The following is a 922,746-nucleotide window of genomic DNA, read 5'->3' on the forward strand; positions in this document are numbered from 1 at the left end:
CATAGCAGGGGAAATAATTAAAACTGCGTTTGTTAAACTGCTTTGTATACCAAATACTCTTCCTACTTGATCTTGATCGGATTCTATTTGTAATATGACTTGATTAGATACAAGCATCAGCCCACTTCCAATACCAGCGATAAAACTAATTAAATAGGCTAAAACGAAGACCGTACCGGGCGTTATCAAACCAATCCCCCCAAAACCAATTCCCATTAAAACCATACCTCCACATACTACCCAGCCATATTGAAATTGTTTTAATTTCTGAGTTAGTAATGCACCAAGTATTCCGCCAAGACCAATAATAGAAATGATATATCCCATTTTACTTTTATCATGTGGGAATAAACTCTTAAATAAAGTTGGGAATTGTGAGTCTACTAATTGTAATACTGCCATGGCTATTGTAACGAAAATCATGGTTGATAATATTATCCGATTAGATAACACATAACCCCACCCTTGTACCCAAGCGGTCCAAGTACTTTGTTTTTGCTTTTCAACAAATTCTTTCGATATAGTTTCTTTAAATTTTATTGTGGGTATGAGAACTAAGGTAGCTAATAAACAACTTATAGCTCTTATAATGAGGCAGAACTCTGGTTGAAACCAACTCAGCAACATGCCCCCTATAAGTGGGCCTACTATCTTTGTACCCTGCTCTACTATTCCGTTGATACTTACTGCTTTAGTAAGCAAGTCCGGGGATACAATCTGTCTTGTTAGTGTTTGCTGTGCAGGATAATAGAAAACAATAAAAATGGAACGAATCATTAATGCCACTAAGAGCCAGTGGATATCTTGTACAAATAAAAGAGCAATTGTTATTAGACCAACCATTAGATTACAGAACATCATAATTGGAATTTTTCTAAAACGATCTGCAATAACACCTGCCCATGAGCCAAAAATAATTCCAGGAAGTGCATATGCAACAGGAATCAATCCAATCATAGTAGGATCTACTTCCCATTCAAACCCAACTATAGTCATAATCGCTAACATATCAATAAAAACACCAAGCATAAGCAATGAATAGGCAGAGAAAACTTGTAAATAAACCCTATTTCCTAATAGGCCTTTTGAATCAGTAGTTTTCATAAAAGCAAGCTCCTTAGGTTACTAATATAAACGCTTTTGCGTATAAGGTACCTCTTTATTAAACTTAATTAATCATTATTGACATCTCACCTAGAATTTAACTTCGTCAAAACTCAAACCACTCTTGTTTTTCATATATTTAAAATAGTCAGACAAACGAAAGCGTACCTATTTCTTCATTTTTATATCAACTGTTACAAAATATATCTTTACCTTACACTAATAACAGCTAAACGTTTCCTTAATATAACCCTTTACAGTCGTTTGCACATTCAATTCACATCCTTTTTAAAGTTGGCTTTTTTCTATCTCAAATACTATCACACAAATATTTCACCTACTATATTCATAAAGTTGAAATATTTGAATCAGAAAATTCGGATAAAAAACTAAATCCACAAATCATACCAAACAATTATTTAGTTATATTGTCATTTTATAGATAGCTTTAGCCATAAGGATATCAAGAATTAAGTTTTTTAATTTTATTAACATAATAGTTTATAGAGACTATAAATCCTACTAAACAAAAAAATAAATATACAATAAAGTATATTTATTTTTTCTTATCCTACATATTTTCTATGCAAATTAATTCCAATAACTAAAGTTGATAATAAAAATATAATATTACCAATCACTAATGTACTCATAACAAGAATTGAATAATATAGTATTAATACTTCTGCACCTACTACCTATTTTATTTATTGGATATTTATACTTCAAAAAAAATTACACATCATTCACAATTAGGATACATACCCAAAATATCATTTGAACATGTTATTATATTTTAAGATAATATAAAATCAGTTTTTCTATAAGAGAACTTAATTTTTATGTAGTACGAAATTGTTAGTAATACAGTATATACTAATTTAGTTATAAAAACATTTAAAGACCACCTATTTCCATAAGTGATCTTTCTTTGTGATTCTGTATTTGTGCACTACTGTAGAAATATATCGTAGAAACGCTTTGTTTGCTAAATGTTTAGTTCTTTCCATTTACTAAAAAACATAGCTTCATACACTTAATATCATATTCGTTACATTGCAAACTATTATTTTGTCTTCTGTACAGGCAAACTACTAAAAATCAATTCAGCAACTTTTACATATCCTTTTGAGTTTGGATGAATTAAATCCTTAGACCAAAGCGTATTGTCATTAACTAAATGATGATTCCAAAAATCAACATGATGAAGCTTATACTCTCTGCTCAGTGAATGTATAACTTCATTTGCCTCTAATAATTGTTCTTTTATTTCTTGTTTTTTTTCAGAAGCAAAAGGAAGCCTAACTGTAAAATCAGGAAGGTTTGCTATAATAATATCAGCCCCTGCTTTACTTAATGTATCTATCATAAATTCCATATCGTTCTTATATGCATCATGATTCCAACGTCCTTTTAAAACATCGTTTGCCCCTGCAATGAGACTAACCAAATCTGGATTAAAAGTTAACGCCTTTTCCAATTGCTGCAAGCGAATTTCTTCAGTTACTAACCCACGCTTTGCAAAATTGGCATATTCTATATCTTTTTCACACAGTTGAACAAAATGATCTACCCAGCTTTTTAATGCAATTCCCTCAACTTCATCCCCTATCCCCTCTGTAAAACTATCACCAATTGCTACAAATCGCTTCCACATATGTATTCCCCCTTTATTTTTAAACATATCTATACTATACAATAGCTCACACCGTAATTGTTATTTCTAAGTGGTTTTCGATTTCAATTATATTCCACTTTACTATATTTACATTTAGAATCCAAAATTGACCGATTCCCAAGTATACTAAGGAATCGGTCATATTCGTATATTTACTAAAGAAATAAAATCCCTCTAGGACTTATACTTTTTTCAAAAAATTTGTTGTTCTTTGTTTTGCCCAGTTGATACATTTCTTTTCGATTACATGATACGAAACTATAGAAAAAAGTAGTGTCATTGCAATGCACAAAGTAAGAAGAAAAAATTACACCCTGACATTCCAAGCTATCCACATAAGAATCTATAGTGCTTTGAAACCTTTTGTTTCAAACTAATATTTAGTTGTATCCTATAAAATTAGCTTTTTACTATATCAATCGTACGATCCCACATACCACTAAAAAAAGATCCTGTTTTACGTATAAAACGTGTAAGCCAATTTGCTTGTTCCACATCAGATTTTGTTACAAGGTCTATTTGTAATGAATTACCTGATAAGAACCCAGGATCTGTATTATCTTTAGACGAGATAATCATTTTACTAATTGTTACACCTTTTTTAATAGGCGCTTCTTGTTCCGTATTCGATACTTTAAATTCTTTTTTATAAATGTCTTTATTGCCCTTCGGCATTGGAAGTGAAACAGCTTGCTTCGTTTGAACTACTACATCTTTGTCTTTTGCATTTGCCACTCGAACTGTTTCATGTCCTTTTATTACTGAATCTTTTCCGTAGACATTCTTCACTTCAAAATTCGCAAATCCATAATCGTATAATTTCTTTGTTTCATCAAAACGTGCCGTATGAGATTTTGCTTTTATCACTACAGAAATTAGGCGCATACCATTTCTTTCTACTGTACCAGTGAAACAATCTCCCGCTTCTGGAGTCGTTCCTGTTTTCAAACCATCTACACCTTCATATTGCTTAATTAAACCTTTTAACATCCAGTTAAAGTTCGCCATATCAATTGGATATTTACCACCCTCTTGGAATGTTTTTTTAGGAATTTTTGCTGTATTTAATATTTGGGGAAAATCTTGAATAAGACGTTGTGCTAAAATTGCACAATCCCTTGCAGACATTTTATTTTTCTCGTCTAGAGTTGTCCCTTCTAGGTGATATCCTTTTAAATCTTGATTTGTTAAGCCAGTAGAGTTTACAAACTTATAGTCTTTCATACCAAACTCTTTTGACTTATCGTTCATCATTTTTACAAAATTGACCTCTTTACCAGCAATCTGTTCAACTAAAGCAATTGTTGCACCATTTGCAGAGTAAATTGCCATTGCCTCATATAACTCTTTTACCGTATAAGAGCCACCATTTTCTAATGGAACATTTGATAGTGAACGATCTTGCGAAATCTTATGTGCATATTCAGAGATTTTAACTTTTTGATCCCATTTAAGTTTTCCTTTATCCACCGCTTCATGAACTAAGTATTCGCTCATCATTTTTGTCATACTAGCAATTGCCAATGATTCATCTGCATTTTTTTCATATAAAATTTTTCCAGAATTTGCTTCTATTAAAATTGCTGATCCTGCTTCAACGTCTATAGCAGGATCTGTTTCCGCTGCTGCTTTTCCAATTGTAACGACCATGCTACAAAATAGTGTAAGCACTGTTACTATTGCAATAACTCTATTGCAAAACATACCTTTCACTTCTGTTACCTCCAATTTCTTTGTACTTAAAAAAAGCGTTATTTTAACATAATCCCGCAAAAAAATAGAAAGTGTTCTCAAATTGTATATACATATAAAACGTTAGAATCGCTTTCATATAGACCATCTCATCCGACATTTTCAGGTGCGCTAATACTTTGTATTCCCACACATATCCTTATTTTTAATCCCCTTATATTTTTCAAAATGATTCACACTTTCATATTTTTTAGGATTACAGTTAATAGACAATCTAAATAATACATTTGTTCCACATTTACAAAAAATAAAAAACTACACCCTATACTGGATGTAGTTTTTCTAACTGATTTATTTATTTTTCACTTCATTTTTATAAAAAGCAAATAATGGTTCGATGGATGGACTAGATAACAGCGGAATTGCCTTCTCAATCAATTTCCTATCCCAATCAAACCAACGCATTTCCATTAACATGTTTATTTCTGTATCAGTGAATCGTTTCTTTATTTCCTTAGCAGGATTTCCACCAACTATTGTATACGGCGGAACATCTTTACTTACGACTGATCCTGCAGCAACAATTGCACCTTCACCAATAGTAACGCTAGGCATTATTATAGCATTCATTCCAATCCAAGCATCACTTTTAATGACTGTATCTCCCTTAGGTTCATATGATTGTTTAATTTGCTCAGCGAATGGATATACTGTAATCCATTCTGAGTGATGATTATGATTACCACCCATTAAAATGACTACCCCGCTTGCTATGCAAACATAATTCCCAATAATGAGTTTGTCAAGGTGCCATCCCATCTGTTCAATTGGATTGAACAGTGCTTGGGACTTAGCATCTCCCCACAAATACCTTACACAGCCATCTTCAAAATTTTGATGACTATAATAGCCTGAATAATAGGAGTACTCTCCTACTTCAATGAGTGGATTTGTTACTATATCTTTTATATACTTTGTTTCTGACCAATGATTAAATAATGGATGCTTCATAACTTTATTCCTCGCTTCTAAGTATTATATATATTGCTATTTACTTAGAAGCTTACTACGACTGCTACATTTTTTAGCTTTCTCAAACGACGAATCATTATCTTCAAGCCTTTCTTTTATACTATAAAAAAGCATAACGCAATACATTACACTAGTCAAATTGTGTAATTTTGAACACATCTTAAACAGCGTAATACTGCAATAGGAACATGAAAACACTCTAACTTTGATACAAATAATATATTGATTACATTTAGTTCATATTTTGTAAAAAAATCTTAATTGCCATGACAAAGCAAACAATAACCACTATTGGTCGTATTAATGCCGTCCCTTTTGTAAGCACCATCTTCGCTCCAATATATGATCCTATAATTTGACCAAGCATCATAATCAACCCAATTGTCCAATCGATTTGGCCAAAAATAATAAAATATAACAAAGCAGCGAAATTACTTGTAAAGTTCAAAATCTTAGCATTTGCAGTCGCCCGTGTAGCACTATATCCACATAAAAGAATGAATGCTAAAGCAATTAAACTACCTGTTCCTGGGCCGAAGAAACCATCATAAAATCCCAGTAACGGAGCCACTGTTAACGCAAACAACAACATACTTATTTTTCTCGGTCGATCTTCGTTTGCTATATTTGGAGATAATAGAAAATAAATGCCAATAAAAACAAGTAAAAAAGGTAATATCATAATTAGATATTCTGCTCGTATCTGTAAAACAAGCCATCCACCGAAAACTGATCCAAAAAAGGTCATTAAGATGGACAAACGCATTTCTTTAAGATTAATTTCTTTCTTCTTAATAAAAAACACTGTTGCCATGAGAGTTCCGCTACTCCCTTGCAGTTTATTAGTTGCTATCGCTACAGAAGGAGACATACCTACTAATAACATTATCGGGATAGTTATCATACCACCGCCTCCAGCAATCGTATCTATCCATCCTGCTAATACAGCTACTAAAAATAGTAGTATGAGTAATTCAATAGTAAAATCCATACAAAGAATATGGGAAGGCTTGAGCTATTATACCCCAAACCTCCCCATCTTCCCTCCTCTCTTTAAACTAGTTAATTAAATCTTTAAAGTAACTTTCTTTCTGATCACGTAATCGGCTGGAAACGTATTGCCTGCAAACAATTCTTCTTCCGTATTTATTATTTCCAATCGGGATTTTATATTCTTCCTCAGATAACCTTTCTCTACCATGAGTTACATTTGTTTGTTTACCATAGTATGAATTTGGGATAATTAATAAATCTTCAGATGTAAGTGGAACCTTATAAGTAGGCGTTGTTCGTAAGAGTTCTAAAAACATGTCAAATTTCAATTTTTCTTCTTCACTTTCTCCTACATAAATCAATCTATTCTCTGCTCCATTTAAACAAGTTGCAATAATATCACCATTATCATCTAAAAATATAATTTGGTTTATTTCCCCTACAAATCCCGATATTTCACCATCAGCCATTCCTGCGATATGAGCAATAGGCATTTTACTTATCGCCAATATGTCATCTTTACTGAAGAAATTTTCTTCAAGATGCTTTTGAAGTAATTTTGGCGTTCCAATATGAGTTTGAGTTTTTAAATTTAACACTCCTTTTAATAAAAGAGCATCAACTCTAGTAAATTTTCCACAAGTAATTTCAGACACTATTCGTTCCACGGATTTATTAAGTCTATTTGATACAATTTCTAAATTCGTATTGAATGTTTTCAATCTTGCTTCAATATCTGATTGGTCTTTCATATCTGTATACACTGTGGCATCGTTATGTTGATAAAAGTTCCCGCCACCGGTGCTTGCACCGACATTTCGCAAAACTTCATCGTTGTTTAAAGGTGAAATGAGATGAAATCTATTTTTCCCTGCATGTTCGGATGGGTGAATTAAAGCATCATAATTAAAAAGTGTGGCAAAAAGCCAGGTGACCCATTCTGCATAAAAATGTTTTTTCATTCTATCGTGTTCGTCTTCACCATAATTAAAACCTCTGCGATTTTCCCCAGGTAATAGTGTTTCTATAGGATCACATGGAGTATTTTTAATAAGGATAGGCGGTACGTTCCCACCACAATTCGCTATTTTTATCATATGTAGTAGATTTTTCATGTCTGAATTCGGAGTTTTCTTTGAATAGTCAATCAAACAATTAAGCCACTCTTTTGAAAAATATGCTGCTATTTCTTGATCACAAGTATAAGGATTATGAGTTTTTAATTCATTTTCTATCAGATTCTTCATTTTATCCTTCAATAGATTCGGAATAGTAATTTCTTCAATTTCTGTAATCTGCAGTATTCCTTTATTCATTATAAAACCTCCGTTGTTTTATTTTTTACACCCTATCTTCTATTAAACAAACTATCCACTTCTTTTTTACTCCTTTACTTTTCGTCAGAGCTATTAGAATTACCGATTTACAAATAAAAAACATGGAGTATAAGAGATTTCTTCTTAGTTACATTTCCCCCACGAACCTCCATTGATTTGGCAAATTTAATTTGAAAATCTGATTCATTTTCATACTTTACTTTCAAACTATGTTTATATGATTTTCAATTCAAGTAAGAGTATTTCATTTTCTAAAGTTTTCCTAATTTTAAAATCAGAATTTTCAATACAACTATGTTAACATTAAAAATATAACACGAAACAAAAAAATGTAAATAAATAGTTTTTTTATAAAAAATAGTCAGACTATTTATAAGGTAATCCGTATTCCATTGAACCAACTACGGCCTCTCAATTTTATTGATAACAATAAAAAAGCCCCCTAAATGAATAGAGGACTTTTTCCAAGTATATTCTATTTTAAAGTTCTTACTTATCTTTTACTTTAAAAGATATTGCTGTAACTTCTTTATTAACAGTTCCATCCCGTTTGGACTTACGATAATCTTCCCATTCGCTAACGAAATATTGCTGTCTGAAATATCTCCTGTAAGTGCACAAGCTCTTGGAGATTGATATTTTCGTAAAATAATCTGATCCTCTTCTATAAACATTTCAAGAGAATCTTTTTCTACAATTCCTAAACTCCGTCTTATTTCCATTGGAATAACAATACGCCCCATACTATCTGCTTTACGAGTAATTCCTCTTGATTTCATAAAATGCCACCCTTTATATTTATCTAATATTACGGTATTCATTTTAGCAATAAACAACAATTAGGAATAGTTCGTATTACAGTACTTTTTTTAGAAATAAATAACAATTAGGAATAGTTTATGTTAAAATTCTTTCTTGTTTATTCTTGATTTTTAATATATTTTTCCTTGATCATTTTTATATATTGTTTTCTTTCAGTTAGTTCAAATATAAATAATGCTTTTTTTATGTCTGTTAAACCAACTTCATTAGAGTGCTGAACTTTCAATAAAATTGCACCTTTTTCAAAAAACAATTCACCTAATAAGTATAAAGTATTCATATTTATGGCTAATTTTATACCTATTTCACTATACTTTATTGCTTCTTCATATTGATTTGCAAGGTGTAAACATTTTGTTAACGTATGAATGAGTCTTAATTTGATTTCTTTTTCTCTAGGAAATTCTATCTTATTAAAATTAATTAAACTTTGTTTTAATATATTTATACTTTTCTCATACTCTTCATTTTCTGCATGTATTATAGCAATTGAATTCATTATGCTTATTTCTTTTTCTGATAAAAAGTTAGTACTACTTAAGGTTTGTTTTAGTGCTCTATTTAAAATGTCAAAAGCATTACTTGTTGCTCCATTTACATAATATATAGCAATCGCTTCATGCCATAATAAAAATTGTTTATCCTCTTTCGATTGGAAATTATTATCATTTTTCTCTTTTTTTACTATTTCATAAAGCTCATTATATTGTTTTTGTTTTACACAATCTCTCATTACACATTTTACATTTTCAATATATTTTATTTTTTTATTTTTGGTTAGTGCGAATATATAATTTGGATCAATACCAAGTCTTTCAGATAATTGATACAACAATATGCTAGATGGATAAATAATACCTTTTTCTATCTTACTAATTTGACTTTGTGAACATATTCCATGACATAATTCAGATTGTGACATGTTTTTTTTCTTTCTAAGTTCTTTAATAATAATACCAAGATTGTAGAATTCCATCTTTCCTCCCTCAAATGTAACACTTTATGAGTATAAGAATATTTTCCAACTTTTAATGTAATGTAAAATTGATATAGTTACAATTACTAATTATATGGATTTATAGTTTCTTTTACAAACTTGTATCACAATACGAGAAATTATTAAAATATGGTTCACTAATAATCAATGTGCGTTTTATTCACCCCCACTGATTATTAGTCCACCCCAGGCAGGCTTTTACAGGGAGTCCGACTTCTTTGCCACATCTAAATTTTGAGGTCGGAGTCTTACTACCCGCAAATAGCCGGATTAAAATAAATATGATTTTTCACCTTTATTTCTTTTAATAGTTTCTTTTGATTTTTATATAAATAATTTCGAAGGAGCGTATTTTATGAAAAGAATGTTGACCGAAAGAGAGTTAGAAGTGGCTATTTATGTAGCAAAAGGATACACAGATGCAGAAATTTCAAAAAAAATATATGTTACCCCTCGAAGAATTTCAACGATAATTAATCATATTAAAGAAAAATGGCATATTAATTCTAGAGTGGAATTAGGTATTTTAGTTTATCATTATGGTTTTATAGATGCACCCTTATTTTCAAATAAAAAAATTCAGCTATGTAAAAAGGTTGTACAATAGATAGCTGAATATAACGAGTTTAAATTGCAAATAAAAATAGAAGAGCAGACAAACTTTTATTATTTGGTTTACTCCATCACTTTTTAAATTTCAGACATTAATATAAAAAGGTTAGAGAATTAACTTCTCTAACCTTTTTATATACACTATTAGGTTTCAAACAGTAAAGATGCCCTAATGCTACCATTGATCCTGTTCCCTATTCAACCTTGTATAAACAAAAAAATCAGATATTACCACTATTCAAAACCAGTTACAATTCTCTCTTTCATTTTCTGTATTACTTCACTGCTCAATACTTTTTGACCAGCAGGAAGTTTTAATATGGCAGCGGCACCTTTACTAAGGTATATTTCTTGATCATTATTTTGATTTACTACCAATATTCCTTGCCCTTCAAATTCGAAATAACTAATATCTTTTGTTTCATTTGTATTATTTTTTATTGCTTTATATAATCCATATAAATCTTTACTTCTATTTTCTCCGCCCGTTCGAATCGGTTCAGTATCATTCGCAACAATTAGTCCTTCTGGCTGCTCACCCTTCATAATAAACCACAGCTTTTCATTTGTTGGTAATAGTAAATTCTTAAATTCAGAGCTATTTAAAATTTGCTGTGCTGGAATTGTTTCATAGATTGGTAACGAAAATGGAGATGTTGTTATTTTTTCAAAACTTAAATTTTCAGAAGAACTTCCCTTACTATATTGATAATCTTTTAATGCGATCGATTGTACTGATTCACTTTTATTTTTTGATGCATAACTAATTTTACTAGCGAAAATAATAACGGTCATTAAGCACATGCACAGTATCACAAGCTTAAGTAGTTTTCCCATTTATGAACCCCCGCTTTTAATATTATTAGTTTGCATGGATATTATAAACAGTTTCACTCCACCAAAAATTATTATTGTTATGGAACGTACTGAAATTATGATTATAATGATCACCATACCAAGGGTCCATGTATGTTATATAATCTGTTCCATTTGTCCCTTTATAAAATCCATCAAGTACTAGAAAGTGTCCGATGTTAGCTCCATTTTGCCACATAATGAGTGCAATCATCGGCTGATTACTATTAATTTGACTTTTGAACCAATCATAAGATTTTGCTCCAGAACTTATAGCTGAGCTAACACCATATCCCGATAATCCATATTGTATTTCACGTGAAGTTGCAGGATTATTATATGATCCACCCTTAACATACCTAACGTACTGATCTTGTGAAGGAGTTTTCCCAAAATAATTTAAAACTGAAACCGAAGTGCCTGCCCAACACCAATTTGATCTTTCTTGTAATATGTTAGGTACAGATAATTTACGGTCTGTTGGTGTACTTGGGGGATTTCCATTAATATACGCTGACGTTACATATACTTTTTTTCCATCTTTAAAATAATAAAACCAACGATTATCTAAATTTCCTGTCCAGTAATCTTTAACCGCTTCACCATACTCCCATCCTTTAAAAGATACTTTTGTATTTCCGGGAATCACATCTACAATATTTGCATTTAAACTTTTTGCCTCTCTAACATTTATATTCAATGGAGCTGTTGTTCCTGAAAATTCAACTTCTTCTGCTATTATTTTCTGAACACCAATAAAACTAAATGTGAAAAACAATAAAAACATACAAACAATAAAATGATTTCTTCCCTTCATTTCTCCACCCCTTTATCAGTACTAAAAAACATCAACAATTCATCCTTATTAATTGTTCAAGCTTAATATTACATACTAACGAAAAATGACTTCTCATAAAGTGAAACTTTAATCAGTAGTGGTTTTATTCATCCCCCACTGATTATTAGTTGAACCAATCGGGCTGCCCGGCAAATAGTGGGATAAATTCCAATACAAAAAAGGAGCCTATAAATTTTTATAGACTCCTTTTTATTTCGTCGTTATTACTTAGCTAATTCTTTCGTACCCTTCATTACATCAATGAAGAATCCCCAGTTATTCACTACAGAAGAGATACTGATATGTTCATCTGGAGTGTGGACGTTGAAAATGTCTGGTCCGAATGAAATTGCATCTAATTCAGGCATCTTTTGAACGAATGCGCTACACTCAATCCCCGCATGTACAGCGAAGATTTCAATTTCTTTATTGTATTTTTCTTGATGTACTTTTTCAAATAAATTACGAATTTGTGAGTTTGGATTGTATGGCCATTCTGGATACTCTGACTCTATTTCAAATGTAGCACCAACTAATTCAGCAATATATTTGATTTCTTCTGCAACATGTTGTTTTAAACTACTTACAGAACTTCGCACTTCGTTACGTAATTTAATTTCATCTTGCAACGTTTCAATAACGCCTAAATTTGTTGAACTTTCTACAAGACCTTTAATATCCATGCTCATACTTTGAATGCCATTTGGAATTAAGAATAATGATGAAATAAGCTGCTTTTGTGTCTCTTTAGCAAATACATTTTCAACTTTTTCATCCAATTTTGTCAGTGTAACATGAACATCTGGATCAACAGCACGCATTTCTTCTTGTAATACACGTGTCCATGATTCTAGTTTTTCTTCTACTTGTCCTACATCTTCTGTACGAATTAAAATTGTAGCTACACTTTCACGCGGAATTGCATTCGTTTTTAATCCGCCGTGAACTTCACTTATGTAAAACTCCGTATGTACTGATAAATCACGTAATACTCGTCCTAATACTTTGTTCGCATTACCGCGTTGTTTATCAATTTCCATACCAGAATGGCCGCCTTTTAGACCACCAACATATATACGGTATGCATCCATATTCGCTGGCGTTTCATCCCAAATTACTTGAATTGTTTCAACAGCTTTCGCACCACCTGCACTACTTACAAGTAATTTATGATCTTCTTCAGAATCAATATTTATAAATATCTTTCCTTCAAAATGATTTGGATCAATAGCAAAAGCTCCGCCCATTGTCGTTTCTTCTTCAGTAGTGATAACGACTTCAAGTGCTGGATGCGGAATTTCTTTTGAATCTAATAAAGCTAATGCATACGCAACTGCAATACCATTATCAGCACCTAAAGTTGTTTGATTTGCATATAACATGTCCCCAATGATTCGTAATTCAATTGGATCTTTTTCAAAATCATGTACTGTTGCTTGATTTTTTTCGCAAACCATATCCATATGACCTTGAATAATAATAGCTGGTACATTTTCATAACCAGCTGTTGCTTCTTTTTTAATAATGACATTTAATGCTTCATCTTGAATGACTTCTAAGTTACGCTCTTTTGCAAAGCCCACTAAATAATCACTAATTTCCTTTTCATTACCTGATCCTCTAGGAATCTTTGAAATTTCTGCAAAATGAAAAAATACAGGGTGCTTTGTTAATTGTTCTAAAGTAGAATACATTTTTCAAGCTCCTCTCAAAATGAAAAAATAATATGTAAGTCTCATATCATTATACCATGATTCATTATTTTATCTTTCTTTTAACTTTTATTGTTCATTTTATGTACAACACTCTTACAACATTGTAAGGGCGTTGTAATCTACATCGATTTTTCTCATTTAATAATAGTCGTATACTTTTTAAAGAAACACATTAAAGGAGATAAAGAAAATGAAAAAGTTTTTAGCAATTATTACACTATGTTTATTATTTTTTAGTTTTACTATTGGCTGTGAGAGAGCGTCACTAAATAGAATTGGTAAAGATGTATATTACATGCAGATAAAAGGCGAAGGAACTATCGAAAAAGTAGATCATAGAAACTTACGAAACTATACGCTGTCCGCATATGATGAAGATGGCGTCAAAAAACAAATTACATTTAGAAGTACAAAAAAAGAAAACAATCATAAATTAAATGAAGACGCGTTTTTACGCCTTTATGTAGATCAAGATGATAATAGCAACAATGAAATATCATCAATTGAAGTAAAGTCCTATGAAGAGATTCAGAAAACAGATTTACCTAAAAAAGTAAAAGATAAGTTTACTATTAAATAAAAAACAAAAGAAAATGCTCTATGCATTTTCTTTTGTTCTTTTCACCTGTATATATTTTGAACTACTATTATTCATCAGTTTCTCTAACCGATTTATATTCTCCGTTAATGCACCTTTCACAAGAGAGAAATCTGTATTGGATTCTTCTTTTTTTTCTTTAAAAAACGAAGACTTTTGTACATTGACTTCAGCCATCTCTTCTCCCCCTTTTCAAAAAGATACAACCTTTTATTTATATTATATAGCAAATGTAGAAAGAGTGTACACTTATGATTTTCTTTTTAATTCTTCTTCTAATTCTTCTACTTGCTGCAACGTATCCCCTTTTATTAAAGAGAAATCTGTTGTATCTTCGTTATCTTCTTTAAAAAAATCATTGTCATAATCTTTTACCACTACAATCACCTCTACATGCTAGTGTAGGAATGATTGTCCAATTTTATTCAACTTTGTCGGATTTTGTTTTTAATTTATGTATAGAAGAAAAGGACAGAAAAAGATTCTGTCCTTATTTACTAAAATAACTATGATGTATTGTTAAATTATATACATTTTCAAAATCCCGATCTTGCAGGTTATTTTTCTTTCCATCAATAACAATGAAAACGTCACTTACTATTTTTGCTGGTATAATCCCGACATTTTCTACTTGCACCGCTTTCTGCTCATTCAATTGCTCGATATGTTCTAACGGGACGATAATACTAAATTGTGAGCGAATACCACGAAAGTTTGTATTTAATTCCTTCGCAGCTTCAAAAACAACAATTTTCGCGCCAATCTTTTCCCCATATGAATCTAAAAATGCATTTAAGCTCTTTGTATATTCCTCTTCCGTATGCCATTCCATCGTACCGAATACTGCTGGATTAACATTTTGAATAATTGTCGTGTATATTTCTCCTCTTGCTTTAGATGCAATTAATGATCGTTTTATGGATTGAACTGTCTTGCCAATATCGCTAAATTTTGCACCCCATATTTCTGAAATATTAGGCGTTAAAATGAACGCAATATCAACAAAAATAACCATTGCAGTAAACATTAAAAGATTTTTCCAGAGGGTTAAATCGATTCCTTTTATCATGAAATACACGGTGACAGATATGATAAACAAACCATACCAAGTCTTTCTAATACGTTGCTTCTTCTCCTCGTACAACTCTTCATTTTTCCAATAAAAGAAAACAAGGACTACAAAGACAATCGCTAAAACAAATAAGCCAATTCGAATGTTAGAGATCATTAATCACATCACCCTCCATTCAAAAACTACTCACGATATCATTACATGCGCAAGCTGCTCTCTTTATGACAAAAGACGTGGACAAGCTTCTAAAATTAGCTACATCGCATATATATTAGAAGGTACCACGTCTTTTATCCTGCTATTTGTGGGCAGTAAGACCCCACTGATTAAAATTTCACTTTACCATGAGTCTATATTGTATATGTAGACAAGCATTCATTTCAAATTTTCGTATTAAAAAGAAATATGTTTCGGAATTTCCCCTTCAGGTACTTCTCCATCCATACTTAAATAATAATGACGAATCGGACGTAAGTTTTCGTCTAATTCATAAACAAGCGGAATGCTAGTTGGAATATTTAATGAAACTACACCATCACTTGAAAGGTTGTCTAAATATTTTACTAGCGAGCGAATTGTGTTACCGTGTGATGAAATAATTACTTTATTACCACTTTTTAATGTCGGCGCAATTTCTGAATGCCAATAAGCAAGTACTCTCTTCTCCGTATCCTCTAAACATTCAGTTAATGGAAATTCACCTTTTTTGAGTGTTTTATATCTTGGATCGGTCGCTTCATATCGAGGATCGTCTTCAGTAAGAGCCGGTGGTCTTACATCAACACTTCTTCTCCAAATATGAACTTGCTCCTCACCATACTTTTGAGCAGTTTCATCTTTATTCTGCCCTTGCAATGCACCATAATGTCTTTCATTTAGCTTCCAAGATTTATGTATTGGAACCCAAGTAAGATCCATCTCATGAAGTACAATCCATAACGTCCGAATTGCGCGTTTTAATACAGATGTATAAGCCACATCAAAAGTATATCCGTTTTTCTTTAATATTGCTCCTGCTTCTCTCGCTTCACTTAATCCATTCTCTGATAGATCAACATCTGTCCATCCAGTAAAGCGATTTTCAAGATTCCATAAGCTTTGTCCGTGACGAATAAGTACAAGTTTTATCATTATAATTCCCCTTTCGGAAATGTGAATTTTATTGTTCCATTGCGTACACGTATAAAGTATCTAGTAATGTATCTTTTTATCCATTCACTCTATGACCAATCGATAGTTGCCAAATGTATGGATAAAATTTGTTCTTTTTCAAACGATAAAAACAGAAGTTCTTTCATTATTTTTGATCGACTGGTATTTCACGTTTCGATATCCAAGCATCAAAACCTGATCGGCTATTTGCCATTTCATTCATAACTTGGTGCCAATTGTCCTCACATGATTCACCAAATTTTGAAAAAATAGCACCCATTTGTTGTCTTTGTACATCACTCAGTTTTTTCTCTAAATCTGTACCTTTTTCTGTTAAAGACAACTGTTTCACACGTCGATCATGCATAGCTTCATTACTCTCAATTAAGCCCTTTTCCACAAGTTGACGTAGCGGTCCGTGGAGCGCTTGCTTACTTATTTCTAATAGTGATAATAACTCATTTACACTTATCCCTGGAAAACGTGCGATAAAAAATAAAATTCGATGATGTACTCGTTGAATGCCATATTCTTTTATAATTTCATCTGGCTTTTCAGTAAATGTTTTATATGCAAAATAAAATAATGCTAATGCCTCATTCATCTGTTCTTCTTTATGTTGTGTCATCTACTTTCCCCCTGTATGTAAATTATACCACAATCTAGTAATGAATATTTTAATCAACGCATTAGAACTTGTTCAGTCTATTGAAACATTCATTGCATAATTAGGAGATGATTCATTTGAAAAAACAATATACTGTAAGTACATATTTATTGGATAGACTACACGAATTAGGAATTGAACATATATTTGGGGTTCCTGGTGATTATAATCTTGCCTTTTTAGATGATGTGGTAGCACATAAAAATTTAAAGTGGATTGGCAATTGTAATGAATTAAATGCTGCATATGTAGCAGATGGGTACGCTCGCATAAAAGGAATCGCCGCTCTTATTACTACTTTCGGTGTTGGAGAATTAAGCGCTATTAACGGTATTGCTGGCTCATATGCGGAAAACGTGCCAGTTATAAAAATTACAGGTACGCCACCAACAAAAGTAATGGAAAATGGAGCAATCGTCCATCATACGTTAGGAAATGGAAAGTTCGATCACTTTTCCAATATGTATCGAGAAATCACTATAGCACAAACAAATGTAACACCTGAGCATGCTGCTGAGGAAATTGACCGTGTTTTACGTGCATGTTGGAATGAAAAACGCCCTGTTCATATTAATTTGCCGATTGATGTGTATAATAAACCAATTAATAAACCGACAGAACCTATTATAAATAAACCTATTTTAAGTAATAAAGAAGCATTAAATAAAATGCTTCTACATGCCATTTCAAAAATAAATAGTGCCAAAAAACCTGTTATTTTAGCTGATTTTGAAGTAGATCGATTTCACGCTAAAGAAAATTTACATCAATTCGTAGAAAAAACTGGGTTTCCCATCGCGACGTTCAGTATGGGAAAAGGAATATTCCCAGAAAAACACCCTCAATTTATAGGGGTTTATACTGGTGATGTAAGTTCTCCGTACTTGCGAAAAAGAATTGATGAATCTGATTGTATTATTAGTATTGGTGTGAAGTTAACTGATACTATTACAGGCGGCTTCACACAAGGTTTTACAAAAGAACAAGTTATAGAAATCCATCCCTACACTGTGAAAATTATAGATGAAAAATACGGTCCAGTTGTAATGCAGGATGTTTTACAACATTTAAGTGATTCAATTGAGCATCGTAATAAAGATACCCTTGACGTTAAGCCATTTATTTTAGAATCATCACCTTTTACTGAAGAGTTCAATCCAAAAGCACAAATGGTCACACAAAAACGTTTTTGGCAGCAAATGTACCATTTCTTACAAGAAAACGACGTCTTAATTGTAGAGCAAGGAACACCTTTCTTTGGTAGTGCTGCTATCCCTCTACCTAATAACACTGCATATGTAGGACAACCGTTATGGGGATCTATCGGAATATACACTGCCCGCTCTACTTGGTACACAGCTCGCCAATTTATCACGGCGCAACATTTTAATTATTGGTGATGGTTCTTTCCAAGTAACTGCCCAAGAGTTATCAACTATACTACGTCAAAATTTAAAACCGATTATATTTTTAATCAATAACAACGGATACACTGTTGAACGTGCCATTCACGGACAAAACCAACTTTATAATGACATACAGATGTGGGATTACAATAAACTATCAATGATATTTGGATCAGAAGAAAAAAGTCTAACATTTAAAGTAGAAAATGAAGCAGAATTAGCAGAAACCTTAGCAAATATAATTTTTAATAAGAATCAACTTATCTTTATTGAAGTTATAATGAGCCAAAGCGATCAACCTGAATTGTTAGCTAAACTCGGGAAAAGATTCGGTCAGCAAAATTCTTAATATAAAAGCATAACCTAATTATACAACTAGTAGTGTAAAACTTGTTTTGAGAATAGTTTCGACACTCAAAATACATAAGGAAAAGGATGGAAAGTACCATCCTTTTCTATTTTAAGAGCCTTCTTCGACTAACGCCCCGTGCGACAAGCAAAAATTCTTAATCCATCTTTAATTTTATAGCTTTTGTCGCAATAAATGTTTTAATATGCTTATCTAATATCCTTGTTCCACCAAAATCATCCTCATAAAAACCTGTTATAGCAAAACCAGCATCAATTTGGCCTTGGATTTGGTCTTCTAAAGTATGCGCATATTCTATTGTTTGATTTGAATCGATGTAATCTTGAACTTCATCCTCTGGTAAATAATCCAATGTTGATGAAGGAATTGAATGTTTAACATCCAGAATACCTTTTTGCTCTTGGTTATCATCAAAAATCCATAGTAACGGATTTGTAAATCCAGCAATAAGAACACCTTTATTCTTTAAAACCCTAGAAACTTCATTCCATACAAGATGAACATCTTTGACAAACAAATTAGACACAGGATTTACAACAATATCAAAATATTCTTCCTCAAAATCACTAAGGTCTGACATATCTCCTTGTACGGTTTTTAAAGTTAAACCATCCCGTTTTGCTACCTTTTCATCTTGTTCCAATTGCTTCTTAGATATATCAGTAACTGTTACATCTGCTCCAGCAGCAGATAGAACTGGTGCTTGTTGTCCGCCACCTGATGCTAAGCAAAGTATCTTTAATCCATCTAATGACTTTGGAAACCATTCTCTAGGAACTGATTTTTCCGTAGTGACTGTAATCTCCCATTCACCTGATTTGCTTTTCTCAATAATCTCGCTACTTACAGACTGCGTGTATCTAGAACCTTCTTCCACCTTCTTATCCCATGCATTACTGTTTTGTTGTGTAGTATCCATTACAATTATTCCTCCTAACAATCTAGTTGCATTTTAAGTGTAAACTTATTAACTATTTATGCTTTCCTTTTTCTATTAACCCGCCTGATAGTTCATACATAGTTGTCTATATTTATATTAACAGATAAATGCTAATAATCGCTAAAAATTCTAAAAAGACAAAAAATTATACATCTATTCCATTCATTTAAAATAATCGTAGAATTGGTAAGTTTTAAACAACTCACTTCCACATAAAAATAGCATTCCAAATCTGTTGACAGTTGGAACGCTTTTTTATGTTATTTCATTTTTCAAGCTTTTAACTAAATCCATTAAACAAATAAGCTACGCTTTTTCTTTTTTTATTCAGCAAGAGTTAACTGCCAAGATACACCATACTTATCATTTAACCAGCCAAACTTTTTACTAAACGGATAAGAACCTAAAGGCATAAGAATCGCTCCATCCTGCGCTAGTTTATGAAAGACCGTTTCAATTTCTTCTTCTGTCTCACAAGTTACATAAAGAGACATAGCTGGAGTGAATGTAAAATTATGATTTACATAACTATCAATACACATAAACTCTTGGCCATTTAGCGTAAAAGTTGCATGAATTACAGTTCCCTCTTTACCAGGTCCATTTTCATCGTAGCGAGAAATACTTACAATTTCTGATTGATCAAATAGTGACGTATAAAAATTCATTGCTTCCTCAGCTTTGCCCTCAAACATTAAAAATGTAGTAATTTTTTGATTTGCGTTACTCATATGGAGACAGCCCCTTGTTATGTATTTATGTAAAACATACGCCAACAAAACCAAACGTACGTTCCTTTTAATATATTGTCTATAAAAACGATGAGTTTGTCAATTATCTACTTTATTATTTCTTCTTAAATAATGCTGTCCAAAGAAATGATTCTCCAAACATTTCTTTCGGTTGTTTCATTTGTTTCATTCTTCTAATCTCAATTACCTCAAATTCTTTAAATATCTCTCTTAACTTTTCTTCCGAGTATGCAAGACCACCTTGTAGACTCCACCCTCTATATACGTCCCAATCTGTTATTTCCGATCCATTTCGCTCATCTAAATCACCTGCCGCAAAACATGTTAATCCGAAATAACCACCCGATTTTAATGAGTTTTTAATTAAATCCACATAATTTATTCTTCTATGCGGTGGAATGTGATGCAAACAGCCCGAATCGTATACAAAATCAAATTCGTTTTGAACCTCTAAATTAAAAATTGAATCACAAATAAAATGAATTGCTACCTCTTTTGCCAATGCCCTTTCTTTAGCCCAATTAATGCCTTCTACAGATAAATCCACTGCTGTTACATCAAATCCTTGAGTCGCTAAATAAATGGCATTTCTACCTGGACCACATCCAAGTTCTAATACTTTCCCTTTTGAAACTCTCTCTTTTTGTATATACGAAACTAGGTTCTCATCTGGAACATTTTCAAAAAATGGAACATCCTTTTCTCTATTCTCATAAAATTCATTCCAAAATGGTTCTGCAGGTCTTAATAATGAATCAAGCATTTTTAAAATGTCTTCTTGTGTGTGTAACGTTTCATTTTTCATTAATACCCCTCCACAAATTAATAGTCAGAAAATTATTATATATCTTTTTGAACTTTCAAACAAAGAAAAAACTCCTACATTCAATAGGAGTTTTTCCCTTTAAAATCCAAGTATAGCTAACCATTTTAACAACTTCTCTTCTCATACTTTCAAATGATCATGTTCCTATTTACCCATCCGTATTTCACTAACAATTTCTCCGTCTGCCAAAAAAAGAACTCTTTCTGTTTTCACCGCTACCTTTACAACATGAGTCACTTAAGAAGAATACTTTGCTGAAAAATAAAGCCGATTTCGTTAAGGCATATTTTTGCTAACGCCTCTTCTTTCATACATGATATTTCATACAATCATACTTTTCTAATAAAATAACGTTTTTGTTCACTTTTTTGATACATTTACGAAACATTCATGTGTTATCTTCATTAAGTTCTTTTCTTTTTATAATGTCGTGTGAGATATACCAACAGAGGAAGCCCTAGATCCCCTAATCCTAGGGCTTTTTTATAAGAATTTTATACATTTTATTATTTCCACTAACTCTTTAAATTGTATATACATAATATAAAATTTTCATGTTGTTATATTTTTTGATGGCCTCTTATCTTTCCTTAAAAGGCTTTTTTTTCAAATAACGCTTTTGTTTAATTTATATTTAAAAAGTTCCTTTTCATAAAGACTTCCCTTATATGCTATACTCATTCTTAAATAATTGTATAAGGAATGTTAAAAATGGATGATAGATCGTCAAGACAATGGAAATTGCGACAAAAGTTAAGAGCACTGAAAACCAAAAACAACAATGACACAAACCCTTTGTTTAGTGAATGCCTTGAATCCCTAGGAAACGAAACTCTCATTTTCTCCCAAGAAAAAAGCCAGCAGATTGCTACTATTTTAATGAATTCATTTCCTATAACTGTCTCGGGAAGAATAGATTGGGAACAGATAGATAATCAATTCATAGCTTCGAACAAAGAACAACTAATTTCCCTTATTAGAGCAAACCAACTAGATTTTGACGAACAGATTTTTATAATATGGGATAACTATGAAATCCCTGTAGTAAGTACAAATCTTGATAAAGTATTCCAATCACTAGTTGACGTTGATGCAGTCAGTTTTTATTACTGGCTATTAGACAAAGAATATAGATTCGTAATTGAAATAAATGATGAAGAATTGATTAGGATTGGGTTTCGCTAATACTCTAAGCATATGAAGCTAGTTCCCTTCATTTCTTAATATTTTCTTCGTCACCACCGCTATTATTATCATTATGAAACTAATAGCAAATATAGGTAAATAAATTTTCGTACTGAATCCTTCAAACATAAAACCATATACGACTTGCCCAATTGGTGCCATACATTGAGATACCGCTGTTATAAATGCCATCACTTTTCCTAGATTTTCATTTGGTGTTTTCTTTTGGACTACAGTAATCACATAAATGGATACAATTGTCATAATCATTGCGATTAGAAGAGAAGAAAGTATAAAGAGGATAAATGGTGGATAGTATCCTAAATTAAGAATAAACGGTGTAACTGATAGTGCCACTGGCATTACTAATAAAGCTATGATAAGCATCCAATTATATAATGTTTTCATCTGTAACTTTTTAGCAAAGAAACCGATTGACAATGCCCCTAATATGGTTGCAAAATCAATTAATCCCATTCCAATTCCATACATCGTATCGCTACTCTGCATAGTTACTCGTAACATAATAGGTCCTCCAACAACAAATAACGGTGTCAAAATTAAGTTTAGTAAAGTTGCAAGTAACATAGCCTTCAAAATAAAAGGTTGCTTTAAAACATAAAGAAAACCTTTTTTCATATCTTTTACAATTGTCGGTATGATATGGCTTTCTTGCGCTCTTTTTATAAAAGGTATTGTAATAAACATTTCTAAAATTGCAGATAAAAAGAAAGCAAGACAACTTGTTATTACGAGCATTTTCAAACCAATTATGCCATATAATATTCCTCCTAGTACAGGTGCAACTATATTAGATAATGCTTGCACACCATTTATGATACCGTTTGCTTGTTCTAACTTTTTCTCTGGAACTAATTGCGGAATACTTGCCATAACAACTGGTGAGTACATTGCACTAATGACTGCTAGTAAAAACATAATTGCTCCAATCAATAAAATAGATACCGATTCAGTTAATAACAAAACTATAAAACTTAATACAATAGCAGCGTTTATAAAATCCAAAATGACCATTACATTACGGGGGTTGAAACGATCTGCTATCGCTCCGCCAAGAGGAGCTAACAAAAACGGGATACTCGTTATGGCATATAACCCTGCAAATATATCGGCACGTCCTGTTATATCTAGCACATATAAAGACAGTGCAAAACGTAATAGTGTTGAACCTAAAATAGTAATAATTTGACCACTTACCATTAAGTGAAAATCTTTCAAGGAAGATTGAATACTTGCTGGCATCTTCATCACATCCTTCATTTAGTCTAGACCGACTGCCGGTCTATAACACCCAAACAGAAAAAAGCTATTTCTGTTTCATTAAAACCTCGATCATATAATCAAAGGACCCTTCTTTCGCTCCAACAGATACTTCCATCATTTTAATATAAGCCTTAGCTCTTCTCATCATTTCTTCCGGTTTCCACTGGAATAAACCATCATCAAATATGACTTGTGCTGAAGAGAGTAATAATTCAATTGTTTCTTGTGGGTATGGAGTAGAAAATATGCCTTCTTCTATTCCTTGCTCTAAAACTTCCGTTAATACAGGAGATAAATGTATAATGGATTGCACTAAACTTTTCTGATGCATTTCTGCATTATTTGGTTGATGGAATTGTTCAATCATTTTTTCTTTGACATCTCCTGATTTTGGTGATTGTTCCATTAAAATTTTAAATAACTTATCTAAAACGGGGATATCGGGATTGGAGACAATCCTTTTCGCCTTAGTGACATCCTCTTTAATAATCCTCATAATGATTTCATCCATTACTTCCTCCTTCGACTTAAAATAATGATAAAACGTCCCCTTTGCTATACCAATTTCTTTTAAAATATCATTCACGGTTGTTTTCGTATAACCTTTCGTAAGAAACAAACGCTCAGCTGTTTCTAAAATTTCCTTTCTACGCTCCTCATACTCCTTTACAATTCGCATTCAAGTTCTCCTTCCCATCAGACCGACTGTCGGTCTATTAAAATTATATGTTTAGTTTGCAAAAAGTTTCCTATTATCGTACATATACAACACCATACTTTCTATTTCCTTTATAAATTTTTATTTTTTAACGTCCGCTCAATTTGTTTAAAACGTATCTCATGTTTCTTATCGTCACCTTTCATTTTAGGAAAAGAACGATGCCTCCGTTCGATCTATGTACTTATCAATGGAGTATTTTGTTGAGTTCCAATATGTAATATTGCATATTTCGTACTTTTAATTTTTGTATATGTAATAATTTATTTATAAAAATATAAATTATTAATAAGGGTGATTTATATGAGCAAGTTCCGAAAGAAGATTATTAAATATTTGCAAACATTTTGGGGATGCTTAGCATTTGGTGTATTAATGTTTGCTATCTTCTTAATTACGGATTTAACAGATGCATCTTTAAATACATTAGGCTGGAGAGACTGGCTAGGTTCTGTAGCAGGCGCAACCATTTTATCTGTTGGGATGTTTACTTTAAATAAATTGAATTTAAAATAAATATTCGGTCAATACTGAATTTGGGCTGTATGCCAACATTCATTTAAAGTAGTCTTCTCTGTATCTCCTTGTATTGAGCAGTTAGCTTTTGCTAGCCGCTCTTTTATTTTGTTCCGGTTCTTGCCTCTTAAAGAACTCTTTATCTACTTTCCCCCAATAAGTACACATATCTATTCTCCATTGCTACAAAATGAAATCTTTATTTTGTTTTACGCGTCGCTTCTTCAATCAGCCAAGATACAATATTAAAATCATTAGTTTCACCCTTTAAAGATGTTCCGTTCCAAAAGCATTCTTTCATCACTTCAAGTAATTTTTCAACAGCTTCAATTCATCTCATATTAATTTTCCCTTTCTCCCAAATAACTATTTTGTTTTATTAATTAACTGATTAATAAAACAAACACCTTTATTAAACATTCCATGTTTCTTCACCCCTTGAATATTTTTCAAATAAAAATACATACTATTTTCAAGCCGCCGTGTCCATGGCTAATACCTCTTTCTTTTGATGTATATTTTTTTAGAAATCGAAAATAATACCAACAAGCTGTTTGAACTAGCAGCTTCACTCTTCTCGCAATGGGGATGCAAATTATCACAATTAGCTAACTCATTGAACTCACTGGCAGACAACCAAAATCGTTGTCTGCTTTTTGTATGAGATTTTTCGTTTTACATATACTACTTTTGAACCTGCAGACCAATACGAGCCATTTTGGTGCTTGGGATTTCCCTTCCGGGGATAAGTATCTTTTACTTATCCCTTTTTTGTATAGACACGTATATTTAGGGTAAAACTAATTACAAGCAGATTTTCTGTTTATGCGTAGTTCTAAACAAGATTACTTTTTCTCCTATTAAAGGACGGCAGGTACGACTGCTAGTCCTTTTTTCTTATTTCGCATATTATCACTAAATTACCTTCATCGTCGTCGTAAGCAATTTCCCCATAAGGATGGCAGTGGTGCTTCTCGAGTTCCTCATCGATCAAAACTAACAAATTAGTTTTCCAGTTTCCAACGATCGTACACCAATACGAGTTTAATCCTTCATAAACTTCTCTTGTTCTATTTCAATAATTGCGGAATGTATAATGAAAATACTCGCTCGCTTCAATACCTTTTCTTTTAACCAAAGTGTTCTGCTGAATGATAGTAATACCCTTGCACTAATGGTTTTGGACTATAAAATTCCCTTTATAAATTTCAAATGCGGTGAATGAAATTTTGTTTTTTTCTTGCCATCATCCTTGTTGTATACAAACAAAAAAAGAGCCACAATATTTTGCGACTCTTTTACAATTATAACCATTTAACGGCCACGTCTTTGCTGACCTTGCTTTGTACTACCTTTTTTATTACTTGGCTTATTAAATGATCGGTTATTTTCATTTCTAGAACTATTTCTCGAACTATTTCTTGAATCACTTCTTGAGCTATTTCTTGAATCACGTCTTGATTCACTTCTTGAACCTTCGCGGCTATCTCTTTGACGATTTTGACCTGATTTCTTCGGAGCCAGCTTTGGTACCGGTTTTCCATTTTCATCTACACGTTTTATCTTCGGTTGTTCGATTATTTCTCTTTGTATTGGTGCACCAAGCGTTTTTTCAATTTCTTCTAAATGTTTTTCATCTTTCGCTGCAACGAACGTAATTGCAAGACCTGATCCACCTGCACGTCCTGTTCGGCCAATACGGTGAATATAACTTTCTACATCTTCAGGGATGTCAAAGTTAAATACGTGCGTTACACCATCTACATCAAGTCCACGAGCTGCTACATCCGTTGCGATTAAGTACTGAATTTTAGCTTCGCGGAAACTCTTCATAACTCTTTCACGTTTCGCTTGAGGTATATCACCATGAAGTTCAGCACAATTATAACCTAGTCCTTTTAAATTATCATACAGTTTACTTACTCTAAGTTTTGTACGGCAGAAAATAACAGCTAAAAATGGCTGATCACGATCCATAACAAAACGAAGTGCATCTGGCTTTGCACGGTCTGTCGTCTCAATGACACGCTGCTCAATTGTATCAACCGTTACTTCTTCACTTTGTACTTGAATCATTTGCGGTTCATCCATATAACGCTTCGCCAATTTTTTAATATCTTTTGGCATCGTTGCTGAGAATAACATCGTTTGTTTACTACCTGGTGTCTCATCTAAAATATCTTCAATATCATATAAGAAACCAAAATAAAGCATTTGATCCGCTTCATCTAGTACAATCGTTGAAAGATTACTTAAATCAATTGTTTCACGGCGTATATGATCTAATAATCGTCCTGGTGTTGCAACAACAATATGTGTATTACCTTTTAATTTTCTCAATTGTTGTGCTACATCTTGCCCACCATAAATCGCTAGTACATTAATATCTTCTCTTTGAACAAGCATTTTTTTAATTTCAGTTGTAATTTGCAGGGCTAGTTCCCTTGTTGGTGCAACAATTAAAGCCTGAACATCACTAGACTCTGAATCGATTTTTTCTAAAATCGGTAACACGAATGCTAACGTTTTACCCGTACCTGTTTTTGCCTGCCCAATAATATCTTTACCAGACATAATAACAGGAATTGCCTGCTCTTGAATTGGTGTTGCTTCTGTAATTCCATTTTCACGTAATGTATGATTAAAAGTTTCACTAATTCCTAATTCTAAAAAATTTTTCAAATAGACCACTTCTTTTCCTTATTTTTCACATTAGCTTTCATTGTACCATTTGTTTCGCCAAATATGAAAAATAAAAAAATTCTTATCTTCTTTTTTTATATTCATCCTGTACTAGATGAACAAATTCTTTTTGCTTTTTCTCAGATTTTATTAATGCTTCCATATTTATAGAAGTCAAAATATACCTTTTAATTTTTCTATTACTCCAAATTAAACTTGTATACTTCAGATCTTCATGTAGATTTCGAAACCACTCTAATTCACTTAATTTTGCGATATGATGTTTCAATTTCATGTCATTTCGAGGATAAAATAAAATGATATCTGCTATTACATCAAATAACGAACCCATCTTCTCCCCCCTATACTCTTGCTCAAATTATATATATTCTTCTTTACATATATATTTCAATTTTACCGAAATATAATGTTACTGATTTGGTTGAAATCGCAAAATATATGAACTAAAAACCAATCTTTTCGATTTAGGAAAGACCGATTTTCATTAATTTATACAGTAAGCTTTCCTCCATGATAGCAATAATACTGTGTTGCTTTAAAACTTTTAATCCTATTTAAAGACTGTTTCGCTTTTTCTATATCTAAACAAAAATTCGGATTAGCTATTACTAACCCACGATTCTCTTGAACAGCCGCATCTCCCGTAATTACACAATCTAAATTCGGAAAATATAATGAAATATGCCCCGAAGTATGTCCTGGCGTCGCTACTATTTGACATTCATTATTCAAAATCATTTGACCATCATGCACTTTTTCATCGACGGAAATATGTTTTATATTTTTTAACTGTTGTATAAACCATTTACCAAATTCTTTTTCTTCATTTGGCATACGTTCTAACATTTCTTCAGCTTGAACTAACCTCTCTGATTTTATATCACCACTAATATAGTTAGATTCAATTTCACTAGCAATAACATTAATTTGAGGATATTTCACTTTAAAATCGTATAAAGACCCTATATGATCATCATCATAATGAGTAATAATTATATTCTTTAAGTTTTTTATCTCATATCCATGTTTTAATATTGCATTTTCAATTAAAGGTAAAAAACTTGGATATCCTGTATCGACTAACGTTAATTCATTATGTAATATAATTAAACTTGGATAAATACATTGTTTTTGCCCGTTAAATTCGAATTCAATTGGTAGTTCTATTATTTTCATTTTTCTTCCCCCATACCGCCTATTCAATATTTAATAATAACCACTTCGTCCACATACATTTTACTATACATATTAAAAAATTTTTTATCAGTATTTTGTTTTAAGTTTTTTATTAGTTAATTCTATTTTTAAATGTGGATACCAAAGTTATTTTATATCTATTTCTCATATGTGTTAGCAAGTTCGTCTGTAAAATCATAGACAGGGTTTTCACTCTTAACCTAAGCTGTTACTTTTTATAAATGAATTTTACCCTTATTGGACAAGTATCCGTTTCGTAATTTTCATATGTAATAAAAGAGACATCTCCTTAAATTAGAAATGTCTCTTTTAAATTAATAGAACAAATTCAGTTGTATTTCTTTTTTGTGAAAAGTTTTTTCATCAATAAATTATACATTTTCAGTGCTTGTACTACAACTTGTCGAGTATAAAATTGGTATACCACATATAGCATCATTCATTACATCACGAAAAACTTTTGCAGCGACTTCTGTGAAAGTTTGGCATAGATTAGAAATATCATCATTAAAAAACTGAATCACTTTTGCAGCAAAAACCGGAAAAACAACATTCGCTCCACCTGGGAACTGCGGCTGCACAACAACTTGCTCAAAATACAAGTTGCTTTCTAAAGCTACTTGAAAAAGGTGTGCAATTTCAAAAGCATCTAAAGGACAAGGAATTGGGTTTACAATTCCATCCCCAATAACACTAACAACAATAGTTACATTTACATTGCCAAATTGCACTGTAGGTTTAAGAAGTGTAGCTAATGCAATCGCTTTTTCAAAATCCGTAGTTTGTACTAAAATAATAAAATTTCCATCAGTCGGTATTAGCGGACCTACTGTTACAGTTGGATCAGCCCCTACCGAATTTCTGAGTTCGTTAAAATATGTGATCCATGGCGGTGAAAGTTGAGGTTGTACACGCTCGTCCATTCTTTTTCCACCTCCTTATACAATTCTCAATACTATAATATGAAAAAATTCTAATAGCGCATTAGATATATTTATTATTTTTCATAGCATTTTCGTATCAATCTGAGAATTTTGTTTGTTTAGAAAACCTTTTAGAAACATTTAACCATTTATTGTATGTCAATAATATAGTAGTGAAAAATTTACAGGTGAAGGATATAGAAAGAACAAGGTTGCTAGTTCATTAATTGTAAAAATATGACGTTTTAGATGAATAAGCTTTATTTGCAGTAATATACCTTTATTATTATGTACCTTATATTGCAGCGATTCACTAATAAGACGTACAATCCCTATCCTTTTAGAAGTAATTAAAACCTTCGGTGAAATCTTCTTTAGATAGATACCATTTGCAAATTGTTTAATTTAACAAATACTACTTGCATACTATGTAATGAAACACTGTGAATCATTGTATAATCCACATTATATTATTTTGAACAGGTAATCCCCTATTTTTATGGAAATATATAATTAAGAAAAACAATAAAATTGATTAATCTCTCACTTCTTTGTCCATCCTTTTAAAAAATCTATGTTTTTGTAAAAGGAGTGTTTATATGGAGAAACAGACACTTTGGAAAAAGTTCAAAAAAAGCTCTGTAAACCTCGGTAAATCTAGCGTATATGAAAGTATTATTTTATTCTACACAATGAAAAAGAAAGAATTACCTACTAAGGCGAAATTCATAATATTAGCCGCTTTATCTTATTACGTATTAACAATCGATTTCATTCCAGATATAGCTGCTATTATTGGGATTGGCTTATTAGATGATGTTTTAGCAATCGCTGTAGCGCATAAATACGTTATGAGACACGCAGATGCTGAAATTCGAGAAAAGAGCAAAGTAAAGATGGAGTCATTATTTACTTCAGCACAAGCATAATGAAATTATCTAGTCATTTACCTACCTTTTTACTTTCAAATAAAGCTAACTGTAATTAATGATAGTTCCACCTCACTGAATATTACCCTTCACCATGAGAGCATAGCAGAATAAATCCCTAAACAAAAGCATTTCTCTTAGCTCTCAAACCGTAAACAAATCGGGAATCAGCACTTGTTCCTAAGTTCTGACTCCCTTTTATTTGTTCTTATATCTATCTGTTATACAGTTGCATGCATTCCCTTATACAAAACTGCCATTGCCGCTACTATAAGAATCATACCCATAAAAGCAGGTACGGCATGACCAAGTGATACATAGATTTGTCCTCCAATAATCGGACCAATCATTCTTGCTAAAGCTTGAATAGATTGGCTTCCACCTTGAATCCTTCCTTGTTCATTAGAACTGACAGACTTTGAAAGCATCCCGTTGAATGAAGGCCCGAAAATTGAATCCCCAAAACCAAACATTAGCATTCCAACGATAAGTAGTGGAGAGAGTGAAAATACAGCTGATGCTGCAATAAAACTGTATCCTATAATCTCCAAAACCATCCCAAGAATTGCTATTTGTTTATCACTAAGCTTAATTAAAAGCTTTGGCATTATAAAACTTTGTGAAACAATGTCTTGAAAGCCCAAAATTGAAAACATAAGTCCGATTAATGCAGGTTTCCAACTGAAAGTATCCATTGTAAATTGCGTGAAAATTGCTTGTAAAGATCCGTTAGGTATCCAAAGTAAAAACGCTGAGATAAGTAACCATTTTAAATTTTTTATGGAAAGTATATTTGCTAGCTGTGCAAAAGGATTTAACCTTACAAAAGTAATCTCTTTTAACCTGTTATTTTTGTCAAGGCTCTCAGGCATGTATTTCATACCATATAAAACATTTAATAAAGTTATGAACGCTCCAAAGTATAAAGGTACAGAATGACCAAACTTTGCAAGTAAGCCCCCAAGAGTTGGTCCAATAATAGTTCCCGCACCTACAACTGCACTCACCCATCCAAAGTATTTCGTTCTCTGCTCTTTCGGAATGATGTCTGCAAAATATGCGAAGATAGTACTTATGCTCCCACCTGTTATACCTTCTATTATCCGTCCAGCAAATAATACCCATAAAGCTCCTCCTATACCAAAAACTAAGTACCCAATTGCAGAACCAAATAAGCATATTAAAAGTAATGGACGACGGCCATACTTATCGCTTAAAGCCCCGAGTGCTGGAGCAGCTAAAAACACGCAGGCCGCATATACGGAAGTTAGTAGTGTAACAACCAATGCTTGTTCTTCCGGATTGCTTGTATATGGCTGTACTAAGAATGGGACTACAGGCATAATGATACTGAAACCTATACCACAAAGAAATACAGAAATAAGTCCGAATAGTAAAGCATGTTTATCTATGCTTTTTTCAGTTTCCCTTTCATTTTGTGATCTAAATATAGACATTTAACTTCTCTCCTTAAAATGTTTTGTTGCTTTGTCAACAAAATGATAACTCTGTTTTGTTGATTAGTCAACAAAGATAAAATAATAAAAAAGCAGCCTATTCTCATATTAGAGTAAGGCTGCCATTTTATTATTAAAATGTATTACGATTTAATATGTATACCTTGTTTCTTTATTTCTGCATCCAAATGTCTACTATACTTTTCCACAAAGCTAATTATACTGTCGAATTCTTCTTCAGTTACTTGCTCAAATACAGCTTTATCCCGCTCTTGAAACTCTTTGTGCAGATCTTCATGGATTTTATAAATTTCTTTCCCTTGTTCGGTAAGCTTAAAATAAATTTCTTTCTTATTTTCTGACTTTTGGTAACTTTCAACAAGGCCTTTTTGTATGAGCTTCTTAGTCATTCTACTTATAGCACCGCGAGTCACATAAAAAGCCTCTGCGAGTTGCGTCACGTTAGAATCTGCATTGTTTTCAATATATTCAATACAGTGGACTTCAGAAGACTTAAAACCTTTAAGACCTTCTTCCATCTTATCTTTATTAAGCCAAACCAGTTTATTATATAATTCCCTGAAACCGTTCATGACCTGTTCTTCTTTATTCATGATCTGCCCTCCTCACCGCTCATTAGCACATTAAAACTATTATATTAAATTTCTGCTTACATTTCGACAATATTGAAATAATTATTGTAACATTAAAGATATGTGTAAAAATAGGCGCTTAAATAAAATAATTTTTAAACAGCAAATTTTGCAAGTTTATTGCTACTTACAGTAAACAGTAGACAAAAAGTAAGAGCTAAGACTATTTCTCTTAGCTCTTCTTTCATAAAACTATTTCACTTCATTAGCGACAAAAAAGTGCTCACATACACTTGATATGCGCTGTAAGTCTACGTTCCCACCAGATATAACCGCTACTACTTTTTTTCCTTTTATATAGCTATCAACTTTTCCTGCAAGAAGTGCAGCAGTTGCTAATGCACCTGCACCTTCTACAACAGCTTTCCCACGTTGTAATAAATCTTTCATCGCTACTTCCAGCTCTTTTTCTGATACAGTTACAATATCATCTACTAATTCTTTTACAATTTCAAATGTTAATTCACCTGGTATTTTAACTGCGCAACCATCTGCAATAGTAGGCGCCTCATAATGTTCTACGATTGCTCCTTTATCGTAAGATGCCTTCATTCCATGAACATTATCTGCTTGGACACCAATTATATTAATGGATGGATTAAAAGATTTCAATGCTACAGCAATGCCAGAAATAATTCCGCCTCCACCAATTGGTACAATGACAGTATCTACATCCCACATATCATCAAGAATGTCTAATCCTATTGTACCTTGACCAGCCATTACCTCTACATCATCATATGGATGTAAGTATGTTTCACCTGTTTCCCTTATAATTTCTTCACATTTTGCCTTTGCATCATCAAAGGTTTCACCATGTAAAATCACTTCAGATCCATATCCTTTTGTTGCTTCAACTTTCGCCTGCGGTGCAGAAATTGGCATAACAATTTTACTCTTAATACCGAGTAAATGAGCAGATAATGCAACTCCTTGTGCATGATTACCTGCTGAACATGCAATTACACCTCTTTCTTTTTCTTGATCCGTGAGCCGCGACATTTTATTAAATGCGCCACGGAATTTAAAAGAACCCGTTAATTGCATATTTTCTAATTTCAAATGAATTTCTCCGCCCGTTTTACTAGTCAAGTAAAAAGATTTTACTAATGGCGTTTTACGAGCATTTCTATCTAGAATTTTGTGAGCTTTTTTAATATCGTCTATATGTAATGGTAGTTTTCTAGTTATCATACTGACACCTCTTCCAAAGTTCTATTTCTAAGTTTTCGTAAGTCGTAGCTCCTTTATACGAAAAGAGAAAATCTTTATATATGTACCCCACTCTGAAATAAACATATTTGCAAACAATTTAACATCCTCTTCATATCGCGTTCTTTATAATGATTTAAACATGCAATTTGAATCCAATTATTCTTTTGTAAATAAGATGACTCATAATGAACAACGTATCCTTGTAATGCTAATGCATCGCCTACTACTTTAGAAGAATGCTCTTCGCTCAATACAATAGTAAGTATAATTGGTGCGGCGTGTTCTTTAGTTGAAACAAGCTTTAAACCCATATCAGTAATAACTTCTTCAACATAATCGTATGTCTCTTTAATTTTTACAAATGCCTTTTCATCTTCAAATCTCTTCAACGCTTCTTGCAATGCATAAATTAAATTCCATGATTGTGAGTATGGAATGCTTTCATTTTCTTCATACATGCCAATGTCCATATAGGCCGGCACAGCCTCGTTTATTTTTACAATGTGGTTATGAAAAACGAAAGAAATTCCTGTATATGATTTAATCGCTTTACCGCTAACACCACTTGCAAAATACACATCCTTCAAGTCTAATGGTATTGCTCCAATTGAACTTATACAATCTACACATAGTTTCATTTGATTCTCGTTACAAAGAGTATTTAGCTCGTCTAAATCGTTTAACATTCCAGTAGATGTTTCATGATGAACAAACCAAAGCTATTCATAATTTCCAGTTATTATTATTTCTTCTAATTCGTTATAAATAAACGGCTCTCCCATTTCTTTTTTATACGTATCAAAATGTAATTGTGCTCGTTTTGCATGTCCAACTAATCTATTTCCAAATTCTCCATTTGTTAATATTAGTCCTTTCCCTTTTAAAGAACGTAACTGTAAAGCAATCGCATCATTTGCTAACGTCCCTGTTCCTAACATAAGCTGTACATGTTTTGCTTTTGTCATGTGAAGTAACCGTTTTTTCACATTGTCCATTGTCACTTGAAATGACTTAGAGCGATGCGAAATAGGCCGCGTAGAAAATGCCTTTCGAACATTCTCTTCAATATCTACTGGACCAGGTAAAAACGTATATTCTTTCGTCATAATCCCTCCAACACTCGACTCTTCAAACATAGCAGGAGTAACATACATTGGCTGGAAGGCTGCTTCTTCTGTACCAACTAACGTATGAAAAGATTTGAATCCCATTTGCTCATATAAAGGTAGTTCACGTGTTGTTGCAGAAATGAGTGCTAATTCATATCCATTTAGAAGCAAATAACGATGTAGAAAACGAATTAATCCTAACAACGCTCTTCCATTTCTATATTCACGTTCTACTGAAAGTAAACGAATTTCATACACTTTTTCTCCATGCTCTTGCAAATAAATATCTAAATTTGAGATTTTATAATCTAACGAGAATGGTCGTTTTCCCCGCACTGCGACCATACCTACTAATCTATCCTCATCTAAACAAATTAAATATGTATTTTCATCATGAAAGCGATCTATACGAACACGCTCTTTCGTTTCTTCATGTTGCGTAATTTCTTCTACAAATGTTTTATAATTCAATTTATGTATACGTTCAAATTCCCGATCTTGATCAGCAACTTTATAAATTAACCCCATGGCTTATCTCCTTTATGTATTTAATAAAAATTATAAGTGGAGATTTACTCCACTTATTAAAATTTCGTTTCAGTCTCGATTTACATATAAAATAAGCACAATGATAAAAGCACTTAAAATAGTCGTAATAATAGAATAAGAATACAAAATCATGCAAACTGGTAAACAAGCAATTGTAATTAACCCTGGCTTAGTAAACCCTTTAAAAATTAAATAAAATATAATGAAAACAGCAACAAGAGTAAGCGCTATCAAATAATCAAATGCGATTAATCCTCCAATAAATGTTGATATGCCTTTTCCGCCCTTGCCTTTAAATACAATTGGATAAATATGTCCCAGTAAAACAGCTAGTAAAGCTAACATTACAAATGTAGAATCTCCAAAAAGGTATTTTGCAATAGAAACTACGATTGCCCCTTTAATTGCATCACCTAAAAATGTAGCGATGAAATATCCTTTTCCATATACACGCCCCATATTTCTTGCGCCGGGATTCCCACTTCCTTCATCTCGGATATCAACGTTATATCTCCATTTCGTTACTATATAAGCGGTCAATATGTTCCCAAATAAATAAGAAGCGACCAAATACAAAAACTGCATACTATTAATCATATAATCATTCACTTTCTACATGGAAGTACTTATACAATATTCATGAACTATGTATATTGTACTTTTTTATCCACTTCCCTTTATACATTTTAACATCATATATTTACAAATCATACAAAAATTCTCATACGCTATTTTTAAAAATATATATCCCTCATTAAATAATATGTTCCTTTCACTGCCATTTCTGCTTGTGATACGAATGTAATTTCTTTCATACTTTCTTCACAGCATTTCTTAAATACAGCAAATATTTCAGGAACTAAACGCAATATACTGCCACTTACTGCAATTGGCGTTGAGTGCTTAAAGTTCAACTTGTTATAAACATTTACTGTAATCCTTGCCAATTCCTTTCCAGCTTGCATCATAATTTCATGCGCATCATCATTGCCATTTCTCGCTTCCTGAATAACTAATGGCGCGATTGCTGCAACTTTATCTTTTGAAGAACTATAAACTAGTCTTTTTATATGAGACGACGTCAAAAGTTGAAACTCATCTTGAATCCTTAAGCTTAATGGGCAAAGTGCAACTCCTTGATCAAATTGATTCGCCATTCTTTTTAAACCTTGTAATGCAATCCAATATCCGCTTCCTTCATCTCCTAAAATATGTCCCCATCCACCACTATACTCGTACACTTCTCCTTTCTTTCCAAGACAAATTGCACCTGTGCCGCCAATTGTTAAAATTCCATCTTTTCCTTTTAAAACAGCTGCATGTGCAATCATCGCATCATTAAAAACTTCAATTGGTATTCCATACTTCTTCTTTAGACGTAATGTTAATTCATTCGTATTTACTCCACTTACACCCGCTAATCCTAAACAAATACAAACGCAATGCCCATTTAATACACCTTTCTGGCATTGATCAATCACCTCCATAATATGCACAAGAACTTCTTCAAAATCTATTAATATATTTCCAAAACCACTTGTAGCTCTTACAAGTTCATTTCCGTCTTTATCAAATGCAATTGCTTCTGTCTTTGTTCCCCCGCCGTCTACTCCAATCATATATTTCATCTATTCGCCTCATTCATTTCAAATTGGAGGGAATGTTATATTCCCTAAAACTACAGATTCCTTTGCACCTGTTGCGCTCGGCACATTACTCGGATTACGATGATATGTTTCATTTGCTAAAATGGCAAAGGCGATTGCTTCCTTCGCTTCTGAAGAATAGCCTATATCTTCTTGAAGGAATAATGCACATTTTTCTTCTTTCAATCCATGCCGTATCATTTCTACAAGTGTATCATTATAACTTCCGCCACCACCTAGAATTACCTCATCGATTTCATAATACGGCAGAATAAACTCCTTATAATGATAAACAATTGAACTTGCTGTAAACCTTGTGACAGTCGTCAATATATTTTCTTTACTATGCTTTTCAAACCGCTTTAATAACTCACTGACAAATTCTTCTCCAAACTGTTCTCTACCAGTTGATTTCGGTGGATTCATTTTCAAAAATGGATGATTCATACAATATGTCAAAACCTCTTCTACAACTACTCCTTGTTTTGCAATGTTACCATTTTGATCATATGACAACTGAAACAACCTTTGACATACTTCATCCATTACCATATTACCTGGACCTGTATCAAATGCTATAACGCTTTTCTCACTTAGTTGACTTGGTATTACAGTCACATTACCAATCCCGCCGATATTTTGTAGTAGTCTATTTTTAGTTTGGTGACGATATAAAATAATCTCTGAATATGGTACAAGTGGTGCTCCTTGTCCTCCAGCTGCCATGTCCATCGTTCGAAAATTAGAAATAACCGTCGTATTCGTTTCATACGCTATAATTGCCGGTTCTCCAATTTGTAATGTAGAAGGAATCATACCTCCATCTTGCTGTGGCTGATGATAAATCGTTTGTCCGTGAGAACCAATTAAATCTAATTGTCTCAAAGGAAAATTGGCCTCTTTACAAACTTCCTTTACAGCGTTTGCGAAGCGTAAACCGAGTTTAAAATTTAAACTGCATATAAGTTGTACATTTGAATTTTCTATTGATAATGCCTGCTGGATATCATTTTTCATATCATTACAAAATGGCACAGTAGTAAAATGGATGAGTTCAACTTTAGAATCTACACCGCTTCCATCTATATGAACGAGTGCTACATCTATTCCGTCTAACGAAGTACCGGACATTACCCCTGCAACATACATAACATGCATGACCTCCTATTTACTAAAAAACAATCATGTAAGTAACCAACGTACAACCAATCGAAAACAATATAAATCTAAAAAACAACTGAGCTTTCGATGCAAACGATCCATCAATGAAAGAAACAACTACCGTAAGCAAAACGCTTGCCGCAATACTTGTAACGAGCCAAATACTATGCATTTGTGATAAATTTAGCATGCCTAATAAAGGGACAAAAAGTAAATTTGCACAAATCACTCCAAATAGTAATAAAAACACACCTTTATAACTAAATTTTATATTCATTCTATTTCCCCCTTTCTAGTTTTAATGTGAAAGAAGTGATAGACAAAAAGTCTATCACTCAAAATAACAGCATGTAGATTAAGGATTAACCGACTCTCCGTCACCATTCTTTTCGATTTCAAGCATATTTTTGTCGTACATTTTAAAGAATGGTAAATAAATAAGGAACGATATTGTTATATTTATAAAAACTAATACAATCGCACGCCAATCTCCACCTGTTGCTAAATATGCACCAATTGGAGCAGGTAATGTCCATGGCGGCATAATATGCGTTGGTGTTACAAATCCCATTGCGGTTGCAGCATACGCTATAGTAGCTGTTACTAACGGGGTAATGACGAAAGGAATAATTAAAATTGGATTTAATACAATCGGCAAACCGAATATAACCGGTTCATTTATATTAAAAATCCCAGGGACAATACATGTTCTCGATAATGCTTTTGAATATTTGGATCGACCAAATACAATCATAGCTAACACAAGCCCTAACGTTGCACCCGAACCACCAATCCAAATAAACCATTGATAAAACGGTTCTGGTGCAATAAACGGAAAATGACTCGCTCCACTTGCTACAGCTTCACCGTTCTTTCCTAAATACACATCCCAAAGTGGCCTTGCCACAGTACCTACAACTGATACTCCGTGTATCCCGAAAGACCAGAAAAACGTAATTAAAAATACAGGTATAATAACGCCAAAGTAACTATCACCAGCTTTTACTAACGGTGCGGCTAGTTTATCTACAACGTAATGTAAATCAACTTTAAAAACGACTGTAATAAGACTCATCATAATAATAACGAATGCTGCAGGTATAAGTGCTTCAAATGAACGTGATACTGACGGTGGTACTTGTTCTGGCATTTTTATCGTTACGTTATTCTTCTTACAAAACCTTAAAATCTCAACTGATAAAATAGAGACGATCATCGTCACAAATAATCCATGACCTCCAAGATTTGTCATCGGAAGTATGAATCCTTTTTTATCAATTAACTCAGGCGTTAATGTTAAAAGTAGTGAACATACCGCAAGCTGTGCTCCTGATAAAGCATCTAATTTATAACTTTTCGCTAAATTATATCCTATTCCAAATGCTATATATAAGGACATAATAAACATAGTTAAACGATATGGTATCAATATACTTGTTTGATTCTTTAATGCCCAAACCGATATGAAACTATCTTTCGGCAGTGGTGGAAATGCTACTATTAAAAAAAAGCTTCCTACTATAATAAATGGTAACGCCGAAATAACTCCATCACGGATTGCTTGTAGATGCCTCTGCTCAGAAAGCCTTGCCATCGGGCCAGATAAGTTTTTATCAAGAAACGTGACAAACTTATTCATAACGCTTCCTCCTAACTAATTAATTCATTTACAGTTTTTAATAAAGTCGGGCCTCCATGTGGCGTGTATGCTTGCGGTGGAATGATGCCACACGGAATAGATTCCTCCTCTGCAAATTTTTTTACAGAGTCAAATCGGTGTCTTATTTGAGGTGCCACCATTACGACATCCCAACCATTCTTTACTTCTTCCTCTACCTCATTCGTTCCAATTGCATGCACTTCCATGTTCACACCATTTTTCTCCGCTTCTTTTTTTAAAGCGTTTACAACAATTGCACTGGACATTCCTCCAGAACAGACGAACAAAACTTTCATTTATTAATCCTCCTATACTTATAATTTATTACCCTTCAAATGAAAGGAAGTTTCACTTTACTAACAAGCATATGAAGTAGTAAATGAATTTAGTTATAATGAAAGTAAATTTCATTAAAAATATTTTTCCTATTAAATTAATGTTTCAATATGCAATTTTCTCTATTGCAAAGTCAACCTCGCCTCCTATATTATTTTAAATAATCATATGATAGGGAGGCGTATAAATGATCGTTAAACGTTTATTAATGATATGTTGTATCGTCATCTTGTTCATCCCTTTCTCTTTCATTCCCCCTCACTCTACTTATGCTGAAGTAAATACTGCATACAAAAAACATGAATTACGTGCTGTATGGATTGCATCTGTTCTGAATATTGATTGGCCCTCAAAAACTGGCTTACCCATTGAAAAACAGAAACAAGAATTTATAAGATTATTAGACGATGTAAAAAGCACTGGTATGAATGCAGTTGTTGTACAAATTAAACCAACCGCTGATGCTTTCTATCCTTCAAATTACGGTCCTTGGTCTGAATACATTACAGGAACACAAGGAAAAGATCCTGGTTATGACCCGCTTGCATTTATGATTGAAGAAACTCATAAAAGAAATATAGAATTCCACGCTTGGATTAACCCATACCGAATAACGATGAATCACACCGATATAAATCGATTATCAAATAATCACCCTGCAAGGCAACATCCCAATTGGGTTGTCCCTTATGGCGGAAAGTTATATTACAATCCCGGTATTCCAGAAGTGAAAAAATTTATAACAGAAGGTGCTTTAGAAATCGTGCAAAATTACGATATTGATGCGCTGCATATGGATGATTATTTTTATCCATATAAAGTAGCCGGTGAAGAATTTCCAGATCAGAAAACGTACGAAACATATAATAACGGTAGATTTACAAATATAGAAGATTGGCGACGTAACAATGTAAATGAACTTGTAAAAGATTTAAATACTGCTATGAAACAAGAAAAATCATATGTAAAGTTTGGCATTAGTCCGTTCGGCGTATGGAGAAATATAGCTGACGATCCGACTGGCTCTAACACAACCGCAGGCCAAAGAAACTATGATGACCTTTATGCTGACACACGTGAGTGGATACAAAAAGGATATATTGACTACATTACACCGCAAATATATTGGAATATAGGTTTCACCCCAGCTGCATATGACATATTAGTAGATTGGTGGGTTAAAGAAACAAATAACAAACCGATTCACCTATACATCGGTCAAGCGGCCTATAAAATTAATAATAACTCCGTCCCTGCTTGGTCTGATCCAGAAGAATATCCAAGACAAATTGCATTAAACCGGCTATATCCTGAAATAAAAGGTAGTATGCATTTTAGCTTAAAAGATATTAATAACAATCCACTTGGAGCTAAAGATAGACTCTCAAAAGACATATATAAATATCCTGCATTAATTCCGCCTATGCCTTGGCTTGATCATGATCCACCAAAACAACCGACTTTAAAAGGTGCCATTCCAAGAGATGAAGGTATTGCAATCGGTATCATTGACAATAGAGATAATGATTCTACTTATTACGCTATTTACCGCGCGAATGGGAAAAATGAAGTGGATATACAAAATCCGAAAAATTTACTTACTACTGTAAGAAAAACAAAACTTGGAGAAATTTATGTAGATAAAACCGTTATTTCTGGAGAAACGTATACGTATGTCGTAACTGCAGTTGATCGATTGCATAATGAAAGTGTGGCTTCTAGTCATACTACCGTTAGTGCAAAATAAAATCTCATAACAAAAAGCGCCCTAAAGCTGTGATACTTAGCTTTTAAGGCGCTTTTTGTTATTTATTCTTAAACTTCTCAGTCGCTGCTCTCATCTTCACATTTAAATCGTGATCAATTGAGTCGCGAATATCTCGCTCTACTACTTCCATTTCTTTTTGGAAATTTTCCAAGTAGATTTTCAGTTCTTCTTCCTTCTCTGGTCTTTGTGAAGGTGGTAATTGTACTACCAACGATAACATGGCCGTTAAATCTTTCATTAAGAACGTTTCAAGTTTATGTTGTTGTTCAAACATGCGTTGCTCTTGGTAGTACGGAAGTGCATTCAATACTGAAATTGTAATATCATCAACGGTTCTTTGTAATGAAGGATTTATTGAGCGTTTATACGCTTGAATTGTATTTAATGCGTCTGGATAACGGTCATAAAAATACAATTTGTAAAATGATAAGTCTGTCGGTTTTACAGTTTGTTGTGTTTCTTGTCTTAAGAAATCTTTCACTTTCATCGCAGCCACATCAATATCTTCATTCGTAAGCTTTTTCGTAGTTTTTGCCATTACATGCACTTTTTTCTGCTTTTCTTTCGGTAACATCGAGAAGACTTGTTCTCTCGTACGTTGACCTGATGCACAAAATAGAGTGTTTAGTGCATTTTGTTCTTTCTTTCCTTCAGTGCGAATCCAGCGATAAAACAGTGGATGTTGTGTAAATTCTTGTAGAAACGGTATTGATTTGTTTGATAACTTATCTAAAGAATCTTGCGCTCTTTTATATGGCTTCGTCCATGAAAAATACAGCTTCCGTCCGAAATATACGACTAAAACAACGACAGTAAATGCTATTAAAAGCAATGTACCGAGTAGTAATAGTACTGTTTGAATGAAACTCATTTGTTCACCTCCTCTAATAATCCGTTATTTCCTTGGACGCTGAATGAGTTTCTGCTTCATCTCATCATTAAATGTGTCTAGTTCAATAACAAACTTCTTACTTGACTCGATAATACGTTCTGACGATTTTTCAGATGCTTCAATTGCAGCGAACACATTTTGGAATGATTCACGTAATTTATCCATGCTAATAGCAGGGTTTTCAAGCAATTTTGTCGTTTCTTCTGTATTTTGTTTTAACGCTTGAGAATTACTTAATACCATCGATTCAATTGCTTCATTCGTCGCATTTACAGCATCAATTGTTTTACGTTGATTCGTTAATGCTAGCTGAATAGCAGCTGAAACTGTTACAACGTTTTGCGTCATCGTAATTGCATTACGTATTGCCTCTGTTAACTTTTCGTTATTTTTCTTAATGATGTCTACAGAAGCTATAGATTGTAATAATACACTTTTCGCTTGCTGCATATTACGTGTACGTACAAGTATCTTTTCTAACGCATCGTTAATTAATGGAATATCTCTTTGACGTTCTGGATTTTGTTTCTCAGCTTCCAGCATGCCAGCAAGCTTTTTCCCTAAGTATACTTGTTTATCAAGCGCATGAATTTTATCGTGCGATTGTTCTTTTAACATTTCAAGACCAACTGTATCCTCTTGTAAGTTATCACGGCCAATTAGAAGGGATCTAATAATTTCCTCGATTTGTTTATCTATAGATTGGTATTTATGCACATATGTTTCAAGTGGATTTTTCTTGAATACTTTAAACATTATTTTCTTCATACCACTTGCTTTAAGTGAATTGGGATCAAGCTCTGATACCACTTTCCGTAATTCTAACAATGTATTTGGAATTTCTTCATTTTTCCCATTCATCATCGCTGTTACAGGGCGTTTTAAAGCTGATAACGTTTGTCCTGCTGCCTGTTGCTCTTTATCCCCTAAATCTCCTAGCTGAGACAATACTTTTGATAAATCTGTATTTTGCTCGCTATTTAACTTTTGTACATAAAGATCAGCTTCTTTATTTAGTTCCTCTAATTCTTCATCTTTTATAACTGTATCAACTACTACTTCTACATTATTATCTTTCACAATGGATACAGGTTCTTTTTTCTCGAGTTCAGTCAACAAAATCGCTCCTTTATTTATATGTGCGAATTTATATGCACTATATTTCATCAATTATATCGTATTTCATATACATTCTGACTGCTTGAAATCGATTTTTTTAGAAATGCCTGTTTATGCAGTCATTCCCTGTTTCTTACTATAAGTATACCTGTAATCAACATAATTTTCCTCAGACTTAAGACCTAGAGAACGACATGCTGAAGGCGGATTCTTCGTATGTTACTATAAATTATGTTCTCCTATCCTACTGTACTCAATCTTTTGACATACACCCTTTTTCAATGTGATAATTATATTACGCTATACCCTATTTCTTCTTATGCGCTACAAATGCTCCATTTTGAAATGCCAATAAAACCGTTTCAAACATTTCATCTTCTTCTATCATTTTTCTAAACTCGGCTAATTCATTTGCATGAGAGGTTGCGTTATCAACAACAAGAAAACCCTTTGGTTGTAAAATGCGCTTTATATGCTCAAGCCACCACATGTATTGCGTACGCTCTGAATCTAGGAAAATAAAATCAAATGAATGATCTAATTGCGCATCTAAAAATGCCCCTGCTTCTTGATTATGAACATCAATCCTTTGTAAAAGGTTTGCCTTTTCAAAATTGACAAGTGCCTCTCCAACTCGTTCTGAAGAAAGCTCTACAGTTGTTACATTTCCATTTGTTTCTTCTACCGCATTAGCTAACCACAATGTAGAATAGCCATTAGAAGTTCCGATTTCTAAAATGTTTTTTGCGCTACACCCTTTTACTAAAATTGATAAAAATTGCCCCATCTCACGAGTAATATTCCGTAATTTTTCTTCCCGTGTTTTTTTATTTCGATCATGCTCTTCTCCATATTGTTCAAGTTGAAATAATAATGAATCTAACGTATCCATTTTTTTCATCGCCTTTCCAAAGCAATATGATGAAAAAGCTCTTGCTGCCCGTCTACTTTCATTATATGCGAAACAAAGACCTTTTTCCTATTATATGACAAAGATTTGAATTTTTTTATAGCATATTGTTTCGTTTTTTGGTAAAGTTAATTTCTACGTGCAATTATTCCATTCATATTATTTCATATTAAAATTGCAGTTATTAAATTATATAAACCCCATTTAAATGAATCGGTATTTCAAATTCAATTAAGCGCCCTTTTCGGACGCATTTTCTTTGTTTATATATTTCCAGAAGAAAGGATGCTTACAAATGAACGTGATTAGCTTAGATGCTGCTCGAAAACGAAAGCAGCATAAAAAATTAATGATTACTATACCGATTATTACACGTATTTATGAAGAAGACGGGGAAATTAAATTTGAGGTAGCTGGCGAAAAAGATGTACCTCTTGAAATGTTGGAAAAATAATAAAAAACGCATTTCTGAAGAAATGCGCTTTTTTATATTTTTACATTTAAATGCATAAGTTTTTCAGGGTTAACCATCATATAAATATTTGAAATTTTCTCATCCTCAAATGCAAACGAAAGAACATAAGTTACTTTATTGTTTATTGTAACTATAACTCCTGGTATACCATTGACCATTTTGAAATCAACAGTGTACTCTTCTGTCAATCGTTGTGCAATCCCAAAGAACAAACGTATAATTCGATCCGCAGAATAAATCGGGTTAATCGCAGTCGTAACTTTACCACCATCAGCTTTGAGTATAGCATCTGTTTTTAATACTTCTAACATACCTTCCGCATCCCCACACTGTAATGATGATACAAACTTTTCAATATAAGAAGCCATTTTCTCCGTGCTTAATTTTGATTGCTTCGGTTTCTCCAACATGCTTTTTCGTGCACGTTGAAAGATCTTCCTGCAGTTCACACTACTCTTATCAACAATTGAAGCTATTTCTTCGTATTCATAACTGAAAACCTCTCTTAATATGAAAACAATCCTTTCTACCTCAGATAATTGTTGTAAAAGTAATAAATATGCGGTGGAAAGGGATTCTTTCATTATAAATGACTTTGATGGCTCATCACTCTCTTCTACAATTGGCTCTGGCAACCACATCCCTACATACACGTTACGTTTATGCGCTGCCGATCGTAATTTATCAATTGAACGATTTGTCGTCATCTTACATAAATATGCTTTCATATTTTCTATAGATTGAAGATCTTCTATATTATTTAGCGAGATAAATACATCCTGAACGATATCCTCAGCATCCATAACACTCCCAAGGATTCTGTATGCTAACGAAAATAATAATAGTTGATACGCTTCATATAACTGCTCCGTTTCCATGATGAACTGCCTCACTTTCATATTGCTTTAAAATGTATAACGCTGCACGTTTCCCGCTTGCTACCGCAGCATCAGCTAATACTTCATCATGCCCTACCCAATCTCCTGCAACATAAACACCTGGCATTTCAGGTATATTAGGGCCCGCTTTTTCAACACGCTCAATATGAGGAAAATCATGTACTACTGTTATTTTCGGTAAATATTGCTGTGCAACAACTTCTCTTTTCCAATTTGGATGTAACAACTCCATCGTACTTTCCAACTGTTCTTTATCATCACGAATATGATTCATCTCGAGTACAGGATTATAGTACTTAATTAGACTCACTACAATTGATCCATCTTCACTTAATTTAGCTGCTCTCGATTGATTTGTGAAAAATATAGGTTGATCTAATCCTAATACAAATTGATGTGTAGGATTGGGTAATTGTCTCAAGCCAATATCTAATGCAGCAACAGTAACCGGTACCGATTGTTCACTCCATCTATGCAGACTTGTTCCTTCTGCACCTTTTATTATTTTACAAGCTTCTTTCGGCGGAGTCGTCACGATGACTGCGCCTACTTCAAAAACCTCATCATCAACACAATGTATTCTTTGTTTACCTTCGGAATGCTCAATTTCCACAACATGCTTTTTAGCCAAAAACTGCACCCCGATATCATTCGCTATAGCTCTTAATTTTGTTATTATCGTCTCCCAACCACCATCTACATAAAGCACTCCCTCTTTTATAGAAAGCTGTATTTGCTTTAGTACAGATGATGCTAATTGTATTGTAGGAGCAAACGTATATGTTGTTGTTCGGCATAGCGCATAAAATATATTGCGAACCATTGGATCTTTTATTTCATTTTCTGCCCATGTAGTTAGACTCATTTTCGGAACTTCTCCTACATCTAAATTTCCTAAACGAATCATAAGACGTGAGAATTGTACTTTTGCAGACCAAGAAAGTAGTGGTGTTGATAAAATTGAGTAAAAATCTGTTGGGATAGTGAATATATCCCCTTTCCATATTCCATGTGCTTTTGTAGATGGTATTCCACCTGGAAGAGTCATACCAAGCTCATTAAAAGTTATAAACGCTGCCCCGCCTCTATATAAAGCATGTGCACCAAGATTCATGCAGATTCCATTTTTATTTGTAGTCATCCCTCGGCCACCGAATTGACTGGACTTTTCTAATACAATCACTTTCCTTCCAGCTTTCGCTAAATATATAGATGCTGTTAATCCAGCAAGCCCACCGCCAACAATTGCTATATCAAATGTATTCATAATAAAATCCCTCCTTAATCGTTCTACATACAAGACGAACGATTAAGGAGGGATGTGACATAAAAATAAATTTTTATTATCCTACTTTATTTCATTACTTTTTAATTCGATCATATTGCATACGAAATAACTCAATTGCAAATGGAATATCCTCTTCACTCTTTAAATAATAACTGATCCATCCTGATTCAGGTAATACGTGATGTGGTTTTACCAAGCCTTGCTTCACTAATTCATCTCGCTTTAACTTCGGAAATGGTAAATCAGCTAATTTATCACCATGAAGATGGCCAAGTTCTTTCTTGCCATAATTTATTTCAATACCACCAAATCGATGCGGTTTTTCAGAAACACCCGCCCAGCTGAGTACTTCATTTCTAATCATTTCACTAAATGACATGAACATTCACTCCTTATAAATGATTGATGTAATTTTAAATTAACATTTTCATTACTTTTTTCCATCAATCCAAAGTATGAATGGGAATACGAATATAGTTTGGTCTTAACACCTTATTCTTTATGGAATAAGTGAATTTATTAAGCTACCGACAACAGCACAAAACAAAGACTAGACACATATCCTAATTTTGTAACCTAACTTACCTATAGAAAGGCGGGTAATACAATTGACTGCCAACATCGACTATACCTCCCCACAACCAATTTTACTTATGATGTAAATAAAAGTAATTTTTTTCGGAAAGATGCCCAAAATTATATAAATGTACTTGGTATTAAACAATTAAATACTTTAGAAAATACTTCTTTATTAGATATTTATTTAAGTACAGGAAATGTTGTAGAACCACATATTCATCAAAATGCAGCTGAACTTGTTTATTGTATTTCAGGGTCTGCTGTTGTTTCTTTACTTAATCCATTTACGAATCAAATATTAAACTTACCGATAAAACCCGGGCAAGTTGCCAACATTCCACAAGCGTGGTGGCATTACGAAATTGCTACAGCAGATAATACTCATTTATTAGCTATTTTCAATGCTCCAACTCCAGAAGTTATTTTCGGTTCTGACATTTTAAGGTTAACTCCAGCTCATATGATGGCCCATACTTACTGTCTCAATGAACAACAATGGAAACAAGCGGTTTCCCCTATTCAATCAACTACTGTAATTGGTCCTCCGGCAAACTGCAATCAAAACCGTGAAATGAAAAATTATCCAACCCAGCCCCTCGCTCAACAACATAATCTGTATCACCAAGATTCTTATTACTTTCCTCTTTACTGGGGCTATTAATTTGTAAATTTTCAAAAGAATCATCATTTATCTCCTAGGAAAATACCGAGGAGATTTTTTTATTGTATCTTCTCTTCCTATTAAAAATAGTAACAATTGATAGTGTACATACATATAATATTTATATATTAAATTGGAGGTGATAGTACTATGAGTAATTATAACTATCGAAAAAACTACTCTTATAATAAAAATAGTAGCTCTTCAGCATCCTCTCAATCTTCCAATTCTCAATCTTCCAATTCCCAATCGCAAAGAGAATTAGCCGAGCAAGGCTATGTAAAGAAAAAAGGATGTAACTGTAATAAAAATAAATAGTTTATTTTATGGATGAATTCTTTTTTAAAAGAATTCATCTTTTTTTACTGACCGGAAATTTTTAAAGTTACATAACTTATTACTAAAATGAGAAAGGGTAAATTATACTTTTTTATACGAACTTAACAAAGAGTAATTGTTCAATTGATTTATTACTTATTTCCCCCAAAAATATAGTCCTTCCTAAATTTATTAGGAAGGACTATATACAAACCCCTGTTTAATTTCCTACTAAACATTGTAACAAATTAAACGATATTAATACCTGCACTTACAAATCCAGCAACTGCAGCTATTGGACTTGCTGCTGTTAATGAAACATACAGTAGTATTTTATCTCCAGCAGCTACTGGAATAGCTTCAGCTATGATACCTGATGCTGTAGAACCAATCGCTATTGCGGCAAATGCTGGCGTTAATAATAGAGGTGCACCTTGTACTGTAAACGTATTGCTTGCTGCAGGTGCAGTTAATATTTGTATTTGCACTTGAACAGGTGATATTGGAGCTAATGCAGCTGTTGCACTAAAGAAACCTGCTAATGACGTGATAGTTCCTGCACGTGGTGCTACAAATGCATAATCACCTACACCTAATGCTAATGTGATACTAGTTCCACCTGTTAATGCTACACCAGGCTGACTAAATCCAAATCCAAGAAGAGTTCCTGTATTAGCTACTAACGCGTTAACTAACGCAGATGGTGTTGTACCTGAAGCAAATGGAATAATAGCTCCGCCACCAGCTGCACCAGTTGCTCCTGTTAAGCCCGTTGCCCCTGTTGGACCTGTTGCTCCTGTTGCTCCTGTTGCTCCTGTTGGACCTGTTGCCCCTGTTGCTCCTGTTGGACCTGTTGCTCCTGTTACTCCTGTTGCTCCACCAGTACCTGCTGGACCTGTCGCTCCTGTTGGGCCTGTTGCTCCTGTTACTCCTGTTGCTCCACCAGTACCTGCTGGACCTGTCGCTCCTGTTGGGCCTGTTGGGCCTGTTGCTCCTGTTGCTCCTGTTGCTCCCGTTGGCCCTGCTCCGGTTCCTGCTGGGCCCGTTGGACCTGTTGGACCTGTTGGACCTGTCGCCCCTGGAGTAGCATTGATTAATTGAATTAATAAATTAAAAAGAAGTTGTAAAGTTGCAGAATCAACATTTGAGTTGCAGGATATAGGGATAAGATCTAAAGCGAAGAAGAATTGTGCAAGGGCGCTATAAAATTGTTGCAATAATGTTGACAATTGTCCTAAATTAGGTGCTGGAGATTGTAATAAAACTATAATACTTTGAGTTAATTGTTTCAAAAAATTAACTTCTGGGGAAGGTAATAAGGAATTTAAGAAAATTAAAAATTGATTAAATAAATCGAGTAACACTAATCTGTTTGCATTACTTGGATTTGCAAAAAATGCTGAAATAGCTGATACTAATGAGTTTAGTAAAGTAATTAATTGACTTAATTGTTCCCTAGTAATAGGAACTGACTGTGGATTTTTACAACAATCTGCTGAAAAAACAATCGGATTGCAGTTATTATGATCAAAACAATCATTATGTTTCATTTATTTCCTCCTTACTTTTCTTATAGTTGAGTGTTTTCCTATTCTAAGTACTATAAAAGATGCCATTGAAAAATGTAGTTGAGTTATATGTTTCTCTTAAAATAGGAAACATGAATGATAATCAAACTTGAAAACGTCATTTAATTATGTTCATGACTCACATATTAATTATATGTTTTTAATAATTGACTGCTTAGATTAAATACCTAAACTTAAGAGTTTATTTTATTTTTCCACGTTTATCTCTTAGGTTCAAAGACACATTTTAATTTGAATACAAAAACCGAATTTACGATTAACATATATTCCGCAAGTAACAACATCATTTTTTCATATAAATAAAGAACATTTCCTTACTAAAATTGGGCTCACCTTATAAAGGTGAAGCCGTTTCTATTATAAAAAACTCTCATACAATATAGTGGACAAGTTATTTTATACTTCGTTCTAATAAAATATTGTAAGGAGTGAAAATTAATTGCCTATCATTCAACCATTTATGGCATCTAGAAGATTTACATCCACACTAGGAGCCGGCACAGGTACAGGTGCAGCTTTTGCAATTGCTGCCACAGCTTGTTTAAACGATGCGGGTACTACTGCAACCGCTTTTCCGACTTTCACGTATTACAACTTATATGTGAACGGTATTCTTCAACCAAGCGTGAACTCCAGTGTTACTACTGGTCCTACTGGTGCTATTACAATTCCTGGTGGGGATGCATTAGACGGCGGAATTCCAATTACAATTGAATTTATCGTCACTTAATGTTAACGAATGTAATTCAGAACAAAAAAGACAGATTCCTTTTCATTAAGAATCTGTCTTTTTTAATTAATAATAATAAATTGTAAAATAATTGAAGCACCTTGCGATGGTGGTTGGTTATCCAATAAAGTTAGTTTACCAGTACTAACTTCATAGAATGGTTGTGGTTGCAAAATTCCATTGATAAACAAATTTATATACGAAACCTCACTAGGTGAAAGTATATTCGTTGTACCATATTGAGCTATGCCATCTGCATCTGTATATATAAGTTTCTCTCCATCTGAAAAAGTGTAAAATAACAAATTAGTTGTTGTTATAGGGCCAATCCCCCAGTAGGACCTGTTGTTCCTGTTGCTCCCGTTACTCCTGTCGCTCCTGTTGCTCCTGTTACACCCGTTTCTCCTGTTGCTCCCGTTGCTCCCGTTGCTCCCGTTGCTCCCGTTGGTCCTGTTGCTCCCGTTGCTCCCGTTTCTCCCGTTGTTCCTGTTGATCCTGTTGCTCCTGTTGCTCCCGTTACTCCCGTTGTTCCTGTTGCTCCCGTTGCTCCCGTTGCTCCCGTTGCTCCCGTTGCTCCCGTTACTCCCGTTTCTCCCGTTACTCCCGTTATTCCTGTTATTCCTGTTGCTCCTGTTATTCCTGTTGCTCCCGTTACACCCGTTGCTCCTGTTACTCCCGTTGCTCCCGTTGCTCCTGTTGCTCCCGTTGGTCCTGTTGCTCCTGTTGCTCCCGTTGGTCCTGTTGCTCCTGATGGACCTGTTGATCCTGTTGCTCCTGATGGACCTGTTGATCCTGTTGCTCCTGATGGACCTGTTGATCCTGTTGCTCCTGATGGACCTGTTGATCCTGTTGCTCCTGTTGGGCCTGTTGCTCCTGATGGACCTGTTGATCCTGTTGCTCCTGATGGACCTGTTGCTCCTGTTGGGCCTGTTGCTCCCGTTGGACCTGTTAATCCTATTGCTCCTGTTGCTCCTGTTGCTCCTGTTGGAATATATATTGGTGGAAGAGCTGAAAATGTAGGTCCAATATTCTCAGGTTCTATCTTACCTTTATTTATTGATAATTTATCATTCCGCTTCAATTTAATTCCTCATTCCACATATTTTTAATTAACTTACATAAGTATGATTCTATTATTAAGAAATGCTTTCATAACTATTCTTTTTTCCTTCCAAATGATTCATACATATATTAAACATTTTACCGTTGCTATAACTCCTATTAATATAATAAAATGATAGTTCCATTCCAAAAACACGAAACTTATTGCATTCTAATTTAAAAATGAGGTAATTTATACTCAAGATAAAAATGAAAAAAGAATAGAAAAACTAGTATCAACGACTCTTGAAATTATTCTTCCATACAGACTTACTGAACCTACCAGAAATACTGGGTCAATAGTTACAACAAACTCTATGTTCGCTAATAATACATTAGGTGATCCCATCACTGTGATATTAGGCGGAACTAATATTCCTCTTTCTAATAACCAAAGCCTCGGTAATTTTACAGTTAACGCCTCAAACGATATATTTACAATTCCTGTAACCAGAAGATAGCATTTAACCTATCAAGTTAATACGACAACTGCTCTACTCGCTGGAACAAAACTACTATTAAACGCTTCTACTCCACTTCCTGGTTCTATTTTTTCTCCCGCTATATCAACTTCAAATTATAACAATAATTTAATTGCCGATACTACAATTTCACTTCAATTATTCGGCGTATTATACATCGTTAATTTGGTTGGAGGTGGTTCAACAGGTGCCTCTCTAACAATTATACGAATCGATTTAAAAATGATTCATTCTTTTTCTAATAAACATTATTAAATACTAAGTCTGTCATGATAAGAACCTCCCAATTATTTCATAAAAGTGGTGGCGCATTAAAGAACAAATTGTACTATATTCATAGTAGAAACTATCTATACTAAATTTTCCGTATATATATTATCAATTTACACTGACTTCCACCGATGTTACATTAAATATGAAGACAGTTTCTTTTTTACGAACCATCTCAATACGTATTTGAGAAACGTACTCCAATCCTATACGCGAGAGCAATACTATGTTGACACTCAGATGAGTGTCTTTTTTTGTGAGTAATAAAAAATAAAAACCATCTCTTAAAGATGGTTTTATCTTTTGTTACTATAAATGTAAACTTATGCAGTTGGATAATAAATTGTCATGCTTAATCGAGTCAAAGATTCCCCTAAATTATAATAAGAGTGTGATCTATCGGCCTTAAAACGAATTGAATCTCCACTATTTAATTTATATTGACAGTTATTCAATTTTACTGTCAATTCACCTTCAAATACCGTTATAAATTCTTCTGCGCCTTCTTTATGCCCTTCTGAACTTAATTTCCCTTCTGTTTCTATTTCCACTGTATACATTTCAAAATGTCTATCATCTTGAAATGGAAAAGAAGGATACACTTTATATTTTCCATTGTCTTCAGACAATACTTGAATATCTTTTCTTAAAATCACTTTCGTATCAGGCTGAGGATTATTGATTAAAGAAGTAAAAGAAACTTTCAAGCCATTTGCAATTTTCCATATTGTTGTTAGTGTCGGACTTGATTCCCCTCTTTCAATTTGTCCAATCATTGTTTTACTTACACCTGTTAATTGAGAGACCTTTTCTAAACTTAATTTTTCTTTTTCACGTATTGATTTTAAATTTTTTGCCAGAATAAGTTGAATTTCTTCCATAAAAAACACTCCTACACCGCATACAATATAACGACCGTTATGTATAATAAAAAGCACACGTTATATTGTTCTTTTTGATCATTATAACATACAAAAATTGGGAGGTTTTGAAATGCCTATATTTTCTTTTTTGTTATTTGTATTTATAAGTAGCTTCACACCTGGTCCCAACAATTTCTTAGCTATGACATACGCAAATCAACATGGATTAAAGAGAAGCATAAACTTTTGCTTTGGAGTAGCATTCGGTTTTTTCATCCTCACTTCTTTATGCAGTTTCTTTAATATTGTTTTAATTAATATTATCCCTATAATTGAATTTCCTTTAAAAATTTTAGGTGTCGCGTATATGCTATATTTAGCCTTTAAAATAATTACTAGTAAAGGCGGTGCAGATCACAATGAAAAAAATAATAAAAACTTATTTACAGTGGGTATTTTCATTCAATTTGTTAATCCAAAAGGAATATTATTCGGGCTCACAGTAGTCTCTACTTTTATACTCCCCTACTACAATTCATATTCAAGTTTTCTGCTTTTCTCATTATTTCTAGGTATAGTCGGTTTACTAAGTACATTTAGTTGGAGTTTATTTGGTTCAATATTCCAAAAAATATTAGTAAAACATAACCAATTATTCAACATCATTATGGCTGTTTTATTAGTTTTCAGTGCCGTTTCAATCGTTATACACTAATTCGATGCTCATTTTAGATTTTGTACTTTTTAATACCACTCTTTATCAATCAGACTACTTTATATACTAATCCATCCACATACCCTATGTGGTTTAAAACTTTTAAGAGGAAACCTTCTAACAATAGGTTTCCTTCCATATCATATTAAATAAGAAGCAGGTTAAATACGGAGGTGATTTTGATTAAGACTACTTTAATTTCTCATTTTTACAATGAAGAATATTTACTTCCATGGTGGTTAATGCACCATACAAAGCTATTTGATCATGGCATTCTTATTAATCGTGGATCCACTGATCGTTCAGTTGAAATCTGTAAAACATTCGCTCCTAATTGGGAAATACGAAACTCAAAATCACTCGAATTTGATGCTTATTTAGTTGATCAAGAAGTTATGGAAATTGAAAGAGAAATTACAGGATGGAAAATGGTATTGAATACGACAGAATTCCTGTGCTGTTATAATAAAGAACAATTTTTCAAATTACTTAGCACTATGGGTGGCAATATGTTTTCAATAAGAATGATTATGATGATTGATGAACCGAGTTATGGCTACACTAATCCAAGATATAGCTCTCCGCTTGTTAAACAACGTTATCACGGCATAATAACTCAACCTAATCCAAACCAACTATATCTTAACGGTAGATTAATTCACAATAATTCGCACGGGAACTATAGAGTCGGGAGACATGGTTCGCATTATCCTTATAGCATTTACATGGAACCTGCTTTTATTTTTAAATTTTTTTATAGTCCATGGAACGATGCAATGAAAAAACGAAAATTACAAATTGGGCCGACTCTTTCTCAACATAGTGTACAGCGTGGACTAGGTTCACATCACTTAACAACAATTGAAAAATTAGAAACAAAATACAAATTCTATGCAACTTTAACTACGGACCTCCGGTTATTCCCAGAATACCAAATTATATTTCCTGACCTTTATCCTTAATGTCATGAATATTTAGTTTCCACATCCATCCGTTTTTTATTAACATATCAACTCCAACTAAATATTTTTCTCTAGTAGAAATCTGAGCTAGGACTCTTGCTGCGCGCAGATTCCTCTTATTTAATGTCGTATCACCAGCCTATAATCTTTCATACCATTTCATTGAGTACCTGATGTTGGATTAGAAATAAAAAATGGCAATTCATTTGGAAAATTTTCAATTTCAGATTATATACCTTCTAAAACAAAGTATTAAAACAATAGAACCTAAACTAATGTCTTAAGTTATGGCTTTATTTTTTTCTTATTATTCACTTTAAAATCTTTTTATAATAATATTGAAAAATACAGTATAATATAAATTACTGTTCTTTGGGAGGGTTATAATGTCTGATAAGTATAAAATTTTCATTCTTATTGTTACCGCATCTTTTTCTTTCTTTTCCTTAATAAAAGATTTCCGCAACACTTCAAAAAGTTTCTTTTGGGGTAGTTTTGTAATTCTTACAAGCTTCATAATACTTTTAACACTCGCTTTAGATTTAACTCAAATACTCCTATATTCAGCGCAAATTGCGCTTGAAATTATTACAATACCACATAAACTCTTTCTACCATCTGTCACTGAAGCCGCTATTATTTGCTAACAAAGTATTTTAATTTTCTTATGCATGCCAAAATATATTTTGGTAAATTTGACACACATTTATATCAAAAAAGCATATTTTATTGTATGGTGACTATCTAATAATACAAATTTTAAATTTTTATAAGATCCTTTTATTTTTAATTAAAAATTTACAACATTCTAAAACAGTATGCACATAATATCCTCAATTCCCTTTTTCAACATGAAACTTGTCTCAGAGCGCCTTTAAAAGCGCTCTTTATCTTTATAAAGGTTTTATTAAAATTTAGGTTAAAAATTAATACCCTATAGTCATGATAGCTATTTACTGTTTCCAAAATAAGTTGCATTAATAATATAGAAATGAAATACCTATAAAAATTATTACTTTACTATTTCTTTAAACATGCTAGTGAGGTGATTTCGATAGATTATCAAAACAAAGATATGTTCATTAACTTTTCACTTTTAGATATTAACCGTATTATTCTCCCACATTCTCCTACTGGGGCTACTGGACCTACCGGGGCTACCGGTTCCACTGGACTTACTGGCTCTACTGGGACTACTGGGGCTACTGGCTCTACTGGTTCCACTGGTTCCACTGGTTCCACTGGGACTACTGGAGCTACCGGACCTACTGGACCTACTGGACCTACCGGTTCCACCGGACCTACTGGAGCTACTGGAGCTACCGGACCTACTGGAGCTACTGGTTCCACTGGGACTACCGGGGCTACTGGAGCTACCGGGGCTACCGGTTCCACTGGACTTACTGGCTCCACTGGGACTACCGGGACTACCGGGACTACCGGTTCCACTGGACCTACTGGGACTACCGGGGCTACTGGGGCTACCGGGGCTACTGGAGCTACCGGGACTACCGGTTCCACTGGACCTACTGGGACTACCGGGGCTACTGGAGCTACCGGGGCTACTGGAGCTACTGGGACTACCGGTTCCACTGGGACTACTGGGACTACCGGGGCTACTGGAGCTACCGGGGCTACTGGCTCTACTGGTTCCACTGGACCTACTGGAGCTACCGGTTCCACTGGACTTACTGGCTCCACTGGGACTACCGGGGCTACTGGCTCTACCGGACCTGCTGGACCTACCGGGGCTACTGGCTCTACTGGAGCTACTGGACCTACTGGTTCCACTGGGACTACCGGGGCTACTGGAGCTACTGGTTCCACTGGACTTACTGGCTCCACTGGGACTACCGGGGCTACTGGGGCTACCGGGGCTACCGGTTCCACTGGACTTACTGGCTCTACTGGGGCTACTGGAGCTACTGGTTCCACTGGGACTACCGGGGCTACTGGAGCTACCGGTTCCACTGGACCTACCGGGGCTACCGGTTCCACTGGACCTACTGGAGCTACTGGGCCTACCGGGGCTACTGGAGCTACTGGACCTACTGGAGCTACCGGGGCTACTGGCTCTACCGGGGCTACCGGATCTACTGGACCTACTGGTTCCACTGGGACTACCGGGGCTACTGGAGCTACTGGTTCCACTGGACTTACTGGCTCCACTGGGACTACCGGGGCTACTGGGGCTACCGGGGCTACCGGTTCCACTGGACTTACTGGCTCTACTGGGGCTACTGGCTCTACTGGTTCCACTGGGACTACCGGGGCTACTGGAGCTACCGGTTCCACTGGACCTACCGGGGCTACCGGTTCCACTGGACCTACTGGAGCTACTGGGCCTACCGGGGCTACTGGAGCTACTGGACCTACTGGAGCTACCGGGGCTACTGGCTCTACCGGTTCCACCGGATCTACTGGACCTACTGGTTCCACTGGGACTACCGGGGCTACTGGAGCTACTGGTTCCACTGGACTTACTGGCTCCACTGGGACTACCGGGGCTACTGGCTCTACCGGTTCCACTGGAACTACCGGGGCTACTGGAGCTACCGGTTCCACTGGACCTACCGGGGCTACCGGTTCCACTGGACCTACTGGAGCTACCGGTTCCACTGGACCTACTGGAGCTACCGGTTCCACTGGACCTACTGGACCTACCGGTTCCACTGGACCTACTGGAGCTACCGGGGCTACTGGCTCTACCGGTTCCACTGGACCTACTGGACCTACTGGGCCTACCGGGGCTACTGGAGCTACTGGACCTACTGGAGCTACCGGGGCTACTGGCTCTACCGGACCTACTGGACCTACCGGGGCTACTGGCTCTACTGGTTCCACTGGACCTACTGGAGCTACCGGTTCCACTGGACTTACTGGCTCCACTGGGACTACCGGGACTACTGGGACTACCGGGGCTACCGGTTCCACTGGACCTACTGGGACTACCGGTTCCACTGGAGCTACCGGGGCTACTGGAGCTACCGGACCTACTGGACCTACCGGTTCCACTGGACCTACTGGAGCTACTGGGCCTACCGGGGCTACTGGAGCTACTGGACCTACTGGAGCTACCGGGGCTACTGGCTCTACCGGACCTACTGGAGCTACCGGGGCTACTGGCTCTACTGGTTCCACTGGACCTACTGGAGCTACCGGTTCCACTGGACTTACTGGCTCCACTGGGACTACCGGGACTACTGGGACTACCGGGGCTACCGGTTCCACTGGACCTACTGGGACTACCGGTTCCACTGGAGCTACCGGGGCTACTGGAGCTACCGGACCTACTGGACCTACCGGTTCCACTGGACCTACTGGAGCTACTGGAGCTACCGGACCTACTGGACCTACCGGGGCTACTGGAGCTACCGGGGCTACCGGTTCCACTGGACCTACTGGGACTACCGGGGCTACCGGTTCCACTGGACTTACTGGCTCTACTGGGGCTACTGGCTCTACTGGTTCCACTGGACCTACTGGATCTACTGGGACTACCGGGGCTACTGGAGCTACCGGGGCTACTGGAGCTACCGGGGCTACCGGGGCTACCGGGGCTACCGGGGCTACCGGGGCTACCGGGGCTACCGGGGCTACCGGGGCTACCGGGGCTACCGGGGCTACCGGGGCTACCGGGGCTACCGGGGCTACCGGGGCTACCGGTTCCACTGGACCTACTGGCTTCACTGGCTCCACTGGGCCTACCGGGGCGGCTAGTGTAGGATTAACAAACTATCTATATGTTTTTGATACTACTAACCAATCAATTGCAGTAGGAAGTAGTGTTACTTTTAACACAAATGGACCTATAACAGGAACTGCCCTTAGCCACATCACAGGTACTGGAAATATTATAATTAATACACTAGGAACATATGTAGCAGAGTTTCAATTACAAGCTTCTCGCGAAAACCAATTCTCCCTCGAACTAAATGGTACACCAATTCCAGGTGGGCGTTTTGGTACGGGGTCACCACATTCAATAAATCAAGGTACTGCTGCTTTTACCGTAACAGTTGTTCCTTCAACATTGACTTTAATAAATAACACCTCTTCAGCAGGTACTATCACTCTCTCAAATAGTGATGGTGGCTCTTTAACAAATGTATCTGCAAGTATAAGTATTTTTCAGGTCGGATAATTAATTTGGTTAGAAAAGTAATTCATAAAGTTTACAAATAAAAAAATGAGGCTTCTCTTTTCTAGAGAAACCTCATTTTTTTTATTAAATTTTAAACTGACTCGTATACAGATCAAAATAAAACCCTCTATCTTCCATAAGAGACTCATGATTCCCTCTTTCTAAAATTCTTCCATCCTTTATAACAAGGATTTGATCTGCTTTTTCAATTGTTTTAAGTCGGTGAGCGATTACAAAACTTGTGCGACCTCTCATTAAATTATTTAGTCCTGCTTGTATTTGTAATTCTGTTCTTGTGTCAATATTAGATGTCGCTTCATCGAGAATTAATATATCTGCATCTGCTAAAATTGCTCGTGCAATCGCAAGAAGTTGTTTTTGTCCTTGACTTAAATTCGATCCTTCTGAAGCAATTTCTGTTTCATATTGATTTGGCAAATGCTTAATAAAAGAATGTGCAGATGCTGCCTTAGCTGCAGTGATAACTTCTTCATCAGTAGCATCTAAGCGTCCATAACGGATATTATCCATAATCGAACCAGCAAATAAATACGTATCCTGTAAAACTACTCCTATTTTACTTCGTAAAGAATTAATATCATAATCTTTTATATCTTTTCCATCAATATGAATTTGTCCTTGCTGTATATCGTAAAAGCGAGTTAACAAATTAATGATTGTTGTTTTCCCTGATCCAGTCGGGCCAACTAAAGCAATTGTCTCTCCTGGCTGCGCTTTAAGACTCACTTCTTTTAAAATCGTTTTATTCTCTGCATAGCCAAATGAAACATTCTCAAGTGCAACATGCCCTTGTAAATTTTGTACAACAAATGCGTCTTTTTTATTTTGAATTTCTGGTACCTCATCCATAATCTCAAAAACACGTTCTCCACCAGCAACTGCCGCTTGAATTGTATTCATTAAAGTCGCAAATTGACTTAGCGGTCTTGAGAATTGACGAGAATAATTAATAAAAGCCGCAATAACTCCTACTGTTGTCATTCCGTTTAAGACCATAACTGATCCAGTCCCAATGACAAGCCCCATACCTAAGTTATTAATAAAGTTCATACTTGGAAAAATAAAAGCTGAAAATGTATCAGCCTTCGTAGCTGAAACTCTTAGCTGTTCATTAATTTTATTGAACTTTTGTACAGTTTCTTTTTCTTTTCCATACAACGTTGTAACATCCGCACCTGTAATTGCTTCCTCAATAAATCCATTTAATTCACCTAAATCTTTTTGACGCTTCGCAAAGTTTTTACCACTATATGCAACTAGTTTTTTTGTAACGTAAAACATAATAGGTACTGTAATTAAAGTTACAATTGCTAAAATCCAATTTAAGGCGAACATCGCAATCGTTACACCTATAAAAGTTAGCGCTGATGAAATAATTTGTACAACACTTTGTGTCAAAGCTTGGTTCAAATTATCTATATCATTTGTCACACGGCTCATTAAATCACCTTGAGAACGCACATCAAAGAACCGTAAAGAAAGCGTTTGGATTTTCTCAAAAATATCTTGTCGTATTTTTTGAATTGTTTTTAATGCAACGTTAATCATGATAAATGTTTGTAACCATGTTAAAAGTACAGTTACACCGTAAATCGCGATAAGTAACATACACATTCTTGCTGTACCACTTAAATCTTTCGGTACAATATATTGATCTATAATGACTCCCATAAAATAGGGACCTAATAATCCAAGTAAAGTAGTAACAACGACTAGAAATATAACAAACATTAGAGCAGCTTTTTGATAGCCCATATAGTTCCATATCCGCATTACAGTTCCTTGGGCATTTTTAGCTTTTCCCATCTTCGGTGTGTTTCGTCCACCTTTATTAGCAAATTGCCCTTGAAAATTACGCATGTTCTTCCCCACCTTCTTTATGCAAATTACCACCTTGGGAAAGATAAATTTCCTGATAAACCTCACTTCGTTCTAACAATTGTTCATGTGTACCATTGCCAACTAATTCACCATTATCTAATACAAGTATTTTATCCGCATCCATTATGGAAGAAATTTTGGACGCGATTAATAATGTCGTTGTGCCTTTATATTTTGTTTTTAAAGCTGTTTGAATAGTAGCCTCTGATTTTGCATCAACTGCTGATGTAGAATCATCTAATATGAGAATCGGTGGTTTTCTCACAAGTGCCCTTGCAATTGATACACGTTGTTTTTGTCCACCTGATAGATTTGTCGCACCTTGTGTTAAATTATATCGATAAGATTCTTCCAGCTTATTGATAAACTCAGTCGCACAAGCTGATGCAGCTGCTACTTCCAGCTCATCATGTGTTACATTTTCTTTACCATAACGTAAATTCTCTTCTATACTACCTGAGAACAACAAAGCCTTCTGAGGTACAAACCCTATTGAAGCACGGAGTTTTTGCAAATCATATGTTTTAACATCTATTCCATCTATACATATTTCACCTTGATCCACATCATATAGACGTGGTAACAGTTTCGCTAAGGTAGATTTACCACTTCCAGTTGATCCAATAATCCCTACTTTTTCACCTTTTTGTATGCTAAACGAAATATCTTTTAAAACGTATTCATTATTTTTCGTATAGCTATAACTAACATTTTTAAATTCGATATTCCCCTCGATTTTCTCAGGTTCGATTGCATTAGCTGCGCTTATAATATCAACCTCGGTATTTAACACTTGCTGTACACGATCCGCAGATGGAAAAGCTCGCGCAATTTGAATAAATACCATGCTAATCGACATAAGTGACATTAAAATGATATTCAAGTAATTAATAAATGCCAAAATCGCTCCTACTTGAAGCGTTCCATTGAATACTTTTTCTCCACCAATCCATAATGTTGCGACAATCCCGCCACTTACAACTAGCATAATGATTGGCATCATTAAAGAAATAAGTTGCACAGCTCGAATATTTATCTTCGTTAAATTTGTATTTACATTTCCAAATTGGGCGATTTCGTATTTTTGTCTTACATACGCTTTTATAACACGTACACCAGATAAATTTTCTTGTAACTTTGTATTCACTTTGTCCAATGCCTCTTGCACCTTTTTAAATGTACCACTTGCTTTACTTGCAATTAAAATAATCGCAAGTAATAAAATCGGAACAACTACAAGTAATATTGGAAATAACTCTCGCGCTGTTACAAAAACAATAATTATACTTCCCATAAATAACAGTGGACCACGAACGAGAACACGTAATGTCATCGTCATTGCCGATTGAATGGAAGTGATATCATTCGTCACGATCGTTAATAATTTACCTGTTCCAAATGAATCACGATTATTACTAGAAAATGTTTCTATTTTCGCAAACACATCTTTTCGTATGTCTGTAGCGAAATTAACAGCTGCTTTTGTAGAATACATCATACACCCAAGCCCTCCAACTAAACCGAGTGCTGCTGCTCCTATCATAAGAAGCCCCATTTTTATTACATAATTTAAATCCCGATTTGCAATCCCAACATCAATGATATGTTGCATAATAGTCGGTTGAATTAAGTCCATCGCAACCTCAAGTACCATAAATAGCGGTCCAATAATAGCGAAGAACATGTATGGTTTTAAATACTGTAATAACTTACGAAATGATTTCATACATAATCTCCTTTTCCCATGAAATTACCACTGAATAATTCATATCCCTCCTTATTTAAGCGATATTTTTTGTAATTTCTTCATTACTTCTATTATATTATGTAAATTAATATTTAACATTATTAAATGATAAGTATTAATGACTTTCTGGTCAATAAATGTGCTTTATATTATGTAAATACAAAAACCGCATTCTTAATGAAAAGAATACGGTTTTTTCATCTATATTTCTTCAATTGTAAAATTTAAAAACTCAGTCTCAAATCCCTTATTTTTAGAAGGACTACACGTGTAAAAACCTATTTTAATAGGCTCATTCCCTATATCCTCCATTAAATGAGCGATTCTTATTTGTTCCCATTGATGGCTCTTTTTCACATATATTGTATAATCACCGCGTTTTCGAATAATTCGAAAACGAAGTTGTTGCTTAGCTGCTTCAGTTGGATAATCTTGCGTTGACCAGTCAGAATATCCATTATTCGTTACGACAGCACCTAAGTGAGATGGCCCTTCAGGGATATATTCTAAAGATGTTTTTAGCCAACAGTTCTCCGAAATCATAACAAAAAGACCTGCTTGATCGAATTTTGAATTTGGATTCATACGTAACTGAACTTCAGCTTGAAAGTCTGTCATCATCTCATTATAAAATACATGACCATTCATTACTTCAAAACCATAATGTGTTTTAAGCCAAAAATCGGTTTCTGCTTTCGAACGGACAATAAACGCATGATTATCATTAATTTTATAGTATTCAGGTACATTCATTATAGTGAGTTGCTCAATACGTTCTGGTATATACGATATATTCATAGCTCCTCCATAATAAAGCATTTATATAGACATTTAAAACTCCGCTAATACTGGAAATTTATAACCTTTAAAATCTAACTCTTTATCACTTCGAACCATTAAATACTTGCGAGACTGTAATTCAGTAAACTGTACATCCTCAACCCCTAATTGATCCGGAGAAAAATAAAATTCGATTTCGGTAAACCTTTCATTGATTTCTCCACATAATTCATCTAAAACCGGAAGTACTGGCGCAAATACTCCAAATAATTTCAACTTTTCATTGTCTACTTCATAAACGATTAGAGCATCTAGTTTCTCTGAATAATACAATTTCTCATTCCATTCCGAATCATACATATTCAAATAAAATGAAGGATGGAAGTTTAAAGTTGAAAAACTATTTGAAAGTCTTTGGCTACTATCAATCGTTTCATGTATTAACTGTCTATTCTCTATATTATAGAAATCTAACTTTTTAAGTAGTGAATCGTTATTATTAATATTTTTATCATATGGTATAGTCATCAAATATTCCTGCACAACTTTAAATCCAAATGCTGTATATAGTTCAGGTTTTTCCGTAAACAATAATGCACATTCACATTTCTTATCGATTTCCTCTATCATTTTACTCATTAATTGTGTCATTAGCCCTTGTCTACGGAAATTAGGGTGTGTCATTACTGATTGAATACCCGCCGCATTTATTTTTTCACCATTAATTAATAATGGGAGTGAAAATGCCGAAACATTTGCAATCACTTTATCTTCTTGTAAAAATGATAAAGCTTTATATGTATCATCCCAATATCCTTTATCCGAAAAATCATTCAATGTTTGAGTTGTAATTCCAAACACTTCTTCAAATAAAGGAAATAACTGCTCTCTTTTCGGTTCTTCTATTAGAAGACTTGCCAATTTTTCAACATTCCCCATGTTGTACCTCCAAATGTTAAATTCCATTAAATTAGATATACTTATATGACCTACTCTTAAAAATAGAGGTCTTACCAATCAATATACTATCATAAAACATAAAAAAAAAGTCTAATTAATTTTATGTTTCGACTATTTGAAAATAAGTCGAATAAAAAAATATTAAGATTTTCGGATATTAATTAGTTTATTTTATAAAAATAGCGCTTTCTAATTAGCTTTTACTAATAGAAATACACTATTTATAATAAAATATTTTTATTCTTTTATCCCTTCAAGTCTTTCCTTCGTATTAATTTCTTCTCCACTTATACGCTTTTCAAAAGACTTTCTCCAACTATTTGAAAGTGCATTTACTTCTAATATCCTTTTTACCCCTTCAATATTTTGTTTTTCCTTATGCATGATACGGTTAGCGAATGCTACTGAAACACCTTTTGGATCAGACTGTAGTCTTTTTAAGGTGTCGACTGATGATACCCATCCTTCTTTTAATACACGAAAATAAAATCCTGTATATCCTGTTTCTTGAAAATATAGTGGTAACTTTGGAATATTATATTTTTTTGCTAATTTAAAACAAGGTTGCCTTGGTTGTGTTACCTGTACGATTGCCTGTCCTAGCTCAAACGTATCACCAATACAAACATCCTCTTCGCTCATACCACTAACTGTTATATTTTCTCCGAAAGCCCCATATACAAGATCTTGATTCAATTCTTTTTCCCAGTATGGATAGTGATCACCAGTATAAACACAAACTGCTTTATCTACTCCTCCATGATGAACTAAGTCAGCTTGTCCATCCCCATTAAATTTTACAAAGGATAAATATACCGGTTCCTTTACTTGTTTCTTATTTATGCCTGTATGAATTACCTTTCCGCCGTATGTAACCTCTTTTGGTAATCCTATATTTAAAGATAATAATTGATATTCATTAGCCACTCTATTTCCTCCTTTAAAGGTGTTACATGTATTTTCTCTCGATTAATTTTTACAACCCTCTCTGCTATATAAAGATGATTATAAAACCTTTAAAATCATTGTTCAATTCAATTATTTATATAATAATGATAGGTATAACCTATTATTATACTTGAGGTGATTCCAATCGAATTACGACAACTTGAATACTTTTTAGCTGTTTCAAAAGAATTACATTTCACAAAAGCAGCTGAGAAATTAAATATTTCACAGCCTTCACTAAGTCAACAAATACGTGCATTAGAGCATGAAGTAGGAATGCCACTTTTCGATCGAATTGGTAAAAAAATATCTTTAACTAAAGCAGGGAAGATTTTATTATCACATAGTAAAACCATTTTTCATGAAGTCGAACAAGCTCGTTCAGCTATTCAAGATCTAAACGGATTACAGCAAGGTTCCTTAACAATAGGGGCTTTGTTAACCGTCGTAAATTATTTACTACCAACAGCTATTTTAAATTTTAATAATTTATATCCCAATATAGAGCTTTCTGTATTAGGGCTTCGCACAGGAGATATTCGTGAAAAATTATTACAAAATGAACTAGATATTGGAATCACATTTCTCCCGGTGCATGATAAAGAGATTATCTCTATCCCTCTATACAAAAGCGATCTTACATTGGTCGTGCCCACTGGTCATCGATTAGCTGAACGTAATCATGTATCTATTGCTGAATTACAAAACTATCCTTTAATTCTTTTACCTAAAAATTTCTTTTTAACCGAACTAATTACATCTCATTGTCAAAAATTTAACTTTAAACCAAGACCAATTTTAGAAATTAGCACGATGGAATCTTTAATCCAAATGGTTTCCAAAGGAATGGGAATTACAGTGTTACCCAAACCATATATAGACTTTTTACAAAATAATAACATTCAAGCTATTAAAATAGAAAACCCTACTCCAACAATTGAAATAGGGTTAATTTATAGAAAAGATAAATATATGTGTGCTGCAACTCAAGAATTTATTGAACAACTAAAAAGCACAGTACGTTCTTTCCAAAACTAAAAAAAAGAGATTATCCTATGAAACCGTTTCACAACGATCTAGTAGAATAATCTCTTTTCAAAACAAAGTAAACATTATATTAAACTCTTATAGATTTTAATGTACCTTTTTAGATATTGGAATATATTTAGTAAAATATGCACCAACTAGCAATAATACAATTGAAAATAACCAAGTAAAAGCACCGCCAAAGTGAAACCAATATGCAAACATATTTAAAATTGCGAGTGAAAAGAAGCAAATAGAAGTTAACGCACTTTTCAATCCTTTTATCCCGGTTTTTTTTCTCTTTTGATAAGCAATATACATCGCAATGACAAGAAAAAAGATAAGAATAAATGGTAACATAACTTTTAGCATTGGTAATCCCTCCAGTGTAAATGCACTCTCTTCATTATCATCTTATCTCATTTATCTTTTAGGCATCAATTCATTCTTATCTTCCCTCCAAAAGTCAGTATAAGTTTTATTTTTAAAGTTCACGTTCACCTCGGAAAACGGCATACTTCCTCCAACTTTCAATGAGTACCAGTCGTTTAAAAGTGGTGATCCGAAACAAATCTTCATTGTACGATCATGTAAATCGAATAATACAGAATGTAAAGTTCCAAACCATTCTTCATAGTTATGTACAGTCAGTCCATCAGGATATTCTTCTTCTACTAACTTTTTTAAAGACTCTATGCTCACTTGTTCATATCCATTTAAATGCTCATGTAAAACATGATATCTCTTTGTAGATTGTTCTAATTTCCTATTATTTAATTTCTGAATTGATGAACTAACTGCATGGTTTGTTGATACAATAAAAGCTTGGTTGTCACCATCAATCGTTGTTGTGGATTTATGACCGTCAAATATTTCAATATGTGCTGCGTTTAAAGGATCAGCTACTATTAAATTAATATTACTAGCAATTGGTATTTCTTCTATTAGTGATTTAGCTTCCTGCACATTTTTACATTTCTCCAACAACAATCGAATTACCGCAAAACACTGTAAACCATTTACCATTGGCTTTCTTAAACCTGCAATGTTTCCTACTGGTTGACCACATGCTGAAAATGTAACAGATAATCCATGTTCGTTAACCCCTTCTGTTCGACCAAAATATTGAGTAGAAAAGCCACTATGTGCATACGCACCTTCAACATGCGTCGAGCAAAAACGCATATCATCTATTACTGGTGACAAATCATAATTTCTTAATACATAAGTGTGAGTTGAATCTGTCTTTTTAGGTAATACTGCACAATGACTACAACCTGCTTTCAATAGTGTTTGATAGTAATACATCATATTTTTTGAAGGAATTTTTAACACTTCACAAAAACCTTCAATTTCTTCATTAATTCCAGAACAATATTGATTTAATATATTTCTAGATTCTGTCCAATGGTTATGCGATATTAAGTTTTCTTGCTCTATAAATTGCGGAATAAGATAAGAATGTTGTTTCACAAATTCACCTTGTTGCTTACCAATTTCATAATGACTTCCTTTGAGCGATGAAAAATACCCCTTTACTTGATACATCAAATTCCCCCTCTTATTAAACATATCCATATCGTACCAAATGAATCCCATTCATTCTTGATGTTTTTTACTACCTTACCTTAACTCCATGCCACTTTAAAACCTCCACTAATAATTATTTACTAAATAATTATTTTTTTGTTAATATTGCTACAGAAGCTTTACTTCAAAATAAAATAGTTTAATATCAAATGAGCAAAATACTATATTGAACTTACTCGTAAGCAATCATCTAATTTTTGAGATTAAGAAACTTATTTATCAAAGCAAAAGGAGAATTTATGTATGAGCAATTGCAAACCAATTGATGAATTAACTATTGAAGACCTAAAACAAAACCCCATTTGGGAATGGGCAATAGATGAAGAGGAAAACGAAGAACATGACGAAACATGGGTAAAACCAGCAGCAACTACTAATTTTACAGAGGAGCTAAACGGTTCAATCGTACTAGGCGAACTATTCTTACATAATGGTGAAAAATTCCCTATGATGTGTGAAATTGACATTGAAAATAACGAGGCAGTAATTCGTTCTGTTGTTTATTATAACGAAGCAGAAAATGAGTATATTGCTATAGAAGATATTGTGAAAACGGTCGAAATGCCGTTATCGATTATTATTAACCTAACAATTCATGCAGAATCCAAAACCTTACGCTTCACTGCACATAAAGTAGATATTTATAAAAATTCAATAACGACTAATTTAAATTAAAGTTGGGCGAAATAAAGAAAACAATTATTAAATAAAGTGAAGCTTTAATCAGTGGGGGTCTTACTGCCCAGCAAATAGCGGGATAAAAACCGGAAAATGATTATCGATTCCCCGGTTTTTCAAACTAGATTAAAGTATTCCCTTTTCTACTAAAGTCTCTGCGATTTGAACTGAATTCCAAGCCGCACCTTTTAATAGGTTATCAGAAACAATCCAGAGGTGGAATCCGTTTGGCATATCAGGATCTTTACGTATTCTTCCGACAAATGTATCTATTTTCCCTTCTGCATATAATGGCATTGGATACAGCTGTTTACTAGGGTTATCCTGCAAAATAACACCTGGTGCATCCATTAATACTTCCTTAATTTCCGTAACGGTTGCTTCTTTTTCCAGTTCTATATAAACTGATTCTGAATGCCCTGATACAACTGGAACACGTACACAAGTAGCTGCCATTTTCAGGTTTTCATCTTCTAATATTTTCTTCGTTTCTTGAATCATTTTTACTTCTTCAAAAGTAAAATCATTGTCTGTAAATATATCTACTTGAGGCAGTACATTAAACGCTATTGGGTAATGTTTTTTATCTTTTTTCGCCGGTAATATATTACTTTTCACTTCTTCACCAGCAAGCATAGACTTAGCCTGCTCTTGTAATTCATGAATCGCATGAATGCCAGAACCCGATACGGCTTGATATGTTGAAACGATAATTCTTTCTAAACCGAATGATTTTCGAATCGGCTGAAGTGCTGTTACCATCTGTAATGCTGAACAATTTGGAACTGCAATGATACCTTTATGCTGCTTTAAAGTATGCGCATTCACTTCCGGAACAACGAGCGGTACACCTTGTGCCATTCGGTACTCACTTGTGTTATCAATTACAATCGCACCACTAGAAACTGCATGAGTTACAAATTGTCTAGATACTTCTCCCCCAGCGCTAAAAAAGGCAATATCTACACCTTCAAAGCTAGTTGTTTTTGCCTCTTTTATAATTATCTCTCGTCCTTTGAATCTTACTTTCTTACCAGCGGATCGTTTTGACGAAAGCAATGTGACTTCAACTATATTAAACTTCATTTCATTCTCTAACAGTTCAATAATTTTTTGCCCTACCGCACCTGTAGCCCCAACAACAGCTACATGATAGCCCTTTTTTTTCATCTTTTCTCCTCCAATATCACCTGAATGAATATTTCTACAATTTCATTTTATACAGAATTTAATCATTTGGAAAATTAAAATGCATGATATAATCATTCACAAATCATGATAATAAAAGAGGGATTGCTTATGGAAATGAGACATGTTAAAACATTTTGCGCCATTGTGAAGTATGGTAATTTTTCTAAGGCTGCGCATGCGCTAGGTTATGCGCAATCTACTGTTACAGCACATATGAAAGCTTTAGAGAACGATTTACATATTCCTCTTTTCGATCGGTTAGGGAAAAAAGTGCTACTTACAAAAGCAGGTCATCAATTTCATCCTTATGCATTAGAATTACTTTCAATATATGAAAAAGCGCAAGAAATCCCCCAAAATACAGATTATTTAGAAGGTACATTAAGTATTACATCTAATGAATCATTAGCGGTATACCGATTACCACAATTATTACGTACTTACAAACAGAAAAATCCGAAAGTAAATATCGTACTTGAAACAAACACAAATGAACAAGCATTACAAAAATTACGTGAAGGAGAAACAGACGTTATCTTCATAATTGGAGAAAGTATAGAACATAATGATTTTATTACGCGTACTTTTAGTAATGAAATATTTGGATGGATTTTACCAGATCATTCCGCTGCACATACAAATCCATTCCAGTTATTACAGGACACCCAGTTCATTTTTACAGAACAAAGCTGCGGCTATAGGCCAATGGTAGATCGTTTTTTATGTCAAAGTGGAAATATTCCAGCTAAAACATTTGAAACTTCCAATGTTGAAGTCATTAAACAATCCGTTATGTGTGAGTTAGGCATTTCAATTCTTCCTTATATCGTTGTACAAGAAAGTTGCCAAAAAGGACAACTATGTTTTCAACCTATCGAAACTCCAACAGTTATTCAAAGTTATGTAATCTATCATAAATCTAGATGGATTTCCCCGGTATTACAATCGTTCCTTTCCTTACTTGAACGAGACTAAAATATTAAGACGTACATAGAAAAAGAGTAATTGCCTAATAAGCAATTACTCTCTTTCATTAATTAGTATACTATTTATTAGTCTGTCCCCCACCTGCAATTAATTTACTACCTGAATATGTACCTTTGTTCATAAACACTTGATTAATTAATTCTTTTTGCTCAGCTTCCGACATTACTCCTTTTCCTTCTCCTAAATTCCCACTTTGTAATTTCCAAATCTTATTATGATCCCCATCAACCTTTTCATATTTTCCTTGTTTCCATCGTTCTAAAATTTCTACATATGTACTTCCCTGTACAAGATCATTACTCTTTACAATATCAATTAAGCTTTCAATCCGCTCTTGTGTAATAAAAATATAGCCCCACTTTTGATCAGCTTTCGCTTTTTGATGTGCCATTTCATGTAATGCTGTCTGTATATTCTCATCTGTCCATTTAAAATTTTTATTAAAACCACTATTCGGCAATGAATAATTTCCATTTTCTAAAAGCTTTGCATCTTCTGCTTTTACGTTACTATCAGCTAATACTTCTACTGCTGGAGCAGCTGGTGATGCCTTTTTCGCAGCTGGTTTACTATTATTTAAATAATGCAGCATACCATATGTTAAACCTACTCCAATTACCGCCATACCAGCTATAACACCTATTATTTTCAAAAATGTTTTCATCTCGCTTGTTTCCTCCCAAATATCTCCGTTCTGACTACCTAATTATTTCTTATATAAAAACTGTTACTTCATTCAAAATATCGCATCCCATCCCCTATCATATTATTTATATATACTTCCTCATATTGTATTTCTTTTTCTTTAAAATTGAAAGATTATTCTGTTAAATAATGAAAATATTCTACAAATTTTTCCTTTATATTTATAAAGAAACAAAAAACAACGAGGGCGTTCTACAACACTCGTTGTTTTTACTTTATGCACGATTTTCTTTTAACCACTTCGTAATAGCATCTAACTTCGAAACATCAAAACGTCTTTCTTCACACACGTTCAAATTTTGTGAGTTTCTCACTATTTCTAATTCATTATTTCTTACACTTTTTGCCTCAATTAATTTACAATACCCATCTGTAACAGTATTTAAATTTTCATAATAACGCTGAAACGATTTTGATATATGTAAATGTTTTTCAAAGTTTCTTCTTCTTTTCATCTCATCAGATACTTTCCGCTTTCTAAGTTCTTCATCGTTCGTATATAAATAAAAATATTGATCCGGAAAGCCAATTTCCCTATTTATCATCTTTTCTTTATAAAAATTTTCTATTAAAGATAATGGCTGATTAAATATATCAAAATGAAAACACCAATTATAACTAAGTGGCTGATAAATATCGCCATCGAGTATTACTAATTCATATTGCTTTGACTTCTGAACAGCTATATTCCAGCGCTCAACTTGTTTTTCAAAATACCATGTTCTATGTTCATTTTTTGGCCTTTCAAATAAAGAATTCACTTCAGGTATTATATAAGCACCATAATTCTTTTCTAATTCACGGCACGTGGTACTTTTACCAACAGCGCTTGCTCCCTCAAATGCTATTATCCCCATAGTTTCTCCCTCTTTCATTAACTAAAATTTCGTTGTTTCGCTTTTCTTCCCCATAACTTTCTCCATAAAACAATTGAAGCGACAGTGAGCATGATTGTTGTAATGATACTACCTTCAATTCCGAACGCGCCTCCATGCAATGTTTCTGGTCCATTTGTTATAGACTTAAAAATTGGAGTAGAATATACAGTTGTGCCACTAACTGCAAAACCATATACATTATATTGAGCCCAGTTCCAAATTGAGTGCCATGCACATATTCCCCACAGACCGTCTTCTTTCAATACATATAAAGCTGCGAAAACACCCACTAATATTATATTCGATATAGATAATATTGTAATTCCTGGATTAAGTAGATGAAGAAATCCAAATAAAAATGAAGTTACAATTATTCCAACCCATATACGACTTCTAACAGAAAGAACCGGGAATAACCAACCTCGTACAATAATTTCTTCCGTTGCCCCTTGTATTAAAAATGCAACTAGAGATCCTGCTATTCCTACTATCACTGTTGAGGTAATATGTTGTACTTGCAATTTCACACTCCCCATTAATAATAGTAGAATAACTGGCGTTGAAATAAATAAAAACCCTATTAACGCACCTTTTAAATACTTTCTCATCCATTTCTCTTTCCAAAAGCCAATGGATGAAAAAGGTCTTTTTTCTACAAAACGAACCCATATAAATAAAATAAATATAGCTCCGCCAAACGTTAACACCATTCTAACATTGTCATAAATACCTTTCATGAATATCGTTTCAGCTTTCGGTAAAAATAACATAAATAACATAAAAAGTTCGCCTAAAGTCAAAAATATAATGGCTAATATTACAGCAAAGACTGGATGGACCTTTTTTCTCCCTGCTTTTGCTGCTTCAATTATTATAAATGAATTATTTTTCACTTTCTTTTCTCCTTTTATAATATTTAACTACCAACAGTAACCAACCATATTTTACCACGAAAAATATATTATTAATATTTACTCTAAGTTTTTCTTACATGATTTTGCATAAATCCCAATTAGGAATAATATATAAATAAAAGAGGTGCCTTTGTGCCTTTACTATTATCACCCAGATTACTCAGTGGTATTACCAGCACTTGCTATTTCCCACCATTTGTTGTAAGATAGTAATTAAGGTCAATTTAACACTATATTTTCTTTGCATATTATCAAGTATCAATCAGGGACAGTTTGTACTCCTTATGGGTTTTTGATAATATGTGAAATTTTATTTTCATTCAAATAAGGCCGATCATATTGTAATTTTTCTACTTTTAGGAGGCATTACCATGACATTAACAGGTAAAGTAAAATGGTTTAACAGCGAAAAAGGTTTCGGTTTCATCGAAGTTGCAGACGGTAACGATGTATTCGTTCACTTCTCAGCTATCACTGGCGACGGCTTCAAGTCTCTTGACGAAGGTCAAGAAGTTAGCTTTGAAGTTGAAGAAGGTAACCGCGGACCTCAAGCTAAAAACGTTGTAAAGCTATAATTCAAACAATAAAAAGGTTGTTACCAGCAAGGTTAACAACCTTTTTAATATATAACTAAAATTTTTTACATAAAAGGAGTGGTTACATGTATCGCAATCGAAAGAACGATGTAGCAGAAGTACCACCAGAACAAACCCCTGTTTGGGAATGTGAATCAGAGGATTGTTTAGGATGGATGAGAAAGAACTTTTCATTTGAAGAAGAGCCTAAATGCCCTTTATGTAAAAGTAGCATGAAAAGCGGAGAACGTTTATTACCTAAATTAGGTTAATTTATAATAAAAAAAAACCTCTTTTAATTAAGAGGTTTTTTTTATTATAAATTTATGTCCTCAACATCAGTTCGCACTATAGAATACAATAATGCATCGTGTTGCTTATTTCCTTGATGAATATATCCGCGCAATAGCCCTTCCTTTTGGAAACCAATTTTAGATAACATTCTACAAGAAGTAACATTTTCAGGATATGTAATAGCTCCAATTCTAAACAAACCTAAATCTTTAAATCCATAATCAATAATTTCTCCAGCTGCTTCTGAAGCATAACCATTTCCCCAATAGCGAGGATGCAGATCATATCCAATCTCAGATCGTTTACTCCATAATTGTAAATTGTTTAGTCCAATTGTTCCTATTAAAACGTTCGTTTCTTTTAACACAATTCCCCATCGTATTGCCTTTTTCTCAAAGTAATTTTTTGAAAAAGATTCAATCATACGTGAAGCTTGTCCAAACTCCGTAAAAGAATTCATACCGTAGTAACACGTCACTTCATCCAATGAAAAGATTTCATATATTTTTTGACAATAAGATTGTTCTATTTCAACTAAACGTAAGCGTTCTGTTTCTAATATAGGAAATGCCATAGGATCACTCCTTTCTCTCTACTCATTCATTATATCAGAAAAAATATGTATAATTAGTAAAGTCCTTATTGTTCCATAAATCAAACATTTCTAATGGCACATTCTCTCTTAATTCTATATACACAAATTAGATACCTTCTGATTGCACCTCAAACATGACGCTATAATTTCCATAAATCGAATTTTAAATTATCAAGAACTGTAAAGAAATTGTTTCTTCATTTTCTCCTTCTAAACAACCAACCTACCCATACATTTATGGTAAAATATAGTTAATATTTATTTTATTGTGGAGGTGAAGATTTCCTATGTATATATTCATCGGCTTATCCCTCTTACTCATATTACTTATTTTTTTATTCGCAAAAAAATTCACACCAAACTCATTCATGATGACTAGCTTTAAAGGTAATAGCTTTAGGACATTTTCAATCGGTATTTTAATCGCTGCCATACTCTCACTTTCATATGGAACTTATCATGCGGTAACATATCAACCTAGTTATTTAGATATTAAATTAAAAAATCAAAACTATACTGTTTTCGGTAATGTAGGCGAATTCGGTTATTTCTCCGAAGAATTATTAAAAAAAGATACAGAAGTACAACTATATTTCGTCTCTTGGAAAACAATACAGTTAAAAAATCCGGTAATACTTATAGAATATCCTTCAGGAAAACAAGAAACATGGAAGCCAAATATCGTATCAATACCGGTAAATAAATTACAAGAAAAACATGATATAAAAGATATTTATCGACTATCACCGTATTCATTTAAAGAGTCTGGAGAAATAACATTAACAATAAAAGAAAACAATGTAAAAAACAATACAATTTCCATTCGAATAAAATAAATAAAAACTGTTCCTCCATTTTGCTGAAGGAACAGTTTTTATTTATTCTACAGTATTATTCATTTAATGTAGCCATTATTTCATTGGCTATATTCTTTCCATTTCCAATACACGCACCAATTCCGACACCATAATATGAGGCACCAGCTAAATATATATTTGGATACAGATTCGTCATTTTTTCTTGCAATGCTTGAACCGCTTGATTATGTTCTAAATGATATTTCGGCATTAAATCTTTCCAATTTGTAACTTCGACTACTTCTGGTTCACCTTTAATTCCGAGACTCTTTTCAATATCATATAAAGCTACTCGTACTAATTCTTCTTCACTATAATTTTTGATTGTTTCATATACCGGATTGGTGCTCTTATAAAACATTCTTACTAATAATTTTTGTTTACCCGATGTATGTTTCCACTTTCGACTTGTCCATGTACAAGCATCACAATGTAAATCACTGTTTTCCGTTACAATAAACCCTGTGCCGTCAGCTGGTAGTTGTTCATCTAGTATGTCAAATCCTAAGTAAATACTTATAAGAGATGAGTTTTTAAATGTATTAAACTGCTCATTTAACTCATTAGACTGTAATAAAGTTTGTGCTATATCATGCGGAGCTGCTAAAACAACATAATCAGCTTGTATTGTTTCATGATTTACAAAAGAAATCTCATATCGATCTTCTTGTTTACTTACAGCCGTCGTTATAGTACCTTTTTTTACGACAGTTTCAGTGAGCACTTCTTCTAAGCGATTAATTATCGTAGATAGTCCACCTTTAAATGATACGAATTTTTTATTTCCTGCTGATTGAAATTGTTTTTTATTCTCTTCAAAACCTTTAATAATACTTCCATACTTATTTTTATAATCCAGTAAATACGGTAATGTAGATGCCATTGTAAGCTCATTCAATTTACCAGAATATACGCCTGAAAGTACAGGAGCAATTTGTCTTTCCACTAACTCTTTCCCTAAGAAACTTTCTAAAAATAGAGCAAGTGATGTATCTGCCGTAAACTCTTTATTTTTCGTTATGAAATCTTTTAAAGCTACGATTTTCCCTTTCGTTGAGACTAGCGTACTGCTAAACAAAGACTGGGCGCTCATCGGTATCCCAAATATAGTATCAGAAGGAATCGGATGTAACATGTTTTCAGAATATATGTAAGAAATACCCGTTTCATTATATACCATTTCATCTTCTAAATTTAAATCTTTTACAAGTGGCATAACATATTCATTACGAGCAACGATTGAATCCGCTCCTGACTCCATAATGAAATCCTTTTCTTCCACACTATGGATTTTACCACCTAAATACTCTTCTTTCTCAATAAGAATAAAATTTAAATCGATATTATAATCCTTTTTTAATTTTTCTAAATAAAACATAGTAGAAAGTCCCGTTATACCTCCACCGATAACAACAACTGTTTTCATATGTGCTGCGCTCCTAACCGATACAATTAATAATTCCTTTTTATTATAACCAAAAGTCCTTATATTCGACTAGCAAGTTGCGCATTCTGTAAGAAATTAGACAATATATTTGAATATATTTTCAAATTACCTAATAAAAAAGAACTATAACATATACAAACCACGTCATAGTTCTCTTTATTTTAAAAACATAAAGTAATTGATTAATTTGTCTAGTTCTTGACTCAATGCCAATACTTTTTCATGTTGAATTCCATAATCCGATACTAAATATAAAAGTTCTTCTTTTTTTATTTCAATTACTTTTTCCAATTTCGCTAGTTCCATGTCGTTTTACATCTCTCCAAAAATAAAATGTATGTATTTCAGTATAGCCTACTTACATAATTAGTAAAAGTAAAATACGCATGTAAAATCTTACATATTTGAAAAAATAATATACTACTAACAAAAAAAGAAACTAGATTAAGCTTTCTTTTACAGATTATTGACGTTCATTAAGAATGAATAACATACCGGAATTTTTCTAATGTTATATCTTTATAATTTGGAGCTCTCTTTATATGATTAAAATAACTAGCAATTGCAGCTGCTCCAAAATGCGCATGCCAAATATCATTTGTTTCTTTTTTACATTGAGAAATAATTGAAAGGCCGCCTTTTAAAATACTTTTGTTTTCCATTTTCTTTCTCCTCTAGTTAAAATCACTATATTTTCATCCTAAAGATGGTGTCAGTACAAATAAAATGTGATTCGATTCATCACTTTTATTCAAAAATCGATGCTTCACATTTGGTGGAATACGTACAACATCGCCTTCTTCTAAAAAATATTCTTTTCCCTCCAATTCTACGTACACTTCCCCTTTCATAATAACAGCAATCTCTTCCTTATCTTCATGGGAATAATGACTTTCTGTTGTGTTTGCTTGTTTATTTAAATCCATCATTAACATTTCAATACGTGCTTTCATAAAATCAGGTGTTAATACATCATATACAATGTGATCATTGTTTTCCCGATATACTTTTTTTCGATCTTTTTTCTTAGAAATGAGCGAATCTGTATCGATATCATTAATAAAAAGTGTAAACAGCGGTACATTTAATGCTTTTGCAATTAACTCCAAAACATTTAAAGAAGGATTAGCATGTCCTCTTTCAATTTGGCTAATTAGTGACGTACTAATCCCTGCATAATCAGCGAATTCACGAATTGTCATATTATTTTTCTTACGATAACTTAATACTGTTTGTCCAAGCCTATCATGTATCATAGTAAAACTTCCTTTCGTCCATCATAATGCATATTTCATTGTCTTTGTGCTGACATACTAAACAAAGGCAAATAATCCTTTCCTATTATCTCCGGGACTTATATACTTACTTTTGTACATTATATCGCATTAAGTTTATTATAATAAACATTCTATCGGAGGGACAAACTTTGAAATCACCTATTCTTTCATATTTCATCTTATTTTTTGGTGTATTCGCCTTATCAACTTCAGCAATTTTTGTAAAATTGGCAGATGCTCCTGCGACAATCATTGCTTTTTACCGATTATTCTTTGCCACACTGATCCTGTTACCGTTATTACTATTTAATAAAAATAGTCGAAATGAGCTAAAAACTTTAACGAAAAAACAATGGACATTCGGATTCACATCTGGGCTATTTTTAGCTGCACATTATGTACTATGGTTTGAATCATTACAATATACTTCTGTAGCAAGCTCTACAGTTATCGTAACGTTACAACCTTTGTTCTCAATGATTGGTGGTTATTTTTTATTTAAGGAGAGATTTACGAAAGGAGCGGTTATTGGTTGCCTCATCGCTATTTCAGGTAGTATCATCATTGGCTGGCAAGATTTCAAAATTAGTGGAGAAGCTTTATATGGAGATATTTTAGCATTTATCGCTGCCGGTATCATTACTGCTTATTTTTTCATTAGCCAACACGTTCGTAAAGATTTGTCACTTATACCATATTCGGTAATTAGTTATGGAAGTAGTGCTGGCTTTCTTAGCATATTTGCTTTCATGCAACAAGAATCTTTCATCCATTACTCTACACAAACTTGGTTGTGCTTTATTGGATTAGCTTTCATTGCTACAATTTTAGGACAAACCATTTTTAATTGGTTATTAAAATGGATGAGTGCTACTGTAATTTCAATGAGTATTTTAGGTGAAATAATTGGCACTTGTATGCTAGCGTACTTTATATTACATGAGACTATTTCTTTACAACAAGGACTAGGAATTACCGTTATTTTTATTGGTTTAGTATTATTTTTATTACAGCCAAATTCTAATGAAAAAGCATGACAGTATACTGTCATGCTTTTAACTATTCATTATGTACAATTAAACCATTCGGTCTAAAACGACTCATCATAATTTCATTAATAAACTTTCCGTGAGCTTTCAAATTCCCTATCTTTACTCCCTCTTCTACAAATCCAAATTTTTCATATAAAGCTTTTGCTTTTGGATTCGTTTCTAACACACCTAGTTCTACTCTCTCTAACATTAACCAATTATCAGCCAGATCAAGCATCTTCATAAGAAGTGCTTTCCCAATTCCTTTATTATGATATTCACTGTCTACCCCAATGAATAAATCGCCTGAATGAGATCTTCGGCCCGGACTTTGTGTTAAACCTACAAATCCAACAACTTCTCCATCATATTCTGCAACAAATTCAAATTGATTTGGTGCTAAATTTCGAATTCTATTTTCCATAGCTTCTACACGCATGCTAGGTAAGAAAACCATATACGGTAAAACGTCATCCTGTATACATATACGATGAATTGCTCTAGCATCTTGTATTTCTACTGCTCTAACGTTGATCCCCATCTTTCTCTCCTCCATATAAATAACAATATATTTGTTTGTGTGTAATTCTAGAAACGTGTATGAATGACCTTCTCACTCGTATTTCTTTATGTCATTTTTACATAATTATTTCGATATAATACTTAATTTCCAAAAAGATTAACAACTATATGGATTTGGTTAACTTTTCGCCTCGTTATATAAATTAAGCAAATTTTCAATTGGAATACCATTTAGTTTCATGCCGACTATATTACAATTTTCTATTTCAATATTTTTCAGATTACTATTACTTATAGTGCTGCCTTCCAAATCACATTTATCGAATACAATAGGTTCCTTCTCATCTCCGAGACTTGTATTTTTAAATTGCACTCCACCTAAAGTCACCAAATTAAATTTACTGCCAGAAAGATTTAAATCTGCATATGATGACCATCTAAAATTTATATTTCTAAACTTTGATTGACTTACATTACAATTACTCATATTCATATTTATTATATTGCTACCAACAAATGAACTGTTTTTTAAATTCACTTGATAATACCCTGTATTCGCTAAATTACAGTTTTCGTATTGACTATTTTTCATATCTTTATTTGTAACTACACTCTCTTTGTTTGAGCTTGTTTTTATTCTTTTCACGTAACAATACTCATCTTCCGATTCAAAAATCATTTGGTAGCCCATCTTTTTATAAAAGTGATGATTATTAATTTGTCTACTAGATGTTTCGAGATCCCAAATCTTTATGTTTGGATATTCCTTTTCTATTAATTTCATAACATGTGATCCAATTCCTTTTCCTTGATAAACAGGATCTACAAAAATACGATCAATTCGACCGTACGACTTACCAGAAATCGTAACTATTATCCCTCCAATTATTTCTTTATCCATTACAACTTTGAAAGAATCCAATTCTTCAATGGAATATTCCATCATTTCAACTGAAGAATACCCTGGCGGTTGAATGTTATAATCAATGACATCATCTTGGCCGTATAGCCATTGTTTTGCTTCTGCATCAAATGTTCTTTTCATTATTTCTGTTAATTTCTCAGCATCTAAAATTGTAGCTTTTTCTATAGATATTCTCGTCATTTTCGTTTTCCCCTTCATTATTACAAACCAACCATTTTTGTGAATGCCATAATTATCAATTCACTTTTGTTTTTAATGCTTTTCCCATTATTACATATGGAACATCATTTGTACTTGGATGAAATGGCTCCAATATATTTATCCAATCTAATCTTTCATATAACGAACGTGCTTTTTCATTGTTTATTTGTGTTGTTAAAACACTTGTTCTATTTGGAATCCCTTCTAGTAATTCATTATGTAATTTCGTTCCAAGACCTTCATTTTGATATTGTGGGTGAACTGCTAACTCTACAAATTCAAAACAATCTTGTAACCATTCGTCTACTTGCTCTAGATGTAACGCTTCTCTCATTAATTGATTATAGTACTGTCCCTCCATTGAGCGATAACCATAAGTAAAGCCAACTACTTCATTTTCATCATTTATTGCTACTATACCTTTAAAACCTGTATATTCTATATGCCTATTCATTCGCTCGATTATTTCATTGAAATTTATTTTCTCAAATACTTTACAATACAATTTTGCCATATCCCCAATTAAGATTTCATCTTTTTCAATGCTTACGAATTTCACTTTATCCCCCCCTGTTAAACATTTACATACTTAAAATTTTAAAAACAAAGAAAATTAATACTAATCACTCTCTTTACTATTAAACTACAAATCACCCTATATTTTCCACAATTACTTAGTATTAATGAATAAAAGAAGAGACCATGTAATATCAACATGGTCTCTTCTTTTATTCATTTTCAATTTTATTCCGCTATTTGCCGGGCAGTAAGACCCCCATCTCAAAATTCAGCGAAAGCAAAGAAGTTAGGTGGGGGTTGGGCTAATAATCAGCGGGGCTGACACCCCACTGATTAAAGTTTCACTTTATATAATTAAAAATTAGATATTACTTAAGCCAATCGTTGCAAGTGTTACTTAACTGCTGTAAATCTTCTATAAATTGACTCGCATCATATCCATCACAAACCGAATGATGTACTTGCAATGAAACTGGTAGCATAACCTTATTTCCTTCGTTAAAATATTTCCCACAAGTTATAATTGGCAATAGAAAATTTTCATCATTATTAATATTAAGATTAAATCCAGTAAAACTAGTCCAAGGTATGCTAGAAATCGGAAATACATTAGGAGGAATATTTTCTTTCGTGAAAAGACCATGAACACTAGCATAGCATCTCATATCGTCTTCATAATTTTTATAGAAAGTGCGGAAATCACTTGAATAATCCGTCCATATACTTGAAAAAGACTTATCATCTTTATGAAAGATTGTATAACTCGGTATCATTTCCTCCCAATAGCCTAAAACTCCTTCATCGTTAAAACATGTTCGAAATTTTTTATGATTATTTACTACTCTAGAAATTAAATATATAAAAACGGGATAAAATTTTATTCCCTTTTGATATACTTCCTCTAATAACATCGTGATATCAACATTAACAGTCATACTAAATGTACATTTCAACTTTAAATAATGCTCAAAATACTGCTCTCTATTCCAATCTTCTCTATCAATTACATGAAACTTCATTCTAATAGCCTCCTAAAATTTTCTTTTTATTTTAGAAGGCTATTTCCCTTGCTTTCACCATAATTGTTCACTCCTAACAGTTTACATTTCACCCTAATTATTTATTTAATTATATAACATATGTAAGAATCAATTCACATATTTCTTGAAATCCATCCACATACTATAGATAAATCAAATGAAATTTGGAGGATACATACATGAATAACAAAAATATGAATAAAAAAGAAAATGTTACTGAAAATACTACATCTATTCAAAATAATAATACTGCAAACCTTACTATTGAAGAACAAGCAATGAACGGCTTATACGGAATGCCCGAAACAACAATTGAAGATGCTGATCACGCTGCAGCTGATGATTTGACTTCAAAAAATTAATTAACTACATTGAAAAAAGCCAAGGAAAATACCCTTGGCTTTTTTAACTATGCATCCACCTTTTGTATTTCTTCACTCTTTCTTGAAAGTTTACCTGGCCAAAAAGCAAATCGGCCTAACACAACTGTAATTGCGGGTACAAGTAACGGTCTTACGATAAACGTATCTAGTAATACGCCAATTGCAGTTACAATACCAAATTGAACTAATACTTGAATTGGAAGTGTACCTAACACTGCAAAAGTTCCTGCCAAAATTAAACCTGCCGATGTAATAACACTACCTGTTTGTATTACACCATTTTTTACTGCATCCAAGTGATTTTGTGTCTTTCTGTTTTTCCATATTTCTGAAACCATAAAGATATTATAATCTTCACCTAAAGCAACTAAAAATACGAATGCGTACAACGGTATCGCACCTTGAATGGCCGGCGCTCCCATACCGTAATGAAGCAATATCCATCCTGCTCCTAACGCTGAGAAGAATGATAAAACGACAGTTACAATTAAATAAATCATCGCAACAACCGATCGTAAGTAGACAAGTAATAGTAAAGCGATAATGCTAATCATTACTGGAATAATTACTGATTCATCACGTTCAGTAATTTGCTTTGTATCATATAATGAAGCTGTTTCTCCACCAATCCACAATTGCTCTTCAGCATTACTAATCCCAGCATCTTTTAATACTTTTTCTACATTACTTTTCAATTTAGGAATTTGATCTAACGCTTCAATTGAGTATGGATTTTCCGCTAAAGAAACTTCATACATTTGTATTTGCTTATTTTCTTTTCCCTCTTTTGGCTCTTTCACTGTATTTATGAAAGAAAATTTCTCTAGTTCTTGTTTAATAGGAAGCTCTTTTCCTTTCGTATCAACAACCACTTTTACTGGTGCTAGTTCACCAGCCGAGAAATGATCACTAATTAACGTAAACCCTTCGCGAGAAGGCATATCCTTTGGAAACGATTCTAATAAGTCATATGTGTATTGAATACGTGGTACGAACGAAGCCAATCCACCTAATACAAACACAGTTAGCATAATTATTGTCCACGGTCTTCGTACTACTACATCTCCAAGTTTTTTACTAAAGGAGCCTTTTGATTTTCCAACTTTTACAGCCCCCTTTTTCTTTCTTGCAAACTCCTCATTCATTGAAGTTGTTCTCGGTATAAACGGGAAAAATGCAATTCTACCGAAAATTAATAATAGTGCTGGTAAAATCGTTAAAGCCGCGATTCCCATTATAAATACAGCAACACTAAATGGTACTGCAAATCGATGAAAGGCACCATAATGAGCAAGTAGTAATGTTCCTAATCCAAGTACAACAGTTAACGCACTCATTATTATTGCACCGCCAGATGCTTTAATCGCAAGTTGCAATGCTTTATATTTACTTTCTTCTTCTAACAAGTACTCTCTATATCTCGAAATTAAAAATAGACAATAGTCCGTTCCAGCGCCAAACAATAATACTGTCATAATTGATATCGCTTGGGCATCTACTTTAATCCATCCGTGATCAGCTAAAAAACCGAGTGTAGGACTAATAATACCGTATGCAAAGCCAACAACAAGTATAGGTAAAATCGCTAAAATTGGTGAACGATACAGTAAAATTAACAAAACTAACACTAGTAGTACAGTAGCCACTAACAATTTCACATCTGCTTGACTAAATAAACTAACTGCATCCGTTTGAATACCTACAGGCCCTGATAATCGAACATGTAAACCAGATTCACTTATTTTTTGTTTAAATGGATCTTCATCCACCTTACTATTCACTATTTTTCTAAACTCTTCAAGATTTCCTTTTAATATATCCGTACCAGCAGATTTATTAAAAAATACCGGTGTAACAAATGATGTACCATCTTTTGACGCACTTTTTAATAATACTTGCTCTGGGATTGTATCAAATGGTGGTAACGTTGATTGTTCTTTTAAAGGACTAGCTTTTAACTCTTTATAAACGTCTTGTATGAGTTTATAATCCTGTGACTGTAATCCACCATCTCTATACCATACTACTAACAATGGATTCCCTGCATTATTCGGAAACTCTTTTTTCATAAGCGCTTCCGCTTGCTGTGACATAGCTGTTTCAGGTAAATTTTTTGGATTCGGTTCTTTCGTACTGTTTACTTGTGGTAACGTAAATGAAAGTAATAATGTAATAAGAACCCACACCGATAAAGTGATCCATTGCGTATTTTTCCCTGCTACAAGCCTCCCTAACATATGTAACGGGTGCTTTTTCATAAAAACCCACCTTCCTTTTTTCCTTCATTATTAATTATATATACTGGTAGGTTAATTAATCAAGAATGATTGAAAATTATGTTATAATTATCTCAAGAATAAATGTCAGGAGCGAATGGATTTGGAACAAAAACAACGTCCTCTCGGAAGGCCACGTCAAAATAAAAATACAAAATCTACAAAAGAAACCATTTTAGAAGTGGCAACTCGCTTATTTCTTACACAAAATTATCAAGTCGTTTCTATGGGTGAAGTCGCAAAAGTTTGTGGTGTTACGAAAGCAACCGTCTACTATTACTATTCAACAAAAGCCGATTTATTTACCGCTACTATGACCCAAATGATGATACGTATACGAGAGAATATGTCTCAAATACTCTCTACAAACAAAACTTTAGAAGAAAGATTATTAGACTTCGCCAAAGTTTACTTACACGCAACGATGGATATTGATATGAAAAATTTTATGAAAGATGCTAAACTGTCGTTATCTGAAGAACAATTGAAGGAATTAAAAAATGCTGAAAATAATATGTATGAAGTACTAGAAAAAGCACTCGATAACGCGATGCACATCGGAGAAATTCCGAAAGGAAACGCTAAATTTGCGGCTCATGCTTTCGTATCTTTATTATCAATTGGGAATTTTAAAGATGAAAATCACAATCCTATTCTGGCAAATATAGATGAATTAGCAAAAGAAATCGTTTCTTTTTATTGGAATGGGTTAGGTCATTCATATTAAACTGATTTACTTTAATAAAAGAGCATGTTTAATTTTTTCAAACATGCTCTTTTATAATTTATTTATATACTAATAATCAGATTATACTTCAACGTCACTTAACAAAAAACTCCATTTTAACTTTACAAATTTTGAAGTTGAACATTTATATTCTCCTTACTTAATCCCCCATGGTAACAAACTACAGATTCAATATGTAAATTTAAATACTTCTTCAAAGACTGCTTTGCTTCCTTAATATTTATAGTTGTTGGGGCGTGAATTCCTCCTAACATCCCATTCACACTATACATAGAGTCTCCTGCAATAAGAATTTTGCTTTGTTTCAAATATAAACTAATATGACCCGGAGTATGCCCTGGAGTATGAAGAATTAGTATTCCACCGCAATACGGAAGTTCTTGCCCGTCAATCACAGTATCACTCACTTTTCCTTTTGGGCGGTTCTCTACATTTCCGTCCTTCAATAAAGGTAAATCCCCCTCGATATATGGCTTATCTAGTTCGTGCGCATAAACTTTAATATTACTTCGACAGCGCTGCAACAATTCTGGCAGACTACCTATATGATCAATATCCTGATGCGTCAAAATCACGACTTTTAACTTATCAAATGATACCCCAACCTTTTCCATCTTTACTTGTATATCTTCAATTTGTCCTGGGAAACCCGTATCTATTAATACTGCCATTTCATCATTCCATAAAAGAATTGGATGAATAACAAATTCTTGAAATTCAAGTTGTAACATTTCTACTCCTTTAGCAATCTCCATACAGCCATTCTCCTTTATGTTGAAGTTTGAAAATATGTACAAGTAAACTGAAAATATAAAGTGAAACTTTAATCCGTGGGGTTTTACTACCCGACAAATAGCAGGATAAAGCACCTCTATCTTATAATATGTTTTGTCATCCCAATAGAGAATGCTTCAAACCCTATAGATTCATAGTAAGATTGCAATTTTTCTACACACATAAGTTGTGGAATAACCTTGTTTTGTTCACAGTGCTGGATTAATCGTTTCACTATTTCTTTTCCGATGCCACTAGACTGATATTTTGGCAATACACCAACTCCACAAATAATGCCTGTTATGACTCCATCTGATATGACACGCCCCATCCCTACTAACCTCTTATCATCAAAAACATAAATTGCATACCAACTTTGCTTACACATTCGTTCTAACTCGTTAACCGTTAATTTAAGAGAATTCCATCCTAAAGATTCGTATAAGGATAATAATCCATTAAAATCTGTAGGATGTTCACTTGTGTAGCGTATACTATTTTCCATGTAAACACTCCCTATTCTCTGGCTTGTTTATATTTCATAAAATTCCCTTTACACAAATCTGATCGATGTAAAAATAACTAGAACAAACTTCAATAAGAAAGATAGAATTCCTTCTCAATATAAAATAAAAAGAAGTTATCTCAAGCGAGATAACTTCTTTTATATAAGACTCTCATTATATTATCAACCAAAAATTATACAACTACATACGATAAGCACAAACAAAACTAATAAACCATTTGAGAAATAACCCATTAAATACTACCCCTTTATTAAATTATGTAAAAGATTTTATCATAAAATGATTTACAACTTAATAACTGAAAAAGACATTGTATTCATTAGTTATATACGTTTAGTAATATTTTATATTCGGTTATATTCTCGTTCCCTGAAATTGCTTATCATACTCTTCTACTTCAGTTCATATAAGTTCAAAATATTAAATAATAAATCAAGAAGACCTCCACCTTACGAGGTCTTTTTTACTTATTTTCCAAATACACTAATTGATTCTTCCTCAATTACAAGTAAACAATTAGCATATTACATGATTTAATATCCCAATAACCAATTCAACTCTATTAATTCGGTTCGACCTTAATATCCCCCTTTTATTCCAAAAACTCAATAATTGTTTCACATACTTTATCCGTCTCCTCGATATCTGGGAAATGTCCACTATTTTCAAATATAACAAGTTTACCATTTTTCAATTGTCTCGTTATTCTATAACTCATTCCTACACCCGTGTTATAGTCATGCGCTCCAACTATGACACACGTATCAATTTCTAAACCTTTAATACGCTCAATAAGCGGTAAAGATGATTTTGTTCCAAAAATAACTTTGCTCATCTTCCCTGTATTACTTAACTGACTTTCTTCCCAAAGACTCCGATTTAGCTTTGCAAATTCTTCATTTTTAAACAATAATCGATCTACAGCTTTTGTATCAACTATACTCCAAACTTGATTATACCTTTCTTTTAAAGGAATTTCTGACTTACTTATTATCAATATTTCTTCTTTCATTTCTCCTTTCGTTACTTGTAGAAAACCTTCTATCTGCACAGTATACATATCATTTAAATCATCTAACGATGGTGCTTGTAATACCATTTGTTCAACATTTTTCGGATATTTCAAAGCATACTCTAAACAAAGTTGTCCACCAAAAGAATATCCTAACAAATTTATCTTCTCTACATGTAATTGCTTTCTTAATTCCTCTAAATCTTCGACTAGAGTATTGATTGAGTACTCACCGTCATCTTGTGGTGCCTCACTTCTACCACATCCTCTTTGTTCATAATAAACAACAGTCATATTTTCTTCTAACCTCAACCCAAGTGTTCTTTCGAATACATAATGATTGCCACCTGGACCACCATGTACAATAATGAGAGGAACTGTATTATGAGCTGCCCCTGCAACTTTACACCAATGCAATACCCCATTGATTTTCAAATAGTGTACACCATCTTGCAACATTAACTGATTCATTTATCCTCTCTCCTCATCGCTCACTTATTACTATCTAAATGTATAAGTTCTGACCATTCACACTTTTCCCCTTTATATCCTTTAGACACTATCCTCATTTATATGAATAGCTTTCTTATTCAAAAATAGATTTTTAAAAATTCCTACTCCCACAATTAATAAACCTATACCAACTAATTTATTTATTTGTAATGGAATGCTCTCCATTCCAAATAATCCAAATGTATCAATGCATAACGCAACAACCAATTGAGTAATAAGACTAATTAGCACCGTATATGCTGGACCTAGACTCTTTATTGCACCCATTATACAAATAATTAACCCGATACCAAACAGTCCACTTACATAAAACAAATAATTTGCAGTATACACTTTAATGCTAATACTGTTTTCTGTAATGCTATAAAATAGAATAGAGCTAATGAGACCTATCCCAAGGACACATGTAGTCGTTAACCACTGCCCTACATTTTCATTTACTTTTGCATTAAAAACAGATTGTACGCTAATTAATATTCCTGCTAATATAGCTAAACTAAATCCAATCAAAATCTTCCTCTCCCTTTCATTGCTCATATATATTATCTTTAGCGACTTCCTTCATTCTAGAAAAATCTTTAATTACAATAACTCCATTACTCTTTTCAATTAGTTTTTCATTATAAAATCTTTGTAATACCCGAATTACGTGCCTATAACTTACCCCTATAAAATCTGCAATACTCGTTACTGAAGTTGCATCCAAATCCCCTTTATACATATTCCCGTTACTATCTGTTGAAATTGAAAGCAAATAACTAGCTACACGTACTTCTACAGGATAAAGTAAATTAAGAGCAGTAAAACGAGTCGATATTTTTAACGTGTTCGCAATGTTTTCAAGCAAGAACTTCATAAATATAGGATCATGTAATAACTTGTTTCTAATAACCGTATTAGAAATAGAGATTGCTACAACATCTGAACAAGCTTCAACGACATTATGCGCTTTGCTATTTTGAATTAATTCAATATCACCAACAATGGCCAATGGATTGATAAAGCGAAGAATTAGTTTCTTCCCTTCAGATGTAATCGTGTAAACTTTTACTTTACCTTTAACAACAAAATATAAACGATCCATTTCGTCATCTATATTGCAAATGAGCTCGCCTTTTTCAAAGTGATTTAATTGAAAATAAGCTGTATCTATTTCTGAAAAAACCTCGAGCGTTTTATTGGTTTTCAAATAATGCGTAATTAAACCTGATCTATCCTCCATATTCATTTCTCCTTTCATTTACATATTAAATACAACAATACCTATAATCATTATTATTGTTCCCACAATATGATATCTCTCCATCTGTATCTTTTTTATATGAAATAGTCCTTTCATTTCAATAACTGTTGCCGTTAACAATTGAGCAACCATAAGTGTGCCAGCTGTCAATGTAACTCCTAGTGCATATATCGCCATAGTTTCTGCACAAATAATGAATCCACCAAATGCACCCGCTGCTAAATATATTTTTTTCACACTCTTTAAATCCGTTATTTTCTCTTCTTTCTTTAACAAAAATACAGTTGTTGCAATAATGAATCCAATTAAATGGGTTATAATACTCGTCGACCATATACCGATATGTGAACTAAGTTTCGCATTAAAGGTTCCTTGAAGTGTTATAAATATCCCCGCAAAAACAGCAAATATAATACCTTTCAAAAAATCATCTCCTCATCCTTTATTTCTGACTTAATTAAAAACCATCATCCTATAATGGCAAAAGGACAAATGTCACATCACTATGAAAATAACTTGGAATGAACAAAAAAACACACCTCAAAAATGCGGGGTGTGTTTATGTTTATTATTTATATATAAAGTTTTATAAATTTAAATTACGCTACATTAAAATATTTCTGTTTCATAACAAACTTTGTAAATAAGAAACGTACAAGCGGTCCCATAATAATTAATTGTAATGGATATGCCATTATGAAATTTTTAATAAAAATCGAAAAATAAATGGAAACAAATGAATCTCCTTGTAGTCCACCATGTAAATACATCATAGCCATACCGAAAAATGACATAAAGAACACCATTCCAATTACCATAGTTGTCGCCATTGCAACGATAATATTTATTTTTTTAGATTTATCAAATGGCAATATGAATACAATTTTTTTCGCACAAGGTCCAACGATACATATTTCAATTAATAGTGCAATAATAAAGCCAATTAATAGTTCTAATGCAATCTCTTTAATATAAATTGGTCCTCCTGTTTCATTCATTAGTAAATTGTAAAACGTCATTACGATAACCATCCCAAGGCACATCATCATGCCAAATTGGAGGTTTTCCTTTCTTGTTGTTGGCAAATTTCATCATCCTTTCTCTTTGAGTCTTTGTCATTATATCGACATTGGAAACCTCTTCGTAAGTGAACATTTTGTGAACAAATTTAAAACGTTTTCATTTTTTCCTTTCTACTCAAATTCTCACTTTTACTTATAGAGGTTATATATATCGCAATGTTGAATTACTAAATTTAACATTGCATTACACTATTACTAGGAGGATAACCATGAATGAAGCAGAATTTTACGCATATCACATCGTAACAAGGAAAAAAATGCATATCGGACAAATCATTCTTTTTAACAAAAATCAACACAATACTCTATATCACTTCTTTTTTGAAAGAGAACAATTAAATGCTAGTGGTGAAGATGGCATACAAATTTTAAATAAACACTATAAAAATAACGAATTACATATAAATAATGAAAATACTAAAGTAGTTATGAGTTATATGGATCAAACAATTAGAGCAGTTAGAGAAACAATTGTAGAAATGGTTAGACTACAAGAATTCCCTGAATACCCTTCCAGGTTATCTTGTTTATACGCTTCAAAAAGCTATGAAGATGCTTTAAAATGGAAAACATTATTTGATTCTTACAATCGAGAAGTTTTACAGATTGTTAAACTACGAGTGATCGGAAATTCTTTTGAAGGTGACGGGAATCTTTTACCGAAAGAAGATGGAATTCCTTTTTCTCAAAAAATCGAACAAGCTAGAGAGTATTGGAAAGGAAATATTAGAAATGATCTTCCTGAGCTACTGATTAATGGAGAAATTGAAGTGGTGGAAATTATTGATGACTTTTCCTCAATTCATATTTAATTTCTAACTAAATCATATAGGATGGAGATTACAATGAAGAAAAAAGTGTACTTCAATCATGATGGCGGCGTAGATGATTTAATTTCATTATTTTTATTACTTCAAATGGAAAACATTGAACTTACGGGGGTATCTGTTATCCCAGCAGACTGCTATTTAGAACCCGCAATGTCTGCCAGTCGTAAAATTATCGATCGCTTCGGCAAAGGTAATATTGCCGTAGCCGCTTCAAACTCTCGCGGGCAAAACCCGTTTCCGAAAGACTGGCGGATGCATGCATTTTATGTAGATGCTCTACCAATTTTAAATGAGTCTGGAAAAGTTGTAACACCCGTGGTGGCAAAACCCGCGCATCATCATTTAATAGAAACGCTTCTACAAACGGAAGGAAAAACAACTTTATTATTTACTGGGCCCCTAACTGACCTTGCTCGTGCATTATATGAAGCTCCCATAATCGAAGATAAAATTGAACGCCTCGTTTGGATGGGTGGTACATTTCTTAAAGCTGGCAATGTACATGAACCAGAGCATGATGGAACAGCTGAGTGGAATTCGTTTTGGGATCCTGAAGCAGTAGCTCGTGTATGGGATGCAAAAATTAAAATCGACTTAGTGACACTAGAAAGTACAAACCAAGTTCCGTTAACTATAAACATACGTGAACAGTGGGCAAAAGAGCGAAAGTATATTGGTATGGATTTCCTTGGTCAATGCTATGCAATGGTCCCTCCTCTCGTTCACTTCTCAACGAACTCTACTTACTATTTATGGGATGTACTAACTACCGCTTTTGTCGGAAACACTAGCCTTGCAAAAACTGAAACGATTAATAGTATCGTTCATACATACGGACCAAGCCAAGGACGTACAGAAGAAACTACTGATGGACGACCTGTAAATGTCGTTTATGATGTAAAACATGATGTTTTCTTTGAATATATTACTGAATTAGCAAAGAAAGCTGCTACTTAAAACCTCAATAACACGAAAAAATTTATTAAGAATGATATACTTTAATTAATATAACATGAGGTGATAAGATGGATTATGAGTTACTAAAAGAACGAATAGAAATTATAACTTCTAGAATTAAATACATAGGTGGTGAAGTTCAAGAAGTTTGTATAGATGAACCATCTTCCCTTGAACAAATAATCCAAGTAGAAGAAAAACTGGGTATTAAACTACCAAATAGCTTCAAAAAAGTACTTTTAGAGTTCTCAGGAAATTTTAGCTTACGCTGGTTTTTACCTGATGATGTAGAGCTACCAAATGAATTTACTGATATTTTTTGCGGAACACCCCACTGGAGTTTAGAAAGTCTTTCTGAATTCGAAAAAGAACGTAAAGACTTGGTTGACGAGTTTTTTTCAAATCTAGATGATGAATATGATGTAGTTTGGCACAACAAATTAGCATTTTGTGAAGTGGGAAATGGAGATTATTTAGCATTTGATATGAAAGATGATATAGATGCTCCGATAATTTACCTAAGCCACGACGATGGAGAAGGACATGGGTATAAGATTGCGAATAATTTCATTGAATTCATTGAGAATTGGTCAAGGGTAGCTTTTGTAGGATGCGAAGATTGGCAGTGGTTACCTTTCACTACCAGTTTTGAAAGTGGTATAAATCCAGATGATGAACCAGCCAAAAAATTTAGAAATTGCTTGGAACTTAATATTTAAAAGAGTATTGAATTAAATTTCAATACTCTTTTTGTGCAATTTAATTATATTTGATTAATGTAGTGTCTTACAGATTATTCATTTCATAACCATTGACAAAATACGTTATTGTTTCTAACTCATCTGCATTTAATTCTCTATCTAGCTCTTGTTTATACGCTGCCTTTATCTTCTCTTCATCGCCTTTATGAGCTTCTGTATATATTCCTACTGTTTTTAGCAAATGAATTTCTTGTAAAAACTCGTCTCGATTTATAGCTGCCCCATGAGAAAGAATATATGTCTCAGCATCAAATTTCTCTAATTCATCTATCAATTTAAACGTTCTTTTCGTCGTATAGTTCCACTTTGAAGAAAAAATATCTGCATATATACAATCTCCTACAAACAATATCTTTTCTTCTTTTATATACATAACAACTGAATCATGCGCATGATCTCCGCCCACATGTTTTAACACGCATGTCACTTCACCAAGGTCTAATTCCATTTGATCCTGGAACGTTAAGGTTGGAGGAATAATGTTAATATTTCTCGCTTTTTCTTCAAACTCTTTCTTAATACAATCCGCACAAAATGCAATTTCAGTACCCTCTTTTACGCGTGCGTCCAACGCTTCATCTGTCCATTCATAAGATACTATTGCCTGCATTTCTTTTTTCGTTTCAGCGTGCGAAATAGTTAATGCATTCTGTAATACAGATAATCCAAAAATATGATCCCAATGCCAATGCGTTAATGCTACAAAATCAGGATTCGATACATTTTGTTCTTTTAACATTTCTAAAAATAATTGTGCATGTTCTTCTGAATTTCCTGCATCAATCATTAACGTTTTTTCTTGTCCAACGACCATTCCTAAGATAGGTCTATCTGTTTCAGAAACAGGTGTCATATACCAAAATGAGTTTCCTATTTTTTTAATTTGTTGCATAACCAATTCCCCTTTTCATTTTCTCACTTAAAATTAATATATAAATTATAACGAATCACTACTTTTTTCTCTATAATCAAACACAATTACTTGGACTAATCTAACTTTCCTTTTCGTAAGCTAAAAATAAGGGAATAGAATCGGAGTGTGATACTATGGAACGTTTATGGATTCCAATGATTGTAACATTTTTTTCGTTCGGTGGATTACTATTAGGAGGTGCTGTTGGAGTAGCAACACGCCAACTTATTGAAGAAAAGATGCATCGTTTATACGCATTATGTGGTGGTATTTTACTTGGGCTTTTATCCCTTGAAATTATTCCTGAAACATTTTCAAGCTACGAAATGGTTGGGCCTATACTTGGTATAGCTATCGGTATTTTAGTTATGAGCTTATTAGATAACTATTGTCACCATCCAATGATACATAAAAAAGATCAACAAGCATGGCAAACCTTCCTTTTTCTCTCTTTCGCTATATTTATTCATAATATACCGAGTGGATTTGCGTTAGGTACAGCTTTTATAAATCATAATGACTCTGCCATTCCCTTTTTAATAGCAATCGTCGTTCACCATATTCCAGAAGGATTAGCTTTAATTATTCCATTTCTTTTTACAAAACATAAATATATTTCCTTTTTATTAACGACTTTATTACTTTCTCTTATTCTCGGTACTGGCACAGTTTTTGGCATTTTGATGGAAGGAAAAGCTCTTCACCTGCAAGGCCTCATTATGGGAAGTGCTATCGGTTCACTTGGATATGTCACAATTCATGAAATGCTTTGGAAAGCTAAGAAACAGCTCTCTTTCCTTACATTTCTAATGTGGGCAACTAGTGGTTTTTTACTAATAACAGTGTTCACTTTATTCGCTGGTCATCATTAAAGTTGCTAAAGTGAAACTTTTGTTCCTCCCACACTGATTCTTGGATTACAAATAACTAGATAAATTTCTTACTTGTATATTTTTCCTTTTTATTCAAAACATAATGTTATCTACCTATTATAAGGAGGAACAATTATGTTTGGGAAAACAGCAGGTGAAGCATTAGTTGATTTATTAATTGATTGGGGAGTAGAGCACATATACGGTATGCCTGGAGATTCCATTAATTCTATCATTGAAGCTTTAAGAAAAAAACAAGATAAAATTAAATTCATTCAAGTTCGCCATGAAGAAGCTGGTGCATTAGCAGCGGCTGCCTATGCGAAATTAACAGGAAAACTTGGCGTTTGTATGGCAATTGCAGGACCTGGTGCTATTCATTTATTAAATGGTTTATATGATGCGAAACTCGATAAAGCCCCTGTTCTAGCAATTTCAGGTCAAGTAGAAACCGATTTACTTGGAACGGACTTTTTCCAAGAAGTAAATTTAGAAAGAATGTTTGATGATGTTGCGGTTTATAACCAGCGTATTATGTCAGCAGAGCAACTACCTGCCGTAGTGAATCAAGCAATTCGAATGGCTTATACGAAAAAAGGTGTATCCGTTCTTACTATTCCAGATGATGTTCCGAAATTTGAAGTGAAAAATGGTGCCCGTGTTACAAATACTTCTTTTACTTTGCCTGAGTTGTTTCCACAAAAAGAAGATTTAGATGCAGCGAAACTCGCAATAAATGAAGCGAAAAAGCCTGTGATTTTAGCTGGAAAAGGAACAAAACATGCGAGAGAATCTTTACTTGCATTGGCAGAACAAATTGGTGCTCCAATCGTACTTACATTACCAGCTAAAGGAATTATTCCTGATGAACACCCTCTTTGTATTGGTGGATTAGGATTAATTGGAACGAAACCTTCTTATGAAGCAATGAAGCATGCAGATACTTTAATTATGGTCGGTACTTCTTATCCGTTCACCGGCTTCTTACCTGAAAAAGCAAAAACAATTCATATCGATACAGATCCTGCCCAAATCGGGAAACGTTATGCGACAGATATTGGTTTAGCTGGTGATGCTGATAAAACATTACGATGGTTAATTGAAAATGTTGAAGAACACACAGACCATTCCTTCTTAGAACAGCACCAAGAAATGATGAAAAAGTGGGAAGAAAAATTACACGAGCAAGAAGAAGACTCTTCCATTCCAATTAAACCACAACGCGTTATGCATGCTCTGCAGCAAGTAGCACATGATGACGCAATTCTATCAGTTGATGTCGGAAATGTAACAGTATGGACCGCAAGACACTTCCGTATGACAAACCAGCAATTTGTCATTTCTAGCTGGCTCGCAACACTTGGTTGCGGTTTACCTGGTGCTCTTGCTGGAAAAATTGCATTCCCAGATAAACAAGTATTTGCAGTTTGTGGTGATGGCGGATTTGGAATGACGATGAATGACTTCGTAACAGCTGTAAAATATAAATTACCAATCGTTGTCGTCGTATTAAACAATAATAAAATTGCGATGATTAAATTCGAGCAAGAAGTCATGGGTAATATCGAATTCGAAACAGATTTAACGAACCCTGATTTTGCAAAATATGCAGAGGCGTGTGGAGGTATTGGATACCGTGTTGAGAATTTAGATGAACTCCTTCCCGCTTTCGAAAATGCAGTAAAACAAAATAAACCGTGTATTATTGATGTAGTTGTAGATGCTAACGAAGCACCAATGCCAGCAAAAATCACATTTGGTCAAGCCGCTGGTTATACGAAGCATATGATAAAAGAATTATTTGAAGAAGGTAAGATTGATTTACCTCCACTTTAAACGAAAAAAGATAGCTGAAAACAATTTGTCTTCAGCTATCTTTTTTATTTTTGTATCTCTTTATAAAAAGAAAAGTCATTCATAGTTGGTTGTACTTAAGACTCTTATTTTTTATCAAGAGTCTTTTTATTTAATTTCGCTTCAGTTAATACTATGTAATACTATGCATCTAAAAATCTTTATACATCTCGCTAACTATTTCAATTCTCTAAAGTTCGGATATACTTTATTTTATGAATGTATCGCACATCCACTTATAGAATTTTTCTTTCTCTTCAAATTGTGGATAATGAGCTGATTTCTCAAAAGTAATAAATTGTTTTTGATCTGCTTCTATCTTATCAAAATATGTTTTTGCTGCATGGAATGAAGCTTAGTAGGCAATGGATTTTTTAAATCCTTTTCTAATAAGACAGTTTGAGAATGTGATAATCCAACGTTATAACGAATTACGTCTAACAAGTTATATTCATTACAGAAAGATTTGAAAACATCTCGCATACACATTTTTATAAAAACACATAGAAAAGAGCCCTTGCTTTCAACACAAGGACTCTTTTCATAAACTATTTAGCTACCTCTTCTTTCGGCATTACCATACCTTTATAAAGTTGAACAGTTATCCAGTAATAAATGAAATAAATGACAAAGAAGATTCCTATTGGCACCCATACTTTTACAAACGGGTCAACTAATATAAAGCTGAATAAGTTAAGCCCTACTAATACGTGGGAAATGCCAATGATCGCTGGGAAGATAAATAAATATGAAATTTCTTTATATATACTTTTCGTTAACATACTGCGTCTCACACCAATTTTTCGTAACATTTCATAACGGCGTACGTCGCGAGAAGCACCTGTTAATATTTTGAACATAAGGGAACTTGCCATCATTGCTAAAAAGGCAATTCCGAGGAAAAATCCCATAAACATTGTTCCGCTCATGAAGCTGTTCATAAACTGATAAATTGTCATTTTCGTAAATAAGTCTACCTTTTCACCTGTTGCTTTTTCAATTTGTTCTTTTTGTCTCTTGTCTATTTCGATCAATAACGGTTTATATTTTTTCATATCATCTACTTTTGCTAATGTTACAGTATGTTCTGTTCCTTGAATCCCTTTATAATGCTCTTCGTCTGCAATCCTTACTGGTTTTCCGCTAAATTGATTATGCGTAATTTGTATCTCTCTTACAACTGCGTCTTCCCAATCCTTTGGCATTTGAGGGAATTTTGCTAATTCAGGAGCCTCTAAAGCTGAATATACAGGTTCAGTTAAAGGTTCAGTCACACGTTTACGAATAGGCTCTTTTAAAGTTTTTGTATCAAAATGGTCTGAAACAAGTGGTGGTTTCGCAGTTAAGTCGTTACGTAAATAATAAACCGCTTCTCCATCTACTTTATATTTGTACTTGCTTTCTTCAACAATTTCCATTTCTTTTAAGGCAGCTTTATCTTGATCATTCGGATCATGAATTACAACATCATATACACGAGAAAAGTCTGTCATAATACCTACATTTTTTTGGAACGCCATACCTGCCGTCATCGCACCTGCGCCTAATGCAATTAACATTGCTACAGTACCTAATACTCTCGATAAACTATTTACTCGAAAGCGTAGCTGTGCATATGTAAAACTATTTAGACCAGTTTCATTTCGTTTTTTATTCCCCTTAATTTTCATCACAAAAAATGGGAGTAATGAACTAAAGATAAAATATGTTCCAAGTGTTGTAACGATGGTTGCTATAATAAAACCTAATTCAGCATAAATTTTTACATTGATCATAAAATAGTACCCTGTACTTACTAGTAATACACCAAGTACTGTCATTATAATAATGCGAGTTTTACTTTTCTTCACTTCATCTAGTGTTTCATCTTCACGAATTAACTCTAGTTCAGTTTTTCGTAACAATCGGACACTGTTCATTATGCCAGTAATGAAAAATAATATTAAGAAGAAAATAGCTGTAACTAAAATTGCTGGTGTGTATACAGATGCGTAACTACCTTTTGCTGAAATTTCCATTCCATTCATTAAAAAGTTCCCTGCTACACTTGCAAGTAACATCCCTACTAAAATACCGATAATAATACTGACAATACCCATACCGAATGTTTCAATAAATAATAACTGTGCTACTTTTTTCTTTTTTGCACCAAGCATCATGTACATACCGAGTTCTTTTCTTCTTAATGTGAGCAAGAAAGAGTTGGCATATATAATATAAAATACAGTAATGAAAGATAATAGTATTGCACCTACCCAAAAGACGAGTCTAATACTACTAATTAGACTATTATCTTTTGTAAATTCACTATTCATCGCCATCGTTTGGAACATGTAGAAAATACTAATACTAATAACGAGGCCAATAAGTAAAACCATATAATCTTTTAACATCTTTTTCATACTATGACGTGATAATTTAAATAACATAGTTTCACCCCCTACTTAGACTCAGCAGCTGAGCCCATATGAGCGAGCACACCTAAAATGTCTTGATAGAAATTCTCTCGAGTACCTTGACGGTTTAATTCTTTATAAAGAAGACCATCTTGAATAAATAAAATACGCTCACAATAACTTGCACTAAATGCATCGTGTGTAACCATCAAAATACTTACATTGTGATTTTCATGTAAATCTTGCATCGCTTCTAATAAACTTTTTGCGTTTTTACTATCAAGCGCACCTGTCGGTTCATCTGCTAATACAATTGCTGGATTATGTACTAAAGCTCTTGCCGCCGCTGTTCTTTGCTTTTGTCCTCCAGAAACAGCCGTCGGATATTTTGTTAAAATTTCGGTGATGCCTAATTTCTTCGCAACGTCATTTACCTTTCCAGTAATCTCACTTGACGGTACGCCTTGCAAAGAAAGTGGTAAAGCTATATTTTCATAAATTGATAAGTTTTCTAGAAGATTAAAATCTTGAAAAATGAAACCTAATTTTTGAGAGCGAAAATCAGATAATGCATTGCCCTTCATAGAAGTAATATTTGTACCAGCTATCGTCACACTACCACCTGTCGCTTGGTCAAGTGTACTTATCACATTAAGTAAAGTCGTTTTTCCAGACCCAGAAGGTCCCATGATCCCGACAAATTCTCCTTCTTTAATACTTAACGATACACCCCTTAATGCTTTTGACTGATTCTCATTTCTTTTCCCATACGTTTTTTCTACACTTTCTACAGTAACTACATTTGTTGACATCTCTTTCACTCCATCCCTTTTGTATAAAATTAATTTCTCACATATTTCTTATTATTTTGTCATGTGAATTCTTAAGAATTTTTTAATTATTCATTCAAGAAGAGTTACACCTGTAACATGAACCTTTTTCCTACTTCATATTCTCATTTTTCTACAACTCGTTCCCTCGATTTCGCTTACATTTACCTTACATTTTTGTAAGATAAAAAAGAAAACACACTAATTGCTAATAGTGTGTTTTCTTTACAATCAATATTTTCTATTCTTTATTTCCTCTTCAATAGTTGCCACAAATACATCTAGCGCAATAACTTCTGACTTCTCTTCCCCATATTTACGTACATTTACAGCTCCGTTTTCCATTTCCTTATCACCAATAACAAGAACATACGGTACTTTTTGCATTTGTGTTTCTCTTATTTTATATCCTAATTTTTCATCTCGTGCATCTTGTTCAACACGAACTCCAGCTTGTGCTAATTTATGTGCAATCTCATTGGCATATTGTTCATGTACTGCATTTGAAACTGGAATTACTTTCACTTGAACTGGTGCCACCCATGCCGGGAACGCACCTCCAAAGTGCTCAATTAATATTGCTAAGAAGCGATCTAATGACCCTAAAACTGCCCTGTGAATAACAACTGGTCTTTTCTTTTCATTATTTTCATCTATATAATTTAAATCAAATTTCTCTGGCATTTGGAAATCAAGCTGGATTGTTCCGCACTGGTGGCTTCTATTTAAAGCATCTTTAATATGAAAATCAATTTTCGGCCCGTAAAATGCACCGTCACCTTCATTTAGTCTATATTTATAATTTAGCGATTGTAATACATTTTCTAATGCCGCTTCTGCTTGCTCCCATAATTTATCATCACCCATTGAATCTTCTGGACGAGTAGAAAGCTCTACTTCATATTCGAATCCAAAAGTTTTATATACGTAATCAATTTGCGCCATTACTGATTTAATTTCATCTTCAATTTGTTTTGGAGTTACAAATAAATGTGCATCATCTTGGCAGAAAGTACGTACTCTTAATAATCCGTTTAACGCACCACTAAATTCATGACGATGTACTTGACCAAATTCACACATACGAATCGGTAATTCACGATAAGAATGCAATTTATTTTTAAACATAAGCATGTGCCCTGGGCAGTTCATCGGTTTTAATGCAAAACTTTTATTATCTACTTCAGAGAAATACATATTATCTTTATAATGTCCCCAGTGCCCTGATCTCTCCCATACTTCTTGGTTCATCATGAACGGAGTGCGTACTTCTTGATAATTGTACTCTTTTTGAATTTCTCTTAAAAATGCTTCCAATTCGTTACGAATCATTTGTCCTTTCGGTAAATAAAACGGCATTCCCGGAGCCTCTTCAGAAAACATAAATAACTCAAGCTCACTGCCTAACTTACGATGATTTCTTTTTGCTGCTTCTTCAACGAAATGTAAATACTCTTCTAATTCTTTTTGAGAAGAGAATGCAACACCATATATGCGCTGAAGCACTTGGTTATTACTATCACCTCGCCAATATGCACCGGAAACGTGAGTTAATTGAAATGCTTTCAAATAACCTGTAGATGGTAAATGTGGTCCTCTACATAAATCTACAAATTCACCTTGTTTATATAGTGTTACACTTTCCCCACTAGGAATTGCTTCTAAAAGTTCTAATTTCAAGCGGTCGTTCATTTCTTGAAACAGTTTAGCTGCTTCTTCTCGAGAAACCTCAACTCGTTCTATCTTTATATTTTCATTTATGATCTTTTTCATTTCTTTTTCGATTTTTCGTAAATCTTCTATGTTTACACTACTTGGAAGATCCATATCATAATAAAATCCATTTTCAATAACAGGTCCTACTCCAAGATTTATATCACCATACAATCTTTTTACAGCTTGCGCTAAAATATGTGCTGCGGAGTGTCTTGCAATTTCTACCCCTTCATTTGAATCTATAGTAATGATTTCCACTTCCGCATTTTCTTCAATATTTCGGCGTAAATCATATAATCCATCATTTACTTTCCCCGCGACTGCTTTCTTTTTCAAACTACTGCTAATGGATCCAGCAATTTCTTCTAAAGTAACTCCATTTACAAATTCTTTAACCCTACCATCTGGAAATTTAATTTCAATCATTTGTTCTTTCATTTTTCATCTCTCCATTTCATAATAAAAAGCACACTCATCCCTAAAATAGGGACGAGCGTGCTTTTACCCGTGGTTCCACCCAGATTCCCATTGTAAACAAACAATGGCTTCTTTTACGGTAACGTCGTTTATACGGCACTAGATACTTAATTTCCCCAGTGCAGCTCTAAGGTGGTAAGTTATTTTTCTGCGTTAGGAAGTTCTCAGCTTTCCTTCCTTCTCTGTATAACCGGGTAAAATAACTCGTGTCCTTTTCTTCGCTTATTATGAAATTGAATGCAAAAAAGCATATTCATCCCTAAATATAGGGACGAATATGCTTATATCCGTGGTTCCACCCAGATTCCCATCACAAAAAAACATAATGGCTTCTTTTGCGATAACGTCGCATACACGGCACTAGATACTTAATTTCCCTAGTGCAGCTCTAAGGTGGTAAGTTATTTTTCTGCGTTAGGAAGTTCTCAGCTTTCCTTCCTTCTCTGTATAACCGGGTAAAATAACTCGTGTCCTTTTCTTTGCTTTTTGTAAAACATCCATTTATTGTTATTTAATATATCTTATTCATTTTATTTTTGCAAGTGTTTAAAAAAATTATTTATTTAATTTAAAAAAGCGAAACCAAATTTTTTTGGTTTCACTTCACAATTTTACCAATCTTGTGGTTCGTAATTTAAGTCTGCAAATAGACGTCTTTTCTCTTTCTTCGTTAAATCTCTCCACTGCCCAACTGGTAAATTATTCAATTCAATATTCATAATTCTCGTACGTTTTAACGTGTATACTTGATAACCTAAAGCTTCACACATACGGCGAATTTGGCGATTTAGCCCTTGTGTTAAAATAATTTGGAACTCATATTTTGATAACTGTGTAATCTCACAAGGAAGCGTTTTTGTTCCTAAAATTTTAACACCCGCTGCCATTTTCTCTAAGAAATCAGGTGTAATTGGCTTATCTACTGAAACGATATATTCTTTCTCATGTTTGTTTTCAGCACGTAAAATCTCATTAACAATATCGCCATCATTCGTTAACAAAATTAAACCGTCAGAGTCTTTATCAAGACGTCCAATGTGGCTAATTCGTAAAGGATGATTCACTAAATCAATAATATTACCTTTTACTGATTTTTCACTCGTACATGTAATACCTACTGGTTTATTTAAAGCGATATATACGTGATCTCGAGCAATTCGAAGCTGCTCTCCATTTACTCGTACATCATCACCTGGGTTCACTTGGTCACCAATTTTTGCAACCTTACCGTTAATAATTACTCTTCTCTCATTAATTAGTTTATCCGCTCCACGTCGAGACGCTTTTCCAGCTTCACTAATAAATTTATTGATACGCAAATTAGGCACATCCTTTTCTAAAAAAAATTTCAAGCTCACACTGCTTCTACCGTACAATACAAAAGGGTAAGCCTCCTATTATAACTTAAATATATTAACATGAAAGGGTATATAACGTCTTCTATTAATTACTTGTTTATAAGAAAATATCTTTATTATACATTCATTTATGCACTTTTTCAGCGTTTAATATACAAGCCATTCTTCCTTACATACAGCTTGTTTTCCTTTTATCTCTTCTATCTCTTCATGAATATTAGCTAATTTATATAAACCTGGGAAAATCTCTTCCACATAATGTTGATGCGTCTTTTCATCTTTCCAATACGTTAACACTATGTAACGATTTTTATTTTTTAAAGACTTCCCAACTACTCCACCTAACATGCCTTTTGCTTTTTCCATTCCTTTATTCCAAATTGTTTCTTGCTTATGTAAAAAATGATTTTCCTTTTCCATCTTTACATCACATATAGCAACTCTTACGAATGATCCTTCTTTAACAACGTCTTTCAAATGCGTATCAGTTATATCATACAACGTTTGAAATAATTCAATTTCACATGAAAGAAACGTATCCTCTTGATTACTATTTAAATAAATTGTATCGTGAGCACCATTCATAAATGATTGATATGCACTTCTATCTTCCCATAAAGTAAATACACATGCCTCATCTTCATACCATCCACCAAATTGTCCATGAAACCCATCTAGGTGCCGTATATCACGCCATTTTCCTTGCGCATTTGAAAACAATTCCTTTTTCTCTTCTTCCACCTTACAGTAGATTGTTTTTAGTAGCATTTTTAATTCCCCCTTTAGCATATAATTTATCTTCTTCTCACAATAATTAGTTCACATAATATTTTTATAATCACCCTAATACTCTTTATAGACATATAGAACTAATCATATTTATCACTACATCTATCAAAACATCTATCGAATTTAATTTCAAATGATTCAGAATAAAAAAAGATGTAACTCTTAATGAATTACATTTTTAGCTAATCTCCCTTATTCATCTTTTTCTCAAATAAATAATACGTAATGTCTCCTGGATAATGTACTACTGTTACCTTCCGCTCCCCTTTTTTAAAACTAACAGTATGCCCGTTTTCCCCTAAGTTCTCCCATCCACTCGCCTTTGTAATCGGCATTACACTTATATATTGATAGTCCTCTTCCTTATCATCGTTAATATGAATTGCTGACATTGGTACTGGAAAACCTTTAATTTTAGATTCTTTATTCATAAATATGAATGCAATTACACCAACTAATAACATAGCCATTGAAATACTTGAAACTAGTTTTCTTCTATTCATTTTCACTAAAAACCCTCTTTTCTCACATATAACTTTCATCATTTTACTAACTTTAATTATTTATGTATAGAAAAGATATATTTTAAATCATTTCTAACCTATTTTCTCTACTTAAAACAACATTATTATTATATATTATAATTATAAGTTTTTAAATTTTGGAGGCGTTACATATTGCAGAAATTACTTTTTACTAAATGGACAGTTGTTATTTCTATTTTCATCATTTTTGGTACAATTTTCTACGTTACTAATGTTAAAAATAACCACGAAAAAGCAACTGTAGAAACAGCGGAGACAAAAACTTTCAAAACTAAATTACAACCTAAAATTAATGAATTGACTACTCATTATAATGACATCATCGAAAAAGATTGGTTACCTGCCTGGGAAGAGATTAACACGAATGGAGATTCAGTAGATCGAAATAAACTATTAGTTACAATGAGTGCTGTTTCCAAGCAGTACGAAACAATTATGAACGAAATAGACACGCTTAAAATTGAAGAAAACATAACAGATATAGATATACAAAAACAACTACTTCAGTTCACAACTCAGTTTAAATCCGCATCAAATTTCATGAAAAATGCAGCAAATTTAATTATAGACGGAGCAAATAACTCTACTCCAACCGATGAAACTATTGAAAAAACAAAACAAGCTTTAGGACTTGCGGATCAACATATTGTCATCGCTTTATCTACTTTAAATGAAGTTGAAGATAAATTAGGACTTACAAAAAAATAAAACTATTTACTATTTTAAAATAAAAAATGATTGCAATTCACAATTTGTATGTCTATAATATTTTTATTGATTTACAATCAATGTGTTTATAAATTTTATAATTCGGATGAACCATTCAGGAGAAGGTCTATTGATCTACCGACGGGGCAAAAAGTTGTTATACCAGCTTTGAAACTCTCAGGTCTTGGTTACAAGTAGAACTGCATGGGGACGAATCTCTGGAGAGACTCCCTCTCGCTTTCATAGAGCGCGGAGGAAAACGAGCACCGAAGGAGCAAATCCGCTACTATAGCGGATAATCTCTCAGGTAAAAGGACAGAGACAAGCGAAAGAAAATGCCGATTTGTATCGGTTTATTTTTCTATCCCTTGTTTCTCCAGAGACCATTTCATTTACTTGAAGTGGTTTTTATTTTTTCTAAATAAAGGAGAATAAAGATGGAGACAGTAAGTAAAGTATTAGAACAAATGAATCAATACGTGTGGGGATTACCAACTTTGTTGCTACTCGTTGGAACAGGTATCATTCTCACAGTGCGTTTAAAAGGTTTACAGTTTAGTAAACTATTATACGCTCACAAACTAGCATTTAAAAAATCAGAAGATACCTCTTCTTCTGGAGATATTAGTCACTTCCAAGCACTCATGACAGCTATGGCCGCAACGATTGGTATGGGAAATATAGCCGGTGTTGCAACAGCTGTTACAATTGGTGGTCCTGGTGCAATATTTTGGATGTGGATTACCGCTTTATTCGGTATGGCAACAAAGTATGCCGAGGCAATACTTGCAGTAAAATACCGTGTTAGTAATGAAAATGGTGAATATTCAGGTGGACCAATGTATTATTTAGAGCGTGGTTTAGGTAAGAAATGGCTGGCAGTATTATTCGCTATATTCGGCACAACTGCTTCTTTCGGTATTGGTAATATGGTGCAATCTAACTCAGTTGCAGAGGCAATGCGAATTAATTTCTCTTTCCCTCCTGCTTTAACTGGTATAGTAATGTCATTTTTAATCGCAATTGTTATTTTAGGCGGTGTAAAAAAAATTGGGAAAGTGACGGGATATGTCGTTCCTATTAAAGCTTTCTTTTATATAATTGCTGGTCTTATAATTATTTTCTATCACTACGACCAAATTCCAGAAGCATTTTCACTTATTTTTTCTGGTGCATTTAATGGTACAGCAGCTGCTGGTGGTTTTATTGGGGCAACAGTTGCATCAGCTATTCAAATCGGAATGGCGCGTGGTGTATTTGCGAACGAAGCTGGTTTAGGGAGTGCCCCTATTGCCGCGGCGGCGGCAAAAACTGATTCGCCTGCAAAGCAAGCTTTAGTTTCAATGACTGGTACTTTTCTAGATACGTTTATTGTATGTACAATTACAGGACTAGTATTAATTACTACAGGTGCTTGGAGATCTGGTAAAACTGGCGTTGAAGCTACAACACTTGCATTCCAATCTGTATTTGGTACTGCTGGTAGTATGATTCTCGGTATCGCAATTATTTTATTTGCCTACTCTACTATTTTAGGCTGGTCGTATTATGGAGAAAAATGTGTAGCTTATTTATTCGGAGAAAGTGCAGTTAAATATTATAAAGCAATCTTTATTGTTATGATTGCAATTGGTGCTAATTTAAAGCTAGGAATCGTATGGACATTTGCTGATATTGCAAATGGACTTATGGCAATTCCAAACTTGATTGGTCTAATTGGATTAAGTAGTATTGTTGTTGCTGAAACGAATCGCTTTTTACAAGCAGAGAAATTGAAAGAAAATAATAAAAAACAGGCAAGTTAATCTATGAAAAAAGGAATGACTCATACATGATGAGCATTCCTTTTTTCATCCCCTCTTTTACTCAATTACTATCATTAAAAATATATTTATATCAATATTTACTCCTTTTTATTCCTTCAAAAGTTTTTCACATAAATGTCATAAATCGTATGGTCTAACTATATAGTTGAAAAGGAATGCGACATTAAGGTGTCACTGAAAAACTCATCCAAGAAAAGGGAGGAAAAATCTTTTGAAAAACAAAATCATCGTTTTCCTATCTGTTTTGTCATTTATCATTGGTGGTTTCTTCTTTAACACGAATACTTCAAGCGCTGAAACATCATCTACTGATTACGTTCCTAACCAATTAATCGTTAAGTTCAAACAAAATGCATCTTTAAGTAATGTGCAATCTTTTCATAAATCTGTCGGAGCTAATGTCTTATCTAAAGATGATAAGTTAGGTTTTGAAGTCGTACAATTTTCAAAAGGTACTGTAAAAGAAAAAATAAAGAGCTATAAAAATAATCCAGATGTGGAATATGCAGAACCGAATTATTACGTTCACGCCTTTTGGACTCCAAACGACCCATATTTTAATAATCAATACGGGTTACAAAAGATTCAAGCTCCACAAGCTTGGGATAGCCAACGAAGTGATCCTGGTGTAAAAGTAGCTATTATTGATACAGGGGTTCAAGGCTCACACCCTGATCTGGCTTCGAAAGTAATTTACGGGCATGATTATGTTGATAACGACAATACATCTGATGATGGTAATGGTCATGGTACACATTGCGCTGGAATTACTGGAGCACTTACGAATAACAGCGTCGGAATTGCTGGTGTTGCCCCACAAACTTCAATTTATGCTGTCCGCGTATTAGATAATCAAGGAAGTGGTACTCTTGATGCTGTAGCGCAAGGTATTCGAGAAGCTGCTGATTCGGGTGCAAAAGTAATTAGTTTAAGTTTAGGAGCTCCAAATGGTGGTACTGCATTACAACAAGCCGTTCAATATGCATGGAATAAAGGCTCTGTTATAGTTGCAGCTGCTGGAAATGCTGGAAATACAAAAGCTAATTACCCTGCTTATTACAGCGAAGTAATTGCAGTTGCTTCTACAGATCAATCAGATAGAAAATCTTCATTCTCTACTTATGGTAGCTGGGTAGATGTTGCAGCACCAGGTTCAAATATATATTCAACATATAAAGGAAGCACGTATCAATCATTAAGTGGTACATCTATGGCAACACCTCATGTTGCAGGAGTCGCAGCTCTTTTAGCAAATCAAGGATATAGCAATACGCAAATCCGCCAAATTATTGAGTCTACTACTGATAAAATTAGTGGTACAGGTACGTACTGGAAAAACGGTAGAGTCAATGCATATAAGGCTGTACAATACGCTAAGCAATTACAAGAAAATAAAGCTTCTTAAGAAAACTTTAATCAGTCGATCTACCATGAATGCAGAATAAAATAGAAGGAGAGACTTCTATAATTAAAGCCTCTCCTTCTTACAAACTATATTACTCTCCCCGCTTTTTAACCATATGTAAATACAGTACAAAATCCATCATTGTCGATGAATGACCAAGTTGACGAATCATCGCTGTTATATTTCCTCTATGATATGTACCATGATTTACGACATGTTGCACTAATTCTAAAATCGAAGTTTCTAATTTCCCTACGTATGGATTCTCAATAACAAATACAGCATTCACATCTTGTATTGTAATTAAAAACTCTTTATATTGATTTGCCATGTTTTCAAACATTTTTTCTAATTCATGTAACGATTTAGTTTCAATTTGTTTTCGTAAATCTTCTCGGTCTTGTATTGCTTCATTCATACTTTTACCATGCAATATATGTAACCACACTTGATCTGTAATATAAATATGCACAAAAGTATCCTTAATGGATGGGAATACACTCTGTATCTGCTCATTAAAAATTGTCTCATAGTTTGGTAACTCTTTTAATCGATTGAATAATCTAGTATTAGCCCAAGCATGATAATCACACTGTTTTAATATATACTCTTTCAATTTATATTACCTCCTTATTGTATGAAACGAATGGTTTGTTTCTTCATTTCTGATTCTCTATCAGCCTTTGCAATCCCTTTTTCTTTCATTTCATGCTTATTTATCGTTTTATATTTTACATACGTATAAAATTCCGTTTGAAATGGAAATGGTGTAATCCGAATTGTTTCCTCGTCCACCCATTGAGCTTGAATAAGTTTCTCCTCTTTACTATTAAACATTTCTGTTCCTTCAAAACCATCTTTAAATAAGTCAATTTCATCTTTCTTTTTGACACCAGGCTTATTCATACATACGTATAAAGAAAGTTCATCACAAAACTTTAATAATCTATAATGCTTATCGAACATCGCAAACTGTTCCTTTGTTAACGTTTTCAAAATTCTTTTTTGTCGTTCTAATTCATGTTTATAAAATGACATCATCTCTTCATCTTCCTCGTTTAGTGGAAATGATAAAAAATGTTTACTACAAAGCAATGCCCCGTATGGATTAGAATTTTCAATTTCATTCAATCCAATCGTATAAAAAGCAAAACGTAATGGGCTTGGACAATCCATAAATGTATATGGAATATTTTTAGCATCATTCAAAATTGGTACTTTATCAAGCTCTATCCATCCTCTGTCATGCTCATATATTGCATCAACTGTTTCTTTTAAATATGTTTTATCTTCAAAAAAGTCTTCTTTTATATGCTTTGCAATCTCTCCAGCTAAAAAACCATGATCATGTTGACGAATTAAAATACTTTCCTTCTCATTTTTTTCACGAAAAATCATTCGTATACTCCCCCTCATCCTCATATTAAAGCTTTTTATATGCATCGATTCTTAATTAATCCCTAAATAATAGAAGGGATTCAGTCTCTTGCAACGAAATTAACATAATTATATAGTATTCTTTCTAATCATAGTGATAGCTTTATCTTTACTATCTATTATACTAAAACATTCATTCCAAAAATTTTTTTATGAGGTGAAAACATGAACAAAACAGAATTAATTAAAAACGTAGCTCAATCAGCTGATATTTCTCAAAAGGACGCTTCTGCAGCTGTACAATCCGTATTTGACACAATTGCTAATGCATTACAATCTGGAGATAAAGTTCAACTAATCGGGTTTGGAACTTTTGAAGTACGCGAAAGATCTGCTCGTACAGGACGTAATCCGCAAACTGGCGAAGAAATTCAAATCGCCGCTGGTAAAGTTCCTGCATTTAAAGCAGGTAAAGAATTAAAAGAAGCTGTTAAATAAAAACAAGAAACCAGCCATTTTATAGGCTGGTTTCTTGTTTTTATTTAAGTAATTGCTTTATATTCTCTGCATGATACACTTCACAAATATAAAATACACATTTGCAGTTACTTACAATTTGATACTTTCTAGTTGGATACACATTCGCTGTAACAGAACATCCATCAAACAATTCAATAATATTTCCAGATGGCTGATATCCTTCATATAATACGTTTCTTCTTACTTCCATCTTTTCTATAAGCTTTTCAACAGGAATATTTCCACTCTCTAATTCACTCTTTATTGCGTCCGGTAAAAACGAAGTGTCTGCAAAAATTAGATTTTCAGATAACACCTTTCCTTTATAACTAACATTAGATACACGGTAAAGAAATGTTCCATCTTTATCAAAAAAATTCTTTGCTTCTTTCGGAATGTACTGTCTACCAAGTGCCTCTTGTTCAAGAACATCAAACTGAACTGTATCATTTAAAAGCTTTTCTAAAGCATGAATGGATGATGTATCTCCAGAAAATAAAATATTTTTAATTGCTTGTACATTATAAGTGAATTCATTCTTTCTATTTTCCGCTACTAACATGAGGAACACCTCTTCTGTAATTTTTTTATTTAAGATTTAAAAGTGCTGCCGCGTCTAATTGCGTAATTTCAGTCACTTCCTTACTGAATATTGCAACAGAAGCCCTATAATCTAAACTAGGCCTTACATCTTCCATCATTGTATTACTTGCTAACTCTTGTCTATCCTTAAAAACCAACAAGTTTGGAGGATCATTTGGAGCTGATACTGTAATATGTACTGGTGGAATCATTAGTCCTTCACCTGTCGCTTTCAGCACCGCTTCTTTTCGAGTCCAATATGTTAAAAAACCTTCTATTTTCTGTTCATTTGGCAGTTTCATAACTTGCGCTATTTCAATGTCTGTTAATACACCTTCTGCCATTTTCATAACATCTATACTTGGATTCATTTGTTCTACATCTATGCCAACAGGTGCAGATTTTGTAAATGCAACGACAACCCACTCACCTGAATGCGAAACGGATAATTGCGGCATACCTTCTGGTAATTGTGGTCTTCCATGCTGCAATTTACATACTGAGCACATTCGATCAATTGGTACTTGGACTGGTGACATAGAAAGTATCTTGCCGAGAACTAATCTACTTATTACGCAACCTATTATAAAACGAGCTCGATCTGCCGAATGATGATACGAATTTGCTTTCTCTCGCTCTATATCATTTAGTAAATTGTAATGCCATGATTGTAAATCCGAAATTCTTGCCCACCATATTTGACAATCATTCTCATTCAAAGTTGGAATAGAATCTACAACTTTACTTTCTATCATGTAAACTCTCCTTTATTCAACGAATATCAATTTTCATAAAAAAGCATACGTATATTGTTATTCATTGACAAGTACTTTCTCTTTTTCTGATACAGATAATGTTTTTTCTTTCTTCTTTGACATTACCTCTTTATCGGAAATACGTAAAGAAAATAGTAGTGCTATGAGCAAAAATATTGCTGACCCAATTAATGCTGCTTGATATGGTAAAAAATCGGATTGAACGTTATTACCTCCAAAAACAGCTAGTATACTAGCTAAAAACGCTACTCCTATTGCTGAACCTAGTCGATTTTGCACATTGAATATAGTAGTCGCTCTCCCCATAGAAGGCGGCGTGATATTGTTAAAGGCAGAAAATTGAACCGCACCGACAGATTGACCTAAGAAAATACCGATACCAAACAATAATGCCCGGATTTGCCACGGATTCGTATCGTGATTTACAAAATTCAATAAAACAAATATAACCGCCGTACATATTAATCCAATAGAAATTACCTTTCGAGCTCCTAATTTCTTATATGACCATGGTACAATTTGTGAAGAAATCATTAATCCAATCGCCTCTGGAAATGTCGTAAGTCCTGATTCCAGTGCAGAAACTCCTATCACATTTTGATACATAAGAGGAAAAACAAATAACATTCCTAATAAACCAGCTGATGAAAATAATGATATAATGCTCATCTTTCTAAAGACTGGTTCTTTTAATAAGCGTAAATCTAACATCGGTTGCTTTACTTTCAGTTCTACAATTATAAACAATGTAATGAATACAACCCCAGCTATCCCAGTACTCATAATTTCTGGAGAAATCCACCCTTTTGATGGTCCCTGACTGAGTGCATATATGAGCATCGCAAATCCTGGTGCTGATAAAATAAAGCCGAGCGAATCAAAGCGACCAGCTGATTTTTCAACATGTTCTGCTAAAAATAGAAGTCCAAATAGCAATGCAACGATTCCAAACGGTAGATTAATATAAAATGCCCAACGCCAAGACATTTGATCTACAAAGAAACCACCGATGATAGGACCAATTGCTGGTGCTACAGCAATTGGAAGTATAATGAACCGGGAAATCTTCGGTCTTTCCTCGGGTGAAAATGTTCGAAATAACATCGCCATTCCAACCGGTGTTAAAAGCCCTCCGCCAGCACCTTGAATAATACGGAAAATATTCAATGAAGTAATATCGTTAGCCATTCCGCATAAAGCAGATGCAATTGTAAATACGAAAAGAGCAATTAAAAATACTCTTTTCGTACCAAAACGATCTCCTAACCAACCAGAAATCGGAAGGAAAACAGCTAAACTAACTAAATACCCAACATTCACCGTCCCCATTGCAGATGGAGGTACTTGTAGTTCTCTACTTATCGTTTGCAGTGCTACATTTACAATCGTTGCGTCCATCGCAGCCATAAACATCGCAGTTATATAAACGATACTTACAACTACTTTTGGATTTAGTTTTTCTTTCATTATCGTTTTCCTACTAATGTTTTTTCGCGAACTTGATTACCTTGTGGATTCAAATCTTTCCAGTTATATTCAACATATTCTAAGCAACTCTGCCTACTAGCTTCTTCATATACGACATTCCAGCCAATAGGTACATCGAGAAAAGCAGGCCAGAGAGAATACTGGCCCTCCTCATTTATTAATACTTTATATGTGTAATTATCATTTTCAAATGGATTCGTCATACTCTACTTACCCCTTTCTTATTCTGCAAATATTTCGCTAATACTTGTCCAATTTCCGTAAGTGGACCTGGCTGACATAGATCTTTATGTCTACAATCAACATCGTGCTGCACAATTTGCCCATCTAAATAATTTAACCACGTATTTGGAGAAATAGGATCAAACCAGTCTGGTATAACAGTAGATCTAAAGAATAAGATATCTCCGTTATAAACTTTCGGTACATATTTCCCTAACAACCCTACTGAATTTACATATGTTTCTTTCAAGTTCAATATAGTCTCTTCTTCAAGACTTGCTAATGCACTTCCATCTTTACGAAGGATTTCAACTGCACTTTCCATTGTAAGTGGTTTACCATCCATGTTATCTGGGTCATATCCGCCTAAAGCAAGTAATGCGATTAACGCTTCCTCTTCAGTAGGCGCTTCCGTATTCGGTAAGAAGTGTCCAGGATAAGAATCAAGCATAACGAGTAATTCTACTTCTTCCCCTTCATTTTGTAGTTGCGCCGCCATTGCATGCACAACATTTCCTCCAAGCGACCAACCTAATAAACGATATGGTCCATAAGGCTGTACTTCACGAACGTGTTTCAAGTAATCCGCCGCCATCTCCTCTAAACTTTTTGGAAGTTCTTCATTTTTAGCGATACCACGTGCTTGTACACCATAGATTGGATAATCTGTTCCTAAAGATTTCATAAGTCCTGCATAGCACCAACTTAATCCACCTGCTGGATGTACACAAAATAGTGGTAATTGATCCCCGCTTGCTCGTAATGGAAGCAACACATCAAGTGCACTTTGACCATTCCCCATCTCAAGTCTTTCAGCTAACCCTGCAACAGTCGGTGCTGCAAATAAAGTGCCAATATTTAGTTCCACTCCAAGCGCCTCTTTCATGCGGCTCATAAGCTGCACTGCAAGGAGTGAATGGCCACCAAGATCAAAGAATCCGTCATCAATTCCAATTTGAGGTACACTTAGCACTTCTGTAAACAAGTCACATAACATTTCTTCTTGCGGTGTTCTTGGACCACGACTAGAAGATGATGCGATAAATTCTGGAGCTGGCAATACCTTTCTATCTAATTTACCGTTTGGAGTTAAAGGTAACTCATTTACTACTACAAAAGCGTATGGAACCATATAATCTGGTAAACTACCACTAGCAAACTGACGCATTTCATTCGTATCAATCGCTTCATTATTTGATGCAACGATATAAGAAACTAACCGTTTATCCCCTGGTTGATCTTCCCGTACAATAACGGCTACTTGCTCAACTTTAGAGTGCTTCATTATGACTGCTTCTATTTCTCCTAATTCAATTCGGAACCCACGAATTTTGATTTGATGATCTGCACGTCCTATATAATCTAGCGTCCCATCTTTACGCCAGCGAGCTAAGTCTCCTGTACGATACATTCTTGTACCTGGCTTGCCAAATGGATCTGCGATAAAGCGTTCAGCCGTTAATCCTGCTCTTCCTAAATATCCACGCGCAAGCCCTGCACCTGCAACATACATTTCTCCAACTACTCCAGGTAGCTCTGGTTGTAAATAGTTGTCTAACACATACACTTTAAGGTCAGGTATACTGCACCCAATTAAACTATTTGCTCGTAAAGAGACGATAGTTTCATCTAATTCAATATAACTAACATGTACTGTCGTCTCCGTAATACCGTACATATTAATAAGCTTTGGTGCGTTATGAGGATGTCGACTATACCAATCTTCTAAGCGACTTAGCTCAAGTGCTTCTCCTCCAAAAACAACATATCGTAAAGATAATTTTTGGCCAATCTCTTCATTTTCACGATCTGCTTGCATCAATTGATAGAACGCTGATGGAGTTTGGTTTAAAACCGTAACCTTTTCTTTAACAAGAAGCTGTAAAAATTCTTTCGGTGAGCGACTTACAGTATGTGGCACTACAACTAAACGCCCTCCGTATAATAAAGGTCCCCAAATTTCCCAAACAGAGAAATCAAAAGCGTATGAATGGAACATCGTCCAAACATCGTTTCCGTCAAACTGGAACCAATGATCAGTTGCTCCTAAAAGTCTTACTACATTTTGATGAGGTATCATAACGCCTTTCGGTCTACCCGTTGAGCCTGACGTATAAATAACGTAAGCAATATGTGATGGAGATAATGGCTTAATGCGTTCTACTTCATCAATATTTTCTTCACTATATTTCTCAACTTCTGCTATTACTTTTACATCATCAACTAAAACTTTTAGTGCCTCATCACATTCAAATTCCACTTCTGAATTCGTTAAAACACATGTTGGTTTCGCATCGTGTAGCATAAATGAAATGCGGTCTGCTGGGTAATCTGGATCTAACGGAAGGTATCCAGCACCAGCTTTAAGAACAGCTAATAAGCTTACAACCATGTTTAATGATCTTGGCATCGCTAAAGCAACGAGTTGATCAGGACCAATCCCTTTTGCTATTAGGAATCGAGCTATTTTATTTGCTTTTCTATTTAACTCTTCATAAGTTAATTTCTTATCTTCAAAGACAACAGCAATAGAATTTGGATTTATATGAACCTGCTTTTCAAACAATTGTGGCAATGTCATTTCTGGTGCAATTTGAAAACCACCATTCCACTTTTCTAACACTGTATTTTTCTCTGCTACAGTTAATATTTCTAATCTGCCAATTGATTGATCCGGATTTGTAGCTGCATCATCTAATAACAAAATGAATCGTTCTATTAGTTTTTGAACCGTTTCACGTTTATATAAATCGGTACTAAACTCTAGTAATCCATGTAAACCGTTCGGAGTACCATCAACCCCGTTACTCTCACTAATTTCAAATGTTAAATCAAATTTTGCAGAACCGACGCTTTGAATTTCAAGGCTCGCTTCTAAACCTGGTACATGAAACGTTGCTTCTGGTGTATTTTGAAAAGCTAACATAACTTGAAACAACGGGTGGCTGTTTCGAGTACGTACTGGATTTAACACTTCAACAAGCCTTTCAAATGGAACATCTTGATTTTCATAAGCTGCAAGATTTACCTGCTTCACTCTATTTAATAATTCTTTAAAACTTGGATCTCCTGACGTATTTGTACGTAACACTAATGTATTTACAAATAAACCAACAATATCTGAAAGTACATCATCATTTCTTCCAGCAATCGGACTTCCAATTGGTATATCAGTGCCTGCACCTAATCTTGTAAATAGTGCACTAAGCCCTGCTTGCAATACCATAAACAAACTAACTCCATTTTTACGTGCAAGCTCTACTAACCTACTATGCATACCTTCATCTATATGAAAATGAATTGTTTCCCCGCGGTAACTCGTCTCAATTGGACGCTGGAAATCTGTAGGTAACTCCATTTGGTCTGGTAAACCTTTAAGTTCTTCTTTCCAAAAATCTAATTGTGTTGAAATAAGACTCTCTGGTGTCGTTTCATCACCTAGCAATTGCTGTTGCCAAAGTGCATAATCTGCGTATTGAACTGGTAGTGTCTCCAGCTGAACTCTGTCACCTTGACATCGCGCTTTATACGACGCTGCAAAGTCTCTCGTTAACGGCTGTAATGACCAGCCATCACCTACAATATGATGTAATAAAATTAATAATACATGTTCGTTTTCACTCACTGTAAAAAGTTGTAAACGAACTGCCGGCTCAAAATCGAGGTTAAAGCTATATCTTACCGCCTCTGAAAGTACACTTTCTAATTCATCTTTACATGTATTAGTTATAACCATTTCTAGATTTAAGTTTTCCATATCTAAAATTCTCTGATAGGAACTACCTAATACGTTAGGGAAAATTGTTCTAAGTGTTTCATGTTTCTCAACTACATCATAAAAAGCACCTTGTAATGCTTCCCGATTCAATATTCCATTCATACGAATGACTAGCGGAATATTATAAGTAGGACTTGGACCTTCTAAACAATTTAAGAACCATAACCTGCGCTGTGCAAATGAAAGTGGAACTTCATTTGGCCTACTTGCTTTCTGAATAGCTGGTCTTGCACTTTTTGCATCGTTTAATTGTTTCGCCAGTTCGGCAACAGTTGGTGATTCAAATAGTTTCCCGATTCCTAATTCCACACTTAACGTTTCACGAATCCTTGCCATTAAACGAGATGCGAGAAGTGAATGTCCACCCATTTCAAAGAAATTATCATCAATGCTAATTCGAGAAACACCAAGTACTTCTGCAAATAAATCACATAATATTTCTTCTTTCGGATTTCTAGCAACTCTCTCATTGTGCATTCCATTAAAATCAGGAGCAGGTAATTTCTTTCTGTCAACCTTACCATTTGGCGTTAATGGTAATTCTTCTAGCACAACAAATGCCGATGGTATCATATAATTCGCTAAACTTTCTGAAACATAAGAACGAATTTCTGAAAGATTAATCGGTTCCTTTTCTTCTGCAACGATATACGCAATGATGCGTTTATCATTTGGACGATCTTCTCGTACCATTACTACCGCTTGTTGAATATTTTCATGTCGTTGTAATACCGTTTCAATTTCAGCTAATTCAATTCGGAATCCACGAATTTTAATTTGATGATCTGCGCGACTAATGTACTCTAACGCACCATCACTACGCCATTTCACAAGATCTCCTGTACGGTACATGCGCTTCCCTGATTCTCCATAAGGATTTGCAATAAACCGTTCAGCTGTTAACTCAGGTTTTCCTAAATATCCGCTTGCAAGTCCCTCCCCTGCAATATATAATTCCCCAATAACTCCAGGTGGAACTGGTTGTAACCCTGCATCCAATACATACACTTCTGTATTGCAAATTGGCTTTCCAATAGGAGGTATACCCTTTTCACCTTCATCAATGTTCATAAAAGTAGACCAAATCGTCGTTTCAGTTGGTCCATATAAATTAGTTATTGAGCAACCTAATTCTTTTAATTTATTTGCTAAATGCGCTGGAAGAGCTTCACCACCAACTAGTATATTTAGCCCTTGTAGCTTCTCTGGATAATCAGTTACTAACGCCTGCCAAAGCGTCGGTGTAGCCTGCATAATGGTCACTCTTTCTTCTTGTAAAAGTGTCGTTAATGCTGATGGCTCTTGTATGTCTTCTTTTTGCGCAATTGTTAAACTTGCACCACTAATAAGAGGTAAATAAATTTCTAGAGCAGAAATATCAAACGCAAACGTTGTAACTGCTAATAAATGATCATTTTCATTTAATGAAAACTTTTGTTGCATAGCCATTAAAAAGTTACTTAAACCTCTCATAGGAACAATTACACCTTTTGGGTTTCCTGTTGAGCCTGAAGTATATATTGTATAGGCTGGGTTTAAAAGTGATACATCATTCTTACATGCTATATTCATACGAGAATATGTATGTAACGCTAGTTTCGTTTCTTCTTCATCTAATACAATTTTTTTCATATCATTTTCTATAACTAACTTAGATGAAACAGATGAATATGTTATGATACAAACTGGTTTTGCATCATTTACTATATAATTAATTCTTTCTGCTGGGTATTCTGGATCTATTGGTAAATACGCTGCACCAGCCTTTAAGACTGCTAGCATACTAACTACCATTTCTATTGATCTAGGGAATACTAAAGCTACAAATTGGTTTGGTCGTATTCCTTCTTCTACTAAATAATGTGCTAGTTCATTCGCTCGTTCATTTAGCTCTTTATACGTAAGGTTTACACCGTCACAAGTAATGGCTAGTTTATTGGGATTTTTTTGCACTTGTTTTTCAAATGATATAGGCAGACTGATTAACTCATCGTCTTCCTTCGTTTCATTCCATTCCAATAAAACTTTATGATTTTCTTCAGGCAGAGTAATGTTTATTTTTCCAATCGACTCGTTTTTCTCATAATTATTTACTACTAATTCAAATAGACTCATAAATCTTTCTTTATGCAATGCTAGCTCCGCGCCATTATATACTTCAGGATTTGCATCAAAATGAATCATTAGCTCATTTTGATCAAAACGTTTATATACATTTATTGATAAATCATCGACAGGTCCTGCTGATAAATTATGCGTAATACCACGATTCCCAGCAAAATTTAGCCCGTAATCAAAAGGTATAACATTCACTAACGGTCCAAACAACCTTTGATTTTCACCTAGTAACTTTAAGTCTCTTCTTAATTCCTCATGACGGTATTTATAATGGCGACGTACATCTCGGATTTCTTTAGAAACTTGCTGCAATAATTCCGCAAGAGTTATATTTGGAGTTACTGTAATACGAAGTGGCACTAAATTCATTACCATACTTGGTGTATGAATAGATACCGAACCTAGACGTCCCATCATCGGTAAACCTAAAACAATATCATTTGCACCTGTTAACTTATGCATATAAATACTTGTTACAGCGACAATGAATTCCGGCCAACTTGTTAACGAAATATTGATATCTTCTAATAAAGTTTTCGTGCTAGAACTAGATAAATAAGCTGTTTCTCGTGAAAATCCATTTGATGTTCTCGGTGCTCGCTCTGCCAAGCTTACAACTTCTGGTTCATCCGCAAATTTTTCTAACCAAAAAGTACGATCTTCCTGAAATTTTTTAGACTCACGATACTCAATATCTTCTTGCACGACTTTTGTAAGAGAACCAAACGGCTTTTCATTCTTGTTTGTTTCTTCTATAAGTGATGTATACTCATTCGCCACTTTTTGGCTAAGAAGTGAAAATCCATAGCCATCCATCACAATGTGATGGATGCGCTGATACCAAAAGAAACGATTATTTTCAACTTGAATAAGTGCTTCAGTAAATAATGTATCTTTTTTCAAATCGACTGGCATAGATAAATCATTTTTCATCCATACTTTAGCAGCTTCTTCAGGATTTTCTTCTTTACGAACGTCAATAAAATGCATATGAAACTGTGATTCTTCAATAACTTGCCATGCGCCAATTTCATCCTCCTCGAAGCGAACATGAAGTGCTTCTGCTTCCATTACAACTTTACGTACAGCTAATTCGAAAATTTCTTGATGAATATTTCCGTTTATTTCTACATATTCCCCAGTATTGTAAATTGGATTAAGCGGATCTAATTGTTGCGCAAACCACATACCAGACTGCGCAGATGATAACGAATGACGAATCTTTTGACTGTTAGGCATTCTTTACTACCCCTTTATTATGTAGTCTATTTGTTACAGCACCTGTGCTGTTTGTGAAGATAGTAAACTGTACCAACCTGCAACAGTTGGACGTTCTGCTAAATGTGCAAAAGTGATTTCTTTCCCTTCACGACGCCACTTCTCTACTAAACTCATAATTCTGACCGAATCAAGCCCTCTATTTAATAAGTCCTCATCAATATCAATACTCTCTACTGGCTCACGAAGTAGTTGTGCAACTAGTTCATGCACTTCCTGTATAGTGATTCCTTCACTCTCATCATCTTTTACACTTTGTAAATCGTTTAACAGTAGGTTTGTTGATGTCGTTACTGCACATCTATTAGATGCATACTCCAATGCTTGTTTATGATGCTCTAGTGAAAAATCAGCAACTGCATCTGCTACAAAGAACGGCTCTATACCATCCATAAATGCTTCACAAGCTGTTAAAAGACAGCCAATATGCGCATAAATACCGCAAATAATGAGTTGATCTTTTCCTTGTTCATTTAAAATTTCTAATAGATTTGTCTTTTTAAATGCACTATATCTCCATTTTGTGAGGAATATATCATCCTCATCAGGAGTAAGTTCATCAACAATTTTCTTTTTATCTGGTCCAGCAGGTATACCGTCACCCCAAAAGTCTTGTAATAAACCTCGTTGTTCTAACGTTTGCCCACCAGGTTGTGCTGTATAAACAACTGGTATACCAAGTTCCTTACATTTTTCTCTTATCATTTTTATATTTGAAATAAGTTCTACTTTTGGTGATTCTTTATCGCTATATGCATCAAGAAAATATTCTTGCATGTCATGAATTAAAAGTACTGCACGTTTCGGATCTGGCGTCCAATTCACTTTATTTTTTGGTAGTTCTGATTCAATTGGCATTTTATATACTGAAATAGATGGGATAGCCATCTAATCACTTCCTTCCGGTTTTTATTATTGTTTTACTGTAATAAGCTTTTCAGCAATGACTTTACGTAGTTCTTTTTTGCTGACTTTTCCGACTCCTGTTTGCGGGAATGCTTCAATAAATTCAATTCGATCTGGAATTTTATAAGCCGCTATACCACGTTCTCTTAAAAACATTTTTAATTCACTTACTGCTGGAACTTGTCCGCGAGCTATAACAAAAGCACAGGTGCGTTCACCTAAATAATCGTCAGGCATAGATACAATTGCTACGTCATGGACCGCATCGTGTGCTAATAGATGATTTTCAACTTCTTCCGCAGCAACTTTCTCACCACCGCGGTTAATTTGATCTTTATCTCTTCCTTCTACAATGATGTATCCTTGTTCATTTACTTTTACAAGATCACCTGTGCGATAAAATCCATCCTTTGTAAATGATCGTGCATTATGCTCTTCGGCTTTATAGTAACCACGAATTGTATATGGACCTCTTGTTAATAAACTACCTACTTCGCCAGGTTGTACATCGTTGTCATTTTCATCAACAACTCGTACTTCATCGAGTGCAGACATTGGTCTACCTTGTGTATAAATAATAAATTCTTCCGGATCATCTAATCTTGTATAGTTCACTAATCCTTCCGCCATACCGAACACTTGCTGTAACGTACATCCAAATGTAGGACGTATACGTTTTGCAACCTCAGCGCTAAACTTAGCACCACCTACTTGAATAATCTCTAGGCTTGATAAATCGGCATTACGAGAAGATGCAGCATCAAGCCAAATCATTGCTAATGGCGGAACGAGCGCTGTAATTGTAACTTTTTCTTTTTCGATAAGAGCAAAGGCCTCATCTGGACTACCACCAGTTGCCAATACCACTTTTCCACCCGCATAGAAAGTTCCAAATGTCCCTGGAGAACTCATTGGGTAATTGTGTGCTACTGGAAGAACTGCCATATAGACGCTTTCTGCATTCAAATTACAAATTTCAGCGCTAACACGTAAACTATAAATATAGTCATCATGTGTTCTAGGAATTAATTTAGAAAGACCTGTTGTGCCTCCTGATAATTGGAGAAATGCAACATCACTTGGCTGAACTTCTGGTAATGAGACGGGATCCATATACAGATCATTTATGTTCACAAACTCTTCTTCTTCTCCCACTACAATTACATGTTGTAAAGTTGGCACTTTCTCTTTCACTTCTCTTGCTAATTTTCGATAATCAAAACCGAGAGCCTTATCTGAAATAACGTAAGCGCTCGCCTCGCCAAACTCACAAAAATAACTAATTTCACTGCTTCGATGTGAAGGTAGTGCAAAGACAGGAAGCGCTCCAATTCGAAATAGTGCAAAACATATTTCGAAAAACTCGATAATGTTAGGTAACTGGATTACAACTCTGTCCTCTTTCTTTATTCCTAAATTCAGTAAACCTGCTGCTAAACGATCTACCTTTTTATTAAGTTCACTATATGTTATATGCTTCTTACCACTTACAACCGCGATTCGATCTCCATATTTCTCAGCCCGCTCTCTTAACACTCCTTCAAATGTTTCACCAAGCCAACATCCTGCTTCTCGGTAACGATCGGCAAATTCTTTTGGCCATTCTGTATAACCTACTAGCATTCTTTCTTCCCCCTATTTTTCATTAAGTGAACTATCTCTTAACCCTAAAGCTTTTAGCATTGTTTGGAACTTAGCTGATGTTTCTGCTAACTCATCTTCTGGTTTTGACTCAGCAACAACTCCAGCTCCTGCATATAAACGAAGTGTATTTTCTTGTACTTCAGCACAACGAATTGTAACAATCCATTCTCCATCTCCATTTAAATCGCTCCATCCTAGCATTCCTGTAAAGAACTCGCGGTCAAATGGCTCAATATGCTGTATAGCTTCTCTTGCTTTTTCCATCGGAGTTCCGCAAACTGCTGGCGTAGGATGAAGGGCAATTGCTAATTGTAAAGAAGAAGTATTTGGATCCTTAAGTTCACCTTTCACTTCTGTAGACAAATGCCACATCGCTTCACTATGAATAACTGATGGCTTTTCTGGAACATGTAATGTATGACAATACGGACGAAGTGCAGCGGCAACCGCTTCAACTACTACCGCATGTTCATGTAAATCTTTTGGCGAAGAAAGTAATTCCTCTGCTCTTCTTTTATCTTCTACTGGGTCCTCACTACGTGGCCTTGAACCAGCTAACGGGTTAGAAATAACTTGCATACCATTACGTGAAACAAGTAATTCAGGGCTTGCTCCAATTAGCGTCTTACTGTTCTCTTTTTCATCTTTCGGTAAATTTACAGAAAATGTATAACCATGCTTATTATGCTCTGCTAATTCTCGCAGAAGTTTTTGCTTATCAATCTTTTCGGAAGATTTAACATCTAACGATCTGGATAGAACGATTTTCTTTAAATCACCGTCCTGTATTTTTTCAATTCCTTGCTTCACACCATTCATATAAACTTCAGGGTCTGGCACTGGTGTCATTTCAAATGTTACATTCTCATTTGTTTCAAGCTGATTTGTTGTATCCAATTGTAAACGCTCAGAAATTCTGCTATATTCTGGTACGATGAGTTGGACTTCTTTTCTACGATCAAATGGCAAAGCACCCACAACGATAGGATTTGGATTTCCAGCTTGTTTCGCATTACTTAATTTCGCTTGAACAAGCTCTGGGAAACTTTCAATTTCACGATGCTTTACTGTAGTAAACTCTCCTTCTGCTAATATCGTTCGAGTTGGTGAAGCGAAAAAGAATGAAGATTCAGTCTTATAATCTTCTAAAAGTTTTTCTGACAATTCCTTTACAGCTATATGTTCATTCATAATATAATAACCTCCTGAATTTTTATTAAACTCCTAACGTAGCACCGCCATCAACACATAAATTGTGCATTGTAATATGACTTGCTCTATCTGAGGCTAAAAATAACACTGCTTCAGCAACTTCTGAAGGTTGTGCAATTTTTTGTAATGGAATTCCGAGTCTATATGTATTTTGAGAACCAGCAATTATATTTTTAGCTCCATTCTCATCAGCCCATAGTAATCTTTGCATCTCAGTTTCAGTAGAACCTGGAGAAACTAAGTTGCAGCGTATATTGTATGCCGCAAGCTCTAGTCCTAAACATTTCATAAACATCGTCGTTGCGGCCTTTGACGCAGCATACGCAGCCATCTCCATTCTTGGCGTATTTGCCGCATTTGAACCGACTGTAACAATTGCCCCCGATTTTCTTAACATCATATTTTTACTTACCGCTCGGGACATATTGAAAACCCCTGTCGTATTTACAGAGAATGTTTTATTCCAATCTTCATCACTTAACGAATGAATTGGTCCCATACGTAAAACCCCTGCAACATTTATTAAAATATCTATTGGCGCTATTTCATTTGCAATATGATTTACCATGTCTTCAGCAGCGGCGCTATCACTCACATCTAAACGAAACGTTTTCATACGTGTATTGTTTAATTCATTTTGATTTAAGAGTACATTTAACCCCTCTTCATTTTGATCAACTGCAATAACTGTGGCTCCTCTTTCTAAAAACATTTTGGCAACGACACTGCCTATGCCTTGTGCTGCACCTGTTACTAAAACTGTTTTCCCATCAAATTCCCCTAAGTTCATTTTCTCTATCCTTTCACATAAACATTAATTTCATTAAGTAACACCGATGATATTGATTTTCATTATCAGTTGTGTTGTAAAAAATAATACACTTACTAAACTAATTGGTCAAGTGCGCATTACTTTAAAATCCATTTTATTGATAATGTTTTTCATTTACCATCTTACACCGAAATGATAATGTTTCTCAATAAACTTGTCAATCTTTTTTTATTTTTCAGATAAACCATTTTAATGCTTCTTAATAAAATCATATGTAAACGCATTAAAAGTACTTATATTATAAATAAAATTCAAAGTCCTCTTTTTAAAATTGAAGAAACTAAACTAGAGATACGTTCATTTACAATGCTTTATGAAAAACTCAAGTATATATTTTCTCAATATTTTTCTGAAAATATATCTTACAAATACTAATGAATGTCTTTTTTGTCATTTAAGATTTAATATATATTTCGAATACGATGTATCAATTTATTGTATTTCAATATAATCCAAATAGGCATTTCACTCACTTTTACATCTATGAAAATCATAAAAGTAATTTAACCTTGTTAAAATAACTCATAAAAAAAGCATCCTAATTAATAGAATAGGATGCTTTTTCGTAATCATATTGTTATAGAAGATTTATATACTTATGCTACGCTGCGATACTCTTCTTCTTTTTCTTTTTTCTGCTTAGGTGCTTGAATTAAAATTGCGATAATGAATGACACGACACATAATACACCTATTACCATGAACGTTGGTTTGAATCCACCTAGAAGTGCACCGATAAAGGAACCTGCAAGCGCCCCAAATCCAAATCCTTGATACACAATTCCGTAGTTCTTACTATGGTTTTTCATACCGAAGAAATCACCAACAATAGCTGGGAAAATAGTGATATTTCCACCAAAGCAAAACGCTACACTTGCTACACATACGAAGTAAATACCATAATTTAAATCTACAAAACTTAGAACTAAGACTGAACTCGCCATAACAACAAAGGTACCAGTAACGATTTTTAAACGCCCAATTTTATCCGATAACGGTCCTAAAATGATACGACCTAACGTATTGAAGATTGCAACCATAGCCACCGCATTAGCTGCTGTTGCTGCGCTAAGTCCTACAAGTTGAACACCAATGTCTTTTACCATACCAATTAAGTATAAGCCACTCATACATGATGTAAATAACATGATAAATAATAAGTATACTTGTTTTGTGCCTAACATTTCTTTCGTTGTGTATTCCTCAGTTTTTGTTTCATGAACTGCTCCTTGATCTGCAGCTTGATGGATTAAACAAGCACCAATTACAATCATAGCTGTAACAATTAAACCCCAGTATATAAATGCTTGGGATACACCAACTGATTCAATCAACTGTGCGTTAACGTATTTAAAGATTAAGCTACCTGAACCATATGCAGAGACAGAAATACCAGCAATTAAACCTTTACGCTCTGGAAACCACTTTATTAAATTTGATAGTGAAGTGATATATGCTGTACCATCTGCATAACCTACAACAACTCCCGCTAGTACATAAAGTAATATTAGTGAGGATGCTTGTGAACTAAGTATTAATCCTAGTCCTAATGCTAATCCAGCTATCATAATAAGTTTACGAAGTCCCCATTTTTCTTGCAATTTACTCGCAAATAAAGTTGAAAATGCTAAAGAAAGACTAGTAATTGAGAAAGTTATCGCAACAGCGTTAAGACTCCAACCATATTTACTAACTAAAGGCTGATTGAATAAACTCCATGTATATATCGTCCCAAGCCCCATTTGTACTATAACTGTGCCAAGGACAACAAGCCATGGATTAACAGTTGATTTTTTCATACCTTTCCGCCTCCTCTTTCTATTTCAATGCTATTCGCTAAATTTACTTTTTTTATGTTCATTTTGGTCACCTCTTTTGATTTGACACCTTCATTGTATAAGATGTTTTTGTTTATGTAAGCACTTACAAGATAGAGCGTCAAAAACATGGAATCAGTTACAAAAAACGAAGGATGAAATACAAAAAACTACTGATTAAATACAATAGAAAAATTTTTTATACTTCAATCCACCTTATTTTTTATAAAATCACAAATTTTTTTCCAATAAATAAAACTAAATATTCACTAATATATCTATCCGTGGTTTAATATATATAATAAAAAAATATTTCTGTCTTTAATGAGGAGGTACTATGAAAGCAAACGTAGGGGATACTATACTTTTTCAACGAAATAATTTAAAGATTACAGGATCTGTATTAAAACTTTATACTGAATCGGTCTTAGTTGAAATTACAAATGTAAGCGGTGGTACTTTTGAATTTGATCGAACAATTGTAAATCATAAAAACTATAAAGTTTTAAATACAAATACATAAAACAACACAAAATAGCCCCTGCTCAACAGCAGGGGCTATTTTATATAAAAATATTTCACTAGTTTATATACCCTAAAACATTAACAATCTTACTCGCTTTTAAATTGTTAATATGATAATAAATTTCTAAACCTCTTCTCTCTGCTCGTAACACTTTACCCTTCATTTTTGATAAATGTTGTGAAACAGTAGATTGCGGAATATTCAGTAACTCTGTTAATTGTGTTACATTACAAGTTTTTCTCGTACTTAATTCATTTACAATTTGCAGTCGGATTGGATGCGCCATAATTTTTAAAATATCTACATCTTCTTCTGAAACTAAAGTTTTTCTCATTTCACTCGTATATGTTGTCATAAGACATTCCCCTTTTATATGAATTCCATATTCATAAGATCTATTTCCAAATTTTTTAAAACCCTTGATTAAAACTTTCATATAGAAATAAAAGGATTTTAAATTTTTGAAAACAGAACTTACATTCACTTTATTTATTTGGTACATATACATAATACAATGTTAATATGTGCTCTATGTGAAGTTCACATAAATTTATGATGAAGATTTACTTAGCCACTCGCATCCTACTCATCTAATTACCCACTGCATAAAATCATCAGTTATTTTAACACATTTTAGGCGTTTGTATATACTATTTATAAAACAACTTTTATAAAGGGGGGATTCATATGCCTACAGCGTTACAAGAAGAAGTCGAAGAAGCACGGGAAACATATGTCAGTCGTATCATCTTAGTTGGAGGATCCGCTTTATTTTTAGTAGGCGGGGTTATCTCAGCAATTTCAGCCTTTAAAACTTATAATCGTTTGGAGAATACGCCGCCTTCTACAGATAATTCATAGATATTTTATAAAATAAAACGTCGCCTCCAATATGAAGAGACGACGTTTTATTATTCATACATATGACACTAAAAGTATCGGTAGATTCCCTACTCCATTTTCTAAGCTTACTTCACCACAAACCTAGTCTGACTACACCCATCCTTTTGCTTCGTTACTTCTAATACAGCTGGCATTGCGTTTTTCAGCTCTTGAACGTGTGAGATGACACCGATAAATCGGCCTGATTTTTGTAAGTCAATTAAGGCATCTACTGCTTTCGTTAATGATTCTTCATCTAATGAACCGAACCCTTCATCGATGAACATCGTTTCGATAGAAATACCACCTTCATATGCTTGAATGACATCTGCCATTCCTAGCGCTAGGCAAAGTGATGCGTTAAATTTCTCTCCACCGGATAGTGTTTTTACATCGCGTGTTTGGCCAGTGTATGCATCGTACACATCTAAACCTAATCCACTTTGACGGTTTCTTTTTTCAACTCGCTCACTTCGTTTTAAATAAAATTGTCCATTTGATAATTTACGTAGTCGTTCGTTTGCGATTTGAACAATTTGTTCTAAATACTCAATTAAGATGTAACGTTCAAATGATATACGACTTTCGTTATCACCTTTCATTACTTCATATAAATCAACAAGTTCTTGGAAGGCTTTTTCTTCCTCGTGAATTTGTTCGTCAATACGTCTAATGTTTTCATGTAAATCAGAAATATATGTTACCGCATTTTGCGCACGTTGACGTTTTTCTTTAATTATATCAAGATTAATTTCTAGATCTTTTATGTGTTCACCTAAAGATGTAATATCCATATACTCTTTATCTTTTAATTCTGCGTTTAACTCTTCAATTTGTTTTGCAAGTACTTCAAGCGATGAATAATAACCTTGAATTTCTTTTTGTAACATCTCCATCTCGGCATCGCTTAATTTGGCTTCTTTATACGTGAATTGATCTGTAAACCCACTTTGTTCTAGCTCTTTCATAAAGCGTGCAAAAGTCTCTTCTTTCTTTAATTTTGCACTTTCAAATTGATTAGAAGCACCTTTTTGTTCAGCTTGAATACGTATATTTTCATTTTGCCAATGCTGATACGCTTCCTGCACTTTCTTCCATTCGTCCTCCATTAACCTAAGTTCCTGCATAGCTTGATTAAACTGCGCTTCCCAAGCTTGTACTGTTTGTAAGCTTTCTGGAATATTTCGTTTATCATGTTCATATGACGTACGAAGTTGCATACACTCCATTTCTGTACGGTGCTGCATTGTTTCCACTTCTCGTTTTTGTTTCTGAAGTTCTTCTATTTTTTCTTCTACGCTTTTCATGTTCGCAGCAATCTGCTTACGTGTTTCTTCACTTGCTTTTAACGTATTAACGTCTGCTGCTAATTGTTTTCCTTTTTGAACAAGTGCACTATATGTTTCAACTAATTTTTCGGAGTTGTAGCCGCGCTTCACAACTTCTTCTATCACTTGTTCATATTGTAGTTGATAGAAATTCCATTTCTCCTCTACTTGCACATGTAATTTTTCAGCAATGTTCTTCTTATCTCTTAAATCGTTTAACTCTTTTTCATCGATCGCATTACTTTGCTCTGTAGCTTTTTGTGGATGATTCGTACTACCACATACCGGACAAGATTCACCGTCATGTAAATGAAGAGCTAATATACCAGCTTGTTCACTTAACCAGCGGCGCTCCATGTTTTCATATGCACGAACTGCCACTTGCATTTTATTATTTACCGCTTCTTTTTCTTGCTCGAATTTTTGTTTTTCTTGCCAAACATCATATGCTTGTTTTAAAACTTTTGCATCTTCTCGCATATTCGTTAGTTCTTCCACTTTAGCTACATATTGCTCAAGTGCTTGTTCTAATTGCTGCAATTCATCAGACATTCTCTGTTTTTGGTTTGTATGCTCTTCTAGTTGTTGATCTAACTTTTGCATACTTTCTTTTAATTTCCCTATTTGAATTTCGGCATTTTGTAAATTCAGCTTTCTCTCAGCTAATGATTCAATGATCGCTTGTAACTCTTCTAATCTTTGAACAAGTTTTTTAGCCTCTTCTCGTTCAGCTTCTTTATTCTTTACTACTTCATACTTCTCCTGAGCAAGTTCAAAGCTATTCATTATCTGTTCTTGTTTGACGATTATCTGTTTTAACAAACTTTCAGCTTTCTGCTCATTTTCCATCGCTTCTTCATACCATTGTTCAAATGGTAATAAGCGCTTTGCTTGTTCCGCACGTTTAAAGAATTTTTCTTTCCTTTCAATTGCTGCACGGTTCTCTTGTAAAGTGTTATATTTCTCATTCTTTTGTTGTAAATCTATAAATTTCTCATTTACAGATTTTGCTGCATGAAAACGTGTTTCTGCATCCTTTAATTGCTTCGTTTGAACATCTTGTTCTACTTGTAATTGCTCAACCTCTGCCTTATACACGGTTGTTTCTTGTTCTAACGCTTCTACTACTTGATGCGTATTTACATGTTCTTGTGCCACTAATGTCTCTAATAATGCTCCATCACGGATTGGTAATTTAAAAACATTACGGAAATAGAGCTCTCTCTCTTTTTGTTTTTCTTGTAAGACGTCTTTCCATTGTTTTCTCTTTTGATCAAGTAACTCACGCATTAATTTATAACGATCCGTTTTAAAAATACGACGTAAAATCTCTTCTTTGTTTTCCGTCTCAGATGTTAATAGTTTTCGGAATTCCCCTTGGGGTAACATAACAATTTGGCTAAATTGATGTTTACTTAACCCAATTAAATCTTCCACTTTTTTGTTTACGTCTGTTACATGAAAACGATCGACGGCTGGAACGTTTTCTCCATCAATAACTTCATATAATTCTACTGCATGTCCTGTAATAGTCTTATTCCCTTGTTTTTTATGTCCAAGTTGTCGTTTTATTTCATAGCGTTTCCCTTTTAACTGAAAGGTTAATTCAACACTTGTATAAACATTATCATCAGCAAATTGACTTCGAAGCATGCTCGTATCACTACGTTCTTCTCCACTAGCCTCACCATATAACACATAACAAATCGCATCAAAAATCGTTGTTTTTCCAGCTCCTGTATTCCCAGAAATAGCGAAAATACGATGTTCTCCAAGATCTTCAAAATCGATTATTTCTTTCTGTTTATATGGCCCGAATGCTGTCATAATAAGCTGAATCGGTCTCATCCTCGTTCACCTTCCCGTTCTTGCACTGTTTGTAATACATCTATAAATAGGCGTTCTTTCTCTTCTGATAAATCTAACCCTTTCATTTCTTTATAGAAAGCCTTTAAAAGGGATAAATCATCCGTTTTATGTCTTGAAACAGTTACTTCATTTGTATCTGTGAGTTCTCGTCTTTGCATCGCTCTTTCAACGTGCATTGCATTTGGATATACAGATCGTATTTTCTCCATTGGCTGTAAGACAGGGTTTTCGTCTAATAATTTTACAAATACGTAATCTTCACTTACTGGGTGCTGTAATAATTCATCTATTTTCGCTTCTACTGTTCGCATTTTACGACGTGGTGAAAGTAACCTTTTTTCAATTGCTACTTCACCAGTTTCATTCAGTTCTACAATGTAATAACCTTTTTTATGTTTCTCTTCAGAAATTGAATAGGCAAGTGGTGAACCTGAATATCGAATCGTCTCATTACGTACGAAATGCGCTTGATGTAAATGTCCAAGCGCTGTGTAATGAAACTTATCAAAATAATGACTATTTACATATTCAGCACCACCAATTGAAAGTGGTCTTTCTGCATCACTTGTATTCTCCTCCGCTTCTCCTGAAGAAGTTACAAATGCATGTCCAACAAATACATGTCTAGCTTCTTTATCCATCGTTTCAGAGAGCTCATTCATAAAAATGCGCATCGCATCATCATGAGAACGTACGTCTTCATTTTTCAACACGTGCCTTACTATGCTTGGGTCTGCATACGGTATTAGATGGAAGTGAACCTCTCCATATTCATCATTTAGTACAACAGGTTCATACGGGAATTGAAATTGACCTGCAATATGTAATCCCTGTTTTTTCATTAAACTACTTCCAAAATGGATACGATCCGGACTATCATGATTACCAGCTACTGCAATAACTGGTGTTTGTAAATCAATAACTATTTTTTGCAGCACATCATTTAATAAGTCTACTGCTTCTGTAGGTGGAATTGCTCGATCATATAAATCCCCTGCAATAATTACAGCATCTGGTTTTTCTTCTTCAACAGCCTGTACAAACTGATCTAATACAATCTTTTGGTCTTCAGTCATATACACGCCATGAACAAGCTTACCTAAATGCCAATCCGCTGTATGAAATAACTTCATATTTTTCTACTCCTTTTAATTTACTGATTTTAGTGAAACGAGTTGATAGTTTATTGTAGTTTTTCCGTTCTCCCACTCTAGCTTTAATATCGTTGCACTTCCAATTCTTTCTTCATTTGATTTATATAAAGGCAATATTTCTTGAACTGTAAATAAGTGATAACCATCCAATATTAATTGAAATATATTTTCTTCAATATGTAATCTTACTTCTTTTTCATTTGAAATAATTTTTGTGTGCATCTCAAATTTCATGATAGATACAACCCCTTTTTATAATCTCTACATTTTAATAGTATAGTGGCTATGCAAGATTGACAAGTACATACACAGCAAAGTACACACTTTTCTATTGTTATATGCTTTATGTATTTTATATAAAATACGGTATGTGAAATTTTATATTTTCCCCAAAATAAAAATGCCTATTATGACATCTTTATTTTTGTATAAAGTCTTTCATTACATAATATAAAACGGTAATTAAAACGATTGCGACGAAAAATGAGAACACTGCGACAATGTAGCCATCTCTATTTAATAAAATACAGAATGAAATAGATATTATAAAAATCGGAAATACGAGACGTACTTTATCCTTTACTTCTTCTGTCGTATCTGTATGATGAAAATACTGCGTTATTCCTATCATTAAAAAAGACAAAATAATAACCGACAATAGTAAAGGTCCTGGCATTCCGATTTCTCCTTTCTCTATTTCTAATTCAGTGTAAAATTTTTTATTACAATTGTACGATTTATTTTTTCTTCAAACACTCTTTTAGAATTGATAATGAACAATTCACACCTATATAATAGCGCTTTTATCATTATAACTTCAAATAATTACACTTACAGTAATGTTGTAATATTCCCCCTCACTCTCTGAAATCCTGCAAAGATAACTCGTCAAAATATGCAGTGACCAAATTAATATTTACCGTCAACTTTTGACAAAATTTATAAAGGACATTTCAGTACATATCAAGAATTAAGAATAAGAAGATATGTAAGGGAGGATGCATTATGACTGAACACGTTTTATTTTCTGTTAGTGAAAACGGCGTTGCGACAATTACTTTAAACCGTCCAAAAGCACTTAATTCTTTATCTTATGACATGTTACAGCCTATCGGACAAAAACTTAAAGAGTGGGAACACGATGAGCGTATTGCACTTATCGTGTTAAAAGGTGCTGGCACAAAAGGTTTTTGTGCAGGCGGCGACATTAAAACTCTTTATGAAGCACGTTCCAATGAAGTAGCATTGCAACATGCAGAACGTTTTTTTGAAGAAGAGTATGAAATTGATACATATATTTATCAATATACAAAACCGATTATTGCTTGTTTAGATGGAATTGTAATGGGCGGTGGTGTCGGTCTTACAAATGGTGCGAAGTATCGCATTGTAACTGAGCGTACGAAATGGGCAATGCCAGAGATGAATATCGGCTTCTTCCCAGACGTCGGAGCTGCATATTTCTTAAATAAAGCGCCTGGATATACAGGACGATTCATTGCTTTAACAGCATCTATTTTAAAAGCTTCTGACGTATTATTTATTAATGCTGCTGATTACTTTATGACATCTGATTCATTACCAGAGTTTCTTACTGAACTTGAAAGTGTAAATTGGCATAAAGAAGATGATGTACATACTAATTTAAAAGAAGTTATTCGTACATTTGCAACTGCTCCAAACTTAGAAAGCGAGCTTGCTCCTTCATTAGAAGTAATCAATTCACATTTTGCTTTCGATACAATGGAAGAAATCATCCATTCATTGGAGAAAGATGAAAGTTCCTTTGCTCTAAAAACGAAAGAAACACTGTTATCAAAATCCCCTATTTCACTAAAAGTAACATTAAAACAGTTTATTGATGGAAAAGATAAATCCGTTGAAGAATGTTTCGCTACGGACCTTATACTTGCTAAAAATTTCATGAGACATGAAGATTTCTTTGAGGGAGTACGCTCCGTTGTCGTTGATAAAGATCAAAATCCGAATTATAAATATAAACAGTTAAGTGACGTTTCAGAAGAAGATGTGAATCGTTTCTTTAACTTACTTAATGCATAAAATGAAATTGTCATGAGGGGATGTTTTGTTCATCCCCTACCTAACTTCTTTGCTTCAGCTAAATCTTGTGCGGTGAAAATCTTACTACCCGCAAATAGCGGTATAAAATCGAAGCTATATAGTAGTGTAATTACAGCTACTATATAGCCTTTTTTATTTAATTATTTTTAACAAAATTTAATTTTATTAAATCCATTTTTGTGCTACACTGATTTTAATCAAATATTCTAAAAATAAAAAGGAGGGGCGGCTATGATAGAAAATTATCTTCTTTTCATCATTATGTCTATTTGCCTTATCATTTTACCTGGTCCAGATACAGCAATGGCTACGAAAAATACATTGGTTGCTGGTAAAGTCGGTGGAGTGAAAACAGTGTTTGGTACATGTATTGCACTATTAATTCATACTTTAGCTGCTGTAATTGGTCTTTCTGCACTTATTGTAAAGTCAGCTCTTTTATTTTCTATTTTCAAGTACGTTGGGGCTCTATATTTAATTTATATTGGTATTAAAGCCCTTTTAGCAGTAAGAAATAAAGAAGGCATTGATACGAACGATATATCTTTGAATAATGAAGATGAACACACCTCTTGCTTTCGACAAGGGTTTCTTACGAATTTATTAAACCCTAAAGTTGCAGTATTCTTTTTAACGTTTTTACCGCAATTTTTAAATCCAAATCATAATACGTTTATCCAACTACTCGTAATGGGCCTTACTTACCTCGTTTTAACAGCCATTTGGTTCGCTTTTTATATATTTTTAATTGATAAAATTAGTGCTTTTATGAAAAAACCGAAGACGCAACGTTATATTCAAGGGCTAACAGGATTCGTCTTAATTGGTTTTGGTATTAAACTTGCTTTTGAAAAAAGTAATTAACAAGATGAAAACCACCACTATTAATAGTGGTGGTTTTCATTTAATAACTAATTTGGCTGTTTATTTTATATTAAAACCAGCGCTCAGTTACAACTTTTTTACGTGTATAGAATTGAACGCCATCTGTGCCATTTGTACCTAAATCACCAAAGAATGACGCTTTATTTCCTGCAAATGCGAAGAATGCCATTGGTGCTGGAACATTTACGTTTACACCGATCATACCAGCATCGATATTATCACGGAACGTTTGTGCATGTTTACCGTTTGACGTATAAATAACTGCACCATTTGCAAATTTAGATTGATTTGTTAGTTTAATACCTTCTTCTAAATCTTTAACTCGTACAATGCTTAATACTGGAGCAAAAATCTCATCTTGCCAAATTTTCATTTCTTGATTCACGCCATCAAAGATTGTCGCACCTACAAAGTAACCTTCTCCAACTTCTTCATTAATTTTACGGCCATCTACTAATAAAGTTGCCCCATCTGCTACACCGCTATTAATGTAGCCTAAAACGCGCTCTTTATGAGATTCACGGATTAATGGTCCAACATAGTTCTCTTCGTTAAAGCCATCGCCTACTTTTAATTTTTTCGTTTCTGCTACTAATACATCAATGAATTCATCAGCAATTTCATCCACTACTGCTACTACTGAGCATGCCATGCAGCGCTCTCCACTACTTGCAAATGCAGATCCAATTACACCTTGTACTGTTTTCTCAAGATTGCAATCTGGCATTACAATCGCATGGTTTTTCGCACCTGCTAACGCTTGTACACGTTTTCCGTGTTTCGTACCTGTTTCATATACGTAACGAGCTACCGGCTCAGAGCCAACGAACGAAACAGCCTGAATATCTTTATTTTCTAAAATGCTATTTACAACATCTTTTCCGCCTTGTACTAAATTTAATACGCCTTTTGGGAAACCTGCTTCATAGAATAATTCTACAAGTCGCTCCGCTAAAAGTGGCGTTCTTTCAGATGTTTTTAATACGAATGTATTACCGCAAGCAATTGCAAGTGGGAACATCCATAACGGAATCATCATCGGGAAGTTAAATGGCGTAATACCAGCAACAACTCCAATTGGGTAGCGCCAAATCGATCCATCAATTCCGCTAGCGATATTCGGAAGTGCTTGACCCATCATTAAATTTGGCGTAGATGTTGCAAGTTCTACCGCTTCAATACCACGCTGTACTTCACCTGTTGCATCCGTTAGCGTCTTACCATTTTCTAGCGTAATGATTTTTGCAAGCTCATCTTTGTTTTCTTGTAATAGCTGTAAATATTTATATAAATTTCTTGAACGATTTGGGACTGGTACTTTAGACCATGTTTCGAATGCTGCTTTTGCCGCTTCAACAGCTTTTTCAACATCTTCTTTTGGAGATAGTGGAACGTAAGCGATAATTTTTCCAGTCGCTGGATTTGGAACTGCTTCTACTTCCGTACCTGTCGATTCAACCCACTCACCGTTAATGTGATTTTTTACTCGTTTAATTTCAGTTGTAATCATTGTATTCTCTCCTTTGTATAATTTATTTTTGATTAGAAATTAATTGCTCGCTAACTTTCTTATATAAAGCAGCCATATCGTTTTCACCATATCCAGCTTGACTCGCTTCGTCATATACGTTTAATAACATTTCGCTTACCGGTAAATGGAGTTCGCTTTCCTTAGCTAAGTCAACTGCAAATCCTAAATCTTTCTTCAATAAGTTCACAGTAAATCCTGGCTCGTAGTTTTCAGGTGCTATAAAACTTTTATAATTACGTTCATAAATTCTACTTTGACCGTAACTTACATTTAAAATATCAAACATTTTATCTAAATCCATATTGTTCTTTTTCGCTAATGTTAAAGCTTCACTCACACCAGCTGTATAAAAACCAATTAATAAGTTATTAATTAACTTAACAGTTGTACCACTATCAATCTGCTCACTAACGTGGAAAATGTTCGCGCCTAGTACGCCCATGATAGATTCCGTTTTCTCATATACCTCTTTTGATCCACCAACCATAAACGTTAATGTTCGGTTTTCGGCTCCGATTACACCACCGCTCACAGGTGCTGCTAAAAAGTCTACTTTCTTTTCCTTTGCAGCTTCCTCTAATTGTTTGTTTAACTGCGGCGATACCGTACTTGTATCAATGAAAACTATATTCGAGTGACCATTTTCAAATAATCCTTCTGCTCCAAAATATACCGCTTCAACAGCGCGAGGTGAAGGTAAACTTGTAAAAACTACATCACATGTTTCTGCTAGTTTTGAGATTGATAGACCGATAATTCCGCCTTCTTTTTCAAAGGACGCTTCCGCCTCTTTATTTAAGTCCACGCCATATACTGTGTAACCTGATTTAACTAGATTTTTTGACATTGGAAGACCCATGTTACCTAAACCGATAAAACCAATCTTTTTCATATCGCTTTCCTCCTATTTACACAATATATTTCCCACGATTTATAATAGCTTTCGCAATTTCTCTCTTCTTCGTAAATACGTTCGTGTATAAAGGTACTAATAATTGACGGATTTCAGCTAAAATCACATTTCTATCTTGTTCTTCTGTGACAGCTGCTGAAAGTACAGAAATCGCCGCTTCTTCTACTTTACGGTATCCTTCTTCACAAATAACATCCGTTATGAGTTGCTTCGTACGTTCTTTTTCCTCTCCATTTTTACGTACTGCTTTTCTCGTACGTAAAAACGCTGATTCCATGATGTACACGTCCGTCAACATATTTGATATTACACGTGAATATTCTTGTTCTTGGTCAATTTTTAGACCTGGAGTTTTAGAGAGCGTTTTCAAAGATTGTTTCAACAATTTTTTCGCTAATAAAATGTAACGATGGTTTCTTTCTACATTTGCTACATCACTGTCTACTTCAGTATCTTCTAATTGTTCGATTTGCTTCATTAACATTTTAGCAACTGTTAATCTATTAATTTCGTTCGTTCCTTCAAAAATACGACTAATTCTTGCATCACGATATAATCGTTCTACCTCATACTCTTGCATATAACCGTAACCACCATGAATTTGTACAGCTTCATCTACGATATAAGCAAGTGTTTCAGAAGCATTTACTTTATTCAGTGCACATTCAATTGCAAATTGGGACATTTTCTTCATAAGATCTTCATCGCTCTCATGAATTGCTTCATCGATTACACCTGCTGTACGATAAGCTGCACTTTCTGCTCCATATGTAGCAATGATCATATTTGCAATTTTCTCTTGAATCATCGTAAAGTCTACTAATTCCGTTTGGAACTGTTTTCGCTCTTTTCCATATTGAACCGACAAACCAATTGCTTGTTTTGCTGTTCCAATATTTCCGAAAGCAAGTTTAAGTCTAGCAAAGTTAAGAATATTAAGGGCTACGTGATGCCCTTTCCCAACTTCCCCTAAAACATTTTCAGCAGGGATGACAACATCTTCTAAAATAAGAGTCGCTGTTGAAGAACCTTTAATCCCCATTTTCTTTTCTTCTAATCCAATAGATACACCTTCACATGTTCTTTCGACAATAAACGCTGTCATTCCTTTATTTGTCTTCGCAAAAACAACGTATACATCTGCCATATGAGCATTTGTAATCCATTGCTTCTCACCATTTAACTTCCAAGCTGTTCCCTCTTCATTTAATACGGCGCTTGTTTTTGCGCTTAATGCATCCGAACCAGCATTTGGCTCCGTTAAAGCATAAGCCCCAATCCATTCTCCCGATGCGATTTTCGGTAAATATTTTTCTTTTTGCTCTTTCGTTCCATAATATATGTAAGGTAATGTACCGACACCAGCGTGTATATTAAAAGAAACGCTAAACGCACCAGCGTACCCCATTTTCTCTGCTACAAGACCTGAGACAGCCTTTCCTAACTCGAACCCGCCATAATCTTCTGGTACCTCAATGCCTAATAATCCAAGTTCCCCAGCTTTCTCAAATAATTGACGAGAAACTTTATAGTTATGTTGTTCAATATTCTCCATTTGTGGAACAATTTCTTGTTTAACGAATTGTTCTGTCGTTTTTGCGATTAAATCTTCATCACCTGAAAAATCTTCTGGTGTAAAGTAAGTATGATTTATATCTTTATTAAGTGAAAAAAATTCATCCCATGGTAACTTCGTTTTCTCCATATGTATCCCCCTATCATTCGGCTTTCATAGCTTTTTGCTTATGCTCGTCTACGATGAGTGGAATATCTTTTTTGAAAATAGAAGGCGATGATTTTTCACATCAAGCATTTTATTTTGCCAAAGATGTATTTTCATCGCCTTCGCTGCTTTATCTATTGATCTTCTGATAATACTGTTTTTGCAATACCAGTATCTAACTCTTCAAAGTCATGATATGAAATTGTTTCGTATAATTCACTTCTCGTTTGCATATTAGAAAGTGCATCTTTTTGAGAACCTGTTTCTTTAATTAAAGCAAACACATTTTCATACGCTTTCGCTGCAACGCGAAGTGAAGTTACAGGATAAATAACCATTTGGAAGCCCATATTCGCAAATTCCTCTGCACTATAATATGGAGTTTTTCCGAATTCAGTCATATTCGCAAGCAAAGGTGCATTTATCTTACTATTAAATAGACGGAATTCTTCCTCTGATTGAAGCGCTTCAGGGAAAATTGCGTCTGCCCCTGCTTTTACATATGCATTTGCTCTTTCAATTGCTTCATCTAATCCTTCAACGCCGCGAGCATCAGTACGTGCTACAATGTATAAGCTCGGTGCAACTTCTTTAATCGCTTTAATTTTTTGAACCAATTCTTCTGTAGTAACAAGTTTCTTACCATTTAAATGTCCACATTTTTTTGGTAATTGCTGATCTTCAATTTGGACAGCTGCTACTTTCGCTTCCACCATTTCTACAGCTGTTCTCGCTACATTTAGTACACCACCAAATCCTGTATCAATATCAACAAGAACCGGTAAGTCTGTAGCTCTTACTAAATCTCTTGCTCTCTCAGCCACTTCAGTAGACGTCACGATACCTAAATCTGGTAAGCCTTTACTTGCAGTATAAGCAGCTCCTGATAAATAAAGAGCTGAAAAACCTGTATTTTTTGCAACTAAAGCCGCCATTGCATCATGAGCACCTGGAATTTGCAAAATTTCATTTGCTTCTACTAAAGCTCGGAATCGATTCGCAAGCTCCTCTTGTGTTGACTGCTTTTTCACAACCCAAGCCATTCTAAATTCCCCCTATTATTAAATTAAGAATAGATTTACAAATTCGTTTACATTCATATTTTCTAGTTTTTCTTCATTTAAACAAACTTCATGAATTTGTTCTTGTTGCTTACTAGAATAATGACCTGCCATATTTGCAGTGAATTTTTGAACAACTTTTGGAATTGCTTCGTCTCTACGGAAGCGGTGACCAAGTGGATATTCACATTCCACATTTTCTGTTACTGTGCCATCTTTAAAGTGAACTTGAACAGCGTTGGCGATTGAGCGCTTGTTCGGGTCAAGGTAATCTAAACTGTACTGTTTGTTTTCAACAACAACCATCTTATTACGTAATTCATCTACACGTGGATCGTTTGCTACTGCATCTTCATAATCGTCTGCAACGATATCTCCTTTTAATAAACCAATTGCCGTAATGTATTGTAAGCAATGATCACGATCAGCTGGGTTATTTAATGGACCTTCTTTATCAATAATACGAATTGCTGATTCATGAGTTGTAATTGTAATACGGTCAATTTCATCTAATCTCTCTTTAATTTCCGGATGCAACTTCACTGCACATTCTGCAGCCGTTTGTGCATGGAATTCTGCTGGATATGACACTTTAAATAATACATTTTCCATTACATATGACTCTAGTGGTCTTGCTAATTTTAATTCTTGTTTATTGAATAATACATCTTGGAATCCCCATCCTGGCGCAGATAATGCTGTTGGATAACCCATTTCACCTTTTAGAGCAGTCATTGCAAGATGAACACCGCGGCTCGTTGCGTCACCTGCAGCCCATGATTTACGTGAGCCCGTATTTGGAGCATGACGATATGTACGAAGACTAGAATTATCAATCCACGCATGTGATAATGCATTAAAGATTTCTTCACGTGTTCCGCCAAGCATTTTCGCAACTACTGCAGTTGTTGCTACTTTTACATATAATACATGGTCAAGACCAACTCTGTTTAAGCTGTTTTCTAAAGCAAGCACGCCTTGAATTTCATGTGCTTTAATCATCATTTCTAATACTTCACGTACTTTTAAAGCTTCTTTTCCTTCTGAAATACGAACACGGCTAATATAATCTGCAACTGCTAAAATTCCGCCTAGGTTATCAGATGGATGTCCCCACTCTGCTGCAAGCCAAGTATCGTTATAGTCTAACCAACGGATCATACATCCGATATTAAATGCGCCTTTTACTGGATCTAGTACATAAGACGTACCTGGTACACGTGTACCATTTGGCACGATTGTTCCTGGTACAACTGGTCCTAGTAATTTCGTACATTCTGGATATTGCAGTGCTAAAATTCCACATCCAAGTGTATCAAGTAATACGTAACGAGCTGTACTGAATGCTTCTGCACTAGTAACCTCTTTATTTAATACATAATCGGTAATCTCTTCTAATAATGCATCTTTTTGCTTAATTTCATTTGTTTTAATCATGCTATTCTTCCCTTTCTGTCGAAAATTCGTTATTATTAATGATGGGTGTCGGTCAAACACCCATCTGGCGGGCGGCGCTAACAACTCCCCAGTTGTTCTTATTTACTAAGTACATGTCGCTCGCCAATATAATTTACACGTGGACGGAACAAACGATTATTTGCATGTTGCTCAATAACGTGCGCACATAACCCCACTGTTCTAGAGCTAAAGAAGATTGGTGTGTAAAGTTGAATTGGAATACCTAGCATCCAATATACTGGAGCTGCATAATAATCAAGATTTGGATAAATTCCTTTTTCTTTTTCCATAATCTTTTCTCCAGCTTCACACATTTCATATAGTGTATAATCACCTTTTACATCACATAACTGTTTTAAAGCTTCCTTCATCATAAGTGCTCTTGGATCCATCTTCTTCATATAAACACGGTGTCCAAAGCCCATAATTTTTTCTTTGTTATATAGTTTCTTCTGTAATAACTCTTCAAATTTCTCAACATTACCAGCTTCTAAAAGCATGTACATAACCGCTTCATTTGCACCGCCATGTAAACTTCCTTTTAAAGATGCAACTGCACCTGTTAGAGCGCCGTATAAATCTGATTGTGTTGATGCAATAACGCGAGCTGTAAATGTAGAGTTTGGCATTTCATGCTCACTATATAAAACAAGGGAACGATCAAAGATCTTTTCCTCAAGTTCAGTTGGTTTTTTACCAGTTAACATATAGAAGAAATTCGCACTATAAGATAATTCTTTAAGAGGTTCAATTGGCTCCTCATTATTTAAAATATGATAGCTATTTGCTACAATGTTTGGCACTTTACTTAACAGCTTGTACCCTCGGCTTTTATTCACTTCTAACGAGCGGTTTTCGATATCATTATCGTAACCAGCTAACGCTGACACACCTGTACGTAATCCATCCATGGGATGCGTCTCTTTAGGCAATGCCTTTAGTACGTTGAATACACCTTCTGGTACTGCATATTCTTCTTTTAATTTCTTTTCAAGTGTTGCTTTTTCATCTTCATTCGGTAGATGTTCCTCCAATAAAAGGTGCACAATGTCTAAATACTCTTTTGTTTTTGAGAGTTCGATTAAGTCATACCCTTGAATTACAATTTCACCTTTTACTGTGTCAAGAAACGAGATTTTCGTCTCCGCTGCCACTATACCATCTAATCCCGGGGAAAATTTCTCTTCAGCTTTCATCATTATTTCCTCCAATCCTAATAGATCTTCGTGCACATAACTGTAAGCCTTTACAATATTGTGAAACTACATTTCTATTTCAATGTATCAGAGTTTTTAGAAGATTTCAATTTATTTTATAATGATAAGTTTCCTACACTTTTCTTACTGTAACAATACAATTTTTTGAAAATAATTCTTATATTTTATAAAGAAAGGATAGACTTCTTTGCGTATTTTCAAAAACAAAATATAAAGATTTTTCATATAACACCGCCAAATATACAATTATTCTAATTTTATTTGAGAAATAGAAAAAACGAGCTGTACATAAATACAGCTCGTTACTATATGATATTTATTTCACTATCTCTTAAATATAATTTTTATATAAAACTTATTCATTTTTAATAAAGTTATTATTTTACATAATTAAATTGAATTTCTTCCATTTCCTCATGATAACTTACAAATAAATCATAGTTTTGAAAATACCAAAGATCATCAGAATCTACAAAAAATATAATACCTTCCTTCTCAACTGACACTATTTCGCCATCAGGTTTCTCAGCAACAACCCCTAAAGAATATCCGGGCTGAATTGAACTATCCCCTCCGTACCTTACAGTAAAACGTACAGATTCACCGTGCTTTATACGTAATTCTTCCTGGAACCATTGCAGAGCTTTACGATCAATTGAAATTCTCATCTTTATTCCTCCAGTTTACGCAAACTCTTTTTTTCCTAATCGTTGTTTTACAAAGAAGACGAAAATAATTAAGGCTATCAATGCTGAAATTGCACTCCCTGAAAATAAAATACGATAACCAAACATTTGTGAAACAACTCCAAGTAAAATAGCACCTAACCCGATTCCTAAATCAAACGCTGTAAAAAATGAAGCATTTGCAACTCCTCTTTTACTCGGATCGACAATTGTAAGCATTGCCGCTTGCAAAGCTGGCTGCGCTGAACCAAATCCAATACCGTATAATGTTGCTGCGATAATTACACCTATCAAACCATTTGAGATAGTTAAAACAACTATAGCTAAAATAGTAATACATAATGCTGGAAGTATGATGAATACTTCTCCATACTTATCTAATAGTTTCCCTGAAATTGGTCTTACAATTGTTAATGCAATTGCATATACAAGAAAGAAAGTTCCCGGGTTTACATGAATTGATGATGCAAATAACGGTAAAAAGGTTGTTATTCCTCCATATGCAAACGATAAAAAGAATACTACAATCGTGATTGTTAATACGGATTTCTCAAATAGCTGAATTTTCCCTTTTTCTTTTTGTGGCGTAAATGGGATCTTCGTTATTAATGATAATACAACTGCCATAAAAGATAACAACGTCGCTAATAAAAATAGACCATCAAATGAATAATTTTGCACAACCCATAATCCAATCATAGGTCCAATCGCCATTGCAATTGTCATCGCCATCCCATACCAACCCATACCTTCACCGCGGCGTGAATCTGGAATAATATCCGTTATTGCTGTTCCAACAGCTGTTGTAGAAACAGCCCATGTTACTCCGTGAATAACACGTAAAACAGCTAAAAGGACAATAGTCGATGCTATATTATAGGAGTACATCGTTAAGCCAAAAAAGATGAGTCCGAAAATAATAAAGGATCTTCTACCATATTGATCTAACATTCCTCCAATAATCGGTCGTATTACAACAGCAGCTATTGTAAACATCCCCATCATAAGTCCAACTTGCGATTCATTGCCACCTATCTCTTTAATAAAGAGCGGGAGCGTTGGAACAAGTAAATAAAATCCTGTAAATAAAAATAACATTGCGAAAGTCATTTGAATAAATGATTTCGTCCATAATCGTTCCATAAAAATACCTCCATACACTCGTAAAATATTACGATTAACACCCTCATTGTATATTTTTTTTATCTCTTTTCCCTCCGCAAATAGACGTATCTTTTCATATTAAATAGTCCACCATCAGCTTACATTAGTCTTAAGACTTTGTACGCATATTTTAAACGAAAGTCCTATATATGTACCTTTATATGTGTGAAAAGAATATACTAATTTATTAACTCAACTTAGGAGTGAATATTTCATGTGGGTATTATTAAGAGTAACTGCCGTAGTTCCTTCGACTCCTGGGATACATGTTCCTGCAGTTCATACAGCTAGCTCCGATGTAGGAATTGAACTTCCCGCAACTTGGCAGCAATATCAAATTCCCGGTCAAGTTACCCCATCATTTTGGCATCATGGTACACACCACAGTAGTACTCCCATTCATAGCCATAGTTATCCTCCACTACCTCCGACTCAAGTCTTTTATCATTTCCCTTCAATTTTTTTTCAAAATTTTCATGGTACGTTTAACATTTAAAACACATCATTTCATAGCTACTACATTTAAACGAAAAAAGCACTTAAGATTGTAATTTTCACAAATCTTAAGTGCTTTTTAATATTTTTTATAAATTTTTCTTATTGCCCATTATTAGCAGGGGTCTCTCCTGCATTACCGCCAGTCTCTGGTGGTGTGGTCGCTGGTGGAGTTGTATTTCCTTGACCTCCTCCATTATTTGCCGGAGGTGTCGTATTTCCTTGACCTCCTCCGTTATTTGCTGGAGGTGTCGTATTTCCTTGACCTCCTCCATTATTTGCTGGAGGTGTCGTATTTCCTTGACCTCCTCCATTATTTGCTGGAGGTGTCGTATTTCCTTGACCTCCTCCGTTATTTGCTGGAGGTGTCGTTCCTTGGCCATTTCCATTATTTTGTTCTTCTTGTTTCTTTTGCTCTTCTAGTTTCTTTTGTTCTTCTTGCTTCTTAAGTTCCTCTTGTTTCTTTTGTTCTTCTTGTTTTTTCAGTTCTTCTTGTTTCTTTAATTCTTCTTGCTTTTTCTCTTCTTCAGTTTTTTGCTGTTGATCTTGTTTTGGTTGCTCCGTTGTATCCGGTACGCTAGTATTTGGCGATGAATCACGTTTTTCACCTTTTATACGTAGCTCACTACCTTCTTGAATAACGCTACTTGGCATTTTAAAGCGTGATTTATCTGTAGCCATTTCGCTCATCATTTCTTTAAAGATTAACTGTGCAATTTTCGTATTTTTACTACTAATATACTCGTCTTTACCATCTTTCATATACCCAGTCCATACTGCCATCGTATATTGCGGTGTATATCCAGCAAACCAACTATCACGAGTTGCACTTTCTGGAATTTTATATTGAGCTAATTGCTTTGATGAATAGTTTGTCGTACCCGTTTTACCAGCTACATCTAAAGAGCCTACATTTGCCGATGTACCAGTACCTGATGTAACTACAGAACGAAGCATATCAGTAATCATGTATGCGGTAGAATCTGTCATAACTTGTTTTGGTTTTTGTCCAAAACTTTGTGACTTACCGTCTGGATAAACGACTTTCTTAACAAAATGCGGTTTCGTATATTTACCTTCATTACCAAATGCCGCATAAGCACCCGCTATTTCAGTTGGCGATACTTCATTTGTACCAATCGCTGTCGATTCTGTCGGTGCTGTATTAAATGTAATACCTAGTTTCTCAGAGAATTCTTTTGATTTACTAATCCCTACTTCTTTTGCAGTTTTAATTGCAGGAATATTACGCGACATTTTTAATGCTTCACGCATCGTAATTGGACCCATATGACTTCTATCTGCATTTCGAACTTCTTGACCCGTTGAATACTTAAATGGAGAGTCATCGATTTGATGATACGTAGCCCATTTTAAATATTCAATTGCAGGAGCATAGTCGAAAATTGGCTTCATCGTTGAACCAGCTGCACGATCTAATTCAATTGCCATATTATGCCCTTTAAATACAGCTTTATTTTCTCCACGGCCACTACCTATAGCACGAACTTCTCCTGTTTTCGTATCCATAAATGTGAATGCACCTTGGAATTTATCGTTTGGATAATCAATGATATTATTATTTAAAATATTATCAGCAAGTTTCTGTGCTTTCGGATCTAACGTTGTATAAATTTCTAAACCGTCAGAACCAATATTAGCATCTGGCAATTCTTTTTCTACTTCTTTCACAACTGCATCCATAAATGCAGGGTATGGCATTGTTTGTAGTTGAGCTGCAGGCTTAAGCCCCTTTTCTACGTCAACTTTTGATGCTTCTTCCATTTCCTGTTTTGTTATATATCCATGTCGGTTCATTAAACTTAGAACAACATTTCTTCTTTCTGTTGCTTTTTGAACATTTTCTTTTTTCGTTGGATCATAGTTATTCGGTGCTTTCGGTAAACCTGCAAGCATCGCAACTTCTGGTAATGTTAAGTCCTTCAATTCTTTACCATAGTAGTTTTGTGCTGCTGTTGCGATACCATATGAACGATTACCTAAATTAATTTTATTTAAGTACATCTCTAATATTTCATGTTTTGAATACTGTTGTTCTAGCTTATAAGCTAAATATATTTCTTGCGCCTTACGCTTTGGTGTTTTGTCCATTGATAAGAAGTAGTTTTTAATAACTTGCTGCGTTATCGTACTTCCACCTTGAGAGCCATAATCTCCTTTAAGGCTCACTAAAACAGCACGGGCAGTACCTTTAAAGTCTACTCCGCTATGCTCATAAAAACGTGAATCTTCTGTCGCTAAAAATGCATTTTCTACTAATTTAGGTATTTGATCATACGTAACATTCGTCCTTTTTTCTTTTCCATATTCATATACCAAATCCCCATTTTTATCATAAATTTTTGAGGATAACGGATTAACAAGTTTTGCTTTTTCCAGTTTTGGTGCGTCCTTAATCATTACGAAAAAGGTAGCAACCCCCGCCACTAAACCTACAATACCAAGTAATAAACAAGTAATTAAAAACTTGCGGAAAAATGATGTTTTACCTTTTGGTTTTTGTGTTTTAGAAGCTGGTTGTTTTTTCTTTTTAACTTGTCGTCGCTCCTCGCGAGAACGATAATTTTCTGACATGTTACTTTCTCCTGCCTTTCAATTCTCCCGTTGATTTAATTTAAAATATTGAGGTCACTTTCGTAAATACGTTTAGGCAAGAAAGTGTACTGACCTGGAGCATTCAATATTTTCCCAATTCACAGATTACAAATTTTAGAATGGCTCTTATACATACTATTTTCACTTCTAATTTTCTAATAATGCTGCCCCTTTTAGCATAATAATGAAAGAAGTGAATTTTTATTACCTCGTATAAATAATATACCTTTTTTTCAAATGGTCAATATTTTCTTATTAATAAATCAAAGGTGAAATAAAAATAGCATATCGATATGAACTTCGTGTGAACTTACTTATAATTACGTATAACCAATATTAAATATATTGAATATAGGTATAATACCTCTTTAATTATAAAGATTTCAACACCACAATACCGTTACCTACAAAGAATTATTAAAAATGAAAAATAAGGAGTTGCATAATAATGAAGCTATCTCCGGTTACCTCAAAAAATATAGTTGCTGTTGGTTATAATCCTTTTTCTATGATTTTGCGAATCCAATTAAAGCATGGTATGTATGATTTCTTTAATGTACCAGAAAGCATTTATACTGGCCTATTACATGCACAATCTAAAAGTTATTATCATAATACTTACATTAAAAATTCTTTCCGCCACACAAAAATTTAAACTTAACACCCACTAAAAAAGAAAGGAGGTTAATCCTCCTTTCTTTTAAAAACATTTGGCAGATGAATTATCTTCGATTTCTCTTATTAATTTCATCATATGCTTGAATTTGTTTTTTCAAACGCCGATCAGCTTTTTTATCATGCACTACAAGAATTGCATGTATAACTCCTGGAACCCAAAATATTAATGTTAATATGAAATTTATTATTGCCTGAAATGGTTTTCCACAAAACAATACAGCAACAGGTGGAAGAAAAATTGCTAATAAATACATCATCCCTTGAAAACTCCTTATTTTGTATTTTATATATCACTTTTCAAAATATACGCAAAAAAACCTACTACCATTTTAATCTTAACCTGCCTCTAAAATCAATGTATCTCCTTCTATTTATATAAGTATTTCAGACTTTTCATTGTTTTCTAGCCTATTTTCTTCCTCTATTGCAGTTATTCCAATTGCGGAAATTAACGTTCCTATCGCTTGTATCCAAATACCAATGAGTGCAATGATTCTCTCATCCTTCTTATCAAAAATATTATCTTTATTTTCTTTCTCATCTTTCAATACATTTAAAACACCTTGATACGCTTGTAATCCAGCCCCTAAACTTTGCATGGAGTTACCCAGTATAATAATTTTCTGTAATACATTTATATCCACCAAAGCTGCTTCTACTCCTAAAAAAGCACCGATCGATTGTAAACTGTTCCCTGTAATGATAAGATAATCATTTTCTTTCAATTGTTCATTTATATTAAAATATGTTCCTATTACATTTGATATATTGCCTAATGCTAATAACTCAATTCCTATCTGATCAAGTAATTTACTTTGATTCTCTAAGCCTATATTTTGATTTTCTCTTTTTTCTTCCCCATCATCATACTTGCTCGCAATGATTTGTAATATATATCCGAGGGCTTGTAATGAGCTTCCTACAATAACAAGATCCGATTCAACTTTCTCTTCTCCAATAAATCCTCTTGTCGTTCCAATAGCAGCTGTAAGATTCCCTCCCACTTGAAACCATGCCCCTGTCACTTTTAAACTGCTTGGATTCATTTTTATCACCTATTCAAATATTTTCTAAAGCTTTCAAAACAAACAAATCTCACCCTTAATCTTTTATTTTATTTTTCAGATGTAATTTTGTGAATGATATAATGTGCTACTAATATAAAAAGCACCTTAAAGGTGCTTTTTATACGCATGCTGGGCATGTCAATGAATCTCCATTTTTATCTATTGTTATATTCAATATATATTCAATCGCTTTATGTGACCAAGTTTCAGGTGTAGGCGATTCATTTATATATTGTGGCGCACATGACTTCAGCATTGGAGTACTAATACTCCCTCCAGGATCTAAAGCAACTACAGCCATGCCATGGGGTAATTCCAGGGCCATAGATTTAGTGATACCTTCAATTGCAAATTTCGAGGCACAATATGGCGCAAGCTCAGCTTCACCTTCTCTCCCCCAACTAGAACTCATATTAATGATAATTCCTTCTTTCCTAGCTACCATTGCGGGAACAAATGCTCTTATTACATTTACTACACCATTCACGTTTACATTCATTACATTTTCAAATTCTTGAGCCGTAATTTTCCAAAGTTGTGCATTTTGATTTACAATTGATGCATTATTTATTATCAGATTGGGAGCCGTATGTCTATTAAGTATATAATTTGCCCAATTGTTAACTTGCTGAGAATCTGAAACATCAGTTACTTGGAAATCATGTATTTTACTGTACTGTTTTTTTAGTTCTTCAATTTTATCTTTTGAACGTCCACAACCATATATGTTCCACCCTAATTCATGAAATCGATCAACCATCGCACGTCCTAACCCTTGTGTCACGCCTGTAATAATTACAGATTTACTAATTTCTTTTCGCTTCATTTCCCTCATCCTCCTTCCCTATATCTTACTCTCTTCATTTTTATTCAGCCATTTACTATAGTATCAACTCAACTCATACTTTAGTAATAGTTTTGATATTGCATACATAAACAAAAAAGTAACCATCATGGTTACTTTTTGCTATATATCTAAAAATTCATTGTTTATTTCATTATTATTTTTATATTTCAACTTCTCTTTTCCACATTTCTCACACTGGTAAATATAAACTACACCTAATGTACCTTTTTTAAAATCCTCATTATCCTGCATCTTAATAAAAATATATTTATGTTTACAATGCGATTCACCCAAATAATTTTTAAACCACTTTTTCAACACAACACATTCCACCTTTATGATAGAACCTTTATTTAGCTGCTTTATTACATACTCTTATTTAAATGTTCAATCTCATCTTGCAATTTTTTAAATTGCTCAAAATGCATGGTAATAGATTGGCTACTACCATAATCAACATTTTGTTTCACTAATATAACACCCGTATCATGAAAAAGCGCTTCAAGTTCTTTCCTAATAGACACTTTCGCAATATGAGCTGTTTTAATTGCAGATAAAATTGCAATTTCATTAAACTTTAATTTTATTTCATTTGGACAAAATGCGTCTTCAACTAATATAACTTCATTACTATAAATTAGTGCAACAAGATTACTTGATTTGGCATCTGTTAAATCAACTTTTTTCATAATATCTTTCATTACATTTTGCCTCCTTTATTTTCATATATATCAATTATACAAATTTTTTAAAAAAATTACTCAACTTTATTATATTAATTTTAACACACTTTTATTGAAATCCATGCTCCAAACGTTTTACTATTCCACAATTTTTATTGTATGAACCATCTGGACTATAACTCCATATAATAATGTTAACAACTTATTATAAAGCAGGTGAAAATTATGCCATCAGTTGTAGGAAATTTAGTTGTACAAAATAGTAATGGATCATTTAACTTAGGTGATTTCTACAACGTTTCTCCGAAAGAAAATACGAAAGCTTATAATGGTTCCGGCGCATCAAACGTCGGTTTTGTTGTTAATACTTTTAACGGTGTTAGCTCGACCAATACATTTGATTCTGACCTTGCAGATCAAAACCAAGTGGGTACAGCCTAATACTATGTTCAACTTTCTGTATAGAAAATTTTAATTTGTCTATACTATAATCAGGCTGGTTGACAGCTCTTGTCGATTTTGGAGTACCCTATCTTTTTCTCCCTTTCCCTGGGGCTCAGCAGCTAGCACAAAGCTAGCTGCTTTTTCTTGTATTATTTTTCTCATAAATCAGAAATAAAAAAAGCTACCATTTAATATTCAGCTTCTTTTACATTACTTCAATAATATCCATAGCGTTAAATACGTAAGTTTTATAAAAGGCGTCTGTACAAATTACAATTTGTTTTACCGGATTGATATGTACAACAGTCATGTAGCTTGTTAGTATGTATCCATCTTCAAAATATGTTACCAATATTTCTTTCTCAGACAGTAATGACGTTAATAATTTATCAGAAATTCTCTCTTTTGCTTCATTTGTTAAAAGCGGTTTTTGTACTTTTAATTTCTCTCCAATAATCTTTCTCATATTTAAAAGTTGTTCGGACATTACTGTAAACGGAACCCACTCTCTTTCTTCTTTTTGTATCTTTACATCGTTCATTTTTTATCTCCTTGATCATTTATACATTTATTTAGCCATACTATCCTTTAGTTTTTTTAATACTCACTAAACTTGGATTTACTTCTAAACTATAATTAGGTTTCCTCTTAAAAGAACATTCGTTCTTATTATACACGAACTTACGTTCTTTTAAGAAGAGCCATACTTATTATTTCTTAACAAAAAACATAATTTTATTTATCTCCATATTTTTTCCTTTATCAAATAAACTTCTCATTTCTTATATAAAATGCATATAACAACTAAAAGGCGACTTCACCCAAAGTGAAATCGCCTTTTTCTAAAAAATATTTCAAAGCTTATTTTTCTATCCTAACTAATGTTCTTTCTGAAATACATAATTCATCTATATTAAAATGATTTATTTTTAAGTTCAATTCCCCAACTAGTTGAAACCTCATATGTGTAATTTGTTTGGAATTGATACTCTTGTGCAATTTCAAGCATACTTTCATCTGAAAAACACGGTCCAAAAACAATTAAATCATTAGAATCTGAATCCGTTAACGGAATTTCTACATTACAACCTATGTAACTTGCTAAACTCATTTTATACTCCTCCAATATTCGTATAAAAAATACTTCATAGTATATTTACTCAAATATAAAATCCCTGCCTAAACGAAAAACTTTTAAATTTTTATCGTTTATTAACCATCTATAACTGAAAACATATACTATGATGAACGAACTCACAAAGCATAAGAAAAGAGAGCATTTACAACACTCTCTTTTCTTACATACTCTATGAAACTTTACAAAACTGAGTTAATGATTTTTATTATTATATTTTATTACATATACTTAGGTTGTACTATTATATGTAACTCTCTCTCTGTATCCGCTTTTTTCGGATGACGAAAATAATTAAGTTCGTACTTTAACACTTTATACTCAACCATCCCGATTTTAATCCCTTTCGTTTCTTTTAATATAGCTAATAAATCACTTACATTTTCATCATATGACTCAAAAATTTTCGCGCCGCCCTCTCCTTGAAAGATTACTTTCATATATTCTCCACCACCTTAATTTATTGATGTGGTAAATGACGCGTTTAAAACGATTCATTCTTTATCCTAAAATTTTCATATGAAAAAGAACATCCTTTCCAATCGAATGCTCAGCTTTTTACTAATTATCCATGTTAAATATTTATTCAAAAACATTATATGTATTATTTTTTAAATTATGTTCGATATCCATTATTAAAGAGTAAATATATGTAATAAACTTGCATAATGAAAACCGTAGAATATCCACTTTCGTTGAAATAATTATAATCCATAATTTTCCATTGTAATTCTTAATATTTAAATGTAATATTGTATTGTCTTACTATCTATTTATAACTCACACACTAATTAGAAAAAGGGAACTCTATATGAGTTCCCTTTTCTAATTATGATTACAGTCATTATTTCTTTTCTAGAAATTTAAATGTATCTTTAAATTCTTTATTATTCACTTTAATATCAGCATCTTTCAATAAATCATTGACTACTTGTTGTTTCCATTTACCTGTCGTATCTTGTAGTCTTTGTTGTTCTATATCTTTACGAATTTTATCCTTTACTTCATCAAATGGCTTCAATTCTTTTTTATCCGTCACTTTAATAATATGGTAACCGTAAGTTGTTTTAACCGGCTCACTTACTTGGCCTGCATCTAATTTATACGCAGCTTCCTCAAATTCTTTCACTGTTTGTCCAGGGGCAAAACCAGATATTTCCCCGCCCTGTTCCTTTGAACCAGTATCTTCTGAATACTGTTTTGCTAAGGCAGCAAAATCTTCACCATTATTTATTTTCTCCTTTATTTCTTTAGCCGTTTTTTCATCTTTCACTAAAATGTGACTTACTTTCATTTCTGGTTTATAGTTATCTTTCACATCTTTATCTGTAACTGTTGCTTTAATTGCTTTCTCAAATGCAATTTCTGGCTTCATTTTTTCTTTTAATTCATCTTCATTTTTCAACCCAAGTTGTTCTAAAGTCGATTTAAAGTTTTCACCCATTTTATCTTTTGCTTCTTCTACTTTCTTTTTTGCTTCCTCATCTGAAACTTTATATTTATCTAGCAATGCCTTACTTAACATCATTTGATATAAAGTACTTTCTCCATATTGTTGTCGTAATTCTTTACTTAATTCTTTCTCTGTAACATTTCCTACTTTTGATGTTACTACGTTGTCTGAGGAACCACATGCAGATAATGCTAGCATCATGCATGAAATAATTGTTCCAATAAATATTTTCTTCTTTTTCAATTCAAATACCTCACTTTTATCATTATGCAAATTAACTATACACAGTCATTGTGAAAACAGTGTGTTTTCTACATGTAATTCATTTCATATGAGTTGACTATGTATCATGTATTTTCATTTTTAAATATAAAGAGCCTTCTTACTATGCATAGTAAGAAGGCTCTTTATATAATTCTCAAAAAAATATAGCTTCTATAGTTGCTTAATAATTACATGTTTTTCAGGTATCCAACTATTCTGTCCGATATCTACCGCATTTCCCACTCTACCCCACACTCGAAAAGATGTCGATCCATCTATGTTTCCTTTATAATTCATACATTCAGGCTCTTCATAATAATTTACTCCGTAACCGACAGGATATTTTGAAGTTGCATAAAACCATTTCACATTAAAATGTTTTAAATATACCCACTGCTTATCGTTCCCTAAACAAATCATATCTTGCTCACCGCCTCCCCAATAACCTGCTAAGATTAAATATGGAATTTTTTGAGTGAGTGTACCTGTAAATTGAGGATTCATGGGGTTTTCATATAAATTTATTCCATATCCATCAGGATATTTCGAAACTGCAATACCAATGCCATTTGGTTGCTGTGTATACACTATGTTAGATTGATTTGCTTTGTTCGAATTTATAAACCAAGAAAGTGACTTATTTCCTACTAATCGATTCAGATCACATTTCCCAATCCCAGGAACATTCCCTGAATCCGTATATTGCCACATATCGCATGGATATGCTGGCTTATTCCCTCCATAACGAGGGATCCATACGAAATCAGCTTCAATATTACGTGATCCAAATGATAGATACGTGTGATGCCCTACATATAATCCTACTTTTTCCGCACCTAAACGGCGTAATTCATCAATAAATGCCTGTGTCCCGCCTTGCATATCTACCATCGTTTGAACTTCTACGTCCGCTACCCAAAACTTAGCAGATTGATCACCACGATTCCAAAAATCTTGTGCCTCTTTCTTTGCATCAGCAATAGATATAAAACGGCAAAAAGCATAATTACCGAATGGGATACTATGCTTTTTCATTTCACTAACATAATTTTGATACATAAAATCCACCGTATTAGAGCCATCTTGAACTCTAGCAATCACTAAATCTAGCTGAGATGCTGCAATATCCCAATTGATAGTTCCATTCCATTTTGAAATGTCTACAATATACCCCATACATTCCAGCTCCTTTTGAATGTCCTATTCATAGCTAGTTTTATTGTAAGCCTCAGCTCTCTAAAACTAGCTATCTATAATATAAGTAAAAAGAATCTTTACTGTTTTTCAAAATATATTCTCTTTCAGAAATATTTCTATAAACTTTAACATGTATGCCACATAAAACATTCGAAATATACCCTACTATTCATTTATTATGTAATCTCGTCCTATTAATCATTTTTACAGATATTAGAAAAAATACCTGTTTTATTAAATTATAACTTTCAGTATCGATTTCCTTTCAACTAAAAAATTTCATCCCTCATTTTCTATATATTCTTAAGTCAAAATTACTACCTCTACATGAAATTTGAGATTTAGAAAAATTTTAATTAATTGAAGTTTACTCCTTTTAAATCACAATTTTCCAACCTGAACACTATTGGTGCATAAAAAAAGACATTTTCTATTAATGAAAATGTCTTTTTACAGTTTAATAAAACAACTTTGGTGCTAAATCTGTATTTTGTAATTCTTGATTTTCACTGCTCATAACACAACTTGTGGAAAATAGAATTGGGATACCACAAATCTCATCTTTCATTACATCACGAAATACATTGGCAGCAACACCTGTAAACGTTTGACATAAGTTAGAAATATCGTCATTGAAAAACTGAATGACTTCCGCAGCGAAAACCGGAAAGACAACATTCGGTCCGCCAGGGAACTGAGGCTGTACCACAACTTGTTCAAAATAAGGATTATTTTCTAGTGCTACTTGAAATAAATGAGCTATTTCAAATGCATCTAGTGGACAAGGAAATGGATTTACAATTTCATTCTCATTATTCGTTACAATAACTGTCACACTTACATTCCCAAATTGTACAAAAGATTTTAAAAGCGTTGCTAATGCTCTCGCTTTTTCGTTGCTTAACGCATGCACTAAAATAATATAATTACCACCAACAGGAATAAGTGGCCCAACTGTAACAGTTGGATCAGCACCTATTGAATTTTTCAATTCATTAAAATATGTGATCCAAGGTGGCGAAAGCTGAACTTGTACATTTTCTTCCAATATTTTATACTACCTCCTTATACAATTCTTACTAGCATAATATGTAAAAAACTAAAAAATGCATCAGTTATATTAATTAAACATCTTATTTCACATTCTCAATTTTCCCTTTACATCTTTAAGCACTTTTACTACTATGAAATTCTTTATTATAAGCAAATCCACTGAAATTTCATATTATACTAATACGACTCTATATCCTTTAAATTATAATACTCAATATTAGGAGCTGATTTCATGGAAAAAAAACCTATCGTGTTCAAAATCCCACCAAATTCAAAACTAAAAGTTACATTTTTCGGTCCTTGTAACGAAGTAATTACAAATGTGTCTATAATTAATCAACTATGCGCCCCTAAATGTCAAACTATCACGCAATATCCAGACTTTAAGAAATATGTAACTGAAGTACGATCGTTATCCCGTTGTTAGTCCGCATAATGCACGATTTTCACAACTTTGTTACCTAAAATAACTGAGAAAGAAAATAACTGCATTCCTAGACTAAAATTACTCATTTTATGATATTCCATTGATAATTCATTGATTTTTTACACGTTTTTATTAAAAGAACATATATTATCGTATGGAGATTATCCACTCATAAAACCTATCTTTCTTTGGAGCGTACTTATTATGTATGCTCTTTTTTTATATAACCGTCCCCCTTCTAAATTGACCAACAATATATTAAAATTCTTTATATACTCAAGGAGGTCAAATATGTTCAAGCTGCATCCGATACTACTCATCTTAGGATTGATTTTGTTTTTATATAGTGTAATCGCCTTTATGTTATTCTTTTCAGTGTATTAGCATTACCTATACAAAGCTGTGTTCAATATGTAATTTCTATATAGTAAAGAAAAAACGTAATGATACGATCTTTTATGTATTCCGTCTTTCTGTTCAATAAGAAAACTAGTAAACTTACTAACAATGAGTTTTCACAAGCATGTTACTTATTTGCATATTATTTTGTTCATTATCTGAAGAAGGTTGAAGCCCCTACAAATTAAACTACACTTTACCTATTTACTTATATATTTTAGAAAAACAATAATATTCCCCCACCATTTGGTAAGGGGATTAACTAAACCTACTAAAAAACATTTAATTATCTGTTTTATTTAATTGGAGAAGGAAATCTTGCTGCTTCAAAATGTGCCCCATCTTCTAAAGGACTTAAAACCCCATCTATACTACTTTGTGCATAAATCTCAACTTCATCCCCTGCATTCAATTGAACAATCGTCGAAACACTTACGACATTTCCAAAACTTATTGGACCAAAAAAGTCATTATCGATAGCTATCGCTGCGTTTCCATTCACACGAATTTCTACACGCGCTCTATAATTTAAAGTTGGATCGTTTGGAAAGAAACCAATCGTTCCAATAATAGAATATACTCCTTTAGTCTTCGGCGTAAAAATAGATGTTGCTGGATTATACTCATTCGCTAAATCAAATTGTTCATTTTGAAATAACACTTTCACAAAAGTATTAGCAGGAACATTTTGATTCACAGTATTTCTAGCTCTAAATGCCGATGCTCTAACAAGATTGTCCTTATTATCATGACACTTACTAGTGTTCTTACAACAATCATGATGCTTCTTTTTATACTCCTTACAATACTTACAGTAGTAATAACAAGACATACTAATTCCCCTTTCAAACTTATTACTACATATTATGTAAGATTGATTTATAAGGTTTGGACTAGCTATTTTTCTTATTCATAAGGGCGCTATTAATCTGCACCCTTATTTATATAAACCACTTCATTCCTTACTAGTTATAAGTTGTATATAGTTCCATATGGAATAGTAAGAAAAGAACTTCCGTACGGTGTAACATGATGTACTGGGTAAAAATACTCTACGGATGAGTAATATGGTTGTACTCCTTGCTGCTGCATTTGCATTTGTTGTTGCATTTGCAATGCTTGTTGAATAGCTTGGACTGTACTTTGTGCTCCACTATACGTTATAGACGTACCATACGCTGGTCGTATGCCAGCTTCAGAATTAAAATATGAATAAAACATGATCTTCAACTCACTTCCGTATAATTTATTACACATTATATTATGATTCTTTATTTCAGTAGGTACTATAAGCTAGTCCGCTCGCTTATATTCAAATGACAAAATAAAACAGTAGCTGCTAGACTACTTTGAATTCTTCTTATTACCAAATGAAATGATATACATATTCTCCGGTTACACGCTCATCAATTCCAGCAACCCTAACGAATCTAAGTAAATCCGCCCCTTGAAGAAAATATACCGACATCGTAACCGGTACTTGTGACCACATGAATTGATAAAGCTCATTCACTCTCTGATTCGTCGTAACGATTAAATCATTTACAGGTCCATGATTCCATGCAGAGGTTTGAACTGAAGTGAAAGAAAGGTCTTTCCCATTAACCACTATTCTTGCCACGCTTTGAGTTATGTCCACAATACTCCCCTCCAACATTACAAAAATTGGACCTTTTTTAGTTCATATTATTATAAATATTCTTGACTGTAATAAATGTTTAAGGCAAATCCCTAATAAAGTGAAACTTTAATCAGTGGGGGTCTTACTGCCCGTTAATGCGGGATACAATTTTTTTATTGATATCCCTCAATTCCCATTACAACCATATAATTTCTAACCTGATTCAATTTTTGTAAAAGTTGAACCAGCAAATGTAAATTCCATAAAAGTATTAGAAAAATTAAACTTTACTTTTGAAGGTACTCTGAGAAAAAGCGAAAAATCAGTTGGAAAGCTTATCGATTTAAATATTTATTCGAAATTAATAAGCGATTAATTTTAGTCACTCTGCCCATACTTAATCAAAGTGTCGGCTTCTTTAATTTCTGTATAAAATTCAAAAGTTTGACACAATCCTGGAAAAAGCTTATAAAGAAAAGTGAGGTTCCGTTATTTTCACACTTAGTAGCGCAGCCATGTTACATACAATTTTATAAGTGTGAACGAACTACAAAACTAAAAAACAAATAATAAGTTTGCAACATGTTTGCAAATGCGAATTTTGCATATAAATTCGTGTGATATTGAAAGGAGTTTTACTTATGAAAGAAATTAAAACAGAACAAGAATTCAAAGACATCATCGCAAGCGAGGAACCAGTAGTTGTTAAGTTCTTTACTACATGGTGCCCAGATTGCGTACGTATGGACAACTTTATCGGAGATGTAATGGAAGAGTTCAATAAATTTGAATGGTATTCTATTAATAAAGATGAGTTTCCAAGTATCGCTGAAGAGTATCAAGTAATGGGTATTCCAAGTTTACTTGTATACCAAAACGGTGAGAAGCTAGGCCACTTACATAGTGCTAACGCAAAAACAGAAGAGCAAGTTACTGAGTTTTTAGAAGCATACTAAGTTGAAAGCCCTCTGGAAAATATTTTTCAGAGGGCTTTCAACTGTTTTCATAATTATCTTTTGACGTTTTTCATCGTTTAATGAATTACACCTTGTCATGATAAAAATAATACGTAGTAAGAAAAGTATTCGTTTCCTCATCCATCTACCCTCCTATCTCTTTAGTAAATAAACTCTGATTAGGTTCACACCCTAACTTTGTACTTTTCAACATATTTTTCCTTCACGAAACTTTGTTATCCCCTTCTTAAAAAGCTATAAAACGTCAACAATGTTTGTATAGACCCACACGACTTTCGTTTGATACTCTATTTATAGAAAGAAATTCCTTTAAAGAAAGGTGAGTGATTAAAATGGATACTCTTTCTCATAAAGAAGCTGATAAAGGTGCTATTGTCAGCATTATGGCCTACATATTTTTATCCTCTATGAAAATCATCATCAGTTATATTACCCTCTCTAGCGCATTACGTGCTGACGGTTTAAATAACTTAACGGATATCGGTGCTTCTTTAGCGATATTAATTGGTCTAAAAATATCTCGTAAACCTCGTGACCCAGATCATCCGTATGGGCATTCGCGGGCCGAACAAATCGCATCACTTGTTGCGTCCTTCATTATGGCAACAGTCGGATTAGAAGTTGTTATTAGTGCCATTCAATCTTTCTTAAATCCGAAACAAGCAGCGCCTAATATACTCGCTGCATGGGTTGCTTTATTTTCTGCTGTCGTTATGTACTGCGTGTATTTGTATACGAAAAAAATTGCAGCACGAACAAAAAGTAAATCATTAGAAGCCGCTGCAAAGGATAATTTATCAGATGCACTCGTAAGTATTGGTACCGTAGTAGGTATTGTCGGTTCTCAGTTCCAAATGCCTATTTTAGACCCTATTGCCGCTTTAATTGTCGGTCTTATTATTTGTAAAACTGCATGGGAGATTTTCGTAGAATCTTCTCATATGCTTACAGATGGAATTGATCCTGATAAAATGGAAGAATACGCTGATGCTATTGAGCATATTGGCGGTGTGGAAAACATTGTAGATATTAGAGCACGTATGTATGGGAATCAAACGTACGTTGATATTACAATTGAAGTAGATGCTCGCATGGATGTTGGAGAAAGTCACTGTATTACCGACAACATCGAAGCTATGCTTCGCAAAAAGTTTGGAATTTACCATGCACACATTCATGTTGAGCCAATGAAAAAAGAACCTATTATGACATAGGTTCTTTTTTTATGAACGTTTTATGGAATATAACACATAAAACGAGCCAGCTACCACCAGCTGCCCATCCTGCTAATATGTCAGATGGATAGTGCACGCCAAGATATATTCGGCTAACTGAAATAGATAATACAACAAAGCTTGCTATAAGAATAATTAACAATTTTTTATGCAACGAAATACGTTCTTCAGTAATTGTGACGTATGCAATAAATCCTAAAAAAGCAGTAGCATTCATCGTATGACCGCTCGGAAAACTATATCCAGTTGCAGTAACAAGCTGCGTGACATCAGGTCTTGCTCGTTCGTACCATAGTTTAAGCATACTGTTTAAATAACGAGATCCGTAGTAATTAATTGTTAGAAGTAACGCACTAAGTAACTTTTTTCTAACGAGAAAATACATTACAAGAATAATGAGTAATGGAAAATATATTCTTTTGGAACCGATAAAAGACACCCAAGTAAAATAGGTCGTCAAATAATCGTTTCGAAAGCTTTGAATAAAATGTGCGACTATATTGTCAAAGTTCTCAATACAAGCGGTATGATACGAAAGTGATAATACGACAAAACAAATGAGTAACGTAAAACTTAGCAAGTATAAATGTCGATATCGTTTCACATACATAACCTCACTATGCAAAAAAATGGAGCGGTTGTTTTAGTTTTCCTCTCCATTTCTTTTTTATGCATAGTTTATTAAAAAATATAATTATTAATTTTTTGCTTCATCTCAGGGATATCTTCTCTTGTTACAGTGAAGCGAATAACCTTCTCATCAAGATCAAGTGCTTCAGCGAATAAACCAGCTAATCCACGTGATTTTCTATCTACTTCCATAATTATTTCTAATCGGTCGTATGCACGTGGCAAAATTAATAATTCTAATTCATCTAATCTGCCGTAGTACTCTCCAGAAACCGGAATAAACTCAAATTCTTGTGCGAATGGAACTTGCTTACGTAATCGGTGCGGTAATTCTTCACATTCTATATGACGTGCTTTAAACCCTAATTCATTTACACTATCTAAAACACTACTTAATAATGCATTAGGTAACACTTGAACGTAGTCGCGGTCACTTGGGTCTATACTACGTTTAATATCAAGACCTGTATGAATCCAAACCGTTTTCATACCAAGTGTAAGTGGTGCTTCAATTGGCATTGGAAAAGAAAATGGAATGTCAACTGTTTCATTCGGTTCTACAGAAAAAGGTTCGGTTAAGCGTACTCGCTCTAAATCATATGTTGCTGTTACTTTTTTATCATCCACTTCTCGTACATACGACGTCGATAATGTTAAGTAAATGCTTTCAATTTGTTGGCTAACTGAACCTCCAGTTATATGAACCTTTCCAACTATTTCTTCCCCAACAATATACTCATCTTTTTCAAGAACAGTATCTACCTTTGCACTTCCAATACCAACGCTTGCTAAAAACTTTTGAAACATGGAGTCTCCATCCTTTCTAAAGCAGAAGCTACATCTTGTTTTAAATCTTGTACATTCTCATAGTACGGCGTTTTTATTTGTAACATTCGCATAAGCATTTCGCGATTATAATTTTCCAAAGTTAATTCTTCGTACCATGGTTTTTCCTGTTTTTCATTAGATTCATATCCTGCATATAATAAAAATAATGAGAAATGACCGAGCGCATAAAAGTCGCTACGAAATTGAACTTCTCGCATCAAAGCTTGTTCACCTTCGTAAGTTGTAGCTCGCTTATCATCCTCACCTTTCCATTTAGCTAATCCAAAATCAATAATACTAATTTGATTTTCTTTCATTAATATGTTTGGAATGCGTAAATCTCGGTGAATAATGCCTTCACTATGAAACACCGATACAATTTCTAATATTTCATATAAAATCTCAAAAACTTCACGTTCTGTATATACATACCCATCTATGAAAATATAATCTTCAAAATTTTTACCAGGCATGTACTCCATCACAAAGAAGCTCTTTTTCTCCCATATGAAATGATCATATAGACTAGGAATTGCATGATAATTTAATGTTTGTAAAATCATTTTCTCTTGTTCAAATGATTTTCTACCAGACTCATATCTTTGTTTACTTTGTCTTAATTGTTTTAAGACTTTATATCTATTTATTTGTAAATCATTAACGACATATGTAACCCCATAACTGCCCATTCCAATTACTGATTCAATTTTATAACGCTCTGCAACAATTGTATTTTTTCGCAGTGGTCTATCAAATAATGCTAGTACACGACGCCATTTCATCAGCTACTTGAAAAGAAGCTACGGCTTTTACGTTTTCTTTTATAATGTTGATGTCCATAACCAGATGAACGTCGTTTATAATCGCTACTTGAATACGAGCGCCCTCTACGACGATAATCACTACTTGAATACGAACGATATTTTTTCTTTCCTAATAAAGAATCAATAATTTTTTTGAACATTCCTTCACCTCTTGAGTAAAATTTTCTTTTCATTATATCAATAATTATTGACTATATTTGTGACAGGTTTGTAAAGAGTAAAAAACGACGAGTTATGCCCGTCGTTACTTTCATTCATCCTCTTCATCAAAAACTTCATCAATCATGCATTTCTCTAATAAATACTCAAATGTAATATCTGCGAGATCTTCAATTTCTTCTCGTTTTGGGACGTACCCTCTTTCAATTAGTTGCTCATAAAAAAACTCCGCAATCTCTTCCGTATCAATCACGACTTCAATTTCCTTCATGAGCATCACTCCTTTATTTCTGTTTTATGAAAAAATCTCAAAATTATGTATATGAGATTAGAAAAATAGATTTTATTTTTTTATAGGTCATAAGCTTTGGACGAGATGCATACGATTGTAGTACAAGCTATTCAAAGGGGGAAATAATAATGGAAAATCAATATGAAGTAGGACAAACAAAAGAAGAGTTCATGCATGAAGATCAATGGGCAGACTCTCTTATAAAGTGGCTTTTTATTTTTTTAATAGTTGTAGGCATACCTTATACTGCATATGTTGTTGTTCAATTTATTCTCTCTTTCTAGTTAACTACTTTTTCTCTGTCAATTTAACTAAATAATTATGAACAACATCCATTACAATTTTATATTCTTCATCTTTAAATGTATCGAACAATAATTGATAATCGTTATAAATGTCAAGTAATCCATCAATGATTTCTTGACGATTCGTCTTAACACTCACTTTTTTCGAGTTGTTAATTGACTTTAACTTTCCTAAATCCAATTTATTCATACCTGCTTTATCTTGTTTCATTTTCTTCAAAATTGCATTTGCCGTTTGAGCATTGGCTAGTAACGTTAAATCTGATTCATCCGCTTCTAACCATTCACCATCCGTAATCCGTGACAATTCATAAATTGTATCTTCCCATGCGTCATTCTTATATCTCCATACTTCTGTACGAAAACCAACAATACGGAAAACATCTTTATCATATCCAGTTACTTGCACAAGATCACCAAACGTGAAATTATAATTTAATTCAATCCACTCCGTATCGCCCTTTTTCATATCTTGCTCTGTAACGTGCTGCAATGTTTGCTCTACGTAAAATCCATCGTGATTATTGACTTCGTATACATAAACTCCATCTAAAACCTTCATATTTGTGATTTTCCCAACGGTTCCATATAGCGTAATCACGACTATGTCCCCTACGTTGTATTTAGGTTGTTTTTTTCTTGCCATCTCTATCTCTCCTTTTTTTGACGTCGTGATTTTGATATCAGTATATGCAACCTACATAAAAACGCTTATCACAGAAGCTTATATTCATAAATTTTTTCAATAAAAAATATAATCTTATAAAATTTACATTACACTCAAACAAAAGCTAGTAACTAGACTAGCTTCAAATCAGCAAATTTCATAATAAAAAAACATACAGAATACTTCACTTTAAATAAAGTAATGTATTCTGTATGTTTTCAAATAGTTTTTATCTATCTTGTATGTATAAATCCCAGGCTTCATCAAATATAGACATACTTTCTAGCATTCCGCTCAACTCTAAGTATGAACTAATTTCATCATAGTCTTCAGATTGCTTCGGAAAACTTAAATCATCATACATCGCCTCTGCTAAATCTGAAATTTCATTTCTAAATAAAGCTGCACGATGCTTCATCATATAATGGTAAAATGTCTTTTTCAAAAATATTCCCTACCTTTCTAACTTGGGTACATTATACAAGGCAAAAAAGAAAAAAACCAGCATAAAAGCTGGTTAAAAGTCGAAATAATTTCTTTTTAATAGACGCGGTCTTCCCATTAATTCTTCATATGTTAGTTGTTTTGGTAAATCTTTCGTGTAAATTAAGAATAATTGATCTTCAATTTCTTTTACTGTATGGTCTGATTGATAGTCCATCCCACACGAGGAACAAGAAATACATGGTGTCTCTTGGATTTCAATGGCTTTCGTACCATCTGGTAATTCCCAATATACAGTATTCAAGCTTTCTTTCGCTTCTGTACTGTCACACCACATACAATTCATACTGCATCACCCTCAGTTTTTTTGTCGTTTTCTTCTAACTTAGCCATTTGTGCTTGATATTTTTTATCTTTTAATTGATCGCGCTTATCACGTTTATCTTTTAAAGATGCATGAGTATCATTATCTTCGTAGTCTTTACGACGGTTCATACGCTGTAAGTCGTCTGGAACGAGGTTAAATTTCTTATCGCTCATAAGACCTGCGATACCAACATCTGAACGTTTTTCTTCGTAGTTCGGATAAATCTCTTTAAAGTATCCTTCCGCTCTTCCTGGAATATAGCTCTCTGGCTCTGGATACGTCGTAATAACACCTTCAAAGTTACGAAGTACAACTTTATCTGCACTTTGTGAGATTAAATAGTTTGGTTGAAGTGCAATTTTACCGCCTCCGCCTGGCGCATCAACAACGAATGTCGGAACAGCATAACCAGATGTGTGTCCACGTAAACCTTCAATAATTTCAAGACCTTTAGATACTGGTGCACGGAAGTGACCGATACCTTCAGATAAGTCACATTGATAAATGTAGTATGGACGTACACGGATTTTTACTAAGTCATGCATAAGTTTTTTCATAATTGGAACGCTGTCGTTAATACCAGCTAAAATTACTGCTTGGTTTCCGACTGGAACACCAGCATTCGCTAACATTTCACATGCCTTTTTCGATTCTTCAGTAATTTCAATAGATGTATTGAAATGTGTATTTAACCATACTGGATGGTATTTTTTAATAATGTTACATAAGTTTTCTGTAATACGTTGTGGGAATACTACTGGTGCTCTCGTTCCGATACGAATAATCTCAACATGCGGAATCTCTCGTAAATTTTTTAATACATATTCTAAAATTTTATCGTTAATTAGAAGTCCGTCACCACCGGAGATTAATACATCTCGTACTTGTGGCGTTTCACGAATATAAGCAATTGCATCATCTAATTGTTTCTTCGGTACACCCATTCCAATTTGTCCACTAAAACGACGACGTGTACAGTAACGACAATACATAGAACATTGATTTGTTACTAAGAATAGTACACGGTCCGGATAACGATGTGTTAGCCCTGGAACTGGTGAATCTTCGTCTTCGTGAAGTGGGTCTTCTAAATCATATTTTGTTTTATATAACTCTTCCGAAATCGGTACTGATTGCATCCGAATCGGACAGCGTGGATCATCAGGATTCATTAGCCAAGCATAGTACGGTGTAATGTTTAACGGGATCGTTTTCGTTGAAATTTTAACGCCCTCTTCTTCTTCAGGTGTTAAGTTAATCACTTTTCTTAAGTCATCTAACGTTTTGATCGTATTCGTTAATTGCCAAACCCAATCATTCCATTGCTCTTCAGTAACATCTTTCCATAATTCGATATCCTTCCAGTGACGATTTGGTTTGTATACATCATGTAACATTGCTATTCCCCCTTTTTATACGCTCATCCTTTATATAAGCAATAGTTATGCCAACTTTACATTGTTGATAAGTAAATGTGCGGAGAACCCTATTACATAAGCGAAAAAATATTTTTAAGCGTTGTATGAAATCAATACTTAACATCATATTCATTACTTTTTATATATGTAAACGCTCTTTTATTGGTGCAAACACACAAAAACCGCCGATTATTCGGCGGTTTTGTCGTACTTGCTCAGTTTATATTGAAGCGTTTGACGAGGGATACCCAACATTTTTGCGGCTTGTAATATATTCCCTTCCGTTTCAATCAACGCTTGATCTATTAATTCTTTTTCTGTTTGATGAAGTGCTTCTCTAAGTGGCATTATACCCTTCTTCTTCGAAAACTTCTCTTTCCGAAATGTACGTGGTAAACAATTGGCTGTTAATGTATTCCCTTCTGCAATAATAACAGCATGTTCAACCGTATGTTTTAACTCCCGGACATTTCCAGGCCACTGATAAGCTTGCAGTCTATCTTTCGCTTCCTCATCAATTTGAAGTACACCTTTTTTATAACTTTTATTATATTCTTTCAAAAAATAAGATGCTAATAATAGTACATCCTCAGTTCTTTCACGAAGCGGTGGGATATATAATGAAAATACGTTTAAGCGATAATATAAATCAGTGCGAATTTTATTCTCTCGTAAACATATTTCTGGAGGCTGGTTCATTGCGGTAATAACACGAACATCTACTTTTCTCGTCTTATTATCACCAATTCTTCTAATGACTCCATCTTCTAACACTCGTAACATTTTTGCCTGCAAATCAAGAGGCATTGAATTCAGTTCATCTAAAAATAATGTACCACCATCAACAAGTTCAAATAGCCCAGCTCTTTCAATCGCTCCCGTATAGCTTCCTTTTGTCGTTCCAAACAATAAACTTTCTAATAGCGACTCTGGTAAAGCTGCACAGTTTTGTGCAATAAATGGCTTGTTTTTTCTTTTAGAAGCTTCATGAATTGCTTGTACGAACAGTTCTTTTCCTGTTCCTGTTTCACCATATATTAAAACATTCGCGTCTGTTGGTGCTACTTTTTGTGCTAACTCTTTCGTCTGTTTAAACCGCGTATCATTTGTCACTATCGTCTCAAATGCAGCGTGCTTTTTAATCACTTTTTTTCTAGATGATCGCTTTATTTTCGACTGTAAGTCAACAATTGTGTCAGTAAGTTTTTGAATTGTAGAGTAATCCTTTGCAATTTCAACAGCCCCAGCAATATTCCCATCTATAAAAATAGGTAACGTCGTATTTACTGTACAAACATCTTCACCATTTAAATTTTGATAATGTTGTACCTGATGTACGATAGGTTTTTTTGTATCTAGTACTTTCATCAATGTACTCGTTTCCCTTGATAAAGACGGGAACGCTTCTAACAGATGTTTTCCTAACACTTTTTCAATCTTGGATCCATCGTGTTTTGCAGCTACAGAATTATAAAATATTGTAATTCCATTTTCATCTACAGCGTGTATAGCCTCATCAATACTGCCCAAAATCGCTTCAATGACTTCTTGTGTCGAAACTGCTAGCAATGTCATCCCCCCTCTTGCCGAAAATCCGGCAATTACATGCCGGATTTTCAGCACACCTATGTGCGATTGCAAGCATGACGATTCCGTTCTATAATTTTGACCAATTTTATATTTTCATTAGATAACTCGAAACTCTAATTAGTACAGCTTTTCGAACACCCAGCTCCACCTAACTGTTTTGCTTTACAGTCAAATTTTGAGACGGAAGTTTTACTGCTTTCGAATAACTAGATAGATCTTTCACCCATATATTCATATCTTCCAACTTATCGAAAATGTAGCAATTATTCGCCAGTCTTCCTGTATACGTATAGCCTAATTGATGAAAGGCAGCATTCATTCCGAAAGAAAGCGATCGAGCAATTGTATAGGAGCAGAAAATAGATCTTTCTCGAAGCTCTTCCTCTAATTTAATTAATAAACTTTTCATAAATCCATGTTTACGATATTCAGGTAAAGTAGCACAATTCGTTAATTCTGCATTCCCTTCCTTTATGTTCATTTCTGCAGATGCTGTACTAATAATTTTCCCCTCAAATTCATACACGTAGTAAATTGTATCGTCTTCTTTCATCGTCTGTAATACATAACTCGCTTCATTTAAAGGTGTCGGATACACTTCAAATACTTTTCCGAAGACAGTTGCTAATTCTTCTGCATCTTCTTCAGTCGCTTTTCTCAGCAAAAATTTCTCTGGAACTACTTTTTCTTTTATTTCTTTTCCTTTTACACCGCTTAATATAGTATCTTCCTCAGTCCAATGCATACTATTTCGTCTTTCATCATTATTATATTTCACAAAAAAGTATGCATCGTGTCCTTGAAAATAATGAGGTATCGTTGCTTCCAACAAAAAACCGAAAGAGAGCCATGTTGAAACATGCTCTCCCTTTCCTTTAATAATACATTTAGTGAAAGAATGTTTCTCTGCTAGTTCGTCAATTGTCTGTATAATACTTTCAACATTTCCTGTATAGTGATCTACCCGGATACGTTTATTAAAATAATCTAAAACGCCTTCTACTGTATAACAATTCGTCTGTTCTCTAAAAGATTCATAGTATTTCATTTTTTCACCTCACACCAATCTAGTAATGTACATGCAATAATTTTTGCGGCAGCTATCATTTTATCAACTTCTATATATTCGTTTGGATAGTGTGCTACTTTCGTCTCTCCTGGACCAAATACTATTGTTGGTACGTTTGCAATTTGTGTAAATAAACCTCCATCAGTCCCCCACGGAGATGCTTCAATAATTGGTTCGTTCCCTTCGATTTCAACAAAGTTATGATGAAGTGTTGTAATGAGTTCATGATTTTCTTCTAATTCACCAGGAACCCATCTCGCTCCAAACCATTCTACTTCTACCGGATTTTCAACAAACCAATTGTCCACATCATTTAATTCAACAATCCAATTCTCAAACTCTTCTTTTGCCGCCTCTATAGTCTCATTCGGCGCAACACCGCATCTTCCTTCTAAAATTAATTCATCGGGAACAGAACTTGGCCAACTCCCTCCTTCAATTTTGCCAATGTTAATTGGAATTGGAATTGGAATTCCTTTAAATAACGGATCTGTAATTCGACTATTTCTTTTCTCCTCTAGCTTTCTTACATGTTCTATAACAAACATGCTTTTTTCAATTGCACTAACCCCTTCATAGCGCGTTCCACCGTGTGCAGCTTTCCCTTTTACACGTAGACGAAACCACATGGAACCTTGTTGTTTCGGGAAAAACTTCATATTAGTAGGCTCTGGAATAATGACACCATCTGCTTTATATCCTCGTAATATAGTTGCTAATGTCCCTGCTCCACCACTTTCCTCTTCTATTACACTTTGAAAATAGATGTCTCCTTTTAATTCAATACTAGATTCAATGATCGCTTCCATCGCAAGCATAAGTGCGACATTTCCGCCCTTCATATCCGTCGTTCCACGGCCATATATACGATTCCCTATTTTCTCACCGCTATAAGGGTGATGTTCCCACTGATTCACATCCCCTTCTGGAACTACATCAATATGCCCATTTAATATCATAGATTTCCCGTCGCCACTTCCTTTTAAAGTTGCTACAATATTTGGGCTATCTGAAAAACTTGTACGGGGTGATACAAAATAAGGATGATCTTTCATTTTAGAAAAGGAGGGCTCCCATATATCGAGATCTAAACCTAATTCACGTAATTTTTCAATCACAATTGCCTGCGCACCGCTTTCATCACCAGATACGCTCTTTTCTTGAATTAATCGTTTTAAAAATTTCACACTTTCCTCTTCATGGCTCTCAATATAATCACAAACTTGCTTTTTTAATTGCTCCATATATTACATCTCCCTTCATTCAATTACTAGTAAGTTAGAACTAATTTGAAAATCAGCTTCTGTATGTCGTTTTACATCTTCTACTGTGTATGGGCTCATTAATTCTTGTAATATAAGTCCACTCGGAGTTACCTCCATGACTGCCATATCAGTAATAATTAAATCTACACATTTCTTTGAAGTTAATGGCAATGTACACTCTGAAACAATTTTTGCATTTCCGTACTTATCAACATGATTCATCACAACAACGACCCGCTTCGCTTTTTGTGCTAAATCCATTGCTCCACCAATACCTGGAACACGTTTTCCAGGTACAATCCAGTTTGCTAAATCGCCATTTTCACTTACTTGTAATGAACCAAGAATCGTTATGTCTAGCAAACCTTTTCGAATCATCCCAAACGCTGTGCAGCTATCGAAATAACTCGCTCCTGTTATAAGAGAAGTTGGTAAACCTGCTGCATTACACAAATTTTCGTCTTCATTCCCTTTACTTGGCGTTGGTCCCATGCCCACAATTCCATTTTCCGCATGAAACATAACATTTATATCGTCAGGCAAATGATTTGGTACAAGCGATGGTATGCCAATACCTAAATTTACAATCATACCATTTTGTATTTCTTTCGCCGCACGCCTAGCAATCTTATCCCTCACTTCTACGCCCATACCCATTTCCAGTTCACTCCTTCCGACGGTACAATATAATTTACGAAAACACCTGGAACGACAATTTCCTCTGGATCTAAACTTCCAAGCGGGACTATTTCTTCCGCTTCTACAATTGTTATATCCCCAGCCATCGCTACGTGAGGATTCATATTTCGTGCACTTTTGTCAAATACAAGGTTACCAAACGGATCTGCCTTTTTTGCATATACAATTGAAACTTCAGCAGTTAATGCTGTTTCAACTAAGTAGGTCTTACCATTCATTTCAACTGTTCGTTTTCCCTCTTCCACAATCGTATCAACACCAACATCAACTAAAACACCACCAAGACCAACGCCACCAGCGCGAATGCGCTCTGCTAATGTTCCCTGCGGAGAAAACTCAATTTGTAATCTTCCCTCGTTTAGTTGCCTTCCTGCATTTGGATTGGAGCCAATGTGAGAAGTAATTATTGATTTAACTCTTTCATTTGTAACAAGACGACCGATACCTACATCAGGAAATCCAGTGTCATTTCCAATTAAATTTAAATTTGTAACGCCTTTTTCTAAAATTGCCTGTATTAAAGATGGAGGGGATCCAATCCCTCCAAATCCCCCAAACATCAATGTCATATCATCATGGAACAAAGAAATTACTTCCTCAATTTCTTTTAATTTACCGAATGTATTTGTAATAGTTGTCATGCGATACTATGCCCTCCTTTTTGCATCATCTCTTCCACACTTTTAGAGAAAATTGAAAGTAATTCATCTAACTCGGAATATGTAGTTGTCATTGGCGGTGCTACAAGCAGCGCACTATCTTCTTTTCCTGCTTGCCCTGAAACTGCTTGATATAAAAGCAGGCCGTTTTTAGCTGCAACTGAAATAAGCTCCGACGCTTTTGTAAACGGTTGCAATTCTACTCCAATTAGCAACCCTTTTCCGCGCACATCAGCAATGATTGTCGATTGTTGTTGAACTTTCTGTAAGCCTTTTATTAAATACTCTCCCTTTTCTGCTGTTTTCTCAGGAAGATTATGTTTCTCCATATATTCAATAACAGCTAAAGCCGTTGCTGCAGACAATGGATTTGCACTTAACGTATGACCGCTCATTACTGAACGTGATCCACGTAATATTGGTTCCATAACACGATCACTTACAACTGTCGCTGCCATCGGTGTATATCCCGCTCCTAACCCTTTACCAAGTGTCATAATATCTGGTTCTACGCCCCAATGCTCCATCGCAAACCATGCTCCAGTACGACCAAGCCCAGTCATTACTTCATCCGCAATAAATAAAATATCGTAATGATTACAAATATCTTTAATGACTTTATAATAGTCTTTCGGCGGAACAACCGCGCCTCCAGCTGCTCCGATAATCGGCTCAGCAATAAAAGCAGCAATATGCTCTGCACCAATTCTTTCAATTGATCTTTCTAGTTCAGTCGCACATGCCAGCTGACAAGTTGGATATACCTTTTGAACAGGACATCTGAAACAATATGGAGCTGGTATAGTCGGATAATCTTCCAAAATAGATACGAAACGTTGTCTACGTAGTGGATGCCCAGACATCGATAAAGCACCCATCGTAATACCGTGATAACTCATCCATCTTGATAAAATTTTATGTTTCCCTTGAATACCTCGCTCTTGAAAATGCTGAATTGCAATTTTCATAGCTGTTTCATTCGCTTCCGTACCACTATTTACAAAAAAACTCCAGTTCAAATCTCCTACACTTAAATCACTTAACTTCTTCGCTAATTTTTCAGCTGGTTCACTCGTAAACTGTGATCTATAAACGAAAGCAATCTCCTCAGCTTGCTTTTTAATAACGTCTGCAATCTCCTTTACGCCATGCCCAATACCTGCCGTAATTGCTCCTGACGAACCATCAAAATATTTATTGCCATTTTGATCATACAAATAAACACCTTTTCCATGTGAAATCATTGGATACGGCTGACCAACAAGTGGTTTAATTAAGTAATCGCGCATAGCGCTCCCCCATTTCTCCAATTTGTATATATATATGAAGAAAATTGACGTTTCTTTCATAAAAAAGAATCCTCTGCAAAAGCAGTGAATTTATCAAAAAACTATTATAAAATATACAAATGAGTGCTTAAAAAATTTTACAAAACAGAAAATTCAGAACTAAAAAACCGAAGACCAACCCTTTTCTATACGCCCAAATGACCCTCCTTTTTATATGAAATGACTGCATCACCAAATGTTTTTATAGCATAATGCCAGCTGTCCTTAAATACCGACATTCTGTACACTTCGACGGAACTCCCGTTAAACTCCTTCCTATTATCCTACTTTAAATTGCATATTTTAAAACAAATTTCGACACCCACCTTACTAATCAATTCAGATTCCTATTCATTATGTAAACTTTTCATTTTTAAACTATAAAAAAAGAACCGATTAACCACACTAATCAGTTCGTCATGACGCTCTCTTATGGGTTAATACTGTCAATTGCTAAAATAAATAGAAAAATGAAGTTTACAAATTCATCCTACAGTCTATAACACAAAACCTTTTCATAACTTCATTCACAATTACTATCGGGATATCCCTATCCCGAAGTGGCACTCCTTTCCTCAGATTAAAAGTATCTTTCCTTTATAATTTATGTAGGACAATTATCACTTTGTATGTGTATTTGCCTATAATTAAAAAAATCCCTAGTTTTCTAGCGATTTTTGGACATGTATTCAATATGTTAATTGAAATGCACTTTCAATTTGGCATTTATTTTACTTTCGTACAGTCATATGTACTGCTTTACTCTGTGAAATTCTCGTAAGCACCAGCACCTCTTTATGAAAACATATTTGTTGTCACTTTTTAATTTCCCCTTTATAAAATCATTTTTTTTGCATAACCGCTTTCTTGCTTCGCATATAGTTTTAATGATGACAAAGGAGGAATGTTCATGTCTCAATCTGAAATCGAAAAATATGGACAAGAAGTTACGCAATACGAACAGCTCGCACGTTACTATCAGTTTCGTAACCCTAAAAAATATATAGAATTATATATGAAATATTACGATGCACTATCAAAACTTGTACAGGCGTATGAAACAAGAGACTCACAAGAAGCTGCTTTACCATCACATATAAGAATTTTTCATGCCGATCCAAATATACCGGCGGTTGACATTTTAGTAAACGGACAAAAGGTTATTAAAAATATTTCATTTAAGCAATTCAGCCCTTATTTATCATTAGTGCAAGGTAAATACCGTATAGATATTGTTCCTGTCGGAAATGAAACTCCAATCTTTTCAGCGTTGGTACCAATAATGGGAAATCATACTTATACTCTTGCTGCAATAAATAGTGATAATCACCTACAATTACAACCTATACTTGATAATACACATTTACCAGCTGGTCAAGCAAAAATACGCTTTGCACATTTCTCTCCAGATACCCCTGTTGTAAATGTAGATTTAAAAGATGGAGATCATTTATTTGAAAATGCACTCTTTAAACAAATAACCGATTTTTTGCAAGTTAGCCCTGGTACAGCAGATATTGAAATTTCACTCGCAGATAATAAAAACGTTTTATTGACTATACCGAAATTCAATGTTGAACCAAATGTTATTTATACAATTTCAATAGTAGGTTATTCAACTAAAGATCCTAAAATAGAAGCCGTTATACTCACAAATTAAAACAGTCTACACCATTCATTTGGTGTAGACTGTTTATTTTTGAAATGCAATTTGAAATTCTGTCCAATCGTTATCTGATCGACACATAATGGATCCATTATGTTTTTCCACAATTTGTTTACATACAAACAATCCAATACCAGTTCCTAACTTTTTAGTAGTTACAAATGGTTCAAAAATCGTTTCTACATTTTCAGCTGGAATCATTGGTCCATTATTTTTTATCACAATTCGAATAGCTTGATCTTCTTCAAATACATCAATGATAATTTTTCGTTCTTCTTTCATTGATTCAAGAGCATCAATTGAATTCATTAATATGTTTAAAAATACTTGTCTCACTTCACTCCGATAACCAACAAGCGGAATTGGATATGGTAAATTCTTTTCAATCAAAACATTCGCATTGACCAAACTCGGATATAAGAATTGTATAATGTCTTGAAACAAGTCATTAAGCCAAAACCGTTCCGATTCATTCCACATTTCTTTTTTTGATACGAGTAAAAATTGCGAAATACGAAAATTTAATTGATCTAATTCATGCGAAATAATATCTAAATACGATAAACTCGGATGATCTGCCTTTAATAATTTGACAAACCCCATAATGGAAGTAAGCGGATTACGAAATTCATGTACAAAACTAGCTGACATTTGTCCTAAAATCGTCAGTCTTTCTTTATGTGTTTCGTTAATATATTGCTGTTTTTCCTCTAAATTCTTCGATATAATTTCCGAGTATTTTAAAACGGTATAATAAATTAATTTGTCAAAACAAGTATGTATTTTTGCCATAATTGGTTTCAATTCACGAGCGCTAACATCTAATTCACACATCGCTTCGAAAAGTTCATTTCTTCCCACGTTTGCGTTATAAACAAAATCTCCAATATTCGCATCTGCTCCAGCACGTTCAATAGCAATTTTCTCACATAACGGTTGAAGATAATTTATATCTTTATCTTCCATAGTAAGTTCGATAATTAACTCTAGTAAATCCTCTCCATTTTGAACTACTTCTAGTTTAAATGGATCTTTTTCGGAAATTATCATTTTGTTTTTCCAGTTCTCTACGAATTGGTGCCTATTGTTTTTCAAGTGTGAACAAAATATTTCTTTAATATCCTTATCGATTGGAAAAACCTCCATTCCCTCCATTTCCATACGACGAATACCCTTTATATTTTGAATATTAACACAAAAAATACGATTCGTTAATAGATTTTTGTCACATTTTGTTAATTTCTGTTGATAAAATTATTTTTTCTTTCTTATTTAACTAATTGTATGCAAATCCCCTTTTTCCTTCACATATTTTCATTATTTCCGTAGTCAAAACGACTTTTTTTGCATCATTTTTAATTCTTGCGTACAATAGAAAATGAAAGGTGTGAAAAATATGGTAAATAAAAATGTGGAAGATTATCTCCAAGAAGGCATTTACGGCCAAAAGCAAAACAAACCAGAAGAACGTAATATGTATTTAACTACATTACGTGAGCGTGTGGAAATCGCTTTAACGATCGGTCAAGTAATGCAAAGTAATGTATACTCTGAAGTGGCGGGTAGCATGCGCCCTTCTCAATCATTACAACTCCTCCTAAATGGTGGCATTGCTTACCCACATTTATCAAAATACATTAAATTAGCAAACGAAAAAAATGTTCCTTTTACAATTGTTCAAAATAAAGATACAAAAACACCAATCGGTTTAGTATTAACTCATGCTACTGCTGTAGATAAAGAACAAATTTATGTAGAAGATACTATTTTCAAACAAGAAATGAAGTAAAAGTTACACTTAATTAAATAGTTACTAGAAGCGTAAAAAACGAGTATGGAATCGTAAACATTTCCTACTCGTTTTTTAGTGCAAGTTTTAAGTTTTTCTATTTTATTTTTTAATACATACTAATTTCATTTCTGTCATTTCTTCTATTGCATATTTAATTCCTTCACGCCCCGTACCACTTTCTTTCACACCACCATAAGGCATATGATCTACTCTGAACGTTGGGATATCATTAATCATGACACCACCAACCTCTAGCTCATCAATTGCACGCATTGCTTTAAATAAATTATTTGTGAATACACCTGCCTGTAAGCCGTAACGCGAATTATTTACTTGTTCAATCGCTTCATCAAATTCTTTAAATGTATTTACTGTCATGAGTGGACCGAATACTTCTTGGCACTGCACAGATACATAATCTGGAACATTTGTTAATACAGTCGGTTCAAAAATTCTTGCATCCCGCTTCTTACCACCGCATAAAACAGTTGCTCCTTCCTTAATTGCTTCTTGAACCCACATATCAATTCGCTCTACATCTTTTTTTGAAATTAAAGCTGATACATCCGTTTCCTCAAGCAGTGGATCACCAACAACAACTGATTCCATCGCTTTCTTTAGCTTCGAAAGAAATTCATGTATTTTCGTTTCATGTACAAAAACACGTTGTACGGAAATACAAACTTGTCCATTATTAACAAATGCTCCCCATTTTACACGTTCAATTATTTCATCTGTTAACTCTACATCTTCATCAATAATAACAGCAGCATTTGATCCTAGTTCTAACGTAACTCGTTTTAGCCCAGCCTTTTGTTTTATTCCGATTCCAACTTTTGGACTTCCGGTAAAAGTAATAGAAGCAACGTAATCATTTTTGACGATTGCCTCACCAACCGTGGAGCCAGGGCCAGAAATGATATTTAAAGCTCCATTTGGCAATCCTGCCTCTTCAAATAACTCAACTAATGCATAAGATGATAATGGCGTTTGATCAGCTGGCTTTAATACAACTGTATTTCCGGCAGCAATTGCTGGTCCAACTTTATGCGCTACTAAATTTAATGGGAAATTAAATGGTGTAATAGCCCCTATAACCCCAATCGGCTTTCGGATTGTATATGCGATACGCCCATCCGCACCAGGTGCGGCGTCTAATGGCAATGTCTCACCATATATACGCTTCGCTTCTTCAGCTGCAAATTTGTATGTTTGAACAGTACGATCTACTTCTCCCCTTGCAGCACGTATTGGTTTTGCAGCTTCTTTTGCAATAATCTCTGCAAATTCTTCTCTTCTTTCATCCATTTTTTGTGCAACTTTCTCTAAAATAGTCGCACGATCATATGCAGATAATGTATTCATTTTTGTCATTGCATTTTTTGCAGCGGTAACAGCCTCTTTTACATCTTCTTCCGTGCCTTGTGCAATTTCCGCTAATGTTTCTTCAGAATATGGTGCATATAATGGTTTATACGTGTTTACAGATTTCCAATCTCCATTTATATATAAATGCTTTTTCATACTTCTTCTCCTTCCAAATATATGTATACAACAATACTTCACCTAGTGAAAGGTTTGACTTATGTCATTGTATCATAGCCCTTATCCCTCAAAAAACATTATGCTCAAAAAAACTCTGCTATATAGCAGAGTTTACGAGCTAATTTGCTCTTGTAACGAAATTTGTTTTTCATCTTCTAAAATAACAATCGATTCTACTATCTTTGTAACTTCTAATCTTTTTATATAATGTCCATCTAATTCTTTCACACAAAACTTATAATTTTCAATTTCAATGGAATCCTCTTCAGCAATCTCTATATTCTTCGTTAAAATCCAACCACCGATTGTATCAACACCATCATCATCAATCCCTAAACCAAATAACGTATTCACTTCACTAACAAGTACTTTTCCCTCTAGTATCGTCTTCGTTTCACTAACTTGTTGAATTTCTGGCTGCTCATCCGTATCAAACTCATCCTGAATATCTCCAACAATTTCTTCCAGAATATCTTCAACAGTAACAAGTCCAGATGTTCCACCATATTCATCTATCAATATAGCAATATGTGTTCTTTCTTTTTGCATTTTTAAAAACAAATCATGAATTGGAATAGAATCAATAACTAAAATAATTGGTCTCATATATTGCTCTACTGTCTTCTTATTAACAGCTTTATGTTGTACAAATTCAGTAAAAATATCTTTAAAATTCACAAAACCTATTACGTGGTCTTTGTCGCCATCAACAACTGGATACCTTGTATATTTTTCACGAGACATTTTTTGCAAAGCTTCTTCAGCAGGCATCTCTTTACTTATAATATTCATTTCAGTTCGAGGTACCATTATTTCTTTTGCAATGCGATCATCGAATTCAAAAATTTTATTCACATATTTATATTCAGATTGATTAATCTCACCATTTTTATAACTTTCTGAAACTAACAACCGTAATTCTTCTTCTGAATGAATCTCATCATGCCCCTTCGGCGGTTTTAGCCCTAGCAGCTTCGTAATGATTCGAGCTGAACCATTTAATAGCCAAATGAATGGGAATGCAATACGATAAAAGAAAATTAACGGCTTAGAAACAAGTAAACTCACTTGTTCAGATTTTTGAATTGCAAATGTTTTTGGGGCCAATTCACCTATTACAACATGTAAAAAAGTAATTAACAAAAACACTAAAATTACAGCAAAAATGTCTGCTAGTTGAGTAGAGATATTCCAATTTGCAAAAAGCGTATCAAACATTTGCTTTAACGCAGGTTTACCAAACCACCCAATTCCTAAAGCTGTAACAGTAATTCCCAGCTGACAAGCAGATAAATATTCGTCTAAGTTTGTAATGACTGTTTTGACCGATGTTGCACGATTATTTCCTTCTGCAATTAAATAGTCAATTCGTGAACTTCTCACTTTAACAATTGCAAATTCTGCTGCAACGAAAAATGCCGTTAAAGCAATTAAAACAATCACTATACTTATACTATATATGTCCAAATACTTTTCCTTACTTACTTTGTAAGCAAGGAAGCCACCTCCTACTTAATTTTATTCAAGTGAAGTAAGCATTCTAATACTCTAACAAAATTCTACATTAGCAACCACCTTTTTATATATTATATGCATACATAAAAAAGATATTTATCATTATGATAATCTAATTCATTTACACTCGTCAAATTATTCTAAATGTTACGATAAAACATTTTTATTTAAACGAACTATTCTTCTCAACTCAATTTCGTGAAAAAACACTTTCTTTGCCGATTCCACACTTCTTTTGTCGCACTAGAAGGGAACTTACTTCATAGCTCGAAATCATTCAACAGGATATATATAGGAGGGATTATTTTGGAATATAAAACACCATTTATCGCAAAGAAATTAGGTGTTAGCCCAAAGGCTGTTGTCCGGATCGCACAACAATTAAATCTTACGATAGAGAAAAATAAATATGGCCACTTTATTTTCACACAAGAGGATGTCGATCAAATGTTAGAACACCATCGATTTCAAATAGAGCAATCTCAAAATTCTCAATCTACTCAAAAGGCTTCCTCAAATGAAGTTGAGGAATTAAAAACTCAAGTTAATACAATTGTTCAAAACATATTACCCAATGATTTTGAGCAATTAGCTGATCAATTAAACACTATTACGAGAAGACTTGATCGAATGGAAGAACAAATGCAAGATAAGGCAAATGATGTCGTCACGTACCAACTTTTACAACACCGTCGTGAAATGGAGGAAATGTTAGAGCGAATTCAAAAATTAGAAGCTGCCCTAACGAAAGAAGAACCCATTTATATTACTCCTGATTCAAAACCAACATATGAACGAGAAAAGAAACCGAAGCGCCGCAAAATGATTTTTAGTATATTTGGATTATAATTTTTAGACCCTTATTAAAATAATAAGGGTCTTTTTTAATGAAGAGTTATATCCTATACAAATATTATTCTCTTTATTATACATATTCACTTCGCTTTATTTCGTTAACATAATATTTTTACTGTATTCTGCAATTAATGCCTGTGCATGAGCATTCCCTTGAATCACATCACGAAATTCTTTTAAAGAATACAAATGCGTAACCCCTTTTCGAGCATGAATTCTTACTGGTACACCTTGTAAAGTATCATGAAACTGAAATGGATTATCTATTGGCTCAATTGGAAAACCAAGTGTAAGTAAATACATATACATTCTTTTTGTTACTGCTGCAATGTACCATTCAGCTTTTGTTTCTAACGCATGTATAAATAAAATAGCTGTTAGCCTTTTGAAATGTCCTCTCCCACGAGACGTTTTCGAAATACTTAACTTGCCTATTTCATATACATTCTTCAAATCTTTTACTAAATCATTTTTAGAAAACGGATAGAAAAACTCAGAATTTGATTGTTCAGGTATCGTATACTTAATACATTCTACTGTACCAATAGGATGTTCATCTTCTATTAATAAAAATCGTGATGGATTTAAATTACGTTCTACGAACATTAAGTTTCTTTCTTCACAAAAATCTCCCCATAGTTGCTCGAACCCAAAATGTTCTTCCTTTGTTTGAACACGCTGGAACATATTTAACCGCCTTTCCCATCGTCGCTCTGTTTTTGATAACGCTTTCACTATCTATCATATAAGAACAAATCTTCGTATGCAACTAAAAATATTTATGACTTATTATATTCTGCAAAATGAATTAGATTCCAATTTAATCGACTTTTATCCCGCGCTCACATTCCTTTTAATAACACATTTGTAACACTTTTCAAATCTAAATTACATTATGTTTCTTTCCATACAGCATATAATTCTTCTTAATCTAAAGAAATCCTTTATGAAAAAGGATTTCTTTTACTTCTTAATGCTTTTTAACCATTTTTCAAAAATTTGTATCATCCCATGTTTTCCAGCTAATTTCTCTTCCCCTTGTTTCGTCTTATATGGATATAATTGCAAGAAAACACCGCATCCAGACTCAATTTTTTTACTATGCATATGGCTTCCTGGATATACACAAATGACTTCATAAATTGACCTTCGATAATAGACTCGCTTTCCATCCTGTTCTTCTACATACTTTATAGACCAGTACTTATACATTTGCTCAGTTGCTTTCGTATTTCCGACGTGCTGAAAAATATTGTACATTGGACTATACTTCACTTCAATAATAATAGAAGATTTATATACGTATTTCCCATCTTCTTTTACATAACAGTCTAAGCGAATATCTGGCTTCTTCGTATCCTCACCATTGTAAAAATTACTACCTTTACTTAATGCAATAAGAGGATGTGTTTCAATTAAGTCATTAAATGCAACATGCACCTTTATATCATCTCGTTCTAAAACTACTGTCGTTCCATCTTGTAATCCATCTACATAAAAATGTTCTTGTATTTGTTCACGGATAGAGTTTCTAGCTTCAAAACCAATTTGCTCTAAAATTGAAATAACGATAAAAAAAGCGTAATATTCATACACTAAAAACGTTGGCTTATAAACAAATAATAACGATGGAGATTGATCCGTATATTGCGGGAGTACTTCTAAATGATGTAGTAATTGTTGATGTGGTATCGGTAAATCATGTAAGTTCATGTTACTTGTTTCAGTAACTTCCCTCCAAAACGAAGAATGCATTAACATTTGAAAGTATTGTACATTTTCATGCACAATATGCGCCAATATTTTATATTCTTGTATTTTCATTGAGCTCTTTCGTAAATCGGCTTCTTTTAGTAAATGTATATTTTTATATTTTTGCTTCTCTCTATCAGTTACCGATCCATTACGCTCAATTGTTTGTATAATCGTTTTTACGGTTTGAAACTCTTCTGATTTTTTCTTTTTTTCTCTTTCTAAGATTTCAATTGTTTGACGTAAAAAACTTTTTGCTTCAATTAAATAATGATAAAATTGCATCGCTTTATATTTAAGAAATGCATTTTCCTTACTATTTTTTTGTTCCATAAACTTACGATTATAATATTTGGCATAAGGTTTTCGTTCTGCTACTATAGTTCCTTTTCTTGTTGGCCTTCGCTCTTTTCCTTCCCATTTATATTCATTTATAAATTTTGAGCTTGATTCTATTTTCTTAAAGATTTGCTTTATCATTTTCATTTTTTGGGGTAACTTTCTAAGTAACACTAAATAAGAAGAATCCTCAATATCGCTAAGTGCAGAGAAGGTCTTTTTATAGTAACCTCTATCCAAAATCAACTCATTTAAAATTGACTTCACATAGTCTTGAATCATTTCAAATTGATCATCAAAAAAGTTTTTCGGTACGATTTGAAATGCGCCATAATACGTTGTATCTTCTATACGCACTTCAAAATGGTATAAACCACAGCGCCATGGATAAAAGAATTCTGTTTTCCCATGTTCATATATTAATACTCTTTGTTTTTTTTCATTTATTTCATATTGAGCCTCTTTTATATTTTTCTGTCCCTCATATACTTTATTCCATATAAAAGTAATATTCATTGGAATTTCATAATTGTACTGCAATCTTATTGGTTTTAATTCTTGTACTTTATAAATACATTGAACTAATGCTGTAGTAGATGTACAAAGACGATTTAATAAAATATAATCTCCTTTCCCCTCATTTCCAATGATTAACTTTAATACAAAAGGGAGCGTTTCATTCGTATCAACGATTTTTGTTTCGTAACGCCCTTCATTTTGCATATCCATACAGCTCCAGTTCTCTACGTTTTTCTCGTATATATGCTAAAGAGTGTTCAAATGTAGATACTCTGTTTGCAAGTGCAGATTGCAAAAGAGGTACTAAGGTCGCCCCCCTTTTTGCTTCTTCAGAAAGTAAAGGCCCAACCATCATTTCGGTCCCTCTGATTTTCGTCAATACACGCTGCTTTATTTGTAAATCAAACCCCTCTTCTCTACTGATCATATAGGTATGGTTATTTTGGAACGGTATGTTTTGCAAATAAGTCGCAATTGCATTTGCACATCGGAAAGAAATTCCCTTAGACGCGTCATGTGATGACAATACGACATGCAACTTATCTAATAGCTCTAATTCTTCTTCAGAAAACACTTCAATCATCGCTTTATTTCTCATCCAATTTATCCGAAATTCTCCCGCTGTTACTTTCAAAGGTGGATGTAATACGACTTTCCCCTGTTCCATGTCCATCTCACAAAACGGAATTTTCTGTAACGTTATTAGGTTCGTTCGATCTAATAATCGATCAGAGAGCTCTTTTGTTGTTTCATCAAAATTCACAGTACCTACAAATATAATATTTTCTCCAATTTCAATTGTTGATGGAATTGAATTCTCTATGTCCTGTACACCCTCATACAAGTTTAAAATACGATTTTTTGTTTCAAGTTCAAGAACAGATAGAAACGGAGTAAACCAATGCTCAATATGAGACATGTTCATTTCATCAAAAACGATTATATACAGTTGATTTGGATTTTCTTTCGCCTTCATTAACGTCCTAACTAACTTCGTTTCACTTTCAATAAAAGTACCATTTGGATGAAGGTAACCAAGTAAATCATGTGGTTCTTGATACGATGGCGAAATCGGAATCCAAACCAACTCTTCCCCATACTGTAACCCTAATGCTTCTGCATAAGTTTGCACAAAACGTGATTTCCCAATCCCCGGTATACCACCAAGAATCGTTAACATATTTGTTTTTACACTTATATGAAAATTATAAATATCCGTTTCATCCAAATATAACCCTTTATTATGCACCATACTTTGTACATACTGTAAAAAAGACGATTCACGCTCATCCCATTCCCATTCATCTTTTTGTACTTTTATATCCTCTACTTCAACTAGCTTACCTTCTTCATGCATTCGTTTTTTTAATTGCTCATACACATAATCACTTACAAAATATAATTGATCTTCTACCGCTATTTCTACATACTTCGGCCAGTCACTGTAGTTTATATATTTACATTCACGTTTCTGTTCAAAATAGGCGATTGAGCTAATTGATGACTTTAGGGATATGTTTCCGTAAAGTCTTCCATCGTGCCACAATAATTCGGGAGGCTCAAAGTCTTTCGGAAATTTTGGCATAAGAAATGATAAATAACCGTTGCTAAGTTTTCGTTCTAAAGATTCTCTTTTTTTATTATTTGTAACTTTAGGTGCCGGAATCATTTTATAGCTGCTTGCTATTTCTTTCGGTTCTTCTGTACATATTAACTCCACGTATACATTTCCTCTTTCATAATAAAGACGAAACATTACTAGTTGCTTTTCTAATTTCCTCTTCTTTAATTCCGAAAAGATTTTTTCATTCTTTTTATTGCTACATAACCCTTCAAATACATATGGTTCATTTGTAAATTGTTCCTGTAAAGTGAATGGTATTGGCGATAAGCATTGTACAAAGAAATTCTCTCCACTCTTCTCTTTCTCAGCTTTTGTAAATTTCCCTAAAAATCTCATATAGTACATTCGTTTTATAAAACTTGGCTGAAGAGCTTTATGTAATTTCACCTTAGTCACCTTCTTTTTTCATACTATTCTTAGTGTATGAAAGAAACGAAAAACTAGAAATAAAAAACCTGACGTTATCCGCCAGGTTCAAAATAAAAACTTATATTAATGAGAAGGAAATGCTTTTTTCTCCTGTAAAATTGCATTATGAGCAATTTTCATTTTCGCAAGTACGTAACGTAATCGATCTTCAGCGTTTTCATCTTTACTTATTTGTAATTCCGCCAAATTTTCAACAGAACTTGCTAAATTTTCAATGACTCCTCTTAGTTCAGGATGATGATTAAAAAAAGATTCTTGCACTAATACTTTCCTTAACTCACTAGCTAAATCAATTATTCTAGACAACTGTTCTTTTTCTTCCATTCTCATCCCTCCTGAATATCTTATGTAGTAAATATTCTCTAAACAAAGAAAAAAGCCCTTTAAATGAAAAGGACTTTTTACATTTTTATATTTCCAGTTAATAACATATATATGGATGTGATAGCCGCAACAATAATTGCCCACATCACATACTTCTCTACACCTACAAAGCAACGGTTCCCTTGTTCTTTTCTTGCAAATGTGTAAACAATAATTCCAATTCCATACACAATTGAAACGAGTAGTAAATTCTTTAGACCAGCTGCATAAAGAAGCCATACAGAGTAAATAGAAGCAATTAAAGCTAACGCTCCGTTTTTTAATTTAGCGTCTTTTAGCTCGTTTGTAATGACTAATTTAAATTGGAATAACGCTGATAATAAATATGGTAATAAAATTGATGTTGAGGCAATGAAATACATAATTTGATATGTTGATTCCGAAAACAAAACGATGATAAATATAGTTTGGGCAACACCATTTGAAATCCATAATGCCATGTGCGGTGTTTGCTTTTTATTTGTTTTCGTAAAGACTTTCGGAAATACGCCATCTTTTCCTGCCACATGAGAAATTTCAGAAACAAGTAAAAACCAACCAATTAATGTACCGACAAGTGAAGCAACTAATCCGATGTTAATCGCAACTGCACCCCATGGACCAACAACGTGCTCTAATACATGCCCCATTGAAGGGGTTTCTAACACAGAAAGTTCGCCTCTTGTCATAGCTCCCATTGACAGGACAGAAATTAAAATATAAATGGACATTACTAAAATAAGTCCCAATACTGTTGCCTTTCCAACATCTCGACTATTCTTCGCTCTTCCAGATAATACAACTGCTCCTTCAACTCCAATGAAAACCCAAAGTGTTACAAGCATTGTATTTTTCACTTGACCAAGTATAGCGGAAAGTGAGATCGTTCCTTCCCCCCAAAAATCATGTGTAAATGTGTCCCAGCGAAAGGCTGTTACCATTACAACAATAAATAAAACGATTGGAACTAACTTCCCTATTGTTGCGATCACATTCATAATAGAAGCTTCACGAATTCCAAATAAAATTAAAAAATGAAGTGTCCATAATAAAAGTGATGCCCCAACGATAGACGCAACATTATTTCCTCCTTTGAAAATTGGAAAGAAATAACCTAATGTACTAAACAGTAACATAATTGTTGCGACATTACCTAAGATTCCTGCTAGCCAATATCCCCAAGCACTATTAAATCCAATATATTCACCGAAACCAGCACGTGCATAACTATAAATTCCACCTTCAAGTTCCGGTTTTTGTCTTGCTAACGTTTGATATACGAGCGCAAGTGGAATCATTCCCATCGCTGTAATACACCAGCCAATTATTATTGCACCACTGTTTGCTCCTACTGCTAAATCATGCGGTAAACTAAAAACACCGCCACCAACCATTGTTCCAACTACTAATGCGATTAATGGAAAAAATCCTAACTTCTTTTCTATTTGTACCACCCCATCTGTCATTCTAGGTGTTATGTTCGTTCAACTATTAAAGTCACCTTTTTCTCTAATAGACGTTTCTCTTATATTTTTTCAGGAAAACATTACTTATTCTAAAAGAAAATGAGCAAAAATGGAATACTTTTTTGAAAAAATGTATAAGTATGCACAAAAAAACCGCTCATTTTGTAATGAACGGCCATTTCAAACATATAAATTTGTATATTTCTTGTAAATTTAACGAAGTAACTTCTCTTTTTGTAAAAATTGTTTTGCGACTTCTTCACTACTTTTACCATTTACGTTAACTTCATAATTCATTTTTCGCATTTCTTCATCTGTAATCTTTCCAGATAATTTATTTAATACCTTTTCAAGTTCAGGATATTTCTGTAACGTTTCTTTTCTTAATAATGGTGCTCCTTGATAAGGTGGGAATAACCCTTTATCATCTTTTAGCACTTTCAGTCCGTATTGCTCCAATTCACTATCTGTTGAATATGCATCAATTACGTTAACATCTCCAGATTCAATTGCGCTATAACGCAGCTTCGGCTCCATCGTTTTAACATTCGAGAACTTATAGTTATATAATTTTTGCATTCCTTTATAACCATCTTCACGATCAGCAAATTCCAATGTAAATCCTACTTTGGCTTCCTGCGCAACATTCCCTAAATCAGAAATTGTATTTATATTCTTTTGATCTGCTATTTTTTTCGGCATAGCTAGTGCATATGTATTGTTATACTTCATTGGCTTCAACATAATCATATTATATTTCTTTTCCATTCCAATGCGAGCCTGCTCATATACTTCATCACGATTTGTACTCTTTGGTTCTTCTTTCACGAAAGTAGATAAAGCTGTTCCTGAAAATTCTGGGTATATATCTACTTCCCCTGATTTCAACGCTTCAAATACAAATGCTGTTTTCCCAAGACCTGGTTTTAATTGTACGTGTAAATCTGTATCTTGTTCAATAAGCTGCTTATACATTTGAATTAAAATTTCAGGTTCTGATCCAAGTTTGCCCGCAATAACAATATCTTTCTTTTCGGTACTCCAAAGAAATGGAGAAGCAATCATTATACAAACAATACATATCGTCAATATAACACGCTTAGAAGAGCGTTTCGGTCGTTCAAGTATGCGAAGTACTATATCAAAGAATAAAGCGAGTAACGCGGCTGGTACGGCCCCTAAAATGATAAGTGCATGATCATTTCGATCTATACCTAATAATATAAGCTTACCGAGCCCACCAGCACCAATGAGAGCTGCTAATGTAGCCGTTCCAACAATTAATACCATCGCTGTACGAATACCGGCCATAATAATAGGCAATGCAAGAGGAAGTTCTACCTTCCACAATCTTCTCCAACTATTCATCCCCATAGCTTTTGCGGCTTCTATTAGAGATTCATCTAATTCCCTTATTCCTGTATATGTATTTCGTAAAATAGGTAATAGTGCATACACAACTAATGCGATAATCGCTGGAAGTTTTCCGATTCCTACTAACGGAATTAAGAGTCCAAGCAATGCAAGTGATGGCACTGTCTGCATTACTGCAGAAGTTCCTATTATAAATTCAGCCATTCGTTCTTTTCTTGTTAATAAGATGCCAAGTGGCACTGCTATAATTACTGCAAAAAATAATGAAATAAGCGATATTTGTAAATGCTCACTTAATGCAGTTAGTAATTCTATTTTTCGTTCTTGGAACGTTTGTATAAAATTAGTCACTGTTTAGCCTCTTTCCTTCATTTGTTCAACAATGTAATTGACAATATGACGACTTGTTAACGCTCCAATATATTGACCGTTTTCTTCAACTGGAACGACCTCTTCATCACGCACACGAACTAGTGCTTCTTGTAAGGAAGAATGTAATGATAGCGCCTGCCCTTCTAATTGCACACTTTGATCAAGTGGCAATACATCTGCTATACTTTTCCCCTCATACCAAGTTCGCCCACGATTTCCAATGAATTCCTCTACAAATTCATTTTTCGGATTATGTATAATTCCTTCTGGTGTATCTAGTTGAACAACTTTTCCTTCTTTCATAATACAAATGCGATCTCCAAGTGATAATGCTTCTTGCATATCATGTGTTACGAATACGATTGTTTTTTGAATCTTTTTTTGCAACTGTACAATATCCTTCTGAAGCTGTTCCCTACTTAATGGATCTAACGCACTAAATGGTTCATCCATAAGAATGATTTTCGGGTTTGCAGCTAATGCTCGCACGACACCGACACGTTGTTTTTGTCCTCCTGACAATTCATCAGGCATACGATTTCGATAAATATCCGGATCTAATCCAACCATATGTAACAAGTCATCGACGCGTGCTTTAATTTCTTTTTTGCTCCATTGCCTCATTTCAGGAACAACTGCAATATTTTCAGCAATTGTCATATGAGGAAACAAAGCAATCTGTTGCAACACGTATCCTATATCCCAACGTAATTCGTTTATATTATATTGTTGAATATCTTTTCCATCGATTAAAATCGATCCTTCAGTCGTTTCGATTAAACGATTAATCATCTTCATTGTCGTTGTTTTCCCGCAACCACTCGGACCGATGAGAACAAAAAATTCTCCCTTTTTAATTTCTAAATGCAATGAATCCACTGCTTTCGTGCCATCTTCATACGATTTTGACACATGATTAAATTGAATCACAAATACAACTCCTTTACTGTTGTTTCCTTTATTTTGATGGAATATGGCATTCATTTCAAATGATACGCTTTTAAATTAAAAAAGAGCTCACATTTGAGCTCTAACGGTCGAACAATATTGTTTTCATTATAGCAGCATATTCGTGAACATACATTTTTCTCTTAGAACGAATTGGTGTTTCAGCAGCTAGTGCCTCCATCTTCATTCCTAAACGCTTTGCAATTATTTTCGTTCGATATAAATGATACGTATTACTTACAACTACTGCATGTTTCACATTATATAAATCCATACTAAACTTTAAGTTTTCATACGTATTTGTAGATTGATCTTCTATTAAAATACGACTCTCATCTATACCGTGTACCATTAAATAGTTTCTCATGCTGTGAGCTTCCGGTATATCTTCATCTTCTCCTTGACCACCTGAAACAATTACTTTCGATTCAGGATGGGAAAATAAATACTCCAACGCTACATCCAAACGATTTTGAAGAGATAAAGACGGTCTATCTCCAAATAACTTTGCACCCAGTATAAGAACGTACGGAGAGTGATAGCTCAACTTTTCACGAGCAACTTTGTTCATTCTAAACGTCATATAAATGATGTATAGTGGCGGTAATAATAAAATGATAAGAAAGATCCATTTGTTCATAAATAAGTTTGCACTCCCTTTCTTTTTATTATACAGAAAAAGAAAGGGCGGCAGAAGTGTTTTTTAAACGATTGATTTATTAGAAACATTCGCCGCTACTTTACGTTGTGATAGTACATAATAAATAGCGATTCCTAATGAGAAGATCAATATGCAGCTTAATACGTAAAACGGAAGCATTACTCCGGCTTTAGATACACCCGCTGTAAACAGCATTAATAATACAATTCGTATTCCAGTACCAATTAGGCGAAATAAGCTGTCTACACGTCCCATTACTTCGTTTGGAATTTCCTCCATCATCAATACATTTCTCGCCACTCTTGTACCCGCATTTCCAACTGCTTGAAAAATTGCAAGTCCATATAAGAAAATTACGGAAGGTTCAATAATCATTGCGGTAATTGAAATTACATAAATGAACATCGTCATAACGATTGAAACTTCTGTTTTTACATATTTCATTATGAGTGGAATACAGATTCCTGCGACAACCGCTCCGACACCGTACATCATCCCCTCTATTGCGTATACAGAGGCATTGGCTTTAAGTATATCCGAAATATAAACTGGTATTAAATAATTTGCCATCATAACACCTATAAACGGCATATAAGTGGCCAGTAAGAACCAAAAGAGCTTAGGACGTTTTTTCATAAAGTGAATTCCTTCAAACAATTGCTTCTTAAATGTTATTTTTCTTTTCACTTCTTTTTTCTTTACGTACGGTATACATAAGAAAAGAAAAAATGCTCCAACAAAAGTTAACATGTCTACTAACAAAATCCACTTCAAAGATACAATTTCAATTAAGAAGCTCGCGGCCGCTCCAGAAATAACTTGTGTTAACTGTCCTTGTATTTCCATCGTTCCACTTAAACTTTTATAATGTTCTGCTTGAAATATCTCTTGGTTGAACGCAAATATTGTAGGATAAAATAATAAATAGTAGAATGATCCGGCTATATAAATAAGGATATAGTGAATAGAATGATAAGGTTGCCCAGCAAATCCCCATATAACCATTATTCCGATTACGGCTATTCCGATTCCTTCGTTACATAGCAATAAAGATTTTCTTGAAAAACGATCAATACTTTGCCCAATGAATGGTGTTAATAAAAACATAATGAGGGTTGCAATGATAGAAACATAACCAAATGTTGTCTCTCCTCCACTCTCTTTAATTAACAGCCAAGGAATCGTTATCATAACAATTCCGGAACCAATAGCAGATAGACTATTGGCTCCTAGAATGTAATACAAGCGAGAATCATGATAAAGTGAGGACATATCATTCCACTCCTAGTTGTTTTTTCACCTCTTTATATACGCTCATATATGCTTTCAATTCTTTAACTACATCATGAATTAATGGCTTTGCATCTTCCCCAAGTTCACCATCTTGCACATGTAATCCATCAAGCACAACTTGTTTTGGAATTGCATTTGCATAAACACCTCTAGCGACCGTTCGCATGCTGTTTAATGCATTTATTCCACCTTTACCGCCACCAGCAACCGCTAACAACGCAACTGGTTTATGAATAAATTCACTACTACTTAAGTAATCTAAAGAGTTTTTCAGCGCACCGCTCATCGCATTATGATATTCTGGTGTACATAATACAACCCCATCCGCAGCTTTCACTAACGTTTTTAATTTTTTTACTGCCTCTAAATCACGTTGCGACTCTTCTCCATTGTATAAAGGTAACTCCTCAATTGCTAAATCATATAATTCCCCTTCAAATTGATCCGCAATATATTTTGCCACCACGCGAGTTCTACCAAATTTTCTTGGTGTACCGTTAATAACGACTAGTTTCATGATTATTTCTCCCCTTTGTTTTCAAGTTCTACTTATATATTATCAGAAATTTCTATACAAAACACAATATAAAGAGTTAACTTGTTTCATAAAATAGTATGATAAACAAAAAAGAACTCATACTTTCGTATGAGTTTCGTACAATTACTTTGATTCATCTCTCATGCTCAATGTACCTAAACTTTCATTTGCTTCAAAATGATTATATGCTTTTTCCGCTAATCTTTTCCGTTCTTCTGGTAATTCTATATATTTCATTACGTTTTCAATTATTTTTTCGTACGGAGTAAATACAATTCCTGGCCACTCTACCTCATCTTCTGGATTACTATTTTCGGAAATAATAAATTTCTTATTCGCAACTGCATAAGACACGCGAGGTGTTTCAAGAATTCCTGATAAGTAAAAATGAATATTTAATATAATTTTAGCTCTAGCAATCAATTCATTTCTAACAATTCCCCACGCATTATTTTTAAAAACTATATTTAAATTCGGGGCAATCGCTTTTAGATGATCAAAAATAGCTTGTCGCCTCGGATTAAGAGCACCTATAAACAGAATATCAATATCTTCAATAATCTCATCTTCAAACGCATCTTTTTTTATTTCCAAAGTTGGAGCATAGTTCATTTCTACATGTTTTATTTCTTTTCCTACCCCTTTTTGTTGAAGCCATTCTATATTTTGTTTACTATAATCCCAAATCACTCTATCTTTTAATAATATTAAATAAAGGGGATGCGCATATGGACTTCCTTCGTATAGCTGTTCTAAATTATAAATAATTGCATCTTTCGGAAGAAGATTCGGGTTATATGCGTATGTATGTGCTCCAAAAACAACTGTATTCTTTGCATTTTCCAGTATTGTTTCTGATATAATTACTGTATTTCCCTCCTGCTCCAACCGCCACTTTAAAGCTCGCGCAACATCTATGAAACTACCGTATGTCTTTGGGCATATAAAAAGACAATAATCATATTCTTTATTCAAATAAACTTCCATTAATCTTAAATTATTTTTATATAAATCTACATCTGGATGTTTAAGTACCAACTCATTTGCATGTTTTCTTGCTACTTTATATAATCCAGCATAATAAGCAGCAATGCATCTTCTTAATTCGATTCTTTCCCGGTCCTCATCTAATACATCCATGTTTAAAAGAAGATTTGCGATACAATACGCTTTTAAATGATCACGATCATAATAATAGTCTAGTAGTGGCATCAATTCTTCATACGTATTTCCATGCACCGATTCTCCTAGTTCAATCGCCCATCGCATTAATTCCATGATTACTCCACTACTCCTTTAACCGAAAATGTATTTAATAAAATTTCGCATTATTCTCTACTATATTTGCTATATGAAATGGAATCTTTTCTTTTATCGATTCCAAATACTTTTGCGACACCGCCCCTAAATGTTTTTTATGAGGTATATAGAAAGCACTAATAGAAATTTCATAGTCAAATAAGTAATCATACACATGATAATCTACAAATAGTAGATCATCCTTTGGAAAAGGAATTTCCTTCCCTTGCAGAGCATACATCAAAGCAATATTGTTTTGAGATCGTAATCGATACAACCTTGCAAGTTGGTATAATGGTTCAGCCCGGGTTGGTCTATATTCCCAAGCTTTTTGAAAATAAAAAACAGCTAATGCTAAATATTGCTCTTCTTGCCCTTTAACAGTTTCTTTTTCATCAGCACCTGTCACTTCATTTTGTTTATTTGCTGAACGATTTGCTAACTGCTCATAACAAAATCCTATTCGCAATAACGAATAGAATACCTCTTCAACCCACCCTCCTGCTTCCACTCGTTTTTTATACCATTTAATTGAATTCTCAAATTGACTTAAATGAAAATAAGTCTGAGCTAAATAAAATAAATATCTTATATGCAAATCTGGCGTTGTTTCTGGGTCGTTTATTCCTTGTAACAACAACCTCTCATCTCTTTCAAATTTATCAGCTTTGCTCCCGCCATCTCCGGGATCATTCACGACAAGAGTCTCTAACCGAGCTACCCTCGTATTGTAATTCGCTCCAACTTTTGAACGATCTATATCCCAATACTCATGAGTAACACCGACAGATTTCCATGGTAAAGAAGCTTTTAAAAGACGCGTAAGCCAATATTTAATATGAACATCATATTGTAATGTAAGATAATGATCTTCCGTTAAGCTCGTTTTATCGAAATTCGGACCAACCTCTAAAATCATATCTGCATCTAATATTAATAAATAATCTGCTTCTGGGTATGTTTTTTGCGCTAACGAAACAGCTAAGCTTCTGTTATAACCAAAGTTTTTAAACGGCTCATGATGAACCGTCCCAGGTATCTCATTTTCCTTACACCAATTTTCAATAATTTCAGGCGTATTATCCGTCGATCCAGTATCACAAATAGAAACAAAGTCTACAATTGATTTTGTTGCATTTAAACATCTTTCCATAATTCTAGACTCATTTTTGACGATCATACAAAGACATAACTTTTTTTCTTCCTTTACAGACTTCACTTGCTCATTTCCCATTTAACCACCTCATATTTTATTAACACGCTCTTCTCATATGTAACAACATTTCTTAGCTATACTGATGACATAAGCACCCTTTTACTATTTATGAAAACTTCATTTTATTTATTCTTACTTTTATGTTGAGATATATTTCATGCAGCGCTTTATATTTGATACAATCAATACAAAAAAACATAATGCGGGAATCCGTACATTTCAAAGTCTAAGAGGAGGTTATATTTTGTTGGATTACATTTGGCTAGATGACAAATCACCAATTTTAGAACAACTACCAAGCACCTTTAAATCTGCAGCTATATTGCTACACCCTTTTGTCCAAATGCCTTTAGGATGGGAAAAGTCTGTGAGAAAAAGACCATATGAGCACATCTATCCTAGCGCTGAAGAAATCATTCATAATGGGAAATCCGTTTCTTGGAAGGAAATGATGTCTTATAGTGGATTACATTCATACGCAGAATTAGCAATGGCCATGTTGACTTCCATTGGTGCTTATACAGAAGAATATAAAAGAGAGGATTTAGCCGAAAAGCTATATTCAAACTTAAAAAAAGATCTTTATTATCCAACAGAAGATTATACGTCTATATTTTTATTACATAAATTACTTAAACTCCTCGGTTCTAAAGGTGCAAAAAATTTATATTTCTCTGAACCAATTCTTGATACAAACGGATTATTAGAGGTAAATAATACTACTCCATTAGATATTTGGGACATTAGCAATAATGAGTTAATTATTACTGGCGAAGATAATGAGTATGCGTTTATGAGTATATTCGATTCCTTTACAACCTTATTATTAGCTAAAGAAGAAAATATAGAATATATTGTTCATTCAATGAACGTTGAAGCTGTCATTTGTGACAAAAAAACGATGATTGATTGGTATTTTTAAATTAGTAATTTCTTAAACTATAAAAAAGAAACTTGCGCTTATGCACAAGTTTCTTTTCAAAAACATCCTTATTTTTTCACAACTTCATGTCCACCGAACTGATTACGTAGTGCTGAAACTACTTTTCCATGGAATGTATCATCTTCCTGAGAACGATAGCGCATAAATAATGACATAGCGATAACTGGTGCTGCAGCTTGAAGTTCAAGTGCAGTTTCAACAGTCCATTTTCCTTCTCCTGAAGAGTTCATTACACCTTTAATGCCATCTAGTTTCGGATCTTCTGCAAATGCTTTTTCAGTTAAGTCCATTAACCAACCACGGATAACTGATCCATTCGCCCATACTTTTGCAACATCTTCATAATTGAAATCAAAGTCACTCTTATCTAGTACTTCAAATCCTTCAGCGATTGCTTGCATCATGCCGTACTCAATACCGTTATGAACCATTTTTAAGAAATGACCACTACCAACACGGCCAGCATAAGAATAGCCATTTTCTACTGCTAAATCTTTAAATAAAGGTTCTAATTGGTCGTAAATTTCTTTTTCTCCACCAACCATTAAGCAAGCACCGTATCTAGCTCCTTCTACACCGCCTGATGTACCGATATCTACATAATGTAATCCGAAGCTTTTTGCTTCTTCAGCACGGCGTAACGTATCTTTATAGAATGAATTTCCGCCTTCAATAACGATATCACCTTCATCTAATAACGGATAAACATCTTTTAGTACTGACTCTACAACTTCTCCTGCAGGCACCATTATCCAAATTGTACGAGGAGCTTCTAGTTCAGCGATCATTTCTTTTAATGTATGACGTGCAGTAATTCCTAGTTTTCCTGCCTTTTCAACAAGCTCTTTATTTACATCGTATACTACTACTTCATGCTTGTCTTCATATAAGTGTTCAGCTAATGGGAATCCCATTTTTCCTAATCCAATTAAACCTAGTTTCATATTAATCAATCTCCTATTCTATACAAATATATTTAATATCGAAATTAGCCCAAGTGCTACTACAGATAATATAGTCTCCATTGCAGTCCATGTTAATAATGTTTCTTTCACAGTCATTCCGAAATACTCTTTAATCATCCAAAATCCTGAATCATTCACGTGTGATAAAATTAATGACCCTGCACCAGTTGCAAGTGCTAATAATTCAACATTTACACCTGGTGTGCTTGCTGCAATCGGCGCAACAATACCAGCTGCTGTCATCATAGAAACAGTTGCCGATCCAGTTGCAATTCGAATAAGTGCCGCAATTCCCCACCCTAATAATATCGGTGAAATATGTGATTCTTTCGCCATATCTGCAATTGTCGTTCCAATTCCAGAATCTAATAATACTTTATTAAATGCACCGCCTGCACCAATCACTAACAATATGTTTGCAATAGGTCCAAGGCAATCATTTGTAAATTGTAACACTTTATCTTTTGAGAAACCTTTTGCATATCCAAGACTAAAGAAAGAGTAAATGGTTGCAATTAATAAAGCCACAATCGGATCTCCAATAAAGTGTAATACTTGTGCTAGTTGACTCGTTTTATTTAATGCAACTTCTGCTATTGATGCACCAAGCATAAGAAATACTGGAAGTAAAATTGTAAACAATGTATTCCCAAAGCTTGGAAGCTCTTTTTTATTATCTTTTTCAATAAATTGCTCCGCTATATCTAATGGTACTTCCTTATGTATACGAGCACCAATCCATTTCCCGTAAAGTGGACCTGAAATAATTGCAGTTGGAAGTCCGACAATTAATGCATATAAAATTGTCTTCCCTACATCTGCTTTAAAAATACCAACTGCCGCCATTGCCGCTGGATGCGGCGGCACTAGTCCGTGCACAACGGATAGTCCTGCTACTAGCGGGATACCGATTGTAATAAGTGATACCCCTGTTTCTAATGCAATTGTAAATACTAACGGAATTAATAGTACAAATCCAACTTGGAAAAATACCGGAATCCCTACTAAAAATGCAACGAACATCATCGCCCAGTGAACTCGTTTCTTCCCAAAACGATTAATTAATGTGTTAGCGATACGTTCAGCACCACCAGATTCGGCCATCATTTTTCCAAGCATCGTTCCTAGTGCTAAAACTATTGCTAAAAATCCTAACGTATTACCAAGTCCTAGTTTAATAGAATCAATAATTCCTGGATCTTTTGGTGAAGTTCCAATTAAAGGCATTCCCATTGCTAATCCTACACCAATTGCTGTTAAAATTAATGCGACAAATGGATGCCATTTTACTACCGTAATAAGTAAAAGTAGTATGACAACTGCCGCTAGTACGATCCCAACTACCATTTCTCCCAATCCCCCTATTTTTTACGTTGGAAAGCAGCTATACAATCAAATTCTTCTTTCAAGCGATTGTAAAGTCGTTCATACATATAAAACATTTCTAAATATATAGCCGTATTTTCTTTATTCGGTACATGATGATGGACAATATCAATCCAATCCTTTACCTCTTCAAGAGAATCAATTTTTCCTACAGCATACAAAGCAACTGCCGCTGCCCCAAGCGCAGATGCTTCATGACTTTCAGGTACAAGCAATTCTTTTCCCATCATATCGGACAACATTTGTCTCCAAAATGCAGATTTTGCAAACCCTCCTGAAACTCGTATTTCAGTAAGTGGCCCTGTACAATCCCTGATTGCGAGTGCTACTGAATATACACTCATACAAACACCTTCCATCACTGCACGTATAAAATGTTCTCGCTTATGTTGAAGATTGATTCCAAAGAATGTACCACGAGCATTTGCATTCCAGTAAGGTGCGCGTTCTCCAGATAAGAAAGGTAAGAACAATAGCCCATCCGCTCCAGCTGGTACGCTTTCTGCATATTTAATTAATAAATCATAAGGATCAATGCCGAGCTTTCTTGCTACTTCTTGCTCTGGACTACCAAATTCATCACGTAACCATCTCAGTAATATTCCGCCGTTATTCGTTGGACCACCGATTACCCAGTGCTCATCTGTTAATGCGTAACAAAACGTTCTCCCTTTCTCATCTGTATTTATATTTGATGAGATTGTTCGAACCGCACCACTCGTTCCAATCGTAATTGCAGCCGCACCCGGTGATATCGCACCAACTCCTACATTTGCAAGAACCCCATCACTTGCTCCGATGACAATTGGTGTTTCTGCACTTATCCCCATCTTCTGTGCTAATTCTGGCTTCATACCTGATAAAATATATGTAGTTGGTACAGGGGTTGATAATTTTTCTGGTGACATATGTAACATAGTTAAAACATCTTTATCCCAGTTTAATGTTTCTAAATTAAATAACCCCGTAGCAGAAGCAATCGAATAATCAACTACGTAGCGTGAAAATAATTGGTAAATCACATACTCTTTAATGGAAATGAATTTATAGGCACTTGTATATAACTCTGGTTCCTCTTCTTTCATCCATAACAATTTAGAAAGTGGTGACATCGGATGAATCGGTGTACCTGTACGTCTATAAATTTCATGCCCATTCATTTGTTGTAATAATTTTTCTGATTGCTTCGTACTTCGATTATCTGCCCAAATGATAGAACGCGTTAATGGCGCACCATTTTCATCTACTGCAATTAATGCGTGCATAGCTGTACTAATACCGATTGAAGAAATATCTTCTGGTAATACATTACCTTTTTCAATGGCAACGCTTACACTTTTGTATACAGCGGCACATATTACATCAGGATCTTGCTCAGCCCATCCTACATTCGGTTGAATAATTGGGTAATCGATTGCATGTGATGCAATGACTTTTCCTTTTTCTGTGAACACAACCGTTTTTGTACTTGTGGTACCGATATCAATCCCGATTACTCTCCCCCTTGTTTCCATGCGAATCTTCCCTTCATTTCTAGCAAAATACGATTTAGTAAACCGTTTACATGAATTAGTATATAAAATATTTTTTCATTTATCAAGTTATAAAAAGAAAATTTTTTTCATATCAAAAAATAAATCCCCTCATTCCATTTCACTTATATACTACATTTAGCTTTTCCATGCGGTAAAATTACGTTATATTCGTTACGCAATACACCCTTTCCTCTCATTAACAACACATACATAGTCCTCCATACGTTCTACTTATTTGCTTGAAGAAAGAGTTGAAAAGCAATATTCATTTTTAGCGGTCACGTAACATCACCATCAAGCCAAGAAAAGTAACTAACCGCAGAATGAGAATTCTGTGCATTTTGCTCTTATTTATTGTTTTAGGTTCACTAGTCTTTTATCTTGATAAACATAGAGCGTGGCCCCCTACTATCACTTTTTTATCTTGTAAATATATCTTGCATACTATAAAACCAAAAGTATTTTTATTTTTCAGAAAAATAAAAACAATAACACGGAATTTATTGTATAATGTTGTAAAAAGATGTCGGAGGGATTTAATGTTAAATAAAATATCTCAATTCACAATTAAGCTTTCATCAATTCTTTTATCACTCTTACTATTATTAAATTTACCTTATTTATTTATCACTCAACAAGGATTTACCTTTCAACCAATTTATTTTTTTAATCAGACCGTTACTATGTTAAAACAGGTTTTTTCCCCTGAATCATTAGTGATTATAGGATCAGACCCGAAGTTTGGCCATTTCAAAAAAACACCATTATTTCCAACTGTTTTAGAACCTTACCTATATTCATTTACTATATTATTTTTAGCCTTTTTTCTTGCTCTCTTTTTATCATCTAGCATGGCATTTTTTTATTTTTTAGCAAAAGATTATATAAAAAAATGGATAAACCGAATTGTGTTCATATTAGAAGCTGTCCCTGATATGATGATGATGATTTGTTTGCAAATATTTTTCATATGGGTACTTCAGAAATTTGGGGAATCTCCTGTCACTATTATTTCTTTTAATGAAAATCGAGCTTATTTACTCCCTATTTTATCATTAGCTGTCTTACCTACATTACAAATGTTTCGGATGATGGTGTTATACATAAAAGAAGAGCAAGGAAAACATTACGTAGAGGTTGCATATGGAAAAGGCCTTTCATCAAGTTATATACTATGCATTCATTTATTCAAAAATATATCTATCCACTTCTTCCACCATTTAAAAACGATTTTTGTTTTCTTACTTTCTAATTTATTCATTTTAGAATTTGTTTTTAATATGGAAGGCATTATTCAATTTTTATTTAATAAGGCGTTTGTTTCACCTCCAGCTGCATTTATCATACTTGTTATGATTGTTTTACCATTTTACGCCATTTTCCAAATAGTCTCATTCATGATGAATAGATGGAAAAAGCAATTGAAAGGAGTATCATTATGAAATCTATTTGGAAATCAAAACGCTTTTTAATCGGCTTTACTTATCTATTCATACTTATTTCAGCTAGTTTTATTTATAGTTGGTTCTTTAAAGATAACATCCCAAAACCTCCTCAGTTACTTTACAATGACAATAACGAATTACTTGGAAAGGCCCCCTTTCCGCCATCGTTAATTCCACCTTTTGGATCTGATCGTTTTGGAGAGTCTATTTTCTTACAAATTGTAGAAGGAGCAAAATTCACTATTTTATTGGCCATGGCAATTAGCTTCTTTCGAATTTTATGCGGAACATGTATAGGAATCCTCTTAAGTTTATTTGCTCCAAAACTCAAGAGATTTTTCCAGTCATGCTCAGAAGTTTTTTATTATATTCCAACTCTATTTATCGCATTCATACTCATCACGCCCGTTAATATTATAATCACATCAAATGCTGATGGGGTAGATCCAAATATTTCATTTACGTTTTATCAAGTACTCGTACTTATTTTCGTCGCTCTGCCTACACTTTCTTTATACATATCCTCAGAAGTTGATGAATTTATGAAACAAGATTACATCTTAAGTTCACAATTACTGGGGGCTAGTCGTTTTCATATTATAAAAAAACACTTACGAGTCTTATTACTTGACCGCTTATTTGTATTATTTATGGAACATATCGTCCAAACACTCATACTCGTTATCCATTTAGCGTTGCTTAACATTGTAATTGGCGGCATACAAATGCGTGAACTCTATGACGGAGTGCTCAAACCTGTTTCTCTATCTAATGATTGGGCAGGTCTTATTGGATTAAATCGTAATGAAATGAATCTTTCATGGTGGATTATTTTTTATACTCTCGCTTCATTCTTTATTACGATTCTATTTATTAAGCTTATGACCATCGGGATTCAAGATGCACTGAAAGCAAGAGATTCGCAAATTGTAGCAATTCAAAACGTTCCAGATCACAAAAAATTCGTTAAACATAAAGATTCCTTTTCGTTTGCAAATAAAGTAAACCTTTAATCATTTCTCATTAATTAAGTATTAATTGGCATTGATATTATAGAAAATAAAGAAGATGATTCCTATTAAATACAGGGATCATCTTCTTATGCTGTCTAACTTTTTTACATGTATTTGCTAGACTCATGCTTTTTATATTTAAAGTGAATTATTTGCAATCACAATTATGTTTTTTAAAATCAATTACCATACGCCCTTGAATTCTACCTTGTTCCATTTCTTCGAATACATTTTGTACTTTATCTAGAGAACAAGTTTGAACAACTGGCACTACTTTTCCTTCTGCCCCGAACATAAACGCCTCTTCCAAATCTTTACGAGTACCAACTAGAGAACCAACTACTTCAATTCCATCCAGTACAAGTCGTGGGATGTTTAAGTCCATTGTTTCTACTGGTAGCCCTACTGCAACTACTTTACCGCAAGCACGTACTGCATCAACTGCTGAGTTAAAGGCTACTTTAGAGACTGCTGTTACTACCGCAGCATAAGCGCCACCAAACTCCTCTTGCACAATTTTATCAGCAGGACCTTGAGAAATTGGATTGATAGTCATATCAGCACCAACTTCTTTCGCTAAGGCTAATTTGTCGTCATTAATATCTACTGCGATTACCTTTGCACCAAATACATTTTTAGCATATTGGATAGCTAAGTTACCTAATCCACCGCAGCCATAGATTACAATAGGTTGACTAGGTTTAATATCTGATACTTTAATAGCTTTATATGTAGTTACACCAGCACAAGTAATTGATGATGCTTGAGCAGGATCTAATCCTTCTGGTACTTTTACCGCATAATCAGCTGTAACGATACATTGTTCAGCCATACCACCATCCACTGAATAACCAGCGTTTTTAACTTCACGGCAAAATGTTTCTCTACCAGTTACGCAATATTCACAACGTCCACAAGATTGGAACATCCATGCAATACTTACACGGTCACCTATCTTTAGTGAAGTAACATCATCAGCTATTTTCGTAACAATACCTACACCCTCATGACCAAGAATACGGCCATCAGTGTTACCAAAATCATGATTCGCAACGTGTAAATCAGTGTGGCAAACTCCACAATACTCTACATCTACTAACGCTTCACCTGAGTGTAACGGACGTAATTCTTTGTCAATCACTTCGATGTTTGCTTTGCTGTTTTTATTAACCACTACTGCTTTCATATGTGATCTCCCCTTTAGTGTTTTAGCATTTTAATGAGTTTATCTCACAACTACTTTCTTCACTACTTTGGCTAGTTATTCTACCAAATTTAAGTGTTCAATCATCATTACATCTTCATCATAACATGACACTTCATAAACAACTTGTGAAATTATGAACAATATTTGAATTATTACACAAATCGGTCTTTATTTTAAATTTTTAAAAATGAGAGTTTATCATTGACTATAAGTAAGTCACATATTTCTAAAACAAAATAAATTAACAAACTTCTCACCGATAAAAAAGCTCTTCACTCAATATTTTCTACATGTAAATACTTAGTTTCACAGTAATATCCTTTGCCACCAACATAAACTTTTTCTATTTTATTTTTGCTATTGGTTGCTAATTTAACTAATATTTCAGAAGGCGAGTGTAAAGAATAACCTTGTTCAAATACATAGACTTCTTTTTTCAAGTAGTCCTGTTCATAAAGGTAGCAAGCTAATGCACCGTTCGAAGTTCCAGTCGCTGCTTCTTCATTGATGTCGTATAGCGGAGCAAAATTTCTGCATATAATTCGATTGTCATTAAAAGTATATAGATGCATCCCGACAACATTATAATACTTGCTGATTTCTTTAATTTTTTCAAAATTAGGTTGCAGTGCATGTAATTGTGTTTCGCTTTTTATAGGAATTAAAATATCTTTTAAGCCCGTGGAGACAATTTGAATTGGGTATTTATTTTCTATATCTTTACTATCAAAACAGTCGATGAACTCGTTTGGAGATACAACATCATAGAATATCGGTTTATTTTGTTCCATGAATATGATGTCATCTTTTATAGTAATAGTAAGAACACCGCTGTTCGTTTCAATCGTATAGCGATTCCTGAAAAGTTTATTTAAATGCATCAGTATCGCGAAAGAGCCAATTGTGGCATGACCACATAAATCAACTTCTTCTTTTGGTGTAAAATACTCAAATTTATAATCAGCAATTTCAGATTCTGATATAAATGCGGTTTCCGCATAGCCCAGTTGTTTGGCTATTTCCATTTTTTGAGTAGTGGTCAATGTATTCTCAATAAATACCACTCCTGCTTTATTTCCGCCTTTATGATTCTTGCTAAATGCACTTGCAACATAAACAGATATTTTCATAAGACACCTTCCTCACTTATAGTAAATTATAGTATAGAAAGCACTACATATAAATTCCATTGGATAAATTATCCCTAAAATAAGAAACAAACTATTTTTAGCATTTGAACTCTCCAAAAATAGTTTGTCTACAGTCTGAAAGCTCTTCATTTGAAGAGCTTTTTTTATATTCGCTTCATCGAAATCGTTTCACGTATACTTTGTAAATTTTTTAGAGTTTCCTCTTGTCGCTGCAACGACAACCCTACATACAAAGTATCTAATAAGCTTAACTGTGCTAATCGTGATGAACTTGCTTCTGTGCGGAATTCAGTCTCACGTGTTGATGTATATAACGTTATATCAGCAAGTTGACTTAATCCTGATTTCTTATAGCTCGTAATCGCAATAATTTTGGCTCCTCTTGCTTTCGCTACTTCTAACGCTTCAAGTAATCCTTTATTGCTACCAGAATGAGAAATACCAATAACAACTGAATTTTCCGAGAGTAAACCTGCCCCCATAATTTGAAAATGCGAATCAGTATGAGCGATACAAGAAATACCCGTTCTCATAAACTTATGATACGCATCCATTGCAATAATACCAGAGCCACCATTTCCATAAAACTCAATTCGACTTGCTTCTTGTAAGGCTCGTACAGCCTGCTCAAGTGCCGTTTCATTAAGCAAATGTAAAGTATCTTGCAGTCCTGTAATATGCGAATGAAAAACTTTTTTAGCAACAGTTACCATACTATCTTCTGCTGATACCTCTTCATGGATATTTTGCATCGGTGTATGTACAATTTCACGAGCTAATGTAATCTTTAAATCTTGAAAACCTTGCAAACCAAGGTTTTTACATAAGCGGAATATCGTAGCTTCGGAACTATTCGTAACTTCAGCTAATTCTGTAATAGATTTATGTACAACATCTTGTGGATGTTTCAAAATATGTTCGGCAATACTTCGCAATTTCGGTGATAAACCATTTAACGAAGCCTGAATCTTTCCAATCCCACTTCTTGTACCAGGCATAGCATATCCTCCCCTTCCATCGTAGCTTTATCCTGTAAAAACCGATTAGTTGAACTAATCATCAGTGGGGATGGTCCTCCACTGATTAGAGTTTCACTTTATTGTACCTAATTATCGAAAGAAGAAAAACCTATATTAGGGATTACTATAATTTTTAATTGCTCCTATGTATTCTGTCATACGATATAACAGAATTATTCATGCTTATGAATAATTCTCTCCATGTTTCACTGCGTATAATGCGGCTTGCGTACGATCATCCACTTCCAATTTAGCTAAAACGTTTGAAACGTGTGTTTTCACAGTTTGTTCTGTAATATGAAGTTCTGCTGCAATCTCCTTGTTGCTTCTTCCTTTCGCAATTTCGCGAAGTACCTCTTGCTCTCTTTTCGTTAACATTGAAAAAGGATTTTCTACTTCCTTCTTTACTGCAGAACGCCCCATTAATGCAGGTGTTACTTTCGGGTGAAAATTCGCATTTCCTTGATGTACTGCAATAATAGAAGCGACAAGTTGCTCAGGTTGTACTTCTTTTAATTGATAACCATCTGCTCCAGCTTCAAGTGCTGGTATAACATAATCTTGCTCTGAAAAACTACTTAATATAAGTACCTTTATTGTCTCATCATATTGCTTTAGACGTTTTGTTGCCTCAATTCCATCCATTTTCGGCATCGATACATCCATTAGTACGACATCTGGTCTTTCTTTTTGCACGAAATGTAATGCCTCTTCGCCATTTTCCGCTTCCCCAATAATTTCAAATTCTTCTCTCGTTTTCAAAAAGAATACAAGTCCTCTTCGAACGATATGATGATCCTCAACTAGTAGCAGTTTAATCTTCAACCTTATTCTCCCCTTCAAATCGGCAATTGAATTTCTATTTTTGTACCCTTTTTCAGCTCTGTTATAATTTGAAACGATCCCTTCATTAACTGAATACGTTCCTTCATACTTTTCAGGCCAAGTGCTGATTCCCTTACTTTTTCTTGTATAAATCCTATTCCATTGTCTTCTATGTAAAAATGTAACTGGTTATTTTCTATTTTCAAAAGAATATGTACCTTTTCACACGAAGCATGCTTTTTACAATTATGTAGCGCCTCTTGGCTAATACGCCATAAAACTTCTTCTATTTCATCCCCCATTGAAACCATCCCATCAATTCGAACTTCCACTTGAACTCCTAATAACTTCCCGTAATTTTGAATTGCTTCTGCTAATCCTTTCTCCAATCCTTCAGGTCTTAATTGCCAAATTAATAGCGTCATCTCTTGTAATGCTTCTTGTGATAATTCCCCAATATAACTTAACATCTCTTGCAATTCTCTATCTTGCGTCATATTCAGAGTACCTTTCGCTGTTAGCATAATAGAAAATAACAATTGTTTTACTGAATCATGTAAATCACGTGCAAGTCGATTTCTTTCCGCTACCACTACATATTTACGTTCTTTCTCAACTAATTGAATACGTTGTATTGTCGTTCCAATTTGAAATGCAATTGATTCTAATAATGCTAACTCTTCCTCAGAAAAATGAGTCTTATGAGATGCAGCCACATTTAGTAGACCAAATTTTTCTGATCCAGACCTAAGCGGAATTGTCGCATGATGTGTAACATCTTCTGTCTCTCCCCAATTACATTCAATTGCATCTTCTATTCGCTTACATTCAATAATATTAGTCGCTTTTTCCAATCTCCCATTCACAAAACGTTCTACACACCAACAGTTTCCTTCACACATCGGCTTCTTCTTTTGCCACGTAAGAGCCTCTGGTAAATTTTCGTCTACAAGCATACTGTGCTTTCCACTTTCATCAATAAAGAATATCCACCCTGTTTGTAAATTCATTACTTGTAACAATGTATGCAACACTTTTTCTAACATATCCTGTAAGTTTGTTGCTTCATTTAATAATTCAGCAATTTCTTTTAATGCTTCTAAACGACGCATCTCTTTTTCTTCAAAGTTCATTCTCATCACCAACTACAATTATAACATTAAGAAATTTCTAAATTCTATAAATAAAAAAAGAACCGAATTCCTTCAGCCCTTTCTTTATATCAATCATTTTATTATTGTTATTCTATCCAATGTTGGAAGTAGAATTTTTGTTAACAAACGATTCTACTTTAGCTGTCCGATAAAGATTGTCCACCATGGATATGCTGTAAACCTTCAGTAGTAACAACCATATTCGCTGCTGGCATTTGCACTTGATTTTTATGGAACATAGACATTAATTCAAATCTTACTTGTCTAGAAGTTTCAAAATAATCTTCTGGCTTTATTAAACCTGTAATACAAAATTCATAGCCAACATATTTCAAGTTAGGATTTAAGTCTGTAACACCGACGTATTTAAATGGTTCAACAGCCTCATCCTCTACTCTATAAAGAGTTTGATTCAATTTTTCATTGCATATAACACATACTTCTTCTAACAATTCCTTCACTCTTGTTGGATCTTCCTGATAACTTACCGTGATGCGTTCAATTACACGCATCCATCCTTTATTAAAATTTTGTATCGTTCTAATCTCTCCGTGCGGGATGGTAAGTAGTTTTCCTGACCATTCACGAATTTGCATAAAACGAATACTAATCTCTTCAATAGTTCCTGAATTTGTTCCGTTAAAAGTTACAAAATCACCAACCCGAAACTCTTTGTCAGCTAATCTTGCAAAGCCTAATATAACATCTTTTAGCATCTGTTGTGCAGCAAAACCGATGACAACTCCAGCTATCCCTGCACCTGCAATAATACTTTTTATATCTACAAATTGGCTAATTAAATATATGATAAGACTGATGATAATGATATATCTAAAAATAGATCGAATTACACTTTGAATCGTCTGCTCTATCTCTTCATCAAAAAAGCTTGATTTCCTAAAAAACCAATCAATAATACGGTTTATTACAAAAGAAATAATGATTAAAACTAAAGCAAATAGTAAAAATCTTAAAAGTAAAAACTCTCTTACATAATTAAAAAATTCTTCCGTATACGTTAATAAGCTCATTTAACCACTTCCTTACTAATTAAAAAATTCATAATCGCCTAAGTTTGTTCCAGAAAAATCTATTATCCTAATCTAAAATGCCGCTACCCTTACTATGTATTTTGACTCTATTACTAATTCACTTTAAACAGTATGTCTAGCTGTTCTTTTTCCTTTCCCTTTAAATATACCCTTTTTAATAACCTAAGGGGGAGCAAATCGTGAAATTTTTTTATACGTTAAAACTTTATTCATCTCATTACGATTTCAACTCATTTATTCATTAACTACGTAAAAAAAGAGCTGAATTTATCAGCTCTTTTATTCGATATTAATTGTTGTCTTACTACTTTTTTCTTCTTTCAATTTTGGCAATTCAATTGTCAGTACGCCATCTTTATAATTTGCTCTAACATTTTCTTCCTCAACTTGTTTAAAACTAAAGCGTCGAGTTACAGAACCTATAGAACGTTCTTTACGAATATATGTGCCATTCTCATTTTTTTCTTCTACTTCATTATGATTAGTTGCTTGAATCGTTAATACATCTTGTTCAAAATCAACTTGAATGTTTTCTTTTTGAAAACCTGGTAAATCTGCTTTCACAGTATATTTATCAGATTGCTCATGAACATCTACTTTAAAAGTATCCATGTTCAGTGGCTTAAAGAAAGCATCTGTCATCCCTTCTAATAAAGAAGGCCCAAAATCAAAAATACCATTTTGACGTTTTGTTATCTCTGGAAATAAATTACGCATATTTTTTCCTCCTTATTATTTATGAATGAAAGATTATCTCTTTCTGCCTTTATTATAACATTTGGTCAAAAAAGGTCAAAGTTTTTGTTTGACCTTTTTTGATGTATATTTTACCAAATAAAACACATGAGATATTTGACATCTCTTACATTTATAAAGAGGAATATATTTATATAATAACGAATAGTTTATATGCTCTTATTTTTCCTTAATGAGGTTACCTACAATGGGGTATATCGAAGAAATTAGAGAAGTTGTCGGATCAAGACCACTCAATTTATTAGGCGTTGCGGTAGCTGTTTTCAATGAACAAGGACAAATAAAAGAGACCTTTTTTAAAGGCCTCTTTTTTCACTTCACTTCTGCATGTAGGCATGACTTAAAATGTCCAAGTGCATATTCATGCCCTTGTGCATTAAAAGATGCAACCGCCTTTTCATAAACAACAATTTTAAACCCTTTATTATAAGCATCTACTGCTGTATGAAGAACACAAATATCAGTACAAACACCTACAAGATGAACCTCTTCAATTCCTCTTTCTCTTAACTTCATCTCTAAGTCTGTTCCTGCAAATGCACTATACCGTGTTTTATCCATGTAATATACATTCTCTGCATTTTTATATGTTTCGTACACATCTTGTAATTCACCAAACAAATCTCTTCCACTTGTACCAGCTATATTATGAGGCGGGAATAACTTTGATTCTGGATGATATACATCATTTTCTTCATGTCTATCAATAGCAAAGACAACGTAATCTCCATTTTCAATATATTGCTTCGTTATATGTACAATTTCCTTCTCAATTTCCTGTCCTGGTTTCCCGCAAGTTAAAGCACCCTTTTCCGCTACAAAATCATATGTATAATCAATATTAATAAGAGCTCGTTTCATAACCACTATCTCTCCTTCTTCTGTTTCACAGTAAACAATAGAAAATTTGTTATTACGACATCGTATGTACTATTCGACATTTCAAATGAAATACCTACATTTTTCTTGCAAAACTCACCTTAATCCGAGTTTATCATAAAGTGAAACTTTAATCATTGGAGAGTTTGTTCATCTCCAATGATTATCAGCCCTCATCAATCGTGCATTTACAGGCAGTTGATCTCCCACCTAATCTCCTCACCTATACCGAGTTTTAAGGTAAGGTCTTACTGCCCGTTAGTGCGGGATATAATAGATAAACAATGGTAAAATAAATAGCTCCTATTAATAAGTCATGAATTTGATAATTGAGCGTAGCTTGAATCATCTCTTGTATCGTAAACCAAAATACTGCCATCATCATACTAATCAAGACGATACGAATACACCGATTCACATCTTCAACCTCTTTCTCTGTCATAGTAGTAACAAGTGATTACTTCCTATTTAATCGTATTAGAAAATGAAATAAGTTATTCACTCTTGCACACTCTAGTCCAAACAAAAAAGCACACTACTTTTTGAGTAATGTACTTTTTATTCTTGTTAAGACGCAGGTTTTGTCTCAAATGTTGCTTGATTAAAACTAATAACCTTTCCTTTCGGGTCATTGTTTTCATACTGAATTGCAGTAATTGTATGACTACCTGTTTCCAGCGTTTTTTCTTTTAACTGCACTGTTGTCTGCGTTGTACTAGTTACTTGATGTTTATCTGTATACATTTGATCTACAAATACGAATGTTTCTTTATCACTTTGAAAATTAGAAAGTTCTAATTCAACTTGCTGAATTAACGTATCCTTTTTGATGAATACAGTCGGTATATTGCCGTTTTCAGAAGTACCATCTGGAGTAATAACTTTTACTTTCCCTTCTCCAATTGACATTGCTCCTTCAGGAAATACAACCATATTCTCATCACTTGCGTTTACAACTTGTTCTTCCTGTTTTGATTGCGCGTCCTCTTTTTCCTGTGGAGCACCGCAACCAACTAATAACAATACAGACAATCCAGTGATTATGAATTTTTTCAAAATTCATCCCCCCTGTAACTTCATTATAATTTATTATACAAAAATAACTTTTAAATTTTGAGACTACTTTCAACACTTTCATGAACAAATAGAATCTTGCTCACGATTAATGTATCATACTTTCCTTAATAGAACATTAATTTTTTTTATGAAATAAATAGTAATTCCCTCTTATCTATCATTTTAGCCCAACATATGAATTACATACCCTCAAAAATAAAAAGACATTGTTAGTTCAATGTCTTTTCTATACAGCAATTAAAAAACAAACGTTGTAATCTCATCTACTTCTTTTCTTGGAAGTTTCTTCGGTTTATCTTTCGGAAATCCGAGTGAAATAACCATATTTATTTGTTTTTCAGGCGCAATTTGTAAATATTGGCGCAGTTCATCTTGAGCTAGCAATACTGGCCCTGTCATTGGACAAGTACCAAGTCCCTTTGCATGTGCAGCTAACATTAAGTTTTGTGCCGCTAAACAGCTACTCTTAATGCCTTCTTCTTCCCAAACGGAATCTGGAACAAAAGCAATTGGATCAAATATCTTTTCACGGAACTTTGATTCATATGGTGTTGCCAAACATACAATTAATACTGGTGCCTCCGAGAAAGCTGTTGCATATGGTCCGAAAGAACGTGTAAGTAATTTCCCTGCTTTCTCTTCTCCATTTTCTGCTGCTTTTGCCGCAAGTTTATGTAATGCATCCCATGTCATTTGTTCAATTTCTTTAATCTTCTCTCGATTCATGATAACTAAGAATTCCCACGTTTGTGAATTCGTATCACTCGGTGCGTAACGAGCACAATCAATTATTTCTTTTATATCATTAGTAGATACTTCTTGATCTGTAAACTTTCTAACACTTCGTCTTCCGTGAATTACTTCTTTAAAATCTTCATAATTCATATATTAAATCCCCTTTTTACAGCGTTTTCAAAACTTGTCCTATGCTTGAATTATATCATGAAAAAAAGCCGGAAGAATACCAGCTTTTTTCTTCATGATTAATTTGTCACTTTAAACAAACGAATACTCTCTTCGTATGCAGCTTGTAGTTTTTTCGTAATTGGTCCTCTTTCACCAGCCCCGAACTGTTCATCACCAATTTGAACGACTGGGAATATTTCAAGTGGCGTCGCTGTAAAAAAGCACTCCTCAGCGTCATATACTTCTTGTAATGAAAACTCTCGTTCCTCTACATCGATATGTAACTCTTTCGCTAATGTAATTACGTAGTGACGTGTAATACCATGTAAAATGAAATGATCCGCTGGATGTGTAATCAACTTATTATTCTTCACGATAAAGAAATTGGAATGACACCCTTCAGTCACAATACCATCTCGTACTAATATTGCTTCTTGATACCCTTGTTCATTTATTTTGTTTTTGATCATGATATTAGGAAGCAAATTTAAAGATTTTATATGGCAAAACTTCCACCTGATGTCCTCTTCTACTGTCACCTTAATCCCTGCCTCCATTGAAGCAACTGGTCTTGGGAACGAAACAAGATTTGCAAAATATGTCGGTTGTAAATCTGATTCATATACATGATTGCGCGGTTGTGTACCTCTTGATATTTGTAAATATACATTCCCATCTTCTTGAAACTGATTTTTTTCAATCATTTGATATAACTCTTCTACTAATTCTTCCTTCGTAAATGGTGGAATTAGTTTTATTTCTGCCATAGAGTTAAAGAATCGTTCTAAATGTAAATCTAATAAATGTGGCTTCCCGTCATATAGTCTGAATACCTCGTATATACCATCACCAAATTGAAACCCTCTCTCCTCTAATGGAATCATCGGCTGTTCTTCCTTCGTATTTACAATTCTTCCGTTAAATAAAATCCAATCTTTATGAGTAGCTTTCATTCTTCCCCACTCCTTTATCACATGATTGTTTTAATTGTACAACTTATCTACACTCAAAAGAAGGAATTTTCTGTATTTTAACAAACAAAAAAGTGCATCACTTATTTAAAGGGATGCACTCGACTATTCATTTACTTCAGAAAATATTTTTCAATATCATCTAACATAAGATTTGCAGCTACAATACCACCTGCTGTATTCCAAATCACTTCATCTACTTGGAATACTTTATTATTTTTAGAAGCCTGTAGTTGCTTAAAGAGTGGATCTTCTGTCCATTCCTTCGCTAACGAATTTCCTTCATTATTCTTATCTGCATCTTTATCAGACGTGAAATAGAATAAGTAGTCTCCGTCCATATTTGGAATCTGCTCTTTTGTAATTCCTTTTATCGCAAAATCATCTTTATCTTGTAATGGTGGTCGTTTAAATCCAATATCATTTAAAACAACACCCGAGAATGAGTTTTTTTGATAAATACGAACATCACCTGGCACGAAACGAATAATAGAAACTTTAGAATTCAATTTATCGCCTAACTTCTCTTTCATTCCTTCAATGCGTTTTTTATAATCATCAAGAGCTTTTTGCCCTTCTTTTTCTTTATTTACAGCTTTTGTATAAAGTGTAAAGTTTTCTTTCCAATCACCGCGTAATGTTTCTGCATAAACAGTTGGTGCGATTTCTTTTAGCTGATCATATATTTTTTCATGACGCATTTTATTTCCGATAATTAAATCTGGCTTAAGCTTCATTACAGCCTCTAAATTAATATCACGTTCAGTTCCTACAACTTCCGTGTTTTTTAACTCTTTCGCTAAATGAGGATACCATTCATCACCAGCACGTGGTTTCGTAGTCCCCACTGGCGTTACGCCCACAGCTAGGAGAGCCTCTGCGCCTTCATTTGTTAAAACAACAACTTTTTTAGGTGTACCATTTACTGTCGTTTCACCCATTGCATGCTTTACCGTATATGAATCTTTTGCTTTCGCTGATATATTATTTTCTTTTTTCTCTTCTTTACTACATCCTGCAATTACAACCATGAGTATCATAATGCAGAACATAATTAGTTTTTTAGTATGTATCATATGTCCTCCCTAGATGAAATCGATTATCATTAACATTTAAAGATTAATGTATCTTATATACATTGTCAATGTATATAAGAAAACTTTTTTAATACATACTATTTAGATTCTATCCGCTTTTCTAATGTTTCTTTTTAAAACATAGTGCATAAGTATGAAAATAAATGTTGTTATTAAAATGCGTATCCTTGTTATACATAACAAGGATACGCATCCATATTGCATTATCATTTTAATTCCTAATATTGAGTATATTTAATATACGCTGGGTCATTATATACCCACTGATTTCCACCAAGGTTTAACCAACCATTTTCATTTATATATACTAAATAAGATTCTGGAGAATTTAATTGGCGGATAACTGCAGATGTAGTTGATGGACCACTTCTTAAATTTACATTCATCCCTTGTATATATGCAACCCCAATCGGGCTTCCATCACTATTGCTTGTCTTTACAAAATTAATGTACGAAGGATCATTATACACCCATTGCCTATTCCCCAAATCTAGCCATCCGTTACTTTCCTGATATACAACGTAAGATTCTGGAGAATTTAATTGACGAATAACTGAGGAAGAAGTTGATGGACCATTTCTTAAATTTACATTTTTCCCAAGAATATAAGCGATTCCCTTCGTTTGAGGTGTCGGTTGTGGGTTAGGGGGTTGTGGATTTGGAGCTACTCCAAAAATAGCTGCTATTCCATTTGCATACGCTTGACTTAGATCTTCAATAAATTGTGGATTTTTTAATAAATTTGCATCAAACGCTGTATCAATAAAAGCAGTCTCAGTTAAAATTGCATCCATTGTGGTTTCTCTTAATACCGCATAATTTTCTTTTTTTGCTCCTCGATCACGAAGACCATATTTTGTTAATACAGGATTGACAGCTGTATGCATTTTTTGTTGCTTTGCATATGCAGTGCTGCTATTGGATAACGCATTATAAATATAACTTTCAAAACCTGTACCCCCGCCGCTATTAATATGAAATGAAATAAAATAATCCGCACTGAAAGCATTAGCAATATTAGCACGTTCAGATAAAGAAATAAACACATCACTATCACGTGTCATTTTAATTGTAATTGGGTAATTTACCGTTAAAATGTCTCGAACGCGTCTAGCAATTTGAAGTGTTAAGTTTTTTTCTACTAAACCATTACCAACAGCACCAGAATCATATCCACCGTGCCCTGCGTCTATAACAAGTTTCATTTTATTGCCCCGCCCCTTTCTTGTAATATGTTTGCATTTCTACTCGTCCTATTTTATGTGAAATGTACAGGTTCTGTTACAATTGCAAATAAAAAAACCGCCTTATGTAAGGCGGTTTCTATCATCTTGCTTTAACCAATTTAAAATAAATATATACGATTGATAGTGAACATAACGTATGCAAAATAAAATAAATAAAAGTGCTATTCCAACACCACTATAAAGTAAACCAAACTTTAAAAAAACATTTACAAGTGGTGGAAAGTTCATTAAATTTTGTAATGTACTAAGCATACAAAACATAATGAAAAAGACAGGGATGTATTGTAATTCATACGGCTTTTTTTTCTTACTCATTCTTTTCCGAATGATTATATGACATAATTCTGCTACTATAAAGCACCCTCCAATTAATACAAGACCAGAAGTCATCGTCATACATCCACCTGCCTTATATTTATTGTATCGCATAAATAATCATCGTTATATTTTCTTTACATACTCTTCATCTTCTGAAGCAAAACCAAAACTCTCTATGAAAGACTTCGCCTTTTCTGTTAATTTCTCTTGTAGCACTTTTATTTCTTTCACATTTCTTTGTTTCATCATTTCTTCAAATGTAAAATACGTATTTGTACCATAACCGTAACCTTGGTAATCAAAATGAATAATTAGCTGTGATAAAACAGCCCGTTCCTCTTGTACACTATAATCTATTACACCAATATATGTATCATCAACTTTCACACAGTACTGTACCTTTTTCTCACCTAAACTATGCGATTTAAACATTTCTTTAACAACGCTTTCATTTTCTACAGTAACTTTCTCAAACGTAATCATATGTTGTCCATCCTTTTACTATTATTGTATCAATAATACTTCCTATTTATGAAAAAAACCTTAAGACCGTATGCGATCTTAAGGTTTTTCTAATTAAACTAAGCTATACGCACGTTTTGTTTCTTCATGGAACTTATTCGTATCGTATTTATGCTCAACATAAATTTGGTGCCATACCATAAACGCAAGTACAGTCCAAATTTTACGGCTATAATCGCCTTTATCTGCACAATGTGCTTCCAGTAAGTTTAATACATACTGTTTGTCGATTAAATGCTCTGTCTTACTTTCGTTTATAATATTTATAGCCCAATCATGCATTTCGTCTTTTAACCAGTGACGAATTGGTACTGGGAATCCAAGTTTTTTACGATCTAATACGTGATCTGGAACGATTCCGCGTGCTGCTTCACGTAAAATAGCTTTCGTAGTTCCGTTAGCAATCTTAAATTCAGTTGGAATTTTAGATGCAACATCGAATACTTCTTTATCTAAGAACGGTACACGAAGTTCTAATGAGTTTGCCATTGTCATTTTATCAGCTTTTAATAAAATGTCACCGCGTAGCCATGTGAACATGTCAATGTACTGCATTTTACTTACATCATCATAATCTTTAATCTCGTTATACAATGGTTTCGTGATATCCATATAGTTAACACTTTCATTGTAATACTTCATTAATTCAGCTTTTTCTTCTTCACGGAAGATTTTAGCATTTCCATAGTAACGCTCTTCAATTGGTGTACATCCACGCTCTAGGAAGCTCTTACCTTTAAATCCTTCTTTAAGAGCACCACTTAATGCTTTTAGAACGCTCTTACCTGGGCTAGGAATGTAAGAGAACATTTTTAGTGAGTTTGGCTCACGGTAAATGTTATAACCACCAAATAGCTCGTCTGCGCCTTCACCAGAAAGAACAACTGTTACATGTTTACGTGCTTCTTTCGCAACGAAGTACAATGGTACAGCTGCTGGATCAGCTAAAGGATCATCCATATGCCAAATGATTTTTGGGAACTCATCCATAAATTCTTTCGCTGAAATGAATACGTTATGGTTTTTAACGCCTAATTTCTCAGCAGTTTCTTTCGCAACATCAACTTCACTGAAACCACGTTGCTCAAAACCAACAGAGAATGTTAAAAGATTTGGATTCATTTCTCTTGCGATAGAAGCGATGATAGATGAATCGATACCACCAGATAAGAATGAACCTACTGGTACATCACTACGCATATGCACTTTTACTGAATCATATAACACATCACGAATTGCTTGGATATGCTCCTCTTTCGTTGCACTTGAAGCATTGAAATAAGGTTTCCAGTAGCGATGGATTTCCATCTCTTTACCGATTTCTTTTACGAAATAATGACCAGGCTCGATTTTATTAACATCAATTGTTAAAGTTTCTGGCTCTGGACCATATTGGTACGTAAAGTAATGTTGTAGTGACGTTGGATTAACGCCTTTATCTTCCATCACATGCATAATACTTTTCTTCTCAGATGCGAAGAATGTAGTATCACCTTGTTGTGCGATGTATAAAGGTTTAATACCGAAGTGGTCACGTGCACCGAAAAGTTTCTTTTCTTCACGATCCCAAATCATAAATGCAAACATACCACGAAGGTAGTCTACACATTTTTCTTTCATATGTGCATACAATGCAATGATAACTTCTGTATCAGATTGCGTTGCAAACGTTGCACCTTTTTCAAGTAACATTTCACGTAATTCTACATAGTTGTAAATTTCACCATTAAAAATAATTACATATCGATCATTTTCATAAGTTAGCGGCTGATGTCCTGCCTCTAAGTCAATGATGCTTAAACGGCGGAAGCCAAATTGTACATGTTCATCACGAAAATATCCTTCGTCATCTGGACCACGGTGGAAAATCATCGTGTTCATATTTTCAAATTGATGTTTTTCTGTTTCTGAAAACTCTCTAGGGTTTTCACATAAACATCCTACAAAACCACACATACTTCTTACCCTCTTTCAGTTTTCATTCTGTCTCTATACTACTATATCAACCCTATTTATACTAGCATAATCAACTGAATATGGCGACCAAAAACTATAAAAAAATCACTCCATTTCACATTTTTAACAATTTTTTATGAAAACATGAAAACTAGGCACTCACCTTTCTCCGCTTTTGTCATATGATATTGCAAATTGATTTCTAGGAGGGAATACCATGAGTGAAGAAAAAAAAGATTCTTCTCGCCCACCGGTTCGTAATTACTTAAAGCAAATTGATGATTTCTTCGAGCAAACACCTCTTCGCAATGTAATCGCTGATTTAAATCATTTTTTCCAAAAAGGAAACCGTTTATTAACATTCCCTGTAGATTTATATGAAGTTGGTGAAGAACTCGTTGTTACAGCTGAACTACCAGGTATACAAAAAGAACAAATCCAAATTGAAATACAAAGTGAATACTTAAAAGTCTCTGTAAAAGAAGAGATACTTGAAGAGGAAGAAGAACAAACATCCCATAACTATTATCGCCGAGAACGTTCCATTTCAGAAGCATCAAGATTGATTAAATTGCCGTATTCAATTAATAAAAAAGCGGCAAAAGCTTCTTATCAAAATGGCGTATTAGAAATTCGGGCGCCGAAACTTCCCCAGCAACATGACATTTTATCGATAGACTAATACAAAAAAATAAGGGTGCTATGCACCCTTATTTTTAACCCACTAATCGCTTCATATCACGTATAATGTCTTCGTATGGCGTATTACTAATGCCACTATACTTTTTCATTACTTTTCCGTTTTGATCAATTAAATAAAATGATGTACCATGCATGACCTGACCGTTCTCCGGCTTATCTACAAGTGATTGGAAATTATCTTTTGAAAACTTTGTAATATCTTCTAACGAATACCCCGTTAATAAATTCCAGTTACTAGTATCCTCTGTAAACTTTTGAATAAAAGCTTTCAGATTTTCTGGCTTATCAAGGTCTGGATCTACACTAAATGAAACAAACTGAACGTCTAATTTCTCTTCTTTTGCCATCTTTTGAAGCTTGGCCATATTTGCAGTCATTGGTGGACAAACTGTCTGACAATTTGTGAACATAAAATCTGCAACCCAAACTTTCCCTTTTAAATCTTTTGTACCAAATTGCTTTCCATCTTGATTTGTAAATTGGAAGGTTTCTAAATCCCAATTTAATGGTTTACGAAGCTTTGAACCTGATTCACTACATCCAGCAAGTACAAAGAGACAAAATACAACCATAAGACCAATTATTTTTTGATAACGCTTCATTTATAAACCTCTTTTCTCTATCCTAAATTTAAATAGGTTATGTTTATAATAACAAAAGTTAACACTACGAGAAAATTGTTTACTACATTTGTTCACGAAATCGTACGAATTTACGTATGTTACTTCTTTATTTCAAGCGAATTACTAGACAAAATATATTTTTTTACTATTATTTCTCTAAATAAAAGTGATAAAACTAATTTTATTGTTACTTTTGTAAATACCTCTCCCTATTTTTTAACAATTCCTTAAACATTAATCCATGTTTTACACTGTATTCCTTAACAACATTTCGGTACAATACAAATACAACGATTTTAAATGAGGTGATGTTCATGGCAAAGCGCTATGAAAATATGGATAATGTTAGTACAAAAAAATCAATTCGCTCTTTTTTACGCTGGCGTAAAGAACGAAAGCAAAACAAAAAAGATTTTTCTTTCTTAGTAGAACAATCACCCGTTAAACAAAGTGCATTTTTGCAAAGTAATGTTGAAAAAACGACTATCACATGGATTGGGCATTCCACTTTTCTTATCCAAACGAATGGACTTAATATATTAACAGATCCAGTATGGGCTAATAAATTAAAGCTAGTTCCAAGACTTACAGAACCTGGACTCTCTATAGAAGCACTACCTAAAATTGATATTGTCCTTATTTCACATGGTCATTATGATCATTTAGATTTTTCAACTCTTCGTCAGTTGAATGATGATGTTCTATATCTTGTACCTATTGGATTAAAAAAATTATTTACTCGTAAGAAATTTAAACATGTAGAAGAGTATAAATGGTGGGAAAGTACGATAATTAACGAAGTTTCTTTTCACTTCGTACCTGCTCAGCACTGGACGAGAAGATTCTTATTTGATATGAATACGTCTCACTGGGGCGGATGGATTATTGATAATGAAACGACTATGGAAACCATATATTTTTGTGGCGACAGTGGCTATTTCCAAGGTTTCAAAGAAATTGGTGAACGCTTTTTTATTGATATTGCTCTTATGCCCATTGGCGCTTATGAACCAGAATGGTTTATGAAAGTATCTCATGTTTCACCTGAAGAGGCGGTGCAAGCTTATTTAGATTTAAACGCTACACATTTTATACCAATGCATTACGGAGCTTTTGCACTCGCCGATGAAACACCTCGTGAAGCAATAACTAGACTTCGAAATAATTGGAATTTGCGCATGTTACCGTGGGAACAACTGCATGTACTCTTTTTAGGTCAAACTTTTATTTATAGTAACGCAACAAATGATAAGCAAATAAACGAAAAAATTGAAACTTTACATGTGTAACGTAATGACTGATTTTCTATATCCAACATATAATATAGAAAATCCTATAGTGAAACTTTAATTAGTGGGATTTCTTCATCCCCACTGATTATTTGCCTTCACCAATCAAGCTTTTACGGGCAGCCCGCTACCTAACCTCTTTGCTCCAGCTAAATTTGAGGTAGAGAGTTTTACTGTCCGCAAATAGCGGGATAAAGGGTGTTTTCTATGAATGAATATTTACAGACTCGCTATATCATTAGCGGTAGTGCCTGTGTAGCTCTTCTTATTTCTTACTTTCTATTTACATAAAAAAGCTACTTGAAATATATTTTCAAGTAGCTTTTTTATTACTCTGCTAAATACATAAATCCGATTGCGCCCGGACCTGTATGAGTACTAATAATAGGCGTTGTATAGAAAATTTCTGATTGAGCAAATCCACTCACTTTTTCAACCGCCGCTTTCATACTTTCAGCTAAAGGAATTGCTTTCGCATGCGGAATTGCAACAGCTTTTACGACTTTTCCAGCCGTATCTTGCTCAAATAACTTAGCTAATGTTTTTACAATTTGGCCTTGGCTACGAACTTTCGTTACAGGATTATAAACACCGTCTTCAAGACTAGCAATTGGCTTTATATTAAGTAGCGAACCGATAAACGCTTTTCCTTTACCGATACGTCCACCCTTCACTAAGTTTTCTAATGTATCCACTACTACATATAAACGAGTATTCTTTCTTACTTCATCTACACGTTTTAAAATTTCTTCTAGTGAGCGTCCGTCATTTGCCATTTTTGCAGCTTCAATTACTTGATATGCTAAAGCATGTGTAATAAATTGAGAATCAACAACTGTTACTTTTGTATCAGTCATTGATGCAGCGCTATTTGCAGTTGCTACAGTACCGCTCATTCCACTTGTCATATGGATAGAAAGGACTTCGCTTCCATCTTCCCCTAGCTTGTCATACATTTCTACAAATGTACCCATAGCTGGTTGTGATGTTTTTGGTAATTCCTCTGATTTAATCATTTCTTCAATAAATTCGTCAGGTTGTAAATCAACGCGATCTAAATATGTTTGTCCATTTACAGAGATTGATAATGGTAAAACATGAATGTCATACTTTTCGATTACGTCTTGTGATAAATCTGCCGTTGAATCTGTTACAATTTTAATTTTTTGCATACTATACTTCTTCCCTTTCCAATACGCTCTCCTTGTTATTATACTAGTATTCCCATTGCTTTCAACAATTTGGAACGAAATTTCATCAAATTAATTATATTTTCATATCTAAAATGAAAAAGACAGAGTTTACTAACCCTGTCCGTACTTCGTATCATGCATTTTTTTCAAGGGTATTTGTTTTATATACATTTAAATAATCATTCCACTTCAAACAATTTTGTAAATATTCACGGAAAGAATACGAAAATCTTGGGTGTTTTTGTCTTTGAATTTTTGCAATAAATAATTGAAGACGAGACTGAATTAGAAACGATAATGGATGCTGTGCCTGTAGGACAGGGATTTCGAATATTTTAATGCAATCCCCTGTTGAATGAGTGAAATAAAAACTTTTCGTAATCACAATATCAATCCTCTTTTTCATTGGATTTTTGAACTTCCTCTACTTTGCGCTGTAACACGTTGTTTAAAGTGGAGTAAAATCAGACTTATATGATTTCTGTAGTCCTTATGGCTAGAAGATTTATACTCTATTCATCTCCACCTAATTCACCTTCCCGTCCTAAATATCTCTGAGACGGGAATCTCATTATCCATCAATTGTTTAATACATTTAGTATAAGCTTATAAAAGCGCAAAGTTTGTCTAAATTTTGGAGATTCTATAATTTTTTTCTTCTATATATTGTATACGTTTATAGCTATAGTATAACAAATAAATAAAAAAGTGCCTTTATAACGAGGCACTTTTCGACTGCATTTCTTCTCTTTTCTTTTTCCTCTTACTAACAACCTTTGATAACGCAATACTTACTTCATAAATACAAATAAGCGGCACTGCAACTAAACTATGAGATAAAAAGTCTGGCGGTGATATACAAGATGCAATGATAATTAATGCTACGTAAGCATACCTTCTTATTTTTATTAAAAATTCCGCCGTAAGTATTCCAATACTAGTTAAAAACATTACAACGACTGGCAATTCAAAAATCACAGCAAATGGAACTGTTAAATTAAGTACAAAATGAAAATACTTTTCTGTCGTAAACATCGTATTAAACATTTCATTACCTATCGTAGTTAAAAAGTGAAATAGAAACGGCATTACAATGAAATATCCAAAACATAAACCTGCGAGAAATAATATAGACAATACCGGTATATACATTATTGTCATCTTTTGTTCATTTGGATGTAAACCCGGTTTTACAAATAACCAAATTTGTATAGCAGCAAAAGGAATTGTACAAACGATAGCAAATACTGTAGCAATCGAGAAAAAAATCCACAATACATCACTTGGACCGAGAACAGTTAATTTCATTGGTAAATCTTTTACAAGCCAAAAATAAATATCCTTTGTAAAAGTAAATCCAATAATTAAAAATAGTACAAAGGATAACACCGTATATATTACTCTTTTTCGAAGCTCAACAATATGTTCTACTACGCTCATTTCCCGATCTTCCATCTCGTTCACCACACTTTATTTATCCATTACAAGAAAAATACACTACATTTTTTCTTTCTTTTCCTTTTCTTGAAATGCGTCATCTGTCAATTCTTTCGTTGATTTTTTAAACTCTTTTAACGTTTCCCCTAAAGCCTTCCCGATTTCCGGCAATTTTTTAGGTCCAAATAAAATGAGTACTGCTACTAAAATTAAAATTAACCCTGGAAAGCCAATATTTGAAAACATTTCCCCATCCCCTTTATTAGTAGTTTCCTTGTCCTACTATTACATAATTTTATTTTGTCAAAAAAGTTTGAAAACGTCAACAAATCCATTGTCTTTTGTCAAAAAAATTCAAAAATATAATCAATTATACAAATTTCATTTTCTATTGCTCTTGTGTATGATATGGTAAGGGAAATGACATATTATTTTATGATAGTAGAAAGGATTTGCATTATGACTGAAAAAATGACACGAATGACCCAATTTGTAAAAGAAGAAATTGCAAATGCAATTACACATGGTATCGGTGCCATTTTAAGCATCCCTGCCTTAATCATATTGATTATTCATGCTTCTAAGCACGGTACCGCATCAGCTGTAGTTGCATTTACTGTTTATGGTGTAAGCATGTTCTTACTGTACTTGTTTTCAACATTGCTACATAGCATTCATCATCCTAAAGTAGAAAAAATATTTACTATTTTAGATCATTCAGCCATTTACTTATTGATTGCTGGCACGTATACTCCTTTTCTACTTATTACACTTCGTGGCCCATTAGGATGGACGTTGCTTGCTATAATATGGACACTAGCAATCGGAGGTATCGTCTTCAAAATTTTCTTTGTACGTCGCTTTATAAAGGCTTCAACTTTATGTTACATCATTATGGGTTGGCTCATAATCGTTGCCATTAAACCACTTTATGAAAATCTAACTGGACATGGTTTTTCACTACTTTTAGCAGGTGGAATTTTATATTCTGTCGGAGCTATATTCTTCCTTTGGGAAAAGCTACCTTTCAACCATGCCATATGGCACCTGTTCGTTTTGGGTGGTAGTGCGATGATGTTCTTCTGTGTACTCTTTTATGTCTTACCTACAGCATAATAAAAAAGGATTCAGCTTACTATAAGCTGAATCCTTTTTTATTACTTATGTAATTGTGATGCGATAACTTCCTGTGTATGCTTCGTTAATTCTTTAATATCCATATTCGCATAATCTTCAGATGTAATCGGCTTAGAAATTGTTACTGTTGCATGAGCTGGCTTCATACGATTTCCATTCGCTTCAAACATCTTATATGTACCATCTAACGTTACAGGTAAAATTGCTACACCTGACTTTACTGCAAGATGAAAACTACCAGCCTTAAACTCTCCAACTTCGCCGCCCTTACTTCTCGTTCCTTCAGGGAAAATTACGATAGAATGTCCATTCTTTAATAGTTCAATTCCATCTTTAATCGCTTGAAGAGATTGACGACGATCGCTACGATCCATAAATACGCAATTCATAAGTTCCATCCAAGTTGGTACAACTGGGAACTTTTTAATCTCTGCCTTTGAAACGAATCCAATTGGTTTATTTAAGTAACCTAGTAAAACAGGGATATCCATATTACTTTGGTGATTACTTACAACTAGTACTGGCTTGTCTTTCGGAACATTTTCAAGTCCTTTCACTTCTACTGCCCCTCCAGCTACACGTACCATTTTCTTACCAAACCAATTTGTCGTTTTATACACAGCATTGTCTTTTTCTTTTGGCGCCATCGTATTTACTTGTCTTTTAAGACGCCACATTCTTGGTGTAATCGCAATTACGATTAAAATTAAATAAAAGATTTTAAAAAACGTTTGAATCATACAGAACCCCCACCTATTATCATTCCGACCTTCATTATACTAGACAAACGAAGGAAAAAGAAGAAAAAAAGTCCAAACAGCAAGTGTTCGGACTTTTTAAGCATTCTATATTAGAAACGTTTTGCTAATTCACGAGCATTAGCAATTGCTGCTTCTTTAATTTCTTGTGCTTTTTCAGGGTTTGCATTCATACCTTCAACTGCGATATATTCAGTATCATTCACACCGACAAATCCTAATACAGTCTTTAAGTGATTGCGACCGAAGTCTACAGCTGCGTATGCTCCTTCAGAATATACGCCACCTGTTGCTTGAATGTGAAGTGCTTTTTTACCTTCTAATAAGCCGACTGGACCATTTTCAGTATATTTGAATGTTTTACCTGCGATTGCTACGTTATCTAAGTATGCTTTTACTACTGGTGGATAGCTAAAGTTCCACATTGGAGTTACGAATACATAACGATCTGCATTCATAAATGTTTCTAAGTTTGTGTTCATTGCTGCTACTTTTTGTTGTTGAACTTCAGTTAAAGCTTCAAAGCCTTCACCTGCTGCAAATTTACCCCAAGCAGCAAATACATCTGCATCAATTGCTGGTACTGTAGTGTTGAATAAATCAATTGTTACAACTTCGTCTTGTGGATGTTCGTTTTTATAAGCTTCGATGAAAGCCTCCCCTACTGCCATTCCGAAAGAACCTTCTGCTGAATTTGGATTTGCTGTGATAAATAGTACTTTTGTCATTGTATTCTCTCCCTTTTTTCTCTTTATCTTTAATTCAAGATTTGTTTTTTAAAAGTTAATAACTTACCTTATGTAAGTATAATACAAAAAGTTTTAATCAATGTCAATAAAAAATAGCTACTTTTTTTTCGTAAGTTAATGATTTACTTTGTTTCCTTAAAATTTAGTATACAGATATTAAGAATTCTTTCGTATAAAAAGGCTACCTCTACAACTTATAGAGATAGCCTTCTATTACATATTATTTTTGAAATACATGTTTTACTTTTTCAGCTGGAATATTACTCCCGCCTCTACCTTTTACATCTTCAATCATCATTGTAATGACCATATCTGGTGAATTTAAATCAAATGCAGCGAACCAACCTAGTTCTTTTCCTTCGGCCTCTTTTGATACTTTTAATTCCGCTGTACCTGTTTTTCCAGCAAGAGTCATACCATCAATTTTAGCAATTTTCCCTGTACCATCTGGATCATTAATTACTTTCGTCATTGCAGTTTTTAATATATCCTGATTTCCTTTAGAAATTACATTTTCTTTCCAAGCTTTTGGTTGTTTATCTGTTTTAATAATATACGGTGACGGAATCGTTCCATCATTTACAATCGGCGCATACGTTAAAGCTAAATGAAGAGGAGTCATTAATACTTGTCCTTGTCCATATCCCGTATCTGCCATTTGAATATCATTTTTAATGCCGTCATTTGCAATTTTAGAAGCAGGGAATCCATATTCAATTGGTAGTTTCTCATCGAATCCGAATTTTTTTGCTTCACTCATAAACTTGTCTTTTCCGATTTTTAAAGCTTCTTGTGCGAAGTAAATATTATCCGAGTATTTCATCGCCTTATCAAAATCAATCGGATTTGCATCTTTCACACGCGTTACATAGTAATTACCCCAAGAAGAATCTTTTGTCCATTTTAATCCTTCAATTTTCAACTCTTCTTTTGGATCAATCGTTTTCGTTTCAAGACCAATTGCAGCTGTAATTGGTTTAAATACAGAACCTGGTACCGACAATTGTGTAAAGCGATTTGTCATTGGTTTTTTCGGATCATTATTCCAAGCTTCGCGTTGTGCCTTCGATGTCCCTCGTGCAATTATATTAGGATCATATGCTGGACTACTTACTAGTGCAATTGTTTCTCCACTTTTCGGATTAATTGCTGCACTTGAACCAGCTTCGCCCTTCATTTCATTATACGTTTTTTCTTGAACAACACTATCAATAGTTAAAGTTACATTTTCTCCATCAACAGCATCTGTTTTTGCTAAATTTTTAATTTCTTTTCCTTGCGCATCTTCTACAAAGACACGGCCACCTTTTTTACCGCGTAGCTTTTCCTCTAATACTTGCTCTAAGCCAGCTTTACCAACTGGGTCATCAGCTTGATAGCCTTTCTTTTGTAGCGTTTTTAAATCTTCAGCATTTACCTTTCCAATATAACCAGTCAGATGAGCTGCCGCTTCCCCTAACGGATATGTACGAACATTTACAGGTTTTGTTGAAACACCTGGTAAATCAATGTACGTATTTTGTGTTGCCCCTTCAGGCAAAATTCCAATTGGTACGAGATACCCTGGTTTTACCCATTTAGCAGCTAATTTTTGATCAATTTCTTCTACAGACATATTTAATAACTTCGCTACTGTTTCTTTCGTTTGCGGAGCAGTATCGCCTAACTTTTCAGGAATCAATCCGATTTCAGAAGCTTTCCCATTCGTTGCAAGACCTTTTCCATTACGATCGTATATTTCACCACGTTTTGGCTGTGTTGTCTGCATACGCACTTTACTATCTTTCGTCATGCCAGGGAAAATAAAATCAGGAGTCCAATCTATTTTCCAAGATTCTTTATCTCCATCTTTTTCTTTCACCATTTTTGCTTCATGACCAAATGTGATTTTACCACCAACTGTATCCATGCTTACTTTAAAAGGAACAGGACCTTCATCTTTTTTATCTTCTTTTACTTCCCCTGTTTCTACCTTTAAGTCTTTCACTTCGATACCAGAATAAATTTTTTCATATTTCTCAGTAAACTCTTTCTTTGAAATATCTTTTTTTGCATTTTTTGATAGTTGATCATACATATCTGCAAATTTTTGTTTATTCCACGCTTTTACATATGTATCAAACGCTTCTTGTGGTTTTTCTTCTTTACCACATCCAACTAACATGAATGTTAAGCAAAGAAAAAGAATCCCCCATATCTTTCTCAATCGATTCTCCTCCTCTTTCTATATTAGTACTTTTGAAAATTTTAGCATTTTTACATGCTACCTATCATTATAGCACTATCGAATCTCATCTATAAACTTATATTGGTGAATACAAATAAAAAGATTGATGTGAATTCTCACATCAATCTTTTTTATTATTGTTGCTTCTCATATACATGGTAATAATACGTATACGGGTTTTTTTCATCCGTTAAACCTTTTTCTACAAAAATCTCTTTCCAATTTGTCATATCCATTTCTGGGAAGAATGTATCTCCTTCAAATGCATAATGGATTTTTGTTATATATAACTTGTCTACATAAGGTAAAAAGAGATCGTAAATTTGCGCTCCGCCAAAAATAAAAATCTCTTCTTCATTTTTACATAGTTCAAATACTTCTTCTACAGAATGAACAACTTCACAGCCTTCAACATGATACCCTTCATTACGAGTTACAATAATATTACGTCTTCCAGGCAGTGGTCTACCAATCGCTTCATAGTTCTTTCTTCCCATAATAAGCGGGTGGCCCATCGTTGTTTTCTTCACGTATTGTAATTCACTCGGTAAACGCCAAGGTAAATTATTATCTTTACCAATTACTCTATTTTCGTCCATCGCGACCATAAATGAAACAATCATTTTTTCATCTCCTCTACAATTATACTGCAACCGGTGCTTTAATTGCTGGATGCGGATCGTATCCTTCAATCGTTAAATCTTCCATTTCAAAATCAAACACAGATTTCACATCTGGATTTAATGTAAGTTTCGGGAATGGACGTGGTTCACGTGCCAATTGCTTTTCTACTTGTTCAAAATGATTTGTATAAATGTGTGCATCTCCAATTGTATGAACAAATTCTCCTACTTCAAGACCACATTCATGTGCAATTAAATGTGTTAGTAGTGAATAACTTGCGATGTTAAATGGAATTCCAAGGAATATGTCACCACTTCTTTGATATAGCTGACAAGAAAGTTTTCCGTCCGCTACATAAAATTGGAATAATGTATGACAAGGCGGTAATGCCATACTCGGTACGTCTTCAGGATTCCAAGCAGAAACGATTAAACGACGTGAGTCTGGTGTTTTTTTAATCATTTCAATTACATCTTTTAATTGATCAAGTGTCTCACCAGCTGTCGTTTTCCAAGCACGCCATTGTTTACCGTAAACGTCTCCTAAATAACCATATTTATTTGAGAACTCATCATCTTCTAAAACGTTCTTTTTAAACAATTCCATTTGCTCATCGTACTGTACTTTAAATTCTTCATCTTGTTGTGAGCGAAGACCAAAATCAGTCATGTCAGGACCAGTATACTCATCACTTTCTACCCAGCTCTTAAACGCCCATTCATTCCAAATGTTATTATTATGCTGCAATAAATAGCGAATATTTGTATCACCTTTCATAAACCAAAGTAGTTCACTTGCTACAAGGCGAAATGGTACTCTTTTTGTCGTTAATAAAGGAAATCCTTTGCTCAAATCAAAACGCATTTGATATCCAAATACAGATACAGTTCCTGTCCCTGTACGATCTTCTTTCTTCGTACCATGTTCCATTACATGGCGGCATAAATTTAAGTATTCATTTTCAGCATGTTTCATATGTAGGAAAACCTTCTTTCAATCGTATATGGAATTTATCATAACATGAAAAATGGTAAATTTAATAATCTTAATTAATAAAATTTCTTGCGCTAATTCTTACAAAATTATTAACTTTCCATATTTTAAAAGGTTTTCATTTTCTATTACCGAAAGTATAGTGCGGTAGATCAAAATTTATATTTGGAGGTTAGAAATATGTCTAAAATTGAAACACCTGTTATGACTTCTTTACAAACCACGGTTGAAAAAATGATGAAGGATTTAAATGTTCCTGGTGTTGCTGTCGCTGTTATAAAAGACGGTGAAGTTATTCTTTCAGAAGGTTTCGGCTATCGTAATATAGAAACAAAAGAGGCTGTTACACCGAATACTCGATTCGCAATCGGTTCCTCAACGAAAGCGTTTGGTACACTTTCATTAAGCTTGTTAGCACAGCAAAAAAAGTTTAATTGGGATGCTCCTGTCCCGTCTTATATACCTAACTTTACTTTATCTGAACTACTTGCTAGCTCACAAGTTACAGGACGGGATTTAGCTTCTCATCGAACTGGAGTGAGTCGTCATGAGGCTCTTTGGTACAGTTCTTCCTTATCTCGAAAAGATCTCGTTGAAAAAATAAAACATTTACCACTTGATGCACCGTTCCGGACTGCATTTCTATATAACAACTTAATGTATGCAACAATTAGCTACATTGTTGAAAACATTACAAATCAAACGTGGGAGCAATACACTACAGAACATATTTTAGAACCTTTAAATATGAGACATACAAACTTCTCTGTTAACGATTCACAAACTACAGATGATTACGCTTTACCTTACATTGAAAATGACGGTGAAATAAAAGCAGTTCCATTCCGTAACATCGATACAGTTGGCGCTGCTGGGTGTATTAATTCCACAATTGAAGATATGGCAAATTGGGTACTTCTCCACTTAAATGAAGGAAAATTTGGAGATCATGAATTAATCTCCTCTGAATTATTACAACAAATGTATACACCACACAATTCAATTCCAGACCAACCGGTTTTATCACTCCCTGAATCTCCATTAAATAGTTACGGTCTTGGTTGGTTTATTAGCGCTTATCGTGGTAAAAAAGTGATTCATCATGGCGGTAATATCGATGGATTTTCAGCGCTTGTTTCATTCATACCAACAGAAAACATAGGCCTTGTCATTTTAACGAATGCTGGAGGAACATTACTTCCTACTTATCTCGCTAATCAAATTTATGACGAACTACTTGAATTAGAATCCATTGATTGGCATAAACGTGCTGTAGAAGATACTAAAAAAATGAAGGAAATGATGAAAGAAGCAACTGAATCCCTCCCTGAACAAATTAAAGGGACTACACCTTCGCACAAGTTAGAGGATTATACTGGTATTTTTGAACATCCTGCATACGGAACATTACAAGTATACAAACGAGATGATTCGTTATATGTACAATTTATGGAAATGGATATTCAATTAGGGCATCATCATTACGACATCTTCTCCACAAAAGTTGACTTATTCCAAATGAAAATGAGCTTATTATTTGCTTATGAAATGAATGTAAGTGGTGAATTCCCATCCCTTCAGTTACATGTACCAGCTACATTAAGTACTCAGCCGCTTACATTTAAGAAAATTAAATAAGTATTTTGATGGTAAAAAATAAAGGTAGGTGCGAATCACACCTACCTTTTCTATGTCATATCAATCTTATCTGGTTGAAACCAAATTGGCTTCGATAACTCAAAGTTATTATGATCCTCTAAAACTATAGTAAGACGCTCTAACATATCATCTAACATATGCGGCGCTGCTAGTAATGTCCAGACAACTGAGGAGAAAACTGTCATGCCAACGTACACCGCATATAAATTCCAGAACTCCTCTGGTATTCTCCCATTAAAATATCCTTCTATTTGTCCGATTGAATACGGAATACTAATATCCCTTGCAAACAGTGCAATTTTTACGAAATCATGAATTGGGTCGCCCCAGTCGTAGCCATTAAAATCAACAACACCTACATATCTCGCATCACGTACAATTATATTTTCTAAGTGAAAATCATCGTGTTGAAATCGATTCGGGCGGTTCTTTAAATATATTTCATTTTCTTCAATAAACTTTATGATTTTATCATCATTTTTTATGTTTATTCCGCATGTTTTATATGCCTCTACATATTTACTATATTTTTTCATAGCTCTTTCATACCATGGAAGTATATTATTAGGAGCTTCATATGTATGCATTTTTGCTAAATCTTTTCCTGCCTCTATACCAATATCATATTGTTCTTTTGGTGAATACGTAGGCAATAGCTTCTTCGCATCTTCCCCTTCTAAATATGAAAAAATACTATAGCATACACCTTCTTCTTCCAATATACCTATTTCAATTGGCCTTTGTGCCTGTACGTTACGTTTTACCATTTCATTTAAAATTTGAAACTCTATTTTCTTTCTTTCATACTCTTTTATATCGCCTGTCCGAAATAAATATTTTTCATTATTTGCATTCGTAATTATATATTTCTTATCTGGAGAGAAACCTTTAGAAATTTCTTCAATATTCGCTGCATCTTTTACTATTTGTATATTGCTTTGCCGTGCTGTAATTATCTTCATATCTATTCCCCTTACATTTCTGCATTTGGTGTATAGGCAACTTCTACAATAAATCCATTCGGATCGTAAAAATCAATCGTATAGTAACCTTCCGAATAATGATTCATTTCAATTGGACCACGTATTACCTTCACTTTCGTACTAGAAAGAAAATCTGCTACTTCATCAACTACTTCTCTATGAATAGCTTGATAACAAATATGTCTAGGCCCTAACGTCCTTACAATTTCCTCATCTACTTCTTTAAAGTATATTTCACTTTCTCCTGTGCTATATGCTACTTCATTTAACTTTCTCCACCCAATTATGGAAAACAACTTATTATAAAAAGAAATGGACTCCTCTAAATTTGCTACCCAAAATTCAATATGATGAATGCCTGCTCGCAGTGTATTCATATTAAGAATACGCTCCTTGTACTACTTGCACAATTTCCATCGGCTTATGAACCATGTAATCTGGTGCATCTTTTTTCACTGTTTCAATAACATCATATCCCCAAGATACCCAAATTACGTTCACTCCAGCCTTTTTACACGCTGCTACGTCTCGCTGTTCATCACCGACATATAACATATCTTTCTCTGTTATCTTTTTCGATTTTAAAAATCTTTTTATCATCTTGTCTTTACCGAACAAATTTTTAGAACAATACACTTCTTGTATATTTTCTATATCATTCTTTTGTAAAAACGCCCGAATATGCTCTTCTGAGTTCGATGATATGACTGCAATTCCGTAGCCTTTTTTATGTAGTTCATCTAATACTTCCTTCATCCCATGGAACAAAATAAGATCTTTTATAGCAGGTTGATACAATTTATAAAACTCCAGCGCTAATATCGGTAGTTTATACAGTGGTACATCGAGTTGTTTACATCTCTCCGCCATCGTTAACTTGCGTAAATACTCAATTTCTTCTTCTCTTACCGTTTTATATCCGTGCTTTTCAGCAATTTGATTATAAATTGGTACAAATATATTTTGTGAATCTACTAATGTGCCATCAAAGTCAAAAACAATATATTTTTGCATTCCCATACTCCCTTTGCTTCTTTTTTCTAAACCTATGTTATTCAACAACATGGTTGTCTGTCCCTTCTATAAAAATAAAAAAGAACAAGATTTTCTCTTGTTCTTTTTAAGAAAGCCATTTCGGCGGTACATTCGTATTCCAATAAATATTTCCTAACTCATGATGTCCTGAGTATCCATCATCAAAACGATGATAATGGAAATTAAAATAATAACCATCTTGCGGTGGATGATCTCTTCTTACATGGAAACGCAATAAATCATTTCCTGATTTCGTATCGTAGACATGAAAAATCTTTTCATTATTCCCACCAGCTGGTTTTTGAGAAATCGCTAATGATTGTAGTGAATCTTCTGGTACATCACTAGCAAGCTCAGCAATTGCCTCTTCAATCTTTGGTAATATTACATCTTTAAATTCATCTTCAATTACTGGACCAATTTTAGTACCAAACTTTTGCATCGACTGCTTCTCTGCTTCTTGCATCGCATAAGTAATAAAAGTATCGGTGGTTAACCTGTCATTCGTTTCTTCATATGTATAGGACGTACTCTCCAAACTTTGTTGCCCAGCTGTGCTCGTAGGCTTGTCCGCAGCTTTGGCATTATCAAGCAATATGGAAGGAGGCGTCACTAAACCAAATGTAAATACGGTAATTAATGCGACTAAGGTTTTTCTAAACCAATTTGGCATTTATGTTCCCTCCCCTTTCACTCATTATTTTTTATATAACGGTGGTTTCTTCTATTATACAAAATGATTGTAATTTTTGCACTTTACAATTTTGTTAACGTTCACATATTTTTCACTTGAATATGAAATTGTAAGATTTCATACAATATTAATACCACGATATTGAGGAGGCACTTGAATGACTTTAGATGTCATGTATTCCGCCGCAAGCATACTCGTTTTAGTATATTTTATTTATCAATGTGTTACAGACTAGAAAAAGAGCCGTCAATGGCTCTTTTTTAATGGTAGAAATACAATCCATACAATTAATAAAATAAAAACAACGCTGCCTACCACAGCTGGCAATAAATAAAACTGTGAAAGTATAACTATTCCATATAAAAGTATTGCTGGTAGTAGTAAATAACGATCTGCCTTCCATCTTAACAATAGTAATTTCCCTTCATCACAATATAAACGAAGAAACATCTTATTCGTAAATTCATTCCAATAATCACGTGCATAGCGAGAAATTGCAACTACAGCAAATACGAGAACAATAGCTGCAATCCACCTTGGAGTCATAATTATACTTGCAGTACTGATACATACAATTTGAATATAAAATATTCGTGCAGTACTTGTACGGAAAAATTCTTTCAAAAAAGATTCGACAATACGAGAATCAGCTTTTTTCCCTAAAAGTCTTTTAGAGCGCGGAAACATCCACGGTTTTTTATTCGAACTACTCGGTTTAGCCGCATGACCACCAACTTGCATAATTCCGCTCGTCCAGCGCATGCTTTCCTCCTTTTCTTTCTCGATTTCTTTAAAAAAGAACTTTTTATAATTCATTTTCTCTTTTACTAATACACTACTTAAGAAAATTACTAGACCGATAAATAAAATTGAATACAACGGATTTTTATAAATAAAAAATAAACTAATTCCAAAAAAGGACACGCTCATAGAAAATACTACATTTTTTACAATCCATAAAACCCATCGTTTCCCCACATGTACATGAACAAATCTCGTTAACAACGACAACATAAACCGAAATATAGTAAAGAATACCCAAAATAATAGGACTTGTATCTCTGTTACTTCGATACTTTTCATCAACACCGGTAACATAATAACGACTACTATTATATTCGTTATCGCTATTCGAACAAATGTGTACATCATGCCATACTGGACTAATTTTCGCATATGTGTTGCATACGAAATTAAAAATAAACTATCCGCTTGCTCAAAAAATGAACGAACTCCTCTTGGATATGTTACTAGATAAAATGCGAGTAATCCTAATCCGAAATAAATCGTCTCTTCCGTTGATAATTCATTTATCCATAGCGATCGATAATAGATTCCCATAAATATAAGTGCTGGAATAATAATATATAATGCGACTGTCCAATCTGTTACCGAACGTATAGACTTCCATTTCCGCTCAAGTTCATGGCGTAATCTCTTATAAAATTGTTGTTTAATCATGTTGTTCACGCCTTACAATTACATCAAAGCAGTCTAATAATGAACTACCCGGCATTTCCGCTAATATTTGAATAGATTCTAAATGTCCATCTGCGACTAATGTACCTTGTGAAATGAGTAAAAATCTTTCACAAATTTTTTCAGCAGTATCTAATACGTGCGTACAAAATAAAATTCCTGCCCCGCGCTCTTTTTCTTTATATAAATAATTTAAAAACTCTTTCGTAGCTACCGGATCTAAACCGATAAAAGGTTCGTCAATGATATAAAAATCTGGCTCAGTTAAAAACGCCAATATTAGCATCGATTTTTGTTTCATGCCTTTTGAAAATTTTGATAAATACTCATGTTTATGCTTATTCATTCGAAAAGTATGTAATAATTGTTCCGCTCGTTCTTCCCAACTTCCCATTTCACTTCCACGAGCTGCCATTAATAATTCAATATGTTCCCAGAGCGTCAAGTAATCATAGTATGTTGGATGTTCTGGTACGTATGCATACGGATTTTTCTTTTCACCGAATGATATTTCACCGTCCATATTTACAAGTAATCCGAGTATCGTTTTAATCGTCGTACTCTTCCCAGCACCATTTGCTCCAATAAGAGCAACTAGTTCACCTTTTTCGATAGAAAAAGCTATATCATGAATTATTTTTTCGCCTATTTCATATCCAGCTGAGCGGATATTTACTTTTAACATGCATTCCCCTTCTTTCCATTTCTAATACAATCAAGGAAAAGAATAACATATAACTATCTATATATCATTATAAAATATTTATTTTCATAGCAGGAAAAAACATTTTTTAACAGAATATTAAATGTTTGATTACATTTTATTGGAGTGGATAATATGTCTTTTCAAATTCGTGAAGCAACGATAGATGATATAGACGCACTTTGTTCTTTAACGAAAGAATTAAAAGGTTCCTCTATTTCCTATGAAGATATGAACAACCGATTACAATTCGTACAAATGAGTCCGTTTGATTTTTTATATGTTTACGAGGAAGAAGAAGCTATATTTGGGTTACTTGGATTTCGTATACGTGAAAATTTAGAAGATGTAACACGTTATGGAGAGATTTCAATTATTAGCGTTGATTCTAACATACGACGGAAAGGCATTGGACAAGTGTTGATGGATTATGCCGAGCAATTAGCAAAGAAACATAATTGCATTGGCACATGGCTAGTTAGTGGAACAAAAAGAGTAGAAGCTCATCCTTTTTACAAAAAATTAGGATATGAAGTAAATGGCTACAGATTTGTAAAACATTTTTAAACTACTTATAAATTGAAGGGACTATAACTATGACAAACATTAAAGCAATTTTCATTGATCGTGACGGTACAATTGGTGGTGACACTACAATACATTATCCGGGATCTTTTACATTATTTCCGTTTACAAAAGCAGCTTTGCAAAAACTAAAAGCTCAAAATATAAAAATTTTCTCTTTCACAAATCAACCTGGTATCGCAGATGGAATTGCAACTGTAGCCGATTTTGTACAAGAATTAGAAGGCTTCGGTTTTGATGATATTTATGTATGTCCTCACAAACACGGTGATGGTTGTGAATGTCGTAAACCAAGTACAGGTATGCTGCTACAAGCAGCTGAAAAACACGGGCTTGATTTAACAAAATGCGCTGTAATTGGTGATCGCTGGACCGATATCGTTGCAGGAGCAACAGTGCATGCGATAACGATATTGGTGCGCACAGGCGCTGGATACGATGCTTTACATACGTACCGAGACAAATGGGCACATATTGAACCAAACTACATTGCAGATAACTTTGAAGATGCAACAAACTGGGTTTTAAATCAACTATAATACAAATGAAAATTTTGATTCACCCGAAATAATTTAAAACATAGTTAAAATAGCCTTTTTGGCAAATAATTGTATTCCACAAAACGGATCACCTCAAAAGGTAGCAAGTTCCCTTTTGATACGCAAACATTGCAATTCAAATTATATTTTTTATTAGTAACAGCAATTAACGTAAAGAAGGAATAGCTTAGTGGCTATCCCTTCTTTATTGACTTCTATTATTTACATTTGTTATCTGTTTTTATTGAGTATTCTCATCGTTTTTATACTCCAAAATATCCCCTGGCTGACACTCCAAAGCTTTACATATCGCTTCTAATGTTGAAAAACGAACCGCTTTTGCTTTCCCATTTTTCAAAATAGAAAGATTCGCCATCGTAATTCCAACCTTCTCCGAAAGCTCCGTTACACTCATTTTTCGTTTTGCTAACATGACGTCAATATTAATAATGATTGTCATATCCGCCACCTCAGACCGTCAAATCATTTTCTGATTTTATGTTAATTGCCTCTTGTAGAAGTCGTTGGAGGATAGCAGCAAAAACGGCGATAACGAGCGAAGCAAAAACGATAATGAGTCCCACTAACCCAATAGGAGGGTCCATTTTTTTCGCTATAAAATGAAAAAGTGGCAAACTTAATACATACAAACCACTGATTGTAATTGCACAGCGCTTTATATTCTTTAACGCCTTTACTGATAATTCCGAGAACGCTGTGTTCTCATCAATGTACTGTAAAAGATTGAAAGCCTGATAAAGAGCAACGTAAAAAGGCACAGCTGCTACATACAGTACAATTAAAACAAGATATTTTATCGGAGCAATGTTAGGATACAAATTCGCTGTGAAATCCGCCATTTCCGGCACTAAAAATATGCATAAAGCAAGCACTGAAATTCCAGCAAGAAAAATAATTACTTTTAAGAACATTGTTGAACTTCGTTTAAGATTCATTTACAATACCTCACTTATTTAATGGCAACATAATTTTATCACAATATTTATTGTTTAACAATAAATAAATATCGTTTTATTTTCGTCATGTTTTTTAATTTAGGCAAAAATAAAAAAGAATTTCTCATTACAAAGAAATTCTTTTTCTTGAAAATGTCTCTTTCAACTTAATTTTTTAAAACGTTAATTCGTAATGGAAATAACGATTATCTCTCAAATAACCATTTTCAGCGTATAATCGTTGTGCTGATAAATTATCAATCTCCGTTTGCAGCTTTACACCTTTTGCTCCATTTTCTAATGCGTATTCTTTAGCAGCTTCTAATAATTTTTTACCTGTTCCGGCTCCACGCTTCGCCGCTTGTACAAATAAATCATTTAAAATCCATAATTCTTTCATTGAAATAGAAGAAAATGATGGATATAGTTGCGTGAACCCAATATATTCGCCGTCTTCAACTGCTACGAAAATAACAGACTCTTTTTTCTCAATTCTATTTCGTAAAAATACTTTTGCCCCTTCTAAATCAGAATCTTGCCTATAAAACATGCGATAGTTATTAAAAACTGATGCTAGTCCATCTAAATCTGCAATTGTTGCCTCATATATTCTCATTTTACTCCATTCCCCTTCCAATACTGTCTCATTATATCCGTTGCCCATTTAGGCTGGTGTATTTCTTCTGTCGGCATAAACTCTTTCATTATTGGTTTTATATCCAATATAGGAGTGCCATCAATAGCATCTAATCCCTCAACAATAATTGATTTACCTTCTCTTTTGATCATCTTTACAATTGTTACACCTATGCGATTTGGGCGATTTTTCCCGCGCTGTGCAAAAATACCTACTTCAGGATAATCCTTATTATTTCTAGGATGTCTAGCAAAATACTGAATTTGCTCGTCAGTTACTTTATGAAAATAAAAAACAACTTCAATATGAGAAAAATCTTCAACCCCTTGTATACTCTCTTCTGCATACATTTCAGTTAAAGTTATACGAGATCTTACTTCTCCCCACTCATCATCTTTTATTTCCTTTCTTTCATTATGTACAAATGCGATTGGTTGAACTGAAAACATACGCATTCCCCCTTAAATGTAACCACTTACATTATAAAATATTTTCTGAATGTTTTCCAGATATACGAATAAAGTTTACATAATATAATTATACTCTATCTAGAGCTACCTTGACTGCTTCAATTGCATGTATATGAGTTGTATCAAATATCGGGACAGATACGTTTTCTTGCTTTATTAATAACCCTATTTCTGTACAACCTAATATGATTCCCTGTGCTCCTTTTTGCACTAACTCTTCGATGACTCTTTTATAATATTCTCTAGATTGAGATACTATTTTTCCTAAACATAATTCTGTATATATTACTTTATTTATTTCTTTTCTATTTTTTTCTGATGGTACTATTACTTTTATATTATTTTCTTCTATACGTGACTTATAGAAATCTTGCTCCATTGTATATTTAGTTCCAAGCAGACCAACCTTTTGAATGTCTTTTCTTTTAATTTCTTTTGCAGTTGCATCAGCAATATGTAAGACTGGAATATCAATTTTGGCCTTTATTTTTCCAACTACCTTATGCATTGTATTTGTACAAATGATTATAAAGTCTGCTCCTCCCTTTTGTAATGAATATGCCGCATTCCCTAGAATTTCTCCAGCACCATCCCAATCTCCGCTAGACTGACATCGTTCAATCTCTTCAAAATCCACACTATTAATCAAACATTTTGCTGAATGTAGCCCTCCTAATCTCTCTTTTATTTCTTCATTAATAATTCGATAATATTCAGAAGTTGATTCCCAACTCATACCACCTATAAGACCTATCGTTTTCATATAAACACCTACCTAAACTTTTTTATAAAACTAATAACAACGTTTTATTATGTATATTATACACAATAAAACAAGACTTTAAGTTTGGGATATAAAGTCTTGTTTTAACGTAATAATATAGAATAATTGTACTTTCATTTCCAAGGAAATTTTTATAGAATATTCTGAAATTAATAATCTGATATTTTTATAAATTCTTTATACTTATAATTAAAACACTCTCGATACAACTCTTTGATTTCATCATATGATGGAACACGTGGGTTATTAGCTGGGCTACCACTTTCAATTGCATCTGATGCCATTTTAGAGATAGCATTTTCAAATTCAATTTCATCGATACCGTATTCTTTTAAATTTGGAATACGAAGATCATAGCAAAGCTTTTTTATTTCCCCAATCGTGTAGTCTGCTACTTCCTCATCAGAATTCGAATACAAATCCTTATTTAAGTTACGTCCAATTTTTGCTAACCTTTTCACTGCACTTGTTTTTGTAAACTCTAACACTGTAGGTAATAGTATGGCATTTGATATTCCATGCGGTACATGAAATAATGCTCCCACTGGCCTTGACATTCCATGAACTAATGTAACTGATGCATTCGAAAATGCAATTCCAGCTTGTAAGGAAGCAATCATCATCGCTTCTCTTGCCTCCATATTATGTCCATCTTCATATGCTATACGTAAATATTTCATAATACTTTCAATAGCTGAAAGAGCAAGTACATCTGTAAGTGGTTGTGAAAATTTAGAAATATAAGCTTCAATCGCATGACATAACGCATCTATTCCTGTTGCTGCCGTAATTTGTGGTGGTAACGAACTTGTCAAAACTGGATCTATAATTGCTACTTTCGGTATAAAACTAGGATGCTTCATCATCATTTTTACATCTGTTTTTTTATTCGTAATTACTGCTACACTTGTAACTTCCGAACCAGTACCAGAAGTTGTTGGAATTGCAATAAGTGGTAGTGGATTGTTTTCTATTTCAATATCCTTTTGGACATAATCCTCAACTTCTCCACCATTTGTATATAAAACCGCTACCGCTTTCGCAGCATCAATACAACTTCCACCACCAATACCGATAATAAAATCGCACTTTTCCTCTTTACAAAGAGATAACGCTTCTAATACGTGTATATTTGTAGGCTCAGCATCCACTTTATTATATGTACTAACAATAATACCTTTCTTATTTAGTTGTTGCATACACTTTTCAACATATCCTAATTTCTCCATAATTGTATCAGTAACTATAAAAGCTCTTTTCCCTAACTTTTTTGATTGTTCTCCCAGTTTTTCAAGCGAATTCCTTCCATATAATACCGACTTTGGCATACGAAACTCAGAAACCTCTTGCAAGTCCCCCACCCCTTCTTATCCTAATTAATATTTTATAATATAAATTATCGATTTGATGAATCTTTACGATTCAAATTTTTTAATAGAGTCCTGTTAAAGTATAGAATGCGATAACTAAAAATACAGCAACCGTTTTCAAAATAGTAATAGCAAATATATCTTTATATGACTGTTTATGTGTTAATCCCGTTACTGTAAGAATAGTAATAATAGCCCCGTTATGTGGTAGTGTATCCATTCCTCCTGATGCCATTGATACGATACGGTGCATAACTTCTAATGGAATATCAAATTGATTGGCCGCTGCAATAAATTTATCTCCCATTGCGCTTAATACTATTCCCATTCCTCCTGATGCCGAGCCTGTAATTCCAGCTAAAATATTCGTCGTTACTGCACCATTCACTAACGGATTTGTGAAAGTAGCAGAGATGCCATCTCTCATAATTGCGAAGCCTGGAAGTGCTGCAATGACACCACCGAATCCAAACTCAGCTCCTGTATTCATCGTTGCAAGTAGCGCTCCACCAATACTTGTATTCAATCCAGCTTGGAAACCTGTTACTACTCGCTTCCAATATAATAATAACGTTGTTAAGATCCCTATAATAAGTGCCAATTCTACAGACCAAATTCCTACTACTGCACTTAATTCTACTTTTCCAAATGCTTTCATACCAATTGCAGAAAAATCAAAACCGCTTGGATACCACTTCGGTATCATAATAGTAAACACTTTATTCATTACACCTACTAAAATAAGTGGTATAAATGCAATAAGTTGTTGCGCTCTTGTGATTTCAATGTTATTAATTAATGGCATATTTTTTTGTTCTACTTGCAAAGATGCTGCCATTTCAGTATTTCCATCATTAAAACCAAAATATCCTTCACCTGCTGCTTTTGCCTTCTTACGTCTACTCTCTAAATATAGTAAACCTAATGTAAGAACAAAAATTGCTCCTACAATCCCAAGTATCGGTGCAGCATAAATATCCGTTTTAAAAAATGTTGTAGGTATTACATTTTGAATTTGTGGTGATCCAGGTAGCGCATCCATTGTAAACGTTACTGCTCCAAGAACAATCGTTCCAGGGATTAAACGCTTTGGAATATTAGCTTGTCGAAACAACTTAGCTGCGAACGGATAAACAGCAAACACTACTACATACACACTAACACCACTATACGTTAAAATAGCCCCCATTAATACAATCGCTAATATAGTACGTTTTTCACCAACTAACTCAATAATTGTTTTTGCGATAGAATCTGCAATTCCTGACATTTCCACTACTTTTCCAAATATTGCTCCTAATAAAAACACAGGAAAATATAATTTTATAAATCCAACCATTTTCTCCATAAAGATATTAGAAAAGAAAGGTAATACATAACTAGGTTCTGTCAAAAATACTGCAAATAATGCAAATATCGGCGCGAATAAAATAACAGAAAAACCTCTGTATGCTACGAACATAAGTAAACTTAGTGCTAATAATATAATAACTAACTCCAATTTTACCCCTCCATTAAACAGAATATTCTAAATTTTATTGATAAATTTCTACTAACCTTTTAATTCTGACATCCCTCCTCTTATTCATACAAATTTTTATGCTAAAAATGTCTAATTATAATTATTCGATTACATATGAAAAATCCCTTTAAACAGAAACGAATTCATCGTCATACGTTATAAAGGGATTGCTAGAATCTATATTTACTGCTGTATTAAATTTTTCTCTATACAAAAATGATACAGTTCTTCAACATCTTTCACTATGTAGGTCGCACTAACTTCAGTCAGTTCTTTTTCACAGCCATAGCCATATAAAACACCAATTGAAGCAATTCCATTCTGATTTGCACCTATTATATCGTGCTTTCTATCACCAATCATTATCATTTCTTCTTTATTTAGTTCTTCATGTGTTTGTAAAATATGAGCAATTATTTCTTCTTTTTTTATTCTCGTACCATCTAAATTACTTCCAATGATGTCTTCGAAATAATTCGTTAATTGAAAATGCTCTATAACTTGTTTCGCAAATACAGTGGGCTTTGAAGTTGCTACGAATATGCGATTCCCTGAACTTTTTAATTGTTGCAAGAGCTTCAGAATCCCCTCTTATACATTATTTTCAAACAATCCACGCTGCTTTAAATACTCACGGAAGTAAAAAACAGCACGTTCAACCTCTCCTTCACTCATATTATATCTCTCTATGAATGATTGCTGAATAGGAGGACCTATAAATGAATCTAACTCACTTATATGTACTTCTTCAATTCCTACTTTTTTTAATGCATATAAAACCGAGTTTACAATCCCTTCTTTCGGATCAGTTAAAGTTCCATCTAAATCAAATAGAAATGTTTTATACATGCTTCATTCCTCCACTTAATTTGCTGTATAAATAAGTGCTAACATCTCTTCCACTTCTCCCTATTATACTATTATTATCTATTTTTTCGAAAAATCAATTTCCCTATGTCACATACTTTCAGTTACAAAATACGATAGATATGATACAGTAAAAAAGTTACAATTATTTTAATAGAAACTGGTGAAACAAATGTCAATTACGTTAATTTTTATAATGGCTTTCACAATTGTGATCCACGCAGTTGAAACAAGCTCTTATAGTATTCGATTAGCTGGAGTACGTTTAAAGAAGATTGCGGTTGCCTTGTCTGTTGTAGGAATGGTGTTACTTATTTCAAGAACATCAAACTTACTACAAGCCTTTTTAATCGGTGGTATTGTCGATGAAGCAAAACTAGATTCTTCTATTAATTTAGAGCATATTATACGACTCGTACTATTATCGGCTTCTATCGGTACTTTAATCGCGATCATTCTTTATCCAACTTTGACAAAATTATTTGGATATGTCATTCAAAACTTTGAAACAGACGGTTCTTTCATTCGAATGATGAAAACGAATAACATTCAAAAATTAAAGTACACAAAAAAATATGTCCGTTTTCCAAAGTTAGAAATGATTCATAGACTGCGTATCGGTGGTATTCCAAAGCGTATTATGCTTATTAACATGTTTGCTACTGCTATTTATACAGCAGGGGTACTTTCAGCCCTTTACGCTTCTTTTTTAAATCCAGATTATGCAACAAATGCAAGTACAGCTTCTGGCCTTGTAAATGGTTTCGCCACTATTTTATTAACTGTATTACTCGATCCACGCATTGCTCTTTTAACAGAACGTGCTCTACAATCAGAAAGCGGTGCTGAATCTATGAGTAAAATGTATGGTTGGCTAATGATTTCTAGACTTCTCGGCACATTATTAGCACAACTGCTATTTGTACCAGGTGCTTACTGGATTTTATGGATTATTGAACTGATGCATTAATTTACTAGAAAGGTGAATTTATCAATGAAGATCAAAACAGAGAAAGATATAATTCGCTTAATAGAAAACGACGAATGGATGATGAATGTATTACAAATGGCAAAATCACTAGAGCTACCTGATTGGTGGATTTGTGCCGGATTTGTTCGTTCTAAAATTTGGGATACTTTACATGACTATGAAGCTAAAACGGCTATGCCTGATGTTGATGTGATTTATTATGATAGTCTACATCAAGATGAGATATACGAACAATCATTAGAAACGAAATTAATGAATATTGATGCTACTATCCCTTGGTCTGTAAAAAATCAAGCTCGTATGCATGTAGTGAATAATATGCCACCATATTCTTCTTCTGTTAATGCTATTTCTAAATTCCCTGAAACAGCAACGGCTTTAGGAGTTACACTTGATGAACTAAACAACGTTATCTTAACAGCCCCATGTGGTATTGAAGATGTCCTTTCCTTACAAGTGAAACCAACAGCTCATTTTCTTGAATCGAAAGAACGATTACATATGTACAAAAACAGAGTTATAAAAAAGAATTGGCAAAGTAAGTGGCCTAACATCACAATCACATATCCAGAAATTTAGAAAGGGTGCCTCTCATTTATAGAAGCACCCTTTTCTTCATTTCAAAAAATGTATGACTGTTTCTGCAAATCTATCTGCTTCCTCATAATGAGGTGAATGACCGCTCTCTTCAAATACGATATACTTGCCGTTTCGGGCATCTTTATTAAATGTTTTAATTTGTTCTTCACACGTTACTACATCATATTTTCCTACTATTAATAACATTAGATTTTGTACATCTTTTATTTTTGATAATAATGATGTATGACATGCTCCCTCTAATTTTAATCTATCAAAGTGAATTTTGGAGCGATTTGAAAATATTTCCCACTCTTCATCACTGTATAAACTCTCATCTGTCCTATTTTCCTTATTATTGTAAATCTCCATTCTTTTTTCTTCTAATTCAGCGCTTAGTCTTATATAAGCTTCTAACAACTCTTCTGAACTAGCATCGCTAGATGAATAAGCAAAGCATTCTTTTGCTATTTCTTCTTTTCCATACTTTTTTAATAAATGTCCTGTCTTTTGTAACAAAGCCCTACTTGTTAATGCAAAATTAAAAGTTGGTCCTTCAAATATTATTTTCTCTATTGAACTTGGATATATCGACGCATAAAGCAATGCTACATATCCACCGAAAGAGTGTCCAATTATAGACCACTTCTCAATTTGTAATACTTTTTTTAATTCCTCACAGTCTTCAATCAAATCATTTAATCCAAAAGCTTCGTCTTCAGTTATTTCTTCTGAGCGACAAACACCTCTTTGATCTATTATAATTACATATAGAGAATCTTTTAAACGTTCCGCTTGATGAAATGAAAAATCATAACAACTTTCTCCTGGTCCACCATGCAAGTATAAGACTGGCTTATTTTTAGGATTTCCATGTGTTTCAACGTATAGCTTTTTCCCTCTAATATTCATGTATTTCCCTGCTTCTATCAAATTTTCCTTTATAATCACCACCCCCTTTTTTTACTGAATATTATAACATTTAATATTAAATAATTCCTATTACATTTAAGAAGACGATAATTATTGCAAGTGGTGCTACAAATCGAAGTAAAAATGCCCAACAAGTAAATACTTTCTTTCCATAATTTCCACCTACAAAAAACTCTGCTTCTAGTACCTTCTTCTCCATTTTGAATGAAACGAAAATACTAATAAATAGTGCTCCAAGTGGCATTAATATATTACTAGATAAAAAGTCTACTGCATCAAAAATATTCTTTCCGAAAATCGTAATATCACTCCATACTCCAAATGATAACGCTGATGGTATACCTACCAAGAAAATGCCGAAACCGATCATCCATGATAATTTCGTTCTCTTTTCTTGTTCACCATTTGCTAATGCTGAAACAACAGTTTCTAGTAGAGAAAATGCTGATGTTAATGTCGCAAATGTAAATAGTGCAAGAAATACTGTTAAGAAAAATCCACCGAATGGGATTTGACTAAATACAGATGGTAATACGATAAATAGTAATCCAGGTCCTTCTGTTGGCTCCATTCCTAATGAAAATACGGCTGGAAAAATAGCAAGACCTGCAAATAATGAAACAAATAAATTTAATCCAACAATTGTTATTGCTGATTTTGGTAAACTTTCTTTTTTATTTAAATAGGAACTATACGTAACCATAATTGAAATCCCGATACTAATTGCAAAGAATGATTGCCCCATTGCGAACAAAATACTTTCCGAAGTAATCTTTGAGAAATCTGGTTGTAAGAAAAACTTCACACCTTTCATTGCATCATCAAGTGTTAACGAACGAATAATAAGAGCGACAAATAAAACGAACAATGCTGGCAACATATATTTACTTGCTTTTTCAATTCCGTTTTGTACACCCTTTGATACAACCCATATCGTAATGAACATAAAAGCGAAATGTCCCATAATAGCCCAAACAGGATTCCCAATTGTTTCAGTAAATAATGTACCGTAATTTTGTCCTGGAGTAATCAGTTGTCCAGTTATTCCTCTGAATAAATAAATTAATACCCATCCACCTACAACACTATAAAACGAAAGTAGTATAAAACAAGTTCCAACACCAAGGCGTCCAATCCAATGCCATCCCGTATTTGGTGCGATGCTTTTAAATGCTCCAACTGCTTGTTTCTGCGTACTGCGTCCAATCATAAATTCAGCTATAAGTAGCGGTAGTCCAATTAAAACAGTAAATAATATAAATATTAAAAAGAACGCTCCTCCCCCACTCTTCCCAGCGATATAAGGGAACTTCCATATCGCACCAAGTCCAATTGCTGATCCGGCTGCCGCCATTATAAAACCTAATTTCGAAGTCCATTGCTCCGTCTGTTTCATCTCATTTTCCTCCTAATTAAATCTTTTTATATAAATAAATAAATTTTATAAACCTATTCAAATAAACCCTCCATTTCTTCTTCCATATAATAAAAAAATGGCCTAGCATCTCTATATAAAGAGACGCTAAGCCATTTACTTAACGCGGTACCACCCTTATTGATTCCATTATGAATCCACCTTAGTAGTAATCGTTTGATTACAAACCTAATATCGAAGGTTAACCGTTAAGATTTACTAAGAATGTAATTCCGTTCCACCTTACTGCTCCTAGGCGAGTTCAGGATGTTATTTGACTATGTCACACCAACCCATAGCTCTCTGTACAAATACATGACCTTACTACTCCTATTCAACACATTTTAATATTTAGAATATATTTTCTTTTGAAATTAATATGAAGTATATCTGTTATATTTGTAACTGTCAAGGGTATATTGATTTTTTTGTCGAAATGGTTCATATTTCAACTGACTTTTACTAAGCTTATTAGAAAAAGAAAGAGTCTATATTTTCACCTTTTCAAACGAACTATAAAAAAAGAATCTTCGCGATAATCGCGAAGATTCTTTTTACGGTATGAGACGAGTACAATCTCTCGGAAAAGCACTCGCCTCTCGTACATTTGTTAATTCTAAAAGTTTATATACAACCCTTTCTAACCCAATTCCGAAACCTCCATGTGGTGGACAACCATATCGAAATGTATTTAAATAAGATTGAAATTTATCTGGGTGTAATCCTTTTTCTTTAAACGAAGCGAGTAACATTTCATAATTATGAATTCGCTGTGCCCCTGACGTTATTTCTAATCCTTTATATAATAAGTCGAATGAATCAGTAATAGCTGGATTCTCTTTATTCGGCATCGTATACATCGGTCTCGCTTTTTTCGGATAATGCGTAATGAAAACAAATTCACTATTATATATTTCCTTCACATATTTCCCTAGTAACTTTTCACCTTCTGTATCTAAATCCCCTACAGGAGATTCTTTACGATACTTACTTTTCAAAATTTCTTGTGCTTCTAACAATGTAATTTTAGGTATTTCAGTAATAACAGGTACTTCTATTTGTAATAGTTGTAGTTCTATTTCACATTTTTTCGCTACTTGTTGAAACATATATCGTAAAACATCCGTTTCTAGTTGCATCACTTCATAAAAATCATGAATAAAACCAAGCTCTACGTCTAACGATATATATTCATTCAAATGACGGGAAGAATTATGATGTTCCGCTCTATATACAGGTGCAATTTCAAAAACTCGTTCTAACCCACCTGCCACCATCATTTGCTTATAGAACTGTGGTGATTGTGCTAAATAAGCTTCTTTTTGGAAGTATGGAAGCTTAAAAACATTTGCTCCTCCTTCTGCCCCTTGCGAAACAATTTTCGGCGTAAAGATCCGTGTGAAATCGTTCTCTATAAGAAATTCACTAAAGCTTTGAACGAGTGTAGATTTCACTTTAAAAATCGCTGCGGTTCGCTCATGCCTTAATGATATTACTCGCTCATTAAGTAGTTGATCTAAGCCAACTTGTAACTTCTTTTTATTTATTTCAAATGGAAGTGGCTCTGCACTGTTTATTACTTTCACTTCATGAGCAAGTACTTCAACACCCAATTCTGTTTTCGATGTCTCGACTATTTCACCAATTACGTGGACGACACTTTCTACATCAACTTTATATCCAGCCAATTCATTTTCTAATACACATTGAATTACTCCTGTTCTGTCCCGTAATAATAAAAAACTAACATTTCCAAGATGTCGAATCTTTTTTACCCATCCTTGAAGTAATACAACCTTTCCACTTTGCTTTTTACATTCTTTTGTGAGTGAACGCTTCATTATTGAATCCATTATTTTTCCCTCCAGTAATTTTATATTTATTTACGTTATTGTTGTCATCGTCATCATCCACGGTCACTCACCCCCTTTCAAAGAATACAAAAATCCGCCCCTATAAATAGGGACGGATTTTTTTCCGCGGTACCACCCAAATTGTCATACTGACCATCTTAGCCCTGATAACGGTAGGTACCGTTTGCTTTTACTAATAATCACGTTCAAAGCAACACTCACAGGTGTCTTTCCATCATGCGGTATCGCAACCTTTCCAGCAACTGGCTGCTCTCTGTAGACCTTTGCACCATGTACTTTTCCTGATCATCACTTTTTATATTTACAGAGTATTCTAACTCCTTATCTTATAAAACGCAAGCTTTTTTTGAAACATTCTGGTTTTATAACTCCTAACTTCTTCTAAAGTGTGAAAAGTTAATTTTGTAATACATATTCTTATGTATTACATCCAAAATTACACCTTTAATATTTTCCAATTTTTACATAAAAACTAATTCATTTACGCATATTAATAAAAATTTTAAAGCGAGGTGTGTATATGCAAAAAGCAATTAGTTTCTTTCTCCTTTTGTTTTGCTTAATTGTAGTAAACGAAACGTATGCCTATTCACCAAAATCTTTACCAATCTCTCAAAACTCTGATCAATGGCAAGTGAATATTGATAAACCGAAAAAAACAAACAAGAATATGCTTCAAGCTAAAAAAGATGAATTTCAAACATATCATTTTTCAGTAAAGAATGTCGGGAATAGTGAAGTATATAATGTAAACGTCGAAGTATTCCGCAACGAACCAAATAAGAAAACGAAATATGAACTCTTTTCCCTAAAGGAAAGTCGTTTGGCAAGTGGAAAAACTGGATTTGAACACGCTAATTTACCCGTTGCTACAAAAGCAGATGAAGTTGATGTTATTATTACATGGCAAGAACACCCATTCCGATCGATGCGAAATGGTCAAAAAGTTGAATCTAGAAAATTTAAAGAGCATTTTGTTTTTAAAGAAGCTAAAAAGTAAATGGGATACGGATATATTCACACTATCATTGATATAGCTTTATTTACTAGTACCAGTTCTTAAGCAAATTAAAAAGTCGTGGCTTATAAATGCCACGACTTTTTATATTAATTCGTACTAATGCCTCTCGCTGCCCAAATGCGATCGATATCAGCAGCATGTTGTCCGCCATATAAAAGAGCATCCGCTTGCTTAATCGCTTTCGCTCCATCACTGAATTTAGAGTTTGGTGTTAATGACCAGTGTGATTGTAAAATGATTTTTGTTGCTACATCACGGCCAAAAGCTTGTGCCATTTCGTATTGGCCTTGAGCCCAAATTTCACCATCATCATGCACTTCATTCGTTATATCTTTCGGATATACTTTATTCGTATCTAATCGGCGTAAGCATGTTGGATCTGAACTAGAATAAGCTGTCGCATCCCATTCTCCAACACATGCTTTACCATATCCAGTAGTCGATACTGCATCTTCATATGTAGCACCTAAGAAGTCGCCAAATCCTTCTCCCATCGCTCCACCTTCTGCTGAACTACCAAAGCCAGGAACTTGGTTATCTTGAATCGAATGCCCATACTCATGTGCGATAATACCAGCATCTTCTGCATCATCAACACCGCCAGTACCGAAAGTTAAAGCTTTTGTTGATGGAGAATAGAATGAGTTATCATCAGTTGTACCATTAACATTCACTTTTATCGAACGGTTATTAATATTTTTAAAACCTAGACTTTGAATGTAACGTTGCAATGTGTCGATATGATAGTACGACATAACATCTTCAAAGCTATCATTTGCGCGTGTATAGTTAAATTGTAAATTCGTAGATTTTGTTTTCGCTTTTGAAGAAATCGTTACATATTCTCCAATTAAAAATCCTGTTCCATCTAAACCTTTTAACGTAACAGTTTTCAGTTGGTTCGTTAGAGCTGTTGAATCTGCATCGTTATTATCTTTTAAGCCTACTTTACTACCGCTAGATACGACTGGGTTAGGTAAAAATACTTTTCCTGACCCTTCAGCTTTTCGGTTTATATCAACCTTTTTAATTAACTTTCCATTTTCTGCATCAATAAATGTTTCCCATGCACCAAATGGATTATTAGAATGGACTACAACTTTATATACTGGACGAGCAATTCCTTCTTCAACAATATATCCGAACTCTTTATCTGTAGGAGCCCATAAATTTTGCTCACTTGCTTCTCCAACATACGCCATTGATTTTTGTATTGCATCTTTTTCACTAATTTTTGTCGTTACTTCCTTCACACCTGTAACAGGCTGATAATCAGAAACAGCGAGTACTCCCTTTCCCTCTCCGTTAAGCGTAACTGTTATTTGTTTTGAAAATACAGGTGCACCATTAACAACTTGTTGGAACCTAACATATGAAGCTACTGATGTTTCTGTTGTAGAAATATATTGCAAGTCTGAAAGATCTGTTTTCAATCCATACTGCGCAGCATTTTCTTTTAAATATTCAGTTGCTTTTTTCTGTGGCGAATAAGCTTCTAACTTTACTTGCTGTTGTTTTTCCAATGCCGAAACCGTAGAAATCGTCCCCATTACTAACGGCACGGTCATTGCCATTGCCACCATTTTTTTATTAAACATAGAACCACTCCCCCTAATAAAGTAGCTCAACCTTATCCCATTACCACTAGGCAATCATTCCCCGCAAAACGGATGGATAAAAATTGAATCTACGAGTAATTCTCTATGAACACTTCTATTACCTTTCCATTTAGGGTAAGTGAAATTTTCTCAATATTTATGTGTAAAGTGAACACAATACTTTAGAAAGAAATTTCTAAATCCATTCCTTATCCCTAAAGCTTTTCATATTACTGTTTAAAAAAATAGACTATTTTTTACCTAACGGTAGGTTGAAAAAATCACTTGTAAGTGATACGATTTAAATAACCTTTTTTTAGGAGGATCTATATGAGTAAAAGTGAAGAAACACTCTCTTCAATAATGGAAGCAAGTTATCGCCTTTTTGCTACGTACGGTATTGTTAAAACAACTTATACGATGATTGGTGAGGAGGTTGGTATCGCAAAACCATCTATATATTACTACTTTAAGTCTAAAGATGCTTTAATTGAATGTATTTTTACTGAATTATGTAAAGCTATGCAGTTCTCTTCTTATTTCCATACAGAAGAGTTTACAAAATCAAATTTTATTGAAAAATGTATTGCAATTGGCCTTAAAATAATTGATGAACAGCGAAACGACCCTTATTTTAACCGAGTGTTACAAGAATATGTATTACTATCTTCAAGAAACAAGATGTACAAAGATCGATTACTAACTGTGCAAACAGAATACTTACATGGATTTGAAGTACTCCTTATAAAAGCAAATGAACTTCAATTAATTGAAAATAAAAATCTAGTTTCAAAAGCTCATATGTTAGCATTAGTGCTTGATAATATCGGAAATTTTATGATGATTGATGCAAAGATAGATTATAAACAAATTTGGATTGAAGCTGTAAATAACATTTTTGAAAGAAGGGGTTGAAGTCAATACAAAAAAACGCATTATCGGCTTAGATTTTGCTAGAGCTTGGGCGATGTTTGGTATGCTACTTGTTAATTTCATGGTGATAACAGGTGCAGAAGGAAATGGTCCCCCTTTTTTAATAACCTTCATGTCACTATTTGAAGGTAGAGCCTCTGCTTTGTTTGTTATACTTGCTGGCATCGGTATAACTTTAATGACTAGGTCAGCCGTTGCTAGCAATGAACAAATAAAAATTTCTAATAGCCGAAAGACCATATGGAAACGATCACTTTTCTTATTTATTTTAGGATTACTACTATATGTAATGGAGTGGACTGGGGATATATTACACTACTATGGTGTTTACCTTTTCGTTGCTGCATTACTCATGACAGTACGCAAAAAACTATTACTTTTTCTTTCTATCATTATTTTATTGTTCGCACAATCTCTTCAGCTTACTTTCAATACTTTCGAGGGTTGGGTAGGTCCAACTCCATTTATAAATTATGTAGACTTCTGGACAATAAAGGGTTTTCTTCGCAACTTATTCTTTAATGGCTATCACCCTATTTTCCCTTGGTTCTCGTTCTTCTTAATCGGTATGTTAATTGGCAGGTTAGATCTTCATAATAAAAAAATAAAAAAAAGATTACTCTTACTCGGTATTACAATCACAATATTGACAGAACTTTTATCAAAAGGACTTACACACTTTTTTATTCCATACATCGGCAGAGAGACCGCCACATTTTTATTTAATACAGGACCCATCTTACCAAATGTATTATATATTTTATCTGCTACAGGATCCTCTATTGCTATATTAATCATTTGCCTCTATATCGCTGAAAAATATAGAAATAATTGGTTTGTCACTTCCATTGTGCAAACAGGACAATTAACATTAACTCATTATGTCAGTCATGTATTTATCGGTATTGGGACATTAATTCTATTAAATAGAATGGAAAATCAATCACTACTATTCGTTTTATTATTTGCTACTGCATTTTTCATTTTCAGCATTTTAATTAGTGTGTTATGGAGAAAGAAATTTTCTAGAGGTCCTATCGAATGGATTATGAGGAAATTAGCCGGATAAATTTCCATCATACAAAAAGGAAGTTGGAATTATTCCAACTTCCTTTTCCTTTAATGAGCCGCGCTTAATTTAATTCGAACTTTCGTTTCACCTAAAGAAAGTTCATCGTCTTCGTTCGTTAAGTGACCAAATGTAAATTGTTTAACGAGTAAGTTTTCTTCCAATAAATCTTTATGGTTCGTTAACGTTCGCTGTAGCTCTACTTCTGTATCAAGAATAACATCGACTCGTAAATTAACTGGTAAATTCAACTGTTTACGATATTCTTGAACCGCACGAATGAATTCACGCGCTACTCCTTCTTGCAACAATTCTTCCGTTACATTCGTATCTAACATAACTGTATATTGTCCGTTAGTCGTATTAGAGAATCCTGATTTTGCAACTTTCTCAACTAACACATCTTCAGCAGTTACGACTACTTCTTCTCCTGGTGTTGCTTCGTAAACTGCTCTTCCTGTTGATACAAAGTTTTGTACTTCTTCTTGTGATAATTGTTTTAGCCAACCATTCACTGCATTCACATTTTTACCGAATTTCGGCCCCGCTGTTTTAAAATTAAGCTTCAATTGATATGATGTGTATTTTGTTTCATCGAGTTCAACATGGAATGCTTTTACATTTAACTCATCCATAACGATATCACGATAAGATTCCCAATCCATATCATTCTCGTTATGCTCAAGTAATACAAGTTCTGCTAGCGGCTGTTTTACTTTTAAAGAATGCTGATTACGGTTACTTCTTCCAAGTTCAACAACTTGTAAAACAGCATCCATTTCCGCTTCTAATTTCGGTTGAAGTAGTGATTCATTTACAACTGGATAATCAGCTAAATGAACGCTGCTTCCTTCTAAATTTAGATGAATGTCTTCCGCGACAAACGGTGTAAATGGTGCAATTAATTTACTAATTGTTACAAGCACTTCATGAAGTGTCTCATACGCAGCTGCTTTCTCAGCGTTCATACCAGATTCCCAGAAACGATTACGTGAGCGTCTTACATACCAGTTACTCACTTCATCTACAAGTGCTGCAATTTCACGAGCTGCATTCGTAAATTGATAATCATCAAGTGCAGTTCTCACTTTTTTCGTTGTACTATGCAATCTTGATAATACCCATTCGTCTAATTTCGTAAGCTTTACATCATACGTTTCTTTCGGATTATACTCATCTAAATTTGCATATAAAACGTAGAAGCTATACACATTGACTAATGTATCTACAAATTTAGATTTCGCTTCCAGTACTGTTCTTTCAGAAAAACGCTTCGCATTCCACGGGGCACTATCAACAAGTAAAGCCCATCTTAGCGCATCTGCACCAAATTTATCTACTAAATCAACTGGATCTAGTGCATTTCCTTTGCTTTTAGACATTTTCTGCCCTTCTTCATCTAAAACATGCCCTAGTGATAACACTCGTTTATACGGTACTTTTCCTGTATATAGTGCTGATACTGCTAATAAACTATAAAACCAGCCGCGTGTTTGATCAATTCCTTCTGCAATAACATCCGCTGGAAACTGCTCTTCAAATAACTCTTTATTTTCAAATGGGTAATGATATTGTGCAAATGGCATAGAACCACTATCAAACCAAACATCAATCACTTCTGGTGTACGATTCATTGTGCCTCCGCATTTCCCGCAGCACACTTGTACTTCATCTACATACGGCTTATGCAATTCCAAATCTTCTGGTGTTTCTTTCGTACTATACTTTCTTAATTCGGCAATGCTCTTCGGTGCGAACTGATGATTGCAACTTTCACATTCCCACACGTTTAATGGTGTTCCCCAATATCTATTTCGGCTAATATTCCAATCCACCATATTTTCTAAAAACTTACCAAAACGTCCATGTTTCATATGATCCGGATACCAAGTAACAGAATCATTATTTTGTAAAAATGTATCTTTAATTGCAGTTGTTCGGATTAACCAACTTTCTCCTGCATAATAAAGTAGTGGTGAATCACAACGCCAGCAATGCGGATAGCTATGTTCATATTTTTCTTTATGATACAGTAAACCTTCCTTCGCTAAATAACGAACGATATCCACGTCACAATCTTTTACAAATTTCCCTTTCAAAAATGGTACTGCTTCTGTATACTCACCTTTTTCATCTACAACGTGCAAAAATGACAATCCTTCACTTTGAACAACTCTATAATCGTCCTCTCCATATGCTGGAGCAATATGAACAAGTCCTGTACCACTATCTCCCGTTACAAAATCTGCTGCAATAACGCGGTAACCATTTGTAACTTCTTTCATCGGAAATGGCGCTGTATAAGATGTGTTTAATAATTCTTCGCCTTTATGAACAGATAATACTTCATAGTTCTCTTTTAATACTTCTTGTACACGTTCTTTCGCAACAATGTATACATGACTTTCTTGTTTTGCTTTAACGTATTCCATATTTGGATGGACAGCAAGCGCAACGTTTGCTGGAAGTGTCCAAGGTGTTGTGGTCCAACCTAAAAAATACTCATTTTCACTATCTTTCACTTTAAACTTCACAGTTGCACTTAAATCTTTTACTGTTTTATACCCTTGTGCAACCTCATGTGAGCTCAATGAGGTTTGGCAGCTTGGGCAGTATGGTGAAACTCTATGTCCTTTATATAACAATCCCTTTTCATGGATTGTCCCCAAAATATGCCATACACTTTCGATATATGGATTCCTTAAAGTTACATATGGATCATCCATATCTACCCAATAACCGATGCTTTCAGTGAATTCACGCCACTGCTTTTCATATGTGAAAACACTCTCTTTACACTTTTGAATAAATGGTTCAATGCCATATTCTTCGATCTCATGTTTACCAGAAATACCAAGTTGCTTCTCAACACCTAGTTCTACAGGTAAACCGTGTGTATCCCATCCTGCTTTTCTTACTACTTTATAACCAGCCATCGTTTTATATCTTGCTACTAAATCTTTAATTGCCCGACCAAGTGCATGGCCGACGTGTGGTAAACCGTTCGCCGTTGGTGGTCCTTCATAAAACACAAACGATTGCGCGCCTTCTCGATTCTGAATTGATTGTTCAAAAATGCTTTGTTCGTTCCACTGCTTACGAATACGTGTTTCTCTCCCTACAGCTGACTCTTTTACATCTACTTTCTTCATCTACAATCACTCCTTTGAATGTTTTAAAAGCACACAAAAAACCCGCCCCTATGAAGTAGGGACGGGTTTACCCGCGTTACCACCCTAATTCTATTAGCTTTTTCACTAATAGCGCTTAGCAACGTACTATCATACGTGTTCTTTGTAACGGTAGACATCCGTCCGGGCTTACTCACTTTCAGCCTCGGCTCCTCGGAGATGATTTTCAAATAACTTCTGCCCACCGGCTTTCAGCAATATACCGGCTCTCTGGAGAACAGTTCACTATTTTACTCTTTCTCGTCTTCAGATTTGTATACTTTGTTAAAAGTTATTTTATGCCATTTAGCAACTAATTGTCAACTAATTCAAAATATATTCTTATCCTTATCCCCTATTCTTATACAATTACTTTTCAAATTCTCGCAATGCTGCTAAATTTTCATCATCCTCAATAAGTTCAACAAAGAATCCCGAGTCATCCTCACGAAGGACAATTTCAAGCTCTTCCTTCGCCTCTTCATTTCTATTTAACTGTGCTAAATAACAAGCACGATCATATCTTGCTAACAAATCACTTGCATCCATTGTTAATACTTTATTTGTTATTTTTTCTGCCTTTAGTGTTTGGCCGGCACCATGATATGAAGACGCTAAAGAAAGAAGAATTACTGTTTCATTTGGATGATGTATAGAAGCATTTTCTAATACTTGAATTGCCTCTTCAAACCTTTCTTGACTTTGATATATTTCTCCTAAAGCAAGAAATGCTCTACTTACAAACGGTGTTTGCTCTGTTAATTGTAAGATAATCTTTTCTGCTTTTCTTTCTTCCCCTGCTTTAAAGAATACTTGTGCTTGCAGAAGAAGAGTATCATAATCATCTGGTAGTTCTCGAACCATTTGCTTCGTTAATTCCAAAGCATCTCTTAACATATCTTCTTCCTCGCACTCAACGAAAAGATTTACAAGTTGCTTCGCTACTTCATAATCCCATTTATTTTCTAGTGACGTGTGCAGAATCTCTATTGCTTCTTTATTCATCTCTACATTCTCATAAAATAGCGCAAATCGCTGTGCTGCCATACTATTTTTCGGATTTAACTTTAAAGAGATTTCATATAAATCAATTATCATAGTAACCATTGAAATTTCTTTCGCACGATTTTTCATACGATAAAAAGCTCTCGTAATGATAGATCGTTTCGGCTGTTCATGCAGCTGGCGTTCAATCCATATTTCCGTAACCGCAGCTGCAGCATACATGAATGCTGTACTTCTTTCTGCTTTTTTCACCTTTAACGTATGAAGAAAATCTCGTATGTTAGACAATTTTTTATGTTGCTCTACTGCTTTTACATAAACATCAAATATACGTTCATTATCAAAATCTTTTTGTATTACTTTCATTGCAACTTCAATTGCTTTTACATTTCTTTTTTTCACTAATACTTTTGCATAATGATATAGAACTTCTATATGCTCACCATCTAATTGTAGCGCGTATTCAATCTGTGCTTGTTCTTTATCTATTTCATTCATCGCTCCGTACACATATGCAATCGCATCTAAACGCCATATTTCAGGTACTTCGTCTGCTAATTGCTCTAGTTCAATCAGCAATTCTTCCTGAAGATTCATATCTACTGAAAGCTGTGCTAAATATTCCATATTAATATGCAATGGCTCTTCTTTCATCGCCTGAACCATATGACTTTGTTCTTTAGAACGGTTTTCTTCTTTTTCGTATATTTCCGCAAGCTGTAAATGTACACCTACGAAATTCCCATCAAGCTCTAAACATGTTTCATACGCTTGTTTTGCTTCCGTCAATTGCCCTAATGCCATAAGTGTTTCACCAATTCGGTAATACGGTAATGCCGTTTCCATTTGTTCTATCGCCTTATTATATCTTTTCATCGCTTGGCCGTACTGTCCAATAGATTCATATAAAATACCTGCATAACAACCGTACTCACTTACTTCATTTCTTTCTTTGTGTAACGTTCTTAAAAATGCTATACCTCGTTGTACAAATTCCGTTCCTTTAATTCGATTCACATATTCATCTAACGCACTTGCTACATTATAATCACTTTTCTTTATACCATTTTCTAACTTAGATAGTGCTACTTTAAACCCTTCTTCATTTCCACCAAGTTCAATTTCAGCATCCCATAAAACCATTCCTGCATTCATGAGGAAATCTTGACTCTTTTCAATTTGCTTCTCAAGACCAAGAATATATTCTTTTGCTTCCTTATATTGTTCTCTTGCCATATAAACTTGTGTAAGTCCGAAGTGAGAATAAACATCCTCATCATTTTCTTCTAAAGCACGCTTATACAATACTTCTGCTTCTTCCAAGCTATCATTTTGAAAATGATAATCACCTAATTTTACGTAAAGAGGTGCTTTATCATCACAATTCTCAATACCGTTTAATAAAATTTCTTTCGCACTTTCCTCATCCTTCAAATCAGATTCGTATATTTCCGAAAGTTTCGTATAAATGTAAGGTGCATTACTATCCAAATGAATCGCTACTTTAAGCCCTTTTATTGCTAAATATAATTTCCCTAGTTGATGTGCACATCTCGCTCGTTCATACCATACATGCGCTTCATATTTGTACTCTTTTAACAAGTCATTAAAGATTTCATATGCTTCTTCATATCTTTCTAAATCTATTAATATTAAACCGTGATTTGTTAAAGTGAACCTTTCAGGACTACGCTCTAACGCAACTTGAGAGTATTGCAATGCTTTTTCAGATTGATCAATATACATATAGGATAAAGCTAGAAAACTCCAAGCAATAGGCTGATCTGCGTCTAATTGTAACGATAAACGAAAGCTTGAAATCGCTTCTAGATAACTTTCCTGTTCAAACGCATATCTTCCGTTTATTAAATGATATAAAGCACGATTATTTTTCTTCTCAACGCTTGTCAGCATTTGCTCCGCTTTCTCTACTTCCTGAAGACGAATAAAACACTGTGCACCATGCAATTTAACAAAGTCCGAGTTCGGAAACTTTTCCATTAACTTATCGATACAATATAAAATAAATTCTTTATCTACTTCAACATCTAAGTGCTTTATCGTATATAACCACGTATTTGGATTATCACTCGTTTCTTTTAAAAATTGTACTAGGTTACTAATTCCCTCTTTGTCATGTTCATCTAAATGATCAGTAAGAGAAAAAATAGATTTAAAATAACGATTTTCTTCTTCACTTAGAAACTCTAGTTGCTCCTTCTTTTCTTTCGGAACAAACGTGATTGCTAAACAGCCTGTATAACGATATTTTTCTTGTACTTTACTATATTCCACAAGAACTGGCTCTATAAAGTTTGGATCTTGAACATAGAAAGCTTGCAATGTATCATCATATCCAGATAGAACTTGTACGTGTGAAGCATGCTCAATATCTATACTTAATAAAACAGGAATTCCTTCGTCAATCAGTCTCTTATAATTCTCTTCATTCCCTTTAAAATAACGATATTCATAACCTAATTCTTCTAAATAAGAAACAGTATCTGAAAACTTCGAACCTGTCATATCAAAAATAAACTCTGCTATTTCATCTTGTGTACGTTTCTCTCCCCATATACGCAACGTCATCTCTAAACTTGTCGGAACACAATAATTATCCTTTTGTACAATAGGAACTATCGGCAAGTGAACCTTTTTTCCATCCGGATTTTTTTCTAAATTATGATATAAAGATTCTTTTAAACTCTTTTCTTCTTTTAATAGTTTTTGTAAATCTGCAAATTTATTCATTTTGTACAGCGCTTCTGCACGTAAATGTACAAAGTAAGTATTATAGGCATGATATGGCAGCTGAGTATTTATATTATCTATTACCGCTAACATCTCTTCATATTGCTCTAAATCTAATAAATACTTTATCTTCTCAAAATGAAAATATGGTACTTGTGGGAATTTTACAATCGCATCATCGATTAACTGTATCGCGCGTTTTTGTTCTCCTTTATTCGCATACAATTGTGATAATAAATAGGTAGATAACTCTTCACAATCTTCATGCTGCATGCCAGCAATAAATTGTTCTTCCGCTTTCTCCCATTCACCTGTATGCATATAAACGTAGCCCCATTTATCAAACACTGCGCGCGCACTGTACTCCTCTGCTTTTTGCATATACATTAACGCTTCTTCGTTTCGTTTCATTTCTAAAAGACATCGTACTAACGTAAAATATGTTTTCGCTAAAAAATCTGCATCTATTTCTTCTTTACTTAACTCTTCTAAAGAAGATTTTAACAACTGCTCCGCTTCAAGAATTTTCCGCTCATCAATTAACTCATCACAATATAAAGAGAGCGTTCTCATATTTGGGAATTTTTTATAAGCGTAACGAATGAGGAATGAACTGTATTGGTGCATAAGCCCTTCATCAGTAAGGCGAATCAATATATCGAACTCCTTATGCGAAGGAATATTGGCAAGCCAATTCTTCACATAGGATAAAGTATTCGTTTCTTTTATATATGCAATTTCATTATTTATTTCCTGTAATCCATCTACAAATCTCTTGTCTTTTAAACAAGTTTCTAACTGCTTAAAATCTAGCATGCATTCACCTCGAATTTATATTTAAACTGCTACTTGCTTAGATTTTACACACCATATAGTATGTATTCAACTAAAATCTCTTATAATAGATGTTATTAATTAATATTATTCAAATTTATAACAAAATATAGTAAAAATGATTGTTTTTCTCCGTATTTTGTTTAATTATATGGAATAACGTAACATGCGGTTTTAATCTTGTAGAAGCTGAAATTAGTACATAAAATTATATCGGCGATTTTCAAATTATATCGACCGATTCTTAACATATATCAGCGATTATATGTCGAATATCGACTTATCGACATTAAACGACAAGCCTTATACATCATACCTTTTAACAAACTATGTCACCAAATGTAATTTTCATATTGGGAGCGTATACAAAAGAAGAATACACATGAAATATTTTAAAAAATCGTAGTTCAGCTTCATATTGAGCTAGCGCATTATCATATGTTAATCCTCTGGCTATTAAACGTTCTACAAATTGTTGCTTATCACCCGGATCACCTGCAATCCCCTCTTCTTTTAATGATTGATACAAATCGTTTTTATCATTGTGATGCATATTTGAATCTAAAAAGTTCACTTTATCGCTTACTCTACATTCAATATTTTTCACACCTAATTCACTTAAATATATCGGTATTTTCATGCCTATATTGCCATCTTTACCATTTCTTTGCGTATCACTTTCAAATAATTTCTGCAAAACACCTAGCTGAATAAATTCCGATTGTTTCTCCCCATCTAGTAAATAAGAAGCCATATTAGAAATCCAATGTGGTTCAAAACAGATTATTTTTCCGCCTCCTTTTATATACAAAACTAAAGTTCTCTATATAATAGCCGTATTCCTACACTTTTCTTAAAATTTCAAAGCAAAAAAGCTAGTGTATTTTTAATAATACACTAGCTTTTTATTTGGAAGAAAAATTTAACAAGTACAATCACAATCAAAACAATCCGTACAGTCTAAATCGTCACAATCTGCTTTTCTCTTTCTTTTGTTTCTTTTAAGATAATAATACAGTAGCCCAAACAATAGTATACAAATAACAAAAGCTATTATTGCTTCTGTATACTTATTTTGAATCATAAAACCAATTCCACTTCCGCCTGAAATAAAAATTAGAATTAAATAAATCCAGAACATCTATGTAAATACCTCCATTACTATATATCTTAAGATAATATCCATATAACACTAGAGGAAATGAATAATCCCATACCATTACCGCTTAATACACCAGTAGTTATTCTTAGCAAATTTGAGCTACTTCTCCATTTCCACTTTTGGGTGAACCCATCGATAAGTAACGGAATTTGAGCGAAAAATGATAGTATGATTGCCAAAAGAAATGAAGGTGTCATATAAAAATAAATTGGAAACATTAAAATACCAATAAGCATGCCTGTACAACGCGCACATAAAGGTATGTACTTTTGTAGTTTAAAAAAACTCCTATCTAATCTTCTATGACAAGGAATTTGTAAAATAAAAGTTCGAATCAATATGAATCACCCTCTCTAAAAAGATTTTAATTGATTTTGCAAAAAAAATATATATTCAATAAAAAAACAAACCAGGTTTATACTAGACCCAGTTTGTCAGTTTACTACTATGTTACATCTCCTCAGGTGCCTCCACCCCAAGTAAACGTAATCCTTCTTTTAATACAACCGTCACAGCATAAACCAATGCGAGTCTGCTGTCTTTTTCTTTGCTCTCTTCTAATATACGAACATTACCGTAATATTTATTGAATGATTGTGCTACATCTAATATATATTTCGAAATAATAGATGGCTCATTTTTATTGAAAGCTGCTTCAATTATTTGCGGGAATTTATTTAGTAATTTTACGACACTCCAGCTATGATCGTCTTTTAAAGCAAATGTACATGTTTCAAATTCTACACTTTCTTTTCTTAAAATAGAACAAGCACGTGCATGTGTGTACTGTACGTAAGGTCCTGTTTCTCCTTCAAATTTCAGCATGTTTTCTAATGAGAATTCGATATTGTGCATACGCTCATTTTTTAAATCGTGGAAGATGACTGCACCAACACCGACTTGCTTTGCTACTTCTTCTTTCTGTTTTAAGTTTGGATTTTTCTCTTCAATATTTTGTTTTGCAAGTTCGATTGCTTCTTCGAGTACTTCTTCAAGTAAAATAACTCTTCCTTTACGTGTCGACATTTTCTTACCATCTTTTAAAATGAAGCCAAACGGTACGTGTTCCATACCATCAACCCAAGTATAGCCAAGTTTTTTTAATACGGTGAAAAATTGATTGAAATGTAAGCTTTGTTCTGGACCAACAACATATAGCGCTTTATCAAACCCATAAGTGTTTTGACGATATAAAGCTGCCGTTAAGTCACGCGTTGCATAAATCGTCGCACCATCTGATTTTCTAATTAAGCAAGGCGGCATTCCTTCTTCTTCTAAATTAACGACTAATGCACCTTCTGATTCTTCAAGCAACTCATGTTCTTCTAAAATCCCAATAAAATCTTCCATTAAATTATTATAAAATGCTTCTCCCTGAAAATTAGTAAATTCTACACCGAGAAGTTCATAAATGCGAGAAAATTCTTTAAGGGACTCATGACGGAACCAATTCCAAAGCTCTACCGCTTCTTCATCACCTTCTTCTAATTTCTTAAACCAAGCACGTCCTTCTTCTTCTAGTTCTTCGTCGTCTTTTACCTCTTCATGGAATTGGACATATAACTTAAATAGCTCACGTATTGGATCTTCTTTAACTACTGCTTCATTTCCCCATTTTTTATAAGCCGTAATTAACTTTCCAAACTGTGTTCCCCAATCTCCTATATAATTAATCCCTACAACTTCATATCCACATTTTTCAGCGATATGTTTCAGCGAATTTCCTATCATTGTAGAACGTAAATGCCCCATCGAAAAAGGTTTCGCGATATTAGGAGAGGAATAATCAATTACTACTGTTTTTTCACAGCCAAAGTGGTTTTGACCGAACTCTTCTTTCTCCGCTAAAACTGTTTTTAATACTGCATCACTTACAGTTTCACGATTGAAAAATACATTTACATAAGGACCAACAGCTTCTACTTTCGTAAAAAACGGATTATTTAATTTCTCAGCAACTTCCTTTGCGATAAGAGCTGGTGCTTTTTTATATTGCTTCGCTAATGAAAAGCATGGGAACGCTGCATCTCCAAATTCATCTTGTTTCGGTGTTTCAATTAAATCTAAAATTTGTTTTTGCGTTAATTCATTCGTGAAAATATTAGATAAACTTTCCGCAAACTGCATTTTATAATCCATGATACAACCTCCTTATTTTTTAAAACACAAAAAACTCGTCTCTAAAAAAGAGACGAGTTTTAACCCGTGGTACCACCCTTGTTGTTCGTTACGAACCACTTTCCCGTTTATAACGAGGACAGGGGGCCTCGGCTTTCTCTACTATTCGTTCAAGAAGCATCTCCGAAGTGCGCTTCATCTTTTTCTTCCGTACTAGGCTCACACCATCCCTAGCTCGCTTTCCTTCTAAAAAAGACTACTCTCTTCATCACAGACAGTATATTTAATTAATTATTGCTTATTATACATCTTTTCAAACAATTAGCAAGGGTGAATTACACCAAAGTGAAACTTAGCACTTTTTCTTTTGTATACATAAAAATTGTGTTTTTCAAATCTAGAACTACGAAAATGATCTTTTAAAACGACACGTTTTCTCGCCACTCGTTTTGCCTCCACAATTGTTTCGTCAGTAATATCATGATACAAAGCGAAGTGTTTTAATCCTTTAATTCCGTCGGATTCTATGACAGTTTCTTCAAACATCGGATCAAGGTAAACGACATCGTAACTATTGTCTTCACATTGCGCTAAAAATGAAAAATGCTCCGTTTTCTTTACTTGAATTCTTTGCATTGCTTCATCAATTTCAGAAACGGATGAAGACCATGTTTTCAAACCATTTTCCATAATATAAGCCATATACTCATTGCCTTCAAGTCCTGTTACTTTTCCGCTTTCACCAACAACATAACTAGCTACAATACTATCTGATGCCATCCCGAGCGTACAATCTAACACTGTCATTCCTCTCTCTAATTGCGTGGCTTGTACAAACGGATCGTGTTCTCCACGCATTAACCTTTTCACACGAAACATCGCTGAGTTCGGATGAAAGAAAAACGATTCTTCCGTACCTTTTGGATAAATAGCTAATCGGTTCTTCCCTACGACAAGCACATCTTGTTCATACTGCTCATGTAGCTTATGTACTGGTATGTCATTACGTTTAACGAATGAACGATTTAATTCTGCGGCTACCTGCTTTGCATAATCTGTCATTTCTTTATTCGTTCTTCCTGCTGTTGTTACGATCATTGTTTCACCTCTATATAAAGAAAAGAGGGAGATTTACTCTCCCCCTTCTTTAGCAATTCTTTTCGAAAGCTTGTTCTAAGTTCGTAATAATTTCGTCCATAGTTGCACCTTCAATTTCATGACGGTGAATGAAGTGAACAACTTCTTTTCCTTTTAATAATGCCATAGATGGTGAAGAGGGAGGAATTTCTCCGAAGTATTCACGCATTTTTGCAGTAGCATCTTTATCTTGACCTGCGAATACAGTTACAAGATGATCAGGTTGTTTTTCAGCACGAACAACCGCTTGACCTGCTGATGGACGTGCTAAACCAGCTGCACAACCACAAACAGAGTTTACAACTACTAAAGTTGTACCTGATGTATTTTCCATAAATTCTGTTACAGCTTCTTCTGTAGTTAACTCTTCAAACCCAGAACGCACTAACTCTTGGCGCATTGGGATTACCATTTGGCGCATGTATTCTTCATAAGCATTTGACATCTTGTAATCTCTCCTTCAACTTTCATTCCAAATTCATCATATCACGCTCTATTAATAGGTGCAAAAGAAAGATAACGATGATTTCATTTTTTTGTAGGGATTTCACAAACCCCACCGCGGCAATGCCCCACTGGAACAAGTTTTCTATTGTTAGCGATATAATCGTATACTTTACTTCCAAAACCAAGTACGATAGATAACTTTATAAAAGGAACGGCAAACCAATAAGATGGAACGGCCTTTGCTAATACATGTATGCTATGAATGCCGTCATACCACTTATTATTTTTAAAAATATACAATCTTTGTTCCATCTTACTTTGTAGTTCTTGAGAAAGCTCATACTTCTCAACTACATCTTCATCTCGAAATGAAACAAATTTCATCTTACCCTTTTTATCTAATTTTTTCGTACGTTCTGCAACCGCCGTACACATCGGACACCAACTATCATAGAAAACAATCATATATTATTCCCCTTTACGAGACTCCGTCATTTGTTTCCATACAGAACCTTTTGCTTCTTCTCCGCCTTCAATACGTTCTAATGCTAGACGTGCTTGCATAGCTACTTCAAACTCTGGATCATCTTGCGCTGCTTTTAATGCTGGAATCGCACTTTCATCTCCAAGTTCAAATAAGAACATAGCTGCACGCCAGCGTACTAATTTACTTGGATCTTTCAGAGATTTAATCATAACAAACATCGCTGCCGGATCACCTACATCTGATAAACAATCTCCTGCAGTACGACGAACACTTACAGAGCGATCTAATAAAGCTTTATATAATAACGGTAATACTTCATCACCTTTTACCATACCTAAATACGCTGTTGCTAAACGGCGTATTGAAACTTTTTCATCATCTAACGCCATCTTCAACACTGGAATATCTTCTTCAGTAGGATCCATTTGTTCTAATGCTGCAAAACGGTTTTTCCAGTCAGAATCTTTCATCATCTCTTCTGTTACTTTATATGGCTCACGCTTTTGGATCGTTACTTCAACAGCACCTGCTTGATTTAATAATTCTTTAACCGTTTCATTTACACGTTCTTCTGAATAAGCAGCAACAATCTCTTCTACTACTTCTTTCCCGATTTCTTCAAAGTTACCGTAACGTGTACTTTGTTCCACCCATTTACGCTCTTTTACAACATTTGGTGCAGACATTTGCACTTTCATAATTGATTCTTTAAAACGATCAGGTAAACCAACACGTTCTTCCGTCGTTCCATCTGTTAACTTTACTTGCATTGGAATTGTAAAGAACATTTGAACAAACACTTTCACTTCTCCAAAATGAGCAAGTTGTTGTTCTTCACTTTCTTCTACTACTTCTTCGCCGAAAACAGCACGAACTTGTTGTAATAAAACTTTCCAGTCATACTTCGCATTTCGCTCCACTGCTAAAAAGTCGGCTACATGATACACACCTTTAATGCCTTCAATTTTCAAAATTTCTTGCACTTGCATTGGTGCCTGTTCTTTATTTTCATTTGTATAATTATTACGTGCTCCTGATGGTAATACTTCATTCAAAATAACTTTCATTGTGTTTGGACTTGGCGTCGGTTCAATTGCTTTAATCTTCACGTAAAAAACTCTCCTTTATTGCATGTTCTTAGCTGTATTGTAACATGTTATCACTCTATACTCCTACTCGGATGCTTAATTTTACTACTTTCTTCCCGCTACCATACTATTTCATTCTTTTTACATTTTAAATTAGGAACGGGATTTTAAAAGCTTTCGTTTCCGATGATTTTTATTTTTTATCCATTTCTTGAGGCATCGCCATTATTTTTGAAAAAAACACGCTAAACAAAAAAATATGTAAATAAGCTATCCATATGGATAGCTTATTTACATATTTTTCGTTATTGGAAGACAACTATTTTTATAAATACAAAAGGCAGAAAAGTATATAGATTCTACAAAATATTTTGATTGTGATACATTTACAGAATCTCTTATTTTATAATTAATGTCTTATTATTTTTTGGAGGGAATTCGATGAAAAAGTTTGTTTTGATATTTGGGCCACAAGCAGTTGGGAAAATGACAGTTGGACAAGAACTAGCAAAGATGACTGATTTAAAATTATTTCATAACCATATGACAATTGATTTATTGGAGCCATTGTATGGATTCTCTTCGGAAATGTGGCGATTAACCCATCTTTTCCGAAAGGAAATATTTCAATCATTTTCAAAGAGTGAACATTATGGAATGATTTTTACATACGTATGGGCGTTTAATGAAAAGAAAGATTGGGATGATGTTGAAAGTATATGTAATATTTTTCGTTCCCAAGGGGTTGATATTTATTTTGTTGAATTAGAAGCTGATGTAGAAGAAAGACTTCAACGAAATAAAACACCTCATCGACTTGAACATAAGCCAACAAAAAGAAAGATTGAACAATCTGAACAAAATTTATTAAGCACATTTGAAAATTTTAGATTAAATTCAAGAGAAGGAGAAATTACAGAGAAAAATTATATAAGGATCAATAATACGAATTTAAATGCTACAGAAGTAGCTGAAATTATAAAGAAAGAATTTCAACTATAGTTTTTTTTAACAAATTGAACAGTTCGGATTTTATGAATATCGTATACATTTCTAATTAACATAACGTCCTATTATCGGTTGCAACAAAAAGGAGGATTCCTTACTCTCAGAAGGAATCCCTTTTTTTATTTTCTATCACTCGATTCATCTTTTTATACATTCCTATCCTGTGATGGGTTTTATGGTTCTCGTTTGTTACTGGATTAGCCAAAAAACGTTATAAAATTTTGTATACTCTTTACTTGTTTTTTCAAAAAAGCTGGCGGTATCCCCTCTTTAAGTTTATTAAAATACTTTCCACAATTTTTTCCGAAGCTATTACTTAAAATCACCTTTTATTACGATGCCCCCTCCCGCCTTCTCTCCAAAAAGGTAATACTCTCAATCACAACTTCAGTTCTATATATTCTCTTGCCTTGTTCATCATCGTAATTACTAGTCTGAATACGCCCTGTAATCCCAATGAGTGATCCCTTCTTACAATATTCAGTTACATTCTCAGCCGATTTGCGCCAAACAACACAATTAATAAAATCGACTTGTTGTTCACCTAAACTATTTCGAAATCCTCTATTCACCGCAACACATATTCGTGCATAAGCGACGCCTTGTTTTGTGTAGTATAATTCTGGCTCCTTTGTCAATCTACCGATTAATACAACTCGATTCATCATAAGTTATACCACCTCACATGTTTTTCTTCATTGTAAGGAGAAATGTTTGAATGGTAAAAAGCACAAAATGATATATCCGTAAGTAGAAAGTATTATTTTGGACCTTACAAAACAAAAAAAGAAACCATACATAGTTCAAACATGTATAGTTTCAAAATTTATTACACTTCAGTACAAGATATGTAATATCCTCCGCGAGCCATCTTTATTTCAGCACGGTACATTACATTTTCTAAGTAGAAAGTAATCGGTTTAACTTTACTCTCAAATTTTAGTCTTTCATTGCATTCAGCCGCATATCTCTCTATTGCTGAAGTAATGACTTTTGATGATGGATACGTTAAAGCATCATCTAGTTCTATGAAAAAACTTTTAGAAAATAATTTTTTCATAATCCCCTTCTTCTCTTTCATCATATTCCATCTCCTTCACTTCAAGTTGCTATCATCCATATTATACCATACATTCAATATATCTTTGAAAATAAAAAAATCCTGCATTTTTCATGCAGGATTTTTTTATTAGTCATTTTTCGTAAAGTAAGAAACGAAACGAAGAATTTCTAAGTATAACCATACTAATGTAAGCATTAGTCCCATCGCAGTATACCACTCCATATATTTCGGAGCTTGACTACGTACACCATTTTCGATTAAATCGAAATCTAGTAATAAGTTTAATGCAGCAACTACAATAACAACTGCACTAATAATAATACCGATTGTACCACCTTGGTGAATGTATGGAACAGTTACACCAAACATATTTAGTAGGAATACGACTAAATACATAACCATAATTCCAAGTGTTGCTGCCATAACGCCTGTACGGAATTTATCCGTTACTTTTACTACGCGTGTTGCATATAACACTAACATTGCAAATAGAATTGAGATTGTTAGTAATACAGCATTTAAAACGATAGAATCGCCAAATTTCATTGTATAAACTGCTGAAATACTTCCTAACACAACCCCTTCTACCGCTGCATAGATTGGTGCACCAAAAGGTGAAATACGCGGGAAGAACATAGACGCGAATGCGATGATTGCCGCAACGATTAAAGCACCAATTAATACTGGCATCTTCATCGTCCCCTGCATCATCTGTATGTATGAATAGACAGACGTTGCAAGTAGCAAGATAAGCATAATGAACGTTTTGCCTACTGTTCCGCCAATCGTCATCGCAGAAGCGCTTGCTCCCTCTTTACGGAATGCCTCTTTTTTCAACATTGGATTAGATGTTCTCATTTTTTCCCTCCTAAAATAGGTTCTACCAATAGTGTAAAGTTTTTCTCTTTACTTTTCAATATATGCAGCTTGTTTTTATTTTAATCCTTCAACGATGTCTGATAGTTCACTCCATCTTTCCATCTGTTTTTCTAGCTCTTCTTCTGTTTTCTGCTGTGCTTCAGATAATTCCTGTGCCTTTGTGAAGTCAGATCCAACTTTCGCAAGTTCTTCTCCAATTGACTCAATTTTCTCTTCAAGTTCGGCAATTGTATCTTCAATCGTTTCCCATTCACGCTGTTCATTGTATGAAAGTTTACGTTTACGTTGTTGTTTTGGAGCTTCTTCTACAACTTTTTTCTCTTTTTGAACTTCCGCTTTCTCCATAAGTTCTCTCGTTTTTTCCATTTCTAAATAATCTGTATAACTACCTAGGAATTCACGCACTTCGCCTCCGCCAGTAAAGATGAACAGTTCATCTACTACTTTATCTAAGAAGTAACGGTCATGCGATACAGTTAAAACGACACCTGGGAAATCTTCTAAATAATCTTCTAGTACTGTTAATGTTTGTGTATCTAGATCGTTTGTAGGTTCATCAAGTAAAAGTACGTTTGGTTCTCCCATTAAAATACGTAATAAATATAAACGTCTTCTTTCACCACCAGATAGTTTACCAAGTGGTGTACCATGTGAATGCGTCGGGAATAAGAAACGTTCTAACATTTGAGATGCACCAATTACTTTTCCATCTGTCGTATGAATAACTTCTGCAATCTCTTTAATGTATTCAATCATACGCTGATTTAAATTCATCTCTTCATTTTCTTGCGTATAATAAGCAACTTTTACAGTTTGTCCAACTTCAATTTCACCACTATCAGGAGATAACTTACCTGCAAGCATATTTAATAGCGAAGATTTCCCGCTTCCATTCGCTCCAATAATTCCGATGCGATCGCCTGGTTTCACAATATGATTAAAGTTGTTTAATACCGTTTTATCACCAAATTTTTTCGTTACATCTTTTAACTCAAGTACTTTTTTCCCAAGACGGCTACCGCTAAGTGCAATATCAACTGACTGTTTTGCAGCTGGTCCTTCTTGTGTCTTTAGCTCATCAAAACGCTGAATACGCGCCTTTTGTTTCGTAGAACGGGCTTTTGCACCACGACGAATCCAAGCAAGTTCACGACGATATAAATTTTGGCGTTTCGATTCTTGTGCCAATTCTTGCTCTTCACGAAGTGCTTTCGCTTCTAAAAATGTACTATAGTTTCCTTCGTAGCTATATAGTTTACCATTATCTAATTCAAAAATACGATTCGTCACACGATCTAAGAAATAACGATCATGGGTTACAAGTAATACCGAACCTGTATATCTCGCTAAATATTCTTCTAACCATTCAACTGTCTCATGGTCAAGATGGTTCGTAGGCTCGTCTAAAATTAATAGATCCGGTGTTTCAATAAAACATTGTGCCATTGCGATACGTTTTTTCTGTCCACCAGATAAATTCCCAACAATTGCAGTGAAGTCCGTAATTCCTAATTTCGTTAAAAGAGATTTCGCATTTGCATTTGCTTCCCATGCACTCATTGCATCCATACGTTGCTGCACTGCAAATAATTGTTCCTGTACTTTTTCATTACTTGGATCTTTTTCAATATTTAATAGTGCTTTTTCATAATCACGAAGAAGACGAATTAAAGGTGTATCACCATGGAACACTTGCTCTAATACTGTCAGTTTCTCATCAAACTCTGGTTGCTGTGATAAATAACTAATTGTATACCCACGTGAATGCGTCATATCACCTGTATCAGGAGTTTCTAATCCTGCAATAATTTTTAATAATGTCGATTTACCAGTTCCGTTTACACCAATAATTCCGACACGTTGTCCTTCTGTAATACTACATGATAATCCATCAAATAACGGCTTTTCTCCATATGATTTTGATAAGTTCTCCACAGTTAACATTTTCATATTTGTGCATTCCACTCTTTCATAAATTGTTCAATAAACTGTTCCATATAACGATGACGAATTTCAGCCTCTTGTTTTGCTGCATTCGTATTCATTAAATCTTTTAATTTCAAAAGTTTTTCATAAAAATGATTTAAAGATGGATCATTATTTTTTCTATACTCTTCTTTCGTCATTTCTTCACGCGGCGGAATAGTTGGGTCATACATTAATCTCCCTTTCGCCCCACCATATGCAAATGTACGAGCAATTCCTATTGCACCAAGAGCATCTAAACGATCCGCATCTTGAACAATTTTCCCTTCAAGTGACTCTACTGTGCCGCCATGGCCACCTTTATAAGACATATTGGCGATGATATGAAGAATATGTTTACTTTCCTCTTCTTCAACCCGTAGCTCTTCTAACCAATCAGAAACTTTTTTCATTCCTGCTTCTTCACTTTCATTTAGCTTTTCATCTGCCACATCGTGAAGTAATGCTGCCATTTCAATTATAAAACGATTTCCACCTTCTTGCTCAGATAAAGAAATCGCCATTTTATGTACACGTTCAATATGATACCAATCATGCCCACTCGCATCTTTTTCTAAAATATGTTTTACAAAAGTAATTGTTTTTTGAATTTTTTCTTGTTTTGTCATTTTATCTTCACCCAGTTACTTATTGTAACACGCCCGCATTTTTTCATCACATATTTTCTTGTCCGCCCATACACTAGGTGGTAGGCATCATCATGAAGGAGGAATAAACATGTTCTATAATAATCAACCGCCTTATCCAAGGCAACCATTGTATCCTCAACAACAAGAACAGAGATACACAGAACAATACGAAGAACAAGAGTTACAACAGCAAGAACCACAATATGACGAAAACCCATATGCAACAACGCAAAATCAAGAAACTGAATTTCAACAAAATCCATATGAAACACGTCCAAATTATGAATATCCTCAAAATCCATATGTAATACCACAAAACCAAGAACAACAATATCAACAAAATCCATATGCAGCACCACAAAATCAAGAACAACAATATCAACAAAATCCATATGTAGCACCACAAAACCAAGAACAACAATATCAACAAAATCCATATGTAGCACCACAAAACCAAGAACAACAATATCAACAAAATCCATACACAACTCAACCACAACAACCGCAATACCAACAACAAATGTATCAACCAAACTACGACGTACGTGTCTCACCACCTAAACCACCAACAATAGATCCAACTCAACCACAAATCTTACCACCTGGACCAACACTAGACATTACACAACCACAAATCTTACCACCTGGACCAATTACTGAACCAACACAACAACAAATTCAACAAGTTGTCGGTACACAGTTTTTACCTTTCAAGAAACCCGTACTAGATTTCGTAAAACCATGGGTAGATTACGGTTTAAATGAAGCAAAACATACATCACATGAACACGCATTAACAGAAGTTGCTGCGATTATGTTTTTAGTTGGTAAAGGCTTCAATCCGACGATCGCACATTATATCGTTGAATCTTGGGAGAAGAATGAACAGTTTTAGAATTGTTTATTTGATAAAATATAAAAAACACAAAAGTGCCAAACCCCTTATACCACAAGGGTTTTGGCACTTTTTAATATCTAAAACAAATTTTATTGAAATAATTATTTTTATAGATTTTCATACTTTTTTATATAGTACGTGAACATATACAGTACAAAATTACACCTTTGTATACACATTTTTAGAAACATCTTACGTTTATCAAACAATAACCAAAAGACGTACCTGCAACCTCATCATATAAATAATAGATATTAAAAAGAGGACACTATAAGCGCCCTCTTCCTTAGGTTTTAAATATGTTCTCCATGATCCATAAACACTTCAATTGCTTCGTTTTGTGGTATGTCTTTTACATTAGTAAGACCAAAAGTAAAAACAGCGGATAACATCATCATTAATAAGATTGCTTTTTTCATTTTAGCGCCCTTCTTTCTATGCTCTTTTTGTCTGCATCTAAAGCGATGTGCAAATACTTGCTTGCTTTTCTGTGATTTTCTGAACCATAGAATCTTTCACCTAAAAGAGAAGCATATTCTTTTACCCAATCATATAATTCTTCTTTTTCAAAATACGAAATACCTTCTATAACCACATTTTCTAATTCTTCTTGCGGTACATAGTTATGTACTGCTTTTAAAATTCGGAAATGATGACGATAACATAAGTCGCTAATCTTATAGCCATTCTCAATATATTCATTAGCGATATGACTATAACCTAACTTAAAATGCTCTCTTGCTAAAAGAAACATAGTTTTAGCGTTATTTTCTAATGAATCCTCTAAGTGTTTAATTGCTAACTCTGGCATGTTTTGACTTGCGTATAAAAGTCCTAAATTATGCTTAACTCGTTTAATAAGAAGTTCATCATTAGATTTTTGGAAGGTACCTAGTGCTGAAAGTAAATATTCCTCTGCACTTTCGAATTCATTTAGTCGAATGTGTGCCATTCCTAAAGTATTTAAGCATGCTGCAGTTTTTAATTCATACCCTGGACTAATTGAAAATACTTCATTCGCCTTTGTAGCAAATTGAACTGCTAGGATCGGTTTTAATACGTGATAGTAATGGACTGCAAGCCAATAATTAAATTCTGCTTTTTCAATTTTATCATGCATGTATTCTAAAAACGTTTCAGCTTTTTCAAATTGCATTCTTGCTTCACTATGGTTTGCTTTATTAATAGCGTAAATTGCTTTAAATAAATGATGATAGTACTCTAAAAATGTTTCTGTAGACTCTGATAAAGGCTCGATTTTGTCCAGAATATCTTTTGTACTATCCATATCCCGAATTAGCAGTTTATATCGTGCATTCAATAAAGCGTAGTAGACTAATATTGTTTGGTCTTCCTTAATATTATTGATTTTATTTGCAATATCTTCTTTTATTTTCTGAGACTGTAATACACGTTGTGAAATCATAGCTTGATACCATTCGTTTAATAATTTTGTGATTTCTTCTTTAGAAATAATGTCAACACTCATCTACTTCTACCCCCTTTTGTTAAATGTTATCATGACATGCTTGTTTGCATAAATAAGTTTTTGAATATTCTAACTTGAAAAAATTATTTTTGAATATTCATGTTAACAAAATGGTCCCTTTTCAAACCTTAAAAAAGAACACATGTTTGTTTGTAGTGGAGTTAAAAAAACAAAAGTGAGGTATTACATCATGGGATATAACAGCTTTCCTGTAGTACGTGGAAGAGGTATGGTGAAATGGAATCCGTTTGCTTCAATACCGAAGCAATACGAGGAAATACATAGAATGTTTGAGGAACAATATAAAGTACCTAAACCTTTTTTAACACAAGATACTATGGAACGAATAGAAAGAGCGTTAATGCAATCTTTTCACGAGGAAGAAGAAATACATATCTCATACTATCGTGATGGAATGGTGCAAGACATGTACATAAATGTATTACATATTGAACCGATGACGAAAACTATATATTGTACAGATGCCTTTGGTTTGAATACTAAGTTTAAGTTTGATGAATTGGTGAATATAAATTAAAAGAAGCCGCCCGACAGGACTGAAGTGCACCCCAATTGTTAGACACAGCCTAACAATTGGGGTGCACTTCACATATATAGGTGGCTTTTGTACGACAAAAAAAAGAGCTCTGCTATACAGCAGAGCAAAAGAAAAATATATAACCCTATAAAAATAATACAAATTATTGATACTTTCAAAAGACGAAATTTAAATTTCCATCACAATAATAGCTATGTTTAAGTATGAAACATTCTACCTTCACTATAGCTATGAATATTCTTATTTTAGAATTCCATAGTATCCAAATAGCTCTTTGAGAGATACCTCAATACCGAACTTCTTCAAAGAATCTTTTCTTTGTTCAAAGAGAAGTTCTAAAACTTTTTTCTTATCTTTGTCTCTTCCATAATGAATCAACCTATGACAGTTCGGACATATACTAACTATATTTCCAACAACATCTAAACTATTTTCAAAATCATGTTGCATTCTTAACGGTATTAGATGATGGGCCTCCATATAATTTTTTCGGCTGGCTTCCGATACAAATGTTTCATGTGTGTCATCTATTTCACATTTAAATTCTGCCTGTTTAATAGCTTGTTTAGCTTTTTTCGGATCACGAGGCCATACTTCCCTACCAGATTCCATTTTAGTTTTTTTTCGATTTTCCGGTTTCTCTTCTTCTGCAATCTTTACTTTACTAAAATCCGAATCAATATTAGCCTGATACATATCTTCCTCTTGCTCATCCTCAGAAAGAATAAAGCTCTCATTCAACGCTTTAATAATATTATCAATAGATTTATATTTTGCTAATTTTATTGAATCAATATATGAATATATAAATTTAAAAGATTAAAATAAAAATAAGTACACATGTTTTATTAGGAGGTATATGTATGTCCAACAGCACTTCATGGCTAGATGAAATTATAGCAATATTAACCGAACTAGATGGAGCAGGAACACTGAATCAAATTAAAACAAAGGTTATGGAGCGTAATAAAATTGACTTGAATAGATACCAACACGAACAGTCTATAGCTGCAAGAATTAGAAAGACCATTTATCAGGTAAACTATTATAAAAACGTTCAATGGCCGCTACTAAAACTAAATCTTCTAAATGAGCAGTTTTAAGGTTGTTTATTTTTAAAAACATCAAAAATGCCAAATCCCTTATATCACAAAGGATTTGGCATTTTTAAGTATCTAGAACACGCGCTAAATTTAAGGAGAAATTAACAGACATGAGTCCGGTATAATGCCGTGTCCACACCCAAGGATCGGTTACATAAAATAGCGTATCTAACCTGGGAAGTCTATTGGCCTTTTTCCCTTATAGTAACGCTCTCTTCTACTAAGACCTTTTCTTTCTAGGGCCTACAATTAATTTAATCGCTGTTCTTTCTTCATTATTGATAGAAATCTCTTGAAACGCTGGAACAAAAGCTAAGTCAATACCACTTGGAGCGACGAACCCTCTTGCAATCGCAATTGCTTTAATCGCTTGATTTATAGCTCCAGCCCCAATCGCTTGAATTTCCACATTACCACTTGTTCTTAGTACTCCTGCTATTGCACCTGCGACTGAATTTGGGCTTGATTTTGAAGATACCTTTAATATATTTTCCATGTAAGTTGCTCCCTCTATTATTTAATCTCTCTTTCGTTACAATTTTAAATATTTTAGCGTATCTTTAATTACTATTCACACCAAAAACAAACGATGCTTCATATGTATATTATTCTATATTTTCTGACTTTTTCCTGCTCAGCTACGCAAATAAAAAATAAACTGAATAACCTAATATAAATATAGCTAAATATTATAACTTCACCAAATGATAACATCCATACAGCTAAAGGTAATATTTCTGTTTTGTCAGACTAAATAAATATAGTAAAGTGAAATTTTAATGAGTGGGGGTTTAATTCATCCCCCACCTAACTTCTTTGCTTTCGCTGAATTTTGAGATGGGAGTCTTACTGCTCGGAAAATAGCGGGATAAACGTTTCCTCGTTACTTCAATCTATTTAGAAATTCCATTTATTTTTCTATCAAATTATAAACCTTATCATCTTCAAAAGGTGTTACAGGTAATACCCAAATACTACACTTCATCATTTGACCACTTTATATTCCAAATCTATTTCCTTTTATAGTACAAGCATACACGCCAATTGTGATTCATCTTCATAAACTACTATGTGGTTTAAATTTATTAAGAATAGGAGGTAATATTTTGGGTTCATACTATCATTCTTCAAACTCGTATAAAAAATGCTCATGCAAATCTTCTTCCAGTTCAAATAAAAAATGTTCATGTGACCATTCACATAAACGAAGCTGTCCTGCATACGGAACTTTTTGGCAAACTGAATTTATAACTGTTCCTTTTGGCGATCCTTTTCCATTTAATCACGTTGGACCTTTAGCAGGAGGTGTTTCCTTACTAAATCCTACTACTATACACTTTAGACAAGCTGGTGATTATAGAGTTTCGTTCATTTCCAGTATTAATACTACTTTAAATCCTGTATTTCCACATATCCCAGTCATAACTATATTTTTAAATAACAATCCACTTGCTAATAGTCAAGGTGACTTCGCTATTCAAATGAATACTTCATCAAATAACGAATGTCTTCAACTCGTTGGCGAAACAATTGTTACAGTGCCTGCTAATTCAACTCTTCAACTTAGAAATAATAGTGGTTTTAATCGTCAAAGTATTGTAACTTGTGACAATGGTATAAATTCAGTTGAATTAACAGTTACAAAACTAAGTTAAAATTATTTCTTCACATTCAGATGCTATTTCAGCATCTTTTTTTATTGAATAACAGTTTTTTCAACTTTTATTATCTCTCCCCACATAAAAAAGTGCAGAATTCTTTCTAACACAAGATTTCTGCACTTTTTATTATACTTATTTATTCTTCCTTATTTCTCTACATAAACCGACTTAACAATCGTACGATTATATGGTTTTCCTTCTTTATTCATCCCTTTTATATCCATCGTAACGTTGTATACTCCCGGTTGTTTTATATCTTTCAAAGCACCTGTAAATGTATTCGTATTAACATTTTGTAATTCATTAAATTCAGAGACTAACTTACCTTCTTTATTAACGACTCTTACTGTTATGGAAAGATCCCCTTTCATTTCAGGTGCTACAGGTGATTTTTTCAGTTTATACTCAGGTTTATTTATTTTAACTTTTGTAGGCATTCGAAGAACAAATGGTGCGTCATCCTTGTAATCGCTTACAACTAAATATGCATCTTTCGACTGCTTCGCCATCATTTTGATTTTCCATTCGCCTACTTCCAATTTATCAAACTTAAATGTTCTAATTGTCGCCCTATTAAAGAAAGATTCGCCTTCACCAGTAGTTATAGCGCTATCTTTATTTGCATAGATTTTTCCTTTTGGAGATACCATTTGTACTTCTACATCAGAAGAAGCAGTTAGTACAGAAACGATTCCTTCAGCCTTTTTATCAACAGAAATACTTTGCTCTATCCACTGATTTTGTGGTAATTCGCCTCCTAAAATATTTTGATTTGAAGTTGTATTTAATTGTTCTAGATCTTCATTTGAACTAGTGCTGGATGCTACTAAAGCTGGTAATCCCACATTTGTCGTACGTAAATATGGTTCAATTCGTGCAAAAACAGCTGATCCTTTTCTTATATTGTCATGATCAAATCTGGAATCTGTAAATAAATGTGTACCGTACGATAGCTTCGCACTCCATTCATTTACTAGTCCATCATTTGAACCGTACGATGATAAATATAACCCGCCCATAGATAATGCAGAAAATGTTGGCCCCCAGCTAGTTCCAGTAGCCGTATAGTAACGGTTTAATTTAGCTGCTGGGTTGTTATCTATTATTGAACGAAACTTTGCCATTTCACCTATTTGTAACGAATACGTACCATCATCTTTTTGACCTAATATAGAAGCAAGCCAACCTGCCCACCAACTATATGACAAATCTGCTAAATTTGAGCCGTGATGCGGTGTAGCAAGTGTAATAACATTTCCAACAAATCGATTCGCACCATATTCAACTAATGCGGCTTGTGTATCAATACCACCTTTACTATGCGCTACAATATTAACTTTTTTACCGAAATAATTATATATTTCTTCAAGTTTTTGTGCTAACAATTTTCCGTTATCCCACTGACTAGCCGAACCTTTCCCTGCAGCATCATACAATTGTATAAACACTGTTTGATAACCTGCTTTTAAAGCATAATCATACATATCATTTATATCATGATATACTGTCTTTCCATACCAACTATCAGCATTACCATTTCTTCCTTGTACAAAGAGAATTGGCGGTTTATTCTCATCATAATTAGCAGGTTTTTGGCCTAAAAACCATTCTCCAGGTGTGAATACTTCTGTATCAGGAAACCCCTTTCCAAGCTCTTTTACAACTTCTGCCTGTACATTTGTGCTAATCGTTGGAGCCATGATAAAAAATACAATTAGTAAGGCCACACATCTTCTCATCAGTCGCATATTACTCCCCCTATTTTTTTGAAAGAAGGTGTTCTTTATAATATTTTATATTTTCCCTTCCTTAATAATAGCTAATCTTTTATTTTTAGAAGGTTACTAGTTGTATACCCTCTTCCTTAACTCTCGTTATTCTCTTTGTTTCTACCTCTTCCTTTTGATAGAATACGACAAAAAAGTTTCTCAATAATTGTTAACTTCGCTACACCCAGATATTTTTTAAATCATTATTGTTTATATAAAGCATACAAATCTTGAAAAAATTTTAGTAAAAAAACATTTTATTACTAGTTAGTTATTTAAAAATATAATAAAGATATGTACTTTCTTTTCATTAAATACAAACTAATTTTAAAGGAGCTTGTATTATAAGACTTTCCTACGATTAAAAATTAAACTGAAATTTCCGAATAGAAAATCATATTTCCAGAAACATATATTATGATAATTTCCGCACACTTGAATTAACTTTTTAGAAGTACTAACCTATCGGTGAGCAGAAGAAAATTCTGTAAAAAGAAAGGAGAATACTTTATGATGACCAAATTACAAAAGGAGTTTTTTAAACGCTTAGAAATTCCTGCAAAAGAAATAACACTTGATGATTTAGATGAAATTCTCTTAAAAATGGGAATGATCCTCCCCTATGAAAATCTTGATATTATGGCTGGTACTATTAAAAATATCTCAAAAGATAACTTAATAGAAAAGTTACTTATTCAAAAACGAGGTGGACTTTGTTATGAATTAAACTCCCTATTGTATTATTTTTTAATTGATTGTGGGTTTCAAGTATACAAAGTAGCCGGTACTGTTTATGACCTTTACGATAATAAATGGAAACCCGATGATGGTCATGTCATTATCATATTAAGTCATGAGGATAAAGATTATGTTGTGGATGCAGGTTTTGCATCTCATCTCCCTTTACATCCAGTCCCTTTTAACGGAGAAGTCATCTCCTCTCAAACAGGAGAATATCGAATTCGTAAGCGAAATACTCGAAAAGGTACGCATATTTTAGAAATGAGAAAAGGAGCTAACGGGGAATCTACAAGTTTCTTACAATCTGAACCTTCAAACGAATGGAAAATAGGCTATGCTTTCACTGTAGATCCAATAGATGAGAAAAAAGTGAATAAGATTCAAAAAGTGATTGTAGAGCATAAAGAATCTCCTTTTAATAAAGGAGCTATCACTTGTAAATTAACTACTTATGGTCACATATCATTAACAAATAAAAATTATACAGAAACCTTTAAAGGCACCAAAAATAAACGACCAATAGAATCTAAAGATTATGCTCGCATTCTTCGTGACTCTTTTGGAATAACGCAAGAGAAATATGTAGGAAAAACACTAGAAAGAGGCTAGTTGACTACAAGTATTTCATAATAAAGCAGATTCTATATTTAGAATCTGCTTTATTTTATATTTTGTTATAAATTAATTTAATTTTGTTGTTACCCTTTAATTTTCAATTATATACTCATCATCATATTTATCGTATTGTAGCCCTTTCCCTATCTTTGACTCCGTAACTTGATCTCTTAAAAACGGTGCAGCATCCATTTTACTAGTTGCAATTTCAATTCCATATTTTTTCGTTAAATGAGCTAACTCTATTAAAAACCACTCTCTTCGCAATGTAACTGGAATATCCAATGTTTTTCTTTTCATATATAATAGCACCTCTTTTATTTTCATAGCTTAAAAATATCACTGGATGCACTTATTAAAACTACCTTTCACCGCTAACATCCAATGAAACATTATAGTATATGCATGTCCATTTCAAACGTGCTATCACAAATATGACATTTAAGTTTACATAATTATATTATGTAATAGTAGGAAAGGAAGGCATGTCCCTTCCTCTTCTACTATAGATTTAAATTAAGAACATCTTGGTACACCTAAAGTTAAAAATAAACCTGCTACTCCCGCAGTAATCGGTACTTTTAACGTAATAACATCATCTACCTTCGTTACTAAAAAGTAAGCATTACCTTCTTGTAATATACAAGTTACCAACAATTGAAATTCCATTCAAATCTCCTCCTTTCAATTGATATACTATAATTTATGAAATCTCTTTCAAAAAGTAATAGGAAATATATCCATTTTTCCTTATATATAAAATAAATGTTTATGAGTCTATTAAAAATATTAATTTTCTAAATTTATACAAAACGTGTAATATCCAATAAATTCCTATATAATCAATAAGAAGAATCTTACAAATAGAGGTATGAAAATGTCGATTTTAAGTAATATTGGTGCAGCTTTATTTTTTATTGCTTTTATTCTTTTAATCTTATGTATCATTTCATTCTTTAAGAAAAATGGAAAAGCAAAACAATATGGACGTCCTACCGTTATTCTTTTTATGATTTCTATTATATTAATAACGGCCGGTACAACAAAATCGGAACACCCCGTCGTCGAGTTTTTTTCTACTTTAAGTTTCATTCTATTTATATTCTTCCTTGTTCTAGCAATCTTATCTGTTATTAAGAAAACAGGTGTAGCGAAAAAACAATTTATTATTACAGCTGTATTATTTGTCATTTTTGTTGTGTTATTAGGTATTTCAGCTCCTTCTTCTGAAAAAACGACAGCAACTAGTACAAAAGTTGCCTCTAATAATGAAGAGCCAAAAGATAGCGAACAGAAAAAAGAGCTAGAAAAGAAAGAGGCGGACGAAAAAACTCAAAAGCAAGAAGATGAGAAGCGTCTAGCCGAAGAACAAGCTCGTAAGCAAGAGGATGAAAAACGTCAGGCTGATGAACAAGCTCGTAAACAACAAGAAGAACAAAAACGTCAGGCTGATGAACAAGCTCGTAAACAACAAGAAGAACAAAAACGTCAGGCTGATGAACAAGCTCGTAAACAACAAGAAGAACAAAAACGTCAGGCTGATGAACAAGCTCGTAAACAACAAGAAGAACAAAAAGCACAGCAAGCTCAAACACAACCAGCTAATGGTAATACTGATAGTGCATACTACAAAAATTGTGCTGCAGTTAGAGCAGCTGGGAAAGCTCCTTTACATAAAGGGCAACCAGGTTATAGCTCTCATCTTGATCGTGATGGCGATGGAATTGCATGTGAAAAATAGTAATAAAAAAGAAGCTTTTACTAAGCTTCTTTTTTATTAACGTAAAATATTACCACTTATTACTTTCCCCCTTATTTTAATAACATTCTTCTTATTATTCTCAAAAACGACACAGAATAAGTGATTTCAATCACTACATAGATTTTAATTTATCGCTATTCTTAATTCAGATATTACATTAAAATTTTATGGAGGCATTCATATGGAACATACATTTACTGAAACTTCAATTGTTGGTGAGATTGTTACACAATTTCCGAAAGCTAGTGATCTTTTTAAATCATATAGAATAGATTTTTGTTGTGGCGGTAATAAGCCACTTATTGATGCAATTCATGAAAGAAATTTATCAGCTACTGAAGTGCTTACAGAGTTAAATACGCTTTATCATAATACGAAACGATTAAATGAATCGGAAATTGATTGGAAAAATGCTTCTTATCGTGAATTGATTGATTATGTCATAAATAAGCATCACCGCTATTTAAATGAAGAATTACCACAGTTAAGTCCATATGTGACAAAAGTATTACGTGTTCATGGGGCAAGTCAGCCTCATTTTGCTCAAATTCATGAGCTATTTCATGAACTTAGAATGGAATTAGAACAGCATTTAATTAAAGAAGAAATGGAAGATTTTCCATTAATTTTAGAATTTGAACAAAATCCAACTAATGAAAACTATGCTAAGTTACGTAAAGTAGTAAATGAACTAGAAAATGAGCACAATCATGCTGGAAATATTATAAAAGAACTTCGTAAAGTGACAAATGACTTTACTCCTCCAGAAGGTGCTTGCGGTACTTATCGACTTGTTTACCAACGCCTCGAAGCGCTAGAGTCTGATTTATTTGAGCATATTCATTTAGAAAATAATATTTTATTTCCGCGTGCCATTACGAAAGCATAAATCAAGTGCAGGACATGAGTGTAAATACTTATGGCCTGCTTTTTCGTTTCGCGAAAAATATTCACATCCCCTTCACATAAAACCGAATTTTAACAATTTGTGAATCATTATAAAGATGTGATAAATATCACATCTCCCCCTTATTTGATTTTCTATAATAAAAATATAATCCTTTGTTCAATATTTCACATAAAAAGGGGAAACGAAAATGAAAAAACGTTTAGTTATGATCGGAAATGGTATGGCTGGCATTCGCTGTATGGAAGAAATCTTAAAACATGATAGTGATTCATATGAGATTACTATTTTTGGAGATGAACCGCATCCAAACTACAACCGCATTATGCTCTCTCATGTTTTACAAGGCAAAACAAATATACAAGATATCATTATGAATGAATACAGTTGGTATGAAGAAAACGAAATAACTTTGTATACGAATGAAAGAGTTCAAAGTATTAACCGAGAAGAAAAAATTATTATTACAGAAAAGAAGCATACTCTTACATACGACAAGCTCATTATCGCAACAGGTTCTAGTGCTTTTATTTTACCTGTTGAAGGTTCCGCACTTTCTGGTGTAACAGGATTTCGAACTATTGAAGATACACAATTTATGATAGATACCGCTAAAGAAAAGAAAAAGGCCGTTGTCATTGGTGGCGGGTTACTCGGTTTAGAAGCCGCAAGAGGTCTAATTGATTTAGGAATGGACGTACATGTTGTTCATTTAATGCCTAGCTTAATGGAGCAACAACTAGATACGAAAGCAGCTGCTCTTCTGCGTGAAGATTTAGAAGCACAAGGCATGAAGTTTTTAATGGAAAAGAAAACTGTAAAAATTCTTGGTACAGACCATGTTGAGGGCATTCAATTTGAAGACGGTGAAGTTGTAGATTGTGATTTAATCGTAATGGCTGTCGGAATACGGCCAAATACGCAAATAGCAAAAGATGCTGGTCTAATTGTAAATCGCGGTATTGTAGTCAATGACTATATGCTAACAAATGATGAGTCCATTTATGCAGTTGGAGAATGTGCAGAGCATGACGGTATCGCATATGGACTTGTTGCTCCTCTTTATGAACAAGGTGCGATATTAGCAAAACATATAACAAATTTACAAACTGATGGATATTCGGGCAGTATCGTCGGTACACACTTAAAAGTTGCTGGTTGTGATTTATTCTCTGCTGGCCAAATTTATGAAGATGATCAAACGAAAGCAATATCCATCTTTAATGAATGTAAACGTTCCTATAAAAAAATATTAATTCGTGATAATAAAGTCGTCGGTATCGTTTTATACGGTGATACAGCTGACGGTACCCGCCTCTTTAGCATGTTAAAGAAAGAAGAAGATATACAAGAATATACACCAGCTTCCATTCTTCACAAAGCTGGTGAAGAATGTGAACTTGACGTTGCTACTATGAGTGCGGATGACACAATTTGCGGATGTAATGGTGTTACGAAAGGCACAATCGTTCACGCCATTTTAGAACAGGAGTTAAAGACTTTTGAAGAAGTTAAAGCCTGTACGAAAGCCGCAGGGTCTTGTGGTAAATGTCGTCCGCTTGTAGAACAAGTTTTATCTCATACACTTGGAGATGCTTTTGATGCTTCTGCACAGTCTACCGGTATGTGCGGATGTACACCTTTATCACGTGATGAAGTCGTAGCGGCCATTCATGAGAAAGGTTTAAAATCTCCAAAAGAAGTACGAAACGTTCTTGGTTTTGTACATGAAGATGGATGTTCGAAATGTCGTCCTGCTTTAAACTACTATTTACGTATGGCGATTCCAGAAGAATATGAAGATGATAAATCATCCCGTTTCGTGAATGAAAGAATGAATGGTAACATCCAGCACGATGGTACCTTCTCTGTTATTCCACGTATGTACGGAGGCGTTACAACAGCAGATGATTTAATGAAAATTGCTGAAGTTGCGAAAAAGTACGATGTTCCACTTGTGAAAATTACAGGTGCGAGCCGAATTGGCTTATACGGTGTTAAGAAACAAGATTTACCTAACGTATGGGCTGAATTAAATATGGCTTCTGGATATGCGTATTCAAAATCTCTTCGTAATGTAAAATCATGTGTTGGCTCTCGTTTCTGCCGTTTCGGTACGAAAGATTCATTAGGACTTGGTATGTTGCTTGAACAATCATTAGAAATGGTAGATACACCTCATAAAATAAAGATGGGTGTAACGGGCTGTCCGCGTAACTGTGCGGAAGTACTGACGAAAGATTTTGGCGTTGTTTGTGTCGAAAATGGATACCAACTTTATATTGGCGGAAATGGTGGTACGGAAGTACGCGAAGCTGATTTTGTAATGATTGTCCCTACTGAAGATGATGTCCTTCGCATCGCTACAGCTTACATGCAATATTATCGTGAAACTGGTATTTATGGAGAGCGTACTGCCTACTGGACAGAACGATTAGGCTTCGATCACATAAAGGAAATACTGCAAGATGCAAATATGGTCACTAAGTTAAATGAACGTTTCCAAAAAGCTCGTGGCACATATAAAGAAGCATGGGGACAAGCACTAGAAACGAAATCATTAAAAGCGATGTATGAAGTAGAAACTGTGAAATAAGGAGCTGTGATCTATATGATACAAACGAAAGAAAAAATAAAAGTTATGCGTGCAGAAGACCTTCCTATTCAAATCGGTAAAGAGGTACAAATGAAAGGTATGTCTATCGCCCTATTCCGCCTTTCAAATGGCGATATTCGAGCTGTAGAAAATCGTTGTCCTCATAAAAACGGGCCATTAGCGGAAGGTATTGTATCTGGAGAATTCGTCTTTTGTCCACTACATAATTGGAAAATTTCACTACTAACAGGTGAAGTTCAAAAACCTGATGATGGTTGTATTCAAACGTATGAAGTAGAAGTTATTGACGGGGATATTTATATATACATGTAATTTACAAAAGGAAGCCTCCCCTGGCTTCCTTTTAAATAAAAATAGACGAGGTGCGAATATGAACGGATATGTATATTTAGTTGGTGCAGGACCAGGTGATGAAGGGCTTATTACAAAAAAAGCGATGGAGTGCTTAAATCGTGCAGATATCGTCTTATATGACCGCTTATTAAACCCTTCCTTTCTTAATTATACAAAAGAAACATGTGAACTTATTTATTGCGGAAAAATGCCAAAGAATCATACTATGCGTCAAGAAATGATTAACGCACACCTCCTTCAATTTGCGAAAGAAGGAAAAATCGTAGTCCGCTTAAAAGGCGGAGATCCATCTATTTTTGGCCGTGTTGGTGAAGAAGCAGAAACTTTAGCATCAGCAAATATTCCATATGAAATTGTACCAGGTATTACATCTAGCATCGCCGCTAGTATCTATGCAGGTATTCCCCTCACCCACCGTGACTACAGTAATAGCGTCACTTTATTAACCGGACATGCAAAAGGTCCTTTAACCGACCATGGAAAATATAATTCATCTCACAATAGCGACACAATTGCCTACTACATGGGTATAGAAAACTTACCTACAATTTGTGAAAACTTACTACAAGCAGAAAAAAAAGAAGATACGCCAGTAGCAGTCATTGAATGGGGTACAACTGGTAAACAGCGCGTTGTCACAGGGACACTGTCTACCATTGTTTCTATTGTCAAAAACGAAAATATTTCTAATCCTTCTATGACAATTATTGGTGATGTCGTTTCCTTACGGGATCAGATCGCTTGGAAAGAACGTAAACCATTACACGAGAAAAAAGTTTTATTTGCATCTGCAACGAATAAAACAAGTTCAATGAAGCAAAAGTTACAAGAAGCCGGTGCAGAAATATATCAAATTCCTACTTTCAAAAAGGTAGAATACACATTAACACTTGAACAAATCAATGAAATTTTTAACGTTAATCGTCTTGTTTTTTGTTCAGCTGAAAGTGTAGAAATATTGATGCAATCATGTAGTAAACACCAAAAAGATATTCGTTCTTTACAAGCGCAACTACAACATATGAACGTTGCCACTCAAGAAAAACTTATGCAATATGGGCTACTAAGTAAACAAGCAGAGTTCTCTTCCAATACAACAGTTTATTTAGGACGAAACATTAACCGAATTGCTGTTATTCAAGAAAAAATTGGTGCTGGTTCCTATATGATGACTCATGAGTACACAATTGATCATCGCTTCGATGAAATTCATTCACGTATGCTTTCTGAATTCTCATGGGATAGCATTGTATTTGAAGGTCGTGCTTCTATTGATACGTTTCTAGCAGAAATAAAACGCCTTGGCTTTATCAATATTCTTACTCTCCCATTCTCGTATACCGACGTTCCAACTTTATACTATGCAAATAAAGTTGGGTTTCATAACGTAGATCATCAATTACAAGAAACTCTTATGAAGAAAGACATGGTGAGACAATGAAAGGAATTGTATATGTTGGACATGGGAGCCGGCTACAAGAAGGTAATGAACAATTCATTCAATTTATTCAATCTGTTATGAAAGAGCGAAACGAAAGAATTCAAAAAATAGCTTTTCTAGAACTAACGACACCTACTATTTCGGATGCAGTTACAGAAACGATAATAGAGGGAGTAACTGAAATAATGATTGTACCTGTTTTATTATTTGCAGCAGCTCACTACAAACGTGATGTTCCTTTTGAAATAGAACAACTACAAAAGAAATATCCACAAATAACATTTTCAGTTGTACCTCCTTTTAGTACACATCCACATATGGTGGAACTTGTAGTGAAAAGAATACGTGAAGCTATGCCAATGCAAAATAGTAGTATTTTACTCGTAGGACGAGGCAGTAGTGATACACAACCGATACATGAGTTACAACAAATCGGAGCAGCCATCGAACGAAAACTTGGTATGCCAGTATCCTGTTCCTTTTTAACGAAAGGAACTCCCTCTTTTGCTGTTGAGCTCAAGGATATAACATCGACTGCGTCCCATGTATATGTCATGCCATACCTTCTCTTTACCGGATTATTACTTCAAAAAATTGAATTGCATACAAAAAAATACAATCATGTTACGACTTGTAACTGTCTTCAGTTTGATACATATATGAAACTAACATTGTTAGAACGAATGGAGGAATGCATATATGTATAACATGTACCCTCTTATGTTTAATCTACAAAATAAAGTGGTTGTTATCATTGGTGGAGGTAAAATTGCATATCGAAAAGCGTCTGGATTAAAAGATACAGGCGCTTTCGTCACTGTTGTCAGCCCAGAAATTTGCGAGGAAATGAAGGAACTTTCTTATATTACTTGGAAGCAAAAAGCTTTTAGTAATGATGATATTAAAGATGCTCACCTTATTTATGCAGCTACAAATCAACACGCTGTAAATATGATGGTCAAACAGGCCGCTCATGATTTCCAGTGGGTTAACGTTGTAAGTGATGGTACAGAATCATCTTTTCACACACCTGGCGTTATAAGAAATAATGAATATGTTGTCACTATTTCAACTTCTGGTAAAGATCCATCATTTACGAAGCGTTTGAAGCAAGAACTAACATCTATATTGCCTAAACTTATAAAAAAGATTTCTCGTACACATAAATTGTAATCTATTTCTTAGTTAAAATAGTAATTACCTTTGGACAAACGTTTTTTAGGAGACGTTTGTTCTTTTTGTTGTAGTTCCGTTCTTTTATTTCACAAGCAATCTATGAAGAAAATAAATGGTGTTTGCAACTTGTAAACAAATAAATTTCATGACAAGTGTAACATTACGAGCAACTCTTTCTATTCAGTTTTTATATTGGATATTCATTCAACCAAATTAGCGCTTGTTCATAATCATCAAAAAACTCCACGGATTCTTTTGTATTGGATTGTTGCAAATACTTCAGTATCTCTCCTTCTTCAAGAAGAAATGCAATTGCCTTACTATGATTCAAAATGGTTTCATTGAAGAACTTATCTTTCCATACTTTTTGAACAGAAAAATGATTTGGGGTATACCCTTTTCTATCCACCAACAATTTGTATTTCCGACCCTCAGAAATAAATTGCTGACAAACCTGCTCAAAATCATTAAACCATTCATACACATCCTCTGTATTAATCTGGCCAATTAGATGGGTAACAATCAAATCTCCTGAAACTATTGTGCTGATATTCTGTTTACTCAACTTTTAATCATCTCCCTTAGTGGCAATTATGCATAAAATTCTTACTTGACACTCCCACCCCATCGCTATCACCCTAAGCTCATATAACTTTAATTATAAGCGAGATTGTGTCTTTTTTCGCAAGTCTATATGTAAATACTTTAAAGATTTCCTTAACTAATCTGCCCTTTAATTGAATAACTTTTGACATCTTCATTTTAAAAGCACATTCTTATAGAAAATAAGCGTTTATTGAGAGATCAATAAAAACATGTTGAAGCCTATTACTAAAAGAACCATCCCAAAATACTTTGGGATGGTTCTTTTTCCTTATTAATGATTCTTTAACATCACTAACAGCTTTTCTTGACTATACATCCACACTGTAATGATTAAACAAGCAAGTGCGACTTCTGATAATGCCATAAATCCAATTGCATAATGGCCTGTTAGTTGGAATAGTAATGTTAAAATTAGGGGCGGGAAGAACCCTCCTAGTCCACCTAAAGCTGAAACGAGTCCATTTACAATACCTGCTTGTTCTGAGAAGTACATTGGAACGAGTTTAAAGATTGTACCATTACCAATGCCTGCACAAAATGCGACTAGTAAGCAACCAAATGTATACACGTTCATACTAGGCATGAATGATAAAATAATACCTGAAAGTGTTAAACCGATAAATACGAAGATTAATATTTTAAATGGATTAAACTTATCGCCGAGCCAACCACCAATCGGACGCATAATTGTTGCGAGTACGATGAATCCTGCAGTTCGCATACCAGCATCTACTTTCTCTAATCCGAAGTGAGATACTAAAAAGTTTGGTAAGTATACTGTAAATGCGACAAATGATCCGAATGTTAAAAAGTAAAAGATACATAAAAACCAAAGTTTCTCATTTTTATATACACCTTTTATTTGTTCCATTAATGGTGTATTCACCTTTTTCTCCCTACGATCACCTAATAAAAAGTTCATAAGTGCAAATGCTGCAAGTAAAACTAAATAACATTGTACTGTCGTTCTCCAGCCAACTGAAGTTGCGATAACAGGCGCTAAAAATGAAGTAATTGCTGTTCCGGCGTTACCGACACCGTAAATACCATTTACAAAACCATGACTCTCTTTCGGAAAGTATTTTGGTAAAGAAGTTACTCCTACAGAGAATACAGCACCACCGATTCCTACAAATAATCCACCAATAATTAAATCCATCATAGAATTGGCAACACTAATATAAAAGACAGGAAGTAATAATAGAATAAAACTAATAAAGAATAATTTTCTTGCTCCGAAACGATTTGTCCAATAACCAATTGGAATGCGAAGAACAGAACCTAAAATAACGGGTACTGCTGTGACCATAGAAATTTGCCCCGCAGTTAATGGGATATCCACTTTAATATAAGGCATTAATGATGATAAAATGACCCATACCATAAAACCTATAATTAGATTAGAAGTTTGTAAACTTAATTGAAAATTAGGACTTTTCATCCTGTTCCCTCCTATGTATGCATAGTTATATTCATTCTCTCCAGCCTAATCACGTCGTAACATGATTAGGTCGAAAAGAATCAACCACCACTTACTGGCGGAATCATCGCCACAGTATCACCAGTTTGAATGATGTCATTCTCATTTGCATACTCTTCATTTATAGCCACCATGATTTCATTTGAAATCGCTACGTTGTATTTCTTAATGAGTACCTTCTTTAGTTCAGCAACTGTAATATTTTCACAATCGATTTGTAATGCTGGCTTACTTACTTCTTCTTGTAAATGTGCAAATAATAGTACTTCAATCATATTCTCATCTCCTCTTCAGGCTCACCATTCTCATATGCTACATTCTCTAACTGATCACCAACCCATGATTCACCATCTTCCCAAAATTCTTTCTTCCAAATTGGAACGATTTGTTTTATACGCTCCATAATATATTCGTTCGCCTCATAGGCTGCTTTCCGATGTGGTGTAGAAACAGCGACGACAACAGCAAGATCAGAAATTTGTAATGTACCAATGCGATGTGTAATGGCGACAAATGTCCCAGGCCACCTCTCTCCTACTTCAGTACCAATTCTCTCAAGTTGTTTTTCTGCCATTGTTTTATATGCTACATACTCTAAATGTAGCGTACGACGCCCTTTCGTAAATTCTCTAACAGTACCAACGAAAGTAGTAACTGCGCCACACTCACGACGAATTACTTTGTTTGTAACTTCCTCAATTGAAATAGGTGTATCAATTACTTCATAATACGTATGTGTCATTTTGCACCTCTTATCTTTGTATAAGTTAGCAATCTATTTTCTATTATTTATATGATCGAAGCGGTTCATCCCACGGCCACTCACTTCCGACGTTTGATTCTAATAACAGTACCGAAACGATTATTCCGGCTTCAAATCCTCTCGTTCCCCCCGGCAAAACGATAAATGCATTCGCTTCTGCAAGTGAAGAAATTGCGCTAGATTTATCTAAACCAACTGGTGTAACTTGTAATTGACCATCTACAAATTCCACTCTCCCTCTTACAAAACGAGTAAACGGATTTGCTTTCGAAAAGTCTTTTTGTAAAATTGCTTCTGCACGATAAATGTGTGGATCTTTCCTATGCAAATATGTTCCAATGACTGGTCGAACATATAACTCACATCCGACATAACAAGCAGAAGGATTACCAGATAAACCAAATAGTAGTTTTCCTTCTACCTCAGCTACAGTTGTCACACTTCCTGGTCGCATCGCTATTTTGTTAAAAAGTATATTAGCTTGTAACCTCTTATGAATAGCAGGTAAATAGTCATAATCTCCTACCGAAACGCCACCAGTTGTAATTAAAATATCGACTTCTTTCATCGCTTTTTTTACAGTGTTATAACACGTCTCTAAATCGTCAGCGAATTGCCCATAATACTGTACAACTCCGCCGGCTCGTTCAATTTGAGCAGCAATCATATAAGAGTTACTATTTCGAATCTTCCCTAGCTTTAATTGTTCATGTACTTCAAGCAGTTCGCTTCCTGTTGTTACAATTCCAATAACCGGCTGTTTTATAACATGTACGGAACTATAACCAAACGTAGCAAGAAGCGCTGCTACTCCAGGATTAATAACAGTCCCTTTTTTCACAAGGATGCTATTTTGGTTTACATCTTCTCCTTTAAAAGAAATGTTATCGCCAGAAGAGAAAGAGCGTTTTAATACCATATAAATCTTTTCGTTTTCTTCAAATCCTTCCGTTAGCTCTAACATAACAACCGCATTACACCCTTCCGGAATTGCGGCACCTGTCATAATACGGACAGCTTGAAATTCTTTCACTTCTTCTGTAAAAACAAAGCCTGCTCCAATTTCGCCAATTACTTCAAATTGAATGGGGTTACTACTACTCGCTTCTTTTGTATCTTCCGCTCGCATCGCAAACCCGTCGTACGGAGAGCGATCAAAATGCGGAACATCATGATCTGCAATAACATCTTCTCCAAGTGTTCTACCGTAGCTTTCTATAAGAGAAACCTTTTCCATTTCACCTTGGTAGGCATATTTCATTACACGAGCAACTGCTTCTGCTACTGGAATTGGTATACGTTTATCTAACATTCTTTTTCACCTCGTTTTAATAAGGAAAAAACGATTTTTCTGTTCATCCTATATATTTGGCGTATAATCGTTTTGCTATTTTCACATCATTTGTCCCATGAATAAATGCCCTACCGTCTATAAATAAAACAAAACGATATTCATCAACTAGAAATGATAGTAAGTAAGGCGTTTTTTTGACATGTACACTTTTTTGTAATCGTTTTTGAATTTCGGTTAAATTAAGATTTCTCTTTATTCCTGAACGGATTTGAACTGTATTCCGTCCGCATAACACTTCCGTTTTCATTTGCGCTTCAAATATTAAGCTTGGATACGTTCGTGATTTCCCACAAGAAGGACATGTACTTTTCTTCTGTCTATTTACTTTTAATGAGAGATATTGATTGTTCCAAATATCAAATGACAACATCGTCCCTCTTAATGATTCATAATCACCCACCAATATTTTCATCGCCTCTGTAACTTGGTGAGCAACGACCATTTGTACAGCTGGCTGAATGATTCCGGCTGTATCGCATGTTGCACCGCCCATAGGATGATCCATTAGACAGCGAAAACATGGTGTTTTCCCAGGAAGAATTGTATACGTTACACCGTAACTCCCAATACATCCGCCATATATCCAAGGTATATTTTCTTTTTGTGAAATGTCATTTATAAGTAGACGCGTATCGAAATTGTCAGTCGCATCTAATATGAGATCCACATCTTTTGTTAACTCTTCTATTTCTCGCATTGTGACATCTGTTACAACTGGTACAATTTCCACTTCAGAATTAATCTTTCTTACATGTTCTGCTGCTGCAATTGCTTTTGGTTTACACTGCTGCGCATCTTCTTCTGTATATAACTGCTGCCGCTGTAAATTACTCCATTCGACGTAGTCACGATCAGCAATTGTCAATTTCCCAATTCCCATCCTAGCAAGTGCTTCTGCATTCGCAGCTCCTAGCGCACCCGCACCGATTAGGAGCACATGCTTTTCTCTTATTTTTCTTTGTCCCATTTCACCAATTCCAGAAAACAACACTTGTCTTGAATAACGCTCTTGCATAAGAAATCCTCCTTTCACTATCCACCAATGTAAGACATTTCAACTTTTGGACGTTTACTTGTATTCTCAACCGTTCTTTCATCTGAATATCGATCTGTTCTATATCGCCATGTATCATTTAAAATTTTTAATAGTGATGCATCAGAAATATTTTCTCGAAGAAGCGTTCGCAAATCCGTTCCTTTCGCTCCAAATAGGCATGTGAAAAACTTGCCGTCTGCCGAAATACGAGCTCTCGTACAAGAAAAACAAAATGACTCAGAAACAGAAGTAATAAATCCAACTTCTGCATTACTCCCTACATATCGATACAATTTCGCAACCTCTCCAAAATAACGAGGCTGAGCGGGCTCAATTGGATATACACGATTAATTTTCTCTATTAATTGTTCCTTCGTAATGACTTCTTCAAAATTCCATCCGTTTGTACTGCCTACATCCATAAACTCAATGAAACGGAGCTGAATTTCTTTTTCTTTAAAATAACGAGCCATATGAAGAATTTGACTATCATTCATCCCTTTTTTTACGACCATATTTACCTTTACTTCTAATCCAGCAGCATTTGCTGCTTCTATTCCTTTCAGTACAGGTTTTGTACTTACATTTCTTCCGTTAATTTTTTTGAAGACATGGTCCTCTATCGCATCTAAACTAATATTTACACGTTTTAATCCCGCGTCTTTTAGCGCCTTAGCTTGTTTTGCTAAATGAATTCCGTTTGTTGTGAGTCCAATATCTTTTAAGCCTTCTAGATTTGTAAGTCTTGCAATTAACTTCGGTAAGTCTTTACGCAATAAAGGTTCACCGCCAGTAAGCCTAATTTTATTAACTCCCATACTTATAAATAATCTCGCTAACCTTTCTATTTCATTAAATGTTAATAAACACTCTTCCTGTAAAAAAGCATAATCAGGTCCGAACACTTCAGCAGGCATACAATATGTGCACCTAAAATTACAACGATCAATAACTGAAATGCGTAAATCTTGAAGTGGCCGCTTTAAAGAATCTTTCATATTCTCGTGCATCTCTATCCCTTCTTTTCTGCTGCAATCCTTAGTAAGCTTTCATTTTTTTATTTGCCTTCATTATAAAAAAGAAGCTACATATTCAATGTGACTTTTCTCACATCACTTTCCCCATTCAAAAAATTTTCACAAATCCGTTCGCATTTTGTTCACATCTTTAGCCACTCCTCCTTACGGTCATTGAAATTTCAATTTATTTTTAAATAGCTCTTGCATTTTCATCATACTTACACTCAAAATAGGAAATGTATTGCTTATAAGAAGAAAGGTGATCACTGTGGCAAACAGTATGACATTATCTCAAGATTTAAAAGAATTACTTGCATCTGTTGAATATAAAATGCAGATAAAAAAAGGTAGTTTTATTTTTCAAGAAGGTATGGAGGCAACAGAACTCTATATCATTCACTCAGGGAAAGTACAAATTAGTAAACTTAGTGCTGACGGACAAGAATTAACACTTCGAATTTGTTCGGAATATGACATTATTGGAGAATTAACATTGTTCACGGATAATGCAAAATATTTATTAAACTCAAAATGTCTTGAAGATGTTGAAGTAGGTGTAATAAAACGTGAAGCGTTAGAAAAAGCATTACTCCAAAAACCCGCTCTTGTATTTGAATTTATGAAATGGATTAGTGAACATTTAAGAAGAATGCAAACGAAGTTCCGAGATTTAGTATTACACGGCAAAAAAGGTGCCCTGTACTCTACTCTTATACGAATGACAAATAGTTACGGTGTATTAAAAGAAAATGGTATTCTCATCGATTTACCATTAACGAATCAAGAACTCGCTAATTTCTGTGCAACTTCACGTGAAAGTGTAAATCGAATGTTAAATGAATTAAAAAAGCAAGGTACAATTTCAATTCATAAAGGAAAGATTACAATCCACGATTTACAATTTTTAAAATGTGAAATTGCTTGTGAAGATTGCTCTGCTTCTGTTTGTAGCATTGATTAGCATCTTATTTAGATGCTAATCTTTTTTCAATTTAAACTACTTATTAACGTTTATTGCCTATGTAAACAAAAACGAGGCCTTCCATATTAGACCTCGTTTCGTTTTAACCATTAGCTCCTATCCGTTTACAGCAGTATTATTTTTTCAACTCATTAGGAATACGTCTTCTGTAAATCACATAACTACGGCTTACATATTTAATTGGGGCACTAAATACATGTACAAGTCTTGTAAATGGCCACACTGCGAAAAGCCCCATCCCTGCGAGAATGTGAATTTTAAACCATATTGGTACTTCCATCATATATTCAACTTTCGGTTGGAAAATAAAGAGACTTCGGAACCAAGGGCCAATCGTTGTACGATAATCAAATCCTTTTGAATCGATATTTAAAAATGTTGAAGAAAGTCCTGCTAGCATTACGATAAGTAATAAAATAAGCGCAATATAATCTCCCTTTGTACTCGTTGCAATGATACGTTTTACAGTTACGCGGCGGTACGTTAATATAATTAAACCGATAATAGAAGCAACACCTGCCGGAAGCCCGAAACTAATTGCTACTACATGGTACACATGCTCAGAAATACCTACTGAACGGTATACAGCTTCTGGAATTAAAATCCCCATAACATGACCGCCAATTACGAACATGATCCCAAAGTGAAATAATAGACTTCCGAGTCGGAGCATTTTCTTTTCTAATAGTTCACTAGATTTTGATGTCCATCCAAATTGATCATAGTTGTATCTAAAAATATGTCCACCGATAAAGATTGCAAAAATGATATAGGGAAACAATACCCAAAGAAATTGATCCATCATTTTGACAACGCTCCTTTATAATTTGTCTGTACACCCCATGTTTCGATAGCGAGTAGCACAGACGCAAGAATTGGTTCATACATACTACCCGCTTCTTTTAATTGAACGTGTAATGCTTGTATATTTTCCGTGTATTTACTCATAATTGGTTCACTGTCTTGCTCATTTGCATTTGCAAAAAACTCAAGTAAAAGTGGTAAATAGTCAGGTAGTTCTTTATCTGTTACGCTAAAACCTGATTTTTTATAATGTTGTTTTAACTCTAGTAATTCAATACCTCTTTCTCTTTGTTCACCAGTGTTCATATAAGTAAGATACATATTTGTTTTCTTACCAAAATCGAATGTATATACGTAACTATCAATGAGTTGATCATTCGTTTTATCTAGCACTTGCTTTATAAAGGCTGTAAGTGACGCTTTAACGTCTTCCTGTTCTATTGTTTCAACCTCTTCTTGCAATTCAGTTAAAGCTTCTCTCCACCCTAGTTCAGGATAGGAGAGAAGAAAAGAAGAACAAGAAAAAGCTGTTTGTAAACTTTGTCTCATAATTTTCTGCCCCCTTTATTTAAGAAATTGTCATACAAGAGCCTGGACCACCTGTGAATGATAAACCACAGCTTCCTTGTTCGCTATATAAATCTGCCACTTGTTCACGGTGAGATGTCGGGATAACGAAGCGATCTTTATATTTCGCGATGGCAAGAAGACGATACATATCTTCTACATCCTGTTTCGTTAAACCAAGTTCTTTTAATACAGCTTCATTTGGCTCTTTATTAATTTGCAGTGCTCTCATATGTGTTCGCATAACAGCCATTTTTTTCAATGTAAGACGAATGTGTGATTCATCCCCTGCAGTGAGTAAATTCGCTAAATATTGAATTGGAATACGCATATTATCAATTGCAGGGAAAACCTCTTCTGCTTGCCAGTTACTACCTTTCCCTTCCACCATGTTCATAATTGGGCTAAGCGGAGGGATATACCAAACCATCGGCATTGTACGATACTCCGGGTGAAGAGGCAGAGCAATTTTCCAATCGATAATCATTTTATAGATAGGTGACTGTTGTGCTGCTTTAATCCATTCTTCAGGAATGCCTTGTTTTTTCGCTTCAGCTGCTATTTCTGGATCATTTGGATCTAGGAAAACAGTAAGCTGAGATTCATATAAATCTTTTTCGTCTTCAACAGAAGCTGCTTCTTTTACTTTGTCAGCGTCATATAGCATTACTCCAATATATCTGATACGTCCTACACATGTTTCTGAACAAATTGTTGGCATACCAGCTTCAATACGTGGGAAGCACATTGTACATTTTTCAGCTTTATTCGTTTGCCAGTTAAAATACACTTTTTTATATGGACAAGATGATACGCAGAATCTCCATGCGCGACATGCATTTTGATCTACAAGAACAATTCCATCTTCTTCACGCTTATACATCGCACCAGATGGACAAGATGATACGCAAGATGGATTCATACAATGTTCACATATGCGTGGTAAATACATCATAAAGACGTTTTCAAAATCTGTTTTAATTTCTTCTTCCATTTTCTTTACGTTTGGATCTTGCAATCCAGTTATATGTCCGCCTGCTAAGTCATCTTCCCAGTTTGGACCCCATTCAATTTTGTCGATAAATTCGCCTGTAATTGCTGATTTCGGACGAGCAACTGGCTGATGCTTACGCTGCGGACTATTTGTTAACGTTTCATAATCATAGTTCCAAGGTTCAAAGTAATCATCAATCGTTGGTTGATCTGGATTGTAGAAAATATTCATAAGACGTTTCATTTTCGAACCGGATTTTAGCTGAATTTCACCATTTTTCAATTCCCAGCCGCCTTTATATTTCTCCTGATCTTCCCATTGTTTCGGATAACCAATACCTGGTTTCGTTTCTACGTTATTGAAATACATATATTCAGCACCTGGACGATTTGTCCAGGTGTTTTTGCATGTTACGCTACAAGTATGACAGCCGATGCATTTATCTAGGTTCATTACCATTCCGACTTGTGCTTTAATCTTCAAGCCAATCTACCTCCTTCAGTTTGCGAATTACAACGTTTAAGTCGCGCTGGTTCCCAGTTGGACCATAATAGTTAAATCCATAACTTAATTGACCATATCCACCAATCATATGTGTCGGTTTTACGTGAATTCGAGTTGGACTATTATGCGTTCCCCCGCGATTACTTGTTAATTTCGTACCAGGTACGTTAATGTGACGATCTTGCGCATGATGCATAAATGCCATTCCTCTCGGTATACGGTGCGTTACAACAGCACGCGCTACAACAACACCGTTACGATTAAAGCACTCAATCCAATCATTATCTGCAACACCCGCTTCAGCAGCGTCCTCTTTATTCATCCAAACAGTTGGACCACCTCTAAATAGCGTTAACATCGGTAATGAATCGAAGTACATACTATGAATCGACCACTTATTATGCGGTGTTAAATAGTTTAATGTAATTTCTTTCCCTTCTACTTCAGGTCGTGATTTACGGAACGGTTTATGTTGCAGAATTGGTTTAAATGTTGCCATCGTTTCACCAAATTCTTTCATCATGTCATGGTCTAAGTAGAAAGATTGTCGACCAGTTATCGTTCTCCAAGGAATGAGACGTTCCACATTTGTTGTAAACGGTGAGTAACGTCGTCCACCTTTTTCTGAACCTGTAAAGGCCGGAGAAGTAATTACTGTTTTCGGTTGTGCTGTAATTTGTTCGAATGTAAAGCATTCTTCTTCACGTTCTTCTGCTAAATCACGTAGTTTTAAATCTGTTTGTTTTTCAAGTGCTTCCCATGCTTTTACTGCCATATGACCGTTTGTTGTAGAAGATAGTGTTAATACCGCTTCAGCAGCATTGATTGCTTCTTTGATGTCTGGACAACCTTTCGCGATAGAATCCGTTCGAACGACTCCTAATTTGCTCTTTAATTGCTCATACTCTTTTTCTGCTGACCAAGAGATCCCTTTCGTACCAATCGGTTGTTTTCCGGCATTTGGTCCAAGCGCAGTCATTTTGTCATAAATCGTTTTATAATCCCTTTCAACAACGTGAATTTGTGGCATCGTCTTACCCGGGATTGGTTCACATTCACCTTTACTCCAATCTTTAATCTTGCCAAGTGGTTGCGCTAATTCTTGCGGTGTATCATGAAGAAGTGGTGTTGCAACAACTTCTTTCATTGGTTCAAGATCAATTTTCTTCGCTAAATCTGACACAGCTTTAGAAAGTGAAGTGAAAATATCCCAGTCAGAGCGCGCTTCCCACGGTGAACCGATTGCCGGATTAAATGGATGTACAAATGGATGCATATCTGTACTGCTTAAATCGTGTTTTTCGTACCAAGTTGAAGCAGGTAAGACGATATCAGAATACAGTGCTGTTCCAGCCATACGGAAATCTAAATTAATGAGTAAATCAAGCTTTCCTTCTGGCGCTTCTTCATGCCACTTTATTTCTTCTGGTCGTAATGAATCACTGTCGTCATTCATTAACCCGTTTGTTGTACCTAATAAATGTTTTAAGAAATATTCATGTCCTTTACCAGAACTCGAAATTAAATTCGCACGCCATACGAATAAGTTTCGCGGGAAGTTGTTTGTGTTATCTGGATCTTCAATCGCAAATTTCAGTTCTTTTTCTTTTAATTTTTGTGCAACATATTTTCCGATTTCTTCTTGCGTTGTTGCACCAGCAGCAACAGCCTCTTTATATAATTCAATTCCATTTTTCTCGAATGTTGGATAAGAAGGTAACCAGCCAAGTCGTGCAGCTAATACGTTGTAATCACCGTGATGTTGATAACGAGAGTTACCTTCAACTGGTGACGCTAAATGTCCAACAGGTGTATCTTCATAACGCCATTGATCTGTTACGAAATAGAAGAAGGATGTACCGTTTTGTAATTTCGGTGGACCTTGCCAATCTTTTGACATCGCGATTGTTTGCCATCCTTCTGCTGGTCTTAATTTTTCTTGACCAACATAATGAGCCCAACCACCGCCGTTTACACCTTGTGCTCCAACGAGAAGAACAAGATTTAAAACGGCGCGATAAATCGTATCAGAGTTAAACCAATGGTTAATACCCGCTCCGACAATTATCATTGAGCGACCATTCGTATCAACAGCATTTTGTGCGAACTCACGAGCGATTTGAATAATAAGCTCACGTTTTACTCCTGTCATTTTCTCTTGCCATGCAGGTGTAAACGGTATATCATCATTGAAGTCTTTCGGTTCTTGTCCGCCAAGCCCTCGGTTCACACCGTAATTTGCTAACGTTAAGTCGTATACAGTTGTAACGAACATTTCGCCCTCTTCTGTCATAACCTTTTTCACTGGAATCGTACGTTCTAATACTTTGTTTCCATCATCAGAGAAGTACGGAATTTGTACCGTTCCAATCGCTTCTTCCATTCCAAGTAAAGAAAGACGTGGATCAATCTTTTCACCTGTTTCTTCATCTTCTAAACGCAAGTTCCATTTCTTTTCATTATCCCAACGTGACCCCATTGTGCCGTGAGGTGTTGCAAAATCATTCGTATTCTCGTTCCAAAGAACAGGTTTCCATTCCCCTAACTTCGTTTCTCGTCCAATATCAGAAGCATTTAAGAACCGATCAGCAACGAATTGATCTCCTTTTTGTTTCAATGTGACAAAGAAAGGAAAATCAGTATATTGCTTCGCATACTTTGTGAAATATTCCACTTGATTATCTACGTAAAATTCTTGTAAGATTACGTGCCCCATTGCCATCGCAAGTGCACCGTCTGTACCTTGTTTCACACTAATCCAATCATCCGCAAACTTTGTTGATTCAGCGAAATCAGGACTGACAGAAACAACTTTCGTTCCTTTATATCGAACCTCTGCTAAAAAGTGTGCATCTGGTGTTCTCGTCATTGGTACATTTGAACCCCATGTCATAATGTAACCAGAGTTATACCAGTCACTACTTTCTGGTACATCTGTTTGATCACCCCAAATTTGAGGAGAAGCTGGTGGTAAATCCGCATACCAATCATAGAAGCTAAGCATCGGTCCACCCATAAGTTGCATAAAGCGACTACCAGCAGCATGACTTAGCATCGACATAGCTGGAATTGGTGAAAAGCCAACATTTCGGTCTGGACCGTATTTCATTACTGTGTACAGTAATGAAGCTGAAACGAGTTGTAACACTTCATCCCAATTCGCACGAATGAATCCCCCTTTACCACGCGCCTGCTTATACGTACGTGCCTTTTCACGGTTTTCCACAATGCTTTTCCAAGCCTCTAATGGTGACTCGTTATTTTGCAATTCTTCTTGCCACATATTCCAAAGAACACCACGTACATACGGGTATTTCACACGAAGTGGACTATAAATGTACCAAGAAAAACTTGCTCCACGTGGGCATCCTCGCGGTTCAAAATCTGGCATATCAGGACCTGTAGTCGGATAGTTAAGCTCCTGCCCTTCCCAAGTTACAATTCCATCTTTCACATAGATATTCCAGCTACATGAACCAGTACAGTTCACGCCGTGTGTAGAACGAATTACTTTATCATGCTGCCAACGCTTTCTGTACACATTTTCCCATTCGCGATCTTCATATGTTTCTTGTGTATGATTATCGTTATAACGATCTATTGGTGAAAAATATTTTAAACGTCTCATTAGTGCTGAAGTTTTTTTCTTCATACTGTTCACTCCTTTAATACGTCTCTCTTACATACCCTTACTATAAGAGAGGTTGTAAAATACAGATGTGACATTTCGCACAGTTCAAGAGATTGTCAAAAATTTATTAGAGAATAAGTTTGTGAGAAAACCTTTTGTTCCGTTGTGAAGGTTATGGTTAATCGTGATTATTAGGAGAATGGTATTTTGAGGTATCGACTATTTTGCAAAAGAAAAAGAGTTTTGATATTATTTCAAAACTGCTATAAGGAAAAGAGTATAAATTGTATGTAAAAAAATTTTTCCCAATGTTATTATTTTATATCGAGTCTGATTTTACATAAAACTACAAATCATTATTTACTGTATTGCCCTTAGTTACGGAAACAATTATACTAGATATAATCAAAATAAATAATCTGAATATTCTCAGAATTAAAGGTGGAAGTTTTACTATCTACAAATAGAATTAGAAATATGTCCACTAAATAGATTAGAAAACGATAATAACATTAGGAGGATTACGATGCCCCAGCTTGATTCATTACATCCCACTGTAGAAAAAATAATCAATAATATTGAAAAAATAATGGTCGGAAAACGAAAAGAAACCATCTTAGTTTTGACAGCTCTCTTAGCTGAAGGTCATGTGCTATTAGAAGATGTTCCTGGTGTCGGGAAAACAATGCTAGTACGTGCTCTTTCTAAATCCATTGATGCTGATTATAAGCGAATTCAATTTACACCTGATTTATTGCCGTCAGATGTAACAGGAGTTTCTATTTATAATCCGAAAGAGCTCCAATTTGAGTTCAAGCCTGGACCAATTATGGGTAATTTTGTACTTGCTGATGAAATTAATCGTACATCTCCAAAGACACAATCTGCTTTACTTGAATGTATGGAAGAAGGCAATATTACAATAGATGGCATTACAAGGCCTTTACCAAAGCCGTTCTTTGTCATGGCTACACAAAATCCGGTCGAATATGAAGGAACATATTCTCTACCAGAAGCTCAACTCGATCGTTTCTTATTGAAACTAAAAATGGGATATCCTACACCAGAGGAAGAATTTGAAATTTTAAACCGGATGGAAAAAACAAATCCACTCTCTCAATTACAGACCATTACTACAATAGAAGAATTACTTTATTTACAACAAAGCGTACGGGTAGTAAGTATGGACAAAGCAATTAAGCATTACATTGTAAAGCTTGTTAATCAGACTCGTACGTACAGTTCTATACAGCTAGGTGCAAGTCCACGTGGCTCAATTGCTTTAATGAAAGCTTCACAAGCTTATGCATTTATCCATGGCAGGAATTATGTTATTCCAGACGATGTTAAACTTTTAGCCCCTTACGTTTTAGCACATAGACTCATTATAAAAATGGAAGCAAAATTTGAAGGAATAACTGGCGAACAAGTTATCGCAAAAATCGTTGCACGAACTACCGTGCCTACTCAAAGGACAATGAACCCTTGATGAAACGAATGCTGCGAGCACTATATCACGTTATGAAGTTATTGCTACTCCCTTTATGCCTAGTCTTAACATTTGTGTACGCTATGTTTCAAGGAGGGTTTATCAGTTGGTTTTTATTTTACAGCATAATTCCCATTGCTCTTTATTCACTACTACTCCCCTTCTACGCTTTACGGGACGCTGAAGTAAAGCGAATAACAAACCAAAATGGATATGTAGTAGGAGAACAATTTGTAAGCACGATTACAATAAAAAGAAAATTTCCTTTTCCCTTACTTTATTTAGTTATAGAAGATGAACTGCCACCACAATTTATAAGTTGTAAACAAATAAAGATGAATAAGGTAGTACTCTTCCCAGGATTGAAACGAAATATTTCGTTTCAATATGTTATTGACACAATCCCTAGAGGCGAGCACACTTTTTCAAGCGTTCGTGTCAAAACTGGCGATTTATTCGGCATGATGGAAAAAGAAGTAACTTTTTCAGTTCCAAATACATTTTTAGTCTATCCCCAGTATGTAGATATAGCGTATCGACAATTGGAAAATCATTTCGAACAAGGAGTGCTTTCAGCAAATATAAATTCAGCAAAAGACTCTACAATCTCGGTCGGTGTCAGAGACTATAAACCTGGCGATCGCTTTTCATGGATCGATTGGAAAGCAACTGCACGAACAAACAATATTATGACAAAAGAGTTTGAACAACAGCGCAGCCATAATATCATGATATTCATAGACAGAACCGAGTCTCCTCTATTCGAATCAGTCGTCACATTTACTGCCTCTATCGTAAGGGCTGTCTTGAAACAAAATTCACCAGCATCATTCGTGTCTATCGGAAAAGAACAAACTATTTTCCCTTTAGACAATGGAGATACGCAGTTACAACAAATCCTTTGTCATTTAGCAAAAGTACAAGCAGACAATGTATTCCCGCTCTCCCAGAGTGTAGACATGGAACTAAGAAAAATTTATGAGCCCGTCACGGTTATACTCGTGACCAGTAATCTTTCTCCCGATATTCAAAAGGCGGCTGATTGTGCTGCTATAAGAAATAGAAAATGTATGGTTTTTGTCGTGAAAGAAAAAGCGAATCAACTTTCACACCGAGAACTCAGTATACTAGAAACTCTAAAAAAACGACAAATATTTGTAAACACGGTTTATGAAAACCGGTATACAAACGTGTTTTTTGAGGTGAACAAATGATGATATTACAAGCAAAATACAAGTGGGATACGAACAGATTCTTCATGCATGCATGTGTATTTCTTCTTTTACTAGAATGGCTAAGACCTCTTATAGGTATTACAAATGTAGGTAGATTAGATATTTTCGTAACATTTATAGGAATTTGCTTCGCTCTCTCTTTTTTTCAAACGAGGTGGCAGATTCCTATAAAAATTGTCACAGTCTTATTTATCATTCATTCCCTATATTATAAAAATGCTTTTATAAATCCATCTTGGCTAACAACATTCTTTTCTGATATGTTTCGAAATTCCTCCCTGTTTTTCCAAGGGGATTTACTAGATATTTCTCCAGTTTTTCCGACGGTTTTATTTTTTCTCTCATTTTGGTTTTTGAGTTCTTTCACTTCATTTTGGATTATTCATAAAAAACGTGGGTTTCTATTCCTTGTATTGACTATTATTTATATCGCAACTTTTCATAACTTACATTTATACAATGCAAACTACGCTATTATTCGTACTGTTGTCATCGGCTTTTTTATGCTTAGTCTTCTTCAAGTAGAACGAATAAAAGAACGTGAACACTTACAAAATTATGCTAGAGAAATCTCAAAATTACTTAGACCACTTACAATATTTATCGTATTATTAGCAACCATTGCATACTTTGCTCCAAAATTTGGCCCTCAATGGCCAAACCCAATGGATTTTTTAAAATTCAACACATCTGAAGCAAGTAAAGAACAAAAAGTTTCTACAATTGGGTATGGTTTAGATGACTCGCGATTAGGCGGTCCTTTTAAGGCGGATCCTACAATTGTTTTCACAGCACGAACGCAAAACAAACCATATTGGAGAGTAGAAACAAAAGATTTTTATACAGGAAAAGGCTGGGAAATTTCTGAAAATCCGAAAAAGATTTCTTTTAAAAATAAAAACGACGTCGTAAGCTGGTACGAACAAAATACGAAAACGACTGAGGCAACAATTACCATGCAAAAAAGTTACCCTCACCTTACCTATCCAGCAGGATTAGTATCAGTTGAGGCTGCTTCTGATGTATCATACAGTGTTAACCCGTTTTCAGAAAAAATTTATACAATGAATGGCGACTCTTCTACTACTTTACATTCGTATAAAGTAACATATGAGATCCCTGAGTTTTCCATAGAAAACTTGAAAGCTGTAAAAACAAATGAAGGTCAAGAAACAAATCCTTATTTTATGACAAAGTACACACAACTTCCCAAGTCATTACCACAGCGCGTAAAAGACTTGGCTGTCAATCTTACAAATGATAAAGACAACCGATATGATAAAGTATTAGCTATTGAAAATTACTTTACAGACAACTCTTTTACATACGAATCAACGAATGTCTTATTCCCTGCCAAAAGCCAAGATTATGTAGATCAATTCCTTTTCGATACAAAAAGCGGCTACTGTAATAATTTTTCGACGTCTATGATTGTACTACTTCGTTCTGCCGGGATTCCTGCTCGCTGGGTAAAAGGCTATACAGAAGGAACTCTTGACAATACACTTGCCTCTGCAGAAGGTGAGGATGTTTATACAATCACGAACGATAACGCACACTCTTGGGTCGAAGTATATTTCCCAGGATACGGATGGATTCCATTCGAACCAACAAAAGGATTTACTAATCCCTATAATTTTATAAATAATACGCCTGCTCCTATTTCACAAAATAGCGAAGCAAATAATTCTAATAACACGCAAATACAACAACGAAATAATGAAGCAAAACTTAAAAGTTTAATAGAAAATACAGAAGAAGCTTCTACTAAAAAGGTCACAAATTCTCAAACTAGTTTTTCTTGGTGGTACGTATTCCTCTCTACGATACTAATTAGTATTATGGGATACATTCTCTTCACCACTAGAATGATATGGAGGACATTTCTTATTATTCATTTCTATAAATACCGAAAAGATGATGCTGTTTATCAAAAAGCTTACGGTGCACTTTTAAAACAATTTGCGAGAATTGGCATGCCACGGGGTGAAAGTCAAACATTCCGAGAATACGCTCTCCATATCGATACACTTTACAACTCGGCCGATATGCAACAACTTACTGCCAGTTATGAGAATGCTATGTATAAACAGGGGCAGGTTGCAGCAGAATGGAAGAAATCCGTACACTTATGGGAAGTGCTTATGAAAAAAGCAGCTTCTCTACCTAAATCAGATGGCTTTGATACAGTAATTTAATCTTGAAAATGTGAGTTTAAAGAAAACGTCTCAAAGAACTACATTGTTCTTTGAGACGTTTTTTAATAAAGTGAAACTCCTAATTATTCTCCAAGTACCTTCTCAATCTCAACCTCTAAATCTACCGGCTTCGTCTGCGGCGCAAAACGCCCTACTACTTTCCCGTCTTTTCCGATTAAAAACTTCGTAAAATTCCATTTCACTGCTTTCATACCGAGTAAACCTGGTGCTTGTTCTGTCATGTATGTATATAAAGGATGAGCCTTATCACCTTTCACATCAACCTTTGCAAACATTGGGAAGTTTACACCGTAGTTTAATTCACAAAAACTAGTAATATCCGCTTCTGTACCTGGTTCTTGTCCTCCGAATTGGTTACAAGGGAATCCGAGTATTTCAAGTCCTTGGTCTTTATATTTATCATACACCTCTTGTAATCCTTTATATTGCGGTGTGAAACCACATTTACTAGCTACATTTACAATAAGAAGTGCTTTTCCTTCGTAATCTTTTAACGATTTTTCTTCACCGGTAATTGTTTTAGCTGAAAAATCATAAACTGTCATTGTCTTTGCCCCTCTCTTCACTATCATTCTATGTTTATACTATACTACATTCGTGAATATACATCTCTTATTACGTACTTATAAGATATAATGATAACGCTTTATTTCCGTTCAAAATTCGACACATACTACTAGACTTTTATGATGGAAAGTTTTACAATTGAAATGTGAACAAAATGTGACAGTTTATATTCCATTATAAAAGAAAAGGATGGTGTCCATTATGAAAACTGCACAACATGAAACGATTTCAAATCGCGAGTTTTATTTCGTACTATATATGATGTTATTGTATGTTACTGGCTGGGTAATCGATGTAAATGGTTTATTCTTAAGCTCCTACTTTAATTTAGCAGGAGAGATTATGCTTCCATTAGTAGGCGGGATTGTTGGACTGTTCATTATGTCTATTAATAAACAACAAACGAAATAATAATATTACAAAAAGGCAGAAGACGAGCTTCGTTTTCTGCCTTTTTTCTATTTTATCGTATAATAGAAACATGCAGTATATAAGGAGTGGTAAATATGAAAAAAGTAGAGCAATTATCTTCTCACCTATATCTTATTGATGATTTCGATTTACAGCATAATGAACGAACAGGTACGTACGTTTTATTAGGTGACGATATTACTTTAATTGAAACTTGTGCAGCCCCTTCTCTTCCGTATATTTTAGACGGCTTACAACAATTACATATTGATTTAAACGATGTTAAAAACATTATCGTTACACATGTGCATTTAGATCACGCTGGCGCAGCTGGTTTAATGATGGAGAAGTGCCCAAATGCTACGTTATATGTGCATTCTCGTGGTGCTCGTCATATGATTGATCCAACAAAACTCATTTTAGGTGCAAAAGCTGTATACAAAGAAGATTTTGATAAACTATTTGATCCAATTCTTCCTATAGAAGAAGAACGTGTTCGTATTATACAACATGGTGATACGTTAAAAATTGCCGAAGAACGTATCCTTACATTTTATGATACACCGGGGCATGCTAAGCACCATATTAGCATTCACGATTCATTAACAAACGGGATTTTCACTGGTGATACAATTGGAATTTATTATAGAGAACTCGCAAACGTTGGTGTAGAACTGTATCTACCATCAACGTCCCCTTCACAATTTCAACCAGATGCGATGATTGCTTCTAAAAATCATATTCAAAGTATGGATGTAGATACTATTTATTTCGGTCATTACGGCGCATCCTCTCATGTTACAGAAGTATACAATCAACTGGAACATTGGCTACCTATTTTCGTTCAGACTGGTAAGGAAGTCTTTGAAAAGTATAATGATTTCGATGAAGCGACTAAAGCTTTACAAACTTTGTTAATGGATAAAATATCTTCTCATCTTACAAAGTTAAACGTTCCATCAGATCATTCCGTTTATAATATTTTACATCTAGATATAGAAATTAGTGCAATGGGCATTATTGATTATTTCACGAAGCAAGAAAAAGCAAACTCCACTATTAACTAACAGTAAAAGAAGAGATATACAACAGTAGTTATTGTATATCTCTTCTTTTTTTGAATATATTTTGAGTAAAGGATGGTGGAATATAATGCAAAAAGTGATGCTATACCTCTGCTTTACATTATTTATCGTCTTATTATTATTTGTAGGAGTAAAAATTCAATTTTATTTAGATACAGACACGCAAGTGAACTTTAACGTTTATCCAAGATTATTCTACTTTACACTCTTCCCTCTTATAGTTGGCATTTTATTACGATTCCTTCAATCTATTAATCGCGAAACAAGTAAACAAAACTGGAGCGTTCAACCGGATAAATTTATTGCTATTACAGTGCCTACACTATTCATTTCCTTTTCCCCAGCACTACTCTTTTCACCACTTGCAGAATACCTACCTTATTTAGTTAATATTATTCTAATAAATACAACTTTTGTTACGATAATTAGTTTAATAGCTGGTTATTCCCTTTTAGATTGTTTTATACAAAAAGATAATGCAAATATGAAAAAGTATAATTGAACACTCTTTTTTGTTTCAATAAAAAAGCTCAAAGCTAAGGCTATGAGCTTTTCTAATTATTGCACCTTTTCATTTACATATTCCATAAACTGCTCTGCTTTAATAAATCTTTCTTTGTACGCTTCAGGTACTTCTTCTATTGTTATCCCCCCACTCGATTTCGTTTTTACTAAAACGGTTTGATATGACATTAATGCTTCCATATATTGTTCATACTCTTTAGGAGTTAATACCTCTTTACTAGACTTATGGCCATTTAATTTATCAAAATACGGATGAAGCTCCATTACCACCTTTTTCAATTCCTCTTTTTTAGCCGGTAATAATTGATCATAATCAATATTACCGTTCGAATCTCCGTACGCAAACTTTGCATTAGTTAATTTTTTCAGTTCTTTTGTAAACTCTTCATATTCCTTCGAATCCATTTCATCTTTCGCTTCTGATAATTTTGCATTAAAACGCATATACGTTTCTAATGTCATTGCTCCGGCATGTTTTTTAAATTCTCAAAAGATCCATATATACCATCCGCCATAATAGATTGGTACGCAAAACCTGTCGTCGGGATTAAAAGAGCTGCTGCAAGTACTCCTGCGATAAGGCGTTTCTTCCTCTTACTCCGCCCGTGCTTCATTTTTATTTGTACAATTACTTTTTCTTTTAAATCCGGCGGGGCAACAATACCCTTTGCTTCTTCTTGTATAGATTCCCTAACTCTACAATCTAAACTCATTTCACATTCCCTACCTCTCCTAAAAAGATTTCTTCTACTTGCTCTTTTTGACGTAGTTTCTTTAATGCCGCATGAATTCTAGATTTCACTGTACCAATTGGAATATGTAATATTTGTGCTACTTCTTCTTGTGAATAATCATGTAAGTATCTTAAGATAATAACTTGTTTCAATTTATACGGTAATTTATGAATGAGTTCAATTAGTTTTTGGTTTGATATTTTACTTACAACATCGTTAGAAAAATCAATTTGTACTGGTTTTCTTTGCTCTTCTGCTTTTTTTATAATTCGTAGTCGCATCCACCTCTTTCTTCTATAAGAGTGAATTTGTTTAATCGCAAGTCCAATTAGCCTAGGACGAAATGGCTTCTCGCTATCATACTTACGAAGCGATTCATATAGTTGTATGTATATTTCTTGAACGACATCACCTACATCCGTTTTATCCTCTATTAAAAAATGTGCTGTTTTATATATTTCTTGAATCGTTTTATCATACAACTTGCTATATGCTTCTTTATTTCCTGATAAAGTTAATTGGATTAAATTTGTATACACTGTTCCATCCTTCACATACCATCCCTCCTTTGTCCTACACTATATATTGGCAAGTAATTCATATTTCGTTCGATTTTTTAAAAGTTTTTTTATATAAATTAATATTATGATTCATTGAGTTCATAAGCTTCACTTATAACCACACATAACTATTATATAATTTTCCAATTTCTGATAAAGATTTAAAATAATTTATATAGTCAAATTTAGGAGGATATATGATGAAAGCTATCGTTGTAACGTCGTTCGGTGGTCCTGAAGTGATGAAATATACAGATTTGGATATACCGGCTATTTCAGAAGATCAAGTTTTAATTCGCATTGTTGCTACTAGTGTAAATTTCGCTGATATTAAATCACGTTATGGCCAAAAAGGAAATAAAGCACTACCTTTTATTCCAGGTATAGATGCCACTGGTATTGTAGAACGTGTCGGTTCTCATGTGAAAAATATTCACCCTGGACAACGTGTCATTGCTTTTCCTCAAAATGGATCTTACGCAGAATACGTTGTTGCAAATGAAAATCTTACTTTCGTTTTACCCCATGAAGTCGATTTTCAAACTGCAGCCGCTTGTCCGATCGTATCTTTTACAAGCTATAATTTACTCGCAAATGTTGCAAGAATTCAAAAAGGTGAATCTGTACTCATTCATGCAGCTGCTGGCGGAATTGGCACTACTGCTATTCAACTTGCAAAACTATTAGGGGCTAGAACAGTTATAGGCACTGTCGGAAGTGAAGAAAAAAAAGAAATTGCTTTAGATGCTGGAGCTGATTATGTTATTTGTCATCAAGCTGAAGATTTTGTAGAGAAAGTCAATGAGCTGACAAACGGAGAAGGAGTGAATATCATTTTGGACTCTATTTCTGGAACTGTTTCTGAAAGAAGTTTAAACTGCCTTGCTTATTACGGTCGCCTCGTTCATTTCGGTAATGCTAGCGGTGAAATTGGTAACTTTCAAACGAAAGATTTACATGCAAGTTGCCGCTCTATACTCGGTTTTAGCTTTGGAACCACACGAAAAAAGCGTCCTGAACTGCTCCAAGAAACTGCAAATGAAGTTTTCCGTTATTTGCGTGACGGACGTTTACAAATTAAGGCTACGAAATCTTTTCCACTTCAAGTTGCAGGGAAAGCACATGAATGGGTCGAAAGTAGAAAAAGTACAGGGAAAGTAATACTAACTGTTTAGTCCTCTTCCTGAAATGAATACTGGAAACAGAGGTGGCATTCATGGGATCAAGAATTATGCATGTTATTATCGCTAACGGTATTGCTGAGAAACTATCAATTCACGATAAGACTTCTTTCTTACTTGGAGCTGTAGCCCCTGATGCTGTTCATTCAAAAAAAGAAAAAGGAACCTCACATTTTTATGCCGGTACAACGAAGAACTATACGAGAAGAATAGATTATGATTCATTTTTTCATAAATATGAATCACATATAGATTCCCCATTTATTTTAGGCTATTATACCCACCTCATTGCCGATGATAATTGGCTAAGTGGATTTTTTCTACCTTGGCTAAAAAATAGAATAGAGAATGACGAAACTATCGCACCCCTGTACTATAACGATTTTAAATTGTTAAATGCAAAGTTGCTTCATCATTACGATCAAGAACAACAGCTTTTCTCTCTTCTCAATCAAGAGGCTCACATTGTGGATATTGAAGAGGTTTCTAGAGAAAACGTTTTAGCTTTTCGAAAGTATCTTTTTGAAGATATGTTGTATCCAAAGCAACATTTGCATGAAGACTTACAGGTATTTACGTTTGACCAAATCGTTGGCTATATTGAGACAGCTATTGAAAAAGGAGTATTTTTTATTAAACAACTCTCTAATGAAAAATCCACTTCAAAAATTTAATCCCCCTCAAATATATTTGAGGGGGATTTTCACATAGCAATATTATTATTGGTTCTTCTCCATAACCGCAAAATAATTCCCTTCGCTATCAGCAAAGTTAAACACTTTACCAGAAGGCATGGTTACCATTTCTCCAACAGTAACATTTTTATTTGTTAAATCTGTATATAATTGATTAAGATTTTCTGAGAAGAACATTAGGGACGGTGTACCAAGATTCAATTCTGGGCTCATTTTAGAAATAACTTCTTTATTATGTAATATAATGCTCGTTTCTGCACCGCTTTTCGGAGCGATTTCAATCCATCTCATTCCTTGCTTATTATCTTCCTCTGCAACTACATGAAACCCTACCTTTTCCGTCCAAAAATTTACTGCCTCATCCTGATTATTTACATATAACATAATTTGTCCGACCTTATGAATCATTTGTATTCCTCCTATTGTTTTTATATTCTATGTAACTTTCTATAGATGCTATCGTTATTCCTTTTGAGTTGGTATGTACTTCTTTGCAAAATTTATCGACTGACTCATCCCATCCAGTTCGTCAAAATAATCATTTCTTTCAATCATGTTATATCCATCGAATCCAATTTCATCTAATACTTTGAAAAATATATCGAAATCCACTTCACCATTTCCTGCTGCGACTTCTATATACTTAGTTGAACGATCACTTTTCACTTCTTTACAATCTTTAATATGAGTTTGTACTATATAATCTTTTAATAGTAATAAACCTTCTCCCGGATTTTCATTTACATCACTTATTAAATTTGCTGGGTCAAAGTTAACAGCTAGTCCTTTCGAGTTTGCAGTTTCTAAAAATCGTTTTAATACTATTGCTTTTTCAGATCCCGTCTCAATGGCGAAGAATCCTCCAAATCTGAACGCTAAGTCCCCTATTTCATTACAAACACGTAGCATTTTATCATAGTACTCACTATTTTCATCATCAGGGATTTTCCCAATATGGGCTGTTACTATGTTAGCTCCTAACCTTAACCCTTTATCAGTAATATATTTAAAACTCTCTATTACACATTCAGCTTCAGTTCCTATTATTCCATTTTCTCCGAAGCTAATTGCTAATGACGGGACTTGAATCTCATTAAAAGACAAGTTTTCTTTTAATGTATTCCATTGTATCTTTGAGATGTTAGCTAAGTTGAAAGTCGGATTCATAGCATATAATTGAATATATTCTAAATCCCATTCCCTTGCTTTTTGTATTCCTTCGTTTACTTCAATATATTTTGTATTCAAAAACATTCCTAATTTCCTATCCATATGTGTACCTTCTTTTTATTATTTCGCATCATTTTAATATTCGACTTTTTTATATTATTTCCTCGTATAAACCAAATAAATAAACTACCCTTTTTTCGATACTCCCAGTAGAAGCATATATATGATAGGCACATTAAAAACACTAATACAATTCCCATTATCACTTGTTTACAAACAAAAAAGACGTAACTACAAATAGTTACGCCTTCTCCATCATTTATCTAGGCTTTTTCTTCCCAGTAAATGCTGGTTTCTTTTTCTTTGGTGCTTTCGGTTTCGTTTCTACGAATGATCCTTTGAACATTTCTTGCTTCGTAAATACGATGCCTAGTTTTTTCGCAAATTGCAGTAATTTGCGCTCTTCTTGTGGAGTTACAAGAGATACGACAGTTCCTTCTTTACCCATACGTCCAGTACGTCCTGAGCGGTGAATGTATTGGTCTACTGTGTCTGGTAATTCTAAGTGAATTACATGTGTTAAATCGTCAATGTCGATACCGCGCGCTGCAATATCAGTAGCAAGTAGAATTTCTAATTTCCCTCCGCGGAAAGCACGCATTGTCGCTTCACGCTCTTGTTTACTTGCTTCTGCATGAAGAGCCGCCGCTTTCATTTTACGGAATTTCAATTTCTCAGTAATTTCATCTAAACGGAATGGATCGTTTAAGAAAGCAACTGCTTTTACATCGCCCATATGCATAATTCTTCTTACGTAATCATTTTTTTCGCGTCGCTCACAAATGATATACGTATGCTCAACTAAGCTTTTTGATTCTGCACGTGTTACACGTACTAATTGTGGTTCCACTGCTAAATCACGTGCCGCATCTTCTGCCGCTTTTGTCATTGTCGCCGAGAAGAATACTAATTGACGATCGCGCATCGTTGATTTAATTACATCTTGCACTGCGCCCATCATTTTTTGCTTTACAATTTGATCAAACTCATCAAATACAATTGTTTTTACTTCATGCATTTTTAGCTTTTTCATACGAATTAATTCTAAAATACGGCCTGGTGAACCGACAATTACTCTTGGGTGTTTCTTTAATTTTTCAACTTGGCGCTTAATATCTGCACCACCAATTAAAGATGCACCTGAAATTTCAGTTCCTGCTGTAAACTTTTGAACCTCTTCATGAATTTGCATTACAAGTTCACGTGTTGGCGCTAAAACAACAACTTGTGGCTGTTTTACTTCAGGATTAATTTTATGTAAAAGTGGTAATAAGTACGCTAATGTTTTTCCTGTTCCAGTTGGAGATTCAGCTATAACGTCTTGTCCTTCTAAAATAGTTGGAATCGCTTGTTTTTGAATTTCAGTTAACTCTTTAAAACCAGCCTTCTCCCAAGCTTGTTGTAAAAATGGTTGCATATCTTTTATCATTTGTTTTTCTCCTTTATCTCTATTTTTGAAGAAAATGCTGTATTGTTCGCACCGTTTCTATCATGTGTGAAATAACAGCTATTAAATCATCAACATGGTCTTCTGTAATCGCTTTTTGAAATAGAACCTCTACCTTATTATGATATGAAATCGCTTGCTTATTATATTCGTATGAAACTTTCTGCATAATCATTCTTTCTTTTCCCCATATAGAACGCATTAATGTTTCAATTTCTTCGCATTTTATTTCTGGTTGTTCTAACGGGAATGAAAATGCTAGCTTCATTTCACAACCTGGTGTAAACTGAGGCACTTCTAGTATTTCACCAGACAAGTTCTTTGCATCCACAGATAATGAAAATGTTGCTTCTACTAATGGTTCAAACGGTTCTGTTAATTGAAATGAGATATGATATATACGACTTAATGAAGCAAGATCCATCATATCTTTTCGATCTGTTACAAGAATATCTCCATGTAGATCAAAATCATACACAGCACCTTCTACGATTACTTTTAAATTGTCAAAAGCAGTTGGATCAAACATAATTTCCTCCAAAAAACAGGCGCCTTTCGATGGAAAGGCGCCACTTGATGTATATATAGTTTACAGATAAACGAGATGAATTACAACCTTTTAGAATAAACCTACTGCTTTTCCATCTTCATTTACATCCATTTGAAGTGCTGCTGGCTGTTTTGGAAGGCCTGGCATTGTTAACATTGTTCCTGTTAACGCAACGATAAACCCTGCACCGATAGATGGTTTTAGCTCACGAATTGTAACGATAAAGTCAGATGGACGACCTAATTTCGTTGCATCGTCAGAAAGAGAATATTGTGTTTTCGCCATACAAATTGGTAGGTTACTCCATCCTTCTCCTTCATATTGAGCTAATTGCTTACGTGCTTTCGGAGCAAACTCAATATCTTTTGCACCGTACACTTTTTGAGCAATTGTACGGATTTTTTCTTCTAACGGTAATTCTAATTCATAAAGTGGTGCGTAGTTGTTCTCACCTTTTTCGATTTCTTTTAACACTTTTTCAGCAAGGTCAACTCCGCCTTGGCCACCCTTCTCCCAAACTTCCGTTAAGGATACTGCATAGCCACGCTCATTACACCACTCTTGTAAGTATGTAACTTCTGCATCTGTATCTGTAATGAATTTATTAATTGCAATTACGAAAGGTACACCGAAGCTTTGAATTGTTTCAACATGCTTCTGTAAGTTTTCCATACCTTTTGCTAATGCGTCTACATTTTCTTCTTTTAATTGATCTTTTGCTACGCCACCATGCATTTTAAGCGCACGAATAGTCGCAACAATAACAACTGCTTCTGGTTTAATGCCAGCTGCACGAGCTTTAATATCTAAAAACTTCTCTGCACCTAAATCAGCACCGAATCCAGCTTCTGTAATAACATAATCACCTAATTTTGCTGCCATTGTTGTAGCGATAACACTGTTACAACCGTGAGCGATATTCGCAAATGGTCCGCCGTGAATGATAGCTGGTGTATTTTCTAACGTTTGTACTAAATTTGGTTTTAATGCATCTTTTAATAATAATGTTAACGCACCTTCTACACCCAAATCTTTAACCGTTACAGGTTGATTTGCAAAGTTATAAGCAACTACGATGCGAGATAGACGCGCTTTTAAATCTTGAATATCTGTTGCAAGGCAGAATACCGCCATAATTTCAGATGCTACTGTAATATCAAAACCGTCTTCACGTGGTACACCTTGAACTGGTCCACCAAGACCAATTACTACGTTACGAAGGGCACGATCATTTAAGTCAACACAGCGTTTCCAAACGATTTTACGTGTATCAATTCCAAGTGTGTTTCCTTGTTGGATATGATTATCAATAAACGCTGCTAATGCGTTATTAGCAGTTGTGATCGCATGGATATCTCCAGTAAAGTGAAGGTTAATGTCTTCCATTGGTACGACTTGTGAAAAACCGCCACCTGCTGCTCCACCTTTTAATCCCATCGTCGGTCCAAGAGATGGTTCACGAAGTGCAATTACTGTTTTCTTACCAATTTTGTTAAAAGCTTGACCTAAACCAACTGTTACTGTTGATTTACCTTCTCCAGCTGGAGTTGGGTTAATTGCTGTTACTAAAACAACTTTACCGTCTTTCTCATCTTGTAAGCGCTTAAAAATATCAAGAGATAACTTACCTTTATAATGCCCGTATGGCTCTAATTCATCTTCTAAAATATTTAAATCAGCTGCAATTTCTTGAATCTTCTTCATACTCGCTTCTTGTGCGATTTCAATATCGGATTTCACTGTTGTAGTAGTTGTCATATACCCTAGTCCCCCTTTAATTGGTTCTGATGATATTGTATCAGTTTTTTGTATTTTCTGCACTTATTTACCTCCTAAAAATTCTCTCATTTCTTTATACGTTTTTTAACATAAATACCCATAAGAATGTTAACGATTGTTGTAACTCTGTAGGTAGTTGACCTAACATCTTCTCATTTACTCCGCGCTTATATACGCCGATGCCATCTACAACTTTAAAACCTTGTTCTTTCGCTAACTGTTCAAATTCCCAAGGCATCATCGTATTACAAACAACGTCTTTTCCGTACAAGCGAGGATAACTGTTCTCTCGTGGCTTTGCTGTCGGTCCTAAAATTGCAATACATGCATATCCATCTTTCTTTAACACACGCTTTATTTCATTTAACGCTCGTAATGGCTCTTCCGTCCATTCTAAAGAATTAATTGCCATAATTGATTCAAATTGCTCATTTTCAAATGGTAATGCAGAAAGATCTCCTTTTATAAAAGATAAATTCGGTCCTTCTCCGCGTTCCTTACCTTTTTGAATCATCACTTCCGATAAATCTACTCCTACTGCTTTATAGCCTGCGCGACTTAATTTATATGTACCGTAGCCATCACCACAACCAACATCGAGCACTTGTGCTTCTTTCTTCACGTATTGTTCAAAAAACGGAATAATTGTACTTCTGCTACCACTGTCCCACATCTCTTGACTATTTTGATTCCAAAACTCTGCGCTACTATCCCATTTCTTCTCCGCTGACTCGTGCCAATTAAATTTCGTCATACATTCCCCTACCTTCACGTATTATCATTCATTTCATTCTACATCATTTTCCAAAATTCCTGTTTTATCCCGCTTGCAGTAAGACACCTACCTCAAAATTCAATGGATGCGGATCAGTTAATGGGAGAGAACTGCTCATAAAAATCCAATTGTTGCTGGCTGATAATCAGTCCTAGTGGAAAAAATCCCACACTTTATCTTCAATAGGAGATGGATATGTTAACGATGGAATGCGTATTCTCCAATTTTTGCTTTACTTGGGTTTAACTCATACTCATGCTCTTCTCATTTTGAAAGATACTATAGATACACCCAATTGAAAGAGAGGGATGTACATGCGAAGAAAGAGAAATCATCATTTTAAAAGTGGTGAAAAAAACGAAGAGTATGCTGCTGAAATATCACCAGCTGGCATTCCAATTAGACATAAGCGTAAAGAAATTGCAAATGAGATAGAAGGTACAAATACCGGCACAATGGTAGGCTATGTCGCTTTATTTCTTTCGTTATTCTCCATTGCTTTTTATCCAGTTACGCTCGGCTCCCTAGCAATTTTAGTTGGCCTATTAGCTGTCAATTTCGGAGCAAGAACACTTGGATATACAGCAATTGGTTTTGGTAGTTTTTCTGTTTTATTTACTTTACTTTATCCGCTTGCTTTGTCAGCGTTTTAAAAAAACACACCAAGTTATACTTGGTGTGTTCATTCATGATACAACATAATATGACCGCATCCACAACAATGTTTCGCTGTAATTTCTTGAAACACTGGATAATTTTCTTCATCTCGATGCTCAATAAATACTTTTTCAAATCGATACATGTTTGGTGCATATGCCCAATCTTGTTTCGTACGTGCATATAACGTTGAGGAAAAAAACTCCTCACCACCGCAAACGATACATGTGTTCTTCATCGCTACCCCTCCTATGCTTGTCTTACTTCATCTATATGAACATAAGCATAAAAAAAAGACCTTCTATTACTAGAAAGTCTTCTCTGAAACAAAAAGAAATGTACCAAACATTCCTACTCCGCTATATTCTTTTGAAACACCAGCTTCTGTTTTAAATGTTTGCTTTACAGTCATAAAGAATACACCATTTCGTGCATCTGTACTTTCAAATTGTAGTTTTTCTTTTTTACCATCTACATTTTGCGTGCATTCAAAACTACTCTCATTACAATTCAACGCATACTTATCCTCTACATACACTTTAAAATCTGATTCTTTCGGACAAGTTATAAGTAATATTGCCACGAGAATAATACTTATAATACCCACAATTGTATAATATTTCTTCATTTGTACTCCTTTCAAATGACAAGAAAACTTGACTTCATACGCCAAGTTTTCTTAGTCAACAACCCATTGCCACTCTTGTTCTTTCTTATCAAAAATGAGCCAACCTGTTTCTGTTGCTTCCTCTTTCAATTCATCGATATTATCTAACACCTCATCCGTACTTTCATACGAACCAACTACATATACCGGAATTTCAAGACCTCTTCTTGACTCAATCTTCCCTGCTAGATCTATGTAAAGACCATCTTCCATTAGTGGAATCAGTCCCATGATCAATTCTTTTGAAATTGCTGGGAAAATTTTTGATTTTTGGAAGAAAGAAAAACGTTTCTTACCGAAAGCACCGAGTTTATACGGAATGACTTTACTTAACATTCCTACAAAATCAGCAATTCTACGATAATACACTTTGTTGTACCATCCGTCATCATGTGAAAAATAAACAAATCGATTTTTCAACAGCGGAAAGAATGTTCTTGCAAGTGGTTCTTTTTTGTGAGCCAAATATAATAATTCTGCAATTTCTTTCGGCTCTAATTCATCTAAATCGCTTGCATCATCAAAATCTACCCAACAAAATTCATCAAATTCATCAATCTCTGCTTGAATTAACTTATGTATATTTTCTTCCTCAACATATTCAAATAAAGTATGATAATGAAAATCCGTCCATTCAAAGTTGTGCTTCAAAAGCAACACTTGATGAAGCGGTGAAGGGATGTTACTCGCAAACTCTTTAAACGTAATTCCTGATGTAATAAAACAATGACCTCGACGATTACCATTAATATATATCATATTCTTTACTTGGTCAGATCCTCCAGACAAAGCACCTAGCCACCTTCGTTTTATATGTTTCAATTCTATAGCATATTTTAACATGAAAAATTTTAGAAACATAGAAAAAACTTCAAAAACTATTTACAATTTCATGTGTTTTATTACATAGTGATTACAAGAAAAAACGCCTGCTCATAAGCAGGCGTTTTTAAAGGATTTCATCAGGGTTTTGAGGATGATGATTTCCCTCTTTCTTTTCTTCTTTTTGGAACATCGATTGAATTTTATCAATTGTTTGTGGAGCTAATTCAATCATTTTTTCTGCTAAATGTGTCGCATTTTGTAAATGAAGAATATTTACTCCATCTTTATTCACCACAAGAAATGCTACTGGTGTAATAGAAACACCACCCGCGCTACCGCCACCAAATGCAGCGTTACCGTTTGCTCTTTGTCCATCATTCGTTTGGAAATCAGAACCTCCTGCTCCAAAACCGAACGCTACCTTAGAAACCGTTAACACCACACCACCGTCAGCCGTTTGAACAGGCTCTCCAACAATCGTATTTACATCAACCATTTCTTTTAAATTTTCCATTGCTGCTTTCATTAACCCTTGAATTGGATGATCCACCGTTCATAACCTCCTTTGTCATATCTTTCCTAGTTTTTCCGAAAGTTTGTGAACTAAACATAAAATTTAATATTGATTTCAAAAAACTTAAGTTGTAATATTTAGAAAAATAAAAAAGAGGTCGATTCGTTATGATGCGAAAATTAACAAAGAAAGATCATGAACAAGTATTCACTTACCTAAAAGAAGAAGCAGCCCTTAACTTGTTTATTATTGGAGATATTGAAGCTTTCGGTTATGACACAGATTTTCAAGAACTATGGGGAGTATTTAAAGAGAATGGAACATTAAAATCAATTTTACTCCGATTCCACGATTCATTTATACCCTATAGTAAAGAAGACTTTGTTACCACTGATTATGAGGCACTTCTTTCCGCATATAAGCCACTTAAACTCTCTGGTAAGTCAACCATTGTAGAAAAGTTTGAAACTGCTCCAAGTCTACAATTAGGCGTCAAAAATGAAATGTATTTTTGTGAATGTCTAAATGACAACAACTTACCTGACACGCCTATTCATGAAACGATTAAACTTGCGTCACTCGATGATATAGAACGAATTATGAAATTACGAAGTGACATTGCTGAATTTCCGACTACCAATGAATCAGAGAAAATATTAAGGCAGGCTATCGAAACGAATACAGGACGCACATACTATATTGAAAAAGACGGCGTGATCATCGCATCCGCCTCTACTTCCGCTGAAAATTCATTATCCGCTATGGTAGTTGGTGTATGTACACACCCGAATTATCGTGGAAATGGCTACGCTTCACTCATACTACAAAAAATGATTCAAGACTTTACGAAAGAAAGCCGAACACTTTGTTTATTTTATAACAATCCAGCTGCTGGACGAATTTATAAACGTCTAGGGTTTAAAGACATTGGGATGTGGACGATGTATCGATAATAAGGGGTACTTTATAAGCAGAAATAGTTATAACTTAACAATAAAAGCAGATTATATACAATTTCATACTGTTATTATGAAGATAAAGAAGCTACTTGCGGAGCAATGACTCTAACTAAAACATGTTATGTATTCAAGCTAAATTTAGATAGATAAACGCCCCAATTGTTGCATCTACTCCAACAATTGGGGCGTTTATCCTCAAATTCTTCCCACTATATTTATGAAACATTTATTCCACTTATGTCGCTATTATCATTACGTGCAAATGCTCTCCTTAATATTACTGCTTCTTATTATACTGTGCTTTAAAATCAATATATTCCTGTTTCGCATCCTGATTATTACCTTGGTGACTATCAAAAGATGTATGTATTTGCGATATGTGTTCTACTAACTTGCCCTCATCATTCCTCTTCTTATAATCCACTACAATACTTACTTCCAATATCTGCTCTGAACCATATTTAGAATCTATATGCAGTACAATCGATCCACCATCATATTCATCATATTGTATTTTCAACTTATCATTAATGATACTCTGAAACTCTAATTCAGTTAATTTGTATCCAACTGTACTAGGTTGATCAAACTTTTTTATATCATCTCCGGGCTTCATCTTTAGTTTCCCTATTCCTTTTAAACGATCAACAATTAAGTTTACGTATGAAACATCCAGATTTGAATCCGGACTTTTCACCTGTCCATTTTTATACATAATATTGGTACGATAAACACCTTCTTTTTTATTATCTTTGCTGTCTACTGCTGAAGTAACCGCTTGTGTTGTACTTCCATATAAACTTTTATCTTTCGTATTATATATCCCTTCCGAAGTTTGATAGATTGTTTTTCTATGCTCTCCATCTTCCTTTTGTTCATATGTACTATATATACCTCTTTGTTTCACATACGCATACCCATCATCACTCGCAGACATAACCTTTCTCATGTCACCTTCATCCAAAGCTTTGACAAATGGCTCATACTCTATCTTCGTCTCCCCAAAACCACATCCACTTAATAAACTTGATACTATTAACAGAACTATCATCATCCTAGCTTTCTTCTTTAACTTCATACTGACACCCCGCTGATTTCTCTAGGCATTTTTAGGTTCATTACATTCCCATTTTGATAGTAATATAGTTCACCTTTACTTACCGGTATTTATTAACTCATACAGATTATATTGAAGATACTTTAATTTTTAATAGCATCGATTTTTATACAAGCCTTAATTGTTTATATATTCTATTCGAATTTTCAGAAACCAAAACTTATTTTATTTCTTTGGCTTGCTTTTTTTCCTGCTCTTCATAAAGCTTTAGTCTTTTCTGACGTTCCTTTTCGTGCTCCTCCCACGAAATATAAAATGACGGAAACTTAAATCTACAATAGACTAATAATTGGAACTCTGCTGCACCTATGGCTACCGCGTACATTACAAGAGTTCCTGCTATATACCCTACTAATATCTCTGTTTCATAATCATTATGAAAATAAACTAAAATAAGAAGGATTAGTGCATATACCGTAACGCCAATCAGTAAGTTGTTTTTTGTTTTACTAAAAAATGAAGCTGCCCTTTCATCCATACTAAATGCTCCACTCTCTGCTTGTTTAAAGGTATCAATTGTGGTCACCAGATGAACAAAAACTGCTCCTAGAAACAATAAACCCACATACAATAATGTAATTTGATTAATCGAATAATTTGAAATTGCTGGAAGTATAAACACTGTGAATCCTATAGTTCCCAGCTGAAATGTACATAATAATATCACAAGCGCTTGCAACTTTTGACATTTAAAACGAACTTTTGGAAATAGATATAGAATTAAAAAGATTACTTGCAAGGTATATAAAACCAATTCAATACAAACAATTATTTTGTCAAAGAGATTTGGATAATAACCCCAGCCAAATTTAACTAATGCTCCAAAAATAAAAAGCATGAATAATGAACTATAAACAGTTGCGCCAAGTATAAACACCATGGAGCGTTCTGGACTTAAACGATTTCTACATGTTATTTTAAATTCATCTAAATCTTCTTCTTTTATGTTCCACATTTGTTAACTCCACCTTTCCCCGAACTATAGTATATTACCAAAATAAAGATTCAATTTTCTTAGTCACTGATTTTATACCTTTTTATTTTCATTCCCACTCTTAACTATCTCTTTTGTTGTACTGCGCCTTGTATTTTAAATATTCCTGTCTCGCATCTTGGTTATTATCCTGTTTTCTATTAAAATACGTTATTATTTGGAACATATTTTCTATTAATTTTCCATCCTCATTCTTTTCTTTAAAATCTATATCTATCCTCATTTGCAAAATTTGTTTTGGATTATTTGGGGCATCCAGGTGCAATACGATTGTTGCTCCATCAAATTCATCGTATTGTATCTTTAATTTATTATTAATAATATCTTTAAATTCAGATTCAGTTAGTCGATATCCGACTGAATTAGGCTGATCAAACTTTTTTATATCATTCTCGGGCTTCATCTTTAGTTTCCCTATCCCATTTAAACGATCTACAATTAAGTTTACGTATGAAACATCTAGATTTGAATCCGAACTTTTCACCTGTCCATTTTCATACTTAACATGAGTACTATAAATAGTTTCTTTTTTATAATTTTCATTTGTCCTTTTCCCCTCGTCTTTTTCTATATCAGTCGCAACTGTTTGTATCGCCTCTCCATATAAACTTTTATCTTTTGTATTATATACACCTTCCGTAGTTTGACGAATTGTCTTACTGTGCTCTCCATCTTCTTTTTGCTCAAACGTACTATAAATACCTCTTTGAGTCACATAAGCATATCCATCATCACTCGCAGACATTACCGTACTCATGTCCTCTTCATCCAATGCCTTTACTAATCTCTCATACTCTATATTCGTCTCTCCAAAACCACATCCACTTAATAAACTTGCTATTATTGACAGAACTATCATCATCTTGGCTTTCTTCTTTAACTTCATACTGACACCCCGTTGATTTCTCTAGGCATTTTTAAGTTCATTATGTTCCTTTTTGGAAAGTAATACATCTCACCTTTACTTACTGATATTTACTTACTCGTACAGATTATATTGAAGATGCTTTAATTTTTAATAGCATTGATTTATATACAATCCTTAATTGCTTATATATTCTATTCGAATTTTCAGAAATCAAAACTTATTTTATTTCTTTGGCTTGCTTTTTTTCCTGCTCTTCATAAAGCTTTAGTCTTTCCTGACGTTCCCTTTCATGCTCCTCCCACGAAATATAAAATGATGGAAATTTAAATCTACAATAGGCTAATAATTGGAACTCTGCTGCACCTATGGCTACTGCGTACATTACAAGAGTTCCTGCCATATACCCCACTAAAACCCCTGTTTCATAATTATTATGAAAATAAATTAAAATAAGAAGGACTAGTACATATATCGTAACACCAATCATTGCATTGCCTTTTGTTTTACTAAAAAATGAAGTTGCTCTTTCATCCATACTAAATGCTCCACTCTCTGCTTGTTTAAAGGTATCAATCGTTGTCACCAGATGAACAAAAACTGCTCCTAGAAACAATAAACCCACATACAATAATGTAATTTGATCAATTGAATAATTCGAAATTGCTGGAAGTATAAATAATGTGAATCCTATAGTTCCTAGCTGAAATGCAAATAATAATATCACAAATGCTTGCAACTTTTGATATTTGAAACGAGCTTTTGGAATTAGATATAGAATGAAAAAGATTACTTGCAAACCATATAACACTAATTCAATACTAACAATTATTTTGTCAAAGAGAGTCGGATAGTAACCCCAGCCAATCTTAATTAATGCTACCAAAATAAAAAGCATGAATAATGAACTATAAACTATTCCTCCAAACATAAACCCCACAGAGTCTTCTGGGCTTAAGCGATTTCTACATGTTATTTTAAATTCATCTAAATCTTTTTCTTTTATATTCCACATATAATTACACCACCTTTTCTAAAATCATGTAATAACTCTATATTTTTAAACAAACTAGGAGTAAATAAATGTTTTGGTATTTCATATTAAACTAGCCTTTTTTACTTTTTCTAATAAACATAAAATATAACAATAACATCGATATTAACCCTGTCCCACCGCCCAACACTCCTCCATATTCTTCTAGATATATGCAAAGAAATATACTACCAATAAAAAATATTATTCCAAAGATAACAATCCACTTCCCCAGAAACTCTGCTACTTTATATAGAATTAAAAAGATAAATATAATCCCAACAATAATAGGTGCTATTACACCTTCAAAAAAACCTTTTTCTTTTTTTACGGCTTTAGAATCTTTATTCAAGATCTTACATTCCTCCCTTTACTAGTTAATTTATGAATAATGTATTCATTCTATCTTCAATATAAGTTTACGAGTATCATTTATAACTTTCATTTCAGTTTTTGTTTCGCTTTTGTTCTTTCTCTCTTATTCTTTTTCTATTTGCTATAAATTCTTGGCGTTCCTTTTCATGTTGTTCCCACGTAATATTAAATGATGGAAATTTAAAGCGACAATACACCAATAGGACGAATTCTGCTGATGCAACGGCAAATACATATAATATAATTGTTTGTAAAAAATAAAACACCATCGGCTTTAGCGCAAAACGAATACTTGCAAAGATTAATATCAAAAGGACAACTATATAAATAAACATTCCAATTAACATCCAAAGTTTTGTATTAATAAAAAATGAGGCTGACTCCCCTTCTAACTTATAGCCTCCATATTTTGCTTTTTTAAAAGTATGGATTGTTATTACAATATGAGTAATTATCGCTCCTAATAATAATAGACCTACATAAAATACCGTTAGATTTTCACAATAATATCCAAATATTGCTTCAATTAGTACATACGCATAACCTACCGTTGCAACCTGAAACGAGTTAAAAACAATTACAACGGCTTGTAACTTTTGTAATTTAAATCTTAATTTCGGAAATGAATAGATAATCAAAAAAAGGATTTGCAGAATATATAATGCTAACTCTACAGAAACAATTATTCGTTCAAAAGATTTTGGATAAGCCTCCCAACCAAGTTGTAAAAAACCCAAAACAATAAAAAACATCGGTAATGAAGCGTATACAAAAACTCCAACTAAAAAGGCCATTACACCATCAGGACTTAATCGGTTTTTATTTGTAATTTGAAAAAACCCTAAATCTTCTTCTTTTATATTCCACATCCAATTGTCGCCCCCTTAACTACATTCACTTAAATCATGTAGATTAAAAATAAAAACCTTCTCATTTTGATGAAAAGAGAAGGTTCTATTAATCTCAGATATTCTTACATTATAATAATGATTCTTTTTAAGCTATTTCATAGTGCTCTGCTATTGTTTTACACATCTTTTTATATTCCAGCATCCACTCTGCTATTTCTTCTTTCTCTTCGTCAGTGGATTTTTTTCTTATATTTAAAATCAATCACTTTCATATCCAAAAATACTTATTCTTCCATTTCCTTATCTACCGGAATACATTGGATAATAACTTTTGTTGTGTTTGAAACTTGTACAAAAATTTCAAATGTACCAACAAACATAGCAACCGTTCGGGATAATTCTTTATTACTAATATATAAAATCGTTGCAAGTTCTTCTGCAAATTTAGGTATATAAACAATATATCAAGCATTTCAACAGCTATTATGCAATCATCCACCGATACTTTATCCAATATTTTCTGTTCAATTAATCCCCCAGTTTTATCCCCACACTCTTACTGAAAGTACAAAGGTTTTTCTTTTGAAAATAACCACATATGTAGGCCCCTTACTACTAAAAACAACAATTAGAACTCTTAATTCAAGAATACCTTTATATACTTCTATAAAACAAAACTAAAATTAGGGTTTTACTTTTCATATCTTTATTACTAAAAGTGTACTAAATTATTATTGTGTATCTACTGCAATTTTTATTTCAACATACTGTAACTCTTCATCACCACTAAAAATATGGTAAATAGGTGAGATCATATCAAGTTCATTATCTTCCATATACTGAAGAATCTCAGCATATGCATACTCTGTTAATGTTTCAAAATCTCCTGCATATCTTTTCATTAGCATGTTATCAACATAGTAATAACTTCGAAACTTCATTGTTTCTGATTTAGGAATACTACTCTCATATACTGGCATAAATAATTCAATAAACATATCTCCATCTGATGGTATATTTTTCAGCGCATAAAACATTGGACCTTTGACCATTAAATTCGCTTGCGCAATTTCTGTCAATAAATCTTCTATTATTTTTTCCATATCAGTATAGTGAAAAAAATATTCTCTCGATACAACATTTGTATAAGCAATGCTTTGTTCCTCAACTATCATCGCACTAATTCACCTACTTCAATAATAGGAGCATAAATATCCAACCACATATCACCATATACATCTAAACATACGTGATAAAAGCTACTATCTAATTTCATATGATTCTGTTTAGCAAATTCATTTAAAACACGATAAGCGTCTTCAATATCACCATCTTCATCTGAGAATCTAACACAAAGTGCTTCTTCAATAAGAATTGCATCAATATACTCATAAGGTGAATCCTCTTCCATATTTACCCTTCCATTCACTGGGACACAATACATATATTCACCATATTCCGGTTCATTCTCTAATGGTGAATACGTAAAAAGAACAGGTCCTATTGGGTATATATCGTTATGAACTACTTGATTTCTAAGTGCGATAGCTGGTAATAACCAATCATCTTTTTTTACTATTTGAGTGATGCTTATTAAATTTAAAAGCGATAATGCTTTATACTGAACTTTCATAATCTCTACCCCTTATACAGTGATTTATTTATTTATTTATTCACAAATAGATTCTTCCACGCACATAAAAAAACAGTTTATGACTATCATTTACAAATCTCATTTCAATTTTTATTTTTCTTTTGTTCTTTTTCTCTGATTCTTTTTCTATTTGCTATAAATTCTTGGCGTTCCTTTTCATGTTGTTCCCACGTAATATTAAAAGATGGGAATTTGAAGCGACAATACACTAACAGGACGAACTCTGCTGATACTACAGCAAATGTATATAATATTATTGTTTGTATCACATAAATTGCCATTTCATCAAATGCATAATTAAGGTTTAAAAAAATAAATACAAGTAGAACTATTACAATGATTGTCATTCCAATCAATAAATATAATTTCGTATTAGTAAAAAACGAGACAGCCTTTCCTTCCAATTTATATCCCCCATGCTTTGCTTTTCTAAAAACATCAATCGTTGCCACAATGTGCATACAGATTGCACCTAATAGTATTAAACCAACATAAACCAGTGTTTTATTATCACATGGAAAATCAAAGATTTCTTCCACCACCATAGCCATAAATGGTAATGTTGCTAACTGAAAAGAATAAAATACAGTCACAATGGTTTGGAGTTTCTGTAATTTAAAAGCAATTTTTTTAGACATGAATAACATTAAAAAAACGAACTCCAAAATATACAATTTCACTTCAGTTTGTACAACCATCTTCTCAAAAGGAGTTAAAGAAATCTTATCACCATTCAGCAAAAAAATTAAAAACATAATAAGCATGGGTATAGAAGTATATGCAAAAACTCCTACATAAAAGATTCTTATATAATCCGGACTTAATCTGTTTCTATTTTCAATTTCAAAAAGGCCCAAATCTTCTTCCTTTATCTTTAGCATTCATTTATCCTACCTTCTAATTTTATATAAATTACCAAAATATTGATTTTAATTTTTTCAGGACCTTTTCATTTTCTTTCGTAAACTCTTTATAATTCCCAGACTTTAAATTATCGTTCATATTTACTGCCCATTTTACTAATTTCTTTGTTCCACTAACTACACTTTCTCCTCCGAGGCCATCAAATTTCTTATTCACAAACAATGAGGCTCCAATCCCCACCACTGCACCTATAGCTCCTCCTGCCAAGGTTCCAAGTGGTCCCACAGCAGTCCCAATCGCTGCTCCAGTTGCTGCCGCTCCCGCTGCATATGCTAAGTCCACACCTGTATCTAATGCAACATCTCTTACATCCTGTAGCTGAAATCCATCATCTTGTGACTGTATAATATTATCTACAACTGTCAACCCCGTTCCAATAATTGCCACACTTTTGAAGAGCGTCCCAGTACCTTTGAGTTTTTTAAATGTCTCTGGCCATTTCTTAAAATTGAATTCGTCAATGCTCTTTTGAAACTCGGTCCCAAATGAATCTGTCCATCTATTTTTAAATGCTTTTAAAAAACCTCCTTCATTCCGAGTCATCATAAAATCTTCAACCGCTTTAAATTCAGGCAATTTATAAATATCTTTTTTTGCTTGTTTTATTACATTTCTTGTTTCGTTGTTGTAATTGACTTTAAATTTATCTTTAAAAATAAATTTAAAAATAGTATCTTCATTTGCATCTGTAGCTAAAAGTTTGGAAGCCGCTACAATATCGGCATCGTTTAAAGTATTAAATATATATGCTCCTTTTCCTTTTCGAGCATTAACATCAAACTTAACACCAAATCCCAAATTTTTTTTCATGTAAACAAGGCGTAAATAACCAGAAAATAATCCGACTACTCCTTTTTTCGCTTTACCCGTATATCCCGCAATCATTTTAGCTACTCCAACTATAGATGCGAAGGTTCCTTCAGACAGAAGTTTTTCGGTTGTATCACTAGAAAAGTTCCCTTCAGTCTCTTGTATTTGTCTCATAGCACCATCTAATCCGCGTAACATGTCATCAAAATTTTGAAGATCATTTTGTTGACTATTGTAAGCCTCTAGTTTTTCTAACGTATCACTGATTTCTTTTTGACTTTTTTCAACCCCTTCAGAAATTCCTGATGATGAGGGATAATGGATCGGAACAATATCATTAATTGAACTGATAGTCTGTTGTGCTAATTCATTTGATTGATTAAAACTGTTACTATACCCATTAATTTTTTGCTTTACATTATCTAAATAACTCCCATAAATTTTCGTATCTGCATCACTATCAACAGAACTATTAAAATCTTCTATTGCTTTTTCAAATTGCATGCTTAAGCTTTCTGCTGCGACCATACAACCTGAAATAACACTTCCATGAACTCTAGATAAATGGCCTTTAATTCCATCAGCAGCAGCACCTTGAAATGAATTAATCTCACTAAAATCCGCTATCTTTCCTAATAATGATTCAAACTGTTGATTCAACTCAGTGGCACTTGCTTGAAATCTACTTTGAAGTTCTTTTACTTCTTGTAACTCTATATTTTTATCCACGTTTCTCCCTCCCTATTTTGCATGATAATTTGAATCTATCATTCTTAATTGTTTTTCAAGTTGTTCGTCTTTTTCGACTATTTTCTCCCCAGTTTGTTGTATTTTATTTAAGTCATTTTCTAATATCTGTTCGTATCGCTGCACCTTTTGAGATAACTTTTCAATTGCTTCACAATATTGAATCAGCCTAGTCAAATTCGTACGACTCAACTGCATACCATTAAATTTAGTCTTACCTAAATCACTAGCACCACTTTTCAAATCACTTACTTTCGCATCAAATACCCCTTTATTTAATTTAATTTCCCCCATTTATCATTTCCCCGCCTTCTGTACTTCTACTTGAATACTAGCGTCAACCATTGAAACACTTCTACTTAGAGAAAGAATACTAGACTCACATGTAGCGATTTCTCTTTCAAGCCGCCGTATGGCTTGATCGATGTCTTCTTGCACTCTCCCTAGTTCTCCGATAAATTTCCCTAAATTCGAAATGACTTGTTGTTCATACGTTTCTTTAAAAGTAGTTGCTCTTTGCCCTTTCCAACTACTCTCGTTTATTTCTAAGGACTTAAACTGCTCTTGATTTTGTTTAATTGCTTCAAGATTATTTACAAATTTCCCCTTAGCAGTTATTAGCCTTCTTAGTTTCATTTGTAGTTCAGCCAATTGCCCTTGTTGATGACTTATACTACTTAATAAACCAGATTTTTGACTATTTAATTCCTCTATCCCCATGCAAATCCCCCCTTAAATAGTTGGCACTTTAATTCTAGTAGCAAAACGATTTTCAACAAAATACCCTTCAAATGGATTTAATTTTGTACTACTTAAATCTTTATTAGATACATCGAAGACCATTTGGCCTGATGATTTTCTAAGTAAAATAACATGAGATTGCGTTTTTATTGTTTTTGAAACTAAGTCGTATCGACTGTCAATTGAATCAACATCACAGCCAATTACGAAGTGGATGCCCATAAATGCACCATTTGTTATTAATTCCGCTAAACTATATATATCGCTATCTTCTAAATTACTTAAAATATCATTTACATCTGCAATTACGATTACAATCGGCTTAAATTTCTTAATAAATTCTGCCGGGTTCACTGTTTCACTTGATGCTTCCTGCTCCTCTTTAAACGCCGCTTCTCTCGATTTATAAGCGTTTGTAACTTGTTTAATCGTTTTCTCAATTCCTGTTTTTTCAGCTACATATAAAGCAGCGCTCTCTCTATAGTTTGAGAAATTTCGTGTTCTTGTATCAATTAAACCTAGGTCAAAGTGTCCACTGTCTGCTAACTGTTGAAGGAATTGATGAACTACATTTTCAACTTCATCTTTCTTAATTCCCCCTACAACAATATTAGACGCTTCCGTTAAATCTAATTCGAGAGGCGTAACGTTTTCTGTCTCTACACCAAATGTTAGTTTGCCTGCTTCAATAATTTTTCTTGTTTCTGGCCATGCAATGAATTCCTTGTATTCCAGAACTTCAGGTACCATAGGAATTGCTTTCGGTCTTTCTCCATCCCAGAAGGAATCCATCTCTTTTCCTTCAGCTTGTATATTTTCAATTCGAGTAAGGACATCTTCTCCATTTGTCGGTAAAGCTGTTTGGAAGATTGTTGGTTCGTCAATTTTAACTAAACCACGGCCTGCTAATTCTTCAATTTTCAACTCTGTTCTTCCTACAATAGCTCTAGATTCTGCCTCATCTATCATATATAGCGCAATTTGTAGTTTAATATTTGTATTTACTTGTACTCTCAATGCATTTTGACGTGTAGCCGTAAGCATTAAATGAATTCCTACTGCTGCCCCTTCACGTACAATTTGTGCAATAATGCGTTCAAAGTCTTCGACAAATCCAGCTTCTCTAACAGCATCATAGTTATCTAACGTAATTAATATTGTTGGTAATACTTCTTTACTAGCTCTCTCATACATTTCAAGACTCGCAACACCATATTTACTTAGCAATTGCTTTCTATCTTTTAATAGGTCTTCTATGCGACGAAGAAATTTCTCGCATTTTTCAACTTGGTCTAATGTAATGATGTCTGCCACATGCGGTAAGGATTTTAATGGCATTAAGCCATTTGTTCCGAAGTCTAATAAATACACATGCAAATGCTCCGGACTATGCTGACGAGCTACATCCATAATGACTGATTGTAAGAATGTTGATTTTCCGTAGCCTGGACTTGAGAAGACCGCTACGTGCCCGTCTTTACTAATATCTAGTGTTAATGGTGTTTGTGATTGTAATTCAGGCTGATCTAGTAGACCAACTGTTGCTTGTAATGGTTTCTTTTCTTTCGTCCATGCTTCTTTGAACTGAATAGCGTGTAAGTCTTGTAAATATACGCTTTCTGGAAGTGGTGGTAACCATGGTCTTGCTAACGCTTCAATTTCATTTATTTCTGCGTAATCGTGAATGTAGTCAATAACAGCATCCAGTTCAGATGGTACGCTTATTACTTCTTTACTGCTACCAAGTCCACTTAAGTCTTCACTTAATATTTCATATTGTCCTAGATCATTTATTGCATAGATTGTTGCGTCTAAATATTCTTTATCCTCTTTGTTTTCTACATAGTCTGCTCCGCTCCAAGCTGATTGGAATAGTTCATAAATTTCATTATTCCCAACTTGTAAGTAAGCACGTCCTGGTAATGTAATTTCAGCAGCATCTGGTGTTTTTAAAATTTCATTACTATCTGATGTATTTTGCACTTTTAATGCTAGTTTGAATTTCGAGTTACTCCAAATTTGATCATCTACAACACCACTCGGTTTTTGCGTAGCTAATATTAAATGGATTCCGAGCGAACGACCGATACGCGCTGTTGAAACTAACTCTTTCATAAATTCTGGTTGTTCTGACTTCAGTTCCGCGAATTCATCACTAATTAAAAATAGATGCGGCATCGGTTCACTTACTAAGCCTTCTTTATACAGTTTTTGATACTGATTAATATGGTTTACATCATTTTCCCCAAATAAGCGTTGTCTTTTTTGCAATTCAGCTTTAATTGATGCGAGCGCTCTCATACTTTGTGCTCCATCTAAGTTCGTAATTGTTCCTAATAAATGCGGTAAGTTTTTGAATAAATTCGCCATTCCGCCGCCTTTATAGTCAATTAGTAAAAAGGCTACTTCGTACGGGTGGAAATTGACTGCTAGAGATAAAATATACGATTGTATAATTTCCGATTTACCTGAACCGGTTGTACCTGCTATTAATCCGTGTGGTCCGTGTGCTTTTTCGTGTAAGTTTAAGTTTACGATATCTTCTTTACCACGTAATCCAAGTGGTACAGCTAAAGATTTATGCGCTGCATTTTTCTCCCAACGACTTGTGATATTCAGTTCTTTTACTTTTTCAACGCCGTACATTTCTAAAAATGTTACGCTTTCTGGAATACTATTTTTTAAGTTTTGCAAATGATTTAATGGTGCTAATGCCCGTGAAATATCTTCTAAATTGAACCCTTTCGGTACGTGATTTAGTTTAAATTGACGGTTAACAAGCTCTCCTTGCTCTAAGATGATGTTCCCTTGTTTTGCATCTCTTATATCTATTACCGTTTTCACATGCTCCGGTAAACTTTGCATAACATCTTGTACAAATACAAGTGATACACCTAATTGACTCGGATCATCATTAAAGAATTCCATAACAACATGGTCTAATATTAGTTTTTCATCTGTAATGAGAACGACATAGTGCGGTGCAAAGTACATTTTTTCATTAGTAGAACTTTTTTCATCTAGTTTTAATTTTCGTTCTTTCAATATTTGATACAAACTATTTAACACTTGATCACGGCTACGATCATGGTATACAAATCCACGTACATTTATATCGCGAACACTTCCATGAGGTAACCAGCGCATCCAATCCCATTTTTCTTTTTCTTCTTCCGGAAAAATAGTAATAAACTGCAAGTCATAATAACTATGGAATAAAGCCGTTTGTGCAACTAATAATTGTAATTGCTCTAACACTAAAGAGCGTTGGCCAATATAACCGACTGGTCCATTCATTAAATCTGTTACAACTGGTACATCTTCCAATGATAGATAACGCTGTCTTAGTTCACGTGCTATATCGATTAATTCATCTTTCGTTTGACTAAATTCTTCTTCATTAAATTGAATTTCAAAACTCGTATTAGCTTGTCCTGTTCCAACGCTAAATGTTAAGAAATCATGATGTAACATTGTTTTTTCATAAATTCTAGGATTTACTTGAACTGCCATATTACGTATTACTTCTACATTTGGATTGTGATAATGTAATGCGTGACGCTGTTTTTCACTTTCTGCATGTAAATCTTTCGTTTTTTGTTTTATATACTCTCTATAACTTTTATCTCGTTCAACAATGTCGACTTTATATTGCTTCAAATTTTTAATATACGATGTGACAGAAACAATGATTGTTACTAATGTCATCGCAATCGATGCGATAATAAACATTCCATATTTCATGAAAATAGCAAGTAATACAGTTACGACAATCATGACAAGTGAAGGTGCAATGATTCTTGCTAAATGCTCCGTTGGTTTTGATGGCATACTTGAAGGCTTTGCAATTGTCATTTTCTCTTCTGGTTCACGGTAAATAATACGTGGTGAACGATGATAGTCTGGATAACCACTTTGATAATTCGTTTCTGATTCTACTAAAATAGGTAACGCAGATTTCACTTTATCTTCTGAAGAAAGTACTTGAATGTCTTCACTACCAATCTCCAATAAAATACCATCAAAATATAATACGTCTCCTGATTCCAACATAACGCTATCTTTTAACTTCGTATAATTATGAAATACATCCCCGCCATACACGTTCACTTTAAAAGAATCGTACAACGTTTCGCGAGATAGCATTAAATCTACACTAGTCCCGGTAATAGAAATATCATCGTAATCGTTTTGACTCACTGTAAGAGAATGTTTCGTTCCAATATCAAACACTTTAGTTGTGCCAACAATAGATATAAAGATTTTCAAGCTCATATCTCTTGTTTTCCCAATCTCAATTTCCTTATTGAATTCTATTAATTGATCCTGTACCATCCAAGCATTTACTTCATTATTCCACTTTAACTCTACTTCTTGTTCTAAACTTGGATTCGTAATATCATTTGTCCACTCTTTTCCAATCGACACTATTGATTGCTCATTTGGATGTAATGTGCACTTATATATTTTGTCTCCATAAGTCAATACTAATAGTTGCTCCATCCGTGTTCACTGCTCCTTTTCAACTGTCTCATCAAGTGCTTACTCTTTTTTCTCTGTGTCCGACAAATTTTTATCGTTTGATGAATTGCCATATTTCTTTTTATATTCATCTAATTGTTGCTCATATGTTTTTAACTTTTGATCACGTTCTTCCCCTGATAAATCCGGATTATTTTTCAGTGATTCAATTTGTTTAACAAGGCCGTACATAATAAGCTGAGGATCATCAAGTGTCTTAGCTAAATCTAATGATTTATCAAAATTACCTTTTCCGTTATACATCCAATACAGCAAATACTTTTCATCACTTTTCAAACTAATGTTTTTCATAATCGATTTCTTTTGAGCTTCACCTAGTTTTTCAGCTGTAATGTATGCAAATGCTAACTCATATTTAGATGCAATCGGTAATGATTCAAACTCCTCTTCATTCAATTGCGTAATGACTTTGTCATAATCAGTTGCTATGAAACTTGCATTTGCTTCTAACAATTTATTTTGATAAGGAAATTTTATAAAAGTGAAATATATTAAAGGAGCAGCTAAAATAACTGTCGCCGCTATGAAGGAAAAAGCTAAGTATTTAAATGATTTATAGCTTTTTTTAGGTACTAACTGCATATTTTTTTCTGTTTTTGTTTGTTCCTTCTCAAAGCTGTCATCAAGAAACTGCAGTAATGCATCTAAGCTTTCCATTTGAGCAACGGTCTGTTCAAATGTTGTTTCTTTTGCATCTTTTAGTAACCCAGCATACAAATCATCAAAGTTATGTTTTTGGGAGAATAAAGCAATAATTAGACACTTATATTGTGTTAAAAATTGCTCTTCTAATAATGGGGTTGGCGGAACAATATCTCGAATTCCTCTATGTATAATACTTGGTATTAAATTAGCATTAAAAACTATATTGTCTGGATGTAAAAAGAACGTGATTCGTTTATTTAAATATTTACGAAACTGCGCAACATTCCGAAGTAGTCTTAATTTCTCATTTCTTCCAAAACGGCTAAGATCGTCCCACTTATATAATTTTTTATCTACTTGATATAGAAACGTAAACATATCATCCGTTTCTTCTATTGTTAATGGTACAAATTCAGATGATTCGCCCGTAATTATATCGAATTGACGGAAGTCTTTTATACGTGTTTGAGATTTGGTCATCTCCAATTTCCAATTTTCTTTTTCTATTTGAAATTGATAGTTCATTGCATCAATTTGAATTATTTTTTCCGTCATGTTTATCCTCTTCTCCTTTTCTTTATAACCCGTAATAACTTATTTTCAAATAACTAAAAGTAAAAAATATTCTTTATAAAACTTGCAAAATATCTCCATCTGTTATTTGGTGATCAATTAAACGATCATTATCTGTTAAAACAATTGACTTATTTTTCACTTTAATTACAAAATGTGAACCTTCATGATTATCAATCTTTAGCGTATCTAATAAGTTTTTTAATAAATATTTAATAGATTGATGATTCGGAATACGCAAATCATATGTATTTCCATTCCATTTACTAAAATCTACTGTCACATTGATATGTGTTTGTATTGCCATCGCTTTACCTCCAACTTTTACGAAGAACCGTATAAATACCGATGCAAATAAGTAGAATGCCGCCGCCAAATAATAATATTATTGTTATACTAATTGGCTCTTCATTCATTGTTTCATTACTCGCTACTTCATCTGCACTTTTTCTGACAATGTATTCACTGCTAAACAAACTATTTTTCGTATCTTTAACACTATTATTCTCTTTTGTTTTTGTAAAAAGAGAATCTCGCAAAGCTTCCATATCTTTTTGTTCTTTCTTTTTCTTTTTCTCAATTTCTTCTTCTATATCTTTGTTAAATAACTCAATCGATGCTTTATCTAATTCTGTTTCCTTATGTTCCTTTTTATTTTTTTCTTGGTCGCTTTCTTCAAGTCGATCCACTTTAAACTTAATCTTCCCATCATCACCAAGATAACTGTCAGCCGCGCTCCTTATCGGTAGCGCGACAAACAGTAAAAGGATAGAGAGAAATGATAACTTAGCCACTATGCTCCATTGTTTGATCATTTACTTCTTTTTCCTCCCATTTCTTATGCCATACAAATAGATTACTAACCAATCCAATAATGGCAATTACAAACAATACGACAAAAATAACTTTCCCAGTATCTTTACCACTAATAAAATCATTTAGAAAACTTTCTATATACTGAAGCGGTGAGAATTGACGTATCTTTCCGACAGAAGACATTTGATCTACTTTACTTCCAACTGCCTCAGTTAAAAATAGGTACATGCTTAAAAATACTAATAGTATAAACATACCTACCATTTTTATTTGTCGTAATAAGTAGGTTGAGACCAATACAAACGCCATCATAATAAATGTGATGAACGCAATCCATAGTAAACTTTGATCCTGACCGAACTTTAAAAGACGCCCAGAAATGATACCTATACTAATCCCTTCCACAATTGATATACCGAAAGCTACTACTGTAGTTGGTACATTCATATCAATTAATGAGAATTTCTCTTCAAAATGATCTGATTGCATTCGTTTCTTTTCTTGATTCGCAATTGCGTATGCTGTAAATAATGCAACAATGAAACAAGTTAATACAATTAAGTACGGTGTAAAAGCATTACCTGCTGCAATTACTCCATCATTTTGCTTTTGAACTGGACTAGCTAAAAAGTCATATAGCATCTCATTTTGACGATCTCCAATACGGCTATTCGCTAAAATTTTCGTAAAGTTTTTGGAGAATGATTTATCATCTTCCATTTTCTTCGTAAAGTCATTTAATAATAAATCAGCTTTTGAAACAATTGTCGTTCCGCTGTCTTGAATTTCTTTTGCTTGTCCATTAATTTGATCAAATGTTTTATATACATCGTCTGAAGTTGCTAAACTATGCTTCGAACTTTCGACCAATGACTGACTTTGCATCATTAATGATTTAATACCAGAATCTAACGATAAAATAGCTGTTTGCTCACCAGCATGATTTGTTGTTAATACTTGCTGCTCTTCAACTAGCTTTAAACTATTCTCACGCCATTTCGCTAAACCTTTTAAATACTCTCCTAAATTTTCATTCATACTAGTTGCTTGTTGCGTCGTTCCATTTAATTTCTCCGCTAGTAGCATAGAATTTTGATCCGCACTAGTAATAGATTGTTGATAAGAGTTTATTTTTTGTTTTAAACCTGACATATCTTGCTTTATTTCTGTAGTAATACTTGATGAAACAAGATTTGAAATTAAATCAATTAAACTTTGTTTATTTAATACGTAGTACAAAGATTGATCCGTCGCAATTGCATCTAAACTTCCCTCTTCTAACTTAGGACCTACATCTTTCGTTCTTAAATCAATCCCATAATACATTTCGTAAAGGCTCATTAAACCTTGATAACTTTCGACTGTATCTACTGCTTCTTTAATTAATACACTAGATATATTTTTTGTTAATACTTCTGCTTTTTGATGTACAACTTGATTCGTTGTACTTTCAGTAACTTTACCGTTATCTGTTCCCGTTTCGCCTCCTGGATTTCCTCCGGTTCCGTTGTCTGTTCCCGTTCCGCCTCCTGGATTTCCTCCGGTTCCGTTGTCTGTTCCCGTTCCGCCTCCTGGGTTTCCTCCGGTTCCGTTGTCTGTTCCCGTTCCGCCTCCTGGGTTTCCTCCGGTTCCGTTGTCTGTTCCCGTTCCGCCTCCTGGGTTTCCTCCGGTTCCGTTGTCTGTTCCCGTTCCGCCTCCTGGGTTTCCTCCGGTTCCGTTGTCTGTTCCCGTTCCGCCTCCTGGGTTTCCTCCGGTTCCGTTGTCTGTTCCCGTTCCGCCTCCTGGGTTTCCTCCGGTTCCGTTATCTTTCCCCGTTCCGCCTCCTGGGTTTCCTCCGGTTCCGTTGTCTGTTCCCGTTCCGCCTCCTTGGCTTCCTTCATTATTGCCTGTTGTGTTTTCCATTTTTTTGATAATAGGCGTTTTAGCATTGTGTACTAACGGCATTATGCCATACTGTGATTTATGAACCACATTTTCCACCTTGCTATTTTCCGTTTGTGTTCCTTTATCTTCTTTGTTAGGTTTTTCTTTTTCAGGACTAGTTTCTTTTTTATGAGTCCCACTCAATTCCCACTGCCACATTACAGGAGAGAAAACATCTATATTGATGTTTGGATCTTTTAACTTCACATGCAGATCAATCTTTATATCCCCTTCATTACGAGGAGCTATTGTAATTTCTCCTGCTTCGCTTTGAAGAAAATCACTTGTACGATCCTCACCATCAATATGTAAGAATCCTGTACTTCCATCTAGTTTAAATTCTTCTGGAATCTTTATCTTCAAAATTTGCGGAGATTCCATTTTAATTACTTTCGCAGTATCACTAAATGTAATTCCCTCTGTATAAAGTCTATCCTTTACTTCTTTAATAGCGTTTCCTAAAGATATTTTATTTACAGGATCATAATAAAAATTATTTTCTTTATTATATTTTTTTGTAAATTGAATTACATTTTGCAGTTGTAATTTCGTTGCATCTGGTAAATCACTTTGACCGATTTCTTCCATGTTTAAACTAGGTAATTTCGCAATTAAATTCTCGATTTGTTTCTTTATTCGAGCATCTGGTTGTTTCATTAATGTATTTATGAAGATTTCTTGCTTTCCATCATTCGACATAGATTGCTTTAACTTCTTAATTACCGTCTCTTGAATATCACTTTCTAACTTTCCTGCAAGTTCTGTATCATATTCAGATACTTGTTTTTTTACATCTGCTAAATATTTTTGAATCGCTGCAGCATCAGTTAAAATATTCGGTTCTTTCTCTGAAAACGTAAATTGATTTGAAATAATTTTATTAGCGGATTCCAATGCACTTAATTGCTTTAAAGCATCGCCTGTATTCATATCATTCATATATTGATTGAATTGATTTGTGAAATTATTCGCTAACAAATTGTTATCAGTTTGCATTTTTTGAAAGTTATTAAAACCATCTAAGTACGTACTGTTAGATTTATTCCCTTCATCTAACGCTTGACCGAAACCTTTTAAAACATCCTGAAATCCTTTGAAACTATTAACAGAAACACCTGTATAATCTTGTACTGTTTTAAATTGATTTGTGTAATTTGCTAACGGACTATGTATATCTTTTTTATACATAGTTGTTTGAACGTTTCCTTTTTCAATTATTTTACCTATATTATCTTGTGCACCTTGTAGCTTACCGATAATACTCGCAAAATAAACGTCGATTATTTGCTTATTGAAATCTTCTAAAATAACAGAAGCTGTATTTTCTGCCTCAGCTTTCAAATCCTTATTCCCAGTTGCATTTACTTTGTAGTTTAACGTTAATTTCTCTGGAATCTCTGAATCAATCGCAACTGCCTTCCTAGAAAAATCATTTGGAATAACAATCATCATATTGTAATTATTATTTTTTAATCCATTTTCCGCTACCCCGCGACTAACTACGTACCATTCTTGTTTCGTATTTTTATTTACATTTTTAACAAATTGATCTCCAAACGCTATTTTATTGCCCTCAAATACAGTGCCCTGATCTTCATTCACCAACGCAACTGTCATTTTTGGTGTAGTATTCTCATTAGCTTTCTTAACATTTTGATTTAATGCTAAATAGGAGACCCCTGTCGATAGTACAAGAGCTAAAATAATAAACAACAAGATGCTCCATTTGAACTTTTTCACTACTTATCACTCCTGCGACTGCGAGTCTATCTGATGAAAGACTTCGTATCTTACTCTAGTTTTAAAGTAATTTAGCCATACAACGTATGGTTGCATGGCTAAATTATATATTTCTTTTTATCTGTCTTATTGTAGACCGAAATTACGAGAAAGATCTTCGTCATGTCTAGCAACAGCTTCTGCAGTTTTATTAAGCTGCATATTAATTTCTTGTAATAGCTGTGCGAAGTTTTGTACTTTTGGCTTTAATTGATTGAACTGTTGGTCAAAACCTTCGAAAGCACGACCTTCCCATTCTCCTCTTAATTCATTTTGTAAGTTTTGTAGTTGACGTAAAATGTCCTCAATTTGATTTGCACCTTGTCCATATCGAGTCGCTTTCGATTTAAGCTCCTCTGGTGACATACGAATTTGTCCTGCCATTATTAAATCCCCCTTAAAATTAAAAAATAGTAAAATTAACCAATAATCAATTCTACAAATTGATTATATCAATAATTTAAAAATTTCTAAACAAAAAAATGATATTTTTCCAAAATTTCTCTTTTACTATAATAACGATATATTGTATAATACTAATTTATTTGTTTTTTAAGCACACTCTATAAATCGACTATAAAATAAAGGCAAACCATCTATTTTATACTTTATCGCTTTAAATTCCAGCGATAAAGTAGCCACTAAATCATCGTTTTCTCCCATTCAGAATATAATACTCACTTCAAAGTCATAATTACCTGCCTTTCAACAAACCCAAACTCTTCGTACATCTCTTTTGCAAAATTCCCAGCAAATACATTCAACCGAATTTCTAAATACTTCTCCTTTAATTCCTTAATACCAGCTTCCATCAGTTCTCGCGATAATCCTCTCCCGCGATATTCTGGGAAAACGTACAATTCATATATAAATCCAAGTTTTTCACGAGAAAAATAGTCTGTATTTTCCCCTATTAATATCCATCCCATTACTTTATTTTTTTCTTTAACGATTAAATAGTATGCTCCTTTTTCTACAATCGGCTTTGTAATTTCAATCGCTTTCTCGGTACTTAATTGACAATTGCCTCTCGTCCCTTCAAAAAGCGATTGAGCCGCACATTTTAATATTTCATTGGTATCTTCTTGATTCGCCTTAACAATCATTTTTCACAACTCCCCTTGAATAATAGGCATTACTATCGCTTGTTCAAGATTCTCCGCTTCCATAACAATTGCTGTTAATCCGTGTTCTGTACTTGTTTCATGGAGCTCTCCCTTTTCCCAAAACACAGCTTGTCCCGCCTCTATCTTTATCTTTTCTTTATTTACCCCACATACATATCCAGCTCCTTCCACAATAAGAAGCAGTTGAGATACAACTGCTTCATGATTACCGATGATTCCATTCTCGTGTAAATGCATAGCACCGATATGTATATTTCCTCGATGGTTTAATATTTTCGACATGATGAAATTAGATTGAAATACTGATAGGTGCTTTCCTACTTTTTCACTAAAATCAAAAATTTTCATTACTAGTTCTCCTTATACGTATAAAACCATCCTTACTGTCTGCATCATATGTCCTTCAAAGTCTTCTTCAAATTGCTCTAATTCAGCAAAACCTTTCGCTTCATAAAAGCGTTTTCCTTTTTCATTTGCTGCTTCTACATGTATGTACAATTTCCGTATCCCATTTAATGCTTTAATTCCTTTTTGTAATAAAGCACTTCCGATCCCTTTTCCTTGCTGATCTGGTAACAAATAAATCGCACCTAATTCCGCTTCATTTTGTAGTCTAACAGGTGAAAAGTTCGCAAACCCTATTACTTCTCCTTCTTCTTCCGCAACGAATAAATGCGTATTTTTAAGACGATATTTCATTTTTTCATCAGAATATGCCTCGTCTAAAAAACTGTCTTGAATTTCTCTTGGAATAATGCCTTCATATGTATCATGCCAAGCTATTTTTGCTACTGATTGTACAGCATGAATGTCTTCTTGCTTCATTTCTCTAATTATATATGTCATCTCGATGTCTCCATTCTCTTTAAATTATATTCTGCTAATATACTAGAAGAAACGGCAAAACCATTTTCATAATTCACCTTAATTAATTTTAATTTCTCAATTGAAGCTGTTGCAAAATCAAACTTTCCATAAATATATTCCATTACACTTAAAAACTGCTTTGTATGTAATCTATTTGCAATTGTACAATGCGGAACCCATTTTCCCGGTACGTAATATGAATTTGGGTTGTCATGAAAAGTTTTAAAATAATCATGATAAGAATAATGAAGTTTTAACAATTCATCGGTAACGGTCGGCGCTAGAAAGACCGTTCCATTAGTAGGAAAAATTCCAACAGAAAGAAAAGTTACTGCGTCCATATTTTCTTGAATAGCTACAAACTCCCCTAGTTTCTCAGTATACAAATGAACATCTAACTCATTATAATCCGCAATCGTTATATGAGGTTCTACTCCAGCTAGTTGATTTGTTCCAATTACATTTGTTAATTCATTTTGCAGTTCTGTAATTTTATTAGTAAACACACGATCAAATGTAGCAATAATAGCGTACAATCTTTCTCACCCCTTCGTTACACATAGCGCTTCCCATTCTTCACGAATCATGCCCATTCGAATAGAATCATAGTATGTTCCGTTATAATAACGACACTTTCGCATTCTACCTTCTAAGCTCATTCCTATTTTCTCCGCTACTTTCATCATTCGTTCATTACCAGACCAAGTCGTGAGCCCTACTCTACCAATTTCCATCTTTTCAAATAATAAATCTCGATATAACGTTAACGCTTCTGTACCGTAGCCACCATTCCAGTAAGTTGGATTATAAATAACAATTCCCATCTCCAACCAACGCGTCGGTTTATGCTCCCAATAAAATCCGACCGTCCCTATAATTTGACCGTTATTTTCTATAATTAAATTTGACAGTGGTTCTTCTTGCAAACGAGTTTGCATCTTTTCCTTATAGGATGAGTATTCTTGCATTGAAAACGGAAAATACGGTGCATCCCATTTTTTCCATTCTGGATTTTCTTCTTTAAACACGAGATTCCATAATGTTTTTATATCTGATTCTTCAATTGTACGAATTGTTACTTTATCCCCTTTTACTATTACGCTATTCATAATTTCCTCCTACACTCCTCTTTATTTCATATATAATTATAATATTTTTTCTGAAAAATCAAAACAAATATCATTTATTATATTGTATAATTTTGTTATAAGGTACGAATTATTCATGTAGAAAGCTGGTGATTCAATGAATAAACGATTTAGTATTGCTTTATTTCTTACTATTGTTACGACAAATATTATTCTCTATTTCTTCTTACCATTAAGTATTGTTACGAAATGGGACTTTAATGGAACGCCTACATCAACAATGGATAAAAGCACTTTTGTAATCGTAAATATAATTATATGTTCCTTCTTATTCTTTGTATTTTTAGCTTTATCTAAAGCAGCGAGTAACCAGAAATTTCTCCATTGGATCGGCAACACAATGTTACTATTCTTATTTTTTGTCGATATTGTCATCGCCCTCATCGCTCTTGGCTTTTCACTTCCTCTTGATCATTTCATATTTTTAGCATTAGGGCTTTTATTTATATTAATAGGTTATTTCAGTTCCAAAATTGATACGACTAAATCAACCGTTTCATTAGAATGGAATGATAAGCACCTTGAAAAAAGAGCTTCAAATATTAGTAGTATTTCAATGATGATAGCAGGTATTTTTTTAGCGATACTTCCTTTTATCGTTTCTGCTCCCTATAGAGGTTATGCTATACTAGCAATTCTTTTAGGAATGACGCTTATCATTCTGCCAAGTACGATTTATTTACTTATTAAAGACAGCAAGCAATCTACTCCTTTAAAAAAATAGGAGGTTATATCCCTCCTATTTCAGCTTAATGTTTTATTTTTCACTTTTTCTATCTCAACTAAAATCCCTTTCTCTATCCAACCCTCTACGCCATCTTTTTTAATTAAATCATATCCTGAACAGCTATCATCAATGAGAGAAACGATATCTCCCTTCCTAACGCTTATTTGCGCACAAGAAATATCGGTTTTCACTGTATATTCACCTGACTTAAGTTGTTTCATATATTCATTTTTTACAGTGAGCACATTATTCGTTTCCTTTTGTTTACATACGGTGTAATCTTGCATCTTCTCGATAGGCTCTATGTAATAATACGGATATGTCACTCCGCCCTGCATTTCTGAATTCGCATTAAAATCCGCTATTACTTCGTACTCTGGAAAATAGTCTACATATGTATAAGAAAACGTATCGCCCGTTTGTTTCCTCTGAATAATAAATACGTTTAATTGCCCTGCTTCTTTAATTGCATTTCCTCCATCAATTGCAATAATTTCTTTCTCCTTATCAATAACTGGATTATTAGACGGTGCTTCTTCAGAATAGTTCACGACAGGCCAATGACCGACTATTACATACTTATTTGCTTTATGTGATTGATTGAAAAACTCCGGCATTGCTATCGCATTTTTGCGCTCAGTTTCTTTCCAATCTACTCTATCTTCTAGACCGGCATGCACAAAAATATAATCTTCTGTTTCAATCGCTGTTGGCAACTCTGTTAGCCAATATAGTTCTTGTGAAAATTCACTTAACAATGCTTCTTTCACTTCACGAATTGAAGTGCCCTCATGAACTGAAAAAACCAATTGCTCTAGCCATTCATTAAAAATTGAATGCTTCCTCGTACATAAATAATTAATAAGACCAGGATTTTCATTTAGAAGAGCATCAACTAAAACTTCACAATTCCCTTCAACAACGTGAACCTTTGAATTGTTCTTTACAAGATTCATAACGTAGTTTACTACGCCTACGCTATCTCGTCCTTTCTCGCAAAGATCTCCATTAATAATTAAATAATCTTCATCTTTAAAGTTAACTTTATGTAGTGCTTCTTTTAAAAGATTTAATTCTCCATGAATATCAGATATGACAATAACTCTAGCATCATTAGGGATTGATAGTTTCTTTATTTTTTTCAAGTATAAGCGCTCCAATCATCCTCTTTATTAAATTAAAACAATTCGACAAAATACACTATATAACCTTTTCAAGTACATATACCATAACTTACAACCTATTTACGGTTCAATAATAACTTAAAAAATAAGAAGAAGCTGTTCCCAACTTTTGCAGGACAGCTTCTTCTTATTTTTTATAATTCTTTATGAAAAGAATAACTCACCTTATCATACCCTTCTCTTTCATAAAAACGATGAGCATCAATTCTTGAAAATGCTGACGTGAGGACGATAGACTCACATCCGTTTTCCTTTCCCCAGTTCTCTATATACGAAAGTAATACTTTCCCATGTCCTTTTGAACGATGTGCTTCTGCTGTTACAAGGTCATATACGAAAACGTGTTTCTTATTATAAAAGTTCGTACAAATCGCTACACCTGCAAGGCTAACAACTTCATCATTCTCATTACGCAGCGAAAATAGTTTATAATTTTCTTCTTTCATATTTCGAAATAAAGAGCTTGTTTCCTCTTTTGAAAGTTTCATTCGTAATTGCTGTAAAACAGGTAATACTTCATGTAATTGCTCTTCTGTTACTACTTCTTTAACATTCATTTTTAACTCTCCTCTAACTATTTATTTAATTTTCTAAATGTTATATCATTATTATAGAAAGTAACTGCCCTTCACTTAAGTGACAGTTTAAGTGTTTTTTATAAGGCCAGTTTTAAAGGAGAGTTTTATATGGATTTTACTATCCCATTGCAATTACAAAGTAACACACCTATTTACTTGCAAATTTACGAATATATAAAAGCTGAAATTATACAAGGGACTATTTCTGTCGGCACACGTCTACCCTCACACAGAAATTTAGCATCACAACTTAATATTAGCCGCATTACTGTTGAATCAGCTTATCAACAATTATTAGCTGAAGGTTATGTAGAAAGTAAACCGAAACGTGGTATTTTTGTAGCAAATTTCGATATTGACGTTATCCCAAATAAAAAGCGAAATGCAGCAAAGAAGACGAGCAATTTGATAGACGAAAAATTTGAATATGATTGTAGCCAAGGACTTATTGATCAAAATGCATTTCCGATTACAAATTGGAAACGAGCATTACAAGAATCCATACTTACATACGAAAATGCACTATTTGCCAAAGAAGACCCTCAAGGTGAATTCGCTCTTCGAGAACATATATCAACATATTTATATCATTCTCGCGGTGTCCATTCTTCACCTGATCAAATTGTGATTGGCGCCGGAACGCAGCCACTTCTCTGGCTACTACTTCAACTGCTTGGCCCTACAAAAGAATACGGCATTGAAAACCCTGGATTTCACCGTATACACGCAATCATTAAAAGCTGTGATAGACAAATTCATCCCATACCATTGGATGAAAAAGGTATTGATATTTCTAGTTTATACAATACAAATTCCAATGTCGCATACGTTACACCATCACACCAATTTCCACTCGGGATTATTATGCCTTTATCTAGAAGATTAGAATTGTTAAAGTGGGCTAATGATTGCAGCGGATACATTATTGAAGATGACTATGATGGAGAGTTTCGCTACGCTGGTAAGCCGATTCCTTCTTTACAAAGTCTTGATTCAAATGAACGCGTTATTTATATGGGGACTTTCTCAAAATCTTTTTTACCTTCTTTACGAATGGGATATGTTGTTTTACCACCACACCTTTTAAAAACATATCAAGAACTGCATGGAATTTTCAAACAAACAGTCGCTACAATACAACAACTTGCTTTTGCTAACTTTATACAAAGCGGGAATTGGGAACGTCACCTTAATCGGAGTCGTACACTATATAAAAGAAAACATCATGCGTTAGTAAAATCCATTATGAAAGAAATGGGGGCTAATGTTCAAATTCTTGGCGAACAGTCCGGACTTCATATTGTTTTATGTGTCCATAACAGTATGAATGAAAATGAACTGATTGAATCCGCTAAAAAACAAAGCGTTAAATTATACCCACTTTCTCCATATGATTTCGTGAATGATTTACGTAAGGAATCATACGTATTACTCGGCTTTGGTAGTATTCCAGAAAATAAAATTGAAACGTTGGCTACATTATTAAAAGACGCTTGGTTTCCTAGTTGCAAGGAAACTTTTTAACAGTGGATTTAACTTGTAACATGTTAACAATTCAACAAAATAAAAAAGAAGGCTGTTCCAAAATAACTTTTTGGACAGCCTTCTTCTAGTTATTCACCTGACCTAGCTTTCCTTCCCGGACGTTTCACACCAGTCGTTTCTGTTGAATAGGAAGCTTCGATTATAGCGGCTGGATCTACAGAGAGAACGAGATCTTTCATTTTCGGATAAATGAATCGGTTTGTAATGCAATAAATGATTCTCTTATGCTCCCCTAAAAAACCACCTTCTCCATGTAGATACGTAACAGATAGTTGCAATTCTTTCATAAGTAAATCGCCTATTTCTTTATTCTTACCAGAAATAATCATAACGCTCTTACCTTGATTAATACCATCTAATATAAAATCAATCATCTTCGTAACAATATAGAAAATTGCTAATGAGAACATCGCTTGTTCGATTGAAAATAAAATGGCAACAAAGATGAAAATAACTGCATTTACTGCAAGTAAAAATGTACTAATCGGTACATTAAAGTGTTTATTCATCCAAACTGCTAACATTTCCGAACCGTCAATTGCTCCACCCATTTTAACAACAATCCCAACACCAATTCCAAACAGTACTCCACCATAAAGTACAATTAATAACTCAGAAGTCGTAATTGCTGGAAATGGTTTTAAATAAATTAATCCGAGTGTTGTAACTACATTCGCATAAGATGTACGGATAAAAAATTTCTTTCCCATTACTTTTGCAGTAAATAATAAAATTGGGATATTAATTCCTAAGAACACACCATAAAGCGGCAATCCTGCGACTTTATTTGCCATAATAGCAATAGCCGTTACCCCGCCATCTACTAATCCATTAGGTGCTAAAATAAGCTCTAATGAACCTGCTACTATAATTGAGCCAATTGTTAATAATACGTATTCAAATACTTTCTTCATTCATTACCCCCAAAACTTATATATTTTCTTAGTATTATTTTAACGTAATTTTACTACTAATTCAAAGGTATCGATTTATATACACAAAAGTTTCTCCTTTATCGCTATTTTTATGTAACACATGTAACGCGTAATACTAAAAACACACTTACAAATTAAAAGTAAGTGTGTTTTTAACATCTATTTAATCTTTACGTACGGCTTCATTTTTAATTTGAATATTTCCTCAACTGCCCTTTGATATCCACCGGCATTTCTAAGCGACTCTCCCACTTTACGACTATTCTCCTTAAACGTCACATCATCCATTACTTTCTTTACAGTCTCACGTAACAATTCAGAAGTTAACTCGTTGCGATTAAGTCTTATTCCTGCCCCTACTTCAGTCAATCGTTTTGCAACGAATGGCTGATCTCCTGTTACCGGAATTACAACTAATGGAACACCGTAATATAACGCTTCACTCGAACTATTCATACCACCATGTGTCACGAATACATCAGCATGCTGTAAAACTTCTAATTGCGGGACATAATTATACAACTTAAAGTTTTTCGGGATATTTTCAAATTGACTTATATTTATCTTCTTACCAACGACTAATACGACTGTCGCATCAACATCTTTAAACGCTTCAAAACATTTTTCATACAAAGCAGGTTGTTCATTAAAAACTGTTCCCATAGAAATGAAAATCACTTTTTCATTTTTTAAATCTTCGGTAGGAAAACTCCCCACTTCTTTTCGAGTAGCAATTGATGGACCTACAAATTTATACGATTCATCAAATACCTCTGAACGTGGCTGATATTCTTTTGAAGTATATACAATCGTAATATCACCAGGATGGTTCATAATATCATACATACTATTACATTTCATTCCATACTGCTTATTCCATCTTTCCATTCCCGCTAAACAAGATTGATATAATGGATCCATTTCATCTACTTGTCTCGCTTCTTGCTCATCATGAAAATTAATGTACTGATTAACAGCAAACGTTGTACAGGATGAAACGCTTGGTAATTGTAAAATATTCGCTATAATACGTCCTACTGGAAAATGATTATCATATATTAAATAATCATATTTTTCCTCTTTTGTTTCTTCTACAATTTGAGTAACAATACGCTCTGATGCTTCAATCATATGAGATAGCATCGTCAAAGGGCTCCCACCTTCATTTACTCGTTCCATAATATTAATTTGAGAGAGAAAATTCTCAAACACTCGGAATTCCGCACCTGTTGCTTCAACCTTCTTTCTATAATCTTCAATACAATAAGAAACAACTGTTTCCCCTCGCTGAATTAACTCACTTACAACAGCTAAAGTCGGATTAATATGACCTTCCCCAGGAAAATTTATTACGAGTACATTTGCCATAACATTCTCTCCTATCCAATTAATATAATAAAATTAACAATTAATTATATTAATTAATTTAAGTCTATTATAAATGAATGCATTCTACTTCTTCATGCTTTTCTCTTCATTTTATTATTGAGAAATATTTTCTATAGTCTACATTATTGTGATTCACAATCTTATAAATGAATGCTTAATTTTACTTTTACTCTTCATAGATTTAAAGATACGAGTCTTACATTCAAGTATTACCACCATTATTTTTAGACAATTCATACAAAAATAGAGAAATATAATATTTTTAATGAATTTTCACTATAAATGTAAGTATGCTTTCAATCTTTTTATCTTTATCCTCATAACACATCATCTGTTATATAATGAATTTATAGAATTTACAGAAAAATAAGCACATGCCTTTAAAAGTGGTTACGAAACAATTATGTCTATTCCTCACTTAGAAGAATATAGACAGCCTTATCGTTATTTATACCGACTGTTATCTGTGCAAGGTAATGTGGAATTAAAAAAATGGTTAAGTCACCCATCCTATTTTTAAATACGAATGAGAGGGAATATACAATGGATATTCAGAAAAAGCGTTCTGTAACAGAAAGTGAAATACAGCAAATGAAGGATTTGGCTTATATTTGTGGGCAACAAGACAATCTTGATTACTCTTCAGATTTACATATCAACTTTTTAAAAAATCGAAATGAAGATTATATAAACGATTTTCTTCTTTATAACGGTACTCAATTAATTGGCGCTTTAAATATGTATGATTTCGAAAGACCAACAAAGCTTGAACTAATAGGCTTTGTACATCCTCATTTTAGAAAACAACGCTTCGGAACTATCCTTTTACAAACTGCAATGAAAGAAATACAAAATAGAGAGACAGATGAAGCTCTTCTTATTATTAATGGGGATTCTATTTCTGGGAATGAATTTGTAAAACATATGAAGTTACCATATTTATATAGTGAATATAGTATGGAGTGCAAAACAAACGAAATTCAAAAAACAACAGATAATAATATACAGCTTACTCTTGCACCTTCAGAATCACTTCTTGATCTTATTAAAATTTCTAGTAAAGCTTTTGGTGATTCAGTAGAAAATACGACTACATGGTTACAAAAAATGATGAATTCATCTTCCCATCAAGTTTACAGTGCCCTTATTGCTGAAAAAGTGATAGGAACAATTACAGTTTCTAAACAAGAGCAATCTACTACACTATCAGGATTCGCCGTTCATCCTTCTTATCAAGGTAAAGGATACGGAAAAGATATTCTTTGTAATATAGTACATACCCTTATTACAGAAGGAGTTTCAACAATTGAATTAGACGTCGAAACGAAAAATATCCACGCTTTAAAACTATATACACAATGTGGTTTTGAAATTAACACGAGGCATGACTATTATAATTTAATTAATTTTTAGGTGAATACATATGTTAAAAAAACAATTTATTCTAATTATGATATTTTAGCAGACATCTATAATAAACATTGGGGACATTTTGTTGAATACTCCCATCCAGCCTCGTTTTACAAGATGCTCTTCCCTACTCTCGTATATTAGATCTTTGTTGCGGGACTGGTCATCTCTGCCGGTGATAGTTTAATTTAGTTGAACTAAAAAGTGTGTTTCACAAAGTTTACTCCGTATTACATAACGAGGGTATATTCGCATTTGATATGAATAAAAAAATAAAAAAACTGAATCGAAATGATTCAGTTTTTTCTTAATATATTTACAACTGCAGTTGTTTCGTCATTTTCTTTATAGACACGCGGAATTCTTCTATCTAGCATACATGTAACTTCATAGTTTATTGTACCTAACATATCCGCTATTTCTTCTACTGCGATATTTTCTTCACCTTGTTTACCGTAGAATACCACTTCGTCTCCTACTTGTACTGGCATCGCTTTTGAAACATCCAACATTAACTGATCCATACAAACACGGCCAATAACAGGTACTCGAACCCCATTAATTAACGCATAGCCTTTATTAGATAATTGACGATTATAACCATCAGCATAACCAATTGGTACAGTCGCAATCCATTCTTCACCAGTTGTTACATACGTATTCCCATAACTTACACCACGATTCTTCTTCGCATGTTTAATATGAGCTACTTTTGATTTTAACGACAACGCAGGCTGTAAAGAAACGACTGAATGATCCACTTCTTTTGATGGATACATACCGTACACTCCTATTCCAACGCGTACCATATTTTGAAATGTGTTACTTAATTCCATTGATCCCGCACTATTTGAACTATGAATATATGGTATTTGAATTCCTAATTCTTTCGCTGTATTAACAGCTTTTTCAAATAAACTTGTTTGCATATTCGTATATGATTTATCGATTTCATCTGCCGTAGAGTAATGCGTAAACATCCCTACTACCTCTACATACTCCATACGGTTTAATTCTTCTAAAAATGGTTTAACTTCTTCTTCTTGTAAACCGATACGACTCATTCCTGTATCAATTTTCACTTGAATTTGTACTTTCTTTTGAAGACGGTTTGCAATTTCATTTATACCATGTAAATCTTCTACTCTATAAACAGTCATCATAACGTCATATTGAATTACATCTTCTACAGCCGCTACTGGTGTGTATCCTAAAATTAAAATTGGTACAGTAATTCCTGCTTCTCTTAATTCTATTGCTTCATCTACAAATGCAACTGCAAGTTGATGTATTCCCGCTTCAATTGCAGCTTTGGCAACTTCAACTGCCCCATGGCCATACCCATTCGCTTTTACAGCAGCCATCATCTTAATTTCTTCATCATTTACATGTTTTTTAAATTCTTTTACATTATGTTTTACAGCATTTAAGTCAATTTCTACAATTGTATCTCTTCCATATTTCAAACTCATTGGTCTAACTCCTAACTCAATAATTGCATTCCATTCTATTTCACGTTTCATATGACCTTTTACAATATAATACTTTTCATTATGCTAGTCAAACTACTAGAATTTTCGGAATTTTGAGTATGATATAATATCCTCAAGAAACTATTATATACGGAGACGAGGAGAATTACAATGTTTGTTCAATCTGCATTGCATCAACTAAAAGTTGCTATTGATACTTCTATTTATATGCTTAACCAATATAGTGAAAACGATTTAAAAATACAACCGATTCACTCAAAACGATCATTATTTGAAATGTGTGCACATCTTTCTCTTATTTGTCATGCTGATTTACTCATTTTAAATGGTATTTCAGAAAAAGAATTACATACCTTTTATATAGAACATACACCCGTAACAGTTGCTCACATGCAACAAACGATGATTGAAGGATACAACCTTCTCTCTAAAACATTTCTTTCCTACTCCCAAATAGAATTAGCAAAAGTTATGACTGCCTATTGGGGGATTTCTTATTCGCGCTTTGAATGGTTACTTGAAATCGTTGCACACTTTTATCATCATCGTGGACAAATTCATATTTTATTATGCGAGCATATGAAAGATCCTCGCATTCCTTTATTTGAGTGATTTTCCACTCATTCATTAATTAGCTACAAAACCAATAAAAAGTATCATTCCTGATAAAATAAATGTTTGAGCATAACCTCCTATTTTCATAAGATAAATAGAAATGATAGGTCCTATACTAGTACCTAAAAATAAAATAAAAGTATATTCCCCTTGCTTTCCCTCCTAATTGACCTCCAAGAGAAACTAAAGACGGAACGGATATAGCAATACCTATTACAAAACAGACACTCATCATTACAAGTAGAGATAGATCCGAAACAAAGCCCATTGAACTTAGACTAAAAATAACAATCAACAATCCTCCTTGAAGAACTTTCCTTACTTCAAACCTCTTTGTTAAAAGACCTGCAAGTGGTGACAGCAACATACCAAACAGCCCTGCTAAGCGAAAATAAAGGATTTGTTCTGCAGTTAAATTGTAAGTAGGAGAGCTCAAATAATTCCCTAAAACAGTATACATATTAACAAAAGCCATTATTAAAACAGGATTTTTCACACTGACTAACTATTAGTTTTAAATAATTCGCAACTTCTTTAAGGCATAAGAAATTCCGCCTTCACTCGCCTTCGTTGTAACGAAATCAGCCCTTCTCTTCAACTCCTCTCCACCATTTCCCATCGCAACTCCTAATCCTACATACTGCAACATCTCAATATCATTTCCACCATCGCCAAAAGCAATGGCTTCTAATTTACTAATGTTTAAATGTTCCAATACTTTTTGAATTGCAGTTAGCTTCGATACTTTACTATCTTCCAATACATTTATAACGTAACCATGAAAACGCTCAAACGTAAGTGCTGGATATCTTTCAATGAATTTTTGAGCTTCTGTATCATCAGCATACAGACATATGCAATACATCTCATCTGATAAGTTTCTAACTTTGTCAGGATACCGCTCTAAATTTAAAGTTTCATTTAACGCTCGCATGACACGTTCATCTTTGGAAGCAATATTATTCATTGCAAATTCTTCTGTAAAGTAAGAAACACTGTGACCATGTAATTCAGCAAAATTTGAAATATCATGAACGATTTCGCTTGAAAGTACTGATTTATGTATAACTTCTTTCCCACATTTTATATGTGCACCATTTGCTGAAATAAACGTATTTATACCTAGTTCCTTAAATTGTGAGCATAAACTATACGGTCTTCCAGTTGTAACAACTACGTGAATTCCTTTATCTATTAACCTTCGTATCGCTTCTTTTGTACTTTCGTGCATGCTTCTATCAATCTCACTTAATAACGTACCGTCAACATCGAAAAATACAACTTTGTACATAAGTCTTTACATCCCGTCCAAATGATTCGTATCATTAATGAAATGCACCGTTTTTTGTTCACCCTCAATTTCAATTAAACTTATTCCCGTATCTCCCATTTTGAAATAGTAGTCCATTGAAATTGGCATTTTGAAAAATGCACGTAATAGACTATTAATTACGCCTCCATGGGCAACAATTGCAATTCGATCATATGTATTCTCTATCATAATTTTAGAAAAGATTCCTTCTATTCTCATTCGAAACTCAATAAATGATTCTCCGTTTTCAAAACGGTCATGAAGAAACTTTGGCTCTGGATATTTCTTTGCTTCTTCAAATGATAAGCCTGCTTGCACTCCATTATTAAACTCCATTAATTCCTCTTCTAATTGAATTGGACAACCAATTGCTTCTGCTAATATTTCACCCGTTTCACGAGCGCGTTTTAATGTGCTTGCCCAAATGAAATCTGGCGCAAAATCTTTTTTCACTTTCTGTACAAGTCTTTGTACTTGTTGTCTCCCTTTGTCAGTTAACTCAAAATCAGCTCGACCTTCATGCACATGTAAAATATCAGCTTCTGATTCTCCGTGGCGTATTAGTAGTATTTGCATGTTTCTCTCTCCCTTTATTTAACATTCATAAAATTCCATTATATCACATTTTAAGATTCCAAAATAAAAAAGGAACGGTCTCCCGTCCCTCATCCATTCACTTTTTCCGCATCATTCCAATAATATTTACTAAACGCTCCTGTTAACACATCAATTGTGTTATATAATTCATCTAACGTATTATCAACACCACCAACTTCAATTAACATCGCATTTTTCGATAAATCTTGATTATAAACGCCATTTCCATCTTTTTTATACTTGGGAAAAATCCCTCTACTTAATCCGTAGTAGTTTTCATCTAAATAACTATTGATCGCTCTTGCAATTTTTTCATTTTCAGCACGGCCTTCATTTTCCATCCCAATTATAAAATATAATCTTGCATACGATTTTCCGTTAATTACTTTTGTTGTTACTTTCTTACGCTGATCGTCACGGTGTATATCAATTGGAAACGCAATTTTATTATTTTGTGCTAATGCTTCTTTTACATATTCATGAGACGCTTTATATGATTGCGGCCATTTCCATTTTTTACTCGCTAATAAATCACCCATATTCGTTTTATCGTGAACTACCGGAATTCCTTGTCCTTCAAGTTGCTCTTTCATACGTTTCCCTAGTAAGGACACATTTACATCTGGACTTGATGGATCCGTAGCCCCTGGTAATAATGGAAAGAAGGATTCCCAGCTATGTGTATGATAAATATATACTGCACTTTCACCTTTTTTCGCTCCGTTCTTTTTCTGAACCGGATTATTCTTTTCCGCTTCTGTAACTTTATCTTTTGCTACTTCCCGTTCTTTCGTTACTTCTTCAATCGGTACACTAGATTCATTTGGGATATTCGTCAAGTTTGTCCCTTCCCCAGCTACGATAATATTAGAATAATACTTTGACATACCAGGTACTTCTTTACCGACGAATGTTCTTAAATCTTTAATTTTCAAATCTGTCGCAATAGAGAACATTAAATTTCCAACTGACTCTCTTTTATTCTTCTTAAAATAATCAAATCCGTAATAGCGATTCTCACTTTCTATCATTTGAACAAAACCTTGCATCGATACTTTTCCAAACCATTGATTTGCATAATTCGATTTCATTGTATGTAAAAATGACGTCAAAATCGACGCTATCATAATTACTATTAGCGCATATAAAAGGAGTAACGAAATCAGTTTCTTCCCATGTATTCGAGTTGCATACTTTTTCACTGCATCACCTTCTTTATACATGGATATGTACAAGCTTTTCGGAATATACGCAAAAAAAAGAGAAATGGTATCCCATTTCTCTTCCTCACTTTTATTGTTCTTTTCCTGTATCATTTGAAGGTAGTTTCTTCACTTGTTTTTCTTTAAATATTTCTCCAATTGCCCCAAGAGTACCAAGTGTTTCAATTGCATTAGACGGAATAAAGACTTTATTTGCTGGTCCTTTTGCAACTTCAGCTAATGATTCAAATGATTTGTAAGCAAGTATACGCTCATCCAAATTCGCTTCACGAAGCAATTCAATACGATTTTGTTCTGCTTTTGCGATTTCTTCAATTGCCCTTGCTTCCCCTTGCGCTTCTAATTCTTTTGCTTCTTTTATACCTTCAGCTTCGCGAATACGCGCTTCTTTATCCCCTTCAGCCATCAAGATTTTACTTTGCTTTTCCCCTTCAGCACGAAGGACTTTATCTTGTTTTGCTGCTTCAGCTTCTAAAATAATCGCACGTTTATTACGCTCAGCCTTCATTTGTTTTTCCATTGATGCTTGCACATCTTTTGGCGGGTTAATATCAACAACTTCGACACGTTCAATACGTACGCCCCATTTTTCTGTTGCTTCATCAAGCGCTAAGCGGATTTCTGTTGAAATTTTTTCACGACCAGATAACGTTTCATCCAGTTCCATTTTACCGATAATTTGACGCATCGTTGCTGAAGTAATATTACGAACACCATATTCATAGTTTGAAATACCATATGTCGCAAGTTCTGGTTCAACAATTTGATAGAAAATAATAGTATCAATTTCTACTTGAACATTATCTTTCGTAATTACCTTTTGCGGTGGTACATTCGTTTGTTGAATACGTAAGTCATGATATACACGAACACGATCTACAATTGGTATTAAAATATTTAACCCTGGGTGCATGATACGTTGAAACTTACCAAATCTTTCAACAACCCCAACTTTTTGCTGAGGAATAATTTTAATTGTTAATGCGATAAATGTAACTACAATTAGTGCGAATATAATCGTTAACGTTAATGCTACCATATTTATTCACTCTCCTTTTTCACTTGTAATATAGTACTATGCCTCTTTATAACAACGACTTTTTCTCCAGCATCAATTGAAGAATCTGCAATAGCTGTCCAAGTATCTCCATCCACTTTCACAATACCATTCGCTTCATTTGTAATCGTTTGCATAACAATCCCTTTTTTACCAACAAGCATATCTACTGTATCAGTAAAACCTTTTGCTTCTCGAAAGTTTTTTGAAATTCTTTTCGTAAAGAATGTCAAAGTTAAACTAACAATTGCACCAACAGTAACTTGTAACAGTAGTGCATCAGGAGCAAACAAAGCAATAAGACCTCCGACAACAGCTCCAATTCCAAGCCAAAGCATGTAAAATGTAATCGACAACATTTCTGCGATAAATAAAATACCAGCTATTATAAACCAAATTACCCAAGCAGCCATATGCAACCCTCACTTTCTTTCTCATTTTCTATATGTATATGAAGAAAAGAATGGTTTATCCGCCCTTTCTTACACTTGGGCGTTTGCTACAAGCTATTGTACATACTCACTGTTACAATGATCATTAATATAATACTATATCAATATATTCTTCATTATACATGAAAATCCCTTTCAAAAAGTGACAAAAAATTAAATTCTTTAAAAATTTTAATTTTTAAATTACAATTATTCTAATTACTAAATACTATTTTTTATAGAGGTGATAATCTTATTGAGAAACCTGTCACTAATCTACTATTTAGGTTCCAAAATATGCATTACTCTCGCTGACATCGTATATGTAATAATTATTACAACTCATATTTATATAGCAACTAAATCAGCTACTATTACTGCTCTTTTTCCATTATTACAAGTTATCACAAATCTAATTGCTAACATCTCTGCACCACTTATAATAAATCGTTTTCCATCTTATACGCTGTTATATACGCTCCAATGGCTGAAAACAGTCTTTTTACTATTATTAATGATTTTGTTCCCGGTCTTATCCACAAACATTATAGCTCTATTAACTTTTATTTTTGTCATTTCATTATGTAGTGGGTGGAGTGCTCCGTTATTATACGGTATTCTCCCGCGCCTTACACCGAAAGAAAAATTAGTAAAAGTAAATAGTATCTTTTCCTTTTCAACACAAATTGTGCAAGCCGTTGCTTATTCATTTACGAGTATTGTCGTTCTTCTCATTGGCGCTACTTCTACACTCATGATTAATAACATTTTAATGATTTTCGGATGCATTGCATTACATTTTTCATTACGTTCCATACATACTGAAAGAATAGCAGATTCTCCCTCTTCCAAAAGTACTGTTTTATTGGAAGGTTGGAAACTCCTATTTCAAAATCCTTCTCTCCGTACCGTTACATATATGGACTTAATCGAAACTTTCGCAGGGACAATATGGATTGGTGCTATTACGATGGCATACGTTACGACTATCCTTCATAAAGGCGAAGAATGGTGGGGATATATTAATACAAGTTATTATGTTGGCACGTTAATCGGTGGTCTATTAGCCTGGAAAATGAGTTCCTATATTCAAAACAATTTAATACGATCTATGTCGATTGGCTCTCTTATGTTTAGTATTCTTACATTTTTATACGGTATGACGAGTAGCGGATTTATTGCGCTTTTTCTATGTGTTCTAATGGGACCATGTTATCAAATTAGAGATATTTCCCAAACGACTGTTTTACAATCAAGTGTCGCCCCTGCTTTATTATCCAAAATGTATACAGCACATGGTGCACTTCTTTCAACAGCCTCTGGACTATCTATGCTTAGCATTGGCATTATTACTGATATGTTCGGTGTTCGTACAATTTATATCATCGCTTCTATTCTTATTTTATGTTCCGCTTGTTTATCTTTTAGTTTATTAAAATATCATAAGACAGAACAGAACGATATTTCACTTTAATCACTAAAACAAAGAGGACAGGGATTCCTGTCCTCTTTGTTTTATTCTATTCATGATAAGTTGGGGGATTTTTCTATGCTTTGTCGCTTGTTCAAAAGCATAAGCTAGCTTAATTAATATCCCTTCACTAAAGGCAGTACTTGCAATCGTAATTCCAAAAGGTCTCCCGCTTTCCATATACCCAGCTGGTATTGCTATAGACGGATAACCCGCTTTCGCACATATAGTAGAACCTATATAGGAAGGAAACAGTATCGCATCAAGATTATATTTTTCCAATGCAAAATCAATGCCTTGTTCTTGAGAAAAATATATATCTTCTAATCTCGCATTTAAATATTCTGGATTTCGTAACGTATTTGGAAAGTCTTTTCTTCCCTCTAACTTGGTTTGTCCATATTTTAAAGCTCTTTCTGCTATGTTTTTATTAAACTCCATTAACTCCGAAATAGAATGTACCGGAATAGTAGAAGGTAATTTAGAAAGATAGTTATCTAAACTATGCTTCAGTTCATAAAGCGGAACTCCCCAACTCCATTTTCTATGAAAAGAAGGAATATCAATATTTTCTACTACTGTCGCTCCTTCATTACGTAATACTTGGATCGTTTCCTTAAACAAGATTTCATCATACTCACCATTTTCGTAATAATCTTTTGGTGCAGCGTTAAACACACCAATCTTCGCTCCATTTAAGCCATTAACATCAAGATATTTTGTATAATCATGCTCTGCCCTACCTTCACTTCTATGAGTAGCAACATCTTTCTCATCTACCCCAATTAAACTCCCTAGCAAAATAGAAGCATCTGTTACCGTTCTAGCAAATGGTCCAGCTGTATCTTGTGAATAAGTAAATGGAATAATTCCTCTACGACTAATTAAACCGACAGTCGGTTTAATACCTACTACAGAATTTTGAACAGCGGGGCTCAAAATAGAAGCATCGGTTTCTGTCCCAACAGATACTACTGTAAAGTTAGCAGCAACTGCTATCGCAGATCCTGTACTAGATCCGCCAACAAACATATGATCCTTGCCCGTTCCGTATGGATTGATTGTTTGACCACCTCTTGCACTATATCCAGCCCACATTTCAAAAGACATTGCATTTGCTAATTCTGTCATATTCGTTTTTCCAATTATCACTGCCCCTGCTTCTCGCAGTTTAGTAACAAGAAATGCATCTTCACTGCTTATATTTTGTTCTAGAGCGATTGTACCTGCACTTGTATGCATGGAGTCATTCGTTTCAATATTATCCTTAAGCAAAACAGGTATTCCATGCAATGGTCCCCTTACGCCTTTTGTCTTTCTTTCATAATCTAACGCTTCTGCAATAAAAATAGCATCTGGATTGATTTCTAAAATTGAATTGATTTTCGGTCCGTCTTGATCATACTTTGCGATTCTATAGAGATAATACATCACTAGCTCTTTTGAAGTTAACTTTCCAGATTCCATTTCATTTTGAATATCTTGAATTGTTAATTCCTTTTTTAAGATTGGATTAAACTGAATTTCCATTTATATTCTCCCTTATATGAACTTTTTTAGCGTATAACCCTTAATTTTTCAATTTTTCACCTCAACACATCCTAAATTAATATCCCTTTAAAGAAATTCAATATCCTTATTTAAACACCTTTAATTTCCCGAAAAATAAAAATAGTCTGAAACGGATTAACCTTCGCTTCAGACTCTTACATTACTGTGCGTATACTTCATCTAATAAATGTAAAAACTCACCTTGTTTCCCAGCTAATTCAGGGCATTTTGCAATATCAACCCATTCGTAGCAAAATACTAATCCTTTATCTTCCTCACCAGCACTTACAATATGTTCCCAAGTATCCTTTACATCTGTTAGTAAAGTTACATGGAAAAAGTGGCGTTTTTCATATTCCTGTTTTTCTTTCATATGTATAATGTAATCTGCTAAAAAACGCTCTATGCATAAATGACGCAATCCGGATTCTTCCTGTACTTCACGCAATATAGCAGCTTCTAACGTTTCACCTTCATCAACCGTTCCCCCTGGCACTTGAATACCAGCTTCATGTATATCACGATGTTTAAAAACAAGTAATTGCATAACCCCCTCTTGTTCTCTTGTAATATATGCATGTACTTTTTTCTTATATAACATCGTCATTATACGTCTCTCCCCTCAATTGTTCACTCTGTTACTTCTTCAAGCGTCAGTTGATTATCATACAAATATGTAGCTTGTGGATTTCCCACATACCTTACGTGCCATGGTTCATACCGATAGCCCGTAATCGTTTCTTTCGCTTTTGTGTATCGAACAACAAAACCAAATTTATGGGCATTTTCAGAAAGCCACTGACCTTCTTTCGTTTCCCCAAAAACTGTCTCTAACTGAAATTTAGCAGATTGAGACGTAATATCCATAGCTAGTCCAGTTTGATGCTCACTTGTGCCAGGAACCGCGCTAGACATTGCTGTTTTTGCTTCCCCGTCTTGTTTTTTATACATCGTATTTAATGCTTTTTGTCGATCAAAAGATCTAAATCCAGAAACTGCAAAAAGAAAAATACGCTCGTTGTCAGCCTGCTGAAACATATCCTCAAGCGCCCTCGCTGCCTCTTTTCTCATCTTTTTCTTTTCTTGATCACCTTCACTAGAGTAGCGCACTTTCGGAATAACTAAATCTGGCGGTCTATACCCATCTGGTAAACGCCTACTTTTATTTACAAGTACAAGCATTGAATTCGGATTATTAATTACCGCAATATCCCCATCCATATTAGCAATCGTTTCTTTCGCTTTCGGAAATATGCTATTTACACTTACTTCCCGCGCCTGCTTATCCTTATACATTTTATAATTGATTCCTGCTACTCCAATAATAATTATTGCAGCTACAATACCGAGTAGTGCCCATCTTTTTTTCATATAACGACCTCTTATTTTAAGAATTTGGCCATTTCATACTCATCGATGCCCTTTCCATCGATAATAAGAGCAGCTTTTTTGACACCTTCTTTCTCAAATCCAGCTTTTTTATATAGTGCCTGAGCTCTTGTATTGTGGGCCATTACTGTTAATTCTAAACGCCATACATCATGTAATTTTGCCCACTTCTCAACCTCTTTAAACAATCTCGTCCCAATACCTCGCCCGCTATACTCTTGCAAAATACCAATTACAATGGTTGCCACATGCCTCTTTCTTTGAATGTTATTTCCATTCACTAATATAAAACCTACTATTCTCTCATCTTCAACTGCTACAAATATTGTTGCATATTCATTTTCTATAAAGCGATGGATCATTTTTTCTTGTTGCTCAGCTGTAGTTTTTCTTTCTCCTGGTTCATATAACATAAACTTCGTTTCTTCATCTAATTGCTTACTTAATTGCAAAAATGATGCTGCATCTTCTATTTCGATCTCCCTAATCACTTCAATCACCCTACCAGTTTCATAATAAAAAGTTTTCCTTATAAAAAGATTTTCTCTACTTTCCCGAAAATACCTTTGTAAATCTCCTACTATAAATTGACAAATTTCGATATTACTATAACAACGACAAATTATGTCTATTCTGTGACGTCTCATCATTACAAAGAAAAAACGCAAGCATTACACTTACGTTTTTTCAAGATTGAAGTGAGCTAATAATTATCGATAGATGTCCTGGCTAATTCACGTTTCACTTTATCCATTCACTTTTTCTGCCTGCCAAAAATATTCACCAAATGCTTTAGCAAGTGCATCAATTGATCGATTCAATTCTTCCACTGTATTATCTACACCGCCAACTTCTATTAATATCGCTTGTCCTGATAAGTCTTGATTATAGATTCCATTTCCTGTCTGGAACCCTTTTTGAATGACCCCACGACTCACTCCTGGATATTTCTTATTAATCGCCTCATGTAAAGCTGTCGCTAATTGTAAGTTTTTTTCATAGTTTTTATTTCCTTTCCCTACTACAAATGCAAGCTTTGCATATGATTTATCTCCAATTGTTTTTGTCGTTACATTCTTTCGGGCACTATCACGATGCAAATCAAAAAAGTATTGAAGATCTTTATTTCCAGCCATAGCTTGCTGCACAATTTCCCGTGACATTTTATACGAACTATTACTGTTTAAACCTTTACTTATTAACTTTTGACCAACATCACTCTTATCGTTAGTAGCTCCAATCCCTTCACCTTCTAGTTGTTCACGGAAACGATCTCCTAATATAGAAATATTCGATACAGAACTCGTTGCTTTATTCGGATTCGGGTCATTCGTTAAGTTAAGTAAAGGTAAATAAGATTCCCAGCTATGTGTATGATAAATAAACGCAACTTGTCTCTTCCCAGTCGTTTGGGACGGCTGTTTTTTCTCTTTACTCGTATCTTGTTTAGGTACTTGTCCAGTTCCACTAGTCCGTTCCTTCACCACTTCTTCAAGAGGAACACTCGACTCTATCGGTAAGTTAGAATAATTTGTACCCTCACCCGCAATAACAATTTCTGTATCGTACTTACCAAACCCCGGGAGCTCTTTCCCGACGAAACTGCGTACATCATTAAAGCGAATATTTGTAGCCATAGAAAAGAGAAAAGAAGAAATTGAAAAATCTTGATTCAAATTTCGATACTCCTGTGTAAAATAATGATTCTCTTTTCCAAGTACATACATGTAACCATTCATCGATAACTCATTTAACCAATTATATAAATACGTTGACTTTGTCTCTTTCATAGAGGTTACCATCATACTAATAAGAAAAAAAGTCGCTAGCATTGTAGTAATAACAAATAAAACTAACTTACGCATACTTGTAAACTTCATAAAAAAAAAGCCCCGATTCATACTATCACCTCTCTATTTCAAGTTATGTACAAGCCCTAGAGAATAGACCGTTAAAATTTCGGCTATATTGTTAATGAGGTGAAATGAATTGAAGCTATTAATAGGAATATTACCAATCACTCTATCATTCATTTTTTATTTGTCCGCTAAGCAACCAAAAATCGCTATTGTGCTACATATTTCTGCGTACTTGGCACTGTATGTACTCGGTATAATTATTTCCATTAATATATACGATGTTTTAATACAAGATTTAGTTTTCATGACGAGCATTCATGGAATTTTACTGAATCCATTTTTCCTTATTGCAGGAGCGTATATAGGAACATACACTTTGTACCTACTTTTGTCTCACATTATTATGAAAATAAAAAATGGAGCGTAATGAAATGCAACCACCATTTATCTGTCATGCATGCAAAAAAAGAATTGTGAGAAAGAAAGACCTTATTACAGCCACATGGTACTTCCGCTTTTATTTATTTCACAGTGATTGTTTTAAACGACAGCAAGTGTTTATCTCACGATTTCTCCCTGTGAATACACTTTTCAATTTCTTTCTTATTATATATGGACTTATTTTTGGCAGTATTCTTATGATTACAGAACCATCTATTATTTGGCTGACTTTCTTTTTTCCCATTTTTTATCGGTTTCTTTCTTATTATTATGTTGAACGTTTTTTCTCTACAGAACGCGTAGACTGACCTCTCGGAATACTTAAACATTCCCACTCATTTTCTTTTAACATCTTCCCAATGTAAATAATCTGACCAATATGCAATGCATAATGAGCAATTTGCCTTTCAATTGCTTGCATGACAGTATGTGCTTCACCGCGAATGTATACCGTCTTCAATAAGTGTTCCGGCGTTAAAGTATTCATCGTATTAAAAACATATTTCCATCCTTCTTGCCAAGCTATAAGGGTTTCTTCTTTTGAGTGATAGCATCCTTCAAATTCACCATCTCGATTACGATCTGTTTTTTCACCATCAGACGTTAAAAAATCCGTCCATCTAGAACGCATATTACCGTGCAGATGCTTAATAATAATCGCTATACTATTTGTTTCTTCATGAGAAGACCATTGTATTTGTTCATATGATAATTGAGAAAGTGCCCGTTCCCCTTGTTTCTTTGTTGCTTTAAAGTTCGAAATCGCACATTGCAAATATTCTCGTCCGATATCCATATTAGCCCCTACCTTCACCCTAGCTAATTTTTGTTCCATTTGGCAATTCCATATTAGGCTGAAGTAACACAACATCATCAGCTTCAGGAACACCACCAAGCACAAGTACTTCTGATTTGAATCCAGCTACACGCTTTGGTGGAAAGTTTACAACAGCAACGATTTGTTGACCGATTAAATCTTCTGGACTATACCTTTTCGTAATTTGAGCACTTGACTGCTTTATCCCGATTTCTCCAAAATCTATTGCTAGTTTAATCGCTGGTACTCTCGCTTCTTTAAATTCCTCTGCATGTATTACAGTTCCAATTCTCAAATCCAAATTTAAAAAATCTTCAAAATTAGCCATTTATCATTCCCCCCACTTATTACTTAGACAAAATACAAAAATCCCCTTCAAAAAAAGAAAGGTGCCTAAGCACCTTTCTTTTGTAATTCACTTGATTCATTTGATTTATAGAAGAAGAAACCGAGAATCCCGCCAATACATGATGGAATTAACCATCCGATTCCTTCGTTATATAACGGTAACATTTGTAGTACATTAGAAATCGCGTCAATTTTAATTTTCGCACTTTCTAAACCGTTAAAGAAACTAATTAACAATGCACCTAAAATAGCTCCAATATAAATTGTATTACGCTTCCCAATCCACTTATGGAAATAAGAAAGTACGATTAATACAATTGCAACTGGATAAATGATCATTAACACAGGTAATGTTACTGCGATTAATTGCGTTAAACCTAGGTTAGATACAATTAAACTAAATACACATACCATTGTTACAATCGTTTTATGCGAAAGTTTTGGGAATAAGTTTGTAAAGAAACCCGCACACGCAGATGTTAGCCCAACAGAAGTTGTTAAACAAGCGAGTATAATAACAAGCCCTAATAAAATTTTACCACTCGTCCCATATAGCTCATTTACAACATTCGTTAAAATAAGACCACCGTTTTCTGAGATACCAAGTGATGTACTTGTTGAACCAAGATAAGCAAGTGATAAATAAATTAACGTTAAACCAAGTACAGCAATAATACCTGATACTACTGTTATTTTTGCAATTTGACTACTCTCTTTTATCCCTTTAGAGCGGATAACTTGTACAACGACAATTCCGAATACGAGCGCGCTAATTGCATCCATCGTTAAATATCCTTGAATAAATCCACCAAAGAAAGCATTTTCTTTGTAAGCAGCTAACGGCGCAGCTGGCTCTCCAATTGGATCAATAATTGCCTTTCCGACAATAACAGCGACAATTAATACTAATAATGGTGTAAGAAACTTTCCGAACCAATCCACTAATTTAGATGGATTTAATGATAAATACCATGTTATTCCGAAGAAAACTATCGTGAAAAGAAATAGCATGTACCACTCTGAAACCATTGCCTCTGATAAAAACGGCTTCATACCCATTTCAAACGAAACAGCTCCAGTACGAGGAATCGCGAAAAATGGTCCAATTGCTAAATAACTAATCAATGGGAAAATAAACGCAAATATAGGGTGGACTCTAGAAGATAGCGCTTTCAAGTCCCCCTCTACAAACGCGACAGCTGTTACAGCTAGTAGGGGTAATCCGACTCCCGTTACAAGGAATCCTATTGTAGCAATCCAAACATTCTCTCCTGCTTGTTGACCTAAAACTGGCGGAAAAATTAAATTTCCTGCTCCTAAAAATAATGCAAATAGCATTAAACCAATTGCTACCGTATCACCTGGCCTTAAACGTCCCTTCATGCTCTTCATTTGCATAGCACTTTTTCATTGTTTATCTCTATATTTTACAATATGCTATGCATCCTCCTCTCTGCTCAAGATGATAAAATATGCCCCTTACAAAGCAGTGTCTTTCTCCATAATTTCTCCATTCCCCTTATTTTTACTCTAATCATTAATACAATTATTATTTTAAATTTTGATTTTTTTGAATTTTCAAATCATTAGAGTATTATTATGTGGAGTGTAGATGTCAGACCTCTTTGTTTTTATCACACATATAGTAACATATTTAGTTGCAAAATAAAAACATATTTTCAAATTGATTTTTTTGAAAATCGAAATTATCTACATTTTTTATTCTCTTACACAAATATTGTTATAATCTCACCTATTATTCGATCGTTATTTTCAAATAACTTTATACACGTAACATACAAAAGCCATCTAATATAATTAGATGGCTTTTGTATGTTACTCTATCGTTTCAACTTCACGTGGATTTTTCATCTCTTCCACATACACAACTCTAAATCCGTGATCTTCTAAATCTTCCAATAATGTCTCTAATTCACCGTCGTTAAACTCTTCTCCTAATGTAAACATAATTCTACGAACTAATAAGGCATCATTATCAAAAGTCATCAAACTTTGAATACCAGTGTATTTCTTTAAAACTGTCGATAACTTTTGGATTGCTCCATTATAGTCTTGCGTTCCAATCATGACAGAGTATTTACTAGAGTGAACGCCCCATGCATCCTCTAATAACTCAAAAACTTTTTTATGCGTTAAAATTCCAAGGAAAACCCCTTTTTCATCAACTACTGATAAATAAGGCAATTTTTTTATTGTAAAAAATACTTTAAAGAAAGATGAATCTTCTCTCACAAATCCTTCTTTATCGTTTAATAATTGTATTACACTCTCATCAAGTGATCCTTTATATTCTAAAATATCTACTTTATATATATTCCCTAAAAATTTCTCTTTTTTTTCATCTAAAACTGGTACACAACGATACCCCGTTTTATTTAAATGCTCTAACGCTTCCCCTATCGTAATCGAACTTGAGCACAGTAAAACTTCCCTTTTCGGCACGTAATTCCCTTTAATCCTCATAAAAAGCCTCCTTATGTTAAAATACTTTCTGTGCCATAACTATATTATATTTTCAGAAAAAAATAAATAATTTATTTTATTTTTCTGAAAATTATTCATTTTCTTGTCATAATTTATTCATGAATCCTTCACTTGTATATTTTTGCTATCAAATCTTCTCTCTGAATTACTAAATGAAAAATATATTGTAACTTCTTTCAAAAAAAGCTAAAATAAGAATAAGAATTTTCTGAATATTCTAAGAGTAGGTGGTTATATGTCCTTATTACGCTCACATATATGTAAATTTATAATTGGTATTATTGTTATTTTTGCCATAAGTCCTATTCCAGCTCTTTTTATTACACACAATTATTCTTATCAAAATGGATTTATTAGCATTTTTCAAAACTTCGCACAGCTTTCTTCTATATCAATTCCAAAGGTTGATTGGATGCATGAATCTATCTTTTTCTCAGCAAACCAAATGATACATACTTCTAATCATTCAACACCATTATTCCCTTACATATGGGAAATATATTTTATATCGATTGTTCGTTTTACTTTTACCCTTGCGATCGGATTTTTCATAAGTTTGGGTATCGGCCATTTATTTTTCAAAGTACCTAATTCGTTTAAAAAGTTTACTACTGTATTGAAATGGATTCCTTACTCTTTTTGCACTGTAGTATTACAATGTTCAGTCTTATTACTACTTCTATACATCGCACAATTTATAAACCTTCCTTACTACTCATCATTTATCATCGTATGTAGTACTTCCATGATTATCGTTATGCAAGCAGTAAAAAAATGGATTCCTTTCTTAAAAAACACAAATGAATATGAAATAAAACATGATTCTTTTCTTGTGGATACATTGTTTTTGGCGCTTACTTCGAATCATAAATCAATTTTAGGTTCCATTATTCTTTCATTCGTTTTTATGGAATGCGTTTTTCATGCAAATGGACTGTTACAATTTATCGTTCAATTTGGCGGAAATTCACCCATAATTGTTACAATCGGCTTATTACTACTCTATATCCCATATAGCATACTTTCTTTCCTTCAAACACTATGGACCACAAACTACTCCAAACAACAGTCATACACTTTGACGAGAAGTGTTCCAAAACCTTAATTTAAAATAACCCTCTATAATCTAAAAGTAGGGGGTTATTCCTTTTGTATAGCGGACAAAATAACAGCAAATTCAAAAACTATTACAGAAACATACCAATATTTACCCTTTTCCTTTGACTATTCTTTTCATTTGGATTTATTATAAAAGTATAACATAATTGCAGGAGGTGACATCTTTATTCCAAACCTTGGAATGGAGAACACGCTTGGACATATTAAATATTTTTCTCATCTTTGTACTTATTCTTATTTCTGGCTTTTTCGTTGCATCAGAATTCGCTGTTGTAAAAGTACGAAAAAGTCGAATTGACCAACTTGCAAATGAAGGTAATAAACAAGCTTTAGCTGCAAGAAGCGTCCTATCTAATTTAGATGTTTATTTATCAGCTTGTCAGCTCGGAATTACAATCACTTCTTTAGGGCTTGGTTGGCTTGGTGAACCGACTGTGGAACATATACTACGACCGCTCTTTGAAAAAATTAATATTACTGGAACAATGGCTAACACTTTATCTTTTGTTATTGCTTTTAGTGTTATTACATTTTTCCACGTTGTATTAGGTGAATTAGTTCCAAAGTCTTTCGCAATTCAAAAAGCAGAAGCAATCACACTCAAATTTGCAAGACCGCTTATTTTATTTGATAAAATTATGTACCCATTCATTTGGCTACTCAATAGTACAGCTATATTTTTCACAAAATTACTCGGATTAGAACCTGCGAAAGAAAGTGAACTTGCTCATTCTGAAGAGGAATTGCGACTCATTTTAGGTGAAAGTTTTAAAAGCGGTGAAATAAACCAAACCGAATATAAATATGTAAATAACATTTTTGAATTTGATGATCGAGTTGCAAAAGAAATTATGGTTCCTCGTACCGAAATGATTTGCTTATCTACTGAAAATACGTTAGAAGAAAATATGGATATCGTCGCTACTGAAAAATATACACGCTATCCAATTATCGAAAAAGATAAAGATGATATCATTGGGATGATCAATACGAAAGAAGTATTCCATGATCAAACGAAAGGTATTTATAAGCCACTTGAATCTTATATACATCCTGTTCTAACTGTATTTGAAACAGTTCCAATTCGTAAAACGTTAGTCCATCTTCAAAAAAATCGCGTTCAGATGGCAATCGTTATGGATGAATATGGTGGTACTGCCGGACTTTTAACGATGGAAGATATTCTTGAAGAAATCATTGGAGAAATTCAAGATGAATTCGATGCGGATGAATCACCTATGATTGAAAAGCGTACACCTAAGCTTACTGTTTTAGATGGAAAGGTGCTTATTTCTGAAGTAAATGATATGTTTGGCCTACATATTGATGATAGTGATTTAGATACAATCGGAGGATGGCTTCTTTCTCAAGCAGTTGACTTAAATATTGAAGCTGGCTATTCCATTGAATATGCTGGTTTTCAATTTAAAGTATTAGAACTTGATGGCCATCAAGTCAAAAAAGTTGCTGTACATAAACTAGATATTAAAAAGGAGCTATAAAGTGACTGTTTTATTAACAATTTGTATCATTGCCTGTTTCGTTGTTTCATTTCTCGCCTTTATTTATCCAATTATCCCTGGCATACTAGCTGTCTGGGCTGGATATTTGATTTACCATTTCGGTATAAATGGAGGCGAATTAACAACTTCTTTTTGGATTATTCAAGTCATTTTTACTCTTTTCATTTTCGTTGCTGATTTTATTGCAAATGGATATTTCTTAAAAAAATACGGTAGTTCTAAATGGGGCGAACGTGTCGGAATGATTTCTATCATTGTCGGATCGTTCTTCTTCCCACCATTCGGACTTATTATCATACCGTTCTTATCAGTATTTATAACAGAACTAGTGCATAAAAAAGCGCCAAAAGATGCCTTTCTAGTTGGAGTCGCTACTGTAGTTGGTTTTTTAAGCAGTACAGTAGCGAAAGCAATTCTCCAAATCATTATGATTATCATCTTCTTGTGTTATATCATCTTTTAACCATCCCGACTTCGGGATGGTTTTTTAATATGCAATACCTACTCGACTATTTTCATATATGTTTTTCTTACATAGATCCCATGCAAAGTGTGCTGTATCACCCACTGTAATTTTTGATCCACCCTCTGGCAATATATCTTTTTCAGTTCGATATACCTCTGTCGCCTCACCATCTATTAAATGTGTCGGACAAACAACTGTCCAACATAAATTATTACTATTACTTAGTACTTTATATGCAGCCAAATGATCTTCCGCTGCCGTTGTCGTTTTCCTTTTTGATTCCGTTGATTGAAAACGATATAAATTTAGATTTGTTCTTGCTTGTAAAATACCAGCTGTTCCTATTGTTATGATTCTACGAACCCCTTCTTCTTCCATTTGCTTAATGATTTGTGGCATACTCTTCCCTAATGTTCCATTTTGATCCGTTCCAAGTGCACTAATTACTATATCGCTTCCTTCTATCACTTTCTTTATATCATTTTCGTTCAATACATTACCTTCTATCACTCGTAGCCTTTCATGTTGTATTTCTATTCTATTTAAATCACGCGCTAATGCAGTCACTTCAGTTGAATCCTTTAATGCTAAATTAATTATGTTTGAACCTACTCGTCCTGTTGCTCCCAATATACATACTTTCATTTGTTTTCCCCCTCTTTCATTCTCTTTCTATTTTTCAATAATCTCAATAAATTTACAACAAAAAAGCTTCCTCATATATGAGAGGAAGCTTTATTATTACTTTATTTCTTTTCTTTAGAATCAGTAGACTTCTCGGTTCCGCTTGTTTCTTTATCCTTTTTATCCTCTTGTTGTGTTGTTGTGTCGTCTTCTTTCTTCTTGTCCTCACCTTTACTACAACCTACCATTAATAAAGAACTTGCAAGTGCCATAGCAGTTAATGATTTAACCCATTTGTTCATTTGCGTTTCCTCCTTGTGATAGAATATGTACAACCTCATATTACTCTCTATTTTTAAAGGAGAGATTGAAAAATAGTAAATATACGGTAAATTTTTGTAAATCTTCTGATAACAAATCCTAATTTTAATTTATATATTTCATTTCCAATCGATACACAATAAAACTAGTTTTTTCTCTCAATGGACGTAAAAAAACTAAGGCGCATACCATTTCGCCTTAGTTTCTCATGCAAACTTTTCATTTTCATATAGATGTGTAATCTTATATTCCTTCTTCATAACATATTGCCACACACTATAAGCGTAACGGTTCATTTTCAGGAAACAATTTTCCAAAAATGAGCGAAACTCTGGATTAGCAACTTCCACTGCAACTTGAGCAAACTTTAAAGCTAATCGTTTCAAGTGCGCAATATAACTGGTTGCAATATGAATATCCCCTGTATATTTACTAACTGTTTCCTTTTCCATTTCATGCAAATCAAACTCCGTTGTTTCACAGGTTATATGTTGCACATTCTCTCCTTCTTGAAAATTTACTTGTTCATTATATGCTTGTAACATATATGGTAAATGGTGCTGTAATAGATTTTTTAATTCTTCGTCTCTGACCTTTCCAGCATACTCTCCAACCTTGTATATTAGTATATAACTATATCTCATTAATTCTTTCATACAGTCCATTAAAGCGCCTCCCTTCTCTTTCGTCCATATACTATAAATATGATGCTAAAACATTCGCTATTCTTGCTAAAAACCAATCCCATCTACTAATTTTCTCAAAATCTTCTTCAGAAAATCGTTTTGATTTATGAAAGTCTACCTGTAATCGACTCCATACTTCATCAACAACGGTTTTATCATATATGATACAGTTAGACTCACAATTTAAATAAAAACTTCTATTATCAAAATTCGCTGTCCCAATATCAACAATTTCTCCATCAATAATTGTTACTTTCCCATGAAAAAATCCATTTCGATATTGATAAATCTCCGCTCCAGCATGTAACATATCTTTCAAATATGGATAGGCAGCTTGTTTTAACAATATGGCATCACTTTTAAATGGCACGAGAATTTTCACATTAACACCACGATTTAATGCAGCTTTTAACTCTTTCACCATTTCTTTACTTGGTACAAAATATGGTGTAGCGATAATTAAAGACTTTTTAGCCTGCTTTAATAGTGCTCCATATTTTTCCCATAAGCCTTTTCCATTTGAAAATAAATATTGATATTTAACATTCCCTAATGTAGGTATACTTTCATGTATAGGCATTTTTTCTCCTGTATCTTCTTTCCAATCTTCGGCGAACTTTCTTTCCATATCCGCTGCACCCTCACCATGGATGCGCACGTGATAATCACGCCATGGCCCAAACTTTGGATTTTGTCCAAGGTACTCCTTTCCGATATTAAAGCCACCGACGTATGATACCTTTCCATCTATCGTAACAATACGTCTATGATTTCGTTGATGCAAAGAATAGAACATATTTTTCAGTTTCGGTTTTTTACTAAATGTAAACTTCACACCGTTTTCTTTTAATCGGCTAATTACCTTTTTCTTCAGCTTATATCCGCCTACCCGATCGACTGACAATTTCACTTCTACTCCGCTAGATGCTTTTTTCTCTAATAACTGTAAAAACTCTTGGCTTATTTCATCTTTTCCTACAATATAAAAATGGATATATATATACTTTTCTGCATCGTTTATATCGTCAAATAATTTTCTATATAACTCTTCACCGTTCGTATATAGTTGAAATTCACCTAATCGAACTTGTCCTAATTCATATTCACTAGCCATTTCCTTCCCCATTTCCACATCGATGTTCATCCAAATGAATACACCTATTAAACAAAGGATTATAGCGAAAAAGTGCTTCATGGATAAATTCCTTTCTCCACTTACTGTTATTTCTATATCTTCCCTTTTTTATTACATTATCATTCAAGAAAATATGTCATTGCATGATATATGTCCATATCAAACAATAGCTCATTTGCATATTGTATGTTGTATCTTAAAATAAAAGGAGGAAATAACAATGGGCTTCGCACATGGTAATGGATTTGCGCTATTAGTCGTATTATTTATCCTCTTAATCATCGTCGGTGCTGCTTGCTTCTGCTAAGTAGCTACTGTCATATGATATGTGGATGAAAAAACTATAAAAGCGGACACCTATTTTAGGTGTCCGCTTTTCATTTTAAAACCATTTCCGACTGCTATAGTAACTTAAATGGCTAAATATTCATCTCAAAAGGTTAACAATGTGGCTACTTTCTTACTCTCTGCCTTACGTATATGACGCTGTTCTGCACGTAACACAGCAATACGATGTAATTCTTTCTCTTCTTCGGTTTCAGGGATAACACGCGGTACTGGAACTGGATTATTTTCCTTACTAAGTGCCACAAAAGTAACGAATGACGTTGCCGCTATACGCTTCTCACCTGAAATTAAATCTTCAGCCACTACCTTCACAAACACTTCCATCGAAGTTCTTCCCGTCCAAATTACGAAAGATTCATAACTAACACAATCTGAAGAACGAACAGGATGTAAGAAATCGACCCAGTCCATAGATGCTGTGACACATTCCTTTCTTGAATGTCTGGATGCTGAAATAGAAGCAACCATATCCATCTCCGCTAATATCTTCCCACCAAATAGCGTGTTATGATCATTTAAATCCGTTGGGAAGACTCGGCTCGTTTTGAACACCCTTGACTCATTGGCTGTTTTCCCCTTTACTTCTGTCATTGTTATCACCCCTTTAATGATCTATCCCTAATATTTCAATAATCACTATACTAAATGAACTACACGTTTAATATTAACAACATTCAGAACTTTTAGTCCACAAAAAAGAACCGATTTTATCAATCGGCTCCTCTAAATACATATTGTTCTTTCGGCTGTTCAACTTTATTCCATTTTGTTACTTCTAATACAGGAATATTCGCATGAAACGGCTGATAAAACTCAGTAGTTATCTCTCCTTCTACTTGAATCCAGTCATCATTATTCCACTCTACGCCTTCTGGTTTTTTCACTAACATACCATACACACCAGAATCTGCTACGCAATGTATAATACCGAAACGGAATAAGAAGTATTGTTCTTTTTTAGAAGAATCATCTCTAAAAACAAACCCTTTAAAAGATAATTTTTTCCCAGTAAACTCGCCAGGATAATTATAAATTGTTTCCATACCCTTTAGGAAGTCTTCATCTTTCAAATTAATATTGTCTTTCGTAACAAACTCTTTCTTCCCTTTTTCCATTACACCGCGGTATCCTTCTTTCCCGTAATAAATGCTCGTATCAGGTCTTAGGAATTGTCTTGTCATAAATGGATCCTTACTTTCTGCTTGTGCAACAGGAAAGTGAAAGCCCTTCGCTTTAACAATATCCGAATCTAGCGTCGCAATTGGGAAAAATAACCCTGAGATAATTGGAAAACAAAACAATGAGTACGAAAATGCTTTTTTCCACCATGTATTCTCATCTTTTGAATGATCATGTCCGCAATGACCATGGTCACAACTACAATCATTTTTCTCTTTTTCCTTTTGGTGTTCTTTTTGGAAAACGACGATAATTTGTATAATCGTTAAGAAACCTAAAATAATTGCTGCTGTTGTTGATAAATAGGCATACTTCATATTGATATACTTCGTAATGTTACCGGAAATATGCAGTTGCGCAATTAATATTGTAAAACCTAATAATATATATGCTCGAAACATAACCTACCACCCCATCGCATAAATGAGTAGTGAGCTTGCATAAACAACAAGAGTAACTGTAACTATAACAACAATTACAAATTTCGTTTTAAATGTCGCAAGCATCATAAACATATTTTTAATATCCACCATCGGTCCGTAAACGAGGAACGCGACAAGTGAAGCTGTTGAAAACGTACTTTGGAACGAAGAAGCGATAAATGCATCTGCCTCTGAACAAAGTGATAATATATAAGCAAGTCCCATCATAACAGCTGATGAAGAAAACGGACCTTGTCCAATAGCAAGAAGTGTTGAAGTTTGTACAAACGTTTGTACCGCTGCTGCAATTAACGCACCTAGTACTAAATATTTTCCCATTGAGAAGAATTCCTCAACAGCGTGTGTACATACATCCCACATTTTTTTACGCAGTGGACGCTTATTATTCACTTCTGGGAAGTGATCATCTCTTAATTGATGTTCTTTAAACATAAAGGATAATATAATTCCAACGATAATGGCTACGATAATCGCTACAATAGAACGATACCATACCATGTGCATACTACTCCCAAAGGCAACATAAGTAGCAAATAATACAACTGGATTAATAATAGGTCCAGTTAACATAAATGCAATCCCTGCGTATGGTGGAACGCCTTTTCCAATTAATCGTCTTACAATCGGAACAATTCCACATTCACAACCTGGAAACAACATGCCTAAAAAAGTAGCTAATAAAACAGACAGAAATCGGTTCTTCGGCATCCATTTTGCCACCATATCTTCTGTCACAAACATTTGAATGAATCCTGAAATAAATACACCAATTAGCACAAACGGAAGTGCTTCGATTAATATGGAAATAAAAATTGTATTCATTTGCAGGAATGCTTTCGGTAATTGAAACAATTCCATGATGTATTTCCTCCAACTTTTCATTAACAATATGTAATTTTAACCCCATTTCATTAATTGGACAAGGTTTATATGACATACATACCCTTTATATACATTACATTGTACAAGTTATATTCTATTCAAAATTTGAGATTTCATAGCAAAAAAGCTGCTCTAGCGTAGTTATATAACTATGCTAGAGCAGCTTTCTTATCGTTAAAAGTAACGTTTCTTCCAAAAAACAAAAGCTAACGTGAAAGATAGTGTTACACATATGATGAGTACAATTACAAAACCGTGGGCTTCTCCTTCAAACGGAACCTTTACGTTCATTCCAAAGAAACTAGAAACCATCGTCGGTAAAGATAAAATGATCGTAATTGACGTTAACAGTTTCATAACACTATTTAAATTATTTGATATAACGGAGCTAAAAGTATTCATCATTCCACTTAAAATATGACTATATATTTCCGCCATTTCAATAGCCTGTTTATTTTCAATTAATACATCTTCTAATAAATCTTGATCGTCTTCATACATTTTTAAAAATGTACTATTACGCATTAACTTTTGAATTACAATTTTATTAGCCTTTAATGACGTTGTAAAGTATACTAAGCTTTTCTCAAGGCCTAATAATGTGAAAATCTCTTTATTTTTCATTGACTGATTTAATTGATGCTCTAAATCAATTGTTTTTCGATTTATTTGCTTTAAGTATCTTAAATAATAAGTAGAAATCGTATATAAGAGCTGAAGTGCAAAGCGCGTCTTCTTAAACGTATAAAATTCTTTAATACGTTGATTAATAAAACGTTCAAAAATTGGATTCTCTTCTAAGCAGATTGTAACAAAACAATCCGGCATCACAATCATACCTATTGGAATCGTGTCATAAATCGAATTTCCTTCTTCGTCATGTCTAACTGTCGGAATATCGACGATAATTAAAGTATTATTGTCTTCCTTTTCAATACGAGAGCGTTCTTCATCATCCAAAGGGTCTTTAATGAAATCTAAGTCTACATTTAAAGTTTGTACTAGATATTGAATTTCTTCTTCTGTTGGATGAAGTACATTAATCCAGCACCCCTTTTGCATTTCCTCAATCTCTTGTAGTTTTCCGTTTCGGTCTGTTAAATATATATTTAACATACTATCACCCCGATTCTTTTTACATGTAGGAATCTACCTCTCTTAAATCACAGTTTTTAAACCGCCATTCTCAGCATATGAAACATACGTTTAAATTTCAATAGAAAAATTATTTTGAAAACGTTTTTATAAGAAAAATATTATAAAGTGAAACTTTAATCAGTGGGAGCTTCATCCCCCCCACTGATTTTCAGCCCTCACCAATCGGGCTTTTACGGGCTGCCCGCCCCCAACCAAACTTCTTTTCTTTCGCTGAATTTTGAGATGAGGATCTTACTGCCCGTTAGAGCGGGATAAACATAGAAAAAGACAGAGTGCTCTCTGCCTTAAAAGCTTATGTTGCCTTTATAACATATTTAGAAAGCATCCACAAGTTAAACCCGACTGAAATCGTATAGCCCGCGTATGTTGAAATGATAAAACTTACATAATCGAAATACGGAAGCAATACAATATTTAAAACTATCTTCACAATAATTCCAATCACTAGTCCTAGCACCGTCTTCTGCTGTTGATTGATTCCTTGTAGCATAGCAGCCGTTACTGTAAAAAGAGAAAATAGTATGCAAGCAGGAGCATAATACTGTAAAATGCTTCTCCCCATCTCTGGATCATTTCCAGCACCAAATAAAAGGGTATATACAGGTTTGGCTAACACCATCATTCCAATTGCCGCCGGTACCGTAATCGCTACTACTAATACATTTGTTCTCGTAAAATGTTTGTACAATAGCTTCGTATTTCCTGCTGTATAAGCTTTCGTCATCTCTGGTACGAGAGACATACTAAAAGCTGTCGCAACGGATACCGGGATAAGCACAACCATTTGAACAAGGCCAATTATCGCATTAATTTTTTCCGCTTCGCCTTGCATATACCCTATCTGTATAAGTAGTTTATTAATTGTAAATGTATCAATCGTCTGATACAACGGAATTGCTAAGCCTACTACAACAAAAGGAATAGAATATGTAAAGAGCTCCTTATAAAGTGAGAAAAAAGATTTCGTTGTTTGCGGTATACTTGCCATTTCTTTTTTCTTTAAGTGCCTTCTCCTTCTCATATAATACGCACTTAAAACAGTTAATCCACCTACAGCTCCCATAAAGGCACCGAACGTTGAAATACCAACTGCTAGTGAAACAGAAGCTTTTAAAACATATAAAACGACAAAGCTTCCTATTAAAATGGTTAAAACACGAAAAAATTGCTCTACAACTACACTTAATGCAGAAGGCCCCATCGATTGGAATCCTTGAAAGAAGCCCCTTAATAAACTCATTACTGGCACAAGTATTAACGCAAAACTTACAATTCGAATATTAGTAGTAACCGCTCCTACACTATTCCCCGTTTGATCATTCCCATCGATGACAAGTTTAGCTAAATGCGGAGCAAGCATATATAACGTAAAACACGAAATGACTCCCATTATAAACATAAACACGATTCCACTTTTCAACACTCTCTTAACCGTATGATAATCATTCAGTTGATCATATTTTGATACCATCTTTGAAACAGCTAGCGGTAATCCCATTGTTGCTATGCTGAGCATGATGGTATAAGGACGATATGCATATGTGTATAGAACGTAACCACTCGTACCGACCATCGCTGTAAATGGTATAACATATATAAACCCTAACATTTTTGATATCATCGTTGCCATCGTTAAAAATATCGTTCCACGTATAAACGGTGACCCTTTCATCACATTCCTCCGCTACGCTTTATTATTACACATTATGGACAACTCCTTTTCTTTAGAACCGAAACAAATAAAAAAGCCAATGAAAAATCATTGACTTTAACGCGCTGCTTTTTTCTTTTTGAAATACTTTAAACCAAAGTATAGAGCAATAAAAAGAACAGCTCCTATAATTATGTAATGTGTGTAATCAGATGCATACTCTTTAATTTGTCGCCAATTCCCACCAAGTTTTTCACCTAAGTATATAAATAGAATTGACCATGGAATAATCGCTACAACCGTATAAAGTGTAAATAGTTTTAATGGCATCTTAGCTAGTCCTGCTGGAATAGAGATCGCATGACGTACTACTGGGATAAAGCGCGCAGAAAATATTACGCCTGCTCCATAACGCTTAAACCAACCTTCCGCTATGTCTAAATGATGTTTATTAATAAGTAGATATTTCCCATATTTCTCTACAACCGGACGCCCTCCGTAGTATCCAAGCCAGTATAAAAAGATTTGCGCTAAAGTACCACCAATCGTTCCGGCGATAACTGCACCCACAAAACTAATTTTACCATTCGCTACTAAAAAGCCAGCATACGAAAGTACAATTTCACTCGGGATTACTTCAATCATTAAAGCAAGAGCTACTCCAAAGTAACCTAAGCTTGCAAAAAATTGCAATAACTGATCTATTATGTTTGCTAACATGTTCTTTTTTATCTCCTTTTTTCTTCACATACCATCCCATTATTACATAAAGGCTGCAATCTGCCAATATCTTCATTTTAACAATATGTACAATTCAAGCAGGATTAATCTATTAATTTCTCTTTCTGCGGGTCTTTCATGTAGGCAAACATCTCTTTAATTTGGTCTTCTGTATTTCTAGCAATTGATAAATTAGGCAATTCATTTTCACCAAAAAACTCCACCTCTTCTGTTTCAATGCTAGTTTTCTTTTCTCCACCAATAATCTCACATCCAATGAAAATCTTATATACATGCGTCGCCGATGGAGATGGTTGATGTTTTTCTTTATCAAATATAGCTAGTAACTTAAAATGATCTACCTCATAACCAGTCTCTTCGAAAACTTCTTTTGCTGCAACTTCGGTTGGCGTATAACCGACATCAGCCCATCCACCTGGCAATGCCCATTTCCCATCGCTTTTTTCTTTCACAAATAATAACTTTTCATTTTGAAAAACAACAGCTCTTATATCAACTTTAGGTGTTTGATAGCCTGTCTCACTTGCAAATAATTTCTCTACGACTTCCCAATCTGTTTTCGTGTAATGTGACATCATTGAAATAGAAATATCTCGTAATTGCTGGAAACGCTCAATATCATACACATCCTTAGAATACGTTAAACCCGCTTGAGCTATAGATTGTATTTGTTTTACCCAATCAATCCATTTAATCGTCATATATCCGCATCCCCATTCTCTATCAAATATATTACTTCATTTTTATTGATACATCTTTATTATACAAAAAAAAGAGATTGATAACGTTTCAATCTCTTTCAAAATTAATCCAATTCATGTAAGTGGTCTTGTATATACTTTCTTCTTTTATTTATATATTCATAAATCATATCAGCCTCTTGATCAAATGTTTCTAATTTTTCTTTCATGTATGGATCTTGTAGTAAATATGGACGAATCAATTCACACAACCCTTCTACTTTCGGCCTCATAAACGAAACTGTAAATTGATCTTCTAATATTTCTTCTAAAATACTTCGATACTGCTTTCTAAATACAGGTATGTCTAGCAATCTTGCACTCAACGTATTATAACCTTGAATACGAATATATTCATGATTAAGCGGTCTCCCTTGTACATCTCGCCCCCAAGTCGCATCATAATCCCACGGTATAACTTCAAATAAATTTGTTTCATCGTTATGATATAGTGCATAGTTATGAACAAAACCATCAAAGTTTTGCGTAAAAATAACTCCTGCTAACCATCGTAAATATTTATCTACATGTAGAAACTTCCCAATTTCTTTTTCATAGGCTTCCCTCGTCAAAGTATTCGCTTGAAATACAAATTCACTCAGTTGTTCTTCACTATTTTCATTCGAATATTTAAATTCATAACCCGCAAAGAGCTCTGTCTTAACATCTTTATCTCGTTCACTCATTAATGAAAAATTCGCATCATCATCTATCGCATAATAAATAGAACCACTCGGTAATCCTCTATTTTTTAAAAAATTTTCATCAACCGATTCTAACTGTAAGTACACACCTTGAATTTGACCATTAATTTTTATAAATACATGTTGTGATTTTGGCGAAAGTACACCAATATCATGAAAAAAATCTAAAGATAATTTATTTCTTATGAGAGACGGATCCATAAACTCCGAATTCAAATGAAACTCTTTCGCACCTTGAAATTTTTTAGGCTTATAAAACATAACATGATAAGACTTTTTCTCAAATTCCCGAATATGAGCTCCTCGGTATACGATATCAATATCATACTTCTTTTTTCCATAAGTTAATTTTGCTGGCACTGGACTATCTGACCAAATGTCCTTTTTCAATTCCACTAAGTACATTGGATGAACAAAAAAATCATATGAAGGCAGCATGTTTTCTCATCCCTTCTCAGTTCTCTTCATTCAATGTATGCGCCTTGTCTTGTCCATACATCCGCAATCATCTATTTATATAAAATTACACTCTTGTCCTGTTCAGAAAGATGCCTACATACATATCATGTTAAGGAAAAAGAATACCTTTTCACTTTAATACATGATAAGGAGGATTTCTATGAAACGTGATATTAGAAAAGCTGTCGAAGAAATCAAAAGTGCTGGGATGGAGGATTTCTTACACCAAGATCCAAGTACTTTTGAATGCGATGATGATTGCACTACAAAAATAGAGTGTAACGAAGATTGTAAATGCCCAAGAACAAGATGTACTCGCGTGAAACATTGTACGTTCGTTACAAAATGTACTCACGTTAAAAAGTGGACATTTGTTACAAAATGTACTCGTGTTCGCGTGCAAAAATGGACGTTCGTTACGAAAGTAACGCGTAGAAAAGAATGCGTTTTAGTTACAAAACGTACTCGTAGAAAGCATTGTACATTCGTTACAAAATGTGTACGCTTTGAAAAGAAATTTTACTGGACTAAACGATGTTACTGTAAAAAATGCGAATTCTTCCCTAATGGACACGGTGGCTCTTGCGACGATTCGTGTGATGACGGAAAGAAATGGAACGATTGCAAAGATGGCAGACATAAATTCCCATCTTGCAAAAATAAGAAATTCGATCACTTCTGGTATAAAAAACGTAACTGCTAGTTTTTATACCACCCAAAAAAAGGCCGTTTTGCGGCCTTTTTTACATTTATTGAAAGTGACTTATATCTGCAAATTGTTTCACTTTACCAATACCCTCTTCAAATTCTATTATGCTCAAACTGGCACTATGCATAAATGGATCATCCCACACATTTTCTATTTCAATTCCCGCGAAATGCCCTACAAGTAATTTTGCTGCTGCCGCATGAGACACAATCAATATATTTTGTCCTTTATGCTTCTCTAAAAGAAGCTGCATCCCTTCAATTACTCTTTCATAAACGGCCTCAAAATTTTCGCCTGATGTTGACTGAAAAAGATGTGGCTCATTCCAAAACAGATGTACTTCTTCTGGAAATTGCTTTTCTATATCCGCGATTGTTTGTCCTTCCCATATACCCATGTTGATTTCATAGAAATGCTCATCCGCTATAATGGGTATATCACGTTCCCCCTTTATTAACTCTGCCGTATGAAGTGTTCTTTCGCTCGGACTACTATAGATCGCATGGATTGGTAAATCTTTCATTCGATTTCCTAATTGTTTCGCCTGAACTATACCATTTTCAGTTAAAGCAGAATTTTTCCGTCCCTGCATTCGCTTCGCTACATTCCACTCTGTTTCACCATGCCTTGTTACATATATAGTTGTTTTCATTTCTTACTCCCCCTCACCATGTTGGTCGTAATTCCCACGGTTCAACTCTCCCTACAATCCACTCCGCTCGTTTACTTTCAATCCCTTTTATAATTCCATCAGCTATCTCTTGATGAGTAAGCCACCTTCCATATGTATCTTCTAAAATAAAACCTAAAATAATTCTATGATAAATACATCGCGTACTCCCTATTTTTTGTGCAGGCATACGTGATGCTTTACTACCTAAAATATGAAATAAACTATATGTTTTAGACGACAAATCTAGTTCTTTACAAATATTTGATAGTGCATGCTTTGCACTTGTGTGTACCCATGCAACAACTAATGTGATCGGGCCATTTTTCTTAATTGTACTTTTAATAGCTAGCTTTACATCTTCATCATTATGATAATCTAACGAAAGGCATGTAATATTTTCTGGTGCAGAACTCATTCGCTTAACATTTTCTAATTTCACTTCATCTCGTCCAATAATAGAAACATAAAATCCTTTCTCACAAAGCCACATAGAAACTTTCTTTAGCATTCCTGTCCCACCAATTACAAGTGCATGCAAATGCTATCCCTCCCTAATAAAATGTCATATGAGGTTTCTCATCTCTATAATAATTTAAACGGTCTTGCAGTGTCCCTGAGTGAAACTCAAATTTATGACCGTCAGGATCAACAAAGTATATAGATTCGCAATCTCTTACATCACGTTCTCTTCCTTGTAAAATATGAACATCATTTTCTTCTAATCGCTGTATTAGACATTTAAAGTCTTCTTGTTCAACAGAAAATGCAATGTGCGTATAAGATTGATGAATCTCATTTCTCGGAATATGCGTCTCTTCATTAAGCGCTATCCATACTCCACATATGTTAAAATAAGCTAATTTTCTTCCTTTAACTAATAATTCTCCTTCTAATACTTTTTCATAAAACATAATAGAGTTTTCTAAATTAGATACCGAAAAACAAATATGATTGATTCCTCTTAACAACTATAATTCCTCCTTATACAAATAAAAGATGAGCGAAAATTCACTCATCTTTTATTATACTATTTTTTTGTAATATATGCCCATTTATAACTGAAGTCCCCGCCAAACGTATGGTTAGCAATGCCTTTTACAAATGGCTTCTCTAAATAAGCTGTACTTTGTTGGTACGTAGGAGAAATTGCTGCGTCTTGACCAATTAAGATTTTTTCAGCTTCCGCAAGTGCATTCCAGCGTGCTTTATCATCTTTTAATAGCTCTCCTTTTGATTTCGCTACTAAATCATCATACTTCGGATTAGAATAATCCATTTCATTAAATGAGCTTCCAGTAACAAACATATCAATATAAGTCATTGGATCCGGATAATCAGGGCTCCATGCAGATAATGAGAATTCATATTGGAATTTCTTTTCTAAATCTAGCTTCTGCTTGTATGGTTGCTGTTTCAAATTCACTTTAATACCAGGCAAGTTTTTCTCTAGTTCTTCCTTAATAAAGTCGCCTACTTTTTTACGGCTACCGTTATCATCGTTTAGTAATTCAACCGTAATTGTATCTTGACCAAGCTCTTTCTTCGCTTCTTCCCATAATTTTTTTGCTTTCTCTGCGTTATCTTTACTATCACGGAAGTTTTTATTTACAGAGCGGAAATCTTTTCCATCCGGACCTGTCGTGAATTTTTCAGGTACTAAGAAATATGCTGGCAATGAACCGTCATTTAAAATGACATCAGCAATTCCTTTTTTATCGTATGCTAAATCAATCGCTTCACGTACTTTTTGGTTTTTAAATGTTGCATTTTTTTGGTTAAAACGTAAGAAATATATGCGCGGGTCTAACTTCGTTTTAAATTCATCTGGTTTATTCTTTTTATATTTATCAACAAATTCAGAAGTTAAAATAACTCGATCTGCTTGATCACTATCATATAAATTTACTCCCGTGCTTGTTTCCTTCACAATACTTACATTAATTTCGTCTAACTTTACAGTATCTTTATCCCAATAATTAGGATTTTTCTTTAACTGATAATTTTGTTCATGTTTCCATTGACTCATTGTAAATGGTCCATTATATACTAATTTATCTGCTTCTAATCCGTATTTATCTCCTTGCTCTTTCACATATTTTTCATTTAATGGGAAAAATGTAGGGAACGACGTAAGCTCAAGAAAATAAGGTGCTGGTTGCTCTAATTCTACTACCAACGTTTTATCATCCTTCGCTTTAACACCCAGTTGATCTAATGGTAATTCTCCTTTATTTACTTTCTGTGCATTTTTCACATCAAATAAAATGAATGCATATTCTGCCGCTGTTGCTTTATCTAATGTACGTTGCCATGCATATACAAAATCTTGTGCTCGAACTGGATCACCATTTGACCATTTCGCATCACGTAATTCAAATGTATATGTCTTTTTATCTTCACTAATCTTCACATCTTTTGCCATACCTGGTGTTGGTTTATTATCTTTATCTAGACGATATAAACCTTCCATTGCATTTACAAATACACGGAAAGATACAGAATCCGTTGATTTAGATGTATCCATTGAAGGAATTTCAGCTGTTTCTAGCAAATTTAAAACTTGTTTATCGGCCATTCCCTTATTCGATTCTTTCTTCGTTGTCGAAGCCTTCTCACCATTCCCACACCCTGCAACCAATACACTCGTCGTTAACGCAAGTGCAGCAATTGTTGTTGTCTTTCTCTTCATTCTTCCTTCCCCCAATCTATATGTATAAGTTAAATCCTATATAATATATTTTATTATACAAAAGATTCTGATTATTTTAAATATTTATTTTAACAAACATAGAAAAAAGCGATCGGAAATTTCTTTCCAGCCGCTTTCTTGAATAGCATTTACTTGTAATCCATCCTCTATATCAAATGGATTTTGAACTTTAAATATTTCTTCCATTAGCTTCAAAAACTCTTCTTCAGTTTTAGATTCACCATTAACCATAAATGAGTATGGTTCCACTTCACCTAATTTATAATCGACAACAAATTGAATCTTCACCTTTTGTCTTGGCGTTCCGGTGTTATATCCTTGGAATTCTACTAATTCTAACCCTTCCGTTCCACGATAATATATCCAACCTGAATTTTGAAAATAATTTTCGAAAGATTCACCTATTGAAAAGAAAGGATATTCATAAAGCGAGCTTGTACGAACCTTTTGAATAACGTCTCGATCAGTCGGAAAAAAGAAATGACTAAAAAATATGCTAGCAACTGCTAAAATAGTAACAATTGTCGCTCCCATTTTGCTCGTTCCGCCGCTATCATTGATTAGATAGTTTTCAACTGATTTATCTTTTATTTCTCTTGCTTTTATTCGGTATATACGTCTTTCCGCAAATTGATAGTACAATCCATTTGCAAAAATCCCCATTCCAAACAGAATAAAAATGAGTAATAAAAACGTAAGAGGCACCATATTAATGATTGGCAACGCTACATTAAATCCCATATAATACGAAAATGCATCACACGCTACTAATAACAACATAAATAAAGCAGCTGGTACATAATACTTACGATATCCTAGCCAGCCTATATTGAAAATAGCAGCCCAACCATTCCAGCTCCACCTAGCAATCCGCTTATTCTCAAGCTCCCATTTCCTTTTGTAATACGGATATTGTCTCCCTACATATACTTCTAGTTCTTTATCTATTAACGAGCTACCTTCATCTTGTTCATTATCCAAGTTTCGCTGACAACTTGCACAATTTAACTGTTCCTCCTCGCAAGGTTGCCCACAATTTATACATTTCAAAACAATCCCTCTTCCCATCCATACGTCATTTCAAAATACCTTCGTGTTTTAATAACCACTCTTTCCTCCATAAACCACCAGCATATCCAACAAGCTTTCCACTCTTCCCTATTACACGGTGACATGGAACAATTATTGAAATTGGATTCCGACTATTTGCCCCTCCTATTGCCCGTACAGCTTTTGTATTTCCAACTTTCTCTGCAATATCTAAATATGAAGCACTTACGCCGTATGGAATAGTATAAAGTGCATCCCATACATTTTTTTGAAATGCTGTTCCCTCCGCAGACAGCGGGACCGTAAACTCTTTTCTTTTCCCTTTAAAATATTCATCTAACTCATTTATACATTGTTCTATCATTTCATTTTTATTTTCTTCTTGTCGTTCATCAACAAATATAACAGACGTAATTCCTTCTTGATTCGCTGTAATTTCAAGCAAACCTACTTCGCTTTCATAATAAGCCTGGTACATATGCCATCCTCCAATTCAGTTCATATTAGTCATTGTAACACGAATATACAAAATTTTTCGTATAAGCGTTTTATTAGAGAAACAAAAAAGAGAATGATACAATGTAAGAAAATTCAATCTAGGAGGCTATTGGATGAATTCCGAACTTTTTTCACCTTATACAATTAAGGACGTTACATTAAAAAACCGGATTGTTATGTCACCTATGTGCATGTATTCATCGGAAAACGGGGATGGCCAAGTAACGAATTTCCATCTCATTCATTATGGAACAAGAGCTGCCGGTCAAGTTGGTTTAGTTATGATTGAAGCAACAGCCGTGTTACCTGAAGGTCGAATTTCAAATAAAGACTTAGGCATTTGGGATAACAGTTTAATTGAAGGCTTACATAAAACGACTACTTTTATACATGATAATGGTGCAAAAGCTGCCATTCAACTCGCTCACGCCGGAAGAAAAGCAGAACTAGAAACAGATGCGTTAGCTCCTTCAGCCATTCCATTTAATGAAACAATGAAAATGCCAATAGAAATGAGCAAACACCAAATTAAAGATACTGTATTAGCTTTTCAGCAAGCTGCAGTACGATCAAAACAAGCTGGATTTGATGTTATTGAAATACACGGTGCTCACGGTTATCTTATTAATGAATTTCTTTCTCCGCTTTCCAATAAGCGGACTGATGAATATGGTGGTTCACCTGAAAACCGCTATCGTTTCTTACGCGAAATCATCGACTCTGTAAATGAAGTTTGGGACGGACCGTTATTTGTCCGTATTTCAGCAAATGATTATCATCCTGACGGGCTAACGGTTCAAGATTACGTTCAGTATACAAAGTGGATGAAAGAACAGGGAATAGATTTAATCGATTGTAGTTCTGGCGCAGTTGTACCAGCACATATTGATGTGTATCCTGGTTATCAAGTACAATATGCCAAACATATTAAAGAGCATGCTAACATTGCAACTGGTGCAGTTGGATTAATTACGACCGGAGTACAAGCAGAGCAAATTTTAAATAATAACGAAGCAGATTTAATTTTTATCGGACGTGAATTACTTCGCAATCCGTATTTTCCAAGAATAGCGGCCAATGAACTTGGCTTTGAATTGCAAGAACCTCACCAATATAAGCGAGCACCAGGAAAAATTCATACGAATAAATAAAACCGAGAAGTCATTCTTCTCGGTTTTATTTATTCTATCGTTGTAATTTCATTTGAATTATAAGTATGGATACCCGATTCTTCTCGCAGCGCGGTTATATACATCCCTTTCGCCACATCTTTAGCTGAAATTGGTTTATATTTTTTGAAAGCTCCTTTAAAGATAAACGGAATAATACGAGATAACTTTTCAGCCATTCGTTCGCCGAAACGAAATTCTTGTCGATTTCCTACTAATAATGATGGTCTAAAAATGTGAATACCACCAACCACTAACTTTTGCAATTCTTCTTCCATTTTTCCTTTCACTTGTGAATAAAAGAAGAATGATTTAGGATTCGCTCCCATAGAAGACACGACAAGGAAATTTTGTACCCCTTGTTTTTCAGCTAAACAAGCAGCTCGTAACGTATATTCATAATCTACTTTTTTAAAATTTGCTTTTGTTTTTGCTTTTTTTATTGTTGTTCCTAAGCAACTAAAAACATCATCCACAGCAAAGAACTCTTTATATTCCTCTAATACCGAAAAATCAACTTGTTTCTGCTGTAACTTCTCATGTTGCAATTGCATTGGCTCTCTTACAAAAATAGTAACCGAATCGTAGTAATCTGATTCAAGTAATAGACGCGTTATCTCTTGTCCAACTAAACCACTTGCACCAAGTATTAACGCTGTTCGCTTATTCATATATGCATATACCTCTTATTTTACTTTTCTCTCCTTTAGTAAAATACAACCTTTAGGAGTTTCCTGCTCTTATTTTACCACAAGTAAAACACTATGCGTACGCATAGTGCTTTACTCACTCTTTTTTCTCATCTCTCTCTTGTAATTTCGTTATTGTTGTAGCGTCCCCTAAATTACTTATTAATCTTCTTAAAAAAATTAATACGAAAGATAATGGCAATACTACCGCTAATATTAATAAAATAGCTTCCATTAAATAACCCAAGCGCTCATCCCCCTCTTTACCTCCTTTTCAATATATGAAAACAGCGTTGTCACATATGCATGCATTTGCAAAAATAATACACCTATATTTGACAACTTTATAACAAAAACAAATCGGAATGATTATTATTTATTGCAACTTTATTAAAGATGTATTATACTAAGTTCGCAAACTAAAACGTAATTATTCCGTTTTGTATTAAAATGATATTTTTCTTCTATAATTGGGGAAAATATATCCGTAAAAAGAAAAGAGGAGAACTTCATGCCTAAAAGATTGACTATATTTTCATTCTTACTTATTTTTACCTTAATTTTCGCTGGCTGCTCAAATAAAAAAGAAAGTAATGCCAAGAAAGATGGAAAGCTAACAGTTTATACAACGATTTTCCCACTTGCTGATTTCGCAAAGAAAATCGGTGGCGACTATGTAAATGTTGAAGCGATTTACCCACCTGGTGCAGATTCACATACATTTGAACCAAGTCAAAAACAAACAGTACAAGTTGCAAAAGCCGATTTATTTGTTTATAACGGCGCTGAATTAGAACCATTTGCTGAAAAAATGGAAAAAACATTACAAAAAGAAAATGTTAAAATTGTAAATGCATCTAAAGGTATTGAGCTTCGTGCTTCTACTGAAGAAGAGCATCATGATCATGGAGATGGCCATAAAGAAGATGAACATCATCACGATAAAGACCCGCATGTTTGGTTAGATCCTACTCTAGCAATGAAACAGGCAGAAAAAATTAAAAATGCACTTGTAGAATTACAACCTGAACATAAACAAGAATTCGAAAAAAACTTTGCAGCACTTCAAACTAAATTTACTGATTTAGACGATGGATTTAAGGCAGCTGTAGCGAACGCAAAAACGAAAGAAATTTTAGTTTCTCATGCTGCCTATGGTTACTGGGAACAACGATACGGCCTAAAACAAATTCCTATCGCTGGAATTTCAGCTTCTGATGAACCATCTCAAAAGCAGCTTGCTGACATTACAAAAACAGTAAAAGAACATAATCTAAAATATATTTTATTCGAAACATTCTCTACTCCAAAAGTAGCATCTGTAATTCAAAAAGAAACTGGTACAAAAGTTTTACGCTTAAATCACTTAGCTACTATTTCTGAAGATGATGCAAAAAATAATAAAGATTACTTTACTTTAATGGAAGAAAACGTAAACACATTGAAAGAAGCAACAAACTAATCCATTACACTTTCTAGGCAGCTGAATTTGTTATTCAGCTGCCTTTTTATGTATTTATCCTTGACTTGACCAAAATAACAAGTAAAATTATCCATATTAGCTTTAAAGCTATATTAATTTAGAAGGTGAGTTGGAATTATGAATCTTCACATTTGTGAAGTAACAGCAAAAAATTGGCGTTCAGTAGTTGCTTTAGACGTCGCAAAAGATCAGCAACAATTTATTGAAAGTAACGCGTTTTCTTTAGCAGAATCATTATATGAAGGAAACGGAACGTCAGTAGGTTTATATGATGGAGAAACACTTGTAGGATACGCAATGTATGGATGGTATTCAGTAAAACATAAAAGTGTATGGCTCGATCGCTTTATGATTGACCAACAATATCAAGGAAAAGGATACGCAAAACGTTTCCTTCGCTTACTCATTCAATTCTTACAAGAAAAATTTGAATGCAAAATAATTTACTTAAGTTTACATCCAGACAACAAACTTGCAATGGGACTGTATGAATCATTTGGTTTCCGCTTAAATGGGGATATTGATGATGAAGGTCCAGTTGTAGGTGTTGTAATGGAGTTACTAATAGACGAAAATATAAGCCTGTGAAAACAGGCTTTTTATTATACATTTATCAATTTTTAGTTTCTCTCCCTTATTTAATTCTGTTTTGCAATCTAATAGAATGCTCATAAAAAATAAGCCTGCAATTTACGCAGACTTATTTCACACACTCCTCGAAATGTTCTTGGAACCACTCTTTATTAATATCTCTTCCGATAAAAACTACTTCACTTACTCGCTCTTCGCCCTCTTGCCACTCTCTATCGTACGAAGCAGCAAATAACGTATGTACACCTTGGAAAACGATACGTTTATCTACTCCATCTATCGATAAAATTCCTTTGTAACGATATAAATATTCCCCTAGCTCTTGAACGACAGCTGACATCCACTCATTAAGCTTTTGTAAATCCAGCGGACGTTCTTCACGTAATACAAATGATTTCACACCTTCTAAGTGGTTATGTTCTTTATGAGGGTAAATTTGCAACGTATCTTTCATTTTAAACGTTTGGATTTGTAATAAAGATGGTATATCTACCTCACAGTTAGTCGCCTCAATTAACTTTGCAGTCGGGTTAATTCCTTGAATTTCATGCAAGAGATTTTCTTTCTCATTCTCTTCAATTAAATCTAATTTATTTACTAAAACGACATCAGCAAACGCAATTTGCTCTTTTGCTTCTAATCCTTTTTCAAAATGTTTATGTATATGATAACTATCTACTACCGTTACAACACCGTTAATTTGGTAAGCAGATTGAATGACTGGATCTAAAAAGAATGTTTGAATAATCGGGCCTGGATTTGCAAGGCCAGTCGTTTCAATTACTAAACCATCAAAATCCATTTTCCCTTCCGCTTTTACGTCCAGTAACTGTTTTAAAGCAACGAGTAAATCTTCACGTACAGTACAGCATAAACAGCCATTTGTCATTTCCATAATTTCTTCTTCCACATTCATAATCAACTGATTATCAATGCCAATTTGCCCTATTTCATTTACAATCACCGCTAATTTCTTACCGTGATTTTCTGATAAAATACGATTTAATAATGTCGTTTTCCCAGATCCAAGAAAACCAGTTAATATTGTTACTGGAATCATTTCGTACATCTCCTTATAGCTATATGTTTCTACATTATAGCATATGAACACTCCCCCACTTAACAAAGCTTGAAGTGGGGGTTTCTAACGTTTCGACCTAACGGACGATTAGCGTCAGGGGAGTTAACACATTAGCGAGCTGTTTCACGCCTAACCCCTCTATCCCATTTGTCCATGCATTTGGGATTACTTTTCGTAAAATGTTAGCCGCAGCATTTACATCTGCATTAATTAAAGTTTTATTTGCTGAACGATATATACCGCGCTTTATTCGTTTTCCTGAAAAAGTTGTATTTTGGTCATTTTCTCCATACGTTGGAATGAAGTCGTTATCCAGAAAACTTGCTTTCGATGTATATGATTCTTCAGTTACAACAACTTGAATGCCTACAGCATTTGCTTTGTATGTAATCATTTGAATCAGTAAATTATGCGGGATATGACAAAACGATTGGTTATTTCTTTTTCCCATATTCGTTTCTTGTTTCCAACTTTTGTTTTGACCAATAACGATTTTACAAACTTCTTCTTCTTGAGCTAGTTTTACGATGTGGTGACTAACTTTATGGAAGACGTCTTTTATTTTCAAGTAACGTTTTTGATGAAGTTTTTCTATCCTTTTAGAAGTAAAAGGTCCTTCATTCGTTTGTTTTCCATTTCTAAGAATGCTTGTAAAATGACTCTTCATTTTGTTGTAATATTGATTTATGCTTTTGACATGTTTGCCCTTAACAAGGACAGGTTTCATACCTGTGTTTGTTACGATGGTTGCAAGGTTATCAATCCCTAAATCAATACTCATATAACGAGCATTCTCTTCAATCATTTGTTGTTCAGAAGGAACATCAATTACCAATTCCACTACATATTCATTGTATTTTGGAATCACACGAACTTGTTTCAGTTTACCTTCAGTGAAACCTAGTTTCCCAATATTTAATTGCAATTTCGTCTTTGGAAACTTTAAAAATCTACCGTTTTTAATGATGCAATCTTGGTTTGTATACAGAATCTCTTTTTCAGAAGAACGAATATACTTTGGAATCCTAGGCATTCCATCATATTTGTTTGGATTCTTTTTATAGTCTTTTAAACTAGCAAAAAAAGATTTCCAATTTTGGAACAAACCTTTCATGATGGACTGGCTACATTGCGTAGGCAAAGCTCGATAATCATTTTGAATCATAGCCTTAAATAGTGCATCTAGAAAGTTGTAATCTACATAAGGTTTTTCAAAATTAGGTTCTGAAAACAAATTACATGTAATCTCTTTCTGTTCTTCTTTAGGCTTTACTTCCTCTTTTTCCAATTTCTTCCGATAGACAAGACGTTGTGTGTCATTCATCTTCCCAATATTTTTATGAATATTATCCAGAACTTCTTTTTGCAAAGGCTGCAACTCTTTTTCTTGTGTTAATCCAGTGTACACCTGGCGTATATAAAAGTTTGTGGTGTTGTACATATTCTTAGCGTTATGACAACATTCTTGAAAATAAGAATACATACGATGCCCTTTTTTTATCCAGATTTGAAGAGTTTTATAGTTTGATGGATTTTCTTTTGCCATTTTATTCACCTCCTTGTTAAGGATATTATAGCAAAAAAGAACATACGTTTCCGTTTTTTTCTCAAAAATAAAATATTCCTTTCGATTCACCTCACCACCTTCATTTACGTTTAGAGATGGGAGTTCTCTCGAAAGGCATGATAGAAAAAATCGTTTTTATAGCAAAACATATTTATTGTCTGTACACCTAATTAACTATATAATAACATGTAGTAAGAAAGCCTTTTCAAAACATTATTATTCATCAAGGGGGTACTTATAATGGATCGAGTTCAAATGGCTGAAACGCTAGAATTTTCTCGTATTATTCAAGGATTTTGGCGTTTAGCAGAATGGAATATGACGAAACAAGAATTACTTTCTTTCATTGAAGATTGTATGGATATGGGAATCACTACTTTTGATCACGCTGATATTTACGGCGCATATACGTGTGAAGGGTTATTTGGCGAAGCTTTACAATTAAAGCCTTCCTTACGAGAAAACATGCAAATTATTACAAAGTGTGGAATCGCTCCCCCATCACCGAAATTTCCAGAGCGATATGTTGCTCACTACAATACTAGTGCAGAGCATATTATGCAAAGTGTAGAAGCATCACTTAAAAATTTACATACAGATTATATTGACGTATTACTTATTCATCGTCCCGATCCTTTTATGGATCCAAATGAAGTGGCAAAAGCATTTTCACAATTAAAACAAGAAGGGAAAGTTCGTCACTTCGGTGTATCTAACTTCTTACCTTCACAATTTAATATGTTAAGTTCGTACTTAGATTTCCCGCTTATTACGAACCAGATTGAAGTTTCTGCATTGCAGCTTGAGCATTTTGAAAAAGGGACAATTGATTTATGCCAAGAAAAACGAATCAATCCAATGATTTGGTCACCTCTTGCTGGTGGGGAGATTTTTACTGGTCAATCAGAACGCGCCGTACGTGTACGTGAAACTGTGCAAAAAGTTGCTACTGAGCTAGGTGTTTCTAGTATCGATACAGTTATGTATGCTTGGTTACTTGCTCATCCAGCTAATATGATGCCAATCGTTGGCTCTGGTAAATTAGATCGCGTAAAAACTGCCGCTCTTGCTACAAAAGTTAACTTAGACCGTCAACAATGGTTTACAATTTTCGAAAGCTCTAATGGACATCCTGTACCATAATGCATAAAAAGAAGAGCTGTTTTCTTACAGCTCTTCTTTTTCATATGTATTTCTAGTCATGGCAAATACACACATATCTCTTAATCCGTTTCCATCTACCGCAACACTCGCACTTTCTAACGTACCTTCTAACTTAAAACCTAATTTCTCAGGTATCGCTCTACTCTTCTTATTGAAAGAATCACAACGAATTTCTACACGATTTGCTTTTAATTCAGAAAAAGCGTAATCCGTTATACCTTTCGCAGCCTCTACCATATAGCCTTTTCCGCTAAACCTTGTATCAATCCAATATCCGATTTCAAATTGAGGTATATCCCAATTAATACGATGTAATCCGGCTGAAGCAATAAATTCACCTGTTTCTTTCGAAAATACTAGTAATCTTAAATCCTCACGTTGCAAAAATTGAATATGTGATTTTCTAATACTTTCTTCTACTTCTTGCTCTGTTTGCTCTTTTTGTGCAAACACCATCCAAGGTTTTAGTTCTTGTATTGAAGCCTGAATTGCATCATATACAACTTTACCATCTCCTGGTTTCGGCATTCGAATAAAAAGTCTGTCAGTATAAAATTCAGAAGGAAAATCGAATAATAACGGATTCACTGTAAACACTCCCTATATTTCTTTTATATATAATAATATCCATCTGAAGTTATATAGTAAAGAATTTTCTGAATTGAAAACCTTTTACTCATTCACTTCCACCGCTACACGAATTCCAGATTCAATCGCACCTTGAATCCATCCGTGATATAGCGTTGTATGATCTCCAGCGAAGAATATTCTCCCCTCTGGTTTGACAATCGCTGGTTGCAGCTCAGATTCTTGACCTGCTTGAAAAAGTGCAAATCCTCCAAGCGCATACGGATCCAATGTCCAGCTTTTTGAAATTCCAGATATGAACTCATCATACACTTGACCACCTAATATTGTTGCTAAGTTGTGTAATGCGTAATAAATACGATCCCCTTTTGATAAACCATCCCATAACAACGCGTCATAAGACCATGTATAGCTACCTAACATCATAGCCGGTCCTTTCTCCCCAATTCCATAACTTGGATAATAGGCATAACGAATTGGCAAATCTGTTATAATTCTGCCACCTAATTGTCCTTGTTCTTCCCAAAATCGGCTTTTAAATTGAATTCCTATTTTCGTCGCAGGCATATAATGTAATTCACGAATTGCTTTCCATTTTTCATGAGATATAGAATCAAACGGATCTACTTCTACAAAACGCATTGTCGAAAACGGAATGGTAACAATAACTAAATCTCCTGTAATACTACTATATTCAAAAGTTTCCTCGTTCCGATAGAAAGCTGTCACACCATTATCGTGTTGATGTAACTTCATTAATTTTTGATTATATATAATATTCTCTTCTAATTGCGGTAAAAATGACTTTGGCAATCTATCATTCCCGCCCACAATTTCACAAAATCCGCTCTCCTCTTGCATAATGTATAGAAAGCGTAAAGTCTCTACAAACGACCGTTCCAAAAAACCTTCTAAATCTAATAAAACACCAATCATCTCAATTGTTACTGGCGAAAAGTAAGTATTATACTGATAAGGATGATACTTTAAAAATTGTCCAGTAGAGTATCTCCCAAAATCCTTTACAACAATATCCCAATTTTTTTCTGGGTTCTTTTTTATAAAATTTATAATGGGCTGTACCGCTAACAATAATAATTCCTCTGACGTTTTTCCAACTTCATTCATTTCCACAGGATATCTTAGAATACTTGGATCTTTTTCATATTGTTTTAACGTCGTTTTCCGTCCATTTACGTATATAATATCCGTCTCATTCCTATTAATAAAAGGACTCACCTGTAGCCCAAATTTTCTTATATATGCCATCGTTAATGTATGCGAATACGGAATTCTCATTGCTCCAACATCTAAATATAATCCGGTATCTTCCATTCTCACTGTTTCTATACGGCCACCTACCCGGTTATTTGCTTCAAAAATTTTCACATCATGTCCTGCAGCCTTTAATAAAGATGCTGAAACTAACCCAGCCATACCAGCTCCCACTACAATAATCTGTTTTGGGCTTATCGTCTTCTTCAATCCTTTATCTATAACTTTTAGCGCTTCATCCATTTCAGTGTTATACATTATATCTTTCTGCACAATTCCACCCCTTACTTCATCAAATGGACGTTAGTGGTTTAGTGCATTTTATTCATAAATCCCCATAAACATAACACCATTGCAATTTGAATATTCACTAAAAGTACATAAGAGACAGATCTCACTTTTCTTTATACTTCGTATAATATAGCAACTACAAAGAAGGAGTGGTTAAAAATGAAACATACTTATGACTACGATGCTACAAAAAAACATTTAGAATTAAAGAAACAAAACTTATGTAAAAAACTTAGCAATATGACACTATCTGAAAAAGAACGTGAACAACTAAAGCATGAAATTGACAACTATGAATATATTTTAAATCTAGTCGAAATGAATCATTATGAACGCGGATTTTCTCGTTAAAAGCGGAAATAAGATTATCCGCTTTTCATTTTGAGCATTTCACTACGCATTTTTCATAAGTAAATATATAATAGGATGTACATTAAGATTGAGAGGTATATTCTATGATCAAGTTAAGTGTATTAGACCAATCACCTATTTCAGATGGTAGCACAGCAGCCCAAGCTTTTTCACATACAGTTACGCTTGCACAAGAAGTTGAAAAACTCGGATTCACACGTTTTTGGGTATCCGAACATCATAATTCCGTAAGCTTAGCTGGTTCAAGTCCAGAAATTCTTATTTCTCATATTGCCGCAAAAACGGACCGTATTAGAGTCGGTTCAGGTGGTGTTATGTTACCGCATTATAGCCCATATAAAGTTGCTGAGAATTTCCGTGTTCTAGAAGCATTGTATCCGAACCGCATCGATCTCGGTGTTGGTAGAGCACCTGGTGGTATGCCAATAGCAACTCGCGCACTTCAAGAAGGGAAAATGGTCTCACTTGATCAATATCCAGAACAAATTGCAGACGTTGCAATGTACTTACATGATCAAGTACCAGAAAACCATCACTATGCAAACTTAAAAGCCACTCCAGTTATCCCAACGTCTCCTGAAATGTGGATGCTCGGTTCTAGCGGAGAGAGCGCTAAAATTGCTGCAAACAACGGAGCTTCTTTCGCATTTGCACAATTTATTAACGGCTTCGGAGGCCCTGAAGTTATGAGGGCTTACCAAGAACAATATGAGCCTTCATTTTTAGGAGATAAGCCTAATTCAATCGTTGCCATCTTTGTTATATGCGGAGAAACAAATGAAGAAGCGGAAAAAATTGCTTCTAGTTTAGATCTATCAATCTTATTATTAGAGCAAGGAAAACGAACTACTGGTACACCTTCTATTGAAACTGCTCAAAATTATTCATACAGCGCTTATGATTTATTCCGTATAAAAGAAAATCGTCAACGTATGATTGTTGGTGATCCGTCTTCTGTAAAAGAAAAAATAATAAACTTAAGCAAAGCATACAATACTGACGAATTTATGATTGTCACGATTACTCATCAATTTGAACATAAATTAAATTCTTATCGCTTACTAGCAAATGCTTTTAATTTATAATTCTAAAAAGAGATGCATCACATGTGATGCATCTCTTTTTCTTACTACTTATTGTTTTCATTTCCTATATATTCAATAGCTTCTTTTAATAGCTCTTCAAAGTTAATAGGATAATCATGATCTAAGTCAGGCACAACTTTATACTTATGTTCTATATTTTTCTCTCTTAATAGTTGTACAAATTGCTGCGTGGATTCGAAACAATCTTCATCTTGATTCCCGCATACTATATATCCTTTTATATGTTTATCCTTCAGCACTCTTAGCAACTCATCCCATTCTTCAATCTCGGGAAGCCATGGTGCCATAAAAACAAAACCATCTACATTTATATCTTGTTGTAAAATCGTATATAAAGCTACTCTCGCCCCTGCAGAAAAACCACCAATGATTACACTTTCTACTGTATGATTTTCTATAAACTTATTGTAATGCTCTTTTAATTCCTCTTTCCCTCTCTCTATGTCCTCCCAAACAAATCCATCTGAAAACTCAATTTGTGAAGACTGTGGTAAAGCTAACATATAATCTTGTATCAAAACAGATTTCCAATATGGTTCTACTATTTGTATATTTTCTTGGTTACCATGCAATGTAAGTAGTAGATTTCCCTCTTTCTTACTGTATATATATTTCACATCTGGTCTTTCCTTTTTATGTGCTAATTCTTCTCTTTCTTTACATAATTGCACCATTGTATGAAATTCTTCAAATTTATGTAGTGATTTTAAATCTTCATCGGAAATTAAATACTCATTTCCATACCAGAATCCCTTTTCTATAATGGCCTCTCTCATTAAATGTAATGCTTCTTTTTCAAGTCCCGATGCACTTGCGAGTGCATACTTAAAATTATATATTTGCGCCTCATTCCCTATTACACCTGTAGCGTTTTCCATTATATAATTGTACGCTTCAAAACTTCCTTTATTTGCATAACAACGTAACGTTTCATTTAATAATTGAATGTAAGTCATACTATTTTTCATGTACCAATTCCCCCGCAACTTTTTATAATATTTATTTTGCGAATCTTTATACCACTTTGTATAACCCACGCTAACAATACCTTATTCTCAAAATGATGCTTAATAGTTGCTCTTCCCTGTCCAATACATTTAGTATAAATAAGAATAGACTGAAAAATCAATATTTTAACAAACAAAAAAAGACAACAATATATGTATTGTTGTTTTCATTACGTCTACCCACTCTTTTGTTTTTTTCTATCTGGTTTACTTGAAACTAAATAATGTTTTTCTGAAATATATAAGTCTCTTTTTAAGCTACGATTTAAGTAAGGTCCTAATTTCATTCCACATATGAGGCGATCTTCGCTACCTTCAACAATTGGGAACATTTCTTTTTCTGTTACGTATTGATCTACTGCTTTTTGTACGACATCAATTTCTTTCACTAGGTTTAAATTTTCTGCTGTATGTTCAAATACCTCAAGCGTTTCCTTCGTTATGAGAAAAACATTTGTTGGAAATGCAGGTAAATATGGTTTTAACAAATCATAATTTACTGTATAATCATCATTTACTAATACTGTATAAACGATATTAGCATTCGTTTCTAAAAACTGAGCCATCGCTTGTTCTAATTCATCTTTCGTAATTTCCCGCTCTTCTTTTCCAGTTCTGAAAAAGCGAAACATCGCATCGCCTCCTTTTTACTATATTATAGCATAAAAGAAAACTGAAAAATCATAAAAAAACCCATTGAAATAATTTTTCAATGGGTTTCTATATATTTATCGTTATTTTAAGAATGCACTTAGCATCCATACATGCTGTTCTAATGTTGTATGAATTGCTAACAGCATGTCAGCTGATGTTTCATCGCCAGCTTCACCCGCAACTTCCATACCTTCTTTTAATTCTTGAATAAGTGCAGAATAATCATTCACTAATGTTTGCACCATTTCTTCTGCAGATTCTTTGCTTGTCCCTTCACTGACACTAGATGTTGCGAGATATTCTTTCATTGTCGCTAATGGTTTACCTTCTAAAGCTAAAATACGTTCTGCTAACTCATCAATATACGTTCCAGCCTCATTATAAAACTCTTCAAATTTCTCATGTAATGTAAAGAAGTGTGGCCCTGTCACATACCAGTGATAATTATGTAATTTAACATATAACACATTCCAGTTTGCTACCTGCTTGTTTAATACTTCAACAACATTTGTTTTCGTACTCATACAATCACTCCTCTTATCATTTTGTAATGTTTATCTTTTAATAACTTAATTACATTTTACCATACATTCCCTTTCCTTTCGAACAATTGGCTTATATGTAACAAAGTTTTAACACCTTTAATGCTTCCCTAATATCATTTAATTCATGTATTTTTTCAACCACTTCATACGTCTAATTGTCCAAGCTCATACATATGCATAATAGTACATCAAGCTCATCATAGTAGAAAGAGGGATAACATGGACAATCAACAATGGCAAGTAGCAAAGAAAGTAGCTGCTACTTATATCGGAACTGTCGTTGGAGCTGGATTTGCTACTGGACGAGAAATTGTTGAATTTTTCACAGTGAATGGATTATACGGGACAATTGGCATATGTGTAAGTGGATTTTTTTTTATTTGGCTTGGCACAAAGATGATGTTACTTTCATCACAAATCGGGGCATTTTCAGCGCAAGAATTTAACAAATATTTATTTGGGGATGTATTTGGGAATGTTGTAAACACATTATTATTACTCGTTTTATTCGGCGTAACGAGCGTTATGTTATCAGGGGCTGGTGCAGTATTTGAAGAGCAACTTCGCTTACCAAGACAACTCGGTATTCTCATTACAGTTATCGCTTGTCTCATTATAAGTAGCCGCGGGTTACAAGGTGTTTTTGAAGTAAATACACTTGTCGTACCTATTATGATGATTTTTATTATCGGACTTGCTATTACAACCTTTTTTCACGGTACACCTCCTATTAATAACACTATTCCTGCAGAGAGCTGGAATATGAAATGGATTACTAGCCCTATTACATATGTCGCCTTAAACCTTTCTCTCGCCCAAAGTGTTCTCGTCCCATTAGCCAGTGAAGTAAAGGATCGAAAAGCCATTTTTTGGGGTGGGATTTTAGGTGGTGCTGGACTTTCTTTAATTTTATTATGCAGCCATTTAGCAATCTTATCAGTCGATCAATTTTATCAATATAACATCCCAATGGCTGAAGTCATAAGAAGATTTAATGCAACTTTTCACTTCTTCTTCGTTCTCATTATTTTCGGTGAAGTTTTCACAACTTTAGTTGGTAATGTGTTCGGAATGACAAAACAGATGCAATCTATTACTGGGTGGAAAAATCACAATATTATTTTCTTCATTTTACTAATTAGTTATTGCTTTAGTTACATCGGTTACAGTGACTTACTTCACATTCTATATCCTATCATCGGATGGGTAAGTATTGTTATACTTCCAATCATTGCGTTTAAACAACTTCAAAAAACATAAAAAAGCATCCATGTTATTGGATGCTTTTTTATGTTCATTCACAATCATCACATACTTCCCAGTACGGTCCCATTTCTAATGCTAAATACGGCTTTAACTGCAACCGAATCATTCGACTAGGCATGCGTTCTAAAACAAATTGAATACCTTCTTCATCTTCGTCTAATTCAACTTTTGAAATCGTAATTTTTTGCATAGTCGTAATGGGAATTCCATCTTTATATAAAGTGATTTTCACCTCATCGTATTCATTAAAATACAATTCGACACTCATTTGATTTTTCAGTATTTCATCACCAATTTTAAATGTATCATTTTGTTCTTGGATTATATATTTCCATCCGCCTCTATCTTCTTTCGGAGCTGTTTGAAATAATGTCTCCAAATCCTCGTATAGCATAAGATAACCCCTCTCTTACTAAAAAACGATGAGTATTTTATATACCCTTTATCTCTATCACTATCCATAGCTATTGTACCATATATCACCGTTCTTACCGTATTCATTTGCTTCATACACACTTATAAAATAACTAATTCTATCTCCATTATTATGTATATTACCTCATTACTCCATACACTCTTACAAGTTCAAATAACGACAGACTTTAATCCATGCAAATATTGTCTACTCTCCGCTTTTATTAGCTCACAGCATTCACACTTTTACATATAGTAAGACTACCACAAATAAAAAAGGAGAGTGACTTATACCACTCCCCTTAAAAGAACTTCCCTATAGCTGCTAAAACTAATACGATTATTAAAATTGCAAATAATAATGAGACAATGAAACTAAAAATAGGTAACGCTTTCTTTTCATTCTTCTTAAATAGTAACTTTAAACTAAGAAAAATATTTACTGGTACAAGTATAAAATAAAAATATTTAACAATTTGCACCGAGCTATTCGAAAGTGTTTTTAATATAAACACTTCAATTAGAAAAACAATAAAAAATGAAATACTTAGCCAAAATGAGACGTAACTAAGCCAAGAATGTCTTTTTGTCCCCCAATACACTCCCATAATACTCTCCTTTTATTTGTATTCTATAGGTTAATAATTATACACAAAGCTAACAAACACCTCTATTTTTCGACAAATATTATGCAAAATACCATTTTAAACGTCATAAAGGAAGTTTACATCTCCATTTGATTTTACATAATAAAACAGACTACCCTCTAGTGTCATAATGCTACTAGGGGGAGTCTGTTCTCTATTAAACTTTAAATCTCTCAATTAATACTTGCAATTCTTCAGCCATTTGAGATAGCGTACCCGCCGCTGATCCAATTTCCTCCATCGAAGCTAGCTGTTCTTCAGCTGAAGCCGCAACATTTTGTGTGCTTATCGCATTATTTTGTGCTGTCATTGCAATTTGTCCTACTGAAATAGATACTTCATTTGCCCCTTTTGACATTCCATTAGCCGTTTCAACCATCGTCTTAATTTGATTAACTATTTCATTTGTAGATTGTAAAATTTCAGCAAAATTTTGCTTCGTTTCATTTGCAATAACAAGTCCAGATTGAACTTCTTCATTTACATGATTCATTGATTTGACTGTCTTACCCATATCGTCTTGTATTTCGCCTATTAATTTACTAATTTCACTGGAAGATATGCTAGACTGCTCTGCCAATTTACGTACTTCATCTGCAACAATTGCAAAACCTCTTCCATGTTCACCAGCTCTTGCCGCTTCAATTGCCGCATTTAAAGCTAGAAGATTTGTTTGATCTGCAATGTTTTGAATTACTTCCAATATATCACCAATTTGTTTTGATTTATTATTTAATAACTGTATAACAGCATCTGATTGTGAAACCGATTCTGCAATAGACTGCATCTGGTTTACTGTTCTTCCTACTAGTTTCCCACCATCTTCTGCTTTTTCACGAGTATGAGCAGAAGCGATATTAATAGATGATGAACTATTTGCTACATGCTGAATTCCTTCCGTTACATCAAACAGTAACATAGCACCATTTTCTACACTTGTTGTTTGCGTCGTTGCCCCACTTGATATTTCATCCATTGCTGTTGTAATTTGCTCAGTTGCTTCACTCGCTTGTCTTACACTTGCAGTTAGTTCTTCTGATGCTGCTGCAACATGTCCTGCCGAAGTGTTAATCCTTCCAATTAACGTCCGTAATGAATTTGTCATCTCGTTAAAACCTTTCGCAAGTTGACCAATTTCATCATTAGAATGAATTTCAATTGTTTGCGTTAAATCCCCTTCACTTATTTCTTTAGAAGTGATAACTAGTCTCTTTAAAGGCTTCGTAATTGAAAGTGTCACAAAATAAATAAGTACTCCACCTACTACTAACGAAATAAGCATAACAATTAACATATTATAAAATACAGGTTGAGCAGCTTCAATTACTTCAGTTGCGTACATCGTCCCACCAATTTTCCAACCTGTTTTTACGTTTGTAGCAAATACCATATTCTTTTCACTACCACCATAAGAATATGTAAAAGCACCATGATTATCTTCATAAATTTTCTTTGCCCAAGAATCAGCTGCTTTATCCCCTGATTTTTCTTGTGGATGAGCAATGATTTTTTGCTTTCCATCTAAAATGAAGGCATATCCTTTTTTACCAATATTGATTAACTTTGTTGTTTTTAATAAATTGTCTAAACTTAAATCTAGCGCAACAACCCCATTTTTATCTTCTGTTTGTTTTGCAATCGTTACGACAATATGTCCATTTCCTTTTGCCTTATATGGCTCGCTAACAACAATACCACCTTGTTTTGCCACTGCATCTTTATACCAAGGTCGTGTTGTTGGATCATAATCTGCTGCCATTTGTATATTTGGTTCCTGTACAAATTTCTTATCATTACCGGCAACATACACTTGTTCAACATCTATATTTAAATTGATATACTGAGATAATGTCTTTCTTAGCTCATCCTGATTATCCCCTTGATACATATTCCCTTGAATTACTCGTGCAAAGTTATTCACATCGTTAAATTTTGCTTCAATCATTTGATTGATTAAATTATCTAATATTTTTATATTATCGTTAGCACTACTCGTAATTTGTGATTCAAAATTCTTTTTAGCAGTTTGATAAGACATGCCCCCGATTATAGAAACGGCTGCAATTAAAATTACAAAGAATGAAATTAATAGCTTTTTTGCTACTTTCATATCACGAAACAAATTTAATAGTTTACCCATTATGAACCTCCTAATTTTCAAATTTAAAAGTTAAATTGAGTTAATTATAAATATTTCCCATTCCTTAATTATTATTTTCATAACCTATTATGGTGAATACTTTGTAAAGTTTAAACAATTAATTTCCCTTTGTCTATATATATGAATAATATTATTATAAAATTTACAAATAGAAAAAACCAAAGGGGCCCCTTTGGTTTTTACATTTTTTTATGTTGTTTAGAAATTTTCTTCCATTTATCACGCTCTGCTCTGGCAAGGATTGCATCTTGTTTCCTCATAAAATACGCCAGTTCTCTTTGTAATTTTTTATAGCTTTTCAAACGATCTATCGTAATAAGTCCGTTTTCAATTGCACTATACACCGCGCATCCTGGTTCATTCTCATGCTTACAATCACGGAAACGACATGTTGTCGCAAGTTCTTCAATATCAGAGAATGCTGTTTGAATCGCTTCGCTGCCTTCCCAAAGTTGCAATTCCCTCATGCCAGGCGTATCAATCACGAGAGCGCCACTAGGCAATTGGAATAATTCTCGATGCGTTGTCGTATGCCTCCCCCTACTATCCTCTTCACGTATATCTCCCGTTTTTGCTACATCAATTCCTATTAGAGCATTTAACAAAGTTGACTTTCCTACCCCTGATGATCCAACTAAAGCAATTGTTTTCCCTGAAGAAACGAATTGTTTCAACGAATCTATACCTGTATGCTCTAAACTATCAACAACGAAAATAGGAACACCAATTGCTATAGCTTCCGTTTCTACAATTTTCTCTTCCACATCATTACATATACTACTCTTTGTTAAAACAATAACTGGCATAGCGCCGCTTTCATACGCTAATAATAAATAACGTTCCATCCTTCTAACATTAAAATCATGATTAAGTGCATTCACTAAAAATAAATAATCTACATTTGCTGCTATAATCTGTTCTTCTGTTCTTGTTCCAGCCTCTTGTCTTGAGAAAGAGCTTCTTCGCTGGAAAATACGATGAATAATCGCTTTCTTTTCATCTTCTATTTTCTTTATATACACCCAATCACCAACTGCTGGATAATCGCCTTTCGTAATCGCTTCATGCCGAAACTTCCCAGACAGTTCTGCCATATATTCACCATCATTACAAATAATGCGATATATATGCTTATGCTCAAGTAAAATACGACCTACTTCATAATTTTTCTCTGTAACTTGTTCTTCAAAAAATGAATCCCAGCCGAAAGATTCTAAAATATTTTGATTCAAATAAATATCCTCCCTAGTTTGTACTAAGTGGAAGGATTGCGAATTACCTTATATAATATCGCCCTTTCCATCCACCTTTGTATTTGGTTGATTATTCATATAAGTTATTTTCGCCATAATACATCACCCCGTTCTTATTTTAATTATTCTCATTATATGGAATTCTCCTATAAAAAGCTACATTATTTTACGTAATTTTCAAATAACTTGTTTTTGAGCATTCTAATTTGTCCTCGATGACTAATTTCATCTTCTAGCACATGAAACCATAGATAGTGCTGGTTATATGCTACACCGTTAGGCCACTTTCTTTCTGACATGAGCCACTCATCACCTTGTTCACTTAAATACTTCAGAGATTCTTCTCGAACACTTTGTAGAAGTTGTACATAATACTTTATTTCATGACCACGGATTGCTCTACCCGCTTCCCCTAAATACAGTGCATCTTCCCATATTTCTAATTCTTCTTTTGTAAAGTCACGATCTTGAAATGAAATAAGCTGATGAACTTTTTCAATAGCTGCTATATGCTTTAATAAGGCGCCAATTGAATTTCCGCTGCTTTGCATAATTAAATCTAATTGCTCAACTGATAAATTTTTTACTTCGCCTAATGTTACAGCTCTCGTATGCTCAAGCAGGCTTACTAATTCCCCTATTTTTTTTGTATAACCATCTACACTTCTTATTCGATAATCTATATTCATATCACGCACCCCTTTCTGCATTCATATTATTGTAAAAATGATTCATATAATAGACTGAAATCTATCTAAATTTTCTGTTATAATTAATTTGAATACAAAATATACCCAAACAAACTTTCTCAATATGCTTATATGAAATATTAAAAGGAATCAATATGAAATAATCGAATCTTATTCACTAAAAGGAGTGGATTCGATGGAAATGTATCAATGGCTAACCGCTGTTCTCGTTGGTGGCATTACCGGCTTCGTTTCCCATCTAATCAATAACCAAGGTAAGTTATTGCTTCCACGCCGTTTGAAAACATTTTTTCATTTTGGATTTTTAACTGATATTTTTACTGGTAGCCTAGCCGCACTTCTTGGGCTCGTTTTATTCGATGTCACCGCAATAAAAGAAATTATAAAAGTATCCATTGTAACTGCTATTTCCGGTCAAACTTTTTTACTACATCAAGCTCTTGGTGGCGAACAGGCTAAAAATACGCAAATTGGGAAAGCTGATGAGAAGATTCAAGAAATTGACAAATTATTGCGACGTTAGTGTATACTTTCTTTTAAAATTATTGTTATAATGAGAAATAAATATTTTCTATTGCGTCGTTTGTCAGGAGAAAGGGTGTTTCGTATGACAAAAAAGAAAATAGAAGATTTCTTAACAAACTCCGAAAAAGAGGAACTGCTAGAAAACTATAAATGTTTACGAGAAGCCCGCACAAAAAGCGAAGCTAACTATTTTGGCGAAGCAGTAAACCATCTATTAAATAAAGCAAAACAACGAATTATTAAAGATGCAGGTATACATGATGAAAATGCTGCAACTGTTCAATCAAAGAGAAAAGCACTGTTTTAGCTACATTAGCTAAAACAGTGCTTTTTATTTAGAATTTTTTTCTTTCCATGCTATATTCTCTCTGCCTTTATCTTTCCATTTTTACAGTTTCAAAAGTCATCTAGACCTAAAGATCAACCTAATAATATTAGCCCACGCAAACCATTTTAATAATAGATAAAATAATTGAACTAGTAATGCTACAAACTAAATAAGTTTATTAAATCGCTTCTTTTAAATCTGAATGCGGATTTGGTCCGTATTGATTGTCATTTTCTTCACTTTCAATGATAAAAAATACAAGTAAAACAATGCTACCAAACGGTACAAAATTTAATAGTTGCCACCATCCCGTTTTCCCAATATCATGTAATCGTCGTGCACCAACCGAAAAACTTGGTATAATCATTACTAACATAAATAGCAACGCAATAATAGCAACTAACACCTCTGAAAATGATGATAAAAATAACAGTAGCCAAAAAATTACGATATTGGATAAACTAAAAATCCAGTACTCTTTTCGCGTAGCTCTACCACTAAAATTCCCATAATTCTTTAGAGCTTTCAAATACCATTGCATTTAAACCTCTCCCTTTTATCCCCAATAAAATTAAAATATGTAATTATTAACAGATAAGTAGAAATATAACACAACATTTATGTAAAATCCATATCCCCATCTAAATTGCCCTCTATTTAAATAGTTTTTTCCTTCGGCATTTTTCACATTACTTTCACATCTATTTCACAAATATAAGTAGTCCGATATGCTAAACTAAGTATATCCTTTTCCAAGGAACTATATGCCGATATATAAATCCCTATCTTTATAGGGATTTTTATTTTTTGATTCCTCATAACTTTGTTACAATACATTTCTTCTACTATCTCTATACTTTTAGTAACCACTTTAATTAAAAGCACATTCATGTATTCACACTCTTATTAATTCTGATTTGCGAAATATTTATACAAGCTTTATGATGCAATTCCTGTTTCACTATTTTCAGTAATTTTTTCACTTTTTCTAAACAAAAATAAAGCTCCTATATATAGTAACGCAGTAAAACTACCTATAAGTATAAAATTGTGAGATATTGCAAATAACATTCCAGCTATTGCCGCACCAATCATTTGACCAATGTACATAGAAGCATTTGCAAGCGCGGCTCCTGTTCCTCTTGCTACACTAGACATGTTTTGTAAGTGCCTCATCATTAATACAAACAAAATTCCTGTCACAAAAAATAAAGCAAAGAACAATAACTCCACCAATACAATGTTCTTTACATGAGGAAGTAATACATATAGCACTGCTGTAAATATAATTCCACCATAGAAAGAAAGGTTATAACCAATTTTATTTACGATTCTAGGACCAAAAATATTACCAATTAAATTTCCTAATCCTAATACGAGCATAGCTGTACCTACTTCATGAACTTGTAAGCCAAATTGAATGGAAAGCCATACACCAAAAAATGAAAATGCAGCAAAATTTCCGGTTTGAAAAACAAAGTATGCAAAATAAGAAAGTGAAACCTTTGAATCTGTAAGTAATTGTTTATAACGCTGTAAAATCGCTTTTTTATTTCCACCTATATGAACCGACTGTATTTCTGGTAATACAACATAAATAAGAATGACAAGTAGTGCTGATAATATACCAATGAAATAGAATGGAATTGTATAATGTATCGTTGCTAAATAAGCTCCCAGTGGCAGCCCTAAAATTTGAGAGATTGATAACCCTGCTGTTGCAACACCAATTGCTTTCACAATTTGCTTCTTCTCTATAAGGAGCGGAATAGATGCCCACACTTGTGGAGATACAAAAGCTGCACTTACACCTGCTAAAAATCTAAATGTTAGCATCCATAAAAAACTCGGTGCAATTCCACAAAAAAACGTACTTATTGCAAAAAAACTCATACCTAGTACCATTACTTTTTTTCTGTTTAATCCATCTGATATAGGACCAGCCACAATCGCAAATCCAGCATACCCTAAAGCATACGAACTCACCATCCATCCTGACAACTCAGTTGAAACATGATACACCTGTTGCAATGTCGGCAACAGTGGTGAAATTAAGAAAGTATCTGTACCGATCATAAACATTATCATAAAAAATACAGCTAGTACTCTGTTCATTTAGACCTTCTCCTTATATAAACAGAGGGTACTCTCCCTCTGTTTAACTAATCTTCTAAAATAGATTGGATTTCTTTCATGACTCTTTCATTCAATGCAACATCTACCGCTTTCACACTTTCTCTTACCTGCTCTGCCCGCTTTCCACCAGGTATAACAGTATCAATCCCTTCTTTATTTAATAACCATGCTAACGCTAAATGAGACACTTCAATATCATTTTCTTTAGCTAGCCCTTTTAACTTATTCACTTTCTTAAAATTACTCTTATATGTATTTTCTTCAAATAGATTTACATTTTGACGCCAATCGACTTCATTTAATTTAAAATCTTCTGTATATTTTCCGCCTAATATTCCAAAAGCAAGAGGCCCATATGGAATAAATGAAATACCTGCTTCTATACAATACGGCAACAGTTCTTCCTCAGCTGTACGTTCTAACATATTGTATGGAGATTGTACAACATCTATATGACCATGTTGATTCGCCTCTTTTAATTGTTCTATGTTTACGTTCGATATTCCAATTGAACGAATTTTCCCTTCTTCTTTTAAATGAGTAAGCTCTCCGATTGAATCTATGTAACTTGTTTCAGGATTTGTAAAGTGTAAATAATATAAATCAATATATTCAGTCTGTAATCTTCTTAAGCTATTTTCCACAGCATTCCTTAAATAACTTGGTTCATTGTTAATATAAGTTTCTCCATTTAACAACGGTTGAATTCCACCTTTTGTAGCAAGTATAAACTCATGACGTTTTCCCTTTAATACTTCTCCTACTAATTCCTCCGATCTACCGAAACCATATGAATCTGCTGTATCAAAAAATGTAATCCCTTGCTGAATAGCTTCTTCTACTAATCGCTTTCCTTCTTCTTCATTCACATCAGCATATAAATTATGTCCCCCTACTGCATTTGTACCTAAACCCAACTTTGAAATATTTAATCCTGCCTTTTGCAATTTTATATACTTCATTTTTTCTCCCCCTATATTTCTATTATTCGAATATATTCGAACAATAGAAATATACCACTTTATATGTTATAGTGCAAATATCTTAACTTATACAAGTAGGTGAAATATGCGTACACTCTATCATCCAAATCGAGAAGAAATTCAATTTTCTTCTGTCTTATATGCACTTAGCGATCAAATTCGTTTACAAATTGTAAATATGTTACTAGAGAAAAATGAACAATCTTGTGGTGCTTTAAACATCCCTGTTGCAAAATCAACTTTATCTCACCATTTCAAAGTTTTACGTGAGTCAGGTGTTATGTACACGCGCCTTGAAGGAACACAACGTTTCATTTCAATTCGTGAAGAAGATTTAAATGCTAGATTCCCAGGTTTATTACAAGTTGTATTACATGCGACAGAGCCATATTAAAAAAACATCTCATATTCATATGAGATGTTTTTTTAATATGGCTATTCTTTTAATAAATCTATTAATCCATTCCCTTCAGATGTACGTTCGTACCCTAAAGGTACAGTTCTTTTAATGAGTTGTGCATATATTTCCGGCTCGGATAACTTTCGACCGTATTCTTTCTCACACTGTTTAATGAGCAAGGCGAGCGCTCCAGCAACATGCGGCGTCGCCATGGAAGTTCCACTTAACACAGCATATTTTCCTTCTGGATACGTAGATAATATTTCATCACCTGGCGCTACTAGATCAATTTCTTGATTTGAATTACTAAAACATGCAATCTTCCGCTCTAAATTAACGGCACCAACTTCAATTACCTCGGAGTACGCACCCGGAAAGTCTAGTTCCTCTGTTTCATCATCGCAATCTCCATTATTTCCAGCAGCACATACAACGAGAACATCCTGCTTTACCGCATTTTGAATTGCTTCATGTAATTCTGGAACATCTTGCGGACCACCAAGTGACATTGAAATAATTCTCACTTTCTCTTGATTCGGCCCTCTCCAATTTACAGCATAATGAATTGCCTCAATAATTTGCTCATAACTTCCAGAACCATCTCCCGCTAAAACTTTTAATACTAACATTTTAGCAAGTGGTGCAACTCCTAATACACCGACACCATTTTCAGTCGCGGCAATCGTTCCCGCAACATGAGTACCATGTCCGTTATTATCAAGATACACATTTGGATCAGCTTCATAATCTTTTGTGAAATTTCTTCCGCCGATAATACGATCTTTTAAATCTATATGATTAGTATCACACCCTGTATCTAATACGGCAACGACTACATCTTGCCCCTTCATACTCTTTTCCCATACTTGCGGAGCGTGAATCAGTTGCACACCTGGTGGAATTTCATTTACTTGTTCTACCACCTTATTTACGGTAAACGGAATCAATTGTATACCTTTTTGTTTATTCACTGTACTACTCATCGTAATCCCTCCTGAAAATGTATTATTTTCATTTCAGACCACTTTTGAATACGTGTAAATGTAACATTCGTTTTATTCTTTTTGTTTTCCTTCTTTTCAAATATTTCTCAACATCATTTACTACCTCTATAATACTTCTTTATTTTCCCTATGATTTGTAGGAAGTAACACCGAGTCGTTCAACTAATAACCAAAATAAGAGGACCAATTAATGGTCCTCTTACAGTCTTTTAAAAGAATGATATGTATTTGAAAAATAATATAAATTAAGACTAAACCTCACTCTTGTTTAAAAACTTTTCTATTTCTTTTACTAAATATTCCGCTCCCTCTATACCAACTGTAATATTTCCATTTGCTAATGTAATATTCTGCCCTGAAACATCACCTGTGATTTGGCAAGCATTGTAAGGTTGATATTTTTGTAAAATGATTTTATCTGCTTCTACAAAAATTTCAAGCGGTGATTTGATTTGTATTCCCAATACATCGCGTAATTCTTTAGGGATAACAATTCGTCCTAATTCGTCTACTTTTCGAATAACTCCTGTTGCTTTCATATTTCTCCCCCCTTACTCTCTATTAATTTTTTCACCTCGCTTTTTCCATTTTATCACTTTTTGACAATACTTGCCTCTTTTTAGAAAATTTTGTACTCGAGTTAAAAAAACACATTTAATGCATACGTAATCTCTCTTTCAATTGTTTTACATAACGGGATCTTATAAGTAAGAAGTATACAACTTGAATAACTATGAAAATACTTAATACAACTGTATTTTCTTTAAACAATGAGTACTCAAACATTTGCCCTAACGCCGTTAAGGCTACTGCTCCATGTAATGTTGCAACACCAATTGGAACGAAGAATAAAAGCGCCAATCGAATTGTAACTACCTTCGATAATTCCCTACTTGTCAATCCAACTTTACGAATCATTTCGAACAAACGAACATCATCCTCCAAATCGGAGAATAAACGGAAGTAAAGGAAACTTCCTGCGCAAACGAAAAATACTATACCAATAAAGAAACCTACAAATAAAATCGGTCCTGCAATTTGTAAACTTTGGTTTTGCTCGTACTCTTCCGCACTAAACGTTGAATATTCTTGATACGGTTTAATTTGATGCGTAAGCTCTTTACCAATTTCAATCTCATCTTTCGTTCTTTCAGTTTTATACATATAATCTTTTGTCTCTATAAACCCATCTTGTAATGAATCATATTGATTATTAGAGATTACATAAACATTTCCTCTTAATATTTTCCCCAATGAAGATGAAGTAACTTTTTTCACTTTTAAATTTTCATTCATATTAGGTAAAGTAATTTCTTTTCTTTCTTTCATCGTTGGCCCTGGTATATTAGCTGACAAAAATACAACTTCTTTATTTGCTACAGTATTAAATGGTTCTCCTGTTAACTTTGCATATTTCTTATAGTCTGATTCTTTTATAAAAATGGCGCTTCTTAACGACTGTTCCTCCGTTTTCTTTGTCGAAATATTAGTTTTTGAAGCTGCTATACTATGTTTCTTTAATCCTTTGTCAATCATTTGTATATGCTGTGATTCGTTACTATTCCCTTGCTTAGAATGGTAATGAAACGAAATCGGTCTCTCCATTATCCCTTTCGTCATGGATGCGAAGCCAACTAATGTCCCTATTGCGGAAAATGCTACAGTAGAAATAATGGTTACAATAAAGAACATTCTTGCGTTATCTCTCATGCGATACGCTAAATCTGATAACGTAATAATATTAGTCTGTGTCCAATAGAAACGTTTACTTTTTTTACATAATCGAATAATAAAGACACTCAGCTGCTTGTACAACAAATACGTCCCAATAATAACTACCGTTGTAACAGGAATCATCATAATAAATACCATTGCTCCATGTGATAGAAGAGCTCCTACATAGCCAGCACTAAGCAATACTACTGCTAATATGGAAGAAATGATTGATGCTTTCGGTTCAGGTTTCGCCTCTGCCGATCCTCTAAACAACTTCATAATCTTATTTTTACGAATCATTCCTGCACTAAACAATGATATGATCATAAATAAAATAAAAAACATAATACTCGTTACAACAATTGCTTTCATCGGTATGTAATAGGATAAGGAGATATCTAGTTTCAATATCATCGGAGCGACAAATAGTAATACCCCTGAAAATAACATACCTGAAAGAATACCAAAAATAATTGCCCCTATTCCAATCATAATATTTTCAAAAAAGATTAGACGCTTTAATTGATATTTCGTCATACCTAACATCATTAAAATCCCTAGTTCACGCTTTCTCGTTTTTAAAAACATTCCCATCGAATATAAAATAAAGAAGAATGTAAATAAGTAAATAATAGACTGTGCAAAAGACATACTTACGAATACGTACTGACCTAATTCTCCTGCACTTAATGCCGGATGAAACGCAAAAAATGAATACACAAAAAAGGCCATAATTGCAAATGCACTACTCAAAAAATAGGCTGAGTATGTCCGTCTATTTCGGGTTACATTCCGATATGCTAGTTCTCTAATGTTCATATTACTTCTCCGCCCTTCTACTATCTATGTTTTTATATTAGTAAAGTGCGGAAATACCTTCCATCGATTCAAATGACAAAAACCTTACATTTTTGAAAGGTTTAAAAAAATTGCTTATACGTAGTACTTTATTTATAATGACTACATTCATATTCATACACACATCCTATTGTATATTCGTTAATTTTGCGAAATAATAAAGGATAGAAGTATGTACCATTATACATATAAACTTAATTACCGCTTTAATATGAATAGGAGGAAACATAATGACATTACAAGAACAGATTATGAAAGCATTACATGTTCAGCCTGTAATTGATCCAAAAGTTGAAATTCGTAAACGAGTTGATTTCTTAAAGGATTATGTAAAAAAAACAGGTGCAAAAGGATTTGTACTTGGTATTAGCGGCGGACAAGACTCTACATTAGCAGGACGCTTAGCACAACTTGCAGTTGAAGAAATTCGTAACGAAGGTGGTAATGCAACGTTTATCGCCGTGCGTCTTCCTTATAAAGTACAAAAAGATGAAGATGATGCACAATTAGCATTACAATTCATTCAAGCAGATCAATCTGTTGCATTTGATATTGCTTCAACTGTTGATGCTTTTTCAAATCAATATGAAAACTTATTGGGTGAATCATTAACAGATTTCAATAAAGGTAACGTGAAAGCACGTATCCGTATGGTTACTCAATATGCAATTGGTGGACAAAAAGGGCTACTTGTTATCGGAACAGATCACGCTGCAGAAGCTGTAACAGGGTTCTTTACAAAATTCGGAGATGGTGGTGCAGATTTATTACCATTAACGGGATTAACGAAGCGCCAAGGACGTGCATTATTACAAGAGTTAGGTGCAGACGAGCGACTTTACTTAAAAATGCCAACAGCTGATTTATTAGATGAAAAACCAGGTCAAGCTGATGAAACAGAGTTAGGTATTACTTATGATCAATTAGATGATTATTTAGAAGGTAAAGCAGTTCCAGCTGACGTTGCAGAGAAAATTGAAAAACGTTACACAGTGAGTGAGCATAAAAGACAAGTACCAGCGTCAATGTTTGATGATTGGTGGAAATAAATTAAACATAAAAAAGAAGCTAATCTTCATTTAGCTTCTTTTTTATATGTTAACGATATACCCCTACTCTTTTCTCCAATAAATCTTGCAGGCAATCTTCATGTTGTTTACAAAATAACGGTGGCATGTCGTCTAACGGGAAAAACTTCAAATCCAGCGTTTCATCACCATCTACTTTTTTGTCACCTCCAACTATTGAGAATGAAAAGAACATCACAATTGACTGAGCCTTGTCTCCATTTGGATATGATTGAAAATATTTTGTATACACTCCAATAAGCTCATTTATTTCTACATCATACCCGGTTTCTTCTTTGATTTCTCGGATTGCAGTTTCCGCAGCTGATTCTCCTATCTCCATTGCACCACCTGGAAATCCCCAAGCGTTAAAGTCTCCTCTTTTTTGCAGTAATACTTCTCCTTCTTTATTAAATACACAACCACCGGCAAAGTTTAAGAAAACATAATCATGTCCTACTTTTTCACGTAATTCTTTTATATAATTGGCCATTCTCTTTCCCCTTTTCATACCTCTTCTATCGCTATTTCTTATCTTTTTCAAGCAATTCAATGATTCGATCTAGCTTCTGGTTCATATTAATCACGTGGTGTTTCTTTGCAGCACTGCTTTGTAATACTCTTCTAATAAACAAAGTAAATGATATGAAAAACAAAACGATAAGTCCGATTACTAAACAAGTATATATCAATGTAAAAATATTACTTTCGAACAAGTTCATTCCACATTCACATCCTTATCCATTTATTCTATCACACAATTCTTAATATTCAAAAGCAATCAATTAATAAAAAAAGCACCTTTTACAGATGCTTTTTCCCATTGCTTAATACGTAAATGTAATTGTCGCTAATGAATAACCCGCCAATGCACTGTAAGGCGCTACTTGATAAGACACACGCTTTGCACCTTTTGGCCAATTTATTTCATTTAATACTTTCTTTATATCTTGCATCGTTCCATCCATGGACTGCTTATATCGCACTTCTACTTTTTCTGGCTTGGCTGCAAACTGTTGCTGCAACTTTTTCTTAAATTCATTATAATTTTCTGCTCCGTATTCTGCAGATAAGTATTGTAAATTTGTTTCTTTTAACATCTGCTCATATACGACAGTTTTTGAGCTACCAGCTTTTATTTTATTTGTTAATTCACCAAAATAACTTGTAGTTGCCGCTGGATATTTGCTACGATCCCATTCATGATCTTTACTTAACTGTTCGTCAGACATATTAAAATATGAGTAAGTTACACGCCCTGCTTTATCTGGTACTGGATCATCAAATGTAGTATCTAGGTGATACCATTTGTTTTCAATGTTCACTAAATTCCACGCGTGAGCTTGTCCATTTCCTGTGCCTGTTACAATATGATTTTGAATACCTGCCTCTTTTAACAACTCATACGTTAATAATGTATATCCTTGGCAAACGGCAGAACGATTCGCTAATGCTTCATATGCTGTATACGCTTGATAAGACGTATCATAAGACACATGCTTAACAACGTAATCGTGAATAGCTTTTACTTTCTCATGCTCATCCATCCCTAGTTTTACAATTGATCCAACAATTGATTTCGCCTGAGCTTTTACATATTGAGTTTGTTCTTTTGATTCACGGTATTTTACTTGCAGTGTAAACGTATAGTCCCCTGGCATTCCTTTAATAGAATATCTAGTAGACGCTACATTATATTTTACATACTCATCAGCATCTACAATTTTATTAAACTCACCATACAATTGATCCATAATATTTCTAGCATTTCTATCTTTTGTTTTATATGTGATTGTAATATTCTCTTCTCGATTATCAATCTGTTTTTTTAATTCTTTTCTGAAATCATCTAATAACTTTACATCTGATTGTGCTGTCACTGTAGTCGGATTTGTAGCTGCATAAGATACAGATGACGCTTGTAAGCCTCCCATTACTATAGTTGAACAAAGTGCGGCAGCTGTCACATACTTACTTGTCTTTCCCATCTTGTCACTCCTTATATTCTATAACTATACGAAAAAGTATCGTATAGTTTCAGAGTATACAATACTTTTTCGTATAGGTCATATGAGATTATGCATATTAACTAATTCACATAAAAAGGTTGTTCTTTTTAAAAGAACAACCTTTTTTCATTAGCATGTTTGTAATACGCAGCATGTATTTTCAAAACGTTGATTTTTCAAATCTTCATTACTAATACAGAAATATAGCATCCCTAGTTCTCCCCAAACCATATTACAATTTTTATGATCTGAATCAATTTGGAATAAAAGAGTCATTTGCTGCGGGTCTACTCCCATATATTCTCCCGTCTCATATAACACTTCTTCTTGTACAGAGAATGGCTCACCAAACATTTGATGGTTATCGTAGTTATCCGGAATTAGCTCTTCAAGTAATTGCAAGAAACGATCTGAATCAGCCTCATCTTCAATGAAAAGTTCTGGTAATTTGTATGTCAGTTCAAAAGTAATTGCACACTGGTTATATTTCGCTTGTACTTCATTTCCTCTTCGTAATTGCTCTACAGGAACATCATAATAAAGTACACCCCCAGCCTCTGTTAGCTTCACATTTTCTTCAAAATAATTTTCAATGCAAAAGAAATACAGCATCCCCGCCTTAGGAAGATTGTGATCCATACCAACGTTTTGTAAATCACTTAAGTTAAATTGCGCGATAAATTGTAGTGGATTTCCTTTATGCTTTGGATATTCAAATAAAGCTGGTAAATCAGGAACTCCTCCCATTTTCGAACTACCTATCGCAACAGTTTCCTGCTGCTTTGGCACAACTTTTATACAAGGAAATACAGTATTAATAAGTTCCTCTTTCAAGTGTGTTAGTTCATATTTATCAATTAATACTTCAATTTTTTTATTCATAAATTCTCCTTACATTTACATACTTATTTATATCATAGTACAAAGATTATACTTCATTCTTTACAAAATCAACAAGCCTCCAAAAAACGGGCTTATCCTTCGTACGCGAACAAGTTTAAAAAAGCATACTATACATTGTTCCTACAAACACGATAGTTCTTTAGTTCTTCCAGTACATTTTCCCCTCGTTCATTTTTATTTTTAATATAAGGAGGAATTCCACATGGGTTACGGATATAGTTGCGGCGGTTACGGTTACGGCGGTAGCTGTGGTGGTTGTGGTTACGGAGGTTTCGCTTTATTAATCGTTTTATTCATCCTTCTAATCATCATCGGAGCTAGCTGTTGGGGCGGCTTTGTAGGCTGCTAGTAAACTTAAAAACCATTGTAAAAAAGCACGTACAATACGTGCTTTTTTGCCATTTCCAAATCTTTTATTTGAAAGGAAGTATGTTTAATGAAGATTGATGGTGTTTTTGAAGGAGGCGGTGTGCGCGGTATTGCGCATGTTGGGGCAATTTGCGCGTTAGCCGAAAAAGGTTATGAATGGGAACGTGTAGCTGGAACATCAGCTGGTGCAATTATCGCGGCACTTTTAGCTGCAGGATATTCTTGTTCAGAGCTAAAAACCATTATAACTGATATCGATTATAACAAATTTACGAAGAAAACCTTTATTGACAAAATCCCCTTTATCGGAAAAGGACTAAGTGCATGGACTACTCTAGGTATATACTCTAATGTATTTATAGAAGAATGGATTGAAGAATTACTTCGAAAAAAAGGTGTTCATTTATTTACTGATTTACCGGATCTAAACAAACTCAAAATCATCGCTTCTGATATTAGTAATGGTAAAATGGTTGTCTTTCCTGACGACTTACCAAACTATGGATTTTTAAATTATCGCTTCTCTATCGCTAAAGCGGTAAGAATGAGTAGTACAATCCCCTTCTTCTTTGAACCCGTAAAATGGAGAACTCCAAAATGGAAGCAGCCTTGTTATATGGTTGACGGAGGAATTCTAAGTAATTATCCAATTTGGATCTTCGATTCACCTACCGCTCCTCGCTGGCCGACTTTCGGATTTCATTTTGTAAAAGATGAGATTCAAGCTGACCCTGCTCACTATAACGAGCCTATTTCTATGTTCAAAGGACTATTTAAAACAATGATGCAAGCTCATGATTTACGTCATTTAGATAAGGAATCAAAAGCAAGAACAATTACAATTCCAACAGGAACGATTACAAGTACTAATTTTGAACTGACGAAGGAAGAAAAAGACTGGCTTTACAATTCTGGTTATAACTCTGCTAATAAATTTTTACAAGCTTGGAACTTTAGGCAATATATTGATGAGTATAGAAAAGGAAATCAAGACCGAAAGACAAATCGATTTTTTCGTCAACTTGACTCATAATATTATTACTTTGCGTATAAATACGAGAACGTTTAACAACTTAATAGTAAATAAGCCTAGTAAATTCTTATATTACTAGACTTATTTACTTCCTATATAATCTCATACATTGTTTAAGGATACGTTAAGCCTTCGGCTTCTTCTGCAGTTATAACTATGTAACGATTTCCCGTTCTTAATCCTAACAGTTCTGCTTTTTCAATCGCCTCTTGCTTCGTCTCCGCATAAGCAGCTAAATATTTTTCTCCATTGATCATTTGGCAAATTACATATTGTTTCATTACTTTCTCCTCTTACTTTTTCATTAGTTGTGCAAGTTTTTTTATACCTATTTCAATTTCTTCTAACGTTGCGTATGAATACGATAGGCGCAAAAATTGATTTGCACTTCTATCATATAAAGTACCTGGGTTTAATAAAACCTTTTCTTGCAGAGCTTTATCAAATAAACTGCGATATGAAATGGGTACTTTTATATGTACCCATATATAAAACCCGCCTGTTGGTTCATGCCAAGTTGCTATTTCACGAAGATATTTATCTAACATTAGTAACATAAAATCTCTTCGTTTTTTCAATTCACTTCTTACAAATCGCAAATGCTCATCATATAGACCATTTGTAAACCACTCTGCTGCAATTTGCTGGGATATAGTGCTTGAACCATAATCTGTTTGCATCTTTATGTCTGACAATCTTTGAATTACTGGCTCGGGTCCAACAATCCATCCAATTCTTAAACCTGGACTAATTACTTTGGACATGCTTCCAATATGTAGTACGATTCCATTTTTATCATAGGCCTTTAAAGGTTTCGAACTAGGTGCATCAAACCATAAGTCTTGATACACTGCGTCCTCTATAATAGGTAATCCAATTTCATTACATATTTCCATCACTTCTATTCGTTTCTTCGCATTCATACTAAAGTTCGTTGGATTATGAAAAGACGGGATTGTATATAAAATAGAGGCATTAAATTGCTTCTTATATTTCTTAATATATGATGTATGTAACCCGCTTTCATCCATTGGGATTCCAATTAAACGTACTCCTGCTGATTGAAAAACATTAAGCGAATATAAATAGGATGGTTTCTCTAATAAGATTGATGCCCCTTTCGAAAGAAGCCCCATAGAAATAAGTTGCAGCGCTTGAATTGCTCCTGAAACAATTAATATAGAGTCAGGAGATACATATACGCCATGCTCCTTTAAGTATTCGGAAATCTTTTCCCTTAAATAAAGATTTCCTTTCGGCTCTTCATACCCAAGCGTCACATTTGACTTTAAAAGGTTATTCATAATTTCTTTCATCTTTTTCTCAGGTAAGAGACTCGGCGCGAGCTCACCTGTTCCTAACCGAATTACATGTGGGTAAAATTCAGCTTGATTAATCTCTTGAATAGCTGGGAGATTCGGATAATGAAGTCCTGTTTCTACATAAGACTGCCAATTAGGCGGGGGTGCGTAAGTTGAAACATTCTCATTATTATTTACAACAATTGTTCCTTTCCTGCCATTCCCTTCAATATATCCCTTCGCAACTAGTTCATCGAAAGCCATTACAATTGTGCTTCGATTCACACCAAATGTATGGGCCAAATCTCTTTGTGAAGGTAATTTCGTTCCAACGGTCCATTCTCCATTAACGATCCTTTCTTTTATATACGTTTCTATTTGTTTATACAGCGGCGTCGCTAGAGACATATCCGGTTTCCAAACGAATCTTTCCATCATATCACCTTATATTCTTTTTGGTTGGTAACCTCCCCAACCATATGGATGGATACAAATTTTCATTTCTTCTATACAATATACACTATCATAATGAATTAAAATAGGAGGTAATATGATGAGTGAAGCAATTATTCATGGTATCATTCTTGCATTTGGACTTATCATTCCATTAGGTGTACAAAATGTTTTTGTCTTTAACCAAGGTGCGAGCCAACCAAACATTTGGAGGGCAGCCCCTGTAGTATTAACTGCCTCTATATGTGATACGTTACTCATATTGATTGCAGTGCAAGGTGTCTCCCTTGTACTCCTTACTTTTTCTTGGCTAACTAACTCATTATATATAATTGGATTTTTCTTTCTCGTATACATGGGCTTTGTTATTTGGAGAAGTAGCCCTTCCAACGATGTAACACAAGAAAAAAGTATGCCCTTAAAAAAGCAAATCCTTTTCGCAGCATCAGTTTCGTTATTAAATCCACATGCTATTTTAGACACAATCGGTGTAATTGGAACAAATTCTATTCAATACATAGGAAGTGAAAAATGGGCTTTCACACTTGCAACTATTATCGTTTCTTGGATTTGGTTTATAAGCTTAGCTTTAGCGGGGAAATTTCTAAAAAGACTAGACTCAACCGGAAAGACAATTTTATTATTAAATAAATTTTCTGGTCTCATCATATGGGGTGTCGCACTTTATATGTTAAAACAAGTTATTTATTCTTAATGAACGAAAGAGAATTGCATGTTACTCAAAACATCATGCAATTCTCTTACAAATTATGAAGTAGGTTCCGGTTTCTGTTTTACCGCCTTTGCATCCTTTGCTGGTTTAATCCAAATGATTGCTATGACAGCACCAATGGCAGCGAAAATACTAGTCAAATAAAACACTTCATGGTCCGCCCCTTTCATGAAAAAAGAATATAAAGGTGGTCCAGCTGCTACACCGATAAATCGCATTGAACTGTAAAATGACGTAACTGTTCCCCTTTGCTCCTTTTCAATTCCTTGTGTAATGAGGGCATCTAAACATGGGAGTGCCATACCAATCCCTATCCCCATAATAACGAGACAAAGAAGTAGTAAATAAATCCCTTTTATAAATAAAGGAATGATGACTGATGCAGCTGCCATTAAAAACCCAATATAGATACACTTCTTCATAACATTTTGATTATCTCCAATTTTTTTACCGGCCATATATGAACTAAGTGACAGTACAAGTAACGGGATAGCAAGCACACACCCTTTCCATATACCATGAATGTCATACTTTGATTCCAGTATAGTCGACAAATAAAAGAGAATTCCGAATAAAATAAGCATAATAATTGCACCTAATGCAAAAATGGCAATTAACCATCTTCCTTTTTCTCGAAACGTAGACAGAATAGATTTTATAAACTCTTTAAGTGGTGGTACTTCTCCTTCTTGTTTCTTTGCCTTTACTAGAACAAGTAATAAAACAATTGATACTACGCATAAAATTGGAATCGCCCAAAATGGTAAGAACCATACAACGGCAGCAAGAGCAGACCCTAAAATAGGGCTCAGCACTTTCCCAAATGTATTGGATGTTTCTATGATTCCTAAACCTGTACTAACTTGTTTTTCGTCTTTGTATAAATCACCAACACACGGTATAACAACTGGCATTGCACCAGCAGCACCAATACCTTGAATCGCTCTACCAATCAATATCCAATTGTAGGGATTATCAACTTTCCAAGATACCCAACCAGTTATCGCTCCTCCTATAGCTGCAATCAGCAAACTCGGAACCATTACCATCTTTCGTCCCCATCTATCTGATAAATAACCAGCAATCGGTATAAGTAGAATGGCTACGATAGAGTAAATTGTAATAATCATGGATACTTGAAACGATGAAATATGTAATTTCTTTTCAATAGTCGGCAGAATTGGGATGAGCATTGAATTCCCTAATGTCATAACAAGTGGAACTGATGCAAGCGCAATTAAACAACAGTTTTCTTTTTTTAACATGTTGGCTTCGAAACCTTTCATCATATATTTCTTACCATATAATAGCCCCGCTGGAACGTAACTTTTCATTCCACCAGGGCTATTACATCTTTACTACTTCCCATTCACAACAAAAGAAATTGGGGAAATTATAGTATTATTCCTATTCTTTGAATCCAGTTCACAATATATCCATACCAATTAATTGAAAAAAAAGAAAGGAAGAATCCTTCCTTTCTCCTATAACCTTCTACAATTAGCGAGTATATCCGCCACCAAGTTGTTGTTCTGCCATCGCTACAAGGCGTTTTGTAATTTCACCGCCTACAGAACCGTTTGCACGTGAAGAAGTATCAGCGCCAAGTTGTACACCAAACTCTTGTGCAATTTCATATTTCATTTGATCTAAAGCTGCTTGTGCTCCATGTGATGCTAATTGATTAGAATTACGATTTCTAGCCATTACCAATCACCTCCTTATTTATATATAAATTGTGTTAAATTCAAATTAAAATACATGGAAATTTTTGGTTATTTTTTACCATAAAAAAAGAGCCTCTAAAACGAGACTCTCACATCATTTCACATTACGAAGTTACTACTTCTAATTTTCTATTTATTAATACTTTCATTTCTTCTTTTAATATCTCTTTTGCATTATGTCCAAACCATTCTAAGGAAGCAAAAAGATCCGTACCTCTCACTTCCTGAATAATCTCATCATAATTTACAATACCTTCAAATAACGGAACCATACCAATACGACTTCCTGCTGCAGCATATACATTATTAGGTTCAAACACATGCAAATAATCCGCTGAAGATATATTCTTAAAATGGTAATGTAGTGTCCACGGCTTTAATCGATGGAAACTGTCTATTGGATCTGCGCCAGACTCCCATATATGGAGAAAATCAAGATTTATTTTTAAATTCGGATGATTTACTTCTTCTAATAGTTCTATAGTAGAAGGCAATGTGTCTGTTAGTGTATTGGGATGTGTTTCTAACAGCACATACATATTGTGCTGAGCAAACACATCACAAATCTTACGTATTCGCTTTACATACTCTTTTCTCTCTTGTTCCGAGAAGTCCTTGCTCCCTTTTTGCCCAGCAAACGTGCGAATTTTATTCGTATTAAACCAATTAGCTAGTACTACAAGTTGTTCACTTTTCTCTATCGTTTTTTCAAAATCTGCTGATAATGATATATCTAAGTAATCACTTATCATCGTAATTTCTAAGTTTTTATCCTTTAGAAAAGTCAATTCTCGTTCTGTCGTTTCGCGTTCTTGTATATACAAATTTTGTGCATGAGTCCCCCACAATTCAATTCCTTCAAAACCGTTTTCATATGCAAATTGAACAATATCAGTAAATGAAATTAATTGATGACGAAATGAAATGGTACATAGCGAATATTTCATAGCATTAAACTCCCCTATCTTAAATTCAGTTAGCTTATTAAAAAGTTGCGACAGACTGATTTGTTTTCATACCTTTCCATGATAGAAACTGTCTCTCTAATTCCTTCTTAATTTGCAGTTCAATTGCATTCATTTCATCCAGTTTTTCAATAATCGATACTAGCATACCTTTATTATTCGTCATTGCCATTTTAATTGCACGATACTGTACATTTGTAAATCCTTGTACAATATCCTCTACCCGATCACACCAATAATCAAATTCTTGCTCCGAATATTGCAACGTTTCACGGAAGTATGCAAAGGCATGCTCATAACTATATTTACGAATTGCAAGTACTGGTATTTGTTTTACTGCTGCTACAAGACCAGAAAGCGCATATCCTTCTTCCTCATTTGCCATTTTTACAATTAAATTTTTCAGTTCCATAGTCAGTTCATTGTCGTTCTTTTTGAATGTTTCTGTGAAATAACTAGCTACTGTTTCTTGCGTTGGCTCCCCAATTCCTTCTATATCAATGAAATAACCTCCACCAAATGGGTTATCTTGAATAGAGTGAAGTACTTTTTCTCTTTCCATATTTCCTTCCCAACGAAAATCAGGATCTAGCATGAACCACTCTTCTTCTTTCTCTGTTTTTGATATCATTAAATAATGTGGAAACGGTTTTTGATGAAATTTATTTTCCCTCTCTGGTAATAGAGACATATCAACCATTACAATGACATAACGATTTTCCGGCTTGTTTTCTACTAATTCTAAAAACGTTTCTACATTGCTATCTTTATCTTTTGCATGATCATACCATTCGTTTACTTTAATACCGTACAATTTTTCAAACCAAAGTAAATAATGATCATGGTTAATGTTTTCAGAGTGATATGAAATAATTCCGCCTTCTGTTATATCAAAATCTCCATCCCATAGTCCAAAATAAAATGGACGAAAATCAATGTCGCTACGCCTTTTTATAATTTCACAAAAACAACTCACTAAACAGTGCACTTTTATTGAAGTCATACTCTCATCCACTTTCCTAAAGGTTAGTTATTCACATTTACTTCTTGTAACTCCTCCATAAAATCAAGCAAAGATCCTACAGTAAGAAATGCCTTTGGATCTACCTCATCCTCTGGAACGCATAGCTTTATATCCATTTCTATGTATACAATAAGCTGTAACATCATTACCGAATCTATATATAAATCTTGATTTAAGCGCATCGTTTCTTCTAAATGCGTTACATTTTTCAGTTCCATTTTTTCTATCATAATTTTTAACACGGCATTCTTTAACGCTTCCCGTCTCATGTTGTAACCTCTCCCATCTCTAGTAACTTTCTACTTACTTTTCCAGTTTTATTTTTAGGAATTTCATTTACACTTTCAATTTCATGGGGAACTTTATAAGAAGGTAAGTGCTGAATACACCATTCTCTTATTTGTACTGGATCAACATGAGAGATCACTTTCGCTTTAACTATTTCGCCCATGACAGGATGTTTCCCTCGATATACAATTGCCTCTTGAACACCTTCCAATCGAAGCATCGTTTCTTCTACCTCTATAGGAAAGACTTTTAATCCCGAAACATTAATTACATCGTCCATACGCCCCATAAAATGAATGCCACGCTCAGATTTATACCCTAAATCTTTCGTGAAGATTTCCTTATCATTCATTTTCACGACGATTTCTTCCGGTGCATTTTCATCTGAACCTATGCTTATACTCGCATGAGGTAGAGGGTTTCCTAAATCTAAATGGCTCTTCATATCATGACATATACTAATACAACCTGCTTCAGAACAACCGTATTGCTGCATCATATATGTTGTCATTTCTTTTAGTTTATAAAATAGTGCTTCTGGCAAGGGCGATCCTGATGTCATAATTTTATGAAACTGGAACGTTCCTAATGGAAAACTCCCCATAATGTGTAACATAAGTGGTACTGCATATATAATATGTTTCTCTGTATTGCGAACTATATTTAATGCGAATTTAGGATTTTTATTCGTAATGATTACAGGCTGGCTCCCCCTCTTAATTGCTGATAAAGTACCACATATTAGTCCGTATGAATGTGAAACAGGAGCCATAACGATTGGCACTTCATCTACTTCACAGTTTAAAGCTTCATTATAAGCGGTAATTTCCGTATCAACTTCCGTCCATGCTCTACGAATTAGTTTCGGTTCCCCTGTAGTTCCAGAACTATATTGCAATAAAGAAGGCTCTTCTAGTAAAAAGTTCCCTACTTCTAATTTTGTAAAATCGCCATATTCTCCATATAAAATTCCTACACAATTTGCACGCTTTGCCATTTCAATAGCTGTTTCTTTTGGTGTATCTTCATGTATAAGTAATACTGATGATTTCTTTTCTTTTAAGAAAAACACAATCGTAATAATATCGAATGGATCTTTCAGACAAAGTGCAAATCTATTTCCTTCTGCTTCTTTAAATTGTTCCATTTCCTCATAAACTTGTAATCTCGATTCAAAATCACTTTTGCTATACTCTTGTTTATTAACGATTAGCATAATTCCCCCCTGTAACAGCTGATTTTTGTTTCATAAGTTGTCTTACTCTATACAATGGATTTGGAACTTCATGAACAAGCGATTCCAGATCCATATATAATCGACGTTTCGTTAATTGTTCAGCATAGAATGTAGGTGCATATAATTGAATATTTTCAAATCTACCTTTCAAATGTGGATATATTCTTAAATGATTTTCAATTTCTTCAACAACCATCATCCAAAAATGTTCTTCTTTCAATCCATATTCATCCGCAAGTACGAATGCTAATTCTCCTAAATTAAACAGGAATAGTGCATCTAACACCATCTCTTGCAAACATTCAATGCGATCCATTTCAAAGAAATCATTCATTTTTCCATTCGCATATGTTTTATGCATTTTAGTAAAGTCGGGACATTTGTCAACCGTTTTCAAATATGGACGATAAAACTCAAGCCCTTCATGAAAATCCTTTAACGCAATACGAACAGGCACCCCTTCTTTATGGACTAGAATCATATTTTGTCCATGTGATTCCAGTGCGATGCCATGCTCTACAACAAGATGTATAACTGGTATTATCGCTTTTTGAATAAGTAATTGTAGCCAATCCTTCATTCCATATTTATTCAACCACGCATCAATAATTGGTGTACCATTTTTCTCTTTAGCGTATAAACCATTAAAAGGAATTGCATCTTCTTGTGCATCTAAATACTTATGAATGCTTTCGCGCCAAATACATCCTAATGAACCATATATAGCTTTTTTATTCGTGTCATACGTTACACTGGAAAACTCATTTAACAAGATTAAACGTGCTTCATCCATTAAATAGGCGTCATTACTTACAACATCATTTAACCAATTTGATATTGCTGGTGCACTCACAACAGAGTATGGTTTCAGCGTACGAAGTGTTGAAGTGTTGAGTAAATTCATCGATAATTTAACGTACGGTTTCTTTGGACTCGTAATATTTCTTAATGTTCTCATTGACTGTTGCGCGCAATAATCGTCCTCAGATGTTCCTAAATAAATAATAAATTTCCCCTGTATATGATCCACATAATTTGAAATGATGAAATTCACCCACTGCCATGGGTGAACAGGTATAAACACGTACTGTTTTGGATTACATCCCTTATTACAAATTCGTTCCATAAACTCTTCTAATTTACGATCGCCAATCTCCTCTTTTAAAAGGTTGTTATACATCACTTCATTCTCATAACCTACAGTCGCATAATTCTTATGCGCTGCAATCCATATGAGTTTTATTGGCTGCATAAATTCATAACCATATTGAAAATTGTCACGATATTGAAATCCAACACGTGCTTTATAACTAGGATGATATGGATGGCCGTCTATTAAATGGCTTTCGAACTCATCGTAAGATTTTTGAGTATATTCTCTCTTATTATTTCTTTCATATTGTGCAATCGTGTCTTTAAATATTGTTTGTTCTAATTCGTGTATAAAAGAATCTAATTTAGCTTGTTCTACACTAGTAACCCGAAAAACTTCTTCTAGAAATTGCGAGACAGATTGTATTTCTTGCTGTTCATCTTGAACTCTTACTATTAATGAGTCTAACGAAATACGTCCAAATGTCATCCGTTCCCTGCCATAGCATTTGTACGTGACACTTTTGCCTTCTTCATCAAGTCCTTGTATTAGAAAAAGAAGTTGTTCTTCTTTTTCTATGCGAACCGGTGTAATAATCCCCTCATAAATTAACGATTCTACTAATTGACGTAGCACTCTTCTTCGTACTGAAATGTAATCTTCTGATTCGAGCGCCTTCAATACTTTCGTATGATACATGTCCACTCTCATAAAACCCTCCACCTTATGACAAAATACCATTATTTGTATTACGTGAAATTTTAACGTTATTTATGAACGAACAGCCACTTCTCTAACGAGTGGATTATGTACTTGCACATAAATAGCTTGCTCCAATGGATTACTTAACTCATCGACATCGAAAAATCTCGTTAGTAAATTTGCTTTACACGCTAACTTATCTTCGTCCAATAATTCTCTTAAAAATGTAGAAGGTTCCCGGTTATATGGAAGGAATGATTCAAGTACAGACCTTAATTCCGAGAGAAGAATTTCCTCCTTAATTAATCCTGCTGTGCCAAAACCATTAATGAGGCCAAACATATGATTGAAAATTAAGTAGTAACGAAATCTCTCATCCACAATATAGTCGTCATATAAATTTCCAGTACGTTCTCCAATACCAGCTAATTCATTATTAAGCATCTCTTTCATTGAATTACAGAAATAAAATCCTTGATTATCACGGAAATAATATTTGACCGGATAACCATCTTTTAGCTGAACAACGCTATTTTGCTGATGAGCTTCTAATGCAACACCATACTGTAAATACATCCATACCATTGGCTTTAAAGAAATATTCATATATCGTCTAAACCACTCTAAGCTTACTTCTTCACAGCTTTTACTTTCTAAATCTGCTAGGCGATGAATAATATTCGATAACCGCGTACGCTCCCCAGGTATAGCGTCTTGAACTAGCCCAGCAATTAATGTTGCGTCGTTTGCATGTTCACTATAAAAAGGATTCTCACGAATAATCACTTCAAATCCAGATTCTTGTGTTCCATAATTTAATGTAATAAAGGCTGGATCACAAATAAAATCAAATCCTGGAAATCTTTCTCGTACTTCACCAATAGCCGTATTTAACATTTCCTTCCCTTCAAGACCACTCTCAAGTTCTTTCAGTTTATTAATACGCATTGAATTCGTTACTTTCACCGGAAATGAAAACTTAAGCATATACTTCGAATTGGGATGATATAGCGTCCTTAGTGATGATGTTGCCATATAATACTTACCTACAGGACCAATATACTCAAGCAATTCTTGAATTATCCAATCTTGTACGTAAGCTTGATGCAAGAGCCATTCTGCCTGAAGCGGATGAATTGGAATTAATGCATATTGATCTTCCTTACAGTACTTCGCTATAAATTCCTTACTAACCATCTCATCATTACTTAATTCTTCTTTTATAATCGTTGTTGTAGAATCTGATAATAATGATTTTTCATTTACTATACTTTTATGTGCCCGAAAATAATGAAGCTGACATTCCCCTTTTAATTCTGGAGAATACATTGCACTTTTCCAATCCAATATCCCCTGTCTACTCTTTGGTGTAGGATGAGTTAAATGCCCAAATAATAAAGACTGCTCCGCTTCTATAAAAGTTGTATGGAAACCGTATAATGCGGATGTATCTTCTATTCTCTCTTTTGTAAATTCCTCAATATTTTGACAACTACGGATAACTCGAAGCATAAGTTCCGCAGGATTCGTTCCTTCTCCGTAGTTGATCGACATCTCTTTTATTAAAAACGTAATAACTGTAACGTAATCTGCTGTAATAACGGAATTACTATCTCCAATTTGATAATAAAATTGTTCTCCAAACAAATGGCGATCTGTTGATGATTTATATATAACTTCTCCATACAAAGTAACGTTCTGTGCCGATAGCCGACAACATAAATATGTGGGGACTGTATCTCTATTCAACGTATTACTGAAGATACTTTTCATTCTTTCATCCTCTGTAATCCATTCTCCACTCCCTGTTTCTCTTAAATAACAGTTTAAAAAGCTTTGTAATGTTGCATGTTCTGCGATTTGTTTCGCATGCTGCATGTTGGTCCTGCTACTAAAAATATAGATAAATGTACATTCTTAGAGTATTCCTGCTTCTACGTGTCCTGTCTCGCCAATCACTCGCTACTACAGTTTGCTGTAACACTCCACAGGCGTAAATTCCGATGTAGCCCACCGTACATATATACAATCTATTTACGTTAGTATTATATATTCTTTTGCTTGTAAAAGGTTGATTGACGCGTTCAAATCTCTATCCATTACATTTCCACAGTCACATTCATATACTCGGTCGGATAGCTTTAAGTCTACTTTCTTTTGACCACAACATGAACATAGCTTTGAAGATGAATAGAACCTGTCTACTTGACGCAGTTCAATTCCATATTCCTCACACTTCGTCAATAACCATGTTTTAAATGTATAAAAGTACTGCTTAGCAACTGCTTTAGATAGATGTTTATTCTTCATCATACCTTTCACATTCAAATCTTCTACTGTAATAAACGTTGGCTTGGTTTTCACCACACCATTTACAACAGACTTTACATACGCTAATCGAATGTTTGCTAACTTGGCATGTAGTTTTTGCACCCTAAGAATGTTTTTATCTATATTCGCTCTTTTATTAGTAACAGAGTGTTCACCTCTCTTTTTTAGATTTTCAAATTTACGTGATAAAGAGCGTTGTTCACGTTTTAACCGCTTTTCTATCTTTTTTACTTTTCCTGTTTTGTTTATATTTTTGTGAATTTTCCCATCGCTACGTACAGCGAAATCTTTCACGCCTAAATCAATGCCTACACCCGTTGAATGGAGTGTTGGCTTCGCTTTTGTTTCTTCCAATTCACAAAGCACAGATACAAAATATTTTCCTGCTCTTTTAGCTATCGTTCCGCTTTTTACAACCGCATCTTTTGAAATATATCCATACTCTTTTAATCTCATCCATCCAATCGTAGGGATTTTTACTCTATGTCTTTCAACTATCCAATCTGTTTTGTTGTTTTTAGGGAAATAACATTTTACATCTTCATTTTTCTTTTTCTTGTAGCGTGGAAACTTAGATAAACCTTTAAAAAATCGCTTAAAAGCTTTATCTCCGTTCATAATCGCTTGTTTTACAGCTTTACTTGATATTTCTTTTATCCACTGGTCACATTCTTTTGTATGAATGTTGTTTAGCCATTTAGAAAATTCATAGCCACTAAGAAATTCCCCCTCGGATTCATATATCTCTTTGTTTTTTGAAAGATATAGATTGTAAACATACCTGCACACTCCAATCGTTTGATGGATCTTGGTTATTTGTTCATTTGTCGGCTTAATCTCTATTAGATATGCTTTTTTCATAGATCTTCATCCTCCGACATTCTCTTTTTGTATTTCCTCAATCTGTATATCCTACAACTAAATATGTGAATAACAGATATCAAATACTAAGCAAACTCTTCTTGTGGAGACAACCTTTCATTAGTAACAATGATAACTTTGACTCCCAACTTATGAAGAAATCCATCAAACCAATCATAATCAAAACGGAAAACCCTATCTTTGTGTGCGATGGTGATGGTTGAAACATTTCTCTCCATGCAGTCATCGAGCTTATATTTTTCATTACGCATATCCACGTTTACTTATGTTTTCACTTACTGTTAGTTCCTCCTCTTTATATTAACGCTATCGGAATTTCATATTATAATTGATAATGATATTCAATTCAAGAGTATATTTCAGAATTTTTTATCAAATTAAATTTTTATTTTTTTCTTTCTTTTCTTTAATCTAGTTAAAAGTACACTAGAAAATTTCTTGCTTTCAAACTAATTACCTACTATTTTTTATTAATCCATTTTTTGATGGATTAATAAAAAGGTACACCAAATGAGGTATACCTTTCCCTATGATATGTTTACATAATATTATTATATGTATAAATCTATATAGCTGTTTGTTTTTGTAACAAATTTAAATCTCTCCAACAATACGCTGTTTCTTCTACCCTTACTCTCTCTAAAAATTTCGTATCAATTTTTTCAGGGGTAAATTTTTCATAAAACTTTTTAGAAGGATTATTCGTAACAACCCAAACTAAAAGTGATTGCATATCATTGTTTATACAATCCGATAATAAAGCTTGAAATAACTTTTGTCCTATTTTCATTCCTTGATACTGTTGTAAAAGGTAGATTGCATATAATTCTCCATCACAATTATATGTACCAGTTCTTTCTACTCCCCCATCGATGAATCCAACTATTTCTCCATTTAAATTCTCTGCTACAAATCTAAATTGATGATTACCTTCTTTTTGAAAAATATCTTCCCATTGTTTTTCTCGTTTCTCATATGCTATATTATCTAGAATTTCGTCAGCAAATATCCCTTTATACGCTGTCTTCCAACTATCAACATGCACCTTTGCTATACCTGGTATATCATCCTTTATTGCTCTTCTAATATGTATTCCCATCATTTCTCCCCCCTTATTACTCATCATTATATCAATTTCATTCCTTAAAAATCCAAATAAAAAAGAGTGAATTCACTTCACTCTTTTTTATCACAATTATCTACTTTCCACTTCAACTGAAACTACTCGATCAATCTCTTTCAGGGAACTATATAACTCTGTTGTATATAAATCTTCTGGAGCTAAAATAACCATCTCCAGTTGCTGAAATGCTCCACTATCTATATCTTTAATTTTCACGCGTTTCACATGCATGCCTAAATTTTTAATTTGCTTAAATATACCATCTAACTCATGATGCTCTTTAACAGTAATTTTTATAGATAAATCCTTTTGTCTTAATGAATACGGTCCTGCAATTTTCACAAGTTGCGGAAGTACATTAATCGCTAAAATAATTAAAACCATAGCAACTGTCGCTTGTAAATAAAATCCTGCACCAATTGCGATCCCTAAAGCTGAAGCAGCCCACACCATAGAAGCTGTTGTTAATCCAGAAATAACGTCATTACTTCTTCGTAAAATGACACCTGCGCCAAGAAAACCAATTCCACTAACAATTTGAGCGGCCAGTCGCATCGGATCCATATTTGTATGTCCTGGAACAGAATATACATGCACAGATTCAATTGAAACCATCGTAATTAAACAACTTGCTACAGAAATAACCATACTTGTTTTCACACCCAGTGGTTTATTCTTTAGCTGCCTATCTATCCCGATGAATAATCCTAAAAAGAGTGCTAAACCTAATTTGAGTAAAAATTCATATGACATATTCCCATTCTCCTTACTTTACAATGTTTCCCTTAGAATAACTCACTATAACTCTTTTATGATATCAATTCCAGTCTTTTCTATTCATTTAACGTAAAAAACCGAAAAAACATTTATAACGATGTTTCTCCGGCTTTTTATTACACTTTAGATTCTTCTTTATTTCTGATCTTTAATCTTAATTTCTGCATCTTTGTAGAATGCTAATTTACTGTCATTATACTCTTTTGTAAATTTGTTAAACTGCTCTTTCGACTTTTGTGCTTCCACATTTAATTCATTAACAGTTTTAACTTTTTCACCGATTTCTTTTAATTTCGTTTCTTTTACTTTTAATTTTTCATACAGTTCTTTTTCAGTCGCTAACACTTTCGTGTAATTTTCATTCATCTTTTGGAATGCATCATAACGATTCTTATACGACTCTTCTACTGCTTTTGCTTGTTTTTGTAACTTCTTATCTTCAATCTTCTCTATATTACTTTGAACAGATTTCGTTTCCTTCTGTGCTTTTTCTAGCATTTCTTTCTCACTTTTCAATACTTTTTCACGATCATCTACATTTGCAGTAGCTTGCTCTATTTTCTTCACAACTGCTTCATTATGATCTTTACCTTCTTGCAAAATTTGAGCATATAATTCTTGCCCTTGTTTCTCTAACTGCTCTAATTTTTTTGCTTCATCCACTAAAGATTTTTCTTGTGTTGCTGCTGTTTCAAAAGCTGTATATAGATTTTCTTCTGGCTTTTCACCGAAACAACCTGTTAAAAGTCCTACTGATAATGCTCCAACTACTGCTACTTTTCCATACTTCAACGTTCATTCCTCCATTACATACGGTTATCATGCCAGAAGTTCACTGGGAAGTGACTTTCTTCATGATAAGCTTCGAACTCATAACCTTTTTCTTTTAGCCCTTTTAAAATTGCTGGCACAGCAGCAACTGATTGCGGGTGAATATCATGCATTAAAATTACTTCTTGTGGTTTTGTTGCGTTTGTTAATACATTTTGAGCAATTTGTGCTGCAGCTGCATCAACTGGCATTTTATTGTATTTCCAATCTAATGAATCAATTGTCCAATCCCATACTTTAAATCCGCCTTCTACCACTTTATTTCGAAGACCTTCATTTAATCCAGGCATCGAACCATATGGAGGACGTGTTAATTTAGGTGATTTCCCAATAATATTAGCGATTAAACCTTGATCTTCTTTCATCTCATTTACATACTCGCCATTTTTATATAACTTTGCGAAATTATGTGTCATACTATGCATGCCTACATAATGACCCTCAGCATTTTCACGTTTCACTAAATCAGGAAATTCTTTTACATTCGCTCCAATTAAAAAGAACGTCGCCTTCGCATCATGTTGTTTTAGCGTATTTAATAATTCAGCCGTATATTTCCCTGGCCCATCGTCAAATGTAAGATAAGCAACTTTTCTTTCTTTTCCATTAAAACGACTTGGTGCCGTTTTATTCATTTCAACTTTCGGCTGTTCACTTGCAAGCTGCACTACATTTTCTTGTTTCGCAACAGCTTTTGCTGGTGAAGTAATTGATTGAAACATGTAATACCCAATAGCTACTGCGGCAATCGCTATTAAAACGACTACTATTTGTTTAATTTTTAAAGCTTTTTCCATTCTATCGAATTCCTCTCCCTATTAATCTTATATATAAATCGCCCAATATAATTATACATCTATTTATTTTTATTTCACCATATAAATAGATTTTATTTGTATTATAATGGGAGTTTTATCAAAATTGTTGTTCCTATTCCTTCTTTGCTTGTAACACTAAGCGCACCGCCATGAAGCTCTACCATTTTTTTAACGATAGCTAAACCAATACCTGCACCTGCAGCATGATTATTAATTTGGTAAAATGATTGCTCAATATATGGTAAATGTTCTTTAGCAATTCCAATACCTTCGTCTCTTACCTTAATCACTGCTTGTCCTTCTATTTTAGTCGCTTCAATGTGTATTGTGCTTTTTTCATGTGAATACTTAATTGCATTTTGAACAATATTCAAGAAAACTTGCTTTAGCCTATTTCGATCTCCCATCAATTCAATTCGGTCTATAGTAGTAATAAATTGAATTTCCTTCTCTTCCGATTTAGGAGTTAATTGCCAAATCGTCTCCTCTAGTATATCGTACAATTGCACCTTTTGTTTATATAAATTAAAATGATTTGATTGTAATCTTGAAAAATCTAGCAATTCTTCTACTAAATGAATTAACCTATCTGTCTCACCTGAAATAATGCCCATACCTTGCTTTATTTCTTCTTCTGTTAAATGATCTACTGTTTTTAACGTCTCACTCCAACCTTTAATTCCTGTTAAAGGCGTTCGTATTTCGTGCGAAATAGAAGCAATGAATTCATTTTTCATCTGCTCACCCTTATCTATTTTATAGGCCATATAATTTAAACTATGTGCCAAGTCACCTAATTCTCCAGGATAATCTTCTTTAATTTTTTGCTTTAATGTGCCTTCTGCAATTTGTGAAGAGGCTTGAATAATGGATTCAATTGGCTCAACAAATGAATTTGCCAAACGTCTACTAATTAAGAAGGCAACTCCCGAAATAACAATACCTACAGAAATAGTAAACGTAATAATTTCAATAATCTTTTTATTTACATTTGTTAAAACAGTCGTGTATTTTAAAACACCAATAGTTTGTCCTTGATGTATAAGTGGGCTTAGCACCTCTAGTTGTTTTTTATTACCTTTCGTAGTAACTTGATTATACATTTCACCTTCTAATAATGATTGTGGAATATTCACTTTACCTTCTACCTTTTCACCACTTGAAGATTGTATAACCGAGCCGTGACGATCAATTAACTGTAATTCTGTTCCTTCTAATTGAAAGCTACTAATTATGTCACCACTATATTCTTGTAATCGAATAAAGTATAGTGAATTGTATTCTGAAAAAAAACGTGTACTCGTTTTCGCATGAGACTCTATATATTGCACAATACCATTATAATAGTATCGATAAATTGAGACTGAAAATACAACTTCAAATAATACAAGCATAAGTGTAATGACCGTCATAAAATATAGAGTCACTTTCCGTTTCATCTTATACTTTCCTTCCACACATATCCTTTTCCCCACACCGTAAGAATAAATTCAGGTTCTGATGGATTACATTCTATTTTTTGACGTAACCGTCTCATATTTACATCTACTACTTTCGTTTCACCTACGTAATTAGTTCCCCAAATCATATTTAAAATTTCATCACGCGAAACTGGCTTTGAAGCCTGATTCATTAAATACTGTAATATCATATACTCTGTAGGTGTTAAATCGACTAATTGTCCATCTTTATACAATCTTTCTTCTATAATATTTAACGAAAATGGACCTGACGTAACAATATTCGTTTTTTCTTCATGTACTTCTATTCTTCTTAATAAAGACTGTATACGTGCAGTTAATACTACTGGACTAAACGGTTTTGCAATATAATCATCTGCACCTATTCCTAGTCCTTGCACCTTATCTTCATCTTGTACACGTGCGGTTAACATAATAATACCCATTTTTTTATTTTCTTTCCTGATAGCCTTACAAACTTCTAAACCATCAATCCCCGGTAACATTACATCCAGCAGTGCTATATCAACAGTTTGTTCACTCAAAATCTGTAACGCTTCTTCTCCAGTAGTAGCTTCTATTACATAAAATCCAGCACGTTTTAAATTTAAAACAATAAAGCTACGGATTGTTAATTCATCTTCTAAAACTAAAATTTTTGACATAATTCCCACCTCCTACTCTTGTTGATAATCCGCTAGCGGTTTTATATATGCTTTCACTTTTTCAAATTTCGATTGCTTCGGTACTGCATATACGTGAGAAGCTGTTTTAATTGCTGCGCTGTAGCCTTTTATATTGAACCATTCTTTCCGCTTAAAAATATGAACTTCAAGCCATATTTCATTTGTTCTTGTATCCAAAAACTTTTGAGAATTTGATTCTTTTTGCTGATCTGGTATTGTAATTTTCCCTATTAACTCTTTAGGAATTTTCACATAATACCCTTTTTCTATATCTATATATCGTTCTTCAATTGGTTTAATTCCAGATTCACTCCACTGTATGTAACGTTCAAAAAGCGGACTATCACCATGTGATTTATCTTCCCAACCTTTTGGACGTACAGTACGAACAAATTCAATAATGCCGTCTTCATTAACATCTTTACTTTCTACAACATATTCATTAAATAAATCTTCTTTCCCATCTATAGGTAATACTTCATAATGATCCTGATCAAATTTTGCTACATAAGTTATACCTGAATGAGCGCCAACTCCTGCATCAATTACCACCGCCTTTAGTGATTTAGATATACGACCCATTTGTATTCTTTGAATACTATTTATAAATGGATCGTATGACACTTCAGATAAAGTCTTAAATTGTTCCATGAACTCAACTGTCAGCTTCTCATCTTTTTCAAATGTAACAAGGCTTATATCTTTCAGTCCATTTTCATTTAGATCCTCTATGAATAACTTCGTATAACTTCGATTATATATTTCCTTCATATCTTCATTTTCTTCCGAAAAAACATACATAACATGTTCTAACGATTCACGATTTACAGAGATTCCGATTAACAACTCTCTCTTCCCGTTCCCTGTAAAATCACCGACTTCAACGATATCTACATCTCCACCATCAAATTTATGTGTGGACTTTATTCTCCAGCCATTTCCGATTTCTTCATATACGGCTAAATATACGCTATGATCTTCATTCGGCAATTTATAAAATAAGATGGCTTCTTTCTTATTATCTTGTTTAAAATTCATTGACCAAATCATCTGTTTATCTTTGTTAGACATTGGAGTAAGTAAGCGATAATTAACAGGTAAATCTTTATCAATTTGTTCCTTTAATTCATTAATCCATTTTTCATTTGTAGGAGCTTCCATTAGACTTGTTGGAGCCTCAGACATTTTACATCCAGTCAATATAAAGATAATTCCCATCATGCTTAACCATTTCTGCATATGATATCTTTCCTTACCACAAATTTTGAATATGTCCTTTTACTTTTTTACCTATCCATTATACTCATACATATGAGTATAATTTTTCTAAACTAAAAAATCGTTACAGAAAAGTTACAAATACATTCCCATAAAAAAAGATTGGCAAAAGCCAATCTTTTTTTATTATTCGTTTCGGACTGATTTTGGCGTTACACCTAAATGATCATTTAATTTTTTGGAAATGTCTTTTACATTTTTTTCATTTGGAATGTAATAATAAATACCACCGATACGTTTATCTGTACCTTCTATTTGCATTTTTTCCATTTCCAAATTAGATCCTGCCATATTTTTTGTAATAGCAAGCATATCGTCAAATGTTAAGTTCGTTTTCATGTTTTTATCAACCGCATCCAGTAAAGAGCCCATTTTGCTAATTGATTGAACAGACATCGCTTTTTTAGCAATTGCTTCTATTACAAGTTGCTGTCTCTGTCCACGCATTGCGTCACTATCAATTTTACGCGTTCTTGCAAGTGCAAGTGCTTGTTCTCCATTTAAATGTTGGTAACCTTTTTCTAAATGGATCATACCAGCTTGGTCTTTACTATCTTGTTCAGTGAAAGTAACTGGTACATCAATATCAATACCACCAATTGAATCGACAATTTGTACGAATGATTCAAAGTTAAACTTCACATAATAATCAACAGGGACATTTAAAAATCTTTCCACCGTATCACGTGTGCTTTCTACGCCACCAAATACGTGAGCATGAGTAATTTTATCTAGTTTTTTTCTAGTTGGAATGTAAACACGTGAATCACGTGGAATACTTACTAGCTTAACAGACTTATCATCTTTATTAATTGTTGCTAATAAAAGTGCATCTGTTCGAACTGCTTCGCCATATTGGCTTTTTCTCATTTCACTTCCATCTACACCCATGATTAATATTGAAATATTATCCTTTAAAGGTTCAACTTCTTTATCACGCTTTGATGACTTATCAATTTTTGCATACGCATCATTTACAACAGCTTTTGCTTTATTATATATAAACGAACCATATCCTACTCCTCCAAAAATAAGTAGGAAAAATGGAATTAATATGAACCATTTCATTGACTTTCTTTTAGAACGCTTTTTATTACTTCTCGTATTTTGTTCTAATTCAGAGCTCATACCCATTCGCCTCTCTTTCTCTTTACCAAGTATAATGTAAGTCTATTTATCTTCATATTGAATTTCCTTTCACTAACCTTACAATTTTGTAAGGTTACTACTTAAACCCAATACGTATTCCATTTCACATTATACTCTCGTACTTATTTTTGGCAAGTCACTATTTACCAATTTCAAAAATTTAGCACTTCGCAACATACGGATTTACAAATTTATTAACTCTTTCATTTTAAATTAGAATGTCTTTTTCCTAACAAACGATATGAATAAAGAATCCAGCTAATTATAAAATCTCTATGAATACAGTATATTTAACTTTATTATTTCTCAAACGGCGTATACACACTTTTCTTCCCCTGATTATCAATGTAAGCCGACTTTGCTTTTATTTTCGTTTTTTCTACTTCCATGTCTTCATTTGAGAAGTTCACAATGATTTTAATATCTTTTCCATAAGAAACAGATTGTACTAGCTTATCTTCTGACAAATACGCAAAATTCGTCATCTCTTCTTTTACTGCTTTTTCATGAACTTCATTCCAAACTTTTAGATGCTCTGTAATTTCTTTTTTATGCTTATTCCACTCTACTTCATCTAAATGGTACAACGGAGGAACATTATACAATAATTCAGACAGCATTCGATTTCCAACTTCATCTTTTACCTTTAAACTTCCCCATTCCCAATGATGCGTTGTAATAACGGAATCATTGTATACTAATTTATATAATGGTACCGAATATACTGGGTTTAAATATACTTGTTTATATTCTTCTTTCAATGGTACTTGTTTTGCATATTTTTCAGGCACATTTTGATTTGGTGACCAATATCCACCGACATAATACGGACTTGTTTTATTTTTCCGCATATCTTCATCGTCCCATTTAATAACAGGTGTTTCAATTCCGTGTGCAAATGCAATCGTACTACTAGCAAAATCATTTCCGCCTTCAGAACCAACGACCATACCCTTTTCTTGCGCAATGTAGTCCATTCGTTTTAAACGTGCTTTTAAATCTTGCTCTTGTGTCGTTATATGTTTCGCTGAATAGTCATCGTAAATTTCACCTGTCGCATCACAATCAATAAACCATGAATTATATTTAGGACCATTTTGTAATATATCATTCATGCGTTCCTTTACACTAGGCAGCGATAAAGTCGGATTTAACTTGCGACCTCTTCCTAAAAAGCCTTGCACCTTTTCTCCGTTTTTCTTCGTTACAGTAGCCTCTTCGTATAATGACGGGTCATTAAAGGATGCTGTGTTCCAATTTTTATCACTTTTTTCGTGAATGGAATGATACGAATCATACGGACCAACTAAATACCCCATTTCCTTAGCTTTTGTCACGAAATTAGGTTGCATAAATCCTTGTTCCCAGTTCGGCAGACCAATCCACGCTTTTTCTATTCCTGCCTCTTTCATTTCCTTTAATATATCCGTTCCATCTGCATTACCCCATTTACTTACCTCTTCAACCGCATCACCAAGTAGCGACTTTAATAAATGCTTATTTAAGCTATACAATTCTGTATTCGTTAAGTGACCTACACCTTTCTTTAATAGCACACTAGCTTCCTGATTAACGTTTTGAAAAATATCCTCTTTATAAAATTCCTTCATCGATAATACTTCGTTTATATAACGTAAAATAACATTTTTTTGATACTTATCAATGAAATCTTGTTTACTTACTTGATCCAATACATTCAGTTCCCCAGGCTCGGAACTATTCTTTTGAATAAGTTCTTTTATATGACTAAACAGCGGGCTATTTATTTGCTCCCTTAGTTTTGGCCAATTTATATTATTTTCTAATAAACCATTTTGATTCCAAAAATAAAAATGCGCCGCTCCATATAACTTTTCGATTTCTTTATTTTTTCTAGCCTTTTCTTGTAATGTTTTAAATTCACCTTTTCGAACAATATCATCCTTATACAGTTTAGCAATGCTTACCGCATCATTATTTGTCACATATAATTGAAATCCATATGTTTTATTTTTATTTATGCTCGGAAATTCATGTGTAAAATCAAATCCTATTTTCGGATCCGAATGAAATTTCAATTCATTATTAAACATATTCGTTGCAATATATACAATTGAATATCTCGAACCATTTAATGCGAAAAACTTCATAGAAAATGATTCAGCAAATGAATATGCATCATCCTTTAAAAACTTCTTCCAATTCTCATCATTGCTCGGAATTTGCTTACCCTCCCATAACGGAAGTGTATAATTTTCAGCTTCTACTTTCGGCCATGTAAAGCTTTCTGCACCAGTCGATTCCACTTCAATGTTTAAGTGGTCTTTTTTCTTTTCTAATTTTATTTTTACTTTTTGATCTGGATATTCCCACGATGTACGATCCTTTTCTTTTTTTACATTCGATACCTTCATTTTCGGTAGGGGTTGTGATGCCTGTTCCTTTGCCCCCTCATGTTCTACAGTTAATGTGAATGTTTCTGGATTTACATCATAAGTAAAATCTTTATACGTCGCTTTCTTTATTTTAGACTCTTGTACAGCATTACTACCTTTTACGTCACAACCGACTAAAGTCGAAAACGACATAGTTGTAAGAAGACATATCGCTATCATTTTTTTCATCCTCTGCACCTCCACCAATGAATATACAGATGCTTTGTTACAGGAATGTGGCAAAAAATAATAGAGCTAGCATTTTGCTAGCTCTGTTTGGAGTATTAAAAGTTGATATGAACAACTATAATTCGCTTAGAAGATATGTAATACAGTAACTACATTTTTTCTCAACAATTATGAAACTAAACAAATCAAAATTTTAACAAGCATTCTTCAACTGAAAAAATAAGTGTATACAATATATCCTAAAAGTAGTACTAAAATGATTATTCCTGTACCTTTCCGATTCATACCGCCTGCTATATCAACTGGACTACCCGTTTCCGCTCTATTGAGTCCGTCACGTAAAGAACCCGTAGGATTACTTTTTAATTCACTTTGTCTCATACGCTCTCTTTTTTCTTCTGGTGACTCTTTATTCATTTAATCACCTCCAAAATGAATGCACTCTTTACTTACATTATTCAAAATCAACATTTGTTTTATATTTTTCCGAAAAAACCTAATTTAAAATAGGTTTGCAACGTAAAGAAAGCTAGCCATGCCAGCTTTCTTTACGATCCAATATGCTCTTCCTTATTTACAATAATACCTTTATGGTCGATTTCAAGCTCACATACTTTCATATCTGTAAATACTCTCGCTAATTGCTCAGCGATTTCTTGACGCTTCTCATATGGCGTTAATATAAAAATAGATGGCCCCGCACCACTAAGTGCTGTGCCGTACGCACCAAATTCTTTTGCGCATTTACGAATAGATGGTAATAATGGTACGAGTTCTAAACGATATGGTTCGTGAAAATGGTCTCTCTCCATCATTTCACCTACAACTTCCCACCGCTTTTGACATAATGCAGCTACTAATACGTTACTTATCGCACTAGCTTTAACTGCCTCATGAAACGGAAACATCTTTGGTAATACAGATCGACTTTCATCTGTATTTAATTCTGCATTCGGAATGAGAGAAATTACCCCCAATTCCTTGCTCTCAATTCTTACGACGGAAACATCCTTTCCATCAAGTGCTCCAATTACAGTTCCACCTAATATAGAAGCAGCAACATTATCAGGATGTCCTTCAAAATTTGTAGCAATTTGAACTTTTTGATCAGCAGTTAAGTTCAAATTGCCTAGTTGATTCGCAAGCTCTATCCCAGCTACAATCGCTGATGCACTACTTCCTAGCCCTCTCGTTAATGGGATATTACTAGTAACTTCTATTATATGGGGTGATATAGAAGGACATACTTTACATGCCGTGCTAACGATTAAATTTTTATCGTCTGTCGGAATTGATTCTTCAAAGGAATGGATTACTTGCCATTTATCAGCTTTTTCTTTAACCACCACACCTAAATACAATGACAAAGCTATTCCAACTGAATCAAATCCAGGACCAACATTCGCCGTACTAGCAGGGACACGAACGCTAAATGGTATCACGACATAATCACCCCTTTAATATGATCTTTAATTTGTTCTATATCATTTGACACACTTGCGATGTCTAGTTGATTTGAAGAAATAGCGATATCAGGATCCTTCAAACCATTTCCAGTTAATACCGCAACAACTGTTTCTCCCTTTTTGATTTTCCCAGATTGAACATGTTTAATTACGCCGGCTAATGAAGCATTTGATCCTGGTTCAGCGAAAACTCCTTCAGTTTTTGCTAATAACCTATACGCATGTAAAATTTCTTCATCTGATACCATATCTATTTCACCACGAGACTGCTCGGCAGCCTCTACTGCATACGACCAACTTGCTGGGTTACCGATGCGAATCGCTGTTGCAATTGTTTCAGGCTCTTCAATTACATGCCCTTTTACAATTGCAGCTGCTCCTTCCGCTTCAAAGCCATGAATTCTTGGCTTTTTATAACCTTTTTCTTTCTCATATTCACAGAAGCCTTTCCAATACGCTGTAATATTCCCTGCATTCCCAACAGGGATAGCTAGAACATCTGGTGCATTTTGCAATTGGTCACAAATTTCAAACGCTGCTGTTTTTTGCCCTTCAATTCGATAAGGATTTACTGAGTTTACTAACGTAATCGGCTCTTCTGCAGCAATATTTCTTACAGCCTTAAGCGCATCATCGAAATTCCCTTCTATTGAAATAATTTCAGCTCCATAAGCGACCGCTTGCGCTAATTTTCCATGTGCAATCTTTCCTTCTGGTATTACGATAATGCATTTCATCCCAAGACGTGCCGCATATGCTGCAGCTGACGCTGATGTATTACCTGTTGATGCACAAATGATTGCTTCTGAACCTTCTTCTTTCGCCTTAGCAACTGCCATGACCATACCACGATCTTTAAAAGAACCTGTCGGATTCGCTCCTTCGTACTTACCATATAGCTGAATCCCTAATTGTTTTGATATATTTAATAATGGAATAAGTGGTGTGTTTCCTTCCATTAAGCTGACATCAGGTGTATTTTCATTCACCGGTAAATAAGACGCATATTGTTTTAATAGTCCTTTATACATATTGTTTTTCCTCCTCAATAATGTAGTAACTGTTTATTTCACTTGCGACAGCTTCTATCGCTTCTAAAACTCGTTCAAATTGATACTTGGAAGTTCGATGTGTCACAACAACGACTTCTGCCAGTTCACGGTTTAAAGGTAATTGAATAACCTCTTTTAAACTTACGGAATAATTAACGAAACATTCTGTTATTTTTTGTAACATCCCAGGCTCATCTTGTAATGAAATGCGTAAGAAATATTTCGAAACTACTTCTTCATCACCTTGTAATTCATAAGGAACTGGTTCTTTTAACGCACTTTTATTTTTCGGAACTTGATTCATATTTTTAACGATTGAAATAATATCACTTACTACAGCAGAACCAGTCGGTAACTTCCCAGCTCCGGGTCCATAAAACATCACTTCTCCTACCGCTTGGCCATGGACATACACCGCATTAAATTCATTATTCACATTTGATAATGGATGCTGGCTCGGTAAAAGCGTCGGTTCTACACTTAAATGAATGGCTGGTCCTTGTTTTTCAGCTTTACCAATTAACTTCATAGTAAATCCTAACTTTTCAGCCATTTGTAAATCTTCTTTTTCGACCTTTCGAATCCCTCTTACTTGCACATCATCTAATGAAACATTCATCGAAAAACCTAAGTTTGCAAGAATTGCTACTTTTCTCGCCGCATCTAGTCCATCTACATCTGCTGTCGGATCCGATTCTGCAAAGCCTAATTTTTGTGCTTCCTGTAAAGCCTCTTCATAAGACCATCCATTTTGACTCATTTTTGTTAACATATAATTTGTTGTACCATTTACAATTCCCATTATTTTTTCAATTTGATCTGATGCTAACCCATCAGTTAGTCCTCTTAACACTGGAATACCGCCCGCTACACTCGCTTCGTAACATAAATCACAATCATTATCGTTCGCCAGTTGAAGAAGCTCTGCACCATATACAGCCATTAAATCTTTATTTGCTGTTACGACATGTTTTTTATTTCGTAAAGCCTTAACAATATGCTGTTTTGCTTCTTCAATTCCGCCCATTACCTCTACTACAATATCAATATTTGAATCATTTAGAACTTCATCTGCATGACTTGTTACTGCAATTCCATCAATACAAACATCGCGTTCTTTTTCCAAATCACGTACAACGACTGTTTTCACTTTCACTTCGTATCCTGTATCAAGTGCGATTTTTTTATAATGTTCTTTCAAAATATGAACAACACCACTTCCGACCGTACCTAAACCTAATACCCCAACATTTATAACGTTATTCATCTTCTAATCTCCTCCTAAAAGTTTAATTGTTACATCTATAAATCACCTTACTCTGCTTTTTTGTCATGCAGGTGGTGGTTATTTCCGTACTTATAAATCGTTTCATATTACCGCACCTCCTTTCAAAGTAAAAAAACACACCCATCCCTAGGAAAGGGACGAATGTGTTTTCGTGGTTCCACCCTTGTTCCAATCTAGACGTATTTCCTCCTAGATTGCTCAAGTTCAGATAACGGCTGATACCGCCAATAATTACTAGATTACTCGTTCACTATTGAAGTTCAAAGGTGGTAAAATCATTTCTCGTGTTAGGAAGCTCACACCCTTGGCTTCCCTCTCTGTAAACCGTAAAAATGATTTCGTGTCCTTATCGTTACTTTTTCGTTCATGTTTATTTGTTAACTCATTATACTCGCATAAAAAACAAAATCAATACCATTTTTAATTATTTTAAATTTTCAATCTCTTATACCATAAAAAAACACACTCATCCCTAGGAAAGGGACGAATGTGTTTTCGTGGTTCCACCCTTGTTCCAATCTAGACGTATCTCCTTCTAGATTGCTCAAGTTCAGATAACGGCTGATACCGCCAATAATTACTAGATTACTCGTTCACTATTGAAGTTCAAAGGTGGTAAAATCATTTCTCGTGTTAGGAAGCTCACACCCTTGGCTTCCCTCTCTGTAAACCGTAAAAATGATTTCGTGTCCTTATCATTACTTTTTCGTTCATGTCTATTTGTTAACTTATTATAGTTATCAAATTTTTAAAAAGCAAGCCTATTTTTACTAACTATTTTCAAAATGATTTTTTATTATATTTCACAATAGCATTATGCAACTGCCACTCAATTTACCTATTTTGTCATTTCTCCAGTTAATAAATCAACGGTTCATATATAAAGTGAAGGCTAATAATCAGTGGGGATTTTGTTCATCCCCACTGATTATTAGCCTTCACCAATCGGGCTTTTACGGGCAGTTGATCCCCACCTAACTTCTTTGCTTTCGCTGAATTTTGAGGTAGGGGTGTTACTGCCCGTTAATGCGGGATAAATCCCCATTCTAAAACCCGTACATACTCACCTTACAAAATTATATCAATAAAATTTTTAATACAATCTTTTTGTATAACTTTCTTCTAAAGAACGTGCAACATCTTCTTCTGAAGCATTCACTTTCGCATGCTCTAACAACATTTTTGCTGCTGAAGGTAACTCTTTTTTATTTAACCAAGATTCTGGATCCCATATCTTCGAACGAATAAACGCTTTTGCACAATGAATGTAACACTCTTCTATTTCAACAACAATTCCAAGCAACGGATTACGTCCATTCGCCTGCATTTCTTTCAAAATTTCTTCATCGTTTGTAATATACGCTCGGCCATTTATTCTAAGTGTCTCCCCAAGACCTGGAATAAAAAAGAGTAGTCCTACACGTGGATTTGAAATAATATTCAAAATGGAGTCTATACGACGATTTCCTGGCCTTTCTGGAATGATAATTTTATTATTATTGAGTACGTATACAAATCCAGGTGCGTCTCCTCTCGGCGAGGCGTCACACTCCCCCAACTTATTTGCAGTAGATAATACTAGAAAAGGAGATTTAGAAAGGAAATCTACACAATGGTGGTCTAATGATGAAATAACTTTTTTCAATGCTCGCTCACTTGGTTTCCCCAATATTTTCCGTAACTCTTCCTCTGTTGAAATAATCGATTTTATTTCCATACGCTCTATCTCCACTTATAATCGCCCCTTTTTCTTTATTTTCCCAAAATTCAATACGAATATTGTATAATAAAATTTGCAGAAAGGGGAATTAAAATGACAGAGTGGTTAACAATATTTGATTCTGAAAGAAATACACTTGGGAAGAAATTACGCGATGAAGTGCATCGTGACGGTGATTGGCACGAAACATTTCATTGTTGGTTTGTAGAAAAAGATGCTAAAGATATATTCTTATATTTCCAATTACGCTCTAAAAATAAAAAAGAAGCTCCACTTATATGGGATATTACTTCAGCTGGACATATTATGCATGATGAAGATGTACAAATTGGTGGTCTTCGTGAAATCGAAGAAGAATTGGGGCTTTCCTTTCAAACTACTGATTTAGTATACAAAGGAATCTTTAAAATAGATTATGAAATTTCAAATCTTACTGATCGTGAATTTTGTCATATGTATTTTCACAATGTCATCAATCCACTTCCATTCGCACCAGGTGAAGAAGTAGACGATGTGATGAAAGTACATGCAACTTCTTTTCTACAACTATTAAATGGTGAAATTTCATCTTTTACAGCTAGTTCTGTTTTAAACAATAAACCAATTACAATAACATTTGAAGATATTTATCCGTATGATCTTGCATACTATGAATTTGTTATAGAGAAAGGAAAAGAATTATTAAAAAATAATAGTTTATAAATAAAATAGGACTCTTAGCATAATATTGCGTAGAGTCCTATTTTTTATTATTGTTCAAGTATCTTTAATTTATTCTCTACTTGTATAAATAAAAGAATAATTAATAACAGCATAACCACCATAATCGCTATTATTGTATGTGGATATCTAAACAGTATACTAATAACACTTCCAATTAACATCATGATGAATCCGTTTTGCTTCATCACTTCTGCACTATACCTGTTACCCGCATCCCATAATTCCTTATTTTTCATAGATCGTTTCGTACGATAACCATATGCCGCATTAATATCGGTCGGTGGATTTTTTTGAAGAACAATTGCCGCAAGTATAAATATAGTACCTATTAAAATACTCATTCCTATGTTTATTAGTGCATACATCAATTATATCCCCTCCTAACTTACACCTTCATTATACGACATGACCCTTTTTTCAAATTTATAACACATTCAATTTCTTTCTTTTGATGTGTGGAACATACTTGGAAGTGTTACAAAACGTGCCCCTTTCGTTTTTAACTGCGGAATGATTTTGTCTAGTGCATCTACAGATCCTTGTAAATGCCCACCTGGTGTTGAATGCTGAAGGATGACACTTCCTGGAAATGAATTCCCTAATACATTATTTGTAATCGTATCAGCGCTTACACCTTTCCAATCAACTGTATCAACACTCCACTGTACAATCATAAAATTTTGCTCTGTTGCCCACTTCAATTGCTCTTCAAGTATTTCACCGTATGGCGGACGTATAAACTTCGGTGCATAACCAGCTAAACGATTTAATATTTCTTCCGTTTTTATTATTTGATTACGATACTCAGCATCATTTACTTTCGCTAAGTTCGGATGACTATACGTATGATTACCAATTACATGCCCTTCATTTGCAATACGCTTTACTACGTTCGGAAATTTTTCTGCGTTTTCACCAAGTAAGAAAAAAGTAGCTTTTACATTATGTTGTTTTAACTTATCTAATATTTTTGGCGTGAATTCTAAATCTGGTCCATCATCAAATGTAAGAGCGACTTCCGCTTTATTATACGGTCCTGAAAATGCGTACGCATATTTTTCGACCCACGAAAATGGTGTCCACGATCCACGCTCATATGCTTTCATTTGTACTTCATAGTTTTGAGGGATATATGCGTATGGCAATGAACTTATATAGTCTCCATAATAAAATGAGTTATATGGCATATAAGCATACGAAACATCTCGTTCTAGTCCCCATTGATATGGAGCAAACATTTGTGGCGAATAAAAATAATACATGATAAAAAAACCTCCCTAATTTTTCATATGTGATTCCTCTGCACTTTGTTAGAGAAATTGTTATTCATAAACAAAAAATAAGACTGTCCTTAATTAGGACAGTCTTGCTGCTTTATATTATTAATACATCGATGTACTATCTTTCGGCAAAGCTTTCACATGTTTTAAATAGTTCGTCACTTTATCATCCTCATCTTGCGGATATTGATATTCATATGTGTTAGCGATTTCGTTCGCCACTTCCCTAAATAAATCACCCATGACAAAGAATGACTCCCATATGTTTTCATATTCTGCATTAGAAAATGTCCTTTTAAATTGCTCCCACATATCTTCTTCAATATATTGCTCGAAATGCTTTCCAAACTTCCCTGTATTAACTGTAAAGTCTGTTTTCATACCAATATGCCATTCTAGCATTACGATGAACATATCTCGCACTGGTCCTTCAAGCATTCCTTTTGCATAAGAAAGCTCTTCTCTCCATAGCCCTTTTGCCACATTCGTACTACACCACCAAAATTCATTACAGCAATCCAAAAACTCTTTTTCTGTAGGCTTTTTTATTAAGTAATCTTTATCGCTTGCTGGCGGGAATCCTTCCATACAATTATCTTTATCAAGAAGCAGTTTACTTAAACTATCTTGTCCAACGAACTTTTTTATTAACTCAACTGGAACTAGCGTTAAATCAATCCGATTCCCATCCATGAACTGCATTAAATATGGAAACTTCCCATCTTCATCTGGTTGAACTAACGACATTTCTTCTGGCATTTGTACTATCATTATTTCTCCAAATCTATGAACCCAATTATGATTAGACGTAAAAGATTGTATATCATTTACAACATACATAATATCATAGTCTTGAAAACAATCTCTTTTCACATTTGGATTTACACGCGATCCATTCATGATAACTGCTCGAATTCTTTCATCCTCTTTTGCTATATTTATAATTACGTCTAACATTTCTTTTTCAGTTCTCATCTACTTATATCCTCCAATTTTTTAATATATAATATAGTGTTATGTATATTGGAGGTCCACGAGCTAATCTCGTTATACACGATACATGTTATAATTTTTGAAACTTCTTTTTCATCCCTTTTTCCTCCTTACATCACTCTTTTACAACTGCCATCCCTTTCAATTTCCCAATGCTTTCTACCATTCACTTTTAATTATACCGAAAATTCTGTCTCGAATACAAAAAATAAAGAAGGGACATCTACCCCTTACAGAATAGATATCCCTTCTTTTAAAGTTAAATTTAATTCCTATGGATTAGTAGACCAAAGCCCAGCAGATTTAATAAATGTACGTTTATTTAATTTCAGCTGCGCTACGATAAATTCTGCAATATCTTCTGCTTGCATTACTTTATCAGGGTTTCCATCAGTTAATCCTAAATCTACAGCCATATCAGTTGCTACTGTACTTGGAGTTAAAGCTGTTACACGAATGTTATGTTTGCGAACTTCCATCGCTAACGATTCTGTTAAGCCAAGGACACCAAATTTAGAAGCACTATATGCACTTGTTACAGGTGCACCTTTTTGTCCTGCTGTAGATGAAATGTTAATGATATCACCAGATTGTTGTTCAATCATGCTCGGTAAAGCTGCACGAGTTGCATAGTATACACCCATTAAGTTTACTTGAATGATTTTTTCCCAATCAGCAACGTCTAGTTCTAAAAACTTACCGAATTTAGAAATACCAGCGTTATTAATTAAAATATCGATAGATCCTAAACCATTTTTTAACGTTTCAATCGCAGTTGTTACTTCTTCGCATGAAGAAACATCAGCAGTTGCGATAACAGCTTTTACACCTTCTGCTTCTACTTCTTTTGCTACAGCTTTTAAGTTTTCTTCTGAACGAGCTAATAAGCCTACATTTACGCCTTCTTTCGCTAATGCGATTGCTACAGCGCGACCAATCCCTCTACCTGCTCCTGTAATTAAAGCATTTTTACCTTGTAATAATTCTGCCAAGTATAACACTCCTTAATCATCTCAGTTATGTATTATATTAAAATTGTATCTATGTTTATGTAAAAAGGCAATGATGCACTTTCATGTGCGTAGGTTACTTGTAGGTAACTATAGAAAGTTTTTATTTATAAGTTTCATTTTTTTACCATTATTCATGTAAAATAAAAACAAATCCAGCATAGGGGAGTGTATGAGTATGAAAAGCGAAGGAAAAGCTTTTCAATATAATTGCAGTAACAGTAAATGCATTTTTAAAGAGAAATAGTGTTAGAAGGTTCTCCTTCTAACACTATTTCTCTTCATGATTCGGCATACGCACAATAAATTCAGTACCTTTTCCTTCCTCACTCTCCACTTTTATCTCTCCTTGATGAAGGTCAAGTACTTTCTTTACAATAGCTAAACCTAAGCCACTTCCTCCATAGGCACGATTTCGTGAAGAATCCGCTTTATAAAAACGCTCAAAAATATGTTGTTTCTGTTCTTCTGATATACCAATTCCTGAATCACGGATACGCACTTCCACTACTGTCTCATGTTCCTTTAACTGAATAGTAATCGTACCACCGCTTGGAGTAAATTTAATACTATTATGAATTAAATTAATCCACACTTGACTCATACTTTCTTGGTCAGCAATAACATATACTTTTTCTAAATCTAGTTCTAACTCAATTTCTTTTTCAGCCCAGAGTGGTTCACTATTTAACACAATTTGCTTTAATTGTTGATCTAATCGATAGCTCACTCTTTCTGGTGTATACTCTTCTGATTCTAAAAGAGTTAGCTTTAGTAAATTTTGACTTAGTTTAGATAATCTCGTTGTTTCAGTTTCAATAATGGTAAGATAATGCTTTCTTTTTTCCTCAGAAAGATTATCGTCTTGTAGTGCTCTAGCAAATCCTTTTATAGAAGTTAACGGTGACTGTATTTCATGAGAAACATTCGATACAAACTCTTGTCTCATTTTCTCCATCGTATTCAGTTCATCTGTCATATCATTTATACTTTTTACGAGCACGCCAATTTCACCATCATACTTTTCTTCATTTCTTATTTTTACGGAGAAGTCTCCTTTTGCAATTTTTTGTATCGGTTCAATAATAGTCCAAATCATCGCCTCTCGTTTTGGTCTCATTAATATTCCAATCAATGTCCAAATAAGAATAATAAAGACAAAACCGACCATATCACTAATTAGAAAAGCAACAAACGGCGATACATTTACGTCAAAAGCATTCAATATACTAGTTGCTACATAAAATGCGATAGACCAAATTATAGTAAGAAAAGAAAAGAGCGCTAATACCGCTCCAAATACTTTCAGCATCTTCAACTTACTCATTCGTTTTCTTTTTCTCATTTACTTACCTCTAAGCGATACCCTAATCCTCTTATTGTTTTAATACTAAATTTCGACTGCTCTTCTTGAAACTTCTCACGTAACCGATTAATATGAACGTCTAGTGTACGTTCATTCCCTTCAAAATCATATCCCCATATTTCTTCAATTAATTGCTCTCTCGAACAAGTTCTTCCCGATTTAGACCCTAAAGTAAAGAGCAGCTCAAATTCTTTTAACGGTAATGTAACCGTTTGTTCTCCAGATGTAACTTCGAATGTTTTACGATTTAATAATACATTTCCAACTTGAATCGATTGGGAAACTGTAATTTGGTAACGTTTCAATAATGCCTTTACTCTCACTACTAATTCTATAGGGTCAAATGGTTTTACAAGATAATCATCTGTCCCAAGGTGAAATCCTTTTACTTTTTGTGATGTTTCCCCTTTGGCAGTTAGCATCAGAACCGGGATATCATAGTATTTTCTTAATTCAAAACATACATCAAATCCATCCATATTTGGCATCATGATATCAAGAATAACCATATCGACTTTTACGTCATCCATTTTCTGAAGTGCATCTACTCCATCAATTGCCTCATATGTTTGAAAACCTTCTCGTTCTAAAAATACAGAAACGAGTTCTCTAATGTGTGGATCGTCATCTACTATTAAAATTTTAGGTATCAAAGGAACCATTTCCTTTCTACTTAGCATCTAATATATTGTTTAAAAATGAATCATCAGTGGAGTAAAATCCCACTGATGATTCATTTTATAATGCACCCTCTTTAATTTTCAATTGCTGCGTTGCAAACTCACGATACATATCATGCGTCTGTAATAATTCATCATGCGTACCACTACCTGTAAGATTCCCTTTTTCAATAAAGACAATTTTATCTGCATCTACAACAGTAGAAAGTCTATGCGCAATCACTAACGTTGTTCTGCCTTTCATTAAGTTATTTAACGCTTTTTGAACGACAGACTCAGATTTACTATCTAAGCTTGAAGTCGCCTCATCTAGCATAAGAATTTGCGGATTTCGAAGTAACGCTCGGGCAATGGCAATTCGCTGTCTTTGTCCCCCAGAAAGCTTCACACCGCGTTCTCCAACTTCTGTTGCATAACCGTTTGGTAAGTCATGAATAAATGCATCAACATATGCCATTGCTGCTACTTTTTCAATTTCTTCATCCGTTACTTCGCCCTCGACGCCATAACAAATATTATCACGAATTGTTCCATCAATTAACGGACTATCTTGTGATACGTAACCGATTTGACGTCGCCATGACTGTAATGAATAACTCGTAATTGATTCTTCCCCTAATTTAATGGCGCCACTAGTTGGCTCATAAAAACGTTCCAATAATGAGAATAAAGTTGTTTTCCCACTACCACTTGGTCCTACAATCGCTGTCACTTTTCCAGATTCAATTGTGAAATCAATATTTTTCAAAACTTGCTCTTCTTCGTTATACTCAAAATGTACATTTTCAAGAACGATCGGTTGCTTAGCATTTGTCACTTTCACACCAGTTTCATGATCTTCTACTTCATATTCTAAAATCGTACTAATTCTTTCCGTTGCACCAATTGCCTTTTGGAATTGTGTAAAGAACATAGATAATTGACTCATTGGCATTACAATTTGAACTAAATACAAAATAAACGCTACAAGTTCACCGGTTGTTAATGCACCGCTAGAAACTCGCATCCCGCCATACCCTACGATAATAACAAGTAGTGCCATTAAAACAAACGACATAACTGGCGAAATTAATGCTTGCACTTTTCCTTCTTTCAAACCAAATTGTAATAACTTTTGTATACCTGTATTACCCGTTTCATATTCTCTCTTTTCTGTATTTGAAGATTTCACTAAACGAATTTCTGATAACACTTGCGTTAACACACTTGTAAAAGATGCAGTTTCATCTTGAAGTGCTTTTGAAATCTTATACATTTTTCGTCCAAGTGGAACTAAAATTAACACAGACAACGGAATAACCGTTAAAAGTAACGCAGTCATTTTCCAATCTAAAACAAATAATACAATTAACGATCCAACAATTGAAATACCACCTGTTAATAAGTTTGACAAATGCTCAGAAATTAACGTTTTCACAACACCTGTATCATTCGTCATACGGCTAATCGTATCACCTGTTCTATTTTGATCGTAATAAGATACCGGCAAGATAAGTACCTTTTTCCACAAACGTTCTCTTAGTCCCGCTACAATCTTCTGCCCAATATAATTTAGTAAATATATAGACAACCCTGCCGCAATAGTTTGCATTACAAAGAAAGCAATTAACCCAACAATTTGTCCTGCACTAATTGAAGAAAGCGAAAAATTATCTACTAATCCTTTTGTCAGCATAGGAATAAATAAACTCGCTCCCGTAGAAAGCAAACTCATTAACAACGCAAAAACTAAAATTCCTTTCGGAGGATTTGTATCTTGAATAAGGCGTAAAAACTGCCTCCAACTCCCTTTTTTCTTTATTTCATTTCTAACTTCCATTCCTGTTCATCTCCTCATGTTAAACAAAACTGTTCTTTCTAAAATTAGAATACGATACAAATGTAAACTGAATGTAAACACACTTTTTCTATTTTTACAAAATATACATAAAAACTCATCTTTACAACAGATATAAACATCTGATATTATTACCTGGTACTTAATATTATTCTATGTAAATTATAGATAAATAATTTAAAACACGATATAAATCTCCAGTTAGTGAAAGGAGTATCCTTTTTGCAAACAAATATACATTCTGAAAAGGAAACAATTATTTTTATTCATGGATTAGTTGGCAATCGTCGCGCCTTCAAAAAAGAGCAAAAACGATTTTCTGCCTCCTACAACATTATAACTTATGACTTATTAGGTCACGGTGATGATAAAGGAGAAGCAATCGACTTTTCATTACAGCGCCTCGTAGATCAATTATTAAACTTATATGAACAAGAAGGTATTAAAAAAGCACATATTTGTGCGCTAAGTTACGGCTGTTACATCTCTACAATTTTTGCACAAATGCATCCAGAAAAGGTATTAAGTATTTGTCATATTGGAGGACATTACAATAACCCTTCTCGTTTATATAATGTATTTCAAAATTTTTGGGAGAAGCGAGGAGATGAATACTCTAAATGGCTCTCTCAATACGCAAATACTATTTTTCCAAGCGGTATATTAAAAGCAAATCCGTTCGCAGTCATTTCAAGAAATATTTACTACCGTTTCGGATTACAATTACATTCATCCATAATTGCCCAGTCATTACGACATCGGTTAGAATTCGATTTAAAATCTAAATTAAAATCACTTCCTCACCCTATACTATGGGTAATGGGAGAGCATGATCATCTCTATAAATCTTGTCTATTTGATTTGAAATCTATTTTGCCTAACGTTCTATATAAGGAAATACCGTTAGCGGGACATGCAGCGAACTTATTTCGTCCTAACTATTTCCATGACTTATATGATCGATTTTTAAATGGAAAGTTAAAATAAAAACTATTAAACTTCCAATTTATTCAACTATAAAAAGGCTTCCCAAGTTTCCTTGGAAAGCCTTTTCTCTATACGAAAAGTATATAAAACTACTTTTTCTTAGTATGCTTTTGTGTAACCTAATAGGTGCTTGCTCCAGTAAGAGTTACTTACAGAACTAATACGTACACCAGTTGCATCTGTTTCTGCACTAATGAACTGACCGTTTCCTAAGTAAACACCCATGTGAGAAGGACCTGATTTATAAGTATTTTGGAAGTATACTAAATCACCTGGTTGTGGATTGCTAGTTTTTGTTTTAGAGCTCCAGTATCCAGCAACTGTTTGACGAGCGCCTTTATGACCAGTTTGATTTAATACGTAGTGAATGAATCCACTGCAGTCAAAACCAGCAGGTGTTGTACCAGCAGTTCTGTATGGTGAACCATTTAAAGATCTAGCGAATCCAGCGATTGAAGATGTATCTCCACCTGTTGTTGGTTTTTGTACGTCTTTACCTGGTTGTTGAACGTTATTTGTAACATTATTGTTATTTGTAACGTTGTTTACTCCGCCTTTTACAAACTTAACGAAGTCTGCACTTACGTAACCTGTGCGGCCGTTATGGTTAATTTTGTACCAACCATTTTCAGCACCAGTAACGTTTAATACTTTACCATTTGTTACTCCACCGATTACAGCGTTGTATGTAGCTGGGCCTGTACGTACTTTTAAAGCACCAGTGTTAACAACATAAGAACCACCAGTTTGAACTGTTGTAGTATTGTTGTTTGTAGTTGGTTGTTGTGTTTCGTTAGATACAGCAGAACCACCTTTTGTTACGAAGTCTTTGCTTACGTATCCAGTTCCACCATTGAAGTTGATTTTAAACCAATCTTGTACTTCACCTACAACTTGTACTGTTTTACCTTTGTTTACAGAACCTAATACTGTATGAGATGTACTTGGGCCTGTACGTACGTTAAGTGAAGAAACGTTTACTGTGTAAGTACCTGTTCCTTGTTGAACAGTCGTTCCTGTTTTGCCACCAGTCGTTACGAAGTCACCACTTACATAACCTGTTTGACCATTTACGTTTACTTTGAACCAACCATTTTCTTGTCCAACTACTTGTAGCACTTGGCCTGATTTTACTTTAGAAATAACGTTATGTCCTGTACCAGCACCTGAACGAACATTTAATACATCAGCAGTTACTGTGTATTTTAATTCAGAAGTTGTTTCTACAGTTTTTGTTTCAGTTACAGTCGTTTGAGTTTGAGTTTGTCCATTAATTTCTTTTAGCGCTTCATTTGAAACTTGTGCATGAGCAGAATCCATTCCTGGAACTGCAACGCCAGCTACAGAAGCTGCTGCTAAACCTGCAATTACTTTTTTCATAAGTTGTCTTTACTTCCTTTCCCTACTATCCTCTTAAAAAAAACTAAAACTTTAATACTTTACAATATTATCAAAGTAAAATATTCATCCAGTTCCATTTTTTAGCAAGAGTTTTATTTTTCACACAGAGTTCATTTTAAATGAACAAAGTGAAATCCGTGTGAACTTCATGTGAACTTTATCATTAAACACAGTGTTTTTGCAATGTTTTTTTCAAATTTCTTATATATCGCATGAAAATTCGACATTCTATTTAATATTTTAATATAAAATATCCCTTTTCTATCTATTATAAAAAATTCTATTAACCTAATACAAACTCAAGTATGTATTTCCTTATAAAGCTCCTTACATGAAGTATACTTTCATCATGACAAAAATCACTCTATTTATCAATAGTATAATATTTTTAGAAAACTAAATTTCTATACTATCTACAATTTTGAAATAATTTGACGAATTGTAAGATTTATTTCACAAAAGCCATTTCTCCTTTAAAGAAAACACACACTATATCAACTGTTCTCTTTTTCTTATAATGGAATTTATAGGATATTTATAGGATATTTATAGTATTATATACATATCTTAATAAACAAGAATTTTAGCGAATTAATTAAAGTTTCATTCCCTTATAAAATGAAACTTTAATCAGGAAGGGTTTTATACATCCTCCGCTAATTATTAACCCTCACCACTCGGGCTGCCCATTAATGCGGAGTTTTATTGGAATAAAAAGAGGAGGCATATTTGTGAGAAATATAATAGATGATCCAATACAAAAAAACATAGAGCTATACTATGCTTTTATTCAATTCGTTTCAATGATAACATTACAAAAAGTATCAGCTATTGAAACACGTAAAAACGAATTAAAAAATCAGATGAAAAATGCCGGACAAAAAAACCCTTATTACGTATAAAAAAAGGTGAACAGGTTATATTCCTGTTCACCTTTTTAAATTATTTATAAATTTTCACACGGTCCTCTAGCGGTTGGAATTCTTTTTCACCAGCATGTACTACCGGTTTACCAAATGGCATTTGCGCAATAAGTTTCCAATTCTCTGGAACATCCCACTCTTTTCTCACTTCTTCAACAATTAGCGGATTGTAATGCTGTAACGTAGCACCAAACCCTTCAATTTCTAAAGCTGTCCAAATTGCAAATTGTAACATTCCTGATGATTGCTGAGACCAAGTTGGGAAATTATCTTTATATAATGCAAAGTTAGCTTGAAGGCTTTCCACTACTTCACTGTCTTCAAAATATAAAACCGTTCCATAACCACTTTTAAATGCATTCATTTTTTCTTCAGTAGGTGCAAAGTTATTTTCAGGTACAATTTTTCGTAACGTTTCTTTCGTAATATCCCATAATTTATCATGTTGTTCTCCTAATAAAACAACAACGCGAGCACTTTGAGAATTAAAAGCTGAAGGTGTATGTTTTACAGCATGATAAATCACTTCTTGAATTTTCTCATCAGAAACTACTTGCTCTTTACTAATTGCATAAATAGATCTTCTGTCTTCAATTGCTGAGTAAAAATCTTTTGCCATCATAATTCCCTCCAATTTTCAATTGAGGCTATTTTATATGTATATATCATATTACGCCCCTCAAACTTATTATTAATAAGCTTATAACTTTATAATATCACAGCAACAAACAAACTCAAATAATAACACTTATATTTAGAAGCTTTTTCCTTTTTAAAATAAAAAGACTGTTTGTTGTTATCTAAAATTAGTAACAACAAACAGTCTTACTTATGTAGCGATCTAGATTCGTATTTTACTTACTTAATTAACTAATCCAAATGCATACGACATTAACTTATTTGTCTCTGTAAAACGTTTTGTTTTACTGGATGTCCCCATGACCACTGTAATAATTCGATTATCACCTTGCTTTGCAGTCCCAGTAAAACAGTATCCTGCACTATCTGTAAATCCAGTCTTTAGTCCGTCCATTCCTTCTATATATAAACTTTTATTATTTTTGTTTAACATGTCGTTTGTGCTTATAACATTAATATTATTAAATGCTAGCTGACTTTGGCGTAAGTGAGTCACTTCTAATATTTCCGGATAATCTTTTATAAGATGATACGCCAATTGTGCTACATCACCAGCCGTCATTTTTGTTTCACTTCCATCTGGCTCTTGTAATCCAGAAGCATTTGCAAATTTAGCATGTTCCGACATTTTTAACTGTTTCGCTTTTGCATCCATAAGCTGAACGAAATCTTTCTCCGATTTTGCCATATGTTCTGCTAAAGCCACAGCCGAATTATTAGCTGACTCAATCATTAATGCATGATATAAATCTTTAACAGTTAATGTGTCATTAACTTGTACTGGGATTCTCGCTCCTTCTGTTTGTGCCGCCTTCGCACTCATTTTTACTGGATCTTCCCAGCGAACTTTCCCGTTATGTATACTCTCTAGTAAGAGATACGCTGTCATCATCTTAGACATACTAGCCGGTGCAAAAGCTTCATTTTCATTATATTGATAAATAATATCTCCATCACTCGCATCGATAATCATAGCTGCTTTTGCGTTAATTTCTGGTGGGATGTACTTTGGCGGGACTACTTTTTCAGTAAATCCTGCTTTAGGTAGTTCTGCCACTTGCAAAGGTTGTCCCTCTACATTCGCTATGCTCTTTTGATTTCCTTGGAATAAGAACCAACATATCCCTAAAATAATAACTAATAGGACTGTCATCCTTCCCCATTTTAACCGATTCATTTCAAAACTCCTTTAGCAAACCTTTTATACACTCACATTTAACCTTAACAACAATTCCTTTATATAGTCAAGGTAAAAGGTATATTTATTCATATACAGCAATGATTATTTTAATTTATTTATGTTAAACTTACAATATTGAAACGTAAGAATATTCAATAATAAAATCTCGTAAATAAAGCGAAACTTTAATCAGCCCCACCAATTGGGCTACCCGTCAAATAGCGAGATAAACTATTTAATAGAAGGGATTCATACAAATGCTACTTCCAAAATCATTAAAATACGGAGACACAGTTGGGATCTACTCCCCTTCTTCACCAGTAACCTACACTTCTCCAAAAAGATTTGAACGAGCAAAATCTTACTTACAACAGAAAGGGTTTCATATATTAGAAGGTTCATTAACAGGTCGATATGATTTTTATCGTTCTGGTAGTATACAAGAGCGTGCTGAGGAACTAAATGTCTTGATAAGAAATCCTAATGTTTCTTGTATTATGTCAACAATTGGTGGGATGAATTCAAATTCAATATTACCTTATATTGATTATGATGCTTTTCTAAAGAACCCTAAAATAATGATTGGGTATTCAGATGCAACTGCTTTATTACTAGGAATTTACGCCAAAACAGGAATCCCTACATTTTATGGACCAGCTCTCGTCCCTTCCTTTGGCGAATTTGAACCTTTTGTTGATTGCACATACAAATATTTTGCTGAAACTTTACTACATGATCATTCTCTTCCTTATCATATAAAACAACCATTATTTTGGTCAGATGAATTTATTAATTGGGAAGAAAAGACGAAGGAGAAAGAACTTCGACCAAACGATTGGATTTCAGTAATTGATGGAAAAGCTACTGGGCGTATTATTGGCGGGAATTTAAACACGATACAAGGAATTTTGGGTAGCCCCTATATGCCACATATTCAAGAAGGCGACATTCTCTTTATTGAGGACAGTTCAAAAGATGCAGCTACTATTGAAAGAAGCTTTTCATTACTTAAAATTAACGGTGTATTCGATAAAATTTCAGGTATCATTCTTGGAAAACACGAGCAATTTGATGATTGTGGTACCAACCGAAAACCTTTTGAAATACTATTAGAAGTACTTCAAAATCAAAGAATTCCTTTTCTAGCTGACTTCGATTGTTGTCATACACATCCCATGATTACCATACCTATCGGTGTTCAAGTAGAGTTGGATGCAACAAATAAAACGATACATATTGTAGAACCTTGGAAAAAATGAATTCATAGATAGCTTCTATTGTTTTACAATAAAAGCCATGATACTATATAATTTGGAATGTGAAAGGTTAAACAAAATACGTTCCAATATATATCATTAGAAAAATTAGGTATAAATATATATTTATATGCAAAAGAGAGTGAATAAATGAAACCAACTATTAAAAATTACGTATTTTTACATGTAGCTTTTTTGATATATTCTATCATTATGGTTTACATGAAATGGGCAGCTAAATTCCCCATTGCTTCCATCTCATTTTTTGTTGCTTATTTCGGACTAGTTATACTTTTATTCGGATATGCAATTTTATGGCAACAAGTAATTAAACATTTCGAAATTTCAAAAGCATATTCACATCGCGGAATTATTATACTGTGGTCAATGCTTTGGTCAGTATTTCTATTTGGAGATACTATTCAGTGGAATCATTTACTTGGTGCAGCTATTATTATCGTCGGGATTGTGGTGGTGACAAAAGATGAATAGTTATATGTTATTATTTATTTTCGGGATAATTTTAGCTAATTACTCACAAATATTATTAAAAAAAGCTACTTTGCAACAATACGATTCTAGAATAAAAGAATATGTGAATCCTTATGTTATTATCGGCTACTCTTTATTTGTAATTAACGCCGGATTAAATGTTATCGCCATGAAGGGCATGGCATTAAAACAAGCATCAGCATTAGAATCCTTAAGTTATATCATCATATTAATTTTTGGTTGGTATTTCCTAGGAGAAAAAATAACGAAACGTAAACTCATCGGCAACATGATTATTATCGTTGGTGTAATCGTTTATTGTATCCAATAGTAAAAAGCTCCGTTTATCACAAACGGAGCTTTTTACTATTGACCTAAATTTTGCACTTTATCTTTCAAATCTCGAACTTGATCTACCGTCTGCATAAGCTCAGAGTTTTTAAATTGCTCTACATCCACTTTGCCTTCTTCTATCTTTGTCTTCGCCGTATCAATTAACGTATTTAACTTTTCGTTATATCCGACGATTTGTTGATGAAGATCCTTTGCTACATCAGGTGGCGTTAATTCATTGAATGCGGGTATATCTTGTTTAATTTCACTAAGCTTCGTTTCTAATTCTTTTCGAGCCTCGCTATCATTAACGGCCTTTTCTGCTAATGCTGGTGCATCATTTGCAAATGCACTTATTTCATTTACATAGTCTGTCGCCTTTTGAGCATAATCTATGGAGTTCTTTCCTTCTTCCACTATTGAACATCCCATTAAACCAATTGAAACTATGAATACTAATACAATTGATTTTATTTTCATTTTAGACCCCCTTCGTCCTTATAATTGTCTGTAATTTTCTCTATACATAACTTCTAGCTAAATTGTTTATAGCCTTTTTCAAATAGCTATTTACCCTCTTACATGCCCTATTATCGTTACAACATCTATTTCTATATGCACGCTTATAATATCTTCAATTATATCCATATACCCTTGTCCTATAGCTGTTCCATAGTGTAATGTAAGCCCCTTCTTTTCATACACTGACTTTGGCACTGAAAAAATAAATCTCCTCAAATTTCTTTCATCAGCTGGTTCCATAATTAAAACAATCCCATCCTCATCAAACATATACGCTCGCCCTCCAACTTTACATTCACTATGGCTCAGTATTGCCTTGGTCAGCAAAATTTAAAACATAATAAGTTAAGATACACTCTGCTCTATCATAAAGTGAAACTTTAATTAGCCCTCACCAGTCGACTCTTTATCGGCAAATAGCGGGATAAAAATAAAAAGCATTCATTCTTTTTTGTTAAGAATAAATGCTTTTTAAAAAATCAATTTCTAACTCTAACATCTTTTTTTGACGAGGTTTTACTTTCCTTACGGGAACTCCAGCGTAAATATACCAATCATCTAAACTCTCTTTTACCATACTCATCGCGCCGACTGCCGTACCTTCTCCTACAATTACATTTGGAAAAATAATAGAATTAGCACCAATAATCACATGTTTTTTTAAAATAACTTTTTCTGCTTTCACATTCCTATATTGATTCGGGACGGTTGGCCCCATTAATGTATTTCCACTGAAATCATCAAGTACTGCATATACGATTGTTTTAGCTGAGATGTTTGCAAAATCATGCATTTCAATCCCAACTTCCCCTCCATATAACGCTGTATACGCTGATATGTGCGAATAACTTCCAATTGTGATTTTACCACTTAAAATGCAAAAATCATCAATTCTTACATGATTGCCAACTGATATAGCACTCGGATTATATATACTTGCTTTTTTACTAACCAATACATTTTTCCCAACAGATAAAAATCCAATTTTCTTTAGTTCTTCTTGACTATAAAAACTATTCATCTACCGACACCACCTTCTGCTCTAAACAGATTACAATTTGCTCTACTAGTTCTTTCGTCATCCCTTCCCATAAAGGTAAACTTACGATTCGTTTTGCTATTTTATTCGTTTTTGTTAAATCTGTCGACTTATAGTTTTTAAAAAGAACTTGTTGGTGGCAAGATGGTGAAAAGTATAATCTAGCTTCTATTTTCTGTTTTTTCAGTTCTTCAATTACTTGTATGTTGCGAACTTCTTCTGGACAAATGATAGGCATAAATTGGTGAATAACTGCTTCTGTCTTTTGGACTTTCCACCCTTTTTTCATTAACCCAGTATTTTGTAACAACTGTTTATACCATTCAGAAATACGGGTACGTTCTTTTAATTTTTGATCCCACTTTTTTATAGTCGCAATCCCAATAGCTGCTGCGTATTCAGACATTTTACAATTAAACCCCATCATCGTACATTCACGATTTTTATCAAATCCGAAATTCCCCATTCTTTTAATACGTTGTATATCTTCTTCGTTTTTACTATATATGAGCCCTCCTTCACCAATTCCGAATGGCTTTGTTGCATGAAAGCTATATACGATCATTCCACTAAAATCTTGACCGTAATGCATCCCTCCATTCATTAATCCAAATCCCGGCGCCGCATCTACGACAACCGGAATCCCCTTCTTCTCTAATTCTTCATATTCTTCTAAGTTCATCCATGATCCAAAAGTGGCGTACGGGACAACAATCGCAACCTCTTCTTTTAATTCTTCTATCTTATCCAAAAGTACGGTTTTATCCATATACCAATCATCTATTGAAACATCAATAAAGTAAGGTTCCAATCCACACCAAATAGCGGCTAAGGCAGTCGCAGGGAATGTAAAGCTAGGCATGAGAGCATACTTTCCCTTTCTTCTTTTCTTTAGTTGAATAGCCGCCATTAACCCTAACGTTGCGTTTGCTACTGTTGTAACAGCTCCCCTGTTTTGAAAAAATGACGACATAATTGTTTCCTCAAAACGTTGATTTATAGGTCCATAATTCGTATATATGTGAGATGTATCAATTTCCTTCAATTCGTCCAAATACTCACTTACAGGTACAGTTGAAGCACGTAAAAAAGGAATATTCTCCATATCTATCTATTCCTTCCTATCATTTTCGGACAATATAGAGCATATCTGTTTCAGATAATCCAAATTTCCTAGCACTTTTCATTCCTTGTTTTTCCGCTATGTTATATAATTCTACCTTAAATCCTGCATTCATTAATCGTTGAATAAATCCCGATTGATTGTAAATTCTCACATGATCTTCTTGACCAAAAGCTAATTTCCTCAATTGTGGTGTTACAATTAATTCATTCTCTATAATAAAATCTACATTCATTACGATTGGTACTTGAATAATTCCCCATCCATTTGGCTTTAACACTCTATATAACTCTCGCATTGCTTTGTCATCATCAGGAACGTGTTCTAATACATGGCTACATAATATTACATCAAAAGTATTACTATCATATGTAATTCTTGTAACATCAATTTCCTTCATTAATGGATCCTTTGGCTCTAAGTCACCACATACATACGTAATATTTTTATACTCGTTAAACCAATCTCTTAACTTTGCTTCAGGTGCAATATGAAGCATTGTATAGTTTCTATTTAACAAGTCCGTTTCCGTTTCAATGTACGCACGGTACAATCTTTCACGATCCATCGAATTACAAACTGGACATATCCCTGTATCTTTATTCCACATTTCAAATTTATATTTCGGAAAATCATAATGTGCTGGCCAAGGTGAAAATTTTTCAAATTGTTGATTGCAATATTGACAATAACAACATTCTTTCTCGAACATATGAGCAACTAACTTGTTTAAGCCTTTTTTTATCTTTTCATTATAAATTTGATCTAGTTCGCCATTTCTTACTGCATCCTTAACTATAAATCCCGCATTTTCTAAACAATAAGATAAACTCTCTTTATACTCACTTTCGGAGCTTAAAAACCCACTATTATATGCATCTATAATTAATTCAATCCACTCTTCAATTGTCATTAAAATAAAATGCATTTGTTTTTGATTTTGTCCACTATGCTGTCTAAAATAACTAAGAGGTTCATGTATATAAACTACTTTTCCTTTCCTCATCATATCTAGCCAAGTTGCAATGTCATTAATAGCAGAATAAGCCTTTCCTTTAAAATATCCAAACTTCCCGTCAAACAAATTCCGATTAAACAAAACAGTTGTCGGCTCACCAACTACATTTTTCAAGTTTTTTAACATATAATTCCCTAATTCTTTTCCTTCAAAAAGTGTAGTTTCTTTCGCGATTTTCATATTTAATGTTGAAGGTAGTAATATCTCTCCATTCTCATCAATCAGTTCACGATATGACGTCACAAATGAAATATTTTCTAACGCCAAAAAGTATTTCATCATTCTCTCGATCTTTTCATGATGAAATAAATCATCATCTAATAAAAAGTTTATATAGTCCCCATTCGCAAGTTCTACACACTTATTAAAGTTTTCGGCAACTAACGGCGTTTCATTTTTTACATATGTAATACACTCATATTCACGTAAGTACGGTTGAATCATAGCATTGACTTCATTATTTGTACTGTCGTCAGAAATAATAATTTCAATATTTTCATATGTTTGATTCAAAGCGCTGTTGAGTGCTAATTCCAAGTAATAAGGTCTATTGTATGCAGGAATAAGTATACTTACTTTCGGTAAAGAAGAATTATTATTTATATGTTGTTTTTTCTTTTCTATGTTTATTTTCTTCGCTCTAATTTTTTGGTAATAGTCTAATGTATATAATATTGATGATGGAACTATCCTTCTTGCATAATCTAGAAAATTAGTTATCGCTTTATCTAACTCTTTTTCAGTGGATAAGAAACCATATTGTTCTCCTGCTATAATACTGTGTGAAAAATCTTCTAACCCATCCATCATTTTATTAGATTCATTTAACTGTTGATCTGGATGTAATCGAAAGTAACTAAGTGTCTCTGCTATATATACAGCTTTTCCTTTACTTAATAAAGATAACCATGAAGCTATATCTACGTTACATAAATACCGCCTCTTATCAAAAATCCCAAACGGTTCTTGTAAATCATTTTTACGAAATAAAACTGTTGTCGGTTCTCCAATATAATTTTTTTGATCCACAATTACCTTATTTCCTAATTCTGTTCCCGCTATAATGGTATCCTCTTCAAATAAACGGACAGTCGAATAAATATGTCGTAGCTCTTTCCCTTTATCATCAATGACTTGACGATGAGATGTTACAAGCTTAATTTCATTATCTAAATCATCGAAAAAATACTTCATCATTTTTTCAATTTTATTCACATGAAATACATCATCATCCATTAAAAAATTTATATATTCACCGTTCGCTTCATTAAATAACATTAGCGCATTTTCAAATTGTCCGAGAGTTGATCTATTTTTTATATAAATAATATTTGAATGATCACATAAGTATTTTTGTAACACTTTTTCTGTTTCATCATTCGTGCTGTCATCTCCAACTATAATTTCTATATTAGGGTACGTTTGTTCTAACACACTACATAGCGCCTTTTCAAAGTAACGAGGACGATTATACGTAGGAATTAATACACTTACCAACGGAAGTTGCTCTACCACCTCTTCAGTTCTTTCAATACGAGTTCTCATTTTAACTCTCTCACCTCTTCGCATATTATTTATATACGCGACACAAAAATCACATTACTTTAACTGTATGGAGCCTATATACTTTTATGCAAACATGAAACAAATTATCATACTTTTCGTTCCTGAATAAACATATTTAATAATGCGGACATTTTATTTGCACCTTTTTTATTCATATGATCACTATCATAAAAATCATCGTCACAAAATAATGGCGAATCAAATAGATCTATGATTTGAAAAGAATATTGAGTTTGAAAATCATTTATAACTTTATAAAAATCTTCTTTTAATTTTTTACTACTACAATTGAAATAATGTGAAGTAACAGGGAACACAACAATTAGTGGCTTTATATCATTTTTTAACAGTAAATCTAAATATTTTTTAAAAATCATTTTATTTTCAACTAAAGTATGAGGGTACGACAATTTAGCATGTGAAGCTGCTCTTATTTTCCCGTGTTCTTCAAAAGGAATGTGAAGAGGAGTGGTATTCCACTCAGCATTTATCCAAGGCAGTATCAATGATTCATCTTTTAGTTCATCTAATAAAATATATTCAAAATGCAAATTTAAAATAGAAAGAAGTGGTTTCGGAGTATTTAGATGTGAGAATCCATCAGTGGGTAGAGGAGAGTGAACTACAGTATGATGACCATCTTGAAACAATGGATAATATACTTTGTGAATTCTATATGATTCGGAGGATAACGACATATCAAAGTAAAACGAGAAATAGGCTATTCCTATTAAACAATATTGAAATGAATGATTGTTTGATAAAAGTTGTGACGCTATTAAATAATCATAGTATAGATCTTGCGATGGAAGTGTTAATTTTATTGACTTTTTTGAGAGAAGCTCCGTACTTATGCCACAATGCGGATAAGACAAACCGGTAGCAAACAATTCATACGTCGGATCACTCTTTGCTTTTTTCATAGAAATGTATAAAGACATAAGATCCGGATTTATTTGATAGATAGAAATTAATTTATCCTTCCATTCATACATGTATTTTGTTAAATTAATAATTTTTGAACTTTGCACGCCCCTATTTATCAAGTCATTTGTAAGTTTTTCTGCGTCCCCTCTCCAAATGACTATATATTGAAAAGAACTTTCTATACGAACAACATCTGAAACGTCCACAACATGAACTATTGTTTTACATTTATTTTTGTCTAACGTATTTCGAATCCTATCCCCTGATAATTCATCACTTAAAACAATGATTTTATATTGTTCCTTCATGTACATCCCCTCCATTATATGTATAATATGAAATTCATTTTTAATTCGTAACAATCATATACACCTGCAATCTAACAAAAAAAATAGCTCCACCATTAGGCGTAGCTATTTTTACAATTATTGCTTATTCAAATTATATTCCTTTATCTAACTCATAAAGTTTACGATACTTTTCATTTTCTTTCAGAAGTTGTTTATGACTACCTTGCATGACAATTTGGCCACGATCAAGGAATATAACTTCGTCTACATGTTCTATTCCTACAAGATGGTGCGTAATCCAAATAACCGTCTTTTCTTCCGTTGCAGAAAACATTGTTTCAATTAAAGACAATTCTGTTTTTGGATCTAAACCGATAGTCGGTTCATCAAGTACAATAATTGGTGTTTCTTGCATAAGAGTTCTAGCAAAAGCAACCCTTTGTCTTTCCCCACCAGAAAACCGCTTTCCCATTTCATGCATTTTTGTTTGTAATCCGTCTGGAAGAGAAGTAACATGTGAAGCTAATTGTGCTTTCTCTAAAGCTTTCCATATCTCTTCATCCGTCGCCTCTGGTTTGCCAATTCGTACATTATTTCCAATTGTCGTATCAAACAAATGCGGCTTTTGATTTAATACAGAAATATATTTAGATAAAAGATTCGTATGAGCTCGTTCACCATTTAGTACAACTTGGCCATTTACTGGGCTTAACGCCCCTGTTAACAATTTTAGTAAAGTAGATTTCCCTGTCCCACTTCTCCCTAAAATAGCAATTTTCTTCCCTGTTTTTATTTGTAATGATACATCTTTTAATACAATCTCATTACTATCTGGATAACTATACGATACGTGATTCAGTTCAATATCTACATGTTTTGGTTCAATATAATCTTTCTCTCCATGCAAATCCGTTTCATCATGTAAAACACTATCACTTTCTACGCCATTAAGACGATGGGTAGATTCTACATACGACGGTATTCGATCGATGGCATCTGCAATAGGAATAAGCGCGTTCGTTACAGATAAAGTCATTAATACGAAAGCTGCGATAACTGTAGGAGCAATTTGTTCACTTGCCGCTTCATTCCCAGTCCATATGATCATCGAAATAACTACAATACCTACTACTAATTGAATGATACTGTCCCGAATATGATACCAGCGTTTCACTCTCTTTTCGATTTTTAACAACTGATCATTTTGTTTTACATACTCATTAATAAATTCATCTTTACGACCACTTGCTTGCCAATCAGATAATCCAAAAACAGCATCTGTCAGTTGTTGATACAAACGGTTTCTTCCTTGCTTTAAAGTAACATGATGTTTCTTCATCAAAAGTAATGATACAAACGGAAGAAGAAAAACGATAATAGCTAACATACAACCTACAATAAGTGCAAAAACAAAATCAAATGCACCGATAACAAGTACGAAGATACTATAAACAACTAGCGCTAATATGCTAGGAAATATTGTACGTAAATATAGGTTTTGCAAATGCTCTATATCTTCGGATAACACTCCTAACATATCACCCGTTTGAAATCGAGAACGGAAAAATAACGCCTGTGGTTCTACTATTCTATATAGCCTCGTTCTCATTTTTTCTAATATACGTAGTACGACATCATGTCCGACTAAGCGCTCTATATAATGAAATACAGCTTGCCCTATACTAAACGCTCTTGTTGCAACAATAGGAACATATACAGCCATTACATTTTCTGGTCTAAGGGCAGATTTTGAGATCAAATAACCTGAAATAAAAAGTAACATCGCTCCTGAACTAACTCCAAGAAGACCAAGGAAAATAGTTAAAGTCATTCTACCTTTATTTTGTTTTATATAAGGTTTAACCCAGTTACTCATTTCTCTCCCCTCTCTTCCCTATGAAAATGTAATGTCTCATTCTCTAAAAGTTCTTCATACGTCCCACTTTCTTTCATTTCCCCTTTATTTAAAATAAGAATATGGTCCATTTGTTTCATCCAATGTAGACGGTGGGTTGCTAAAAATACTAACTTTCCATTAAATAGACGTAACATCGCTTGCTTTATTTCAAATTCGGTTTCAATATCAAGATGTGCCGTAGGCTCATCTAATAAAATGATTGGTTTTTTACTTAAAAGCGCACGCGCCATAGCAACACGCTGTTCTTGTCCGCCACTTAGCATACGTCCACCTTCTCCAATTCTTTCGTGCATCCCATTTGGAAGTGATGTAACGAGTGAACGAAGGCCGACTTCATTAATAACTCTTTCAACTTCTTCATCTGTTGCATTTGTTTCATAAAAACGAATGTTATCCTTTAATGAAAGCGGAAAAATATAAGGTTGCTGCGGAATATAAGCGATATTTTTTTGCCAATCTTCACGAGTAGATCCATCAACTTCTACACCATTTACTAACATCTTTCCACTCGAAGGAGATAAAAAACCTGCTAATACGTCGATTAACGTCGATTTGCCTGCACCACTTTCACCAATAACACCAATAGCACCGTTACCTTCCCAAGTAAAATTAATTCCTTCTAATATAGCCTTTTCAGATTCAGTATTATTAACTTTGATGTCTTGTAATTTCAAGCTACTAGAGGCATTCCATACTATATCTTCATTTAAATCTTTCTTTTGTATTCCTTTTTGTTGTTGCAAAATCTCTTCTATTTGCTCCATCGCAATTTGTCCATCTAATGTCGCATGATAATTTGCTCCCACTTGTTTAATCGGCAGAAAATATTCCGGAGCTAAAATCAAAATTGTAAGGGCTGGTAATAGTATAATCGTTCCATCTATTAAACGTATCCCTAATCCAACTGCCACAAACGCAATTGATAAACTCGTAAAGAAATCTAATGCAAAAGAAGAAAGAAAAGCAACTCGCAAAGTACGCATCGTTGCTTTTCTATACCTTTTACTTACTTTTTCAATCTTTCCTTCGTGCTGTTCACTTTTCCCTAAATACTTTAATGTTTCTAAACCTTTTAACGTATCTACAAAATGGTTCGAAAGTACACGATATATCTCGTACTGACTATCTGCCATTTTTTGCGCTGCCAATCCGAGAAGAATCATAAATATGATCACGATAGGAATCGTTACAACTAAAATGATTCCAGACTCAATATCTAGCGTAAAAACGTATAGTACAATTAGACCTGGAACGATGCTACTTCTAATCATTTTAGGAATCGTTAATTCAATATATGTTTTAAATTTCTCAATCCCTTCAATTGATAAGGTAACCAGATGACCAGTTCCAACAGTTTGAACATACCTTGGACCTAATGTGAAATATGCCTCTATTAGTTGTTTTCTTAGTAACGACCCTGTTTTTTCAGCAAAACGTTCCACTAATATTTGTGATGTTCGAACTACTATGTGACGCGCTGCAAACGCGATACCAAAATAAACAATTTCACTTAATATTGTTTGTACTGTCTCTCCATGAAATAAAAACGTAATAGCTCGTGCTAAAAAGATTGTTTGCGCAATAATACTAAAAGCTTCTAAAATACTAATAATCGTTAACGCTACATATAAAATACGGCTACCGGGATAAGACGGAAGTCCTCTTTTTCTTTTCATTAGTACTCCAAATCGTTGTCTGACTTAACAGGTTGTCTAAATACATAATAACTCCATATTTGACTTCCGATAACGAAAGGCAAAATAGCAATCGCAAAGTAAGTCATAAGTTTTAATGCATAAGCTCCTGATGCTGCGTTGTAAATTGTCAAATCATTCATTGCTCCTAAAGAGCTAATCATAACACGTGGGAACATACCGATAAATACACTCGCACTTAGTAAAATGATTGTTAAACTCGTCATAAAGAAAGCCCAACCATCTCTTCTTCTTTTATTTAATAAAGTGGACACTAATAGTGCTACAAAAGCTCCGATTGGCACCATAATCCATTCTGTTCCATGAGCAGTGAAAATGTCGGTTTTCCATAACCCCACACCAGCAAAAACAAGAAGTGTAATTAATGAAATTGGTGCAATTTTTATTGCAGCAATTCGTGCACGTTCTCTCAATTTACCAGTTGTACGTATCGTAAGAAATTGTAATCCGTGAACAATACATAGTAGGAGAAACATTACTCCTCCAAGTAACGCAAATGGATGAAGTAATTGCAAGAATCCACCTACAACATTTTTACTCTCATCAATAGGTACACCTACCATAAAGTTTGCAATCGCAACTCCCCAAAGGATAGGAGGTAACATACTTCCAATAAACATCCCCCAATCCCATGCACTCTTCCATTTATGATTATCTATTTTCGCACGAAATTTAAAGGAAACACCTCTTAAAATTAAAGCAAGAAGCATAAATACAAATGGAATATAAAAACCACTAAATAAAGTTGCATACCAGTGCGGAAATGCCGCAAACATGGCTCCACCAGCACAAACAAGCCATACTTCATTCGCGTGCCAGAACGGTCCTATTGTATTTAAGTAAACTCGTTTTTCAAAATCATTCTTTCCTAAAAACCTCGAAACCATTCCTACCCCAAAGTCGAAACCTTCCAGTACGAAGAATCCAACAAACAAGATTGCAATAACTAAAAACCATAACTCATTAAGAGATAACATACTCTTCCTCCTTATCAAATGGATCATGGCTTTGATAATCCTTTTTCGTTTTCTTATTCTTGTGGCCCTTAATGGTACGAACAAATAAGTACACACAAATTCCACCCATAATTAAATACATTGATGTGAATGAAATAAGTGAGAATAATACTTCACCGAATGTTACATTTGGTGATACAGCATCTTCTGTTTTCATTACACCAAATACAACCCAAGGTTGACGACCCATTTCAGTCATAATCCACCCTACTGTATTACCGATGAATGGAAGAGAAATTGCATACACCATTAATTTTAAATACCACGTTTTTTCCGCTAAACGATCTTTTCTTGATAAGAACCATCCGTAAGCTCCTAGAAGAAGCATGAATGTTCCACTCATTACCATCGCTCTAAAACTCCAAAACATTGTATGCACTGGAGGAATATAATCTCCAGGTCCATATTTTTCCTCATATTGTTTTTGAATTTGATTCATCCCTTCAACTTGACCGCTAAACTTATCATACGATAATAGACTTAGCATATAAGGGATTTGAATTTCAAACGAATTTTCTTTCTTCTCTGTATCAATTTTCGAAAATACTGTAAATGGTGCTGGATCCTCACTTGTATTCCATAGCGCTTCAGCTGCCGCCATCTTCATTGGATGTGTCTTAATTAATTGTTGCGCTTGTGCATGACCGAAGAATAATACAAGCGCCGTTGTAATTGTTCCAACAATGATAGAAATTCGGAAAGATTTTTTAAATACTACAGTTTCTTGTCCTTTTGTAATTTTCCATGCACTTACACCAGCAATAAAGAATGCACCTGTTGCAATTGCCGCTGTAATTGTATGCGGGAATTGTACCCATAGTTGTGGGTTTTGAATAATGGCTAAGAAATCATTCATTTGCGCACGACCATCAGCTGCCATTTCATACCCGACAGGTGACTGCATAAATGCACTTGCAGTTAAAATCCAGAATGCTGATAACATCGTTCCAATTGAAAGGAGCCAAATACACATTAAGTGAATTCGCTTCGGTAATTTATCCTCACCGAATACCCATAAACCCAGGAATGTAGACTCAATGAAAAATGCCAGTAATCCTTCAATCGCAAGTGATGGACCAAATACATCACCTACAAAACGTGAATACGTTGACCAGTTCATACCAAACTGAAATTCTTGTAAAATACCTGTTACTACACCTACTGCAAAGTTAATAAGGAATAATTGCGTCCAAAACTTTGCCATCTTCTTATATACTTCTTGCCCTTTTACCACATACAACGTTTGCATGATCGCAATAATAAAAGCTAAACCAATTGACAGCGGAACAAAAAAGTAATGGAAAATCGTTGTTGATGCGAACTGTATTCGTGCCAATTCGAGCGTTTCCATACTAAAATCACTTCCTTCATAGTTTTTATAATAAAAGTTAATTGAGCAATCTTATCAAACTCAATTATTAAGAAATACGAAAAGACAAAAACATTTTGTATGTATTGTCGAAAAATATGAAGTTTCAGTTTTTCAAACTATTGTAATGCTATTTTTTACCTTTTCACTATTTCTGTAGTGTTTTATTCGTTAATCGAATTGTATAATATACCTGCATAGTAAATTCAGGTTATTTTTGACGTATTATTGACATCATTTTGTCTGAAATATGTCTTTTGTCATTTTTTTGAATCAGATTTTTCTCATTAGCAAAATGTGTTTTTTCAATATACTTCTTACTTTTATATCTATAAAACAATCGTTTTTCTCTTCATACACTTGACTTTCACCCGAAAAAATGTCCTCGGAACTACCCTCGATAAACGCTTGTTTTTTGTCAAGAGAAAAATGTATTTTTAAAATTCAAACTCGAAATAATGTTATTCAAAAATAGAAAATAACTTCCCTCTTCCTCGACTAAAAGTTCATTTTTTTGTCATTTTTCCAGAACAAATAAAAAAAACTGAAAGTCGATTAGACTCTCAGTTTTTTTATTTATTTTGCTGTATGTTTTCTAACGGCTGGTAAAATTTCAGTAGCAATTAATTCAATATTTTTCTCAATTTTATCAAATGGTACACCGCCAAAATCAATTTGTGCCATAAAGCGTTGTTGGCCAAATAATTCATATTGGTACAGCATTTTCTCAATGATTTGTTGTGGGCTACCAACCATTAAAGCATCACGGTAATCTATTGCATTTGTAAATTGCTGTTTCGGATACCCACCACCGCGCAGTGTAAGCATACCAGCATTAATGTGAGGGTAATATTCACTAAGTGCATCTTGTGAATTTTTTGCCGTATAAAATAAACTCGTTGTCGCAACTGGTAAACTAGCTGAATCAAATCCACTTTGTACAGCCGCCTCGCGGTAAGCATCTACTGACACTTTAAAGTTAATTGCTGGACCACCAAGTGTTGTTATCATCATTGGTACACCCGCGCGTCCTGCTTTAATTGCACTAGCTGGTGGACCTCCAACCGCACGCCAAATTGGTAAGTTATTATTTTTCGCTCTCGGAATAACCGATGCATGTGCGAGCGGTGCTCTGAACTGTCCATTCCATGTGACATGTTCCTCGTTATTAATTTTTAATAAAAGATCCATCTTCTCTTCGAATAATTCTTCATAATCATTCACGTTATAACCAAGTAAACTATATCCCCCAATACGAGATCCACGACCAGCCACAATTTCTGCACGTCCATTAGAAATCAAGTCAATTGTAGCGAAATCCTCATATACTCGAACTGGGTCAGATGTACTTAATATCGTTGCTGAACTTGCAATTTTTATATTTTTCGTAGCTTGTGCAATAGCTCCTAAAATAACTGTATGAGCTTGTGTTGTAAAATGCGTTTGATGACTTTCACCGACAGCAAACACATCAAGCCCTGCCTCATCTGCTAACTTAGCTGTTTCAATTAGTTCGTGAATTCTTTTCTCTGGCGTAATTTTCTCCCCATTATGTGGATTTAAAACATGATCACCAATTGAATATAATCCAAACTCAATTCCTTTTCTTATATCTATACGGTATTTTTCCATAGTTACTCTCCCCTTTAATAAAGTAGTATTAGTTTTTTTCTAAAAACGTTGGTAAGTCAGGTATATCTCCGTATTACCTACGCCTTCACTTGATTAGTCAATTGATAGTGTAAAAAAAATTACTCTTGCGGTAATTCTTTTTTTTCACTATGCTTATGAACTTTCGTCATTAGCTCGTATAATATTTTCTGCTCTTCTTCATTTAATACATCATCAAAAAACGAAGATTGAAATGCAAGTTGCTCTGGCAATGCTTTCTCTAAGGCCGATTCCCCTTGCTCTGTAAGACTAATTGTTTTCGTTTTCCAATCTTGTTTTCGTACAATATATCCTTCTTTCTCAAGACGAGTTAACATTCGAGAAATACCACCTTGTGTAACAGTTACCTTTTCAGCTAACTCCATTTGTGTTAGTGGCTGATACGTACGTATTTGCAAAAGCACATCAAATTGAGCTGTCGTTAAATCAAAACGTTTTAAAAACTCATTTGACATTTGATTACTTTGGTTCGTAAATCGTATTAAACGTAACCATATTAATGATCCTATCGTATTATCACGCATGTTTTGTCACTTCCTAGCGTTCATCTTACTATCACTTTACTACGCAAGTGATAAAAAAGCAAGAAAAAATGTAATAAATATATCGATAGAGTATTGCATAAATAATGATAAGTAAGAATTCATATAAACATGAATTCTTACTTATCATTATTCTTAACTTTGCCTTTCATTCATTACTATATTTAAAGCTGCCATAGCTTTTGGCCAACCAACGTAAAAAGCCATATGTGTTATTAATGCAACCAATTCATTCTCCATAACCCCATTTTGTTTAGCTAGCTTCAGATGAAATTGTAATTGTTCTGTATTACCGAGACTGATTAGTGCTGACACAGTACACAAGCTTCTTTCTCTTAATGTTAAAGTGGCATCCCGCCACACTTCCTCAAATAATATCTTTTCACTATAATGAGCAAATGCAGGTGACATTTCTCTCATTTTCTTTTTAATATGTACTTCAATAAGTTCATTTTTTTCTCCCTTTATTTTCACCATTTGTGCTATTCCTTGACCAAATGACCAGTTTTCAGCAGCTGTCTCATTTAATGTAATAAAAATATCCGAAGTTTTAACATCGGAATATTCCGTAATTTTTAAGGATACCGATTGATACAAATCTTTTTTCTGTTGCACTGTTCTTCCCGGTCCACATGTAATAGAAACATAAATCATATTCTCTGTTCTCTTTTCTCCTCTTTCCAACAAATAATATGGATTATATAAAAATTTGTTTTCTTGGTAAGGTAAGAACATTTGAAAATAATCATTTTCAGGGATGTTAAAATGTTCAATTAATGAAAGATGGATACATTCACCCATTTTTTCCAACTCTTCTTCATTTAATATGTTTTCAGGATAATAAATCTTCACAAAAGGCATAGACTTTCATTCCTTTTCTTATTTTTAATATGCAACAAAATTTCATCGTGAAATGTGTAAAATCTCATATACTGTAACACCTTTATTCACTGCAATTTCAGGCTTCTCCTCATAAAAATTAAACCTACTATACCCCCATTTATCCGGATTATAAACGATTACATTCCCTAAACACTTTTCGTTGTTTTGTACATCTTCATTCATAGTGCTTAATTGAGTCCCAATCAGTGTTTTACTTTGAGAAATACTTCCTGCATATTCAACAACATATCTACTTTTCTTAAATCCATCACTTAGATTAACCACTAATGGAACACCTATATGTATTTGTTGCCATCCAAAAGATTGTAAAATGTTATCGTAATACCCTTCAAAGATAAATTTATTCATCCCTTCATGACCATTCCAAATATATAAAGGTGCATAGCAGTTATAAAAATTCCCGTCTTTCTCCGTTTCCGTAATTAAATAAGCTTTAAAATTTAGTGCTTGGAAACCATCAGTTTTATAACCATTATCCTTTACCCTTTTCCTAATAATTTCCATGTCATAATCCTTTGGCAAAATGACCTTATATTGCATTCCAATCATGTTTATCACTCGCTTTCAATCTTATATACATTATGATAAATCGATAAGTAGCTAACGTAAAATAGGTATAAATTATGTTTGGTATCATTTATAATGATAGTGCATAAGGGGCTGAGATATATGGAAATAAATGATCTTATTATATTCAAAACTGTAGCCAGTGAGGGTTCTATTAGTAAAGCTGCTAAAGAGTTAGGTTATGTTCAACCGAACGTAACTGAGCGAATCAAAAAATTAGAACAAGAATTAGAAACGCCTTTACTACATAGAGATAACAAAGGCGTTTCCTTATTACCTTCTGGTGACATTTTATTAGATTACACGAATAAAATATTAACTCTATTAGAAGAAGTAAAAGATGAAATTAAAACGAGTGGTTCTTCTTATATAATAGCGACGTCACAATCTATTTTGACAAATTATTTAAGTAAGCGTATTGAAGAAAACTTCAGAAATTATCAAATATATGTAGAAAGTAGTAGTCATTTGCAAAAATTACTTCAGCAACAAAAAGTTGATATGGTCATAACTTATGAGGATTATCCTGACGCATCGTTTAAAAAAGTGTTCACAACCTCAATTTCTGTAGGCTTATTAAAAGCGAAAGAAAAATGTACCATTGATTATTCAAAAGAAATTTTCTTCGTTAGCAATGACAAAAAGTGCCCTTTTAGGAATAAGACGATACAATTTCTAAAAGAAAATAATTTATCTCAGCGTCAACTTCAACAATTAGATTCTTATTCGCTTATGGAAGAGTTTATTCAGGACGGAAAAGGGATAGCCTTTTTGCCGATTAAAAATGATAAATTGGTACCAATTGAAGATGTTCCAGTTGAGAAATTAGCTGTTCATTTTTTTGCAAATCAAAACTCTTTCAAACAAATCCCTGATGAACTATTTGGTTAATAAAAAAATCCCTCCTTTATGAATCTAAAAGAGGGATTTTCATATTCTATACAATTGATTTTTCACACATTTTGCTCCACTTCTGCACTTTTCTCCTTCTTATTCCGTTTCATATTCTTCAGTCCCTTAACCGTCCCAACCAATCCTTTCGGAAAAACGAGTAGCACGATAATATACAATAAACCTAGAATAATCGTCCATCTTTCAAAAATCGGATATTCCGTCGCTAGTTCTGATAAATAATATTTTAGGGATTCAATAATCCCAGATCCAGCAATAGCTCCAATTAATGTTCCGACTCCTCCAATCATTGTCATCAAGAGTGCATTTAGTGTCATTTCAATTGAAAATACAGTCGTATTGACAAAGCGTAATGTAATAACAAATAAACCACCGCTAATTGCAGCTACTATTCCTGCCACTACACTTGCGATTATTTTATAATGGAGGACTTTATATCCAAGTGCTTCAACACGTTGTTCATTTTGTGAAATTGCCTTTAATACTTTCCCAATAGAAGACTTTGTAAAAAGACGTAATAGAATAAAAATGAAGCATAAACATACAAGTGATACATAATAAAAAGTAAAACGATCACGGAATATTTCTGGTACCCCAAATGTAAAACCATCTCCTCCGTGAGTGAGCCCACGCCATTTTTCAGCAAGGACGAAAAACAACTGTGAAATAGCAAGTGTTAACATTGCATAAAAATGACTTTTCAATCGTAAAGAAAGCAAACCAATTATATAACTAACGATTGCTGAAACGATAATTGCAGCTACTATTCCAATTAAAAAGTTCGTTATTGATACGCCTTGTCGATCAAATAAAAGCGCTACCCCATATGCTCCTATCCCAAAGAACATACAATGACCGAACGATACAATTCCTGTATACCCAAGCAATACATCAAAACTCATTGCAAAAATAGCAAAGATGAAGATTTGAGTGAACAAAATTAACAGGCTCCGTGAATCATTTACGAACGGAAATACACTTAAACAAATGAGCATACATACTCCGAAGTATACTTTAATTCGGTCCGATGTGTTGTTCACCATTTCACCCCTTTTCACCAACAAGTCCAGTTGGCTTCACTATTAAGAAAAATAGTAACATTAACATATTAATTGCAAGTGATAAATCTGGTATAAAATACGCTGTAAAAGCACCAGCTAATCCGACAATTAAAGAAGCAATAGCTGAACCTTGTACGCTTCCTAATCCACCGATAATTACTACTATAAAAGCTAAAATTGCATACTGCATGCCCATCTCGGCGAAAATAACGCCTGAATACGGTGCTAATAAGAATCCTCCCAAAGCTGCCATCCCTGCTCCTAATAAAAAGACGAAAGAAAATATCGCTTTTACATTAATACCAAGCGCTTGAACCATTTCTTTATCCATTACACCTGCACGGATCATAAGACCTATCTTCGTCTTTTTGAGTAATAGTAGTAGTGCGATGTAAATAATTATCCCAATCAAAATAACAAATAGACGATATTTAATTAATATAATACCTCCGAATGTAAAACTTCCTTGTAACCATAACGGTAATTTTGCACTAATAGGGTTTGGCCCCCAAAATATTTTAATACACTCACTAAGAACGAGCATTCCTCCAAGCGTAACGAGCAGCTGTCGAACATGATTTCCATATACCGGTCTAATAAGAAACCTTTCTAAAATAAATCCTAGGAACATTCCCATGGCTACTGCTCCAACTAAAGCTAATATATAACTTCCTGTCATATTAAATAACCAAACACCTGTAAATGCTCCCCATGCAAATAAACCACCGTGTGCAAAGTTTAAAACGCTCATTAGACCGAAAATAAGTGAAAGACCTGATGCTAACAAAAAAATGAGCATCCCTGTTGAAATCCCATTTACAAATAAATTGATTAACACATCCATCCTTTTCACCTCGGATTCATGTTAAGAGATTCCTAAATATTTATGACACATTTCCTTATCCTTTTTTAATTCATTCATAAAACCGTTATGAACAATTCGTCCGTTATCCATAATGTAAAAATAATCACCAATTTGACTAGCCATCATAAAATTTTGCTCAACAAGTAAAACTGTTGTTTTCTCTTTCATCTTCAAAATAGCTACCATTAATTTCTCCACCATTATCGGGGATAGCCCTTTGCTCGGCTCATCAATAAGTAATAATCCATCACTATTAATAAACGCTCTTGAAATAGCCAACATTTGCTTTTGCCCTCCGCTCAAGAGCCCACTTTTCTTATTCCAAAACTGCTTTAAATCCGGAAATAGTTCCAGCATCCACTCTATTTTCCCTTCTACTTCCACACCTTTTCCCCTAGCAAGAGCGAATGTTTCTTCTACTGTCAAATCATGAAAAATACCTTGATTTTCTGGTACATACCCTATTCCTTTCCTTGAAATTAAATGTGTAGGTAATCCACTTACTTTTGCACTATCATAATAAATTTCACCATCTGCAATGCGGTGAAACCCCATAACTGAACGTAATGTCGTTGTTTTCCCTGCCCCGTTTCTACCAAACAGTACAGTAATTGTCCCTTTCTCAACAGCAAGAGATACTCCTTGCAAAATATGAAACTGATCTAAATACGTTTCTATATTATTCACTTGTAATAGTGCCACTATATAATCCCCCTAAATAAGCACTTTGTACACGCTCATCTTTCATAATTTCTTCTGGCAATCCTTCAGCCAATAACTCTCCATGAAATAAAACGATAAGATGATCTGACAAACCTAGTATCATATCCATTTTGTGTTCGATAAGTACAATTGTGCTCTCTGGATGTTTCTTAATATTTTCAATCACTTGTAATATAGCAGGGACCTCCTCAACCGAAATACCTGCCGTCGGCTCATCAAGTAATAACACATCCGTTTTTAAAGCCAATAACATCGCAAGTTCTAGCTTTCTTTTCTCTCCATGTGCCAAATCTTTCGCTAATACGTTCTCTTTCTCGTGAAGTAATACTGTTTTTAAGAAACGTCTCGCCTCTCCAACTTGTTGCTTTAATTTTGCTGAACTCGGGAAAAAACTATAGTAATCTTGTACGAATGATTGAACACTTAAACGGACATTTTCAAGTACCGTTAATTCTGGGAATATGTTTGTAAGCTGAAAAGAGCGACCGATTCCTAAGCGTGTTCGATCTGAAATCGATAGTTTTGTAATATCTTGCCCTTTAAAATACACTTCACCTGTTGTAGGTGAAATCTGTCCACTTAGTAAATTAAATAATGTTGTCTTCCCCGCACCATTTGGCCCGATAATAGAAATGAGCTTTCCTTTTTGGACAGTTAAATTTACATCTTTAATAACTTGATGTTCACCAAAAGATACACTAAGATTTTTCGTCTCTAGCAAATGTGTCACGAAATCCCTCCCTTTAAAGCCGTGAGTATGAAGGAAATATGTATAAAGAGGGTCCCCCCTCTTTATACAAAAACAACAGAAAATTCAGTCTATTTATTTTGAACTGGTGGTTCTGTTTCTTTCATCGTTAATTCTCGCTCTAACACTGGCACCGGATAATCAACACCATCTTGCTTTTTCAATGTGATAGAATACAGCGTCTGCATCGCTTGGTGGTCCTTCTCTCTAAACTTCATCTTTCCTTTCGGTGTATCAAATTCCATTCCTTCCATTTTCTTAATCAAGGTATCTACATCTGTATCACCTTTTGTTTTCTTTAAGGCTTCTACAATAGAAATTGCTGCTGACATTCCTCCCGCTGTAAACAAATCTGGCACTACACCATTAAAACGTTTTTTATGCTCTTCAACTAGCCAATCATTCACTTTATTTTTTGGAAGTGTGTGATAATATACAGAAAAACCTTGCATACCTACTAATGCATCCATTGTTTTTAATGCTGGTATATCTGGCGCACCTGTAGAAATTTTAATACCTTGCGCTTCCACATTCATATCTTTCAACTGTTTCCAAGGTGAATTTGCCCCTGCCCAAACGATAAATAAATAATCTGGTTTTGAACTAATGATATTTTGAATATTCGCTGTAAAATCTGTTGAATTTGTATCCGCGTATTGCTCATTCACAATGCTCGCACCTAATTTTTTCGCACCCGCTTTAAATGCAGCAATCCCTTCACGACCAAAAGCGTTATCTGGGGCAAATGTCGCAATCTTTACACCTTTTTTCGCAATTGCCGCTGCTCCTGCAATCGCATCTTGTGAGGAACTTCTTCCAGTTCTAAAAATATATTTATTCCAGTTCTTCCCGGTAATACTATCCGCAACTGCCGGTTCTACAACCATAATCTTTTCATATTCCCCGGCCAGTGGTAAAACCGCTAACGTATCACTTGAACTAGACGATCCAACTAAAAAATCAACTTTCTCTTCTTCTAATAACTTCGTAGCTTTTTTAACTGCTACATCAGCTTTCGTTTCTGTATCTTCTACAACAAACTTAATCTTTTTCCCATCTACTTTCCCAGTTCCACCAGTTGCATAGTCTAACCCTAATTCAAATCCGTTCACTGTTTGTTTTCCATACGATTCTAGCGGTCCTGTTAAAGAAGCAAGAACTCCTACCTTAATCGTTTTTTCATCCTCTGTACTTGTTTTCTTTCCTGAACAAGCTGCCGTTATTAATAACGAACCTAAAACACAACCAGTAAACATTGTCTTTAGCCACTTACGTTTTTTCATCGACATTGTGATCCTCCCCATACTTTACTTTCTGATAGAATCAAACACGCCAAAATCCCCTGTCCGTAATCATGACTAACTAATTCGATAGATAATGGAAAACTCTTGTAGTACCCTCTACATTCGGCACAAATATATAATCACCTTCCTATGTAATGGAAACGGACATACAATCAATATATATTCTGTAATCCAATTGAAAATACTGTTTCATTTCAGTAATGATCATACAAAAAGACTAACTTATTTTTTAAGTTAGTCTTTTCACCTTAATTAGAGTTAAGTTCTACTTTCTCTAACCCTTCAGCCAATTGTTTCTTATCTAGTCCTTCTCCTATTACTACTAAGTTTGTCGGGAAACCGAAGTCTTGTTCTAATAAAGTTGGTACTCCGAACGAATATTGGAATAGGTGAGGGTATTTATCTCCACGGAATTTCACAAAACCTTTCACTCGATAAATACTATCTGGTAAATTCGAAAGCCATTCATATAATTTGTCTTGATCAATCGGTTTCGTAAATTGATATGTCATCGTTTGTATATGTAAATGCTGTTTGACATGTAGTGTCTCATGTTCCTCATCATTTGGAAATTCTGCTTCCTCTATATCTTTTAAAGATATATTGCAATACTTTGTCTCATACATTTTCGCATGATCATTTATTGCCTTTACTTCTTCAAATACTGTGTTCGTATCTTCATCTGTTAGTAAATCTGCTTTATTAACAAGAATGTGACTACCAAATTTAAGTTGCTCATGCAATAGCTGTTGTACATTTGCACTTAATATACTTCGGTTTAACCACCTTACTGCATCTAAAACGACTACAATTGATTTCACTTCCAGAAAAGGAGCTAAAATTGGCGAGACACACGCGTCTAACACTTCAATTGGATGCGCAACACCTGTCGTTTCTATATAAATTACATCTGGTCTTTCTTGTTGGTATAACGAATGTAATTGTATTTCAAGCTCTTCTTTTAATGTACAACAAATACATCCTTTAAGAAGTTCTCTTAAAACATTCTCTTTTCCAATAATATCTGTATCTACCGAGTATTCACCAATTTCATTCATTAATACTGCAACTTTTCTATTCTTCTTTTTCTCTGCTAACAATAAATTTTGTAATAATGTTGATTTTCCACTACCTAAAAAACCACCTAATATATGAATCTCCACTTTATTCATTCAACCGACCATCCATTTCTTTACTTCAAATGTATTCAAAGCGTAATAATTACGATTTATATTTATCATTTTATTAAAAGAGTGAACATTTGTAAATATAAGAGATTCACTGTTCATTTACTTCATATGCAACTCTAACTCCAGACTCAATTGCCCCTTGCATCCATCCATGTGTTAATGTCGTATGCTCTCCTGCAAAATGTACTTTTCCAGATGGTGGTGTAATATACGGAAATAACTCGAGCTCTTGGCCTGGTTCGAAAGCTGTAAATGCACCGCAAGAATACGGATTTTTACTCCAGCTAAAAGATGTTCCAGTGACAAACTCACTATAGACGATGTCACCGTATATTTCCGCTAAATTTTTTAATGCGTAACGAATACGATCTCTTTGCGGGAGACTATCCCATGTTAACGCCTCATCTGCCCACGTATAACTTGCTATAACGATAGCTGGTCCTGGAGTATGAATGCCATAACTCGGATAGTATGTAAACCGTATCGGTAAATCAGTAATAGATTTACCTCCACACTGTCCCGCTTTCTCCCAAAATCTACTTTTAAACTCTATTGCAATTTTAGTTGCAGCAATATAATTTAATTCACGAATTGCTCTTTTTTTAAAATAAGAGAATAAATAGTATGGCTGAACTTCTACAAATCTTAACGCTGAAAATGGAATTGTAATAATAGCAAAATCACTTGTTATTGTAAATTGCTCTAACGTTTGTTCATGATTTCCTTGTAACATTACTTTATTATCTTCTTGTATAATTTTATCAACCTTATACTGCATTAAAATATGTTCCCTTAATTGTGGTAAGAATGCATTCGATAACTTATCCATTCCACCAGTTATTTCATAATATTTCGTTGTTGAAGTAAAGAAAATCATTTCACGTAATACTTCAATTAAGGACATTCCCATATAAGCTTCCATATCAAGAAGTACCCCAATCATATCTATTGCACCATCTGAATAATACTCCATTAAAAATGAACCAAGCGAATACGTTTTATACTTTTTTTCAACGATAAGCCAGTTTTTATCAGGATCCTTCTTAATATAATTTAGTATTGGTTCTAATACCTCAATCATTAGCTCTTCTGCCGTTTTTCCTCTTTCTTTATCCAAAACCGGATATTCAAGTACACTTGGATCATTTTCAAACACATTCAATCTCGTTTGAATGTTATTCGTATAAATGATATCTGCAAAAGTTTTATTTATAAAAAGGTTTAAAGGTAGTTTAAATTTATGAATATACGCTAAGGTTAACTTATGGGTGTCAGGGATTCTCATCGGTCCCGCATTAAAATATAAACCCACACTAAATGGTTCCCGAATCGTATACACTCTGCCACCTATTCTGTTATTTGCTTCTATAATCGTTACTTCGTGCCCAGCCTCTTTTAATAAAGAACCTGCAACTAATCCAGAAATCCCTGCACCTGCAATCGTAATCCGTTTTGGGTTATTCTTTTTAACAAGCCCTGCATGAATAATATGAAGCATTTCTTCCATTGTTAATGGGTTCCCCATACCATTTCCCCTTTTACAAAGGATTTTACTGAATTATATTCGGTTCACTGAATTCCTATGTTTTGTTCGCAGATTTGCACGGATACATTTTCAAATACTTGAATATCTTTTATAAAATGTAATAAACTAGATATGACTCTATAGAAGTAAGACGTATTATCTTACATAACAAAACCAATGAAATTGCGAGGAATTTTGAAATGAAAAAAGGTATTAACCGTGTTGTATTAGTAGGAACAGGAGCAGTTGGATGTAGTTATGCTTACTGCATGATTAACCAAGCCGTAGCTGAAGAATTTGTTTTAGTCGATGTAAATGAAGCAAAAGCTGAAGGGGAAGCAATGGATTTAAGTCATGCTGTTCCATTCGCCCCAGCTCCAACTAGAGTATGGAAAGGCAGCTACGAAGATTGTAAAGATGCTGACCTTGTAGTTATTACAGCTGGATTACCACAAAAGCCAGGCGAAACACGTTTAGATTTAGTTGAGAAAAACGCCAAAATCTTTAAACAAATCGTTCGCAGTATTATGGATAGCGGATTTGATGGCATCTTCTTAATCGCAACAAACCCTGTAGATATTTTAACTTATGTAACTTGGAAAGAATCTGGTTTACCGAAAGAACGTGTAATCGGTTCTGGTACAACGCTTGATTCTGCTCGTTTCCGCTATATGTTAGGTGAGTACTTCGATATTGGTCCACACAACATTCACGCTTATATTATCGGAGAACACGGCGATACTGAACTTCCAGTTTGGAGCCATGTTTCCGTTGGTATCCAAAAACTACAAACACTGCTTGAAAAAGACAACACGTATAATCAAGAAGATTTAGACAAAATTTTCATAAACGTCCGTGATGCAGCTTACCATATTATTGAGCGTAAAGGCGCAACTTATTATGGTATCGGTATGTCACTTCTACGTGTTACAAAAGCAATTTTAAACGACGAAAATAGTGTATTAACTGTATCAGCTTACTTAGAAGGTCAATACGGTCAAAAAGATGTTTATATCGGGGTACCTGCTGTTTTAAATCGCGGCGGTGTTCGTGAAATTTTAGAGGTTGAATTAAGTGAAGATGAAGAATTAAAATTCGACCACTCTGTTCAAGTATTGAAAGAAACAATGGCTCCGGTTCTTTAATTAAGATAAAAAGCAATCCAATTTATTTTGGATTGCTTTTTATTTTCATTATCTCCTATGACTTTTTAGTGATTTTCTATCATTTCTTATTTTTTAGTCGCATCCTCATTATTTATATCAAGTACATCTAATAAAAAGATAAAGATTGGTATCCCGATAATAAGCCCCCATATTCCGAGGAAATGCTCTGAGAAGATAAGAATCATAAATGTGTAGAATATTGGTAAATTTGTTTTTGCAGACATAAACTTCGGATTTAAAAAATAACTTTCAAGAGCATGGATTACTGTTATGAATACGAGTATGTATACTACGTACATAACTCCGCCTACGTTGTAAGCAATGATACAAAGTGGAAACAAAGAAATAATCACACCTGCAACAGGAATCAACCCTAGTAAGAAAATCATAACAGCTAATACAAGTAGCTGTGGAAATCCTAAAACGATTAATGCAATGACAGTAAGAATACAATTTACAACGGCAATTAAAAACTGAGCCTCAATTACTTTTCCGAACGATCTTGCAAATCTTTCACCAAAATATGCAATTTCCTCATAAAAGATTTTTAACTTACTATCTTTAAACTTAGATGTAAATGTAATAATACGCTCTTTTTCTAATAAGAAAAATAAGCTTAAAATTAGAGATAATAATATTTGTAAACTTACCTTCCCTATATTTGCTATCGATTGATAGATGACATCTACACCTTGTTCTATATATTTTGATACTTCCATCCCATTAATTGTCGAAAGTGCATATTTAACGATTTCATTATCAGGTGGATTTTGAAAAAATAGTTTAAACTGATAAATTAATTGTGAAATTTGTATCGTCAGCACAGGTAAATATTTATATAACGTTGTGCCTATAAAGGAAACCAATATTATATATAAACATGCAATAACAATTTTCCGGTTTACTTTCAATTTTCTTGAAATAAAACGTTGAAATCGATCCATTAAAAACGTCAGTATAAACGTAATTAATATTAAATTAATCATACTTTTTAATGCGTATAATACAAGCGCTACTATTATTAAAACGAGAAACCGTTGAAACCCTCTACTTCGAAAAAAACTCTTTACTTCATTCATTAAGAATTAACCTCCCCCTTCAATGGATGGAAATTGAATATATTACATTTTATGAACTCCTATAGACAATCTTTCTTACTAATTGGGAAGAATCCTTTTTTCTTTTTTATTGTCGGATTTTTTCATCTAATACTTTTCTAAAAACTACTTTATCAATTCTATCTTTATCTTTCGTTTTTTCTGTCATAGTATCTTTTTCGTCATAACCTACCATTACGATTACAGGAATACTATATAAGTTCGATTTCTTATTTAACGCTCTCTCTTTGTCTAACTTTCGCGCCACTTCCATCGCATTAGGATTAATCTCTGTAACAGCATTTAATGCTATTCCATTTTTTCATGTTGTTCTCTCCAATCTACAAGTTGCTCACTAGTAAATTTTCAGATTGAAAAAAGAGAGTTATCTTCTTAACTCTCTCTAGACAAAATGCTAAATGATACAATTAATTATTCCAATCAAATCATTGCTTTTTTTCCATTCGCTTCGCTAACAATTCCTTCACTTGGTTATAGGTTAACCCTGAATTTTTATTTAAACGCTTTACTTCCTCAACATCAGTACCTACCACTGTATATTTTTTCTCATCATTCATTTTTCTAATTCCCTTCTCACCGTATTATTTCTTATATTTCTTCCCTAAATACGCATAAATTAACACCACTACAAAAAAGGAAGCTGTTTTTAAGCACAGCTTCCTTCTCGTTACATATTGTATTTCTTAATAAAATTTCACTACATCTTCAGTAGGTAAGAACGTTCTTTCTGCTGGTTGTTCGTTTGGTTCACCAAATGGCATTTGACCTACTAAGCTCCACTCTGCCGGAATGTTCCAAGTTTCTTTCACTTCAGCATCTACGATTGGGTTGTAATGTTGTAATGACGCTCCAATTCCTTCAGAAGATAATAGCATCCACACAGTATGTTGTAACATCGCATTTCCTTGATGAGACCAGAATGGGAACTGATCTTTATATAATGGGGCATTTTCTTGCATTTTTTCTACAGTTGCTTGATCTTCAAAGAATAGAACTGTTCCTACACCTGCATGGAAGCCTTTTAGTCTTTCTACAGTCGCTTCAAAGTTTTCTGCTGGTACGCGGGCTCTTAGTGTTTCTTTAACGATATCCCAAAACTTTTCATGCTCTCCATCCATTAATACAACCATACGACCACTTTGCATATTGAAAGATGTTGGTGCGTGTAAAGCTGTTTTTAACACTTCTTCAATTCTTTCTTTCGTAATTGCATCGTTTTTTGCTACTTTACGAATTGAACGGCGGTTCACGATTGCTTCTTTTAAGTTTGTTGTAGTTGCTGACATTTTAATTCCTCCAAATGTTTGTTTTATAATTTATTTTGTTATTTCATAACAAGCGAATTAGCAATATCCATCGGTATTACATTGCATACCTTCAAATGAATTTGTTTTATCCTTTTCAATTTCTTTATCAATGACCCTTTCTAGTGTTTCTTTACTAGCAAGCCCTTGAATGACTTCATCTCCAATCATGACAGTTGGAACAGCCATAATATTCGCTTCATCATATGCGTGTTGAATTGCTTCTTGATGCTTTTCTTTATATTTACGAGTTACTAAAGCATCTTTAAATTCCGCCTCAGGAAGTCCTACTTCTACCGCTAATTTTGTTAACACATCAATATCTTCAATGTTTTGCTCTTCTTGGAAAAATGCTGTGAATACGCGGTGATGATACTCATTACCTAGTCCACGTTCTTTCGCAAATTGACATCCTTCGAAAGCTAAATGTGTATATGGATGCGGTGAAACACGTGGCAAGCGCATATCAATTCCTAACTTCTTCGCTGTCGGAAGAATGAAAGCATCCCATGAACCTAATTTTTCTGGTTCATTCCATGGATCTATTTTTGAATATGGACTTGGACGTAATTCAAATGGCATCCATTCAATCTCTACATCTTTCTCTTTCGCTACCTCATCTAATGGACCTTTTGCTAAAAAACAAAACGGACATATAAAATCTGAGTATACTTTCATTTTTACAGTCATAACTTTTACACCTTACCTTTATTGTTGTAATCAAATCGGTTACATTAATGACAAAAAAATATAAATATGATTTAAGCATTCATTTTTTCTTGCAAAGTTTCAAACAACTGCCCCATTGTAATATTTCTCAAAACTTCTTCCATCGCGGATTGTGCTTGAATTAAAATAATTTCTAACACCGCTTGAATATTCGCACCAATTGGACAATCTGGATTCGGTTTCTCGTGAATATGAAATAGCTTGTCTTCTTCGACTACGTTCACTGCATGATACACATCTAACAATGTGATTTCATATAAATCCTTTAGTAATCCCGCGCCACCGGGTCCACGATTTACGTAAACAAAGCCAGCTTGTTTCAAGTACGACATGATTTTACGAATGACTACTGGATTTGTATTAACACTCTCAGCCATATAGTCTGAAGTACAAAGTGAAGATGGATTGTTTTTCAAAATAGATAAAATATGAACAGCTATGGAAAAGCGGCTACTAATTTTCATCGTAATCACCACCTCGATGTAATCATTATAGTTACAACTAAAAAATAAGTCAATCCTTTTCATAGATTTTTTATAAGTAAATTAAAAAGTGTCCCATTATGATATATGAGACACCTCTTTTTATTCTGCAAATAGCGATTGAAATTCTTCAATAAATAGCTGCACAGCGATTGAAGAATCCTTTAATGAAGGAACAGCTAAAGCAATTTCTCTCCATACTTGTGGTTCCAATTCTCTCGTTTGCACATTTTTTGGTAAATTCGTTAAAGATAATTCAGCTAATATTGCAATGCCCAATCCTTCTTGAATCATATTTAAAGCTGTAGTAACTGTCGAAATTACATATTCAGCCCGAAGTGGTACGTTTGCTTGTTTAAACATATCAATAATGGGTGGTTCGTATCCACCCTTACATAATATGATCGGTTCATTCTCTAAATCACAAATTGTAAGAGCGTCCTTCTTACAGAGAGGATGATCCTCTCTTAAGATAGCAACCATTTTCCCCTTCGTTAATGGAACAATCTCCATATCTTTATTAGGCAAAATAACAATCCCTATATCAATAACCCTCGATACTAACCAATCTTCAACTTCTTTAATCGTCCCTTCACAAAGAACTACTTCTAAGTTCGGATACTTTTCCTTAAAAAGGTTTATCATTTTGGGTAAGAAATGTGCAGAAGCGCTCGGAAAACTCCCAATTCGAATCGTCCCAACTTCGTGTCCTTTCTCCATCGCAACTTCTTGTTCAATCTTCGCTACACCGTTCAAAATCTCTCTAATATGTACAAGAATCCTATTTCCTACATCCGTAACGAGTAGCCCTTTTCGTTTATCACGTATAAGAATCGTAACTCCTAACTCTGACTCAATACTTGAAATCGCATGACTAACAGCTGGCTGCGTCATATTTAACACCCTGGCAGCCTTCGTAAAACTACCTAAATCAACAGTTTTTATTAATACTTGCAGTTGTGTAATGGTCATAACTAATCACTTATACTCCTCATAAAAAAGATTCATTTTATTTATTACAGTCGATATCATATCATAGTGAAATGAATAACAACAAGGAGGTCTTTCAGTGACACAGCTTTCTCGAACTAAGACGGCCATCATCCTTACCTTTCTCGTTTTCATGTGGGGAATCAATTGGCCTTTATCAAAGTTTGCCCTGCATTATACACCACCTGTTTTATTTGCAGGCGTTCGAACTTTAATTGGAGGATTCATTTTACTTCTGTTCGCATTACCGAAATACAAAGAGTTACATTTAAAAAAAACGTGGCATTTATACGTTATTTCTTCCTTACTTAACATCATTATATTTTACGGATTACAAACTGTCGGCCTTCAATATATGCCTGCTGGGTTATTTTCCGCCATTGTATTTCTACAACCAGTTTTACTCGGTATTTTCTCGTGGATATGGCTTGAAGAATCAATGTACGGCTTGAAAATTTTCGGGCTTGTTCTCGGATTTATTGGTGTAGGCGTTATTAGCTCAAGCAGTTTAACAGGACATATTTCTGTTATTGGAATCCTTCTCGCGTTAGGATGCGCTATTGGCTGGGCACTTGGCACAGTATTCATTAAGAAGACTGGTCACCGTGTTAATGCCATTTGGATGGTAACACTTCAGCTTATTATTGGTGGCCTTTGCTTAATTGGATTTGGTTCAGAGTTTGAAAGCTGGTCTAGTATCGCTTGGAGTATGCCATTTGTTAGCGTACTTCTCTTTATTTCATTCTTTGTTATTGCAATGGGGTGGCTTGCATACTTCACACTTGTTGGAGCTGGTGAAGCAAGTAAAGTTGGGGCTTATACATTCCTCATTCCACTAATAGCTATTATTGTAAGTTCAATTTTCTTACATGAGGCTATTACCATTAGCTTATTCATCGGACTATTATTTATTGTTGTGAGTATTTGTTTTGTAAATATAAAACCGAAAACACTTGCTGTAAGGCAGCAAGTTGAATTGAAATAAACGTAAGAAAGAGCCTACTGTTGTAGGCTCTTTCTTACGTCTTACTTTTTACGACGTACTACAAAAACACACGCACTTACCGACGATACTATGGCAAAAATAGATAAGACAATTGCTATCAATTGCATATTACTAGTACCTTCATTTTTTTCTACACTAGACACTTCACCATGTTCTCCTGTTAATGACGTACCTTTTGCAATTGTAGTAAGTGAATGCGGTTTTTCAGCTTTTTCATCACCTGTCCATTCAACAATTTCTCCATCTTTATATTGTTGATATGCGTCCCAAGCTATTTTTTGCTCTTTATCCGGATTTTTAGCGACGAAAGTAAATCGCTGGAACTGACCTGTTAAAATTCCTTCTCCTGTCGCTTCCCATACTACAGTTTTAACTTTTCCGGCATTATCTTTTTGCTCCTCAACTTTCCATCCTGGCACTGGTTCATACTGCTGGAACTCTACTCCAGACGGTATTTTCAGTGTAACTTTTGTCGTTGCTACATTTTTTTCAACTGGTACTTTTATCGTATAAGTCTCCCAAGAACCAACGTCAGAAGTTGCTGGTTTTACAGTGACGTGCGCACTAACAGGTAACGAAAACATTCCCATTGCAATAATTGTTGCGATCATTGTTGTTCCTAATTTTTTTATACGTTTCATTTTCTATTTACTCCTTTTCATCTATAACATCTGTTTATCCTGCTACTCGCTAGCAGCATGATTGGTAAAATTTTATCTGCCACCTACAATAAATTTAAAATCTGTATCGAAACTATCAAGAGATTTTGTTAATCCATGAACATGTATATTCCAGTTTCCTGTCATATTAATATACATACCTTCTGCTTCATATTCTCCTGGTGAAACTACTGAAACTTTAAATGAACCTTTTCCCATGTTCATATCTAATGATTGAGTCGTCAATATCATTTGTTCCATATCAGTAACAGGCTGTCCCTTTTCGTCCTTTAGTGTAATATGGAATTTATTTTGTCCTACCTTATTCGGACTTACATTTAGCGTAAGTTCATATCCATTATCTAATTGCTTACTCTCTGTAAATGGTCCAGTAGGAGGCATCGGTGGTGTTTGTACGTTTGTCATAAAAGCTACGATTACGAAAATGATAATTCCAATGACAAACTCTACTTTCACCGTAGCTCCTAATCCTTGCTGCGCTCTTATTCTCCCTTTCACATAATGAATAATTCCCAATATCCCCATGAAAATAAATAATAGTATCTTTGCTAATAAAGCCAATCCATACTTCGTATCAAATAACGAGTGGATTGTTGGAATAAAAAATGTACTATTAAAAAGGCCTGTTATTAAAATCACAATGACAGCACCTGTTGCCCACGGTGAAAAACGCTTAATCATATCCCAATACATATGCCACTTATTATCCTCTTTACATAAAAGAAGAATAATAGATGATAAACCACCAACCCATAATGAAGCTGCTAATAAATGTAGAAAATCCATAACGACAGCAATGTCTTTAAACTTTAAACCGTATGCGTGACTATTAAAGGCCTTCATAACAAGTAGCCCTATAAACAATAGTATTGGAATACTCCATACTTTAAACGACGAAAACTTCTCATGCTTCACCGCAAAATACGTAACAATTATAAGCGTACTAATGAGAACCATTTGAGTAATCCATACATAACCAAAAACAGAAAGCTGTAATGTTTCTTTTAATAGTAAAGGATTGAATGCTTCTAGCCATGAAACATCAGCATTTATTTTCGCTTGCAGTGGTAGATTGAATAACAAGCTAATCAATATCCCAAATAAAGAGATCCATATTATGTTCTTACTCCTTGATCGAACCGAGGTTGCATTGCCTTTATACATAATAAGATTAAAGAATAGCACTCCTATAAATAGTGAGAAACTTGTATATAAAATTCCACGTTCCATAATCATATCGATTTGTGGGACGTAGCCCATCTCTTCCACTTGTATATCGTCTGTTTCCGCTTCCGCTAATCCAACCCGGAACGGGATAACTCCTTGAATTGGATGTCCATCAGCTGAAATCACTTTCCACTGAATAGAGTAAAGACCATTTTTGAGATTGTCTTTTAATCCAGCTTCTAATAGCTTTTTATTTTTTTTATCAATATGAGCATCTTTTAAATCGATCCTTTTACCTGATGTATCTCTCACGTACAATGTATTAAAACTTGAAACTTGTATGTCCTCATCGAATTCGATTTTTACAACAGATGGTGCTTTCTTCAATGTTTCATTTTCAGTAGGGTTTGATTTCACAACGTACGCATGAGCAGATGCACTTTGCGGTATCAATATGATAAGCACACACACAAGTAATAGCCATGTCCCTAATCTTCTCATTACTTTCACACTCATTTCACTTCTTTCTTCCTCATTGCTCTATTTTCATTACTTTAACTTCCGAAGTTTGATTCTCGGGCGAAATATTAACCTGATTAAATATAAACTTCTATAAAGTATAACTCTTATTTCTCTTCCACCTCTAAACTTCTAATATAATAGTAACTATCACGATAGATACAACTTACATTTTTAAAGCCGATTGTTATTATATCATAAAATATATTTATGTAAGTTATCAAAGAAGAAAAGTTATCGTGAATCATTTGTGAAAAAAATGTGAAATACATAAATAAAAAGGTATTACGTTATTACGTAACACCTTTAAAAAAATATCCCTCTTCTATTTCTCTTCCGGATAATCACAATACTCGATAATCGTTCCTTCTGTATCCGCTGGGTTAAGATAAATTAACCTTCTACCGTGCTTATTAATGCGTAGTGTATGCTCTAATGTCCGAATACCTTGTTCTTTTAACTCTTCTAGAGCCACATCTAAATCATCGACACGATACGCAACGTGATGAACACCTTTACCTTTTTGTTTAATAAAACGGGCAATTGGAGATGTTGTATTATTTGTCGGTGCAAGTAATTCAATTCTATCTCCAGCCACTTCAAGAATGGCTACTTCACTTTCCACACCAGGAGCTTCACTTACGTAACGATCTATTAAAGTTCCTAGTAACACATTTTCATAAAAACGTATCGTACTATCTATATCTCGAACTGCGATTCCGATATGATCAATTGTTTTTTTCATTTTATTTCCCCTACTACTTTATTTTTTCTCATTATTAATAGTAACAAAAAAAGCTATAGAAACAAGTCTATAACTTTTTTTATTTAACCTATTTTCTTATCCGCTCTAGTTGCTGGTTGAACTTGGTTTTTCACTTTTAAAATGCTAATGCCATATCCGATAAATCCACCGATAATCGCTGGGAAGATCCAGCCTAATCCTACTTCCTGCATCGGAAGGAATTTAGTGAACACTTGGCTTACTACTTCAATGTTAACTCCAGCTGCACTTAATCCATCAAATAAGCTGATGATAAATGTTACGATTAAGCTTACTTGATAAACTTCAGCTCTTCCTTTAAATAATGAATGGAAGAATGTTAAGAAAATCAATACGATTGCTAGTGGATAAATTGCTGTTAATACTGGAACAGAAACTGCGATCAATTGTGTTAATCCTACGTTTGCAACAATTGCACTAAATACACATAGCGTAATTGCAATTGCTTTGTAAGGAACATTTGGGAATAACTTATGGAAGAATGAAGAACATGCTGATACAAGTCCCACACTAGTTGTTAAACAAGCTACTGTAATCATTAATCCTAATAATACTCCGCCATATGATCCGAAATAGTAGTTAGAAACTTTCGCTAATACTTCTCCGCCGTTCTCTAAATGTCCAAGCTTTGCAACACTTGAAGCACCCATATAAGAAAGTGCTGTATAGATAATTGCTAAAATAGATGCTGCAATAATTGTCGCTTTTGCACAAACGACCATAATTTGTGTTTTCGTTTTCGCACCTTTTTCTTTAATAGCATTGATAATGATAATCCCGAATACAAATGATGCTAGCGTATCCATCGTTAAGTATCCTTCTTGGAATCCTTTAAAGAATGCATGTGATGTATAAGCTTCCACTGGTGCTTGCATATCTCCAATCGGATGTATAAAAGCAACGATTACTAAAATACCGATGAAAGTCAACTTAATTGGCGTTAAGATTTTTCCAACAATATCGACAATTTTCGCGGGATTTAGCGAAAAAAAACAAGTGATACTAAAGAATATAATTGTGAAAAGAATTAAAGGTGTAGAACCTACTCCTTCTGGCATAAACGGCTTAAGACCAATTTCATAAGAAACATTTCCTGTTCTTGGTATTGCAAATAACGGACCAATCGCTAAGTATAAAACTGTTGTAAACACAATCCCAAACACTGGGTGAGCACGACTAGCTAATGACTGCAAATCATCTTTACCTGAAAAACCAAATGCTAGTACACCTAGTAATGGTAATCCAACACCAGTTACTAAAAATCCAGCGTTAGCAATCCATACATTCTCTCCAGCTGATTGACCAAGCATCGCTGGAAAAATTAAATTTCCCGCTCCAAAAAATAGTGCAAATAACATTAATCCAATAACTACTATGAACGAAAACGGTACTTTATTCGCCATAATATAACCCCCATTCAAGTTTCCTTATCTCATTTTCCAATTTTAACTAATTGAATTTTCTGAATATTTAATTTAAGTATCAACTATTCTTGAATTCATTATAGTTTGCTATATAATATTTTGCAATACTATTTTCGAACTTTTCTTTTATTTTATAAATATACATTTTTTAACATGAAAAATAGACTAAAAAACCAACATGGTCATCCATGTTGGTTTTTCCATTTACTATCATGAATTAAAATTTTGCTGCTACTTTTTTAACGTTTTCTAGACCTTCTTCAACAATTTGTTGTGAACGATCTGGATATTGATTGTGTCCTTCAATTACAACTGTCTCTGGATTTGTAATTCCCCAGAATCCAAGTACAGTTGTTACGTAATTAACTGCCATTTCCATAGGAGCCATTTGTTCTGAAGAGTAATCTGAACCACGAGCACCTAACACAACTACTTTCTTACCACCAACTAAACCTTCTGGGCCATTTGCTGTATATTTAAACGTTTTTCCAGCTTGAGATAAGTATGAAATATATGTGATTAATGGTGCTGGTACTGTAAAGTTCCATAATGGGAATGCAAATACAACCTTATCAGCTTCTAAAAACTGATTTAAATATTGATCTACTGTAGCAACTGCCTTCTCCTCTTCAGCTGTTAACTCCATACCTTGGCTACGTTTATATCCACCTGAAATCGCGATATTTCCGTAATAAGGAAGATCTAATGCAAATAAATCTAATTCCGTAATTTCTGTATTTGGATTTGCTTCTTTATAAGTACTTACAAATGTTTCATACATTTTTGAACTAACTGCTTGCTCCGCTGGACGATCGTTTGCTTTTACAAATAATACTTTTGACATTTTTTTATTCCCCTCTACATTCTTATTTTCTTCTTTTTTACCAAATAATGAGCTAAATAGTCCCATTTTCTTCACCTAATCTTTCTTTTCATATTCATTATTCATCATCATAAAAATTCTTATTCTAAGAAAAAGTTCCAATAGATACCTTAAGTTACGCCGTTGCAACTTTTTGTTATTTAATTACCTTATGTAAGTGATTGTAATATAGTCACTTACTTTAGTCAAGTAACTTTTAATAAAAAAATAAAATCTCGACTTAAAAATATTAAGCGAGATACAATTGAACACCAAATACATCTTTATTACTTGTATAATAAACTTAGAGAGGAAAATTCATATATAGAAAGGATTTATTCATGAGCACTATAGAAAAGATTCAAACTTTTATTATTCTTTTTGCTGTTACATGCGGCATCGTACTCGGACAATTTAATATGATACATACGTATTCAGACAAATTTATTGTCCCCTTCTTATTTTTCATGCTATATGGATTATTCCTCAGCATCCCATTAAAAGAAATAAAAAAAGGATTTCGCAATTTAAAATTTGCTGGAACAAGTCTTACTATTAACTTCTTATGGACACCTTTACTCGCTTGGGGGTTAGGGGCACTATTTCTTTCCGATCATCCAGCACTTTGGGTTGGATTTATAATGTTAATGGTTACTCCATGTACAGATTGGTACTTAATCTTTACTGAAATAGCGAAAGGTAATGTAGCACTTTCTACTGCAATTTTACCTGTAAATTTAATTTTGCAAGTACTGCTCCTTCCCATTTATTTATTTTTATTTGCTGGTGTCATGAAAACTGTAGCGGTTTCTGTTTTAGTAGAAAGTATTGTTATCGTAATCGTCTTACCATTTATACTTGCACACGCTACAAAATTCATTATGAATAAAATGAAAAAAGCTGAACCTCTCGAGAATAAACTCATTCCGTTTTTTAGCTCTGCTCAAATTGTATTTTTAAGTTTAGCAATAGTAGCGATGTTTGCATCACAAGGTAAATATTTACTACAAAATATGAATGTTGTTTTATTATTACTCGTTCCTGTTCTATTGTTCTTCATCATCAATTTTTTACTAGGACAATTTATCGGGCGCATGATGCATTTATCTTACAAAGATACAGTAAGTCTAAGCTTAACAACGTTAGCAAGAAACTCACCTGTTGCACTCGCTATCGCTGTAACCGCTTTTCCAGACGAACCTCTTATCGCACTTGCACTCGTTATTGGACCATTGATTGAGTTACCGGTACTAGCTTGTGTGTCACAAGTTTTGTTGCTTATTAAGAAAAAACGGCAATACGCATAATAAAAAACGTCCCATTTTGGGACGTTTTTTATTATGGAAAAATTACATACAACACTTATTTCTTATTTATCATTACAAATGAAATTACCGAAACTACAAACATAATAATACCCATTATAAATCGATGGGCTCTAAAAATGTTATAGAGAATTAACTTTTCGTTACATTAACAGATCCTTTCTAATTAAAAATGATAGGAAACGTAAATATAACGAAAGCTGCCCAAAGTCCGTATATTGGCAAATACTTCGTAATGGCATCTTGAATAGCTGTCGATCCTGATTTGTTTTGCAAGAAACGCATATAGGAAAACATAATCCAAATTAGATTTGCCCAGATCAGTATGTTTACACCTAAAACAGCTAGTCTATTAGGTGTAGTCCCGTAAGATGAAAGTCTAAATACGATGGCTGACAATGCGACAGTGTCAATAATAAGCGCCAGAACAATTAAGGAAACATTTATATAATCTGAAATGTTCTTTTTCTCGTCCGAGTCACTCTCAACGATAGAAAATATAGTAACAGCCAATACACCAAGCAGTATTCCGTTGAATGCCATTAGGAAATTACGATCCAAGAACGGGTTTTTCCCGACCAAAATTATCGTTATAAGATAAATAAACAATGTGACCAGGACAAGCGGACTAAAGATTTTAGATATGTATGGTGTAATATTTTTAGCAAGCTTAAGATTCATTGATACTAAGTATGCAGCCACAATAGCGAGAGCCGCTGCTCCAAATAAAACAACATTACTAAAATAGAATTCTCCTATATCTAAGTCAACAAAGCTAAATAAACGCATGGTGAATATTGCTAGTATCATTCCGCTCACTGCCATGCTCCCGTAGAGAAGACAATATTCTAAATTAAATTTAATATAGGCTAATCTTGTACTGCCTTTTGAATATTCATTTCCTGTAAATGCAAGCCCTACTAAGACCCATAAAAATATAGGAAGATGTAAATAAGCAAGTATGGTACTGTCTTTATAATTTATTGGCAATGTATTAAGATACACCCCGGAAACTAGGAATAACGCTATAAGGGAATAAATAATACTTTTTTTCGGCTTATTATTGTAAACAAAATAAGCAGCAATAAAGGGAATTACACCAAAAGCCAAGTTTATTGGAGCAATTGCTTCCTGCTCAACAAAGTGGAAAATAATCCTGGTGCTTATGCCGGCCAAAATAGCTAAAAGGCCCATGAATAAGAAACCTTTTTGAAACAAAGATGTTTTTTCTTTATTTACTTTCTCCTTGAAATGCAACCTTTCATACCAAGCACCTAGAATTTGAGAATCAGGGTTTTGGTCCCATGCTTGTGAGAATGCTTTTTTAAAAGCTTTCGGATCTTTTCTATACATCTTCTCCAACTCATGGGGGTTATCCATATGTTTAACAATCAAATTGTTAATATTCATAGTTATACCTCCTCTAATTTTAAAAATAAGGTTGTTACCTTTTAACAAAAGCACCTCACTCATTTATTATGATTTTGATTTTAATACAAAATTTATCGTTTTACAATAAAAAATTATTATTTAAAGCATTTTTTTTATCGTTAAATTTCATTTCAAAGAAAAACAAAAGAGCATGACAATTTTATGTCATGCTCTTTTAACAAATTAATTCTCAAATACAAAATTAATCTTATTATCTTTCCACTCTAATTTCGCATCAAACGTTTTCTCGCCCTTTTTAAAGCCTTTAATTAAATCAGTCTTTTCACCTTTTAAGAGCTTTGTCATATTCTTTTGCGAAATTGTTTTACTTAATATCTTCTTTGAAATGGTGAAATCACATTGCGTTGTATTATAGTTAGAACAACCGTAAAACGTTGACTTATCAATTACATCGCCATCACATTTTTTACAGCTACCAACCTTTTTACCCGTTGTAAATTTCGATCCTTTTCGTTCAATCGATTCAACATGTAGTCCCGTGAAATCCCACTTCTCAGACATTTCCACTGCGTCTTCAATAATTTTAGCTGATAGCTTTTTCGTCTGTTCCATAAATGTAGCTGGTGAAGCTGTACCTTCACCAATTTCCGCAAGACGTTGTTCCCATTTCGCAGTCATTTCCGGTGAAGCTAGTATTTTGTCACCAATTGCGGTAATTAATACTTTTCCTTTATCAGTCGCATACACTTGGTTTTTCTTTACATCTATATATTTACGGTCTTTCAGCATCGTAATAATACCCGCGCGGGTCGCTTCCGTACCTAAACCTTCTGTTTTCTTCAATACCTTCTCTAGCTCTTCATTCTCTAAATACTTACCGGCTGTTTTCATTAACGTAATAAGTTGTCCTTCTGTATAACGCTTCGGTGGCTGTGTTTTTCCTTCTTTCACTTTCACCTTTACAACTTTTCCTTCTTCACCTTCAGCTACAATTGGAAGAATGGTTTCGTCATCTTTATCGTCTTGGAAAATAACTTTACGCCAACCTTCTTGAATTTGCTGTTTTCCTTTTGAAATGAATTCAGCACGTTCATCTACAAGCGTTACAATCGTTGTATAGTCAAAGATTGCAACTTCATAATGAGCTGCAATAAGCCTTCTTACGATCATATCGTATATTTTCTTTTCATCACCTGATAGTCTGATTGGGTTTGTAACTTGCTCTGTCGGAATAATCGCGTAGTGATCTGTTACTTTCTTTTCATTTACATAACGCTTATTGTTCATAATGGATTCAACCGGAGCCGGTAATAAACCTTTATATTCATCAAACTGACTTAACTTCTGTAAAATATCAGGGAAAGTCGCTGCTTCTCCTTGAGTAACATAGTTAGAATCTGAACGTGGATAAGAAACAATCCCTTTTTGATAGAGTGCTTGCGTTATATCAAGCGTCTTTTTCGGTGAAAACTTAAAGGCTTTATTTGCCGTTGCTTGCAGTGATGATAAGTTGAATAAAAGCGGCGGCTGAAACTCTTTACGCTCCGTTTTCATTTCCTTCACAACAGCCGGTTTCCCTTGGCAAAATGCCGCAATTTTATTCGCCATATCAGGGTCTTTTAAGCGGGATTCATTATCCTTCTCCCATTTCCCGTCATATTTCTTTCCTTCTATATTAAAGGTTGCAAACACTTCCCAGAAAGGCTCTGACTTAAAGTTTTCAATTTCTTTCTCACGCTTTACAATCAATGCTAACGTTGGTGTTTGGACACGACCAGCAGAAAATACATCATTCATTCCTTTTTTCTTTAACAAAATACTAAACACACGTGATGCATTCATGCCAACAACCCAGTCAGCACAAGATCTTGTGTATGCTTCGTAATACGTATTAATTGTATCTGATTCATCAAGTAAATTTTTAAACCCTTGATAAATAGCTTGCTTCGTTAAAGACGAAATCCATAGACGCTTCATAGGCTTTTGCACATTACAAAGATTAATAATATTTCGTACGATTAGTTCCCCTTCACGCCCAGCATCGCCTGCGTGAATAATTTCTGTTACCTGTGGATTATGTAACAGCTGTTTCACAACGTTAAATTGCTTATACTTTGACTTTGTTACTTCAAATTGAAAACGCTCTGGAATCATCGGTAATGTATTAAGTGACCATTTTTTCCACTCTGCGTGATAATGCTCTGGATTACATAACTGCGTCAAATGACCAATTGCCCATGTACAGTACGCTCCATTTGGAAATAACTCATTCGCTTCTACCTCTAAATATCCATCTTTCCGGCGATATTTAAACTGTGAAACAAGAGCCAACCCTTGATCTGGTTTCTCGGCAATAATTAATTTCATTTTATAACTCCCTATCTGTATTCCAGTGTTACTTTCATTGTCTATATGTTTAGAAGCGATGATAAAACAACAATCTTATTTATCATTCGCGGTTTGTCTCGCAAATGGGAGACCTATAATATTATACGCTTATTCTTTATGGCTTCACAATAGAAACTCATAATATAACAATTTCTTTCACATGCTTACAATTAAAAAAGACGCCCTAAAAAATCAAGCGTTCCTTTGCTTACATCTATGAAATTGTGCAGATAATATGCAGATATAAATTATCATAAGTACACATATGATGAAATGAACGATAGAACAAGGAGGTATCATAATGTTTGCTTATACGTTAACTACCTTAACACTTTGCTGTACCTCAATTCTTATTGTATCCAATATTTCTAAACGTAAGGTTACCCTAATGGAGTATATGGTATTTATTATGTCTTTTAGTATGAGTATCGGTTTAAGTATTGGTTTTTATTTAGGCATTCTCTTTAAGGGGGAATTACTATATTCTACTTTACTTGCTATTTTAATTAGTGGTTTTATCGGTTTTTTAGTGGGTCTACGTTTTCACCTATATACTGCTTTAGAAGGAATGTTCTCTGGATTAATGGCAAGTATGATGGGAGCAATGATTACAGAAATGTTAAACGCTCAACAAGCTCATAGTATATTGTTCATTAGCCTTTTACTTACTATAACGATTACTATGTCCTGTGTGATTCAATTGTTATCGGAGAACTTTTCTACTTTTATCCAACGTCGTTTTTTGTTATTCCTTTCAATTAGTGTAGTAATTATCGTTGCCGTATTCGCGACATTCCCAGATCATACTCCTGCACCTTCACCTTCACCTGGGCATAATCAACATATACATTAGTACTTGCAACAAAAATGAATAAGCAGCTATCCATAGGATAACTGCTTCCTATTATTCTGGCTTATTAGGAATGTTTTGGTTTGGAACATAGTCAGATTTATAATCTGTATAGTTCACTTCCGTTACCATCCCTGCTGAAGCATGATGTAGGTCGTGACAGTGGAACATCCACTCACCGGGATTGTCTGCTACAAAGGCTACTTCATATTCTTCTCCTGGTTTTAAGTTCAATGTATCTTTTACAATTGGAGAACCTTCTATCGGTTTTCCATCTTTACTCAACACCTGGAAGAAGTGACCATGTAAATGCATTGGGTGATCATCCATTTTAGAACGATTTACCAATTTCACTTTTACTAAATCACCCTTTTTCACTTGAATTGGGTCAATATCCGGAAATACCTTTCCGTTAATTGTATATACCATTTCATTTTCATTCATTTGCGTATTTAAGTCCATATTATATGTGGCAGTATACTCTTGATTTAACGTGAAACTACCTAATTTTTTAGCACCATATTTCGTCATATCTAATTTCGCTAATTTTCCCTTTTCATCTGCTTTATCTTTCATCTCTTTGCTGCCATCATACTCAATAACAGCTTTCATTCCTTTTGCACCTTTATTTTTTGAATGGTCCTCAACATACCACTTCCCAGGATTATTAGCAGTAAATTCAATATCATAACGTTCACCCGGTGCGATTGAAATTACTTTATCCTTTATAACTTTTGGATTGTTTATTGGTTGACCATCTGTCACAATTACTTTTATATCATGACCGTGAACATGTATATCATGTGATAGATAACCAGCATTAACAAGTCGAAGACGAACTTTATCTCCCTTATTCACTTTCAATGGCACTACTAAATCACCGCTTTTTCCATTGATTGTGAATAAATCATACATACTCATATCATGACCTTCCATCTTCATATTTCCATGGTCCATTCCTGCCATATTGCCAGAGTCTTTTTGATCACTGCCCATGTCCATACCAGAATGATCCATGCCGTTCTTATCATCATTCTTTTTCGTATTTTCATCACCTTTAGATTTATTACCTATTTGCCCTTTTGTCATTTCTTTTAACTGCTTTTTAATTTCTTCTTTATCTGTAACCCATTCATCCAACAGTAATGTGTAATCTTTATCATATTTTTCCTTTGTATCCTCTACAATGAGCGCTCCATACAAACCTCTATCTAATTGATTTACAGAATCTTGATGCGAGTGATACCAGTACGTTCCTGGTACGTTCGCTTCAAATTCGTAAGTGAAACTTTTTCCTGGTTCAACTGCATCTTGTGTCACGCCCGGAATTCCATCCATGTTATTTGGGACAGGATATCCATGCCAATGAATAGATACTGGTGCAGATAATTCATTTTTTAATGTCACTTTCACCTTTTCACCTTTTTTCACCCGAATTTCTGGACCAGGAGATGAGCCATTAAATGTCCAGACTGGAACAATAACACCGTTACTTAATTTTTGCTTTTCTTCTTTCGCTATTAAAGTAACTTCTGGCCCTTTTTCAACCTTCAATGGTCTTGTAGCTGTTTCAGTCTGTAGTGTTTTGTTATCATTCATATTTTTATGATCATTTGTTGTATTTGTCGTCACAGAACAGGCAGCAATTAAAAATATTACAGAGACAGTAACGGCTGCTAATACAAATCGCTTCATGGACAATCCCTCCTTATTCTTTTTCAAAATCATTATAGAAGTTGATTTTCAAGAAAATAAGGAGATGTAATTAGATCTTACGTAAGCTAATTGGAAAATTACTAAAAGCGGAGACATTACAAGAGACGAATATTTTAGTAATACAAAATGCTTTCCTTGTAGCGACTATATTAGCCGTTCTCGTATTTGTTTTGACGTTATTTCTTAAGAAACAATAACACTGCTATTATTAAATAAGAAAAATGTAGCTAAAATGCTCTTCACAAAAGAACTTAGATTTTTGTATAATAAGAACTAATGTTCCTCACAGACAATGGACTCAAATTACACAAATATATCAAATAGAAGAGGATTGATATACGATGAAAATTGATAGACCAAAAATTTCACCAGAGTTATCTTCAAAGAATTTTCAAGATATTTTTTATGAAGAAGATCCAACATTGGAAGTGTGTGAAATTATAGACTCCACTTTCGAAAATGAATCTGTAGATAGAGTGCGGTTATATGATGCGGTGATAAAAAACTGTAAGTTTACTAATACAGACTTTAGCAATATTGATATTACAGATGTTTGTTTTGAAAACTGTGATTTATCAAATGTTAATTTAAGCAATTCTTCTGTTCACAGAGTCGAATTTAAAAACAGTAAATTAATCGGAGTAAATTTCACAGGATCTAGCTTAGGAAATGTTAAATTTGAGAATTCAATTTTGAATTTAGCGGCATTTGGAAATTCTAAACTAGAAAAAATCATCTTCAATGAAACTTCATTAAATAATGCAGATTTTTTTGACTGTAAACTTAAAAAAGTTGAATTCCAATTATGTAGTCTTGATGAAGCTAATTTTGATCAGACATCACTGAAGGGGATAGATATTAGTTCTTCTACCTTTGATACACTTACAGTTTCAGTGAACGATTTAAGAGGATGTAAAGTATCGACATATCAAGCTGTTCAGTTTGCTACTTTATTAGGATTAATAATTAAAGATTAGTATTTCGAAGAAAAGAACCCTATCCCGAATCATGGATTTTTTAATTGTCCACGATTCGAGATAAAGTTCAAATAAATTAGTGATGACTCTTTTATTATTTAACTACAGCTTGGTTTCCTTTTACATGTTCATTATTTACACTCATAAATTCTTCAATTTCTTCAACTTCCCTAATGATATCTTTTGACAAGTTTTCATACCCGTCTTTCGTTACAAGAATGTCATCTTCAATACGAATTCCAATTGATTCTCCTTCAATATAAAGACCAGGTTCAATTGTTATAACCATACCTTCTTCTAACACTCTATCTTTATATGTTCCTACATCATGTGTATCTAAACCAAGGAAATGGCTGACACCATGATAATAGTATTTTGATAACTCTTCATCTTCTTGAATTAAACCAATTGCTTTACACTCTTCTGCCAGTACCTTTTTTGTATGCTCATTTAATGCAGCGAACTTTAATCCTGGCTTAATAATCTCTGTTGTTTCTTTTAATGCTTTTAATACAATATTATAAATTTGTTTTTGGCGACTAGAGAATGTTCCATTTGCTGGGAATGTATAACTAATATCAGCGTTATAGTAGTCTTTTTGAGCACCTAAATCTAGTAATACTAAGTCACCATTTTGAATTTGTGCATCATTATCTTCATAATGAAGAACTGTAGCATTTTTCCCACTCGCCAAAATTGTATTGAACGCATGGTACTTAATTCCAGATGACTTCAGTGTAAAATCAAATTGTGCTTCTAATTCATACTCCATCATGCCTGCTTTTGCATGCTTAAGTACGTTGTAAATACCGTCTTTCGTTATAGCAATCGCTTCTTTAATAATTTCAATTTCTTCCTCTGTTTTAAATACTCGTAATTCACAAATGTTCGGATATACATTACCAATTGTTACGTGTGGGTATTTTTCTCTTACATGTTTAGCAAATGCTAATGTTTTTGTCTCCGTACCATTCCAATCACGACGTTCTATATCTAAATATAGATGCTTCGCATTTTCTGTAAAAAGTATATTTGACATTGTCTTTTCAAAGCTATCTAAATATATAACTTTCTTTATACCTGAAATTTTCTCTGCTTCTTCGTTAGAAACTGTTTTACCGACCCATTTTTCCATTACTGGATCTGCCTTTTCAATGAAAAGTGTTTCTTCAACACTACTTCCAACCTTTTTCAGCATAAAAATAACATTTGGTTCATCGATTCCCGTTAAGTAGTAAAAATTACGATTCGGTACAAATTTATAATGTGCATCAGCTGACATATGCGGTGCTTGTCCCGCAAATAAAATCGTAATAGATCCCTCTGGTAATGTGTTTGCTAATCGTTCTCTATTTTGAGCAAAAAATGTTGATTTCATGATAATCCCCCTAGCGTTTTATGTATAATTGTGAAACTAATTATTCAATACACTTCATTCTATTATTGTTATAATTTTTCGTCAATTTTTAACTAAATTTTAGATAGTATTGACACAGGCAACTAAACAAGTTACAATAACTATAAATTAGTAAGTTGCTAATTTAAATTTAAATAAGAGGTGAACAAAATGCAAAACATTTTATTCCGTATTAACGAATTGTCAAAAAAAGAAAAAGCGAATGGATTAACAGTTGATGAAAAACAAGAACAACAAATGTTGCGCCAAAACTATACACAAACATTTCGTGGAAGCTTAGATTCCATTTTATTAAACACAAAAATTGTTGATCAAAATGGTCTTAACGTTACACCTGCTGCATTACAAGATGCTCAAATACGTTTAAAATTAAGCAAATGAGTTCCGAGCTAAAGAATTCTAATAAAACATAAAAAGAGCTGGATTTCCTATATAGAAATTCCAGCTCTTTTTATTTTCTTTTTTAATTTAGTAAACGAGCGATACATCGCAATTCTCCACGACACAATCATCGCAAATGCAAGTAAGAAAAACATTCCACTTAACTCCGCTAAATCAATCGATTGACTTAAATATGATTTCAACGCTACTCGTACAGCTAATAATCCGACTAAAATAAATATAAATGCTTTTGACGGTTTCATATATATTTGTTCGTCTCTTATTTCAAACTTCGTTGTTTTTATAAGAAATACAGAGAAAATAAGCCCTGCAATAATTGCTTCTATTATTTCTAACGACGTTAATCGGAATTCCGGTAAAAAGTACATCATTGCTCCAGTACTCATAAAAATTGGCGGCAATATAATTTTCTTTTTCGTTACCGGTTTTTTCGCTGCTTTAAAGCGCAGAAACATGACACCAACAGCCATACAAACCGCTAAAATACTTGATAAAAGTGCTATCATACTCTTCCCACTCCTATCTATTTAAAAGACTTTTTGAGCAAAATCATAAACCAAACGAGCCCGATACTTATAATAACATGACCTAATCCAGCCATATGGCTTAAACCGTAAAAGTCAGTTCCATTTACTTGTAGAAGACCTCTCCATAGCATTGTAACAATAGTAAAGATTACTCCTACATTATAAACAACAAACCATGCACAAAAGCTCTTTGTTTCTTGTACATGAAACACTTTACATAAAGCTAAAGCAATTAAAAAGAATACAAAACCGAGCACTAATACATGTGTATGCACTAATTGCAACATTGTGGATCCTTTAATTCCTTGTGCTTTCGAATACTCTCTTGCAAATACACCTGATAATAAACCAATAATTAAGTAAATAAATGCCGCATTATATAATTTCTTCATTCTATTCCTCCTGTTGTAAACTTTCTATATTCGCTGCAATTATTTTAAGCAAAGTTTATGAACGGAGTATGAACAAAATATTACATTCAATTTTTGAAAATAAAAAAGCCATTCCACAAATAATAATTGTAGAATGGCTTTTCAATTTATTTTAAATCTTCTATTGAGAAAGCACCTGGCAGTAACTGCTCAACAGTCACTTCTTTTTCATCACCTTTTACATTCGTTAATAATACAGGCATTTTCGGGTCACAGAATTCAGCAATTACTTGTCTACACGCACCACATGGTGAAATCGGTCCATCAGTTTCTCCTGTAATAACTAAGTAACTAAAATCGCGCTCACCTTCTGATACTGCTTTAAATATTGCTGTTCTTTCTGCACAGTTACATAAACCGTAAGAAGCATTTTCTATATTACAACCAGTATAGATTTTCCCTTCTTTCGTAACTAACGCTGCGCCAACAGGAAATTTAGAATACGGAATATACGCTTTCGATAACATCTTGTTTGCTTCTTCAATATATTTTTTCTTACCCATATTATTTCCCCCTCAAAGTAAACGAAATGATGATTAGTCAGTAATAACTGTATGAACTAATTTAGGAGCCACTGCTGTTTCAGCGATAGAGATGTTCTCATAAATTTTTGCTTTTACATCTTCTACATTTTCACGATTTGCGTAGATTGTTACGAGTGGCTCGCCTTCTTTTACTGCATCGCCAACTTTTTTACGTAACATTAATCCTACTGCTAAATCGATTTCATCTTCCTTCGTTGCACGACCTGCACCAAGTAACATAGCTGCAATACCAATCTCATCTGCAACAATGTTAGAAATAACACCTGAAGTTTTTGCAGGTACATCAATTACATACTTCGCCTGTGGCATTTTTTCTGGATTGTCTACAATTGAGCTATCTCCGCCTTGATTGCTTAAGAACTCTTTAAACTTCTCAGTTGCTTTTCCGTTTTTCATAACTTCAATTAGCATTTCACGAGCTTCTTCTAACGTATTTGCTTTTTTCGCAAGTACGACCATTTGGCTACCTAATACAAGTACTAATTCTGTTAAATCTTCTGGACCTTCACCTTTTAACGTATCAATCGCTTCTTTTACTTCTAGAGCGTTACCAATCGCAAAACCAAGCGGTTGTGACATGTCTGAAATAACAGCCATAGTTTGACGTCCTACATTATTTCCGATACGTACCATTGCATGTGCTAATTCTTTTGCATCTTCTTCTGTTTTCATAAATGCACCAGCACCTGTTTTTACATCAAGTACGATTGCGTCAGCACCTGCTGCAATTTTTTTACTCATAATTGAACTTGCGATTAAAGGAATTGAGTTAACCGTTCCTGTTACATCGCGTAATGCATAAATCTTTTTATCTGCAGGTGTTAAGTTTCCTGTTTGTCCAATAACAGCTACTTTGTCACGGTTTACAATATCAATGAACTGCTCTTTCGTAATTTCAACGTGGAATCCTTCTACCGCTTCTAATTTATCAATTGTTCCGCCTGTATGTCCTAAACCACGACCAGACATTTTTGCTACTGGTACATCTAAAGCAGCCACTAATGGTCCTAATACTAAAGTTGTTGTATCACCAACACCGCCAGTTGAATGTTTGTCTACTTTAATTCCTTCAATTGCTGATAAGTCGATCGTTTCACCAGACTCAACCATCGCCATCGTTAAATCTGCACGTTCGCGATCTGTCATATCTTTAAAGAAGATTGCCATTGCAAGCGCACTCACTTGATAATCAGGAATACTTCCGTCTGTATATCCATTAATAAAGAATTTGATTTCTTCAGTCGTTAATTCTTTGCCGTCACGTTTTTTTGCAATAATATCTACCATTCTCATTACAATCACCATTCCTTTTTATATGATACGAATCTATTAAAATAATAAGCCAACGATTGTTGCTGATAAGAAACTTACTAATGTTGCACCGAATAGTAATTTCAAACCAAATCTTGCGACTACATTCCCTTGCTTTTCATTTAAGCTCTTAACCGCCCCTGCAATAATCCCAATTGAAGAGAAGTTTGCAAATGAAACTAAGAATACAGATATAATCGCTGTCGTTCTATCTGAGAAATTAAAGTTTCCTTGTGCTAAATCTGTCATAGCGACAAATTCATTCGATACTAATTTTGTTGCCATAATATTTCCGGCATTAACTGCTTCATGCCAAGGTACACCCATAATAAATGCAAATGGTGCAAATACATAACCAAGAATTTCTTGGAATGAAATACCGATTACACCTTTAAATACTGCATTAATGAATGCGATAAGAGCAACGAAACCGACTAACATAGCTGCTACTGTAATCGCAACTTTAAATCCATCAATAATGTATTCCCCTAATACTTCAAAGAAAGTCTTTTTCTCTTCTTCTTGTACTTCTAACATATCTTCTTCCTCAGTAACTTCATACGGGTTAATGATAGAAGCAATGATGAAGCCACCGAATAAGTTAAGCACTAAAGCGGTTACAACATATTGCGGTTTTAATAACACCATATATGATCCGACGATAGACATTGAAACGGTAGACATTGCAGATGCACATAATGTATACATTCTTTTCTCTGGCAATAACCCTAATTGTTTCTTAACTGAAATAAACACTTCAGATTGTCCTAAAATCGCAGAAGCAACTGCATTATATGATTCTAGTTTCCCCATTCCATTTACTTTACTTAATGCTAGACCGATAGATTTCACAATAATAGGTAATACTTTAATGTGTTGCAAAATACCTATTAAAGCTGATATAAATACGATTGGCATTAATACACTTAAAAAGAACGAAAACTCTTTTTGATTTACTAATCCACCAAATACGAAATTCACACCATCAGCGGCATATTTTAATAACTCTCCAAAACCATCTGCTATTCCGCTAATTAATATATTCCCTACACTTGTATTTAATAATAAAAACCCCAAAATAAATTGTAATATAACCATCGTTATGATTGGGCGATATTTGACTTTCTTTCTATTATTACTAGCAAGCCAAGCGATACCTAAAATCAATACGAGGCCAAAAATACCAATTAAGTATTTCATAAGCCGTCTCCTCCCATTCGTATCCGCTTACATTTTTTTCAATTATTAAAGCAATAGATACACTTTACTTTGTGTATCTATTGCTCTTCACTTCATTAATGATTAGTAGTTATCTGTAGCACCTTTTGCATCATTTAATACGATTGCAACACTAGCACTTGCTCCAACGCGAGAAGCTCCAGCAGCTACCATTTTGTCTGCATCTTCACGTGTACGAACACCGCCAGATGCTTTTACACCAACGTTTGGTCCTACTGTTTTACGCATTAATGCGATATCTTCAGCAGTTGCTCCGCCAGTTGAGAATCCAGTTGAAGTTTTTACGAAGTCAGCACCAGCTTTTACTGATAATTCACAAGCGCGTACTTTCTCTTCATCTGTTAATAGGCAAGTTTCAATGATTACTTTTACAAGAGCTTTTCCTTTTGCTGCTTGTACTACTTCATAAATGTCTTTTTCAACAAGTTCGTTGTCACCATCTTTTAAAGCGCCTACGTTGATTACCATATCAACTTCAGTTGCACCTTTTGCAATAGCATCTTTTGTTTCAAATGCTTTTGTTTCAGTCGTGCTTGCTCCTAATGGGAAACCGATTACAGTACAAACGTCTACATCATGTCCAGCTAGTTCATCAGCCGCTAATTTTACCCATGTTGGGTTAATACAAACAGAAGCGAATTTATATTCCTTTGCTTCTTCGATTACTTTCATAACATCTTCTTTAGTAGTATTAGCTTTTAAAATTGTATGGTCAATTAACTTTGCAATGTTCATTATCTTCACTCCTCATATCTTTTAACAACTTCATTCTAACTCTTAGTTGAACAAATGTAAATACACTTTTGAAATTTTGTTCATTCTTTTTAAAAGGAATCATCTTGTAGTAAATAAAGCGCATTCTAACAAAGAACATTTCAGATATATAATCAAAATTTTTATGTTAACAATGGTAGTATGTATCTCCATATCCATAATTATTTTTAAAAAGGCAATTTGTGTTCAAAAAAACTCCTATCATTCATACATAACAAAATAAAAGGCATTCTCAAAATTAACATCTTGAGAACGCCTTTTATTTCTAATCTTTTTGATAATGTAATAATTCTTTCGCTGTATGCTGATCGATAATTAATACATTTGCATACCCGCCACGTAACGCACCATCAATTGCTTTTATTTTTCTATTACCACCTGCAACTAAAATAGAGCGTTTCTTTAATTTCAGTTCCTCTAACTCAATTCCAATTGTACGCTGATTAATCTCTTCGCTACTAATATTTCCGTCTCCATCAAAGAAACGTGAACAAATGTCACCGACCGATTGTTTTTTGAGTAAACTTGTTTCATCCTTATCGAAATAACCTAATCGGAATAATAGCGCTTCGTCTCGCACTGTTCCTACAGTGAAAACTGCAATATTCGCTTGTTTCCCCATTTCAATAATGTGATGAATATGTCGATCCTGCTCTACTAATTCTTTTGTCACTGCATTATCAAATATAACTGGAAGAGGTAGATTTCTTGGCGTCGTTTGAAAAGCATCTGCAAATAAAGCTATCGTCTCATTCGCATATGTATTTACACTTGAATGACTAATACCACCTTTTAGCTGGACAACCTCCACCCCTTTTACATGTTGCGGTACGATTTTTCTAGCGATTTCATACATAGTCATGCCCCAGCTTACACCAACAATATCACCGTTTTTAACCGTCTTTTCCATATACTCAGCAGCATATTTACTTATATACTCTGTAATCGTTGCATATTCCGGCACTGGAGAAAATACAACATGTGCCTCTAACAAGTTGTACTTTTCTTTCAGTAAATTCCCGACGTTATCTAAATCAGCAAATGGATCGGCGATGCTAATTTGAACAAACCCTTTTTCTTTCGCGTACTTTAACAATCTAGAAATCGTCGGTCTTGAAATATTTAATTTGTTAGCAATTTCTTGCTGACTATAATCTGATTGATAATATAATCTTGCAACTTCAACGCTTAATTGTTGTTTATCTTTTTCCATAGTAACTCATTACAAATCCCTTCCTGTATTTCCCTTTCGTTACAAGCATTATACAGCTTTATGCAAAAAAATTCGACTACCGAATTTTATCTATCTGAACTTCTACTACACTTAATATATAATGAAAACTTATTGTGTAGATTTACAAACTCAATATAGATACGCTTGAAACATGTAAATCAATTAACATTTAATTCACATTTTTTCTGTAGTAACGATAACAAAGCCGTTCAATAAGAAACATGAAACATCATCTAAAAACTATTCAAATACCCCTTATAAACAGAAGTTACTATTTATAAGGGGTATTTACTCAATTTAATTTTATAAAAATTGGATGGAAACAATGCAAGTTCTCACTTATTTAGAATAAGTGAAAAGATGATGTTTTATTTGTTCAATAAAATAATGATGGTGTATATTATCGTTAGATACTCGACTTGCCATAATAGCCCCCTCCATTGAAGAGGCAAGAAAGGAAGCGAGTGATATAACCTCTATATCTTCTTTAAATTCTTGTTTCTCTATTCCTTCTTTTATGAGAGAAGCCATTAACATTACTGTATCATCATAACCTTTTGCTGCTGCTTTTTGTAATTCTGGAAATACTCCAGTACTTTCAATGGCACTATTAAGTAATGGACAGCCTCCAGCAATAGGAGGATTATTAGCTGCATCTTGATATACAAGGAAAATTGCAAGGATTTTATCAATTGCTGTCTTTTTATTTTCCATTGCTTTATGAAAATGACTCCACATAATCTCACCACTTTTGTCGTAGGCAGCAAGGACAATTTCTTCTTTACTTTTGAATCTACGATAAATAGATCCTTTAGGTAGTTCAGTAGCTGTCATTATATCCTGGATGGATGTGCGAGTTATCCCATTAGTATTAAATAAATATAAAGATGTTTCAATAATTTTTTCTTTAACCTTATCAACTTTAGTCATGCTTTGTAATCCTCCTAATGAAAACGATCCTAATATTCTAGGTAATGTTTACCCTCTATTTTCTTAATTTTTTTGTAAGTATAAATAAGTTTGGAACAGAAATATCTTATCAATCCCTATCTTATGGAAACCTCAAACAATACAGTTTGAAAAGAAGTTAATCAAATTGTATTACCTACATAAATTAAGTGAATTTTCCGTCAAAACAACATGACCAATTGTTTAATTCAGTCATATTATACAACTAATTTTATCTAAAATCGTAGAGGTGTAAAAATATATAGTTAATTTTAATGTATAGACATATGATTATTATATATAATTTTTATCAATATGTTTAGCTAAAGTGTTTGAACTACTCCCACTTTCACTTCATTCTATAAAAGATTAACCATTAATGATTACTGGAATTAAATTGTAACAAAGCAACTGAAATATAAATATATTTGCTTTTTTCCATTTTGATTTTGTTAATACTTTATAAAAAGGGTTTAAAAAACTAGAAACTTGTAGTATCATTAGATTTCGATTCAGACCGAACCGTCCGGTTTATAATCTTATATAAATATATTTAGAAGGAGAGCGTTATGCAGAAAGAAAAATCAAAAATTATAGGTAATTTAATTATGGGGGCAATACAGTGAACTTTATAAAAATGAATAAAAAAGAAATCATTATGCTAATAATCTTTACACTGTTTGTACCATTTCAAATTGGCTTGTACATACTATTTGGCATATCACTTTTAGCTAATGTCAATTTAGTTGAATCAGAATTTGTTCTTAGTGCCATCGGTTTTACTGTACCTGCTATTGTAGGAATCATTTACTTTAGGAAAGAAATTATTGAAAGTTTTACTTATTTTAAAGAGAAGACAATTTTGAAAATAGTAAGTATTCCTATGGTAGTTTTATTTACGTTAATTGTGGAACAGTGTGTTATGCATTTTCTAGCAACTGGTCAACCAGAGAACCAAGAGCAGCTCCTTGAAACGGGTGCAGAGGTACCTCTTGTATTTACATTGCTTGTATTTGGTATTCTGGGTCCAATACTTGAAGAAATTGTGTTTCGCCACATATTAATAAATCGTTTTTCTTACCATATTGGTACTGCTATTGCATCTATCATTTCGATTATGATTTTTACACTTCTTCATACGAACCAACTTTCGGATATTGCTATTTATTTACCTGGATCGTTGATACTTACTGCGGCTTATCTTATTTCTAAAAGATCCATTGCATATGTTATAGCGATACATATGTTAAACAATTGCCTTGCTTTCATTCTGTAAGAAACTAGACTTGTTTCTGATGCCAAAAATATTCTATGTTTCTATCAAGCATTTTTGGCACCAGAACTACTTTTTCTATGACATAAGAAAGCTAATCAAAAATTATAAAATATTAGGAGAGTGTCAGTCATGATTGTAACCACAACTTCTGGAATTCAAGGTAAAGAGATTATTGAGTATATTGATATTGTAAATGGTGAAGCTATTATGGGTGCAAATATTGTCCGCGATGTATTCGCTTCCGTTCGTGATGTTGTCGGTGGCCGTGTTGGTGCTTATGAAAGTAAACTAAAAGACGCTCGTGATATTGCAATGGGCGAAATGAAAGAACTTGCAAAAGAAAAGGGTGCGAACGCTATCGTTGGTATTGACGTAGATTACGAAGTTGTTCGTGATGGAATGTTAATGGTTGCTGTCAGTGGTACAGCTGTACGTATATAAGTAAATAAAAAAACGGTTCCTCTTGGAATTTATACTTTGAGGGGAAATCCTGATTCTGTTGCAGATTTTAAAGAATAAAACGAGAAATAATCAACTTTTTTATTTCTCGTTTTATCTACATATTTATTTTTGGAAAAACAATCTAACTCCAAATACTAATAATACGGCGCCTGTAATACCCTCTATTGTACGGTTCACTCTTTCTTTTCTTAAAAAAGTTCTTAATTGACGTATGAGTGAGATGTAAAGTAAATACCATATTGCTGTCAAAGTCGTAAATGTGAGTCCTAACAAAAGAAATTGGAAGAAATGATTTTGATTACTCACAATAAATTGGGGTAAAAAACTAAGGAAAAATACAGCGGTTTTTGGATTTAAAATTGCCGTAGTAAATCCTTGTCTAAAGCTTTTAATTGCCCCAATATCCTTAGAGTCCATTTCTGCTGAACCTGACATATCTTCTTTTTTATGTAAGGCACTTTTAATTGACTTTACAGCTAAATAAATTAAATAAACAGCCCCAGCATATTTTATAAATGTAAATAACATAGCAAATTTCATTAAGATAGCAGAAAGTCCTAACGTAGCCATTATTGTATGAATCATCATTCCAGATATCGTTCCTAAAACAGTCTTTATCCCGCCATTTTTACCATGCGAGATAGTATTTTTTGTAACTAGTGCAAAACCAGGACCAGGCATCATTATGATTAACATTGCTGTAAGGATAAATAATAGATAATTTTCCATGTTGTAGTATTTCCTCTCCAATTTTTAGTTTTGCTTACAGTATAGCTTTTTTCATTAAAACATTACATATAAAAGACTTGATCAGAAATTTATTTAGGTTATTCGTATCAATTTGATTAACTATTACCCAATAGCCACATTGATAAAACACATGACAAACTTATATATAATTGCAAGCTCAACTCTCACAAAAAAACAGGATGAAAAATAAACAGCAGAACTAGTCCACTGTTTACTTTGCCACACCTTCATGTAATTTTTCTGTATAATCTTTTACATCTTTCCAGCTATCTTTCGCTGTATGTAAATCTTCTTTTATAAACGTAAACTCTTCCGGACTAATTCCTTTTACGTTTTGTAATAAATTATTATACTTTGCACCTACTGTATACCATTGATTTGATATGTTTTGTAGTGCTGTAATTGCTGCATCAATTGTTTCTGTCATGTTTGTTGTTTTATTTTTTACATCAGTCAAAATTACGACTTCTGCTTGTGCTCCTGAAATTCTATCTTTTAAATTGGCGATTTCTCTTTCTGCATTTGCGATATCTTTTTTCGCAACCGCAATCATCGGCCCGCCAGCAAGACATGTTATTAGAGCTACGCAAAGTACGCCACCAGCAATGACCATATCATTACTCTTTTTAATCGAATCGTTATATGTATTTATTTGTTGCTCTAGAGCTGGAATACCAGCATTCGTACTTGCCAATATCGCTGTTAACTGATTTGTATCCTCTTTGAAACTATTTGTATCTTTCGCCATTCTATCGCGAAAAGCTTTCAAATTTCCTAATAATCCATCTACCTCATTTTGATTCTTTACAATATCCGCATACAACTTTTCTAAATCCGCTTTTAATTTTCCACTATCCTTTTGATCAATCGCTATTAACATGTCATTATAATACGATTGAAAAGTATTATTGTAATTTATAATATTTTGATCTGTTTTCATAATTTGAGGCTTCATATTATTTAACCAATATGCTGCATTAATTTTTGCATCTCTTTGATGCTGAATCATACTCCCTTTAAATTCACTATTAATCGAACTTATTTTACTTAAATCCGTCTCTTGTTGATTTTGAATTAATTTTGCATATGAATCCATTGCAAATATGCTTGATGTCGTTTGTGCCATTACATCTTGGAATCCTGCTGGTCCAAGAGAATAGTTTTTCACATTTTCTTGTAGCACCGTTACATTTTGTTCTGCTGCAAAAGGATGTAAAGGAAATGCGTTACTCGTTGCCACCCCAGCAATCATTACCGCTAAAAGACATTTTTTATAAAATCGTTTCTGCATATTTTTCACCTATTCTCTTTATAAGGATATCAAAAGCTCCTGCTCACAACTGAACAGGAGCTTCAAATCATTCATCAACACTTAACGCCCTAACGATTCGTATTCGATTATGCTTTTTTCGTATCTACTACTTTAATATCTTCAGCATAAATCTTTTCTGCATAGTCTTTAATGTTTTTCCAGCTATCTTTCGCAATGTTTAAATCTTCTTTAATGAAAACAAGATCGTTTGGACTAATTGAATCCACATTTTGAAGTAAAGAATTGTATTTTGATCCCATTGTATACCATTGGTTTGAAATGTTTTGCAACGCTGTAATTGCAGTATCAATCGTATTTGTTAAATACTCAGTTTGTGTTTTAATGTTCGTTAACCCAGCTACTTCTAATTGAGCAGTTGTAATTTGTCCAGTTATTTTTTGAATTTCAGCTTGTGCATTGTCAAGTTCTTTCTTCGCTAATACGATACCAGCTGTACCACCGCCTACAGCTGCTGCACCACCTGCAATTAATGCGACTCCTAGCGGTGTTCCTGCGCCCGTAGCAATAACTACTGCACCACCAATAATTGCAATTGGTCCTAGAGCTGTCGCAACAGATGAACCGATAATAATTGCATTATATTTACTAATTGCTTCATTGTACGTTGTAATTTGATTTTGCAGAAGTGGAATCCCTGCATCTTGACTAGCTAATATAGATGTAATTTGATTTGCATCACCCTTGAAGTTTTGCGTATCCGACGTCATTTTATTTCGGAATTTTTTCAAGTCTTCTACTAACTGATCCACTTGCGCTTTATTTTCATTAATACTACTTGATAATCTAGTTAGGCCTTTCGTAAGAGTCGCTTTATCTTTTGCATCTACCGCAGCAACTAAAGTATCATAATAGTTTTGGAATTTTGTATTGTAGTTAATGATGTTTTGATTCGTTGAAATAAGCTGTGGCTTTAATACATCTAACCATTGCTTCGCATTTCCTCTAGCTGTATCTTGGTGCTGAATCACTTTTCCTTTTAAAGCTGCATCAACAGTCGATACATTTCCAAAGTTAACATTACCTTGTTTAATAATTGTTAAAGCATACAGATCCATTACTAAAGCATTTGAACCTGTTCTTTCCATTGCATCTTTCAAGCCTTCTGGTCCTAATGAATATTCTTCATAGTTATTATAAGCTTTTGCTACCGCATGAACTGGAGCTTGTTTCACTGTACTTTCAGCTGCATACGTATGAGCCGGCATAATATTTCCTGCTGCAAATACTGCCATAAGTGCTGATAGAGCCATTACTTTATATGGTTTTTTTGTCATTTTTCTTCTCTCCCTATATCGCTAATTATTTTTCTATTTAATGTACTTCAACGTTTGTAACGTAATCTTCAAATTGATTTGTTTGCTTATTCATTTCATCACTTACTTTTTTAATTTGATTAAAATGTTTTTGAAGTAAACTACTGTCTGTATACGTGCCTTCTTCAACATTTGTTTGAATTTGAATCATATTATTATTTAAAACTTTCCAATCCGTTAATAACGTTTCTAAAGTTGTAATTTGACGATCAATTAATTCTGTAAAGCTATTTACTTGATCTTCAACGAATGTAATTTGAGTCGCCTCTGCTTCAGTTTGTGATAACTTTTGAATAAGTGGCAATAACTCTTTTTGCTTTTGCTGAATGCGAAAAGCTGCTTCTCTCGTTTGACTATCTGCAGCATTTACAATTTCATTACTTAAAGTACCGATAGAAACAAAATCGATTGTTTTCGTTTGTGCAGTTTGATTTGTGATTGTAAATACTTGTTTACCGATATTAATAGAACCTTTAATTATTTCTTGAGGTCTATTCAAAATAGTAGTTAGTTCAGCTTGAATTTCCCCTTGAATTCTTTTAATATCTTCTCTTAATTTCACAATATCTCCACTTGATCCTTGCAGTGTTTTTATTGCTTCATCGGCTTTAATTGATAAGTTGTTACTATCTTTGTCTAATACTGTTTTAAATCGATTTAACTCTAATAAATCTTGCTCCATACTCTCTTGGATGCTCTGTACTTGCAATTGTAATTTTCCATATGCACTCATAAAATCTGTTTTTGCTTGCTGATCTTCATTTACATTTCCTGCTAGTTCATAGAGCTTACTATAATAACTATTAAATCTAGTGCTGTATCTCATCATCTCTTGATTTAAGTCAATTAGCTTCGGATTATATTCATCAATCCACTCTCGTACATTCGCCTTTGCAAACTTTTGATGATTCGTTAAGCTACTCATCGCATTTACCTTAATGTCTGGCTGTTGCAAAATAATTAATCCGTATGCTTGAATAAGCGGTGATTGTGATCCTAACATTCTAATTGAATTGGATAATGTATTTGGAGCAATTACATTTTGCGCATATACTGTTTTCACTTCCGTTTGCCCCTCCTTAGCGTAAGCGCTTACAGGAATGAAGCAACTCGTAGATACCGCTGTAACCAATAACCCTGTAATTAAAGTCTTTTTCACTTTAACTCCTCCTATGTATTAGCAACTATTACTATCGCATTTTATTATTCTATTTTCTTGCCCATAATTTGAGATGGTTAAAATAGAGAACGTTCTCAACGTGATCTATGTATGAACCACCTCTCTCGTATTGCTACAGTACTTACTTATCGTCACAAAACATTTCATTATTTTTCATATGTGTTTAGTATGAATAATATTGTATAAATTTTCTATTTCATCGAAATTCCCACATTCACACAGTGAATATATTACATAAAAATATTATTCATTTTAAACTAAACAACATACGTAAATATGAAATTTCATTTTGTTTTCATATAAGTTTTGTACTGTAAGGTCATTTAAACACAGCTGTTTATATATCGTAAAGAAGTATTTTCATTCCCTTTATTTTCAAGCTTTCATGTCCTTATTTCAAAATATAATCCGATTCACTTTATCGATTGAAATATCTACATATCACAACAGAAAACACTACTTTCAAATAACCAATGAAGTTATATTAGTATAATTTTTAACCCCATATGCAATTATGCATAGCATATACACAAAAAGGATAGCTTCATTTTCGCGAAGCTATCCTTAAAAAATTTTCTTATTTTTTCAAATGATATGGAACTGTCGTAATAACAACATTTCTTTTATAAAGTAAATACGCACGTATAAGTAAACTGGATTGATTATGAAGAATGTTATGCCAACCTTTTTTCGGAATGAACTGTGGTATAACGACCGTAACACGGTAATTCGATTCACTTGCCTTATATTGCACTGTATCGATAAACTTCGTTAGCGGCTGAATAATACTTCTATAATGAGAATGTAATGTAACAAGCCTTACTTCAGGTTGCCACTTCTTCCATTTCTCCTCAAATTTCTTTTCCTCTTCTCTGTCAAAAGCAACATATACTGCGATAACTTGATCTGCCGAAAGCGATTTCGCATAGTTCAATGAATTTTCTACTACATGCGTCATACCTGCTACAGGAACGACAATTACATTCCCCTCAATTGGAATAAGAGGCTCGCAAGTTTTTAAACTTAATTGATCACCCACTGCATCATAATGCTTCTTAATTCGATGGAATAAGAAGATAATAACTGGTAAGAAAATAAGAATCGACCAAACTTGTGCAAATTTAGTTAAAAAGAACATGCTCATTACGATAAAACTAATAACTGCACCAATTAAATTAACCGTTAATCTTAAAGCCCATCCTTCAGGCTTTTCGCGAAGCCATTTTAATACCATCCCTGTTTGAGAAAGTGTAAATGGAATAAATACACCTACTGCATATAGTGGAATTAAATGTTCTGTTTGCCCTTGGAAAGCTACAATTAAAATAATCGAAGCAACTCCAAGTATAATAATACCGTTTGAGTAACCTAGGCGGTCTCCTCTAATCGTAAACATTCTCGGTATGAATTTATCTTTTGCAAGGTTAACCGCTAATAAAGGAAATGCAGAATAACCTGTATTAGCAGCAAGAATTAATATTAAAGCTGTTGTACCTTGTATGAAATAGTACATGAAATTACGTCCAAATGTTTGTTCAGCAATTTGAGAAACAACTGTTACTTCTTTACTCGGAGTCACTCCGTAATAATAAGCTAAAAATACAATTCCTGAAAATAACACAGCAAGTAATGCACCCATTGCAAGCAATGTTTTTGCAGCATTGTTTGGCGCAGGATCTTTAAAGTTCGGAATTGCATTTGAAATTGCTTCAACACCTGTTAAAGCAGAACTACCTGATGCAAATGCTCTTAGTAATAAAAATAAACTAATCCCTGCAACTGGTGTACCAATTGGCGCATGTAAAGTGGGTGAAACATGACCAGTTAAAATATTATATATGCCCACACCAATTAATATAAATAGTGCTAAAACGAATAAATAAACAGGATATGCTAAAACGGAAGCTGATTCCGTTACTCCCCTTAAATTTAATATCGTAATTAATATAACAAATATAACCGCAATAATTACGTTGTGTGCATGTAAGCTAGGAAACGCAGACGTAATTGCATCTGTACCAGCAGACACACTTACCGCAACAGTTAAAATATAGTCAACTAATAAAGATCCTCCAGCAATTAAGCCTGGATTCATCCCTAAATTTTCTTTTGATACAACATACGCTCCCCCGCCATGCGGATAAGCAAAAATAATTTGACGATAAGATAAAATAAGGGCTGTCAATAATACTAATACCCCAACAGCGATCGGAATGGAATACCAATAAGCGATCGCTCCAACACCTGCTAAAGCAATTAAAATTTGCTCTGGACCGTAAGCAACTGATGACAATGCGTCAGAAGATAAAATAGCTAAAGCTTTCGTTTTATTAAGCTTTTGTTCTCCAAGCTCCGTTGATTTTAACGGTCTTCCAATTAAAAATCTTTTAATAGATGAAACCAATGCTGTCCACTCTCCAATAATTTTGTACGAACTTTTCTGCTTGTTGCAGCCAGTAAACTATTTACTCAGAAAACAAAAAATGTCTACAAGCCATAGCGAAATAGACTTGTAGACATTATTTTTTTTGTCGCACAAGCTCCACCTTCCTTCTCAATATAACGCTTACGAGGTTAGCTGTCGGATTCGGGCCTATGAGTAGCCCTACCTTTTTTAAGGATTCACCCCATCGGATTATGTACTAATCCGTAAAAACGGGTCCCCCGTACCATGCGGTTTCAGCGATTTAGAAAATTGAAACTGTGGATTATAATACTCCTTTATTTTCAAAAAGTAAACAAAAATTTTTAATAAGAAAAAAATTAAAATGATTGTGCATAATCCACTGAGAAATATACATAATGAATACTAAAAAATCCGCAAAGGAGACCCCTATGTCTAAAGAAAAGAAGCCTATTTTTTCCGATTCATATTTAGATGCAGTAGCAAATGAAATTAATCAGTTATATGGTAAACGTGAACAGGAAATAAATTTGACAGATAGAACGAAAAGAAATAAATAATTTGTCATACAAAAAAATAAAAAAGATAGCAATACACTTATATATTGCTATCTTTTTTATTTTTTCATACATCTAATTCTATTACAGATCTGTTAAAGGTCATCTCTTCATACACCTTTAAATTTTGATATATAGTGCCTAATAATGGTGCCGCTATAGAAAATTGCTCTGCTACATCCAGTAAATATCCTTGCAAGTGCTTCCCTTCAATAAACGAACCCTTCTCCATATCACGTTGCATCGATGACTTCATATCATACGAAATTTTATCAATTGTTTTCATATGTTCCTGGGCAATATTAACCTTTATTGGAGCTCCTAATACTTTCATAATTTGTACAGATTCCTCAAATACATTACGGATAAAATCATGGCCGCCTTCACTTTCACGAATTGGTCCAATTGGTGCACGCATTAACGTTGTCACACCGGACATTACAGTAATAAATAAATATTTATGCCACATATCTTGCGTAATATTTTCACTTAAAACAAAACTAGATTTCGTACCTGCAAATGCTTTAGAAATATGCTTTACTCTCTCTGAATTTTGAGACTTAATTTCTCCAAACACAAGTCTGTTGGCAGCGCTAGTTTGTACAATTTCTCCTTGATCGTTTAACGTCGTCTCGATAAAGCATAAACCGCCAAGTACTTTTTCTTCGCCGAATTCTTTTTGTAATAGCGATAAATGAGCGATACCATTTAACAATGGAATGATTACAGTATTTTCGCCAACAAACGGCTTCAAATCTTGAATTGCCTCGTTTAAGTGATACGCTTTTGTTGAAAATAAAATGACATCAAATGGAGAAGTTCTCTCTTCTTTCGTTATTAAATTCGGTTGGAAAGAGAAATCCCCGTTAACACTTCGGATTACAAGTCCTCTTTCCTCTAATTGTTTTTTCCGTTTACTACGAACAAGAAATGTAACATCTTCTCCCTTTTCGACTAATCTGCCACCAAAAAATCCTCCGACTCCACCAGCGCCTAATACTAAAATCCGCATACAGCATCCCCCTTTTCAAAATACAATTTTATAACTTTTAGTATACATAACATTATACATGTCCTCTGCTAAATAAGCTGAATTTTCACTCTCAATCGAGTATAAAACAGTGGTTATTTTCAAATAAATTTGGGCATGTTGTTTCTATAGCATATATGGAAAGGAAACAATGTAGATGGAGGCAATACAAGCAATTGAGGAAAAAGATGTAGCAACAGCTATATTTCAATTTATATTCCCGTTTTCGTTTAAAGCTGGATATGAACAAAATATGTTCCCTTTCTTACAAAAAAACGATTTCCGTCCTTTTCGGCTCGATCATCTCTATGATGAAAATACATATTATGGGGAGTTTAAAGTTTCACATCAAAATATGGAAGCATACTATCTTTCATTTACAAATAAAATTCTCTTTCCTCACTCAGAGCATCAAAAGGGCTTGCAACGTTATTCAAAGGACCTTAACTTAACTGGACATTTAACAACAAACCTTATTTCAATCCCATTCAAGATACACTCTATTGATGTAACACTTTGTCCTTATGAACTTGGCTTCTTAACAATTCGAACAGAAGTAAACACTGCTCCAAGCATGACTTTATCTGAAGCAATCGAATTCGCTGCTCGCTTCCGTGTACTTGAAACTAAAAATGATACAAATGAGACTATTTGTATTGGATGTAACGGAAAAAAGTATTCCCAAGTTGAAAAATTCATTTTTGGTTATTTATTTCATGGCGTAACTGATTTCTTTGAAAAGAAGAGATTAAGAAGTTCATACTTTCAAACCTTCCCTTTCTTCGAAGACCAAAGAATGTACGTCCAAACTTTATTGTCACTAAAAGAAGGTATGGAACTTAATGAAGTGGATGTTTATCGTACTTCTAGTCTTTCCGGATTAACAAGTGATGGTAAGCCATATGTGAGTGCAAATAACCTTCCTTACATTCATGACTATTTAAAAAAACACGCTTACCAGAGATGGGCTCCAAATCGTTATTTCATAATGGAAGAACATATTTTTACATGTGTAACAAATGAAGGAGAACGCGAAATCGCTAAACTTGCTAGTCAAATGTACGGAGAATTTTATTACGCTTTATTATTAAACCTATTCCATAAAATTGTTTTATTAAAAATGGCAAACGCCTATGCTGAGCTAAACATTGAACAAGATACTAATGAAATAGAGAAATTAATTTATTCGATCAATTCGTTCACTGCTAATTATTTTTCTTTAGAATTAGTATCCCAATCACAAAGTGAAGATATTTTCTTTCGTTTAAGAAAACTTTTTAATATTGAGGTTCTATACTCGAACGCGAAACAAAATCTTGATAGTTTGTTTAAATATCAAGAAAATGTCGCCTCTAAAAAAGATAGCCTCTTATTATTAATTTTAACGCTCTACTCTGTAGTGGGCCAAATGTTAGGGTTTACTATGATTGACCTTTTAAGAAACACCGATTCAAACAAAATATCGTCACCTCTTGAATTTTTCGCTCTATTAATTGCGATTAGCGGCATTGTCATTTCACTTATTTTAGGAGCTCAAAGTTTATACCAATGGGGTTTACAGCATAAACGAAGAAAAGCTTGGGTAAAACAAACTGTACTTTCTGCCGTTAAAGAGAAAGAAGATAAAAATTAAAGAAAGTTATTTTCAAATTCTTGGCGCGCTGCAGTAAGTGAAATCTTTATCAGCGATTTTCCGATTATATCGGCGCAACTCGAAATATATCAGCGATTTTTAAGATATATCAGCGCAACTCAAAATATATCAGCGATTTTTAAGATATATCAGCGCAACTCAAAATATATCAGCGATTTTTTTAATATATCGACTTACCGACAAAAACCGACAAATAAAAGGGCCGGATAATAAAAAAAGGGTGCTCCAAAATTAAACTTGGAGTACCCCTTTTATTATACGAATTCAGTTTACTTCCCTGCTTCGATTTGCTCTAATGCAGCAGCTACTTGCTCTTCCGTTAATTCATGTTGTATTACGTAGCGGTTACGTGGACTTACACGACATTCATGAGAACATGCACGTAAATATTTCGCTTCGTTTTCTTCAGAACATAAAATTTTCTTATTACATTCTGGATTTGAACAGTTTACATAGCGCTCACAAGGTTCACCTGTAAAGTGGTCTTTACCAACGATAACATGTTCTTTTTGGTTTACTGGTACAGCGATACGCTCATCGAACACGTAACATTGTCCATCCCAAAGCTCACCTTGTACTTCTGGGTCTTTTCCGTACGTTACAATTCCGCCGTGAAGCTGACTTACATCTTCATAGCCTTCACGAACTAACCAACCAGAAAACTTCTCACAACGAATTCCGCCTGTACAATAAGTTAAAATCTTTTTACCTTCAAGTACTTCTTTATTTTCACGAATCCAATCTGGTAATTCACGGAATGATTCGATATCAGGTTTAATCGCACCTTTGAAGTGACCTAAATCAAATTCATAATCATTTCGTGCATCAATGATAACTGTATCTTCTTGTTTCATTGCTTCATAAAAATCTTTTGGCTCTAAATACTTCCCAGTTATTTCGTGTGGGTTAATGTCATCTTCTAGACGAAGTGTAACTAACTCTGGACGAGGACGCACGTGCATTTTCTTGAATGCATGACCATCAGCTTCATCTATTTTAAATACGATGCCATCGAAACGTGGATCATTGTTCATTGCTTCCATGTATTTCTCTGTTTGTTCTACAGTTCCAGAACAAGTTCCGTTAATACCTTCTTTTGCTACAAGAATTCTTCCTTTTAATTCAAGTGAATTACAAAATGCTAAATGCTCTGCCGCGAATTCTTCTGGGTTTTCAATTGTTGTGTACATGTAATATAGTAATACTCTGTATGGTTTTGTAGTTGCCAATGTATTTCTACCACCTATCTAATTTTTTAAATCATGTATAAGTTAACGTTCATATCAAAACATATATAATAAGAAAATGAATCCCATTTTCTTTTCTTTATACTATTTTCTATCAGTTAACAAAAATAAAAAACAAGATTACACACCAAAACACTATGGTTATGTTGTAATCCCAATATATTATATATCATACAAATGCAATTCCATCAATTAATATGCTGTATTATCGGCTTTATGTTCACATAAATTTCAAAAACAGCCCTTTAATTCACTATGTTTCCCCATGTCATCACACCATAAACTCCCAATTCATTTTACGTTATCACACCATCCATTGTATAAAGGCATATAATTTGCATTAAGGAAACTTTCGTGTTCAAATGAAATTACCATATAACATATTTAAATGTATTGAAATAATGAGTAAGAATAAATACAATAATTTCATCAAGTTAACATTTTAAAGGGGAAAACTACTATGAATAAAGATATAACAAAAGATGAAAATCTCCCTTCTGAAAGTACAACTGTACAATCAGCTCACTTAGCTTTAAGTGGAGAAACAAAAGGCTGGAAAAGACTGTTACCATTTTTAGGACCCGCTTTTATCGCGTCCGTTGCTTATATTGATCCTGGCAACTTTGCTACCAATATCGCAGCTGGTTCACAATATGGATATTTACTATTATGGGTTATACTCGCTTCTAACTTAATGGCTGTATTAATCCAAACTTTATCAGCTAAATTAGGAATTGCTACAGGAAACAATTTACCCGAAATAGCTCGTGAAAACTTTCCAAAGCCTGTGTCTATCGGCTTATGGATACAAGGTGAACTAGTTATTATGGCTACAGATTTAGCGGAATTTATTGGAGCTGCTTTGGGGCTTTACTTACTATTTGGAATCCCGATGCTACCTGCCGCTTTAATTACTGCAGCCGGATCATTTATTATTCTTGAGTTTCAACGTAGAGGATTTCGTCCACTAGAAGCTATTATTACAGGAATGATTTTCATTGTAGTAATCGCTTTTGGGATTCAAGTTTTTTATGCAAAACCAGAATTAAGTCCCCTTCTTTCAGGACTATTTATTCCAAAATTCCAAGGTGTAGACAGTATATTACTTGCAGCAGGGATTTTAGGTGCAACAGTTATGCCGCATGCAATATACTTGCATTCTGCCTTAACACAACGCCGCGTGGTCGGCACAAATGACGAACAAAAGAAAAAGATTTTTCGTTTCGAATTTATCGATATTATTATTGCAATGGTTATTGCTGGAGCAATTAATGCAAGTATGTTAATTGTAGCAGCTGCACTATTTTTTAAAAACGGCTTGCACGTTGAAGATTTAGATGTTGCTTACACTCAATTTACCAATTTAGTAGGTCCTGTATCAGCTGCATTATTTGGAATTGGACTTTTATCAGCAGGACTATCTAGCTCTTCTGTCGGTACAATGTCGGGTGATATTATTATGCAAGGTTTCATTCGCATGCATATTCCGTTATACTTACGCCGATTTATTACAATGATTCCACCATTAGTTATTATCGCTTTAGGTGTAAATCCAACTTACGCTCTAGTCATGAGCCAAGTCGTCTTATCATTCGGTATTGCATTTGCGCTAGTACCACTTATTATGTTTACAAGTAACAAAAAGATTATGGGTGCACTCGTTAACCACCGTATAACAACATTTATCGCTTGGATAATTGCAGCACTCGTTATCATTTTAAATATCTTCTTACTGTATCAAACATTTGTAGGATAATGAAAAAGGGTATTCCAATTTTAATTTGGAATACCCTTTTTGGATGAAATGATTTTCTTCTAGTTACCACTTATGTATGTCCCTCTTTCCGGCATCATGACACCATTTTCAGTTCGAAAGTAAAGTGGCAATCCTTCCGCAAAAAACATACTTACCTTGGACGGATTTTGCCTTTGATGATGGATATGTAAATGTGGCTCACTTGAACTTCCTGAGTTACCGACTTGAGCAAGAAATTCTCCTTCATTTACACGTTGTCCTTCTCTAACTTTAATGGACCCTTTCTTTAAGTGGGCAAGAATCAAAAATGTCTCTGTTTCATCTATCCGTAAATATATGTAATTCCCTGCCATTGACTGAAAATCATCCAATCCGGGAATTAAATCTTTTTCATCATTATTGATTGATACAACCGTCCCAGAAGCTGGTGCCATTACTTTCGCTCCATATATTCCGTAATCCTCTAACTTACTACTTTTCACTTCAGCAGGTGGAATGAGGATATCATATGCCCACCTTTCATTTGGCTTTATAACATGATAGTTCGTTTCTAACTGATCACCGCCCCAGCCTATTAATGCTCGTTCATTCAAAGGAACACGAACTACTGCTTTAGGACTCATAGATTGTATATCTGCTGGGTAAGCAATTCTACCTATATTAGCAAACCAACCGACAGGCCAAGCTCCAATGATAGAAAACAGAATGATTAAAAATAGCGTTCTATCTATCCGCTTTCTAAAAATGCCTTTCCAAAAAAATATTATTACTGATCCTACCAAGAGGAAAACTGAAATAAAACTAAAAGCCTGAATACTCCACCAAACAAAAACTGATGTAACACCATTAGCTACATAAACTAAGATCCAACTTATAATTAAAAAAGAAACTATAATCACTAATAAAAATTTCTTCCACATGTCGCATCCCTACTCTCATATCCTTTTTCTCAATGATACAAAGTAAAAATTACGACATATAAAAGAAATACTTACGACTTTCTTACTTTTTTATACTGCGGTAATTTCACAGTGAAAACTGTTTCTTTATCGTTACTACGTACAGTTAGATCCCCTTGATGGAGCTCGGCTATACTTTTTGAAATTGCAAGCCCCATTCCTTTCCCACCAGTATAAGAACTACGTGATTTTTCACTACGATAAAATTTCTCAAAAACGTAAGGAAGGTCCTCTTCCGGAATACATTGTCCAAAATTTTTAATTTCTACTTCAACATTCATTGTTTTATTGGAAATTCCAATTGCAATTTCCTTTCCATCTTTTCCATACATAATACTATTACCTATTATATTTTCAAATAGTCTCACTATAAGTGCCACATCAACTTCTACATACAGCACTTCATCACTTTTAATATAAAAGCTCATATTAGCATCATCTAATTGTGGTACAAAGCCAATCATGATTTGTTCAATTAATGCTTTCATATCTACTTCATCTTTATGTAATTCAATCTCTCTATAATTTATTTGACAGTATTCTAATAAATCATCTACTTGATGTTTTAATTCATAACTTTTTCGCTTTAATATACTTACATACTGTTCACATTCTTCTCCATTCGAATGGAGTTTATTTCCTAACAGGTCCGCATAACCGATTAAAGATGTTACTGGCGTTCGTAAATCATGAGAAATATTACTAATCATTTCATTTTTCATTTCCTGTGATTTTTTTTCATTCTCGATAGACTCTTTTAAACTTTTGGCCATTCTATTTACATTCGTCGCTAATTCACCAATCTCGTCATTTTTTGAAATAGGTATATGTACTTCAAAATTACCATTACTTATTTCCTTCACGTTCTTATTAATTTCAGACAATCTTTTCATCATTGTTTTTGTCATACATGCAAAGTATGTCGTAGTAAAAATCAAAAAAACTATAAAGTATAAAAATGAATATTTTTCCTCTAACGCATTAACATGACTATATATATTTCCAACTAAAATTTGAAGCACTATTATACTTACAGTCGCTAACAAGATGCTACATATGAAAGCTAAAAAAATTTCGCCCTAATACCCTGTAAAGATCTAATCTTCAATTTTATATCCGACTCCCCAAACATTTTGTATAAACTTCGGTTCTTTTGGATTCTCTTCAATTTTATTTCTCAATCTTGCAATATGAACCATTACTGTATTATTACTTTCATAGGCTCTTTCGTTCCACACGCTCTCATATATTTCTTCAATTGTAAACACACGATTCCTTGCGGCTGCCATTAAGTGTAAAATATCATATTCAGTTTTCGTAAGATTCATTGTTTCTCCATATAACATTACAGTTCTCGACACTTCATCTATTTCTAAACCTCTAATATTTATTTTCTTTTCCATTACTTGGACAGCATTTTGGTTGAAATATGTATACCTTCTTAATTGAGCTTTCACTCTTGCGATAAATTCAATTGTACTGAACGGCTTCACAATATAATCATCTGCCCCAGTACTAAATCCAATTACCTTATCGACATCCGATGATTTCGCGCTTAAAAACATAAGTGGTAAACTATGTTTCTCTCTAATCCTTCTACACAATTCTATCCCATCTATTTGTGGCATCATAATATCCAAAATAGCAAGTTGAATACTGTTATTATTTATTATTTCTAAAGCCTCTTCTCCGTTATGAGCACTAAAAACTTTAAAACCTTCTTGCATTAGATTCACTTTTATAAATTGAACAATATCTTGATCATCATCTACAATTAAAATTGAATTTTTCTCCATATACAAACCTCTTTTTGAAATATATTCCACAATCAATTTTATCATAAATTAAAACCATACTCCCCTCTTGAATAATCTTTATTTTCAGACTAGATTATATAATAACAACACATTCTAGTTTCAAAAGAAATGGAGTGAAAGCATGTTTCCTATATTGAAAACAGACCGACTCATTTTAAGAGAACTTACCGAAGAAGATGCACCGCGTATACTACAATGCTTTTCTAATACTAATGTACTGCGCTATTATGGCCAAAAACCGTTACAAGATATTGATCAAGTGAAGCAAATCATTCATAATTTTAAGTTGAGTTACAATGCAAGAAGCGGTATAAAATGGGGAATCGAATTAAAAGACACGAAAGAACTCATTGGTACCATTGGTTTTCACGATTGGTCTTCTGAGCATAAACGAGCCAATATAAGTTATGCCTTTTTGCCTGAACACTGGGGAAAAGGATATGCGACTGAAGCTGTTTCTGAGGTTATATCATACGGTTTCCATACGATTCATTTAAAGCGGATTGGAGCAATTGTATTTCTTGAAAATGAAGCTTCCAATAAAGTACTATTAAAATTAGGCTTTGAAAAAGAAGGCGTTCTAAAAAATTATATGTATCAAGATGATGTCCCATATGATACGAATTTTTACGCTTTATTAAAATCGGTTTAATAGAATTCATGTGTAAAAAACCTTACTTTTAAAAAGTAAGGTTTTTTGTATTTATTCATTAGCAATATAAGCATTCTTATAAGTATAAATACCACCAAATTGATGCTTTTCAATTCCTTTTACATAATCCTTTTGTACATATGCTGAGCCAATATGATAAAGCGGCGCTACCGCAGCATCTTCTAATAATACCTGCTCGGCTTCTCGCAACGCTTCCCATCGGTTTTCCGTATCTAGTACAAAATCCGTTTTCGCTTTCTTTATTAATTCATCGTAATGAACATTAGAATAATTCATTTTATTATTCGGATTCCCTGTCGTAAATAACTCTAAATAACTAATTGGGTCTTTATAGTCAGGTCCCCAATTTGCCATAGTTATATCGTAATCACCTGTTTGTTCTAACTGTAATTTTTGCTTAAATGGCTGTTGTTTAATTTGTATCGCGATTCCTTGCAAATTCTTTTCTAAATCACCTTTTATATATTCTGCCATCCGTTTTGCATTATCTTGTTCAAACGTTAAAAACTCGAGGTTTACTTGCTCTACTTCAAGCTCTTTTTTCGCTTCTTTCCAAATCTTTTGCGCATTTTGCAAATCATATGAAGAAAGATCTCCGTTTTCTTTTCTAAAATCTTTACCGGTCACTTCATTTACATGACCAACTGGTACAAGCCCGCTTGCAGGTTTTGCTCCGTTATTAATAAAGTGAGCAACAAAATCATCTTTATTTAACGCTAATGAAATAGATTGACGCACTTTTTTATTTGCTAACGCGGTATTTTTTTCATTAAAACGAAGCATGGCAATTCCAGGATCACTCGACATATGTAATTCCTTATTCCCTCTATACTTGTCTACAATTTGCGAATTAATAGGTACTCGATCCAAATCTCCGGCTTCATATAAATTTACAGCTGTCATTGTATCCTTTACGATATGAAAGTTTATTTCGTCTAATTTCACTTTCTTTCGATCCCAATATGCAGCATTCTTCTTTAATTGAAACTCTTGTTCATGCTTCCATTTTTCTAATACAAATGGCCCGTTATATATGAGATTACTAGGTTCCAATGCATAATTGTTTCCTTGTTCTTTCAAAAATGATTCATGCTGTGGTAAGTATATAGGTAGTGCTAACAACTGTAAAAAATACGGAACTGGCTGTTCCAGTTCAACTTCTAACGTATAATTATTTATTGCTTTAACCCCAAGTGCATCAAGAGGCATTGTTCCCTTATTAATCTCTTTCGCATTTTTCACATAAAAGAGCATGTATGCATATTGAGATGCCGTTTCAGGGTTAATTGCACGTTTCCATGCAAATATAAAATCATTTGCTGTTACATTATCTCCATTTGACCATTTTGCATCTTTACGCAAGTTAAATGTATATTTCTTACCATCTTCACTTCTTTTAAACGATTTTGCTACTGCTGGAGTAGGCTGATCTTGATCATTTAATACATATAACCCTTCAAATATGTTTTGCATAACGTGTGCTGATGTACCATCCATCGTTTTCGCAGTGTCCAGAGAAGGAATTTCTTCTGATACTGTTACATTTAACACTTGTTTTTTAACCTCTGTATCACTTTTATTCGCTTTATTATTACAAGCTGTTAATAATAAAGATGTAACAAGTGCCATTACCATTAAATGGCTCTTTTTTCGCTTCATGAGTTGTTCTCCTTAAGTATAAAATATTATAAAGCGTTATATATTATAGCAGAAATATGAACAGAAAGATGCGACATTCTTTTGAATATTTATTCGTTCAAGAAAAAAGCTATCCTTTTAAAAGGATAGCTTTTTCAACTGCCACATAATTAGTTATCTTTGCAAACCTCGTTTATAACGACTTGCTTCAAATATAATACGCTCTTCATCTAACGTTTTACATTCGCCATTCCAAACGACACGTTTTCCATTAATAATTACATCGCTTATATCTTTTCCACTAGCAGCATATACAAGGTGTGATAACACTTCATCCGCTGGTTGTAAATGAGGCTTATTAGACGGATCAATTGTAATGAAATCAGCACATTTTCCAATCTCAAGTGATCCTGTTTGTTTCATCCCGATTACTTCAGCAGCTCCTTTTGTCGCAAGTGTAAGAGCTGTTTCAACTGGTAAAGCTGTTGCATCTTGGTGAATACCTTTTTGTAGTAAAGTCGCTATGCGCATTTCTTCAAACATATCTAAATTATTGTTAGATGCAACACTATCTGTTGCAATTCCTACTTTTATTCCTGCTTCTAGCATCGCTTTTACATTCGCTATACCAGAACCTAGTTTTAAATTACTATTCGGATTATGAGCTACTCGAACGTCATTTTCTGCTAAAAATGCACGCTCATCTTCATTTAATACTACACCGTGTGCAATAACTGTTGGGCGTTTAAACAATCCGCAGCCCGCTGCATATTCTACTGGACGTTTTCCATATTGTGCTTCAATATCACGTACTTCACGCTCTGTTTCAGAAAGATGGATATGAACCATCGTTTGATTCTCTACTGCAATCCGTGCGCACTCTTCTAACAATTCTGTACTACATGTATATGGACTATGTGGTGCAACCATCGTAGTTAACATGCCACTTTCGTTATAGTAACGCTTCACATATTTCTCAGCTTCTTCAATCGCTTTCTTTTCATCGTCTTTCGTTCCGAAGCTAAATAAAGTCCTTGAAACAGCAGCTCGCATCCCGCTCCTTGATACCGTTTCCATAATTGCGTCTTGATCTACTCCAATTGGATTAAACATGTCAGAGAATGATGTTGTACCACTTTTCACCATCTCAAGTAATCCTAATTCCGTACTAGCGACCGCAATTTGGGGAGTAAATTGACTTTCCAGTGGCCAAATTCTCGTCTCAAGCCACGGCTGTAATAACATATCATCGCCAATACCTCTTAGGAGACTCATTACAACGTGTGTATGTGTATTTACAAGCCCTGGTAAAACCCACTTCCCTTTCATATCAATTACTTCATCTACTTCAAAATCATTAGCGAATTCTCCGCTCTTTACATCTATAATTTGATCATTTTCTACAATGATATATCCATTTTCTATCACTTCGTTTTGTTCATTCATCGTTACAATTGTAGCGTTTACATAAGTTGTTTTCAAAAGTATTTCCCCTTTCAACTCTATGAAGTTCCCTTTAATAAGTTACCACCATTATAGTAACTTATTAAAGATTAAGAGTCAAAAGATAATTTGAATTCTTTCGTTACTTTTTCCTTCAAAATGCTATATTGTTTTTCATTTGTATCTGCAAATGCTTCTTTCCGATTTGATTCCACATCCATATAATTCAATTTCCCATTGAATTGAGTCTCTGTAAAATCAAATCTCTGCCCATCTATAAAGTTATAAAAGTGCCATACCTCTCTTACTTTTGTCTTTTTAATTTCTCCTCCATATATGTCTTGAACGACTAGAGCCGTTACACCACACTGTCCCTTTGCTGGGTTTTCAATTGTCCACTTTGAACTCGTTTCAATCGACCACGATTTTATTAGTGCTTCATATATTCTTTTTTTCCTTTACATCATCCATTCTAATCTTCCCCTACTATTAATAGTTTTACACATCATATTTCAAAAGAGGCAGTACACGACCCTTAAAGACAGTTGATGGTGTCTCTCCTATTAACTGTGCCCCCATTTTCAAGTAATATCCTTTTGCATTCGGATCACTATCAATCGTAAAACTTTTTAATCCTAGTTCATTGGCTTTTTCTATTACGTACTCCCAAAGTATTTTCCCGTAACCTTTTCCTTTGTAATCAGGATGAATGTACAAGAAATCGAGAGCTTTATCATTACGTAAAAATGAGAAAAAACCAATCTTCGCATTATCGTTTTCTAAAACATATACAAAATTATTTTTTATGTATTCTTCTGTAATTGTTAAATCTTCCTTACAAGCAAGTATGAATTCTTCACTATAATCCCACGTTGCTTTTGATTGTAGTGCGAATTCACTTAATTCATTTGCTTCACTTAATAACGCTTCTCTTATCTTCATGATTCTTTCTCCTCACCTTCGATATGTAAACTACTAAGTTGATTCGGAAAGCACTTCAAAAAACCTTTTTTTTCATAAATTAGAGGTTATTTTTATAAATCTTTATTATAACCAGTACAATTTTTTTAAAGAAAAAGAACACCATCCCTAAAAGCTGGTGTTCTCTTTTTCTAAAATTTAATCTTCAAACTCACTCATTCGTTTTACTATTTCGTACGATACAAACCTATACAGTTTCTACTACCGCTTCAAGCATTGTTCCATTTTTAGCATAATTCGTATGCCAAGAAAAAGCTTTTTCTAAAATATGAGGAGTTTGTCCACCTCTTGTTTTTGCTTCTTCGTAATAAGCACGTAGTTGATCACGATACATTGGATGTGCGCAATTCTCAATAATAAGTTCCACTCTTTCTCTTGGCGCAAGTCCCCTTAAGTCGGCATACCCCTGTTCAGTAACAATAACATCTACATCATGTTCAGTATGGTCTACATGAGAAACGAAAGGAACAATACTTGAAATGTTACCACCTTTCGCAATCGATTTAGTAACAAAGATAGCTAGGCGTGCATTTCTTGCAAAATCACCAGACCCACCAATTCCATTCATCATTTTTGTACCTAAAACGTGAGTAGAGTTAACATTTCCGTATATATCTAATTCTAATGCAGTATTAATTGAGATTAATCCAAGGCGACGAATGATTTCAGGATGATTGGAAATCTCTTGCGGACGCATCATTAATTTGTCACGATATTTTTCAAAGTTAGAAAATACTTGTTGCATTTTCTCTTCAGAAAGCGTGATAGAACAACAAGAAGCAAAATTGACTTTTCCAGCATCCATAAGATCAAAAACTGCATCTTGTAAAACTTCAGAATACACTTCTAAATCTTCAAATTCTGAATCTAACATTCCATGCAATACTGCGTTAGCAACTGAACCAATTCCTGATTGTAACGGCGCTAAACGATTTGTTAATCGCCCTATTTTAACTTCTTCTCGAAGGAATTCTATTAAATGCTGTGCCATAATGACCGTTTCTTCATCCGGAGGAACAATTGTCGATGGCGAATCCAATTGATTCGTAAACACAATTCCCTTTACTTTTTCAGGATCAATTGGAATACCGATTGTTCCAATTCGGTCATCTGTTTTCACAAGCGGAATTGGAAGCCTCTCCCCTTGTTTACCTGGTTCATATAGATCATGTAGTCCCTCTAATTGCGTGGATTGAGCCATATTCATTTCAATAATAATAGACTTAGCATTTAAGGAAAACGCTAAGGAATTTCCAATTGAAGTGGTTGGAATAATCATTCCGTCCTCTGTAATCGCAACCGCTTCCAAAATAGCGAAATCTATATCCAGAACGTCAGCGCGGAGTAACTCTGCTGTATGAGATAAGTGTTGATCCACAAATAAAAAGTCTCCGTTATTAATTCCTTTTCGCATCGTCGCGTCAGCTTGGAAAGGTAATCTTTTCCCTAAAATTCCTGCCTCAGCAAATAATTTGTCTACATCCGAGCCTAAAGAAGCCCCAGTATAAACATTTACTTTAAAAGATTCATCATTCTTAACTCGGTTTACAAGCGCAAATGGGACTGCTTTTACATCACCTGCACGTGTAAACCCACTTAAGCCTAAAGTCATTCCACTTTGAATCCAGGAAGCTGCTTCTTCAGGTGTAACTACCCGATCTTTTAGACGTTGATCTCTGATTCTATCTAAATTATTCTCCATATGTAATCCCTCTCTCATTGAATATTCATAATTATTTTACACATTTACACTATCAAAATAGGGATTTTAGTATACAATGCCGAAAATTCAGACAGAACAGCAAATTTAGGTTCTAAAGCAGAAAAATTTAGAATCCTAGAAGCTTACGGAAATAACTAGCGTATGATTGACTAACTGGTACTCTCTCACCATTATCCATCGAAAGTACAAAAGTAGAATGGGTATCAGGATAAATCGCTTTAATATGATTAACATTTACAATAAATGAACGGTGACATCTAATAAATGAATCTTTAGGAAGCAAGTATTCGAATTCTTGCAGAGAGTATTTATGTGTTCCTGATAACTCTTCTGAATTCACGTACGTCTTTTTATCTTTAGCCTCTAAATACATAACCTTTGAAAAAGGAACCGGAATCCAGCCATCTGTTGTTTTTAAAGTAACGACTGACTTTCCATCCGTTAAAGCTGGATAAATTGCCGTTACGCACCCTTCAAGCTTTCCATTGTTTGAAAATGGTACAGCCATTCCATGATAAGGAATACCAAAAACATCCCGATTCATAAACTCAGATGTTTTTTGATTCATCACCATCGCTTTATGAGCAATCGTTCCTTCCTTTATAGAATCCCCAGCGCTAATCTTTAAATCAATTCGTTTACTTGGCCGATAGTAAATATATTCTTTCGTATTCGAAACAGCAATTGAAATTTCATCTGAAAATAATTCACCAACAACATCTAGTAATAAACCTAATGTTCTATCTTCCATTCTATTAACACCTCATTCACTATTATACTACTATTATGAACGAGCATCTGTTGCTTTATAAAAAGTTTGATTTTAAATTATTTTTAAAATTAGTTTTATTCACTATTACTTCGTTACTACAAAAAGCCTCACTTCAGAAAAGTGAGGTTTCCTCTCATACAATATTTCTTTATTTTTTAACGACTATAGAATAAGATTTATTTTTTATTAAGTAAAGTGAATTTAAGAATTTATTGCCCGTATTTCTGTAAAATAAATAATCCCAAACTACAAACAGTTTGGGATTATCTTTCTCATTTATTATGCGCATCTAACCAAGAAATTAAATCTTTAAATACTTCATCCTTATTTACTTCATGAAACATTTCATGTCTACCATTTTCATATAAACGTAGTGTCACGTCTTTCACACCACATTTTTTATAGTTTTCATATACTTCTTTTACACCTTTCCCCATATCGCCAACAGGATCACGATCACCAGAAAATATATGTATTGGAAGATTCTTTGGCGTCTTCTTGTATTCTTCTAGTTTATTTACTTCTAATACACCAGAAAATAATTCTCGGTAAAAACTCGTCGTACAAATGAAACCACATAACGGATCCGCAATATATTTATCAACTTGATTATTATCTGAAGATAACCAATCAAATTTTGTACGATTTGGCTTAAAGTTCGAATTGAAGTTTCCGAAAGATAAAAAGTTTAGCATTGGACTTTTCGTTTTTGCACCACGCAATTTCATTTCGATTGTTGCTACTTTATGACCAATAGCTCCTAAAAGCCCTGGATTTCCACCTGTTCCTGAAATCAGAAATCCATCATATAATTCGCCTCTAAGTTGCACAGCACGTCTTGATAAAAAAGAACCCATACTATGGCCAAGTAAAAATAACGGGCATGTCTGCTCTTTTCTTACCGTTTCTGATACAAAAATAACATCAGACACAGCCTCATTCCAACCTACATTTGGTTTAAAATGACCATAATCTTCTTCTCTTTTCACTGTTTTCCCATGACCTTTATGATCATGTGCATAAACACCATACCCTGCTTCTAATAACGCAGCAATAAAGTCTGTATAAACACCTGCATGTTCTGTCATACCATGTGCAATTTGAATAATCCCTTTCGGTTTACCTTCTGGCAACCACTTGCGTAAATAAATTTCTGATCCATCCAATGCCGTAACGAAACTTTCCTGTACGTTCATTTCGTCAGCTCCCAACTCTATTATGTATCTTTAAAAATGAATATCGATTCATTTTTCTTACTATGTATTATATGCAATTGCCTTCATTATGACAAATGACTCCCTTTTCCAATTAGCTCAATAACTATTATGTTGACGAATCGAAAATAAAATTATATAGTTACTTACATAAAGTAACTATATAATTTTTAGGAGGTTTCTACTATTATGATGCCATCATTATTTTTAGCACATGGTTCGCCTATGCTCGCTATTCAAGATACAGACTATACACGATTTTTAAAAACACTTGGAGAAACATATAAACCGAAAGCAATTGTTATTTTCACTGCTCACTGGGAAAGTGAAGTATTAACGATTTCCTCATCAGATAACGAGTATGAAACAATTTATGATTTTGGAGGTTTTCCCCCTGAGTTATACGAAATCAAATATCGTGCGAAAGGCTCTTCTAGCATTGCATCTATGTTAGAAACAAAATTTAAGAACAAAGGTATTTCAGTCCATCATAATATGACGAGAGGTTTAGATCATGGTTCATGGACACTCCTGCACCGCATGTATCCAGAAGCAAATATTCCTGTCGTGCAAATATCAGTCAATCCATTCCTTTCTGCAAAAGAACAATTTGAAATTGGAGAAGCACTTAAAGGACTCGGACAAGAAGATATTTTAGTAATCGGGAGTGGTGTTACCGTCCATAACTTACGAGCTTTGAAATGGAATCAAACTACACCTGAAAAATGGGCAATTGAATTTGATGATTGGATTATTAAACATATGCAGCATAACGATAAAGATGCATTGTTTAATTGGGAGAAAAATGCTCCTCATGCACAATTAGCAGTACCAAGAGCAGAACATTTTGTTCCTTTATTTATCGCTATGGGAAGTGGTGAAAATAGCGGTGAAGTCATTCACCGTAGTTATGAGCTTGGTACATTAAGCTATCTATGTCTTAAATTTTAAAGAAAAGGATGAAGCAATCATTGCTTCACCCTTTTTTTATTCACTAAGTTAACTAACTTCCAAATGTTGTTTCTCTGATACCTCTTCGTTCTTATTATGAAAATAAACCCAGATACACGCAATAAATAGTAGTGATGATGTAGAGAGGAAAACATATTGGAAGCCTGCATGTGCTGCAATTTGCCCCCGAGCACTGGACCAATCATATTTCCTAAAAACTGAAATGATTGATTATATCCAAATATCCGTCCCGTAACATGGGTTGGTGTATGTTGTTTTAGTAGAGTTTGTACGGAAGGTAATAATCCTGCTTGTGCGATACCTAATAAAAATCGAAGAATTAATAGTTGCCAAGCTGAGGTTACAAATGCTTGCGGGATAAAAATAATTCCTGCAGCAAATAACGCTACAACTAACGTTTTTTGAGGACCGATATGATCTGATAATCTTCCTAGTCTTGGTGCTGCCAAAATAACGGCTAATCCTGTTGCTGACATAACTGCTCCCGCAATTGTTTCAATATGTGCAGTATGAGGACCTACTAAATTTTTCACGTACAATGTAACAATTGGTTGAACTGACATATTAGCAAGTTGAATAATAAATGTTGTTACAAATAAACTAATAATTAAATGCTTCGCTGGGACCATCGTCCATACTTTTTTCGGCTGTGTTTTTTTTGCTTGAGCAGAGTGATTTTCTTCATGCAAGAAGAAAAAAACGATGAGAAAGGAAAGGAATAAAAAAGCTCCTGTAACAAGAAAGACATGACGCATTCCAATTAACTCAGACAAATATCCACCAAGTAATGGACCAAGTAAAGAACCGCTCACGCCACCAGTTGAAATTGTAGAAATTGCCCAACCTGAATGTTCTTTCGGAGTTTCTGCTGCAATAAATGTCATTGCGGTTGAAAGGAAACCAGATACTGCTCCCATTAAAAATCTTAGTGCGACTAATTGATATACATCCGTTACAAACCCCATAAGCGTCATAATAATCGCCATACCGAGGCTAGCACGAATAAGCATCAGTTTCCGTCCATGTATATCACCAAGCTTTCCCCATATTGGCGATACGATCGCACCCATTAAAAATGTTACACCAAATGCAAGTCCCGACCACTGTGCAATACTTGAAGTGCCAGTTACTCCTAATTCCTCAATATAAAAAGATAAGAAAGGAATTACTAAACTCATACCGGCTGCAGTGGTAAAACAACCTAGCCAACAAATCATTAAATTTCGTTTCCAGCTGGCCATTTTCACACCTTCTTTCTTTAGATACCCATTCTACACCCTTTCTTGTAAAAAGTTTAGTAATTTGCTTTTTATGCAAGATTTACTACAAAACCCGCTATTTTCTAGTAAAAACCACTACATCTCTACATCATTTTCATAATAAAACCAACTCCTCTATATGAAGTTGGTTACTTATTATCTATCGGTATTAAACGAGCATTACAATTTCTCTCGTAAAACTCAATGGGACCTGCTTGTCCAATAATCGCATATTCATATCCATCTTGCTTCATATTATATAAACAATGATACAATAATTCTTTTCCTACACCTTTCACACGATTTTGTTTCGCTATGCCCATTGGACCAAACAATCCTTTCTTTCCTCTCACTACATCGTAACAGGCGAAACCAACTATTACTTCCTCCTGCTGTGCAATATAGATAGGTAACTTTTCATTATATGTCCGAAATCCGTAATCAACCGACTGTAACCACCGTTCACCAAATTCAGCCGCCACAAATCGTGATAACTTATCAAAATCAGAAGGACTAGCTCTTCTTACATGACAAAATAATGTATTATAAATAGATTTAAAACTATTTAAATCAACCGCTAAGTCTCTCGGTGCAGCTGTAATACGTAATATATCTTTTTGCATTTGTGTATGTATAAATTCACCAATATCTGTATCTACACGAAATAATGCATACATAACATGTCCTTCATTGATTACTACTTGCTGAAAGCGTTCCATACGTTTCTTCGCTATTTGTAAAATTTCTATCGCCTTATAAGATAGTTTATATTGCCCTATTTTTTTATACTCTTGATGATGTAAATCGAATCGTTTTCGTAACGAAAGTTTTTCTAAAAAATCTGGACCGACTTTATGAAACAAATACATAAATAACTCAGCGCAAACTCCTGTACCTTCTTTACACATACCTATGAACAGATGGACTGGTTGAATTATGTTATACTCACTCTCTTCTGCTGCAATCTCCAATATTTTATGCACACGTTTTGTAAATTGAAATTCCTCCATATGTGTTTCCACCCTCTACTAATTTACTAACAAACCGTAACCATAAATAATTGAAACAATTACACCTACTACCAATATACCTGGAAGTAAATTTGCCACCTTGATTTTAATAATACTAAGCAAGTTCAATCCAATAGCAGATATCATAATGCCGCCCGTAGCCGTCATCTCCACTATAAATTGGTTCATTAATTCTTCCGGGACAAAACTATTAATTTGTGTTGCAAAAACTGCAATACCACCTTCATATAAAACAACTGGAATCGCCGAAAATACTACGCCAATTCCTAGAGTTGTCGTTAATATAATAGAAATAAATCCATCGATAATTGCCTTGGTAAATAAAATATTATGATTTCCGCGAATCCCACTGTCAAGTGCACCAAGTATCCCCATCGCACCAATTGCAAAAATTAAAGTAGCTGTTACAAAACCTTCTGATATGCTTCCTTTCCCCTTCGATCCAACTTTATTTTCTAGCCAATCCCCTAAATTTTTTAACTTTTCTTCTAATTGTAACCACTCTCCAATTACCGTACCAATCACTAAACTCAGTATGACAACAAGAAAGTTTTCACTTTTTAATGCCATTTGAAGCCCAAGCACAGTAACCGCTAAACCGATTGCGTGCATTATCGTCCCTTTCATACTTTCTGGAATCCTACTAAATAATTTACCAAGTAAAGTACCAAATATAATACAAATTCCATTTACAACTGCTCCTAATATAACCATTTCTCATTCTTCACCCTTCGAATTCTTTATTTCTATATTTTGGTTTATACATTGATTTACAGGTTATCTATATGTTAACTTAATATTGAGAATATTAACAAATGTTTTCCACTACATAACCCGCTGTTTTTTTGTAACTTTAATTACCTTTAATAGATTCAGTGTGAATTTAATTGCGGGATAATATTAAAAGGGAAGGTATATATGAAAACTTTACTAAAACGATTTTTGTTAATAGCCTTTTTCATTACACCGATTGTTTTATTAATCAATTACTCTTTTATTTCAAAAGCAAAAGACAAACCCGATTTACAAAACAAATCTAGTAAAACCGCTTCAAAAAGCGAAAAGAAAATAGAAGACCAAGAAATCACACTCACCTTCTCTGGTGATACAATGTTTGATTGGCAATTACGTCCTATAATCGAAAAGAATGGGGCTGATTACCCATTCCAACATGTAAAAGAAGAAATAAAAAAAGCTGATATTTCTTTTGTGAATTTAGAATCGGCATTTACAACGAAAGAAAAGAAAGCACCTGGGCAACTCTTTTGGATTAAAAGTGATCCATCTACACTACAAGCTATTAAAAACACTGGATATGACATCGTAAATATTGGGAATAACCACACACTTGATTATGGGCAAGATGGATTATTAGATACGATTTCTCACGTAGAAAAATTAAAGTTCCCTTACATTGGAGCCGGAAAAAATGCGAAAGATACATATACAGCACGAGAAATGACCGTAAAAGGGAAAAAGTTTAAATTTCTTTCCTTCGTTCGATTTATGCCTGATTCTAATTGGGTAGCTGGTGAGAATAAACCTGGCGTTGCGAATGGCTATGATTTAAATCTTGTAACAAAAACAATTAAAGAACAAAAACAAGATGCAGACTATTTAATCGTCTATATGCATTGGGGCGTTGAAAAATCAAACCGTCCGGTAGAATACCAAAAGCAATATGTACCTAAAATGGTTGAAGCAGGAGCTAACGCGATTGTCGGAAGCCATCCACATTGGTTACAAGGGTTTGAGTATTATAATAAAGTTCCTATCGCTTACTCATTAGGTAACTTTTTATTCCCAAGTTATGTGAATGGAAAAAGCGCCGAAACTGGCGTATTAACTTTAACTTTTAAAGGAAAGGATGTCCAAATGTCATTCAATCCTTATATCATTCGCAACAACCAAGTTTCCCCTGTAAATGAGGAAGAAAAGAAAAAAGCTCTTCAATATTTACAAACAATTTCAACTGATGTAGAAATTGATGATACAGGGAAAATAAAAAATAAACGAAACTAGACAGCTCAAGATCTATTTCTCTGTAATCTACTTTACAGAATAGGTGATAAACATGCTGAAAAACTTATTAGAAAATGTAAGTTTGTTAGAAAATATTTATAAAATGTCTATAGCCGTTCTACTTTTATGTTCAGTTTTTTCTGTTAGATTTCTAAAAAAAATAAAACGCGAACGAAAACTTACTACCTTTGAATTTACTATGTATGTAATTATTCGCATTGCGATATTTTTTTGGTTAACTAGCTTTATTCTTCTTGAATTTAATGAGTATCTAGTTTAACTATAAAAAAGATAGAACAAGCACTATATTTCTTTGCTTGTATCTATCTTTTTTATTTAGATGCTTATTCTTCCCTTCTATTAAATAAGCAAATCAAACAAAACAGGGTTTTTATTAAGCTCCATAAATTGAATATTATTTTCTTTAAAGCGAGTAATTAATTGCTCATAATCTTCTTTATGTTTTAACTCTACTCCGACTAATGCTGGACCATTTTCCTTATTATGTTTCTTAATATACTCAAAACGAGTAATATCATCTTCTGGCCCCAATCCTTTATCAAGAAATTCTCTTAACGCGCCTGAACGCTGTGGGAATTCAATGATGAAATAATGCTTTAACCCTTCGTAAATGAGAGATCGTTCTTTCATTTCTTGCATTCTATCAATGTCATTATTTCCACCACTTAGCGTACATACAACTGTTTTACCTTTTATTTCATCCCTGTATAAATCAAGTGCTGCAATAGAGAGTGCACCAGCCGGTTCAGCTACAATCGCATTTTTCTTATACAGTTCTAAAATCGTCGTACAAACTTTCCCCTCTGGTACTAAAACGATGTCATCAATTACATCTTTACAAGTTTCAAAAGTTAACTTTCCTACCTTTTTAACCGCTGCCCCATCAACAAAACTATCTATTTTCTCTAATGCGACATTATCATTTTGAAGAAAAGCCTCTTTCATAGAGGCAGCTCCCATCGGTTCTACACCAATAACCTTTGTAGTAGGACTAACACCTTTTACATATGTACCAACACCTGATGCTAATCCACCACCGCCGATTGCCGTAAAGATATAATCAACCGGTTTCTCCATATCATGCATAATTTCAACTGCCACTGTCCCTTGACCAGCAACTACATACGGATCATCAAACGGATGAACAAATGTCATTCTATTTTCTTCACAATAACACTGTGCTTCTTGGAAAGAGCTATCGAATGTATCACCAACTAATACAATCTCTGCGAAATCACCACCGAAAAATTGTACTTGTGATACTTTTTGTTTCGGTGTTGTTGTGGGCATAAATATTTTCGACGGAATCTTCAATAAATTACATGTATAAGCAACTCCTTGCGCATGATTACCAGCACTTGCACAAACAACACCGTTTTGTAACTTTTCTTTCGGTAAACTTTGAATCAAATTGTATGCACCACGAATTTTGAAAGAGCGAATTAATTGTAAATCTTCTCGTTTTACATAAACGTCACAATCATATTTCTCAGATAAAACTGTATCACGTTGTAACGGTGTTTTAATAACGATATCTTTCATGCAATTATGAGCCATTAAGATATCTTCAATTTTCACTCTCTCCTTTACCTTTTGCACCATTATATATCATCCTTATCTCTTTTAAATTGGCTCAATCAAAATGTGGGATTTTCAGAACAGCCCCTGTATTCGCCGATGTTACCATTTGTGCATAACGTCCAAGCCAGCCAGTTTTCACTTTCGGTTCTGGTCGTTTCCATTCTTTTTTACGCTTATCTAATTCTTCATTACTCACTCTTACTTCTAGCAAGCGTTCTTCAACATCAATACATACAATATCCCCTTGTTCAAGAAGTGCGATTGTTCCACCAGCTGCTGCTTCTGGTGAAATATGTCCTACTGAAATTCCACGTGAAGCTCCAGAGAAACGTCCATCCGTTAATAATGCAACCTCAGCACCTAATCCCATTCCAGCAATTGCTGATGTTGGTGCTAACATTTCTGGCATACCAGGGCCACCTCTTGGTCCTTCGTAACGAATGACAACTACATCTCCTTTTTTCACTTTCCCAAGCATAATGCCAGCAAGTGCCTCATCTTGTGAATTAAAAATAACGCAAGGTCCTTCAAAACGCTTTACCTCTGTTGCACCGCTTTTAATAACCGCTCCATCTTTCGCAAGGTTGCCTTTTAATATACGCAATCCTCCTTCCTCACTATGAGGGTTTTCAAGAGAGTGAATAACTTCCTTATCTTTAATCTCTGCCTCAGCAATATTTTCTCTTAATGTTTGCCCAGTAGCAGTTATTCGATCAAGATGAAGTACTCCTTCTTTCCGGCTCATCTCTTTCAAAATTGCACTAATCCCGCCCGCACGATCAATATCTTCCATATGCCAATTGGAAGCAGGGCTTACTTTACATAAATGTGGTACACGTCTTGAAACGGCATCAATACGGTTCATATCGTAATCTAATCCAGCCTCTTGCGCGAGCGCCAATGTATGCAACACTGTATTTGTTGAACCGCCCATCGCCATATCAAGCGCAAACGCATCATCAATTGCTTCTTCCGTTACAATGTCTCTTGGTTTAATATCTCTTTCAATTAAAATTTTCAATTTCTCTGCTGCTTGTTTAATTAACTCTTCACGTCTTGGATCAATTGCTAAAATACTCCCGTTACCAGGAAGAGCTAAACCTAACACTTCACATAAACAATTCATAGAGTTCGCGGTAAACATACCCGAACAAGAGCCACAAGATGGACAGCCATGATCTTCAATATCTTTTAATTCTTCTTCTGAAATTTTCCCAGATTGATAAGCTCCTACTCCTTCAAAAACGGAACTCAGATCAACAACTTCTCCTTTAGATGTTTTTCCTGCTGCCATTGGGCCGCCTGAAACAAACACAGTCGGAATATTAATACGTAGTGCAGCCATCATCATACCTGGTGTAATTTTGTCACAGTTTGGAATACAAATCATGCCGTCAAACCAGTGTGCATTTACAACCGTTTCTACTGAATCTGCAATTATTTCACGACTCGGAAGAGAATAACGCATACCGATATGTCCCATCGCAATACCATCGTCAACTCCAATTGTATTGAATTCGAATGGTACCATACCTGCCGCACGAACTGCCTCTTTTACAAGTTTCCCAAACTCGTTCAAGTGTTTATGCCCTGGAATAATTTCAATAAAAGAATTACAAATCGCTATGAAAGGTTTATCAAAATCTTCATCTTTCAAACCAGTTGCTTTTAATAAACTACGGTGCGGCGCTTTATCAAAACCTTTTTTAATCATGTCACTTCTCATCTTGTCAAATCCCCTCTTACATATTTTTCATTTATACTCTCTTACTCTATTTCTTTACTAATTCTTTCGGTGCATGAATCCAACTCATCATTTCACGAAGCTCTGCTCCCACTTTTTCTAATTGATGATTTTGTTCTGCTTTTTTCATTGCGTTATACGTCGGACGCCCTGCTTGATTTTCTAAAATCCATTTCTTCGCAAATTCACCTTGCTGAATTTCTGTCAGAACACGCTTCATTTCCTTCTTCGTTTCATCTGTAACAATTCTCGATCCTGTTACATAATCTCCAAATTCTGCCGTATCTGAAATAGAATGGCGCATATTCGTTAATCCACCTTCGTACATTAAGTCAACAATTAGCTTTAATTCATGCAAACATTCAAAGTATGCAATTTCAGGACGATATCCACCTTCCGTTAACGTTTCGAACCCGGCCTTCACAAGTGCAGTTACCCCGCCGCAAAGTACAGCTTGCTCACCGAATAAATCCGTTTCGGTTTCTTCTTGGAATGTCGTTTCAATTACACCCGCACGTGTACAACCTACACCTTTTGCATACGCTAATGCTACATGTAGCGCTGTTCCCGTCGCATCTTGATGCACTGCGACTAATGCCGGAACACCATTTCCTTCTTGATATACACGGCGAACGAGATGACCTGGACTTTTTGGCGCAACCATTGCTACATCTACGTAACTTGGCGGATTAATTTGGCCGAAGTGAATGTTAAATCCATGTGAGAAAAGTAACATTTGTCCTTCACGGAGATTCTCTTCTACTTCTGATTTATATACATGTGCTTGCTGTTCATCTGGCAATAACATTTGTACAACTTGTGCGGTTCGAACCGCTTCTGAAACAGACATTACTTCAAATCCATCTGCTTTTGCTACTTCATACGATTTACCAGGTCTAACACCAACTACAACTTCCACACCTGAATCACGTAAATTTTGTGCCTGCGCATGCCCTTGAGATCCATAACCAATTACCGCAACTGTTTTCCCTTGTAATAACTCTACATTTGCATCTTTCTCATAATACGTTTTCATACTCCATACACCCCTTATAATTTATTTACTTGCAGTACATCAATTAATTTTTTCAACTGACTAACAAGTAATGTCGCTTCATTTTCAGTACAAACTGCTGTGAGTTTCATTTCAGAAACGCCACTCGTATCTCTTTCGTTTAAATGTAAAGAAGAAATATAATAGCCACGCCGAGCAAAAATTCCACTTATACGTAATAAGACACTTGGCTCGTTATGAATAACGAGTGAAAAAGTATGACTCATTCTTCCCACCTCTTCATAATCATTTCGTTATTCCCTTTGTTTGGCGGAACCATCGGAAATACGTTTTCACCTTCTTCTACACAAAAATCAACTACGACAGGACCTTCGTGAGCAAATGCTTCTAACACCACTTGTTTCGCCTCTGTTGAATTTGTCGCCCTTAATCCCTTCACTCCATAAGCTTCTGCCACTTTCACAAAATCTGGTGAGCCAATTTTTGACTCTGATAAACGATTTTCATAAAACATTTCTTGCCATTGCCTTACCATCCCTAAAAATCTGTTATTTATAATAAATACTTTTACAGGGATGTTATTTTCAGCAATTGTTTGTAGTTCTTGAATGTTCATTTGAAAAGAAGCATCACCTGCAATACAAACGACGAGTTCTTCTTCTTTTGCAAGCTGAGCACCAATTGCCGCTGGGAACCCAAACCCCATTGTTCCTAATCCTCCAGAGGTAAGGAACGTCCGAGGTTTTCTTGCTTTATAGAAGTGAGCAGCCCACATTTGATGCTGTCCTACTTCTGTTGTGACAATCGCTTCACCATTCGTTAATTCACTTACTAAGTTGATCACATGCTGTGGTTTTAACTCAGATTCTTTTTGCTTATAAGAAAGTGGATATTCTTCTTTCCATGCCTTTACTTTCTGAAGCCATTCATCTGTTTGTGTATAAATAGACATATGTAACAACATGTGTAACGCTTTTTTCACATCACCAACAATCGGATGCTCTACAGTTACATTTTTATGAAACTCAGAAGGATCAATATCAATATGTACTTTTTTCGAGTGCGGAGAAAAAAGTTCTAATTTCCCTGTTACACGATCATCGAAGCGAACACCTAATGCAAGTAGTAAATCACATTCTGTTACCGCCATATTAGCAGCGTATGTCCCATGCATACCAAGCATCCCTAGAAACAATGGATCTCCCGGTGGATATGCACCAAGTCCCATTAAAGTTGAAACGACTGGAATACGGTTCTCCCTTGCGAATTCGAAGAGTTCATCGGATCCACCTGAATGAATGACACCTCCTCCAATATAAAGAAGTGGACGCTTTGATTTTGAAATTGCTTTAGCCACCTCTCTAAGTTTCATGCTGTCTGGTACAAGTTCTGGTTTGTACCCCGGAATATCAACTTCTTCATTAAAGAAACTGGTGACTTTTGCATTTTGAACATCTTTTGGAATATCGATTAATACTGGTCCCGGTCGTCCGCTTTTGGCGATGTAAAAAGCTTCTTGCACAATTCGTGATACATGATTTACATCACGAACTTGGTAATTATGCTTCGTAACAGGTACTGTAATTCCGACAACATCCGCTTCTTGAAATCCATCTTTACCAATTAAAGGCGTTGCAACTTGGCCGGTAATGACAACTAAAGGAATCGAATCCATATAAGCGTCTGCTAAGCCCGTAACTAAATTTGTCGCCCCTGGGCCAGAGGTAGCAAAGACTACCCCGACCTTCCCAGAAGCTCTCGCATATCCTTCAGCCGCATGAATGGCAGCTTGTTCATGACGAGTTAAAACATGTTTCAAACCACTTTCGTATAACGCATCGTATACTGGTAAAATCGCTCCGCCTGGATAGCCGAAAACGGTCGTTACACCCAATTTCTTCAAACCTTGAATCACGTGCCCAGCGCCTGTCATTTCTTCACACTGTAACTTCTCATACGCTGTATACTGCTGCTTCATTTCAATTAACTCCTCTCCTTATTTATGCTAAGCTTTCCGTCAGCCCGGGAACACGTACTCCTCTTTCTCTCGTTAATTTTTTAAATTCTTCGGTCAATTGTTTCGTTACACTTCCTGGTTTCCCATCTCCAATTTCTCTCGAATCAACTTTTACAACTGGAATTAACTCCGCTGCTGTTCCTGTTAAAAATACTTCATCCGCTACATATACGTCATGGCGAGTGAATGGTCTTTCCTCACACGGAATACTCAGTCGTTCACATAGCTCGATAACACTATTTCTCGTAATACCTTCTAATGCCCCTAAATAGGATGGCGGGGTTAATACTTTTCCATCTTTCACAACGAAAACATTATCGCCAGAACCTTCACAAACATATCCTTGTTGATTTAACATAAGAGCCTCTAACACTCCTGCTTGTGCCGCCTCAATTTTTACAAGTACGTTATTTAAATAATTCATTGACTTAATACGTGGATCTAACGCGTCTGGCGTATTACGTCTTGATGCAACAGATACAACGCTTAGCCCATTATCATAAAATTCTTGTGGGAATAACTTTAATTGTTCTGCAATGATAATTACGCTCGGCTTCACACAACTTCTCGGATCGAGTCCTAAGTCACCTTTTCCTCTTGAGACAATTAAGCGAATATAAGCATCAGCGTATTCATTTTTTTGGAGTGTATGTAAAACTGCTTCTTCCATTTCTTCTACCGTCATTGGAATTGTTAGTAAAATAGATTTCGCTGATTCATACAATCGTTTCACATGTTCTTTTAAACAAAATACATTTCCTCCGTAACTACGAATCCCTTCAAATACACCGTCTCCGTATAAAAAACCGTGATCATACACTGAAACAACTGCCTTTTCTTTTTCTACAAATTCCCCATTCATGTAAATGTACTGGTTTCCCATCTCACATCGCTCCTCTTTTTTCTCTATTTTTGCAATCTATTTCTACATCGATTGCTGAGATGAGTAATTTTAACAGAATATTCAGTATATAAACCTTAAAAATATACTCGTCTCAACAATCGATTACTTACATACTTGTAGCAATCCATTGCTGAGACGAGGGAATCGTGGTACCACTCAGCTTCCTTATACTTCTCACGAAATATAAGCTCTGCAAGTCCAATTAGACTTTTGTTTTTCTATCGGGAACAACCCCGCTACTTTTTACTAGTTTTCAAAAGTAGTGCTCCAAGGTGATTTTCAATGAGTGAATTGTTACCACCCTCACAGCCTCGGGGCAGCTCTCTGAAACAATCTTTATCATTTACTCTCCTCTTCTACGCATTCTCTTCTTCTATTTTTAAAAATAAAAACTCTCGCCTCAGCAATCAACTACTACAATTTAGTAGCTTTGATTGCTGAGGCGAGAGTTTCGCGTTACCACTCAGCTTCCTTATACTTCTCACGAAATATAAGCTTTGTAGGTCCAATCAGACCTCCGTCCTTTTACCGGAGACGATGCCGCCGCCCTCTACTCAGTTTCCCTTTCGCAAGCGATGCTCCGAGGTGATCTTCAATGATTCGATTGTTACTACCCTCACAGCCTTGGAGTAGCTCTCTGAAACGATCATAATCATCTACTTTCCTCTTCTTTGCATATACAACATATAAAGTTAGAAAATTCTTAATTAACTTTTATTTGTTACACGTATTATAGGACGTTGTTCTTTTCGTTGTCAACATGTTTTCTCAAAAAAATCAAAATTCATTCTATTTATTTTTTCTCAAATCAAAATTGGAATGCATTACTTACATACACTCATATATTACTTAAGTATGTTTGCATTACTACATAAAGAAAAACTTATAAAGTTTATGAGGAGATGAGGAAACTATGTTAAAAGGGAAAGTAGCGTTAGTTACAGGAGCAAGCCGAGGAATTGGACGAGCGATCGCTAAACGTTTAGCAAATGACGGTGCATTGGTTGCTGTTCATTACGGTAATCGAAAAGATGACGCTGAAGAAACTGTTCATGAAATTCGATCAGATGGTGGCCAAGCTTTTTCTATCGGCGCAAATTTAGAATCCTTACACGGTGTAGAAAACCTTTATAACGCTTTAGATACTGAATTACAAAAGCGCACTGGTGAAACACAATTTGATATTTTAATAAACAATGCTGGCATTGGTCCTGGTGCTTTTATTGAAGAAACGACTGAACAATTTTTTGATAGAATGTTTTCAGTAAATGCAAAAGCACCATTCTTTATCATTCAACAAGCACTGCCACGTTTACGTGACAATAGCCGAATTATTAATATTTCATCCGCTGCCACCCGCATTTCTTTACCTGATTTTGTTGCATATAGTATGACGAAAGGCGCTATTAATACAATGACTTTTACGCTAGCAAAACAGCTTGGAGCACGAGGAATAACGGTGAATGCAATACTTCCAGGATTTATTAAAACAGATATGAATGCAGAACTCTTGAGCGACCCGATGATGAAGCAGTACGCTACTACTATTTCCGCTTTCAATCGCTTAGGTGAAGTAGAAGACATTGCCGATACTGCTGCATTCCTTGCTTCTCCAGACAGCCGCTGGGTAACTGGACAATTAATTGATGTGAGCGGAGGATCTTGTTTATAAAAAACATATATTTTCAAATCTTTTTTATTGCGCAATAAAACAATTTATATAATACTATATAAAACATATACATTTAGGAGGATTACAGCAATGTCCGAAAAAACATACGAACTCGCAACCTTCGCAGGCGGTTGCTTTTGGTGCATGGTAAAACCATTTGATGAACTTCCTGGTATTCATAAAGTACTTTCTGGCTATGCAGGAGGTCATGTAGAAAACCCAACATATGAACAAGTAAAAGCTGGAATATCTGGACATTTAGAAGTTGTTCAAATTACATTCGATCCTTCTATTTTTCCTTATCAGAAATTACTAGACTTATATTGGCCACAAATCGATCCAACTGATGATGGCGGACAATTTTTTGACCGTGGTCCATCTTATCGTACCGCTATTTTTTATCATAACGAAACACAAAAAGGGCTTGCTGAAAAATCAAAACAAGCTCTTACAGAAAGCGGTATGTTTAAAGATCCAATCGTGACTGAAATTCGTCCTGCTGCACCTTTTTACGCAGCAGAGGAATACCACCAACATTTCTATAAAAAGAATCCAGAGAAATATGCTACTGAGCAAAAGGAATCTGGTCGTGAAGACTTTATTAAAGAAAATTGGCAAAAAAAATAATAAAAACGCATCGTGCTTTTTTAATACGATGCGTTTTTATTTTTGATAAAAGTGCCATACAATGATGAGAACAACCGCTGTTAATGCCCAAAGCGCTACTTCATTTTTCACTCTACTCTTTTTCTTAGTCATTTCATCTCCTCCTAATAGCAATACAACGTATTCAAGATTTCCTCTGTTTCATTGTCCACCTTATATACATAAATACATCCTTACCAATCCTTATAACAAGACCACCAATAATTCCGATTGCAATTGAAATTACTAACATCTGTCCAAAGCTAAAAGAATTTGTGTACGTTATGTAGAGAACGATACATATAAGTAAAACATCCGGTAAAGAAAGCAAAAACTTTTTAAGCATTTCTTTATCTCCTCTATACTTTATTTATATCTTCTACTGTAATTTTGAAATATAGTTTGTTCAAAAATTCCATTTAGACCCTCATTTTATGAAAAATAATAAGAATCCCTTTTCAAAAGAGATTCTTATTCAGTAGATTTAAGTTTAATTATTTTCTACATATCCTATTCCATAATTACTCCTAAAATAGAATAATATTACTAATCATTTATTGTAAATTGACTATTTGCCAGGCAACCGAATGTCGCGCCAGCTACCTACATCGCATTGGCCAAATTCATTATTACCTACCGCGACTACCGTGCCATCCGATTTAAGGCCAACAGTATGACAACGCCCCGCCGCTATCATATCTTTGGGCCATCGCTTCACTTTTTCTTTCGATAAAAGGTAATCCATGTTTTACCTCCTTGCATATAAGCAACTGTATCATAATAGATATTTTTATCAAATTTCATTATAAATCTACATTTACAAAGAAAGCTTATTTTACTTCTTCAAAAAATAAAAACCTCCAGTTTAAATACTAGAGGTTTTCTCGTTATTTCTTCAAGCGGTCAATAAAATCGTTCAATTTATCTAGCGATTTCATATTCTGATTGCAAGCTACACCATCTTTGCAAATGTAGTTTCCCTTTTTAACGAAAGTTCCTGGTACATCGCCTTTAATTTCAACTAAAAACATTCCTACTTCTTCATGCCCATGACATAATGAACAAATGCTTTTTTTATTTAAACTTTGGAACGTTCCTTGCAGACCAACAAATTTATTTTTATCATTTTTCGCTATAATAAATTTCCTGCTTGATCCCTTATCAATCCAGCTTAAATAAGATATTTCTTTCATATCTATTTCTTCCATATCAGGAAGTTTTAACTTTTTCGCCTTAGGAAATAACTTTTTTAATGTTTGTGCTGTAACTTCTTGAAACGGAATTACATACGGATTTATTTTCATTAAAAATGATTCTGCATCTTCTCTATTTTGAACTGTTAATACCGTATCAATTAACTCTTTCTGTTCATCCGTTAAATTCTCAAATACATGTATTATCTTTTCAATCGCAAGCGATTTTAACGCTTGAATTACACCTCTATCATTTGCCGTTGCATGCCCGTTTGCTAAAATATAAGCTTGTGATTTTATAAAATTATATTGATCACTTCTAATAAACGCTTCCATCTTTATCACTCCATACAAATTGTTGATCTAGTTTTATTGTATACAATGATTACGTTTTTTGATATGTAAAAGATAACTTAGAAACAAACATTACATATATCACTTATTCTCTACCGCTGCATTTCCTGACAAAAGAAGCCATCATCCGTTTTCCATTCCGCATATAATACGTCTTCAAATTTAGTAATTCCTTTTTGCTTTATTTGTTTATAAAGCCACCCTTCATCAAATCCCGCTTCCCTCAAATTATCCTTAACTACTTTTCCATCACTAATTAATGAAATTGGTAAGTATACAGGCTTATGTTTTAAACTTAAATCATTTACAGTAGGAGATTCGTATTTACTTTTTTTCAAAACGCTTATGTTTCCGTTAGGTTCCAATATCATATATTCAACTTCTCGGATTGAAAATATATCTTTTTGTTGCCTAAGCATTTGTTGTAATTGGTTTATATCCAAATGATTTACGCTTAATTGTTCACGATCAATCTTTCCATTACGAATAATAATTGAAGGATATCCTTCAAAAAACCTTCTTGTCCCTCTTACTTTTTGTGTTATCACTTCAATAGTATAAATTAAAATTACCCAAACAAATACTGAATATAAAATAGACCATACTTTAATTTTAGGATCATATATTGAATTTCCAACGAGCTCACCTAGGACGATTGCAGAAATAAAATCAAAGGGCGTTAGCTGAGATATTTGTGTTTTTCCTAATATTTTTGTAGCAATTAATAGAACAAAAAAACCAATTAAAAGCTCTATCGTTATTTGTCCAATATGATTCATATATGTTCACCTTTCTACTCTTCAAATGTTCTGTATAGCATTTAATAAAAAAACGGCACATTTTTTCTATTATCATGCCCGTTCACACTTCATATATCCAATACATATAAAACAAAAAGAGTCTGATTCAAAGTAATATATGAATCAGACTCTTTTCCTCTTATTTAGAATACACAATCTTTTTAATCGTTTCCCCAGAAAGAAAATATTCTTCTGCAAGTTGATGAATAGCAATCCCACTTTTAAACGCTTCTTTAATTGCTTTATTTCTTTCATCTAATTGTTTTCTTCCGCCAGATCGTGTACCCCATTTATAATGTTTCGTTTCTTGTTTCGGAATGTAAATTGTTTCACCTTGTATATACTTTTGAATTTCAGTAATTAAACTCTCCGGTAAAACAGCATTAGCTTTTACGTATTTCATTTCTGCTCGCCCCTTATTTTTTATGGTTCATTTCAATAAGGTGCAAAGCCAAATATAAAAAATGATACAAGCTCATATAGGCGATTGTATATTACTTGTCTACCTCACGCAAAGTATCGCCATTTCCATACTTGGCTTTGCATGAGACGTTGCAGTGTCTGGCAATTGAATTATAATCGCCATATAAACACCTCCTAATATACCTTTTGCATTTTATTATATGATAAATTCCTTCTCCTTGCATCCACACCCTTCTTAAAGCACGAAATTTTATCTAAGAAGGGCTATCAGTTCGTAACAGTAAATGAATTGCAAAAAAGAGCAAAATAAAAAGGTAGCGTATCTTTGTATGATACGCTACCTTTCTTTTTATATAATGCCAAGTACATTTAAGAATACGATAATAATCGCAATTGGTGCGATATAACGAAGTAAGAATAACCATAATACGAATAGTTTATAACCTTTATTTTTACTTACACCTAGCTCTTTCATTAATACATCTTTCTTCATTTTTAAAGGAACAAAGATAGAAACTAATAATACACCAAGTGGCATTAATACGTTACTTACTGCATAGTCCGCTAAATCAAAGACTGTCTTCCCGAAAATCTTCAGATCACTTAATATACCGAATGATAATGCTGATGGTACCCCAACAACGAAGATTAATAACCCTACGATTAAGGCCATTTTTTCACGTTTCCCTTTACCTTTTGATGTTAACGATGCGACACTAATTTCTAACATCGAAATTGCTGATGTAATCGTAGCGAAGAAGAATAATAATAAGAAAACGATGAAGAATAATTTTCCGAATGCCATTTTACTGAAAATAGCTGGCAATACGATAAATAATAGTCCCGGTCCTTGAGATGGTTCCATTCCAAATGCGAACACAACTGGGAAAATTGCAAGTCCTGCAAGTAATGTAATAACAAGAGTTAAGGCTACGATAGAAAATGCTGAACGTGGTAAGCTTTCTTCTTTCGGTAAGTATGAGCTATACGTTACCATAACGGCTACCCCAACAGATAATGAGAAGAACGATTGCCCCATTGCGTATAAAATAACTTCTGATGTTACATGTGAGAAATCAGGTTGTAAGAAGAAACGAACTCCTTCTCCAGCACCATCTAACGTAAGTGCACGAACGATTAATACAAAGAATAAAACGAATAGTGCTGGCATGAAATATTTATTTACTTTTTCAACACCATTTTGTACACCTTTACTTACGATAAAAATAGTAATAAGGATGAATAATAGCTGTGATCCAACTGCTAAATATGGATTGGAAATGATTTCACCAAACGTAGCTTCGTATGCTCCATTTCCTTCCCATAGTCTACCTGTAATCGCATTCCATAAATATAATAAAATCCAGCCTCCTACAACACTGTAGAAAGAAAGTAATATGAAACATGTTACAATTCCTAATTTACCTAACCAAGGCCATAACGTTTTAGGAGCAATCTCTCTATATGCATCAACAGCCTCTTTTTGTGTACTTCTTCCAATAACAAATTCAGCTAATAATAGCGGTAAACCAATTAATAATGTGAAACCGATGAAAATTAGGAAGAACGCTCCGCCTCCTCCAATGCCGGCCATATATGGGAATTTCCAAATCGCCCCAAGACCAATTGCCGAACCTGCTGCAGCTAATACGAAACCTAATTTCGATGTCCATTGCTGTGAATTCATTTGTTAATCTCCTCTCTATCTCTTTTTCTTTGTTACAATTCGGTATTTATATTGTTCTATCAATACTCTTTTCTAATACGTTCACTTCCTCCCTAATAATAAAAAAACGCCCCTACGTAAATACGTAGGGACGACAAAAATATCGCGGTACCACCCTAGTTGTGAAGAACACTAAGAAACCACCTAAATAAAAACGCCCCTACGCAAAAACGTAGGGACGATAAAATATCGCGGTACCACCCTAGTTATGAAGCCACACCAAAGTTAGGACCTAAATAAAAAACGTCCCTACGTAAATACGTAGGGACGATAAATATCGCGGTACCACCCTAGTTGTGAAAAAATCTTCACCACTTTATTTGATAACGGTATAAACTACCGTCTTTCATTTCCTCAAAATATGAGATTTATGAAAGATGCTCCAGGACGAACTTCATGAATAATCTATATACTGATTCACACCAACCATCAGCTCTCTGAAATAGGGAGATATTCACTACTATACCCTTTCATTGCCCAAATATTATTTTCCGAATTGATTACTATCATTTTTATCACACATTAAAAATAGTGTCAACTTATATTTCGAATTTTTATGTATTACAATCTATTTAAAAATTCGAAATATAAGTTTTAGTTTAGAAAACAAGTAGCTTAGTACATAACGAATTCTAACAGGCAATAGAAAAAGAATTACGTATTATTGATACTTATTCAATAATACAAATCATCTAGAAACATAACCTGTCTCTCTGTATTCATTTTTTAAGAGTTTGATGGATACCAAGAAAATTTCGCATCACTATCCAGTGGTCTATTTTTCGTTTCTTCTTTAATTACACGAAACCATTCATTTAGAATTTGAGTTTTGGGCAATTGAGCAGCAAGGCTATCTTCCCAAATTATATGTGAGAACCAGGCTTTCGTTTCCCATTCAAACTGCAATTGTGCGAACGAAATTATAGGGTGATCAGCTCCACGAAATTGCTCATTTACTACATTTGAAACTTCTGGAGCTTGCGGTAACAACTCGTTCTGAATTCTATTTCTTATCGTCTCATTTTCTAGCTGATCCCAGAAATACAATTGCCCATTTATTTGATAAAAAATATCAAATGAAGCCTCACCTTTCTTCAAATTCAATAACACGAAGGCACGTTCCACATCATTGTCAGCCGCTTTTACAGCATTAACAATTATATTTTGTGCCATTGATGCCCAGTAACTAGTCGCTTCCTCTACCGGTGATTCAACATACAATTCTTCACTTAATTCATGAAGAGTAGCTTCTTGCTCATTTACTTTTTCAACTTTTTTTAAAAACCTATTAAAAAAACCCATAACTTCCCCCTTATTACTATTTTCTATTTCACAAAATAAAAAATAGATTTTTCTTGCTCATCCACATTTACTCCTGGCGCGTATGTATGAACTTGTTGCAACACTTCTTCTATTAGCAACTCTAACTCCTGCACACTTTTTTCTGGATTCCCTATTAATGTGTCCGCCATACGTTCATATAATTTTTCAGGTTTAATAGTCATTCGTTCCACATTATTAGGCATCCATTTAAACGCTGGATGATGTACGTACATTTTATTCAAACCAAATAAAACACCGAATACGTTCCTTTGTACTTCGCAAATAACGTCATAAAGCATAAGCCAATCTTTCCGTTTTAAAAGCGCCTTTCGATTGTGCCAACGATTACTTAACCATAGATTTTCTGAAATCATCAGTTTTGCTAGTTCATCTGGATATGCCGCTACTTTTTCTTTTAATTCATTCACTTTCCCTTCTCCATACAAACTAACACCATCATGAATGGATGATACAATACATTGTTTTTCATAATTTATATCATATTGATCCACCACATCCGAAATTACTTTCTCTACTGTCTCTGTTAAAAAGTTACTAATCTCTAATTTAATTCCCTCTTTCGTTAAATACGTTTCCGACCATTCTTCTTCCTCATACGGATGATACGATAATATTTTCCCATCAATATGATAAATAGGGGCCCTACGATCCTCATCTTCCGGCGGTGTTGACCATAAAATATGTAATTCTATATCTGAATGTTCATCTTCAAGCTTTCTAGCTACTGAACCCGCTAAAATAATAGCTTCTACTTTCGGATTTTGCCTATAAATCTCTGACATCTCTATCGCTCTCTCTTTTAATCCCATTTCATTTCCCCCTAAAATTGCAGTAATCCCCTATATTTCATTTATCTATTTCGATATTACAGCTTGCATTACCTTTTCAAATTCCTACTTAATCATATTTCTATCCAATAGCGCTGAATAACTTCACCAGTACGAGAAGAAACTACTTCATTTTCTAACACACCTCCAACCTTTTGAATCGTTTTAGCAGAACCGATATTGGATTTATCGCAAGTTATTAATACTTTCTGCAATCCTAATTTTTGCGCTTCAGCTAATGCAAGTTGTAGTTGTTTCGTAGCGTAACCGTGGCGACGTTTATTCGGATGGACACTATATCCAATATGACCGCTTTCCCGTAATAATTCTGGATTTAATCTATGTCTAATATTCACAAAACCTATAAGTTCCCCTTTTTCAAAACTTAAAAACTGACTAGATGGCACTCGATTAGCTAGTAAATTTCCTCCTAGTTCTTGTTTACTCACTTTTTCAAACCATTCATCAAGAGAATCAAAGTTTTGTAAAGAACTACTTCCATGTGGTTGTTCCCCTGAGTGTAAAAACGCTTGTCTATACGCCGTAATATGCTCACTATATTCATGGATTGGTTTTAATAGTTTCATTGTTCTTCTCCCCCTCTTCATTCCATAAAACAAACACCTTAATAGCAGCTATTCACTATTAAGGTGTTTCTATCCTTTTTATTCAAATAACCCCATGCTCAAATAACGTTCACCTGTATCAGGCGCAATACATAAAACTTTTTTACCAACGCCTAGACGTTTCGCTATCATGATTGCAGCGTAAACAGATGCTCCAGAAGATGGCCCAACTAATAATCCTTCTTGTCTAGCTAAGTTTCTCATTGTCGTTAAAGCCTCTTCGTCTGCAATTTGAATAATTTCGTTATACACTTCTGTATTTAAGTTTTTCGGAATAAATCCTGGGCTTGTTCCTACTAGTTTATGAGGACCTGGTACACCACCGGATAAAACGGGAGATCCTTTCGGTTCCACTACTGCAATATATAAGTTTGGCAATTTCTCTTTTAACGTTTCACCAGTCCCTGTAATCGTTCCGCCTGTTCCTGCCGTTGCAACAAAAGCATCAAGCTCTCCCTCCATTTGTTCGTAAATTTCAAGTGCAGTCGTATAACGGTGAATATTCGGATTAGCTGGATTTTCAAATTGTTGCGGGATAAAACTATTCGGTATTTGTTTTTGCAGTTCTAACGCCTTCGCAATTGCTCCTGGCATTCTTTGTTCTGCTGGTGTTAAAACTACTTCTGCCCCGTATGCTTTCAATAAATTAATACGCTCTTTTGACATATTGTCTGGCATAATTAAAATCGCTTTATACCCTTTAGCTGCTGCGTTCATCGCTAAACCAATTCCTGTATTCCCGCTTGTCGGTTCAATAATTGTATCCCCTGGTTTAATGAGACCATTTTCTTCTGCAACGTGAAGTAAATTATAAGCAGCACGGTCTTTCACACTACGTGATGGATTAAACATTTCTAGTTTCACATACACGTCCGCTGCGTCTTCCGGAATAAATTTAGATAATCGGACGACAGGTGTATCTCCTATTAATTCTGTTACGTTTTCACATAATTTCATAGTGCATCCCCTATTCTATCGTTTTCTTATCACTTGGTAATAACCATGAAGTAAGTCCAATTAACGGTAAACAACTACATAATATCATAATGAACTGAAGGCTATATATATCAGCTAACTTTCCTAGTACTACAGCACCTAGAGCACCAAGGCCGAACGCAAGACCTACAATTAGACCTGATACCATCCCTACTTTTCCCGGAACAAGCTCTTGCGCGTATACAACAATTACACTAAAACTACTTGAACTAATAAAACCGATACATAAAAATAAAGGTACGACCCACACAAGTGAGACATGTGGTAATAACAGCGCAAGTGGCGCTGAACCTAACATTGAAAATACGATGATGTTTTTCTTACCAAATCGATCTGCTAACGGTCCCCCGAAGAAAGTGCCTAACACACCAGCAATCATAAATGCGAATACGAAATACTGGGCATTTTTTATAGATAAACCATAATGCTCAATTAAGTAAAATTGATAGAAATTCCCGATACCGGCACCGTACCAAGAGCGCACAAAAGTAAGAAAAACAAGAAGTATAATAACAAATTTAATGTGTGTACTTACAATTGCATTTTCCGCCTCAAGCGCAGCTCTCTTCTTCCTTCTTACAGCGCCGGTTGCTAATTCATTTTTGTACCAATTCGATACGAAAATTAATAATGCAATTCCTACTGCTGCAAATGCTGTAAAACCTAATGAACCAATTTGACCGAGTGGAACGAAAATTAGCGCTGTAAAAATAGGAGCTAAAGAATTCCCCGTGTTTCCCCCAACTTGATAAATCGCTTGCGCTAACCCTCGTTTTGCACCTGCCGCCATATACGCAACACGAGCGCCTTCTGGATGAAAGACTGCGGAACCTAAGCCAATAAATAAAACAGAAATAATAACAATAATAAAGTTTGGTGCAAACGCGAGTCCAATCATTCCAAGCATACTTGAAAACATACCGAGTGGTAATAAAAATGGTGACGGCTTCTTATCTGAATACATACCAAACACCGGTTGCATAATCGATGACGTCATATTTAACGCAAACGCAATCCACCCTACTTGCATATAGGATAAATTCATCGTTTTTTCCAAAATAGGAAACAACGCCGGCACAACTGCTTGCATCGAATCATTTAAAAAATGTCCGAAACTAATCGCAAATAATATTCGATATATTGTCGGTGTTTCTACTGTGTTTTTTTGTGAAACTGCCTGCATATGTGAATCGCTCCTTTCTGTACAAAATATATATTTATTACAGTAGGTGTAATAAATTCTGACTTTTGAAACATTTCTATTCTATACTGCTTTCATTTCTTTTTCCAGAAATATAACTTAACTCCCATCATTGACTTGCATCCTTGTAACTTTCAGCAGTAAAACATTATAGAAAAAGGCAACCCAATCACAAACTGGGTTGCCTCTTACATTAAATTGCAAAACGCTTATACTTCTCATAATCGCTCGTCTTACATTCCACTTCTAGTTTCGTACCTTCATTTTCATAACTCGTTGATAAAACGTGCGCATGATTATTGAAATACGAAACTACCTGTCCGTGATCATATGGAATTAACATTTCACATTTCGTATATTCTTTATAAATATGGGAACGAATCATTTCTACAAGCTCTTCAATTCCAACATGTTTCTTCGCAGATAAATACACGCGGTCTTCTTGTACTTTCGGAATTTCAACATCCACCATATCTGATTTGTTATAAGCATAGATCGTTGGAATATTTTCTACTCCAATTTTCTTTAACGTTTCATTTGTAATATCAATTAATTGTTCATAATTTGGATTTGCGTAATCTACGACGTGAATAAGTAAATCTGCTTCCGCTACTTCTTCTAACGTTGAACGGAACGCCTTCACAAGATGATGTGGTAATTTACTTACAAATCCAACTGTATCTGTTAATAAAAATGATTTATTATCTGGCAAATCAATATTTCGTACAGATGTTTCTAACGTCGCAAATAACATATCTTTTTCAAATACTTGTTTTTCTTCTGTACCATTATAAATTTCAAGCATTGCATTCATCGTCGTTGACTTTCCTGCATTCGTATAACCTACTAATGCTACAACAGGTATTTCATTTTTCTTACGTTGCTTTCGCTGCGTTTGACGCTGGGCAACGAGCGCTTCTAAATCTTTATTCAAAACTGAAATTTGTTCTTCAATTTTACGACGGTCTAACTCTAACTTCTTCTCACCGACACCTTTATTTTTCGTACCAACGCCGCCGCTCTGTCTCCCTAACGATTCACGAAGACCAATTAAACGAGGCATCATGTACTGAAGGTGTGCTACTTCTACTTGTAGCTGTGCTTCTTTCGTTTTCGCACGTTGCGCAAAAATATCTAAAATTAAAATGGTGCGATCAATTACCTTACAATCTAAATCCTCTTCTAAATTTCGAATTTGTGAAGGAGATAATTCATCATTAAAGATGACCATATTCGCATCTATTTCTTGTACATACGCTGCTACTTCTTCAATCTTTCCTTTTCCGATATAATGCGATGGATTTACTCGTTGTAAATTTTGCGTTACTTGCCCAATTACCTCTACATCACAAGCTTCCGCAAGATTTGTTAACTCTTCCATCGAATATGCAAAATCATCTTCATTACCTACATTTACTCCAACTAAAACTGCTCTTTGTAATACTTCTTCCATATATTTATTCCTCCATTTCGATTACGTAAAATAAAAAACACAGGTCGCTGCCTGTGTTTTCGTAAACGGATAAGGGTTCACCAAAGAAATAGAAGAAAGCTATGCTTTCATCCTATTTTATAGTCAAAAAGTCCCAAGATCGTATACGTATCCACAATAAGCGTTCACCTATACAATCCCATTCTATTTATAAAGGCAAAACAAAAAGAGGGCGTATTCGTCCCTCCCTCTTTTTCACATATAAGCTTAATAAAGGGTTCCTTTAAAATAGGCAGACCAATCCCGTTCACTCTGTACACAGACAGAGCCTTTGAGCGCTATTCAATTATTGGCACAAAGTATTGAGACGTAATCTGATTAAGATCAAAGGAAGCCCCTCCGTTCATTTTAAGTTACATAAAGTGTAGCATAAGTAATTCGCTTTCACAAGGTTTAACAACCTATATCACACTAAAGAAAATCGTCATTTTTTGCGAGTTTTTCTCACAATAAAAATAACAAAAGCAATTATCAATTTTAGAAACTTCTCGTATATTATTTTTACAGCACTCGCCAAATTCCTTCATAGTAAGTTAAGTATTATCGTTTTAATACAACAAAAATCTTTATTGACATTTTTATAACCTAATATTAGTATCAGGTTATAAAAATAAAAATTAGGAGATGTTCCTATGCATTCTAAATCTCGTATTACTGCAATTGGTACTTATGTTCCAGATCAAATATTGTCTAATAACGATTTAGAAAAGATGGTCCATACGAATGATGAATGGATTGTACAAAGAACAGGAATGAAGGAAAGAAGAATCGCTAGCGAAGAAGAATATTCCTCAAACTTAGCCATTAAAGCAATTAAAAATTTATGTACAACATATAAGAAAAACTTAGAAGATGTCGACTGTATCATTGTCGCTACTACTACTGCTGATTACGTTTTCCCTAGTGTTGCTTGCCAAATACAACAATACTTCAACATACCTCATACACTAGCTTTTGATTTAAATGCAACTTGTGCTGGTTTTACATATGGACTACACGTCGGTAATAGCTTAATCACTTCTGGATCACATGAAAAAGTACTTGTCGTAGCGACAGAGACATTATCTAAAGTTACTGATTATACCGATAGAACGACCTGTATTTTATTCGGTGATGGTGCTGGAGCTATTTTATTAGAAAGAGATGAAGACACCCCAAGCTTTATCGCTGCTCACATGGGAACAAACGGTGATGGCGGCATTCATCTATATAGAACAAACTTATCTACTACTATGAATGGCACACCACTGCAAACAAATGAAAAAATCGTTCAAAATGGAAGAGAAGTATATAAATGGGCAACACGAACAGTGCCAAAAGGCATAAAAAATTTATTACATAACGCAAATATGCAAGGGGATGATATAGACTGGTTCATACCCCACAGCGCTAACTTACGAATGATTGAATCTATTTGCGAAAAATCTCAAATTCCAATACAAAAAACATTAACGAGCGTGGAATATATGGGGAATACCTCTTCAGTCACCATTCCACTCGCTCTAGATTTAGCTATAAAAGAAGGAAAGTTAAATAATGGAGACACACTTTTACTATACGGATTCGGTGGTGGTCTTACACATTTAGGGCTTATTGTAGAGTGGAATTTAATTTAAGTGTACAAAAAGAGGCTCTAGTCAGTAACTAGAACCTCTTTTTCATTTAATTTCTTGCTCCTTTTCGAGACCATATCACAACAGGAATAAGTAATAACGCTAACACGCCTCCAGCCAATGACAATGCCGCATAACTTGAATTCGCTACTACCATACCTGACATCGCTCCACCAGAAGCTCCAGCTAGCGCAATAAAAACATCTATTTTCCCTTGTGTTTTAGCACGTGTAGACGGTGTTGTGGAATCAACGATTTGTGCTGTACCACTAATCAATCCGAGGTTCCATCCTAGCCCAAGTAAAGACAGAGCAACGATTAATAGTAATAAAGAATCACTTGGCGCTATCGCAGCTATGACACCCGCTGCAAGTAAAATCACTCCACCAGCTATGCTCATTGTAGTTCGGCCAATTTTATCAATTAACATTCCTGTAACGAGAGATGGAAGATACATTGCACCTACATGAAAACCTATCACAAGTCCTACTGCACTTAAACCGTGACCGTGGTGTCCCATATGAACTGGCGTCATCGTCATAATCCCAACCATCACGATTTGCGTAAGTATCATTACGATTGCTCCAACTGTAATACCTCGTTTATTTTCTTTCGCTTCGTCTGTTATTGGTTGTCCTTTATATGTATGTTCCTGTTTATATCTTTCTATTATGTTAGCAATAATTAACGGATCTGGACGAAGCATAACAAAAAGAACTAGACCCGCCAGTATAAATGCTGCTGCCGATAGTATGAACGGACCTGCAAGTTTAGGAACTCCAATTGAATGCGCAAAACTACCCATTACTCCTACTAAATTTGGTCCTGCAACTGCACCGAAAGTCGTCATTACCATCGTAATACTAACAGCCGTTGCTCTCTGCTTCTTATCTGCTAAATCTGTACCTGCATAACGAGCTTGTAGATTCGTGGCTGTACCGGCACCATATATGAGTAAAGAAATAAGTAAAAGAATAATGCTATTCGTTAAAGCTGCCATTACAACACCAATTGCTCCAAATCCACCTACTATAAACCCTGTTGCAAGACCTATCCGGCGTCCATATCGTTGCGAAAGCTTCCCTACTATGAAAGCTGCTAATGCTGATCCCAATGTAAACATAGCAGTTGGTAATCCTGCAAATGCATCTGTTCCAAGCATTTGCTGCGCAAGAAGTGCTCCCACTGTAATACCAGCAGCTAGTCCTGCACCGCCAAACATTTGTGAAATGCTGACGATTATTAACGTTCGTTTGTATAGTTTTTGTTGCTCTTCTTCTGTGTACACATGATTATCTATTAAAGCCCCTGCCTTATCTAGCAATTCCCCATCCTCCTTTTAAAATTAATCCCTCTTGTTAATGTACTATGTATAACGTTACATATTCAATGGCATTTTCCATTCATCCCTTTCATTCTAAAAAACTTTCTAATCATACTCGACTTATCCCATGCTATATTAAAAATACTACTATTCACAATATGCAAGGAGAAAACAATGAAAAAAACAGGCTAATAGCAGCCTGTTTTTCTTTACGCATCTTCTACTAATCTTCCCCTTCTCTTTTTACTTAAAGCTTTTCCTTCCCAAAACAACAAACTTACGAAAGCACAAATTAAAATAATTGGCACACTTGCTTTATATAAATCTGTAAAACTCATAGCCATCTGATTCTTGGCATAATGATTCACATCATTCGAGAATGTGAGTACCTCTTTCTTTATACTTTCCTCTTGTTTTTCAACTTCTTTTGTCACTTGCCTCGTAACTTCTTCTCTTTTTACATCTCTATATTCTACTGGAACTTTTCTTAATATTTCATCCGTCTTGTCGCGAATCAATTCTTCCTTTTTCGCTTTACTTAATCCCATTGTCATTGCATTTTGTTTCTTATTTATATTCGACTCTAAACTTTGATTCTCTATTTTTTCTTTAGTCATTTGTAAAATTTCAGTTTGCTCAGTACTATTCACATGAATATTCCGCACCTTTTCTTCTGCATAATGATATACTTTTTCTTTATTTATAGTTAAATTATGAGTTAAGTTAGAGACAAATATTGCGACCGCCAATACAATTCCAACCTGTCGTAACATTGATACAACACTTTGAGAAGCAGTTAATAATTCTCCTTCAAACGAAGACGCACTTAAAACTGTAATTGGCCCCACTACTAAGCCATATCCGACACCTAATATCATACATGGAATAATAATTTCTATATTTGTTGAATGAACATCAATCATTTGCAACCAATAGTAGGAAAGCCCCATAACAAGAAATCCTGACAAAATAATAGTTACTTTTCCGAGTTTTTTAATTAAAGTTGCTGCAACTGGTGAGACAAAAAATATCATCGCTGAAATAGGTGTCACTAAAAAAGCCGCTTCAATTTCCGTTCGACCTTGTAGTTTCGTCAAGAACGTTGGAAGCAATACAGTAACTCCAATTAAAAATAAATTACTCAATATAACAACGATTGACGCTCCGACAAACATTCGATCTTGAAATAACTTTAAATTCACCATTGGGTTATGAATCTTTCGTTCTACTAAAATAAATAGAATAAGAGAAATAGTGCTAATTGCATAACAAGACAAAGCAATATTACTTTGCCATCCCCATGTATTACCTTTTACTAATATGAGAGTAAATGAAAAAATTGCTGTGCTACTTAATAGTAGTCCTATCCAATCTATTTTTGAGATAATACGTTCTTCATTTTTTATTTGTAGCATGATGCAACATAACACGATTCCTATTATACAAACCGGAACATTAACGAAGAACACCCATCTCCATCCTAAATTTTGCGTAATAATTCCACCTATTACTGGCCCCATAGCAGCTGACAATCCTTGTGTTACTCCTAAAATTGCAAGTGCAACATGCCTTTTAGCTAACGGCATAGCTGATACACCAATTACCATACTTGTTGGAAATAAAATTGCTGCCCCAATACTTTGTATAAAACGAGAAAAAATAAGAAAATCACCTGTATTAGCAAAAGCGCAAAGTACCGATCCACCCCCAAAAATCACCAGACCAAGAATATACATCTTTGCTTTTCCAAAGATATCAGCTATCCGCCCTAACGGAATGGCAAGTACTGCAATCGTCATTGTATAAACATTTAATACCCAAGACATCTTTTCTAATGAAGTATTTACACTCGATTGTATTGCCGGTAAAGCTATATTCATAATTGTCGTATCAATCATACAAAGAAAGATACCTAGACACATTAAAAAGACAATCTTAATACCCTTTGATTGCTCCATCTTTATATACCCCTTTATTTATTGTGAATGCGTTTTTCACTCTTCTGTTTTATTGTTTTCTTTCGCCTCTAACTCTTCTAATTTTTTCTTCAAAGTCTCCACTTGTGCACTATACGATGCAATACCTACATCTAGTGAAATTTCTTCGACGAAAGTAATACCTATTCTCCACTTTTCATATTTCAATCGAAGATCTGCAATGTACGCTTCTTTTCTTTCAATTTCATCTTTAATCCATTTTTTTATTGTTACATCATCACTATAGTTGCCAAAATACATTCTCATTAAAAAATCCGAACGTAAAACATCCTTCTCTATAGGCGTCTGCATGTATTGATAAAATTCTTCACGCCCCTCATCTGTAATAAAGTACATTTTCTTATTCGGTTTTCCCTCTTGCATGACAACCTCTTTTTTTATTTTCCCTTCATTCTCCAATTGCCGTAATGTTGGATAAATCATTCCAAAACTTCCATCAAAAAAATGAGTAAATACGTCTTCAAACACAATTTTAATATCGTAACCAGACAATTCCTTTTCCATTAATAAACCTAAAACAACATCTCTTCCCTTCAAAGTAAAACCCCCACATAGTATATAATCAATAATCATATTAACATTGTTAATATGATTATTGATTATATACCTTATTCTGTTAATTGTAAAATGTTTCTAAATAAAAAAGCCCCATAATTTGGTTTCACCAATTCACAGGACCATTTTCTTATTTACTCTTTAACACCTACACCTTGCAAAACTTCAATATCCTCTTTCATTTCATAATAATAAGAAGGCAATTCTATACCATGTTCTAAGAAATAATCCTCAATGAATGAAATAATGATTTTTAACGTTTTCACACGGGCATACAATTTATCGTTACTTTCAATAATATGCCACTTCGCATTTGGCTTACTTGTTTTTTCAAACATGTCTTCCATTGCTTCAACATACTCATCCCATTTTTCACGATTACGCCAATCTTCGTCTGTAATTTTCCATCTTTTCAAAGGATTTTTCTCTCTATCTTTAAATCTCTTTAACTGTTCCTCTTTACTTATATGGTAGAAGAACTTCCCTATTATGTAATGGTCATCTGTTAGTAGTTTTTCAAAATCATTAATCTCATCATATGCTCTCATCCACTCTTCCTTTGTAGCAAATCCTTCAACACGCTCAACTAACACACGACCGTACCATGAGCGATCAAAAATGGTGATTTGCCCGTACTGTGGAATTTTGCGCCAGAAACGTTGCAAATAATGGTAACGTTTCTCATGAGGTGCAGGCGCTCCAATTGGATTTACTTGGAACCCACGCGGGTCAAGATGTTCCGTCACCCGCTTAATTGCCCCACCTTTACCAGCCGCATCCCATCCTTCCATAACAAGCATAACCGCGATTTTTTCTTCTTTCAAAATTTGCTGTAATGCTAATAAGCGCCTTTGATATTTTTCTAATTTCTTATTGTACTTAGATTTTGATTCAATTTTTTTCGTTAAGTCTACTTTAGCAAGATGTCCATTTTCCATAAAACAAATCCCCCTTGTTGTATGACAATGTTATTTTAACATATTTTTGGTAATTTTTTCATATCCTAAAAAAACTGTGTAGAAACATCTCTACACAGCTTCCTTCTCTAATTTCACATATATAAGCACATTTAACTACATTAAAATAAATAATTTATACTGAACTCTTAGTATATTCTTTTTATTAAAACGTAAAAATAGCCCTTTTAAAAAGGGCAGCAATCTAAGTATAGAAAAACAAATTTATTCTTTCTTACTACATACGTAATTATGCCGGCTATAAGAGTATTGAATAAGATATTGATTCACTACTCTTATAGCAACTTTACATTATATGGTATATTTACTCGTAAAAAGAAGATAATAACAAGTAAATCCATTAAAGAATGGGAGCACTCAAAAAATGAAACGAAAAATATTAACTCTCTTTACACTTTTATGCTTAGCACTACCAATACAAGCTAGTGCTTACACATTTCAGTCACTACCGATTGCGTCAAAGTCTAAACAATGGTATGTCGAAATCGATAAATCTCATAACTCAAACAAGCAAGCAATCCAGCCAAAGCAAGGTGTATTTGATACGTATAGTTTACTCGTAAAAAACATCGGTCATGATGTATCAAATGTATCTGTGGAAATACTTGATAACAATCCTACCTCTAAAGCTACCTTTAAACCTACTACACCTAATGAAAATATTTCTAAAAGTCATACAAGCTTTGACTACATGGTATTCCCATTAGACTTTAATAGTCATAATTTTAAAGTTGTGATCACTTGGGAAGAAAAGAATTTCTCTTATAACGGCCATCCGGTAAATGAAGGTAAAAAAATGAAAGAAACATTTGTATTTAATGAAGACTAAGTCCTAATTTCTTTAGGGCTTAGTCTTCATTTTTGAAACCTGCTTGTATCGCTTCCGTCACTTCTTTTGTGATTTCTAATTTTGTTGCTTCCATACTAATCTTTTTGTGCCAAATATGTATGGACGGTTTTTCATTACAAAGATGTTTTATTAATACTAATTGATTATATGCTAAGTTATTTTCTATTTTGGTAGCGATATAGACTGTAAAATTTTTCGCTTCAAAGACCTTTTCTTCCAAAATATATTTACTCTCTAATTGCCTTGTTACTATATCTTTCAAGTTTTCTATAGTCATGCATATCGCCCTCTTTTCCCATATAATCAATTAAATCGACGAATACTCGGTACAGACAATGCTATTCCAATTGTTAAAATTACTAAACTAGCTAGTGTTATAATAGTTATTTCGCCACCTATGACAGTAGCTAACCAGCCTACAACTACATACCCTAATGGCAATAAAGCAAAAGAACCCAACATATCAAGGCTTGCCACTCTTCCGAATGCTTCTTCTGGTACAAGCTCCTGTAAACTCGTTTCCCAAATGAGTCCAAATATCATCATGCCAAATCCTTCAATTGCCATTAAGAATATTAAAGCGGGTGCCCAAGAAATGAATGGCATAATTAATAAAGCAATGCCACTCATTAAAACACCTCCATAAGCCAGTAATCCTCTCTTATGCCACCGCTCTTTCCCACCAAATATTACTGCGGCAATTATAGCCCCACCACCAGAAAAGGCCATGCCAAGCCCATACACGTAAGCTTCAAAATGATGATGAACATTAAATAACCATGGAATTAATACGACGATAATGCCGGCATAACAAATATTTATAAAAGAAAAAACTAAAATTGTAATCCACAGCCACGGATGACTTTTTAAAACTAAAACACCTTCCATAAACTCTTGTTTGTAAGTAAGCTTACTCTTTTCAATGGGTTTTACTTTTTTAAACTTAATTTCTTTTAAAAATAATAAACATAAAAATGATAATAAGTAGGTTGCTGCATCTAGTCCGAAACCTATCCCTGCAGATGCAACCGATACGATTAACCCACCAAGTGCTGGCCCAATTAATCGTATACCTTGATTACTCATTTGAGTGAGTGCGTTAGCTGCATTACGAATTTCAGGGACGAATACTTTCGCCCTTACAGCAGAATATGCTGGTTGGAATATCCCTTCCATAAGCCCGTATATGGCAACGAGAATATATAAAATCGTAATTGTTAATAAATCCATAAATATAAGCGATGCAAGTAATAGCATTAATATACAGCGGATTATATCCGTAAATAACATTAACCTAACCCGATCAATTCGGTCTACAATTAAACCCGCAAACGGTAAAGCAAGAATATTAGGTAGCATGTACATTGCCATCGTCATCCCCATTACAACTGTTGAACCAGTTAATGAATACACAACAACTGGAAGTATGACCATAGTTATCGAACTACCTAAGGCCGAGAGTAATTGTCCAATCCATAAAAACTTAAAGTGCGTTGATACTTTAACTGGTAATAATAATTTTCCAATATAACCTAAACTTTTCTCCTTTTGTATTTCCCCTTGCATGTCTCTCCCCTCTTTTCAAATGACTATAGAATACATAATATATGACTGAAAATTTATAATATTATATTTCTAATTATATAAGAAACAATTATGTTATGGTAAAATTATCAAAAAAATACAAAGGAGAATACATCATTATGCCTCTAAATTCACATAACATCGAACACCAGATCTATACAATGTGTATGATCCAGCGCAACAATGAAGTTTTACTCATAAAACGACCCAATCATCGAGGTTTCCCTGGCTACATAGCTCCTGGCGGCAAAGTAGATTTTCCCGAAAGTATCGTTCAAGCCGCTATAAGGGAAGTAAAAGAAGAAACCGGATTACTTGTTTCGGATTTAAATTTTAAGGGATTAGATGAATATGTAAATCCGAAAGGGAATGTTCGGTACATGGTATTTAACTACTGGACAGACTCATTTGAAGGTGAACTTCTTTTAAACCCACCTGAGGGCAAATTATTATGGATACCAATCGATACAGCACTAAAGCTTCCTATGCAAGATTGGTTTAAAGAAAGATTCCCATTATTTTTTGAAAAAGGCACCTTTGAAATTCAACGTGTTTGGGATAATGAGCTAGATAAACAAGTTGCTATAACAATTACACATACGTAAAAAAGCTTGGAATCTCTCCAAGCTTTTCTTACTTCTCCTGTACTTTCTTAATCTTATAATCAATTTCTAAAAACTTAACTCCAAATATCCACATTCTATGATTAGCTTCTAGTATGTGATCCGTGCGCTCTTTTATAATAAAAGTCTCTGCTAACGGTAAACGGATTGTCAAGAACCGAGTATGTAAATAAATCCCCTCATCTCCCTGACCATTTTCTCTTAACTTACTGGTAATAATTAAATCATGACTATCATTATATAGTTTCAAAATACCAGTCATATTCGAATAAGGTAAAGGTAAGGCGATATTCATATATGTCTCATTCTTATTTGTATGCTTTGAATAAAGAGCTACAAAAATAGATTTACCTGCTTCATTTTTTCTTAGCCAAGCCCTTACATTCTCTCTTCCATCTTCCTCATCTATTACACTAATGATAGAGCCATGCATCGTTTCCCAATTGCCGCCCATTCCTAAATGTATTTGTTCTACACGCTTACTCATTTTCTCATAGCAAAGTGCGAACGGACGGAACCAACGAGCCCATTTAATATTCGATTGCAATTCATACTCTACTGTATTTTCATAAAAATGAATAATACTTAAAGGAACCTTCGTCACATCAAATGCCTCACTATGAAAGTCATTTACTTTATCAACTAAACCGTTGTATTCCTTACTGTCTACTAAATTGCTGCTATATAAATAAGCCTCACCAATTGCCACATTTCCTCTTAACTTACTCATTGGTTTCCCATAGTATTTATAATTCGGAACACTCTTTTCAATCACCCAGCCGATAAATGCCGGTAACGCTACTCCAATTCCGTTGACAACACCATGAATCCAAACCATTTGAGCAATTGTAATCGTCAAGACATGCTTCAAATTCCCGTATGAATATATAAGTGAGAACATAATTGTAACCATGAGTGTACTAGACGAAACGATTAGAAGAATCTTTGCACTGATAGCATTAAATTTTGCTCTCCAAACGTAAAATCCATACCCATAAATTGCACATAAATATAGGAACACTGCAAAAAATTCAAATATTCTTGAGTATGTAATTCCTATTGCAACTGTCATAGGTGAAATCATGATGATAAACATAATAGCATCATACACTTTACTTCTCTTTTCTCTTTTTCTCCCTATTAAACCAGCTGATAATGGCAATAGAAACGCCGAATAATGAAAATGTGCAGCTGTGAGTAAAACAATGTCAGAGCTAAAATGCATAATTGAAAGTTTTGCTACTGAAGCAGAAAACCAACAACCACCTAAAAACAAATAAATAAACGCACTATCTATGGCGATCTCTTCTAACGGCTTCCATCCTCTTTCTAGCAATCTACTTACACCAAATAACGCAACAATTCCTGTATATACAAACCAAACTAGCGCAAATAAATAGTGATTTGTGACGAAAGCTAGCATTGCACAAATTGCTGCGATTGGATATAAAAATGATACGGATTTATAAAATAATAATTGCGATCCATCTCTTTTTCTTTTATCAATAATACAAAATGACATTGGTATAAATAATAAAACAGATAATAATATAATTGCTTCAACAGGATTTATATTCGACCACTCACATATTAGAAAAACAACATAGCAAGCAAGCCCAAATATTATATTTTTCATATCGTCTATTCCCTTTCCACAAATGTTCCCTTATATGAAAAAAGCGAACCAATTAACGGGTTTCGTACTTGTACATGAATTCGAAAACATTGTAGTGTTTCATCATAACTTTCAACAATTTTTGCCTCACCATACAAAAATTTTGGTAACGGCATTTTTCTTCCAAACATATAAAACCATTGTTTCTTTGAAGAAATATGCATTGCCCCTAACTCATCGATATGAAAATGCAGTGTAGAAACGAGTAAATGTGGTTCGCCAAAATAATCTACAATTTCATTTTCGTTTTCATCAAACTGCATAACTGCATTAAAATATCTTTTCTTATTTCACCTATTGATTCCCCTTCTCCAACTATTTCAAGCCCAAATCCAATCTTTGTTTTATACAAAAACTTCTGTGGTTCTCCTTCTTTTTTCTCTAAATACGAAATTTCAGTAAAGCGAGCATCCCACTCTGTATGTATATCTGGTTCTTGCGTATATTCCCATAATTTTTCCATCGTCGTGTTCATTTTTGTCGCAACATAAATAGGCTGTTTCCTTTTCATTCTCCCCACCTCCTATGCACTATAAGTTTAATGTACATGCAATGAATTTATTTTGCTACATTTTTCACAAACTTCCTCAAAAAAGAAAGAATTTTTAAAATATATATAAAACACTTGATTCCACGAAAAATTTAAATTATTATAAAACAAATGTTACCAACAACTTCATAAATCAAACACTCTCGCCTAAAACGTGAGATAGAGGTTGCGATACTTATGAGTATTCTAATGGAGACACAGAGATGTCTATGAACTTAGATGAAAGGAAGTATTGCCGAAATTGATAAATTTCTCTGCATTTATCAATTGGGGCTGTTTTCGAATAGAAACAGAACTGTCATATGTACAGACGTGTACGTATGAAGAGCTATCTACAAAAAAGAGATATCATTTTTTTATGATATTCCTTTTTTGGCGGTTTTTTTATTAGCTCCGTTTTCTGTTTCCCTTTTCCTGTAACAGCACCATCCTCACTTATTTGAGATGGTGTTTTTTGTTTGTCTTTCTGGTAACTACAGGAGTATTGGGGATTTATATATTTCCTAATCTATTCTTAAAAATAGACGAAAGAAGGAATTTGTAATGGAAACAATTGTTCAAAAATTTGGTGGCACTTCTGTCGGAAGCGTCGAACGCATTCAACATGTAGCAAATTTAATTATTGAAGAATATGAACGAGGTCATAGCATTGTCTCTGTCGTTTCAGCAATGGGAAAAAGCACAGATGAACTTGTCGCACTCGCTAACGCTATCACAGAAAATCCAAATAAACGTGAAATGGATATGCTTCTATCTACAGGAGAACAAGTAACTATTTCATTATTAACAATGGCACTGCAAGCAAAAGGCTATCATGCAATTTCATTAACAGGGTGGCAAGCAGGTATTACGACAGAATCTGTACATAGTAGTGCACGGATTACTGACATTCATACAGATCGTATTCAATCTTATCTTGCTGAAGGTACGATTGTTATCGTAGCTGGTTTCCAAGGTATAAGTGTAGAAAATGAAATTACAACACTTGGCCGTGGTGGCTCTGATACGACTGCTGTCGCATTAGCTGCTGCACTTAAAGCAAAAAAATGTGATATTTATACGGATGTGACAGGTGTATATACGACGGACCCACGAGTTGTAAAAGATGCTTACAAATTAGACGAAATTTCTTATGACGAAATGTTAGAGCTTGCTAATCTCGGTGCTGGCGTATTACACCCGCGCGCTGTTGAGTTTGCTAAAAATCATAATGTAGTTTTAGAAGTTCGCTCAAGTATGGAACAAGAAAACGGAACAATTGTAAAAGGAGAATGTAACATGGAACAACAATCAATCGTTAAAGGTATTGCATTTGAGGATAACATTACACGTGTCACAATTAAAGGATTAGAACAAGGCTCGCTTTCAACAGTTTTCTCTACATTAGCAGCAGCACACATTAATGTAGATATCATCATTCAAAGTATTACAAATGAAGGAACTGTACACCTCTCCTTCTCCATTCATTCGAATGATTTAAGAGAAACTTTAGAAGTTTTGGGACAAAATCAAGAAACTCTTCACTATGAATCTGTAGAACATGAAAATCACTTAGCAAAAGTATCAATCGTAGGATCTGGCATGGTATCTAACCCAGGTGTCGCTGCAAATATGTTCACTACTTTAAAAGAAGAAGATATTCATATTAAAATGGTAAGTACATCAGAAATTAAAGTGTCTGTCGTTATTGACCGCCTTCATTTAGTAACAGGCGTTGAGGCGCTGCATCAATCATTTATGGCGAAAATTGAGCCTTTAGTGCAAATGAGCTAATCTGATATATTTAGTAATGCTAAAAAAATCATATTAATGTATTACCTTCCTATTAAATAAAAAGCTGTTCGTTAACACGATGCTATATGACATATTAAAAAACACCTTGTCACATTTTCCTATACTGTGACAAGGTGTTTTTGACTGAAAGGAATTTGTAACTACTTAGTAGTATAATTATAAGGATAATTAAATAATAGACTTTTATACATAAGGAGATAAGACTATGGCAAAAAACAAATTACTACGAATGGACAATGTCAGCATCGTTGTAGAATCCCTTGATAACGCAATCTCTTTCTTTGAGGAGATTGGCTTGAATCTCGAAGGTCGAGCCAATGTCGAAGGTGAATGGGCTGGTCGCGTAACTGGACTCGGTTCTCAGTGCGTAGAGATCGCTATGATGGTCACTCCAGATGGCCACAGCCGAATTGAACTTTCGCGATTTCTCACCCCACCTACTATATCAGATCACCGAAATGCTCCTGTAAACGCCCTCGGTTATCTACGCGTCATGTTCACCGTTGAAGACATTGACGAAATGGTATCGAGACTCACTAAGCATGGTGCAGAGCTCGTTGGTGAAGTAGTTCAGTATGAGAACTCGTATCGTCTCTGCTACATTCGTGGAGTCGAAGGAATTTTAATCGGTTTAGCGGAAGAACTCGGTAATAAATAAGTAATGTTTTATAAAAAAGAGGGAATAGCTCTATATTTAAGCTATTCCCTCACTTCTATTAAAACAGATGAATGTTTTCTTTTTTACAAGCTGCACGTAAATCGTCAGGCCATACAGAAGATTGAACTTCACCGATATGAGCTTTACGTAAGAAGTACATGCACATTCTTGATTGTCCAATACCACCGCCGATTGTTAATGGTAGTACGTCTTCTAGTATACCTTTATGGAAATCATACTCACGTTTAAAGTCTTCACCAGTTTTCGTTAACTGCTCATCAAGTGATTTACTATCAACACGAATTCCCATTGATGATAATTCAAATGAAGATTGTAGTACTGGGTGCCAGAATAAAATGTCACCGTTTAATTTCCAATCGTCATAATCAGTTGCGCGTCCGTCGTGCTTTTCACCTGAACGAAGTGCATCACCAATTCCGATAATGAAGACTGCACCGTGTTCTTTCGCAATTGCATGTTCACGATCTTTCGGTGTTAATTCTGGATATTTATCTTCTAATTCTTGAGAAGTAACGAAAACAATTTCTTCCGGTAAATACTTTCCAAGGAACGGATATTTTTCAAATAAGTGATCTTCTAAATCTTTGAATATTCCATAAATTGTTTGTACTGTTTTTTGTAAGTAATCGACAGTACGCCATTCTTTTTGAACGATTTTTTCCCAATCCCATTGGTCAACGTAAATGGAATGCGTTGCATCAAGTTCTTCATCACGACGAATCGCGTTCATGTTTGTATATAAACCTTCACCAGCTTCATATCCATATTCATGTAATGCAAATCGTTTCCATTTCGCTAGTGAATGAACAATTTCTAATTCTTCTCCTGAATGTAACATATCAAATTCAATTGGACGTTCTACACCGTTTAGGTGATCGTTTAATCCTGATTTTTTCGTTACGAATAATGGTGCAGATACGCGGAATAGTTCAAGGCGTTTTGCTAATTGGTCCTCGAAAAATGTTTTAACTTCCTTAATTGCAATTTGAGTCTCTCTTACTGTCATTAATGATTGATACATGGTGGTTTCCTCCTAAAATGTTTGGATGTTGTGAAAAGAAGCCAACAAAAAAAGCCCTTCTTTCCCAAAAAACTGGGACGAAAGGCTTTGGTTCCGCGGTACCACCCAAATTAGCAACAGAGGTTGCTCACTTATACAATACGGAGATGAAATATCTCGATACTGTTCTTCTTGTAACGGCGAAGTTCCCGGCTAAGTCTACTTTCCTATAAAGGATTTCGGTTAGCAACTCCAGGAGGTTCTTCATAATAGGCTTCGTATCAGGCTCACACCACCCCTGACTCGCTTAAACTACGTCCTACTACTACTCGTCCTTTCATAGTCGTTTTGTTGTCACATCTCTGAAACATTTTATTAATGATTATTCTATACAAAAAATAAAGAAAGTCAACAAAAAGTTTTAAAATATTTTTCAATTCTTTATTTTACGGCTTTATTGATTGTTGTTAATTTAACATCTTTACTTTTTCTGCCTCGTCAATCCAAAAAATGTTTCACTGACCGAAACTAACGTATACACAATAATTAATGTGATCGTTCGGAATATAGAATCCGCAGTATTTCTTATTATTTTCATTTTCTTTATAATTCCTTTCAGTTTACTTGCAATTTCATGATATACTATAGCATTCAAGCAGTTTATTTTTACTTAAAGCAATCATAGTCATTTATAAAGAGTATTTTCTAAATCATTGACTATTATCAAATAAGATTTTTAAATAACGGAGTGATCATATGAGTAAAACGAAGGCAAAACCGAAAAAAGGTGTAGGACAAGGTACAGGAAGTAAAGGATGGAACCGTTGGCAATCAAGTGCAAAGAAAAAGGCAGCTGCAAAGCCATACAAAAGTAAAGGTACAAAGAAATAATTTAAATAACATTTGATTTCTTTACTTTGCACAAAACAAAATATAATTATTACAACAAAAAGCTATGCTTTCACATGTGAAAGCATAGCTTTTTCATATTAAATCATTAAAATATCTCGTATTTCTTCCTCCGTGATGGATGCTAATTTTTCTTCTCCCGGCTCAATCACTTCAGCAATTAAATTTTTCTTACTTTCTTGCAGTTCATGCATTTTCTCCTCAATTGTTCCCTGAGCTACTAGCTTTATAACTTGCACTGTATTTTTTTGTCCCATTCGATACGCTCTATCGGCCGCTTGTTGTTCAACAGCTGGATTCCACCATAAATCGTATAATATTACTGTATCTGCACCAGTTAAATTAAGTCCGGTACCACCAGCTTTTAAAGAAATGAGAAATAGATCTCCTTCTCCTTCGTTAAACCGATCGCACAGCTCTACACGTTCCTGCGCTGGTGTACTCCCGTCTAAATAAAAGTATGGAATTGCTTGTCGATTTAACTCACGACCAATAATGGAAAGCATCTTCGTAAATTGAGAAAAAATTAATATTCTCTTCCCTGTACTTCTACATTCCTCTAAAATCTCTAACAGTTGTTCAAATTTAGCTGAACTTCCTTTGTAATCATCAACAAATAAAGCAGGATGACAACAAATTTGTCGCAATCTCGTTAAACCAGCTAAAATTCTAATTTTATTTTTACGTAACGTATCTTTGTCTAAATGCTTTAACGTTTCTTCCCTTAGCTTCGCTAAATAAGCAGCATAGAGACTCTTTTGATCGGGTAATAACTCCGATGATTGTAAGTGCTCTATTTTCTCTGGCAACTCATTTAATACGTCCCCTTTTAATCGTCTTAATACGAATGGTTTCACTCGCTTCGCTATATCTTCACGCCTTAAATCACCGAACTCTTTTCTTCCTGGTAATAATTCTGGGAAGACGACATGGAAGATAGACCATAGCTCTTCTAATGAATTTTCTACAGGTGTACCCGTTAGCCCAAAACGGTATTCAGCTTGAATTGTTTTCACAGCTCTTGCCGTTTGCGTTGTAGGGTTTTTAAACGCCTGCGCTTCATCAAGGAATAGTGTATGAAATGGTCTTGCATATAATCTTATATCTCTTCTCAGTAATGGATATGACGTAATTACGACATCAAATTCCGTTATATCTTTCAAAATTTTCCGGCGCTCTGCTTGGTTTCCATCTGCAATAACTGCTCTAATATGCGGGGCGAATTTTTTCAATTCACTAAACCAATTATAAACAAGAGATGATGGTGAAACGACTAATATAGGTAGTTTCTTTTCTCGAATCTCAGGCAAAACAGAATCTATAAAAGCAATGCTTTGCAACGTTTTTCCAAGTCCCATATCATCTGCTAAAATACCGCCAAAACGGTAATGAGCAAGTGTTTTCATCCATTCGAACCCATATACTTGATACTTTCTCATTTCTGCATTTAAAGTATTTGGCACAGCAAACTTTAATTTTTTCGGGTTTTGAATGTTTTCTACTAACTCTTGAACAGAATCATCTAAACTTAAAACATTGCCTTCATGAAGTCCGTTCATCCATTTTACACTCCGAATAAGTGGAACATTTACCTCTTCTCCATGTAAAAATTCTTTCCGAATACCTGATTCTTTTATAAACTGATTAATTTCATTAAACTCTTTACTCTCTAGCGATAAAAACGAACCGTTCGCCAATCGATAATATTTACGTTTCTCTTCAAGGGCCGCTAATACACCTTTAATTTCTGCTTCTGGTATTCCTTTTATATCAAAACGAAATGACAACCAATCAATTCTTTCTTTTCTTCTCACTGTAATAAGAGGAACTGCATCCCCTTTACTAATTCGCAATTTGATTGCTGTCGTCGCATAAATATCAACTAAACCTTTTAATGTTGGCACGACGTGATATAAAAAGTTATACTCAGCTTCTTCATTATGCATAAAGTAACCGCCTTCTGTTTTTGCAAAGGCACTTTCACTCATAATGTCTAAAATCTCTTTTTCCTTTTTCTCATCACGATTAAAAACAGACGGCTGTCCATCCTCTTCTAGCGGATTAATCATGACGTTCCCATAGTGAAATTCAAGACCTGCTAATAAGCGACTTTTCACACGGTCTAAATACAATTTCGCTTTTAGCGAAGGTGTTTCAACACGATCCGATATTACTTCATCAATGTGTACAGTTCCGAGCTTCATTAATCCTGGTACAACTTTCGCGACGAAATGTTCCATCTTACTTTCTGGAATATAAAACTGATTACTATTTGAGCGACTCATCATCTTTTGTAATTCAATAAGTCGCATACAATCTTCAATGTGTAAGTGATATAATTTCCCATCGTAAAGTGCATTGTTATACATATCCATAACTTGTACACGATTTAGACCATCTATATGAAGTGTAAATCCGCCATTATTTCCCTTCGTAAATTCAAAGTGTAACGGCAACAAACCTTTTGAAACTTGTAATCCCTGAAACAGTTGTTCATTTTGTTTCAGCTGTACATATTCAACTTTAGAAAGTGAAGAGAGCATATCCTTCCACGAAGCTGGCGGTATAAATATCATACTTTCATCTTGTTTCGCATGTACTTCTAGCGTATCTTCATACATTTTTTCATTATGATACATTTTAATGAGCTGCTGAATAATTGCATCCGTTTCTTGTTTAAAACTATGTATATCTGGTGTATATGTAAATTCATTTGAACAATGAAAAGACTCTCTTTTCTCCACCTTAGAAAGAAATTCTCTAATATGATTTATGACATACACTTTGGCAAGTTTCAATTGAATTCCAAGAAGAGCCCCACCACTTCTCGTAGCAACTGGTGTACATATAAACTCAATATCTAATATTTCACGTGTATCAAAACGGTGTTGTTTACTTTTTGGCCTCAGTGGTTTATCTGCAAACAGCTGAAACATACCACTTGTCAATTGATCATTTCTGTTACTAGCGGAGCTCATTCCACCTGTTTGTTGATTATAGTTTATTTGTATTAATACTGCTGCAACATGTTGACAGTACGTTTGAAAAGACGCTAATGAAGGACAACTACATTTTGCAACAACATCACCCTTTTTAGCTTTTTCTACTGTAACATGGAATTCCTCGTTCCCTTTTACTGTCGCCTCACAAATTTCTTTATTTTCATCATAATGATTTATTATCACTTTATTTGATTTATAATAGGCTTCACCTCTTTTATATGAGGTCTCTCCGCACACTTCTTTAATAATCGATTTATTCAATGTGAAACTCATCGCTTTGACACTTCCTTAATATAAAACCATTTTCTCTTACTTAACATTTTACATGCTCCACGAGAAAATATAAAATGTTGATTTAACAAAAAAAGATGCTTATTTATAAGCATCTTCTTCACTCTATCTCCATCAACCTCTTCGCCTCAAAATACAACACTTGAATAAACTTCTTCGTATTGATTCGCGTATGACCAGAAGATGCGAGTTCATCTTTCGTCATTTCTGTCATCCGTTTTCTAACTACGGTGAAATCGAAAAATTTTGGAGCATAGCTTTCAAATTTCGGATTTGAAAAGTCTGTTAATCCTAAAGAAGCCAAATGATTTAACGACTGATAAATAGCTCGACGTACTCTTTGTTCAGACGCTTTTTTCTCTTTATCAATATCCGCATCTAAAGCTAAATTCCCTAATTTCCTTATCGTAATATGATGGAAAATTTCTTTTAACGCAGGAAAGCCAAACTCAAATGTCTGTGCCTTTTCTTGACCATATAAATATTCCAGCATACTAAGTAAATCTTTACTTCCATTCTCTCCCGCAATACCGAGTTCTGATAGTAAAAAGCGCCCTAAATCCCCTATCTTTTTTCCTTCTTGCACTGGTTCAGTACGCAATTGCGGTTTTTCCCACTGAAACACGTTATTCAATGATTTTTGAATATCGTGTATAGAACGCTCCAATCTAATACGCTCCATCACTTTGCGTACAACCGATACAACTTCGATTTTATTCAATGGTTTTGTAATATAATATTCTACACCAAGTGTATATGCCTCACCTATAAGCTGCTTCGATTCCACTTGAGAAATCATAATGATTTTCCCCGTGAAAGTTGACGCAATGTGACGAACTGTTTCAATTCCGTCCCTCATCGGCATCAACAAATCAATAAATAAAATATCTACTTTTTTAAAATTTAGTTGATCCGCCTCAATAAAAGCTCCGTCATCCGCCTCACCAATTACTTCTCCAAGATCTCCATCTTCAATAATTTGCGAAAGCATCGAACGGAAAACTTCATCATCGTCTACGATATAATAAAACAAATCTATTCCCCTTCCCGCTTTAAACTACCCTCCGGTAAACAAACGATAAACTTACATCCTCTTTTATTTTCTCGGCCTTCTAATCTCACTTCTCCGCCTAGCTCTGTTACCATTTCATTTATGTAAGAAAGCCCAATACCAGTTGACGGTGTTCCCGTTTGATCATACTTGGAAGTAAACCCTGGCTTAAATACTAATTTCTTATACTTTTGTGCAATACCAGGTCCATCGTCAATTACTTCAAAAAATATATGTTGATCTCTTTTATATAGCTTAATAATAACGACACCTTTATCTTCAATTGCTTCAACTGCATTTGCAGCGAGGTTATTAAAAATTGATAGAACTGTATACACGTGATATGCAGCATGCTCACCTTCTATATGTTTAGAAAAACGTATATCCTTTTCTAGCATTTCAGCATACTTCTCGTTTATTCTAACAATCATTTCTGCTAACTCATGTCCTTCTACATATTCAGCCACATTTTTATCTAATAACAGTTTAGATAATCCTGCAAATATCCTTTGATTATCCTTTTTTATTTCATGCACTTCCCCCGCTATTTTCAATGCTGTTTTACTACTTGAATCAGCGCTTACTTGTAAATTTCGATATAGTTGATATGCTTCTTGTGTAATTAACTCCGCATTTTGTAACGTCTTTTTCAAATGAACAGATTCCACATATAAATTAGAAAGATGCATTAACATATTTTCATTTTCTTTTCGAACTTGCGATTCTTTTAATTTCGTTTCATATAAATTCATCATATTTAAAAAACCAAGTGCAAAGAAACTACGAAAAATAGCAATAATGATGAGTTTATTTACTTCAGAAATCGTTATTGTTGTACCTAGTACTAACATGTGATAAAACGCAAGTTCTGACATACTTGCAACAATTTCAATTGAAATTCCAAGGCATCCAATAATGATTGGTTTCTGATGGAACTTATTTACCCTGCAAAGCGAAAAAAAACTGCCATAAATAAAATAATAGAAGAACACAGGATAACGCAAATAAAATGATTCTGTCATATGAAATGAACCTTGCATGATCCAGTCAAGACATACTCGGAATAAGACTACAGATATACCAACAAGAATACCTGCAACTCCTGCTGGTACTCTTCTTAAAAATAATAATAAAAAGAAGAATAGCGGTGTACCGAAGCTAACTCGAAACGTATCATTAAAGGGATGAAAGTTCAGCTCCCCAGCAATCGGAACAACGACCATTAATATAATTAAAAGGGACATATCTTTCTTCCATAATTGATTCCAATTCAAAGGTGACACTTCCTATACTTTTTTTCAGTAGTAAAAGCGAAAGCCCGCTTATTGTTATAAACGGGCTTTTTTTCTATATTCTAACCTTTTCTACCGCTTTTATTTGGCGATACTCTGGCTTCCACATTGCTTCTTTCACTGCCATCTTGATATCGTTATCACTTAAGTTCACTCTTGCAACACCTTCTGCAACTGCAACTTTAGCTACTTCAATTGCAACCATTTCTGAGATATTACGTAATTCTTCGACCTCTGGTAAAATAGGTGCTCCTGGCTGACTTGTATCTACCATACTTGCAACTGCTTCAGCTGCTGCTGCGAACATTCCATCCGTCATGACGCTTGCTCGTACTACAATTGTTCCAAGCCCAAGCCCTGGGAAAATCAGTGCATTATTTGATTGTCCAATCACATACGTTACACCGTTATATGTAACTGGTTCAAATGGACTTCCTGTTGCAACTAACGCTCTTCCTTCTGTCCACTCGATTAAATCTGCTGGTTTTGCTTCAGCAAGTGGCGTCGGATTCGACATTGGTAAAATGATTGGTCTTTCTACGTGAGAAGCCATTTCTTTAATAATCTCTTCTTTAAATGCACCTGCAACAGTAGATGTGCCAATTAAAATTGTCGGTTTTACATGTTTCACAACTTCAGCAAGTCCGATCACATCGTTTTGCTTCCACTCACTTACTTCTGCTTCTTTTCTTGCGTACGGAATTTGGAAATCAAGAAGATCTTCCATATTATCTGTAACTAACCCGTTACGATCAATACACCAGAAACGCTTATATGATTCTTCTTCAGATACGCCTACGCGGACCATCGCATCTCTAACTTGATCTGCGATACCGATTCCAGCCGTACCAGCACCAAATACAACAACGCGGTGTTCACTTAGCGGTACACCAGAAGCTTTCACTGCCGATAATACTGCCGCAAGTGAAACTGCACCTGTACCTTGAATATCATCATTAAACGTACAAACATCATGACGATATTTATCTAAAATTTTTCGTGCGTTACGAGAGCTAAAGTCTTCCCAATGTAAAAGTGCTTTCGGGAATTGTTTGTTTACCGCTTGTACAAACGTATCAATAAATTCATCGTAAGCTTTACCTGTTATACGAGGGTGACGATTTCCAATATAAAATGGATTGTTTAATAGCTCCTCACGGTTTGTACCTACATCTAAAATTACCGGTAATACACGACTAGGATCGATTCCAACTGCAGCAGTGTAAACAGCTAATTTTCCGATTGCGATGTTAATACCACCAACGCCCCAGTCACCAATTCCTAATATGCCTTCTCCATCTGTTACAACGACTAAATCAATGTTCTCAGCTGTTGCACCGATATTCGTGAATGCTTCTTCGATACCTGATGGATCGTTAATTGATAAATAAACACCACGTGGTTTACGATATTCATGACTATATCTTTGAATTGCTACACCGACAGTTGGTGTATATACAATCGGTAACATTTCACGTAAATGATCTGTTAATATACGATAAAATAATACTTCATTTCGATCATGTAACGCAGTTAAGTATACATTCTTTAATAAATCATCCGGCTGAGAACTAAATTGTTCGTATGCTCGGCGTGCCTGTTCTTCTAACGTTAAAACCGCTGGCGGTAATAACCCTTTTAAACCTAACTCTTCTCTTTCATTTTGTGTGAAAGCTACCCCTTTATTTAAAAGTGGTGTTGATAATACTTCTGCTCCTCTTAATGTTGTTTCTAATGCGCCATTAGAAGCTACTGTAAACTTGCTCATAACATCCCTACCTCTATTCATATATAGCATTTCTATATTGTAAACAAAAAAGAGGGGATTGTCCCCCCTCTTCTTTTAATTTTTCTTTAAAAGAGTTGCCCCTGCAATCCCTGGGTGTGTCATTTCGAATGGATCTAGAATTAACTCTAAGTCTTCTTGTGACAATACACCATTTTTCACACAAAGTTCTCGAACGGATTGGCCTGTTGCAATTGCTTCTTTCGCAACGCGAGCTGCTGCTTCATAACCGATATGAGGGTTCACGGCTGTAATAATTCCTACACTTTTCTCAACATACTCTTTTAAGCGATCTTCATTCGCTTCAATTCCTTTTAAGCAATTATCTGTAAAGGCACGGAAACCGTTATTCATAATGCTAATCGATTGAAGTAAGTTGAAAACAAGTACTGGTTCCATCACGTTTAATTCTAATTGTCCTGCTTCTGAAGCAAGGCAAATTGTATGGTCATTACCAATTACTTGGAACGCAATTTGATTAATTACTTCTGGCATAACAGGGTTTACTTTCCCTGGCATAATAGATGAACCTGGTTGACGAGCTGGTAACATAATTTCCGCTAAACCAACACGCGGACCTGATGCCATTAAGCGAAGGTCATTCGCAATTTTAGACATATTCATCATACATACTTTAAGCGCTGCAGATACTTCAGTATAAGCATCCGTATTTTGCGTCGCATCTACTAAATCTTCTGCACCAACAAGCGGTAATTCACTAATTGCAGCTAAATGTTTTACAACTGCTTCAATATATTCTGGATCTGCATTTAAGCCTGTACCAACTGCAGTTGCTCCCATGTTCACTTCATATAAGTGTTGACGTGATTGCTGAATGCGTTTCATATCACGTTCAAGTACACGTGAGTACGCTTTAAATTCTTGTCCAAGGCGAATTGGCACAGCGTCTTGTAAATGTGTACGTCCCATTTTAATCACATGATCGAACTGTTCGGCTTTTAATTCAAATACATCATGCATATAACCCATCGTTTGTAATAAGCCTTCTAATGCATTTAACGTTGCGATATGAATCGCCGTTGGGAATGCATCATTTGTTGATTGGGCCATATTTACATGACTATTTGGACTAATATAATGATAGTCTCCCTTTTCCATTCCTAATAATTCAAGAGCACGATTGGCAATGACTTCATTTGCATTCATGTTCATTGAAGTACCCGCTCCGCCTTGGATTGGATCTACGATGAAATGATCATGCCATTTTCCATCAAGAATTTCTTGAGCAGCTTCTGCGATCGCACCGCCCTTGTTTAATTCCAATCTTCCTACATCTGTATTCGCAAGCGCTGCAGCTTTTTTTACAATTGCGAACGCTTTAATTAAACCTTCATGGATTTTGTATCCTGTAATTGGGAAGTTTTCAACTGCACGCATTGTTTGTACGCCGTAGTATGCATAGTTTGGTACTTCTTTTTCACCTAAAAAATCTTTTTCAATTCGAACACCATTTTTAACTTCAGTTAATGTTGCCATGATTATTCACTCCTTAACGATTTCTTATGCTGCTTTTGTTTCTTTGACTGTTTCTACATATTGTTTTGCTTTCTCATTATCGAATTCGCCTTCCCACTTCGACATAACAATGGCCGCTAATGCATTTCCTAATACATTGACAGATGAGCGAATCATATCTAAAATGCGGTCAATTCCCGCAATTAATGCGATACCTTCTAGTGGTAACCCCATTGAACCTAACGTTGCTAATACAACAACGAACGATGCACCTGGAACTCCCGCCATACCTTTGGATGTTAACATGAGAACGAATAATAACGTTATTTGCTCCGTTAGTGACATGTGCACACCGTACATTTGTGCAACAAACAATGCCGCTAACGCTTGATAAATAGCCGATCCAGTCAAGTTAAATGTATAACCTGTCGGAATTACGAAAGAGGCAACTGCCTTTGGACAACCGAACTCTTCCATTTTTCTCATTATATTAGGTAAAACAGCTTCTGAACTTGCTGTCGTAAATGAAAGAATCAATTCTTCTTTTAAAATTTTTATTAATGTAAAAATGTTTACTCCAACCATTCGTGCATTAATACCTAATACAATCACAACGAATAGTATAACAGTTACGTATACAGCTAGCACTAGTTTTCCTAGCGGAAGTAGTGTTGCTACACCAAATTTTGCAACCGTAACGGCAATTAATGCGAATACACCAAATGGTGCAAATTTCATAACTTGATTTGTAACCCAAAACATGGCTTCGAGTACGCCTTCAAAAAAGTTAAAGACAGGCTTTCCTTTTTCCCCAATTGCCGCAACTCCTAAGCCGAATAATACTGAGAAGAATATAATCGGTAATAGGTCACCTTGTGCAATCGATTCAAATACGTTTTTCGGTACAATGTGAACAATTGTCTCAGCAAAACCTTTCTTCTCTGTTGCATCTGCAGTTTGTTTATAAGAAGAAATATCACTTTGCTGTAAATTACTCATATCAACACCAGTACCTGGTTGGAATATATTCGCTGCAAGTAATCCCATTAAAATAGCAATCGTCGTAATAATTTCGAAATAAAGAATTGTCTTACCACCCAGTTTCCCAAGCTTCTTCATATCTCCTACACCAGCTACTGCAACAATTAATGCTGAAATAACAATTGGTACTACAATCATCTTAATTAAGTGAATAAATATATCCCCAATTGGTGTGATATAAGAAATCGCCGTTTTATTGCCATAAAAGACTGCCCCTACTACAATCCCTAAAACAAGCGCGACAAAAATTTGTGTTGCCAATCCGAATTTTTTCATTTATGTTCATCCCCTTCATGCGAACGCTTTCAATTTGAATTTATAAAAGCTACTCACACATCTTATAAGCGAACCTACAAAATCATACAAAAACCTACAAGTTCGTCACAAAAAATTCAAATATTTTTCTTCTTTTTTTCATTGACACCATTTTGTTAAAAAACGATAAAATAAACTTGATAAGTAATCAGATTGTTTCGTATAATCAAAAAGATATATACTTAAAACAAATCAAAATGAAAAGGAGTGGATGTTATGAAAAACTATACAAAGCAATTCGTCCTATCTTCTTCTTTTCTTTTTCATTTTCTTAAAAAGGAACAAAGGCATTCGCCTTTGTTCCTTTTTTATTGCGATCTATATAGGGGGAATTGTTATGAGGCCATATAAACGTGTCTTAATTAAATTAAGCGGCGGTGCACTTGCCGATCAAACTGGAAATAGCTTTAACTCCAAACGATTAGAACATATCGCAAACGAAATTTTATCCATTGTTGATTTAGGTATCGAAGTATCCATCGTCATCGGTGGCGGTAATATTTTTAGGGGGCATCTAGCTGAAGAGTGGGGAATTGATCGCGTAGAAGCTGATAATATCGGTACACTAGGTACGATCATTAACAGCTTAATGCTTCGCGGTGTTTTAACAAGTAAAACAAATAGAGAAGTACGCGTTATGACGTCCATTCCATTTAATGCAGTAGCTGAACCATACATTCGCTTACGTGCAGTCCACCATTTAGATAACGGCTATATCGTTATCTTTGGAGGCGGAAACGGGCAACCGTTCGTGACAACAGATTATCCAAGTGTACAAAGAGCTATTGAAATGAATAGCGATGCCATATTAGTCGCAAAACAGGGTGTCGATGGCGTTTTTACAAGTGATCCGAAGCATAACAAATCAGCAAAAATGTACAGCAAACTAAACTATAATGATGTCGTTAGACAAAATATACAAGTCATGGATCAAGCGGCATTACTGCTTGCCCGGGACTACAATTTACCAACGCATGTCTTTAACTTTGATGAGCCTGGAGTCATGAAAAAAATATGTTTAGGTGAACATGTGGGGACGTTGATTAATGATGATGTCACGATGCTTGTGCATGAAAAGTAATGATTTCCCACCAAAAAAGGGTGCCTTTTGTAGGCACCCTTTCCTAATTCATCATCACAAATAGAACTCAACCAATCCCGCCACTTTCTCCTTACAACGCTCCCAAAAAGATAACTTTTCAAAAAACTCTTTCGTCATTTCTTTCGAATCATGAAAATCCTCTGTTAACGCCTTATTAACTTGTCCTACAATAGGACCACCATAAATATAAAAATTCATTTCATCATTTATATTGAAGCTACGCGAAGTAAAGTTTGTTGTACCAATAACGGTTAATTCATTATCAATAAGCATTAATTTGCCATGGAACATTCCTTTTTTATACCCATATACAGTAATCCCATTATTAACAGCTTGACGTATGTATGGATACGCCGCTTCTTTTATAAGAGGTAGATCTGGTTTATATGACCAAAGTATTTTTACTGTAACACCACGCTTTTGTGCTGCGATTAAAGCATTCATGGACTCTTTATTTTTTGCTATAAAATACGGCGTTGCAATTACAATGGAGTGCTGAGCTTGTTTTATGAGCTCTATATATTTTTCAGCAACGTAATGCCCATTGTAACTAGTCATAGTATGTAATGTATTCCCTTTACTAGCTTTATTCGTACTCCTCTTTATCTCTTCTTTCGTATCTCGTTTCCAATCTAAAGCGAATTGCTGTTCTAAATCTTTTGCTCCTTCTCCTTTAAGCCGTACATGATAATCACGCCAATATCCAAATCGCTTATCTTTCCCTAAGTACTCATCTCCTATATTAAATCCGCCTGTATAGCCAATCTCCCCATCAATCGTCGTAATACGGCGATGATTACGATGGTGAAATGAATAAAATCCGAATGGCAATGCAGGTTTTCTACTATATGTAAAATGCACACCACTTTCCCGTAATTCATTTATCATCTTTCTTTCAAATGATAAATCATTAATGCGATCAACTGATAAATAGACGTTTACTCCTTCTTTTGCCTTCTCTTTTAATAAGTTTAAAAAAGTATGACTACTTTTATCATCCGACAAAATGAAGAAATAAGTGTAGATGGAGCTTTTCGCTTTTTTAATATCTTCAAATAGCTGCTCATATAATGATTTCCCTTCTACATATAATTGAAAATCACTATAATGAGGCGCATACTCTGTCGGCATGTTTTTTCCAGCTTCCATTTTCCTACCTAAGGTAACATCGATATGCATACAAATTAAAATAAAAACGAAAATAGCAATAATAATAGAAGTAACTCTTAATATTTTTTTAATCATTTTGGTTTCCTTCCAATCATATTCCTTACTATTTCGTAGTGTTTCATTTAAATATGTTTTCATACGAAATGTATTTCTTATTTTTATTGATACTAAACAGTTAAAGGAGATACGAATATGAGAAAAAGAAAAACTCCTATTGTTTTTATCCCAGGTCTTTTCGGTTCAATGAGCAATATTATTATTCCCGGCACTGGTAATTGGAGTTTTGGACTTTCTGCATTTGTTTACGAACCATTCATCATGATGCTAGAAAGTATGGGGTACGAACGAAATAAAGACTTGTTCATCTGTTTTTATGACTGGCGGCAGCGTATTGTTTTTTCTACACAAAAATATTTATTACAAACGATTGCTTATGCTAAAAAGATTACAGGTTGCGATAAACTAAATTTAATTTGTCATAGTATGGGCGGCCTTCTTGGACGTTCTTACGTTCAAAGTGACGAATATAAAAATGATGTGAATCAGCTTATTATACTCTGCACACCAAACGCTGGATCTCCACCAAATTATAGTTATTGGACTGGAGGCAGTCTCCCTATCCATGCCTCTTCTAAAATAAATATCGTTCATTTTTATATGGAACAATATATTTGTTACTTAAGCATCTTACATAAAATCAATAAAGTTGAGGCGATACACATTTACTTTCCAGGATTACAAGATGTTATTCCTTGTAAAGATTACGGAAATTATTTATTTATAAAATCCGACTCTTCTATTATATTTCTTCCTTATAGTAAGATGAAAACGAAAAACCCTTTCCTCGATATATTAAATACAAATAGATTTATTATACAAAAAAGAAATATTGAAACGACACTCATTGCCGGAGATGGAGAGGAAACAACTCAATATTTACAAGTCGTCCCTTCACATTCCAAACTGAAATGGACAGACGGCAAAGTCGTCGGTGATTTACTTACAAAACATGGTGACGGTAACGCTGTTCTACATAGCGTTTTTCTTCTAGAGGGAAATAAATATGTTTTGCATGCTTCACATAACGAAGTGCTCTACAAAAGCATTCCTATACTACAAAAGATACTCTAAGTTTCAAACAAAAAAGGTATGGCATTAAGCCACACCTTTTCACATTAAACAAAATTTCTCGCGTCATTATTTCTTCCAAACTTATAAATAGCAATTAAGAAGAATGCAATTGCGAAAGCGAATAAAATTAAAATGTTTAAATACAACTCCGAGAATGGTATTCCCTGCTGTAGTTTTGATATCGTATCTAACAACCAGCGCTGCGGAAGAAAATTAGCTACTTTTTGTACTGCACTTGGCATAATGTCATATGGGAAATAACATCCAGCAAGTAAGCATGTTGGTACAATGATCATATTTTGCATCGCATTTGCCGATGCTGAGTTTTTCGAAAAAGCTACAAGGACTAATGATATTCCAATTGCGATTAATGCAAATAGCATTAGTACGCCCATCATCACTATGAAAGGCATATTGATATTCGTATGAAAAACATTCGTTAGGAATAGGATTGTAATCAAAATTTGTACTGTTAGTATTATCATATTTACTCCGACATTAGATAATATAAACTTCTTCCCATCTATCGGCGTTGATAATAGTCTAAAGTACGTTCTATTCTCTTTTTCTTTTAAAATATGACCTGATAAGTTCGCTGCTGAAAACAGCATAAACATAATAAGGTAACCCATCGTTTGATTTGTCATATCTTTATTTTTCGAAGTATCTTCTAGCGTCTCAGTTTTCATTTTAAATGAACTTTTTTGATACCCTGCGTACATATTGTCGAATGTGCTTTGATCTGTTCCGGCTACTTTACTAATAGCTGCTATATTATCAATATAATTATATAAATATGATTTTATAAATCCTGTTACTTGATCACCTTTAATCGATGAAATTTCAATATGCTCTGGTTTCCCTTCTCGAACACTTTTTGAAAAACCAGAATCTAATGTAATAACTCCATCAAGTTTTTTGGAAGTGAGTTTATCTTCTATTTGAGACTCCTTAACCTTACTCACATTCACATGATTTAATCCTTCTAAAAACTTTATCGTATCATTTGCTATCGGCTCATTTTCTTTATTTACAATCCCGATATTTAACGTTCCTTGCCCTGCATTTCCGTATATCGAGAAGGAAATGAGCGTCCCTATTATCGGCAAGCTAATTATAATTAGTAAACTTTTTTTATTTTTCAAAAGCACAGATAACGTTTTTTGTATGAGCCATAAAATATCCTTCATACTATAGCCCCTCCCGTCTACGTAATGCAATAATTGCAATTAATAAAAAGAGTGCTGAAATTCCAATGTTTAAAGAAATGACTGGTAGTGCTGCCCCTACATCATTTGCATAAATAATTTTCATAACAGCTGTATTTGCCCAAGTTAATGGCGATAAATTCGTAACGAAATTTTCTTCTACTACGAAATATGCACCTCCAAAAATAGAAGCTAATTGCACAACAACCATAATAATTGCCCTAGACGCTTCAGCTGTTTTCGTGATATATCCGATTCCTAAACCGAAGCTAATTGCTAGAAAGACTTGTGTTAATAAAATAAGAAATATGATTCCAAGATGGTCGCCCCAATTCGCTTGAAAAACAAATTTACTAAATAACATGACGAGTAATATGCACAGGGCATTTGCTACTAGGCTACCAAGTACTTTTCCAATGAATATTTCAGCTTTACTTATAGGTGCAGCAATGAGACGATCTCCTGTTTTACGTATTCGTTCTCCTCGAATTAAAGAACTCGCTCCCATCGCAGCATACAGTGCAATCATCGTTGTCATTACAACCGCGTAGTAATCCATAGAACCTGGTTTTTTCGCAGCTTGTAAAGATGTTTCTTTTATATAATCATTATGGTTTCCGTTTGAAATAACTGTGCTCACCTTAGTAGGATCTACTTTTGCAACTTCGACCGCTACATTGTACTTATCAACAAATGTTGTAAGCATTCCTTCCACAATACTCCCCTCAATACTACTTTTGTCACTTCCGTAAAATTTTGCACCATCTTTATTTAACTCTACATAAGCAGCATATTTATTTTTCTTCACTTCTTCTTTCCCATCTATACTGCCGGAAGCTTTTTTAAAATGAATACCTGATTTATCCACTTCTTTCGTAAATGCTGCAAATGATTGAGAAAACGTGCTACTCGCTTCATCTTTATATAGCACTTGTATATCTTTAATCGAATGACTATCACTATTAAATGCGTTGGTTAACGCTGTTCCTAACACAAGCATAAGTACAATCGGAAATGCTAACATAAAAACTAAAGTTCTTACGTCTCTGAAATCTCTTTTAATATGCATAATTGCAATATTGAAGATGTTCAATTGATGAACCTCCCTTTACCTTTTCTTCATTTACCTTTTATTTATCTCGTAAGTTTCTTCCGGTTAACGTAAGAAATACTGTTTCTAAGTTTGGAGCCTGCTCCTCTAACGAACGAATTTCAATGTCATGATTAATGAAATGCTGAATAATTTGATTTAAATTATTTAATCCTGCATCCGAGTTTACCTTGATTACGTTCTCTTCAATTTGAACAGCTTTCACACCGTTTATCTCTTTTAACTTTTCTACATCTAAATTTTCTACTGACTTCACTTCAATCCAAATATCTTTCGTATCTGTAATAATCGCTTTTAACTGTTCTTTCGTACCTTCGGCAATCACTTTACCATGGTCGACAATTGCGATTTTCGTACAAATCTCTTCTACTTCTTCCATGTAGTGGCTCGTGTAAATAATAGTGCTTCCCATTTCATTTAACTTCCGGACAGACTGAAGAATATAGTTTCTTGACTGCGGATCAATTCCAACTGTCGGTTCATCCATAATAATTAACTTCGGTCTATGTGCAATTGCACAAGCAATATTCAATCTTCGTTTCATCCCGCCAGAAAAGTTTTTCGGATAACTTTTATGTTTATCGCTAAGCCCCACAAATTGCAGTGCTTCCTCCACTCTCGCTTTTAGCTCAACTCCTCTTAATCCGTACAACCCAGCAAAGAATTTCACATTTTCATAGGCAGTTAACTCTTCATAAATCGCAATATCTTGCGGAACGATACCGATATTCATCTTCGCAAATCGGTTATGTTTCTTTATATTTTTTCCTAGTATGCTAATTTCGCCTTCATTACTTCTTAACAAACCAGCAATCATATTAATCGTTGTACTCTTACCAGCACCATTCGATCCTAAAAAGCCAAATATTTCTCCTTCTTTAATAGATAAAGACATATTATCAACTGCGATGAAATCACCAAATTTTTTCGTTAAATTTTTAATTTCTAATGTATTCATCATTTCACCCCTATTTCGGTTTCTCTGCTTTTAGTATAAACAAAAAGAATGAACCTGCTCAGTGCAGAAGTTCATTCTTTTCACATGAGATTATTCACTTTTTTCATATGAGATGATTCATCCTCATATCGGCAACAACATTGTTACTGCAAAACCACTTGTTCCATCTACAATAATTTTTCCGTTTACTGACGCTGTTCGCTCCTCCATCCCCATAATACCGAGACCTTTTTTAACAAGAGCTGCCCCTTTTCCGTTATCCTTCACTTGCACCTTAACCATCTTGTTAAGCACATGAATATCTATAGAAATAACTGTAGCATCAGCATATTTCATTGCATTTGTTAGTGCTTCTGTAACATTCTCACCGATAATTTTCCACTGAATGGGAGAAATCATATCTAAGTTCCCTTTATATACAAAAGGAATATTCACATCATTCTTACCGGCAAATTCCTCTATGAATAATTTCATACGATGAATACCAATTTGCTCAGTTGGTGGCTTCATATTTTTCAATGTAATGCGAATACTTTCAATTCCATCTTTTGAAATGTGAATTGCATTTTGTAATAACTCCGCAGATTTTTCTTTATCTATTTCCATTAACCTTTTTGCTGCTTCCATTTGAATAAGCGCACCCGTCATCGAGTGACCAATTTTATCATGAATTTCTTGCGATAACCGATTTCTCTCTTCTAGCTTAAATGTGTATTCAGATTGTCTTATGTACTCTTTATTTTCATGTAAGCTTTTCGTAAGTCGTTGCATATCTTTTCGCATCTTATCATTTTGCGATTCAAGCTTTACTACACGCGATATATACCGATCTGCAATAGTTAAAACGAGAAAAGAAAATGCAACAATTAATCCATAAGTCATTCGAATACTTTCATCTGCAATCGTAATTGGGAGCATCATAACGACAAAGCTTGGCCAATTCTTTTCTATGTAATAGAATGTAATTTCGTATAAGTTCAAAGATAAAAACAAAATAAAAAATGGATGAACCCTCCATGTAAATAACATAACTACGCCAATGGATATACAGATTAATATTTTTTTATACGTATCTTTTTTAAATATAGAAATCATTACGTTTACAGAAAGGTAAATAAGTAAAGTAAATATAACCCACGGTAAATTTGCTACATTTGCGTAAATATAACTGAACACAATATATAAAAAGACAATTAATTTACTTACAGTTAACCAAAATTCCATATCATTAATCTACTTTCCCTGTTAAGTAATAAATCGCAATTTGTGTACGATGTTCAAGTCCAGTTTTCCCTAAAACTGACGTAATATAATTTGCAATTGTTCCCTCAGATATAAAAAGCTGTTTCGAAATTTCTTTATTTGAGAAACCTTTTGCAATTAATGCGATAATACTAAGCTCCCTTTCTGTGAAAAGGCTCTTATCAATTTTACATTCTTCCTCTTTACTTTCCATTAAATTAGACTTAATTTTATCGAGAATAACATCTTGCATAACAGTTTGACCGTTATATACTCCTTTTATCGCATCACGAATACGCTCCGGATCGTTATTTTTTAATAAATAACCTTTCGCTCCGTTTTTTACTGCATCCAAAATATATTCATCATCATCAAACGTCGTTAAAATAAGCGGTTTTGTTTTCGTCTCTTCACAAATGAACTTCGTCGCCTCTACACCGTTCATATTTGGCATACGAACATCTAAAAGAGCAATATCAACTTCATGCTTTTTACAATACGCTACAGCTTCTTCCCCATCATTTACAGTATCTACTACTTCAAACTCTTCGTATGTATTTAAAATAATTTTCATGCCTTCTCTAATAAAAGAGTTATCATCTGCTATTAATATTTTAATTTTCATGTTTGTTAGTATGGACCTTTCCCTACTAACATTCACATCCTTTCTCCGTGTAACATTTCCTACTTGCTCATTATATACTTCTCTTTACCATTTTTTCACACCTTTTTTCATCTAACTCTCCCGCAAAAAATATATTATTCTTTTTTTACAAAATGTGTAGGGTGACTTATCATTCTTTACGTCTATATAATAGAATGCGTCAAAAAGGAGGGAGAGACCGATTGAGGAAAAACAATTAATTGAAAAAGCACAGCAAGGAAGCGAGCATGCTTTTCGTATCCTTGTACAAACATATCGTCATTATATTTTTCAAGTTATCTTTTCTATTTTAAGACATGAAGAAGATTCGAAAGATGTTACACAAGAAGTATTCGTAAAAATTCACACCTCTCTCCCAAATTATCAATTTCGCGGATTAAAAACGTGGATGGCACGTATTGCCACCAATCACGCTATTGATTATAAGAGAAAGAAAGCTAGAGAAAGTGAAGAACTCTCCTTATGTAAAGAAGCTGAAGAAAATATACAGTCCTCTCATAATATTGAGGCTTTATTATTGACGAAAGAGCAAAAATTACTCATTGCTCAAAAACTGCGAGAACTTCCCGAAAATTACCGTGACGTTGTTCTCGCACATTACTTAGAAGAAAAGAGCTATCAAGAAATTGCTTTACAGGAAAACATCGAAGTAAAAACAGTCGAAATGAAACTGTATCGAGCACGAAAATGGATTAAAAAACATTGGAAGGAGGAAGAGTTTCTATGATGCATTATTCAAAAGAAGATTGGCGCAATTATACATTAGATTTTATAGAAAGTAATGAACGTGAATCTATGGAAGAACATCTTTATGAATGTGATCATTGTTTAGCACTTTATATGGAAAGTATTGATGAACAACATGAAAACCTTCCAATGATAAATGATGATTCATTTACGAACGAAGTTATGACGCAAATTAATTTTGAAACACTACAGTCTAATGAAAATATAAAAACAACCTCACTAAAGCGCACGATCATTCATTACATAATTGCGACTGCGGCTACAATTATTTTTATGGTAAGTGGTTTATTTCAGTATATTTTTACAGCGACATCAAATTTAGAGAAATCTTCAAAACATAACGAGTCTTCTATTTCACAACAAATTGTAAACAAATCGGTAGACACATCGAAAAAGGACGGAGGTTCAAAGCATGAATAAAAATCCCTTTTTAGCACTTGTATTAGGGCTAATTCCTGGGCTTGGACATTTATACTTAAAAAAGCTAGGACGGTTTATTTTATATAGCGGGGGATCACTATTTCTATTCTCCTTTGCAGTATTTTGTACCATAGTAGTAAGAGAACGTGACATTGCTTTTCTTTCTCTATTTTTACTAGCTGTTCTATGGGTAATTAACTTACTAGATTTAGTTATCACCATTATAAACCAAACGAAAAAGCAAGAAGCTGGAGAAGTGATAAATTCCTCTAAAGAGAGCGAACGATTTTATATCATTCTCTTATCCATCATCCCTGGACTTGGCCATTTCCAATTAGGACTTATGCAACGCGGACTTACATTTTTAGTAGCTTGCACAGGAATCGGAAGTATGATCATTTTCGTTGCACTTTTAACATCGCAAGAAAGTTTTCTTATCTTCCTTATTACGTTACCTGTTTTATGGATTTATAATTTCTTTGACGTTGTTCAGCAACTACAGAAAAAAGAACGTGGCGAGCAATTAATTGACCGTACTATTTTCGAAGATTTTGAAGAGCACCGCGAGCAGGGAAAGAAAAGTAAAACATTTGCTTCTATTTTAGCGATGTTCCCTGGAGCAGGTCATATGTATTTAGGCTTACAACGCCGTGGTCTTCAGCTTATGGCGGCCTTCTTACTATCTATTTATTTACTCGACTTATTAAGACTTTCTGCGTTTTTATTTTTAGTACCAATCATTTGGTTCTATAGCTTTTTTGATGCGTTACAGCAAACAGCAAAATACGGAAAAGAACGAGTTCAAGACGAACCCATTATCGATTATTTTATCAATCATCAAAGATGGATCGGTATCGGGTTAATTACACTCGGTGGTTATTATTTATTAGATCAAACAGTCCTTCCTATTTTGAATGATTACTTTGCAACTATATTTAACATTCATCTTAGCGAGCTATATTATCGCTATTTCCAAACATCTATCGTTGCACTTCTCTTAATTGGCGGCGGCTTTAAATTGTTACTTGGAAATAAAGAAAACAAAGGTGGTACAAAAGAATGAGAACATGGCGTGTTGGAACATTCTCAATGGGGCTTTCTATTATATCGTTAGGATGCTTTTTACTTTTTTCAGTCGTAAAAGGAATTCAAGTATTAGATACACTAACTGCATGGTGGCCAGTTTTACTCATCATACTTGGAGCTGAAGTTTTACTATACCTTCTATTCTCTAAAAAAGAGCAATCTTTTATTAAATATGATATTTTTAGTATTTTCTTTATCGGCGTTTTAGGAAGTGTCGGAATTGCTTTTTACTGTTTATTATCAACTGGATTACTAGAAGAAGTTCGTCATTCTATTAACACAACGAGGCAAACGAGTAATATTCCAGACGGACAATTTGATATACCTGAATCTATCAAAAAAATCGTAGTAGATGCAGGACATCAGCCTCTAACGATAGAGGGAAATAATACAAATCAAATTCATCTTTTGGGAACTTATGAAATGACAACGAAAGCAAATGAAAAACTCAATTTAAAACGAGATGATTTCCTTTCAGTTCAAACGGCTGGAGAAACGATGTATATCACTTTAAAATCATTACCTGTTCAGCATACGTTATTTAATTCAGCACCACAGGTGAAACCAACGCTTGTTCTTCCGCAAAATAAAAATGTGGAAATCCGTGCTTCAAATAACGAACTATCTCTTTATCCAGGTCAATTGCAAAATAATTGGTTTGTACAGGAAAGCTCAAGAGTGTCTGTCCATCTTGCAAAAGAAAGTGATGTATCTTTAACAGCAGTAACGAATCAAAAAGAAACACATGGAAGTACACCTTGGGAACAAGTAGAAGACTTAACGAAAAACGAAAATACTTCTTCAGAAGAACATCCAGAATTAAACAACCAAGAACATTGGTATAAAAATTCGATTAAAACTGGAAATGGGACGTACAAGTTAAATATTGAGAAAGCTTATAATTTGAATATGAGTGTTCTCGAAAAATAAAAAACCTTCCGCAATTGCGGAAGGTTTTTCTCATATAATCGCTTTAATTCCTTCTAACACTAATCCAATCATAAATCCGCAAACCGCCCCGTTCACTCGGATCCACTGTAAATCTTTACCGACATTATTTTCAATCATTTCGATTAACGTTTTATCATCTAACTTATCAAGGTTTTCTTGTACAAGCTTACCAATTTTCGAATGGTTCTTCTCCACAAGACTTACAACTTGTTTTTGTAACCACTCCTCTATTTTTTGAACAGTTTGTTCATCTTCTTTTATTTTATTCATTTGTTTTTGTAAAAATGGAATAACATATTTATCAGCAAATTCTTCATTATTTACAAAAGCAACTGCTCTTTGCTGTACTTGCTCTAGCATCTCTTTTATTTTGTCAGTAGCATTCCAATTCGCAATCCACTTTTCTTTCCAATTTTCTAATTCCTGTAATAACGCTTCATTTTCTTTTACATTGATAATTTCTTGCCGAATCTTCGCTAATATAAGTTGTCTTGTGCCATTATCAACCTCTTGTAAGCTGTTAATATTACTAATGATAAACTTCTGCAAAATGCCGCCAATCTTATCTTCATCTACAATATTCATAAATGATTTCAAAGTAAACTGCAAGAATCCATCTACTTTTATATTTTCCATCGCCTTCATACCTAAGCTACCGAGCTGGTAACGAGCTTCATCTTGCGCTGTCCAATCTTTTACCTTCACTAATATGTAATCAAGTGTCTTTTCATCATATTCTTGCACAACTAATTGATCAACAAGCACTTGTAAAATGTTATTTGTATTAATTGTATGTAAATACGTCTTTAATTCTTTTTCAATAATAACCGCTAATTTTTCTGTATCGATTGAAACAATCGCCTTCTCAGCAATCGTTACAATGCCTTTTTTCACAGCATCAGACTGCATTTCTCTCTCTGCAATTTGTAGCACCATTTGTGCTAACTGCATCTCTTTTACTTTATTCGTAATACTTTCTTTCGTCAGCCATTCATTTTCTAACGTATTGATGAGCCCTTTCGTTACCCGTTTACGGTTTTTAGGTAACAAAGCTGTATGCGGAATTGGTATTCCCATCGGATGACGGAATAAAGCAGTAACCGCGAACCAATCTGCAAGCCCGCCAACCAATCCAGCTTCAAATCCCCCTTGTATAATCTCTCCTGCTACCGTTCCTTGAAAAGGGATAGAAGCCGCAAAGCCGACACCCATAACCCCAAGCGAAATACCCGCTATATATTTAGTCTGTAATGACATCGTATACACATCCTCTTATTATGTAAAATAAAGCTTTTTTGTTGTATTTATTCAATATTAGTTATCCTTTATATATACTATAAAGAACTATTGTGAAAATAACAAAGATTTTTATGTACATGAAAAAATGAGGCTACAACTAGCCTCATTTTTCTTATATCGTTAATTCCAAACCTTTCCTATAATATTCATTCATTACATCTTTAGGAACCATACTTCCACCCGTTCCCCACACAATATGAGTACCTTTTTTCAACTTCTCTGTTAACTGTTGCTTTTGTAAATACTCATCTTCTTTACATACTTTTACTGGCCCAATCATACCTGCTAGTGCAGAAGGCTCTAAATAAATATTCTCCGTGTCAGCTAGTTCTTTTAACAATCTATATAACTCTTCATCGCTTACTGTGTAATTCCCACTCAAAAATGGTTCCATCGTTTTACCGACAAATCCAGACGGTCTTCCTACCGCTAGTCCGTCCGCGTCTGTTACATTATCAATCCCGATATCTTGAACAGCAATTTTATCATGAAGTCCTGTCATTAAACCGAGTAACATACATGGAGAGTGCGTAGGCTCCGCAAAGAAGCAGTGCACGTTGTCTTTATACAATAACTTTAAACCAAATGCGACGCCGCCAGGTCCGCCTCCTACTCCGCACGGAAGGTAAACGAATAAAGGATGATTTTCATCTACTACAATCTCTAACTCTTCTAATTGCTTTTGTAATCGCGATGCTGCTACTCCGTATCCTAAAAATAAATCATGGGAGTTTTCATCATCTACAAAATAACAGCTAGGATCGGCATCTGCTTGCTGACGCCCCTCTTCTACTGCTTTACTATAATCAGCTTCATACTCAATAACGTTTACACCTTTACTTCTTAATAAATCTTTTTTCCATTGTTTCGCATCTGCTGACATATGAACCGTTACGTTAAAACCTAGTTTCGCACTCATAATTCCAATGCTTAGCCCTAAATTTCCTGTTGAACCGACCGCAATTGAATATTTGGCAAAAAACTCTCTACATGTATCACTATCTAAAATGGAATAATCATCTTCTTCTGTTAACATACCATGCTGCAATGCTAGTTGTTCAGCATGTTTCAACACTTCATAAATGCCGCCCCTAGCTTTAATTGATCCTGATATCGGAAGATGACTATCACATTTTAATAATAATTCTCCTAAAATAGGTTGCTTGTAATTTGTCTCTAAAGCTTCTTTCATAGAAGGTATTTTCACTAAAGATGATTCGATTATGCCGTTCGTCCCTTTCGTTTCAGGAAAAACTTTCGCAATATATGGTGCAAAACGCTTTAATCTCTCTTCCGCATCTTTTACATTCTCTTCATTCAATGGTGTATCTTTTATTGCTGTTGCATACTTTTCTATGTTTGGATTTATCCAAAATACTTCTTCTGTTGCAATAAGTTTATTCACTAATGGGTATTCTGCTTGTAATGCCCCTATTTCTTTCATTTTGTTTCCTCCTTATATCCTTGTAGCTCACCATATAATAAATTATAATTAAATTAATTTTAATATAGTTTAACACAAATCGTTAACTTTAGTTAATTTTAATTTAATTTATTTAAATATAATTTAACAACCCTTAAGGAGATTTTCATTATGGAAAATATAGATATTGGTAAAAAAATTGAAAAACAAAGAAAAGAAAAAGGTTTAACTAGTAAAGAACTAGCAAAGATGGCCGATATTACACCATCTATGTTAAGTCAAATTGAGCGTGGGTCCGCTAACCCTTCTATTCAAACATTAAAAGTGCTTGCTAAAGCTCTTGATGTGCCAACATTTAGCTTTTTACTTGAAGATACAAATACAGACGATTTAATTGTACGTTCCCATAAACGAAAGAAAATGATTATCGATAATTTATCATATGAAATGCTTTCACCTGATTTCACTGGAAATTTAGCAACAGCAATTATGACCGTCCCGCCTAATACAGCTTCATCAGAAAATGTGCTAGAACATAAAGGAGAAGAATTAGCATTTGTCTTAGATGGGAAAATCACATTATATTTAAACGAGGAAGAATACGTATTAGAAACTGGCGACAGTGTAAAGATACCTGCTTATTTAAAGCATAAATGGGTGAATCATTTTGAGAAAAATGCGATAGTCTTATTTTCTGTTACTCCGCCGATTTTTTAATATATCAATAAAAACAGGTTACTTCTTATGAACTACACCTCCAATTGTTAGACTGTGTCTAACAATTGGAGGTGTAGTTTTCTTATGACTAAATTTACTTCAGAAAACAAAATGAATGCAGCAATACATTATCAAGATGGAAGTGAGAGTATAAAAGATATTGCGAAATCATTGAGAACGAATCACGAAGTGGTTCGAATATGTATAAAACAATTTGAATATCATGGAATCCGAGCATTTGAAAAAGACTATACAACGTATTTTGTACAGTATAAACTAGGCGTACTAAATTATATGTTCGAAAATGGGACGTCTCCAAACGAAACGGCAGTTATTTTTAATATTTCTTCATCTGGACTTATTAGAAAATGGCGTATTCAGCTACGTCAAAAAGGAGTAGACGCCCTTAAATCTAAGAAAAAGGGGCGTCAATCTATGACTAAGGACAATCAAAAATCAATTAAGAAACAAACACAAACAGAAGAGTCAGTAGAAGCATTACAAACTGAATTGGAGCGTTTGCGTATGGAGAATGCTTATTTAAAAAAGTTCAACGAATTGTGAAAAAGTTAGGTTTAAAGAGCCTAGTTCGTATGAAAAAATATCGCTCTTATAAAGGGAAAGTAGGTAAGATTACGCCAAATATTTTAGAACGTAACTTTAAGGCTAAAAAGCCAAACGAAAAATGAGTTACAGACATAACAGAATTTAAATTATGCGGCGAGAAGCTCTACTTATCACCGATGTTAGATCTATTTAATTGAGAGATAATCGCTTATACAATTGATTCAAGACCAACCTATTCACTTGTATCAAAGATGTTACGATAATGCGATTATTGAAAGTTTCTTTGGTATTATGAAATCTGAATTTCTTTATCTAAAAGATTTTGAAAGCATAGAACACTTTAAACAAGAATTTGAAAAATATATCGATTATTATAATCACAAACGAATTAAGGCAAAATTAAAAGGCATGAGCCCGGTACAATATCGAACTCATGTCCTAAAAGCTGCCTAATGAAACGACTTGTCAAACTTTCTGGGGTCAGTTCAACTTTTAACGAACCCATACCATAGTTTAGTATTAATGTTACTAGCTAACTCAATAGCCCCTTTACTATAAAAGCACCTAGATGCCTTCATATGATTATCTTCATCATAATATTTGATGGCTAATTTCCCATTATATTTTTGGAAGTATTCATATAAATTTTCCTTGGTGTAATATTTATTCCTAGATATTATGAGTTTTTCTAGCTCTTCTTCAGGAATATTTAGATGTATGCTTTTAAGATTTGGAAATGATGGTCATATTCTATATTTTTAAATCATTACTAATTTCCAATCCTGTTTCAAATACATTCAATACTTTGTCTTCCCTCCCCAATTTTGCAAATTCGCAAGCCAAAATTAAAATGCTCTATAATTGTTAGGGGACTCGGCAATTACTTCAGATATATGACGAATTGCTAATTCTGATAAATTCTAACTGTTGTATAAGAATCTTAAATTATGACAACCGATAAGGCAAGCATGATTCTCTTCATTTTTCTTAAATATATCCAAAGCAGAAACTAAACGCTCTTCAGCTAATTCATAATCGTTACGCTTACAAAAGATACCTTTGGCCTTACCTACTTATTGTAGAGCTACTACATATTGTTGATTGTGACCGTAAAACATAGCCATTTTATAGTAGAATTCTGCATGTTTTAATTCATCTGGAAATTTCTGTCATTCCCTCTTCCTAAGCCATACCACTAGTACTCAAAAATTCTGTTCTCCTAACTGTAATATCCCCTTATTTACCGGACATTTTACTTTCACTTCCCAGTGTCCATGTACTGTAACCCTTACCTGGGGATTAAACATTTTTAATTCATCTACACTGAAGATAATGCTTTTCTCCTCAAAAATTTTTTCCATAGTGTTTACTTTCCCTATCACTTCATTCTGCCAAAACACTTCTAATGAAGCCTCACTTTTAGGATCTCCCAAGTATTTATATACAACTTCAACTTCCCCTGTACGTTCAATTAGTTGAAAAAAACACTTTTTCATATCTATGGGACTATTAAGAACAATATTAGTTCCACAGGTATACGGCTTAAATATTGATCCATCAAGTTCTGTAAGACAATTGACTTTATGATACCAATTTCCTATGTAATCACTCTTAACAACTATTTTATTTGGGTTAAACTTGGGATCATAATAAAATATTATATCATGTGGACTATTAAAAACTACTCCATGCACGCGTGTATGAGTTTGTCCAATTGGTGTAGTAAGATCGTTAATCCAAAACACTTTAAAAAAAGAATCTACCCACCTGCTTTGATAGGTATTGATAATGATATAACCTGATTTATTTAAAGGTAATTCATGATAAATTTCTGGAACCGACGTGTATAATCTTTCACCACATCCATAGGGTTTTGCAACAGTTCCATCTCCATCATCAATAATGAATATACCCCCTTCTACCTCTAAATCCAATAAATCTGTCTCCATTGCACAAAAAAATGTACCATCTTCAAAAAAGAACATTACATGATATAGTTTTTCTACTTCATAATGCCCTGTAAATCCTTTTACAAACTCTCCATCATATTTCAATTCTTTAGTAGGTGGATATATTATACCTTTTAGACCCTTATATGTCCCTTCTTTAACCAGTGCTACTTTCCCAATATTAGGATCTCGGGGATCTAATTTTGGTCTAGGAGCATTATTAGTACTAATGCTATTGCGCGTATTTTCACTTATAACAAAGTCAGACAATCTTTTAGCCTCCCACAACATGTAATTCTATAGATTCATCATTTAATACAGTGCGGTCCACAGCAATAACCATCCCCTCACCAACTTCAATCATAATGAATTTTTCAGTGATATCTTTTAAACCACCAATATATGCATTTTCTTTACATGTAAGCATAATAGCTTTTCCAATTTGATCCCCTAATTCACTAATCGGATGTGATTTCCAATTACTTCTCATATAATCACCTCTAAACTATTCAAGTTTTAATACTCTCTTTATAATCGCTCTTTATAATCAAACCCAAAACTAAGCAAGAATATAAACAATTAATTTCTATATCAAAATTAATTGTTTATATAAATTAAAGTTTTCCATCATTAAAAAACTACATGTTTATTGCAATCTATTTAATAGTATTATAGGTAAATTAGTTTATATTTTATCTGCATGTAGAATTATTTTTTATTTCCTTAAAATTCCCCCTCAACTTTTTCAGCATATAAAACGATACTTATAATAGAAAGAGGTGTTTTAACTGTATAAAACAATGCCAAATTCAAAAGAAAGAGAATTTATATACAATAGCTCATACAACAAAGGGCATATAAGCACTCCTAGCATGGTAGCTCACTGTATTGGCCTAAGTACTCACGCAAAATTGGTTTACTCAAACATTTTGAATTACATTTATAAAAAAGGAGAATTCGCATTCCCAAGTATTTATAGATTATCTATATCTTGTTCCTGCTCAATAAATACAATTATTCGTTATATTAATGAATTAGTTGAAAAAGGATTTATAAAAAAAGAGGTCCCAGGTCGCGGAAAAAGTAATCGATACTACATAATAGAATGTGATAAAATTCCACTCCTAAAAGTATCAGAAATGATGTGGGAAGTAATAGATACACTTGCAAAAAAATATGGTTGGAAGGATATTATGAAATGTAAAAATTCAATATTATCTTTTCTCAATCAAAATAAATATTCATTACATCATATGGAGATTCAGCAAAATACAATAAACCACTTAAATGCTTTATTCCTTCATGTTTTAGAGAAAAAAGAATTAGATATTGAAATATTGACTAGTAATTTTATATTTAAAAATCAATCTATTATATAACAGTTTCAAAATTACAAAATCATATAAAGAATTTATAAACATAATGGGTGGTGTAAATATTGAATGAACCTTATGTTACTTGTGCACAATGTGTCGTTAGGGATTGGTGCCAACGTAGAAATGGTACTACTCCCCTGCCACAGGATTATACGATAAATCCTGAGTGTGGCGGTTATATCTTACTTAATCAGGCTATAAAGCTTTCTCAAATTCCTTTAGAATATCAAAATGCAAATAAAAGAAATTTCATAATAGACACGGATAACAAAATGTACAAAGATTACATTATAGATACTTTTAATTCAATTAAGGAAATTGTTAAGAATGGAAATAATCTCGCTTTTATACATCCACAAAAAGGAACTGGTAAATCATATACTGCTATAGCCTTTGCAATGGAATATATATTTAAATCAGTAATGAATCCTTCTTTATTTAATTTTGAGTCTCCGGTTGTACTCTATATTAAGTATGGTTCATGGGCAAATGATCTACGCCAAATTTATCAATTAAATGATGAAGATTTCACACAAAAAGTTTTACAACAAGTAAAACTCATGAAGACGGTTCCCTTACTAATACTTGATGATATAGGAAATGGAAGATTTACAAATTATATTAGAGATTTTACTTATGATGTGATTGATTTTCGTAAGGAAAATAAAAAATCAACATTTTTCACTTCTAATCTTACACTCCAACAATTAGAACAAGAGAATTGTCTTGGAGATATTATTACATCTCGTATGTTATTTAATACTGTTGTATATCAATTAGGAGGTCGTGATAGAAGACAAGAAAAAAGTTATATTTTGAAGCCCATTATATAGAGGTCTCGTCATGCAACGAGCTCTTTCTACAATCCATTTAACAATAATATGATAAATATGTAAAAATAGTATTACAATTAATATATTTCCATAGTATACTAATTTACATGATTAAATTTTCAGCTTATGAATTGAGAAGGAATGCATTAAATCCTTATATATAAATACCTGTAAAATAAAAGAAGTTAATTAGAACAAAATAAAGCATCAATATCTGTTTTGGATAGTAAGATGCTTTATTCCATTAGAGTTCTGATTTAATCTTCTATTCTTTTACGCCCTAAAAACGAACATAGGTTCTTTTATTTTTTTGGTAAAAAACAGAACATACGTTTTATTTTAAATCACCAAGGAACGTAGGTTCTATTTTTTCACCTTAAAAACGAACATAGGTTCCGTATTTTGTTATTAAAAAAATCGCAACTATTTCCATTATCACATCGATTATTATTTCGAGATTAGATGAAAAGGAGTCTATATTATGCCATCCATTGAAGAATTACAACTATTAAACCATATATTAGAAAATAAAGATTGGTCTTCAATTGATCAAAATGGCCTTGATGAAGAACATTTTCCTATACATAAAGATATTTTTAATTACATTAAAAATTTTAAAAAATTACAAAAACAACTTCCAACAATAGAAACCGTAATGAATATGTTTGAAGAATTTGAAATGGTCGAATTAGAAAAAACAGAATTTGTAGTAGATGCCCTTAAAGAAGATTGGTTACATAGAAAATTCAAGCCCTTTCTTCAAAAAGCAGCAAACCTTGTCGCTGAAAAAAAAACTGTTGAAGCTATTTTAGATATTAAATTAAATGCCACGAATATGTTAAAACTTGCGAATATTGACAACAAAGGATACTCATATACTGGAATGGCGGATACACGTAAGAGTAAATACATATCAATTCATGGTAGAGATGAAAATGAAATTTTAGGAGCGACTACAGGTTTTAAAACATTAGATTTAGCAACTAATGGATTAGTAAGTGATGGACAAGAAACTGATTATTTTCTTGTTTTCGCACCATCTAACATGGGTAAAACATTAATTTCTTCATTTATGTTAATGTCCGCCTGGAATAGTAATATCGAGTGGGATTTTCCTGCATACTTTGCTTTAGAACAACGTGCTGAAGAAATTGCACGAAATTGGGATCATGTCCTGGCTGGTGTATCAAATTTAGGCATACAACGTGGTACTATGTCCGCTGAACAAAAAGACCGTTACATATTCTTTTTAGATCAACTAAGGCAAAAGCAAAAAGATATGGTGATCTATGATATTCAAAAAAATGGTGGTCGCCCCTATTCAGTTACTGAAATACAGCGCATCCTTGAGTCTGAAGGACATACTCGCTTCGTTTTAGATCAATTATCAAAAGTACGTTTAAATAACTCCAATAATAATTTTGGAGATTTAAGACAAAGATTATTTGATATATCAGCAGCAGTACGTGAAATGATTTTAGGAACAGGAATTCCAGGTTATGTAGTAGCACAGGCTAACAGAGAATCCGCTAAAAGAATTAAAAAAAGTCTAACTGATAGCACGATGACTGGTGAGGATATCGGGGAAACTTATGCAATTTTCCAAGATGCTAGCAAAGGTATATCTATTATTAAAATAAATGAAACAACCTTTAAAGTACAGGTCATAAAAAATCGTGGCAATGCTAGTGGTCAAAGTTTCATTGTGCGATATAACTTTGATACAGGACTGATTAGTACCATTAACAATCAGTATGAAAAACAGTTCTTCTAGTATTAATAATGGAGATGAAAATACATGCAAAAAGCAAGAAATATAGAAATGCTCGAAAATACATCACTGGATATACCAAGTCTAATAGATGATTTGCGTTTTAAGTATCAGTATTCCCTTAGATACCAAAGTAACCATGCAGCATTTTCAAAGAAAAATGATAACGGCAATTATATAATGTGTTGCTGTCCGAACCATACAGAAACAAGACCATCATTTGGGATTTCTAAAACCCCTCCCTATCACACACACTGTTTCTGTTGTGGATACTTAGGAACCATAGATTGTGTAATTGAAACCGCTTTTGTTTTAGAGCAAGGCAACGGATTAAAAGCCCTATTATCGAATTACTATTTTGAAAACAATCGTAAACCTTTAGACATTTCAAAACTCTTAGCTACAAGAAAAAAATGTATAAAAGCAAATACGTTATCCGAAGAAACACTCAAAAAATTGGATGAGGAGAAATTTAAAAACCAAGGGATTTACAATGTAGCAATGTCCTATTTAATTAATCAGCGTGGAATAAACATGAAGACTTTAGATACTTACGAAATAAAAATAGATGTCAGAAATAAATGTATAGTATTTCCGCAACGTACTCGAAACGGGGATCTTCGCTTTTTACAAAAACGAAAAATTGGAAGTAATTATAAGGGTTCAAAATTTATCAACGAAGGATTACCAAACAAAAAAGATATTTTATTTGGACTTCATTTAATTAACCAACTACGAACATCAGCCAATCGGATTAAAAGAGTTCGTATCGTAGAATCTCCTATAGATGTAATGAGTAACTATCAAGTAGGTATTCCTGCTGTTGCAATTAATGGGAAATTATTATTTAAAAACCAAATACGCGAATTACATCTAGCAGGTATAGAGATTGTTGATCTATTTTTTGACAATGACAAAGCTGGAAAAGATGCAACACAAAAAGCAACAAAACAATTAATACAGGAAGGATTCACGGTCAATCATACGCTCTATCCACCCCAATTCACTGAAGATTCAAAAATCGACTCCAATGACTTACTTAAAATGGGATTACTAGATAAATTAAATACAAATTCAATTAGTTTACTAAGCAGTAAATTTTAATTCATTCAAATAAAGGGGATTTATATAATGAACACAGCAACTATAAACTTTCAAGATTTAATAATGGAAATACTAAACTCTGAATCTATAGCTAAAATTTTTAATTTTGAATTATTTAAGGTGAGAAATCAAGATAAAGAAGATGTGAAACAAGATTGTATCTTGCGTATAATGAAATCTCTTCAACAAACAACAGTTCCATCTGAAAAGCTACCTTCATTCTGTCAAACAATTATTAAAAGAACCGTGGTTGATTACTATCGTTATACAAATAGAATGGTAGAACAAAATTCGACTTCTGTATTTTATTGTGATGGATTTATTGAAGACGATTCTAGTGACAACAATTGCCCTACATTTTGCCAAGAGTCTTACGAACAAGGATATGAATTCTCAATTGTTAAAGCAGATTATGAAATACATAGAAATAAATTTACTCCGACTGAACAACATGTTATCGAATACATGCTATATGACGGCTTAGGAGTCTGTATGAATTTAGCCGAAATCGCAAACGAACTTAAAATTAATAAATCGCACTCTACAAGAGCATTAAAGAAATTGCGCAGCATTTATTGTTGTTAATATACTTAGTTCCCTACTATCTCAAACAACAATCACCCAAAAATATTGTAAAACAATTAAGAACATTTTGTAAACAAAAGTAACTTTTATTTTTATTATAAATTCCGCAACTTTTTAATTAGTTATTACGATAACTATTAATTAGTCTAGTATATACAACTAGTATACAACATCGACAATAATTTTCAAAGGCGTTTTATCTGTTTCTTATTAGATTTCAGCCTTCTTTTATATATAACAATTCATTACATGAACTTTACTGGAAAATTATTAAGCTTAGTTATTCAATTATTACTATTAAGTATTGGTTAGATTCATAACTTACAGTCTGCATTTTAAAACTTAATTTCTATTTATTCATATAAACAAAATGAACAAAGTTAATTTAAATAAACCTTTATATCTATATATAACAATTTATAGACGGTATATATATCCTGTCAATTTAAGGAGGAAATAAAGTATGACAACAATAAAAGGATTAGATGCAATTTTAAAAGTGGGAAATACCTTTCTTACGTTTAAAGATAAAAAACCACTTACACTTTTATTTATCGATTGGTATGAAAATCTGGTTGGTATTCGCGAGCATTATGAACCTACCTTAAAACCCAAATATATACGTTGTCCAGGGACAGGTGTGTGCCCCCTTTGTCACGTTAATCCGAGTAAATATCCGAATTTAAAGATTAAATTACGTGTATATGATCCATTAGATAATAAGATTAAGCTAGTCTCTTTAGCGAAAACTCACATTCAAAAATTACACACAGATTTTAATCTTCACATGATTGATCCTACAAAAGACTTTGTCACTATTTCTAGAAGTGGAACAGGTGCTAATGATACCACTTATTCAGCTAAACCATACCATTATACTTCAGTGGATGAAGAACCTATATTAAATAAACCAGACTTTAATGAAATTGAAATGCTTGATATATCAACATATATAACTTCTCATAGTCCTGATGAAATCCAGGAATTTATGAATGCAGCATCAACAATATATAATTTACAGCAAGCACAGTTTCAATGTAGTTCCCCTACTCTTCCATTGGCTACTGAAGGTTTTGATGAAATGGAACAATTGCGAACTACTAATCATAAATTACCATTTTAGAAAACAGTATGGAATTTTAATTTCTATTATTAAATATAGAAAGGGACGATTATTTCGTCCCTTTTTGAAGTAAGGAGTTGTAAATTTTGTTTTTTAAATCAAATGAATCCAATCAGGACATTTTTACACTATTAAATAAGCGCGAAGTAAAAGAAAGCACACAAAAAACACGTATAAAAAAAAATGAGAAAAAAAAGATTACGATAAAACAAAATCAATATGTTCACGGAATTAATCATTCAGTAAAACTACCTTCAAATTACTACTTAATACATACACCTAAACAATTTGAAGAATTTATTACCAAGTATAAGGTGTATAAAACCTTACATTCGCAAGCTTATACATTTATTGATACGAAATCCACTGGTTTCAATCCTTTTAAAGACTCAATCATCTCAATTACGATTGGATTTATGGATAACAGTTTTTTTTATATACCTATTAAGCCTTTTAAACATGGATTATCACAGCATATCTCTACATTAAGTCTAGAATACACGATGAAAAAACTCTCACCACTATTAGAGAAAGATACCTTATTAATACTTAGTAACAGTAAGCAACACATTCATGCTCTATATAATTGGTGTGATTTTGACATTACATATAATATCTTTTGGGATACTGAGATAGCTGCAAGCCTATTAAATGAGAACCATCCAAAAGGTGTAAAAGAATGGTATAAAGAATATGTATTACCTCGTCTTATTTCAAATGGAACCATTTTAAATACCATTGATAGAAAAAAATATATGATTGAAAAGACACTCTATGATCAGCTACAACGTCATGTAGCTACCTACTTCGCTTGCTATGATATTTTTATGCTAAAGTCTGTATTCGAGTATCAAAAAAGGATTTTTGAAAACCCTAAATTTAATCTTGTTCCTATATATAAATTATTTAGGGAAATAGAGATGCCTTTAATAGCCGTACTTACTACCGCTGAAAGAAAAGGAATTAAAATTAGTGAAGAATTTCTAAGTAATGATGTAAAACAAATACTCCAAACGAAATTACAATCCGTAAAAAAAGAAATATTGAATTACCTAGGTTCCACTATCACATTAAATAATTGTATACACCCACCTAAGCAACAAAATAAATATAATGGCGTAAATAAATTAACAAGCACTTTGTTTAATATAAATTCTCCAGCCCATTTGGCCCAAAAACTTTATATTGATAACGCTATTCTAAAACCTATCATGGAATATGACAAAGGTTGCAAAAGTGTGATTTCCAAACTAAAAACAGATAGAAAAACGCTGATACGTAATCTATCAAAGCATCCTGTAATTCCTCTAATTCTAGAATATCGTCGCTTAGTGAAATTAATAAGTTCTTTTTGTGACTCCCTACCCAAAGAACAACAAGGTACTATTGATAATAAAATCCATCCTATCTATAACTCTGTAGGAACTAAAACAGGCCGTATGAGTTGCTCGTCACCAAACCTAAAGTTGTGGGCTGCATAAAGGTGACTTTATGTGTAAGCAGATCGTTAATTCAGGGGAAACTAAGGGTAATTACCTATGTCAATCCTGAGCCAAGTCTAATAGGGATATTAGAAAGGTGCAGAGACTACTTAAATTAACCTAGAACAGGCGAAATAAGCACGAAAGCGATCCACCCTTCTACAACAGGGTGATGATATAGTCCGATACTCTTTGAAAAGAGAGAGCAAGGATAAAGAGCCTTGCATTACTACAATGACAACAAGTACCAAGTAAAGCTGATTTTATACGTATGGCCTTTAGAGCAGAAAGAGGTAGATTATTCACCAGTATTGACTTCAGTTTACAAAACGTTGGCTGAAGTCGTTAATCTAAACCTACTCAAAACAGGGAACGCCCTCATGTAACGGTGGAGCGAATCCTGTGCTTCTAGTGACAAGAAGTGCAACGACTGCTTGTTAATTATCATCTTGATTCATAGTTAACAAAATAATGAGTCGTCTATCAACCAAAATTGATAAATCCATCGAACTCATTTATACGGTAGGCTATGGGCTTAGTGGTCACAAAATTTGCCCATTATTTGCAGGAATGCAACAGAAGGTATAGTCTAATCCGACTCCTTTAAGGAGTGTTCAAATACCATGAAAATGGCGGTATACATACAACAAGAATTACGTTGGCTCGCAATAGTAACACAAGAACCGGTTCTAATTGAAGCCTTTAAGAAAGGTTTAGATGTACATAGTCAAATCACTTGCCAAATTAAGGGGTTTACTTATAACTTGTTTGAGGATATTCGAAATTATAAAAGAGAGACATTAAAAGAGACTCAGCATCATATACAACAGCTTATAAATAAATGGTCAGATACCCCAGAATGTCTATATATCTTGAAGATATATAATATGAAGGAACTAAATAGTACTACTATTCCTTCTCTGGCAAATGCTTTTGAATCGCTTAGAAAAGAAATGAAAAGCATTGTATTCGGTAAAGGGATTGCCGAATTAAAATCTCACTCAAAACAGGGAAACCTAAGTGTATAAGCATATGGTAATCCTGTGCCAAAGCGTTCATATGAATGGCAGGTGCAGAGACTTATAGCGTTCCGCGGTTATATAAACAACCAATCTAACGAGTTCGCTTAATGTGAGAAGTAACTTGAAATAGTTGCTAAGGTATAGTCCACTCCCTTAGGAAACTAAGGGGTTTAAGTGACCTTATATGGTATAACAGAAATCGGTTTATCTGATCAATTAAATATTACAAAAGCAGCAGCTACTTCGTTAATTAATCAATTTAAAAAACAATTACCTAACTTTTTAAGATGGGAATCTGAAACACATAGAGAAGTTTTAACTAATGGTTATGTAAAAGATTTGTTTGGTAGAAAAAGACGTTTTAAAGAAACAATTTTAAAAACTACCTCTTCTTCCACCTTTAAGAACAAAAATTCAGATTGGAGATTAGAGAAAATAAAACGGCAAAGTTGTAACTTTAAAATACAAGGAACTTCTGCGACACAAGTAAAAAAAGCCATGGTAAATTTATTTTATCCCACCCGGCCAGATGGTACAAAATGCTTAGATAGAGATGAATGGCTACAGGAGAATTACAAATCTATACTTGAAGAGCATGATATACACATCGTATTACAGATACATGATGAATTAATCTTTGATGTACCACAAAATGTTTCCCAAGACGTTTTAAAAGAAATTTCAAATATTATGCTAAACGCCATTCCTTCTACCCATTTAGGAGTGACATTCCATTCGGATATTCATACCTCTCCATATTGGGGTGGTACATTTTCAATTGAGGAAATTAAAAAGTTTTCTAATAGGGATTTAGATCTGAACAGATTATTTCATCAACAATTTAAACAGAAAATAAACAACTTCCTGAATTCAACGTTTTAGGCGAATTTAATAGAAAATGAATTAAACATTATAATTGCCACTTTGATTAAATGAGATAATAAAAAAACGTACACTTCTGTACGTTTTTTTATCTTTTTAGCTCCTAATTATCTATACAAAAAATTGAAATACCATTTCAACTTCTGCCTCATTTGTATATTCAACCCTAGGCATGGTGCTCGGATTACCATCAATAGCTAACGATAACGGTGCAATACTAACCATTGGTGTAGGTGTTGTTAATAAAACCTTACATGCAGTTACCCATTCTACGCCATATTTCTGACGCGCCGAATCATTTAATTTCACATCAATTCTAGAAATATTTCCAAAGTTCGTTACTGACTCCCCTGTTTGCCTATTGAACCCTTTAACCGCAATACCATTACGTAACGAGTCATACGATACAATATACTTCTCTGATGCAATTGTAAGGATTTTATACGGCATTGCACTCTTAACAAATTCAAATACATTTGGTCGTTTGTCGGGCTTTCTAGTACTCATCTCAAATACGCTAATTAATTCAATATCTTTAAGTGATAATTGTCTCTTTTTACCTCCGCAATTGCTTGCTGTATCATATGGTACAGGAGCTATATCATGAGATAATTCACCTGGAATATCAATACAATTAAAGCACCTTTCAATAGATTCTATAATTGTAACAAAGTTTAATAATTCAAAATCTATATTTGTACGTTCTAATTCATATAATTTTTGTTCAAGCATCTCTAATTCTATTTCCAAACGACATTTTGTAATCGAGGAACAATCTGAACTAGCTATATCATCTCTCATACGCTGCATAGCATCTTCAATAGCTAAGATTTCCTCATACAAATCTCCAAATCTAATTGTCATTATCACTTCCTCCTCACTTTTTTTTCGGAGCCTTAGTAGGATCTAATGTCCAAGTGATCCAATCGCTTACATCTTTTAAAGAGCTTACATGGAAGTACTCTCTACACTGTCTAAAGAAAGGAATGATAGGACTATTCCAATTCCCTGGCCCTATTTTCCCAGGTCCTTTTCTTCCTGGAAGAACTGTATATATAGTTTTCATAGGCACTAACGCATAACGATTAAATACTTTAAGGCTATTTAGCTTCCCGTCAACCTGATCGTATGTAACTTCTTTATACAGGCGATGTGAAGGTTCGCTACTGCCCTCTAACTTTTGTCTATCATCTGATACAAGAATAAGAGAATTCTCTACGGGTTTACCATTTATTACACTTTTATCTATCACTTGATCAATCGAATGATAAATTGCAGACATACCAGATTCAGGGAAATCCGATCCTCGATTAAATGTTAGCGTACTAATATCAGAAAATGCTTGTGCTAATCCTTGTACATCTACACTTTTATTCAGTAGAACTCTCCAAAAGTTCGGCCTATTCTTTCCTGCTCTGTCTGTAGGATCAGCATAGGCTACTAATGATACTTTACATGGGATTTTAGCAGCTTTAGCATAACGCTCGATTTCATTTGCTGTGGCAACTAATAAGTTTCTAACACGACCTCCAGGTTCAAGGCCCCCTCCTTCAAACATAGATTCAGAAATATCTACAACGAAAATAATATTAACCCCTGTGACTGTAACAGGTGGTACCCATGGATCCGGTTTTGGATAAGGTAAAACTTGTGGTTTTCGTGCATAAGAAGGTCTCACGCACTCCCTTATACATTCCCTAATTTTATACATTAATGTATCCAAGTTTTCACCAGATTCAAGTCCTGATTCCATGATTACTTCACGTATAGCTTCTAATTCATCTACATATTGCCGTAAAGCATCTACTGAGTATGGATGGCTATGTGCCATACCCTTACGCAAATCTTTAATCATTTTATCTATTTCTTTAACATATCTCATAATACTTTTAAGTTTAGGCATATCGATTGTAACCTCCTAACCAAATATAGTAAGCCCATTATAGGAAAAGGTGTGTCAAATGACACACCTTTGTGGTATTACCTTTTCAAGTTTCTTCTCAATTTAAGGCATCTTTTTCTAATACTTCCTCTTCAGCCTCCATTTGGCTTGCTAATTTACTAGCCTCAATAAATTCCTGAATTTCTTGCTTAGGAGTAAATCCAACTTTCTTTTCAATATTTTTACCATCTTTCATAAACAGAAGCGTTGGAATCGTACTAACTTCACACAATTTAGTGATATCTAAAAATTGATCAGCGTTAACTTGAATAAATTTAATATCGTCAATTTCTTTTGACAATTCCTTAATATCCTGTGTAATCATTTTACAGGGGCCACACCAAGTAGTATAAAAATAAACTAAAACAAACCCTTCTACTATCTTTTCTTTAAATTCTTCAACTGTATTAATTTCAAACATTTTATTCCTACCTCCTGTAAAGTATTTATAAGGAAGAACGCTAACAAATCCTTTATACTGTATATTAATATAAAATAATTATATATTTGCATACATTTATGTCTACTTAATTTCCACCACAGCCGCATCCAACCTTACGAGCTACCGTATATGTATTACCGTCATTCCACTCTTGAGAAATATTTAATGCATTACGAGCAGAACTAGCCCAAACTTCTTTTTCTACATATTTTCCTTCTGCATCATGACCAGAAACCATATATTTTCGCTTGCCTAACAAATTAACCCTCTCCTTAATTACTTTTATAGAAATTACCTAAATGCTCAAAGCGAGGAACTTTTACTCCGCATACCTCAATATCCGCCATAAAAGTACTCTGAGGTTCAATCCAAGTATTCCCTTTAGCATCTTCATAAATTACCATTTCTTCATCAGTTCCTGTTTGTTTTCCCTTACCAGTAACGAGATAAATTCCACCCTTATAATATCTATAGATTTTAACTTTTTTATTATCCATATCTCCTCAACCTAAACATAATTCTCATATAAATTTATTTAATAATTTCCTTCATTTCTTTTAACCAATTTACTAAAACCATTTCTATTTCCTGCAAACGTCTTATAGAAGTACTTTCAATCATTCTTTTAGATGCTTTATTGCAAATATAGAGACGTTCTTTTTCAATATCAAATACCAAAGAAAGATGGTAATCTTGTAAACCAAGTGAAGTGGAATCATATCTTACCATTCGTTTAATGGAATGCTCGATATGTATCTCCTTTAACTTACTAGCGAGTTTTTCTCTATGCTTTTTCCACTGATCCGTTGTAAATGTATTTAATAGCATATTAAATTATCACCAACCTTAAAATCATATCCTCTAAATCTCATTTATTAACTACATTAAAATTGCTGAATCATAGTCCCCTGATACAATATAATTAATCCCTGAATCATTATGAATTTTAATTATAATCACTTCGTTAATTTGATGATTTATAAACGATCCATAAGGTACCTCAATATCTTTCATTGCATCTATAACATTTTGAATCTCTTTATTCTTAACTTTCATTGCATTTTCTATTTTGCTGCTACTATTAGAAAAATGTAATGGATACTGTAAGTTTTGCTCCGTTACATTTTTTACATTTAGTTGTTTCACTAAATATTTCACATAATCTTCTGCTTTTTTAAGCCGATTCTCCATATTACGATAGTTCTTTTCTAGCTCGGCAATATAAAGATTTCTACTCATATCTGCTTCATTATTAGAATTTGATTCAGAAGCATTCTTAGCCTTTTTATTCAATTGACTTTTTTCCTCATTGTTATCTCTTACTTGCAAATGTTGTACCTCAAGCAAATCTACATGTTTCAAGGCATTATTTTCACCTTGTTCTAATTCTTTTTTTATTGCCTTTTGCAAGTAATTAAACCATTGGACTAGCCATGTGTTATCAATATGACCATGAATAATTTTGTTTTGTTCTTCCATAGAAAAATCCATGTCACAAATTCTAGCAAGTCCGGAATTAATGTCGATACTAATGGACAAATTTTCGCCACTTTGAATTAACTGTACTAATCGACTAATTTTCTTAGATAATTCCATATCGTTTACCTCTCCTATTTCATACTGGTATTATAGTAGTCGAAATATATATCAATTTAGTTGCGATTTTTTTCCATAGCAAATTTAAATATTAAATTTGCTATAACACCTGCACTTCCTTATGAAAAATAATGTACTTTGTTTTTACATTCACATTAAAAAATCTTAATTAGTTGGTAATTCATCTAGTCGTTTATATTGAAATGCATTAGATTTTTCAGACTCTTTACCCTCTAAATTAATTGCCGTCATTTCAATTACAGATACTTTATCATTAAAAATGTTATGATTTAATTTAGCAGGTGAATGCTCAACACCTGTTAAAACTAATACATCATTTACAAAAATGTCATAACTCTCACTATCAGGTGACGTACTATAATCAAATCTAACTTCTACTCCACTTTCCATATTATCCACAGAAGTAATAGCTGGTGGTTCAGGGGCTTCATTTCCTACGACTGTAATTGGTAAAAATACTTCATGCACCCCATTTGTAATGACTATATCTGTAGTTCCTCCACTAAGGCCTGTTACAATTCCTTCAGGGCTCACCTTTGCTATATATTTATCTTTGACAGAATAAGTAGTGCCAGTACTCGCCCAATATATATAAATTAACCAGTTATCACCAACTTCTTCTTTACCATCTGTTTGGAAAGTAATCCCTAAATAGTCACCATTTAAATTTACAATTCGAAATTCATTTCGTTTATTCGTTGCTATAACCTGTAATCCTTGTGTTTCTCTGTCATCACCCACACCAAAACCATTGGTAGTCTTTACAATTTCAACTGTTCGTTCTTCGTATTTATAATTACTAATGTCTACCGTTGTAATTAAACCTTTATTATTATATAAATTATCTATATCTTTAAATAACATTGCCGGACGAAGTTCAGCTGTAACATTCTTTGTAATTCCATCACTAGTTAATGCTTCTACATTCAACTGAACTTGATCACCAGTGTTGAGATTTAAATGCTTGTGGGAAACCATTAGAAAAGCTGTTGATGATAAAGGCTCGAATTCTGTATTAAGAAAAGCATCCACTTTCTTCTGGTACTTCTTTAGAGAGTCCTCTAAAACTAACTTTGCTTCTCTATAGGAAGTCTCAATTAATGCAGAACTTACCTCATCTCTCTTTTGCTCTAAAGTGCCTAACTTAGTTAAAATTTCTTTTGCCCTCATATTTCATCCTCCCTCTTGTATCGCATTCATTATAAGGATTTACAAAATTTTTTATTTAATTTTTTGTAGAATAATTCTAGCCTTTTATATAGTCATATTGTTTAACTTCCCAAAAGTAAAGTTCTTTATATTCAAATATATAATTTTTTTGAGTGATGCTGCCTTGTTCATGGTTATTTTTTAAATGCAGGATGTTCTTGAATACTTCTTGTTGCTTTAGAAACATCTTCATTCAACTCAGTTGTATCTAGAGAGATATCTTTAGCTAAGCTAACTAACATGGTCATATATTCAACTTCTGCAAAGGATATGATAGAATTTTCACCTTTAGCATTTTTTCGGATAATAGTAGTACCATTTTCCTGCCATTCCTTAAACTTACTTTGAAAAAAAACATCTGCTTCCTCTAAGCTAAGACCTTCAGTTACTTCTTGTGTCTCACTCTTTAACTTTTTTACTAACTTATCCTCCAACCAATCAACTTTCTTTGAATTTCCACTTTTAAAATAAAAAACTGCAGAAACGTTAAATTTATTTATATTCATATTTAAATACCTCCTAGATTATAATCTTTCATCTACACCTGATCTTACGCTAAAACTTCAATAGGTTAATTAGTTTGATATGGAATTTATCCCATACAGTTATATATTTATAGTCGTTTTACTTAACTAGAATGTTGCGAACTTATTTCCTAATAATTAAGAACGAACCAATATCATGGGAAGCATCTATAGGTATTGATATAGTTCCTTTAATATGAGAGTTACTTGATTTACGAATTGAAATACTTCCCTCTAATCGCGATGCACTTGCAACATAAATAGAACTTTTTATTTCTTCAAACATACTCATTCTAATAATAGCGGTTCCACTAAGAGTATAACTCGCATACTGTCTTGTTAACATTGTAGACATTATTTGTGACATATCAGGGTATACGACTAAAATATTGCTATGAATCTCCATAAATTTATAATAAGTACCATCTGCAAATGGTTCCGTATTTAATACTTTTCCAATTAATAAATCGTATGCTGAGCCGCCAATTAAATTAATATCATGATGTTTCTTTGTATCCATGTGCTCAAACACTAATACAGTACGATTGTTAGAAAAATCATATACCCCACCTAATTTACAAAACACAGGAATGTTATTATCTCGAAAGATAGTTGTAATCATTTCAGGAATTTCACTTTCGAACTGCTCATGATAAGTTTTATATTCCCCTGTCTTTAATATGACATTGTATACTATTCCATCAATCTTAATTTCTAAGTTTTCATCTAAAATAGAAATAACATCCTCCAATTTTTTATCACAGTATATTCTATAACCATGCGGAGTCAATGCCACTTTCTTCACCTCCTAAGAAAATCCAACTTTTAACAGCTTTATTACTCTTTAAAAAGTTTTCTTTGCTTTTAGTTTTGTTTAACTGAAATTTAGTTTGAATAAAACAGAATCATTACTCCTCCTTTTTCATAGTAGCTATCGAAATATCCCTAATAATAGTTGTTAGATTTTAAAAATCTAATATAAAAATAGTTTTTTCTAACCTCTAATTCCATACTTACAAGTAGCCTCCATCTGTTCACTCGATAAATCTATATTTTCTTTCCCCTTTAGATCATTCTACTTTTTCCATCGCAACCTATTAACTTCTCATAACGACAGTTAGTATGCAGATTCAACAAATAGGAGGATTTAAAAATGACAAAAAACAAGTTACTACAGACATCATGTTTCAATTTGAACACTTTAAATCGGGACCCATACTTTGATTCATTACATCAACCTTATTTCATAAAATTAACCAACAGTCTTTTCTTTGTTAATAGAGTTGGGGTGAATTAAAGTGCCTTCCCAAAGATATATTGACCTTAGAGAAGATAATTTACCTGACTTGCATAACAATGTGTTATTGAAAGCTTGCCAAGAGGATCCTGATTTACTCTCTGAACTTTTATATGAAAACAAAGAATTTCTCTTCTCAATCATTGCTCACTACAAAGGAAGCATTGAATCCCTAAAAAATAAATTCAACGTGGATGAAGAGGAGTTACTTCAACACGCTTATATAGCTGTTATTACAGCTATTAGAGATTTTGATTTTAATAAAGGAATTAAGTTTACAACTTATATTTATCGGCCAATTATATGGGAAATTAACCAATTGCTCTATAATGATTCTAGACTAGTACGCTTAAGTCGAAGTGCAGTAGATCTACTCAAACAAATGGAAAAAGTTGAAAATGAACTAGGTTATTTCCCAAAAACTGAAGAATTAGCAAAATTACTTGATGTTACTGTAGAGCGCATTGAAAATGTTCTTCGATTCGCTTCAGAATTAACTTCTTTAAATTCACTTGAAAGCTTTGAACCCGAGGATTACTCAATAGGTTATGAAAGTAAAGTAATGGATAAAATCTATGTAGAAAATCTACTTAAAAACTCCGATTTATCCGAATTTGAAACTCAAGTAATCAATCTTATTATGGATGGTAACAATAACTCACAGATAGCAAAAAAATTAAATGTCTATCCAATGACAGTTAACCGTGCTTTAAACCGTATAAAGAATAAATTAGACAACAACTTTGAGTCAAAACGATTGTCCAAATATGAAAGTGAAATTGAACTAATTGCAGAAGAAATAATCGAATTAAACTGTATAATGAATATAGAACAACTCAAAGATTTATTAGATGTATGTGGTTACACTATAAGCAAGTATAGCTCTCGGGTTTTATATTATATTCGTCAACAAGCTATAAGCCGCTTAGATCAAAACCTATCTGAATGCAATGATTGCTCGCAATAAAACTTAATTAAGAAAGTATATAACAGAAAATAACAGAAAATTCAAACTACAACACTCCTTAAAAATCATTTTAGTTATATATAAAAATAAGCAGATTCTTTAAAATAAAGAATCTGCTTATTTATTAAATTTCTTGAATCCACATACCATAGTTAGGAAGAGCTAATTTTAATTTATTAAATGTTTCATCAACCCATGATTTAGTATTAAAATCTCCTACGATAATTCGATAATTATCATTTCCTAAATTCTCCTCCCACAAACCATAACCAGGTAGAATTTCTTTTACTCTATTCATTGTGGAATCCTTCCACTCAGACGTATTAAAGTCACCAAGGTGGATACGATAAAACGTTTTGTTCTCCTCTTCTCCCAAGAACCATTTAAGAGATTTGTCACCATTCAAACGGTTAACATCACAATTCCCAATTCCAGACACATACCCACCTGTTGTATTGTCTGCATATTGCCATAAATCACAACTATATTTCGGCTTATTGCCGTAGCGTGGAACCCATAAAAAATCAGCTTTTAAATTACTTAACCCATATTTTTCATACATATGGTGGCTTACATATAAACCAACCTTCCACCCTGCCGCTTTACATGTATCAATAAATGCTTGAGATGCTGCAGCTAATTTACTTGGTCCACAACTTGCGAGTGTATCATCTTCTACATCTAACACTAAGAATCTAGCATTTGGACTAACTCGCGCCATAAAATCTTTCGCTTCCACAATTGCATCATTAACACTCACATAACACCCGTAAGCATATGCTGCATGCGGGATCCCATATGCTTCTAATTTTTGCACATGCTGATTATACAATTTATCGCGTTTCAATGAACCATATTGCACACGACAAATAGCAAGATCTAGATTTTTCGCCGCCACAGCCCAATTAATATTATCATTCCATTTTGAAATATCAACAATATATCCCATACTTTAACCCCATCCTTTTTTAACGTAAAATATCAAATTTTTTTAAAAATCCATTCGCATAATTTGCCCCTCTACTTGCCAATAATCCTGCAGATATTATGGATATATATTTTCCATATCCATTCAAGTCAAAGAAGTTTAAATTAAAAGCAAATGCTAAAGAAATACCTACAAAAATAGATAACAGATACGTGAAACGATCTTGAATGGTTCTATTAGGTATCATGTTTTTTAGAATCTCTGTAAGAGATTCTGTTAGAATTGCTAAAATCACTAACAATGCTCCATTCTCTAGCATTGACTGTAAAAGGTCATTCATTTTCTATTCCTCCAATTTAAAATAGTGCATACCAAGTTTGCATACCAACTACACCATCAATAGATAAGAAACTAGAATTACGCTGATACTCTTTAACCTTTTCTTCTGTTTCCTTACCAAATATGCCATCAACACTCACTTTTAATGTTCTTTGAATCGCCTCTATATTCCGTCCCCTATCGCCTCGTTTTATAGGCTTCCCTGGATATGGTCGAACAGGAGAGCTTCTCATATACTCTTCTAGTTCTATGTTGATGTAATTCTTGCCTAATTGAGGTGAACCTGGCTCGATTAAAATACTTTGTCCTTCATACAATGCATGGATGTCCAGTTCTGGATTTAATTTTTTTAAACAATCTGCTTTTATACCAAATTGTGTGGTTAAAGACTGAAGCGTATCAGTTGCACGTATTGTATATAACTTTCCATTTTTAACCGATACCTGTTTAGCTATCATATTGGTTTCCTTTGTACAACTTTCAAACTCGTCTACTACATCCATAATGAATTGATTAAAGCTTTTACCTACATATTCTAGTCCTTTAGTGGGATCACTTCTCAGCTTAGAATCTAGTACATCATGCCCTATAATATCTCGGCGAGGATTTAGTCCAAACTTATAACAAATATAAGCATGCAGCCAAATATAGCGCTTATACGAATCTACCTTATCAATTTTTTCACCGTAGCATAATTCCACTCCGATGGCAGAATTATTAGCACATGTATCATATAATGCATTACTAGTATTAACATCATAAATTACATGAAAGGCATATTCTGGTTCATGTGTCACAGCAGGTATACACTCAATAATTTGTTTATCATCTACGAGAAAATGTACCGCAGTATTTGATTGATTCTGTGTACGTTGATAATAATCTACACTTTCTCTTGCTGTTAAGTTTGGATGCTCTATATCATGCGCAACAATAAATTGAACATAAATGCGATTACCAGGACGCTTGGTTGATCCTTCATCCAGATAATCCGTTTCAATTTCATATTTTTTCTTAAATCCCACATCAAGACCTCCTCACGCCTGAATAAAATGAAGAACATCAATCTCGTATTGCAACACTTGATTTGCATTATTATAAGGAGAATATTTAATGGTTTAACATTTACTAAGAATAATAAATATATTTAAAATAAAAACAGATAGAGGTAGTCCTTGCTCTTAAAATAACTGATTATTCAGAATTAATTACCTAGGATTCACCTTATTCCGCAATACTATTGCGTCTCCTTTGTACCTCTTCTTTTAATTCTCTATTCGCAGTGGTCAATTCATGTACTTGCGTTTCTAGACTCTCATTACGAGCCGTTAATTGTCTTACTTGTACTTCTAATTGAAGATTCGCTTTTGTTAATCTAGCAACCTCTAGAGTTAGTTCTTTCACCTGATTTTGATATGTTAACATCATATCTTTGAGTTCAATTCGAAACTGCCTTTCGTCATCAGATAAAGAATGACGGTTTGTACTTGTATCGATACTGGTGTTAGAAGTTGGTTTGTTCTTAGAAGTTAAGTAACCAAAACCCCCTGTAATAAACATGCCTAATACAGAAGCAATTGCAGAAATTAAACTATCTTTCATTAACCGTCACCTACTTTCATCAGCTTAAGATAGAGACCTGCGGCCATAAGTGCCCAAACAAAATAACTTGTACCTGTTGTAGCACTATCACTTAACCATAAGGAAACGGAAACAAATGTCCAAAATCCAATAGAAATTAACAATCCAATACTTCTAATAATCTTATTATCTGTAGCCACCCCATATAATAAGAAGAAAGATATAAATAAGCATTGCATGCCCCATAACTGTTCCGGCATAACTTGCTCCATAGTACTGTAAACAGAATTTTTGAATGTAGCAATGGGAGATAACAATAAAACTGCCCACCACAGTGCTATACTGATCAAACCAATTTCAACAAGATTGTATTTTCCCTGTTTAGGCATATATAATAGCCTCCTACTTTTAGAAATTCTCCTACCTTAGACATAACCTAATTTGAATTATTACAAGGTAAAGAGATGTTACACATGAAATACACTCAAAATTTTTATCTCCATGTATAGTCAGAGTTAAAACGTATTCCTATTTCATTTATCCTTATAACTTAAGGCAGTTATCACTTTCTATCATTGAGTCTTATCTAGCTTCTTACGTAAACAAGTTAAAACAATTTTCAAGTCAGTATACATAAAACTAACTTTCTACATTGAATATATTTACGCTGTTAAAGAATTTAAGTAGAAAATGTATATATTCCCTCTCACATTACTCAAAAATAAAAAGGTTACACCTTTCTTAGAGAAACACTATCTACAATACAATACGTTAAGAAAAGGTACTTTAATTAAGCCATTGAAAGTTCTTTAGACAATGAAAATTGGATCTTACAACAAAATCATAAGATTTTATAGGATTCATATATTTATAAAATTATTATCTTATTCAATAGAAATTATAAGAATTTAATTATAAAAAATAGCCTACCCAATGAAATGGTAGGCTATTTTTCTCTTTTACATTATATAAGCATAAGGATATGCTGTTACGACCTCAATACTACTCTCTAAATTGCTAACACGCTTAATTAAAGCTGTTACCGATATCTGTGATTCATCACTTTGTCTTACAAAGAAATTGTAAGCTTGTAAGTCACTTTTATCAGACTGTCTTACAGCTACTGTTCCAAGTTTATCATATGAAGCTGATCGTCTTACTGCAATTGTACTGCTTACATCTGTCTTATCACTCTGTCTTACAATAAGCGTGGAATTTACACTGTAATGTTCAAATACTTCAACTAAACCAACAAGATTACTATTCGAAGACTGTCTTACGGTAATCTCACCATTGAGTAAACCACCATCTGTTTGAGAATCTCCCCATACTCTAACGGTTGCGTTCCCGAACAAATTAAAATGATCATAGCAAGCTATTTCACAAGCTAAATCTGCTAAGGCAATTTGTCTTGCAGCAATCTCGGAAGGTAAATCACTAACTTGTTTAGCTTGAATAAATCCATTTAATCCGATTTCAGCACTTCGTCTAATACTAATACTTGATTCTTGATTCTGGTTATCCCATATTCGAATAGCTATTGTTCCATCTAGTTGTCCGCCATCAAGCCAAGAGTCACCCCATACCCTTACTACAATAGAGTTTTCTAGTATCACTGCACCAGTTTGCCTTATTCTAATAGAAGAGGCTAAATCTCTATACCGTGGCTTACTAGCAGTAATGCTAGAGAACAAGTTAACCCAAGGCCTTACATACCCCTTAATCGGAAGCCTATCTTCAGTATTTTGTTTAACTCTTACATAACCTCTAAAATCTATATGACCTATAGCTCTTACAGTTAGTTCTGAATAGAAGTTACCTGAATTTATTTCAAATATACTGTCTAAATCTGAGCTTCTTCTTACTCGCGCATTTAACATGGAAACCAGATTTTTTTGCGCATTAATAGGAATCGTAATAAACGATTGTAAATTACCTGAGTTTACTGTTACAATACCTGGAACATCATACATCATGCGTAGATTAATCGAAGAAGGAATTTCCTCCCACCCACCTAGCGGAATATGAATAGTCGCAGGAAGATTGTTCTCAATATTTTGTCTTGCAATTACATGGCCATTTAATAGAGATTTCTCCCAAACATTAATGTACGTTTTTAAATTAGGATTTCCTATGTTACCATAACCTTCTAAATCCACTCTATACTTAACGTACATTTCAGAAAGTTGATCGGTACATTCTTCAACCCTAATTCCAATTGTACTATCTAATTCAACTCGCTCTTTAACATCTAAACTACCAGGCAACTCAAAACTACGTGTGATTTCAAATTCCATGAGTATATTATTTTGCAAGTCAGTATCATTAGACCATACCCTTATATCAAAATTAGAAATGAGATCATCCCTATAAAGAACATAAACACTAGAGACTTTATTATTTTCAGTAATACTCATAGTAGAGGCTATTTGCCCACCATTAACTATAGGGTTCCCCCATACACGAGCGGTAATATTAGTGCTCAAATCGTTTCTATAAAGAACATAAATACTCGAACGTTTTTCTATTTCATTGGCACGAATATAACCATCAAGGTCAGATGCACCTATTGTTTTAATAGCTATTTTTGCAAGAATTTCACTAAAATCTTTCTGTCTAGATACAATACTACCTATAATTTGTGGGTGGTTAATCCAAATTCGGGATTCTAACTCCCTAGGTTGATGAACATGTAAACTAGATACTAGATTACCAAATCCTTTATTATCTCTAACAAGAATGTTACCAATTAAATCTTTTACCTTATTCTGAATAATTGTGATTTCTGCTGAAATATACGCATGATCATCAGAATATATCTGCATGTCATAGTATGTAACTTCTAACTCCGGTCTTCGCTCGATTGCTTCTTTTGTATAAAATCCTCTAGATAAATTTTCGGACTCTTCTACTGCCCGCACTAAGAAACCAAGGTTAGGTTTTTCATTTATATGCCACTGCTTAACTAACTGCGTAACATCAAACTCTACGTATCCAGCTGCTCCACCTATTACTCTAGTTACAGAAAATCCATCTATTGCAGCTTGAGGTTGGTTAGCCCACGTTACACCTGTTTCATTCCATTGACTATTACTTTCGGTGATCTGGACATACTGAGAACCTTGGCCTCTCCCATCATAATACAGTCGTAAAATAGCTTTACCTATTTCAGTATTTACTGTAGGTATTGTTGAAATATCAAATCCAACAAGGGAACGATATTTCTCAGGAAACGGTGATCCAGTCCTACCTATATACATCTGTGTTTCTGAACCATAGTTTAATTTCGGGAAAAATTCACGAACAAATGCATCCTTATTCGGATACAGTTTCATATTAAACTTTGGCCTTTCCATCATGCCATAACTAGCCCTTAATACGAATGGCTTAGAGACAAACAATTTACATTGTAAATTTTCAGTTACTCTAATCGATAACTCAGATGATAACCACTCAAAATAAATAGGCGCTATTTCATAGGTAGCCATCATACTGTTTTTCAAATTAATGAACATGTCTCCATATAATTCATTCCACTCTTTAATCCCTAAATCCATAGGTAAATCTGCTATAAAGATTGGAGAAATTTCATAACTGGCAGACATTATTCCTTTTACAGCTACCGTTAAGGTACCATCGAGCTCTGAAAGGCTAGTAATAGTAATTTTTGAAACCAAATCATCTATAATAATCCCAGACATACCATACTGTGCTCTCATGGATGAACGGGTCGTCACGTTAATGGTAGAGAGAAGTTCCTGTACAGCTCTTACAGTAAGATTTGCAGGGAAATCTCTAATGGTAATACCATCTATTCCATAGGTTGCTCTTATAGATGAATTAGTAGAAATGTGTATACTTGATTCCAAGTTATTCGTACCCATTACAAAAATCTCGGAATAAAGATCACTATAATACGAAGGCTCAGTAAAATATGTAGCCCTTACTAATCTATCTACATTTATATTAACTCCAATATTGGAAGGTAAATCTTTAAAATATGTTACAGAAATGGCACCTTTAAAATCATGATATGAAGCTTTGTCCGTTTCATACTTAGCAGACAAATGAATTTCTTTCATATTCACTATAATGTTTGATTTTAAATGTGCAGGATACGTCAATACATTTACTTCAGAAAGTAAACTTGAAATATATTGTTCATCAATCTCATAATGACCTACTAATTTGGCATAAGGGTTAATAGATATATTTGAAAATAGATTATTATGTGTACATACTCTAATTTCTGATTTTAAATCGCTAGATCCATAACCCTCCATATTATATTCAGAACGCATATAACTGATAGGATTGATATTTAATATACATCTTAAATCTTTTTGGAAATGTGTAACACTAATTGTAGCAACTAAATCGTTTTCTCCGAATTTATCAATCTCATAGTTAGCGGCTATTCTAATACTTGGATTAATTATAATAGAACCTATCATATCTTCAGGTTTCATAATATCTATGAAGCCTTTTATATTTTGACTATCTACTTTGGCTGTCTCATATTTCGCTGTTGCCCGGGACATCATGCTTACATTTAAGGTAGCTTCTATCTCATCACGCCATAATACTAATCCCTTAGAAGATAGTTCACTTTTATTGTCGGTAATAAGAAAACCTGCATTGTAACTATTCGTTACCTCATCCCAACTAAGTGCTCTTTGATATATTCTAAAAGTTGCTATATTCCCTTCAAAATAACTATTATTTGCTGTTGATGATTTACCTAATACTAATGGGGCTGTTGTATTAATATATTCCCCCAATACAGGTAAGCTAAAGCCCTGCGGAGCTGCATTGATCATACCCCATAAGCGTTCCCCATCATACAGCAAAGTCACGTGTTGCCAAGCTTTTACGTTAACTTCAGCAAAAACAAAAGACATTTTCTTTGTTTCTGTCGTTATTTGAACCTGAATTTCACGCGTATCTAAGTCAAAATAAAGTGAAAACCCCCGCTCGCTACCTGCACCATAAGATGCGATATAACCTGACTTAACTGGTTTGACCCAAGTTTCAAAAGTAAAACCTGAGTCTGTTGGGAGTAATTCTAAATGATTAGGAATTACCACGTGATTGTTAAGGCCGTTAAAATAAAGTGAATAAGGGTCCGTAGGTATATTCATACCTGTCCAAGTCTTATCTTGCGAGAAGTTAAAACTTATCAAACTTCCGTTATGCCCGTTTCTTGCTAAATCAAACCAAGAATTAACAGGGATTGTATTTACACCCTGTGAGTAACCTTGGTTAGCTAACGCAGAGTGTAAATGTAAGGTCAGTCCCTTTAACGGATATGCCATTCTAATCACATCCAATCCCATTGTATTGAGATGAAAAGCTTATTAAGCAGGACTTGCTTTTGCCTTCATATCAAATGTACCACCCTCTGTTACTGTAACTTCGGACAAGAACCTAATATAAAACTGTCTAGCATCTCCAATAGGTATAGTTCCAGGGAAAGGTATTTCATCTACAGGTACAAAAGGATTGTTTGATAAACTTAATTGGACTGTGATACCTGGTTTTACTGTAGGTGGATCGACCCAGACCTTCATATCTTTTACAGGAAAATCAGCATTATTCTGCAACCATACTGGATAAGCCTCAGATGTACTACCCGCTACCAAAGTTCCATATTCTAAATATCGTAAAATATTACCGGCTTCATCAGTATAGTACAGGCCTATTTCATTTCTAAAACCTAAAATCGGAAGTTTTGGTGGGATGTGTTTTATTAATACGGGATCCCCATCTCGATTTTTTTCATCGAATGCCCAAATATTCACGAAGTTATAGGCACCGTAAGTGGAAGGATGTCGAATTTCTGGTGTATATTTAGCTGTAAGAGCATTATAGGTTCCACCACTCACCCTGTCTCTATTATAAAAGCTATTATCAATAGTCCATTCTGAAATGAAATATGATGCATCAGGGGTCTGTCCACCATAATTGGAATCAAGAATCCAATTACTTAGAGCTGATGCTTTTGCATGGCCTGTTATAATGACTTTAGAAAGGGTTACACCCCAAACTCCGTAGCTGCTATTTCTATTAACATTATAATAATCACCCTTTCTAAAGTGAACTCCCCCTACAACACCAGACGAATAAGAAGCTTGACGCATATCAGCATGAACTACACAATCCTGTACCTTTATATTTTGAGCAAGTCTACTAGGAAACCCTATATAAGGTATATTGCCAATAATTCCCCCCATATCTCCATTGACTTGATCAAAGATACCCGATACAGTACATTTAGATATAACAGCTTTTTGACCTGTACAGCCAACAATACCTCCAAAGTGACCACTTTGCTGTTGAATAGGGGCATCGAAGTGACAGTTTTCTATAATAGTCTCTTCATCCATAACACCAACCAATCCTCCTGAACCAGATCCGTCACTTAAACTAGCAAAAGCTTTATAATTAAATGAATTAAACATTCTTACACTTACATTTATTAATTGAGAGTTACCCTCCATTTTCCCTACCACAATACCTGATTTATTACCCACTTCGATATCAACGTCAATAATAGTAAAATTTTTTACAATAGCGTAATTAGATAATTGCTCAAACAACCCAGCATTTGTGTGTGAACGTCGGTACATATAAAGATTACCTATAGCTTTATTATTTCCATCAAACGTTCCTTCAAAAATATTAGCCCACCAACCGTTATTATAATTACTCATTCCCCTTCCAATCGGTAGCCAACCGGGACCCGTTTTTGGATAGTCCAATACAATATCGTTTTCCATACGGAAATGTTTATTGGCAAAGTGCCGTACTTGTTCTAAATCAAATTGATTATAAATGAGAAACGGATCAGTTGAAGTCCCCTTTCCCTTCTTATATTTAATAAACTTTCGGTTTTCAGGATACCCTTTATTAACCTTATAATCACCAATATACCAAAAATTCTGATAATCAAAGGGGTACGAAGATGCTTTTTTCATTTCTGATTCATTTAATGCCGTCCCGTCACCTTTAGCTATCCCACTTTGTTTTGTAAGGTTGTAGTAGCAATTTGATACACTTCCTGAACCTACATAACCTACAAAACCTCCATGATTTGAGGCATTTTTAGCAACAGTTAAATCAGTAACAGAACCTGTTGAGAAACACTCAAAGACAGATCCACCAGTGACACTTCCTACAAAACCACCACAATTATTACCTGTAGACATAACGTCCGCATGGCTGTAACTTCTTAAGATTTTCCCTGCATTTTGGTAGCCAACTAAACCTCCTGTGTGACCAGCAGAACTTCCGTCATTTTTAACTGTTCCTGAAATTACAGCACAATCCTCAATATCTCCATCAGACTTTCCTATTAAAGCCCCTACTATAGAACCGTTAGCTACAATGTTTACGTTAATTAATCGAACACGTTTAATAGTTCCACTTAATTGTGTCCCAAATAGTCCAACATTAGAAGTCGTATTTTTAATGTATAAATCTTTAATATCGTAACCAGCGCCGTCATAGTAGCCTTTGAAATTATCAATTGGTGTAAAACCTGAACCAGTTTGATAACTAGTCATAATAATATCCTTTGTTTGCGTGTAGTAAGCACCTAAGTTACTTCGGACATTATGTAAATCTTTTTCATCTTCAACTAAATAGGGACTAGACTGCGTCCCCCCTCCACCAGAGAAATGGTCAACATATATATATGTCTTACCTCTTTCTTTTACAAAGTATGGTCTTTCTTGATTCTTTTCTGTCTTTTGTTCAATAAAGACAATTAAAGGATTTCCATCTTTGTCCGGATCAGTAGCAATAAATACTTTATCATAATCATCTTGGGGTAAAATAATCACACCACTTGTTTCAGATGCCCCGTCTACCCAAGTAAATTCCCGTGGCAAATCAATTCCTGCTTCAGAAATTAAATTAGATAAATCACGAACTCGTTCTCGACTTCTTACAGAAATACCTGTTGGATCATCTGTATCTAAAATTATTTCACTGTCCAGATGAACTTCTTGAAATGTTGAATATATTAGACTTAAATCTTCATCACTTACTACACTTTCAATATCACACCATTCGTTTTCTACTAAGATTTGAACAGGTATATTGAATGTTTTTAAGTGAACTTTTTTATCTATCACTTCTATTGTGTAGTTTCGAATCGTTTCAGTATCTTTTACTACACTCCCATCCATGTTATAAGACGTACCATAAAGGGTATTTAGAAGTTGTTCTCTTGTTAACTTTACTGAATGATCCAATTCAATTCACCACCTTTATTAGGTTCAAGAGGCGCTTTAGTTTCAAAAGCTACTCGTCCATTATTTACTATAATCACTTTTCCATCTAATTTCTGATCAGCTACCATTCGTAAATTAATCATGGCAGGTTGGTTAAGTGGAAGTTTTACAATGGGTTTAAAATGAAAGTTAATACCCTCAACATTAATATTCGTTTTATAACCCAAGCTGTAATGAGTGATACGGTTCGATAGCATTCCGTTTCCCTGAAAACCAGCCACAAGTCCTGATGCTTCTGCATCTTTAAATGTGATAATATCGTTAATGTCATACTTAAAATCACCATTTAAAGGTATAGTTTTTCCATCAAACTCATAAAAGAACTGAATGCGATGACCTGCTATACTGAAAATACCATCACGTTCAAAATAAATTTTATTACCATGACCAATTAACCCGAATCGGAAAAGCTTTTTTCTATCAATCTTATAAAAGCTATTCTCTTCTTTTGTATTAAAATCAAATTCTGGGAGATGAGTACCGTCAGGATACTCAGCCACCCAGATAAAATCCTGTGCCACAGGAGAATGTGTATATTTATCATTTTGTAAAATCAATTTGCTTCCCCCTACCTCATTGCATTGAAGTAACTATTTTTTATACGTATTGATATGCAACACGTGTTAAGAATGCTACGTTTCCTGCTGTCGCGTTACCTGGAACATTGGCACGAAGGATAACTTCTGCATAGTTACCTTTTGCACTAGTTTTATTACCATCATTTTTAACACCTAAAATTTCATTTGCATTTGGAGAAAACGTACCATCAGTATTCGTTGAATTTCCTCCTGCTTGAATTGGATGAGTAGAATTACCTCCAATAGGTGTACGACCCGTTTCGCCTGCGGATGCAACAGTCACCTCAACCCATTTATTTGTTACCAATTCACCTGTGTTACCACCTGCACTATCTTTTGTCGTAATAGTACAGTTTGTCATAGTTGATAAATCTGTTGTTCCCGCAAAATTATTCCAAATTAATACTCCAAAATCAGAGGAAGGTGTTCCTGCATCAATGGTCCCAATATTCCAAGACGGTACAGCTCCTGAGTTGTCTTGTTTTCTCCAATTCACTTGTGGTGCTGGCATATAAATGACCTCCTAATTTTTATTTACACTTTAATTATCGCTACATCTCTTTATAAAGTTGTGATGAATTATTTATTATTCTTCGAGAGCTAATTCAACTACCAACTCTACAGTAATATCTTTTACACCCTTACCTACCTCTTTGATATTGATTCTAAAGTGATCATCACGATTAACAGCTAGTTGTGACGGTTTAAAAGAATATGGTGTAGAGGACGTACGATTAGATTTGCTCTTTCCATCAATAACAAGTTCATCAGCAAGAATGCTATGCCAAATAGGTGTTGTATCATATGAACTTTGACTGCATCTTTCAATGTCAATACACGTTTTTGATTCTCCCATCGTGCCGCACGTTACATATGCATCAATTAACTCTCCCTCATAAGGGAAACGTAATTCTGTACGAACAATACCTACTTGTACAATAGATGGCACAACAAATACCATCACTTTATCGTCAAGCTTCCGTATACGCCTGTTATTGAGATGCGCTCTATTGTAAGCAATAAAATCCATAAATTTATCCTCCTTATAAATCGAGGTATGCACTGTCATTATAAGAACTTTCCATTGGAAATTAACAAAGGGATAGACTTAGCTATCCCCTCGTACTGTTGTCTTTAATAGTCTTCTAGTTGCAGGATCATATGAAAATTCCCTTGTAACCTGTTGAGATAGACTTCCAAGACCATCTGTATAATATACAGTCTCTGTTTTCAATTCACCCTTTACCATAGGTGCCTCGTTCTCATAATACGTAAACTCTCGAATAATAGTATGATCTCCCGTGATAATTTCACGAATAATTTGACCTCTTTCGTTATATTCGTAATCTATATCTACACTAGAGTTACCACCGTACACCAATTCTAACTGGCGTTGTATTTCATCTAAACGTGCATCTAATGAAATATGAGGCTTATCACTCTCTCTGAATTGCCGAGCATCATATACTTCCTTTTGTAAGTCATAAAATTGCGTTCCACTAATAGTAGCTTGCCCCCTACTACAATATTGGTTTTTATAGACTTCTATGTACACCTCATCACCAATTTGTAGCTGTATAGAACGCTCTTCACTTTTTGAACCTACACCTAAATGGATGTGATAATCATCCAGCTCAATATAATCAACTCCGCTTAGTAAACGCCGGCCATTATAATACACTTTTAATAACCCTTTATTTGGTTCATAAGTATGACCAACTGGTAAAATAGGATTTGATGTACCATATGTTTTCACGAAATCCTGATCAACAACGTGTAATATTTCATCCCAATCTTTTGTGATAGGACTATATCTATGGAGCTTCATTCTTGTTCCCATTTAGCCACCCCTTATTCGTTTCTTATTTCCAAGAAGAAGTGTGAAGGTCTCATCTGTTGTTTTATTTTTTCAGGATCGGTTGTATCGACCCTAGCAATTCTCACCCAAAAATCCTTTGATTCTCCTTCATGTAACGTTCCTATACGTATTGTTGTATCTTCATATTGATTAGGAGTACCGTTGTTGTCTGTGGCAAGATCACACCATTCCCAGCCAAACTCTTTTTTATAAACAGCAATCTGAATTTCAATATTCTCCGCTACATTTCCCGAAGTATCGTTTAAGACAGTCAATTTTTGTTCAATTATGTCACTTTTCAGTGCACCTAAATGTGTAGCTTTTGTTTCACTTAACTCTTGGCCTTTCCATTTGACTTTTAAATTTGTACCTCTTAAAAACAGATCGCCGCCGTACATTTCAGCGTATTCTTTTTGTTCATCTATTAAAACATACTCACCTGTCTCATTCTTATCGTAAACTCTAATTTTCCCCTTAAAAGGAATGGTAGGTAATTCGATGCCTATACCTGAATATCCATCTGGAACTATTTGAGTAGTTACAACATTTCTTTCATAATCAATTAACTCAACTTTATAAAAACTATTTAAATTACCAACACTAATATTGGTACCCTTACACAGGATAACCCTTTCTACGATAAGGGGTGTATACCCATCTCTTGGCGTCCCTTTTAATACAACTCCAGCCATAGCTGGATCGATACAAATTGTTGAGTCAAATAGCTCCCACGCATTTCCTCGCTCTGCAAAAAAGGTCCACAGATTTTGTTTTTTTACTGTTCTCCAAATATTATAGGTATTCTCATGAATGCTATCTTCACTTTCCAAAAACTCAATTTTCTCAAGAGCATTCTTCCAAATAACGAGACCACCTTCATCTCCCAAATATTTTGGTGTATAGTTCGAATGCACTTGTAGTAACAATTCATCTTCATTTTGAGGAAGAGAAAATAGAGCATTTGTACTTCTATCAGTAGAGTTGTGTTTAAGTACTAATTGTTTATCAGAATCACTGTACGTATAAGAGTCAGTAGGGGATATGATCCAACGTGAATCAAGTGTTTCAAAATTATCGTCAAAAATAAGTCCAGTCTGAACCCTATGAATGCTCAATAGTAACTTCCTCCTATCGCGTCTTCTTGATATTCCAACCATTCCATGCAGGGAATGGTTTACCCATAATGAGCCATACTTTATCCTTTTCTTTTTCATCCCATGGCTTATCTGGTTCAGGTAATCCTATACCTGTATCATCTTCATCAATTACATTCATTTCATGCTGTCTTTCAATATTTAAATCAACTTCATTTTCTATAGAAATTATATTTGAATTCGAATGCATTCCCTCATCAATTCCATCGATAAATCCATAATTCTCTTTATTAATATTTAACAATTCTTCATCTTCTATAGACATTGTATTTGATATTAATTTTCTCGTTGTATTTTCACTATCTATTGTGATATTTGAAGCAGAATTAATTTTTATCTGTTCTTCTTCGTCCAATATCATTATAGAAGCATTACTTGAACTTCCCTCTTCTTCTTGGAAAATCCTGATTTTCTTCTTATTTACCTGTTCTGCTTGCATTTCATCTTCTATTGTCATTTTTCTATTTTTACGTAATATTGTTTTATCAAATTGTTCTTCGATAACATCTAAGAATACATTACATTCTGCTAAGGTACTTTCTTCTACCTCTGTATCTACATGAATTCCCGAAATTGCCATTTCATTATTATTTATAGTTGAATCTGTTTCTTGACTATTACTCGCAAAATCATAGTGATTTATAGTAGTTTCGAAATTACTTTCTGAACCTGCAAACTCTATTTCTTCTAATGTTGTTTCTCTATCATTACCACTATTTACGAATTCAATTGTTGCAATATCCACTTCATTTGCTGCATGGTGATCTGCTAAATTCGCATCTATAACTACAGTGTCTATAGTTGCACCCATTTCACCTTTAATAGTAGGATCAATAATTGACTCATAAGTATCTCCCAAACTCATAAGAGCCTCATCAGTAACTACAACTCCAATTTCATTTGTTTGATTACCTGAAACTGTATCTTCAATGGTAGCATCCTTTTCTTTCCCTACATTGGTTAGTACTTGATTGTTCATTTCAATATCAAATATGTTAAACAGATGAGCAAAATGTTTTCTTTCTACTGCAACGTGGATTTCACTTCCACTTAATGCGTTTTCTACATCTTGTATCATTGTTTCATATTCTTTATGAATAATTAATGATTCTACCTCTTCTATTAACGTTTCATAAGTCTCTCCTACTATACCTTCTGATACATAATCCAATAAAATATCATTTTCTTTTTCAGCCATATTCGACATTGTATTTTCCTTATAGACAACACTATCAATTATCCCATCAGATTTTGCTGTACTTAGATTAATGAGGTAATTTTCCTCTTCACGAAGATTTTGAAATGCCCTATCGTCACTTTGCATATACACTTCTAGCGTATCTTCCAGATTCATATCTAGTAATTTATCGACGTGTAATTCTTCTTCGCGTTCAATTTGTTCTGCTATCTCACCATTTTGCACATACGTTTCTAGTGTTTTTTCAAGATTCATGCTTAGCGGTTTATCGACATGCAGTTCTTCTTCACGTTGTAATTGGTCTAATCTACCCATACTTTGCACATGCATTTCTAACGTTTCTTCCAGATTCATGCCTAACAATTTCTCTACTGTTGTTTCTTCTTCGCGTTCGATTTGTTCTGCTATCTCACCACTTTGCGCATACGTTTCTAGTATTTTCTCCAAATTCATACTTAGTTGTTTATCGACATGTAGTTCTTCTTCACGTTGTAATTGATCCAATCTATCCATACTTTGCACATGCATTTCTAGCGTTTCTTCCAGATTCATGCCTAACAGTTTCTCTACAGCTGTTTCTTCTTCGTATTCAATTTGTTCTGCTATCTCACCACTTTGCGCATACGTTTCTAACGTTTTTTCAAGATTAGTGCTTAATAGCTTCTCGACATGTAGTTCTTCTTCGTTCATTCGTTTTGCTTTATTACTATTTTGTACATACGTCTCAAGCGTTTCTTTTCTATTTTCATTTTGTTCTGCCATATTACCGCTTTGCACATACGTTTCTAATATCTTTTCATGTTTCGAACTAACTAACTTCTCAATATATACTTGTTCTTTATGATCAGTTTGATTCGCTCTATTACTATCTAATAAATACAAGTCTCTTGTATTATCTAGAACAGCATCAATTAGATATATTTCATTGAGCTCTTCTTCTCGTTCTGCAAGCGCTGCTGAATCGTTATTTTGAATATAGGTTTCAACTATATTTTCTAATTCCAATCCAATTAGATTATCAACATGAGCTTTTTCTTCTCTCTGTATATCATCTGCTATCATGCTGGTTGATACATCCGTATTCAATACCTTTTCACTTTTAGCATCTAAATATTTCACTAAATTTATTTCTTTTTCTTGTTTCAATTGATTTACTACATTACTATCTTGAATATAAGATTCAAATATCTTTTCAAGTTTTGAATTAATCAGTGTGTCTTGCTGAATTTCCATGTTCTTTTCGGGTTTATTTACTACACTTTGTTCTTCTACACAAAGTTCTAAATTCTTCTCTATCTCCCCAAAATCTCCATAGTCATTCGAAATATCAACTAAGATTTCTCTTTGATCACTTAAGATAGTTGTTGAAATAAATGTGTCAAATTCTTTATCTAGATGATACTTAATTTCATTTTCTATAGTTACCTCATAATCAGCTACACTATTTTTAACAGAAATATTTTGTTCAATTTCTGTTTCATTTGTTTTTTTCTTTTCACTCTTTTTTACTACATGTGTAACCACTACATCTTCACATTGTTCCAACACACTTGAAGAAAAACCATCTATTTTAGCGTCCTTTAATAAAGAGTGAGTTTGCATTGTATTTAACTCGTTAAGTTCAACATCTATCATATCCTCATTGCTAAAGGCCTGTTCTATAGCTATTAATTCCCCTTTAAAAGCATAACGATTAGCGCCATTCTCTAAATTATTCAAATGACCATTTTGAATCTGAAATGTTTCACCGGAATTTATAACAACCTTTTCACCAACTTGGTAATTTCTATCCCCACTAAATAGATTTAACTTTTCTGCTTCACGAATAAATTCTGTGCTATCCAATAAAGTAGTAACATTCGCTTGATAATGACTACTAAAGTTACTATTTAATACTGAATCTTCAAATCCATACTTAAATGATTTGCTTTGTGTTTTTTCCATATTCAGTGACTCAGAACCAGAATGGTAAACCTGACCTAATTCAAATCCTGATAAATTATTTTGAACATTTTTATACTTATCTGCAATGATAAATTTCTCACTATTCTTCGTATACTGATAAGATTTACTATCTTCCATTTTATGAATTAGCTGTTTTACAGACTTGAAAGAGGTACTACCAATGTACTGACTAAAATCGTTCAAAGTATAATTCACATTTGCCCTTGGCACTGTCATTGAATCTACTCTTACGTCTGAAATATTCTTACCTGCACCTAAACCCTGAATAATTACATCATGTACGTTTCTTGTTTCATCTAATGAAGCTTTCTGATTCATTAATCTATAGACTTCACTAGCTTCACTTAATGAAGCTATATGAGACACACCCTCGTAAATTTTAGGTTCAATATACGCCTCATATACATCAAATGGGACTAATCCATATAAATGATAATTCCCCCTACTATCCTGAGAAACGTTTCCTTCTAATGCAATTAAAGATCCTGTTTCAGTATTTGCAACCTTACTTGATAACAGCTTATTTCCATTACTCATTTCATGCTTTTCTAGAAAACCTAAAATCCCTTTATAGGATTCACCTATATCTCCTAAATTCAGAACGCCTTGAATTGGTGTATCTTTTCCTTTTAATATTCCTTCATCAGGATAACTTGTAAAAATAACTTTAAAATTCTCAATCTTATTGGGCTCTTTCCCAAATTCACTTAATTTGTTACCCTTATCCAATTGGCTATAGAGAGCATCCCAAACCACTTTTAAAAAATTAGCTTTTGCTATTTCTACAACTTTCTCGCCATATTGTAAGGTTAGTAACCTTTCTTCAGTATTGATTTGCCCACTTTTAAATAATACATCTGCTAATTCTTTTACTTGATTATGACCAAAACTCGGTAATAACTCGAGTAGTTCTAAACTAATATTTTCTCCAATTAACTCTTTCAAAAAGCCAAAATCATACGAATTCCTTTCACTATAAACCCTCTTATTACTACTTTTAAATTCAAATGGAGTTTCTGTATGAATCATCGACTTTTTACTAGATTTCAAGTCATATTTGTTTAGTTTCTTAACTAGATTTGTATTAATTTGACTAATAACCTCTCCAAAATAAGCGTAAAAATCCTTATTCTCTGTTATTTCTATTAAATTCCCTTGTCGTGCACTTTTATCCCCTCTAGTTAACGCTTCTCCTACCTCCGCTATATAAATAAGACTACCTTTTTCTAAATTTAAATTGGAGCCTTCAAATATAGTTTTGTAATCAGCTAATACAGAGTGCATCGCACCAGCCGCTCGTTTCACTTTTGTACCCATTTTCATATCATCTAAAGCTAACGCACTATACCTATTCCAAGGATCAAAAGCCAATGGGACAACATCTAGATTAGGTACATTTTGATGACGATTGAACCTGAATACATATCCCTTTTTATTATAAAAAAGGGTAGTGAAACTGAGTAAATAATGCTTACTGTTACTCATTTTCCACCACCCACCTTTCGACAAAGTAAGACTTGCACCGTAGTATTCGGTACAAGTCATGACTTAGTTGCGGTTATTATAAATTTTCTTTTAAGAAACCAAGTCCAATAGGAGCATATGGAGTCATGTTCGCTAAACGGAAAGGTGTTCTAGGTGTATCTGCTAAAGTGTAACGATATGTTTGGGCGTAATTATAAGAAACAATCACTTCTACGCGATCTTTTGGAGCATCACCCAAAATTAATCGTTTGGTAGAACCATCTACTGTAAATTTCCCAGCAGCTGGAGGTGTATCTGCTTTATATTCAACATAATTCGTTTTAGTTAACGTATTACATCCAGCTGAACTTACTAAGCGAACTTCAAATTCATCATCGATTGTAGGTCTATGGAATAAATGAAACTCTTTGATTGCTCCATCTCCTGTACCTACTTGCTCGTTTTCAGATCGTTCTTTTACTTCTAGTTCATCTAATTGTGAGATATTTTTTGGATGAATTGCATAAACTTCATCTAGTCTACCCACATAACCATCAGAAGGATGAACAATATACATTGGCGAAATGTGATATTTATTAGAATATACAGACGGATTAAAACGAGACTCATGGCTTGGATCTACGTCAGCATCATGAGTAATAAATGCTAAATAGTGTTTTTGATACATTGCCCCGCCAACAGTTCGTTGTACAAGTACAGAACTATTACCATTAGATGTATTTACACCATAGTCAACTACACTACGTCCTAATTTCATACCCGCCTTATATTGAATCTCATCATCAGAACGAGCTCCACCAATAATTACATTATTCATTCGAGGAGTCTTACCAATTGTCGATAGACGTCCAATATATAATGGTGCAAAGAACGTACTTTCAGGATCCGGCGCAGGATCTAAACGGAAGTAAGAAACGATACGATCCTTTGTAATATTTCCCCAATAATAAACTTGAGAATCTCGTCCCCATCCTAAACCGATATCATTTTGCGGAATAAACGATACGGCTGTTGGTAATGAAGGATAAACAAAGCGAACTGCATCATAAGCTGCCCCCATAAGTTCTGTTGGAACTTGCGGATTAAACTTATTTACTTCAATATCTCCATAATTACCGTTTGCATCTTTTACATATTCTAGTTCATAGTCAGCGAATAATGCTAACGGCTCAGTTCCTCCTGAAAACGTTACTGTACCGGCCTCATGGTCCACAGTATAATCAGCGGAATCAAGAGGTACTGTTCCAGTTAATTTATCATAGAACTTATATGAATTCTCGCGGATACGTTGGTTCCCTTTCTTCATTTTAAAGCTAAATACTCCACCTTTTTTGTCTTCTAACTCAGCCAAGTCAGGGCGTTCAGAACGTAAAATAAATCGAGTAGGGATAAATCCTTCAAACGTAAAGAACCATAAGCGTTTTACTAGATCAGGAGCATTATCTGTAAGCGAGTATGTAGAAAGAACCTTACCTACTTGACTATCATTGAATGTTACCGTCCCTTTCTCTCCATCTATTAAATACTTTGTTGTAGCTTGGTCAATCATTGAACCATCTTCACGATATAAAATTACACTAGAAGGAATAACGGGTTTAACCATAAATTCAAATACTGTCTTTGTTTTTTTGGCCCCACTAGGAGTTACATCCTTCATTTCACCTAAAAATGTATCTTTTGAAATTACAGGTTCCTCTCCAAGCTTTCTCACATTTCCACCATAACCTGTCGTGAATCCAAAGTAGCGATGTTGTTTATCACTACCTTTCGATTCAAATAGAAAAGTTTCAGCAAAAGTTTTTCGGTATGGATCCTTCTTTCCATTTGCATCTGTTAAAGGCGATACCGCACGGTATTTCCCTAAAGTACTCCATCCTCCCGCATTAAACAACTTCTCTAAATCTAAAGGTAGAAGTTGCACGGACAAATCTACATCGAAAAATCCATCTGTATTAATTAATGACATATTGGTCACCCCTTCTATATTTATTAAGAAACCTCTATAGGTGTTGCAGTAATACCTACAGATTCGTTACCGGCTGAATCCACCGTAGTAATTTTGATCTCAGGTTTAAATCCTGTGTTTAATCCCATTAATCTATAATAAGTTGTTCCAGTAATTCCAGTAGCATAGATCTTACCATCTAAGTAGATATTGACATGCTTTAAATCCTTATCTGTAGGAAGTTCAAATTCTACATCAATAGTCTGTGATATTGGACTTAATACTTTAGTAATCTTCACTTCTCCTGGAGGAGTTTTATCATTCTTAATGTCGTGAGGAACTTCATTTGGATTAAAGTCCTCAGAATAAATCCCCAAACCTACAGGACGGAAAGGTGTAACAGGTAGCTTCGTTAGAGGAGATACCGCACCTATACTATGTGGTTTATACATTTCATAAACTTTTTCCGGACAGTTTTGTTTTGCAACACGTAAGTTCGTTGCACTCATTCCTTGTGAGTTAAAACCAATTGCTTTATCTAAATACCCCCTCACACCCTCTTCAGGATGAACTACATAAATTCGAGAGGAGTGTACTTTATCTGAGTATCGGGAAGTATTAAATTGATATTTATAATTGTTAGTTTTTTCAACCGGATTATATGCTCTCGGATATTTCTTACCAATTTCATCTACTCTATTTGGTGGTAGCTGGTTCGAAGGTGCGTTCCATGAGAGATAGTGAGCCTGATAACGTGCACCAAATCTTGAACGGGAAACCATTACAGAATCTACACCATTTGAAGAATGATGTGGATACAATTTAAGTAAAGGATAAATTGTTTCGCCAACAGTTGCGCCAGGATCATCAAAATCAAATAAAGATACTACATCTTCATTCTTCACTCGTTTGCTAGCGTTGTTAGTCGATAGACGAGCAATTGTCGCACCTGTGTCCCAATAAGGTGCACGCATGAATGTTCCAAGTTGCGCACGTTCAACAGTTAAATAGTTACCTTTTTTCTCAATAAGTTTAACTACCTCTGTACCATTAATCGTTAACAACGCTGGTGCCTCAGGTAATTTCGTCGCATCATTTACATAAAGGATTGTATCTCCAGGCATAATTTTCCGCCAAGAAAATGTAGTTTCTTTTCTAGTTGAATCCACACGCTTTACAGGTGGAATCGTTCCTGAAAATAATGCATAGCCTTCATCTTTATCTCCATCTAAAGAATTTATTTTACCGAAATATAGCGGTATAGTCGGAACCAAATTCTTCTCCCAAACAGGGGCTGTATCAGCTTGAAGAACTAGGAAAAATGTTGTGCTATCAATATGACCTTTGACACGAACTTCTGAATCTGTCCACCAGTTCGTATGCCATAAAGGATCGTTTATATGCTCTAAAAATTCAGCGCGCAATGTAGTCTTAACAATTGGTGACTGCATTACACGAGGATCAGCTTTTTCAATTACCGCTTCTTGCATATCAGTATCCCAACGTGTTTCTAACACTTCAATATCTAGTGCTGAACGTATTACATGGAAAGGAGAAGCTGATAATAATTTTTCTTCATAAATTAAGTCTTCTGGATCGTAGTCTCTATCTTCTACATGGTAGTTTCCTTCAAAATACTCATACCACCACTTAGACCAGTCATCTCTATCCCTATCTCTGTCTTGCTCAAAGGATGTACCACCCATACCTGGCATAGTAACGATAGAAACAATACCATCTTCTTTAACAAGATTAGAGTTTGGTAACTTCTCTAACATATAGAAATACAAGTTTGTTCTTGTTGTATTATCTACATACTTTTGTTTAATCCATTCATCCCAAGTAGGTTTCATTTTAAAGTTAGGATCATTAGGATCGGTATCATCGTGAGGTCTACGAATAGGCTGTTTTTTCTCATACTTGTACTTAAGAGGGAATTGGCTAATTGTCGCAAAACCTAGCAATTTCCCATCTGCATTTCTAAAAATGGTATGTCTTGCAATTGCATAATTGACTTGATCCGTTCGGCGGTTGTACGCCCTTGTATCTACCGCAGCTTTATAAAAGTTCCTCACTAACGTCCAACCGTTATCAATTAACATTTGTGCAAATACGTCCTGCAAGTTATCTTCTTCAAACTTAGAGGGATAATCCTGAGGAGTTGAATCAATATATGGCATCTCATCACCCACTTCATCATTTTATTTTAATAATAGGTTAATTAGTTTTATAAATAGCAATTCTTCTCTGTCATGTATATTATAGGTAGGTACCTTTCTTTCATAACAAGTAAGTTGCATTACTACATTACGTTCACAGATACTTCAATACCTGCAGATTCATTACCTTTCATGTCTACAGAAACCAGTTTAATCTTTACACCATTTCCTTTTGTCACATTTTTAATAGTATATGATTCTACTTCAGTGACACCTGTTGCATACCTCATACCATTTACGAAAATGTTAACCGTTGAGAGCTCCATATCATTCGGATTTGTCCAAGTAAGTAATACAGTGCCTTCTTGTGGATTTGTAGCTTTTAGGTTAGAAACATTAACTAGGGTTTTATTCGCTACTGGTTTCTTAGAAGTATTTAGTGCTTCTTTGTACAACCCTAATCCCATTGGTCGAAATTGTGTGGATGGTCGCTTCGTTAGTGGTGAAATTGCACTAACTGGGACACACTGATATACATCAAAAACCTTTTCTGGACAACTCTCTTGACGAATTCTTAATTCACTAGATCCCATATTAATTGAATTAAATCCTACAGATTTCTTTAAATATCCTCTTACTCCTTCTTCTGGATGAATCAGATAAATAAATGAAGTTTGTACTTTATCCGAATAACGTGAAGGATTGAATTGATAATTATTAATTCGTTCCCATGCTCGTGGGTATTGTTTATTACCTACTTCAGATACACGCTTAGGAGGCATATCTTGTGCAGGTGCATTCCAAGACAAGTAATAACTTTGATAACGAGAACCTAATTTAGTACGACTCACCATTACAGAGTCAACACCATTAGATGGATTAGAAGGATATTTTTTCAGGACAGGCATAATTTGACGCCCACCTTTAATCTTAATATCATCAAAGTTATAAGCAGCAACGCCATTTGTATCAGTACCTTTTGGAACAGTTCCTGCGAATAATGCGATAGCAGGATCACCTTCATCTATTGCTTCAATATCGCCAAAGTAAATTGGTACAATAGGTACGACATTATTTTCCCACATTGGTGTATTATCCGTTTGGATAATTAAGAAAAGACTATTACTGTCAATATGTCCTTTAATATTAATTTCCGAATCAATCCACCAATTTGTATGCATATAAGGATAATCAATATTCTCAAGTAATGGTGAACGTAGAGATGACTCTACAATAGGCGACTGCATCACAACAGGATTCGCTTGTTTTACAAATTCTGAACCAGCACTTGTAGATTTAAAATCAATTTGTGTAACTTCAATATCTAAAGCCATTTGAAGTCGTTTTTCATCTGCACTAGATCCCGTTCCCCATGGGGTAAATAATTTATCTCCCTCTTTTACATCTGGTAATTTTTCCAACATATAAAAATAAAGAGATGTATTTACTTTTCTTTTTTCAAATTCTTTGGCCATATAGTTAATAAGGGCCTCTTTTTCAGTAGCTGTTGATTTAAAAGCATTGTAATATGGAATCCCTTTATCATGAGCAGTAAACTCCTTCCAATCTGCAACTACAGCAAAACCAAACAAATCACCTCGTGCATTACGTAGAATAATATGATTGGCAACTGTAAATTTTTCATCATGCCTTCCTTCTAAAGGATGATCTGTAACATAATAAGACCCTGTTACAGCTTTTTTAAACTCTACTACTTTGGTCCAGCCGTGTTTAATCAGTAATTCCATAAAACCGTGTTGTAAGTTACCTTCACGAACCTTATAAGGGGAAAGTGCAGGTGTGCTATCAATATACGGCATTTCTACACCTCTCTTTCTATTAATTAAGGACGAGATTTTACCCGCCCTTATTCTGCAACTTAGTTATCGTTATGAGTAGGTAATAAGTTGCAACTAATTACTTAAATTCATTATAAGTAGTCTTTTTATTCTGTTAACAACACTCATGTCTAATTAATAATTTTAGCTTTTATTTTTACATCCGAAGGTACACTACTTCCACAATAAAGGGTATAACTCCACCTGCTTCCTTTATCTTGACCATCATTCATTACTACTCTTAATTCCCCATCATCAGGTTTATAATAAAAACCAAACGGACTTCCTTCTTTATCCATTTTACGTGAAGTATCATAAATCAATTCATTATTAACAAATACTCGCATCCTATCTGGTGCAGAGAAGAAATCATATTCCACATAGCAGATGCCCTCTTCACTTACAGCATGAATATATTCCCCATATCCCATGCCACCCTGTGCCGTTTGTCCGCATTTTAGTACATTTTTACCTGGTTTCTCACCTTCGCCTTCTGGCTTTCCACCTTCACCTTCTGGTTTTCCACCTTCACCTTCTGGTTTTCCGCCTTCGCCTTCTGGTTTTCCACCTTCACCTTCTGGCTTTCCACCTTCGCCTTCTGGTTTTCCGCCTCCGCCTTCTGGCTTTCCGCCTCCGCCTTCTGGCTTTCCGCCTCCGCCTTCTGGTTTTTCAGGGGAAATATTTTTTGAGATAAATTCAATATTCACTATTTTTTCGCAAACTCCAAAACCATAATCAACGATAAATTTAATTGAATATACTCCTGGTGAACTACTAGTAAAAGTGTAATTTCCTGTCTGCATGACTTTAGGAGGGGTTTGAACAAGTACACCTATATTAGAAGCTGAACTATTTTGTCCATGATCTAAATGAAGAACAATTGAATCTCCTACATGTGATTTTAAAGAAGGACCAGTAATGTTTAATTCACAAATAAATTCGCCAATAATAGTCCCCTCAGTTATACATTCTTGTCCATCGTTATACGTTACAATAAATGTAATTTTATATACGCCCTTATTAATAATTTTAAACGTTCCATTCCCAAGACTCTTTAAACCATTCTTATCATAGTTCGTATCAATGCGTAGAATACCAGATTTATTTGTGTGTACAAGCGAGAATGTAACAACCTCTCCTACTACCTTATTAAATCGTGATGTAATTAAATTTAAACCACAGCTACTAATTGGGATATCATTAATAATCTGTATTTTTGAAGGCCTTGAAATTGGTTCTAATACAGGAGTCTCTATTCTTTTAAAACAACCCGCATCTTTTAACATACCTATACCTGCCATTCTAAAATGGGTAGAAGGCCTTTTAGTAAAAGCTGAATCCCCCTCTACAATCGTCACGTAATACTCATCATTATATTCTGATTTTTCGTTATCCTTGCCCGCATCATCAGAATCATGACCATCTTTTTCTGGAGGAATGCTAGGAACCAAATTATCCCATTGAAAAGGAACCCTTAAATGCATTTCTTTTCCTAACCCTGTAATTACTTTTATCCAGACTTCATAAATGCCTTCTTTAGACATATTCATAAAGTCGTACATAGGTGTACCATCACCTAGGTCTTTTTGCGTAAAAGCAATTCCTTTAACTCTCCTTAATTCATGGTTTACTTCATCATCCTCTAAGGCAATTACTGCCCCAGCCTCTCCAATTTTATAGGGTTCCTCTATTAAAAGCTGATCTTTTTCTCTTAAAAATCTGATATATGCTGTTACTTCAACGATATCAGTATCTTTTAGGAAATAAACATCAAGATAAGATACACCATGCTTGTTAATATCTATAGTAAGTGGCCCATGAGAATGATATGTAATTACGTCATCTACGTCTTTAAAAATGTACCTCGATGGTAAATGCCTCCATCTAATTGAATGTATAATTGGTAGTGAATCAGTTCCTTTAAACCCTTTATTTTGCGGTACTGATAAATTAGGAACGGGAGTTAATGCCATATCAAAATCACCTCTACGCTTTTATAATTTCCACGGTAAAGCCTTGTAATTCTAAGTCTCTTTTAAAATATTCCATAAGATATAATTTATTAGATTTATTGATTGTTGGAGGATTTTTTCCGCTCTTTGTAATTAATTTATGTGGAATCCCCTTAATCTCTCCTCTAAACCTTATTCCAGTTTGAACATTCAAAATATTATCCAAAGATTTTACAAGAGATTCATTATTACCGCTTACTCTGACTTTATGTTGAATATCACCTTCATTATCAATAAAGGCAAAATCTTCTCCTCTTTTTATCTTAAGAATCATTATATTTTACCTCCTACAGTTTTGGATCAATACCCATTTCTTTTAATTTATTAACTATAAAATCGTGTTTATCTTTAAAATTTCTAGCTAAAAATTGTCTATTAATGATATACATCATAAAGGCCTCAGCAAAATCTTCGGCCGGGCTAAAACATCCATAATCTGATACCGGAGCAAGTTTTCCATTATCTAACGCTGTACCTGGCGAGCTTTTCGTTAGTTCATTAAATGAACCATCAATATTCTCGATCCACCCACTAATATTTAACCATTCTTGCATTTCATGTAGTTTTTCACCTAATATGTCATATCCATAATTAGATAATGCATGACCCATCTCATGTACAGCTACTTCTGCGGCAACATAAGGTATATAATTATCATCAGTCATATCCGGTAAATAATATGCTTTATATTCTCCATCAACAACATGACTGCCAAAACCCAGGTTAGGTTTTATATAGTCATATGGGCGATGTGCCTTGGCAGCTGAAATATTATAAAGCAGCACCTGAGGTTCAAAGTTAACTAAAGAACGAAAAGAAGATAAAATATTTTCCTTTTTCCCATTACTATGCATGGCTGTAGCAAAACTATCCATTACCCAAGCTCCAACAAGACCTGTATCATCTTCGTTTTCAATAAATACATTATTAAAGTCAATCCAATCATATATAACACTTGGTACTTTCTTAATTAAAGGAAGCATTTTATCTAAAATATCGCCCTTTAAAAACCCCTCTGAACCTGGGAAAAATAAGACAGGTTTATTGAGTTTAGCCGACATAAATACTGAGGCTTTTTGCAATTCATTTAAACAAGGTAAATTTGCCTTTCCCCACTCGTTAAAATCTAGCCATCTATCTTGTAAACTATAACCATCATCTTTAATATCTTTTAAGGTTTTCCATAAAAATTTATGAAAATCTTCAATTTTTATTTTAGAGTTATCCAAATGATACTGACTTTGAGGCTCCTGTAAATAATCTAACCAATCATTTCGCCCCTCCCAGAACGATTTGCTTAATTCCTTTCCAATACCATCTGTGCTGTTAGCCAAATAATCTTGCGTAATAACAGAGGGATTCCAATAAGTATCATCTACTGCTTGTGCCTTTACTGATCCATCGCAATAATAAGAAAATTTATTACCTATATCAGAATTGGAATTAGAATTATTGGTTGAATCTCCTAAATTTACATGAAGATTATTCAGTTTGCTTGTACTCTTAGCAATTCCCCACTCTAATTTAGTAGATTCTTTAGGTACCTCAGGTTGATATTGAGATTCATTACATTCTTCACACCAATAAGGGAACACTAATTTCTCACCTTCAGAAACATTAATAACGGGCAGAAGTACGATATTAGGAATATACCCTAATACACCATCTTCAGGATGCATGACTGTTGCGCGAGATGTATGAATCTTATTACTATACCTAGATGCATGAAAATCGTATTGATAGTAACCATATCTTAAATAATTCCATGCCCTTGGGTACTTACGAGCATATTCTTCCTCTTTCTCAGTTCCTTGTGCATTTTTGACAAGTCTTAATTCTTCACGAGTAGGTGGCATTAGATTAGGTGGCACGTTCCAACGTAAAAAATGTTCTTGATAACGTGCTCCATATTTTGTTTTTTTGATCATAACGGAATCTACTCCGTTTGACGGATGGTTTACATAATTTCTTGTGATAGGTTGTAAAATTTCAGTTTTAGTCTCTATACTATCGAAATCAAAAAATTCTCCTACTTGCCTACCTCCAAGCATAGCGATTGGTGTTTCATTTTTCGAAGATGTATTTTTAGATACTAGATTTCCAAAGAAAAAGGGAATTAAAGTCACCATATTATTTTCCCAGCTAGGAGCTGAATCTACTTTTAATGTAAAAAATGCACTTGTCTCATCAAATACACCTTTTAGCTGAATTAAAGAGTCCCCCCACCAATTCGTATTAGTTCGATAATTCAACTTCCCTATGGAGGCAACTAGATCACCTGTATCTCCTTTTAATTGCATGGTAATAATCGGTGATTGTTTCATACTTTCATAGTATTCATCCTCACCGTAGTACTCTATATCCATGCTATCCCTAAATATATCCAAACCATGATTTTCACTCATGATAGTAACTGGAGCAAGTTCACCACTAGGTGATACATAATGCGTATATCCAGCATATGTGTCTAGTGTGTATGAATAAACAGTTGTATAGTCTACAGATTTTCTATAAAAATTAGAAATCCATTCTAAGAAACCTTCTTTTTCTCTAGGAATATCTTTAGTGTTAATTTTTACAGCCCCTGTTGACTGTGCGAATGCTAAATACTCATTATCCCACCTACGCATAATCATATGCCGAGTGATGCATAACATACCTTCTCGAGATTCAAAAGGGGGTAGATATCCCTTTTCTCCTTTTACAAATAACCCTTTTTCAAAAGTAATTTTATATAGATCTACTTTTGGAACTTGATTGTTAAAATTCTGCCACCAGTAATTACCTGATTTATCTTTAAATCTTCTAAATACTTTATCAAACATATCATCTAAAAAATTATCGTGTCTTAATGTTTCCTCTACCCAAGGCATTTATATCCACCTCTCTTATTTGTTGGGATTATCCCTTAAACATTGAAAGTTTATCCAAACATATTTCGATTGCCCACCTTTATTATCAAAGCGGAATGTAATTGGGGTACCTGCTTTTACTGTTTTCACAGCCATTAAATAAGCACCTTCTGGTAAATCCTTCGTATAAATTTCATCAAATACGTAGTTATTTTTATGATCATCTCCAATAAACAAACTCCAATTATCAAAGGAATGATATCTAGATGCTCCTACAGCTACGGAGACCAGCTCAATATCAAAATCAGGAATAAATTGAATATCAAAGTGCCCTAAAGTACCTAGTACCTCTAAAATTTTCCCCTTTATATAAGGAACTGTTTTTGTAGGCATAAATGGATAATCTAAACGTCCACCACCCAATCTACCTACTCTATCTATTTCCCCTCCAACTACTACATTTGCTCCAAAACTCATGTAGGACCTCCTCTCTAAATTTCATCTGTTATCTTTGGTCCGAGTTCCACATTAACATCTACAGGAGACGATGGATTATATCCATCAGACCAACCATCTGGAGAGATTTCAATTTCTTCATTAGTTGCATATCCTATTTCTGCATAGTCTACATAATCCTCTACTATCACTTCTTCATAATTACTATATTTACCGTTATAAAAATCAGATGGATTTTCATATTTAGACGGCATAGAATCTTCTTCGATTTCGTCCTCACTCCAGCCCCATTCCGAGTCAAAATAAGTGAGTTTAACCTTTTTAAAATTACCGTAATCATTTTCCCTTATAATCTTTGCAACAACTTCTTGGGATTTACCAAACCACTCTGTTTTTATAGAAACTTCTGTAATCATAATATTGTTGATGTACTCATAATCTTGAATTTCATCAGATACAGATGGATTGAGCCCACGGACTAAAGAAATTTTATCTAATGCACCATTTCGATAAATAATTCGGATCTCATTAATTACATGATTAGCTATTGAATTTTCTGTTTCCCTTATGACTTCAAATGACTCTACTTGCCATTGAGAAGAATTCAATGTTGTTACACCATTGTCGTTATCATTATTGAATAGCGGACTAGTAAAATGGTGTCTTGTTCCCTTTCCTTGATTAACTTTTCTATTGATCATATCAAGTATTGGATATACATCATTTACGTTCATATGACTCTTTTGCGCCATTTTCCCACCTCGCTTTCCATAGCATTATAAGAAAAAACAAGGAGATTCCTAACGTTCTGTAGGAATCTCCTTGTTTTTTTAGCTATAATAATTCTCTTTGTCATGCCAAGTAAATTCTAGGAAATTTAACATACCTTCCTTATTTCCAACAAGTCGGTTCCCTTTTATGACATAATACCCTGCATTAGAAGTATTACTATCATAAACATAACAACCATCTAATAACTCTATCATTGGATTTCCTTTAACAACAGCATTAAAAGTACGGGCTTGTCTTTTCATATCAAAAAATAATTTGTTCGAAATATCCTCTTTGGTTCCTCTTGCATTTGAACCAAATCGCTCATCAATCCAATCAGCAACAATCTTAGCCGTTCTCATATTCCCCTTTGTAGATATAAGAAGATCTTTATCTACAAAATGCTCAATTTGCCCACCATTACCAACAATAATAAGATGATTACGTATGCGAGAATGGTCAATAGAAGTGGAAAGAGAATATAAATTCTCACCATCTATAAATGACCATTTTGCCTCACTTGCATTAATTTTACGGATATTTTCCAATCTAAATGTTCCATAACGATCACAGTAGGAGCGATACATAATATCTCCAATCACTTCATGAACCGCATCAGATGCTCTTGTACCTTCTAAAAAATCTATCGCCTGTACATAAGGATTTTTATAGCCTTGTGCATCTTTTACAGTTGCTATATCTTTTTCGACATATTGTTGACTTTTAGTATCCCAGACGACTGCCTTTTTCCCACCTCTATCGATATCAATATAATACGTTTCTTCAATAATTGCATCAGCATATCTCAAATCATCTTCATGGATTCTCCAACCAATCATTCCTGCCTCATTTACGATATTATGAATAATAGATGATTTAACCCACATGGTTACTGGTTGTTTTTCATCACCATGTATCTCGTCTCTTCGAGGAAAAGTTAGGACCCTATCAAAAACATGTTCTTCTAACATATCGTACATATCTACACAATTAATAGTAATTGTTTTTTCATCAGAATTTTGCTCAATCTCTCCTCTTATACGTCCTGTAAAAACCCTTACTAGGTTTTCACCATAGCCTGCATAAATACGTACTGGGGTAGCTTCACTTAACACATGTCTGATTGCACCATTCTCATAATATGACATCTCTGCTTCTCTTAAATTCTCAGGGAAGATATTGGCTCGTTCATATGTAGGAGAATAAATACCATGTTTATTGTCTAAAGTAATTCTTGCAGTTGCGACTCTGGCGTCAAAATGGCTATTTATCTCCCATTGTAATACATCTTGGTCTACTGTAAAGGTTTTATCGTATACAAATGCCCCTGTATCAACCCATACATCACGTTTACGAGCCTTAATTCTTTCATCAACATATTGTGCACCGTATTGAGTTTCAATTTCCACTACTTTAAAGCATTTTAGTCCAAATACAGCCTCACCACTTACATTATTTAAGGAGAAATCTAATATATGTGAATTGGTCCCTTGTATATCACTTGCAACCCATTTTGCATAAACTGGAGGTTCATATGTAGGTTGTGTTGTATTGTTCTCTTTTGTATATCGTTTTACAATCATTCCGTCATATGTAACCGTTACGGAATCTCCTTCTTTAAGATCTGCATAGAAAGCATACTCATAAAATCCGTCTGAAGAGAAGTTATGTTTATATCCAAAATCTTCAACTGCTCCTTTGGCAATATTCTCATTAAAACCTAAATACTTTTCACCTGTTGACCAAGCTGTAAAATGGGTTATGTTCTCTTGTCCATGCCAATTCCCATCCAGATTTGCATCCTTATCAAAGCACTTATTAAACTTAATATTTTGGGTAATGGTCATTTGGGGTGGTGGTTGACTAACACCACTTCCATTTCCTGTACTATTATCATTTCCGCCCGTATTACCGCCTCCATTATTACCTTTACCGCTTAGTGCTACTCCTAATTTTTGAGCACCTGTTAAAACAGGATATGGATCAATATGATTATTTCCACCATAAATCCATTCACCTTTCCAAATTTCAAAGTGTAAATGGGCGCCATAAGATTGACCTGTATTTCCGACTTTCCCTAAACGTGTTCCTGGATTAACTAAATCACCTTTTCGAACCTGTAAAGAATTATTTTGCATGTGGGCATAAACTGTCATATATCCATTATCATGTTGAATCATTACACAATTACCATAAGATGTACTTTTATAAGCCTTATGTACATGTCCAGCCCAAGCCGCTACTACCCACATACCATTAATTTTACCTTGGGATGTATGTATAATATCAGTACCCTTATGCCCTGAACGTGCACCCCCGCCCTTATGTTTCATATGGTGTGAAGATACTTTCGCACCATTTCCAAATGAAATTCCTTCAACAGGAAAAGTAGCACCGGATAACGCACTAGAGCTTGCATTATGAACTTCTTTCCTTTGTTCCTCAATTGTATAAGTCTCAGCTTTCTCACAACCACAGTCTTCTTCCTTCTTGGAAACATTTAGATTTGTAGAATGCTTTGGAAACAGATTTTTATTAATAATAGAACCAGATTCTTTACAATGCCATTTTTTTTGACTAGATTCACCAATAATTCTATCAAAATAGCTTTTCACAAGTTTTTTCCAGTTAGGTCCATCTGCTGACCACTTCCACTTTTTATATCCTTTATCTCCACCTTCATGGAAATAATCAACATCACTAGCATCCATATATCCATTGGAAATTTTTGCGTATCTGCTCCTCATTGCCTCGGAAAAACGTTTTGCAGCATACTTCGCTTGGGTATCTATACCTTTGTATGCAGGTTTGCATGAACCCGGGCAACCATATCCTACTATATAACTTCCATTTTCAGGTTTCCCTTGTCCTAATGTTCCAAATCCTGTTTCATGTTTTGCTACAGCTAATAGAAAGAAATAAGCAACATTGGGACACTTATAATGTTTTACCCATTTATTTAAGGCACATTTAATATACTCAAATCTATCCCCTGATTCTCCACCTTTTGTAACAGAACTTGGCTCAGCACCTGCTACTGGTGTTGTTAAAGTTGCCTCTGCTGCCTGATGCACAATAGATGCTTCTCGAATTCTGTCCCAAACTTCAAACTTATTTTTCATTCCTGGTACATAGGCCATTTTGTCAAATTCAATAATAACCCTAGGTTCATGACCTAAAGCATTAACTTTTCTCATTACGTCATTTAACAACTGAGGCGCAGGAGTTCTATGATCAAATACGTTCGGCATACCTTATTCCCCCCTATCTAAATCTTTCTAGTGCCCATTCTGTAAATCTATGTAAATATACAATTGCTTCAGCTCTAGTTACACATACCTCAGGTTGAAAGGAATCATCTGCGTAAAGTGGAAATACATAACAACCATCATTAAATTTTTCATCTAATATATTTAAGACTGATTCGGCATACCATTTTCCTACAATTTTATCTTTATCTTTAATGTATCTCTCCGTTTGCTTAATTGTATTATTCACATATCCTCTATCTGTATATCGATTATAAATATTCATTCTTAAACGTTGTAACAAAGTAAAAAACTCTCCTCTATAAATCGTTATATCAGGAAAGAATCTATCATTATAGAGTGCGCAACTTGACATAGGGACAACTTTTTCTCCCTGCCTATTTTTGATTTGAGCACCCTTTTGATAATTGTAATTCACATAAATAGGAAACTGATTTAAATTATAAGATACATAAAGATATCCATTAATTATAGTAAAACAGTCTCGTTTAAATCCTAACGTTCTTGTAAGTGCATCTTGTATAGATTCGTCTTCATTTACATCTACATGTATTCTCTTTAACTTCTTGTTCATGCAAACTGCTATTTCATTTAAAGAGTAAGTGATATCAAATACGTAATTATTTGCTTTTTCTAACTTTTTTGCCGGATAAGCCAAAGAGCATCCGCTCATCAAAGGATAAATCTGACAGTTTTCAAGAGTATGATCTCCTTCATGCATTTCCACTACCCCAGATAAAAGAATACTAACTTCTCTTCCATTGGTTAACGGATAACCAACATGTATAAAATTATCCTCAAGTTTAGATGGGAGTGTAGGCACCCCATCAATATAAACAAACACCATTTCCCTAGAATCAGGTTTATATCCGCTTACTTCAAACTTGGTTTGTCCCTCTGTTGAAGTAAAATTATGAACCTGACGTGACTTGCCACCAATAAATTGGTTATAGGTTTTTCCACTAAATAAGGTTTCTTCTTTTTTTGCATCAATAAACATATTATCTGTTTCTAATACTGCACGATAAAACCAATCCTTTGGACCCACATCTAACCATCGCTTTGGCATTTTTAATACCCCCTCAATATCTTTTCGATGTATTTAAAAGTCCTTGTCATATAGGATGCCGTTTGAGCCCTTGTAATCCAAACTTCAGGTTGAAAATATTGTACAGGTGTTCCATCACTAGCATAAGTAGTGATAAGGCCCCTTTTTTGCATTTCATCTATATACGTTTGCGCCCAATGATTTTCAATATCTATAAAAGGATATTGATGACGATATTCGAAATCTTGTTTTCGAATTAACATAAGGTTTACAGTAATGATATATTTCGTCTCAAATTCTGCTGTTTTAATATCTAAATCACCATTAACAATCCCTAAATAAATCGTGCCTTTTTCATCATAGTATTTGTGTTCTGCACCAATAAACTGCAGCCAATCTGCAAATTCCTCTTTGCTCGCAAATAAAAATTGAATGGTAGTAGAATAATGAGAAGTCCCTTTCCCTACCAATCCTGCAGAAGATTGAATATTTTCGTTTATATGGGATTTTAATACTGGTGTTGGTGGCTTATAATCGCCAGTCATACGTCCCCTTACTTGTACAAAACGAATCCCGTTATCATAAAATAATTTACGTTTAAATACATCATCATTAGATTTACTTGGTTTTTGTTGTGCCATTTAATCACCCCTTAGTATTATAAGAAACCCCACCTAATAATTAGATGGGGTTTTGTAATTAGAATGTTGGATATCCCCAAGGGGCTGAATTTAACTGATTTCGTAGTGGTGTTGTTCTACCTTGTGCTAACCCTTTTCCTAAATTCATTCCAAGATTCGCTAACTGTTGACTAGAAGTTTGTCCAGTTACATTAGGTAAAGTAATATTGACATACATATCTCCTGATTGAACACTTAAATTTGAATGTGTACCTTTACTTGTTAGATAATCATACTGAGACATAACCTGTACGCCTTCAGGAAGATTAAATGTTCCACCCATTTGTGCTCTTAACTCTTGGTGGATACCAATCTGTGCTTGTAAAGATTGCTTTGTCAATTCTCGAATATCTTTCATGATTTGTTCGTATTCAGATGAACCTTCTTCAAACTTACCACTATTTCGCTCTGCAATTCTTACCGCTAAGGTCTTATCTATAAGTGATTTACGATCTTGTAATTCTCTTACTCTTAGATCACGTGCTAAGAAACTATCATCTCCTATACTTGGTCCAAAGTTCACACGCTCCTGCATGTACTTAATTTCCAAATCATCCATATTATTACCGAAATCATGTCTCCAAGCTGTAAGCCTTTGAATCCTTAAATTTTTAACTTCTAATTCCGCACTTGCGATTTGTTGACTCAATCCTTGAATAGTATCTTGTAACTGACCATCTGGATCTGCTAACTGTTGGGATTGCAGATTTGCCAGTTTACTTTTCATTTCTCCAATCATAGATTGGCTTGAAACAATTTGCGAATCAATATAAGTAGGGCTCTCTGTGTTCATGCTAATAGCATTTAATGTATCCTTATACTGTTTCTTAGCCTGAGCTCTAGAAAACCCTTTCTGAGTGTCGTTAACATAAAATTCTGTTTTAATACGTTGTGCTTCAATTTGTTTTTTCTTATATTCTAGATCAAAATCAGCTTTTAATTTCTTTTCTTTGTCCTTACTTCTTTCAACAGATTCTTTAATTTTTTTATAATCATCCGTCTCTATTCTTTCTTTAGTTTCTGGATCCTCAGTATATCTTTTTCCATTTTTTTCTAATGATTCCAACTCAGCTTCTCGCTGTTGAGTAAAATTATGAAGCTCGTCCATCTCTTTTTTGTAAGCTTCGCGCTCTTGTTGAATTACTTGTAATCTAAGTTTCATATACTCTTTTGAGTCAGCTTTCACACCATCTAAAAGGGCGGTAATTAAGTTAAGTTCTCCCTTATTATTAGCAACTTTCTGGCTCTCTTGAATACGAGATTTTAAATCATCATAAGAAAAGGAATCATATTGACCCTCACCTAACATTTTATTTTCCCGGGCTTTACGAGCTTTTTCTGCATCATCCCTTCGCATATTCTGCTCTGATTCAGAGATAGCTGCTTTCGTATATTGATCTATAAACTCTTCTTTTTCCAATTGCTGCTTCTTAGCATACATTCCAGATTGATTTAAATACGATTGTGTTAAATCTGTTAAAGATGCTTTTGAATAATTCCCATCTTGACCTTTAGATTTTGCATCATTTGCCCTTTTCTCATTCTCTTTTCCTAAAGCTTCATTCCAATCTGATGTTCCATATTCTTTCTTAATCCAACTTTTAAAGTTTCCTTCAAACCCCTCTACATCTGTAATATCTAATTCAGGATGTCCCGGCGATGCTAAATTTACAATTCCATTCCATACCAACCCTCCTTTCCGTAAAATATTTCCATACAAACTACTATCTTCTTCATTTTTAACATAAGCATCTGCGGCCCCTGTAGTTTTAATCTGGTAATCACGTATTTTTTCCTGGTTTGCCGTTAACCCTAAAGTTTCAGCACTATTTGATATAACGTCACCCACAGCCATGGCAACCGCTATTTGTTTTGCAAAACGGCCCATGCTACGTGCTAATCCTACAATTGCACCACCAGCACCTTTTGCACGTTGAGGAATAGTGTCAAGAAAATCAAGAAATCCCTTCATTCTATTTTTAGATGCACCTTCAGCTTCATCAGCCACTTTTTTTACAGCACTCGATAAATCTCTATACGCAGTGGTACTTTGTCTTGTTTGTATAGTAGCCTTACGGTTATTAGCCTCATATTCATCGAGTGCCTTATTAAGTCCATCCATATTATTTATTGATTTGCCTACACTTTGATAGTTTTGATCTAGATAGGTCTCAAATCCAATACGTTTTTGATCATCCATTTGAGCCAAACGACCAGCTGTTGATTTTTGATTCTCATTCATACTGTCAAAGTTAGTTCTATTTGATAAGGTATTGACTAAATGCTCTGAGAAATTTGTAGTAAAAACGTCTGTTAATAATTTACTTTGGGTAAGGTTGCGAGCATTATAGGCTGAACGAGTATGTAATTCATCAGCTGTTAATTCTTTCTTTTCACCTTTATAATAGCCTTTAGATTCATCCATGATGCTAAGAAAATCGGCCATATTTTCAGCTTTTCCACCATGATCTTTTACATATTCTTTTATCTCATTCTTTCTATCCTCTTTTAAATCTGCTAATTCTTCAAAATAACCTTTTAACGTATCATTTTTCATAGCCGCACGGTAGAATTTTTTGTTATTTACTTGATTACGTAAATTTTGGCTCTCTCCCAAAACATGATCATTTAAAAAACCTACCGCTCCGTCCTCTTTACGATTTGTTAGAGATGTACCACCAAAGAATTTATTTTCCATAGTGGCTTTCTTGTAATGCTCTTCATAATTACTCAATTGACCTAATCGTTTTACTCCATGAATAGCACCAAAACCTACCAAGGCATTACCTAAAATCGTAATTAACTGTGCAAATAGCCCTGCATGTTCCTTCATTCCCTGGGCTAAGTTTGTAATAATTTTTGCTAAAGTTTGTACCTCTGGATTTAGCGCATCTAATACTGACACTAATGCGTTATTAACAGATACCCCAGCTCGTTCCATTGTCACAGAAGGTGATTTCATTGTCACAGCCATCATTTCTTGAAGACGTGCAGGATCTTTTTTAAATTCATTAATTTCTTGCTTAATTTTCCAATACGATAAATCCTTACTGTTATTTATCCCTTCTTTATGCATGGTCTCTAAAAAGGACATCAGTTTTGGTGGCTGATTTGCCCCACCTTCTCCATACAGAATGGATTTTACTTTATCTTCTCCAATATATTTATTTTTGCTTGCTTTCGCGGTGTCTGATAGGATATCAATGAAATTCCGACGTACTTTCATACCACTCTCATTTTTTTCAAATACCTTTACACCATAATTTTCTAATTGTTTAGAAACAGATGGTAAAGTAATACGCTCTGCAATCGTTTTTATGGCTGCACCTGCATTCTCCCCTGTTTCTCCTGAAGTTTGAATAGCTAATGCATTTAAAGTCACAGCATCTTCTGCATTCACTCCCACTGAATGGAGTGCTGTACCCGATTTTGACATAGCCTTCATAATATCTTCACTGTTCGCTTTAGTTTGACTCGTAGCAACAGCAAAAGAGTTAACTACTCCATCCAACTCCCAGACAGATAATTTAAACTGTGCCATAATTGTCTGTAATCCTGGAGCAATTGTTTCAACTAAGTCTGATTTGTTATCTAAGCGATAAACCTTAGAAGCTTGATCAACAAATTGTCGTGCAGATTGTTGATCTCCTGTTACATTTGATGCTATACCAGCTACCTTAGACATTCTTTCATAATCAATACCGTAAAGAGTGGATAAATCACGTACATTATTCATTAGATTTCCAGTATCATTATCTAATTTTAGCCAATCTGTATTTCCATTTTTGTTTTTATATTCTGGTTTCAAAGAGAAGTTTTGTGTAATCTTTAACTGTTCTAACTGAGCAATTTTAAAGGTTTCCATTGCTTTAGATATTGCAGCCATCGGATCTAGCATTGAGCCCGAAGCAAGGCTCCTAACTTTTTTGGTAACCGCTCCAGCCATTCCAAACCCATCAAAAGGATTGTCTTGTTTTGTGGATTTACTTGTACTAGAATCGCTATTATTTGTATTACTATGACTTGATCCACTTGAGTTATTTAAAGGATTAGCACTATTTCCTGCATTAAAGCTTAACTGTCTATTACTATTCGCCTTTTGAGGGTTAGTATTAATTTCTAGAATTTCATTTCTTATATGTGCAAACTGCTTATCAACGGACTCCTTGATTTTTTTAATAATTTGCTTATTCAGCTTGTTAATTTCACTAGTCAAATATTGCGTAATATTAGAATGAGGTTCAAAGTCCACAGCTCTTACTGATTGTTTCATTGACGTCATTATTTTATTTGTTCCTGCAGTTAACTTTTTATTAATTGTATTTTCCATACCTTCAAACTGCCTTTTTAAAGCATATCCTCTTAGAGATCCTCGATCCACAGAATGAAAAGTATGAGCTAACTCGGCTGGAGAAACACCTAAATCATTTGCAATATACCTTTGAAGTTGTTTAGATATATTTTTCATAGGTACTTCTACAGATTTGAGATCAATCTTTTGCAGCCCTCCTCGTATGCCTTTTATATAATTTTCTATTAAACTATCAATACGTTTGGCTGTTTTTATAATCTCGCTATCAATGCTATTCTCTTCGCTAATAACACCCTCGAAATCAAATTTTATAGAATCTTTTATTTTCCCTCTTACTTTTTTCGTTAATTCAGATAAATCTTTCGATGAAATTGTTAATGTCTGTCCTTCAATAGCAACCTCAGGGTTCAGTAAAATAGGTTTTAATTGATTTTTAATACTTACTAAAATTTGCTTAACCGTTCCTTTAGAAATATCTAATTTAAGTCCACTCAAGTTATCTGCATTTACTAAATTCCCCCCATTTTCGCGAATGGAATTTACTAATTGTTTAATTTGATTACTAATTAACTTAGAGATTTCTTTATTAATTTTATTAAATTCATCTTTTCCAACTGGTACTACGCTATTATTCATAGCAGAATCCATATTAATGTTTATATTTTTGATCATCTTTACAATCGTTTTATTTAACTCTTTATCTACTTTAGACATCAATTGTTGAACGGTTTCTTGTTTAATACTTAAAGGTGCTGTCCCAACTGAAGATAAAGTAATACCATTTGCCTGGACGATATTATTTAATTCTTGCTCAAGTTTTGCTCTAAGGTTGCTTCCCGCTGCCTTAGATGTCTGAGCCGATAACGAAGATAAAGAGTTTTTCATAGCATCTATACGTTTTTCTATACTACCAAAACGATGATCTAGCTGTTCCAACTGTACCCCAAACTCTTTCATATTTTTTATTGACTTATCAAACTCTAGTGCAATAGTAGCACCAATATTTTGATTATTGACTGTCACTTATTTCACCTTCCTTTTACATAATAAAATCCCGCCCTATCCTCAAATAAAAAGGAAGGGCAGGATTATTTATTAGAGAATACCTGCTAACCACTCCATGTCATCAGCATTTGCAACCTCATATCCTTCAATTACTTCTTTTCCATCACTATGTTTTAGATTATTCTGTTCGGCAGCTTGAGCTGAACCGCCCCCAAATAACCCAGTGAAGGACATTGAATGTACCTTAACTGTAAACTCTATATGCTTATGGCATTTCTTTAAGTAATAGTTTAACTGAGGTAATGTCAAATCCCATATATCCTGTTTTTTCATCCCCAGGTAGTGACCTAAGTTAAAGAAAATCTCTGCCCAATCAACGTAGGCATTTTCTTCATATTCTTTTTCTTCTTCCTCAGAGTCTATAAAGACTTTTTTAAGCCATTAAGTCCAATCATAATATCTATAATTTCTTTAGCTGTTACAATATCAATATAATCCCCTAAATAATGAGCTGAAATTTCTTTATAATACGGTTTAAAGCCCATCAATAGGACCTCTAATAGTTCATCATAACTATCATTACCTGTTTCATCTGCAATTAAATTAGCAATAATGACACCTGTATCAATTGTATTCAACTTTTTCATTAGATTTTTAGCATCTTTTAATCCTAAAGGAGGAATAGCATAGGTTTTCCCATCACGTAATGTTACCTTTTCATCCTCTTCGAAGAATACTTTTTCAATAAACTCTGATTCCTGCTTAGTCAACTTTACTTCCTCTTGTTTATTAGGTTCTTGCTGTTCAACCTTCTCCTCTGCTTCCTCTACAAGAGTAGGTTCCTCAATAGCTTCTTCTCTACTTGGAATTGCTAAATTACGTTCACTCATTTAATCTCCCCCTATATTACTCTATTACCCCTTATTAAATTTAAAGAGGACGCAAGGAAGGGGATCACCTAAACGACCTCGTAACTAATATAAGAATTTATGTGTTAAATGTAACAACCTTACGAAAAAAGGTTTAAGCGATAGATGTTTTTATAATCCATTCTCACCCTCATCTAAAATGTTTAAAAATGAATTAATAAAAAAAGAGGATACATAAGTATCCTCTTCTCTAATTAACAAACATCGCCACTTTTTTCGATTTGATAACGCTTAATAGAACCTAAACGACTGTCTGTACGTTCCCCATCAATAACTGTAAGTGTAATACTGTGAGTCGCTGCTGTTTGTCGTGCTGTGTCTAATGTAAAGTTAGATTTCACTCGGCAAGAATATAGTTCAACTTGGTAACCTTGAATGCTACCATCCATTTGTTCAAAATGTCCATCATGAACAACAGATACTGTAAGAGGGAAATCACGAGAACCAATTGCCATTACATCTACAACCTCTGGGCGCTTGTAGTTCACATAAATTTGCTCTCCTTCAAGATAATCATTAAACTTAATCTCCCCTGTAGAAGGATCAATTGTATACTCACCTTTTGCAGGATTAGTTGTTACTTTTTTAAGTAATTTATTCTCTTTTACTAATCTTACAGATACATGCTCTGTCTTAGAAGAAGCTGAACCTAAAGATCCACCAAATAGAGGATTCTTAAGAGTCACTAGTCCACCTTTAACATCATGACGTTCTTCTAATACCCATACGAAACCATCAGGATCGATAGATGATGATGCTACAGGATAATAAACTACTACAGTATCACCTTCAACCGCACCACCTTTTAGTGTTACAGCTGATCCATTTACTGTAATTGCTGATTCTGGTACAAATGAACCTGCAACTTGGTTGAAAATCTGTACTTTAGGTGCTCCGCTACCTGTTAATACTGGACTAGATAATTTAATAGAAACAGGTTCAGTATCGCCAGCAATTGTTACTGTTTCATTTTTCAATTCATAGGCTAAGCCGCTAACTCCTTCTCGAAGTTTTGCCCCTAACACAAGACGTACCATGTTTAAATCAAATTTTGCATCCTCTGCAGTAATATCAATTACCTTTTTACGTAGTAGTGTATCAATAGGTGCTGAAGAGTCTCCCCCTTCAATATCAACCATATCCAACTGCACATCAAGACGCATATTCGCCATATGACCTAGTGTAATTAATTCATCACACCCTGGAATTTTAGCCATAAATTTACCTGCACCTTTAATAATCATTTTCTTATTCTTACTGTTAAACTTGTCAAATTGTGACATTAACTACACCCCTCAATTTCAAAAATAAATTCAAATCTAGTGAAATACTTATAAGAGTGTTCTATTTCACTTGCAACCTCTGCAGATCCTACATACTGACCCTTGAAAAATACTCCTTTAAATAACTGCAGAGATTGATTATCGAATAATTGATTTATTCTATCTGCAAGGTCTAATGCCAATTCCACATCATCATTTGTGTAGATATCGAAGTCAAATGTTACCACATGAATATTATTGTTTCGTTCCTTTTGAACAAATGACTTGTAAAATGCAATTAAAGGAATTTGGTTATTTAGTGCCTCTTTAGGAGACATACGCTTTTGTATGTGCATTTCATTTTCCATATCTACTGTAATATTATTAAGACCCATACAGTTACGTATTACACTATCTTCTCTCAATGTCTTATGTATGCAAGCATAAACATCAGTGATACGTGGAAAGAACAACTCATCACACCCTCTTGTAAGTATTTGCAGTAACAATATAAGAAAATCACAATAAAAATTTAACATCACTTAGAATAAATTTAGTCAAACTCTATCTCACCCCATAATTACTCTTAACGAAATTGATTTTTACACTTAGATTCTATCAAACTCTCACGTACATTCTTAACTATTGAATTGAAATGATCAGAGATTTTCTTATTTATTCTTCAATTAACAAATTAACAATTCTATTAAGAGGAGTATTTGTCATTTAACATAAAACATGTAAATGATTTATTTCTCTGAATTTGTTTATAAATTACAAAAAATAATTAAATTCACTTTGAAATTGATGTAATCCAATATAAAAATAATGTTTTTAAGTATTTTTAGTTTCTAAAATGAGATAGTATTGAATCTATTTTTATATCAAATAATCATTATTAAATACTAGATAATAATTTATTAATAATATTATTTAGCTTTAATATGATTGATTCAGCAACAACCTTTAAACTAATAAGTCTCTTTACAATTCACTTGCAACTATAGTTACTTAAATTTCGATAACTATAGGGAGGTGATATCTTGAATTTACATAAAGATAGAAAGTTAAATACTACTGATATAAAAAAATTTTTTTCATTTTTATACAATGATAAACAGATAAGAGCTGTCCTTACTACAAGTAATCAATTCTTATTTGTTGGATACGATATTGGGAAAAATGCGATTGGAATAAAAAATCCTTATAGCTTAATCGAAAATATGGACAATCGATCTAAATACAGTGCTGTAATTACCTTTAATCAGGATATTAACCCTCAACGCTATATTTTAGTTGATTTAGAGGGACTCCATCATATGGTCTATAGAGCCAGAAAAGTTAAGGTTAATAGATTAGATTTTATTCATTGGGCCATATCTATAGAAAAAAATATACTTTAATTCATTTTATTAAATTGGCTTTTACTGAAGTAACTATCCTTCATATGATTTAATAAATATCCCGGTTAAATATTAATTATTTTGTAACCCTCAACTTTCTAACAACTTATTACGACTTTTAAATAGGAATTGGAGGTGAGAAAATGAATTTAGATATAAGTATAAGCCTGTTGCTATTTATATCCTTAGGGGTACGCGCATTTTTATTTGAAATAAAATTTCAGTACACACGTGAAAAATTACGTAGTATTCATGAATTGTTTGAAATTTTTTTAGACTGTTCTTTTTGTAATGGCTTTTGGACTGGTTTTTTTGGTTATGTAATTGTAAATGGTATTGATATTATTCTAATACCATTTGCTATTTTAGTTGGTTCTTCCTCATACTATTTAACGCTATTTGTTAAGAGTCTTACACAAAGAAATTAAGAAACACAGTTTATGTCCTTTATTTCTTAAATTATCCATTCTACATCTTTATCTACTTAACCCTACTAAACTTTAGTAGGGTTTTATTCACTATTCTTATTATTTCTATCTCTATACAAATTCCCAAACAAAAAAATTGTTCAAAATAGCAAAGTACATTTTGTACCGTACCTTGTTTACGCAACTAAAACAATAAATAAGACGACTATTAAAATATCTATCACCTTTAGAAATGGAGTGAACAATATGATTTTCTTTTCAAGTAAGCACCGAATTAAAGATCTTTCTTTCCTAAATAAACTTTGGATGACACCCGTAGCTTATGGACTAAAATATCTTGCCGGAACTGTAATATACATTGCAGATAAATTTGATGAAAAGGTAAGATTTGAAATCCTAAAAAGGCATATTTAAAATGGAGGAAATGAGAAAATAAAAAGAGGATTTATTCACTTTAAGAAAGGTTATAACGAACTGATAGAGGCCACTTTAAATTCCTGCTATCATGCAATGAATTAAAAAACATTTAAAAATCCTTTCTTGAAAACTTTAGTCAGGGAGATACTATTCCTATAAACTATAGAGGATAGTATTAGGTATCGCGGTGATTTCAAGTATAATTACGGACTTAAAAAGTTTAAAATTGCGTTAGTAAGAAAGAATTACTCTAAGGATATTTTTACTAACGCAATCTTACTTATTTTGAAAAAACATTTTAACAATCTATAAATAGATTTTCTACCTAAAATATCGTATTATCATTAGCTGCTTCATTTGGAATCTCTTGAATTACATCCCAGTGTTCGACAATCTTTCCATCCTTTATACGAAAAATATCCACTATAGCAACTCCCTTATCTTGAGAGTTAGTACGAGAATGTACATGAAGAGCAACTGTATCTCCTTCAGCTACGAAAGGATTATGTTGCTTATAATCTTCACTTACATATTTTTAGTAAAAAAACTCATAGTTGAATTTAATGTATCTAATTCCTTTTATTATCAGAATAAGCCTTTACAACAACTATTTATTATTTATTATTTATTATTTTTTATTTATTATTTTTTATTTTTTATTTTTTATTTCATTAATTCTATAGTTTCTTTAATACACTTACCATTATCCATTGTTATATCTAATTTCTATTTAAAACCCTTCTTTGTAAGTTTACACCTATGTATCGTGTTAAATTATGTGTGGCAAGATAAAACAATCTTTTAAATTTAATTATTGTTAGGTAGCTTCTACGGTATGATATTATCAAACAATTAGTTATACATATAAACCTAAAATTTCAACAATCTGACGTGCCTTAGCATTATCTACATAATAATGCATCTCTAACCCTCTTCTTTCTGAACGGAGTATGGTTCTCCTCAATTTTGATAAATGTTGTGAAACAGTGGATTGGGGGAGTCTTAATATTTCCGTTAACTGTGTAACATTACATACTTTATGGTGCATTAATTCATTTACAATTTGTAATCGGACAGGATGTGCCATTACTTTTAATACATCTACATCGTCTTCATGGATTTCAGCTAGATTTCTTTCAGATATTAATGTTATCATTTCGCATTCTCCTTTATTATTAATTTCTCTTTTCCTTTTATCCTTATAATTAATACTTATAGCTGATTACCATTTGTCCTGTTGAGAAAATATATTCTCTTTTTAAAACAAAAAGGACACCAATTCATAAAAACGTTTTTTACTGCTTTAATGAATTGATGCCCTCTAATTTTTTGACCAGAATATATCTTGTTTTAAAGGATATCCTCAATTCCTTTTTCTCACATCTAGTAAAAAATATGTATTTTCTTTAAAATCCATATTAAGAATATTCTTCAAATCCTAAAAACATAAGTTTATTACAAAGTTTCTATCGAAAAACAATATGCAACTGGCTGGGGCTATTATGAAACTTGGTTTAATTGGAACTCTATGTTACCAGCTGGTACAACTTAAGAATTAGTCACTTTCTCAGACAATGGAGAAGATATTTGGGCTGCAGGCACATTCCGCTATAAAGTTGAAGTTACAAATGCTGACGGTTCTGTTGATACAATTTACATAGCGCCAATAACATTAGTAAATTAAATAATAGGTTCGCTTCACATCTTATAATATATACTTTAACAATATCATTAAATCTTCACATAGATATACTGGATCATGAAAAGAAGGATTACACCTTCCTTTTTTATATTTTAAAATAAAAACGTATCCCCACCTATATTTATCTATACCAATTTAAGAAACAAATAATTCAAAAAGAAAAACACTACAACAAAGAATGTCTATTTGTTTCTTTTCGTTAATTTTCCTACATGTTGTATATAAAAAAATAAAATAATACCTGTCATAGTAATTAAAAAGATTTGATAGTAATCAATCAACTGTAATACCCCCTCCATACAAAAATAAACTCAACGAAATATTCACTATAAAACCAACGTATGTAAAAAAACAGCTACAAGTCCATTCATAGTTTTAAAAATTTGTCCTCCTCTTCTTCTAAGAATATTCAAAATTTCAAATAGATTATCTTATATCGCCATCTTATGTATGCAGAATTACATATCAAACCATATCGAAAATCATTCTCATTGTAACTGTGATGGTTTCAATAAGTGGTATTTTTACTTCCTTTTCAAATCTCAAAATATATTAAAGGAGGCACTAACATTGTGAAAAAAGCTATTTTAGCAGGGGCACTAGGAATTGTAGTACTATCAGATATGAATTTACCAGGAGTAGAGGCATCAAAAACAAGTGCAGCAACTACAAATTTAGAAACTCAAGAAGTTACAAAATACTACTCTATGAGTTCCTATGAAGTTTCCCAAAAAGAATCATTTAATCTTAATAAAGGGGAAGAACTTACGGTCTTTGTACAAAATTCCGGGTTCCCAATTTCTTATACAGTCTTTGATGCAGATAATCAAGTAATTGGCACATACAATGCTAATTCACCATATGGTCGCGTATTCAAAGCACAATAAGACGGTAATATTTCTGTTCAATTTCAAGCAGGAGTAAATTCTTCTTACATGAAGAAAATGAATTTCACAGCTAAATTCGCAGTTTCTAAACTTAACCAACAATAAAAAATTTAACGATCCTCTTTAAAAACAAATTAAAAAGGTATATCCCTTCAATAGGATATACCTTTAACTTTAGTGAATTTTATATTGACCAGATAACCTTTCTTGCGCCATACGAACTAAACGTTTCGTAATCTCTCCACCTACTGAACCATTTGCTCGTGAAGTTGAATCTGGTCCAAGTGTAACGCCAAACTCCTGAGCAATTTCATACTTCATTTGCTCAATTGCACTTGCTGCCGCCGCTACCAAAATCTCGTTTGAATTATTATTTTCTCGAATTTGCATTTCTAACACACCTCCATTTAATTGGTAATATCATGCTCTATTTCCAATTAAATATGCAAAATTTATATTTATTTAAGTAAGCGTGTGATTTACATTAATACATTCCAATTAAAAAAGATTTTACAAATGAATCAATATAATCCTTATTGATTATATTGAATTTTAAACTCTCCATTAATTCTTGTAACTCTTGTGATAGCCAACTTAATGATGTTGCTAGTTCCGCAATAGTAAGTTTAGTGTTTCACTTAACTCTTTGATGTTCGGATATTAACAATATATTGTTAATAATCACCATTTTATAGGTACACCTACATATAGGCCAAGTATGCAATTACAGAACGTTTGTTATAAAAAAACGTAAACATGTCAAACAAAAAAGACTCAATTACTATATCTCATACCTTCTTTTAAATATAAATCTACTACCTCGTTCTTAAATTCTATATTGTTAGTGACTCTAATTTTCCCCATAGAAAAATCCGCTCTTAATTCTCAATCAATTTCTTAAATTTCTTTTCTAATTGATCTGGTGGTAATACACCTCGTGCATGATCTACTATAATTCCATCTTTATTAACAAAAAATGTCGTCGGTAAAGAGAATACTTTATAATCTAGTCCAGCTACTCCGTCCATATCTAATAGAACAGGAAACTCAAACCCATAGCGATTAGCAAATGCGCTTGCTTCTTGTACTGGGTCACTAACAGTTGCATTCACCGCAAAAATTTCAACATCCTTTTTATATTTATCATACATATGAACTAAGTCAGGTGCCTCCATTTCACACGGCCCACACCATGATGCCCAAAAATTAATAATATATGGTTTTCCCTTGGCATCATTTAACGACTGCAACTTTCCGTCTAATCCTTTTAATGTGATGCCAGGTGCTTTAAAACCTACTTGTGGTAATACTTCTTTCTCTTGTAACTCTGCTTGTTTCGCTTTTCTTTCCTTTTCTTCTTTCTTTGAATTATAAAAGTTAACCCCCGCCCAAACGAGAGCACCTACTATTATAATAGCAATTAGTTTCTTCACTTTTCTTCCTCCTCATTTTTAAAAACCTGTAAATCCACCGAATAGACGAATAAAGAATGCTGTCATTTCCGTCATTTGATTTGTATACAATAAAATACCTGTAATATATGATAAATAAGATATATATATAGCGATAAAAAGTATAATGATATAAATGACAACACTCTATCCACACTACATAGAGTAGTGTTTACCCTAAAAAAAAGAGGCTATATGCACTCTCCAACAATAAGTACAATCGACACACAGAATAACCCTATTGTTACATATACCGAGTTCGTATGTAACGGAATAGTAAGCTTAGCAACCTTTTCATTTAACACTTGCTCGATTCGTAAATTTATTGCTGTTTTTGCAAATGAAGCTGTAACACATCGATTCTCCATTGTCTTTATTTTAATTAATTTTAATAACGCGCTACCTAACTCAAATGAAGATTCCATTTTTTGCATCGCATATTTATCTGCTGCTAACTCTTGATACGTATGATATCGTTGTAACAATTCTTTTAATATCGGGATGTACATCATTCCTTCTGCTAATAACGTAAAACAAAATAATTTTAGCGGATCCCAATTATTTTGATGATATTCTTCATGGAAAATAATCGCATCAATCTCTTCATCTGAAAACGTCTGAAGCAAACCTTCCGACATGACAACTTTCGGACGGAATAATCCAATTGTAAACGCTGCAACTTCCGCAGTCGGCAGTATATATATTTGTTTTCCTTTTCTAATAAATGGGATAAGTACTTTTTGTACTTTTTTACTATAGAAAAATTGCCGCCAAATTCTTTTACACACAATCAATACAGTAATTAATAATAACCCCGCTACTATAATACGAACCATTGATAGTTCTTTCATATGTTTTTCTAACTGAAACAAGCAAAACTTTGAAAGGAAGAATGCCTTGTTTTGAAAGAGAAATGGATATGTAACATAATACAATAACAAGCTGAAAAAGAGGGTACTAACAATGAGCGCTAACAATACGATTTTACGCATTTGCCATTTCATTTCATCGATCCTCTTTTTTTAACTGATTCAATTTGTCTTCTAATTTTTTTATTAAATTCGGATCAGCCTGCTCTAGCTCATCTATCATATGAGTTACAACTAAATCTCCAAATTCCCCCACTAATTCCTGTGTCATTTTCTTCGTTTGATTGGATAAGAATTCTTCTTTTGTTTGTACAGCACGATATATGCCACTTCTTTTTACAGTCTGTTTTTCTAAGTGTAATTTCTCTACTAACCTGTTCATAACTGTCATAACAGTGTTAAAATTCACAGGTGATTCTTCACTTAATTTCTGCTGCACTTCTTTAATAGTAATACCTTCAGTAGACCAAATAATCTCCATAATTTTCGCTTCAAGCGGTCCAAAGAAATGATTTAATCCTTGCTCATTTAACCTATAGTTTTGCGTAAACATCGTATGACTCCTTTCACACTACGAATTGTAGTACAAATTAAATGAGAGGTCAAACGCGAGTAATATAAACTAAAATTCAGTACCTATAAATACGTACATCATTCTATTCATTATAAGCCTAACTTATCTCCAAATGTATCAAAGAGATACTGCTCTAATATTTGTACACTAAACTTCTCATTACGCCCAAGGGCAAATAATTCCCGATCTTTCGCTACGATAGTATCTAACGGAATAACTACATTATCCACTATTTTTACAATTTCGATTATATTACTTTTCACATTCACTTCTGTTTTAAATTCAACGTTTTCTAACACTATATGTGAACGTCTTCCTGATGCAAAAAAAGTAAAATTAGGATTTTTAACAACGCCAATTTCAGTCTCTAACGCATATAAATAGTGAAAAATTACATCTCTATGTCCATCTTTTATTATTTTTTCATCCTTCTCATCGTCTAAGTATTCTTTCAGCTTCGTTGTAAATTCAAATCGAAAATTCACTTTTTTCACGCTCCTTCTTTGTATTTCATATTAAATAAATATATTGAAATAATTTTACCGTATTGTAATACAACTTCCTATTAAAAGTAAAAACTGTTTTAGAAAATCGCTATTATTTCCGATACCCTTTTAAAATATAAGTATAAATTCAATATGAATGAATGCTTCATTACATCTATTTAAACATATTTTTTCCATTTTTTGAAACATTAGTATGAAATATTATATATCAATGAATGGTTTCTAATTCATTGGTATATATAGTCAGTAGTTTCTTTACTATCCCGATATACTTAAACTACATTTTCTACTTATTCATTACATATAGAGAAGGAATGTAACTCTCTTCTATCGAATTTTTATATAACAAAAATAATTAGGTGGTGCTTTACTATGAAATTAGCTGTCATTGGTGGCGGTGATTTACAAGATTCAAATCACTTGCCTATTAATGAACGCCTTATAGAATTAACAAATAAACAGTATCCAAAAGTATTGTTTATTCCAACGGCTAGTCATGATGATGAAAGCTATATAAAATTATTTTTAGACACGTTTGAAAAACAATTACATTGTGAAGTACAAATTTTACGCATTACAACAGATTCACCTTCTAAGTATGAAATAGACGAGATGATTCATTCAGTCGATTTAATTTATCTGGGTGGCGGAAACTATATTCACATGCTTACGCAATGGAAAGAACATAGACTTGATAAAAAATTATTATTGGCTCTGCAACAAGGAACACTTATTGCTGGTTATAGCGCTGGTGCTATGTGTTGGTTCACGTCTAGTATCCGATCAGATTATGAAGGTTCTGGTTATATAGAGAGTAATGGATGGGGGATTGTTAATAAAAGATTTTGTCCACATTATAATCAATTAAACAGAATGAACGCCTTCCATTCCTTTTTACAAAATCATCAAGGGAATATAGAAGGAATTGCACTGGAGGATAATTGCGCTTTATATATTACAGAGGAATCCTTTGAGATTATCGGTGAATCAGAAAAAGCGTGGGAGTTTTATATGAGTGATAAAACTCTCATTAGACAACATTTTGATATAACTTTAAAAAGCTATTTGTAAACCTGCACTTAAGAAAAAATGTCCCTAAGTCTAATAACTTAGGGACATTTTTTCTATTTAACTAACTAATCGTGTAATTCGTTTCTTTTGCCATGAAAGCTTATAATATGCATACTGCAATAGTAAGCTGACAATAAATGCTGCTGGATACCCAATCCAGATACCTTCTATTCCAAGACTTGTATGGTAAGAAAGATAATATGCTACGGGTACTTCTACAAGCCAAATTGAAACAACTCCAATAACAGTTGGCCAAAGTACTGTACCGCTCGCTCGCATTGTCGCACTAATAATTTGTGCATGACCGAAAATTAAATAACTCCATAACGTAATCATAACTAAGCTATGAGCAATTTCAATTGTAGTTTGACTCGTTAAAAATAGTGATAAAATGTCTCTTGAGAATAAATAAATAAGAGATATTAACACACCACCGATGACGTAGTTCATAATAATTCCGGCCTTCACAACTTTCTGCAATCGATCAAATTGATTCGCCCCAATTGATTGTGCTGCAAAAATAGAAACTGTAATACCAAGGCTAACTGCTGGCATTTGTACATAACTTGCAACTTGATTCACAACGCCGTAAGCAGCTGTTGCATCCGAACCGTAACGATTTACAAATGCGATTACGGCAATCTCAGATAATGAAACTAATATCATATTTATACTTGCCGGTATACCGAGCCTTAGCAATAGCTTTAATAACTCCCCATCCATTCGAAGGTATTTTCTAACCGTTCCATCTAGTTGTAATGGGTGATTTTTCTTCTTTAAATACACAAGCATGACAATAAACGTAATAACTGTAGATATAACAGAGGCATAGGCTGCTCCATACACATCTAATTTCGGAGCTCCTAACCATCCAAAAATAAGAACCGGTAATAAAATCATATTTAGTGCTGTACTTACAATTAAAAAGTAAAATGGCGTTTTAGAATCTCCTGTACCTCTCATAAATGTTGTATATGCGAAATATAAAAATAATACTGGCATCGATATAAATAAAATCCGTGCATAATGTACACTTATTTCAATAATATTTTCTGGTGTTCCCATTAGACGCATAATATCCATCGCAAAAATACTTCCTATTATCGCCAACACAACTCCAATAATAAAGGTAAATGTCAGCGTCGTACCAACGATAGCTTTTAAACGATCTTCGTTTTTAGCACCAAACGCCTGACCAATTAAAATAGAGCTTCCTGAACCGATACCAATTACAAATGAAACGAGCAAGAAAAATAATGGGAAGAATGCTGATATAGCCGCTAAATCATTAACTCCAAGCCATCTTCCTACTACTACCATACCAAATAATTGTCCAACTGATTGTAGTACATTACTTAATAATAACGGTACTAAAAACATCGACATCGATTTCCAAATCGGTTTACTCTCACTTTCCAACTTATGTGACTCCGCACCTTCTTTATTGTTATCTGCAGGTGGTTTCAAATTTCATTTCTCCTTTTATTAAACATCTATTTTCAATCTCTATCTCTTTGTATAGTTGTTATAATACTGTGCTTCTATTCATTTTCTTTTCGTATGATTATAACTTCACCCAATATTGACTTCCATCGGCTGTTCGATCTAAAAATCCATATTCGATTAAATATCTTCTTAATGTTACAAAATCAGGGTATACATTTTCTATCACTGTATTTACTTCTTTTTCAGTATACTTTTTATTACTATCAAACTTCTTCACTAAATGGCGCAATATAATTAATTTACGCTTTTGTTTCTTCGGAAATTTAGAGAGAGGTCCATCTAACCCTTCTGTAAAATGAGCTTTTAATACTTCATCATTTTCTTCTTCCGTAATATTGTATCGATCATCTACCATCGTTGCTGTTCTATGAATTGGCACAAATTTCGTTTGTACTTTTGATTTTTCTTCTGATAATTCCATTAGCGCTAAAAATACTTTTGCTTGTTTCATTTTCTCTCGCAGTGTAAATCGATGATTACGAATTGTTGATGTACTTCCGCCATCCATCTCTTTTACAATTTCTTTATCATTCAGTCCCATATAGAAAAACTGAACCATTTTCTTTTGTAAATCCGTTAATCCAGTAAATTTCTTATCCATATTTAGCAAATAATCAAACATAGACGTATGCTCATTTTGAATATGCAATTGGACGAACTTCTCTGCTTCATACAAAACTTGATTATCTTGATAAATAACACCTTTAATAAATGTTTCACCACAAGCTAAGCAAATGTACCCCTCTTTTTCTTCATCAAACACATACCCTTTCTTTAATTCCTCTATTGACGCATCCCAAAACTTCTCTGAAATATCGCTCATACTAAACACTCCTTCAAAATGTTTATTTAAAAACCAAACAAATCGCTATATCGTTTATTATTACTTCATCATCTTATCACAACACAAACAAACATTTCAACGTTTCGTTTGCCCATTTTATAAACTTTTATAAAAACATCTATCGAAAGGATTTAATACAACGAAAAGCGAATATGTTTATACAAATTCATTTTATAGGATGTAAAATAGAACATGAATATTCTTCAAGACCCTTGGTTTACCGTTAAGTAAATTGCACAGAACGCATATGCGATTAGTGAATATGGAACTGGTATTCACTCATTACAAAACTTCAGTATTCAATTTTAACTACAAAAAAGATGTTTTCGTATAAGAAAACATCCTTTACTTTTTATATATTCTATTTACAGTCTCTACTAAAACCTTACTTGCTTGTACAAATGTATGCTTTCGATTTCTATCTTCAACAAATTTATTAGCACAACTACTCATAATCATCATACAACTAATTATGACTAACGCTATCTTTCTATTCTTGTAAGTCACTTTATGCCACTCCACTATTACAAAACTTCTTTTGAATTTATCCCATCAAGAAATTTTACATGAATAATAAAACGTGTGAATATGCAATTCTGCATATTCACACGTTTTATCACAATGTTATGATTTAATTTAGTTAAAGAACAAGTATACCGAGGTGACTAACTTGAAATTTAAAGCGAAAAAAAATCCATTCCACGTCATTTTCATTACATTATTTATAATTATTTTTTTCGTTTCGTTATTCTTCCAAAATGAAAATTCTATTTTTTTCACTCTCATGATGCTGCTAAATATCGTGAATCTTTCTTCATTCTATTTCTCTCACTACAACGTAACGGAATCATCTCTTGTTGTAAAACACGGTTTCATTTTTCATACTGAAATTCCATTTGAAGATATTCGTCACGTTAAATACTCTGGTAAAAAACTTCATTCAAAAAAATGGACTAGACAACAATTAGAAATCCATTACAATTTATTTGACTCAGTGACCACTTTCATACCACTAGAAGAAGAAAAATTCATTTCACTCTTAAAAGAGAACTGCCCACAGATGAAAGTAATGAATACGCCTGCTAACAAATAATATATTTTGAAGCTTGTAGTATTGCAAGTAGATGAAACATAAAAATGAACATCAAAAAAGCCAAGATTCTATACTAAGAACCCTGGCTTTTTCTATTACTCTTTTGGAGCAATCATTTTCTTTGGATCTACAATTTCATCAAATTGCTCTTCTGTTAGTAGCCCAGATTGCAATGCTGCTTCTTTTAAAGTTAATCCTTCTTTATGAGCATGCTTCGCAATTTTCGCTGCATTTTCATATCCGATATGTGGGTTTAGCGCTGTTACAAGCATTAGTGAGCGATTCACATTTTCATTAATTACTTCTTCATCTGCTTCAATACCAACTGCACAATTGTCATTAAACGAAACAATTGCATCCGCTAATAAGTGAGCTGATTGTAAGAAGTTATAAGCAATAACAGGTTTAAATACATTTAACTCAAAGTTACCTTGGCTCGCAGCAAATCCGATTGTTGCATCATTCCCCATTACTTGCGCTACAACCATCGTTAACGCTTCACTTTGCGTTGGATTTACTTTACCTGGCATAATAGAGCTTCCCGGTTCATTTGCTGGAATAATAATTTCTCCAAGACCACTACGTGGACCACTTGCAAGCCAACGTACATCGTTAGCGATCTTCATTAGATCCGCAGCTAATGCTTTTAATGCACCGTGAGTATATACAACTTCATCATGGCTCGTTAATGCATGGAACTTATTTGGTGCAGAAACAAATTGTTTACCTGTAAATTGACTAATTTCCTCTGATACCATCTCACCAAATTTAGGATGAGCATTAATACCTGTTCCAACCGCAGTTCCACCAATTGCTAACTCTTTCATATATGTATTGCTCTCTGCAATCATACGCTCTGTTTTTTCAAGCATACGGTGCCATCCGCTAATTTCTTGCCCTAAAGTTAACGGCGTTGCATCTTGTAAATGTGTACGACCAATTTTTATAATATGTTCAAATGCAGTTACTTTTTCTGCTAAAGTTTCTTTTAATTTCGTAATTGCTGGTAATACGTGATTTTCTACTGCGATTACACAAGCTACATGAAGTGCCGTTGGAAATGTATCATTTGAACTTTGTGACATGTTCACATCATCATTCGGATGAATATGTACGTCAGATCCCTTCTCTTTCAAAATTTGATTCCCACGATTTGCAATTACTTCATTCACATTCATGTTTGACTGTGTACCACTACCCGTTTGCCATACGACAAGCGGAAAATGTTCATTCCATTTCCCTGCAATCACTTCATCCGCAGCTTCTACAATTGCTTCTGCTTTTTCTTCTGATAGCTTTCCTAATTTTTGATTGCTAAGCGCTGCACTCTTCTTTAAAATTGCAAATGCTTTTACAATTTCAAGCGGCATTTGCTCTGTTCCAATTGGAAAGTTTTCTTTACTACGTTGTGTTTGTGCTGCCCATAATTTATCAGCTGGAACTTTTATTTCTCCTAATGTATCTCTTTCAATTCTGTACTCCATGTTTTCATCCCCTTGAAAATATAATACCTACATCTCTTATAATAACAGACTTTCTCTTAAATGATAAGAATTCTCACTCTTATATATAGATATTCTATATTTATTTAAAAAAATTCCTCTTGACCTAAACTTAAGTTTAGGCTGTATCCTTTCCATTGTAACCTACTATAACATTACTGGAGGAATTCAATATGAAAAAATATGCTTTTATAACAGGTGCGAATAAAGGAATTGGATATGAACTTGTTCGTCAATTAGCAGAAAAAGATTATCACGTATTTTTAGGTGCTCGTAATGAACAACTTGGACAACAAGCCGTAGAATCTTTAAATGTTTCAAACGTTTCCTATATTCAAGTAGATATTTCAAATTCACAATCCATTCAAGAAGCAACAAAGAAAATTTACGAAACGACTGATCACTTACATTTATTAATTAATAATGCAGGCATAGCGCTAGACTTCAATATGCTACCTAGTGAATTAAATATTGAAACTTTACGCCAAGGATTTGAAGTTAATTTTTTTGGAACTTTCCAAATGATGCAAGCCTTTTTACCATTATTAAAGAATTCAAGCAACAGTAAAATAATAAATGTAACAACTGACATGGCCTCACTAACAATGTTTGCTAATGGTGAAACACATCCAATTAATACACTAGGATATAATTCTTCAAAAACAGCTATTAATGCTTTAACATTAGCTTTTAGTAAAGAATTTGCTACTAACGGTCCAGAAGTATTTGGGGTAACTCCTGGTTTTACAACTACGGATCTTAATGGAAATTCCCCCGGTGGCCATACAACCACTGAAAGTGCTAAAATTATTATTAAATATGCATTAAGTGAAACAAACTATAATGGTAAAATACTTAACAAAGATGGCATTATACCTTGGTAATAAAAGGATGAATGATATGTATTATACAATTGGGCAAGTCGCCAAAATGCAACACTTAACTATTTCTCAAATACGTTATTACGATAAACAAGGACTGTTTCCTTTTCTGCAAAGAAACGAAAAAGGAGATCGAGTTTTTGATGAAGAAGCACTGAAATATTTAGAGATGATTTTGTGTTTAAAAAACACTGGTATGCCAATTCAAAAAATAAAACAATTTATCGACTGGTCTATGGAAGGAGAATCTACTATCCTTCAAAGGTTAGAATTAATGAAACAACAGGAGACCAATGTCTTACAGCTCATTCAAGACACTGAAAAAAACTTAAAAAAGATACAACAAAAAATTGCTAAATATGAGAATGAAATAACTTCAGCAAATGCTATTAAAAAATAAAAAAATCACCTTCTACATATTGTAGAAGGTGATTTTTATTTTATGATGCTTGCTTTCCTTTATCTGCATCATCTACATACCAGATGAATTTGCCTGTATATCCGTAAATAACTGCTAAAATTAACGATACGAAGCTTAACCACATAAACGGAACGTATGAGAACGTTGCTACACCTAAAATGCCAGCCATAAAAATACCATTATCAGACCACGGAACCATACCTGAAGTTAACGTTCCACCTACTTCTGAGTTACGCGCTAATACACGACGGTCTATTTTTAATTTATCATAGCTATCTTCCATAATTTTTGGTGTTAAAATTAGTGATACATACATCGCACAACCAAATATATTAGCTAAGAATGCCACGATTAATGTAGACAATGTTACATTACCTGCAGAATTTAATTTCTTCTCAAATTTTGATACGATTACTTTTAAAACACCTAGTTTTTCAAGTAATCCACCAAATCCTAAACCGAAAATAATAACGGCTACTGAGCCAAGCATGCCGTTAATTCCACCACGGTTTAATAACTTGTCAACAAACTCAACACCAGATTGAATTGAGAATCCGTTATAAGCTGTTCCAATCGCCTCTCCAAAGTTCATCCCTTGGAAAAGGGTTGCCCAAATTGCACCAATTAAAGCTCCCATTGCAATTGTTGGCATAGACGGTTTCTTCATCGCTAATAGAACGATAACAATGACCGCCGGAACAAGCATCCATATTTTAATATCAAATTGCTTTAATAAAGCTTCTTTTAAAAATTCTACTCGATTCAAATCTACATTATCGCCGCCATACATCCAACCAGCTACAGTAAACATAATACTAGTAATAATATAAGCTGGAACATCTAATACGAGCATAGCTCGAACGTGAGCAATAACATCTACTTTCGCCATAGAAGCTGCAAGAACTGTGCTATCAGAAAGTGGTGATAATTTGTCGCCGAAATAAGCTCCTGAAAGAACTGCACCAGCAACAAGCGGAAGTGGTAAACCAAGTCCTTCACCAATCGCCATCATAGCAATACCTGCTGTTCCCACTGTTCCCCAAGACGTTCCTGTTGCGATAGAAGTTATAGAACAAATAATTAATGTTGCTAATAGGAATATGCTAGGGTGAATAAATTCTAATCCATAATAGATTAATGTTGGTACTACCCCACCAGCAATCCATGTTCCAATTAAAGCACCTACTGCAACTAAAATCAGTATCGCTTCTAATCCGTTAGAAATCCCTTTCGTAATTGCATCTTGCAATTCTTGATAACGAAATCCTAATCTTAATCCAAGCGCAATTACTAAAAACCATGAAATAAATAGCGCTAATTGAATTGGGAGATCAAAAATCGTTTGGAAGGAAAAGACAACAGCAAGAAATAGTAATAAAAGAACTATGATTTCTAGCATCGATGGTAATCTTACACTTTTCATTTTTTTCTCTCCTTACAAGTCGATAACATGACGTATGTCGTCTTACATGTATGTAATATACAATTAGCGAAGACAAAACAAAATTTTCATATTATTTCGATTTATTTTTCCAGTATAATATATTCACAACCCTTTCTATTGTAAAAGTAGATTACGTTTTTCGCAATGAAAAATATAAAAAATGTTGTATTTTTATTTATCCCGATATTTTCGGCCAATAAGACCCCCGTCTCAAAATTCAGTAAGTGCAAAGCACTTAGGTAAGAAATTAACTACTGTAAAATTCCGAATTGATATGAACGTATTAAAGCTTCACTTTATTTACAAAGAAAAATCCCATACTAACTTTTTTAATATTTGCTGCAATAAAACTTTTTACAACTATCTTCGCTTTTTAATTCACACCATTATTTTCTACATAAAAAATAGGGCACACATCATAAAAATGATGTATGCCCTATCTTTATTTATACATATTTTGTATTTCTTCTTTATTTTTAAGTATTTCCTCAAACTTATCACTACAACCCTTCGGAAATAACACTCCCAGTCCATATGAATGCGCAAATTGAAAATGAGGGTACTTCGCTTTTACCTCATCCCAAAACTTATATACGCCGAAATCACTACTTCTAACTTCAATATCATGAAATAATACAATACCGTTTTTCGCGACTTTCGGTAGCCATGTATTATAATCGTGAGAAACAGCTTCATACGTATGATAGCCATCAATATGCAAAAGATTTATCGTTTCATCTTGAAACCGGTCTACAGCATCATCAAAAGTAGATCGAATTAAATTTCCTATATTAAGGTAGTTATCGCTCACTACTTTTTCTACTATTTGAAAAACCCCTTCTCCATATGGACCTGTATGCCCATCTCCAGCCCAAGTATCTACTGCAAAGCATTTAGTCGATAACCCTCCATCTTTTACTCCCTGACAAAAACTAAAAAAGGAAGCTCCTAAATGTGTACCTAACTCAACTAAAGTTTCTGGTTTTTCAAATCGTACTAAGTCATATGCAAAATCTAAATGTCCACTCCACGCAGATTGTGACCGAATAATAGGACTAAATGTTTCAAATTCAAATGATGGTTTATGAGTAACCCAGTTCATCGCATAACTCCTTCTGCACATATTTTTAACAAACCAAATTACTCTTATCTTTATTTTTTTATCGTCTTGATTATGATTCTATTTCATGAAAATATGAAGAATTTATTCTTTTCTATTGAGGTAAAACATCATATACATATGGGTCAGTTGGCTTATTAATTTTTTCGATTTTGTTTACTTTTACAAGTGGAAAGACTGTTCCTTTATATGTCGTTTCATCTAATAATCCTGTTATTTTTACCCATGTTTCTTCTGGAATTTTTTCAATATTTTTCCCGGTAACAATCATCCCCCAGACTGATGCATCCGCAATACAACAAGTTATGCCATATCGAGCCACTACTACTTTATTCCCCGTCACATCTTTATCCTTATATATAAACCCTAAGAATGTAATTTCTTTCCCTTTAAACCAATTAACATTTTGACCAATTACATTCATTGTTTGAACATAATCCTTATCCTTTACTTGTAGTTTACGCTGTCCTAACATACTTTTTACTACTTGCTCTTCCGTTTTATAAGTCGTTGCTAAATTTGATGTTTCTTCTGAATCAACTAATACTTCTCGCTCATCAAACTTAACCTGTTTCCCCTCTTTTTCGTTTCTTTCCAGACTTCTCGCCTGTACACTTTGATTCATACCCCTTTTTCCTGCTAAACTTCCATCAATTGTTACACTTCCAAAGAGAAAAGCACTAACTATCGGAACAACAAATAAAACATATACAAAGAAACTTTTTATCCCTGATTTTGATGTTGTATGATGTTTACAACAATTATAATCATGCTGTTTTTCTCTTCCATCTCCCCAAACTTGTACAATACCAAAAATTAAAATTACTACAAAAGCTATATACGTAAATTTGATCATTTTTGGAGCGATAAAATTATAAATATTCCCTGTTACAAGTAGTTTAAATAAGAGCATTGCTAAACCAATTAAAATAATGCCACGAATATAGTGATGATATGCCTTCTGCTCCTCTTTCTCCATTCTTTCTCACCTCCTATAACATTATGATTTGCACGATGGTATACACAGATACAATGACAATTCCCATCAAAAAGAATACAAATCTCTTTTGAAAATACGCAAATAGCATTAACGTATTTTTCATATCAAGCATAGGCCCAAACACAAGAAATGCGAGAAGTGCCTTTACCGAGAAAACATGTCCAAAAGACGCAGCTATAAAAGCATCGGCTGCAGAGCAAATTGATAAAACATAACCAAACCCCATCATAATAATGGGAGCAATTACTTCGTTATGTGCTACTGCATCCAGTACATTCCGATCAAAAAACGTTTGAAATACACTTGCTAAAAAAGCACCAATCAATAAATACTTACCAGTATCAAAAAACTCATCTACAGTGTGATTCATAACATCTTTCCAACTCTTTTTTTTGCTTATTTGAACTGAAACCTCTACGTCTTTTAAAACATTTCTTTCGCGATAGCAATAATACACAATTAGACCTATGAATAGAGCAACTAGAATTGTTATCCCAAAGCGTGCATATACAACGTAATCATTTTTTGGAAACGCATATACAGTAGATAAAAGAACAACTGGATTCATAATGGGTGCACTCAATAAAATAACAATGCCTACATGAAGTGGTAGCCCCTTTTGAATGAGCCTTCTTACAATTGGTATAATGACACATTCACACATTGGAAAAAGAACTCCCACAAATACTGCTGGAATCATTGCAACAATTGGAGATTTCGGCATTACTTTTTGAATCATATCTTCCGTCACAAACACTTGAATACATGAAGAAACAATTACCCCTAATAAAATAAAAGGTATTGCTTCAAAAATGATACTTAAAAATACCGTATTCACATTCAGCCATTCCTGCGGTATATTTGTGTGCAAATTTACTAGACTTGTAAAATCTACAAAAAATAATAAAAAGAGAAACATAGCGATAAGAGCTATGCCTACTAATTCTTTTGAAACTCTATTAAAGACCAAGCTTCTCGCCTCCATTTTATTTACATGTAAACATGTGCTTGTCCAAATGCTTCATACTACAGCACAAATTTTATAGTCTATTTCTATTCTTAAATCGTAATCATTATGATTTATTATTGATTTTTCTTTTCCTATCGTTTAATATAAAACGTAATAATTACGATTTAAAGGAGAGATCATTTCATGAAAAAAGTACCTATCACTGTATTAAGTGGTTTTTTAGGATCTGGAAAAACTACCTTACTACATCACATTTTGACTAATAAGAATAACTTAAAAGTAGCTGTTATCGTTAATGATATGAGCGAAGTAAACATTGATGCATCTCTTATAAAAAAGGGTGGTTTTTCACGTACGGAGGAAAAACTAGTAGAGATTCAAAATGGCTGTATTTGTTGTACACTACGAGAAGATTTAATGATAGAAGTGAATCGTCTTGTGGAAAATGGTGATATTGACTATATTATTATTGAATCTTCTGGTATAAGTGAGCCTATTCCAGTTGCTCAAACGTTTACTTATACAGACGAAGTCCTTAACATTGATTTAACGAAAAATTGTCGCCTCGATACGATGGTTACAGTTGTAGATGCAAATAGATTTTGGGATGATTTTGCAGATGGAGAAAGTTTATTAGACCGAAAACAAGCCATCGATGAGAATGATACCCGAGAAGTTATTGATTTATTAATAGATCAAATTGAATTTGCAAACGTAATTATTCTTAATAAGATAGATTTGCTAGAAAAAGAAGATGTGATAGAGCTTCATCATTTACTAAAAAAATTAAATCCTAATGCAAAAGTTCTTGAATCTTCGTTTAGCAAAGTACCATTACAAGAAATTTTAAACACAAATCTATTTAATTATGAAGAAGCCAGTCAATCGGCCGGCTGGATACAAGAATTAAATAGTGACCATCATACACCAGAAACGGAAGAATACGGTATCAATTCCTTTGTTTACCGCCGCAAATATCCTTTCCATCCCGAGCGCCTTATGAATTGGCTAGAAAGATGGCCTTTAGATGTTGTAAGAGCGAAAGGATTCTTCTGGCTGGCATCTCGTAATAATATGATAGGGCTTCTATCTCAAGCAGGTTCCTCTATTACAATTCAAGGAGCCGGTGAGTGGATAGCGGCATTACCTGAAACTGAAAGAAATCAAATGATTACAGAAGAACCAGAAGTATTGAAAAACTGGGATAAACAATATGGAGATCGAATAACCGAACTCGTATTTATTGGAATTGATATGAACCGTTCGTTAATTGAACAATCATTAGATGATTGTCTATTAACAGAAAAAGAAATGCAACAAAACTGGAATACATTTATTGATCCTATCCCGGCTTTTACTTATACTTCATAACAATTAATAAAAGGCTTCAGTAGAATGAAGCCTTTTTACTTTATAGTACTCTTATTTAATAAGTTTGCTTTAATTATGAATACAATTGTACCTAAAACAATTAATATAGCATATACGATACCAACTAAATTACCTATTTTTCCCCAGTCAAGCGGTAATATTATAGTAGCAACTCCAACTATATAAGAAAATGCTCCTGAAAGCTTCGCTAATTTATTTTTATCTCCAACAAACGTTTCTTCTTGATATCCTGCTAACAAAAACAACCTCTTTTTCACATGTATTTGATACCCTAAAAAAATGATAAGTAACCCTACAAATAAACAAACTAAAAATCCAGCTAACATATACTCCCCCTCCTCTACAATATTTTACTATACATAAAAAACAAATTAGAAATTTCAGTTTATTAATGAGTCATTCTGTGATATATTGCATATTGTATTCAATTTGTATTTTTAGAAAGGAGAATTTTAGATCATATGGATTCAAATCGATTAAAAGGAATTATAATGGTCATAATCGGTGCTTGTTTATGGGGCTTGTCTGGTACAGCTGCACAACAACTTTTTCAATATGACAATGTTTCAACCGAATGGTTAGTTACGATCCGTTTACTTATATCTGGAATTATTTTGCTCATTATTTCCTCATTCGGAACGAGAAAAAAAGAGATATTTAGCATTTGGAAACAAAAATCTGATGCTATTAAAATGATTTTGTTTGGTCTATTCGGTATGCTTGCTGTACAGTATACGTATTTCGCTTCAATTAAAGAAGGAAATGCTGCCGTCGCAACATTATTACAATATTTAGCTCCTATATTCATCACTGTATACTTACTTTTCAAATGGAACGTTCGTCCATCAAAAATTGATTTCATTTCAATTACCCTTTCATTAGTAGGCACTTTTCTCTTACTAACAAACGGGTCTGTTCATAACTTGGCTGTTTCTACACCAGCTATTATTTGGGGGATTTTATCTGGATTATCTCTCGCTTTTTATAGTTTATATTCAAAGGAATTGTTAGAAAAATGGTCTTCTTCCGTTATCGTTGGATGGGGCATGATTATTGGGGGTATTGGTGTAACGATTGTACACTTTATTTCTACAAACGAATTCATTTTATTATCAACTATGAAATATGTAAAACTAAGTACCCTACCGCTCATCACATTTGTCGTCATTTTCGGGACACTTATTGCCTTTTATTTATACTTAGACAGCATACGATACCTGACTCCGAAAGAAACAACATTATTTGGTTGCACAGAGCCACTCGCAGCTATTATTTCTTCTGTACTTATATTGCAAGTGCCATTTCAATCTTTTCAGTTATTAGGCGCTTTTTGTGTCATTGTAATGGTGCTCATCTTAAGCCAAAAGCCGGATGAAGGGAAACAAAAATTAAAGCTTGTTCATGCAAAAAAGGAAAATATACAATGAAAGGATTGAATTCACTATGCCTGTCCCTCAAAATTATAAAAAACCAGGAAGAGTTTCAGCAAAATCACTCGTTTTAAATCAACTACAAAATTGGATTATTGAAGGTGTACTGAAGCCCAATGAAAAAATTAATGATGGGGAATTGGCTGAGGCACTAGGAGTAAGCAGAACACCTGTAAGAGAAGCACTTCAAATATTAGAGCTTTCTGGATTAGTGGAAATGGTACCAGGGCAAAAAACGAAAATTGCTCCTATTAAGTTAGACGACGTATCTATCATTTATGAAACGATGGCTGGTCTTCACTCTATTATAGGAAAGCAAGCTCTTCAAAACATTACAAACGCTGATATTCAACTACTTTCTGAAATAAATGAGCATTTTCAGCAATCTATAGAGAAAAAAAACGCAAAACAAGCTTTAGAATTAGATATACAATTCCACAATACAATTTCTTCTATTGCTAAAAACCAATATATTGAACCCTTTCTAGAAAATATGCAACTTCACGTTTTACGTCTTGAATATTTGTTTTTCCAAAACTTTGTTCCAGCAAGTCAATCTATTGAAGAACATCACTCTATCATTCAAGCATTACAGAAGCAGGACGAAAAACAAATGGAACAAATAATGACCCAAAACTGGCTCCGTCCCATGAAAGAAATACAAAAAATAATTTCTACGAAATAAAAAGAGAGCTGGTTACACAAAATCGTAACCAGCTCTCTTTTTACTAATCTATATAGCTACGCCTGAATATTCGCATAATCTTCCATATCTTCGTACTCTTTTTCCAATTCCTCTAAAGACAGCTCGTATAATTGTCGGTCGCGAATCTTAAACACACCTGCTCCAATTAACTCATCAATTAAATGCCTCTTACGATTTTCAACAGCAAAACGGAGTTGACTACTCATCTTTTAAAAAACTCCTTTCTACGATCATTGAAAATGATAATCTCTATCAATTACCACTTTTGATTATAAAAGATGACTCTTTATAAGTAAAGTAATTTCATGAAATATTTACCTTGCAAAGTACTTGTGGCCACATTATATATATGTATGCCGTGCGAAAAATGTTATGACACTTTTTCTTATCCTTTTTCTTTCATACTTTGCAAGTTGTCTCATCATGATTAAATTCACCATCTATTTCTACTTGAATGGTGACATGTTCTACATGAAATTTCTCCTTTAATACATACGTAGCCTCTTTTAATACACTTTGCGTTTCATTCCCTTTAATAATAAGATGACATGTTAATACTTGAAAATCTGATGTGACAGACCATATGTGCAAATCATGAACTTCTTTGACAATCGGAATATTTAATAACGTACTTTTTACCTCTTCAACATTTATGTGCTGTGGTGCACCTTCCATTAATATATGAACCGTATCACGTGTTACACGCCATCCACTAATAATGACTAAAATAGACACAAGAATACTAGCAATCGCATCTGCAGCAGTCCATCCGAAAAATTTAATAAGTAACGCAGCAATAATCGCTCCGACGGAACCCAATAGATCGCCTAGTACGTGCAGGAAAGCACTTCTTAAATTCAAATTACCTTTCACATCTCCGCCTCTCATTAATATCCAAGCTGATAAAATATTAATAAGCAGACCAAGGACTGCAATAATGAGCATCCCATTACTAGCAATCTCAACTGGTTCTTTAAAACGACGGATTGCTTCAATAAAAATGTATACCGAAATGACAATAAGAACGACACCGTTACATAATGCTGCTAACATTTCGACTCGCTTATACCCGTATGTTTTCGCAGTTGTTGCTGTTTTTTCTCCGAGTTTAAACGCAAGTAAACTTAAAGCTAAAGATACTGCATCACTTAGCATATGCCCCGCGTCAGATAGTAGTGCTAAGCTATTTGTTACAAATCCACCAACAACTTCTGCAATCATAAAACTTGTTGTTAGTAGGAAGGCAATTAGTAACGCCTTTTTATTTTTTGAATGACCATGATCATGCGAATGTCCCATACTTATACTCCTTTAAGTACAATATCTGTATGTTAGTATGAAACAAACTCCCCATCTTTATCCCGAATTGACTGATTGTAAACGCCCGCTTCCTCTGTATACACACTTCGCTATTTTTTAAACAATCCCTTTTTCTCAAATAAAACAAGACTACTTCTTTTTTATTTTCATATTGTTTACTAATGAAAGAATTTTTAAGGAGGTTACTTAAATGAAACGTTTATTTCTCTGTATGGAACGTGAACTTGTTGTAGTGAAAGAACACAATGATAACTATGAAACGACTTATCACTTACAAAATATGCAACCTACCTGTATCGCTGTTGATCCATTTCAAAAGAATCGTGTATATTGCGGAACATTTGGACGAGGTCTATGGTTAAGTGACGATAGTGGGGATTCATGGAGACCAATTGGAGATTCTTATCGTTACTTTGATTTCCCTAAAGAAGATGGTATTTTGCACTCCTCTATCACTTCCATAACAATAAGCTCAAATGAACAAGTTAACGGATATGGTGTCGTTTATGTCGGCACAGAACCGAGCGCTTTATTTCGCTCTGAAAATGGTGGTGAAACGTGGACTGAACTTAAAAATATGAAATCATTATTATCTTCTTATACGTGGGCATTTCCGCCTAGACCTTTTACCCATCACGTACGCTGGATTACAGTTGACCCAAATAACCCTAATACAATACACGTTTCAATCGAAGCTGGTGCTGTTATTCAAAGTAACGATAAAGGGCATACATGGATTGATAAAAAATTCGGTGCTCCTATCGATGCTCATCAATTACTTATGCACCCTAAAGCACCAAATCGCCTTTATGCATCATGTGGTGACGGATTTATGGGCGGACCTGATCGTGCTTATCTTGAGAGTTATAACAATGGAAACAGTTGGATCTCATGTAGTGCAGGACTTGAACATCATTATTTATACAGCATGGCTATCGATCCAGCTGATTGTGATACGATTCTCGTTTCTGCTGCGCCAAGTGCTGATCTCGCTCATCATCGTATCCCTTATGAATCTTATATTTATCGAAAAACGAAAGATACTCCGTTCCAGCAAGTACAACAAGGACTACCATCTGCAATCGGTACAGTCATTTCGATGTTTGCTACAAACGAAGCCGAACCACATACGTTTTACACGTTAAATAACAATGGCGTCTTTCAATCCAATGATAGCGGCGAATCGTGGGAACAACTAAACATTCCGTGGAAAGATGAGTATAAAACGCAGCATCCGCATGCACTATTCGTCACTAGTTCTTAACGAAAAAAGACTGCCTAAATGATTTTAGGCAGTCTCTCTTTTATTTCTTTAAATCAATGACAATATCATCTAACACAATATCTTTGCTCTTCGCTTCTTTTTTCGGCACTTCTATTTTCTTCTCTTTCCCATTCACATACTCTACTCCACCATGATTTTCAGGTGTATGTACTCGCAAGTGCACGCGAGGTGTAACGATAAGCTTTGTTGCATTTTCGTTTAGTTTTTGGAAGGTGGCACTCCAATGGATATTGTAAGGATCGTTGCCACTTCCCCCATTTCCTTCACCGGAATAAATATTCCCTAAATCATCCTTAACCGTCAATTCAACATCTACACTATCCCATTCTTTCCTCGCGCCCTTAGAAACCTCTTGATTGTAATAAAGAATAAATGAAACTGGCGATATTGCGACCTTTTCCATATTTGCTTTTATACCTTCTTTTTCTGAACTCCCACCAATTGTTCTCTCTTTACTATCCACTGATTTTACAGTTAACGCGAAATTCCAATTACCTTGTATTGATTTTTTCCTATCTGGCATCTCTATTCTCTCTATATTCCATCTAAAGTTTACTTTGTCCTTTTTATTGCTATCATGATGCGTCGTTGTTACCATACCTACATACTTTTTTTCAGTAACTTTAGTCATTTTACCACTGCCTGAACTACCATGAGCGTCCATTATATCCAATCCACCTAATATGATAGGATCCTCCCCTAAGTCCTGCTCACTTTCCAGTGAATACGTTATAGATAATGTTCTGCCATCAGAAATTACATCATTAATTGTAACCTTAACCCCATTACTCTCTTTTGTCATATTCAACTCAGTCGAAAATTCCTTATAATTTTCATATAATCCCGTTCTACCATTATCTAAAAATCGGAATATGTCACCTACAATTGGCAATCCCCCGGCATATGTAGGAAAACCGATACCAAGAGTTGCAACCGATAACCCTACTAAAATTGATGCAGCAGCGACACCTTTTTTCCAACTTTTCATCTTTTTCTTCGTACGTATCGATTGTTTTACATTTCGTTTTACTTTTTCCTTTTCAATTTCAGAAGCCTCAATTTCTTCTAGTTCTTTTTCATCTATATCAATATCATTTAATAGTTCATAAATGTCTTTCATATTGCACTACCTCCAAAACTAATATTCGTAGCATTTTGTTGTAGTTTCTTTTTCCCCCGGTACACTCGATTATCAATTGCTGCCCGAGTTAATCCTAACTTGTCACCTATTTCCTCTGTCTTCATACCAAGTAAATATTTCATAATGAACACCTTTTGATCTAGCGGTTCTAATTGATTAATGAGCTTCAATAATTCTTCCCTATCTTCCATAACGATTAATTCGTCTTCTGCTGATTTTTCTGTACTGATATGAAACTCATCTGAAATGATTTCTACTGTTTTAGTCGATTTCCGGTAATAATCAATTGCTTTAAACTTCGCAATCGCTGCAATCCACTTTTTAAAATCACTCGGCTCTCCATGGAATTTATTTGCGTTATTCCAAATGGAAAGAAATATATCGTTTATACATTCCTCTATGAGTCCATCATTTTGAATGGGAAGTAGAACTTTATGCGTGATCCCCTTTATGAGTGGTAAGTATGTATCGACAACGAATTCTAACGCGTCTTCTTTTTGCCGCTGTAATCTTTTTATAAAATTTTTCTCATTTGATTTCATGTAGCGATTCCCCTTATTGTTTTGTAAAAGCTTTTACACCCTATATAACGTCTGAGAAAATTTTTTCTCTCATCTTTTTTTTTTGTATGTAATGGAATACTTTCCCTTAGCCATTTTCTCACATAACTATGCATTCAAAGAAAACTTTCTCAAGTCTGTAATTTAATTCATGTAGTACACTATTTATATAGTCACTCTTTAATTTAGTGTACATTTTATTTCATTAATCTATTTTAAAAATTAGGAGATGAGATGTGTATGTGTGGAATTACAGGTTGGGTAGATTGGAAAGAAGACCTTTCAAATCAACATGTTATTTTAAAAAAGATGGCAAATAGTATTAAGCATCGTGGTCCGGATGCTGAAGGATTTTGGTTTTCACCTCATGCGGCCTTTGCACACCGGCGTTTAATTGTAATTGATCCAGAAGGCGGGACACAGCCTAAGACATTTCGTGCTGGTGATTATACGTATGCTCTTACTTATAATGGAGAAATTTATAATTTCCGTGAACTGAGAGAGCAGCTTCAAAAATGTGGGCATGCATTTGAAACCCATTCAGATACAGAAGTATTACTACATGCTTATTTAGAATGGAAAGAAGACTGCGTACGACATTTAAACGGAATTTTCGCTTTTGCCTTATGGGATGATCAGAAGCAACAATTGTTTTTAGCACGAGATCATTTAGGTGTAAAACCACTCTTTTTTACAGAAAGAAATGGCAGTATTATTTTCGGTTCTGAAATTAAAGCATTATTAGCGCATCCATCTGTCCCTGCTGAACTTGATGCGGGTGGAATAAATGAAATATTTGGATTAGGCTTATTTCGCACTCCAGGATGTGGCGTCTTTAAACATATTCAAGAAGTACGTGCTGGACATTCTATAACATTTACACGTCATAAAAAAGTAGTTACGAAGTATTGGAATTTAGAAAGTAAGTTCCATACAGACTCTATAGAAGATACATCTTCGCATATTCTATCTATTTTACAAGATACAGTAAAAAGACAATTAATTGCCGATGTTCCTCTCGTTTGTATGTTATCAGGCGGATTAGACTCTAGCGGTATTACTGCACTTGCGGGTAAAGAATTTGCTGCTGAAAATAAAACACTTCATACGTATTCTGTTGACTTTGTAAATAGCGCAAAAGATTTCGAACTGACATTTGCTCGCACTGGTTTAGACGCTCCTTGGGTAAAACGCGTTTCTGAACATGTCGGGACAGCGCATCATGATATCATTGTGAATGCTGAAGAATTAGCAAATCACTTATTCGTTCCCCTTCATGCAAAAGATTTACCGAGTGCTGGTGAAATGGAAACTTCACTATATTTACTATTTTGCGAAATGAAAAAAGATGCGACCGTAGCTTTATCCGGCGAATCGGCTGATGAAGTATTCGGTGGATATCCTTGGTTTCATCAAGAAGAACTACTATATGTAGATAAGTTTCCTTGGCTAACAAATTGGAAAAATACATCTCCTCTTCTACTAAATGAAGTAAGTAACCAATGTAATCTAGAAGACTATATTGATACACGATTCCAAGAAGCGATACTTGAAGTACCTACTCTTGAAGGCGAAAGTAAAAAATCCGCGAAACAACGTCAAATGTTTTATTTATTTTTAACAAGATTCCTTCCTTTCTTACTTGACCGTAAAGATCGTATGAGTATGGCTGTTGGATTTGAAGTTCGTGTACCGTTTTGCGATTATAGATTAGTTGAATATTTATGGAATGTTCCTTTCAACATAAAAAGTATTGATAATATTGAAAAAGGCATTTTACGTAGAGCACTACAACCAGCTTTACCTGACGATGTACGCAATAGAAGAAAAAGCGCTTATCCAACTTCACAAGATCCACACTACTTACAAACAATCCGTAATTTAACACTTGATATGTGTAACAATAAAAACAATCCTATTTTCTCACTTATTAACCATTCCATCTTACTTTCAATTGCTGATCAAAGTAATAAAGTGATTAACAATTTTGAAGCAAGAAGTGCCATGGAGTATATGCTACAAGTAAATGAATGGTTGAAAACATATCACATCCATATTGCTTAACAAAAAGGAGTTCAAGGATAAAAGCCTTGAACTCCTTTTATATTAATTAGCACATTGTTTATTATCAGTATCAATAGACCATCCAATAATCGTGGCACAGTCTCTACCTTTCCACTGCAGTACATTTGTTAATACTGGCTCAATCTGTAAGCTATTCCCGTCATGTAATACTTCTACTAAAGATTGATCATCATCAAACCTTCGTTTGTCACACTCTAAAATACCATCTGTTGCCATTACAATGTGATTCATTCCTTTTTCTAATCCCCTTACACCTGACGTAAAGCAAGGTGTATTTGCTGCAAAAATATTTTTCCTGCCAATATATTCGTAATTTTTCCGTTTATTTAATCGTCCTTTTCCATTTTTCGTTTTCTCAGAATGGAATAAATACGCGAAACAATCACCAACTGATAACCAATATAAAAATTCGCCTTTTCGTAAACAAATTAAGCAAGCAAGTTCCTCATCATCTTGATCACACTTTTTAATAAATAACTCATCTGTAAATAACGCTAATAAGTACATATGTGTATGATGAAAAGCTAAATGTATTGGATAGGAAAATAACTCTTTTAATTTCTCTTTTCTTTCTGAAATCGCTTCTATTATATAATCAATATTTTTTGTTTTGTGGTGTGTATCAAAAATCATAACAAATTCAAATTGTAATTCAGGGTCCCACCAAGCAAGTACCGCATCTCCTCGTTCATATGCATCACTTTCTTGATTTCCCCCATATACGCCGACTGAAAGAGGACCACATTTTTCAACATGTATTTCATCTACATACATCTGTTCATGACTCATCCATTTGAATGTATTCACAGCTATCATCCTCTCTCTTGCTAAATGTATACCTTTACACATAGATTACCTTATATTTCAATAAAAATAAACTTTTTCAACATTTTTTATCCAAATAAAAGGATTTTATTTCTAAAATGACGAATATATCTTACTATACGATATAAAAAAGGGGATTTATTATTATGAACAACATTAATCAACATTGGGAGAGCATTTATTATCACTTACGATACGAATACGAGGACAACCTTTCCCACCAAGCAATTCGTATTTTACAAATCGTTTCTCGTGAGAAAGATATAACAATTGGAAAAGTCGCTACTGAGCTTAGCCTTTCTCATAACACAGCGTCTGAACATATAAAGCGCCTTATTCAAAAGGGTTTCATCGTTAAAGAGAGAAATAAAAAAGATGAAAGAGTGGTAAACCTTACATTAACAATTGAAGGAATTGAAGTATTAGAAAAACATACTTTACTAGATAAAGAAAAGATAAAAATATTAGAATCACAGTTATCAAAAGAAGAACAACAATTAATTGAAAAAGCATTTTCGTTATTAGCGAAGGAGGCAAAATATGCATTTCCTCGTTAAAATAATCGTTTCGGCACTTATTATCGGCGTTATCACTGAAGTCGCTAAACACTACAGTACGATAGGTGGCTTTATTGCTGCCCTTCCTCTCGTGAGTTTACTTAGTCTATTTTGGATTTCATTCGAAGGCGGGAATAAACAAGAATTGAGTCAATTTGCTTTAGGGGTATTATATGGATTCCCTGCATCAGCACTACTATTATTTATTGTCTATATTGGTTTGAAAAATTCATTTACACTTAGTACATCTGTCCTACTCGGTATAGGTGTTTGGTGTATCGTTTTTGCTTGTCAAAAATTATTTCAAGCTTAGGAGGAATTAACATTCATAAATTTGTAGAAATAATGGGGCAAAATATAGAAGTATATATAAAAGGAAGTGGTAAACAAACTGTAGTCATTCAAACCGGAATGAGTTGCTCATTTTATGATTGGTTTCCTATTATAAAAAAGCTTTCAAAGCACTTTACAGTTGTTTCATACCATCGCCCAGGTTACGGGAAAAGTGAGCTAGGAAATCAGCCACGTACAATAAGGCAAGTTACAAAAGAGCTACATATATTACTAAACAAACTAGCTATTCAAGAGCCATTTATTCTAATCGGTCATTCCTATGGAGGATTATGTGCACAACATTTTGCGATGTTACATGAAGATAAGCTGCAAGCACTTATTTTAGTTGATTCTACTTCGATGAACTTACACCGTTTAGATGAACTTCATTTACCAATTTCTGATCAAACTGATTCTGATGATGTTTGGTTTCAAAAATATAATATATATTCCAAAATGGATGTAGACACACTTTATAATGAACTAAAACCTATTCTCACCGATCAATCAAAACAGCAAATTGGATTCTCTACCTCGCCTTCATTATATAAAGCGACAGCTTCTGAACTATCGGAGTGGAAAAACTGTGCTCTCTCACTAAAAGAGCTATGTAAAACATTAGAAATACCATTAATCGTTATCGGTAGAGATCCTCAATATTCTATTACTCAATTGACTAATGGTGGCATGCCAAAAGAGGAAGCAACACAACTTGAAGCAATGTGGCAAGAACTGATCCATGAACAATTACAACTCTCAATACATAGCCAATATATACTTGCCGAACATGCTGGTCACGGAATCGAAATTGATCGGCCTGATATTATTATTGGGGCTGTTCAATCTCTATAAATAAAAAAAGGAAGCAACTAAAGTTGCTTCCTTACTTATCTATTCATAATCTTCTTCATCATCGATTTCTTCGTAATAAGCATTCCCATTACTTACATAAATAGGGCCATTCGCAACATCAATACGTAATACCCATGCCCATGGCACAGCTAAACGCTTATGTATTGCTCGCCAAAAGCTCATTGATTTTCTTTCGTACTCCTGGAACTCCTGAAGTAACTCTTTATAGGAGGAACCGTCTAACTGAATATTTGCTTCTAGCAAACGAGAATGGGCATAGTACTGCAGCTCTAGTTCAGCAGCAATTTCCATTTCTTCTTCTGTTGCCATACCAATAATTGTTCCATCTGCTGGTGCAATTTCATATACGTTGTGAACTTCAATAAGCCCTTCTTTCTCTTTCTCAAACATGTAAACAGCCTCCTTTAACATATATTTTTTATGTTACAAAGTCATACTTCTACAATAACTTCTCTCTTTCCTCTTTTTTTGATAAACTTTTACAAAATACTTAACCGATGACCTGTTTTCTCTATTCTTTCAGCAGAAATGAAACGATTTTTATCAAAATTTAATTTATACACATCAGGCATATGAAGTGTTTTCCAAAACTCCAAATCATATTTCGAATTAAAATAATTCATTAGTAATACCATAATATTCCCATGCGTACCTATTACAATATTCTTACCTTCATATTTTTTTAATATATTTTGTATACATATTACAGCGCGCTTTTGTGCTACAGTATTTGATTCTCCGCCTTCGTATGCAAAACTCCAATCTTTCCACACATTCTGCATAGCATCATTAAAATTTGATACTGGCTCTGTGCTCAATAATCTTTCACGCAAATCTTCTTCAGTTTGTATTGATAATTTATATGTATTCGCAATTCCTTGTACAGTTTGGATTGCTCTTTTGTAAGGACTAGAAATAACAACATCAATATGTTTATCTTTTAATAAATGCGTTACATTTTCTGCATCACAGTGCCCTTTGTCAGATAAAGGTCGTTCCCGTTCTTCTTTTGTATATGTAGAATGGGCATGGCGAACGAAATATATTGTTGTCATTTTTCAACCTCCTTTCTTATTTTCCATCTATATTCAATAATAAGATTGGAAAATCCTGTATTACAAAAGAGCACTTTTCATAAGTGCCCCTTTGTTTACATAATAAAATTATTTCATTATAATTTATTTCTGAATTTCTCACTTATGACAATATCTCGAATAAAGTAATCCATATTACTTAGAAGTTTTTCAAATGCTTTTTCACTCAAATTGTTCATCATAAAGACAATCTCAATCTTATTCCCTTTTTTATCAGTACCATAGAAACTATTTGTTAATACAAATGCCGTAGAACCACCTTTCTGTCCAGCAAATTCGAATATACCCTCTCCTACGGTTCCTTTAAATATATTCTCAACCTCACCTTGCATTTGTGGTGTAAAATAATTTCTGCTATTTATCTTTTCCAATAAACTCATGTAATCCTTAGCATTTGCACCTATAAACCGATCTGACCAAATACGCTGAAAATCCATATCGGCTTTTAACGATATCTCGCGTTTTGTCCATTCTTTCTCGTCTTTCATCCATTCATGTATTTGCCATACATGCTTAACATATTCATCATTAGACATATTACGTAGCTTGTCCAATGCTTTATTTTGAGGAATATGCAGTTCTTTTTCAACATAGCCCCTCATATATAATGCCCCTGTATACGTTGGATAAAATTCATCGTGACTATTTAAGCCTAACTCTTTCAAACTTTCATTTATCCGCGCTGCTCCAAGCTTGTCCAATAAATATGATGCATTCGCATTCGAACTATAATGGATCATTCCTTTCACTACTTCTTCTAAAGAAGTTTGACCACCCTTCACTAACTCTTTACCTTTTACATCATCTAGCCATGCAGGGTGTGCACCACCATCAGTATTTTTCACATAGTATTTTTCTAATTCTTTCAATGAAATTTTCTCGTCTTTTCTTATTTTTCCTTCAGCTACTTGCTTAGCATATTCAATTGCTATAACGATTTTCGACATACTTGCTAGCGGTAATTTTTCTTTTTCATTTATTGATGTCAATGTTTCACCATTTCTTTTAACAATTAAAGAAGTTGTTTTATCATCCTTATGTTCTTTTATGTAATTTAGCACATAATTAGAGTCTTCTTTGGAATTGACATATTCCTTCACTGAAAAGAAAGCTATACAGCCTACTATAGTAATTCCAGCTATAATTCCAACAACTTTTAATCCCCTCATGATACTCCCCCTAAAATAAACATATTATATATTATACTAAATAAATTTCCCTTTTTAAGTAATAATTAGATTATTTATACAAAAACACTTCTTTTCTTAAACAACAAAAAAACATGCCTTCATTAGGAAAGCACGTTTTGTGATATTCTTCACATTGTTTAGTTAAAAAATAAATGTTTACTTACCATGATGTAACATTAAATCACTAAGTTCTTCTTCAATGTGATTTAATTTCGCAACGCCTTCTTTCCATTTATGAATATAACGTGAAACCCCAACGAAAAACAAAACAATAATTGTGGAAAGAATAATACCATATACGATTGCTACAGTACTCATAGTTACACTTCCTTATAATTAGTAATGTGGTTATTAGTTATATTTTTATTATAAACCTTTTTCTTTTAAAATACTTCAATTTCAACTTTTTGTAACAAAATTGATTTTTCTAACATTTCGTTCGTGAAAATGGCATATTTTTCACAAATTATACAAAACTTCACCATATGTACTATTACCATATGAGTTATATTATTAAATAGAATAAAGGGGATGATATACTATGACGACTTGGTTTATTGTAATGTTAGTTGTATTTGGAGCATTTAAAATTATCGTTTCTAGCCTTCCTAACACTGTTATTGAATCCATTATTAGCAAGTACGAAACACATCCAAAACTTGAAGAAGAGAATGTGACTATTACAATTCACGGAAATAACGTAGAAGGCGAACAGAAATCAAAAATTATTCATGATTTTAACGAAGGTTTATTTTTAGATCGCTATTATGCACCACCACACAATGAGGGTACGCCTTTAATTATCAATGCAAAACGTGGCAAAAAGAATTTTACATTTTATATTTATAGTCACGAGGAGCATGTTGATGTTGTAAAACAATATAAAAAGAAGGTAGTTGCTTATAGTTTACGCTCTAAAAACCTTCAAAATAGTGATATGTTCGTGTCAGCTGACTTAGCTTAATACTCATATATTGGAAAAAGGAATCCACGAAATATGGATTCCTTTTTTCTCATTTACTGAAAAATAAGCTCTGTCTTCAAACTATCTTTCGGTAACAACCAGCCTTTTTTCTCTAAACTCGCCATTAATAATTCCCTTTGCTTTGTCGCAATACTTTCTTCATTTGTTTTAAATGACACTTCTATTACGAAGTCATCTTCTAATTTTCCGGTATTACTTAATGGCCAAATTTCAATATTTGCTTTTATGTTTTCAAACTCTCCTGTATATCGTTTCATTAATACAGGACCGTAAATACGGGAATTCTTTAACATTTCTTCTCCCCAATTTGTATACAACCATTTGTTCATTTTCCCTGGTAATTTTTCTATTAACATGTTTTGAGCAGCTTGTTCATTTGGTAAATCAAGTATCCCATATCCTTTAGCGCTGTAACTTTTCTTATTTGAAATGCTTAATGTTTTCTTCTCAAATCCCCAATCTATTTCCGCCTCATAACTATCCGTATTACTATCGAATCCTTCTTTTTTAGCTACTTCTAGTGCATCTTGAATTACACCATTTGGAATAGGATATCTTTTTTTATATGTTAATTCAAAATATTCACTAAATTCTTTCTTTCGAATTCTAGCAAACCAACCTTCCTCGCTTAAACTTTTATTCGCAGTATCTAAAAATTGCACTTGTATTCTTTCATATTTTGTACCAGCCTGGAAATGTTCTAGCACCTCTTGCTTCATCTCTTTGTTATCACCTAATACTTGTTCTGGCTTCAATAATAACTTTACTTCAAAACTAGGTTTCATTGGACTAGCTGCAAACCCTTCCTTAACGTTATAAAGGAAACAACAAAAGAAAATGCTTACGAATACAAATACTTTTTTCATATACCTATCCCCTTTACATTTCAAATGACTTCTATACGTTCCATTGCAAGTGAATATACATTTTCATACCCTGCTGTACTTAGCTTTTGTTGTAATCGATCCGTATCCTCTTTCAAAGCGTGCACTAACACCGTATGTTCTGGTAATAATGTATTTAGCATCTCTTTAACGTCTCTTATACTTTGGTGAACTTTATACGGAACTCTCTTCACCCTACATGTACTCCTTACATGTTCTTTCATAACTTTTTCTGCAAAACTCCCTTTCGCAATATGCCCAGTAAAAATAACGGCATTCCGTTTTTCATTCCGAAGTTGTTCATAGTATAACTGTGCTCGTTTCGTTTGCATATTCGCATCACTCATTACAACTATTCCGTAACTATTTTGCATACTAATGTCATTATCCATAACTATTATGTTTCTTTTTAAACTCTCCATAATCCATTTAAGTTCTTCATTATTTTTTATCCAACCTTTATATATGAACATCTCTTCAAATCCAGCCAAAATTTCTTTATCTACTATAAGCGGAAATTCTTTATATCGTTCATATAAATACAATACTATATCTTGCGCCCTACCAAGTTGTGGCAGCGGTAATAATGCTATTCCTTCATTTTGCATAACTCGTTCAATTTCTGCACATAGATCGTCTAATCTTTCATTTTGCGAAACATCATCTGTGTGATAAGCGGCATCTACAATTGCAACTTTTATATTGTGGCCCAATTTCTCAGGTAAATTAGCTCGTAGTATGTTAGACTCTGCTGAATAGTCGCCTGAATAAAATACGTATGTATTACACATATCAACTAAAAACCAAACCGCTCCTAATACATGCCCACTATACCCCCACTGAAACCGCAATGTAGGAGTAATTTGTAACCATTCATTTGGATTGCTAATCTCATCAATACATACATAATTTAAATCTTTTATATGTTGGTCGCTATAAGGTAAATTCCATCCTTGCATTACATTATAGTTTCTCCATTTTTCATAATATAACGGCAGTTGCTCCTTCGTATAACGAGTCGTCCAAATTTTTTTCTTATAGCCATACTTCGCTAATAAAGGTAAACCCATCGTATGATCTTCATGAATATGTGATAAAAATACCGCATCTAAAAATGGAACAGCTTCTCTCTCTATTTTTGGATAACCATCCTCATAAGATCGATTAATACCACAATCAAATACTATTTTCGTCTCTTTATTTTTTACAAAATAGCAAGAGCGACCGTATTCTCCTGCTCCTCCCCATACTTCCACTCTCATCATGCTACCCCTTTTCGCTTTTGCTCCATATGTTGCAGCAGTAATAAGCACATTGTTGTAAGTCCAACAGAAACAACGGCCATCGCCATTCCTATAGATACTTCACCCTGTTCAAATTGAGCAAAAATAAACGTTGCTGACGTTTCTACTGATGGAGGTAATACGAGAAGTGATGCTACTAACTCTCTTATTGAAATTGTAAATGTCATCGCCCATCCGGCAAGAATGCCTGGGATAATAAGAGGCAATATTATTTTTCTAAAAATATAAATATAATTTCCAGAAAAAATACTTCCTGCCTGCACGAGAGAATCATCAATTTGTCCGAGTGATGATTTTACATATTGCACCGTGTAAGGTAAAAACAGAACAACATACGTTACGATAACCATGATTGGTGTATTATAAATTGACATAGGCATATATGGTGAATTCCAAAATAGAATAAGACCTACAACCATAACGATTCCTGGTACCATATTCGGTAACATACCGCACATATCAAGCCATTTTTCAGAGGTTTTTTTCCCCTTTCGAATCATAAGTGCCAAAAAGACTCCAATCATTACCGCAATAATCGCTGTTACGAGTGAAAAAAGAAAACTATTCCATAAAGCCTCTAATCCCGGAGACCCCATTGTAAACAATGCCTCATAATGACTTGTTGTAAAGTTATTTACATGTAAACCGCCGCCTCTTAATTTTGAAAAAGAAGCAATAAGTATAGAAAAGTATGGAATTCCAATTGATACGATTAATAAACCAATTACATACATCCATGCTACAACGCGCGTAAATATAGACAAAGTATATCTTTTAGATTTCACACCTTTTCCACTAACCATTGCATATGAATACTTTCGATTCAATACATTTTGCATATACCAAATGAGCATACAAGCACTAAGTAATAAAGAAGATAATGCTGTTGCACTACTGAAATCAATTGGCCAACTCGAAATAAATTTATGAATTTCTGATGTTAACACGTGGAATCCTATTCTACGTCCGAATGTAGCCGGTGTTCCAAATTCAGCAATCGTCTTTACGAAAATGAGTAAAGCACCCATTACATAACTTGATACTAATAACGGCAATATTATTTTTCTTAAGCGATAGAAAAAACTTCCGCCATGAACTGCTGCAGCTTCTTCTTTACTACTCCCAATCTGAAGTAACGTGTTTTTCAGCATGAAATAAAGGAATGGGAATAAATGCAGACTCATAATTAATACCATACCTCCTAAACTAAAAAACGATGATGAAACTGTCTTTAGCATCGGGAAAAATTGTTCAAAATAGCCGTTAGGTTGCATGAACAAAATCCAGCCCATCGATCCAATATACGGCGGTGTCATAAATGGAATCATAAAAACAATATCTAACTTACTATACTTTCCTACATCTGTTTTGCTCATAATAAATGCCAATGGAAATGCAAATATTGTAGCACCTATTACAACGAGTGCACCTAGAAGCATCGAATTTAGAAAAATCCCAGCTAATCCACCACTCTGCATCACTTCAAAAGGCTTTAAAAAATTCCAACTGCTATTTTCATATACACTAGAAAATAAAATAAGAAAAAGTGGAATGACGATTAACATCGCCACAAGTAATAACGCTACCGTCATTCCAACTTGTCTTACTGATACGAATCGATTTACCATGGAATCACCATCTTATTGAAATACTTTCTTAAATTGTTTTCCTATTTCATCTTGCTCTTTCTCAACTGTTTTCCAATCAATATTTAATACTGGAATCTCTTCTACATTTGGTCTATTTTCAGCTTTTATATCTGTTCTACCAGGCAATAAATACGCTTTAGAAACTTGTTTTTGTACATCATCGGATAATAAATAATCAATAAACTCTTTTGCACCTTCAACATTTTTACTATCCTTCATAATCCCAGCTACACGTGGGCTAATAACTGTTCCGCTTTTTGGATATACAATGTCAACAGGTTCACCCTTTGCTTTTGCGCTATACGTCATATAATCAACACCCGCAATGACCATATCTTTCGCACCTGTTACAACTGGGTCTAACGCTTCCTGATTTGCTCCTGCTACTGTAACTTCATTTTTCTTAAGCTGCTCAAATAAATTCCATCCATCTTGTCCATTCTTTTTCACGTATCCTGTTACAAAGTCTAAAGCTGAACCTGAAAGTGCTGGATCTGGAAGATTCACTTTCCCTTTCCATTCTCCTTTCGTTATATCGCTCCAATCTTCAGGCGCTGTCTTCACATTTTTTGTATTGTACACAATCCCTAATGCTGAAGCACTATACCCGAAATAATGGCCTTTATCATCTGACCATTCAGAACGCAGCTTATCAGCTTGTTTCGCCTCTTTATAAGCTAACGTTTGACCCTCTTTCTTTAATCCTTCCATCGCTGGTAAGGAAGCGAGTACGACAACGTCAACGACTGGATTTTTCTTTTCAGCTTCCATTCTCGCTAAAATTTTACCAGTTGTCCCTTGAAACATTTCCACCTTTATACCAGTTTTCTTTTCAAAGTCTTTTTGAATTTTTTCTGCTAACCCTTTTGGCCCTGCACTATATACAACAATTTTCTTTTCATTCGTATTTGTACTTTTTGCATCTGCATTACCCTTTGAACTACAACCTGTTACTACAGCCGAAAATAATAAAGTACATACAAATAAAGACTTAAGCGAACTGAATTTCTTCATACGATTCTCCCCCTATATGATGAATACATTTTTTTGGCACATATAACGATACTGGTTTCCCGATGCTTAATTTACTATTGTGATAAGCTGTCCATATTCCGAGTGCCCCCATGTTTACTTTTATTTCATACCGTTCTCCTACATATGTAACGTGCTTAATTTCACCTGTATACATTTCGCACACTTCATTTTTCGTCCAGCTCACATGCTCTGGACGAACCATTTTTTTACCCTCTACAAGCCAATTCGCCTTACCAACAAATTTGGCAACAAATTCATGAGACGGTTTCACATAAATATCTTCGGGTGTTCCTTTTTGTAATACTGCTCCTTGTTTCATGACAATAATTTGGTCTGACATTGACATTGCTTCTGTTTGATCGTGAGTAACATACAGTGCAGTTAAACCAATGGAATGAACGATATCCATAAGCTCTATTCTCATTTCTTCTCGCAAAATTGCATCGAGCGCACTTAGCGGTTCGTCAAACAAAATAAAATGAGGTTTTGTTACAATTGCTCTAGCGAATGCGACACGTTGTTGCTGTCCACCAGAAAGTTCGTGTGGATACCTTTTCTCCATACCTTGCAGGCGAACTCGCTTTATTGCATCTTCTACTTTTTCTCGTAAATGATTCGTTTGCTTTGTAGCTCTTAAACCAAATGCAACATTTTCAAAAACAGTCATGTGCGGCCATAAAGCAAAATCTTGAAATACCATACCGATATTCCGTTCATGAGGAGATGTCTTTATCTTTTTTGTAGCAGAATACATGCACTGGTCTCCAAAATATATTTCTCCCTTATCCGGTTCTTCAAGTCCTGCTATCATTCTAAGTAAAGTCGTTTTCCCACATCCCGAAGGTCCTAAAAGTGTAGTGAATTCCCCTTGTTTCATTACAATCTGCAACGGCTTTAACGCTTGTGTTTTTCCAAATGTTTTTTCTAATCCATTAATTTTAATATCCATCGTCTCACCTCTCTCCCCTCATTCTTAACCTGCTTTCATTCTATATGGAAGATTTATACTTAATGTTAATGTACTGTAAAGATTAAATTAAAAAACTTCTAATAAACTATTTATTTCTATAGATTTTTTCTATAGTTAAAATAAAAAAGGCGGCAATTCATAATGAATCTCTTAAAATTAGAAATTGTAGTACTTATTAAGAAATACAAAAAGCTTACAATCGTTGCAGAAAAACTTGGCGTTAAACAACCAACTATTACTTTTCATATAAAAAGCTTAGAAGAAGAACTCGGTGTGTCTTTATTCGAATTACGTTCTGGAAGGTATTTCTTAACAGAGGCTGGTGAGGCTTTGCACCATTATGCTTGTAAAATAGATGCACTTATGAAAGAAGCTAGACGTGTCACGCAAGAGTTTAAAGATTTTCATAAAGGCGCTATAACAATCGGCGCTAGTTATGTACCAGCGACTTATCTTTTGCCAGCAGTCGTTCATCAATTTCAATGTGAATTTCCCAATATAAAAATAACGCTACTAGTTAAAACCGCCCCTGAAATTCGAATGATGCTACAAAATCACGAAATCGATCTTGGGATAATTTCCGCTGCTCCATTTGATGAACCACTTTTAAAACAAACGAATATAATGCCCGATACACTTGTTCTTGCTTTTTCCAAAGAACATCATTTTTCAAAGAAAGACAATGTATCGTTACAAAATATAGAAAAGGAACGCATACTATTGCATCGTAATCCATCTACAACGAGAGACTTACTTACACAATGGACGTTAGCGCACAACATTACATTCCAATCAGAAATTGAATTAGACTCATTAGAAACGATGAAACAAATTTTAAAATATGGTAATGGAATTGCCTTGATTTCTAAACTGGCTATCGAACAAGAAATACAACGAAATGAGCTATGCTATATACCAATCCCTGAATTTGAATTTCAGCGTAATATTTATACGATTCATCATGAAGACAGATGGAATTCTAAAATCATTTCTTTTTTACTACAGAGCATCACTACATTTGCAACAAAAAATTAAAAGGCTGTCGTTATGCACGACAGCCTTTCAAACTATAAATCTATTTATTTTTCTTTGCCTCAATTTTTGCTTGCGCCTCTTCAGCCTTATCTAATGCTTCTGATACTTTCTTCTCTTTTTCTTTCACTTCATCTATACTATCGACAGCTTTAATAATTTTATCGATTCCCTCTTCTTCTACCTTTCTACGCTTTGCCACTCTTTCATTTACTTTCTCTTCCACATCTTTTGCTTTTTGAAGCATATTCTCTGCATTTGATATTACAGCTTTTTCAAGTTCATCATCTTTTTTCTTTTGTAACACTTCATTTGCAATGTCTTTCGCTTCTAAATACTTACCGTCTTTTAATGCTGTTGCTCCCTGATCCATTTTCTCAGCAACTTCTTTATATGATTTCGCTTCATTTCCTGATTTCTCTTTTTCTGCTTTTTCGAACCACATTGTTGCATCACTATACTTTTCATCTTTCAATGATTGCATACCTGTTTCAATATATGTGTCATAATTGCTACATCCAGCCATTACGACTAATAGAAAAAGCATAACAAAACTTAATTTTTTCATGCTGTTGTCTCCTTTTCTTTGCAAGCTCACTTTACTTTAACATACATGAAAAAGAGTTTCAAAAACTAAAATACTAATTTAGTCATTTTTATTTTATTAAGTCACATTTCCTTTTAGACAGACACATCCACTTGCTTTTTCATTACATGCTTCTTTACTCCTACTAATACAACTAACAATAAACCTACGCCTAATGTCATCATAACAATGCTAGTTGGCAACATATCTAATAATAATCCATACACAATCATACCGAGCGGTGCGATTGCAGTAGAAATTGTTTCAAGTAAGCCGAAAACGCGTCCTAAATAACTTGGATCTGTCGTCTTTTGCAAATGTACTTGCATCGGGATATTTACAACCATCATTGATATACCAGTTAACATCATAAAAGCGATATAGTAAATAAAACTTGCTACTTTCGGGATGGTGACTACTAATGGAAACACTGTACATAAACTCAAACTCGCAAATAAAAACAACCCAATATAAACAGAGCGAAACGGATCATTCACTTCTTTACGTACTGATAACGCAATTGCACCAATTAACATCCCAACTGCTAACATTCCCTCTACAACACCGAGTTGTTTCGAAGATAGATGCAAATTTTGAACAATAATATATGGAAGTGAAACGAAAAGTGCACTCGCAAAAAAGTTTACCCCTACTGCAATTTTCATTAAACCATATATTTCATGCTGTCTTTTCACATATGAAAACCCTTCTTTTATACTCGTCAAGAAATGCTCTTTACTTTCAGCCTTTTCTTTTTTGTATAAATCAAATACGATAAACAATTGCACAACAACCGCTAAAAAGAATGTAATGCTATTCAATAGGAAAAACGATTTAATTGAAAAGAAACCAAATACAACTCCGCCAATAATCGGTGCTAAAATATTTGATAAAGATGCTGCCGTCTGGTTCAAGGCACTCGCTTTTTGAATACGTCCTTCATCTACTAAACTTGGAATAGATGAAGTTAATGAAACAGAGTAAAAACTCGCACAAATTGATAATAATGCTGCTGAAACATAAATAAACAGAAGTGATGGCCCAAAAGTAGTTGCAAGGATAAACATAATAAACATTGTTAAACTACTTAACAAATCGGTACCGATGACAAGCCATTTTCGATTGACGCGGTCAGCTACAGCACCAGCAATTGGTCCACAGATTAGCCTTGGAATCGATCCACAAATAAGCGTAGTTGCAAACCCCATTCCTGAACCCGTTGTCTTTAATACGTATAATCCCATTGCAAACGTATAAATACCGGCTCCTAGCAAAGACGTCATTTTCCCAATCATCATTAAAATAATATTTCTCGTTGCAATCTTCATTCTTGAATCATTTTGTCCTATACTTATATCCCCCATTTTTGACACTCTCCCCTTAAAAGTTAAATTGTGTTAAACTTATTATATAATTAACTTTCCAATTTTTACAACAAAAAGTTTAATGACATTTAACTTTCTAACTATAAAGGAGCAATTATATGGCTACTCTCGGTGAAAAAATTAAAACGTTACGAAAAGAAAAAAAGCTTACTCAAACTGATCTAGCAGGTTCAGAACTCACAAAAAGTATGCTAAGTCAAATTGAAAATGGAAAAGCTACACCTTCTATGAAAACACTACAATATATCGCTGACAAACTTGAATGTGAAACGAGTTTTTTATTAGAAGAAGATGATGTAGAAATTGTAGGACTCATTCAACAAACGGAGAAACTAATAAAAGCAAACAAGTACGATGAAGTATATGAGGTTTTACTACCGATCGTTCAAAAAGAGCTACCTCCCACTTTGAATACTGCTCGTTTATATAAACAGTTTGTAACAGCTGCGGCTAAAATGAAAGATTACAATATTGAATATTACGTTGAAAAGGCTACTTCTATTTTTGAGAAATATACGTTATACCGGGATAGTACGGAAACAAAATTAAAATTATCCTTTACGATATTCACACGTAAAAAATATGCTGAATGTTTACAACTTATAGCTAGTATCCGAAATGACTATGATGAGAAACATTTAGAAATGGATCTCATTATACATATCGAATTATATTTATATGAAGCAATTATTTTTCTTGCATGTGGTGATTACGAACAATGTGAAAGTGTCATTTTAGATGCACTTGCATTTTCAAAAAAACATCAAGTGTATTATAAAACAGATGAATTTTATCGTATTTTATCTTATCAAAAAGTAATCACGGCTGATAAAGAACAATATTTACATTACATAAAAAAATCAGAGCAATTCGCCATTTTTACAGAAGATAATTTCTCTGCGGCGGTTATTGATCTTTTAAAAGCTTTCTACTACAACACAATTGCTAATGAATATACAATTGCATTAGAACATTTAGAACAATTTCGAGAAAAATTAAAAGATGAGCCAATTTTTCAAGATGATGGATCATATTATCTTGAAAAAGGAAAAGCTTTGTATGGTTTAAAACAATACGAAGAAGCTTTAAAAACATTGCAACGCGCTATCATACCAGATTATATAAACCATCCACTTGATCACGCACGGCTTACAACATCTGGGGCATATCGCGCTCTTTGTTATGTGAAACTTAATGATAAAAAAAGAGCTCTTGAAGAAGTAACAGAAGCATATGAAATCGTACAGGCCTATCCTGATTCCTTCTTCACTTCATTTATTAAAGAAACATTACAAATAATACAAAAACTTTAAGAATGTCTCTAAATGGTATATTATTCCTCTTTTTTAGCAAAGATAATAATGATGGGAGGAATATAAATGAATATACAACGTGCAATAGAGCTTTCTATGTCAGCAGAACAAGCCAATGTCAATTTTCAAGGCATGCCTGTTATGATTCAACACGTCGATGAAAGCAATGAAACCGCCCGCATATATGAAGGAAAAAACCCAGGACGCGAATTAACTGTTCCAGTTAATAGCTTAGAGGAAATATAAGAAATGCCACTTCTCTTTTGAAGTGGCATTTTTCTTCTTTCAGATTACTTATTATAAATTTCTTCAACTCTTTATTTTACATGAGCTGAAAAAATAAGAATTTTCTACTTCTTTTCTTTTTGTGACCTGCTAAAATACAAACTATGGATTAATTATTCGTACTATACATTAAGGAGGAAAAATAATGGCATCTAATTTAGAAAAAAACCAGCCTTATTATGCAGTTATATTCACTTCTAATTTATCAAATACTACAACTGACTATAATACCGTTGCCGAAGAAATGGAGAAACTTGCAAAGCAACAACCTGGATTTTTAGGTGTAGAAAGTGCACGAGGTAATTCTGGACTCGGAATAACAATTTCTTATTGGGAATCACTTGATGCGATTGAAAATTGGAAGAAGAACACCTTACATAAAGAAGCGAAAAAAAGAGGTCGTGAGCAATGGTATGAAAACTTCCACCTGCGTATTTGCCTTGTTGAGAAAGAATTTAAGTTTCATAGAGGTACTTTATAACTATGAAGGAAAAATTAGCTCTCGTTATTGTTCATGAAATATATGGTGTGAACGACCATATGCATCACGTTACCCAGCACTTTACTTCATCTCATATAGACGTATTCTGTCCTAATCTTCTACACTTACAACATGCATTTCATTATCGTGATGAAGAAAAGGCATATGAACATTTTGTAAATCATATTGGATTTGATGATGGAAAAAAGCAAATTGAAGAATTCATTTCTCATCTTTCTAGTAGTTATACACATATTGGACTTATCGGCTTTAGTGTTGGAGCTACCATCTCATGGCTATGTAGTAACAATCCGAAAATAGATTTTATTATCGGATGTTACGGTTCTCGTATACGCGACTATGTTCACATAAAGCCTACATGCGCTACATTACTTATATTCCCTGAAAAAGAAGCTAGTTTTTCAGTATCCTCTTTAATTCACACATTGCAGCAACAAAAGAATCCTTTATTAGAAATAAAACAACTACACGGTGAACATGGATTTCTAAATCCGTACACTGAAAAATATAACGGGCACTCTACAAAACAAGCATACAATTTAATAGATTCATTTCTTGTAAAGTGAAACTTCAATCAGTGGGGGGGGCATCCCCCACCTAATCCCTTTTCTTACGTTGAGTTTTAAGGTGTGGGTCTTACTGCCCATGCGTGATAAAAACAATCTTATACAGGAGACTCAAAATGACGCTGACATTACTCTTACTTGTTTTCATACTCATTGCCTTTATCTCAGCGCTAACTATCATTTTTAAAACCGTAAAAAAAGGGCTATTTTTCAACCGCCCCTACTTACAATCTATTATCGTTTGCCTTTTATTTTTTACTAATTGGATCTTATATGTAACAACTTTTTATTCGTTACTTCCCGAGAAAATTAGTGAGTTCCTATTCCTACCCATTTGGTTTTTCCTTTGTATTTTAGGTTTTATAACTTTCTGGCGTGAATGGGGAAATAATCGTGTATTCTCCATATGTATCGGTTTTCTTTCCTTGACTAGTTTTTTATTTGGATTATTGTTGTTAGTTCTTTCCGGGATGTAATAGAAGAAGGAAGAAAAGCCAACTTTCAACTTTTCTTCCTTCTATGTTTACCTTTAGTTTTCACTGTCACTGATTCACAAGGTGTATAATATATTTGAGGTGTCGCCTTATCAACAAACATCATAAACGTAATAAAGCCGATAATAAAGAAAATAAATAACGTTAACAAAATTGCTCCTATCGTTAAAAGTATCATAACACCACCCCTATATTTTTTATGTTATTACACTTTTCGCTATGATATGAGTGTAATCCTTTTTAGAAAAGGAAACGTAACAAAATAATCACAATCACTCCCGTTAATACTGTACCTAATAAACTACGAGTATATATCGCTACAAGAAATGTTGGAATTGCTGCAATAAGATAATCCCACTGCATCGTTTCATGCATAAATAAAACTTGTGCTAAAAGTGCTGCTAATATCGCAATTGGTATGTAATTTAACCATTTTAAACCCCAGTCAGGAATTTGTAGTTTGCTAAATACGAGTAGAGGTAAAATACGTGGCACGATTGTAACAGCTCCTGCTGCTAGTAAAAGTAATAATACATCTAATCTCATTTCCATTTTTCAATCAACACTCCAATCGTCGCAGCTAGTAAGGTTGCGATAATAACCGCTATACTATCTGGCATAAATAGGTGTGAAACGTATGCGATAATAATCGCTACAATTGCAACACTTAAATGAATTGCTAGTTTCGGTTTACTACTTATGAGCTGAAGAACAAATAATCCGATAAACATCGCTGGTAATGCATAATCCATGCCGTATGTATGTGGATCTGGTATCCACTCACCAAATAGCCCGCCAATGATAGTGGCAAGAATCCAATTTAAATACGCTGTTACATTAAGCCCTATCATCCATCTTTCACCTAAATATCCTTTTTGCGCTGCATGCTGCACTGCAACGCCGAAAGTTTCATCTGTAATTTGCGAACCGATGATTAAGTTTTTAAATAGAGGAATTTTCGTAAAGTACGGTGCAAGTGCAGCACTCATAAGAAGGTGGCGCAAGTTAACAAAAAATACAGTAAAAATAATTGCGGAAGCAGGAGCACCGGCTGCATACATACCAGCTAATATAAATTGGGCAGAACCTGCATAAATTAAAGTGGACATAAATGCAATTTCAATGATGGAGAAACCAGCTGTTTTTGCAATTACACCAGCTGCTATACCGATGCTCAAGTAACCAAATACAGTTGGTAAACAATCTTTTACTCCTTGCTGAAATGTATCGTCACTCTGCAAAGCTACATGTGCCTCAGCTTTACTCATCTCTATCATCCTCCATTCCTTCTAAAGTTCGTTTTCCTGTTACGACATGAACTAAATCTATATTTTCACGCCATAACGTATCTAACTTATCAGCTCCAAATTCCTTTGTGATTTCTTCAACCATAATATCGTGCCGCACATACTCTGTAGCAACGAGAACTAGCGCTGGGTCATACGTTGTAACGGCCCATGAAGTGCTATCATTTGAAAAGTTCGCAATTAATACTTCCTCTCCATCACGAGCAATAACAGTTAAATGACCACCCATTCTCTTTTCAACAACGTGGGGCGTCATATAATTATGGTGAAATGTCGCTCCTATTTTTGTTTCTGGAGCTCCAAATAAGATTGAAAATATATGTACGCCTTCCTCTTCCTTTTGATGAATGTATGGTTCAATTTCATGCACTTGATCTTCCCATACAGAAATCCATAACTCTTCCTTAGCTCTACTAATTATATTGCATATTTCTTTCAAAACACGATCATTTGAACGAATATGCGAAATTACATCAATCTGTCTTTCTTGTTCTAAATCATTTAATTTCTGGTCTAAAAACTCAAAGGACTTTTCAAAGTCTTTTCGCATTCGATTCATTAATTCGGTAGCTGGTACTGGTACATATTTAACTGGTTCAGAAGGTACAATATGCACCGCTCCTTTATCCATTAACTTACCGAGTACCTCGTAAATCATAGAACGAGGTACTCCTGTTTGTTTACTCACTTCATAGCCTGTTACTGGGGAATGTTTTAGTAGTCCAATATACGCTTTACATTCATACTGAGAAAATCCTAACTTTTGTAATTCCTTTATAATTTCATCCATCGGTAACCCCTCACAATCTAAATCGCCCTTACTTCAAAACGACGATTTTGCTTCCCTTTACTTTTTACTTTATCAATAACAAGTGTTCCTATTTCACTCGTATTTTTCACATGTGTGCCTCCACAAGCTTGTTCGTCTAAATTTTCAATTGTAACAATGCGGATTTCTTGGATAGTAGTTGGTAGGAGATTTATTGCTGTTTTAATCATTCCTACAGCATTTTCTGCTTCTTCACGGCTCATATAACGAGTGGAAATTTCTTTATTTTGCTTAATAAGTTTATTCACTTCCTCAACGATTTCTTCTACTTCCACGCTCGATAACTCTTGTAACTCATTAAAATCGATACGTGCTTTATCAGGATAAATTTGATTTCCAGTGCATAGAGCTCCATACTTTTCATAAACAACAGCTCCGATAAGATGCAGTAAAGAGTGATGACGTATTAAATTATGACGCCTTTCCCAATTTATCTCTAATTTAACTGGACCTAACTTTACTTGTGCTTCATCTTTTATATAGTGAACTATTTCTCCTTGCTCCTTCTTTACTTTTTCAACTTCAAATACAGACCCATCTTGTACAATGACACCCGTATCACATTCCTGTCCTCCACCAGTTGGATAAAAAACTGTTTCTTTTACAAATACTTTATTCCCTTCTACTCTTATCACTTCTGTTTCGCAACTCGTTTTGTATGCATCTTCTAAATATAATGCCGTTGCCATACTCTCACCTCTTTAGTAGTTATAGTTATACCTACTAATATAAAAAAGAAGCTCCGCAAAGTCAATTGATAATTCTGAAATTTTAAATTAATAAAAGACTCCTTTATTAGGAGTCCACTATCTCAATATTTCATTCGCTTCTTTTTCATAAATTTTATCAAATGACGTCATAACACGCTGTGATGCTTGGATCATCTTTTGATCTGTCATAAGATCTGCCATCTCTTTCGTCATATCTACATTTGAATTTTCTAGCATATGATTTTTTACTATTCCTGTTCCGTTCGGTAAATTAGCAATGTTTCCTTCTGCTAGTGTAAAGCTTTTGTTTTCACGTTGCACGAGACGTGCATTCGTTTCTGCATCTACTGTTTTTGTTTGCAAACGACCAATATTATTTTGTGTTACTTCATCATATAATGTACCGTCTGCTTGTACAGCAACCTTTGCTCCTTCTGGGATACGAATACGCTCATTATTCTCTCCCATTACGAAAGCACCAGATGACGTTTGTAAATAACGATCACTATTTAATGTGAAACTACCATCTCTCGTTAAAAACGTTTCATCATTTTTAGAAGTAACGAAAAATGATGTTGTGCCGGCCGCGCCGTCATCTAAAAAGAAATCTGTAGCGCTATTTGTCATTTGTATATTTCCTTGTACTAAATTCACATGCGTTGCAGCTGGTACTACAGCGTAATCGACCGAACCGATATTTGTTACCGCCCCATCTCCGCGGCGATATGTGTCTTGTACATCAAATACTTTAGACGTCATATTTTCTGCTTTAAATCCTGTCGTTTGAGCATTTGCAACGTTATTCGAATGAACATTAATGCGCTGCATGTAATTCATCATGCCCATAGAACCTATATAAAGACCGTTCATATTCGTTTGAATAAGGCAAGCGCCTTATTCTTCACCTCTTTTCTACGATGTTTGTAACATTTGCTTTGCTAAATGTTCAGCTGTAGCGATATGTATATTTTTCTTTATGTCTTGGCCATCTGTCATTAATACAATAGGAGCTGATGATACTGCTGGAATTTTCAACAATTCGCCACTACTTGCTGTTTCATCAAATTTCGTAAACACAATACCATCTATATGAATATCTTTAAAGTTTGTAATAATTTCAATCATATCTTTACTTTTCATTGAAGCTGATAACGTTAAACAAATATAATCTGGTTCTACTTGTCCCATCGTTTCAATCATTTCTTCCACTGTTTCTGACGTACGATAATTTTTCCCTGCTGTATCAATTAAAATATAATCGACGCGTGCTTCTTCTTTAAAATACGTAAGCGCTCTTGTAATTGCAGCTTCATCACGCACAGCAATTACTTCAGATCCAATTGTCTTTACGTTATCTTGCAATTGCTGCACTGTCCCTATGCGCGAATGATCGGTCGTTATAAAACCAACTGTTTTTTTCTTACCGTGAAATTGCCATGCCATTTTCGCAAGTGTCGTCGTTTTACCAACGCCAGTTGGACCTATTAATGCAATTGTTTGTACTTCTTTTTCAAAGACGTTTTCCGTATTAAAATGAGATTTCATATCTTCCAATATGTACCTGATAACTTCTTCTTCCGTAATCATGGTTGCATTTTCAAACTTTATTTTTAACTTTTCAGCATATGCATGAATGAAATATTGTTCCACATCGTTTTGTTCTAGCATCCGAATTACTTTTTGAATAATAAACGGTACAGATTCTTGATTTTCTTTCTTTGGAGCTACTTCTTCTTTCTTTACTGGAACGACTTGTTTCACAACTTTTTTCTTTTTCGTTACTTCCGTTTCTTTCATCGGTTTCACAACGACGATTCCTTTTTCAAACAGCTTTAATAGTTTCTCTTTTTTTCTTGCCCATTCTTCACTATTTCCTGTTTGCATCGCCGCGTATGACATAGAAGTCGTTACGTTTTCTAAATTGTGCAGTACTGATTGAATTCCATTCGCCTTCACAATTTGTTCTGAAGGATCATTCACAACATCCATTAATTGTTCATGAAATTGAGCTGTACCTTCATTCACTTCTTCCTGTTTTTCTTCTGGAAATGCAACTAACATTTCATAATCCTTTTTCCAAAAAAACGGTATATTTCGTTTTACACTTTCATCGACAACGTAATAATAATCTGTACCATATTGGTCAAATAACTTTCGATACAATTCATTTTTCGAAGCTGCTTTTATTCGCATTAACGCTTCTTTCTTTTCTGTACTTTCCATTACTTCACCCCCTACTATTCAATATAGGCAATTTGATCCACAACAATTTCTGGTGCTAATTCACTAATACAAAGTACTTGTGCTTCCACTTGATAACGTTCTAGCAGTCTTACAATCGCAAATCTAAAATCTTTTCTACGTGTTAATAACACTGGTTCTCTTCCCATTAAACGTGCTTGCTTAAAGACGCGCTGCACTTGCTCAACGACACGTGTTTCTAAATCTAAATCCCAGTTTAATAAGTAACCTTGATATGAATTATTCACAACATCCGCATCTAACTCGATTGAATCAGAGAAGAGCGCTGCATATATTTTTCCGTCCGGATTTTTCGCATTTTCACAAATAACTTTTGAAATACATTCACGAACAAATGATGTTACACCATCCACGTGGTTTTGATAAATTTCTTTGCCGTCAATAATACCTTCAATAATTGTTGGTAAATCACGAATAGAAATACCTTCTTTTAGAAGTTGTTTAATAACATTTTGAACAAGTGATAAATCAATTTCTTTTTTCTTAATCTCTTCTAATAGAACGCCATTATCATTTTCAAGCGAGTTAATTAAGTCTTTTACATGTTGGCGCTGAATTAATTCATGAAGATTACGTCTAACGACAACATCTAAATGTGTAATTAATATGCTAAGTGGCTCTAACACTTGATAGCCTTTCATTTGTGCATCTTGCACCATATGCTCTAAAATCCAATATCCATCTTCACCAAAAATTGGATCTTTCGCTGGCTCTGCATCTAAATCAGCCATTACGTTTGGTGTTTTCAGTGCTAATAAATAACCTGATTTTAAAACACCTTCAGCCGCCTTCGCACCTTTAATTCGAATAATGTAACGTCCGCGTGGCCTAAAGCTCGTATTATCTTTAAAGTTAATTCCAGGAACGTTAATACCAAGGTCAGTAATAATTGACTTCCTCATAAGAACAACTTTATCACGAGCTGTTTCCCCGTTAATTTTTTGCTTTACAAGTGCTGCTAAATCTAAACCGAGTTCTACTATAATTGGATATTTATCCGTAAATACTCCAAATGAATCTTCTACTTGTTGCAGTTGCTCATCTTCGCCTTGAATCATTTCTATTTCTTTTTGAAGCTCGTCTTCTTTTTCTTTCTTTATTCGATTTTTATTACGAATTCCTAAGAAGATAATTGTTCCGCCAACGAGTGCGAATGGTAGAAACGGTAGCGGAGTAAAAATACCCATTGCGATAAATAAACCACCGAGTGCATATACAACGACTTCATGTGCTAATAACTCTTTAAAGATACCTTCTGTTACTGTATCCGGTGAACCGTCAAATACACGAGTTACGATAATACCTGTTGAAATCGCAAGCATTAACGAACCGATTTGGTTTACGATTCCGTCACCGACAGTTAACTGTGTATAATGAAGAGCCGCATCCGCAAAGCTCATCCCTTGCTGCATCATTCCGACAATTAAACCGAAAATAATGTTTACGAATAAAATGACAATCCCGAAAATAACGTCCCCTTTAATGAACTTTCCGGCACCATCCATCGCCCCGTAAAACTCTGTTTCCATATTTAATTTTTTTCGTTTCGCTTGTGCATCTTTTTCTGAAATAATACGCTGGTTTAAATCAGCATCGATAGACATTTGTTTCCCTGGTAAAGAATCAAGTGTAAAACGAGCTGCTACTTCAGCTGTACGAGACGCACCGTTTGCAACAATAAACTGAAATATGATTAATACTGTAAAAATAACGATACCAATTAATAAGTTTCCGCCAATTACGAACTGACCGAACTCTTCAATAACATGACCAGCATTTCCATCTGTCAAAATCGCTCGCGTCGTCGAAACGTTAATCGATACGCGGAAAATCCCGATTAATAACAGCATCGTTGGAAATGACTTTAATTCATCCCACTCGTTAATACTTGTCGCTCGCATATAAATAAGCACTGACATACTTAGTAGAAAAACGATAATAATATCAAGTATAAATGGTGGAAGTGGAATTAAGAGCGCCACTACGAATGACGCTGCTAAAAAGATAGAAAAATAGGTTCTTGCAGAATCTATCTTAAACAAAGAGATCTCCTCCAAACGCGCTATTATACTTCAAGTTCATTCGTCTGAATTAAATAGCGCATAACTTCAATTACAGCTACATATAAATCTTCTGGAATCGTCTCATCTTCCTCGACTTGATAATATAAAGAACGAGCAAGCGGACGGTTTTCCACCATTGGTATTTCTTGTTCACGGGCAAGCGTTCGTATATATAACGCGAGCTCATCTTCCCCTTTTGCAACGACAATTGGTGCTGCATCAACGTGTTTATTGTAACGAAGTACGACCGAAATATGAGTCGGGTTGTTTACAATAAATGTTGCGCCATCCATCTTCTTCGCAATTGTTCCTTGCAAGATTGCATGCATAAAGTTTTTTCGTTTTCCTTTAACTTGCGGGTCCCCTTCATTATCTTTATGCTCTTGTTTCACTTCTTCTTTTTTCATCTTAATATCTTGCTCGTACTCCCATTTTTGATAAATGAAATCAATAATAGAAAGAACGATTAAAATAATTAAAATTGCTAAGAAAATAAATTTAATTTCCCTAATAATTTCAGTAAGTGATGCAGTCCAGTTGAATCCAATCATACTGACAATTTTCTCTAAATTCTTTTTAAAAAGAACGTAAGCGACGTAACCGATTAATCCCATATAAAACAGTGATTTCAAAATATCTACTAAACTTTTACGACTAAACAGTCTCGTAAAATAGTTTTTCGGATTAATACGTGACGCTTTCGGTTTAATGACTTTAGAAGAAAATAGGAAGCCGACTTGAATCATATAATTAAATAAATGAAAAGCGTATACGAGTATTAATATCGGAGCCGATACTTTCAGTAATAAAATCCCCATTAAATAAAAATACTCGGTTGAATCTGTATTTTTTCCAATTTGATCAAACAGCACCGCTACGGAATTTGCAATCTCATACCCTAGCCAATCTCCGAAGAAATAAACGACAACTGCTAATACTAGAATGGAAAATAAATTATTTAAATCTTTACTCCGGGCAATATTCCCTTCTTCACGCGATTTTTTACGCTTCTGCGGGGTGGCCTTTTCTGTTTTATTATCCTTTGCCATGCGCGTCCCCCTACTTCGTTAAGAAAAAGTTAAATAGTTTCGTATACTCTTCAAGTAATACATCCGTCATATTTTTAAACACATAACCGAGCATCGGTACACTCATCGCAATAAACAAAATACCGCACGTAATTTTAATTACGTATGCATTCATAAAAACGTTTAATTGCGGAGCGTTTTTTGCAATTAAAATTAGAACAAAGTTAATGATGAATAAACTTCCCATAAGCGGAAGAGCAATTTCAACCGCTGATGTGATCGCAAATAATAGCGTTGCGAGTAGACTATCTAAGAAACTAGTCGTCAACAATTTTGAAATCGCCTCTGTATATTGAAACGACTTTAAAATCGTGGCAACGAAATAATTAATGCCGCCAAGTGAAATAAAAATAATGAGAAAAAATATATCAAAAATGGTTGATAGTAAAGTAGACTGTGAGCCCGCATTTACATCAAACAAACTTGCTTGTGATAAACCGATATCAAAGTCTAAAATATGCCCGGCCATTTTCGGAATGTTCCACAGCATTTCTACAATTTTTGAAAGTGATAATCCAATTACAATTTGCGTTCCTGCATAAGCTGCAACGTCCCAAACTGTCTTGATGTGAGAGACATCCACTTGATCAGCCACTGTAATTGAAAGAGCAAGTCCAACTGTAACCTTCGCCATTGCTGGAATGGATCGTCCTGAGAAAAACGGTAAAAAATATAAAAATGAAGTAATGCGGCAAAACGCAAAAAACGTTGCCGCCCATAATTCCATATTCATTTCAGTTCACCTATCTTAGTACGAACGCAATAGCGATGGGATTTTATCAAATAAATCTAAAATAAGTGTCGTTAACTCTTGGAACATCCACGGACCTAAAATGATAATAACGAGGACAATACTCGCCATTTTCGGTAAAAACGTCAGCGTTTGCTCTTGAATTTGCATCATCGCCATAATGACAGCGATGATAATAACGACAATCATACTTACGCCGGCAACCGGCATTAAAATCATAACCCCTTTATAAAAAAAGGTTTGAAAAATATCTATAATTGGTGACGTATTCATTTATATGACTCCTATCACATAGCATCAAACGCTTCAGGCGACCGTTTTAAACATAATGTCGACGATTTTTGTATATCCACCTAAATATACGAAAACGAGTATTTTAAACGGTAAACTTAAAATCATCGGCGGTACCATCATCATCCCGAGGTACATTAAAAGTGTACTAATAATCAAATCTATAAATACAAACGCTAAATAAATGAACATCCCTGTTAGTAAACCTTTTTGAATTTGCGTTAACGTAAAGGATGGTACGAGCGTAAATAGTGAAAGATCTTTCAAATCTTTCGGCAACTCTTCTCCGCGTACTTTCAGCATCATTTTTAAATCATGCTTATACGTATGCTTTGACATATATTCTTTCATAATAGGAGCTGTCGTTTCCGCAGCTTGACTTACTGTTATTTTCTCTTTCGTCATCGGATCCCACACATCACTCTTCAGTTGCCCAAGTACAGGCTGCATCGTAAAGAGTGATAAAAATAATGCAAGTCCAACAAGCACTTGGTTTGGTGGTAAATTCATTACCCCAAGTCCTTGACGTGTAATCCCTAGAACGATCATAAAATAAGTAAAATGTGTAAATAATAGAACGATAGAAGAAGATAATGATAAAAGGGTAACGAGCGCAAATAGTTGTACACTTGAATTACTCGTAAACTCTTTTCCATTTTCGAAATTAATAAAACCGTTCGGGGCTGCATACGCTGGATTTACAAAAATAATTGAAAAAACGATAGAAAATACGAAAATAACGGCTAATAATGATAACTGTTTCTTTATTCTCATGATGGATCCTCTACTTTTTTCGTTTCACTCTTCACCGCGTCTTCTAGTGCTTGTTGAAACTGATTTCCTGTTCCGGTTAATTGCACAGACTGCACACCGTTATTACTAATAACAGTGAACACTTGCTTTCCGTCCACTTCAAATAAAAAGGCACTCGTTTGATGATTTAAATACACACCGTCTTTTACTTGAATATGGCCATTTTCACCCTGCTTAAAAAACTGCTGTTTGCGCGTCTTTTTCGTCATATAATATGCACCGTAGCCGAGCGCACCAAACAGTAAAACGACTTGAAATAAGGTCGTCATATACGACATATGACTCCTCCTCTACTCTTTATCTTGCATTTGACTTTGCGCTTTCATAAGCGCCGCTTGTTTCTTATCAGCTTCAATTTCAGAAATGATAATACCGAATTTCTCGTCCATTACGATTGCTTCACCGATGCCGACTTTCATATTACTTAAATACACATCTACTTTATGTCCTAAGTTTTTCTCTACTTCCAGAACATCGCCAACTTTTAACTGCTTTACATCACCAAGTGTAATAGATGACTTTCCAAGCTTTACACCAAGTTCAATCGAAATATCTGAAACAGTATCAATATGTGCTTTACCTGCTTCATTTCGCTTTCCTGCAAAATCTTCTAATCCCATTAATGACACGGGAGATACTTCATGCTTCATATGGATCCTCCTACTCTACAAAACTTTTAAATAGGAGCGCCTTACGCGTTCCATCTTTTCCAATAAAACAATTAAATTTATGCTTTCCATCTACATAACCAAGTAATTCATCCGAAACTTTCGTATGAAGCGGAATAATATCGCCTTCTTCAATTTGTTCAATCTCACTCATTGTCATTTTCTGCTCACCAATTGCAACGTGAACAGGTTTGTACACTTGATTTACTTTCATTTCCACTTCAGACGTATACTTTTTACGCTTGTCTGAAGAATGTTCGACAATATTTTCAGACGTTAACTTATCCATAATTTCTTCAACAGATAAGAATGGAATTCCGATACGCACCGTCGTATTCCAAAACTCTGTTTTCATATTTACGTTAAGTAATGAAATGATATCACTCGCTGTCGTAATCTTTAATGCATTCGGATCTGTTTCTGTCGTTACAAATTTCGGTTCAATCGCAACAACACTTTCAAATGATTGCTCTAAATTTTTACAAAGAAGTAAGAATATATTATCCAGCGTTAAAAACTCAAACGCTGTTAACGGTCTGCGCATCGTAAAGTTACGCTTACTATCTCCGCCAAGCCAACATTCATGAATATAAATAACGAATGCTAAATCAATCTCAATAACAATTTCTCCAAGCTCTGGTAAACCGAGATCAATCACGCAATATAAATAATAATCTTTCGGCATTTTCTCCACATACTCACTCGTAAATGGAACTTGCTCAACTGTTGAAGGTTCTAGTTCAATTGGAATACGCATACGCGCTGATAACGTCTGTGACGTCTGTTTTCCAAACGTAGAAGCAATCGCTTGCAAACTACGTAAATGCTCAACACCGAACTTCTCTGGTCTATTAAAATCATACTCTTGAAATTTCTCTTGCTTTCCTGCTTCTTGTGCGAAAGCTGGCATTTCCTCGCCTTCATTTACCGCCTTCAGCAGGGCATCAATTTGCTCTTGGCTTAATTTTTCGCCACTCATGACAATCCCCTTCCCTACCTTTTCAATTCAACGATTTCAACGTACATCTTTCCATTCTTCGTCAAAATCTTTCCGGTTCCAATCTCTTCATTCTCAAGCATAAGACGCACCGTATTTTTCGTTGAATTTTCAAGACGATACAATGTACCTTTCGTAATATGAAGCAGATCTTCAATTTTCTTTTTCGTATTTCCGATTTCAAAATAAATTGTTAACGGAATATCATCTTGTAATTTCAAATCTAGCCAACTCCCATATCATGTTCACGAAAATTTCATGTTCTCTCTATATATGAAACTTCTTATTTTGAAACGTCGATATTTAATATTTTTTTAATATATCCTTGCGTTTCTTTAAATGGCGGTACGCCTCCGTACTTTCTCACATTGCCAGGACCAGCATTATAAGAAGCAAGTGCCAATACTAAGTCGCCGTTATTTTTCTTTAAATAACCGCTTAACTCTTTCACGCCACCTTCAATACTTTCAGCTGGTGAAAAGGGATTCTTCACACCCATCTCCTTCACATTCGCTGGCATAAGCTGCATAAGACCCATCGCACCTGCATGTGACACCGTTTTCGGATTAAAATTAGACTCTACTTCAATCATTTTTTGAATTAACGTTTTTGGAATTCCATATGTACGACTTACTCGATCAATAATATCCTCATACTTGCCTTCATTGGAAGAACGTATTTTTTGAATATTATACTTCTTCGTTAATTCCCACGTATCAGCGGCCTCATTTTTCGTTTCTGGGAAACGTCGTTCAAACTCTTTTTGCGCAACTTGCACTTCATCTGCTTTCTTCGTTTCAGCCTTTTCTTCAAGCTTACTCGCTTCCTCTACTTTATTAATAGTTTCTGCCGGTTTATTAACAACCGCTTCTATTTTCGTAGATTGTACCGGCTGACTCATATCTTCTACTTTTGCCGGCTGCGTAGTAGCCTTCGTCTCCTTCGCAGGTTCACTCTGCAACTTCTCTTGAAAACGACTACTAACAAATGCTTGTGGACTACTTAGCTTTTGCTGAATTTGCCCTTTCTTATATGCAAGCACTTCTTTTACTATATTTCCAACTATCATAATATCACCTTTTCGGTAAACAAAGATAATCTAATATTAGAGTTTTTTTTTAAAGTTTGCAATAATCCTTTTAATAATTATGTAATAAAAAAATGAATATATTGTTAAACTGTTATTTTTTTATATTTATTAATTCGAATTTTTAGTTGACAGCCGCTATGACAGGGATTACAATAAATCTCGAAATTGATTTTTTCGCATATTACCGTTTTTCAATTTGCAGAAAAGTCAATATAAAAAAATGGGGGTTCTTAATTATGAGAATTAATACAAACATTAACAGTTTACGTACGCAAGAATACATGCGTCAAAACCAATCAAAAATGAGCAATTCTATGGATCGTTTATCAAGCGGTAAACGTATCAACAACGCTTCTGACGATGCTGCTGGTCTTGCAATTGCAACTCGTATGCGTGCACGTGAAAGTGGATTAGGTGTTGCAGCTAATAACACGCAAGACGGTATGTCATTAATCCGTACAGCTGATTCTGCAATGAACTCAGTATCTAATATCTTACTTCGTATGCGTGACATTGCTAACCAATCAGCTAACGGTACAAACACTGATTCAAACAAATCTGCACTACAAAAAGAATTTGTTGAATTACAAAAACAAATCACTTACATTGCAGACAATACTCAATTTAACGATAAGAACTTATTAAAAGAAGATAGCGAAGTTAAGATTCAAACACTTGATTCAAGTAGCGCTGATCAACAAATTGGTATTAATTTAAAAGCAGTTACTCTTGAAAAATTAGGAATTGATAAAATTGCTATCGGTAAAGCTGATGCTACTACTGGTACTGGTACTGGTACTGGTACTACTGTAGACCTTACAGCTCTTAACAACGCTATGAAGAAATTAGAAACTCCTGTAGCAGCATCAAGAGACACTGATGTTGCTACAGCTAAAGCAGAATTTGACAAAGTATCAGCTTCATTAGATTCTAACCAAGCTAAAGATATCCAAAAAGCTTTCGATGACTATACAGCATCAGCGAGTGACACTACCGCACAAGCAATCTTTACTGCTGCCAAAGATTTAAAATTAGCAACACCAACACCAACACCAACACCAGATACTTCTAAAGCGGACGCTTTAGCTGCTGTTGCTGCAATTGATAAAGCTCTAACAACAGTTGCTGACAACCGTGCAACTCTAGGTGCTACATTAAACCGTCTTGACTTTAACGTAAACAACCTGAAGAGCCAATCTTCTTCTATGGCTTCAGCTGCTTCTCAAATCGAAGACGCTGACATGGCGAAAGAAATGTCTGAAATGACTAAGTTCAAAATCTTGAACGAAGCTGGTATCAGCATGCTTTCTCAAGCAAACCAAACTCCACAAATGGTTTCTAAATTATTACAATAAGCCATTTGAGTTAGTTTCCTGAATAAACCTCTCTGCTTGCAGAGAGGTTTATTTTTTATAAAAACTTCTTTTTTTTGATGGAAGAGAGCATCTGCGGTGCATAGAAGCGGTTAGTACTTATCTTGATCCCCTCTTATGTTAAAACACAAACAGCAAATAAGCATAAGCCTTTTTATCTTTTCATGACCTTTTATTAGCTTTAGAACACTGACTATATCAATCTATAAGGAGTGTCTATTATGCGTATTGGTACGAATGTTTTAAGTATGAATGCTAGGCAGTCGTTGTATGAGAATGAAAAGCGTATGAATGTTGTAATGGAGCATTTGGCGACTGGTAAGAAGTTAAACCATGCTTCTGATAATCCCGCTAATGTTGCAATTGTGACTCGTATGCATGCGAGAGCAAGTGGTATGCGCGTGGCGATTCGTAATAATGAGGATGCGATATCGATGCTTCGCACGGCCGAAGCTGCCCTTCAAACTGTGACGAATATTTTACAGCGTATGCGTGATTTGGCCGTTCAATCCTCAAACGGTACAAATTCAAATAAAAACTGTCATTCGCTGAATAAAGAGTTTCAATCTTTAACAGAACAAATTGGCTATATTGGCGAGACGACTGAGTTTAATGATTTATCCGTATTTGACGGTCAAAACCGCCCTATTACATTAGACGATATCGGTCATACAATAAATATGACGAAACATATTCCCCCTTCCCCTACACAACATGACATCAAGATTTCAACGGAACAAGAAGCAAGAACGGCAATTCGTAAAATCGAAGAGGCTTTGCAAAGTGTGTCACTTCATCGTGCCGACCTTGGTGCAATGATAAATCGTTTACAGTTTAATATTGAAAATTTAAATAATCAAAGTATGGCGTTAACAGATGCTGCATCTCTAATTGAAGATGCAGACATGGCGCAGGAGATGAGTGATTTTTTAAAGTTCAAATTATTGACTGAAGTTGCACTTAGTATGGTTTCACAAGCGAACCAAATTCCGCAAATGGTCTCTAAACTACTACAATCATAAAAATTAATCTTCCTTCTTTGGAACGATTCCATACAAAACAAAAGGGAAATACATATAAACTATGTATCTCCCTTTTATTTTGTACCCAAATTTTATTACTGTGTTACCGTCATAACTTGTCCGCTACGGTCAACCATTATTTTCATTTTTCCGTCTTGTGCATTATATAGCCCAAGTTTATGTAATTCCATTTTACAATCTTGTACGAAAGTTGGTAATTTACGAATTTGATCGATATCAGAACTTGTAATGAAATGAATTAAAAGCTGCGTCATACCTTTAATATCTTGTACAAGCTCTTCTTTCTCTCGTTTTAGCCTTTCATTTTCTAGTTGTAACGACTGCAATTCATCTTCTAGACTACGTGTGTTCTTTGCTTCTCTAGAACGCCCTGCTGCCATGCTAGAAAGCTTATAAATACCTTCCATAAACTGATGTAGTTCGTCTTCTTTCCTTTCACTACATTGATTAATTGTTTCAAAGTTATCAACGATACCAGATATAACTGTTACAAGATTTTTTTCATCCTCTTTATGCTGGATTTCTTCTTTTAATTCGTACTCGTTTTCTTGTTTTCTTGCAACGATTGTCTCTTTTACTGGTATATATTTTCGCTTTCGTCCTGGTTTTTGTTTTTCAATATTTTCAAACGGTATTTCACGTTTTTTTAATTTATAATACGTATTTTGCAATTGACTTTCTGTTTTTGGAAAAAGATTTAGTTCATTTTTACTTACGTATTTTGAAATATTTAAAATGTTTAAACCGTGACGTTGACAAAATTGATACACTTCATACAGTAGCTCTAGTTCAGACTTCAGCCATGTAATTGCTGATTTTTCATATGCTCGCATCCCGCCATTTTTTTCTATATCTATTTGAAATAATACCATTCTATTATGTAAATCAACTAACTCTTCATACTTTACTTGGAATTCTTTTTCTATTTTTTTAAATTCCGCTTCTAGTTGCATATCGTTCATTTTATTATTTGACATGTTTTGTAAAAGACCTAATACATTAATTGCTGTGTGGTGATACATAATCTGTGCCACTCCCCCTCATCCTTTCACAATTCTCATCTGACTTCCATGTCTTTTAAGAAAATAGCAATTTTTACATATCCATATTATAACAGTTCGAAATTATCTGTCAAATAATAAACATACAAAAATGTATAGAAAGTATAAAAATTTGGAAAATGTTTTTTATTAATATGCAAAATTGCATATTAATTACATTTAATTATATTATATGGTATTTCGGATGTTTTTTCACCGAAAAAATTTGCGTTACCACGAAATATTACTAAAATAACAATCGAAAATACGTTTGCTTATATTTTTAAATCAAAAATCTCTAAATGAAGATTATTCACACATACAGCGACAAACACCCAAGAAACCTTTCATTTTTCTACCAGCTTAAAGTATAGAATACTAAAAAGGAATTAGCCATATGTAGCATTGGCTAATTCCTTCCTCTCTCTAACAGAATAGAGTTATAAACCCAGTCTTCAAATCCTCAATCAAAGTCTCACTTCTTCTAAAGCTATCTCGGCGGCTATCTCGTCCCATTTACCTAAAAAACACTCCATATCTCTGGTCTTACATCGCATGGGTCTCTATTAGGCACTGACCGCTGCCACACATAGCTAGTTCCTCTATTCCAGCTAAAAAAGTACTTTTCTTACAACACTAACTTATCAACTAAACCAATTAGCTCTTGAATATCTGGCTTACTTACTTGAGCATTTGCTCCTACAGCTTCACCTTTATGGAATAATTCATTTGTAATTAATGAAGAGAAAATAATGACTGGTAAACGATTCATTACTTCACTATCCTTAACCACTTTCGTTAAATGATGTCCATCCATTTTTGGCATTTCAATATCCGTAATTAGCAAGTGAATATGCTCAAACATTTTTTCGCCTTGCTCTTTCGCTAATTTTTCAATTTGCGCTAACGCTTCCGCACCATTGCTGAAGAAGTTCATTTTCGTATATCCAGCTGATGATAATGTTTCTTCTAATATTTGGCGAAGCATTGCTGAATCTTCTGCAATGTAAATTACTTTTTCAGCTCGATCTGTTTTTTGTTCTAATCCTGCAATTGATTTATTGTCATAACCAGTGCCGCTAATTTCACATACAATTTTTTCATAATCTAATAGTAAGATGATTTTTCCATCTAGTTTTACAATACCAGATGTCGTTTCTTCTAGTCCCATAGATAATGAAGCTGGTTCATCAATTTGTTCCCACGAAATACGTTGAATACGATGCACTTCATCAACGCGGAAAATAACTTTCATTTGGTTTAATTCTGAGATGATAAATTTCGTTTGATCAAGTGGCTTTGTTGACTTTAAATTAAGAGCCATCGCTAAGTTAATAACAGGTAAAATTTCACCACGTACTTGAACAACACCTTCAACTGCATGATGAGATTCTGGCACAGTTGTAACAGGGAATGGATTAATGATTTCACGTACTTTCATTACATTAATACTAAATAGGTTTTCACCAACAGTGTACGTAACAATCTCTAATTCATTTGTTCCGCTTTCTAATAAAATACTTTGTGCTTGTGACATAAAGGTGTCGCTCCCCTTCCATTAATTCCGTATATCTAATTATTAAGCTTTATAAAAGAGAAAAAGTCAACTACCTATATAAAAAATATAGATAGTCGAACGATTCATTTTATAAAAAAACAATTAATCTTGTATAAACGAAGCAAGTGCCTCTAATAAAACTTCTTGTGCACCTACAATTTCCGTCGGCATTGCTTCCCATTTTTTCGAAAGCTCTGTCTCTACTCTTATTCTCAGTTCAGAATTCATTTCTGCTAGCACATATTCTTTCGTTGCTATATCAACATCAAGTAGCGCAAGTGCATATAATTCCGGGTCATTTATTTTTTCGAATAATCGCTTTAATACTACCGGTGCTATATGTTTTAATTTTTCAATATGAATTTCCTTATCCGAAAATAGTAACTCATATTGAATAAACGTAACATTTTCTTTAATCACTTTAAAATAACAATTATTTTTTTTATCATTCACAAAATAACCGTTTGGATCTGCGATAATACTTTCTACTTTACGAATTAAATCTGGCAAACTATTCGCCGCCATTACAGTCCGCTGCTCAACCTCACTCGGCGAAATGAATGTAACGCGATACTTATTTTGCGCCATCCTCCTCACCTCTCCTTTTATAAAAATCTATTGTTACATACTATCCAGAAGGCACTGGCCTACTATGAAATGATTATCTCAGTACGCCTCCATAGCTCTATTCTTACAACTAGGAGCTCTTCTGGACCATAACTGTTTATCCACACTAAACTTTGCTTACCTCTTCTTATACTACCCTAGTAACTCTCCATACCTCTGTCCTTACACACCAGTCGAGTCCCTATTAGGCACTAACCGCTCCAAAACATCGCCAGGTCCTCTCTCAAAACCTAAAAAGTGCTTTTAAGAACCTTTCAATAACTCTATATTATTAAACCAAAACGCTATCTGCTGATCCGTAATATTTGGCAACATAACAAAAAACTCACGACACTTCATCTCATCCTTAAACAGTTGATACTTCCAAAAAGTATCGCTACCAACACTTATGAAATAAAACTCATGGATACGGCCAATGATTGCTTGTTTTTCGCCAAATGAATACGGAGGCACTTGCTTAATTTCAAATTGATCTGGTAAATATACATGCTCTTCTCGTTCTATTTTTAATACTTGCTCGGCAAGTTCACGTTTATTTTCGAAAAAAGGCAATTGTAAAATTCGCTCTTGTCTTGTCATACGAATAAAAAACCCTTTCTACTCCATTACATTTTTTCCATGCGATATATTATCGAATTAAGTTTACAACTTCATTTAATACTTCATCTGAAACTTTAATTACTTTCGCATTTCCTTGGAATCCGCGTTGGTATAACATTAAGTCAACGAATTCTACAGATAAATCTACGTTAGCACCTTCTTGTGCACCACCGCGTACTTTACCTGCACCGTTTTGACCAGATGTACCAAGAGCTAAAATACCTGTTGTATTCGTTGCTGTATAGTTACCATTACCTGTTTTCATTAGTCCGCCTTCGTTCGGGAACATTGCAACAGCTAATTGACCTGCAGATTTCATACTTCCATCAGAATATTTTACCATTACGTATCCACCGTCAGCAATGAGGCAATCTTTAACCGTCGCTGCTGCTCTACCATCTACGTCTGTTACTGATAATGTTTTATCTGTTGGATGATTTGTTAAATGGCTTAAGTCTAATTTTATAGAACCGCCATCAAATGGAATATTGGCTCCTTGCTCTTTCGGATTTGGATTTCCAACAGCATCAAATGTCATATTACCACCTGCACCTGGAACATCTTTAAACTCTGTTTCTTTTTTCGAGTCATTGCGCATTTGTACTTTATATGTATAGTTATGTTCACTCGTTTGTTTAAACTCTACACGCATTGTCCATGTATTCCCCGCATTATCATATACAGGTAAATCTTGTGTAATTTGTTTTTCACCAGTTGGAATATTCCCTTTAATTGTCCCTTTCGATGTTCGAATACCACCAATTGCTGTTCCCATTGGAATTTGCAACGGTCCTGGAATTCCAGATAAATCAACTTCACCAGTTGCCTCATTTGCAGGGTATGCAAACACGTATTGACCTTCAGTATTCGTAATATAGTAATCTGAAGATATTCCAAACGTACCTTTACGAGTAAATTCCATATTTCCGCCTTTTGAATCACCTACAACGAAGAAACCATTACCTTCCATTGCGGCTTGTGTTTTGCCACCTGTTAACGTAATTGTACCATCACTATAATCCGTAACAGTACCACTCATTTTCACACCGTTACCAATACTTTTCGGATTCGTTCCTGCGTATTTACCGTCACCTTTTGCACCAATCGAATTGTTATATAGTAAATCATCAAACATTGCTTTTTGTTTTTTATAACCTACTGTTTGTGCATTGGCAATATTATTTGAAGTTACACTTAATGCATTTTGTGTTGCATTCATCCCTGTAATACTTGTATATAACGCTTTAATCATAACGTATGGACACTCCTTATAAATTTGTAGTTTTTACTTCTTCAGTTACTTTTTGATCGTCTTTCTTTGCGTCTTCTGGGTTCGTTTCCCCAATCGGTTTATCAGACACTCTCTCAACGAAACGAAGAGAGACAACTTTATTATTAATAACGAGCTGTACATCGTTATTTTCCGCAAGACGAACCGTTTCTACTTGACCGGTTACTTTGTTTCCGTCACCGTCAACACCTCTTACGTATTTCCCTAAAAACTTCATTCCACCATCAAGTGCTGTTGAATACATCGTTGATTGCAGCTTATCTACTGCTTTCGTCATATTCTGTACTTGTTCCATAAGAGATAACTGCGCTGTCTGATTCATCATTTGATTCATATCCATCGCATTAAATGGATCTTGATGTTGGAAACTTGATAAAAACAATTTTAAGAAATCATCTTTCCCCATTACCCCAGGAGTCTTTTGCGCTCCTGCTGAAACTCCATTACTTTGTTGCACTGGCGATTGTACACCATTAACAGGTACATTACTTTTTTGCGCTCCTGCTTGTAACGGAATATGATTTGTACTCGTTGTATTTAATCCAACTGTTGGCACGCTTTATTCCTCCAATAATCCCGCAAATTCTGTTGATTGTTGTTTTTCATGATTTGTATTTGCTAATTTCTGTTTTTGCCTTTGGTCTTGTTCTCGCTGTTCTTTGCGATTTTCATCTTTATCTGAATAGCTAATTTGAATATTGATTTCTTTTTCTTTTAACTTTAATCTCAATTCATCAAAAATGATTTCAACACGTTTTTTCGCATCGTGTTTTTCCATTTCTACGTGAACGTCAATTTGATCTCCGTGTTTTTTCATAAACACTGTTAATGTACCAAGTTTTTCTGGATTTAACTGGAATAAAACACGTTCTTGTTTCACTACAAATTTTTGCAACGCTTCTACTTGCGCTTCCATTTTCTTTCCTAAGTCAGGTAATGAAACTTTCTCAGCACCACTATTTGATTTCCCTACTTGTTCGGTACTCGTCGTTTTATTTAATAATTCTGCACCTGCAGAGCTCGAATCGTTTAATGCATCAACCTCAGGCAACTCTACCTTTGTATCATCGCTCTCAAGTTTCGGAAGATCTACGTCTTTAAACTCTTCCTGTCCCTTTGCAATATTACAAGTTTCTGTTTCTACAGCCTTCAATGCTTGCATCGCTTGCTCTGGCATCTTCATTTTTTCTAATACCATTTGCATTGTATCTTCTAAACATATAGCATTTTTGATATTCATATTTGAAAGAAGTTCTTGTAATTGTTGTAATTCAGCTGCAGGTAATTCATTAAGTTTAATATTGCCATATTCTTTATATAGCTCTTGTATTTTTTGTATGTATTGATATAACAATTCCGGCTGCACATGTAATTGCTCAATTGCAACCATTTGCTCAGATACAGCTAATAACAACTGTTCTGTCTCTTTTTTTTCTTCTTTCTTTACAATAGGTTCTTCTTCCGTTACCGATTTTTTAGAAAGAATATAATCTTTTCTCTCTTCTTTTGGTGCTTCTTCTCGTTTCGTTTTCTCCGTTTGCGGCTGTTTTTTATTTTCCATTCTCATCGTACGATCGAATGAAGAATCTTCATTTTTTGATTGTACTTCTAGCCCTTTTTCTTTTTGCGGAGGTAAACTTTGTTGCACCGGTAATACAGACTGTATCACTACATTCACCTCATCCATTCATACACATTTTCAAATCCAGAAGCATTTTTTCTTCCAGCTTTTCTTGTGCTTTCGCAAGCTTTTTGCACTCTTCTTGATACATCTCATCAATGACACGTTCTTTTTCTTTTACTTGCTCTAAAAGACTTTCATTTTTTTGAATAAAACCTTCCGTTTTTTTAATTTTCCGATTCCATTCTTCTATTCTTTCAGGTGAAAACGTATGTGAAGAAAGCATACCAGCCATAATACGTTGCCCAGTTTGTACGACTTTACTACGCGATTTCACAACATATAAATCATATTCTTTTTTTTGTTCTATTTTTCTTTTTTCAGCTGTTAATTCATACACTTCTTTTAAAATATGTTCTTTTTCTTGATTTATTTGCAATTTTATTGTGTCGTACTGCTGTTTATCCACCTGTTTTCATAACCCCTTTCTATTATAACGTTCTCTTTTTCTATTATATAGTTTTTTTCCAAAAAAATCTGTGAAATATTAAAAAACAAAAAAATAAGACCTCTTATGCAGAGGCCTTATACTATATGCTGTATCGCTTCAACGATATCATCAAATTGGAAACTATCCGATCGACCTTGCTTTAAAAATGTATTTATGCCTTCTACTTTATTTTTACATTCAAAAATATAAGCATTTTCTTCATTTTCTTGAATCGTTCCTAGCTTAAAATACAATTCATTTTCTTTATAAATTGATAAAATCTTTCTCATTTCATTTGCAAGTTGCCAATGATGTGGCGAAACAATTTCTTCCATAATCCTACTTACTGAATCTAATACTGAAATTGCAGGATAATGACTAAGCGTTGCAAGCTCACGCTTTAATACGATATGTCCATCTAAAATACCACGTGCTAAATCTGGTACAGGACCATTTAAATCATCCCCATCAACAAGCACCGTATAAATACCTGTTATAGATCCCTTTTGTGTTTTTCCGGACCGCTCTAACAACTTCTTCATATAACTTTCCATTAACAGTGTTTTACCACCAATCGGTAACTCTTTAACAGCAATATCAACACTTCTTCGTGCATCGGCAAAACGAGTAACAGAGTCCATCATAAGTAATACGTTATTACCTTGGTCACGGAAGTATTCAGCAATAGACGTTGCGAGTTTCGCTGCACGAAGTTGCATAAGATGACTTTCATCTGACGTCGCTACAACAACGACGCTTTTTCGCATCCCTTCCTCGCCTAACTCTTTTCGAATAAAGTCTTTTACTTCCCGGCCACGTTCCCCTACTAAACTAATAACGTTTATATCAGCTTTTGCATTTTTTGCTATCATTCCAAGTAAAGTTGATTTACCAACACCTGACCCAGCAAAAATACCAATCTTTTGACCGATACCAATTGTTAGCATAGAATCAATTGATTTTATTCCTGTTTCAAATACATCGGTAATCTCTTCACGTTCAAATGCATGTATAGGCGGTGCATCTAGTTTTATTTTCTGTAATGGAATGTTTTCAGCTTCCTCATTTAACACTTCACCATTTGCGCTTAACACTTTTCCGAGCAAGTGATTACCACGTGGTACAACAACATCTTCTGAAACTAATGTCACTGAATCTCCATAACATACTTTTTCTGTCTGTTCAAATGGAAGTAGCATATTATTTTCTTTTTCAATGGCAATCACTTCACATAAGACGTTATGTTCTCCAACGAAGCAAACATCTCCGATCTTCGCTTTCGGCCCTTTTGCTACGAAAAACTGTTCTTGTACACTATGAACTTTGCCTACTTTCGTATACAGCGGTGTTTCAATGAACTTATTCCATTTTTCGTTCTCATTCATTAACAGGCGGCTCATACATTTTGCTCCTCAAATAACTTCTCTTCTTCCCATTTCTGACGAAGTTTCGCAAATATAGGTGCAAATTTAAATTCAAAGAACTCTTTCTCTTCTTCCAGAACAAATTCACCAAACTGCAGGGAGAAATCATATTTCCATTCTACTAATTGTAGTAACCAATATTCTTTCGTATTCTCCTTCTCTTCTTGAATACGTTCAAACGTTTCTGGATGTACTGTAATGATTAATTTTTCAAACGAAGTTGGCAATGTTTGCACGATACCAGTTAAAATAGGTAACACATCAAGCAATCGTGAATCTACCGCTTGATTCACGATTTTTTCTGCTAGATGCAAAGATTGATCCCATAACAACTCTGTCCATTCATACGCTGTTTCTTGTTGTTCTTTTTGAAATTGCACACGCGCTGCTTCCATCTGTTCCATTTGCTCATGAATATGCATTTGAAATTGTTCTTTATCTTGTAATAACTGCTGCCGCTCTCGTTCTAGCATTTGCTTCTCTTGCCTTAGCTGATTCATTTCCATATGTAACGATTCTTGCTGGGCGCGAAGTTCTGCATGATCAGCTTGTAATTCTTCCTCTTCTATTTGAACTGAAGCTGGTTTTGGAAATTGTAATTCATACGTTTCTTCAGAAAAAGAAACAGAATTCTTCGGAATTCTGTTTTTAAATAAGGACATCCTCTTCACCTCTTTGAACGATAATTCTTCCTTCTTTCTCTAGCTTTTTCACTGTACCAGTGATCGTTTGCTGCGCTTTTTCAGCATCCGTCATCTTAAGCGGTCCTAAGCCATCTAATTCTTCTAGAATCATCTCTTTACGGTTTGAAGACATACATGTAAATAATTTCTCTTTAATTTCTTCTTTTGCAATTTTAAGTGCTTTCGCAATTTCACCGTTATCTGTAATTTCTTCTAATACACGGCGAAGCGCAAGATCTTCAAGACCAAGTAAGTCTTCAAAGACAAACATATTTTCTTTAATTTTCTCAGATAACTCATAATCGACTTCATCCAGCTTTTGAAAGACTGTTTTTTCAACACCTCGTGAAACATTATTTAAAATATTTACGATTGTTTTCAAGCCATCAGTTTTATTAATTGCACTAAATGCCATATTATTTAATTTCGATTTTAACAACTCACCAATTTGATTAATTAACTCACCATCAACTTGTTCTAGTTTCGCTATACCCATTACCGTTTCAACGCGCTTATGATCTGGCAATCTCTCAATTAATTGAGACGCAAGTTGCGGTTTAATATAAGAAGCGATAATTGCAATTGTTTGTGGTGACTCATCATTAAGCACTGTAAGAAGTGGCTCTAAATCTGTAAGTGAATTTAAGAACTCAAACGGATTATCTTTGTTATACCAAAGATCTTCCAATAATTTTTCCAGTTCGTCTTCTGGCATGTTTTTAAATATGCGACGAATGTATTCTTTATCTGGAGTGACTAAGTTCAATTCTTTTACATTTAGTTCATATAAGAACTCTCCTAGTACATTTTCTAATGTTTCTGGTTTGTATACACGAAACTTTGCGATTTCACGAAGTAATACTTCTTTTTCCTCAGCTGTCATATATTCAATGACTTTTGCTGCCACCCCTTCTTCTAATGTACGAATAAGGATGGCAGCTTTTTCTTTGGAGGAGATTTCATCTAACATCGTTGTTCCTCCCTTACTGTCCGTTTAACCATTTTTTAATTACTTTTGCAGTTCCTTCTACATGTTCTTTCGTAGCATCCTGCACTTGTTCATCTAACGTTGGTTCTTTCGGTTCTTCTGGTTCAGGTTTTGGCTCTGGCACTATTTTTTCTTCAGGAATTTCCAAGATACTTTCATTACTTGCAGCAATTTCCTCTTCTGCTAAGTATTCTTCATATTCCTCTTCTTCTTTCTTTCTCTTACGTCTTGCTAATAAGAACCATACTAGGCCACCAATCGCTAATAAGCCAGCTGTAATTCCACCGAATAACCACCAGTTCATACCACTTTTTTCTGGCTCTTTCTCTTTTTCGGCTTTCGGCTGATCGAACTGAACAGTTACAACGTTAACTTGACCATTTATAAAGTTACCGTTCGGATCAGCTTGAAGTCCTGCCGCTGTTCCGATCGCTTCTTTAAAAGTTGTCATATCAATTTTACGTTTTACTAGCGTATCATTATCTACCCATACAACAACATTTGTTTTCGTTAATTCTGGGTGTTTCTTAATTGTTTCAACTGTTTTATCTATTTCATAGTTTTCGATTTTGTTACCATTTTTATTATCATAGACAACTTTACCATTTTGATTATTGTTCGTACCGTAGTTTGGCACTTCACCGTTCGCTGTAATACCAGCACCTTGCTTCGTATCTGCCCCTTCTTGCGCAGTAGAGCTTTCCTCTTGTTCTTGTTTACTACGAAGTACACCTTTATCACCATACTTTTCTGACTGACGTGTAACTTCATCGTAGTTTACAGATACTTTCGTATTCACTTTATATTCATTCGGTTTAAACATCGTCATTAACGTTGCATCAATATCTTGCTTTAATTTACCTTCAAGTTGGTGCTGCATCTCTACTTCTTTCTCGTAAGAAGAAGAACTACTAGAATGTGCTTCATCTGTCCCTTTTGAGATAACACCTTTTTTACTATCAATAACGCTTACTTCTTCTGCCTTTACACCAGGAACTGCTGCACTTATCATTTGCTGTATACCCGCAACTTGATCAGCTGTTAACAATTGTCCACGTTTCACTCCAACCGTAATCGCCGCTGTTCCTTTTGCTTTTTCTTCATCAAAAATTGTCTCTTTTTCAGGCAATGTAATTTGAACATTTGCCGTTTCAACTGTCGCAAAGTTTCTTACAATATCTTGCTCCAATTGCTTCTTCGTACCGACAATTTGCTTCATTTTTTTATCTTGCTCACTTGAACCGAGCGAGCTTTCTAATAAAATTTCCTCACCGCTTTTAGAATTAAACGGTAAGCCCATCCCATTCATTTCTTTTCGAACCCATGGAGCATCATTCTTTTGCACACGAATCGAACCATCGGCCGCTAATTGATAATCGACACCTAACTTCGATAATTCTGCTGTAATCTCTTGTTTATCTGTATCATTTAAATTTTGATATACAACAACATATTTATCTGGCAAGGTGAAGTATAAAAGTGCTCCTGTTACAATCGCTAAAAGCGCAGCACCAATTACTAACTTATGCCACGTTTTTAACGATTGGATAACATTTTTCATCTTTTCCATTTAAACACACCCGTCCACTTTCCTAAATTTGCATATTAATTAGTGACTTATAATTTTCAATAAGATTATCACGTACGAGAGCAGCTGTTTTCATTTGAGACTCAGCTTTCTTTTGCTGAATTAAAACGTCATGTGTTTCTCCTACCCCTTTAGTTAGTAAATCATATACTGCTGTTTGCGCATTGTTTTGCGTTTGATTCATATCTTCCAATAAATCAATAAACTTTTTCCCCTCAACTACAGATGTTTGAGAAGTTTTCGGTGCACCAATTGACTGAATTGCTCCAAATGGTTGTGTATGTAACATTGGTTGAATTTTCATATTACTATCTTCCCCCTTATCCTCGGCCGATTTCTAAATCTTTATCAAGCATTTTTTTATTCGCATTTAATACACTCGTATTCGCTTCATACATTTTTTGAGCAACCATTACATTCGTCATTTCAGCAGTTACATCAATATTGGGATAACGTACATATCCTTCTTCATTTGCGTGCGGATGCGTCGGATCATACACTAAATTTTCCGTTTTGTCTGCTTCAATACTTTTTATTTTTACTCCGTTAGTAGGAGCCCCATCTAGCATACTTGCAAAACTATTGTTTGATTCTAGCACCACACTACGACGCTCATATAAATCTGCCCCCGGAGCCGCCGTCGTATTTGCATTTACAATATTGTTAGAAGTAACTTCCATCCACTTTCTCGCTGTCGTTAGTCCTGAGCCACTTGCATTAATTGCCTGAAACATCCGTTGTCTCTCCTTCTACTTTTAACGTCCGCGTGCCGCTTGGTTAATTGCATATTGTGTATTAATTGCGTTAACTGAAATACCGTATAACTGATTTGCTTTCATTAAATCTAGCATTTCTGTCGTTACATCCACACTATTTCCGTCTTTATTCGTTTGCATTGCTTTTGTTTGAATCTTTGCATATGTATTTTTCGTATTTACTGTCGGCAAGTGCATTTCATTCGTTTGATATAAATCTGGATTACTCTTTAAATCAGCCGCATTGTTTTTATATAATGCACTACTTTTATTCATCTGCTCAGCAAATGTTACATCTTGTGCTTTATAGCCAGGTGTATTCGCATTTGCAATATTACTAGAAACCGTATTTCGTTTCGTCACTAAATAATTCATATAATGGCTTACATCACTCACTAAATCTGGCATATTCCACACCCTTCCTTTTCTAACTTAATGATCCACTGATAGAAGTTTCACTTCATTATTTATTTTCTTATATGCATTTATTAAAATATTTACTATTATGTACCCTTACATATTTTATTCCATTTTTTCATTGTTGTCTTTAGAAAAATATAAAAATATAAAAAAGAATGCAAAAAACTGTATACACACAGTAATCTATAGAACATTTCAATATATAAACTAAAGTCCATTTTTCTATTATTTAGATTACAATTATTATTTCATCACAGTCATAAAATGAAACCTCAATCAGCGGGTTCTTTATGTAAACGAAGGAATAGACCCCCTTTTAAAAGGGGAACCTGTTTCCAGACGTTATTATTAATATTTACCGTAAAATGAATTAGCCTTCATTCGCCCATCATTTGTCATAATCATTTCTTCCAAAATCTTTTGCTTATCCCGAATATGCTGTGCTGCCTTAATAATGAACGGGCTTACTTCTGCTGCAACTTGTGCACGCGTTTCTTCATCCAATGTCATCATCCAGCGATTTAACATCTCACTCTTCTCAGCAAACTCTCTGTCTGACACTTGCAATTCACCGATTTCATTAAAACAGCTGACAAACGTCCGATAAATATCATTGTTCATTTTCAAGTGCTCCGCGGTAACCGTCTATTAAATCTTGTAACACTTTCACAATTGCATCAATATCTTTCGCTTCACGCGTTACTTTCATCGTTTGAATTTGAATGCTAATCCAATCATATAAACCATAGAGACTATCATATAAATCTTTCGTAATCTCAGGATTTAATTGAAGCTTTAGTTCTTCAAAAATACGTTCTAATTTTTCAAGAAGTGCGTCCCCTTCTTGTAGTTTAAAAGTATGTAAAAGTTCTTCTAAATTACGAAACTCTACAATACATCTTTCATAAATAAAAATTGTATTTTTAATCGGATTACTCGTCATAATATCATTTTGCATATAACGTTGCCATGCTTGCATACGATCACTTCCTCAACTTTCATTAATCATCACTTTTTTGTTTTGTCATTGCTTTAATTGTTTTGAGTTGGCTATCAAGCGCCGCCAATGTACTCTCTAGCTTTTGATACTTCTTCACGATTTCATCTTGCTTTTGCAAGTTTTGCGTCTCAATATCTTTAATCTTTTTATCTAAATCACTTACACGTGAGTCAATGTTTTTAACTCTCTCGCCGACTACACCTTTATCACCGAATAGTTTATCAAGCGGTTCTTCCATCATTTTTCCTAAACCGTTAGAACTAAAGAAAAATTGCTTCGCTGCATCGGGTTTTTCTTTTAATGCTTGTGTTAATTTTTCATCATTAACTTCCATCGTTCCATCTTGCTTTAATTGAATACCAAATGTGAATAAATAATTACCATCTTGAGAAAATGTTACGACATTGTTCATTGCCTGACGTACACTTTGCATAATAGCTTGACCTTGGAAAGCTCCACCTTTTCCAGCAAAGATATCTACTGTAGAAACAGCTTTATTATAATCAGCTACCATTTTTTTAATAACATTCGATGCGTCTGTTACGTTTGAGTCATTTACTGTAAATTTTAGATCTATACCTTTTGCTTTTTGATCTGCATTTGTACCTGTTCCATCTTCTGGTTTATTTTCCACTTTTGATTCCGTTACTTTCAATAGCTCAATTTTCACACCTGGTAATGCTTCAATTGTATTACTATCACTTTTTCCCTCAACACCATTAATACTATATTTTGCATCTAGCGCTTCGTTAATAGTATTTAATTTCATTTCTGTCGTAGGTTGATTATTCTCATCTGTACCTTCCACTTTCGTATAAAACAAATCTGTAAGTACATTAGGCGGTGTCTTTTCTAATTTAATTTCATTCATTGCCCCTTCTTTTTTAGAGGTCATGAAAATTTTATTTCCAAGTGTATAAGCTGATACACCATAATCTCCATCATTAATTTTGTTAATTAAATCTTTATATGTCATATCAGTTGTTACTTTTAGTTCTTTATCGCCTAGTTTTAATGTTTCATCTTTAGGAAGTTTCGCATTTATATCTTTAATTTCATTAGAAGCTATTTGATGACGTTGCGCGAGCTGTGTAATTGTCATATTAAAAGTTCCTGCAATCGCACCACCATCTGCTTTTACATTAATATAACCGTCTTGTGTTGTCGTTACTTTTTTCTCATTCCCTTTAAAAGCCGCTAAGTTTTTAAACGTTTGTGTGAAAGAACTAAATTCTGACTTCAAACTTGTATATAATAATTTATCATTTGTAAGGTCGTTCTTTTCTTTCGTATATGGTGTTTTTCTCATATCTAACGCTTGCATTTCTAATTCTACTAGGTTAGAAGTATCGATCATATTATTTCCGAGGTTCCAAATTTGTTGTCTACCACCAATACCTGTCATCGTTGTTCCTGCCATTTTTCTCACTCCTTGTAGATTACATGTAGTCTAAAATACTCGTTTTACTCATCGTACTAACTGCTTTAAGTGTCGCTTCATACGTCGCATTTATATATGCCAAGTCAGAAATTGCGACCGCTAAATCAACATCCTCAATTTCTTTACGGTTTTCTTGAAGCGCTAAATTTTGCTCACTTAAAATTGTTTTAAACGTCTCCATTGTGTTCATTGTTGAACCAACTTCAGTTGTACGGTTAATGATGCCATCTAAGTTTTTCTTATTTTCTCCTAATAACGGTTGTAACGCTTTTTGGTCACCTTTTTGCATCGCTTCGCTCATCTGTTTTAACGTTTTTATAACCGGGGATAATAATGCTTCTCCGTTACGGAATGCCTTTAACTCATAACCGTCATTTAGTTGCCAGTTCACATCATTTTGTCCACCCTGGTACGTACCATCTTCTGTAAATGGTGACTTTTCTGCACTATCACCACCGAAAATATAACGACCTTGCTCTTTCGTATTCGCTAAATATACAACTTGTTTTAAAATTTGATCAATCTCTGCACCGATGGCTTTCAATTCTTTTTCACCATTTGGCTCATTTAATGCCTGTACCGTTAATTGATCTGCTCTCGTTAAAGATTTAAAAATACCTTGCAAAGTATTTTCAGTTTGTGTTAATACATTTTTTGAGTCAGCTAAATCTTTTTGCATTTGTTCAATATTCGCCAATGAATGTTGAATCGCAAATGATTTACTCGCTGCAAGTGGATCTTCACTCATAAGAAGATTTTTCTTCCCTGAAGTTACTTGGTTTCTATGGTATTGTTGTTGCACATTCAAATCCATTAACTGATTCTTTGCCCAGTTTGCATTTTGAAATGTAGATACTCTCATTTCTATCTCCTCCTTATATATTTCCAATCAATTATTATCACTTATCGAATAATCGAAAATAGACTATCAAACACTTCATTCATCGTAGTAATAGCTTTAGAGTTTGCGACGAAATATTTTTGGAAGGCCATTAAATTTACCATTTCCTCTTCCATATTTACACCTTCAACGCTCATTTTTTCTTGTTGAATACCTTCTAGTAAGTCGCCATGAATTTTTTGATAACCATTTACTGCACTTTTATCAGATGCAACACGAACTATAAATTGGTCTAATGCTTGTTTATAAGAAAGACCTTCTTTATAATCGTCATCTGTAACTGCTGCTAGTTTATTTGCTGTTTCAGCAGACATTTTCATTTTCGAAACATCTTTTTGGAATTCTGGATTTAACTTCATCTCTTTCGCATAATCTCCAACGAAGAAATCTTTTCCCATCACTGTATTCACTTGATTTTTCATTGAACTCATTAAGTCTTCGAGATTTTTTTTATAATCAACAATCTTCGCTTTCGTATCAATCGCTGATTTTATCGCTCCGCTAGTTACAGAGATTTCTGAACCGTAAATCTCAACTGACATTGGGTCTTTTTCTTTATTTAATTGAAGTGGATATGTATCTTGTCCATTTACTGTTAAAATACCATTCATTCTAACACTCGCGATATTAGGATTCATAGATTCATAAGATACTTCGATGTTTGCATACTTAGACATCTCTGTAACGATGCGATCTCGTTCGTCTAAAAGTTGATTCGGCACTTGTGTACCCGCTTGTCCAATTTTATGATTCGCTTCTGCTAAACTAGCAGCCAGACGATTAAATTCATTAACATGCGCTTCAATATCTTCTGCCGTCTGCGCTTCCACTGTATCTAAGTTTTTCGCAAGACGATTTACTTGACTAGTGAACTTCCCAGTTTCAGAAATTAATGTATCGTAGTAGTTTGGTTGTTCTGGATTTTTTGCTACTTCACGAAAGGCATTAAAGAAACCGTCCATTAAACTAGATAATGAATTCTTCCCTGTCGTTCCAACCATAGACTCTACACGTGATAAAGTCGAATTCATGTAGTTATAGTAAGAGAGCTGAGATAATTGATCATTAAACTGCTTCGTTTTTACCTCATCAGTAATACGGTCAACACCTAGCGTTTGTACACCGTAACCAATTCTCTGTTCTGGCGTATGACCATTGCTTGCTCCAACAGATCCGTAATTCACCATTTGACGAACATAACCCGGTGTATGAATGTTAGACAAGTTTTGTTTCGTTGTTTGTAACCCCATTTGAGCCGCTAACATACCCGATAGCGGTGTATTATAATCAGATAATCTCATAAAGTTTCACTTCTCCTTTACAATAGTTCATTCATAAAGATTTGCGAATTATTGTTTCGCTCTAAGTTATATTCAGAAACAGAATCCACAATACTTTCTGTAGTTTTTAATAGTACGTTTAAGTAATATTGATTTTTCAAAAGAATCATTTTTACATTCTCTTCTAATTCAGTTACGTTTTTTTGTAATTCTTCCATTTTTTCAATTTCTTCTTGAGAAAAATACGAAAATAACGCACTTACACGAAACGATTCAACCCCTTGTTCTTTACAGAACTGAACAATCATTTCTTCAAATGAGCTTGATAACCCTTTTAAACCATCAATGTACTGCAATTGCTCTACTTGCAACTTTTGAACTGCATTTACATTTTTATCTTTTAAATTCTCATATATTTGCTCTCCAAGCGCTTGAATATTTTCATACGCTTTTTGAATAATAACGAGTTTTTCATATAATTGTATGTACATATAGCTTCCTTTCTTTTACAAGACTAAATTCACAATTAAACCATGGATTTCTCCAATTTGATTTAACATTTCTAAATGTCCTGTTTTCGTATTAATTAAATTCATAACATCTTCTAATTCATTCAATCCCATTTCTGCCTGTTTCACAATCGTCATTTTCTGTGAATATCCGTAACGCGGGTGACGAGACATGACATCTTTATACTGCAATACATTATCAACGTAAAAATTCAAAAATGATTTTACTGTATTTTTGTATTCCATTACATTATCAAGCGTTAATTCCATTTCAATTTTCTCTTTAATTTCTCCAATATTATCGACAAACGCTTCCATTTGTTCTAGCAATTTATCTTTTTTCGGATCTGCATGCAAATTATCCGAAAATGCAAGTCCTGTCCTGACATTTGCTTCTTTCGGCATTTGAGTAGCAGGCGGTATATGCGATAAAATTGGATTATGCGAGATAGAACGTAGCATATATATCACCTATTTATTTTTTTATTTCTTCCTAAACTTAATCGTAAAATCCAGTTATTTATAATTATACTCTGAACAGTAATATTTTGCAGTTATTTTTTATAAAAGATATGTTACAATTTAGCATGAGGTGGCACAATTCTATGAATATTTTCCTTTGTGGTTCAAATCAATTAACAGCATTAGATCAAGAAGAAATTAAAAAATTTTTAACTGACTATGCTCACAAACATAAAATTTACATATTATGTTATAAATCTATTGAAAATGAGGTTCTTCGTTTTTTCGTTGAGAATGAAAGACTCGCTCAAAATTTATGCCTTTACACGCTGCAACCATTGCCAGCAATAACAGATGAATTTCAAGAAGTCGTTGATTACTTAAAAAAACACGGAGCCGAATATGTTGCTTTTGATCATCCTTCCGACTCCATTTACCGATCAGATTATATGTTTTTTGTTAAACAAATTATTGAAGACACTGATTTAGTTCTCTGTTTTTATAATGGTGACAAACATACATCTGTCATCCCTGTCGATGTTGCAAAAGAAGCAGGTATTGATGCTGTCATTTATGATTTACCAGGATTACATGAAAAGCAAATGAAAAAAAGCTTTGAACAAAAAATTCGTATGATGTAAAGGGGGAGGCACAATACCATTATTGTGCCCATTGTAAATATGATAATTGAACAAGATTATGATCATTTTATCGCGAGTTTTAAACAACAATTCAATATGGACATCGCTTCATATAAACAAGATAGAATGCGCCGTAGAATCGATGCTTTCATTTCGAGAAAAGGCTTCGAAAACTACACTAATTTTTTAAACAAATTACGCGCTGATCAAAGTTTATTTTTAAATTTTATTGACTATATTACAATTAACGTTTCAGAGTTTTTTAGAAATAAAGAACGATGGCAAACTTTAGAGTCGAAAGCACTACCAAAATTACTCGAACAAAATAGCGGAAAATTAAAGGTATGGAGTGCCGCTTGCGCTGCTGGTGAAGAACCATATACACTCTCTTTAATTTTATCAAAGCATCTAGCTCCATTTCGTTTTGAAATTCAAGCAACAGATCTTGATTTTCATATTTTAGAAACCGCAAAACGCGCTCAATATACGGAACGTTCGTTAAAGGAATTACCTACTGATTTGAAAGAACGTCATTTCACAAAAGAGAATGGTCTATATTCATTGCATCAAAACATTAAACAAAACGTCTCGTTTAAACAACATGACCTTTTAATGCAGTCATTCGATACAAATTATGATTTGATTATTTGTCGTAATGTAATGATATATTTCACAGAAGAAGCAAGAATAAAACTTTACGAAAAATTTAGTCGTTCTTTACGAAAAGGCGGTGTACTATTTGTTGGTAGTACGGAACAAATTTTAACACCCGAACGTTACAATCTTCAGCGATTTGATACATTCTTCTACGAAAAAATATAAAAGAGGTCGTCACAATGGAGTGACGACCTTTTTACATAACTCGAATTAAAATAATACCGACAATCCATATGAAGAGAAAAAGAAACGTCATAGACCATTTATGTTCTTGCATCGTTTGTTTCAATGCCTGTGATAATTGTGTCATGTTCATTTCCGCAAGCGCTCTCCATACACTTACATCCCGATCTTTAGCAATGCGGTCTGTAACGCTAATTAAAATCGTTTCGTTAGACAATTTCGTTATATAAGCAGTAATAACCGTTACCATCAAATTTATATTTCCTTCTGAAGAATCACTTTCCACTCTAGAGATGAGTGCACTTACATCTAGTAAAGGAATATGTACTTTTCTACCAAATGATAGTTGCACTTCAGCGAAATCATATGTTCCATCTAACAAAGGAAGTTCTTTTATATGCGCCTGCTTAATAAGTCCTTGCAGGCTTCTAATTACTTGTTCAAACACTTTTTCTGATTGCTTTCCTTCTTCAGATAACGTATGTAACTTTTTAAAAAGTTGTAACACTGTATCCATCTCTTTAGAAAGCATTTCCTTCATAATCTTTCCATCACTTAAACTTGCAAGTAAAATACCTATCTCATTATTTTTCGAAATAATTTTAGACTGTCCAGTAAACACTAAATTGCTACGCTTTCGTTCTTTCTGGATTTCATGTTCCGAAATAGCTGCAGGCTGTTTTAATGGTTGTAGCGTCTTATCTTCAATTGTCGTACGTTTAATCTCCATTTAAGCGCCTCCACTACTATGAAATAATTAGCCCCATTCTTTATTACTCTTTAAAACTAAAAACAGTACGAACAAACCTGACATGATAGTAAATACATCCGAAGCTTGTACTCCCTGTTCACCTTTTTCTTCTTCCTTGTCTTTCGTTTCTTCTTTTTGTTCTTTCTTTTTAGAGACAACTTGTTTGTTATTTTTCTCTTTTTGGTCCTTCGCCTTATGTACTTCCTTGTTGTCTTCGAACGGCTCTTTTATAACGTAAGTAAATTTCTCTTTCTCTTTCAACGGTTCTTTTATAAACTTATTTACTTTCTCATCTTGCTTCGGAATTTGAACAACCGGCAATTTTTCTTCTAGAAGCGGGTTTTTGATTTTCAAATCTTCTTGCTTCTCATTTTCTTTCTTATCTTCTAATTCATTTTCTAGTTTATTATCTAATTTCTCTTCTTTCTCTTTCTCTTTCTCTTCTATCTTTTTATCATCTTCGTTTTTTGGCGCCAAAACAGAAATGGTATATTCACTTTCTTCAACAAGTTTATTACCTGCTGCATCTATTATCTCTACAAGTAATTCGTATGGCCCAGCCGGCAATGCTTCTGTTATTTCAAATACTTTTTGCCAATCCATATCATGCTTGTTGTAGTCTAATAAAAACGAAAGCTCTTTATTTTCTTTCCCTTTTAATGTAACGCGCACTTCTTTTACAACCGATTCTATATCTGACGCTTTTACTCGTATATGTATAGAATCTCCCTGTTTTCGTTCAACTAAGTTCTCTTTTACTTCATCAATAGTAACTTTCTGTAACTTTGGCAATTCTTTATCTATAGTTGGCGTTTCATTTTTAATACGAATGAGCGGGACTTTCACTTCATTTTTTACGATTTCTTCTTTCTCATTCTCTTTGTAACTTTGAACGAGCTGAAGATTCCAATCACCTTGCAAATCAAAATTCCCTGCTTTATAGTTAGCAACCCAGCTCTTCGTTTCTTCATCATACTCAAAAGATAGTATTCTTTCTTGCGCATATTGCTCGCCATTTTTTTGTAGCTGCAATATACCTTTCATACTTTGAATGTTTTTCCCATTTGGTTCTACAGCAATTCGCACTTCTTCGCCAACTTTAAGCTCCGGCTTATTTACTGTAATAATTCCCTGTTCCGTTTCTATCTTTCTTTCATTCAATTGTTTATTTGCTACTTCTTGTTGTTCTACTTCTTGTTGCTCTGCTTCTTTTTGTTTCTCTTCATCTTGCTTCGTTTCCACTTGTTCTGACGATTCTTGAGATTCCTTATTTTCTTCTTGTACATTCACTTCATTTATTTTTTGATCTGACTCAATTTGTTCCTCAGCCTGACTTTGCAAGGGGAAGAACAAGCACACATGTATGCATAGCCAACTCATTAGAAAAAACTTTACGTTTTTCATCTACTAGTTCAAACTCCTATTTCAATGCCTTATAGTGATTTCGTCACTTTTACTCCAAAAAATCCATCTACATTTACAAGTTCACCATACGCCACTAATACATCATTTACATAAATACGAATCGGTTCATCAATATCCTCATCTAGTACAACTGCTTCATTTTCTTGTAAACTTAATATATCTTGAATCGTTTTCACTGTACTTCCAAATACAAATTTCACGTTCATTTCTACATTTTGTAGAATGGACGTGTCCATATATACTGGTTCCATTTGTTTTACTTCTTTAAATTCAATAGGTTGCACAACTGGTTCTACAATTTTTTCTTCTTCAATTTCTTCTGTGGCAATCTCTTCTTCTTCCACCATCGGATACAGAAGTCGCCTTACCATTTCTTTTGCTTCGGAAATTGGCAAAATTTGATACATCTTCGATTGAAGCAAATCGCCAATTTCAAGATTGAACGTAATTTGAACGAGTTCGTCCACTTCCATTGACTCTCCCAAATATTCCATTTCTTCTTTTAACGTTACAAATTTAACATTTGGCGGCGTCATGTCCATTTTTTCTTGAAACATTTCTGACATCGCCGTAGCAGCATGACCCATCATTTGGTTCATAATTTCTTTAATACCGCTCAGTTCTAATTCAGTAAGCTCTTTTTCTGGGTCAACTTCCCCTGTTCCCATCATCATTAAATCTACCATTGTTAAGGCAACATCTTTCGTAAATACGAATACATTCTCATTCTTTAGCCCTTCAACAAAGTCGACATTTAAAATAACAAATGGTACTGGTACTCCATCATAATGACGAACATTGATTGCTTCCACATTTGGTGTACTAATTGTAACTGGCTGATTTAAAAGCGTTGACAATACTGTTGAAGCGGAGCCAATTGAAATATTTGCAATTTCACCAAGCACATCTTTCTCTTCTTGTGTTAAATGCTCTTTTTCAACTTCTTCTACAATCTCAGTTTCCACTACTTCTGCTGGTTCGTCTGTTTCTTCTACTCCACCAGATAATTGCATTAATTTATTTACCATTTGTTTCGCATGCTCAACTGAAACAATTTGTACAAGTTTAGAGTTTACAAGATTATCTATCTTTAAATCAAACGATACTTTAACAATTGTATGATTCCCATCGATTTCAGAGATTTTCTCCATTTCTTCTGATAACTTTACAACTTTAATCGTCGGCGGAGACATATCTACTGTATCTTGGAAGAATTCCGACATAGATGTAGCTGCGAATCCCATCATTTGATTCATCGCTTCTTGTACAGCACTTAGCTCTAATTCACCAAGTTCTTTTCCGTCCTCGACTTCACCTGTTCCCATCATCATTAAATCAGCAATGGACAATGCAACATCTTGCTTAAGAACAAGAAGGTTTTCCATATCTAATCCTTTTGTAAAATGAATGTTTAATACAACATGTGGAACTTCGACATCTCTTGAATCATATAAATCTACCAACTCTATACGAGGAGCAGTAATGCTTACTTGCCTATTTAAAATTGTTGATAATACAGTCGAAGCTGAACCAAATGATATATTTGCAATTTCGCCAAGAATATCGCATTCTTGGGGCGTTAAATGCTCATTTTCTTTTTCTAGCACAATCGTGCTCGTATCCCCTTTTGTGTGTTGCTCAGGCATTTTCCCTGCCTCCTCATTTCTGTTTTTCTATCAAATAATATAAACTCTTATTTTATTTTAGCAAACTCATTAGTATAAAACGTTACTATGTATCCCATTATTAGATTCGTAACGATTAGCCAAAAAGCTCCCCAATTGTATACAAGTGGGGAGCTTTCCTTCATTCCTATTATAAACCTTCTGGGTTTAAAATGAGGACCACTCGTCCATCACCGAGAATCGTCGCACCAGAGAAATAGTTAGAACTCTCTGCAAAGAAGTCACCTAATGACTTTAAGACTATTTCTCTTTGACCGATAATTGTGTTTACAATAAGTCCATAGCTGCGATGTGTGTTACGAACAATTAACACAGGAACCATTTGACCATCATATGACGCAAACGCCTCATCTACTGTTTTTTCACCAAATACAGTACTTAAATGTTTCACTTCAATAATTTGATTACGATAATTTAATACATCTTTTCCTTGTAAGGATTGGATGTCTTCTCTCTTAATTCGAATTGCTTCAACGATATTTCCAAGAGGTAAAGCATAACGCTTATCATTCGTTTGAACAAGCATAGATTGAATAATAGATAACGTTAATGGAAGTTCAATTCTAAATGTACTTCCCTTTCCTTCCTCAGAATCAATAATTAAATGTCCACCTAAACTATGAATCGTATGTTTTACAACATCTAATCCGACACCGCGTCCTGAAAGATCTGATACAACTTCAGCTGTACTAAATCCCGGTTGGAAAATAAGATCAAACACTTCACGATCTGTTAATCTATTCGCATCTGCTTCAGTTACAACGCCATTTTTAATCGCTTTTTCTAATACTTTCCCTTTATTAATACCGTTTCCATCATCCGTAATTTGAATAACGACATGATTTCCACTATGAAAGGCTTCTAATTTAATCGTACCTGTCTCATTTTTACCTGCATCACGTCGTTTTTCAACAGTTTCAATACCGTGATCGATTGCATTTCGAATTAAATGAACGAGCGGATCACCGATTTCATCAATAACAATTTTATCTACTTCAGTATCTTCACCTGTAATTTGTAAATCGATTTTTTTCCCTAAATCTTTCGCTAACATACGTACCATACGCATATTTAATAGTACATTTTGAATATCTTTTGAAATATCGCCTAATCGATTTAAATGTTCAATTAGCTCCTTGTTTTGAATCGTTTGAGCCAATTCATCAATGCGCCCACGTTCAATTACACTTTCTTCAAACATATTCATTAATCTTTCGATTTTCTCTAATTGAACACGAATTGAACGATTCTCCACTTTAGCATTTTTCGTTTTTGTAGTACTTTTAGCTGGCATAGCACTTGAAGGTTGATTCGTTGCCTCTATTGGTGATTCTACCTGCGTAGCCACAGCTGGTTGTAGCTTTTCTTCTACTTGCACAACTTCTTGTGTAACGACTTTTTTAGAAGCTACTTCCTTCGATATAGATTCTCCTTGCTTTACTTCCACTTTCTCAATTTCAGAAACATGAAGTACTACTTGTTTCAACTCTTCTATACTACAATCCGTATCCATAAATACTGTAAATTCAAATCCGAAAGCATCTGCTTCAATTTCTTCAATACTCGGAGCTGTTTTTTGTATATTCCCTACATTTTGCAATGCTTCAATACACATAATGGCACGTACTGCTTTTAAAATCGCTTGCTGTTCAACTGTTATATGCACTTCATGCGAAACTCCATCATCGGTGTCTATATGATTTTGCTCTATATGTTCCGTAGGAGTTTCTACATTGCCGTTCAATAATGCTTCTAATTTCTGTTTAGTTGAGGCTACATCAATATTGCCCATTCCACCTTGTTGCACATCTGCAACCATCTTCTCCAAATTATCAATGCACTCAAAAATCACATCAATAATATCCGCATTTACAACTATATTTCCATGACGAATTTCATCTAACACATTTTCCATCTTATGCGTTAAATCAGCCATTTCCGTAAATTCCATGCTCGCAGACATACCTTTGAATGTATGGGCGGATCGGAATATTTCTCCTACAACATCCATATCAGCAGGATTTTGTTCTAACACTAGCACATTTTCATTTAGCGACTGTAAATGTTCTTCTGACTCTTCGAAAAATATATTTAATAGATCTGTTTGCATTTTTATCCCCTACCTGTCTAACAAACATTTCATTTATGTATAACAATTTAGTGTTTTACAATGAGAAAAAAGGGGGCCACACGTCGATCCGCTATCACTGTTTTGATTCCTTGTGGCACCCCTTCTATATTAACTATTTGCTACTTTTGTTAAAGCTTCAATTACACGATCCGCTTGGAATGGCTTTACAATAAAGTCTTTTGCCCCGCCCTTAATTGCATCTAATACCATACCTTGTTGTCCCATTGCAGAACAAATAACAACCTTTGCACTTGAATCAATTTTAATAATTTCTTTTAATGCTTCAAGCCCGTCCATTTCTGGCATAGTAATATCTAATGTTACAATATCAGGTTGAAGTTCTTTATACTTTTGAATTGCTTCTACCCCATTCTCTGCTTCGCCAATAACTTCAAATTCAGCATTACTTTTTAATAAGTTTTTAATCATCGTTCGCATAAACATCGCATCGTCTACTACTAAAATTTTATGTGCCATTCTTTTTAATTCTCTCCTTCTATGTATAAATATATCTTAATATTTCACCTTATCATTCTCACTCATTATACAAAATAAAATGATAAAATTTAATATTTTTTTAAAAGAATTTTCGTGTTTTTATTATTTTATTATTAAAATAATAATATACTACTCTTTTATATAAATAACAACGCGACGGTTTTTTTCCCAGTTTTGCGGTGAATCATTTGGTACAATTGGCTTTGTGTCTGCATATCCTACCGCAGCTAGCCTTTTATCGTCCACATTATACACTTCAATTAAATGGTGAATCATATTTGCCGCTCGTGCTGAAGATAACTCCCAATTAGAAGGGAATTTCTCGTTATGAATAGGTCTACTATCTGTATGTCCCTCTACAACAATTGGGTTAGGTACGGATTGAAAAAATCCAACTAATTGACTTATTATCCCTTTCGCTTCGGGCTTAACGTTCGCATCGCCTGTATCAAATATTAAATTATCTACTATAACGACGCTTACCCCTGTATCCTCTCGATATACATTCACTTGACTAATACCATTATTATCTACATATGCTTTTAACTTCTTATATAATTCATCCATTCTCTTTTTTGAAATCATTTTTTCATCATTTTTTTCATGTGAAATATCCGGTATTGTATTTTCCATTACTTTTGCATCTACTTGCCCCGTATCACTAAACTTTTCAAGCATCTTTGACAATTTTACTGCATCTTGCTTTGATGTAGCAACTAGTAATACAAAGAAAGTTAATAATAACATCGTTAAATCTGTAAAAGTCGTCATCCAACGAGGCGATCCCTTTTGCGGTCCTTTACTCATCATACCACTCCTTGAAATATTAGGCTGCTCCTTTTACCTTTTTTACCTTTGTTTCGTATACGTATGTATCCAGTTTCAACTTTAATTTAGAAGGGATTTGTCCACGATACAATTCTGAAATTGCTTCTATTACAAACTTCTTCTCTGTATATAAATCTTCAATACCACGATATACTTTTTCCGCAAGAGGGATTGCAATCATATTCGCAAGTACAGACCCATATAATGTCGTTAGCATCGCAACTGCCATTCCTGTACCAATTTGCGATGTATCTTGTAAGTTTTGGAGCATAATGATAAGACCGATTAACGTACCAATCATTCCCCAAGCTGGAGCAAAATCACCAATTTTATCTAATAATGCTGCTCCTTTTCTTAACTCATACACTTCCGTTTCAATATCTTTCAATAACACTTCTTTTAATTCATCTTCATCGTAACCGCTTAACATTAATCGAATTCCTTTTTGAATAAAAGGATTGTCTACTTGCTCTCCATCTACCTCTAAAGAAAGCAAGCCGTTCTTTTTAGACTTTTTCGAAAAATCGACAAACAAATCCGTTAACTGTTCTAAATCTTCTTCTCTTCTATGTAAAACAGTAAAAATGCTTTTCGTATATTTTTTTATTTCTCCAAATCGATATGCCACAACAATTGTCGCTGTTGTTCCCCCTATGACAATTAAAATAGATGAAATATCTAAAAAGTTTTTGAAAGCTTTTATTCCACCGCCACCAAGCATAATTGCCGCTATCACTATAATGAAACCTACTATAATGCCCACTGGGCTAGAAATATCAAACTTCCTTTTTCTTCTTTGTGGTCTAGCTAATACTTGATTTTTCTCTCCCATATTTCTGCCCTTTCCTTTCCATTTTTATATAACATTTTTTTATTTTAATAATACGTTTTCACATATAACATGTATTATACGCTTATCATCTGTTTATCGCAATATACTCATAAAATTGACACATTTCATTTCTATATTAGAATTATGGTATGAATAAATGAGGAGGATCACGATGGAACACAACATTTTACAAGTCATTGCATTAGCAGAAAAACTAAAATATGAAATGCGACATAGCTGGCTTTCCAACGGACGTCAAGAAAGTGTTGCCGAACATACATGGCGGATGTCTCTAATGGCCATTTTAGTTGAACCTTATTTGGATCAAAAAGTAAGTATTGAGAAATTACTTAAAATGGTTATTATTCACGACCTAGTCGAAGCCGAAGCTGGTGATATTCCTGCTTTTGATACAATGAATAGTCACGAATTACAGCTACAAAAACAAAAAAATGAACTGGAGGCTATTTTAAATATTAAACAAACGTTAACAGGTTCTCTCGGCGAGGAATTATATGACTTATGGATGGAGTTTGAAGCGAAAGAAACGTACGAAGCAAAAGTTGCTAATGCACTCGATAAACTTGAGGTAAAAATTCAGCATAACGAAGCTGATATTGATACGTGGCTACCAATTGAACATAAAATGACGTTCCAAGTAGCAAAGCATACAAACTTTGATTCTTTCTTATCTAAATTACAAAAAATTATTGAACAAGATGGAGAAAAGAAGTTAATTGCTGCCGGCATTGATGTTGAGGCATGCAAGCAATAATGAAATAAGACACTCAACAAGAGTGTCTTATTTCATTATTGTTGATATAGCCTGCTTATAAATAAGCTGTTGTTTTCCATCCACTAAGATTAAAACTGTAAATTTATCCACTCCAACAACTTCTCCTATTATTCTAACGCCACTCTTTAAGAAAATTGTAACTGTACCTTTTTCTTCTTTTATTTGTTTATACAATTCTTCCTGTAAATGTTCCAATTACTGTCCTCTCCTTTCTGTGAAACATCTTAATATAAAAAACTATAAATTTTTTATTTATGCACTTTGTCTTTTATGTTCATAAACTTATTAATAAGTATATCTAAATCACGACTAAATAACAAAACTTTATCATGATCCAATCCGTGTCTCGCAACAAGTTGAATTAACTCTTTCTTTTTGTTTTCTATTTTATTTTTTAATTGTCCCATCTCCATCTCTATACTAAAACTCCCTTTTCCCATAATATTACTTGTAAAATTATAGTACATATTCTCTCATAAAAAAATAAGAAAATGGTTTTTTTTACAATTTTTTATTTTTTATGCCTAAATTATGAATTACGTAAAGGTTTATTTACAAATCACTAACATGCAATCCTAATGAATCTACAGGCATTTGTCTAATTATAAATGAGACTGGCTCGTTTTCTATACAAAAAACATACTGTATATAGTAGTCCATGAACCATATAGATTAACTTACTAAAAAGGAGGAAAACATATGAGTTATGGTGGAAGTTGCGCTGGTTTCGGCGGTGGATTTGCTTTGCTTATCGTACTATTCATCCTTCTAATCATCATCGGATGTAGCTGTTGGGGTGGCGGCGGATACGGATATTAATATATCCTATCCTTGAAAAATGAACTAAAAACTATAGAAAAACAGCTCAAATATGAGCTGTTTTTTTTCATACTTTCGTATGAATTTATATCCCTCTTATTTGCGATTTCAACTAGCAACATATTGTTTACTATGGAATAAGAAACATTTTTACTAAGGGGGATTACAATGATTAGAGGTCTTTACGAAGCACATTTACCTGTCCGCAACTTAAAAGTATCAATACCTTTTTATGAATCACTAGGGCTAAAATTATATAAAAGAGGAGATAATATTGCTTTCTTTTGGATTAAAGAAAATGAGAGTTGGCTCGGCCTTTGGGAAGGCACAGAATACAAAGTGAATTATCACCCCTCTTTACGACATATCGCCTTTCAAGTAAGTTTACATGATTTAGAAAATGCGATTCATTGGCTAAATCAAAAAGGAATTTCAGCACGAAAAGACTTTGGAATGGAACCAATTGAACCGATTGTTTTTCCGGAATTAGCACATGCAGCCGTATACTTTAACGACCCTGATGGAAATAGTTTAGAATTGATTGCACAATTACCTGTTGGACTTCCCACAGCGGAAAAAGTGTATTTAAGTGAGTGGAAAGAACAAATTCAAACATCGTCATTACATAAGGATTAATCTATTTATGTCAGTTTCTTATTCCACACTTCTTAAAACAAATAAAAACTTCAATAAACTATTTTATGGGCAAACATTAAGTGTACTTGGGGATTGGTTCCATACGGTAGCTTTATTAACATTTGTCTACAGCATAACGGAATCGCCGTTTATGATCGCACTTACTTTTATAAGTAAAAGTTTACCACAGCTTCTTCTTAGTCCATTCATAGGCGGAATTGTAGATCGTTTCTCTAAAAAGAATATTATGATTTTTACCGATATTACACGGGGAATTCTAGTCCTTACATACTTACTCGCAGGCTATAAAATTGAGATTATTTTCATTGCTAATATATGTTTATCTGTACTTTCTTGTTTATTTGAACCGGCTAAACAAGCAACCCTAAAAAATATCGTACACCAAAATCATTTCGTAACTGCTAACTCTCTTTCTAGTACAATTAATGGTTTTATGTCTATTATGGGGGCTTCTTTGGGCGGAGTAATTGCACAATCTTTACATATTGAGTTCGCTTTTTTAGTAAATAGCCTATCATACTTTATTTCAGCCTATTTTATTTATAACATGAGTATTCCTGCTCATGATACTTGTAACAAGAACAAAGCATTTTTCACTGATATAAAAGGTGGTTATACATACATATTACAAACAAAAATCATTTTAACATTAATTCTTGTCGGCATTTCATGGGGGATTATTGGAGGTGCTTATCAACTACTTCTAACGATCTATGCCGAAAAAGTTTTCCATACGAACATTGGGATTTTATATACGGTTCAAGGGGCTGGGCTTATGATAGGAAGCCTTCTCGTTAATCTTTATATATCCCATAATAAAGAAAAAATGAAAAAAGTATTCGGTTGGGCCTACTTATTACAAGGAATTTTCTTTCTCGGATTCATTCTATCCGATCAACTTATTATCGGTATCATTACTTTATTCTGTATGCGCATAGCAGGAGGAATCATCGTTCCACTTGATACGACATTACTTCAAACTTACACACACGAAAATATGATAGGTAAAGTTTTTTCATTCCATTATTCCATTTACGGATCTCTTATTCAGTTATCGATGTTTTTTACAGGAGGGCTGTTAGAAATTCTTTCTCCTCAAATGATTGGCTGTTTATTAGCTACATGCTGTATTTTTGTAAGTTTTATATGGCTGTTCTTGTTTTATCGCGGGGATCTCAGTGAATAATTTAATGATAATCAATACATTTTGATCCCATTCATTATTTGTTTCTCCATAATAAAATTGTTTAAAAATACAAGTCAGATTTTTTAGTTAAAGAGCCTTATATGGCAACACTATTTGAGAAAAAACTAGATATTTATGTTAAAATACAAATAAGTTTGTGAAACATTGCACTTAAATAATAGACTTTAACTAGTTAAACTTGATTAAATAGGAGGGCTGTTTTGGGTATCACATTCTTTTTCATATGTATTATATTAGTGGCTTCTATTCTGCAAGCAAGTACAGGTTTTGGCTTTTCCATAATGGCAACCCCTTTCTTACTTATGTTATTTCTACCACAAGAAGCTATACAAATAAACATTATTTTATCTTTAATTATCTCCATTTCACTCATTTGGAAAATAAGAATGGACGTTGATTTTGTTCTACTGAAAAGGTTTATTTTTGGAAGTATAGTTGGTGTTCCTTTTGGCATTTTAATTTTCATTTCCGTTAACATAAACACTTTTAAATTAGCAGTTAGCATCCTACTCTTACTATTAACATTGTTGCTAATATGCAACGTTAAGGTTAGATCAACACAATCTAGAGATTTCATAGCTGGCGGATTATCTGGTCTTTTAACGACAAGTATCGGTATGCCAGGTCCACCCCTGTTACTTTATTTTACAGGAACTAATACTGAAAAAGAGAAGTTAAGAGCAACTACATTAGCTTTTTATCTGTTTATATATTTCATTAGTCTAGTAACTCAAATACTCTTTACTGGCACAAACAAAACCATTTGGGAATCAAGTTTTTATGCCATTCCAATTGTATTTTTAGGTTTGTTTATAGGTCAAATTATTTTTAAATGGCTTAATCAACGGATTTTTAAAATATTTACGTACATTCTTTTAAGTTGTACAGGGGGTTATCTTCTTATTGAAAGTTTGAACTTGTTATAGAAGATGCTTTAGATCGTGCAATAACAGATATGTTCAAACGAAATTATTGCTGTATTTTCCGGCGGGGTATTCCATATCAAAACTTAAATAACTTTATTGACAGTTTACAATTAGCAATAATCTTTCTTTCATAAGGAAAATATTTCAAATCAAATACTAAATAAAACGATAAAAAGCGGCTATTATGCCGCTTTTACTTACTATTGGCATTTCATTCTCATTTTCTATCACTTTTGTAAAAAATTATTAATTTTTATTTCTATGTACATGATAACAAACAAAATACCTAAGTTCAGAAAGAATAAACAACTTTCTGGCCTTAGGTATTTCTCCTTCTCAAAAAGGCAAACCTGCATCACAGGTTTGCCTCTTTACTCACTTCTTATTTAATCCTTTTTCACTTAAAAACTCTTTCATATGCATTCTTTTTTCTTTAGACATAAACGAACTCATTGATTCCGTCCATGTTACGTTTTTCTTGTTTGATGATCTTTCTTTATAATACGCGTTCATCGTTTCATCATATTCGTTTAGTAATTCATCATATTTTTGTTCATCATATCCATTTTCATGAAGAACTGCTGCTACTGGTAAACGTGGTTTAACTCCATGTTCTTCATCTGGTACACCGACTGTCATTCCGAATACAGGATATACTTTATCCGGTAAATGAAGCAGTTCACTCACTTCTCTCGGATTATTACGAATACCACCAATATAACAAATACCGTATCCTAACGATTCTGCTGCTAGTGCTACGTTTTGCGCAAAAAGTGAAGCATCTACCGTCGCAACGATAAAGTCTTCTACTCCCTCATGCTTTATCTCTGTACTATGTTTTTCACATGCAATTTCAAGTCGTTTTAAATCTGCACAACAAACAAAAAATGCTGCACAGTCCTTCACATGGCGATTTCCGGATAGCTCTGCTAGTTTAGCCTTTAATTCCTGATCTGTTACATATATAACAGAATACGCCTGTACAAAATGTGATGAAGCTGCATGTTGCGCAGCATGCACCATCTTTTCTACTACATCTTTCGGAATTGATTCTTCTTTATATTTACGAACTGAAACATGTTGCTCCATCTTATGTATGATCTCATTCATGAAAATCACTCCTTTTTTCTCTTCATAATGAAAAATTAACATATCTTTTTCAATTTTCACAACTTATAAGCACAAAAAGAGCAATTCTTTTTGAATTGCCCTTTTTTAAAACGTTTATCGATACGGTAAATGAAATTATAATTATCTTATTACGCCGTTTTCAAAACTTTAATACCTTTTACGATATTCCAAATGAAGTAGTAAATTCCTACAAGAATGAACACTGCATATGTGATAGCCATTCCAATTCCAGCACCGTCAGATTGATTGAAACCTAAACCGTACATGCCTGATACTGCTAGTCCTCCAAATAAGATTGCGTATGGGAAAACATGTGACCAAAATGCTTTTTTCGCGTGATACTTCACTTCATCTTCTGCAACAAAGTACACGATAATTGGTAGTAAAAATGGTGCAAAAAAGATACTAAAGTAACATAACGAAGATAAAATATTATTTCCTTTCATCCGATTCACCTCTAAATAGTTTTTGTTACCTTCATTATGTCAGGAAATCATTCTAGAAACTATCGCTTTACCTTTCACGAACGTGACATATTTGTAAGATTTTCCTCAAACTAAATCCCGCCTGAGTTTCAGACGGGATCACTTTCACTATATTCGATTCATAAACCAATACTGTGTAATTGCTAAATATTCTCGTACATTCGATGGAATGATGATTGGTTTCGGTGTTTTTGCCGGAAGACCTTCTAATTGTAAACCTTGTTTGGCCGCTATTTTTTTCGCTCTAAACATGTGAAAATCGTTTGTTACGATCATACCTTTTTTCATATCGGCTGGAATTAACGGTTTTGAGAATGTAATATTCTCATCTGTACTCGTAGATTTGTCCTCCATTATAATGCGGTCTTCTGCGATATTTTGTTTTATTAGTCCTTGTTTCATTGCTAATGCTTCTGAAATGTCTTCGCCTTTTCCTTGTCCTCCAGATACGATAGCGATTGTTTTCTCATGTGATTTTAAATATTCAGCTGCTTTATCAATACGATATTGCAATGAATAAGATGGTTTCGTCCCATTTACTTTCGATCCTAGTACAATGATGTAATCAGCATCGTATGTTGCATTCATATGCCCATGCTTATAAATGTGATATTGTAAAAACCCCGCATACACGGCGCAAATTATTATAACAACTAAAATGCCCTTCATTATTTTCTTCTTTCTCATATTCATATACTCCTATTTTCTTTTACTTCCTTCATGATAATATCCATTTATTTGTTTGTATACAGACAAATTCCAATAAACCCTAATTTATCCTCTGAAAGGTAATATTTATATTACTTTCGGGAATAGTAAGTACAACTTTACACGAAGGAGTGTCTCTATTGCTTCTCTTTTTATGTAACGTGTCGTTCTTTTTCATCTTATTTTTGCTATCGCTTAAGTTACTCGGTAAATCCGCGTTAGCGCAACTAACTCCTCATGATTTTGGGGCTATAATTTTTTTATCTTATTTAGCTTTCCAGGCCATACCCGTCTCTGGTGCTTTACAAGCATTTCTCGGTATGGTTGTTATCACATGTTTACATTTACTCCTTACAAAATTAAGCCTATTCAACAAACTAAATCGTTTTATTCTCGGACACCCTATCATTTTAATTAAACATGGTGATATTATTTTTGAGAACTTACAAAAAAGTAGATACCCCATTGCAGAACTGCTTTCTAATCTTCGCGTTGCAGGATATCCAAGTGTTCATGAAATTGAATACGCTATTTTAGAAGCGAACGGCGCTATTAGTATTTTACCAAAAAGAGAACTTGTACCATTAACTCCAAAAGATTTAAACATAGATGTTAAGTATGCTGGATTACCAATTGCACTTATCGTCGATTCACAAATTCAATATGATAACTTAAAGTTAATACATAAAGATGAAAAATGGTTATATAAAGAATTAAAAGAAAAAGGAATTACAAATATTAAAAACGTTGCCTTTGCTTCTGTTCAAGAAACGGATGGATCTTTTGCTATTAGTTTAAAGGAATAAGAAAATCCCCTTAATTGCTTAAGGGGATTTTTTATCATATCGCTTCTTTCTCTCCTGCCATATTTAATGGAACAGGATGTTTCATACGATTCATCGTAAATACGATAATCGCTGTCATTACTTCTGCAACTGGCATAACGAGCCAAATTCCATTTATACCAAATAGTTTCGGCATAATCCATAACAATGGAATAATAAATAGTAATCCTCGGCTCATTATAATAAGTACTGATTTCTTCGTTTGTCGCACTGATTGGAAGTACTCTCCATACACAATGTTATAACCTAAAAATACGTATTGGATAAAGAATAAACTAATACCTGTTAAGGTTAACTCCAATAATTCTGGAGATTGAACATCAAATAAACCAATGATATATTTCCCGAAGAATAATCCGACAATTATCGCAACGCCTCCAAGGACAACTGCAATTTTCACAGCAAACTTCAATCCTTCACGAAGTCTCTCTGATAAATTTGCCCCGTAATGGAAACTAGCAATTGGCTGTAATGCTGCTCCAACACCAAAGAATAATAGTAATGTCATTGCATGAATACTATTCACCATCGCATAGGAAGCTACTCCTACTTCTCCTGCATATTGGACAAATGCGATATTAAAACCAATCGTTACGATTGCAACCGTACTTTCTGCTGTAAAACTTGGGAAACCAATCACCATAATTTGTTTGACAGTATCCCATTCAAAATGAAATTTCGTCCACTTTAAAATACTACTTTTTCTAAAGAAATGGGTTAATAATACAAGGAAACCAATCGCTGCCGAAAGAATAGTCGCTGAGGCAGCACCTGTTACGCCCCATCCAAAGATAAAAATAAAGATATAGTCAAACACTATATTTAATACAGCCGTTACAACAAGACCAGCCATTGCTAAATTAGGATTTCCATCATTTCGTATAAATGTACTTAAAATATTTTCTAAAACGTATATCATTCCAAATGTTAATAATACGTGTAAATAGTCTAACGCATATGGTAGAATCACTTCGTTTGCACCAAATAAGTATGCTAAATCTTCTATTCTCCATAAGCAAATCGCTGCTAAAATCCCTACGATAACAACTGCTACCGTCATTGATTGAGTAAAAATAGACCTTGCTCTTTCTCGTTTATTTTCACCTAATGCAATGGAGTATAACGTTGCCCCGCCCATTCCGATCCATAATGAAATAGAGAAGAAAATCGAAAAGGCTGGAATAGCCACGTTCACTCCTGCTAAACCGTTCGCCCCAACTCCTCTACTAATCATAACCGCGTCAATTACAATATTCACTGACATTAATACCATTCCAAGAACTGCTGGTATTAAATAAGAAATAAATAAGCTTTTAATTGGTTTTTCTCTTAATTTTTCTGTTGCTTCCATACTCTAATATGCTCCTTTTTTTCAACTCTCTTTTCTTAGTTTAAACCTTCAAGTAACTTTAAGGTCAATGGAGAATTAAAAAATAGTTGACTTAATTATCGCGTTTGATGCTCATTTGTAATTATACGAGTCCTATAACTTATTGCTTTGTTTTTTCATTATAGGAATTTGAATTTCTGTTACTTGCTCCTCAGGATCTTCTGTTACAGACCAATCAATTAATGCAATCTCAATTGCATCTCCACTTATTTCGTATCCTTCTTGATCAATATATTTCATTAGCTTCTTATATGTTTCATCAGTTTCTTCATATGGCCCATGATGATATACACAGGCAAACATACCTTCTTTAATTTCATCTGAACTCTGTACTTCAAAAGGCATATAATCCAAAAGAATAAATACACTGCTATATGCTTGAAACTCATTTTGCATTAACCCTTTTTTCGCAACAGTTACACCAATATCTCCAGAAAATAAGCTATCATCCATTTGCCTCATATTTTTTTGCAACGAATGAATGTAGTACTCAAACATATCATCCGTCGTATTCGGGGCAACCGCAATAGCTGTTATTTTTCGCTGCGGGATCTCTTTTATTACCATTTGTTCAGCTTTTGCTTTTGTTGCTTCCTTAATTAAATGAATTCTATGCTCCATTTTCGCCAAAGCATACTCAATTTCTCTTTGTTTCTTCAGCATCATCTCTTGTTGTTTTTCCAGTAAGTTGAGTGCGTATGCTGGATTTCTTTCATCAATATATTTTTTAATTTCCTTTAATGGAATGTTTAATTGGCGTAAAAACTTAATCGTATCTAATAGTGAAAATTGATCGATTGTATAATAACGATAATTCGTTTGAGGATCAACAATGGACGGATGAAAAATTCCTTTTTCATCATAATACCTTAATGTAGATTCTGCGATATTATGCATTTTTGCCATTTCTCCAATTGTAAAACGTTTATTTAATAACATCTTTTATTTCCTTCCATTTCTATTTATTTCATTATATGTTCATTTTGTCTTCAAAACAAAAAAGAATTCCCATACGAGAATTCTTTTTTTACTATTAAACCTCTATTATTATAGGAAGAATCATCGGCTTTCGTTTTGTATTTGTATATATATACTTCCCTAACGCTTCTCTTACCTCCCTTTTCAAAATACCCCAGCTATTCACATTCTCTTTCTTTAAATTATTAATTGTAATAACAGCTAATTTATTTAATTCTCTTAAAAATTCTTCTGAATCACGAACATAGACAAATCCACGAGAAATAATATCAGGACCTGAAATTATTTCTCCATCCACTTTATTAAAAGTAATAACTATAACGAGCATTCCATCTTCTGAAAGTTGTTTACGATCACGTAATAATGCATTTCCAACATCTCCAATTCCTAATCCATCTACATATATATTTCCTGCCTGTATTCTTCTAGATTGAATTGCCACTTCATTACTTATATCTACAACATCTCCATTACGTACGATAAAGATATTTTCCTTTTCAATACCAATTGATTCTGCTAACAAACTATGGTGATGTAGCATTCTAAACTCTCCATGAATTGGAATAAAATATTTTGGCTTCATTAATGTAAGCATTAACTTCAACTCTTCTTGATATGCATGACCGGATACATGCACTCCAGTAGAACTACCTGATCCGTAAATCACCTTTGCTCCTAATGCAAATAAATTATCGATAATTCGAGAAACGTTACGTTCATTTCCTGGGATAGGTGTCGCGGCTATAATAACCGTATCTTCTGGTAAAATATCCACTTGTCTATAGTTTCCACTAGCTAAACGCGCTAAAGCTGCCATTGGTTCTCCTTGACTTCCTGTACAAAGTAATACAACCTGCTTTGGATCTAAACGATTTACCTCATTTGCTTCAATTAACATACCTTCTGGAATATGTAAATAACCTTTCTCTAGAGCAACTTCTACTACATTTACCATACTTCTCCCGAGCAAAGCCAATTTTCGATTTGTTTTTATGCAAGCTTCAACTATTTGCTGAACACGATTCACATTAGAAGCAAATGTAGAAATAATTACTTTTCTATTTGCTTTCATAAATATTTCCTCTACCCGTTCTCCTACTGACCTTTCTGATGGAGTAAAACCTGGGCGTTCTGCATTTGTGCTTTCAGATAATAAAGCTAGTACACCTTCACTTCCTATTTTAGCCATTTTATGAATATCAGGATGTTGATTATTTACTGGTGTTAAATCAAATTTAAAATCACCTGTATGTACTACAGTACCTTCTGGTGTATGAAAAACAATACCGAGACAATCCGGAATACTGTGGTTCGTTTTAAAAAAGGTTGCCTTAATAGAACCACAATCAATTTCTGATTCTGAATGAATAACGATTAATTCCGTATCATTTTGAAGATTGTGTTCCTTTAATTTAATTTCAATTAAACCTAACGTTAACTTTGTTGCATAGATTGGTACATTTAGTTGTTTTAAAAAATATGGTATTCCGCCAATATGGTCCTCATGCCCGTGCGTTACTACTAAACCGCGAATTTTTTCTTTATTTTCTTGCAAATATGTGACGTCTGGAATTATTAAATCAATCCCTAATAAACTTTCATCTGGAAATTTAGATCCACAATCAATGACGACAATATCATTTTCATATTGGATAGCATACATATTTTTTCCTATTTCATTTACTCCACCTAAAGCAACAATAGACAAGTTATTTTTTAATGAATTCAAATGATAAAACCTCCTTTTCACATTTATAATTCGTGAAATAGCATTTAGGCTTTATTATTTGTAATGAAAAAGGACTTCATACTATTTCATACATATAAAAATTCACACACTATTCTTATATGTATATCTCTAATAACACCGTCTCTCTCTAAAAAAGCTCCCATTTTTTCATTGATTTTTTGCAAAATATATTATATATTAATTACAGGTTCAAATTACAAGTTCAAAAGAACTCGTAATCAGACCCTTTTGTTTAATGGGTTTTACATATTTTCATTAGGCAAATTCCGAGAAATCGTATGATAAAACTAAAAATGATGAGGAGAGGATCAGATGGAATTCGAATTTTTCTTTCAAATTGCACTTATTTTATTAAGTACAAAGCTTGCTGGTGATCTTAGTGTTAGATTAGGTCAACCTTCTGTACTAGGTAAATTAATTGTCGGTATCGTTATCGGTCCAGCTGTATTAGGTTGGATTGAAAATTCAGAGCTTCTAACTCAATTAAGTAATGTCGGGGTTATTCTTCTAATGTTTATGGCTGGACTTGAAACAGACTTAGAAGAATTAAACGCCAATCGTAATTCTTCTTTAGCAGTTGCACTCGGAGGTATTATTCTTCCATTCGTAGGTGGTTACGTTTCCGGCCTTGTTATGGGAATGGAACAAGGAAACGCTGTATTCTTAGGATTACTTCTATGTGCGACAAGTGTTAGTATTTCCGTACAAACACTTCGTGATTTAGGTAAAATGAAAACACGTGAAAGTACGACGATGCTTGGAGCCGCTGTATTTGATGATATTCTTGTTGTTATTTTATTAGCATTCGCAATGAGCTTCTTAGGCACTGATGATGTTAACTTAACAATGGTTATCTTGAAGAAAGTAGTATTCTTCGCTTCTATTATTTTAATTGGATGGAAAGGTGTTCCAGCAATTATGCGTTGGTTGTCACCACTGCGCGTATCTGAGTCTATCGTGAGCGCAGCTCTTATCATCTGTTTCTCATTCGCATATTTCGGCGAACTATTAGGAATTGCTGGTATTATCGGTGCTTTCGCTGCTGGTATTGCAATTTCTCAAACAAACTACAAACATGAAGTAGAAAAGAAAGTAGAACCAATTGCTTACGCTATGTTCGTTCCGGTATTCTTCGTTAGTATCGGTATGAATATTACATTTGACGGTATTGGCAATCAAATTTGGTTCATCTTAGCATTAACAGTAATCGCTGTATTAACGAAACTAATTGGTTGTGGTGTTGGTGCACGCATGACTGGATTTGATGCTAAGTCTTCTGCAATTATCGGTTCTGGTATGGTTTCTCGTGGTGAAGTTGCACTTATCATTGCAGGAACAGGACTTTCTTCAGGTCTATTGGCACAAGATTACTTTACAGCAATCGTTATTGTCGTTATTTTAACTACAATGATTACACCACCAATGTTAAAATACACTTTTGGTGCAAAAGATAAAGCAATGAAAGCAAGTAAATAAGTTTACTATAATAAAAGGAGATTGCTATTTTATAAGATAGCAATCTCCTTTTTGTTTTATCTTTAAACAATCTCGTTCTTTTTTAACCATTTTTCAAAAATAGTTCGTGCTTCTTCATCATTGATATCATTACTAAATGAATACACCTTAATACCATAATCATCTATATATTCACCCAGTTTCATTTCCTCCACTTTCTTATAAAAATCGTCTACCTCATAGTGCGGAAGATAAGCATCCCAAACTGGTTCATTTATTCTTTTGTACGCCGTCACTTCTAAATCATATCCGTCTTCATAATATCCGACGTGATAATGTTTGTTCGGATCATATTTATCCATTAAAAGTCCCCTCTACTAAACAAAAGCGAGCCTTATATTAAAGCTCGCTCCTCTCTCTATTTATTAAATACGTTCCATCGCCGTCTTCAACGTTCCAACAACAAAGGCAATTTCTTCACTTGAAATAATAAGCGGCGGTGCTAATGTTAAGACGTTATTATATCCTGCTGTCGTCATACCGTTTCGTCCTATAATAAGCCCTTTTTCTTTACAAGCATTTACGACACTTGCGATTTTGTCGTTATCAATTGGCTCTTTCGTCTCTTTATCATTTACTAATTCAATTCCAACTAATAGACCTTTTCCTCTAATATCCCCAACAAGCGGATGTTCCCCAATTTCATCTTTTAGTTGCTCTAATAAAAGGGAACCCATTTGCGCAGATCGCTCAATTAAATTTTCATTTTCCATAATCTCTAAGTTTTTAAGGGCTAATGCACAAGCTGCTGGATTTCCACCAAATGTATTAATATGTCGGAAGAATTCATACTCTCCCTTCCCTTTAAATGCTTCATATATTTCTTTTTTCACAGCTGTTGCAGATAATGGTAAATATGCGCTCGTAATCCCTTTTGCCATCGTAATAATATCTGGCTTCACATCATAATTCATAAATCCAAATGCTTTTCCTGTACGACCGAAGCCGCAAATCACTTCATCACTAATAAGTAGCGCGCCGTGTTTTTGACACGTCTCATGAACAGCTTTCATATAGTCTTGTGGTGGCATTAAAATGCCCCCACCTGTAATAATTGGTTCCATAATAAACGCGGCAATTGTTTCACTTAATTCCCACGTCATAACACGATCGACTTCTTTCACACATTCTACATCATAAATATGCTGCCCTTCAATCCCAGGCATACGGTAACAATCCGGTGGTGTTACGTGTAAAAAGCCTGAAGCAAACGGCTCATATTGATATCTACGCTGCGCTTGTCCCGTCGCTGCCATTGTCGCCATTGTATTCCCATGATACCCACGATAACGTGACATAAATTTATAACGATGTGGTTCACCTTTTTGCGCATAGTATTGCCTTGCTATTTTAAAAGCTGTTTCGTTCGCTTCTGAACCACTATTTGAGAAGAAAATAACATACTCTCCCCCAAGCCACTCATTTAACTTTTCAGCAAGCTTTATAGCTGGTTCATGAGATTGTGACATTGGAAAGTATGATAATGTTTGTAATTGCTTATAAGCCGCTTCTGCGAGCTCCTTTCTTCCATATCCACTATTCACACACCAAAGACCACTCATACCATCTAAATATCTTTTTCCTTGTATATCTTCAACCCAGCACCCTTCAGCTTTTGCCCCTACCATTGTACTATTTGGACTAAAGGGACGCATTCCGTGCCAAACATATTGCTCATCTTTTGCTAATAATTCATCAGTTTGCTTCGTTTTCATCATTACTTCCACCTTCCATAACAACTTATTTTTCACAAAAGCTGCGCTGGTGCCATGATGACTTAAATTTCTCCCTGCTATTTTCATTCCACAAAATTAAGACAAATCCTACTTACAAATCAGTAATATTTACAAGAAAATGACAAAAGAAAAAAGAGCTTTTCTTATCTATCGAAAAGCTCCTCTTTTATTTAATGTGAAGACGCATCACTAATACCGTGACCAGTATTAGATTTCACAAGAATTTCATCAAATTTCGCTGCATCTTCTTTCTTACTAGATAAAACAGTTCCTAAATATGCTGCAAGAAATCCGAGCGGAATTGAAATAATTCCTGGTGTCGTATATGGGAATATCGCTTCCCCAACAAAAATAGCTTTTCCAGCTACAGGGTTCCAAACATTCGGACTCAACGCTACGAGAACAATTGCTGATACGAGCCCTACAATCATACCGGAAATAGCACCCGTTGTATTAAAACGCTTCCAATATATTGTAAATAAAATCACTGGTAGATTTGCACTCGCTGCAACTGCAAATGCTAATGATACTAAAAATGCTACGTTTAATGTTTGGGCAAATAATGCAAGTATGATAGATAATATCGCTACTCCAATAGATGCATACCGAGCCATAGATACTTGCTCTTTTTCCGATGATTTCCCTTTGCGAATGATCTCATTATAAAAATCATGAGCGAATGCTGATGCTGCCGTTAATACGAGACCTGCCACTACAGCCAAAATTGTTGCAAAAGCAATTGCTGATACGAAAGCAAATAAGAAGTCTCCACCTAACGCTTTGGCTAATAAAGGTGCTGCCATATTACCCGCTGGGTTCGCTTTAATAATCGCTTCATTTCCTACAAACGCTGCCGCACCAAATCCTAAGAAAATCGTCATAATATAAAATGCACCAATTAACCATGTCGCATATACGACAGATTGACGTGCAGTTTTTGCATCACGTACTGTAAAAAAGCGGACAAGTATATGTGGTAATCCAGCTGTACCAAGTACTAGTCCTAAATTTAAAGAAAGTGTATCAAGGCCATCCTTATACTTTACACCTGGATTTAAAAATGAATCTTTTAATGGTGTAGCTGTTTTCATTTGGGTAAACATTTCAGTCACGCTGAAGTTGAATTTTGCGAAAACGATAACAGAAATAATAAACGTACCGGCCATAAGTAATACAGCCTTTACAATTTGTACCCAGCTCGTTGCTGTCATACCACCAAAAATAACATACACCGTCATAAGTGTTCCAACGATTAATACAGATGTCGTATATTCAATCCCTAATAATAATTTAATAAGTGCACCCGCGCCAACTAATTGTGCAATCATATAAAAGATAGAAATCGTCATCGTATTAAGAGCTGCAACTCCGCGAACTTTTTTCGCGTCAAAGCGTGCTGCAATCATATCCGCCAAAGTGTACTTTCCTAAATTTCTAAGCGGTTCTGCAACAAGATATAGTACAACTAAATAAGCAACTAAAAAACCGATACTATAAAAGAATCCATCAAACCCAGTTAATGCGATTGCTCCGGCTATACCGAGAAATGAAGCAGCAGACATGTAATCTCCAGCAATGGCCAGACCATTTTGCCAACCAGTTAATCCCCCTCCAGCCGTATAAAATTCACTCGCATTTTTCGTTTTTTTCGATGCAAAATAGGTTATGACGAGCGTACCAAGAACAATAATTAAAAATAGTGCAAATGCAGTAGTATTCAAGTTCAGCCCCTCCCTTTTTGCATATCTTGCAAAATTTTTCGGGAGATTTCATCAAATGATTCTGCTTTTTTACTATAAATCATACATAGTGCCCATGTCATAATAAATTGGGAAAAAGCAAATACCCACGCCCATGTAACGTCACCAAATGCAGGTGTATTAAGCACCTTTGAATACGATGTTAAAATAGGTAATGCGATAAAAAAACTAAAAAAGAAAATACTCATTGGAATGATAAACTTCTTTTTCGTATTTAATAACAATTGAAATTCTTCCGACTGAACGACCTCTGTATAATTCACCTCATTTTGCAACTTACGTGCTGACGTATCGTCTCGTTTCATTAACCGATCCCCTCTCTTACTTAAAATACACTTCCCCCTTGCGTACCTAAAGACTAAATTTTATAAATATTCAGAAACTTACATTCATTTTAGACAATCCATGCATTCATGCAAAGATTTTTTGATAGACATTTTTCGGCAATTTCCCCTAAATTTTTAATATACTTTTTCAAAATAAAGTGACACCTTACTTATTTATCCTCATTAAGACAAAAGCAGTGCTTAACGCACTACTTTTGTCTTTTTTTCCTTTTCTAAATTACGAGCCGTTTCGCTTAACTCAACATCTTTTCCATCTTTAAGTGTTCCAAATATAAAATCGAATACTGGATTTGAAACACCAAACCAAAACTTTTCGTTTTTATAATGATGTAATATATGTTGTTTTTTTAGCCATCTTCCAAACTTAGTGACGGGACGAATCGGTCTATGAGCAATATAATGTTTCCATTCGTAAACGAGCAGCATAATAATCATTCCGATTCCAAATGAAAGTGCAATAGTAACACTTTTTGTAATACCATATGCTATAAGTAAATATATAGTAAAACTAGGTATACTAAACCATACAGGTAAAAACAAAAGTTTTAAATCATCTGGATATACGTGGTGATCATAATGCAATCTTCTTAACATTTTTAATAGAAATGTGTTTTTAGGTGGCTTTATATGGAATAAAAAACGATGTGTCATATATTCATTAAGTGTATAGAAAACAATCCCAAACATACATGCTAACATGCCAAACCACGTAAAAAATTGCATTTTTAAAATAATAATGAAAATAAATAGAATGCTATACATAATAACAATATCATGTTGTAAAAAGAACTCTTTCCCCACTTTCTTCATCTTGTTTCCCCCTTTTCAAAAAAAACAGCCGCAACATATCGTTACGACTATTTCTTTTCTATTCTTATTCTATTCACTTTACAAATTTGCCTGCTGTTCTATTGCCGAGAAAAAATTGTTTGATCCAAATATATTTTGCTTCGGAATAATATGTTCCACTGCAAACACTGTTACTTCTCCTCTTTGCACTTCTCCAATAATGAGCCCAAATATTTCATGATTTACTGCAAACGTCGGTTGCTTTGTTTGTAACAATCTTGCAGCATTATGAAATACCGCTTCATATAGTGGATTTCTATCAGTAATTTCTTTTCGGATTTTTGGCGCTAACGTAATTATAATTTCTTTTCCGTCAATAGTGGTTCGATACATAAAAATCTCCCCTTCAATCTTATGTGAACAACTGTAAAGCTTTGTATGCAAAATGTATAGAATAACCTACTAAAATAATACCTGCTCCGGCTGTTATGTAGCCAAGCGCTTTTGGTTTTAATAAAGTTCTTCCAAAATGTACAGAAAAAGCAATATTTAAATTCCATAAAATAATACCAACAATAATGCAAAGACTGTACAAAAAAGCTTCTTGTTTCGTTACCTTCGTAAGTAATGAGCTAAGTGTACTTCCGTATATACCAAACCAAAAAACAAGATTTAATGGATTGGATATCGCAATTAAAAATCCTGCCATAAACGATTGCTTAAGGCCACCTACCTCTTCTTTTTTATATTCCATATTCGATTCGAAAATTCCTTGTTTTACACTTTGAAATCCTAAATAAAATAACAAGAAAAAACCCGTGCAATACATGAAGGCTTGTACATATGTATACATAAACACAGAAGATAAACCGAAATAAATGAGAAGCATAAATAAAACATCTGCAGTCATTCCACCAATTCCAACAATCCAAGCGTGCCAAAAACCACGTTCAATTCCTCGTTTTAACATTTCAATATTAATCGGCCCTACTGGCGCAGCTAATGATATACCTAATACGATTTGCTGTATAATTGCTCCAATCATCGCTCTATCCTTTCTACTCTCTTTACTACTAGTTAATGATGTAATTTTAAAAAATAGACTAGCTTTCATAATAAAATACCCTTTTTTATCCAAAATATACAAAAGAGCCATCTAGATGATGGCTCTTACTTTTCTATCCTATGAAGAAAAGGACATTTCCCTTTTATTGGCTCTACATCGTCTCCTATGAAATATTGTTTCCATTCACGATGCTCTGGGTCACCATAATGACTAATGTTAGGATGTTTCGGCAATTGATCCCACTTTTCAACTCGCTCACGGACCATTTGTCTTGAATATGCTCCTTTAGGACGATCTCCCTCTAATCCATCAAAAATAGTGCGTGGCTGAAACCCAATAACGAGTGAATTCCCTAAATGTCTAGTTTTTCGTTGTTTATAAGCTGGCGCATTTCCAAATGCGAATATTGGCTCACCACCAAATGAAAATTCCCATAAATAATGGTCTGGGTCTTCAGGAATTTGCTTTGGCCATGCTTGATTATCGTTTTCATGTAAATACTGTAACACTTTCCAAAAAGAATCACGGTAATATTCGAGTGATTGTTCTTCACATTCCGGTTCTACAAAAAGGAAAAAGCCCCTTCTTACAATCGGTCTCTCTTTCATTAACTCTAAAAAAGATAACATTGTATGCGGCAAATGACTCCAATCATTATGAGAAAGAAATGAATAACGAAGTTCATTCTTTTTCAAAGCTGTTAAACCGAAATAACATGGAAAAGTTGGTTCTAACACAACATTTGAAAAAATCTCAAATTCTTTTGCAACCCAATCCGGTATGTCGGTTCTCGTTCTCATTCCTTCATTATCTAATAAGTAAGACTTATTCATTCTTTCACCTCATTATGTATAGCATTCAATTAAGAATATTACATACTCGGCCTGTCCTATACCTATTTAAAAATTTGACTGGAAAATTATTTAAAAATACAAAAAAATAAAATCGCTTACTTGACTAAATTCTCCCAATTCGTGTATATTTAAATTAATCATTTAGCAGAATATTCAAGAATATAGCATTTTTAGTTTATATTATTTTTTTAATGAATTTCACTAAATGAAAATAGTAAACGCTTTTAGGAGGAATTGTAACATGCAAGGAAAAGTAAAATGGTTTAACAACGAAAAAGGTTTTGGATTTATCGAAATGGAAGGCGCTGACGATGTATTCGTACATTTCTCTGCTATTCAAGGAGACGGCTACAAAGCTTTAGAAGAAGGTCAAGAAGTATCTTTCGACATTACTGAAGGTAACCGCGGACCTCAAGCTGCTAACGTAGTAAAACTTTAATCCAACATATAACAGGAGGTTGCCTTACTTGGTAACCTCCTTTGTTATTCCTTTGTATATTTCCGTTTTACAGAGCAAAAACTATGTGAAATGCGCACTATACAAAGGAGGAATTATTAATGGGATCAGAAGTAAATGATTTTGAAGAAGTGAAATTCCGTGTAGAAACAGCACAAAAAATGGTAGGATCAGCAACAATTTCAATGGATCCAGATACATTAGAGCATGCTACTACTGCTGTAGAAGCAGCTCGCTCTCAGCTTGAAATTATGAAATCTGTTGCAACTGATTTAGATGAGCCATTTTTAATGAATGAGGAAAAGAAATTAAATAAATGTGAGCATCAACTAAACGAAGCAAGACACTAAAAAACATCCAGAGATATATTCTCTGGATGTTTTTTCATGACAACTGTTCTCCATACTTTTTCAATGTTTCTCCAACTGTACATTGCCGTATACAAAATGAATGGGCATAATATTTACTATTTGTCTTTCGATTATGTTCTCGCAAGAAACATCCTTCACAATACGTTTCTAATAAGTCATTTACCTCTGTAATGAGTTGCTTTTTATCCACCTTTGCACCTCTCTATTCAGTTATTTCTTTATGACTATCAATAACTGTTCCTTCCAATGCTTGCGTAGCTAATTGATGTGCTTCTTTATTTTGTTTTCTAGATATTGGTTCACATATAAGTTTTAATTTCATTTGCTTCGCCTTTTGTTCAATTTGATCTAAATAATGGTTTAAATGCTCATCATAACAAGGCCATTCTCCGGCTAATTGCTGCAGTACAACTTGAGAATCACCGTGAAGTGTGACTGCTTCATACTTAACCCCTAATTCCTCGAGTATATTCATACCGTATAGTAACGATGCATATTCCGCTTCATTATTATCATATATACCTTCTATATATGCATTGCGGCGAATCCGGTAGTTTGTATTTCCTTTTTTATAATACACACATATACCAACGCCAGCTTCTTTCGTTTGCACATCATATCCCCCATCAAAATAAACGAGTATTTCTTGGGGATCTTCCTCTACTTGCTTACTTAACTTTTTCATCTCTTTTAATGACCATTCTGCGTCCATTTCATCATAAAATGAAATTTCTTTTACTCTTCCTGTTTTCTCAAAATCCTCTGCAAATTGAAGTACTTCTTCTATGTTCATATACTCTGTTGTTAATTCCGTCTGAAATCCGCGCTTCGTTTTATACAACCAATGAATTTTATATTTCATACTACATTCCCCTTATGTAAGACTTCTTATTTATCCGGCTAATTGAAGCCTCACTTTATTTTATTATATTTTATCAAGAGTCACAGTATTATATTCAATATAATCACATACAAAAAGAGCCATCCTATATAAGGAATAGCTCTTTCATCTATTACATAAATCTTTCAAATTGTACTCGCTTATTAATCCAGTACATTACAGGCATACCGATCGCCATTACTACGAATTCACCTGCTGCACATGTTAACCAAGTCCACATAAATGGTAGGTCAAATGCAAGATGAAGTTCAATTGCAATCATAAACATTGTAATCGTAAAGATAACTGTATTAAAAATCATACGAGCCCAAACACCTTTAATAAATCGCATAGAAATAATCGTTGCAACTAATGCAAGAATAGATTGCCCTACTCCAAATACTAAATCATAAGCGATCATAGGTGAGAAAAAGAGATTCGTTAAAAATACACCTAATACAATTCCGTAAATTGCTTTCTTGTTAAATACAACGAGATGATTAAACATCTCTGAAATACGAAACTGTACATTCGTAAAGCCAAATGGCTGAATAAGCATAGAAACAGCAATATATAATGCCGCTAAAATACCATTACCGACTAATGTTCTAATATTCATGACAAAATCTCCTTAGTTTTTTTACGTGGGATGGTTTCGAACCACGTTATTCTTTTTTTAGCAACAAGATTATATTTTACGTGGTAGCCCCTCTTTCGTCAATAGATTTCCTATCATAAACTACCTTTTTCCTTTTAGACAACGTATAATGAAACATATGAAAGATTTAGGAGGTTTCACTTCATGACAGCAACAATTCAAAATGAAAAAGTGATCGTTTCCATTTCTGACAAAGGTGCAGAATTACAGAGCGTTCGCTTAAAAGAAGACAACATAGAATATTTATGGCAAGGTGATTCTACTTATTGGGGACGCCGTGCACCAATTTTGTTCCCAATTGTCGGTCGATTAGTAGATAATACATACTACGTAGACGGTAAACCATATTCATTAACACAACACGGTTTCGCTCGTGATCTTACTTTCTCTGTGAAAGAACAAAGCGAAACAAAGATCACTTATATCGTTACTAGTAATGAAGAAACATTAAAAAAATACCCATACGAATTCGAATTACTCGTTTCTTATGAGCTAGATGGACAAAGTGTTCATGTAACATATGAAGTAAACAATCCTACTTCTAAAGAAATGTTCTTCTCAATCGGAGCACATCCTGGATTCAACTTCCCTTTATTGGACGGTGAATCATTTACAGATTATCACTTATCGTTTAATGGTTCGGAACGCTTAGAAACAAGCGTATTAGAAGGACCTTATCTTTCAAACAAAAAGCAATTAATCGCTGAAAATACGACTGAATTGCCACTTACATACGATTTATTCAAAAATGATGCACTTATTTTTGAACATATGAATACGAATGAAATTTCGATTCGTTCTCATAAACATAATAAATTTGTAAAAGTAGAATTTGATGGATTTCCATTTGTCGGCGTATGGACACCAGGGGATAACGCACCTTTCTTATGTATTGAACCTTGGTATGGAATCGCTGATGAAGTAAATCCAGCAAAAGATTTCAAGGACAAAAAGGGAATTCAATCTTTACAAGCGAATGAAACATTTACATGTCGTTACAGCATCACAATCGGATAACTACTCTATCCCCTACTTCAAAAAAATATTTAAGTAGGGGATAATCTTATAATTTGGAGGTTTCTCATTTTGATTGAAGTATATATTGATGGTGCATCAAAAGGAAATCCTGGTCCTTCTGGTGCAGGAGTGTTTATTAAAGGCGTTCAGCCGCCTGTACAATTATCAGTACCACTTGGAACAATGTCCAATCATGAAGCAGAATACCGCGCTTTACTTCTAGCATTAAAATATTGCATTGAGCATAATTATAGCACTGTCTCTTTTCGTACAGATTCGCAGCTTGTTGAGCGGGCTGTTGAAAAGGAATACGCAAAAAATAAAATATTTGCACCTCTTTTAGATGAAGCACTACAGTACATAAAAAACTTCAATCTCTTTTTTATTAAGTGGATTCCAAGTAGTCAAAATAAAGTAGCTGATGAATTAGCTAGAAAAGCTATCTTACAAAATTAACGGGGGTATGAGTGTGAAAAAAGAGTGGATTGCTCCTCTTGCTTTATTATTTGTCTCTTTTATTTGGGGAGCTACGTTTGTTGTCGTTCAAAACGCTATGTCTTTCGTTGGTCCATTTACGTTTAATGGTATTCGTTTTTTATTCGCTGGAATTATTTTATTATTGGTTCAAATTATTTTCTCACAGAAAACTTCAAAACAAGAATTAAAACATAGTAGTTTAGCTGGATTAATAGTTGGGTTCTTCTTATTTGTCGGCTATTTATTACAAACATTTGGCTTACTTTATACAACTTCTTCAAAAGCAGGTTTCTTAACTGGGCTAAGCATTGTTATGGTCCCAATCTTATCCTTTATCTTTTTAAAACAAAAAGCCACCATTTTCATCGTACTTGGTATTGTTGTAGCTACAACAGGTTTGTACTTATTAACAGCTGCTGATTCTTTCCAATTAAATATAGGAGATATACTTGTTCTCGGTTGTGCAGTCGCTTTCGCTGCCCATATTCTTATTAACGGCTTCTTTTCTAAGAAAATATCACCTTTATTATTAAGCACATCTCAAGTATTAGCTGTTGGTATATTTTCTTCTATTTGCGCTTTTTTGTTTGAAGATTGGGAAAAGTTATTTTCAGTATCACTATGGACGAATCAATCCTTTTTATTCGCACTCTTTCTAACTGCCCTGTTTGCAACATCTATTGCTTTTTTCATTCAAACATCGGCACAAAAACACACTTCTCCAACGAGAGTAGCAATTATTTTCGCAATGGAGCCCGTTTTTGCTGCATTAACAGGCGTTCTCGTTGCAAATGAACAACTTTCTATTTCTGCTATTATCGGATGTCTATGTATTTTTCTAGGCATGATTTTTGTTGAATTACCTTCCAAAACAAAAAAAGAAGCGCAGGCTGCGTGAAGTTACGCTTGTAACTTCCGCATAAAAGCCTTAGCGCTTTTTTTATCTGTAATTTCTTCCTCTTTCAATCGTTCTAATAACGCAACGAAATAACTACCATCAAACTGCAATTGATGTTTAATTGTCGCTTCTATTGCTGCGTTCACAATCCCATCAGACGCACCAGTATATCCTTGTCCAAACATAATAAACCCTTGTGCTTCCTCTGATAATTTAAATCCTTTCGTATGTAAGAATGAAAGATAATCTTCTACTGTTTGCATGTTATTCCCACCTACTCAAAAATTCTCCATCTCCTATCATACATGTTTTTACACGCTATGAGAATGAAATTTCTTTGACAACTTTGTAAATCAATCTTCTACTTCTCTTACAATGGAGGATTTTCTAACAATCTGAAGGAATATGTACAGTGGAACTTATTTCATATTAAAGGGGAGACACGATGAAACAAGCACTATTAATTATCGACGCTCAGCAAGAATTAATTGATGGAAATGAGCAAGAAAATGAAGTTTTTCGTAAAACCGAGCTATTATCTACACTAAATATAGCCCTCCAGAAAGCAATAGATTCAAATGCTCTTATTGTTTTCGTAAGAGATATCGATGTTGCTTCTGGTAGTGGCGAAGGATTTGAAGTACATAATCAAATTCAAGTACCCCAGTCTGCAATCTTTATTAATAAAGCAGCAACCAATTCATTCTACGGTACTTCTTTACTTGAACTTTTAAAAGAAGAAAACATTAATCATATTGTTATAGGCGGATGTAAAACAGAACATTGCATTGACACTGCCGTTAGGACAGCAACTGTACAAGGATTTGACGTTACATTAATTAAAAGCGGTCATTCAACAACTGATTCTAACGTATTGTCTGCAGAACAAATTATTGGTCATCACAATAAAACTTTACACGGTCATTATAACGTTGATCATTTTTCTATGGTGCGAGATATCGAGGAAGACCTCTTTCAGCCGACTCATGACCAATATCGTGATTAAATTGGCTCAAAAAAGAATCCTTCATTTAAAAGGGTTCTTTTTTATCCAAAAATTTGCGCTGCAATACTATATAGTTCACTATTTCTTTTTAATAACCGATTACTATTTTTCATCATAATTGGTGGTGTATTCACCTTTTTAAAACCAGCAATCTCTAATTCTTTCATGAAATCGTTCTTTCCTTCTGGTACATCCATTCTTAATTTTCCATTATGCCCTCTTGCTAAATCATGTACTATTCTCATTGCCATCTCATTATTTTTAGCAACGACTGGTCCTATTATTTTATTTTCTGGCGTTTGTATACTTATACCGTATCCTACTACATTTTCTTTCGTATCCTTTACAACGACACACTGCTCACTTTGCACAATTCTTTTCTTTAAAAACTCTTTTCTATTTGTTCCAAACGCATATTCATCTATTTTTATTATTTTTTCTAAATCACCCTCTTCATAATTCATCACATAATCTTCATTTCTTACACAATAATCTTTCGCATTGTATGAGTTACATATGTATTTAGAAACATAACTTACTGCCCTAAATCCTAACTTTTCATATAAAGGTTTCCCTTCATCCGTAGCAATCAGCATAATTGGAGTATGAGCTGATACGCTTTTAACGCACGCTTCCGTTATTATCTTTCCAATCCCTCTCCCCTTATAATCTGGATGTACAATCACCATTCCGATAGACGCTAATTTCTCCCCATATAATATTATTGCCGCGCTAGCAATAAGTTCCTTTCTCTCATTCCATACGCCGTATACAATACCTGAGTTAAAAATTGTTTCAACTTCTTCTCTGTTATAATCCCAACCAATATAAGAAGATAATGCTACAATGTCGCTTATTTGCTCTTTCCGAAGACGCTCCACTCTAATTTCCAATTCAATCATTCTCCCTCTCTTTATCTAGACTCTTAGATTGTTCTTTCTAAATCAGCTTATATACTTTTCCCTTTAACTACCGCATACATATCCTATTTTGACCAGAACTATATGTATGTGATATGACACCATTCACTTAAAAATTAAGTAAAATTAGTAATTAAAACCATGCTGGTGCAACATATCTATATACAAAATAGTTCTATCGTTATTTTAAATATCCCTGCTAGTAGTGATGTTCTTTACGTAGAAGCTATTTTAGGGTAGAAAGTATTTATCTTGCGATTAAAACATTACAACTTCAAATCCGCTACCGACCCACCAATTACAGTAACCGTTACAAGTAACGAAAACATCGTCACCTTTGTTCCAGAAAATCCAGATGAAGCACTTCCAAATTTAAATTGCTTCTTTGACGGTGAACGCTTCATTCGCATTACTCCTCGAAATGTACGAAATTACCTTTGGACTTGGATTTGGTGGAAGTAATTGAAACAAAAAAGAGATTGTAGTTTGGTTGAAACCAAATTACAATCTCTTTTTCATTACCTATATCCCACTACGTTGTAACTCGTCCAAGGATATACGATTAAACACCACCTCAAGTTATTTTAGTCGTAATAAGTTGGCCAGCTTCATTAATAGTAACTTTCCATTTCACTCCACTAGCAGTCTTCATGATTATACCTTTACTTGCCTCTATTTCAATATCTCCAAACATTCTTCCGCCAGTCGTCGCTAACCAAGCACTCCCATTTTCCATAGAAGATCTTGCAAAGATACGATTAATTCGAAAACGTTTATGATCTTGAGAATAACCACTTAATGTAATTCTAACTTTATATAACTGACTGGCCTTCATATTCGATATAATTGTATCGCCAACATTTAATGGAACATCCAACGCGATAACCCAACTTCCAGTTGCACTTAATGCATATTCAATTTTAATTTTCTTTGGGCTCTCTCCCCATCCAAAATACATTCCAAAACAATTTAACATTTGTATTGGTTTTTTCGTAAAATCCATTTCAATTACAACTGGATCACTATCTGGAACGTCAATATAGTTTACACTTTGTTCATCTATTAAATTAAAGCAATTTGTGAGATTTCCCCCGTACGGCACTTTTCCACTTACTTGCTTAACGTTATATTTCTGCTGAGCATTTACTAAAATATCATCTTGATTTCCTATTAAATGAGGTCTATTTAACGTCAAAGGTAACTGAATTCGTAGGGATTCTTCATAAGTAGACTTACAAACATTGTATTGTCCTTTATCTACAATAGTTGTCGAAAGCAGATTTGAAAAAAGGTAGTTACGATGAGAATTGGAAGAAAATTCAATAACAATTTGTTCACTACTCATCCGGTACGTATCCCAGATCATACAATCAAATGTATTATACGCACCTGAACAACGAATTACTTTTTCCGTTTGTTGTCTACATTGCACTTGAATATCATGAAACGTATTTCCTGAACTTTCATTTGGCAAATCACTATTTCCATCTACTTCAATCCCATACACACATCCATCAATAAATATAGATTGAAATACATTGGCGTTAATCCAGCAAGGTGTATTGATATCATTTATATATTCTGTCTTCAAATGTATTGCAGTTTGAAAGTTTTTAATTTGAATAAATTTAACTTGAAAGAAACTAATAAAATCCCATGCCTTTTGACAATAAAAATGTATAGCTTTTCCTTTATACAATGGAGTTGTATTTATTATATTTATATTTGATATAACAGATTGATTAGGTACTTCGATTTGTTGTGAACCAGAAACATAAATAACAGCAGATTGAAACAATGGATTTATAACTTGAAGAGTACCACCAACTATCGAAGCGTTACTTTGTAGCTCAAATGCATTAAAATCCCCATCAATTTGCAGTGTTACGGTAGGATCTAACTCTAATCTTACGTTTGATTTAATAACAATCGGCTTTACAATTTTGTACGTATTTACCCCTGTAATTCTAACCGTCGAAATTCGATTCGCTACACAATAATCAATAGCTTGCTGAATTGCTAATGAGCTATCATTTCCCGAGTTTGGAACTGCGCCAAAACAATCAATATGAACGCTACTTTCTGGCGCACAATCTTCTTGGGATGAAATATATTCTGACAAAATAAATTCACTCCTCATATTACCTTTTTCATATAATATGTGAGTTGTCTCTTAAAAGTTTCTATAATAAAAAAAACAAACGACCTACTCGGTCATTTGTTTAATTCATATATATTTTTCGTTTCCTCTATCATTTTAGTTAACGAGAAATATCTCATTGCTTTCTCTCGTGCTTTCAATCTAATAGCAGTTACCTTCTCTTCATTCCCTTGTAGTTCCTCAAGCGCACTTGCGAATTCGGATTCGCAATATTCAGATATCAAAACACCTGACTCTCCATCTATTACCGCTTCATGTATTCCACCAACATCTATTGAAACAATTGGTGTCCCTGTAGCCATCGCTTCAATTACTACCATTGGAAACACTTCACGAAAAGATAATAAAAGTAAGGCATCCATATTCCCTATAAACTCATGCGGCTCTGAAATATTCCCTAGCATCTTCACCCTTTGCTGCAATCCATATTTTTCTATTTCTTTCATAATCGATTCTTTCTCTGGTCCATCACCAGCAATATAAAACATAAAATCATTTCTCTTTTTCAACACATTTGCAATTTTGACAAATAGTTGATGGTTTTTCTCTTTGGATAATCTAGCTAATATCCCTATTTTATATGTAGATTCTTTCTTTTTCTGCTGGAATAAAAACTTTTCAATATCGACACCGTTATAAATTGTATTTATTTTTTCTTCTGCTACATGAATTGAAATTAAATTATTCTTTTCAAACTCACTTACTGTAATAATATTGTTCACATATTTATTCATGAAATACCGAAAAAGCGTTGGCATTTTCTTTTCTAATATCGTTACATTGTGTTTCGTATAAACAATTTTCATCTTTTTTTTAATAAACTTTTGAAGTAGAAAAGCATATAATACCATTCGCAAACTATTCGCATGAATAAGTTCTATCTTTCGTTTATAAATTTCGTCTCGTAAATAATAAATATTTCTCAAATGATTCCATCGACTAAGTAATATAAAATTTTCTTTTCTAGTAAGGGATTCATATAGTTCTCCATAACCTGCAGCTGTATAAATCTTAAAATCCTCATAATGCAAGTTATTTTCTAATTTACAGAAATAATTTTCGGCTCCGCCAGTTATCAATTTATCTGTCATCAACAGTATATTCATAATTGCGTCTTCCCAACTACATTGATTTTATTTTTTTTATAAGCATGATAAGCATACTTACTAAAATAGTAAAAGCTTTGCACTGCATTAAGACTTTTTTGGTCCCTTAATAATTTCCAATACCGAAAAGCTGCTCTAACTTTATTTCTCGAAACAGAATTTGCTACAATTCGATACTTCGCTAATACTTGCTGTATCCCTTTTGCTTCATGCCCTTCATGTAATAAGTTCAGCCATAACGCTGTATCTTCCGGCTGTACACTAGGCATTTCGACATACGGAATTTTTTCACGATCAATCATCACCGTTAAACACCCGATAATTGTATTTCCTACTAAATAATGATAATCAACAGATTTTGGTACACTCACTTCGCGATTTAATTCATTACCATTTTCATCAATTAAACTATACGACGCATATGAAAAAGCAATATTCATTTCTTCCATAAATAACAATTGTGTCTTCAATTTATGCGGCAACCATATATCATCACTATCTAAAAAGGCAATGTACCTTCCTCTCGCCTCTCGAATCGCTAAATTCCGAGCTTTAGCAGCACCAACATTTTCTTTTAATGATAATAACCTAATACGTGAGTCTCCTTCTATTATCTCTTTAATTTTTGCGGCAGATTGGTCGGTTGAACAGTCATCAACGATAATCATTTCCCAGTTTTCATACGATTGATTCTGTACAGATAAAATTGTCTCACCTATAAATCGTCTACTATTATAAGAAGGTGTTATTACAGAAACATGAGGCGCCTTATTATGTGCTGATAGACATTTTACCATCTATCTTTCCCCTTCCTTCATATATTGAAATATACTTCACAACAACTGCTAAAAATAAAAAGAACGCTTCGTTAATAATGAGTGACAATGACATCATCTGAAATAAAAATGCAATCATAGTCAATAGAAGGTATGGTTTTTCACGAAACAAAGTATGCTGCGCTAACTTGAACATTAATATGAATAAAAACGCACTATATAGAAGAAAACCAATTGTACCCGACTCAGACAAAATTTCTAAAAATGTATTGTGTACATATAATTTTTCATTAAATTGATACTCATAATAATTCGAGAAGTTAAACGCACCAATTCCGATATATGGATTGGATAAATAATATTTAAAAGCAGCTTCCCATAATGTAAATCTACCACTTCCATTATCATGGGAAAAATCAGAAATTCGTTTATTTAATATGTCATCTAATTGCCCCCCCATTACACTATTCGATAAACTAAAAATAACTACACTAAACAATACTAAACTCATAATTATTTTTATTTTTTTAGCGAAACTAGACATACATATATATACAAAAATGACAAGCACAAGCGCTAATATTCCCCCTCTTGAAAAGGTTAATAGACTCGTCGTAACACATAAAATTAACCCTAAGATGTTAGTGATATTTTGCAAATTCGTCATATAGTACATAAAAAATATTGTATTATAGAAAATAAAAATGTTAGGATCATCTAGCAATCCAATTAACCGTGGATATCCTCTATCAACTAATAATCCAGCAAAAATTTCTCTCTCTTCTCCACCATATAAACTAAAGTATTGTAAACCGATTATATAGAGTAGTAGACTTACAACATTAAATACTACTCCTACATAAGCAATAGATGATTCAAGTACCACTATTTCAGTATTGCCCAATAAATTCCTCATTATAAAATAGCATCCTAAAACGAGTAGCACGCCAAAAATCATACGAATACTAGCATTTAAATACATAGAAAGAATTCCACTTAAACAATAAATGAAATAAAACAGTAAAAATATAACTTCATGAAAATATAACTTTTGAATATGAAAGTCTTTAATTGTTAAACAAAAATATATGACTAAAAAAATCATATATATCTTCAATGAAAATCCAATATATAAATTGTATTTACTTAACATGACAAATAATATTAGAAGAATAATCCATCCCATTGATACTTTCATATTATTTTCCATAGGCTATATCCCCTGTTTCGTAATATAATCCTTTTTGCGTATTTTTCTTATAAAAGAAAGAAGAAGTTTTTTTAGCTCATAATCATATAGGAATATGGCAGCTACTACAATTAGTATATTAAGAACAAGCGCAATTAAATGATATGTATGCAATATATATTGCACTCCAATAAAGGTTACACCAAAATAAATTGTATACGGTATTACAATTTGGAATACAATTTTTTTCTTCACTACACTTACCGCTATATATCCCACTAAAGCGACTATTTCAAATAAAACCATAGCGTATGCCGCTCCTATCACTCCACCAAGACTACTAAAGCTATAAAGCATAACCCCACCTATCACCAATGCTACACACTGCACAACAGTCCTCTTATTTTGACAACCACTCGTCGTTAAACCGTCAGCAATGGCAATATTTAAACTTTGTAGCACAATAAGAAATGATAATATTTGGAGTGGTTCTACTGCATTCCTCCATTCTTCATGAAAAAATATAGAAATAAAGTATGGTGCTAAATGATATAAACCGATCGTCATACATATTCCTACAATCGCCATTGATTTAATTTGAAGTAAATTTAATTTCGTATGCTCTTCTATATTATTCTGGTTATAATGCTTAAAGAGCACCGGAAAAAATGCACCTGCAATTACCCCTGGTACTTGATATAAAGCTGCCGGCATCCGGTACGCCACTGCAAAAACACCTACCATACTTAATGGCAATGTATAGTTAAGCAAGATAGGCGCTAATTGTGGCGTACTCATTATTAAAAAACCGCTAATAATAAAGGGAGTTAATTGCCAAAATAACGCTTTATGAATTACGACTTTCATATTCATTTTCGTCTTTCTTCTCATGATATATATACTGAATAAACCACCAATCATATACCCAAAAGCATATAAGCGAGCTGTTACATACACCGGTAACTCTCCGAAAATACAAAAACATGTAATTATAATGACAACTGATGCTGATACAACTTTTATGAGCGCTATATACTTCATACGTTCCGTCAGTTGAAAATAGGCAATCCCTATGTTTTGCCAAGTTAATCCTATTAACATGAAAAACATTACGTTTATCATCATATAAATTAAATTTTTATCCGCATACATATAATGAATAGCAATATAACCGATGATAGAAATAAAAATAAGTAGAATCATCCTTATTTTTATATACGATGATAAAATCTGCTCTAAATCTGCTCCATCCTTTGCCCCTTCTCGAAGAAACGTATTACTAAGTCCTAAGTCTGTAAAAAATAACATAACAAACGTCACTGCTATGGCAACACTAAACATCCCATAATGTTGTGCGTTAAAAAAGTTTGCTAAAACAATTAAACTGACGGCCTGAAGAAGGTTAGCTAAAATCGTACTATAAAATAGATGGATAATATTGCTTAGAATAGATCTACCCATACAAGTTCTCCTTTGCAAGTAACCTACTTACATATGTTGTTTGTTTACATATATATTTATCTTGCACCATTACCGTTCAATACAATTAAAACGGTTTTACATAAAATACGGATGTCCATCCGAAATGTTTTCATTTCAATATACTCCATGTCCAGCCTCAACTTTTCCTTTGGATCAAGATTATACCCTCCATTTATTTGTGCCCATCCTGTTAATCCTGGTTTTACTATTAAACGTTCCTTAAATTCTGGAATATACGCATCAAACTCATTATAAAAAAACTCTCTCTCTGGTCTAGGGCCTACAAAAGACATATCTCCTCTTAAAATGTTTAAGAGCTGTGGTAATTCATCAATTCTCGTTTTTCTTATAAACAATCCAACTTTTGTAATTCTTTGATCATGTTCTTTTGCCCATTGTGGTCCGTTCATTTCAGCATCCTTTACCATCGACCTTAATTTAAATACATTAAACTTCTTCCCGTTTATACCTAAACGTTCTTGAAAGTATATTGGAGCCCCTGATGTTTCTAAGGTAATCATAATACAAAAGAACAACATAATTGGTATTGTTAATAGTAACAATATGATTGAAAATATAATATCAAACAAGCGTTTTACACTTCGATTCAATATGCTAGGCTTTTCTTGAGCCGGAATCGTATACAACTTGGCTTGATTTGTTTCACGAATCATGGATCGTTACCCCCACATTCAAGAATATAAAATTATACCTATTAATTCACATTCTTTCCTATTTATATCCGCTATTACTTTTTGCACTGTACGTAGTGAATCTTTTTGCTTTTTAACTGCTAAAACCACTCCATCGCATTTCCCTGCAATAATGTGCGTAGCAGGAAGCTCAAATACTTCAGAAGAATAAACGAAAATGTAATCAAAATCTTCTTTCCACTTAGCAATCGCATTATCAAATTCATCCATAGCAACTAAAGGCGTCCCTGTATGTACTGTTTTTTTGGCAGGAATACAATATAAGTAATTAGACAAATTACTAGAAAAAGATTCATAATTGCAGGAGGAAGAGCTTATTATATCGTTTACTGTTATCATGTGATCACTTTGTAATAATACATGTAGTTTAGGGTCAGAAAAATTCACATCAATAAGTAACACCTTTTTTTTCATTTCCGCAAACACTAGACCCATATTTACTATAAGCGAGGCAACAACACCTCTGTCCTTCGTTGAACTAACTGTGAACAGTTGTTTTCCGGATTTTTTCAGCTCGTGATACACCGTATAAAACTGCTCTTTCATCAGATCATCATGCAAATTGAATGGCAGCTGCTTCTTTGTCCTAAACATCGACATGTTCACCTCGATATATAGATGATTTTTTATCAACCTCTGTAGGTTTCTTTTTTCTATTTGGTTCCATATTTATGTGACCAATAACAGAGACTGTTGTTATTTTCTCTAAATCCTGTTCCGTGTATATATGTTCATCAAAATAATCTCGAAATACAGCTAAACCTATCCCAACAAAAAAACTAACAATTAAAGAAATAGGAATGATCAGTTGAAATTTCGGAAACAATTTTTCAGCCTGTTCCTGTAACTCAGGATCAGTTAATACTTTCACCCCTTGTACATTTGTGTACTGTTGAAAGCTTTTTTGTGATTGCTCTGCCAATGTCTTTACAATGTCTTTCACGATTTTCGGATTGGAATCTTTTACTGTAACAGTTACAATTTGTGAGTTGTCCGTATTCACAACCGAGATTTTTTGTGCTAATTCATAACTTGATTGCTCTAATTTCAAAGTTTTTTTGACTGTTGAAATAATTAATGGGCTTTTTAAAATATCAACATACGATGTTACTAGTTGCTTATTTTCTTGTGTTTTATTTGTTGAATTTTCCTTATTAAACTCATCTAAATTCCCAACAAGAATTTGCGTTGAATATTGATATGACGGCTTTAAAACATACATAGAGATAAGAACTAAAGAAGCGGTTAAACAACACATCGTTAAAATAATCGTTACGAATCTTCTTTTCAGTAATTGTTGAAAATCTTTTATACTCATTTCTTGATTCAATTATTTCACCGCCCTTTTCTGAATAACATCCTGCAATTCACTCTTTACAGATAACCCTTTCTCTCTTCTATCCACTTGTTTTGTTACATACTTTCCGACTCCGAATGCAAATTTTTCTACATATACATACGAAAGCATTGCAAGTATAAACGAAAAAACAAGTGAAAAAATTAAAATAATAGGCAACGGTAATATTTCATGGAGCATGTATATAAGGGAAAACAACGATATAATATGGTATAAATAAAGACTGTAAGAAATCTTCCCCAAATATAACAAATATTTATTATGTAGCAAGGACGACAAAGTTGATATTGACAAACTTAATATGACAAATAAACATGCACTTATCGCCACTACGTAGTCTCGAAATATAAAATTATTGAGCACTTTAATTTCTCCTATAAGCCCTTCATACATAAAAAGTAAAATCGCAAATAAAAACCATGCAATTTTCGTGTTTTTAGTACAATTACTATAAAAAACTATTAAATTATTTTTATACTTCGCAACTAGTGCTCCTAGTAAAAACAGTACTGTGTAATGCAATGTTAATGCATAGCTTGTTAATGTTAAGCCCGAGCGAAACAAAAATAATATTACGACAGAACATATACTAAAACTAAACAATAATAGTAATGAACACCTTAACGTTTTTCGTAAGCAAATCATCAAAATTAACGGGAAAATTATTGATATTCGCATTTCATGGACAAGTGACCAAATCACACCGTTATATGCATCTGTATTATATTTCCCAACCAATAAAATATGTTGTGCGATTAAGCTTGAAGAACTTTTAATCGTCCATGAGCGATTAAACCATTCACTTAAATAAGAAATACCATATTCACTAATTGTAATCTGGCATACAATAGCTATAATTATTGCCACAATATAAGGAATATATATTCTGCATATACGTTTTAAAAGGTATGACCCATAGCTACTATAGTTTTTTTGAATAGATTCATACAAAACAAATCCGCTCAAAACAAAAAAGATAATAACTGATTCGTTACCACTACTAAAAATTAGACGAGCAGGCGTTTCTTTTAATAGATACACAACAAATGGTTTATTATCTTCATAACTGTAATTTTGAAATGCTGAAAAAATCATTAAATGATGACCAATCATTACTACTAATGAAGAAATCCCTCTTATAGAGTCCAATTCTTCGTATCTTTTCATCTTTTTACATCAACTCCTAATGAAATGATAATAATCATTTCAAAGCGACATCTTTATTCATATTCCTCTCCTTTCTTTTCATTCCAATTTTTCATATTAAAATGATTTTATAGTATAAATTTGAGTGTATTGTAACATTTTTTGTAATATTTTGAATAGAAAATCTCAAAAATTGGTATATACCAATTTCAACCTCGAAAAATGAGTAATATTGATAGAAAAACGCTATAAAAATATCTTGCATATTTACAAAATTAAAGAGCTGAATAGCGTTTTTTCAATATAAAATAAAAAAGATAGCCTACATAGGCTATCTTTTTTATTTTATTTAATTACTGGCACCACTATATGCTACATGTCGTTTCTCAATTCTCTCTTCAATTTCTTTCATATTTTCTTTATTATTTAATAGTGATTGTTTATTTTCAATTAATAATTGTTTAAAAGATTTTCTCACTTTTTTTCTCATTTTCATTGTCCTCCTTGGGGGATGGTTTATATAAAAGATAAAGAATTATCTGTGTGTTCTTATAATAATTGATTGTTGTGAATTCTATTTGAACTTCATATGAAAATCTCGTTTATTTTCTGACAACTTTGTGAACACGAAAAAATGATTATCTAAAACTATGTTGAAATTAATTCACTTCATGATAAAAGTTATTATTTTCATCAACTTTTATCATTATATCTTGTCGAAATATTTATATATTTAAAATTGAGTTCGACATAATTTTATTTATTATAATACTGTTTACAAAAACAAAAAGAAGGTGTCACCAAGTCAAAGTTCGACTTATGCAACATCCCTCTTCCCAAACTATTTATAGCATATTTATTAATATTTCAGGTCTTCCCCAATTCATTTCTTCACAAACAAATCTAAGTTTTTCTTCATCCATTGTGTGTAATCCTTCTTCTAGTGAACATGAAATTGGAACTTCACAGTGAATTTGGGCTAATTGTAACGAAATATTTAAGTTCTCTAAATCACTTTCAATCTTCGTACGCTGCGCTTTTGTTAATGATTCTACATTTTCTAGTACAGCGGATACTGTTCCGTGCTCTTGAATAAGCTTATACGCTGTTTTTTCACCGATACCTTTTACCCCTGGATAATTATCACTTGTATCTCCCATGAAAGCTTTTGCATGGACGATTTGCCACGGCTCTACACCTTTTTCTTCCATGATTTTCTCCGGTGTGTAATATTCGTAATTTCCAATTCCTTTACGCAGAAGCATGACTGTAACGCTCTTATCAACAAGTTGAAGTAAATCCGTATCACCTGTTAAAATATAAACTTCAGCTTCATTGCAATATTGTTTTGCAAGCGTACCGATACAATCATCGGCTTCGTAGCCTTTCATACCGATAACTGGAATGGATAATTTTGCAGTCATTTCTTGCACTAAATCAAATTGAGGAATTAATTCTTCTGGTGGCGCTGCACGATTTGCTTTATAATTCGAGAACGATTCTGTTCTAAATGTCGTACTTCCCATATCCCAGCATGTAACGATATGTGTTGGTTCGATCGCTTGCGTAGCTGTTAATAAGTGTTTCATATAACCATGAATCCCGTTCGTAGGGGTTCCATCTTGTCGTTTCATAAATTGTCCGTAGACACTTGTTGCGTAAAAAGCACGAAATAATAGTGCCATACCATCAACTAATAATACTTTTTTCATAATTCCTCTCCTATTAAAAAAATAATAACCTTACGTTATCACGTAAGGTTATATAAATAGATTACCATTCTACGTTTTTGCTCAACTTTGTCTATTATACATTGTTTTTGTATATTTAGCATCATTAACACATTAAGACGTTCTACTACAACAAGTATGCAAGATGCCTGAATACGTATTTTTTCCAGTAGAAACAACGATAGCTTTTGCATTTCCACTAACAATATGCGAACCTTTAAAACATACATTTTCAAGCTCAAGTGGATTATAATCTTTCATCCGTTTTAATGGAATAAACCGTTTACGTTCAAGGTGATAGCAGCTCTCAAACTTCTCTACATTCGCTTCGTTTCCCGTTAACACAGACTCATTCACTAATAAATCATCTGCATAAATAATACGTACATCAGCTGGCACAGCATCTCCAGCCGAAAGAAAAATCATATCTCCAGGTACAAGTTCTTGCACAGGTATCTCCATCATTTTCAGTTCACTATTTAGCCCTGTACTACTAGAACATTCTACTCTAGATACAGTAATCGTTTCACGTTGTAATTCATCACACACACGTTGTTTTGAAAAACCTGGAATCATGCCACCTAGCTTCATCATTACTTCTGCAAGAAGTGCTCTTTTTGAAGTTAGTTCATTTCGGCCATATACTTGAATACGTTTTTGTGCCTCTTTCATTGATAGTCCGTCTCTTGTTGTTTTAAAATATGCAAATACAGATTTTACATCTCTTGTTGCAATTTCAATTAATAAATCTTTATTTTTTTGGAGCATTGTTTGTTCTTTTATTGATTTTTTACTTAGTTTATATGACGTGTTACCCACAGTTTTGTTTGCATATAACATATTATCGTCTCCTCCTTTACAACATAGGAAGAAACGCTTTGTTTCTCAATTTATCCACTTTACTGTGAAAGTGTCTCGCGCTTTATAAACGCTATATTGTGATAAATATAGAGGGAGGAACAAATCGTTTCCTGCCTACATCATATATTTTTGATTTGAAGTATATGGGTAACGGAACCGAGTCAGAATTTGACATGCTCCTCACCTCCTCGTTTAATTTTATAGTTTATAATATGAAATTACTCATAGCTTGGTAACAAAAAAGACCCCTACCCTTAAGAGAGTAGCGGCCATTACATACACAAATAAACGATTTCTAATATAATTAGAAATCTACGGACCTCTCCCTCACCGAGTTTTAGCACTGTATAGCATAGGTACATTACCAGCTACGTTAAGAAAAACCTTAATTCGATCATTCCTGTTGACCCATTGGCGTCTCTCGACATTTTTGGGCAGTAGCATTTCTCTATACAGGAGCCTCACCTAACAGAGACTTATTTTCATTACATTGAAAATGTTACTCTTATTTAAAATAGATGTCAACACTTTGTATGGAAACTTCACAGGTGAATCAAGATAATATTAATATATCTATGCAACAAAAAAACCTTACGTATAAAACGTAAGGTTTTTATATAGCCCCACATATGCCGTTCTCTCTAGATGTCCATAAACCTGCTCTCACAGGTGGATGCCCTCACAAATGTTTGTAACTTCCTTCTTAAAAAGATGGCATGTTAGCTACATTTAAATATTGAACTTCCATATTAAACTTATTGGTTTAAGACATGCATAAGCTACGTACACCGTAGGAATTTTATATAAGGTTAGTTGAAATAAGACCCCCGCACGTGCCGCTCCTCGTAAATGTCCAAAAACCCGCTACTCGCAGGTGGATGCCCTCACAGTTACCGTACATCTTCCTCCACAAGGAAGGCTTGATGATGGTCGCTAAATATTGAGCTTCCGTATAACTAACATCGGTTTTAGACATAAATAAGTTACGCACACCGCAGGATGTATTATTTACTTGTCGTTATATTATCACATTGTTTCCAATGTGTAAAATACAAAGTTTTTCGAGCAATCTCTTGCTTGTGACCTTATTTTAATACAAATTATTTTTGCATGCAAGTGATTAATCTTCTTCTTTTGCAATTTGATTTTCTGGATAAGAGATCCAATCACTCCAGCTACCTGCATACAATTTAACATTTTGGAATCCAGCCAATTTTAATGCGACGATATTTGGACATGCCGTAACACCAGAACCACAATATACAATGGTTTCCTTATCTTTCGACAGATTTTGGAATCGTTCTTGTTGCCCAGCTTTATTCTTAAATTGTCCTGATTGCAACATTCCATCCTTCCAAAAATGGTTTACCGCTGTTGGAATATGTCCTGCTTTATGATCGACAAGTTCCTCTACACCAGCATAACGTTTGGGCTCTCTTGAATCAATTAATGTAACATCCGCACCTGCACGGATATTCTCTCTGACCGTTTCCATCGTTACAAGCATATGATCTTGTATATTAGCTTTGAATGTTTTTCGTATAGCAACAGGAATTTCCGCTGTTGTCGGTAGTCCATTCTCTTTCCAAGCCTGGAAACCACCATCTAATATATATACTTTCTCATGTCCTACATAGTTACATAACCACCATAAACGAGCAGCATTTGCACCGGCTTGACTGTCATACGCAATTACTGTCGTATGTTCATCAATACCAGCCTTCGAAAGCTTGTCTACAAACTCCTCAATATTTGGTAAAGGATGGCGGCCACCATGTTCTGCTATAGGACTTGATAAATCTAAATTCAAATCAAAATATAACGCATGAGGAATATGTCCTTCTTCATACTTTTCTCTACCCCAATTAGGATTCGCTAAATCAAAACGACAATCGATTATACGGACATTCTCATCTTCTATATGCTCACGTAACCATTCGACTGTAACTATCATCTTTAACGACCTTCTTTCTCTTTCAAACGACTTACATACTCCATAACCATTTCTTCTGTAACATATTTACGCTGCAAGGTAACACCATTTTTTGCAAGATCATTAATCTGCTTCGTTACAACATTAATGACATCAACCGAAAATTCTTTCCCATTTGACGCAAGAGATACGGCAGCTTCAATAGCTGCTTCACGCTGTGCATCTAATTGTAAACATGCTTTTACACTTTCATTTTGTTTACGAGAATGTGCTGTAATTGCTTTATGTACTTCCATCTTCTCTTCCCCCTAAATAGTTATACGTTTTTATTCAATTCCATTGCAAGCCGGATCATATCACGACATACAATCCCATTTTCAATAATCTCTTCTTCATAATGCTTCGAAAAGTAATCAAAATCAATAGAAAAAATACGAAATCCACATTTTTGATATAAAGCAAGTTGTGAAACACTAGAATTGCCTGTACCAACTTCAAGTTTTGACATACCATATCCTTTAGCAGTTTCTACAGCATGCCTTAATAGCTTCTTCCCAATCCCTTTTCCTTGCAAATGCTCTGCAACCGCAATATTCATGATTTCCATCGTCTTTGGCCTTGTTTCCAAAAGAACATATACACCGATAACGCTCCCCCCCTGCTTAGCTACGTATGTTAATCCTCTTTGTACATACGTAGCTATTTGCCGTTCACTTGGATCAGCAAGTAACAATAAAGCCTTCGGTATAGCCTCTTTTGGAATACGTTCTATTACAACAGACATAAAAAATTCCCCCTTCTCTATTGTTCTAAACCCTCCTTGTCTACCATAAATAATAGAAAGGAGGGATTCACCATGGACAACAATGAGAAAAAATGCAACGTCATCTCTATTGATGGAAAGAAGAAGAAAAGCGACACGTATTCCTATCCAAAATTAGTAGTTGAAAACAAAACATATGAATTTTCTTCATTCGTCTTATGCGGTGAAACACCAGATGGCAGACGACTCGTTCTTACTCATATGATTTCTACCGATGAATTTGCTGGATTTGTAAAATCTTTAGATACTGTACTTCAAAAGAAAATTGAACGAATCTTTTTCTCATAACGACTATATAACATAAATTTCTTTTTCAATCTCTACTAACTGCTTTTGCAATTGTTCTTTACTTTGTTCATATAGAGATACATCGATCGTTTCAGCCAATGCAAACAATATACTTTCATAATAGTTCATCACATCTTGCTGCATCACTTTTTCGAATAAATTCCACTTCATATCCCACTCTTGCTTATAATGATGAACAAATAAATGTTTTTCATCAGCTACATAGTTTGATACGAGCGGTTCTAATACAGATTTAGCGTCTTCTTGCATAAAAACCTTGTCATTCTTTTCAAAAAAGCTTTTCTCATTTTTAAAATGTGCCAGTGCTTTTTTGAAATCTTTTATTTCAACTGAAGGGAACGGTTCTTTATGTGTAATATCTTTGTATTCATACTCCACTGTTCCATTCATAGAAATTGATTCATTTTCTACTTTACAGTTCACTACAATTTCATCCTTTGCACGCTTCATCGCTTCGTCTATCCATTTTTCAAGGCGTAATGATGTCGCACGCATTTCTTGTAATAAATCATGCTGAATAAATGCTACTAATTCCATAACACACTGTTGCAATTGTGTTTTCACATTTCCATCCGTTCGAAGTGATGCCGGATTAATAAATTCAGTAAACACATCATTATAGCGGAGGAATAGACGCTGTTGCACGTAATAAAGCAACTCTTTCACTTCATTTTGCATCGCCTGTTCTTCAGCAAGTACACTATATGAAGAAATGATATGAAGTAGTTGATCACGCTCTGCTTCATATTTTTTCGTTTGCTTCTCTTTCTCTTCATTCCCCTGCTTTGCACCCTTTATCATGTTTACTAAAAGCTGATCTGCCCCTTGCAACGCACCATATAGAGCATGCACAGAAACAAGCATTAAATCTCTCATCATAAAGGACGTAAATGATTCCTCAAACTTAGTAATCCCAGAGTTTTGTAAAATACCATACTTCTCTTTTTCAACATTCTTTCCTTGTTTCTCTTCAAGTGCACATAAACTTGAAATTGCAAATAAACGCGGATTTCTAATACCGTATTGTAGTAGCTGATCTGCGATATAACCTTTTACCATTTCAAGTTCTTCTTCAGACTCTGCTAAATCCGCCGCATTAATTAAGAAGAACATTTTATCAAGGGCAAAAGTATCCTTTACACGACCAAGCTGAATTAAAAATTCACGGTCAGCACGAGAGAATACATGGTTATAATATGTTACAAATAAAATAGCATCTGCGTTTTTAATATACTGGAATGCAACATCCGTATGGCGAGCATTGATAGAATCCGCTCCAGGTGTGTCTACAAGCGCTACTCCCTGCCTTGTTAAAGCACAATCATAATAAAGTTCCATATACTCAACGAAGCATGATTTCTCTTCATTCGCTACATAATCAGAGAACTCTTCTAATGTAACTTGTACTTGTTCTCCTAAATAAGTAGAAACTGCATCATACCCTTTTTGTACCGCTCGTAAAAAGCTAAATGTTGTTTTTTGCTTCCCAGTTGGTGAAGGATATTTCATAACGTTATCAATTTGTGCTAACGCTTCATCTAACGTAGCAATCTCATAATGAAACAGCTTATAAACAGCTTTCATATCTTCTAATAACGCTTGCTTTGATTTAAACTGAACAATTACTGTTCCATGTGGTTTTTCCTCTGTAACCGGCAAAATTTGATTAATCGTTGCCGTCGTCGGGTTTGGTGATACAGGAAGTACTTTCTCACCGAGTAAGGCATTGGCAAACGATGATTTTCCAGCACTAAATGCCCCGAATAACGCTACTGTAAATTGTTTTGTTTCTACACGTCTTCTTTTCTCTATTACCTCTTGCTGTACATGTTTCAGCGCTGGCAATGGCTCTAATATCGTTTCAGCTTTTTTCACTTTCTCTAATATCCGCTGAATATTTAAAGCCGCCGTTCCTTTCAGCTCTTCTTCATGAATCGCTACGTTATCGTTTACGATTTCCTGCTCTTGTAGTGTAAATTTCTCACTAACAATTTGCTTTTCCCTTTGCAATATCTCATCTATTTGCAAACCTTCAGGCGTAGCAATATGATCGTGCCAAACATTTCGTAAATAGTCTTCATATGCCACCAAATTGTTATTGTATTGTAATTGTGTTTCTTTCGCCGTTTGCAACATCGTATATGTTTCAATCTCTTCTTCAATACGAGCAACTGCTTCCCTCACCTTTTGCTTTAAAACGACCGCACTTTTATCAAAAATTTGCTGTGCTTTTATAAAATAACGCTTCTTTAGTTCATTCGCTACATCCGCTGTATAAAGAAGTAAGTAATCACCTGTGAAACCTGCGCCTTGTTTAATTACCTCAGCCAACATTTCTGGTCCGAAAGCAATTTCTAACCCATATATGTCTTTCCCAATTTCCTCCGTGAACAATCCTTCTTCTTTTAAGAAGGCTACAATAAATTCCTTCACATGAAAATCAAGCTGCGTTTCAACAGTCTTTTGAAGGGCAGAATAAAACGCCTCTACACGCCTTTGTTTTTCTTGCTCCGTCTTTCCTTTCGCAAATAGCAAACCGACTTTAAACTTTGTTAATTTCGTTTCTAAGTACGCATTTGCCAATTCTCTCATTTCAAATGGCATTAAATACGCGTTATCTAATATAGCTTGTAGGCCTTTTATAAATTCATTTCTCACATGAGATTCTTTACTTGCCTCACGATTTTTCGCTTCCGTTAACTCTTCCTTCTTTTCAACTACCTCTGAAATAGAAAGTGGTGATGCTAACTCTTCCTCATATTTCAAAAGAGCTTTTTCATTTTCAGAAACAATAAACGAGAAATGTTCCCCCATTAAATATTCTGTTTCTCGCTCCATTCCAGTCCTTACATACTGCTCTTTTTCTTTCATAATAGAAGTAATTAACGTTTCTAAGCTTCCAATTTCATTATGTGGATGGTTCATCATTCGTAATGACGTATAATATACTCCATCTACTTCAATATCCCAGTTAGAGAACGATTGCTTTACACTATCTTTATAATTCTCAAACGACAATTCATTTTCTTTATGTTTATCTATTTGATTGACAACGAGATAAACCGTTTTATTACGTTGTTTCAATTCTTTAACAAATTGCAAATTCACTTCCGATTGGACGTGATTATAATCCATCATATAAAAAATTACGTCTGCTAGATGTAGCGTTGATTCTGTCGCTAATTGATGGGCATCATCTGTTGAGTCAATCCCTGGTGTATCTACTAACATAACACCTTCAGGAATTGGCGCATCATTCCGATAAATGTGAACACCAATTACCTCATCACCATCTTTACAAATTTGTTTTAATTCTTCAGCTGAATATGCACCGTCATACTCGTACTGTTCTCCAGATTTAACCGTTACAACAACACGATCCATTCCTTTTTCAATTTTGACAACGTTAGCGCTTGTCGGAATTGGACTTGTTGGTAACAACTGCGCTTTATATAGATGATTCATCATCGTTGATTTCCCTGCAGAGAAGTGACCACAGAACGCTATCATAAGCTGTTCTTGTTTATATTTTTGAATCACCTCAAACAACTTTAAACTATTCTCTGCATCGCCGTGTTTTTGCCACTCTTCATAAAAACAAACAAGTTTTTTCATACCGTTTGTCTGTACTATGTTTGTCATCCCCTTGTTCCCCTTTATCCAAGATGTATATACTTTTCCCCGCTATTTGCGAGCTCATAACCAGTGAGAGTTACACCTACCCATTGATTATAGTTTCACTTTACTATCATACTAAATTTTCAGCATATTCTCATTAAAAATAAAAAATCCCTTTCATTCTTTTTACAAATGAAAGGGATTTTATGTCATATCACTCATTTTGCTGTTCCTACTCCATTTAAAACATACTTCGCAATAACTGCATATACAGCGACTGTACCTGCTACTAATGTATATACCATACTTACACACCAACCTTTTTTGATAATGATTATCAATTTTAAATATATTTTATCATTAAAGAGAATCATTATCAACACTTTTCATAAAGAAAGCTCCTTATAAGAAGGAGCTTTACTGCCTGTTTTGAAAAAGGGTAAAACTTATTGTGCACTCTTATTATATCTTATCCTACATAACTTAACAGTTTAAAAAAATGGAAATATCGCCTATCCCCTCCATCTTACATTTTGTATAATAAAAGGGAATTACTTAACAAGGAGGAAAAAAATGACGCAAAATCTCACACATGGCGAGAGGATACACTCCATCGATATTATTAGAGGAATAGCTGTACTAGGTATTTTTCTTGTGAATTGGCCTGTTATCGCCGGGGTTGACTCACGTGATCTTTCAGGAATTTACGAAGGGATAGACAGCTATATTCGCCTATTTTACGATATGTTTATTCAAACGAAATTTTATACAATTTTTTCGTTTTTATTCGGATTAGGTTTTTATATTTTTATGAGTCGTGCTGAGGCGAAAACCGACCGCCCAAAAACTTTGTTTGTTCGCCGCTTACTTATTTTATTATTATTCGGTTTCTTACATTACGTTCTTTTATGGGACGGTGACATTTTACATACTTATGCGATTGCTGGATTTTTCTTATTTTTATTTTATAAGAGAGAACCTCGTACTATTTTAATATGGGCTATCGTTTTATTGAGTATTTTTCAATTCATTATGCTAATGGCTGGTATTACGGTTGCATTGGTACCAAAGGAAGAGCTAGGTTTTTCCTTACCTATCATGCCATTAGAAGACTGGCTGTCACAAATACAAAATCGTTTCCATGCATTTTACGCTGATGGAATTGGATTAAATTTACTTATGCTTCCAGAAACAGTTGGGCTATTTTTGCTTGGTTTATACGCCGGCAAAAAGGATATTTTCCGCCGCACGAAAGAGTTAGATCCAAAACTTAAAAAATGGCAAATTATTATGTTCCTTTTAACATTACCAATGTGGTTCTTCATGGTCCGTTACTTCTTATCAAAACCATTTTATGAACCAATTTATATGCAGGTCTTTACAATGTTTAGCGGAAAAACGTTATTCATATTCTACATTTTCACGCTAATGCGTTTATTACAAAAAGAAAAATGGCAAACGTTATTACGTCCATTCCAATACGTTGGACGAATGGCATTAACAAATTACATCTCGCATACAATTGTTACATTACTTGTATTTGGTCTATTCCTTAAAAATTATTATCCTGCTCCATTATGGGTTGGACCAATATTCTGCATTAGTTTCTACACGTTACAAATCTTTATTAGCCGCTGGTGGCTTTCACATTACCAATACGGGCCACTTGAGTACATTTGGCGTCTTGGTACGTACGGGAAAATAATGCCACTTAAAAAGAAAAGCAAGGTCTCATAACGAGACCTTGCTTTTTCACGCTTCTCTTACTGCACTTTGCATAGATACTGGCTCTTCTTCTACTTTCACTTTGCGCTGCGGCACCATATTAAATACGATATTTAAAAGTACTGCTGACGCACTTCCAAGTACAATTCCGTTATCTGTTAAAATACGAATATTTTCTGGAAGTTGTGAAAATAATGTAGGAACGACTGTTACGCCAAGCCCAATTCCGACAGAACATGCAACGATTAATAAGTTTTCTTGTTTACCAAAATCAACGCTACTTAACATTTTAATACCATATGCCATAACCATACCGAACATCGCTAACATCGCACCGCCCAGTACTGATTTTGGGATAATTGTTGTAATAGCTGCGATTTTAGGAATGAAACCAAGTACGATTAACATACCACCGCAAGTATAAATAATAACGCGATTTCTTACTCCAGTTAATTGAACAAGTCCTACGTTTTGAGAGTATGTTGTATATGGGAACGCGTTGAAAATGCCACCTAACACCATCGCTAATCCTTCTGCGCGATAGCCTTTTGTTAATTCTTTTTCACCGATTTTTTTATTGCAAATATCAGATAATGCAAAGTATACACCCGTTGCTTCTACAATCCCTACGCAAGCAACTAAAATCATCGTAATAATTGGTGTTAATTCAAATGTTGGTGTACCGAAGTAAAATGGTTGAATACCGTGGAACCAATCCGCCTCTCCAACCGCTTGCAAACTTACTTTCCCCATAAACGCTGCAACGATAGTACCGAACAATAAACCTAGCAAAATAGAGATTGAACGAATAAATCCGTCGAAGAAACGATACATAATGATGATAAATAGTAACACACCAAATGCTAATGCTAAATTTTCAAGACTACCGAAATCTTTACTTCCTACTCCTCCAGCCATATCATTAATTGCCGCTGGAACAAGTGTAACTCCAATTACTGTAACGACAGATCCTGTTACAACAGGTGGAAACAGTTTTACAAGTTTTCCAAATAATTTCGCAAAAATAACAACGAATAACCCAGCAGCAATAATTGCTCCATAAATTGAAGACACACCGTATTGTTTTCCAATCGCAATCATCGGTCCAACCGCTGTAAATGTACAACCAAGCACAACTGGAAGCCCAATACCGAAAAAGCGATTTGATAGTGCTTGTAAAATTGTCGCAACGCCGCACATTAATAAATCAATTGAGACTAAATATGTTAACTCTTTTTGATTCAAACCAAGTCCACCGCCCACAATAAGCGGAACGATAATTGCTCCAGCATACATTGCAAGCATATGCTGCATACCAAGCGATGCAATTTTAAATGGATGCTGCTTCATCGTTTATTTCACCTCCGCAGTTTCTTGCTGTACAAATGTAACTGTGCCGTTATCAAGTGATGCAATTTCTGCTAGTGATTCAACACGAACGCCTTGTTCACGAAGCTTCTTTCCTCCATCTTGAAATGCTTTTTCAATAACAATTCCAATTCCTGCAATACTCGCTCCGGCTTGCTCTACTAAACTCATTAAACCTAAAGCAGCCTGACCGTTTGCTAAAAAGTCATCGATGATTAATACACGATCATTTTCATCGATATGATTTCGAGATAATGAAATTTCATTTGTTTCTTGTTTTGTAAATGAATATACGTTTGCAACGTACATATTATCTTGTAACGTTAACGATTTACGTTTTCGTGCAAAAATTACTTTTACACCAAGCTCTAATGCAGCCATAACCGATGGTGCAATGCCTGAAGATTCAATCGTCACGATTTTTGTAATGTTCTCTTCTTTAAAACGTTTAGCAAATTCTTTTCCGATTTCTTGCATAAGTACTGGATCAATTTGATGATTTAAAAAAGCATCTACCTTTAATACGTCACCAGATAAAACCTTTCCTTCGTTCAAAATCTTTTCTTGTAATACTTTCATGTTTGTTCCCCCTCTTATGCAATAAAAAAACTCCAAAAGCCGCCACCACTCGTTACAAGTGAGAGACGCGCTTTTGGAGTTTCGCAAAAAAAGAATGCTAAACAAGCAATTATATTCGTCCTCACTCATAGTCAAAGTATTTACGGTACTTCGGTAGAAACTTGCAGGCCATATCCCCGCGATTATATGAGTGTAGCTAACTATTTATTTTATAGAAGGATTATAACGTACTTTTTATGCTTTGAAAAGCATTTATCAAAAAAACACGTACAAATTTTTAAAAACCACTATCTTTGTTCGAGTTTTGCAAACTCTTTCATTCCCAATTACAACTTCGTTAAAATGATTGGCCCATCTTTTGTAATCGCAATTGTATGCTCATATTGAGCTGATAATTTCCCGTCCATCGTTCGTACAGTCCACCCATTTAAATCTACTTTAGAATATCGCATACCTATATTTACAATCGGTTCAATTGTAATTACCATTCCTTCTTGTAACTGAGGTCCTTGTCCTTGTTTCCCAAAATGAAAAATTGCTGGTTCTTCATGAATCTCTTTACCAATCCCATGTCCCGTAAAGTCTCTTGCGACAGAAAAACCTTCATTTGTTACATAACTTTCAATTGCATAGCCAATGTCTCCTACATGATTACCAATTACCGCCTGATCAATCCCTTTATACAAAGCATTCTCAGCTACTAACAACAACTTTTCTGCTTCATCAGAAACTTTTCCAACTCTATACGTCCAAGCAGAATCTGAAAGACCCCCATTTAAGTTTACTACCGTGTCAATTGTTACAATATTACCCTCAGTTAAAGGAACATCGGCCGGAAACGCATGACACATTTCATCGTTTACAGATGCACATATCGCATATGGATACCCGTTGTAACCTTTCTGTTCAGATGTGGCACCATGCTTTTTTAAATACATTTCAACAAACGTATCAATCTCTTGTGTCGTTATACCTGGCTTTATCATTTTCGCAATTTCTTTATGACATGAAGCAAGTAATTTTCCAGATTCATGCATCAAATCTATTTCATTTTTCGTTTTAATTGTAATCATACTACCTCTACCCTTCCTTGCTAAACCTACTATTTGCTACTAAACTTCTATCATACACACCCTCTACCAAAATTTCAAAACTCTCAATTACAAAAAGTAAAAAATATGTATCATATATTTCTAAATCAAAATAAAAAAACAGAAGATCCCTCTGTTTTTTAATCACGTTTACATATATAGTTCATTTTCAAGAACTCAAAACAACCACCATTTGTTTTCTGTATAAACGTTCCAACCGCTTCAAATCCCGCCCTTTTATACACTTTTATCGCTCTCTCATTAAATGTCGCTACTGATAGTGTTATATATTTGCATCCGTATTTTTCTTTGCTAAAAGCTAGTCCAGCATTCACGAACTGTAAACCAAATCCATTGCCAGTTATATCAGGTCTCATTCCAAGTCCTATCTCAACCGTTCCATTATTTATTTTACAAACCGTAAAGAACCCAATGAGAGTACCATTTTCTTTCACAGAAAATACATGATTCCCTCTACTCTCATCCTCTAAAAACTCAGCTAAATCTTCTTCATCTGCCTCTATATCGTAAAAGGAATATTCCCCTTTATAATGCCAGTTATATGCAATCTCTTCCGCCTCTTCTTGCGTCATTACTGTATATGTATAAACCATCTTCTATCCCCCTATAAAAAAAAGCTGCAAGTAAGCAGCTCTTTTTTATAACTCATAAATTTCTTTATACTTCACTTCTAAATAATCTGCTAAGTAATTTGCATTTAACCCTTCGCCTGTTACATCTTCTAAAATTTCAAGTGGCTTTTTCGTTTTACCATATTGGTGAATATGTTCTGTTAACCATTCACGAATTGGTGTTACGTTTCCTTCTTCTAATAATGCATCAAAGTTCGGAATGTCTTTTAACATTCTTTGCTTAAATTGCGCTGCATACATGTAACCAAGCGCATAAGATGGGAAGTATCCAAATGAGCCACCAGCCCAGTGAACATCTTGCAATACACCTTGCGCATCATTTTCCGGACGAATTCCTAAATATGCTTCCATCTTATCATTCCAAGCTGCTGGTAAGTCCTTCACTTGTAATGTACCATCAAATAATTCTTTCTCTAATTCATAACGCACCATAACATGAAGCGGGTATGTAAGCTCATCTGCTTCTATACGAATGAATGACGGCTTCGATTCGTTAATTGCATCATAAAATTCATCGACTGACATATCATCAAATTGACCATTGCTATACTCTTTTAATAAATCATAATTTTTCTTCCAGAATGATTTATTACGGCCGATAAAGTTCTCAAAGAATAACGATTGTGACTCATGAATACCCATAGATGTTCCACTACATAACGGTGTACCTTCAAATTTCTCTGAAATATTTTGTTCATATACAGCATGACCACATTCATGAATTGTTCCAAACACAGCCATGCGGAAATCCTTTTCGTCATAGCGTGTCGTAATACGAACATCCCCTCTATTTAATGTAATCTCGAATGGATGTACTGTTTCATCAAGACGGCCTGCTTCAAAGTCATAATTCAATTGCTTTAATAGTTCTAATGTAAAGTTCTTTTGTTTTTCTTTTGAAAAATTTTCCGATAAAGCACTTGTTTTTAATCCTTTTTTAGACTCAGAGATTTCTTTTACAAGCGGCACGATGCGCTCACGAAGTTGACCAAATACGTGATCTAAAACTTCTACTGTAATACCTGGCTCATACATGTCTAATAATGTATTGTATTTATATGTTTCGTAACCCCAATATGTAATAAATTTCTTTTTAAATTCAACAATTTTTTCTAAGTACGGGCGGAACATTTCGAAATCAGATTTTTCACGAGCTTCTTCCCACACACTTTCCGCTTTCGCTTCTAATTTCACATACGCTTCATATTCCGCTTGTGGAATTTTTTTATTTCTATCATATTCTTTCCGACACTCTTCAACCATTTTCTTCGTCGTTTCAGAAAGTTTGTCTTCACTTATTAAAGCTTCAAGCTCTGTTAAATAATTTCCCATCTCATCTGAAGTCGACATAGCAAACACTTCGGATGAAAGCATACCAATTACTTCTGAACGTTGATCAACACCTTTTTTAGGCGCCCCTGTTCTTAAGTCCCAAAACATTAAACTTAATGCTTCTCCGTAATTTTGTATCTTCTTCACATATGTTAAAAATTGTTTTTCTACTTCATATGTAGCTACTGTCATCGTATAAAAACCTCCCTTTTCTACCTCAAACTTAATTCGACACGGAAATCTAAATTCCTTTTATAATAGAAAAAAAGCTTGGCAAGCGCCAAGCTTTCTCCTTATAATTCTTTACCTTCTACCGGTAGTACGTTTTTCACCGCTTCTACCACTTTCTCATCTTCTGTATCAGATAAGAAGATTGATATAGCACCTTTATCGTCGCTCGTACGAATTAAACGACCAATCCCTTGACGAAGACGTAAAATCATATATGGTACATCTACATCCCAGAACGGGTCATTCACATGTTTACGCTTCGCTTCAAACACAGGATCGTTTGGAGGGAATGGTAATGACCAAATGATAACATGTGATAATGATGAACCAGGAATGTCTAAACCTTCCCATAAATGAACGGCACAAAGTACAGTCTCTTCTTCATTTTGGAAGCGAGAAACGAGCTGACTAATTTCTTGATCCCCTTCATATAGGAACGGAACTGACATTTGTTCTTTACTTACATATTCTTTAAACGCTGCAAGTTCTTGCGTTGTACGGAATAATACAAGTGTACGTCCATTTGTTTTTTGTATATTTTCAAGTGTATATTGACACTTTCTTTCCCATTCATTTTCTTTCGTATGCGATAGTAAGTTTACTGCCATTTGCTCCTCATAATCAAACGGTGAGGCAACTGAGAATGATAAGTAATCTTTTACCCCTAAGCTATTCGCTGTAAACGCGAATGAATCGTTATTAGATAATGTAGCAGACGAGAAGATATACGGGATTTTCTTTGAGAATACTTTCTCTTGTAACACTTCTTCAACTGCACGTGGCATAATTACTAACGTGAAGGCTCCATCACCTTCTTCACCCCAAGTAATTACATTTTTCTCATGCATGAACAGACGAAGTGAATGTTCTAATACATCTAAATGCTCATCAACAATATTTAAATCATACGTGTTTACTGTATGCATTTCACTTTCGAATACTAATGCATCTCCAACTTCACCGATTTTTGCATAAAGTCGTTTCGCTTCAGCTGTTACTTTTTCTGTCACAGTAATTTCTAAACGATCAGAACCAGCAATTTCTTTTTTGTTTTCTTGTAACACATCAAAGAATCGCTCTGTTTGCCAAATTGTTTCTTCTACTAAATGTGCAAACTCCTCACGAATATCGTTTTGCAACAATCTTGTTAAAAGTTGCTCCATCATCGTTTGCTTTAAACGGTATGTTAAAGCTTTTTGAGCTGCATATTCTACAAGATGTCCTTCATCGAATACAACACAGCTACTTTCTGGTAATAACGGAATTTGCCCTTCACGCTTACGAGCATCGTACGTCCAAATATGATCCATATAGAAATCTTGAGAACAAATAATTAAATCTGCTGCTTTACGATAATGTTCACGAGAAAGAGTTTGTCCACAACGATGACGAGAATCACAAGTAAAGCAATCTTGGAAGTAATCCCAATTTACTTTTGACCATTCTTCGTCATTTAAAAGTGGAAATTCTTTTCTGTCACCATAGTGAGTAAAGTTTTGCATTGTACCATGATCGAATACAAACTGTGGTAACTCGTAATATACGTCTTCAATTACTTCTGGAGCTCGTCCACTCATAACATCTTCAAGTTTACGTAAGCATAAATAATTATCCATTGATTTTGCAAGCCTTACATCAACAGATAGCCCTAATGCTTCAGATAACTTAGCAATGTCCCCTTCTTCTTTCACAAGCTGCTCAATTAACGTTTCATCTGCACAAGCAATAATAGCTGGCTTCCCAGTATAACGCGCGTAACAAATTGCATATAGAAGATATACAATTGTTTTCCCTGTTCCTACACCAGCTTCTGCGAACATAACTTTCTTTTCTTGGAAAGCGCGTTCTAACTGAAACGCCATAAAAATTTGTTCATCACGCTCTTCAAAGCCTTTTTCCGGAAGGATGTCGTAAAACACATCTCCAATCCACTCATTCAACTTATCATAAAAATTATCTTGTTTTCCTACTTCAAATGGTAATCTCTTCTCAGTAAACATCCTTAGCCTCCAACCAAAAAGTTTTTCTATAAAAAGATAATAGCAACTGCTACGCATATGGGTGCAGCCACTTTCCCCTGTTGCAATACATAGAAATTCACGAAAAAAAATTTTCCTTTCGAAAAAGGAAAATTTTCTTCTATATTAATGACTTTAAATACCGTTTATCAATCGCTGTTTCATGTGAAAGAGCTGACAAATATTCTTCTTGTGCTTTTTGTATTTCATCTACAATCGCACCTTGACTATCCACTTCTTTTCCGAGCTCATCATACGTACGGTGAATAGCTTTTTGAATCATTGATAATTGGAAATTATCCATATCACTTCCTCCTTTACGCATTACATAATAGCCAGTATATGCGCGCTGGAGGAGTTTTATACTATGAATTACGCGGTGGACGTTTTCCGAAGTATTGGTAGTAATCTGTACGGATAAATCCGTTAAACAGCTTACGCTTCTTCGACGCTTCTTTTCCGTAACACTTCTCAAATGCTTCGTAGCTTGTTAATACATACGCTGACCATGTATCTAATGGGCGGAATACTTGTCCCATTTCTTTGTACAATTGTTCAACAAGTGCTTTTTCACTTAAACGTTCTCCGTATGGAGGATTCGTTACAACGTAGCCATAATCCTCTTTTGTTGTGAAATCTTTTACTTGCATTTGTTTAAATGTAATTAAATCGCCCAAGCCTACTTCTTCTGCGTTATCTTGAGCAACTCGAATCATACGATGATCAATATCGGATCCAATGATTTGTAATCGTTGATCATAGTTCGCTAAATCTTCAGCTTCTTGACGAGCTTCACGCCAGTTTTGTTTACCTACCCAGCCCCACTCGTCAGATGCGAAACCACGGTTAAATCCTGGTGCAATGTTTTGTCCAATTAATGCTGCTTCAATCGGAATTGTACCTGATCCACAGAATGGATCAACAAATGGACGATCTGGCTTCCAGTTTGTTAATTTAATTAAAGACGCAGCTAATGTTTCTTTTAACGGAGCTTCCCCTTGATCCATACGGTATCCACGTTTATGAAGTCCAACACCGCTCGCATCAATTGTTAATGTTGCAATATCCTTTAGCATTGCAATCTCGATACGGAATAACGGACCATCTTCTTCAAACCAAGTTGTACGTTTATATGTTGTTTTTAATTTTTCAACGACAGCTTTTTTAACGATACGTTGGCAATCCGAAACACTGAATAATTCAGATTTTAAAGATTTTCCGATAACAGGGAATTCGCCATTCTCTGGAATATAATCTCCCCAGTTTAATGCTTTCGTTTTTTCAAATAGCTCATCAAATGTTGTTGCTTTAAATTCGCCAACTTTAATTTTTACACGGTCCGCAGTACGTAACCATAAATTCGTGCGACAAATCGCCTTTTCATCTGCTTCAAATGTTACTTTGCTGTTTTCTACTTGACATTCATAACCAAGATCGCGAACTTCTCGGGCAACTAACGCTTCAATACCCATTGCCGCTGTTGCAATTAAAGTAACTTTTCCCATTTGCATTCACCTCTTATGTATATTCAAACAATAATTAATAGCAATTGGTCCTATTAATCATTACATTTTACGAAAAATTTTCTCATTAACCATTTTAACTCATACTTTATAACTTCATACAAATAAAAAGCCCTCCTCTAACAAAGGAGAGCTGAGTTATTTCATAGTTGGTTCATAACGTTCTGTAAGCCATGTTCTGTTCCTTTGTACTACAAACGGCCCACGCCTCGTACTCCGGTGGCAATCATCTATCTACAGGTTATAAAACCTGTCCTTTCCCGTCGTTCATTTCCTTGGAAAAGATTCCCCTACCATTATTTGGGTTTCTCGCTCGTGGGGTTTACCTCGTTCCACTCCTATCATTTCTTCAAGGACTTCGTCACTGTGGCACTTTAAAGGTAGTCAAACCATATCCGAAAGGACTTAGGTTTTTTCCCTGCCGTTAAACCAGCCTTACAGCCAGAATACCCTAGCTTATGAATTGGCTAGGCACGAACACTACAGCCATCTCAGGCCGTGCGAGCATGGACTTTCCTCTACAACGTTGGCGTTGCAGCGATTACCCAAACGTTATGACATCCATTAGTATAGTGGAAATAAAAAGATTTTGCAACGTTTTTTTCTATGTAAAATGCTTAAACCTTTTCCCACCTTACATCATTCGTATAACTTACTTCCAAATACAGCTTTTTCTAAGTTAGATAAGCGTTTTAAAATATCCGTATTCGTGTTGTTATAAACTGGTTGTGCAACTGGTGTTTGTACAGGTTGTTGTGGAACTTGCGTTACTGCTAGTTTTTGTTCCTCTAATTCACGCTTTAAACGAGCATTTTGTTGCTTTAATTGCTCAAACTCTTTGTGGAAAGCTTCATAGTCTTTAATGATCATATCAAGAAACTTGTCTACTTCTTCTTGCTGATAACCTCTCATACCTGTTTTAAATTCTTTTTCTAAAATATCTTTCGCTGTTAATTTAATTTTATCCGAAATCATTTTCTTCACCTCAAATTTTTACCAAAACTTTCATTAACTAAATTTTTTCAGAAACAATGCTTTTTGTCAATCATATATACGAGTACTATATTACATATTACTCTGCATTATTCCACTGTTCCTCTTCTATTATATCTTGTAAATCAGAAAAAAGAATGAAATAACTGTGATAATTTTCTATTTCTCCTTTTTTCTTTGCTGATTCTACAATATATTTGGGACTTCCTGGTTTTTCTTCATCGTATACCGCTAAAAGCGCATCACTTTTTTCAATAAAAAATTGATTTTTTAATTTAAATTGCTCTGGGCTTTCATACTTCCGTTTCGTGATACTATCAACATGGTCTGCTTGAGAAAGAATAAATTCGTAATATTCACGATTATCTTCTTTCCAATTTTCTTCTTGTTCTAAAAACGGAGTGAATACCGCTAATTTTAAATCTGGATATTCTACTTGAATTTCAAAAACAACTTCGGCAGCCCATAATTCTACACCTAATTGGCCACTTATTATAACCCACTCTAAACCATCTTCTACAAAATTGGTTAATTTACGGTGTAACGCTTTCTTTATACACTCCACCCCTGGATGATCATTTTTAAATATTCCAAGTTCAAATGGCTTATATCCTGTTACTGCAATAACTTTCATATCAACACTCCAATTACAAAAAAAGAACTAGCATTTCGCTAGTTCTAACATATCATTTACTTTTTAAACATTCCACCAACGTTTGGTCCGATATTTGGACCGAATGGTGATACGTTTGGTCCAATATTCGGTCCGAATGGTGATACGTTTGGTCCAAACGGAGATACATTTGGTCCTGGACCAAATGGTGATACGTGATGTCCATGATGTCCATGATGTCCATGACCACACGGTCCACATCCGCCACCGAATCCTGGGTCGATTGGGTCCACAACATTTACATTTGAATTTGTTTGTGGGAAGAAGTTTTGGTTTTTAATTTGTTGATGATGTACATGTGTTGTATGTGTTGGGAAAATGTGTGGCACCACCGTTGTTGAAAAAGAGTGTGTTACGCATTGTTTCGTCGGATGAATGACAGGAGCAGTCGTACAAATAGGTCCTGTAGGCTTATGCCCTCCAAAGCAAGGATGACAATGATGCATAGTTTTTTCTCTCCTCTCTCGTTAAAAAAATCTGATTACACTTTACAGTATGAGAAAAGAGAGAAAGCCGTTTGTTATATATACCCATTTATTACAAGGAAATTTGTCTAGTCCTTTATTTCATTTACATTGTTTTTATAAACAATCCTTCAACATCACTTACCAAAAAAGCCTCCAACTTGCTTTACAATACCTGTCACTTGATTCATCGCATTCATCATTTGTCCAGCTGTATTCATCATTTTATTTACATCATAGTTACCATCTGATGTTTTAAATTGAGAAACAAAACTAGAAAACTGGCTTGGCTGTTGTTGCTTTTGCTTACCCTGCGTCGGGTACGGTTGTTTTGGTGGATAAAACATCGCTTGTTGATTAGCATACGGCGATGGTGGTGGCATATAATATTGCGAATTCATATAAGGCTGCTGCTGTGGTTGATTCATGTATGGTTGCTGAGCTTGTGATTGTTGAGCTTGATTCACATAAGGTTGCTGCTGTTGTGGTTGTTGAGCTTGATTCATAAAGGACACTTCAAACGGTTGATAATAATTTTGATTTCCATAATAAGGCTCGAAAGGATACATATTATACCGTAAATATGTATCCGTATTATATTGGTACATATTTTGCTGTGCATATGGATTCGTTTGCTGATATACGTTAGGTTGTTGAAACATGCATTCTCTCCTCCTTCACATAAGTTTCTACATATATAATATGTACCTATAAAATAATATGTGTGATGGAATATATGTCTATTTTTGTCGGAAGTTTAAATTTTTAAAAAATTAAAAAAGAAAACCCTTCCATGCTATGATAATTAAGAAGAAGATTCTCATGGGGGAGGAATCAACATGGTATTAGGGGATTTAAAACAAGCGTTTTCTCAAAAAAAGGGGTATTGCACAGAGAATGCAAATGAATTATTAGACTTTGCGAGACATTGGTATCTCGAAGGAAAAATATGCATATCAGATTATCGAACATTAATAAAAGAATTAGAAATAAACGGCGCAACAAAACCTACAACAATGACAGAAGCATAAAAATAACAAGAGGGCTCTCCCTCTTGTTATTTACATTGCTCAACTATATTTTGCAAAGTATACGAAATGGCTTGGTGTGTTTCAAAGAATCGTTTACCTTTACCTTTATTTACAAAGCATTGCAACACATTCGTTTGTAAATTATCGTATACTTGATCAATTTGCTGTACATGTATATACTTTGGCTTTTCTTCTTTAATCCACGTATAAGCTAATTCTTTCCACTTCTTTAATTCCTCATCTACCATATCTACAAACGGTTTCATATCCTTATAAAAGTCGTATTCAGTTAGTTCTCTTTTTTTTACATTCGCTTCATTATTATACTGCATGAGTTTTTCTGAAGACTGTATTAATGCTTCATTCTTCATTTCTTTCCCACCTTATTATGCACTCACTACGACGTTTTGAAATGTCTTCACCCAATTCCCTTTTTCTTCGTGATGCACTAATTTATTTTCCATATGTTCAATATGCATTTCTGTTATTTCTATCTTATTACATATTTTTTCACTCGCATCCTTTAATGCATGATTCATTCTAATCCCTATATTCATTTCCAGCAAATCGAGAGAACTTAACATTTGATCCATTTTTTTCATTACATCTTCCTTCTGAACCATCGCCATATACAAAACGCCTCCTTCTTTGCTTTTCCTTTGTCATGTAATTTCGCCGGATAATTCACCACTCCTGCCCACATGACAAAACTAGTTGTTATTCGTCAAAGAAATCATTTCGTATGTCATTTATAGAAATGGTAACAATACAAAAAGGAGGTGTATTACAATGGCAAAGAACAAAAATGAAAAAAAGAAAAACCAAAACAAACAACAAAATAAACCCGAGACTGGCAATCCAAAGCTAGATGGTCCAAACTTCCCTGCTACATAAAGCGAGACTTTATTACGAACATTTAAATTTCAAATCATCCTTAATCTCCTACTAGCATTACGTTTTGAAATTAAAGTTGTAGCACGCATAGCAGAATTTTTTCAAATTAAGAAGTCCCGTCTTCAAAATGGAAGACGGGACTTCTTTTTTATTATATCATGAACTCATCGATCCTTTTAGCAAAACGGTTTACGATAGATAGCCTATAGATTTGTTCTCTCTTTCTTCTATACCATTCTGTTATATTAACTTCCCCTTTAGGTTCTTCAAGTACAAATAGCACATTCATTTTCATATTTGCACAAAACCAATCTCTCATTTTTATTTCTTCATGTAAAATAACAGGATAAATATCTCTAAGTGTTGGCGTATAAGACTTTCGAGTTTCCTTTGCGTAAACTTCATAATCTTCTCTAGACCCAGTATGTGTAGTTTGCAGTGCAAACTTATAAAACGAACCATTATAAATTGGATGAAACAATAACCATGCTAATTTTTTTCCTAGTTCTATACGCTGTTGTAACGTTTCAAATTGATAAACCGAAAACCCATACATTCTCCCTTCAATTGTTGGGAAGATAACTGCACTAATATGAAGTCTTTCTTGTACTTTAAAAAGTGCAGTATGGAATACATGTTTTTTAAAATATGTGTTCTCAATGACTGGTTTTTGAATTTTATTTTGTTCATTTATAATAAGCGCTGTCATAAGTCTATTCATATCTCTTCTTTCCCAGAAAAGTAACCATTCTTTTTCCATAAAAATTGATACGTTGAAGTATTGCAACAAATGAAAGAGAGGTGCATGTCTCTTCTTACTTTCCTCATACAATAATAGCTGAGGAAATGCATCTAAAAAAATAATCCAATTAGCCTGTTCGTACAGAAGAAATAAATGTTTTTTTACCGTTCTAGGTAAAACAGTAGCATAATATCTCCCTTCTAAATCAGTCATATTCCAGCCCGCATTTCTCGAAACCATACTCGCTAAAAAAGCCCACCTGATTTCACTATTTCTCAAATAATATTCTTGATAAGATTGTGTCCGAGAAATATTGTCCACATTAGCTATTTCTGTTTTCTTTTTAATATTGTGAATGATTGCTTTTTCTTCCTCTGTACAAAAATTTTTTTCTCGATTTTGTTTAATTTTCATATAATCATTCCATGTAAACATAAATAAGTCATCATACCTTTCATCAAAAAGGTCACATCTTTTTTCATTTTTTGATATAATCACCTTTGTAAGTAATTCTTAGCAAGTTGGGGGTGGACACACTATGACCATTCGTTACCCAAATGGAAAAAGGTATAATCAAGCTTCACAACCTCAAAAAACACCTATAAAAACACATACTTATAGTAATAGAGGTATGTCCCTTGAAGAGGAATTGAATGAAACAAATCAATATTACTTAACCCATAATATTGCATGTGTACATAAAAAGCCTACACCTCTTCAAATTGTAAAAGTAGATTACCCCGCTCGAAGTGCTGCAGTGGTAAAAGAAGCGTATTTTAAACAACCTTCTACAACAGATTACAACGGTGTATACAAAGGGAAATACATCGATTTTGAAGCAAAGGAAACCAAAAATAAAACTAGTTTCCCACTTCAAAACTTCCACCTTCATCAAATTGAACATATGAAGCAAGTCGTTGCTCATAATGGAATTGCATTTGTTATTATTAAATTTACACTTTTTGATGAATTTTATTTACTAGATGCAAAACATATTATTGCATTTTGGAATCGTCAAAATACTGGTGGACGCAAGTCGATTACGAAAGAAGAAATAGAAGAGCATGGATCCTTATTATCATGCGGTTATCACCCTCGGATTGACTATATCCGTGTACTAGACATGGTTTATTTTTCGTGATAGAGTCATCACTAAGGCTCTTTTTTCGACTTTTGGGGGAGAGAATGAAAGGTAGGAGAAAGTATAATGTCAGATAATTATCGTTCTCGTACAGAACGAAATCATGTGAAAAATCAAGAGAAAAAAACACATAAAGAAGAAAAACCAAAGAAAAAAGGCTCCTTTTTCAAGAAATTCCTTATAGGTTGTCTACTTCTTGGTATCGTTGGTCTTGTAGCCGGCGTTTCCGCTTTCTTTGTTATGGTAAAGGACGCTCCAAAATTAGACAAATCCAAACTTGTTAATCCTTTATCAACAAAGTTTCTTGATAAAAACGGAAATTTCTTCTATGAATACGGTGCTGAAAAACGAACACATGTTACTTATGATCAAATTCCAAAAGTAGTTGAAAATGCATTTCTTGCAACTGAGGATTCGCGTTTCTATGATCATAATGGAATTGATTTTAAACGAACTACAAAAGCAGTTATGGAAAATGTCACTGGTGGTTTCGGTTCCCAAGGTGGTAGTACGATTACACAGCAAGTCGTTAAAAACTACTTTCTAACGATGGACAAAACTGCTAAAAGAAAAGTGCAAGAATGGTACTTATCTTACAAATTAGAGCAACAATACTCTAAACATGAGATTTTAGAAATGTACTTAAATAAGATTAATTTAGGTAACCGTTCATACGGTATTGCGACAGCAGCGCAAAAATATTATGGTAAAGATTTAAAAGACTTGCAATTACATGAAGCTGCTATGCTCGCTGGTTTACCCCAAGGTCCAAACATTTATGATCCAACAAAAAAGGAAAATGTTGAACGAGCAACAAATCGTCGTAATGTCGTATTATCATTAATGAATCGACATGGTTATATAACAAAAGAAGAAATGAATAACGCCGTTAAGATTCCAGTAACTGAGGGCCTTCAACCGTCTTCAGAAGTAACTGAGATGAAGTATCAAGCATTTTTAGATGCGGTTGTAAAAGAAGTTGAAAAAGAATATCCTGATGTAAATATCGGTTCAGATGGTTTAACGATTCATACAACACTTGATCAAGATGCTCAAGATTACGCCGACAAAATTATGGATGGCAATCTTATTAAGTATCCGGACGATCAATTCCAAGGGTCATTCGTATTTATGGATACACAGTCTGGAGAAGTTCGAGCAATTGGTGCTGGACGTAAAGAAAGTAAGTCTACTTTCAAAGGTCATAATATGGCAACTGATTTAAAACGCCAAGTTGGTTCAACAATGAAACCAATTTTCGACTACGGTCCGGCAATTGAAAATTTACAATGGTCTACATACCATCAATTAAACGACTCAGAGTATACGTATTCCAATGGTAAGAAAATACAAAATGCAACAAAGAGTTACAAAGGTGACGTTTCACTACGTGAAGCTTTGAAAAAGTCATTAAACATTCCAGCTTTAAAGACAGCACAAACAGTTGGTCTTAATAAGTCAAAAGAATTTGCTGAAGGTTTAGGCATGACCTTTAAAGAAGGAAAAGTCTACGAATCAACAGCAATCGGTAGTAACGATAGTTCTCCATTAGAAGTAGCAGGTGCATATGCAACCTTTGGTAATAGTGGTAACTATAATAAACCACACTTCGTAAAAGAAGTAACCTTCCCGGACGGGAAAAAGAAAAGCTTTAAACCGAAAGAACATCGCGCAATGCAAGACTATACAGCTTATATGGTTACTGACGTTCTTCGTGACGTAGTAAAACCTGGTTCTGGTGGTACAGGTCCAACAGCATACGTTTCAGGTGTTGACGTAGCAGGTAAAACAGGAACACAAAACTTTGATGAATCAGTTCTTCAAAAATATGACATCCCAGCTGATGCAAACAGAGATAGCTGGTTTGCTGGATATACGCCACAATACACAATGGCTGTTTGGACCGGTTACGAAAAAGATGGTCCAAAAAATTATGTTAGCGATCGCTCCACTAGAATTGCACAGCAAATGTTCCAAGTAATGATGAGCAAATTCGCTACAGATAAATCACGCTTTGAACGTCCTTCTTCTGTACAAGAAATAAACGGAGAGTTATACGTAAAAGGTGCGAAAAAAGATGCAATTAAACAAATTAAAGTAGATGCCCCTAGTGGTCTGAATGTCACTTTTGATGGCGCTAGCACAGTTACACTAAACTGGTCTGGACCAGCAGAAGTTGATGCATATGCAGCCAGCTATAAAGCAACTGACGGTTCAAGTGGTAGCCTATCAATAAGTGGTACGACAGCTACTCTTGGTGGTATTAAACCAGGTGTTACTTACAGCTTCTCTGTAGTAGCGAAAAAAGGCACTGGAACAAGCCCAGCAGTTGGTGCATCTTTCACTGCGCCTGGCGGAACTCCAGATGCGAAAAAAGCTGATGAAGAGGCTAAGAAAAAGGCCGATGAAGAAGCTAAGAAAAAAGCTGATGAGGAAGCCCAGAAAAAAGCTAATGAAGATAAAGTAAAACAAGAAGAAGCTAAGAAAAAAGCTGATGAAGAAGCTAAGAAACAACAAGAACAACAGCAGCAACAACAGCAACAACAAGAACAACAACGCAAACAGCAAGAAGAAGCTCAAAAGAAAGCCGAAGAAGAAGCTAAGAAAAAAGCTGATGAAGAAGCTAAGAAGAAAGCTGAAGAAGAGGCCAAGAAAAAAGCTGAAGAAGAGGCTAAGAAACAACAAGAACAGCAACACCAAAATCCCGGAGGAGATACACCTCACGCAGACGGTGCTGTTGTTACAACAGACTCCTAATATACAAAAAAAGAAGTCCGTTTCTCTTAACGAGAAGCGGACTTCTTTTTTGTTATCATTTTCTTTACATACAGCTTTTCTATTTCGATATACAACTGCGCTAATTGAATATAAGAATGATAATTACTCGGTTTCTTTATAATGAATGAATATCTTTCCATAAAATTAACAGGTTGCACTTTTAATTTATTCGTATTTATTTGCATTTCATTCAAACTATGAACAGGTTGTTCATTTAGCCAATAGACAACCGATAACAAGTGAGCTGAAAAAAGAATCATTGGTCCCTCAGCCTCTTGCTTATTTCTATTTCGAAACAGTATAGCAATGTCTTCATGCTTATTTTTCCATACATTCAACATCACTGGAATGCTGTTTTCAATTTCCTTCCATGGCTCATACTGTCTTTCAATATCAAATATAAAGTAAGTATTTTGTATTATTTCTTCAAAAGAATTGTCTGTATGATACTTAATTAAATTTACACTTTCTTTAAAAAATGGTAAACAGTGAAATTCTTTCGGTATTTCTATAACTCGTTCCATCCTTTATTTCACCTTCATTCGCTTCTTTCCTTCACGACATACTTCTAACAGTCTGCATTCCTCACATTGCGGTCGTTGTGCTTTACAATGATAACGTCCAAAGAAAATCATACGATGATGTGTAACTCCCCACTCATCCATTGGTACTTTCTTCATTAATGTTTTTTCTACTTCTAACACAGAGTCTTTCCATCTACACATAGCTAATCGTTTACTCACTCGCTCCACATGTGTATCAACAGCAATTGCCGGAATTCCAAACGCTACGGAAACTACAACATTCGCTGTTTTCCTTCCTACACCTGGTAATTTCGTAAGTTCATCTCGATCGTTCGGTACTTCTCCATTATAGTCATCTAATAACATTCGGCATAATTTTTGAATGTTTTTTGCTTTATTTCTATACAATCCGATAGAGCGTATATCTTGTTGTAATTCTTCTAGAGAAACACTTAAATAATCTTCTGGTGTTTTATATTTTTGAAATAAATTTCTTGTCACTTTATTTACAAGTACATCCGTACATTGTGCAGATAACGCCACCGCGATTACAAGTTCAAATGGATTATCATGAACCAATTCACAATGTGCTTCTGGATACATATCCGCCATTGTGTCTAAACAATAACGGATTTGCGTTTTGTTAAGCATATTTTTCCTCCTATATTACTGCTCCAACCAATTATAAAAAGGCACTTTTCCAGTAAATTTCGTCTCTTGTTTTGTCATTTGTTGTGCCCTTTGTTGATTCGCTCTAAATTTTTGACCTTGATTTTGAGCCTGATCTACTGTTTTAATTCCATTCTTTTTCCACTCAAATAAAATACGATCAATATATCGGAAATTTAGTTTTCCACTCATTACAGCTTCTCTAAGAGCCGCTTGAATTAAATTTGGATGATGTTGATCTTGGTCCTCCCACATCCCTAACGTTTCACATTCGAACGGCGAAAGTGGTCTTCCAAATTCTTTTTCAAATACTGTATATAAATTTACTTGTAGCTGTTTTTTTTCTTTTTGCTCTTCCTCTATTGATTCATCCATTAAGAAATGTAATATTTTTTCCCATAACGGTTGTAAAGAATAACTTTCGCACATCATCGCTTCTGATCTTTGTCCACCTTCTAGTGATAAAAAACCTTTTTGAATCAACGTCTGAATTACTTCCATACATTTCATTTCCGTTATCGTCATCCGTTCAGAAATCTCTGAAGGAGTCGGAAACGAATTACCTGATTCTAAAAATGTGTGTACATGAAGTACAACCATAAATTCCGTCTCATTTAAACCTAATTTTTTATAATGCATCATAAGCAATTTTGGAATTGCAATGCTTCCCTGCTCAAACCACTGTAACATCATTTTCTTTTTCATCACCAAACACCTCGCTCTCTAGTATAACACACCTTTAGCTATTTCTTTTTGCCACAATCCGTCAAAAAAACCTCCCCATTAATAGGGAGGTTTTTTATATTACATGAATGAAATATAAAATTAAGGTTGCACTTTACTTTTCATAAATGTATGGATGCGCTCTAATGCTTTCTCTACTTGTTCAAGAGATGTCGCATATGATAAACGAACATTATTTGGAGCGCCAAATCCTGTACCTGGTACAAGAGCCACTTTTTCCTCTTCTAATAGAGCTTTTGCCCAATCATCAACTGTTGCATATCCTGATAAAGCTACAGCTTCTTTTACGTTAGGGAATAAGTAAAATGCACCTTGCGGTTTAATACAAGTAAAGCCAGGGATTTGAATTAATTTATCATAAATGATGTTTAATCTCTCTTCAAAGGCTTGACGCATTGTTTCCACAGGTTCTTGTGAGCCTGCGTATGCCGCAATTGCGCCGTATTGAGCGATTGAAGTAGGGTTTGACGTACTATGACTCGCTAAGTTCGTCATCGCTTTAATAAGCTGCTTATTTCCTGCAGCATATCCAATACGCCATCCTGTCATAGAATGAGATTTAGATACACCATTAATAATAAGTGTTTGTTCTTTTAATGCATTAGAAAGCTGGGCAATTGAAGTATATTCTACGCCACCATAAATTAATTTTTCATAAATTTCATCAGAAACGATTAAAATATCATGTTCTAAACATACTTCTCCAAGCTGTTGTAATTCTTCTTTGCTATAAATCATTCCTGTTGGATTGCTCGGTGAATTAATAATAACTGCTTTCGTTTTCTCTGTAATTGCCTCACGCAGCTGCTTTGCTGTAATTTTGTACTCATTGTCTTCTAAACCTTCTACATAAACCGGCTTACCGCCAGCAAGCTTTACTTGCTCTGGATAGCTTACCCAGTAAGGAGTTGGGATGATAACTTCATCTCCCTCATCAAGTAATACTTGGAATAATGTATATAATGCATGCTTTGCACCATTACATACAATAATTTCAGATGGATCATACGCAATACCTTGATCGCGAGTAAATTTCTTCACAATTTCTTGTTTTAACGATTGTAATCCACCTGTTGGTGTATACTTCGTATGCCCTTCTAACATCGCTTTATGTGCAGCATCCATAATATGCTCTGGTGTATTAAAGTCAGGTTCCCCTGCCCCTAATGCAATTACATCATGACCCTCTGCTTTTAATGCTTGTGCCTTTGCTGTAATTTCTAAAGTTGAAGACGGTGTTAAAGCAGCTACTCGCTTTGCTAATTTCATTTGTAGTTCCCCCTACATCTATTTTTCAATGCTATATCGTCTTAAAAATTTTCCATCTTTAAATTCAAGATAGTAATAACTATAACGATTGTCATCATCAATATATGTAACTTCCCATAGTGGTACATCATTTTCAAAGCCTAATTTCACTTTCATAATCTCTTTCGGCTTACTTTTTGATTCCTTACTTTCATTGCCGACTTGCTCTATTGTTCTTTGTATAGCCTCTTTTTCAGAAATACCTTCGCTCTTTTTCCTTACTACAGTATCCCCTTTTTTCTCAGGCACCCAAACGATAAGTTGTTCTCCCTTTTCATCTGTACCTTGCACGACTATATATGCAGATTTTCCGTTGTAATAATCAACAGATTTCACCTTTGTAAGCTTTGCTTTTTCTTTAGCAATTTCTACAAATTTCGACTCTTTTGGAATTTTCTTTCCCATCGCTTTATTATAAACATACGCCCCATATATTCCGCCAGCAACGATAACAATAATGATTGCAAAAATCCACTTTTTCATTGTATCACTACGTTCTGTAAATCGTAAATACAGCTGTTTCTTTATCTTTTTCGTCTAATGCTAGTCCGAACATGAGGTCCTGCTCTTTTAACGTACGATTTAAACTATCAACAATTTTATACAAATCCGACGAATATTTAATACGCGTCGTTGATAGTACTTCGATTTTCTTCTCCATGAAAAAACTCCTCCGTTACACAAAAATTTCTAATTATAGAAGAACGCAATGCGGTTACAATAAGAGTACATTCTTTACAACCCCTGCTTCATCACCCATCTATTATAGCAGGACATGTACAGCAAAAAAAGGTTTCAAGTCGAAAACCAACACATTTTGTATACAAGAAGTAAGAAAAATAAAATTCCTCCTACCCACATTTTTTACGCCTGAAGTTTATAAGTACTTCAGGCGTATTTTTCTTCCATTTTTATTCATTTGATGGTTCTTCTAATTGTACTAACAATTCTTCTAATGGTCCTTCATAAAGAGGTACGTTAGGAATCGATTGTAGAAATCGTTTTCCATAGGAAGAACTCGTCAAACGACGATCTAACACTACTACCGTTCCTGTATCTGTATTTGTTCGAATTAAGCGGCCGAATCCTTGCTTGAAACGTAATATTGCTTGTGGGAGCGCTAATTTAGCGAATACATCTTCACCTTGATTTTTTAGCCACTCACCTTTCGCTTCCATCATCGGCTGATGAGGAGGTGTAAATGGTAGGCGGACTATAACAAGACAACTTAAGGCATCTCCTGGAATATCTATTCCTTCCCAGAAACTGCTCGTCCCTAATAAAATTGATTTGTCGAACTCTTGAAACTTTCGAATTAAGCGGCTTCGACTTCTATTATTCACACTTTGGGTGAGTAATAAATAACCCTCTAATTCATCATTATTTTTTAAATTCGCATACGCTTCTTTTAACATTTCATACGAAGTGAATAAAACGAGCATTCTGCCTTTTGTGGCTTTCGCTATCTTTGCAATATGTTCCGATACAGATTCAATATATCGCTCATTACTTACTTGCTTAATAAAAGGTACATCCGTTGAAACCATTAATTTCATTTGTTCATCATAACGAAATGGCGACGGAACCTTTAAAGTATTTGGAGCGAAATCATGTAAACCAAGTTCCTCTTTTATATAATCAAACGTATCGTTAACTGTTAGTGTTGCGGATGTAAAAATAACACTCTTTTTTTCTGTTAAAAACTCATCAGCAAATCTTTCACCAATATGAACAGGCTGTGCATATAGAACTGTTGAATGAATCGTCCCTTTCGTTTCAGTCTCCATCCAAGTTACATACGAATTCTTTTCTAATACGAGTAACTGTAATGATTCTGCCATCTTTCTCAGCAACTCAATTAAATGCATAAATTCACCTGTTACAACATGCATCTCCCATTCTAACTTACTTTGCAATATATCCACTTGCTTCTCAAGAGCAGTTACTACCCTTCTTAATTCATATATAAAACGATTTGTTAATTCGACGATACTATCCCACAACTTACCTTTTTCTAGTTCTGCGTTATACCTATAGATGAGCGGCATATTATTCGTTCCTTGCTCTTGCTTTGTTTGTTTAAATATAAAAGTACGTAACATTTGGAAGAGTTCATCCGCATCAAACTTAAGTTCCTTCAAACTATAACTTATCATCCGGAAAGTTGAACGAGATGTTTGCTCTGATTTTTTCATCATTTTATATACTTTGGAGAGTACATCTTCTGTTTCTAGCGTCCCAAGACGAGATATAACCAATTGAAAATACATACAAGAGAACTGTTCACCCAATGTTCTACTCGCAGCTTCTTCAATATGGTGAGCTTCATCAAAAATAATATGTTCGCATGAAGCAAACAACGGTTCTTCACTTGAAAAATCTTGAAATAATAACGCATGATTTGTAATAACGATATCTGCAAATAAAGCTTTATTCTTCGCTCGCTGATAAAAACAACGACTAAACCAATTACTTTGCATACCACCTGGACTATAGGCATCGCTACAAATACGATTCCAAAGTAACTTTCCGCCCTCAGGAATATTTAATTCGTCTCGATCACCTGTTTCAGTTTGCAATAGCCAAACTAAAATCTTCGCCTTCGTAAGTGCCATATCATAATTTTTTTCTTCCTCTTGCAAAGCATACTCAAATTTATGTAAGCATAAATAATGCTTTCTTCCTTTTAGAAGAGCTGCCTCAAATGAAAATGGCATTATTTTTTGTAATAACGGAATTTCTTTTTCTAATATTTGTTGTTGGAGTTGTACCGTTTGTGTACTTATAATGACAGGTTCTTCTTTTCTCTTTGCAAAATAAAGACTAGGAAGCAAATAAGCAAGAGTCTTTCCTGTTCCTGTACCCGCTTCAATTAGTGAAAAACGAGAATCTCTTAACGCCGCATATATCTCTTTCATCATCAGTTGTTGACTTTCTCTTCTTTCAAACTTTGGCATATGTGATTCCAATTTATCCATCGTTTTATTCAAGAAAGCATCAAACTTTGATGAACACGTTTCTCCAAGGTTTAAGGAATAGTTCCGCTTTTTCAGCGCAATATTTCGATGTATTTCATACTCCGCTATATCTTCTTTACCGTGCATTACTTTCTTTAAAATATTTTCAGAAAGCACATCAGCTATATCGCTTTGGAACACATCACTTAATTCATAAAGCGATTGCAACGTGACAAGTGGTAACTTTTCAATTTCATTTAAAAATTGTAAAAATAATTCCGCTGTTGCAAGAGCATCACTATCCGCACGATGTGGTTGATCGTGCTCTAGTTCATGCTTCTTAGCTAAATCACGTAATTTATAACTATCGGCTGTCGGCAAAAGAATTTGAGCCAATTCAACCGTGTCGATTTTCGGACAATGTATTTCTGTATATCCAGCTTGCCTTAATTCTTCATTTAAAAAATTCCAATCAAAGTGAACATTATGCGCAACGAAAGCCGCACCTTGTAATAGCTCAACAATCATCGGGGCTACATCTTGAAATAACGGGGCTTGTTTTACAAGACTTTCATCAATCCCTGTTAATTCTGTAATAAATGGTGGGATCTCTCTCTTTGGGTTAACAAAAGACGAAAAAATCTCCAATATCTCTCCATCTTCTACTACAACAGCTGCAATTTGGGTAATTTTATCCTTCCCATCTTTCCAGGAGTTCCCTGTCGTCTCTAAATCAACAACGACATAACGCTTACTCATATATGTAACACCTCAATTTCTTACCTTTCAAACAACAATAATTTATATAATGTTACTATACCACGTTTTATCTCATCTTAATGAAAAGATGCACAAAAAAGCTATCTCCGCAATGGAGATAGCCTTTCTACTTATAATATCGTACCCGCTTTTTCAGCACCTAACATTTCAATAATTTGATTATTATCGTCTAATACTGCAATTTTTGGTTCTTGTTTATGAATCTCTTCTTCCGTAACTAGCCCATAACAAATAATAATTACTTTGTCCCCTGGTTGTACAAGCCTTGCCGCAGCACCGTTTAAACAAACAACACCACTACCGCGTTCCCCTTTAATAACGTATGTCTCTAAGCGAGCACCATTATTATTATTTACAATTTGGACTTTTTCGTTTTCTACAATATTTACTGCATCCATTAAGTCTTCATCAATTGTAATACTACCTACATAATTTAAATTTGCCTCCGTTACAGTTGCACGATGTAACTTTGCTCTCATCATTGTGCGAAACATAGATGCTCCCCCTTATTTAACTGTTAATGTTATATTGTCAATTAATCTTACATTTTCAAACTTAACTGCAATAGCTAAAATGATTCTTCCTTTGACTTTCTCTACCATTGTTAATGACGGATATGCATATAAATCTGCATAATCTACAGTGCCTTTCGTATGCGTCTCAATATACTCTTTCACAAGATTTGTAATGATTTCGGGATTACGTTCACCTGCCTCAATTCTTTCTTTCGCTATACATAGGCTGCGGTATAAATGAAGAGCTTCTTCACGTTCATCTTGTGATAGGTACACGTTACGAGAACTTTTCGCTAAACCATCTTCTTCCCTTACAATATCAACTGGTACGATTGTAACTGGAATATTGAAATCAGTTACAAACCCTTCAATTACTGCAACTTGTTGAGCATCTTTCATACCGAAATAAGCACGCTTTGGCAGCGTAATATTAAATAGTTTCATTAGTACAGTTGCAACACCAGCAAAATGACCAGGTCTTTGTTGACCGCATAATACGTCCGTGCGCTTCACAACTTCTACCGTTGTTGTTTGTTCTGCTGGATACATTTCTTCTACACTCGGATAAAATAAATAATCTACACCGTTTTCTTTTGCTACATTTTCATCTCTATCAATATCACGAGGATATCGATCTAAATCTTCATTTGGGCCAAATTGTAGTGGGTTTACAAATACACTTAAAACTACAGTTTCATTTTCTTCTCTTGCCTTACGTAATAAAGTAGCATGGCCTTCATGTAAATAACCCATTGTTGGAACAAAACCAATACTCTTTCCACTTGCACGAAGTTCGCTCGTAATTTGCTGCATCTCTTGCACTGTAGTTACGATTTTCATTATTGTTTTCCTCCATATAACGCTAAGCATTCTTCCTCTTTCATTGTGAACGAATGTTTTTCTTCAGGAAATTGCCTTGTCTTTACTTCAGTAACATATTGTGAAATCCCACGCACAATCTCCTCTTGAACAGACGTATATTGCTTCACAAATTTCGGAACACGATTTACGCCGTATGAGATAAGATCATGATAAACAAGCACTTGCCCATCTACTTTTTGTCCTGCGCCAATCCCAATTGTCGGTATTGTTAGTTGCTCTGAAATAAGTTCTGCTAACTGCATTGGTACACATTCTAACACAAGCGCTATTGCACCAGCTTCTTCACATTTCTTTGCATCTTCTATTAATTTTTTTGCACTCTCCGCATCTTTTCCTTGCACTTTATATCCACCCAACACTCCTACAGATTGAGGGGTTAAACCTAAATGCGCTACAACAGGAATTCCTGCGTTCGTCAAATATTGAATCGTCGATATAACTTCTCCAGCACCTTCTACCTTCAGTGCGTGTGCCCCGCTCTCTTGAACGATGCGGCGTGCATTCACCATCGTTTCTTGTAATGATACGTGATACGACATAAATGGCATATCAGTTACAATAAACGTCTCTTTCGCTCCGCGGCGTACAGCTTTCGTATGATGAATCATATCCTCTACTGTTACAGGTACTGTTGAATCGTATCCGAGTACAACCATTCCAAGAGAATCTCCAACTAGAATCATATCAACTTCAGCTTCTTCTGCTAATTTAGCAGATGGATAATCATACGCCGTTAGCATTGTAATCGGCTCACCTTGCTCTTTCATCTTCAAAAAATCTGTTTTTGTTTTCAAAAACTACTCCTCCTTTATGCAGGAGAGAGGAGATGGCCGAAATCATATAAAAAAACCCCTCTGGCCATAAAAGGGCAGAAGGGTTGTGTGTTAGTCGGCATTATTCATCCCTCTGTCCCAGTCCGTTATTGGATCAAGGCAGAATCCAAGTTATTATTTTTCGTATGACTTCGAATCATGGTGCAGTTCGCTCTGATACTGCCCACATTCGAACTAATTATAGCAAACTACAAAAAGGAATTACTACATTTTTTCGAAAAAATAATTTTTTATTCTTATTACGGTATATGAAATTTAACACGAGAGTATATATGCTATACAGTTTTTATGGATAATTCAATCCTGAAAAGATACATGTTTTTTCAACGCATGTTAAAAAAGTCCAAGTTAATTTTTTCTGTAATCAATTTAACTATATAGTATAACTCTTAAACTAATGATGCAGGTTAATTGAGGAAAGTACTTAACAAAGGAGAATTGCAGCTGAAAAGAATTTATTATCATGTTACAAATTCAACTCAAAACTATTGAAATAAAAAGAAGTTCCAAAAGAGGAACTTCTTTTACTTAATTTCGATATCTGCAGAATGAATATGATGTACTTTCCCCTCATGATCCTCCAGAAGTAATACACCATCCTCTGTGATTCCTTTTGCTAACCCCGTAATTGTCTCTCTCATCGTTCGAGCGGTAATTTCTTTCCCGATGCTCACAGCGTAACTTTCCCAAAGAATTTTAATGACAGAGAAACCATTTTGTAAATATTCTTCATATAATTTTTCTAGTTGTAAATAGATTTGTTGCATAAGTTCTGCACGAACAATCGGCTTACCTGATTCAATCGCTAATGAAGTAGCGATGTGCTGAATTTCTTCATCAAAATGTTCTTGCTTTTGATTCGCATTAATACCGATGCCCATAATGACAGCATTAATTTTATCAGGATCCGCTTGCATTTCTGTTAATATACCTACAGCCTTTTTATCTTGAATTAAAATATCATTTGGCCATTTTATTCCTACGTTTACACCTGTACATTTTTCAATTGCCTGTGCAACACTAACAGCCGCTAACAAAGTAAGTTGCGGTGCATGATGAACTGGGATTGACGGGCGTAAAATAATACTCATCCAAATCCCTGTTCCTTTTGGTGAATGCCATTTTCTGCTTAAACGACCTCTTCCCGCTGTTTGTTCTTCTGCTACAACGACAGTTCCTTCTTCTGCACCTTCATAAGCAAGTTTTGCTGCAATGTGCTGCGTTGATTCAACAGTTTCTTCAAAATACACTGTTCTACCAATCCGCTTCGTTTGTAGCCCTAACTGAATTTCATTAGCAGTCACTTTGTCTGGCTTACTTGTAATTCGGTAACCTAATCGGCGCACAGCTTCAAGTTCATATCCCTCACTCCGCAGATCCTCCATATGTTTCCACACAGCAGTTCTTGAACAACCAAGTTTATCACTAATTGTTTGGCCGGATACAAACTCGCCATCCGCTTCAGAAAAAACTTGCAATAACTGCTTTCTTATAGTAGATTGCATCCTTGCAGCCACTCCCTTATACGCTCTTTCTCATTAACTACGTTTCCTTGTACGATTGCTTCTTCGATTTTCTGAAGCATTTCAGCAACCCACGGACCAGGCTTTTTGTTTGCCCAGTTTAATAAATCATTACCAGTCACATTCATTTCTTGACGTTCCTGGATTGGCAATGCATGAAACATTAATTGTACTCGTTCAACAGATGTAGGGTCATAGCTTTCAATCATCGCTTCATATACTCTCTCTGCCATTTCAGCGATATGAATTCCCGTTTTATAAAGAAGGACTGTATCCCAATCCTTCTCCTTTCTAGTACGAATTGCCAATAAAACTGCAACAATATCTTTTATTTTTTTATTCGAAAACTTCCATTGACGTAAAAAGACAGATGGATGTTCTTCTCCGATACAATATAAGAAAAATGCCCACGCCTCAATATCCGTTTCGAAAGAATCCCATTTATACTGCGTAGCTTTTAACAGTCTCTCTTCTGACATTTGTAAATATGGCAAATGAGAAAATAGCTTCGTCTCTACTAATTCTTTGAGACCTTTCACACAATATGTACCAGTTAACAGTTTCTCAAACTCTACTGTAATACGCTCAATTGCTATATGTTCTAGCAAATGCCCATGCGTTTCAATCGCTTGCTTCGTTTTCATTTCTAATGAAAAACCTAACGTGCTTACAAACCGAATACCACGCATCATTCGCAGGGCATCTTCTTGAAAACGATCCGCAGCATTTCCAACTGTCACAATTTCTCTCTGTTGAATGGCTTCCTGTCCAGCAAATAAATCAACCATTTTGCCTTCTTCTGTCATAGCAATTGCATTCATCGTGAAATCACGACGTTTTAAATCCTCTTCTAATGAACGAACAAATTGAACACTACTAGGTCTTCGAAAATCTTCATATTCGCTTTCTGTTCGAAAAGTAGTTACCTCATAAGGCTCACCATTTTCTACAACAATTACAGTTCCATGCTCAAGACCAACAGGAACATTTCTTGGGAATATAGCCATCACTTCTTCTGGTAGAGCAGATGTCGCAATATCAATATCTCCAATCGGCCTATCGATAATAAGATCTCGTACGCTCCCACCAACAAAGTAAGCCTCATGTCCTTGTTGCTTTAATGTCTCAATAATAGAACTAGCTTTTTTAAATCTTTCCATTTTTGTCATCCCTTAGTACGTCATAGTAAATCGTTTCATATTGTGAAACAATTTTTTCTGAGCGAAATTGCTCATAAACACTTTCTCTTGCTCGTTCTCCCATATTACGGTGAAGTTCCTCGTCCTTTAATAGCTGAATAGCTTGATTTGCCACTCCTGTTGTATCGCCAACTTCACATAAATATCCTGTTTCCCCGTGTTGAATAACCTCTGGAATACCTCCAACCCGCGTTCCGATACAAGGTACACCACACGCCATTGCTTCTAATAAAACAAGACCAAAACTTTCCTTCTCTGATAGAAGCAACATTAAATCACTCATCGCAAGTAGTTCTGCAACATTATCTTGCTTCCCTAGGAATAAAACGCGATCTTCAATATGTAAATTCTTCACTATCTGTAAAATCGTACAGAATTCTGGTCCGTCTCCAACAAGAAGCAACTTCGCATCTACTTCTTTAACAATTTTAGCAAATGCCTGAACAACATCCTGCACACGTTTCACTTTACGGAAATTCGAAATATGAATAAGTACTTTTTCACTCTCACTTATACCGTATTCTTTCTTTAATTGAGACATATTACGCTTGAAATATACACGTTCGTCTATAAAGTTATATACCGTTTGAATTTCTTTACTTGGTTTTACAAGCTCATGTGTTTCGTTAATTAATGAATGCGAGACAGCAGTGACAACATCCGATTGCTCAATACCAAAACGAATTAAATTATTTAACGAAGGGTCGGAACCTAACACAGTAATATCTGTTCCATGTAAGGTTGTAACAATTTTAATACGCTCTCCGATCATTTGTTTTGCTAAATATGCACAAATTGCATGTGGTATTGCGTAATGCACATGTAAAATGTCTAAGTTTTCTCTTTGTGCAACCTCGGCCATTTTACTTGCTAACGCTAAATCGTATGGTGGATATTGAAATACAGAGTATTGATTTACCGTCACTTCATGAAAATAAATGTTTGGATATACTTTATTTAACCGGAATGGTAAACCCGATGTAATAAAGTGAATTTCATGCCCACGTTCCGCCAATTGCTTTCCTAATTCTGTTCCAACAACTCCAGAACCACCTACAGAAGGATAACATGTAATACCTATTTTTAATTTCATTTACATCCCCCTAATAAATCAGCATGTAATAAAACCGGTTTCTTACTCATAAATCCCTCGGCATACAAGACTCCAACTTCTTTTCCAAACATCTTCTCACGAGCGATTACAGTTTCAACGTAACCTTCTGTTAACGGTGTCTTAACACCATCGCTCCCTGTTGAAAACTGACTTTCATACGCTTCTAATGCTTCCACCTTTATAGAGAGGTACTCACTTATATCTATACAAAAATTCGGTTTATGAAAACCATTAATCATATAATTATAAAAAGACTCCACACGATGTGGTGAAAGTTCCGGCATATATTTACGGATTCCTGCTGAAAAAATAGCCTCTTCCACAAGCTTTGCACAATTTGCATGATCTGGATGGCGATCTTCATAGTACGGTGCAAAAACTAGTTTTGGTTTATATGTACGGATCACCTTGACAATTTCACGTATATACTCTTCTTTCATATACAAACCACGGTCTGGCATCGCTAAATTCAGCCTCGTTTTTACTCCCATTATACGAGCTGCAACCTTCGCTTCTTCTTTTCTCAACTCTATCGTTCCATTTGAAGAAAGATCAGCTTCTGTTAAATCACAAATACCTACTTCATACCCTTGCTTTGTATATTTAGCGATGGTACCAGCCATGCCGATTTCAACATCATCGGCATGAGCACCAAACGCTAATATATGTAATCCACTCATAATTGTTCCCCTCATTTTCTTAACTTACGATAATCTAAATCTCCTCGCTCTAATGCGTGCATTAACATTTCAGCACTTGCCATATTCGTTGCAAGTGGAATCGCATATACATCACATAAACGAAGCAATGCATTCACATCCGGTTCATGCGGCTGTGCTGTTAATGGATCGCGGAAGAAAATCACCATATCTAAATCGTTCTTTGCAATCATTGCACCAATTTCTTGATCTCCACCAAGAGGGCCAGATTGATATCTTGTTACAACTAATCCAGTCGCTTCCATAATACGAAGCCCTGTCGTTCCTGTTGCAAATAATTCATGTTGTTCAAAAATTGGTTTATATGCGTATGCAAACGAAACCATATCATTTTTCTTTTTGTCATGTGCGATTAAGGCAATTTTCATCCGTTGTCTCCCCTTTAGTCGATAATATTTTCTAAACCGTACACAAGATAATCAAGGTTCATTACTGTCTCAATTGATAGTTTTACACCTGACATAAATGATGCACGATTGAATGAATCATGACGAACTGTTAACATTTGTCCATCTCCACCGAACATTACTTCTTGGTGTGCAATAAGCCCTGGCAAACGTACACTATGAATGTGAATACCGTCTACATTTGCACCACGTGCACCTGCTAGTTGCTCTACTTCATTTGGATGACCTTGCTGCTTTGATTCACGATTTTGACGAATTAACTCTACCGTTTTTACAGCTGTACCAGATGGTGCGTCTAATTTTTGATCATGATGTAATTCAATTACCTCAACATCTTGGAAATATTTCGCTGCCATTTGTGAGAATTTCATCATAAGAACTGCACCAATTGCAAAGTTTGGAGCAATAATTGTTCCTACTGCTTTTTCTTTTGCATTCTCTGTTAAACGTGCCAATTCTTCTTCTGTAAATCCAGTTGTACCAATAACCGAACGAAGTCCACGCTCAACTGCAAGTGTAACGTGTTGTTTCCCCACTTCTGGTGTTGTTAAATCTAACAACACATCTGCTTCTACTTCATCTAAACAAGTATGTAAATCAGCGTAAATCGGCGCATGTAATGCTGGCATGCCAGGTAAATCAGAAATTTTTTCACCACCATGCTTATAATCCACTGCTGCTACTAAATTAAAATGTTCCGTTCTTTCCATAAGAAGGACTGCTTCATGTCCCATACGTCCTCTTGGTCCGGCGATAATTACTTTAATTTCTTTCATTATTCTTTCTCTCCCTCATCAATACGTGTCCAGCGATCTTTATCACGTGTATTAAATTTATTCATTACAATGTTATGTGCTGTCTCTAAATCAATATTTAAACTATTTGCCATACAAATCATAACAAATAATACATCTCCAAGCTCTTCTTCAATACTTCTTTCTTTTTCAGTTGTTTTCTTCGGTTTCTCACCATAATAATGATTTACCTCTCTTGCAAGCTCTCCCATTTCTTCCGTTAAACGAGCCATCATTGCAAGCGGACTGAAATAACCTTCTTTAAACTGACCAATATATGCATCTACTTCTTTCTGCATATCTTTCATCGTTTTTGCTTCCATACTATTCACCTCTAATCCTTCCTCTTTCATGTTAGCCAATTCATCGCGATTTGACAAATATTATTCCCCGCCAAACACCTATTTGCGACCCATTTTTGGATAGACTATAATAAAGTGAAACTTCTTTTGCGTTTTTTTGCAAAAGATTAGTTGAACTAATCGGGTTCCTACGGCTGGTTCGCCTTTCTTCAGAGCTTTATCTCCTACCAGCCGTTGGTACGGGGTAAAGTGAAACTTCTTTTGCGCTTTTTGCAAAAGATTAGTTGAACTAATCGGGTTCCTACGGCTGGTTCGCCTTTCTTCAGAGCTTTATCTCCTACCAGCCGTTGGTACGGGGTAAAGTGAAACTTCTTTTGCGCTTTTTGCAAAAGATTAGTTGAACTAATCGAGTTCCTACGGCTGGTTTGCCCCTCTTCTTTGCTTCATCTCCTATCAGCCGTTAGAGCGGGATAAAGTGAAACCTTCTTTTGTGCTTTTCACAAAAGATCAGCCCACATCAATCAAGTTCTTACTATTTTCACTAGCAACTAGAAATTACTTATTATTATGTTTTACTGTTTCAGCGGAGCAATGCAATCATTACATAATTAGGGGGATTTCTATATGACATCAAAATTAAAGATGCGAAATATTATTTTTATTTTAATCGGTTCCGCTATATTTTCTTTCGGTATTGTCAATATCAATATTGAAAACCACCTTGCAGAGGGTGGGTTTACTGGTATTACACTATTATTGTATTTTTTATTTAAGTTTGATCCTTCCTACTCAAACTTAATTTTAAATATCCCTATATTTTTTATTGGTTGGAGGTTACTTGGCAGAACGACATTTTTATATACATTAATTGGCACCTTTAGCGTATCTTTATTTCTATGGATTTTCCAGCGTTACGAAGTACTCAACTTACATTTAAACTTGCAAAATGATATGACACTCGCAGCTTTATTCGCCGGGGCATTTATCGGTATCGGCCTTGGAATAATATTTAAATATGGCGGGACTACTGGCGGTGTAGATATTATCGCACGACTAGCTCACAAATATGTTGGCTGGAGTATGGGGAAAACAATGTTTATGTTTGATGCTGTCGTTATCGTAGTCTCTATTCTTACCTATTTATCATACCGCGAGGGCATGTATACGCTAGTTGCTGTTTTTATCGGTGCTAAAGTCATTGATTTTATGCAAGAAGGAGCTTATGCTGCCAAAGGAGCGACTATTATCTCAGAGAAAAACGATGAAATTGCTGCCAAAATTTTATCTGAAATGGAGCGCGGAGCAACCTTTTTAAAAGCTGTTGGATCGTATACAAAAGTGGAACGTAACGTATTGTATTGCGTTGTTGCTAAAAATGAAATCGTGAAATTAAAGAATATCATTACTTCTGTAGATCCTCATGCTTTTGTCGCTGTAAGTGATGTACATGATGTAGTTGGTGAAGGATTTACGTTAGATGAAAATAAAAACCCTTTACATAATTAAATGTAACTAGAAAAGCGCCTTAGCTTTTCTAGTTTTTTATTACAAGTCTTTTAAGCTTCTCAAAATCCTCATGAATAAGCTCCAATAAACTCCGATTATAAAAAATGGAAGCTGGATGAAAAGTCGGAAAAACATGATATTCTTTCTCTGACCATGTAAACTCTGCACTTTGCATATCCTTTAATTTTTGAATGGGCTGTTTTAATAATTGCCCGTGTACATCTGTGATTTTTTTATTTTTTCCTGTTAAACGTTGAAGACCGATATTTCCAAGCGTGACGATAAGCTTCGGATGTATTTTCTCTAATTCATAATCTAACAAAGGCGCATGGGCAACTATTTCTCCCTGATTTGGCGTTCTATTATACTTTTTTTGTATGATTTCACCATTTCGTTCTTTTTTCTCTCGCCATTTATAAGGTCTACTTCGAACAGCGCTCGTAATATATACTTCTTCCCTTGTAACATCAATACGCTCTAAAAAATCCATTAATTGTTTTCCCGCCCTCCCGCTAAACGGAATCCCATTATGAATTTCTGTTTCACCAGGCGCTTCTCCTAACAACATAAATTTGGGATTTTCAGGACCTTGTCCACTTAAAAAAACTTCTAGTTGATAAGGATCACTGCGCTCTTGCACTTGTTTTACTAAATGGTCTGGATATTTCATTTCCCCCCACCGCCTTTCCGCATTACTTCTATTATTTCTATTTGCAATACATTATATAATTCAATCCATACAACAAAAAAAGACTATCAAAATTGATAGTCTTTAGTCGTCGCTACGCTGCATACCAGTATACATTAATACGAGACGTAATAATTCAAATACCGCTACAGCTGCAGCTGCTACATATGTTAATGCTGCCGCATTTAATACTTTACGAGCTTGCCCATATTCATCTGTTGATACAATACCTAACGCTTCAATTTGTTGCATTGCGCGCTTTGACGCATCAAACTCAACTGGCAATGTAACGAGCTGGAACACAACACCTGCTGCCATTAAAATGATACCTAATAACAACAAACCAGACATTTGTGCAAATATACCGATTAGGACGAAAATCCAAGACATATTCGAACCAAAGTTTGCAACTGGCACTAACGAATGACGAACGCGCATAAATTTATAATCTTTTGCATCTTGAATTGCGTGTCCTACTTCGTGTGCTGCAACTGCTGTACCAGCAACTGAATGTCCATAATAGTTATCTGTTGATAATCGAACCGTCTTAGCGGTTGGATCATAATGGTCTGATAAATGACCTGGTGTTTCTTCTACAGCTACGTTGTATAATCCATTTTCATCTAAAATTTTTCGAGCCACTTCCGCTCCTGTCATACCTGATGTTGAATAAACTTGTGAATACTTGCTATAGGCACTACGTACTCTTGACTGTGCATACAACGGTATGATCATTATGATCGCGAAGTAAATTAAATAAAACATCATGAACCTCCATTGAAGTTTTAATTATAGTACTTCTCATTCTATTTTCTTCTGCCACTATTGTCAATGAATAAACCTTACAATCCATATCTTTATTTATTGCATTATCTATTTTTAGAATGTACATTACTTTTTCTTTTTTCTCTTTCTCCTTTATACTTTCTCCATCCAACATAAGTTAATGTGAAGAAAATAAGTCCCCCAGTAATTGTCATAAACCAAATGAGAGAGGGTGCAATTTCATCTTTTTTTACTGTGTGAAATATCTTTTGCAAATCCCCTTTAATAATCCCTAATTGCATTTGGCCGCCTTTCGTTTTTAACATAACGTTACGAAATTCATCTAAATAAGATAAATGAACATTTACACGCTGAACCTCGTTTTCTGGCAAAGCAATCATTAAGCTTGGATAAATAATATTGAATTCATTTAAAAACGTATTTAACGTTTGTTGAAACTGCCCAGCATCTTCTTTTTCCATCGCTTTTTCCATTTGAGAAAAGGCATCCATTACTTTCCTTTCTCTTTCCATCCAAAGTGGTTGATATTTCGATACTTGTGCATCAACAGCAAGTTGTAATGCCAGCACATTATCAATTTTAGCTTGCTTACCTAAACCTTCTTCAGAGAGCGATTGTTGCGCCTTATCGTAAGCTAAAGAAATAACTCTAACTTGATCTGGTGTTACTTCCTGCTTCTTTTCATTCCCCTTTATTAAAAATTGCTCCGAGAAATGTTGTAATACTTGTACCGCTTTTTCATCTTCATTACGCTTCACTAACTGTAACGAGTCGTCTAACAACCCTGTTAGCTCATTCCACTCTTCAGCATATATACGTAACGGAAACATTATAATTAGAAATGCTATCAATCCAATTAATGTTCTCTTCATCCCGGTCCCCCCTATAACTACTAGTACAAAATATGTTAATTTGGACAAGAATAGAACAGAACTAGACCGAAAAATATATTATCATTTTACAAAGAAAAAAATTCTCTTTAAGCAGAGAATTTTTTCTGTGACATCCTTTTCTTTTTTACGAAATATCGATATAAACTGTAACAAAGTATACTACCACCTAAAATGAATAATAAAATAGCACACGCAGCATGCATAAAGAACTCTTCTGGTAACATTAATATAATTGGATCTTTTTCAGGATCAAAAACCCAATAATCATTACTAAATAAAAGTTTATGGAATAATACAAAACTCTTTTCAAAATTAATAGCAATTGGTAACATAAGCGCTATCGGAAAAATGATTGTTAAAATCGATCCATGCAGTAAAAACTTTTCATTTTTCTTTTTTAATAAATAAATTCCGCCTATCACTGCAATCATAATTGTCGCATACATCACATATTGAATCTTTACTAAAATATTTTTAACATCTACAAAATGAATACGGCCATTTGTGGACATATCTAATGTTGGCAAATGTAATGCTCCGTCATAAAACGGGGATAAATATGTAATAAGCACATCGTAATTTCTTTTAATTTCATCCTTCGTCATATCCGCTAAATCAGGAATATTTAAAAAATCAATTTCAAAATAATACAGCCATTTTCCATAGACAACTGCCGTTGTTGCGAGTGCAAAAATAGAAAATGCTATGCTATATGAAACAACTAAAGTAATCAATCGATCCAATATTTTTGTACCACTCTTATTTTTCTCCATGTTCTCCCCCTAAATGTTCTAACCATCATAAAGAAAATTGTTTCCTTTGCTCACGTAAGCAACAATAATATGTAATACATAGTACAGCAATACTTAACCAAAACGTAAAATAACCAATTTCCTCTACAAACAAATGCATAATTCCATATCGCGGCATTTGCCAAAATAAATAATCAATTGCATCGTTATGCAACGTCCACACAGCTGCTACTATAAAATGCCATTTTTTTATACGATAGAATGGAGCATATAAAAATCCTTGTACTGCCATCGCAAAGTGCGAAAGCATTAACATGTAGCCCATAAGGCCAATAGGCCCTTTTACGTAAATCATAATCCCGTTTACAACAACAGCCCAAATACCATATTTTATTAAAGTTACAATCGCTAACGCTTCTATTAATCCCCAGTTTCTCTTTGCCAAAAAAGCAATTAAAACAAAGACAAAAAAGAGACTCGCCATAGGACTATCTGGTACAAACGGCCAAAATATAGGTGACGTTTCTTTCAATTGATTTCCGTACCATATAAATCCGTAAATTGTACCTAATATGTTAACAATTAATAAAAATAATAATACCGAGCGTTGTCTTAACATTGCATACAAGTACACCAATCCGTATGTCCAACACCTTTCAAGCAAAGTAATTCATTCATTAAATCCTACTCTATTATAACAAACTTCATCCAACTAAATAGAAAAGCTGACTACAAATTTTGTAGTCAGCTTTTTATTATTTTTTATTATACTTTGCAACGAATTCCGAAAGCTTCTTCAGTTCCTCATCCGTACCTTTAAATACACCTTTAGGCATTGAACCTTTTCCCTCTTTCGCAATTTTAGCAATTTCTTCTGGCTTTAAAGTTAAGTTTTGCAGTGCCGGTGCTGCTGCCCCGCCTTGTAAATTGTCACCATGACATGTTAAACAAGTATTTTTTTGCATTAATTTATAGCCATCATCATTTTTATCAACTGGCGCTGTTTTTACAATTGCTCCTTGTTTTTTTGCAGCTTCCCAGTCGTGGTGTGCTACAGATTCCCAAGTTAAAAAGATAATCGATGCAATTGCTAAAAGCATAAATCCAGTTGCCACAGGACGCTTCAATGGACGTCTTTCTGGACCTCGATCAAGAAATGGAGCTAACAGTAATGCTCCAAACGCAATCCCTGGCATAATAAATGCTCCAATTACAGTAAATGAACCGGAAGCATACGAATACTTTAATAACTGATACAAGAATAAGAAATACCAATCTGGAAGTGGTATATATCCAGCATCTGTTGGGTCCGCCATTCTCTCAAGCGGCGACGGATGCGCCACTGTTAAACATAAATAACCGATTAAAAAAACTGCACCAACCATCCATTCTTTTAACAAGAAGTTCGGCCAAAATGCTTCTGTTTTCCCTGGGTATTCAGAATAGTCTTTTGGAATATTTGGTTTCCGAACTACTGGTACCCGAGAATCTCCTACAAACTTCATCCCTTTGCCGCGATGCATAATCTCCCTCCTTTAGTTCTTTCCCCTTTAATTTAGCAATCTCTTATAGTGGACCGGAAATACCTTGTTTGCGAATCATGATGAAGTGGAAGGCCATTAAACCTAGAAGTGCTGCTGGTAAGAAGAAGACGTGAATAGCAAAGAAGCGAGTTAATGTTTGAGCGCCAACAATTTCGGAATGACCAGCGAGTAATGTTTTAATATAAGGACCAATGAGCGGTGTTTGCTCTGCAATTTGAATCCCTACTTTTGTAGCAAATAAAGCTTTCATATCCCACGGCAATAAATATCCGGTAAAACCAAGACCTAACATAACAAAGAAAATAAGAACACCAACAATCCAGTTTAACTCACGGGGCTTTTTATACGCACCTTGGAAGAAAACTCTGAGTGTATGTAAAAACATCATTACAATTACGAGACTAGCACCCCAGTGGTGCATACCACGAACAATTTGCCCATAAGCAACTTCATTTTGTAAATAGTAAACTGATTCCCAAGCATTTTTAATATCAGGCACATAATACATCGTCAAAAACATTCCAGATAAAATTTGAATTACAGTAACGAAAAAGGTAAGTCCTCCAAAGCAATAGACGAATGCAGAAAAGTGATGTGCCGGGTTTACATGTTCAGGTACTTCATGATCAGCGATATCACGCCATATTGGTGTAATATCCAATCTTTCATCCACCCAATCATAAATTTTATTTAACATCTACTTTGCACCCCCTCTTGGCTTCGCTTTTCCTAGATACAGCGTTCCATCTTTCACTTTAGACTCGTACACATCAAGCGGAGCAAGGGGTGGCGTACCTTTAATGTTAATCCCATCTTTTGTATAACGCCCCCCGTGACATGGGCAAAAGAATTGATTCGGATGTGCTTTGTCCGAATTCCAGTTAACTGTACATCCTAAATGTTTACATACTGGAGAGAACGCAACAATGTCTCCGCTTTCATCTTTATGAACCCAAGCCGATTTTGGTTCTTCAGACTTGTACCAACCATCAACCTGCTTCACTTTAAAATCGAAACGCTTCGGCTCTGTTGTAATATCCTTTACTTGCGCAACAGCAACCATATCTGTTCCCGCTTCTTTTCTTAACACCGGATCAAGCGCAAATCGCGTCATCGGCATTAAAATACCGGCAGCCATAAAGCCTCCTACCCCTGTGAGTGTGTAATTTAAAAATTGTCTTCTTGACACGCGATGTTCTTTGTCGCTCACGAAAATTTCCCCCCTCTATCAGAAATTGTCCCCTCGTGATAAATTATATAAAAAATAAAAACTAGGACACTATCATGATATAATACGCTCATGCACAGGTCAATATCATACTACTCATAATAATAAGAACTTTCTGTTTATTGCGAGTTTCCCCATTTCGCTTCCAACATCACCATTATATTTTTTATATGCGCATGAATAACTTCTCTTTTTGCTTGATCACTAAATTGTTCTAACGCTAATGAAGGAAACCAAAATAAATCTCCCTGTAACTCTTGCATATCCTCTTTCCATGAAAAATCACTTGTAACATAAGCAATATGCTTAAAACCTTCACTTCGTAAATGATTTGTCCATTCTTGCAAACGACCTTTTTCATTCTTTTGACTTTCTACCAAATACGTAAACGCAGGCAGTAAAAGCACTCTTCCTTTATACTCTCTTTCCAATTCCGTGCTCAACAATTCGATAAATTCACCTTGTTCTACAACCATTTTCATTTCTTTTGCTGCCGAAATTGATAACAGCGGTATTACTCCTGTATCAACATACTCTCTTGCTTGCTCAAACTGTTCTACATCTTTTACAATCCACTTCAAATCCCTTCCCTCCTTCACTTGCAAATGACAGAACTTTCACTTTATATATATTAAACCACACTAAAAGAGGTAAAAAAAGAAAAACTACCCAATATAGGTAGTTTTTCTTTATAAAAGTCTGAAATTTGTAAAAATTAATTAATCCAAATAAATTCTATAAAGTCTTTAACTCTGCCGTTAATCTATGAAACGCTTCCTTATCTTGCTTATCTAACGCTTCATCAATTTGTTTCAAAAGGCGTTCTCTCCTAAACGAAAATACACTTTCTTCCAAAAACCTTTCTGCAAGTAAACGATCTTTTTCATTTACTTCAATATGCTTTGGTAGATATGGGTTTTCTTCTAATACAGCTACATAATTCGCATTTTGAAACGATGATTTAAAGTTGAGTTGAATATAAATATCCTCATCTCGATTTAAACGAATATCATGAAACGATTTTTCAGCATCTGTTGTCATAACATTTTGTTTAAAAAAGTGAAACGGTGTGTCTTTCACACAATTCGCTGACATCACTAAGCCACGCGGACAATATTTTGCATGCTCTACGAAGTGGACTTTATGCATCAATTGGTCGTGACTCATTAAATAATTCAGAATCCATACACATTCACGCTGTTTCAGTTGGTAATTATTCAAAAACCATTTTACAAAATCCTTCTTCTCGTTTACAGAAACAGGGGTATTCATAGCAATTAAGTCCCTCCTCTGTCTTTCTCTTTTCTTTTTAGATTCAAGAAGCGGCATTCAGTTTCCTTCCAACTTATGAAAAATCCTCTAAATTATATAACAATTCTTCAATATGAATTTGTGTCGGGTCTAGTTGTAATAACTGGGTAAATACTTCTTTCGCCTCTTTTCGTTTTCCTTCTTCCAATAAGAAATAACCGTACTCTTCTAAGAAGTCTGGATGATTCTTAAAAGAAGTATATGCACTTTCATAGTGTTTTAATGCATCCGAATACATTTCTAATTGTTTTTTTGCATACGCAAGATCCCAAAGTAGTTGTGTATCTGGTTCTCCACTATCAATAGCACGCTCTACAATTGCAATTAACTCTTCGTACTTTTCTTGTTCTTTTAAGATATATGCATATTTTAATGTTGCACCTAAATGCCCTGGATCTAACTCAAGCGCTTTTTGAAGAACTTCCTCTGCTTCTACTATTTTCCCTAATTTCGCCGCAATGTTCGCTAACTCTACATAAAATGGAACTGAAAGCTCATCTACTTTAATTCCTTCATGAAGCGTTTCATAGCTTTCTTGAAGCATTCCTTCTTTTTCATAGCTTTTCGCTAAATACATGTACAGTGATGCGTACTCAGGGTCTAATTCTTTTAGTTCTTGCCAAGCACCAATTGCTCTCTGATATTCTTCACCTTGGTATAATGTAAAGGCATATCCAAATAATGAGTGAATATCTTTTTGTTCCTCTAGGCCTGCTTCATAATAAGAAATCGCTTCTTCCCAGTTTCCGATCGCGCTTAACGTTTCTGCGAGGCGAAGTGCGATCACAACACCACCCATTACTTTATGTTCCGCTAATAGCGATTCATAATAAGTAATTGCCTTTTGTTCTTCACCTTTACTACTATATAATTCTGCTAACCCAAACGTAATAACAGGTTCATCAGGCATCATTTCTTTCGCCTTTAATAGTTTTTGCTCTGCTACATCATCAAAACCTTGCATTTGGAATAAATCTGCAACAAGTAATAACGATTGAACATATAAATCGTCATTTTCTGGAATATCATGAAGCACTTCAATCGCTTCATCTTCTTTATCTAGATCAATATATAATTCTGCTAAAAATACAGTGAATTCACTTTCTTCTGGATACAGTAAACGTAAGTCTTCAGTAATTGCTAATGCCTCATCTGTAAATCCAAGCGTATGATAGTAACGAGCGATATCATACTTCTCTTCATCATTCGCAATTTTTAATTGTTCTTTTAATAATTGTAATCCTTTTTCCGCTTCACCATTTTCAATATATGAAACAGCTTGTTCAAACTTTTGCATAAACGTCTCCTTTAATTCTAAAAAATATTCTCTTCTGTTCATTTATCATAAGCAACTCACTGTTAGAACGCAACCTTTAGAATGAGCATACTTCTTCTTATACTTCTTCTTACAGAGTAGTTAATTGTTCAAAAGGTTCGGATATGACACCGATACCTTACCATCATCTTCTATTGTACCGCTTTCTTTTATGACCGTGCAAATAACTTCTCTCACTAATTATCGAGCCATACAAACCGTGGTTTACAGAATAACTTAATTAGCAGTCTTCAACCTTTATTTTGAATGCGATAAAAAAGGCTCCTATACTAGGAGCCTTCACAATCTCTTAAGAATATGTTTCTTCTTTCTGTACTTGCTCATTTACAAGCTCTTTCAGCAACTCTATAATTTCATCATTTTCTTCCTTCAAACCGACAGTAATACGAATACCATCATCGATACCAAATGCAGCACCAGAACGAACGATATATCCTTTTTTCATTAATCGTTCGAAAGCTTCATTACCCGGTATACCAAGTTTTAAGAAAATGAAATTTGTTTGGGATGGATAATAGAATACGTTATATTCTTTACAAAATGCATAATACTGATTTAAACCTTCAGCATTCTTTTGCACACAATCTTGTAAAAAGGCTTGATCTTCTAATGCAGCGAGTGCTACAGATTGGGCTACAGTTGATGTATTGAATGGTAACCTAGCTACTTCTAGCTGTCCGATTAACTTCGCATCCCCAATCGCATATCCGATACGAAAAGCAGCTAAACCATATGCTTTTGAAAACGTGCGTAAAACCATAAGATTTTCATACTTTTCAAGAAGTGGTAATGTTTGCGGATAGTCTTCTGTTTCCGCGTATTCATAATATGCTTCGTCCATAATAACGAGAGCCGACTTAGGAACTGATTCTAAAAATGAAAGTAATTTTTGTTTCTCAACATATGTACCTGTTGGATTATTCGGATTACAAATCCATACAATTTTCGTTTTCTCATCTACTTGCTCTAGCATTGCATCTAAATCGTGAATACCATCTTTAAGTGATACTTCACGAACTTCTGCTCCTTCAATAACAGCATGGTGATGATATTGTGAAAACGTAGGATTCGCCATTACAACGTTTGTTCCTTCATGTAGTAACGCTCGGCTAATCATTTGAATGACTTCATCTAATCCACTACCAAATAGTAGTTGTTCTGCTTTTACACCTAAATGTTCCGCTACTTTTGTCCGAAGTTCAAAGGCATATCCATCTGGATAAAGGGCATATTGGCTCGCTAAAGAAGTTAATGTTTCTGTCACACGTGCTGAACAACCGAATGGATTTTCGTTGGATGCTAATTTCACAATTTTTGATAAACCATATTCTCTTTTTACTTCTTCAATGTTTTTCCCAGGCACATACGCTCTCAAAGTTAACAATTGCTCTTTCACTCTCATTTTTCTTCCCCCAGTCATTTCATTCAATTTGATTACAATACGGTTATAGCCCCTTACTGTAATCTTTTGTCATAACCGTCACTATTACGAGAATACCTCTAAATGAGCACTTCACAGCACTTCGCTATCATTTTAAACCATATCTTTTTGAAATGCCTCTAACGCAATATGAACAGTCTCATCTGAAATAGATACGACATTCACTACCCCATATTCCTGCATAAGCACCATATGAATTGCTCCTGCATTTGCTTTCTTATCTTGTTTCATCAATTGAACGAGGCGCTCTACATTCAAATCCCTTGGCATTTTTGGATAGCCGTATTTCAAGAACCACTGCTTCATATCTTCATAAGCAAGATCAACCTTGTACACTTGCTCACTTAAAAATATGGCGAATAACATTCCAACCGCTACACCGTCACCGTGAGTAATATTTCCATACCCTAGCTCTTTTTCAAGAGCATGTCCTAACGTATGTCCAAAGTTCAAATGAGCACGTACACCCTTCTCTGTTTCATCTTGTGACACAACATTTGCCTTTACAGGAATCGCCTTCGTTAATATATGGATTAACTTCTCATCATGAAGATCCGCTAATGTTTGCACTTCTTCTTTTAACCAATGGTATAGCTCCACATCACCAATAAGAGCATGCTTTATCACCTCTGCATAACCTGAACGCCACTCTTTTTCAGGAAGAGACTGTAAAAACGGTGTATGATATACAACTGCTTCTGGCTGATGGAATGCACCAATCATATTTTTACCTAACGGATGGTTAATCGCTACTTTCCCACCCACTGCGCTATCGTGCGCTAATAAAGTTGTCGGAACCTGCACAAAGCGAATACCACGCATAAACGATGCAGCAACAAAACCAGCTAAATCTCCAATCATTCCGCCTCCAAGTGCAAGAATTAAAGAATTTCTATCTAATTTATTTTCAAGAGCTGACGTATGAGCCGCATAGAAATTTTCGAAAGACTTCTCTTTTTCGCCACTTGGTACAACAAACGAAAACACGTGCTGCTCTACTTGTAATGCATCGATAACTGTCTGTAAATGTAGTGATGCAACAGCTTCATCTGAAATGATCATTACGTTAGATACCGCTGGCTGCATATTTTGAACGATCGTTGTTAAGTTTGACAACGCTTCTTTACCAACATGTACATCATATTCTTTTGATTTCGTTTGAATATGTATGTTTCCCATTAAAATCCCCTCGCATATTCATTATGTTTCTCAATATTTTCACGAATTAGTTCCATACGATCTAATCCGAATTGTTCTATTAAAGCTGTCGCTAATTCCCAAGCCACAACCGCTTCTGCAACGACACTAGCTGCTGGCACTGCACAACTATCTGAACGTTCAATACTCGCTGTAAAAGGCTCTTTCGTATCAATATCTACACTTTGAAGAGGTTTATAAAGTGTAGGTATCGGTTTCATCACACCGCGCACAACAATTGGCATTCCAGTCGTCATACCGCCTTCTAGTCCACCTGCATTATTTGTTCTTCGTGTATATCCATGCTCCTCATCCCACAGAATTTCATCATGAACTTCACTTCCTGGTCTATGCGCTGCTTCAAAACCAATTCCAATCTCGACACCTTTAAAAGCATTAATACTCATAATTGCAGCTGCTAATTTCGCATCCAGTTTTCGATCATAATGCACGTAGCTACCTACTCCAATTGGCATCCCTTCCACAATTACTTCAACGATTCCACCAATTGAATCACCATTTGCTTTCGCATCATCAATCGCTTTCATCATTTGGTTACCAGCTTCTTCATCTAAGCAACGTACAGGAGATGCTTCTGTAATACTCTTTAATTCTTCAATTGAACTATACGTAATCTCCTTAGCTTGTACACCGCCAATTTCAATTACATGGCCCGCCACTTTAATACCAAGTTCTGCTAACACCTTTTTAGCAACCGCACCAGCAGCAACACGCACCGTCGTTTCGCGCGCTGACGAACGTTCCAGTACATTCCTCATATCTCTATGACCATATTTAATCGCACCATTTAAATCAGCATGCCCAGGCCTTGGTTTTGTCACTTTCCTTTTCATCTCTTTTTCTTCTTGCTCAGTTAAAGGCTCCGCCCCCATAATTTTTGTCCAGTGTGCAAAATCACGATTTTCAACAACAAGTGCAATAGGGGAACCTAATGTTTCTCCATGTCTAACACCACTTAAAATTTGCACTTGATCCGTTTCAATTTGCATGCGTCTACCGCGCCCATATCCCTTTTGCCTTCTAGCTAGCTCTTCGTTTATATCATCTGCTACTAAAGACAATCCTGCCGGAACACCTTCTATAATCGTTGTAAGTTGTGGACCATGAGATTCACCAGCTGTAATATATCGCATACGTTATTCCTCTTTTCGTATATGTATTTATCTCACTATATTAACTTTTATCATTCTAAAAATATTAAAGAAATTATATCATAAATCGACCATTTTCTTATTCTATATTTCCGATAGGCCTAATTTAAATATCAACATATCATAACAGCTCAAACTTCGTAACTAACTGAAAATAAAAAAAGTGCAAGAAGAATACCCCTATTCTCCTTGCACTTTTTACTATTATCACAGTGATTAAAGCGTTTACAAATTATTTCAAAATAATTAGTAAATCCATTCATTCATTAATTTTGAGTAGTCAACTAATTCTTCTTCTTTAAAGAAAATAGCAATCTCGCGCTCTGCGCTTTCTAAAGAATCAGAACCATGGATAATGTTTTTCGCAACAGTTACACCGAAATCTCCACGAATTGTTCCAGGAGCTGCTTCATGTGGTCTTGTTTTCCCCATCATGTTACGCGCTGTATCTACTACACCTTCACCTTGCCATACCATTGCGAACACAGGTCCAGATGTAATAAAGTCTACTAACTCACCAAAGAAAGGTTTTTCCTTATGCTCAGCGTAGTGTTGTCCAGCAATTTCCGGAGTGACTTGCATTAATTTTGCACCAACTAATTGAAAGCCTTTTTTCTCAAAACGAGCTACAATTTCCCCAATGAAGGCACGTTGTACACCGTCTGGTTTTACCATTAGAAATGTTTTTTCCATAAAAAATCTCTCCACTTCTGAATTATGTATGTAATTGTATATCCCCACACACATATTATCACCCTTATCACAATTGTGCAATAGTTTTGAAATAGAGAGATTATTTTATTTTTTAGAATAAACATTAAAATTTTCGTTTTCCAATATACTTTGCAACATTTTGTAATGCGTACTTTGCTTTTCCACGTGGGAGTGGTTTTATTATTTCTAAAGCTTTATGTAAATAACGTTCACTAAATGCAAATGCTTGATCAATTGCTGTACTATTTTTTACAGCATCAATAATTTCTTGTATTTCACTTGCTGTTGAATTTTCATGTACAGATGTGATTTTCTGACGAAGTACTGGATCTTCCATCGCATATAAAGCAGGAAGTGTAATATTCCCTTGTAGTAAATCTCCGCCAGCAGGTTTTCCAAGTTTCTCTTCTGTAGAAACGAAGTCTAAAATGTCATCAATAATTTGATAAGACATTCCTACAAAATACCCATACCAAAATAGACGATTTACCGTATCACGATTAGCACCAGCAGCAATCGCTCCCAATTGACAACTCGCGGCAATTAATAATGCTGTTTTTCGCTTTATTCTTCTTAAATACGTTCTTAAATTTTGGTCATAATTGTATTTATCTTTAATTTGTTCAATTTCACCTTTACAGACTTCTAAAATAGTATGTGATAACGCTTGATGCGCCTCTGGAATTTCGATATTTGTTATACATTCAAGAGACTTAGCGAACAGATAGTCCCCTGTATACATCGCAATACGATCTCCCCATTTCGCATTCACAGTCGCACTGCCGCGTCGTAAAAATGCAGCATCAATAACATCATCGTGAACAAGAGAAGCCATATGAATAAGTTCTAACGCAACAGCAACATGCTTAATCGCATCTAACTTATAATCTCCAAATTTCCCTGCAAGCAACACAAATACAGGACGAATTCGTTTCCCACCAGCTTCAATAAGCTGTAATGCTGCCTCTTCTACTAATGGCTGTTCAGAAGCGACTGTCTTTTTTAATTCTTTTTCTATCACATTAATATCCGATCGTAAAAAAGAGTACATAAGTTGTAACTTCATATTGTTCACCTTAACCTAAAACTTCTTTTTTCTATTTTGATTCTGGTTTAATACCTAAATGCATCGCTGCTACCCCAAAAGTAAATGGTTTCACTTGCACACGTTCAAGTCCAGCTTGCTCAAACATTTGAGCCAATTCTTTCATCCCTGGGAACGTACTAGCAGATTCTTGAAGCCATGAATACTCTTTATAACTTTTCGCAAACATCTTTCCAAATAACGGCATGATATATTTAAAGTATAAAATATACCCTTGTCGAAAACCAATCATTGTTGGTTGAGATGTTTCTAAACAGATTACTTTTCCACCTGGTTTTACTACACGCGTCATTTCTTTTAATACGTGCATATAATCCGGTACGTTACGTAAACCAAACCCAATCGTCACATAATCAAACGTATTATCTTCAAACGGAAGTTCCATTGCATTCCCATGTAGAAGTTCTACTTGTTTTAATTGTAACGCCTCTACCTTTTGCTTACCGACAGATAACATATTTTCACTGAAGTCTAAGCCAACAACCTTTCCTTGTTCACCTACGGCTCCAGCTAGCGCAATTGTCCAATCTGCGGTTCCACAGCATACATCAAGCGCTTGACTGCCTGGTTGTACATCCATAATTCGCATCGTTTCTTTACGCCACGCTTTATGTCTTTGAAAACTAATTACAGAATTCATCACATCGTATTTATCAGAAATCTTTTCAAATACGTCATGTACTCTTTCTTCTTTTGATTGTTGCATGCTCGTACCTTCTTCCAATGTAAAATTGCTTATGTCTTCTATTTATTCCTTAACACAGAATTTATTTCATTTATGTCTGTATGATTTTCTAAAAATTGTTTTTCTTTCTTTCTCAATTCCTTCATCCAACCATTAATCACTACTTCTGCTTTATCCCCTAAAGCATCTTGCATAGCTTGAAAAACAGGCGAATGTTGCTTATCAGCATACAATTGAATTTCTTTTTGAAGGCGATTTCCACCTAATACGTATGTGATAAATGGCTTCCAATGTGATAACTGAAAATGATCACATGTTTTTTGAAGGAGCGCAGACTCAATCATTACTATGCTTTTCATTATGTCATCCGTCGTTTCATGCGCTTTTTGGTATAACATAATTTTGTGTTCATTTATCTCTTTAATTCCTTCAGCAAGTGCACGAATTAAAACAATATCACGATTCATAGACAATAAATAATAATATAGTCCACTATAGTAATCGCCTGCAAGTACTGTTAATTGACGACATTTATGGAATTCAATCTCTTCCTCGCCTGCTTTATTTGATACCCTTTCATGCGTATCAAGCGCAATTTGTACAAGCATAATTGTTACTACGTAATGCTCAATTTGTTCTATATGTAAGTTTGCACTCTTTAAAGCACCATATAACAATGCTATCTTTTCTTCATCAATAAATGGTTCTTCAATATAGTTTATAAAGTAAGGATGGCGTAATTTCTCCATCAATTTTTCTTTTATACCCGCATACCCTCCGTAGATGTCACACACAAAAAATCACCCTTGTTTTCTAATTCATAAAACTTATTATAACACATACACTCTATTTTCTATAACCAAAACTTGGCTACACCTACCATTCATGTAAGCAATCTTTCTAATCTCACTCTGTCTAGTTAAAACTATATCATTTATTTACTAAAAAAAAAAAGAAAAGCAGTTTCCCGCTTTTCTTTACTTCGTTTTAATAAACGATAAAATTTCACTGCGCGCTGCAGCATCATTTTCAAGCACACCACGCACTGCTGTCGTTACTGTTTTCGCACCTGGTTTTTTTACACCACGCATCGTCATACACATATGTTCTGCTTCTACTACTACCATTACACCATGAGGCTCTAGTACTTCCATAATAGAGTTCGCTACTGTTGATGTAATACGTTCTTGCAGTTGTGGGCGACGTGCAATTGTATCTACGGTACGAGCTAATTTACTTAACCCTGTCACCTTTCCACCTTGCGGAATATATGCAACGTGAGCAACTCCATAGAATGGAACTAAATGATGCTCACACATCGAATAAAATGGTATATCTTTTACTAGTACAAGCTCTTCGTGATCTTCTCCGAATACTTTATGCAAATGCTCTTTCGGATCTTCATGCATACCTGAGAACACTTCTGCGTACATTTTTGCAACACGCTTTGGTGTATCAAGTACTCCCTCACGATTTGGGTCATCCCCAATCGCCTCTAAAATAAGGCGTACTGCATGTTCAATTTGTTCTAAATTAACTTTTGCCATCCGCTAGCCCTCCCGAAAACCTAAAAGTGATACGAACACATTCTAGCATATTTATGTTTTTAAAAGCAAAAAGAAGAGTTCCCAAAAAGGAAACTCTTCTTCCCTGTTAATATGTAAGGATTATTTAACCGCATCTTTTAACGCTTTACCAGGTTTGAATGCAGGTACTTTACTTGCAGCGATTTCAATCTCCTCACCTGTTTGTGGGTTACGACCTTTACGAGCCGCACGCTCACGAACTTCGAAGTTACCGAATCCGATCAGTTGTACTTTATCACCTTGTTTTAAAGCTTCTAAGATAGAATCAAAAACAGCGTCTACTGCTTTTGTTGCGTCCTTTTTAGAAAGGGAACTTGCTTCTGCAACAGCATTGATTAAATCTGTCTTGTTCATGCCATTCACCTCCTCCCAAAGATAAGACTGTATAATGATCATAAAATGAGTCTTACTTTCATTTGTAGGCAATTTTTGCAAATTCTATACTACAAAGATGTAGATAAATCATTATCAACGCCTATATTATACGATTCTCCTTTATAATTCAATATTTTTAAGGAAATTGTTACTCTGAAAATGTGAAAATCTGATGAAACTTGACAATTTACAACAATGTATTAGATAATGACTGTTTATTTTTCTATTTTATAATCAAAAAAAACAAAAAATCCCTCTACAATGAGAGGGATTTTTTCTTATAGTATAATCGCAATTAATCCGCCAGATCCTTCATTAATAATTCTTTCTAGCGTTTCTTTTAATTTATATCTAGCATTTTCTGGCATTAAAGATAATTTCGCCTGAATTCCTTCTCGAACAATCGAGCTAAGTGAACGTCCAAATATATCAGAATTCCAAATTGATAACGGGTCATCTTCAAAATCTTGCATTAAATAACGAACTAATTCTTCACTTTGCTTTTCAGTACCAATAATCGGCTCAAACGTTGACTCTACATCTACTTTAATCATATGAATAGATGGCGCTACTGCTTTTAACTTCACACCAAACCTTGAACCGTGACGAATAATTTCTGGCTCATCTAAGCTCATATCCGCTAATGCAGGCGCTGCTACACCATATCCTGTTTGCTTAACCATACGCAGTGCATCCGCCACTTGATCGTACTCTATTTTCGCATGAGATAAATCGAGCATAAGCTTTAATAAATGATCTTTCCCTCGAATTTCTACTCCTACTACTTCTTTTAAAATCTGATCATATAATTCATCTGGCGCATATAAATCAATCTCAGCCACACCTTGCCCCATATCAATGCCAGCTAGGCTCGCTCGATCAATAAATTCATATTGACTAAACTGCCAAACAACGCGATCCACATCACGAAGACGTTTTATATCCTTCACAGTTTCTTGAACTGCTTCTTGATAACTTTGACGCAACCAATGCCCTTCATTTAGCACCATTACCCAGCTCGGAAGGTTCACATTCACTTCTAATACAGGGAATTCAAATAGTGCTTCACGAAGTACATTATATACATCTGTTTCTCTTAAACTCTCCACACTCATTGCAATAACCGGGATATCATATTCTTCTGATAAACTTTGGCGTAATTGCTCTGTATCTGGATGATACGGCTGTACCGTATTAATTATCATAATGAAAGGTTTTCCTACTTCTTTCAACTCATTTACAACGCGTTCTTCTGCCTCTATATAATCTCTTCTTGGAATTTCACCAATTGTTCCATCTGTTGTAATTACAACACCAATTGTTGAATGTTCTTGAATTACTTTACGCGTGCCGATTTCTGCAGCTTCATGGAATGGAATAGGTTCTTCATACCAAGGGGTATTAATCATGCGTGGGCCATTCTCATCTTCATAGCCCTTCGCTCCAGGAACCGTATATCCAACACAATCTACTAATCGAATATTCACTTCAAGTCCTTCATCTACTTCGATAGAAACCGCTTGGTTTGGAACAAACTTCGGTTCCGTCGTCATAATTGTACGACCAGCAGCACTTTGAGGCAATTCATCCTGCGCTCTTTGACGGTCAGACTCATTCTCAATGTTTGGAATAACTACAAGTTCCATAAATTTTTTAATGAATGTTGATTTCCCTGTTCGAACAGCTCCTACAACTCCAAAATAAATATCACCGCCTGTTCGTTCTGCAATATCTTTAAAAATATCTACCTTTTCCAAGTGATTCCCTCCCTCAAAATTTTTGGGAATAATTCCGCGTTTATAGTCAACTAATACCTTCTCTAACGTTGCCTATAATATCTGATATAATATAATGGTATTCTAGAAGTTCGGACAATATATCATATAATTTTGTCCAATTTCATATGACTATTAAAAAATATCTTTTGTTTGCATCGTAAGTTGTATAACATAAAAAACCTTTCTTCTAGAACTTATTCACTAAAAGAAAGGTTCATGACTTATCATTTTAAAAAAATTGGTTCTCCGTCCTTTACTGTGTACGGTAAAGAATAAGCTGGTACAAACGGGGAACCTTTCGAAAGCATATTTCGAATATCTTCTCCCTCCGTAAACTGCCCTTCATTTCTTTTCAAAGCGTCATATAAGTCGATTCTATAATCAACAAAAACTTCTCCTTTTTCATTAATTACAAAAGGAAGTCCTTTACCAGAATATGGACTTGTCACTTGTGGCACATCTTTATATCCTAGTTTTTTGAAATCCAATTCATATACACCATCTGAAATTACTTTTTTAAAAGGTGGATATTGATGTTCATCACGATACATCCTAAGCTTTAAAGATAGTTCCTGAATTTGTTCAGCTATCCTAACATCAATTAACTTTACTGTTGGATTTGTTTCAACGTCTATTAATACGTATTGGTATACTCCTCCACTTTCATACGCATTCCCTGGCGCTTCTTGTATGTAACGCGGGGCAATCTGTTGAAAATCGATCGGATACTTTTGATAAATAGGTGTACTCATATCCCTCGTCTTAATTGGCAATATCCCATCATTTTGCTCCTTAAATGTCACAACAGCTTTTTGAACAACCTGTAGCTGATCTTCATAAGGAACCGCATTTTGCTTCATATTTTCTTTCGGATACAGACACCCCGTTAAAAGGCTCATACAACAAAATATTAAAATAATATGTAATTTTTTCACTACCATCACCTTTTCATACTAATCTAACTTGCTCCGTATGTAGTATTTTCCAGACCATTCCATTTACTGCTGTACAGGTCCACTAAATACAACAAGAAAAATAACAATTCCTGACACAATCATAAGGGTGTACGCTACTAACGCTGTAATCCCTTTCAAAAATTTATTCTTTATTTTATGTCTACTTAATAAAATAAAACTTACTGCAAAAAACATAAATCCAATTGCCCCTAAAGCTAACCACATTTTCATAAGCCCTTCTGACATATACACACCCCTTTTTATCAATCTATTTTTATACTATTTTAACAAATTAAAATCTTTAAACAAATACAAAAAGAACTTTTTACTACAAATTGCGAATATGTAACTTTAATCAATAGGTTTTCCAGCATTTCTCACCAATCTAGACAAAAATAAAACCGAAGCGATTGTATCTCTCGCTTCGGTTGACCAAATATGCCCAAAAACAGCTCTATTCCCATTCTTTCATGGCTATCATATGCAATCTACAAACTCTTTGTTTCTCATAATTTATTTTTTAAACATTTTGCTTAACGAGCCAAAATCTGTTGGCATATTATTATTAATAATCGCTTTTACAATTTGATCCTCTTGCTCTTTCGGCACTTCACGTCCCGCCATAAGAGCCACTTGATGAATTAATTGACGAAGTACAGTTTCATCACGTAAATTCGCATTTTGCACAGATGATGCTAATTTAAAAATATCCTCTTTATTTACTTTCGCTTCCTTCTCAATATTATTAAAAATGTTATTATCCATTCTTTTCACCCTCTCCTCAAGTTACTCTTCATCCTATGCAAAAATGAAAAAATGGTGAAAAGACCCAAAAAATAAAAAAGCGACAGAAGTACAAATGTACTTCTGTCGCTTTTCTTTACAGTAAATCAGGTATAGCTTCCACTTCATGTTTTCGAACACGCCCCATCAATGAGCCTACCGCATCTTTTACGTTATTCCCATTGAACAGCACGTCATATAAAGCAGCTGTAATCGGCATTTCAACTTCCATTTTCTCTGCCAATTCATGAGCAGCTTTCGTTGTTCTTACACCTTCCACAACCATACCCATGCTTTCTAACACTTCTTCTAAAGAGTGTCCTTTTCCAAGCATATTTCCAGCGCGCCAATTTCGGCTATGAACACTTGTACACGTTACAATTAAGTCTCCCATACCAGTTAGACCAGCAAACGTTAACGGATTCCCGCCCATTTTTCTTCCTAAACGAGCAATCTCTGTTAAACCACGTGTCATCAATGCCGCCTTTGCATTATCACCTAATCCAAGACCATCAGTTATACCAGCAGCTAATGCGATAATATTTTTTAACGCACCACCAAGTTCAACTCCAACGATATCTGGATTTGTGTATACACGGAAATAACTATTCATAAATAAATCTTGTACTTCCTCAGCCGCTTCCATACGCTTTGCTGCAGACGTAACTGTTGTCGCTTGTCGTAAACCGACTTCTTCAGCATGACTCGGTCCAGACAGTACAACAACATCTTTAATTAAGTGCTCTGGAATTTCTTCCTCAATCACTTCCGAAATACGTTTTGACGTACCAGGTTCAATTCCTTTGCTCGCATGAATCCAAGTAATTGGTTCAGTGACAATTTCTTTCATCTCTTGTAATACATCTCTGTACGCTTTCGTTGGTACTACTAACAGTACTGTATTTACATCTACTAATGCTTCTTCTAAAGAAGAGTAGGCTACGATTGTGCTTGGCAATGTAATGCCTGGGAGATATCGACTATTCTCATGTTTCGTATTAATTTCATCCATAAGTTCTGGGCGATTTCCCCAAATACGTACATCATGTCCATTGTCAGCTAATACCATCGCTAACGCTGTTCCCCAGCTACCTGCTCCTACTACTGTGATTTTTGTCATAAAATCACATCCTCTCCATTAGTCTCTTGCTCTAGCGATAATGTGAATCGGCGTTCCTACGAAGCCAAATGATTCACGTAAGCGATTCTTCAAGAAACGCTCATATGAGAAGTGCAATAATTCTGGATCGTTTACAAACACAACAAATGTCGGTGGTTTTACCGCAACTTGTGTTGCATAGAAAATTTTCAGACGGCTACCATTATGAGTTGGCGTCGGATTCATCGCTACCGCATCCATAATTACATCGTTTAATACGTTCGTTTGAATACGGATACTATGACTTTCATTTACCTCATCGATAACCGGTATTAATGTTTGTGTACGTTTTCTTGTTTTTGCAGATAAGAAAACAATTGGTGCGTATTCTAAGAATTGGAAATGAGCACGGATATTTTCTTCAAATGCTTTCATTGTTTTTTCGTCTTTTTTCACTGCATCCCATTTATTTACAACGATAACAACAGCTCGCCCTGAATCATGAGCATATCCAGCGATTTTTTTATCTTGCTCAATAATTCCTTCTTCACCATCTAAAACGACTAAAACAACGTCAGAACGTTCAATCGCTCTTAGCGCACGAAGTACACTATATTTTTCTGTACTTTCATACACTTTTCCTTTTTTACGCATACCAGCTGTATCAATAATTACATAATCTTTTCCATCTTTACTATATGGTGTATCGACAGCATCACGAGTTGTTCCTGCTACATTACTAACAATTACACGCTCTTGACCAAGAAGAGCATTTACAAGTGATGATTTTCCTACGTTTGGACGTCCAATTAAAGAGAAACGAATTGTGTCTTCATCATATCCGTCTTCTTCAATCTTTGGAAAATGTTGTGCAGCTTCGTCTAGTAAGTCACCTAACCCTAATCCGTGTGTACCTGAAATTGGGAATGGTTCGCCAAATCCTAATGCATAAAAGTCATAAATGTCACTGCGCATTTCCGGATTGTCCACTTTATTTACTGCAAGTACAACCGGTTTATTTGAACGATATAAAATTTTTGCAACTTCTTCATCAGCTGCTGTTACACCGTCACGACCGTTTGTCATAAAAATGATAACATCCGCTTCATCAATTGCTACTTCAGCTTGTTGACGAATTTGTGTCAAAAACGGCTCGTCTCCAATATCAATTCCGCCCGTATCAATAATGTTAAATTCATGATTTAACCATTCTCCAGCGCTATAAATACGATCGCGCGTTACACCTGGAATATCTTCTACGATTGAAACTCTTTCTCCAACAATTCTATTGAAAATAGTAGATTTCCCTACGTTCGGGCGACCTACTATCGCTATTACTGGTTTCGGCATATACTTTCATCCTTTCAACTTGCTTCTGTTTATTATGTAAAAAACCCTTCTTTGTGCAAGAAGGGATTTGCATTCCAGAATATTTCTCAACGTATCAAAACACCTCACATTATAACACACGTTGCTAATGTTTCACAATAATATATACATTCTCTTGTAAGCGATGTGCAATACCATCTAAAATTGCCTCTAAATTATTTGCAACAAATTCTAGTTCCTCTGTCGATTCGCAAACGAATAAAGGAGCACCACCTGCAAATTTTTCTGGAGTCGTTGTTATAACTGCCAGAATAACACTTTCTAACATCATCTCTTATCTCCCCTTCCTTTCGGGGCTTCCGATGACATATGGACAGCACTTTCTAACGTTGGTACATTTCCTATGACACCTATCGCTTTCTCTGCATCTTGATCTTGCGGCAGGACAAAAATCCCAACCCTGCCATCCTCTAAATCACGCTTTGCTAACGGTACAAGCGCTGGTGTACCAGAATCTCTATAAATCCCTAACGCTACTGAAACATCGTGTAAAATAGCTTGTCGTTGCCCTAAATTTGAGATTGTAACCATCGCATCAATTGATTTCGGCTTTAAAATAAAACCCATACCATATTTCATAATTTCTTCTTGTCTTGCTGGCAATCCAATATTCATAATGTAAATATTGTCAATATAAAGCCCTGCTCCTTCAAAACGAAGCGGAACGTGCTCAATTTCAACAAGATCATGTAGCCTTTTACCAGACATTAATTTTTTCGCAATAAAAAATGCGATTATAGCCATAATTACTCCTGCAATCCATGAACGGAATCCTATATACGCAAACGTCGTTGCAAACGACGTTAACATTGCCAAATAGTTGCGACTTTCAAAAACCAATGCAATTCCTTCAATGTATGTATTTCCACGCGGTACGAGCTCATACCCATCTAATTGTTGAAGCGTATTTCTTTCCATATTACGTACATCACGAAATTGTGTCGCTGCTAATGTAAGAAATGTAATGGCAGAAAAATCTTTTTTCAAAATAGACGGGATTGCAATCGCTCCTAAAGCAGCTGCAATTAACCCCATTGCAATATGAATAATTTTCCCATGTAGCCTCGTCGGATATTGCCGTGTATCCGTCCGAAGCATTAGCACCCTTGTAACTGTCCCCGCTATTACGCCGCATAAAATGGCTGGTGTATATTCAGTCATGTATTACCCTCGCCTTTCTTTTACGTGTTTTTCTCTTAAACCGTTCCATGTATACTGATGCTTTTGCAATCCAAAACAATATTGCCATGAATAATGTAGAAATGGCGACGATATCAAAAAATGCTAAACTACCGTAATCATATGGAAAATTCAATTTCCTAAAAATAAATGTCACTAGCAGCTCTCCTTGTAACATCCCTACATATAGAGAACATAATCGTAATATGCGATCTCCATGCAATAACACCGATGCATACACAAGACCACTACTTAGCAGAAACACTCTATCCACCACAATCCAAATCGGATCATATATTTCTAACAGATGAAAACTTGTATATAACATTGCAATAATAAGCGCCGAAAGTAAGCTATATAATTTTTTCCAGACAGAATATAGCGTGATCCCTATAAAAGAAATAATACAAAGTAAAAGAGCATTTACTGATACCACGAATGAGGCGATCGTTACATGTAACGGAGAGCAAATTATAAAAATCAGTATACAAGCGCCTAACTTCCACCGAATAAGGTCCTTTTTCATAAAAAAGGTTACAATGATCCACCCTATCCAAGCTACAAAATAAAAAGTACTTCCATCCATCAACTTCACCTCCTATGTTTTCCATTATGGGAACTTTTTATGAAAGTTAATCCACTTTATTTACGCATAGTTTTTTCTTATAACAGCAACACTTTTAACAAGGAGGTGTTATTCATTATGGGTAAAGATCGCCAAGAACGAAAACTACGAGAATCACGCCGCGTTGAATCCGATCGTGATCAATCACTACAATATCCAGGTGCAACTGGACTTGATACACCAGAACAGGCTCGAAAACAAAACCAGCACTAATTAATGCAAAAAGACGGTTTCGATATTGTACGAAACCGTCTTTTACATAATCAGTTTAATGTTTTCTATTTATATTGAAATAATATTTTACACACTATATCCTCCCATTACTTCTTATTATCTTCACCTATTCCTATTAAAAATTAAGTTCTCTCCAGTAATTCGACAACACACCATCTACATTTTTCAACCCTTTTTCAATTGCAATTTTTACGAAATGATATTTTTATATAATACTAATTCCTTTCTCCACTTTATATTACGAAAAAGAATAGAACAAAAAAAATCAACCGAACGGTTGATTTTTTATCTCCTACTATAATGCGCAGTATCAATACCACGCTGCATTAACCAATGATACGTTTCACCCTTTACAACAAGAGGTACAGATTGCAACTCTTCTATCGTTTTCGCACCAAGAGCTGTCATTATAAATTTCAAATCTGTATGTAGGAGCTCAATTTCATCCACTAACTTCTCGATACCATCTTGCATTAAAATACGTAAAAAGTAACCAGCAAACGCAGTTGTATTCGCCCCTAATGCGATCGCTTTCGCTACGTCAAGCGCTGTTTGTATGCCCCCAGATGCAATAAAAGAGAGGTTATTATTTGTAGAGGTTGCTTCAATAATCGAGGTTGCTGTTTGTATGCCCCAGTTATTAAAATAAGAAAGCATTCGCTGTCTTCTTTCATTTTCAACAGCAGCAAAATTCGTACCACCTTGCCCACCAATATCAATTGCTGTTACACCTACGTTCGCTAACTGCTGCACTGTTTCCTTACTCATCCCAAATCCAACTTCTTTTACAATGATAGGAACTTTACTATTTAAAACAATTTTCTCAATGCGCTGAAGTACTCCAGTAAAATCACGGTCTCCTTCTGGCATCGTTAACTCTTGTATGACATTTAAATGAATTTGCAATGCATTCGCTTCAATCATATCAACGGCACGCTCTGCCTGTTCGATAGTTGCCTCACTACCTAAATTAGCAAAGAAAATACCATTTGGATTTACCTTTCTGATCACCTTATAAGAAGCAGCTTCACTTTCATCTTTTAACGCCGCCATTTGCGAACCTACAGCCATAGCAAGGTTATGATGTTTCGCTACATATGCTAATTGCTCATTAATATGTAACGTTTTCTCTCCTCCACCACCAGTCATCGCATTGATAAAAATCGGCGAACTTAGTGAAAGTTCGCCGATTTTTGTTTCACATGTTATTGTGTCATAATTTGAATTTGGCAAGCTTTGATGCACAAAATCAATATCATGAAAGCCATGCGTACGAGACTGACCAGTAGAAAGAGCGTATTCAATATGATCTAATTTACGTTTTGCCCTTACCACTTGTACCCCTCATTATTTCTTTAATTTTTTCAGTTGTTCACCAATAATATCACTTAATTGGAAAGTAGCAGAATCAGCATTTGGCTCATACTGACTATAATCTTCAGTTACATTATTTTCCTCAAGCGCTTCTTTTATACTTAAAGAAATACGTTTCTCTGCTACGTGAACTTCAAGTACTTTCACTTTTACTTCTTGTCCCATTTCCAATACTTCATTCGGATTTTTCACGTGACGATTTGCAATTTGAGATACGTGTACAAGTCCTTCAACGCCCGGTAAAATCTCAACGAATGCACCAAATGTAACAAGGCGTTTTACTACTCCCTCACGAATATCTCCAGCTTTTATTTCGCCAGCAACGTTTTCCCAAGGTCCTGGTTGAGCTGCTTTAATTGATAAAGAAATACGTTGTGTATCAGCATCAACAGATAACACCTTTACCTTAACCTTTTGACCTTGCTCTAACACTTCAGAAGGTTGCTCTACACGTTCGTGTGAAATTTGTGAAATGTGAACTAAACCGTCCACTCCACCAACATTAACGAATGCTCCAAAGTCAGTTAATCGTTGTACTGTTCCTTCAACAACGTCCCCTTCTTTTAATGAAGAAATTGCTTCTTTTTTCTTAGAATCTAGTTCTAATTCTACTACCGCTTTATGCGAAAGGATTACACGATTTTTTTCACGGTCTAATTCAACAATTTTCACCGCTAATGTTTTACCTTTATAGTCAGTAAAGTCTTCTACATAATGTACTTCTACAAGTGAAGCTGGAATAAAACCGCGAACACCAAGGTCCACAACTAATCCGCCATTCACAATATCTTTTACAGTAACATCAAATACATGACCAGAAGTAAATTTCTCTTGTAGTTCTACCCATGCTTTTTCTGCATCAACAGCACGTTTAGATAAGACAAGATCATCTTCTTCTAATTTAATAATTTTCAACTCTAGTGTTTGATCTAATTCTACAACATCGCTTGCTTTTTCAATATGAACGTTAGCTAATTCACTAATTGGAATTACGCCATCTGTTTTGTATCCAACATTTACAAGCACTTGTTTCTCTTCAACCTTCGTTACAGAACCTGTAACAACGTCACCAACTTGTAATTCTTTTGAATCCATAACTTCTTCATTCATTTTCTCTACCATGGAAATACCTCCCTACAGAATTGACAAAGCATTTTTTATGTATATACGAAATGAAAACAAAGTTTTCATTTGCATGTTTAAGAATTTCTCATCACATACTCTTTTTCAATAACATTCACAAGAAAATATATTAAACCTATATAAATAGTATACAGCAAAACCAGCTTGAAAAAAGTATGTTTTGAAATATAATAGCGAATATATTCTGACAGTTTTATTCCTCTTTAACTAACTTCTTACAAATCAGCTCATTTGTCAAGGAAAGAGACTCACAATTCACGTATCCTTTACATTTCTATTTAAACAAAAAAAGAAAGAGGATTATCCCCTTTCTTTATTTCGCAAACACTCCAGAAACAATGCTCATAATTTTTCGGACAACTTCTTCAATTGATAAAGAAGTCGTATCTAATTCCAATGCATCATCAGCCTTTTTTAGTGGAGAAACTTCGCGTTCTGAATCTAATTTATCACGCTGAGCAATTTCTTCTTTTAGCTGCTCTAAATTAGAATCGAAACCTTTATTTAAATTTTCTAAATGCCTTCTTTCCGCTCTTTCTTCAACAGAAGCAAGCATAAAGATTTTCACTTCAGCATCCGGTAATACATGTGTACCAATATCACGGCCGTCCATTACAACGCCGCCTTTTTTCGCTAACTCTTGCTGACGACGTACCATTTCTTCACGAACAAGGCGATGTTTCGCTACAATAGATACTCGATTCGTCACATCAGGTGTACGAATTACTTCAGAAACATCTTGTCCATTTAAAAATACAAGCTGTGTATTTTCTCCTTGCTGAAACTCAATATTTACATTCTTTACAACTTCCATTAACTGCTCTTCATTTTCAATGTCTACTTTTTGTTGAAGGGCTGCATATGTAAGCGTACGGTACATTGCGCCTGTATCAATATAAACATAAGAAAGTTCCTTCGCAACAACTTTTGCCACTGTACTTTTCCCTGCAGCTGCTGGACCATCTATAGCAATTGAAATTCGTTTATCCATTGTAACACCTCATTTTTTCACTTATAAAACAAAACGAAAAGCAGGTGTTCACCCTGCTTCTTCTCATTTGCTTCGCGTCATTAAATCCTCAATTATTGTAGCATAATCCTTCATAGAAGAAAATGAAAACTACCGATTCACCTGCAAGATTTCCACTTTGTTTTTTACCATAACACCCTCATAATAAACAATTTTAGATAAATATTTCACTGATGACTTATGTATAAATAACAATTGTACAACAGAAAGACAAATGAATTGTATTATTAATATACGAATAAAAATTCTCTCCATCTTTTTCACCGTAATTTCTCCCTCCTATACTATATTTGCACATTTCGTTTCGTAATTTTATACATCGTACATATAGCAGTTAATTTTATTGTCATTTTCGAGGCATACTTTTATACATTTCCATTGTCGAATTTACTCAAAACATGTTATGTTCTAAATGTATTTTTTTACTTGAAAGGGGTATAAGCATTGAAAAGAATCCTAGTTTTACACACAGGTGGAACAATTGCAATGGAGGAAGATAAAGAAACTGGGGTCGTACAACCAGGTAAAAAAAATCCTCTTTTAAAATTCATTCCTGATTTAGAAGGCGATGTTGATTTAATCGTTGAAGATGTGTTCCATCTACCATCTCCTCATATGACACCGAGCGAAATGTTACAATTACAAGTCATCATTGATGAAAGAGTAAAACAAGACAACATTCATGGCGTAGTTATTACGCATGGTACGGATACATTAGAAGAAACAGCTTATTTCTTAGATTTAACAGTACAAGCAACTATTCCGATCGTAGTGACAGGTGCAATGCGCTCTAGCAATGAGTTAGGTGCTGATGGTCTATATAACTTCTTATCAGCTGTAAAAGTTGCTAGTTGTGATGAAGCTACAGAAAAAGGTGTTTTAGTCGTATTAAACGACGAAATTCATTGCGCTACAAATGTAACGAAAACACATACAAGTAATGTCGCAACATTCCAAAGTCCACAATACGGACCAATTGGAATGGTAACAAAACGCGGCGTTGTCTTCCATCACGCTTTAGTACATCGCGAATCATATACGATAAATAAAGTGTCTAAAAATGTAGTTGTTCTAAAAGCATATGCTGGCATGGATGATACATTATTAGCAGCAATCGAAAATCTTCCTGTAGACGGCATTGTTATCGAAGCTCTTGGACAAGGTAATCTCCCTCCAAGAACACTACCTAGCCTAGAAAGATTATTAAATAAAGGTATTCCTGTCGTATTAGTTTCTCGCTGTTTCAACGGTATCGTTCAAGACGTATATTCGTATGAAGGTGGCGGTAAACACTTAAAAGATATGGGCATTGTATTCACATACGGCTTAAATGCACAAAAAGCACGCATTAAATTACTTGTTGCATTAGAGAATACAAATTCTCATGAATCCATTCAAAATATGTTTATGCACGAATAAAAAGGAGCTGTCGAGATTTTCCCGACAGCTCCTTTTTATTTTTCTCTTGATGCAATGGTTTGCGCAATCGCATCTCCATGAAATCTACCGTTCTCGATAAATATTTCATTTGCATTATTTCCAGCAGCAATGACACCTGCAATGAAAATATTTTCAGCATTCGTTTCCATTCTATCCTCTGTATAAATTGGACGTCCTGTTTCTTCATCAATCTGAACACCCATCTTCGTTAAGAAGCTATGATCAGGATGATAACCAGTCATCGCAAATACAAAATCGTTTTTGATTGTAAAAGCTTCACCATCAACTGTAAACGTTAATGTATGCTCAGTAATCTCTTTCACATGAGCTCCAAAATGCATTTGAATTGTACCGTTTCGTACTAACGCCTCAAATTCCGGCAAAATCCAAGGCTTTATGCTTGGTGAATACTCACTTCCACGATACAGTACCGTTACACGTGCACCAGATTTAACAAGTTCTAACGCGGCATCTACACTCGAGTTTTTCCCACCTATAACTACTACATCTCGATCAAAATAAGGATGCCCCTCTTTAAAATAGTGAGCTACTTTCTTCAATTCCTCACCTGGAACATTCATATAATTTGGATTATCATAATATCCAGTTGCTACAACAATATATTTCCCTATATACATTTCCTTACTTCCGTCACGCTTTGTCGTCTCAACCTGAAAAACTTCTCCATCTTTTTGAACTTTCTCCACTCGCTCAAAAGCATTTACACGTACAGATTTACGTTTTACTACTTCACGATAATACGCAAGCGCTTGATTTCGAAATGGCTTACGATTTTCTGTAATAAAAGCTACATCACCAATTTCTAATTTTTCACTAGAAGAGAAAAATGTTTGATGAGTTGGATAATTATAAATGGCATTTACAATGTTTCCTTTTTCAATTACTAACGGATTTATCCCTACCTTTTGCAACGAAATTGCAGCCGCTAATCCGCACGGACCGCCTCCGATTATAATAACTGTTTCTTTCTGCATACTCGTCCACTCCTAGTCTTCTACCAATGCACTATTTATAAAAACAAGAAAAAACCTACTTACAGCAGTAGGCACCTATCTTTATTGTATTCATTTTTCATATATTTGTCATCTAAACGAAACGTACATCCGATAGACATCTGCTAAAAACTGCTGAAATTTAATACCTTGTTTCCCTAATACATTCTCAGGATCAATCTTTCTAGCTGGATCAAGCGTTTTATGTGACACGATATCTTTTTTCGGATTTAAGCCAAAGTTTTGGCATAAATACGCATGATACCATGCAAAACGATTATACGCTTCCCAAAAGTTAACATCACCACCATAACAAAGTTCCACTCCAATGGCCGCCTTATTCGCGTCATAGCCATATAAGTCATTATCCGTCGGCACACCATATCGAACATGATACGCAACTTCATTTATAGGAATAATCTCCAATATTGTTTTATCATCTATAAATGTATGCGCCGAAGCTTTCGGTTGTAATTCATTAAAGTAATCTCGATTGCCTATCGCATTGCTTCCAGGATTCCCCGTATCATGGCTTACGATAAATCTCACTTTAGTCAGAGGAATCCCCGGTCGTGAACTTCCATATCCAATATAATTGCGCTCTATAGGAAACATCGCCATTGCTACCAACTCCCGCTCTAGAAGATTACCTTACTTCCTTATATATGTATTCGGTAGCAATGTCCTTATCGCATATTTCTTACGCGAAGAGAAAATCGAAAATATTTGAAGTGAACACCATAAACAACAAGATACTTACAGCCACTCCATAAAAACCGTAAAACCAAACACAATCTTCTTTCGTATCTAAACCGAAAAATTTATTTACCGATTGTAATAATGTGCCACGCTTGCTTTGTTTGTTTCGTAATACTTCCACTCGCTCTACAACATCTGCTGGCATCATAAATCTTTGGTCTACTGTCATTTTCATCATTTATCTCTCCTTAAAATCATTTCCGTTTTGTTTATCTAAGGAGAGTATAGCACGTTTGTTCGCATAGAACAAGCGTTCTTTTTTTATTTTTATTTTATTTTTCAGCAAGCCAAGTAAAAACTGAGATTACAACGGCAATAATCGGCCCTACTACAACCACACCAAATATCAGAAACAGTAGCCCTTCCCCGAACATCCGAACGGTACTTATTTTGCGAGCTTTCATCGTTCTTGCGAGTTCTCCCTCTAACCTATTAACCTTTTCTTCTAATTGTTCTACTCGTTCCAACATTTCATTCTCCATATACAACACCTCATTTAATACTTCAACAAAAAAACGTGATTCCCTCGAAAGGAAATCACGTTTTCTCAAGATATAATATTTTATACCCAACCTCTGAAGCGGCTTGCTTCAGCCATTTTACGAACACCAACCATGTACGCCGCTAAGCGCATGTTCACTTTACGAACTTGTGCTGTTTCATAAATAGAATCAAATGATCTTACCATTACTTTTTCTAAACGTTGTTCTACTTCTTCTTCAGTCCAGTAGTAACCTTGGTTATTTTGTACCCACTCAAAGTAAGATACTGTTACACCACCAGCACTTGCTAACACGTCTGGAACAAGTAAAATTCCGCGATCTGTTAAAATTTTAGTCGCTTCTAATGTTGTTGGACCATTTGCTGCTTCAACAACGATTTTCGCTTTAATATCATTAGCATTTTCTTCTGTAATTTGGTTCTCAATTGCAGCTGGAACTAAAATATCGCAATCAAGTTCTAACAATTCTTTGTTTGAAATTGTATTGTTAAATAACTTTGTTACTGTACCGAAGCTATCACGACGGTCTAATAAATAATCAATATCTAATCCATTTGGATCATGTAACGCGCCGTAAGCATCTGAGATTGCAATAACTTTCGCACCTGCATCATGCATAAATTTAGCTAAGAAGCTACCAGCATTACCGAATCCTTGAACAACAACGCGTGCACCCTTAATATCAATGCCACGTTTTTTCGCAGCTTCGCGAATACAAATTGTTACACCTTTCGCTGTTGCTGTTTCACGTCCATGTGATCCACCTAATACAAGCGGTTTACCTGTAATAAATCCTGGTGAATTAAATTCATCAATACGGCTATACTCATCCATCATCCATGCCATAATTTGAGAGTTTGTGAATACATCTGGAGCTGGAATATCTTTCGTCGGTCCTACGATTTGGCTAATTGCTCGTACATAACCGCGACTTAATCTTTCTAACTCACGGAATGACATTTCACGTGGATCACAAATAATTCCACCCTTACCTCCACCATATGGTAAATCAACAATACCACATTTTAAACTCATCCAGATTGAAAGTGCTTTCACTTCATTTTCTGTTACATTCGGATGGAAGCGAATTCCACCTTTCGTTGGACCAACAGCATCATTATGTTGTGCACGATATCCTGTAAATATTTTAACAGTCCCGTCATCCATACGAACTGGTATTTTCACTGTCATCATACGAATTGGTTCTTTTAATAATTCATATACTTCGTTTGGATAACCCAATTTTTCTAACGCTTCACTAATAACAATTTGTGTTGAATTCAATAGTTCAAAATGTTGTTCCCTTTGTTGTTGTGTTTTTGTTTGAGTTCCCTTTTCGGCTACCATAGTAAGTAAACCCCCTGTAATTTCACTTGTTTAGTAAACCTTCATTGCCTAGTATACACCCTTAAATTTGGAATGCAATAGAAAACGCTAACAAATATATACAAACTATTTTCTGTTGCAAGCGTTTTCACTATTATTATAGTCCTTTTATTACTTTTAGAAAAGTAAAATACTTAAATATTTAAATATTTTTTATTTTCATCAACCACACTCCCATAAAACTGCATATTTTATTTTCAAAAAGTATGTTCGAGTATTTACAATCATCCCTTCCCTTCTCCAAATAAAAACAAAACCTCAGCTATGTTGTATTAGCTGAGGTTTTGTTTTTTCACGAAGTAATTGTGTATTTGCTCTATCGCGTTAACATCCATTAATTCTTTACCGTACTCCATGATGCGATAAATGGTTGCTGTAGACGGATTACCGTATTCCGCTAAAATAGCTATAAAATCCGCCTTTAACAATTGAATTTGTTCCTCTTCTTCCACCCAAAGATAGAAGCGCTCATCCCACGTATATAGCTTTCCGCCAGTTACACCAAGGTTATATAAGCGATTCGACAGGTTAATTACGTCATCTAGCGTAGCAAACTCATATAATATATGCTCACTTTCATCTAGAGTCACTTGCATTTCAATAAACTCGTCACGGAACTCATCATCTGTATCCATTTCTTGATTTTCTTTCGTTACAATTACAACCATCCCTTGTGCTTGTAGAGAAAACACTTCAACTGCAATCGGACCATCTGCTTCAAACCCTAATTCCTTATTTGCTTCTTGCATCATATCACGAAATAATTGCTGTACTTTCGGTGCATTTCTCCATAAATCTTCTTTCGTTAATCCTCGTTCAGATAAATCATCAAATGTTAGAAAAATTTTTATCTTATTGTAATTTAATCGTTCCAGCCTCATCTCATACCCTCCCTACGTAACCAATGCATCTAATTTTTATTATATGAAATAGAAAATAGATGGTTCTTTTCGAACAACTATTCCGACATTTTTAACCATCCATCCCATTCTTCTTTCGTATCACCAATTAAGATTGTTTCAATGTCCAACTGGTTTAGAACGCCTAGCTTTCCGATAAATCCAACTAAAAGAGATTCCCTTTTTTCTTGTAATAAATTTATAAAGTTCATCGTCTTTTTCATTTCTTGTTCGTCAGCAAAAGATACAAATACATATTTCGGCTGTATTTCCTCTACCGCTGATAACATACCATCTTCAGCTAAGCTTGTCCTAATATATATCGCCTCATATCCTTTTAAGCGTAAATAAGTTGAAAAAATAAATCCTTTCAATGCATCCTTTTCTAACACAATAACTTTGTGTAAAGAGGAAAACATTGAGGCATTGTGATACACCATCCCTAGACGCGTTTGTAAAAATGATAGTGCATATTGAAATTGCACCATTGAAATCTCATTATTATTTTTTGACGTTAATAATTTGTCTGTCACTCGAAGAACAATACTGGCAACAACCTTCTCTGTTGAATATATACTAAAAGCTTCGTTTAATAATGCAGCAATTGTAATTTCATCAAATTTTAACAAAGCTTGTAGCAAATCGTCCACTAAAACAACTTCTTTATCGAAATGTATCTCTTTTTGAACTGTACTCTGCAAACGATTCTCTTCTAATAATCGAACTGCTTGTCCAATCATCATACCGGAAGAAACTTTTTCCATTAACCATTTTAAAATTTGAATATGCTCTTCTGTATATAAACGATGCCCAGCTTGATTCCGCTTTGGGGCAATAATTTGATATCGTCTTTCCCATGCACGAAGCGTACTCGGCTGAACTCCAATTATATTCGAAACGGCTTTTATATTGTATTTCCCATTAAGAGTTGGCATCATTTCCCTCCGCACAATGTAATGATGTGTGTTTGAGCAGGTGCTCGGAAACGAAGTGGTATCAATGTTGTTCCATACCCATTACTAACAAAGAGAATCGTATTTAAATGGTTATATACGCCACCTTTTAAATATTTTTTAGATGGGAATAATCGGATTTGCCCTCCATGCGTATGGCCACTTAACACAAGTGAAATCTGTTCATTTCCAGACATTTTTTTTATTATATCAGGGTTGTGACTAACTAGGATACGAAAACCATCTTCTTTACAATCCGCCAATGCCAAATCTAGACGATCACGGTGCAATCCAACATCATCTATACCGAGCAAACAAATTTTCTCGCCTAATTCAGACTCAAATACCACTCTTGTATTATCTAAAACTTTTACGTTATTTTCTAATAATAACGCATCTAATTCATGATATTCTATCTCATAATCATTGTTTCCCCACACAAAATATACAGGAGCTATCTCTCTTAACTTTTGAATATTCGCAGAGATTTTTGATAAAGAGACACCTTTCTCTGCTAAATCTCCTCCGATAATTACGAGATCTACTTTTCCTTTTACTTGTTCAATTAACAAATTCGAAATGACTCTTCTATGAATATCAGAAATAAAAAACACATTTACTTTTTGAAAACTTTTCGGAAATTCTTTAAATACTAAAGTATGTTCCAACACTGTATTACGCATCGCTTCTTTATACATCACAAGAAGCAATAAAATCCCCATGCCTATGAGAGTACTGAATAATATAATCCATATCATATTTTTGACTCCCCTCCTCATAAAGATAATCCTAGGCTTTTATAACAAACGGTGATCGCTTAACTCACTAGCTTTCTTGCTTTGTGGACTTATCTTTTATCGGAATTTTTAATTCTTGACCTGCACTCACTTCATCTTCTTGCAAGTTATTATACTTTTTAATTACTTCAATTCCATTTCCATCTGAAAAATATTGCTTCGCTATACTTTCTAAAGTTTCTCCCTCTTTCACAGTATGCGTTATTACTTTTTCAGAATGTTTCTGCGACTCAGATTTAGCTGAATCAAAGAAGATTACTTCAAACGCACTTTTTCCGGCATTATTACTATCACCCTTCACCTGAATATATTTATCCGTGTACCACAAAATACTAATCGGCAGCAGAATGAATAGAAATGTTAAAACCCGGACGAAAATGTGATTTATTTTAAACTTTTGTTTTTTTTCTTTATTTCTATGAATTTCACTACGCGGCGGTAAACTTTCTTTTTCTTCCACTCGCTCAACTTCTAATTCCTCTTCAAAATCAGGAATTCGTTTCCTCATGTTGTTCACCACCACCTTCCATTTATTTTCTTAATTGGAGTCCCATTATAAAATCAACAAGAAAGTGTGCAAAGATTGTTATAAACAAATTTCCTGTCCATTCAAATACATAACCAAAGACAAAACTAATGAAACAGACGAAACAAAACAAAAATGGCTTTGTTATATAACGAATATGTAACACTGCAAATACGAAGCTCGCAATTACAATTCCAAAATGAGTCTGTACTACACCTCTAAATAAAAATTCTTCTGCAAAACCAATTAAGAACGTAATAACGAGTAAGTGTAGAACGGACATTCCTCGAAACATCTTATCGTTAATACCACCATCATCAAACCAAGACTCCGGAAACACTCGCATTGCAACATAATCTAATAACACAATACCAATCGCTAACAAACCACCTATAATAAGTATAGATACTGGTTCCCATTTCCATAAATTAAAGACTTCTTTTACATCTTGAAATAATATATATGCCAGTAAACAGCCAATACCGATAATAATTAACTGTGTTATATATAGATTCAGCCTTATTTCCTGCGGACTCATATCTTCAACATTATGCCTTTGAATGTTCATCATTCCTCCATCTTTTCTAGGCCGAAAAGCTTTTGTAACTCTGTTTCCCAATTATAGTCGAAATCCGATTGTTGCGCTCGTCTTTTTTTATAATCTTCTTTTATAATACCGCAATAATCGCAGCAATTAATTAACTCTTGCTCTTTCCTATAACCGAACTGTTGCAGCACATATTCACGTCTACACCCTTTAACTTGTATCCATGATTTCATATTTTCTAGCTCACTATATTTATTACGCAACCTTATTTCTACTTCAGCTATTAATCGGTTCATAATTTCATCTGACAAACCTTCTAATAATAATCTTCGTTGTTGTATAATTCCAACCTGTTCGAGATGATAACGAACGAAACGCCAATATTGCTCATTAAATCTTGCTGCATTATAACAAATTTCTTCTACATCTTCTATTGGTAATTCTTTCGTTTGAAACATTCTTTCTTGTAGTAAAGAAAATAAAAATTGTATTTGTGACTTACTTGGCAATTCATCCTCAATGATTGAAATTGGTAAATCATGATCCAACGGACTACATAATAAAATAGCTATACTCGGTTCGCCATCTCTTCCAGCTCTTCCGATTTCTTGTAAGTAAGAAGCTATATTAGTTGGATAATGAAAATGAATAATATATCGCGTATTCGCCTTATTTACCCCCATACCAAATGCACTTGTGCATATTACAAGTTGCAATTGATCGTTCATAAACTGCTGTTGAATTAACATACGCTCTTCATGTTCCATACCACCATGATAAAAAGCTACACCAGTAACACCTTTCCCTCTCAAGTATTCCGTTAACCTTTCTGTCCACGCTCTACTTGAGCAATATACAATCCCCGGCCCTTGTAAATACATCACCTGCTCTAAAAGCGCCTCTTTCTTTTCTTCTATCGTCTCTACAAATTGCACATCCATTGCAATATTAGGACGATCAATAGAGTATACATGTTCCGCGGCACCCTTTAAATTTAAACTATTTGCGATATCCTGCAGTACCCCTTTTGTCGCTGTGGCTGTCAATGCTAATACTGTAGGAGAACCAATATTTTCAATAACTACATTTAGTTTTTTATAGTCCGGTCTAAAATCATAACCCCATTGAGAAATACAATGAGCCTCATCAACAACAAATAATGAAATATGAATTTTCTTCAATTCCCTAATTAATAACTCCGACTGTAACATCTCTGGTGAAACAAAAATAAATTTATATGAAGATAATTTTTTCATCGCTTCTCTTTTTTCATTTAATGTCCGAAAACTATTAAATGCTATTACTCGGTTTTTCACAACATACTTTAATTGTGTCACTTGATCTTCCATTAAAGATAATAACGGTGATACAACAAGCACTGTTCCTTCTCGCATAAGCCCCGGAAACTGATAGCACATAGATTTCCCTCTTCCAGTCGGAAGCATTGCTATCACATCTTTTCCTTCTAATAAATCTGTAATAACTCCTTTTTGACCTGGACGAAATTCAGAATATCCAAACCACTTATATAAATATTCTTCAAGTTTCATTTACACCCTCCATCCGCGCTAATACAAGACGAACTTCAAAATAAGAGATATCTTCTCCAACCGCTTGTTTCAAAACACGTAACTTCCGCGTTTGCAATGCTTCAATTACTTTTATTACTTTGTCTATCTTTTCTTTTTCCATAAACATTTCAATAGAAAAATCTTTTTCTCGCAAAGCAATTTCAACAAAATGATCTTCTATCGTTGCAACCTTTAAATTCCGAATCGTCGCTATTTCTTCTAAAGAACGTCCTTGTCTCCAAAAATTATATGTTTTTTTCGTGGATAAACTAAATAATTCAGCTCTCTCATTTGGATAAGATATAATTTCAGCTAATAGTGGAAATTCATTTTCTTTATCACGAACTTCTTGTATAAAGAAATGCATTGTACCCCAAAATAAAAAATACACCCTGAATATATCTTGTTTCGTAATTTCTGCTAATTGTTGCAATGTACAACCAATACGTTCATAACCCGTTAGTCGATATGTTACAATCGTCGCTTCTATCGTATTGCTCTTTTCTAAAAGATTATGTACTTCCGTCCATAGTTTTCTCGCCAACTCACTTCTCTTATATGGTATTCCTGTTAGAAAACGTTTCACCCACATCATTATTTCTGTATCTTGCTGAATTGGGATAAACTTCGTATTATTCTGTTGTAAATTTGATATGGTTTGAATAATTAATGATAATCTTTTCCAAAATGTTTCACCTAATTCACCATAATGTAAACCATGCAAATGCGCCGGAAAAGCATAAACTTCCCCCCATTTATGTAACTGCATTTTACCCGTAGGTGTTAACACATATGTATTTTCATGTATTTCTTGAATAAAATTCGCTTGCAACAACTTTGCAACTTCACCATCATAGTCATTTCTATTCAATGATTTATATATTCCGAACAAAAAAGAAATTCGGAACATATTTCCATCTTGTAAAGTTTGCGAAGAACGTTTGCCCTTTAGTAAATAATAAATAGAAGAAACGGTTCTTTCACCATTCAATTGTTTTAAACAATGCAACAAAGTATATTGTATTTGCATGACCGCTTCCACCTTCCAATCTTAATTTCATTCTTTTCAGTACAATTACACTATCTACTTTCGCTCATTAAACTTATCATATAAGAACTATATACCTGTATATATTCTATTGTATCAAACGAAATCATATTTACGTATTTTGAAAATCTTATGACATAATTCAAAAATGAGTTGACACTCTAATTGATAAGCATTATCATTATAATTTTATGTTGAAAAGTTTTACAAACCGTTTTACAATAAGGTTATAATTTTTATGGCGAGCTTTTCACATACATATTATCAGGAGGGAAAAAAGATGGCAAAATATACAATCGTTGATAAAGATACTTGTATTGCATGTGGTGCTTGTGGCGCTGCTGCACCAGACATTTATGACTATGATGATGAAGGTATTGCATTTGTAACATTAGATGATAACCAAGGTATCGTTGAAATTCCAGATGTATTAATTGAAGATATGATGGATGCATTCGAAGGCTGTCCAACTGACTCAATTAAAGTTGCTGACGAATCATTCGACGGAGACGCTTTAAAATTCGAATAGTCTTTTATTAACTTCAAAAAATGCCCCTCATATTGATGAGGGGCATTTTTTGTATCTAAATTTTATTTTCCTTAATAAAAAACCATTAGTAGTTTCACACTACTAATGGTTTTAATATATATTATGCATTTTTCATTTTTGCAAACACCCATACTTTCAGGCGTGAGAATAATGCTACAAATACAATTGTTACAACAATCCCTTTAATTAAATTAAATGGTAAGATTGCCGTTACAACCGTTGTTCTTATAGCTTCGCTAGACATAGCCGGTGAATTTAAAAACCAAGTGTAAGCCGGGAATATGATGATGTAGTTTAATACACTCATAATAAGTGCCATTGTAATTGTCCCTAGCATTAATCCTGTAGTTAAACTCTTCACAGTACGATACTTTCTAAATAAGAAAGCTGCTGGTCCAATAAATAAACATCCTGCAATAAAGTTTGCAATTTCTCCAACTGGTACTCCCGTTAAACTTCCTTGAATCCCGTAATGTAAAATGTTCTTTATCGCCTCTACAATCACTCCTGCTACTGGTCCAAAGATAATTGCTGCAATTAGAGCTGGTACATCACTAAAATCAATTTTCAAAAATGGCGGAAGCCCTGGGAACGGGAAATCTAACATCATTAGTAAATATGCAATACTACTTAGCATCGCTACACTCACCATCTGCACTACACTGTTTTTTTGTTTCATCTTTCTCTCTCCTTTTCCATCGATCATCTCATGGAAAGTGGAAAGGTTCTGCTATGCCTATTTTTTCATAGAACGAAAAAACCCTTTGTGTTTTACACAAAGGGAGAATTTAAGGCACATCAAACAGACGTTCAAATCCATATCTTTTTTGAACGCTTGAACCTCCATCTTCTCCCATCCAGACTATACTGTCGGCTTTGGAATCACACCAAATCCTGCCTTAACGGCTCGCGGGCTTAGAACAAAATCATAAATAGTTCATCACCGCCGGTCGGGATTTTCACCCTGCCCCGAAGATAGACCGATATTCTATTTTCCCCTTCATTATACAACAACCTCATAACATTGTGAACTAAAAAATTGTAACTTATTTAAAATTAGTTATTTATTTTTCGTAACAACAAATAAATTGCGAGATATTTTACAATACAATCCATATTTTTTATTATTCGGCATTTCTCTTTTGAATTACCTAGTCATATATAATTAAAAGTGATAAGATATTGAATTGTTAAGATAAGAACATTTTCTGAGTTATGGAGGAAATGTCATGAAAAAAGACAAGAGACATTCTATTCGAGAAGCAATGAAAAAAAACTTAAGAAAAGAATACTTTTACTTAAAAAAAGAATTACTTTTCTACTGCCCAATTGATTTAGGCACATTCTCAAACGAGACATACTATGCTACTTTCGATGAAGATGGCATTGGTATTTATCAGTATGATAAAAAAACAGAAAGTAAATTAAAATTGTGTGAGCGTCATCCGTGGAAGAGTTGGAATAAAGTGAAGATTGATCACTATTTGACAACTTCTCAATTTATTTTTCAGGGTGAGCGAAATTGGATCTTATCTCTTTTTCAAAAAGGAAAAGAAGCTCAAAAAATTATTGAAGAGCATACATCTTTACAAACAGAAGTTGTTTCCCGCTCTTTCTTAAAAAAACTTCCTGGTTTTCGTTCTAATACACCACTGAATAAATACATCGGTAGTATTTGTTACACTGCACTTATTGCATTTTTATTAAAATGGATGATTCCATTTCAAGCACCACAAATCGCCCTGTATTCTATTTCGATTGGTTGTATGCTTCTTGGCCTACTTTGTTTGACAATCGGTTTAATTGAACCGACTATCGTACTGTTTCGAACAAAAGAGAAAACAAGAACAAAAGTTTTTTACTTATATAGCTATTTAGCTATTTCTGGATTTATATGTGTCTTTATTTTTTGGTAAAAGAAGCCGTCCCAAAATAAATTTTGGGACGGTTTTCTTTTAGATATAGATGCTCTAATTCACTCAATAGTTCTAGCAAAAGCGCCCATATAATTTCATTTACATTGAACCTTATTTAAGAAGAACATAAATTTGTTCAAAGTTTAATTTTTGAAATGTTTCCTTTACTTAACATATAATTGTTGATTAGGATAAATTAGCTCTTGCTGCAATCCATTTTTTTCTTTAATTTCCTTAAGTGTCATACTAAATTTCCGTGCAATACTAACTAAAGTATCCCCTTTTTGTACGACATATAATGATGAAGAAACAACTTCATTTCTTTGTTCATTTAAAACAAGCAATGGGTTCATCGCATTCTTTTTCGCCATCGTCCATCTTCCTTGATGAAGTTCTAGATGTAAGTGTGCACCTCGCGATTCTCCCGTGTTCCCTACTTCTCCAATTTTTTCTCCTTTGGAAATATAATCTCCTTGACCCACATATCTCTTATTTAAATGTGCATATACAGCCTCATATTCTCCGTGTTTAATAAATACAACATTTCCATAACTACTTGAATAATAAGACTTCGTTACCCTACCATCTTGAATAGCTGCCACAGGCGTTCCAATCGGCGCAGCTACATCAATACCATAGTGTTTTCCATGCCTTGTCCCAAAATAATCACTTATCTGACCTTCAACAGGCCATGTCCATCGATTTTCTTCTGCATAAACATGTAATTGAGATACAAACAGCATACTCAATAACATGACGCCGCATTTTAAAACTTTCATATACATCCTCCGTTTTCTAATTACCACCATACCTTCTCTATTTTGGTATATTACAGAAAAAAGTATACAAAAAAAGAAAGTGAATTACTCCACTTCCTTCTCTTTCTTATCACGAAAAACTAATGCACTACGGTTATACTCCACATCTTTCACTTGTAATCGGGCATTTATTACTCGAGCTATCGCAAACAAATAATCAGATAATCTATTTACATACTTTAAGACAACTTCATTTATTTTCACTTCTTTTTGCAATGATACTATAGAGCGTTCTGCTCTCCTTACAACAGTACGTGCAATATGAATAGTAGCCGCCGCCTCGCTACCACCTGGCAAAATAAAGCGTTCTAATGGCGGGGCTTCTTCTATATATAAATCAATCTTTCTTTCTAAACTTTCAACCATCTCAATTGTCACTTTATAAGGAATTTTTTGTTCCACTATTGCCAAGTCTCCTCCGCAATCAAATAGTTCATGTTGAATATTTTCGAGCTCATTGTAAATATCTCTAAAAGCCCCGCCTTGAACCTTAGTCATTGCATATCCAATATGAGAATTTGCCTCGTCTATTGTTCCATACGCTTCCACACGGATATCATCTTTATCAACCCTGCCACCTATTACACTTGTCGTTCCTTTATCTCCTGTTTTTGTATATAATTTCATTTCTTCACAGCACCCTCTCTTGTTATTCTTGATTCGATTAAGATAGAAAAAAGTTCTACCATTCTTTATTTAATTGAGTTTACAAAAAAATAAAAAACAGCAGAACTTTATTCATTATCAACTTTAAAAAAGCATATCTAAATTATACGATTCGGTAAATATACAGAGAATGTAGTTCCTTCTCCAACAACACTTGATACAGAAATTTTACCGTCATGGCCTTGAACAATATTTTTCGCAATTGCAAGCCCGAGTCCTGTTCCACCCTTTTTCCCACGTGTTCTTGCTTTATCAGCTTTATAGAAACGATCAAATAAAAATGGAATATCCTCTTCTGGAATGCCTACACCCGAATCTTGTACTTCAAAAATGAGGCCATTATTTTTCGTATCAATTACAAGCGTTACATGTCCACCCGCATTCGTATGACGAATTGCGTTATCAATCAAGTTCGTCAACACTTGTTCCATCCGATCTGCATCAAACGCATATTCTTCAATCTGATTCCGGAAATCAACTGTTAGTTCAACTTCTTTATCCTTTGCAATCCCTTGGAATTTACGACCAATTTTTTCCACAAACGGATGTATGTCCACTTCACCAATATGTAACTCTACGTGACCGCTTTCCATACGAGCTAAATCTAACAATTCATTTACAAGTTTACCTAAACGAACGGATTCATCATAAATGATTTGAACAAACTCATCTATTTCCTCTTTCGTTTGCACAATATCATCTAAAATCGCTTCACTATACCCTTGCAGCATGACCATCGGTGTACGAAGTTCATGTGATACATTCGCAATAAAGTCTTGACGCATTTTCTCAAGACGACGTTCTTCCGTCATATCTCGCAGTACCGCTACAGCCCCACGAATTTTCGTTTGATTGTAAAGTGGTGTCATAAGAACTACATAGTTCCCTTTTTGTAAATTAATTTCAACAACTTGTTGTTGCTCGCTTTCTACAACGAGATGGAATAGCTCCACAAGTTCAGAAGGTAATTTTTTACTTAACTCTATCTCTTTTTCTTCTTGCCAAACTTGTAAGAAATGTTCAGCCGGTGGATTAATAACTACGACTTCACCTTCTTGATTTAACGTAATAACTCCATCTGCCATACTACTCAAAATACTAGCTAACTGTTCTTTTTCTTGCTGCAAAGCATTCATATTAAACTTCAACTGTTTACCCATTTGATTTAAGGCCGTTGCCAGCTCACCAATTTCGTCCTGAGATACCATAGGAGCCTTTGCATCAAATTTCCCACGTGACACTTCAAAAGCAACCTCACGCATTTTACGAAGCGGTGCTGTAATCCGAGTAGATAAGAAGAACGCAAAGAAAGTTGTTAATATAATCGCAATCCCAGCGGCTAAGAAAATGAAATCAGTCGTTCTCTCCATATCTTTTATTGGCACTTGTAAAGATTCATATACGAACACTGCGCTTTGATTTTTTGATTGCACTGGTTTCCCAACGATCACAATATCATTTTCAGTGCTTTTATTCTTTCTACTATCAGAAGCTTTTCTAATGTTGTTCTTAATTTCTTTTTTGTCCGTAAAAACAGCGGCTAATTCTTTATCTTCTTTTAAATTATCCATTGTAAGGGTGACTAACCCTTCTTGTTTCGGTGAAGAAGAGATTTCCTTGCCATCTTCTACAATAATAATCCTTGAAAGTGGATCAGAGAATTTGTACGCGATGTTCTCAATCGTTTTTACATCGGCACCTTCTTCAATTAATTCCGTAACACTTGTTGCAACTTTTTGAAGTCTATTTTCACTCATATCAACATAATACGTTCTAAAAAATTGTGAAAGTAAAATCGCAACAAATCCAAGAACAAACGAAACGAGAAGTAATATGGTCATCCATAACTTCCCTACTACACTTCTCCAAAGCATCAGTCGTTCACAACCTCAAATTTGTAACCTACACCCCAAACAGTAACAATCATTTTCGCTGCATCTGGTGATTTTTTGCTTAACTTCTCACGTAAACGCTTTACATGTGTATCAACTGTACGTAAATCTCCGAAGAATTCATATTGCCATACTTCTTTTAACAGCTGCTCACGATCGAATACTTTATCAGGAGCTTTCGCTAAAAATAATAGTAACTCATATTCTTTCGGCGTTAAGTTTACTTCATTGCCATCTGCAGTAACACGGTGTGCATCGTTATCAATTGTTAAGTGAGGGAATACAGTAACATCTTTTGTCGTTGTATCTTGTGTAAAGAATGTTGTTGGTACAGCACGACGTAATACCGCTTTCACACGTAGCACGACCTCACGTGGACTAAACGGCTTTACAATATAATCATCTGTTCCAACTTCAAATCCTTGTACTCTATTTACTTCTTCACCTTTTGCTGTCAGCATAATAATTGGTGTCGCTTTCTTCTCACGAACCCCTTTACATACTTCAATGCCATCTTTACCAGGCATCATAAGATCTAATAAGATTAAATCGTAATCATTTTGCAACGCCATTTCTAAAGCTGTATCACCATTATCTGCTTCTTCAATCGTATATTGTTCTCTTTCTAAGTACATTTTCAATAAACGACGAATACGATCCTCATCATCTACAATTAAAATTCTTGATTCATTTTCCATCTCTACCCGCTGCGTACTCTCACCTCAGCGGTTCACACCTACCCTTCTTTAACTATTATGTTGCGCTATTCTCGTTTATTTAAGCAATCTTCTAAATGTTTCACTTCCCATATTATGCTTCACAAGAATAATAAATTTTGTTCAATTTTTTTCCAAAACTATGTATTTTTTTTGAACTGTATATAATGTCCTCGACATCATTTTACAAAATCAACCGCTACTTTGTCATGTTTTTCTCAAAAAAGAAGAAAAGTTGACAAAAATAAAATAGGAAAGTGACACGCACTCTCCTATTTTATTTCTCTATGCATATGAATGTAAACCGGCAATAATTAAGTTTACTACAATAAAGTTAAACATAATGATTGCAAAACCAATTACTGCAAGCCAAGCTGATTTCTCCCCATGCCACCCTTTAGATAATCGTAAATGTAGTACTGCAGCATAAAAGAGCCACGTTATAAGTGCCCAAACCTCTTTCGGATCCCATCCCCAAAAGCGCGTCCACGCTATTTGAGCCCAAATCATCGCAAAAATTAATGCACCTAATGTGAAAACTGGGAATCCAATTGCAATAGATCGATATCCGATTTCATCTAGTAAATCACTATTCGTATTCTTTACTAACGGCTGAAGTGCCGCCGATACTCGCTTCCGTAAAACAAGTCTTAATACAATATACAGTAATGTTCCAATTAACACTGACCAAATAACAGTATTTAATTTTTTCGCATTTACAATTGCTGGAACTTCAACTGCCGGTTCTAATTTATTTTCTGTCAGTAACTTCCCTTCGTGCGGTCCAACTAAAGCCGGAAGATTGTACTTCATTTCCAGTTGCTGTTCATTTTTATCAATCCATTGAAACTTCGCTTCATATTTCATACTAGAAAATACCGTTGTTACTCCAATAAATCCAACTGTACAAACAAGTGTAAATACTACCGTCTCTAGCCAAAATGTACGTTTACTTCTCGTCGATTGATCTACATTTTTCAATAAATACATAACACCTGTAATAAAACTAATCGCTAAAATGGCTTGTCCTGCTGCTGCCGTCGTCACGTGAATATGTAACCAATTACTTTTTAAAGATGGAATAAGCGGAGATATTTCCCTCGGAAACATACTTGCATAGGCAATTAATAAAAGCGCAACTGGTAATGCAAATAGTCCGATTATGCTTACACGGTACATAAAATACATGACAATAAATGCTCCTACAAGCATCATGCCGAAAAATGTACCGAATTCAAAAAAGTTACTAACTGGCGCATGCCCTGATGCAATCCACCTTGTAACAAAATATACTGTTTGTGCTATAAACCCTAAAATTGTAATCGTTATTCCTACATTTGCCCATTTATGACCCTTTTCTTTAATGGCTCCCCCAAAAAATAGAGTCGCAATTAAATATAAAATAAATGCGGTAAAGAGAAAGTTACTACTTATTTGCACCATATCGTTTCCCCACCTTAACTAATTTTTTTATCAATTACTTTATCATTTGGCTGTGGAATTGCTGTACCTTCTATTACTCTTTCAATATCTTTCTTTAAACCGAACCAATTTTTATTTGTATGCCCTGCAATCCACCATTCATCATTAACACGTTGTATCCAAATACGGCGATGATTCCAATACATACCTTGAATGACACCAACCATAAATATAAATCCTCCAATGCCGAGAATCCAAAGCGTTAAATCTTTTCTTACAGTAAGTGCTGTTGCATTTTGCATTTCAACACCTGCAAACGACATTTTATATTTGTTGTTTCCATCTGGTTCTATATTTTGCTGAATACCAACAAAACTCACTTCACCATCTGGTGTTTCAGGTGTAAACATTTTAAATACAAATGCAGGATTGTTTGGTAATTTCGTTTTCGTATTTGGTTTTCCATTCTCATCAAAATAAAAATCAGGAAAATAGCTTAATAGTTCTAGAGAATAACCAGTTCCTAAATCATATTTTTCCTTAGGATTCGTTAAATCTACTTTAATCGGTCCCCACTTTTGATTATTTTCTTTATTTTGTAAGTTAAAGGACATACTTTTAAATTCACTTTCTTTATAATCCACTTGATACACTGCAAATTGATCAAATTTCAGTGGTTCATTCACTCGAATTTCCGCTTCTTTTACTTTTTCTAATTTCGGTTTTTGTCCTGCTATATTTTCTCCTACTGCTTTATATAATACGGCATTCGTTTGGAAGTTTTTCGCAATCATTTTATCGCCTACACGATCAATCGCTTCATCAAAAACTTCCTTGTCCTTACTTTTATCATAAACTTCTTTTATAAATTTCTCGTTTTTTAAGTAGTATTGTCCATCCGTCCCTGGTATCTCTTTCGTTTCACCGTCACGTAACCAAAGTGCTTCGTCTACGTACATACTCGGTAAAAAACGAAGCATCGCACCGAATAAAAAGATAATAAGACCGATATGATTTACATATGGACCCCAACGCGAGAAGCGTCCCTTTTCTGCTAAAACGTTTCCGTCTTCCACTTTCACGTTATAGTTTCTTTTCTTTAAATTCTTTTGCACTCTTTCCAGGTCACCTTCTTGCGGTGTACCAGTCCCATATAATCTCTGTCTCTTTAAAAAGCTAGGATGTCTTTTTACGCCTTGCTTTTTTAAAGCTTTATAAAGTGGAATAACACGGTCTAAACTACATATCACAAGTGAAATACCGATAGAAGCAATCAAAATCATATACCACCATGAACCGTATAAATTATTAAACCCTAATTGATAGTATAATTGTCCTAAAAATCCGTATTCTTGTTTATAATATTCAGCTGGTGCAATCCCTGGAGTTATGTACATTTCTTGCGGAAAAATAGTTCCTATCGCTGATGCAGCTAAAGTTATTACGATTAGCCATACACCCACTTTTACAGAAGAGAAAAAGCTCCAAATTTTATCGATTATCGTTTTTGTCTGCGTGAGAGATCTCCGTGCACTCCCCTCATAGCGCATATCCAATAGTTTTGTATTTTCATTGCTTTCAAATGGTTTCCCGCAAGCTTCACAAAAAACGGTTCCTATCGGATTAACATGTCCACATTCACATTTAATTTCTTTCAACACTCTCACCGCCCCTGTATCTATATGTACTATTGTATATTCTAACCTCAAGTTACCGCAATACTCAGAATTTTTAAACCAGAGGCACTATAGACACGCACCCCTTATGTAAAGGCTTTCTTTATTACGGAGTAATTTTCTTTAAATACCCTTCTAACTGTTCTTTCGTTTGTTCACCTATAATTTGCTCCACTACTTTTCCATCTTTATCAATCAAAAAGCTTGTCGGTAATGGACCTACTCCATATGTTCCTATAATCTTTTGTCCTTTATCAATGACAACTGGGAATTTCAAACCATACTGGTTCACAAAGTTCTTTACTGCAATATCCGTTTCATCTGCATCTAACGCTATGATTTCAACACCTTTTTCTTTATACTTTGGATATAATTCATTCATATAAGGCATTTCTTTTTCACAAGGTTTACACCACGTGCCCCAAAAGTTTAAAAATACACCTTTTCCCTTTAAATCTTTTAGTTCAATTTTCTTCCCTTCTAAATCCGTCACAACAAAGTTAGGTGCTTCTTTTCCGATTTGCATTTTCTCTTTATTAGCAAAGAATCCTTGATAAAGGGTAAATCCTACAGCACCACATAAAATGAGTAGAATAATAACGCGAAATAATAAGCGATTTTTCTTCATATTACTTCTCCTCTCCTCGATAAATGTTATGTATTATCTTCTGTAAATGTTGTATTGAATAAATCACCAGCAGAGCACTCCACTGGTGAATTTTTAACTCTATAGCTTATCTTGGCTTTGTAGAAGCAAGCGCGCGTAATTGTTTCACCTCATGTGGTGTCAATTCTCTCGCATCACCAGGTCGCAGGCTTCCTACTTCTAAGAAAGCATAACGTTCACGTTTTAATTTCACTACTTTACAGTCTAACGCTTCAAACATACGACGTACTTGACGATTACGTCCTTCATGAATTGTTAATTGTACAATAGCCATCTCTTTACGCTTGTCCCAAGAAATAATTTTCACACGTGCTGGTGCTGTTTTACCGTCTTCTAACGTAACACCGCGTTCTAACATGCGAATTTTCTCACCTGTTAATGGCCCTTTTATTTTTGCAACATATGTTTTTTCAACTTTATATCTAGGATGCATTAATACGTTTGCGAAGTCCCCATCGTTTGTCATTAATAATACGCCAGACGTATCATAATCTAAGCGTCCGATTGGGAATAAACGTTGTGTAATTTCCGGGAAAAAGTCCGTTACAACACTTCTTCCTTTATCGTCTGATACACTGGAAATTACGCCAGTTGGTTTATATAGTAAAAAATAAACAGGTTCTTCTTTTTCAAGAGGGATGTTATTTACTTCTACTTTATCTTGAGGAGTTACTTTTGTCCCTAACTCCTTCACTATTTTTCCATTAACTTTCACTTTTCCTTGCTGAATTAATTCCTCAGCCTTTCTTCTCGATGCAATACCTGCTTGCGCAATCACTTTTTGTAATCGTTCCATTTCTTTTTTTCACCTCGAATTTATCTTACCTTACATTAGAAAGACTTGGCAACCGCATACGCTTTACGGCTATTCGCTTCATCTTACTTAAACAACATAGCGATGATAATAAACATATAAAGGTCAAATCATGTTTTTACCCTTTATTATTGTCCATATTTTTCATATTTCTCACAATAAAAGTTCATCATTTTGTCAAAAATACCACATAAAAAAACCACTATTAAGCTACACCTTAATAGTGGTCGTATACGTATTATAAGCGAAATAGCGTAAAAAATGAATAGTATTACTGAAACAATAAAGAAACGAACACAATTGAGCATATAATCCCGATTAAATCTGCAAAAAGTCCTACTTTTAGTGCATCCCCCATTTTTCTGATCCCAACCGCTCCAAAATATACAGTTAAAATATAGAAAGTCGTATCTGTACTCCCTTGCATCGTAGAAGCCAATCTCCCAATAAACGAATCTGGCCCATATGTGGCAATTAAATCGGTCGTAATACTTAAACCAGCAGAGCCTGAAATAGGGCGTATAAGTGCTAGTGGAACAATTTCTGCTGGAACATGGATCAAATCTAACATTGGCTTCATTACCGATATCATTGCGTCTAATGCACCTGAAGACCGGAATATAGAAATAGACACAAGCATTCCAACCATAAACGGTAAGATGGAAATTGCAATTTGAATCCCTTCTTTTCCTCCCTCAACGAACGATTCATACGTCGGTACTTTCTTTACTGTGCCATATAAAAGGATAAAACCAATTACACAAGGAATTACCCATAAGGAAATTGTATTTACAATACTCATTTTTTCCGCCCCTTTCTACTCCTTCTTCGGTAAAAATAGCGGTCAATCCAAATTGCTCCAATCATAGAAAGTACTTGTGCAATAAATGTTACCCCAACAATTTCAGTAGGATTCGCTGATTCATACGTCATTCGAATGGAAATGACTGTCGTAGGAATTAATGTAATGGCTGATGTATTTAATGCTAGAAACGTCACCATAGAACGACTCGCCGAATCCTTTCCTCCATTTAACTCTTTCAGTTGTTCCATCGCTTTAATACCAAGAGGGGTTGCTGCATTACCTAGACCAAAAAAGTTTGCCATCATATTTGATAGAATAAATCCCATAGACGGATGATCCTTTGGTATTTCTGGAAACAACCTTTTTACTATCGGCATAAAAAGTGTAACTAATTTTTTTAACAATCCGGCTTCCTCTGCAATTTTCATTAAACCGAGCCAAAATACTAAAACACTAATAAGTCCTATACAAATCGTTACCGCATCTTTTGCTCCGTCAAATACAGCTTTATTCACTTCTTCCATCGTGCCATTTATCATGGCGTATACAATCCCAATGACAGCCATCGCTACCCATACGAGATTAACCATCGTTCCCAACACCTATCATGTAAGAAAAAATTTCTTTCACATTATTCCAGTAAAGTCCCGTTGTAGCTACTAACTTCCGTTTACTATAAAATAAATTCCGTTCTCCAACTTTTTCATTACCAACATAAATGTCTGTCTTCCCAACCTTTACTCCATCCGTAAGTTTTATACTTTTATGGAGTTCAACTTTTAATACTACGTTCTTTTTTTCTTCTTCAGTTAACGGTACCGAAAAACTATTTTTCGTATAAACATGGTTGGCATACTTCTTTTCATTTATTTCAGCAATTGCTCCTTGTCCTAAAACTTTCGTTTGTTTGAAACGTTCAAAACCTTTATCAAACAAATTCATATGATCATCCCAATCACTAGAGGCACTCAAAGTTACGACAATTAAATCTAGTCCATCTTTTGATGCCGTTGTCACAAGCGTTCGCCCAGCTTTCTTCGTAAAGCCTGTTTTTCCTCCTGTTGCAAATTCATAATAAGACGTTACCAGCTTATGTTTATTTTTCCACGGGTAATCCCAAGAATCTGATTTATATGTTTTGGTTCCAAAGATTTTCTTAAATGTCTCGTTTCCCATTGCATATTTCGTTAATAATGCCATATCGTAAGCCGACGAATAATGTGATCCATCTCCATCTAAGCCATGAGGGTTTGAGAAGTGCGTATCTTTCATTCCAATTTCTTTCGCTTTTTGATTCATTAAATATACGAATCCATCTATACTCCCACCCACACTTTCAGCAATTACTTGCGCTGCGTCATTACCAGATCTAAGCATGAGTCCGTATACTAAATCTTCTAACTTCACTTTTTGTCCAGGCTTTAAATAGATTGCCGATCCTTCCACCCTCACCGCTTCATTACTAACTGATACCATTTCTTTCATCTTCCCTGATTCAGCAGCTAATAAGGCGGTCATAATTTTTGTTATACTAGCAATTTTTTGAGGCTCATGTTCTGCTTTTCCGTATAATACACGACCAGACTGTTGCTCCATTAATACAGCATTTCGAGCACTGACATTGCTGTTCATCTTTGCATATGTAGGAATCGGCATAACGCTTGCATACATCATAAGAAGCGTAATGATTACACAAATTCGTCTCATATTTCCCCCCACGTCCTTTTGGCACTTTTTGTACAAGTGTATGCTTGGCCTTTTAAAATATGAACGAAATCTTCCTTCTACTTCCATTAAAAAAGACGCAGAGAATTTGCGTCTAATATGGTGTCCATTCAATTTGTTTCGCAGTTTCAAACCTTTTTTCTACATCAGGCCAATTTACAACATTCCACCAGTTTTTAATATATTCATCTTTTCGATTTTGGTATTGTAAATAATACGCATGTTCCCAGACATCTAGTACAAGGAGCGGTATCGTATCCCATTGTGTAAATAATTGATGAAGTGTACTTTGCAAAATTTCTAACCTTCCAGACCGGGGTACCCAAACGAGAATTGCCCAGCCTGAACCTTCTACTTTAGAGGCCGCTTCTGTAAAATGTTTTTGGAAACGTAAAAAGCTCCCAAAATCTTGTTCAATTTGTTGTGAAAAAGCTCCTCTTGGACTTCCACCACCGTCTTTTTTCATGTTATTCCAAAATATCGTGTGTAAGTAATGACCTGACCCATGAAAAGCCGCTTCCCTTTCCCAATGCTTAATTAAATCAAATTTATTTGTTTTTCTCGCTTCTTCCATCATCTTCTCTGCTTTATTTAACCCTTCCACGTAACTCCGATGATGTTTATCATGATGTAACATCATAATTTCTTTAGAAATATACGGTTCTAATGCATTATACGGATAAGGTAATGGCGGGAGTGTATGTCCTCCAATCGGGACAGCTCGTTCACTATCCCCTCTTTCATATAATTCATATTCCTCTTCTTCTTGCATAAATACTTCCTGCAAGTGATGCTGAATATGTTCTACATCATCGCTTATTTCATACATAAACTCTGCATCTGTTTCATACTCATGCTCTTTCATACGCTCTAATAACGTCTGAATTTTATAGGCAAGCATATGGACATCATACACTTCCATTGCGCGGCTATCTAATACGTGAAGAACACTTTCACACCAATTTTCTACTTCATGAAAGTAATCTGTAAATACACCTTGCTGATTCATGTTGCACCTCCCTAATGCTATCCACTTAACTATATTCAATGAAAATCCCTTATATAACTGTACAAAAGGAAAAGAAGCTAAGTAACCTTAGCTTCTTTTCCTCAATCAATATTTGTGTAACATCTTTGTCTGATAATCCGTCTCATAATATTCTAGTTCTTCACGCATCAATTGAAATTTACCTTCTAAACTCTTCATCACTTGCTCCAAAGATGCAGGTGGTGTTTGTTGAAAAACGATAGAATTTTTCCCTGTATATGCAGACCGACTATTTTCATACCAATGATCACTCTTCGGTGAAAAAAACTCTGCAATTACTTGATGGTAAATCTTATATAAAATTTTTTCAGCTGCTGTTTTTCGAAATGGCTGGCTATTCAACAAAACAAAACATGCATCCTGTCCTTCTTCGCAAAAAACGAGAAGTCGTCTCATTGATGCTAATACCCCTTTATAATATTGCTCATTCCCTGCTGGTGTTTCCTCTAATAAAGAAGGTAACGTATGATAATTTACATAATTGGTTATCAAATTAATAGCATCTTCTAAAAATATAGAAACTTGTTCTGTTTGATTTTCAACCATCAAATTAGACATTTTTCTCTCTCCTTTGCCATTTCACGCTATTTCTACTCTTTTATTTTTATGTAATTCAGCCAATATTTCTTGTACTTTCGACACCGTTCCCTCATCAAAATATTGTTGAAATTCTTCCATATTATTTAAATACAAACGTTTTTGCGCACGAAGCTCCTTATCTTTCACTAAACAACATATCGCTACAATATCACGCAAATATATGTTTTGTTCTTCTACTTTATACACTGGATTTCCTTCAAAAGGAGTAATTTCTTGTAAAACTTCTTCAAAATATCGAACGTATAAAACCGAAAAAGTTTTCTCTTTACCATTTAATATATATGTCACTTCAGATCTGTTAAAAAAATCTTCTGATGTATTAGGTTTCGCTTTTTCTAACTCATATCCTACGTAACCTTTTATAATCATATACTCCCCTCCCCCTCTTTCATCTTATTCTAACTTAATTTTCTGACAAACAAAATATTCTTTTAAATATACCTATATAAAAAATAGCTCGCCTATACAGGAATTTACCTTTTTATTTTTCTTGAAGTTTGTCATAATAATATTATTGTCTCAGTTTTCTTATACAAGGAGAGTTGTATTTATGTCGTTTTCATGGAAACGTTTCTTACAAATCGGGAAAATTGTCTTCCCATTTGTTGTATTAACAATTGTATTCTTTCAAGCAAAAAAAGAATTAGCGGGCATTTCTTTTTTAGAAGCGATTGATACAATTAAAAACATTCCAACTGGAGGAGTCTTTTTAGCAATTACACTTGGTGCATTCGCTGTATCAACAATGTTCTTTTATGACTATGTTATGCTTCGTTACTTAAAAGCTGATATCCCTGTCCAAAAGATTTTCCGTATCTCGTGGATTGCTAATACTTTAAATGGATTTATCGGGTTTGGTGGTCTTGTTGGAGCCGGCGTACGCACAATGCTTTATCGTCCATATATAAAAGAAAATGGAAAACTTATTAAAAGTATCGCTTGGATGACAACTGCCTTTATTAATGGATTAGCCATTCTTTCATTTCTTGGTCTCATCGGAATATTAGACACGAGATTTATTTTGCATGAAAAACCATGGCTATGGCCTGTTCTTATCTTCTTCGCTCTTTTCGTCCCTATATATATCGGATTTTCTAAATTAAAAAATAGAAAAGCGATGCAAACAGAGGAACAAGAAGAAGAGGAGAAAAACCCAACTGTTTTATACTCATTAGTTTCATTAGTCGAATGGGTATCTGCTGGTATTGTTATGTACGTCATATTACTATTATTTGGCATTGAAATCGAATTCCAAAAGTTTTTAGGCGTATATGTTATTGCTGCTTTAGCTGGTGTCGTTAGTCTTGTTCCTGGTGGCCTTGGATCATTTGATCTTGTCTTCTTAACTGGGCTTGGGCAATACGGCATCGATACAGGTGTTTTACTCCCTGCTATGTTATTATATCGTCTCGTCTATTACATCTTGCCCTTCTGCCTTGGTCTCATTTTTGCAGCTTTTGAAATGACAGGAGTAGCCATTAAAAAGTTTGAAGATAAACCTTTTATTGCGCCTGCATTAGAGACAACTGGTGTTATATGGACTTTGCAGCGTGACTTTCTAGGAAAGTTAGGTTCTTGGGCATCTGCTGCTTTAACAGTATTTGCTGGCTTAATGGTTATTTTATCAACCATTCTACCGACAAGTATAAATCGGGCACACGCCTTACATATTCTAGCTCCAAAACATCTTATTCAATTTTCTTTTAGCTTATCGCTAACATTCGGTATTCTCCTCCTCATTCTTTCGCGGGGGATATATTACGGAACAAAACGTTCTTATTATATGACGATTGTTTCTTTAATTGGAGCGGCTATTTTTAACACACTAAAAGGAATTGATGTTGAAGAAACTTTTATTTTATTAATCGTACTCGCTGTATTGTATATGCTTCGTAAAAGGTTTGTACGTGAGAAAATGGAAGTCTCACTTTCCGATATCGTAAAAGTTTTTATATTCCTACTTGTAACGTTATATTTATATAAAAACTTAGGTATTTTATTTGCAGGTGCAAAAGAAGCTTTCAAACCTGATTTTGTCGTTCGTAATATTACACAAGTGAAACGAAGTGCATTAGCAGCTGCCTTTTTTGTTCCTACTTTTTTACTAATTGGTTCACTCATTGCAAATCGTTATCGAAATGAATTTCCCGGGCAACCAGCTAATGATAAACGATTACACAACTTCTTAGATGAACATGGTGGAAATGTACTTAGTCATTTAGGTTTTTTAGGAGATAAACAGTTCTTTTTCAGTAGTGATGGAAAAGCACTCATTCTCTTCTCAATAACTGGAAAACGACTTATTGTACTAGGTGATCCAATTGGGGACCCTTCCTCCTATCGTACTGTATTGCAAGAGTTTTTAGCTGAGGCTGATCGATTTGGATACATTTGTGTATTCTATCAAATTGAAAGTAAATGGATGAGTTTATACCACGATTTTGGTTATAACTTCTTTAAGCTTGGTGAAGAAGCTGTTGTTGATTTAAATACCTTTACAATAACAGGAAAGAAACGCGCTGGCATGCGAGCTACTTTCAACCGTTTTGAAAGAGAAGGCTATACATTCTCTATTCATGAGCCACCTTTCTCCGACGAATTATATGAAGAGTTAAGAAAAGTTTCAGATGCATGGCTTGGTGGAAAAAAAGAGAAAGGTTTTTCACTCGGATACTTCGATCGTGAATATATTAGTCGCGCTCCTATCGCAACATTATCTGATGCGGATGGAAAAATTATTGCATTCACAACATTCATGCCTGTATATCAAAACGGATCATTATCTGTCGATTTAATGCGATATTATCCAGATGCGCCTAGCGGCATTATGGACGCAATTTTCATCCACTTATTCCAGTGGGCAAAAGAAAATGAATACCACTCCTTTAATATCGGTATGGCACCACTTTCAAATGTTGGTTTATCCACACAGTCTTTCTGGTCTGAACGAGTGGCTGCTGCAATCTTTAATAACGTTCGTTATACGTATAGTTTCAGCGGATTACGACATTTTAAAGAAAAATATAAACCAGCATGGAGCGGTAAATATTTAGCATTTAGGAAGAATCATTCTTTACCAATTACAATGCTCTCTGTAACAAAATTAATAGGAAAAAGAAAAAACAGCTAAATTCTTAGCTGTTTTTTCTTTTTTGAACTTGTACAATAAATTCTTTTTCATACTTCTTACCATTTATATAGAAATTCCCCCACATTTTATACGTGCCCTCGGCAGGAAATGTAATTCGGTATTGTAATTGTTCATCCGTATCTACAGGCATAGCGTATAAAAAATTCTCCTTCGTTTCATCCACTATATAGAGTGACTCTACTTCTCCTCTCTCTGAATGTAATTTCAATTTTTCACCCTTTTTCGCTTGAAACTGAAATGTTAACGTAACTGGTTCATTCGGATGTAATGCACCAAATAAAAGAGAAACTTCATACTCTCCTATTTTTTTTGTAAGTACACTGTCGATTGGAAATTTCACTTTTTTCTTATTGTTCTCCTCTTTCGTTCTACCAAAATTCTTCCTAGCGAATGACTCTACGGACTTATTTTTGTCTTCGTATAAAAATATTGTATATTCTTCGTCTTTCGCTATTTTGGAAGATAACTTATATGACCCGTTCCCTGCAAATGTGGGTTTAATTTGTTGTATGTTTTTTAACTGTCCATCTACAATCACTGCCCGCATTTGATCATTTACACCACGAATTTCATTATTCTTGTTGTTTAACAACTGAAATACAATATCTACTTTCTCATTTCCCTTTCCATTCGAAACATCCCACTTTACTTCCTGAACATCTCCTACAGTCTCTTCGTTTTCTTGATATTTTTTTATGTAAAATCCTCCTGCCACAATAAGTACTAACGCAATAAGCCCGATGACAAGATTTTTCAAAACATCACCTACCATTTTTATTGTCTCTATTCATACAAAACTTCTTAAGATATATATTCTAGATTATGATTTATGAAATCCTCCTATTTTGCACATATTACAAATAATAAAAAGATTTTAATTGAAAGGATTCGTAGTGTATAATGCAAATGATATTGATTTCTATCAATACATTATAAGGAGGACTTTTTTATGAGTGTACATATCGAAGCAAAACAAGGTGAAATCGCTGAATCTATTCTATTACCTGGTGATCCATTACGTGCAAAATATATCGCTGAAACATTTCTAGAGGACGTTACTTGCTATAATAATGTGCGTGGTATGTTAGGTTTCACTGGAACTTATAAAGGAAAACGTGTATCTGTTCAAGGTACAGGTATGGGTGTTCCTTCTATTTCTATTTATGTAAACGAATTAATCCAAAGCTACGGAGTTAAAAATTTAATTCGCGTTGGAACTTGCGGTGCAATTCAAAAAGATGTAAAAGTTCGTGATGTTATTATCGCAATGACGGCTTGTACTGATTCTAATATGAACCGTTTAACATTCCCAGGATTTGATTTTGCACCAGCTGCAAACTTTGACCTTTTAAAGAAAGCTTATGATGCTGGAACTGAAAAAGGATTACACGTTCGTGTCGGTAACGTTTTAACAGCAGATGTGTTTTATCGTGAAAGCATGGACATGGTTAAAAAACTTGGAGATTACGGTGTATTAGCAGTAGAAATGGAAACAACTGCTCTTTACACATTAGCAGCGAAATACGGTGTAAATGCATTATCAGTATTAACAGTTAGCGATCACATCTTCACTGGCGAAGAAACAACATCTGAAGAGCGTCAAACTACATTTAACGAAATGATTGAAATCGCTTTAGATGCAGCAATTCAACAATAGTACACTAAAGAACTTGTCATACGTCTGGCGAGTTCTTTTTATGTGACTTTTTATAAATAACTACTTTATAAAGAGACAGATTTCTCCCCTCTACTTTCTTGTAACGTTTGTTATAATAAAGTGAAACTTTAATCAGTGGGTTTTTTTTCCATCCCCCACTGATTATTAGTTGAACCAATCGGATTTTACGGGCAATTGATCTCCCACTTAACTCCCTTGTATTCGCCGAATTTTGAAGTGGGAGTCTTATTGCCCGTTAAAGCGGGATAAAGAAATCATTTACAGTATTTCTCATAAGAGGTGACGCAGTGAAAAACAGAAGTATCGTCTTTAAACTATTTTTATTAACATCCACTTTATTTACAATCATATTCCTACTTTTTTTCCTAGGACAATCTCTATTTTTAGAGAAATTTTATATTAATAAGAAAGTAAAAACAGTCCAAACTGCTTTTGAAAAATTCGTAGATAATTATGATAAAAGTGATAAAAGTTATGAGAAGGTTAGAAAACTAAAACAAGAATTTCATGATAAAACAAATGCCGATATGCAGTTTTTAGATTCTAACGGTATTATTAAAAGTGATAACAATTACTATATCGATGTATTTAATCCCAACAATAATAAACAGTATTCCATTCCACTCAATAATCTTTTAACACCAGAAGAATATAATAAATTCGAAAATTTAGGTTTAAAAAAAGATGTAATAATCAATGTTGATGGAGTCGTGCAAGAGAATAATATAATCACACCACAAAAATTAGGAACGAATTATAATCAATGGCAAAACGAACATTTCTATTCGGATTTTCAATCAATTAATGGAAATCCTTCTAAGAATAGACTTGCGAGCCGATACAAATCTACAACTCGAATCGTCTTTACAGGTGTTATAACTAAGTTACAGCTCCCATCCAAAGCTGAGGTTCGCCTTGCAAATGATATTGAAACATTACAAGCCGTTCAATATTTTGCTGATATGATTAGAGAGGGCACTTCTAACTCGAACCAATTAAGTACTTTCATATTAGATGGCGGAGAAAATATAAAAAATAGTATCTTTGTAAAACCGATTATAGAAAATGGAAGGATTACAGAATATGCTTTTGCGATAGCATCTTTGCAGCCTGTTAATGAAGCGATGCTCGTTTTAAAAGATTATTATGTCTATGCCTTAATCATCGTGTTTCTCGTAATTATTTTGTTATCCTTCTACTACTCAAAAATTATTGTAAAGCCATTAATTAAAATAAATCGTGTTACAAAAAAAATGGCTAATTTTGATTTCAGCGAGAAATTACCTGTTACAGCTGACGATGAAATTGGCGGGCTTTCTGGCAGTATCAATACATTATCTGTAAATTTAAAAGATCGAATCGATCGATTAAATGTTGCTAATACAAAGTTACAACAAGATATTGAACGTGAACGTCAATTAGAAAAAACAAGAAAAGAATTCATTTCTGGCGTATCACACGAATTAAAAACACCGCTAAGTGTAATTAGAAGTTTTGCAGAAGGAATTAAAGATGGTGTTAGTAAGGATACTTCGTATTATACTGATGTTATTTTAGAAGAAACAGAAAATATGAACAGGCTGATTGTTGAAATGTTAGAATTAGCAAAGTTGGAATCTGGTACTTACAAACTAGATATGACGACGTTCTCAATCGGTGAATTAACGCAACAAGTCTACACAAAATTATTATTTAGCATGGAAGAAAAACATTTACAAGTGAACATCGATGCAGACCCTTCTATACTTGTTAAAGCAAATCGCAGTCGCATTGAACAAGTAGTTGTGAACTTACTAAGTAATGCAATCCGTTATACGCCAGAGGGAGAAAAAATACAAGTCTCCATTATAGAAGCAGAAGATACCGTAAAAGTCGAAATCGAGAATACAGGAAACCCTATCCCTGAAGAAAGCCTTGAAAAAATTTGGGATCGCTTCTATCGTCTAGATGCATCACGTAGCCGTCACACCGGAGGTACCGGTCTCGGATTATCTATTGTAAAAAACATTTTAGACCTCCATCATGCCGAGTATGGTGTGTATAATACGACTAACAGTGTTGTATTCTATTTCAATTTACAAAAAGTAAAAGAAGTCAAATAATTTGTCTTAATTTCACTAGGAGTTCACATGAAATTCACACTCTCCCTTTATAGTAAGAAACAAGTTAATCCTTTCCTTTACACATATAAAAGAGGAGAGTGCGTGAAATGAAACAAGCAGGACAACCTATTCAAAATGAAAAACAATTAGAAACTATCAAAAATATACTTTTACAATCTTCGAAACGTGATGGCTTATTATTCGTATTAGCTGTAAATTCTGGCTTAAAAGTAA

General features: G+C 34.2%; 919 protein-coding genes, 3 other RNA genes, 25 pseudogenes, 7 riboswitches and 12 other annotated features (2 of these 966 running past the window's edge). Of the genes and pseudogenes, 216 read left to right on the forward strand and 731 right to left on the reverse strand.

Annotated features, from left to right (window positions below; genetic code table 11):
* The 9 genes and pseudogenes from B9A45_RS17675 to B9A45_RS17710 form a co-directional block, all read right to left on the reverse strand.
* Window positions 1–1,104, reverse strand: the 5' portion of a protein-coding gene (locus B9A45_RS17675) for an MFS transporter (protein WP_000858613.1). The gene continues 150 nt to the left of window position 1, outside the view; only the first 1,104 of its 1,254 coding nucleotides appear in the window; the start codon lies at window positions 1,102–1,104; its stop codon lies off the left edge, out of view.
* A gap of 1,066 nt (window positions 1,105–2,170) precedes the next feature.
* Entirely contained in the window at window positions 2,171–2,761 is a 591-nt protein-coding gene (locus B9A45_RS17680; RefSeq protein WP_000265873.1) for an SGNH/GDSL hydrolase family protein, read from the reverse strand.
* Window positions 2,762–2,963: 202 nt separating this feature from the next.
* Window positions 2,964–3,089, reverse strand: a pseudogene (locus B9A45_RS31765) (acyltransferase); the annotation flags it as partial.
* 92 nt (window positions 3,090–3,181) lie between these two features.
* Entirely contained in the window at window positions 3,182–4,495 is a 1,314-nt protein-coding gene (locus B9A45_RS17685; protein WP_016109985.1) for a D-alanyl-D-alanine carboxypeptidase family protein, read from the reverse strand.
* Window positions 4,496–4,825: 330 nt separating this feature from the next.
* Window positions 4,826–5,485, reverse strand: coding sequence for a CatB-related O-acetyltransferase (locus B9A45_RS17690; RefSeq protein WP_000682539.1), 660 nt, complete (start codon window positions 5,483–5,485; stop codon window positions 4,826–4,828).
* A gap of 253 nt (window positions 5,486–5,738) precedes the next feature.
* Window positions 5,739–6,497 carry a TSUP family transporter gene (locus tag B9A45_RS17695; RefSeq protein ID WP_000347986.1) on the reverse strand — a complete coding sequence of 253 codons (759 nt, stop codon included), beginning with the start codon at window positions 6,495–6,497 and terminating at the stop codon, window positions 5,739–5,741.
* A 67-nt stretch (window positions 6,498–6,564) separates the two neighbouring features.
* The gene (locus B9A45_RS17700) at window positions 6,565–7,815 is read right to left on the reverse strand and encodes a hypothetical protein (protein ID WP_084064423.1); all 1,251 of its coding nucleotides are present in this window, start codon (window positions 7,813–7,815) and stop codon (window positions 6,565–6,567) included.
* A gap of 521 nt (window positions 7,816–8,336) precedes the next feature.
* Window positions 8,337–8,615 carry an AbrB/MazE/SpoVT family DNA-binding domain-containing protein gene (locus tag B9A45_RS17705; protein WP_000842216.1) on the reverse strand — a complete coding sequence of 93 codons (279 nt, stop codon included), beginning with the start codon at window positions 8,613–8,615 and terminating at the stop codon, window positions 8,337–8,339.
* A gap of 140 nt (window positions 8,616–8,755) precedes the next feature.
* Window positions 8,756–9,634: a helix-turn-helix domain-containing protein gene (locus tag B9A45_RS17710; RefSeq protein WP_000397984.1), complete on the reverse strand. Its 879-nt coding sequence runs from the start codon at window positions 9,632–9,634 to the stop codon at window positions 8,756–8,758.
* A 376-nt stretch (window positions 9,635–10,010) separates the two neighbouring features.
* Here B9A45_RS17710 and B9A45_RS17715 point away from each other — a divergent pair, with 376 nt between their 5' ends.
* The gene (locus B9A45_RS17715) at window positions 10,011–10,262 is read left to right on the forward strand and encodes a response regulator transcription factor (protein ID WP_000827560.1); all 252 of its coding nucleotides are present in this window, start codon (window positions 10,011–10,013) and stop codon (window positions 10,260–10,262) included.
* Between the two features lie 239 nt (window positions 10,263–10,501).
* Here the strand turns inward: B9A45_RS17715 and B9A45_RS17720 are convergent, their stop codons facing one another.
* The 3 genes from B9A45_RS17720 to pepD form a co-directional block, all read right to left on the reverse strand.
* Window positions 10,502–11,104: a hypothetical protein gene (locus B9A45_RS17720; RefSeq protein ID WP_000517260.1), complete on the reverse strand. Its 603-nt coding sequence runs from the start codon at window positions 11,102–11,104 to the stop codon at window positions 10,502–10,504.
* A 25-nt stretch (window positions 11,105–11,129) separates the two neighbouring features.
* Window positions 11,130–11,939, reverse strand: coding sequence for a papain-like cysteine protease family protein (locus tag B9A45_RS17725; RefSeq protein ID WP_000678508.1), 810 nt, complete (start codon window positions 11,937–11,939; stop codon window positions 11,130–11,132).
* A 245-nt stretch (window positions 11,940–12,184) separates the two neighbouring features.
* On the reverse strand, window positions 12,185–13,654 hold the full coding sequence (gene pepD, locus B9A45_RS17730; RefSeq protein WP_016109980.1) for a beta-Ala-His dipeptidase: 1,470 nt from the start codon (window positions 13,652–13,654) through the stop codon (window positions 12,185–12,187).
* Window positions 13,655–13,865: 211 nt separating this feature from the next.
* Between pepD and B9A45_RS17735 the strand changes: the two genes are divergently transcribed.
* Window positions 13,866–14,255 carry a YxeA family protein gene (locus tag B9A45_RS17735; RefSeq protein ID WP_000713866.1) on the forward strand — a complete coding sequence of 130 codons (390 nt, stop codon included), beginning with the start codon at window positions 13,866–13,868 and terminating at the stop codon, window positions 14,253–14,255.
* An 18-nt stretch (window positions 14,256–14,273) separates the two neighbouring features.
* On the opposite strand, the gene spoIISB is transcribed toward B9A45_RS17735, so the two are convergent.
* From spoIISB to B9A45_RS17765, 5 genes are all read right to left on the reverse strand, one after another.
* Window positions 14,274–14,450 (reverse strand): stage II sporulation protein SB, encoded by a 177-nt coding sequence (gene spoIISB / locus B9A45_RS17740; RefSeq protein WP_000852629.1) that lies wholly within the window; start codon window positions 14,448–14,450, stop codon window positions 14,274–14,276.
* Window positions 14,451–14,522: 72 nt separating this feature from the next.
* Complete coding sequence (locus B9A45_RS17745; protein WP_000237818.1) at window positions 14,523–14,651, reverse strand: hypothetical protein; 129 nt, start codon at window positions 14,649–14,651, stop codon at window positions 14,523–14,525.
* Window positions 14,652–14,763: 112 nt separating this feature from the next.
* Entirely contained in the window at window positions 14,764–15,501 is a 738-nt protein-coding gene (locus B9A45_RS17750; RefSeq protein WP_000624977.1) for a type II toxin-antitoxin system SpoIISA family toxin, read from the reverse strand.
* 237 nt (window positions 15,502–15,738) lie between these two features.
* Window positions 15,739–16,476 carry a 2,3-diphosphoglycerate-dependent phosphoglycerate mutase gene (gene gpmA / locus B9A45_RS17760; RefSeq protein ID WP_016109979.1) on the reverse strand — a complete coding sequence of 246 codons (738 nt, stop codon included), beginning with the start codon at window positions 16,474–16,476 and terminating at the stop codon, window positions 15,739–15,741.
* A gap of 166 nt (window positions 16,477–16,642) precedes the next feature.
* Window positions 16,643–17,125 carry a MarR family winged helix-turn-helix transcriptional regulator gene (locus B9A45_RS17765; RefSeq protein WP_000191888.1) on the reverse strand — a complete coding sequence of 161 codons (483 nt, stop codon included), beginning with the start codon at window positions 17,123–17,125 and terminating at the stop codon, window positions 16,643–16,645.
* Window positions 17,126–17,232: 107 nt separating this feature from the next.
* Here B9A45_RS17765 and B9A45_RS17770 point away from each other — a divergent pair.
* Window positions 17,233–18,919 (forward strand): annotated as a pseudogene (locus B9A45_RS17770) (alpha-keto acid decarboxylase family protein).
* A 157-nt stretch (window positions 18,920–19,076) separates the two neighbouring features.
* Here the strand turns inward: B9A45_RS17770 and B9A45_RS17775 are convergent.
* The 4 genes and pseudogenes from B9A45_RS17775 to B9A45_RS17790 all read right to left on the reverse strand — a co-directional run.
* Complete coding sequence (locus tag B9A45_RS17775; protein WP_000381800.1) at window positions 19,077–19,859, reverse strand: class I SAM-dependent methyltransferase; 783 nt, start codon at window positions 19,857–19,859, stop codon at window positions 19,077–19,079.
* A gap of 344 nt (window positions 19,860–20,203) precedes the next feature.
* Window positions 20,204–20,611, reverse strand: coding sequence for a VOC family protein (locus tag B9A45_RS17780; protein WP_000063589.1), 408 nt, complete (start codon window positions 20,609–20,611; stop codon window positions 20,204–20,206).
* Between the two features lie 115 nt (window positions 20,612–20,726).
* Complete coding sequence (locus B9A45_RS17785) at window positions 20,727–21,437, reverse strand: class I SAM-dependent methyltransferase (protein ID WP_000787493.1); 711 nt, start codon at window positions 21,435–21,437, stop codon at window positions 20,727–20,729.
* 141 nt (window positions 21,438–21,578) lie between these two features.
* Window positions 21,579–21,695 (reverse strand): annotated as a pseudogene (locus tag B9A45_RS17790) (ABC transporter ATP-binding protein); the annotation flags it as partial.
* A 474-nt stretch (window positions 21,696–22,169) separates the two neighbouring features.
* On the opposite strand from B9A45_RS17790, the gene B9A45_RS17795 reads away from it, so the two are divergent.
* The gene (locus B9A45_RS17795) at window positions 22,170–22,643 is read left to right on the forward strand and encodes a CDI toxin immunity protein (protein WP_000342728.1); all 474 of its coding nucleotides are present in this window, start codon (window positions 22,170–22,172) and stop codon (window positions 22,641–22,643) included.
* An 18-nt stretch (window positions 22,644–22,661) separates the two neighbouring features.
* Here the strand turns inward: B9A45_RS17795 and B9A45_RS17800 are convergent, their stop codons facing one another.
* Window positions 22,662–23,906 (reverse strand): MFS transporter, encoded by a 1,245-nt coding sequence (locus B9A45_RS17800; RefSeq protein WP_142263071.1) that lies wholly within the window; start codon window positions 23,904–23,906, stop codon window positions 22,662–22,664.
* 64 nt (window positions 23,907–23,970) lie between these two features.
* Complete coding sequence (locus tag B9A45_RS17805; protein ID WP_001223580.1) at window positions 23,971–24,606, reverse strand: TetR/AcrR family transcriptional regulator; 636 nt, start codon at window positions 24,604–24,606, stop codon at window positions 23,971–23,973.
* Window positions 24,607–24,948: 342 nt separating this feature from the next.
* On the opposite strand from B9A45_RS17805, the gene B9A45_RS17810 reads away from it, so the two are divergent.
* On the forward strand, window positions 24,949–25,161 hold the full coding sequence (locus B9A45_RS17810; protein ID WP_000033153.1) for a hypothetical protein: 213 nt from the start codon (window positions 24,949–24,951) through the stop codon (window positions 25,159–25,161).
* A 1,314-nt stretch (window positions 25,162–26,475) separates the two neighbouring features.
* Here the strand turns inward: B9A45_RS17810 and B9A45_RS17825 are convergent.
* The 4 genes from B9A45_RS17825 to B9A45_RS17840 all read right to left on the reverse strand — a co-directional run bounded on the left by B9A45_RS17825 (window position 26,476) and on the right by B9A45_RS17840 (window position 29,984).
* Window positions 26,476–27,852, reverse strand: coding sequence for a DEAD/DEAH box helicase (locus B9A45_RS17825; RefSeq protein ID WP_002101005.1), 1,377 nt, complete (start codon window positions 27,850–27,852; stop codon window positions 26,476–26,478).
* Between the two features lie 73 nt (window positions 27,853–27,925).
* Window positions 27,926–28,195: a hypothetical protein gene (locus B9A45_RS17830; protein WP_000535034.1), complete on the reverse strand. Its 270-nt coding sequence runs from the start codon at window positions 28,193–28,195 to the stop codon at window positions 27,926–27,928.
* A 158-nt stretch (window positions 28,196–28,353) separates the two neighbouring features.
* Window positions 28,354–29,040, reverse strand: coding sequence for an MBL fold metallo-hydrolase (locus tag B9A45_RS17835; RefSeq protein WP_016109972.1), 687 nt, complete (start codon window positions 29,038–29,040; stop codon window positions 28,354–28,356).
* Between the two features lie 392 nt (window positions 29,041–29,432).
* Window positions 29,433–29,984 (reverse strand): hypothetical protein, encoded by a 552-nt coding sequence (locus B9A45_RS17840; protein WP_000344486.1) that lies wholly within the window; start codon window positions 29,982–29,984, stop codon window positions 29,433–29,435.
* A 599-nt stretch (window positions 29,985–30,583) separates the two neighbouring features.
* Between B9A45_RS17840 and B9A45_RS17845 the strand changes: the two genes are divergently transcribed.
* Entirely contained in the window at window positions 30,584–30,913 is a 330-nt protein-coding gene (locus B9A45_RS17845) for a YkvA family protein (RefSeq protein ID WP_000415089.1), read from the forward strand.
* Between the two features lie 221 nt (window positions 30,914–31,134).
* On the opposite strand, the gene B9A45_RS17850 is transcribed toward B9A45_RS17845, so the two are convergent.
* The 10 genes and pseudogenes from B9A45_RS17850 to B9A45_RS17895 all read right to left on the reverse strand — a co-directional run bounded on the left by B9A45_RS17850 (window position 31,135) and on the right by B9A45_RS17895 (window position 40,659).
* Window positions 31,135–32,370 (reverse strand): MFS transporter, encoded by a 1,236-nt coding sequence (locus tag B9A45_RS17850; RefSeq protein ID WP_000021818.1) that lies wholly within the window; start codon window positions 32,368–32,370, stop codon window positions 31,135–31,137.
* A 143-nt stretch (window positions 32,371–32,513) separates the two neighbouring features.
* Complete coding sequence (locus tag B9A45_RS17855; RefSeq protein WP_001030900.1) at window positions 32,514–32,984, reverse strand: MarR family transcriptional regulator; 471 nt, start codon at window positions 32,982–32,984, stop codon at window positions 32,514–32,516.
* A 231-nt stretch (window positions 32,985–33,215) separates the two neighbouring features.
* Window positions 33,216–34,217 (reverse strand): bifunctional threonine ammonia-lyase/L-serine ammonia-lyase TdcB, encoded by a 1,002-nt coding sequence (gene tdcB, locus B9A45_RS17860; protein WP_016109969.1) that lies wholly within the window; start codon window positions 34,215–34,217, stop codon window positions 33,216–33,218.
* Window positions 34,218–34,291: 74 nt separating this feature from the next.
* Window positions 34,292–35,875 (reverse strand): annotated as a pseudogene (locus B9A45_RS17865) (aminotransferase class V-fold PLP-dependent enzyme).
* A 69-nt stretch (window positions 35,876–35,944) separates the two neighbouring features.
* On the reverse strand, window positions 35,945–36,493 hold the full coding sequence (gene plsY / locus B9A45_RS17870; protein WP_016109967.1) for a glycerol-3-phosphate 1-O-acyltransferase PlsY: 549 nt from the start codon (window positions 36,491–36,493) through the stop codon (window positions 35,945–35,947).
* Between the two features lie 137 nt (window positions 36,494–36,630).
* On the reverse strand, window positions 36,631–37,524 hold the full coding sequence (locus B9A45_RS17875) for a BadF/BadG/BcrA/BcrD ATPase family protein (protein ID WP_084064429.1): 894 nt from the start codon (window positions 37,522–37,524) through the stop codon (window positions 36,631–36,633).
* Window positions 37,525–37,542: 18 nt separating this feature from the next.
* Entirely contained in the window at window positions 37,543–38,691 is a 1,149-nt protein-coding gene (gene anmK / locus B9A45_RS17880) for an anhydro-N-acetylmuramic acid kinase AnmK (RefSeq protein ID WP_016109965.1), read from the reverse strand.
* A gap of 22 nt (window positions 38,692–38,713) precedes the next feature.
* On the reverse strand, window positions 38,714–38,980 hold the full coding sequence (locus tag B9A45_RS17885) for a hypothetical protein (RefSeq protein WP_001021966.1): 267 nt from the start codon (window positions 38,978–38,980) through the stop codon (window positions 38,714–38,716).
* Between the two features lie 78 nt (window positions 38,981–39,058).
* A complete protein-coding gene (locus tag B9A45_RS17890; protein ID WP_016109964.1) occupies window positions 39,059–40,342 on the reverse strand; it encodes a PTS sugar transporter subunit IIC in 1,284 nt (427 codons plus the stop codon).
* An 11-nt stretch (window positions 40,343–40,353) separates the two neighbouring features.
* Entirely contained in the window at window positions 40,354–40,659 is a 306-nt protein-coding gene (locus B9A45_RS17895; protein ID WP_084064432.1) for a PTS sugar transporter subunit IIB, read from the reverse strand.
* A gap of 227 nt (window positions 40,660–40,886) precedes the next feature.
* Here B9A45_RS17895 and B9A45_RS17900 point away from each other — a divergent pair, with 227 nt between their 5' ends.
* Window positions 40,887–42,446 carry a glycoside hydrolase family 10 protein gene (locus B9A45_RS17900; RefSeq protein WP_016109963.1) on the forward strand — a complete coding sequence of 520 codons (1,560 nt, stop codon included), beginning with the start codon at window positions 40,887–40,889 and terminating at the stop codon, window positions 42,444–42,446.
* Between the two features lie 58 nt (window positions 42,447–42,504).
* Here the strand turns inward: B9A45_RS17900 and B9A45_RS17905 are convergent, their stop codons facing one another.
* The 3 genes from B9A45_RS17905 to B9A45_RS17915 all read right to left on the reverse strand — a co-directional run bounded on the left by B9A45_RS17905 (window position 42,505) and on the right by B9A45_RS17915 (window position 45,379).
* Window positions 42,505–43,338, reverse strand: a complete 834-nt coding sequence (locus tag B9A45_RS17905) for a DUF3974 domain-containing protein (RefSeq protein ID WP_016109962.1) — start codon at window positions 43,336–43,338, stop codon at window positions 42,505–42,507.
* Between the two features lie 24 nt (window positions 43,339–43,362).
* On the reverse strand, window positions 43,363–44,475 hold the full coding sequence (locus B9A45_RS17910) for a toxic anion resistance protein (protein WP_000137407.1): 1,113 nt from the start codon (window positions 44,473–44,475) through the stop codon (window positions 43,363–43,365).
* Window positions 44,476–44,785: 310 nt separating this feature from the next.
* Window positions 44,786–45,379 carry an O-methyltransferase gene (locus B9A45_RS17915; RefSeq protein WP_016109961.1) on the reverse strand — a complete coding sequence of 198 codons (594 nt, stop codon included), beginning with the start codon at window positions 45,377–45,379 and terminating at the stop codon, window positions 44,786–44,788.
* Between the two features lie 304 nt (window positions 45,380–45,683).
* On the opposite strand from B9A45_RS17915, the gene B9A45_RS32235 reads away from it, so the two are divergent.
* Window positions 45,684–45,842, forward strand: coding sequence for a hypothetical protein (locus tag B9A45_RS32235; protein WP_001100984.1), 159 nt, complete (start codon window positions 45,684–45,686; stop codon window positions 45,840–45,842).
* A 32-nt stretch (window positions 45,843–45,874) separates the two neighbouring features.
* Here the strand turns inward: B9A45_RS32235 and B9A45_RS17930 are convergent, their stop codons facing one another.
* The 3 genes from B9A45_RS17930 to B9A45_RS17940 all read right to left on the reverse strand — a co-directional run bounded on the left by B9A45_RS17930 (window position 45,875) and on the right by B9A45_RS17940 (window position 48,429).
* Window positions 45,875–46,741 (reverse strand): sigma-70 family RNA polymerase sigma factor, encoded by an 867-nt coding sequence (locus B9A45_RS17930; protein WP_084064435.1) that lies wholly within the window; start codon window positions 46,739–46,741, stop codon window positions 45,875–45,877.
* Window positions 46,719–48,029, reverse strand: a complete 1,311-nt coding sequence (locus B9A45_RS17935; protein ID WP_084064437.1) for a phytoene desaturase family protein — start codon at window positions 48,027–48,029, stop codon at window positions 46,719–46,721. The genes B9A45_RS17930 and B9A45_RS17935 overlap by 23 nt, the downstream gene beginning before the upstream one ends.
* Window positions 48,030–48,123: 94 nt before the next feature.
* On the reverse strand, window positions 48,124–48,429 hold the full coding sequence (locus B9A45_RS17940) for a luciferase domain-containing protein (protein ID WP_000010319.1): 306 nt from the start codon (window positions 48,427–48,429) through the stop codon (window positions 48,124–48,126).
* A 229-nt stretch (window positions 48,430–48,658) separates the two neighbouring features.
* On the opposite strand from B9A45_RS17940, the pseudogene B9A45_RS17945 reads away from it, so the two are divergent.
* A pseudogene (locus B9A45_RS17945) lies at window positions 48,659–49,290 on the forward strand (cupin domain-containing protein).
* A gap of 566 nt (window positions 49,291–49,856) precedes the next feature.
* Here B9A45_RS17945 and exsJ read toward each other — a convergent pair.
* A complete protein-coding gene (gene exsJ / locus B9A45_RS17950; protein WP_084064443.1) occupies window positions 49,857–51,158 on the reverse strand; it encodes an exosporium protein ExsJ in 1,302 nt (433 codons plus the stop codon).
* A gap of 478 nt (window positions 51,159–51,636) precedes the next feature.
* Between exsJ and B9A45_RS17955 the strand changes: the two genes are divergently transcribed.
* A complete protein-coding gene (locus B9A45_RS17955; RefSeq protein WP_001121647.1) occupies window positions 51,637–51,927 on the forward strand; it encodes a DUF4183 domain-containing protein in 291 nt (96 codons plus the stop codon).
* Between the two features lie 62 nt (window positions 51,928–51,989).
* Here the strand turns inward: B9A45_RS17955 and B9A45_RS33170 are convergent.
* A pseudogene (locus tag B9A45_RS33170) lies at window positions 51,990–53,008 on the reverse strand (DUF4183 domain-containing protein).
* Between the two features lie 211 nt (window positions 53,009–53,219).
* Between B9A45_RS33170 and B9A45_RS17965 the strand changes: the two are divergent.
* Window positions 53,220–53,765, forward strand: a pseudogene (locus B9A45_RS17965) (hypothetical protein).
* 338 nt (window positions 53,766–54,103) lie between these two features.
* On the opposite strand, the gene B9A45_RS17970 reads toward B9A45_RS17965, so the two are convergent.
* Complete coding sequence (locus tag B9A45_RS17970) at window positions 54,104–54,661, reverse strand: helix-turn-helix domain-containing protein (RefSeq protein WP_000391298.1); 558 nt, start codon at window positions 54,659–54,661, stop codon at window positions 54,104–54,106.
* A 112-nt stretch (window positions 54,662–54,773) separates the two neighbouring features.
* Between B9A45_RS17970 and B9A45_RS17975 the strand changes: the two genes are divergently transcribed.
* From B9A45_RS17975 to B9A45_RS17985, 3 genes are all read left to right on the forward strand, one after another.
* Window positions 54,774–55,358 (forward strand): LysE family translocator, encoded by a 585-nt coding sequence (locus tag B9A45_RS17975; RefSeq protein ID WP_001121272.1) that lies wholly within the window; start codon window positions 54,774–54,776, stop codon window positions 55,356–55,358.
* A gap of 179 nt (window positions 55,359–55,537) precedes the next feature.
* The gene (locus B9A45_RS17980; RefSeq protein WP_000598283.1) at window positions 55,538–56,320 is read left to right on the forward strand and encodes a glycosyltransferase family 2 protein; all 783 of its coding nucleotides are present in this window, start codon (window positions 55,538–55,540) and stop codon (window positions 56,318–56,320) included.
* Between the two features lie 386 nt (window positions 56,321–56,706).
* A complete protein-coding gene (locus tag B9A45_RS17985; RefSeq protein WP_084064445.1) occupies window positions 56,707–56,967 on the forward strand; it encodes a hypothetical protein in 261 nt (86 codons plus the stop codon).
* A gap of 415 nt (window positions 56,968–57,382) precedes the next feature.
* Here B9A45_RS17985 and B9A45_RS32500 read toward each other — a convergent pair whose 3' ends face one another.
* The 6 genes from B9A45_RS32500 to B9A45_RS18015 form a co-directional block, all read right to left on the reverse strand.
* Window positions 57,383–60,019 (reverse strand): hypothetical protein, encoded by a 2,637-nt coding sequence (locus B9A45_RS32500; protein WP_218673384.1) that lies wholly within the window; start codon window positions 60,017–60,019, stop codon window positions 57,383–57,385.
* 529 nt (window positions 60,020–60,548) lie between these two features.
* The gene (locus tag B9A45_RS17995) at window positions 60,549–62,345 is read right to left on the reverse strand and encodes an ABC transporter ATP-binding protein (RefSeq protein ID WP_016109946.1); all 1,797 of its coding nucleotides are present in this window, start codon (window positions 62,343–62,345) and stop codon (window positions 60,549–60,551) included.
* The gene (locus B9A45_RS18000) at window positions 62,338–64,092 is read right to left on the reverse strand and encodes an ABC transporter ATP-binding protein (protein WP_016109945.1); all 1,755 of its coding nucleotides are present in this window, start codon (window positions 64,090–64,092) and stop codon (window positions 62,338–62,340) included. The genes B9A45_RS17995 and B9A45_RS18000 overlap by 8 nt, the downstream gene beginning before the upstream one ends.
* Window positions 64,093–64,314: 222 nt before the next feature.
* The gene (locus B9A45_RS18005; protein WP_016109944.1) at window positions 64,315–64,911 is read right to left on the reverse strand and encodes a DUF1349 domain-containing protein; all 597 of its coding nucleotides are present in this window, start codon (window positions 64,909–64,911) and stop codon (window positions 64,315–64,317) included.
* Between the two features lie 33 nt (window positions 64,912–64,944).
* On the reverse strand, window positions 64,945–65,832 hold the full coding sequence (locus tag B9A45_RS18010; RefSeq protein ID WP_016109943.1) for a GNAT family N-acetyltransferase: 888 nt from the start codon (window positions 65,830–65,832) through the stop codon (window positions 64,945–64,947).
* Between the two features lie 258 nt (window positions 65,833–66,090).
* Window positions 66,091–66,780 (reverse strand): MOSC domain-containing protein, encoded by a 690-nt coding sequence (locus B9A45_RS18015; protein ID WP_001262998.1) that lies wholly within the window; start codon window positions 66,778–66,780, stop codon window positions 66,091–66,093.
* A gap of 156 nt (window positions 66,781–66,936) precedes the next feature.
* On the opposite strand from B9A45_RS18015, the gene B9A45_RS18020 reads away from it, so the two are divergent.
* A complete protein-coding gene (locus B9A45_RS18020; protein WP_053512243.1) occupies window positions 66,937–67,839 on the forward strand; it encodes a LysR family transcriptional regulator in 903 nt (300 codons plus the stop codon).
* Window positions 67,840–67,935: 96 nt separating this feature from the next.
* Here B9A45_RS18020 and B9A45_RS18025 read toward each other — a convergent pair whose 3' ends face one another.
* Together B9A45_RS18025 and B9A45_RS18030 are read right to left on the reverse strand one after the other, a co-directional pair.
* Complete coding sequence (locus tag B9A45_RS18025) at window positions 67,936–68,199, reverse strand: hypothetical protein (RefSeq protein ID WP_000921852.1); 264 nt, start codon at window positions 68,197–68,199, stop codon at window positions 67,936–67,938.
* A gap of 51 nt (window positions 68,200–68,250) precedes the next feature.
* Window positions 68,251–69,375 (reverse strand): C45 family autoproteolytic acyltransferase/hydolase, encoded by a 1,125-nt coding sequence (locus B9A45_RS18030; RefSeq protein WP_044584451.1) that lies wholly within the window; start codon window positions 69,373–69,375, stop codon window positions 68,251–68,253.
* A gap of 285 nt (window positions 69,376–69,660) precedes the next feature.
* Between B9A45_RS18030 and B9A45_RS18035 the strand changes: the two genes are divergently transcribed.
* Entirely contained in the window at window positions 69,661–70,092 is a 432-nt protein-coding gene (locus B9A45_RS18035; protein WP_000063764.1) for a hypothetical protein, read from the forward strand.
* Between the two features lie 129 nt (window positions 70,093–70,221).
* On the opposite strand, the gene B9A45_RS18040 is transcribed toward B9A45_RS18035, so the two are convergent.
* Window positions 70,222–71,265 (reverse strand): aspartate-semialdehyde dehydrogenase, encoded by a 1,044-nt coding sequence (locus tag B9A45_RS18040; protein ID WP_000726549.1) that lies wholly within the window; start codon window positions 71,263–71,265, stop codon window positions 70,222–70,224.
* A gap of 129 nt (window positions 71,266–71,394) precedes the next feature.
* On the opposite strand from B9A45_RS18040, the gene B9A45_RS18045 reads away from it, so the two are divergent.
* Window positions 71,395–72,261 carry a LysR family transcriptional regulator gene (locus B9A45_RS18045; protein ID WP_000425893.1) on the forward strand — a complete coding sequence of 289 codons (867 nt, stop codon included), beginning with the start codon at window positions 71,395–71,397 and terminating at the stop codon, window positions 72,259–72,261.
* Between the two features lie 70 nt (window positions 72,262–72,331).
* On the opposite strand, the gene B9A45_RS18050 is transcribed toward B9A45_RS18045, so the two are convergent.
* The 3 genes from B9A45_RS18050 to B9A45_RS18060 form a co-directional block, all read right to left on the reverse strand.
* Complete coding sequence (locus B9A45_RS18050) at window positions 72,332–72,937, reverse strand: PRK06770 family protein (RefSeq protein ID WP_000846982.1); 606 nt, start codon at window positions 72,935–72,937, stop codon at window positions 72,332–72,334.
* Window positions 72,938–73,193: 256 nt separating this feature from the next.
* On the reverse strand, window positions 73,194–73,853 hold the full coding sequence (locus B9A45_RS18055) for a nucleoside/nucleotide kinase family protein (protein WP_142263072.1): 660 nt from the start codon (window positions 73,851–73,853) through the stop codon (window positions 73,194–73,196).
* Window positions 73,853–74,749, reverse strand: a complete 897-nt coding sequence (locus B9A45_RS18060; protein ID WP_000794815.1) for a CPBP family intramembrane glutamic endopeptidase — start codon at window positions 74,747–74,749, stop codon at window positions 73,853–73,855. The genes B9A45_RS18055 and B9A45_RS18060 overlap by 1 nt, the downstream gene beginning before the upstream one ends.
* Window positions 74,750–75,141: 392 nt before the next feature.
* On the opposite strand from B9A45_RS18060, the gene cspD reads away from it, so the two are divergent.
* The gene (cspD, locus tag B9A45_RS18065) at window positions 75,142–75,345 is read left to right on the forward strand and encodes a cold-shock protein CspD (protein WP_000176366.1); all 204 of its coding nucleotides are present in this window, start codon (window positions 75,142–75,144) and stop codon (window positions 75,343–75,345) included.
* Between the two features lie 86 nt (window positions 75,346–75,431).
* A complete protein-coding gene (locus B9A45_RS18070; RefSeq protein WP_000286203.1) occupies window positions 75,432–75,617 on the forward strand; it encodes a cold-shock protein in 186 nt (61 codons plus the stop codon).
* 44 nt (window positions 75,618–75,661) lie between these two features.
* On the opposite strand, the gene B9A45_RS18075 is transcribed toward B9A45_RS18070, so the two are convergent.
* Complete coding sequence (locus B9A45_RS18075; protein WP_000885387.1) at window positions 75,662–76,213, reverse strand: GNAT family N-acetyltransferase; 552 nt, start codon at window positions 76,211–76,213, stop codon at window positions 75,662–75,664.
* A 308-nt stretch (window positions 76,214–76,521) separates the two neighbouring features.
* Here B9A45_RS18075 and B9A45_RS18080 point away from each other — a divergent pair, with 308 nt between their 5' ends.
* Window positions 76,522–77,070 (forward strand): hypothetical protein, encoded by a 549-nt coding sequence (locus B9A45_RS18080; protein ID WP_084064451.1) that lies wholly within the window; start codon window positions 76,522–76,524, stop codon window positions 77,068–77,070.
* Window positions 77,071–77,125: 55 nt separating this feature from the next.
* Here B9A45_RS18080 and B9A45_RS18085 read toward each other — a convergent pair whose 3' ends face one another.
* From B9A45_RS18085 to B9A45_RS18100, 4 genes are all read right to left on the reverse strand, one after another.
* Window positions 77,126–78,517, reverse strand: coding sequence for a protoporphyrinogen oxidase (locus B9A45_RS18085; RefSeq protein WP_084064453.1), 1,392 nt, complete (start codon window positions 78,515–78,517; stop codon window positions 77,126–77,128).
* Between the two features lie 177 nt (window positions 78,518–78,694).
* Window positions 78,695–78,844 (reverse strand): aspartyl-phosphate phosphatase Spo0E family protein, encoded by a 150-nt coding sequence (locus B9A45_RS18090; protein WP_000417698.1) that lies wholly within the window; start codon window positions 78,842–78,844, stop codon window positions 78,695–78,697.
* A 170-nt stretch (window positions 78,845–79,014) separates the two neighbouring features.
* A complete protein-coding gene (locus B9A45_RS18095; RefSeq protein ID WP_000428904.1) occupies window positions 79,015–79,200 on the reverse strand; it encodes a hypothetical protein in 186 nt (61 codons plus the stop codon).
* A 33-nt stretch (window positions 79,201–79,233) separates the two neighbouring features.
* Window positions 79,234–79,794, reverse strand: a complete 561-nt coding sequence (locus B9A45_RS18100) for a helix-turn-helix domain-containing protein (RefSeq protein ID WP_000581029.1) — start codon at window positions 79,792–79,794, stop codon at window positions 79,234–79,236.
* A gap of 170 nt (window positions 79,795–79,964) precedes the next feature.
* Between B9A45_RS18100 and B9A45_RS18105 the strand changes: the two genes are divergently transcribed.
* Window positions 79,965–80,852, forward strand: a complete 888-nt coding sequence (locus B9A45_RS18105; RefSeq protein ID WP_084064456.1) for a DMT family transporter — start codon at window positions 79,965–79,967, stop codon at window positions 80,850–80,852.
* A 22-nt stretch (window positions 80,853–80,874) separates the two neighbouring features.
* On the opposite strand, the gene B9A45_RS18110 is transcribed toward B9A45_RS18105, so the two are convergent.
* From B9A45_RS18110 to catA, 4 genes are all read right to left on the reverse strand, one after another.
* Window positions 80,875–81,387 (reverse strand): GNAT family N-acetyltransferase, encoded by a 513-nt coding sequence (locus B9A45_RS18110; protein ID WP_000512617.1) that lies wholly within the window; start codon window positions 81,385–81,387, stop codon window positions 80,875–80,877.
* Window positions 81,388–81,546: 159 nt separating this feature from the next.
* Window positions 81,547–82,491, reverse strand: coding sequence for a GNAT family N-acetyltransferase (locus B9A45_RS18115; protein ID WP_002061342.1), 945 nt, complete (start codon window positions 82,489–82,491; stop codon window positions 81,547–81,549).
* A gap of 37 nt (window positions 82,492–82,528) precedes the next feature.
* Complete coding sequence (locus tag B9A45_RS18120) at window positions 82,529–83,053, reverse strand: GNAT family N-acetyltransferase (protein ID WP_000673964.1); 525 nt, start codon at window positions 83,051–83,053, stop codon at window positions 82,529–82,531.
* Between the two features lie 328 nt (window positions 83,054–83,381).
* Window positions 83,382–84,032 carry a type A chloramphenicol O-acetyltransferase gene (catA, locus tag B9A45_RS18125; protein WP_000668532.1) on the reverse strand — a complete coding sequence of 217 codons (651 nt, stop codon included), beginning with the start codon at window positions 84,030–84,032 and terminating at the stop codon, window positions 83,382–83,384.
* 200 nt (window positions 84,033–84,232) lie between these two features.
* Between catA and B9A45_RS18130 the strand changes: the two genes are divergently transcribed.
* Entirely contained in the window at window positions 84,233–84,415 is a 183-nt protein-coding gene (locus B9A45_RS18130; RefSeq protein ID WP_001060657.1) for a DUF4021 domain-containing protein, read from the forward strand.
* Window positions 84,416–84,462: 47 nt separating this feature from the next.
* Here B9A45_RS18130 and B9A45_RS18135 read toward each other — a convergent pair whose 3' ends face one another.
* Window positions 84,463–86,694 (reverse strand): MMPL family transporter, encoded by a 2,232-nt coding sequence (locus tag B9A45_RS18135; protein ID WP_084064459.1) that lies wholly within the window; start codon window positions 86,692–86,694, stop codon window positions 84,463–84,465.
* Window positions 86,695–86,815: 121 nt separating this feature from the next.
* Between B9A45_RS18135 and B9A45_RS18140 the strand changes: the two genes are divergently transcribed.
* A complete protein-coding gene (locus tag B9A45_RS18140; protein ID WP_118414487.1) occupies window positions 86,816–87,439 on the forward strand; it encodes a TetR/AcrR family transcriptional regulator in 624 nt (207 codons plus the stop codon).
* 122 nt (window positions 87,440–87,561) lie between these two features.
* Here B9A45_RS18140 and B9A45_RS18145 read toward each other — a convergent pair whose 3' ends face one another.
* The 7 genes from B9A45_RS18145 to B9A45_RS18175 all read right to left on the reverse strand — a co-directional run bounded on the left by B9A45_RS18145 (window position 87,562) and on the right by B9A45_RS18175 (window position 92,614).
* Window positions 87,562–88,215 carry an MBL fold metallo-hydrolase gene (locus tag B9A45_RS18145; protein ID WP_000401504.1) on the reverse strand — a complete coding sequence of 218 codons (654 nt, stop codon included), beginning with the start codon at window positions 88,213–88,215 and terminating at the stop codon, window positions 87,562–87,564.
* A 116-nt stretch (window positions 88,216–88,331) separates the two neighbouring features.
* Entirely contained in the window at window positions 88,332–88,739 is a 408-nt protein-coding gene (locus B9A45_RS18150) for a GNAT family N-acetyltransferase (RefSeq protein WP_000431735.1), read from the reverse strand.
* A gap of 614 nt (window positions 88,740–89,353) precedes the next feature.
* Window positions 89,354–90,244 (reverse strand): alpha/beta fold hydrolase, encoded by an 891-nt coding sequence (locus tag B9A45_RS18155; protein WP_001072688.1) that lies wholly within the window; start codon window positions 90,242–90,244, stop codon window positions 89,354–89,356.
* An 81-nt stretch (window positions 90,245–90,325) separates the two neighbouring features.
* On the reverse strand, window positions 90,326–90,796 hold the full coding sequence (locus B9A45_RS18160; RefSeq protein WP_016109939.1) for a DMT family transporter: 471 nt from the start codon (window positions 90,794–90,796) through the stop codon (window positions 90,326–90,328).
* Window positions 90,797–90,812: 16 nt separating this feature from the next.
* Complete coding sequence (locus B9A45_RS18165; protein WP_141552482.1) at window positions 90,813–91,508, reverse strand: Crp/Fnr family transcriptional regulator; 696 nt, start codon at window positions 91,506–91,508, stop codon at window positions 90,813–90,815.
* Between the two features lie 18 nt (window positions 91,509–91,526).
* Entirely contained in the window at window positions 91,527–91,952 is a 426-nt protein-coding gene (locus B9A45_RS18170) for a DMT family transporter (RefSeq protein WP_000676013.1), read from the reverse strand.
* 176 nt (window positions 91,953–92,128) lie between these two features.
* Complete coding sequence (locus B9A45_RS18175) at window positions 92,129–92,614, reverse strand: DUF2798 domain-containing protein (protein WP_084064467.1); 486 nt, start codon at window positions 92,612–92,614, stop codon at window positions 92,129–92,131.
* A gap of 206 nt (window positions 92,615–92,820) precedes the next feature.
* On the opposite strand from B9A45_RS18175, the gene B9A45_RS18180 reads away from it, so the two are divergent.
* The 3 genes from B9A45_RS18180 (at window position 92,821) to B9A45_RS18190 (ending at window position 95,117) form a co-directional block, all read left to right on the forward strand.
* Window positions 92,821–93,423 (forward strand): DUF2441 domain-containing protein, encoded by a 603-nt coding sequence (locus B9A45_RS18180; protein ID WP_001001044.1) that lies wholly within the window; start codon window positions 92,821–92,823, stop codon window positions 93,421–93,423.
* 21 nt (window positions 93,424–93,444) lie between these two features.
* Window positions 93,445–94,398 carry a nucleoside hydrolase gene (locus B9A45_RS18185; RefSeq protein ID WP_003284231.1) on the forward strand — a complete coding sequence of 318 codons (954 nt, stop codon included), beginning with the start codon at window positions 93,445–93,447 and terminating at the stop codon, window positions 94,396–94,398.
* Window positions 94,399–94,466: 68 nt separating this feature from the next.
* Entirely contained in the window at window positions 94,467–95,117 is a 651-nt protein-coding gene (locus B9A45_RS18190; protein ID WP_000384349.1) for an SMI1/KNR4 family protein, read from the forward strand.
* A 67-nt stretch (window positions 95,118–95,184) separates the two neighbouring features.
* Here B9A45_RS18190 and B9A45_RS18195 read toward each other — a convergent pair whose 3' ends face one another.
* On the reverse strand, window positions 95,185–96,051 hold the full coding sequence (locus B9A45_RS18195; RefSeq protein WP_084064470.1) for an MBL fold metallo-hydrolase: 867 nt from the start codon (window positions 96,049–96,051) through the stop codon (window positions 95,185–95,187).
* Window positions 96,052–96,206: 155 nt separating this feature from the next.
* Between B9A45_RS18195 and B9A45_RS18200 the strand changes: the two genes are divergently transcribed.
* Both B9A45_RS18200 and B9A45_RS18205 read left to right on the forward strand, forming a co-directional pair.
* The gene (locus B9A45_RS18200; protein WP_000440632.1) at window positions 96,207–96,944 is read left to right on the forward strand and encodes a ZIP family metal transporter; all 738 of its coding nucleotides are present in this window, start codon (window positions 96,207–96,209) and stop codon (window positions 96,942–96,944) included.
* Window positions 96,945–97,079: 135 nt separating this feature from the next.
* The gene (locus B9A45_RS18205; RefSeq protein WP_000467240.1) at window positions 97,080–98,780 is read left to right on the forward strand and encodes a pyruvate oxidase; all 1,701 of its coding nucleotides are present in this window, start codon (window positions 97,080–97,082) and stop codon (window positions 98,778–98,780) included.
* Between the two features lie 226 nt (window positions 98,781–99,006).
* Here B9A45_RS18205 and B9A45_RS18210 read toward each other — a convergent pair.
* The 7 genes and pseudogenes from B9A45_RS18210 to B9A45_RS18240 all read right to left on the reverse strand — a co-directional run.
* A pseudogene (locus B9A45_RS18210) lies at window positions 99,007–99,254 on the reverse strand (hypothetical protein); the annotation flags it as partial.
* A 92-nt stretch (window positions 99,255–99,346) separates the two neighbouring features.
* Window positions 99,347–101,227, reverse strand: coding sequence for an FtsX-like permease family protein (locus tag B9A45_RS18215; RefSeq protein ID WP_000897847.1), 1,881 nt, complete (start codon window positions 101,225–101,227; stop codon window positions 99,347–99,349).
* Between the two features lie 11 nt (window positions 101,228–101,238).
* Window positions 101,239–102,006, reverse strand: coding sequence for an ABC transporter ATP-binding protein (locus tag B9A45_RS18220; RefSeq protein WP_000106426.1), 768 nt, complete (start codon window positions 102,004–102,006; stop codon window positions 101,239–101,241).
* A 249-nt stretch (window positions 102,007–102,255) separates the two neighbouring features.
* The gene (gene thrS / locus B9A45_RS18225; protein ID WP_016109932.1) at window positions 102,256–104,178 is read right to left on the reverse strand and encodes a threonine--tRNA ligase; all 1,923 of its coding nucleotides are present in this window, start codon (window positions 104,176–104,178) and stop codon (window positions 102,256–102,258) included.
* 44 nt (window positions 104,179–104,222) lie between these two features.
* Window positions 104,223–104,445 (reverse strand) — a binding site (T-box leader).
* 36 nt (window positions 104,446–104,481) lie between these two features.
* Window positions 104,482–104,706: a binding site (T-box leader), on the reverse strand.
* Window positions 104,707–104,828: 122 nt separating this feature from the next.
* Entirely contained in the window at window positions 104,829–105,536 is a 708-nt protein-coding gene (gene rluF / locus B9A45_RS18230; RefSeq protein ID WP_001222170.1) for a 23S rRNA pseudouridine(2604) synthase RluF, read from the reverse strand.
* Window positions 105,537–105,722: 186 nt separating this feature from the next.
* Entirely contained in the window at window positions 105,723–106,343 is a 621-nt protein-coding gene (locus B9A45_RS18235; protein WP_016109931.1) for a YdbC family protein, read from the reverse strand.
* A 203-nt stretch (window positions 106,344–106,546) separates the two neighbouring features.
* On the reverse strand, window positions 106,547–106,909 hold the full coding sequence (locus B9A45_RS18240) for a hypothetical protein (RefSeq protein WP_002061304.1): 363 nt from the start codon (window positions 106,907–106,909) through the stop codon (window positions 106,547–106,549).
* Between the two features lie 132 nt (window positions 106,910–107,041).
* On the opposite strand from B9A45_RS18240, the gene B9A45_RS18245 reads away from it, so the two are divergent.
* The 3 genes from B9A45_RS18245 to B9A45_RS18255 all read left to right on the forward strand — a co-directional run bounded on the left by B9A45_RS18245 (window position 107,042) and on the right by B9A45_RS18255 (window position 110,848).
* Complete coding sequence (locus tag B9A45_RS18245; protein ID WP_001170884.1) at window positions 107,042–107,617, forward strand: hypothetical protein; 576 nt, start codon at window positions 107,042–107,044, stop codon at window positions 107,615–107,617.
* A 208-nt stretch (window positions 107,618–107,825) separates the two neighbouring features.
* Window positions 107,826–107,946, forward strand: a riboswitch (glycine riboswitch).
* 108 nt (window positions 107,947–108,054) lie between these two features.
* Window positions 108,055–109,422 carry an alanine/glycine:cation symporter family protein gene (locus B9A45_RS18250; protein ID WP_016109930.1) on the forward strand — a complete coding sequence of 456 codons (1,368 nt, stop codon included), beginning with the start codon at window positions 108,055–108,057 and terminating at the stop codon, window positions 109,420–109,422.
* A 232-nt stretch (window positions 109,423–109,654) separates the two neighbouring features.
* Window positions 109,655–110,848: a S8 family peptidase gene (locus tag B9A45_RS18255; RefSeq protein WP_000790937.1), complete on the forward strand. Its 1,194-nt coding sequence runs from the start codon at window positions 109,655–109,657 to the stop codon at window positions 110,846–110,848.
* 91 nt (window positions 110,849–110,939) lie between these two features.
* Here B9A45_RS18255 and B9A45_RS18260 read toward each other — a convergent pair whose 3' ends face one another.
* Both B9A45_RS18260 and B9A45_RS18265 read right to left on the reverse strand, forming a co-directional pair.
* Window positions 110,940–111,464: a DinB family protein gene (locus tag B9A45_RS18260; protein ID WP_053512255.1), complete on the reverse strand. Its 525-nt coding sequence runs from the start codon at window positions 111,462–111,464 to the stop codon at window positions 110,940–110,942.
* Window positions 111,465–111,478: 14 nt separating this feature from the next.
* Window positions 111,479–112,246: a DUF3891 family protein gene (locus B9A45_RS18265; protein ID WP_000577279.1), complete on the reverse strand. Its 768-nt coding sequence runs from the start codon at window positions 112,244–112,246 to the stop codon at window positions 111,479–111,481.
* A gap of 204 nt (window positions 112,247–112,450) precedes the next feature.
* Between B9A45_RS18265 and B9A45_RS18270 the strand changes: the two genes are divergently transcribed.
* Window positions 112,451–112,723 carry an HU family DNA-binding protein gene (locus tag B9A45_RS18270; protein WP_001043905.1) on the forward strand — a complete coding sequence of 91 codons (273 nt, stop codon included), beginning with the start codon at window positions 112,451–112,453 and terminating at the stop codon, window positions 112,721–112,723.
* Between the two features lie 40 nt (window positions 112,724–112,763).
* On the opposite strand, the gene B9A45_RS18275 is transcribed toward B9A45_RS18270, so the two are convergent.
* The 10 genes from B9A45_RS18275 to B9A45_RS18325 form a co-directional block, all read right to left on the reverse strand.
* A complete protein-coding gene (locus tag B9A45_RS18275) occupies window positions 112,764–113,306 on the reverse strand; it encodes a hypothetical protein (RefSeq protein WP_000959126.1) in 543 nt (180 codons plus the stop codon).
* A 25-nt stretch (window positions 113,307–113,331) separates the two neighbouring features.
* Entirely contained in the window at window positions 113,332–114,081 is a 750-nt protein-coding gene (gene sfp / locus B9A45_RS18280; RefSeq protein WP_000572999.1) for a 4'-phosphopantetheinyl transferase Sfp, read from the reverse strand.
* A 57-nt stretch (window positions 114,082–114,138) separates the two neighbouring features.
* Window positions 114,139–115,569, reverse strand: a complete 1,431-nt coding sequence (locus B9A45_RS18285; protein ID WP_084064473.1) for an MDR family MFS transporter — start codon at window positions 115,567–115,569, stop codon at window positions 114,139–114,141.
* The gene (locus B9A45_RS18290) at window positions 115,569–115,793 is read right to left on the reverse strand and encodes an MbtH family protein (RefSeq protein ID WP_000184059.1); all 225 of its coding nucleotides are present in this window, start codon (window positions 115,791–115,793) and stop codon (window positions 115,569–115,571) included. The genes B9A45_RS18285 and B9A45_RS18290 overlap by 1 nt, the downstream gene beginning before the upstream one ends.
* Window positions 115,790–122,947 carry an amino acid adenylation domain-containing protein gene (locus tag B9A45_RS18295; RefSeq protein WP_084064475.1) on the reverse strand — a complete coding sequence of 2,386 codons (7,158 nt, stop codon included), beginning with the start codon at window positions 122,945–122,947 and terminating at the stop codon, window positions 115,790–115,792. Before B9A45_RS18295 ends, B9A45_RS18290 begins: the two co-directional genes overlap by 4 nt.
* Window positions 122,948–122,980: 33 nt before the next feature.
* On the reverse strand, window positions 122,981–123,874 hold the full coding sequence (locus B9A45_RS18300; protein ID WP_001007253.1) for an isochorismatase family protein: 894 nt from the start codon (window positions 123,872–123,874) through the stop codon (window positions 122,981–122,983).
* Between the two features lie 24 nt (window positions 123,875–123,898).
* A complete protein-coding gene (locus B9A45_RS18305; RefSeq protein WP_084064478.1) occupies window positions 123,899–125,515 on the reverse strand; it encodes a (2,3-dihydroxybenzoyl)adenylate synthase in 1,617 nt (538 codons plus the stop codon).
* A gap of 12 nt (window positions 125,516–125,527) precedes the next feature.
* Window positions 125,528–126,727: an isochorismate synthase DhbC gene (gene dhbC, locus B9A45_RS18310; protein WP_001002073.1), complete on the reverse strand. Its 1,200-nt coding sequence runs from the start codon at window positions 126,725–126,727 to the stop codon at window positions 125,528–125,530.
* Window positions 126,728–126,752: 25 nt separating this feature from the next.
* The gene (gene dhbA, locus B9A45_RS18315; RefSeq protein WP_001048428.1) at window positions 126,753–127,538 is read right to left on the reverse strand and encodes a 2,3-dihydro-2,3-dihydroxybenzoate dehydrogenase; all 786 of its coding nucleotides are present in this window, start codon (window positions 127,536–127,538) and stop codon (window positions 126,753–126,755) included.
* 638 nt (window positions 127,539–128,176) lie between these two features.
* On the reverse strand, window positions 128,177–129,379 hold the full coding sequence (locus tag B9A45_RS18325) for an L-lactate MFS transporter (RefSeq protein WP_000750126.1): 1,203 nt from the start codon (window positions 129,377–129,379) through the stop codon (window positions 128,177–128,179).
* Window positions 129,380–129,734: 355 nt separating this feature from the next.
* On the opposite strand from B9A45_RS18325, the gene B9A45_RS18335 reads away from it, so the two are divergent.
* The gene (locus B9A45_RS18335; protein ID WP_000646793.1) at window positions 129,735–129,920 is read left to right on the forward strand and encodes a YkvS family protein; all 186 of its coding nucleotides are present in this window, start codon (window positions 129,735–129,737) and stop codon (window positions 129,918–129,920) included.
* Window positions 129,921–129,978: 58 nt separating this feature from the next.
* On the opposite strand, the gene B9A45_RS18340 is transcribed toward B9A45_RS18335, so the two are convergent.
* Window positions 129,979–130,278, reverse strand: coding sequence for an ArsR/SmtB family transcription factor (locus B9A45_RS18340; protein WP_000214801.1), 300 nt, complete (start codon window positions 130,276–130,278; stop codon window positions 129,979–129,981).
* 332 nt (window positions 130,279–130,610) lie between these two features.
* On the opposite strand from B9A45_RS18340, the gene B9A45_RS32245 reads away from it, so the two are divergent.
* Entirely contained in the window at window positions 130,611–130,784 is a 174-nt protein-coding gene (locus tag B9A45_RS32245) for a hypothetical protein (RefSeq protein ID WP_001141667.1), read from the forward strand.
* Window positions 130,785–130,891: 107 nt separating this feature from the next.
* On the opposite strand, the gene B9A45_RS18350 is transcribed toward B9A45_RS32245, so the two are convergent.
* The 4 genes from B9A45_RS18350 to B9A45_RS18365 form a co-directional block, all read right to left on the reverse strand.
* Window positions 130,892–133,981 carry an AAA family ATPase gene (locus B9A45_RS18350; RefSeq protein WP_084064481.1) on the reverse strand — a complete coding sequence of 1,030 codons (3,090 nt, stop codon included), beginning with the start codon at window positions 133,979–133,981 and terminating at the stop codon, window positions 130,892–130,894.
* Window positions 133,978–135,135, reverse strand: a complete 1,158-nt coding sequence (locus tag B9A45_RS18355) for an exonuclease SbcCD subunit D (RefSeq protein ID WP_000765150.1) — start codon at window positions 135,133–135,135, stop codon at window positions 133,978–133,980. The genes B9A45_RS18350 and B9A45_RS18355 overlap by 4 nt, the downstream gene beginning before the upstream one ends.
* Before the next feature lie 15 nt (window positions 135,136–135,150).
* A complete protein-coding gene (locus B9A45_RS18360; RefSeq protein ID WP_000667346.1) occupies window positions 135,151–135,390 on the reverse strand; it encodes a DUF2584 family protein in 240 nt (79 codons plus the stop codon).
* A 184-nt stretch (window positions 135,391–135,574) separates the two neighbouring features.
* Entirely contained in the window at window positions 135,575–135,832 is a 258-nt protein-coding gene (locus B9A45_RS18365; RefSeq protein ID WP_084064483.1) for a hypothetical protein, read from the reverse strand.
* A 329-nt stretch (window positions 135,833–136,161) separates the two neighbouring features.
* Here B9A45_RS18365 and B9A45_RS18370 point away from each other — a divergent pair, with 329 nt between their 5' ends.
* Window positions 136,162–137,217 carry an enoyl-CoA hydratase/isomerase family protein gene (locus B9A45_RS18370; RefSeq protein ID WP_084064486.1) on the forward strand — a complete coding sequence of 352 codons (1,056 nt, stop codon included), beginning with the start codon at window positions 136,162–136,164 and terminating at the stop codon, window positions 137,215–137,217.
* Between the two features lie 252 nt (window positions 137,218–137,469).
* Window positions 137,470–138,102, forward strand: a complete 633-nt coding sequence (locus tag B9A45_RS18375) for a LysE family translocator (protein WP_084064489.1) — start codon at window positions 137,470–137,472, stop codon at window positions 138,100–138,102.
* A 70-nt stretch (window positions 138,103–138,172) separates the two neighbouring features.
* Here B9A45_RS18375 and B9A45_RS18380 read toward each other — a convergent pair whose 3' ends face one another.
* From B9A45_RS18380 to B9A45_RS18415, 8 genes are all read right to left on the reverse strand, one after another.
* On the reverse strand, window positions 138,173–139,633 hold the full coding sequence (locus tag B9A45_RS18380) for a CoA-acylating methylmalonate-semialdehyde dehydrogenase (RefSeq protein ID WP_000633347.1): 1,461 nt from the start codon (window positions 139,631–139,633) through the stop codon (window positions 138,173–138,175).
* A gap of 22 nt (window positions 139,634–139,655) precedes the next feature.
* Window positions 139,656–140,546, reverse strand: coding sequence for an NAD(P)-dependent oxidoreductase (locus tag B9A45_RS18385; protein ID WP_000719408.1), 891 nt, complete (start codon window positions 140,544–140,546; stop codon window positions 139,656–139,658).
* A 16-nt stretch (window positions 140,547–140,562) separates the two neighbouring features.
* Complete coding sequence (locus B9A45_RS18390; RefSeq protein WP_070757401.1) at window positions 140,563–142,272, reverse strand: acyl-CoA dehydrogenase family protein; 1,710 nt, start codon at window positions 142,270–142,272, stop codon at window positions 140,563–140,565.
* A 152-nt stretch (window positions 142,273–142,424) separates the two neighbouring features.
* Window positions 142,425–143,333, reverse strand: coding sequence for a methylisocitrate lyase (prpB, locus tag B9A45_RS18395; protein ID WP_084064491.1), 909 nt, complete (start codon window positions 143,331–143,333; stop codon window positions 142,425–142,427).
* A gap of 18 nt (window positions 143,334–143,351) precedes the next feature.
* Complete coding sequence (gene prpD, locus B9A45_RS18400) at window positions 143,352–144,788, reverse strand: 2-methylcitrate dehydratase (protein WP_084064494.1); 1,437 nt, start codon at window positions 144,786–144,788, stop codon at window positions 143,352–143,354.
* A 98-nt stretch (window positions 144,789–144,886) separates the two neighbouring features.
* Entirely contained in the window at window positions 144,887–146,008 is a 1,122-nt protein-coding gene (gene mmgD, locus B9A45_RS18405; RefSeq protein WP_001987369.1) for a citrate synthase, read from the reverse strand.
* A gap of 395 nt (window positions 146,009–146,403) precedes the next feature.
* The gene (locus B9A45_RS18410; RefSeq protein ID WP_001222842.1) at window positions 146,404–146,694 is read right to left on the reverse strand and encodes a HesB/YadR/YfhF family protein; all 291 of its coding nucleotides are present in this window, start codon (window positions 146,692–146,694) and stop codon (window positions 146,404–146,406) included.
* 15 nt (window positions 146,695–146,709) lie between these two features.
* Window positions 146,710–147,855, reverse strand: coding sequence for an MFS transporter (locus tag B9A45_RS18415; RefSeq protein WP_000440662.1), 1,146 nt, complete (start codon window positions 147,853–147,855; stop codon window positions 146,710–146,712).
* Between the two features lie 235 nt (window positions 147,856–148,090).
* On the opposite strand from B9A45_RS18415, the gene B9A45_RS18420 reads away from it, so the two are divergent.
* Entirely contained in the window at window positions 148,091–148,372 is a 282-nt protein-coding gene (locus B9A45_RS18420) for a hypothetical protein (RefSeq protein WP_084064497.1), read from the forward strand.
* A gap of 101 nt (window positions 148,373–148,473) precedes the next feature.
* Here B9A45_RS18420 and B9A45_RS18425 read toward each other — a convergent pair whose 3' ends face one another.
* A complete protein-coding gene (locus B9A45_RS18425) occupies window positions 148,474–150,966 on the reverse strand; it encodes a PBP1A family penicillin-binding protein (protein ID WP_065704216.1) in 2,493 nt (830 codons plus the stop codon).
* Window positions 150,967–151,435: 469 nt separating this feature from the next.
* Here B9A45_RS18425 and B9A45_RS18430 point away from each other — a divergent pair, with 469 nt between their 5' ends.
* Entirely contained in the window at window positions 151,436–151,642 is a 207-nt protein-coding gene (locus tag B9A45_RS18430; protein WP_000777843.1) for a KTSC domain-containing protein, read from the forward strand.
* A 67-nt stretch (window positions 151,643–151,709) separates the two neighbouring features.
* On the opposite strand, the gene B9A45_RS18435 is transcribed toward B9A45_RS18430, so the two are convergent.
* From B9A45_RS18435 to B9A45_RS18455, 5 genes are all read right to left on the reverse strand, one after another.
* Complete coding sequence (locus tag B9A45_RS18435; protein WP_000990215.1) at window positions 151,710–151,922, reverse strand: YqaE/Pmp3 family membrane protein; 213 nt, start codon at window positions 151,920–151,922, stop codon at window positions 151,710–151,712.
* A 114-nt stretch (window positions 151,923–152,036) separates the two neighbouring features.
* Window positions 152,037–152,711 carry a DUF6944 family repetitive protein gene (locus B9A45_RS18440; RefSeq protein WP_001070034.1) on the reverse strand — a complete coding sequence of 225 codons (675 nt, stop codon included), beginning with the start codon at window positions 152,709–152,711 and terminating at the stop codon, window positions 152,037–152,039.
* 139 nt (window positions 152,712–152,850) lie between these two features.
* On the reverse strand, window positions 152,851–153,558 hold the full coding sequence (locus tag B9A45_RS18445) for an SDR family oxidoreductase (RefSeq protein ID WP_053512286.1): 708 nt from the start codon (window positions 153,556–153,558) through the stop codon (window positions 152,851–152,853).
* 141 nt (window positions 153,559–153,699) lie between these two features.
* A complete protein-coding gene (locus B9A45_RS18450) occupies window positions 153,700–153,900 on the reverse strand; it encodes a hypothetical protein (RefSeq protein WP_000915143.1) in 201 nt (66 codons plus the stop codon).
* A 44-nt stretch (window positions 153,901–153,944) separates the two neighbouring features.
* Window positions 153,945–154,280, reverse strand: a complete 336-nt coding sequence (locus tag B9A45_RS18455; protein ID WP_000651907.1) for a hypothetical protein — start codon at window positions 154,278–154,280, stop codon at window positions 153,945–153,947.
* Window positions 154,281–154,487: 207 nt separating this feature from the next.
* Between B9A45_RS18455 and gerPF the strand changes: the two genes are divergently transcribed.
* On the forward strand, window positions 154,488–154,703 hold the full coding sequence (gene gerPF / locus B9A45_RS18460) for a spore germination protein GerPF (RefSeq protein ID WP_084064500.1): 216 nt from the start codon (window positions 154,488–154,490) through the stop codon (window positions 154,701–154,703).
* Window positions 154,704–154,911: 208 nt separating this feature from the next.
* Here the strand turns inward: gerPF and B9A45_RS18465 are convergent, their stop codons facing one another.
* From B9A45_RS18465 to B9A45_RS18490, 6 genes are all read right to left on the reverse strand, one after another.
* Window positions 154,912–155,247, reverse strand: coding sequence for a YolD-like family protein (locus tag B9A45_RS18465; protein WP_063536294.1), 336 nt, complete (start codon window positions 155,245–155,247; stop codon window positions 154,912–154,914).
* Between the two features lie 372 nt (window positions 155,248–155,619).
* Window positions 155,620–155,817: a KH domain-containing protein gene (locus B9A45_RS18470; protein ID WP_228492684.1), complete on the reverse strand. Its 198-nt coding sequence runs from the start codon at window positions 155,815–155,817 to the stop codon at window positions 155,620–155,622.
* Window positions 155,818–156,062: 245 nt separating this feature from the next.
* Entirely contained in the window at window positions 156,063–156,281 is a 219-nt protein-coding gene (locus tag B9A45_RS18475) for a hypothetical protein (protein ID WP_000864279.1), read from the reverse strand.
* Window positions 156,282–156,685: 404 nt separating this feature from the next.
* The gene (locus B9A45_RS18480; protein WP_016109918.1) at window positions 156,686–157,537 is read right to left on the reverse strand and encodes a peptidylprolyl isomerase PrsA; all 852 of its coding nucleotides are present in this window, start codon (window positions 157,535–157,537) and stop codon (window positions 156,686–156,688) included.
* Between the two features lie 192 nt (window positions 157,538–157,729).
* Window positions 157,730–158,734 carry a glycoside hydrolase family 25 protein gene (locus B9A45_RS18485; protein ID WP_016109917.1) on the reverse strand — a complete coding sequence of 335 codons (1,005 nt, stop codon included), beginning with the start codon at window positions 158,732–158,734 and terminating at the stop codon, window positions 157,730–157,732.
* Between the two features lie 478 nt (window positions 158,735–159,212).
* Window positions 159,213–159,803, reverse strand: coding sequence for a hypothetical protein (locus tag B9A45_RS18490; protein WP_048567978.1), 591 nt, complete (start codon window positions 159,801–159,803; stop codon window positions 159,213–159,215).
* Window positions 159,804–160,040: 237 nt separating this feature from the next.
* Between B9A45_RS18490 and B9A45_RS18495 the strand changes: the two genes are divergently transcribed.
* Window positions 160,041–160,235, forward strand: a complete 195-nt coding sequence (locus B9A45_RS18495) for a hypothetical protein (protein WP_000412556.1) — start codon at window positions 160,041–160,043, stop codon at window positions 160,233–160,235.
* Between the two features lie 694 nt (window positions 160,236–160,929).
* Here the strand turns inward: B9A45_RS18495 and B9A45_RS18500 are convergent.
* From B9A45_RS18500 to B9A45_RS18510, 3 genes are all read right to left on the reverse strand, one after another.
* On the reverse strand, window positions 160,930–161,466 hold the full coding sequence (locus B9A45_RS18500) for a C1q-like domain-containing protein (RefSeq protein WP_002100961.1): 537 nt from the start codon (window positions 161,464–161,466) through the stop codon (window positions 160,930–160,932).
* A 137-nt stretch (window positions 161,467–161,603) separates the two neighbouring features.
* Window positions 161,604–161,855: a DUF3947 family protein gene (locus B9A45_RS18505; protein WP_000500091.1), complete on the reverse strand. Its 252-nt coding sequence runs from the start codon at window positions 161,853–161,855 to the stop codon at window positions 161,604–161,606.
* 142 nt (window positions 161,856–161,997) lie between these two features.
* Window positions 161,998–162,273, reverse strand: coding sequence for a hypothetical protein (locus B9A45_RS18510; protein ID WP_016109915.1), 276 nt, complete (start codon window positions 162,271–162,273; stop codon window positions 161,998–162,000).
* 217 nt (window positions 162,274–162,490) lie between these two features.
* Here B9A45_RS18510 and B9A45_RS18515 point away from each other — a divergent pair.
* From B9A45_RS18515 to B9A45_RS18525, 3 genes and pseudogenes are all read left to right on the forward strand, one after another.
* A pseudogene (locus B9A45_RS18515) lies at window positions 162,491–162,631 on the forward strand (GNAT family protein); the annotation flags it as partial.
* Between the two features lie 265 nt (window positions 162,632–162,896).
* The gene (locus B9A45_RS18520; protein WP_000658787.1) at window positions 162,897–163,211 is read left to right on the forward strand and encodes a thioredoxin family protein; all 315 of its coding nucleotides are present in this window, start codon (window positions 162,897–162,899) and stop codon (window positions 163,209–163,211) included.
* A 353-nt stretch (window positions 163,212–163,564) separates the two neighbouring features.
* Entirely contained in the window at window positions 163,565–164,446 is an 882-nt protein-coding gene (locus B9A45_RS18525; RefSeq protein ID WP_000380380.1) for a cation diffusion facilitator family transporter, read from the forward strand.
* Here B9A45_RS18525 and B9A45_RS18530 read toward each other — a convergent pair.
* From B9A45_RS18530 to B9A45_RS18550, 5 genes are all read right to left on the reverse strand, one after another.
* A complete protein-coding gene (locus tag B9A45_RS18530; protein WP_000833370.1) occupies window positions 164,436–165,071 on the reverse strand; it encodes a phosphatase PAP2 family protein in 636 nt (211 codons plus the stop codon). The two genes, B9A45_RS18525 and B9A45_RS18530, sit on opposite strands and share 11 nt — an antisense overlap.
* A 77-nt stretch (window positions 165,072–165,148) precedes the next feature.
* Complete coding sequence (locus B9A45_RS18535) at window positions 165,149–165,904, reverse strand: sporulation protein (protein WP_000486631.1); 756 nt, start codon at window positions 165,902–165,904, stop codon at window positions 165,149–165,151.
* On the reverse strand, window positions 165,886–166,707 hold the full coding sequence (locus B9A45_RS18540; protein WP_016109914.1) for a serine/threonine protein kinase: 822 nt from the start codon (window positions 166,705–166,707) through the stop codon (window positions 165,886–165,888). Before B9A45_RS18540 ends, B9A45_RS18535 begins: the two co-directional genes overlap by 19 nt.
* Window positions 166,707–166,889, reverse strand: coding sequence for a hypothetical protein (locus B9A45_RS18545; protein ID WP_000473371.1), 183 nt, complete (start codon window positions 166,887–166,889; stop codon window positions 166,707–166,709). Before B9A45_RS18545 ends, B9A45_RS18540 begins: the two co-directional genes overlap by 1 nt.
* A 110-nt stretch (window positions 166,890–166,999) precedes the next feature.
* On the reverse strand, window positions 167,000–167,179 hold the full coding sequence (locus B9A45_RS18550; RefSeq protein WP_000658451.1) for a YozD family protein: 180 nt from the start codon (window positions 167,177–167,179) through the stop codon (window positions 167,000–167,002).
* Window positions 167,180–167,328: 149 nt separating this feature from the next.
* On the opposite strand from B9A45_RS18550, the gene B9A45_RS18555 reads away from it, so the two are divergent.
* Window positions 167,329–167,484 carry a DUF3930 family protein gene (locus B9A45_RS18555; RefSeq protein WP_000431486.1) on the forward strand — a complete coding sequence of 52 codons (156 nt, stop codon included), beginning with the start codon at window positions 167,329–167,331 and terminating at the stop codon, window positions 167,482–167,484.
* 4 nt (window positions 167,485–167,488) lie between these two features.
* On the opposite strand, the gene B9A45_RS18560 is transcribed toward B9A45_RS18555, so the two are convergent.
* The 10 genes from B9A45_RS18560 to B9A45_RS18605 all read right to left on the reverse strand — a co-directional run bounded on the left by B9A45_RS18560 (window position 167,489) and on the right by B9A45_RS18605 (window position 176,972).
* Window positions 167,489–168,151 (reverse strand): hypothetical protein, encoded by a 663-nt coding sequence (locus B9A45_RS18560; protein WP_000101499.1) that lies wholly within the window; start codon window positions 168,149–168,151, stop codon window positions 167,489–167,491.
* A gap of 250 nt (window positions 168,152–168,401) precedes the next feature.
* Complete coding sequence (locus B9A45_RS18565; protein WP_000750717.1) at window positions 168,402–168,617, reverse strand: YozE family protein; 216 nt, start codon at window positions 168,615–168,617, stop codon at window positions 168,402–168,404.
* A 72-nt stretch (window positions 168,618–168,689) separates the two neighbouring features.
* Window positions 168,690–168,962 (reverse strand): YokU family protein, encoded by a 273-nt coding sequence (locus B9A45_RS18570; protein ID WP_000995763.1) that lies wholly within the window; start codon window positions 168,960–168,962, stop codon window positions 168,690–168,692.
* Window positions 168,959–170,380 carry a lysine 2,3-aminomutase gene (gene ablA / locus B9A45_RS18575; protein WP_000902142.1) on the reverse strand — a complete coding sequence of 474 codons (1,422 nt, stop codon included), beginning with the start codon at window positions 170,378–170,380 and terminating at the stop codon, window positions 168,959–168,961. The genes B9A45_RS18570 and ablA overlap by 4 nt, the downstream gene beginning before the upstream one ends.
* A 210-nt stretch (window positions 170,381–170,590) precedes the next feature.
* Window positions 170,591–171,976 (reverse strand): arginine utilization transcriptional regulator RocR, encoded by a 1,386-nt coding sequence (gene rocR, locus B9A45_RS18580; protein WP_074643110.1) that lies wholly within the window; start codon window positions 171,974–171,976, stop codon window positions 170,591–170,593.
* Window positions 171,977–172,139: 163 nt separating this feature from the next.
* A complete protein-coding gene (gene ablB / locus B9A45_RS18585; RefSeq protein WP_084064503.1) occupies window positions 172,140–173,039 on the reverse strand; it encodes a putative beta-lysine N-acetyltransferase in 900 nt (299 codons plus the stop codon).
* Window positions 173,036–174,304 (reverse strand): peptidase, encoded by a 1,269-nt coding sequence (locus B9A45_RS18590; protein ID WP_000436691.1) that lies wholly within the window; start codon window positions 174,302–174,304, stop codon window positions 173,036–173,038. The genes ablB and B9A45_RS18590 overlap by 4 nt, the downstream gene beginning before the upstream one ends.
* A gap of 15 nt (window positions 174,305–174,319) precedes the next feature.
* Window positions 174,320–174,982: a CoA transferase subunit B gene (locus tag B9A45_RS18595; protein ID WP_000525278.1), complete on the reverse strand. Its 663-nt coding sequence runs from the start codon at window positions 174,980–174,982 to the stop codon at window positions 174,320–174,322.
* On the reverse strand, window positions 174,967–175,665 hold the full coding sequence (gene atoD, locus B9A45_RS18600) for an acetate CoA-transferase subunit alpha (protein WP_000208102.1): 699 nt from the start codon (window positions 175,663–175,665) through the stop codon (window positions 174,967–174,969). Before atoD ends, B9A45_RS18595 begins: the two co-directional genes overlap by 16 nt.
* Entirely contained in the window at window positions 175,662–176,972 is a 1,311-nt protein-coding gene (locus tag B9A45_RS18605) for an aspartate aminotransferase family protein (protein WP_001205879.1), read from the reverse strand. Before B9A45_RS18605 ends, atoD begins: the two co-directional genes overlap by 4 nt.
* Window positions 176,973–177,921: 949 nt before the next feature.
* Between B9A45_RS18605 and B9A45_RS18610 the strand changes: the two genes are divergently transcribed.
* Window positions 177,922–178,671 carry a DUF4397 domain-containing protein gene (locus B9A45_RS18610; protein WP_016109913.1) on the forward strand — a complete coding sequence of 250 codons (750 nt, stop codon included), beginning with the start codon at window positions 177,922–177,924 and terminating at the stop codon, window positions 178,669–178,671.
* 33 nt (window positions 178,672–178,704) lie between these two features.
* Here the strand turns inward: B9A45_RS18610 and B9A45_RS18615 are convergent, their stop codons facing one another.
* Window positions 178,705–179,838: a BA2291 family sporulation histidine kinase gene (locus B9A45_RS18615; protein WP_000425086.1), complete on the reverse strand. Its 1,134-nt coding sequence runs from the start codon at window positions 179,836–179,838 to the stop codon at window positions 178,705–178,707.
* Between the two features lie 235 nt (window positions 179,839–180,073).
* On the opposite strand from B9A45_RS18615, the gene B9A45_RS18620 reads away from it, so the two are divergent.
* Entirely contained in the window at window positions 180,074–180,466 is a 393-nt protein-coding gene (locus tag B9A45_RS18620) for a YueI family protein (protein ID WP_000247557.1), read from the forward strand.
* A 102-nt stretch (window positions 180,467–180,568) separates the two neighbouring features.
* Here the strand turns inward: B9A45_RS18620 and B9A45_RS18625 are convergent, their stop codons facing one another.
* Both B9A45_RS18625 and B9A45_RS18630 read right to left on the reverse strand, forming a co-directional pair.
* Complete coding sequence (locus B9A45_RS18625; protein ID WP_016109912.1) at window positions 180,569–181,993, reverse strand: aldehyde dehydrogenase family protein; 1,425 nt, start codon at window positions 181,991–181,993, stop codon at window positions 180,569–180,571.
* 132 nt (window positions 181,994–182,125) lie between these two features.
* Window positions 182,126–183,481: a hemolysin family protein gene (locus tag B9A45_RS18630; RefSeq protein ID WP_016109911.1), complete on the reverse strand. Its 1,356-nt coding sequence runs from the start codon at window positions 183,479–183,481 to the stop codon at window positions 182,126–182,128.
* A gap of 354 nt (window positions 183,482–183,835) precedes the next feature.
* Between B9A45_RS18630 and racA the strand changes: the two genes are divergently transcribed.
* On the forward strand, window positions 183,836–184,378 hold the full coding sequence (racA, locus tag B9A45_RS18635) for a chromosome-anchoring protein RacA (RefSeq protein ID WP_000456021.1): 543 nt from the start codon (window positions 183,836–183,838) through the stop codon (window positions 184,376–184,378).
* Window positions 184,379–184,474: 96 nt separating this feature from the next.
* Here the strand turns inward: racA and B9A45_RS18640 are convergent, their stop codons facing one another.
* From B9A45_RS18640 to B9A45_RS18695, 12 genes are all read right to left on the reverse strand, one after another.
* Window positions 184,475–185,071: a hypothetical protein gene (locus tag B9A45_RS18640; RefSeq protein WP_000487794.1), complete on the reverse strand. Its 597-nt coding sequence runs from the start codon at window positions 185,069–185,071 to the stop codon at window positions 184,475–184,477.
* A gap of 276 nt (window positions 185,072–185,347) precedes the next feature.
* Window positions 185,348–187,198: a hypothetical protein gene (locus B9A45_RS18645; RefSeq protein WP_084064505.1), complete on the reverse strand. Its 1,851-nt coding sequence runs from the start codon at window positions 187,196–187,198 to the stop codon at window positions 185,348–185,350.
* A complete protein-coding gene (locus tag B9A45_RS18650; RefSeq protein WP_016109910.1) occupies window positions 187,188–189,005 on the reverse strand; it encodes an AAA family ATPase in 1,818 nt (605 codons plus the stop codon). Before B9A45_RS18650 ends, B9A45_RS18645 begins: the two co-directional genes overlap by 11 nt.
* Before the next feature lie 105 nt (window positions 189,006–189,110).
* Window positions 189,111–189,371 (reverse strand): hypothetical protein, encoded by a 261-nt coding sequence (locus B9A45_RS18655; protein WP_000391445.1) that lies wholly within the window; start codon window positions 189,369–189,371, stop codon window positions 189,111–189,113.
* A 77-nt stretch (window positions 189,372–189,448) separates the two neighbouring features.
* The gene (locus tag B9A45_RS18660; protein ID WP_000129449.1) at window positions 189,449–190,876 is read right to left on the reverse strand and encodes a basic amino acid/polyamine antiporter; all 1,428 of its coding nucleotides are present in this window, start codon (window positions 190,874–190,876) and stop codon (window positions 189,449–189,451) included.
* Between the two features lie 213 nt (window positions 190,877–191,089).
* A complete protein-coding gene (locus B9A45_RS18665) occupies window positions 191,090–192,601 on the reverse strand; it encodes an ABC transporter permease/substrate-binding protein (RefSeq protein ID WP_084064507.1) in 1,512 nt (503 codons plus the stop codon).
* A gap of 3 nt (window positions 192,602–192,604) precedes the next feature.
* On the reverse strand, window positions 192,605–193,552 hold the full coding sequence (locus B9A45_RS18670) for an ABC transporter ATP-binding protein (protein WP_016109908.1): 948 nt from the start codon (window positions 193,550–193,552) through the stop codon (window positions 192,605–192,607).
* A gap of 100 nt (window positions 193,553–193,652) precedes the next feature.
* Window positions 193,653–194,210, reverse strand: a complete 558-nt coding sequence (locus B9A45_RS32250; RefSeq protein WP_084064510.1) for a YdcF family protein — start codon at window positions 194,208–194,210, stop codon at window positions 193,653–193,655.
* A gap of 63 nt (window positions 194,211–194,273) precedes the next feature.
* Window positions 194,274–195,503 (reverse strand): MFS transporter, encoded by a 1,230-nt coding sequence (locus B9A45_RS18680; protein WP_000097171.1) that lies wholly within the window; start codon window positions 195,501–195,503, stop codon window positions 194,274–194,276.
* Window position 195,504: 1 nt separating this feature from the next.
* On the reverse strand, window positions 195,505–196,041 hold the full coding sequence (locus tag B9A45_RS18685) for an NADPH-dependent FMN reductase (protein ID WP_000780355.1): 537 nt from the start codon (window positions 196,039–196,041) through the stop codon (window positions 195,505–195,507).
* 144 nt (window positions 196,042–196,185) lie between these two features.
* Entirely contained in the window at window positions 196,186–197,340 is a 1,155-nt protein-coding gene (locus B9A45_RS18690) for a CgeB family protein (protein ID WP_000422324.1), read from the reverse strand.
* A 34-nt stretch (window positions 197,341–197,374) separates the two neighbouring features.
* Window positions 197,375–198,595, reverse strand: coding sequence for a glycosyltransferase family 2 protein (locus B9A45_RS18695; RefSeq protein ID WP_084064513.1), 1,221 nt, complete (start codon window positions 198,593–198,595; stop codon window positions 197,375–197,377).
* 139 nt (window positions 198,596–198,734) lie between these two features.
* On the opposite strand from B9A45_RS18695, the gene B9A45_RS18700 reads away from it, so the two are divergent.
* A complete protein-coding gene (locus B9A45_RS18700; protein WP_002196444.1) occupies window positions 198,735–199,499 on the forward strand; it encodes a DUF2711 family protein in 765 nt (254 codons plus the stop codon).
* Window positions 199,500–199,567: 68 nt separating this feature from the next.
* Here the strand turns inward: B9A45_RS18700 and gnd are convergent, their stop codons facing one another.
* From gnd to gntK, 3 genes are read right to left on the reverse strand one after another with little or no spacing between them, the layout of a single operon-like run.
* Window positions 199,568–200,464: a phosphogluconate dehydrogenase (NAD(+)-dependent, decarboxylating) gene (gnd, locus tag B9A45_RS18705; RefSeq protein WP_084064515.1), complete on the reverse strand. Its 897-nt coding sequence runs from the start codon at window positions 200,462–200,464 to the stop codon at window positions 199,568–199,570.
* An 18-nt stretch (window positions 200,465–200,482) separates the two neighbouring features.
* Window positions 200,483–201,832 (reverse strand): GntP family permease, encoded by a 1,350-nt coding sequence (locus B9A45_RS18710; protein ID WP_000260202.1) that lies wholly within the window; start codon window positions 201,830–201,832, stop codon window positions 200,483–200,485.
* Window positions 201,833–201,846: 14 nt separating this feature from the next.
* Window positions 201,847–203,385, reverse strand: coding sequence for a gluconokinase (gene gntK / locus B9A45_RS18715; protein ID WP_000450004.1), 1,539 nt, complete (start codon window positions 203,383–203,385; stop codon window positions 201,847–201,849).
* A gap of 560 nt (window positions 203,386–203,945) precedes the next feature.
* Here gntK and B9A45_RS18720 point away from each other — a divergent pair.
* Both B9A45_RS18720 and B9A45_RS18725 read left to right on the forward strand, forming a co-directional pair.
* Complete coding sequence (locus tag B9A45_RS18720; protein ID WP_000932684.1) at window positions 203,946–204,848, forward strand: ABC transporter permease subunit; 903 nt, start codon at window positions 203,946–203,948, stop codon at window positions 204,846–204,848.
* The gene (locus B9A45_RS18725; RefSeq protein ID WP_058839560.1) at window positions 204,845–205,864 is read left to right on the forward strand and encodes an ABC transporter permease; all 1,020 of its coding nucleotides are present in this window, start codon (window positions 204,845–204,847) and stop codon (window positions 205,862–205,864) included. Before B9A45_RS18720 ends, B9A45_RS18725 begins: the two co-directional genes overlap by 4 nt.
* Window positions 205,865–206,012: 148 nt before the next feature.
* Here B9A45_RS18725 and adhP read toward each other — a convergent pair whose 3' ends face one another.
* The 7 genes from adhP to B9A45_RS18760 all read right to left on the reverse strand — a co-directional run bounded on the left by adhP (window position 206,013) and on the right by B9A45_RS18760 (window position 212,989).
* Window positions 206,013–207,050 (reverse strand): alcohol dehydrogenase AdhP, encoded by a 1,038-nt coding sequence (adhP, locus tag B9A45_RS18730; RefSeq protein WP_000649109.1) that lies wholly within the window; start codon window positions 207,048–207,050, stop codon window positions 206,013–206,015.
* A 293-nt stretch (window positions 207,051–207,343) separates the two neighbouring features.
* Complete coding sequence (locus B9A45_RS18735) at window positions 207,344–208,201, reverse strand: PhzF family phenazine biosynthesis protein (RefSeq protein ID WP_058839559.1); 858 nt, start codon at window positions 208,199–208,201, stop codon at window positions 207,344–207,346.
* A 164-nt stretch (window positions 208,202–208,365) separates the two neighbouring features.
* Window positions 208,366–209,220, reverse strand: a complete 855-nt coding sequence (locus tag B9A45_RS18740) for a MurR/RpiR family transcriptional regulator (protein ID WP_084064518.1) — start codon at window positions 209,218–209,220, stop codon at window positions 208,366–208,368.
* Between the two features lie 204 nt (window positions 209,221–209,424).
* Complete coding sequence (gene casR / locus B9A45_RS18745) at window positions 209,425–210,066, reverse strand: two-component system response regulator CasR (RefSeq protein WP_000694629.1); 642 nt, start codon at window positions 210,064–210,066, stop codon at window positions 209,425–209,427.
* A gap of 14 nt (window positions 210,067–210,080) precedes the next feature.
* A complete protein-coding gene (casK, locus tag B9A45_RS18750; RefSeq protein ID WP_179135413.1) occupies window positions 210,081–211,178 on the reverse strand; it encodes a two-component system sensor histidine kinase CasK in 1,098 nt (365 codons plus the stop codon).
* Between the two features lie 179 nt (window positions 211,179–211,357).
* On the reverse strand, window positions 211,358–212,251 hold the full coding sequence (locus tag B9A45_RS18755) for a mechanosensitive ion channel family protein (protein WP_061656012.1): 894 nt from the start codon (window positions 212,249–212,251) through the stop codon (window positions 211,358–211,360).
* Window positions 212,252–212,551: 300 nt separating this feature from the next.
* On the reverse strand, window positions 212,552–212,989 hold the full coding sequence (locus tag B9A45_RS18760; protein ID WP_001245053.1) for an Hsp20/alpha crystallin family protein: 438 nt from the start codon (window positions 212,987–212,989) through the stop codon (window positions 212,552–212,554).
* A gap of 226 nt (window positions 212,990–213,215) precedes the next feature.
* On the opposite strand from B9A45_RS18760, the pseudogene B9A45_RS32825 reads away from it, so the two are divergent.
* Window positions 213,216–213,311 (forward strand): annotated as a pseudogene (locus B9A45_RS32825) (DNA mismatch repair protein MutT); the annotation flags it as partial.
* A 29-nt stretch (window positions 213,312–213,340) separates the two neighbouring features.
* On the opposite strand, the gene B9A45_RS18770 reads toward B9A45_RS32825, so the two are convergent.
* The 10 genes from B9A45_RS18770 to asnB (B9A45_RS18815) form a co-directional block, all read right to left on the reverse strand.
* Complete coding sequence (locus B9A45_RS18770) at window positions 213,341–213,889, reverse strand: cysteine hydrolase family protein (RefSeq protein ID WP_058839556.1); 549 nt, start codon at window positions 213,887–213,889, stop codon at window positions 213,341–213,343.
* Between the two features lie 253 nt (window positions 213,890–214,142).
* A complete protein-coding gene (locus tag B9A45_RS33235) occupies window positions 214,143–214,349 on the reverse strand; it encodes a hypothetical protein (protein ID WP_000136533.1) in 207 nt (68 codons plus the stop codon).
* Window positions 214,350–214,474: 125 nt separating this feature from the next.
* A complete protein-coding gene (locus B9A45_RS18780; protein WP_084064521.1) occupies window positions 214,475–214,963 on the reverse strand; it encodes a putative periplasmic lipoprotein in 489 nt (162 codons plus the stop codon).
* A gap of 258 nt (window positions 214,964–215,221) precedes the next feature.
* Window positions 215,222–215,869: a nitroreductase family protein gene (locus B9A45_RS18785; protein WP_001105283.1), complete on the reverse strand. Its 648-nt coding sequence runs from the start codon at window positions 215,867–215,869 to the stop codon at window positions 215,222–215,224.
* 98 nt (window positions 215,870–215,967) lie between these two features.
* Window positions 215,968–216,843, reverse strand: a complete 876-nt coding sequence (dat, locus tag B9A45_RS18790) for a D-amino-acid transaminase (protein WP_000648368.1) — start codon at window positions 216,841–216,843, stop codon at window positions 215,968–215,970.
* 131 nt (window positions 216,844–216,974) lie between these two features.
* Entirely contained in the window at window positions 216,975–217,937 is a 963-nt protein-coding gene (locus B9A45_RS18795; RefSeq protein WP_000581991.1) for an ABC transporter substrate-binding protein, read from the reverse strand.
* 239 nt (window positions 217,938–218,176) lie between these two features.
* Entirely contained in the window at window positions 218,177–219,163 is a 987-nt protein-coding gene (locus B9A45_RS18800; protein WP_084064523.1) for an N-acetylmuramoyl-L-alanine amidase, read from the reverse strand.
* A 102-nt stretch (window positions 219,164–219,265) separates the two neighbouring features.
* Entirely contained in the window at window positions 219,266–219,595 is a 330-nt protein-coding gene (locus B9A45_RS18805) for a hypothetical protein (RefSeq protein WP_000200459.1), read from the reverse strand.
* Window positions 219,596–219,646: 51 nt separating this feature from the next.
* Complete coding sequence (locus B9A45_RS18810; protein WP_000627522.1) at window positions 219,647–220,006, reverse strand: GNAT family N-acetyltransferase; 360 nt, start codon at window positions 220,004–220,006, stop codon at window positions 219,647–219,649.
* 93 nt (window positions 220,007–220,099) lie between these two features.
* Entirely contained in the window at window positions 220,100–222,001 is a 1,902-nt protein-coding gene (gene asnB / locus B9A45_RS18815) for an asparagine synthase (glutamine-hydrolyzing) (RefSeq protein ID WP_000333816.1), read from the reverse strand.
* Between the two features lie 217 nt (window positions 222,002–222,218).
* On the opposite strand from asnB (B9A45_RS18815), the gene B9A45_RS18820 reads away from it, so the two are divergent.
* The gene (locus tag B9A45_RS18820; RefSeq protein WP_001288085.1) at window positions 222,219–222,683 is read left to right on the forward strand and encodes an Hsp20/alpha crystallin family protein; all 465 of its coding nucleotides are present in this window, start codon (window positions 222,219–222,221) and stop codon (window positions 222,681–222,683) included.
* Window positions 222,684–222,717: 34 nt separating this feature from the next.
* On the opposite strand, the gene B9A45_RS18825 is transcribed toward B9A45_RS18820, so the two are convergent.
* Window positions 222,718–223,305, reverse strand: a complete 588-nt coding sequence (locus B9A45_RS18825) for an SCO family protein (protein WP_000833335.1) — start codon at window positions 223,303–223,305, stop codon at window positions 222,718–222,720.
* A gap of 335 nt (window positions 223,306–223,640) precedes the next feature.
* Here B9A45_RS18825 and B9A45_RS18830 point away from each other — a divergent pair, with 335 nt between their 5' ends.
* On the forward strand, window positions 223,641–224,615 hold the full coding sequence (locus B9A45_RS18830; protein ID WP_084064525.1) for an MBL fold metallo-hydrolase: 975 nt from the start codon (window positions 223,641–223,643) through the stop codon (window positions 224,613–224,615).
* Between the two features lie 329 nt (window positions 224,616–224,944).
* On the opposite strand, the gene B9A45_RS18835 is transcribed toward B9A45_RS18830, so the two are convergent.
* From B9A45_RS18835 to B9A45_RS18850, 4 genes are all read right to left on the reverse strand, one after another.
* The gene (locus B9A45_RS18835) at window positions 224,945–225,787 is read right to left on the reverse strand and encodes a DegV family protein (RefSeq protein WP_001169470.1); all 843 of its coding nucleotides are present in this window, start codon (window positions 225,785–225,787) and stop codon (window positions 224,945–224,947) included.
* Between the two features lie 154 nt (window positions 225,788–225,941).
* A complete protein-coding gene (locus B9A45_RS18840) occupies window positions 225,942–226,193 on the reverse strand; it encodes a DUF2535 family protein (RefSeq protein ID WP_000629013.1) in 252 nt (83 codons plus the stop codon).
* Window positions 226,194–226,522: 329 nt separating this feature from the next.
* Entirely contained in the window at window positions 226,523–227,263 is a 741-nt protein-coding gene (tatC, locus tag B9A45_RS18845; protein ID WP_000390120.1) for a twin-arginine translocase subunit TatC, read from the reverse strand.
* A gap of 42 nt (window positions 227,264–227,305) precedes the next feature.
* Window positions 227,306–227,491 (reverse strand): twin-arginine translocase TatA/TatE family subunit, encoded by a 186-nt coding sequence (locus tag B9A45_RS18850; protein ID WP_000492443.1) that lies wholly within the window; start codon window positions 227,489–227,491, stop codon window positions 227,306–227,308.
* A 213-nt stretch (window positions 227,492–227,704) separates the two neighbouring features.
* Here B9A45_RS18850 and B9A45_RS18855 point away from each other — a divergent pair, with 213 nt between their 5' ends.
* Window positions 227,705–228,361, forward strand: coding sequence for a PAQR family membrane homeostasis protein TrhA (locus tag B9A45_RS18855; RefSeq protein WP_000136889.1), 657 nt, complete (start codon window positions 227,705–227,707; stop codon window positions 228,359–228,361).
* A gap of 41 nt (window positions 228,362–228,402) precedes the next feature.
* Here B9A45_RS18855 and B9A45_RS18860 read toward each other — a convergent pair whose 3' ends face one another.
* The 5 genes from B9A45_RS18860 to B9A45_RS18880 form a co-directional block, all read right to left on the reverse strand.
* Window positions 228,403–229,122 (reverse strand): lysophospholipid acyltransferase family protein, encoded by a 720-nt coding sequence (locus tag B9A45_RS18860; protein ID WP_084064528.1) that lies wholly within the window; start codon window positions 229,120–229,122, stop codon window positions 228,403–228,405.
* A gap of 110 nt (window positions 229,123–229,232) precedes the next feature.
* Window positions 229,233–229,868, reverse strand: coding sequence for an FMN-dependent NADH-azoreductase (locus B9A45_RS18865; RefSeq protein ID WP_000170025.1), 636 nt, complete (start codon window positions 229,866–229,868; stop codon window positions 229,233–229,235).
* Window positions 229,869–230,109: 241 nt separating this feature from the next.
* Entirely contained in the window at window positions 230,110–232,095 is a 1,986-nt protein-coding gene (gene pbpC, locus B9A45_RS18870; RefSeq protein ID WP_016117734.1) for a penicillin-binding protein 3, read from the reverse strand.
* Window positions 232,096–232,250: 155 nt separating this feature from the next.
* Entirely contained in the window at window positions 232,251–232,739 is a 489-nt protein-coding gene (locus tag B9A45_RS18875; protein WP_000637207.1) for a dihydrofolate reductase, read from the reverse strand.
* Between the two features lie 19 nt (window positions 232,740–232,758).
* Window positions 232,759–233,715: a thymidylate synthase gene (locus B9A45_RS18880; RefSeq protein WP_000679609.1), complete on the reverse strand. Its 957-nt coding sequence runs from the start codon at window positions 233,713–233,715 to the stop codon at window positions 232,759–232,761.
* 198 nt (window positions 233,716–233,913) lie between these two features.
* On the opposite strand from B9A45_RS18880, the gene B9A45_RS18885 reads away from it, so the two are divergent.
* Window positions 233,914–235,371 (forward strand): serine hydrolase, encoded by a 1,458-nt coding sequence (locus tag B9A45_RS18885; RefSeq protein ID WP_058839553.1) that lies wholly within the window; start codon window positions 233,914–233,916, stop codon window positions 235,369–235,371.
* A gap of 50 nt (window positions 235,372–235,421) precedes the next feature.
* Here B9A45_RS18885 and B9A45_RS18890 read toward each other — a convergent pair whose 3' ends face one another.
* The 6 genes from B9A45_RS18890 to B9A45_RS18915 all read right to left on the reverse strand — a co-directional run bounded on the left by B9A45_RS18890 (window position 235,422) and on the right by B9A45_RS18915 (window position 240,268).
* Window positions 235,422–236,354 (reverse strand): aminoglycoside phosphotransferase family protein, encoded by a 933-nt coding sequence (locus B9A45_RS18890; protein WP_030025521.1) that lies wholly within the window; start codon window positions 236,352–236,354, stop codon window positions 235,422–235,424.
* A gap of 11 nt (window positions 236,355–236,365) precedes the next feature.
* A complete protein-coding gene (locus tag B9A45_RS18895; RefSeq protein ID WP_001094668.1) occupies window positions 236,366–236,752 on the reverse strand; it encodes a VOC family protein in 387 nt (128 codons plus the stop codon).
* Window position 236,753: 1 nt separating this feature from the next.
* Window positions 236,754–237,389: an HAD family hydrolase gene (locus B9A45_RS18900; RefSeq protein ID WP_001987851.1), complete on the reverse strand. Its 636-nt coding sequence runs from the start codon at window positions 237,387–237,389 to the stop codon at window positions 236,754–236,756.
* A 106-nt stretch (window positions 237,390–237,495) separates the two neighbouring features.
* Window positions 237,496–238,083 carry a YpjP family protein gene (locus tag B9A45_RS18905; RefSeq protein WP_001134421.1) on the reverse strand — a complete coding sequence of 196 codons (588 nt, stop codon included), beginning with the start codon at window positions 238,081–238,083 and terminating at the stop codon, window positions 237,496–237,498.
* Between the two features lie 267 nt (window positions 238,084–238,350).
* The gene (locus B9A45_RS18910; protein WP_000595442.1) at window positions 238,351–239,565 is read right to left on the reverse strand and encodes an ABC transporter permease; all 1,215 of its coding nucleotides are present in this window, start codon (window positions 239,563–239,565) and stop codon (window positions 238,351–238,353) included.
* Complete coding sequence (locus B9A45_RS18915; RefSeq protein ID WP_000921902.1) at window positions 239,558–240,268, reverse strand: ABC transporter ATP-binding protein; 711 nt, start codon at window positions 240,266–240,268, stop codon at window positions 239,558–239,560. The genes B9A45_RS18910 and B9A45_RS18915 overlap by 8 nt, the downstream gene beginning before the upstream one ends.
* Before the next feature lie 153 nt (window positions 240,269–240,421).
* Here B9A45_RS18915 and B9A45_RS18920 point away from each other — a divergent pair, with 153 nt between their 5' ends.
* Window positions 240,422–240,853 (forward strand): GNAT family N-acetyltransferase, encoded by a 432-nt coding sequence (locus B9A45_RS18920; RefSeq protein WP_000009776.1) that lies wholly within the window; start codon window positions 240,422–240,424, stop codon window positions 240,851–240,853.
* Between the two features lie 29 nt (window positions 240,854–240,882).
* Complete coding sequence (locus tag B9A45_RS18925; RefSeq protein ID WP_000181777.1) at window positions 240,883–241,410, forward strand: HAD-IIIA family hydrolase; 528 nt, start codon at window positions 240,883–240,885, stop codon at window positions 241,408–241,410.
* A gap of 241 nt (window positions 241,411–241,651) precedes the next feature.
* Here the strand turns inward: B9A45_RS18925 and B9A45_RS18930 are convergent, their stop codons facing one another.
* The 8 genes and pseudogenes from B9A45_RS18930 to B9A45_RS18965 all read right to left on the reverse strand — a co-directional run bounded on the left by B9A45_RS18930 (window position 241,652) and on the right by B9A45_RS18965 (window position 247,998).
* Window positions 241,652–241,870: a helix-turn-helix domain-containing protein gene (locus B9A45_RS18930; protein WP_000152534.1), complete on the reverse strand. Its 219-nt coding sequence runs from the start codon at window positions 241,868–241,870 to the stop codon at window positions 241,652–241,654.
* Window positions 241,871–241,880: 10 nt separating this feature from the next.
* Window positions 241,881–242,366 carry a DUF2975 domain-containing protein gene (locus tag B9A45_RS18935; RefSeq protein WP_001050143.1) on the reverse strand — a complete coding sequence of 162 codons (486 nt, stop codon included), beginning with the start codon at window positions 242,364–242,366 and terminating at the stop codon, window positions 241,881–241,883.
* 175 nt (window positions 242,367–242,541) lie between these two features.
* The gene (locus B9A45_RS18940) at window positions 242,542–242,982 is read right to left on the reverse strand and encodes a GNAT family N-acetyltransferase (RefSeq protein WP_001223866.1); all 441 of its coding nucleotides are present in this window, start codon (window positions 242,980–242,982) and stop codon (window positions 242,542–242,544) included.
* Window positions 242,979–243,452 carry an SAM-dependent methyltransferase gene (locus B9A45_RS18945; protein WP_000493254.1) on the reverse strand — a complete coding sequence of 158 codons (474 nt, stop codon included), beginning with the start codon at window positions 243,450–243,452 and terminating at the stop codon, window positions 242,979–242,981. Before B9A45_RS18945 ends, B9A45_RS18940 begins: the two co-directional genes overlap by 4 nt.
* Window positions 243,453–243,540: 88 nt before the next feature.
* Complete coding sequence (locus tag B9A45_RS18950; RefSeq protein ID WP_000848571.1) at window positions 243,541–244,236, reverse strand: aspartate/glutamate racemase family protein; 696 nt, start codon at window positions 244,234–244,236, stop codon at window positions 243,541–243,543.
* Between the two features lie 170 nt (window positions 244,237–244,406).
* Entirely contained in the window at window positions 244,407–245,609 is a 1,203-nt protein-coding gene (locus B9A45_RS18955; protein ID WP_001158668.1) for an iron-containing alcohol dehydrogenase, read from the reverse strand.
* Between the two features lie 79 nt (window positions 245,610–245,688).
* Entirely contained in the window at window positions 245,689–247,128 is a 1,440-nt protein-coding gene (locus B9A45_RS18960; RefSeq protein WP_000424327.1) for a GntP family permease, read from the reverse strand.
* Between the two features lie 204 nt (window positions 247,129–247,332).
* Window positions 247,333–247,998: pseudogene (locus B9A45_RS18965) on the reverse strand (HAD family hydrolase).
* A 190-nt stretch (window positions 247,999–248,188) separates the two neighbouring features.
* Here B9A45_RS18965 and B9A45_RS18970 point away from each other — a divergent pair.
* Both B9A45_RS18970 and B9A45_RS18975 read left to right on the forward strand, forming a co-directional pair.
* Window positions 248,189–248,986, forward strand: a complete 798-nt coding sequence (locus tag B9A45_RS18970; RefSeq protein WP_000028915.1) for a lipid II flippase Amj family protein — start codon at window positions 248,189–248,191, stop codon at window positions 248,984–248,986.
* A gap of 24 nt (window positions 248,987–249,010) precedes the next feature.
* Entirely contained in the window at window positions 249,011–249,586 is a 576-nt protein-coding gene (locus B9A45_RS18975; RefSeq protein ID WP_000695357.1) for a nucleotidyltransferase family protein, read from the forward strand.
* A 36-nt stretch (window positions 249,587–249,622) separates the two neighbouring features.
* Here the strand turns inward: B9A45_RS18975 and B9A45_RS18980 are convergent, their stop codons facing one another.
* The 3 genes from B9A45_RS18980 to aspS form a co-directional block, all read right to left on the reverse strand.
* Window positions 249,623–250,498, reverse strand: a complete 876-nt coding sequence (locus B9A45_RS18980; RefSeq protein ID WP_084065606.1) for an alpha/beta fold hydrolase — start codon at window positions 250,496–250,498, stop codon at window positions 249,623–249,625.
* A 76-nt stretch (window positions 250,499–250,574) separates the two neighbouring features.
* Complete coding sequence (locus B9A45_RS18985; RefSeq protein WP_084064535.1) at window positions 250,575–251,915, reverse strand: sodium-dependent transporter; 1,341 nt, start codon at window positions 251,913–251,915, stop codon at window positions 250,575–250,577.
* Window positions 251,916–252,031: 116 nt separating this feature from the next.
* Window positions 252,032–252,280: a binding site (T-box leader), on the reverse strand.
* A 207-nt stretch (window positions 252,281–252,487) separates the two neighbouring features.
* Window positions 252,488–253,786: an aspartate--tRNA(Asn) ligase gene (aspS, locus tag B9A45_RS18990; RefSeq protein WP_000377332.1), complete on the reverse strand. Its 1,299-nt coding sequence runs from the start codon at window positions 253,784–253,786 to the stop codon at window positions 252,488–252,490.
* A 105-nt stretch (window positions 253,787–253,891) separates the two neighbouring features.
* Window positions 253,892–254,105, reverse strand: a binding site (T-box leader).
* Between the two features lie 222 nt (window positions 254,106–254,327).
* Here aspS and B9A45_RS18995 point away from each other — a divergent pair.
* On the forward strand, window positions 254,328–254,807 hold the full coding sequence (locus tag B9A45_RS18995) for a hypothetical protein (RefSeq protein WP_001167912.1): 480 nt from the start codon (window positions 254,328–254,330) through the stop codon (window positions 254,805–254,807).
* A gap of 107 nt (window positions 254,808–254,914) precedes the next feature.
* On the opposite strand, the gene B9A45_RS19000 is transcribed toward B9A45_RS18995, so the two are convergent.
* Window positions 254,915–256,426, reverse strand: a complete 1,512-nt coding sequence (locus B9A45_RS19000) for a M36 family metallopeptidase (RefSeq protein WP_000482274.1) — start codon at window positions 256,424–256,426, stop codon at window positions 254,915–254,917.
* A 330-nt stretch (window positions 256,427–256,756) separates the two neighbouring features.
* Here B9A45_RS19000 and B9A45_RS19005 point away from each other — a divergent pair, with 330 nt between their 5' ends.
* Entirely contained in the window at window positions 256,757–257,341 is a 585-nt protein-coding gene (locus tag B9A45_RS19005) for a TetR/AcrR family transcriptional regulator (protein ID WP_000045222.1), read from the forward strand.
* The gene (locus B9A45_RS19010) at window positions 257,325–258,428 is read left to right on the forward strand and encodes a DUF418 domain-containing protein (protein ID WP_074628745.1); all 1,104 of its coding nucleotides are present in this window, start codon (window positions 257,325–257,327) and stop codon (window positions 258,426–258,428) included. Before B9A45_RS19005 ends, B9A45_RS19010 begins: the two co-directional genes overlap by 17 nt.
* A 50-nt stretch (window positions 258,429–258,478) precedes the next feature.
* On the opposite strand, the gene ileS is transcribed toward B9A45_RS19010, so the two are convergent.
* From ileS to B9A45_RS19065, 10 genes and pseudogenes are all read right to left on the reverse strand, one after another.
* Window positions 258,479–261,580 (reverse strand): isoleucine--tRNA ligase, encoded by a 3,102-nt coding sequence (gene ileS, locus B9A45_RS19020; protein WP_053512299.1) that lies wholly within the window; start codon window positions 261,578–261,580, stop codon window positions 258,479–258,481.
* Between the two features lie 54 nt (window positions 261,581–261,634).
* Window positions 261,635–261,875: a binding site (T-box leader), on the reverse strand.
* Window positions 261,876–261,967: 92 nt separating this feature from the next.
* Window positions 261,968–266,170, reverse strand: coding sequence for a bacteriocin-processing peptidase family protein (locus B9A45_RS19025; protein ID WP_084064539.1), 4,203 nt, complete (start codon window positions 266,168–266,170; stop codon window positions 261,968–261,970).
* 337 nt (window positions 266,171–266,507) lie between these two features.
* Window positions 266,508–266,993, reverse strand: a pseudogene (locus B9A45_RS19030) (class I SAM-dependent methyltransferase); the annotation flags it as partial.
* A 117-nt stretch (window positions 266,994–267,110) separates the two neighbouring features.
* On the reverse strand, window positions 267,111–267,329 hold the full coding sequence (locus B9A45_RS19035; RefSeq protein ID WP_000498601.1) for a hypothetical protein: 219 nt from the start codon (window positions 267,327–267,329) through the stop codon (window positions 267,111–267,113).
* Between the two features lie 29 nt (window positions 267,330–267,358).
* On the reverse strand, window positions 267,359–267,688 hold the full coding sequence (locus B9A45_RS19040) for a DUF2085 domain-containing protein (RefSeq protein ID WP_000621475.1): 330 nt from the start codon (window positions 267,686–267,688) through the stop codon (window positions 267,359–267,361).
* Window positions 267,689–267,800: 112 nt separating this feature from the next.
* Window positions 267,801–269,489, reverse strand: a complete 1,689-nt coding sequence (gene argS / locus B9A45_RS19045; protein ID WP_000384923.1) for an arginine--tRNA ligase — start codon at window positions 269,487–269,489, stop codon at window positions 267,801–267,803.
* A 45-nt stretch (window positions 269,490–269,534) separates the two neighbouring features.
* Window positions 269,535–269,749, reverse strand: a binding site (T-box leader).
* 40 nt (window positions 269,750–269,789) lie between these two features.
* The gene (locus B9A45_RS19050) at window positions 269,790–270,566 is read right to left on the reverse strand and encodes a class I SAM-dependent methyltransferase (RefSeq protein WP_000637450.1); all 777 of its coding nucleotides are present in this window, start codon (window positions 270,564–270,566) and stop codon (window positions 269,790–269,792) included.
* A gap of 49 nt (window positions 270,567–270,615) precedes the next feature.
* A complete protein-coding gene (locus B9A45_RS19055; protein ID WP_000063706.1) occupies window positions 270,616–271,050 on the reverse strand; it encodes a BrxA/BrxB family bacilliredoxin in 435 nt (144 codons plus the stop codon).
* Between the two features lie 83 nt (window positions 271,051–271,133).
* Window positions 271,134–271,517, reverse strand: a complete 384-nt coding sequence (locus B9A45_RS19060; RefSeq protein WP_000634873.1) for a thiol-disulfide oxidoreductase DCC family protein — start codon at window positions 271,515–271,517, stop codon at window positions 271,134–271,136.
* Window positions 271,518–271,520: 3 nt separating this feature from the next.
* Entirely contained in the window at window positions 271,521–272,648 is a 1,128-nt protein-coding gene (locus tag B9A45_RS19065) for a conserved virulence factor C family protein (protein WP_000692580.1), read from the reverse strand.
* A gap of 420 nt (window positions 272,649–273,068) precedes the next feature.
* Between B9A45_RS19065 and B9A45_RS19070 the strand changes: the two genes are divergently transcribed.
* Entirely contained in the window at window positions 273,069–273,629 is a 561-nt protein-coding gene (locus tag B9A45_RS19070) for an AAA family ATPase (protein ID WP_000714950.1), read from the forward strand.
* A 338-nt stretch (window positions 273,630–273,967) separates the two neighbouring features.
* Here the strand turns inward: B9A45_RS19070 and B9A45_RS19075 are convergent, their stop codons facing one another.
* From B9A45_RS19075 to B9A45_RS19095, 5 genes are all read right to left on the reverse strand, one after another.
* Window positions 273,968–274,303 carry a single-stranded DNA-binding protein gene (locus B9A45_RS19075; RefSeq protein ID WP_061655194.1) on the reverse strand — a complete coding sequence of 112 codons (336 nt, stop codon included), beginning with the start codon at window positions 274,301–274,303 and terminating at the stop codon, window positions 273,968–273,970.
* Window positions 274,304–274,464: 161 nt separating this feature from the next.
* Window positions 274,465–274,719, reverse strand: coding sequence for a DUF4318 domain-containing protein (locus B9A45_RS19080; protein ID WP_000975130.1), 255 nt, complete (start codon window positions 274,717–274,719; stop codon window positions 274,465–274,467).
* A 105-nt stretch (window positions 274,720–274,824) separates the two neighbouring features.
* A complete protein-coding gene (locus B9A45_RS19085) occupies window positions 274,825–275,556 on the reverse strand; it encodes a Bax inhibitor-1/YccA family protein (RefSeq protein WP_001260655.1) in 732 nt (243 codons plus the stop codon).
* Window positions 275,557–275,631: 75 nt separating this feature from the next.
* A complete protein-coding gene (locus B9A45_RS19090; RefSeq protein WP_084064541.1) occupies window positions 275,632–277,527 on the reverse strand; it encodes an ABC-F family ATP-binding cassette domain-containing protein in 1,896 nt (631 codons plus the stop codon).
* On the reverse strand, window positions 277,524–278,171 hold the full coding sequence (locus B9A45_RS19095) for an HD domain-containing protein (protein ID WP_000165966.1): 648 nt from the start codon (window positions 278,169–278,171) through the stop codon (window positions 277,524–277,526). Before B9A45_RS19095 ends, B9A45_RS19090 begins: the two co-directional genes overlap by 4 nt.
* A 109-nt stretch (window positions 278,172–278,280) precedes the next feature.
* On the opposite strand from B9A45_RS19095, the gene B9A45_RS19100 reads away from it, so the two are divergent.
* The gene (locus B9A45_RS19100; protein WP_021728044.1) at window positions 278,281–279,087 is read left to right on the forward strand and encodes a hypothetical protein; all 807 of its coding nucleotides are present in this window, start codon (window positions 278,281–278,283) and stop codon (window positions 279,085–279,087) included.
* 296 nt (window positions 279,088–279,383) lie between these two features.
* Here the strand turns inward: B9A45_RS19100 and B9A45_RS19105 are convergent, their stop codons facing one another.
* Both B9A45_RS19105 and B9A45_RS19110 read right to left on the reverse strand, forming a co-directional pair.
* On the reverse strand, window positions 279,384–279,509 hold the full coding sequence (locus B9A45_RS19105) for a hypothetical protein (protein WP_000709202.1): 126 nt from the start codon (window positions 279,507–279,509) through the stop codon (window positions 279,384–279,386).
* Window positions 279,506–280,579 (reverse strand): response regulator aspartate phosphatase, encoded by a 1,074-nt coding sequence (locus B9A45_RS19110; RefSeq protein WP_084064544.1) that lies wholly within the window; start codon window positions 280,577–280,579, stop codon window positions 279,506–279,508. Before B9A45_RS19110 ends, B9A45_RS19105 begins: the two co-directional genes overlap by 4 nt.
* A 190-nt stretch (window positions 280,580–280,769) precedes the next feature.
* Here B9A45_RS19110 and B9A45_RS19115 point away from each other — a divergent pair, with 190 nt between their 5' ends.
* Window positions 280,770–281,117, forward strand: coding sequence for a YolD-like family protein (locus tag B9A45_RS19115; RefSeq protein ID WP_000541076.1), 348 nt, complete (start codon window positions 280,770–280,772; stop codon window positions 281,115–281,117).
* 261 nt (window positions 281,118–281,378) lie between these two features.
* Here B9A45_RS19115 and B9A45_RS19120 read toward each other — a convergent pair whose 3' ends face one another.
* Entirely contained in the window at window positions 281,379–281,834 is a 456-nt protein-coding gene (locus B9A45_RS19120) for an HNH endonuclease (RefSeq protein WP_000283853.1), read from the reverse strand.
* 167 nt (window positions 281,835–282,001) lie between these two features.
* Here B9A45_RS19120 and B9A45_RS19125 point away from each other — a divergent pair, with 167 nt between their 5' ends.
* Entirely contained in the window at window positions 282,002–282,241 is a 240-nt protein-coding gene (locus tag B9A45_RS19125; protein WP_000071989.1) for a hypothetical protein, read from the forward strand.
* A gap of 220 nt (window positions 282,242–282,461) precedes the next feature.
* Here B9A45_RS19125 and B9A45_RS19130 read toward each other — a convergent pair whose 3' ends face one another.
* Window positions 282,462–282,737, reverse strand: coding sequence for a stage V sporulation protein S (locus B9A45_RS19130; RefSeq protein WP_000427801.1), 276 nt, complete (start codon window positions 282,735–282,737; stop codon window positions 282,462–282,464).
* A gap of 610 nt (window positions 282,738–283,347) precedes the next feature.
* Between B9A45_RS19130 and B9A45_RS19135 the strand changes: the two genes are divergently transcribed.
* The gene (locus B9A45_RS19135) at window positions 283,348–283,896 is read left to right on the forward strand and encodes a hypothetical protein (protein ID WP_000536153.1); all 549 of its coding nucleotides are present in this window, start codon (window positions 283,348–283,350) and stop codon (window positions 283,894–283,896) included.
* A 152-nt stretch (window positions 283,897–284,048) separates the two neighbouring features.
* On the opposite strand, the gene B9A45_RS19140 is transcribed toward B9A45_RS19135, so the two are convergent.
* On the reverse strand, window positions 284,049–285,650 hold the full coding sequence (locus B9A45_RS19140) for a lipase family alpha/beta hydrolase (RefSeq protein WP_001238710.1): 1,602 nt from the start codon (window positions 285,648–285,650) through the stop codon (window positions 284,049–284,051).
* A 531-nt stretch (window positions 285,651–286,181) separates the two neighbouring features.
* Here B9A45_RS19140 and B9A45_RS19145 point away from each other — a divergent pair.
* Window positions 286,182–287,021, forward strand: coding sequence for an arylamine N-acetyltransferase family protein (locus tag B9A45_RS19145; RefSeq protein WP_000988429.1), 840 nt, complete (start codon window positions 286,182–286,184; stop codon window positions 287,019–287,021).
* A gap of 96 nt (window positions 287,022–287,117) precedes the next feature.
* On the opposite strand, the gene B9A45_RS19150 is transcribed toward B9A45_RS19145, so the two are convergent.
* Both B9A45_RS19150 and exsG read right to left on the reverse strand, forming a co-directional pair.
* Complete coding sequence (locus B9A45_RS19150) at window positions 287,118–287,327, reverse strand: hypothetical protein (RefSeq protein WP_000824207.1); 210 nt, start codon at window positions 287,325–287,327, stop codon at window positions 287,118–287,120.
* Between the two features lie 216 nt (window positions 287,328–287,543).
* On the reverse strand, window positions 287,544–287,696 hold the full coding sequence (gene exsG, locus B9A45_RS19155) for an exosporium protein ExsG (RefSeq protein WP_084064546.1): 153 nt from the start codon (window positions 287,694–287,696) through the stop codon (window positions 287,544–287,546).
* Between the two features lie 208 nt (window positions 287,697–287,904).
* Between exsG and B9A45_RS19160 the strand changes: the two genes are divergently transcribed.
* The 7 genes from B9A45_RS19160 (at window position 287,905) to B9A45_RS19190 (ending at window position 295,281) form a co-directional block, all read left to right on the forward strand.
* Entirely contained in the window at window positions 287,905–288,768 is an 864-nt protein-coding gene (locus tag B9A45_RS19160) for an excalibur calcium-binding domain-containing protein (RefSeq protein ID WP_033699045.1), read from the forward strand.
* Window positions 288,769–288,970: 202 nt separating this feature from the next.
* A complete protein-coding gene (gene ric / locus B9A45_RS19165) occupies window positions 288,971–289,678 on the forward strand; it encodes an iron-sulfur cluster repair di-iron protein (protein ID WP_000401358.1) in 708 nt (235 codons plus the stop codon).
* Between the two features lie 208 nt (window positions 289,679–289,886).
* Window positions 289,887–292,292 carry an NADPH-nitrite reductase large subunit gene (gene nirB / locus B9A45_RS19170; protein ID WP_000746917.1) on the forward strand — a complete coding sequence of 802 codons (2,406 nt, stop codon included), beginning with the start codon at window positions 289,887–289,889 and terminating at the stop codon, window positions 292,290–292,292.
* A gap of 15 nt (window positions 292,293–292,307) precedes the next feature.
* Window positions 292,308–292,625: a nitrite reductase small subunit NirD gene (gene nirD, locus B9A45_RS19175; protein ID WP_016109877.1), complete on the forward strand. Its 318-nt coding sequence runs from the start codon at window positions 292,308–292,310 to the stop codon at window positions 292,623–292,625.
* A 58-nt stretch (window positions 292,626–292,683) separates the two neighbouring features.
* Window positions 292,684–294,108, forward strand: a complete 1,425-nt coding sequence (locus tag B9A45_RS19180) for a uroporphyrin-III C-methyltransferase (protein WP_001014978.1) — start codon at window positions 292,684–292,686, stop codon at window positions 294,106–294,108.
* Complete coding sequence (locus tag B9A45_RS19185) at window positions 294,105–294,815, forward strand: sirohydrochlorin chelatase (protein WP_000676479.1); 711 nt, start codon at window positions 294,105–294,107, stop codon at window positions 294,813–294,815. The genes B9A45_RS19180 and B9A45_RS19185 overlap by 4 nt, the downstream gene beginning before the upstream one ends.
* Window positions 294,808–295,281 (forward strand): precorrin-2 dehydrogenase, encoded by a 474-nt coding sequence (locus B9A45_RS19190; protein WP_000282595.1) that lies wholly within the window; start codon window positions 294,808–294,810, stop codon window positions 295,279–295,281. The genes B9A45_RS19185 and B9A45_RS19190 overlap by 8 nt, the downstream gene beginning before the upstream one ends.
* Before the next feature lie 190 nt (window positions 295,282–295,471).
* Here the strand turns inward: B9A45_RS19190 and B9A45_RS19200 are convergent, their stop codons facing one another.
* The 7 genes from B9A45_RS19200 to moaA form a co-directional block, all read right to left on the reverse strand.
* On the reverse strand, window positions 295,472–295,849 hold the full coding sequence (locus B9A45_RS19200; protein WP_000043362.1) for an STAS/SEC14 domain-containing protein: 378 nt from the start codon (window positions 295,847–295,849) through the stop codon (window positions 295,472–295,474).
* Between the two features lie 312 nt (window positions 295,850–296,161).
* Window positions 296,162–297,331: a nitrate transporter NarK gene (gene narK, locus B9A45_RS19205; protein WP_000841858.1), complete on the reverse strand. Its 1,170-nt coding sequence runs from the start codon at window positions 297,329–297,331 to the stop codon at window positions 296,162–296,164.
* Window positions 297,332–297,411: 80 nt separating this feature from the next.
* Window positions 297,412–297,645, reverse strand: a complete 234-nt coding sequence (gene moaD / locus B9A45_RS19210) for a molybdopterin converting factor subunit 1 (protein ID WP_000573682.1) — start codon at window positions 297,643–297,645, stop codon at window positions 297,412–297,414.
* Window positions 297,642–298,112, reverse strand: coding sequence for a molybdenum cofactor biosynthesis protein MoaE (locus B9A45_RS19215; RefSeq protein WP_000149980.1), 471 nt, complete (start codon window positions 298,110–298,112; stop codon window positions 297,642–297,644). The genes moaD and B9A45_RS19215 overlap by 4 nt, the downstream gene beginning before the upstream one ends.
* Before the next feature lie 43 nt (window positions 298,113–298,155).
* Complete coding sequence (gene glp, locus B9A45_RS19220) at window positions 298,156–299,445, reverse strand: molybdopterin molybdotransferase MoeA (protein ID WP_016109876.1); 1,290 nt, start codon at window positions 299,443–299,445, stop codon at window positions 298,156–298,158.
* Window positions 299,446–299,488: 43 nt separating this feature from the next.
* Window positions 299,489–300,502: a molybdopterin-synthase adenylyltransferase MoeB gene (locus B9A45_RS19225; RefSeq protein WP_001158130.1), complete on the reverse strand. Its 1,014-nt coding sequence runs from the start codon at window positions 300,500–300,502 to the stop codon at window positions 299,489–299,491.
* Between the two features lie 17 nt (window positions 300,503–300,519).
* Window positions 300,520–301,533, reverse strand: a complete 1,014-nt coding sequence (gene moaA, locus B9A45_RS19230; protein ID WP_000545028.1) for a GTP 3',8-cyclase MoaA — start codon at window positions 301,531–301,533, stop codon at window positions 300,520–300,522.
* 277 nt (window positions 301,534–301,810) lie between these two features.
* Between moaA and B9A45_RS19235 the strand changes: the two genes are divergently transcribed.
* A complete protein-coding gene (locus B9A45_RS19235) occupies window positions 301,811–302,503 on the forward strand; it encodes a Crp/Fnr family transcriptional regulator (RefSeq protein ID WP_000013866.1) in 693 nt (230 codons plus the stop codon).
* Window positions 302,504–302,639: 136 nt separating this feature from the next.
* Here B9A45_RS19235 and narI read toward each other — a convergent pair whose 3' ends face one another.
* From narI to B9A45_RS19255, 4 genes are read right to left on the reverse strand one after another with little or no spacing between them, the layout of a single operon-like run.
* Complete coding sequence (narI, locus tag B9A45_RS19240; protein WP_000969223.1) at window positions 302,640–303,329, reverse strand: respiratory nitrate reductase subunit gamma; 690 nt, start codon at window positions 303,327–303,329, stop codon at window positions 302,640–302,642.
* A complete protein-coding gene (gene narJ / locus B9A45_RS19245) occupies window positions 303,326–303,877 on the reverse strand; it encodes a nitrate reductase molybdenum cofactor assembly chaperone (protein WP_016109875.1) in 552 nt (183 codons plus the stop codon). Before narJ ends, narI begins: the two co-directional genes overlap by 4 nt.
* Before the next feature lie 19 nt (window positions 303,878–303,896).
* Window positions 303,897–305,372: a nitrate reductase subunit beta gene (narH, locus tag B9A45_RS19250; protein ID WP_000692704.1), complete on the reverse strand. Its 1,476-nt coding sequence runs from the start codon at window positions 305,370–305,372 to the stop codon at window positions 303,897–303,899.
* The gene (locus tag B9A45_RS19255) at window positions 305,362–309,045 is read right to left on the reverse strand and encodes a nitrate reductase subunit alpha (RefSeq protein WP_016109874.1); all 3,684 of its coding nucleotides are present in this window, start codon (window positions 309,043–309,045) and stop codon (window positions 305,362–305,364) included. Before B9A45_RS19255 ends, narH begins: the two co-directional genes overlap by 11 nt.
* A 505-nt stretch (window positions 309,046–309,550) precedes the next feature.
* Between B9A45_RS19255 and B9A45_RS19260 the strand changes: the two genes are divergently transcribed.
* From B9A45_RS19260 to B9A45_RS19270, 3 genes are read left to right on the forward strand one after another with little or no spacing between them, the layout of a single operon-like run.
* Window positions 309,551–310,513 carry an AAA family ATPase gene (locus tag B9A45_RS19260; protein ID WP_016109873.1) on the forward strand — a complete coding sequence of 321 codons (963 nt, stop codon included), beginning with the start codon at window positions 309,551–309,553 and terminating at the stop codon, window positions 310,511–310,513.
* The gene (locus B9A45_RS19265) at window positions 310,513–311,727 is read left to right on the forward strand and encodes a DUF58 domain-containing protein (RefSeq protein WP_084064549.1); all 1,215 of its coding nucleotides are present in this window, start codon (window positions 310,513–310,515) and stop codon (window positions 311,725–311,727) included. The genes B9A45_RS19260 and B9A45_RS19265 overlap by 1 nt, the downstream gene beginning before the upstream one ends.
* Window positions 311,724–313,946, forward strand: a complete 2,223-nt coding sequence (locus B9A45_RS19270) for a transglutaminase TgpA family protein (RefSeq protein WP_084064551.1) — start codon at window positions 311,724–311,726, stop codon at window positions 313,944–313,946. Before B9A45_RS19265 ends, B9A45_RS19270 begins: the two co-directional genes overlap by 4 nt.
* 83 nt (window positions 313,947–314,029) lie before the next feature.
* On the opposite strand, the gene bsaA is transcribed toward B9A45_RS19270, so the two are convergent.
* Entirely contained in the window at window positions 314,030–314,512 is a 483-nt protein-coding gene (gene bsaA / locus B9A45_RS19275) for a glutathione peroxidase (RefSeq protein ID WP_000219434.1), read from the reverse strand.
* Window positions 314,513–314,735: 223 nt separating this feature from the next.
* Between bsaA and B9A45_RS19280 the strand changes: the two genes are divergently transcribed.
* The 3 genes from B9A45_RS19280 (at window position 314,736) to B9A45_RS19290 (ending at window position 316,532) form a co-directional block, all read left to right on the forward strand.
* On the forward strand, window positions 314,736–314,945 hold the full coding sequence (locus tag B9A45_RS19280; protein ID WP_000844984.1) for a DUF3925 domain-containing protein: 210 nt from the start codon (window positions 314,736–314,738) through the stop codon (window positions 314,943–314,945).
* A 95-nt stretch (window positions 314,946–315,040) separates the two neighbouring features.
* Window positions 315,041–316,012, forward strand: coding sequence for an MBL fold metallo-hydrolase (locus B9A45_RS19285; protein WP_016109870.1), 972 nt, complete (start codon window positions 315,041–315,043; stop codon window positions 316,010–316,012).
* 85 nt (window positions 316,013–316,097) lie between these two features.
* Window positions 316,098–316,532, forward strand: a complete 435-nt coding sequence (locus B9A45_RS19290; RefSeq protein ID WP_016109869.1) for a hypothetical protein — start codon at window positions 316,098–316,100, stop codon at window positions 316,530–316,532.
* Window positions 316,533–316,588: 56 nt separating this feature from the next.
* Here B9A45_RS19290 and B9A45_RS19295 read toward each other — a convergent pair.
* Together B9A45_RS19295 and B9A45_RS19300 are read right to left on the reverse strand one after the other, a co-directional pair.
* Window positions 316,589–317,268: pseudogene (locus B9A45_RS19295) on the reverse strand (DUF3600 domain-containing protein).
* Window positions 317,265–317,843 carry a sigma-70 family RNA polymerase sigma factor gene (locus B9A45_RS19300; RefSeq protein WP_084064555.1) on the reverse strand — a complete coding sequence of 193 codons (579 nt, stop codon included), beginning with the start codon at window positions 317,841–317,843 and terminating at the stop codon, window positions 317,265–317,267. Before B9A45_RS19300 ends, B9A45_RS19295 begins: the two are co-directional and overlap by 4 nt.
* A 206-nt stretch (window positions 317,844–318,049) precedes the next feature.
* Here B9A45_RS19300 and B9A45_RS19305 point away from each other — a divergent pair, with 206 nt between their 5' ends.
* Together B9A45_RS19305 and B9A45_RS19310 are read left to right on the forward strand one after the other, a co-directional pair.
* Complete coding sequence (locus B9A45_RS19305; protein WP_084064560.1) at window positions 318,050–319,024, forward strand: quinone oxidoreductase family protein; 975 nt, start codon at window positions 318,050–318,052, stop codon at window positions 319,022–319,024.
* Window positions 319,025–319,065: 41 nt separating this feature from the next.
* On the forward strand, window positions 319,066–319,704 hold the full coding sequence (locus B9A45_RS19310; protein ID WP_084064565.1) for a zinc dependent phospholipase C family protein: 639 nt from the start codon (window positions 319,066–319,068) through the stop codon (window positions 319,702–319,704).
* Window positions 319,705–319,749: 45 nt separating this feature from the next.
* Here B9A45_RS19310 and B9A45_RS19315 read toward each other — a convergent pair whose 3' ends face one another.
* The 6 genes from B9A45_RS19315 to B9A45_RS19340 all read right to left on the reverse strand — a co-directional run bounded on the left by B9A45_RS19315 (window position 319,750) and on the right by B9A45_RS19340 (window position 325,485).
* The gene (locus tag B9A45_RS19315) at window positions 319,750–320,133 is read right to left on the reverse strand and encodes a VOC family protein (protein WP_084064568.1); all 384 of its coding nucleotides are present in this window, start codon (window positions 320,131–320,133) and stop codon (window positions 319,750–319,752) included.
* A gap of 54 nt (window positions 320,134–320,187) precedes the next feature.
* Complete coding sequence (locus B9A45_RS19320) at window positions 320,188–320,997, reverse strand: sugar phosphate isomerase/epimerase family protein (protein WP_084064572.1); 810 nt, start codon at window positions 320,995–320,997, stop codon at window positions 320,188–320,190.
* A gap of 217 nt (window positions 320,998–321,214) precedes the next feature.
* Window positions 321,215–322,384 (reverse strand): DEAD/DEAH box helicase, encoded by a 1,170-nt coding sequence (locus tag B9A45_RS19325; RefSeq protein ID WP_000588613.1) that lies wholly within the window; start codon window positions 322,382–322,384, stop codon window positions 321,215–321,217.
* A gap of 19 nt (window positions 322,385–322,403) precedes the next feature.
* Window positions 322,404–322,931 (reverse strand): hypothetical protein, encoded by a 528-nt coding sequence (locus B9A45_RS19330; protein ID WP_065704288.1) that lies wholly within the window; start codon window positions 322,929–322,931, stop codon window positions 322,404–322,406.
* A 90-nt stretch (window positions 322,932–323,021) separates the two neighbouring features.
* Window positions 323,022–324,710 carry a formate--tetrahydrofolate ligase gene (locus B9A45_RS19335; RefSeq protein WP_084065607.1) on the reverse strand — a complete coding sequence of 563 codons (1,689 nt, stop codon included), beginning with the start codon at window positions 324,708–324,710 and terminating at the stop codon, window positions 323,022–323,024.
* 94 nt (window positions 324,711–324,804) lie between these two features.
* Entirely contained in the window at window positions 324,805–325,485 is a 681-nt protein-coding gene (locus B9A45_RS19340; RefSeq protein ID WP_000160044.1) for a class I SAM-dependent methyltransferase, read from the reverse strand.
* A 335-nt stretch (window positions 325,486–325,820) separates the two neighbouring features.
* On the opposite strand from B9A45_RS19340, the gene B9A45_RS19345 reads away from it, so the two are divergent.
* Window positions 325,821–326,159, forward strand: a complete 339-nt coding sequence (locus B9A45_RS19345) for a hypothetical protein (protein WP_001253202.1) — start codon at window positions 325,821–325,823, stop codon at window positions 326,157–326,159.
* A gap of 29 nt (window positions 326,160–326,188) precedes the next feature.
* On the opposite strand, the gene B9A45_RS19350 is transcribed toward B9A45_RS19345, so the two are convergent.
* The 4 genes from B9A45_RS19350 to ytfJ all read right to left on the reverse strand — a co-directional run bounded on the left by B9A45_RS19350 (window position 326,189) and on the right by ytfJ (window position 328,205).
* Window positions 326,189–326,401, reverse strand: a complete 213-nt coding sequence (locus tag B9A45_RS19350; RefSeq protein ID WP_000798747.1) for a hypothetical protein — start codon at window positions 326,399–326,401, stop codon at window positions 326,189–326,191.
* A 69-nt stretch (window positions 326,402–326,470) separates the two neighbouring features.
* On the reverse strand, window positions 326,471–326,791 hold the full coding sequence (locus B9A45_RS19355) for a hypothetical protein (protein ID WP_000761171.1): 321 nt from the start codon (window positions 326,789–326,791) through the stop codon (window positions 326,471–326,473).
* A gap of 51 nt (window positions 326,792–326,842) precedes the next feature.
* The gene (locus tag B9A45_RS19360) at window positions 326,843–327,619 is read right to left on the reverse strand and encodes an oxalate:formate antiporter (protein ID WP_000014087.1); all 777 of its coding nucleotides are present in this window, start codon (window positions 327,617–327,619) and stop codon (window positions 326,843–326,845) included.
* A 160-nt stretch (window positions 327,620–327,779) separates the two neighbouring features.
* On the reverse strand, window positions 327,780–328,205 hold the full coding sequence (ytfJ, locus tag B9A45_RS19365; protein ID WP_000349986.1) for a GerW family sporulation protein: 426 nt from the start codon (window positions 328,203–328,205) through the stop codon (window positions 327,780–327,782).
* Between the two features lie 131 nt (window positions 328,206–328,336).
* On the opposite strand from ytfJ, the gene B9A45_RS19370 reads away from it, so the two are divergent.
* Window positions 328,337–329,122: a GNAT family N-acetyltransferase gene (locus B9A45_RS19370; RefSeq protein WP_000984781.1), complete on the forward strand. Its 786-nt coding sequence runs from the start codon at window positions 328,337–328,339 to the stop codon at window positions 329,120–329,122.
* Between the two features lie 283 nt (window positions 329,123–329,405).
* On the opposite strand, the gene B9A45_RS19375 is transcribed toward B9A45_RS19370, so the two are convergent.
* The 23 genes from B9A45_RS19375 to B9A45_RS19490 form a co-directional block, all read right to left on the reverse strand.
* The gene (locus tag B9A45_RS19375) at window positions 329,406–330,206 is read right to left on the reverse strand and encodes a DUF3952 domain-containing protein (RefSeq protein ID WP_084064577.1); all 801 of its coding nucleotides are present in this window, start codon (window positions 330,204–330,206) and stop codon (window positions 329,406–329,408) included.
* Between the two features lie 199 nt (window positions 330,207–330,405).
* On the reverse strand, window positions 330,406–331,200 hold the full coding sequence (locus B9A45_RS31775) for a hypothetical protein (RefSeq protein WP_053512317.1): 795 nt from the start codon (window positions 331,198–331,200) through the stop codon (window positions 330,406–330,408).
* Window positions 331,201–331,300: 100 nt separating this feature from the next.
* A complete protein-coding gene (locus tag B9A45_RS19385) occupies window positions 331,301–332,125 on the reverse strand; it encodes a DUF3952 domain-containing protein (RefSeq protein ID WP_179135404.1) in 825 nt (274 codons plus the stop codon).
* Between the two features lie 199 nt (window positions 332,126–332,324).
* Entirely contained in the window at window positions 332,325–333,119 is a 795-nt protein-coding gene (locus B9A45_RS31780) for a hypothetical protein (protein WP_030025441.1), read from the reverse strand.
* A 91-nt stretch (window positions 333,120–333,210) separates the two neighbouring features.
* On the reverse strand, window positions 333,211–333,489 hold the full coding sequence (locus B9A45_RS19395) for a hypothetical protein (protein ID WP_030025440.1): 279 nt from the start codon (window positions 333,487–333,489) through the stop codon (window positions 333,211–333,213).
* A 94-nt stretch (window positions 333,490–333,583) separates the two neighbouring features.
* On the reverse strand, window positions 333,584–334,381 hold the full coding sequence (locus tag B9A45_RS19400) for a hypothetical protein (protein ID WP_053512318.1): 798 nt from the start codon (window positions 334,379–334,381) through the stop codon (window positions 333,584–333,586).
* 713 nt (window positions 334,382–335,094) lie between these two features.
* On the reverse strand, window positions 335,095–335,538 hold the full coding sequence (locus tag B9A45_RS19410; RefSeq protein WP_084064582.1) for a DUF5085 family protein: 444 nt from the start codon (window positions 335,536–335,538) through the stop codon (window positions 335,095–335,097).
* Window positions 335,535–335,996, reverse strand: a complete 462-nt coding sequence (locus tag B9A45_RS19415; RefSeq protein WP_000868164.1) for a DUF5085 family protein — start codon at window positions 335,994–335,996, stop codon at window positions 335,535–335,537. Before B9A45_RS19415 ends, B9A45_RS19410 begins: the two co-directional genes overlap by 4 nt.
* 104 nt (window positions 335,997–336,100) lie before the next feature.
* A complete protein-coding gene (locus B9A45_RS19420; RefSeq protein ID WP_030025438.1) occupies window positions 336,101–336,898 on the reverse strand; it encodes a hypothetical protein in 798 nt (265 codons plus the stop codon).
* 31 nt (window positions 336,899–336,929) lie between these two features.
* Complete coding sequence (locus B9A45_RS19425; protein WP_044307210.1) at window positions 336,930–338,480, reverse strand: T7SS effector LXG polymorphic toxin; 1,551 nt, start codon at window positions 338,478–338,480, stop codon at window positions 336,930–336,932.
* Between the two features lie 12 nt (window positions 338,481–338,492).
* The gene (locus B9A45_RS19430) at window positions 338,493–338,792 is read right to left on the reverse strand and encodes a TIGR04197 family type VII secretion effector (protein ID WP_053512322.1); all 300 of its coding nucleotides are present in this window, start codon (window positions 338,790–338,792) and stop codon (window positions 338,493–338,495) included.
* Between the two features lie 3 nt (window positions 338,793–338,795).
* Complete coding sequence (locus B9A45_RS19435; RefSeq protein WP_000510565.1) at window positions 338,796–339,218, reverse strand: YwqH-like family protein; 423 nt, start codon at window positions 339,216–339,218, stop codon at window positions 338,796–338,798.
* Window positions 339,219–339,230: 12 nt separating this feature from the next.
* Window positions 339,231–343,742 carry a type VII secretion protein EssC gene (essC, locus tag B9A45_RS19440; RefSeq protein WP_084064586.1) on the reverse strand — a complete coding sequence of 1,504 codons (4,512 nt, stop codon included), beginning with the start codon at window positions 343,740–343,742 and terminating at the stop codon, window positions 339,231–339,233.
* A gap of 39 nt (window positions 343,743–343,781) precedes the next feature.
* Window positions 343,782–344,981 carry a type VII secretion protein EssB gene (gene essB, locus B9A45_RS19445; protein WP_000136611.1) on the reverse strand — a complete coding sequence of 400 codons (1,200 nt, stop codon included), beginning with the start codon at window positions 344,979–344,981 and terminating at the stop codon, window positions 343,782–343,784.
* A 73-nt stretch (window positions 344,982–345,054) separates the two neighbouring features.
* Entirely contained in the window at window positions 345,055–345,306 is a 252-nt protein-coding gene (locus B9A45_RS19450) for an EsaB/YukD family protein (RefSeq protein ID WP_001007571.1), read from the reverse strand.
* Between the two features lie 4 nt (window positions 345,307–345,310).
* On the reverse strand, window positions 345,311–345,814 hold the full coding sequence (gene essA / locus B9A45_RS19455; protein ID WP_000595658.1) for a type VII secretion protein EssA: 504 nt from the start codon (window positions 345,812–345,814) through the stop codon (window positions 345,311–345,313).
* Window positions 345,786–349,478 (reverse strand): type VII secretion protein EsaA, encoded by a 3,693-nt coding sequence (esaA, locus tag B9A45_RS19460; protein ID WP_084064591.1) that lies wholly within the window; start codon window positions 349,476–349,478, stop codon window positions 345,786–345,788. Before esaA ends, essA begins: the two co-directional genes overlap by 29 nt.
* Before the next feature lie 126 nt (window positions 349,479–349,604).
* Complete coding sequence (locus B9A45_RS19465; RefSeq protein WP_000918601.1) at window positions 349,605–349,901, reverse strand: WXG100 family type VII secretion target; 297 nt, start codon at window positions 349,899–349,901, stop codon at window positions 349,605–349,607.
* A 293-nt stretch (window positions 349,902–350,194) separates the two neighbouring features.
* On the reverse strand, window positions 350,195–350,623 hold the full coding sequence (locus B9A45_RS19470) for a GNAT family N-acetyltransferase (RefSeq protein WP_084064595.1): 429 nt from the start codon (window positions 350,621–350,623) through the stop codon (window positions 350,195–350,197).
* A 3-nt stretch (window positions 350,624–350,626) separates the two neighbouring features.
* Window positions 350,627–350,992 carry a cupin domain-containing protein gene (locus tag B9A45_RS19475; protein WP_000688076.1) on the reverse strand — a complete coding sequence of 122 codons (366 nt, stop codon included), beginning with the start codon at window positions 350,990–350,992 and terminating at the stop codon, window positions 350,627–350,629.
* 12 nt (window positions 350,993–351,004) lie between these two features.
* Window positions 351,005–351,490, reverse strand: coding sequence for a GNAT family N-acetyltransferase (locus tag B9A45_RS19480; protein WP_000221048.1), 486 nt, complete (start codon window positions 351,488–351,490; stop codon window positions 351,005–351,007).
* Window positions 351,487–352,047, reverse strand: a complete 561-nt coding sequence (locus B9A45_RS19485) for a 2'-5' RNA ligase family protein (protein WP_000270885.1) — start codon at window positions 352,045–352,047, stop codon at window positions 351,487–351,489. Before B9A45_RS19485 ends, B9A45_RS19480 begins: the two co-directional genes overlap by 4 nt.
* Before the next feature lie 6 nt (window positions 352,048–352,053).
* Entirely contained in the window at window positions 352,054–352,620 is a 567-nt protein-coding gene (locus tag B9A45_RS19490) for a GNAT family N-acetyltransferase (RefSeq protein ID WP_084064600.1), read from the reverse strand.
* Window positions 352,621–352,756: 136 nt separating this feature from the next.
* Between B9A45_RS19490 and B9A45_RS19495 the strand changes: the two genes are divergently transcribed.
* Complete coding sequence (locus B9A45_RS19495) at window positions 352,757–353,383, forward strand: DUF1648 domain-containing protein (RefSeq protein WP_053513135.1); 627 nt, start codon at window positions 352,757–352,759, stop codon at window positions 353,381–353,383.
* A 20-nt stretch (window positions 353,384–353,403) separates the two neighbouring features.
* Here the strand turns inward: B9A45_RS19495 and B9A45_RS19500 are convergent, their stop codons facing one another.
* Together B9A45_RS19500 and B9A45_RS19505 are read right to left on the reverse strand one after the other, a co-directional pair.
* Window positions 353,404–354,531 carry a metallophosphoesterase gene (locus tag B9A45_RS19500; RefSeq protein WP_002100929.1) on the reverse strand — a complete coding sequence of 376 codons (1,128 nt, stop codon included), beginning with the start codon at window positions 354,529–354,531 and terminating at the stop codon, window positions 353,404–353,406.
* A gap of 173 nt (window positions 354,532–354,704) precedes the next feature.
* Window positions 354,705–355,127 (reverse strand): GNAT family N-acetyltransferase, encoded by a 423-nt coding sequence (locus B9A45_RS19505; RefSeq protein ID WP_084064604.1) that lies wholly within the window; start codon window positions 355,125–355,127, stop codon window positions 354,705–354,707.
* 129 nt (window positions 355,128–355,256) lie between these two features.
* On the opposite strand from B9A45_RS19505, the gene B9A45_RS19510 reads away from it, so the two are divergent.
* The gene (locus tag B9A45_RS19510) at window positions 355,257–356,672 is read left to right on the forward strand and encodes a MocR-like pyridoxine biosynthesis transcription factor PdxR (RefSeq protein ID WP_000348037.1); all 1,416 of its coding nucleotides are present in this window, start codon (window positions 355,257–355,259) and stop codon (window positions 356,670–356,672) included.
* A gap of 89 nt (window positions 356,673–356,761) precedes the next feature.
* On the opposite strand, the gene B9A45_RS19515 is transcribed toward B9A45_RS19510, so the two are convergent.
* A complete protein-coding gene (locus B9A45_RS19515) occupies window positions 356,762–357,607 on the reverse strand; it encodes a YitT family protein (RefSeq protein WP_000755125.1) in 846 nt (281 codons plus the stop codon).
* 180 nt (window positions 357,608–357,787) lie between these two features.
* A complete protein-coding gene (locus B9A45_RS19520) occupies window positions 357,788–358,996 on the reverse strand; it encodes a macrolide family glycosyltransferase (protein ID WP_000024486.1) in 1,209 nt (402 codons plus the stop codon).
* 364 nt (window positions 358,997–359,360) lie between these two features.
* On the opposite strand from B9A45_RS19520, the pseudogene B9A45_RS19525 reads away from it, so the two are divergent.
* The 3 genes and pseudogenes from B9A45_RS19525 to B9A45_RS32830 all read left to right on the forward strand — a co-directional run.
* A pseudogene (locus B9A45_RS19525) lies at window positions 359,361–359,537 on the forward strand (nitrate reductase); the annotation flags it as partial.
* A gap of 23 nt (window positions 359,538–359,560) precedes the next feature.
* On the forward strand, window positions 359,561–360,430 hold the full coding sequence (locus B9A45_RS19530; RefSeq protein WP_000354418.1) for a GNAT family N-acetyltransferase: 870 nt from the start codon (window positions 359,561–359,563) through the stop codon (window positions 360,428–360,430).
* A pseudogene (locus tag B9A45_RS32830) lies at window positions 360,431–360,699 on the forward strand (class I SAM-dependent methyltransferase); the annotation flags it as partial.
* Between the two features lie 24 nt (window positions 360,700–360,723).
* Here the strand turns inward: B9A45_RS32830 and alr are convergent.
* Window positions 360,724–361,899, reverse strand: coding sequence for an alanine racemase (gene alr / locus B9A45_RS19540; protein WP_021727885.1), 1,176 nt, complete (start codon window positions 361,897–361,899; stop codon window positions 360,724–360,726).
* Between the two features lie 171 nt (window positions 361,900–362,070).
* On the opposite strand from alr, the gene B9A45_RS19545 reads away from it, so the two are divergent.
* Window positions 362,071–362,532 carry a DinB family protein gene (locus tag B9A45_RS19545; protein WP_000498004.1) on the forward strand — a complete coding sequence of 154 codons (462 nt, stop codon included), beginning with the start codon at window positions 362,071–362,073 and terminating at the stop codon, window positions 362,530–362,532.
* Between the two features lie 15 nt (window positions 362,533–362,547).
* On the opposite strand, the pseudogene B9A45_RS19550 reads toward B9A45_RS19545, so the two are convergent.
* From B9A45_RS19550 to B9A45_RS19575, 6 genes and pseudogenes are all read right to left on the reverse strand, one after another.
* Window positions 362,548–363,019, reverse strand: a pseudogene (locus B9A45_RS19550) (MFS transporter); the annotation flags it as partial.
* Between the two features lie 30 nt (window positions 363,020–363,049).
* On the reverse strand, window positions 363,050–363,826 hold the full coding sequence (locus B9A45_RS19555; protein ID WP_000278964.1) for a Cof-type HAD-IIB family hydrolase: 777 nt from the start codon (window positions 363,824–363,826) through the stop codon (window positions 363,050–363,052).
* Between the two features lie 6 nt (window positions 363,827–363,832).
* Window positions 363,833–364,423 carry a histidine phosphatase family protein gene (locus tag B9A45_RS19560; RefSeq protein WP_001166433.1) on the reverse strand — a complete coding sequence of 197 codons (591 nt, stop codon included), beginning with the start codon at window positions 364,421–364,423 and terminating at the stop codon, window positions 363,833–363,835.
* Between the two features lie 89 nt (window positions 364,424–364,512).
* Window positions 364,513–365,760 carry a stage II sporulation protein P gene (locus tag B9A45_RS19565; protein WP_340637574.1) on the reverse strand — a complete coding sequence of 416 codons (1,248 nt, stop codon included), beginning with the start codon at window positions 365,758–365,760 and terminating at the stop codon, window positions 364,513–364,515.
* Entirely contained in the window at window positions 365,738–366,706 is a 969-nt protein-coding gene (locus B9A45_RS19570) for an SPFH domain-containing protein (protein WP_000226253.1), read from the reverse strand. The genes B9A45_RS19565 and B9A45_RS19570 overlap by 23 nt, the downstream gene beginning before the upstream one ends.
* A 2-nt stretch (window positions 366,707–366,708) precedes the next feature.
* Entirely contained in the window at window positions 366,709–367,137 is a 429-nt protein-coding gene (locus tag B9A45_RS19575) for an NfeD family protein (protein WP_000741975.1), read from the reverse strand.
* Window positions 367,138–367,411: 274 nt separating this feature from the next.
* Between B9A45_RS19575 and B9A45_RS19580 the strand changes: the two genes are divergently transcribed.
* Window positions 367,412–368,629 (forward strand): MFS transporter, encoded by a 1,218-nt coding sequence (locus B9A45_RS19580; protein WP_142263073.1) that lies wholly within the window; start codon window positions 367,412–367,414, stop codon window positions 368,627–368,629.
* 3 nt (window positions 368,630–368,632) lie between these two features.
* On the opposite strand, the gene B9A45_RS19585 is transcribed toward B9A45_RS19580, so the two are convergent.
* The 5 genes from B9A45_RS19585 to B9A45_RS19605 form a co-directional block, all read right to left on the reverse strand.
* Window positions 368,633–370,156: an amidase family protein gene (locus tag B9A45_RS19585; RefSeq protein WP_084064614.1), complete on the reverse strand. Its 1,524-nt coding sequence runs from the start codon at window positions 370,154–370,156 to the stop codon at window positions 368,633–368,635.
* 181 nt (window positions 370,157–370,337) lie between these two features.
* Window positions 370,338–370,784 carry an NUDIX hydrolase gene (locus B9A45_RS19590; protein ID WP_000178293.1) on the reverse strand — a complete coding sequence of 149 codons (447 nt, stop codon included), beginning with the start codon at window positions 370,782–370,784 and terminating at the stop codon, window positions 370,338–370,340.
* Between the two features lie 23 nt (window positions 370,785–370,807).
* The gene (locus B9A45_RS19595) at window positions 370,808–371,548 is read right to left on the reverse strand and encodes a M15 family metallopeptidase (RefSeq protein ID WP_000747647.1); all 741 of its coding nucleotides are present in this window, start codon (window positions 371,546–371,548) and stop codon (window positions 370,808–370,810) included.
* An 11-nt stretch (window positions 371,549–371,559) separates the two neighbouring features.
* Entirely contained in the window at window positions 371,560–372,057 is a 498-nt protein-coding gene (locus tag B9A45_RS19600; RefSeq protein WP_084064618.1) for a GNAT family N-acetyltransferase, read from the reverse strand.
* Between the two features lie 255 nt (window positions 372,058–372,312).
* Window positions 372,313–373,467, reverse strand: a complete 1,155-nt coding sequence (locus B9A45_RS19605) for a stage II sporulation protein P (protein ID WP_084064622.1) — start codon at window positions 373,465–373,467, stop codon at window positions 372,313–372,315.
* An 88-nt stretch (window positions 373,468–373,555) separates the two neighbouring features.
* Here B9A45_RS19605 and B9A45_RS19610 point away from each other — a divergent pair, with 88 nt between their 5' ends.
* Window positions 373,556–373,852 (forward strand): hypothetical protein, encoded by a 297-nt coding sequence (locus tag B9A45_RS19610; RefSeq protein WP_044584383.1) that lies wholly within the window; start codon window positions 373,556–373,558, stop codon window positions 373,850–373,852.
* A 4-nt stretch (window positions 373,853–373,856) separates the two neighbouring features.
* Window positions 373,857–374,174, forward strand: coding sequence for a permease (locus B9A45_RS19615; protein WP_142263074.1), 318 nt, complete (start codon window positions 373,857–373,859; stop codon window positions 374,172–374,174).
* On the opposite strand, the gene B9A45_RS19620 is transcribed toward B9A45_RS19615, so the two are convergent.
* The 4 genes from B9A45_RS19620 to cbpA form a co-directional block, all read right to left on the reverse strand.
* On the reverse strand, window positions 374,135–374,701 hold the full coding sequence (locus B9A45_RS19620) for a DUF1572 domain-containing protein (protein WP_000435829.1): 567 nt from the start codon (window positions 374,699–374,701) through the stop codon (window positions 374,135–374,137). The genes B9A45_RS19615 and B9A45_RS19620 overlap by 40 nt on opposite strands.
* Window positions 374,682–375,011 carry a chaperone CsaA gene (gene csaA / locus B9A45_RS19625; RefSeq protein WP_001263015.1) on the reverse strand — a complete coding sequence of 110 codons (330 nt, stop codon included), beginning with the start codon at window positions 375,009–375,011 and terminating at the stop codon, window positions 374,682–374,684. Before csaA ends, B9A45_RS19620 begins: the two co-directional genes overlap by 20 nt.
* 65 nt (window positions 375,012–375,076) lie before the next feature.
* A complete protein-coding gene (brnQ, locus tag B9A45_RS19630) occupies window positions 375,077–376,429 on the reverse strand; it encodes a branched-chain amino acid transport system II carrier protein BrnQ4 (protein WP_001999653.1) in 1,353 nt (450 codons plus the stop codon).
* A 438-nt stretch (window positions 376,430–376,867) separates the two neighbouring features.
* Window positions 376,868–377,515, reverse strand: coding sequence for a cyclic di-AMP binding protein CbpA (cbpA, locus tag B9A45_RS19635; protein WP_001220524.1), 648 nt, complete (start codon window positions 377,513–377,515; stop codon window positions 376,868–376,870).
* A gap of 256 nt (window positions 377,516–377,771) precedes the next feature.
* Between cbpA and B9A45_RS19640 the strand changes: the two genes are divergently transcribed.
* The 3 genes from B9A45_RS19640 to B9A45_RS19650 all read left to right on the forward strand — a co-directional run bounded on the left by B9A45_RS19640 (window position 377,772) and on the right by B9A45_RS19650 (window position 380,641).
* Entirely contained in the window at window positions 377,772–378,641 is an 870-nt protein-coding gene (locus B9A45_RS19640) for a hypothetical protein (protein ID WP_000055260.1), read from the forward strand.
* A 208-nt stretch (window positions 378,642–378,849) separates the two neighbouring features.
* Complete coding sequence (locus B9A45_RS19645) at window positions 378,850–380,157, forward strand: hemolysin family protein (protein ID WP_000353738.1); 1,308 nt, start codon at window positions 378,850–378,852, stop codon at window positions 380,155–380,157.
* Between the two features lies 1 nt (window position 380,158).
* Window positions 380,159–380,641 (forward strand): DUF456 domain-containing protein, encoded by a 483-nt coding sequence (locus B9A45_RS19650; protein ID WP_000217338.1) that lies wholly within the window; start codon window positions 380,159–380,161, stop codon window positions 380,639–380,641.
* Between the two features lie 24 nt (window positions 380,642–380,665).
* Here B9A45_RS19650 and B9A45_RS19655 read toward each other — a convergent pair whose 3' ends face one another.
* The 4 genes from B9A45_RS19655 to cls (B9A45_RS19670) form a co-directional block, all read right to left on the reverse strand.
* Window positions 380,666–381,289: an NAD(P)-dependent oxidoreductase gene (locus B9A45_RS19655; protein WP_084064631.1), complete on the reverse strand. Its 624-nt coding sequence runs from the start codon at window positions 381,287–381,289 to the stop codon at window positions 380,666–380,668.
* Window positions 381,290–381,390: 101 nt separating this feature from the next.
* Entirely contained in the window at window positions 381,391–381,570 is a 180-nt protein-coding gene (locus B9A45_RS19660) for a hypothetical protein (RefSeq protein WP_001045960.1), read from the reverse strand.
* 225 nt (window positions 381,571–381,795) lie between these two features.
* Window positions 381,796–382,254: a spore coat protein gene (locus B9A45_RS19665; RefSeq protein ID WP_000340535.1), complete on the reverse strand. Its 459-nt coding sequence runs from the start codon at window positions 382,252–382,254 to the stop codon at window positions 381,796–381,798.
* A gap of 31 nt (window positions 382,255–382,285) precedes the next feature.
* Window positions 382,286–383,470, reverse strand: a complete 1,185-nt coding sequence (cls, locus tag B9A45_RS19670) for a cardiolipin synthase (protein ID WP_002004934.1) — start codon at window positions 383,468–383,470, stop codon at window positions 382,286–382,288.
* Window positions 383,471–383,630: 160 nt separating this feature from the next.
* Here cls (B9A45_RS19670) and B9A45_RS19675 point away from each other — a divergent pair, with 160 nt between their 5' ends.
* On the forward strand, window positions 383,631–383,717 hold the full coding sequence (locus B9A45_RS19675; protein ID WP_000505094.1) for a YjcZ family sporulation protein: 87 nt from the start codon (window positions 383,631–383,633) through the stop codon (window positions 383,715–383,717).
* Window positions 383,718–383,842: 125 nt separating this feature from the next.
* Here the strand turns inward: B9A45_RS19675 and B9A45_RS19680 are convergent, their stop codons facing one another.
* From B9A45_RS19680 to cotH, 8 genes are all read right to left on the reverse strand, one after another.
* A complete protein-coding gene (locus tag B9A45_RS19680; RefSeq protein ID WP_000141164.1) occupies window positions 383,843–384,349 on the reverse strand; it encodes an acyl-CoA thioesterase in 507 nt (168 codons plus the stop codon).
* A 119-nt stretch (window positions 384,350–384,468) separates the two neighbouring features.
* The gene (locus tag B9A45_RS19685; RefSeq protein WP_084064636.1) at window positions 384,469–385,338 is read right to left on the reverse strand and encodes a TIGR03943 family putative permease subunit; all 870 of its coding nucleotides are present in this window, start codon (window positions 385,336–385,338) and stop codon (window positions 384,469–384,471) included.
* 3 nt (window positions 385,339–385,341) lie between these two features.
* Entirely contained in the window at window positions 385,342–386,238 is an 897-nt protein-coding gene (locus tag B9A45_RS19690) for a permease (protein ID WP_000418716.1), read from the reverse strand.
* 198 nt (window positions 386,239–386,436) lie between these two features.
* Entirely contained in the window at window positions 386,437–387,378 is a 942-nt protein-coding gene (locus B9A45_RS19695; protein ID WP_000932389.1) for a magnesium transporter CorA family protein, read from the reverse strand.
* Window positions 387,379–387,712: 334 nt separating this feature from the next.
* On the reverse strand, window positions 387,713–389,092 hold the full coding sequence (locus B9A45_RS19700; RefSeq protein ID WP_084064641.1) for a putative polysaccharide biosynthesis protein: 1,380 nt from the start codon (window positions 389,090–389,092) through the stop codon (window positions 387,713–387,715).
* Window positions 389,093–389,188: 96 nt separating this feature from the next.
* Window positions 389,189–389,791 (reverse strand): undecaprenyl phosphate transporter UptA, encoded by a 603-nt coding sequence (locus tag B9A45_RS19705; RefSeq protein WP_000880691.1) that lies wholly within the window; start codon window positions 389,789–389,791, stop codon window positions 389,189–389,191.
* Between the two features lie 104 nt (window positions 389,792–389,895).
* Window positions 389,896–390,513: an NUDIX hydrolase N-terminal domain-containing protein gene (locus B9A45_RS19710; RefSeq protein WP_000153584.1), complete on the reverse strand. Its 618-nt coding sequence runs from the start codon at window positions 390,511–390,513 to the stop codon at window positions 389,896–389,898.
* A gap of 104 nt (window positions 390,514–390,617) precedes the next feature.
* The gene (gene cotH, locus B9A45_RS19715; protein ID WP_000937997.1) at window positions 390,618–391,694 is read right to left on the reverse strand and encodes a spore coat protein CotH; all 1,077 of its coding nucleotides are present in this window, start codon (window positions 391,692–391,694) and stop codon (window positions 390,618–390,620) included.
* Between the two features lie 181 nt (window positions 391,695–391,875).
* Here cotH and exsB point away from each other — a divergent pair, with 181 nt between their 5' ends.
* Window positions 391,876–392,418, forward strand: coding sequence for an exosporium protein ExsB (gene exsB / locus B9A45_RS19720; RefSeq protein ID WP_000817485.1), 543 nt, complete (start codon window positions 391,876–391,878; stop codon window positions 392,416–392,418).
* Window positions 392,419–392,464: 46 nt separating this feature from the next.
* Here the strand turns inward: exsB and B9A45_RS19725 are convergent, their stop codons facing one another.
* The 6 genes from B9A45_RS19725 to B9A45_RS19750 form a co-directional block, all read right to left on the reverse strand.
* Window positions 392,465–393,076 carry a phosphoserine phosphatase 1 gene (locus B9A45_RS19725; RefSeq protein ID WP_000858827.1) on the reverse strand — a complete coding sequence of 204 codons (612 nt, stop codon included), beginning with the start codon at window positions 393,074–393,076 and terminating at the stop codon, window positions 392,465–392,467.
* 13 nt (window positions 393,077–393,089) lie between these two features.
* Window positions 393,090–393,635 carry a short-chain dehydrogenase gene (locus B9A45_RS19730; protein WP_058840109.1) on the reverse strand — a complete coding sequence of 182 codons (546 nt, stop codon included), beginning with the start codon at window positions 393,633–393,635 and terminating at the stop codon, window positions 393,090–393,092.
* Between the two features lie 13 nt (window positions 393,636–393,648).
* A complete protein-coding gene (gene fosB, locus B9A45_RS19735; RefSeq protein ID WP_000943769.1) occupies window positions 393,649–394,065 on the reverse strand; it encodes a FosBx1 family fosfomycin resistance bacillithiol transferase in 417 nt (138 codons plus the stop codon).
* A 59-nt stretch (window positions 394,066–394,124) separates the two neighbouring features.
* Window positions 394,125–395,786 carry a peptide ABC transporter substrate-binding protein gene (locus B9A45_RS19740; protein WP_000824281.1) on the reverse strand — a complete coding sequence of 554 codons (1,662 nt, stop codon included), beginning with the start codon at window positions 395,784–395,786 and terminating at the stop codon, window positions 394,125–394,127.
* 84 nt (window positions 395,787–395,870) lie between these two features.
* Window positions 395,871–396,857 carry a DUF2628 domain-containing protein gene (locus B9A45_RS19745; protein WP_002098546.1) on the reverse strand — a complete coding sequence of 329 codons (987 nt, stop codon included), beginning with the start codon at window positions 396,855–396,857 and terminating at the stop codon, window positions 395,871–395,873.
* A 25-nt stretch (window positions 396,858–396,882) separates the two neighbouring features.
* The gene (locus B9A45_RS19750) at window positions 396,883–397,335 is read right to left on the reverse strand and encodes a methylated-DNA--[protein]-cysteine S-methyltransferase (protein WP_000283913.1); all 453 of its coding nucleotides are present in this window, start codon (window positions 397,333–397,335) and stop codon (window positions 396,883–396,885) included.
* Window positions 397,336–397,468: 133 nt separating this feature from the next.
* Here B9A45_RS19750 and namA point away from each other — a divergent pair, with 133 nt between their 5' ends.
* Window positions 397,469–398,506, forward strand: coding sequence for an NADPH dehydrogenase NamA (namA, locus tag B9A45_RS19755; RefSeq protein ID WP_001083648.1), 1,038 nt, complete (start codon window positions 397,469–397,471; stop codon window positions 398,504–398,506).
* Between the two features lie 29 nt (window positions 398,507–398,535).
* Here namA and B9A45_RS19760 read toward each other — a convergent pair whose 3' ends face one another.
* Both B9A45_RS19760 and B9A45_RS32255 read right to left on the reverse strand, forming a co-directional pair.
* Entirely contained in the window at window positions 398,536–399,195 is a 660-nt protein-coding gene (locus tag B9A45_RS19760; RefSeq protein ID WP_084064646.1) for an oxidoreductase, read from the reverse strand.
* A 115-nt stretch (window positions 399,196–399,310) separates the two neighbouring features.
* The gene (locus B9A45_RS32255) at window positions 399,311–399,460 is read right to left on the reverse strand and encodes a hypothetical protein (protein ID WP_000540932.1); all 150 of its coding nucleotides are present in this window, start codon (window positions 399,458–399,460) and stop codon (window positions 399,311–399,313) included.
* 264 nt (window positions 399,461–399,724) lie between these two features.
* On the opposite strand from B9A45_RS32255, the gene B9A45_RS19770 reads away from it, so the two are divergent.
* The gene (locus B9A45_RS19770) at window positions 399,725–400,675 is read left to right on the forward strand and encodes a metal ABC transporter substrate-binding protein (RefSeq protein ID WP_001126151.1); all 951 of its coding nucleotides are present in this window, start codon (window positions 399,725–399,727) and stop codon (window positions 400,673–400,675) included.
* Window positions 400,676–400,813: 138 nt separating this feature from the next.
* Window positions 400,814–401,284 carry a GNAT family N-acetyltransferase gene (locus B9A45_RS19775; protein ID WP_001048676.1) on the forward strand — a complete coding sequence of 157 codons (471 nt, stop codon included), beginning with the start codon at window positions 400,814–400,816 and terminating at the stop codon, window positions 401,282–401,284.
* Window positions 401,285–401,396: 112 nt separating this feature from the next.
* On the opposite strand, the gene B9A45_RS19780 is transcribed toward B9A45_RS19775, so the two are convergent.
* Window positions 401,397–402,347, reverse strand: a complete 951-nt coding sequence (locus tag B9A45_RS19780; RefSeq protein WP_000613420.1) for a CobW family GTP-binding protein — start codon at window positions 402,345–402,347, stop codon at window positions 401,397–401,399.
* 97 nt (window positions 402,348–402,444) lie between these two features.
* Window positions 402,445–403,914, reverse strand: coding sequence for an RNA-guided endonuclease InsQ/TnpB family protein (locus B9A45_RS19785; RefSeq protein ID WP_084064650.1), 1,470 nt, complete (start codon window positions 403,912–403,914; stop codon window positions 402,445–402,447).
* Between the two features lie 261 nt (window positions 403,915–404,175).
* Between B9A45_RS19785 and B9A45_RS19790 the strand changes: the two genes are divergently transcribed.
* Complete coding sequence (locus tag B9A45_RS19790) at window positions 404,176–405,078, forward strand: aldo/keto reductase (RefSeq protein ID WP_000376358.1); 903 nt, start codon at window positions 404,176–404,178, stop codon at window positions 405,076–405,078.
* A gap of 24 nt (window positions 405,079–405,102) precedes the next feature.
* On the opposite strand, the gene B9A45_RS19795 is transcribed toward B9A45_RS19790, so the two are convergent.
* Both B9A45_RS19795 and B9A45_RS19800 read right to left on the reverse strand, forming a co-directional pair.
* Window positions 405,103–405,687 (reverse strand): GNAT family N-acetyltransferase, encoded by a 585-nt coding sequence (locus B9A45_RS19795; protein WP_001068749.1) that lies wholly within the window; start codon window positions 405,685–405,687, stop codon window positions 405,103–405,105.
* Between the two features lie 84 nt (window positions 405,688–405,771).
* The gene (locus B9A45_RS19800; RefSeq protein WP_048568920.1) at window positions 405,772–407,235 is read right to left on the reverse strand and encodes a flavin monoamine oxidase family protein; all 1,464 of its coding nucleotides are present in this window, start codon (window positions 407,233–407,235) and stop codon (window positions 405,772–405,774) included.
* A gap of 177 nt (window positions 407,236–407,412) precedes the next feature.
* On the opposite strand from B9A45_RS19800, the gene B9A45_RS19805 reads away from it, so the two are divergent.
* Both B9A45_RS19805 and B9A45_RS19810 read left to right on the forward strand, forming a co-directional pair.
* Window positions 407,413–407,604 (forward strand): DUF3896 family protein, encoded by a 192-nt coding sequence (locus B9A45_RS19805; protein ID WP_000683357.1) that lies wholly within the window; start codon window positions 407,413–407,415, stop codon window positions 407,602–407,604.
* 104 nt (window positions 407,605–407,708) lie between these two features.
* A complete protein-coding gene (locus B9A45_RS19810) occupies window positions 407,709–408,710 on the forward strand; it encodes an LLM class flavin-dependent oxidoreductase (protein ID WP_000594042.1) in 1,002 nt (333 codons plus the stop codon).
* 44 nt (window positions 408,711–408,754) lie between these two features.
* Here B9A45_RS19810 and B9A45_RS19815 read toward each other — a convergent pair whose 3' ends face one another.
* The 3 genes from B9A45_RS19815 to B9A45_RS19825 form a co-directional block, all read right to left on the reverse strand.
* Window positions 408,755–409,699: an alpha/beta hydrolase gene (locus B9A45_RS19815; protein ID WP_058840108.1), complete on the reverse strand. Its 945-nt coding sequence runs from the start codon at window positions 409,697–409,699 to the stop codon at window positions 408,755–408,757.
* Between the two features lie 215 nt (window positions 409,700–409,914).
* The gene (locus tag B9A45_RS19820) at window positions 409,915–410,370 is read right to left on the reverse strand and encodes a DUF3939 domain-containing protein (RefSeq protein ID WP_000488206.1); all 456 of its coding nucleotides are present in this window, start codon (window positions 410,368–410,370) and stop codon (window positions 409,915–409,917) included.
* Between the two features lie 102 nt (window positions 410,371–410,472).
* A complete protein-coding gene (locus B9A45_RS19825; protein WP_000105199.1) occupies window positions 410,473–410,916 on the reverse strand; it encodes a Dps family protein in 444 nt (147 codons plus the stop codon).
* Between the two features lie 240 nt (window positions 410,917–411,156).
* On the opposite strand from B9A45_RS19825, the gene B9A45_RS19830 reads away from it, so the two are divergent.
* Window positions 411,157–412,197, forward strand: a complete 1,041-nt coding sequence (locus tag B9A45_RS19830; protein WP_000370203.1) for a YkvI family membrane protein — start codon at window positions 411,157–411,159, stop codon at window positions 412,195–412,197.
* A gap of 34 nt (window positions 412,198–412,231) precedes the next feature.
* Here the strand turns inward: B9A45_RS19830 and B9A45_RS19835 are convergent, their stop codons facing one another.
* The 5 genes from B9A45_RS19835 to B9A45_RS19860 all read right to left on the reverse strand — a co-directional run bounded on the left by B9A45_RS19835 (window position 412,232) and on the right by B9A45_RS19860 (window position 417,367).
* Window positions 412,232–412,597: a DUF3979 family protein gene (locus B9A45_RS19835; RefSeq protein WP_000965059.1), complete on the reverse strand. Its 366-nt coding sequence runs from the start codon at window positions 412,595–412,597 to the stop codon at window positions 412,232–412,234.
* Window positions 412,598–412,919: 322 nt separating this feature from the next.
* The gene (locus B9A45_RS19840) at window positions 412,920–413,225 is read right to left on the reverse strand and encodes a hypothetical protein (protein ID WP_000539571.1); all 306 of its coding nucleotides are present in this window, start codon (window positions 413,223–413,225) and stop codon (window positions 412,920–412,922) included.
* A 196-nt stretch (window positions 413,226–413,421) separates the two neighbouring features.
* The gene (locus B9A45_RS19850; RefSeq protein ID WP_084064655.1) at window positions 413,422–415,404 is read right to left on the reverse strand and encodes a methyl-accepting chemotaxis protein; all 1,983 of its coding nucleotides are present in this window, start codon (window positions 415,402–415,404) and stop codon (window positions 413,422–413,424) included.
* Between the two features lie 200 nt (window positions 415,405–415,604).
* The gene (gene rsgA / locus B9A45_RS19855) at window positions 415,605–416,657 is read right to left on the reverse strand and encodes a ribosome small subunit-dependent GTPase A (RefSeq protein ID WP_001073075.1); all 1,053 of its coding nucleotides are present in this window, start codon (window positions 416,655–416,657) and stop codon (window positions 415,605–415,607) included.
* Between the two features lie 182 nt (window positions 416,658–416,839).
* Window positions 416,840–417,367, reverse strand: a complete 528-nt coding sequence (locus B9A45_RS19860; RefSeq protein WP_001018100.1) for a DinB family protein — start codon at window positions 417,365–417,367, stop codon at window positions 416,840–416,842.
* Window positions 417,368–417,563: 196 nt separating this feature from the next.
* On the opposite strand from B9A45_RS19860, the gene B9A45_RS19865 reads away from it, so the two are divergent.
* Both B9A45_RS19865 and B9A45_RS19870 read left to right on the forward strand, forming a co-directional pair.
* Window positions 417,564–417,911, forward strand: a complete 348-nt coding sequence (locus B9A45_RS19865) for a DUF4257 domain-containing protein (RefSeq protein WP_000426317.1) — start codon at window positions 417,564–417,566, stop codon at window positions 417,909–417,911.
* A gap of 84 nt (window positions 417,912–417,995) precedes the next feature.
* On the forward strand, window positions 417,996–418,220 hold the full coding sequence (locus B9A45_RS19870) for a hypothetical protein (protein ID WP_000162602.1): 225 nt from the start codon (window positions 417,996–417,998) through the stop codon (window positions 418,218–418,220).
* Window positions 418,221–418,419: 199 nt separating this feature from the next.
* Here the strand turns inward: B9A45_RS19870 and B9A45_RS19875 are convergent, their stop codons facing one another.
* The 4 genes from B9A45_RS19875 to B9A45_RS19890 all read right to left on the reverse strand — a co-directional run bounded on the left by B9A45_RS19875 (window position 418,420) and on the right by B9A45_RS19890 (window position 421,339).
* The gene (locus tag B9A45_RS19875; RefSeq protein WP_001198794.1) at window positions 418,420–418,782 is read right to left on the reverse strand and encodes a DUF805 domain-containing protein; all 363 of its coding nucleotides are present in this window, start codon (window positions 418,780–418,782) and stop codon (window positions 418,420–418,422) included.
* 143 nt (window positions 418,783–418,925) lie between these two features.
* On the reverse strand, window positions 418,926–419,132 hold the full coding sequence (locus B9A45_RS33240; RefSeq protein WP_001101741.1) for a hypothetical protein: 207 nt from the start codon (window positions 419,130–419,132) through the stop codon (window positions 418,926–418,928).
* 48 nt (window positions 419,133–419,180) lie between these two features.
* A complete protein-coding gene (locus tag B9A45_RS19885) occupies window positions 419,181–420,356 on the reverse strand; it encodes an MFS transporter (RefSeq protein ID WP_058840107.1) in 1,176 nt (391 codons plus the stop codon).
* A gap of 47 nt (window positions 420,357–420,403) precedes the next feature.
* A complete protein-coding gene (locus B9A45_RS19890; protein WP_000874082.1) occupies window positions 420,404–421,339 on the reverse strand; it encodes an aldo/keto reductase in 936 nt (311 codons plus the stop codon).
* Window positions 421,340–421,445: 106 nt separating this feature from the next.
* On the opposite strand from B9A45_RS19890, the gene B9A45_RS19895 reads away from it, so the two are divergent.
* Window positions 421,446–421,754: an ArsR/SmtB family transcription factor gene (locus B9A45_RS19895; RefSeq protein ID WP_001259906.1), complete on the forward strand. Its 309-nt coding sequence runs from the start codon at window positions 421,446–421,448 to the stop codon at window positions 421,752–421,754.
* Window positions 421,755–421,795: 41 nt separating this feature from the next.
* On the opposite strand, the gene B9A45_RS19900 is transcribed toward B9A45_RS19895, so the two are convergent.
* From B9A45_RS19900 to B9A45_RS19910, 3 genes are all read right to left on the reverse strand, one after another.
* A complete protein-coding gene (locus B9A45_RS19900; RefSeq protein ID WP_000099753.1) occupies window positions 421,796–422,743 on the reverse strand; it encodes a serine protease in 948 nt (315 codons plus the stop codon).
* Between the two features lie 272 nt (window positions 422,744–423,015).
* Window positions 423,016–423,303, reverse strand: coding sequence for an AbrB/MazE/SpoVT family DNA-binding domain-containing protein (locus tag B9A45_RS19905; RefSeq protein ID WP_000648325.1), 288 nt, complete (start codon window positions 423,301–423,303; stop codon window positions 423,016–423,018).
* Between the two features lie 115 nt (window positions 423,304–423,418).
* Window positions 423,419–425,299, reverse strand: coding sequence for an FtsX-like permease family protein (locus B9A45_RS19910; RefSeq protein WP_001026002.1), 1,881 nt, complete (start codon window positions 425,297–425,299; stop codon window positions 423,419–423,421).
* Window positions 425,300–425,568: 269 nt separating this feature from the next.
* On the opposite strand from B9A45_RS19910, the gene nadE reads away from it, so the two are divergent.
* Complete coding sequence (gene nadE, locus B9A45_RS19915) at window positions 425,569–426,387, forward strand: ammonia-dependent NAD(+) synthetase (protein ID WP_000174901.1); 819 nt, start codon at window positions 425,569–425,571, stop codon at window positions 426,385–426,387.
* Between the two features lie 49 nt (window positions 426,388–426,436).
* On the opposite strand, the gene B9A45_RS19920 is transcribed toward nadE, so the two are convergent.
* From B9A45_RS19920 to B9A45_RS19935, 4 genes are all read right to left on the reverse strand, one after another.
* A complete protein-coding gene (locus B9A45_RS19920; protein ID WP_000024999.1) occupies window positions 426,437–426,898 on the reverse strand; it encodes an NUDIX hydrolase in 462 nt (153 codons plus the stop codon).
* Between the two features lie 31 nt (window positions 426,899–426,929).
* A complete protein-coding gene (locus tag B9A45_RS19925) occupies window positions 426,930–427,127 on the reverse strand; it encodes a DUF4083 domain-containing protein (protein WP_001048102.1) in 198 nt (65 codons plus the stop codon).
* Between the two features lie 105 nt (window positions 427,128–427,232).
* Window positions 427,233–428,393, reverse strand: a complete 1,161-nt coding sequence (locus B9A45_RS19930) for a transglutaminase domain-containing protein (protein WP_000520856.1) — start codon at window positions 428,391–428,393, stop codon at window positions 427,233–427,235.
* 150 nt (window positions 428,394–428,543) lie between these two features.
* Window positions 428,544–429,296 carry a YwqG family protein gene (locus tag B9A45_RS19935; RefSeq protein WP_070757529.1) on the reverse strand — a complete coding sequence of 251 codons (753 nt, stop codon included), beginning with the start codon at window positions 429,294–429,296 and terminating at the stop codon, window positions 428,544–428,546.
* 223 nt (window positions 429,297–429,519) lie between these two features.
* Here B9A45_RS19935 and B9A45_RS19940 point away from each other — a divergent pair, with 223 nt between their 5' ends.
* Both B9A45_RS19940 and B9A45_RS19945 read left to right on the forward strand, forming a co-directional pair.
* A complete protein-coding gene (locus B9A45_RS19940) occupies window positions 429,520–429,666 on the forward strand; it encodes a YjcZ family sporulation protein (protein WP_000540425.1) in 147 nt (48 codons plus the stop codon).
* A gap of 87 nt (window positions 429,667–429,753) precedes the next feature.
* Window positions 429,754–430,719: a patatin-like phospholipase family protein gene (locus B9A45_RS19945; RefSeq protein WP_000686789.1), complete on the forward strand. Its 966-nt coding sequence runs from the start codon at window positions 429,754–429,756 to the stop codon at window positions 430,717–430,719.
* Window positions 430,720–430,832: 113 nt separating this feature from the next.
* Here B9A45_RS19945 and B9A45_RS19950 read toward each other — a convergent pair whose 3' ends face one another.
* Both B9A45_RS19950 and B9A45_RS19955 read right to left on the reverse strand, forming a co-directional pair.
* Window positions 430,833–431,000, reverse strand: a complete 168-nt coding sequence (locus B9A45_RS19950; RefSeq protein ID WP_000816389.1) for a DUF3933 family protein — start codon at window positions 430,998–431,000, stop codon at window positions 430,833–430,835.
* 12 nt (window positions 431,001–431,012) lie between these two features.
* Window positions 431,013–432,455: an aminotransferase-like domain-containing protein gene (locus tag B9A45_RS19955; RefSeq protein WP_000439399.1), complete on the reverse strand. Its 1,443-nt coding sequence runs from the start codon at window positions 432,453–432,455 to the stop codon at window positions 431,013–431,015.
* A 118-nt stretch (window positions 432,456–432,573) separates the two neighbouring features.
* Between B9A45_RS19955 and B9A45_RS19960 the strand changes: the two genes are divergently transcribed.
* A complete protein-coding gene (locus B9A45_RS19960; protein WP_084064659.1) occupies window positions 432,574–433,188 on the forward strand; it encodes a LysE/ArgO family amino acid transporter in 615 nt (204 codons plus the stop codon).
* 53 nt (window positions 433,189–433,241) lie between these two features.
* On the opposite strand, the gene B9A45_RS19965 is transcribed toward B9A45_RS19960, so the two are convergent.
* The 23 genes from B9A45_RS19965 to B9A45_RS20080 form a co-directional block, all read right to left on the reverse strand.
* A complete protein-coding gene (locus B9A45_RS19965; protein ID WP_033667350.1) occupies window positions 433,242–434,471 on the reverse strand; it encodes an MFS transporter in 1,230 nt (409 codons plus the stop codon).
* Between the two features lie 235 nt (window positions 434,472–434,706).
* A complete protein-coding gene (locus tag B9A45_RS19970) occupies window positions 434,707–434,913 on the reverse strand; it encodes an alpha/beta-type small acid-soluble spore protein (protein ID WP_000113545.1) in 207 nt (68 codons plus the stop codon).
* 124 nt (window positions 434,914–435,037) lie between these two features.
* Window positions 435,038–435,880, reverse strand: coding sequence for a sugar phosphate isomerase/epimerase family protein (locus tag B9A45_RS19975; protein ID WP_000877670.1), 843 nt, complete (start codon window positions 435,878–435,880; stop codon window positions 435,038–435,040).
* 37 nt (window positions 435,881–435,917) lie between these two features.
* On the reverse strand, window positions 435,918–436,901 hold the full coding sequence (locus B9A45_RS19980; protein ID WP_000200704.1) for a DUF6005 family protein: 984 nt from the start codon (window positions 436,899–436,901) through the stop codon (window positions 435,918–435,920).
* Between the two features lie 23 nt (window positions 436,902–436,924).
* A complete protein-coding gene (asbD, locus tag B9A45_RS19985; RefSeq protein ID WP_001250558.1) occupies window positions 436,925–437,191 on the reverse strand; it encodes a petrobactin biosynthesis protein AsbD in 267 nt (88 codons plus the stop codon).
* The gene (locus B9A45_RS19990; RefSeq protein WP_000909579.1) at window positions 437,188–438,426 is read right to left on the reverse strand and encodes an AMP-binding protein; all 1,239 of its coding nucleotides are present in this window, start codon (window positions 438,424–438,426) and stop codon (window positions 437,188–437,190) included. Before B9A45_RS19990 ends, asbD begins: the two co-directional genes overlap by 4 nt.
* Window positions 438,413–440,251: an IucA/IucC family protein gene (locus B9A45_RS19995; RefSeq protein ID WP_142263075.1), complete on the reverse strand. Its 1,839-nt coding sequence runs from the start codon at window positions 440,249–440,251 to the stop codon at window positions 438,413–438,415. The genes B9A45_RS19990 and B9A45_RS19995 overlap by 14 nt, the downstream gene beginning before the upstream one ends.
* 60 nt (window positions 440,252–440,311) lie before the next feature.
* A complete protein-coding gene (locus tag B9A45_RS20000) occupies window positions 440,312–442,120 on the reverse strand; it encodes an IucA/IucC family protein (protein WP_001163356.1) in 1,809 nt (602 codons plus the stop codon).
* A gap of 156 nt (window positions 442,121–442,276) precedes the next feature.
* Entirely contained in the window at window positions 442,277–443,434 is a 1,158-nt protein-coding gene (locus B9A45_RS20005; RefSeq protein ID WP_084064663.1) for an RNA-guided endonuclease InsQ/TnpB family protein, read from the reverse strand.
* A gap of 586 nt (window positions 443,435–444,020) precedes the next feature.
* Window positions 444,021–444,557 carry a GNAT family N-acetyltransferase gene (locus B9A45_RS20015; protein ID WP_002100922.1) on the reverse strand — a complete coding sequence of 179 codons (537 nt, stop codon included), beginning with the start codon at window positions 444,555–444,557 and terminating at the stop codon, window positions 444,021–444,023.
* A gap of 93 nt (window positions 444,558–444,650) precedes the next feature.
* On the reverse strand, window positions 444,651–445,331 hold the full coding sequence (locus tag B9A45_RS20020) for an MgtC/SapB family protein (protein ID WP_000119510.1): 681 nt from the start codon (window positions 445,329–445,331) through the stop codon (window positions 444,651–444,653).
* A 159-nt stretch (window positions 445,332–445,490) separates the two neighbouring features.
* Window positions 445,491–446,147, reverse strand: coding sequence for a YkyA family protein (locus B9A45_RS20025; RefSeq protein ID WP_000873565.1), 657 nt, complete (start codon window positions 446,145–446,147; stop codon window positions 445,491–445,493).
* A gap of 14 nt (window positions 446,148–446,161) precedes the next feature.
* The gene (locus tag B9A45_RS20030; RefSeq protein WP_000409482.1) at window positions 446,162–446,983 is read right to left on the reverse strand and encodes a peptidoglycan-N-acetylglucosamine deacetylase; all 822 of its coding nucleotides are present in this window, start codon (window positions 446,981–446,983) and stop codon (window positions 446,162–446,164) included.
* 101 nt (window positions 446,984–447,084) lie between these two features.
* Window positions 447,085–448,443, reverse strand: coding sequence for a sensor histidine kinase (locus B9A45_RS20035; protein ID WP_084064667.1), 1,359 nt, complete (start codon window positions 448,441–448,443; stop codon window positions 447,085–447,087).
* On the reverse strand, window positions 448,440–449,129 hold the full coding sequence (locus B9A45_RS20040) for a response regulator transcription factor (RefSeq protein ID WP_000036070.1): 690 nt from the start codon (window positions 449,127–449,129) through the stop codon (window positions 448,440–448,442). The genes B9A45_RS20035 and B9A45_RS20040 overlap by 4 nt, the downstream gene beginning before the upstream one ends.
* A 12-nt stretch (window positions 449,130–449,141) precedes the next feature.
* Entirely contained in the window at window positions 449,142–450,389 is a 1,248-nt protein-coding gene (locus B9A45_RS20045) for a hypothetical protein (RefSeq protein WP_001174860.1), read from the reverse strand.
* 165 nt (window positions 450,390–450,554) lie between these two features.
* Complete coding sequence (locus B9A45_RS20050) at window positions 450,555–451,556, reverse strand: LCP family protein (RefSeq protein ID WP_002100920.1); 1,002 nt, start codon at window positions 451,554–451,556, stop codon at window positions 450,555–450,557.
* A gap of 320 nt (window positions 451,557–451,876) precedes the next feature.
* Window positions 451,877–454,180, reverse strand: a complete 2,304-nt coding sequence (locus B9A45_RS20055) for a glycoside hydrolase (protein ID WP_000738151.1) — start codon at window positions 454,178–454,180, stop codon at window positions 451,877–451,879.
* Window positions 454,181–454,387: 207 nt separating this feature from the next.
* On the reverse strand, window positions 454,388–454,597 hold the full coding sequence (locus tag B9A45_RS20060; protein WP_001031481.1) for a DUF6366 family protein: 210 nt from the start codon (window positions 454,595–454,597) through the stop codon (window positions 454,388–454,390).
* Between the two features lie 131 nt (window positions 454,598–454,728).
* Complete coding sequence (thrB, locus tag B9A45_RS20065; RefSeq protein WP_000612105.1) at window positions 454,729–455,622, reverse strand: homoserine kinase; 894 nt, start codon at window positions 455,620–455,622, stop codon at window positions 454,729–454,731.
* Window positions 455,619–456,677 (reverse strand): threonine synthase, encoded by a 1,059-nt coding sequence (thrC, locus tag B9A45_RS20070; RefSeq protein ID WP_000276439.1) that lies wholly within the window; start codon window positions 456,675–456,677, stop codon window positions 455,619–455,621. Before thrC ends, thrB begins: the two co-directional genes overlap by 4 nt.
* The gene (locus tag B9A45_RS20075; RefSeq protein WP_001066899.1) at window positions 456,670–457,965 is read right to left on the reverse strand and encodes a homoserine dehydrogenase; all 1,296 of its coding nucleotides are present in this window, start codon (window positions 457,963–457,965) and stop codon (window positions 456,670–456,672) included. The genes thrC and B9A45_RS20075 overlap by 8 nt, the downstream gene beginning before the upstream one ends.
* 151 nt (window positions 457,966–458,116) lie before the next feature.
* Window positions 458,117–458,348 (reverse strand) — a binding site (T-box leader).
* Window positions 458,349–458,462: 114 nt separating this feature from the next.
* Window positions 458,463–458,694 (reverse strand) — a binding site (T-box leader).
* 385 nt (window positions 458,695–459,079) lie between these two features.
* Window positions 459,080–459,718 carry a pyridoxamine 5'-phosphate oxidase family protein gene (locus B9A45_RS20080; RefSeq protein ID WP_000402135.1) on the reverse strand — a complete coding sequence of 213 codons (639 nt, stop codon included), beginning with the start codon at window positions 459,716–459,718 and terminating at the stop codon, window positions 459,080–459,082.
* Between the two features lie 81 nt (window positions 459,719–459,799).
* Here B9A45_RS20080 and B9A45_RS20085 point away from each other — a divergent pair, with 81 nt between their 5' ends.
* Window positions 459,800–460,408 carry an NUDIX hydrolase gene (locus B9A45_RS20085; RefSeq protein WP_000141381.1) on the forward strand — a complete coding sequence of 203 codons (609 nt, stop codon included), beginning with the start codon at window positions 459,800–459,802 and terminating at the stop codon, window positions 460,406–460,408.
* 47 nt (window positions 460,409–460,455) lie between these two features.
* Here B9A45_RS20085 and B9A45_RS20090 read toward each other — a convergent pair whose 3' ends face one another.
* From B9A45_RS20090 to B9A45_RS20120, 7 genes are all read right to left on the reverse strand, one after another.
* Window positions 460,456–460,794 carry an SdpI family protein gene (locus B9A45_RS20090; protein ID WP_000271092.1) on the reverse strand — a complete coding sequence of 113 codons (339 nt, stop codon included), beginning with the start codon at window positions 460,792–460,794 and terminating at the stop codon, window positions 460,456–460,458.
* A 69-nt stretch (window positions 460,795–460,863) separates the two neighbouring features.
* On the reverse strand, window positions 460,864–461,691 hold the full coding sequence (locus B9A45_RS20095; protein ID WP_000291223.1) for a peptidoglycan-N-acetylglucosamine deacetylase: 828 nt from the start codon (window positions 461,689–461,691) through the stop codon (window positions 460,864–460,866).
* A gap of 120 nt (window positions 461,692–461,811) precedes the next feature.
* On the reverse strand, window positions 461,812–462,684 hold the full coding sequence (locus tag B9A45_RS20100) for an aminoglycoside 6-adenylyltransferase (RefSeq protein ID WP_001258538.1): 873 nt from the start codon (window positions 462,682–462,684) through the stop codon (window positions 461,812–461,814).
* A 290-nt stretch (window positions 462,685–462,974) separates the two neighbouring features.
* Complete coding sequence (locus tag B9A45_RS20105; protein WP_000818979.1) at window positions 462,975–463,694, reverse strand: 3-ketoacyl-ACP reductase; 720 nt, start codon at window positions 463,692–463,694, stop codon at window positions 462,975–462,977.
* Window positions 463,695–463,983: 289 nt separating this feature from the next.
* A complete protein-coding gene (hitS, locus tag B9A45_RS20110) occupies window positions 463,984–465,057 on the reverse strand; it encodes an envelope stress sensor histidine kinase HitS (RefSeq protein ID WP_001231621.1) in 1,074 nt (357 codons plus the stop codon).
* Window positions 465,054–465,731 (reverse strand): envelope stress response regulator transcription factor HitR, encoded by a 678-nt coding sequence (gene hitR, locus B9A45_RS20115; protein WP_000612414.1) that lies wholly within the window; start codon window positions 465,729–465,731, stop codon window positions 465,054–465,056. The genes hitS and hitR overlap by 4 nt, the downstream gene beginning before the upstream one ends.
* A gap of 85 nt (window positions 465,732–465,816) precedes the next feature.
* The gene (locus B9A45_RS20120; RefSeq protein WP_000453861.1) at window positions 465,817–467,577 is read right to left on the reverse strand and encodes an ABC transporter ATP-binding protein; all 1,761 of its coding nucleotides are present in this window, start codon (window positions 467,575–467,577) and stop codon (window positions 465,817–465,819) included.
* 240 nt (window positions 467,578–467,817) lie between these two features.
* Between B9A45_RS20120 and B9A45_RS20125 the strand changes: the two genes are divergently transcribed.
* On the forward strand, window positions 467,818–468,582 hold the full coding sequence (locus B9A45_RS20125) for an alpha/beta fold hydrolase (protein ID WP_001194306.1): 765 nt from the start codon (window positions 467,818–467,820) through the stop codon (window positions 468,580–468,582).
* 99 nt (window positions 468,583–468,681) lie between these two features.
* On the opposite strand, the gene entFM is transcribed toward B9A45_RS20125, so the two are convergent.
* Complete coding sequence (gene entFM, locus B9A45_RS20130; RefSeq protein WP_000755525.1) at window positions 468,682–469,962, reverse strand: enterotoxin EntFM; 1,281 nt, start codon at window positions 469,960–469,962, stop codon at window positions 468,682–468,684.
* Window positions 469,963–470,714: 752 nt separating this feature from the next.
* Here entFM and B9A45_RS20135 point away from each other — a divergent pair.
* The gene (locus tag B9A45_RS20135; protein ID WP_001244279.1) at window positions 470,715–470,885 is read left to right on the forward strand and encodes a hypothetical protein; all 171 of its coding nucleotides are present in this window, start codon (window positions 470,715–470,717) and stop codon (window positions 470,883–470,885) included.
* Between the two features lie 40 nt (window positions 470,886–470,925).
* Here the strand turns inward: B9A45_RS20135 and B9A45_RS20140 are convergent, their stop codons facing one another.
* Window positions 470,926–471,528: a nitroreductase family protein gene (locus B9A45_RS20140; RefSeq protein WP_179135405.1), complete on the reverse strand. Its 603-nt coding sequence runs from the start codon at window positions 471,526–471,528 to the stop codon at window positions 470,926–470,928.
* A 240-nt stretch (window positions 471,529–471,768) separates the two neighbouring features.
* On the reverse strand, window positions 471,769–472,722 hold the full coding sequence (locus tag B9A45_RS20145; protein ID WP_001080871.1) for a D-alanyl-D-alanine carboxypeptidase family protein: 954 nt from the start codon (window positions 472,720–472,722) through the stop codon (window positions 471,769–471,771).
* 260 nt (window positions 472,723–472,982) lie between these two features.
* Between B9A45_RS20145 and B9A45_RS20150 the strand changes: the two genes are divergently transcribed.
* From B9A45_RS20150 to B9A45_RS20160, 3 genes are all read left to right on the forward strand, one after another.
* Window positions 472,983–473,984: a S66 family peptidase gene (locus tag B9A45_RS20150; protein WP_000926335.1), complete on the forward strand. Its 1,002-nt coding sequence runs from the start codon at window positions 472,983–472,985 to the stop codon at window positions 473,982–473,984.
* Between the two features lie 147 nt (window positions 473,985–474,131).
* On the forward strand, window positions 474,132–474,473 hold the full coding sequence (locus B9A45_RS20155; RefSeq protein WP_000805125.1) for an EamA family transporter: 342 nt from the start codon (window positions 474,132–474,134) through the stop codon (window positions 474,471–474,473).
* A complete protein-coding gene (locus B9A45_RS20160) occupies window positions 474,466–474,804 on the forward strand; it encodes an EamA family transporter (protein ID WP_001089868.1) in 339 nt (112 codons plus the stop codon). The genes B9A45_RS20155 and B9A45_RS20160 overlap by 8 nt, the downstream gene beginning before the upstream one ends.
* A 35-nt stretch (window positions 474,805–474,839) precedes the next feature.
* Here the strand turns inward: B9A45_RS20160 and B9A45_RS20165 are convergent, their stop codons facing one another.
* The 15 genes and pseudogenes from B9A45_RS20165 to B9A45_RS20230 all read right to left on the reverse strand — a co-directional run bounded on the left by B9A45_RS20165 (window position 474,840) and on the right by B9A45_RS20230 (window position 490,974).
* Entirely contained in the window at window positions 474,840–475,286 is a 447-nt protein-coding gene (locus tag B9A45_RS20165; protein WP_000695229.1) for a DUF6376 family protein, read from the reverse strand.
* 90 nt (window positions 475,287–475,376) lie between these two features.
* Entirely contained in the window at window positions 475,377–475,598 is a 222-nt protein-coding gene (locus B9A45_RS20170; protein ID WP_000459099.1) for a hypothetical protein, read from the reverse strand.
* Between the two features lie 184 nt (window positions 475,599–475,782).
* On the reverse strand, window positions 475,783–476,349 hold the full coding sequence (locus B9A45_RS20175; protein ID WP_001084184.1) for an acyltransferase: 567 nt from the start codon (window positions 476,347–476,349) through the stop codon (window positions 475,783–475,785).
* The gene (locus B9A45_RS20180) at window positions 476,342–477,472 is read right to left on the reverse strand and encodes a DegT/DnrJ/EryC1/StrS aminotransferase family protein (protein WP_084064677.1); all 1,131 of its coding nucleotides are present in this window, start codon (window positions 477,470–477,472) and stop codon (window positions 476,342–476,344) included. The genes B9A45_RS20175 and B9A45_RS20180 overlap by 8 nt, the downstream gene beginning before the upstream one ends.
* A gap of 19 nt (window positions 477,473–477,491) precedes the next feature.
* A complete protein-coding gene (locus B9A45_RS20185) occupies window positions 477,492–480,053 on the reverse strand; it encodes a glycosyltransferase (RefSeq protein ID WP_016109774.1) in 2,562 nt (853 codons plus the stop codon).
* 107 nt (window positions 480,054–480,160) lie between these two features.
* Complete coding sequence (locus tag B9A45_RS20190; protein WP_000664253.1) at window positions 480,161–481,309, reverse strand: hypothetical protein; 1,149 nt, start codon at window positions 481,307–481,309, stop codon at window positions 480,161–480,163.
* A 133-nt stretch (window positions 481,310–481,442) separates the two neighbouring features.
* Window positions 481,443–483,167 carry a thiol reductant ABC exporter subunit CydC gene (cydC, locus tag B9A45_RS20195; protein WP_000073649.1) on the reverse strand — a complete coding sequence of 575 codons (1,725 nt, stop codon included), beginning with the start codon at window positions 483,165–483,167 and terminating at the stop codon, window positions 481,443–481,445.
* On the reverse strand, window positions 483,164–484,885 hold the full coding sequence (cydD, locus tag B9A45_RS20200; protein ID WP_000824021.1) for a thiol reductant ABC exporter subunit CydD: 1,722 nt from the start codon (window positions 484,883–484,885) through the stop codon (window positions 483,164–483,166). The genes cydC and cydD overlap by 4 nt, the downstream gene beginning before the upstream one ends.
* Window positions 484,885–485,901, reverse strand: a complete 1,017-nt coding sequence (gene cydB, locus B9A45_RS20205; RefSeq protein ID WP_000950086.1) for a cytochrome d ubiquinol oxidase subunit II — start codon at window positions 485,899–485,901, stop codon at window positions 484,885–484,887. The genes cydD and cydB overlap by 1 nt, the downstream gene beginning before the upstream one ends.
* Window positions 485,888–487,291: a cytochrome ubiquinol oxidase subunit I gene (gene cydA, locus B9A45_RS20210; protein ID WP_000448869.1), complete on the reverse strand. Its 1,404-nt coding sequence runs from the start codon at window positions 487,289–487,291 to the stop codon at window positions 485,888–485,890. The genes cydB and cydA overlap by 14 nt, the downstream gene beginning before the upstream one ends.
* A gap of 594 nt (window positions 487,292–487,885) precedes the next feature.
* Window positions 487,886–488,941, reverse strand: a complete 1,056-nt coding sequence (locus B9A45_RS20215) for an LLM class flavin-dependent oxidoreductase (RefSeq protein ID WP_000417540.1) — start codon at window positions 488,939–488,941, stop codon at window positions 487,886–487,888.
* A gap of 119 nt (window positions 488,942–489,060) precedes the next feature.
* Window positions 489,061–489,504, reverse strand: coding sequence for a MarR family winged helix-turn-helix transcriptional regulator (locus B9A45_RS20220; RefSeq protein WP_001205528.1), 444 nt, complete (start codon window positions 489,502–489,504; stop codon window positions 489,061–489,063).
* 153 nt (window positions 489,505–489,657) lie between these two features.
* On the reverse strand, window positions 489,658–489,942 hold the full coding sequence (locus tag B9A45_RS32835; protein WP_223272771.1) for a carboxymuconolactone decarboxylase family protein: 285 nt from the start codon (window positions 489,940–489,942) through the stop codon (window positions 489,658–489,660).
* A 27-nt stretch (window positions 489,943–489,969) separates the two neighbouring features.
* Window positions 489,970–490,383: pseudogene (locus B9A45_RS32840) on the reverse strand (tautomerase family protein); the annotation flags it as partial.
* Between the two features lie 42 nt (window positions 490,384–490,425).
* On the reverse strand, window positions 490,426–490,974 hold the full coding sequence (locus tag B9A45_RS20230; RefSeq protein ID WP_000579915.1) for a DUF4865 family protein: 549 nt from the start codon (window positions 490,972–490,974) through the stop codon (window positions 490,426–490,428).
* A gap of 120 nt (window positions 490,975–491,094) precedes the next feature.
* Between B9A45_RS20230 and B9A45_RS20235 the strand changes: the two genes are divergently transcribed.
* Window positions 491,095–491,883, forward strand: a complete 789-nt coding sequence (locus B9A45_RS20235) for a LysR family transcriptional regulator (RefSeq protein ID WP_000405000.1) — start codon at window positions 491,095–491,097, stop codon at window positions 491,881–491,883.
* Between the two features lie 62 nt (window positions 491,884–491,945).
* On the opposite strand, the gene B9A45_RS20240 is transcribed toward B9A45_RS20235, so the two are convergent.
* From B9A45_RS20240 to B9A45_RS20275, 7 genes are all read right to left on the reverse strand, one after another.
* A complete protein-coding gene (locus B9A45_RS20240) occupies window positions 491,946–492,899 on the reverse strand; it encodes a branched-chain amino acid ABC transporter permease (protein ID WP_002102967.1) in 954 nt (317 codons plus the stop codon).
* Window positions 492,900–492,948: 49 nt separating this feature from the next.
* Window positions 492,949–493,809 carry a branched-chain amino acid ABC transporter permease gene (locus tag B9A45_RS20245; RefSeq protein ID WP_000382787.1) on the reverse strand — a complete coding sequence of 287 codons (861 nt, stop codon included), beginning with the start codon at window positions 493,807–493,809 and terminating at the stop codon, window positions 492,949–492,951.
* Window positions 493,810–493,830: 21 nt separating this feature from the next.
* The gene (locus B9A45_RS20250; RefSeq protein ID WP_001196697.1) at window positions 493,831–494,532 is read right to left on the reverse strand and encodes an ABC transporter ATP-binding protein; all 702 of its coding nucleotides are present in this window, start codon (window positions 494,530–494,532) and stop codon (window positions 493,831–493,833) included.
* Window positions 494,510–495,283 (reverse strand): ABC transporter ATP-binding protein, encoded by a 774-nt coding sequence (locus tag B9A45_RS20255; RefSeq protein ID WP_000149338.1) that lies wholly within the window; start codon window positions 495,281–495,283, stop codon window positions 494,510–494,512. Before B9A45_RS20255 ends, B9A45_RS20250 begins: the two co-directional genes overlap by 23 nt.
* An 89-nt stretch (window positions 495,284–495,372) precedes the next feature.
* On the reverse strand, window positions 495,373–496,590 hold the full coding sequence (locus B9A45_RS20260) for a substrate-binding domain-containing protein (protein WP_000062005.1): 1,218 nt from the start codon (window positions 496,588–496,590) through the stop codon (window positions 495,373–495,375).
* Between the two features lie 263 nt (window positions 496,591–496,853).
* Window positions 496,854–497,777, reverse strand: a complete 924-nt coding sequence (locus B9A45_RS20265) for a CobW family GTP-binding protein (RefSeq protein WP_084064680.1) — start codon at window positions 497,775–497,777, stop codon at window positions 496,854–496,856.
* A 106-nt stretch (window positions 497,778–497,883) separates the two neighbouring features.
* Window positions 497,884–499,320 (reverse strand): flavin monoamine oxidase family protein, encoded by a 1,437-nt coding sequence (locus tag B9A45_RS20275; RefSeq protein ID WP_000528025.1) that lies wholly within the window; start codon window positions 499,318–499,320, stop codon window positions 497,884–497,886.
* 200 nt (window positions 499,321–499,520) lie between these two features.
* Between B9A45_RS20275 and B9A45_RS20280 the strand changes: the two genes are divergently transcribed.
* Complete coding sequence (locus tag B9A45_RS20280) at window positions 499,521–500,465, forward strand: L-lactate dehydrogenase (protein WP_000715321.1); 945 nt, start codon at window positions 499,521–499,523, stop codon at window positions 500,463–500,465.
* Window positions 500,466–500,551: 86 nt separating this feature from the next.
* Here B9A45_RS20280 and B9A45_RS20285 read toward each other — a convergent pair whose 3' ends face one another.
* The 7 genes and pseudogenes from B9A45_RS20285 to B9A45_RS20315 form a co-directional block, all read right to left on the reverse strand.
* Window positions 500,552–501,565, reverse strand: coding sequence for an AI-2E family transporter (locus tag B9A45_RS20285; protein ID WP_001006597.1), 1,014 nt, complete (start codon window positions 501,563–501,565; stop codon window positions 500,552–500,554).
* A 214-nt stretch (window positions 501,566–501,779) separates the two neighbouring features.
* A pseudogene (locus B9A45_RS32845) lies at window positions 501,780–501,905 on the reverse strand (glutamyl-tRNA amidotransferase); the annotation flags it as partial.
* Between the two features lie 124 nt (window positions 501,906–502,029).
* Window positions 502,030–502,161: a hypothetical protein gene (locus B9A45_RS32850; protein ID WP_000997343.1), complete on the reverse strand. Its 132-nt coding sequence runs from the start codon at window positions 502,159–502,161 to the stop codon at window positions 502,030–502,032.
* Window positions 502,162–502,287: 126 nt separating this feature from the next.
* On the reverse strand, window positions 502,288–502,890 hold the full coding sequence (locus B9A45_RS20300) for a nitroreductase family protein (RefSeq protein ID WP_001277012.1): 603 nt from the start codon (window positions 502,888–502,890) through the stop codon (window positions 502,288–502,290).
* 57 nt (window positions 502,891–502,947) lie between these two features.
* Window positions 502,948–503,598, reverse strand: a complete 651-nt coding sequence (locus tag B9A45_RS20305; protein ID WP_000216673.1) for a DsbA family oxidoreductase — start codon at window positions 503,596–503,598, stop codon at window positions 502,948–502,950.
* Between the two features lie 71 nt (window positions 503,599–503,669).
* Window positions 503,670–504,101 carry an Rrf2 family transcriptional regulator gene (locus B9A45_RS20310; RefSeq protein WP_000704082.1) on the reverse strand — a complete coding sequence of 144 codons (432 nt, stop codon included), beginning with the start codon at window positions 504,099–504,101 and terminating at the stop codon, window positions 503,670–503,672.
* Between the two features lie 120 nt (window positions 504,102–504,221).
* Complete coding sequence (locus tag B9A45_RS20315) at window positions 504,222–505,091, reverse strand: LysR family transcriptional regulator (protein ID WP_000156749.1); 870 nt, start codon at window positions 505,089–505,091, stop codon at window positions 504,222–504,224.
* A gap of 97 nt (window positions 505,092–505,188) precedes the next feature.
* Between B9A45_RS20315 and B9A45_RS20320 the strand changes: the two genes are divergently transcribed.
* Window positions 505,189–506,094 carry a DMT family transporter gene (locus B9A45_RS20320; RefSeq protein ID WP_000192820.1) on the forward strand — a complete coding sequence of 302 codons (906 nt, stop codon included), beginning with the start codon at window positions 505,189–505,191 and terminating at the stop codon, window positions 506,092–506,094.
* Window positions 506,095–506,135: 41 nt separating this feature from the next.
* Here the strand turns inward: B9A45_RS20320 and B9A45_RS20325 are convergent, their stop codons facing one another.
* From B9A45_RS20325 to B9A45_RS20345, 5 genes are all read right to left on the reverse strand, one after another.
* Window positions 506,136–506,756, reverse strand: coding sequence for a YcnI family copper-binding membrane protein (locus tag B9A45_RS20325; protein WP_000821399.1), 621 nt, complete (start codon window positions 506,754–506,756; stop codon window positions 506,136–506,138).
* A gap of 72 nt (window positions 506,757–506,828) precedes the next feature.
* Window positions 506,829–508,478 (reverse strand): copper resistance CopC/CopD family protein, encoded by a 1,650-nt coding sequence (locus B9A45_RS20330; protein WP_000114333.1) that lies wholly within the window; start codon window positions 508,476–508,478, stop codon window positions 506,829–506,831.
* Window positions 508,479–508,806: 328 nt separating this feature from the next.
* The gene (locus tag B9A45_RS20335) at window positions 508,807–509,226 is read right to left on the reverse strand and encodes a VOC family protein (RefSeq protein ID WP_000750846.1); all 420 of its coding nucleotides are present in this window, start codon (window positions 509,224–509,226) and stop codon (window positions 508,807–508,809) included.
* Between the two features lie 83 nt (window positions 509,227–509,309).
* On the reverse strand, window positions 509,310–510,668 hold the full coding sequence (gene brnQ, locus B9A45_RS20340) for a branched-chain amino acid transport system II carrier protein (RefSeq protein ID WP_001284783.1): 1,359 nt from the start codon (window positions 510,666–510,668) through the stop codon (window positions 509,310–509,312).
* Between the two features lie 238 nt (window positions 510,669–510,906).
* A complete protein-coding gene (locus tag B9A45_RS20345) occupies window positions 510,907–511,599 on the reverse strand; it encodes an FMN-dependent NADH-azoreductase (RefSeq protein ID WP_000522502.1) in 693 nt (230 codons plus the stop codon).
* A gap of 293 nt (window positions 511,600–511,892) precedes the next feature.
* On the opposite strand from B9A45_RS20345, the gene B9A45_RS20350 reads away from it, so the two are divergent.
* Complete coding sequence (locus tag B9A45_RS20350) at window positions 511,893–512,858, forward strand: arsenic resistance protein (RefSeq protein WP_000103805.1); 966 nt, start codon at window positions 511,893–511,895, stop codon at window positions 512,856–512,858.
* Window positions 512,859–513,038: 180 nt separating this feature from the next.
* Here the strand turns inward: B9A45_RS20350 and B9A45_RS20355 are convergent, their stop codons facing one another.
* Both B9A45_RS20355 and topB read right to left on the reverse strand, forming a co-directional pair.
* Complete coding sequence (locus B9A45_RS20355) at window positions 513,039–514,286, reverse strand: DUF4153 domain-containing protein (RefSeq protein WP_084064685.1); 1,248 nt, start codon at window positions 514,284–514,286, stop codon at window positions 513,039–513,041.
* Window positions 514,287–514,490: 204 nt separating this feature from the next.
* Window positions 514,491–516,635 carry a DNA topoisomerase III gene (gene topB / locus B9A45_RS20360; RefSeq protein ID WP_084064690.1) on the reverse strand — a complete coding sequence of 715 codons (2,145 nt, stop codon included), beginning with the start codon at window positions 516,633–516,635 and terminating at the stop codon, window positions 514,491–514,493.
* A gap of 322 nt (window positions 516,636–516,957) precedes the next feature.
* On the opposite strand from topB, the gene B9A45_RS20370 reads away from it, so the two are divergent.
* Entirely contained in the window at window positions 516,958–517,509 is a 552-nt protein-coding gene (locus tag B9A45_RS20370; RefSeq protein ID WP_000458547.1) for a hypothetical protein, read from the forward strand.
* 51 nt (window positions 517,510–517,560) lie between these two features.
* Here B9A45_RS20370 and B9A45_RS20375 read toward each other — a convergent pair whose 3' ends face one another.
* A complete protein-coding gene (locus B9A45_RS20375) occupies window positions 517,561–519,201 on the reverse strand; it encodes a multicopper oxidase family protein (protein ID WP_084064693.1) in 1,641 nt (546 codons plus the stop codon).
* 362 nt (window positions 519,202–519,563) lie between these two features.
* On the opposite strand from B9A45_RS20375, the gene B9A45_RS20380 reads away from it, so the two are divergent.
* Window positions 519,564–520,199 (forward strand): pentapeptide repeat-containing protein, encoded by a 636-nt coding sequence (locus tag B9A45_RS20380; RefSeq protein WP_000687273.1) that lies wholly within the window; start codon window positions 519,564–519,566, stop codon window positions 520,197–520,199.
* A gap of 94 nt (window positions 520,200–520,293) precedes the next feature.
* On the opposite strand, the gene B9A45_RS20385 is transcribed toward B9A45_RS20380, so the two are convergent.
* Window positions 520,294–521,577, reverse strand: coding sequence for an aminopeptidase P family protein (locus B9A45_RS20385; protein ID WP_000842968.1), 1,284 nt, complete (start codon window positions 521,575–521,577; stop codon window positions 520,294–520,296).
* A 189-nt stretch (window positions 521,578–521,766) separates the two neighbouring features.
* On the opposite strand from B9A45_RS20385, the gene B9A45_RS20390 reads away from it, so the two are divergent.
* Entirely contained in the window at window positions 521,767–521,997 is a 231-nt protein-coding gene (locus tag B9A45_RS20390) for a DUF896 domain-containing protein (RefSeq protein WP_001179612.1), read from the forward strand.
* A 47-nt stretch (window positions 521,998–522,044) separates the two neighbouring features.
* Here the strand turns inward: B9A45_RS20390 and B9A45_RS20395 are convergent, their stop codons facing one another.
* The 8 genes from B9A45_RS20395 to B9A45_RS20430 form a co-directional block, all read right to left on the reverse strand.
* Window positions 522,045–522,524, reverse strand: coding sequence for a CcdC family protein (locus B9A45_RS20395; RefSeq protein WP_000561043.1), 480 nt, complete (start codon window positions 522,522–522,524; stop codon window positions 522,045–522,047).
* Between the two features lie 17 nt (window positions 522,525–522,541).
* Complete coding sequence (locus B9A45_RS20400; RefSeq protein WP_000737864.1) at window positions 522,542–522,937, reverse strand: DUF2871 domain-containing protein; 396 nt, start codon at window positions 522,935–522,937, stop codon at window positions 522,542–522,544.
* Between the two features lie 146 nt (window positions 522,938–523,083).
* Window positions 523,084–523,479 (reverse strand): cytidine deaminase, encoded by a 396-nt coding sequence (locus tag B9A45_RS20405; RefSeq protein ID WP_000516778.1) that lies wholly within the window; start codon window positions 523,477–523,479, stop codon window positions 523,084–523,086.
* Window positions 523,480–523,512: 33 nt separating this feature from the next.
* A complete protein-coding gene (locus B9A45_RS20410) occupies window positions 523,513–524,814 on the reverse strand; it encodes a pyrimidine-nucleoside phosphorylase (protein WP_084064698.1) in 1,302 nt (433 codons plus the stop codon).
* A gap of 36 nt (window positions 524,815–524,850) precedes the next feature.
* The gene (locus B9A45_RS20415) at window positions 524,851–526,032 is read right to left on the reverse strand and encodes a NupC/NupG family nucleoside CNT transporter (protein ID WP_000876173.1); all 1,182 of its coding nucleotides are present in this window, start codon (window positions 526,030–526,032) and stop codon (window positions 524,851–524,853) included.
* Between the two features lie 102 nt (window positions 526,033–526,134).
* Window positions 526,135–526,806 carry a deoxyribose-phosphate aldolase gene (gene deoC / locus B9A45_RS20420; protein ID WP_001017441.1) on the reverse strand — a complete coding sequence of 224 codons (672 nt, stop codon included), beginning with the start codon at window positions 526,804–526,806 and terminating at the stop codon, window positions 526,135–526,137.
* Between the two features lie 304 nt (window positions 526,807–527,110).
* Complete coding sequence (locus tag B9A45_RS20425) at window positions 527,111–528,058, reverse strand: sugar-binding transcriptional regulator (protein ID WP_000409786.1); 948 nt, start codon at window positions 528,056–528,058, stop codon at window positions 527,111–527,113.
* Between the two features lie 360 nt (window positions 528,059–528,418).
* Window positions 528,419–529,009, reverse strand: coding sequence for a TetR/AcrR family transcriptional regulator (locus tag B9A45_RS20430; protein ID WP_000169648.1), 591 nt, complete (start codon window positions 529,007–529,009; stop codon window positions 528,419–528,421).
* A gap of 640 nt (window positions 529,010–529,649) precedes the next feature.
* Here B9A45_RS20430 and B9A45_RS20435 point away from each other — a divergent pair.
* Together B9A45_RS20435 and B9A45_RS20440 are read left to right on the forward strand one after the other, a co-directional pair.
* Window positions 529,650–530,303, forward strand: a complete 654-nt coding sequence (locus B9A45_RS20435) for a CPBP family intramembrane glutamic endopeptidase (RefSeq protein WP_001009302.1) — start codon at window positions 529,650–529,652, stop codon at window positions 530,301–530,303.
* A 129-nt stretch (window positions 530,304–530,432) separates the two neighbouring features.
* A complete protein-coding gene (locus tag B9A45_RS20440) occupies window positions 530,433–530,744 on the forward strand; it encodes a heavy metal-binding domain-containing protein (protein ID WP_000637518.1) in 312 nt (103 codons plus the stop codon).
* A 123-nt stretch (window positions 530,745–530,867) separates the two neighbouring features.
* Here the strand turns inward: B9A45_RS20440 and B9A45_RS20445 are convergent, their stop codons facing one another.
* The 5 genes from B9A45_RS20445 to B9A45_RS20470 form a co-directional block, all read right to left on the reverse strand.
* Window positions 530,868–531,494, reverse strand: a complete 627-nt coding sequence (locus B9A45_RS20445) for a LysE family translocator (protein ID WP_000432999.1) — start codon at window positions 531,492–531,494, stop codon at window positions 530,868–530,870.
* Window positions 531,495–531,726: 232 nt separating this feature from the next.
* On the reverse strand, window positions 531,727–532,806 hold the full coding sequence (nheC, locus tag B9A45_RS20450) for a non-hemolytic enterotoxin NHE subunit C (protein WP_001171995.1): 1,080 nt from the start codon (window positions 532,804–532,806) through the stop codon (window positions 531,727–531,729).
* Window positions 532,807–532,913: 107 nt separating this feature from the next.
* Complete coding sequence (gene nheB, locus B9A45_RS20455; protein WP_000162986.1) at window positions 532,914–534,122, reverse strand: non-hemolytic enterotoxin NHE subunit B; 1,209 nt, start codon at window positions 534,120–534,122, stop codon at window positions 532,914–532,916.
* Between the two features lie 37 nt (window positions 534,123–534,159).
* Window positions 534,160–535,320: a non-hemolytic enterotoxin NHE subunit A gene (gene nheA, locus B9A45_RS20460; RefSeq protein WP_000751832.1), complete on the reverse strand. Its 1,161-nt coding sequence runs from the start codon at window positions 535,318–535,320 to the stop codon at window positions 534,160–534,162.
* Window positions 535,321–535,918: 598 nt separating this feature from the next.
* On the reverse strand, window positions 535,919–537,745 hold the full coding sequence (locus B9A45_RS20470; RefSeq protein ID WP_000254887.1) for an APC family permease: 1,827 nt from the start codon (window positions 537,743–537,745) through the stop codon (window positions 535,919–535,921).
* A gap of 144 nt (window positions 537,746–537,889) precedes the next feature.
* A riboswitch (cyclic di-AMP (ydaO/yuaA leader) is annotated at window positions 537,890–538,036 on the reverse strand.
* 140 nt (window positions 538,037–538,176) lie between these two features.
* Here B9A45_RS20470 and B9A45_RS32855 point away from each other — a divergent pair.
* Window positions 538,177–538,305 (forward strand): hypothetical protein, encoded by a 129-nt coding sequence (locus B9A45_RS32855; RefSeq protein WP_000031873.1) that lies wholly within the window; start codon window positions 538,177–538,179, stop codon window positions 538,303–538,305.
* A gap of 64 nt (window positions 538,306–538,369) precedes the next feature.
* Here the strand turns inward: B9A45_RS32855 and panE are convergent, their stop codons facing one another.
* Window positions 538,370–539,314, reverse strand: coding sequence for a 2-dehydropantoate 2-reductase (gene panE / locus B9A45_RS20475; RefSeq protein WP_084064702.1), 945 nt, complete (start codon window positions 539,312–539,314; stop codon window positions 538,370–538,372).
* Window positions 539,315–539,489: 175 nt separating this feature from the next.
* Here panE and B9A45_RS20480 point away from each other — a divergent pair, with 175 nt between their 5' ends.
* Window positions 539,490–540,965, forward strand: coding sequence for a hypothetical protein (locus B9A45_RS20480; protein ID WP_000387424.1), 1,476 nt, complete (start codon window positions 539,490–539,492; stop codon window positions 540,963–540,965).
* A gap of 290 nt (window positions 540,966–541,255) precedes the next feature.
* Here the strand turns inward: B9A45_RS20480 and B9A45_RS20485 are convergent, their stop codons facing one another.
* The gene (locus B9A45_RS20485) at window positions 541,256–542,215 is read right to left on the reverse strand and encodes an oxygen-dependent tRNA uridine(34) hydroxylase TrhO (protein WP_000246214.1); all 960 of its coding nucleotides are present in this window, start codon (window positions 542,213–542,215) and stop codon (window positions 541,256–541,258) included.
* A 478-nt stretch (window positions 542,216–542,693) separates the two neighbouring features.
* Between B9A45_RS20485 and B9A45_RS20490 the strand changes: the two genes are divergently transcribed.
* On the forward strand, window positions 542,694–543,989 hold the full coding sequence (locus B9A45_RS20490; RefSeq protein ID WP_069605017.1) for an Nramp family divalent metal transporter: 1,296 nt from the start codon (window positions 542,694–542,696) through the stop codon (window positions 543,987–543,989).
* A 59-nt stretch (window positions 543,990–544,048) separates the two neighbouring features.
* On the opposite strand, the gene B9A45_RS20495 is transcribed toward B9A45_RS20490, so the two are convergent.
* The 3 genes and pseudogenes from B9A45_RS20495 to B9A45_RS20505 all read right to left on the reverse strand — a co-directional run bounded on the left by B9A45_RS20495 (window position 544,049) and on the right by B9A45_RS20505 (window position 546,744).
* Window positions 544,049–544,909, reverse strand: coding sequence for a M23 family metallopeptidase (locus tag B9A45_RS20495; protein WP_000265535.1), 861 nt, complete (start codon window positions 544,907–544,909; stop codon window positions 544,049–544,051).
* A 71-nt stretch (window positions 544,910–544,980) separates the two neighbouring features.
* Window positions 544,981–546,080: pseudogene (locus B9A45_RS20500) on the reverse strand (HAMP domain-containing sensor histidine kinase).
* Window positions 546,046–546,744: a response regulator transcription factor gene (locus B9A45_RS20505; protein WP_084064711.1), complete on the reverse strand. Its 699-nt coding sequence runs from the start codon at window positions 546,742–546,744 to the stop codon at window positions 546,046–546,048. The pseudogene B9A45_RS20500 and the gene B9A45_RS20505 overlap by 35 nt, the downstream one beginning before the upstream one ends.
* A gap of 142 nt (window positions 546,745–546,886) precedes the next feature.
* Here B9A45_RS20505 and B9A45_RS20510 point away from each other — a divergent pair, with 142 nt between their 5' ends.
* Entirely contained in the window at window positions 546,887–547,417 is a 531-nt protein-coding gene (locus B9A45_RS20510; protein ID WP_000483972.1) for a GNAT family N-acetyltransferase, read from the forward strand.
* A gap of 51 nt (window positions 547,418–547,468) precedes the next feature.
* Here the strand turns inward: B9A45_RS20510 and B9A45_RS20515 are convergent, their stop codons facing one another.
* The 7 genes from B9A45_RS20515 to B9A45_RS20545 all read right to left on the reverse strand — a co-directional run bounded on the left by B9A45_RS20515 (window position 547,469) and on the right by B9A45_RS20545 (window position 555,191).
* Entirely contained in the window at window positions 547,469–549,097 is a 1,629-nt protein-coding gene (locus B9A45_RS20515) for a peptide ABC transporter substrate-binding protein (protein WP_000823519.1), read from the reverse strand.
* 153 nt (window positions 549,098–549,250) lie between these two features.
* The gene (locus tag B9A45_RS20520; protein ID WP_016109764.1) at window positions 549,251–550,576 is read right to left on the reverse strand and encodes a bifunctional S-methyl-5'-thioadenosine deaminase/S-adenosylhomocysteine deaminase; all 1,326 of its coding nucleotides are present in this window, start codon (window positions 550,574–550,576) and stop codon (window positions 549,251–549,253) included.
* A gap of 53 nt (window positions 550,577–550,629) precedes the next feature.
* Window positions 550,630–550,965, reverse strand: coding sequence for a YunG family protein (locus B9A45_RS20525; protein WP_084064715.1), 336 nt, complete (start codon window positions 550,963–550,965; stop codon window positions 550,630–550,632).
* 52 nt (window positions 550,966–551,017) lie between these two features.
* Window positions 551,018–551,461, reverse strand: a complete 444-nt coding sequence (locus tag B9A45_RS20530) for a GNAT family N-acetyltransferase (protein WP_000701894.1) — start codon at window positions 551,459–551,461, stop codon at window positions 551,018–551,020.
* 226 nt (window positions 551,462–551,687) lie between these two features.
* Window positions 551,688–553,202 carry an acetyl-CoA hydrolase/transferase family protein gene (locus B9A45_RS20535; RefSeq protein WP_000429821.1) on the reverse strand — a complete coding sequence of 505 codons (1,515 nt, stop codon included), beginning with the start codon at window positions 553,200–553,202 and terminating at the stop codon, window positions 551,688–551,690.
* Between the two features lie 127 nt (window positions 553,203–553,329).
* Entirely contained in the window at window positions 553,330–553,974 is a 645-nt protein-coding gene (locus B9A45_RS20540; RefSeq protein ID WP_000390208.1) for a LytTR family DNA-binding domain-containing protein, read from the reverse strand.
* Window positions 553,975–554,267: 293 nt separating this feature from the next.
* Window positions 554,268–555,191, reverse strand: coding sequence for an alpha/beta hydrolase (locus B9A45_RS20545; protein WP_001102598.1), 924 nt, complete (start codon window positions 555,189–555,191; stop codon window positions 554,268–554,270).
* A 207-nt stretch (window positions 555,192–555,398) separates the two neighbouring features.
* Between B9A45_RS20545 and B9A45_RS20550 the strand changes: the two genes are divergently transcribed.
* Complete coding sequence (locus tag B9A45_RS20550) at window positions 555,399–556,160, forward strand: DODA-type extradiol aromatic ring-opening family dioxygenase (RefSeq protein WP_000982910.1); 762 nt, start codon at window positions 555,399–555,401, stop codon at window positions 556,158–556,160.
* A gap of 17 nt (window positions 556,161–556,177) precedes the next feature.
* On the opposite strand, the gene B9A45_RS20555 is transcribed toward B9A45_RS20550, so the two are convergent.
* The 3 genes from B9A45_RS20555 to B9A45_RS20565 all read right to left on the reverse strand — a co-directional run bounded on the left by B9A45_RS20555 (window position 556,178) and on the right by B9A45_RS20565 (window position 559,185).
* A complete protein-coding gene (locus B9A45_RS20555) occupies window positions 556,178–557,422 on the reverse strand; it encodes a multidrug efflux MFS transporter (protein WP_256891712.1) in 1,245 nt (414 codons plus the stop codon).
* A 167-nt stretch (window positions 557,423–557,589) separates the two neighbouring features.
* Complete coding sequence (locus tag B9A45_RS20560; protein ID WP_047385911.1) at window positions 557,590–558,450, reverse strand: GNAT family N-acetyltransferase; 861 nt, start codon at window positions 558,448–558,450, stop codon at window positions 557,590–557,592.
* Between the two features lie 18 nt (window positions 558,451–558,468).
* The gene (locus B9A45_RS20565; protein WP_000236039.1) at window positions 558,469–559,185 is read right to left on the reverse strand and encodes a DUF554 domain-containing protein; all 717 of its coding nucleotides are present in this window, start codon (window positions 559,183–559,185) and stop codon (window positions 558,469–558,471) included.
* Window positions 559,186–559,389: 204 nt separating this feature from the next.
* On the opposite strand from B9A45_RS20565, the gene B9A45_RS20570 reads away from it, so the two are divergent.
* Together B9A45_RS20570 and B9A45_RS20575 are read left to right on the forward strand one after the other, a co-directional pair.
* Window positions 559,390–560,493 (forward strand): CapA family protein, encoded by a 1,104-nt coding sequence (locus B9A45_RS20570; RefSeq protein WP_000854542.1) that lies wholly within the window; start codon window positions 559,390–559,392, stop codon window positions 560,491–560,493.
* Window positions 560,494–560,545: 52 nt separating this feature from the next.
* Window positions 560,546–560,773, forward strand: a complete 228-nt coding sequence (locus tag B9A45_RS20575) for a hypothetical protein (protein ID WP_000916802.1) — start codon at window positions 560,546–560,548, stop codon at window positions 560,771–560,773.
* A gap of 80 nt (window positions 560,774–560,853) precedes the next feature.
* Here the strand turns inward: B9A45_RS20575 and ilvA are convergent, their stop codons facing one another.
* The 6 genes from ilvA to ilvE are packed head-to-tail and all read right to left on the reverse strand — an operon-like array spanning window position 560,854 to window position 567,754.
* A complete protein-coding gene (gene ilvA / locus B9A45_RS20580; RefSeq protein ID WP_000250323.1) occupies window positions 560,854–562,116 on the reverse strand; it encodes a threonine ammonia-lyase IlvA in 1,263 nt (420 codons plus the stop codon).
* Between the two features lie 31 nt (window positions 562,117–562,147).
* The gene (ilvD, locus tag B9A45_RS20585; RefSeq protein WP_001255818.1) at window positions 562,148–563,821 is read right to left on the reverse strand and encodes a dihydroxy-acid dehydratase; all 1,674 of its coding nucleotides are present in this window, start codon (window positions 563,819–563,821) and stop codon (window positions 562,148–562,150) included.
* Window positions 563,822–563,867: 46 nt separating this feature from the next.
* Window positions 563,868–564,875 carry a ketol-acid reductoisomerase gene (gene ilvC / locus B9A45_RS20590; RefSeq protein WP_000861136.1) on the reverse strand — a complete coding sequence of 336 codons (1,008 nt, stop codon included), beginning with the start codon at window positions 564,873–564,875 and terminating at the stop codon, window positions 563,868–563,870.
* Window positions 564,876–564,889: 14 nt separating this feature from the next.
* Window positions 564,890–565,120: an ACT domain-containing protein gene (locus B9A45_RS20595; RefSeq protein ID WP_000019916.1), complete on the reverse strand. Its 231-nt coding sequence runs from the start codon at window positions 565,118–565,120 to the stop codon at window positions 564,890–564,892.
* Window positions 565,117–566,832, reverse strand: a complete 1,716-nt coding sequence (gene ilvB, locus B9A45_RS20600; protein WP_000813474.1) for an acetolactate synthase large subunit — start codon at window positions 566,830–566,832, stop codon at window positions 565,117–565,119. Before ilvB ends, B9A45_RS20595 begins: the two co-directional genes overlap by 4 nt.
* 22 nt (window positions 566,833–566,854) lie before the next feature.
* Window positions 566,855–567,754 (reverse strand): branched-chain-amino-acid transaminase, encoded by a 900-nt coding sequence (ilvE, locus tag B9A45_RS20605; protein ID WP_000528156.1) that lies wholly within the window; start codon window positions 567,752–567,754, stop codon window positions 566,855–566,857.
* 149 nt (window positions 567,755–567,903) lie between these two features.
* Window positions 567,904–568,143 (reverse strand) — a binding site (T-box leader).
* A gap of 67 nt (window positions 568,144–568,210) precedes the next feature.
* Window positions 568,211–568,456, reverse strand: a binding site (T-box leader).
* 232 nt (window positions 568,457–568,688) lie between these two features.
* On the opposite strand from ilvE, the gene B9A45_RS20610 reads away from it, so the two are divergent.
* On the forward strand, window positions 568,689–569,447 hold the full coding sequence (locus B9A45_RS20610) for an SDR family oxidoreductase (protein WP_000911808.1): 759 nt from the start codon (window positions 568,689–568,691) through the stop codon (window positions 569,445–569,447).
* 90 nt (window positions 569,448–569,537) lie between these two features.
* Window positions 569,538–570,074, forward strand: a complete 537-nt coding sequence (gene msrA, locus B9A45_RS20615) for a peptide-methionine (S)-S-oxide reductase MsrA (protein ID WP_001291863.1) — start codon at window positions 569,538–569,540, stop codon at window positions 570,072–570,074.
* A 163-nt stretch (window positions 570,075–570,237) separates the two neighbouring features.
* On the opposite strand, the gene B9A45_RS20625 is transcribed toward msrA, so the two are convergent.
* The 12 genes and pseudogenes from B9A45_RS20625 to hflX all read right to left on the reverse strand — a co-directional run bounded on the left by B9A45_RS20625 (window position 570,238) and on the right by hflX (window position 581,035).
* Window positions 570,238–570,438 (reverse strand): hypothetical protein, encoded by a 201-nt coding sequence (locus B9A45_RS20625; protein WP_000913386.1) that lies wholly within the window; start codon window positions 570,436–570,438, stop codon window positions 570,238–570,240.
* A gap of 240 nt (window positions 570,439–570,678) precedes the next feature.
* Window positions 570,679–570,837: pseudogene (locus B9A45_RS20630) on the reverse strand (RCC1 domain-containing protein); the annotation flags it as partial.
* A gap of 142 nt (window positions 570,838–570,979) precedes the next feature.
* A complete protein-coding gene (locus B9A45_RS20635) occupies window positions 570,980–571,621 on the reverse strand; it encodes a FusB/FusC family EF-G-binding protein (RefSeq protein WP_000387064.1) in 642 nt (213 codons plus the stop codon).
* Between the two features lie 110 nt (window positions 571,622–571,731).
* On the reverse strand, window positions 571,732–572,418 hold the full coding sequence (locus B9A45_RS20645) for a DUF421 domain-containing protein (protein ID WP_001015535.1): 687 nt from the start codon (window positions 572,416–572,418) through the stop codon (window positions 571,732–571,734).
* 160 nt (window positions 572,419–572,578) lie between these two features.
* Window positions 572,579–572,842, reverse strand: coding sequence for a CD3324 family protein (locus B9A45_RS20650; protein WP_000878325.1), 264 nt, complete (start codon window positions 572,840–572,842; stop codon window positions 572,579–572,581).
* A gap of 369 nt (window positions 572,843–573,211) precedes the next feature.
* Entirely contained in the window at window positions 573,212–574,549 is a 1,338-nt protein-coding gene (locus B9A45_RS20655) for a sodium-dependent transporter (protein WP_001088187.1), read from the reverse strand.
* Between the two features lie 299 nt (window positions 574,550–574,848).
* Window positions 574,849–575,071: a binding site (T-box leader), on the reverse strand.
* Window positions 575,072–575,314: 243 nt separating this feature from the next.
* Entirely contained in the window at window positions 575,315–575,890 is a 576-nt protein-coding gene (locus B9A45_RS20660) for a hypothetical protein (protein ID WP_084064722.1), read from the reverse strand.
* A gap of 23 nt (window positions 575,891–575,913) precedes the next feature.
* The gene (locus B9A45_RS20665) at window positions 575,914–576,741 is read right to left on the reverse strand and encodes a DUF4037 domain-containing protein (protein WP_000523213.1); all 828 of its coding nucleotides are present in this window, start codon (window positions 576,739–576,741) and stop codon (window positions 575,914–575,916) included.
* Window positions 576,742–576,833: 92 nt separating this feature from the next.
* The gene (locus tag B9A45_RS20670; protein ID WP_084064725.1) at window positions 576,834–577,346 is read right to left on the reverse strand and encodes a GNAT family N-acetyltransferase; all 513 of its coding nucleotides are present in this window, start codon (window positions 577,344–577,346) and stop codon (window positions 576,834–576,836) included.
* Window positions 577,347–577,424: 78 nt separating this feature from the next.
* Window positions 577,425–578,342 carry a cysteine synthase A gene (cysK, locus tag B9A45_RS20675; RefSeq protein ID WP_000762279.1) on the reverse strand — a complete coding sequence of 306 codons (918 nt, stop codon included), beginning with the start codon at window positions 578,340–578,342 and terminating at the stop codon, window positions 577,425–577,427.
* A 10-nt stretch (window positions 578,343–578,352) separates the two neighbouring features.
* Window positions 578,353–579,564 carry an MFS transporter gene (locus tag B9A45_RS20680; RefSeq protein ID WP_001149411.1) on the reverse strand — a complete coding sequence of 404 codons (1,212 nt, stop codon included), beginning with the start codon at window positions 579,562–579,564 and terminating at the stop codon, window positions 578,353–578,355.
* Between the two features lie 211 nt (window positions 579,565–579,775).
* The gene (gene hflX, locus B9A45_RS20685; RefSeq protein WP_000393280.1) at window positions 579,776–581,035 is read right to left on the reverse strand and encodes a GTPase HflX; all 1,260 of its coding nucleotides are present in this window, start codon (window positions 581,033–581,035) and stop codon (window positions 579,776–579,778) included.
* Window positions 581,036–581,706: 671 nt separating this feature from the next.
* Between hflX and B9A45_RS20690 the strand changes: the two genes are divergently transcribed.
* Window positions 581,707–582,690, forward strand: a complete 984-nt coding sequence (locus B9A45_RS20690) for a ketoacyl-ACP synthase III (protein ID WP_084064727.1) — start codon at window positions 581,707–581,709, stop codon at window positions 582,688–582,690.
* 46 nt (window positions 582,691–582,736) lie between these two features.
* Here B9A45_RS20690 and B9A45_RS20695 read toward each other — a convergent pair whose 3' ends face one another.
* The 4 genes from B9A45_RS20695 to B9A45_RS20710 form a co-directional block, all read right to left on the reverse strand.
* On the reverse strand, window positions 582,737–584,011 hold the full coding sequence (locus tag B9A45_RS20695; protein ID WP_000884511.1) for an MFS transporter: 1,275 nt from the start codon (window positions 584,009–584,011) through the stop codon (window positions 582,737–582,739).
* A gap of 209 nt (window positions 584,012–584,220) precedes the next feature.
* Complete coding sequence (locus B9A45_RS20700; protein ID WP_084064730.1) at window positions 584,221–585,969, reverse strand: MFS transporter; 1,749 nt, start codon at window positions 585,967–585,969, stop codon at window positions 584,221–584,223.
* A 36-nt stretch (window positions 585,970–586,005) separates the two neighbouring features.
* Entirely contained in the window at window positions 586,006–586,545 is a 540-nt protein-coding gene (locus tag B9A45_RS20705) for a PadR family transcriptional regulator (RefSeq protein WP_000678329.1), read from the reverse strand.
* Between the two features lie 152 nt (window positions 586,546–586,697).
* Window positions 586,698–587,501 carry a polyphosphate kinase 2 family protein gene (locus B9A45_RS20710; protein WP_000427320.1) on the reverse strand — a complete coding sequence of 268 codons (804 nt, stop codon included), beginning with the start codon at window positions 587,499–587,501 and terminating at the stop codon, window positions 586,698–586,700.
* Between the two features lie 403 nt (window positions 587,502–587,904).
* On the opposite strand from B9A45_RS20710, the gene B9A45_RS20715 reads away from it, so the two are divergent.
* Window positions 587,905–588,369 carry a hypothetical protein gene (locus B9A45_RS20715; protein WP_058839102.1) on the forward strand — a complete coding sequence of 155 codons (465 nt, stop codon included), beginning with the start codon at window positions 587,905–587,907 and terminating at the stop codon, window positions 588,367–588,369.
* A gap of 19 nt (window positions 588,370–588,388) precedes the next feature.
* On the opposite strand, the gene B9A45_RS20720 is transcribed toward B9A45_RS20715, so the two are convergent.
* Complete coding sequence (locus tag B9A45_RS20720) at window positions 588,389–588,667, reverse strand: hypothetical protein (RefSeq protein ID WP_084064732.1); 279 nt, start codon at window positions 588,665–588,667, stop codon at window positions 588,389–588,391.
* Window positions 588,668–588,693: 26 nt separating this feature from the next.
* Complete coding sequence (locus B9A45_RS20725; protein WP_084064735.1) at window positions 588,694–589,956, reverse strand: MFS transporter; 1,263 nt, start codon at window positions 589,954–589,956, stop codon at window positions 588,694–588,696.
* A gap of 137 nt (window positions 589,957–590,093) precedes the next feature.
* On the opposite strand from B9A45_RS20725, the gene B9A45_RS20730 reads away from it, so the two are divergent.
* The gene (locus B9A45_RS20730; protein ID WP_084064739.1) at window positions 590,094–590,579 is read left to right on the forward strand and encodes an 8-oxo-dGTP diphosphatase; all 486 of its coding nucleotides are present in this window, start codon (window positions 590,094–590,096) and stop codon (window positions 590,577–590,579) included.
* 28 nt (window positions 590,580–590,607) lie between these two features.
* On the opposite strand, the gene B9A45_RS20735 is transcribed toward B9A45_RS20730, so the two are convergent.
* The 3 genes and pseudogenes from B9A45_RS20735 to B9A45_RS20745 form a co-directional block, all read right to left on the reverse strand.
* Complete coding sequence (locus tag B9A45_RS20735; RefSeq protein WP_084064743.1) at window positions 590,608–592,233, reverse strand: YndJ family protein; 1,626 nt, start codon at window positions 592,231–592,233, stop codon at window positions 590,608–590,610.
* 5 nt (window positions 592,234–592,238) lie between these two features.
* Window positions 592,239–592,562: pseudogene (locus B9A45_RS20740) on the reverse strand (DUF4166 domain-containing protein); the annotation flags it as partial.
* A pseudogene (locus B9A45_RS20745) lies at window positions 592,550–592,783 on the reverse strand (hypothetical protein); the annotation flags it as partial. The pseudogenes B9A45_RS20740 and B9A45_RS20745, both read right to left, overlap by 13 nt.
* A gap of 191 nt (window positions 592,784–592,974) precedes the next feature.
* Window positions 592,975–593,161: riboswitch (Lysine riboswitch) on the forward strand.
* A gap of 204 nt (window positions 593,162–593,365) precedes the next feature.
* Here B9A45_RS20745 and B9A45_RS20755 point away from each other — a divergent pair.
* Both B9A45_RS20755 and B9A45_RS20760 read left to right on the forward strand, forming a co-directional pair.
* Window positions 593,366–594,595, forward strand: a complete 1,230-nt coding sequence (locus B9A45_RS20755; RefSeq protein WP_058839104.1) for an aspartate kinase — start codon at window positions 593,366–593,368, stop codon at window positions 594,593–594,595.
* Window positions 594,596–594,821: 226 nt separating this feature from the next.
* Complete coding sequence (locus tag B9A45_RS20760; protein ID WP_001107260.1) at window positions 594,822–595,274, forward strand: VOC family protein; 453 nt, start codon at window positions 594,822–594,824, stop codon at window positions 595,272–595,274.
* Window positions 595,275–595,332: 58 nt separating this feature from the next.
* Here B9A45_RS20760 and asnA read toward each other — a convergent pair whose 3' ends face one another.
* The gene (gene asnA / locus B9A45_RS20765; RefSeq protein ID WP_084064747.1) at window positions 595,333–596,316 is read right to left on the reverse strand and encodes an aspartate--ammonia ligase; all 984 of its coding nucleotides are present in this window, start codon (window positions 596,314–596,316) and stop codon (window positions 595,333–595,335) included.
* Between the two features lie 70 nt (window positions 596,317–596,386).
* Window positions 596,387–596,645 (reverse strand) — a binding site (T-box leader).
* A 406-nt stretch (window positions 596,646–597,051) separates the two neighbouring features.
* Here asnA and B9A45_RS20780 point away from each other — a divergent pair.
* Window positions 597,052–597,186 carry a DUF3934 domain-containing protein gene (locus B9A45_RS20780; protein WP_000047588.1) on the forward strand — a complete coding sequence of 45 codons (135 nt, stop codon included), beginning with the start codon at window positions 597,052–597,054 and terminating at the stop codon, window positions 597,184–597,186.
* Window positions 597,187–597,284: 98 nt separating this feature from the next.
* On the opposite strand, the gene B9A45_RS20785 is transcribed toward B9A45_RS20780, so the two are convergent.
* From B9A45_RS20785 to B9A45_RS20810, 6 genes are all read right to left on the reverse strand, one after another.
* The gene (locus B9A45_RS20785; RefSeq protein ID WP_084064751.1) at window positions 597,285–600,479 is read right to left on the reverse strand and encodes a DEAD/DEAH box helicase; all 3,195 of its coding nucleotides are present in this window, start codon (window positions 600,477–600,479) and stop codon (window positions 597,285–597,287) included.
* A gap of 118 nt (window positions 600,480–600,597) precedes the next feature.
* Entirely contained in the window at window positions 600,598–601,530 is a 933-nt protein-coding gene (locus B9A45_RS20790; RefSeq protein ID WP_084064754.1) for a response regulator, read from the reverse strand.
* Window positions 601,531–601,532: 2 nt separating this feature from the next.
* Window positions 601,533–602,831 carry a sensor histidine kinase gene (locus tag B9A45_RS20795; protein WP_002195356.1) on the reverse strand — a complete coding sequence of 433 codons (1,299 nt, stop codon included), beginning with the start codon at window positions 602,829–602,831 and terminating at the stop codon, window positions 601,533–601,535.
* A gap of 64 nt (window positions 602,832–602,895) precedes the next feature.
* Window positions 602,896–604,608 carry an oxaloacetate-decarboxylating malate dehydrogenase gene (gene malS, locus B9A45_RS20800; RefSeq protein WP_142263076.1) on the reverse strand — a complete coding sequence of 571 codons (1,713 nt, stop codon included), beginning with the start codon at window positions 604,606–604,608 and terminating at the stop codon, window positions 602,896–602,898.
* Between the two features lie 75 nt (window positions 604,609–604,683).
* Window positions 604,684–606,123: an aspartate ammonia-lyase gene (gene aspA, locus B9A45_RS20805; RefSeq protein ID WP_000224178.1), complete on the reverse strand. Its 1,440-nt coding sequence runs from the start codon at window positions 606,121–606,123 to the stop codon at window positions 604,684–604,686.
* 24 nt (window positions 606,124–606,147) lie between these two features.
* Window positions 606,148–607,419: a cation:dicarboxylate symporter family transporter gene (locus B9A45_RS20810; protein ID WP_000713291.1), complete on the reverse strand. Its 1,272-nt coding sequence runs from the start codon at window positions 607,417–607,419 to the stop codon at window positions 606,148–606,150.
* Between the two features lie 376 nt (window positions 607,420–607,795).
* Here B9A45_RS20810 and pyrH point away from each other — a divergent pair, with 376 nt between their 5' ends.
* On the forward strand, window positions 607,796–608,539 hold the full coding sequence (gene pyrH / locus B9A45_RS20815; protein ID WP_001248061.1) for a UMP kinase: 744 nt from the start codon (window positions 607,796–607,798) through the stop codon (window positions 608,537–608,539).
* 54 nt (window positions 608,540–608,593) lie between these two features.
* Here the strand turns inward: pyrH and cls (B9A45_RS20820) are convergent, their stop codons facing one another.
* Window positions 608,594–609,805 carry a cardiolipin synthase gene (gene cls / locus B9A45_RS20820; RefSeq protein ID WP_000591912.1) on the reverse strand — a complete coding sequence of 404 codons (1,212 nt, stop codon included), beginning with the start codon at window positions 609,803–609,805 and terminating at the stop codon, window positions 608,594–608,596.
* A gap of 117 nt (window positions 609,806–609,922) precedes the next feature.
* Between cls (B9A45_RS20820) and B9A45_RS20825 the strand changes: the two genes are divergently transcribed.
* The gene (locus B9A45_RS20825) at window positions 609,923–610,861 is read left to right on the forward strand and encodes an esterase/lipase family protein (RefSeq protein WP_084064758.1); all 939 of its coding nucleotides are present in this window, start codon (window positions 609,923–609,925) and stop codon (window positions 610,859–610,861) included.
* 44 nt (window positions 610,862–610,905) lie between these two features.
* On the opposite strand, the gene B9A45_RS20830 is transcribed toward B9A45_RS20825, so the two are convergent.
* The 5 genes from B9A45_RS20830 to B9A45_RS20850 form a co-directional block, all read right to left on the reverse strand.
* The gene (locus tag B9A45_RS20830) at window positions 610,906–612,051 is read right to left on the reverse strand and encodes an ABC transporter permease (protein WP_058839107.1); all 1,146 of its coding nucleotides are present in this window, start codon (window positions 612,049–612,051) and stop codon (window positions 610,906–610,908) included.
* 1 nt (window position 612,052) lies between these two features.
* Window positions 612,053–613,162: an ABC transporter permease gene (locus B9A45_RS20835; protein WP_001020151.1), complete on the reverse strand. Its 1,110-nt coding sequence runs from the start codon at window positions 613,160–613,162 to the stop codon at window positions 612,053–612,055.
* A gap of 37 nt (window positions 613,163–613,199) precedes the next feature.
* Window positions 613,200–614,138, reverse strand: a complete 939-nt coding sequence (locus B9A45_RS20840; protein ID WP_001093830.1) for an ABC transporter ATP-binding protein — start codon at window positions 614,136–614,138, stop codon at window positions 613,200–613,202.
* Between the two features lie 123 nt (window positions 614,139–614,261).
* Window positions 614,262–615,362, reverse strand: a complete 1,101-nt coding sequence (locus B9A45_RS20845) for a sensor histidine kinase (RefSeq protein ID WP_084064763.1) — start codon at window positions 615,360–615,362, stop codon at window positions 614,262–614,264.
* A 4-nt stretch (window positions 615,363–615,366) separates the two neighbouring features.
* A complete protein-coding gene (locus B9A45_RS20850) occupies window positions 615,367–616,005 on the reverse strand; it encodes a response regulator transcription factor (RefSeq protein WP_000694092.1) in 639 nt (212 codons plus the stop codon).
* A 277-nt stretch (window positions 616,006–616,282) separates the two neighbouring features.
* On the opposite strand from B9A45_RS20850, the gene B9A45_RS20860 reads away from it, so the two are divergent.
* The 4 genes from B9A45_RS20860 to exsE are packed head-to-tail and all read left to right on the forward strand — an operon-like array spanning window position 616,283 to window position 619,227.
* Window positions 616,283–616,771 (forward strand): RNA polymerase sigma factor, encoded by a 489-nt coding sequence (locus B9A45_RS20860; RefSeq protein ID WP_071686419.1) that lies wholly within the window; start codon window positions 616,283–616,285, stop codon window positions 616,769–616,771.
* Window positions 616,768–617,211: a hypothetical protein gene (locus B9A45_RS20865; RefSeq protein WP_000972351.1), complete on the forward strand. Its 444-nt coding sequence runs from the start codon at window positions 616,768–616,770 to the stop codon at window positions 617,209–617,211. The genes B9A45_RS20860 and B9A45_RS20865 overlap by 4 nt, the downstream gene beginning before the upstream one ends.
* Entirely contained in the window at window positions 617,204–618,274 is a 1,071-nt protein-coding gene (locus B9A45_RS20870; RefSeq protein ID WP_001039122.1) for a hypothetical protein, read from the forward strand. Before B9A45_RS20865 ends, B9A45_RS20870 begins: the two co-directional genes overlap by 8 nt.
* Entirely contained in the window at window positions 618,271–619,227 is a 957-nt protein-coding gene (exsE, locus tag B9A45_RS20875; protein ID WP_001261427.1) for an exosporium protein ExsE, read from the forward strand. Before B9A45_RS20870 ends, exsE begins: the two co-directional genes overlap by 4 nt.
* A 30-nt stretch (window positions 619,228–619,257) precedes the next feature.
* Here the strand turns inward: exsE and B9A45_RS20880 are convergent, their stop codons facing one another.
* Both B9A45_RS20880 and B9A45_RS20885 read right to left on the reverse strand, forming a co-directional pair.
* Window positions 619,258–620,505, reverse strand: a complete 1,248-nt coding sequence (locus tag B9A45_RS20880) for a DUF445 domain-containing protein (protein ID WP_053514158.1) — start codon at window positions 620,503–620,505, stop codon at window positions 619,258–619,260.
* 154 nt (window positions 620,506–620,659) lie between these two features.
* Window positions 620,660–621,991: a D-serine ammonia-lyase gene (locus B9A45_RS20885; RefSeq protein WP_053514159.1), complete on the reverse strand. Its 1,332-nt coding sequence runs from the start codon at window positions 621,989–621,991 to the stop codon at window positions 620,660–620,662.
* Between the two features lie 150 nt (window positions 621,992–622,141).
* Between B9A45_RS20885 and B9A45_RS20890 the strand changes: the two genes are divergently transcribed.
* Both B9A45_RS20890 and B9A45_RS20895 read left to right on the forward strand, forming a co-directional pair.
* Window positions 622,142–622,687, forward strand: a complete 546-nt coding sequence (locus B9A45_RS20890; RefSeq protein WP_000427637.1) for a helix-turn-helix domain-containing protein — start codon at window positions 622,142–622,144, stop codon at window positions 622,685–622,687.
* Window positions 622,688–622,771: 84 nt separating this feature from the next.
* Window positions 622,772–623,707, forward strand: a pseudogene (locus B9A45_RS20895) (IS3 family transposase).
* Between the two features lie 749 nt (window positions 623,708–624,456).
* On the opposite strand, the gene B9A45_RS20905 reads toward B9A45_RS20895, so the two are convergent.
* A complete protein-coding gene (locus B9A45_RS20905; protein ID WP_084064769.1) occupies window positions 624,457–625,473 on the reverse strand; it encodes a hypothetical protein in 1,017 nt (338 codons plus the stop codon).
* A gap of 4 nt (window positions 625,474–625,477) precedes the next feature.
* Window positions 625,478–625,693 (reverse strand): hypothetical protein, encoded by a 216-nt coding sequence (locus tag B9A45_RS20910; protein WP_001257365.1) that lies wholly within the window; start codon window positions 625,691–625,693, stop codon window positions 625,478–625,480.
* Window positions 625,694–626,003: 310 nt separating this feature from the next.
* On the opposite strand from B9A45_RS20910, the gene B9A45_RS20915 reads away from it, so the two are divergent.
* The 9 genes from B9A45_RS20915 to B9A45_RS20955 all read left to right on the forward strand — a co-directional run bounded on the left by B9A45_RS20915 (window position 626,004) and on the right by B9A45_RS20955 (window position 635,380).
* The gene (locus B9A45_RS20915) at window positions 626,004–626,582 is read left to right on the forward strand and encodes a helix-turn-helix domain-containing protein (protein ID WP_001133840.1); all 579 of its coding nucleotides are present in this window, start codon (window positions 626,004–626,006) and stop codon (window positions 626,580–626,582) included.
* 59 nt (window positions 626,583–626,641) lie between these two features.
* Window positions 626,642–627,412, forward strand: coding sequence for an ATP-binding protein (locus B9A45_RS20920; protein WP_053514162.1), 771 nt, complete (start codon window positions 626,642–626,644; stop codon window positions 627,410–627,412).
* 481 nt (window positions 627,413–627,893) lie between these two features.
* A complete protein-coding gene (locus B9A45_RS20925) occupies window positions 627,894–629,186 on the forward strand; it encodes a DnaB-like helicase C-terminal domain-containing protein (RefSeq protein ID WP_084064777.1) in 1,293 nt (430 codons plus the stop codon).
* 24 nt (window positions 629,187–629,210) lie between these two features.
* Window positions 629,211–630,287: a toprim domain-containing protein gene (locus tag B9A45_RS20930; protein WP_084064780.1), complete on the forward strand. Its 1,077-nt coding sequence runs from the start codon at window positions 629,211–629,213 to the stop codon at window positions 630,285–630,287.
* Window positions 630,288–630,314: 27 nt separating this feature from the next.
* On the forward strand, window positions 630,315–630,872 hold the full coding sequence (locus tag B9A45_RS20935; RefSeq protein WP_001090549.1) for a sigma-70 RNA polymerase sigma factor region 4 domain-containing protein: 558 nt from the start codon (window positions 630,315–630,317) through the stop codon (window positions 630,870–630,872).
* Between the two features lie 463 nt (window positions 630,873–631,335).
* The gene (locus B9A45_RS20940) at window positions 631,336–631,995 is read left to right on the forward strand and encodes a hypothetical protein (RefSeq protein ID WP_084064784.1); all 660 of its coding nucleotides are present in this window, start codon (window positions 631,336–631,338) and stop codon (window positions 631,993–631,995) included.
* Between the two features lie 86 nt (window positions 631,996–632,081).
* A complete protein-coding gene (locus tag B9A45_RS20945; protein ID WP_084064788.1) occupies window positions 632,082–633,476 on the forward strand; it encodes a DNA polymerase in 1,395 nt (464 codons plus the stop codon).
* A gap of 623 nt (window positions 633,477–634,099) precedes the next feature.
* On the forward strand, window positions 634,100–634,504 hold the full coding sequence (locus B9A45_RS20950; protein WP_000781409.1) for a hypothetical protein: 405 nt from the start codon (window positions 634,100–634,102) through the stop codon (window positions 634,502–634,504).
* 168 nt (window positions 634,505–634,672) lie between these two features.
* Window positions 634,673–635,380, forward strand: a complete 708-nt coding sequence (locus B9A45_RS20955; protein WP_084064791.1) for a DNA polymerase — start codon at window positions 634,673–634,675, stop codon at window positions 635,378–635,380.
* 111 nt (window positions 635,381–635,491) lie between these two features.
* On the opposite strand, the gene B9A45_RS20960 is transcribed toward B9A45_RS20955, so the two are convergent.
* The 10 genes from B9A45_RS20960 to B9A45_RS21000 all read right to left on the reverse strand — a co-directional run bounded on the left by B9A45_RS20960 (window position 635,492) and on the right by B9A45_RS21000 (window position 641,910).
* Complete coding sequence (locus tag B9A45_RS20960) at window positions 635,492–636,244, reverse strand: hypothetical protein (protein ID WP_053514168.1); 753 nt, start codon at window positions 636,242–636,244, stop codon at window positions 635,492–635,494.
* 13 nt (window positions 636,245–636,257) lie between these two features.
* Window positions 636,258–637,283, reverse strand: coding sequence for a vWA domain-containing protein (locus B9A45_RS20965; protein WP_001125260.1), 1,026 nt, complete (start codon window positions 637,281–637,283; stop codon window positions 636,258–636,260).
* Between the two features lie 97 nt (window positions 637,284–637,380).
* Window positions 637,381–637,743, reverse strand: a complete 363-nt coding sequence (locus B9A45_RS20970) for a thioredoxin family protein (protein WP_000461692.1) — start codon at window positions 637,741–637,743, stop codon at window positions 637,381–637,383.
* Between the two features lie 106 nt (window positions 637,744–637,849).
* On the reverse strand, window positions 637,850–638,023 hold the full coding sequence (locus tag B9A45_RS32260) for a hypothetical protein (RefSeq protein ID WP_000900867.1): 174 nt from the start codon (window positions 638,021–638,023) through the stop codon (window positions 637,850–637,852).
* 13 nt (window positions 638,024–638,036) lie between these two features.
* Window positions 638,037–638,261: a DUF1653 domain-containing protein gene (locus tag B9A45_RS20975; protein ID WP_000369000.1), complete on the reverse strand. Its 225-nt coding sequence runs from the start codon at window positions 638,259–638,261 to the stop codon at window positions 638,037–638,039.
* A 34-nt stretch (window positions 638,262–638,295) separates the two neighbouring features.
* The gene (locus B9A45_RS20980) at window positions 638,296–638,592 is read right to left on the reverse strand and encodes a hypothetical protein (RefSeq protein WP_084064796.1); all 297 of its coding nucleotides are present in this window, start codon (window positions 638,590–638,592) and stop codon (window positions 638,296–638,298) included.
* A gap of 51 nt (window positions 638,593–638,643) precedes the next feature.
* A complete protein-coding gene (locus B9A45_RS20985) occupies window positions 638,644–639,360 on the reverse strand; it encodes an NADH dehydrogenase (RefSeq protein ID WP_084064799.1) in 717 nt (238 codons plus the stop codon).
* A gap of 165 nt (window positions 639,361–639,525) precedes the next feature.
* Window positions 639,526–640,551, reverse strand: a complete 1,026-nt coding sequence (locus B9A45_RS20990; protein WP_084064804.1) for a hypothetical protein — start codon at window positions 640,549–640,551, stop codon at window positions 639,526–639,528.
* A 173-nt stretch (window positions 640,552–640,724) separates the two neighbouring features.
* A complete protein-coding gene (locus tag B9A45_RS20995) occupies window positions 640,725–641,096 on the reverse strand; it encodes a hypothetical protein (protein ID WP_084064809.1) in 372 nt (123 codons plus the stop codon).
* A gap of 142 nt (window positions 641,097–641,238) precedes the next feature.
* Window positions 641,239–641,910: a hypothetical protein gene (locus B9A45_RS21000; RefSeq protein WP_084064814.1), complete on the reverse strand. Its 672-nt coding sequence runs from the start codon at window positions 641,908–641,910 to the stop codon at window positions 641,239–641,241.
* Window positions 641,911–642,412: 502 nt separating this feature from the next.
* Here B9A45_RS21000 and B9A45_RS21005 point away from each other — a divergent pair.
* A complete protein-coding gene (locus B9A45_RS21005; RefSeq protein WP_084064818.1) occupies window positions 642,413–643,378 on the forward strand; it encodes a sigma-70 family RNA polymerase sigma factor in 966 nt (321 codons plus the stop codon).
* A gap of 124 nt (window positions 643,379–643,502) precedes the next feature.
* Here B9A45_RS21005 and B9A45_RS21010 read toward each other — a convergent pair whose 3' ends face one another.
* The 29 genes from B9A45_RS21010 to B9A45_RS21150 form a co-directional block, all read right to left on the reverse strand.
* The gene (locus tag B9A45_RS21010) at window positions 643,503–644,327 is read right to left on the reverse strand and encodes a GH25 family lysozyme (protein WP_084064822.1); all 825 of its coding nucleotides are present in this window, start codon (window positions 644,325–644,327) and stop codon (window positions 643,503–643,505) included.
* A gap of 19 nt (window positions 644,328–644,346) precedes the next feature.
* Complete coding sequence (locus tag B9A45_RS21015) at window positions 644,347–644,646, reverse strand: hypothetical protein (RefSeq protein ID WP_000998963.1); 300 nt, start codon at window positions 644,644–644,646, stop codon at window positions 644,347–644,349.
* A gap of 16 nt (window positions 644,647–644,662) precedes the next feature.
* Complete coding sequence (locus B9A45_RS21020) at window positions 644,663–645,670, reverse strand: N-acetylmuramoyl-L-alanine amidase (RefSeq protein ID WP_084064826.1); 1,008 nt, start codon at window positions 645,668–645,670, stop codon at window positions 644,663–644,665.
* Between the two features lie 199 nt (window positions 645,671–645,869).
* The gene (locus B9A45_RS21025) at window positions 645,870–646,247 is read right to left on the reverse strand and encodes a hypothetical protein (RefSeq protein ID WP_000655295.1); all 378 of its coding nucleotides are present in this window, start codon (window positions 646,245–646,247) and stop codon (window positions 645,870–645,872) included.
* The gene (locus B9A45_RS21030) at window positions 646,247–646,615 is read right to left on the reverse strand and encodes a hypothetical protein (protein ID WP_001125914.1); all 369 of its coding nucleotides are present in this window, start codon (window positions 646,613–646,615) and stop codon (window positions 646,247–646,249) included. The genes B9A45_RS21025 and B9A45_RS21030 overlap by 1 nt, the downstream gene beginning before the upstream one ends.
* A 570-nt stretch (window positions 646,616–647,185) precedes the next feature.
* A complete protein-coding gene (locus tag B9A45_RS21035; protein WP_084064830.1) occupies window positions 647,186–651,541 on the reverse strand; it encodes a DNRLRE domain-containing protein in 4,356 nt (1,451 codons plus the stop codon).
* Window positions 651,542–651,583: 42 nt separating this feature from the next.
* Window positions 651,584–654,484, reverse strand: a complete 2,901-nt coding sequence (locus B9A45_RS21040; protein ID WP_084064834.1) for a M26 family metallopeptidase — start codon at window positions 654,482–654,484, stop codon at window positions 651,584–651,586.
* On the reverse strand, window positions 654,469–655,080 hold the full coding sequence (locus tag B9A45_RS21045) for a hypothetical protein (RefSeq protein ID WP_000602963.1): 612 nt from the start codon (window positions 655,078–655,080) through the stop codon (window positions 654,469–654,471). Before B9A45_RS21045 ends, B9A45_RS21040 begins: the two co-directional genes overlap by 16 nt.
* A 40-nt stretch (window positions 655,081–655,120) precedes the next feature.
* A complete protein-coding gene (locus tag B9A45_RS21050; RefSeq protein WP_001111328.1) occupies window positions 655,121–655,612 on the reverse strand; it encodes a hypothetical protein in 492 nt (163 codons plus the stop codon).
* A 75-nt stretch (window positions 655,613–655,687) separates the two neighbouring features.
* Entirely contained in the window at window positions 655,688–656,131 is a 444-nt protein-coding gene (locus tag B9A45_RS21055) for a hypothetical protein (protein ID WP_006916875.1), read from the reverse strand.
* 78 nt (window positions 656,132–656,209) lie between these two features.
* Entirely contained in the window at window positions 656,210–656,941 is a 732-nt protein-coding gene (locus tag B9A45_RS21060; protein ID WP_000537243.1) for a hypothetical protein, read from the reverse strand.
* Window positions 656,942–656,952: 11 nt separating this feature from the next.
* Window positions 656,953–658,074, reverse strand: coding sequence for a hypothetical protein (locus B9A45_RS21065; RefSeq protein ID WP_000022190.1), 1,122 nt, complete (start codon window positions 658,072–658,074; stop codon window positions 656,953–656,955).
* 13 nt (window positions 658,075–658,087) lie between these two features.
* Window positions 658,088–662,761 (reverse strand): hypothetical protein, encoded by a 4,674-nt coding sequence (locus B9A45_RS21070; RefSeq protein ID WP_084064837.1) that lies wholly within the window; start codon window positions 662,759–662,761, stop codon window positions 658,088–658,090.
* 76 nt (window positions 662,762–662,837) lie between these two features.
* Complete coding sequence (locus B9A45_RS21075) at window positions 662,838–664,727, reverse strand: hypothetical protein (protein WP_084064840.1); 1,890 nt, start codon at window positions 664,725–664,727, stop codon at window positions 662,838–662,840.
* A gap of 23 nt (window positions 664,728–664,750) precedes the next feature.
* On the reverse strand, window positions 664,751–666,886 hold the full coding sequence (locus tag B9A45_RS21080) for a hypothetical protein (protein WP_084064844.1): 2,136 nt from the start codon (window positions 666,884–666,886) through the stop codon (window positions 664,751–664,753).
* A gap of 122 nt (window positions 666,887–667,008) precedes the next feature.
* Window positions 667,009–668,685, reverse strand: coding sequence for a hypothetical protein (locus B9A45_RS21085; protein ID WP_084064847.1), 1,677 nt, complete (start codon window positions 668,683–668,685; stop codon window positions 667,009–667,011).
* Window positions 668,686–668,834: 149 nt separating this feature from the next.
* Complete coding sequence (locus tag B9A45_RS21090) at window positions 668,835–670,676, reverse strand: hypothetical protein (protein ID WP_084064852.1); 1,842 nt, start codon at window positions 670,674–670,676, stop codon at window positions 668,835–668,837.
* 13 nt (window positions 670,677–670,689) lie between these two features.
* Entirely contained in the window at window positions 670,690–670,989 is a 300-nt protein-coding gene (locus B9A45_RS21095; RefSeq protein ID WP_000601025.1) for a hypothetical protein, read from the reverse strand.
* Between the two features lie 13 nt (window positions 670,990–671,002).
* Window positions 671,003–673,588 (reverse strand): hypothetical protein, encoded by a 2,586-nt coding sequence (locus B9A45_RS21100; protein WP_084064856.1) that lies wholly within the window; start codon window positions 673,586–673,588, stop codon window positions 671,003–671,005.
* Window positions 673,589–673,603: 15 nt separating this feature from the next.
* On the reverse strand, window positions 673,604–674,044 hold the full coding sequence (locus B9A45_RS21105) for a hypothetical protein (protein WP_000007798.1): 441 nt from the start codon (window positions 674,042–674,044) through the stop codon (window positions 673,604–673,606).
* A gap of 14 nt (window positions 674,045–674,058) precedes the next feature.
* Window positions 674,059–674,775 (reverse strand): hypothetical protein, encoded by a 717-nt coding sequence (locus B9A45_RS21110; RefSeq protein WP_084064861.1) that lies wholly within the window; start codon window positions 674,773–674,775, stop codon window positions 674,059–674,061.
* A gap of 78 nt (window positions 674,776–674,853) precedes the next feature.
* Window positions 674,854–678,045, reverse strand: a complete 3,192-nt coding sequence (locus B9A45_RS21115) for a M23 family metallopeptidase (protein WP_084064866.1) — start codon at window positions 678,043–678,045, stop codon at window positions 674,854–674,856.
* 13 nt (window positions 678,046–678,058) lie between these two features.
* Window positions 678,059–679,132 (reverse strand): hypothetical protein, encoded by a 1,074-nt coding sequence (locus tag B9A45_RS21120; RefSeq protein ID WP_084064869.1) that lies wholly within the window; start codon window positions 679,130–679,132, stop codon window positions 678,059–678,061.
* A 2-nt stretch (window positions 679,133–679,134) separates the two neighbouring features.
* Entirely contained in the window at window positions 679,135–679,752 is a 618-nt protein-coding gene (locus B9A45_RS21125; protein WP_000068593.1) for an S-layer homology domain-containing protein, read from the reverse strand.
* A gap of 58 nt (window positions 679,753–679,810) precedes the next feature.
* Window positions 679,811–685,126 carry a phage tail tape measure protein gene (locus B9A45_RS21130; RefSeq protein ID WP_084064873.1) on the reverse strand — a complete coding sequence of 1,772 codons (5,316 nt, stop codon included), beginning with the start codon at window positions 685,124–685,126 and terminating at the stop codon, window positions 679,811–679,813.
* A 72-nt stretch (window positions 685,127–685,198) separates the two neighbouring features.
* Window positions 685,199–685,417 (reverse strand): hypothetical protein, encoded by a 219-nt coding sequence (locus B9A45_RS21135; RefSeq protein ID WP_223285806.1) that lies wholly within the window; start codon window positions 685,415–685,417, stop codon window positions 685,199–685,201.
* A 110-nt stretch (window positions 685,418–685,527) separates the two neighbouring features.
* A complete protein-coding gene (locus tag B9A45_RS21140; protein WP_084064877.1) occupies window positions 685,528–685,998 on the reverse strand; it encodes a DNA polymerase III subunit gamma/tau in 471 nt (156 codons plus the stop codon).
* Between the two features lie 233 nt (window positions 685,999–686,231).
* Entirely contained in the window at window positions 686,232–687,320 is a 1,089-nt protein-coding gene (locus B9A45_RS21145; protein WP_000077128.1) for a hypothetical protein, read from the reverse strand.
* A complete protein-coding gene (locus tag B9A45_RS21150) occupies window positions 687,320–687,772 on the reverse strand; it encodes a hypothetical protein (protein ID WP_084064881.1) in 453 nt (150 codons plus the stop codon). Before B9A45_RS21150 ends, B9A45_RS21145 begins: the two co-directional genes overlap by 1 nt.
* 570 nt (window positions 687,773–688,342) lie before the next feature.
* On the opposite strand from B9A45_RS21150, the gene B9A45_RS21155 reads away from it, so the two are divergent.
* Both B9A45_RS21155 and B9A45_RS21160 read left to right on the forward strand, forming a co-directional pair.
* Entirely contained in the window at window positions 688,343–688,702 is a 360-nt protein-coding gene (locus B9A45_RS21155) for a BRO-N domain-containing protein (RefSeq protein WP_084064885.1), read from the forward strand.
* 143 nt (window positions 688,703–688,845) lie between these two features.
* Window positions 688,846–689,130 (forward strand): hypothetical protein, encoded by a 285-nt coding sequence (locus tag B9A45_RS21160; RefSeq protein WP_084064890.1) that lies wholly within the window; start codon window positions 688,846–688,848, stop codon window positions 689,128–689,130.
* Window positions 689,131–689,872: 742 nt separating this feature from the next.
* Here B9A45_RS21160 and B9A45_RS21165 read toward each other — a convergent pair.
* Both B9A45_RS21165 and B9A45_RS21170 read right to left on the reverse strand, forming a co-directional pair.
* Window positions 689,873–690,043 (reverse strand): annotated as a pseudogene (locus B9A45_RS21165) (ester cyclase); the annotation flags it as partial.
* A 360-nt stretch (window positions 690,044–690,403) separates the two neighbouring features.
* A complete protein-coding gene (locus B9A45_RS21170) occupies window positions 690,404–690,703 on the reverse strand; it encodes an ArsR/SmtB family transcription factor (RefSeq protein ID WP_084064894.1) in 300 nt (99 codons plus the stop codon).
* Window positions 690,704–691,821: 1,118 nt separating this feature from the next.
* Between B9A45_RS21170 and B9A45_RS21180 the strand changes: the two are divergent.
* A pseudogene (locus B9A45_RS21180) lies at window positions 691,822–692,241 on the forward strand (hypothetical protein).
* Between the two features lie 69 nt (window positions 692,242–692,310).
* On the opposite strand, the gene B9A45_RS21185 reads toward B9A45_RS21180, so the two are convergent.
* The 5 genes from B9A45_RS21185 to B9A45_RS21205 all read right to left on the reverse strand — a co-directional run bounded on the left by B9A45_RS21185 (window position 692,311) and on the right by B9A45_RS21205 (window position 695,515).
* Entirely contained in the window at window positions 692,311–692,526 is a 216-nt protein-coding gene (locus B9A45_RS21185; RefSeq protein WP_001167053.1) for an alpha/beta-type small acid-soluble spore protein, read from the reverse strand.
* Between the two features lie 488 nt (window positions 692,527–693,014).
* Window positions 693,015–693,569, reverse strand: a complete 555-nt coding sequence (locus tag B9A45_RS21190) for a TlpA family protein disulfide reductase (RefSeq protein ID WP_084064902.1) — start codon at window positions 693,567–693,569, stop codon at window positions 693,015–693,017.
* A 209-nt stretch (window positions 693,570–693,778) separates the two neighbouring features.
* Window positions 693,779–694,591 (reverse strand): M56 family metallopeptidase, encoded by an 813-nt coding sequence (locus B9A45_RS21195; protein ID WP_000871931.1) that lies wholly within the window; start codon window positions 694,589–694,591, stop codon window positions 693,779–693,781.
* 1 nt (window position 694,592) lies between these two features.
* Window positions 694,593–695,009, reverse strand: a complete 417-nt coding sequence (locus B9A45_RS21200; RefSeq protein ID WP_044584297.1) for a BlaI/MecI/CopY family transcriptional regulator — start codon at window positions 695,007–695,009, stop codon at window positions 694,593–694,595.
* 110 nt (window positions 695,010–695,119) lie between these two features.
* Complete coding sequence (locus B9A45_RS21205; protein ID WP_142263077.1) at window positions 695,120–695,515, reverse strand: DUF3942 family protein; 396 nt, start codon at window positions 695,513–695,515, stop codon at window positions 695,120–695,122.
* Window positions 695,516–695,908: 393 nt separating this feature from the next.
* Between B9A45_RS21205 and B9A45_RS21210 the strand changes: the two genes are divergently transcribed.
* Window positions 695,909–696,607 (forward strand): peptidase E, encoded by a 699-nt coding sequence (locus B9A45_RS21210; protein ID WP_084064916.1) that lies wholly within the window; start codon window positions 695,909–695,911, stop codon window positions 696,605–696,607.
* A gap of 57 nt (window positions 696,608–696,664) precedes the next feature.
* Here B9A45_RS21210 and B9A45_RS21215 read toward each other — a convergent pair whose 3' ends face one another.
* The 3 genes from B9A45_RS21215 to B9A45_RS32265 all read right to left on the reverse strand — a co-directional run bounded on the left by B9A45_RS21215 (window position 696,665) and on the right by B9A45_RS32265 (window position 699,464).
* Window positions 696,665–698,074, reverse strand: coding sequence for an MATE family efflux transporter (locus tag B9A45_RS21215; protein ID WP_000804128.1), 1,410 nt, complete (start codon window positions 698,072–698,074; stop codon window positions 696,665–696,667).
* A gap of 97 nt (window positions 698,075–698,171) precedes the next feature.
* Window positions 698,172–698,936: a DUF2087 domain-containing protein gene (locus tag B9A45_RS21220; RefSeq protein ID WP_001280278.1), complete on the reverse strand. Its 765-nt coding sequence runs from the start codon at window positions 698,934–698,936 to the stop codon at window positions 698,172–698,174.
* A 366-nt stretch (window positions 698,937–699,302) separates the two neighbouring features.
* The gene (locus tag B9A45_RS32265; RefSeq protein ID WP_000221432.1) at window positions 699,303–699,464 is read right to left on the reverse strand and encodes a hypothetical protein; all 162 of its coding nucleotides are present in this window, start codon (window positions 699,462–699,464) and stop codon (window positions 699,303–699,305) included.
* Window positions 699,465–699,627: 163 nt separating this feature from the next.
* On the opposite strand from B9A45_RS32265, the gene B9A45_RS21225 reads away from it, so the two are divergent.
* Window positions 699,628–700,050, forward strand: a complete 423-nt coding sequence (locus tag B9A45_RS21225; protein ID WP_000669070.1) for a PH domain-containing protein — start codon at window positions 699,628–699,630, stop codon at window positions 700,048–700,050.
* 95 nt (window positions 700,051–700,145) lie between these two features.
* Here the strand turns inward: B9A45_RS21225 and fumC are convergent, their stop codons facing one another.
* Window positions 700,146–701,534 (reverse strand): class II fumarate hydratase, encoded by a 1,389-nt coding sequence (gene fumC / locus B9A45_RS21230; protein ID WP_000456608.1) that lies wholly within the window; start codon window positions 701,532–701,534, stop codon window positions 700,146–700,148.
* 191 nt (window positions 701,535–701,725) lie between these two features.
* On the opposite strand from fumC, the gene B9A45_RS21235 reads away from it, so the two are divergent.
* Complete coding sequence (locus tag B9A45_RS21235; RefSeq protein ID WP_000759549.1) at window positions 701,726–702,436, forward strand: SDR family NAD(P)-dependent oxidoreductase; 711 nt, start codon at window positions 701,726–701,728, stop codon at window positions 702,434–702,436.
* Window positions 702,437–702,452: 16 nt separating this feature from the next.
* Window positions 702,453–702,833, forward strand: coding sequence for a MerR family transcriptional regulator (locus tag B9A45_RS21240; RefSeq protein WP_000291861.1), 381 nt, complete (start codon window positions 702,453–702,455; stop codon window positions 702,831–702,833).
* A 40-nt stretch (window positions 702,834–702,873) separates the two neighbouring features.
* On the opposite strand, the gene nhaC is transcribed toward B9A45_RS21240, so the two are convergent.
* The 4 genes from nhaC to B9A45_RS21260 form a co-directional block, all read right to left on the reverse strand.
* The gene (nhaC, locus tag B9A45_RS21245) at window positions 702,874–704,277 is read right to left on the reverse strand and encodes a Na+/H+ antiporter NhaC (protein WP_000843992.1); all 1,404 of its coding nucleotides are present in this window, start codon (window positions 704,275–704,277) and stop codon (window positions 702,874–702,876) included.
* Window positions 704,278–704,740: 463 nt separating this feature from the next.
* Window positions 704,741–705,400 (reverse strand): class I SAM-dependent methyltransferase, encoded by a 660-nt coding sequence (locus tag B9A45_RS21250; RefSeq protein WP_001104673.1) that lies wholly within the window; start codon window positions 705,398–705,400, stop codon window positions 704,741–704,743.
* Window positions 705,401–705,512: 112 nt separating this feature from the next.
* A complete protein-coding gene (locus B9A45_RS21255; protein WP_061655884.1) occupies window positions 705,513–706,397 on the reverse strand; it encodes a TIGR03943 family putative permease subunit in 885 nt (294 codons plus the stop codon).
* Between the two features lie 13 nt (window positions 706,398–706,410).
* Window positions 706,411–707,403, reverse strand: a complete 993-nt coding sequence (locus B9A45_RS21260) for a permease (protein ID WP_173631123.1) — start codon at window positions 707,401–707,403, stop codon at window positions 706,411–706,413.
* 168 nt (window positions 707,404–707,571) lie between these two features.
* On the opposite strand from B9A45_RS21260, the gene B9A45_RS21270 reads away from it, so the two are divergent.
* Window positions 707,572–708,759 (forward strand): GTP-binding protein, encoded by a 1,188-nt coding sequence (locus tag B9A45_RS21270; protein WP_000757670.1) that lies wholly within the window; start codon window positions 707,572–707,574, stop codon window positions 708,757–708,759.
* Between the two features lie 35 nt (window positions 708,760–708,794).
* Here the strand turns inward: B9A45_RS21270 and B9A45_RS21275 are convergent, their stop codons facing one another.
* Window positions 708,795–709,106, reverse strand: a complete 312-nt coding sequence (locus B9A45_RS21275; protein ID WP_084064926.1) for a DUF3784 domain-containing protein — start codon at window positions 709,104–709,106, stop codon at window positions 708,795–708,797.
* 135 nt (window positions 709,107–709,241) lie between these two features.
* Between B9A45_RS21275 and B9A45_RS21280 the strand changes: the two genes are divergently transcribed.
* Both B9A45_RS21280 and B9A45_RS21285 read left to right on the forward strand, forming a co-directional pair.
* On the forward strand, window positions 709,242–710,207 hold the full coding sequence (locus B9A45_RS21280) for a DMT family transporter (protein WP_000378087.1): 966 nt from the start codon (window positions 709,242–709,244) through the stop codon (window positions 710,205–710,207).
* Between the two features lie 16 nt (window positions 710,208–710,223).
* Window positions 710,224–710,895 (forward strand): GntR family transcriptional regulator, encoded by a 672-nt coding sequence (locus B9A45_RS21285; protein ID WP_001987091.1) that lies wholly within the window; start codon window positions 710,224–710,226, stop codon window positions 710,893–710,895.
* 56 nt (window positions 710,896–710,951) lie between these two features.
* Here B9A45_RS21285 and fbpA read toward each other — a convergent pair whose 3' ends face one another.
* Together fbpA and B9A45_RS21295 are read right to left on the reverse strand one after the other, a co-directional pair.
* Window positions 710,952–711,122 (reverse strand): Fur-regulated basic protein FbpA, encoded by a 171-nt coding sequence (gene fbpA, locus B9A45_RS21290; RefSeq protein ID WP_000098302.1) that lies wholly within the window; start codon window positions 711,120–711,122, stop codon window positions 710,952–710,954.
* Window positions 711,123–711,315: 193 nt separating this feature from the next.
* A complete protein-coding gene (locus B9A45_RS21295) occupies window positions 711,316–712,215 on the reverse strand; it encodes a cation diffusion facilitator family transporter (protein ID WP_000510035.1) in 900 nt (299 codons plus the stop codon).
* Window positions 712,216–712,426: 211 nt separating this feature from the next.
* Here B9A45_RS21295 and B9A45_RS21300 point away from each other — a divergent pair, with 211 nt between their 5' ends.
* Window positions 712,427–713,500: a WD40/YVTN/BNR-like repeat-containing protein gene (locus B9A45_RS21300; RefSeq protein ID WP_000825303.1), complete on the forward strand. Its 1,074-nt coding sequence runs from the start codon at window positions 712,427–712,429 to the stop codon at window positions 713,498–713,500.
* A gap of 40 nt (window positions 713,501–713,540) precedes the next feature.
* Here B9A45_RS21300 and B9A45_RS21305 read toward each other — a convergent pair whose 3' ends face one another.
* Both B9A45_RS21305 and B9A45_RS21310 read right to left on the reverse strand, forming a co-directional pair.
* Window positions 713,541–714,641, reverse strand: a complete 1,101-nt coding sequence (locus B9A45_RS21305; protein ID WP_003312848.1) for a DUF4179 domain-containing protein — start codon at window positions 714,639–714,641, stop codon at window positions 713,541–713,543.
* Window positions 714,638–715,204: a sigma-70 family RNA polymerase sigma factor gene (locus B9A45_RS21310; protein ID WP_000840007.1), complete on the reverse strand. Its 567-nt coding sequence runs from the start codon at window positions 715,202–715,204 to the stop codon at window positions 714,638–714,640. The genes B9A45_RS21305 and B9A45_RS21310 overlap by 4 nt, the downstream gene beginning before the upstream one ends.
* A 258-nt stretch (window positions 715,205–715,462) precedes the next feature.
* Here B9A45_RS21310 and asnB (B9A45_RS21315) point away from each other — a divergent pair, with 258 nt between their 5' ends.
* Complete coding sequence (gene asnB, locus B9A45_RS21315; RefSeq protein WP_084064932.1) at window positions 715,463–717,286, forward strand: asparagine synthase (glutamine-hydrolyzing); 1,824 nt, start codon at window positions 715,463–715,465, stop codon at window positions 717,284–717,286.
* Between the two features lie 42 nt (window positions 717,287–717,328).
* Here the strand turns inward: asnB (B9A45_RS21315) and B9A45_RS21320 are convergent, their stop codons facing one another.
* A complete protein-coding gene (locus tag B9A45_RS21320; RefSeq protein ID WP_003312849.1) occupies window positions 717,329–718,156 on the reverse strand; it encodes a protein phosphatase 2C domain-containing protein in 828 nt (275 codons plus the stop codon).
* A gap of 122 nt (window positions 718,157–718,278) precedes the next feature.
* Here B9A45_RS21320 and B9A45_RS21325 point away from each other — a divergent pair, with 122 nt between their 5' ends.
* Genes B9A45_RS21325 through B9A45_RS21335 form a run of 3 tightly spaced genes read left to right on the forward strand, consistent with a single transcriptional unit; the run spans window position 718,279 to window position 719,874 of the window.
* Window positions 718,279–718,689, forward strand: coding sequence for a MarR family winged helix-turn-helix transcriptional regulator (locus B9A45_RS21325; protein ID WP_001059785.1), 411 nt, complete (start codon window positions 718,279–718,281; stop codon window positions 718,687–718,689).
* Window positions 718,673–719,002: a DUF3147 family protein gene (locus B9A45_RS21330; protein WP_000545608.1), complete on the forward strand. Its 330-nt coding sequence runs from the start codon at window positions 718,673–718,675 to the stop codon at window positions 719,000–719,002. Before B9A45_RS21325 ends, B9A45_RS21330 begins: the two co-directional genes overlap by 17 nt.
* Entirely contained in the window at window positions 718,963–719,874 is a 912-nt protein-coding gene (locus tag B9A45_RS21335) for an alpha/beta fold hydrolase (RefSeq protein ID WP_142263103.1), read from the forward strand. Before B9A45_RS21330 ends, B9A45_RS21335 begins: the two co-directional genes overlap by 40 nt.
* Window positions 719,875–719,913: 39 nt before the next feature.
* On the opposite strand, the gene B9A45_RS21340 is transcribed toward B9A45_RS21335, so the two are convergent.
* The 5 genes from B9A45_RS21340 to B9A45_RS21360 all read right to left on the reverse strand — a co-directional run bounded on the left by B9A45_RS21340 (window position 719,914) and on the right by B9A45_RS21360 (window position 722,679).
* Window positions 719,914–720,285, reverse strand: coding sequence for a hypothetical protein (locus tag B9A45_RS21340; protein WP_000461766.1), 372 nt, complete (start codon window positions 720,283–720,285; stop codon window positions 719,914–719,916).
* An 89-nt stretch (window positions 720,286–720,374) separates the two neighbouring features.
* Window positions 720,375–720,950: a histidine phosphatase family protein gene (locus tag B9A45_RS21345; protein WP_084064938.1), complete on the reverse strand. Its 576-nt coding sequence runs from the start codon at window positions 720,948–720,950 to the stop codon at window positions 720,375–720,377.
* A 116-nt stretch (window positions 720,951–721,066) separates the two neighbouring features.
* Window positions 721,067–722,158 carry a serine hydrolase gene (locus B9A45_RS21350; RefSeq protein ID WP_084064941.1) on the reverse strand — a complete coding sequence of 364 codons (1,092 nt, stop codon included), beginning with the start codon at window positions 722,156–722,158 and terminating at the stop codon, window positions 721,067–721,069.
* A 177-nt stretch (window positions 722,159–722,335) separates the two neighbouring features.
* On the reverse strand, window positions 722,336–722,497 hold the full coding sequence (locus tag B9A45_RS21355; RefSeq protein ID WP_000108701.1) for a hypothetical protein: 162 nt from the start codon (window positions 722,495–722,497) through the stop codon (window positions 722,336–722,338).
* Window positions 722,498–722,562: 65 nt separating this feature from the next.
* Entirely contained in the window at window positions 722,563–722,679 is a 117-nt protein-coding gene (locus B9A45_RS21360) for a hypothetical protein (protein ID WP_001987133.1), read from the reverse strand.
* A 41-nt stretch (window positions 722,680–722,720) separates the two neighbouring features.
* Here B9A45_RS21360 and B9A45_RS21365 point away from each other — a divergent pair, with 41 nt between their 5' ends.
* The gene (locus B9A45_RS21365) at window positions 722,721–723,143 is read left to right on the forward strand and encodes a YfmQ family protein (RefSeq protein WP_000214592.1); all 423 of its coding nucleotides are present in this window, start codon (window positions 722,721–722,723) and stop codon (window positions 723,141–723,143) included.
* 53 nt (window positions 723,144–723,196) lie between these two features.
* Here B9A45_RS21365 and B9A45_RS21370 read toward each other — a convergent pair whose 3' ends face one another.
* The 5 genes from B9A45_RS21370 to B9A45_RS21390 are packed head-to-tail and all read right to left on the reverse strand — an operon-like array spanning window position 723,197 to window position 728,985.
* On the reverse strand, window positions 723,197–724,030 hold the full coding sequence (locus tag B9A45_RS21370) for a hypothetical protein (RefSeq protein WP_084064945.1): 834 nt from the start codon (window positions 724,028–724,030) through the stop codon (window positions 723,197–723,199).
* Window positions 724,031–724,050: 20 nt separating this feature from the next.
* The gene (locus B9A45_RS21375; protein ID WP_061655893.1) at window positions 724,051–725,313 is read right to left on the reverse strand and encodes an MBL fold metallo-hydrolase; all 1,263 of its coding nucleotides are present in this window, start codon (window positions 725,311–725,313) and stop codon (window positions 724,051–724,053) included.
* Window positions 725,310–726,980 (reverse strand): ABC transporter permease, encoded by a 1,671-nt coding sequence (locus B9A45_RS21380; protein WP_000248151.1) that lies wholly within the window; start codon window positions 726,978–726,980, stop codon window positions 725,310–725,312. The genes B9A45_RS21375 and B9A45_RS21380 overlap by 4 nt, the downstream gene beginning before the upstream one ends.
* A gap of 12 nt (window positions 726,981–726,992) precedes the next feature.
* Window positions 726,993–728,015: an ABC transporter substrate-binding protein gene (locus B9A45_RS21385; protein WP_065704441.1), complete on the reverse strand. Its 1,023-nt coding sequence runs from the start codon at window positions 728,013–728,015 to the stop codon at window positions 726,993–726,995.
* Window positions 727,993–728,985 (reverse strand): ABC transporter ATP-binding protein, encoded by a 993-nt coding sequence (locus tag B9A45_RS21390; protein WP_000351800.1) that lies wholly within the window; start codon window positions 728,983–728,985, stop codon window positions 727,993–727,995. Before B9A45_RS21390 ends, B9A45_RS21385 begins: the two co-directional genes overlap by 23 nt.
* A 162-nt stretch (window positions 728,986–729,147) precedes the next feature.
* Between B9A45_RS21390 and B9A45_RS21395 the strand changes: the two genes are divergently transcribed.
* On the forward strand, window positions 729,148–730,041 hold the full coding sequence (locus B9A45_RS21395; protein ID WP_061655896.1) for a LysR family transcriptional regulator: 894 nt from the start codon (window positions 729,148–729,150) through the stop codon (window positions 730,039–730,041).
* Between the two features lie 40 nt (window positions 730,042–730,081).
* Here B9A45_RS21395 and B9A45_RS21400 read toward each other — a convergent pair whose 3' ends face one another.
* Both B9A45_RS21400 and B9A45_RS21405 read right to left on the reverse strand, forming a co-directional pair.
* Window positions 730,082–730,606, reverse strand: a complete 525-nt coding sequence (locus B9A45_RS21400; protein WP_000736440.1) for a COG3014 family protein — start codon at window positions 730,604–730,606, stop codon at window positions 730,082–730,084.
* A gap of 113 nt (window positions 730,607–730,719) precedes the next feature.
* Window positions 730,720–731,988 carry an MFS transporter gene (locus B9A45_RS21405; RefSeq protein ID WP_000502489.1) on the reverse strand — a complete coding sequence of 423 codons (1,269 nt, stop codon included), beginning with the start codon at window positions 731,986–731,988 and terminating at the stop codon, window positions 730,720–730,722.
* Between the two features lie 119 nt (window positions 731,989–732,107).
* Here B9A45_RS21405 and B9A45_RS21410 point away from each other — a divergent pair, with 119 nt between their 5' ends.
* From B9A45_RS21410 to B9A45_RS21430, 5 genes are all read left to right on the forward strand, one after another.
* Window positions 732,108–733,322, forward strand: coding sequence for a transcriptional regulator (locus B9A45_RS21410; protein ID WP_084064949.1), 1,215 nt, complete (start codon window positions 732,108–732,110; stop codon window positions 733,320–733,322).
* A gap of 66 nt (window positions 733,323–733,388) precedes the next feature.
* On the forward strand, window positions 733,389–733,568 hold the full coding sequence (locus tag B9A45_RS21415; RefSeq protein ID WP_084064953.1) for an H-type small acid-soluble spore protein: 180 nt from the start codon (window positions 733,389–733,391) through the stop codon (window positions 733,566–733,568).
* 184 nt (window positions 733,569–733,752) lie between these two features.
* On the forward strand, window positions 733,753–734,088 hold the full coding sequence (locus B9A45_RS21420; protein WP_084064956.1) for an antibiotic biosynthesis monooxygenase family protein: 336 nt from the start codon (window positions 733,753–733,755) through the stop codon (window positions 734,086–734,088).
* Between the two features lie 2 nt (window positions 734,089–734,090).
* The gene (locus tag B9A45_RS21425) at window positions 734,091–734,675 is read left to right on the forward strand and encodes a dienelactone hydrolase family protein (protein ID WP_084064959.1); all 585 of its coding nucleotides are present in this window, start codon (window positions 734,091–734,093) and stop codon (window positions 734,673–734,675) included.
* A 116-nt stretch (window positions 734,676–734,791) separates the two neighbouring features.
* Window positions 734,792–735,151 (forward strand): hypothetical protein, encoded by a 360-nt coding sequence (locus tag B9A45_RS21430; RefSeq protein ID WP_002133070.1) that lies wholly within the window; start codon window positions 734,792–734,794, stop codon window positions 735,149–735,151.
* Window positions 735,152–735,176: 25 nt separating this feature from the next.
* Here the strand turns inward: B9A45_RS21430 and B9A45_RS21435 are convergent, their stop codons facing one another.
* The 17 genes from B9A45_RS21435 to B9A45_RS21515 form a co-directional block, all read right to left on the reverse strand.
* Window positions 735,177–735,347 (reverse strand): DUF3951 domain-containing protein, encoded by a 171-nt coding sequence (locus B9A45_RS21435; protein ID WP_000602236.1) that lies wholly within the window; start codon window positions 735,345–735,347, stop codon window positions 735,177–735,179.
* 62 nt (window positions 735,348–735,409) lie between these two features.
* Window positions 735,410–735,721 carry an AzlD domain-containing protein gene (locus tag B9A45_RS21440; RefSeq protein WP_000425938.1) on the reverse strand — a complete coding sequence of 104 codons (312 nt, stop codon included), beginning with the start codon at window positions 735,719–735,721 and terminating at the stop codon, window positions 735,410–735,412.
* Window positions 735,712–736,437 (reverse strand): AzlC family ABC transporter permease, encoded by a 726-nt coding sequence (locus B9A45_RS21445; protein ID WP_000029963.1) that lies wholly within the window; start codon window positions 736,435–736,437, stop codon window positions 735,712–735,714. Before B9A45_RS21445 ends, B9A45_RS21440 begins: the two co-directional genes overlap by 10 nt.
* On the reverse strand, window positions 736,430–737,266 hold the full coding sequence (locus B9A45_RS21450) for a TrmB family transcriptional regulator (RefSeq protein ID WP_084064962.1): 837 nt from the start codon (window positions 737,264–737,266) through the stop codon (window positions 736,430–736,432). The genes B9A45_RS21445 and B9A45_RS21450 overlap by 8 nt, the downstream gene beginning before the upstream one ends.
* Window positions 737,267–737,283: 17 nt before the next feature.
* Window positions 737,284–737,994, reverse strand: coding sequence for an alanyl-tRNA editing protein (locus tag B9A45_RS21455; RefSeq protein WP_084064965.1), 711 nt, complete (start codon window positions 737,992–737,994; stop codon window positions 737,284–737,286).
* Window positions 737,995–738,111: 117 nt separating this feature from the next.
* Entirely contained in the window at window positions 738,112–738,885 is a 774-nt protein-coding gene (locus tag B9A45_RS21460; protein ID WP_001013935.1) for a flagellar basal-body rod protein FlgG, read from the reverse strand.
* A 42-nt stretch (window positions 738,886–738,927) separates the two neighbouring features.
* Entirely contained in the window at window positions 738,928–740,238 is a 1,311-nt protein-coding gene (gene flhF, locus B9A45_RS21465; protein WP_084064968.1) for a flagellar biosynthesis protein FlhF, read from the reverse strand.
* A gap of 14 nt (window positions 740,239–740,252) precedes the next feature.
* Complete coding sequence (gene flhA, locus B9A45_RS21470; protein ID WP_000472534.1) at window positions 740,253–742,319, reverse strand: flagellar biosynthesis protein FlhA; 2,067 nt, start codon at window positions 742,317–742,319, stop codon at window positions 740,253–740,255.
* A 23-nt stretch (window positions 742,320–742,342) separates the two neighbouring features.
* Window positions 742,343–743,389, reverse strand: coding sequence for a flagellar type III secretion system protein FlhB (locus B9A45_RS21475; protein WP_001030111.1), 1,047 nt, complete (start codon window positions 743,387–743,389; stop codon window positions 742,343–742,345).
* A 10-nt stretch (window positions 743,390–743,399) separates the two neighbouring features.
* Window positions 743,400–744,161: a flagellar biosynthetic protein FliR gene (locus B9A45_RS21480; RefSeq protein WP_001055718.1), complete on the reverse strand. Its 762-nt coding sequence runs from the start codon at window positions 744,159–744,161 to the stop codon at window positions 743,400–743,402.
* A gap of 15 nt (window positions 744,162–744,176) precedes the next feature.
* Window positions 744,177–744,452, reverse strand: a complete 276-nt coding sequence (locus tag B9A45_RS21485) for a flagellar biosynthetic protein FliQ (RefSeq protein WP_001098085.1) — start codon at window positions 744,450–744,452, stop codon at window positions 744,177–744,179.
* A gap of 33 nt (window positions 744,453–744,485) precedes the next feature.
* Window positions 744,486–745,244, reverse strand: a complete 759-nt coding sequence (locus B9A45_RS21490) for a flagellar type III secretion system pore protein FliP (protein WP_001220582.1) — start codon at window positions 745,242–745,244, stop codon at window positions 744,486–744,488.
* On the reverse strand, window positions 745,241–745,561 hold the full coding sequence (locus tag B9A45_RS21495) for a hypothetical protein (protein WP_000121176.1): 321 nt from the start codon (window positions 745,559–745,561) through the stop codon (window positions 745,241–745,243). Before B9A45_RS21495 ends, B9A45_RS21490 begins: the two co-directional genes overlap by 4 nt.
* A gap of 12 nt (window positions 745,562–745,573) precedes the next feature.
* On the reverse strand, window positions 745,574–745,933 hold the full coding sequence (gene fliN, locus B9A45_RS21500; RefSeq protein ID WP_000680010.1) for a flagellar motor switch protein FliN: 360 nt from the start codon (window positions 745,931–745,933) through the stop codon (window positions 745,574–745,576).
* Between the two features lie 10 nt (window positions 745,934–745,943).
* Complete coding sequence (gene fliM, locus B9A45_RS21505; RefSeq protein ID WP_016117526.1) at window positions 745,944–746,930, reverse strand: flagellar motor switch protein FliM; 987 nt, start codon at window positions 746,928–746,930, stop codon at window positions 745,944–745,946.
* A gap of 14 nt (window positions 746,931–746,944) precedes the next feature.
* Window positions 746,945–747,169: a flagellar motor switch protein FliN gene (locus B9A45_RS21510; protein ID WP_000775712.1), complete on the reverse strand. Its 225-nt coding sequence runs from the start codon at window positions 747,167–747,169 to the stop codon at window positions 746,945–746,947.
* Window positions 747,170–747,231: 62 nt separating this feature from the next.
* A complete protein-coding gene (locus B9A45_RS21515) occupies window positions 747,232–748,017 on the reverse strand; it encodes a lytic transglycosylase domain-containing protein (RefSeq protein ID WP_000635223.1) in 786 nt (261 codons plus the stop codon).
* A 257-nt stretch (window positions 748,018–748,274) separates the two neighbouring features.
* Here B9A45_RS21515 and B9A45_RS21520 point away from each other — a divergent pair, with 257 nt between their 5' ends.
* Window positions 748,275–749,393 carry a flagellin N-terminal helical domain-containing protein gene (locus tag B9A45_RS21520; RefSeq protein WP_084064972.1) on the forward strand — a complete coding sequence of 373 codons (1,119 nt, stop codon included), beginning with the start codon at window positions 748,275–748,277 and terminating at the stop codon, window positions 749,391–749,393.
* Between the two features lie 239 nt (window positions 749,394–749,632).
* Complete coding sequence (locus B9A45_RS21525; RefSeq protein ID WP_084064976.1) at window positions 749,633–750,433, forward strand: flagellin N-terminal helical domain-containing protein; 801 nt, start codon at window positions 749,633–749,635, stop codon at window positions 750,431–750,433.
* Between the two features lie 95 nt (window positions 750,434–750,528).
* Here B9A45_RS21525 and B9A45_RS21530 read toward each other — a convergent pair whose 3' ends face one another.
* The 22 genes from B9A45_RS21530 to B9A45_RS21635 all read right to left on the reverse strand — a co-directional run bounded on the left by B9A45_RS21530 (window position 750,529) and on the right by B9A45_RS21635 (window position 769,132).
* Window positions 750,529–751,476, reverse strand: coding sequence for a DNA-binding domain-containing protein (locus tag B9A45_RS21530; protein WP_025967100.1), 948 nt, complete (start codon window positions 751,474–751,476; stop codon window positions 750,529–750,531).
* A gap of 646 nt (window positions 751,477–752,122) precedes the next feature.
* On the reverse strand, window positions 752,123–753,031 hold the full coding sequence (locus B9A45_RS21535; RefSeq protein WP_000075943.1) for a chemotaxis protein: 909 nt from the start codon (window positions 753,029–753,031) through the stop codon (window positions 752,123–752,125).
* Window positions 753,032–753,154: 123 nt separating this feature from the next.
* Entirely contained in the window at window positions 753,155–753,640 is a 486-nt protein-coding gene (locus B9A45_RS21540) for a hypothetical protein (protein ID WP_000068301.1), read from the reverse strand.
* 282 nt (window positions 753,641–753,922) lie between these two features.
* Window positions 753,923–754,258 (reverse strand): DUF3964 family protein, encoded by a 336-nt coding sequence (locus tag B9A45_RS21545; RefSeq protein WP_000198168.1) that lies wholly within the window; start codon window positions 754,256–754,258, stop codon window positions 753,923–753,925.
* A gap of 49 nt (window positions 754,259–754,307) precedes the next feature.
* Window positions 754,308–755,531, reverse strand: a complete 1,224-nt coding sequence (locus tag B9A45_RS21550) for a flagellar hook protein FlgE (protein ID WP_000588322.1) — start codon at window positions 755,529–755,531, stop codon at window positions 754,308–754,310.
* Window positions 755,532–755,547: 16 nt separating this feature from the next.
* A complete protein-coding gene (locus B9A45_RS21555) occupies window positions 755,548–756,126 on the reverse strand; it encodes a flagellar hook assembly protein FlgD (RefSeq protein ID WP_001143461.1) in 579 nt (192 codons plus the stop codon).
* Window positions 756,127–756,129: 3 nt separating this feature from the next.
* Window positions 756,130–757,239, reverse strand: coding sequence for a flagellar hook-length control protein FliK (locus B9A45_RS21560; RefSeq protein ID WP_116291473.1), 1,110 nt, complete (start codon window positions 757,237–757,239; stop codon window positions 756,130–756,132).
* 10 nt (window positions 757,240–757,249) lie between these two features.
* Window positions 757,250–757,660 carry a cytoplasmic protein gene (locus B9A45_RS21565; RefSeq protein ID WP_084064983.1) on the reverse strand — a complete coding sequence of 137 codons (411 nt, stop codon included), beginning with the start codon at window positions 757,658–757,660 and terminating at the stop codon, window positions 757,250–757,252.
* 116 nt (window positions 757,661–757,776) lie between these two features.
* Window positions 757,777–759,081 carry a flagellar protein export ATPase FliI gene (gene fliI, locus B9A45_RS21570; protein ID WP_000088693.1) on the reverse strand — a complete coding sequence of 435 codons (1,305 nt, stop codon included), beginning with the start codon at window positions 759,079–759,081 and terminating at the stop codon, window positions 757,777–757,779.
* Complete coding sequence (locus tag B9A45_RS21575; protein WP_084064987.1) at window positions 759,078–759,767, reverse strand: FliH/SctL family protein; 690 nt, start codon at window positions 759,765–759,767, stop codon at window positions 759,078–759,080. The genes fliI and B9A45_RS21575 overlap by 4 nt, the downstream gene beginning before the upstream one ends.
* Window positions 759,754–760,758, reverse strand: coding sequence for a flagellar motor switch protein FliG (gene fliG / locus B9A45_RS21580; RefSeq protein WP_016109698.1), 1,005 nt, complete (start codon window positions 760,756–760,758; stop codon window positions 759,754–759,756). Before fliG ends, B9A45_RS21575 begins: the two co-directional genes overlap by 14 nt.
* Before the next feature lie 13 nt (window positions 760,759–760,771).
* Window positions 760,772–762,346, reverse strand: a complete 1,575-nt coding sequence (locus B9A45_RS21585; RefSeq protein WP_000413956.1) for a flagellar M-ring protein FliF C-terminal domain-containing protein — start codon at window positions 762,344–762,346, stop codon at window positions 760,772–760,774.
* 22 nt (window positions 762,347–762,368) lie between these two features.
* A complete protein-coding gene (gene fliE, locus B9A45_RS21590) occupies window positions 762,369–762,668 on the reverse strand; it encodes a flagellar hook-basal body complex protein FliE (protein WP_000701672.1) in 300 nt (99 codons plus the stop codon).
* Between the two features lie 16 nt (window positions 762,669–762,684).
* The gene (gene flgC, locus B9A45_RS21595; protein WP_000484680.1) at window positions 762,685–763,098 is read right to left on the reverse strand and encodes a flagellar basal body rod protein FlgC; all 414 of its coding nucleotides are present in this window, start codon (window positions 763,096–763,098) and stop codon (window positions 762,685–762,687) included.
* 21 nt (window positions 763,099–763,119) lie between these two features.
* On the reverse strand, window positions 763,120–763,527 hold the full coding sequence (flgB, locus tag B9A45_RS21600; protein WP_084064990.1) for a flagellar basal body rod protein FlgB: 408 nt from the start codon (window positions 763,525–763,527) through the stop codon (window positions 763,120–763,122).
* A 360-nt stretch (window positions 763,528–763,887) separates the two neighbouring features.
* Complete coding sequence (locus tag B9A45_RS21605) at window positions 763,888–764,160, reverse strand: hypothetical protein (protein ID WP_001058088.1); 273 nt, start codon at window positions 764,158–764,160, stop codon at window positions 763,888–763,890.
* Entirely contained in the window at window positions 764,150–764,518 is a 369-nt protein-coding gene (locus B9A45_RS21610) for a flagellar export chaperone FliS (RefSeq protein WP_001149516.1), read from the reverse strand. The genes B9A45_RS21605 and B9A45_RS21610 overlap by 11 nt, the downstream gene beginning before the upstream one ends.
* Window positions 764,519–764,540: 22 nt before the next feature.
* Window positions 764,541–765,959, reverse strand: a complete 1,419-nt coding sequence (locus B9A45_RS21615; protein WP_084064995.1) for a flagellar hook-associated protein 2 — start codon at window positions 765,957–765,959, stop codon at window positions 764,541–764,543.
* Window positions 765,960–765,978: 19 nt separating this feature from the next.
* Complete coding sequence (locus B9A45_RS21620; protein ID WP_001266405.1) at window positions 765,979–766,842, reverse strand: flagellar hook-associated protein 3; 864 nt, start codon at window positions 766,840–766,842, stop codon at window positions 765,979–765,981.
* A gap of 41 nt (window positions 766,843–766,883) precedes the next feature.
* Window positions 766,884–768,182, reverse strand: a complete 1,299-nt coding sequence (gene flgK, locus B9A45_RS21625) for a flagellar hook-associated protein FlgK (RefSeq protein ID WP_001239711.1) — start codon at window positions 768,180–768,182, stop codon at window positions 766,884–766,886.
* A gap of 17 nt (window positions 768,183–768,199) precedes the next feature.
* Complete coding sequence (locus B9A45_RS21630) at window positions 768,200–768,652, reverse strand: hypothetical protein (RefSeq protein ID WP_084064999.1); 453 nt, start codon at window positions 768,650–768,652, stop codon at window positions 768,200–768,202.
* Window positions 768,653–768,667: 15 nt separating this feature from the next.
* Window positions 768,668–769,132 carry a YaaR family protein gene (locus tag B9A45_RS21635; protein WP_000946323.1) on the reverse strand — a complete coding sequence of 155 codons (465 nt, stop codon included), beginning with the start codon at window positions 769,130–769,132 and terminating at the stop codon, window positions 768,668–768,670.
* Window positions 769,133–769,275: 143 nt separating this feature from the next.
* Between B9A45_RS21635 and B9A45_RS21640 the strand changes: the two genes are divergently transcribed.
* The gene (locus tag B9A45_RS21640) at window positions 769,276–769,773 is read left to right on the forward strand and encodes a hypothetical protein (protein WP_001020105.1); all 498 of its coding nucleotides are present in this window, start codon (window positions 769,276–769,278) and stop codon (window positions 769,771–769,773) included.
* Window positions 769,774–769,812: 39 nt separating this feature from the next.
* Window positions 769,813–770,595 (forward strand): CheR family methyltransferase, encoded by a 783-nt coding sequence (locus B9A45_RS21645; protein ID WP_142263078.1) that lies wholly within the window; start codon window positions 769,813–769,815, stop codon window positions 770,593–770,595.
* A 31-nt stretch (window positions 770,596–770,626) separates the two neighbouring features.
* On the opposite strand, the gene B9A45_RS21650 is transcribed toward B9A45_RS21645, so the two are convergent.
* From B9A45_RS21650 to B9A45_RS21680, 7 genes are all read right to left on the reverse strand, one after another.
* Window positions 770,627–771,343: a hypothetical protein gene (locus B9A45_RS21650; RefSeq protein ID WP_000403962.1), complete on the reverse strand. Its 717-nt coding sequence runs from the start codon at window positions 771,341–771,343 to the stop codon at window positions 770,627–770,629.
* A gap of 27 nt (window positions 771,344–771,370) precedes the next feature.
* Window positions 771,371–772,768, reverse strand: coding sequence for a transglycosylase (locus tag B9A45_RS21655; protein ID WP_084065007.1), 1,398 nt, complete (start codon window positions 772,766–772,768; stop codon window positions 771,371–771,373).
* A gap of 29 nt (window positions 772,769–772,797) precedes the next feature.
* Entirely contained in the window at window positions 772,798–774,435 is a 1,638-nt protein-coding gene (locus B9A45_RS21660) for a flagellar motor switch protein (RefSeq protein WP_001115014.1), read from the reverse strand.
* A 169-nt stretch (window positions 774,436–774,604) separates the two neighbouring features.
* On the reverse strand, window positions 774,605–776,584 hold the full coding sequence (locus B9A45_RS21665) for a chemotaxis protein CheA (RefSeq protein ID WP_084065012.1): 1,980 nt from the start codon (window positions 776,582–776,584) through the stop codon (window positions 774,605–774,607).
* Window positions 776,585–776,713: 129 nt separating this feature from the next.
* Window positions 776,714–777,082, reverse strand: a complete 369-nt coding sequence (locus B9A45_RS21670; protein WP_000940568.1) for a response regulator — start codon at window positions 777,080–777,082, stop codon at window positions 776,714–776,716.
* A gap of 150 nt (window positions 777,083–777,232) precedes the next feature.
* The gene (locus B9A45_RS21675) at window positions 777,233–777,910 is read right to left on the reverse strand and encodes an OmpA family protein (protein WP_000033627.1); all 678 of its coding nucleotides are present in this window, start codon (window positions 777,908–777,910) and stop codon (window positions 777,233–777,235) included.
* A gap of 19 nt (window positions 777,911–777,929) precedes the next feature.
* The gene (locus B9A45_RS21680) at window positions 777,930–778,763 is read right to left on the reverse strand and encodes a flagellar motor protein MotP (RefSeq protein ID WP_000504185.1); all 834 of its coding nucleotides are present in this window, start codon (window positions 778,761–778,763) and stop codon (window positions 777,930–777,932) included.
* 172 nt (window positions 778,764–778,935) lie between these two features.
* Between B9A45_RS21680 and B9A45_RS21685 the strand changes: the two genes are divergently transcribed.
* Complete coding sequence (locus B9A45_RS21685; RefSeq protein ID WP_000400780.1) at window positions 778,936–779,538, forward strand: HD domain-containing protein; 603 nt, start codon at window positions 778,936–778,938, stop codon at window positions 779,536–779,538.
* A gap of 27 nt (window positions 779,539–779,565) precedes the next feature.
* Here B9A45_RS21685 and hfq read toward each other — a convergent pair whose 3' ends face one another.
* Together hfq and B9A45_RS21695 are read right to left on the reverse strand one after the other, a co-directional pair.
* Window positions 779,566–779,754, reverse strand: coding sequence for an RNA chaperone Hfq (hfq, locus tag B9A45_RS21690; RefSeq protein WP_000400664.1), 189 nt, complete (start codon window positions 779,752–779,754; stop codon window positions 779,566–779,568).
* 53 nt (window positions 779,755–779,807) lie between these two features.
* The gene (locus B9A45_RS21695) at window positions 779,808–780,026 is read right to left on the reverse strand and encodes an aspartyl-phosphate phosphatase Spo0E family protein (RefSeq protein WP_000291688.1); all 219 of its coding nucleotides are present in this window, start codon (window positions 780,024–780,026) and stop codon (window positions 779,808–779,810) included.
* Window positions 780,027–780,258: 232 nt separating this feature from the next.
* On the opposite strand from B9A45_RS21695, the gene B9A45_RS21700 reads away from it, so the two are divergent.
* The 4 genes from B9A45_RS21700 (at window position 780,259) to B9A45_RS21715 (ending at window position 783,168) form a co-directional block, all read left to right on the forward strand.
* Window positions 780,259–780,378: a YjcZ family sporulation protein gene (locus B9A45_RS21700; RefSeq protein WP_000120179.1), complete on the forward strand. Its 120-nt coding sequence runs from the start codon at window positions 780,259–780,261 to the stop codon at window positions 780,376–780,378.
* Between the two features lie 168 nt (window positions 780,379–780,546).
* Entirely contained in the window at window positions 780,547–781,014 is a 468-nt protein-coding gene (locus B9A45_RS21705) for a VOC family protein (RefSeq protein WP_000617953.1), read from the forward strand.
* A gap of 7 nt (window positions 781,015–781,021) precedes the next feature.
* A complete protein-coding gene (locus B9A45_RS21710) occupies window positions 781,022–782,221 on the forward strand; it encodes an MFS transporter (RefSeq protein WP_058839611.1) in 1,200 nt (399 codons plus the stop codon).
* Between the two features lie 221 nt (window positions 782,222–782,442).
* The gene (locus tag B9A45_RS21715; protein ID WP_000513080.1) at window positions 782,443–783,168 is read left to right on the forward strand and encodes a sulfite exporter TauE/SafE family protein; all 726 of its coding nucleotides are present in this window, start codon (window positions 782,443–782,445) and stop codon (window positions 783,166–783,168) included.
* Between the two features lie 375 nt (window positions 783,169–783,543).
* On the opposite strand, the gene nfsA is transcribed toward B9A45_RS21715, so the two are convergent.
* From nfsA to B9A45_RS21730, 3 genes are all read right to left on the reverse strand, one after another.
* Window positions 783,544–784,278, reverse strand: coding sequence for an oxygen-insensitive NADPH nitroreductase (gene nfsA, locus B9A45_RS21720; RefSeq protein ID WP_084065017.1), 735 nt, complete (start codon window positions 784,276–784,278; stop codon window positions 783,544–783,546).
* 149 nt (window positions 784,279–784,427) lie between these two features.
* Window positions 784,428–784,745, reverse strand: coding sequence for a magnetosome magnetite crystal formation protein family (locus B9A45_RS21725; protein ID WP_000678055.1), 318 nt, complete (start codon window positions 784,743–784,745; stop codon window positions 784,428–784,430).
* A 147-nt stretch (window positions 784,746–784,892) separates the two neighbouring features.
* Window positions 784,893–785,471: a YdcF family protein gene (locus B9A45_RS21730; protein ID WP_001227673.1), complete on the reverse strand. Its 579-nt coding sequence runs from the start codon at window positions 785,469–785,471 to the stop codon at window positions 784,893–784,895.
* Between the two features lie 161 nt (window positions 785,472–785,632).
* Between B9A45_RS21730 and B9A45_RS21735 the strand changes: the two genes are divergently transcribed.
* Window positions 785,633–786,298, forward strand: a complete 666-nt coding sequence (locus tag B9A45_RS21735) for a DUF421 domain-containing protein (RefSeq protein ID WP_000923922.1) — start codon at window positions 785,633–785,635, stop codon at window positions 786,296–786,298.
* Window positions 786,299–786,332: 34 nt separating this feature from the next.
* On the opposite strand, the gene B9A45_RS21740 is transcribed toward B9A45_RS21735, so the two are convergent.
* From B9A45_RS21740 to B9A45_RS21750, 3 genes are all read right to left on the reverse strand, one after another.
* Window positions 786,333–787,688: an MATE family efflux transporter gene (locus tag B9A45_RS21740; RefSeq protein ID WP_000388390.1), complete on the reverse strand. Its 1,356-nt coding sequence runs from the start codon at window positions 787,686–787,688 to the stop codon at window positions 786,333–786,335.
* 132 nt (window positions 787,689–787,820) lie between these two features.
* Window positions 787,821–788,666 (reverse strand): MerR family transcriptional regulator, encoded by an 846-nt coding sequence (locus tag B9A45_RS21745; RefSeq protein ID WP_000925910.1) that lies wholly within the window; start codon window positions 788,664–788,666, stop codon window positions 787,821–787,823.
* 94 nt (window positions 788,667–788,760) lie between these two features.
* Entirely contained in the window at window positions 788,761–790,434 is a 1,674-nt protein-coding gene (locus B9A45_RS21750; RefSeq protein ID WP_053514220.1) for a ribonuclease J, read from the reverse strand.
* 333 nt (window positions 790,435–790,767) lie between these two features.
* Here B9A45_RS21750 and B9A45_RS21755 point away from each other — a divergent pair, with 333 nt between their 5' ends.
* Window positions 790,768–791,931 (forward strand): cation:proton antiporter, encoded by a 1,164-nt coding sequence (locus tag B9A45_RS21755; protein WP_000393905.1) that lies wholly within the window; start codon window positions 790,768–790,770, stop codon window positions 791,929–791,931.
* A 62-nt stretch (window positions 791,932–791,993) separates the two neighbouring features.
* Here B9A45_RS21755 and B9A45_RS21760 read toward each other — a convergent pair whose 3' ends face one another.
* The 8 genes from B9A45_RS21760 to B9A45_RS21795 form a co-directional block, all read right to left on the reverse strand.
* The gene (locus B9A45_RS21760; RefSeq protein WP_084065021.1) at window positions 791,994–792,272 is read right to left on the reverse strand and encodes a DUF3986 family protein; all 279 of its coding nucleotides are present in this window, start codon (window positions 792,270–792,272) and stop codon (window positions 791,994–791,996) included.
* Window positions 792,273–792,335: 63 nt separating this feature from the next.
* Window positions 792,336–793,685, reverse strand: a complete 1,350-nt coding sequence (locus B9A45_RS21765; protein WP_142263079.1) for an aspartate aminotransferase family protein — start codon at window positions 793,683–793,685, stop codon at window positions 792,336–792,338.
* Window positions 793,686–793,876: 191 nt separating this feature from the next.
* Window positions 793,877–795,427 (reverse strand): solute symporter family protein, encoded by a 1,551-nt coding sequence (locus tag B9A45_RS21770; protein ID WP_084065029.1) that lies wholly within the window; start codon window positions 795,425–795,427, stop codon window positions 793,877–793,879.
* A 2-nt stretch (window positions 795,428–795,429) separates the two neighbouring features.
* The gene (locus tag B9A45_RS21775; protein ID WP_000817366.1) at window positions 795,430–795,771 is read right to left on the reverse strand and encodes a DUF485 domain-containing protein; all 342 of its coding nucleotides are present in this window, start codon (window positions 795,769–795,771) and stop codon (window positions 795,430–795,432) included.
* 222 nt (window positions 795,772–795,993) lie between these two features.
* Entirely contained in the window at window positions 795,994–796,623 is a 630-nt protein-coding gene (locus tag B9A45_RS21780; RefSeq protein WP_000755396.1) for a sterol desaturase family protein, read from the reverse strand.
* Between the two features lie 78 nt (window positions 796,624–796,701).
* Window positions 796,702–796,995 (reverse strand): hypothetical protein, encoded by a 294-nt coding sequence (locus B9A45_RS21785; protein WP_000286362.1) that lies wholly within the window; start codon window positions 796,993–796,995, stop codon window positions 796,702–796,704.
* Window positions 796,996–797,014: 19 nt separating this feature from the next.
* The gene (locus B9A45_RS21790; RefSeq protein ID WP_142263080.1) at window positions 797,015–797,758 is read right to left on the reverse strand and encodes a LysE family transporter; all 744 of its coding nucleotides are present in this window, start codon (window positions 797,756–797,758) and stop codon (window positions 797,015–797,017) included.
* A 14-nt stretch (window positions 797,759–797,772) separates the two neighbouring features.
* Window positions 797,773–798,501, reverse strand: a complete 729-nt coding sequence (locus B9A45_RS21795) for a YqcI/YcgG family protein (RefSeq protein WP_001043769.1) — start codon at window positions 798,499–798,501, stop codon at window positions 797,773–797,775.
* A 262-nt stretch (window positions 798,502–798,763) separates the two neighbouring features.
* Here B9A45_RS21795 and cspB point away from each other — a divergent pair, with 262 nt between their 5' ends.
* Both cspB and B9A45_RS21805 read left to right on the forward strand, forming a co-directional pair.
* Window positions 798,764–798,961, forward strand: a complete 198-nt coding sequence (gene cspB, locus B9A45_RS21800; protein WP_001161731.1) for a cold shock-like protein CspB — start codon at window positions 798,764–798,766, stop codon at window positions 798,959–798,961.
* Between the two features lie 119 nt (window positions 798,962–799,080).
* Entirely contained in the window at window positions 799,081–799,329 is a 249-nt protein-coding gene (locus tag B9A45_RS21805; protein ID WP_000534392.1) for a DUF2564 family protein, read from the forward strand.
* 34 nt (window positions 799,330–799,363) lie between these two features.
* Here B9A45_RS21805 and B9A45_RS21810 read toward each other — a convergent pair whose 3' ends face one another.
* From B9A45_RS21810 to B9A45_RS21820, 3 genes are all read right to left on the reverse strand, one after another.
* A complete protein-coding gene (locus B9A45_RS21810; RefSeq protein WP_000358801.1) occupies window positions 799,364–799,540 on the reverse strand; it encodes a zinc-finger domain-containing protein in 177 nt (58 codons plus the stop codon).
* 12 nt (window positions 799,541–799,552) lie between these two features.
* Window positions 799,553–800,212: a ribonuclease H family protein gene (locus B9A45_RS21815; protein ID WP_084065033.1), complete on the reverse strand. Its 660-nt coding sequence runs from the start codon at window positions 800,210–800,212 to the stop codon at window positions 799,553–799,555.
* A gap of 151 nt (window positions 800,213–800,363) precedes the next feature.
* Window positions 800,364–800,849 carry a QueT transporter family protein gene (locus tag B9A45_RS21820; protein ID WP_001026471.1) on the reverse strand — a complete coding sequence of 162 codons (486 nt, stop codon included), beginning with the start codon at window positions 800,847–800,849 and terminating at the stop codon, window positions 800,364–800,366.
* Window positions 800,850–800,855: 6 nt separating this feature from the next.
* A riboswitch (PreQ1 riboswitch) is annotated at window positions 800,856–800,900 on the reverse strand.
* A gap of 132 nt (window positions 800,901–801,032) precedes the next feature.
* Here B9A45_RS21820 and B9A45_RS21825 point away from each other — a divergent pair.
* From B9A45_RS21825 to B9A45_RS21835, 3 genes are all read left to right on the forward strand, one after another.
* Window positions 801,033–801,905: an aldose 1-epimerase family protein gene (locus B9A45_RS21825; protein WP_000127397.1), complete on the forward strand. Its 873-nt coding sequence runs from the start codon at window positions 801,033–801,035 to the stop codon at window positions 801,903–801,905.
* 69 nt (window positions 801,906–801,974) lie between these two features.
* On the forward strand, window positions 801,975–802,361 hold the full coding sequence (locus B9A45_RS21830) for a reverse transcriptase-like protein (protein ID WP_000573881.1): 387 nt from the start codon (window positions 801,975–801,977) through the stop codon (window positions 802,359–802,361).
* A gap of 13 nt (window positions 802,362–802,374) precedes the next feature.
* Complete coding sequence (locus tag B9A45_RS21835) at window positions 802,375–803,280, forward strand: DMT family transporter (RefSeq protein ID WP_142263081.1); 906 nt, start codon at window positions 802,375–802,377, stop codon at window positions 803,278–803,280.
* A 2-nt stretch (window positions 803,281–803,282) separates the two neighbouring features.
* On the opposite strand, the gene B9A45_RS21840 is transcribed toward B9A45_RS21835, so the two are convergent.
* Window positions 803,283–803,543 (reverse strand): DUF6123 family protein, encoded by a 261-nt coding sequence (locus B9A45_RS21840; protein ID WP_001195212.1) that lies wholly within the window; start codon window positions 803,541–803,543, stop codon window positions 803,283–803,285.
* A 182-nt stretch (window positions 803,544–803,725) separates the two neighbouring features.
* Here B9A45_RS21840 and B9A45_RS21845 point away from each other — a divergent pair, with 182 nt between their 5' ends.
* Window positions 803,726–804,286, forward strand: a complete 561-nt coding sequence (locus B9A45_RS21845) for a cysteine hydrolase family protein (protein WP_084065042.1) — start codon at window positions 803,726–803,728, stop codon at window positions 804,284–804,286.
* 41 nt (window positions 804,287–804,327) lie between these two features.
* Here B9A45_RS21845 and B9A45_RS21850 read toward each other — a convergent pair whose 3' ends face one another.
* From B9A45_RS21850 to B9A45_RS21940, 19 genes are all read right to left on the reverse strand, one after another.
* A complete protein-coding gene (locus B9A45_RS21850) occupies window positions 804,328–805,188 on the reverse strand; it encodes a GNAT family N-acetyltransferase (RefSeq protein ID WP_084065047.1) in 861 nt (286 codons plus the stop codon).
* 284 nt (window positions 805,189–805,472) lie between these two features.
* Entirely contained in the window at window positions 805,473–805,610 is a 138-nt protein-coding gene (locus B9A45_RS32270) for a hypothetical protein (protein ID WP_002100876.1), read from the reverse strand.
* Between the two features lie 170 nt (window positions 805,611–805,780).
* Window positions 805,781–807,328 carry a glycoside hydrolase family protein gene (locus B9A45_RS21860; protein WP_142263082.1) on the reverse strand — a complete coding sequence of 516 codons (1,548 nt, stop codon included), beginning with the start codon at window positions 807,326–807,328 and terminating at the stop codon, window positions 805,781–805,783.
* A gap of 92 nt (window positions 807,329–807,420) precedes the next feature.
* A complete protein-coding gene (locus B9A45_RS21865; protein ID WP_084065057.1) occupies window positions 807,421–808,473 on the reverse strand; it encodes a glycosyltransferase family 4 protein in 1,053 nt (350 codons plus the stop codon).
* Complete coding sequence (locus B9A45_RS21870; RefSeq protein WP_000237694.1) at window positions 808,470–809,270, reverse strand: glycosyltransferase family 2 protein; 801 nt, start codon at window positions 809,268–809,270, stop codon at window positions 808,470–808,472. Before B9A45_RS21870 ends, B9A45_RS21865 begins: the two co-directional genes overlap by 4 nt.
* Window positions 809,245–810,459 carry an O-antigen ligase family protein gene (locus B9A45_RS21875; protein ID WP_084065061.1) on the reverse strand — a complete coding sequence of 405 codons (1,215 nt, stop codon included), beginning with the start codon at window positions 810,457–810,459 and terminating at the stop codon, window positions 809,245–809,247. The genes B9A45_RS21870 and B9A45_RS21875 overlap by 26 nt, the downstream gene beginning before the upstream one ends.
* Window positions 810,460–810,462: 3 nt before the next feature.
* Window positions 810,463–811,899, reverse strand: coding sequence for an oligosaccharide flippase family protein (locus B9A45_RS21880; protein ID WP_000533743.1), 1,437 nt, complete (start codon window positions 811,897–811,899; stop codon window positions 810,463–810,465).
* 56 nt (window positions 811,900–811,955) lie between these two features.
* Complete coding sequence (locus B9A45_RS21885; protein ID WP_000617648.1) at window positions 811,956–812,594, reverse strand: sugar transferase; 639 nt, start codon at window positions 812,592–812,594, stop codon at window positions 811,956–811,958.
* Between the two features lie 18 nt (window positions 812,595–812,612).
* Window positions 812,613–813,233, reverse strand: coding sequence for a CpsD/CapB family tyrosine-protein kinase (locus tag B9A45_RS21890; protein WP_002100874.1), 621 nt, complete (start codon window positions 813,231–813,233; stop codon window positions 812,613–812,615).
* A complete protein-coding gene (locus tag B9A45_RS21895; RefSeq protein WP_084065064.1) occupies window positions 813,220–813,963 on the reverse strand; it encodes a YveK family protein in 744 nt (247 codons plus the stop codon). Before B9A45_RS21895 ends, B9A45_RS21890 begins: the two co-directional genes overlap by 14 nt.
* A complete protein-coding gene (locus B9A45_RS21900; protein ID WP_000833058.1) occupies window positions 813,964–815,157 on the reverse strand; it encodes an acyltransferase family protein in 1,194 nt (397 codons plus the stop codon).
* Between the two features lie 328 nt (window positions 815,158–815,485).
* Window positions 815,486–815,626, reverse strand: coding sequence for an FbpB family small basic protein (locus B9A45_RS21905; RefSeq protein ID WP_001228048.1), 141 nt, complete (start codon window positions 815,624–815,626; stop codon window positions 815,486–815,488).
* A gap of 355 nt (window positions 815,627–815,981) precedes the next feature.
* A complete protein-coding gene (locus tag B9A45_RS21910; protein WP_000757075.1) occupies window positions 815,982–816,848 on the reverse strand; it encodes a 5'-3' exonuclease in 867 nt (288 codons plus the stop codon).
* 132 nt (window positions 816,849–816,980) lie between these two features.
* A complete protein-coding gene (locus tag B9A45_RS21915) occupies window positions 816,981–817,706 on the reverse strand; it encodes a P-type ATPase actuator domain-containing protein (protein WP_084065069.1) in 726 nt (241 codons plus the stop codon).
* Window positions 817,707–818,043: 337 nt separating this feature from the next.
* A riboswitch (M-box (ykoK) riboswitch) is annotated at window positions 818,044–818,207 on the reverse strand.
* 136 nt (window positions 818,208–818,343) lie between these two features.
* Window positions 818,344–818,527: non-coding RNA, 6S RNA (ssrS, locus tag B9A45_RS21920), on the reverse strand.
* Between the two features lie 21 nt (window positions 818,528–818,548).
* Window positions 818,549–818,731: non-coding RNA, 6S RNA (gene ssrS, locus B9A45_RS21925), on the reverse strand.
* A gap of 116 nt (window positions 818,732–818,847) precedes the next feature.
* On the reverse strand, window positions 818,848–819,681 hold the full coding sequence (locus tag B9A45_RS21930; protein WP_084065074.1) for a sulfurtransferase: 834 nt from the start codon (window positions 819,679–819,681) through the stop codon (window positions 818,848–818,850).
* A 2-nt stretch (window positions 819,682–819,683) separates the two neighbouring features.
* The gene (locus B9A45_RS21935) at window positions 819,684–819,956 is read right to left on the reverse strand and encodes a YpbS family protein (protein WP_000451818.1); all 273 of its coding nucleotides are present in this window, start codon (window positions 819,954–819,956) and stop codon (window positions 819,684–819,686) included.
* A 20-nt stretch (window positions 819,957–819,976) separates the two neighbouring features.
* A complete protein-coding gene (locus B9A45_RS21940; RefSeq protein ID WP_000117686.1) occupies window positions 819,977–820,444 on the reverse strand; it encodes a GNAT family N-acetyltransferase in 468 nt (155 codons plus the stop codon).
* Between the two features lie 72 nt (window positions 820,445–820,516).
* Between B9A45_RS21940 and B9A45_RS21945 the strand changes: the two genes are divergently transcribed.
* Entirely contained in the window at window positions 820,517–820,771 is a 255-nt protein-coding gene (locus B9A45_RS21945; RefSeq protein ID WP_000369740.1) for a DUF3931 domain-containing protein, read from the forward strand.
* 3 nt (window positions 820,772–820,774) lie between these two features.
* Here B9A45_RS21945 and B9A45_RS21950 read toward each other — a convergent pair whose 3' ends face one another.
* Window positions 820,775–824,434, reverse strand: coding sequence for a dynamin family protein (locus B9A45_RS21950; protein WP_084065079.1), 3,660 nt, complete (start codon window positions 824,432–824,434; stop codon window positions 820,775–820,777).
* Window positions 824,435–824,628: 194 nt separating this feature from the next.
* Complete coding sequence (locus B9A45_RS32275) at window positions 824,629–824,793, reverse strand: hypothetical protein (RefSeq protein WP_002100871.1); 165 nt, start codon at window positions 824,791–824,793, stop codon at window positions 824,629–824,631.
* Window positions 824,794–824,983: 190 nt separating this feature from the next.
* On the opposite strand from B9A45_RS32275, the gene B9A45_RS21960 reads away from it, so the two are divergent.
* Window positions 824,984–826,147 (forward strand): DUF418 domain-containing protein, encoded by a 1,164-nt coding sequence (locus B9A45_RS21960; protein WP_000193171.1) that lies wholly within the window; start codon window positions 824,984–824,986, stop codon window positions 826,145–826,147.
* Window positions 826,148–826,162: 15 nt separating this feature from the next.
* Here the strand turns inward: B9A45_RS21960 and pbuX are convergent, their stop codons facing one another.
* From pbuX to B9A45_RS22025, 13 genes are all read right to left on the reverse strand, one after another.
* Window positions 826,163–827,485, reverse strand: coding sequence for a xanthine permease PbuX (gene pbuX, locus B9A45_RS21965; RefSeq protein ID WP_058839595.1), 1,323 nt, complete (start codon window positions 827,483–827,485; stop codon window positions 826,163–826,165).
* Between the two features lie 3 nt (window positions 827,486–827,488).
* Window positions 827,489–828,082, reverse strand: coding sequence for a xanthine phosphoribosyltransferase (locus B9A45_RS21970; RefSeq protein ID WP_000866496.1), 594 nt, complete (start codon window positions 828,080–828,082; stop codon window positions 827,489–827,491).
* A 108-nt stretch (window positions 828,083–828,190) separates the two neighbouring features.
* Window positions 828,191–828,292: riboswitch (purine riboswitch) on the reverse strand.
* 116 nt (window positions 828,293–828,408) lie between these two features.
* The gene (locus B9A45_RS21975) at window positions 828,409–829,155 is read right to left on the reverse strand and encodes a type I methionyl aminopeptidase (RefSeq protein WP_000628415.1); all 747 of its coding nucleotides are present in this window, start codon (window positions 829,153–829,155) and stop codon (window positions 828,409–828,411) included.
* Window positions 829,156–829,313: 158 nt separating this feature from the next.
* Complete coding sequence (locus tag B9A45_RS21980) at window positions 829,314–829,787, reverse strand: GNAT family N-acetyltransferase (RefSeq protein WP_016109670.1); 474 nt, start codon at window positions 829,785–829,787, stop codon at window positions 829,314–829,316.
* Window positions 829,788–829,832: 45 nt separating this feature from the next.
* Window positions 829,833–831,350: a carboxypeptidase gene (gene ypwA, locus B9A45_RS21985; RefSeq protein ID WP_016109669.1), complete on the reverse strand. Its 1,518-nt coding sequence runs from the start codon at window positions 831,348–831,350 to the stop codon at window positions 829,833–829,835.
* Window positions 831,351–831,451: 101 nt separating this feature from the next.
* Window positions 831,452–833,389 (reverse strand): ATP-dependent DNA helicase, encoded by a 1,938-nt coding sequence (locus tag B9A45_RS21990; RefSeq protein ID WP_000493699.1) that lies wholly within the window; start codon window positions 833,387–833,389, stop codon window positions 831,452–831,454.
* 139 nt (window positions 833,390–833,528) lie between these two features.
* Complete coding sequence (locus tag B9A45_RS21995) at window positions 833,529–833,711, reverse strand: DUF3921 domain-containing protein (protein WP_000368570.1); 183 nt, start codon at window positions 833,709–833,711, stop codon at window positions 833,529–833,531.
* A gap of 61 nt (window positions 833,712–833,772) precedes the next feature.
* Window positions 833,773–834,912: a THUMP domain-containing class I SAM-dependent RNA methyltransferase gene (locus B9A45_RS22000; RefSeq protein ID WP_000521225.1), complete on the reverse strand. Its 1,140-nt coding sequence runs from the start codon at window positions 834,910–834,912 to the stop codon at window positions 833,773–833,775.
* Between the two features lie 180 nt (window positions 834,913–835,092).
* Window positions 835,093–835,483, reverse strand: an RNA gene (gene rnpB / locus B9A45_RS22005) — RNase P RNA component class B.
* An 86-nt stretch (window positions 835,484–835,569) separates the two neighbouring features.
* A complete protein-coding gene (gene gpsB, locus B9A45_RS22010) occupies window positions 835,570–835,905 on the reverse strand; it encodes a cell division regulator GpsB (protein WP_000622431.1) in 336 nt (111 codons plus the stop codon).
* A 97-nt stretch (window positions 835,906–836,002) separates the two neighbouring features.
* Window positions 836,003–836,557, reverse strand: a complete 555-nt coding sequence (locus tag B9A45_RS22015) for an SLOG family protein (RefSeq protein WP_016109668.1) — start codon at window positions 836,555–836,557, stop codon at window positions 836,003–836,005.
* 56 nt (window positions 836,558–836,613) lie between these two features.
* A complete protein-coding gene (locus B9A45_RS22020; RefSeq protein WP_000546268.1) occupies window positions 836,614–837,042 on the reverse strand; it encodes a CotD family spore coat protein in 429 nt (142 codons plus the stop codon).
* A gap of 155 nt (window positions 837,043–837,197) precedes the next feature.
* Entirely contained in the window at window positions 837,198–837,722 is a 525-nt protein-coding gene (locus B9A45_RS22025) for a YppG family protein (RefSeq protein WP_000487626.1), read from the reverse strand.
* 177 nt (window positions 837,723–837,899) lie between these two features.
* Between B9A45_RS22025 and B9A45_RS22030 the strand changes: the two genes are divergently transcribed.
* Complete coding sequence (locus tag B9A45_RS22030) at window positions 837,900–838,091, forward strand: YppF family protein (protein ID WP_000242652.1); 192 nt, start codon at window positions 837,900–837,902, stop codon at window positions 838,089–838,091.
* Between the two features lie 26 nt (window positions 838,092–838,117).
* On the opposite strand, the gene B9A45_RS22035 is transcribed toward B9A45_RS22030, so the two are convergent.
* On the reverse strand, window positions 838,118–838,462 hold the full coding sequence (locus tag B9A45_RS22035) for a YppE family protein (protein ID WP_000786940.1): 345 nt from the start codon (window positions 838,460–838,462) through the stop codon (window positions 838,118–838,120).
* Window positions 838,463–838,477: 15 nt separating this feature from the next.
* Entirely contained in the window at window positions 838,478–838,720 is a 243-nt protein-coding gene (locus tag B9A45_RS22040; RefSeq protein WP_001252036.1) for a hypothetical protein, read from the reverse strand.
* A gap of 85 nt (window positions 838,721–838,805) precedes the next feature.
* On the opposite strand from B9A45_RS22040, the gene B9A45_RS33245 reads away from it, so the two are divergent.
* Window positions 838,806–838,985 (forward strand): hypothetical protein, encoded by a 180-nt coding sequence (locus B9A45_RS33245; RefSeq protein WP_001987054.1) that lies wholly within the window; start codon window positions 838,806–838,808, stop codon window positions 838,983–838,985.
* Window positions 838,986–839,136: 151 nt separating this feature from the next.
* Here B9A45_RS33245 and B9A45_RS22050 read toward each other — a convergent pair whose 3' ends face one another.
* On the reverse strand, window positions 839,137–840,162 hold the full coding sequence (locus B9A45_RS22050) for a DUF2515 domain-containing protein (RefSeq protein WP_000495654.1): 1,026 nt from the start codon (window positions 840,160–840,162) through the stop codon (window positions 839,137–839,139).
* Between the two features lie 103 nt (window positions 840,163–840,265).
* Here B9A45_RS22050 and recU point away from each other — a divergent pair, with 103 nt between their 5' ends.
* Both recU and B9A45_RS22060 read left to right on the forward strand, forming a co-directional pair.
* A complete protein-coding gene (gene recU / locus B9A45_RS22055; protein WP_000155598.1) occupies window positions 840,266–840,868 on the forward strand; it encodes a Holliday junction resolvase RecU in 603 nt (200 codons plus the stop codon).
* Window positions 840,869–840,934: 66 nt separating this feature from the next.
* The gene (locus B9A45_RS22060) at window positions 840,935–843,625 is read left to right on the forward strand and encodes a PBP1A family penicillin-binding protein (RefSeq protein ID WP_084065084.1); all 2,691 of its coding nucleotides are present in this window, start codon (window positions 840,935–840,937) and stop codon (window positions 843,623–843,625) included.
* Window positions 843,626–843,651: 26 nt separating this feature from the next.
* Here the strand turns inward: B9A45_RS22060 and B9A45_RS22065 are convergent, their stop codons facing one another.
* From B9A45_RS22065 to B9A45_RS22150, 17 genes are all read right to left on the reverse strand, one after another.
* Window positions 843,652–844,170 (reverse strand): YpoC family protein, encoded by a 519-nt coding sequence (locus tag B9A45_RS22065; protein ID WP_000442653.1) that lies wholly within the window; start codon window positions 844,168–844,170, stop codon window positions 843,652–843,654.
* 3 nt (window positions 844,171–844,173) lie between these two features.
* On the reverse strand, window positions 844,174–844,821 hold the full coding sequence (nth, locus tag B9A45_RS22070; RefSeq protein WP_000933034.1) for an endonuclease III: 648 nt from the start codon (window positions 844,819–844,821) through the stop codon (window positions 844,174–844,176).
* A 15-nt stretch (window positions 844,822–844,836) separates the two neighbouring features.
* The gene (gene dnaD, locus B9A45_RS22075; RefSeq protein ID WP_000728552.1) at window positions 844,837–845,544 is read right to left on the reverse strand and encodes a DNA replication protein DnaD; all 708 of its coding nucleotides are present in this window, start codon (window positions 845,542–845,544) and stop codon (window positions 844,837–844,839) included.
* Window positions 845,545–845,664: 120 nt separating this feature from the next.
* The gene (aspB, locus tag B9A45_RS22080) at window positions 845,665–846,852 is read right to left on the reverse strand and encodes an aspartate transaminase AspB (RefSeq protein ID WP_016109665.1); all 1,188 of its coding nucleotides are present in this window, start codon (window positions 846,850–846,852) and stop codon (window positions 845,665–845,667) included.
* Window positions 846,853–846,870: 18 nt separating this feature from the next.
* Window positions 846,871–847,374: a cell wall elongation regulator TseB-like domain-containing protein gene (locus tag B9A45_RS22085; RefSeq protein WP_084065087.1), complete on the reverse strand. Its 504-nt coding sequence runs from the start codon at window positions 847,372–847,374 to the stop codon at window positions 846,871–846,873.
* A 7-nt stretch (window positions 847,375–847,381) separates the two neighbouring features.
* Window positions 847,382–847,552 (reverse strand): YpmA family protein, encoded by a 171-nt coding sequence (locus tag B9A45_RS22090; protein WP_000412179.1) that lies wholly within the window; start codon window positions 847,550–847,552, stop codon window positions 847,382–847,384.
* A gap of 250 nt (window positions 847,553–847,802) precedes the next feature.
* A complete protein-coding gene (gene dinG / locus B9A45_RS22095) occupies window positions 847,803–850,607 on the reverse strand; it encodes an ATP-dependent DNA helicase DinG (protein ID WP_084065090.1) in 2,805 nt (934 codons plus the stop codon).
* Between the two features lie 131 nt (window positions 850,608–850,738).
* Window positions 850,739–851,122 (reverse strand): aspartate 1-decarboxylase, encoded by a 384-nt coding sequence (gene panD / locus B9A45_RS22100; protein WP_000490182.1) that lies wholly within the window; start codon window positions 851,120–851,122, stop codon window positions 850,739–850,741.
* A gap of 12 nt (window positions 851,123–851,134) precedes the next feature.
* The gene (panC, locus tag B9A45_RS22105) at window positions 851,135–851,983 is read right to left on the reverse strand and encodes a pantoate--beta-alanine ligase (RefSeq protein ID WP_000707027.1); all 849 of its coding nucleotides are present in this window, start codon (window positions 851,981–851,983) and stop codon (window positions 851,135–851,137) included.
* Entirely contained in the window at window positions 851,983–852,819 is an 837-nt protein-coding gene (gene panB / locus B9A45_RS22110; protein ID WP_000851108.1) for a 3-methyl-2-oxobutanoate hydroxymethyltransferase, read from the reverse strand. Before panB ends, panC begins: the two co-directional genes overlap by 1 nt.
* A 563-nt stretch (window positions 852,820–853,382) precedes the next feature.
* On the reverse strand, window positions 853,383–854,363 hold the full coding sequence (locus B9A45_RS22120; RefSeq protein WP_084065094.1) for a biotin--[acetyl-CoA-carboxylase] ligase: 981 nt from the start codon (window positions 854,361–854,363) through the stop codon (window positions 853,383–853,385).
* On the reverse strand, window positions 854,348–855,541 hold the full coding sequence (locus B9A45_RS22125) for a CCA tRNA nucleotidyltransferase (RefSeq protein WP_000439316.1): 1,194 nt from the start codon (window positions 855,539–855,541) through the stop codon (window positions 854,348–854,350). The genes B9A45_RS22120 and B9A45_RS22125 overlap by 16 nt, the downstream gene beginning before the upstream one ends.
* A complete protein-coding gene (gene bshA / locus B9A45_RS22130; protein ID WP_000768305.1) occupies window positions 855,528–856,673 on the reverse strand; it encodes an N-acetyl-alpha-D-glucosaminyl L-malate synthase BshA in 1,146 nt (381 codons plus the stop codon). The genes B9A45_RS22125 and bshA overlap by 14 nt, the downstream gene beginning before the upstream one ends.
* Entirely contained in the window at window positions 856,670–857,374 is a 705-nt protein-coding gene (bshB1, locus tag B9A45_RS22135) for a bacillithiol biosynthesis deacetylase BshB1 (protein WP_000015673.1), read from the reverse strand. Before bshB1 ends, bshA begins: the two co-directional genes overlap by 4 nt.
* 11 nt (window positions 857,375–857,385) lie before the next feature.
* Complete coding sequence (mgsA, locus tag B9A45_RS22140; protein WP_000684765.1) at window positions 857,386–857,781, reverse strand: methylglyoxal synthase; 396 nt, start codon at window positions 857,779–857,781, stop codon at window positions 857,386–857,388.
* 14 nt (window positions 857,782–857,795) lie between these two features.
* Complete coding sequence (gene dapB / locus B9A45_RS22145; protein WP_053514232.1) at window positions 857,796–858,596, reverse strand: dihydrodipicolinate reductase; 801 nt, start codon at window positions 858,594–858,596, stop codon at window positions 857,796–857,798.
* The gene (locus tag B9A45_RS22150) at window positions 858,596–858,937 is read right to left on the reverse strand and encodes a nucleotide pyrophosphohydrolase (RefSeq protein ID WP_002108639.1); all 342 of its coding nucleotides are present in this window, start codon (window positions 858,935–858,937) and stop codon (window positions 858,596–858,598) included. The genes dapB and B9A45_RS22150 overlap by 1 nt, the downstream gene beginning before the upstream one ends.
* 603 nt (window positions 858,938–859,540) lie before the next feature.
* Here B9A45_RS22150 and B9A45_RS22160 point away from each other — a divergent pair.
* Window positions 859,541–860,422: a YitT family protein gene (locus B9A45_RS22160; RefSeq protein WP_000202121.1), complete on the forward strand. Its 882-nt coding sequence runs from the start codon at window positions 859,541–859,543 to the stop codon at window positions 860,420–860,422.
* 28 nt (window positions 860,423–860,450) lie between these two features.
* Here B9A45_RS22160 and B9A45_RS22165 read toward each other — a convergent pair whose 3' ends face one another.
* The 29 genes from B9A45_RS22165 to B9A45_RS22305 form a co-directional block, all read right to left on the reverse strand.
* The gene (locus tag B9A45_RS22165) at window positions 860,451–861,092 is read right to left on the reverse strand and encodes a uracil-DNA glycosylase (protein ID WP_084065099.1); all 642 of its coding nucleotides are present in this window, start codon (window positions 861,090–861,092) and stop codon (window positions 860,451–860,453) included.
* A gap of 102 nt (window positions 861,093–861,194) precedes the next feature.
* Window positions 861,195–861,878, reverse strand: coding sequence for a zinc metallopeptidase (locus B9A45_RS22170; RefSeq protein WP_058839490.1), 684 nt, complete (start codon window positions 861,876–861,878; stop codon window positions 861,195–861,197).
* A 101-nt stretch (window positions 861,879–861,979) separates the two neighbouring features.
* A complete protein-coding gene (ypjB, locus tag B9A45_RS22175; RefSeq protein ID WP_000831583.1) occupies window positions 861,980–862,768 on the reverse strand; it encodes a sporulation protein YpjB in 789 nt (262 codons plus the stop codon).
* Window positions 862,769–862,875: 107 nt separating this feature from the next.
* Window positions 862,876–863,562, reverse strand: coding sequence for a lipoprotein intramolecular transacylase Lit (locus B9A45_RS22180; RefSeq protein ID WP_000414377.1), 687 nt, complete (start codon window positions 863,560–863,562; stop codon window positions 862,876–862,878).
* A gap of 25 nt (window positions 863,563–863,587) precedes the next feature.
* On the reverse strand, window positions 863,588–864,178 hold the full coding sequence (locus B9A45_RS22185; RefSeq protein WP_025967075.1) for a lipoprotein heptaprenylglyceryl N-acetyltransferase LhaT: 591 nt from the start codon (window positions 864,176–864,178) through the stop codon (window positions 863,588–863,590).
* A 118-nt stretch (window positions 864,179–864,296) separates the two neighbouring features.
* Window positions 864,297–865,064 carry a menaquinol-cytochrome c reductase cytochrome b/c subunit gene (qcrC, locus tag B9A45_RS22190; protein ID WP_084065103.1) on the reverse strand — a complete coding sequence of 256 codons (768 nt, stop codon included), beginning with the start codon at window positions 865,062–865,064 and terminating at the stop codon, window positions 864,297–864,299.
* Window positions 865,065–865,107: 43 nt separating this feature from the next.
* A complete protein-coding gene (gene qcrB, locus B9A45_RS22195) occupies window positions 865,108–865,782 on the reverse strand; it encodes a menaquinol-cytochrome c reductase cytochrome b subunit (protein WP_000932700.1) in 675 nt (224 codons plus the stop codon).
* On the reverse strand, window positions 865,783–866,295 hold the full coding sequence (gene qcrA / locus B9A45_RS22200; protein WP_001280593.1) for a menaquinol-cytochrome c reductase iron-sulfur subunit: 513 nt from the start codon (window positions 866,293–866,295) through the stop codon (window positions 865,783–865,785). It lies immediately after the preceding gene.
* Between the two features lie 137 nt (window positions 866,296–866,432).
* Window positions 866,433–866,894: a YpiF family protein gene (locus tag B9A45_RS22205; protein WP_084065108.1), complete on the reverse strand. Its 462-nt coding sequence runs from the start codon at window positions 866,892–866,894 to the stop codon at window positions 866,433–866,435.
* A gap of 154 nt (window positions 866,895–867,048) precedes the next feature.
* Window positions 867,049–867,585 carry a ReoY family proteolytic degradation factor gene (locus B9A45_RS22210; protein WP_001095925.1) on the reverse strand — a complete coding sequence of 179 codons (537 nt, stop codon included), beginning with the start codon at window positions 867,583–867,585 and terminating at the stop codon, window positions 867,049–867,051.
* 73 nt (window positions 867,586–867,658) lie between these two features.
* Window positions 867,659–868,921, reverse strand: coding sequence for a tetratricopeptide repeat protein (locus B9A45_RS22215; protein WP_001168671.1), 1,263 nt, complete (start codon window positions 868,919–868,921; stop codon window positions 867,659–867,661).
* Window positions 868,922–869,249: 328 nt separating this feature from the next.
* Entirely contained in the window at window positions 869,250–870,362 is a 1,113-nt protein-coding gene (gene hisC, locus B9A45_RS22220) for a histidinol-phosphate transaminase (RefSeq protein ID WP_001264037.1), read from the reverse strand.
* A 132-nt stretch (window positions 870,363–870,494) separates the two neighbouring features.
* A complete protein-coding gene (gene aroB, locus B9A45_RS22225) occupies window positions 870,495–871,580 on the reverse strand; it encodes a 3-dehydroquinate synthase (RefSeq protein ID WP_000526812.1) in 1,086 nt (361 codons plus the stop codon).
* On the reverse strand, window positions 871,580–872,752 hold the full coding sequence (gene aroC, locus B9A45_RS22230) for a chorismate synthase (RefSeq protein WP_001269386.1): 1,173 nt from the start codon (window positions 872,750–872,752) through the stop codon (window positions 871,580–871,582). The genes aroB and aroC overlap by 1 nt, the downstream gene beginning before the upstream one ends.
* Before the next feature lie 264 nt (window positions 872,753–873,016).
* Window positions 873,017–873,463, reverse strand: a complete 447-nt coding sequence (ndk, locus tag B9A45_RS22235; RefSeq protein WP_000415883.1) for a nucleoside-diphosphate kinase — start codon at window positions 873,461–873,463, stop codon at window positions 873,017–873,019.
* A 124-nt stretch (window positions 873,464–873,587) separates the two neighbouring features.
* Window positions 873,588–874,550: a heptaprenyl diphosphate synthase component II gene (gene hepT, locus B9A45_RS22240; RefSeq protein WP_000776076.1), complete on the reverse strand. Its 963-nt coding sequence runs from the start codon at window positions 874,548–874,550 to the stop codon at window positions 873,588–873,590.
* A gap of 31 nt (window positions 874,551–874,581) precedes the next feature.
* Window positions 874,582–875,295, reverse strand: a complete 714-nt coding sequence (gene menG, locus B9A45_RS22245; protein ID WP_001187674.1) for a 2-heptaprenyl-1,4-naphthoquinone methyltransferase — start codon at window positions 875,293–875,295, stop codon at window positions 874,582–874,584.
* 38 nt (window positions 875,296–875,333) lie between these two features.
* Window positions 875,334–876,068 (reverse strand): heptaprenyl diphosphate synthase component 1, encoded by a 735-nt coding sequence (locus B9A45_RS22250; RefSeq protein ID WP_000332846.1) that lies wholly within the window; start codon window positions 876,066–876,068, stop codon window positions 875,334–875,336.
* A gap of 183 nt (window positions 876,069–876,251) precedes the next feature.
* Complete coding sequence (gene folE, locus B9A45_RS22255) at window positions 876,252–876,821, reverse strand: GTP cyclohydrolase I FolE (protein WP_001151482.1); 570 nt, start codon at window positions 876,819–876,821, stop codon at window positions 876,252–876,254.
* 120 nt (window positions 876,822–876,941) lie between these two features.
* Complete coding sequence (locus B9A45_RS22260; protein ID WP_001043860.1) at window positions 876,942–877,214, reverse strand: HU family DNA-binding protein; 273 nt, start codon at window positions 877,212–877,214, stop codon at window positions 876,942–876,944.
* 299 nt (window positions 877,215–877,513) lie between these two features.
* A complete protein-coding gene (spoIVA, locus tag B9A45_RS22265; RefSeq protein WP_000416519.1) occupies window positions 877,514–878,992 on the reverse strand; it encodes a stage IV sporulation protein A in 1,479 nt (492 codons plus the stop codon).
* Between the two features lie 245 nt (window positions 878,993–879,237).
* Complete coding sequence (locus B9A45_RS22270; protein WP_000733109.1) at window positions 879,238–879,948, reverse strand: hypothetical protein; 711 nt, start codon at window positions 879,946–879,948, stop codon at window positions 879,238–879,240.
* A gap of 63 nt (window positions 879,949–880,011) precedes the next feature.
* Window positions 880,012–880,215, reverse strand: coding sequence for a DUF2768 domain-containing protein (locus B9A45_RS22275; RefSeq protein WP_001289004.1), 204 nt, complete (start codon window positions 880,213–880,215; stop codon window positions 880,012–880,014).
* A gap of 267 nt (window positions 880,216–880,482) precedes the next feature.
* Complete coding sequence (locus tag B9A45_RS22280) at window positions 880,483–880,734, reverse strand: stage VI sporulation protein F (protein ID WP_000369754.1); 252 nt, start codon at window positions 880,732–880,734, stop codon at window positions 880,483–880,485.
* Window positions 880,735–880,849: 115 nt separating this feature from the next.
* Window positions 880,850–881,872, reverse strand: a complete 1,023-nt coding sequence (locus tag B9A45_RS22285) for an NAD(P)H-dependent glycerol-3-phosphate dehydrogenase (protein ID WP_000161763.1) — start codon at window positions 881,870–881,872, stop codon at window positions 880,850–880,852.
* Window positions 881,873–881,890: 18 nt separating this feature from the next.
* The gene (gene engA, locus B9A45_RS22290) at window positions 881,891–883,201 is read right to left on the reverse strand and encodes a ribosome biogenesis GTPase Der (RefSeq protein WP_001125893.1); all 1,311 of its coding nucleotides are present in this window, start codon (window positions 883,199–883,201) and stop codon (window positions 881,891–881,893) included.
* 124 nt (window positions 883,202–883,325) lie between these two features.
* Window positions 883,326–883,511, reverse strand: a complete 186-nt coding sequence (locus B9A45_RS22295; RefSeq protein WP_000979059.1) for a capping complex subunit for YIEGIA — start codon at window positions 883,509–883,511, stop codon at window positions 883,326–883,328.
* The gene (locus tag B9A45_RS22300; RefSeq protein ID WP_000141596.1) at window positions 883,508–884,401 is read right to left on the reverse strand and encodes a YIEGIA family protein; all 894 of its coding nucleotides are present in this window, start codon (window positions 884,399–884,401) and stop codon (window positions 883,508–883,510) included. Before B9A45_RS22300 ends, B9A45_RS22295 begins: the two co-directional genes overlap by 4 nt.
* Window positions 884,394–885,005 (reverse strand): YphA family membrane protein, encoded by a 612-nt coding sequence (locus tag B9A45_RS22305; protein ID WP_000349098.1) that lies wholly within the window; start codon window positions 885,003–885,005, stop codon window positions 884,394–884,396. Before B9A45_RS22305 ends, B9A45_RS22300 begins: the two co-directional genes overlap by 8 nt.
* 117 nt (window positions 885,006–885,122) lie before the next feature.
* On the opposite strand from B9A45_RS22305, the gene B9A45_RS31790 reads away from it, so the two are divergent.
* Entirely contained in the window at window positions 885,123–885,257 is a 135-nt protein-coding gene (locus tag B9A45_RS31790) for a YpzI family protein (RefSeq protein WP_000513900.1), read from the forward strand.
* Window positions 885,258–885,563: 306 nt separating this feature from the next.
* Here the strand turns inward: B9A45_RS31790 and B9A45_RS22315 are convergent, their stop codons facing one another.
* The 4 genes from B9A45_RS22315 to B9A45_RS32280 form a co-directional block, all read right to left on the reverse strand.
* Complete coding sequence (locus B9A45_RS22315; protein ID WP_000251037.1) at window positions 885,564–886,613, reverse strand: type 2 isopentenyl-diphosphate Delta-isomerase; 1,050 nt, start codon at window positions 886,611–886,613, stop codon at window positions 885,564–885,566.
* Between the two features lie 12 nt (window positions 886,614–886,625).
* The gene (gene rpsA, locus B9A45_RS22320) at window positions 886,626–887,774 is read right to left on the reverse strand and encodes a 30S ribosomal protein S1 (RefSeq protein ID WP_000229559.1); all 1,149 of its coding nucleotides are present in this window, start codon (window positions 887,772–887,774) and stop codon (window positions 886,626–886,628) included.
* A gap of 334 nt (window positions 887,775–888,108) precedes the next feature.
* Complete coding sequence (cmk, locus tag B9A45_RS22325; RefSeq protein ID WP_084065113.1) at window positions 888,109–888,786, reverse strand: (d)CMP kinase; 678 nt, start codon at window positions 888,784–888,786, stop codon at window positions 888,109–888,111.
* 129 nt (window positions 888,787–888,915) lie between these two features.
* Window positions 888,916–889,089, reverse strand: coding sequence for a YpfB family protein (locus B9A45_RS32280; RefSeq protein ID WP_000738057.1), 174 nt, complete (start codon window positions 889,087–889,089; stop codon window positions 888,916–888,918).
* 180 nt (window positions 889,090–889,269) lie between these two features.
* Between B9A45_RS32280 and ansA the strand changes: the two genes are divergently transcribed.
* Window positions 889,270–890,244, forward strand: coding sequence for an asparaginase (ansA, locus tag B9A45_RS22335; protein ID WP_084065116.1), 975 nt, complete (start codon window positions 889,270–889,272; stop codon window positions 890,242–890,244).
* A gap of 35 nt (window positions 890,245–890,279) precedes the next feature.
* Here the strand turns inward: ansA and B9A45_RS22340 are convergent, their stop codons facing one another.
* The 12 genes from B9A45_RS22340 to B9A45_RS22395 form a co-directional block, all read right to left on the reverse strand.
* Window positions 890,280–891,260 (reverse strand): YpdA family putative bacillithiol disulfide reductase, encoded by a 981-nt coding sequence (locus B9A45_RS22340; RefSeq protein ID WP_001168510.1) that lies wholly within the window; start codon window positions 891,258–891,260, stop codon window positions 890,280–890,282.
* A 108-nt stretch (window positions 891,261–891,368) separates the two neighbouring features.
* On the reverse strand, window positions 891,369–891,899 hold the full coding sequence (locus B9A45_RS22345; RefSeq protein ID WP_001240654.1) for a peptidoglycan recognition protein family protein: 531 nt from the start codon (window positions 891,897–891,899) through the stop codon (window positions 891,369–891,371).
* A 79-nt stretch (window positions 891,900–891,978) separates the two neighbouring features.
* Window positions 891,979–892,215 (reverse strand): DUF3961 domain-containing protein, encoded by a 237-nt coding sequence (locus tag B9A45_RS22350; protein ID WP_001983018.1) that lies wholly within the window; start codon window positions 892,213–892,215, stop codon window positions 891,979–891,981.
* A 94-nt stretch (window positions 892,216–892,309) separates the two neighbouring features.
* Window positions 892,310–892,519: a hypothetical protein gene (locus tag B9A45_RS22355; RefSeq protein ID WP_000426769.1), complete on the reverse strand. Its 210-nt coding sequence runs from the start codon at window positions 892,517–892,519 to the stop codon at window positions 892,310–892,312.
* An 80-nt stretch (window positions 892,520–892,599) separates the two neighbouring features.
* Window positions 892,600–893,886: an NAD-specific glutamate dehydrogenase gene (gene gudB / locus B9A45_RS22360; protein WP_000225173.1), complete on the reverse strand. Its 1,287-nt coding sequence runs from the start codon at window positions 893,884–893,886 to the stop codon at window positions 892,600–892,602.
* 311 nt (window positions 893,887–894,197) lie between these two features.
* Complete coding sequence (locus B9A45_RS22365) at window positions 894,198–894,806, reverse strand: genetic competence negative regulator (protein WP_001235402.1); 609 nt, start codon at window positions 894,804–894,806, stop codon at window positions 894,198–894,200.
* Window positions 894,807–894,883: 77 nt separating this feature from the next.
* On the reverse strand, window positions 894,884–895,759 hold the full coding sequence (locus B9A45_RS22370) for a MerR family transcriptional regulator (protein ID WP_001142653.1): 876 nt from the start codon (window positions 895,757–895,759) through the stop codon (window positions 894,884–894,886).
* Entirely contained in the window at window positions 895,759–896,535 is a 777-nt protein-coding gene (locus B9A45_RS22375) for a metallophosphoesterase (RefSeq protein ID WP_000637796.1), read from the reverse strand. The genes B9A45_RS22370 and B9A45_RS22375 overlap by 1 nt, the downstream gene beginning before the upstream one ends.
* Window positions 896,536–896,602: 67 nt before the next feature.
* On the reverse strand, window positions 896,603–897,082 hold the full coding sequence (locus B9A45_RS22380; protein WP_001231553.1) for a LysM peptidoglycan-binding domain-containing protein: 480 nt from the start codon (window positions 897,080–897,082) through the stop codon (window positions 896,603–896,605).
* Window positions 897,083–897,104: 22 nt separating this feature from the next.
* Window positions 897,105–897,668: a CPBP family intramembrane glutamic endopeptidase gene (locus B9A45_RS22385; protein WP_001025780.1), complete on the reverse strand. Its 564-nt coding sequence runs from the start codon at window positions 897,666–897,668 to the stop codon at window positions 897,105–897,107.
* Complete coding sequence (gene recQ / locus B9A45_RS22390; RefSeq protein ID WP_000762979.1) at window positions 897,668–899,197, reverse strand: ATP-dependent DNA helicase RecQ; 1,530 nt, start codon at window positions 899,195–899,197, stop codon at window positions 897,668–897,670. Before recQ ends, B9A45_RS22385 begins: the two co-directional genes overlap by 1 nt.
* A complete protein-coding gene (locus tag B9A45_RS22395) occupies window positions 899,187–900,248 on the reverse strand; it encodes a YpbB family protein (protein WP_001167013.1) in 1,062 nt (353 codons plus the stop codon). Before B9A45_RS22395 ends, recQ begins: the two co-directional genes overlap by 11 nt.
* 298 nt (window positions 900,249–900,546) lie before the next feature.
* Here B9A45_RS22395 and B9A45_RS22400 point away from each other — a divergent pair, with 298 nt between their 5' ends.
* Entirely contained in the window at window positions 900,547–900,795 is a 249-nt protein-coding gene (locus B9A45_RS22400) for a ferredoxin (protein WP_001151993.1), read from the forward strand.
* 121 nt (window positions 900,796–900,916) lie between these two features.
* On the opposite strand, the gene B9A45_RS22405 is transcribed toward B9A45_RS22400, so the two are convergent.
* Window positions 900,917–901,495: an ECF transporter S component gene (locus B9A45_RS22405; protein ID WP_000810856.1), complete on the reverse strand. Its 579-nt coding sequence runs from the start codon at window positions 901,493–901,495 to the stop codon at window positions 900,917–900,919.
* A gap of 162 nt (window positions 901,496–901,657) precedes the next feature.
* A riboswitch (FMN riboswitch) is annotated at window positions 901,658–901,797 on the reverse strand.
* 248 nt (window positions 901,798–902,045) lie between these two features.
* On the opposite strand from B9A45_RS22405, the gene B9A45_RS22410 reads away from it, so the two are divergent.
* Window positions 902,046–902,732: a hypothetical protein gene (locus B9A45_RS22410; RefSeq protein ID WP_084065119.1), complete on the forward strand. Its 687-nt coding sequence runs from the start codon at window positions 902,046–902,048 to the stop codon at window positions 902,730–902,732.
* A gap of 164 nt (window positions 902,733–902,896) precedes the next feature.
* Here the strand turns inward: B9A45_RS22410 and B9A45_RS22415 are convergent, their stop codons facing one another.
* From B9A45_RS22415 to B9A45_RS22480, 14 genes are all read right to left on the reverse strand, one after another.
* Window positions 902,897–903,511, reverse strand: coding sequence for a peptidoglycan DD-metalloendopeptidase family protein (locus B9A45_RS22415; RefSeq protein ID WP_000866125.1), 615 nt, complete (start codon window positions 903,509–903,511; stop codon window positions 902,897–902,899).
* Window positions 903,512–903,595: 84 nt separating this feature from the next.
* Window positions 903,596–904,177 carry a cob(I)yrinic acid a,c-diamide adenosyltransferase gene (locus B9A45_RS22420; RefSeq protein ID WP_000781277.1) on the reverse strand — a complete coding sequence of 194 codons (582 nt, stop codon included), beginning with the start codon at window positions 904,175–904,177 and terminating at the stop codon, window positions 903,596–903,598.
* A gap of 137 nt (window positions 904,178–904,314) precedes the next feature.
* Entirely contained in the window at window positions 904,315–906,090 is a 1,776-nt protein-coding gene (gene resE, locus B9A45_RS22425) for a sensor histidine kinase ResE (protein ID WP_000964697.1), read from the reverse strand.
* Window positions 906,090–906,806, reverse strand: a complete 717-nt coding sequence (gene resD, locus B9A45_RS22430; protein WP_000426861.1) for a DNA-binding response regulator ResD — start codon at window positions 906,804–906,806, stop codon at window positions 906,090–906,092. Before resD ends, resE begins: the two co-directional genes overlap by 1 nt.
* A 303-nt stretch (window positions 906,807–907,109) precedes the next feature.
* Window positions 907,110–908,267, reverse strand: a complete 1,158-nt coding sequence (resC, locus tag B9A45_RS22435) for a cytochrome c biogenesis protein ResC (protein ID WP_000250080.1) — start codon at window positions 908,265–908,267, stop codon at window positions 907,110–907,112.
* Between the two features lie 14 nt (window positions 908,268–908,281).
* Window positions 908,282–909,907, reverse strand: coding sequence for a cytochrome c biogenesis protein ResB (resB, locus tag B9A45_RS22440; protein WP_000910547.1), 1,626 nt, complete (start codon window positions 909,905–909,907; stop codon window positions 908,282–908,284).
* Between the two features lie 121 nt (window positions 909,908–910,028).
* The gene (gene resA / locus B9A45_RS22445; protein WP_084065121.1) at window positions 910,029–910,550 is read right to left on the reverse strand and encodes a thiol-disulfide oxidoreductase ResA; all 522 of its coding nucleotides are present in this window, start codon (window positions 910,548–910,550) and stop codon (window positions 910,029–910,031) included.
* A 106-nt stretch (window positions 910,551–910,656) separates the two neighbouring features.
* Window positions 910,657–911,385: a 23S rRNA pseudouridine(2605) synthase RluB gene (rluB, locus tag B9A45_RS22450; RefSeq protein WP_000440556.1), complete on the reverse strand. Its 729-nt coding sequence runs from the start codon at window positions 911,383–911,385 to the stop codon at window positions 910,657–910,659.
* A 289-nt stretch (window positions 911,386–911,674) separates the two neighbouring features.
* Window positions 911,675–912,205 (reverse strand): spore maturation protein SpmB, encoded by a 531-nt coding sequence (gene spmB, locus B9A45_RS22455; RefSeq protein ID WP_000029516.1) that lies wholly within the window; start codon window positions 912,203–912,205, stop codon window positions 911,675–911,677.
* Window positions 912,202–912,798, reverse strand: a complete 597-nt coding sequence (gene spmA / locus B9A45_RS22460; RefSeq protein ID WP_000247811.1) for a spore maturation protein SpmA — start codon at window positions 912,796–912,798, stop codon at window positions 912,202–912,204. The genes spmB and spmA overlap by 4 nt, the downstream gene beginning before the upstream one ends.
* Window positions 912,791–913,915, reverse strand: a complete 1,125-nt coding sequence (locus B9A45_RS22465) for a D-alanyl-D-alanine carboxypeptidase family protein (RefSeq protein WP_001252636.1) — start codon at window positions 913,913–913,915, stop codon at window positions 912,791–912,793. The genes spmA and B9A45_RS22465 overlap by 8 nt, the downstream gene beginning before the upstream one ends.
* Before the next feature lie 112 nt (window positions 913,916–914,027).
* Window positions 914,028–914,942 carry a superoxide dismutase gene (locus tag B9A45_RS22470; RefSeq protein WP_001075739.1) on the reverse strand — a complete coding sequence of 305 codons (915 nt, stop codon included), beginning with the start codon at window positions 914,940–914,942 and terminating at the stop codon, window positions 914,028–914,030.
* A gap of 105 nt (window positions 914,943–915,047) precedes the next feature.
* Entirely contained in the window at window positions 915,048–915,539 is a 492-nt protein-coding gene (locus B9A45_RS22475) for a YpuI family protein (protein WP_000067556.1), read from the reverse strand.
* 21 nt (window positions 915,540–915,560) lie between these two features.
* On the reverse strand, window positions 915,561–915,950 hold the full coding sequence (locus tag B9A45_RS22480) for a hypothetical protein (protein WP_000584363.1): 390 nt from the start codon (window positions 915,948–915,950) through the stop codon (window positions 915,561–915,563).
* Between the two features lie 181 nt (window positions 915,951–916,131).
* On the opposite strand from B9A45_RS22480, the gene mprF reads away from it, so the two are divergent.
* A complete protein-coding gene (gene mprF, locus B9A45_RS22485; RefSeq protein ID WP_000010888.1) occupies window positions 916,132–918,711 on the forward strand; it encodes a bifunctional lysylphosphatidylglycerol flippase/synthetase MprF in 2,580 nt (859 codons plus the stop codon).
* A gap of 4 nt (window positions 918,712–918,715) precedes the next feature.
* On the opposite strand, the gene B9A45_RS22490 is transcribed toward mprF, so the two are convergent.
* On the reverse strand, window positions 918,716–919,504 hold the full coding sequence (locus B9A45_RS22490; protein WP_000232610.1) for a hypothetical protein: 789 nt from the start codon (window positions 919,502–919,504) through the stop codon (window positions 918,716–918,718).
* A 177-nt stretch (window positions 919,505–919,681) separates the two neighbouring features.
* Between B9A45_RS22490 and deoD the strand changes: the two genes are divergently transcribed.
* The 3 genes from deoD to B9A45_RS22505 all read left to right on the forward strand — a co-directional run.
* Complete coding sequence (gene deoD, locus B9A45_RS22495) at window positions 919,682–920,389, forward strand: purine-nucleoside phosphorylase (RefSeq protein WP_000110707.1); 708 nt, start codon at window positions 919,682–919,684, stop codon at window positions 920,387–920,389.
* Window positions 920,390–920,697: 308 nt separating this feature from the next.
* Window positions 920,698–922,512 (forward strand): sensor histidine kinase, encoded by a 1,815-nt coding sequence (locus B9A45_RS22500; protein WP_000797507.1) that lies wholly within the window; start codon window positions 920,698–920,700, stop codon window positions 922,510–922,512.
* Window positions 922,513–922,619: 107 nt separating this feature from the next.
* Window positions 922,620–922,746, forward strand: the beginning of a protein-coding gene (locus tag B9A45_RS22505; protein ID WP_000806236.1) for a tyrosine-type recombinase/integrase. 404 nt of this gene lie beyond the right edge of the window; 127 of the gene's 531 nt are visible here — the first part of the coding sequence; its start codon is at window positions 922,620–922,622; the stop codon falls past the right edge of the window.

Origin of the sequence: Bacillus sp. JKS001846 (genome assembly GCF_900176455.1) — a bacterium.
Lineage (GTDB): Bacteria > Bacillota > Bacilli > Bacillales > Bacillaceae_G > Bacillus_A > Bacillus_A cereus.

Excerpts from the sequence above, each read along its gene's own strand:
- B9A45_RS17680 (WP_000265873.1), bottom strand. The coding sequence starts at position 2,761 with ATGTGGAAGCGATTTGTAGCAATTGGTGATAGTTTTACAGAGGGGATA.
- B9A45_RS17690 (WP_000682539.1), bottom strand. The coding sequence starts at position 5,485 with ATGAAGCATCCATTATTTAATCATTGGTCAGAAACAAAGTATATAAAA.
- B9A45_RS17695 (WP_000347986.1), bottom strand. The coding sequence starts at position 6,497 with ATGGATTTTACTATTGAATTACTCATACTACTATTTTTAGTAGCTGTA.
- B9A45_RS17700 (WP_084064423.1), bottom strand. The coding sequence starts at position 7,815 with ATGAATAAAGGAATACTGCAGATTACAGAAATTGAAGAAATTACTATT.
- B9A45_RS17705 (WP_000842216.1), bottom strand. The coding sequence starts at position 8,615 with ATGAAATCAAGAGGAATTACTCGTAAAGCAGATAGTATGGGGCGTATT.
- B9A45_RS17710 (WP_000397984.1), bottom strand. The coding sequence starts at position 9,634 with ATGGAATTCTACAATCTTGGTATTATTATTAAAGAACTTAGAAAGAAA.
- B9A45_RS17715 (WP_000827560.1), top strand. The coding sequence starts at position 10,011 with ATGAAAAGAATGTTGACCGAAAGAGAGTTAGAAGTGGCTATTTATGTA.
- B9A45_RS17720 (WP_000517260.1), bottom strand. The coding sequence starts at position 11,104 with ATGGGAAAACTACTTAAGCTTGTGATACTGTGCATGTGCTTAATGACC.
- B9A45_RS17725 (WP_000678508.1), bottom strand. The coding sequence starts at position 11,939 with ATGAAGGGAAGAAATCATTTTATTGTTTGTATGTTTTTATTGTTTTTC.
- pepD (WP_016109980.1), bottom strand. The coding sequence starts at position 13,654 with ATGTATTCTACTTTAGAACAATTAACAAAGCACCCTGTATTTTTTCAT.
- B9A45_RS17735 (WP_000713866.1), top strand. The coding sequence starts at position 13,866 with ATGAAAAAGTTTTTAGCAATTATTACACTATGTTTATTATTTTTTAGT.
- spoIISB (WP_000852629.1), bottom strand. The coding sequence starts at position 14,450 with ATGGCTGAAGTCAATGTACAAAAGTCTTCGTTTTTTAAAGAAAAAAAA.
- B9A45_RS17750 (WP_000624977.1), bottom strand. The coding sequence starts at position 15,501 with ATGATCTCTAACATTCGAATTGGCTTATTTGTTTTAGCGATTGTCTTT.
- gpmA (WP_016109979.1), bottom strand. The coding sequence starts at position 16,476 with ATGATAAAACTTGTACTTATTCGTCACGGACAAAGCTTATGGAATCTT.
- B9A45_RS17765 (WP_000191888.1), bottom strand. The coding sequence starts at position 17,125 with ATGACACAACATAAAGAAGAACAGATGAATGAGGCATTAGCATTATTT.
- B9A45_RS17775 (WP_000381800.1), bottom strand. The coding sequence starts at position 19,859 with ATGGATACTACACAACAAAACAGTAATGCATGGGATAAGAAGGTGGAA.
- B9A45_RS17780 (WP_000063589.1), bottom strand. The coding sequence starts at position 20,611 with ATGAGTAACGCAAATCAAAAAATTACTACATTTTTAATGTTTGAGGGC.
- B9A45_RS17785 (WP_000787493.1), bottom strand. The coding sequence starts at position 21,437 with ATGAAAAATGAAACGTTACACACACAAGAAGACATTTTAAAAATGCTT.
- B9A45_RS17795 (WP_000342728.1), top strand. The coding sequence starts at position 22,170 with ATGGATGATAGATCGTCAAGACAATGGAAATTGCGACAAAAGTTAAGA.
- B9A45_RS17800 (WP_142263071.1), bottom strand. The coding sequence starts at position 23,906 with ATGCCAGCAAGTATTCAATCTTCCTTGAAAGATTTTCACTTAATGGTA.
- B9A45_RS17805 (WP_001223580.1), bottom strand. The coding sequence starts at position 24,606 with ATGCGAATTGTAAAGGAGTATGAGGAGCGTAGAAAGGAAATTTTAGAA.
- B9A45_RS17810 (WP_000033153.1), top strand. The coding sequence starts at position 24,949 with ATGAGCAAGTTCCGAAAGAAGATTATTAAATATTTGCAAACATTTTGG.
- B9A45_RS17830 (WP_000535034.1), bottom strand. The coding sequence starts at position 28,195 with ATGGGTTCGTTATTTGATGTAATAGCAGATATCATTTTATTTTATCCT.
- B9A45_RS17835 (WP_016109972.1), bottom strand. The coding sequence starts at position 29,040 with ATGAAAATAATAGAACTACCAATTGAATTCGAATTTAACGGGCAAAAA.
- B9A45_RS17840 (WP_000344486.1), bottom strand. The coding sequence starts at position 29,984 with ATGGACGAGCGTGTACAACCTCAACTTTCACCGCCATGGATCACATAT.
- B9A45_RS17845 (WP_000415089.1), top strand. The coding sequence starts at position 30,584 with ATGGAGAAACAGACACTTTGGAAAAAGTTCAAAAAAAGCTCTGTAAAC.
- B9A45_RS17850 (WP_000021818.1), bottom strand. The coding sequence starts at position 32,370 with ATGTCTATATTTAGATCACAAAATGAAAGGGAAACTGAAAAAAGCATA.
- B9A45_RS17855 (WP_001030900.1), bottom strand. The coding sequence starts at position 32,984 with ATGAATAAAGAAGAACAGGTCATGAACGGTTTCAGGGAATTATATAAT.
- tdcB (WP_016109969.1), bottom strand. The coding sequence starts at position 34,217 with ATGATAACTAGAAAACTACCATTACATATAGACGATATTAAAAAAGCT.
- plsY (WP_016109967.1), bottom strand. The coding sequence starts at position 36,493 with ATGATTAATAGTATGCAGTTTTTGTATTTGGTCGCTTCTTATTTATTT.
- B9A45_RS17875 (WP_084064429.1), bottom strand. The coding sequence starts at position 37,524 with ATGAAATATATGATTGGAGTAGACGGCGGGGGAACAAAGACAGAAGCA.
- anmK (WP_016109965.1), bottom strand. The coding sequence starts at position 38,691 with ATGTATGTTGCAGGGGTAATGTCCGGTACTTCGTTAGACGGAATAGAT.
- B9A45_RS17885 (WP_001021966.1), bottom strand. The coding sequence starts at position 38,980 with ATGAATATAAAATTTAGTTATAAAGGTGTGTTTTTATTACTATTTGGA.
- B9A45_RS17890 (WP_016109964.1), bottom strand. The coding sequence starts at position 40,342 with ATGAATAAGTTTGTCACGTTTCTTGATAAAAACTTATCTGGCCCGATG.
- B9A45_RS17895 (WP_084064432.1), bottom strand. The coding sequence starts at position 40,659 with ATGAAAGTTTTGTTCGTCTGTTCTGGAGGAATGTCCAGTGCAATTGTT.
- B9A45_RS17900 (WP_016109963.1), top strand. The coding sequence starts at position 40,887 with ATGATCGTTAAACGTTTATTAATGATATGTTGTATCGTCATCTTGTTC.
- B9A45_RS17905 (WP_016109962.1), bottom strand. The coding sequence starts at position 43,338 with ATGAGTTTCATTCAAACAGTACTATTACTACTCGGTACATTGCTTTTA.
- B9A45_RS17915 (WP_016109961.1), bottom strand. The coding sequence starts at position 45,379 with ATGAAAAAAATGGATACGTTAGATTCATTATTATTTCAACTTGAACAA.
- B9A45_RS32235 (WP_001100984.1), top strand. The coding sequence starts at position 45,684 with ATGAACGTGATTAGCTTAGATGCTGCTCGAAAACGAAAGCAGCATAAA.
- B9A45_RS17930 (WP_084064435.1), bottom strand. The coding sequence starts at position 46,741 with ATGGAAACGGAGCAGTTATATGAAGCGTATCAACTATTATTATTTTCG.
- B9A45_RS17935 (WP_084064437.1), bottom strand. The coding sequence starts at position 48,029 with ATGAATACATTTGATATAGCAATTGTTGGCGGTGGGCTTGCTGGATTA.
- B9A45_RS17940 (WP_000010319.1), bottom strand. The coding sequence starts at position 48,429 with ATGTCATTTAGTGAAATGATTAGAAATGAAGTACTCAGCTGGGCGGGT.
- exsJ (WP_084064443.1), bottom strand. The coding sequence starts at position 51,158 with ATGAAACATAATGATTGTTTTGATCATAATAACTGCAATCCGATTGTT.
- B9A45_RS17970 (WP_000391298.1), bottom strand. The coding sequence starts at position 54,661 with ATGGAAGAAATTCAACTTATTCTGGCAAAAAATTTAAAATCAATACGT.
- B9A45_RS17975 (WP_001121272.1), top strand. The coding sequence starts at position 54,774 with ATGCCTATATTTTCTTTTTTGTTATTTGTATTTATAAGTAGCTTCACA.
- B9A45_RS17985 (WP_084064445.1), top strand. The coding sequence starts at position 56,707 with ATGTCTGATAAGTATAAAATTTTCATTCTTATTGTTACCGCATCTTTT.
- B9A45_RS17995 (WP_016109946.1), bottom strand. The coding sequence starts at position 62,345 with ATGCGTAATTTTCAAGGGCAATTTGCTAATAAAGGTGGACGAAACACA.
- B9A45_RS18000 (WP_016109945.1), bottom strand. The coding sequence starts at position 64,092 with ATGAAATCATTTCGTAAGTTATTACAGTATTTAAAACCATACATGTTC.
- B9A45_RS18005 (WP_016109944.1), bottom strand. The coding sequence starts at position 64,911 with ATGAATATATCGTATATACCAGAACGTATTGAGCAACTCACTATAATG.
- B9A45_RS18010 (WP_016109943.1), bottom strand. The coding sequence starts at position 65,832 with ATGGGGAATGTTGAAAAATTGGCAAGTCTTCTAATAGAAGAACCGAAA.
- B9A45_RS18025 (WP_000921852.1), bottom strand. The coding sequence starts at position 68,199 with ATGCTAAAAGTTATGTTACCATTTATTCTTATCTTTTTTCTTGTCATT.
- B9A45_RS18030 (WP_044584451.1), bottom strand. The coding sequence starts at position 69,375 with ATGTATCAAGTAAAGGGGTATTTTTCATCGCTCAAAGGAAGTCATTAT.
- B9A45_RS18035 (WP_000063764.1), top strand. The coding sequence starts at position 69,661 with ATGAGCAATTGCAAACCAATTGATGAATTAACTATTGAAGACCTAAAA.
- B9A45_RS18040 (WP_000726549.1), bottom strand. The coding sequence starts at position 71,265 with ATGAAAAAAAAGGGCTATCATGTAGCTGTTGTTGGGGCTACAGGTGCG.
- B9A45_RS18045 (WP_000425893.1), top strand. The coding sequence starts at position 71,395 with ATGGAAATGAGACATGTTAAAACATTTTGCGCCATTGTGAAGTATGGT.
- B9A45_RS18050 (WP_000846982.1), bottom strand. The coding sequence starts at position 72,937 with ATGAAAACATTTTTGAAAATAATAGGTGTTATAGCTGGTATGGCGGTA.
- B9A45_RS18055 (WP_142263072.1), bottom strand. The coding sequence starts at position 73,853 with ATGAAAGAGGGAGAAACTATGGGGATAATAGCATTTGAGGGAGCAAGC.
- cspD (WP_000176366.1), top strand. The coding sequence starts at position 75,142 with ATGACATTAACAGGTAAAGTAAAATGGTTTAACAGCGAAAAAGGTTTC.
- B9A45_RS18070 (WP_000286203.1), top strand. The coding sequence starts at position 75,432 with ATGTATCGCAATCGAAAGAACGATGTAGCAGAAGTACCACCAGAACAA.
- B9A45_RS18075 (WP_000885387.1), bottom strand. The coding sequence starts at position 76,213 with ATGGCATTTCCTATATTAGAAACAGAACGCTTACGTTTAGTTGAAATA.
- B9A45_RS18080 (WP_084064451.1), top strand. The coding sequence starts at position 76,522 with ATGTATATATTCATCGGCTTATCCCTCTTACTCATATTACTTATTTTT.
- B9A45_RS18085 (WP_084064453.1), bottom strand. The coding sequence starts at position 78,517 with ATGAAAACAGTTGTTGTTATCGGTGGAGGTATAACGGGACTTTCTACT.
- B9A45_RS18090 (WP_000417698.1), bottom strand. The coding sequence starts at position 78,844 with ATGGAACTAGCGAAATTGGAAAAAGTAATTGAAATAAAAAAAGAAGAA.
- B9A45_RS18095 (WP_000428904.1), bottom strand. The coding sequence starts at position 79,200 with ATGGAAAACAAAAGTATTTTAAAAGGCGGCCTTTCAATTATTTCTCAA.
- B9A45_RS18100 (WP_000581029.1), bottom strand. The coding sequence starts at position 79,794 with ATGATACATGATAGGCTTGGACAAACAGTATTAAGTTATCGTAAGAAA.
- B9A45_RS18110 (WP_000512617.1), bottom strand. The coding sequence starts at position 81,387 with ATGGGGATCAACGTTAGAGCAGTAGAAATACAAGATGCTAGAGCAATT.
- B9A45_RS18115 (WP_002061342.1), bottom strand. The coding sequence starts at position 82,491 with ATGAAGGGGAAAACGAAAATGACGAGAATATCTATAGAAAAAGCTACA.
- catA (WP_000668532.1), bottom strand. The coding sequence starts at position 84,032 with ATGAAGTTTCATGTAATTGATAGAGAAGATTGGAATAGAGAGCAGTAT.
- B9A45_RS18130 (WP_001060657.1), top strand. The coding sequence starts at position 84,233 with ATGAATAACAAAAATATGAATAAAAAAGAAAATGTTACTGAAAATACT.
- B9A45_RS18135 (WP_084064459.1), bottom strand. The coding sequence starts at position 86,694 with ATGAAAAAGCACCCGTTACATATGTTAGGGAGGCTTGTAGCAGGGAAA.
- B9A45_RS18145 (WP_000401504.1), bottom strand. The coding sequence starts at position 88,215 with ATGGAGATTGCTAAAGGAGTAGAAATGTTACAACTTGAATTTCAAGAA.
- B9A45_RS18150 (WP_000431735.1), bottom strand. The coding sequence starts at position 88,739 with ATGGAAAATAGTATACGCTACACAAGTGAACATCCTACAGATTTTAAT.
- B9A45_RS18155 (WP_001072688.1), bottom strand. The coding sequence starts at position 90,244 with ATGAATCAGTTAATGTTGCAAGATGGTGTACACTATTTGAAAATCAAT.
- B9A45_RS18165 (WP_141552482.1), bottom strand. The coding sequence starts at position 91,508 with ATGGAGGATAGATCAGGTTTAATTACGCATTATTTGAAAACCAATAAA.
- B9A45_RS18180 (WP_001001044.1), top strand. The coding sequence starts at position 92,821 with ATGAATGAAGCAGAATTTTACGCATATCACATCGTAACAAGGAAAAAA.
- B9A45_RS18185 (WP_003284231.1), top strand. The coding sequence starts at position 93,445 with ATGGAGATTACAATGAAGAAAAAAGTGTACTTCAATCATGATGGCGGC.
- B9A45_RS18190 (WP_000384349.1), top strand. The coding sequence starts at position 94,467 with ATGGATTATGAGTTACTAAAAGAACGAATAGAAATTATAACTTCTAGA.
- B9A45_RS18195 (WP_084064470.1), bottom strand. The coding sequence starts at position 96,051 with ATGCAACAAATTAAAAAAATAGGAAACTCATTTTGGTATATGACACCT.
- B9A45_RS18200 (WP_000440632.1), top strand. The coding sequence starts at position 96,207 with ATGGAACGTTTATGGATTCCAATGATTGTAACATTTTTTTCGTTCGGT.
- B9A45_RS18205 (WP_000467240.1), top strand. The coding sequence starts at position 97,080 with ATGTTTGGGAAAACAGCAGGTGAAGCATTAGTTGATTTATTAATTGAT.
- B9A45_RS18215 (WP_000897847.1), bottom strand. The coding sequence starts at position 101,227 with ATGTTATTTAAATTATCACGTCATAGTATGAAAAAGATGTTAAAAGAT.
- B9A45_RS18220 (WP_000106426.1), bottom strand. The coding sequence starts at position 102,006 with ATGTCAACAAATGTAGTTACTGTAGAAAGTGTAGAAAAAACGTATGGG.
- thrS (WP_016109932.1), bottom strand. The coding sequence starts at position 104,178 with ATGAAAGAACAAATGATTGAAATTAAATTTCCAGATGGTAGGGTTAAA.
- B9A45_RS18235 (WP_016109931.1), bottom strand. The coding sequence starts at position 106,343 with ATGCTACTAAAAACAATCTACTGTAAGGTGGAAGAAGAGAAAAAGGAA.
- B9A45_RS18240 (WP_002061304.1), bottom strand. The coding sequence starts at position 106,909 with ATGATGAAAGTTATATGTGAGAAAAGAGGGTTTTTAGTGAAAATGAAT.
- B9A45_RS18250 (WP_016109930.1), top strand. The coding sequence starts at position 108,055 with ATGGAGACAGTAAGTAAAGTATTAGAACAAATGAATCAATACGTGTGG.
- B9A45_RS18265 (WP_000577279.1), bottom strand. The coding sequence starts at position 112,246 with ATGATTTTTCGTGAAAAAAATGAGAAGGAAAGTATTTTAATTCGTCAA.
- B9A45_RS18270 (WP_001043905.1), top strand. The coding sequence starts at position 112,451 with ATGAACAAAACAGAATTAATTAAAAACGTAGCTCAATCAGCTGATATT.
- B9A45_RS18275 (WP_000959126.1), bottom strand. The coding sequence starts at position 113,306 with ATGTTAGTAGCGGAAAATAGAAAGAATGAATTCACTTATAATGTACAA.
- sfp (WP_000572999.1), bottom strand. The coding sequence starts at position 114,081 with ATGATAGAAAGTAAAGTTGTAGATTCTATTCCAACTTTGAATGAGAAT.
- B9A45_RS18285 (WP_084064473.1), bottom strand. The coding sequence starts at position 115,569 with ATGAAAGAAAAACTAAATCCAAAAGTAGTTGTAAGTATCGTTTATATA.
- B9A45_RS18290 (WP_000184059.1), bottom strand. The coding sequence starts at position 115,793 with ATGACGAATCCATTTGAAAATGATAATTACACATATAAAGTATTAATA.
- B9A45_RS18295 (WP_084064475.1), bottom strand. The coding sequence starts at position 122,947 with ATGCCTAACAGTCAAAAGATTCGTCATTCGTTATCATCTGCGCAGTCT.
- B9A45_RS18300 (WP_001007253.1), bottom strand. The coding sequence starts at position 123,874 with ATGGCTATCCCATCTATTTCAGTATATAAAATGCCAATTGAATCAGAA.
- B9A45_RS18305 (WP_084064478.1), bottom strand. The coding sequence starts at position 125,515 with ATGCTAGTAGGTTATACAGAATGGCCAAAAGAATTTGCCGATCGTTAC.
- dhbC (WP_001002073.1), bottom strand. The coding sequence starts at position 126,727 with ATGAATGAACATATAGCTGTAAAGGAATTGTCAGAAAAACTTTTAGAA.
- dhbA (WP_001048428.1), bottom strand. The coding sequence starts at position 127,538 with ATGAACTTAGGGGAATTTGATGGGAAAACAGTTTTAGTAACAGGTGCA.
- B9A45_RS18325 (WP_000750126.1), bottom strand. The coding sequence starts at position 129,379 with ATGAAAAAATCAACTGTTAATCCATGGCTTGTTGTCCTTGGCACAGTT.
- B9A45_RS18335 (WP_000646793.1), top strand. The coding sequence starts at position 129,735 with ATGAAAGCAAACGTAGGGGATACTATACTTTTTCAACGAAATAATTTA.
- B9A45_RS18340 (WP_000214801.1), bottom strand. The coding sequence starts at position 130,278 with ATGACAACATATACGAGTGAAATGAGAAAAACTTTAGTTTCAGAAGAA.
- B9A45_RS32245 (WP_001141667.1), top strand. The coding sequence starts at position 130,611 with ATGCCTACAGCGTTACAAGAAGAAGTCGAAGAAGCACGGGAAACATAT.
- B9A45_RS18350 (WP_084064481.1), bottom strand. The coding sequence starts at position 133,981 with ATGAGACCGATTCAGCTTATTATGACAGCATTCGGGCCATATAAACAG.
- B9A45_RS18355 (WP_000765150.1), bottom strand. The coding sequence starts at position 135,135 with ATGAAGTTATTTCATACAGCGGATTGGCATTTAGGTAAGCTTGTTCAT.
- B9A45_RS18360 (WP_000667346.1), bottom strand. The coding sequence starts at position 135,390 with ATGAAATTTGAGATGCACACAAAAATTATTTCAAATGAAAAAGAAGTA.
- B9A45_RS18365 (WP_084064483.1), bottom strand. The coding sequence starts at position 135,832 with ATGCCAGGACCTTTACTATTGTCGGTTATTATTTTGTCTTTTTTAATG.
- B9A45_RS18370 (WP_084064486.1), top strand. The coding sequence starts at position 136,162 with ATGACTGAACACGTTTTATTTTCTGTTAGTGAAAACGGCGTTGCGACA.
- B9A45_RS18375 (WP_084064489.1), top strand. The coding sequence starts at position 137,470 with ATGATAGAAAATTATCTTCTTTTCATCATTATGTCTATTTGCCTTATC.
- B9A45_RS18380 (WP_000633347.1), bottom strand. The coding sequence starts at position 139,633 with ATGATTACAACTGAAATTAAACGAGTAAAAAATCACATTAACGGTGAG.
- B9A45_RS18385 (WP_000719408.1), bottom strand. The coding sequence starts at position 140,546 with ATGAAAAAGATTGGTTTTATCGGTTTAGGTAACATGGGTCTTCCAATG.
- B9A45_RS18390 (WP_070757401.1), bottom strand. The coding sequence starts at position 142,272 with ATGGAGAAAACGAAGTTACCATGGGATGAATTTTTTTCACTTAATAAA.
- prpB (WP_084064491.1), bottom strand. The coding sequence starts at position 143,333 with ATGGCTTGGGTTGTGAAAAAGCAGTCAACACAAGAGGAGCTTGCGAAT.
- prpD (WP_084064494.1), bottom strand. The coding sequence starts at position 144,788 with ATGATTAAAACAAATGAAATTAAGCAAAAAGATGCATTATTAGAAGAG.
- mmgD (WP_001987369.1), bottom strand. The coding sequence starts at position 146,008 with ATGATGAAAGCTGAAGAGAAATTTTCCCCGGGATTAGATGGTATAGTG.
- B9A45_RS18410 (WP_001222842.1), bottom strand. The coding sequence starts at position 146,694 with ATGAGAATTTCAATTGATCGTAAAGCTCTGCAATGGTTCCAGGAAGAA.
- B9A45_RS18415 (WP_000440662.1), bottom strand. The coding sequence starts at position 147,855 with ATGGAACGATTATGGACGAAATCATTTATTCAAATGACTTTCGCAATG.
- B9A45_RS18420 (WP_084064497.1), top strand. The coding sequence starts at position 148,091 with ATGTGGGTATTATTAAGAGTAACTGCCGTAGTTCCTTCGACTCCTGGG.
- B9A45_RS18425 (WP_065704216.1), bottom strand. The coding sequence starts at position 150,966 with ATGTCAGAAAATTATCGTTCTCGCGAGGAGCGACGACAAGTTAAAAAG.
- B9A45_RS18430 (WP_000777843.1), top strand. The coding sequence starts at position 151,436 with ATGAAGCTATCTCCGGTTACCTCAAAAAATATAGTTGCTGTTGGTTAT.
- B9A45_RS18435 (WP_000990215.1), bottom strand. The coding sequence starts at position 151,922 with ATGATGTATTTATTAGCAATTTTTCTTCCACCTGTTGCTGTATTGTTT.
- B9A45_RS18440 (WP_001070034.1), bottom strand. The coding sequence starts at position 152,711 with ATGAATCCAAGCAGTTTAAAAGTGACAGGGGCATGGTTTCAAGTGGGA.
- B9A45_RS18445 (WP_053512286.1), bottom strand. The coding sequence starts at position 153,558 with ATGAAGCGAAAAGAAATTAGTAAATCTGTAATTATTACAGGCGTGACA.
- B9A45_RS18455 (WP_000651907.1), bottom strand. The coding sequence starts at position 154,280 with ATGAAAGATATTATGAAAAAAGTTGATTTAACAGATGCCAAATCAAGT.
- gerPF (WP_084064500.1), top strand. The coding sequence starts at position 154,488 with ATGCCATCAGTTGTAGGAAATTTAGTTGTACAAAATAGTAATGGATCA.
- B9A45_RS18465 (WP_063536294.1), bottom strand. The coding sequence starts at position 155,247 with ATGAACGATGTAAAGATACAAAAAGAAGAAAGAGAGTGGGTTCCGTTT.
- B9A45_RS18470 (WP_228492684.1), bottom strand. The coding sequence starts at position 155,817 with ATGAGTTTAGCAAGTTACATAGGTTGTAATGTAGAAATTCCGTTAACG.
- B9A45_RS18475 (WP_000864279.1), bottom strand. The coding sequence starts at position 156,281 with ATGAAAGTAATCTTTCAAGGAGAGGGCGGCGCGAAAATTTTTGAGTCA.
- B9A45_RS18485 (WP_016109917.1), bottom strand. The coding sequence starts at position 158,734 with ATGGGGTATATTGTAGACATTTCAAAATGGAATGGAACTATCAATTGG.
- B9A45_RS18495 (WP_000412556.1), top strand. The coding sequence starts at position 160,041 with ATGGAAAAAAAACCTATCGTGTTCAAAATCCCACCAAATTCAAAACTA.
- B9A45_RS18500 (WP_002100961.1), bottom strand. The coding sequence starts at position 161,466 with ATGTCTTGTTATTACTACTGTAAGTATTGTAAGGAGTATAAAAAGAAG.
- B9A45_RS18505 (WP_000500091.1), bottom strand. The coding sequence starts at position 161,855 with ATGTTTTATTCATATTTTAATTCTGAAGCTGGCATACGACCAGCGTAT.
- B9A45_RS18520 (WP_000658787.1), top strand. The coding sequence starts at position 162,897 with ATGAAAGAAATTAAAACAGAACAAGAATTCAAAGACATCATCGCAAGC.
- B9A45_RS18525 (WP_000380380.1), top strand. The coding sequence starts at position 163,565 with ATGGATACTCTTTCTCATAAAGAAGCTGATAAAGGTGCTATTGTCAGC.
- B9A45_RS18535 (WP_000486631.1), bottom strand. The coding sequence starts at position 165,904 with ATGTTTCAAAAGTTTTTAGCAAGCGTTGGTATTGGAAGTGCAAAGGTA.
- B9A45_RS18540 (WP_016109914.1), bottom strand. The coding sequence starts at position 166,707 with ATGAAATGGCGTCGTGTACTAGCATTATTTGATAGACCACTGCGAAAA.
- B9A45_RS18545 (WP_000473371.1), bottom strand. The coding sequence starts at position 166,889 with ATGTTCAAAAAAATTATTGATTCTTTATTAGGAAAGAAAAAATATCGT.
- B9A45_RS18550 (WP_000658451.1), bottom strand. The coding sequence starts at position 167,179 with ATGAAGGAAATTGAAGTCGTGATTGATACGGAAGAGATTGCGGAGTTT.
- B9A45_RS18555 (WP_000431486.1), top strand. The coding sequence starts at position 167,329 with ATGGAAAATCAATATGAAGTAGGACAAACAAAAGAAGAGTTCATGCAT.
- B9A45_RS18560 (WP_000101499.1), bottom strand. The coding sequence starts at position 168,151 with ATGGCAAGAAAAAAACAACCTAAATACAACGTAGGGGACATAGTCGTG.
- B9A45_RS18570 (WP_000995763.1), bottom strand. The coding sequence starts at position 168,962 with ATGAATTGTATGTGGTGTGACAGTACAGAAGCGAAAGAAAGCTTGAAT.
- ablA (WP_000902142.1), bottom strand. The coding sequence starts at position 170,380 with ATGTTACATGATGTATACAAACCAAATCGTCACTGGAAGGATATCGAA.
- rocR (WP_074643110.1), bottom strand. The coding sequence starts at position 171,976 with ATGACATTGCTAGCAGTTTCGACACAAGAAGTCATTGAAGCGATTTTG.
- ablB (WP_084064503.1), bottom strand. The coding sequence starts at position 173,039 with ATGAAATACTATGAATCTTTTAGAGAACAGACGAATTGTTATACAGTA.
- B9A45_RS18590 (WP_000436691.1), bottom strand. The coding sequence starts at position 174,304 with ATGGAGCAATTAAAAAAGCAAGTTTGTGATTATATTGAGAGCCATGAA.
- B9A45_RS18595 (WP_000525278.1), bottom strand. The coding sequence starts at position 174,982 with ATGGGTATGGGCGTAGAAGTGAGGGATAAGATTGCTAGGCGTGCGGCG.
- atoD (WP_000208102.1), bottom strand. The coding sequence starts at position 175,665 with ATGACAACTATTACAAATACATTCGGTAAATTAAAAGAAATTGAGGAA.
- B9A45_RS18605 (WP_001205879.1), bottom strand. The coding sequence starts at position 176,972 with ATGCGCGATTACTTAATTAAACCACTTGTTGGTCAGCCGTATCCAATG.
- B9A45_RS18610 (WP_016109913.1), top strand. The coding sequence starts at position 177,922 with ATGTCTCAATCTGAAATCGAAAAATATGGACAAGAAGTTACGCAATAC.
- B9A45_RS18615 (WP_000425086.1), bottom strand. The coding sequence starts at position 179,838 with ATGGAAATGGAGGGAATGGAGGTTTTTCCAATCGATAAGGATATTAAA.
- B9A45_RS18620 (WP_000247557.1), top strand. The coding sequence starts at position 180,074 with ATGGTAAATAAAAATGTGGAAGATTATCTCCAAGAAGGCATTTACGGC.
- B9A45_RS18625 (WP_016109912.1), bottom strand. The coding sequence starts at position 181,993 with ATGAAAAAGCATTTATATATAAATGGAGATTGGAAATCTGTAAACACG.
- B9A45_RS18640 (WP_000487794.1), bottom strand. The coding sequence starts at position 185,071 with ATGTTCCAGCGTGTTCAAACAAAGGAAGAACATTTTGGGTTCGAGCAA.
- B9A45_RS18645 (WP_084064505.1), bottom strand. The coding sequence starts at position 187,198 with ATGCAAAATGAAGGGCGTTACGAAACAAAAATCGTTGATACGAATGAA.
- B9A45_RS18655 (WP_000391445.1), bottom strand. The coding sequence starts at position 189,371 with ATGGAAGAAAAAGAACAGTTGTCTAGAATAATTGATTTAGCTAGTGAG.
- B9A45_RS18660 (WP_000129449.1), bottom strand. The coding sequence starts at position 190,876 with ATGACAGATGGGGTGGTACAAATAGAAAAGAAGTTAGGATTTTTTCCA.
- B9A45_RS32250 (WP_084064510.1), bottom strand. The coding sequence starts at position 194,210 with ATGAACAAATGGATCTTTCTTATCATTTTATTATTACCGCCACTATAC.
- B9A45_RS18680 (WP_000097171.1), bottom strand. The coding sequence starts at position 195,503 with ATGTCCTCACTTTATCATGATTCTCGCTTGTATTACATTCTAGGAGCC.
- B9A45_RS18685 (WP_000780355.1), bottom strand. The coding sequence starts at position 196,041 with ATGAAACTAGTCGTTATTAACGGTACACCAAGAAAATTTGGTAGAACT.
- B9A45_RS18690 (WP_000422324.1), bottom strand. The coding sequence starts at position 197,340 with ATGGAATTAATGCGATGGGCGATTGAACTAGGAGAATCGGTGCATGGA.
- B9A45_RS18695 (WP_084064513.1), bottom strand. The coding sequence starts at position 198,595 with ATGGGAAATGAGCAAGTGAAGTCTGTAAAGGAAGAAAAAAAGTTATGT.
- B9A45_RS18700 (WP_002196444.1), top strand. The coding sequence starts at position 198,735 with ATGCAGCGCTTTATATTTGATACAATCAATACAAAAAAACATAATGCG.
- gnd (WP_084064515.1), bottom strand. The coding sequence starts at position 200,464 with ATGAAACTAGGTTTAATTGGATTAGGAAAAATGGGATTCCCATTAGCT.
- B9A45_RS18710 (WP_000260202.1), bottom strand. The coding sequence starts at position 201,832 with ATGGTAGTTGGGATCGTACTAGCGGCAGTTGTCATACTACTTTTACTT.
- gntK (WP_000450004.1), bottom strand. The coding sequence starts at position 203,385 with ATGGAAACAAGGGGGAGAGTAATCGGGATTGATATCGGTACCACAAGT.
- B9A45_RS18720 (WP_000932684.1), top strand. The coding sequence starts at position 203,946 with ATGTTAAATAAAATATCTCAATTCACAATTAAGCTTTCATCAATTCTT.
- B9A45_RS18725 (WP_058839560.1), top strand. The coding sequence starts at position 204,845 with ATGAAATCTATTTGGAAATCAAAACGCTTTTTAATCGGCTTTACTTAT.
- adhP (WP_000649109.1), bottom strand. The coding sequence starts at position 207,050 with ATGAAAGCAGTAGTGGTTAATAAAAACAGCAAAGCAAACATCGAAGTG.
- B9A45_RS18735 (WP_058839559.1), bottom strand. The coding sequence starts at position 208,201 with ATGAAAATATCTGTTTATGTTGCAAGTGCATTTAGCAAGAATCATAAA.
- B9A45_RS18740 (WP_084064518.1), bottom strand. The coding sequence starts at position 209,220 with ATGCCTGGTACAAGAAGTGGGATTGGAAAGATTCAGGCTTCGTTAAAT.
- casK (WP_179135413.1), bottom strand. The coding sequence starts at position 211,178 with ATGCGTCGTTTAGAAGCATTAAAAGAAATTGCTGAATTATTAAATGAA.
- B9A45_RS18755 (WP_061656012.1), bottom strand. The coding sequence starts at position 212,251 with ATGAGCTTATTAACGTATACGGAAGAATTTTTTAATTATGTAAGAGAG.
- B9A45_RS18760 (WP_001245053.1), bottom strand. The coding sequence starts at position 212,989 with ATGCGTAATTTATTTCCAGAGATAACAAAACGTCAAAATGGTATTTTT.
- B9A45_RS18770 (WP_058839556.1), bottom strand. The coding sequence starts at position 213,889 with ATGAAACGAGCTCTTATTAATATTGATTATACATATGATTTTGTAGCG.
- B9A45_RS33235 (WP_000136533.1), bottom strand. The coding sequence starts at position 214,349 with ATGACAGAGAAAGAGGTTGAAGATGTGAATCGGTGTATTCGTATCGTC.
- B9A45_RS18785 (WP_001105283.1), bottom strand. The coding sequence starts at position 215,869 with ATGAATTATGAAGATTTTAAAGAAGTAATTCACGGAAGACGAAGTGTT.
- dat (WP_000648368.1), bottom strand. The coding sequence starts at position 216,843 with ATGAAAGCTACTCATAAAGATTGGATTTTATTTAACGGAAGAATTGTA.
- B9A45_RS18795 (WP_000581991.1), bottom strand. The coding sequence starts at position 217,937 with ATGATACATACTAAAAAACTAATTATGTTCTGCATTATGATACTCATG.
- B9A45_RS18800 (WP_084064523.1), bottom strand. The coding sequence starts at position 219,163 with ATGAAACTTGTTATAGACGCAGGGCACGGTGGATATGATTCTGGTGCT.
- B9A45_RS18805 (WP_000200459.1), bottom strand. The coding sequence starts at position 219,595 with ATGACTTCTGGTCTTGTATTAATTGGAGGGTGCTTTATAGTAGCAGAA.
- B9A45_RS18810 (WP_000627522.1), bottom strand. The coding sequence starts at position 220,006 with ATGATTACGTTTGAGAAAGTTACTGTAGAAAATGAAAGCGTTGTTAAA.
- asnB (WP_000333816.1), bottom strand. The coding sequence starts at position 222,001 with ATGTGTGGTTTTGTAGGATGTTTATGTGAAAACCCTAGAGAGTTTTCA.
- B9A45_RS18820 (WP_001288085.1), top strand. The coding sequence starts at position 222,219 with ATGAGTGAAGAAAAAAAAGATTCTTCTCGCCCACCGGTTCGTAATTAC.
- B9A45_RS18825 (WP_000833335.1), bottom strand. The coding sequence starts at position 223,305 with ATGAAGCGTTATCAAAAAATAATTGGTCTTATGGTTGTATTTTGTCTC.
- B9A45_RS18830 (WP_084064525.1), top strand. The coding sequence starts at position 223,641 with ATGGCAAAGCGCTATGAAAATATGGATAATGTTAGTACAAAAAAATCA.
- B9A45_RS18835 (WP_001169470.1), bottom strand. The coding sequence starts at position 225,787 with ATGCAAAAAATTAAAATTGTAACAGATTCAACGGCAGATTTATCACAA.
- tatC (WP_000390120.1), bottom strand. The coding sequence starts at position 227,263 with ATGGAAGATCGGGAAATGAGCGTAGTAGAACATATTGTTGAGCTTCGA.
- B9A45_RS18850 (WP_000492443.1), bottom strand. The coding sequence starts at position 227,491 with ATGTTTTCAAATATTGGCTTTCCAGGGTTAATTTTAATTTTAGTAGCA.
- B9A45_RS18855 (WP_000136889.1), top strand. The coding sequence starts at position 227,705 with ATGACTGAAAAAATGACACGAATGACCCAATTTGTAAAAGAAGAAATT.
- B9A45_RS18860 (WP_084064528.1), bottom strand. The coding sequence starts at position 229,122 with ATGATTCAAACGTTTTTTAAAATCTTTTATTTAATTTTAATCGTAATT.
- B9A45_RS18865 (WP_000170025.1), bottom strand. The coding sequence starts at position 229,868 with ATGACAAAAGTACTATTTATCACAGCAAATCCAAATTCAGCAGAAGGT.
- B9A45_RS18875 (WP_000637207.1), bottom strand. The coding sequence starts at position 232,739 with ATGATTGTTTCATTTATGGTCGCGATGGACGAAAATAGAGTAATTGGT.
- B9A45_RS18880 (WP_000679609.1), bottom strand. The coding sequence starts at position 233,715 with ATGAAACATGCTGAAAATGAATACTTAAATTTATGCCGCCATGTAATG.
- B9A45_RS18885 (WP_058839553.1), top strand. The coding sequence starts at position 233,914 with ATGTCTAAAATTGAAACACCTGTTATGACTTCTTTACAAACCACGGTT.
- B9A45_RS18890 (WP_030025521.1), bottom strand. The coding sequence starts at position 236,354 with ATGAAGATAATTACAGCACGGCAAAGCAATATACAAATAGTAAAAGAT.
- B9A45_RS18895 (WP_001094668.1), bottom strand. The coding sequence starts at position 236,752 with ATGAATACACTGCGAGCAGGCATTCATCATATTGAATTTTGGGTAGCA.
- B9A45_RS18900 (WP_001987851.1), bottom strand. The coding sequence starts at position 237,389 with ATGCAAAAATATATTGTTTTTGACTTTGATGGCACATTAGTAGATTCA.
- B9A45_RS18905 (WP_001134421.1), bottom strand. The coding sequence starts at position 238,083 with ATGCCAAATTGGTTTAGAAAAACCTTAGTCGCATTAATTACCGTATTT.
- B9A45_RS18910 (WP_000595442.1), bottom strand. The coding sequence starts at position 239,565 with ATGATTAAACAACAATTTTATAAGAGATTACGCCATGAACTTGAGCGG.
- B9A45_RS18915 (WP_000921902.1), bottom strand. The coding sequence starts at position 240,268 with ATGTTAAAAGTAAATATCCGCTCAGCTGGATATGAAATAGGCGAAAAA.
- B9A45_RS18920 (WP_000009776.1), top strand. The coding sequence starts at position 240,422 with ATGTCTTTTCAAATTCGTGAAGCAACGATAGATGATATAGACGCACTT.
- B9A45_RS18925 (WP_000181777.1), top strand. The coding sequence starts at position 240,883 with ATGACAAACATTAAAGCAATTTTCATTGATCGTGACGGTACAATTGGT.
- B9A45_RS18930 (WP_000152534.1), bottom strand. The coding sequence starts at position 241,870 with ATGACAATCATTATTAATATTGACGTCATGTTAGCAAAACGAAAAATG.
- B9A45_RS18935 (WP_001050143.1), bottom strand. The coding sequence starts at position 242,366 with ATGAATCTTAAACGAAGTTCAACAATGTTCTTAAAAGTAATTATTTTT.
- B9A45_RS18940 (WP_001223866.1), bottom strand. The coding sequence starts at position 242,982 with ATGAGAATATATGAGGCAACAATTGCAGATTTAGATGGACTAGCATCA.
- B9A45_RS18945 (WP_000493254.1), bottom strand. The coding sequence starts at position 243,452 with ATGTTTTCAGTTCAACCAATCGCATTTGTACATAATGAAAGAAAGGAA.
- B9A45_RS18950 (WP_000848571.1), bottom strand. The coding sequence starts at position 244,236 with ATGAAAACGATAGGTCTTATAGGTGGTATGAGTTGGGAATCAACTTCT.
- B9A45_RS18970 (WP_000028915.1), top strand. The coding sequence starts at position 248,189 with ATGTCAATTACGTTAATTTTTATAATGGCTTTCACAATTGTGATCCAC.
- B9A45_RS18975 (WP_000695357.1), top strand. The coding sequence starts at position 249,011 with ATGAAGATCAAAACAGAGAAAGATATAATTCGCTTAATAGAAAACGAC.
- B9A45_RS18980 (WP_084065606.1), bottom strand. The coding sequence starts at position 250,498 with ATGAATATTAGAGGGAAAAAGCTATACGTTGAAACACATGGAAATCCT.
- B9A45_RS18985 (WP_084064535.1), bottom strand. The coding sequence starts at position 251,915 with ATGAAACAGACGGAGCAATGGACTTCGAAATTAGGTTTTATAATGGCG.
- aspS (WP_000377332.1), bottom strand. The coding sequence starts at position 253,786 with ATGGATTCAATAATGAAGCGTTCACTCACAAAAGAATGTAAAAAGCAA.
- B9A45_RS18995 (WP_001167912.1), top strand. The coding sequence starts at position 254,328 with ATGCAAAAAGCAATTAGTTTCTTTCTCCTTTTGTTTTGCTTAATTGTA.
- B9A45_RS19000 (WP_000482274.1), bottom strand. The coding sequence starts at position 256,426 with ATGTTTAATAAAAAAATGGTGGCAATGGCAATGACCGTGCCGTTAGTA.
- B9A45_RS19005 (WP_000045222.1), top strand. The coding sequence starts at position 256,757 with ATGAGTAAAAGTGAAGAAACACTCTCTTCAATAATGGAAGCAAGTTAT.
- ileS (WP_053512299.1), bottom strand. The coding sequence starts at position 261,580 with ATGAAGAAAGTAGATGTAAAAGAGTCAGCTGTAGGGAGAGAAACACGT.
- B9A45_RS19025 (WP_084064539.1), bottom strand. The coding sequence starts at position 266,170 with ATGCTAGATTTTAAGCAGTTAGAAACTTGTTTAAAAGACAAGAGATTT.
- B9A45_RS19035 (WP_000498601.1), bottom strand. The coding sequence starts at position 267,329 with ATGTTCTGGATTTATTTAATTCTAATTTTTATTTCAGGCGGAAGTGGA.
- argS (WP_000384923.1), bottom strand. The coding sequence starts at position 269,489 with ATGGATTATAAAATGCAGTTTGCGGAAAGTTTATCTAATATTTTCACG.
- B9A45_RS19050 (WP_000637450.1), bottom strand. The coding sequence starts at position 270,566 with ATGATCGTAACAACAGCAGGAAGAACGAATAAAGAAATGACAGATTAT.
- B9A45_RS19055 (WP_000063706.1), bottom strand. The coding sequence starts at position 271,050 with ATGTCAAATGCTTATGAAGAATACATGCGCCAAATGGTAATCCCAATG.
- B9A45_RS19060 (WP_000634873.1), bottom strand. The coding sequence starts at position 271,517 with ATGATTGTTTTCTATGATAGTTGGTGTCCGATGTGTACGGCGGTTGCA.
- B9A45_RS19070 (WP_000714950.1), top strand. The coding sequence starts at position 273,069 with ATGAAAAAGTTTGTTTTGATATTTGGGCCACAAGCAGTTGGGAAAATG.
- B9A45_RS19075 (WP_061655194.1), bottom strand. The coding sequence starts at position 274,303 with ATGATGAATCGAGTTGTATTAATCGGTAGATTGACAAAGGAGCCAGAA.
- B9A45_RS19080 (WP_000975130.1), bottom strand. The coding sequence starts at position 274,719 with ATGATGAAAGAGAAGAAGGGGATTATGAAAAAATTATTTTCTAAAAGT.
- B9A45_RS19085 (WP_001260655.1), bottom strand. The coding sequence starts at position 275,556 with ATGAGAACATCTAATCCAATGTTGAAAAAAGAGGCATTCCGTAAAGAG.
- B9A45_RS19090 (WP_084064541.1), bottom strand. The coding sequence starts at position 277,527 with ATGAAAATGTTAACTGTGGAGAACTTATCAAAATCATATGGAGAAAAG.
- B9A45_RS19095 (WP_000165966.1), bottom strand. The coding sequence starts at position 278,171 with ATGACAAAACAAGAAAAAATTCAAAAAACAATTACTTTTGTAAAACAT.
- B9A45_RS19100 (WP_021728044.1), top strand. The coding sequence starts at position 278,281 with ATGTTCTATAATAATCAACCGCCTTATCCAAGGCAACCATTGTATCCT.
- B9A45_RS19105 (WP_000709202.1), bottom strand. The coding sequence starts at position 279,509 with ATGAAAAAAGCAATCTTATTAATGATGATGTTATCCGCTGTTTTTACT.
- B9A45_RS19110 (WP_084064544.1), bottom strand. The coding sequence starts at position 280,579 with ATGAGTGTTGACATTATTTCTAAAGAAGAAATCACAAAATTATTAAAC.
- B9A45_RS19115 (WP_000541076.1), top strand. The coding sequence starts at position 280,770 with ATGGGATATAACAGCTTTCCTGTAGTACGTGGAAGAGGTATGGTGAAA.
- B9A45_RS19120 (WP_000283853.1), bottom strand. The coding sequence starts at position 281,834 with ATGTATCAGGCTAATATTGATTCGGATTTTAGTAAAGTAAAGATTGCA.
- B9A45_RS19125 (WP_000071989.1), top strand. The coding sequence starts at position 282,002 with ATGTCCAACAGCACTTCATGGCTAGATGAAATTATAGCAATATTAACC.
- B9A45_RS19130 (WP_000427801.1), bottom strand. The coding sequence starts at position 282,737 with ATGGAAAATATATTAAAGGTATCTTCAAAATCAAGCCCAAATTCAGTC.
- B9A45_RS19140 (WP_001238710.1), bottom strand. The coding sequence starts at position 285,650 with ATGCGACTGATGAGAAGATGTGTGGCCTTACTAATTGTATTTTTTATC.
- B9A45_RS19145 (WP_000988429.1), top strand. The coding sequence starts at position 286,182 with ATGATGACCAAATTACAAAAGGAGTTTTTTAAACGCTTAGAAATTCCT.
- B9A45_RS19150 (WP_000824207.1), bottom strand. The coding sequence starts at position 287,327 with ATGAAAAGAAAAACATTGGATATTCCAGTTACATTGCGAAGAGAGTGG.
- exsG (WP_084064546.1), bottom strand. The coding sequence starts at position 287,696 with ATGGAATTTCAATTGTTGGTAACTTGTATATTACAAGAAGGTAATGCT.
- B9A45_RS19160 (WP_033699045.1), top strand. The coding sequence starts at position 287,905 with ATGTCGATTTTAAGTAATATTGGTGCAGCTTTATTTTTTATTGCTTTT.
- ric (WP_000401358.1), top strand. The coding sequence starts at position 288,971 with ATGGAACATACATTTACTGAAACTTCAATTGTTGGTGAGATTGTTACA.
- nirB (WP_000746917.1), top strand. The coding sequence starts at position 289,887 with ATGAAAAAACGTTTAGTTATGATCGGAAATGGTATGGCTGGCATTCGC.
- nirD (WP_016109877.1), top strand. The coding sequence starts at position 292,308 with ATGATACAAACGAAAGAAAAAATAAAAGTTATGCGTGCAGAAGACCTT.
- B9A45_RS19180 (WP_001014978.1), top strand. The coding sequence starts at position 292,684 with ATGAACGGATATGTATATTTAGTTGGTGCAGGACCAGGTGATGAAGGG.
- B9A45_RS19185 (WP_000676479.1), top strand. The coding sequence starts at position 294,105 with ATGAAAGGAATTGTATATGTTGGACATGGGAGCCGGCTACAAGAAGGT.
- B9A45_RS19190 (WP_000282595.1), top strand. The coding sequence starts at position 294,808 with ATGTATAACATGTACCCTCTTATGTTTAATCTACAAAATAAAGTGGTT.
- narK (WP_000841858.1), bottom strand. The coding sequence starts at position 297,331 with ATGAAAAGTCCTAATTTTCAATTAAGTTTACAAACTTCTAATCTAATT.
- moaD (WP_000573682.1), bottom strand. The coding sequence starts at position 297,645 with ATGATTGAAGTACTATTATTTGCACATTTACAAGAAGAAGTAAGTAAG.
- B9A45_RS19215 (WP_000149980.1), bottom strand. The coding sequence starts at position 298,112 with ATGACACATACGTATTATGAAGTAATTGATACACCTATTTCAATTGAG.
- glp (WP_016109876.1), bottom strand. The coding sequence starts at position 299,445 with ATGTTAGATAAACGTATACCAATTCCAGTAGCAGAAGCAGTTGCTCGT.
- B9A45_RS19225 (WP_001158130.1), bottom strand. The coding sequence starts at position 300,502 with ATGCAAGAGCGTTATTCAAGACAAGTGTTGTTTTCTGGAATTGGTGAA.
- moaA (WP_000545028.1), bottom strand. The coding sequence starts at position 301,533 with ATGCACGAGAATATGAAAGATTCTTTAAAGCGGCCACTTCAAGATTTA.
- narI (WP_000969223.1), bottom strand. The coding sequence starts at position 303,329 with ATGATGGATCAATTTCTTTGGGTATTGTTTCCCTATATCATTTTTGCA.
- narJ (WP_016109875.1), bottom strand. The coding sequence starts at position 303,877 with ATGAGACAAAGTTTACAAACAGCTTTTTCTTGTTCTTCTTTTCTTCTC.
- B9A45_RS19255 (WP_016109874.1), bottom strand. The coding sequence starts at position 309,045 with ATGAAGAAAAAAACTTCAGCACTAATGAGACGTTTAAAATATTTTTCA.
- B9A45_RS19260 (WP_016109873.1), top strand. The coding sequence starts at position 309,551 with ATGCCCCAGCTTGATTCATTACATCCCACTGTAGAAAAAATAATCAAT.
- B9A45_RS19265 (WP_084064549.1), top strand. The coding sequence starts at position 310,513 with ATGAAACGAATGCTGCGAGCACTATATCACGTTATGAAGTTATTGCTA.
- B9A45_RS19270 (WP_084064551.1), top strand. The coding sequence starts at position 311,724 with ATGATGATATTACAAGCAAAATACAAGTGGGATACGAACAGATTCTTC.
- bsaA (WP_000219434.1), bottom strand. The coding sequence starts at position 314,512 with ATGACAGTTTATGATTTTTCAGCTAAAACAATTACCGGTGAAGAAAAA.
- B9A45_RS19280 (WP_000844984.1), top strand. The coding sequence starts at position 314,736 with ATGAAAACTGCACAACATGAAACGATTTCAAATCGCGAGTTTTATTTC.
- B9A45_RS19285 (WP_016109870.1), top strand. The coding sequence starts at position 315,041 with ATGAAAAAAGTAGAGCAATTATCTTCTCACCTATATCTTATTGATGAT.
- B9A45_RS19290 (WP_016109869.1), top strand. The coding sequence starts at position 316,098 with ATGCAAAAAGTGATGCTATACCTCTGCTTTACATTATTTATCGTCTTA.
- B9A45_RS19305 (WP_084064560.1), top strand. The coding sequence starts at position 318,050 with ATGAAAGCTATCGTTGTAACGTCGTTCGGTGGTCCTGAAGTGATGAAA.
- B9A45_RS19310 (WP_084064565.1), top strand. The coding sequence starts at position 319,066 with ATGGGATCAAGAATTATGCATGTTATTATCGCTAACGGTATTGCTGAG.
- B9A45_RS19315 (WP_084064568.1), bottom strand. The coding sequence starts at position 320,133 with ATGATTCATAAGGTCGGACAAATTATGTTATATGTAAATAATCAGGAT.
- B9A45_RS19320 (WP_084064572.1), bottom strand. The coding sequence starts at position 320,997 with ATGGATAGGAAATTAGGAATGTTTTTGAATACAAAATATATTGAAGTA.
- B9A45_RS19325 (WP_000588613.1), bottom strand. The coding sequence starts at position 322,384 with ATGATAAAAGATATGCAACCATTTTTACAACAAGCTTGGGAGAAGGCT.
- B9A45_RS19330 (WP_065704288.1), bottom strand. The coding sequence starts at position 322,931 with ATGTTTGATCCAACTGCTTTTGACAATTTAAAAGTAATCGTAGAAGGT.
- B9A45_RS19335 (WP_084065607.1), bottom strand. The coding sequence starts at position 324,710 with ATGACAACTACTACAACAGTGAAATCCGATATTGAAATCGCACAAGAA.
- B9A45_RS19340 (WP_000160044.1), bottom strand. The coding sequence starts at position 325,485 with ATGACGAAATTTAATTGGCACGAGTCAGCGGAGAAGAAATGGGATAGT.
- B9A45_RS19345 (WP_001253202.1), top strand. The coding sequence starts at position 325,821 with ATGCGAAGAAAGAGAAATCATCATTTTAAAAGTGGTGAAAAAAACGAA.
- B9A45_RS19350 (WP_000798747.1), bottom strand. The coding sequence starts at position 326,401 with ATGAAGAACACATGTATCGTTTGCGGTGGTGAGGAGTTTTTTTCCTCA.
- B9A45_RS19355 (WP_000761171.1), bottom strand. The coding sequence starts at position 326,791 with ATGAAGAAATATTATACAATTGTGGGTATTATAAGTATTATTCTCGTG.
- B9A45_RS19370 (WP_000984781.1), top strand. The coding sequence starts at position 328,337 with ATGATGCGAAAATTAACAAAGAAAGATCATGAACAAGTATTCACTTAC.
- B9A45_RS19375 (WP_084064577.1), bottom strand. The coding sequence starts at position 330,206 with ATGAAGTTAAAGAAGAAAGCTAGGATGATGATAGTTCTGTTAATAGTA.
- B9A45_RS31775 (WP_053512317.1), bottom strand. The coding sequence starts at position 331,200 with ATGTGGAACATAAAAGAAGAAGATTTAGATGAATTTAAAATAACATGT.
- B9A45_RS19385 (WP_179135404.1), bottom strand. The coding sequence starts at position 332,125 with ATGAAGTTAAAGAAGAAAGCCAAGATGATGATAGTTCTGTCAATAATA.
- B9A45_RS31780 (WP_030025441.1), bottom strand. The coding sequence starts at position 333,119 with ATGTGGAATATAAAAGAAAAAGATTTAGATGAATTTAAAATAACATGT.
- B9A45_RS19400 (WP_053512318.1), bottom strand. The coding sequence starts at position 334,381 with ATGTGGAATATAAAAGAAGAAGATTTAGGGTTTTTTCAAATTACAAAT.
- B9A45_RS19410 (WP_084064582.1), bottom strand. The coding sequence starts at position 335,538 with ATGATAGTTGAGGAACAAAGCATTGCTTATACAAATGTTGTATCGAGA.
- B9A45_RS19415 (WP_000868164.1), bottom strand. The coding sequence starts at position 335,996 with ATGAAAGTTCAGTATAAAGCATTATCGCTTTTAAATTTAATAAGCATC.
- B9A45_RS19420 (WP_030025438.1), bottom strand. The coding sequence starts at position 336,898 with ATGCTAAAGATAAAGGAAGAAGATTTGGGCCTTTTTGAAATTGAAAAT.
- B9A45_RS19430 (WP_053512322.1), bottom strand. The coding sequence starts at position 338,792 with ATGGGGGAAATTAAATTAAATAAAGGGGTATTTGATGCGAAAGTAAGT.
- B9A45_RS19435 (WP_000510565.1), bottom strand. The coding sequence starts at position 339,218 with ATGGGGATAGAGGAATTAAATAGTCAAAAATCTGGTTTATTAAGTAGT.
- essC (WP_084064586.1), bottom strand. The coding sequence starts at position 343,742 with ATGGAGCAACTATTAGTATTGACTTATGGAGACAAAATATATAAGTGC.
- essB (WP_000136611.1), bottom strand. The coding sequence starts at position 344,981 with ATGACGGAAAAAATAATTCAAATTGATGCAATGAACTATCAATTTCAA.
- B9A45_RS19450 (WP_001007571.1), bottom strand. The coding sequence starts at position 345,306 with ATGGCAATACAAACACATATCAATGTGACAGTAGATTTTAGTAAATGG.
- essA (WP_000595658.1), bottom strand. The coding sequence starts at position 345,814 with ATGATCAAACAATGGAGCATAGTGGCTAAGTTATCATTTCTCTCTATC.
- B9A45_RS19465 (WP_000918601.1), bottom strand. The coding sequence starts at position 349,901 with ATGGCAGGACAAATTCGTATGTCACCAGAGGAGCTTAAATCGAAAGCG.
- B9A45_RS19470 (WP_084064595.1), bottom strand. The coding sequence starts at position 350,623 with ATGATTGTTAAGGCGAATCAAGAAGATACCAATGAAATATTAAAATGT.
- B9A45_RS19475 (WP_000688076.1), bottom strand. The coding sequence starts at position 350,992 with ATGAAAATTTTTGATTTTAGTGAAAAAGTAGGAAAGCACCTATCAGTA.
- B9A45_RS19480 (WP_000221048.1), bottom strand. The coding sequence starts at position 351,490 with ATGACATATATAATTAGAGAAATGAAGCAAGAAGACATTCATGCTGTA.
- B9A45_RS19490 (WP_084064600.1), bottom strand. The coding sequence starts at position 352,620 with ATGAATAGCGTAATAGTAAAAGGGGATAAAGTAACAATTCGTACAATT.
- B9A45_RS19495 (WP_053513135.1), top strand. The coding sequence starts at position 352,757 with ATGAATAAACGATTTAGTATTGCTTTATTTCTTACTATTGTTACGACA.
- B9A45_RS19505 (WP_084064604.1), bottom strand. The coding sequence starts at position 355,127 with ATGAATGTTAAAGAAGTAGTAACAGAAGAGCAATTACATGAAGTATTA.
- B9A45_RS19510 (WP_000348037.1), top strand. The coding sequence starts at position 355,257 with ATGGATTTTACTATCCCATTGCAATTACAAAGTAACACACCTATTTAC.
- B9A45_RS19515 (WP_000755125.1), bottom strand. The coding sequence starts at position 357,607 with ATGAAGAAAGTATTTGAATACGTATTATTAACAATTGGCTCAATTATA.
- B9A45_RS19520 (WP_000024486.1), bottom strand. The coding sequence starts at position 358,996 with ATGGCAAATGTACTCGTAATAAATTTTCCTGGGGAAGGTCATATTAAT.
- B9A45_RS19530 (WP_000354418.1), top strand. The coding sequence starts at position 359,561 with ATGGATATTCAGAAAAAGCGTTCTGTAACAGAAAGTGAAATACAGCAA.
- alr (WP_021727885.1), bottom strand. The coding sequence starts at position 361,899 with ATGAGTTTGAAATATGGAAGAGATACAATTGTAGAAATTGACTTAAAT.
- B9A45_RS19545 (WP_000498004.1), top strand. The coding sequence starts at position 362,071 with ATGTTTGTTCAATCTGCATTGCATCAACTAAAAGTTGCTATTGATACT.
- B9A45_RS19555 (WP_000278964.1), bottom strand. The coding sequence starts at position 363,826 with ATGTACAAAGTTGTATTTTTCGATGTTGACGGTACGTTATTAAGTGAG.
- B9A45_RS19560 (WP_001166433.1), bottom strand. The coding sequence starts at position 364,423 with ATGCAAATACTACTAATACGCCACGGAGAATCAGAAGCTGATATTTTA.
- B9A45_RS19565 (WP_340637574.1), bottom strand. The coding sequence starts at position 365,760 with ATGATACAGGAAAAGAACAATAAAAGTGAGGAAGAGAAATGGGATACC.
- B9A45_RS19570 (WP_000226253.1), bottom strand. The coding sequence starts at position 366,706 with ATGGTAGCATTAACGTTAACGATTATATTCGCACTAATTGTAGTTACA.
- B9A45_RS19575 (WP_000741975.1), bottom strand. The coding sequence starts at position 367,137 with ATGGCTGCTTGGGTAATTTGGTTTATAATAGCTGGTATTTTATTTATC.
- B9A45_RS19585 (WP_084064614.1), bottom strand. The coding sequence starts at position 370,156 with ATGGAAATTCAGTTTAATCCAATCTTAAAAAAGGAATTAACAATTCAA.
- B9A45_RS19590 (WP_000178293.1), bottom strand. The coding sequence starts at position 370,784 with ATGACGATGTTATATAAGAAAAAAGTACATGCATATATTACAAGAGAA.
- B9A45_RS19595 (WP_000747647.1), bottom strand. The coding sequence starts at position 371,548 with ATGAAAAAAAGATGGGCACTACTCGGTATTGTAGCTGCAATAATTATT.
- B9A45_RS19605 (WP_084064622.1), bottom strand. The coding sequence starts at position 373,467 with ATGAATCGGGGCTTTTTTTTTATGAAGTTTACAAGTATGCGTAAGTTA.
- B9A45_RS19615 (WP_142263074.1), top strand. The coding sequence starts at position 373,857 with ATGCAACCACCATTTATCTGTCATGCATGCAAAAAAAGAATTGTGAGA.
- B9A45_RS19620 (WP_000435829.1), bottom strand. The coding sequence starts at position 374,701 with ATGGAACAAAAATTAGCTAGGGTGAAGGTAGGGGCTAATATGGATATC.
- csaA (WP_001263015.1), bottom strand. The coding sequence starts at position 375,011 with ATGGCTAATTTTGAAGATTTTTTAAATTTGGATTTGAGAATTGGAACT.
- brnQ (WP_001999653.1), bottom strand. The coding sequence starts at position 376,429 with ATGCAAATGAAGAGCATGAAGGGACGTTTAAGGCCAGGTGATACGGTA.
- cbpA (WP_001220524.1), bottom strand. The coding sequence starts at position 377,515 with ATGAGGATTAAAGGGAATTACGTGCCGAAAAGGGAAGTTTTACTGTGC.
- B9A45_RS19640 (WP_000055260.1), top strand. The coding sequence starts at position 377,772 with ATGTCCTTATTACGCTCACATATATGTAAATTTATAATTGGTATTATT.
- B9A45_RS19655 (WP_084064631.1), bottom strand. The coding sequence starts at position 381,289 with ATGAAAGTATGTATATTGGGAGCAACAGGACGAGTAGGTTCAAACATA.
- B9A45_RS19660 (WP_001045960.1), bottom strand. The coding sequence starts at position 381,570 with ATGAACAAATGGGTTAAATCATTAACTGCTATGGCACTTGCAAGTTCT.
- B9A45_RS19665 (WP_000340535.1), bottom strand. The coding sequence starts at position 382,254 with ATGGACTGTATGAAAGAATTAATGAGATATAGTTATATACTAATATAC.
- cls (WP_002004934.1), bottom strand. The coding sequence starts at position 383,470 with ATGAAGCACTTTTTCGCTATAATCCTTTGTTTAATAGGTGTATTCATT.
- B9A45_RS19675 (WP_000505094.1), top strand. The coding sequence starts at position 383,631 with ATGGGCTTCGCACATGGTAATGGATTTGCGCTATTAGTCGTATTATTT.
- B9A45_RS19680 (WP_000141164.1), bottom strand. The coding sequence starts at position 384,349 with ATGACAGAAGTAAAGGGGAAAACAGCCAATGAGTCAAGGGTGTTCAAA.
- B9A45_RS19685 (WP_084064636.1), bottom strand. The coding sequence starts at position 385,338 with ATGTTTCGAGCATATATATTATTAGGTTTTACAATATTAATTGCGCAA.
- B9A45_RS19690 (WP_000418716.1), bottom strand. The coding sequence starts at position 386,238 with ATGGAATTGTTTCAATTACCGAAAGCATTCCTGCAAATGAATACAATT.
- B9A45_RS19695 (WP_000932389.1), bottom strand. The coding sequence starts at position 387,378 with ATGTTAAATATATATTTAACAGACCGAAACGGAAAACTACAAGAGATT.
- B9A45_RS19700 (WP_084064641.1), bottom strand. The coding sequence starts at position 389,092 with ATGAAAGGGTCACCGTTTATACGTGGAACGATATTTTTAACGATGGCA.
- B9A45_RS19705 (WP_000880691.1), bottom strand. The coding sequence starts at position 389,791 with ATGTTAGCAAACATAATAGATCAGTTATTGCAATTTTTTGCAAGCTTA.
- B9A45_RS19710 (WP_000153584.1), bottom strand. The coding sequence starts at position 390,513 with ATGACGATTAAATGGATTGATTGGGTAAAACAAATACAATCTATAGCT.
- cotH (WP_000937997.1), bottom strand. The coding sequence starts at position 391,694 with ATGCTGCCTTCATATGATTTTTTTGTTCATCCAATGTACTTAGTGGAA.
- exsB (WP_000817485.1), top strand. The coding sequence starts at position 391,876 with ATGAAACGTGATATTAGAAAAGCTGTCGAAGAAATCAAAAGTGCTGGG.
- B9A45_RS19725 (WP_000858827.1), bottom strand. The coding sequence starts at position 393,076 with ATGAAAACAACTATATATGTAACAAGGCATGGTGAAACAGAGTGGAAT.
- B9A45_RS19740 (WP_000824281.1), bottom strand. The coding sequence starts at position 395,786 with ATGAAGAGAAAGACAACAACAATTGCTGCACTTGCGTTAACGACGAGT.
- B9A45_RS19750 (WP_000283913.1), bottom strand. The coding sequence starts at position 397,335 with ATGTACCAGGCTTATTATGAAAGCGAAGTAGGTTTGCTTGAAATTACA.
- namA (WP_001083648.1), top strand. The coding sequence starts at position 397,469 with ATGAATTCCGAACTTTTTTCACCTTATACAATTAAGGACGTTACATTA.
- B9A45_RS19760 (WP_084064646.1), bottom strand. The coding sequence starts at position 399,195 with ATGAATAAGCGAACAGCGTTAATACTTGGTGCAAGTGGTTTAGTTGGA.
- B9A45_RS19770 (WP_001126151.1), top strand. The coding sequence starts at position 399,725 with ATGCCTAAAAGATTGACTATATTTTCATTCTTACTTATTTTTACCTTA.
- B9A45_RS19775 (WP_001048676.1), top strand. The coding sequence starts at position 400,814 with ATGAATCTTCACATTTGTGAAGTAACAGCAAAAAATTGGCGTTCAGTA.
- B9A45_RS19780 (WP_000613420.1), bottom strand. The coding sequence starts at position 402,347 with ATGATTCCAGTAACAATATTAACTGGTTTTCTTGGATCTGGGAAAACG.
- B9A45_RS19785 (WP_084064650.1), bottom strand. The coding sequence starts at position 403,914 with ATGGCAAAAGAAAATCCATCAAACTATAAAACTCTTCAAATCTGGATA.
- B9A45_RS19790 (WP_000376358.1), top strand. The coding sequence starts at position 404,176 with ATGGATCGAGTTCAAATGGCTGAAACGCTAGAATTTTCTCGTATTATT.
- B9A45_RS19805 (WP_000683357.1), top strand. The coding sequence starts at position 407,413 with ATGAAACATACTTATGACTACGATGCTACAAAAAAACATTTAGAATTA.
- B9A45_RS19810 (WP_000594042.1), top strand. The coding sequence starts at position 407,709 with ATGATCAAGTTAAGTGTATTAGACCAATCACCTATTTCAGATGGTAGC.
- B9A45_RS19815 (WP_058840108.1), bottom strand. The coding sequence starts at position 409,699 with ATGAAAAATAGTATGACTTACATTCAATTATTAAATGAAACGTTACGT.
- B9A45_RS19820 (WP_000488206.1), bottom strand. The coding sequence starts at position 410,370 with ATGTTTCGCTTTTTCAGAACTGGAAAAGAAGAGCGGGAAATTACGAAA.
- B9A45_RS19825 (WP_000105199.1), bottom strand. The coding sequence starts at position 410,916 with ATGAGTACGAAAACAAATGTTGTTGAAGTATTAAACAAGCAGGTAGCA.
- B9A45_RS19830 (WP_000370203.1), top strand. The coding sequence starts at position 411,157 with ATGGACAATCAACAATGGCAAGTAGCAAAGAAAGTAGCTGCTACTTAT.
- B9A45_RS19835 (WP_000965059.1), bottom strand. The coding sequence starts at position 412,597 with ATGCTATACGAGGATTTGGAGACATTATTTCAAACAGCTCCGAAAGAA.
- B9A45_RS19840 (WP_000539571.1), bottom strand. The coding sequence starts at position 413,225 with ATGGGAGTGTATTGGGGGACAAAAAGACATTCTTGGCTTAGTTACGTC.
- B9A45_RS19850 (WP_084064655.1), bottom strand. The coding sequence starts at position 415,404 with ATGGGTAAACTATTAAATTTGTTTCGTGATATGAAAGTAGCAAAAAAG.
- B9A45_RS19860 (WP_001018100.1), bottom strand. The coding sequence starts at position 417,367 with ATGAATATAGATTATCGAATAAGAAGTGTAGATGGTTATACAAAAAAA.
- B9A45_RS19865 (WP_000426317.1), top strand. The coding sequence starts at position 417,564 with ATGGAAATGTATCAATGGCTAACCGCTGTTCTCGTTGGTGGCATTACC.
- B9A45_RS19870 (WP_000162602.1), top strand. The coding sequence starts at position 417,996 with ATGACAAAAAAGAAAATAGAAGATTTCTTAACAAACTCCGAAAAAGAG.
- B9A45_RS19875 (WP_001198794.1), bottom strand. The coding sequence starts at position 418,782 with ATGCAATGGTATTTGAAAGCTCTAAAGAATTATGGGAATTTTAGTGGT.
- B9A45_RS33240 (WP_001101741.1), bottom strand. The coding sequence starts at position 419,132 with ATGAATGTGCTTTTAATTAAAGTGGTTACTAAAAGTATAGAGATAGTA.
- B9A45_RS19885 (WP_058840107.1), bottom strand. The coding sequence starts at position 420,356 with ATGAACAGAGTACTAGCTGTATTTTTTATGATAATGTTTATGATCGGT.
- B9A45_RS19890 (WP_000874082.1), bottom strand. The coding sequence starts at position 421,339 with ATGAAGTATATAAAATTGCAAAAGGCAGGATTAAATATTTCAAAGTTG.
- B9A45_RS19895 (WP_001259906.1), top strand. The coding sequence starts at position 421,446 with ATGCGTACACTCTATCATCCAAATCGAGAAGAAATTCAATTTTCTTCT.
- B9A45_RS19900 (WP_000099753.1), bottom strand. The coding sequence starts at position 422,743 with ATGAGTAGTACAGTGAATAAACAAAAAGGTATACAATTGATTCCGTTT.
- B9A45_RS19905 (WP_000648325.1), bottom strand. The coding sequence starts at position 423,303 with ATGAAAGCAACAGGAGTTATTCGAAAAGTAGACGAATTAGGACGAATT.
- B9A45_RS19910 (WP_001026002.1), bottom strand. The coding sequence starts at position 425,299 with ATGAACATTAGAGAACTAGCATATCGGAATGTAACCCGAAATAGACGG.
- nadE (WP_000174901.1), top strand. The coding sequence starts at position 425,569 with ATGACATTACAAGAACAGATTATGAAAGCATTACATGTTCAGCCTGTA.
- B9A45_RS19920 (WP_000024999.1), bottom strand. The coding sequence starts at position 426,898 with ATGGCCAATTATATAAAAGAATTACGTGAAAAAGTAGGACATGATTAT.
- B9A45_RS19925 (WP_001048102.1), bottom strand. The coding sequence starts at position 427,127 with ATGAACTTGTTCGAAAGTAATATTTTTACATTGATATATACTTGTTTA.
- B9A45_RS19930 (WP_000520856.1), bottom strand. The coding sequence starts at position 428,393 with ATGGGAAAGACAAGTAAGTATGTGACAGCTGCCGCACTTTGTTCAACT.
- B9A45_RS19935 (WP_070757529.1), bottom strand. The coding sequence starts at position 429,296 with ATGAATAAAAAAATTGAAGTATTAATTGATAAATATGAACTAACACAC.
- B9A45_RS19940 (WP_000540425.1), top strand. The coding sequence starts at position 429,520 with ATGGGTTACGGATATAGTTGCGGCGGTTACGGTTACGGCGGTAGCTGT.
- B9A45_RS19945 (WP_000686789.1), top strand. The coding sequence starts at position 429,754 with ATGAAGATTGATGGTGTTTTTGAAGGAGGCGGTGTGCGCGGTATTGCG.
- B9A45_RS19950 (WP_000816389.1), bottom strand. The coding sequence starts at position 431,000 with ATGAAACAATATGTAATTTGCCAAATGATCAATGGAGAAAAATATTTA.
- B9A45_RS19955 (WP_000439399.1), bottom strand. The coding sequence starts at position 432,455 with ATGGAAAGATTCGTTTGGAAACCGGATATGTCTCTAGCGACGCCGCTG.
- B9A45_RS19960 (WP_084064659.1), top strand. The coding sequence starts at position 432,574 with ATGAGTGAAGCAATTATTCATGGTATCATTCTTGCATTTGGACTTATC.
- B9A45_RS19965 (WP_033667350.1), bottom strand. The coding sequence starts at position 434,471 with ATGTTAAAAAAAGAAAACTGTTGTTTAATTGCGCTTGCATCAGTTCCA.
- B9A45_RS19970 (WP_000113545.1), bottom strand. The coding sequence starts at position 434,913 with ATGGCTAGAAATCGTAATTCTAATCAATTAGCATCACATGGAGCACAA.
- B9A45_RS19975 (WP_000877670.1), bottom strand. The coding sequence starts at position 435,880 with ATGAAATATTCGCTATGTACCATTTCATTTCGTCATCAATTAATTTCA.
- B9A45_RS19980 (WP_000200704.1), bottom strand. The coding sequence starts at position 436,901 with ATGACTTCAATAAAAGTGCACTGTTTAGTGAGTTGTTTTTGTGAAATT.
- asbD (WP_001250558.1), bottom strand. The coding sequence starts at position 437,191 with ATGAGACGGGAAGCGTTAAAGAATGCCGTGTTAAAAATTATGATAGAA.
- B9A45_RS19990 (WP_000909579.1), bottom strand. The coding sequence starts at position 438,426 with ATGCTAATCGTTAATAAACAAGAGTATAGCAAAAGTGATTTTGAATCG.
- B9A45_RS19995 (WP_142263075.1), bottom strand. The coding sequence starts at position 440,251 with ATGAGAGTGGACATGTATCATACGAAAGTATTGAAGGCGCTCGAATCA.
- B9A45_RS20000 (WP_001163356.1), bottom strand. The coding sequence starts at position 442,120 with ATGCAGCATGCGAAACAAATCGCAGAACATGCAACATTACAAAGCTTT.
- B9A45_RS20005 (WP_084064663.1), bottom strand. The coding sequence starts at position 443,434 with ATGAAAAAAGCATATCTAATAGAGATTAAGCCGACAAATGAACAAATA.
- B9A45_RS20015 (WP_002100922.1), bottom strand. The coding sequence starts at position 444,557 with ATGATGGGAATACATATTAGAAGAGCAATAAAGGATGATATACCAGGT.
- B9A45_RS20020 (WP_000119510.1), bottom strand. The coding sequence starts at position 445,331 with ATGTCATATGAATTTTTACTCAAATTAGGTTTAGCACTCTTTTTAGGA.
- B9A45_RS20030 (WP_000409482.1), bottom strand. The coding sequence starts at position 446,983 with ATGGAAAAAGCTTTAAAAATTAAACAAATAGTAGTCGTTTTAATAGCG.
- B9A45_RS20035 (WP_084064667.1), bottom strand. The coding sequence starts at position 448,443 with ATGAAACGGAAAGTGACTCTATATTTTATGACGGTCATTACACTTATG.
- B9A45_RS20040 (WP_000036070.1), bottom strand. The coding sequence starts at position 449,129 with ATGTCAAAAATTTTAGTTTTAGAAGATGAATTAACAATCCGTAGCTTT.
- B9A45_RS20045 (WP_001174860.1), bottom strand. The coding sequence starts at position 450,389 with ATGCAGAAATGGTTAAGCATGATGGGAATTATCTTTATATTGACTGGA.
- B9A45_RS20050 (WP_002100920.1), bottom strand. The coding sequence starts at position 451,556 with ATGAGCTCTGAATTAGAACAAAATACGAGAAGTAATAAAAAGCGTTCT.
- B9A45_RS20055 (WP_000738151.1), bottom strand. The coding sequence starts at position 454,180 with ATGAAAAAAATGATAGCGATATGTCTTCTTACAACTATGTCGTTTTCG.
- B9A45_RS20060 (WP_001031481.1), bottom strand. The coding sequence starts at position 454,597 with ATGAATAAAGAGTCACCAGAAGAAAAAAGAGAGCGTATGAGACAAAGT.
- thrC (WP_000276439.1), bottom strand. The coding sequence starts at position 456,677 with ATGTATAAAGGACTATTAAAACAATATGCGTCTTATTTACCGGTGAAT.
- B9A45_RS20075 (WP_001066899.1), bottom strand. The coding sequence starts at position 457,965 with ATGAATAACGTTATAAATGTTGGGGTATTAGGTTTAGGTACGGTCGGA.
- B9A45_RS20085 (WP_000141381.1), top strand. The coding sequence starts at position 459,800 with ATGACAGAGTGGTTAACAATATTTGATTCTGAAAGAAATACACTTGGG.
- B9A45_RS20090 (WP_000271092.1), bottom strand. The coding sequence starts at position 460,794 with ATGTATGCACTAATAAACATAGGAATGAGTATTTTAATAGGTACTATA.
- B9A45_RS20095 (WP_000291223.1), bottom strand. The coding sequence starts at position 461,691 with ATGTATTATTTTTATTCGCCACAAATGTTTGCTCCATATCAATGGGGA.
- B9A45_RS20100 (WP_001258538.1), bottom strand. The coding sequence starts at position 462,684 with ATGAGAACTGAAAAAGAAATGTTAGACGTAATTATAAATATAGCAAAA.
- hitS (WP_001231621.1), bottom strand. The coding sequence starts at position 465,057 with ATGAGAAAAAGAAAACGAATGAGTAAGTTGAAGATGCTGAAAGTATTT.
- B9A45_RS20120 (WP_000453861.1), bottom strand. The coding sequence starts at position 467,577 with ATGGAAGTTAGAAATGAAATAAAGAAAAAAGGGAGTTGGAGGCAGTTT.
- entFM (WP_000755525.1), bottom strand. The coding sequence starts at position 469,962 with ATGAAAAAAGTAATTGCAGGTTTAGCAGCAGCTTCTGTAGCTGGCGTT.
- B9A45_RS20140 (WP_179135405.1), bottom strand. The coding sequence starts at position 471,528 with ATGATGGCAAAAGATTTTTACTCAGCAATTGAAGACAGAAGATCTATT.
- B9A45_RS20145 (WP_001080871.1), bottom strand. The coding sequence starts at position 472,722 with ATGAATCGGTTAAAATGGGGAAGGATGACAGTCCTATTAGTTATTATT.
- B9A45_RS20150 (WP_000926335.1), top strand. The coding sequence starts at position 472,983 with ATGCTACTTCCAAAATCATTAAAATACGGAGACACAGTTGGGATCTAC.
- B9A45_RS20155 (WP_000805125.1), top strand. The coding sequence starts at position 474,132 with ATGAAACCAACTATTAAAAATTACGTATTTTTACATGTAGCTTTTTTG.
- B9A45_RS20160 (WP_001089868.1), top strand. The coding sequence starts at position 474,466 with ATGAATAGTTATATGTTATTATTTATTTTCGGGATAATTTTAGCTAAT.
- B9A45_RS20165 (WP_000695229.1), bottom strand. The coding sequence starts at position 475,286 with ATGAAAATAAAATCAATTGTATTAGTATTCATAGTTTCAATTGGTTTA.
- B9A45_RS20170 (WP_000459099.1), bottom strand. The coding sequence starts at position 475,598 with ATGTTTGATGAGGATGGGATTGTTTTAATTATGGAACCAGCTGATGAA.
- B9A45_RS20175 (WP_001084184.1), bottom strand. The coding sequence starts at position 476,349 with ATGAATAGTTTTTATAGTCAAGAAGAACTAAAGAAAATTGGATTTTTA.
- B9A45_RS20180 (WP_084064677.1), bottom strand. The coding sequence starts at position 477,472 with ATGGAGAATATTCCTTTTTTACGTGCTTCAACTGTACCTGTAAGTGAG.
- B9A45_RS20185 (WP_016109774.1), bottom strand. The coding sequence starts at position 480,053 with ATGAGAACTCGTATTGAAAGAACTGAAGAGGTGGTAGAGCAACTTCCG.
- B9A45_RS20190 (WP_000664253.1), bottom strand. The coding sequence starts at position 481,309 with ATGAAGGAACAATATAAAATCATTGTTTTAAGTGATGAATTATCAGGG.
- cydC (WP_000073649.1), bottom strand. The coding sequence starts at position 483,167 with ATGAGTAACTGGGTTAAACCTTATATAAAACAAAATAAAGGTAGAATG.
- cydD (WP_000824021.1), bottom strand. The coding sequence starts at position 484,885 with ATGAAAAGAAAAAGAGGACTTCCGTCTTATCCCGGTAGCCGTATTTTA.
- cydB (WP_000950086.1), bottom strand. The coding sequence starts at position 485,901 with ATGTTATCTCTTAATGAGTTATGGTTTTTAGTTATTGCAATCTTGTTT.
- cydA (WP_000448869.1), bottom strand. The coding sequence starts at position 487,291 with ATGGAAACGCTCGAATTGGCACGAATACAGTTCGCATCAACAACGATT.
- B9A45_RS20215 (WP_000417540.1), bottom strand. The coding sequence starts at position 488,941 with ATGGAAAAATACCGTATAGATATAAGAAAAGGAATTGAGTTTGGATTA.
- B9A45_RS20220 (WP_001205528.1), bottom strand. The coding sequence starts at position 489,504 with ATGCGTGATAATACGATAGGATCATTAATATGGTTACGTTTAATACGA.
- B9A45_RS32835 (WP_223272771.1), bottom strand. The coding sequence starts at position 489,942 with ATGAGAGAAATGTCACCTGCATTTGCTCATTATAGTGAAAAGATATTA.
- B9A45_RS20230 (WP_000579915.1), bottom strand. The coding sequence starts at position 490,974 with ATGATTGGAATGCAATATAAGGTCATTTTGCCAAAGGATTATGACATG.
- B9A45_RS20235 (WP_000405000.1), top strand. The coding sequence starts at position 491,095 with ATGGAAATAAATGATCTTATTATATTCAAAACTGTAGCCAGTGAGGGT.
- B9A45_RS20240 (WP_002102967.1), bottom strand. The coding sequence starts at position 492,899 with ATGCTCATTTGTTTAAGTGTATTTCCGTTCGTAAATGATTCACGGAGC.
- B9A45_RS20245 (WP_000382787.1), bottom strand. The coding sequence starts at position 493,809 with ATGGATGTGTTAATCAATTTATTTGTAAATGGGATTTCAACAGGGATG.
- B9A45_RS20260 (WP_000062005.1), bottom strand. The coding sequence starts at position 496,590 with ATGTCGATGAAAAAACGTAAGTGGCTAAAGACAATGTTTACTGGTTGT.
- B9A45_RS20265 (WP_084064680.1), bottom strand. The coding sequence starts at position 497,777 with ATGAATAAAGTGGAGATTCATATATTAGGTGGTTTTTTAGGTAGTGGA.
- B9A45_RS20275 (WP_000528025.1), bottom strand. The coding sequence starts at position 499,320 with ATGGGGAACCCATTAACAATGGAAGAAATGCTTCATATTATTCATGCA.
- B9A45_RS20280 (WP_000715321.1), top strand. The coding sequence starts at position 499,521 with ATGAAAAAAGGTATTAACCGTGTTGTATTAGTAGGAACAGGAGCAGTT.
- B9A45_RS20285 (WP_001006597.1), bottom strand. The coding sequence starts at position 501,565 with ATGAATGAAGTAAAGAGTTTTTTTCGAAGTAGAGGGTTTCAACGGTTT.
- B9A45_RS32850 (WP_000997343.1), bottom strand. The coding sequence starts at position 502,161 with ATGAATGATGAGAAAAAATATACAGTGGTAGGTACTGATGTTGAGGAA.
- B9A45_RS20300 (WP_001277012.1), bottom strand. The coding sequence starts at position 502,890 with ATGTCAGCAACTACAACAAACTTAAAAGAAGCAATCGTGAACCGCCGT.
- B9A45_RS20305 (WP_000216673.1), bottom strand. The coding sequence starts at position 503,598 with ATGACTGTAAAAATGAAAGTATACTCAGATTTTATATGTCCGTTTTGT.
- B9A45_RS20310 (WP_000704082.1), bottom strand. The coding sequence starts at position 504,101 with ATGAAAATTAGTAGCCGCTTTTCCATAGCTGTTCATATTTTATCTATT.
- B9A45_RS20315 (WP_000156749.1), bottom strand. The coding sequence starts at position 505,091 with ATGACCATTACACAACTGCAAGTATTAATAAAAACTGTTGATTTAGGT.
- B9A45_RS20325 (WP_000821399.1), bottom strand. The coding sequence starts at position 506,756 with ATGAAACGTATAAAAAAATTAGGAACAACAATGATCGCAACAATTATT.
- B9A45_RS20330 (WP_000114333.1), bottom strand. The coding sequence starts at position 508,478 with ATGAGTGTGAAAGTAATGAGAAGATTAGGGACATGGCTATTACTTGTG.
- B9A45_RS20335 (WP_000750846.1), bottom strand. The coding sequence starts at position 509,226 with ATGAAAAAAACAATTGATCATATCGGAATCGCAGTTCGAGATATAGAT.
- brnQ (WP_001284783.1), bottom strand. The coding sequence starts at position 510,668 with ATGGCGAATAAAGTACCGTTTTCGTTCATAGTAGTTATTGGATTAATG.
- B9A45_RS20345 (WP_000522502.1), bottom strand. The coding sequence starts at position 511,599 with ATGGGACTATTTAGCTCATTATTTGGTAAAAAAGAAGAAAATAAGAAT.
- B9A45_RS20350 (WP_000103805.1), top strand. The coding sequence starts at position 511,893 with ATGAGCACTATAGAAAAGATTCAAACTTTTATTATTCTTTTTGCTGTT.
- B9A45_RS20355 (WP_084064685.1), bottom strand. The coding sequence starts at position 514,286 with ATGAATATTAACAATTTGATTGTTAAACATATGGATAACCCCCATGAG.
- topB (WP_084064690.1), bottom strand. The coding sequence starts at position 516,635 with ATGAAATTAATTATTGCCGAGAAACCAGATCAAGGGTTGGCTCTTGTT.
- B9A45_RS20370 (WP_000458547.1), top strand. The coding sequence starts at position 516,958 with ATGTTTGCTTATACGTTAACTACCTTAACACTTTGCTGTACCTCAATT.
- B9A45_RS20375 (WP_084064693.1), bottom strand. The coding sequence starts at position 519,201 with ATGAAGCGATTTGTATTAGCAGCCGTTACTGTCTCTGTAATATTTTTA.
- B9A45_RS20380 (WP_000687273.1), top strand. The coding sequence starts at position 519,564 with ATGAAAATTGATAGACCAAAAATTTCACCAGAGTTATCTTCAAAGAAT.
- B9A45_RS20385 (WP_000842968.1), bottom strand. The coding sequence starts at position 521,577 with ATGAAATCAACATTTTTTGCTCAAAATAGAGAACGATTAGCAAACACA.
- B9A45_RS20390 (WP_001179612.1), top strand. The coding sequence starts at position 521,767 with ATGCAAAACATTTTATTCCGTATTAACGAATTGTCAAAAAAAGAAAAA.
- B9A45_RS20395 (WP_000561043.1), bottom strand. The coding sequence starts at position 522,524 with ATGATAGCACTTTTATCAAGTATTTTAGCGGTTTGTATGGCTGTTGGT.
- B9A45_RS20400 (WP_000737864.1), bottom strand. The coding sequence starts at position 522,937 with ATGAAGAAATTATATAATGCGGCATTTATTTACTTAATTATTGGTTTA.
- B9A45_RS20405 (WP_000516778.1), bottom strand. The coding sequence starts at position 523,479 with ATGGGTAAGAAAAAATATATTGAAGAAGCAAACAAGATGTTATCGAAA.
- B9A45_RS20410 (WP_084064698.1), bottom strand. The coding sequence starts at position 524,814 with ATGAGAATGGTAGATATTATTGCAAAAAAACGTGACGGCAAAGAATTA.
- B9A45_RS20415 (WP_000876173.1), bottom strand. The coding sequence starts at position 526,032 with ATGAAATACTTAATTGGTATTTTTGGCCTCGTATTGATTTTAGGTATC.
- deoC (WP_001017441.1), bottom strand. The coding sequence starts at position 526,806 with ATGAACATTGCAAAGTTAATTGACCATACAATTTTAAAAGCTAATACT.
- B9A45_RS20425 (WP_000409786.1), bottom strand. The coding sequence starts at position 528,058 with ATGGAAAAAGATAAACAACAATTAAGCGTTGAAGTTGCAAGATTATAT.
- B9A45_RS20430 (WP_000169648.1), bottom strand. The coding sequence starts at position 529,009 with ATGACTAAAGTTGATAAGGTTAAAGAAAAAATTATTGAAACATCTTTA.
- B9A45_RS20440 (WP_000637518.1), top strand. The coding sequence starts at position 530,433 with ATGATTGTAACCACAACTTCTGGAATTCAAGGTAAAGAGATTATTGAG.
- B9A45_RS20445 (WP_000432999.1), bottom strand. The coding sequence starts at position 531,494 with ATGGAAAATTATCTATTATTTATCCTTACAGCAATGTTAATCATAATG.
- nheC (WP_001171995.1), bottom strand. The coding sequence starts at position 532,806 with ATGCAGAAACGATTTTATAAAAAATGTCTTTTAGCGGTAATGATTGCT.
- nheB (WP_000162986.1), bottom strand. The coding sequence starts at position 534,122 with ATGACAAAAAAACCATATAAAGTAATGGCTCTATCAGCACTTATGGCA.
- B9A45_RS32855 (WP_000031873.1), top strand. The coding sequence starts at position 538,177 with ATGTCTAAAGAAAAGAAGCCTATTTTTTCCGATTCATATTTAGATGCA.
- panE (WP_084064702.1), bottom strand. The coding sequence starts at position 539,314 with ATGCGGATTTTAGTATTAGGCGCTGGTGGAGTCGGAGGATTTTTTGGT.
- B9A45_RS20480 (WP_000387424.1), top strand. The coding sequence starts at position 539,490 with ATGGAGGCAATACAAGCAATTGAGGAAAAAGATGTAGCAACAGCTATA.
- B9A45_RS20490 (WP_069605017.1), top strand. The coding sequence starts at position 542,694 with ATGAATAAAGATATAACAAAAGATGAAAATCTCCCTTCTGAAAGTACA.
- B9A45_RS20495 (WP_000265535.1), bottom strand. The coding sequence starts at position 544,909 with ATGTGGAAGAAATTTTTATTAGTGATTATAGTTTCTTTTTTAATTATA.
- B9A45_RS20505 (WP_084064711.1), bottom strand. The coding sequence starts at position 546,744 with ATGGAGAAAAATTCAATTTTAATTGTAGATGATGATCAAGATATTGTT.
- B9A45_RS20510 (WP_000483972.1), top strand. The coding sequence starts at position 546,887 with ATGTTTCCTATATTGAAAACAGACCGACTCATTTTAAGAGAACTTACC.
- B9A45_RS20515 (WP_000823519.1), bottom strand. The coding sequence starts at position 549,097 with ATGAAGCGAAAAAAGAGCCATTTAATGGTAATGGCACTTGTTACATCT.
- B9A45_RS20530 (WP_000701894.1), bottom strand. The coding sequence starts at position 551,461 with ATGAAGATAAGAGAAGCGTTATTAAGTGAAGCAAATGAATTAAGTGAA.
- B9A45_RS20535 (WP_000429821.1), bottom strand. The coding sequence starts at position 553,202 with ATGGAGAATAATTTAGATAGAATCAGAGATCAACGTCTAAAAGATCGG.
- B9A45_RS20540 (WP_000390208.1), bottom strand. The coding sequence starts at position 553,974 with ATGGAAGATAGAACATTAGGTTTATTACTAGATGTTGTTGGTGAATTA.
- B9A45_RS20545 (WP_001102598.1), bottom strand. The coding sequence starts at position 555,191 with ATGAACGTACAGGAAAGTTTCGTTACGGCATTGGATGGATCAGAAATT.
- B9A45_RS20550 (WP_000982910.1), top strand. The coding sequence starts at position 555,399 with ATGATGCCATCATTATTTTTAGCACATGGTTCGCCTATGCTCGCTATT.
- B9A45_RS20555 (WP_256891712.1), bottom strand. The coding sequence starts at position 557,422 with ATGGCCAGCTGGAAACGAAATTTAATGATTTGTTGGCTAGGTTGTTTT.
- B9A45_RS20560 (WP_047385911.1), bottom strand. The coding sequence starts at position 558,450 with ATGGAGGAATTTCAATTTACAAAACGTGTGCATAAAATATTGGAGATT.
- B9A45_RS20565 (WP_000236039.1), bottom strand. The coding sequence starts at position 559,185 with ATGGTTATATTAGGAGCAGTTGTAAATGGAATTTGTATTATATTTGGT.
- B9A45_RS20570 (WP_000854542.1), top strand. The coding sequence starts at position 559,390 with ATGAAAACTTTACTAAAACGATTTTTGTTAATAGCCTTTTTCATTACA.
- B9A45_RS20575 (WP_000916802.1), top strand. The coding sequence starts at position 560,546 with ATGCTGAAAAACTTATTAGAAAATGTAAGTTTGTTAGAAAATATTTAT.
- ilvA (WP_000250323.1), bottom strand. The coding sequence starts at position 562,116 with ATGGTGCAAAAGGTAAAGGAGAGAGTGAAAATTGAAGATATCTTAATG.
- ilvD (WP_001255818.1), bottom strand. The coding sequence starts at position 563,821 with ATGAGAAGTGACATGATTAAAAAAGGTTTTGATAAAGCGCCGCACCGT.
- ilvC (WP_000861136.1), bottom strand. The coding sequence starts at position 564,875 with ATGAAAACGTATTATGAGAAAGATGCAAATGTAGAGTTATTACAAGGG.
- B9A45_RS20595 (WP_000019916.1), bottom strand. The coding sequence starts at position 565,120 with ATGAGTCATACTTTTTCACTCGTTATTCATAACGAGCCAAGTGTCTTA.
- ilvB (WP_000813474.1), bottom strand. The coding sequence starts at position 566,832 with ATGAAGCAGCAGTATACAGCGTATGAGAAGTTACAGTGTGAAGAAATG.
- ilvE (WP_000528156.1), bottom strand. The coding sequence starts at position 567,754 with ATGGGAAACCAGTACATTTACATGAATGGGGAATTTGTAGAAAAAGAA.
- B9A45_RS20610 (WP_000911808.1), top strand. The coding sequence starts at position 568,689 with ATGTTAAAAGGGAAAGTAGCGTTAGTTACAGGAGCAAGCCGAGGAATT.
- msrA (WP_001291863.1), top strand. The coding sequence starts at position 569,538 with ATGTCCGAAAAAACATACGAACTCGCAACCTTCGCAGGCGGTTGCTTT.
- B9A45_RS20625 (WP_000913386.1), bottom strand. The coding sequence starts at position 570,438 with ATGCTTAAAAAGTTTTTGCTTTCTTTACCGGATGTTTTACTTATATGT.
- B9A45_RS20635 (WP_000387064.1), bottom strand. The coding sequence starts at position 571,621 with ATGGAAGCGTTTATTAGAAGTGATCAATATAATTTTATAAAATCACAA.
- B9A45_RS20645 (WP_001015535.1), bottom strand. The coding sequence starts at position 572,418 with ATGAATCATATTGGACAAATAACGATAGAGCTTTTAATTGGTTTTTTT.
- B9A45_RS20650 (WP_000878325.1), bottom strand. The coding sequence starts at position 572,842 with ATGAAATACGTAAAAGCTAATGCTGTTTTACCGGAGAGTTTAATTACT.
- B9A45_RS20655 (WP_001088187.1), bottom strand. The coding sequence starts at position 574,549 with ATGAATTCACAGCAATGGACATCGAAATTAGGTTTCGTATTAGCTGCA.
- B9A45_RS20660 (WP_084064722.1), bottom strand. The coding sequence starts at position 575,890 with ATGGGTTTTTTTAATAGGTTTTTAAAAAAAGTTGAAAAAGTAAATGAG.
- B9A45_RS20665 (WP_000523213.1), bottom strand. The coding sequence starts at position 576,741 with ATGGGATTAAAAGAGAGAGCGATAGAGATGTCAGAGATTTATAGGCAA.
- B9A45_RS20670 (WP_084064725.1), bottom strand. The coding sequence starts at position 577,346 with ATGAAACTATTAAAACCAATCCATGAATATAGTGAGCATATTACGGCG.
- cysK (WP_000762279.1), bottom strand. The coding sequence starts at position 578,342 with ATGAAATTATGTGAAAACGTAACAGAATTAATAGGAGATACACCTGTC.
- B9A45_RS20680 (WP_001149411.1), bottom strand. The coding sequence starts at position 579,564 with ATGCAGGCAGTTTCACAAAAAAACACAGTAGAAACACCGACAATATAT.
- hflX (WP_000393280.1), bottom strand. The coding sequence starts at position 581,035 with ATGGAAGAAGTATTACAAAGAGCAGTTTTAGTTGGAGTAAATGTAGGT.
- B9A45_RS20690 (WP_084064727.1), top strand. The coding sequence starts at position 581,707 with ATGCATTCTAAATCTCGTATTACTGCAATTGGTACTTATGTTCCAGAT.
- B9A45_RS20700 (WP_084064730.1), bottom strand. The coding sequence starts at position 585,969 with ATGGAGCAATCAAAGGGTATTAAGATTGTCTTTTTAATGTGTCTAGGT.
- B9A45_RS20710 (WP_000427320.1), bottom strand. The coding sequence starts at position 587,501 with ATGGAAAATGGACATCTTGCTAAAGTAGACTTAACGAAAAAAATTGAA.
- B9A45_RS20715 (WP_058839102.1), top strand. The coding sequence starts at position 587,905 with ATGAAACGAAAAATATTAACTCTCTTTACACTTTTATGCTTAGCACTA.
- B9A45_RS20720 (WP_084064732.1), bottom strand. The coding sequence starts at position 588,667 with ATGACTATAGAAAACTTGAAAGATATAGTAACAAGGCAATTAGAGAGT.
- B9A45_RS20725 (WP_084064735.1), bottom strand. The coding sequence starts at position 589,956 with ATGCAAGGGGAAATACAAAAGGAGAAAAGTTTAGGTTATATTGGAAAA.
- B9A45_RS20730 (WP_084064739.1), top strand. The coding sequence starts at position 590,094 with ATGCCTCTAAATTCACATAACATCGAACACCAGATCTATACAATGTGT.
- B9A45_RS20735 (WP_084064743.1), bottom strand. The coding sequence starts at position 592,233 with ATGAAAAATATAATATTTGGGCTTGCTTGCTATGTTGTTTTTCTAATA.
- B9A45_RS20755 (WP_058839104.1), top strand. The coding sequence starts at position 593,366 with ATGGAAACAATTGTTCAAAAATTTGGTGGCACTTCTGTCGGAAGCGTC.
- B9A45_RS20760 (WP_001107260.1), top strand. The coding sequence starts at position 594,822 with ATGGCAAAAAACAAATTACTACGAATGGACAATGTCAGCATCGTTGTA.
- asnA (WP_084064747.1), bottom strand. The coding sequence starts at position 596,316 with ATGTATCAATCATTAATGACAGTAAGAGAGACTCAAATTGCAATTAAG.
- B9A45_RS20780 (WP_000047588.1), top strand. The coding sequence starts at position 597,052 with ATGAGTAAAACGAAGGCAAAACCGAAAAAAGGTGTAGGACAAGGTACA.
- B9A45_RS20785 (WP_084064751.1), bottom strand. The coding sequence starts at position 600,479 with ATGAGTTTCACATTGAATAAATCGATTATTAAAGAAGTGTGCGGAGAG.
- malS (WP_142263076.1), bottom strand. The coding sequence starts at position 604,608 with ATGAGCAAGTTTACAGTAGCTTCTAATGGCGCATTAGAAACAACATTA.
- aspA (WP_000224178.1), bottom strand. The coding sequence starts at position 606,123 with ATGGCAACATTAACTGAAGTTAAAAATGGTGTTCGAATTGAAAAAGAT.
- B9A45_RS20810 (WP_000713291.1), bottom strand. The coding sequence starts at position 607,419 with ATGAAAAAATTCGGATTGGCAACACAAATTTTTGTCGCGCTTGTTTTA.
- pyrH (WP_001248061.1), top strand. The coding sequence starts at position 607,796 with ATGAGGCCATATAAACGTGTCTTAATTAAATTAAGCGGCGGTGCACTT.
- cls (WP_000591912.1), bottom strand. The coding sequence starts at position 609,805 with ATGATTAAAAAAATATTAAGAGTTACTTCTATTATTATTGCTATTTTC.
- B9A45_RS20825 (WP_084064758.1), top strand. The coding sequence starts at position 609,923 with ATGAGAAAAAGAAAAACTCCTATTGTTTTTATCCCAGGTCTTTTCGGT.
- B9A45_RS20830 (WP_058839107.1), bottom strand. The coding sequence starts at position 612,051 with ATGAAGGATATTTTATGGCTCATACAAAAAACGTTATCTGTGCTTTTG.
- B9A45_RS20840 (WP_001093830.1), bottom strand. The coding sequence starts at position 614,138 with ATGAATACATTAGAAATTAAAAATTTAACGAAAAAATTTGGTGATTTC.
- B9A45_RS20845 (WP_084064763.1), bottom strand. The coding sequence starts at position 615,362 with ATGGAATTTTGGTTAACTGTAAGTAAATTAATTGTCTTTTTATATATT.
- B9A45_RS20850 (WP_000694092.1), bottom strand. The coding sequence starts at position 616,005 with ATGAAAATTAAAATATTAATAGCAGATGATAACTCTTTTATTAGAGAA.
- B9A45_RS20865 (WP_000972351.1), top strand. The coding sequence starts at position 616,768 with ATGATGCATTATTCAAAAGAAGATTGGCGCAATTATACATTAGATTTT.
- B9A45_RS20870 (WP_001039122.1), top strand. The coding sequence starts at position 617,204 with ATGAATAAAAATCCCTTTTTAGCACTTGTATTAGGGCTAATTCCTGGG.
- exsE (WP_001261427.1), top strand. The coding sequence starts at position 618,271 with ATGAGAACATGGCGTGTTGGAACATTCTCAATGGGGCTTTCTATTATA.
- B9A45_RS20880 (WP_053514158.1), bottom strand. The coding sequence starts at position 620,505 with ATGTCATTACAGACTAAATATATAGCGGGTATTTCGCTTGGGGTTATG.
- B9A45_RS20885 (WP_053514159.1), bottom strand. The coding sequence starts at position 621,991 with ATGAAAGAAATAGGGGCATTACAAGCAGAATACCCATTAGTGAATAAA.
- B9A45_RS20890 (WP_000427637.1), top strand. The coding sequence starts at position 622,142 with ATGGAAAATATAGATATTGGTAAAAAAATTGAAAAACAAAGAAAAGAA.
- B9A45_RS20910 (WP_001257365.1), bottom strand. The coding sequence starts at position 625,693 with ATGAGAAGTAATTGGAAATCACATCCGATTAGTGAATTAGGGGATCAA.
- B9A45_RS20915 (WP_001133840.1), top strand. The coding sequence starts at position 626,004 with ATGCCAAATTCAAAAGAAAGAGAATTTATATACAATAGCTCATACAAC.
- B9A45_RS20925 (WP_084064777.1), top strand. The coding sequence starts at position 627,894 with ATGCCATCCATTGAAGAATTACAACTATTAAACCATATATTAGAAAAT.
- B9A45_RS20930 (WP_084064780.1), top strand. The coding sequence starts at position 629,211 with ATGCAAAAAGCAAGAAATATAGAAATGCTCGAAAATACATCACTGGAT.
- B9A45_RS20935 (WP_001090549.1), top strand. The coding sequence starts at position 630,315 with ATGAACACAGCAACTATAAACTTTCAAGATTTAATAATGGAAATACTA.
- B9A45_RS20940 (WP_084064784.1), top strand. The coding sequence starts at position 631,336 with ATGACAACAATAAAAGGATTAGATGCAATTTTAAAAGTGGGAAATACC.
- B9A45_RS20950 (WP_000781409.1), top strand. The coding sequence starts at position 634,100 with ATGAAAATGGCGGTATACATACAACAAGAATTACGTTGGCTCGCAATA.
- B9A45_RS20960 (WP_053514168.1), bottom strand. The coding sequence starts at position 636,244 with ATGACAATTAGATTTGGAGATTTGTATGAGGAAATCTTAGCTATTGAA.
- B9A45_RS20965 (WP_001125260.1), bottom strand. The coding sequence starts at position 637,283 with ATGCCTAAACTTAAAAGTATTATGAGATATGTTAAAGAAATAGATAAA.
- B9A45_RS20970 (WP_000461692.1), bottom strand. The coding sequence starts at position 637,743 with ATGTTTGAAATTAATACAGTTGAAGAATTTAAAGAAAAGATAGTAGAA.
- B9A45_RS20975 (WP_000369000.1), bottom strand. The coding sequence starts at position 638,261 with ATGGATAATAAAAAAGTTAAAATCTATAGATATTATAAGGGTGGAATT.
- B9A45_RS20980 (WP_084064796.1), bottom strand. The coding sequence starts at position 638,592 with ATGCTATTAAATACATTTACAACGGATCAGTGGAAAAAGCATAGAGAA.
- B9A45_RS20985 (WP_084064799.1), bottom strand. The coding sequence starts at position 639,360 with ATGGAATTATCTAAGAAAATTAGTCGATTAGTACAGTTAATTCAAAGT.
- B9A45_RS20990 (WP_084064804.1), bottom strand. The coding sequence starts at position 640,551 with ATGAGGGCAAAAGAAATTTTAACTAAGTTAGGCACTTTAGAGCAAAAG.
- B9A45_RS20995 (WP_084064809.1), bottom strand. The coding sequence starts at position 641,096 with ATGAATATAAATAAATTTAACGTTTCTGCAGTTTTTTATTTTAAAAGT.
- B9A45_RS21010 (WP_084064822.1), bottom strand. The coding sequence starts at position 644,327 with ATGGGATATATTGTTGATATTTCAAAATGGAATGATAATATTAATTGG.
- B9A45_RS21015 (WP_000998963.1), bottom strand. The coding sequence starts at position 644,646 with ATGAATGACCTTTTACAGTCAATGCTAGAGAATGGAGCATTGTTAGTG.
- B9A45_RS21025 (WP_000655295.1), bottom strand. The coding sequence starts at position 646,247 with ATGAAAGATAGTTTAATTTCTGCAATTGCTTCTGTATTAGGCATGTTT.
- B9A45_RS21030 (WP_001125914.1), bottom strand. The coding sequence starts at position 646,615 with ATGCCTAAACAGGGAAAATACAATCTTGTTGAAATTGGTTTGATCAGT.
- B9A45_RS21035 (WP_084064830.1), bottom strand. The coding sequence starts at position 651,541 with ATGGCATATCCGTTAAAGGGACTGACCTTACATTTACACTCTGCGTTA.
- B9A45_RS21050 (WP_001111328.1), bottom strand. The coding sequence starts at position 655,612 with ATGCCAGCACCACAAGTGAATTGGAGAAAACAAGACAACTCAGGAGCT.
- B9A45_RS21055 (WP_006916875.1), bottom strand. The coding sequence starts at position 656,131 with ATGGATTTTATTGCTTACAATAGAGCGCATCTCAATAACAGGCGTATA.
- B9A45_RS21060 (WP_000537243.1), bottom strand. The coding sequence starts at position 656,941 with ATGGGAACAAGAATGAAGCTCCATAGATATAGTCCTATCACAAAAGAT.
- B9A45_RS21070 (WP_084064837.1), bottom strand. The coding sequence starts at position 662,761 with ATGAGTAACAGTAAGCATTATTTACTCAGTTTCACTACCCTTTTTTAT.
- B9A45_RS21075 (WP_084064840.1), bottom strand. The coding sequence starts at position 664,727 with ATGTCATTAATTAATACAGATGGATTTTTCGATGTAGATTTGTCCGTG.
- B9A45_RS21080 (WP_084064844.1), bottom strand. The coding sequence starts at position 666,886 with ATGCCATATATTGATTCAACTCCTCAGGATTATCCCTCTAAGTTTGAA.
- B9A45_RS21085 (WP_084064847.1), bottom strand. The coding sequence starts at position 668,685 with ATGCCGTATATTGATAGCACACCTGCACTTTCCCCTTATAAGGTTCGT.
- B9A45_RS21090 (WP_084064852.1), bottom strand. The coding sequence starts at position 670,676 with ATGGCATTAACTCCCGTTCCTAATTTATCAGTACCGCAAAATAAAGGG.
- B9A45_RS21095 (WP_000601025.1), bottom strand. The coding sequence starts at position 670,989 with ATGATTCTTAAGATAAAAAGAGGAGAAGATTTTGCCTTTATTGATAAT.
- B9A45_RS21100 (WP_084064856.1), bottom strand. The coding sequence starts at position 673,588 with ATGCCTTGGGTAGAGGAAACATTAAGACACGATAATTTTTTAGATGAT.
- B9A45_RS21105 (WP_000007798.1), bottom strand. The coding sequence starts at position 674,044 with ATGAGTTTTGGAGCAAATGTAGTAGTTGGAGGGGAAATAGATAGAGTA.
- B9A45_RS21110 (WP_084064861.1), bottom strand. The coding sequence starts at position 674,775 with ATGGCGCAAAAGAGTCATATGAACGTAAATGATGTATATCCAATACTT.
- B9A45_RS21115 (WP_084064866.1), bottom strand. The coding sequence starts at position 678,045 with ATGCCGAACGTATTTGATCATAGAACTCCTGCGCCTCAGTTGTTAAAT.
- B9A45_RS21120 (WP_084064869.1), bottom strand. The coding sequence starts at position 679,132 with ATGCCAAAGCGATGGTTAGATGTGGGTCCAAAGGATTGGTTTTATCGT.
- B9A45_RS21125 (WP_000068593.1), bottom strand. The coding sequence starts at position 679,752 with ATGGCACAACAAAAACCAAGTAAATCTAATGATGATGTATTTAAACGT.
- B9A45_RS21140 (WP_084064877.1), bottom strand. The coding sequence starts at position 685,998 with ATGAGTGAACGTAATTTAGCAATTCCAAGTAGAGAAGAAGCTATTGAG.
- B9A45_RS21145 (WP_000077128.1), bottom strand. The coding sequence starts at position 687,320 with ATGTCACAATTTGACAAGTTTAACAGTAAGAATAAGAAAATGATTATT.
- B9A45_RS21160 (WP_084064890.1), top strand. The coding sequence starts at position 688,846 with ATGAATTTAGATATAAGTATAAGCCTGTTGCTATTTATATCCTTAGGG.
- B9A45_RS21170 (WP_084064894.1), bottom strand. The coding sequence starts at position 690,703 with ATGATAACATTAATATCTGAAAGAAATCTAGCTGAAATCCATGAAGAC.
- B9A45_RS21185 (WP_001167053.1), bottom strand. The coding sequence starts at position 692,526 with ATGCAAATTCGAGAAAATAATAATTCAAACGAGATTTTGGTAGCGGCG.
- B9A45_RS21195 (WP_000871931.1), bottom strand. The coding sequence starts at position 694,591 with ATGAAATGGCAAATGCGTAAAATCGTATTGTTAGCGCTCATTGTTAGT.
- B9A45_RS21200 (WP_044584297.1), bottom strand. The coding sequence starts at position 695,009 with ATGTTTACGCAAAACTATAGGTTAAATGAGCAAGGATTAAATCATTTC.
- B9A45_RS21210 (WP_084064916.1), top strand. The coding sequence starts at position 695,909 with ATGAAATTAGCTGTCATTGGTGGCGGTGATTTACAAGATTCAAATCAC.
- B9A45_RS21220 (WP_001280278.1), bottom strand. The coding sequence starts at position 698,936 with ATGAGCGATATTTCAGAGAAGTTTTGGGATGCGTCAATAGAGGAATTA.
- fumC (WP_000456608.1), bottom strand. The coding sequence starts at position 701,534 with ATGGAGTACAGAATTGAAAGAGATACATTAGGAGAAATAAAAGTTCCA.
- B9A45_RS21235 (WP_000759549.1), top strand. The coding sequence starts at position 701,726 with ATGAAAAAATATGCTTTTATAACAGGTGCGAATAAAGGAATTGGATAT.
- B9A45_RS21240 (WP_000291861.1), top strand. The coding sequence starts at position 702,453 with ATGTATTATACAATTGGGCAAGTCGCCAAAATGCAACACTTAACTATT.
- nhaC (WP_000843992.1), bottom strand. The coding sequence starts at position 704,277 with ATGAAAAGTGTAAGATTACCATCGATGCTAGAAATCATAGTTCTTTTA.
- B9A45_RS21250 (WP_001104673.1), bottom strand. The coding sequence starts at position 705,400 with ATGAACTGGGTTACTCATAAACCATCATTTGAATTTGAAACATTTAGT.
- B9A45_RS21255 (WP_061655884.1), bottom strand. The coding sequence starts at position 706,397 with ATGGAGAAAGAGGAGCAGAAGGCATATCATCACTATATTCGTGGCATT.
- B9A45_RS21260 (WP_173631123.1), bottom strand. The coding sequence starts at position 707,403 with ATGGAGGCGAGAAGCTTGGTCTTTAATAGAGTTTCAAAAGAATTAGTA.
- B9A45_RS21270 (WP_000757670.1), top strand. The coding sequence starts at position 707,572 with ATGAAAAAAGTACCTATCACTGTATTAAGTGGTTTTTTAGGATCTGGA.
- B9A45_RS21275 (WP_084064926.1), bottom strand. The coding sequence starts at position 709,106 with ATGTTAGCTGGATTTTTAGTTTGTTTATTTGTAGGGTTACTTATCATT.
- B9A45_RS21280 (WP_000378087.1), top strand. The coding sequence starts at position 709,242 with ATGGATTCAAATCGATTAAAAGGAATTATAATGGTCATAATCGGTGCT.
- B9A45_RS21285 (WP_001987091.1), top strand. The coding sequence starts at position 710,224 with ATGCCTGTCCCTCAAAATTATAAAAAACCAGGAAGAGTTTCAGCAAAA.
- fbpA (WP_000098302.1), bottom strand. The coding sequence starts at position 711,122 with ATGAGTAGTCAACTCCGTTTTGCTGTTGAAAATCGTAAGAGGCATTTA.
- B9A45_RS21295 (WP_000510035.1), bottom strand. The coding sequence starts at position 712,215 with ATGGGACATTCGCATGATCATGGTCATTCAAAAAATAAAAAGGCGTTA.
- B9A45_RS21300 (WP_000825303.1), top strand. The coding sequence starts at position 712,427 with ATGAAACGTTTATTTCTCTGTATGGAACGTGAACTTGTTGTAGTGAAA.
- B9A45_RS21305 (WP_003312848.1), bottom strand. The coding sequence starts at position 714,641 with ATGAAAGACATTTATGAACTATTAAATGATATTGATATAGATGAAAAA.
- B9A45_RS21310 (WP_000840007.1), bottom strand. The coding sequence starts at position 715,204 with ATGAAATCAAATGAGAAAAATTTTATAAAAAGATTACAGCGGCAAAAA.
- asnB (WP_084064932.1), top strand. The coding sequence starts at position 715,463 with ATGTGTGGAATTACAGGTTGGGTAGATTGGAAAGAAGACCTTTCAAAT.
- B9A45_RS21320 (WP_003312849.1), bottom strand. The coding sequence starts at position 718,156 with ATGTGTAAAGGTATACATTTAGCAAGAGAGAGGATGATAGCTGTGAAT.
- B9A45_RS21325 (WP_001059785.1), top strand. The coding sequence starts at position 718,279 with ATGAACAACATTAATCAACATTGGGAGAGCATTTATTATCACTTACGA.
- B9A45_RS21330 (WP_000545608.1), top strand. The coding sequence starts at position 718,673 with ATGCATTTCCTCGTTAAAATAATCGTTTCGGCACTTATTATCGGCGTT.
- B9A45_RS21340 (WP_000461766.1), bottom strand. The coding sequence starts at position 720,285 with ATGTTTGAGAAAGAGAAAGAAGGGCTTATTGAAGTTCACAACGTATAT.
- B9A45_RS21345 (WP_084064938.1), bottom strand. The coding sequence starts at position 720,950 with ATGACAACAATATATTTCGTTCGCCATGCCCATTCTACATATACAAAA.
- B9A45_RS21350 (WP_084064941.1), bottom strand. The coding sequence starts at position 722,158 with ATGAGGGGATTAAAAGTTGTTGGAATTATAGCTGGAATTACTATAGTA.
- B9A45_RS21355 (WP_000108701.1), bottom strand. The coding sequence starts at position 722,497 with ATGAGTACTGTAGCAATCGTATATGGTATTATTCTTTCCACAATTATT.
- B9A45_RS21360 (WP_001987133.1), bottom strand. The coding sequence starts at position 722,679 with ATGGTAATAGTACATATGGTGAAGTTTTGTATAATTTGTGAAAAATAT.
- B9A45_RS21365 (WP_000214592.1), top strand. The coding sequence starts at position 722,721 with ATGACGACTTGGTTTATTGTAATGTTAGTTGTATTTGGAGCATTTAAA.
- B9A45_RS21370 (WP_084064945.1), bottom strand. The coding sequence starts at position 724,030 with ATGAAAAAAGTATTTGTATTCGTAAGCATTTTCTTTTGTTGTTTCCTT.
- B9A45_RS21375 (WP_061655893.1), bottom strand. The coding sequence starts at position 725,313 with ATGATGAGAGTGGAAGTATGGGGAGGAGCAGGAGAATACGGTCGCTCT.
- B9A45_RS21380 (WP_000248151.1), bottom strand. The coding sequence starts at position 726,980 with ATGGTAAATCGATTCGTATCAGTAAGACAAGTTGGAATGACGGTAGCG.
- B9A45_RS21385 (WP_065704441.1), bottom strand. The coding sequence starts at position 728,015 with ATGAAGAAATTCAGTTCGCTTAAGTCTTTATTTGTATGTACTTTATTA.
- B9A45_RS21390 (WP_000351800.1), bottom strand. The coding sequence starts at position 728,985 with ATGGATATTAAAATTAATGGATTAGAAAAAACATTTGGAAAAACACAA.
- B9A45_RS21395 (WP_061655896.1), top strand. The coding sequence starts at position 729,148 with ATGAATCTCTTAAAATTAGAAATTGTAGTACTTATTAAGAAATACAAA.
- B9A45_RS21400 (WP_000736440.1), bottom strand. The coding sequence starts at position 730,606 with ATGAAAAAATTAAGTTTTGTTATGCTTTTTCTATTAGTCGTAATGGCT.
- B9A45_RS21405 (WP_000502489.1), bottom strand. The coding sequence starts at position 731,988 with ATGGGGGATATAAGTATAGGACAAAATGATTCAAGAATGAAGATTGCA.
- B9A45_RS21410 (WP_084064949.1), top strand. The coding sequence starts at position 732,108 with ATGGCTACTCTCGGTGAAAAAATTAAAACGTTACGAAAAGAAAAAAAG.
- B9A45_RS21415 (WP_084064953.1), top strand. The coding sequence starts at position 733,389 with ATGAATATACAACGTGCAATAGAGCTTTCTATGTCAGCAGAACAAGCC.
- B9A45_RS21420 (WP_084064956.1), top strand. The coding sequence starts at position 733,753 with ATGGCATCTAATTTAGAAAAAAACCAGCCTTATTATGCAGTTATATTC.
- B9A45_RS21425 (WP_084064959.1), top strand. The coding sequence starts at position 734,091 with ATGAAGGAAAAATTAGCTCTCGTTATTGTTCATGAAATATATGGTGTG.
- B9A45_RS21430 (WP_002133070.1), top strand. The coding sequence starts at position 734,792 with ATGACGCTGACATTACTCTTACTTGTTTTCATACTCATTGCCTTTATC.
- B9A45_RS21435 (WP_000602236.1), bottom strand. The coding sequence starts at position 735,347 with ATGATACTTTTAACGATAGGAGCAATTTTGTTAACGTTATTTATTTTC.
- B9A45_RS21440 (WP_000425938.1), bottom strand. The coding sequence starts at position 735,721 with ATGGAAATGAGATTAGATGTATTATTACTTTTACTAGCAGCAGGAGCT.
- B9A45_RS21445 (WP_000029963.1), bottom strand. The coding sequence starts at position 736,437 with ATGAGTAAAGCTGAGGCACATGTAGCTTTGCAGAGTGACGATACATTT.
- B9A45_RS21450 (WP_084064962.1), bottom strand. The coding sequence starts at position 737,266 with ATGGATGAAATTATAAAGGAATTACAAAAGTTAGGATTTTCTCAGTAT.
- B9A45_RS21455 (WP_084064965.1), bottom strand. The coding sequence starts at position 737,994 with ATGGCAACGGCATTATATTTAGAAGATGCATACAAAACGAGTTGCGAA.
- B9A45_RS21460 (WP_001013935.1), bottom strand. The coding sequence starts at position 738,885 with ATGAACGGTCTTTATATAGGTTCTATGGGCATGATGAATTACATGCAG.
- flhF (WP_084064968.1), bottom strand. The coding sequence starts at position 740,238 with ATGGAAAGTACAGAAAAGAAAGAAGCGTTAATGCGAATAAAAGCAGCT.
- B9A45_RS21475 (WP_001030111.1), bottom strand. The coding sequence starts at position 743,389 with ATGGCAAAGGATAATAAAACAGAAAAGGCCACCCCGCAGAAGCGTAAA.
- B9A45_RS21480 (WP_001055718.1), bottom strand. The coding sequence starts at position 744,161 with ATGAATATGGAATTATGGGCGGCAACGTTTTTTGCGTTTTGCCGCATT.
- B9A45_RS21485 (WP_001098085.1), bottom strand. The coding sequence starts at position 744,452 with ATGAATACGTCACCAATTATAGATATTTTTCAAACCTTTTTTTATAAA.
- B9A45_RS21490 (WP_001220582.1), bottom strand. The coding sequence starts at position 745,244 with ATGAGAATAAAGAAACAGTTATCATTATTAGCCGTTATTTTCGTATTT.
- B9A45_RS21495 (WP_000121176.1), bottom strand. The coding sequence starts at position 745,561 with ATGTCGTATATGACGACCTTATTTCAAGTCGTTTTACTGTTTGGTGCG.
- fliN (WP_000680010.1), bottom strand. The coding sequence starts at position 745,933 with ATGAAGCATGAAGTATCTCCCGTGTCATTAATGGGATTAGAAGATTTT.
- fliM (WP_016117526.1), bottom strand. The coding sequence starts at position 746,930 with ATGAGTGGCGAAAAATTAAGCCAAGAGCAAATTGATGCCCTGCTGAAG.
- B9A45_RS21515 (WP_000635223.1), bottom strand. The coding sequence starts at position 748,017 with ATGATAGTTGGAAATATAGTAAAAGAAGTGCTTGCATATAAGAAAGGG.
- B9A45_RS21520 (WP_084064972.1), top strand. The coding sequence starts at position 748,275 with ATGAGAATTAATACAAACATTAACAGTTTACGTACGCAAGAATACATG.
- B9A45_RS21525 (WP_084064976.1), top strand. The coding sequence starts at position 749,633 with ATGCGTATTGGTACGAATGTTTTAAGTATGAATGCTAGGCAGTCGTTG.
- B9A45_RS21530 (WP_025967100.1), bottom strand. The coding sequence starts at position 751,476 with ATGTATCACCACACAGCAATTAATGTATTAGGTCTTTTACAAAACATG.
- B9A45_RS21535 (WP_000075943.1), bottom strand. The coding sequence starts at position 753,031 with ATGTCACAAGCACAAAGTATTTTATTAGAAAGCGGAACAAATGAATTA.
- B9A45_RS21540 (WP_000068301.1), bottom strand. The coding sequence starts at position 753,640 with ATGGCGCAAAATAAGTATCGCGTTACATTCATTTCGCCGAGTGAGGTT.
- B9A45_RS21545 (WP_000198168.1), bottom strand. The coding sequence starts at position 754,258 with ATGACAAGACAAGAGCGAATTTTACAATTGCCTTTTTTCGAAAATAAA.
- B9A45_RS21550 (WP_000588322.1), bottom strand. The coding sequence starts at position 755,531 with ATGATTAAAGCGTTATATACAAGTATTACAGGGATGAATGCAACACAA.
- fliI (WP_000088693.1), bottom strand. The coding sequence starts at position 759,081 with ATGAGCCGCCTGTTAATGAATGAGAACGAAAAATGGAATAAGTTCATT.
- B9A45_RS21575 (WP_084064987.1), bottom strand. The coding sequence starts at position 759,767 with ATGTCCTTATTTAAAAACAGAATTCCGAAGAATTCTGTTTCTTTTTCT.
- fliG (WP_016109698.1), bottom strand. The coding sequence starts at position 760,758 with ATGTTAGATGAAATCTCCTCCAAAGAAAAAGCTGCCATCCTTATTCGT.
- B9A45_RS21585 (WP_000413956.1), bottom strand. The coding sequence starts at position 762,346 with ATGGAAAAGATGAAAAATGTTATCCAATCGTTAAAAACGTGGCATAAG.
- fliE (WP_000701672.1), bottom strand. The coding sequence starts at position 762,668 with ATGAAAATTCAACCAATGTTACATACACAACCATTTGGAGCAATTCAG.
- flgC (WP_000484680.1), bottom strand. The coding sequence starts at position 763,098 with ATGTTTCAGGCAATTAATGCAAGTGGCTCAGGACTAACGACAGCGAGA.
- flgB (WP_084064990.1), bottom strand. The coding sequence starts at position 763,527 with ATGCCAGATTTAGTGAGTGATGTAAGCCATTATATGAATTATTTAGTG.
- B9A45_RS21605 (WP_001058088.1), bottom strand. The coding sequence starts at position 764,160 with ATGAACAATGATATTTATCGGACGTTTGTCAGCTGTTTTAATGAAATC.
- B9A45_RS21610 (WP_001149516.1), bottom strand. The coding sequence starts at position 764,518 with ATGCAAGCATGGCAACGTTATATGCAAAATGATATTATGACGAGTAAT.
- B9A45_RS21615 (WP_084064995.1), bottom strand. The coding sequence starts at position 765,959 with ATGGCAGGAACAACGATGACAGGTATTGGTGGTAGACAACAAATTTGG.
- B9A45_RS21620 (WP_001266405.1), bottom strand. The coding sequence starts at position 766,842 with ATGAGAGTATCTACATTTCAAAATGCAAACTGGGCAAAGAATCAGTTA.
- flgK (WP_001239711.1), bottom strand. The coding sequence starts at position 768,182 with ATGAGATTATCTGATTATAATACACCGCTATCGGGTATGTTAGCGGCT.
- B9A45_RS21630 (WP_084064999.1), bottom strand. The coding sequence starts at position 768,652 with ATGTACATACAATTATATGAAAAACTCGTTATTATTCAAAAAGCGTAT.
- B9A45_RS21635 (WP_000946323.1), bottom strand. The coding sequence starts at position 769,132 with ATGCTACGTTCTATCTCGCATAATCCAATTTTATCGCATATACCGCCT.
- B9A45_RS21640 (WP_001020105.1), top strand. The coding sequence starts at position 769,276 with ATGAATATTTTCCTTTGTGGTTCAAATCAATTAACAGCATTAGATCAA.
- B9A45_RS21645 (WP_142263078.1), top strand. The coding sequence starts at position 769,813 with ATGATAATTGAACAAGATTATGATCATTTTATCGCGAGTTTTAAACAA.
- B9A45_RS21650 (WP_000403962.1), bottom strand. The coding sequence starts at position 771,343 with ATGGAGATTAAACGTACGACAATTGAAGATAAGACGCTACAACCATTA.
- B9A45_RS21655 (WP_084065007.1), bottom strand. The coding sequence starts at position 772,768 with ATGAAAAACGTAAAGTTTTTTCTAATGAGTTGGCTATGCATACATGTG.
- B9A45_RS21660 (WP_001115014.1), bottom strand. The coding sequence starts at position 774,435 with ATGCCTGAGCAACACACAAAAGGGGATACGAGCACGATTGTGCTAGAA.
- B9A45_RS21665 (WP_084065012.1), bottom strand. The coding sequence starts at position 776,584 with ATGCAAACAGATCTATTAAATATATTTTTCGAAGAGTCAGAAGAACAT.
- B9A45_RS21670 (WP_000940568.1), bottom strand. The coding sequence starts at position 777,082 with ATGGCACATAAAATTTTAGTAGTAGACGATGCGATGTTTATGCGAACG.
- B9A45_RS21675 (WP_000033627.1), bottom strand. The coding sequence starts at position 777,910 with ATGAGTAAAGGACCGCAAAAGGGATCGCCTCGTTGGATGACGACTTTT.
- B9A45_RS21680 (WP_000504185.1), bottom strand. The coding sequence starts at position 778,763 with ATGGGAGAGAAAAATCAAGTATTAGCTAGACCACAAAGAAGAAAAAGG.
- B9A45_RS21685 (WP_000400780.1), top strand. The coding sequence starts at position 778,936 with ATGGAACACAACATTTTACAAGTCATTGCATTAGCAGAAAAACTAAAA.
- B9A45_RS21695 (WP_000291688.1), bottom strand. The coding sequence starts at position 780,026 with ATGTACTATAATTTTACAAGTAATATTATGGGAAAAGGGAGTTTTAGT.
- B9A45_RS21700 (WP_000120179.1), top strand. The coding sequence starts at position 780,259 with ATGAGTTATGGTGGAAGTTGCGCTGGTTTCGGCGGTGGATTTGCTTTG.
- B9A45_RS21705 (WP_000617953.1), top strand. The coding sequence starts at position 780,547 with ATGATTAGAGGTCTTTACGAAGCACATTTACCTGTCCGCAACTTAAAA.
- B9A45_RS21710 (WP_058839611.1), top strand. The coding sequence starts at position 781,022 with ATGTCAGTTTCTTATTCCACACTTCTTAAAACAAATAAAAACTTCAAT.
- nfsA (WP_084065017.1), bottom strand. The coding sequence starts at position 784,278 with ATGAATGAGATCATACATAAGATGGAGCAACATGTTTCAGTTCGTAAA.
- B9A45_RS21725 (WP_000678055.1), bottom strand. The coding sequence starts at position 784,745 with ATGAAAGGAAATAATATTTTATCTTCGTTATGTTACTTTAGTATCTTT.
- B9A45_RS21730 (WP_001227673.1), bottom strand. The coding sequence starts at position 785,471 with ATGAGAAAGAAGAAAATAATGAAGGGCATTTTAGTTGTTATAATAATT.
- B9A45_RS21740 (WP_000388390.1), bottom strand. The coding sequence starts at position 787,688 with ATGGAAGCAACAGAAAAATTAAGAGAAAAACCAATTAAAAGCTTATTT.
- B9A45_RS21745 (WP_000925910.1), bottom strand. The coding sequence starts at position 788,666 with ATGTTATTAAATAAACGTTTTACAATTGGAGAAATGGCAAAAATGCAT.
- B9A45_RS21755 (WP_000393905.1), top strand. The coding sequence starts at position 790,768 with ATGGAATTCGAATTTTTCTTTCAAATTGCACTTATTTTATTAAGTACA.
- B9A45_RS21760 (WP_084065021.1), bottom strand. The coding sequence starts at position 792,272 with ATGGATAAATATGATCCGAACAAACATTATCACGTCGGATATTATGAA.
- B9A45_RS21765 (WP_142263079.1), bottom strand. The coding sequence starts at position 793,685 with ATGAAAACGAAGCAAACTGATGAATTATTAGCAAAAGATGAGCAATAT.
- B9A45_RS21775 (WP_000817366.1), bottom strand. The coding sequence starts at position 795,771 with ATGAAACGAGACGATACGTCAGCACGTAAGTTGCAAAATGAGGTGAAT.
- B9A45_RS21780 (WP_000755396.1), bottom strand. The coding sequence starts at position 796,623 with ATGAAGAAAGTGGGGAAAGAGTTCTTTTTACAACATGATATTGTTATT.
- B9A45_RS21785 (WP_000286362.1), bottom strand. The coding sequence starts at position 796,995 with ATGTATCGAACCACTATTGACGGAAAAGAAATTATAATTACGTTAGCG.
- B9A45_RS21790 (WP_142263080.1), bottom strand. The coding sequence starts at position 797,758 with ATGGCTCTTTTGTATATTTTGGATAAAAAAGGGTATTTTATTATGAAA.
- B9A45_RS21795 (WP_001043769.1), bottom strand. The coding sequence starts at position 798,501 with ATGAATAAGTCTTACTTATTAGATAATGAAGGAATGAGAACGAGAACC.
- cspB (WP_001161731.1), top strand. The coding sequence starts at position 798,764 with ATGCAAGGAAAAGTAAAATGGTTTAACAACGAAAAAGGTTTTGGATTT.
- B9A45_RS21805 (WP_000534392.1), top strand. The coding sequence starts at position 799,081 with ATGGGATCAGAAGTAAATGATTTTGAAGAAGTGAAATTCCGTGTAGAA.
- B9A45_RS21815 (WP_084065033.1), bottom strand. The coding sequence starts at position 800,212 with ATGAAATATAAAATTCATTGGTTGTATAAAACGAAGCGCGGATTTCAG.
- B9A45_RS21820 (WP_001026471.1), bottom strand. The coding sequence starts at position 800,849 with ATGAATATTAGAACATTAGTCGGTAATGGTATTTTAGCGGCATTATAT.
- B9A45_RS21825 (WP_000127397.1), top strand. The coding sequence starts at position 801,033 with ATGACAGCAACAATTCAAAATGAAAAAGTGATCGTTTCCATTTCTGAC.
- B9A45_RS21840 (WP_001195212.1), bottom strand. The coding sequence starts at position 803,543 with ATGCAAACAGTAGAAGATTATCTTTCATTCTTACATACGAAAGGATTT.
- B9A45_RS21845 (WP_084065042.1), top strand. The coding sequence starts at position 803,726 with ATGAAACAAGCACTATTAATTATCGACGCTCAGCAAGAATTAATTGAT.
- B9A45_RS21850 (WP_084065047.1), bottom strand. The coding sequence starts at position 805,188 with ATGATTGAATTGGAAATTAGAGTGGAGCGTCTTCGGAAAGAGCAAATA.
- B9A45_RS32270 (WP_002100876.1), bottom strand. The coding sequence starts at position 805,610 with ATGAAGCGTTCACCGTCAAAGAAGCAATTTAAATTTGGAAGTGCTTCA.
- B9A45_RS21865 (WP_084065057.1), bottom strand. The coding sequence starts at position 808,473 with ATGAATATACTGTTGATGACAGATAAATTGATAACTGGCGGAGCCGAA.
- B9A45_RS21870 (WP_000237694.1), bottom strand. The coding sequence starts at position 809,270 with ATGGTAAAATGTCTATCAGCACATAATAAGGCGCCTCATGTTTCTGTA.
- B9A45_RS21875 (WP_084065061.1), bottom strand. The coding sequence starts at position 810,459 with ATGGAAAATAATATGAAAGTATCAATGGGATGGATTATTCTTCTAATA.
- B9A45_RS21880 (WP_000533743.1), bottom strand. The coding sequence starts at position 811,899 with ATGGGTAGATCTATTCTAAGCAATATTATCCATCTATTTTATAGTACG.
- B9A45_RS21885 (WP_000617648.1), bottom strand. The coding sequence starts at position 812,594 with ATGATTCGTGAAACAAATCAAGCCAAGTTGTATACGATTCCGGCTCAA.
- B9A45_RS21890 (WP_002100874.1), bottom strand. The coding sequence starts at position 813,233 with ATGTCGATGTTTAGGACAAAGAAGCAGCTGCCATTCAATTTGCATGAT.
- B9A45_RS21900 (WP_000833058.1), bottom strand. The coding sequence starts at position 815,157 with ATGAAAAGATACGAAGAATTGGACTCTATAAGAGGGATTTCTTCATTA.
- B9A45_RS21905 (WP_001228048.1), bottom strand. The coding sequence starts at position 815,626 with ATGAGAAAAAAAGTGAGAAAATCTTTTAAACAATTATTAATTGAAAAT.
- B9A45_RS21910 (WP_000757075.1), bottom strand. The coding sequence starts at position 816,848 with ATGAAAAAAGTATTATTAGTTGATGGTATGGCACTATTATTTCGTGCT.
- B9A45_RS21915 (WP_084065069.1), bottom strand. The coding sequence starts at position 817,706 with ATGTTATATGCAAACAAAACTGTGGGTAACACGTCATATAAACTAAGT.
- B9A45_RS21930 (WP_084065074.1), bottom strand. The coding sequence starts at position 819,681 with ATGATAGTTACAGTCGAATGGTTACGTGAGCATATAGAAGATGAGAAT.
- B9A45_RS21935 (WP_000451818.1), bottom strand. The coding sequence starts at position 819,956 with ATGGAAGTACATAAAGCAATTACAGCACATTCTCGTAAACAAAATGAA.
- B9A45_RS21940 (WP_000117686.1), bottom strand. The coding sequence starts at position 820,444 with ATGTCTGTTGTAATAGAACGTATTCCAAAAGAGGCTATACCGAAGGCT.
- B9A45_RS21945 (WP_000369740.1), top strand. The coding sequence starts at position 820,517 with ATGGACAACAATGAGAAAAAATGCAACGTCATCTCTATTGATGGAAAG.
- B9A45_RS21950 (WP_084065079.1), bottom strand. The coding sequence starts at position 824,434 with ATGACAAACATAGTACAGACAAACGGTATGAAAAAACTTGTTTGTTTT.
- B9A45_RS21960 (WP_000193171.1), top strand. The coding sequence starts at position 824,984 with ATGACGCAAAATCTCACACATGGCGAGAGGATACACTCCATCGATATT.
- pbuX (WP_058839595.1), bottom strand. The coding sequence starts at position 827,485 with ATGAAGCAGCATCCATTTAAAATTGCATCGCTTGGTATGCAGCATATG.
- B9A45_RS21970 (WP_000866496.1), bottom strand. The coding sequence starts at position 828,082 with ATGAAAGTATTACAAGAAAAGATTTTGAACGAAGGAAAGGTTTTATCT.
- B9A45_RS21975 (WP_000628415.1), bottom strand. The coding sequence starts at position 829,155 with ATGATTACAATTAAAACGAAAAATGAAATAGATTTGATGCATGAATCT.
- B9A45_RS21980 (WP_016109670.1), bottom strand. The coding sequence starts at position 829,787 with ATGGTTTATACATATACAGTAATGACGCAAGAAGAGGCGGAAGAGATT.
- ypwA (WP_016109669.1), bottom strand. The coding sequence starts at position 831,350 with ATGACAGTAGCTACATATGAAGTAGAAAAACAATTTTTAACATATGTG.
- B9A45_RS21990 (WP_000493699.1), bottom strand. The coding sequence starts at position 833,389 with ATGTTTACTGAGAAGAGATTACCATTTGAAGTAGGAAAACAAGATAAT.
- B9A45_RS21995 (WP_000368570.1), bottom strand. The coding sequence starts at position 833,711 with ATGGATAATTTCCAATTATCAATGATTCAAAAAGCTATTCACCGTACG.
- B9A45_RS22000 (WP_000521225.1), bottom strand. The coding sequence starts at position 834,912 with ATGGGAAAAGTTACTTTAATTGCAACAGCGGCAATGGGTATTGAAGCG.
- gpsB (WP_000622431.1), bottom strand. The coding sequence starts at position 835,905 with ATGATTTCGGATAAAATTAAATTAACAGCGAAAGATATTTTAGAAAAA.
- B9A45_RS22015 (WP_016109668.1), bottom strand. The coding sequence starts at position 836,557 with ATGAAAGTTATTGCAGTAACAGGATATAAGCCATTTGAACTTGGAATA.
- B9A45_RS22020 (WP_000546268.1), bottom strand. The coding sequence starts at position 837,042 with ATGCATCATTGTCATCCTTGCTTTGGAGGGCATAAGCCTACAGGACCT.
- B9A45_RS22025 (WP_000487626.1), bottom strand. The coding sequence starts at position 837,722 with ATGTTTCAACAACCTAACGTATATCAGCAAACGAATCCATATGCACAG.
- B9A45_RS22030 (WP_000242652.1), top strand. The coding sequence starts at position 837,900 with ATGGTATTAGGGGATTTAAAACAAGCGTTTTCTCAAAAAAAGGGGTAT.
- B9A45_RS22035 (WP_000786940.1), bottom strand. The coding sequence starts at position 838,462 with ATGAAGAATGAAGCATTAATACAGTCTTCAGAAAAACTCATGCAGTAT.
- B9A45_RS22040 (WP_001252036.1), bottom strand. The coding sequence starts at position 838,720 with ATGGCGATGGTTCAGAAGGAAGATGTAATGAAAAAAATGGATCAAATG.
- B9A45_RS22050 (WP_000495654.1), bottom strand. The coding sequence starts at position 840,162 with ATGTTTACATGGAATGATTATATGAAAATTAAACAAAATCGAGAAAAA.
- recU (WP_000155598.1), top strand. The coding sequence starts at position 840,266 with ATGACCATTCGTTACCCAAATGGAAAAAGGTATAATCAAGCTTCACAA.
- B9A45_RS22060 (WP_084065084.1), top strand. The coding sequence starts at position 840,935 with ATGTCAGATAATTATCGTTCTCGTACAGAACGAAATCATGTGAAAAAT.
- B9A45_RS22065 (WP_000442653.1), bottom strand. The coding sequence starts at position 844,170 with ATGGAACGAGTTATAGAAATACCGAAAGAATTTCACTGTTTACCATTT.
- nth (WP_000933034.1), bottom strand. The coding sequence starts at position 844,821 with ATGCTTAACAAAACGCAAATCCGTTATTGTTTAGACACAATGGCGGAT.
- dnaD (WP_000728552.1), bottom strand. The coding sequence starts at position 845,544 with ATGAAAAAGAAAATGATGTTACAGTGGTTTGAGCAGGGAAGCATTGCA.
- aspB (WP_016109665.1), bottom strand. The coding sequence starts at position 846,852 with ATGAAATTAGCAAAGCGAGTAGCTGCTTTAACACCGTCTTCAACTTTA.
- B9A45_RS22085 (WP_084065087.1), bottom strand. The coding sequence starts at position 847,374 with ATGAAAAAGTGGATTTTTGCAATCATTATTGTTATCGTTGCTGGCGGA.
- B9A45_RS22090 (WP_000412179.1), bottom strand. The coding sequence starts at position 847,552 with ATGGAGAAGAAAATCGAAGTACTATCAACGACGCGTATTAAATATTCG.
- dinG (WP_084065090.1), bottom strand. The coding sequence starts at position 850,607 with ATGAGTAAGCGTTATGTCGTTGTTGATTTAGAGACGACAGGGAACTCC.
- panD (WP_000490182.1), bottom strand. The coding sequence starts at position 851,122 with ATGTTTCGCACAATGATGAGAGCAAAGTTACATCGTGCAACTGTAACG.
- panC (WP_000707027.1), bottom strand. The coding sequence starts at position 851,983 with ATGAAAATCGTAACTACAGTGCAAGAGATGCAGCAAATTACGAGCGAA.
- B9A45_RS22120 (WP_084065094.1), bottom strand. The coding sequence starts at position 854,363 with ATGCAATCTACTATAAGAAAGCAGTTATTGCAAGTTTTTTCTGAAGCG.
- B9A45_RS22125 (WP_000439316.1), bottom strand. The coding sequence starts at position 855,541 with ATGGAAAGATTTAAAAAAGCTAGTTCTATTATTGAGACATTAAAGCAA.
- bshA (WP_000768305.1), bottom strand. The coding sequence starts at position 856,673 with ATGAAATTAAAAATAGGTATTACATGTTATCCTTCTGTAGGTGGTTCT.
- bshB1 (WP_000015673.1), bottom strand. The coding sequence starts at position 857,374 with ATGAGTGGATTACATATATTAGCGTTTGGTGCTCATGCCGATGATGTT.
- mgsA (WP_000684765.1), bottom strand. The coding sequence starts at position 857,781 with ATGAAAATTGCCTTAATCGCACATGACAAAAAGAAAAATGATATGGTT.
- dapB (WP_053514232.1), bottom strand. The coding sequence starts at position 858,596 with ATGAAAGAAATTAAAGTAATTATCGCCGGACCAAGAGGACGTATGGGA.
- B9A45_RS22150 (WP_002108639.1), bottom strand. The coding sequence starts at position 858,937 with ATGGAAGCAAAAACGATGAAAGATATGCAGAAAGAAGTAGATGCATAT.
- B9A45_RS22160 (WP_000202121.1), top strand. The coding sequence starts at position 859,541 with ATGACATCAAAATTAAAGATGCGAAATATTATTTTTATTTTAATCGGT.
- B9A45_RS22165 (WP_084065099.1), bottom strand. The coding sequence starts at position 861,092 with ATGAAATATCCAGACCATTTAGTAAAACAAGTGCAAGAGCGCAGTGAT.
- B9A45_RS22170 (WP_058839490.1), bottom strand. The coding sequence starts at position 861,878 with ATGATGTTTTATTTAATTTACTTCGCGATCATAATGATCATACCGTTG.
- ypjB (WP_000831583.1), bottom strand. The coding sequence starts at position 862,768 with ATGAAGAGAACATTAATTGGATTGATAGCATTTCTAATTATAATGTTT.
- B9A45_RS22180 (WP_000414377.1), bottom strand. The coding sequence starts at position 863,562 with ATGGAGAAAAATAAGAGTGGTACAAAAATATTGGATCGATTGATTACT.
- qcrC (WP_084065103.1), bottom strand. The coding sequence starts at position 865,064 with ATGCATCGCGGCAAAGGGATGAAGTTTGTAGGAGATTCTCGGGTACCA.
- qcrB (WP_000932700.1), bottom strand. The coding sequence starts at position 865,782 with ATGTTAAATAAAATTTATGATTGGGTGGATGAAAGATTGGATATTACA.
- B9A45_RS22210 (WP_001095925.1), bottom strand. The coding sequence starts at position 867,585 with ATGAATACCCCTGTTTCTGTAAACGAGAAGAAGGATTTTGTAAAATGG.
- B9A45_RS22215 (WP_001168671.1), bottom strand. The coding sequence starts at position 868,921 with ATGCAAAAGTTTGAACAAGCTGTTTCATATATTGAAAATGGTGAAGCG.
- hisC (WP_001264037.1), bottom strand. The coding sequence starts at position 870,362 with ATGAGAGTGAAAGAGCAATTGTTAACTTTGAGAGCGTATGTGCCTGGG.
- aroB (WP_000526812.1), bottom strand. The coding sequence starts at position 871,580 with ATGGGAAACATACATATTCAAACGAAATCAAAAGAATATGATGTACAT.
- aroC (WP_001269386.1), bottom strand. The coding sequence starts at position 872,752 with ATGCGATATATTACAGCTGGTGAATCTCATGGTCCACAACTTACAACG.
- ndk (WP_000415883.1), bottom strand. The coding sequence starts at position 873,463 with ATGGAAAAAACATTTCTAATGGTAAAACCAGACGGTGTACAACGTGCC.
- hepT (WP_000776076.1), bottom strand. The coding sequence starts at position 874,550 with ATGAAGTTACAACTTATGTACTCTTTTTTACGATCGGATATTAATGTG.
- menG (WP_001187674.1), bottom strand. The coding sequence starts at position 875,295 with ATGCAACAATCAAAAGAAGAAAGAGTACATGACGTATTTGAAAAGATT.
- folE (WP_001151482.1), bottom strand. The coding sequence starts at position 876,821 with ATGGCAAAAGTTAATTTAGAACAAATTGAACATGCAGTACGCCTTATT.
- B9A45_RS22260 (WP_001043860.1), bottom strand. The coding sequence starts at position 877,214 with ATGAACAAGACAGATTTAATCAATGCTGTTGCAGAAGCAAGTTCCCTT.
- B9A45_RS22275 (WP_001289004.1), bottom strand. The coding sequence starts at position 880,215 with ATGTCAGAAGGGCTTATGAAAATGTGGTTAGCTTTAGGGGCAATTGGA.
- B9A45_RS22280 (WP_000369754.1), bottom strand. The coding sequence starts at position 880,734 with ATGGATAATAACATTTTTAATAATATTGAGAAGGAAGCGAAAGTAAAT.
- B9A45_RS22285 (WP_000161763.1), bottom strand. The coding sequence starts at position 881,872 with ATGACAAAAATCACAGTAGTAGGAGCAGGTAGCTGGGGAACAGCGTTA.
- engA (WP_001125893.1), bottom strand. The coding sequence starts at position 883,201 with ATGCCGAAACCAGTAATAGCGATAGTAGGTCGCCCGAACGTAGGGAAA.
- B9A45_RS22295 (WP_000979059.1), bottom strand. The coding sequence starts at position 883,511 with ATGATGTTAGAAAGTGTTATTCTGGCAGTTATAACAACGACTCCAGAA.
- B9A45_RS22300 (WP_000141596.1), bottom strand. The coding sequence starts at position 884,401 with ATGACTGAATATACACCAGCCATTTTATGCGGCGTAATAGCGGGGACA.
- B9A45_RS22305 (WP_000349098.1), bottom strand. The coding sequence starts at position 885,005 with ATGGATGGAAGTACTTTTTATTTTGTAGCTTGGATAGGGTGGATCATT.
- B9A45_RS31790 (WP_000513900.1), top strand. The coding sequence starts at position 885,123 with ATGGGTAAAGATCGCCAAGAACGAAAACTACGAGAATCACGCCGCGTT.
- rpsA (WP_000229559.1), bottom strand. The coding sequence starts at position 887,774 with ATGGTAGAGAAAATGAATGAAGAAGTTATGGATTCAAAAGAATTACAA.
- cmk (WP_084065113.1), bottom strand. The coding sequence starts at position 888,786 with ATGGATAAACGAATTTCAATTGCTATAGATGGTCCAGCAGCTGCAGGG.
- B9A45_RS22340 (WP_001168510.1), bottom strand. The coding sequence starts at position 891,260 with ATGCAGAAAGAAACAGTTATTATAATCGGAGGCGGTCCGTGCGGATTA.
- B9A45_RS22345 (WP_001240654.1), bottom strand. The coding sequence starts at position 891,899 with ATGGCGATGTTTCCTATAGAGCGCAATTATATTGGATATGGAAGTTCA.
- B9A45_RS22350 (WP_001983018.1), bottom strand. The coding sequence starts at position 892,215 with ATGATGAAAATGACAGTAGACCAAAGATTTATGATGCCAGCAGATGTT.
- B9A45_RS22355 (WP_000426769.1), bottom strand. The coding sequence starts at position 892,519 with ATGGAGAATGAAATGTTGGAACGAGTAGAACAATTAGAAGAAAAGGTT.
- gudB (WP_000225173.1), bottom strand. The coding sequence starts at position 893,886 with ATGGTAGCCGAAAAGGGAACTCAAACAAAAACACAACAACAAAGGGAA.
- B9A45_RS22365 (WP_001235402.1), bottom strand. The coding sequence starts at position 894,806 with ATGAGGCTGGAACGATTAAATTACAATAAGATAAAAATTTTTCTAACA.
- B9A45_RS22370 (WP_001142653.1), bottom strand. The coding sequence starts at position 895,759 with ATGCCAACTCTTAATGGGAAATACAATATAAAAGCCGTTTCGAATATA.
- B9A45_RS22375 (WP_000637796.1), bottom strand. The coding sequence starts at position 896,535 with ATGATATGGATTATATTATTCAGTACTCTCATAGGCATGGGGATTTTA.
- B9A45_RS22380 (WP_001231553.1), bottom strand. The coding sequence starts at position 897,082 with ATGAGGAAACGAATTCCTGATTTTGAAGAGGAATTAGAAGTTGAGCGA.
- B9A45_RS22385 (WP_001025780.1), bottom strand. The coding sequence starts at position 897,668 with ATGAACATTCAAAGGCATAATGTTGAAGATATGAGTCCGCAGGAAATA.
- recQ (WP_000762979.1), bottom strand. The coding sequence starts at position 899,197 with ATGAAACTTGAAGAATATTTATATAAGTGGTTTGGATATTCTGAATTT.
- B9A45_RS22395 (WP_001167013.1), bottom strand. The coding sequence starts at position 900,248 with ATGCAAATACAATATACTTTGTTGCATTGTTTAAAACAATTGAATGGT.
- B9A45_RS22400 (WP_001151993.1), top strand. The coding sequence starts at position 900,547 with ATGGCAAAATATACAATCGTTGATAAAGATACTTGTATTGCATGTGGT.
- B9A45_RS22405 (WP_000810856.1), bottom strand. The coding sequence starts at position 901,495 with ATGAAACAAAAAAACAGTGTAGTGCAGATGGTGAGTGTAGCGATGCTA.
- B9A45_RS22410 (WP_084065119.1), top strand. The coding sequence starts at position 902,046 with ATGAAAAAAGACAAGAGACATTCTATTCGAGAAGCAATGAAAAAAAAC.
- B9A45_RS22415 (WP_000866125.1), bottom strand. The coding sequence starts at position 903,511 with ATGAAAGTTTTAAAATGCGGCGTCATGTTATTGAGTATGCTGTTTGTA.
- B9A45_RS22420 (WP_000781277.1), bottom strand. The coding sequence starts at position 904,177 with ATGAAATTATATACAAAAACAGGAGATAAAGGAACGACAAGTGTAATA.
- resE (WP_000964697.1), bottom strand. The coding sequence starts at position 906,090 with ATGCTTTGGAGAAGTGTAGTAGGGAAGTTATGGATGACCATATTACTT.
- resD (WP_000426861.1), bottom strand. The coding sequence starts at position 906,806 with ATGGAAAATGAATCAAGAATTTTAATTGTAGATGATGAGGATCGTATT.
- resC (WP_000250080.1), bottom strand. The coding sequence starts at position 908,267 with ATGGTGCAAATAAGTAGTAACTTTCTCTTTACCGCATTTATTTTATAT.
- resA (WP_084065121.1), bottom strand. The coding sequence starts at position 910,550 with ATGAAGAAAAATCGCTTATTATTTCGCGTTATTATTCTACTCATTTTA.
- rluB (WP_000440556.1), bottom strand. The coding sequence starts at position 911,385 with ATGGAACGATTACAAAAAGTGATTGCGCAAGCAGGTATTGCATCGAGA.
- spmB (WP_000029516.1), bottom strand. The coding sequence starts at position 912,205 with ATGAGTATTGTAAATACAATTTCCTTATGGGTAATTCCTTGTGTAATT.
- spmA (WP_000247811.1), bottom strand. The coding sequence starts at position 912,798 with ATGGTTAATCTCGTATGGGTAGCGATGGCTGTCATTGGGATTGTATAC.
- B9A45_RS22465 (WP_001252636.1), bottom strand. The coding sequence starts at position 913,915 with ATGAGACGAATTTGTGTAATCATTACGCTTCTTATGATGTATGCAAGC.
- B9A45_RS22470 (WP_001075739.1), bottom strand. The coding sequence starts at position 914,942 with ATGAATCAGCAAGGTGTATTTACAGATTACTTTCATGAAGTAGAAAAT.
- B9A45_RS22475 (WP_000067556.1), bottom strand. The coding sequence starts at position 915,539 with ATGTCTAATTTGATGGTTGAAAATCAAACAGAACAAGTTTCTATATTT.
- B9A45_RS22480 (WP_000584363.1), bottom strand. The coding sequence starts at position 915,950 with ATGATTATAAAAGGTTACGTAGGATATGAGTTAGAAAAAGCGAAACCT.
- mprF (WP_000010888.1), top strand. The coding sequence starts at position 916,132 with ATGTCGTTTTCATGGAAACGTTTCTTACAAATCGGGAAAATTGTCTTC.
- B9A45_RS22490 (WP_000232610.1), bottom strand. The coding sequence starts at position 919,504 with ATGGTAGGTGATGTTTTGAAAAATCTTGTCATCGGGCTTATTGCGTTA.
- deoD (WP_000110707.1), top strand. The coding sequence starts at position 919,682 with ATGAGTGTACATATCGAAGCAAAACAAGGTGAAATCGCTGAATCTATT.